This is a genomic window from Streptomyces sp. DS1-CR2 (assembly GCF_055760475.1).
Genome location: NZ_CM147085.1, coordinates 5030272 through 5937596 on the forward strand (window position 1 = coordinate 5030272; position 907325 = coordinate 5937596).

Below are 907325 nucleotides of genomic sequence, written 5' to 3' on the forward strand. Positions count from 1 at the left end.
GTGCGCCGCGACAAGGAGTCGGCCATCGACTCCCAGGACTTCGAGAAGGCAGCTTCGCTCCGCGACAAGGAGAAGCAGCTGCTCGCCGGGAAGGCCAAGCGCGAGAAGGAGTGGAAGGCCGGCGACATGGACGTCGTCGCCGAGGTCGACGGCGATCTGATCGCCGAGGTCCTCGCGACCGCGACCGGCATTCCCGTCTTCAAGCTGACCGAGGAGGAGTCCTCGCGTCTGCTGCGCATGGAGGACGAGCTCCACAAGCGCGTCATCGGCCAGAAGGACGCCGTCAAGGCGCTCTCGAAGGCGATCCGCCGTACGCGTGCCGGTCTGAAGGACCCGAAGCGCCCCGGTGGCTCGTTCATCTTCGCGGGCCCGTCCGGTGTCGGTAAGACCGAGCTGTCGAAGGCGCTCGCCGAGTTCCTCTTCGGTGACGAGGACGCGCTGATCTCCCTCGACATGTCGGAGTTCAGCGAGAAGCACACGGTCTCGCGTCTCTTCGGTTCGCCCCCCGGTTACGTGGGCTACGAAGAGGGCGGCCAGCTGACGGAGAAGGTGCGGCGCAAGCCGTTCTCGGTGGTCCTCTTCGACGAGGTCGAGAAGGCCCACCCGGACATCTTCAACTCGCTCCTTCAGATCCTGGAGGACGGTCGCCTGACCGACTCCCAGGGCCGGGTCGTGGACTTCAAGAACACGGTCATCATCATGACGACCAACCTCGGCACGCGGGACATCTCGAAGGGCTTCAACCTCGGCTTCGCGGCCCAGGGCGACACGAAGTCCAACTACGAGCGCATGAAGAACAAGGTCTCGGACGAGCTCAAGCAGCACTTCCGCCCCGAGTTCCTCAACCGTGTGGACGACGTCGTCGTCTTCCCGCAGCTGACCCAGGACGACATCCTCCAGATCGTCGACCTGATGATCGGCAAGGTCGACGAGCGCCTCAAGGACCGGGACATGGGCATCGAGCTCAGCCAGTCCGCGAAGGAGCTCCTGGCCAAGAAGGGTTACGACCCCGTGCTCGGCGCGCGTCCGCTGCGTCGCACGATCCAGCGTGAGGTCGAGGACTCGCTCTCCGAGAAGATCCTCTTCGGCGAGCTGCGTCCGGGCCACATCGTGGTCGTCGACACGGAGGGCGAGGGTGACGCCAAGACGTTCACCTTCCGCGGCGAGGAGAAGTCCACGCTGCCGGACGTCCCGCCGATCGAGCAGGCGGCCGGCGGAGCCGGGCCGAATCTGAGCAAGGAGGCGTAACCCTTCGGGGACGCGCTGAGACGAAGGGGCTGCCCCGGGACTTCGGTCCTGGGGCAGCCCCTTCGTCGCGCTCCCGGTCAGCGGCCCCACCGGTGGAGGTGACGTCGGCCTGCGGGAAGAGGCCGGCGTACACGTCGTCCGGTGCCGGTGCCGCGTCCTCGGCGAAGTAGAGGCGCACCTCGTGCGCGCACGGGACGTGGTGACGCGGTTGTGGCGCTGCGCGAGGTGGGGTGCGCGTGATCAGCGCGTCCACCTGGGCGGTCAGCTCGGACTGGGCGCGGCTCTGCTCGACCGGCGTGCGGGCCACGAACGTGGAGCGCTGGGTGAAGAAATGCAGGATGTGCAGGCAGGCCCACTCCGTGACCGAGTCGAGGAAGTAGACGGTGCCGGCGGTGAGGCCAGGCGCGGGGGCCGAGTCGCGCAGGCTGCGGGCCGGCTGCCGGCTGCCGGTGGCCGATGCGCCGCCTGGAGGCCGTCCATGTCCAGGTCGCCGAGGGCGAGGAGCCTGCGGGGCGAGGGCGGCCGTGAGCGCCTCCTGCTCGTCCGCGGAGAACGGGAGCTCGCCCGGAGGATTGCACGGCCTCCCGCACCAGACGGGCGGCCAGGTGCCCGACCTCCTTCTCCCCGAGGGTCCGCTTCTCGCCGCGGAAGGTGACGAGGTCCGAGAGGCGTACGGGCTTGTCCACCACGCCCGCGCCGGGGCCGTCGCGGGTGAGGAGCTGCTTCACCAGAGAGGCGAGAGCACGCTCGACGCCAGGCGCGTGCCGAGGACTGCGGGAGCCATCTGTGTTCCCCCCCCCGAAGGCCGTGAAACCAGGCGTTTCAGCGTAGCCCGCGTCACATTCGCGGGGCTTTGGATCTTGCCTCCCGGTGACATGGCGCACAGGCGTTTTGTCCGGTACTAGCCGCAATAGTGGGTGCGTTGTGTGGGTGGGGGGTTGTCACGGCATCGATGGGTTATGCCGAAATGTCCGTTTCTTGGATCTGTGGGGTGCGCGTCCGGTGGGCCTTGGGACGCAAGGGCGTGAAGTGGCCCTAAACCCGGAATCGGGGCATAAAACCGACAGATCGCAGGGAGTCTTCGGGGGCTGTCAAGAGGTTGAAGTCCTGACCTTTTGGTACGGCTTTGGGTAGTAGATGGGCCCTTTGAGTCGAGATGGGGTCCCGGGTTACCAATGAACAGCCAGCCCGGCACGTCACCAACGAGTGCCGGTCTGTCCCTGTCATCAACGCGGAGGTAATCCCCGAATGTCGAAGCGCACCATGACTCTTTCTTCTGGCTCGTCCCTGCTCCGTACTCGGGCGGCCGTCGTGACCGTCGCCCTGGGAGCCACGGCGCTGCTGGGGGCCGGGGCCGCGGTCGCCGCCGAAAGCACTCAGGGAAGCGTCGCGCTGCCCGGCGTCACCGCGGCTTCCGTCGAGGCGCAGGCCAAGGCGCAGGCCAAGGCCGCCGACCAGGCGAAGCAGCACGCCGCGACGGTCAAGAAGACCGCCGCGAAGAAGGCCACCAGCTGGATGGACCCGGTCAAGAACTACAAGCTGTCCGCGGGCTTCGGCCTCGGCGGCAACATGTGGTCGCACAAGCACTCCGGCCAGGACTTCGCCGTGCCGGTCGGCACGAACGTCATGGCCGCCCACGGCGGCACCGTCGTCAAGGCCGGCCCCAACGGCGGCGGCGACGGCCCGGCGTACGGCAACGCCATCGTGATCAAGCACGGCAACGGCACGTACTCGCAGTACGCGCACCTGTCCCGCATAGACGTGCGCATAGGCCAGACGGTCTCCACCGGACAGCACATCGCGCTCTCCGGCAACACCGGTAACTCCAGCGGCCCGCACCTGCACTTCGAGATCCGCACGACCCCGAACTACGGTTCCGCGGTCAACCCGGTCAACTTCCTGCGCTCGGTCGGCGTCACCGTCTGACCTGCACAAGCGAGCTCATCTGCGTAAGCGAGCTCACCCGCGCGAAGAGCACAACTGCATGACAGAACTCAGGCGCCCCGCTGCGCCTGGGTGATGAGATCGGTGGCGACCTCGAGGATGGCCTTGCGCTTTTCCTCGGGGTCGCCTTCGACGTCCTTGAGGACGAACAGGCCCGCGTGCATCGAGAAGATCGCGCTGAAGCAGCGGACCCGCTCCGTCAGGGTGGCGTCCTGGGGCAGGAGCTGGTCGAGGAGCGCCTTCATGCGGTCCTTGAAGAGCTCGCCGATGCTCAGCTCGCGCATGGTCGCCTGGTTCTCCTGCATGAAGCGGAACAGCGGCCCCGCCCCGTGCAGCGCCAGACTGTAGCGCTCCATGAGCTCCTGCTTGGTCTCCAGGGTCCTGGGCTGCTCCCGGCCCCACTCGATCAGCTCGTCGATGGGCCGCGTCAGATCCTCGAAGAGGCTGACGACGATGTCTTCCTTGGTCTTGAAGTGGTAGTAGAGCGCTGCCTTGGTGACGTCGAGGTGCTCGGCGATCTCGCGCAGCGAGGTCTTCTCGTAGCCCTGCTCGGCGAACAGTTCCAGCGCCACGTCCTGGATGCGCTGCCGCGTGTTCCCGCGGCGCTGCTTGCTGCTGCCCATCTGTGGCTGCTCCTTCGTGCTGGTGGCGGGCCTTGGGAGAAAACTTACTTGACGCCCGGCTAGTTAGCGCTCTATCTTCCCTCAGTGTAGTCAGCTTGCCGGGCGGCAAGTAAGTATCGGCAGGTAAGTAACCGGGGAGTGGGGATCATGGCGGAGACCGGAACAGTGGCGGCGGTGGACACCGGCGGGGGCGGCGAGGCGGCCACCAAGGAGCGGCAGCCGCGCAGCGTGCGTGTCGTCCTGATGGCATTGATGATCGCGATGCTGCTCGCGATGCTGGACAACATGATCGTCGGCACCGCGATGCCCACGATCGTCGCCGACCTGGGCGGCCTCGAACACCTCTCGTGGGTCGTGACCGCGTACACGCTCGCGACCGCCGCCTCGACCCCCATCTGGGGCAAGGTCGGCGACATGTACGGCAGGAAGGGCGCCTTCCTGACCTCGATCGTGATCTTCCTGATCGGCTCCGGGCTCAGCGGCATGGCCCAAGACATGAACCAGCTCATCGCGTTCCGCGCGATCCAGGGTCTCGGCGCCGGTGGCCTGATGGTCGGCGTCATGGCCATCATCGGTGACCTGATTCCGCCGCGGGAACGCGGCAAGTACCAGGGCATGATGGCCGGCGTCATGGCGCTCGCCATGATCGGCGGACCGCTCGTCGGCGGCGCAATCACCGACAACTGGGGCTGGCGCTGGTCCTTCTACATCAACCTGCCGCTCGGCCTTGTCGCCCTCGCCATGGTCACCGCGGTCCTGCACCTGCCGAAGAAGCGGTCGAAGGGGAAGATCGACTACCTCGGCGCCGCGCTGCTCACCGTCGGCATCACCTCGATCGTGCTCGTGACGACCTGGGGCGGCTCGCAGTACGCCTGGGGCTCCGCCGTGATCATGGAGCTCGCCGCGATCGGTGTCGCCGCGCTCGTCGGCTTCCTCTTCGTCCAGACGAAGGCAGCCGAGCCGATCATGCCGCTGCACATCTTCCGCAGCCGCAACTTCACGGTCATGTCCCTCATCGGCTTCGTCACCGGCTTCGTGATGTTCGGCGCCGTGCTCTTCCTGCCGCTGTACCAGCAGACGGTGCAGGGTGCGAACGCGACCAACTCCGGCCTGCTGCTCCTGCCGATGCTGCTCTCGATGATGGTCGTCTCGCTGGTCGCGGGCCGGGTCACCACCAACACCGGCAAGTACAAGGTCTTCCCGCTGGTCGGCAGCGTCCTGATGGTGGGCGGACTCTTCCTGCTCGCACAGATGGACACGGACACCACGCGGTTCACGTCCGGCCTCTACATGGCCGTGCTCGGCGCGGGCATGGGCTGCCTGATGCAGATCACGATGCTGGTCGCGCAGAACAGCGTCGAGATGAAGGACATGGGCGTCGCCTCGTCCTCCACCACCCTGTTCCGTACGCTCGGCTCCTCCTTCGGCGTCGCGATCATGGGCGCGCTCTTCAACAACCGCGTCCAGGACGTGATGGCCGAGCGGGCCGGGGCGCTGGGCGGCAAGGTCACGCAGGAGTCCACGCAGCTGACCGCCGAGGGCCTGGCCAAGCTGCCGGCCGTGGCGCGTGACGCCTACCAGCACGCGGTGTCGGCCGGTACGCACTCGGCGTTCCTGCTCGGCTCGATCATCGCGGTGGCGGCGCTGATCGCGGCGGTCTTCGTGAAGGAGGTGCCGCTGCGGGGCGCGGGCCCCGCCAAGGCGGCGCCGGGCTCTGCCGAGGCCGCGGGTCCCGCGGACGCGGAGCCGGTCGACATGGCCAAGGCCGCTGCGGCTGCGGACGGTACAGCTGAGACCGGTACCGCCACGGCCGACGCGAAGCCGGTCGAGGGGGTCGCGGCTGGGGACGCCGCGGCGGACGGCAGGACGGTCTCCGAGACCGTCTGAGCGGGTCGTCCCGATCCTCCTCGGCTTGATGAAGGCCTCCGGTGCGCTGATGTACACCGGGGGCCTTCGCCGTGCCGGGGCTGTTGCCGACTCGGAGCGGGGCCGTTGTCGGTGGGGCGTGCCAGCATCGACGGCGTGGAGAAATTGCGGCAGCTGCGGCTCGCCAAGGACGCGATGGACCGCGACTGGGCCGAGGCGGACCTCGACCTGGACGCGGTGGCGGCGCATGCCGGCTATTCGCGCTACCACTTCGTGCGGTGCTTCAAGGAGGCGTACGGGGAGACGCCCGGGCAGTATCTGACGCGCCGCCGGATCGAGCGGGCGGAGGAGATGCTGAGAACGGCGGACCTGTCGGTCACGGAGATCTGCGGCCTGGTGGGGTTCAGCAGCCTCGGCACGTTCTCGTCCCGGTTCAAGAGACAGACGGGCCTGACGCCGAGCGAGTACCGGGCGAAGCATGTGGGGCGCGGGGCGGCGCTCATCCCGGGGTGTTACGCGATGTTGTGGGCCGGCGGCTTCCCCGGCAGGGGGCCTTCCGGCGGTACGGGTCCGGCGGCCGGCGAGGAGCGCAATTCTGGAGAAGCGGGGGCGGTGGGTGACTGCCTACGGTGACAGGGCACGGCCGGACTCCCCGGCGCGTGGCCCGAACTACGCGGAGCGCATCATGATCAAGGGACTCGCCATTTCCACCGTCTGGGTTCTCGACCAGGACCGGGCCAAGGAGTTCTACACCGAGAAGCTGGGGCTCGAGGTGCGCACGGACATGACCATGGGCGAGGGCGGTATGCGCTGGCTGACCGTGGGCGCCAAGGACCAGCCGGACGTCGAGCTGACGCTGATGGTGCCCGGGGTGCCCGCTATGGACCCCGAGTCGGCCGAGGCCGTGAAGAAGCTGGTCTCCAAGGGCATCCTCGGGGCCGGCGTCCTGGTCACGGACGACATCCACGGGGACTACGCGAAGCTCAAGGAGCGCGGGGTCCAGTTCCTCCAGGAGCCGAAGGAGCGCCCGTACGGGACCGAGGCGATCTTCCGCGACGACTCCGGCAACTGGTTCTCGTTCACGCAGCGGAACGAAGGGCTCGACCTCGAGAAGGAGTGGGCCACCAGCTAGGGGCATCCGGCGGATCATGGCCGGGACCTCCCGTTCGGAGCCGCCCTCAGTCCGGCAGCCGCAGCATCGGGAAGCTTCCCGTGTCTGTCGGCGCGTGTTCCGGCAGCCACAGCACGGCGACCGCGCCCTCGGCCGGAGTCTTTGACGGAGCGCCCGGCGGGCGCACGTTGCGGAACGTGAGGCGGGCGCCGAGTACGCGCGCCTGGCCCGCCGCGATCGTCAGGCCGAGGCCGTGCCCGTGGCCCGCGCGGTCCGCCGCGCCCGTACGGAAGCGGCTCGGCCCCTCGTCGAGCAGCTCCTCCGGGAACCCGGGTCCGTGATCGCGCACGCGCACCACCCGGCCCTCGACGCTGACCTCGACCGGCGGCCTGCCGTGCTTCGCGGCGTTGTCAAGGAGGTTGAAGAGGATGCGTTCGAGGCGGCGCGGGTCGGTGGTGACCTCCGACTCGTGCACCACGCTCACCCGTACGTCCGCGTGGCGCGCGCCGATCCGCCGCGTCACGAACTCGCCCAGCAGCAGGTCCTGGAGTTCGGCCCGCTCGGCCGCGCTGTCCAGACGCGCCACTTCGAGCACGTCCTCGACGAGCGTGCGCATCGCCTGGGCCCGGTCCTTGACCAGCTCGCTCGGGCGTCCGGGCGGCAGCAGCTCGGCCGCGGTGAGCAGCCCGGTCACCGGCGTACGCAGCTCGTGCGCGATGTCCGCGGTGACCCGGCGCTCGGCCTCAAGACGCTGCTTCAGGGCGTCGGCCATCGCGTCGACGGCCTGTGCGAGATCGTCGGTCTCGTCGCGTACGACGCCGCCGATGGCGTCCCCGACCCGTACGTCGGTCCGCCCCTGCGCGACCTCCCGGGCCGCGAGCGCCGCCTTGCGCAGGCGCCGTGACACCTGTCCGCCGATCAGTACTCCGAGGGCGCAGCCCCCGAAGACCACCGAGATCGAGCCGATGATCAGGGCCTGGTCGAGGTCCTTCATGACGGTGGCGCTGCGGTCGGTGAAGCGGGTGTGCACGGACAGCAGGCGCCCGTCGCCCAGCGGGACCGCGGCCCAGATGTCGGGTACGCCGCCGCCCTGTTCGGAGACGAAGGTGGCGCGCCGGCCGGCCATCGCCCTCTTCCGCAGGTCAGGGGGTATGCCCGGGTCGTCGACCTTGAAGCCGACGGGGAGGCCGCGCCCGGTGGCCTCGTACTGGCGCGCCACGAACTGGATGCGTTCGTCCTGCACGTCGCGCGCGTTGTCCAGCATCGAGACCCGCGCCGCGTTGTGCACGACCAGGCTCAGGGCGAGAGCGACGAGCGCTCCCACCAAGGCGATGGCGACGCTGATCTTCCAGCGCACCCCGGTGTGCAGTGCCGGGCGCAGCCGTCTCAGCGGCAGCCGCATCGGCTGCCCGAGCCGGGCGCGCACGGTCGCGGCGGCCCCCCTCATATCCCGATCCCGTTCCTCGTCGGACAGTGAACGACCCGGCCGGCCCATGGACCGGCCGAGTCAACGGTTCTCCCGACACCCCGCCCCGGCACGGCCCGTCAGGCCTTGAGCTTGTAGCCGAAGCCGCGGACCGTCTCGATCCGGTCCTGGCCGATCTTCGTGCGCAGCCGCTGCACATGGACGTCGACGACGCGGGTGTCCCCGCCCCAGCCGTAGTCCCACACGCGCTCCAGGAGCTTGTCGCGGGAGAGGACGGTGCCGGGCGCGGACGAGAACTCCAGGAGCAGCCGCATCTCCGTCGGCGTCAGCGCGACCGTGGCCCCGTCCTTGCGGACCTCCATGCCCTCGGTGTCGATCTCCAGATCGCCGAACTGCAGGACACCGCCGTTCCCGGCGGAGGCGTCGGGGACGGCCGGCGCCGCACCGGACGCCGACCCGCTCGCATGCCCGAAGCGCCGCAGGACGGCCCGGATCCGCGCCACGAGGACAGCCCCGTCGAACGGCTTGGTCACGTAGTCGTCCGCGCCCGCCTCCAGGCCGAGCACCACGTCGATCGAGTCGGCCCGCGCCGACAGCATGATCACGGGGACGGTGGACTCGTCCCGGATGCGGCGGCACAGGCTCACGCCGTCCAGGCCCGGCACCATCACGTCGAGCAGCGCGATGTCGGGCCGGTCGGCGCGGAACGCATCGAGGCCCGCGAGGCCGTCGGGCATGGCTGTGACCACGAAGCCGTCCCGCTCCAGGGCGAGCTGGGTGGCCTCGCGGATGACGTCGTCGTCCTCGACGAAGAGGACGTGGGTGTGCTCTGCCATCCGAATCCGCTGCTCCTGTCACGTCGTCCGCGTGGTGAAAGTGTCCGTCATCCGCATGGCCGGGGCTGCCCGGCCCGGCCGCTCAGTTGTCGGACGGCTCGGGCGTGTCCCCGTTCACCGCGTTGCTGTAGTCGTTGTGCGTCCTGGCCTGCTCGACGAACCGGCCGGTGGTCCAGCGGTACGTCAGGACGTCCTCACCCGAGGGATACGCCACCGAGTCGCCCTTCTCGTACACCTGCTTGGTGACGACGAGGTCGCCCCGGTCTATCTCCGCGTACACCGGAGGCTCCTCGGCCTTGAAGACGTTCTCGTACTTCCCACCGGTGTCGCGGTACACGTAGCTGCCGATGCTGACGGCGTCTCCGCAGGTCATGACGTTGACCACGACGTCGCTCGACGTGTTCCCCGTCAGGTTCCCGTAGGACACGTCGACCGGGTACTCCTTCCCCACGCACGGCTTGAGGTCGCGCTTGACCTCCGGGCTCACCGCCGGGTCGTCCTTGACGAGCCGGACGGCGTTCACCTGCTTGGGCGCGGGCGACGAGGCCGGGGAGGACGGCAGGGCCTTCGGGGCGGCCGAGCCCACCGCGTCGGAGCGGGCGGGCCCCTCGTCGCGGGCGCCGGTGCCGCCGGCCGAGCAGGCGGTGAGTGCGCCGAGGGAAAGGCCGACGGCGGCGAGCGCGGCCACCGCCGTACTCCCCGCCTTCAGGACCCGAGCGGCACGTATGCCTAGGCCGCGCAACGCTCCGTCTCCTCCCGTTCGAGCGCGCGGTGGCCGGACTCGTGGCGGTTCCGGCTCTCCAGCTCCTCGCGGAGCCGGGCCAGCGCCCGGTGCAGCGTGCTCTTCACAGTTCCGGCCGACATGCCGAGTGCGGCGGCCGTCTCCTCTGTGGACATCTGCTCCCAGTGTCGCAGCACCACGACACTGCGCTGCTTGGGAGCCAGCACCTTCATGATGTCCATGAGGAGCGCGCGGTCGGCGTGCTGCTCGGTCGAGTCGTCGATGCTCGCGTCGGGCAGCTGCTCGGTGGGCACCTCTTCGAGCTTGCGGGCGCGCCACCACTCCGTACGCGTATTGATCATGACGCGGCGCAGATAGGCGTCGGCGAGACGCTTGTCGGCTATGCCGTCCCAGCGGCCGTACGTGCGCACCAGCGCGGTCTGGAGCAGGTCCTGGGCGTCGACGGGGTCCGGCACGAGACGCCGGGCGCTGCGCAGCAGGGCGTCCTGCCGAGTGCGGACGTACTCCTCGAACTCGAGCACCTCGCCGTGCGCCATGCCAACCGCCTCCCGTTCGCGAACCGTTCGCGCTTTCCCTGTCCGTCACCTGTAGGTGATCGGTACACGGGAGAAGCTACGGAGGCGTTGTCACGGGGTTGTCCGCTTCAGCCTGCGGCGGGCGCACGGCTGTCCGTCGGTTGTGTAACAGACGTAAGACGTGGGTAAACCCGTACGCCCGTCAGTTCAGCGGCAGCCGGTAGAAGCCGTCCGGCATCGGCTCCACGAGCCCGTCCGCCACGAGCCCGTCGAGGGCGCGCGCCCGCTGCACCGGCTCGTCCCACACGCGGTCCAACGCCGCCTGGGGAACGGGCGAGACGGCCTCCCGCAGCACGGCGAGCAGCTTCCCGCGCACCTGCCGGTCCGTGCCCGCGTACGTCTGCCCGCGCCGGGGCGGACCGACGTGGTCGGGCTTGCCGGCGAGCCGCCAGGCGCACTGGGCGGCGATGGGACAGCGGTGGCAACTCTCGTTCTTCGCCGTGCAGATGAGGGCGCCGAGCTCCATGGAGGCCGCGGCCCAGCGCGAGGCCGTCGACTCCTGCTCGGGCAACAGGGCGCGGGCGAGTTTGCGTTCGGCCGCGGTCGTGGCGTTCGGGGGGTACTGCACACCGCTCACGGCGCGCGCGAACACACGCCGCACGTTCGTGTCGAGGACGGCGTGCCGCTGCCCGTACGCGAAGGAGGCCACGGCGGCGGCCGTGTACTCACCGATGCCGGGCAGCGCGAGGAGCTGGGCGTGAGCCCTGGGTACGTCGCCGTTGTGCCGCTCCGTTATGGCGACGGCCGCGCCGTGCAGCCGCAGGGCGCGGCGCGGATAGCCGAGCCTGCCCCAGGCGCGCACGGCCTCGCCGGGCGCCTCCTTGGCCAGATCGGCGGGGCGCGGCCACCGCGCGAGCCACTGCTCGTACACGGGAAGGACGCGGCTCACCGGCGTCTGCTGGAGCATGAACTCGCTGACCATCACACCCCAGGGACCCGCGTCGGGGCGGCGCCACGGCAGGTCGCGGGCATTCTCCGCGAACCAGTCGATGACGGGGGCGTGCAGGGACTCGGTGCTGGTGTTCGTGGGCGCAGTCATGGCAGGACGATCCTGCCACGGGGAGCGGGGACGGCGCGGACACCCTGCGAGGCAAACGGGTTGGCTCGGCCTCGCGCGCTTGACGCCCGCCCCTGACGATCGGCAGGGGCGGCGCGACGACCGCGCTGCACCGCACCTGGTCGAGGGCACGGTGAAGGCCTACGTCAGCGCGGTCCTGGAGCGCTTGGAGGTCGAGAACAGAGTGCGGGCGGCCGTCGTGGCGTACGAGACGGGCCTGGTCTGGTCACGCCGATGACCGCCAACGGTGCTGGAACCACGACGGAGTGCCGTGGGCGAAGCCGGTGATGTCGCCATAGAGGCCGGAGTCGAAGATTTCCATGTCACGGACGGTACGTAAGGCCCGTACACGGTCACATCCGGCGTTGTCCTCGTCCCGTACCTGACGAAAGACAGGGGTTGTCCCCGCGCGGGAACGGCCGCCCGGGACTATGATCCGCAAAACTCGCGGGCCGTGGCGGCGGGTGGGGGCGGGAGAACGGACGGATCTCTCGTACAGTTTGCGCCGTGGGATCTCTGCGCAATCCGATCGGGCCGCTTCCCTCCACCATTTACTGGCGACGGAGGGCCGTTCTGCTGTCCATGGTGGCGCTGCTCGCGCTGCTGATCGTATGGGCCGTCAACTCCGGTGGCGGAGGCGGCAGGAGCAGCGCCGGTGGCTCGAACGGCAAGGACACCGCGCCCTCTTCCATCACGCCCGGCCCCTCCGGGTCGGGACCCGCGATCAGCGAACACCCGGGCGGCCGCGACGAGTCGGGCGGCGGTGGTGGTGACGGCGGTTCCTCGGACGGCGACAACGGTGACGGCTCAGGCGCGGACACTGCCGGCTCAGGGGCGGGATCCGATGACGACGCGAAGGGCGGCACAGGCGCGGGCGACCGACTCCCCGCGGGCTCGAGCCTCCCCGACTGCACGACAGGCGGCGTGACCCTGACACTGCGCAGCGTCCACAACTCGTACGCGCCCGGAGATAAACCGAAGTTCGAGCTGACGGCCAAGAACACGACGGCGAAGGACTGCAAGGTCGATCTCGGCCCGAAGAACGCGGTCCTGACGATCACTCAGGCATCCAGCGACGACGAGATCTGGTCCTCCGGCGACTGCCCCAAGGGCTCCGGCAGCCTCCTGCTCCGTGTGCCGGCAGGTGCCCACATCACGCACACGACCGAATGGGACCGCAAGGCAAGCGCCCCCCAGTGCGCAACCCCGACGGCAGGCCCGGCAACGCCGGGAACCTACCTGGTAGAGGCAAAGGCAGCCCAACTCCCGAAGGCCCAGGCATCTTTCGTACTGGCCAAGGACTAATAGGCACAGCCGCCTGACGGGCCCCACCGGCGATCAGTCGCGCACGAAACGGGAGGGGCCGTGGCGGGATGTGCGCGCGGAGCCACCAGCGCCACGCGCAGGTAATCAGCTGGGTGACGAGGCCCCGTAGAACAGCGAGCACGTACAACCCGGCGCGGCCCCGCACCTGAAGACGGCGATGCGCCTCCACACGCGAAGACGGCGATGCGGCCCCGCACCTGAAGACGGCGATGCGCCCCCGCATCTGAAAATGGCGATGCGCCCGCCCCCGAAGACGGCGATGCGCCCGCCCCCGAAGGAAGCGGCGAAGACCCCCACACCCCAGCCGGCGGCAGCCTAGACGTACCGCTCCAGGATCGAAGACTCGGCCAACCGCGAGAGCCCTTCCCGTACGCTCCGGGCGCGAGCCTCCCCGACGCCGTCCACAGTCTGCAGATCATCGACGCTGGCGGCGAGCAGCTTCTGCAACCCGCCGAAGTGCTCGACAAGCCGGTCAATGATCGCCCCAGGCAGCCGGGGCACCTTCGCCAGCAGCCGGAACCCACGAGGCGAAATGGCCGAGTCGAGGGTCTCCGGAGACCCGGTGTACCCCAACGCGCGTGCCACGGTGGACAGTTCAAGAAGCTCGGCATGCGTCAGCGCATCGAGCTCGAACAGCGCCTCATCAACGGTCCGGGACCGCTTGGCAGTGGGCTCCGGCACATAGTCCCGAACGACGAGTTCCCGCTCGGGTTCGACGCCGGCGATCAACTCGTCGAGCTGAAGGGCGAGCAGTCGCCCGTCCGTCCCGAGCTCCACCACGTACTCGGCGATCTCGGTGGCGATGCGCCGCACCATCTCCAGCCGCTGCGCGACCGCGGTCACATCGCGCACGGTGACGAGATCCTCGATCTCGAGCGCGGAGAGCGTCCCGGCCACCTCGTCCAAGCGGAGCTTGTACCGCTCCAGAGTCGCCAGCGCCTGATTCGCCCGGGAGAGAATCGCGGCCGAGTCCTCGAGAACGCGCCGCTGCCCGTCCACGTAAAGGGCGATCAGCCGCATCGACTGCGACACGGAGACCACAGGGAAGCTGACCTGCTTGCTCACGCGGTCCGCCGTGCGGTGCCGCGTGCCCGTCTCCTCCGTGGGGATCGTGGGGTCGGGCACCAGCTGGACGCCCGCCCGCAGGATCTTGGTGATGTCCTTGTCGATGACGATGCCGCCGTCGAGCTTGCACAGCTCGCGCAGGCGCGTCGCGGTGAACTCGACGTCCAGGATGAAACCGCCGGTACACATCGACTCGACGGTCTTGTCCCAGCCGAGAACGATGAGTCCGCCGGTATTGCCGCGGAGGATTCGCTCGAGGCCGTCACGCAGCGCCGTACCGGGCGCGACGGCGCTCAGTGAGGCGCGCATCAGCCCATCGGCACCGGAGCTCCCGCCGGACTTGCCGGAAGCTGCTGCCCGGTCGTTGGCTCCCACTGCACTCCTCCGGTCGCAGATGTCACAGATATTGCAGACATCTATTGCAGACATCGCAGATGTCACAGATGTCGCAGATCCTGCGGAACTTGCAGATCTTGAATGCCCAGGGTTCGTACGCACGGGCGAGACCAGGGCAAAGTCTACCGGCGCTCCTCCATCTCCTGTGGGGCCTCTCGGCGACGACTCCTGGGCAGCACGCGCAGAGCGTCCCCTATGTCAGCGACTTCGGTGACCTTCATACCGGCAGGCACCTTGCCGGGATCGCTCGGCACGAGGGCGTGGGTGAAGCCGAGCCGGTGCGCCTCGGCGAGCCGGCGCTGCACGCCGGTCACCCGTCTGACCTCGCCCGCGAGGCCCACTTCACCGATCGCGACGAGGTTCTTGGGGAGCGGGGTGTCGCTGGCGGCGCTGGCGAGGGCGAGCGCGATGGCGAGGTCCGCGGCGGGCTCGGAGAGCTTCACGCCGCCGACGGTCGCGGAGTAGATGTCCCGCTTTCCCAGGGCGCTGATCCGCCCGCGCTGCTCGAGCACGGCGAGCATCATCGAGACGCGAGAGGTCTCCAGACCGGACGTCGTACGCCGGGGGGACGGGATCTGGGAGTCGACGGTGAGGGCCTGGACCTCGGCGACAAGGGGCCGCCGCCCCTCCAGGGTGACCGTGAGACACGTCCCGGGAACGGGCTCGTCGCGGCGGGTGAGGAACAGCCCGCTGGGGTCGGCGAGTCCCGTGATGCCCTCGTCGTGGAGCTCGAAGCAGCCGACCTCGTCGGTCGTCCCGTACCGGTTCTTCACACCGCGGACGAGGCGCAGGCGCGCGTGCCGGTCGCCTTCGAAGGAGAGGACGACGTCCACGAGGTGTTCGAGGAGGCGGGGTCCGGCGATGGCGCCGTCCTTGGTGACGTGGCCCACGAGGAGGGTGGCCATGCCGCGGTCCTTGGAGGCCCGGATCAGCGCGCCGGCGACCTCGCGGACCTGGGCCATTCCGCCGGGGGCGCCGTCGATCTCGGGGGAGGCGACGGTCTGCACGGAGTCCATGATCAGGAGGCTGGGCTTGACGGCGTCCAAGTGGCCGAGGACCGCGGACAGATCGGTCTCGGCGGCGAGGTACAGATGGTCGTCGATCGCCTTGATGCGGTCGGCGCGCATCCGGACCTGGCTGGCCGACTCCTCGCCGGTGACGTACAGCGTGCGGTGCTCGTCGCTGGCGGCCTTGGCGGCGACGTCGAGCAGGAGGGTGGACTTGCCGACGCCGGGCTCGCCGGCGAGCAGTACGACGGCGCCGGGGACGAGGCCTCCGCCGAGAACCCGGTCGAGCTCGGGCACGCCGGTGGAGCGGGCGGTGGCCTGCCGCCCGTCGACCTGGCCGATCGGGACGGCGGACGTCGTGACCCGGCCGGGCGCGGTCGTCCGCACGGCGGGCGCGCCGTACTCCTCTACCGTCCCCCACGCCTGGCACTCGCCGCAGCGACCCAGCCATTTCGCCGTCTGCCAGCCGCACTCGGTGCAGCGGTAGGACGGCCGTTCCTTGCCGGATTTCGTACGGACAGCCATGCACCGAACCGTAACCGAGACCACTGACAACCCGGCGCCGACCACCATCCGCCCCCTCGGGGGAGACCTGTGCGCCGGGTGTGCGCCCATGCGCCCCGGCGCACAGAAATGCGCCGAGCACATGTTCCGCGTACGGAATTTGGTATTCCCGTCCCCCTTTGAGGGATCGTTTCACCCGTACGGATTAAATGTCCCCAAGGGGGAGGAAGGGTGCGGCGCCATCCGCCTACGGTCGCACGGGTGATGACCAGCAGGCCGGAAACACCCACGCAGACCACCGGCGCACACCGGGCGCACCGCGACGGGCGCGGTCGACCTGCGCCGCGGACCGTACCCCAGCGCCCGACATCGCGCTACGAGCCTTATCTGGACGGCCTGTTCACGTACTGCCTGTCCGTCCTGTGCGATCACGACGACGCCCTCGCGGCACTGGGCGACGCCCTCGCGCTCGCCGAACGCCGCGGCTCCCGCGGCCCCGAATCCGAGAGCGACCGCAAGGCGTGGCTGTACGCGCTCGCGCGCTGGTCGTGCCTGCGGGCGCTCGCGGAGGCGAAGCGCCGCAGACAGGGGACGCACGCATCGGGCAGGCCCCACCCCGAAACCCCGCCCGCCAAAGAGGCTCCCTCCGAAGAGATCCAGGCGCAGCGCCGCCGAGAGCTGGCGCTCCTGGCCTGGCCGGAGGCGGCCGGTACGACGCCCGAGCAGCGCGAGGCGCTGGAGCTGGCCGTACGGCACCAGCTGTCGCCCCGAGAGGTCGCCGCCGCGCTGGGCACGGACCCGGCGCTCACCCGCGAGCTGCTCGCCTCCGCCGCCTGCGAGGTGGAACGCACCCGCGCCGCGCTGGCCGTAGTGGAGACCGGCACCTGCCCGAGCGTCGCCCGCCTCACCGGGGACAACCAGCTGCTGCTGAGCTCTGCCCTGCGCCGCGAGCTGGTCCGGCATGTCGACGACTGTCCCCGCTGCCGCCGCACCGCCGAGCGCGCCACCCCCGGCGCCTGGCCGGGCACCACGGTCACCCCGGCCGCCCTGCCCCTCGCGACGGCCCCGCGCGCGGCCCTGCACCGGGCGATGGCCCATGGTGACCGCCCCCAGCGCGGCGCGGCCCCCCGCTTCGACCGGCGCGGCTTCCCGATGGACCCCAAGGACCGCGCCGCCCGCCGCGACCAGCTACGCGCGCGTGCCGTCACGACGACGGTCGTCGCCACCGTCGTGGCCGCTCCGGTGCTGGCGCTGTGGGCGGCGTACCGGGGAGCGCCGCAGACGGGCGAGGGCCAGGACGGGCGCTCGATCAGCGCGAGCGAGGCCGGCGACCCGGGCGGGCTCGACGGCAACCGCGTGGACGGCGCCTACGAGAACGCGGGCAACGCGCGCACGACCCCCGACCCCCGTTTCACCGCAGGCAGCCGCTCCCCGGACGTCTCCGTGGAGGTCGTCAGCCCCGGCGGACCCTCGCACTCGGGCCCGGGCCGGCTCACCGTGGAGGCGCAGCCGAGCGGCTCCGCGACCCTCATCACGCTGACGGCGTCCGGGAGTTCACCGGTCCACTGGTCCGCGCGCACCGGAGCGAGCTGGCTCTATCTGACGAGCACGTCGGGAACGCTGCGGCCCGGCGAGTCGTTCACGATCCGGGTGTACGTCGATCACGACCGGGAGCCCGCCGGTCACTGGTCGGCGCGCATCGGCATCGGCCCCTCCGGGGCCGTCATCTCAATAGAGGGACACGGGAGTTCGGGCCCCTCGGACCCGGGCCCCAACCCGTCGAACACGGGCAACCCGGGCCCCGGCCCGTCGGACCCCACGCCGTCCGACCCCACGCCGTCGGACCCCGGCCCGTCCGACCCGGACCCCACTCCGTCCGACCAGAGCCCCACGCCGTCCGAGCCGTCACCGAGCCCGTCGGCGCCCACGGACTCGGCACCGCCGCCGAGCGACGGCGGCGGCGCGAGCCCGAGCGGCAGCTAGGCGGGGCGCCGGCCGGCGCGGACAGGCCCTAGCTAGGAAGCGGTGGCGGGATCCGCCGGATGCGGCGCGAGCAGCGGCAGCTGGGAGGCCAGGCGTTCCTCGCACAGCTCGGCGAGGCGGTCGTAGCCCTCCTTGCCCATGAGCTCGGTCAGCTCGGGCCGGTAGGAGACGTACACCGGGTCGCCCGCGCCGTGGGCCGACGTCGCCGAGGTGCACCACCAGTGCAGGTCGTGGCCGCCCGGACCCCAGCCGCGGCGGTCGTACTCACCGATGGACACCTGGAGCACGCGGGTGTCGTCGGGCCGGTCGATCCACTCGTAGGTCCGGCGGACCGGGAGCTGCCAGCACACGTCCGGCTTGGTCTCCAGGGGCTCGCGGCCCTCCTTGATCGCCAGGATGTGCAGCGAGCAGCCCGCGCCGCCCTTGAAGCCTGGGCGGTTCTGGAAGATGCACGAGCCGTTGTACGGGCGGGTCTGGCGCTCGCCGTCCTCGTCCTTGGAGACCCAGCCCGTCTCCGTACCGACCTCGTGGTTCTGCCAGACGTCGGGCGTGAGCCGCGCCACGAAGCCGGCCACGCGCTTCTCGTCGTCCTCGTCGGAGAAGTGGGCGCCGAGCGTGCAGCAGCCGTCGTCCGCGCGGCCCGCCTGGATGCCCTGGCAGCCGCTCCCGAAGATGCAGCTCCAGCGCGAGGTCAGCCACGTCAGATCGCAGCGGAAGATCTGCTCGTCGTCCGCGGGGTCGGGGAACTCGACCCAGGCGCGGGCGAAGTCCAGACCCTTCTCGTCCGGGACGGAACCTTTCGCCGAGCCCTTGGAAGACGAGTCCTTGGAAGACGAGCCCTTTGAAGCCGAGCCCTTCGCGGACGACCCCTTTGAGCCCTTCGAAGATGCCGTCTTCGCCGATGACTCGTTCAGTGGTGACCCCTTAGTTCCTGATTCCTTCGACTTCGGCGCCTTCGACGGCTTGGTGGCCGACTTGGCTTCCTTGTCGCTCTTACCGCGCTTGTCGCTCTTGTCGGCGTTGACCTTTTTCGTCTTTGGCACGGTTCCAGGGTAAGCGCGCTGTGGTGCCCTCGGGGACTGACGCCCGCCGCAGGCGCAGTAGCGTTCCGTATATGAGACTCGGTGTCCTCGACGTGGGTTCGAACACGGTGCACTTGCTTGTGGTGGACGCACACCCGGGCGCGCGACCGCTGCCCGCGCACTCGCACAAAGCGGAGCTGCGGCTCGCGCAGCTCCTCGACGACCGCGGCGCCATCAGCCCCGACGGCGTGGCCCGGCTGACCGCCACCGTGCTCGACGCCCTGGAGGCGGCCGAGGACAAGGGCGTCGAGGACCTCGTCCCCTTCGCCACCTCCGCCGTACGCGAGGCGAGCAACGCCGACGAGGTCCTCGCCCGGGTCAAGGAGGACACCGGCGTCGAGCTGCGCGTCCTCACCGGCGAGGAGGAGGCCCGGCTCACCTTCCTCGCGGCCCGCCGCTGGTTCGGCTGGTCGGCCGGGAAGCTGCTCGTCCTGGACATCGGCGGCGGCTCCCTCGAGATCGCGTACGGCATCGACGAGGAGCCCGACGCCGCGGTGTCGCTGCCGCTCGGGGCGGGGCGCCTGACGGCGAGCTGGCTGCCGGGCGACCCGCCGGACGCCGCGGACATCAAGGCGCTGCGCCGGCACGTGCGGGCGCAGATCGCGCGCTCGGTCGGGGTGTTCACGCGCTTCGGCAAACCCGATCACGTTGTCGCCACGTCCAAGACGTTCAAGCAGCTCGCGCGCCTGGCCGGAGCGGCCCGCTCCACCGAGGGGCTGTACGTCCAGCGGGACCTGAAGCGCAAGTCCCTGGAGGACTGGGTGCCGCGCCTCGCCGCGATGACGGAGGCGGAGCGCGCCGAGCTCCCCGGGGTCTCGGAGGGCCGAGCGGGCCAGCTGCTCGCGGGCGCGCTGGTGGCCGAGGGGGCCATGGACCTGTTCGCGGTGGAAACCCTGGAGGTCTGCCCCTGGGCGCTCCGGGAGGGCGTGATCCTCAGGCGGCTCGACCACATGCCGGGGGTCTGACGGGACGCTCCGCCGGCCGCGGCCGGGCCGCGGTCACGGGCACCCGGGCCGCGGCGGCTCCCGCCACTGCCCGGGGCCGCCAGCCGGGGCCGCCGAATTGAGGCGCACCCCACAGCGCCCGCCCGCCGACCACCACCCCGGGGCTGAGCCGGGGCCCGTACTCTGTCTCCGTGGCAGAACCAGTGGTGCGCATCCCGGATGCGAAGGTCGCCCTGTCGACGGCCTCGGTCTATCCGGAGTCGACGGCGACGGCCTTCGAGATCGCGGCACGCCTAGGCTACGACGGCGTCGAGGTCATGGTCTGGACCGACCCCGTCAGCCAGGACATCGAGGCCCTGCGCCGGCTCTCCGACTACCACCAGGTCCCGATCCTCGCCGTGCACGCGCCCTGCCTGCTGATCACGCAGCGCGTCTGGTCCACCGACCCGTGGACAAAGCTCCAGCGCGCGAAGTCGGCGGCCGAGAAGCTCGGCGCGTCCACGGTCGTCGTCCATCCGCCCTTCCGCTGGCAGCGCCAGTACGCACGTGACTTCGTCGACGGCATCTGGCGCATGGCCGACGAGACGGATGTCCGCTTCGCTGTCGAGAACATGTACCCCTGGCGCTACCGCGACCGCGAGATGCTCGCGTACGCCCCCGACTGGGACGTCACCAAGGACGACTACCGGCACTTCACGATCGACCTCAGCCACACCGCGACGGCCCGCACCGACGCGATGTCGATGATCGACCGCATGGGCGACCGCCTCGGCCATGTCCACCTCGCCGACGGCGGCGGCTCCAGCAAGGACGAGCACCTGGTCCCCGGCCGCGGCACGCAGCCCTGCGCCGAACTCCTGGAGCGCCTCGCCCTGACCGGCTTCGACGGGCACGTCGTCATCGAGGTCAACACCCGCCGCGCCATGTCCAGCGCCGAACGTGAGGCCGACCTCGCCGAGGCACTCGCCTTCACCCGCCTGCATCTCGCGTCGTCGGTCCGGGTCCCCCGCTCATGACCGACCCGGACGCCCCGGACGTCCCTCCCGTACGCCGCAGGGGACGGCCCTCCCGTACGCAGACGCAGGCGGCCGGCCCCGCGACCCGCGACCGCATCCTGGAGGCGGCCCGCGCGGAGTTCTCCGAGCGTGGCTACGAGAAGACGTCGGTACGCGGCATCGCCAAGGCGGCGGGCGTGGACGCGGCGCTGGTGCACCACTACTTCGGTACGAAGGAGCAGGTCTTCGAGGCATCCATCGAGGTCGCCTTCGCCCCCGCCCTGAACGCGCCGGCCGCCATCGAGGACGGCCCGACGGACGGCGTCGGCGAGCGCCTCACCCGCTTCATCTTCTCCGTGTGGGAGAACCCGGCGACCCGCGCCCCGCTCCTCGCGATCGTCCGCTCGGCCGTGAACAACGAGACCGCGGCGGCCGTCTTCCGGCGCCTGATCGCCGGACAGCTGCTGCGGAGGATCGCCGCGCAGCTCGACCTGCCGTCCGAGGAGGCCGAGCTCAGGGCGGAGCTGGCGGCGGCGCAGCTCGTGGGGGTCGCGATGCTGCGGTACGTGATCAGGATGGAACCGCTGGCGTCGGCCGACATGGAGCGGATCGTCGAGCGGGTGGCGCCGGTGGTGCAAGGGCATCTGACGGGGGAGTGACGAGGCCTCCGGCGGGCTGAACGGGACATACAGCGAGACGCCCGTCCCGCATTCCGGACGCCCTGTCCGGATCCTGGATCGGCGGCGTAGGCTCGATAGCAGCCATATCTGCCGCACGGGCCCGTATGCGGGCCCTCGAAGGAGCGAGCGACGATGCCCGAGCTGAGGTCCCGCACAGTCACCCATGGACGCAACATGGCGGGCGCGCGCGCCCTTATGCGCGCCTCCGGGGTACCCGGTGCGGACATCGGCCGGAAGCCGATCATCGCCGTGGCCAACTCGTTCACCGAGTTCGTGCCCGGCCACACCCATCTGCAGCCGGTCGGCCGCATCGTCTCCGACGCGATCACGGCGGCGGGCGGCATCGCACGCGAGTTCAACACGATCGCCGTCGACGACGGCATCGCGATGGGCCACGGCGGCATGCTCTACTCGCTCCCCTCCCGCGACCTGATCGCGGACAGCGTCGAGTACATGGTCGAGGCGCACTGCGCCGACGCCCTGATCTGCATCTCGAACTGCGACAAGATCACGCCCGGCATGCTGATGGCGGCCCTGCGCCTGAACATCCCGACGGTCTTCGTCTCCGGCGGCCCGATGGAGTCCGGCCGCGCCACCCTGGTCGACGGCACCGTCCGCACGCTCGACCTGGTCGACGCGATCTCCGACGCCGTGAACGACAAGATCTCGGACGAGGACATCCTCCGTATCGAGGAGAACGCCTGTCCGACCTGCGGTTCCTGTTCCGGCATGTTCACGGCCAACTCCATGAACTGCCTGACGGAGGTCATCGGCCTCTCCCTCCCCGGCAACGGCTCGGTCCTCGCGACGCACACGGCCCGCAAGGCGCTGTACGAGAACGCGGCCCGCACCGTCATGGACATCACGCGCCGCTACTACGAGGAGGACGACGAGTCGGTCCTGCCGCGTAACGTCGCCTCCTTCGCGGCCTTCCAGAACGCCATGGCCCTGGACATCGCCATGGGCGGCTCCACCAACACGATCCTGCACCTGCTGGCCGCCGCGCAGGAGGCGGGCGTCGCCTTCGGCCTGGACGAGATCAACGAGGTCTCGCGCCGCGTGCCGTGCCTCGCCAAGGTCGCGCCGAACGTGGCGAAGGACCGCACGTACTACATGGAGGACGTGCACCGCGCCGGCGGCATCCCCGCCCTCCTCGGCGAGCTGTACCGGGCCGGCCTCCTGAACGAGGACGTCCACTCCGTCCACAGTCCGTCGCTGTCCGACTGGCTGAAGACGTGGGACGTGCGCGGGGGGTCCCCGTCCGCGGAGGCCGTCGAGATGTGGCACGCGGCGCCCGGCTGCGTCCGCTCGGCGGAGGCGTTCTCCCAGTCGGAGCGCTGGGAGGCGCTCGACGTGGACGCCGAGAACGGCTGCATCCGGTCCGCCGAACACGCGTACTCGAAGGACGGCGGCCTGGCGGTCCTCAAGGGCAACCTGGCGGTCGACGGCTGCGTCGTGAAGACGGCGGGCGTCGACGAGTCGATCTGGACCTTCGAGGGTCCGGCGGTCGTCTGCGAATCGCAGGAGGACGCCGTCGACAAGATCCTCAAGAAGGAGATCACGCACGGCGACGTCGTGGTCATCCGCTACGAGGGCCCCAAGGGCGGCCCCGGCATGCAGGAGATGCTCTACCCGACGTCGTTCCTCAAGGGACGCGGCCTCGGCAAGACCTGCGCCCTGATCACGGACGGCCGCTTCTCCGGCGGCACGTCGGGCCTGTCCATCGGCCACGCCTCGCCCGAGGCGGCGTCCGGCGGCACGATCGCCCTCGTCCAGGACGGCGACCGCATCCGCATCGACATCCCGAACCGCTCGATCGAACTCCTCGTCCCCGACGCGGAGCTGGCCACCCGCCGCGAGGCCCTGAACGGCGTCTACGCCCCGGTCGCCCGGGAACGCAAGGTCTCGGCGGCGCTGCGCGCATACGCCGCGATGGCCACGAGCGCGGACAAGGGCGCGGTGCGGGACGTCTCGAAGCTGGGCTGAGGACCGGCTGCCGCCGGATGAGGCGGTGGCGTGACTCTGTCTGAGCCCGCCAGGCGGCGATTTCGCTGCCGGGCGGGCTCATGTCTGTACGGCGACTGTCCTCATATCTGTATGGCGACCGTCCTTATGCCTGTACGGCGACCGTGCCTGACCTGAGTGGTGCCCCGGCCCATGTCACCAGCGCCCGGGCTCCCGCCCGTCCACCCCGAACACACTCCCGTCCGGCGCACTCCCGTAGACGCGCCCTCCTTCACCCGCGACGGGCGCGGGCAACTCCCCGACCACCCGCCCGGGTTCACTCCCGAGCCGGGGGCGCGTCTGGCCCAGGGGCTTGCCGGTACGGGCGTCGGTGGCGAGGAGGCGGCCGTCGGGGGCGGTGAGGTAGAGCGACCGGTCCGACACGACGGGCCGCGAGGGGCGGCTGACCGAGGTCTCCAGGCGCCAACGGACCGCGTCCTGCGGCCTCGTCGCCGTGGTGTCGACGGCGACGAGTGAGCCACCGGCTCCGTATACGTAGGCGATGCCGCCGCTCTCCGTGGCCTCGGCCTGGTCCGCGGGCGTTGTCAGGGGGAAGCGGTGTGCGGTCCGGTCGCCGGTGCCGAGCTGTACGACGGCGTCCACCAGGAGGTCCGTGTCGGTGGACAGCAGGTACACGGCTCCGTCCGATGCGCCGAAGGGGCTGAGGCTGCCCGCTGCCCGGACGGTCCACCGCACGGCGCCCCCGTGGGCGTCGACCGCACTGACCGACGTGGTGCCTCCGTCGGCGGACGCCGTTACGGCGAAGAAGTCGCCGCCGCCCGGTCCGGCGATCCACTGGGTGCCGAGGCCTCCGACGCGCTTCGTCCACCGCGGCTCGCCGGTCGCGCTGTTCAGGGCGCGCACGGTACCGCCCGATCCGATCAGCAGCGTCGTGTCCCCGCCGTGCTCCACGGCCTCGTACGCGGACGCGTCGACGTCCCAGCGCTCCTCGCCCGTACGGGGATCCAGTGCCCTGATCCGGCCGTCGTCGACCAGATGCAGCAGCCCTCCGGACAGCGTGGGCGCAGCCGGAGTGGACCGCTGCGCGGTCGTGCCGGAGGGGTGCCGCTCGCGGGGCGCGGCCGAGGCCCACACGACGTGGCCGTTCAGCGGGTCGAGCCGCGTTGTTCTGCCGCCGCCGCTGACGCAGTAGAGGGCGCCCGGCCCGGAGGCGCACGCCGGGGCGGTGTCGCTCGCTCCACCGAGGTTCTTGTGCCAGGGCTTGAAGGATCCGGCTTGCCGCACGGCCGTTCCGCCGGAGTCGGTCCCGTCACCGCCTTGCGCCGTGTGCAGCGCGATGCCTGCGCCGACCGCTGCCAGCGCGAGTACGGCTCCTGCCGTCAGTGCCCGGCGGCGGCGGTGCCGCGATGACTTCGGCGTGGCTCTCTCGCTCGGCCGCGGGTGGGTGGGCTGGTCGGCCCGGGACGCGGGGGAGTCCTGGCCGGCGGGTGTGGAGGTGGGCGAGGGCCGGTCCTGGCGGCGGATCCGCCGGGTCCACTGGGCGCTCTGTTCACGTGCGCCGTCCGCGTTCGGCTGCCTGTCCGCGTCCCGCTGCCCGCTCGGGCGCCGCTGGGCGGGTATGAACGCACCGGCCTCAGAACCCGCTGCCCCAGCACCGGTCCCGGTTCCCGTCCCGGCCGGGGAAGGCTGCCGCAGCGCCTCCATGATCTCGGCGGGCAGAGGCCGCTGACCGGGTTCCTTCGCGAGGCAACGCCTGATCAACGGCGCGAGGTCCTCGGGCACCCCCGCCAAGTCCGGCTCGTTGTGGACGACTTGGTAGGCGACGATGTACGGGCTGTTCGAGTCGAAGGGCCCACGCCCCGTCGCCGCGTGGGCCAGCACGGCGCCCATGGCGAACACATCCGCGGCGGGCCCCACTTCACGCGGCCGCTGGAACTGCTCGGGCGCCATGAACGGCGGCGAGCCGATCAACTTGCCCGTCTCGGTCCGCAGATCACTGTCCGTCGGGCGGGAGATGCCGAAGTCGATGACTTTCGGGCCGTCGGCGGCGAGGAGTACGTTGCTCGGCTTGAGGTCGCGGTGCACGACGCCGACACGATGGATGTCGCGCAGCGCCTCGGCGAGGCCCGCCCCCAGCCTGCGTATGTCGTCGGACGCCAGCGCGCCGTTCCGCTTCACCCGCTCGGCGAGTGTGTCGCCGGGGATGAACAGCGTGGCCATCCACGGCAGTTCGGCATTCGGATCGGCGTCGACCACCGGCGCGGTGAAGGCGCCGCTGACCCTTCGCGCGGCGTTCACCTCCTGCCGGAAACGGGCCCTGAACTCGGGATCCGCCGCGTACTCGGCATGTACGACCTTGATGGCGAGACGCAGTCCCGAAGCGGACGTCGCCAGGTGCACCACACCCATGCCGCCCGCGCCGAGGCATGACTCAAGACGGTACTGCCCGGCGTACTCCGGATGTTCCGCTTCCCGGCCCGGCCCGGTGCTGCGCAGCGGCGGCATCGCCCACCCCCGTGTCTGTGTCCGCAAGCGCGACGCACGGAGCCTAGTCGATGGTGCGTGCGATGTCGGAGGGGCTTGCTAGCCTGCGCGGGTCGCGCGACACGTACGCGTGTTCAGAGATGTCAGAGAACGTCAGAGTGATCAACGGGGGAGACCGGCATGGCTGTTGAGGACGGGGCGGGAACGGTTGAGGGCATCGCGGCGGATGAGGCCGGGGGCACGGCACAGGAGCTGAGCGCCGACGCGCTCGCCATCCGCTACCCGGTCGCCCCCGGAGTCCGCCTGAAGGTACGCAGCGGACCCGGCACCCACTACCAGCTGGTCAAGGTCCTGCCGCTCGGCGCCCGCGTGCCGATCAACTGCCAGAAGCCGGGCGAGAGCATCAGCGGCACCTACGGCACGACGAACCTGTGGGACAACATCGCCAATGGTCAGTACGTGTCGGACGCGTATGTAAAGACAGGCAACGACGGTTACGTGGCCCCGCGCTGCGCGTAGCGGACGGCGGGCGGGGGCCTCCGGCTCCCGCCCCTCAACCGGCCTGCCTACCGCTGCTCACCGCCCGCCTCCTCAAGAAGAATCCGCGCCAGCTCCCGCGGCCGGGAGAACATCGGCCAGTGCCCCGTGTCCATCTCCCGCAGCCGCCAGCCCTCGCCGCGCAGAAGCTCGGCCACGTCATCGCTCGGCTCGGGCCCGTCGAGCAGGCACTTGATGTACGTCGCCGACAGCTCACCCAATGGGCGGGACAGCACGGCCGGCTCCGACAGGGACGCCCCCGGGTGCGGCGTGGCCCCGCTCACGAACCGCGCGATCTGAGCGTCGTCGAGCTCCTGCCCCTCGCACTCGGGCGCAGTCAGCGGCGGCCAGTGACCATCGTTCGCGGCGAGTACGGCCTCCAGCGCCGCCGGCCCCTGCCACCACGCGGACACGAAGGACTCCCCGTCCGCCGGAACATTCGAGTCGACGAACACCACGCGCCTCAGCCGGTCACCGATCCGCTCGGCGGCCTGACCGACCGGGATGCCCGCGTAGCTGTGCCCGACCAGCACGACATCACGCAGTCCGAGGCGCTCCACCTCGTCGACGATGTCCTGGACATGGGTCTTCTGCCCCGCCGGAACGCCCTGCTTGTCGGCGACCCCGGTGAGCGTCACGGCGTGCGCGCCATGCCCCGCCGCGCGCAGGTCAGGCACCACGTCGTCCCACGCCCACGCTCCGAGCCACGCCCCTGCGACCAGTACGTAATCCGTCATACGGGCAATGTAGGGGAGGGGTCTGACAATCCGCGGGACCCGTCTGGCGCCACCCAAGCGCCACCCAAGCCCCACTCAGGCCTGCGGCCCTGGCCCCACCCAAGCCGACCACCGCACCCGAAGCCGCCGCCGGAGCCCGCCATAATCGACTTGTGAGCGACGAATCCGGCACCCCCGCCCCCGACACCCCGGAAGCAGCCGACGGCAACCCCGCAGGCCCCCAGCCCGAGGAGATCCGTTTCTTCGGCAGGACCTGGGTCGAGCACGACGGCGGCTACACCTGGCGCCGCGCCGCGGTCGCCGCGGGCGCGCTGGTCGGCGCGGCGGCCGGCTGTTTCGTGCTGCGCTTCGCGTACGAGGGCCTGGCCATCGCCGACGTCGGCTCCTTCGTGAACGTACTCGTCGTCCTGATGTTCGCGATCTGCAGCGCCCTCGCCTTCCGCCGCACGTGGGACGGCTTCTCCAAGCGCCCGGACCCCGAGGCGCAGGCGTCCCTGCGCGGCTTCATGTCGATCGGCTTCGTCGGCGTACTGCTCGCGTACTGCCTGCGCTGCTTCTTTGAGGCCCCGGGCGAGAAACTCCGCAGGCAGGAGTACGCGACCGCCCGCGAACAGTACGAACGCCGCAGCACCCGCCGCACCGGCAACCCGTCGAAGAAGAAGCGCAAGGGCTGACACCCCCTAGGCGTAAACACAGCCCCCCACGCACGGACGGGCGATGAGGCACCGCCCGAGCCGCACACCACGTACTGACGAGAGTCCCCGGCGCAGGACAGGATGGCGGCATGGCCACCGTCTCGCGCGCCCACTCGTTCAACATCGCCGCCGCCCAGTACGCCGCGAACCGCCCGTCCTACCCGCCCGCCCTCCTCGACGCCGTCGAGGAAGCCGCCGGACGGCCCCTCGCCGGCGCCCGCGTGGCCGACGTAGGCGCGGGCACCGGCATCTCGACCGCGCTCCTGCACGCGCGCGGTGCACGCGTGGTCGCCGTCGAACCGGGCGAGGGCATGGCGGTCGAGTTCCGCCAGGCGCTGCCCGGCGTGCCGATCGTGCGGGGCGACGGCAATGCCCTCCCGCTCGCCGACGCCTGCCTCGACCTCCTCACCTACGCCCAGTCGTGGCACTGGACCGAGCCGGCCGGCTCGGCCCCCGAGGCGATGCGGGTCCTGCGCCCGGGCGGCGCGCTCGCGCTGTGGTGGAACACCGTTGCCCTCGACGTCCCGTGGATCGCCGCGCAGCACGAGCGCATCGCGCGCCACGTGGGTGTGGAGACGGGCGCCAGGCAGCGCCCCGACGAGGCCCGCGCCCTTGAACTGGCGGGCCTTGCGGGCCTGCCGGGCCGGGGCGAGGTCACGCTGCGCCATGTGCGGTGGAGCCGGCACGTCCCGCTGGACACGCACCTCGCGAACATCGGCAGCCACTCGGCGTTCCTCGTCCTCGAAGAGGGCGACGCGCAGGCCTTCCTCACCGAGGAGCGCACCCGCCTGCGCGAGCTCTTCCCGGACGGCACGGTGGAGGAGACCTACGTGGTCGAACTCCTGGTGGCCATCCGCACCTGATCCACCCCTCACGACTCCGGAAGAGCCGGCGCACCTACGGCCCTCACGACATCGTCGTCCACACCCGCCCCGCCACCCACCCCTCCAACGCCGTGGCGCACGCGTGATCGAGATGCCTCAGCCCGTCCAGCTCCAGCCGCACGTCCCGGTCGGCAGGCAACGCCTCCAGCGCGTCGAGCAGCTTCGGCAGCCGCAGAAACGTGGCGTTGCCGGCCACCCGTACGACCAGCCCGGCCGCCGCCCCCGGTCCTCGGTCCGGCAGGGGGCAGACCCCGGCACTGAAATCCCTTGTCCAGTAAGGGAGTCGAGGACGGGCCGATGCCGAACTGCCGTGACGCCCTGATGTCCCCTGAAGCGCGGAGTCACCCGCCCGCGGACGTCCCGCTTCCGGTCGACCCCACGAGCGCCGGCGGCGCCCATGCGCCCCAAGACGCTTGACGGCCCGGTCCCATCGGAGCAATATTCATCGCATGATGAATATTGCCGAGGGGTCATCCTCCCCGGAACCCTCCCCCTCTCCCGCCGCTTCGCCGGAACCCCCGGCGGCCGCCGTACACGCCGCCGGCCTCACCGTCGTCCGAGGCCCACGCCCCGTCCTGCGCGCCCTGGACTTCGCTGTGCCCCGAGGTCAGATCACCGGCCTCCTCGGCCCCTCGGGCTGCGGCAAGTCCACGCTCATGCGGGCGATCGTGGGAACCCAGGCCAAGGTCACCGGCACACTCACTGTCCTCGGCCACCCTGCGGGCTCCGCGGAACTCCGCTCCCGCATCGGATACGTCACCCAAGCCCCCTCCGTATACGCCGACCTGACGGTCCGCCAGAACCTGGACTACTTCTCGGCAGTACTCCAGCCCGGCCGCGCCGCCGCCTCCCACCGCCGCGACGACGTCGCCCGCGTCATCGCCGAAGTGGACCTGACCTCCCACGCCGACGCCCTGGCAGGCAACCTCTCGGGCGGCCAGCTCAGCCGCGTCTCCCTCGCCGTCGCCCTCCTCGGCACCCCCGAACTCCTCGTGCTCGACGAACCGACCGTCGGCCTCGACCCCGTCCTGCGCCGCGACCTGTGGAACCTCTTCCACTCCATCGCCGCCGAGCGCGGCGCCACGCTCCTCGTCTCCTCCCACGTGATGGACGAGGCCGAACGCTGCCACCGCCTCCTCCTCATGCGCGAAGGCGAGATCCTCGCCGACGACAGCCCCGACGCTCTGCGGGCTGCCACCGGCGCCGACACAGTCGAAGACGCCTTCCTCCACCTCGTCGACCAGGCCGACACCCTCCAGCGGAGCCCCCGATGAACGCAGCCCGCACCCTCGCCACCGCAGCCCGAGTTCTGCGCCAGCTCCGCCACGACCCGCGCTCCATCGCCCTGATGCTGCTCGTCCCGTGCGTGATGCTCTTCCTGCTCCGCTACGTCTTCGACGGCAGCCCGGGCACCTTCGACTCCATCGGCGCCTCACTCCTCGGTATCTTCCCGCTCATCACGATGTTCCTGGTCACGTCCATCGCCACCCTGCGCGAACGCACCTCGGGCACCCTCGAACGCCTCCTCGCGATGCCCCTCGGCAAGGGCGACCTCATCGCCGGCTACGCCCTCGCCTTCGGCGCCCTCGCGGTCGTCCAGTCCGTCCTGGCGACGGCCCTCGCCCTGTGGGGCCTCGGTCTCGACGTCACCGGCTCCGCCTGGCTCCTGCTCCTGGTCGCTCTCCTCGACGCCCTGCTCGGCACCGCCCTCGGCCTCTTCGTCTCCGCCTTCGCGGCCTCCGAGTTCCAGGCCGTCCAGTTCATGCCGGCGGTGATCTTCCCCCAGCTGCTCCTGTGCGGCCTGTTCATCGCGCGCGACAAGATGCAGCCCGTCCTCGAAGCGATCTCCAACGTCCTGCCCATGTCGTACGCCGTCGACGGCATGAACGAAGTCCTCCGCCACACCGACCTCACGGCCGACTTCATCCGCGACGCGGCCGTCGTCGCAGGCTGCGCCGTCCTCGTCCTGGCCCTCGGCGCCGCGACGCTCCGCCGCCGTACGGCCTGACCGCCGCCGATGCGAGGATGACCCCGACGGACGCAACCGCACCGACCCCGCGCCCCGAAGGGTGGCCTCCATGCCCCAGCAGCACGTCGCAGTCCTCGGCACCGGAAAGATCGGCGAGGCCCTGCTCAGCGGAATGATCCGAGCGGGCTGGGCCCCGGCCAACCTCCTGGTCACGGCCCGCCGCCCGGAACGCGCCGAAGAGCTCCGCACCCGCTACGGCGTCACCCCCGTCACCAACGCGGAAGCCGCCAAGCAGGCCGACACCCTGATCCTCACGGTCAAGCCCCAGGACATGGGCACGCTCCTCACGGAACTCGCCCCGCACCTCCCCGCCGACCGCCTGATCATCAGCGGCGCGGCGGGCATCCCCACCACCTTCTTCGAGGAGCGCCTGCCCGAAGGCACCCCCGTCGTGCGCGTCATGACGAACACGCCCGCCCTCGTCGACGAGGCCATGTCCGTCATCTCCGCCGGCTCCCACGCCACGGCCGCCCACCTCGCCCACGCCGAGGAGATCTTCGGCGCCGTGGGCAAGACGCTCCGCGTCCCCGAGTCCCAGCAGGACGCCTGCACCGCCCTGTCCGGCTCGGGCCCGGCGTACTTCTTCTACCTGGTCGAGGCCATGACCGACGCGGGAATCCTGCTCGGCCTGCCCCGCGACAAGGCCCACGACCTGATCGTCCAGTCCGCGATCGGCGCCGCGACGATGCTCCGCGACAGCGGCGAGCACCCTGTCAAGCTCCGCGAAAACGTCACCTCCCCCGCCGGCACCACGATCAACGCCATCCGCGAACTCGAGAACCACGGAGTCCGCGCGGCCATGATCGCCGCCCTGGAAGCCGCCCGGGACCGCAGCCGAGAACTGGCCTCCGGCAACAGCTGACCCACCGGCGTACGCCCTCCACCGCCGCCCGCGCCCGAGTGCTTGCGCGGGCGGCGTCGTGAGAAAGACGGGCGATGCGACAGCAGCCCTCACACGGCGCTGCGGACCATCAGTGAGAAGAACGCGTCACCGCGGACGACCTCGAAGGAGTCCTCCAGCAGTGCGGCGAGGTCCGCGATATCGCTCGGGGTCCAGTCCCAGGCGTTGATCGTGGCGGCGATGAACATCGGCTGCGACGGGTCCCGCCCCTCGATGTGCCGGAGCAGCGCGTCGCGGAACTCCTTGCCCTTCCCTTGCGGGTAGAAGTTGCCGATCACGGGGATCCCGGCCGGCCGCACCTGCAGGTCGCCGGTCTCCCGAGGAGCGCCGGTCCGACGACCTCGCGCCACTTCACCCCGTCCCCCTCGCCCACCTCGAACTCCGGCCCCCCGGCATGGATCTCACCGAATCCGGAGAAGCGGGCAGGCGCAGCACGCGGGCAGGCGCAGAAGGCAGGCAAGCGGGCAGGCAGGCTGCCCATTGACGGGCGGGTCGATGCAGAGCGGTGTGCACAGGGTCCGTACTCCGGTCCCGGCAACGAGGACTCCGGTGCCGACGGGACGCCCCCGCGTGCGGACACCGCTCCCTGTACGCGTCCGTGGGCGCTGCGCAGCGACAGTGCGGGCGTCGCGTGGAGCGCGCGGACACCGGGTGAGCCGGTCGCCTCCGGAGGGTGGTGCGGGCCGGGCGGGATCGTGGCCGATGCCGGACGACGTGTGGAGCGCGCGTGCGGGCAGAATCCGCCGGCTGGGCTCGAGGCCGGGGATCTGGTTCCGGCTGAACCACTCTTGACTGCTGATCGGGCTTCGTTGGGGCGCCGTCTGGCGAAGGGCGCAGCGGTGCAACCCCAGTGGAGAGACTCGCAGTACCAGCCCCGCGCCCCTCGCTCCCGCGAACCACTGGCTCCGCGAATCACACGGGCACCGCGATGGGCCACACCGTCACGGCAACGACCCGCACCGGTGCGACGGCGCCCCCCGGCCGGCACCACGCCACCCGGCACCGATCCTCACCGGCACGGATCCCTCACCCGCCCCTGACCTGTCGCGGCCGAGGCGCCGGCCCCTGATTCGTCACCGCCGAGGCACCGGCCCCTGACCCGTCACGCCTGAGGCACCGGCGCCCGACCCTCACACGCGAAGCACCCCCGCCCAAGCCACGACCTCCGTCGTCGTGACCACCCGGGCGAAGCCGCCCCCGTGGAGTGTGACCGCCGAGGCCTGAGCCAGCTCCTCCGCTGTGCGGCGCCAGCCGAACGGGCCCTCCAAGTCGAAGGTGTACGTCGCGTCCAGCGCGAACAGCACCTCGTAACCCAGATTCCCGCCCATCCGCGCCGTTGTCTCCGCGCACATGTTGGTCTGGATCCCGGCCACCACGAACTGCCTGATGCCGGCCGCCCTGAGCCACGCGTCCAGGTCCGGCGTCCCGTAGAACGCCGAGTTCACGGACTTCGTCACCAGGAGCTCCGCCCCGTCCCCCTTCCCACGCCGCTCCTCCACGTACTCCTTGAAGCCGTTCCCGGCATACCCCGGCCGCAACGGTGACTCCGGCTTCGACGAGTCATGCCGCACGAAGACGACCGGCCGCCCTGTCGACTGCCACGCGTCGATCAGCGACGCGATGTTCTCGTCAGCCCCACGGTTGTTCCGCGGCCCCCAGAACCCCTCCTCCTCGAACCCCTTCTGCACGTCCACCACGATCAGCGCTGCGTTCTCTGCGATCTCCATGCCCACGATGTTCCCGCCCGGAGCGCGCCCGCCCCAGAGGTACAGAAGACAGCGATCGATGGTTTACTGCCACCGTGCCGCACGCAGACCCGCACTCACCCCCGCACCCCACCCAGCGCATCGCCCTCCTCGCCTTTCCCGGCATCCGGGCCTTCGACGTCTCCGTCATCACCGAGGTCTGGGGCACCGACCGCACCGACCGCGGCGTCCCTGCCTTCGACCTGCGCCGCATCGCCGAAGACCGCACGCCCGTCCCCATGCGAGGCGGACTCACCCTCACCCCCGATCGCACCCTCACCTGGCTGACACGCCTCGCGCCCGCCACCGATCTGCTCGTCGTCCCCGGCCTCGATGACCACCTCACCCCCGCGCCCGAACCGGTCCTCGAGTCCCTGCGCCGCGCCCACGCCCGCGGCGTCACCATCGCCGCCCTCTGCGGCGGCGCCTTCACACTCGCCCAAGCCGGCCTACTGGACGGCCGCCGTGCGATCACCCACTGGAACCTCGTCGACCTGCTCCGCGCCCATCACCCCCTAGTCACCGTCGAACCCGACGCCCTCTTCATCGAGGACGACAACATCTGGACCGCCGCAGGCACAGCAGCCGGCATCGATCTCTGCCTGCACCTCGTCCGCAGGACCCACGGCGCGGAGACCGCCGCCACCATCGCCCGATCGATGGTCACGGCCCCCTTCCGCACCGGAACGCAGGCCCAGTTCATCGAGCACCCCACGCCACGAGCCGACCGCGACGCCGATGCGCTCACCTCCGTACGCGCATACGCACTCCAGCACCTCCAGGAACCGCTCACCGTCGCCGGCCTCGCCGCCCGCGCCGGCATGTCCCCGCGCTCCTTCGCCCGTCACTTCACCGCAGCGACCGGCACCACCCCGCTGCGGTGGCTCCTGGATCAGCGCATGGCGGCAGCGCAGAAACTGCTCGAACGCACCGACCTCCCTATGCCCGAAGTCGCACGCCGCGCGGGCTTTGGCAGCGAGGTCACGATGCGTCAGCACTTCGCATCGCGCCTCGCCACCAGCCCACGTTCCTACCGGGCCTCATTCGCCCAGCGGCCCGTCACCCACTCCTAAGAACATCCCTCCGAAGAACCGCCTCCTAAGAACGGCCCTCCTCAGGACGTCCCTATATCCCCTATATAGGGATGCTTAGGCAGAGGGAAGCAGTCCGATCGCCCGATAGGCGGCGTCCACGGTCGGCTTAGCCATCGCCCTCGCCCGCTCAGCACCCCGCCGCAACACCTCCTCTACATACGCGGTATCCGCAACCAGTTCCTTGTGCCTCTTCTGCAGGGGCGCCAGAAGCTCCACCACGGCCTCCGCGGTCGCCTTCTTCAGCGCGCCATACGACTCATATACACCGCTCAGGCCCTCCGGGTTCCCACCCTCACAAGCGGCCAGAATCTCCAGTAGATTCGACACCCCGGGCTTGGCCTGGCGGTCGTACTCGACCTCCGCGCCGCTGTCTGTCACCGCCCGCAGGATCTTCTTCCGCACGACGTCCGGCTCGTCGAGGAGATAGACGATCCCGGCGACGTTGTCGTGCGACTTCCCCATCTTGGAAGTCGGGTCCTGCAGATCCATGACCCGCGCCGCGACAGAGGGCGGCGTCGCCCGCGGCACCACGAAGGTGTGCCCGTACCGGTGGTTGAACCGCACCGCGAGATCCCGGGAGAGCTCGACGTGCTGCGTCTGGTCATCACCCACAGGAACCTCGTCCGCCCCATAGGCGAGGATGTCCGCCGCCATCAGCACGGGGTACGTGAGCAGCGACAGCCGAACACTCCCGCCCCGCTCCCGCTCGCGCACGGACTTCTCCTTGTACTGGATCATCCGCCGCATCTCGCCATCCGTGGCGACGCACTCAAGGAGATACGACAGCCGAGCGTGCTCGTCCACATGACTCTGTACGAACACGGTGCACACCTCGGGATCGAGCCCCGAGGCAAGAAGCAGCGTCGCCGCCTGCTTACTGAGCCGGTGCACTCGCCCGGGATCGTGGTCCACGGTCAGCGCGTGCAGATCGACGACGCTGAACAGCGCGTCAGCTCTGTGCTGATCGACTTCTGCCCACTGCCGTACGGCGCCCAGATAGTTCCCCAGCGTCAGATGCCCGGTCGGCTTGACCCCGCTGAAGATTCGCGTCATCACTCCACCTCCTGGTGAGGACCGCCGCTACCCGGCTGCCGGGCTCCGTGGTCTCCAGGAGGGAGATACAAGAACGGCCGCCGAAGCGGCGGCCGTTGGGTGCATGCTTGTGCCGGCCGCCGTCAGGCGGCCCACCACTGCTGGGTGTGCGCATGCGTAGTCACGAGCCCAAGAGTAGCCGTCACAGGCGTGAAGTTGACACACCTGGGCCCGGTACGTAGTGTTCTCCGAGTTGCCCGACGTGAGCTCCGGTCCCTGACCGGTCCCCGGGTGGCCATTCCGCAAGAACCATTCAACGATCGATGTCGTGTCTCTCTGAGATGCGCCACGGCTTGTTTTCATGCGTCTTTGCGAAATGAGGAATCCGCGTTCGAAGGAACGCCCCCGATTAGCTCGGGAGGCAGGACTCCGCTAAAGTCTCACTCGTCGGAACGGCCCAACAGCCGGGAAGACAAGCCCTTCTGACTGGGAATCAGGCCCGAAAGGATCTGATAGAGTCGGAACCGCCGGAAAGGGAAACGCGGAAGCCGAAAGGCCGGAGCGGAAACCTGAAAGGCACCGAGGAAATCGGACACGAAAGAGTCTGATAGAGTCGGAAACGCAAGACCGAAGGGAAACTGCCCGGAGGAAAGCCTGAGAGAGTCTCTCGGGTGAGTACAAAGGAAGCGTCCGTTCCTTGAGAACTCAACAGCGTGCCAAAAGTCAACGCCAGATTGACAACCCCGGCCCATCTTTGGTGGGTTGGAGGTTCCTTTGAAAAAGTCCTCACTCCGACACCGGGGTGGGGCAACACTAGCGAGGACGCAGTGAATCGTGGGGATTATTCCTCCCGGCGGTTCCGCTCTCGTGGTGTGGTCCCGATTACGGGAAAACATTCACGGAGAGTTTGATCCTGGCTCAGGACGAACGCTGGCGGCGTGCTTAACACATGCAAGTCGAACGATGAAGCCCTTCGGGGTGGATTAGTGGCGAACGGGTGAGTAACACGTGGGCAATCTGCCCTGCACTCTGGGACAAGCCCTGGAAACGGGGTCTAATACCGGATGACACCCCCTCTCGCATGGGAGGGGGTTGAAAGCTCCGGCGGTGCAGGATGAGCCCGCGGCCTATCAGCTTGTTGGTGAGGTAGAAGCTCACCAAGGCGACGACGGGTAGCCGGCCTGAGAGGGCGACCGGCCACACTGGGACTGAGACACGGCCCAGACTCCTACGGGAGGCAGCAGTGGGGAATATTGCACAATGGGCGAAAGCCTGATGCAGCGACGCCGCGTGAGGGATGACGGCCTTCGGGTTGTAAACCTCTTTCAGCAGGGAAGAAGCGAAAGTGACGGTACCTGCAGAAGAAGCGCCGGCTAACTACGTGCCAGCAGCCGCGGTAATACGTAGGGCGCAAGCGTTGTCCGGAATTATTGGGCGTAAAGAGCTCGTAGGCGGCTTGTCACGTCGGTTGTGAAAGCCCGGGGCTTAACCCCGGGTCTGCAGTCGATACGGGCAGGCTAGAGTGTGGTAGGGGAGATCGGAATTCCTGGTGTAGCGGTGAAATGCGCAGATATCAGGAGGAACACCGGTGGCGAAGGCGGATCTCTGGGCCATTACTGACGCTGAGGAGCGAAAGCGTGGGGAGCGAACAGGATTAGATACCCTGGTAGTCCACGCCGTAAACGGTGGGAACTAGGTGTTGGCGACATTCCACGTCGTCGGTGCCGCAGCTAACGCATTAAGTTCCCCGCCTGGGGAGTACGGCCGCAAGGCTAAAACTCAAAGGAATTGACGGGGGCCCGCACAAGCAGCGGAGCATGTGGCTTAATTCGACGCAACGCGAAGAACCTTACCAAGGCTTGACATATACCGGAAAGCATCAGAGATGGTGCCCCCCTTGTGGTCGGTATACAGGTGGTGCATGGCTGTCGTCAGCTCGTGTCGTGAGATGTTGGGTTAAGTCCCGCAACGAGCGCAACCCTTGTTCTGTGTTGCCAGCATGCCCTTCGGGGTGATGGGGACTCACAGGAGACTGCCGGGGTCAACTCGGAGGAAGGTGGGGACGACGTCAAGTCATCATGCCCCTTATGTCTTGGGCTGCACACGTGCTACAATGGCAGGTACAATGAGCTGCGATGCCGCGAGGCGGAGCGAATCTCAAAAAGCCTGTCTCAGTTCGGATTGGGGTCTGCAACTCGACCCCATGAAGTCGGAGTTGCTAGTAATCGCAGATCAGCATTGCTGCGGTGAATACGTTCCCGGGCCTTGTACACACCGCCCGTCACGTCACGAAAGTCGGTAACACCCGAAGCCGGTGGCCCAACCCCCTTGTGGGGAGGGAGCTGTCGAAGGTGGGACTGGCGATTGGGACGAAGTCGTAACAAGGTAGCCGTACCGGAAGGTGCGGCTGGATCACCTCCTTTCTAAGGAGCACTTTGGCTGCCGGGTTTCACCTGGTGGTCCAAGAGCCATTTCGTCGGCAAACGTCCGGCGGTGGTTGCTCAAGGGTGGAACGTTGACTATTCGGCACACTTGATCGTCTTCTCCTGCAAGTACTGCCCCTTCGGGGCGTGGAACGTTGAGGGGAGCGGGAAGGGTGTCGGGCACGCTGTTGGGTGTCTGAAGGTACGGCCGAGACGGTCGCCTTCAGTGCCGGCCCCGGTAAAGATCTGCTTCGGTGGGTTGTGACGGGTGGTTGGTCGTTGTTTGAGAACTGCACAGTGGACGCGAGCATCTGTGGCCAAGTTTTTAAGGGCGCACGGTGGATGCCTTGGCACCAGGAACCGATGAAGGACGTGGGAGGCCACGATAGTCCCCGGGGAGTCGTCAACCAGGCTTTGATCCGGGGGTTTCCGAATGGGGAAACCCGGCAGTCGTCATGGGCTGTCACCCGCTGCTGAACACATAGGCAGTGTGGAGGGAACGCGGGGAAGTGAAACATCTCAGTACCCGCAGGAAGAGAAAACAACCGTGATTCCGGGAGTAGTGGCGAGCGAAACTGGATGAGGCCAAACCATATGCGTGTGATACCCGGCAGGGGTTGCGCATGTGGGGTTGTGGGATCTCTCTTTCATAGTCTGCCGGCTGTGAGACGAGTCAGAAACCGTTGATGTAGGCGAAGGACATGCGAAAGGTCCGGCGTAGAGGGTAAGACCCCCGTAGTCGAAACATCAGCGGCTCGTTTGAGAGACACCCAAGTAGCACGGGGCCCGAGAAATCCCGTGTGAATCTGGCGGGACCACCCGCTAAGCCTAAATATTCCCTGGTGACCGATAGCGGATAGTACCGTGAGGGAATGGTGAAAAGTACCGCGGGAGCGGAGTGAAATAGTACCTGAAACCGTGTGCCTACAAGCCGTGGGAGCGTCGCTGTATGTGCTTGCACATGCAGTCGTGACTGCGTGCCTTTTGAAGAATGAGCCTGCGAGTTTGCGGTGCGTTGCGAGGTTAACCCGTGTGGGGAAGCCGTAGCGAAAGCGAGTCCGAATAGGGCGGTTTAGTAGCGCGCTCAAGACCCGAAGCGGAGTGATCTAGCCATGGGCAGGTTGAAGCGGAGGTAAGACTTCGTGGAGGACCGAACCCACCAGGGTTGAAAACCTGGGGGATGACCTGTGGTTAGGGGTGAAAGGCCAATCAAACTCCGTGATAGCTGGTTCTCCCCGAAATGCATTTAGGTGCAGCGTCGTGTGTTTCTTGCCGGAGGTAGAGCACTGGATAGGCGATGGGCCCTACCGGGTTACTGACCTTAGCCAAACTCCGAATGCCGGTAAGTGAGAGCGCGGCAGTGAGACTGTGGGGGATAAGCTCCATGGTCGAGAGGGAAACAGCCCAGAGCATCGACTAAGGCCCCTAAGCGTACGCTAAGTGGGAAAGGATGTGGAGTCGCACAGACAACCAGGAGGTTGGCTTAGAAGCAGCCACCCTTGAAAGAGTGCGTAATAGCTCACTGGTCTAGTGATTCCGCGCCGACAATGTAGCGGGGCTCAAGCGTACCGCCGAAGTCGTGTCATTCCAGCTATAGGGCCAACGCCTGCTGGGATGGGTAGGGGAGCGTCGTGTGCCGGGTGAAGCAGCCGCGGAAGCGAGTTGTGGACGGTTCACGAGTGAGAATGCAGGCATGAGTAGCGATACACACGTGAGAAACGTGTGCGCCGATTGACTAAGGGTTCCTGGGTCAAGCTGATCTGCCCAGGGTAAGTCGGGACCTAAGGCGAGGCCGACAGGCGTAGTCGATGGATAACCGGTTGATATTCCGGTACCCGCTGTGAAGCGTCAAACATTGAATCAGGCGATGCTAAGTCCGTGAAGCCGTTCCGGACCCTTCGGGGAAAGGAAAGTGGTGGAGCCGACGGACCAGACTTGTAGTAGGTGAGTGATGGGGTGACGCAGGAAGGTAGTCCAGCCCGGGCGGTGGTTGTCCCGGGGTAAGGGTGTAGGCCGTGTGGCAGGTAAATCCGTCACACATTAAGGCTGAGACCTGATGCCGAGCCGATTGTGGTGAAGTGGATGATCCTATGCTGTCGAGAAAAGCCTCTAGCGAGTTTCATGGCGGCCCGTACCCTAAACCGACTCAGGTGGTCAGGTAGAGAATACCGAGGCGTTCGGGTGAACTATGGTTAAGGAACTCGGCAAAATGCCCCCGTAACTTCGGGAGAAGGGGGGCCATCACCGGTGATTGGATTTACTTCATGAGCTGGGGGTGGCCGCAGAGACCAGCGAGAAGCGACTGTTTACTAAAAACACAGGTCCGTGCGAAGCCGTAAGGCGATGTATACGGACTGACGCCTGCCCGGTGCTGGAACGTTAAGGGGACCGGTTAGTGCACTTTCGGGTGTGCGAAGCTGAGAACTTAAGCGCCAGTAAACGGCGGTGGTAACTATAACCATCCTAAGGTAGCGAAATTCCTTGTCGGGTAAGTTCCGACCTGCACGAATGGCGTAACGACTTCTCGACTGTCTCAACCATAGGCCCGGTGAAATTGCACTACGAGTAAAGATGCTCGTTTCGCGCAGCAGGACGGAAAGACCCCGGGACCTTTACTACAGTTTGATATTGGTGTTCGGTTCGGCTTGTGTAGGATAGGTGGGAGACTGTGAACTCTGGACGCCAGTTCAGGGGGAGTCGTCGTTGAAATACCACTCTGGTCGTGCTGGATGTCTAACCTGGGTCCGTGATCCGGATCAGGGACAGTGTCTGATGGGTAGTTTAACTGGGGCGGTTGCCTCCTAAAGAGTAACGGAGGCGCCCAAAGGTTCCCTCAGCCTGGTTGGTAATCAGGTGTTGAGTGTAAGTGCACAAGGGAGCTTGACTGTGAGACCGACGGGTCGAGCAGGGACGAAAGTCGGGACTAGTGATCCGGCGGTGGCTTGTGGAAGCGCCGTCGCTCAACGGATAAAAGGTACCCCGGGGATAACAGGCTGATCTTCCCCAAGAGTCCATATCGACGGGATGGTTTGGCACCTCGATGTCGGCTCGTCGCATCCTGGGGCTGGAGTCGGTCCCAAGGGTTGGGCTGTTCGCCCATTAAAGCGGTACGCGAGCTGGGTTTAGAACGTCGTGAGACAGTTCGGTCCCTATCCGCTGTGCGCGTAGGAGTCTTGAGAAGGGCTGTCCCTAGTACGAGAGGACCGGGACGGACGAACCTCTGGTGTGCCAGTTGTCCTGCCAAGGGCATGGCTGGTTGGCTACGTTCGGAAAGGATAACCGCTGAAAGCATCTAAGCGGGAAGCCTGCTTCGAGATGAGGACTCCCACCCCCTTTGAGGGGTTAAGGCTCCCAGTAGACGACTGGGTTGATAGGCCAGATCTGGAAGCCCGGTAACGGGTGGAGGTGACTGGTACTAATAGGCCGAGGGCTTGTCCTCAGTTGCTCGCGTCCACTGTGTTGGTTCTGAAACCACGAACAACCCCGTACATGGTCACGTACGGTGCGGTTGACAGTTTCATAGTGTTTCGGTGGTCATAGCGTGAGGGAAACGCCCGGTTACATTCCGAACCCGGAAGCTAAGCCTCACAGCGCCGATGGTACTGCAGGGGGGACCCTGTGGGAGAGTAGGACGCCGCCGAACTATTTTTGAAGAAAACCCCCGTAACGGATGAGAATCCTGTTACGGGGGTTTTCTGCGTTTAGGGTCGAGCTATGCGATACGACCTGGTCATCTTTGACAATGACGGAGTTCTCGTCGACAGCGAGCCGATCTCCAACAAGCTTCTCGCCGGCTATCTCACTGAACTCGGGCACCCCACCTCGTACGAGGAGTCCCTCAGGGACTACATGGGCGCTGCCATGCACCGCGTACATGATCTTGTGGAAGAGCGGACCGGTCAGCGGCTGCCCGAGGACTTCGACGATGTATTTCACGGGCGAGTCTTTGCCGCTTTTGAGCGGGAGCTGGAGCCGGTGCCCGGAGCCATCGAGGTTCTGGAGAAGCTGGCCGCCGACGGAGTGCCGTACTGCGTGGGCTCCTCCGGGAGTCACGAGCGGATTCGCGTCGGGCATCGTAAGACCGGGCTCGACAAGTGGTTCGATGACGGGCGGATCTTCAGTTCGCAGGACGTAGGGCGCGGCAAGCCGGCGCCGGATCTTTTCCTGCACGCGGCCCAGTGCATGGGTGTGGCGCCGGAGAGGTGCGTGGTCGTGGAGGACAGTCCGCTCGGCGTTCAGGCCGCGGTGGCTGCCGGGATGGATGTGTACGGGTTCACGGCCATGACGCCCGCGAGCCGCCTGAACGCGGTCACCGAACTGTTCGGTGACATGCGGGAGTTGCCTGACCTGCTGATGTGACATCTCCGTACGGTCCGCCCTGACATTTGTCACCGCGAGCTCCGGACGATCGTTTCTGTTGGGCGGTGGAGGTCCTCCACGAAGCTGAGTACATCGAGAACGGGACGTACGCAGTGACGACGGAGGGAACCCGATCATGAGCCAGCTCGTTGCACAGACACCGGTCAAGTCCGCTGAGGCGGCTGCCGCCTCGCAGAGCGACCGTGCGGCCCTCCTGGGAAGCCTCAGGCCGCTCGTCGTGGACGTGGTCGTGCCGATGGCCTCGTACTACGTGCTGAGCAAGGGGTTCGGCATGAGCACGCTGGCCGCTCTGGGGTGGAGCAGTGTGCTGCCGGCGCTGCGGACCGTGTGGGGGGTGCTGCGGGAGCGGCGGCTCAATGTGCTGGCCGGGGTCATCCTCGTCGTGAACATGGTGGGGCTGCTGCTGAGCACGGTGACGGGTGACCCTCGGCTGATGCTGGCCAAGGACAGCGGGATCAGCAGTGTCGTGGGCATTTCGATGCTGGTGTCGGTCGTGGCCGGCAAGCCGCTCCTCACGTCCGCGCTCAAGCCCTTCGTGACGAAGGGGGATGCCGAGCGGACTGCGGCCTGGGAGCGGCTGTCAGCGGGGCCGGGTCGCTTCGTGCGGGCCGAGCGGATGTTCACGGCGGTGTGGGGTCTGGCGCTGGTCACCGAGTGCGTGGTGCGGATCGTGGGGGCGTACACGTTGCCGGTCGACACGATGGTCTGGCTCGGAAATGTGATCATGGCGGGCGCCCTGGTCCTTGCCTTCCGGGTCGGTGGGCGTCTGGCTGTGGTGCCGATGGAGCGCATGGTCGAGGAGGAGCTGGTGAGGCACCGGGGTCAGGTGGAGCGCGTCGCCTGACGCCCCTCCGTAGCTCACGCCCTCTTCCCGGTCGCCCGATGACGGCGGCCGGGAACTTTCGTTCGAGATGCATCGAGATCCATCTACCCACCGGTAGATCCGGGGCATACGCTGTGCGGCCATGACAGAAGTGCTGCGGCGTGGCAGAGGTTCGCTGGCGTTCAGTTTCTTTGTGCAGGGTGCCGCCTTCGCGCTCCTGGTGACTCGAATACCGGCGATTCAGGATCAGTACGGCATATCAGATGGGCTGTTGCCCGTCTTTCTCGCGGCGGTGCCGATCCTGGCCGGGGTCGGGAGCGTGTGTACCGAGAAGCTGGTCAAGCGGGTGCGGCCCAGCCGGGTTCTGCGGTGGTCGCAGCCGGTCGTGCTGCTGGCGCTGCTCGGGGTCGGGGCGGGGGACTCGCTGTGGCAAGCGGCCCTGGCGCTGGGGGCGTTCGGGCTCGCGGTGGGTGCGCTTGACGCGTCCATGAACATGCTCGGGGTGAGCCTGCAGAGGGCGTACGGGCGCAGCATCATGCTCGGGTTTCACGCGGCGTACAGCCTGGGCGGGATCGTGGGGGCGTCGCTCGCGTGGGTGGGGGCGCACGGGGACCTGTCGCTGTTCGTGTCGTATCTGCCGGTGGTGGTGCTGCTGTTGCCGGCGGCGTTCGTGGGGAGTCACTGGTACGTCGACGGGGACAGCGGCGCCGGTGCGGGCGCGCAGGGAGCCGCGAGTGGCCCGGTGGTGTTCAAGCTGCTGTTGCCGCTGTGCCTGGTGATGACGTTCGCGTACATCGGGGACTCGACGGTCTCCAACTGGAGCGCGAAGTACCTCCAGGACGTGCTGGGGAGTTCGGAGCAGCTGTCGACGGTTCCGTACAACGTCTACATGGTGATGACGCTGGTGGGGCGGGCGCTCGGGGATCTTGGGGTGCGGCGGTTCGGAGCGGTCGTGGTGGTGCGGTTCGGGGCCGTGGTGGCGGCGCTCGGGTTCGCGGTCGTGGCGGTGGCGCCGGGGCCCTGGGTGGGGATGCTCGGGTTCACGCTGCTGGGGCTCGGGTTGTGTGTGATCGTGCCGCAGACGTTCGCCGCTGCGGGCAGGCACGCTTTTGAGAACTACGGTCCGAACGCTTCGGATTCGGCGATCGCGCGGCTGAATGTCTTCAACTATGTGGGATTTCTGATCGGTTCGCCCCTTGTGGGCGCTCTGGGCGATGCGTGGAACTACCGGGGGGCGATGCTCGTTCCCATGGTGTTGGTGCTCGTGACACTCGTGTACGCCCGTTCTTTCGCCCCTGCAGCGGACCGATACGGTGACGGGCATGAGCGGCCGCGCACAGCTGATGTGGGACGAGGCAGTAACGGGCTATGACTTCGGCCCGGATCACCCGATGGATCCGGTCCGGCTGGCCCTGACGAGAAGTCTCGTCGGGGCTCTTGGGCTCGACCGTGAGGTGGACGTCGTCGCCGCCAAGCGGGCGGGTGAGTCGACGCTGCGGCTCGTGCACCGCGAGGACTATGTGGAGGCGGTCAAGGCCGCGTCCGCCGATCCGGCTTCGGCGGACGGTACCTATGGGCTGGGGACGGTCGACGATCCGGCCTTCGCCGGTATGCACGATGTGTCGGCGCTGATCGCAGGGCAGTCCGTGGGCGCGGCGGAGGCCGTCTGGCGGGGTGAGGCGCTGCATGCGGTGAACTTCGCGGGCGGGCTGCACCATGCGATGCCCGGGGGTGCTGCCGGGTTCTGCATCTACAACGACGCGGCACTGGCCGTCGCTCGTCTCCTTGAGCTGGGCGCCGAGCGGGTCGCGTACGTGGATGTGGACGTGCATCACGGGGACGGTGTGCAGGCGGCGTTCTGGGAGGACCCGCGGGTGCTCACCATTTCGCTGCACGAGCATCCGCGGACTCTGTTTCCGCAGACCGGGTGGCCGGAGGAGACGGGGGCCGACGGCCCGGCGGAGGGGTCGGCGGTCAATGTGGCGCTGCCGGCGGGGACCGGGGACGCGGGGTGGCTGCGGGCTTTTCATGCCGTCGTGCCTGAGCTGCTGGCGGAGTTCAGGCCGCAGGTGCTGGTGACACAGCACGGGGCCGATACGCATTTCGAGGACCCGCTGGCGCATCTGGCGGTGTCGCTCGACGCGCAGCGGGCCGTTCAGGTCGCCTGCCATGAGTGGGCGCACGAGCATGCGGATGGGCGTTGGGTCGCGCTGGGCGGTGGCGGGTACGCGGTGGTGGATGTGGTGCCGCGGTCCTGGTCGCACCTGGTGGGGATCGCCGCGGGGCACGAGGTGGCGCCCGAGACGGTGATTCCGGAGAGCTGGCGGCAGGAAGCGTTCGCCAGGACACGGCAGTTGGCTCCGACGCGGATGACGGACGGGCGGTGGCCGGTCTCGTACAAGGAGTGGGAGTTGGGGTACGACCCGGCGGACCGGCTCGACCAGGCGGTTCTGGCGACGCGGCGTTCGGTGTTCCCGCTGCGGGGGCTGTTGCCGTAGCAGCGTGGTGGCGGGCGGCCGGTGAGAGTACGGGGCGTTACGCCAAGTGTGGGGTGTTTTCGGCGTTTTAGGGGTGGCAGGGACCTCAATGCGCCAGCATCACATGGGTGTTGAGCACCGGAGCGCTGCGTGCGCATCTGCTGGCCGCCCATCTGGCCGGGCCCGTGGCGACCTCCCGTGAGGTGAGTCTGCGCAGCTATCGGCTCTTCGCGGCGAGGGATCCCCGGATACTTCTGGGCCTGGACCCCGAGTGGAGCTGGGGTCAGCGGGATCTGCTCGCCCTGATGGCCGACAAGTGCGGGGTGTCGAGCGATCCGGGGGAGACCTCGGGGTGCGACGTGATCGACCCGGAGCGGACGCTGGCGGCGCTCGACGCGTTCGCGAAGCGGCTCGGTGAGGCTGCGTGGGGTCGCGTCCCGGTGCTTTTCGGGACGGGTCACCCGCATCGACTCCTCGGTTTCTACGCCGCGTTGGCGGACGCCCTGTCGGCGGCGGGATGTCCCGTCCTCACCCCCGCGCAGGGTGAGAGTGTCGACATAACGACCCGGTTCGGTCTACGTACGTACGACCTCGACTACGTCCGTGGGGTCGCGCTGGTGCGGGAACCCGGCGCGCGTGAGCCGGGGAGTGAGACCGGCGCACATACCCACTCACCCCTCCCGGTTCGCACGGCGCTCGAGGCCGCGGCGCAGGCCGGCGGGCTGCTGCCGGAACTGGTCGTGGGTGACCATGGATGGGTCTGCGGTGCAGGTCAGTTGGGGTTCGATGCGATCGGACTCGCGGATACGGATGATCCCGCGTTGTTCGTGGGGGAGGCTGAGGGGCAGGTGTCCGTAGTCGTTCCGCTTGATGACGCTGTGCGGTCTGATTACTACCGACCGCTTACTCGCTATGTACTCAATCGAGCGTGTCTGTCACAGTAGGCGGCCATCCGCTGCTCCTCTTCCCCACTCGCACCACACGCCCCTACTCTGGGGAGTGAGCACGCAACGACGTTGAGTCACCGGAAGGGGAAGCCGGTGGCCGTCGAGTGCGGAAGGTTCAGGTGTGTCATGGCTGCTGGTGAGAGTAGGCCTCTGAACGAGGTGCAGTTCCTGACCGTGGCGGAAGTCGCCTCGGTGATGCGAGTCTCGAAGATGACCGTGTACCGGCTGGTGCACAGTGGTCATCTGCCCGCGATCCGGGTCGGACGGTCTTTCCGAGTCCCGGAACAAGCGGTTCACGAGTACCTCCGCGAGTCCTACGTGGGGGTGGAGACAGCCTGACGGCATCCTCCGGGATCCCTCGATTACAGGCTCAGCGCTGGGCCGGGTAGGCTAGGCCGACGTAGGTCGTGTGGGCCCAGACGCCCCGCACCGAGTGAAGAGAAGTGAGCGAGGGTAGTCGTGGGCTCTGTTATCAAGAAGCGGCGTAAGCGGATGGCCAAGAAGAAGCACCGCAAGCTGCTGAAGCGCACCCGCGTGCAGCGTCGCAACAAGAAGTAAGCGACCGCTGCATCAAGCGCGCTCTGTGGCCCCTCCACCGTCCGGTGGAGGGGCCACAGTCGTTCCACGGCCCTTATGGCGCCGCTTTCGTGGGCTCGTGTGGGAACGTAGGGCCACGTCCCGGCGACCTCGGTCTGTACGTACGTCTGTGGCTGTCGTCACTTCCTGCATCGCGCGGTCATCACAGCGCAACATCGAACCGCTAACGTGGCGGCGAGAGCCGGGCGGTGCGGAACTGGGGCGCGGCAGGGCTGCGACGGAAGGTAGGCGCTGATCTTGGGCAAGGTCGTGCTCGTGACCGGGGTGGCCCGGCAGCTCGGGGGCCGTTTCGTACGACGCATACAGCGTGATCCCGAGGTGGACCGGGTGATCGGCGTGGACGCGGTGGCGCCCGCGCATCATCTGGGGGGTGCCGAGTTCCTCCAGGCGGACATAAGGCAGCCCGCGATCGCCCGGCTGCTCGCGGAGCACTCGGTCGACACGGTCGTCCACCTGGATGTCACGGGTACCCCGCTGGCCAGCGGCGGCCGGGGCTCCGTCAAGGAGACCAACGTCATCGGCACGATGCAGCTGCTCGGCGCCTGCCAGAAGGCGCCGGCGGTCAAGCGGCTCGTGGTGAAGTCCAGTACGAACGTGTACGGGTCCGCGCCGCGCGACCCGGCCGTGTTCACCGAGACGACGCCGCCCAAGTCGCTGCCCAGCGGCGGCTTCGCCAAGGACACCGTGGAGGTCGAGGGGTATGTGCGCGGGTTCGCCCGGCGCCGGCCCGATGTCGCGGTGTGCGTGCTGCGGTTCGCGAACATCCTCGGTCCCGCCGCCGATTCGCCGCTCGCCGAGTACTTTTCGCTGCCGGTCCTGCCGACCGTCCTCGGCTATGACCCGCGGCTGCAGTTCGTGCACGAGGACGATGTCATCGAGGTGCTGCGGATCGCGTCGCACGAGCCGGCGCGGGGGACGCTCAACAGCGGCACGTTCAATGTCGCGGGTGACGGCGTGCTGCTCCTGTCGCAGTGCTCGCGCCGGCTCGGGCGGCCGACGGTGCCGGTGTTCCTGCCGGCCGTGACCTGGGTGGGATCGGCCCTGCGTACGCTGGGCGCGACGGACTTCTCGCCCGAGCAGATCAGGCTGCTCACGCACGGGCGGGTCGTGTCGACGGCCCAGATGCGCGAGACACTGGGCTATCGGCCCGAGTACACGACGGCGGAGACCTTCGCGGAGTTCGTCCGTGGCCGCGGGCCCGGACTCCTGCCGCCGGAGGCCCTCGCGGGGGCCGTCGACCGGCTCGCCTCGCTGCCCTTCCTGGGCGGCGGTCACCCCCCGACGCAGAGCGCCAGCTGAGGAGCGCATCAACGATGGCGGATGCCAAGGTCATTCCGTTCGACGACGACCGCTCGCGCACCGGCGCCGGCAAGGTGGTTCCGCGCCGCCGTGGCGCGAGCGGCCGGCGCAAGGGCGAGCCCGCGGCCGTACGCGGGGTCGCGCCGCTGCCCGAGCAGCAGGACCACGAGCCGACACCGCGCGCCGCCGCGCGGGAGCCGGAGCCGCGGGAGCGGCCGCAGGCCGGCGGTGGCCTGGACCGGCGCATCGCGGGCGGCCTCGCGTTCCTGCGGCGGCGCCTGACGGGCGATTACGACGTCGACGAGTTCGGCTACGACAAGGAACTCACCGACCAGGTCCTGATGTCCCTGGTGCGGCCCCTGTACGAGAAGTACTTCCGGGTCGAGGTCAAGGGCATCGAGAACATCCCGGCGGACGGCGGTGCGCTGATCGTCGCCAATCACTCGGGGACGCTGCCGCTGGACGGCGTGATGATGCAGGTCGCCGTGCACGACAACCATCCGCAGAACCGGCATCTGCGGCTCCTGGCCGCGGACCTGGTGTTCATGCTGCCGGTGGTCAACGAGCTGGCGCGCAAGGCCGGCCACACGCTGGCCTGTGCGGAGGACGCGCAGCGGCTCCTGGAGCAGGGCGAGCTGGTCGGGGTGATGCCGGAGGGGTTCAAGGGCATCGGCAAGCCGTTCAGCGAGCGGTACAAGCTCCAGCGGTTCGGGCGTGGCGGGTTCGTCTCGACGGCGTTGCGCGCCGGGACGCCGATCGTGCCGTGCTCGATCGTCGGGGCGGAGGAGATCTATCCGATGATCGGCAACGCGAAAACGCTGGCGCGGCTCCTTGGCTTCCCGTACTTCCCGATCACGCCGACGTTTCCGTGGCTCGGGCCGTTGGGTGCGGTGCCGCTGCCGACGAAGTGGACGATCCAGTTCGGCGAGCCGATCCCGACGGACGGCTTCCCGCCGGAGGCGGCCGAGGACCCGATGCTGATGTTCAACCTGACGGACCAGGTGCGAGAGCAGATCCAGCACACGCTGTACAAGCTGCTGGTGCAGCGGAGGTCGGTGTTCTTCTGACGTCGGCTGGTGTCCGGGCCGACGGGCGGAGTGCGGCGCAGACCTCCGAAGCCCGCGGAGCGGTGCGAGGGCGGCAGTCGGGAGGGGCCAAGCTGCTGGTGCAGCGGAGGTCGGTGTTCTTCTGACGCCGGCTGATGTCCAGTGAGCGTTCCGCCAAGGACATACGTGAAGGGGGCGGCCACCAGATCCGGTGGCCGCCCCCTTCACGTAACACGTGACGAAGTGGCTAGTTCGCGTCCTCGCTGTCGATTCCCAGGCCGGGCAGCAGGCCTGGGAGGAGGGGCGGGAGCGTGACGTCGGGCTTCGGGGTGGTGTGTTTGCCTTCGGACGGGGTGGGGCTGGTGTCGTCCTCGGGCGGGCCGAGGAGACCGCCGGCGGTGTCGCCGAGGAGGCCGTCGTCGTGGGTGCCGGAGGAGGACGGCCGGGGTTTGCCCGAGCTGTCCTGGTGGGCGCCCGGCGCTCCGCCGGCCGTTGGGGTGGAGCGGTCCTCGCCGGAGGAGCCGGGCGTCCGGTCGTGCACGCCGGGCTGTCCGCCGCTGCGGCCGTCCTGCTCGGGGGCCTGCGGGAGCAGGGACCGCAGCGGGTCGACCTCTTGGTCTATGGCGTCGAAGACCGAGCTGACCTGCGCGCCCACGTCGCCGAGCTGCACAGGCAGGCGGTCGCGCAGCGCGTCCCAGTTCTCACGGTGGGACCGGCTGAACGACGACAGGGCCTGGATGGGGCCGAGCGAGCCGTCCCTGCGGTAGGCCTCGAAGAGCAGGCGGTGGCCCTCGGAGGCGTCGTACTGGACGCCGGAGAGCGTGCGCCTGACTTCGCCGAGGGATTCGTGGTCGAGCTGTCCGCTGCGGCCGCGCTCCATGAGCCGGCGCGCTTCGCTGAGGCGGGTGGAGGCCTGGTCGAGATAGATCCGGCCGCGGTCGGAGTCGCCGTCGGCCATGCCGAGTTTCAGGTCCTCCATCCCGCGTTTCAGTCCGTAGAGATGGTCACCGGGGAGGGCGTCGGAGCTGGCAGCGGCGACACCGCCGAAGGCTCCCGCGGCGACACCGACGGTGAGGCCGCCGGCCGCGATGCCTTTGGACAGGCGTGAGCGGGGTCGCAACTTCCGCAGTGGGCTCGCCCGGTGAGCGCCCTTGCGCGCGCGCTGCTCGGGCACGGAAGGGCCTGGCCCCGCACCCCCCGCAGCCGTGCCCTCGAGCAACATGGCCTCCATGGCGGCCACGAGCTGGGCTCGTTGAACCACCTTGACCTCGGGGTCAAGCTCAGGCTTGGGAAGTTCGTCCAGTCCGGTCACCAGCGCCAACAGCTTGCCCTGCTCGCCTTGTTCGGCGGGGGGCTCTTCCTGCTGTACGGCCGCCGCTTCCCGGTCGGACTGCTCCTCCAGGGCCTGGGCGAAGGCGTTCGCCCGCCGGTGTGCCGATACGTTCGCGATCACTGGCGGCACCTCCTCTCGTCATGACGGTCGACTCCCCAGGGGGTCCTGAGGGTTGCACACCCTGAGTACTTCCACACGATCGAGTGAGTGGAAGTAGTCGGGGAGTGACCACAGGGAGCCTGCATCCCGCATAACGAGCGACGCGGCACTTGGGTTACGGACGGCGGATGATCGGACCGCGATCCCATCTGCCCCTCACAGAAGGTGAGTTGACGGCTACGGAACGACGCGGCGGGTGGGGTGGGCCCCACCGGTCGCTAACGGGCGTCGTCCGGGAGCAGGCGCGCCAGCGTACGTACGGCGCGGTACTGGAGGGTCTTGATCGCGCCCTCGTTCTTGCCCATGACCTTGGCGGTCTCGGCGACCGAGAGGCCCTGCAGGAAGCGCAGGGTCACGCACTCCTGCTGCTGGGGGTTGAGCCGGTGCACCGCGTCGAGCAGGGCCGCGTTCGACAGGGATTCGAGGACGGAGTCCTCTGGGCTGCGCTCGACCTCGTTCGCGTCGAGCATTTCGCCGGTGGTCACTTCGAGGCGGAAACGGCTCGACTTGAAGTGGTCGGCGACCAGGTTCCGCGCGATCGTGACCAGCCAGGCGCCGAAGTCGCGCCCCTGCCAGGTGAAGGTGCCGATGCGGCGCAGGGCCCGCAGGAAGGTCTCGCTGGTGAGATCCTCGGCCGTCGCCTTCCCGCCGACGCGGTAGTAGATGTAGCGGTAGACGGTGTCGCTGTACTGGTCGTAGAGACGGCCGAACGCGTCTGCCTCGCCCGCCTGGGCGCGCTCGACGAGTTCCATCATGCGGGCGCTGTCGCTGTCCGCGGCGGGGCGGCGTGCGGTGGACGTACCGGCGGAACCGGATCGGGCTCGTCTTCCGACCGTGGTGCTCCCGTCAGCCAGGGCATAGCAAGGACCGGTAGGGCCGTTCGCGGCGGGTGCCGCGACGGCGAGGGCGGGGACGGCGTACGCGGTGGGGACGAAGCCGCGCAAGCGGTCGGAGACCGTTGCGCGCAGCGTAGCCAGGCCCGAGGCGTCAACCCCGACGTGTGGGTACACGGGACTCCCAGAGGCAGAGCTTCCATCACGTGCAGTGCGGGACCGTTCACTCGTCGTGTTGACGTGTGGGTACCGGTTTGCGTCTGAGGAGAATAACGCTTCGTGCAGGGAGCGCTACACCCAGTTGCTCAAATCACCGATTACGTCGCTTCCGTAACTGAACGGAGTCGGTTCGAGTGCCGAAGAGTGACCGCTTGTTGATCGGATTAGGTCATGTTCCGTCTGAGCGCGGGGCGTGTTGTGGCCGAGTTGAACCAACGGGACTGGCGGGAGCCGTGCGGGGGTAAGGGGATGCGATTGGCGCTCGCGCCCGGGAGTGCCGCGGGTCAGCGGCGACGGCGGTGCAGGGCCACCGCGGCGGCCGTGCCGCCGGCCAGTGCGCCGACTCCCGCCGCGGCCGGGATGCCGACCTTCGCGGCCTTGCGGCCCGTGCGGTAGTCGCGCAGCCGCCAGTCACGTTCGCGTGCGTGCTTGCGCAGTTTGGTGTCCGGATTGATCGCGTACGGATGTCCTACGAGCGACAGCATCGGGATGTCGTTGTGCGAGTCGCTGTACGCGGCGCAGCGGCCCAGGTCGAGGCCCTCGGCGGCGGCGAGGGCGCGGACGGCCTCGGCCTTCGCGGGGCCGTGCAGGGGTTCGCCGACGAGCTTGCCCGTGTAGACGCCGCCGACGGACTCGGCGACCGTGCCGAGGGCGCCGGTCAGGCCGAGCCGGCGGGCGATGATCGTCGCGGTCTCCACGGGGGCGGCGGTGACGAGCCACACCTTCTGGCCCGCGTCCAGGTGGGCCTGGGCGAGGGCGCGGGTGCCGGGCCAGATGCGCTCGGCCATGTACTCGTCGTAGATCTCCTCGCCGATGGACATCAGCTCGGCGACGCGGTGGCCCTTGACGATGGACAGCGCGCTGTCGCGTGCGTCCTGCATGTGCTCGGGGTCCTCGACCCCGGCGATCCTGAACCAGGCCTGCTGCCAGCCGAACTTGACCAGCTCGCGGCGCTGGAAGAACTTCCGTTTGTAGAGGCCGCGGCCGAAGTGGAAGATCGCGGCGCCCTGCATGACGGTGTTGTCGAGGTCGAAGAAGGCGGCGGCCTTGTCGTCGCCGACGACAGGGAACTCCGTTTCCGGGGTGCCTTCATCGGGCTGTGTCGCCTCGCTGAGCTGTTCCAGCTCCTGCGACGACTTGCGGGCGGCCTCGGCCGAGGCCTCGCCAGCCAATACGCTCCGCGCGGTGGCGGAGCGCCTACGGGGTGTGAGCCATCCGAGAGCGGCCATGTCGTGAGCATAGCCAGTCTGTTCGGTGGTTCCGGAGTCGTGAGGATTCGGCGCTGTGAACTCTCCGCGACCGAGTCGTTAAACAACTGGCGGGAGAGGTGCGCCAGGAGGCGCCGGCGGAGCGAGAATGGCCGGTATGAGCCCCATTTTTCGCCGGAGCGAGAAGAAGATCCCCGAGGAGCGTCTGGTCACCCTGATCGGGAAGCCCGGCTGCCATCTGTGTGACGACGCGCAGGAGGTGATCGAGAAGGTGTGCGGCGAGCTCGGTGCGTCCTGGGAGAAGAAGGACATCAACCAGGACGAGGAGCTGTACCGCTTGTACTGGGAGCAGATCCCCGTGGTGCTCGTGGACGGAGCACAGCATGACTTCTGGAAGGTGAACGAAGATCGACTTCGGCGTGCCCTGACGGGCTGATGTGCCGGTGGCCCGCGCGCGAGTAGCGACCGTCACTGACTGAGCAGTCCAAGTGGTCCGGAAAGTCGCCTAGGATCGGGGGCGGTTTTGGTCTCGGGGGCGCGGATCGTAGAGGAGAGTGTACGGTTTTGCCCCCTTCCTACAGGCAACGAAGCGGCTTGCGCGCCGGTTCCATATGCGCGCGCCAGGGGCGCGTGACCCCGGTCACGTTGCCCGGGCAAATCGGACACTATCTTTGTGCACGCGTTCACAAAGACATAGCCTGCATTCGACGGGGCGGTCCTGGGACGTACGACCGCCCGCAGCCCCGCTCTACCCGCAGGAGCACCGTGGCAACTGGCCGAACTCACCGACCGGCGACCCGCAGCCGAGGAATTCCCGAGGCCACCGTCGCCCGCCTTCCGCTGTACCTCCGGGCCCTCACCGGCCTGTCGGAGCGCTCGGTTCCCACGGTCTCCTCCGAGGAGCTCGCGGCCGCCGCGGGGGTCAATTCCGCGAAGCTGCGCAAGGACTTCTCGTACCTCGGCTCCTACGGCACCCGCGGTGTGGGTTACGACGTCGAGTACCTCGTCTACCAGATCTCCCGCGAGCTCGGCCTCACCCAGGACTGGCCGATCGTGATGGTCGGTATCGGTAACCTCGGCGCCGCTCTGGCCAATTACGGCGGCTTCGCCTCGCGTGGCTTCCGTGTCGCCGCCCTGATCGACGCCGACCCGGCGATGACCGGCAAGTCCGTCGCGGGCATGGCCGTGCAGCACGCCGACGACCTCGAGAAGATCATCGACGACAACGGCGTCTCCATCGGCGTCATCGCGACGCCCGCGGGCGCGGCCCAGCAGGTCTGCGACCGGCTCGTCGCCGCCGGTGTCACCTCGATCCTCAACTTCGCGCCGACCGTCCTGTCCGTGCCGGACGGCGTCGACGTGCGCAAGGTCGACCTCTCCATCGAGCTCCAGATCCTCGCCTTCCACGAGCAGCGCAAGGCCGGCGAGGGCCAGGACGACACGGTGGACGAGGCCGGCACCGAGCCCCCGGCCGCCGCTGCGGCGAAGCCGGCCCGCAAGGGACCCGACGGGGATGTCCCCGCCGTGATGCCGGCATGAGTCTCCTCGTCGTAGGCCTGAGCCACCGCAGTGCTCCCGTGAGCGTCCTCGAGCGCGCCGCGCTCTCCGCGGACGCCCAGGCGAAGCTGCTCCAGGACACGCTCGCCGCGGAGCCCGCCGCCGAGGCCTCGGTGCTCTCGACGTGCAACCGCATCGAGCTGTACGCCGACGTGGACAAGTTCCACGCGGGCGTCGCCGAGCTCTCGACGCTGCTCGCCCGGCACAGCGGCGTCGGTCTCGAGGAGCTCACTCCTTATCTTTATGTGCACTACGAGGACCGGGCCGTTCACCACCTGTTCTCGGTGGCGTGCGGGCTGGACTCGATGGTCGTGGGCGAGGGCCAGATCATCGGCCAGATCAAGGACGGCCTCGCGCGCTCCCAGGAGCTGCACACCGCGGGCCGCCTCCTCAACGACCTGTTCCAGCAGGCCCTGCGGGTCGGCAAGCGGGCCCACTCAGAGACCGGGATCGACCGTGCCGGGCAGTCCCTGGTCACGTTCGGCCTGGAGCAGCTGGCCGCAGGGCGCCCTGTAGATGTATGGGCCAAGGACAAGTGTGCGCTGGTGATCGGCGCGGGCTCGATGTCCTCGCTGGCCGCGGCGACGCTCGCGCGCGCCGGTGTCACCGAGATCGTCGTCGCCAACCGCACGCTGGAGCGCGCCGAGCGGCTCGCACAGATCCTGAGCGAGCCCGGCGGCACCTCAGTGGCCGCGCGCGCGGTTCCCATGGACGCCGTCGGCGACGAACTGACACGTGCCGATGTCGTCGTCTCCTGCACCGGAGCGACCGGACTCGTGCTGAGCGAGGCCGAGATCCTGCGCGCCACCGAGCGACGTACGGGCGGCCTCGCGCTGCTCGATCTCGCGATGCCCCGTGACATCGACGGCGCCGCGCACCGCATCGGCGGCGTGCGCTTCGTCGACATCGAGTCCCTCGCCGAGGCCTCGGCCGACGCGCCCATGGCCGCCGACGTGGACCAGGTGCGGGGCATCGTCTCCGACGAGGTCGCCGCGTTCGGCGCCGCTCAGCGCGCCGCGACCATCACGCCGACCGTCGTCGCCCTGCGCACGATGGCCGCCGACGTGGTCACCGGCGAGATCGCGCGGCTCGACGGGCGCCTGCCGGAGCTCGACGAGAAGCAGCGCGCGGAGATCACCCAGACCGTTCGGCGCGTGGTGGACAAGCTCCTGCACGCGCCGACCGTACGGGTCAAGCAGCTGGCCGCCGAGCCCGGCGGTGCCGGGTACGCGGACGCGCTGCGGACCCTTTTCGACCTCGACCCGGAGGCGGTGGCCGCCGTCTCGCGGGCCGATCTGAACGAGCTGAACGAGCCGGTAGCCAAGAATCGAGGCCGGGCATCATGACGGACAGGGCACTCAGGCTCGGGACCAGGCGCAGCAAGCTCGCCATGGCCCAGTCGGGGCGCGTGGCTGAGGTCGTACGGCAGGTGACGGGACGGCCCGTCGAGCTGGTCGAGATCACCACGTACGGGGACACGTCCCGCGAGCAGCTGGCGCAGATCGGCGGTACCGGCGTGTTCGTCGTGGCGCTGCGCGAGGCGCTGCTGCGCGGCGACGTCGACTTCGCCGTGCACTCCCTCAAGGACCTGCCGACCACGCCTCACCCGGACCTCACGCTGGCGGCCGTGCCGCTGCGCGAGGATCCGCGCGACGTACTCGTCGCCCGCGACGGACTGACCTTCGCGCAGCTACCCGAGGGAGCGCGCATCGGTACCGGTGCGCCGCGCCGCATGTCGCAGCTGAACGCGTACGCGCGCAGCCATGGCATGCACATAGAGACCGTGCCGATCCGCGGGAACATCGACACCCGCGTCGGTTACGTGCACAACGGGGAGCTCGACGCCGTCGTGCTCGCCGCCGCCGGACTGAACCGGATCGGCCGCATCGGGGAAGTCACGGACTTCCTCGCGGTCGACACTGTTCTTCCCGCCCCCGGCCAGGGGGCACTGGCGGTCGAGTGCTCCGCGTCCGACGCGGACCTCGCCGCCATGCTCGGAGAGCTCGACGACTCGTTCACGCGAGTCGCCGTGACCGCCGAGCGATCCCTGCTCGCCGCCCTGGAGGCCGGCTGCAGTGCACCTGTGGGTGCCCTGGCCGACCTGCTGGCCGACGGGCAGATTGCCAACGAAATGCGCCTGCGGGGTGTCGTCGGTACGACCGACGGCTCCGCGCTGGTGCAGCTGTCCACCACCGGTCCCGTGCCCGAGACAGAAGACCAGGCGCTGGCGCTCGGTCGAGAACTCGCTGCCGAGATGCTTGCCAAGGGCGCGGCCGGTCTGATGGGGGAGCGAGCACTTTGAGCCCCACCACCTCTGACCCTTCGGCCACCTGGGCAACCGGGCACGTCACCTTCCTCGGTGCCGGTCCCGGAGATCCAGGACTACTGACGCTGCGCGCCGTGGAGGCGCTCGCCCGAGCGGATGTGCTGATCGCCGAGCCCGAAGTGCTCGATGTCGTCCGCACACACGCGAAGGCGGGCGTGACCGTCCTCGGCGCGGAGATCCCGGGCGCACCGGGGCAGGCGGCTGCTGACGATGCGTCAACTGCCGCCGTGGTCCCCGCGTTGAGGGACTGCGCCAATCTTGTCATGGAGGCCGCGCGGGGCGGCAAGCGGGTCGTACGTGCCGTCAGCGGCGACCCCGGACTCGACACCTACGCGGCCGGGGAGATGCTGGCCTGCGCGGCCGACGGGGTCTCCTTCGAGGTCGTGCCCGGCATCGCGGCGGCTGTCGGTGTGCCCGCGTACGCCGGTGTTCCGCTGCGGGACGCGCAGGGCGCGGACGTGCGGTTCGTCGACGCCCGCACCGCCTCCGAGCGCTGCTGGACCGAGGTCGGCGCGTCCGACGGCACGGTCGTCGTCTCGACGACGCTCGACGCGGTGGCCGCGGCCGCCGGCGAGCTGGTCGCGGCGGGCCGCAAGCCGGACACCCCGCTGACCGTCACGGTCGCCGGTACGACGACGCGCCAGCGGACCTGGTCCGCGACGCTCGGCACGATCGCCCAGACCTTCAAGCAGGCGAAGGTGCTGCCCTCCCCGGAGGGCGGTCGCCCCGTCATAGCCGTGGTCGGGGAGCGCTCCGCGGCCGCACAGCGCGACCAGCTCTCGTGGTTCGAGTCCAAGCCGCTGTTCGGCTGGAAGGTGCTCGTACCGCGGACCAAGGAGCAGGCGGCGTCGCTCTCCGACCAGCTCAGCTCGTACGGCGCCGTGCCGCACGAGGTGCCGACGATCGCGGTCGAACCGCCGCGCACGCCCCAGCAGATGGAGCGCGCGGTCAAGGGCCTCGTCACCGGACGCTACGAGTGGATCGCCTTCACCTCGGTGAACGCGGTCAAGGCCGTGCGCGAGAAGTTCGAGGAGTACGGGCTCGACGCCCGTGCCTTCGCCGGGATCAAGGTCGCCGCGGTGGGCGAGCAGACCGCCGCCGCGCTCGTCGCGTTCGGTGTGAAGCCCGACCTCGTGCCGAGCGGTGAGCAGTCCGCCGCCGGTCTCCTCGAGGACTGGCCGCCGTACGACCCGGTCTTCGACCCGATCGACCGTGTCTTCCTGCCGCGCGCCGACATCGCCACCGAGACGCTCGTCGCCGGGCTCATCGAACTCGGGTGGGAGGTCGACGACGTGACCGCCTACCGGACGGTACGGGCGTCGCCGCCGCCGGCGGAGACGCGCGAGGCGATCAAGGGCGGCGGGTTCGACGCCGTGCTGTTCACGTCGTCGTCGACTGTGCGGAACCTGGTGGGTATCGCCGGGAAGCCGCACAACGTGACCGTGATCGCGTGCATCGGCCCCGCGACGGCCAAGACCGCGGAGGAGCACGGGCTGCGAGTGGACGTCATGTCCCCGGAGCCGTCGGTGCACCGGCTGGCGCAGGCGCTGGCCGACTTCGGTGCGCGGCGGCGTGCCGCCGCGCTCGAGGCGGGCGATCCTGTGTCCCGGCCGAGCGAGCGGCGGCCCGGGGCCCGGAGGCGTCGGGCGGCGCCGTAAGGTCGAGCGGTCGTGGGCACAGCCCGGCGTACAGATCGACGTGGAGTGTTGGTGTGACTGAGTACGGATCCTTCCCGGGTGCGCGGCCGCGGCGGCTGCGCACCACCCCCGCCATGCGGCGCATGGTCGCGGAGACGCGGCTGCACCCGGCCGACCTGATCCTTCCCGCGTTCGTGCGGGAGGGCATCAGTGAGCCGGTCGCGATCGGGTCCATGCCCGGTGTCGTGCAGCACAGCAGGGACACCTTGAAGAAGGCGGCGGTCGAGGCGCTGGAGGCCGGGGTCTCCGGGATCATGCTCTTCGGTGTGCCGGACGACGCGAAGAAGGACGCCCTCGGGACGGCCGGTACGGACCCCGACGGCATCCTCCAGGTGGCGCTGCGCGACGTGCGCGCCGAGGTCGGCGACGACCTCATCGTCATGTCCGACCTGTGCCTCGACGAGTTCACGGACCACGGGCACTGCGGTGTCCTGGACGCCGAGGGGCGCGTCGACAACGACGCGACGCTGGAGCGTTACGCGGAGATGGCGCAGGTCCAGGCCGACGCGGGCGCCCATGTCGTGGGCCCCAGCGGCATGATGGACGGGCAGGTCGGGGTCGTCCGCGAGGCGCTCGACACCATCGGCAAGGAGGACGTCTCGATCCTCGCCTACACCGCGAAGTATTCGTCGGCGTTCTACGGGCCGTTCCGCGAGGCCGTCGGTTCGTCGCTGAGCGGCGACCGCAAGACGTACCAGCAGGACCCGGCCAACGTGCGGGAGTCCCTGCGGGAGCTGGCGCTCGACCTCGAGGAGGGCGCCGACATGGTGATGGTCAAGCCGGCCGGACCCTACCTCGACATCCTCGCCAAGGTCGCGGAGTCGGTGGACGTGCCGGTGGCCGCGTACCAGATCAGCGGCGAGTACGCGATGATCGAGGCCGCCGCTCAGCGCGGCTGGATCGAGCGTGACCGGGCCATCCTGGAGACGCTCCTGGGCATCAAGCGGGCCGGCGCGAACATGATCCTCACGTACTGGGCGACGGAGGTCGCGCGCGGCCTGTGACCGCCCCCGACCCTCGAACTTCCGCTGCCCCGCCGGTATGTGACCGGCGGGGCAGCTTTTTGCGTTCACCGTTTGCCAGGTCAGGGCGTCTTACCAGGTCAGGGCGTCGCTCATCGACTGCTGCCAGTAGGTGACCTTGAGCGAGTCGTCGATGTAGACGCCCTTCGCGGGCAGCGCGGCCTCGGCGCCGGGGCCGCCGTCGTTCGTGTCGCGGCCCTGGAAGAACACCTCAAGTGTGTTCTCCGTGCGCCCGTTGGAACCGCCGCCGTCGTCGCCGCCGGAGAGTGCGACGCCCGCGTAGGCGGACTGGCCCGGCGACAGGGACACCACCGCCTGCGGCTGCGAGTCGTCGATCACCGGCGGGACCGACTGGGCCTCGCCGAAGCGGACGGCCGGGTAGCCGTACAGATCGCAGCGCTTCGAGCCCGTGTTGGTCACCGTCAGGAGCATGTGGTTGACGGGGCGCGTGACGGACTGGGCGGCGACCTTGACCGTGGAGCCGTTGCACGTGACGCGGGCGGTGGAGGCGGTGGGGTTGTTCTTGCCGGTGGAGGCGGGCCGGGGCTTCGGCTTGGCGGTGGCGGCGCTGCCGGTGCCGGAGCTCGTGCCGGTGCCTGTGCTGGAGCCTGTCGTCGATCCGGCGTTCGCGTTCTTGCCGTTGTCGCCGTCGGCCGGCGCCGAGTTCGAGGGGTGCTGCGACGCGCCCTCGTCGCGGACCCCGTCCCCGTTGTCGCAGGCGGTCAGGGAGAGTGCGGCCAGGGCGACCGTGGCGGCGGCCGTGAGGAGGCGGACACGGGAGCGGGTGGGTGCGGCGATGGACACGGATGATCCCCTTCGGAAGCGGCGTGCTTGGATGACCAGAGCTTGTGCGGTGATCCGTCCCCATCGCCAGCACCGCAGGACCACTTGGGACGCTGGAACGTTCGTACCGGCTCTGACCTGGGGAAACGACCGTGCCCTGGAACGCCGGACTGGGATGAGGGGGGTGGGGAACGGTGGCTGAAGCTGACGGGGCGGCCGAGTTCGCGGCGTGCTTGCGAGGGCTGAAGGAGCGCTCGGGGCTGAGTTACGGCGTACTCGCGAAGCGGCTGCACATGAGTACGTCGACGCTGCACCGGTACTGCAACGGGGACGCGGTGCCGGTCGACTACGCGCCGGTCGAGCGGCTGGCCCGGCTGTGCATGGCCGGTCCCGAGGAGCTCGTCGAGCTGCACCGGCTGTGGGTCCTCGCGGACGCGGCGCGCAGGACGAAGCCGGCGGCGGCATCGGAGGAGCCGGCAGCCCTAGCGGTGGAACCAGCAGCCGTAGCGGTGGAACCAGTGGCCGTAGCGGTGGAACCAGTGGCGCCTGTGCCCGATGCGGAGCCCGTACCCGCTCCCGGGAAGCGCCGCTCGCGGCGCGCGGTCGTGCTCGCCGCTGCCCTCGCCGTCGTCGTGGCCGGGGGAGCCGGCGCGTTCGCCGTGCACCTCGCCGGAGACGATGGTGACGGCGGCGGCGACCGGAAGGACCACGCCGGGGTCACGTCGTCCGTCACGCCGGGAGCGCGCTCCGCGGACCCGTCGGGCAAGGCGTCCCCGTCAGCGGGCCACCAGCGCAAGCCTTCCGCGAGCCCGTCCCGCAGTGACAACCCGGCCGGTGACGCGCCGGGCAGCCCGTCCGCCCCGGCGGCAGGTGCTGCCACCGGCACCCCGCTGACCGTCGCCACCACCCCGTACGTCTACGAGAGCCCCTGCAGCCAGCACTTCCTGATCGACCGGCCGCCGGCCCGTGTGCCCCCGCCGCCCCTCGAACAGGACGCCCCGAACTGGGTCGGCGCGATCGGCGCAGTCGCGTCGGGGGAGCAGCTGATCAAGCTCACCGTTCAGGGGACGGGCAGCGACACCGTGGTCCTGGAGGACATGGACGTCCGTGTCATGAAGTCCGGTGCGCCGCTCGCGTGGAACGACTACTCGATGGGCGTGGGCTGCGGGGGCAACGTGGAAACGAAGTCGTTCGGCGTGGATCTCGACGCGCCCCGCCCGGTCTCCGCGCCGAAGAACGGGCAGCGCGACTTCCCGTACAAGGTCAGCGAGAGCGACCCCGAGGTCTTCTACATCAAGGCGAACACCAAGGCCCACGACGTCAGTTGGGTCCTGGAGCTGAAGTGGTCGAGCGGCAGTCGCCACGGTGTCCTGAAGGTCGACGACCAGGGGCGGGCGTTTCGCACCAGCGCGGATGTCGGCCGTCCGGGCTACGACTACCCGATCGGGTCGGGCAGCTGGGGCGAGCGCGGCGGCGCCTAGCGGCCGGCCCGAACGGCCGTGCCTGAACGACTGTGCCCCGCCGGGGACTTCCGGCGGGGCACAGTCGGCGTATCGGGCTACCGAGTGTCGGAAGGCCGAGGCCGGGTCAGAGGCGCTCGGGCGTCCTGATGCCCAGGAGCGCCATGCCCTGGTGCAGCGTGCGGGCCGTCAGGTCGCACAGGAACAGCCGGTTCTCGGCGACCTCCGGCGCGGGCGCGGGCTTCACGACCGGGCACTGGTCGTAGAACGTCGTGTACAGGGACGCCAGCTGGTACAGGTACGCGGCCAGCTTGTGCGGCTCGTACGACGACGCGACCTCGGCCAGCGTCTCGCCGAACTGGTCCAGGTGCAGACCGAGCGCCCGCTCCGCCGGGGCCAGCTCGAGCTCCGGGTGCGCGAGAGGCCTGCGGTCGCCCGCCTTGCCGAAGATCGAGCGGATCCGGGCGTACGCGTACTGGAGGTACACGCTCGTGTCGCCGTTCAGCGACACCATCTGGTCCAGGTCGAACTTGTAGTCGCGCACGGCGGAGGTCGACAGGTCGGCGTACTTCACCGCGCCGATGCCGACGTACATGCCGTTCTCGACGATCTCCTCCTCGGTCAGGCCCACCTTCTCGGCCTTCTCGCGCACGACGGACGTGGCGCGGTCGATCGCCTCGTCGAGGAGGTCCACCAGGCGTACCGTCTCGCCCTCACGGGTCTTGAACGGCTTGCCGTCCTTGCCGAGGACCGTGCCGAAGGCCAGCTGGTGCGCCTTCACGTCCTCGTTCAGCCAGCCGGCGCGGCGGGCCGTCTCGAAGACCATCTTGAAGTGCAGCGACTGCCGGGCGTCCACGACGTACAGGAGCGTCGACGCCTTGAGGTTCTGGACGCGGTCCCGGATCGCGGAGAGGTCGGTGGCGGCGTAGCCGTAGCCGCCGTTCGACTTCTTGACGATCAGGGGGACCTTATTGCCGTCGGGGCCCAGGACGTCGTCGAAGAAGACGCACAGCGCACCCTCGGAGCGGACCGCGACGCCCGACTCCTCCAGGATCCGGCAGGTCTCCTCGAGCATGGCGTTGTAGCCGGACTCGCCGACCACGTCCGGGTCGTCGATCTGCATGTCGAGCTTGTTGAAGACCGAGTAGAAGTAGATCTTCGACTCGTCGACGAACCGCTGCCACAGGGCGAGGGTCTGAGCGTCCCCGGCCTGGAGGGCCACGACGCGGTCCCGCGAGCGGGCCTTGAACTCCTCGTCGGAGTCGAAGAGCGCGCGCGAGGCCTTGTAGAGCCGGTTCAGCGACGACATGGCCGCCTCGCCGTCCTCCTTGCCGCCCTCGTGGTCCAGCTCGTGCGGGTGCTCCAGGAGGTACTGGATGAGCATGCCGAACTGGGTGCCCCAGTCGCCGATGTGGTGGCGCCGGACGACCTTCTCGCCGGTGAACTCCAGGATCTCGACCATCGCGGCGCCGATCACGGCGGAGCGCAGGTGGCCGACGTGCATCTCCTTCGCCACGTTCGGCTGGGCGTAGTCGATGACCGTCGTGCCCGCGTCCTGCCGAAACGGCACGCCGAGGCGGTCGTCGGCGGCGCGGGCGGCGAGGGTCTCGATGATGGCCCTGTCGGCGATCGTGATGTTCAGGAAGCCGGGGCCCGAGACCTCGATGTCCTTGATCACGTCGCCTGCCGGGAGCGCGTCCAGGACGGTCGCGGCGAGCTCGCGCGGGTTCGCCTTCGCCTTCTTCGCGAGGGCCAGGATCCCGTTGGCCTGGAAGTCGGCCCGGTCACTTCGTCGCAGCAGCGGGTCGGCGGCGCCGGCCTCCGGCAGGGCGGCCGAGAGGGCGTTCGCGAGACGCTGGTGGACGGAAGCGGTGAGGGACGTGACCGAGGCCATGGGTGAGGTGCCGTTCTGCTCGGGTGCCTGGGTTTCTCCATATACAGAGAAGCTCAGTATCCCACGCGGTGAAAAGCGGTTTTCGCGGATGGGGGCGCAGCTGGGAGAATGGAACGGTCAGGCGTCCCTGACGCACACCACGTATGAGGAAGAAGGACGTGCCGATCGTGGCTCAGAGCACAGAGACCACCGACTGGGTCTCCCGTTACGCGGACGAGGTCATTGCCGAGTCGGAGCGTCGTGCCCCGGGCAAACCGGTCGTCGTCGCGTCCGGACTCTCCCCGTCCGGCCCCATCCACCTGGGGAACCTGCGCGAGGTCATGACCCCGCACCTGGTCGCCGACGAGGTCCGCCGCCGCGGGTACGAGGTCCGGCACCTGATCTCCTGGGACGACTTCGACCGGTACCGCAAGGTCCCGGCCGGTGTCCCCGGCGTCGACGAGTCCTGGGCCGATCACATCGGCAAGCCGCTCACGTCGGTCCCGGCGCCCGCCGGGTCGGCGTTCCCGAACTGGGCGGAGCACTTCAAGGCCGCGATGACCGGGGCGCTCGGCGACCTGGGCGTCGAGTTCGACGGCATCAGCCAGACCGAGCAGTACACGTCGGGTGTCTACCGCGAGCAGATCCTGCACGCGATGAAGCACCGCGGCGACATCGACGCGATCCTCGACCAGTACCGGACCAAGAAGGCCCCGCCGAAGCAGCAGCAGAAGCAGCAGAAGCCGGTCGACGAGGCCGAGCTGGAGGCCGCCGAGGGCTCCGGCGCGGCGAACGAGGACGACGGCAGCGGCGGCGCGGGCGGCTACTACCCGTACAAGCCGTTCTGCGGCGAGTGCGGCAAGGACCTCACCACCGTCACGTCGTACGACGACGAGACGACGGAGCTGTCCTACACCTGCACGCTCGACGGCCACAGCGAGACGGTCCGGCTGAGCGAGTTCAACCGCGGCAAGCTGGTCTGGAAGGTCGACTGGCCGATGCGCTGGGCGTTCGAGGGCGTGATCTTCGAGCCGTCCGGTGTCGACCACTCGTCCCCGGGCTCGTCGTTCCAGGTCGGCGGGCAGATCGTCGGGATCTTCGGCGGCAAGCAGCCGATCGGCCCGATGTACGCGTTCGTCGGCATCAGCGGCATGGCGAAGATGTCGTCCAGCAAGGGCGGGGTCCCGACCCCGGCCGACGCGCTCCAGATCATGGAGCCGCAGCTCCTGCGCTGGCTGTATGCGCGCCGCCGGCCCAACCAGTCCTTCAAGATCGCCTTCGACCAGGAGATCCAGCGGCTCTACGACGAGTGGGACAAGCTCGCCTCCAAGGTCGCCGACGGCTCCGTCCTGCCGGCGGACGCCGCCGCGTACACGCGCGCCGTGGGCACCGCGGCCGGTGAACTGCCGTGCACCCCGCGGCCGTTGCCGTACCGCACCCTGGCCTCCGTCGCCGACATCACCGCCGGCCACGAGGACCAGGCCCTGCGCATCCTCAGCGAGCTCGACCCTCAGAACCCGGTCACCACGCTCGACGAGGTACGGCCGAGGCTGGACCGGGCCGAGGCATGGATCAGCAAGTACGTGCCCGCCGAGTCGCGCACCGTGGTGCGCGAAGAGCCGGACACACAGGCGCTGGCCGCGCTCGACGACGAGGCCCGCGAGTCGCTGCGGCTCCTCCTCGACGGCCTGGACTCGCACTGGTCCCTCGACGGCCTGACGCACCTCGTCTACGGCGTGCCGAAGGTCCGGGCGGGCTTCTCGCCGGACGCGACGCCGAAGGAGCTGCCGCCGGAGATCAAGTCGGCCCAGCGCTCGTTCTTCGCGCTCCTGTACGACCTGCTCGTCGGCCGTGACACCGGGCCGCGGCTGCCCACGCTGCTGCTCGCCGTGGGCGCGGACCGGGTGCGCAAGCTGCTCGGCGCGTAAGCGGGGAAAGGGCCGCACCGGATGCTCCGGTGCGGCCCTTTCACGTATACGGCGGGTCAGGTTCACGTATACGGCGGGTCAGGCGATGTGGTCCTCGATGAACTCGCTGTTCAGGCGCTGCATGAACGCCTCCATGCAGCGCTGCAGTTCACGCGGCTCCAGATTCAGCCCGTACGTCGCCTCGACGTTCGCGTGGAACGTGCCGGGCGTGGGGCCGCCTTCGCCGTCTATCGACTTCCGGAACACCTGGTAGAGGTCCTCGTCGCTCGGCGCCGCGTCGCCGGTCTCCGTGATCCCCTCACCGAGCTGGCGCGTGCGGCCCGGCCCGGACGGAACGGGAAACTCCGGCTCCTGGACCGACTGCGCAGGGATGAAGGCCTCGGCCGGAGGCTGCTCCTCGTACCACTGCTCGTACTGCTGCTCGGGGTCGTATGTCGGGTCGTAGCCACCGTCGTACGACATCGCCTGCGGCGGGGGCGCGAACCACGGGCTCGACTCCTCACCGGCGGCAGCGGCAGCGGCGGCCGCCGCCTCGGCCGGAGTCCCGGGCTCCACGGGAGCCGGCTGCGGACCGGTGGCCGCCGCAGCGGGACGCTCCAGCTCGGGAACGGGTGCGGGAGCGGGGGCGGCCGGTGCCGGGGCCGGGGGCAGCAGCGCCGGCTCGATGCCGGCGGCGGCCAGGCCCGAGGGGGCGGTCTGTGCGAGCGGGACGCCGTAGCGCGCCAGGCGCAGCGGCATCAGGGACTCGACGGGAGCCTTGCGGCGCCAGGCCCGGCCGAAGCGGGACCGCAGCCGCGCCTGGTAGACGAGCCGCTCCTGCTCCAGCTTGATGACGGCCTCGTAACTGCGCAGCTCCCACAGCTTCATGCGGCGCCACAGCAGAAACGTGGGCAGCGGAGAGAGCAGCCAGCGCGTGAGGCGCACGCCCTCCATGTGCTTGTCGGCCGTGATGTCCGCGATCCGGCCCACCGCGTGCCGCGCCGCCTCGACCGAGACGACGAACAGGATCGGGATGACGGCGTGCATGCCGACGCCGAGCGGGTCCGGCCACGCGGCCGCGCCGTTGAACGCGATCGTCGCGGCGGTCAGCAGCCACGCCGTCTGGCGCAGCAGCGGGAACGGGATCCGGATCCAGGTCAGCAGCAGGTCCAGGGCGAGCAGTACGCAGATACCCGCGTCGATGCCGATCGGGAACACATAGCTGAAGTTCCCGAACCCCTTCTGGAGCGCGAGTGAGCGAACGGCCGCGTACGAACCCGCGAAACCGATGCCGGCGATGACCACCGCACCGGCGACGACCACGCCGATGAGTATGCGGTGCGTCCGTGTCAGCTGTGGCGCGGCCACACGTGCTCCCCTCCCTGTACGCCTTGTTGCGCGCAACAGCCTCGCACATCGGCGTGGCGGCGCGTGGCCGGGTACGGCGGGAGCCCGGCCCCATAAGGGACCGGGCTCCGCAAAAGGCGTGACCGGCACGTGAGTTGAGGCCTGCCGGATGCCGACCGGTGGCCACGGAGGGCCACTTGGCGGCCGGATGCCTACTCGGTCACGACTTCGAGGACGCCTTGTCCGAGGGCTCGTCCGAAGACGTGGCCGACGGCTTCGAGGAAGTCTTCGCGGAGGACTTCTCGGACGGCTTGGCCGAAGGCTTCGAGGAGGTCTTGTCCGACGGCTTCGCCGAGGCGGAACCGGCGGTGTCCGAGCCACCCGCCCCGTTCGCCGCGACGACCGCCGCGACGGCGTCCTTCGCGGCCTTCTCGGCGTCCTTCACCAGCTCGTCGGCGCCCGGCGTCTTCTCGCCCGCGAGACCCGCACCGTTGTAGTCGATCGTCACGACGACGTTCTCGACCCGCGCGACGACCGTCTGCTGCTTGAAGGTGCCTTCCTTCTTCTTCAGCTCGTACGTCACCGCCGTCGCCTCGTCGCCCGTGCCGCTGACCGGCTCCGACTTCGGGGACTTCGCGCCGTCCACGGACTGCGCGTCGGTCACCTGCTTGGTGAAGTACGCGTGGGCCAGCTTGTTGCCGCTGCCGCGCGCCGCGTCCGAGTCGAAGCGCGTCAGCGACGCGTTCAGCCAGCGGAACTGCGAACCCTTCACGCCCTTGTTGTCGAGGCTCGACCAGGAGCAGGTGCCCCGCACCGACTCGTCGTCGGAGGAGCCCGCCTTGCCCGACTTCGCCTCCGGCACGAGGGAGTCGAGCGTCTTCTTCGAGATCGCGGCACACGGCTGCGGCAGCGAGTCGTACGCCGCCGCCTTCACCTTGGCCGCCGCGTCACTCGCGGACGCCGACGCCTTCGAAGCGCCCTTGTCGGCCCCGTCGCCGGAGTCCGAGCCGGAGGAGCAGCCGGATGCCACGAGGATCACCGGCACGGCGGCTGCGCAGACAAATATGCGGGTGAGTCGCTTGGTCGGTCGGTGCATGGTTCCTTATTCTCCGGTTTGCCTGGTACGTACCCGAGAGGTGCGGCCCGGGTCCGATGGGCCACCGTACGCCCAAGCCGGGCCGCGCGGCTCCGCTTCCGCGGACCCGCGCGCCCGCCGTACCACCGGTTACTCGCTCAGCGTCCCGGCCAGCTTGCGGGCCAGTTCCCGCGTCCTGTCCTGCATTTCCTTGCTGTCCGGCACCTGTGCGGAGGTGCCAGGCTGCTGCTCGTACTCGACGGTCACGATGACGTTGGACGTGCGGAACACCACAGTCACCGTGCGGTGGCCGCCCGCGGACGCGGACGCCGTCAGCTGGTCGTTGAGGAACGCCTCGTCGGCCAGTCCCTCGAGAGCGCGGGGCTGCAGGTCCGCGCCGGGCACGGAGTCGTCCTCCGGGCTCGACGAGGCGTCGGCCGATGCCTCTTCAGAGCCCCCTTCGTCCGGCTTGTCCGAGTTCTTCTCCTCGTTCGCCGTGCCCTTCCCGGTGCCGTTCTCGGCGTCCGCGGTGTCCTTGTCGGTGCCGGCGGAGGAGGAGTGGGACGTGGTCGGCGACGTCGGGTCCGTGGGGACGGGGTCCGGCAGATGCGCCTCGGTCTGCTTCGAGGCGAAGACCTGGCCGGCTTCCGTGTCGTCGCTCACCGCGTCGTCGTAGGACACGACCCGCTCGAAGTCGATCAGCAGGAGATGCGTCGCGTCCGCCCCGTCGTCCTTCCAGCGGCAGCCCACGCGCCGGTCCGTGTCGTACGTGACCGTGGCCGCGCCCTCGTACGCCTTGTCGCGCTGGTCGCCCTCGGGGAGCTCCTTGATGCCGGGCAGCATCTTGTCGAGGGTGCCCTTGTCGGGCTGTCGGCACGGCTCGGGCAGGGTGCGGTACTTGCCGGGCCGGGCGGCCGCGGCGGTGGTGCCGACGTCGCCGGGCTTGGAGTCGGTCGCCTCACCGGTGGCACCCGAACCTCCGGTGCAGCCGGTGAGCAGCGCTGCGAGGAGCGCGGCGACGCCGGGTACGTACGCCTTCCGCTGCACGGTGATGGCCCCTCTCGACAAGGTGACACGTCGTCGGACGCGCATATTCGGTTGCCGCCACAGGGCGGCCGATGGACACAATGTGTATCGCACGCACTGCTGTGAACGCCGGTCCGGTATCCCATTCGTCGACCTTGGCGCCGGTATTTGCGATTACTGACTTTTAATCAAGTACGCAAACGTACGGGCGCGTACGGGGGAAACGAGGACACTGTGTCGTATGTAGAGGTTCCGGGGGCGAAGGTCCCGATCCGGATGTGGACGGATCCGGCGTCGGTCGAGGACGTGGCGATGCAGCAGCTGCGCAATGTCTCGACGCTGCCGTGGATCAAGGGTCTGGCAGTGATGCCCGATGTGCACTTCGGCAAGGGTGCGACGGTCGGTTCGGTCATCGCGATGCACGGCGCGGTCTGCCCGGCGGCGGTGGGCGTGGACATCGGCTGCGGCATGTCGGCGGTGAAGACGTCCCTGAAGGCGAACGACCTGCCTGGCGACCTGTCCCGGCTCCGCTCGAAGATCGAACAGGCGATCCCGGTGGGCCGCGGCATGCACGACGACCCGGTGGATCCGGGGCGGCTGCACGGCTTCGGCATCGGGGCCTGGGACGACTTCTGGGGCCGGTTCGAGGGCATCGCGGACGCGGTGAAGTTCCGCGAGGAGCGCGCCGCGAAGCAGATGGGGACGCTCGGCGGGGGCAATCATTTCTGGGAGTTCTGCCTCGATACGGACAACTCTGTCTGGGTCATGCTCCATTCGGGTTCGCGGAACATCGGCAAAGAGCTGGCCGACCACCACATCGGCGTTGCGCAGAAGCTCGCGCACAACCAGGGTCTGGTCGACCGCGATCTCGCGGTGTTCATCGCGCAGACCCCGCAGATGGCGGCGTACCGGAACGACCTGTTCTGGGCGCAGGAGTACGCGAAGTACAACCGCGCGATCATGATGGCGCTCTCCCTGGACGTGATCCGCCGCGAGTTCAAGAAGGCGAAGCCGACGTTCGAGCCGGTCATCTCCTGCCACCACAACTACGTGTCGGAGGAGCGCTACGACGGCATGGACCTGCTCGTCACCCGGAAGGGCGCGATCCGTGCGGGCTGCGGTGAGTACGGGATCATCCCGGGCTCGATGGGCACGGGCTCGTACATCGTGAAGGGCCTCGGCAACGTGGCGTCCTTCAACTCGGCGTCGCACGGCGCCGGCCGCAGGATGAGCCGGAACGCCGCGAGGAAGCAGTTCTCGACGAAGGACCTGGAGGAGCAGACGCGGGGCGTGGAGTGCCGTAAGGACTCCGGCGTCGTGGACGAGATCCCGGGCGCCTACAAGCCGATCGAGAAGGTCATCGACCAGCAGCGCGATCTGGTCGAGGTCGTCGCGAAGCTGAAGCAGGTCATCTGCGTCAAGGGCTGAACCGCCCTCGGCCCGCGCGCCTACTTCGCGTGCGTGACCGCGTAGATCATGACCAGGGCGACCAGGTGGATGCCGAAGAGGAAGTAGGCCAGGTACCACCACATGTGGCGTTCGCCGCGCTTTTCCTCCGCGCGGCGGCGCTCGTCCGCCTCGCGCTCCAGGATCTCCAGCGGGTCCGGGGGTTCCGTGGGCATCACAGCTCCCTGTGGACCTTGGTGTTGGAGGCCTGGGCGCGGGGGCGGACGACGAGCAGGTCGACGTTCACGTGGCTGGGGCGGGTGACCGCCCAGGTGATGGTGTCGGCGACGTCGTCCGCCGAGAGCGGTTCGGCGACGCCCGCGTAGACCTTCGCGGCCTTCTCGGTGTCGCCGCCGAAGCGGGTGAGGGCGAACTCCTCGGTCTTGACCATGCCGGGCGCGACCTCGATGACGCGGACCGGGGTGCCGACGATCTCCAGGCGCAGGGTCTCGGCGAGGACGTGCTCGGCGTGCTTGGCGGCCACATAGCCGGCGCCGCCTTCGTACGTGCTGAGGCCGGCGGTGGAGGAGAGGACGACGACGGTGCCGTCGCCGCTCGCGGTGAGCGCGGGGAGCAGGGCCTGCGTGACGTTCAGCGTGCCGATGACGTTCGTCTCGTACATCTGGCGCCACTCGGCGGGGTCACCCGTCGCCACGGGGTCCGCGCCGAGCGCGCCGCCCGCGTTGTTCACGAGGACGCCGATGGTCTTGAAGGCCGTGGCGAACTCGTCGACCGCGGCGCGGTCCGTGATGTCGAGCGCGTAGGCCGCGGCCTGGTGGCCCGCGTCGTTGATCTCCGCGGCCAGCGCCTCGATACGGTCCTTGCGGCGCGCGGTGAGCACGACCCGGTATCCGGCCGCCGCCAGCTGACGTGCGGTGGCTGCGCCGATTCCGCTGCTCGCGCCGGTGATGACGGCGATGCGGGAGGCGGCTGCGGGCGCGGCGGCGGTCATGGCTTGTCTCCTCGGACGGGCGGTCGACTCCCGCCAGGATAGGCAGGCGGCGCGCGGTGGTGTTACCGGCCGCCGCGGGGCGCGTACATGATCACGGCCATGCCGGCCAGGCAGATGAGGGCTCCGGTGACGTCCCAGCGGTCCGGCCGGTAGCCGTCCGCGACCATGCCCCAGGCGATCGAGCCCGCGACGAAGACGCCTCCGTACGCGGCGAGGATGCGGCCGAACTCGCCGTCGGGCTGGAGCGTGGCCACGCATCCGTAGACGCCGAGGGCGATGACGCCCGCGCCGATCCACGCCCATCCCCTGTGTTCGCGTACGCCTTGCCAGACGAGCCAGGCGCCGCCGATCTCGAAGAGGGCGGCGACGGCGAAGAGGAGCGCGGAGCGGGCGACGAGCATGCGGGACAGGCTGCCATGGCGCTCGTGCGCGGCCGGCACACCGTCACCTGTTGGACGGCGCCTGCGGGGCGGGATGCGTGGGATACATCAGGAGACCCGCCTGACCGTGACCGGTGATGCGTGACCGGTGACTCGTGGTCGGTGACTCCTGGTCGGTGATCTGCGGCGGTGGACGAGAGGGCGGAGAGAACATGCTGGTGAGGCGTGGAATTGGGCGTGGAATTTGGCGTGGAATCGGGCTTGGATTTGGGCGTGGTGCAGGCCGTGGAGCCGGGCGTGGGCTCGGGGTTGTGGGGCTGAGCGCTGTCGCGGTGCTGGGGGCTGGTCCCGCCGTTGCCGACGGGCGTGTGCCGCGGTCCGTTCCAGAGGTCGATCTGGCGTATCACGGGCAGGTCACCATGTCCCGGGGCCGGGTGGAGACCCGGCTGATCCCGCAGAACCACGGTCCGTCGGCGGTGACCGACGCCACGGTGCGGCTGCGCTGGTCGGCGCCGGTCGCGGACGCGCGGTGGCTGCCGCCGATGTGTGTGCGGGCGGGCGCGCAGACGGTGCTGTGCCGTACGGGCGCGCTGCCGGCGGACAGCAGGGGCGGGCGGATCAGGGTGCCGGTGCGGCTGGTGGGGGCGCCTTCGGAGGTGACGGTGCGGATCGACACGGTGTGGAGCGGCGGGTCGGCGGACCACAATCCGCAGAACAGCACCCATAAGGTCCTGGCCCTGGACACAGGGGACGTCTACTACTTCTGACACTCCTGATACTCCTGACACATCTGACACACATGGAACTTGTGAGCTGGTGTCGCTTCTGAGACAGGGGTGTGGGGTCCGGGACGGGGCTCCTATCGTTCGGGTATGAAGATCACTGACATGGGGCCCGGCGATCCGCGCCTCGGCGCCGAGGTCCTGCCCGTGCTCCAGGAGCTGCGCCCGCACCTGACCCGCGAGCTGTTCTCCGAGGTGTACGCAGAGGGGTATCCGCAGGGGCTGCGGTTCACGGCCGCGTACACCGACGACGGGTCGTGCGCGGGCGTCGCGGGGTGGCGCGTGGCCGCCAACACGAGCGCGCTGCGCAAGCTGTACGTCGACGATCTGGTGACCGCCGAGCGGGCCAGGTCGGGCGGCGTGGGCCGGGCGCTGCTCGCGCATCTGGAGGATCGGGCGCGCGAACTGGGCTGCCGCACGCTCCAGTTGGACTCGGGGACGCGCCGGACGGACGCGCACCGCTTCTATCTGCGGGAGCGTATGGACATCACGGCGTTCCACTTCACGAAGAAGCTCGGCTGAGGGACCGCAGGTCGAGGTGCCAGTCGTGGCAGCGGATCGCGCGGCCCTTCGGGTACTCGAGGTCGCAGGGGCCGCGCAGGGTGAAGCCCGCGCTGCGGCAGACGCCGTTCGACGCGGGGTGGTCGACGGGCGGGAACGCGTGCAGATGGCGCAGGCGCGCCCGGTCGGCGGCCGCGTGGGCGGCGACGAGGCGGGCGGCCGCGGCGGCGATGCCGCGGCCCTGGTAGCAGGGCAGGACGCCCCAGCCGGTCTCCCAGACCCGTTCGCCCTGCCACGGTGTCGCCCAGTAGCCGATGGAGCCGGCCGCGGGAGCGTCGGGTCCCGCGGTGATGCGGAACATCCGGCCGTGCCCGTCGAGCGTGGACAGGGCGAGGTAGCGGCGGTGGCGGTCCATGAGCTGGTCGAGGGTTTCGGGGCCGCCGAGGTGGGCCGTCATCTCGGGCGCGTTGTTCTTGAGCAGGAGATCGAAGTCGTCGTCCGTCCAGGGCACGAGGCCTATGTCCGTCATCTTTTCCGCGGCCGTCCTGTGTTCGGTGCTGTGCGTCATCGGCTCATCGGTGACGAGCCGGATCGTATGTCGCCGTTCTTCAGGACGGGCCGGGTTCCGGCTCGTAGCTTGGCGGCATGAATGACATCCGCGAGAACAACGAGAGTCACGACAACAACGGGAGTCACGACAAAAACGGGAGTCACGAGAACAACGACAGTCAGGAGAACCCGCGCGGCATCGGTGATCTTCTGGCTGTGGCCGCGGAGCGGGCCGTCCCGGTCGTCCGCGCCCTGCCCGACGACCGTCTCGAAGCGGCGACGCCGTGCGCGGAGTACGACGTGAAGGACCTGGTCAACCACGTCTTCCAGGTGATGGAGCAGTTCCAGCGGCTGGCCGCGAAGCAGGACTCCGACTTCACGCATTCCGCCGCGGACCGGGTGGCCGAGAGGCCCGACTGGCGTGAGCGGTTCGGTGAGGAGGCCCGGAAGCTGGTGGCGGCCTGGGCGGCGCCGGGTGCCGAGGAGGGGAAGACCGGGGCGATGAACATGCCGGCGGCCACGGTCGGGTCCATGGTGCTGCTCGATCTGACCGTGCACATCTGGGACCTGGCGCGGGCGACGGGGCAGGAGTACGTGCCCGAGGGGGAGGCGCTCGCCGTCGTGGAGCGGCTGGCCGGGACCGTCGCGGAGCTGGCGCCGACGGCGCGGTCGATGGGGGTGTTCGGGGAGGCGGTGCCGGAGCCCGCGGACGCGTCGGCGTTCGAGCGGCTGCTCGCGGCGACGGGCCGGGATCCGCGGTGGCCCCGCCCGCGCCCTGAGGGCCTGGGGAAGGCCCATGCGCCGAGGTCGGGGAAGCCCGTGCGCCGAGGTCGGGGAAGCCCATGCGCCGAGGCCCGGGAATAGGGGCGGCACCATCACCGTTCGGAGGTATAGTTGAATCATCAACAACCTCGAAGGGTGAGCGCCATGCAGTTCGGGATCTTCAGCGTCGGTGATGTCACAGCCGATCCGACGACGGGCCGTACGCCGAGTGAGCACGAGCGCATCAAGGCGATGCTCGCCATCGCGCTGAAGGCGGAGGAGGTCGGGCTCGACGTCTTCGCGACCGGCGAGCACCACAACCCGCCGTTCGTGCCGTCGTCGCCGACCACGATGCTCGGCTATATCGCGGCGCGCACCGAGAAGCTGATCCTGTCCACGTCGACGACGCTGATCACGACGAACGACCCGGTGAAGATCGCCGAGGACTTCGCGATGCTCCAGCACGTCGCGGAGGGCCGCGTCGACGTGATGATGGGCCGCGGCAACACCGGCCCGGTCTACCCCTGGTTCGGCAAGGACATCCGCGAGGGCATCAACCTCGCCTTCGAGAACTACGCCCTGCTGCGCCGCCTGTGGGACGAGGACGTCGTGACGTGGGACGGCAAGTTCCGTACGCCGCTGCAGTCCTTCACCTCGACGCCGCGCCCGCTGGACGGGGTCGCGCCCTTCGTGTGGCACGGCTCGATCCGCTCGCCCGAGATCGCCGAGCAGGCCGCGTTCTACGGCGACGGGTTCTTCCACAACAACATCTTCTGGCCGATGGAGCACACCAAGCAGATGGTGAACCTCTACCGCCGGCGCTTCGCCCACCACGGGCACGGTGCCCCCGAGCAGGCGATCGTCGGGCTCGGCGGCCAGGTGTTCATGCGCAAGAACTCGCAGGACGCGGTGCGGGAGTTCCGCCCGTACTTCGACAACGCGCCCGTCTACGGACACGGCCCCTCCCTTGAGGACTTCACCTCGCAGACCCCGCTGACCGTGGGATCCCCGCAGCAGGTGATCGAGCGGACGCTCGGCTTCCGGGAGCACGTCGGTGACTACCAGCGCCAGCTGTTCCTGATGGACCACGCCGGTCTGCCTCTCAAGACCGTCCTGGAGCAGCTCGACATCCTCGGCGAGGAGGTCGTCCCGGTGCTGCGCAAGGAGTTCGCGAACAGCCGCCCGGCGAACGTGCCGGACGCGCCGACGCACGCGTCGCGCGTCGCGGAGGCGGAGCTGAAGGCTCAGCAGGAGAACGAGAAGGAGGTGCCGTCCGTATGAAGCTCGTCGTCGTGTCGGCGGGGCTGAGCTCCCCGTCGTCGAGCAGGATCCTCGCGGACCGGCTCACGCAGGCGGTGACCTCGCAGGTCGCGGGCACCGATGTCGATGTGACCGTCGTCGAACTGCGTGACCTGGCCGTCGAGATCGCGCACAACCTGGTCACCGGGTTCCCCGGGCCCGCCCTCAAGGAGGCGCTCGACGCGGTGGCCGGGGCGGACGGCCTGATCGCCGTGTCGCCGGTGTTCTCGGCCTCGTACAGCGGTCTGTTCAAGTCGTTCTTCGACGTGCTCGACAAGGACGCGCTCACCGGGAAGCCGGTGCTCGCCGGGGCGACCGGCGGGACGCCACGGCACTCGCTCGTCCTGGAGCACGCGATGCGCCCGCTGTTCGCGCATCTGAGGGCCGTGGTCATGCCGACCGCCGTGTACGCGGCGTCGCAGGACTGGGGAGCGGAGGGGCTTGAGCAGCGCGTCGAACGGGCGGGCGGTGAGCTCGCGCGGCTCATGACCGGCCTCGCGGCGGCCCGCCCGGCGCCGGCGGAGTGGGGCGACGACGTCATCCCCTTCGAGCAGCAGCTTGCCGCGCTGCGGACGTAGCAAGAAGTAGTTACGGGCCCTGCGGGACGGCCGGCGCGAGCCAGGCCGTCCAGCCGCGGGTGTGGTGCAGGGGGTACGGCGTCCAGTCGCGCGCATAGTGCGGTGGGCGCTGTCCCTTTTTGGTGAGGACGGCGGTCGGCACCTCCGCGGCGCGGCCGAGGATGCCCGCGACGGTCGTCGAGACGTTGTTGCCGTCGATCTGGGCGGAGGCGCAGCCCGCGTCGTAGGCGATGGGGAGGGCGCGCGGGCCCGAGACCAGGCAGGGCGGGCGCAGGCCGAGGGTGCGCAGGCTGTCGGCGGCGGCGCGGTAGCGCTGGTTCGTGGCGGCGGTCGCTGCGGTGACCTCGGTCAGGACTGTGGCCTGCGAGACGAACTGCGCCGCGACGATCACCCCTACGAGGATGAGGGCGCGTCGCGAGGTCAGACACGTGACCAGGCTCGCGACCGGCAGGGCGAGGAGCGCGTAGGCCGGGAGCAGGAAGCGCGGGGCCGAGTAGTCGATCATGAGCAGATACGGCACGGCGAGCGCGGCGGCGACGGCCACAGGGAGCGCGGTCGCCAGGAGCCGGCGCTCGCGCACCGCGTAGGCGAGTGCGGCGGCGGCGAGGACGGGCAGGGCCAGCCACCACAGGGTGAGGCCGGGGGAGTCCAGGGTCGCCGCCGTGCACGGGCGGCACAGCAGGGGGCCGTTGAGGCTGGACCAGGCGTTGTCGAAGTTGAGGTGCAGGCCCATGTCGCCCTCGGTGGCGCTCGACACGTGCAGCCGTTCCCGTACGGAGCCGAAGCGGATGTACGCCTCCGCGACCCACTGGGCGAGGCCGATCGCGAGTCCGCCGACCAGGTAGGGCAGGGTGCGGCGGCCGCGGAACAGGGCCGTGGCGATCAGGGGCAGGGCGAGCCAGACGGCGTCCGGAGCGCGGAACAGGGCGGTCACGGCGACGCAGCCCGCGAGCCACCGGTTCGCGCGGGGTTCGCGCCGGATCACCGCGCGCAGGAACCAGCCCGTGGCGGCGACCGAGCCGAACGCGACCCAGAGGTTGGGCATGGCCTGCGGCCCGGAGATCTGGGTGATCCACAGCCCCGCGAACAGCAGTGCGGCGAGGGCGGTGGTACGGGCCCCGACGACGGGACGCCATACGCGGAACGCGCCGTACAGGGCGGCCGAGGAGAGCAGCGTGAGCGCGATGCGCAGGACGGGCACGGACGGGGTGACCGCGATGAACGGCGCGGTCAGGAAGCTGATGCCACGGGAGCGCGGCGCGCTGAAGAAGGCGGCGGGGACGCGCGGGTCGTACTGCGACACATACACGGCCTCGTCCCACCCGAGCGCGTGCGCGAACGCCGGCACGACGAGCAGGAACTGAACGAGGGCGTAGACGAGAGCGACGAGCGCTAGCCAGGGAGTGGTGCGGGGGCGCCGCTCGCCGGCGTCAGATGTGGTGGCGGAGGAGGACGGGGGGTGGGAGATGGCGGTGGCGCCGGTGGGGGCGGCGGCGCCGGGTGCCGCTGTGGTGGCTCGGGGGCTGGGGCTGGGGCTGGGCTCGGTGTGGCGGCTGTGGGCGGTAGCCGGCGTGTCGGTCGCGGGCTGGACAGTGGTGGCTGCCGTGTTGTCGGTCTCGGGCTGGCCGGTGGTGGCTGCCGGATCCGTGTTCGGGTGCGGGTCGGGGTGTGGTCGGGGTGTGGTGGGGCTTGGTGTGGAGGGGTGCTTGGCCCAGGTCAGGGCCGCGGCTTCGGGCTCGGGCCGATCTGTCCCAGGCTGGGCGGTGGTGGCTGCCGGGTCCGTGTTCGGGTGCGGGTCGGGGGGTGGGGCCGGATGTGGTCGGGGTGTGGTGGGGCTTGGTGTGGAGGGGTGTTCGGCCCGCCTCCGCGCGGTGGTTCCGGGCTCCGGTCGACTCGCCTCCGGTCGGGCAGTCGTGGCTGCCGTACCCGGCTGGGGGTCGGGCCGGGGGGCGGGCCGCCGCCGGTTTTGGTCGGCCCGCCTGCCCCGGCCCTCGGTGGCCCGGTCCCGTTTGGCTCCGGGGGCCTTGGGGCCTTGCGGGCGGGCCGGTTCTGGGGTGTCGAGTTGGGTGTCGTTGGTCGTCATGTGCCTTCCCGCTCGTGCGTCACGTGGGGCGTGGGTCCGGGCGGGCGCCGCGCGCGGACGCGGCCGGCGCCGGGCCGTGGGTCGAACGGGCCGTGCGGCGGGCCCAGTTCGCCGCGCGTGAGCGCAGCCGCTGCCACGACCGCAGGCGCCGCGTCTCACGGAGTTCGGCGAACAGGAGCTCGTACCGGGCGATGATCGGATCGGGGTCGTAGCGGCGGGCGGACGCGAACGCGGCGCGGGCCATGGCGTGCCGGCGCGGCGCGTCGTGGATGAGGCCGACGAGCGCCTCGGCGAGGGCCCGCGCGTCCCCGACCGGCACGAGCCGGCCGTCGACGCCGTCGGTGATGATCTCGGCGGGGCCGAGCGGCGCGTCGGTGCTGACCACCGGAACCCCGCACCGCATCGCCTCGACGAGCGTCATCCCGAAGGACTCCGCGTCTGACGCGGACACCACGATCGAGGCCTTCGCGAACTCCGGCTCGATGGGCGAGCGCGCCCCCATCAGGTGGGCGCGCCCGGTCAGTCCGAGCCCGGCGATGAGATCGCGCAGCTTCGCTTCCTCGGGCCCGCCGCCGTAGATCCGCAGCTGCCACTCGGGTTCCTGCGCGGCGACGGCCGCGAACGCCTCCAGGAGCAGGTCGAAGCGCTTGCCCGGCGCGAGACGCCCGGCGCTCGCGATGACCTTGGCGCCGCCGTCGGACGGCGGGCAGGGCGCCTCGGGCACGATGTTGGGGACCGACAGGACCCGTACGCCCGGCAGGGCCATGCGCGCCCGGTACACCTCGGCGTCCGCCTCGGTCATGGTGACGACGGCGTCGAGGGAGCGGTAGTGGCGGGCGAGCACCGCCCGGAGCTGCTTGCTGTGCGCGTCGTGGCGCAGGTGCTCCTGCCCGATCCGCAGCGCGGTGCGCGGGCCGTACATCGCCAGATAGACGTTGATGCCGGGGCGCGTACCGATCACGACGTCAGCGTCGCAGCGCTCCAGATACCCGCGCACGCGCAGATCGTGCAGACGGGTGTACTGCTTGTGCCGCTTCTCGGCGGCGGGAAAGTCCCGCGCGGGCTCCTCGTACGCCGCGTACCGCGTGTCGACGCCGCCGATACGCGTGTCGACGAGTGGGACCAGTGAGACGGCGGGATCGACCGTGAAGCGCGGCACCTCGCGATGCCGGGACATCGACACGATCTCCACCTCGTGGCCGCCGCGCCCGGCGAGCGCCGCGGCGAGGTTGAGCGTGGTGCGCACGGTTCCGCCGATCGCGTACGCGTTGTGCAGCAGGAACACGATCTTCATGGACAACCCTCCCGGCGGGCGCTGTGCCCGCAACATACGGCGGCAGCCTGGTCCAGCCGGGTAAGCCACCGTTAGCGCCCGGGTGAGAGGCGGGTAAGAAGGCGTGGGGCGGGCCCCTGGGCAGGGGGTATGCCGCCGGGCGCGGGGGGCACACTGGACCGCGTGTCCCCTACCGCTGCGTCCGCCACGCCCCGCGCCGCGTCCCCGACCGTGCTGCTCGCCGAGGACGACCGTGCCATCCGCCATGCCCTGGAGCGGGCCCTGACTCTGGAGGGTTACGAGGTCACGGCCGTCGCCGACGGGGTGGAGGCGATCGCGCAGGCGCACCGCAGCGCGCCCGACATCCTCGTCCTGGACGTGATGATGCCGGGCATCGACGGTCTTCAGGTGTGCCGGGTGCTGCGCGCCGAGGGGGACCGCACGCCGATCCTGATGCTGACGGCGCTCGTCGAGACGCCGGACCGGATCGCCGGCCTGGACGCGGGCGCCGACGACTATGTCGTGAAGCCGTTCGACGTGGACGAGGTCTTCGCCCGGCTCCGTGCCCTGCTGCGCCGCAGCAACGGCGCCTCCTCCGACGACGGGAGCGGCGGGCGCGATGCGTCGCCCGAGCCCGACGGCCAGGTCGCGGCGGCCGACCTCAGAATGGACCCGCAGGCGCGGCGGGCCTGGCGCGGGGAGCGCGAACTGGAGCTCACCCGTACCGAGTTCGACCTCCTGGAGCTGCTCGTGCGCAACGCGGGCATCGTCCTCGACCACGCCACGATCTACGACCGCATCTGGGGCTACGACTTCGGTCCGGGGTCGAAGAACCTCGCCGTCTACGTCGGCTATCTGCGCCGCAAGGTCGACGAACCCGGTGCCACCTCCCTCATCCACACCGTGCGCGGCGTCGGCTACGTGCTGCGGGAGGACTGAGGATGCCGCGCCGCCGCCTGCGCGCGTTCCTGCACGGGCGACCGCGCGCCCGGTCCCTGCGGACGACGTTCGCCGTGTCGTTCGCGGCCGTCGCGGCGGCCGTCACCGTCCTGGTCGGCTTCCTCTCCTACGACGCCGCGGCGCGGCTCGTCCGCGTGGACCAGCAGGCAGTGTTCGACGAGGTCGTCACCGATCTGCGGCAGCAGGTGAAGGCGGCCGAGCTCACCCCGTACGACTTCGCGTCGGGGGACCCCGACCACGACGGGCCGCGTGACGACCTGATCCGGCCGGCCCGTACGGACGTCCAGGTGCTCGGGCCCGGCGGCCGGGTCGTCGACCGCGGCAGCCCGCGGCTGCCGGTCAACGCGGCGGACCGGCGCACCGCCGACGAGACGCACGCCGGTGTGACGGAGGAGGCCGACGGGGCGGAGAAGGGCGGCTCGCGGCGCGATGTGGAGATCGGTGGGGACGAGTACCGGATGACGGCCGTGTCGCTGGGCGGCGGGCGCGGCGCCGTGCAGGTCGCGCAGGAGTTCAGCGACACGGAGGACCTGCTGCGTGAACTCCAGCAGCGCACGGGCCTGTTGGCGGGTTCCGTGATCGTGGCGGCGGGACTTGTCGGCTGGTGGCTGGCGCGCCGGATCACGGGGCGTCTGGTCAGGCTCGCGGAGGCGGCGGAGGACGTGGCGGGGACGGGGCGCCTCGATGTGCGGGTGCCGGTCACCGGGGGTGACGAGGTGGGTAGCCTGGGGCGCTCCTTCGACCGGATGCTGGGGCGGCTCGCGCGGTCGATGGAGGACCAGCGCCGCCTGGTGCAGGACGCCGGTCACGAACTGCGCACGCCGCTCACCTCACTGCGTACGAACATCTCGCTGCTGCGCCGTATCGAGGACCTGCCGCCCGCCGCCCGCGAGGAGCTGATCGCCGACCTGGCGCAGGAGTCGCGTGAACTGACCGATCTGGTCAACGAGTTGGTGGAGCTGGCCGCGGGCAAGGAGGACGACGAGCCGGTCGTCGAGGTGGCGCTCGCCGAGACCGCGCAGGACACGGCGGTCCTCGCGCGCCGCCGTACGGGCCGCACGGTCACGGTGCGTTCGCGGGGCGACACCGTGGTCCGGGGCCGGCCGGCCTCGCTCCAGCGCGCGGTGTCGAACCTGGTGGAGAACGCCGCCAAGTTCGACCGCGACGGCACGGAGCCGATCGAGATCGTGGTCACGGGAGGCCTCCCGGACGGCGTGCGCGTCGAGGTGCTCGACCGGGGTCCCGGCATCGCGGACTCGGATCTGGACCGGGTCTTCGACCGCTTCTACCGCGCGCCGGCTGCCCGCAGCCTGCCGGGCTCCGGCCTCGGCCTGTCCATCGTCCAGGAGGTGGCCGCGGCCCACGGGGGCGCAGCGTTCGCGAAGGCGCGTACGGGCGGGGGAGCGGCGATCGGGTTCACGGTGCGGGGTGTGCTGCCCGACGAGGAGTGAGGGTCAGGGCCAGACGAGGCAGTAGGCCTGGTGTCCCGCGTCGTGCAGCCGGTGGCTGAAGTCCTGCCATTCGTGCAGGAGTTGGTACACGTAGAACGCGTCGCGCGGGCCGCCGCGGTCCGGGACCGTCGACCAGATGAACGCCGCGGCGCCCACGGCCTCCTCGCCGACGCCGCGCAGCGGGTCGACGACCGTCATGGGCAGCTTCACGACCGCGTAGTCGGGATGCAGGACGACCAGTTCCAGCGGGGGGACCTTGTGCAGCGGTATGCCCTCGATGCCGGTGAGGACCATCGCGGCCATCGTCTCCGGCTTGATCTTGGTGAACATGCCGCCCATGCCGAGCTCGTCACCGCCGAGTTCCTCGGGGCGCATCGAGATGGGGACACGGGCCGCCGTGGCGCCGTCGGGCGCGCCGAAGTATTTGTACGTCACCCCCACCCGGCCACCATTCCTGCTCCCGGTCCCGCTCAGTGCCTGCCCGGCATCCGTGTCTCCCGGGTCCCCCGCTGCTGCCGCTGCCGCCTCCGCGTCGCGCCGGTGCTTTCCCCGCCGGGCACGCCGGGGGCCCAGGTCGTCGGTCCCCTCGCCCAGTCCGCCACCGCGATGCATATCTCCACCCGACTGCTTTTCCAGGGCGCCTGGCCCCTTTTCTAGGCCGCGCGGCCACCACCGCGCAACCCGATCATCGTGTCAGTGACCTCCCCCACGGTCACTCGCCGAAACGTGCGGTGAACCACCCGCGCGGGCCGGGGAGCGCACCCCGTGCCGGCGTGCAGCGTGAACTGTCCGCGAGCGGCCCGTCCCCCTGGGAGTTTAGGTAGTCGGTTCCCGCCGTGGCCAGAGAAGCAGGGGATGAGCCGGGGTCCGGAGAGCCTGCCCGTACGCTGAGAGGCATGGCAGAGGCGAACAACATCCCCGGGTCCGCGGCGCCGCCGTCGGGCGCGACCGCACCGTACCCCTATGAAGCACCGGTCTCGCAGGGTCTCTTCGACCGCGCGGCTCTCGTGACGCCGGGCGGCGTGAACTCGCCCGTACGCGCGTTCCGTGCCGTGGGCGGTACGCCCCGGTTCATGGTGTCCGGTACCGGTCCGTACCTCACGGATGCCGACGGTCGCGAGTACGTCGACCTCGTCTGCTCCTGGGGGCCGATGATCCTCGGCCATTCCCGTCCCGAGGTCATCGCGGCCGTCCAGGAAGCCGTCGCGCGCGGTACGTCCTTCGGTACGCCGGGTGAGGGCGAGGTGGCCCTGGCCGAGGAGATCGTCGCGCGGATCGCGCCGGTCGAGCAGGTGCGACTGGTGTCCAGTGGCACCGAGGCGACGATGTCCGCGATCAGGCTCGCCCGTGGGTTCACCGGGCGCGCCAAGGTGATCAAGTTCGCCGGCTGTTACCACGGGCACGTGGACGCGCTGCTCGCCGCGGCGGGATCGGGCGTGGCGACCTTCGGGCTGCCGGACACCCCGGGTGTGACCGGTGCCCAGGCGGGCGACACCATCGTCGTCCCGTACAACGACCTCGACGCCGTGCGGGCCGCGTTCGCCGCGAACGAGGGCCAGGTCGCCTGTGTCATCACCGAGGCGTCGCCGGGCAACATGGGCGTCGTCCCGCCGCTCGAAGGCTTCAACCAGGGACTCGCGGACCTGTGCCGGGAGAACGGCGCGCTGTACCTCTCCGACGAGGTCATGACCGGCTTCCGCACGTCGAAGGCGGGCTGGTTCGGCGTCGACGGCGTGGTGCCCGACCTGATGACGTTCGGCAAGGTCATGGGCGGTGGCTTCCCGGCCGCCGCGTTCGGTGGCCGCGCGGACGTCATGGAGTACCTCGCCCCGGCCGGACCCGTCTACCAGGCGGGCACGCTGTCCGGGAACCCGGTCGCGACGGCGGCCGGCGTCGCGCAGCTGCGGCTGCTCGACGACGCCGCGTACGCGAAGATCGACGCGGTCTCCGAGCAGCTGCGCACCCTGGTGAGCGCCGCGCTCACGAAGGAGGGCGTCGCGCACCGCGTGCAGAGCGCCTCCAACATGTTCTCGGTGTTCTTCACGGAGAACGAGGTGCGCAACTACGAGGACGCGAAGGCGCAGGAGTCCTTCCGCTTCACCGCGTTCTTCCACTCGATGCTGGAGCAGGGCGTCTATCTGCCGCCGTCGGCCTTCGAGTCCTGGTTCGTCTCCACTGCCCATGACGAGCGGGCGGTCGAGCGCATCGCCGCCGCGCTCCCCGGTGCCGCGCGCGCGGCTGCGGAGGCCACGCAAGCATGACCACTGCCGGCAAGTCCGACCAGGACATCACCGTCGTCCACGTGATGCGGCACGGAGAGGTGCGCAACCCGGAGGGGATCCTGTACGGGCGCCTGCCCGACTACCACCTCTCCGAGCTCGGCCGGCAGATGGCCGACCGGGTCGCCGAGCACCTGTCCTCGCGTGATGTGACCCATGTCGTGGCCTCCCCGCTGGACCGGGCGCAGGAGACGGCGACGCCGATCGCGAAGGCGCACGGGCTCGACCTGGCGACCGACGACCGGCTCATCGAGGCGGGCAACGTCTTCCAGGGCAAGACGTTCGGCGTCGGCGACGGCGCGCTGCGCAAGCCGGAGAACTGGAAGCACCTCGTCAACCCGTTCAAGCCGTCGTGGGGCGAGCCGTACGTCGAGCAGGTCGTGCGGATGATGGGCGCCCTCGACGCGGCGAAGGACGCGGCGCGCGGTCACGAGGCGGTGTGCGTCAGCCATCAGCTGCCGATCTGGATCGTGCGCAGCTTCGTGGAGAAGCGGCGGCTGTGGCACGACCCGCGCAAGCGGCAGTGCACGCTCGCCTCGCTCACGACGTTCACCTATCGCGGGGACAAGATCGTGTCCGTCGGCTACACGGAGCCTGCGCGCGATCTCGTGCCCGCCCATCTCCTCGCGGGTGCCAAGCCCGTGAAGGGGAAGGACAAGGCGTTCGGCGCGTAGCGCCTTCGGTCCCGAGCGCCTTCGGTCCTGAGCGCCTGCGGTCCTGAGCGCATTCGACGCTCGGAACATTCGGCGCAAAGCAGTCGGCATTGCCCAACTTTGTTCTCCGTGCCGGAACCGCGGTGTTCGTCGCGCCCTCTAAGGGGGTGCCCGTCTCGTACGGGAACGGGGCGCGACGAATGGGGACCAGGAAATGCCGGACATCACGCGAAGGGGCCTGATCGGGCTCGGAGCGGGGGCGGCGGCGGCCGCCGCGCTCGCCGGGTGCGGTACCAGTAACGGGCAGGGTGGCGGGGCGTACGTGCCGCCGGGCGGCAAGGGCGAGGGCGGCGCCGGTAAGCCCGACAAGCCCGCGGCCCGGCCGATCGGCGACGGCTCGACGTCGTACACCGGCAAGCAGCCGAACCAGCCGGGCAAGCCCGTCCCCCTCGAACCCGGCGAGACGCCGCCGCAGTTCGTGATCTTCTCCTGGGACGGCGCGGGCGAGGTCGGCAACGGCCTCTTCCCGCGCTTCCTCGAACTGGCCGAGAACCACGGCGCGCACATGACGTTCTTCCTCTCCGGCCTCTATCTGCTGCCGGAGTCGAAGAAGCGGCTCTACCGCCCGCCGAACAACGGGGTCGGCGCCTCCGACATCGGCTATCTCACCGATGCCCACATCAAGGAGACGCTGAAGTACGTCCGCCAGGCCTGGCTGGAAGGCCATGAGATCGGCACGCACTTCAACGGCCACTTCTGCGCGGGCACCGGCACCGTCGCCAACTGGACCCCGGCGCAGTGGCGCAGCGAGATCGACCAGGCCAAGTCGTTCGTCAAGGAGTGGCGCACGAACACGGGCTGGCACGACCTGCCCTCGCTGCCCTTCGACTACGAGAAGGAACTGGTCGGCGGCCGTACGCCCTGTCTGCTCGGCCAGGACCATCTGCTGCCCACGGCCCGCGAGCTCGGCTGGCGCTACGACGCGTCGTCGCCGGGCGGCCGGCAGCGCTGGCCCTCCAAGCGCGGCGGGGTGTGGGATCTGCCGCTGCAGGCCGTGCCGTTCCCCGGGCACAGCTTCGAGGTCCTCTCGATGGACTACAACATGCTGGCCAACCAGTCGGTGAACACGACCAGGGCGCCTGCCTACAACTACCCACGCTGGCGCAAGCAGTCGGCCGAGGCCTACATAGCCGGCTTCGACCGGGCATACGAGACGAACCGGGCGCCGTTCTTCATAGGCAACCACTTCGAGGAGTGGAACGGCGGGATCTATATGGACTCCGTCGAAGAGGCGCTCAAGCACATAGCCGGCCAGAAGGATGTACGCCTGGTCTCCTTCCGGCAGTTCGTCGACTGGCTGGACGTCCAGGACCCGCAGGTCCTCGACAAGCTGCGCTCGCTCGACGTCGGAGTGCGCCCCGACGGCGGCTGGAAGAGCTATCTGAAAGCCGCGGCGTGAGCCTCGCGCCGCACCCTGAATGACCCCTCCTGAAATGGGGTTTTCCGTACGCAAGGGGGGTGCGGAAGATCCCCTAAACAGACATGCGAAACTTTTCACATGAGTGCCGACTGCCGCGTTTCCCCCCTCGCTGCATCCAAGCGCCGTACCGCCCTCCTCGCCGCGGGAGCCGCGGTCGCTGCGCTGACGCTCTCCGCATGCAGCTCCGGCGGAACGTCGGGCGGCGGCAACAACACCAACTTCGTGACGAACTCCGGCGGCATCTCCACCGTCGACAAGGGCGACCGGCACGACGCCCCGAAGCTGGACGGCAAGGATCTGGAGGGCAAGCCCCTCGACCTCGCCGACTACAAGGGCAAGGTCATCGTGCTGAACGTGTGGGGCTCCTGGTGCCCGCCGTGCCGCGCCGAGGCCAACTACTTCGCCAAGGTCGCGAACGAGACCAAGGGCAAGGACGTCCAGTTCATCGGGATCAACACCCGTGATCCGCAGACCGAACCGGCCCTCCAGTTCGAGAAGGACCACAACATCCCGTACCCGAGCTTCTACGACCCCTCGGGCAAGCTGATGCTGCGGTTCGACAAGGGCACCCTCAATCCGCAGTCCATCCCGTCCACGCTCGTCATCGACCGCGACGGCAAGATCGCCGCCCGCTCGCTGCGCGCACTTAGCGAGGACAAGCTGCGCAAGATGGTCGACCCCGTGATCGCGGAGAAGTGAGCGACGGTGCACGCCACGCTCACCGCTCTCGCCGCTGAAGGCGGAGTGAGCAACACCGTCGAGAGCGGTGCGCTCCTGCTCGCTCTGCCGATCGCCGTGCTCGGCGGCCTCCTCTCGTTCTTCTCGCCCTGCGTCCTGCCTCTCGTGCCCGGCTACCTGTCCTACGTGACAGGGGTGAGCGGCACCGACCTGGCCGACGCGCGACGCGGCCGGATGGCGCTCGGCGCCGGACTCTTCGTCCTCGGCTTCACCGCCGTCTTCGTCTCCGGCGGGGCCCTCTTCGGCTACTTCGGCCAGACGCTCCAGGAGTACCAGGACACCCTCACCAAGATCCTCGGTGTCCTGATGGTCCTCATGGGGATCTTTTTCATGGGCATGATGCCCTGGCTCACGCAGCGCGAATTCCGCTTCCACAAGCGGCCGGTGACCGGGCTGATCGGCGCTCCGGTGCTCGGTGCTCTGTTCGGTATCGGCTGGACCCCCTGCATCGGTCCGACGCTCGCCTCCGTGACCGCCCTGTCGTTCAACGAGGCGAGCGCGGGGCGCGGGGCCATACTGACCGTTGCGTACTGCGTCGGGCTGGGTGTCCCCTTCGTGCTCGCCGCGGTCGCCTTCCGCAAGGCGCTCGGCGCCTTCGGCTGGGTCAAGAAGCACTACGCCTGGGTGATGCGCATCGGCGGCATCATGATGATCTTGACCGGAGTGCTGCTGCTCACAGGAGCCTGGGACACCCTCGTCCAGCAGATGCAGTCCTGGTCCAACGGCTTCACGGTGGGAATCTGATTCATGAGCACGACTGAATCCGGCAAGACCGGCGAGGTGAGCGGCGACGAGCTCGGCGCGGCCGGCTCGCATCTGTCCACCGCACCGCAGGAGGACCGCGGCCCGAACCTGCCCCGCCTGGGGGTCATCGGCTGGGTCCGCTGGTTCTGGCGGCAGCTCACCTCGATGCGCGTCGCGCTGATCCTGCTCTTCATGCTCTCGCTCGGGGCGATCCCCGGCTCGCTGATCCCGCAGTCCGGGGTCGACGAGATGAAGGTGCAGACGTTCAAGGACGCGCACACCACGGTCTCGCCGGTCTACGACAAGCTGGGCCTGTTCCACGTCTACAGCTCGGTGTGGTTCTCCGCGATCTACATCCTGCTGTTCATCTCCCTCATCGGCTGCATCGTCCCGCGCACCTGGCAGTTCGTCGGGCAACTGCGCGGCCGCGCCCCGGCCGCCCCCAAGCGCTTCACGCACCTGCCCGCGTCCGCGACCTGGCGCACCGACGCCGAGCCCGAGCAGGTCCGCGCGGCGGCCCTCGAAATCCTCCGCAAGCGCCGCTTCCGCGCCCACTCCCCCGAGCTCTCGGCTTCGCTCGAGCAGGGAGGGGCCCCCATCGGCGCCACCGTCGCCTCCGAGAAGGGCTATCTGCGCGAGGCCGGCAACCTGATCTTCCACATCGCGCTGATCGTGATGCTGATCGCCTTCGCCTGGGGCCAGCTCTTCAAGTCCGAGGGCGGCAAGCTGATGGTCGAGGGCGACGGAGGCTTCTCCAACGCCCTGCCGATGTACGACGACTTCAAGTCGGGCAACCTCTTCAACTCCGACACCGACCTGACGCCGTTCAGCTTTCAGCTCGACAAGTTCGACGGGACGTACGAGCGCAACGGGCCGAACAAGGGGAGCCCGCGCGTCTACCGCGCGAACGTCACCTACAGCGTCGGCGCGACCGGCAAGGACCAGAAGAGCGCGATCGAGGTCAACACGCCCCTCGACATAGACGGCACCAAGGTCTATCTCAACGGCCACGGCTACGCGCCGACCGTCACCGTCCGGGACGGCCGCGGCAAGATCGTCTCCCGGCAGGCCGTGCCGCTGCTGCCCATCGACTCGAACGTCACCTCCACCGGTGCCGTCAAGGTCATGGACGGCTACCGCGACAAGAACGGCAAGCGGGAACAGCTCGGCTTCAACGCCTTCTTCGTGCCGACCTTCGCGGGGTCCGGGAAGGGCAACATGTTCTCCCAGTTCCCCGCGCTCGACTACCCCGTCCTCGCGCTGTCCGCGTACCACGGAAGCCTGGGTGTCGACTCCGGTATCCCGCAGAACGTGTACCAACTGGACACCTCCAAGATGAAGAAGTTCACGGACTCGAAGGGGGAGCTGCTCAAGACGCGGCTGCGGCCCGGCGAGACCATGAAGCTTCCGAACGGTGCCGGGTCGATCACGTTCGACAAGGACATCAAGCAGTGGGCGAGCTTCCAGATCACCCACCAGCCCGGCGACGGCTGGGCCCTCGCCGGAGCGCTCGCCGCCATCGCGGGCCTCGCCGGCTCCCTGTTCATCCAGCGCCGCCGCGTCTGGGTCCGGGCGACCCCCGGAGCCGACGGAGTCACCGTCGTCGAGATGGGCGGTCTCGGCCGCAGCGAGTCCTCGAAGGTGGCCGAAGAACTCGGCGACCTGGCCGCACACCTCCACGAACAGGCGCCCAGCGCCGCCGATCCCCGACCTGCTGTTCCTGCCGAAGGGGCTGAGAAGTGAATCTCGCCGCCGCAACCAACGAGAATCTCGCGCACATCAGCAATGTGCTGATCTACTCGTCGATGGCCGTGTACCTCCTGGCCTTCTTCGCGCACATGGCCGAGTGGCTTTTCGGCAGCCGCAGCAAGGTCGGCCGCACCGCTGCCGCGCTCACGCAGAAGGCCACCGCGCCGGCCGCGGCCGGCTCCGTGAAGGTGCAGGTCAAGGAGAAGAACGGCGGCACCGCCGTCCTGGAGCGGCCCAGCGTCGTGACGCGCGCCGTCTCCGGCACGCGTGACGTGCCGGACGGCCCCGGCGCCTCCGGCGGCGACGAGCAGGGCGACCTCTACGGCCGTATCGCGGTGTCCCTCACCGTGCTCGCGTTCCTCGTCGAGGCGAGCGGTGTGCTCACCCGCGCGCTCTCCGTGCAGCGCGCGCCGTGGGGCAACATGTACGAGTTCAACATCACCTTCTCCACCGTCGCCGTCGCTGTGTACCTCGGCCTGCTCGTGGCGAAGAAGAACATCGGCTGGCTCGGCCTCCCGCTGGTCACCACGGTCCTCCTCGATCTCGGCCTCGCTGTCACTGTCTTGTACACCGCCAGCGACCAGTTGGTTCCCGCCCTTCACTCGTACTGGCTGTACATCCACGTCTCCACGGCGATCTTCTGCGGCGCGGTGTTCTACGTCGGCGCGGTCAGCACGCTGCTCTACCTGTTCCGCGACTCGTACGAGAACAAGCTGGCGAACGGCGGCAAGCCCGGGAAGTTCGCGACCTCCGTCATGGAGCGCCTGCCCGCCGCGGCCTCGCTCGACAAGTTCTCCTACCGGGTGAACGCGGCCGTCTTCCCGCTGTGGACGTTCACGATCATCGCGGGCGCGATCTGGGCCGGCGACGCGTGGGGCCGCTACTGGGGCTGGGACCCCAAGGAGACCTGGTCGTTCATCACCTGGGTCGCGTACGCCTGCTACCTGCACGCCCGCGCGACCGCCGGATGGAAGGGCCGCAAGGCCGCCTACCTGGCCCTCATCGCCTTCGCCTGCTGGCTGTTCAACTACTACGGCGTGAACATCTTCGTCACCGGCAAGCACTCCTACGCCGGCGTCTGAGACCGCGACAGTCACCGACGGCCGACCCTTTGTGACGCGAGTCACAAGAGGTCGGCCGTCGGCGTACGGACGGACGGGGAGCCTGGGCGGGCCCGGCGGAGCACAGATCCCGGCGCCCAAGGGTGCGCGAAGCGCGCGGGCGCGCCAGCCTGGAGGTATGACCGAATCCAGCCAGCCCACCGAGTCCGCGGCACCTGCCACACCCGTCGCGCCCGGCACGAGCCGGACCGAGGGTCACACCCACACTCTGCACTTCACGATCCCTCTCCCGCATCCCGTGGAGGAGGTCTGGGCGGCGGTGGCCACCCCGGAGGGTCTGCCGGGGTGGCTGGCCGCCGCCGATGTGCTCGAACCACGGCTCGGCGGCGCGGTCACGCTGCGGTGGCTCAACAACGGGCGCGCCCACCAGGGCCGGGTCACCGCGTGGGACGGGGAGCGCGTCGCCGAGTACACGCTCGACGGCCCGCACGGCCGCATGCGCTTCCACCTGGAGCCGACGGCTCCCGACGCGACGACCCTGCGGTTCACCAGTGAGATCGACGGCGACGACGCGGCGCGCCTGGACTACCTGGCCGCCTGGCACGACCACTTCGAGCACCTGGCCGCCGCGCTCGACGGGCGCCCGACGGACGAGCGGGCCTGGGCGGCCTGGACCCCCTCCCGATGGCAGGCGCTCCGGGACGGCTATCTCGAGGCTCCACAGTGATCGGGTATGCAGTGATCAGACGCCGCAGTGATCAAGGCCCACAGTGATCAAAGCCCACAGTGATCAAGGCTCCACGGTGATCATGTCCAGCTTCGCCCGCAGATACGTGTGCGAGTCGACCGGCTCGTGCGCGACCCGGCCCTTCGGCGCGGGCAGGGACTCGACGGTCGTGCGCGGGTCGCACTCGTAGAAGTAGACGAGCGACATCAGCTCCTCGGCGGGCAGGTCGGCCGGGGGCGGCAGGACGCGGTGGCGGCCGGAGCGCCAGCGGTCGCCGGTCCAACGCGCCATCAGGTCACCGATGTTGATGGTGAACGCGTCCGGGTCGAACGGCGCGTCCTGCCAGCCGCCCTCGTCGGTGTAGACCTGGAGCCCGCCCTTGCCGGCCTGCCGGTCGAGGACCGTGACGGTCCCGAAGTCGGTGTGCGGGCCGATGCGGAACTGGCCCTCCTCGGGCCCGCCCACGACGTCCGTTCCCGGGTACCAGTTGATGTTGAAGCCCCAAGTGGGGTGCGTGGTGTGCCGGGTGAAGAAGTCCTCCTCCTCGCCGAGCGCGACCGCGAGGAGTTCGAGTAGCAGGTCGGACAGCTCCCGCATCCGCCCGAGATACGTCTCGACGAGCGCGCGCAGCTCGGGCGTCTCGGCGGGCCAGGTGTTGGGCAGGAACCACTCCGCGTCGATCTCCGCGTCCCCGGTGGGCAGTTCGCAGGCGTACGACAGGGACTCCTTGAGGTCGGGCGGGGTCTCGGTGCCCTCCGCGTAGCCGTTCGCCTCGGCGCCGGGGCCCAGCCAGCCGCGCCCGCCCACCTTCACGGCGTACGGCTCCTTCACCGCGGGCGGCAGCCGGAAGAAGCCGCGCGCCGCCTCCCGGATCCGGGAGCGCAGGCCCGGGTCCACGCCGTGCCCGGTGACCAGCAGGAATCCGGCGGTCCGCAGCGCCTCGTCGACGGTACGGGCGATCCCGGCGCGCGCGTCCGGACCGCCGGAGAGCCAGGGCCGCAGATCGATCGTGGGGATACGGGGCTGTGGCGCACGGGGTTCCGTCATGACCCCACTGTGGACGCGGCGCGGCACGCGGGCAACGACGCCCGGCCGGTCGGACACCCCCTACTCGCCGATGTCCTCGTTCCACAGCTCGGGGCGGGCCGCGATGAACTCCTCCATCATGGCGACACACTCGGGGTCGTCGAGGACCACGATCTCCACGCCGTGCTCGGCCAGCCAGTCGTGGCTTCCGTGGAACGTCCGGGCCTCACCGACGACGACCCGCGAGATGCCGAACTGCCGCACCAGGCCGGAGCAGTACCAGCACGGCGAGAGCGTCGTCACCATCGTGGTGCCCTTGTACGAGCGCTGCCGGCCCGCGTTGCGGAAGGCGTCGGTCTCGCCGTGCACGGACGGATCCGCGTCCTGCACACGGCGGTTGTGCCCGCGCCCGAGGACCTTCCCGTCCGCCGAGTAGAGGGCCGCGCCGATCGGGATGCCGCCCTCGGCGAGCCCCGCCCGCGCCTCCTCGACGGCGGTGGCCAGCCAGGTCCGCGCCAGTTCGGGGTCGAAGGCACTCATGCCTGCTCCCCGCCCTGCTCGCCCTCGCGCTTCTTGAGCTCCTCCTCGCGGCGGCGCAGATCGGCCTCCCAGTCCTTGAGGAGCGACTCGTCCTTTACTTCTTTAGAAGACGCAGCCTCCTCGCGCAGGGAGTGCAGGAACTCGGGGTTGTCGTCGGGTGCGACGAACGTGGTGCGGTGGTTGCGGTGCCACTCGGACGGCGTCGACCCGCCCGCGGGCGCATGGCGCACCCTGCCCGCGACGAGCCAGGCGATCGGGCCGACGAGCACCTCGCCGAAGAGCAGGATGATGATGACCCACACGACCTTCGGCAGGCCCCTGACCTCCTCCTCCGGAGTGTTCAGGCAGTCGATGAAGGCGTAGATCCACAACGCCAGGACCAGCAGGAACGGCAAGTAGCGGAGCATGGTGTCGCGATCCCCCAAGGAGCGGCGTGGGGGCGACGCAGGCCCCCCGGTGACCGGGTCAGGGTAGCCGGTGCTCGATACTGGGACGCATGGCTTACGACGATCTTCGCTCCCTCCTGCGGGCGCTGGAGCGCGAGGGTGACCTCAAGCGCATCAAGGCCGAGGTCGACCCCTATCTGGAGGTCGGTGAGATCGTCGACCGGGTGCAGAAGTCCGGCGGCCCCGCTCTCCTCTTCGAGAACGTGCGCGGCTCCTCGATGCCCCTCGCGATGAATGTGTACGGGACCGACCGGCGCCTGCTCAAGGCGCTCGGCCTGAAGTCCTACGAGGAGATCAGCGACAAGATCGGCGGCCTGCTGCGCCCCGAGCTGCCGCACGGCTTCGTGGGCGTGCGCGAGGCGTTCGGCAAGCTCGGCTCGATGGTGCACGTGCCGCCGAAGAAGGTGAAGGACGCGCCGGTGCAGGAGGTCGTCCTGCGCGGCGACGACGTGGACCTGGACCAGCTCCCGGCCCTGTTCACCTGGCCCGAGGACGGCGGCTCCTTCTTCAACCTCGGCCTCACGCACACCAAGGACCCCGAGAGCGGCATCCGCAACCTCGGGCTCTACCGGCTCCAGCGCCACGACCGGCGCACCATCGGCATGCACTGGCAGATCCACAAGGACAGCCGCAACCACTACCAGGTGGCCGCCAGGAAGGGCGAGAAGCTGCCGGTCGCGATCGCCTTCGGCTGCCCGCCCGCCGTGACGTACGCGTCGACGGCGCCGCTGCCCGGGGACATCGACGAGTACCTCTTCGCCGGGTTCATCCAGGGCAAGCGGATCGAGATGGTCGACTGCAAGACGGTGCCGCTCCAGGTGCCGGCGAACGCCGAGGTCGTCCTCGAGGGCTGGCTGGAGCCCGGGGAGATGCTCCCCGAGGGCCCGTTCGGCGACCACACCGGTTTCTACACGCCGCAGGAACCCTTCCCCGCGCTGACGATCGACTGCGTGACGATGCGCAAGCGTCCGCTGCTGCAGTCCATCGTGGTGGGGCGCCCGCCGACGGAGGACGGTCCGCTCGGCCGGGCCACGGAACGCTTCTTCCTGCCGCTCCTCAAGATCATCGTGCCGGACATCGTGGACTACCACCTGCCCGAGTCGGGCGGCTTCCACAACTGCGCGATCGTCTCGATCGACAAGAAGTACCCGAAACACGCGCAGAAGGTGATGCACGCCGTGTGGGGCGCCCACATGATGTCGCTGACCAAGTTGATCGTGGTCGTCGACTCGGACTGCGACGTGCACGATCTGCACGAGGTCGCGTGGCGGGCGCTCGGGAACACGGACTACGCCCGTGACCTGACGGTCGCCGAGGGTCCCGTCGACCACCTCGACCACGCGTCGTACCAGCAGTTCTGGGGCGGCAAGGCGGGCATCGACGCGACGAAGAAGTGGCCCGAGGAGGGCTACACGCGGGACGGCGGCTGGCCCGAGATGGTGCTGTCCGACCCGCAGACGGCGGCGACGGTCGACCGCCGCTGGAAGGAGTACGGCCTGTGACCAGCGCTTCCGCCGCGATCCCGCAGCCGGGCCGCACCAAGGCGTTCCTGCGGCTCGTCATGATCGAGCACTCGGTGTTCGCGCTGCCCTTCGCGTACATCGCGGCGCTCACCGCGATGTTCCGGATGGACGGGAACATCCACTGGTGGCGGCTGCTGCTCGTGACGATCGCGATGATCGGCCTGCGCACGTTCGCGATGGCCGTGAACCGGATCATCGACCGCGAGATCGACGCCCGTAACCCGAGGACCGCGCACCGCGAACTCGTCACGGGCGCGATGTCCGTGAAGTCCGCCTGGACCGGCGCGCTCATCGCGCTCGTCGTCTTCCTCGGCGCGGCCGCCCTGCTCAACCCGCTGTGCCTGGCGCTCGCGCCCATCGCGGTGATCCCGATGGTCGTCTATCCGTACGGCAAGCGGTTCACGAACTTCCCGCAGGCCATCCTGGGTCTCGCCCAGGCGATGGGGCCGGTCGGCGCCTGGCTGGCGATCACCGGCGAGTGGTCGTGGGACGCGGTGATCCTCGGGCTCGCGGTCGGCATCTGGATCGGCGGCTTCGACCTCATCTATGCCTGCCAGGACGTGGAGACGGACCGCGAGGTCGGCGTGATGTCGGTGCCGGCCCGCTTCGGAATCCCGGCGGCGATCTGGGGAGCGCGCGGCTGCCACACGCTCACCACGGCGCTGTTCGTCTGGTACGCCCTCGCCACGGACGCGGGTGCGTTCTTCTGGTTCGGCCTCGTCATCGTCGCGGGCGCCTTCCTCTACGAGCACACGATCGTGCGGCCGCGCGACCTGTCCCGGCTCAACCGGGCCTTCTTCCAGGTCAACGGCTTTATCGGGATCGCCCTGTTCGTGTGCGCGCTGCTCGACCTCCTCGTGCGCGGGCTGACTGTCTGACCGCGGCCGGGTGCCGGATAGGCTCGACGGCATGACCGCAGGAGAAATTGGGCGCCGGCCTTGGATCGTGGGGGTGTCCGGCGCGTCGGGGACCCCGTATGCCGCCGCGGTTCTGCGCGCGCTGCTCGACGCGGGGGAGAGCGTCGACCTCGTCGTCTCGCGGGCCTCGCGGCTGACGCTGCTCGATGAGACGGGCATCGCGTTCCGGGACGCGCACTGGCACGAGGACCTGGGTGAGTGGCTGGCGCGCGGGGCGGACGGGAAGCCGGACACGTTCGCGGCGGGCGACCGGCTCGACCAGGTCAGGTACTGGTCCGCCGGGGATCTGGCGGCGGGACCGTCGTCCGGGTCGTATCCGGCGAAGGGCATGATCATCGTGCCCGCGTCCACGGCGTGCGTGGCGGGCGTGGCGCTCGGCCTGTCGAAGGATCTGCTCCAGCGCGCGGCGAGCGTGACGCTCAAGGAAGGGCGCAGGCTGGTCGTCGCGGTGCGCGAGACACCGCTGAACGGACAGACGCTGAAGCATCTGGTGGCGCTGGACGAGGCGGGCGCCGTGGTGCTGCCCGCCTCTCCGGCGTTCTACGCGGGGGCGACGCACATCCAGGATCTGGTGGACTTCGTCGCCGGGCGGGCGCTCGACGCGGCGGGGGTGCCGCATCGGCTCTACCGCCGGTGGCAGGGAGAGCTCGGGGGCGGCTCTGTGGACCGTTAGCGCTTCTTGGTGCGCGCGGCCCGCTTCTCAGCGGCACGCGCCTCGACGGCGGACTGGTGGGCACGCGAGCGGTTGGCCTGGTCCTGCAGCTCGCGCATACGGGCGTAGGCCATCTCGATCGTGTACACGGTGGCAACACTCCTGAATGATCGTCTTTGATCGGTAGTCGAAGATCGCTTGGAAGGTCAGCCGAAGGTGAAACCGGGTTTCGGCTGAAAGATTCACAGGGTCAATGCCCTGCACGCCTTGGATTCTACACGTAAACTCGCTTCAACGCGGAATAATGAAAGGCATGGACCTATGGACGCCGTGGACAGGCAGCTCATTCAGGCTCTGCGCGAGAACGGCCGCGCCTCGTATGCCGAGCTGGGACGCCTCGTAGGCCTGTCCGGGCCCAGCGTCACCGACCGCATCAACCGTCTCGAAGCGGCCGGCGTCATCACCGGCTACCGCGCGACCGTCGACTCGCCCTCGCTAGGCCTCGGCGTCACCGCCCTGATCGGCATCTCGCTCTCCGACGCCGCCGACCACGAGGACGTGGCGCGCCGGCTCAAGGACCTGCACGAGATCGAGGACTGCTGGTTCATCGCGGGCGACGACTCGTACATGCTCAAGGTGCGGGTCGGTGACGTGGACGGCCTGGAGCGCACCATCCGCCGGCTCAGCGGTACGAAGGGCGTCTCGCGCACGCGCACCACGATCGTGCTGTCCACCAAGTGGGAGAACCGGGTGGGGGAGCTGCCCGAGGAGGAGTAGAGGCGGGCACGACGTGCCTGATAGGGGCCCCTCCCGCCCGAAGGGCGGGGGAGTACGGTTGGCCGCAGTCTTTGGTGAGGAGCAATGGCAATGGACGTAGGGCTCAAGCGCGAGCTGGAGCAGAAGGTGCGGGACGGCGAGCGGCTGTCCCGTGAGGACGGCATCGCGCTGTACGAGTCGGACGACCTGGCCTGGCTGGGCGGGCTCGCCCACGAGGTGCGCACGCGCAAGAACGGCGACGTCGTCCACTTCAACGTCAACCGCCACCTCAACATGACGAACGTGTGCACCGCGTCGTGCGCGTACTGCTCGTTCCAGCGCAAGCCGGGCGAGAAGGACGCGTACACGATGCGCATCGAGGAGGCCGTCCGCCTCGCCAAGGCGATGGAGAACGAGAACCTCACCGAGCTGCACATCGTCAACGGGCTGCACCCGACGCTGCCCTGGCGTTACTACCCGCGCTCCCTGAAGGCCCTCAAGGAGGCGCTGCCGAACGTCGCGCTGAAGGCGTTCACGGCGACGGAGATCCACCACTTCGAGACGATCTCCGGGCTCTCCGCCTCCGAGATCCTCGACGAGCTGATCGACGCCGGTCTTGAGTCGCTCACCGGCGGCGGCGCGGAGATCTTCGACTGGGAGATCCGTCAGCACATCGTCGACCACGCCACCCACTGGGAGGACTGGTCGAGGATTCACCGCCTCGCGCACGAGAAGGGTCTCAAGACCCCGTCCACGATGCTGTACGGGCACATCGAGGAGCCCCGTCACCGCGTCGACCACGTGCTGCGCCTGCGCGAACTCCAGGACGAGACCGGCGGTTTCCAGGTCTTCATCCCGCTGCGCTACCAGCACGACTTCGTCGACATGAAGGACGGCAAGGTCCGCAACCGCCTCCAGGCGCGTACGACCATGGCGACCGGCGCCGAGGCGCTCAAGACCTTCGCGGTCTCCCGGCTCCTGTTCGACAACGTGCCGCACGTGAAGTGCTTCTGGGTCATGCACGGCGTGCAGACCACCCAGCTCGCGCTCCAGCACGGCGCCGACGACATGGACGGCTCGGTCGTCGAGTACAAGATCACGCACGACGCGGACAACTACGGGACGCCGAACAAGCTGACCCGCGAGGACCTGCTCGACCTGATCCGCGACGCCGGCTTCCGGCCCGTCGAGCGGAACACCCGGTACGAGATCATCCGCGAGTACGACGGCCCGGACCCGGCGCGCCGCGAGACGCCGCAGGCGATGCGCGTCTGAGGCACCTGTGAGATGAGCGAAGCCCCGGCCGCCGGCCGGGGCTTCGCTCATCTCACAGGTCAGGCCACCGGCAGCAGCATCGTGATGTCGTCACGGTCGTCGCCCGGGGCCACCCGGATCGCACCGGGGACGCGGCCGACCTCCTTGTAGCCGCACGCCGCGTAGAAGCGGTCGGCGCCGGTGCCGCCGCGGCAGGTGAGACGGATCGCCTCGATGCCGTCGAAGGCACGGGCGGCGTCGGCCGCGGCGGCCATCAGCTCCCGCCCGTACCCCTTGCCCTGGTACCGCGGGTGGACCATCACCGTGTACAGCCAGATGTAGTGCTTCTGCAGGCGGTGCTGGTTGTACGTGAAGAAGGCCGTCGCCGCGACAGCGCCCTCTTCGTCGCGTCCGACCAGGAGCCGGGTGCGGCCCTCGGTCATCGCGGCGAGGTGCCTGACCAGCTCGGGGCGGATGTCCTCGGTGGTGACGGGCGGGACGAAGCCGACCGCTCCGCCCGCGTTGGACACGTCGGCCCAGAGCGCGAGGACGTCGTCCCGCAGCGCCGGATCTATCGGCGGGTCCAGCTGAAACGTAAGGGCCATTGGGTCACTCTAGCCATTACTTGCGGTACCGCTCAATGCCCTTCCGGGGCCGCATGCTTCACTGGGTGGTGCGTAGGACCGATTCGGAACGGAAGAGTGGATTGACATGCTCCGCTACACGCTGATGCGCTTCGGGATCTTCGCGGGCTGTTTCCTTGTCGTCTGGGGCCTCGCCTCGACAGGCATCGTGCCCCGCGGCGCCGGCGGCTCGTACTTCCTGTGGATCGCCCTGCTCGGTCTCGTCATCTCCGCGCCGATCAGCTACGTCGTGCTGCGCAAGGAGCGCGACCGGGCCTCGGTCAAGATCGTCGAGCGCGTCGACCGCACGAAGGCCAACTACGAGCGCAACCGCACGCAGGAAGACGTCGCGGACGACACGGCCCGCGCGCAGAGCGCCTCGTAACGCGACGCGTCCCCGAAGTCCCGTGTAAGGGACTCGTAAGCTTCGTCACACCGCAGGTGGCTCCGGCATCGCTCGATGCCGGAGCCACCTGCGTTTTCCAGGCCCAAGGTTCATGGAGCGGGTCATTTCTTTCTCAAAGAACCCCTTTGATGTTCTCAAAGCATGAGTGTTAACGTGATTGCCATGAAGACATTCGCAGCCCGCATGCCCCTGAGCGTTCCGCTCGTGGCGCGCCTGCATGTCGACCTCTGCCGTTGCATGTCCGCGGCCTGTCGCCTCTGAAGCGACTCCCCCCGATGCAGCGGCGCCCCTGGTTCTTCCTCCCGCGGTGGCCGCTTCCTTACGTCCGACCCCACCCGCGCGTCATCACTGGAGTGTGTCCGTGTCCGCGAACACCGCGTCCGCGTCCGAGAAGCAGAAGCCCCGCTTCCGGATACCCATCCCCTTCTGGGCCCAGGTCCTGCTCGGCCTCGTCGTCGGCCTCGTGCTCGGCTACGTCGCCCGCACCTACGACGTGTCCTGGCTCGGCACGACCCTCGACAAGGTCGGCGGCATCTTCATCCAGCTCCTGAAGCTGGCCGTGGCCCCGCTGGTCTTCTTCGCGATCCTGGTGTCCATCACCAATCTGCGGAAGGTCAACAACGCCGCGCGGCTCGCCAGCCGCACCCTCCTGTGGTTCATGATCACCTCGCTGATCGCGGTCGTCATCGGCCTCGCGATCGGCCTGATCACCAACCCGGGCAACGGCTCGAACCTCACCCCGGCCGACGGCTCCAAGCCCGACCACGCCGGCTCCTGGCTGGACTTCCTGACCGGCATCGTCCCGACCGATGTCGTCACGCCGTTCACCCAGCTCAACGTCCTGCAGATCGTCTTCATGGCGGTCGTCGCCGGTGTCGCCATCCTGAAGATCGGCCCGAAGGCCCAGCCGATCCTCTCCCTGTCCGAGTCGGTGCTCGAGCTGCTGCAGAAGGCCCTGTGGTGGGTCATCCTGCTCGCCCCGATCGGCTCCGCCGGCCTCATCGGCCGCGCCATCGTCCAGTACGGCTGGGACCTCCTCGGCAACTACGCGACGTTCACGATCGACATCTACGTCGGCTGCGCCCTGGTCCTCTTCGGCGTCTACCCGCTGCTCCTCGCAGTGGTCGCCAAGCTGAACCCGCTCCAGTTCTTCAAGGGCGCCTGGCCCGCCATCCAGCTGGCCTTCGTGTCCCGCTCCTCCGTCGGCACGATGCCCGTCACCCAGCAGTCCGCCGAGCGCCTCGGCGTCCCGCGCAACTACGCCTCCTTCGCCGTGCCGTTCGGCGCGACGACCAAGATGGACGGCTGCGCCGCGATCTACCCGGCGATCTCCGCGATCTTCGTCGCGCAGATCTTCGACGTACAGCTCGGCATCAAGGAGTACCTGCTCATCGCGTTCGTCTCGGTGATCGGCTCCGCCGCGACCGCCGGACTGACCGGCGCCACGGTCATGCTGACGCTGACCCTGTCGACGCTCGGCCTCCCGATGGAGGGCGTGGGCCTGCTCCTCGCCATCGACCCGATCCTGGACATGATGCGCACCGCCACGAACGTGGCCGGACAGGCGCTCGTGCCGGTCATCGTGGCCGCCCGCGAGAACATCCTGGACCGCGTGAAGTACGACAACGCCACCGCGTCTCCCGTCGAGGAGTCCGTGGTCGAGAGCCGGCACGAGGACGAGCCTCAGGCGGTGGGTGCCGCCGCCTGAGTCCCCAGGCTCGTACCCGTCCGCACCCCGCACCCGCCGGTTCCCTCCGGTCGTGGTGCGGGGTGTGTGCGTTGTGGTGGCTACGCTTGCGGGCGGACGCGGTGTGGAGAGAGGCGGGCGGCCGGGGTGGGCGAAGTGAGGGTCAAGCGGATGCCGCGGGCCGTGCGGGAGCGTCAGATGCTCGACGCGGCGGTGCGGGTGTTCGGGGAGCGTGGCTACGGCGCCGCGTCGATGGATGACATCGCGGAGCTCGCCGGAGTGTCGAAACCGCTGGTGTACCTCTATCTGAACTCCAAGGAGGAGCTCTTCTCGGCGTGCATCCAGCGCGAGTCGGCGGCCCTGATCGCGGCGGTGCGCGCGGGTGTGTCCGGCGGCGGGGGAGCCGACCGGCAGCTGTGGGACGGGCTGCGGGCCTTCTTCGCGCACACGGCGCAGAACCCCGACGGCTGGGCCGTCCTGCACAGTCACGCACCGGCGGGCGGTGAGCCGTTCGTCGTCGAGGTCACGGCCATGCGGGAGGAGGTCGTCGCGTTCGTGACCGGGCTGATCGCCGAGGCGGCCAGGGAGGCGCACGATGATCCCGCGCTGCCCGACCGCGAGGTCGCCGGGCTCGCGCAGGCGCTGGTCGGGGCCGCGGAGTCGCTGGCCGGCTGGGCCAGCACGGACCCGTCGGTCACGGCCAAGGAGGCCGCGGCCACGCTGATGAACTTCGCCTGGTCGGGCCTCGGGAACCTGATGGAGGGCCGGCGCTGGTCACCCGCCCCCGGCGCGTAGCACCTCGCCCGTGACATGGGTGCGCGTCGCCGAGCAGAGCTCGAAGGCGGGCCCCCGGGACGCGTACGTCACGCTCGCCGGCAGGGATACGGGTGCCTCGAACGCGGCGCGCACCTGCAGGAACGGGCCGAGATGGAACACCCTGCGCGCCCTGCGCGCCCTGCGCGCCCGGCGCGCCCGGTGCGCGGGGATGCTCGAACGGGGCTGAGGCGTAAGGGAGTTCAGGACTCCCGGCGGTCCGGGCGGGCCGCCGGGTCCAGGCGCAGCATCGCCGCCTCGTCCGGGCTGCCGGGCTCGGCCTGATAGGTGACGAGGCGCTGCCCGCCCGTGCGTGCCAGCTGCATGACCTCGAACGTGAGGGTCATCGCGCCGACCTTGGGGTGCGCGAACGTCTTGGTGCCGCCGCCGCGCTCCAGAACCTCGTAACGGTCCCAGAGCCTCGCGAACTCCGGTGACTTCAGGACGAGTTCACCGACGAGGGCGGCCAGCTCCGGCGAGTTCGGGTCCTTGCCGCCCACCGCGCGCAGGTGCGCCACCGACTGCGCGACCGTCTCCTCCCAGGGGACGTAGAGCCGGCGGCCCACGGGGTGCAGGAACAGATACCGCGTGATGTTGCGCTCGTCGTCCGGCCAGTCCCACAGGCCGGGCAGGAGGCGGCGGCCGGCCGGGTTCGCCGCCAGCACGTAGTTGTGCGGGCTCACCACGTAGGCGGGCAGCGGACTGAGCGACTCCAGGACCCGCAGGACCGAGTCGCGCACCGTGCGGTCGGTCGTGGGGTGGGGCTCGGTGAGACGGCCCGAAGCCAGCTCGGCCAGGTCGTGGAGGCGCTCGTGCGCGTCGCCGCACAGCCGCAGGGCCCGGCTGATGGCGTCGATCACGGCCGTGGAGGGGTTCGTCTCGCGGCCGCGCTCCAGCCGCGTGTAGTAGTCGACGCTGACGCCGGAGAGCGTCGCCAGCTCCTCGCGGCGGAGGCCGGGCGTCCGCCGGATCCCCGCGCCCGCGGGCAGCCCCGCGTCCGCCGGGCTCACGAGCGCGCGCCGCGCCTTGAGGTACCTGCCCAGTTCCGTGCCGTCCTGCGTCGCTCCACCAGCCATACCCCCATTCTCCCTGCTCGGCGACGTCTGTGGGGGGCCGTGTCAGGACCAGGAACAGCGCGCCCCGGTGAACGGCGCCCTGCCACCTCGCGCCAACTGAGCGCAGAGTGGATCCCGGTGCGGGCGGCCCGGCCACCGCGGACCCAGGGGGTGCACGGCACCGGGCCGCGGACGCGGTCGCCGGAGCCGCCCGCACGAAGCCCTGCCGGGGAGGAACGACGGACCACGTCGCCCACCCGTTTCTCCACCCGAGGAGCCCCGAACATGCCGTCCGCCGCCACCCGCCCCGACCAGCGGAACCCGACCCGTGCCCCCAGCCCGGCGGCCGGTGCGCCGGCTCCCGTACGGGTGTCCGGTTACGCCCTCGTCGCCGCGCTCCTCGGCTTCACCGTCATCTCCATCGATGTGTCCGCCGTGAACATCGCCCTGCCCGCCATCCGTACGTCGCTGCACGGCGGCATCACCGGGCTTCAGTGGATCGTCGACGCGTACACCCTGATGTTCGCCGCGCTCATGCTCTCCGCCGGTGCGCTCGCCGACCGGGCCGGTGCGCGGCGGGCCTACGCCTGGGGTGTCGGACTGTTCACCCTGGCCTCGCTCGCCTGCGCCCTCGCACCAGGCATCGGCACGCTCGTCGCCGCCCGTGTCGTCCAGGGCGGCGCCGCTGCCATCGTGATGCCGGCCTCGCTCGCGCTGATCCGCCAGGCCTACGACGACGCGCGGCACCGCGCTCGTGCCATCGCGCTGTGGACGGTGGGCGGTTCGGTCGCCATGGCCGTAGGCCCTGTCCTCGGCGGCCTGCTCACCGAGGCCGCCGGCTGGCGCGCCGTCTTCTTCCTGAACCTGCCCGTGGGCGCCCTGATCCTGGCCCTCCTCGTCCGCGTCCCGCGCTCCCCGCGCCGTCCCGCCCCGCTCGACCTGGCCGGTCAGGTCACCGCGGTCCTCGCGCTCGCCGGGCTCGCCTTCGCGGTCATCGAGGGCGGCCACACCGGCTGGACCGCCCCGTCGGTCCTCGCGGCACTCGCCGTGGCCGTCGCCGGGGCGCTCGCCTTCCTCGCCGCCGAGAAGCGCCACCGCGCGCCCATGGTCCCGCTGCCCCTGCTGCGGCGGCGCGACGTGAGCGTGTCCCTCGCCATCGGCTTCGCGGTCAACGTGGCCTTCTACGGCGCGATCTTCCTGCTCGGCCTCTACTACCAGCAGCTGCGCGGCATGTCCGGCACCGAGGCCGGCCTCATGTTCGTACCGCTGGCGGCGATCATCACGTCGACCAACCTGATCTCCCCGCCGATGGCCGAACGCTTCGGCCGCCGTCCCGTCATCGTGACCGGACAGGCCGTCCTCGCCCTCGGCATGTTCTGCCTCCTGCCGCTGGCCGCGCACACCCCGGTCTGGCTGATCCTTCTCCTGCTCGTCCCGACGGGCATGGGCGGCGCGTTCGCGGTCCCCGCGCTCACCGCCCTGCTCATGGACAGCGTCCCGGCAGCCCGCGCGGGCACGGCCTCCGGCCTCCTGAACGCGTTCCGCCAGACCGGCGGCGCCCTCGCCGTCGCACTCTTCGGCTCCCTCATCGCGGGCGGCGCGAGCGACGGCTTCTCCCTCGGAGGCATGCGTACGAGCCTGATCGTCGCGGGCGGGCTCCTGTGCGTGACGGCGGCGCTGGCGGCCTGGGCCCTGCCCAGGAAGCAGGGCTAGGAGGGCTAGGACGGGGAGGCCGCGTTCCGCAGGCAGTGCGCCAGGCAGCGACGCCGGAACTCGGCGTCCTCGCCGAGCCGTTCCAGCAGATGCTTGCCGTACGCGCGCGTGGCGGCCGTCATGCGGAAGGCCCCGGGTCCCGACGGCTCGGGTGTGATCAGGCGGTGGGCCGCGAGCCCCTCGAAGGCGCGGGCGAGTTCGTCGGGCGGCAGCCGGTCGTCCGCGCACACCGTCACCGTGTCGGCCACGGTGAAGGGCCCGGTGAAGACGGAGGCCCGCGCCCACAGCAGCCGTTCACCGGGCGGACACAGCCGCTGGCTCCAGCGCAGCGAGGCGCGCAGCGTGCGCAGCCGGTGCGGCAGTCCGGGCATCGGGGCGGGCAGGTCGAGCAGGCGCTCGGGGCGGCCGATGAGCGACAGCAGGTCGTCGGCGTCGTGGCGCTTCAGCTGGCCCGCAGCGATGCGCAGGGCCAGCGGCAGACCGCCGAGCGCCGCGCAGATACGCCGGGCCGGTTCGGGGTCCGGGTCCCGCGGTGCGCCGAGCGCCCGCGCGGCCGTCGTGAGCAGACGGGCGGCGCCGCCGGGGGTGAGCGGGGGCAGCGGGAACGTGACCGGGGTGTCCAGCGGGACCCTGCTGGTGGCGAGGACGCGCAGCTCCGGGCACGCCTGTACGAGGTGTAGCAGCGTGGCGGCGCACTCCGAGGCCTGCCGCTCGCAGGTGTCGACGACGAGAAGCACGGGGCGCCGCCCGATCGCGGCGGCCAGCGCCGGGAGCGGAAGCACCGCGGGATCGCCGTCGAGGCGCAGGGCGCCGGCGAGCGCGTGCGGCACGAGCCCGGGGATGTCGAGCGTGGCCAGGTCGGCGGTGCCCTTCGCGGACCAGGGTTCGCGGCGCATGCGCCGTACGACTTCGGCGGCGAGCGCGCTCTTGCCGACGCCGCCCGGCCCGGCGATCGTCACCAGGCGCTCCGCGCGCAGCAGCCCTTCGAGCGCGGCCGCGGCGCCACCCCTGCCGACGAGTCCCGCGGCCCGGGTGTGCAGGAGCTCCGGCATGTTCTGGTGCCTCCGTCGTGCTGCGTCGGCTTGCGTTCCGGTCGGATGCGGCCGGCATGTGCCGGGCGGGCGGTCCCCGGCATCGGCGCGGGCGCGGAAATCGGTACACCTGTCCTCTGCGCCGGGTCCGGTCGGTGACGCGGGCCGATCAGAGTAGCGGCGGTTCCCGCGAGGCCGGTCCGTGCGACCGGACGGGTCCGCTATCCGTCCGTACGTTGCCGAATCGGCCCGTCCGGGAGCGGTCGGAGGCGTTACTCGCCCGATCGGGAGCGGTTTCCCGTACACGCAGGGGCCGTTACGACACGCCCGCGAGCCGCAGGAGGCCCGTCGTCGCGGCGGCCACCACGACGACGACGGCGAAGGGCGCCTTCCGCCACGCGAGCAGCCCGCCGGCCAGCACCCCGGCGGGCCGGGCCCACCCGGCGAACCCGCGTCCCTCGGTCAGCGCCCCCGCCGCGAGCAGCGCCACCAGCAGCACGGTCGCCCCGACGGCCGGCAACTCCTCGTCATGCAGTACGCGTGAGCAAAAAGGCAGGAGCCCCGTCTCCGCCTCGTGCCGGGGCACTTGGCGGAGCGGGGCTCCTTGGGTACTGCATCCGTTCCGGAGTCACGACGTCCCAAGGGCAAACCTGGGGACGCCCCACTTACATGGGGGTGACGTTCTCCGCCTGCGGGCCCTTCGGACCCTGCGTGACGTCGAAGCTCACGGCCTGGTTCTCCTCGAGGGAGCGGAAGCCGTTTGCGTTGATCGCGGAGTAGTGGACGAAGACGTCCGGGCCGCCGCCTTCCTGGGCGATGAAGCCAAAGCCCTTTTCAGCGTTGAACCACTTCACGGTTCCGGTAGCCATAAGCCCTCCTTGGGCCAAAGGGTCGCCCTGCTCCAGAACCTGCAAATGCACTTGCGAACAACTGCAAAAGTCTGAATACGACGAGAGCCCGCGGTCACATGCTCCGCAGGCTCTGTACTGCAAGGGAAACCAAACTGCAACTTGCGGGCGAGCCTAGCACGCAGGCACCGGAATGCAATAGAGGGAAAGATCACGTCACCCGGAGGTTTGACACGGGGCGTCAAAGGGTTGACAGGGCCGACTCGGGGACCCTGAAGCCTGCACCGTACCGCATGGGGTCTAGCCTCGCGATGTGGACAATTCTCCCGAGACCCCGCAGCGCAACCGGCCACGAGTCGGCCACATCCAGTTCCTCAACTGCATGCCCCTGTACTGGGGACTTGCCAGGACGGGAACGCTCCTCGACCTCGAGCTCACGAAGGACACCCCGGAGAAGCTCAGCGAGAGCCTCGTCCAGGGCGACCTCGACATCGCGCCCATCACCCTCGTCGAGTTCCTGAAGGCCGCCGACCAGCTCGTCGCCTTCCCCGACCTCGCGGTCGGCTGCGACGGCCCGGTGATGTCGTGCGTGATCGTCTCGCAGGTACCTCTCGACCAGCTCGACGGCCGGCGGGTCGCGCTCGGCTCCACCTCGCGCACGTCCGTGCGCCTCGCGCAGCTGCTGCTCGCCGACCGTTTCGGCGTACAGCCCGACTACTACACGTGCCCGCCCGACCTGGGCCTGATGATGCAGGACGCGGACGCGGCCGTGCTCATCGGGGACGCGGCCCTGCGCGCCAACCTCCACGACGCGCCGCGACTCGGGCTCCAGGTCCACGACCTGGGCGCCCTGTGGAAGGAGTGGACGGGACTGCCGTTCGTCTTCGCCGTGTGGGCCGCCCGCAAGGACTACGCGGAGCGCGAGCCCCTCATCACCCGCAAGGTGCACGAGGCGTTCCTCGCCTCGCGGGACGTGTCCCTGGAAGAGGTCACCAAGGTCGCCGAGCAGGCCTCCCGCTGGGAGGTCTTCGACGAGCAGGTCCTCGAGCGCTATTTCACGACGCTCGACTTCCGCTTCGGCGCACGGCAGCTGGAGGGCGTCACGGAGTTCGCCCGCCGGGTGGGCCCGACAACCGGCTTCGCGGCCGATGTCCGGGTCGATCTGCTGCAGCCGTGACGCGGTAGCTCCGCCGCCCCCGGAAGGCGTACGGGAATTCCCCAGCGGGAATTCGCGTACGCCTTCTGCGTGCCGTCTCTCTCGCGCACGGGGCAATTCCGGCTATCCGGAAACAACGGGCTGTTCGGTGACGATCGAGTGTGAACGTATGGAATTTCACCGGTGAACGTTTTGAATACACGGGGCGCGCGGATATCGGAGGGATGCGTTCCGCGAGGCGGCGACTACGGGAAGGCGTGACAGGGGAGGTCTACCCTGGCCCGACTGGAGCGTGGGCACAGGGGGAGGCCAGGCCATGCAGTCGCTGGAAGCCGGCGAACCGACCACGATCGGGCCCTACCGGCTGCTCGGAAGGCTCGGTTCCGGCGGAATGGGCCGCGTCTATCTGGGGCGCAGCGCCGGAGGCCGCACCGTCGCGGTGAAGGTCGTCCATCCGCACTTCGCGCTCGACGAGGAGTTCCGGGCGCGCTTCCGGCGCGAGGTGGACGCCGCGCGGCGGGTCGGAGGCGCCTGGACCGCGCCGGTCCTCGACGCCGACCCGGAGGCGTCCGTGCCGTGGGTGGCGACCGGTTACGTGGCCGGCCCCTCCCTCGCGCAGGCCGTGAAGGAGCGCGCCCTGCCCGACCACTCCGTACGGGTCCTGGGTGCGGGCCTCGCCGAGGCGCTGGCGGCGGTGCACGGCCTCGGGCTCGTCCACCGCGACGTGAAGCCGTCGAACGTGCTGCTCACCGTGGACGGCCCGCGCCTGATCGACTTCGGTATCGCCCGCGCCACCGACGGCACCGCCTCCCTCACCTCCACCGGGGTCTCGATCGGGTCGCCCGGATACATGGCGCCCGAGCAGATCCTCGGCAAGGGCGTCACGGGCGCCGCCGATGTCTTCTCCCTCGGCGCGGTCCTCGTCTACGCGGTGACCGGCACGTCCCCGTTCCCCGGCGACTCGTCGGCCGCGCTCCTCTACAAGGTGGTGCACGAGGAGCCCGAACTCGGCCTGGCGCGCGGGGAACTGCGCGACGTCGCCGCCGCGTGCCTGGCGAAGGACCCGGCCGCGCGGCCCACACCCGAAGAACTGGCGAGCGCTCTCGCCCCGCAGGGCGCGGCCCGGCTCGTGGCGGCGGGGTGGCTGCCGGGCGCGCTGGTGGAGCAGGTGGGGCGCAGCGCGGTGGCGCTTTTGGACCTGGAGGGCGCGGCGCCGGCGGGTGCCGCGGAGCGTTCGGGGCCGGTCGGATTCAGCGAGCCGTCGGTCGACTGGCCGTCGGACGCGGCGGGGGCGCCCGCCGGGGTGTTCGGGCCTCCCGATCCCGCGTACGGACCGGTCGTCCCGCCCGTGCACACGCCCGCCGACTCTGCCCCCGCCCCCGCCCCCGCCCCCGGCGACGCCGCCGTCCCCGCGCCGCGCACCGAGGTGCCGGGCGCCGGGAAGCTCTCCGTCAGTGTGGCCGCGACATCCGCGCCGGGCGCGGGCGGTCGCGGACGCAGGATCAGCTGCACGGTCGCGGTCGGTGTCGCGGGCGCGCTCGCCGCCGTCACCCTCGGCTCGGTGTTCCTCTTCGACCTGCTGCCCGGCTCCTCGAAGGGCGGGAGCGACACCGCGGGCGGCCGTCCACCCGCGGCGACAGCCTCCGCCTCCGCGCCGAAGGGCACCGTCCCCGCCTCCTTCGTGGGCACGTGGGAAGGTCCCGGCACCGGCCTCGGCGGCACGCTGCCGATGGGCACGTTCCGCGTCACCGTCGAACAGGGCCGGATCGGCGAGGAGTTCGGCACGTTCCACCAGACCGACCCGATCGGCGCGGTCTGCGAGGACGTCCTCGTCCTCAAGCGGGTCGAGAAGGACCGGATCGTCGCCACGGGCATCGCCAAGAAGTCGAACGGCGGGCAGTGCACCACCGGCCGCCACGAAGTCCGCCTGATCAAGTCGAAGTCGGGCGACCGTCTCACCTACGAGACGGACAACCCGCGCGCGGGCGACCCCGTCGCTACGATGCGGCGCGCCGGCTGACGCGGCCGAGACGCAGGGGTACGTCGACGGCGTCAAGTCGTATGTGCCACAAGCCGGTTGGCTCGACCGGCGGCTCGCGTTCGCGCTGGCGGTGCTCGGCCGGTAGGCGACGCCGGTAGGTGCGGGGGAAGGGGCGAGGATGGTGGATCTGTTGCTGGTCGTGGCCGGGGCGGTCTGGGGTGCCGTGGCCGGGCTGTTCGTGCCGCGGGCCGCGTACCGGTTGTCCGTGGAGCCGGACGACACCTGGCGGGCGAGTTGCCCGGACGGGCATCCGCTGCCGGGCGGTGTGCGCGGATGGCTGGGGCGCGGGCGGTGCGGGGAGTGCGGCAGGGCGCTCGGCCCGGGCGCCCTGATGCCCGTACTGCTCACCGCCGCCGTCTGCGCCGCCCTCGCCGCCGCCACCGGCATCCGCCCCGAACTGGGCGCCTGGCTCCTCCTCGTCCCGCCCTCGGTGCTCCTCGCGGTGGTCGACGCCCGTGTGAAGCGCCTGCCCGACGTCCTCACCCTGCCCCTCGCCGCGGCCGCCCCCGTCCTGCTCGGCCTGGCGGCGCTGCTGCCCGAGCCGGGCGGCGACTGGCCGACGGCGCTGCTCGGCGCGGTCGCGCTCGGCGGCGGCTACCTCGTGCTCTTCCTCATCCACCCCCAGGGGATGGGGTTCGGAGACGTGAAACTGGCGGTCGGCCTGGGGGCGGTGCTCGGCTGGTACGGGTGGGGGTTCCTCTTCATCGGCACGTTCGCCGGGTTCCTGTTCGCCGCGCTGTACGGCGCGGGTCTCGTGACCGCCCGGCGGGCCGGCCGCAGGACGGCGATCCCGTTCGGGCCGTTCCTTCTCGCGGGCGCGCTGGCGGGCGTGCTGATGGGCGCGTACGCCGCCTGACGTCGGGCGGCAGGATGTGCTGGCGTACGCTGAGACGGTCTGTCCACAACCCCTTACGAACGAAACGAAAGGGACGCCCGGTGACCGAGAAGGCCGACCTTCAGACCGTCCTCGACCGTGCCGCCGCGGGTGGACGCATCACCCCCGAAGAGGCGCTCGACCTCTACCGCGACGCTCCCCTGCACGCGCTCGGCGCGGCCGCCGACGCCATCAGGCGCCGCCGCTACGCCGGCACCGAGCACATCGCGACGTACATCATCGAGCGGAACATCAACTACACGAACGTCTGCGTGACGGCGTGCAAGTTCTGCGCCTTCTACGCCGCGCCCAAGGACACCGCCAAGGGCTGGACGCGCGACCTCGAAGACATCCTGCGCCGCTGCGCCGAGACCGTCGAACTCGGCGGCACCCAGATCATGTTCCAGGGCGGCCACCACCCGGACTACGGCGTCGAGTACTACGAGAAGCACTTCTCCGCCATCAAGCAGGCGTACCCGCAGCTGGTCATCCACTCCCTCGGCGCGTCCGAGGTCGAGCACATGGCCCGCATCTCCGAGGTCTCCGTCGAGGAGGCCATCGAGCGGATCCACGCGGCCGGCCTCGACTCCTTCGCCGGCGCCGGCGCCGAGCTCCTCCCGGCCCGCCCCCGCAAGGCGATCGCCCCGCTGAAGGAGTCCGGCGAGCGCTGGCTGGAGATCATGGAGGCGGCCCACCGCCTCGGCGTCGAGTCGACGTCCACGATGCTGATGGGCACCGGCGAGACCAACGCCGAGCGCATCGAGCACCTGAGCATGATCCGCGACGTACAGGACCGCACGGGCGGCTTCCGCGCGTTCATCCCGTACACGTACCAGCCGGAGAACAACCACCTGAAGGGCCGTACGCAGGCCACGCTCTTCGAGTATCTGCGCATGATCGCCATCGCGCGGATCTTCCTCGACAACGTGGCCCACATCCAGGGCTCCTGGCTGACCACCGGCAAGGAGGTCGGCCAGCTGTCGCTGCACTACGGCGCCGACGACCTCGGTTCGATCATGCTGGAGGAGAACGTCGTCTCCTCGGCCGGTGCCAGGCACCGCTCGAACCGCCTGGAGATCATCGACCTCATCCGCAAGGCGGGCCGCGTCCCCGCGCAGCGCGCCACGACGTACGAGCACCTCGTCGTGCACGACGACCCGGCGAACGACCCGGTCGACGACCGCGTCCAGTCGCACATCTCGTCCACCGCGATCGAGGGCGGCACGGCGCACCCCGAGCTGAAGCTCGTCTCCACCAACTGAGGCTCTTTTGCTGACGATTCACGTGGCCGAGGCCTCGCCCGAGGCCGCGGTCCTGGTCGACGGCGCGTCCGTCGCCGCCCTCGGCCCGTACGAGGACCTCGCCGCCGTCCGCCCGCAGGCGAGGGTGCGGCGGTGGCCCGGCATCCTCACGCCCGGCCTGCTCAACCCGTACGGGCCCGAGATCCTCGAAGGCACGTACCACCCGGACCCGCGCGAGGCCGACGAGTTCGGCACGCGGCCGGTCGTCGGGGAGCGCGCGCGGGAGATCTTCCGCGCCGATCCGTCCCGGGTCGGGGCCAGCGCGCGGCGCGGCATCCAGCAGCTGTTCGCGCACGGCACGGTCGCCGTGGCCGGGGAGCTGCGCTCGCGCGCGGTGGTGGACGCGGTGCGCAGGGCCGGGCTCGCGCTCGGGCAGCGCCCGCCGAACCAGCCGGGGCCGGTGTCCTTCTCGCCGGCGCCGCTCGTCCTGCTGCCGCCGCTGACCGTGGGCGGACCGGCCAGGTTCGCCGTGTTCGACGTGCCGGACCGCGCCTCGCTCGCCCGGCTCGGCCCGGCCACCTGTGTGGCCACGGTCGTCGAAGGGCGCCTGGTGTACAGGCGCCGCTGACGTCTGCCCGGGGGCGTACTGCCACAATGGACGCGTGACCCGCGCATCCCTGGACAAGCAGCCGCACGAAGTCGCTTCGATGTTCGACGACGTGGCGGACCGGTACGACCTCACCAACGACGTGCTCTCGCTCGGCCAGGCCCGGCTGTGGCGCAAGGAGGTCGCGAAGGCAGTCGACGCGCGGCCCGCGCAGAAGGTCCTCGACCTCGCGGCCGGTACGGCGACGTCGTCGCAGCCGTTCGCGCAGGCCGGCGCGTACGTCGTGCCCTGCGACTTCTCGATCGGGATGCTCCAGGTCGGCAAGAAGCGGCATCCGTGGATGCCGTTCACCGCGGGCGACGCGACGAAGCTGCCGTTCAAGGACGACACGTTCGACGCCGTGACCATCTCCTTCGGCCTCAGGAATGTGCAGGACACGGACACGGCGCTGCGCGAGCTGTACCGGGTGACGAAGCCCGGCGGGCGCGTCGTGATCTGCGAGTTCTCGCAGCCGACGTGGGCGCCGTTCCGCACCGTGTACACCGAGTACCTGATGCGCGCCCTGCCTCCGGTGGCCCGCGCCGTGTCCTCGAACCCGGACGCCTACGTCTACCTCGCCGAGTCGATCCGCAGCTGGCCCGACCAGCCGGCGCTCGCGGCCCGCCTCCAGAAGGCCGGCTGGTCGGACGTGGCGTGGCGCAACCTGACCGGTGGCGTCGTGGCGCTGCACCGGGGCGTCAAGTAGCCCGAGGCTTGGATGATGGGCATCGAGTAGCCCTCCACGCCTGTCCGTTGTGACGGTTCCCCGCCACGGGAAATCGGCCACGGCAAATTCGCCTAACCGCCCAAGAGCCCTCGATCCCCTCACTTATCGGGGCCCGGCACCCGGTCCTCACCAGGTTCATTCAGGGAAGTGGGCTACCCCTTCTCTCGTATATACGACAACATCCTCAACGTGACTCCTCCACCCCGCGGAAGGGACGGCTTCTCGCTAGGCCGGTTGGGCTTCGCGACGGACCAGCCCGGCCCGTAGGACATTGATTGCTCCGACCGTGTCTGCGTGCGCGGTGTGGCCGCACGAGACGCAGCGGAACTTCTCTTGCGTGGGCCGGTTCTCCTTGGCGGTGTGCCCGCATTCCGGACACTCACGGGAGGTGTTGCGGGGGTCCACGGCCATCACTTCCCGTCCGGCGCTTTCAGCCTTGGCGGTAAGGATCGCGAGGAACACCCCCCAACCGGCATCAGTGATCGACCGGTTCAATCCGGCCTTCGCGCTTGCCCCGTTGGGCAAGAAAGTGCCCGGCTTGTCAGGGGCTGGCTTGGGTGCGGGCGTCCGGCTCATATCGCGGATCTTGAGATCTTCGTGCGCGATGAAATCATGCGCGCGCACGAGGTCGACGGCCGTCTTATGAGCGTGGTCGAGCCGCTGGCGACGGACCTTGCGGTGCAGGGCTGCGACGCTATCCACGGTTTTGCGGCGACGCTTGGAGCCGCGCTTGCAGCGGGACAGCGCCTGCTGAGCTTCTTCAACCTTCGTGGCGGCGGTACGCCCGTGGCGCGGGTTGGCTACGAATCCGCCGCTGGAGTCGGCGAGGAAGTGAACGATCCCCAGGTCGATACCAGCAACGCTGCCGGTCGCGGGCAGCGGCTCGGGGGCGGTCTGCTCGGCGGTAAGGATCACGTACCAGCGCGCGCCCTCGCGCTTTACCGAGACCGTCTTGACCTTGCCGAGAACGGGTCGGTGCTGGTGCACCCTGACATGCCCGACGCCCTGAAACCTGACACGGGTGACGGGGGTGTGCGGAGTCGCATCCCAGCGGCAACCGTCGCCGTCCTTAGGGAAGTCCACCGTGTCGAACCGCCCTAGCCCACGAAAGCGCGGATAGCCGGGCTTCTCGCCATCCTTGAGCCTTCGGAAAAACGCGGCGAACGCCTTGTCCAACCGGCGCAGGGTGGCCTGCTGCGAGGAAAACGACCAACGCCCCTGACATTCCGGGTCGAATGCCCGGATCGCCTTCAACTGCGCGGACTGCTGCCCGTACCGCACGGCGGTCTTGGAGGTGTGCCACCAGGCGTCCCGGCGTTCCTGCAACGCCCCGTTGTAGAGCGAGCAGTGATCACGCAACATCTCACCGAGCGCCTGGCGCTGCCGGACGGTGGGCCGGAGGAGGAACTTGTATGTACGGATCATCCCGCCCACCCCCTCAACATTCATCCCGCAGGATCTATATGACCATCACAACGAATGTGAGGCGGGTTGGTCACTCATCCGTCAGGCGAACTCTTGTTCGTCACTTTCAGCGCCCGCAAGTCCTTGTGATCCCCACGGCCGAGGGGCGGCGCCGCGCGCCCAGGGCATACGCCGTGCACGAGAGGCAGCAGGACGTCTGGACGGACCTGAAGAAGACGTACCGGACCGGCCTGGAGTCCTGGCGCCTGACGAACTGACCCCGGCCGGGCACTGAGTGCCGAGCGCTACATGCCGACTACCGAGTACGTCTCGCCCGGTTCGTCCAGTTCGCGCTGCAGCCCGCCGCCGCGCGGTCCCGGCATACGGGGCTCGTTCACCCCGGAGCCGCCGTGGCCCTCGCCCTCCGCCAGGTCGAACCAGACGGTGACGACGGAGCCGCGGGGCACCTCGGTGTCGGGCGGTGGGTACTGGCGTACGACGTAGTCGACCACGGTGAGATGGAAGTCGGGGCGGTCGGGTGCGGCCAGCTGCACGCCGCGCGCCGTCGCGGCCTCGCGCGCGTCGACGGCCATGAGGCCGACGAACTTCGGTACGCGCACTTCGGGCGTCTTGGGTGTAATACGCACAGACTTCACCCCCAGGTACCCGAAGGGTAGCTCCGCCGGACCCCCGACCGGAAGCGGCAGGGCTTACAAGGCGAGCCTGAAGCAGAGGCCCCTGCGCGTGTCACCCGGGACGGTGAACGTTTCGGCGGGTTCCATGCCGAGGCGCCGCGCCACCGCCACCGAGCGCTCGTTGCGCGAGTCGACCATCGCCACCACGCTCCGTACACCCGCGGCCCGTACGCGTTCCAGCGTCGCCTGCGCGGCGGCCGTCGCGTAGCCGCGGCCCCAGTGCGCGCGTCCGAGCCGCCAGCCGATCTCGATCTCGCCCGCCGGACCCCAGGCGTGCGGCCAGGGCTGCGCGCCCGTGAAGCCGATGACGTCGCCGTCCGGGCCGGTCATCGTCCACAGGCAGAAGCCGCGCTCCGCGTCGTGCCGGCGCTGCCGGGCGGTCAGCTCCTCGTACACGGACAGCTCGGCAGCGACCCCGCCGTGGAACTCCATGACCTCCGGGTCGTCGAAGGCGCGGTGCCAGGCGAAGGCGTCCTCGTCGGTGGGGACACGCAGCTGTACATCAGGCAGAGCTCGGTTCACAGGGCGGCCCTTCGGCTGGGTGATCAGTACCGCTGCATAGACTGCCCATATCCGGTGCCGCGCGGCACGCAGATTTCGAGTCTTCGGGAGAACCCGCCGTGACCGAGCCCCTCTCCGAGCACAGCGCAGATGTGATCGTCGTCGGGGCCGGGCCAGCCGGTTCGACGACCGCGTACTACCTGGCCAAGGCCGGACTCAACGTCCTCCTTCTGGAGAAGACCGCGTTCCCCCGGGAAAAGGTGTGCGGCGACGGCCTCACCCCGCGCGCCACCAAGCAGCTCGTGTCGATGGGCATCGACATCTCCGAAGAGGCGGGCTGGCTGCGCAACAAGGGCCTGCGGATCATCGGCGGCGGCGTCCGGCTCCAGCTGGACTGGCCGGATCTCGCCTCCTACCCGGACTACGGACTCGTCCGCAAGCGTGACGACTTCGACGAGCAGCTGGCCCGGCAGGCGCAGAAGGCGGGCGCGCGCCTGTACGAGCGCTGCAACGTCGGCGCCCCGATCATCGACGACCGCACGGGCCGCATCACCGGCGTCAACGCCAAGCTCGGCGAGGAGAAGCGCGAAGTCACCTTCCACGCGCCCCTCGTCGTCGCCGCGGACGGCAACTCGACCCGGCTGTCCCTCGCGATGGGCCTGCACCGGCGCGACGACCGCCCGATGGGCGTCGCCGTCCGCACGTACTTCACCTCGCCCCGCCACGACGACGACTACCTGGAGTCCTGGCTGGAGCTGTGGGACCGCCGCGGCGCCCAGGACCGGCTGCTGCCCGGCTACGGCTGGATCTTCGGCATGGGCGACGGCACGTCGAACGTCGGCCTCGGCATCCTCGACTCCTCCGCCGCTTTCAAGGAGCTCGACTGGCGCGAGGTCCTGAAGGCCTGGTGCGCCTCGATGCCGCAGGACTGGGGCTACACCCCGGACAACATGACGATGCCGATCCGCGGCGCCGCCCTGCCCATGGCCTTCAACCGCCAGCCGCACTACACCAAGGGTCTGCTCCTGGTCGGCGACGCGGGCGGCATGGTGAACCCGTTCAACGGCGAGGGCATCGCGTACGCCATGGAGTCCGGCCAGATCGCGGCCGACGTCATCGTGCAGGCGCACGCCCGCGCGACCGACGCCCAGCGCGAACTCGCCCTCCACCGCTACCCGAAGGTCCTCAAGGACACCTACGGCGGCTACTACACGCTCGGCCGCGCCTTCGTGAAGCTCATCGGCAACCCGAAGGTCATGAAGATCGCGACGCAGCGCGGCCTGTCGCACCCGGTGCTCATGAAGTTCACGCTGAAGATGCTCGCCAACCTGACCGACCCGACGGGCGGCGACGCGATGGACCGCATCATCAACGGCCTGAGCAAGGTGGCGCCGAAGGCGTGAGCGGCCCGGACGCGCGCGGCCGGTGGTCTCGCCGGCCGCTGTCGCGTTCCGTGGCGGGCTGCGGGCTGCGGGCTGCGGGCGTTCACGGCGCTCCTGAGCCGCCCGGCGCGCGCTGCCGCGTGGACCCGGTTTTTTCCGGCGCTCCCGCAATCGCGCGCGCCGAACTGGCCGTGCGGGGCGGCACGGAGCACCCTGGCTGCATGATTTTCGTCGCCGTGAAGTTCACCGCCCGGCCCGAGTACGCCGACTCCTGGCTGGAGCACACCGCCGATTTCACCCGCGCCACGCGCGCCGAGGAGGGCAACCTCTTCTTCGACTGGTCCCGCAGCGTCGAGGACCCGAACCAGTACGTCCTCCTGGAGGGCTTCCGGGACGGGGACGCGGGGGCCGCGCACGTGGGCTCCGACCACTTCAAGGCCGGCCTGGAGACGATGTCCGGTCTGATCGCCTCCGTACCGGAGATCATCAATACGGAGATCCCGGGGGGCAGTTGGGGCCCTATGGGTGAATTGTCGCCGAAGGGCTGATAGGCAAGTTGCGCGGGATTTGCTGGTTATACGGCAAAGGGCCATCACCCCCGAGCGGGGAGTGATGGCCCTTTGCCATGAATTCTCAGAGAACGCGGACCGCACCGGTCGCCGGGTAGCCGGACAGGTCCTGGATGACGACGCCCTTGGAGGGGTTCGCGGCGTCCAGGTACTGGCCGTTACCGATGTAGACACCCACGTGGTACGCCGAGCCCGCGGAGCCCCAGTAGAGGAGGTCGCCGACCTGCAGGCTGTCGAGGGAGACCGGGGTGCCGGCCGTCGACTGGTCCTGCGAGACGCGCGGCAGGCTGATGCCGGCCTGCGCGAACGCGGCCTGGGTCAGGCCGGAGCAGTCCCAGGAGTTGGGGCCGGTGCCGCCCATGACGTACGCGTCGCCGAGCTGCGCCTTCAGGAAGGCGATGACGGACGCGACGCTGCCGCTGGCGGGGGCCACGGCGTCGGACTTCGCGGAGGAGGCGGAGAGGGTCGTGCGCTCGGCGGAGCGCGACGCACGCGCTTCCTCGGCCTTGCGCTTCGCCTCGGCCTCGGCCTTCTTCTTGGCCTCCGCCTTCTTCTCGGCGAGGGCCTGGTCCGACTTGGCCTGCTTCGCGGCCTTTGCGACGGCCTGGTCCTGCTCGGCCTGCAGCGCATAGGAGTTCGCGGCCTGCTGGGTGGCGTCCGCGGACTGGGCGACCTGAGCGGAGAGGTCCGCCGTGATGGTCGGCATCTCGATGGTCTCGGTCACCGGCTCGGCGGCAAACGCCGGGCCGGACGCACCGGCCACTGCCAGGGTGCTGAGTACGCCACCGGCAACTCCGGCGCGCAGGGCGATTTTCGACGCGCTGCGACGGGGCTTCCGGTGGCTGGGTATGTGAGCGGTGTGGGACATGAGTACAACCGCTATCAGGGCCTCCATGGTTCCTTCAAGAAACGTGTGGTGCGCCACAGTTGTCGTGAGAACGTTTGAATCCCGGGCGCGGCGGCCTTTATTGACGCCGTAACGGGCAATACGGACAGGGCCGATCAAGCCTGTGATCATGGGCTTTCTGTAATACGCCCGAATTGCCCTCGACTTACCACTCGTTGATACCGATGGCCAAGCCCGGTTTCCAACCGATAACGGGCGGCGTGACGCAGGTCACAAAGGGGCCGCCTTCGCGGTCGGTCGCTCCTCGTGAGCGCGTGCCCGCGTCCACTTACGTCCACACCTCTCCCTCTGATGTGTGAACGGCGCTCACTATCAGCCAGTTCTGTCCAGCGCCAATTTGCCTGGATGTGCCGCCTCTTGATACTGGGCCAGCGCTGCCACCTGGGGTAACGCGCCAAGATGTCACGTCTGGTGATCACTCAGGCGCTTCGCGTGTGAAGATCACCGCTCATCCGACTTCATGATCCTTCGTCAGGTGGTGGAGATCACAAAGCTGTTGGCGCACCCCGTGTCGCAGATCACAGACCGGCAGGCATAGGATGCGGGGCAGTTGGGCTTGTGACCTGCTTCACATGTGAGCGATCTTCGTGCAACCGGGGGTGGCTTCGCGGGGAGCGGGAGGCGGGCCCACGTATCCGCCAGCAGTCAGCGCCGACTGAGAGGAGCGAGGAGCGGTGAACGCGTATGCGCCCATCCTCGTACTGGGAGCCCTCGGGGCAGGCTTTGCGATCTTCTCCGTGGTCATGGCCACGCTTATCGGTCCAAAGCGGTACAACCGGGCCAAGCTCGAGGCCTACGAGTGCGGTATCGAGCCGACCCCCACGCCGGCCGGCGGCGGGCGCTTCCCCATCAAGTACTACCTGACGGCGATGCTCTTCATCGTCTTCGACATCGAGATCGTCTTCCTCTACCCCTGGGCCGTCACCTTCGACGCCCTGGGTGTTTTCGGGCTCGTGGAGATGCTGCTCTTCGTGCTCACCGTCTTCGTCGCGTACGCGTACGTATGGCGGCGCGGCGGCCTGGAATGGGACTGAGGGGCCTTAAGCCATGGGACTCGAAGAAAAGCTGCCGAGCGGCTTTCTGCTGACCACCGTCGAGCAGGCCGCGGGCTGGGTGCGCAAGTCATCCGTCTTCCCGGCCACGTTCGGCCTGGCGTGCTGCGCCATCGAGATGATGACGACGGGCGCCGGCCGCTATGACCTGGCGCGCTTCGGCATGGAGGTCTTCCGCGGCTCGCCGCGGCAGGCGGACCTGATGATCGTGGCCGGGCGCGTGAGCCAGAAGATGGCGCCCGTCCTGCGGCAGGTCTACGACCAGATGCCGAACCCCAAGTGGGTCATCTCCATGGGCGTGTGCGCCTCGTCGGGCGGGATGTTCAACAACTACGCGATCGTGCAGGGCGTCGACCACGTAGTCCCTGTGGACATCTACCTGCCCGGCTGTCCGCCGCGGCCGGAGATGCTGATGGACGCGATTCTCAAGCTCCATCAGAAGATCCAGTCCTCCAAGCTCGGCGTGAACGCCGAGGAGGCGGCCCGCGAGGCGGAGGAAGCGGCGCTCAAGGCGCTCCCGACGATCGAGATGAAGGGGCTGCTGCGGTGAGCGACGCGGACAGCAACGGGGTCAACCCCGAGAAGGACCTCAGCGCGGCCAACCTCCCGGGGCAGCGCGGCGACCAGGGCGAGGAGATCCGCGTCCAGCGCGGCATGTTCGGCGCCAACAACGGCGGCGACACCTCCGGTTACGGCGGCCTCGTGCGCTCCGTACGGCTGCCGGGCGCCGCCACGCGGCCGTACGGCGGCTGGTTCGACGAGGTGGCCGACGAGCTGGAGGGGGCCCTGGAGGAACAGGGCCTCGTCCCCGAGAACGCCATCGACAAGACCGTCGTCGACCGCGACGAGCTCACGTTCCACATCGAACGCGAGTACCTGGTGCGCGTCGCCCAGACGCTGCGCGACGACCCGGCCCTGCGCTTCGAGCTCTGCACGGGCGTGAGCGGGGTGCACTACCCGGACGACAAGGGCCGCGAGCTGCACGCCGTCTACCACCTGCGCTCGATCACCCACAACCGGCTGATCCGTCTCGAAGTCAGCGCCCCCGACGCGGATCCGCACGTCCCCTCGCTGGTCGCCGTCTATCCGACGAACGACTGGCACGAGCGCGAGACGTACGACTTCTTCGGTCTGGTCTTCGACGGCCACCCGGCGCTGACGCGGATCATGATGCCGGACGACTGGCAGGGCTTCCCGCAGCGCAAGGACTACCCCCTCGGCGGCATCCCCGTCGAGTACAAGGGCGCCCAGATCCCGGCTCCGGACCAGCGGAGGTCGTACTCCTGATGTCTACTTCTTCTGCCTCTGCCTCCTCCGCGTCTCCCCGCGAGACGACCGAGGGGACTGTATACACGGTCACCGGCGGCGACTGGGACGAGGTCGTCCAGTCCGCGGCCAAGGCCGACGACGAGCGCATCATCGTCAACATGGGCCCGCAGCACCCGTCCACGCACGGCGTGCTCCGGCTGATCCTGGAGATCGACGGCGAGACGGTCACCGAGGCCCGCTGCGGCATCGGCTATCTGCACACGGGCATCGAGAAGAACCTCGAGTACCGCACGTGGACGCAGGGCACCACGTTCGTGACGCGCATGGACTATCTGACGCCGTTCTTCAACGAGGCGGCGTACTGCCTGGCCGTCGAGAAGCTCCTCGGCATCGAGGACGAGATCCCCGACCGCGCGACCGTCATCCGGGTCCTCCTCATGGAGCTGAACCGGATCTCCTCGCACCTGGTCGCCATCGCCACCGGCGGCATGGAGCTCGGCGCCACGACGATCATGATCTACGGCTTCCGTGATCGTGAACTCATTCTCGATATCTACGAGCTCATCACCGGCCTGCGCATGAACCACGCGTACATCCGGCCGGGCGGACTCGCCCAGGACCTGCCGCCCGGCGCGGTGGACCAGATCCGCGAGTTCGTGAAGAAGATGTCGAAGAACCTTCCCGAGTACGACAAGCTGGCCACCGGGAACCCCATCTTCAAGGCCCGTATGCAGGACGTCGGCTATCTCGACCTCACCGGCTGCATGGCCCTCGGCGCGACCGGGCCGATCCTGCGCGCGGCGGGCCTCCCGCACGACCTGCGCAAGGCGCAGCCGTACTGTGGATACGAGAACTACGACTTCGAGGTCCCGACCGCCGACAGCTGCGACGCCTACGGACGCTTCCTGATCCGCCTGGAGGAGATGCGGCAGTCGCTGCGCATCGTCGACCAGTGCCTGGACCGGCTCGCCCCGGGCCCGGTCATGGTCGCCGACAAGAAGATCGCCTGGCCGGCGCAGCTCGCGCTCGGCCCGGACGGTCTCGGCAACTCGCTCGACCACATCAAGCAGATCATGGGCACCTCCATGGAGTCCCTTATCCACCACTTCAAGCTGGTGACCGAGGGCTTCCGGGTCCCCGCCGGGCAGGCGTACTCCGCCGTCGAATCCCCCAAGGGGGAGCTCGGGGTGCACGTCGTGTCCGACGGCGGCACCCGCCCCTACCGGGTCCACTACCGAGACCCCTCCTTCACCAACCTTCAGGCCATGGCGGCGATGTGCGAGGGCGGCCAGGTCGCCGACGTCATCGTCGCCGTCGCGTCCATCGACCCCGTGATGGGAGGCGTCGACCGGTGACCACCACTCCTTCCGAGCAGGGCCAGGGCGTCAGCCTGGGCATGCCCCAACTGCCCGCGCCCGACTACCCGGACGACGTCCGAGCCCGGCTCGAGACGGACGCGCGCGAGATCATCGCCCGCTACCCGGGATCGCGCTCCGCGCTCCTCCCTCTGCTGCACCTCGTGCAGTCGCAGGAGGGCCATGTCACGCGTACGGGCATGAAGTTCTGCGCCGACATGCTGGGCCTGACCACCGCCGAGGTCACCGCCGTCGCGACGTTCTACACGATGTACCGGCGCAAGCCGAGCGGTGACTACCAGGTCGGGGTCTGCACGAACACGCTGTGCGCCGTGATGGGCGGCGACGCCATCTTCGAGGCCCTCCAGGAGCACCTGGGCGTCGGCAACGGCGGGACGACCGAGGACGGCAAGGTCACCCTCGAGCACATCGAGTGCAACGCGGCCTGCGACTTCGCGCCCGTCGTGATGGTCAACTGGGAGTTCTTCGACAACCAGACGGTGGGCAGCGCGAAGCGGCTGGTCGACGACCTGCGCGCGGGCGCGGAGGTCGAACCCACCCGCGGCGCCCCCCTGTGCACGTACAAGGAGACCGCGCGGATCCTCGCCGGCTTCCCTGACGAGCGGCCCGGCGCCGTCGAGGCGAGCGGCAGCGCGGGACCTGCCTCGCTGATCGGCCTGCGCCTCGCCAGGGGCGAGGCCGCTCCCGCGCGCGTGGTCCATCCGCGCGACGGAGGTCCCCAGCGGGACGCCGGCGACGCACCACCCCAGGACGCGTCGTCCGCCGAGCACCTGAGTTCGCACGACGCCCCGCAGGACACGTCGTCCTCCGATCCGGCCCACCCGGCGGGCCCTGTCGCCGAGGAGGGGGAGTGATGACCTTGGCAGCCGAGATCAACAACGACACCAGCCCCGAGAAGCTGCTCGCGCCGGTCCTTTCGGCGTTCTGGGACGAGGACAAGTCCTGGTCCCTCGACGTCTACCGGAGGCACGACGGCTACGAGGGTCTGCGCAAGGCGCTCGCCATGTCGCCGGACGACCTGATCGCCTATGTGAAGGACTCGGGCCTGCGGGGCCGCGGCGGCGCGGGCTTCCCCACCGGAATGAAGTGGCAGTTCATTCCGCAGGGCGACGGCAAACCGCACTATCTAGTTGTCAACGCCGACGAGTCGGAGCCCGGGACCTGCAAGGACATCCCGCTCCTCTTCGCGAACCCGCATTCCCTCATCGAGGGGATCGTGATCGCGTGCTACGCGATCCGCTCTTCGCATGCCTTCATCTATCTGCGGGGCGAGGTCGTCCCCGTACTGCGACGGCTCCACGAGGCCGTACGGGAGGCCTACGCGGCGGGCTACCTCGGCGAGAACGTCCTGGGCAGCGGGCTGAACCTCGAACTCACGGTGCACGCGGGCGCGGGCGCGTACATCTGTGGCGAGGAGACCGCACTGCTCGACTCGCTGGAAGGCCGCCGTGGCCAGCCGCGGCTCCGTCCCCCCTTCCCCGCGGTCGCGGGGCTCTACGCGTGCCCCACTGTTGTCAACAACGTCGAGTCCATCGCGTCGGTTCCCGCGATCCTGAATCGCGGCAAGGACTGGTTCAAGTCGATGGGCAGCGAGAAGTCCCCGGGCTTCACGCTGTACTCGCTCAGCGGGCATGTCACCAACCCCGGCCAGTACGAGGCGCCGCTCGGCATCACGCTGCGTCAGCTCCTCGACATGAGCGGCGGCATGCGTCCGGGTCACCGCCTCAAGTTCTGGACGCCCGGCGGCAGTTCTACCCCGATGTTCACCGACGAGCACCTCGACGTGCCCCTCGACTACGAGGGCGTCGGCGCCGCGGGATCGATGCTCGGCACGAAGGCGCTCCAGTGCTTCGACGAGACGACCTGCGTCGTGCGGGCGGTCACCCGCTGGACCGAGTTCTACGCCCATGAGTCCTGCGGCAAGTGCACACCGTGCCGTGAAGGGACGTACTGGCTGGTGCAGTTGCTGCGCGACATCGAGGCAGGCAAGGGCTCCATGAGCGACCTCGACAAGCTGAACGACATCGCCGACAACATCAACGGCAAGTCGTTCTGCGCGCTCGGCGACGGCGCCGCGTCCCCGATCTTCTCCTCGCTCAAGTACTTCCGCGAGGAGTACGAGCAGCACATCACGGGCAAGGGCTGCCCCTTCGACCCCGCCAAGTCGACGGCTTGGGCGGACCAGCGCACGGAGGTGAACGCATGACGGTAACCACAGGCGCTCCCTCCGGGGGCGGTGAGGCGGCGGTGCCGCCGGAAGATCTCGTCTCGCTGACGATCGACGGCATCGGGATCAGCGTGCCCAAGGGCACGCTGGTGATCCGCGCCGCCGAACAGCTCGGCATCGAGATCCCCCGCTTCTGCGATCACCCCCTGCTCGACCCGGTCGGCGCCTGCCGCCAGTGCATCGTCGAGGTCGAGGGCCAGCGCAAGCCGATGGCGTCCTGCACCATCACCTGCACCGACGGCATGGTGGTCAAGAGCCAGCTCAGCTCGCCCGTCGCCGAGAAGGCGCAGCGGGGCGTGATGGAGCTGCTCCTCATCAACCACCCGCTGGACTGCCCGGTCTGTGACAAGGGCGGCGAGTGCCCGCTGCAGAACCAGGCCGTGTCGCACGGCCAGTCCGACTCCCGTTTCGACGGGAAGAAGCGGACGTTCGAGAAGCCGGTCCCGATCTCGACCCAGATCCTGCTCGACCGTGAGCGCTGTGTGCTCTGCGCCCGCTGCACGCGGTTCAGCAACCAGATCGCCGGTGACCCGATGATCGAGCTGCTCGAGCGCGGCGCGCTCCAGCAGGTCGGCACCGGCGAGGGCGACCCCTTCGAGTCGTACTTCTCCGGGAACACGATCCAGATCTGTCCGGTCGGGGCGCTGACCTCGGCGGCGTACCGATTCCGCTCCCGTCCCTTCGACCTCGTGTCCTCGCCCTCCGTGTGCGAGCACTGCGCGGGCGGCTGCGCGACCCGCACCGACCACCGGCGCGGCAAGGTCATGCGGCGCCTCGCCTCGAACGACCCCGAGGTCAACGAGGAGTGGGTCTGCGACAAGGGCCGGTTCGGGTTCCGCTATGCGCAGAAGCCCGACCGGCTGACCACGCCGCTCGTCCGTAACGCGGACGGTGTCCTCGAGCCCGCTTCCTGGCCCGAAGCCCTGGACGTCGCGGCTCGGGGCCTGCTGTCGGCCCGCGGCCGCGCCGGGGTCCTGACCGGTGGCCGGCTCACCGTCGAGGACGCGTACGCGTACAGCAAGTTCGCGCGCGTGGCGCTCGACACGAACGACATCGACTTCCGCGCGCGCGTGCACAGCAGCGAGGAGGCCGAATTCCTGGCGGCGCGGGTCGCCGGACGCGGGCGTGACCTCGACGGTGTCGGGGTCACGTACACGTCTCTGGAGAAGGCGCCCGCCGTCCTCCTCGTCGGGATCGAGGCCGAGGAGGAGGCGCCCGGCGTCTTCCTGAAGCTGCGCAAGGCGTGGCGCGGGCACGGCCAGCGGACGTTCGGGCTCGCCCCGTTCGCGACCAGGGGCCTGGAGAAGGCGGGGGGCACGCTGCTGCCGGCCGCTCCGGGCACCGAGACGGAGTGGCTGGACGCGCTTGCCTCCGGCTTCGGCCTGGAGGACGGTGGCGCCGAGGCGTCCGAGGCGCTGCGCGCCGAGGGTTCGGTCATCGTGGTCGGTGAGCGGCTGGCCGCCGTGCCGGGCGCGCTGACCGCGGTCGTACGGGCCGCCACGGCGACCCGCGCCCAGCTGGTGTGGATTCCGCGCCGGGCCGGGGAGCGCGGCGCGATCGAGGCGGGCGCCCTGCCGTCGCTGCTTCCCGGCGGACGTCCGGCCACCGACCCGCGCGCGCGGGAAGAGGTGGCCGCCGCCTGGGGAGTGTCCGAACTCCCGCACCGCTACGGGCGCGACACGGGCCAGATCGTCGAGGCCGCCGCCGGCGGCGAGCTGCGGGCCCTGGTCGTCGCCGGGGTCGAGGTCGCGGACCTGCCGGACCCGCCGCGCGCGCGTGAGGCGCTGCACGAGGTGGCGTTCGTCGTCTCCCTGGAGCAGCGTCCCAGCGAGGTCACCGACCACGCGGACGTCGTGCTTCCGGTCGCCGCGGTCGCCGAGAAGGCGGGCACGTTCCTCAACTGGGAAGGCCGGGCACGCCTCTTCGAGGCCGCGCTCAAGCCCGACCAGATGACGCGCTCCGTGGCGACCGCCGACGCGCGCGTCCTCCAGATGCTCGCGGACGCCATGGACGTACATCTGGGACTGCCGGACCTGCGGGCCGCGCGGGGGGAGCTCGACCGCCTCGGCGGGTGGAGCGGGCCCCGCGCGACGGACTCGCTGGAGACGGCCTCGCAGCTGCCGCGGCCCGCGTCCGGTGAGGCCGTCCTCGCGGGGCACCGGCTGCTGCTCGACCAGGGCCGCCTCCAGGAGGGGGACGACGCGCTCGCCGGCACGCGGCACGCGGCACACGCGCGTGTGTCGGCCGCCACGGCTGCCGAGGCGGGCGTCAAGGACGGCGACGAGCTCGCCGTCACCGGACCGGTGGGGACGACCCGACTCCCGCTCCAGGTCACGGAGATGCCGGACCGTGTCGTGTGGCTTCCGCTGAACTCCACCGGCGGGGGCGTGGCCTCCGACACGGGGGCCGTGCCCGGCGCACTCGTCCGGATCGGTCCCGCGGGCATCGACGAGGCCAAGGAGGTGCAGTCATGATCCCGCTCGCTCTCGAAGACCTCTCGCTGTTCGGCCGCGATCCCTGGTGGCTGGTCGTGGTCAAGGCGGTCTTCTGCTTCGCCTTCCTGATGGTGACCGTGCTCTTCTCCATCGTGTGGGAGCGCAAGGTCGTCGCCTGGATGCAGCTGCGCATCGGCCCCAACCGGCACGGCCCCTGGGGCATGCTCCAGTCGCTCGCCGACGGCATCAAGCTGATGCTGAAGGAAGACGTCGTCGTCAAGCGCGCCGACAAGGTGGTCTACATCCTGGCCCCGGTCGTCGCCGCCATCCCGGCGTTCATGGCGATCGCCGTGATCCCCTTCGGACCCTCCGGCAACGAGGTCTCGATCTTCGGCCACCGCACCACGATGCAGCTCACCGACCTGCCGATCGCGTTGCTCTACATCCTCGCGGTCGCCTCGGTCGGCATCTACGGGATCGTGCTCGCGGGTTGGAGTTCCGGATCGACCTACCCCCTGCTGGGTGGTCTGCGGTCCTGCGCCCAGATGATCTCGTACGAGATCGCGATGGGCGCGGCCTTTGCGTCGGTGTTCCTCTACTCCGGGTCGATGTCCACCTCGGAGATCGTCGCCCAGCAGCACGACCGCTGGTACATCGTGCTCCTGCCGGTCTCGTTCCTGATCTACATCGTGACGATGGTCGGCGAGACGAACCGCGCGCCGTTCGACATGCCGGAGTCCGAGGGCGACCTCGTCGGCGGCTTCAACACCGAGTACTCGTCGATCAAGTTCGCGCTGTTCATGCTCGCCGAGTACGTGAACATGGTGACGGTCTCGGCCGTGTCGGTGACGCTCTTCCTGGGCGGCTGGCGGGCCCCGTGGCCCGTGTCCACCTTCTGGGAGGGCGCGAACCACGGCTGGTGGCCGATGCTCTGGTTCGTCATCAAGGTCCAGCTGCTGCTGTTCTTCTTCATCTGGCTGCGCGGCACGCTCCCGCGCGTGCGTTACGACCAGCTGATGAAGCTCGGCTGGAAGGTCCTGATCCCGGTCTCCGTGGTCTGGCTGATGCTCGTCGCCACCGTGCGGACCCTGCGGAACGAGAACTACGACTTCGCCTCCATCGCCCTGTACGTGGGCGGCGGAGTCCTCGCCCTGCTGCTGCTCTCGTTCCTCGTCGACATCTTCAGGGACCGCGGCGGCAGGGAACGCGAGGCGCAGGAGGCGGCCGAACAGGCCGCGGCCTTCGACCCGATGGCAGGCGGCTTCCCGGTCCCGCCGCTGCCCGGCCAGACCCCGCCGGCCGTGCCGCGCCGGCGCCCGCGGGGGGAGCGGGAGTTGATTGTCAGTGGCGGACCGGATACTGACAGTGACGGAACCGGTGAGGGTCCCAGTGACGGAAAGGAGGCGTCCCATGGCTGAGGAGTCGACGGAGGGCGGGCAGACCAAGCCCGGCTTCCAGAATCCCGTGGCCGGCTTCGGCGTGACCTTCAAGGCCATGTTCAAGAAGCGGCTGACGGAGCAGTACCCGGAGCAGCCCAAGACCACGGCCCCGCGCTTCCACGGCCGGCACCAGCTCAACCGTCATCCGGACGGCCTGGAGAAGTGCATCGGCTGCGAGTTGTGCGCGTGGGCCTGTCCCGCGGACGCCATCTATGTGGAGGGCGCGGACAACACCGACGAGGAGCGCTACTCGCCGGGCGAGCGGTACGGCCGCGTCTACCAGATCAACTACGCCCGCTGCATCCTGTGCGGCCTGTGCATCGAGGCGTGCCCCACGCGCGCGCTGACGATGACGAACGACTTCGAACTCGCCGACAGCAGCCGCGAGAACCTGATCTACACCAAGGAGCAGCTGCTCGCCGGGCTCGAGGAGGGCATGGTCGAATCGCCCCACTCGATCTTCCCCGGCACGGACGAGCAGGACTACTACCGGGGTCTGGTGACGGAGGCCGCGCCCGGCACGGTGCGTCAGGTCGCCGTCTCCAAGGGCGAGAAGCCGCAATCTGAGGGGGCGGAGGCATGAGTCAGCTCGCCGCCGCAGTCACTCTTTCTGCGGGCACGTCCACCGGTGAGGCCTTCCAGTTCTGGGTCCTCGGTACGGTCGCCGTCATCGGCGCCCTGGGCACGGTCCTGATGAAGAAGGCCGTGCACAGCGCGCTGTGCCTCGCCGGGACCATGATCATCCTGGCGGTCTTCTATCTGGCCAACGGCGCGTACTTCCTGGGCGTCGTCCAGATCATCGTCTACACCGGCGCGATCATGATGCTGTTCCTCTTCGTGGTCATGCTCGTCGGTGTCACCGCGGCGGACTCCTTGAAGGAGACCATCAAGGGGCAGCGCTGGCTGGCCCTGCTGTGCGGACTCGGCTTCGGGATACTGCTCCTCGCGGGCATCGGGAACGCCTCGCTCCACCAGTTCAACGGACTGGGCAAGGCGAACGCCGGGGGGAACGTGGAAGGGCTCGCCGCCCTCATCTTCACGAAGTACGTCTTCGCCTTCGAGATCACCGGCGCCCTGCTGATCACGGCCACCCTCGGAGCCATGGTGCTCACGCACCGGGAGCGCATCGAGCGGGCCAGGACGCAGCGGGAGATGTCCGAGCAGCGCGTGCGCGAGGGCAAGCACCTCCCGCCGCTGCCGGCCCCGGGTGTCTACGCCCGGCACAACGCGGTCGACATCGCGGGCCTGCTCCCCGACGGCACCCCGTCGGAGCTCACGGTCATGCAGACGCTGCGCGAGCGCGGCCAGATCCGCGACGTGTCGGACGAGGCGCTCGGTGACCTGAAGGCCCTGGAGCAGCGCTCGGCCGAGCGCCTTGAGCGGACCGAGGAGGCGTCGAAGTGAATCCGGTCAACTACCTGTATCTCGCCGCCCTGTTGTTCACGATCGGCGCCACCGGCGTGCTCATCAGGCGGAACGCGATCGTCGTGTTCATGTGCGTCGAGCTGATGCTCAACGCGTGCAACCTCGCGTTCGTCGCGTTCTCCCGGATGCACGGCAATCTCGACGGCCAGATCATCGCCTTCTTCACGATGGTCGTCGCCGCCGCGGAGGTCGTGGTCGGGCTCGCGATCATCGTGTCGCTGTTCCGTTCCCGCCACTCGGCTTCGGTCGACGACGCCAGCCTGATGAAGCTGTAAGGGGTCGCTGCACAGTGGAAAACCTGATTGCGCTGCTGGTAGCGGCGCCACTGCTCGGAGCGGCCGTACTGCTGTGCGGCGGACGGCGGCTGGACCGTGCGGGCCATCTGCTCGGCACGCTGTTCGCGGCCGCCTCCTTCGTCATCGGTGTCCTCCTCTTCGCCGACATGCTCGGCAAGGGTGTCGACGACCGCTCTTTCAGCCAGCACCTGTTCAGCTGGATCCCGGTCGAGGGCTTCCAGGCGGACGTCTCGTTCCAGCTGGACCAGCTGTCGATGACGTTCGTCCTCCTGATCACCGGTGTGGGCACGCTGATCCACATCTACTCGATCGGGTACATGGAGCACGACGAGCGGCGCCGCCGCTTCTTCGGCTACCTGAACCTGTTCCTCGCGGCGATGCTGCTCCTGGTCCTCGCCGACAACTACCTGCTCCTGTACGTCGGCTGGGAGGGCGTGGGCCTCGCCTCGTACCTCCTGATCGGCTTCTGGCAGCACAAGCCCAGCGCGGCGACCGCGGCGAAGAAGGCCTTCCTGGTCAACCGCGTCGGCGACATGGGCCTTTCGATCGCCGTCATGCTGATGTTCACGACGTTCGGGACATTCGCCTTCGGGCCGGTCCTGAAGGCGGCGGAGGACCACCAGGGCGGCGGCGCGACACTGACGGGCATCGCCCTGATGCTGCTGCTCGCCGCGTGCGGCAAGTCCGCCCAGGTGCCGCTGCAGTCCTGGCTCGGTGACGCGATGGAGGGCCCGACCCCGGTCTCGGCCCTCATCCACGCCGCGACCATGGTGACCGCCGGTGTCTATCTGATCGTCCGTTCCGGCGCGGTGTTCAACGCGTCGCCGGACGCACAGCTCGTCGTCGTCATCGTGGGTGCGGTCACGCTCCTGTTCGGTGCGATCGTCGGTTGCGCGAAGGACGACATCAAGAAGGCGCTGGCCGGCTCGACGATGTCGCAGATCGGGTACATGGTGCTGGCCGCGGGCCTCGGCCCCATCGGCTACGTCTTCGCGATCATGCACCTGGTGACGCACGGCTTCTTCAAGGCGGGCCTCTTCCTCGGCGCCGGTTCGGTCATGCACGGCATGAACGACGAGGTGGACATGAGGAAGTACGGCGCCCTCAGGAAGTACATGCCGGTCACGTTCGTCACGTTCGGGCTCGGCTACCTCGCGATCATCGGCTTCCCCGGTCTGTCCGGCTTCTTCTCCAAGGACAAGATCATCGAGGCGGCGTTCGCGAAGGGCGGCACGGAGGGCTGGATCCTCGGCTCGGTGGCCCTGCTCGGCGCGGCCATCACCGCGTACTACATGACGCGCGTGATGATCATGACCTTCTTCGGTGAGAAGCGCTGGCAGCCCACAGGGTCTGACAGCGGCTCCGCCGCGGGCTCGGGCCACGAGCCGCACCCGCACGAGTCGCCCAGATCCATGACGATCCCGATGATCGTGCTGGCCGTCGGATCGGTCTTCGCGGGTGGCTTCTTCAGCATCGGCGACCGCTTCCTGCACTGGCTGGAGCCGGTCACCGAGCACAGCCACGGGGACTCCCCGATCAGTGCCACGACCGTCACCACAGCCACGATGGTGGTCCTGGCGATCGGCGTGGGCCTGGCCTACCTCCAGTACGGCCGCCGCCCCGTCCCGGTCACCGCCCCGCGCGGCTCGCTGCTCACCCGGGCCGCCCGCCGTGACCTCCTCCAGGACGACTTCAACCACGTGGTCCTGGTCCGCGGCGGCGAGCACCTCACCCGCTCCCTGGTCTACGTCGACCACACCCTGGTCGACGGCGTGGTCAACGGGACGGCGGCCTCGGTCGGCGGGCTCTCCGGCCGGCTGCGCAAGCTCCAGAACGGCTACGCCCGCTCGTACGCCGTCTCGATGTTCGGCGGTGCGGCACTCATCGTCGCCGCGACCCTGCTGATGAGGGCGGTCTGATAGCAATGTCCTTTCCTCTGCTGACAGCGACGGCGGTGCTCCCCGCCGTGGGAGCCATCGCCACGGCTGCCGTACCGGCCGCGCGGCGCACGGCGGCGAAGTGGCTGGCGCTGCTCGTCTCGCTCGCCACGCTGGTGCTGGCCGCGGTCGTGCTCGTGCGCTTCGAGCCCGGCGGTGCCCGCTACCAGCTCACCGAATCCCACTCCTGGATCAAGGACTTCGGGGTGCGGTACGAGCTGGGCGTGGACGGCATCGCGGTGGCGCTCATCGCGCTCACCGCCCTCCTGATCCCGTTCGTGATCCTCGCGGGCTGGCACGACGCCGACCCGCAGGAGACGGGAAGTTCGAGGTGGCGCCCGACGCAGGGCTTCTTCGCCCTGATCCTCGGCGTCGAGGCGATGGTGATCATCTCCTTCGAGGCCACCGACGTCTTCCTCTTCTACATCTTCTTCGAAGCCATGCTCATCCCGATGTACTTCCTCATCGGCGGCTTCGGGGACCGCGCCCACGCGGGCAGCGACGAGAACGCGGCGGCCCAACGCTCGTACGCCGCCGTGAAGTTCCTGCTCTACAACCTCGTCGGCGGCCTCATCATGCTGGCGGCCGTGATCGGTCTCTACGTGGTGGCGGGGAACTTCTCGCTCCAGGAGATCGCCGCCGCGCGGGCCGACGGCTCGCTGCACATGGCGACCAGCACCGAGCGCTGGCTCTTCCTCGGCTTCTTCTTCGCCTTCGCGGTGAAGGCGCCGCTGTGGCCGCTGCACACCTGGCTGCCGAACGCGATGGGGGAGGCCGCCGCCCCGGTCGCCGTCCTCATCACGGCGGTGGTCGACAAGGTCGGCACGTTCGCGATGCTCCGCTTCTGCCTCCAGCTCTTCCCGGAGGCCTCGAAGTGGGCGACGCCGGTCATCCTCGTACTGGCCCTCATCAGCATCGTCTACGGGGCGCTGCTCGCGGTCGGCCAGCGGGACATCAAGCGCCTGGTGGCGTACGCGTCGATCTCGCACTTCGGGTTCATCGTCCTCGGCATCTTCGCGATGACGAGCCAGGGCCAGTCGGGCGCGACGCTCTACATGGTCAACCACGGGATCTCGACGGCCGCCCTGATGCTGGTGGCGGGCTTCCTGATCTCGCGCCGCGGCTCGCGCCTGATCGCGGACTACGGAGGCGTGCAGAAGGTCGCCCCGGTGCTCGCCGGCACGTTCCTGATCGGCGGCCTCGCGACCCTCTCGCTGCCGGGCCTCGCGCCCTTCGTGAGTGAGTTCCTGGTCCTGGTCGGCACGTTCTCGCGCTACCCGGTGATCGGGATCATCGCGACCTTCGGCATCGTGCTCGCCGCGCTCTACACGCTCGTCCTCTACCAGCGGACGATGACGGGCCCGGTGAAGCCGGAGATCTCGGCCCTGCCGGACCTGCGCGTGCGGGAACTCGCGGTGGTCGTCCCGCTGATCGCCGCGCTGATCTTCCTGGGCGTCTACCCGAAGCCGGTCACCGACCTGGTGAACCCGGCGGTCAAGCACACCCTGTCCGACGTACACAAGAAGGACCCGAAGCCAGCGGTGGAGGCGGCCAAGTGAGCGCAGCAGCCGTCCACAGCCTGTGGACAACGGCGGCCACAGCGCCGTTTAAAGATCAAATTACCAAGATCGACGCGCCGAAGATCGAATACGGCCAATTGTCGCCCACCCTGATCGTCATCGGTGTGGCGGTCCTCGGGGTCCTTGTCGAGGCGTTCGTGCCGCGCAAGTCCCGCTACTACGTCCAGGTGTTCCTCGCCGTCGTCGCCCTGGCCGCCGCGTTCGCCGCGGTGGTCGGGCTCGCGGCCGGCGGGTACGGCACCACGAAGGCGCACATCGCGGCCATGGGCGCCATCGCCGTCGACGGCCCGGCCCTGTTCCTCCAGGGCGTGATCCTGCTGACCGGCCTCGTCGCGATCTTCACCTTCGCCGAGCGCCGCCTGGACCCGGAGGCGCATGGCAATCGCGTCGACTCGTTCGCCGCGCAGGCCGCGTCCGTGCCCGGCAGCGACAGCGAGAAGGCCGCCGTGAAGGCCGGGTTCACCACCACCGAGGTGTTCCCGCTCGCGCTCTTCGCGATCGGCGGCATGCTGGTCTTCCCCGCGGCGAACGACCTGCTGACGCTGTTCATCGCCCTGGAAGTCTTCTCTCTCCCGCTCTACCTCCTGTGCGCCCTGGCCCGCCGCAAGCGGCTCATGTCGCAGGAGGCCGCGGTCAAGTACTTCCTCCTCGGCGCCTTCGCCTCGGCGTTCACCCTGTTCGGCATCGCCCTCCTGTACGGGTACGCGGGCTCGGTGACGTACGCGACGATCGCCGATGTTGTCGACGGATCGATCCAGAACATCGACCCGGCGCTCGCCGACACCATGGGGAACGACGCGCTGCTGCTCATCGGCGTCGCCATGGTCGTCATGGGCCTGCTGTTCAAGGTCGGCGCCGTGCCGTTCCACATGTGGACCCCGGACGTCTACCAGGGCGCGCCGACACCGGTCACCGGCTTCATGGCGGCCGCCACGAAGGTCGCCGCCTTCGGCGCCCTCCTGCGGCTCCTGTACGTCGTCCTGCCCGGCCTGCGCTGGGACTGGCGGCCGGTCATGTGGGCCATCGCGATCATCACGATGCTGGGCGGCGCGATCGTCGCGATCACCCAGACCGACATCAAGCGGCTCCTCGCGTACTCGTCGATCGCGCACGCCGGATTCATCCTCGCCGGTGTCATCGCCACCACGCCCGACGGCATCTCGTCCGTGCTCTTCTACCTGGGCGCGTACTCCTTCGTGACTGTCGGCGCGTTCGCCGTGGTGACGCTGGTCAGGGACGCCGGCGGCGAGGCCACGCACCTGTCGAAGTGGGCGGGGCTCGGACGCCGCTCGCCACTGGTCGCGGCCGTCTTCGCGGTGTTCCTGCTCGCCTTCGCCGGCATCCCGCTGACCTCGGGCTTCGCCGGAAAGTTCGCCGTGTTCAAGGCGGCGGCGGAGGGCGGGGCCGGTGCGCTCGTCGTGGTCGGTGTGATCTCGTCGGCCATCGCGGCGTTCTTCTACATCCGGGTGATCGTGCTCATGTTCTTCAGCGAGCCGAAGGCGGACGGCCCGACGGTCGCAGTGCCCTCGCCGCTGACCATGACCACGATCGCGGTGGGTGTGGCGGTCACGGTGGTGCTGGGCCTCGCGCCGCAGTACTTCCTGGACCTGGCGAACCAGGCGAGCGTGTTCGTGCGGTAACCACGTCACGCACGGTCGTCACCGCCCGGTGTCCCCGCGAGGGGGTGCCGGGCGGAGGCGTTCCGGGACCCCCGGCCGGGAGGTGACCTCGCCCCCAGCCTGTGGGCTGTGACTTCCCGGGGGACGACCCCCGGACCCCCAGCCGGGAGGTGACGTTGCCCCAGCCTGTGGATAACTTTTCGGGCTGTCGGTGCGGAGCCCTATCGTGGCAGCAGTGGTCGAACCACAAAGTATGGACGTACGGGGGACAGGGCGATGAATGGGATCGGTGGCATGAGCGAGGTGACGGAGCCCGGCGTGGCGACGGCGATGCGCGGCGGCGCGCTGGAGACGCTGCACCGCGTCTTCGGATATGACGCGTTCCGCGGCGAGCAGGAAGCGATCATCGACCATGTCGTGGACGGCGGGGACGCCGTCGTCCTGATGCCGACCGGCGGCGGCAAATCCCTGTGCTACCAGATCCCGGCCCTGGTCAGGCCCGGCACGGGCGTCGTGATCTCGCCGCTCATCGCCCTCATGCAGGACCAGGTGGACGCGCTGCGCGCGCTGGGCGTGCGCGCCGGGTTCATGAACTCGACGCAGGACTTCGACGAGCGCCGCACCGTCGAGGCCGAGTTTCTCGCGGGCGAGCTGGACGTCATCTATCTGGCGCCGGAGCGGCTGCGCCTCGACTCCACGCTCGACCTGCTCTCCCGCGGCAGGATCTCCGTCTTCGCGATCGACGAGGCGCACTGTGTGGCGCAGTGGGGGCACGACTTCCGCCCCGACTACCTGGCGCTCTCCGTCCTCGGCCGGCGCTGGCCGGACGTGCCGCGCATCGCGCTCACGGCGACGGCGACGCACGCCACGCACCAGGAGATCACCCAGCGCCTGGGCATGCCGGACGCGAAGCACTTCGTGGCGAGCTTCGACCGGCCCAACATCCAGTACCGGATCGTGCCGAAGGCGGACCCGAAGAAGCAGCTCCTCAGCTTCCTCAAGCAGGAGCACGAGGGCGACGCGGGCATCGTGTACTGCCTGTCGCGCAAGTCGGTGGAGGCGACGGCCGAGTTCCTCAGCCGCAACGGCATCGAGGCGGTCCCGTACCACGCGGGCCTGGACGCGGGCACCCGCGCGACGCACCAGTCCCGGTTTCTGCGCGAGGAGGGCCTGGTCGTCTGCGCGACCATCGCGTTCGGCATGGGCATCGACAAGCCCGATGTCCGGTTCGTCGCGCATCTCGACCTGCCGAAGTCCGTCGAGGGGTACTACCAGGAGACGGGCCGCGCCGGCCGTGACGGGCTCGCGTCCACGGCCTGGATGGCGTACGGGCTGCAGGACGTCGTCCAGCAGCGGAAGCTGATCAACATGGGAGAGGGGGACGAGGCGTTCCGGCGCCGGGCGGGGTCCCACCTCGACGCGATGCTGGCGCTGTGCGAGACGGCGCAGTGCCGCAGGTCCCAGCTCCTCATGTACTTCGGCCAGGAGCCGCAGGCGGCAAGCTGCGGCAACTGCGACACGTGCCTCTCGCCGCCGGAGACCTGGGACGGCACCGTCGCCGCTCAGAAGATCCTCTCCACGGTGGTGCGTCTCGACCGGGAGCGCAGGCAGAAGTTCGGCGCGGGTCAGGTCATCGACATCCTGATGGGCAGGCGCACGGCCAAGGTCATCCAGTTCGACCACGACCAGCTCTCCGTCTTCGGCATCGGCGAGGACCTGAGCGAGGCCGAATGGCGGGGCGTGGCACGGCAGTTGCTCGCGCAGGGGCTCATCGCGGTCGAGGGCGAGTACGGGACACTGGTGCTCACCGAGGAGAGCGGGAGCGTCCTCGGGCGCCGGCGGGAGGTGCGGCTGCGCAAGGAGGCGCCGCGCCCCGCCACGTCCCGGTCGGCCTCGCGGGACCGCAAGGCGAAGTCGCCCGCGGCGGACCTGCCGGAGCAGCTGCTGCCCGTGTTCGAGGCGCTGCGCGCGTGGCGCGGCGCGCAGGCGAAGGAGAACGGGGTCCCGGCGTACGTCATCTTCCACGACGCGACGCTCAAGGAGATCGCCCTCCAACACCCGACGTCCGTCGGCCAGTTGGGCGCGATCGGCGGCGTCGGCGAGAAGAAGCTGGCGACGTGGGGCGAGGGGGTGCTCGCCGTCCTGGCGGGCCTGGACGGCGCCGGTTCCAGCGCCCCGGCAGCCCCGGCAGCCCCGGCCGGCTCCGCCGCCGGGGAGGCGCCGGAGCCGGATCCCGGCTGGCCCGAGGACGAGCAGGAGCCCGAGGACATCGACTGGTGACGGTGGTGGCGCCGCCCTCAGGCCACTGACGGCGCCGCACCCAGGTCTCTTACACTGCGGCGCCCGCCACGATCCGCCCCGTCACTTCGCCGAGGCCCACGCGGGTGTTGTCCGGGCCCTGGGCCCACGCCGTCATCGTGACCACGTCACCGTTCTCGAGGAACGTTCGCTTGCCGTCGGGGAGTTCGATGGGGTCGCGGCCATTCCAGGTGATTTCGATGAGGGAGCCGCGTGCGTTCTCCGAGGCGCCGCTGATGGTGCCGGAGCCGTACAGGTCGCCCGTGCGCAGGGAGGCGCCGGCCACCGTCATGTGCGCCAGCATCTGCGCCGCCGTCCAGTAAAGGGAGGCGGAGGAGGTCTCGGAGATGACATGGCCGTTGAGGGTGACCGTGATGTGCAGGTCGTAGCCGCCGGGCTCGTCCGCGATGCCGTCGGCGGAGGGCGCCGAGTCGTCCAGGTACGGCAGCAGCGGGTATGTGCGCTCCGGGGGCGCCACGCGCGCCTCGTCCAGCGCGTCCAGCGGGGTGATCCAGGCCGAGACCGAGGTGGCGAACGACTTGCCGAGGTGCGGGCCGAGCGGCACGGTCTCCCAGGACTGGATGTCGCGCGCCGACCAGTCGTTGAGGAGGCAGAGCCCGAACACGTGGTCGCGGTACGCGGACAGCGGCACCGGCGTGCCCTGCGCGGACGGCGTCCCGACGACGAAGCCGAGCTCCGTCTCGATGTCGAGCCGCACCGACGGGCCGAAGACCGGGGCCGGGTCGGCCGGGGGCTTGCGCTGGCCCGAGGGGCGGACCACGTCCGTGCCCGAGACCACTACCGTGCCGGCGCGGCCGTGGTAACCCACCGGCAGATGCTTCCAGTTGGGCTTCAGGGGCTCCTCGTCCGGGCGGAACATCCGGCCCAGGTTCCGGGCATGGTTCTCCGAGGCGTAGAAGTCGACGTAGTCCGCGACCTCGAAGGGGATGTGCAAGGTGACATCGGCGAGCGGGTGCAGCAGGGGGCGCACGGTCTCGCGGTGGGCCGGGACCGTGACCCAGGCCGTGAGCGCGCGGCGCACGTCCGACCAGGCGGTGCGGCCCGCCGCCATGAGCGGGTTCAGGGTGGGACGGGCGAGCAGGGAGACGTAGGGCGAGCCGAGCGCGGCCGCCGCGGCGCCCGCGTCCAGCACGTACGAGCCGAGGCGCACGCCGACCCGGCGCGCTTCCACGGCCTCCCCCGGCAGGGAGAACACCCCGTACGGGAGGTTGTGCGGTCCGAAGGGGTCACCTTCGGGGAGGTCGAGGGGGGTGAGCGGGGTCTGCTCGGACATGCGTACCTGCCTCGCTTTCCATGTGGGTGGGCCACACGTTACGTGGGAGCGGCGCGTTGGGGCAGTGCCTAAAGAGTTCGCAATGTCCGGATAAGCCTTGCTGGAGTGGTCAATTCCGGCTTAGCGTCCTATCGGGGGACGCGGACGGGGTGGGTCCGGGTCCGAAGGGGGACAGGACACGTGGGGGGACCCGTGGCCAGGAGCGCCAGCAGCGTGCCGTTCGCATGCGATCGGGACGTGCCGGGCCTGATCGTCAAGTTCGGTCACTATCCACTGCATCACGGAGGAGTGGGAGCAATCCGCAGCCTGGGCCGCCTCGGCGTGCCCATGTACGCGATCACGGAGGACCGTTACACGCCCGCGGCGTCCTCGCGCTATCTGCGCCGGGCCTTTCCCTGGCGGACCACCGGGGCCGAGGAACCGGAGCGGCTCGTCGAGGGCATGCTGCGCGTCGCGCGCCGGATCGGCAGGCCCGCAGTCCTGATCCCGACCGACGAAGAGGCGGCTGTCCTCATCGCCGAGCACCAGGAAGAGCTGGCGGACGGGGGGAAATTCCTGTTCCCCCGCGTCGAGCAGGACCTGCCGCGCCGCCTCGCCAGCAAGCAGGGGCTGCACGAACTGTGCGTGGAGCACGGCGTCGCGTCGCCGGCGGCCTCGTTCCCCGAGTCGTACGCCGACATCGAGGAGTTCGCCGAGTCGGCCCGCTTCCCGGTGGTCGCCAAGAACCGGGAGGCGTTCACCCGCCGCAAACAGCCCGCGGTGAACGGCACGACGAAGATCGCCACCCCCGAGGGCCTGCTCGAACTCGCCCGCGACTGGGGCGGGCGGCCCGGCGTGATCCTCCAGGAGTATCTGCCGAGGGAGCAGGCCGAGGACTGGATCGTGCACGCGTACTTCGACGCGGACTCGACACCGCTGGCCCTGTTCACCGGCGTCAAGGTGCGCTCCTGGCCGCCGCACGCGGGCATGACGGCGAACGCATACGTCGTCGACAATCCGGAACTCGCGGACCTCGCCGCGCGTTTCATCAAACAGATCGGCTTCACCGGCGTCATCGACCTCGACCTGCGCTTCGACCGGCGCGACGGCCAGTACAAGCTCCTCGACTTCAATCCGCGCATGGGCGCCCAGTTCCGGCTCTTCGAGAGCGAGTCCGGGGTCGACGTCGTCCGTGCCATGCATCTCGACCTGACCGGCCGCGCCGTCCCGGAGGGGGAACAGCGCGCGGGCCACCGGTACGTGGTGGAGAACATCGACCTGCCCGCTCTCATCGCCTACCGCCGCAGCGGCTACACGACCCCGCACGCCCCCGCCCGCGCCACGGGCACGGAGCTCGCCTGGCTCGCCACCGACGATCTGCGGCCCCTGTTCACGATGCTTGCCCGCTTCGCGGGCCCAGGAGCCCGCCACCTCCACCAGCTGTGGCGGACCAACCGCCGAGGCAGCGGCACGACCGGGACCAGGACCAAATAGCGCACGACCACCACTGAGTACCAAGTACCCAGCACCAAGTACCAAGTGTCAACGCGAAGTAGGAAGCAATTGTTCTTCCCTGGGGAGGGGACTTCGTGATTCATCCGGTAGCTGTCATCGGAGCGGGCCCGTACGGCCTGTCGACCGCCGCCCATCTGCGGGCACGCGGCATTCCGGTACGCGTCTTCGGCGACCCCATGGTGAGCTGGCGCTCGCACATGCCCGCGGGAATGCTCCTGAAGTCCGTGCCGTCCGCCTCGAACATCGACGCCCCGCAGCGCGGCCACGACCTCGTCGACTACTGCGACGCCGCAGGGATCCCGCGCCTCGTGACGGACGAGGACATCGTCCCGGTCGAGACGTTCGTTGCCTACGGGGACTGGTTCCAGCAGAAGCTCGTGCCCGACCTGGAGCGGGTCAGGGTCGTGTCGGTGGACCGGCGCGGACACGAGAACTTCGAGGTCAAGCTGGACTCCGGCGAGCAGTTCACGGCCCGCGCGGTCGTCGTCGCCACCGGCCTCTCGGGCCTCGACCACCTGCCGCACGAGCTCGCCGCGGCGGCGCCCGACGGCCCCGCCCCCACAGGACCTGTCTCCCACAGCTCGCAGCACCACGACCTGTCCCGTTTCTCCGGCAGGGAACTCATCGTCGTCGGCGCCGGGCAGTCCGCCCTGGAGACCGCCGCGCTCGCCGCAGAGGCCGGGGCGAGCGTGCGGATCGTGGCGCGCGGCCAGGGCTCCGTACGATTCGGCGCGCCGCCGTGGGAGCAGCCGAAGCTGCGCCCCGAGACGCCGTTCGGCCGGGCCTGGTCGCTGTACGCGCTGACGTACTACCCGCACCCGTACCGCCGTCTCCCGCCGCAGGCACGGCACTTCCTCGTCCGGCGGGTGCTCGGGCCGCTCGGGGCGTGGTGGCTGCGCGAGCGGTTCGAGGACAAGGTGCGGGTGCGCGAGGTGGAAGGAATCGTGGGGTCCGCCGCGGCGGACGGAGGCGCGGCCCTCACGGTGCGGGCCCCCGGCGGGCGCCGCGAGGAGCTGACCGCGGACCACGTCATCGCCGCGACCGGCTACCGCGTGGACCTCGCCGCGATGGACTTCCTCGGCGACGGTCTGCGGACCCGCATCGCCGCCAGCCGGGGCACCCCCAAGCTGGGGGCGGGCTATGTGTCCTCGGTGCCGGGGCTCTACTTCACGGGCATGCTGGGCGGGTCGTCGTTCGGGCCGGTGATGAGGTTCGTGTGCGGCACCGAGTTCGCGTCGCCGCGGCTGGTGAAGCATCTCGCGGCGGCACACGCGTGAGGCGCCCCGCGCTGGGATGAACGGGAGGGGCGCCGGAGGGAGCGACCGGGCGGAGTGACCCGGCGGAGCGGTCCGTATTCTCTCGATCATGCCCGCTCCGTTGCGCTCCGCTCCGTTCGAACTCATCGCCACAGACCTGGACGGGACGCTGCTGCGCGGCGACGACACGGTCTCCGAACGGACGCGCGACGCCCTCGCGGCCGCGGCAGCCGTGGGGGCCCGGCACCTCGTGGTGACGGGACGGCCCGCGCCGCGCGTGCGGCCGCTGCTCGGTGAGCTCGGCGGCACCGGCCTCGCGGTCTGCGCCCAGGGCGCCCAGTTGTACGACGCGGCGACGGACCGCATCGTGTGGTCCCTGACCCTCGACCGCGACCTCGCCGAGCAGGCCCTCGGCAAGATCGAGGCCGAGGTCGGCCAGGTCGACGCGGCGGTCGATCAGGACGGTAGGGACGGTCTGACGCTCATCGAGCCGGGCTATGTGATGCCGCACCCCACGCTCCCCGCCGTGCGGATCGAGCGCCGCGAGGAGCTGTGGGCCGAGCCCATCAGCAAGGTGCTGCTCCGTCATCCCCGGCTGAGCGACGACGAGTTGGCGACGGCGGCCCGGGCGGCCGTCGGCGATCTGGCGACGGTCACCATGTCGGGCCCCGGCACCGTGGAGCTCCAGCCGTGCGGCGTCACCAAGGCGACGGGGCTCGCGCTGGCCGCCGAACGGCTCGGTGCGACGCCGGAGCGCACGATCGCCTTCGGTGACATGCCGAACGACCTGCCGATGTTCGCGTGGGCCGGCCACGGCGTCGCCATGGCCAACGCCCACGCCGAACTCAGGGCGGCGGCCGACGAGGTGACCCTGTCCCATGAGGAGGACGGGGTCGCCGTGATCCTCGAACGCCACTTCGTACGACGCTAGCCACGCGCCCCGTCGGCCCGGCGCCGCACGCTCACCCCGCCGTACGCGGAATCCGCTGCTCCCATGTCCGGTGGAAGACCACCTCGCCGCCGTCCCGGCACACCACCTCGTTGCTGGTGATGAAGTCCGTCGCGTCGCAGGCGATTTCGGAGCGGGTCTTGACCGTCACGTCCCATGCCAGCTCGGGCCGGTGCAGGCGGATCGACCAGTCGGAGCGGGTGCGCGCGCTGAGTGGGTCCGCCTCCTGGATGACGTACGTCTCCACGGCGTCCTCGGTGAATTCGAGGCCGTCGGGGTAGACCCGGGTGCCGCCGTAGCGCGGGTCGACCTCGAGGCGCCATTCGCCCTTGGCGACGTCGCGGACGCACAGGCGCTCGGGGCGCTGTTCGTCCAGGGTGGCCGGGTAGACGACGCCCATCGGCTCGGACTGTTCGGGCCGCTCGAAGCCGATGTCGGCGCCGTTCTCTGCGTCGACCATCCTGACCGGCAGTTCGAGGGTGCTGCCCGCCGGGTCGAGGGTGAAGCCGGCCTCGGATCCGGGCTGCGGCCAGATCCACGGCCAGTACGCGGACGACACCGCGAGCCGGATGCGGTGCCCGGCCGGGAAGGTGTGGCCGATGCCGTTCAGCTCGAAGTCGACCTCGTCCGTGGTGCCGGGGGGCCAGTCGACGGCCTTGTCGCGGCCCTCGCGCGAGGACAGGTTCAGGACGCCGCGTGTGACCAGCGTGGACGAGCCGTCGGGCGCCACGTCGCACACCCGGACGGCGACCTGCCCGCGCGGTACCTCGCTGGTGATCCGCAGCGACACCCGCGGCCGGCCGAGGACCTGCAGCTCCGCGGGCACCTCGAACTCGAAGCACGCCGACTTCGCGTCCTCGTCCCGCTGGTCCGGCGGCAGGTCCGCGTCGTTGCCGAAGGGGAAGAAGCGGCCCGCGTCCAGGCCCGTCTGCTGGGGCGACTTCACGATCACGGGCGGGCCCTGAAGGGCGTACGCGAGGGGCGCGACGTTCGGGGACGGCCAGGACGGGTCGCCGACCCAGTGGCCGGGCAGCGTCGGGTGGACGGTGGCGGGCGGGTGCGAGTCGCTGATCCAGGAGCGGAGTTTGGGCTCCGCCATGACGCCGTTGTCGGCGCCCTTGAGGTGGTGGTCCCACCAGCGGAGGGTCTCCTGGAGGAAGCCGATCGCGGGGCCCGGCGGCAGGCCGCGGTCCGGGTACTGGTGCGACCAGGGGCCGATGATGCCGCGTACCTGCTGGTCGGGCAGGTTCTCGACCAGGCGCAGGACGGTGTCGCGGTACGGGTCGTGCCAGCCGCCCACGGCGAGGACGGCCGCGCGTACGGCGGTGTAGTCCTCGCAGATGCTGCCGTGCTGCCAGTAGGCGTCGCGCGTCTGGTGGCCGAGCCAGGTGTGGATGAAGGGGTCGACCGCTTCGAGGCGCTTCAGCCACATGTCGCGCCAGCCCTCGCCGACGAACTGGGGGTCGGGCGGCCGCGACACGAAGGCGAGCATGGTCGCCGCCCACGCGTGCATGTCCACCGCGAGGACGGAACCTCCCATGTAGTGCACGTCGTTGTCATAGCGGTCGTCTGTCGAGCAGACCGTGACGACCGCCTTGAGCGGCTCGGGTGCGAGGGCCGCGATCTGGAGGGAGTTGAAGCCGCCCCAGGAGATGCCGAACATGCCGACCTTGCCGCTGCACCAGGGCTGTGCGGCCAGCCAGTTGACGACGGCGACCCCGTCCGCGAGCTCCGTCGAGTCGTACTCGTCGCCGGGCAGGCCCTCCGAGTTGCCGTGCCCGCGTACGTCGACACGTACGGAGGCGTAGCCGTGGCCCGCGTACCAGGGGTGGCGCTGCCAGTCGCGCGGCGCCGTCCAGTCGCTGAGGCGGTACGGGAGGTACTCGAGGATGGCGGGCACCGGCTCGTCGGTCACCGGACGCCAGATGCGGGCGAACAGTGTGGTGCCGTCCGGCAGGGGTACGCGAACGTCCTCGCGGGTCGTCTCGTAGGGGAAGGAGGTGCGGATGGTGATGGCCGGGGTTTCTGACATGGGAGTTACCTCAGTGAACGGGGTGCATGGTCCTGCGCAGCCACGGCGCGAGCGCGATCACGGCCAGGCCGAAGACGACGGCGATGGCGCCGTTTACGCCGAAGTACGCGGGATTGGAGACCTCGCCGTAGAGCTTCACTGTCTGTGCCTGGATGCCGTTGGCGAGGGCGAGCGACAGGAACCAGAGGGACATGGTCTGGCTGGAGAATGCCTTCGGGGCGAGCTTCGTCGTCGCCGACATGCCGGAGGTCTCCAGAAGGATGTCGCCGAGGCCGAGCAGCAGATACGAGCCGACGATCCACCAGGCGGCCATCTTGTAGGTGTCCCCGCTGTGGCCCGAGGTGGGGATGACCATGAGGAGGAACGACAGACCGCCCAGGATCACACCGAACGCGATCTTGTTGGAGGCATGCGGCTGGCGCGGCCCCATCCGGGCCCACAGACCGGCCACCACGGGGGCGAGCGCGACCTCGAAGGCGCCGAGCGCGGACGCGTACCAGCCGGCGGGGAAGTGGAAGCCGAGGATCTCGGTCCTGGCGTTCGTCGAGGCCAGCAGGATCATCGTCGAGTACGCCTGGAACAGGATGAAGTTGAAGACCACGGAGGCCAGGAAGAGCACGACGTACGGCTTGAGCCTGCCGCGCTCCTCGGCGCTCACGCGAGGGCTGCGGAACATGACCGCGAAGTACACGACCGGCGCGATGACCGAGATGACCGTGAGGACGTCCACGAAGCGGCCCATCGTCAGCCAGCCGGCCCGGACGAGGATCACGGCGAGTACGGCGACGACAGCCGCGCCCGCGATCATCATCCGGACGGCGCGTCGCATCCCTTCGGGCGGCAGCGCGTACTCGGCGGCGTGTTTGCGCCCGGCCAGGTGACGTCGCCCGGCGACGTACTGGACGAGTCCGAACGTCATGCCGATCGCGGCGGCCGAGAAGCCCCAGTGCCAGCCCTTGTGGTCGCCGAGCCAGCCGGTGACCAACGGGCCCGCGAAGGCGCCGATGTTGATGCCCATGTAGTACAGCGCGAAGCCGGCGTCGCGGCGCTCGTCGGCGGTGCGGTAGAGCTTGCCGACCATGGTGGCGACATTGGGTTTGACCAGGCCGGTTCCCGCGCTGATCAGGCCGAGGCCGACCCAGGTCATGGCCGCCGTCGGCACCGCCATCGCGTAGTGGCCGCAGGCGATCAGAATGCCGCCGTACAGGACCGCGCGGTACGAGCCGAGGATCCGGTCGGCGAGCCAGCCGCCCCCCACCGAGACGAGATAGACGAGAGTTCCGTAGGCTGCCGATACGGACGCCGCCGTTCCCGCGGACATGCCCAAGCCGCCGTGTGCCACCGTGTCCGCGAAGTAGAGGACGAGGATGGCCTGCATGCCGAGGAACGAGAAACGCTCCCAGACCTCGAGGCCCGACAGCGTGAGCAGGCCGCGCGGCTGGCCGAAGAACGCGTGGTCGTCGCCCGGCGGCGGCTGGTCGGTCAGCGGTTCGTTCGGATCGGCCTCGGCCGTGGTGCGGGACAAAAGCGGGACTCCCGGTCTGCTCGGTCGTATGAGCTGATCAAGAACATACCGGGGGTGTTCGTGGGTCGCTCGGCCCGGTCTGTGCGGGCAGGCCCCCACTGTGATCGAAACGCGACCGGATACGCTGACTTGAGTGATGGCAGCGACACATCGACAAACCGTGTCATCGACCAAATGATCGACCGAGTTCGCCATGTGATCGTCAGCAGACAGGAGAACCTCTCGTGACCGTCGTCGGGACTTTCGGTCTTAGCGTGCGGGACCAGGCTCTCGAAGCCGATGTCCAGGCCGGGTTGGCGGCTGTCGAGGAGGGTCTGCTCGAGGCAACGAAGAGCGGGGTCCCCTTCATCACGGAGGCCGCGCAGCATCTCGTCCGTGCGGGCGGCAAGCGCTTCAGGCCCCTCCTCGCGATGCTCGCCGCGCAGTTCGGCGATCCGTACGCGCCGGGTGTCGTGCCCGCCGCCGTCGTCGTCGAGCTCACGCATCTCGCGACGCTCTACCACGACGACGTGATGGACGAGGCCGACGTGCGCCGCGGCGTCGACAGCGCCAACACCCGCTGGGGCAACTCCGTCGCGGTCCTGACCGGCGACTTCCTGTTCTCGCGCGCCTCGCACATGCTGGCCGACCTCGGGCCCGAGGCCGTCCGCATCCAGGCGGAGGCCTTCGAACGCCTCGTCACCGGGCAGATCCTGGAGACGGCCGGACCGCGCGACGGCCGCGACCCGGTCGACCACTACCTCGACGTCCTGGGCGGCAAGACCGGCTCGCTGATCGCCGTGGCCGTGCGGTTCGGCGCGATGATGTCGGGCGCCGACGAGCGCATCGTGGACGTCCTCGCCCAGTACGGCGAGCGGCTCGGCGTCGCCTTTCAGCTCGCCGACGACGTCCTGGACATCGCCTCCGACTCGCACGAGTCCGGCAAGACCCCCGGCACCGACCTGCGCGAGGGCATCCCCACGCTGCCGGTCCTTCGGCTGCGCGAGCGCGCCGAGCAGCTCGGCCTGCCCGAGGACCGCGCCCTGTGCGAGCTCCTCGACTCCGACCTGACGGACGACGCGCGCCACGCCGAGGCGCTCGCACGACTGCGCGTCCACCCCGCCCTGGAGCAGGCCCGCAAGGACACGGTGCGGTACGCGGAGGAGGCGCGGGCGACCCTCGCGCCGCTGCCCGAGTGCGACGCGAAGGCGGCTCTCCTGGAGCTGTGTGACGCGGTGGTGCACCGGGCGGGCTGACGCCCTCCCGCCTCACCGGGCCGCCGCGCGCGGGCCGGTGAGGTCAGTGGCCGTTGCTGCTCGACCCCGGGACCGTGGTCCCTTGCGGGGTTCTCGCAAGACCCTGCTCATCAGCAGGACCCCGAACGGCGACGGGAACATCCCTGAGCTGGACCTCAGGGCCACGCAGACCGGCAAGCGGCACGGGCTGCTCTCCGGCACCGCCGAGATACCGCGCCTGAACACGGTCGGCTCAGTCGCCCCGGCGGGCAGCTGCGACCCCGGCACGGTCGTCGGCGTGCCGTACCGGGCCGACCACGTGTTCGTACAGCGCTGACCGACCCGCGGAACCTGCGGCATCTCCCCTACGGGATGGGGGAGGCGCCGCCCTCTCGTGTCATACCGCGGGAGTACGCGGAGTTGATCCTGGGGTCTGACGCTTCCGCCCGGACGATTTGGTCAGATTGATAGCACCACTCCCGACCAGTTCGGGTGAGAATGGCGGCTTGGGGTGGACAGACGAGCAAGGACGGTAGGCCGCCGCCCAACACGGAGGTAGGGCAACAACATGGCACCGTACGAATCCGAAAGCGCCGGTCGTCGCAAGGCGACCCGCTATGTGGTCCCGGTCGCGGTGGTGGGGGTGGCCGCGGCGACGATCGGGCTTGTCCCCGCGCTGGCCGACTCCGGCAACCCCGATCTGCCGAAGCTCAGCGCGCAGCAGCTCATCGAGAAGATCGCCAAGTCGGACGTGCAGCAGATGTCCGGCACGGTGAAGATCTCCACGGATCTCGGACTCCCGTCCCTGGGCGGTATGGCGGGCGGCTTCGCCCCGGGCGCCGGCGGCTCCTCGGACGGCGGGGACGGCAAGGCGGGCTCGTCCGCCGACCCGCAGTCCAAGCTGATGGAGCTCGCCTCCGGCACGCACACGCTGCGCGTCGCGGCGGACGGCCCCGACCGCCACAAGCTGTCGGTCCTGGACAACGCGGCCGAGTACAGCGTGATCCACAACGGCGACGAGGTCTGGGCCTACGACAGCGCGTCGAACGAGGCCTACCACGCCAAGGACGCCGCTGCCGGCGGTGACCGGGCCGAGAAGCACCGCAAGGGCGAGGCGCCGAAGGGCGTCCCGGCCACGCCCAAGGAGCTCGCGGACGAGGTCCTGAAGGCGTCCGGCAAGACGACGTCGATCTCGGTGGAGGGCACCTCGCAGGTCGCGGGGCGTGACGCGTACAAGCTGCTCGTCAAGCCGAAGCAGGCCGGTTCGACGGTCGGTGGGATCACCGTCTCGGTGGACGCGAAGACCGGTGTGCCGCTGAAGTTCACGCTGACGCCCGCGGGCGGCGGCAAGGCGGTCGTGGACGCGGGCTTCACCAAGGTGGACTTCGCCAAGCCGGCCGCTTCGACGTTCGACTTCACCCCGCCGAAGGGCACCAAGGTCACCGAGGGCGACGACCTCAAGGCGCAGGACAAGTCCCACGCGCCGAAGGACCTGCCGAAGGACCTGCCCAAGGACCTGCCCAAGGGAATGCCGAAGGACCTGCCCAAGGGAATGCCCAAGGAGCTGAGGGACGCTCAGGGCGGTGGCATGGACGACATGAAGGTCATCGGTGAGGGCTGGACGTCCATCGCCGAGCTGAAGCTGCCCGGCGGGCAGGGCCTGCCGACGGGCGGCTCGGGCTCGGGCGACGTCCCGCCGGAGGCGCAGAAGTTCATGGACGCGCTCGGCGACCATGTGACGGGCAAGTTCGGCTCGGGCACGGTCTTCTCGACCCGCCTGGTCAATGCGCTGATCACGGACGACGGCAAGGTCTACGCGGGCGCGGTCACCAAGGACGCGCTCGTGAAGGCGGCGAACGCGGCGCAGTAGCCGTACGCGGCACGAGAGTTGGCAGGCAGGAGTGGAGGCGCCGGTCCCGGTGCCTCCACTCCCGCACTCCACCAGAACCGACGGGCACGATGGGCACGAGGGGAGTGAGATGGCGGCGAGCACTGCCGAGGAGTCCGTGATCGAGACGCGGGCCCTCACCAAGCGCTACGGCGGCGACCAGCCGGCGGTCGACGGCCTCGACCTCACCGTCCCCGCCGGCAGCGTCTTCGGCTTCCTCGGGCCGAACGGCTCGGGCAAGACCACCACCATCCGCATGCTGATGGGCCTGATCGAGCCGACGTCCGGCGCGGCCGTCGTCCTCGGCCGCCCCATGCCCCGAGCGGCCCGCACGGTCCTCCCGCACGTCGGCGCGCTCATCGAGGGCCCTGCCCTGTACGGGTTCCTGTCCGGCCGGGACAACCTGATCCGGTACGACTCCGCCGACCCGGCCGCCGACCCCCGCACCCGGCGCGCCCGCGTCGCCACCGCCCTCGACCGGGTGGGCCTGACGGCCGCCGCGGGCAAGAAGGCGAAGGCGTACTCGCTCGGCATGAAGCAGCGCCTCGGGCTCGCGGCCGCGCTGCTCCAGCCCCGCAAGCTCCTCGTGCTCGACGAGCCGACGAACGGCCTCGACCCGCAGGGCATGCGCGAAATTCGTTCCCTGGTACGGGAGTTGGCGTCGGACGGCACGACCGTCTTCCTCTCCTCACACCTCCTCGACGAGATCGAGCAGGTCTGCACGCACGCGGCTGTGATGACGCGCGGCCGGCTCATCACGCAGGGCCCGGTCGCCGAGCTCGCGGCGGGCACCCGCGGCCGGCTCGTGGTCACGACCCCGGACCCCGGCGACGCGGCGCGCGTCCTGAAGGAGCGGGGCATCGCGGACCTGACCGTGACGGACGATCAGGTGACGGGCGAGCCGCCCGGTCCCGGCATCGACCTCGCCGAGCTGAACGCCGCACTGGTCACCGCGGGCGTCCGCGTCCGCGGCTTCGGACTCGAACGGGCGTCGCTGGAGGACGCGTTCGTGGCCCTGACGGGAGAGGGATTCGATGTCGCGGGCTGAGACCACGACCACGACCACGGCCGCCACCGTCACCGCCGCCGAGGACGCGGCGCCCGTGCGGAAGAGGATCTGGACGCTCGGCCTGTTCCGCAGCGAGCTGGTCACCACGTTCCGCCGCTGGCGCACGATCGCCCTGCTCGGGGTCCTGGCCGGGGTGCCGATCCTCGTCGGGATCGCCGTCAAGATCGAGACGAGCGGCGGTTCACAGGCCGCGGGCGGCGGCGGGGGAGGGCCCGCGTTCATCGCGCAGATCACCAACAACGGCCTGTTCCTGGTCTTCACCTCGCTCGCCGCGACGCTCCCGTTCTTCCTGCCGATGGCGGTCGGGGTGATCGCGGGCGACGCGATCGCCGGCGAGGCGAACGCGGGAACGCTGCGCTATCTGCTCGTCGCCCCGGCGGGCCGCACCCGCCTGCTGCTCACCAAGTACGCGACCACGATGACGTTCTGCCTGGTCGCGACGTTGGTCGTGGCGGCGACGGCGCTCGCCACGGGCGCCCTGCTCTTCCCGCTCGGCGACCTCGTCACGATCTCCGGCACGCGGATCGGCTTCGGCGAGGGTCTCGTACGGGCCCTGCTGATCGCCCTCGTCGTGGCCGCGTCACTCGTGGGGATCGCCGCGCTCGGACTGTTCGTCTCGACGCTCACGAACAGCGGGATCGCGGCGATGGCGACGACGGTGGGCCTGCTCATCACCGTCCAGATCCTCGACCAGATCCCCCAGCTGCACGCGATCCAGCCGTATCTGTTCTCGCACCACTGGCTGTCCTTCGCCGACCTGATGCGCGAGCCGGTCTACTGGGACGACCTGCTCAAGAACCTGGGCCTCCAGGGCCTGTACGCCGCCGTGTTCGGCTCGGCGGCGTGGGCGCGCTTCACGGCGAAGGACATCACGGCGTAGGGCCGGCCCGGCCCCAGCTGACCAGCGTCTGGCAAGAAATTTCCTGGAGGCGCCATCCCGTGCGCGCTCTCGGACGTATCCCTCATGGGGGATGCATCCAGGAGGGAACTTATGGCGATCTTCAGTCACCTCATTCCCGCAAAGCGCCGTGACCACAAGAAGGACAGGACCTCAAGGCACGACGACACCAGCGGCAAGCGCCGTCACCGTCGTCACCACCGCCATACCCGTGACGATCGTCACTGGTAACGCACACGGCTGAGTGGGCCGGAGCCGGCAACTCCGGTCCGCTGAGCCCGCGATCTTCTAGGAACCCATGCCATGGCGCGTGTCCCCCGGCATGTCCTGCGGCGTCTGCTGTCGGTGGGTGAGGATTCCGATGCCGTCGTCGCGGCCGCACCACCGGTGCCCCTGAGCGGGGTCTTCCGGCGTTTCTGGCCGTATACGCGCGGGGGCAGGCGCTGGCTGGTCGTCCTTCTGTGCTTCAGCCTGATCGGGCCGGTGCTCGACGGGGCCGAGGTCTGGATTTTCAAGATCGCGGTGGACGACGTGCTCGTCCCGCGCGACCTGAGCCCGTTCCTCTGGATCGCGCTCGCCTACCTGGGGCTCATTATCGGTTCCGGCGTGCTGGGCTTCGCCGACGACGTGACGTCCACCTGGGTCAGTGAGCGATTCCTGCTGGCTCTGCGGGCGGATGTGTTCCGGCATGTCCAGAGCCTCTCGCTGGGGTTCTTCGAACGCCGGCGGCTGGGCGACGTGCTGTCGCGTGTCACGGGCGATGTCGACGCGGTCGAGACGTTCCTCCTGTCGGGCGTGGCGAACGCCCTCTATTACGTGGTCGAGGTGGGCGTCTTCCTCGGTCTGCTCTTCTACCTGCAGTGGGATCTGACCCTCCTCGCGCTCGTCATCGTGCCGCTGTTCTGGAGTGCGGCCCGCCACTTCTCCCGACTGATCAAGGACGCGTCACGGGAGCGTAGACGCCGGAGCGGTTCGCTCAGCGCGATCGCCGAGGAGTCGCTCGGCAACGTCGCACTGGTACAGGCGTACAACCGGCAGGGCTGGGAGGAGCGCCGGTTCGAGCGCGAGAGCGTGGGCAAGTTCCGGGCGGCGATGACGTCGGCACGGATCCGCGCCGTCTACGGGCCGATCGTCGAGATCATCGAGGTGAGCGGCGCGCTGGCCGTCATGGCGCTGGGTACGTGGAAGCTGGCGCAGGGGCAGCTCACACTGGGCGGCTTGCTGGTCTTCCTCGCGCTGATCAGCAAGCTCTACGGTCCGCTCCGCGACCTGTCCCAGCTCAGCAACACGTTCTACGCGGCGTCCGCCTCCGCCGAGCGGATCATCGAGTTGCTCGACCAGCGCCCCCAGGTCGTCGAGGCCGCCGGAGCCCGGCGGCTCGGGGGTGCCCGCGGAGATGTGGAGTTCGAGGGCGTCTCCTTCCGCTATCCGGGCACGTCCCGGTGGGCACTCGCAGGCGTGTCGTTCCGAGCGGCGCCCGGCGAGACGCTGGCGCTGGTCGGGCCGAGCGGTGCCGGCAAGTCCACCGTCGCGAAGCTGCAGCTGCGCTTCTACGACCCGGATCAGGGCACGGTCCGCATCGACGGAACCGACCTCAGAGACCTGCGGCTGTCCGAGGTGCGGGAAAGCGTCGCGGTGGTCCTGCAGGAGACGCTGGTCTTTCACGGCACCGTGCGGGAGAACATCGCCTACGGCCGCCCGGAGGCGACGGAGGCGGACATCGTCGCCGCGGCCCGCGCCGCCGACGCCCACGAGTTCATCCGGCTGCTTCCGGAGGGCTACGACACCGTGGTGGGCCAGCACGGCCGAACGCTGTCCGGTGGGCAGCGCCAGCGCCTCGCGATCGCCCGCGCGATGATCAGGGACGCTCCCGTGCTCCTGCTCGACGAACCGACCACCGGCCTTGACGCCCGGTCGGGTCGGCGGATCATGGAACCGCTGCGCCGGCTCATGGCCGGGCGGACCACCATCGTCATCTCGCACAATCTGCTCACCGTGCGCGACGCCACCCGCATCGTCGTGCTCGACCACGGCCGGGTGGTCGAGCGCGGAACACACGAAGACCTGCTGGCGCACGGCGGGACCTACGCCCAGCTGCACCGCCTGAACGCGGGGACCGACCACAGCACCTTCGCCGCCTCCCCGCCCGCCGAGAAGGTGCGGTCATGAGCCGGGCCACCGCGCCACCGCCTCCGCCCCTGATTCCCGGAACGAAACCCGCGCCGGGCTTCGAGATCCTGGCGCACCTGGCGCGGACCGGCTGGCTCGACCTGTACGACGCCTGGAGCGAGGAACGGGACTGCCGGTGCGTCGTCAAGGTCCTCCGCCCCGACCGCCGCCACGAGGAACGACTGCGTGAGCGGCTGCTGCGTGAGGGCCGCTGGCTCCATGCCTTCACCCATCCGCACCTGGTCCGCGCGTACGACACCTTCGAGTTCCCCGAGCCGCTCGTCGTACTGGAAACCCTGACCGGTGAGACGCTGTCCCACCTCATCCACCGGTTGCGGCGCCGGCCGGCCTCCGAGGACGTGGCCCTCCTCGGCGTGCACCTGTGTTCCGCGATGCACTACCTCCATGGTCAGGGCCTGCTGCACCTCGACCTCAAGCCGTCCAACGTCGTGGTCGACTGCGGGCACGCCAAGGTCCTCGACCTGAGCGTCGCACGGCCGCCCGGCATCGCTCCCGCGGGCGTCGGCACGTTCTGCTATCTCGCACCCGAGCAGGCGCACGGCGGGCCGCTGACGGCCGCCGCCGACGCATGGGGCATCGGTGTCACGTTGTACGAGGTCGCCACCGGCGGCCTGCCGTACGACTGCGGTGAGACCGGGGACGGGGACGGGGAGGGGGCGGAGACGGGGGCAGAGGCTGGAAGCGGGACCGTAGACGACACGACCGGCCGGGACGACTGGTATCCGCAGCTCGAGGAACCTGCCTCGCCGATCCGGTCCCGCCGACGCCTGCCGCGGGACCTCGCCACGGCCATCGACGGCTGCCTGCGGCCCGATCCGGCAGCCCGGCCCACCATCGGGGAACTCGCCGCCGCTTTCGACGCGGCGCTGCCGTGGCATCGACGCCAGGTGCCATAGGCATGACGGATCTGCGGGGGCGCGCCAGTGCCGTCACGTCACCGGTCCGACGGGGCGCAGCCAGGACTATGTCGCCTCTTCGAAGTGCGCGGTGGCCAGGACGGCGCCGTCGGCGGTGGTCAGGCGAGCGCCGGACAGAGTGGACGGATCCACCGGTACCGGGACTTCCCAGGAGCCGTAGCCTTCGTACGGGGCGAAAGTGCCCACGCGCACGGTTGTGCCGTCCGTCCGCTCCAGCAGACAGGTGACCTTCCCGCCGTACGTGATCCTGGCGTCGCCGAGATCGATGGCCATGTACACCCAGCCCGGCGATCCGGGACGGGCGAAGACCTTACCGACCGAGTGGCCGTGAGCGCCGGGTGTCATCAGATCCGCGGCCATCAGTTCCGTCCCGGCCTCGACGAGCCGCGAAGGGGCGGCCGCGTTCTCGACGACCGTGCCGACGGCCCAGCCGCCGAACCCGGCGGCGAGCGCCAGGGCGGCGACGGCGGACGCGACCCGCAGCCGCACCCGCCCACGGAACCCCTTGCGCACGCGACCTTGCCCGCGCGTGTGCTGGCGACCGTCGTGTGCCGAAGCGGACTGGGCCAGCGACCGCGCCACCCGGGTCTCGAACCCGACCGGCGGTTCGCTGCCCGGCAGCAGGCCGACCAGCCCGTCGCCGACGAGAGTCAGCTGCCCGACGTACTCCCGGCAGTCCGCGCACCGGTCCAGATGCGCGACAGCCTCGGCCCGCTCCCGGCCCGGGAGAACGCCCAGAGCCAGCTCGGCACCGATCTCCTGCAGCTTTTCGCAGGTCACGTCCTTAGACATCGTCGCCTCGTTTCGGAGACGTGAGGGTGGTCCGTAGTCTCCTCATCGCTGTTCTGATCCGCGTCTTGGCCGTGCCCAGAGGGATCTTCTCCCGGTCGGCGATCTGCTGAGCCGTCATTCCGTAGATGCCCGCCATCACCAGGGCCCGGCCCTGTTCGCGCGGCAGTCGTGCCACGGCGGCCCGCAGCCCGGACGACGCCTCGTCCGCGAGCGCGAACCGCTCGGGAGTCTCGGTCACGACACCGAGGAGCGCGTCGAGATCTTCGGGTGCGAGCGGCTCCGGCCGACGCGAGCGGACGGCGTCGATGGCGAGATTGTGGGCAATGGTCCTCAGCCAGGTCCTCATCGAACCGCGGCGGGAGTCATAGATCTGCGCGTGCCGCCACGCGCGCTCGAACGTCTGCTGGGCGATGTCCTCGGCGAGCTGCGGATCACCGACGACAGCTACGGCAACGCCGAAAACCGTGTGCTGGAACCGCCGTACGAAAGCAACCGCGAGTTCTGGGTCGCCAGTGGCCAGTCCGGACAGCAGAGCCTCGTCCGGAAGGCGGCCTACTGGGAGCCGAGAACCCTTCATATCCGTATATACGGATCATTCCGGTCAGGGGATTGCCTGGCGGCGACGGAAGATCGCCTTCCCATTGTCCTCCATGACTACCGCCCAATCCATTGGACCCGGCGGCCCGTACCCCCTATGAGCCCTACGAGCCCCTTGCGAGACGCAACGCTTTGGGCAGCGGCGGCAGTTACTGAGCCTGGAGGCCCCGACCGCCGGTACCGCAGCCGAAAACCTGGAGTCACCATGAACCCGACCGAGACCACCCTGACAGGATTGGCGGTGTGCTGTGCCGTCGGCAACGCGGTGCTGCACACTCTCCTGATCCCTGATCACCTTGAGGAGAAGTTCTACATCGGCCTCGCCTTCGCCGTGGGCAGTGCCGTCATGCTGGCCGTGGCAGTGGCACTCGTCGTCCTCACGCGGCCCCTGGTCGCGTGGCTCACCGGGGCGCTCGTCAGCTTCGGCATGATCATCGGTTTTCTGCTGTCGCGCACCGCGGGCCTGCCGGACGGCTACTACGAACCCGGCTGGGAGCCCCCGTACGGCCCCCTCTCCCTTCTCGTCGAAGGGCTCTTCATCCTCTCCTTCCTCACCTGGCTCGGAGTAAGGGCCGCTCCTCCCGGACCGCCGGACACGGCGGATCACGCGGAGATCGCGGCGGAGCGAGGCGTCCCCTCCAGCCGAAGCGGTCCGTCCCGGCCACCGGCCGGCGGATGACGGACTGCTTCGCGAGGTGCGCGCGGAATGCGTAACAGCCCGTGATGGCCCGTAGGCGGCCGTGTTCGGCCGGTCGGGGCCGCGCCGGTCAGGCCTCGTACGGGAAGCGCGCGAGCTCCGGCTGCCGCTCGGGCGCGAAGAATGTCTTGGCGCGCAGCAGCGCCTCCTCGTCCTTGAGCACGTCGCCGGGCTTGCTGCCGTTGCCGAGCAGGACGCCGCCGAAGCGCATGCCCATGTACGCGGCCGAGTTGCGCAGCGTGCCGACCAGCGGGTCCGCGACGACCTGCTCCTCGTGGGCGAGCGCCGTCACGCCCCACAGGGTGCGCCCTTCGAGTGTCGCCTTGAAGTCGACGCCGGGGGTGCGCAGCCAGCCCGACCAGTAGTCGAGGTAGCGCTTGGTGGAGGCCGAGACGGAGTACCAGTAAAGCGGCGACGCGATGACGATGTCGGTGGCTTCGAGCGTGGCGTCCAGGAGCAGCGCCGTGTTGTCGCCGGCGGGCCGGGTGTGGTCGCTGTCGTGACGCAGGTCCTCGAAGTCGGGGAGGGGGTGCGCGGCGAGGTCGATCCAGCGCTGCCCGACCTCGGGGGAGAGCTGCTCGGCGGCCTTGCGGGCCAGGGTCTCGGTGTTGCCTTCGCCGCGGCTGCTGCCGAGGAGGAAGAGGAACGAGCGGGACATGGGGGCACTCCGGGGTCGGTTGGTCGCGCCGAATGAAGAGTTGGCGCCGATTACCTGCACGTGCAGTTTATGCACGCGCAAGCAATCGGGTCCAGGCCCCGCGTCCGGCAGCCCCTACTGCACCTCGAACTCGTTTCCCTCCGGGTCCGCCATCGCCACCCACTCGCCCGAAGCCTCCTTCACGCGGTGGATCACGCTCGCGCCGGGGCCGAGCAGGTGGGTGATCAGGGTGCTGTTTGTTGCGTGGCGTCAGCGCGCCGCGGCCGTCGCCTCGTCGGCCGACCGCGCGTCGTAGTCGGCGCGGGCCGCCGCGATCTCGGTCTGGTGCCGCTCGGTCCAGGTCACCAGGGTCTGGATCGTCTGGTGCAGGGTGCCGCCGAGCGGCGTCAGCTCGTACTCGACCCGGGGCGGCACCACCGGGTGCACCGTCCGCTTCACCAGGCCGTCCCGCTCCAGCTGCCGCAGCGTGACCGTCAGCATCCGCTGGCTGATCCCGTCGATCTCGCGGCGCAGCTGCGTGAAGCGCAGGCGGCGGTGTTCGAGGAGGGCGATGACGAGCAGGGACCACTTGTCGGCGACCCGGTCGAGTATCTGGCGCACCTCGCAGTCCTCGCGCGTGTCCCACTGGAAGGGGTCCGCGTCACCGTAGTCCACGGCGCCGGAGGCGGTACTCGCGCAGTTACTCGGTGACTTCGAAGTGCCTACTTCCATGCCTGCCGATGCTGCCGCAGGATCGAGGTGGTTACAAGAGGGAACCGACCCTCATTCGCGTAACCACCCATCCCTTCATGTGACTTGAGGAGCCGACCCGTCATGGGCACTCGCGCCTGGGCACTGCTGTTCGTCCTCTGCGGAACGATCTTTCTGGAGGGGATCGACGTCGCCATGCTCGCCGTCGCGATCCCCTCCATCCGGTCCGATCTGGAACTCGGCACCGGCACGGCCGCGTGGGTCATGAGCGCGTACGTCCTCGGCTACGCCGGATTCACGCTGCTCGGCGGCCGGGCGGCCGATCTGCTCGGCCGACGCCGGATGTTCCTGTTCTGGCTGGCCGTCTTTCTGGCCTTCTCCGGGCTCGGCGGCTTCGCGACCGAGGGCTGGATGCTCATCGTCGCGCGCTTCATCACCGGCGTCTCCGCCGCGTTCATGACGCCGGCCGCGCTGTCACTCATCACCACCTCGTACGCGGAGGGGCCGCAGCGCAACAAGGCGCTCCTCGTCTTCGCGGGCACGGCCGCGGGCGGCTTCTCGCTCGGGCTCGTCATCGGCGGGCTGCTCACGGAACTCGGCTGGCGGTGGGTGTTCTTCGCGCCCGTGCTGCTCGCCGGGGCGATCCTGGCCGCCGCGGTGCGGCTGATTCCGGCGCAGGCCGCGCCCGGGCGGCGGCGCGGCGGCTTCGACGTGGCGGGAGCGGCCGCGGCGGCGGGCGCCATGCTGCTGGTCGCCTACGGCGTCGTGCGGCTCGAACACGGGCTCGCGGAGTGGCCGCTGACGGCCGCCGCCGTCGCCCTGGGGCTCGCGCTCGTCGGCGTCTTCGTCGCCGTGGAGCGGCGCAGCGCGGCGCCCCTCGTGCGGCTCGGTATCTTCCGTACGGGGACGGTGGTCCGTGCCGACCTGGGGGCACTGCTGTTCGTCGGCGCGTTCTTCGGGTTCCAGTTCGTGCTGACCCTTTATCTCCAGGAGCTGCGCGGCTGGTCGTCCCTGCAGACGGCGGTCGCGCTCGTCGTGATGGGCTGCGACGCGGTCCTCGCGCCGACGCTCACCCCGCGCCTGGTCGAGCGCTTCGGCAACGCGCGCGTCGTCCTCGGCGGCTTCCTGCTGGCGATCCTCGCGTACGGGCTCTTCCTGCCGGTCGGCATGGACTGGACGTACGCCGCCATGTTCCCGACCCTGGTCCTCGCCGGGACCGCGTTCGCGCTCGCCTACGGTCCGCTGACCATCGCGGCGACGGACGGGGTCGCGGAGGAGGAGCAGGGGCTCGCTGGCGGGCTGCTCCACACGTCGACGCAGTTCGGTTCGGCGCTCGGCATCTCGGCGGTGACCGCGGTGTACGGGCTCGCCTCGAACGGGGCCGGCGCGGACACGCTCTCCGCCTTCCGCGCGGCCCTCGTGGTGCCGGTGGTGATGGTGACGCTGGGCGCGCTCGTGTCGGCGCGCGGGATCAGGCGGCCGGCTCGCGCCGCGGATCCGTCTGCGGCTGCGGCTGGGTCTGTGCCTGAAGATTCGTCGTCGACTCCGGCACCGTCTCCGCAGCCGTCGCTCGCGTCTCCTGCTCGGCAAGCGCGATCCGCCCCCGCCGGGCCGTCCGCAGCGCGTCCCACGTCAGGAGCGTGAGCGCCACCCATACGAGAGCGAAGCCCGCCCAGCGTTCGGCGGGCATCGCCTCGTGGAAGTACAGGATGCCGAGCAGGAACTGGAAGACAGGCGCCAGGTACTGGAGCAGCCCCAGCGTCGACAGCGGTACGCGGATGGCGGCGGCGCCGAAGCAGACCAGGGGGATCGCGGTGACCAGGCCCGTCGCCGCGAGCAGCGTGGCGTGGCCCGCGCCGTTGGCGAACGTGGACTCGCCCTGTGAGCCGATCCACAGCAGATAGGCGAGCGCGGGCACGAACTGGATCGCGGTCTCGGCGGCGAGCGACTCCAGGCCGCCGAGGTTCACCTTCTTCTTCACCAGACCGTACGTGGCGAAGGAGAAGGCGAGGCAGAGGGAGATCCAGGGCGGCTGCCCGTATCCGAAGGCGAGGACGAGGACCGCGGCGAGGCCGACGCCGACCGCCGCCCACTGCGCGGGCCGCAGCCGCTCGCCCAGGAGCAGGACGCCCATGGCGATGGTGACCAGCGGATTGATGAAGTAGCCGAGTGACGCCTCGACGACATGGCCCGCGTTCACGGCCCATATGTAGACGCCCCAGTTGACCGTGATGACGGCCGCGGCGACGGTGACGAGCGCCAGCCTGCGCGGGTTGCGCAGCAGCTCACCGGCCCAGGCCCAGCGGCGTACGAGGAGCAGGGCGATGCCGACGACGGCCAGCGACCACACCATGCGGTGGGCGAGGATCTCACCGGCGCCGGCGGGCTTGAGCAGGGGCCAGAACAGGGGCACCAGGCCCCACATGCCGTAGGCCGCGATGCCGTTCAACAGTCCTGTGCGCTGTTCGCTCCTCGACTGCCCAGCCTCCACGGCCCCTCCTTCACACACGCGGACGCCCCGTGGCGGCCACTGAAGAAGGTAGCGCCGCGGGGCACCTGCTGTCATGTCCGTATCTCTATACGGTCATGACAGGCCGTCCGTGCGGGTGGGAGGCCGCCCGTTCCTAGGCGAGTGCGGCCTTGATCGCGTCCGCGAGCGGGGTCGTGGGGCGGCCGGTCAGCCGGGACAGGTCGCCGTTGGTGGAGGCGAGCAGGCCCTGCCCGATGGCGGTGTCGACGCCGACGAAGATTTCGGCGACGGGCGCGGGCAGTCCGGCGCCGAGCAGGATCTCCCGGTTCTGCTCGGGCGTGACGGAGTTGTAGGCGATCGTGCGGCCGGTCTGCCTCGACAGCTCGGCGGCGTACTCGGCGAAGGACCAGGCGACATCGCCGCTCAGCTCGTACACCTGGTTCTCGTGGCCCTCGCCGGTGAGGACGGCGACCGCGGCGGCGGCGTAGTCGGCGCGGGAGGCTGAGGCGACGCGGCCCTCGCCCGCGGAGGCGGTGACGGCGCCGTGTTCCAGGACCGGGGCGAGGTTCTCGGTGTAGTTCTCGTGGTACCAGCCGTTGCGCAGGAACGTGTACGTCAGGCCGGAGTCGAGGATCGCCTGCTCGGTCACCTTGTGCTCGGCCGCCAGGTCGAAGTCGGCGGCGGGCCCGCCGAGGACGCCGGTGTACGCGAGCAGCGCGACGCCCGCGCCCTTCGCGGCGTCGATCACGGCCTGGTGCTGCGCCACGCGCTGCCCGACCTCGCTGCCGGAGATCAGCAGGACCCTGTCCCCGGCGGCGAAGGCTCCGGTCAGCGTCTCGGGCGCGCTGTAGTCGGCGATCCGCAGCTCGACGCCGCGGGCGGCGAGGCCTGCGGCCTTCTCCTTGTCGCGGACGACGGCGGCGATGCTCTCCGCCGGGACGCCGGCGGCAAGGAGGCCGTCGATGACGAGACGGCCGAGGTGTCCGGTGGCTCCGGTGACGACGATGCTCATGTCTGAAATCTCCCTCAGTGACTGGTTATGGCACTGAGCCTACGCCGGGCGCTAACTATTGGAAAGTACCCACTTTGAAGTAAGGTACTGGCATGGCAGTACGTAAGGGGAGTTCCGGCGGCGAGGACATGTGCCCGTACCGGCTCGTGCTCGAACACGTCACCAGCCGCTGGGGCGTCCTCGTCCTGATCGCCCTTGAGGAGCGCTCGTACCGGTTCAGCGAGCTGCGAAGAGAGATCGGCCGTGTCAGCGAGAAGATGCTCACGCAGACGCTCCAGACCCTGGAGCGCGACGGCATGGTGCACCGCGACGCGAAGCCGGTCATCCCGCCACGCGTGGACTACTCGCTCACCCCCCTCGGCCGCGAGGCGGCGGAACAGGTCAGAACGCTCGCGACGTGGACGGAGCGCCGCATGGAAGCGGTGACGGAAGCCAGAGCGGCATACGACGAAACCCGCGCCCCCTAAGGGGCGCGGGCTGTGTCATCGGGCGATCCGCCTAACCGACCACGGTCCAGGTGTCGCCCCCGGCGAGCAGCGCGCCGAGGTCGCCCTTGCCGTTCTGCTCGATCGCCTCGTCGAGCTGTTCGGACATCTGCACGTCGTAGACGGGCCGCTCGGCGGAGCGGAAGACGCCGATGGGCGTGTGGTGCAGGGTGTGCGGGTCGGCCAGGCGGGACAGGGCGAACGCCGTCGTGGGCGAGGCCGCGTGTGCGTCGTGGACGAGAATCTGCGACTGGTTGTCCTCGGTCACGTCGACAACCTCCAGGTCACCGGTCTGCGGGTCTCGCACGACGCCCCTGGCGAGGTCGGTGCCGAAGCGGATCGGCTGCCCGTGCTCCAGGCGGATCACCGCCTCCTCGGCCTGCTGCTTGTCCTTGAGGACTTCGAAGGCGCCGTCGTTGAAGATGTTGCAGTTCTGGTAGATCTCCACCAGGGCGGTGCCCGGGTGGGCGGCCGCCTGGCGCAGCACGTCGGTGAGGTGCTTGCGGTCGGAGTCGACGGTACGGGCCACGAACGACGCCTCCGCGCCGAGCGCGAGGGACACCGGGTTGAAGGGCGCGTCGAGAGAGCCCATCGGTGTCGACTTGGTGATCTTGCCGACCTCGGAGGTGGGCGAGTACTGGCCCTTGGTGAGGCCGTAGATCCGGTTGTTGAAGAGGAGGATCTTCAGGTTCACGTTGCGGCGCAGGGCGTGGATGAGGTGGTTGCCGCCGATGGACAGGGCGTCGCCGTCACCGGTGACCACCCACACGGACAGGTCGCGGCGGGAGGAGGCCAGGCCGGTCGCGATGGCCGGGGCGCGGCCGTGGATGGAGTGCATCCCGTAGGTGTTCATGTAGTACGGGAAGCGGGACGAGCAGCCGATGCCCGAGACGAAGACGATGTTCTCCTTCGCCAGGCCGAGCTCGGGCATGAAGCCCTGGACGGCCGCCAGGACCGCGTAGTCGCCGCAGCCGGGGCACCAGCGCACTTCCTGGTCGGACTTGAAGTCCTTCATGGACTGCTTGGCCTCGGCCTTGGGTACCAGCGAGAGCGCCTCGACCGTGCCCGTGCCTTTCGTGCCGCTGTCAGCCATGGATGGCCTCCTTGAGAGCCGTGGCGAGCTGCTCCGCCTTGAACGGCATGCCGTTGACCTGGTTGTACGAGTGGGCGTCCACCAGGTACTTCGCCCGGACGAGGGTGGCGAGCTGGCCGAGGTTCATCTCGGGGATCACGACCTTGTCGTAACGCTTCAGGACCTCGCCCAGATTCCGCGGGAACGGGTTCAGATGGCGCAGATGGGCCTGCGCGATGTGCTCGCCCGCGGTGCGCAGCCGGCGTACGGCGGCGGTGATGGGTCCGTAGGTCGAACCCCAGCCGAGGACAAGGGTGTCGGCCTCGCCCGAGGCGTCGTCGACCTCCAGGTCCGGGACCTCGATGCCGTCGATCTTGGCCTGGCGGGTGCGGACCATGTGCTCGTGGTTGGCCGGGTCGTAGGAGATGTTGCCCGTGCCGTCCTGCTTCTCGATCCCGCCGATACGGTGCTCAAGACCCGGCGTGCCCGGGATCGCCCACGGGCGGGCCAGCGTCTGCGGATCGCGCTTGTAGGGCCAGAACACCTCGGTGCCGTCGGCCTCGGTGTGATTCGGGCCGGAGGCGAACTGGGTGCGCAGGTCGGGGAGTTGGTCGATCTCGGGGATGCGCCACGGCTCCGAGCCGTTGGCCAGGTAGCCGTCGGAGAGGAGGAAGACCGGGGTGCGGTACGTGATCGCGATCCGCGCCGCCTCGATCGCCGCGTCGAAACAGTCGGCGGGCGTGCGTGGCGCGACCACCGGAACCGGCGCCTCACCGTTGCGCCCGTACATCGCCTGGAGCAGGTCCGCCTGCTCCGTCTTGGTGGGCAGCCCGGTGGAGGGGCCGCCGCGCTGGATGTCCACCACCAGCAGCGGCAGTTCGAGGGAGACGGCCAGTCCGATCGTCTCCGACTTCAGGGCCACGCCGGGGCCGGAGGTGGTCGTGACGGCGAGGCTGCCGCCGAACGACGCGCCGAGCGCCGCGCCGATCCCGGCGATCTCGTCCTCCGCCTGGAACGTGCGCACGCCGAAGTTCTTGTGCTTCGACAGCTCGTGCAGGATGTCCGAGGCCGGCGTGATCGGGTACGAGCCCAGATACAGCGGCAGGTCCGCCTGCCGGGACGCGGCGATCAGCCCGTAGGACAGGGCCAGGTTCCCGGAGATGTTGCGGTAGGTGCCGGTCGGGAACGCGGAGGACGCGGGCGCGACCTCGTAGGAGACCGCGAAGTCCTCCGTCGTCTCACCGAAGTTCCAGCCCGCGTGGAAAGCGGTGATGTTCGCCGCGGCGATCTGCGGCTTCTTCGCGAACTTCGACCTGAGGAACCGCTCCGTGCCCTCGGTGGGCCGGTGGTACATCCACGACAGCAGACCCAGCGCGAACATGTTCTTCGAGCGGCCCGCGTCCTTGCGGGACAGCTCGAACTCCTTGAGCGCCTCGATCGTGAGCGTCGTCAGCGGCACCGGATGGACGTGATACCCGTCCAGCGAACCGTCCTCCAGCGGGGAGGTCTCGTAACCGACCTTCTGCATCGCCCGTTTGGTGAACTCGTCCGTGTTGACGATGATTTCCGCGCCGCGCGGCACATCCGCGATGTTCGCCTTCAGTGCGGCCGGGTTCATCGCCACCAACACGTTCGGCGCGTCGCCCGGCGTGAGGATGTCGTGGTCCGCGAAATGCAGCTGGAACGAAGAAACGCCCGGCAGTGTCCCTGCGGGCGCTCGGATCTCGGCGGGGAAGTTCGGCAGCGTGGACAGGTCGTTCCCGAACGACGCAGTCTCCGAGGTGAACCGGTCACCCGTCAGCTGCATCCCGTCGCCCGAGTCACCCGCAAAGCGGATGATCACCCGGTCCAGACGCCGTACGTCCTTGTCGTTCGCGTGTTTGCGCTGCTCTCCGACCACTGCCCCATCGGCCTGCTCGGCCGGGCTACTGACCTGGCTGGTCACTGAACTGGACCTCCCTCGAGGCGGCTCTGCGGGAGCGGCCGGCCGACCGGCCTCTCCATGGCCCACCCTACGTCGGTAAGGGTCGCCTTCCCTGGATGGTTCGCATGGTGGACGCGACAATGAGACACCCTGATGACCTTGTTTGTCATGATTCACCCACCCCCATGGTCCCCTGTTCGAAGACGCGCCCACTCATCCTTTGGTTCTAGGACCGGATCCGGACCGGATCCGGGCCGAATCCGGTCCGAATCCGGTCCGAATCCGGGTCGACTCCAGGTCGACTTCGAGTCGACCCGGAAGCCGGTCCCGGAGCGCCCCGGAGTCCGCCGACGGATTCCCGCCATATCTGACAGGGTGTCAGGTCGTCACGAGTTCAGGTAGGTGAGCACCGCCAGAACACGCCGGTGATCCCCGTCACTCGGGGACAGGCCCAGCTTCAGGAAGATATTGCTGACGTGCTTCTCCACCGCGCCGTCGCTCACGACCAGTTGACGCGCGATCGCCGAGTTCGTCCGGCCCTCGGCCATCAGGCCAAGGACCTCGCGCTCACGCGGAGTCAGCCCCGCCAGTACGTCCTGCTTACGGCTGCGCCCCAGGAGCTGGGCCACCACCTCGGGGTCGAGCGCCGTACCGCCCTGGGCCACCCGCACCACCGCGTCCACGAACTCGCGCACCTCGGCCACCCGGTCCTTGAGCAGGTAGCCCACGCCGTGGCTGGAACCGGCGAGCAGCTCGGTCGCGTACCGCTCCTCCACGTACTGCGAAAGGACCAGCACCCCGAGCCCCGGGTGCTGCTTGCGCAGCAGGACCGCGGCGCGCACGCCCTCGTCCGTGTGCGTCGGCGGCATCCGCACGTCGGCGACCACCACGTCCGGCAGCGCGTCCTGCACGGCCAGGTCGGTGATGGTCTTGACCAGCGCGTCCCCGTCGCCCACGCCCGCCACCACGTCGTGCCCGCGGTCGGTCAGCAACCGGGTCAGGCCCTCCCTGAGCAGCACTGAATCCTCGGCGATGACCACTCGCACTCTGTCCTCCATGTTTCTCGGCCCCCCACAGCCCGTCCCACCCGTTCAACGGTCACCAGCATCCCAGCATCCGGACGGTCCTGGGCAGTGGTGCCGGGATTGGCCGGGAAGAGGGAGGACACGCGTGTGCGGTGCGCCCCGGGAAGGGTGCACCGCACACGCGGGAGCTGGTCGTCAGGCACGCCGCCAGGGCAGTTCGGCCGTGATCCGCGTCGGGCCCGCCGTCGGCGAGTCCACCAGGAGGATCCCGTCGACGGCGTCGAGCCGCTCGGCGAGCCCCGCGAGGCCGGAACCGGCCAAGGCGTCGGCGCCGCCCACGCCGTTGTCCGTCACCTGGAGCATCAGCCGGTCCTCGACCCGCCACACGTCGACCGTGGCGCGGGTCGCCCGGCTGTGCTTGCTGACGTTCTGCAGGAGCTCGCTGACCGTGAAGTAGGCGATGCCCTCGATGGCCGGCGCGGGCCGCGCGGGCAGGTCGACCTCGACCTGTACCGGGACCGTGCAGCGCGAGGCCACGGAGGACAGGGCCGCGTCCAGGCCGCGGTCGGTCAGGATGGCCGGGTGGATGCCGCGGGCCAGGTCTCGCAGCTCCTGGAGTGCCGTCTTCACCTCGCCGTGCGCCTCGTCCACCATGCGCGCCGCCGCCCGCGGATCCTCCGTCAGCTTCTCCTTGGCGAGACCCAGGTCCATCGCGAGGTTGACCAGGCGGGCCTGTGCGCCGTCGTGCAGGTCGCGCTCGATGCGGCGCAGGTCGGCGGCGGCCGTGTCGACGACGACGCCGCGGTCCGACTCCAGCTCCACGACCCGCGCGCTGAGCCGCGAAGGGCCGAGCAGCCCGCTCACCAGCGCCCGGTCCACGGAGGCCAGCGCCCTGATGATCCACGGCGTCGCGAGCGTGACCAGCAGGCCGACCGCCGCGGTGACGGTGATCTCGAAGGGGTTGTCCAGGTACACGTTGTGCGCGCCGTCGCCGTAGAGCTGGATCCCGCCCTGGCCGGTGTACATGGGGAAGACCCACTGCCACAGCGGATACGTGAGCAGGGACCAGCCGACCGTCCAGAAGACCAGCGCGACGTTGAACGCGAAGACCGCCCACGGGAAGTGCACGACCGTGTACAGCAGGTTGCGCCAGGACTCGCCGCTCTTGAGGAGGGCGCCCGTCCACGCCATCGGGCCGTGGGCGCGGGGCCGCAGCGGAGCCGGGGTGCCGACGTCGATGCCGAGCAGCGCGCGGGCCCTGGCCCGCTCCATCGCGGCGAACCCGCGCGCCCCGGCGAGAGCGCCGGCCAGCACGGGGATGCCGAGGAACGTGATCAGCAGGCCGGCGCCGAGCGACACCATCGTCACCGCGTACACGAACGTGATGATGCTGATCGGGAGGCTCAGGAGCAGATAGCCGAACTCGCGGAACGTACGGCCCTCGAACGGCGCGCGCAGCCCGGCCGGGAGACGGTGACGCCGTTCCCCGGCCACCGCGTCGTCGCGGTAGCCGTGTCCCTGTCCGTACTGCGTGGGCGTGATCATCGGTGGGGTCCGTCCGTTCTGCTCGTCCGCCTGGTACGTCCAGACTCCTCGCGGCGGCGCCTCGCGGCCATGGAGCCGGTCGGCGTCTTGGACCGGGGGTTTTCCCTACCCCCGCGGTGCCTCTTGGGCAGGTGTGCGGTCGCGCCAGGGCAGCTCGGCGGTCACTGTCGTCGGGCCGCCCTCCGGCGAGTCCACGACGAACAGGCCGTCCACCGCGCCGAGCCGGTCCGCGAGGCCCGACATGCCCGTGCCCTTGTCGAGGCTCGCGCCGCCGTGCCCGTCGTCCCCCACCTGGATCAGCAGCCGGTCCCCGGAGCGCCACACGTCGACCGACGCCGACCGCGCCCCGCTGTGCTTGCTGACGTTCTGGAGCAGCTCGGACACCGTGAAGTACGCGATGCCCTCGATCGCCGCCGCGGGCCGCTGAGGCAGGTCAGCCGTGACCTTCACCGGGACCGTGCAGCGCGAGGCCACGGAGGACAGGGCCGCGTCCAGGCCGCGGTCGGTCAGGACCGCCGGGTGGATGCCGCGGGCCAGATCGCGCAGCTCCTGAAGGGCCAGCTTCACCTCGCCGTGCGCCTCGTCCACCATGGCGGCAGCGGCGTCCGGGTCCTCGAGCAGCTTCTCCTTCGCGAGGCCGAGGCCCATCGCGAGGTTGACCAGGCGGGCCTGTGCGCCGTCGTGCAGGTCGCGCTCGATGCGGCGCAGGTCGGCGGCGGCCGTGTCGACGACGACGCCGCGGTCCGACTCCAGCTCGGCGATCCGCCGCTCCAGCTCGTCCGAGGGCGACAGGAGCGCCCGCGCCATCGCCCGGTCCGCGTTGGTCAGCCCCCGCACGATGAACGGAAGCACCGGCCACAGCACGAAGAGCCCGGTCAGCGTGATCGCGAACGTGAGCACGCCCCACGGCAGCCGTATGAACTCGTACAGCATCGCCCGCCAGCCCACCGGGTCCTTCAGGCCGGACCACAGCCGGCCGAAGAAGCCCTCGTCGCGCCTGCGCGGCAGCGGGCTCGGCTCCTCGATGCGCAGCCCGAGCAGCGCGCGGGCCCGTCCGCGCTCCGCCTTCCCGAGCTGACGCGCGCCGAGCAGACCGGCCGCGAGCACGGGCAGGCCGATCACCGTCACGGCCAGGCCGACGCCGGTGGCCAGCATCGTCACGACATACGTGAAGCCGAGCACGGCGACCGGCAGATTGCTGAGGAGATACGCGATCTCCTTCCAGGTGTGCCGGCCGAAGGCGAAGCGCGGGGCCGGCGGGCGGTCCGCGTCCGGCTCTGTGGTGACGATGCGAGCGGTCATATGCGACAGCGTGCCCGGCGCGGCGACGGGGCGCCATGAGGAGGGCTGCCGGACCCGACGGGGGATAACCCCACCTCAACCCTGGACTCAACCCTGGACGCCTGCTTACCGTCTCTTTAACAGGCCCTAGACTCCCGTGCGTACAGATCGTCGAACACCACGGAGCGAGGGGCGGACGTGCCGGAACCGACCATGATCGCTGCGGACTACTTCCAGACGTACTCCGTCGTCGGCGTGCTCGCCGTCGTGGGCGTCCTGTTCGTGGCCGTCGCCTTCGGTGCGGGACGGCTGCTGAGGCCGGTGGTCCCGACCCCCGAGAAGCTCCTGACGTACGAGTGCGGTGTCGATCCCGTCGGCGAGGGCTGGGCCCACACCCAGGTCCGCTACTACGTCTACGCCTTCCTCTACGTGATCTTCGCCATCGACTCGATCTTCCTCTTCCCGTGGGCGACCGTCTTCGCCGATCCGCAGTTCGGCGGGGCGACGCTCGTGGAGATGTTCATCTTCCTCGGCTTCCTCGCCGTGGGCCTGCTGTACGCATACAAGAAGGGCGTCCTCACATGGACGTGACCCCCTCGGAGCCCGTGCTCCTGCCGGATCCCGTCAGCCCGAAGAAGCTGGGCGTGCTGTCCCGCCTGGCCCCCGAGCCGATGAAGGTGGTCCTCAACTGGGGCCGCCGCTACTCGCTCTGGGTCTTCAACTTCGGCCTGGCCTGCTGTGCCATCGAGTTCATCGCGGCGTCCATGGCGCGGCACGACTTCATCCGCCTCGGCGTCATCCCCTTCGCACCGGGCCCGCGCCAGGCCGACCTGATGGTCGTCTCCGGCACGGTCACGGACAAGATGGCCCCGGCCGTGAAGCGCCTGTACGAGCAGATGCCCGAGCCCAAGTACGTCATCTCGTTCGGCGCCTGCTCCAACTGCGGCGGCCCGTACTGGGACTCGTACTCGGTCACCAAGGGCGTCGACCAGATCATTCCGGTCGACGTGTACGTGCCCGGGTGCCCGCCCCGGCCAGAGGCGCTGCTCCAGGGGATTCTGAAGCTTCAGGAGAAGATCGCGCGTGAGTCGCTGGGCGAGCGGTACGCGTCGGCTGACGCCGCGGCCGGGCGGCCTTCGGCGGCCGCGCTCAGCAGCGCTCTCGTGAAGCCGCCGGTCCCCACGCGCGACGACTCCGGGGAGGGGGAGCGGTGACCGGCTGGCTGCCCCGACCCGTCGAGGAGCTCTTCGGCCCGGACGCCACGGCCGAGGAGTCGTACGAGGTCCTCACCGTCGACGTTCCCGCGGACACGTGGATCGCCGCCCTCGAGACGGCCCGCACCACACTGGGCTGCACCTACTTCGACTGGCTGAGCGCGGTCGACGAGCCCGGCACGGGCTTCCGCGTCTGCGCGCACGTCGTCGCCCTGTCTCCGGTACGCCGCCTGCTCCTGCGCACCACCGTGCCGCACGACGCCCCTGTCCTGGCCACCGCGGTCGACGTGTACGCGGGCGCGGGCTGGCACGAGCGCGAGACGCACGAAATGTTCGGCGTCCGCTTCGAGGGCCACCCGCACCTGGTGCCGCTCCTCCTTCCCGACGGCTTCGAGGGCCACCCGCTGCGCAAGGACTTCGTGCTTGCGGCGCGTGTCGTGAAGGCGTGGCCGGGAGCCAAGGAGCCGGGGGAGCCTGCGGCGGGTGCGGGGCACGGTGGGCCGAAGCGGCGGCAGATGCTGCCGCCGGGTGTTCCGGATCCGAACGAGTGGGGTCCGCTGAAGGGTCAGCTTCCGCCCGCCCCGGCCCGCCCGGCCCGTGGCGCGGGCCGCGCGGCGGGCGACCGTCCGGTGCGGCGGACGCGCACGGCGGGGGAGGGGTCGGCAAGTCAGGCCGCCGCGCCGGGCACGGATGCGGCGGCTGCCGCGCCGCCGAGACGTTCGCGGAGTGCGTCGCAAGGGTCGGCCTCGCAGACGCCAGCGACTCCTGAGACATCTGCGACTCCTGAGGCACCTGCAAGTCCTGAGGCGCCTGCGGCGCCCAAGCCGGACGCCACGGGCAAGCCCGGCGCCACCGGCGACGCGCCCTGGCACCACGCCCGCCCGGCCTTCGACGAGCCGAAACCGGCCGCGCCGGAGGAGCCGAAACCGGCCGTGCCGCAGGAGCCCACGCCTGAGGCACCGAACGCCCCGGAGGCACCGGCCACCCCCGAGACGGCACCGAAGGCACCGGCCACCCCCGAAACTCCGGATGCCGAAGAAACCCCCGACACCCCCGACACCCCCGAAACCCCCTCAGGAGGAACGGAGTGAACGACGTGCTCGACGTCGCTCAGCGGCTCATCGTCGTCTTCGTCGCCTTCCTCGTCCTGCCCCTAGTCGTCGGCCAGACCGAGCACAAGGTGATGGCGCACATGCAGGGCCGCCTCGGCCCCATGTACGCGGGCGGCTTCCACGGGTGGGCCCAGCTCGTCGCCGACGGCGTGAAGTTCGCGCAGAAGGAAGACGTCGTTCCCGCCGACGCGGACCGCCGCATCTTCCAGCTCGCGCCCGCCGTCGCCCTCCTGCCGTACCTCCTCGTCCTGCTGGCCATCCCCGTGGGCCCGAGCGAGGGCGCGGTCGGCCAGGTCGTCGACGCCGGCATCTTCTTCGTGCTCGCCGTCATGGGCGTCGGAGTGCTCGGCTCGCTCATGGCGGGCTGGGCGTCGGCCAACAAGTTCTCCCTCCTGGGCGGCCTGCGCACCGCCGCTCAGCTCCTCGCCTACGAACTGCCGATGCTGCTCGCCGCCGCCTCGGTCGCGATGGCCGCGGGCACCGTCTCCCTGCCCGGCATCGTCGACGCGTTCGAGTGGTGGTGGGTGCCGTGGCAGATCGTCGGCGCCCTCGTCTTCTTCGTGGCGGGCCTCGCCGAACTCCAGCGCCCGCCCTTCGACATGCCGGTCGCCGACTCCGAGATCATCTTCGGCGCGTACACCGAGTACACGGGCCTGCGCTTCGCCCTGTTCCTGCTCGCCGAGTACGCCGGGATCGTCGTCCTGTGCGGCCTCACCACCGTCCTGTTCCTGGGCGGCTGGCACGGGCCGTGGGGTGCCGACGGCCTCGGCTGGGTCTGGACGCTGCTGAAGGCGGCCGTCCTCGCGTTCGTCGTGATCTGGCTGCGCGTCACCTACCCCCGTCTCCGCGAGGACCAGCTCCAGAAGCTCTCCTGGACCCTCCTCGTCCCCCTCGCACTCGCGCAGATCGCGCTCACCGGAATCGTGAAGGTGGCGATCAACTAGTGGCTCCGATCCCAGGCGCAGGTCTCGCCAAGGGCCTCGCCGTCACCCTCCGCACGATGACGCGTAAGACCGTCACCAAGCAGTACCCGGACGTCCAGCCCGAACTGCCGCCCCGCACCCGTGGCGTCATCGGCCTGTTCGAGGAGAACTGCACGGTCTGCATGCTGTGCGCCCGCGAATGCCCCGACTGGTGCATCTACATCGACTCCCACAAGGAGACGGTGCCGGCCGCCGTCGAGGGCGGCCGCGAGCGCAGCCGCAACGTCCTCGACCGCTTCGCCATCGACTTCGCCCTGTGCATGTACTGCGGTATCTGCATCGAGGTGTGTCCTTTCGACGCGCTGTTCTGGTCTCCGGAGTTCGAGTACGCGGAGACGGACATCCACGAACTCACCCACGAGCGCGACCGGCTGCGCGAGTGGATGTGGACGGTCCCGGCCCCGCCCGCGCTCGACCCGGCGGCCGAGGAACCCAAGGAACTCGCCGCCGCCCGCAAGGCCGCCGAGAAGCTGGCCGCCGCCGAGGCCGCAGCCGCCCAGGCGCCGGCCTCGGAAGCACCCGCCTCCGCCTCCGAAGAACCCGCCCCCGACGAACCCGCCCCCGGAGAGGAGGGACCCGCGTGACCCCCGTCGCAGCGGCCGCCACCGCGGCCACGCAGACCCACGGCTTCCTCTCGCCGACCGGCGTCGAGATCGCGTTCCTCCTCGTCGGCCTGGTCACCTTCGGCGCCGCGATCGTCTCCGTCACCACCAAGCAGCTCGTGCACGCGGCCCTGTGGCTGGTCGTCGCCCTCGGCGGCCTCGCCGTCGAATACCTGCTGCTCACCGCCGAGTTCATCGCCTGGATGCAGGTCCTCATCTACGTCGGCTCCGTCGTGGTCCTCCTCCTGTTCGGGTTGATGCTCACGCGGGCGCCCATCGGCCGCTCCCCGGACGCCGACTCGGGCAACCGGTGGGCCGCGCTGACGGTCGCCGTCGCCGCGGCCGCCGCCCTCGTCTGGGTCGTCGCGGACGCCTTCCGCACCACCTGGGTCGACCTCGACGGCGCTCCCCAGGGCACCACCGCGGTGACCGGATCGATCCTCTTCCAGCACTGGGTGCTCCCCTTCGAGGCCCTCTCGGTCCTGCTCCTCGCGGCCCTGGTCGGCGCGATCGTCCTCTCCCGCAGGACCGCCAAGGCACAGGACATGAACTCCAAGGCCCGGGAGGGGAACCGCTGATGCACCTCGCCTATCCCGCCGTCCTTTCCTCCCTGCTCTTCTGCACGGGCCTGTACGGAGTGCTGGCCCGCCGCAACGCGATCCTGGTCCTGATGTCCGTCGAGCTGATGCTCAACGCCGTCAATCTCAACCTCGTCGCCTTCGACGTCTGGCTCAGCAGGGCGGCCCGCGACACCCTCCACTCCGGCCAGGCGCTGACCCTCTTCACCATCGCCATCGCCGCGGCCGAGATCGGCATCGGCCTGGCGATCGTGCTCGCCGTGTACCGCGGCCGCGGCACCTCCGACATCGACAAGCTCCGCGACACCGCCGAATCCCCGGACGACGGCGGACCCGACGGCTCTGCACCGGACGGATCCGCAGCGGACGCCGGAGCCGGGGCCGCGACGGACGAGAAGGCCGAGGCCACCGCGTGACCACCACGACCCTCGCCGTACTCGTCCCCCTCCTCCCGTTCCTCGCCGCCGCGGCGGGACTGCTCCTGGGCCGCACCGCCCCCGGCTTCGTACGGCCCCTCGCCGTACTGCCGACCCTCGCGGCGCTCGCCCTCACCGTCCTCGTCGCCGTGCGCCAGGGCGGCGGCCGGAGCATCGACGCGGCCACCGAACTCACCCCGACGGGCTCGGTTCCCATCGAGCTCGCCCTGCACATCGACGGCTTCGCCGCGCTCGTCGCCGTACTGGTCTGCGTCGTCGCGTCGTGCGTGCAGATCTACTCGACGGCCTACCTGCGCGACGACCCGCGCTACCCCTCGTACGCCGCGCTCGTCTCGCTCTTCACCTCCGCGATGCTCCTCGTCGTCTACTCGGGCGACCTGATGGTGCTGCTCGTCGGCTGGGAAATCATGGGCATCTGCTCGTACTTCCTCGTCGGTCACTACTGGGAGACCCCTCAGGCGCGCGCCGCCTCCCTCAAGGCGTTCCTGGTCACCAAGCTCGGCGACGTCCCCTTCCTGATCGGCCTGTTCGCGCTCGCCGTGGACGCCGGGTCCTTCCGCATCACGACGGTGCTCGGTGCCGTCGCGAGCGGCAGCCTCGACCACCCCACGCTGATCGCCCTGCTGCTCCTCGCGGGCGTGGCGGGCAAGTCCGCGCAGTTCCCGCTGCACACCTGGCTGCCCGACGCGATGGCCGGCCCCACGCCGGTCTCCGCGCTGATCCACGCCGCGACGATGGTCGCCGCCGGTGTCTACTTCGTCGCCAGGCTCCTCCCCGTCTTCGCCGCCTCCGGCGCTGCTCTGGTCGTCCTCGCCGTCATGGCCGCCGTCACGATGACCGGCTCGGCGCTCGCCGCCCTCGCGCAGGACGACATCAAGCGCGTCCTCGCGTACTCGACGATCGGTCAGCTCGGCTACATGACCGGCGCCCTCGCCGTCGGCGACCGCGGCGCCGCCGTCTTCCACCTCCTGTCGCACGGCGCCTTCAAGGCGCTGCTGTTCCTCGGGGCGGGCGTGGTCATCCACGCCGCCGGCACGAACTCGCTCGCCGCCATGTCCCGCATGAAGGACCTGCGCGACCGCGTCCCCGACGCCTACTGGACGATGACCGTGGCGCTCCTCGCGCTCGCCGCGATCCCGCCGTTCAGCGGCTTCTTCTCCAAGGAGGCCGTCCTCGGCTCCGCCGAGCACGCGGCCACCGGCCACGCCGCGGCGATCCCGTCCTCCGCGGGCTGGATCGTCCTCGTGTCCGGCCTCCTCACGGCCCTGCTCACCGCCGCGTACGCCACACGCCTGTGGCTCCTGGCCTTCCGGGGCCACGGAGCCGAGGCCCCGGACCACGGCAGGCAGCCCGTCGCGATGAACGCCGTCCTGTGGGTCCTCGCGATCCCCTCGCTCGCCTTCGCCCTCACCGTGGGCGTCCTGCCCGACTGGTTCGACGGCCGCCCGCTGACCCCGACCCTCACCACCTCCGTCCTCGGCACGGGCGTCGCCCTCGTCGGCGGGATCGTCACCTACGCGGCCTGGCGCCACACCACGGCCCTCGCCGCGCGCGTCCCGCTCGGCGCCGTCGCCGCCCACCCCGAAGCGGACGGCGGCCTCGTCGAGGCCGAGGCCATCGCCACCCACACGGCCGCGTACGGGGACATCGCCTACGCCCCCGACCCGGCGGACCCGGGCCGTCTCCTGCTCGGCCCGCTGCACCGGCACGCGGCCGCCGGCTTCCACCTGGACGCCGTCTACGCGGCCCTGTTCGTCCGGCCCGTCCTGGCCGCGGCCTCATTGGTCCGCTTCCTCGACCGCGAGGTCGTCGAGACCTATGTGCGCGGCGCCGCCGCCGTACCCAACTGGCTGGGCCGGGCCGTCCGCCGCGCCCAGACCGGCAACGTGCAGACCTATCTCAGCGCCCTGCTCGCAGGGACCGTCGTCCTGGCGATCGCCGTCGTCCTCGTCGCCACCGCCGGAGCGTGAGCAGCCGTGATCGATATCAGCGAATCCGTGATGCAGTTCCTTCTCGCACTGATCGTCGTCGGCCCGCTCATCGGCGCCGCCGCCGCTCTTCTCCCGGCCCCGCCCGGGCTGAAGGGGAAGTCCCCGGACCAGGCCGTGCTCCGCCACGGCGTGACCGTGACCGGCGTGATCCTCATCGCCGCGATCGTCCTCGCGCTCGGCTTCGACCATGACCACCCGTCAAAGATGCAGGCCACGACCGACATCAGCTGGATCCCCGCACTCGACGTGCGCATCCACCTCGGCATCGACGGCATCTCGCTCCCCCTCCTGGTCCTGACCGCGCTGCTGACCTTCCTCTGCGCGCTGTACAGCCTTTTCAAAATGCCAACGGGCCCGTCCCCCAAGGCATTTGTCGCGCTGATCCTCGTCCTCGAGTCCGGCACCCTCGCGACCTTCGCCGTGCTCGATCTGCTGCTGTTCTTCCTCGCCTTCGAGATGGTCCTCATCCCGATGTACTTCCTCATCGCCCGCTGGGGCGGTGAGCAACGGGCCAAGGCGGCCTGGAAGTTCATCCTCTTCACGCTCCTCGGCTCCGTCGTGATGCTGCTCGGCCTCCTCCTCATCGGACTCAAGTCCGGCACATTCGACATGGTGGCACTCGCCTCTGACAATGGCCGGGGCCTGAGCACGTCCGTGCAGGTCACCGCCGTTCTGGCGATCGGGATCGGGCTCGCCGTCAAGACGCCGATGTGGCCGCTGCACAGCTGGCTGCCCGACGCCCACACCGCCGCGCCCACCGTCGGCTCGGTCCTCCTCGCCGGCGTGCTGCTGAAGATGGGCACGTACGGGTTCGTGCGGATCCTGCTGCCGGTCACGCCCGACGGCATGCACACCTTCGCGCCGTACCTCGCCGCGTTCGCCGTCGTGGGGATCATCTACGGATCCCTGGCCTGCCTGGCTCTCGCACGGCCCGGCGCCAAGGGCGACCTCAAGCGCCTCATCGCGTACTCGTCCGTCGGGCACATGGGCTTCGTCCTGCTCGGCATCTCGACGATGTCCCCGACCGGCGTCAACGGCGCGCTCTTCGCGAACATCGCCCACGGCCTCATCACCGGCCTGCTGTTCTTCCTCGTCGGCGCCCTCAAGGACCGCACGGGCAGCACGGACCTGGACACACTTGCCCAGCAGGGCGGCATGGCGCTCTACGGCAAGGCGCCCCGCCTCGGCGGCCTCCTCGCCTTCGCCGCCGTGGCGTCCCTCGGGCTGCCGGGCCTCGCCGGGTTCTGGGGCGAGATGCTCGCCCTGTTCGGGGCGTTCAAGCCGGCCGCCGACCTGAGCCGCCCCGCGTTCCTCACGTTCATGGCGATCGCCGCGTTCGGCACCCTGCTCACCGCCGCGTACATGCTCGCCGTCGTCCGCCGGGTCTGCATGGGCCCGCACGAGGCCGAGACGCCGAAGCTCGCCGACGTCCAGGGCTACGAGTTCGCCGCCTGGACCCCGCTCGTCGCCCTCACCGTCGTCGGCGGGCTCTGGCCCGCGGCCCTGATCGGCCTCACCGACCCGGCCGTGCAGAAGCTCCTCGCAGGAGGCATCCAGTGACCGCCGTCGCCGCGCCGTCCGTGGCGTCCCTCGTCCAGTCCGTCGACTGGCTCGCGATCGCGCCGCCCACCATCGCGGCGGTCGTCGCCCTCGTGGTGCTCATCGCGGACCTGTTCCTCGGCGAGCGCAGGAAGGCGCTGCTCGGCTGGGTCTCCGTCGCGGGCCTCGCCGCCGCCGCGCTCGCGCTGCTGCCGCTCCTGGACGGCGACCGCTCGACCTTCTGCCTCAAGACGCTCAAGGGCGAGCAGGCCGCGTGCAGCTACACAGCCGACCACTTCACGCTCGTCATCCAGTTTCTCGTCCTGGCCGGCGCCCTGCTGACCGCGCTGCTGTCCGTCACCGGCATCAAGGACGCGAAGAACACGCCCAGGGCGCTCCCCGAGGGGGAGTTCTGGTTCCTGCTCCTGTCCTCCGCCGCGGGCGCCGCCCTGCTGCCCGCCTCGCGCGACCTGGCCACCCTCGTCGTCGCCCTGGAAGTGGCGTCCCTGCCGGCGTTCGCCCTCGTCGGCATCAAGCGTGACGACCGGCGCTCCTCCGAAGCGGCCCTGAAGTTCTTCCTGTCCTCGGTCACGGCGACCGCGGTCACCCTCCTGGGCGTGAGCTTCGTCTACGCGACGACGGGCACCCTGCACCTCACGAGGATCGCCACCGCCCTCACGCACGTCGACGGGCAGTTCCACACCTTGGCCCAGGCGGGCGTCGCCCTCACTCTCGTCGGCTTCGCCTTCAAGACCGCCGCCGCCCCCTTCCACTTCTGGGTGCCCGACACCTACGTAGGAGCCCCCCTCCCGATCGCCGCCTACTTGTCGGTGATCGGGAAGGCGGTCGGCTTCTCCGGGATCATCCTCGTCACCGTCGTCGCCTTCCCGTCCTACGCCGACGTGTGGGGTCCGGCGCTGGCCGCGCTGGCCGCGCTCACCATGACCGTGGGCAACGTGGCGGCCCTGCGCCAGCAGGCCACGCGCGCGTACAGCGCGGTACGCCTGCTCGCCTGGTCCTCGGTGGGCCAGGCCGGCTACCTCCTCGTCCCGATCGCGGCGGCCGCCTACTCCAAGGACGCCGACAAGGCCATCGGCTCCACCGTCGCGTACGCCCTCATGTACGCCGCCGTGAACCTCGGCGCCTTCGCCGTGGCCGCACTCGTCGCCCGCACGAAGCCCCTGAACCGCATCAGCGACTACCGCGGGCTGTACCGGTCACGGCCGCTGGCCGCCCTGGTCCTCGGCTTCTTCCTGCTCTGCCTCGCGGGCCTGCCGCCCGGCATCATCGGCCTCTTCGCGAAGGTCACCGTCTTCTCTGCGGCCGTCGACGCGGGCCTCGGCTGGCTCGCCGTCGTCATGGCCGTCAACGTCGTGATCGCCCTCTACTACTACCTTCAGTGGACGGCGACCTTGTTCCGCTCCACCGAGGGCGAGCAGGCGGTACAGCGGATTCCGGCCCCGCTCACCGCCGCGATCGGGCTCACCGCCGTCATCGGGGTCGTCCTGTCGGGCGCACCTCAGATGGTGCTCCGTTTTGCCTCGACGGGCCTCTTCTAGGCACCCTCATAGCGACCCCCCAAACGTCGTACACCAGGGAGACACTGCCGTGCTGAGCGGGTTCAAGGACTTCATCCTTCGCGGGAACATCGTGACCATGGCGATCGGCCTCGCCGTCGGTTCCGCCTTCACCGCCGTCGTCACGGGCTTCAGCACGGCGTTCATCGCCCCGCTCATCGGCCTCGCGACGAGCTCGACCGGCGACTTCAGCAAGGCGCACTTCCAGGTCGAGGGCACGGACTTCCCGTACGGCAAGTTCGTCTCCGCGGCGATCGCCTTCGTGATCACTGCCGCGGTGCTCTACTTCCTCGTCGTCGTCCCGATGATGAAGCTCCAGACCCGCCTCGACCGCGGCAAGCCGGTCGACATCAAGGCCGCCCTGCGCGACTGCCCGCGCTGTTTCAGCCAGATTCCCGCGGTCGCCACCCGCTGCTCCCACTGCACCAGCGAGCTCAAGGCCGACCCCGAGGCCCTCGCGCTCGCCGGGCTCCCCGAACAGCGCTGACCCCCGCCGGCGGGGCACCGTCCCACCCGTACGGCCCACGCACCCTCCGCGCGCACAAGGGAACTCGTCCTCCTCGTCTGGCGTTGACCAGTACGGGAGGGTCCACTGGACCGTGGAAGCACCCAGCACCAGCAAGCAGAGGGTTCCCCTGCCGCACCACATGGAGGGCGTACCGTGCACCGCCGGCACAACGGGCTGAAGACCGCCGTACTCCTCGGGGGACTGTCCGCCCTCATCATCGTCATCGGCAGCTTCTTCGGTCGTACGGGGCTGATCGTGGGCCTCGGCATCGCCCTCGCGACGAACGCGTACGCGTACTGGAACAGCGACAAGCTGGCCCTGCGCGCGATGCGCGCGCGCCCCGTGAGCGAGTTCGAGGCCCCTGCGCTCTACCGCATGGTGCGCGAGCTGTCGACGCAGGCCCGCCAGCCGATGCCCCGTCTGTACATTTCGCCGACGGAAGCCCCCAACGCCTTCGCGACGGGACGCAATCCGCGTAACGCCGCGGTGTGCTGCACCGAAGGCATCCTGCGGATCCTCGACGAGCGCGAGCTGCGCGGTGTCATCGGGCACGAGCTGAGCCATGTCTACAACCGCGACATCCTGATCTCGTCGGTCGCCGGCGCCCTCGCCTCGGTGATCATGTTCCTGGTCAACTTCGCCTGGCTGATCCCCATCGGCCGGTCGAGCGACGACGACGGCCCGGGCCTGCTCGGCATGTTGATGATCATGATCCTGGGCCCGCTCGCGGCCACGGTCATCCAGCTCGCCATCAGCCGGTCCAGGGAGTACGAGGCGGACGCGTCGGGCGCCCAGCTCACCGGCGACCCGCTGGCCCTGGCGAGCGCCCTGCGCAAACTCGACGCGGGCACGAAGCAGTTGCCCCTGCCCCCGGAGCCGCGGATCGAGACCGCAAGCCACATGATGATTGCGAACCCTTTCCGTCCCGGGCAGGGCATGTCCAAGATGTTCTCCACGCATCCGCCCATGGCGGAGCGCATCGCCCGGCTCGAGCAGATGGCAGGTCGTCACTCGTGAAGACAATCCTCAACATCATTTGGCTAGTGCTGAGCGGCTTCTGGCTGTTCCTCGGCTACATGGTCGCGGGCCTGATCCTCTGCATCACGATCATTGGAATCCCGTTCGGCATCGCGGCGTTCAGGATCGGCGTGTACGCGCTGTGGCCGTTCGGCTATACGACGGTCGAGCGCCAGGACGCGGGCGCCCCGTCCTGTATCGGGAACGTGCTGTGGCTGGTCCTGGCCGGCTGGTGGCTCACCCTCGCCCACATCGTGACGGGCATCGCGCAGTGCATCACGATCATCGGCATCCCCCTGGGCATCGCCAACTTCAAGCTGATCCCGGTCTCCCTGATGCCGCTCGGCCGCGAAATCGTCCGCACGGACCAGCCGTTCGCATCGCGGTAGCCGGGGGCGTATGCCGGACGTCCGCCCCCGGACGTCGAGGGTGGAACCTGCGCTGACCGTGTGGGTTCTGCCGCAGCAACAACCTCCAGTGCCTTGTGGCCGGTGGGACTCCAGTCCCACCGGCCTCGCACCGGGAGCGGCGGCAGACCATCACGTCAGGGCAATTCCCCCTGCTTCAGTGACAGTTGCGGTAACCCGCTGTCCTGACCTGCTGTTCTTACCGGTAGTTCACGAACTGCAGCGCGAAGTCGAAGTCGTGGCCCTTGACCAGCGCCTGCACGGCCTGGAGGTCGTCGCGGCTCTTCGAGCTGACTCGCAGCTCCTCGCCCTGGACCTGTGCCTTGACCCCCTTGGGGCCCTCGTCACGGATGAGCTTCGCGACCTTCTTGGCGTTGTCCTGCGAGATGCCCTCCTCGATGGAGGCGAAGATCTTGTACTCCTTGCCGGAGAGCTGCGGCTCTCCCGCGTCCAGCGCCTTCAGCGAGATCCCGCGCTTGACCAGCTTGGTCTGGAAGACGTCGAGGATCGCGTTGACGCGGTCCTCGGAGTTCGCCTCCATCAGGATCTTCTCGCCGGACCACGAGATCGAGGCGCCGACGTTCTTGAAGTCGTAGCGCTGCGAGATCTCCTTGGCGGCCTGGTTGAGGGCGTTGTCGACCTCCTGCCGCTCGACCTTCGAGACGATGTCGAAACTGGAGTCGGCCATGTCCTGTGGCTCCTTGTATCGGGTGGTGAAACGGCTTGCGTCTGGATGCGTCATCCACGGCCCTGGCTCCCTGGGCCGCATCCGCAAAGCCTAGCCACCACCCCGCCCCCGGGTGCCGATCAATCGGGTGGCGAAGCACCCCCGTCCATCAGGTATCGTTTACGTCGTTGCCACGGAGCACCGCCCCACAGCGGAGATCCAAAGCAGCAAACCCATGGCGGTGTGCCCGAGCGGCCAAAGGGAGCAGACTGTAAATCTGCCGGCTCAGCCTTCCCAGGTTCGAATCCTGGCGCCGCCACATGGTGGAGAACCCCCTCCGAACTGCGGAAACGCAGTTCGGAGGGGGTTCTTTGTATTCCGGGCCCCGTGCGCGAGGGGTACGAGACCGCGTTGAACAGGCGGGCTCAGGCCGTCTCAAGCGATCTCAGACGGTCTCGTACCTACACGGCCCCCACACAGAGCCCTCTAGGGCGCGATGGGGAGTTGGCGCTTGTGGTCGGTGAGGCGGTAGCGGTGGACGATCGTCTCGAAGGCCCGCCCGTCGACCGGCTTGCCCTCCAGGAAGTCGTCGATGTCGTCGTAGGTGACCCCGAGCGCGTCTTCGTCGGCCTTGCCCGGGTCGAGGGTCTCCAGGTCGGCCGTGGGGACCTTCCATACCAGCTCGACGGGCGCCCCCAGCGATTCCGCGACGGCGCGCACCCGGCGCTTGGTCAGGCCGGTCAGCGGGACCAGGTCGGCGGCGCCGTCGCCGAACTTCGTGAAGAAGCCGGAGACGGCCTCGGCGGCGTGGTCGGTGCCGACAACCAGGCCGTTGTGCGCGCCGGCCACCGCGTACTGTGCGACCATGCGCTGCCGGGCCTTGATGTTGCCGTGCACGAAGTCCTGGTGGCCCTCGTCGCGGAAGCTCACGGCGGCGGCCAGTGCGGCCTCGAGCGCGGCGTCGCTGGCGGGCTTGATGTCCACGGTCAGTACGTGGTCGGCCCGGATGAAGGAGAGCGCGAGCTGGGCGTCGTGCTCGTCGGCCTGAATCCCGTAGGGCAGCCGCATCGCGTAGAACCGCGCCTCGTGTCCGGCGGCCCGGGCCCGCTCCACGGCGAGCTGGCACAGCCGCCCGGCGGTGGTGGAGTCGACACCGCCGCTGATGCCGAGCACGAGGGAGCGCAGGCCGGCAGAGGTCAGCCGCTCGGTGAGGAAGGCCACCCGCCGCTCGATCTCACGCTCGGGCTCGAAGGTCTCGGCGACCTGGAGCTCCCGGGCGATCTCCTGCTGCAGGTCGTTAGACGCCGACTCGCTCACGTCTGCTCCTTGCTCCGGTTCATGAGGTGTTGTCGCGCCCACCCTACTGGGGGTGCCCGGGGGACCAGGGGGCGCGGGATGCGCCGGGACGAGGCGTGGACGAGGCGTGGACGAGGCAGGCTGTGCCCGGCGCCGCCGCATGGCGGGAACCCCCCGGGGAAGCTCCAGGGAAGCCCCCGGGGAAGCCCCGACCGTGACATCGCCGTCCGGAGGGGGCTTCTTCGGATCCTCGGACACCCCGTGGCGCAGACTGATCCCCATGTCCGTACCGTCGGCGTCTCGCCGCAGAAACTGCCCCGAGTGCCGCCGCGACATCGCCGTCGTGGCCGGCCGCTTCGCCCGCCACGACCCGCCCGGGGCCCGCAGCGCGGGCGAACTCGTGTCCTGCCCCGGCTCCCGCAGGCTCGCGCAGCTCGGCGCCGCGCAGCCGTTCCTCGACGGCTACGTGGTCCCGACAGCGCCCGGCCAGCTCCCGCTCTTCTGAACCGCGCTCAGTTCCCGGCGACCGACTTGACTGCCACCATCACCGGCGTCGACCCGGAGATCAGCTCCAGCGTCAGCCCCGCGGTGGCGGGCGTGTCCACCAGCTCCGCGAGCACCGCCGCCACATCGTCCCGCGGCACCGGCCCCCGCCCGGTGGACGCCTCCAGGCGAACGAGTCCGGTGCCCGCGTCGTCCGTGAGCATCCCGGGACGCAGGATCGTCCAGTCCAGGCCGGACCGGGCCCGCACTGACACGTCCGCCTCGCCCTTGGCCCGCAGATACGCGTCGAAGACGTCGTCACCCTGATGGGCCGGGTCCGCGCCCATCGACGACACCACGACGTACCGCCGGACCCTGGCCCGCTCCGCCGCGTCCGCGAACAGCACGGCCGCCCCGCGGTCCACCGTGTCTTTGCGTCCGGCCGTGCTGCCCGGCCCCGCGCCGGCCGCGAACACCGCCGCGTCCGCGCCCTCCAGAAGCCCGGCGACCTCCTCCACGGACGCCGATTCCAGGTCGCACACCAGGGGCTCGGCCCCGGCCTCCCGCAGGTCGTCCGCCTGCTCGGCGCGGCGGATGATGCCCGCGACCTCGTCTCCGCGTGCGGCGAGCAGACGCTCGAGCCGCAGCGCGATCTGACCATGACCACCAGCGATGACAATGCGCATGTTTCCGACCGTACGCCGGGCCGCCCCCGTTCGCCGCGCAACCTTGCGGGTGCCTCGTGGGTCTCATCAGCGACCCGTGCCGCCGACGGCCGCCGGGCCTCTCATCGGACCTCTGCGGGAGACAGACATCAGCGCCATACGTACCACCACCCTCACCGCGGCCGGCTGCGCCGCCCTGCTGCTCGCGACCACCTCCGCCTGCGGCACCGTCGAGAACTTGACGGCCGGTCAGAAGATCGACAAGGCCGCCGACAAGCTCGGCGAACAGAAGTCGCTGTCCTTCGAGTTGGGCCTCGACGCGAAGCCGGACGCGCTCATGGAGCTGGCCGGCGGACAGGGCGACGAGGCCGTGCCGCCGACGGTCGCCAAGGCGTTCGCCGGTGCCCACGTCACCTTCTCCGTACGGTCGAAGAAGCCGCTGTCCGAATCGGGCGAGAAGGACTTTGTCGGGATGGGCGCGAAGGTGTCGGTCCAGGGCGGCACCCTGGCCGAGTACCGGCTCGCCGGAGACTTCGTCTACTTCCGCCTCGACATGCAGAAGACGTCGCAGCTCATGGGCTTCCCTCTCCCCTCGCCGAGGGACCTCCCGAAGGGCGAGGAGGGGCTCGCGAAGGCCCTCGAAGGCGAGTGGGTCAAGGTGGATGTCTCGGACGCCAGGAAGAACGCTTCAGGCGAGGGTCCCAAGGGTTCCGGCGGCGTGGACGAGCGCACCCAGCGGAAGGTCCTCAAGGCCCTGCGCGGCGTCATCGCCGACGACGTCACGCTCCGCAGCGCCGGCACCAAGGACGGCACGGAGCGGATCGTCGCCAAGGCGTCCTTCCGCGAGCTCCTGACGGACCTCTTCGACAAGCTCGGCCCCCTGAAGGACGAACTGCCGCCCGGCGCCGGATTTCCCACCGCCAAGGACCTCAAGGGCGCCCCTGCCAAGAAGGTGGCCGTCGACTTCTCCCTCACCAACGGCACGCTGTCGAAGATCTCCTTCGACCTTGCGACCCTCGCCGACGGCAAGAAGGGCGCCAAGGTCCCGCTGGTGCTCAAGTTCGGCAAGGCGGGCGACATCAGCGCCCCGTCCAGCGCGACCGAGGTCCCGCTCGGCGAGCTCGCGGGCGGCAACCCGTTCATGATGGGTACCTCGATGGGCGGCTACTGACAGTTGGTCAATGCCCCGGGTGAGGGCGGCAGATGGGCTGAACAGGAGTCAAGGGGTCCCGTGTGCGGGCGGGCCCTTTCACTCCTGCCCGCAGCCGCCCCCCTCCATCGGCATCCCCGCTCGCCCCTGCCGCGGCAGATCGAGCGCCGACGAGTCGCAGTACTCCCGCACCGCACTGACGCGCGCCACCACCCGCCCCTGGTGCACCACGATCCGGCTGTACGCGAGTGAGAGCGCACCCGCGAGCCGGTCGCCGCGCACGGCGATGAGCTCCGCGGGGAAGCCCGCCTCCACCCGCACCTCGGGCAGCCCGAGCGCTGCCCGCGCAGCCCCGCTGACGCAGTCGTACGCCTCCTCGGGGCGCAGCCCGTAGCGCGAGACCAGCAGGTGCGCGGCCTCCAGCGGATCGCCGCGCCCCACCGGGTTCGCCATGTCGCGCAGCGCCCCGCTGCCCGCCGCGACCCGCACGCCGGCCGCACGCAGGAGCCGTACGGGAGCCGTGCCGCGACGGTCGACGCCCGCGCAGCCGCCCTGCGGCAGGCAGACCACCGTGACGCCCGCGGCGGCGAGTCGGTCTGCGGTGCGTGCGGCGACCTCGCGCGGCAGCCGTCCGAGCCCGCCGCACGGCCCGATCGTGACGCCGGGCCGCAGCCCTCCGGCCATCGTCGCGATCCGCCCGAGCCGTGCCGGATCACCGCCGTCCGTATGCAGATCCACCGCGCAGCCGTGCTCCGCCGCGACCTCGAGGACCGCCTCCACGTAGCCGGCCGGGTCGGGGTCGAGATCCGGGCACCCGCCCACCGCGGACGCGCCCATCTTCACCGCGTCCCGCAGCATCGACAGGCCGTCGGCCCCCGCGAGGCCCGTCAGGAGCCGGGGCATCGCCACGGTCCGCAGATCGGCCAGGCCGCGCAGCGACCGCCACGCCTGGAGCACCGCCTCCATCGGGCCGAGGCCCTGCAAATCCCCGATCCGCACATGCGCGCGCTGCGCGGTGGCCCCGTGCCCGAGCTGGAGCAGCGCCGCCTCGGTGGCCCGCCGCTGCACGTCGGGCCCGTCGTACGACACCGGCCCCTCCGTCTCCTCGGACAGCGCCGTGTCGCCATGGGCGTGGGGTTCGGCGGGGGCAGGGAGCAGGAGGTAGCCGCCGAGGTCCACGCGCGCGGAGGGGGCGGTGAGGCTGCCGGCCGTGCCGACGGCCTCGATGCGCTCGTCGTCGAGCCGCACGTCCACGGTCCGGCCGTCGGTGAGCCGGCCGCCGCACAGGAGGAGGGCGGTGCTCTCGGCGGCGGAGTCGTTGCCGGGGGAGCGGGGGTGCTGCGGCTGGCTGTCGGGCATCGCGCTCCTGGAGTTCGGGGGCGGCGGCCGCGTGGGCGGGGGCCGCCCCGGACCGGAGGCGGGCCGGAAGGGGCGTACAAGATCACGCAGCGCGGGTCGAGCCTAGAGCTGTGGCAGGCCCGCTTCGCGGAGGAGCGCAATAGTCGTACTGGTGTGGTGCGTGGTGCCGATGAGGCGGTCGTGGGCGGTTGTTGCGGCTCCGGAACGGCCGTGGTCCTGCCCCTGGGGGCGCCCGCGAAACGGATTTGGGCGATCGGCGGGCGAGCGTGTAATGTCTTCATCGCTCGCCCCAATAGCTCAGTCGGTAGAGCGTCTCCATGGTAAGGAGAAGGTCTACGGTTCGATTCCGTATTGGGGCTCTGGTGTGAAGTTCCCTCACCTTCGGGTGAGGGGCATCGCATCAAAGCGGTGTAGCTCAGTCGGTAGAGCAAGCGGCTCATAATCGCTGTGTCACCGGTTCAAGTCCGGTCACCGCTACACACAGTAGCCGATTGTGGGGTCGGTCCTCCGGTCGGCTACTATTCATGCGTTCATCCGTCAACCGTCCGTCCAAGGAGCACTCACGTGGCTGCCACCGACGTCCGCCCGAAGATCACGCTGGCCTGCGTGGAGTGCAAGGAGCGGAACTACATCACCAAGAAGAACCGGCGTAACGACCCGGACCGTCTTGAGATGAAGAAGCACTGCCCGCGCTGCAACCAGCACACGGCGCACCGCGAAACGCGCTGACTCAGGCTCGTACATGAGGCCGTCCCCTTCCGAGGGGGCGGCCTCATGTCGTTATCGCGTGCGGGCGGCCGGCCGTAAGATCCGGCAACATCCGGCAACAGTGCAAATCCAGGAGGTGCCGAGTCCATGGCGCTCGACCAGTCCTTCGTGGGACGGTCCTACCCGCCCACCGACCCCTATGAGGTCGGCCGGGAGAAGATCCGTGAATTCGCGGAGGCGGTGCGGGACACCAATCCCGCCTACGTCGATCCGGAGGCGGCCAAGGCGCTCGGCCACCCCGATGTGATCGCTCCGCCGACCTTTGTGTTCGCCATCACGTTCAAGGCCGCGGGCCAGGTGATCGAGGACCCGCAGTTGGGTCTCGACTACAGCCGCGTCGTGCACGGCGACCAGAAGTTCGCGTACACGCGCCCGGTGCGCGCCGGTGACCGGCTCACCGTGACCTCGACGATCGAGGCGATCAAGTCCCTGGCGGGCAACGACATCCTGGATATCCGCGGCGAGGTCCACGACGAGGCCGGCGAGCACATCGTGACCGCCTACACCAAGCTCGTGTCGCGCGCGGCCGAGGAGGCGTGACCATGACGACGACGATTCAGTACGCGGATGTGGAGATCGGCACGGAGCTGCCGGCCCAGACGTTCCCCGTGACCCGCGCCACGCTCGTGCAGTACGCGGGCGCCTCCGGTGACTTCAACCCGATCCACTGGAACGAGAAGTTCGCGGTCGAGGTCGGGCTCCCGGACGTCATCGCCCACGGCATGTTCACCATGGCCGAGGCGATCCGCGTCGTGACCGACTGGGTCGGCGATCCGGCCGCCGTCGTGGAGTACGGCGTGCGCTTCACCAGGCCCGTCATCGTCCCGAACGACGACAAGGGCGCGACGATCGAGGTCAGCGGCAAGGTCGCCGCCAAGCTCGACGACGGCCGCGTCCGCGTCGACCTCGTCGCGACGAGCGCGGGCCAGAAAGTGCTCGGCATGTCGCGGGCGGTTGTGCAGCTGGCGTAACGGCTGCTCCGTAGGAACCTGAGTAAGGGGCACCATTGCGGGGTGCCCCTTACTCGTAGGTATCAGGACACGCATTAGTCGTAGGCATCAGGACCCGCATTACTCGTAGGCATCAAGGCGCGTACGCCTTCGCGGCAGCCGAGATGTGGCGGTTGACATAGGTAGTGATTGACCACTAACTTAATCCCATGGTCAGGATGAGCGCAGACGAGCGACGTGAGAGCGTCATTCGCGCGGCGATGAGCGAGTTCGCCAGGGGGGGTTACTACGGCACCTCTACTGAGGCGATCGCCAAGCGGGTGGGTGTCTCGCAGCCGTATCTGTTCCGGCTCTTCCCGGGAAAGAAGGCCATCTTCCTTGCGGCGGCGACCCGTTGCGTGCAGGACGCGACGCGGCTCTTCGCCGAGGCCGCCGAAGGGCTGGAGGGCGAGGAAGCCCTGGACGCCATGGCGAACGCGTACACCGACGTCATCGCCAAGGATCCCGAGCGGCTCATGATGCAGATGCAGGTGTACGTCGCGGTCGCCGCCGCCGAGGCGGCCGGTGACCACGAGTTCGGCGAGGCGGTCCGCGCCGAGTGGATGAAGCTCTGGGACGCGGCGCATCTGCCCCTGGGGGCGGACGTGAACGAGACGACGACCTTCATGGCCTACGGGATGCTGATCAATGTCCTGGTCTCCATGGGGTTCCCCCCGGAGCACCGGATCTGGGAAGGGCTGTATCCATCGGCTCGCACCGAGGGGCGCCTGGAGCACTAGCGGTAGTCAGCAACTGAGCACGGGGAATCAGGGGTGGGTGTCCGTGGAGGTTCCTGGCCTCTTCCCGCCCATGAAAGTTAGTGATCAATAACTAGCCACCGTTCTGGGGGAACGATGTCACAGCAGACAGCACGCCGCGGGGGAGCCGTCTGGGCCCTCGTCATCACCAGCGTCGCCGGATTCATGGCGGCCCTCGACAACCTCGTCGTCACCACCGCGCTGCCCTCCATCCGCAAGGACCTCGGCGGCGCGCTCGACGACCTGGAGTGGACGGTCAGCGCCTACACGCTCACCTTCGCCGTGCTGCTGATGTTCGGCGCGGCCCTGGGTGACCGGTTCGGCCGCCGCCGGCTCTTCCTCGTCGGCCTCACCGTCTTCACCGGCGCGTCCGCCGCCGCGGCCATGGCACCCGGCATCGACTCGCTGATCGCCGCCCGCGCGGTCCAGGGCGTCGGCGCCGCGATCACGATGCCGCTGACCCTCACCCTGCTCACCGCGGCCGTCCCGGCGGCGAAGCGCGGGATGGCGTACGGGATCTGGGGCGCCGTCAACGGGCTCGCCGTCGCGAGCGGGCCGTTGATCGGCGGCAGCCTCACCGAGCACGTCTCCTGGCACTGGATCTTCTGGCTGAACGTCCCGCTCGGCCTCGCTCTTCTACCGCTCGCCCGGCTGCGCCTCAGCGAGTCGTACGGCACCGGCGCCCGGCTCGACCTGGTCGGCACGGTGCTCGCCAGCAGCGGCCTCTTCGGCATCGTGTACGCCCTGGTCCGCGCGCCCCGCGACGGCTGGACCAGCGGACTCGTCCTGCTGGGCCTGTTCGCCGGCGGCGCCCTGCTCGTCGCCTTCGCGCTGCACGGCACCCGCGCCAGGAACGCGATGCTGCCGATGCGCCTCTTCCGCTCCCGCGCCTTCGCCGGGATCAACGCGGCCAGCCTGCTGATGTTCCTCGGGATGTTCGGCTCGATCTTCCTGCTCAGCCAGTACATGCAGGGCGTCCTCGGCTACTCGCCCACCGAGGCGGGCCTGCGGATGCTGCCCTGGACCGGCATGCCGATGCTCGTCTCGCCGATCGCGGGGTACCTGTCCGACCGGATCGGCGGCCGCCTGGTCGTCGCCACCGGCCTCTTCCTCCAGGCCGCGGGGCTCGCCTACTACGCCTCCGTGGTCGCCGCCGACGCCTCGTACACCGCGCAGCTGCCCGCCCTGATCATCAACGGCATCGGGATGTCCCTCTACTTCGCCCCCGCGTCCAACCTGGTCATGTCCAGCGTCCGCCCGCAGGAGCAGGGCATCGCGTCCGGCGCGAACAACGCGCTGCGCGAGGTGGGCGGAGCACTCGGTATCGCCGTGATGTCGTCGATCTTCGCGGCGCAGGGCGGCTACGACTCCGCGCAGACCTTCGTGGACGGCATCCGGCCCGCGCTGTGGGTGGGCGCGGCCACGGTGGCCGTCGCCGGAGCCGCGGCCCTGTTCATCCCCTCCCGCCGGCGCGCGGCCGAGAGCCCCAGGAGCGAGCCCGAGCCCCGATCCGCCCCTGTCCTGGAGACCGCCTCGAACTGAGATCGCCCCGCATCGAACCGGCACTCTTCGAAGGAGCCCATCATGCCCACACTGCCCTGGACCGTCCCGAACACCCCGCCCGCCGGCGCCGAGGCCCACGTCATGGCCTCCCGCTTCGAGACCCGCACCCTGTGGGGAGCCCTCCGCTTCTTCGCGAAGACCCCCTCTGTCTGGCGCCAGGTGAGCATGGCGCCCGGCGCGTACGGAGCCTCCGTGAAGGCGGCGCCCCTGCGGCGGACCTTCTGGACCCTGTCCGCCTGGGAGTCGCCCGACGCGCTGAAGCGCTTCGCGGGCTCGGCGCCCCACGGCCCGACGGCTGGTGGTCTGCGCTCACAGATGAAGGACGCGAAGTTCGTGCGCTGGCAGACCACCACGGACGAGCTGCCGCTCGACTGGGCGGAGGCGCTGCGGCGCCTGACGTGAGCCGTGAGGTGAGCTCGCCAGGTGTCGAAGGAGAAGACTCGCCAGCTATGGAACGTGCCAGGTATTGAAGGAGACGAACGGCCCCGCCACGACCGGCGGGGCCGTTCTCGTACTCTTGAGCGCGTGCAGGAACTCCACGACGCCCCCCTCGCCCCCCTGACCACCTTCCGTCTCGGTGGCCCCGCGGCCCGGCTGCTGACGGCGACGACCGACGACGAGGTGATCGCCGCCGTCCGTGAGGCCGACGCGGCGGGCGTCCCGCTGCTGATCGTCGGCGGTGGCAGCAACCTGGTCATCGGCGACAAGGGCTTCGCGGGCACCGCCCTGCGGATCGCCACGAAGGGCTTCTCGCTCGACGGTACGAACCTTGAGCTCGCGGCCGGCGAGGTGTGGACCGACGCGGTCGCCCGCACCGTCGAGGCCGGTCTCGCGGGTATCGAGTGCCTCGCCGGAATCCCGGGCTCCGCCGGCGCCACGCCGATCCAGAACGTGGGCGCGTACGGCCAGGAGGTCTCGTCGACGATCACCGAAGTGATCGCGTACGACCGGAGGGCCGACGAGACGGTCACCATTTCGAACGAGGAGTGCGCGTTCTCGTACCGGCACAGCCGTTTCAAGGCGGATCCCGACCGCTTCGTGGTGCTGCGGGTGCGGTTCGGGCTCGAGGACGCGGGCGGCATGAGCGCGCCCATCAAGTACCCCGAGACCGCCCGCACCCTCGGTGTCGAGGCGGGCGACCGGGTCCCCGCGGCCCTCGCCCGCGAGACCGTCCTGAAGCTGCGCGCGGGCAAGGGCATGGTGCTCGACCCCGAGGACCACGACACCTGGTCGGCCGGGTCGTTCTTCACCAACCCGATCCTGACCGAGGAGGAGTTCGCCGCCTTCCACGCGCGCGTGGCGGATCGTCTCGGCCCCGGCACCGCCCCGCCCGCCTTCCCGGCCGGCGAGGCCCGCGTGAAGACCTCGGCGGCCTGGCTCATCGACAAGGCGGGCTTCAGCAAGGGCTACGGCAGCGGGCCCGCGCGTATCTCCACCAAGCACACGCTCGCCCTCACCAACCGCGGCGAGGCGACCACCGACGACCTCCTCGCGCTCGCCCGCGAGGTCGTGGCCGGCGTCCACGACGCCTTCGGCGTGACCCTGGTCAACGAGCCGGTCACGGTGGGCGTGACTCTCTGACCCCCTGACCCCCTGGGTCTCTGACCCGGCGACCCGCTAATAGGCGACCCCCACGCCCTGCTTCACCGTCGCCGGGTCGTCGATCATCGCCAGCATCGCGTGGGCCACGTCGGCCCGCGAGATGCTCCGTCCGCTGCGCGGATTCCCGCCGACCACGGTCCGGTACGTGCCCGTGAGCGGCTTGTCCGTGAGCTTCGGCGGGCGCACGGAGGTCCAGTCCGTGGCGCTGGCCGCGAGCTCGCCCTCCATGGCCCGCAGATCGTCGTAGACGGGCTTGAGCAGCGAGCTGATGACGCCGGTCATGGCGCGGTCGAGGAGCGGTGAGCGCTCCGGCTCGGGGCCGACCGGCGCCGCGCTGACGACGAGCAGACGCCGTACGCCCTCGGCCTCCACCGCGCCCAGCACCGACCGGGTCAGCTCGGCCGTGATGCCCGCGTCCGCGCGCTTGCGGGCGCCGAGCCCGGACAGGACCGCGTCCCGCCCGGCGACCGCGGGGCGCAGCGTCTCGAGGTCCCGCACATCCGCCCGGAACACCTCCAGGTCCGCGCCCGTCACGGTGAACCGCGCGGGGTCACGGACCACCGCGGTGACCTGATGACCCGATGCCAGTGCCTGCCGGACGATTTCCTGGCCGATACCGCCGGTCGCTCCGAAGGCAGTGATCCTCATGGCAGACCTCCTAGGGTGGGTAAGTGTTCACTCACCTACTAGAGTGAGTGGATACTCACCTGCTCGTCAAACTCGGTTGGAGTCCGCATGCATCAGAAGCCGGCCCGCGTCCGCATCGTCGACGCCGCCCATGAACTCATGCTGAGCATCGGCCTCGCCCGCGCCACCACCAAGGAGATCGCCAAAGCGGCGGACTGTTCGGAAGCGGCGCTCTACAAGTACTTCGCGAACAAGGAAGAGCTGTTCGTGACCGTTCTCAGCGAGCGGCTGCCCAAGCTCGGACCACTCCTGACCGAGCTCACCAGGGAACCGGGCGCGAAGAGCGTCGAGGAGAACCTCACGGAGATCGCCCGCGAGGCCGCCCTCTTCTACGAGCAGACCTTCCCGATAGCCGCCTCCCTGTACGCGGAACCCCAGCTCAAGCGCCGTCATGAGGAGGCGCTGCGCGAGATGGGCACGGGCCCCCACCGCCCGATCCAGGGTCTGGACGCCTACCTCAGATCCGAGCAGGACGCGGGCCGCGTCAGCCGCGACGCCGACACCTACGCCGCCGCGTCACTCCTCCTCGGAGCCTGCGCCCAGCGCGCGTTCGCGTACGACATGGCCCCCGACCGCAAGCCCCCGCAGCCGTTGGACGAGTTCGCCGCGGGCCTCGCCCGCACCCTGCTCACCGGGATCGCATAGAGTCCCCCTTCTTTCAGGGGAGGGGCAAGATCATGCTGCGTGGAAGAGGGCGCCGGGGCGCCATATCGGTGCTGGTGGCGGTGCTGACGGGAGTACTCGCTGCGGGGTGCGGCCGGGGAGCGTCCGGCGGGGACGCGAGCGACGCCAGGAAGCCCGAGCGGTTCGCGAGCTCCGGGCAGCTGCCCGAACACCTCGCGGCCGACGGCACGACGGTCGTCGTCGGGTCATCGAAGACGGACACCGTCGTACGGCTCTACGAGGACCTGCGCTGCCCCGTCTGCCGTGACTTCGAGGAGGACGGCGGCGCCGGCGCGCTGCGGAAGATGACCCTCCACGGCGAGGTCAGGTCCGAGTACACCCTGGCGTCGTTCCTCGACGACCGGCTGGGCGGCAAGGGCTCGAAGAAGGCGGCCAACGCGCTGCGGGCCGCGCTGGAACAGGGGAAGTTCGTCGAGTACCACGACCTCCTCTTCCAGGAGCAGCCCGAGGAGACCGCCGACGGCTACACCGACGCGTTCCTCCTCCGCATGGCCTCGCGGGTGAAGGGCCTGCGCGGCGCCGAGTTCGACGCGGCGGTGAAGGGCATGAAGTACCGCTCCTTCGTCACCGCCTCAGAGAGGGCCTACGAGGCCGACAAGGCGCCCGGCACCCCGGCCTTCGCGGTGAACGGCACCCTCATCAGCGAGGACCGGTGGAACCTGATGTTCGACCCCGAGTACGTTCCGCTGGCGATCAGGACGTCGACCCTGCCGGAGTGACACACGCACCGGCACTGCTCAGGGGGCGGCGGTCAGCCAGTCGTCGACCCCCGACAGCAGCTTCGCCTTGATGTCCTGCGGCGCCGCCGAACCGCGCACCGACTGCCGTGCCAGCTCGGCCAGTTCGGCATCGTCGAAGTCGTGGTGACGGCGCGCGATCTCGTACTGGGCGGCCAGACGCGAGCCGAACAGGAGCGGGTCGTCGGCGCCGAGCGCCATCGGCACCCCTGCCTCGAACAAAGTGCGCAGGGGTACATCCTCCGGCTTCTCGTAGACGCCGAGCGCGACATTGGACGCCGGGCAGACCTCGCAGGTCACCTGCCGGTCCGCGAGACGCTTCAGGAGCCGGGGGTCCTCGGCGGCCCGCACCCCGTGCCCGATCCGCGTCGCCTCCAGGTCGTCCAGACAGTCACGTACGGAGGCGGGCCCGGTCAGCTCGCCGCCGTGCGGCGCGGCCAGGAGCCCGCCCTCCCTGGCGATGGCGAACGCGCGGTCGAAGTCCCGCGCCATGCCCCGCCGTTCGTCGTTGGAGAGCCCGAAGCCGACGATGCCGCGGTCCGCGTACCGCACGGCGAGGCGGGCCAGAGTGCGCGCGTCCAGCGGATGCTTCATACGGTTCGCGGCCACCAGGACCCGCATGCCGAGACCCGTGTCGCGCGAGGCGGTCTCGACGGCGTCCAGGATGACCTCCAGGGCCGGGATGAGCCCCCCGAGCCGCGGCGCGTACGACGTCGGGTCGACCTGGATCTCCAGCCACCCCGACCCGTCCGCGAGATCCTCGAGCGCGGCCTCGCGCACCAGCCGCCGAATGTCCTCGGGCTCGCGCAGACAGGACCGCGCGGCGTCGTACAGCCGCTGGAAGCGGAACCAGCCGCGCTCGTCGGTGGCCCGCAGCTTCGGCGGCTCGGCCCCGGTCAGGGCGTCGGGCAGCCTGACCCCGTACTTGTCGGCCAGTTCGAGCAGGGTCGAGGGCCTCATCGACCCGGTGAAGTGCAGATGAAGATGGGCCTTGGGCAGCTGCCTTACATCACGTGGTACGCGCTCCATTCGAGGATCTTGCCGCACACACCCGCCGCGCGGGAAGCGGCTTTCCCCCTTCGTGGCCTTGCCCGAACGAAGATCCGACCGAAGAACTGACCGAAGAACTGACCCAAGGTCCGGACGAAGGTCCGGACGAAAAGCGGGCCGCCCCCGGGAATCCCGGAAGCGGCCCGCACCACGCGGAAGACGCGTCAGTCGCGCGCCTCGGCGAGCAGCTTCTGGATCCGCGAGACACCCTCGACCAGGTCCTCGTCGCCCAGGGCGTACGACAGACGCAGGTAGCCCGGCGTGCCGAAGGCCTCACCCGGGACGACCGCGACCTCGGCCTCCTCCAGGATCAGCGCGGCCAGCTCGACGGAGTCCTGCGGACGCTTGCCGCGGATCTCCTTGCCGAGCAGCTCCTTCACCGACGGGTACGCGTAGAAGGCGCCCTCGGGCTCGGGGCAGAGCACACCGTCGATCTCGTTCAGCATCCGCACGATGGTCTTGCGGCGACGGTCGAAGGCCTCGCGCATCTTCGCGACGGCCGTCAGGTCACCGGACACGGCGGCGAGCGCGGCGATCTGCGCGACGTTCGACACGTTCGACGTGGCGTGCGACTGCAGGTTGGTCGCGGCCTTCACGACGTCCTTCGGGCCGACGATCCACCCGACGCGCCAGCCGGTCATCGCGTACGTCTTGGCGACGCCGTTCACGACGATGCACTTGTCGCGCAGCTCGGGCAGGAGCGCCGGCAGGGACGTGAACTTGGCGTCCCCGTAGACCAGGTGCTCGTAGATCTCGTCGGTGAGGACCCACAGGCCGTGCTCGACGGCCCAGCGGCCGATCGCCTCGGCGTCGGCCTGGCTGTAGACCGCGCCCGTCGGGTTCGACGGCGACACGAACAGGACGACCTTGGTGCGCTCGGTGCGCGCCGCCTCCAGCTGTTCCACCGAGACGCGGTACCCGGTCGTCTCGTCGGCGACGACCTCGACGGGGACACCACCGGCGAGACGGATCGACTCGGGGTACGTCGTCCAGTACGGCGCCGGGACGATGACCTCGTCGCCCGGGTCGAGGATCGCGGCGAAGGCCTCGTAGATGGCCTGCTTGCCGCCGTTGGTGACCAGGATCTGCGAGGGGTCGACCTCGTAGCCGGAGTCGCGCAGCGTCTTCGCGGCGATCGCGGCCTTCAGCTCGGGCAGACCGCCGGCGGGTGTGTACCGGTGGTACTTCGGGTTCTTGCAGGCCTCGATGGCCGCTTCGACGATGTAGTCCGGGGTCGGGAAGTCGGGCTCGCCCGCGCCGAAACCGATGACCGGACGCCCGGCGGCCTTGAGGGCCTTGGCCTTGGCGTCGACGGCAAGGGTCGCGGACTCGGAGATCGCGCCGACACGGGCGGAGACCCGGCGCTCGGTGGGCGAGGGGGAAGGAGTAGCAGCAGCGCTCATAACCCCATCGTTCCAGACCGGAAACCCGCCCGGCACACGGGTTTCGCGGACGATCAACGACCGGCCCGCTTCTTTCTGTTCGACGGAGGGCCGTGGAGCACGTACACTCACTGCTCGTTGGCCTTCACCGGCCGCTCTCTCCCGGCAGATAACGTGCAGTCGGAAGGATGCGGTACGTTGGGGCAGACAAAGGGTCGTAGCTCAATTGGTAGAGCACTGGTCTCCAAAACCAGCGGTTGGGGGTTCAAGTCCCTCCGGCCCTGCTACACACTCCTTCGCCAGGACGTGTGCGCATGTACGTACTGCAAATGCACCGCCGTGCGGCTCAACCGGGCGCGGCACGGCCACGACCCGGAATTCAGGTGAGGACGCGTGACGGACGCCGTGGGCTCCATCGACATGCCTGATGCCCAGGATGAGGCGCCGGAGTCCCAGAAGAAGCCCCGTAAAGGTGGCAAGCGCGGAAAGAAGGGCCCGTTCGGCCGTCTCGCGCTCTTCTACCGCCAGATCGTCGCGGAGCTCCGCAAGGTTGTCTGGCCGACTCGGAACCAGCTCACCACCTACACCAGCGTGGTGATTGTGTTCGTCGTCATCATGATCGGTCTGGTGACCGTGATTGACTATGGCTTCAACCACGCCGTCAAGTACATCTTCGGCTGAGCCGAGAGCGAAGGGCGCCGTACCCGGCGCCCCTATTCGCGTGTTCCACCCCTATGTATCCAGGAAGAAGCAGCCACAGTGTCTGACCCGAACCTGAACGAGGCGATCGAGCCCGTCGAGTCCGCTGAGGACGAGCTCGACATTGTCGAGGCGGCGGACGCCGAGCACGCCGAGGACACGGTCCAGGCCGAGGCTGACGACGAGGCAGCCACTGAGGCTGACGGGCACGCCGAGGACGAGGTCGAAGCCGCCGAGGAGTCCCTCGAGGACGACGCCGACGAGCCGTCCGACGAGGACGCCCCCGAGGCCGAGTCCGACGAGGAAGCCGCCGAGGAGTCCGAGCCGGTCGACCCGATCGTCGCCCTGCGCGAGGAACTGCGCACGCTGCCCGGCGAGTGGTACGTCATCCACACGTACGCCGGTTACGAGAACCGCGTGAAGACCAACCTCGAGCAGCGCGCCGTCTCGCTGAACGTCGAGGACTTCATCTTCCAGGCCGAGGTGCCGCAGGAAGAGGTCGCGCAGATCAAGAACGGCGAGCGCAAGACCATCCGTCAGAACAAGCTCCCCGGCTACGTGCTGGTGCGCATGGACCTGACGAACGAGTCGTGGGGCGTCGTCCGCAACACCCCCGGTGTCACCGGCTTCGTGGGCAACGCCTACGACCCGTACCCGCTGACCCTGGACGAGATCGTCAAGATGCTCGCCCCGGAGGCCGAGGAGAAGGCCGCCCGCGAGGCCGCCGAGGCCGAGGGCAAGCCGGCTCCGTCCCGCAAGCTCGAGGTCCAGGTCCTGGACTTCGAGGTGGGCGACTCGGTCACCGTCACCGACGGCCCGTTCGCGACGCTGCAGGCGACGATCAACGAGATCAACGCCGACTCGAAGAAGGTCAAGGGCCTCGTCGAGATCTTCGGTCGCGAGACCCCGGTCGAGCTCAGCTTCGACCAGATCCAGAAGAACTAGCCCCTTCCGGCACTTTCTGGAACAAGCACTTCCGAACAGGTCAGACGGGCTCTCGCAGCCTGTCTGACCTGCTCGGTTTTTAGCCGCACACGGATACCCGTTATCGTTGTGCGGTATGCCTCCATCCGGACGACCGGGTGGTTGGCTGAAAACTCTCACTAGGACCCGGAGAGAGCAATGCCTCCCAAGAAGAAGAAGGTCACGGGGCTTATCAAGCTCCAGATCCAGGCCGGTGCCGCCAACCCGGCCCCGCCGGTTGGTCCCGCGCTGGGCCAGCACGGCGTCAACATCATGGAGTTCTGCAAGGCCTACAACGCCGCGACCGAGTCGCAGCGTGGCTGGGTCATCCCGGTGGAGATCACGGTCTACGAAGACCGCTCCTTCACCTTCATCACCAAGACGCCCCCGGCCGCCAAGATGATCCTCAAGGCCGCGGGCATCGAGAAGGGCTCCGGCGAGCCTCACAAGACCAAGGTCGCGAAGATCACCGACGCGCAGGTCCGCGAGATCGCCACCACCAAGATGGCCGACCTCAACGCCAACGACCTGGACGCCGCGGCGAAGATCATCGCCGGTACCGCGCGCTCCATGGGCGTCACGGTCGAGGGCTGATCCTCACCCCGTTTGACCTTTCTGTGGTAGGGCCAGCGCTGGTCCGCACCACGAACTCCATACCTGAACTCCAGGAGTAGAAGTGAAGCGCAGCAAGACTCTCCGCGCTGCGGACGCGAAGATCGACCGGGACAAGCTCTACGCCCCGCTCGAGGCCGTCCGTATCGCCAAGGAGACCTCCGCGACGAAGTTCGACGGCACCGTCGAGGTCGCCATGCGTCTGGGTGTCGACCCGCGCAAGGCCGACCAGATGGTCCGTGGCACCGTGAACCTCCCGCACGGCACCGGCAAGACCGCCCGGGTCCTGGTCTTCGCGACCGGTGACCGTGCTGCGGCCGCGGAAGCCGCTGGCGCCGACATCGTCGGCTCCGACGAACTCATCGACGAGATCTCCAAGGGCAACCGCCTGAACGAGTTCGACGCCGTTGTCGCCACCCCGGACCTCATGGGCAAGGTCGGCCGCCTCGGCCGCGTGCTCGGCCCCCGTGGCCTCATGCCGAACCCGAAGACGGGCACGGTGACCCCGGACGTGGTCAAGGCCGTGAACGAGATCAAGGGCGGCAAGATCGAGTTCCGCGTCGACAAGCACTCGAACCTCCACTTCATCATCGGCAAGGTGTCCTTCGACGACACCAAGCTGGTGGAGAACTACGGCGCGGCCCTGGACGAGATCCTTCGTCTGAAGCCGTCCGCCGCCAAGGGTCGCTACATCAAGAAGGCCGCCATCGCCACCACGATGGGCCCCGGCGTTCCGCTCGACCCGAACCGCACCCGCAACCTCCTCGTCGAGGAGGACCCGGCTGCGGTCTGAGCCTGACAGCTCAGCCAAGTCGGCTCGGGCCCCGCACCTTTCGAGGTGCGGGGCCCGTTCCCGTTTTCCCGCTAACCCCTCCGGGCCCCGGTGGGCTCCGCTAGCGTGCGGGGTCGACCTGGGGCTCGGCGGGGGAGCGTATGAACGGCAGGACATGGGTGCGGCACGCGACGGTCTGCCTGGCGGTGGCCGGCCTGGTGTCCTGCGCCGGCCACGAGGCGCCCCAGGGCGACACGAGCGTCACCGGGGCGCTGCGGGCCGCCCGCTCGGAGGTCGCCGCCGCCGGGTCCGCGAGGATCGAGGCGACCAGCAGTACGGGCACCAGCCTGTCGTCGCGGAGCGTGGGCGTCCTGCGCTGGACGGGCGGGCTGCGCGGCACCCTGAGGGTGACAGCGACCGGCGGCTCGATGGCCTCGACGACCCGGCTCATGGGCGGCTCCCCGTCCCAGTCCCGCTTCCTGCCGGACGCGTACTACACGCACATGACCGACAAGTTCGCCGCGCTGTCGGACGGCAAGCACTGGATCCGATACCCGTACGCCCCCGGGGCCGACCTCTCACCGGCGGCCTCCCTGAAGCTGCTGCTGTCCTCGGGGAACGCGCGCGAGGTGGGCCGGGAGACCGTGCGCGGCGTCCGCGCCACGCACTACACGGGCACGGCCGACGGGCAGCGCGTCGACGTCTGGATCGACCGCGGGCACCTCCTGGTCAAGCGCGTCCAGCGGGCCCGTACGGACTCCGGAGCCTTCTGTGGGACCGTGCACTACGCCGACTACGGCGCCCGCGCCTCGGCCGAGCGCCCGCCGGCGCGGGACACGGTCGACTTCAAGGACGTCGTCAGTCGAAAGCCCACTGCATGACCGTGAAGAGGGCAGACGGCCAAGGCGAGCGGACCGCGCGCGACCAGCGGTCGAGTGCCCCGGCGGGGGGCCGACAAGGGCGGATTTGCCTGAGGCGGACCCCGTCACGTAATCTCCTCAGGAAGCCAAAGACCGCTGGTCGTTGCCGTGGCCTCGCAAGAGGAACCGGCGACCGAAGGATCTGCTGAAAGCGGACGACCTGCGCAGGTGACTGTGGAAAGTTCCCGGACGCTGTTCTTCAATGAGCACAGCCGGTCGAGCTACGCCCCGTGCGCCTGCGCCGGGGCGTTTTGTTTTGTACAGCCCCTTCTGAGCGGTCCTCATCACCCGGAAGGAGGCCGACGCTCTATGCCGACGCCCGACAAGGCTGCCGCGGTAGCCGAGCTCACGGACAAGTTCCGCAGCTCGAACGCCGCCGTGCTGACCGAGTACCGGGGTCTCACCGTGGCCCAGCTCAAGCAGCTGCGCCGTTCTCTCGGTGAGAACTCCGAGTACGCCGTGGTGAAGAACACGCTGACCAAGATCGCGGCCAACGAGGCCGGGATCAACACGCTGGACGACCTGTTCACGGGTCCGACAGCGGTTGCCTTCGTCACCGGTGACCCGGTGGAGTCGGCGAAGGGTCTTCGTGACTTCGCCAAGGACAACCCCAACCTCATCATCAAGGGCGGTGTCCTTGACGGTAAGGCGCTGTCCGCCGATGAGTTCAAGAAGCTCGCGGACCTCGAGTCCCGCGAGGTTCTGCTCGCCAAGCTGGCGGGCGCCATGAAGGGCAAGCAGACTCAGGCTGCTCAGGTCTTCCAGGCGCTCCCGTCGAAGTTCGTCCGCACTGCGGAGGCGCTTCGCGTCAAGCGCGACGAGCAGGGCGGTGCCGAGTAACTCGGCTCGCGCAATGATCGCTGCCCGCCAGGGCGACGGTCGCAGCGGGCCGAACGTACGCCCGCCTACATGTAACTCCGGCACCTGCCGAATTAGTGGAAGGACGCCATCATGGCGAAGCTGTCCCAGGACGACCTGCTCGCGCAGTTCGAAGAGATGACCCTCATCGAGCTCTCCGAGTTCGTGAAGGCCTTCGAGGAGAAGTTCGACGTCACCGCCGCCGCGGCCGTCGCCGTTGCCGGCCCCGCCGCCGGTGGCCCGGCCGCCGAGGCTGCCGAGGAGCAGGACGAGTTCGACGTCATCCTCACCGGCGCCGGCGAGAAGAAGATCCAGGTCATCAAGGTCGTGCGCGAGCTCACCTCCCTGGGCCTCAAGGAGGCCAAGGACCTCGTCGACGGCGCTCCGAAGCCCGTCCTCGAGAAGGTCGCGAAGGACGCCGCGGAGAAGGCTGCCGAGTCCCTCAAGGGCGCCGGCGCCTCCGTCGAGGTCAAGTGACCTCGGGAGTCTGCTGACTCCTTGCTGAGCGGCTCTCGCGTAGGGCTGTAACGCGAACGTACTGAAGGGCGATCACCCAACTGGGTGGTCGCCCTTCAGGCTTTTCGGATGGCCGCTCGGCGTTCCAGTTCGGCTGCCTTGCACTGACGGTCCCGACGAGTATGGTGATCTTCGTTGTGCCTGGAACCGGTGCCTGGAGCCGGTGCCTGCGGGTGCCTGCTGGTGAGTGCGGGGGTCGGGGCAGCCCCGTTCGCACAGGAGGGGGCCTTGACGAACCGCACGCAGCGCGCAATTCTCAGGACGCGTCGTCACAACGATCCGGATCCGAGGCATGGATCGACGACGAAGAGGGCAGTAAGGATGTGCGCGCCACGAGTGACGTGGTGACGTGTTGCAGCTGTTGAGAACAACGAGGGTCTGACGAGGGTCGTTGAGGACAACGAGGGTCTCAAAAAACCCGCACTGGACATCAGTGAGCCAAGTGGCTACACTGACCCTTTGCGCTGCCTGTTAGCTGCTCCCTGCCCGTCACCAGGGGCATGCCCTCGCTCCAGCACCGTGGACTGAAGCCCACCTGACCTGGCCCTCACCGGCCGATTCGGGAAGCTTCTGCCTCCGTGCCAGCTTGGGACCGGTACGCGCGTAGTGAGTCCGAGCCCTCGGAAGGACCCCCTCTTGGCCGCCTCGCGCACTGCCTCGACCGCGAATACGAACAACGGCGCCAGCACCGCCCCGCTGCGCATTTCCTTTGCAAAGATCAAGGAGCCCCTCGAGGTTCCGAACCTTCTTGCGCTGCAGACCGAAAGCTTCGACTGGCTGCTCGGCAACGACGCGTGGAAGGCTCGTGTCGAGGCGGCTCTGGACAGCGGACAGGACGTCCCCAGGAAGTCCGGTCTGGAGGAGATCTTCGAGGAGATCTCCCCGATCGAGGACTTCTCAGGGTCGATGTCCCTGACGTTCCGCGATCACCGTTTCGAGCCGCCGAAGAACTCTATCGACGAGTGCAAGGAGCGCGACTTCACGTTCGGCGCCCCGCTCTTCGTCACCGCCGAGTTCACCAACAACGAGACCGGCGAGATCAAGTCCCAGACGGTCTTCATGGGCGACTTCCCGCTCATGACCAACAAGGGCACCTTCGTCATCAACGGCACCGAGCGTGTCGTTGTGTCGCAGCTCGTCCGCTCGCCGGGCGTCTACTTCGATTCCTCGATCGACAAGACGTCCGACAAGGACATCTTCTCGGCCAAGGTCATCCCGTCCCGGGGTGCCTGGCTCGAGATGGAGATCGACAAGCGCGACATGGTCGGTGTCCGCATCGACCGCAAGCGCAAGCAGTCCGTCACCGTTCTCCTGAAGGCTCTCGGTTGGACCACCGAGCAGATCCTCGAGGAGTTCGGCGAGTACGAGTCCATGCGCGCCACCCTGGAGAAGGACCACACCCAGGGCCAGGACGACGCGCTCCTCGACATCTACCGCAAGCTGCGTCCGGGCGAGCCGCCGACCCGTGAGGCCGCGCAGACGCTGCTCGAGAACCTCTATTTCAACCCGAAGCGCTACGACCTCGCGAAGGTCGGCCGCTACAAGGTCAACAAGAAGCTGGGCGGCGAAGCCCCGCTGGACGCCGGCGTCCTGACCGTCGAGGACATCATCTCGTCGATCAAGTACCTGGTGAAGCTGCACGCCGGTGAGACCGAGACCGTTGGCAACAGCGGTGCGTCGATCGTCGTCGAGACCGACGACATCGACCACTTCGGCAACCGTCGTCTGCGTAACGTCGGCGAGCTCATCCAGAACCAGGTCCGCACGGGTCTGGCTCGTATGGAGCGCGTCGTCCGCGAGCGCATGACGACTCAGGACGTCGAGGCGATCACGCCGCAGACCCTGATCAACATCCGGCCGGTCGTCGCCTCCATCAAGGAGTTCTTCGGCACCAGCCAGCTGTCGCAGTTCATGGACCAGAACAACCCGCTGTCGGGTCTCACCCACAAGCGCCGTCTGTCGGCGCTTGGCCCGGGTGGTCTCTCCCGTGAGCGGGCCGGCTTCGAGGTCCGTGACGTGCACCCGTCCCACTACGGCCGTATGTGCCCGATTGAGACGCCTGAAGGCCCGAACATCGGTCTGATCGGTTCGCTGGCTTCCTACGGTCGCGTCAACGCGTTCGGCTTCGTCGAGACGCCGTACCGCAAGGTCGTCGAGGGTGTCGTCACCGACGACGTCGACTACCTGACCGCGGACGAGGAAGACCGCTTCGTGATCGCCCAGGCCAACGCCGGCCTCGGCGAGGACATGCGGTTCACCGAGAACCGCGTCCTGGTCCGCCGTCGTGGCGGCGAGATCGACTACATCCCGGGCGACGACGTCGACTACATGGACGTCTCGCCGCGCCAGATGGTGTCGGTCGCGACCGCGATGATCCCGTTCCTCGAGCACGACGACGCCAACCGTGCCCTCATGGGCGCGAACATGATGCGTCAGGCCGTGCCGCTGATTAAGTCCGAGGCGCCGCTCGTCGGCACGGGCATGGAGTACCGCTGCGCCACTGACGCGGGCGACGTGCTCAAGGCGGAGAAGGACGGTGTGGTCCAGGAGGTTTCCGCGGACTACATCACCACCGCCAACGACGACGGCACGTACACCACGTACCGCCTCGCGAAGTTCTCGCGCTCCAACCAGGGCACCTCCGTCAACCAGAAGGTTGTCGTGGACGAGGGCGCCCGCGTGATCGAGGGCCAGGTTCTGGCCGACGGTCCCGCGACCGAGAACGGCGAGATGGCGCTCGGCAAGAACCTGCTCGTGGCGTTCATGCCGTGGGAGGGTCACAACTACGAGGACGCGATCATCCTGTCGCAGCGCCTCGTGCAGGACGACGTCCTCTCCTCGATCCACATCGAGGAGCACGAGGTCGACGCCCGTGACACCAAGCTCGGCCCGGAGGAGATCACCCGGGACATCCCGAACGTCTCCGAAGAGGTCCTCGCCGACCTCGACGAGCGCGGCATCATCCGTATCGGTGCCGAGGTCGTCGCCGGCGACATCCTCGTCGGCAAGGTCACGCCCAAGGGTGAGACCGAGCTGACGCCGGAGGAGCGCCTGCTCCGCGCGATCTTCGGTGAGAAGGCGCGCGAAGTGCGCGACACCTCGCTGAAGGTGCCGCACGGTGAGATCGGCAAGGTCATCGGCGTCCGCGTCTTCGACCGTGAAGAGGGCGACGAGCTGCCGCCGGGCGTGAACCAGCTGGTTCGTGTCTACGTGGCGCAGAAGCGCAAGATCACGGACGGTGACAAGCTCGCCGGCCGCCACGGCAACAAGGGTGTTATCTCGAAGATCCTCCCGATCGAGGACATGCCGTTCCTCGAGGACGGAACTCCGGTCGACATCATCCTCAACCCGCTGGGTGTGCCGTCCCGAATGAACCCGGGACAGGTCCTGGAGATCCACCTCGGCTGGCTCGCCAGCCGCGGCTGGGACGTCTCCGGCCTCGGTGACGAGTGGGCCCAGCGCCTGCAGGCCATCGGCGCCGACCAGGTCGCCCCCGGCACCAACGTCGCGACTCCGGTCTTCGACGGTGCCCGTGAGGACGAGATCTCCGGTCTCTTCGAGGCCACGATCCCGAACCGCGACGGTGACCGTCTGGTCCAGCCGTCCGGCAAGGCCAACCTGTTCGACGGCCGCTCCGGCGAGCCGTTCCCGGACCCGATCTCGATCGGGTACATGTACATCCTCAAGCTGCACCACCTGGTCGACGACAAGCTCCACGCCCGTTCGACCGGTCCGTACTCCATGATCACCCAGCAGCCGCTGGGTGGTAAGGCTCAGTTCGGTGGCCAGCGATTCGGTGAGATGGAGGTGTGGGCGCTTGAGGCTTACGGTGCCGCTTACGCCCTCCAGGAGCTCCTGACGATCAAGTCCGACGACGTGACCGGCCGCGTGAAGGTCTACGAGGCCATCGTCAAGGGCGAGAACATTCCCGAGCCGGGCATTCCCGAGTCCTTCAAGGTGCTCATCAAGGAAATGCAGTCGCTCTGCCTCAACGTGGAGGTGCTGTCCTCGGACGGCATGTCCATCGAGATGCGCGACACCGACGAGGACGTCTTCCGCGCGGCGGAGGAGCTCGGTATCGACCTGTCCCGGCGCGAGCCGAGCAGCGTCGAAGAGGTCTGACGGGCCTGGCCGGGGGCTCCCACAAGGAGCCCCCGGCCATCCCCGGGACCGTTCAGACCATGATGAAGCGCCTTACTTCGCTAACGCGAGGGGCACAACCCCGAAAGAGGGATTGACGCACAGTGCTCGACGTCAACTTCTTCGACGAGCTGCGGATCGGCCTTGCCACCGCGGACGACATCCGGACCTGGTCTCACGGCGAGGTCAAGAAGCCCGAGACCATCAACTACCGCACCCTCAAGCCCGAAAAGGACGGACTCTTCTGCGAGAAGATCTTCGGTCCGACCCGGGACTGGGAGTGCTACTGCGGTAAGTACAAGCGTGTCCGCTTCAAGGGCATCATCTGCGAGCGCTGCGGCGTCGAGGTCACTCGCGCCAAGGTGCGTCGTGAGCGGATGGGTCACATTGAGCTGGCCGCCCCTGTCACGCACATCTGGTACTTCAAGGGCGTTCCGTCGCGCCTCGGCTACCTGCTTGATCTCGCCCCGAAGGACCTCGAGAAGGTCATCTACTTCGCGGCGTACATGATCACGTTCGTGGACGAGGAGCGCCGCACCCGCGACCTGCCCTCCCTCGAGGCGCACGTCCAGGTGGAGCGTCAGCAGATCGAGAACCGTCGCGACTCCGACCTGGAGGCCCGCGCCAAGAAGCTCGAGACCGACCTGGCCGAGCTCGAGGCCGAGGGTGCCAAGGCCGACGTGCGCCGCAAGGTGCGCGAAGGTGCTGAGCGCGAGATGAAGCAGCTGCGCGACCGTGCGCAGCGCGAGATCGACCGCCTCGACGAGGTGTGGACCCGCTTCAAGAACCTCAAGGTCCAGGACCTCGAAGGTGACGAGCTGCTCTACCGCGAGCTGCGTGACCGCTTCGGCACGTACTTCGACGGCTCCATGGGTGCCGCTGCCCTGCAGAAGCGCCTGGAGTCCTTCGACCTCGAGGAGGAGGCCGAGCGCCTCCGCGAGATCATCCGTACCGGCAAGGGCCAGAAGAAGACCCGTGCGCTCAAGCGCCTCAAGGTCGTCTCCGCGTTCCTGCAGACCAGCAACAGCCCCAAGGGCATGGTGCTCGACTGCGTGCCGGTCATCCCGCCGGACCTGCGTCCGATGGTGCAGCTGGACGGTGGCCGCTTCGCGACCTCCGACCTGAACGACCTGTACCGCCGCGTGATCAACCGCAACAACCGCCTGAAGCGACTCCTTGACCTCGGTGCCCCCGAGATCATCGTGAACAACGAGAAGCGCATGCTTCAGGAGGCCGTCGACGCGCTCTTCGACAACGGCCGTCGTGGTCGCCCGGTCACGGGCCCCGGCAACCGTCCGCTGAAGTCGCTGTCCGACATGCTCAAGGGCAAGCAGGGTCGTTTCCGTCAGAACCTGCTCGGTAAGCGAGTCGACTACTCGGCGCGTTCCGTCATCGTCGTCGGCCCGCAGCTGAAGCTGCACCAGTGTGGTCTCCCGAAGGCCATGGCGCTGGAGCTCTTCAAGCCGTTCGTGATGAAGCGCCTGGTGGACCTGAACCACGCGCAGAACATCAAGAGCGCCAAGCGCATGGTCGAGCGCGGCCGCACGGTTGTGTACGACGTCCTGGAAGAGGTCATCGCCGAGCACCCGGTTCTGCTGAACCGTGCGCCGACGCTGCACCGCCTCGGCATCCAGGCCTTCGAGCCGCAGCTGGTCGAGGGCAAGGCCATCCAGATCCACCCGCTCGTCTGCACCGCGTTCAACGCGGACTTCGACGGTGACCAGATGGCCGTGCACCTGCCGCTCTCCGCGGAGGCGCAGGCCGAGGCCCGCATCCTGATGCTGTCCTCGAACAACATCCTCAAGCCCGCCGACGGCCGTCCGGTGACGATGCCGACCCAGGACATGGTCCTCGGTCTGTTCTTCCTCACCACCGACGGTGAGCTCCGTGACACCAAGGGCGAGGGCCGTGCGTTCGGCTCCGTCGCCGAGGCGATCATGGCGTTCGACGCCGGCGAGCTCGCGCTGCAGTCGCGCGTGGACATCCGCTTCCCGGTGGGCACCATCCCGCCGCGCGGCTGGACCCCGCCGGTTGCCGAGGAGGGTGAGCCGGAGTACCAGACGGGTGACAGCTTCCGTCTGCGTACGACGCTGGGCCGCGCGCTCTTCAACGAGCTGCTGCCCGAGGACTACCCGTTCGTCGACTACTCGGTCGGCAAGAAGCAGCTCTCCGAGATCGTCAACGACCTCGCCGAGCGCTACCCCAAGGTCATCGTGGCGGCGACGCTCGACAACCTGAAGGCGGCCGGCTTCTACTGGGCGACCCGTTCCGGTGTCACCGTGGCCATCTCCGACGTCGTCGTGCCCGAGGCCAAGAAGGCCATCGTCAAGGGCTACGAGGAGCAGGACGAGAAGGTCCAGAAGCAGTACGAGCGCGGTCTCATCACGAAGGAAGAGCGCACTCAGGAACTCATCGCGATCTGGACCAAGGCGACCAACGAGGTTGCCGAGGCGATGAACGCGAACTTCCCGAAGACGAACCCCATCTTCATGATGGTTGACTCGGGTGCCCGAGGAAACATGATGCAGATGCGTCAGATCGCGGGTATGCGTGGTCTGGTGTCGAACGCCAAGAACGAGACGATCCCGCGTCCGATCAAGGCCTCCTTCCGTGAGGGCCTGTCGGTCCTTGAGTACTTCATCTCGACCCACGGTGCTCGTAAGGGTCTCGCTGACACCGCTCTGCGTACCGCCGACTCCGGTTACCTCACCCGTCGTCTGGTCGACGTCTCCCAGGACGTCATCATTCGCGAGGAGGACTGCGGCACCGAGCGCGGTCTCAAGCTCGACATCGCCACGCGCGGCGCCGACGGCGTCCTGCGCAAGGCGGACGACGTCGAGACCAGCGTGTACGCGCGCTGCCTGGCCGAGGACATCGTCGTCGACGGGAAGGTGCTCGCCCCGGCGGGCGTCGACCTCGGTGACGTGCTCATCGACCAGCTGGTCACCGCGGGCGTCGAGCAGGTCAAGACCCGTTCGGTCCTGACCTGTGAGTCGGCCGTCGGCACCTGCGCCATGTGCTACGGCCGCTCGCTGGCCACCGGCAAGCTGGTCGACATCGGTGAGGCGGTCGGCATCATCGCCGCCCAGTCCATCGGTGAGCCCGGTACCCAGCTGACGATGCGTACCTTCCACACCGGTGGTGTGGCCGGTGACGACATCACCCAGGGTCTGCCCCGTGTCGTCGAGCTCTTCGAGGCTCGTACGCCGAAGGGTGTCGCCCCGATCTCGGAGGCCAAGGGCCGCGTCCGTATCGAGGAGACCGAGAAGACCAAGAAGCTCGTCGTCACCCCGGACGACGGCAGCGACGAGACGCCGTTCCCGATCTCGAAGCGTGCCCGTCTCCTGGTCGGCGAGGGCGACGCGGTCGAGGTGGGCCAGAAGCTCACCGTCGGTGCCACCAACCCGCACGACGTGCTGCGGATCCTCGGTCAGCGCGCGGTCCAGGTCCACCTGGTCGGCGAAGTCCAGAAGGTCTACAACTCGCAGGGTGTGTCGATCCACGACAAGCACATCGAGATCATCATCCGGCAGATGCTGCGCCGCGTGACGATCATCGAGTCCGGCGACGCGGAGCTGCTGCCGGGCGAGCTCGTCGAGCGCTCGAAGTTCGAGACCGAGAACCGTCGTGTGGTCACCGAGGGCGGTCACCCCGCCTCCGGCCGTCCGCAGCTGATGGGTATCACCAAGGCCTCGCTGGCGACGGAATCCTGGCTGTCGGCCGCCTCCTTCCAGGAGACGACCCGAGTTCTGACGGATGCGGCGATCAACGCCAAGTCCGACAGCCTCATCGGCCTCAAGGAGAACGTCATCATCGGTAAGCTCATCCCGGCCGGTACGGGTCTGTCCCGCTACCGCAACATCCGGGTCGAGCCGACCGAAGAGGCCAAGGCCGCGATGTACTCGGCCGTCGGCTACGACGACATCGACTACTCGCCGTTCGGCACGGGCTCCGGCCAGGCCGTTCCGCTGGAGGACTACGACTACGGTCCGTACAACCAGTAAGGCGTACGTCTGACGAAGGGCGCCCACTCCGCTTTGGCGGGGTGGGCGCCCTTCGGCGTTTCCAGGAGCGCTCGGCCGTGCTCGGCGGACCGGCTGTTATGGCTTGTTGGATGTCACCGAAGCAGCGCAGCGGCCGGCCCGGGGAGGGTGGCGGCGGGGCCGGGCAGGGCGTCGGGGGTGCTCATGCGTTGCCCGCTTCAGGGTCGGACCCGCCCGAGCCGGGTGCCGGGGGCACTGCGGGGGAGGGCCCGGTGGCTGCCTGGGGCCGCCCGTAAGGGGCCTCGGGCGCCTGCTGGGGGACGTACGGGCTGCCGGGCGTGGGCGGCACGTACGGGTTCCCCGCGCCGCTCCCTCGAGTACAGGCGGCTTCTGCTGCTCGATCAGGCTGCTGACAACCGGCAGCAGCGAGCGGGCGGACTCCGTCTTCTGGAAGTCCTCCGGCGAGTCCCCGGCGATCAGCAAGCCGGTCGCCGACGATGAACAGGACGTGCGACGACGGCTCGTGCTGGTGCAGGGCTCGATGCTGGGCGTGAAGCTCAGTTCGTGGCCGAGCGCGAGAGCCGCTCGAAGCGAGTGGTGCATGAACGTAGATGGGCCAGGATCGGGCCACGAATGGACGGTTCGGGGGTGCGAGAAGTCCGGCGTGTCGCGGTGGACTGCATTTGTTTTGACCGAACCCGATGAGGTAGGTACGCTCAGACCTTGTGCCTGGGGTGTGCCTGGGCTCCTGTGCGTGTCGTCAGCCGCTGCGGGAGTCCGTGACGGGCCGCCGTAATCTGCGCCCTTCCCGCTTGGCGGCGGGAGTTCACAGTATTCGACACACCCGACCGCGTGGGTCGGGAAATGTTCCAGGTTAGCTTTACTACTCGGCACACAGAAACCGGAGAAGTAGTGCCTACGATCCAGCAGCTGGTCCGGAAGGGCCGGCAGGACAAGGTCGAGAAGAACAAGACGCCCGCACTCGAGGGTTCGCCCCAGCGTCGCGGCGTCTGCACGCGTGTGTTCACGACCACCCCGAAGAAGCCGAACTCGGCCCTCCGTAAGGTCGCGCGTGTGCGTCTGACCAGCGGCATCGAGGTCACGGCCTACATCCCGGGTGAGGGACACAACCTGCAGGAGCACTCCATCGTGCTCGTGCGTGGCGGCCGTGTGAAGGACCTGCCTGGTGTTCGTTACAAGATCATCCGCGGTTCGCTCGACACCCAGGGTGTCAAGAACCGCAAGCAGGCCCGCAGCCGCTACGGCGCCAAGAAGGAGAAGTAAGAATGCCTCGTAAGGGCCCCGCCCCGAAGCGCCCGGTCATCATCGACCCGGTCTACGGTTCTCCTCTGGTGACCTCCCTCATCAACAAGGTGCTGCTGAACGGCAAGCGCTCCACCGCCGAGCGCATCGTGTACGGCGCCATGGAGGGTCTGCGTGAGAAGTCGGGCAACGACCCGGTCATCACGCTGAAGCGCGCGCTGGAGAACATCAAGCCGACCCTCGAGGTCAAGTCCCGCCGTGTCGGTGGCGCCACCTACCAGGTGCCGATCGAGGTCAAGCCCGGTCGCGCCAACACGCTCGCGCTGCGCTGGCTCGTGGGTTACTCCCGCGCCCGCCGCGAGAAGACCATGACCGAGCGCCTCATGAACGAGCTGCTCGACGCCTCGAACGGTCTTGGCGCTGCCGTCAAGAAGCGTGAGGACACCCACAAGATGGCCGAGTCCAACAAGGCCTTCGCGCACTACCGCTGGTAGTCGCTACCCACATCGAGACCGAGAGAAGACTGAGCCGATATGGCTACCACTTCACTTGACCTGGCCAAGGTGCGCAACATCGGCATCATGGCTCACATCGACGCGGGCAAGACGACGACCACCGAGCGGATCCTGTTCTACACGGGCGTGTCGTACAAGATCGGTGAGGTCCACGACGGCGCCGCCACCATGGACTGGATGGAGCAGGAGCAGGAGCGTGGCATCACGATCACCTCTGCTGCCACCACCTGTCACTGGCCGCTGAACGATGTCGACCACACCATCAACATCATCGACACCCCGGGCCACGTGGACTTCACCGTCGAGGTGGAGCGTTCGCTCCGCGTCCTCGACGGTGCCGTGACGGTGTTCGACGGCGTTGCCGGTGTTGAGCCCCAGTCCGAGACTGTCTGGCGTCAGGCGGACCGCTACGGCGTGCCGCGCATCTGCTTCGTCAACAAGCTCGACCGTACGGGTGCAGAGTTCCACCGCTGCGTTGACATGATCGTCAACCGCCTCGGTGCGACTCCGCTCGTCATGCAGCTGCCCATCGGCGCCGAGATGGACTTCCAGGGTGTCGTCGACCTCGTCACGATGAAGGCGTTCGTCTGGTCCGCCGAGGCGGCCAAGGGCGAGGCGTACGACATCGTCGACATCCCGGCCACGCACACCGAGGCTGCCGAGGAATGGCGCGGCAAGCTGCTCGAGGCCGTCGCGGAGAACGACGAAGAGATGATGGAGCTGTACCTCGAGGGCACTGAGCCCTCGGTGGACCAGCTGTACGCGGCGATCCGTCGCATCACCATCGCCTCCGGCAAGGGCGGCGACACCACTGTCACCCCCGTGTTCTGCGGCACCGCGTTCAAGAACAAGGGCGTTCAGCCCCTGCTCGACGCCGTCGTGCGCTACCTGCCTTCTCCCCTGGACGTCGAGGCCATCGAGGGCCACGACGTCAAGGACCCGGAGACGGTCGTCAAGCGCAGGCCGTCCGACGAGGAGCCCCTCTCGGCGCTGGCGTTCAAGATCATGAGCGACCCGCACCTCGGCAAGCTCACCTTCGTCCGGGTTTACTCGGGCCGCCTGGAGTCCGGCACCGCCGTGCTGAACTCCGTCAAGGGCAAGAAGGAGCGCATCGGCAAGATCTACCGTATGCACGCGAACAAGCGTGAGGAGATCGAGTCGGTGGGCGCCGGTGACATCGTCGCCGTCATGGGTCTGAAGCAGACCACCACGGGTGAGACGCTCTGTGACGACAAGCAGCCGGTGATCCTGGAGTCCATGGACTTCCCGGCGCCGGTCATCCAGGTCGCCATCGAGCCGAAGTCCAAGGGCGACCAGGAGAAGCTGGGTGTCGCCATCCAGCGCCTCTCGGAGGAGGACCCCTCCTTCCAGGTCCACTCGGACGAGGAGACCGGCCAGACCATCATCGGTGGTATGGGCGAGCTTCACCTCGAGGTGCTCGTCGACCGCATGAAGCGCGAGTTCCGCGTCGAGGCGAACGTCGGCAAGCCGCAGGTCGCTTACCGCGAGACGATCCGTCAGGCCGTCGAGCGTCACGACTACACCCACAAGAAGCAGACCGGTGGTACCGGTCAGTTCGCCAAGGTGCAGATCGCGATCGAGCCGATCGACAGCGGCGACGCCACGTACGAGTTCGTGAACAAGGTCACCGGTGGCCGCATCCCCCGGGAGTACATCCCGTCGGTGGACGCGGGTGCGCAGGAGGCCATGCAGTTCGGCATCCTGGCCGGCTACGAGATGACTGGCGTCCGCGTCATCCTTCTCGACGGTGGCTACCACGAGGTCGACTCCTCCGAACTCGCGTTCAAGATTGCCGGTTCGCAGGCCTTCAAGGAGGCCGCGCGCAAGGCCAAGCCCGTGCTGCTCGAGCCGATGATGGCCGTTGAGGTCACCACGCCCGAGGACTACATGGGTGACGTCATCGGCGACATCAACTCCCGCCGTGGCCAGATCCAGGCCATGGAGGAGCGCAGCGGCGCCCGTGTCGTGAAGGGCCTCGTGCCCCTCTCGGAGATGTTCGGCTACGTCGGCGACCTCCGCAGCAAGACGTCGGGTCGCGCAAGCTACTCGATGCAGTTCGACTCCTACGCCGAGGTTCCGCGGAACGTCGCCGAGGAGATCATCGCGAAGGCCAAGGGCGAGTAACTCACCCGAGTTCACGCTTTAGGCTTGACACCGACCGCTGGGGTTCGTAACCCCGGACCCCGGCGGCGGGTTTCCCAGCAAAGATCACCTGGCGCCGATGAAGCAAGGCGTACAGAACCACTCCACAGGAGGACCCAGTGGCGAAGGCGAAGTTCGAGCGGACTAAGCCGCACGTCAACATCGGCACCATCGGTCACATTGACCACGGTAAGACGACCCTCACGGCCGCCATTACCAAGGTGCTGCACGACGCGTACCCGGACCTGAACGAGGCCTCGGCCTTCGACCAGATCGACAAGGCTCCTGAGGAGCGCCAGCGCGGTATCACGATCTCGATCGCGCACGTCGAGTACCAGACGGAGACGCGTCACTACGCGCACGTCGACTGCCCCGGTCACGCGGACTACATCAAGAACATGATCACGGGTGCCGCGCAGATGGACGGCGCCATCCTCGTGGTCGCCGCCACCGACGGCCCGATGCCGCAGACCAAGGAGCACGTGCTCCTGGCCCGCCAGGTCGGCGTTCCGTACATCGTCGTCGCCCTGAACAAGGCCGACATGGTGGACGACGAGGAGATCCTGGAGCTCGTCGAGCTCGAGGTCCGTGAGCTCCTCTCCGAGTACGAGTTCCCGGGCGACGACCTGCCGGTCGTCAAGGTCTCGGCGCTCAAGGCGCTCGAGGGCGACAAGGAGTGGGGTCAGTCGATCCTGAACCTCATGGCCGCCGTCGACGAGTCGATCCCGCAGCCCGAGCGTGACGTCGACAAGCCGTTCCTCATGCCGATCGAGGACGTCTTCACGATCACCGGTCGCGGTACGGTCGTCACCGGCCGTATCGAGCGTGGTGTCCTCAAGGTCAACGAGACCGTTGACATCGTGGGCATCAAGCAGGAGAAGACCACCACCACGGTCACCGGCATCGAGATGTTCCGCAAGCTGCTCGACGAGGGCCAGGCCGGTGAGAACGTCGGTCTGCTCCTCCGTGGCATCAAGCGCGAGGACGTCGAGCGCGGCCAGGTCATCATCAAGCCCGGTTCGGTCACGCCGCACACCGAGTTCGAGGCCCAGGCCTACATCCTGTCGAAGGACGAGGGTGGCCGTCACACCCCCTTCTTCAACAACTACCGCCCGCAGTTCTACTTCCGCACCACGGACGTGACCGGCGTCGTGACCCTCCCCGAGGGCACCGAGATGGTCATGCCGGGCGACAACACTGAGATGAAGGTCGAACTCATCCAGCCCGTCGCCATGGAAGAGGGCCTGAAGTTCGCCATCCGTGAGGGTGGCCGGACCGTGGGCGCCGGCCAGGTCACCAAGATCGTCAAGTAATTTCCCTGACGGTTTGACCTGGTAGCTCCAGCGAGCACCAGAAGGGGCCCGTACGACTTCGGTCGTACGGGCCCTTTCGCATGCGCGCTTCTTCTCTTTCGGGTTCCTTTTTCGGGTTCCGTTTTTTGGGGGCTCAGATTTTGCGGGCGGTGCCGGTTCCCGTACCGGTGGCGCTGTCCGGGCGCCACAGCCATGGCCGGGCGGTGGGGGAGAGGCCCGCGGCCACGGGGCCGCTCGGGGTGGCGCGCAGGGCGGGGCCGTCGAGGGTGACCAGGTCACGCGTGGCCCGCTGGATCCGGCCGCGGTGCAGGAGCTGGAGCGTGCCGGCGGTGTCCCGGCCCAGGAGGTACGGCCCGTCGGCGGTCACCGGGCCATAGCCCGGGAAGTCGACCGGCGGACCGGCCGTCGCCGTCAGCGCGGACGAGGCGGGCGCCCGGTAGTAGAGCCGGCCGCCCGTGGCGGCGACCGCGTCGGCGGGGACCGGCAGCCCGGCGAGCGGCGCGGGCCCCTCCGGCGTCCAGTGGTGCACCGTGTCGCGGCCCGGCGCGTACACATGGACGCCGCCGTCCTCGCCGACGACCGCGGTCAGGCCGTCCTGCACGGGCCCGCCGCCGAGGGAGAGCCACGGCGACCAGCGCCCGTCGAGCCCACGCACCCGCGTACTGATCCCCTGCTCAGCGTCCCTGACGAAGAGATGGACCTGGCCGTCGCGGGCGGTGACGGCGACGGGGACGCCGATGCGGCGGCCGCGCACGGGGTCGGTCTCCGGGTTGCCGAGACCGGTCCAGGCGCCGAACTCCCCGCCGGGGGCACGCTGTTCGAGAACCACGATCTCACGCAGGTCGGAGCCGCCGCGCCCTTCCAGAGCCGCGAGCCGGAGGCCGAGGAGCAGCTGCCGGCCGTCGCGGAGCGTGGCGGAACCCAGGGCCGGTGCGAGCGGGCCGCCGCCGAGGTCCGTCGGCCGGCCGAAGACTCCTTGTGTGGTCTCGCGCCACCGGACGGCACGCATGCCGAGCACGCCGTAGCCGGACAGCCTGCCGTCCGGTTCCTGGGCCAGGGCGATCCGTGGGCCCGGGTAGCGGTAGTGCGTCGAGCGGACCCAGCCCTTGCGGTTGGTGAGGGGGCGGTCCCCGCCGACGTTGTAGTCGCCGCAGCCGGAGGGGTTGCCGCACTGCCAGTCGGGGGCCGCGCCGTACGGCATCAGGTGCGCGGCCTTGGCGTGCAGCACGGCCTCGGGGAGGTTCGCGGGCCAGTGGTGGTTGTAGTAGCCGCGGAACGCGGTGGCCGCGAACGGGGGCGGCCCGCCCGCCGCGGTCTGCGACCAGCGGATCAGCGCGGCCCAGGTGAAGGCGGCCACGGCCGTGTGGTCGGCGTGGTCGGAGAAACCGGGCTGTTCGCTGTCACGTATCCGCGTACGCAGATCGCTGTCCTGGATGTCGGGGTCCGGGTCGAGCGTGTGCACGAGGGTGGGCCGGTAGCGCTCGAGGAGGGCCACGAGTACGTCGACCAGGCCGTCGTAGTCGTACATCTGTGCCCGGCGCAGCGGCGACCCGGCGACGACGACCGTACGCAGCGGCAGGCCGCGCTCCCGCCACAGCGCCGGGGCTCCCATGTGGCCCGCCGGAGTGTGCATCGCGAGGTCGAGGAAGACCAGTTCGACGCGGCGGCCCCGGTGCTCCAGGGTGTTCACCTCGGCCTGGTGCCCGCCCGGGAGCGTGGTGACCTCGGTGCGCCAGCCGCTGAAGACGGGCAGGCCGAGCTGGGTCGCGTAGGACTGGCGGAGCCCTTGGTGACGGGCGGAGGCGTACGCGGACCTGTCGGCCGGGAGATGCGGGCGGCCGGGGATCTTGTTGACGCCGTCGGCCTCGCCCGCGGTGACGTACACGCAGACCAGGGGGACGCCGGCGGCGACGGCCTGGCTGGTGTCCGGGTTCATGAAGTACAGGTCGTCGTCGGGGTGCGCGAGGACCTGGAGCAGCAGGGCGTGATCGCCCTCGGCGGCGGGGCGGCCGGAGGCGGGGGAGGGGGCGGTGGCGCGGGCCGGGGGCGCGGTTGCGGCCGTGTGGCCCACGACGGCGGCCGCGGTGGCGGCGGCGACGGCGGCGCCCCCGATGAGCACGGCCCGGCGCCCGTGCACACTGGGCGCCGCCGGGAGGCCCTCGCCGGCTATTCGCCCGCTGCGGCCGTCCTCTGCGGTCCGATCACGCTGGTCCTGCCCACGTCCGCGTCGCACGCGTCGCCCTCCGTCCGCCGTACGCAGCGGTCGGAATGTGCGCTGCTTCTCGGTGCTTCAGCCGAGAAGAGGCTTGTCAGTGGGGTCAGGTTCCATGCACGGACATGTTCTGTTCACACGTTTTGGGACTCTTGGGAAGCTCTTGGTTTGCCGCCGCCGCCACGCCGCCGCCACCGGCACGCCACCGGCACGCGCCTTCAGCCGCCGACGGCCCACCGCACGGCGGCGGTGACGCCGAACGCCATGGCGGGCACGATCCACCCCCACCCCACGACCCGCCGCACCGACGGAAGCACCCACAACGCGGCAGCCGACCCGGCGGCCGCGAGGGTGACGACGCACGACAGGACGATCCCCCCGTACGCGTCGTCGTCCCAACTCCCCGACGGCCGGATGGTCAGAGCCGTCCAGCAGAAGTAGGCGGCGATGAGAGTGAGCACGGTCAGGGGCACGGCGAGGACGAGGCGGAGGCAGCCGCGGTCGTCGCGGTCGTCATGGCGCGCGGGACCGGCGGGGCGGGCGGGATCTGTCATCAGCGCAGCGCGTTCCTTGCGTCGTCCAGGTTGTTGTTGAACCCGCGGCCGTAGGCCTGGGCGTCGTCACTCTGCCAGTACGGACCGCCGTTGTAGCGGGCGGCGAGCTCCTGGTACTGGGCCGGGGTCATCTCCTCCGCCGGTACGTCTGCGAACTCGCTCTCCGCCTTCAGCTGGGCCAGGTACTCGGAGGCGATGTCACCGTCCTGCCACGAACGGGGGTGCCTGGCCGGGTTGTTGGCGGAGGCTGACGGCCTGAGCTCAACTCCGCACTGCCTTCATTGCCTCGTTCAAGACCACGCTCAGCTCGCGAAGGGCTTCATGGGCGACGGCCGCGTCTTCGTGTTCCAGATCCCGCGTGGCGCGGGTGTGCCGGGCGGCCAGGTCGGCGCGGCGCGAGATCTCGATGTCCCTGGCCCAGATGAGAACCCAGCTCTGCACCGGGCTGAGGGACTGCCATTCGAAGGCCTTGGCGAAGGCCTCGTCCTTGGTCCGCTGCATCTCCGGCAGGCGGGCGGGGGAGACGACGGCGAGGGCTGCGCGAAGGGCGTCCGGTGTCTGCTCCGGGCGGGGAACCACCTGGTCGGTCAACATGCCGATGGTTCTACTGCCGCATCGCTTCCGGTGCCGTCGGCTGCCATGCGGCAGTCGCGGCAGGGGCCTGGTTCCGGGGCGCGGAAAGCGCGGTCGCAGGTGTCGCAGTTGCGGAGAGGGTGCCGGACGGTGGGTGGTGCGGAGGCCGCCGGGGTGCGGAACGGGGGTGGCGGCGGCAACAGGGCTGACAGGCGGTGGGCGAGGAGAGCGGCGGGTCGTCGTACGCCCTCTGGCGGCAGGTCGTGGGTGAGGGCGTGGCGTACGGCGGCGGGGGCGGCGTCGCGTTCGAGCCAGGCGGCGACCCCGGGGGCCAGATGGGCGGTGTCGTGAGCGGAGAACAGGAGGCGGGGGTCGTGGCGACGGAGGGTGGTGAGCAGTTCGGCGGCCTGCTCCAAGAGCGCGGGGCCTGAGCAGGAGGGGTGCGGGACGGCTGGGAGGGGGCGGTCTTGTTTGCCGGGCGGAGAAGGCGTGACCGCTTCGCGGGGCGGGGACGGCGGGGCCGACGGTTCCGGCTGCTTGCTTGTTTCGACGGGTGATGTGGGAACTGGCTGCCGCCGGGGGCCGGGCGCCGCGTGCGGCTGGTTGCAGGAGACCGTGTGCGTGACGATGCGGCCGTCGGCGGCACGGCGGCGTTCGCGGCGGAGGTAGCCGTGGGCCTCCAGCTCGCGCAGGGCGGCGGCGATACGAGTCGCCCCTTCGGGGAACCGGGCGGTGAGGGTCTTGATGTCCACGCGGGAGCCGGTCGGCAGGGACTGGATGTGGACGGCCAGTGCGATGGCGACGAGCGAGAGCTCGCGGTGCTGGGCGAGATGGTTGCCGATCACCGTGAAGCGGGTGGTGTGGCGGGTGTTGACGTGGGTGATGCCGACGGGGCGGGGCGGTGGAGTCCGGCGCGGGCCTCGGTTCGGGTGGGCTTTACCGGCAACGCGGGACTGGGCGCGCGGGGGCGCGCTAGGGTTCTGGGTACCCATCGGGAAGCTCCTACTTCCTCGGTGGTCAGGCCCTCGATCGGGATTGCGAGTCCCGGCCGGGGGCCGTCGCATGTCTGCGGTTGTTTGCGTGTTTGGGTCTCGCGCTGAGAGTAGGGCAGTCAACGGGCTCTTTGGCCAGTGGAGTTGGCGATGTTCACCGATGTGAGTGAGTGGCCTCGCCGGCGGCCGGGAGCGGGGCGGGTGGGGCTTGGCCCGGTTCCTTTTGCCCGTCCGTTCCTTTGAGGTAGTCGCGTGGGCCACCGGAGCGCGCGTTCACGTGCTCCGGTCGTACGAGATCCTTCGACGTACGAGGCATCACGACCGGGCGGTCCGAGCGGATCCGACGGAAGAATGCGGACACGTGGGCGGCGATGGGCCGCCTCGACGGGTCTCCGACCGTCTTCGGGGCCCGGGGCCACCTGCGATTCCTGGGCGCGCTCATGGCAGTCGCCGGGCTGGTGATGCTGCTCGTGACGTGCGCCCTGTGGCACCTCAACTGATCACCCGAGGCGCTATGACCTGCACGACATGCCCCTCACAGGCCCCCGCGCACGCGCGCTCGTCGCCGCGCGGGCCTGCCGGTTTGACCTTCGTCACTCCGGGGGTACTCTCTACGGCTCGATTGGCCAGGCATGGCCGCACTGTGGCAGACTGTCGGGGTTGCTCGGTTGAGTGCCGATGCTGCACGCCTCCCGCCGGGAGGACCGGAAGCGAGTCCCACAGTACTCGTCGCCCCATCTGCCAGAAGATCGAAAGATCTGCAGGCAGCGCTAGGGCGGACGTACGGGAATCTTCCGGGAAGTGCAGCGAGGTGGCTCAGCCAGGCACCCGGTGGGTTTCTTCCCCCGGCTTCGCGGTTCTTGGGCCGCAGTCCCTCGCAGGGAAATCCGTATGGATATTTCCGTCAGTGAGACTGCGACACGCCCGACCGCGTGGGTCGGAGGAGGGCGGAATAGGACCCCCCAGGTTCCAGAGCGTTACGAGAGACAGGACTACTGAGTAGCCATGGCGGGACAGAAGATCCGCATCCGGCTCAAGGCCTACGACCACGAGGTCATCGACTCCTCGGCGAAGAAGATCGTCGAGACGGTGACCCGCACTGGTGCGTCGGTCGCAGGCCCGGTGCCGCTGCCCACTGAGAAGAACGTGTACTGCGTCATCAAGTCGCCGCACAAGTACAAGGACTCGCGCGAGCACTTCGAGATGCGCACGCACAAGCGCCTGATCGACATCCTCGACCCGACGCCCAAGACCGTTGACTCGCTGATGCGCCTGGACCTTCCGGCCGGCGTTGACATCGAGATCAAGCTCTGAGAGGCGCGGAAGAGATGGCTAAGCAGATCAAGGGCATCCTGGGCGAGAAGCTCGGCATGACCCAGGTCTGGGACGACAGCAACCGTGTCGTCCCGGTCACCGTGGTCAAGGCCGGTCCGAACGTCGTGACCCAGGTCCGTACGAATGACACCGACGGCTACGAGTCGGTCCAGATCGCCTTCGGCGAGATCGACCCGCGCAAGGTGAACAAGCCCCTCAAGGGCCACTTCGCCAAGGCCGACGTAACCCCGCGCCGCCACCTGGTGGAGCTCCGTACCTCCGGCGCCAGCGAGTACACGCTGGGCCAGGAGATCACTGCCGAGGTCTTCGAGGCCGGCGTCAAGGTTGACGTCACCGCGAAGAGCAAGGGCAAGGGCTTCGCCGGTGTCATGAAGCGCCACAACTTCAAGGGTGGCAAGGCGTCCCACGGTGCCCACCGTGTGCACCGCATGCCCGGTTCCATCGGTGGCTGTGCCACCCCCGGCCGTGTCTTCAAGGGCATGCGCATGGCGGGTCGCATGGGCAACGAGCGGGTCACCACCCAGAACCTGACCGTTCACGCCGTTGACGCGGAGAAGGGTCTGCTCCTCATCAAGGGCGCAGTCCCGGGTCCGAACGGTGGCCTCGTCCTGGTCCGTACCGCGGCCAAGGGGGTTTGAGGAACCGATGAGCACCATTGACATCCTTTCGCCGGCAGGCGACAAGGCCGGGACGGTCGAGCTCCCCGCGGAGATCTTCGACGTAGAGAAGATCAGCATCCCGCTTCTCCACCAGGTCGTCGTCGCCCAGCTGGCCGCTGCCCGTCAGGGCACGCACAAGACCAAGCGCCGTGGCGAAGTCCGCGGTGGTGGCAGGAAGCCGTACCGCCAGAAGGGCACCGGCCGCGCGCGCCAGGGTTCGACCCGTGCGCCGCAGTTCGCCGGCGGTGGCGTCGTCCACGGCCCGCAGCCGCGTGACTACTCGCAGCGGACCCCGAAGAAGATGAAGGCCGCGGCCCTGCGCCACGCCCTCACCGACCGGGCCCGCAACGCTCGCATCCACGTCGTCACCGGCGTGGTCGAGGGCGGAGTCTCCACGAAGGCCGCGAAGTCGCTGCTCGGCAAGATCAGTGAGCGCAAGAACCTGCTCCTGGTCATCGACCGTGCCGACGAGGCCGCGCTGCTCTCGGCGCGCAACCTGCCCCAGGTCCACATCCTGGAGCCGGGCCAGCTGAACACGTACGACGTTCTCGTCTCGGACGACGTGGTCTTCACTCAGGCCGCCTTCGAGTCCTTCGTGTCCGGCCCGAAGGCCACTGACACCGAAGGGAGCGAAGCCTGATGGCTACGCGTCACCCGAGCATTGCCCCCAAGGCGGCCAAGGCCGCCAAGGCCGCGCGCGTCGCCAAGGCGAAGCGCCACGAGGCCGAGGGCAAGAACACCGTTGAGACGCCGCTGAGCAAGAGCTTCACGGACCCCCGTGACGTCCTCCTCAAGCCGGTCGTCTCCGAGAAGAGCTACGCGCTCCTCGATGAGGGCAAGTACACCTTCATCGTTGACCCGCGTGCCAACAAGACCCAGATCAAGCAGGCCGTCCAGGCGGTCTTCTCGGTCAAGGTCACCGGAGTCAACACGATCAACCGCCAGGGCAAGCGCAAGCGGACCCGCACGGGCTTCGGCAAGCGTGCCGACAGCAAGCGCGCGATCGTGACCCTCGCTGAGGGCGACCGTATCGACATCTTCGGCCAGGCCTCCTAACGGAGCGCCCTGGTCCGAATATCGGACGAGGACTGAGAAATGGGTATCCGCAAGTACAAGCCGACGACGCCGGGCCGCCGTGGCTCCTCCGTCGCCGACTTCGTCGAGGTCACGCGGTCCACGCCGGAGAAGTCGCTGGTCCGCCCGCTGCACAGCAAGGGCGGCCGTAACAACGCCGGTCGTGTGACCGTTCGCCACCAGGGTGGCGGACACAAGCGCGCCTACCGAGTGATCGACTTCCGTCGTCACGACAAGGACGGCGTGCCGGCGAAGGTCGCGCACATCGAGTACGACCCCAACCGCACCGCGCGCATCGCGCTGCTGCACTACGCCGACGGCGAGAAGCGTTACATCGTCGCTCCGCGTGGCCTGTCGCAGGGTGACCGCGTCGAGAACGGTCCCGGGGCCGACATCAAGCCGGGCAACAACCTGGCGCTCCGCAACATCCCGGTCGGTACCACGATCCACGCGATCGAGCTCCGTCCCGGTGGCGGTGCCAAGTTCGCCCGCTCCGCAGGTGCCTCCGTGCAGCTGCTGGCGAAGGAGGGCCAGATGGCCCACCTGCGCATGCCGTCCGGCGAGATCCGCCTGGTCGACGTCCGCTGCCGCGCCACCATCGGCGAGGTCGGCAACGCCGAGCAGTCGAACATCAACTGGGGCAAGGCCGGCCGCAAGCGCTGGCTCGGCGTTCGTCCGACCGTCCGCGGTGTGGCGATGAACCCGGTTGACCACCCGCACGGTGGTGGTGAGGGCAAGACCTCCGGTGGTCGCCACCCGGTCTCCCCGTGGGGTCAGAAGGAGGGTCGTACTCGTTCGCCGAAGAAGGCTTCGAACAAGTACATCGTCCGCCGCCGCAAGACGAACAAGAAGCGCTAGGAGCGGGTTTAGATGCCGCGCAGTCTCAAGAAGGGACCCTTCGTTGACGGCCACCTCGTAAAGAAGGTGGACGCTCAGAACGAAGCCGGTACCAAGAACGTCATCAAGACCTGGTCCCGTCGCTCGATGATCATCCCGGCCATGCTGGGTCACACGATCGCGGTGCACAACGGCAAGACCCACATCCCGGTGTTCGTCACCGAGTCGATGGTCGGCCACAAGCTCGGCGAGTTCTCGCCGACGCGCACCTTCCGGGGTCACGTCAAGGACGACCGGAAGTCGAAGCGCCGCTAAGGCGGGGTGGAATCGACTATGACGAACACTGAAGGGACAACCATGGAAGCCAGGGCCCAGGCGCGGTACATCCGCGTCACGCCCATGAAGGCCCGCCGAGTGGTGGACCTCATCCGTGGCATGGATGCCACGGAGGCTCAGGCGGTCCTGCGTTTCGCCCCGCAGGCCGCGAGCGTGCCGGTTGGCAAGGTGCTGGACAGCGCCATCGCCAACGCTGCACACAACTACGACCACACCGACGCCAATTCGCTGGTCATCAGCGAGGCGTACGTGGATGAGGGCCCGACCCTGAAGCGGTTCCGTCCGCGTGCTCAGGGCCGTGCCTACCGGATCCGTAAGCGGACCAGCCACATCACCGTGGTCGTCAGCAGCAAGGAAGGAACCCGGTAATGGGCCAGAAGGTAAACCCGCACGGGTTCCGGCTCGGTATCACCACGGACTTCAAGTCCCGTTGGTACGCCGACAAGCTGTACAAGGACTACGTCAAGGAAGACGTAGCCATCCGTCGCATGATGACCTCCGGCATGGAGCGCGCCGGTATCTCGAAGGTTGAGATCGAGCGCACCCGTGACCGCGTGCGTGTGGACATCCACACCGCTCGTCCGGGCATCGTCATCGGCCGCCGTGGCGCCGAGGCCGACCGCATCCGCGGTGACCTCGAGAAGCTCACGGGCAAGCAGGTCCAGCTGAACATCCTCGAGGTCAAGAACCCCGAGACCGACGCTCAGCTGGTTGCCCAGGCCGTTGCCGAGCAGCTGTCCTCCCGCGTCTCCTTCCGTCGCGCCATGCGTAAGAGCATGCAGACGGCGATGAAGGCCGGCGCCAAGGGCATCAAGATCCAGTGTGGTGGCCGTCTCGGCGGCGCCGAGATGTCCCGCTCGGAGTTCTACCGCGAGGGCCGTGTGCCCCTGCACACGCTCCGTGCGAACGTCGACTACGGCTTCTTCGAGGCCAAGACGACCTTCGGCCGTATCGGTGTGAAGGTCTGGATCTACAAGGGCGACGTCAAGAACATCGCTGAGGTCCGCGCCGAGAACGCTGCGGCCCGTGCGGGTAACCGCCCGGCCCGTGGTGGCGGCCAGGACCGCCCGGCCCGCGGCGGTGGCCGTGGTGGCGAGCGTGGCGGCCGCGGCCGCAAGCCGCAGCAGCAGACGGCTCCGGCCGCCGAGGCCCCCAAGGCTGACGCGCCCGCCGCTGCCGCTCCGGCTGAGAGCACCGGAACGGAGGCCTGACCGAAATGCTGATCCCCCGTAGGGTCAAGCACCGCAAGCAGCACCACCCCAAGCGCCGCGGTCAGGCCAAGGGTGGTACGACGGTTGCGTTCGGCGAGTACGGCATTCAGGCCCTCACGCCGGCGTACGTGACCAACCGCCAGATCGAGGCGGCTCGTATTGCGATGACCCGCCACATCAAGCGTGGCGGCAAGGTCTGGATCAACATCTACCCGGACCGTCCGCTGACGAAGAAGCCCGCCGAGACCCGCATGGGTTCCGGTAAGGGTTCCCCCGAGTGGTGGGTCGCGAACGTTCACCCGGGTCGGGTGATGTTCGAGCTGTCCTACCCGAACGAGAAGATTGCGCGTGAGGCGCTTACCCGCGCTGCTCACAAGCTTCCGATGAAGTGCCGGATTGTTCGGCGCGAGGCAGGTGAGTCGTGATGTCGGCCGGTACCAAGGCGTCCGAGCTGCGCGAACTGGGCAACGAGGAGCTCCTCAACAAGCTCCGCGAGGCCAAGGAAGAGCTGTTCAACCTCCGTTTCCAGGCGGCGACCGGTCAGCTCGAGAACCACGGTCGGCTCAAGGCCGTCCGCAAGGACATCGCGCGGATCTACACCCTCATGCGTGAGCGCGAGCTGGGCATCGAGACGGTGGAGAGCGCCTGATGAGCGAGAGCAATGTGACTGAAGAGACTGCCGCCCGCGGCTTCCGCAAGACCCGTGAGGGTCTGGTCGTCAGCGACAAGATGGACAAGACCGTCGTCGTCGCTGTCGAGGACCGCGTCAAGCACGCGCTGTACGGCAAGGTCATCCGCCGTACGAACAAGCTCAAGGCGCACGACGAGCAGAACGCTGCCGGCGTCGGCGACCGCGTCCTCATCATGGAGACGCGTCCGCTGTCGGCGACCAAGCGCTGGCGCATCGTCGAGATCCTCGAGAAGGCCAAGTAGGTAATTCCCGTAAGGGAATTCCCATAGATACAGTCCGAGGGGGTTTCCCCTCGGATCAGTTCCGCCAGGCTCGACAGGGGCCAACTCCCGTAAGGGACAAGGCCCCTGTCGGGAACCGGCAGACAATCAGGAGATAGACGTGATCCAGCAGGAGTCGCGACTGCGCGTCGCCGACAACACGGGTGCGAAGGAAATTCTCACCATCCGTGTTCTCGGTGGCTCGGGTCGCCGCTACGCGGGCATCGGTGACGTCATCGTCGCCACCGTCAAGGACGCGATCCCCGGCGGCAACGTGAAGAAGGGTGACGTCGTCAAGGCGGTCATCGTTCGCACCGTCAAGGAGCGCCGCCGTCCGGACGGCTCGTACATCCGCTTCGACGAGAACGCCGCCGTCATTCTGAAGAACGACGGCGACCCTCGCGGCACCCGTATCTTCGGCCCGGTGGGCCGTGAGCTGCGCGAGAAGAAGTTCATGAAGATCATCTCGCTCGCGCCGGAGGTGCTGTAAGCATGAAGATCAAGAAGGGCGACCTGGTACAGGTCATCACCGGTAAGGACAAGGGCAAGCAGGGCAAGGTCATCGCGGCCTTCCCCCGCGAGGACCGCGTCCTGGTCGAGGGTGTCAACCGGGTCAAGAAGCACACCAAGGCCGGCCCCACCGCCAGTGGTTCGCAGGCCGGTGGCATCGTCACGACCGAGGCCCCTGTCCACGTGAGCAATGTTCAGCTCGTCGTGGAGAAGGACGGCAACAAGGTCGTCACGCGTGTCGGTTACCGCTTCGACGACGAGGGCAACAAGGTTCGCGTTGCCAAGCGGACGGGTGAGGACATCTGATGGCTACCACCACGACTCCGCGTCTCAAGACGAAGTACCGCGAGGAGATCGCGGGCAAGCTGCAGGAAGAGTTCTCGTACGAGAACGTCATGCAGACCCCGGGCCTCGTCAAGATTGTGGTCAACATGGGTGTCGGCGACGCCGCCCGTGACTCCAAGCTCATGGACGGTGCCGTCCGTGACCTGACCACGATCACCGGTCAGAAGCCGGCCATCACCAAGGCCCGCAAGTCCATCGCGCAGTTCAAGCTGCGCGAGGGTCAGCCGATCGGTGCCCACGTCACGCTCCGTGGCGACCGCATGTGGGAGTTCCTGGACCGCACCCTGTCGCTCGCGCTTCCGCGCATCCGCGACTTCCGCGGTCTGTCTCCCAAGCAGTTCGACGGCCGTGGCAACTACACCTTCGGTCTCACGGAGCAGGTCATGTTCCACGAGATCGACCAGGACAAGATCGACCGCGTCCGGGGTATGGACATCACCGTGGTCACCACGGCGACCAACGACGCTGAGGGCCGCGCGCTCCTTCGTCACCTCGGCTTCCCGTTCAAGGAGGCGTAAGCGAGATGGCGAAGAAGGCTCTTATTGCCAAGGCTGCTCGTAAGCCGAAGTTCGGTGTGCGTGGCTACACCCGCTGCCAGCGCTGCGGCCGCCCGCACTCCGTGTACCGCAAGTTCGGCCTGTGCCGCGTGTGCCTTCGTGAGATGGCTCACCGTGGCGAGCTGCCGGGCGTGACCAAGAGCTCCTGGTAATCCCCTTCTGTCCTTAGGGACTTGGGAATTACCGGACGCTCTCGGTAAGTACTTGGACGGCGGGAGCCCCCCTTCACATGCCGTAGGCTTGTGGGGTTGGGCGCCCGCCGCCCATACCGACTTACTACGCCGTAGGTCCCCGCACCGCACCCGTCCCACCTCTGTGTGGGGAGAGGGATGGCGCATACAGGAAACCCCGGCGAGAGAGGCCGAAGGCCAATTCATGACCATGACTGATCCGATCGCGGACATGCTGACTCGTCTGCGTAACGCGAACTCGGCGTACCACGACACCGTGGCGATGCCGCACAGCAAGATCAAGTCTCACATCGCGGAGATCCTCCAGCAGGAGGGCTTCATCACGGGCTGGAAGACCGAGGACGCCGAGGTTGGCAAGAACCTCGTCCTCGAGCTCAAGTTCGGCCCGAACCGTGAGCGCTCCATTGCGGGCATCAAGCGGATCTCCAAGCCCGGTCTCCGGGTTTACGCGAAGTCCACCAACCTGCCCAAGGTCCTCGGTGGCCTCGGCGTGGCGATCATCTCCACGTCGCACGGTCTTCTGACCGGCCAGCAGGCAGGCAAGAAGGGCGTAGGTGGGGAAGTCCTCGCCTACGTCTGGTAGTCGGGAACGGAGGAATAGCTAATGTCGCGTATTGGCAAGCTCCCCATCACGGTTCCCGCCGGCGTGGACGTCACCATCGACGGTCGTACGGTCTCGGTTAAGGGCCCCAAGGGTTCCCTCAGCCACACGATCGTCGCTCCGATCGTCATCACGAAGGACGAGGACGGCGTGCTGAACGTCGCCCGTCCCAATGATGAGCGTCAGAACAAGGCTCTGCACGGCCTGTCCCGCACGCTGGTGGCCAACATGATCACCGGCGTGACCGAGGGTTACGTGAAGAAGCTCGAGATCAGCGGTGTCGGTTACCGCGTCCTGGCGAAGGGCTCCAACTTGGAGTTCTCGCTCGGCTACAGCCACTCGATCGTGATCGAGGCGCCCGAGGGCATCTCCTTCAAGGTCGAGTCGCCGACCAAGTTCTCGGTCGAGGGCATCGACAAGCAGAAGGTCGGCGAGGTTGCGGCCAACATCCGCAAGCTGCGCAAGCCCGACCCGTACAAGGCCAAGGGCGTCAAGTACGAAGGCGAAGTCATCCGCCGCAAGGTCGGAAAGGCGGGTAAGTAAGCCATGGCATACGGTGTCAAGATTGCTAAGGGCGACGCTTACAAGCGTGCTGCCATCAAGCGCCGTCACATTCGTATCCGTAAGCATGTTTCGGGTACGGCCGAGCGTCCGCGCCTGGTCGTGACGCGTTCGAACCGCCACATCGTGGCCCAGGTCATCGACGACGTTAAGGGTCACACCCTCGCGTCGGCGTCGACCCTGGACACCTCGATCCGTGGTGTCGAGGCCGACAAGTCCGCGCAGGCCGGCAAGGTCGGCGCCCTGGTCGCCGAGCGTGCCAAGGCCGCGGGCGTCGAGGCTGTCGTGTTCGACCGTGGTGGTAACCAGTACGCCGGGCGCATCGCCGCTCTGGCGGACGCCGCCCGCGAAGCCGGTCTGAAGTTCTGATCCGGTTCCGTAGCTAGCGGAAAACGAAGAGAGGTAATTCCAATGGCTGGACCCCAGCGCCGCGGAAGCGGTGCCGGTGGCGGCGAGCGGCGGGACCGGAAGGGTCGCGACGGTGGCGCTGCTGCCGCCGAGAAGACCGCATACGTTGAGCGCGTTGTCGCGATCAACCGTGTCGCCAAGGTTGTCAAGGGTGGCCGTCGCTTCAGCTTCACTGCGCTCGTCGTAGTGGGCGATGGCGATGGCACGGTAGGCGTCGGTTACGGCAAGGCCAAGGAGGTGCCGGCCGCCATCGCCAAGGGTGTTGAGGAGGCCAAGAAGCACTTCTTCAAGGTCCCCCGTATCCAGGGCACCATCCCTCACCCGATCACGGGCGAGAAGGCTGCGGGCGTCGTCCTGCTCAAGCCGGCTGCTCCCGGTACCGGCGTTATCGCCGGTGGCCCGGTGCGCGCCGTGCTCGAGTGCGCCGGCGTTCACGACATCCTGTCGAAGTCTCTCGGCTCGTCGAACGCGATCAACATCGTGCACGCGACCGTGGCGGCCCTCAAGGGCCTGCAGCGTCCCGAGGAGATCGCGGCTCGCCGTGGTCTGCCCCTCGAGGACGTCGCCCCCGCGGCTCTGCTTCGTGCACGTGCGGGAGCGGGTGCGTAATGGCTCGCCTCAAGATCACGCAGACGAAGTCGTACATCGGCAGCAAGCAGAACCACCGCGACACCCTGCGTTCGCTCGGGCTCAAGCGCCTGAACGACGTGGTCGTCAAGGAGGATCGTCCCGAGTTCCGCGGCATGGCTAACACCGTGCGGCACCTCGTGACGGTCGAGGAGGTCGACTGATCATGGCGGAGAACAACCCGCTCAAGATCCACAACCTCCGTCCCGCCCCGGGCGCCAAGACCGCGAAGACCCGTGTGGGTCGCGGTGAGGCGTCGAAGGGTAAGACGGCCGGTCGTGGTACCAAGGGCACGAAGGCCCGTTACCAGGTTCCGGAGCGCTTCGAGGGTGGCCAGATGCCCCTCCACATGCGTCTCCCGAAGCTCAAGGGCTTCAAGAACCCGTTCAAGACCGAGTTCCAGGTCGTGAACCTCGACAAGCTGAGCGCGCTGTACCCGGAAGGTGGCGAGGTCACCGTTGAGGGTCTCGTCGCCAAGGGTGCCGTTCGCAAGAACAGCCTCGTCAAGGTGCTCGGCCAGGGTGAGCTCACCGTGGCGCTGCAGGTGACGGTTGACGCCGTCTCCAACTCCGCCAAGGAGAAGATCACCGCCGCCGGCGGTACCGTCACCGAGCTCGTCTGACCTTTTCAGACGTCTCGATGACATGAGCGATTCCCAGCCGGGGATGCCCCAGATTTGGGGCATCCCCGGTTGGTCGTTCCAAGGGGGGCATGGTCGCCGGTATGGTGGCCTGCACTGTGCTGTATCCGTCTGGGGCTGACGCCCCGGGCCGGGCGGTGTGTCCTGAAGACGACATGTCTGAGGGATCTTCACCCGGTGCTTGACTGTTACGCATTCCTTCACTCATCGAACCTCAAGACCGTCACCTCTGACGCACGTGCGCGGGGGTCGCAGGAGGCACCGTGCTCACCGCGTTCGCCCGGGCGTTCAAGACGCCCGACCTGCGCAAGAAGCTGCTCTTCACGCTCGGCATCATCGTGGTCTACCGCATCGGTACGCATGTGCCGATCCCGGGAGTCAGCTACTCGAACGTCCAGACATGCGTGGACGCGAACAAAGGCACGCAGGGGCTGTTCGGTCTCGTCAACATGTTCAGTGGTGGCGCGCTCCTGCAGATCACGATCTTCGCGCTCGGCATCATGCCGTACATCACCGCGAGCATCATCCTGCAGCTGCTCACTGTCGTGATCCCGCGGCTCGAGGCCCTGAAGAAGGAGGGTCAGGCGGGTACGGCGAAGATCACGCAGTACACCCGTTACCTGACCGTGGCGCTCGCCATCCTCCAGGGCACCGGCCTCGTCGCGACCGCTCGCAGCGGCGCCCTCTTCCAGGGCTGCCCCGTCGCGAACCAGATCGTCCCGGACCAGTCGATCTTCGTGACGATCACGATGGTCATCACGATGACCGCCGGTACCGCCATCGTCATGTGGCTCGGTGAGCTCATCACCGACCGCGGCATCGGCAACGGCATGTCGATCCTGATGTTCATCTCGATCGCCGCCACCTTCCCGAGCGCCCTGTGGACCATCAAGACGACCGGTGACCTCGCCGGCGGCTGGATCGAGTTCGGCGCCGTGATCCTGGTGGGCCTCGTGATGGTCGGCCTGGTGGTGTTCGTCGAGCAGGCGCAGCGCCGCATTCCTGTCCAATATGCGAAGCGCATGATCGGTCGCCGGTCTTACGGCGGTACGTCCACCTACATCCCGCTGAAGGTCAATCAGGCGGGTGTGATCCCTGTCATCTTCGCCTCGTCGCTGCTCTACATCCCGGCTCTCGTCGCGCAGTTCGCGGGAGGCAATTCCGGGTGGAAGACCTGGATCAACGACCATCTGACCAAGGGAAATCACCCCTATTACATCGTTTCGTACTTCCTTCTGATCGTGTTCTTCGCGTTCTTCTACGTGGCGATCTCGTTCAACCCCGAGGAAGTCGCGGACAACATGAAGAAGTATGGTGGCTTCATCCCGGGCATCCGGGCCGGCCGGCCGACCGCTGAGTACCTGAGCTACGTACTCAACCGGATCACGTGGCCGGGTTCGCTGTATCTGGGTCTGATCGCTCTCGTACCGACGATGGCGTTGGTTGGCTTCGGGGCAAGCCAGAACTTCCCGTTCGGCGGGACCAGCATCCTCATCATCGTGGGTGTCGGTCTGGAAACGGTGAAGCAGATCGAGAGCCAGCTTCAGCAGCGCAATTACGAAGGGTTCCTCCGCTGATGCGTATCGTCCTCGTCGGGCCGCCCGGTGCGGGCAAGGGAACGCAGGCCGCGTTCCTTGCCAAGAACCTGTCGATTCCGCACATCTCCACGGGCGACCTCTTCCGTGCCAACATCAGCCAGGGCACGGAGCTGGGCAAGCAGGCAAAGGCGTACATGGACGCCGGCAACCTGGTTCCTGACGAGGTCACCATCGGGATGGCCAAGGACCGCATGGAGCAGCCGGACGCCGTGAACGGCTTCCTGCTCGACGGCTTCCCTCGCAACGTCTCGCAGGCCGAGGCGCTCGACGTCGCCCTCAAGGCGGACGAAGTGAAGCTCGACGCGGTCCTGGACCTCGAGGTCCCCGAGGACGAGGTGGTCAAGCGCATCGCTGGCCGCCGCATCTGCCGCAAGGACTCCGCGCACGTCTTCCACGTGTCGTACAAGCAGCCGAAGCAGGAAGGCGTCTGTGACGTCTGCGGCGGCGAGCTGTACCAGCGCGAGGACGACAGCGAGGACACCGTTCGCAAGCGGCTCGAGGTCTACCACACGCAGACCGAGCCGATCATCGACTACTACCGGGCCCAGGGCCTGGTGCGGACGATCTCGGCGCTCGGCAAGGTCGACGAGGTGACCGCGCGGGCCATGGAGGCCCTCAAGAGCGACAAGTAAACCGTTACGCTGCTCCGGCCGCGGTGCCCGTACAGGGCGCCGCGGCCGTAGTGTTGTCCAGGTAAACCCGTAGTACGGAAGACGGAGAGCGCAGGCCCCCATGGTGCAGATCAAGACCCCCGAGCAGATCGCCAAGATGCGTGAGGCGGGGCTGGTCGTCGCCGCGATCCACGCGGCGACGCGTGAGGCCGCGGTGCCCGGTGCCACCACCCGGGATCTGGACGAGGTGGCGCGCAAGGTGCTCGACGAACACGGGGCCAAGTCGAACTTCCTCGGTTACGGGGGTTTCCCCGCGACCATCTGCACCTCGGTCAACGAGGTCGTTGTCCACGGCATCCCGGACGACAAGACCGTCCTCAAGGACGGCGACATCATCTCCATCGACTGCGGCGCGATCATCGACGGCTGGCACGGCGACGCCGCGTACACCGCGTTCGTCGGGACCGGCCACGCTCCGGAGCTGATCGAGCTCTCGCGGGTGACCGAGGAGTCGATGTGGGCCGGCATCGCCGCGATGAAGAACGGCAACCGGCTCGTCGACATCTCCCGCGCCATCGAGTCCTACATCCGCCGCCAGCCGAAGCCGGGCGGCGGCAAGTACGGCATCGTCGAGGACTACGGCGGCCACGGCATCGGCACCGAGATGCACATGGACCCGCACCTCCTGAACTACGTCGAGCGCCGCCGCGGCAAGGGCCCCAAGCTCGTCCCCGGTTTCTGCCTCGCGATCGAGCCGATGGTCTCCCTCGGTACCCCGCGCACCGAGGTTCTCGAGGACGACTGGACGGTCATCACCACGGATGGCACCTGGTCCTCGCACTGGGAGCACTCCATCGCGCTGACCGAACAGGGCCCGCTGGTCCTGACGGCGCCCGATGGCGGCAAGGCGAAGCTGGCCGAGCTGGGTGTTATCGCTGCTCCGGACCCTCTTGCATAATGATCTTGAGCGTGGGGCAGACTTCCCCGATTCGTCTTTCCATGGGCCCTGACGTAGACTGACTCGTCGGCTCTCGTGCACACGCATGCCTGCATGTATGTGTTGAGTCGATCAAGGTAGTCGATTCGAAGGGCAAAGCGTGGCCAAGAAGCAAGGTGCCATCGAGATCGAAGGCACTGTCGTCGAGTCTCTCCCGAACGCCATGTTCAAGGTGGAGCTCCAGAACGGCCACCAGGTCCTGGCTCACATCAGCGGCAAGATGCGTATGCACTACATCCGCATCCTCCCTGACGACCGGGTCGTGGTGGAGCTGTCTCCGTACGACCTGACGCGTGGCCGGATCGTCTACCGGTACAAGTAGATCTTGCCCGCACCCCGCCTCGCGCGGGGTGGTGGCACTGACCCGGAGAACCTCACCCAATGAAGGTCAAGCCGAGCGTCAAGAAGATCTGCGACAAGTGCAGGGTGATCCGCCGTCACGGCCGGGTCATGGTTATCTGCGACAACCCGCGCCACAAGCAGCGCCAGGGCTGACGCACTACTGCAGTTCGCAGAGTTTCGCGCGACGCAAGTAAGCACACATGCAGGACCCGTCCCTCTTCAGATCCATCGGTAATGGAGGGCGACACCCCCGGTCGGAGGCCGGGGACCCAGGATGTACCTCGTACGGCACCTGGGAACGGTTCTGCTGAAGACCTCCGAGAATCAACAGGAGCCTTGAATGGCACGCCTTGAAGGCGTTGACCTCCCGCGCGACAAGCGCGTAGAGGTTGCCCTCACCTACGTGTTCGGCATTGGCCGCACGCTGTCCCAGCAGACGCTGGACGCCACCGGTGTGGACCGCAACATCCGCGTTCGTGATCTGTCCGAAGAGGACCTGATCAAGATCCGCGAGTACGTGGACGCGAACATCCAGACCGAGGGTGACCTCCGTCGCGAGATTCAGGCCGACATCCGCCGCAAGGTCGAGATCGGCTGCTACCAGGGTCTTCGCCACCGTCGTGGCCTGCCCGTCCGTGGTCAGCGCACCAGCACGAACGCTCGTACCCGCAAGGGCCCGCGTCGCGCCATCGCCGGTAAGAAGAAGCCGGGCAAGAAGTAGTCCTCGCTCAGCGGTCTATCGACAGCTGTCGCTGCAGGACCGACCACCTCCCGTAGGAGTAATAGATGCCCCCCAAGGGTCGTCAGGGCGCTGCCAAGAAGGTGCGCCGCAAGGAAAAGAAGAACGTCGCTCACGGGCACGCTCACATCAAGAGCACGTTCAACAACACGATCGTGTCCATCACGGACCCGACCGGCAACGTGATCTCCTGGGCCTCCGCCGGCCACGTCGGCTTCAAGGGCTCGCGCAAGTCCACTCCGTTCGCCGCGCAGATGGCCGCCGAGTCGGCCGCGCGTCGCGCCCAGGAGCACGGCATGCGCAAGGTTGACGTCTTCGTCAAGGGCCCGGGCTCCGGCCGCGAGACCGCGATCCGCTCCCTCCAGGCCACGGGCCTCGAGGTCGGTTCGATCCAGGACGTCACGCCGACCCCGCACAACGGCTGCCGTCCGCCCAAGCGTCGCCGCGTCTGACCTGACGTACGACTGCTTGGTCTGAGGTTTTCGGGCGGTACGGCTCTTAGGGGCCGTATCGCCCGTACCCTTGTTACTGCATCGACACCGGGCGACCACCCGGTGGCATCAGGGCATCAAATAGTGGGTGCCCCTGACTGAAGGATTCCTTCATGCTTATTGCTCAGCGCCCGTCGCTGACCGAAGAGGTCGTCGACGAGTTCCGCTCCCGGTTCGTCATCGAGCCGCTGGAGCCGGGCTTCGGTTACACCCTCGGCAACTCGCTTCGCCGCACCCTCCTGTCGTCGATCCCCGGCGCTGCTGTCACCAGCATCCGTATCGACGGTGTCCTGCACGAGTTCACCACCGTGCCGGGCGTCAAGGAAGACGTCACCGACCTCATCCTGAACATCAAGCAGCTGGTCGTCTCCTCGGAGCACGACGAGCCGGTCGTGATGTACCTGCGCAAGCAGGGCCCGGGTCTGGTCACCGCTGCCGACATCGCGCCCCCGGCCGGTGTCGAGGTGCACAACCCCGACCTCGTCCTCGCCACGCTCAACGGCAAGGGCAAGCTGGAGATGGAGCTGACCGTCGAGCGCGGTCGCGGTTACGTCTCCGCCGTTCAGAACAAGCAGGTCGGTCAGGAGATCGGGCGCATCCCGGTCGACTCGATCTACTCGCCGGTCCTGAAGGTCACGTACAAGGTCGAGGCGACCCGTGTCGAGCAGCGCACCGACTTCGACAAGCTGATCGTCGACGTCGAGACGAAGCAGGCCATGCGTCCGCGTGACGCCATGGCGTCGGCCGGTAAGACCCTGGTGGAGCTGTTCGGTCTCGCCCGCGAGCTGAACATCGACGCCGAGGGCATCGACATGGGCCCGTCCCCCACGGACGCCGCCCTGGCCGCCGATCTGGCGTTGCCGATCGAGGAGCTCGAGCTCACCGTCCGTTCGTACAACTGCCTCAAGCGCGAGGGCATCCACTCCGTGGGTGAGCTCGTCGCCCGCTCCGAGGCGGACCTGCTCGACATCCGCAACTTCGGTGCGAAGTCGATCGACGAGGTCAAGGCGAAGCTGGCCGGCATGGGTCTTGCGCTCAAGGACTCGCCTCCCGGGTTCGACCCGACCGCTGCCGCCGACGCCTTCGGCGCCGACGACGACGCGGACGCCGGCTTCGTGGAGACCGAGCAGTACTAGGCGCTCCGCGAGGACGCCGGATTTTCGGCTGCGGGTCCGCTTCGGCTGGTCGCGCAGTTCCCCGCGCCCCTTACGGGGCGCGGGTCTCCGACGGGCATCCGCCCGCTCGGATACTGACCCTGGTACCTGATACGGCCGGGGCAGACACCTAGGAGAAACACCATGCCGAAGCCCGCCAAGGGTGCCCGTCTGGGCGGCAGTGCTGCGCACGAGAAGCAGCTTCTCGCGAACCTCGCGAAGGCGCTCTTCGAGCACGGCAAGATCACGACGACCGAGGCCAAGGCCCGTCGTCTGCGTCCGTACGCGGAGCGCCTGGTCACCAAGGCGAAGAAGGGCGACCTTCACAACCGCCGTCAGGTGCTCACGGTCATCACGGACAAGAGCGTCGTCCACACGCTCTTCACCGAGATCGCCCCGCGCTACGAGAACCGTCCGGGTGGTTACACCCGTATCACCAAGATCGGTAACCGCCGTGGCGACAACGCGCCCATGGCTGTCATCGAGCTGGTCGAGGCGCTGACGGTTGCGCAGCAGGCCACTGGTGAGGCCGAGGCCGCCACCAAGCGTGCCGCCAAGGACGCCGAGGCTGCCGCTCCGGCCGCCGAGGTCGTCGAGGACGCCGCAGCGGTCGAGGCCGCTGAGGAGTCGAAGGACGCCTGAGGCTCTGCCTTGATGTGAGCGGGTCCGCCCTTCGGGGCGGGCCCGCTTTCGTATTGCCTTCGCCTGAGAGGATCTGTGTGTGAGTGACGAGGTAGAGCCCGGGTTCGTGCGGGTGCGGCTTGATGTGTCGTACGACGGCAAGGACTTCTCCGGGTGGGCGAAGCAGGCCAGCGGCCGGCGGACCGTACAGGGTGAGATCGAGGACGCGCTGAGGACCGTGACCCGGTCCGCGCAGACGTACGAGCTGACCGTGGCCGGGCGGACCGACGCGGGGGTGCACGCGCGCGGGCAGGTCGCGCATGTCGATCTGCCGGAGGACGTCTGGGCCGAGCACCAGGACAAGCTGCTGCGCCGGCTCGCGGGGAGGCTGCCGCACGATGTGCGGGTGTGGAAGGTGGCCGAGGCGCCGAGCGGGTTCAACGCGCGGTTCGCCGCCGTGTGGCGGCGGTATGTGTACCGGGTGACCGACAACCCCGGTGGCGTCGATCCGCTGTTGCGCAGTCATGTCCTGTGGCACGACTGGGCGTTGGACATGGACGCCATGAACGCGGCTGCGGAGAAGCTGCTCGGGGAGCACGACTTCGCCGCGTACTGCAAGCGGCGGGAGGGCGCCACGACGATCCGTACGCTCCAGGAGCTGCGCTGGGAGCGGTCACCCGACGGGATCCTCGAAGCGACCGTCCGGGCGGACGCGTTCTGCCACAACATGGTGCGCTCGCTGGTCGGCGCGATGCTGTTCGTCGGTGACGGGCACCGGCCGCCGGACTGGCCCGCGAAGGTGCTTGCCGCCGGTGTGCGGGACTCGGCGGTGCACGTGGTGCGGCCGCACGGCCTGACGCTGGAGGAAGTCGGCTACCCCGCCGACGAGTTGCTCGCGGCGCGCAGCCTGGAGGCGAGGAACAGGCGGACGTTGCCGGGGGCGCCCTTCTCGGAACCGGGGTGCTGCTGAGCCCCTACTGGGGTGCCTCGGCCGCCGCCGAGGCCTGCGCCTCGCCGCGCCGGGTGATCTGGCGGAACGTGAACTCGGCGAGGTCGTCACCGGTGGTGAAGACCGCGCGGTCCTTGGTGGTGACGTCCCGGCCGCCGCTGGTGAACCCGGCGGTCGTGAAGTACGCGTAGCGGCCGTACGAGTTGGTGGTCGAGCGGCAGACCGTCGTACGGCAGAACGCGGGGACACCCGAGCCGGACAGGGAGGTCACGGTGCCCTTGGTGTACTGGTTCTTGGCCTTCGTGGCCTGGGCCTCCGTGTCGAAGACGGCGACGCCGACGGTGACCGCCACGCCGTCCTTCGCGTAGGTGGCGCGGATCAGGCGCGTGCAGTCGTTGCCCGTCAGGACGCCGCCGAGCGCGCCCTGGGTGGCCGAGGCGCAGCTCTTCGTGCCGGCGGTCGCGCCCTTCTTGTAGACGCGGTCGCTCACCGTCAGCTTGGTGCCGGGGAAGAGGGTGTCCGCGCTGAGCGGGGCCTTGTCCTTCTTGGCGCTGGAGATGAAGTCCTTGGGGTCGAGCGGGGGCGGCGGCGTGGTCTCGGCGAACGTCGGGTCCGCCGGCGTCGTGTCGCTCGGGATGTCCGCGGTCGTGGGCAGCTGGTCGGCGGGCTTGTTCGAGGCCGAGCTGTTGCCGTTGGCGGAGACGATCGCGAACGCGACGGCCGAGCCGACGGCGACCGTGGCGAGCGCGCCACCGCCGATCATCAGCCAGCGGCGGCGCCGCTGGCGTGCCTCGGACGCTTCGGCGAGTGCCGCCCAGTCCGGTCCCTGTGAACCACCACTGCCCCCGGGACCCCACTGAGGTCCCCCCTGCCCAAAGCTCATGGGGCGCATCTTAGACCGACGCGCAGGGGGTGCTGCGGCGCGGTGGGGAAGGGTGTGCGCAGGGTCTGGCCGGTCTTGTGTGTGCCTTGTGTGCGCCTGCCGTGTGCCGGGGGTCACGCTCGTACGGCGCTGCCTGCGGCGACGTGCGGTTACCCTGGTAGACGGCAGGGCCGCCCAGTGCGGCGGATCCGGCGGTGCCGGTGTCCAGGGCCGTGTTTTGACCCGTACGGGGAAGCGCGGGTATCCTGCGGTTCGTTATGTGTATTGGCTTTCTCATTCTCACGTGAGGGGCTATGCACAGGTTCCCTGGAGCAGTTACCAGTGGGCGGCATACGGGCGCTGAACCCGGCACTGTCGTCCCCAGCTGCACGATCGCTTCAGTGATGCCATTTTCAGCACCCATCCACTGAAGAAGAAGGCTGCTAAGTGCGTACGTACAGCCCCAAGCCCGGCGACATCACTCGCCAGTGGTACGTCATTGACGCCCAGGATGTCGTCCTGGGTCGTCTGGCGACCACTGCCGCGAACATCCTGCGGGGCAAGCACAAGCCGATCTACGCCCCCCACGTCGACGCTGGTGACTTCGTCATCATCATCAACGCGGACAAGGTGCACCTCTCCGGCAACAAGAAGACCCAGAAGATGGCGTACCGCCACTCCGGTTACCCGGGCGGTCTGCGTTCGGTTCGTTACGACGAGCTGCTGGACAAGAACCCCGAGAAGGCCGTCGAGAAGGCCATCAAGGGCATGATCCCCAAGAACACCCTGGGCCGTCAGGTGCTCTCGAAGCTGAAGGTCTACTCGGGCGACCAGCACCCCCACGCTGCCCAGCAGCCGGTGCCGTTCGAGATCACCCAGGTCGCGCAGTAGTTCCGGCCACCCCCAAAGACGAAAAAGAATCTGAGGAGAATCGTGGCCGAGACCACCGTTGAGCAGCCGGTCGAAGAGACCGAGATTGTCGACGTCGAGCAGTACACCACCGAGTCCGAGGTCCCCGTCGAGGGCGAGTACACCTCGGAGTCGAACGCCGCGCGCTTCGGCGAGCCGCAGCCGGCCGCCGGCCTGGGCCGTCGCAAGAACGCCATCGCGCGCGTCCGCATCGTGCCCGGCACCGGCAAGTGGAAGGTCAACGGGCGCACGCTCGAGGACTACTTCCCGAACAAGGTCCACCAGCAGGAAGTCAACGAGCCCTTCAAGGTGCTCGAGCTCGACAACCGCTACGACGTCATCGCCCGCATCTCGGGTGGCGGCGTCTCCGGTCAGGCCGGTGCGCTCCGTCTCGGTGTCGCCCGTGCGCTGAACGAGGCCGACGTCGACAACAACCGCGGCGCCCTCAAGAAGGCCGGTTACCTCAAGCGTGACGACCGTGCGGTCGAGCGCAAGAAGGCCGGTCTCAAGAAGGCCCGTAAGGCCCCGCAGTACAGCAAGCGCTAAATCGCTGCTGCTCGTTCGTTTCGTTCGCCCCGGCGGCACGCTGTGTGCCGCCGGGGCGTTCGTCTATAGCGGCGCTGGGCGTATAACGGCACAAGGTGCTCACAAGTTTGCATGCTCGGATGATTTCCGACGCTTCTTCGAGAATTGCGAAAGTTCGGAGGACACCAGTGGGACGACTGTTCGGCACGGACGGCGTACGAGGTGTCGCCAACGCGGATCTGACGGCCGAGCTCGCGCTCGGACTCTCCGTGGCGGCGGCTCATGTACTCGGCGAGGCGGGGACGTTCGAGGGGCACCGTCCGGTGGCCGTGGTCGGTCGTGACCCGCGGGCCTCGGGCGAGTTCCTCGAGGCCGCGGTCGTCGCGGGTCTGGCGAGCGCGGGCGTCGACGTCCTGCGGGTCGGCGTGCTGCCCACCCCCGCGGTGGCGCATCTCACCGGCGCGCTGGGCGCCGACCTCGGCGTGATGCTGTCCGCCAGTCACAACGCGATGCCGGACAACGGCATCAAGTTCTTCGAGCGCGGCGGCCACAAGCTCGCCGACGAGCTGGAGGACCGGATCGAGCAGGTCTACGAGCAGCACCGCACCGGTGCGCCGTGGGACCGCCCGACCGGTGCCGGCGTCGGCCGTGTGAACTCGTACGACGCGGGTTTCGACCAGTACGTCGCGCACCTCATCGGTGTGCTGCCCAACCGCCTCGACGGCCTGCGGATCGTCCTGGACGAGGCGCACGGCGCGGCGGCCAAGGTCTCTCCCGAGGCGTTCACGCAGGCCGGTGCCGAGATCGTCACGATCGGCGCCGACCCGGACGGCCTGAACATCAATGACGGCTGTGGCTCCACCCACCTCGACCTGCTCAAGGCCGCCGTCGTCGAGCACGGCGCCGACCTCGGCATCGCGCACGACGGTGACGCCGACCGCTGCCTGGCCGTCGACCACACGGGCGCCGAGATCGACGGGGACCAGATCCTCGCCGTGCTCGCCCTGTCGATGCGGGAGCACGGCGGCCTGCGCCAGGACACCGTTGTCGCGACCGTCATGTCGAACCTCGGCTTCAAGCTGGCCATGGAGCGCGAGGGCATCCAGTTCGTGGCGACCGCCGTCGGCGACCGGTATGTCCTGGAGTCGATGAAGGAGCACGGCTACGCGCTCGGTGGCGAGCAGTCCGGGCACGTGATCATCCTCGACCACGCGACGACCGGCGACGGCACGCTCACGGGTCTGCTGCTCGCGGCCCGCGTCGCCCAGACCGGCCGCACCCTGAAGGACCTCGCCTCCGTCATGGAGCGCCTCCCGCAGGTCCTGGTCAATGTGCGCGACGTCGACAAGTCCCGTGTCACGACGTCCGCCGAGCTGGCCGCCGCCGTCACCGACGCCGAGCGCGAGCTGGGCGCGACGGGCCGGGTGCTGCTGCGTTCGTCCGGCACGGAGCCGCTGGTCCGCGTCATGGTCGAGGCCGCCGACATCGAGCAGGCCCGCTCGGTCGCCGGGCGCCTCGCCGATGTCGTCAAGTCCACGCTGGGCTAAGGCAGTTCGTTCGTCGGCTGCGCCGGTCCGGCGGCAGGAGTGGCACGCTTGCGCTGCTTCGCCCAGAACCATTTCTGGGCGAGCAGGGTGAGCGTGCCGGCCAGGACGATGCCGCCGAGGTTCGCGAGGAGCTGGCCGGCCGAGCCCCACGTCTGGCCGTAGTCGCTGTACGCGAACGCCACCGCCGCGTTCGCCGCGGCCGGGACCGTCGTCACCGAGATGGCGACGCCGATCAGGGCGCCCGACTTCGCCGACGTGAGGGACAGCGTCCCGGCGATGCCCGCGAGGAACGCCACGACGAACGACATCCAGTCCGGCTTCCAGATGAACGACGTGTTCGGCCGGTCCGCCTCGACCATCGAGCGCGTGAACAGGCCGAACAGGTCGAGCAGCCAGCTGAATCCGGCCGTGAGCACCATCGCGGCGGCGAATCCCGCCAGCAGCGCCCACAGCGATCGCCACACCAGGCGCGGAGCGCGCTGCACCAGCGCCGTGGAGATCCCGGCGAGCGGCCCGAACTCGGGGCCGACGGCCATCGCGCCGACGATCAGGATCGCGTTGTCCAACATCACACCGCACGCCGCGAGCATCGTCGCGACGGCCAGGAACGCCACGTAGGTGACGTTGAGCGTCGACTCCTCGTGCGTCGCGTCCGTCAACTGCTCCCACAGGACCGCGTCCGCGCCCTCGCCCGGCGCCTCGTCCTCCGCCCTGTCGGCCAGCCTCGACAGCGACAGGTCGATGTTCTCGACGGCGATCGAGCCCGTCGTGTCGATATGGAGGCCGCGCAGCCCGCTGATCAGCTCGTCGCCGGCCTCCCGGGCGACGTCGCACATCACGACGTCACCCTTGGGGTCGCGGGCCGCGCCCGGCACCACCACGAGATGCGTGGTGCCGACGGTCCTCTCGATCAGGCGGGCCACCGCGTCGGTCTTGTCGGCCGGGGTGATCAGTCGCAGGTGCAGCATGCGCGAAGCGTAGCTTTCCGGCTTTCTACAGCTTCCGCAGGCTCAGCCGCTGCACCTTGTGGTCGGGGCCCTTGCGCACGACGAGCGTCGCGCGCCCGCGCGTGGGCGCCACATTCTCCAGCAGGTTCGGCTTGTTGATGGTCCGCCAGGTCGTGCGCGCGTAGTCGAGCGCCTCCTCCTCGGAGACCTGCGTGTACTTGCGGAAGTACGAGGACGGGTTCTGGAAGGCCGTCTGGCGGAGCTTCTTGAACCGGTTGAGGTACCAGCTCTCGATGTCCTCGGCGCGCGCGTCCACGTACACGCTGAAGTCGAAGTAGTCGGCGAGGCCGACGCGGGTGCGGCCGTCCTTGCCGGGCATGGCCGGCTGGAGGACGTTGAGGCCCTCGACGATGAGGATGTCGGGGCGGCGGACCGTGAGCTTCTGGCCGGGCACGATGTCGTAGATCAGGTGGGAGTAGACGGGCGCCGAGACCTCGTCCTTGCCCGCCTTGATGTCGGCGACGAAGCGGGTCAGGGCGCGTCGGTCGTACGACTCGGGGAAGCCCTTGCGCGACATCAGGCCGCGCCGCTCCAAGTCCTTCGTCGGCAGCAGGAAGCCGTCCGTGGTGACCAGCTCCACGCGCGGGTGCTCCGGCCAGCGGGACAGCAGCGCCTGGAGGAGGCGGGCGACGGTCGACTTGCCCACCGCCACCGAACCGGCGACCCCTATGACGAAGGGTGTGCCCGACTGGGACGCCTTCTCGACGGTCTCGCCGAGGAAGGTGTTGAGGGTGCCGCGCAGGGTGTCGGTGGCGCCGACGTAGAGGTTGAGGAGGCGCGAGAGCGGGAGGTAGATGTCCCGGACCTCGTCGAGGTCGATGACATCGCCGAGGCCGCGCAGTTTCTCCAGCTCATCGGCGGTGAGAGGGAGCGGCGTCTTGTTGCGCAGCGCGCTCCACTCGGTGCGGGTGAGGTCGACGTAGGGAGTCGCCTCCGGCTTGTGCCGGTGGGCGCTCCGGGGTGCCGTCGGGGGCACGGAGACCGAAGAGATCACAGTCCATTGTTACGGCTGTGTGGACGGGGTGGGGGGTGGGCTGCGTCACCTTGGGGGCGGTGAGGTGCGGCGGGTGGGGGTGCGGTGGGCTTTGTGTGCGTGGTTCGTGCCGGAATTCGCGGGTTTCCGTGGTCACAGGTCTGGACCGGGCGGGGGAACGGAGATACGTTCCCGGCACCCGGCGCCGAGCCGCGCCGTCCGGGTGGGAGGGAACCGTTATGGCCGTGCCCCGATTGCGTGACCTCGTCCGGCGCAGACCCGGGCTCGTTGAGAACGACTTCGCCGGTCAGGTGCGCAGCGAGCTCGCCCTCGACCTGCCCGACGAGGACCTGCGCGAGGATCTCGAAGACTGTCTCGACCTCTACGAGATGGGCAGCAAGCCGCGCTGCGAGGAAGTGGAGTACCTGCGTCTGCTCGAAGACGCGCGGGACCGGATCGTCGGGGGCTGCTGACCGTGCGGCCTTAGGCTGCCGCCATGTGCGGAATCGTGGGATACGTCGGATCTCAGTCGGCGCTCGACGTCGTGCTCGCCGGGCTGAAGCGGCTCGAATACCGGGGTTACGACTCGGCGGGGGTCGCGGTGCTCGCCGACGGCGGCCTCGCCTCGGCCAGGAAGGCGGGCAAGCTCGCCAACCTGGAGAAGGAGCTCGTGGAGCGGCCGCTGCCGGCCGGGGCCACGGGCATCGGCCACACCCGCTGGGCCACCCACGGCGGCCCCACCGACGCGAACGCGCATCCGCACCTGGACAACGCCGGCCGCGTCGCCGTCGTCCACAACGGCATCATCGAGAACTTCGCCGAACTGCGCGCCGAGCTCGCCGAGCGCGGGCACGTCCTGGAGTCCGAGACCGACACCGAGGTCGTCGCGCATCTGCTCGCCGAGGAGTTCTCCGTTTGCGCGGACCTCGCAGAGGCCATGCGGCTCGTCTGCCGGCGCCTCGAAGGGGCGTTCACGCTGGTCGCCGTGCATGCCGACGAGCCCGACGTCGTCGTGGGCGCCCGGCGCAACTCGCCGCTCGTCGTGGGCGTGGGGGAGGGCGAGGCGTTCCTCGCCTCCGACGTCGCCGCCTTCATCGCCCATACGCGCTCCGCGATCGAACTGGGCCAGGACCAGGTCGTCGAGCTGCGCCGGGACGGCGGACAGGACGGGGTGACCGTCACCGACTTCGACGGGCGGCCCGCCGAGGTGCGGTCGTACCACGTCGACTGGGACGCCTCCGCCGCCGAGAAGGGCGGCTACGACTACTTCATGCTCAAGGAGATCGCCGAGCAGCCGAAGGCGGTCGCCGACACGCTGCTCGGGCGCATCGGCGTCGACGGGGCGCTGACGCTTGATGAACTCCGTATCCCCGCAGCCGTGTTGAAGGGAGTCAACAAGGTCGTGATCGTGGCGTGTGGGACGGCGTTCCACGCCGGTCTCATCGCCAAGTACGCCATCGAGCACTGGACCCGGATCCCCTGCGAGGTGGAGCTAGCGAGTGAGTTCCGGTACCGGGATCCCATTCTGGGCGGGCGCTCGCTGGTCATCGCCATCTCTCAGTCCGGCGAGACCATGGACACGCTGATGGCGCTGCGGCACGCTCGTGCGCAGGGCGCGACCGTCCTCGCCATCTGCAACACGAACGGTTCGACCATTCCCCGCGAGTCCGACGCCGTGCTCTACACGCACGCCGGGCCCGAGGTCGCCGTCGCCTCCACCAAGGCGTTCCTCACGCAGCTCGTCGCCTGCTACCTCGTGGCCCTGTACCTCGGGCAGGTGCGCGGCACGAAGTGGGGGGACGAGATCCGTGCGGTGATCCGGGACCTGGCCGACATCTCCGGTGAGGTCGAGCGCGTTCTGGAGACCATGGAGCCCGTGCGGGCGCTGGCCCGGTCGCTGTCCGACAAGCGGACCGTGCTCTTCCTGGGGCGGCACGTGGGCTATCCCGTCGCCCTTGAAGGCGCCCTGAAGCTCAAGGAACTCGCCTATATGCACGCCGAGGGCTTCGCCGCCGGTGAACTCAAGCACGGGCCCATCGCGTTGATCGAGGAGGACTTGCCCGTGGTGGTCGTCGTGCCGTCGCCCAAGGGGCGGTCCGTCCTCCACGACAAGATCGTGTCCAACATCCAGGAGATCCGGGCCCGCGGGGCGCGCACCATCGTGATCGCCGAGGAGGGCGACGAGGCGGTCGTCCCCTACGCCGACCATCTCGTACGGATCCCTGCCACCCCTACGCTCCTTCAGCCGCTGGTTGCGACGGTGCCGTTGCAGGTGTTTGCTTGCGAGCTGGCCACTGCGCGGGGGAACGAGGTCGATCAGCCTCGGAACCTTGCCAAGTCCGTGACGGTGGAGTGACGGGCTGGATCTGATGACTAGGGGCTGGCTTTGATTATTGGGGTCGGGATCGACGTTGCCGAGATCGAACGGTTCGAGGAGTCGCTCGCGCGTACGCCCGGAATGGCCGAACGGCTCTTTGTCGAACGGGAGTTGCTGCTGCCCAGCGGGGAGCGGCGGGGGGTTGCCTCTCTTGCTGCGCGGTTCGCCGCCAAGGAGGCGCTGGCCAAGGCGCTGGGGGGGCCGGCCGGGTTGCGGTGGACCGATGCGGAGGTCTGTGTCGAGGACAGTGGGCAGCCGCGGTTGCGGGTCATCGGGACCGTTGCCGCCGCTGCCGAGGAGCTTGGGGTGCGGTCCTGGCATGTGTCTCTCAGTCATGATGCCGGGATTGCGTCTGCTGTTGTGATCGCTGAGGGGTAGGGGCCCGGGGGGTCGGGGCCGGGGGGGGTTGTCTCGGCTTCGGGGTCGGCCTCGGTTCTGGGGCCGGATCCGGTTTGGGTGTGCGCTTCGCGCGCTGGGTTCTTCTTTGCGGGAGACTCGGTTTTATGCGTACTGCCTACAGCGTGGACACCGTACGGACCGCCGAGCGCGCCCTCATGGCGCGGCTCCCCGAGGGCGCCCTGATGCAGCGTGCCGCCGTCGGGCTCGCCGTCGTCTGCGCCGAGCTCCTCGGCAAGGTGTACGGGGCCCGGGTCGTGCTCCTCGTCGGGTCCGGGGACAACGGGGGGGACGCCCTCTACGCCGGTGCCCGGCTTGCCCGGCGTGGCGCCGGGGTTGCCGCGGTACTTCTGGACTCCGAGCGGGTGCACCGTGCCGGGCTTGCCGCCTTCCTTTCCGCCGGGGGGCGCGTCGTCGACAGCGGTGAGCGGGTTCTTGCCGGGGCCGATCTCGTTGTCGACGGGATCGTGGGCATCGGGGGGCGGGGCGGGCTTCGAGCGGGTGCTCTGCCTGTTGTCCGTGCCGCCCTGGATTCTCGTGCCGTTGTCGTTTCTGTGGATCTGCCCAGCGGCGTCGACGCCGATACGGGGCAGGTCGACGGGGAGGCCGTCCGCGCCGATGTGACCGTCACCTTCGGTGCGTACAAGCCCGGGCTTCTTGTTGATCCCGGGCGGGAGTACGCCGGCGCCGTCCGGCTTGTTGACATCGGGCTTGAACCGGTGTCCGGCGAGGGGGATTTGGAGGCCCTTCAGCACGATGACGTGGCCCGGCTGCTGCCTGAGCCCACCGGTGAGAGCGACAAGTACCGGCGCGGTGTCGTGGGCATCGTCGCCGGGTCCGCCCGGTATCCCGGCGCCGCCGTGCTTGCCGTGGCCGGGGCCTTGCGGGGTGGGGCCGGGGCCGTTCGCTACGTCGGGCCTGCGGCCGGCGCCGTCGTCTCCCGGTTCCCGGAGACTCTGGTGTCCGAGGGCGCGCCCGGGAAGGCGGGGCGGGTGCAGGCGTGGGTGGCCGGGCCCGGTCTTGGTGATGACGCGTCCGGGCTCGCGGATGTCGTGGGGGCCGACGTGCCCGTTCTGATCGACGCCGACGGGTTGCGGCTCGCTGATCCTCAGGCCGTTCGGGGGCGGGGCGCGCCTACTTTGCTTACGCCTCATGCGGGGGAGGCCGCCGCGTTGTTGGGGGTTTCCCGGGAGGAGGTGGAGGCGGAACGGCTCGCCGCTGTACGGGAGTTGGCCGGCCGGTTCTCCGCGACCGTTCTTCTGAAGGGATCCACGACCCTGGTTGCCGGGGGTGGGGGTTCCGCCGGGGGCGGGGGGCAGTTGGTGCGGGTCAATTCCACCGGTACCGCGTGGCTGGCCACCGCCGGTAGTGGTGATGTTCTGTCCGGGCTTGCCGGGTCGTTGCTCGCTGCGGGGCTCGGGGCTCTCGATGCCGGGTCTGTGGGGGCCTATCTGCATGGGCTTGCTGCTCGGCGGGTGTCCGGTGGGGCGCCTGTTGTCGCTCAGGATGTGGCGGGGGGGATTGCCGGGGCCTGGGCCGATGTTCGGCGCGGGTTCTAGGCGGGGGCTCAGGGTTCGGCTCGGTGGGGGCGTCCTCCCGTCCGGGCGTCGGGCGGGTGGCGGGCGGTTGTGGTTCTTCGTTGCGGGGTGGCTGTTGGCCTGGCGATTTGGATGGGTGTGGGGGGTTTGGGGGGTGGTGGTCACGTGGGGGTGTCGGGGGGCTCTGAGACACTGGGCGCACGATGACTGAGAGAGCACCTGCCGTGGGCCGTGCCCGGGCCGAGATCGATCTGGCCGCTCTGCGGGCCAATGTGCGGTCCCTGCGCGCTCGTGCGCCCGGGGCCGAGTTCATGGCTGTGGTCAAGGCTGACGCCTACGGCCACGGCATGATCCCCTGCGCGCGCGCCGCGCGGGAGGCCGGTGCCACCTGGATCGGTACGGCCACGCCCGAGGAGGCTCTCGCGGTGCGTACCGCGGGGATCGAGGGGCGCGTCATGTGCTGGCTGTGGACGCCGGGCGGACCCTGGCGCGAGGGCATCGAGGCCGATCTCGATATGTCCGTGAGCGGCATGTGGGCTCTGGACGAGGTGGTTGCCGCGGCTCGGGTGGTGGGGCGTCCCGCTCGTATTCAGTTGAAGGCCGATACCGGGCTCGGACGTAATGGGTGTCTGCCTGGTGACTGGCCCGAGCTGGTGCGTTCTGCCGTTGCTGCGGAGCGCGAGGGGCTTGTCGTTGTTTCTGGGCTCTGGTCCCATTTCGCGTGTGCCGATGAGCCGGGGCATCCGTCGATTGCCGCTCAGCTGGATCGCTTTCGCGAGATGGTCTCCTTTGCGGAGAGGGCTGGGGTTCGGCCCGAGGTACGGCATATTGCGAATTCGCCGGGGACTCTGACTCTGCCCGAGACCCATTTCGATCTGGTGCGGCCCGGCATCGCGATGTACGGGATCTCGCCCAGCCCCGAGATCGGCACCCCCGAGGACTTCGGGCTGCGGCCCGTCATGACCCTGTCGGCCTCGCTCGCCCTGGTGAAGCACGCCCCGGGCGGGCTCGGCGTCAGTTACGGGCATCACTACGTCACCCCGGGCGAGACCACCCTGGGGCTTGTCCCCCTCGGGTACGGGGACGGGATTCCCCGGCATGCCTCGGGGACCGGGCCCGTACTCATCGGGGGCAAGCTGCGGACCGTCGCCGGACGCGTCGCCATGGACCAGTTCGTCGTCGATCTCGGCGGCGACGAGCTGAGGGCCGGGGACGAGGCCGTGCTGTTCGGTCCCGGCGACCGGGGCGAGCCGACCGCAGAGGACTGGGCGCAGGCCGCCGGCACCATCGCGTACGAGATCGTCACCCGGATCGGGGCGCGTGTTCCGCGCGTCTATGTGGACTCAGGAGCGGCACGTGAGTGAGAGCAGCGCCGAGGCCACGGCGGCCGTCGCGAGCTGGCGGGTGGCCGGGCTCGCCGGCGCCGCGATAGGCGTCGTCGCGGCCGGTGCCGCTGCCGGTGTCGCCGTCGAGCGGCTCACCGTCGGCCGCGGCATGCGCAGGAAGGCGCGGCTCGCGCTGGATGCCTCCGGGCCGTTCGGCTCCCTGCGCGGCACCCCCGGCAAGGCCTGCGCCGAGGACGGCACCGAGCTCTACTACGAGGTCGAGGAAGTGGAGTCCGAGGGCGGTGCCGCGCCTCGCAGGCGCCGGCTCTTCGGTCGTAAGGCGCCCGCGCCGGTCACCGTCGTCTTCAGTCACGGGTACTGCCTCAACCAGGACTCCTGGCATTTCCAGCGTGCCGCGCTGCGCGGGGTGGTGCGCTCCGTCTACTGGGACCAGCGCAGCCACGGGCGGTCCGGGCGCGGGGTCGGGCAGGCCGACGGCGGGCCCGACGTCACCATCGACCAGCTCGGGCACGACCTGAAGGCCGTCATCGACGCCGCCGCCCCCGAAGGGCCGCTCGTCCTCGTCGGGCACTCCATGGGCGGCATGACCGTGATGGCGTTCGCCGACCAGTTTCCCGAGGTCGTGGCCGAGCGCGTCGTCGGCGTCGCTCTCGTCGGGACCTCCTCCGGCAGGCTCGGCGAGGTCAGCTACGGGCTGCCCGTGGTCGGCGTCAACGCCGTGCGGCGCGTGCTCCCCGGCGTCCTGAAGATTCTGGGCCAGCGCGCCGACCTGGTGGAGAAGGGGCGCCGCGCCACCGCCGACCTGTTCGCCGGCATCATCAAGCGCTACTCGTTCGCCTCGCGTGACGTCGATCCCGCCGTCGCCCGCTTCGCCGAGCGCATGATCGAGAGCACGCCGATCGACGTCGTCGCCGAGTTCTACCCCGCCTTTCAGGAGCACGAGAAGACCGAGGCCATCGAGCGGTTCGCGCAGCTCCCCGTCCTCGTACTGGCCGGCGACCAGGATCTCGTCACCCCCAGTGAGCACAGCGAGGCCATAGCCGGGCTGCTGCCCGACGCCGAGCTGGTGCTCGTGCCCGACGGCGGGCACCTGGTGATGCTGGAGCACCCCGAGGCCGTCACCGACCGGCTGGCCGACCTCCTCGCGCGCACGGGAGTGGTTCCCGCAGGGGCTACCGTGGGAAGTTATGGAGACACCGCACAGCCCGGCAGCTGACGCCGCCACCGCCTCGATCACCGTCAACTCGCCCGCCCATATGGGGGATTTGGGCCGTCGCCTGGCCAAGCTGCTGCGCCCCGGCGACCTCGTGATGCTCACCGGCGAGCTGGGCGCGGGCAAGACCACGCTGACCCGCGGGCTCGGCGAGGGCCTCGGTGTGCGGGGCGCCGTGACGTCTCCGACCTTCGTCATCGCCCGCGTCCACCCGCCGCTCGGCGACGGGCCCGCCCTGGTGCACGTGGACGCGTACCGGCTGGGGGGCGGGCTCGACGAGATGGAGGACCTCGACCTCGACGTCTCGCTGACCGACTCCGTGATCGTCGTCGAGTGGGGCGACGGCAAGGTGGAGGACCTCGCCGACGACCGGCTCCATGTCGTCATCCACCGCGCCACGGGGGACACCGACGACGAGGTGCGCTCGGTGACGTTGCGTGGCCTCGGGGCGCGCTGGGCCGGTGCGGGCCTGGAGGCTCTGGCCGCCTGACTCTCGTACCTTCACCCGAACGTTCCGACATGGCGTCGGCAAAATGTTGCGCGGCGCGCGCTCCGCGTGGTCACATGGATACCAGTCCTGGTTAGGTCTACCTAACTTTGCTGCCCCCGGAGCCCAGGAGGCATCCATGTCGGCTTCAGAACGTGACGTGCCGCAGCAGCCCCGCGTGGCGCCGGGGCGCGGGGACATCTCCGGGATCTCCGCCTCGGGGCTGTCCATGAGTGATCTGCTCGCGTCCTGCGCCGCCGCGTCCGCCGTCTCCACTCCGCCCGTTGAGCAGGGGGAGGGCAGGGGGGAGGAGGCCGGTGAGGAGCGGCGTGATGCCGCGTGAGCGTTTCTGTGGCGTGGGTCAGGTGACGGAGGGTCCTACGGGACCACGACGATCTTCTTGCCGATCGTCGCGAACTCCCACATCGCGTCGCCGTCCGCCCGCCTCTCGCGGATGCCGCCCGTCTTCTTGGCCGGGTCCGGTGCCGGCATCGAGCCGTCGACCGCCGCGCTGAAGCCGATCGTGACGCCGTCGACATTCGCGAACCGCACCACGTGCTCGATCGGCACGCCGTCGCTGCCGGTGATCGCCGCCGAGCGCGACGTCACCAGGTACTTCCCGGCCGGCGGGTTCACGGTGCTCGGCGTCACCTTGAAGGTGCGCTGCGCCTTGCCGCCCTCCGCGACCAGCCACACCCGGTCGTCGCTCACGGAGTAGACGACCCGCTCACCGGCGCCGGACTGCTCGGGTACCTCTGTCCGGTCCTTCTTCTCCTCGGGGGAGTGGGACGCGGCCGTGGAAGGGGATTTCCCGGTCTTCGGCGGGGCCAGGCTGTCCGGCGCGCTGGCCGACGCCTGGTAGGTGAGGAAGCCGACCACGGCGAGCGCCGCCGCGGTGAGCCCGGCCACGAATCCCGAGCTGCTCCGTGCCACCTGTGTGCCCACCTCTCCTGCCCGTACGTCTTTGTGGTGACGGTAGCAGCAGGCGTGCGGCTCACCGGGGCGGCAGTGGGCGGGGCGCCGGAGCCGTAGGCTGTTTGTGTGCTGCTGCTCGCGCTGGATACCGCCACCCCCGCCGTCACCGTCGCCCTGCACGACGGCTCCTCCGTCGTCGCCGCATCGAGCCAGGTGGACGCCCGTCGGCACGGGGAGCTGCTGCTGCCCGCCGTCGACCGAGTACTCGCCGAGGCCGGCGTCAGACTCGACGCCGTCACCGGCATCGTCGTCGGCGTGGGCCCCGGCCCCTACACCGGCCTCCGCGTCGGCCTGATGACCGCCGACACCTTCGGCCTCGCGCTCGGTGTGCCCGTCCACGGTCTGTGCACGCTGGACGGGCTCGCGTACGGCGCCGAGGCCGCCTCTTTGGACGGTCCCTTCGTCGTCGCCACGGACGCGCGGCGCAAGGAGGTCTACTGGGCGCGCTACGAGGATCCGCGCACCCGGGTCACCGAGCCCGCCGTCGACCGCCCCGCCGACATCGCCGAGCAGGTCGCGGGCCTTCCCGCGGTCGGCGCCGGTGCCGTGCTGTACCCGGACACGTTCCCGGACGCGCGCGCCCCCGAGAACGTGTCGGCGGCCGCCCTCGCCTCGCTCGCCGCCGAGAAGCTCGCCGCCGGCGAGGAGCTCGACGCGCCGCGCCCCCTGTATCTGCGCCGGCCCGACGCGCAGGTGCCCAAGAACTACAAGGTGGTCACCCCGAAGTGAGCGCGGCTCTGCGCGAGATGCGCTGGTGGGACATCGAATCCGTGCACGCGCTCGAGAAGGATCTCTTCCCGGACGACGCGTGGTCCCGCGGCATGTTCTGGTCCGAGCTCGCGCACGCGCGCGGCGCCGGGTCGACCCGCCGTTATGTCGTCGCCCACGACGGCGACCGTCTCGTCGGGTACGCGGGCCTCGCCGCGTCCGGCACGGACTACGAGGGCGGCTCCGGCGTGGGGGCCGACGTGCAGACCATCGCCGTCGCCCGTGACCAGTGGGGCACCGGGCTCGGTGCCCGGCTCCTCACCGTCCTGCTGCGCCACGCGACCGACCTGGAGTGCTCCGAGGTGACGCTCGAGGTGCGGGTCGACAACACCCGGGCGCAGAAGCTCTACCAGCGCTTCGGCTTCGAGCCCATCGGCTTCCGCCGCGGCTACTACCAGCCGGGCAACGTGGACGCGCTCGTGATGCGTCTGACCGACCCCTCGACCTCCGTGACACCCGTACAAGGAACCGAAAATGGCTGACGAACCGCTCGTCCTCGGCATCGAGACCTCCTGCGACGAGACCGGCGTGGGCATCGTCCGCGGCCACACGCTGCTCGCCGACGCGGTCGCCTCCAGCGTCGACGAGCACGCCCGCTTCGGCGGCGTCGTCCCCGAGGTCGCCTCGCGCGCGCACCTGGAAGCCATGGTGCCGACCATCGAGCGCGCCCTGAAGGACGCCGGGGTCGCGGCCTCCGACCTGGACGGGATCTCCGTCACCGCGGGCCCGGGGCTCGCGGGCGCTCTCCTCGTGGGCGTCTCGGCGGCCAAGGCGTTCGCGTACGCGCTCGGCAAGCCGCTCTACGGCGTGAACCACCTCGCCTCGCACATCTGCGTGGACCAGCTGGAGCACGGGCCGCTGCCCGAGCCCACGATGGCGCTGCTCGTCTCCGGCGGCCACTCGTCCCTGCTGCTCTCCGCCGACATCACGTCCGATGTGCGGCCCCTGGGCTCGACCATCGACGACGCGGCGGGCGAGGCCTTCGACAAGATCGCCCGGGTGCTGAACCTCGGATTCCCCGGCGGTCCCGTCATCGACCGGTACGCGAAGGAGGGCGACCCGAACGCGATCACCTTCCCGCGCGGGCTCACCGGGCCCCGTGACCCTGCGTACGACTTCTCCTTCTCCGGCCTGAAGACGTCCGTCGCGCGCTGGATCGAGGCGAAGCGCGCCGGCGGTGAGGACGTTCCGGTCCGGGATGTGTCGGCGTCCTTCCAGGAGGCCGTCGTCGACGTGCTGACCCGCAAGGCCGTGCGCGCCTGCAAGGACGAGGGCGTCGACCACCTCATGATCGGCGGCGGTGTGGCCGCCAACTCGCGGCTGCGGGCCCTGGCCCAGGAGCGGTGCGAGGCCGCCGGGATCCGGCTGCGCGTGCCCCGGCCCAAGCTGTGCACGGACAACGGAGCGATGGTCGCGGCCCTCGGCGCCGAGATGGTTGCGCGGGGCCGGTCCGCGTCCGCCTGGGACCTGTCGGCCGACTCGTCGCTGCCGGTGACGGAGACGCACGTGCCGGGGCCCGCGCACGACCACGACCATGTGCACGAGGTCGCGAAGGACAACCTGTACTCATGACTGTCGCGTTGATGTGGGAGGCCCGGGCCGCCGACGGGCGGGGCGAGGAGCTGCTCGCCTGGGCGCGGGGGCAGGTCCTCGCGGCCGAGCCGCTGCGGCGCGAGTTCTTCCGCGCCCCGCAGGACCGGGTCCTCGTCATCACCTGGTGGAACGCGGCGTACGACGCCGAGCTGCCCGAACTGCCCGAACCCGAGGGCGAGTTGGTGACCCGGGCGGTGCATCGGTGGCGGTTCGAGGCGGTCGCTCCCGCCTGAGGCGGTCTCGCTCCGGGACGTGAGAACCGTCTGAGATTCCCGGATAACGGCGTCTTACTGGTTTACCGTTGTAATAATTACGACTTATGTTCGCCCCGTGAAGCGAATACAGCGCCGTCGTGGGCGTTTGGTGAAGACCGCAGGTGCCGTGGCCGGTTGCGTGCTCGTCCTCACCGGGGGCGGGGCCGCGTGGGCGTACTGGCATCTGGACCACAACATCCAGGGCGTCGACATCGACAACGCGCTCGGCGACGACCGGCCCCCGAAGCCGGCCCCGGTCACTGTGGCGCCCTCGGCGACCGCGCCGCCCGCCGGGGCGCTGAACATCCTTGTCCTCGGCTCGGATTCGCGCAGCGGCAGCGAGAACTCCGCGCTCGGCGGCGGCCACAGCGAGGGCGCCCGCTCGGACACCGCGATGGTCGTCCATCTCGCCGCCGGCCGCTCGTCGGCGACCGTCGTCAGCATCCCCCGCGACACTCTCGTCGAGCGGCCCGCGTGCCCGGCCTCGTCCGGCGGCACCACTCAGGCCGCTTACGGCGCCATGTTCAACAGCGCTTACTCCGTGGGCGGTCCCGTCTGTGCCGTGAAGACGGTGGAGAAGCTCACCGGCGTCCGCATGGACCACTATCTGGAGATCGACTTCTCCGGCTTCGCCTCGGTCGTGGACGCGCTCGGCGGTGTGAACGTCACGACCACCGAGGACATCGATGACGACCTGAGCCACCTCCAGCTCGACGCGGGCTACCGCCACCTCGACGGCAAGCAGGCCCTCGCCTTCGCCCGCACCCGGCACGGCATCGGCGACGGCAGCGACCTCGGCCGCATCAGACTCCAGCAGCAACTGGTCAAGGCGCTGGTGGAGAAGGTCTCTCAGAGCGATCTCCTGACGAACCCGGCCCGCCTCTACAAGGTCGCCGACGCCCTCACCGGAAGCCTCACCACAGACACCGGCCTGGACTCCCTCGGCGAACTCCAGGGCCTGGCGGGCAGCTTGAAGGGGCTGTCGGCCGATGAGGTGAAGACAGTGATGATGCCGGTGCTCCCGGCGCCGTCCGACCCCAACCGTGTCGTCGCCGACGAGCCGGAGGCCGGAAAGCTGTGGGCCTCGCTCCGGTGACGCGTCAGGCGTTGTACGTCAACAGGTAGCGCCAGAGCAGGAGTTGACGTACCTGGCTGCCGGGGAGGAGGCGGGTGGCCTCGGTGCGGATGTCGGTGAGGGACATGTCGGGCCGGCGCACGGGGGCCTGGAGAGGAGGCGGTGCGGCGCCGCGTAGCCGTTCGCTCACGTGGACCGTGGCGCGGGCCACCGCGTTCGCGGGGACGGCCGCCAGGTCCCACCAGGTGATGCCCGCGTAGCAGCCGAGGACGAGCAGGACGCCGCCCGGAGCGAGGCCCTCGCGCAGCCGCGTCACCGTCGCGAACGGCATGTGGTGCAGGCTCGCCAGGCAGGTGATGACGTCGTAGTGGCCGCGCGGCAGGTCCGTCGTCGTCACGTCGGCGCGGCGGTAGCGGGGACCCCCGCCGATCGACTCCGCCGCGGCCACGACCTGCGGCGACGGGTCGAGCGCGTCGACCTCGTAACCGCGGCCGGCCAGGCGCCGTGCGAAGCGGCCGGTGCCGCAGCCGACGTCGAGGGCGGTACGGCCGCCGCTGGGCAGGTGGCGCAGCAGGAGGCGGTGGTAGTGATCGTTGTGGTCGAACGGCATGGGGCGCGATCCTGGCACGGGGCGTGTAGGTGGCATGTGAAGGAAAGTCATTCCCTTCCGGTCACCTGCGCCGCTACAGTGACGCAGCTGTCGTACAGGAACGTGAGGTTTCCGTTCCGCGTCGGGGAGACGAACGACGGTCCTTCGGACACTCTTGTGGGGGCACATGAAGATTCGCAGATGCCGCGTGCTCGCGGCATTGGGCACCACCGTCGCTCTGGCGGCGGGCATGGCGGCGCCGGGGGCGGCCGCCGCCGAGCCGGTCACGTGGCAGGCCACGGACGGCACGCTGATGTTCCTCAACGGCGCGCTGAACGTGCTGCAGACGCACGAGCTCGGCACCAGCACGTACACCGACTTCCTCGCCGGCGCGGCGGAGCCCGCGTGGTCGCCGGACGGCAGCCGGGTCGCGTACGTGAAGGACGGCAGGGTCGAGACGCGCCGCTACACGGGCTCCACCTTGGTGAAGATTCCTGAGCGCGACAGCTCGGTGCGCGGCGTGGCCCACCCGACGTTCCTGTACGGCGGCGGCACCGTTGTCTACTCGGGCGACGGCCGGCTGCGGTACGCGCCGTCCGACGGCTCCGGCTACGGGCAGCCGCTGTTCTCCACGACGGAGGACGGCTGCGACCGCGCGCCGAGCGCCTCGGTGAACGGCCTGATCGCCTTCGTCCGTACGGGCGACACCTGCGGTACGACGACCGGTTCCGCGATCTGGCTGTACGACGCGAACACCGGCGGCTTCACCAAGCTCACCGACGTCGGCCAGGACCCCGCGATCTCGCCCGACGGCACGCAGGTCGCCTTCGTGCGGGAAGCGGGCGGGCTGACCAGGCTCTTCGTCATCGGCGTCGACGGTACGGGCGAGCGCCAGCTCACCTTCAGCGACGCCGCCTACACCCCGTCCTGGTCGCCGAGCGGCACGCGCATCGCGTTCAACAACGGCTACGACGAAGACGCGTCGGCGACCCGCATCGTCGATGTGAAGAGCGGCGACGTCACGACGATGCCGAACCCCTCCAGCACCTCGTCCACCACGGACATCGCCTGGCAGCCGCTGCGCCACAACGACACCGCGCGGGTGTGGGGCGCCGACTCGCCGGGCACCAACGCCGCCGTGTCCCGCTGGAGCTGGAACAGCGTCGGACAGAGCGAGCCCGGCCTCGTCGACGCCAGGACGGCCGTGCTGGTCAGCCAGGACAGCCCGTCCTACGCGCTCACGGCCCAGTCGCTCGGCGGCCAGAAGCAGGGCCCGGTCCTGATGACGCCGAAGTCGTCGCTGTCGACCGCGGTCCAGAGCGAGCTGAAGCGCACGCTCAAGCCCGGCTCGACCGTCTATCTCGTCGGCGGCACGGACATCCTCTCCAGCGCGGTGGCCACCAAGGTCACCTCGCTCGGCTTCACCCCGAAGCGGCTGGCGGGCACCTCGCGCTACTCGACGTCGGTGGCCGTGGCGAAGGCGGTCACCGGCGCGCCCAAGTACGTGTTCCTCGCCACCGGCACGGACTACCACTCGGCGATCGCGGCCTCGGTGGCGGCGGGCGCGCTCGGCTACGGCGGCAAGGGCACCGTCGTCCTCAACGACGGCAACTCGCTGACATCCTCGGTGAAGTCGTACCTCAACTCGCTCGACCCGGACACGACCATGGTCATCCCGGTCGGCGCGTCGGCGAAGTACGCGCTCACGCACACCGCGTTCTCCCACTGGCCCGACCGCTGGTCGTACTACCCGGTCTCGGGCAGCGGCCACGACGGGACCTCGGTGGCGCTGGCCAGGTTTTGGTGGTCCTCGCCGCACCAGGTGGGTCTCGCCTCGACGAGCAGCTGGCGCGGCGGGGTCTCCTCGGCCACCGGGCAGCTCTGGTACGGGCCCGTGCTGTGGACCGACGAGACGACCCTGACGGACGCGGACGCGACCTATCTGCGTTCGCAGGCCGCCGGTCTCCAGCACGTCATCGCGTACGGCGGCACCGGTTCGGTGTCGGCGTCCGAACTCGCGGCCGCCGGTTCCGCGGTCAGCGCGAGAAGCTCGCTCGTGGACTACTTCCCGTACTACAAGGGCGTGGCTCCGGCGGGAACGGCGACGACGCGGCAGTCCGAGCGGCCGGCAGCCTCCGTGGCGCCGCAGCCGCAGCCGCAGGCCCGCTCGCTGAAGACCACCGTCGAATAGGCATCACAGCAGGTCGCAGCCCCGGGCGGACACATCCGCTCGGGGCCTGCGACCTGCCGGAGAAAATTCCCGAAGTGAATGCGGCGCGCGTGTCGATTCGCCGGTCTCCCGTTCGACGCGTAAGTGAGAGCGGGGAGAAGCCCCGACCGCACCGAACGAGGAGTCCACCATGCCGCGCTACATGACCTTGGTCCGTATCGACGAGAGCAAGGCCCCCGCCGAGGGCCCCAGCGAGGCTCTGATGCAGCGCATGGGCGAGCTGATCGAGGAGATGACCAAGGCCGGCGTGCTGCTCGACACCGGGGGCCTCCACCCGTCGTCCGAGGGCACCCGCATGCACTACGAGAACGGCGAGATCACCGTCACCGACGGGCCCTTCACCGAGTCCAAGGAGGTCATCGGCGGCTACGCGATCATCCAGGCCAAGGACCGGGCCGAGATCCTGGAGTGGACCAAGCGCTTCCTGAAGGTGCACGAGGAGCACTGGACGGTCACCTCCGAGATCCGGGAGATCGCTGAGGGCTGAGCCACGCCGGACAGGCCCTTGGCCGCCGTACGGCCGGGGGTGTCTGATGGTGGGCCGTGACAGCAGAACGTACTGCCGAAGCGGCCCACGCCATCGAGACCGTCTTCCGTCTGGAGGCGCCCCGCATCATCGCCGGCGTCACGCGCATCGTCCGGGACGTGGGGCTCGCGGAGGAACTCGCGCAGGACGCGCTGGTCGCCGCCCTGGAGCAGTGGCCGGACGAGGGGGTTCCCGACAACCCGGGCGCGTGGCTCATGGCCACCGCCAAGCACCGGGCGATCGACCTCGTGCGCCGCAAGGAGCGGTACGCGCGCAAGCTCGCGGAGGTCGGCCGCGGCCTGGAGGCCGCGCCGACCCGTCCGGACGAGCCCGCGGACCCGGACGACATCGACGACGACCTGCTCCGCCTCGTTTTCACGGCCTGCCACCCGGTCCTGTCCGCCGAGGCCCGGGTCGCGCTCACGCTGCGGCTGCTCGGCGGCCTGACCACCGCCGAGATCGCCCGCGCGGTCCTGGCCCCCGAGGCGACGGTCGCCCAGCGCATCGTGCGCGCGAAACGCACCCTCGCCACGAAGAACGTCGCCTTCGAAGTGCCCTACGGGCCCGAGCGGGCGGCCCGCCTCGGCTCGGTCCTCGAGGTCATCTACCTGATCTTCAACGAGGGGTACGCGGCCACGGCCGGCGACGACTATCTGCGCCCCGGCCTGTGCGAGGACGCGCTGCGGCTCGCCCGGCTCCTGGCCGGCCTGATGCCGAAGGAGCCCGAAGTGCACGGCCTGGCCGCCCTGTTGGAGCTCCAGGCCTCGCGCTCGGCCGCCCGTACGGGGCCTTCGGGCGAGCCCGTCCTGCTCAGGGACCAGGACCGTACGCGCTGGAACCAGCTCCTGATCCGGCGCGGGTTCGCCGCGCTCGGCCGCGCGGACGCCGTGTCCACGGGGGGCGGGCCCGGGCCGTACGCCCTCCAGGCCGCGATCGCCGCCAGCCACGCGCACGCCCACACGTACGCGGAGACGAACTGGGAGGGGATCGCGACTCTGTACGGGCTGCTCGCCGCCAGGGCGCCGTCCCCCGTCGTCGAGTTGAACCGGGCGGTGGCGGTGTCCATGGCCGAGGGGCCCGCGGCCGGTCTCGCCCTGGTCGACGCCCTGGCCGGCGAACCGGCGCTGCGCGACTACCACTTGCTGCCGAGCGTGCGCGGAGACCTGCTTGAACGGCTCGGGCGGTACGAGGAGGCGCGGGCCGAGTTCGAGCGGGCCGCTTCGCTGACCCGGAATGAGCGGGAGCGGGAGCTGCTGCTGGCTCGGGCGGAGGGGTGCCGTTAGGGCGTCGCTCCGCGCCGGGCGGCGGTGGGTTCACCCGTGGCCGGCTGCGCGGGCGCGCCCAGCAGCATCGTCGGGGCGCCCGCGACGCGGGTCAGGAAGACCGTCAGCGCGTTCGGGCCGTGCCGCTTCGGCAGGGCCTTGCGGCGCAGCTCCTCCGGCTCCACCGCCGACCCCCGCTTCTTCACCGTCAGGATCCCGACCTCGCGCTCCCGCAGCAGCGCCTTCAACTTCTTTACGTTGAAGGGGAGTTGGTCCGTGATCTCGTAGGCCGTGGCGTACGGCGTCGCGCGCAGCGTGTCGGACGTGACGTAGGCGATCGTCTCGTCGATCAGCCCGCCCCCGACCTCCTGGGCCACGTCGGCGACCAGGTGGGCGCGGATGACGGCGCCGTCGGGCTCGTACAAGTACCGCCCCACGGGCCGTACTCCGGGGTCGGGGAGGCCGTGGCCGGTGAGTGCGCGCGGCCCGGGGAGCAGCGTCGCCCGCATGCGGCCCGGCTCGGTGCCGAACCAGAGCACGGCCTCCTTCACGTCCCCGCCGTCCGAGATCCACTCGGCGTCGGCCGCGCCGGGGATCGCTTCGTGGGGGATGCCGGGCGCGATCTTCAGGGCCGCGTGCCGGGCCCCGAGCGCCGCGCCGACCGCCCAGGACAGGGGTGGGGAGTACGCCTCCGGGTCGAAGATCCGGCCGCCTCCCTTGCCGCCGGCCCGGCGCGCGGGGTCGACGAACACGGCGTCGTACGGCTGCGTGTCGACCTCGGTGACATCGGCCTCGCGGACCTCGATCAGCCCGTCGAGGCCCAGGGCCTGAGCGTTCGCCCGGGCGACTTCGCAGGTCAGGGGGTCGCGGTCGACGGCGAGTACGGAGATCCCGGCGCGGGCCAGCGCGATCGCGTCGCCGCCGATGCCGCAGCACAGATCGGCGACGGAGCGCACCCCGAGCGCCGTGAACTCCTGCGCGCGGTGGGTGGCGACGCTCGTGCGGGTCGCCTGTTCGACGCCGTTCGCCGTGAAGTACATGCGGGGGGCGTCCGCCTCGCCGAACTTGGCCGCGGCGCGCTGGCGCAGCCGGGCCTGCGCGATGGCCGCCGAGACGAGCTCCGCCGGGTGGTCGCGGCGCAGCCGGGTGGCGACGGCGAGCTCCTGGCCGGGGGTGACGTCCCGTACGTCGTCGAGGAGCGCCTGGCCCTCCGCGGAGAGCAGCGAACTGAAGGAGGCGAGGTCGTTCACCAGGCCCATTGTGGGCCAGTCGGTGGACGGTGCGCGCCCGGCCGCGGTGTCGGGCTCTGATCGGCGCCGTGAGCTGCGAGGATCCGGCGCCATGCGACTTGTACGACAAAACGACGAAAGGGCCATGAAGGGGACGTCGGGCCGAGGGGTCCGGCACGGCCGTACGCGGGCCGGCCTCGCCGTGCTCGCCGCCTGCGCGGTCGCCTCCGGGTGCGCCGGGTCCGTCGGCACGGAGGCCGTCCGGCCGACGCCCGGCCGGCAGCCCCTCCACGGGCCGCCTGCCCGCGCCCTCGACTCCTACGGGGGCAAGCCGGGCGCCGCCCAGGCCGCCCGGGTCGCGATGGCCAAGAAGTGGCGCCTCGCCGAACCGCCGCTCCTCGCGCCGCCCCCGCCTGCCCGCAAGCCGGTGATCAGGGCCCGCAAGGGCTTCGAGGTCCCCGGTCAGGAGGATCTGCCGCCCGTCTTCACGACCGTGCCCACCAAGGACAAGGTCGTGTTCCTCACCATCGACGACGGCTCCGAGAAGGACCCGGCGTTCCTGAAGATGATGAGCGACCTGAAGATCCCGTACACCGCCTTCCTCAGCAACTACCTGGTGGAGGACAACTACGGCTACTTCAGGAAGATGCAGTCCCGCGGCGTCACCCTGAACAACCACACGCTGACGCACCCGTACCTGCCCGGCCTGTCCTACGCGGGGCAGAAGCGCGAGATCTGCGGCATGCAGGACATCATGGAGGAGGAGTACGGCAAGCGGCCCGTCCTCTTCCGCCCGCCCTACGGCAACTACAACCGGGACACGCTGCGCGCCGCCAGGTCCTGCGGCATCAAGTACGCGCCGATCTGGAACGAAGAGGTGTTCGTCGACCACGTCGAGTGGCGCGAGGTGGACCAGGACCTGCACCCCGGCGACATCATCCTGACCCACTTCCGGGGCCGCGAGGAGTGGGAGGGCACCATGCCCGACATGGTCCGCCGGCTCATGAAGTACGTCACCGACAAGGGGTACGCGGTGGCCCGGCTGGAGGACTACCTGTGAAGTCCGTGCGGGCGCGACGGGCCCCCGCGCGCACCTGGCCCCGGCGGCTGCTCGCCGCCGCCCTGGCCGCCGGTGTCCTCGCACCCGCGCTGCTCACCGGGTGCGCCCCGTCCGTGGACCCGATCGAGCGGCTCAGCAGGAAGGCGGCCGAGAAGGTCCAACACTCGCGCCACCCGGCACCGACGGCCACACCGGCCATCGGTGTGGGGCCCGGGTCGTCCTGGGGTGCGCTCGGCGCCGGGGAGGCGGCAGCTGGAGGGCCTGCTCACGCCGCGCCTCTCAACTCCCCTCAGGGCGGCGCCACTGCGGACGCCTATCGCCGCTGGGGGCTCTCCGCGCCGCTCGCCCCGGCGCCCGGACCTCCGGCACGCCACGCGGCCGGGACCGGCCCGGGCTCGTACACACTCCCGCCCGTCGTGGACCACGTCCGGACCAAGGACCGCGTCGTCTTCCTGACCTTCGACGACGGCGTGGACCGCGACCCGCACTTCGCCGACATGGTCCGGGACCTGAGGCTGCCCGTCAGCGTCTTCCTCACGGACGGCGTGGCGGGCCCCGGCCACGACCACTTCGGCACGCTGCGGGCCCTCGGCGCGGGCGTGCAGAACCAGACCCTGAACCACCACTTCCTGCCCCCGCTCCCGTACGCCGAGCAGCACGCCGAGATCTGCGGCCAGCAGGACCGGCTGAAGAACCGCTTCGGCACCCGCCCCCGCCTCTTCCGCCCGCCCTTCGGCGCGTACGACCAGGACACCTTGCGCGCGGCCGTCACGTGCGGGATCGACGCGGTCGTCCTGTGGCGCGCCTCGACGCGGGGCGAGGACCTGAGTTACGTGGGCGGGCACCGGCTGCGTCCCGGCGACATCGTCCGGGCCGGGTTCAGTGACCGTGCCGGGCCGCGCGGGGCGACGCTCACCGGGGTGACGGCGCGGCTGCTGCGCCGTATCCAGGCCCAGGGGTTCACGGTGGGGAGGCTCGAGAACTACCTGTGAGGGAGGGGCCGGAGGGGCTTTGGCGGACGGGCCGCGGGGGCCGTGCGGAGGACTCGCCCTCAGTGAATTGGCACTCCGCTTGACCGAGTGCTAATCGCAGTCATAGTCTCAGGCCTGGCACTCCCCACTGGAGAGTGCCAATAGCGACGGGCAGGTCCGGCACCCGCGACGACGGATCCACCTGGTCGCCACCTCAGACAGTTAACCCCGTGATCTCCGAAGGGGGAGGTCGGATCGTGACGACCACCAGCTCCAAGGTTGCCATCAAGCCGCTCGAGGACCGCATTGTGGTCCAGCCGCTCGACGCCGAGCAGACCACCGCCTCAGGCCTGGTCATCCCGGACACCGCGAAGGAGAAGCCCCAGGAGGGCGTCGTCCTCGCCGTGGGCCCGGGTCGCTTCGAGAACGGTGAGCGCCTGCCGCTCGACGTGCAGACCGGCGACATCGTGCTGTACAGCAAGTACGGCGGCACCGAGGTGAAGTACAACGGCGAGGAGTACCTCGTCCTCTCGGCTCGCGACGTGCTCGCGATCGTCGAGAAGTAATTCACCCACTGTTTTAGTTCTGCGCCCCTGGCACCCCGCTACTCAGCTGCGACTTTTCTCAGCATGCCGGGCGTCGGGGGCGCAGTTCGTTCGAGAGGACTAACAGCTCCATGGCGAAGATCCTGAAGTTCGACGAGGACGCCCGTCGCGCCCTCGAGCGCGGCGTCAACAAGCTTGCCGACACGGTCAAGGTGACGATCGGCCCCAAGGGCCGCAACGTCGTCATCGACAAGAAGTTCGGCGCTCCCACCATCACCAACGACGGTGTCACGATCGCCCGTGAGGTCGAGATCGACGACCCGTACGAGAACCTCGGCGCCCAGCTGGTGAAGGAGGTGGCGACCAAGACCAACGACATCGCGGGTGACGGCACCACCACCGCCACCGTGCTCGCCCAGGCCCTGGTCAAGGAAGGCCTGCGCAACGTCGCCGCCGGCGCCTCCCCGGCCGCTCTGAAGAAGGGCATCGACGCCGCGGTCAAGGCCGTGTCCGAGGAGCTCCTCGCGACCGCCCGCCCGATCGAGGACAAGGCCGACATCGCCGCCGTCGCCGGTCTGTCCGCCCAGGACTCGCAGGTCGGCGAGCTCATCGCCGAGGCGATGGACAAGGTCGGCAAGGACGGTGTCATCACCGTCGAGGAGTCCAACACCTTCGGGCTCGAGCTGGACTTCACCGAGGGCATGGCCTTCGACAAGGGCTACCTGTCTCCGTACTTCGTGACGGACCAGGAGCGCATGGAGGCCGTGCTCGAGGACCCGTACATCCTGATCAACCAGGGCAAGATCTCCTCCATCCAGGACATGCTGCCGCTGCTGGAGAAGGTCATCCAGGCCGGTGGCTCCAAGCCGCTCCTGATCATCGCCGAGGACGTCGAGGGCGAGGCCCTGTCGACCCTGGTCGTGAACAAGATCCGCGGCACGTTCAACGCCGTCGCCGTCAAGGCGCCCGGCTTCGGTGACCGCCGCAAGGCGATGCTCGGCGACATGGCCACCCTCACCGGTGCCACCGTCATCGCCGAGGAGGTCGGCCTCAAGCTCGACCAGGCCGGTCTGGACGTGCTCGGCACCGCCCGCCGCGTGACCATCACCAAGGACGACACCACGATCGTCGACGGTGGCGGCAACAAGGCCGACGTCGAGGGCCGCGTCAACCAGATCAAGGCCGAGATCGAGAACACGGACTCCGACTGGGACCGCGAGAAGCTCCAGGAGCGCCTTGCGAAGCTCGCCGGCGGCGTCTGCGTCATCAAGGTCGGTGCCGCGACCGAGGTCGAGCTCAAGGAGAAGAAGCACCGTCTGGAGGACGCCATCTCCGCGACCCGCGCCGCGGTCGAGGAGGGCATCGTCTCCGGTGGTGGCTCCGCTCTGGTGCACGCCGTCAAGGTCCTCGAGGGCAACCTCGACAAGACCGGCGACGAGGCCACCGGTGTCGCGGTCGTGCGCCGCGCCGCCGTCGAGCCGCTGCGCTGGATCGCCGAGAACGCGGGCCTCGAGGGCTACGTCATCACCTCGAAGGTCGCCGAGCTCGACAAGGGCCAGGGCTTCAACGCCGCGACCGGCGAGTACGGCGACCTGGTCAAGGCCGGCGTCATCGACCCGGTCAAGGTCACCCGCTCCGCCCTGGAGAACGCCGCGTCCATCGCTTCGCTGCTGCTCACGACCGAGACCCTGGTCGTCGAGAAGCCGGCGGAGGAGGAGTCCGAGGCCGCCGGCCACGGGCACGGCCACTCCCACTAGTGCACTGAGCACTTAGGGGCGCCGGTCGCACTGGCGTCTGTTCGTACGAGGCCCGGTTCCGCGCTTGTCGCGGGGCCGGGCCTCGGCGTTGCGTCCCGCGACACGGCCGCCGGTCAGCTCTCGAGTTCGTCGAGCGCGCCGAGCTGGGCCATCAGCCCCAGCCGGTCGTTGTGCCACCAGCCCTCGGCGATCTTCCCGTCCTCCTGGAACCGGAAGATGGTCGCGCCGGTCATCGTGACCTGCTTGCCCGTCGCCGGGATCCCCATGAAGTCGCCGTTGTGCTCGGCGCTGAAGGTCCACCGTGTGCACACCCGGTCGCCTTCGGTGATCTGGTCGTCGACGGTGAACTCGAAGTCGAACCCGCCGCGGTACATCTCGATCTCGCGCCGCATCGCGTCGAGACCGATGGTGTCCGTCACGTTGCCGGGATCGTGGTCGTGGTAGTCCTGCGCGAGCAGGCCGTCGAGCGGCGGCAGTTCACCCTCGGTGGCGACCGTCTCGAAGAACCGGCGAGCGTTGCCCGCGTACAACTGCTCGTCCCGCACCACGTCCAGATCGGTGAACGTGGGCATCTCGTCGCAGAGGGCGACCATTTCCCGGAAGATCGTGTCGGTCTCGGGAAGGTTCGAGTTCCGCATGGCCTCCTCGTACGACGGGAACTCGACGATCTCGATGAAGTGGGTGTCGTCGGACCGGTCCTTGCCGATGACGCTGTGCGTCGCGGTCCGCTTCCCGTGGGTCTTCTCCGCCCATGTGTCCATGAGCTGGTTCATCTCGTCGAATCGGCTGGTCTTGCAGTCGATGACCTGTACAAACGTCATGACGCCGCCTCCGGCCCCCCTGCGCCCCCCTGCGTAAGGTCCGGACAGCTCCATCTTCCCACCGCCGTGTAACGAGCCGGCGGGAACGGGCGAGGAGCCGAGGCAGCCCTGCCCCGGCCCCGAACTCGCCGCGCGCTACTGAGGCCCGTACTTGCGACCCGTCTTCGCCGTGACCCCGCCGAGCAGCCCGCGCGGCGCCAGCTTCACGACGCCCATCAGCGTCTTGTACCGCGGATCCGGGATCGACAGCGACTTGCCGCGCGCCAGGTCGGCGAGCGCCGCCGCCACCAGCTTGTCGGCGTCGAGCCACATCCACTTGGGGATGTTGTCGGTACCCATCGCGGCCCGCTCGTGGAACTCCGTACGGACGAAGCCCGGGCAGAGCGCCATCAGCCGCACACCACTGCCGGCCAGGTCCCGCGCCGCGCCCTGCGTGAACTGCACGACCCACGCCTTCGACGCGCCGTACGTCCCGCGCGGCACGAACGCCGCCACCGACGCCACGTTCACCACGCCGCCCCGGCCCCGCTCACGCATCGGCGCCACCGCGGCGGACGTGAGCCGCAGGACCGCCTCGCAGTGCACCTTCAGCATCGTCAACTCGTCGGCGAGCGGGACCTCCAGGTACTGGCCCTTGTTCCCGAAGCCCGCGTTGTTGACCAGCAGGTCCACCGGACGCTTACGGTCGCTCAGCCGTGCCTCGACCGCGCCGATGCCCTCGTCGGTGGCGAGGTCGGCCGTGAGCACCTCGGCCTCGATGCCGTGCCGGTCGTGGAGCTCGGTGGCCTGCTCCCGCAGCCGCTTGGTGTCACGCGCCACCAGGACGAGGTCGTGGCCGTCCGCGGCGAGCCGGCGCGCGAACGCGGCACCGATCCCCGAGGTGGATCCCGTAATCAGAGCGGTAGTCATGGGGCCAGGTTAGGGGTGTCCGGCCATGATCCGCCGGACGCCCCCCAGCGATCGCCGTGGACATGACCACGCTCGAGAGCCCCCCGCGTTGTCCCTACGAGTGTCGCAACCGCCGTGCGGCGAGGACCACAACCGCCGTGCGGCCCACGCCCGTTACCGCCACGCGGCCCACGCCCGCTCTACCCCTGCGTCGCGTCGCCGGCCGCACCCCCGTCTCCGTACTTGGCCACGTACAGACGAGCCGTCTCGACGGCCTCGGGGTCGAGCGCGTCCGCTGCGACGAGCAGCCGCGGCAGCAGCTCCCGCTCGGTCGTGACGGCGCGGAACTGGAAGGCGACGGTCACCCCGTGGTCGGGCCGGTGCACGATCTCGATCGTGTCGCCCGCCCGGATCGCGCCCGGCTCGATCACCCGCAGATACGCGCCCGGTGCGGCCCGTGCGGTGAAACGCTTGACCCACCCCTTCTCGCCGAGGTGGCCCTGGAACGTGCGGCAGGGGATCCGGCCGGAGGCGACCTCGAGGATCAGGTCGGAGCCGATGCGCCAGCGCTCGCCGATCTTCGCGCCCGTCACGTCGACACCCTCGGTCGTGAGGTTCTCGCCGAACGAGCCGTTGCGCAGATCGTGTCCGAGCGCGCCCTGCCACTCGTCGAGGTCCTCGCGGGCGAAGGCGTAGACCGCCTGGTCGTCGCCGCCGTGATGGCGCATGTCGCACACGGCGTCCCCTTCGAGTCCGCTGGCGCCGACCCCCTTGGGCCCGGGCGCCGCCACCCGGACGGGGCCCGGCACCGGCTGCTTGTCGATTCCGGTCACGCCCTCGGCCTGGTCGGTGTGCTCGCTGGCCTCGGGGCGACCCACATTCAGAGACAGAAGCTTCATGACGGCACGCTAAGCGACGCGGCGCCAAAGCAGCGACGCAATATTTCCCGTTGCATCCAAGGCTCCCTTATGCTTGAGGAATGATCGAGGCCCGTCACCTCCGTGTCCTGCGCGCCGTGGCCGCCACCGGCTCCTTCTCGGCGGCCGCCCGCGAGCTCGGCTGCACCCAGCCCGCGGTCAGCCAGCAGATGAAGGCCCTCGAATCCTCGGCGGGCACCCCGCTCCTCATCCGCACCGGCCGCGAAATGCGCCTCACTCAGGCGGGTGAAGCCCTGGTGCGGCACGCGGCGGGAATCCTGGCCGGGCTGACCGCGGCGGAGGAAGAAGTCGCCGCCATCGCGGGCCTGCGCGCCGGCCGCGTCCGCCTCGTCTCCTTCCCGAGCGGCAGCTCCACGCTCGTCCCCACCGCGCTGGCCGCCCTGCGCGCCGCGCACCCCGGCACCCGCGTCTCCCTCGTGGAGGCGGAGCCGCCGCGCTCGGTCGAGATGCTGCGCGAGGGCGACTGCGACGTGGCCCTGGCCTTCCGGTACGAGGGGCGGCGCGAAGCGCCTCCGCAGAGGGGTGGTGGCGGGAGACGGGAGGGCGAGGGGCGGCGCGAAGCGCCTCCGCAGAGGGGCGGTGGCGGGAGACGGGAGGGCGAGGGGGCGCAGGCCGCGGAGGACTGGGATGACCTCGTCGTACGTCCACTGCTCGCCGACCGTCTGGTCGGTCTCGTCCCGGAGGGGCACCGTCTCGCCACGTCGGACGCGGTCTCCATCGGCGAGCTGGCCGATGAGCCCTGGATCGCGGGCTGCCCGCGCTGTCGCCGGCAGCTGGTGGAGGTCTGTGAGGGTGCGGGATTCACTCCGCGCATCGACTTCGCGACCGACGACTATCCGGCGGTGATCGGTCTGGTCGGCGCGGGCCTCGGTGTGGCGGTCCTGCCGGAGCTCGCCATCGAATCCGTACGCCCCAAGGGTGCACGCACAGTGACGGTGGAGCCGCCTGTGCAGCGCGAGATCGTCGCCCTCACACTGCCCGACCTGGCCCAGGTGCCGGCCGTGGCAGCCACGCTCGACCACCTGGTGCGGGCCGCGGCCGCTGATCGGGCCCTGACGAACCCGTGATCGGGCCCTGACAAGCCCGCGGGCACGCCACTGCGTGCCCACCGTGAAGAAACGTTTCCGTCAATTGTTCGCCACGGGCGGGGCGCCGCCCGCCGACGCCGGCGCGGCGGCGACGAGCCGGTTGCGGGCGCGGCCCATGAGCTCCTCGCGCTCGTCCTCGGTCAGCCCGCCCCACACGCCGTACGGCTCGCGCACCTGGAGTGCATGAGCAGCGCACTCCGCGCGCACCGGACACCTCATGCAGACCTCTTTGGCCGAGTTCTCGCGGGCACTGCGCGCCGCTCCCCGCTCCCCCTCCGGATGGAAGAAGAGCGAGCTGTCCACCCCGCGGCAGGCCGCGAGGAGCTGCCAGTCCCATAGATCTGCGTTCGGTCCGGGAAGGCGGGAGAAATCTGCCATTGCTGTGTCCCCTTGTAGCCGTTCTGACGCGGATACGGTGCCCAAGAACCGTACATCTACTGTCTAAGGAGATGAAAATATGACTCATTGCGAATCTAGCCGCAGACACCACTGAAAGTGAAGAAAAACGGCTAAATGGGGCATGCCTTGTGGCGAAACCTTGTGGGTCGCTTGCGCCGACTGCTCTGTATCCGGTCCCTCACGTAGAGTGCCGAAGCAGACCGCCGAACCCGTAACTCTTTCGGGTGACCGTCGTTGAGAGTGCGGAGGCGGTTGAAAGAACAAGCGCTCGGGCATGTGTCCGAGAGCGTCGACCGCACAGGTGACGATTCGTACCAGCCTGGAGGCCCAAGGTGACGCGCATCAGCTGCGGAGGACGGTCATGACATCCGTCCTCGTCTGCGACGACTCCCCGCTTGCCCGAGAAGCGCTCCGCCGCGCGGTCGCGACCGTCCCCGGCGTGGAGCGCGTGACGACCGCGGCCAACGGCGAGGAAGTCCTCCGCCGCTGGGGCGCCGACCGCTCGGACCTGATTCTGATGGACGTACGCATGCCCGGTCTGGGCGGCGTCGAGACGGTCCGGCGGCTGCTGTCCGCCGATCCCGGTGCGCGCATCATCATGCTCACCGTGGCCGAGGACCTGGACGGTGTCGCGCTCGCCGTCGCGGCCGGTGCCCGCGGCTATCTGCACAAGGACGCATCGCGCGCCGAACTGCGTGCCACGGTCACGCAGGCGCTCGCCGACCCGACCTGGCGGCTCGCGCCGCGCAGACTGCGGTCGGCCGAGATGGGTGCGGCGCCGACGCTCACGGCGCGTGAGATCCAGGTGCTCGAGGGCATGAGCCACGGCCGGTCCAACGCGGAGATCGGGCGCGAGCTCTTCCTCTCCGAGGACACGGTCAAGACGCACGCACGCCGCCTCTTCAAGAAGCTCGGCGCCTCGGACCGCGCGCACGCCGTGGCGCTCGGATTCCGCTGGGGCCTTGTCCGCTAAGGCCCACGATGCGCCGTCGCGGGGGCACAGCGATCCCCGTCCGCCCCAGGGCGGACGGGGCTGCGGACGGCCGCCGGTCCTCGTTTCACCGGACATGCCGCATCCTTGAGTTGTGGAGTTCCTCAGGGGCGAGTCGGTCGAGCGGAAGGGGAGGGCGCACGAGATGAGTTCCGGCGCACCTGCTCATAACGCTTCAGTGCACAACTACGGACGCGGTGCCACGGACCGGACGCCGCCAAGGCACCATGGACCGATGCGCGACGACGAGGCAGCCGGCCGAGGAGCCATCGGTGCACTGGTCCACAGCGCCGTCGAGGGCGACGAGCAGGCCACGCACGACCTTCTCGCGCACGTCCACCCCCTCGCGATCCGCTACTGCCGCAGCCGTCTGACTCGACTGCCGGGTGACGCACGGCACTTCGTGGAGGATCTCGCGCAGGAAGTCTGTGTCGCGGTGCTCCTCGCGCTGCCGCGCTACAAGGACACCGGGCGCCCCTTCGAGGCGTTCGTCTTCGCCATCGCCGCGCACAAGGTCGCCGATCTGCAGCGCGCCGCCATGCGGCATCCCGGTTCCACCGCCGTGCCCTCCGACGAGATGCCGGAGCGGCCCGACGACTCGCTCGGACCGGAGGAGCGGGCCCTGCTCAGCAGCGATGCGGAGTGGGCGAAGAAGCTCCTCGCCAACCTTCCGGAGAACCAGCGCGAGCTGCTGCTGCTCCGGATCGCCGTCGGCCTCACCGCCGAGGAGACGGGGCAGATGCTCGGCATGTCGCCGGGCGCCGTCCGCGTCGCCCAGCACCGCGCACTCAGCCGGCTGCGGGCGCTCGCCGAGCAGTGAGCCGAAACGGCGAGCCGATTCAGCGAGCCGATTCAGCGAGCCGAATCAGCGAGCAGAGCAGTGCTTTAAGCAGCGCCGTGAGGTGACCCGATGAGTGAGACGCGCCACGCGCGCGTGGGACTCCCCCTGTGCAGGGCGCAGGGCCGCGGACGTGTGAACGTACAAATCCGCTTGGTGATCTTGATCGTGGAATGAGACACCTCCGGATCCCGTTAGCATGGACATCCGCACCGATCAAGGCCATTTGGGGAAGGTGTCATGACTGCAAACGTCGACGGAGTGCCCGAGAAATTCGCGACACTCGGGCTGACCTACGACGACGTGCTGCTGCTGCCGGGCGCGTCCGAGGTCCTCCCGAACGCGGTCGACACCTCGTCCCGCATCTCCCGCAACGTGCGCGTGAACATTCCGCTGCTGTCGGCGGCGATGGACAAGGTCACCGAGTCCCGCATGGCCATCGCCATGGCGCGGCAGGGTGGCGTCGGCGTGCTGCACCGCAACCTGTCGATCGAGGACCAGGTCAACCAGGTCGACCTCGTGAAGCGTTCCGAGTCCGGCATGGTGACCGACCCGATCACCGTGCACCCGGACGCGACGCTGGCCGAGGCCGACGCGCTCTGTGCGAAGTTCCGCATCAGCGGCGTCCCGGTGACCGACCCGGCGGGCAAGCTGCTCGGCATCGTCACCAACCGCGACATGGCGTTCGAGTCCGACCGCAGCCAGCAGGTGCGCGAGGTCATGACGCCGATGCCGCTCGTGACCGGCAAGGTCGGCATCTCCGGCGTCGACGCCATGGAGCTGCTGCGCCGCCACAAGATCGAGAAGCTTCCGCTGGTCGACGACGCGGGCGTCCTCAAGGGCCTCATCACGGTCAAGGACTTCGTGAAGGCCGAGCAGTACCCGAACGCCGCGAAGGACGCCGAGGGCCGCCTCCTCGTCGGCGCCGCGGTGGGTGCGAGCCCCGAGGCCCTGGAGCGCGCGCAGGCGCTGGCCGAGGCGGGTGTGGACTTCCTCATCGTCGACACGTCGCACGGACACAACAGCAACGCGCTGAACTGGATGGCGAAGATCAAGTCCAGCGTCGGCGTCGACGTCATCGGCGGCAACGTCGCGACGCGTGACGGCGCGCAGGCCCTGATCGACGCCGGTGTCGACGGCGTGAAGGTGGGTGTGGGCCCCGGCTCCATCTGCACCACACGCGTGGTCGCCGGTATCGGCGTCCCGCAGGTCACCGCGATCTACGAGGCGGCTCTCGCCGCCCGTGCCGCCGGTGTCCCGGTCATCGGTGACGGCGGCCTGCAGTACTCCGGTGACATCGGCAAGGCGCTCGCCGCCGGTGCCGACACGGTGATGCTGGGCAGCCTTCTCGCGGGCTGTGAGGAGTCCCCGGGTGAGCTGATGTTCATCAACGGCAAGCAGTTCAAGTCGTACCGCGGCATGGGTTCCCTCGGGGCGATGCAGTCCCGCGGGCAGGGCCGGTCGTACTCCAAGGACCGCTACTTCCAGGCCGAGGTCGCCTCCGACGACAAGCTCGTGCCCGAGGGCATCGAGGGTCAGGTGCCTTACCGCGGCCCGCTGGCCAACGTGCTGCATCAGCTCGTCGGCGGCCTGCGCCAGACGATGGGCTATGTGGGCGCCGCCTCCATCGACGAGATGGAGACCAAGGGCCGGTTCGTCCGGATCACGTCCGCGGGCCTCAAGGAGAGCCACCCGCACGACATTCAGATGACGGTCGAAGCGCCGAACTACAGCCGCAGCAAGTAGTCGCCGACAGTCGAAGACAGGGCCAGGGGCGGCCCCGGGGTTCCCGGGGCCGCCCCTGGCGCGTACGTCGGGGATACTGGAAGGCGCTGAAACGCAGAGGGAAAGGCCACACACGTGACTGAGATCGAGATCGGGCGCGGCAAGCGCGGCCGCCGGGCGTACGCCTTCGACGACATCGCCGTCGTACCGAGCCGCCGTACGCGCGACCCGAAGGAGGTCTCGATCGCCTGGCAGATCGACGCCTACCGCTTTGAGCTGCCGTTCCTGGCCGCTCCCATGGACTCGGTCGTGTCGCCGGCCACCGCCATCCGGATCGGGGAGCTCGGTGGCCTCGGCGTGCTGAACCTCGAGGGCCTGTGGACCCGCTACGAGGACCCGCAGCCGCTCCTCGACGAGATCGGCGAGCTGGACACGGAGAGCGCCACACGCCGCCTTCAGGAGATCTACGAGGCTCCCATCAAGGAGGAGCTGATCGGGCAGCGCATCAAGGAGGTGCGCGACTCCGGTGTCGTCACCGCCGCCGCGCTGTCGCCGCAGCGCACCGCCCAGTTCTCCAAGGCGGTCGTGGACGCGGGCGTCGACATCTTCGTGATCCGGGGGACCACCGTGTCCGCCGAGCACGTCTCCGGTGCCGCCGAGCCGCTGAACCTGAAGCAGTTCATCTACGAGCTCGACGTGCCGGTCATCGTGGGCGGCTGCGCCACGTACACGGCCGCGCTGCACCTGATGCGCACCGGCGCGGCCGGTGTGCTCGTCGGCTTCGGCGGCGGCGCCGCGCACACCACGCGCAACGTGCTGGGCATCCAGGTGCCGATGGCGACCGCGGTGGCCGATGTGGCCGCCGCCCGCCGCGACTACATGGACGAGTCCGGCGGCCGGTACGTGCACGTGATCGCCGACGGTGGCGTGGGCTGGTCCGGCGACCTGCCGAAGGCCATCGCCTGCGGCGCCGACGCCGTGATGATGGGCTCCCCGCTGGCGCGCGCCACGGACGCGCCCGGCAAGGGCCACCACTGGGGCATGGAGGCCGTCCACGAGGACGTGCCGCGCGGCAAGAAGGTCGACCTCGGGACCGTCGGTACGACGGAGGAGGTCCTCACCGGGCCTTCGCACACCCCGGACGGATCGATGAACTTCTTCGGCGCCCTCAAGCGCGCCATGGCGACGACCGGCTACAGCGAGCTCAAGGAGTTCCAGCGGGTCGAGGTCACGGTGGCGGACTCGCAGCACCGCCGCTGACGCAGTTCTACGGAGATGGGGCCCGCACCGGTTCGGTGCGGGCCCCATCTCCGTAGAGGGCCACTACAGGTCTCCGTAGAGGGCCGTTGCAGCTCTTCGTAGAGGGCCTCTACAGGCGGTGGGCCGCGCCTGTCGGGGTGGCACCCCTGGTGTCCAGGAGGAGCTGGGCCTTCACGGACAGGCCCTGGAGGTCGTACGTGCGGTGCGGCTGAAGCAGGATCGTCAGGTCGGCGTCGGCGGCCGCCTCGTAGAGGGAGTCCGCGCGGGGGACGGGGTGGCCGAGGACGTTCCACGACGGGATGTGCGGGTCGTGGTAGCTGACCGCCGCGCCCAGCTGCATCAGCCGGGTGGCGATTTCGTGGGCGGGGGTGCCCTCCAGGTCGGCGACGTCGGGCTTGTACGTGACGCCGAGGAGCAGGACGCGGGCGCCGCGGGCCGACTTGCCGTGTTCGTTGAGGAGGGTGGCGGCGCGCTGGATCACGTACTGCGGCATGTGGTGGTTGACCTGCTGGGCCAGTTCCACCATGCGCAGGGGGCGGACCGGGAGGGGCGGGCGTGAGAGGTCCTGGGGGACTCCGTGGCCGCCGACGCCGGGGCCGGGGCGGAATGCCTGGAAGCCGAAGGGCTTGGTCTCGGCGCAGCGGATGACGTCCCACAGGTCGACGCCCAGGTCGTGGCAGAGAACGGCCATCTCGTTGACCAGGGCGATGTTGACGTGGCGGTAGTTGGTCTCCAGGAGCTGGACGGTCTCGGCCTCGCGTGGGCCACGCGCGCGGACGACCTTGTCGGACAGGCGGCCGTAGAAGGCGGCGGCGGACTCGGTGCAGGCGGAGGTGAGGCCGCCGATGACCTTGGGGGTCGTGGCGTACGCGTGCGTGCGGCTGCCGGGGTCGAGGCGGCCGGGGGAGTAGGCGAGGTGGAAGTCGCGGCCGGCGCGCAGCCCCGAGCCCTCCTCCAGGAGGGGGCGCAGGACGCCTTCCGTGGTGCCTGGGGCGACCGGGGTCTCGATGATCACCGTGGTGTGGGGGCGCAGGCGGGCGGCGAGGGCGCGCGTGGCGTCGGTGAGCTGCGCGAGGTCGAGGGAGCGGTCCGCGCCGAGTGGCGCGGGGGCGCAGATGACGGCGGTGCGGACGCGGCCGAGTTCGACGGGGTTGCCGGTCGGCCGGAAGCCCCCCGAGAGCATCCGGCGGATGTCGGCGGCGGTCAGGGTTCCCTCGGCGCCGTCGCCGGGGAGGCGGCCGGCCGCGAGGTCGGTGGCGCGTGCGGGGTCGTAGCCGATGGTCGCGATGCCGGTGGCGACGGCGGCCTGGGCGAGGGGCAGGCCGAGGTGACCGAGTCCGATGACGGCGAGATCTGCGGGCATGGAAGTGGGCCGTCCTTCCCAATAGCCGGAGCGGGAGGGGAGCGCAAGTCCTGTGGACAAGATGGACGAGCGCAATGTCAGACTAGGAGTAAATATGACCGTTATGCGGTATTGCGGGGCCGGGAATCCGGGAGTGTTGTCCACAGGCTGCGGGTGAGTGGTGGCTGAAGTCGGGCACGGCGGTCAGAATCGGTGAATGGGGGATGAGAGCCGGGGCGCACCGGACAGGTGACGCCGGTGGGACCGACTGGACCGACGCCGACTGACCGACAGCGGGAGGTAGCAGTGAGGACAGCGACACTGGGACCGGCGGAGCGTGCCGAGGCGCTCGCGGGAATGGCCGAGCGGGAGCTGGACATCCTGGTCGTGGGCGCGGGGGTGGTCGGCGCGGGAACCGCGCTCGATGCCGCGACCCGCGGTCTGTCCACCGGCCTGGTCGAGGCGCGGGACTGGGCCTCCGGCACATCGAGCCGGTCGAGCAAGCTGATCCACGGCGGGCTCCGGTATCTCGAGATGCTCGACTTCGCGCTCGTGCGCGAGGCGTTGAAGGAGCGCGGGCTGCTCCTTGAGCGGCTCGCCCCGCACCTCGTGAAGCCGGTCCCGTTCCTGTATCCCCTCCAGCACAAGGGCTGGGAGCGGCTGTACGCGGGCTCGGGCGTCGCCATGTACGACGCGATGTCGATGGCGCGCGGGCACGGGCGCGGCCTGCCCATGCACCGCCATCTGAGCCGGCGTCACGCACTGCGGGTCGCGCCCGCGCTCAAGAAGGACGCGCTCGTGGGCGCGCTGCAGTACTACGACGCGCAGATGGACGACGCGCGGTACGTGGCGACGCTGGTGCGGACAGCCGCGATGTACGGGGCGAAGGTCGCCAACAGGGCGCGTGTGACGGGGTTTCTGCGCGAGGGCGAGCGGGTCGTCGGCGCCCGCGTCGAGGACGTGGAGGGCGGCGGGGAGTACGAGATCCGCGCCCGCCAGATCGTGAACGCGACGGGCGTGTGGACGGACGACACACAGGCGATGGTGGGCGAGCGGGGCCAGTTCCACGTCCGCGCGTCCAAGGGCATCCACCTCGTCGTGCCCAAGGACCGGATCAACTCGACGACCGGGCTCATCCTGCGCACCGAGAAGAGCGTCCTGTTCGTGATCCCGTGGGGGCGCCACTGGATCGTGGGCACCACGGACACGGAATGGGACCTCGACAAGGCGCACCCCGCGGCCTCCAGCGCCGACATCGACTATCTGCTCGAGCATGTGAACTCGGTGCTCGCGGTGCCCCTCACGCGCGACGACGTCCAGGGGGTCTACGCGGGCCTGCGGCCCCTGCTCGCCGGTGAGTCCGACGCCACGAGCAAGCTCTCGCGCGAGCACACGGTGGCGCACCCCGTGCCGGGGCTCGTCGTCGTGGCGGGCGGTAAGTACACGACGTACCGGGTCATGGCCAAGGACGCCGTCGACGAGGCGGTGCACGGGCTCGACCAGCGCGTTGCCGACTGCGTCACCGAGGACATTCCGCTGGTCGGCGCCGAGGGCTACCACGCGCTGTGGAACGCGCGGGCGAGGATCGCCGCGCGGACCGGGCTCCATGTGGTGCGGGTGGAGCATCTGCTCAACCGGTACGGGTCGTTGGCGGAGGAGTTGCTCGACCTGGTGGCCGCCGACCCCGGGCTCGGCGCGCCCCTCACCGGCGCCGACGACTATCTGCGGGCCGAGGTCGTGTACGCCGCCTCGCACGAGGGGGCGCGGCATCTCGACGATGTGCTGACGCGGCGCACGCGGATCTCGATCGAGACGTTCGACCGGGGGACGCGGTGTGCGCGTGAAGTGGCGGAGCTGATGGCTCGGGTGCTCGGCTGGGACACGGACCAGATCGAGCGGGAGGTTCAGCATTACGAGAAGCGGGTGCAGGCTGAGCGGGAGTCTCAGCGTCAACCTGATGACCTCTCGGCCGATGCGGCGCGATTGGGGGCGCCGGATATTGTGCCGCTCTGATGTGTGCCGCTCTGTTTTGTGCCGGGAGGATGGGTGGGCCGGGGTTGCGCTGGGGGCTGTGCCCCCAGGCCCCCCTTCGCCTTGACGGCTCGTCCTCAAACGCCGGACGGGCTGGTGGGGTGGCGGGTGGGTCGGCAGAACTCTGATGTCAGGATGCGGCGTTCCAGTTGGGCGGCGTGGGACAAGGTGTCCGTGTTGGTGCGGAGCGTTATGACCTTGGAGCCCGATCTCGTCGCCGCCGTGCGGACGTAGCTGCCCGCGATGCGGCCGTTGTGGCCCCATATCGTCGTCCCGCAGGGGAGCTTCGTGGGGTAGAGGCCCATGCCGTAGCGGCCTTGTGCGGTACGGGTGTTGAGCATCGTGCTGAGTTCACGTGGCGGGAGGATGCGGCCCTTCAGGAGGGCCGCGTAGAAGCGGTTCAGGTCCGTGAGGGTGGAGATCAGTTCGCCTGCGGCGCCGGCCACGCGTGGGTTCAGGGTGGTTATGTCGCGGCCCGCAGCGTCGTACGCGCGGCCGTGCGGGGTGGGCAGGTCGGTGTGGGTGCCGGGGAACGACGTGCCGGTGAGGTGGAGCGGTTCGATGATGCGGCGGCGGGCCTCGGTCGCGTACGAGTGGCCCGTGACCTGGCCGATGACCATGCCGAGCAGGACGTAGTTCGTGTTCGAGTACGACCAGTGGCCGCGGGGCGTCGGCGGGTCGGCCTCGGCCAGGCGTACGGCGGTTCTGGGGGACACCGGGATCCTGCCGTGCGTGTGCGCCGTGAAGTCGGGCAGGCCACTGGTGTGGGTGAGGAGCGAGTGGAGCGAGACGGCGTGGTCACGTAGGAGACCCGGGAGGTGATCGTCAACCGTGTCCGACAGGCGCAGGCGGTGTTCGGCGGCGAGTTGCAGCACGACCGTCGCGATGAACGACTTCGTGATGCTCCCGGCCCGGAAGTGGTCGGTGCGGCGGATCGTGGGGCCGGTGCGTACGAAGCGCGTCGTCCTGCCCTCGCGGGCGAGCAGCGCCGCGGCGGGGGCCTTGCCCTCCGTGACCAGCAGCGGAAGAGTGGCGTCCGTGGCCGGGGCCGCGAGTTTCGTGGAACTGCCCGGAAACATACAGAACAGGGCTGCTGCCAGGGGTATCGCCAGCAGTGTCCGAAGTACGGGCATGACGGTCCCTCCCTGTGTGCGGTCCATCATGCGGGACGGCCGACCCTGGGCGTGGAGTGGTCCCCGGGTAAGGGACAATGAAGGCTCTGTCAGGGCGGGTTGCAGAGGGGACGCATGTCGGAGGCGGAGCAGGCGGGCACAGCTCGTCAGGACAAGAGTGCACGTCTCCTCGCCGGGCGCTACCGGCTGGGAGAAGTCCTCGGCCGCGGCGGCATGGGCACCGTGTGGCGGGCGAAGGACGAGACGCTCGGCCGGACGGTCGCCGTCAAGGAGCTGCGGTTCCCGTCGAGCATCGACGACGAGGAGAAGCGGCGCCTGATCACGCGTACGTTGCGTGAGGCGAAGGCGATCGCGAGGATCCGGAACAACAGCGCGGTGACGGTCTACGACGTGGTCGACGAGGACGACCGGCCGTGGATCGTGATGGAACTCGTCGAGGGCAAGTCCCTCGCGGAGCAGATCCGCGAGGACGGTCTGCTGGAGCCGCGGCGCGCCGCCGAGGTCGGGCTCGCAATCCTCGACGTGCTGCGCGCCGCGCACCGCGAGGGCATCCTGCACCGCGACGTGAAGCCGTCGAACGTGCTGATCGCCGAGGACGGGCGCGTCGTCCTCACGGACTTCGGCATCGCCCAGGTCGAGGGCGACCCCTCGATCACGTCCACCGGCATGCTCGTCGGCGCGCCCTCGTACATCTCGCCGGAGCGGGCACGCGGGCACAAGCCCGGCCCCGCAGCCGACCTCTGGTCGCTCGGCGGACTCCTGTACGCGTCGGTGGAGGGCGTTCCTCCGTACGACAAGGGGTCCGCCATCGCGACCCTGACTGCCGTCATGACCGAGCCGGTCGACCCGCCCAAGAACGCCGGGCCGTTGGAGACGGTCATCTACGGGCTGCTCGCCAAGGACCCGGAGCAGCGGCTCGACGACGCCGGGGCGCGGGCGCTCCTCAACGACGTCCTGCACGCTCCCGAGCCCAAGGACGAGGAGCCCGAGCCGGTCGACGCGACCAAGGTCGTGCCGCTGCCGCCCATTCCCGAGCAGACGCCCAAGGCGCCGAAGGCGTCGAAGACGCCCAAGGTGCGCTTCGGTAAGGGGAGTTCGGGAGCGGGGGCTGCTGCGGGCGCCGGGTCTTCGGCTGCTTTCGTGAGCCCCGCGGACGCCGGTGACGGCGCCGGCGCGGGCAAGAGGGGCGAAGAGGCCGCCGAGAAGCTGCGCGGTGCGCTGCGGTCGGTGCGGAAGGCCGCTGCTGCGGCCACCGCCGCGACGGCGGCCGGCGCGGCAGGCAAGGGGGGCGCAGAAGCGGCCGCCACTACGGTGGAAGCCTCCGCGCATCCCGAGGTCGGGCAGGGCGGTTCGGGTGTTCCGGCGCAGCCCGCCGGGCCGCCGCGTACGCCGGCGACCAGGGCCTCGCTCACGGACGTGGTCCCGCGGCGCACCCTCGTGATCGTGGCGGTGCTCGTCGCGCTCGCCGTGATCGGCACCGTCATCGGCATCGCGTTCAGCGGTGGCGACGGCGGCAGTGCCGCCAAGGGCGGCGACAAGGCCGCCTCCGCGGGAGCGACCGGAGGCAGCGGCAGCGGCGGTGGCGGTAGCAAGGACAAGGGCAGTGGCTCCGGCGGCGGCAACGACGCGGCGCAGGACGGCGGCAAGGGCTCCGACAAGGGTGGCGACAAGGACGGCGGCGCCGGCCAGGGGGCATCGCCCGACAGCACCAGCGGCGGCAGCGGGATCCCCGGCGGCAGCGGCGCCGCCTCGACGTACAAGCACGACCAGGGCTTCTCCATCGGGCTCCCGAAGGGCTGGAAGTACAGCTCGACGAGCGCGGCGGGGGCCCGCTTCACGGGTCCCGACGGGCAGAAGCTGCTCGTCGGCTGGACGACGACGCCCAAGTCGAACCCGGTCCAGGACTGGCGCAACCAGGAGCAGTACATGCGCCGCGCCCAGTACGACCGGATACGCATAGCGGCCGTCGACTTCCGCGGCTGGAACACGGCGGACTGGGAGTTCACGTACGTCGACGGGGGCACCAAGTACCGCTCGGTGGACCGCGGTTTCGTGGTCAACAGCCACCTCGGCTACGGCCTGATGTACACGGCCAAGGCCGCCGACTGGGACGGTGCGCAGCGCAAGGCCGCCTGGCAGACGTTCACCAAGACGTTCAAGCCGAAGTCCTGAGCCTGACCGCGGTCCGGCACGTATCGTGAGTGCTTGCGGACCGTGCGCAGCCGCATCGGCACGTATCGCTGCGCACAACAGGGCGCAAAACGAACGGAATTGACCACCGGGCGGACAGGGGGACGCGTCGTGGAGGACTACGCGGGGCGCGTGCTCGCCGACCGCTACCGCCTGCCGCTGTCGCCCGCCGACGCGTACGAGTTCGCATCGACACGGGCGTTCGACACCTACAGCGGCCAGGAGGTCCTGGTCAGACAGGTGCCGTTACCCGAGGTCGTCGAGGCCGAGGTGCTCGACGCCGAGGGGCTCCCGGACGGGTTCGTGCCGCGCGAGTCGCGTGACCGGCGCGAGCGGGGGGACGCGGCGCGGACCACGCGCAGGCCGACGGATCCCGCGGTGCGCCGCGCCATCGAGGCCGCGCAGGCCGCCGCCCAGATACCCGACCATCCACGGCTCGACCAGGTCTTCGACGTGTTCGCCGAGGGCGGCTCGCTGTGGATCGTCAGTGAGGTCGTCTCCGCGCGGCCGCTCGCCGCGCTGCTCGCCGAGGAGCCGCTGTCCCCGTACCGGGCGGCGGAGGTCGCGTCCGACGTCCTCACCGCCCTGCGCGCGCTGCACGCCCACGGCTGGGTCCACCGGAACATCACCGCCCGCACGGTTCTCGTGTGCGACGACGGCCGGATCGTGCTGACGGGACTCGCGGCCGGTGCGGCGGAGGAGGCGTTGTGCGGCTATGACCCGACGCCGACGCCGACGCCGACGCCGCCCGCGGCCGTGGGACCCTCGGAGCCGCAGGACCCGCAGTCTTCGGCTCCCGCGTCCCCCCGCACCCCTCCCGCTCCCTTCGCCCCCGCGCCGTCCCGGCCCGCCGCCCTGGAGGCCGGGAGTGACCCGCGGGCCGCGCGCGCGGGGGCGATAGCCGCGTACCGGGCCGGTGCGCGGGCCGCCGCGCGCGGGGGCGTGGACACGGACGGGACGCCGGGGCCGCCGCAGCGCGGGCCGGGCGGGGAGTCCGGGGGCGAGTCCGGTGCCGGGGCGCAGAGTGGCGACGCGCAGTCCGGCCGGATCGACGACCCCTACGGCGTACGCGGTTCCGCCGGACGCCCCTGGCACGGGGCTGTCCCGCGGCCCGGCACGGAACAGGCCGGGCCCGCCGCTCTTGAGGCGCCCGACTCCGCCCCAAAGACCACGCGTTGGGACCAGCTCATTCCCGCGCAGCAGACGGCGCCGACGGCCGGTCGAGGGCCGGCCACCGCCCTCGCGGCCGACCGTGCGCGGCAGGCGCGGATGACCGTCGTCGGGCCCGTCACCGAGCGCTGGGCGCCCGAGCAGGCGGGGCCCGTCCACGAGAACTGGCAACTGGCCGCCCCGATCGGCCCGGCCACCGACCTGTGGGCGCTCGGCGCCCTCCTCTTCCGGGCGGTCCAGGGTCATGCCCCGTACCCGGAGGAGAACACCGGCGAGCTGGTGCAGATGGTGTGCGCCGAGCCGCCCGCGTTCGCCGAGGAGTGCGGGCCGCTCCGGCCCGTCGTCGAGTCGCTGCTGCGTCAGGACCCCACGGAGCGGCTCGACTTCGAGGAGCTGCGGGGGTGGCTCAGGTCGCTGGTGCGGTCCGCGCCGGAGCCTGACGCGGGCGCGAACGTCGTGGCCGCACCCCCGTTCGACGCCACGCGGCTGCCGGTCGTACGGCGTCGGGGCGAGCTCGTGCGCAGGCGCCGCCGGCGCTTCTCCGCCCAGGCCGGAGCCGGGCCCGGGCATGCGCGGCACAAGCGGGCCAAGGCGCAGCCGCAGCAGGCGGAGCGGCGCACGAGGCCGGAGCGTGACCTCCAGCCGGAGCGTCGCCTCCAGTCGGAGCGCGGCCCCGGGAAGCCCCGTTCGCTCGGCCGCACCCTGCTCGTTCTCGTACTGCTCGGCCTGGCCGCCGCGGTCGCGTATGCCGTGGTCTTCATGCCGAAGGCCGAGCCGAGCGGCGGCACGCCGGGTGACGGCGCCAAGGATCACGCGGGCGCCACCGGCGGAGGCCGACCCGCGCCCGAGGGCGGCAGGTCCACGCCGGCGCCGGGCGAATCCGCCGAGGGCCAGGGCAAGAACGGCGGTAAGAACTCGTCCGCCCCGTCCGCCACCGAGCCTCAGAACGACTCGTCCGAGCCCGAGGTCGCCCAGGGTTTCACGCTGCGCAAGGACCCCGAAGGGTTCCGGGTGGCCGTCGCCAAGGGCTGGAACCGGCAGGGCAGGAACGGACAGGGCCAGGTCCTCTACACGCACGGCGACTTCGAACTCGTCGTCGTGCCGGGGCGCGACAGCACGTCCGCGTACGGCAGCGACCCGATGACGTACCAGCGGGAGAAGGAACGCGAGTTGCAGCCCTTCCGCGACTCGACGTGGGCGACGTCCTCCGGGATGCGCCGGATCGACGTGGGCGGTCGGGCCATGGCCGAGGGCCAGTTCACGTGGCAGAACCCGGCGGGACGCGAGACGTACGTGCGCAACCTCGCGATGATCGTGGGCGGCCGCTACCACGTGGTGCAACTGCGGGGCCCCGAAGCCGAACGCGACGAGGTGACGCGCCTTTACGAGCAGGCGTCGGCGACGTATCAGAGCACGGGCTGACGTATCGGAGCACAGGCTGATACAACGCCAGACGTCGTACTGGCGTACTGAATGCACCCAGTTGATGACCTGTCGGCTCCCGTCCCGGCAGGGGACAAGCGTCACAGTGCGGTCTCCGTGCCACCCCGCCGGTTCCCTGCGCCTCGGCCGCTCCCTAATGTGGCTCTGTCAAGGCCATGAGAGGCCCTGGCACGACCAATGCGCCTGCGGGGGAACGTGAATCAGATACAGGGCCTGCTCCTCGCGGGCCGCTATCGACTCGGTGATTCGATCGGGCGCGGCGGCATGGGCCGGGTGTGGCGCGCGCACGACGAAGTACTGCACCGGGCCGTGGCCGTCAAGGAACTGACGGCGGCCCAGTACGTGCAGGAGGCCGACCGCGCCGTACTGCTCGCGCGGACGCAGACGGAGGCGCGGGCCGCCGCGCGGATCAACCACCCGGCGGTCGTCACCGTCCACGACGTGCTGGAGCACGACGACCGGCCGTGGATCGTGATGGAACTCGTCGACGGCCCCTCGCTCGCGGACGCCGTGAAGGAGGCGGGCCGCATCCAGCCGCGCGAGGCCGCCCGCATCGGCCTGTGGACCCTGCGGGCGCTGCGCGCCGCGCACGCGGCCGGGGTGCTGCACCGCGACGTCAAGCCGGGCAACGTCCTGCTCGCCCGCGACGGACGGGTGCTGCTCACGGACTTCGGGATCGCGCAGGTCGAGGGCGATTCGACGATCACGCGGACCGGCGAGATCGTCGGCTCGGTCGACTATCTGGCGCCCGAGCGGGTCAGGGGCTCGGCGCCCGGGCCCGCGTCCGACCTGTGGGCGCTCGGCGCCACGCTGTTCACGGCCGTCGAGGGGAAGTCCCCGTTCCGGCGTACGTCGCCGATCAGCACGATGCAGGCCGTCGTCGAGGAGGAGCCGGGCGGACTCATGCACGCGGACGCCCTCGCGCCCGTCATCCAGGCGCTGCTGCGCAAGGACCCGGCCGCGCGTCCGTCCGCCGACGAGGCCGAGTCGATGCTCGCCGAGGCCGCCGAGGGGCGGCGGTCCAGCGCGGCGCAGGCCTACGTACCCACGCAGGTGCATGCTGCGGCGCCGCCGACGCCCACGGAGCAGTCGACTGCGATAGGCGTGCGACAGCCGGTGACGCCCGCGGCCCGCGCCTCCGGTAGCCGCAAGTGGCCGCGTGTCGTCGCCGTGGCCCTGGCGGCGGCTCTCGTCGGCGGCGGTGGCGTGTTCGCCGCGAACCACTATCTGAACGACCGGACCGCGTCGAACGCGAACTCCGGCAAGGGCGGGACGCCGAGCGCATCGGCGGGTTCGGGCAACGGCAAGCACAGGTCCGGGAGCATTCCCGACGACTGGATCCGCCAGCGCGACGTCGAGGGGTTCAGCCTCATGCTGCCCAAAGACTGGAAGCGGCAGGCCGACGGCAACCAGGTCGACTACACGCCGGACCGCGGCGCGCACTTCGTACGGATAGCGGTCGACAAGTCCCCCGACTGGCCCGACTCGTACCACCACCAGCTGGACCTGGAGCGGCAGGTCACGAAGCCGCCCGGGCTGCCCGACTACCAGCAGGTCAATCTGCAGCCCAACACCTACCGCGACCGGTCGGGATCCCTGTGGGAGTTCACCTGGACCGCGGGCAACAAGGACACGACGTCGGGCCCGCGGCACGCGATCGAGCAGACGTACGTGGAGAACGACGGCACCGAGTACGCCATCTATCTGTCCGTGCCGGAGGCCGACTGGGACGAGGGGCGGCAGCAGTTCGACGCGATCCTGCGGGGCTGGGAGCCCTAGGGCCTGTCTTCACATTCCCGCCTGCCCAGCGGCGTCTGGCACGCACATCTGCGGCGTTGTCGTCGGTTGCCGACTCCCCCAAGCTCTCGGCTGCGCTCGAGCAGGGGGGACCCCCATCGCGTCGACGCCCTCCTCCGCCTTGCAGCTGCACGCACCAGACGCCGCTGGGCCCGCCCTCCGGGCGGACGACGGGAATGTGAAGACAGGCCCTAGGCGCCCGTGGCCGGCGGGCGCCGGCCCTGCGGTTTCGTTGATCCCTTGACGGCCCGGAGCACGCCCCTCCGGCGCCCGTTCCGTGCGGCATGATGGAACGCATGGGGACCGAGGGGGAGGACAACGTCCGTGTGATCGCCGGGCGTTACCGGCTGGAGGCGCGCATCGGCCGTGGCGGAATGGGCGTCGTGTGGCGCGCCTGCGACCAGCTGCTCGGGCGGCGCGTCGCAGTCAAGGAACTCGTACTCGACGAGACGCTCTCCGCCGACGAGGCCCGCCGCCAGAAGGACCGCACCCTGCGCGAGGCCCGCGCGGTCGCCCAGCTCAGCCACCCGAACGTCATCGTCGTCCACGACGTCGTGGAGCACGGCGAACGCCCGTACATCGTCATGGAGTTGATCGAGGGCGGCTCGCTCGCCGACCGGCTCTCGCGGACCGGGCCCGTCGACGCGCGGGAGGCGGCCCGGATCGGGATCGCGCTCCTCGGCGCGCTGCGGGTCGCGCACGCGGCGGGGGTGCTGCACCGCGATCTGAAGCCGGCGAACGTGCTCGTCGAGGCGGGCAGTGAGCGCGTCGTGCTCACGGACTTCGGGATCGCGCAGGTCAGCGGCGCGACGACGCTCACCGAGACGGGTTCCTTCGTCGGCTCGCCCGAGTACACGGCGCCCGAGCGCATGTCGGGGGAGCGGACCGGTCCCGAGTCGGACCTGTGGTCGCTGGGCGCGATGCTGTGCGCGGCCGTGACGGGCGAGTCGCCGTTCCGGCGCGACTCGCTGGGCGGGATCATGCACGCCGTGGTCGTCGGCGAGATCCACCCACCCGCCGAGGCCGAGCCGCTGCTGCCCGTCGTACGGGGGCTCCTTGAGCGCGATCCGGAGCGCAGGCTCGGCCTGGACGAGGCCGACCGGCTCCTTCGCGCGTACGTCGCCACGGGTACGACGCCGCGGTCCATCGGCGGCTACACGCCCACTGCCAGGAACAGCCTCACGGCGCCCGCTGCCGCGCCCCCGCAGAAGCGTTCCGCTCGCGTAGTCCTCGCGGCCGCCGCGCTCGTCGCCGCGATGGCCGGGGCCGGCGTCTCCGCGGCCGCGCTGCTCGTGAACGGGGGCGACGGCGGGGGCACCCACCGCCCCACGGCGTCCGCGCCGGGCCCCACGGGCGACACGGCCTCGCCCTCGGATTCGGCGCCGGAGCCCCGACCGACGGTCACGGTCACGGAACAGCAGACAGGGACACGGCCCGCGTCCCCCGCCGGTTACCGCACGGCCGTCGACCCGGAGGGCTTCTCCCTGGCCGTGCCGGACGACTTCAGCAGGAAGCCCGACGGACCCCGGATCTTCTACATGTCGCCGGGCGACACGTTCAGGATCGGCATCAAGGAGGCGGCCCCCGACCCGGGCGGGCCCGGCGCCGTGCAGCGCCGCTCCGACGCGAAGGGGCCCGCCAACAACCCGGGCTACCGCGACGGTTCGGTCACCGACACCACTCACGGCGGCCGGCCCGCCGCGCTCTGGCGGTTCACGTGGAACGGCTTCAGCACGGCGGAGGGCGCGAGGCACACGTACGACCTGTGCTGGGAGCAGGGCGGCCGGATGTACGACGTGTGGGTGTCGGCGCCGGTCGGCCGGATCGCGGAGGCCAAGCGGTACTTCGACACGGCGGTCGCCACCTTCGTGCCCTCCGGGGGCCGCTGAGGCATCGGGGCGGTCACAAGTGAGTGACCCGAGTGGATCCGGAGGCGTCCCGCACGGTAGGCATGGAGGCATGAGTAACAACGGGGGACCCGCCTACGGTCCGAACGATCCGACGAGCTTCGGACTCCAGCCGCCGCAGCAGCCGCACACGCCCCAGCAGGGGAACCCGTACGCCCAGCCCCCCACCGCGTATCCGCAGCCGCACCCGCAGCCCCCGCACCAGCCGCCGCCCACCCAGGTCGTGCCGCCGCAGCAGCGTGCGGAGCCCGAGCCGGGTGCCGGGCGCCTCATCGGGGGGCGCTACCGGCTCCTGAGCAAGCTCGGGCACGGCGGCATGGGCACCGTGTGGCGGGCCAAGGACGAGACGGTGGACCGCGAGGTGGCGGTCAAGGAGCCGCGCGTCCCCGACCATCTGCCGGAGCGCGAGCGGACCACCGTCTTCGAGCGGATGCGGCGTGAGGCGCGCGCGGCGGCCCGGCTCGACCACCCGGCCGTGGTCAACGTCCACGATGTCGCCGTCGAGGACGGACAGCCGTGGATCGTCATGGAGTTCGTGCAGGGGCGCACGCTCGGTGACGCGCTCCAGGAGGGCACGCTCAGCGCCCGCGAGGCGGCGCGGATCGGCCTCGAAGTGCTCGGCGCCCTTGAGGCCGCGCACGCCGGGGGCGTCCTGCACCGCGACGTGAAGCCCGACAACGTGATGCTCGGCCGCCACGACCGCGTGGTCCTCACCGACTTCGGCATCGCCCAGATCGAGGGCGAGACCAATCTGACGGACACCGGCGGCTTCGTCGGTTCGCCCGAGTTCATCGCCCCGGAGCGAGTCCTCGGTCAGCGCCCGGGCCCCGCGTCCGACCTGTGGTCCCTCGGCGTCGTCCTGTACGCGGCGACGGAGGGCGTCTCGCCGTTCCGCCGCAACAACACGCCGGCGACGCTCCAGTCCGTGATCAACGCGACCCCGGCGGCGCCCGCCGCGGCCCAGGGCCCGCTCGCCGAGGCCATCAACGGCCTGCTCGCCAAGGACCCGGCCCGGCGCCCGAACGCGGCGCGCGTGCGCGACCTCCTGGAGCGCGCGGCCCACCCGCCGCAGCAGCCGCCCACCCAGGTCGTCCAGCTCGCGGGCCCCGGCGGCAAGGGCGTCAGCCTCAGCCGCAAGACGCTGCTCGGCGTCGGCGCCGCGGTCCTCGCGGCGGCGGTGGTGGCGTACCTGGTGGTCGCGAACCCGTTCGCGGGGCCGCTGCCGGACGGGTGGCAGGACCATCAGGAGAAGACGCTCGCGGCGACGTTCGCGGCGCCGCCGCAGTACGTGCGGTCCCAGGTGGACAACAGCACCCTGAAGACCGAACACTGGGTCTCCTACCGGGATCCGAGCTACGCGGTCTCGATCACCCTCTATCTCAAGAAGAAGTCCGAGGACAGCCTGAACGGGATCGCGAGCTCCGCGTCCGCGCAGGCGTACAAGGACTCCGACGAGATCAACAAGGGCGACAACACGGATATGGCGGAGAAGCCCCTTCCGCACAGCCGGACCGTCAAGACCACGTACAACGACCGTGAGTCCGCCGAGAACACGGTCACCTACACGGATGACAGCGATTCCGACGAGCTCAAGCCGCGCGAGGCGAAGGTTTTCTACTACAAGGCCAAGTCGGGCGACATGTACCAGCTCTGGATCGACTACCCGGGCAAGGGCGACTTCACCGAGCGCGGCCGTGAGGTGGCGAAGCAGGCGATCGCCAACCTCCACATCGACAAACTCTGACCGAAGGCCTGACAACGCCCTGATCAGGAGCTTTGTTGCCAGCGATCGCTGGCGGCGTGTGAGTGCTTGGTGAAACCTCGTTACCCGTGGGTACCCAAAACGTTGACGGGAGCCTACGCTCGCGCCATGACGGACTCGCAGGCCATCGCCAAGGACCGTACGGACAAGACCGGCACGAACCCGGTCGCCCCCGCCCCGCAAGGCGCGCGCACCGCGGCCGACGTGGTGACGCCCGAGCTGGTCGCCCAGCTCACCAAGGGTGTGGCCGGCTCGGGCCGGACCGCCAACCACACGCCGTTCACCGGCGAGAAGCTGGCGGACCTGCCCGAGTCCACGCCCGAGGACGTCACGGAAGCCTTCGAGCGGGCCCGCGCCGCGCAGGCCGTCTGGGCGAAGGTGCCCGCGCGGCAGCGCGCCGCCGTGCTGCTGCGCTTCCACGACCTGGTGCTCGCCCGCCAGGCCGAGGTCCTCGACCTGATCCAGCTGGAGACCGGCAAGGCGCGCCTGCACGCGCACGAAGAGGTCCAGGCCGTGGCCGTCGCGGCCCGCCACTACGGCCGCAAGGCCCCCGCCTACCTGAAGCCGAAGCGGCACACGGGCGCCGTACCGACCCTCACCAAGGTCACCGAGTTGCGCCAGCCGCGCGGCGTCGTGGGCCAGATCGCCCCCTGGAACTACCCGTTCGAGCTGTCCGTCGGTGACGCGCTCCCGGCGTTCGTGTCCGGCAACGCGGTCGTCATGAAGCCCGACACGGAGACCTGCCTGACGGCGCTGTGGGCGCGCGACCTGCTCATCGAGGCAGGGCTGCCCGCCGAGGTCTTCCAGGTCGTCATCGGCGAAGGCCCGGTCGTGGGGCCCGAGTTGGTCAAGCACGCCGACTACGTCTCGTTCACCGGCTCCACCCGCACGGGCCGCGAGGTCGCGCAGGGCGCCGCCGCGCGCCTCGTCGGCGTCTCGCTCGAACTCGGCGGCAAGAACGCGATGCTGGTCCTGGCGGACGCCGACATCGACAAGGCGGCGGCCGGCGCGGTCCGCGCCTGCTTCTCCTCCGCGGGCCAGCTCTGCATCTCCATCGAGCGGCTCTACGTCCACGAGTCGGTCGCCGACGCGTTCGTCGAGCGGTTCGGCGCGCGGACCAAGGCGATGCGCCTGGGCACGTCCCTCGCGTACGGCGCGGACATGGGATCCCTCGTCGGCGAGCGGCAGTTGGAGACGGTGACGCGGCACGTCGACGAGGCCGTGGCCAAGGGCGCGAAGCTCGTGGCCGGTGGCGTCGCGCGCCCCGACATCGGCCCCTACTTCTTCGAGCCGACCATCCTCGACGGCGTCGAGGCGCCGATGGCCGTGTGCAACGAGGAGACCTTCGGCCCGGTCGTCTCCATCTACCGCTTCACGGACGAGGACGAGGCCATCGCGCTGGCCAACGGGACGCCGTACGGCCTGAATTCCTCGGTCTGGACGAAGGACGCCAGGCGCGGTCACGACGTCGCCTCCCGGCTGCGCACCGGCACGGTGAACATCAATGAGGGCTACGCGCCCGCGTACGGCAGTGTCCAGTCGCCGATGGGCGGCATGAAGGACTCGGGCCTCGGCCGCCGCCACGGCTCCGAGGGCATCCTCAAGTACACCGAGGCGCAGACCGTCGCGCACCAGCGGATCATGCCGATGGCGCCGTCGTTCGGGATGACCGACGAGAAGTACGCGGCGTTCATGAGCCGCAGCCTGAAGGCGATGAAGACCTTCCGTCTTCGTTAGCGCACCACCCGTTCTCAACGAGGAGAGCCAGTGTCACAGGAGAACTCTGTCCGGAGTGAAGCCGGGAGCGCCGACGACGCCGCGTACGACTACGACGTCCTCGTCGTGGGCTCCGGCTTCGGCGGCTCCGTGTCCGCCCTGCGCCTGACCGAGAAGGGCTATCGCGTCGGCGTGCTCGAAGCGGGCCGCCGCTTCGAGCCCGGCACGCTGCCCAAGAACTCCTGGGACCTCAAGAACTACCTGTGGGCGCCCAAGTTCGGCATGTACGGCATCCAGCGCATCCACCTCCTCGGCAATGTGATGGTCCTCGCCGGGGCGGGCGTCGGCGGCGGCTCGCTGAACTACGCCAACACGCTCTACGTGCCGCCGAAGCCGTTCTTCGAGGACCCGCAGTGGAAGGACATCACCGACTGGCAGGCGGAGCTGAAGCCGTACTACGACCAGGCGCAGCGCATGCTGGGCGTGCGGCTCAACCCGACCATGACGCCGGCCGACGTCCACCTCAAGGCGGCGGCCCAGGACATGGGCATCGGCGACACGTTCCACATGGCGCCGGTGGGTGTCTTCTTCGGTGACGGCAAGGACGCCTGCGGCGAGGACGGGGCCGGTTCGGTGAAGGCCGCGCCCGGCACGCAGGTCGACGACCCGTACTTCGGGGGTGCGGGCCCGGCCCGCACGGCGTGCACCGAGTGCGGCGAGTGCATGACGGGCTGCCGCCACGGCGCGAAGAACACCCTCAACGAGAACTACCTGTACCTCGCCGAGAAGGCGGGCGCGGTCGTGCACCCGATGACGACGGCCGTCTCCGTCACCGACGACTCGCAGGGCGGCTACGCGGTCCAGACGCTCCCGACGGACAACAAGAAGAAGGGCGCGGGCCGTACGTTCAAGGCTCGGCGCGTCATCGTCGCGGCCGGCACGTACGGCACGCAGACCCTGCTGCACCGCATGAAGGCGGGCGGCCAACTCCCGTACCTCTCCGCCAGGCTGGGCGAGCTGACGCGGACGAACTCCGAGGCGCTCGTCGGCGCCCAGACCAACAACCGCCGCTACAAGAAGCGTCACGGCAAGCCCAAGGTCGACTTCACGCAGGGCGTCGCGATCACGTCCTCGGTCCACCCGGACGAGAACACGCACATCGAGCCGGTCCGCTACGGCAAGGGCTCGAACGCGATGGGCGGCATGACGATCCTCCAGGTCCCGTACGCGCAGGGCTCGTCCCGCGTGGCCGGGTGGCTCGCCAACGTGGCCAAGCACCCGACCCTGCTGGCGCGTTCGCTCTCCAACCACCGCTGGTCCGAGCGGACCATCATCGGCCTGGTCATGCAGTCACTCGACAACTCGCTGACGACCTATCTGAAGCCGGACGGCGTCGGCAAGGGCCTGCTCACGGCAGAGCAGGGCCATGGCGCGCCCAACCCCAAGCAGATCAAGGCCGCCGTGGACGCCGCGTCGACGATCGCCGCCGAGATCAACGGCTTCGCCGGGTCGAACATCGGCGAGTTGATGGGCACCCCGCTGACCGCGCACTTCCTGGGCGGCTGCCCGATCGGCGACTCCCCGCAGACGGGCGTCATCGACCCGTACCACCGCCTCTACGGACACCCGGGCATCTCGGTCGTCGACGGCGCCGCGGTCACGGCGAACCTGGGCGTGAACCCGTCACTGACCATCACGGCCCAGGCCGAGCGCGCGATGTCGTACTGGCCCAACAAGGGCGAGGAGGACCCGCGTCCGGCGCAGGGCGTGGCGTACGCGCGGCTGTCGGCCGTGGCGCCGAAGAACCCGGCGGTCCCACAGGACGCGTTCGGCGCGCTGAAGCTGCCGTTCCTGGGAATGCCGGCGGTTCCGCCGAAGCCGACCGGGAAGTAGTCCCGGACACACGTAAGGACCTGCGCCCCCCTCCGAGCGCAGGTCCTTTCGTGTGTCCCTACGGGGTGTTACGCGGTGGCGCCGGCCTTGCGGCGACGCACGGCGAACACGGCACCGGCACCGGCGACGACGGCGACGCCGCCGATCAGGCCGATGGTCGGGACCATGGAGGACGAACCGGTCTCAGCGAGGCTGCCGGTCACCTCCTGGGTGTTGTTGTCGTTCGGCTTCTCGGCCGGCATCGGGACCTTGCCGCCTTCCTGCGGCTTGGTCCCGTCGGTGGGCGTGCCCGGCTTCACGATCTCGATGACGTAGGCGGCGGAGCTGTCGCTGATGCAGTCCAGCTCGTCGTCGTTGTAGAAGCCGCCGCCGATGGTCAGGCCGGAGCCGATCGGGGCGCTGGCCTTGACGTTCAGGCGCAGCTGGTAGTTGGTGGACTTGCCGGCCTTGATGCCCGACAGGTCGAGGAAGCCGAACGAGTGGCCCTCGCCGTCGTCGATGTCGACCCAGGTGCCGTCGACCTTCGCCTGGAGGTGGACCTGGCTCGTCTTGAACGCGTTCTCGGCGTTCTCGTCGTTCGGGCCGACACCCGCGTAGAAGATGGCCTCGTCGAGGTCGGACTTCGTGGGGTTCTTCACGTTCAGCGTGAAGTTGTGCCAGCCGCTGCCCGCCGCGATCTTGCCCGGCAGGCCGTTGAGCGAGACGGCCAGCTTGGACTGGTAGTCCTTGTTGTCCTCCTCGCAGATGCCGGTCGGCTCGGACGGCTCGTCGCTCGGCGTGGGTGACGCGGACGGCGAGGCCGAGTCGGTCGCCGTGGCCGACGCGGAGGCGGCGGGGGTGGTGCTGTCCGCAGCGGGGGTGGTGCTGTCCGCGGCGGGGGTGGTGCTCGCGGCCTCCGAGGGGGTCGTGGTCGCGGGGGCCGGCGTGGTGGTCTCGGAGGCCGGGGTGGTCGTCTCGTCGGAAACCGCGGTGGGCGGCGCGGGCGGCTCGCCGTCGGCGAACGCGGCCGGCGCCGACAGCAGCGCGATCGGGGCTATGGCAGCCGTCGCGGCCGCGGCGGCCAGGGCACGGCGAAGCTTCATGAAGACCTCGGAAAGTCCGGCGTACTGCGGCGCAGTACGAGCTGGGAGGCCTCCGCGTCGTGGGGTCGCGGGTGTGGCCGTTGGTTCCGCACAAGTGACCAGCAACCCCGGGAAATGGTTGCCCTCGACTTCACACGATTCTTATGTGAGCTGGGTCACCCAGTGCCCCGTACAACCTTTGCGGCGATCTCCGATCGTTACGCAAAGCGCTGGCAAAGGAGGCTGGTGGCGGGCTTGGATGGCGCCTCGGTACGGGCCGCGTGGCGCCGTGCCGCAGAGGACGAAGGTGGGAATGTGAACTCAGGTGTGAGGCGTGCCGTGGCGGCCGCAGCCGTGGTCGCGGCGCTGGGTGTGACGACGGCGTGCGGGGGGTCCTCCGAGACCACCGACGACGCCAAGAAGCAGGCGAAGCCGGCCGCTTCGGAGAAGACCACGGCGCCCGCGAAGCCCGCCGAGGAGGGCGCGAAGGCGCTCACGGCGGCCGAGCTGGAGAAGGCCGTCGTCGCCACGGGCGACGTCAAGGGCTACAAGGTCGAGAAGGTGGGCAAGGACGACCTGCCGCCGACCGAGAGCGTCGCCGCGAAGCCGGCCTCGTGCCAGCCGCTCGCCGACATGTTCATGTTCTCGACGCGGCCGACGGCGAAGGACCGGGTCGTGCGCACGCTCATGGCGACGGACGAGCTCGACCCCAAGGTGACCTCGCTGGCGCTGCTCGCGCACGACGGTGCCGACGCCGCCAAGGTCATGAAGGACGTGCGCACGGCCTCGAAGAGCTGCACCGCGTACGAGCACGTCGACTACAAGTACAGCGGGGTCAAGGAGCGGCCCGCGCCCGACGCGGGTGACGAGGCGGTCTCGTACGACGTGAAGGGTGTCATCGACGGCGACAAGGTCCCGATGACCTTCACCGTGGTGCGCAGCGGCTCGACGGTCGTGGCCTTCTACACCATGAACATGCTGGACTCGAGCAAGACCGACGTGCCGCAGGTGATCGTCGACGCGCAGCTCGCGAAGCTGGAGAAGACCGCCTGACCTCGGCTGTCCGTACCGGGGCAGGTTCGGTTTGGTCCGGTGAGCACAGCGAAGGGCCCCGCGGACGCATCCGCGGGGCCCTTGGCCTTCAGCACCGACGTCAGGGCGGCGTCGGTGCCGGGGGAGCGGCGCCGGGGGGTTGCGCCGCTGGTACGGGTCTGCCAGGGGCCGCCACCCCGGCGCGCGGTGGCGTGCGGATGGGGCGGGCCTGCGGCAATTCACTTGTGAAGCCCGGGGCCGGGGCTCTGTGGGGGTTTCTCCGCATCGTGCTCGCGGGTCTGCCGTGCGCGCAACCGTTTCGACCGACCGTTTCGACCACAGGGGCGAAGGGGTTCTGCTGGGAGGCCGACCGGCCCCGGGCGTCCCCGGGACCGGTCGTTCTCTTGGGTGACCGGGCTGCTGTCCCCTGCCGTCCGGTCACAAACGCTGGAGCGAGGTCCCACGACGTACGGCATGGATCCCTACGTCTCATCGCTCCAGCGAAGCCACGCGTGGATTGAGCGGCCCGCCCCTGGCTGGCACGGACATCGGGACCAACGAAGGGTGCCGCGCACCGGTCACGCGCCGTACGGGTGAGAGCGGATCCGAACGTGGGTACGTCGAGTAGGCATCAGGCCCGGCCCCGGCACAGCTCCAGGAGCGTCATCGCGAGGCCGGTGCCGGGCTTGCCGAGGGCGTCCCTGTAGTGGCCGAGGACCTCCAGCTCGCGCGCCAGGTTCACGCGGCGCCCGCCCGAGGTGATGCGCGCCTCCTGGATGACGGCCGAGACGGCCATCCGTTCCTGGATCAGGCCGATGATCCGGTCGTCGAGCGAGTCGATGCGCTCGCGGGCGCCGGTGATCACGTCGGCGGCCTCGGAGGTGTGGGCGCCGGTCTTTTCGCTGGGGGTCGCGGTGGTGGTCATCTTGGGGCTCCTCGTCGTAGGGGGACGGGTGTCCCGGAGTGGCAAGGACCGGAGATGACAGGACGCCCCGGGCCTTGTCGGCCCGGGGCGCCCGGTAAGTCGCTTGTCAGGTGATCAAGCAGCTCGACCATGGCAGCCGGCGGGCCGGTTGCCATAGGTAAAGAGGAAGTCGATGCGGTGCTTGGTCACAGGGCCAGTATGCCCCGGCCCGGTGGCCCCGGCCACCGCGTCCGTGGGATGAGACGAAGAGCGTCCGTCCGGGCCCGTTAGAATCGACAAAACAGACCCCTGCTCGTGTTCCACCGCCGGAAGGCCGCCGCCGTGCCATCAGCGTCCCCCGCTGCCGCCCCTGACACCGTTCTGGTTGTCGACTTTGGTGCGCAGTACGCCCAGCTCATCGCCCGCCGCGTCCGCGAGGCCCGCGTCTACAGCGAGATCGTGCCGAGCACCATGCCGGTCGAGGAGATGCTCGCCAAGAACCCGAAGGGGATCATCCTCTCCGGCGGCCCCTCGTCCGTGTACGCGGAGGGCGCCCCGCGCCTGGACCGCGCCATCTTCGAGGCCGGCGTCCCCGTCTTCGGCATGTGCTACGGCTTCCAGCTGATGGCCACGACCCTTGGCGGCACCGTCGACGACAACGGCGCCCGTGAGTACGGCCGCACGCCGCTGACCGTCTCCCGCCCCGGCTCCACCCTCTTCGAGGGCACCCCGACCGAGCAGCCCGTGTGGATGTCGCACGGCGACGCCTGCTCGGCCGCGCCCGAGGGCTTCACCGTCACCGCGTCCACGGACGTCGTGCCGGTCGCGGCCTTCGAGAACGACGCCAAGAAGCTGTACGGCGTGCAGTACCACCCCGAGGTCATGCACTCCACGTACGGCCAGCAGGTCCTCGAGCACTTCCTCTACCGGGGCGCCGGCATCGAGCCGACCTGGACCACGGGCAACGTGATCGACGAGCAGGTCGCCGCGATCCGCGAGCAGGTCGGCACCAAGCGCGCGATCTGCGGTCTGTCCGGCGGCGTGGACTCCGCGGTGGCCGCGGCCCTCGTCCAGAAGGCCATCGGCTCCCAGCTGACCTGCGTGTACGTCGACCACGGCCTGATGCGCAAGGGCGAGACCGAGCAGGTCGAGAAGGAGTTCGTCGCCTCGACGGGCGCGAACCTCAAGGTCGTCGACGCGAGCCAGCGCTTCCTGGACGCGCTGGCCGGGGTCTCCGACCCCGAGGCCAAGCGGAAGATCATCGGCCGTGAGTTCATCCGCGTCTTCGAGCAGGCGCAGGCGGAGATCGTCGCCGAGGGTGCGGCGGACGGCGAGGACGTCGCGTTCCTGGTCCAGGGCACGCTCTACCCGGACGTCGTCGAGTCCGGCGGCGGCACCGGCACGGCGAACATCAAGTCCCACCACAACGTGGGCGGCCTCCCCGAAGACCTGGAGTTCGCGCTCGTCGAGCCGCTGCGCCAGCTCTTCAAGGACGAGGTGCGCATGGTCGGCGCCGAGCTCGGCCTGCCGGACGACATCGTCCAGCGCCAGCCGTTCCCGGGCCCCGGCCTCGGTATCCGCATCGTCGGCGAGGTCACCAAGGACCGGCTCGACCTGCTGCGCGAGGCCGACGCCATCGCCCGCGAGGAGCTGACGGCGGCCGGTCTCGACCGTGACATCTGGCAGTGCCCGGTCGTCCTGCTCGCGGACGTCCGCAGCGTCGGCGTCCAGGGCGACGGCCGCACCTACGGCCACCCGATCGTCCTGCGCCCCGTCTCCTCCGAGGACGCCATGACGGCGGACTGGACGCGCATGCCGTACGACGTCCTGGCGAAGATCTCGACCCGCATCACGAACGAGGTCGCGGACGTCAACCGCGTCGTGCTCGACGTGACGAGCAAGCCGCCGGGCACCATCGAGTGGGAGTAGTCGCTCCCCGACACCGTGTGTGAAGGCGCCGCCCACTGCCGCATGGAGTGGGCGGCGCCTTCATGTCCGTGGGGCGGCGCTCAGGTGCGCTTCAGGGTGCGTACTGGCTCGCCGTCCGGCTTCCACACCTGTACGACCAGGTACTTCTCGTCCTCGATGAAGGTGCGGGTGACCTCGGTCAGCTCGGTGCGGAAGAGGTGGAAGTCGTCCGGGTCGGGGACCTGGACCGAGTCCGTGTACGAGGCGATGACCTCGGGGTCCTCGACCAGCAGCGCCCGTCCCGAGATCCGTACGTCCCCGCCGCCCATGCCGGTGCCGTCGCCCGGGTTGGCCTGGACGGCGAAGCGCGGATCCCGGAGCAGATCGCGCGCCTTGAGCGAGCCCGGCATCATGCCGAGCCAGAACTCCCCGTGCAGGAACCGCACCTCCAGTCCGCTCGTGCGCGGCGAACCGTCGTTGCGGAGGGTCGCCAGGACGTGGTGCTGGAACCGACCGAAGCGCTCCTCGACCGTCTTGGCGAGGTCCGGTTCGGCCGTGGTGAAAGTGGCCCAGTTCGATGTCATACGCCGAGTCTGGCGCGGATACCCGACACCTGCTGTCCGGTATGCGCGGCGTCGCCCCCGACGAGTTCGGCGCACTCTCTTCACCGCCCGCCTCTGTCCTCCTGCGCTCCTCGGAGGTAACTTCCGCTCCATGTCCACGCAGACGCCGCCGCCGGTGCCCACCGAACACCTCCAGTTCGCGATGCCCCCCATCCATGACTCCCCGGCCGACGAGCGTCGGCACCGCATGGAGCGGCTCGCGGGCGCGCTGCGCATCTTCGGGCGTCTCGGCTACGAGGACGGGGTGTCGGGGCACATCACGGCGCGGGACCCGGAGTACGACGACTGCTACTGGGTGAATCCCTTCGGGATGCCGTTCAAGCACGTCACCGTGTCCGACCTGGTCCTCGCCAACGGGGACGGGCAGGTCGTCGAGGGACGCCGCCATGTGAACCAGGCCGCGTTCACCGTCCATGCCCAGGTCCACCGGGCGCGGCCCGACGTGGTCGCCGTCGCGCACTGCCACTCGCTGTACGGGCGGGCGCTGTCCACGCTCGGCGACTTGCTCGACCCGATCACCCAGGAGGCATGCGCCTTCTACGAGGACCACGCGCTGCTCGACGAGTACACCGGCGTGGCCGTCGACCCGGACGAGGGGCGGCGGATCGCGGCCGCGCTCGGCTCGTACAAGGCGCTCATCCTGCGCAACCACGGGCTGCTCACCGTGGGCGACTCCGTCGACTCGGCCGCGTGGTGGTTCCTGTCGATGGAGCGCTCCTGCCAGGTGCAGCTCGCGGCGCGGGCCGCCGGCCGCCCGATTCTGATCGACCACCGCCAGGCCGTGGCGTCACGGGACCAGCTGGGCGGCGACCTGGTGGCGTGGATCAACCTTCAGCCCCTGTGGCAGGAGATCAGCAGCGCGGAGCCGGATCTGCTGTCCTGAGCGGAGGGCCGGTGTCGTCTTGAGCCGGGGCGGTGCCGTCTCGCGCCGGGGCAGCGGTGCCTTGAGCGGGGGCAGCGGTGCCTTGAGCCGGGGCCGTCGCGCTTGAGCCGGGGCTGTGGCCTCGGGGGTCAACGCCGGCGTTCACTGTTCACCCTCTCTGACCGGACCTGGCGGCCCTGGACGGCGTGGCGTACGGCACAATTCCCATTCATTACACGGAAGTTGACGCGAGGCCGTTCGGGTCGGGCGGGCTCCGGATGGGAAGGCGGGCGTACCGGGTGGCGGTCCAGGAAGCGCGAGAGGGAACGCACAGCGGGGGCTGCACCTGCGGCGACTGCCCGCACGGAGCGCGCGAAGGGCACCGCAGGGCCGTGGCCGCGTTCCTCGCGAAACGGGACGAACTGGCGGCCGGGCAGGGGCTGCCCGCTGCCGTCGCGCACTCGGCGGGCGCATCCCGCCAGTGGGTCTCGGACGAGCTGACCCAGTCCGCGCGGGGCATGGCCGATCGCGGGCGCGCCGAGGGCGACGCGTGGCTCGCCGGGCTGTGGCCGCGCACGGTCGCCGTGGTGTGGGGCGGGTGCGCGCTGCTCCTGATCGTGCAGGCGCTCACGGCGATCGGCGCGGGCTGGACACCGGCGCGCACGGCGGGACTGCTCGCGGCGGTCGTCGTGGGCGGCCTCCTGACCGGCGCGGCCTACGTCCACCGGGCGGCCGGCGGGGTGCTCGCTCCGGTCGTCGGCGAGGACAACCGCCTGTCCACCTCCCGGGCCGTCGCCGCCTGCTGGGTCCTCGTCATGGTCTACGTGGTGCTCGTCCTGGCGGGCGAGCTGGCCGGCGCCTCCGGCCACCGCGAACGGGACGCGCTGATCTCCGGCCTTGAACTCGCCCGGGGCGCCGGGGTCGTGACCGTCCTGGCTGTCGTCTGCGGGGTCGCCGTTCTGGTGCGGCGGGTCGTGGGGGTGCGCGTGCTGGGCCAGCGCCTGCAGAAGGTGCGCGCGGACCGGCCGCGCGCCGCCGACCTCCTCACGGACGACTCCGGACGTGGCACCTTCGCCGACATCCAGTACGTGCTGATCTCGGCCGTCGCGCTCGTCTTCGTAGCGGTGCGCCTCGCCCGCCGCCCCGGACAGCTGCCCGATCTGCCGTGGGGCCTCGCCCTGCTGGTCCTGGTCTCGGCGGCCACCTACCTCGCGGCCAAGTACGCGGAGGGCGGCCGGCCCGTGATCCTTTCGGTCGTGCGGTCCCGTGAGGCCGGGGACCTGGATGCGCCGATCCGCACCGGCGACGACATCGAGATCCGCGGGGCCGGCTTCGTTCCGCCGGGCGCGGCCACCGCGGACCGGCTCTCCCGGATGATCGTCCGCATCGGTCCCGTGCACGTTCATGTGCCTCTCGTCCCGGTTCAGGGCGGTTTCATCAACCCCACCGACTCGACCCTGACGGTCCCGGTTCCCGTGGACGTCGAGCCGGGGCGGGTCGACGTCCAGGTCGTCACCGCGGCGGGCGTGGAGACGAACCGGTGCGCGATCGACGTTTCGGACTGAGCGCCCGCGTCCGGCCTGCGGCAATAGCTGAACGTTACTGAGCAGTCGCGCCCGCTCGTACGTATCGTCTAGTGACGGGCAATTCTGCGGGCACCGATGCGGGTGCGAGAGGCGGCGGACAGGCGATGACTCATGGCATGCGGACGGACATCCATACCGGTTATGTCAACGGCAGGGGCAGCTGGCGGGACAGCGCCCAACGGTTTGCACTCCTTCCCTTGCGGATCTTCCTCGGCGTCACCTTCATCTACGCAGGGCTCGACAAGCTGACCGACAGCGCCTTCTTCCACGCCACCGGATCGGGGTCGATCGGTGAGCAGATGCGCGGAGTGCGGGACATCTCCGCAATCCCCGCCTTGGTCGACCTGGCACTCAAGAGCCCGACCGGCTTCGGTTACGCGATCGCCTTCGGTGAACTGGCCGTCGGCATCGGCACGTTGATCGGTCTGCTCGCCCGGCTCGCCGCCGTGGGCGGCATGCTGATCTCGCTCAGCCTGTGGCTGACGGTGAGCTGGGCCACCGAGCCGTATTACCTCGGCAACGATCTTGCCTATCTGATGGCGTGGCTGCCGTTGGTGCTTGCGGGGGCTTCGGTGTTTTCGGTGGATGCGATGCTTGCGGCTCGGCGCCGGGCCCGGCGTGGGCTTGGCTGACGGGTTTCTCTGCGCGGCGGTGGCTTTGGGGCCCGTGTCGCGGTTTTGGCTGCTGGGCGTGCAGTTCCCCGCGCCCCCTGGCAGGCGCCCGTGCGCCGTTTCCGGACTTACGGGGAGCCGGAGTCCGTCGGGTGGGGTCTTTGGCGGCGGCGGATTGCGTAGGTTGCTGTGCCCGCTACTCCGGCCAGGACCAGGCCGGCCGTGACCAGGGGGATCACGGCGAACCACTCCACCTCCCAGCCGCCCAGCGCGGCGCCCAGGTAGAGGACTCCGGCCGTGGTCAGGAACAGGCCCGCGATCAGCTTTCCCGGCTGGAAGTCATGGCGTGGCACGGGCCACCTCCGCCTGTCCGACACCGACTTCGAGCCGCAGCTCGACCGTGCCGCCGGCCTTGCTGCCCACCGGTGGTGTGAGGGTCACCCTTTGCTCCTGTCTCGGACGGATGTCCACGTCCTGTGTCTTTTCGTCCGGCAGCCGGACGTCACCGACGCCCACCTCGGCCCGCAGCACGACCGTTGAGTCCTTCGGCACGATGACCTTGAGCTGCCCCGCCCCGACCTCCGCTCTCGTCGTCAGTGTCTTGCCCTTGCCGAGATCGATCCCGCTCAGATCGAGCGTGCCGACGCCCGTTCCCAGCTCGTATGTCGGCTCCACCTGGGCGACCGAGGCCGGGGACCAGTTGGTGCGCATCCAGTGGGTGGTGATGTTGGAGGGGAGCGCGGCCGACGCGGCGAGGAGGCCCGCCGTGATGACCGCGAGGATGATCGAGCCGGCGCCGGTCCGTCCGACGACTGCGCTGAGCGCGATGCCCAGACCGAAGACGACGAGCGCGCTCGCGAGACCGGCCTGGAGGGCCGTGCCGAGCGGGTGGCCGTCCCAGGTCGCCGCCGTGCCCGCGCAGCCCGCGGCCAGCGCGAGCAGGAACGTCCAGCCGCCGATCCAGCGCGGCCCGCGCTGCTTGGGTGCCCCGCCTTCCGGGCCGCGGACGTCAGGGCCCCAGGCCGTCCGGTGCCCGTGCGCCGTGGGCTCGTACCGGATGTCGACGCCGCTGTCGGGCCCCCAGAAGTACCCGGTCCCTCCGACGTGCGTGCCGTCCTTGACTATCGGGTCCCGCCACCAGGACGGCGCCCCGGCGACGGGCGGAGCCTGCGCCTCGGGCGGCGCGTCGGCCACGGTCTGCGCGGCCAGAGGGTCGGGGTCGGCCGCTCGTCGCTGCTGGGACCAGTACCCCGCGCCCGCGAGGAGCAGGGCGAGGACGGCGGCGAATGTGAGCACTCCGCCGTTGTTCAGCATGGAGAGGAAGAGCCCGCAGCCGACGAGCGCGAAGAGCACGGCCGTCAGCGCCGGGCCGTCCACGCGGCCGGAGAGGAGCTTGCGCGCCTCGTTCTCGTCCTCGTCGTCGTACGGGACGAAGAGCCAGGCGAAACCGTAGAAGATCAGGCCGAGCCCGCCCGTCGCGGCGAGCACGGCGAGGCCGATCCGGAAGATCACCGGATCCATGTCGCAGTGCCGGCCGAGTCCCGCGCACACTCCGCCCAGCGTCCCGTGCCGCCGGTCGCGCCGGAACTTGCTCGGCGGCGCGGGGACGCCGGGCTCCAGTCCCGGTGCGGGCGGCGCGGACGCACCGCCGGAGCCGCGCCCGGGCACCGCGTCCTGCGGCTGCCCGGCCTGCGCTCCCGTCGAGGCGTGCTGGTGATCTGTCATGCGTCCATCGTGACGGGCCGAGGTCCGCCGCGGCAGTCGGGACGACCCTGGACCAACCCTGATATTGCCCCTGACGGCGCTCGGGGCCGGGCCGGAGATCAGGGGAGTATCCGGGCTGAACCCTGATGCCCGGGGTCCGCCCCACGTGTGACCATCAATGGCATGCCGGAAGCCGCAGCACCACCCATTGACGTCCCGCGGCCGCCGCGCAAGCTCTACCGCTCCAGCGACGGGCGCTGGCTCGGCGGAGTGGCGCGGGGGCTCGCCGGGCATCTCGGCCTGCCCGTGATCTGGGTGCGGCTCGTCTTCGTGGGCCTGTTCATGGCGGACGGCCTCGGCGCTCTCCTGTACGCGGCGTTCTGGTTCTTCGTCCCGCTCGGCGTCGGAGGCGTGGGCAGCGAGCGGACCCCCGCCTTCACCACGGAGACGGCTACGGACGGGCGGCGCAGACTCGTCGCCCGCAAGCCGGACAAGGGGCAGATCGTCGCCCTGCTCCTCATGGTCGTCGTGTCGATGGTGTTCGTCGGCAATGTGAATCTGGCGGGGAACGCGAAGGCGTATCTGTGGCCGACGCTCCTCGTCGGTGCGGGCGTGGCCCTCGTCTGGCGACAGGCGGACAATGCGCGCCGGGCCCGCTGGATGGAGGCCGGCCGCCGCAAGCGGACGCTGAATCTGGCGCGGGCCGCGGCGGGTGTCGTACTCGTCGGGGCCGGTGTCACCGGGATCTTCGTGCTCCAGGGGTCGGCCGAACACCTCGGCTCCATCCTTCAGGCCGCCCTCGCCGTCCTCGTCGGCATCGCTCTCCTCGCCGGCCCCTATCTCGTGCGCATGACGCAGGATCTCTCCGAGGAGCGCCTCATGCGGATCCGCGCGCAGGAGCGTGCGGAGGTCGCGGCCCATGTCCACGACTCGGTCCTGCACACCCTCACGCTGATCCAGCGGAACGCGGAGAGCGCGAGCGAGGTGCGGCGCCTGGCCCGCGCACAGGAGCGAGACCTGCGGGCCTGGCTCTACAGACCGCAGGGGAACGGGAAGGACGAGGCACAGGAGCCCGGCACGGTCGCGGAGGCGGTCAAGCGCAGCGCGGCCGAGGTCGAGGACAAGCACGGGGTGCCCCTCGAGGTGGTGGTGGTCGGCGACTGCCCGCTCGACGACGGTCTCGCGGCACAGATGCAGGCTGCGCGGGAAGCGATGGTGAATGCCGCCAAGTACGGTGGCGAGGGCGGTGCGGTCCAGGTCTACGCCGAGGTCGAGGAGGAGACGGTGTTCGTGTCCGTACGCGACCGGGGCCCTGGTTTCGACCTCGACTCGATTCCCGCGGACCGGATGGGCGTACGAGAATCGATCATCGGCCGGATGGAGCGCAACGGCGGCACGGCGCGGCTGCGCGCGGTGCCGGACGGCGGCACGGAGGTCGAACTGACCATGAAGAGGGCGGAGAAGACCCCATGAGTGACGAGCAGGTCAAGCCGGACGCGACCGCGGCGGGCGAGCCGGAGACGGAGCCGGTCGGCCGTCACGCACGCGTGGTCCTTGTCGACGACCACCGGATGTTCCGCACCGGCGTCCAGGCGGAGATCGGCCGCACGGAGACGACGGGCGTCGAGGTGGTCGGCGAGGCCGCGGACGTGGACCAGGCGGTCACGGTCATCACGGCCACGCGCCCCGAGGTCGTCCTCCTCGACGTGCACCTTCCCGGTGGCGGCGGCGTCGAAGTCCTGCGCCGCTGCGCCCCGTTGATGGCGGCGGCCGACAACCCGGTCCGCTTCCTGGCCCTTTCCGTGTCGGACGCCGCGGAGGACGTCATCGGCGTCATCCGCGGTGGCGCCCGCGGGTACGTCACCAAGACGATCACCGGCACGGACCTGGTCGACTCGATCTTCCGCGTCCAGGACGGCGACGCGGTCTTCTCGCCGCGTCTGGCGGGCTTCGTCCTCGACGCGTTCGCGTCCACGGACGCCCCGCCGGTCGACGAGGACCTCGACCGCCTCACGCAGCGCGAGCGCGAGGTCCTGCGCCTCATCGCCCGCGGCTACGCGTACAAGGAGATCGCCAAGCAGCTGTTCATCTCCGTCAAGACGGTCGAGTCCCATGTGTCGGCGGTCCTCAGAAAGCTCCAGCTGTCGAACCGCCACGAGCTGACGCGGTGGGCTACGGCGCGGCGCTTGGTGTGACGGGCGGTGACGACGCGTCTTCCGCAGTCCGCGCTGAGCAGCGGCACCATATTCCACCTCGTCGTTCTCGCGGCCGACGCGGCCGAATGGGGTGATCCGCTGGAGTGGCAGGTGCTGCGCTACCAGCGCATTCAGGGCCGCGGCCGGCTGCGGCGGTGCCACTCTTCTTGCCGACGAGGTGGCGAGTACTACCGCGACCGCGGTCGCGGTGAGGGCCACAGCACGCGCCCCGCCCGGGACAGTCCACAGCGCCGCGCGAGCTCGCTGTCAGAGGTGCGCGCCGCCCCGCGCCGGCGCCGGACTCAGCCTCCGCACCACCCAGCGGTAGTGGCCCAGCGCCTTCTTCGCGCCGATGAGACCCGTGAGCCAGAGAATCACGCCCGCGCCCATGCCGAAGGCGACATCCACGTAGGTGTCCCGCCCCGGCTCGGCGTACGCGGCAGCGCTGAGGGATGCCCATAGGCCGAGCGCGCACACCACGAGGGACGACAGGCACCAGGTGAGGCTGGTGCCTGGGGAGCGCAGCCGGGCGTCGGTCGCCGGATGGGTGTCCAACGCGAGCCAGGCGTCTGTGAGTTCGCGTATCTTCCGGTCGCGGCGCAGGCCGAGGACGACGCCGATGACCGCGGGGACGAGGGCCGCCAGGCCGAGGATCGCGAAGACGGGGCCCATGACGAAGACCAGGGGATCCTTGTCCTCGAACAGCTGGTTCACCAGGGACAGCAGGGCCCAGCCGAGCAGCGCGCCCGCCCCGCACAGCCACAGCAGCAGGAGCCGGTGCACCCCGAGGTGCGACCTGCGCAGCTCGTCGAGGGCCATGCCGCGGTCGGTGAGCAGCGTCTGGTGGTCCGGCCACGTACGGAGATGGGCAGGGGGCGCAGGCGGCGGCAGCGCACGGCTAGGCATGAGCCTGACATTACCGGCAGCATCGCACCGGCTCACGCCACCCGCGTAGCCCCCGCGAACGGTATCTCGTCGATCGGGGCGATGCGGACCGGGGCGCTCGGGTTCGGGGCGTGGATCATCTTGCCGTCGCCGATGTAGAGACCGACGTGGCTGATGCCCGAGTAGAAGAACACCAGGTCGCCCGGCTGCAGTTGGGAGCGTGGGATGCGAGGGCCCGCGTTGATCTGGGAGTACGTGGTGCGCGGCAGGGAGATGCCCGCCGAGCGGTACGCGGCCTGGGTGAGGCCGGAGCAGTCGAAGGCGTTCGGGCCCGTGGCGCCCCACACATAGGGGCTGCCGAGGGCGCTGTAGGCGTAGGCGATGGCCGCCGCCGTGCGGGAGTCCGGGGCCTTGGGCAGGGCGCCGGACGGCACCTCGCGGGAGGAGTCCGAGCGGGAGGCGCGGCCGGCCGCGCCGCTGTCGCCGGCGCCTGCCCCGACGCCGGTGCGCTCGGCCGCAGGCAACTGGCCGAGCAGACGCTTCGCCTCGGCCAGCTTCCCGGTGACCGTCTTCTTCTGCTTCTTCAGCTCGCCCTGCCGCTTGCGCAGCTCGGCGAGCCGGCCGTCGGCCTCGGAGCGCAGCTGGTCGATCTGCCGGAGTTCGCGCTGCACGCGCCCGACCGCGGAGGCCTGCCGGGTGCCGAGCCGGTCGGCGAGCGCCGCGTTGTCGAGGTACCGGGCGGGGTCGGAGGACAGGACGAGCTGGACCGCCGGGTCGAGGGCGCCGGTGCGGTACTGCGCGGCGGCGGCCGAACCGAGCGCCTCGCGCTGGGTGTTGAGCCGGTCCGTCCTGCGGGCCGCCTCGTCCCGCAGGGAGCCGAGCTTCTTCTCGGCCTTGTCCGCCTTCTCCTTGGCGCCGTTGTACTTCTCGGTGGCCTTCTCGGCCTGCTGGTAGAGCTGGTCGACCTTCGCCTTCACCTGGCTCGGGGTGAGCCGGGGATCCGCGTGCGCCGCGCCGTCCAGGGCGGTGGCGGTCGCCGCGGAGGCGAGAGCGAGGGTCGCCGCGGTGCGGGCCGTGGGGCCGGTGAGCGAGCGCTGTCGGGGCTTGCGGTGCGCTGCCGACACGAGGGGCACGTCCTTCCGGTACGTACTGCTTACGCGTCCGGCGGCGGCCCGCACAGGGGAAGCGGGCCGCCGCCGGACCTTTCTCGGCGGTAGGTGCCCGACTGCGCCCGTGAGCGGGGCGGGGGTGGGAAGCCGGTCACCTGAGGAAGGACGCTAAACCTGGCCGTCACGGGTTGGTGATGGATTGTCCGCAACTGGTCCTTGTGTTCTGGGTGTGACCGTATGTGACCGGCGCGGGACCGGTGCGGGCCGGTTCAAGGAGGCAGTGAGGCCCCGGCTAGGCTCGCCGGTCATGGACGTACTCATCCACCTCTTCGTCGGCCTGCACATCATCGGCATCGCCTCGCTCCTCGGTGGGTTCCTCACCCAGATGAAGGCGATGGGCAAGGGAACGGCCCGGTTCGTCCCGGCGATGCTGCACGGCGCGCTGACCATGCTGGTCACGGGTGTCGTCCTGGTGGGCCTGAACCAGGCGGACGACAACACCGTCAACAACATCAAGATCGGCGTGAAGCTCGCGCTGCTGATCGTGATCCTCGGCCTCGTGTACGTGAAGCGGGACGACGAGAAGGTGGACAAGGGGCTGTTCGGCCTCGTCGGCCTCCTGACCACCGCGAACATCTTCATCGCGGTCCTCTGGACCTGAGCCGTCACGGTCGTCCAGATCTGAGTCAGGCGGGTGTTCGGGACCTGAACGTCCCGAACAGGGTGGCGAGCCACGCGGCCACCGCGATCCACACCAGTACTTGCCCCGGCCCCTTGAGCCAGGGCACATCGGCGGCGGCGCTCACGGACAGTGCCGCCGCCGCCGTCATTCCCATCGGGAAGACCGTCGACCAGCGCCGCACGTCGTAACGTGGCCTGGACCACCGCACCTCCGCCAGCGCCAGCACGATGTACCAGGTCACATCGAGCGCGAGCAGCAGGAAGCTCATGGTGCGCAGGACGTCTGTGTCGTCCCTGTTCCACAGACCCGTCGCGACGAGCTTCGACGCGGCGAGTGCGGAGATGGCGAGCGCGCCGCCCGCGACCCAGTGGTCCCCGGCGCCGGAGGCCACCTCGCGCAGGTCGAAGTGGAGCAGCGCGAAGCAGTACAGGATGATCCCGCCCCAGAAGAGCACCATCCCGGTGAACGCGAGCCAGTGCGCGCCGACCGCGGGCGCGAGCGTCGCCGCCAGGACGACGAGGCCCTGCGTCGCGACACAGCCGAGGAACACGGCCCCCGGCATCCGCGGCTTCCAGTGCCGTGCGACGTTGATCAGGAGCACCGGCCAGACGAGCGCGGACAAGGCGAGGAGCGCCTCGGCCAGGGTCTGCCAGCCGAACATGGAGATCCGGGTGCCGAGGACGGCCGTCGCCGCGACCGCGGTGAGCGCGGCCGGGGTGTCCGCTTCGGATTCCCAGCGGTCGCGCTCCCGCACCAGTCGTTTCGCGAAGTCCGCCGCGAGGACGAGCCAGAGGGCGGCGGCGAGCACCAGCATGATGCCGCTCAGCACCGAGTAACCGGTCAGTCGCAGGCCGACCGAGATGATGCCGGTGGCCATGACGGCGGCGCCGGCGGCCGGCGGGAGCTGGGACCACGTGGGTCCGGGACGTGGGGTTGCGTTCGGGCCGCGCACCGCCCGAACGTAACCCCACGAAGGCGGTCAGGCCGGGCGCACCACGCTGTGGATCGGCATGTAGTAGATCGACTCGACGCGGACGTTCGCGCCCGGCTTCGGCGCGTGGATCATCTTGCCGTCGCCTATGTAGATGCCGACGTGGCTGATGTCGTCGTAGAAGAAAACCAGGTCACCGGGCTGGGCGTTGGCCGTGGTGACGGTCGTGCCGACCTTGACCTGGTCCCAGGTCGTGCGCGGCAGCGTGATGCCGGCCGCCTTCCACGCGGCCTGCGTGAGGCCCGAGCAGTCGTACGAGTCCGGGCCCGTGGCGCCCCACACGTACGGCTTGCCCATCTGTGACTCGGCGAAGTCGATGACCTTCGCGGCCTTGGTGGCGTAACCGCCGCTGGTGCCCCCGGAGCCCGTACCCGTACCCGAACCGGTGCCGGTGCCCGGGTTCTCCTGCTGGCGCGCCTCCTCGGCCGCCTTGCGCTTGGCCTCCGCCTCGGCCTGCTGACGAGCCAGCTCCTCCGCCTTCTTCCTGGCGGCCTCCTGCTTCTTCTTCTCGATCGCCGCGAGCCGCGCCTTCTCCTCGGCGGTCAGCTTCGACAGGAGTTCGCGGGCGTCACCGAGCTTCTGCTGGACGTCCCTCTTCGTGCTCTTGAGCGTGGCCTGCGAAGTGGTCAGCGTCTCCAGGCTCTTGGCCGCCTCCGTGCGCTTCTTCGTGGTGGCGGCCTGCTCGGTCTGGTAGTCGTCGACGGCCTTCTTCTGGCGGCTCGTGAGCCGGCTCATCAGCTGGTCCTGGTCGAAGTAGTCCTGCGCGTCGTCGGCGAGGAGCAGCGTCGCGGTGTCGGAGACGGCGCCCGTGCGGTACTGGGCCGCGGCGAAGGTGCCGAGCTCCTGGCGGGCCTTGTTGAGCTTCTCGGTGCGCTGCGCGACGTCGTCGAGCAGGTCGCCGACGCGCTTCTGCTGCTTGGTGGTGCGCTCCTTGGCCGCGTTGTACTTCTCCGTGGCCACGCCCGCCTGGTGGTAGAGGGTGTCGACCTTCTTCTGGACCTCTTCCAGGCTCGGCTTCGGCGGCGCGGAGGGGGCGGCGTTCGCGGTCTGCGAGAGCAGGGCGATGGAGGTGAGGGCCGCCGTGGTGATGCCGACGACGGGGGCCGTGCGGGGGCCGGCTGTTCTGGTGCGCGGCTTGCGGTGCGACGCCAAGGGTCGCGTCTCCTTCCCATGACCGCCTACCGGGTTAGCTGTCGGGTTCGGGCGGAGATTCGGAAGGCTGCCCTACGGCCGTGCCCTGACGGGTCGTCGGCCGATTCACCCCAAAGGTCGTGGGTCCCCGGTTCCATGCCTCTCGGCGTACTGAACTCAGCGGGGGCGACCCGCTCGCGGCGCGGTTGCCGGCGGGGGGACGGGCGGCCCGCGGAGCACGGTAGCCAACTCGTGTGGCTGCTGTGAAGGTTGATGTTCGATATGCCCGATACATTTTCGTGACCTTCGGCAATCTTGTTCGCGACCTCCGGTAATCCTCACTGGGGGTAATTACTGCGCTACAAGAGGTGGCTGGGGCCGCGAAGTCGGGGGAAGTTTCCGGGACGGCCGTGGGTGTCAGTGGGGCGGCCTAGACTCGTAGAGCGATGAGCAGCCTCTTTGACGACAGCTTCCTGGCGGACCTCACGGCTTCGAAGGCCAGTGAGGAGCATGCCCCGCCGCCGCCCGAGGACGACACGGCTCCGGAGCACGTTCCGGACGACCTGTTCGACGGGAAGTTCGACGTGCCCCCGGCCAGGGACGAGTACTACCGGGACGGCGCCCCACGCCCGGCGCTCGACCCGGCGGCGCTCCTCGACGGGCTGAACGAGAACCAGAAGGCGGCCGTCGTCCACGGCGGCTCCCCGCTGCTCATCGTGGCGGGCGCGGGGTCCGGCAAGACCCGTGTGCTCACGCACCGCATCGCGTACCTCCTCGGCGAGCGCGGTGTGCACCCCGGCCAGATCCTCGCGATCACGTTCACGAACAAGGCCGCGGGCGAGATGAAGGAGCGCGTCGAGTCCCTCGTCGGCCCGCGGGCGAACGCGATGTGGGTGTCGACGTTCCACAGCGCCTGCGTCCGCATCCTGCGCCGCGAGTCGAAGAAGCTCGGCTTCACGTCGTCGTTCTCGATCTACGACGCCGCCGACTCCAAGCGACTCATGGCCCTGGTCTGCCGTGACCTCGACCTGGACCCGAAGAAGTTCCCGCCGAAGTCCTTCAGCGCCAAGATCTCGAACCTGAAGAACGAGCTGATCGACGAGGAGGACTTCGCAGCTCAGGCCGCCGACGGCTTCGAGAAGACCCTCGCCCAGGCCTACGCGATGTACCAGTCCCGCCTCCGCGAGGCGAACGCTCTGGACTTCGACGACCTGATCATGACGACGGTGCATCTCCTGCGCGCCTTCCCGGACGTCGCCGAGCACTACCGCCGCCGCTTCCGCCACGTCCTGGTCGACGAGTACCAGGACACGAACCACGCGCAGTACGCGCTGGTCAGGGAGCTGGTGGGGTCGGCCGACAGCGGCCGCGGGGAGGACGAGCCGCCTCGCGCGGACGACCTCCCGCCGGCCGAGCTGTGCGTCGTGGGTGACGCCGATCAGTCGATCTACGCGTTCCGCGGAGCCACCATCCGGAACATCCTCCAGTTCGAGGAGGACTACCCCGACGCGACAACGATCCTGCTGGAGCAGAACTACCGCTCGACGCAGACCATCCTCTCCGCGGCCAACGCGGTCATCGAGCGCAACGAATCCCGCCGCCCCAAGAACCTGTGGACGAATGCGGGCGCGGGCGCGCAGATCACCGGCTACGTCGCGGACACCGAGCACGACGAGGCGCAGTTCGTCGCCGACGAGATCGACCGGCTCACGGACGCGCGCGACGCGAAGGCCGGCGACGTCGCCATCTTCTACCGGACGAACGCGCAGTCCCGTGTCTTCGAAGAGATCTTCATCCGCGTCGGCCTGCCCTACAAGGTCGTCGGCGGAGTCCGCTTCTACGAGCGCAAGGAGGTCAGGGACGTCCTGGCCTATCTGCGGGTGCTCGCCAACCCCGAGGACTCCGTCCCCCTGCGCCGCATTCTCAATGTGCCCAAGCGCGGCATCGGCGACCGTGCCGAAGCGATGATCGACGCGCTTTCCCAGCGCGAGAAGATCTCCTTCCCACAGGCGCTGCGCCGCGTCGACGAGGCGTACGGCATGGCGGCCCGCTCGACGAACGCGGTGAAGCGGTTCAACACGCTGATGGAGGACCTCCGCACGATCGTCGAGTCGGGCGCGGGCCCGGCCACGGTCCTGGAGGCCGTGCTCGAACGGACCGGCTACCTGGCCGAGTTGCAGTCGTCGACGGACCCGCAGGACGAGACGCGCATCGAGAACCTTCAGGAACTCGCGGCCGTGGCCCTGGAGTTCGAGCAGGAGAGCGCGACGGCGGAAGGCGCGGCCGAGGGTGCGGGCGAGGCGAGCGTCGGTACGCTCTCCGAGTTCCTGGAGCGGGTCGCGCTCGTCGCCGACTCCGACCAGATCCCGGACGAGGAGGACGACGGCTCCGGCGTCATCACGCTGATGACCCTGCACACGGCCAAGGGCCTCGAGTTCCCGGTCGTCTTCCTGACCGGCATGGAGGACGGCGTCTTCCCGCACATGCGCTCCCTCGGCCAGGTCAAGGAGCTGGAGGAGGAGCGCCGCCTCGCCTACGTCGGCATCACGCGCGCGCGTGAGCGCCTGTATCTGACGCGCTCCACCCTGCGCAGCGCCTGGGGCCAGCCCTCGTACAACCCGCCGTCGCGCTTCCTGGAGGAGATCCCGGACACGCATCTGGAGTGGAAGCGGACCGGCGCCATGGCGCCCGCCAAGTCGGCGGGTCCGACGAGCGGGATCGCCGCGTCCCTCTCGTCGTCGCGCTCACGCTCGACACCGGCGTTCGCCACGCGCCGGGCGACGGAGAAGCCGGTCGTCGCGCTCTCCGTGGGAGACCGGGTCACGCACGACCAGTTCGGCCTCGGCACGGTCGTCGGAGTCAAGGGCACAGGGGCGAACGCGGAGGCGACCGTCGACTTCGGAGAGCCCAAGCCGAAGCGCCTGCTGCTGCGGTACGCGCCGGTGGAGAAGCTGTAGCTCTGTAGGCCGGTGGAAAAGCTGTAGCTCTGTAGGCCTGTGGGGAAACTGCAGGAGGCTGCCGCCGGGAGGCTCGGCCCTGCTACGTCGGGTCGAGCCCGTGGCTGCGGAGCCACGGGAGCGGGTCGACGGCCGAGCCGCCGCCGGGACGCACCTCGAAGTGCAGGTGCGGACCGGTGGAGTTGCCGGAGTTCCCGGAGTGCGCGATGAGGTCGCCGGCCTTGACCGGTCCGCTCATGACGGCGTGGCTGGAGAGGTGGCAGTACCAGGTCTCCGTGCCGTCCTTCGCCGTCAGGATCGCCATGTTCCCGTACGCGCTGTTCCACTGTGTGCGGATGGTGCCGTCGGTCGCGGCCATCACCGGGGTCCCGTACGAGACGGGGAAGTCGATGCCGGTGTGTACGGACATCCAGTTGATACCGGCCTGCCCGTAATACGCGCTCAGCCCGCGCTGCTTGACCGGGAGGACGAACTTGGGCCGCAGCCGCTCCTTGCGCGCCGCTTCCTCCGCCGCCTGCTTCCGCTCGGCCTGCTGCTTGGCCCTGAGGTCGATACGTTCCTGGGTGCGGCTCGCCCGGTCGGCGAAGTCGCCGGCGTCCGCGGAGAGGTCCGCGAGCTGGGTGTCGAGCTTGTTGTTGGCGACGGAGGGCTTCACGGCGGTCGCGTCCGGTGCCGAGGCCGCCGTCGTGTCCTTGCCGGCGTCGCCGCCGAGCCCGCCGACGGAGGCCGCGGCTACTCCCGCGACACCCATCACGCACACCGAGGGCACCGCGACGGTGAGCAGCGCGGAGCGCTTGGCGGGGGAGCGGCGGCGGGAGCGGGCGCGCTGGGCCGGGGTGACCGGGGCGGGCCGCTCGTCGCGGGCGACGGTTTCCTCGACGTCGTCGAGGCCTTCGCTGTAGCTGTCGTGGTGATCGTCGTTGTGGCTCAACTCCGGCTCGGGGGCGTCGGGTTGGCCGTGGCCGTGCCGTGCGTCGAGGTCGTTGTCGTCGCCTTCGGCGCCCGCGGAGTTCCACGCGGTGGCGTCGTACGCGCCGGTGTCGAAGGTGTGCGCTTCGAAGGTCTGTGTTGCGAAGGGCTGGGCCTCGAACGCCTGCGTCTCATAGGCCTGAGCATCGAACGCCTGGGTCTCGAAGCCCTGCGCGTCGAAGGTTCCGGTCTCGTAAGTCCCGGTCTCGAAGGCCGCCGGCGCCTGGAAGGTCTGCGTGGCGAACGCGTCCTGCGTGGTGAATCCCTGCGCCTGCGCCCCGAAGGCGTTCGCGTCCCACTGCCCGGTCTGGCCGGCCCACGCGCTGTTGTCCCACTGGCCGGAATGGTCCGGTCCGGACTGGGCCGGAATACCGCCGAGTTGATCGTGAGCGGCGGCCCCCCAGACAGCGGTGGTGTCGTAGCTGCCGGTGCCGTACGCGGTGGCGTGGTGCTGCGCCGCGTACGGGTCGTGGTGCTGGGGGTCCTGCGTCGTCAGTGTCTGGTGCGCGCCGGTCGCCCACTGGCCGCTGTCGTACGAGCCGGTGCTCTGCGCGCCGGGAAGGTCCCCGAAGAGGGGGTCGGCCGCGAAACCGCCGGTGGCGTGGCCGTCGTAACCGGTGTAGTCGCCGTACTGCGCGCTCTGCTGGTCATACGGAGCGTAGGGCGCATAGTCGGCGTCCTGAGCCGGGGCCGGGGAGGTCTGAGTCCCCGACGGGTGACGGTCGTTCACCAACTTCTCTTTCGCCTCGACAACAGGGGCTGCCAGAGCAGTGCGGTGACTGTACCCGGCGGTACGCGGGCTCGACAATCTTCGGCAGGTTTCCCGTTCGCAGGAAACGGGCATTCGGCTGTCTTTCGGCGGACTGTGGGCAGAGCTTTGGCCCTGCGTTCGAGAATCGTTCGACGTTTGGCCAGTTCGGAGACCGTTCCGGGGGCACGGTCAGGCCGCGGTCACGCCACCGTCAGGCCGCCCACCGCGTCGGCGGCGCGCGCTCCTTCCGTCTCCTCGGCGTCGAGTGCCTGCCGAATGCCGGCGGCGACAGCCGGGTGGACGGGGAGCGCGAGGTGTCCGACGCCGGTGACGCGGACGTTCTGCGCGATGAGGTCGGGGTGGTCGACGCAGGCCGTCTCCAGCGGAACCATGATCTGGTCGAGGTCGCTCCAGAAACTCACGAAGTGGGTGCGGCAGCCGGGGGCGGGCCGGGACAGCTCCTCGATGACGGTCGAGCCGGGGCGCATCTGCCGGACGATCGGGTGCGCGTCCATCAGCGGCGCGACCGTGGTCCCGCTGTGCGGGGTGCCGAGCGACACTAGGGTGCGTACGCGCAGATCGCCTCCCAGGCACTGCACGTAGTAACGGGCGATGAGTCCGCCGAGGCTGTGCCCCACGACGTCCACGCGGTCGTGGCCCGTGCGCTCGCAGATCTCCTCGACGTGGCGGGCGAGCAGCGCGGCGGCGGTGCGGATGTCGTAGGTCAGCGGCGAGTAGTTCAGCGACTCCACGTGGTGCCGGCCGTGCTGGGCGAGGGAGCGGCGCAGCAGGAAGAAGACGGAGCGGTTGTCGATGAAGCCGTGCAGCAGGAGAACCGGCGGCTTGTTCTCGGCGACCGGCAGGCGGGCGCTGAGGCTGTCGGGGGTGCCGTGGGCGTTCTGGTCCTCAGACTCCGGCAGCGTGGTGCTCTCCGTCAGGTACGAGGTGTCGTCGGCGCCCTCGTCCAGGCCCTCCGGGGCGGGGGCGTAGCCGAGCGCAGGGAGCTCCGGGGCGGCCCTGCGCTCCTGGATGATGCCGGATGGGTAGAGCAGGAGGTGCCCGGCGAGGATCGCGACCTCGAGAGCGGTCGCCTTCAGCAACGAGACGGAGACCCCGACCAGCCTGGGGGGGAACACCAGTCTGGCGGGGAACAGCTGACAGAGCGGGCGAAAGGGCAGGATGCTCGTGACCTTCATGGCCGACCTCCCGTCGGCACCCGGGAAAACGGCTCTGTCTCCCGTGTGCCCTCATGGGAAGCATGCGCCGAGGTGGCCGACGATGCGCGTCGTACGCGGGCTGTGATGAGTCGATGCCCGTGTGTAACCGTCGCGGTGCGTTACGAAAACTCCGTACGTACCGCGGCGCCGATACGCCCTGTCGCCCCGCCGCGCGGCGGCGGCGGTGTGGTGGTGCGGCTTCTCTCTTTGCGGCTCCCCTTGCGCCAGAGGCCCCCGTATGCGGCTTCTGAACCGCCTGCGGCGGCCGTGGCGCGCAGTGAACGTGTCCCAACGTGTGATTTCCCCCTCGCTCCGCACCGCGAAACGGCCGGTTGCGGGATGCTGTCGATAACGTTCGTTCACTTCCCGGGTACGCATCAGGTCAGGTATCGGGTAGAAGTCGCTTCATGGAGGCAGTGATGGGTGTGGCAGCCGGTCCGATCCGCGTGGTGGTCGCCAAGCCGGGGCTCGACGGTCACGATCGCGGGGCCAAGGTGATCGCGCGGGCTCTGCGCGATGCCGGTATGGAGGTCATCTACACCGGCCTGCACCAGACGCCGGAGCAGATCGTCGACACGGCGATCCAGGAGGATGCCGACGCGATCGGTCTCTCGATTCTTTCCGGGGCGCACAACACGCTCTTCGCCCGCGTCATCGAGCTCCTCGTGGAGCGCGACGCCGCGGACATCAAGGTGTTCGGCGGCGGGATCATCCCCGAGGCGGACATCGCTCCGCTCAAGGAGAAGGGCGTCGCGGAGATCTTCACCCCGGGCGCGACGACGGCGTCGATCGTGGACTGGGTCAACGCGAACGTCCGTCAGCCTGCCGGGGCTTGATCCCTCCAGTCCCTCCCAGGTGATGACGCACGGGTGCCGGTTCGGTGCGCGGTCTTTTCTTCGCCCGAACCGGCCATTCCCCTTTGCCCTGCCTCACCCCGTACTTATTGCGCTTGCACCCCTCTCAACTCGTCCCGCATCGCCTGCCGCAGGCGCAACGTGCTGACCAGGCGCTGGAACGCTTCCGACCAGTAGCCGCCGGCGCCGGGGGCCGCGTCTTCCGGTTCGTCCGGGATGGCGGTGAGGCCTTCGAGCCGGGACGCTTCCGCGGGGTCCAGGCACCGTTCGGCCAGGCCCATGACGCCGCTGAAGCTCCACGGGTAACTGCCCGCGTCCCGCGCGATGTTCAGCGCGTCGACCACGGCCCGACCGAGCGCCTCGGCCCAGGGCTGGGCGCAGACCCCGAGCAGCTGGAACGCCTCGGACAGGCCGTGCGTCGCGATGAACCCCGCCACCCACTCGGCGCGTTCACCGTCGGGGAGGGCGCCGAGGAGTCTCGCCCGTTCGGACAGCGATACGGCGCCCGGGCCTGCGGCGTCCGGTGACGCGGGTGCGCCCAGGAGCGCGCGCGACCATGCGACGTCCCGCTGGCGCACAGCGGCCCGGCACCAGGCGGCGTGCAGTTCGCCCTGCCAGTCGTCGGCCACCGGCAGCGCGACGATCTCTTCCGGCGTGCGACCGCCGAACCGCGCGGTCCAGCAGCCGAGCGGCGTCGCCTCGACCAACTGGCCCAGCCACCACGACCGTTCACCCCGGCCCGTCGGCGGTACGGCGACGACGCCGTCCCGCTCCATGCCCGCGTCGCACTCGTGCGGTGCCTCGACGGTGAGCGTCGTCGCGCCCTGAGTGCGGTCGACGGCGACGCAGGAGGCGGCGCGCGACGCCATCCGGGCTGCCAGCTCCGAGCCGGGGAGTGCGGAGAGCAGCTCGGCGGCCGTGGCTCTGACGTTGCGGCTGCGGTCGGACAGTGCCTGTTCCAGGAACGGCTCGTCCGCGTCGCCGAGCCCCGACCGCAGTGAGTCGAGGAACATCAGCCGGTCCTCGGCCCGCTCGGCGGGCCAGGTGGTTGCGAGCAGTTCCCGCGCCGCGTCCGGGTTGTGTGCGCGCACCCGGGCCAGGAGCGCGACCCGCTCGGCGAACAGGCCCTCCTCCCACAGGCATTGCACGTCTGCCCCGTCCTCGGGCGCCGGGAGTGCCGTGCCGCCGCCGGGTGCGGCACGGAGCGCGAACTTCCAGTCCGGGTTCAGCCGGGCCAGCCACAGTGCGCGCGGGCCGGCGAACGTGAGGGCCTGCGGCCGCAGATCCGTGCGCCCGCGCGCCGCGTCAAGGAGTGCGGGGAGGAGATCCGGAGGGGCCGCGTACCCCTTTGCGTTGGCCCCGGCCAGCCACTGGGGCAGCAGCTCCATCAGGTCGGGGGCCGTGCCGCGGCGGCCGCCTCCGGTGCCGGGGCGGTCGGTGAGCAGCATCGCCAGTCTGCGTCGCGCGGGGGCGGGGAGCGGGGGCCGCGGGTCGTCCGCCGCCCGTGCCGGAAGCGCGGCAGCGGGTGCGGGCCGCAGTCCGGCCCGCCGTCGTACGGTCTGTACGGCGGCGGCGTCGAGCAGCGCGGTGGGTGCGTCGGCGCCGGCCGAGTGGCCTGGCGGCGTCCGCCGGTCCGTTCCGAGCAGGGCGACGGTGACGAGCTCTTCCCATGGGTCACCCGTGGCTGCGCTGGTGGGCGTGGCGCCGGCGGTCGAAGGTCCGTTCATGTCACTCCTCCCCAGGGGACGGGTCCGCGTAGTCGTTTCCGTCGTCTCTTTCGTCTCGCTCGTCAGCACAGCTCCACCGCTTCTCCCGGGCCTTCGGGCCAGGCCGTGAGAGGGGTGAAGCCCCGGTGGCCGCATTCGCCGAAGACGGTGACCGGGGCACCGCCGGACAGCGCCGCCAGCCGCCACAGCCCGGGGCCCGAAGCGGCCTGCGGCGTGATCGGGAGCGCCAGCCGCTCCGAGGCCGGTCGCTCCGGATGCGGTCGTGCCAAGTCATCGTCAGCATCCGCCAGTTGCCAGCCGCTGCCGCTGTCGCTCGCCTCATCCGGCGTGGGTATGACCCGACGCAGCGTCACCGGCCACGACTCCAGCCATGGGTCGCGGCCCAGCGCGTCCCCGTACCGGGCCGCCGCCTCCGCCACACCTGCCCCCTTGGGCCGTACGGGACTTGGGGCGGGCGCCGTGAACTGTTCGCCCAGGTCGACGCGGAGCTGCCCGTCGCCCGGGTACGCGCAGAGCTCGGCGTCCAGCGCCAGTCCGACCGGCAGTGAGAGTGCCGGGGTGCGGCCCCCCGCCCCGTAGGAGAGGAGGAGCGCCGTGTGGCCGGACTCCGTCCCGTACAGCCATATCCGGCGTGTGGTGAGCCGGCTGTCGGCCGCGTCGTACTGCGCCAGGACCAGCCATCGGTCCCGGGCCGGCCGCCCTTCCGCCGACAACGGCAGCCCGATGCGGGAGCTCACCGTCGAGGCGAGTGCGGCGGGGAGCAGGTCGCGGCGCAGCCAGCCGCTGTCGAGGAGGTGCAACAGCGCGCATTCCTCCAGGAGCCGTACGGGCCAGCCGGGGCCGGAAGCGGGTATCGACCCCAACTCCCTTACTCGCGCGGCCAGTCCGGGCGCCTGTGCGTCCACCATGCGGGCCGCGGTCTCCTCCCACATCCCGTAACCGGCCTGCTCGGCCGAGGCGAGGCCGCCGCGCAGCAGGTCCGCGAGCCGCTGCTCCAGCTCGCTCGCGCCCCCCGTGACCCGCTCGGCGCGCCGCTCGGCCCTGCGGCGCGCGGCCTCGGGATCAGCGGCGGCGCCCCCGGCCGCATCCGTCTCCCGCTTGGTCTGTGCCCGCTTCCTGCGCCCTTCGGCCCACTGCTGCCCCCAGTCCGGAAGTGTTTGCGTGTCCGGCACCGAGCCGTCCGCCCCCGCCCACAGGAGGAGGAGCCCGAGGGCGTGCTTGCACGGGAACTTACGGCTCGGACAACTGCACTTGCAGGCCGGGCCCGCCGCGTCCGCGACATCCACGACCGTCTGATACGGCTTGCTGCCACTGCCCTTGCAGAGCCCCCACACCATCCCCTCGCCCGAACTTCCCGCCTCCGACCAAGGTCCGGCGACGCCGAGTTTGCTTCCCGCCTTGCGTGACGGGGCGTCAGGCGCCAGTGCCAGCACCTGGTCCGCCGTCCAGCGCACCCCCTGCTGAGTCATGTTCTCGAAGGTAGGTCCCGCCACTGACAATCGGCCGTGGCGCGGGTGTTCGCGCAGGTCAGCGGCGTACGGCCGGTGATTGTCAGTGGCGTGGTGCACGGTGGAGTCACATCCCGGCCGAGTGCTCGGGATGTGCCGGACGTGCCGGCCGAGCCCGGCCGAAATCGAGGGGGATCGCCATGACCGTGTCCGTCGAACCGACCGAGAAGAGCGCCGCGTCCGCGGGGGACCAGGGCGCCGCGCAGGCGCTGCGGCCGCATGCCGAAGACGCCTTCGCCGCCGAACTCGCCGCGCTGGCGGCGCAGGACGGCCGGCCGCGCCCGGAGCGCTGGCGCCTCTCGCCGTGGGCCGTCGCCACGTATCTGCTCGGCGGGACGCTGCCCGACGGGACCGTCATCACGCCGAAGTACGTGGGGCCGCGCCGCATCGTCGAGGTCGCCGTCACCACGCTCGCCACCGACCGCGCCCTGCTGCTGCTCGGTGTGCCGGGCACCGCGAAGACCTGGGTCTCCGAGCATCTCGCGGCCGCCGTCAGCGGCGACTCGACGCTGCTCGTGCAGGGCACGGCGGGCACCCCCGAGGAGGCGATCCGCTACGGGTGGAACTATGCGCGACTTCTCGCGCACGGCCCGAGCCGGGACGCCCTCGTGCCCAGCCCCGTCATGCGCGCCATGTCCGAGGGTATGACGGCCCGGGTCGAGGAGCTGACCCGTATCCCGGCCGATGTGCAGGACACGCTGATCACGATCCTGTCGGAAAAGACGCTGCCGATACCGGAGTTGGGCCAGGAGGTGCAGGCCGTCAGGGGTTTCAATCTGATCGCCACGGCGAACGACCGGGACCGGGGGGTCAACGACCTGTCGAGCGCGCTGCGCCGCCGCTTCAACACCGTCGTGCTTCCGCTGCCTCAGAGCGCTGAGGCGGAGGTCGACATCGTCTCGCGCCGCGTCGACCAGATCGGCCGTTCCCTCGACCTGCCTGCCGCTCCGGACGGCACCGATGAGATCCGCCGCATCGTCACGGTCTTCCGGGAGCTGCGGAGCGGCGTCACCGAGGACGGGCGTACGAAGCTGAAGTCGCCGAGCGGCACGCTGTCCACGGCCGAGGCGATCTCGGTCGTGACGAGCGGGCTCGCGCTGGCCGCCCACTTCGGGGACGGGGTGCTGCGGCCGTCCGACGTCGCGGCGGGCATCCTCGGGGCCGTCGTCCGTGACCCGGCCGCGGACCGGGTGATCTGGCAGGAGTACCTGGAGGCCGTGGTCCGCGAGCGGGACGGCTGGAAGGACTTCTACCGCGCGTGCCGTGAGGTGAGCGTATGAGCGAGCGGGTGAGGGGGCAGGGGCCGCTGATGCTCGGGGTGCGTCACCACGGCCCTGGTTCGGCCAGGGCCGTCCGGGCCGCGCTCGACGCGGCGGGTCCGAGTGCGGTCCTGGTCGAGGGGCCGCCCGAGGCGGACGCCCTGGTGGCGCTCGCCGCCGACGAGGGCATGGTGCCGCCGGTCGCGCTGCTGGCGCATGTCGTGGACGAGCCGGGGCGCTCCGCGTTCTGGCCGCTGGCCGAGTTCTCCCCGGAGTGGGTCGCGATCCGGTGGGCCCTGGAGCGGGACATTCCGGTCCGCTTCATCGACCTGCCGGCGGCGCACAGCCTGGCCCTGCGCGACCAGGGCCAGGCGCCGGACGACTCCGAGGGGGACGGGGAGCAGGGCGAGGAGGATTCCAGGGAGGCGATGCGCGTCGATCCGCTCGCCGTACTCGCCGAGACCGCGGGGCACGACGACCCGGAGCGCTGGTGGGAGGACGTCATCGAGCACCGGGGCGCGTCGGGGGACGCGTTCGCGCCGTTCGAGGCGCTCGCTGAGGCGATGGGGGCGCTGCGGGAGGAGTACGGCGACGGCGGGCATGAGCGAGACCTCGTACGGGAGGCCTATATGCGCCTTCAACTGCGCACCGCACAGAAGGAGTTCGGGGAAGGTGTCGCGGTGGTGTGCGGAGCCTGGCACGTTCCCGCGCTGCGTGTGAAGACCACGGTCGCCGCCGACCGGGCCGTCCTCAAGGGGCTGCCCAAGGCCAAGGTCGACATGACCTGGGTGCCCTGGACGCACCGCCGGCTCGCCCGGGCCGGGGGATACGGAGCGGGTATCGACTCGCCCGGCTGGTACGGGCATCTGTTCAGCGCCCCGGACCGGCCCGTCGAACGCTGGATGACCAAGGTCGCCGGGCTGTTCAGGGACGAGGACAGGATCGTGTCGTCGGCGCACGTCATCGAGGCGGTGCGGCTGGCCGGGACGCTCGCCGCGATGCGGGGCCGCCCACTGGCCGGGCTGACCGAGACGACGGACGCGATCCGCGCCGTGATGTGCGAGGGGTCGGACGTACCCCTGTCGCTCGTCCACGACAAGCTCGTCGTGGGGGACGTGCTCGGCGAGGTCCCGGACGCGGCGCCCGCCGTGCCGCTGCAACGCGACCTCACACGGCTCCAGCGCTCCCTGAGGCTCAAACCGGAGGCACTGGACCGGGAGTTGGAGCTCGACCTGCGCAAGGAGACCGACGCGGCGCGCAGCCGGCTCCTGCACCGGCTCCGGCTCCTCGACGTCGGCTGGGGCGAACCGGCACGGTCCACGCGTGCCTCCACGGGCACGTTCCGGGAGACCTGGCGGCTGCGCTGGGAGCCCGAGCTGTCCGTGCGCGTCGCCGAGGCGGGAGTCTGGGGGACGACCGTGCTCTCGGCGGCCACCGCCAGAGCCGAGGCGGACGCGATCGGCGCGCCGGCCCTCGCCGACGTCACCGCCCTCGCGGAGCGCTGCCTCCTCGCCGGACTCCCGGATGCGCTCCCGGTGGTGATGCGTGTGCTGGCCGACCGCGCCGCGATGGACGCGGACGTCGGCCATCTCGCCCAGGCCCTGCCCGCCCTCGTCCGCTCCGTGCGCTACGGCGATGTGCGAGGGACGGACACCCAGGCGCTGAGCGAGGTGGCGGCCGGTCTCGCCGAGCGCGTCTTCGTGGGCCTGCCGCCCGCGTGCGCGGGGCTCGACGGGGACGCCGCGGCCGAGATGCGCGGCCATGTGGACGCGGTGCACGCGGCGGTGGGGCTCCTGGAGGACGACGGGACGGCCGGACACAGAGGCCGCTGGCACTCCGTGCTGCGGGTACTCGCCGCACGCGACAGTGTGGCCGGCGTGATCCGGGGGCGGTGCGCGCGGCTGCTCCTCGACGACGGACAGCTGGCCGAGGGCGAGGCCGCGCGGCTGATGGGGCTCGCCCTCTCGCCCGGCACCGGGCCCGCCGAGGCCGCCGCGTGGATCGAGGGGTTCGTGGGCGGCGGATCCGGCGGCGGGCTGCTCCTCGTACACGACGAGCGGCTGCTCGCACTCGTCGACGACTGGCTGACGGGAGTGTCCGCTGACGCGTTCACGGACGTACTGCCGCTGCTGCGCCGCACGTTCTCCGCCTACGAATCCGGTGTGCGCCGCACGCTGGGGGAGCTGGTGCGGCGCGGGCCCGCGGGGGTGGGACCCACGGCGGCCGTGGGGACGGCGCCGCCGGGGTTCGCGCCCGGTCTCGACCAGGTGCGCGCGGACGCGGTGCTGCCGGTGCTGCGGCTGCTGCTCGGGACGGTCGACGCCGTCGCCGGATCTGACGCGGGAACCGGCTCCGGCCGGGGTGACAACGACCTTGTGGGGGTGGCCTGATGACGGCCGACCAGGTGGACGAGCTCAGCGGGGGAGCCCGGGACGAGCGGATGCGGCGCTGGCGGCTCGTGCTCGGCGGGGACGAGGCGGACGGCACCGGATGCGCGCTCGGCGGCCAGGACGCGGCGATGGACGGCGCCCTGACCGCGCTCTACGGGGGAGGTGACAAGGCCGAGCGGGGGCGTCGCCGCTCGGCCGGCCTCGGGGCGTCCGCGCCGTCCGTGGCGCGCTGGCTCGGCGACATCCGGACGTACTTCCCGTCCTCCGTCGTCCAGGTCATGCAGCGAGACGCCATCGACCGCCTCGGCCTGTCCGCGCTCCTGCTCGAACCGGAGATGCTGGAAGCGGTCGACGCCGACGTGCACCTCGTCGGCACGCTGCTCTCCCTCAACAAGGCGATGCCGGAGACGACGAAGGAGACGGCACGCGCCGTCGTGCGGAAGGTCGTCGAGGACCTGGAGAAGCGCCTCGCCACGCGGACCCGCGCGACGCTCACCGGCGCGCTCGACCGCAGCGCCCGTATCAACAGGCCCCGCCACCACGACATCGACTGGAACCGCACGATCGCGGCCAACCTCAAGAACTACCTGCCGGAGTACCGCACCGTCGTCCCCGAGCGGCTCATCGGATACGGCCGCGCGTCCCAGTCGGTGAAGAAGGAGGTCATCCTCTGCATCGACCAGTCGGGTTCGATGGCTGCCTCCATTGTCTACGCCTCCGTGTTCGGCGCTGTGCTGGCCTCGATGCGGTCCATCAACACCAGGCTCGTCGTGTTCGACACGGCCGTCGTCGACCTCACCGACCAGCTCGACGACCCGGTCGACGTCCTGTTCGGCACGCAGCTCGGCGGCGGCACCGACATCAACAGAGCGCTCGCGTACTGCCAGTCGCAGATCACGCGCCCCGCGGAGAGCGTCGTCGTCCTCATCAGCGACCTCTACGAAGGGGGAATCCGGAACGAGATGCTGAAGCGGGTCGCCGCGATGAAGTCGTCAGGAGTGCAGTTCGTCACGTTGCTCGCGCTGTCCGACGAAGGGGCACCCGCGTTCGACAGGGAGCACGCGGCGGCGCTCGCGGCCTTGGGAGCACCGGCGTTCGCCTGCACGCCGGATCTTTTCCCGGAGGTGATGGCGGCGGCGATCGAGAAGCGGCCGCTGCCGATACCGGACTCGGGGAACCCGGCGAACGGGGCGTCGTAGGTGCGGGACGTCGTAAATCCGGACATGACTACCCATCGGTAACAGGGGGCTTGCGCAACCTCGGGCGTCCCGTGCAAGGATCGGCGCGGCTCTTCTCATCCCCGCGCTCACGCGTCCCGCGTCCCCGCGCCCCTCGTACGGGAGGGTTCCCCACCTTGACTTCCCCGGTCGCTCTGCCTGTTGCCGCTCTGCGCGTCGTGCGCGCAGCGGCCGGGCGGCGTGCGCTGAACGTGGCGCTCCGGGTGATGTTCCTTGCGGGGGGCCTGATCGTGTTCGGCCTGCTGTGCGGGGGAAGGGCGCATGCGGCGGAGGGAGTTCTGCCGCCGACGGAGGCCGCGGGCGAGCAGGCGGTTCACACAACGGCTCAGACGCCGGTTCACGCACCCGTCCCCGCGCAGGCGGCGCACGGCACGTCTCCCGCCGGCGGTTCCCGAGCCGTCGGGGCCGTGCGGGAACAGGCCGTGGAGCCCGCCCGGAATCGCGTGGTCGAGCCCGTCCGGACCCACGTGACCGAGCCGGTCCGCACTCAGGTCGCCGCACCCGTCGTACGAGGAGTACGCGACGTGCGGGGAACGGCCCAGGGAGCGGTGCGGGAAGAGGTCCGGGAAGTGGGGGAGTTCGTCGGCGGGCTCGCCGCCGAGGCTCCGCCGCGGTTCCTGCCGGGTCCGCCGTCGACGCCAGGGCTGCCCGGCATCCCGGGGCAGATCGGCGCCCCCGGTCAGCCCGGGAACGGCGCGCACACGGCACCGGCTCCGAGCGCCGGGGTCCATGCGGCCGCCGGGCACAGTGACGGCGCGAGGCCCGGCAAGCGAGAAGCAGCCGTGCCCGTGGGCGACGTGTTCGCCTCGGCCGGCGACAACGCCGTACCCGCGCCAACCCCGGCCACAAAGACGGCCGGCAGTCCGACTCCCGCCCCCGCACCCGCGTTCCCGAGTGGCAGCGCGGTCGGTCAGTCGGCGGGGGACGGCAGCACGACGCGGCACTCCGATCTCGCCGCGGCAGCGTTCGGCAGCGGCGCGACGGCCCGGCTGCTGCCCGGAGCGACGGCGTCCTCCCACGCCGCCCCCACCCGCGACAGACACCGAGACATCCCCGAATTCCCCGGCTAGGGCAGCCCGTTTCCCCGCACGTGACCTGCCGCGCGGGGGCGGCACAGGTCTGCCCGCCGGCCGGACCACTCCGGCCGGACGCCGCCGGCCCATCGCTGGACCTCCAGCGCGGGACCGGACATGAGAATTTGAAGGATCTGACGCAAGCATGAACAAGAACATCCGCCGTTCCATCGTGATAGCCGCCGGCGTCTCCGGTGCGTGGGCGCTCGGCTCCGCCGTCGCCAGCGCCGACGAAATGCCCGCCCACTCCGTGGCGGTACCGGACCTGGCCGGTGACGTGGTCGCCGACGTCGAGGGCACGGTCTCCCACGTCCAGGGCACCGTCGACGACGTCACGCAGGGCACCGTCGGCTCGGTCACCGACAAGGCCCAGGACACCGTGGCGGGCGTGACCGGCCAGACCCGGACGACCGCGTCCGGCGCGGTCTCCAACGTCTCCGGAACCGTCTCCGGCACCGCCGCCGAGGCCGCGCCCCAGGCCGGTCCCGCCGTCGCCGGGGCCCACGGCGCGGTCCGCCACACCGACGCCCGGGTCGAGGCCGCCGCCGCACACGCCAAGCAGCAGGCCCGGACCTACGTCGAGGGCGTCACCGGCGTCGCCGACACCGCCCGCACCGCCGCCGCCCGCGCCGCACACGCCCGCACCGCCGGGGTCCCGAACGTGTCGGCCGACGCCGTCGCGCAGAACGCCGGCGCCCGGGCCGGAGCCGTACAGGACGGCGCCACGCAGGAGATCGACTACCTGTTCGGCCCCCTGGCCGCGTTCGCCCCCGACGTCGACCGCACGGTGACCGGCGCGCAGGGCCACGTCCAGGGCGCCACCACCCAGGCCGAGGGCATCGCCGCCCAGGCGTACGGCACCGCGGCGCAGGTCCCGGGCTACGCCCAGAACGTCCCGGCCACCGCCTCCGGCACCGTCGGCGCAGTGACCACGGCCGCCGGTCCCGTCGTCGACGAGACCTCCGCCGCGGTGCTGCCCCCCATCGCCGCGACCGCCGTCCACGGCGTGGTCCCGGTCGCGGGCCAGGCGGTCGGTGACGTCGGCACGCTCGCGGGCGGTGCGGTCGGCGGCGTGACGCCGTTCGCCGGTGGCACCGTCAGCCACGTCACGCCGTTCGCGGACGGGGTCGCGGGCCAGGTCCAGCCCTTCGCGCAGTCGGTCGTCGCTCACGACGTGCAGCCGTTCGCGGGCGGGGTCGTCGGCGCGGTCCAGCCCTTCGTGCAGGCCGTGTACGACCAGGTGCAGCCGGTCGTGCAGGGCGTCGGCGGCAGCGCGGAGTACCTGGCGCAGGGCGTCGTGGGCGACGTGACGCCGTTCGCTGGTGGTGTGGTCGGCGACGTGACGCCGTTCGCGGGCGGGGTCGTCGGTGAGGTCTCGCCGTTCGCGCAGAACCTGACCGGTACGGTCGGCGCCGACGCGCAGCCGCTCGCCGGGAACGCGGTCCAGGGCGTCCAGGGCGTGGCCGCCTCGGTCGCCCCGAGCTACCTGACGAACGCCACGGACGCCGCCGCCAACAGCATCGGTATCTGAGGCGCCGCGGACGCTCTCCGTCCGAAGTCCGTATCTGCAGTCCGTATCTGCAGTCCGTATCTGCAGTCCGTACCTGTAGTCCGTACCTGTAGTCCGTGTCTGCAGTCCGTCCGGCGCAGCCGCGGCACGCGTCGGCGGACTGAAGCGGACTGAATACGTCGTCTGCGGGCAGCCGGGGACCGGAGTGACAAGCCGGGCCCGGCCCGGCAGATGGCGGCGGGTGGTCCCCATTGGGGTGAGGATCACCCGCCCGGGCCCTTCCCAGCCCGGCGGCAGGGCCCTCCAGGTTCTCCCACCGGGTCTTTCAGGGGCTCTCAGGGGCCCCACCGGGCGCACCCCAGGCCGGTGGGGCCCCGATCTGTGACTGTTATCACCGCCCAGGTGTGATCTGCGATTTAGGGACCCCGGGCGAGCGGCGATAACCTGCGAGACGGACATGCCGCGTACCGGACTCCGTCCTACGCCTCCCCTGTGACAGCGCAGTCACGTTGCCCTTCGCGGCACGCCCACGCAGACAGCTGACCACAAAGCAGCGAGATCGCAGCGAGATCACGGAAAAGGGACGGACGCGCGTGGACCTGTTCGAGTACCAGGCGAGGGACCTCTTCGCCAAGCACGGTGTACCGGTGCTGGCCGGTGAAGTCATCGACACGCCTGAGGCGGCGCGCCAGGCCACCGAGAAGCTGGGCGGCAAGTCGGTCGTCAAGGCGCAGGTGAAGGTCGGCGGCCGTGGCAAGGCAGGCGGCGTCAAGCTCGCCGCCACCCCGGACGAGGCCGTCGCCCGCGCGACGGACATCCTCGGGATGGACATCAAGGGCCACACGGTCCACAAGGTGATGATCGCCGAGACCGCTCCGGAGATCCTCGAGGAGTACTACGTCTCGTACCTCCTCGACCGCACCAACCGCACCTTCCTCGCCATGGCGTCCGTCCAGGGCGGCGTGGAGATCGAGGTCGTCGCGGAGGAGAACCCCGACGCCCTCGCGAAGGTGCCGGTGGACGCCAACGAGGGTGTCTCCAAGGAGAAGGCCCAGGAGATCGTCGCCCAGGCGAAGTTCCCGGCCGAGGTCGCCGACCAGGTCGCCGACATCCTCGTCACCCTGTGGGACACCTTCATCAAGGAGGACGCCCTCCTCGTCGAGGTGAACCCGCTCGCCAAGGTCGCCTCCGGCAAGGTCATCGCCCTTGACGGCAAGGTCTCCCTCGACGAGAACGCCGACTTCCGCCAGCCCGAGCACGAGGCGCTCGAGGACAAGGACGCAGCCAACCCGCTCGAGGCTGCTGCCAAGGCCAAGAACCTCAACTACGTCAAGCTCGACGGCGAGGTCGGCATCATCGGTAACGGTGCCGGTCTGGTCATGTCGACCCTGGACGTCGTCGCGTACGCCGGTGAGAACCACGGCAACGTGAAGCCGGCCAACTTCCTCGACATCGGTGGCGGCGCGTCCGCCCAGGTGATGGCGAACGGCCTGGAGATCATCCTCGGCGACCCGGACGTCAAGTCCGTGTTCGTCAACGTCTTCGGCGGCATCACCGCCTGCGACGAGGTCGCCAACGGCATCGTGCAGGCCCTGGCGCTCCTCGCCGACAAGGGCGAAGAGGTCACCAAGCCGCTGGTCGTGCGACTCGACGGCAACAACGCGGAGCTGGGTCGCCAGATCCTCAGCGACGCCAACCACCCGCTCGTCCAGCGTGTGGACACCATGGACGGCGCGGCCGACAAGGCCGCCGAGCTCGCCGCGGCTGCGAAGTAAGGAAGAGGGACTCAGACCACCATGGCTATCTTCCTCACCAAGGACAGCAAGGTCATCGTCCAGGGCATGACCGGTGCCACGGGCATGAAGCACACCAAGCTCATGCTCGGTGACGGCACGAACATCGTCGGCGGCGTGAACCCGCGCAAGGCCGGCACCTCCGTCGACTTCGACGGCACCGAGGTCCCGGTCTTCGGCACGGTCAAGGAGGCCATGGAGAAGACGGGCGCCAACGTCTCCGTCCTCTTCGTGCCCCCGGCCTTCTCCAAGGCCGCCGTCGTCGAGGCGATCGACGCCGAGATCCCCCTCGCGGTCGTCATCACCGAGGGCATCGCCGTCCACGACTCCGCCGCCTTCTGGGCGTACGCGAAGTCGAAGGGCAACAAGACCCGCATCATCGGCCCGAACTGCCCCGGTCTCATCACCCCGGGCCAGTCGAACGCCGGCATCATCCCGGGCGACATCACGAAGCCGGGCCGCATCGGCCTGGTCTCGAAGTCCGGCACGCTGACGTACCAGATGATGTACGAGCTCCGTGACCTCGGCTTCTCGTCCGCCGTCGGCATCGGTGGCGACCCGGTCATCGGTACGACGCACATCGACGCCCTCGAGGCGTTCGAGGCCGACCCCGACACCGACCTGATCGTCATGATCGGCGAGATCGGCGGCGACGCCGAGGAGCGTGCGGCGGACTACATCGCCAAGCACGTCACCAAGCCGGTCGTCGGCTACGTCGCGGGCTTCACCGCCCCCGAGGGCAAGACGATGGGTCACGCGGGCGCGATCGTGTCCGGCTCTTCTGGCACCGCACAGGCCAAGAAGGAGGCCCTCGAGGCCGCCGGCGTGAAGGTCGGCAAGACGCCGACCGAGACGGCCAAGCTGGCGCGTGAGCTGCTCTCGTAGTTCCGCCACCTGCCTGACATCAGTGGGCCCGCACCCTTTCGGGGGTGCGGGCCCACTGTCGTTGCGTCTGTAGAGGAAGAACCCTGTACGGGAACCCTGTACGGAACCCTGTGAGAGAACCACGTGCGGGGAGTGCGTCCCGGAGCCTGTCCGGGAAGCCCGTCGGGGCTCAGTCGGCCGCGGGGGCGAGGCGGTGGGGGCCGTTTCGTGTCGACTTGTGCAGCTTGTCGCGCAGCTTCTTGTCCGCCTGTGTGAGCGGTCCCGACCCTGTCCGCGGCGGTACTCCGGTGATCATGGAGCCGGGGGCGGGGACCGGTTCGTAACGGGTCGGCGCGGTGCGCAGCGTGAGGGTCGTCGCGCCGATGATCAGGACGGTGAAGGCGATGGCCGAGCGGGTCCAGAAGCGGGTCCGGCGCTCGCCCTCCGTGCGGACCAGGGTCGACTTGGGGGCCTGGAGCTTCTCGGCGCCCGCGAGTTCGGTCAGGCGCCGGTGGAGCTGGTCGGGTACGGCGAGGGCGGGCAGCCGCTCGGCTACGGCCTCCCGCGCGTGGAGCAGCCGCTTCGCCGCAGCGGGCGTGGTGGCCTCCGTCTCGGCGGCGGTCTCGGGCAGATCGAGCCCGACCCCGTCGTAGAGCAGGAGGGTGCGACGGTACGTGGACGGCAGGCTCAGGAGTACGTCGAGCAGCGCGCGGTGGTCGGCGTCGGCGGGCGGCGCCTCGGGGTGCCGGTGGCTCGGGCGGAGCCGGTGCCAGGGCGACATGGCGTACTCGTACGCGGCGGACCTGACCCAGCCGACGGGATCGCGGTCCACGGCGACCTCGGGCCAGCGCTGCCAGGCGAACTGGAAGGCGCGCTCCACGGACTCCCTGGCGAGGGTGCGGCGGCCGGTGAGGAGGTAGGCCTGGCGGACCAGGCCGGGGGCCGCGTGGGTGTAGAGCCGGTCGAAGGCCTCGGTGGCGTCCTCAGGGGACTGCGCCGGGCTCGGGCTCCCGCCCGCTTCGGCTGTGGCCGCGGGCCGCCCCCACTGTCCGCCGCGCTCCTGGCCCCGGTCGAGCGGGGCGGAGTCCCAGCGTCCGACGGAGCGTCTGGTCCGGGCGGGGGATGTCGTGGAGGTGGCTGCCGCCTTGGCGGTGACCGTTGTCCTGGCGGCCGGCGCTTGTCTCTCCGCCTCGATGTCCGCCAGGAACGTCGCGTACGCCTCCCCCTTGCGGCCCCTAGGGGTGGTCCGGCCGGATTCCCAGGAGCGGACCGTTTCGCGGGTGACGCCCAATTGCGCGGCGACCTGAGCCTGAGTCAGGGACTTCGACTCGCGGAGTTTGCGGCGCTCGTCGGGGGCCGGCAGCGGGGAGGCGGGGCTCTGCGTCATAGGGGACTCCACACACCCTTTCGCATGAATAAGTACATAAACGTATCTTGAGCGACACTTCCGGTCTTCGCCTGTTACGCGAATAAAACGAGCATCGTTGGGAGCATGGCCGCGTGACCCAAATGACCGACCGTGGCCTGTCGTTGCCGCTCCTGCTCTCCCGCGTGCGTGACCGCTCCCCGGGGCCCGCCGCCTGCCTGCTCGGCGGGGTCGTCGCGGCCGGCCTCGGACTCGGTTCGTCCGCCGTGCTCGTCATGGTGCTGTGGATCAGCTCGCCCTACCCGGACAGCGGTCCCGGCGGGGCCCTGCACGCCGCCGCAGCCCTGTGGCTGCTCGCGCACGGGGCCGAGGTCGTCAGGACGGACACGCTCTCGGGGACCCCGGCGCCGATCGGCGTCGCGCCACTGCTCCTTCTGGTGATTCCGGTGTGGCTGCTGCACCGCGCGGGGCGTGACGCGGTGGAGGGCGCCGACGACGGGGACGCGCCGCAGACGGCCTGGCGGACCGCGTGGTGCGGGGTCGTGATCGGGTATCTGCTGGTGGGGGGCGGAGCCGCGTTCTACGCGTCGGGTGGTGAGCTGCGGCCGTCCTGGCCGAGCGTCACCGCGCATTTGACGGTCGTCGCCGTGGCCGCCGCGGGCGCCGGTATCTGGACGGCCCACGGCCGCCCGGACATCCCGCTGCCCGCGCTCCTGCGCCATCGTCTCGACGCCGTCCAGGACGGCGAGCGCGAGGTGTTCGTACGACGTCTGCTGCCGGTCGCCGCGCGGGCCGCGGCCGCCGGGGCGCTCGTGCTCGTGGCGGGCGGCGCGCTGGTCGTGGCGGCGTCGACGGTGTGGCACGCCGAGGCGGTGCGGCATTCGTTCGAGCAGCTCACGGACGTGTGGTCGGGTCGGGCCGCGGTGCTCCTGCTGGCCGCCGCGCTGGTGCCGAACGCGGCGGTGTGGGGCGCCGCGTACGCGCTCGGTCCCGGCTTCGCGCTCGGCGGGGGGAGCGTGGCCGGGCCGCTCGGGGTGTCGTCGGGGCCGCTGCTGCCCGCCTTTCCGCTGCTCGCGGCGGTGCCGGAGCCGGGCCCCGGGTCGACGCTCAACTGGTCGGCGGGAGCGGTGCCGGTCGTGGCCGGGCTGACGCTGGCGTGGTTCGTGGCGGGGGCGGCGGCGCCCCGGCACGGGGAGCGGGACGAGGCGTGGTCGCGGGGGCGTACGGCGATGGCGGCGGGCGTCGCGGCGTTGCTGTGCGGGCTGGCCTTCGCGGGGCTCGCAGGGGCGGCCGGCGGTCCGATGGGCGTCGCGGGGCTCGCGGAGTTCGGGCCCGTCGGGTGGCTGACGGGGCTCGCGGCGGCGGGGTGGACGGCGCTGGTGGGGGTGCCGGTGACGGTGGGGCTGCGGGCGTGGCGGGTCAGGGTGCCGCGCGATGAGCGGGTCGGCGAAACGGGCGGGGAACGGGCCGGGGAATCGGCTGAGGAGCGGGCCGAGGAATCCCTCGAGGAGCGGGCGCCGTCGTGGTGGCGGCGCCCCCGGATCCCGTCGCCGAGGAACTGGCTGCCGCGACGGCGCCGGGAGGGGGCGGCGCAGGCCGGTCAGGCCCCGTCGGGCGACGCCGCGTTCGAGCTGTACGACTTCTTTCCCGCGGACCCGTTCTCCGCCGACCCCTTCTCCGTAGACCCCTTCCCGGGCGGGCCCGTCCGGGTGGGCGACGCCTGGCCGGGCGAGGCCACCAGGGAAGCGCGCTGGGCAGCGCTCAAGGAGGCGTCCGACACGAGCAGGGATACGGAATCCGACACGAGCAGGGACACGGACCCGGAGGCGGGCGCGAGCAGCACCCTGGGCGCGGACAGCAACCCGGGCGCGGCCCCCGAAGAGCCCCGCCCGCCGGACACTCCCTAGGGGGTCCCTAGGGGGCGTCCCTAGTCGCGCGTGCCGAGCAGTGTGCGCAGTTCCTTCGGGAGCTTGTCGTCGCACGCCTTCTGGGACGTGCTGGTCAGAGCGTCGTTCACGCACGTGTAGTAGTCGCTGTAGACCAGCTGGGCCGTGAACGTGGCGGCGACCAGGGCCAGGGCGAGGGAGCCGGTGACCAGGCCGCTGACGGCCGCCGTGGTCTGCGGTCTCGAACCGGCGGCGGGACCGGTGGGCGCCGGGGCGTCCGGGTTCGGCGTGCGGGGCTTGGCGCGCAGAGCGGTGATGCCCCAGTACAGGGCGAGCGCGCCGAGCAGCAAAGCCACGTAAGGCCAGCTGAACAGGGCGAAGAAGAAGCCCCACATGCCGGAGAGCAGTGCGAAGCGAGCGCGGCGCTGGGCCGGGTCCGTCGGATCCCAGCGCATGCCGGAGCCGGGCCCCTGGGGGCCGTCGGGTCCGCCCTGACCGCCCGGACCGCCGCCCTGGCCGGGACGGTCGCCGAAGCGGCCGCCCTGGGCGCGGCCAGGCTGCCGGTCGCTCCACTGGCCGCCCCACGAGTTCCGGTCCCCGCCAGACCCCTCGCCCTGGCCGTCCTGACCACCCTCGGGGCGGCGCGGCTGCCATGGGCGGTCGGGCGAGCCCTCCGGCGGCGGCGCGAACGGGTTGTCGTCCTTGGAAGGCTTGGAGGGCTGGGACGGCTTGGAGGAATCGGAGGGCTGGGGCGGTGTGTCCTGGGGCGGAGGAGGCGTGGGACGGCCTTCGCGCAACAGGGTCGAGCCGGCGGGCAGCAGCGGCAGGCGGAGGCTTCGGTCCGGCATCAGGTGTGCGTCTTCCCCTAGATCGATCGTGGCGCGGCTGCGGGCGAGCCCGTCCTGAAGTGAACGTCCCGCAAGCGGGCGGCGTTCCTTCGGTGGCGAATCCGCCACAGACGCTACCTTCCGGCCGCGCCCCCGTCCCGTGGGGGCCGCTCCATGTGCCGGTATCGTTGCTGACGGTCGACCGCTTCGTAGAGTTCCCCGTATCGGGAACCATGAAGCCTTTGTGCGACCCTACAAACGCACTCCCGAGAAAGGCCCTCGCTGTGGCCAAGCGGCTCGTCGTGCTGGTCTCCGGATCAGGCACGAATCTGCAGGCTCTGCTCGACGCCCTCGCGGCCGAGGGCGCGGAGGGTTACGGCGCCGAGATCGTGGCCGTCGGCGCCGACCGTGACTCCATCGCCGGGCTCGAGCGCGCCGAGCGCGCCGGGCTGCCCACCTTCGTCTGCCGGGTGAAGGACTTCGCCACCCGCGAGGAGTGGGACCGGGCGCTCGCCGAGGCCACGGCGGCGTACGAGCCGGACCTCGTGGTCTCGGCCGGTTTCATGAAGATCGTGGGCAAGGAGTTCCTCGCCCGGTTCGGCGGGCGGTTCGTGAACACGCATCCCGCCCTGCTCCCCAGTTTTCCCGGAGCCCATGGTGTGCGCGACGCGCTCGCGTACGGCGCCAAGGTCACCGGATGCACCGTCCACTTCGTCGACGACGGGGTCGACACCGGCCCGATCATCGCCCAGGGCGTGGTCGAGGTCCGGGACGAGGACGACGCGAGCGCTCTGCACGAGCGCATCAAGGAAGTCGAGCGCAGGCTGCTCGTCGATGTCGTGGGGCGTCTGGCCCGCAACGGCTATCGCATTGAGGGACGAAAGGTAGTTATCCAGTGACCGCCGAGAGCAACAAGCGGCCCATTCGCCGGGCGCTCGTCAGCGTCTACGACAAGACCGGTCTGGAAGACCTCGCGCGTGGGCTGCACGAGGCGGGCGTGGAGCTGGTGTCGACCGGCTCGACCGCTGCGAAGATCGCCGCCGCCGGGGTGCCCGTCACCAAGGTCGAGGAGCTCACGGGCTTCCCCGAGTGCCTCGACGGGCGTGTCAAGACGCTGCACCCGAAGATCCACGCGGGCATCCTCGCCGACCTGCGCCTGGAGGACCACCGGCGCCAGCTCGACGAGCTCGGCGTGGAGCCCTTCCAGCTCGTCGTCGTGAACCTGTACCCCTTCAAGGAGACCGTCGCCTCGGGCGCCACTCCCGACGAGTGCGTCGAGCAGATCGACATCGGCGGCCCCTCGATGGTGCGCGCCGCCGCCAAGAACCACCCGTCGGTGGCCGTCGTCACCAGCCCCGCCCGGTACGCCGACGTCCTCTCGGCCGTTCGCGACGGCGGCTTTGACCTGACCGCCCGCAAGCGCCTCGCCGGCGAGGCCTTCCAGCACACGGCGGCGTACGACGTCGCGGTCGCGTCCTGGTTCGCCGACGGTTACGCGGCCGCCGACGAGAGCGGCCTCCCCGAGTTCCTCGGCGCGACGTACGGGCGCAAGAACGTCCTGCGCTACGGCGAGAACCCGCACCAGGCCGCCGCCCTCTACGTCGACGGCACCGGCGGTCTCGCGGAGGCCGAGCAGCTGCACGGCAAGGAGATGTCGTACAACAACTACACGGACACGGACGCCGCGCGCCGTGCCGCGTACGACCACGACGACCCGTGCGTCGCGATCATCAAGCACGCCAACCCGTGCGGCATCGCGGTCGCGTCGAGCGTCGCCGAGGCGCACCGCAAGGCGCACGCCTGCGACCCGATGTCCGCGTTCGGCGGCGTCATCGCCGTCAACCGGCCGGTGACGAAGGAGATGGCAGAGCAGGTCGCGGACATCTTCACCGAGGTCATCGTCGCGCCCGAGTACGAGGACGGCGCGCTCGAGGCCCTCACCAAGAAGAAGAACATCCGCGTGCTGCGCGCCCACCAGGGCCCGTCGGCGACCGTCGAGACGAAGCAGATCGACGGTGGCGCGCTCCTCCAGGTCACCGACCGTGTCCAGGCCGACGGTGACAACCCGGCGAGCTGGACCCTCGCGACGGGCGACGCGCTGTCCCCGGGCGAGCTCGACGAGCTGGCGTTCGCCTGGAAGGCGTGCCGCGCGGTGAAGAGCAACGCGATTCTGCTGGCCAAGGACGGCGCCTCGGTCGGCGTCGGCATGGGCCAGGTCAACCGCGTCGACTCCTGCAAGCTGGCCGTGGAGCGCGCGGGCGCGGAGCGGGCGCGTGGCTCCTTCGCCGCGTCGGACGCGTTCTTCCCGTTCCCGGACGGGCCGCAGATCCTGATCGACGCCGGTGTGAAGGCGATCGTCCAGCCCGGCGGCTCCATCCGTGACGAGCAGGTCATCGAGGCCGCGAAGAAGGCGGGCGTGACGATGTACTTCACCGGCACGCGCCACTTCTTCCACTGAGCCCCGTTCAGCGGCACACCACCGCGGGCCGTGCCTTCCCCCGTGAAGGCACGGCCCGCGGTCGTTCCCCGTGGCGCTGCGGCTGTCAGGCTCCGCAGGGCTGGAGGGACCAGATCGGGCCCCACGTCGCCCGGCCGGACTGGTAGGCCGCGGACGTCCAGCGGACGCTGCCGTCCTTGTTGCAGAACTTCGCGACGGTGCGGGGCGTGTGGTTTTTGATGAACGGGCAGTCACCGGTCCGTTCGTGGGACGTGGACGTTTCCCCCGTTCCCAGTGCGAGGGGACGGCGAAGGGCCGCGCTCCCCTTGTGACGGGAGAGAGCGGCCCTTACGGGTGAAGGGAGCGAAACGCCTGGTTCGCCGCGAACGCGATGGTGACGCGATCAGTTACGTGATCAGTAACGCGATCAGTAACGCGGGCGGTTGAACCAGGTGGAGGCGGCGCTGTTCACCATGGAGCCGAGGATGATGCCGGCGATGGCGAGCGAGATGAGTCCACCGAAGGTGCCCGAACCGCCGGCGCCGTTGATGGTGTTCACGAGACCACCGATGATCATCAGCGACGCGTAGACGATCGTCGTGATGCGGATGCCGGAGCCGCCGTTCTTGAACTTGACGCCCAGGAAGATCGACAGGGCGCCGAGGGCCACCAGGAGCCCGGCGACGAGGAAGCCGAGCCCGGCGAGGGTGTCCGTGCTGTCACCCGAGCCGACGCCGTTGGACACGTCCTGGACCGCGCCGATGGTGACGCCCGCGATGATGCCGAACAGGAGCTGGAAGCCGGCGAGGATGAAGAGGAGCACGCGCGCGGTCTTCATCAGGCCGGGCATCTCGATCGGCATCTGGTTGCCGCCGGGGAAGCCGGGGTACGCGGGCTGGCCCTGCGGGTAGCCGTAACCGGGCTGCTGCGGGGGCTGCTGGGGCTGCTGGGGCTGTCCCTGCGGGTACCCGTAGCCGGGCTGCTGCGGGGGCTGGCCCTGCGGGGCCTGGGGCGGGTAGCCGGGCTGCTGGCCCTGCGGCGGACCGTAGGGGTTGTTCGGGTCGCCGAAGCTCATGGATTTTCCTCCGTTGCCTTAGTGCGGGGACAACGCGCAACACCAAGCGGAGGAAAGTTCTACAGAGCGGTCGTCCCCCCGGTACTGCCCGCGGCACTGTTGCCGCTCATCGTTCTTTAGGTGCGGCTTATTTGTCCAGCCGCATTCCGTATGCGTTGTGGAAGTGCAACAACGGTGATCAAGCTGGGACGCCCGGATTGGAACCAGGACGGTGCCATCCGCGAAGATGGGGGCATGACCGCCCAGATTCTCGATGGCAAGGCCACCGCAGCCACGATCAAGTCCGATCTGTCCGCCCGCGTGGCGGCCCTGAGGGAGAAGGGCGTCACGCCCGGCCTCGGCACCGTCCTGGTCGGTGAGGACCCGGGCAGCCAGAAGTACGTCGCGGGCAAGCACCGCGACTGCGCCCAGGTCGGCATCGCCTCCATCCAGCGCCACCTGCCGGCCACCGCCACGCAGGAGGAGATCGAGGCGGTCGTCCGCGAGCTCAACGAGGACCCCGCCTGCACCGGCTACATCGTCCAGCTCCCGCTGCCCAAGGGCATCGACGAGAACCGCATCCTGGAGCTGATGGACCCGGCCAAGGACGCGGACGGCCTGCACCCGATGAACCTCGGCCGCCTCGTCCTGAACGAGCCGGCGCCGTTGCCCTGCACCCCCTTCGGCATCATCACGCTGCTGCGCGAGCACGGCGTGGAGATCAACGGCGCGGAGGTCGTGGTCGTCGGCCGCGGCGTCACCATCGGCCGCCCGATGCCGCTGCTGCTCACCCGCAAGTCCGAGAACGCGACGGTCACCCAGTGCCACACCGGCACCCGTGACCTGGCCGCCCACCTCAAGCGCGCCGACATCGTCGTGGCCGCCGCGGGCGTCCCGCACCTGATCAAGCCCGAGGACATCAAGCCGGGCGCCGCCGTGCTCGACGTCGGCGTCTCGCGCGACGAGAACGGCAAGATCGTCGGCGATGTGCACCCGGGCGTCACCGAGGTCGCCGGGTGGATCTCTCCGAACCCGGGCGGCGTCGGCCCCATGACCCGTGCCCAGCTCCTCGTGAACGTCGTCGAGGCCGCCGAACGGAACGCGAACGGTGTCGGCTGACGCCGGCACCGGCACCCCGGAAGGCGCCGAGGGTGCGGTGACGGCTCCGGGCGCCGAAGGGGAGCCGCGGCGTGCCTCGCGCCGGTTCCCGCGCTTCACCAGGGACACCGCGCGCCCCGAGGGCGGCGGCCGCGCGGCGCCGGGTGACGCCCCGGCCCCGGCGCGCCAGTGGCCGGTCCTCGCGGTGATCTCGCTGGTGGGCGTCGGACTGCTGCTCACCGCGTTCGACCTGTTCCGCGTCGGGACGCTGCTGATCGGCGTCGCCCTCATCGGCGGTGCGGTGCTGCGCTGGACGCTCCCGTCCGTGGGCATGCTCGCGGTGCGCTCCCGTTTCACCGACATGGTGACGTACGGGTTCCTGGGTGTCGTCATCGTGCTGCTCGCGCTGATGGTGGAGCCGAATCCCTTGCTGGTCATCCCGTTCCTGGACGACACGCTGCACTTCACGATCAGCTGACGCCCGCAGCGCGCACAAAGGCGGCGCCCGTCCTCTCCCCCGAGGGAGGACGGGCGCCGCCGTTCTTTGGGGCCGGAGACTTTCCGAGGAGAGCTCCCTGCCGTGGTCATCAGAGTCATGGACGCGTCAGGTGGGCTTCAAGGTCGAGCGGGCCGCTGTGGCACGGAAGTGACCATTCCGCCACGGTGTGCGAGGACGGCAACGAACGGTCTGCCGGGGGCTTCCCGTAATGCGCTATTCCTCCTGTGCCGAAGTGTGTTGATGTAACGACAAGTTCATGGATTTACCGTCAGCTGCCTCAACGGCGGGGCTAACGTGGGCAATCGGGACGGTCCGGGGCGACCCAGGCGCTGAGCCGGGGCGTTCGGGGTTCCGCGAGGGGGGTGGGGGACCCCGGTGGGACACTGGACCGTGGGCCTCCGGTCGTGCAACGGTGCACGCCGGTGGGCCGAACGCCGTCGAATGCCCCCGTGCGCCCCCGCCTCCGGAACTGACATCCTGACTTCGCGCATCCCACTGGGTAGCCAGAGTGGGCCGGTGAAGCCAACGCCGGCCGAGGGCAGCGCGAGGGGTGCGGTGCGGCGCGGGGGATCAGGGCACGTACGGGGGGAATAGGGGGAAGCAATGCCTCGTTGGAGGGCGCTACCGGATGAACTCGACCCGCAGGTCAGGGAGTTCGCAAGCCAGCTCCGCAGGCTCGTCGACCGCAGCGGTCTGAGCATCGCAGCGGTCGCGGACCGCACCGGGTACAGCAAGACGTCCTGGGAGCGGTATCTGAACGGCCGGCTGCTCGCGCCCAAGCGCGCGATCGTGACCCTGGCCGAGGTGACGGGCACCAATCCGGTCCATCTGACCACCATGTGGGAGCTCGCGGAGCGCGCCTGGAGCCGCTCCGAGATGCGTCACGACATGACGATGGAGGCGATACGGATCTCCCAGGCGCGCGCGGCGCTCGGGGAGTTCGGACCGACGGCCACGAAGAACGGCAAGAACGGCAGCGGGGGCGCGGGCGGCGGCAGCAGGACGGCGGCCAGGCCGTCCGGCGGCGGCGCGACCGGCGTCGCGGGGCCCGCGGGCGTCGCGCCGACCGTGCCGCCACAGGGGCAGGCTCCCCTGGCGGACTCGGTGCCGTACGGGAGCGAGAGGGAGCAGGGGTTCCGTCCGGGGGAGCGCGCCGGGGAAGGCGTTCCGTACACGAACGGGGCGGGGGCCTACGCGCCCGCGGGGGCCCCCGCGGGCGGCGGTGGCGGACGGGCCGGGCAGCCGGGGGCGGGCGGCGGTTCGCCGGACCGGCAGCGGCGCAAGCGCCGGCTGACGATGTTCCTCGCGGGCGTCGTGGGCGCGCTCGTCGTCATCGCCGCGGCCGTGTACCTCACGGACGCGGGCAAGGACGGCAAGGACGACGACGCGAAGCCGGAGGCGACGCCGACCAGCAGGGCCCCCGAACTGCCCGCGGGAGTTCAGTGCAGCGGCAAGGACTGCACCGGCAAGGACCCCGAGGCGATGGGCTGCGGCGGTGAGTTCGCGCGGACCACGGACTCCGTGCTCGTCGGCCAGGCCAAGATCGAGGTCCGCTACAGCAAGACGTGCGGGGCCGCGTGGGCGCGCATCACGCAGGCGGCGCCGGGCGACGAGGTCCGTATCCAGCGGGCCGGAACGACCGGAACGACCGGGGCGCAGAAGGGCACGGTCAACGCGGACCTCGACGCGTACACCCCGATGGTGGCCGTCACGAAGGCGAGCGAGGCGAAGGCCTGCGCGACGCTGAAGGCGGGCCGGCAGGGCTGCACGCAGTAGGGACAGGCGCGGCGCAGGACCGTGGCGGAGGTGCCGCGGAATTCTTTGCGAGATGGGGGCATGCCTGCCCCGGACCGGGGCAGGCGGAGGAGTACCCCCACGGGAGCAGTCACCAAGTGGCGCCCCCCACAGGCGGCCGTCTGCCCACCTCTCCCGAGCAGGCGGCCGCCTGCCGTTGCGTCACCTCTCGCTCCGCGTCACCTGTTTGGTCGACGGGAGCGGGTGTTCTGTGGGGCGGGCCACATGTACCCGGAGGTGCGGGGGGTCCGGGGCGCGATAGCCTGACGGGCGGATCTCTTGATGCCGAGAGATCGATCAAAAAAGCCCTGCTGTCATACGGAGAACGCCATGACCCGCACTCCCGTGAACGTCACCGTCACCGGCGCAGCCGGCCAGATCGGCTACGCACTGCTCTTCCGCATCGCCTCCGGCCAGCTGCTCGGCGCGGACGTGCCGGTCAACCTGCGCCTCCTGGAGATCACCCCGGCGCTCAAGGCCGCCGAGGGCACCGCCATGGAGCTCGACGACTGCGCCTTCCCGCTGCTGCAGAACATCGAGATCTCGGACGACCCGAACGTCGCGTTCGACGGCGCCAACGTCGCCCTCCTCGTCGGCGCCCGCCCTCGCACCAAGGGCATGGAGCGCGGCGACCTGCTCTCCGCCAACGGCGGCATCTTCAAGCCGCAGGGCAAGGCGATCAACGACAACGCCGCGGACGACATCAAGGTCCTCGTCGTCGGCAACCCGGCCAACACGAACGCGCTCATCGCGCAGGCCGCCGCCCCGGACGTACCGGCCGAGCGCTTCACGGCCATGACGCGCCTTGACCACAACCGCGCGCTCACGCAGCTCGCGAAGAAGACCGGCACGACGGTCGCGGACATCAAGCGCCTCACCATCTGGGGCAACCACTCCGCCACCCAGTACCCGGACATCTTCCAGGCGTCCGTCGCCGGCAAGCCGGCCATCGAGGCCATCGGCGGCGACGAGCAGTGGCTGGCCGACGCCTTCATCCCGACCGTCGCCAAGCGCGGCGCCGCGATCATCGAGGCCCGTGGCGCGTCCTCGGCCGCCTCGGCCGCGAACGCCGCGATCGACCACGTCCACACGTGGGTGAACGGCACCGCCGAGGGCGACTGGACCTCCATGGGTATCCCGTCGGACGGCTCCTACGGCGTCCCGGAGGGTCTGATCTCCTCCTTCCCCGTCACCACCAAGGACGGCAAGTACGAGATCGTCCAGGGCCTGGACATCAACGAGTTCTCCCGCGCCCGCATCGACGCGTCGGTGAAGGAGCTCGAGGAGGAGCGCGCCGCGGTCCGCGAGCTCGGCCTCATCTGATCCACGCGTCCCGCAGGTACCCCCTGGTCACCTGCACGCGGCTTCACCCGCGCCCCCGTCCGTCCGGTCGATCCGGACAGGCGGGGGCGCGGTGTTGGTGCGCGGCTTGTCTGTACAGGGCATGTTTGCATGGGCCATGTACCCCGAGTAGCGACGCCAATGGTGACATTTCGGACTTACTCACCATGTATGCCGTGACACGGACCACTTTCGGCCACGGGTTGTGCATGCTTTCCGATCCCAGGGGCAGGGGCTTCCGACGTCGCAGGCTCTCCGTGAAAAGGGAGTTCCGCGATGTTCAGGGGGACTGTTCGGGAACGGAAGGCAAAACGGGACGTGTCTGAAAACCAGAGCATTTTTGTGGATGGAGAGTGGCGCAGCGCCGCCTCCGGTTCCACGCGCGAGATTCTCGACCCGGCGGATGCCCAGCCGTTCGCACTGATCGCCGAGGGCGGCACGCAGGACGCGGACGCCGCGGTGGCCGCCGCGCGTCGCGCCTTCGACGAGGGAACCTGGCCGGCGACGCCCGTCGCCGAGCGCGCCGCGCTGCTGCGCCGCGTCGCCGATCTCCTCGTACGCGACCGGGAGAAGATCGGTCTGCTCGAGAGCCGCGACGCGGGCAAGACCGTCGAGGAGGGGCGCGTCGACGTCGACTGTGTCGCCGACGCCTTCCGGTACTTCGCCGACCTGGTCGTCTCAGAGGGCGGCGGGCGCGTCGTCGACGCCGGATCCGACGAGATCCACAGCGTCGTCGTGCACGAGCCCGTCGGCGTCTGCTCCCTGATCACCCCGTGGAACTACCCGCTTCTCCAGGCCAGTTGGAAGGTCGCCCCGGCCCTCGCCGCCGGAAACACCTTCGTCATCAAGCCGAGTGAGATCACGCCGCTGACGACGGTGGTCCTCATCGAGCTCCTGGCGGAGGCCGGCCTTCCCGCGGGCGTCGCGAACATCGTGACCGGGCCGGGCCACACCGTGGGCGCCCGGCTCGCCGAGCACCCGGACGTCGACCTCGTCTCCTTCACCGGCGGCCTGATCAGCGGTACGAAGGTCGCGCAGGCCGCGGCCGCCGACGTGAAGAAGATCGCCCTCGAACTGGGCGGCAAGAACCCGAACGTCGTCTTCGCCGACGCCTGCGAGACCGAGGAAGGCTTCGACACCGCCGTCGACCAGGCGCTGAACGCCGCCTTCATCCACAGCGGCCAGGTCTGCTCCGCCGGCGGGCGGCTCATCGTCGAGGAGTCCGTGCGCGAGCGCTTCGTCGCCGAACTCGCCCGCCGCGCCGAGAAGATCAGGCTCGGCCGCGGCACCGAGGACGGCGTCGAGTGCGGCCCCCTCGTCTCGGCCCAGCAGCGCGACAAGACCGAGTCGTACGTGGCGTCGGCCCTCGCCGAGGGTGCCGTCCTGCGCAGCGGCGGCAAGCGGCCCGAGCCCAGTGAAGTACGGCCCGCCGACGGGTACTTCTACGAGCCCACCGTCCTCGACCAGTGCCACCGCGAGATGCGCGTCGTCCGCGAGGAGGTCTTCGGACCCGTTCTGACGGTCGAGACGTTCCGCACCGAGGACGAGGCCGTCGCGCTCGCCAACGACACCGAGTACGGGCTCGCGGGCGCCGTCTGGACCGCCGACGCGGGGCGCGCGCGGCGCGTCGCCGGACGCCTTCGCCACGGCACGATCTGGATCAACGACTTCCACCCCTACCTCCCGCAGGCGGAGTGGGGCGGCTTCGGCAAGAGCGGGATCGGCCGCGAGCTGGGCCCCGCCGGGCTCGCCGAGTACCGCGAGACCAAGCACGTCTACCAGAACCTGGCGCCGAAGCCCGTGCGCTGGTTCGCGGGCTGACCACCCACCGCTCGCACCGGGCTGACCACCCGTTTCTTCCGCGCTGGGCCGGCCAACCGCACTTCGCACCGCCCATTACGCGCAGAACCTTGGAGTTGACGTATGCCTGAGAAGTCCGTGAACACGTACGACTACGTCGTCGTCGGCGGCGGCACCGCCGGGTCCGTCATAGCGTCCCGGCTGACCCAGAACCCCGACGTCACCGTCGCCGTCATCGAGGGCGGCCCGAGCGACATCGACCGCGACGACGTCCTGACCCTGCGCCGCTGGCTCGGCCTCCTCGGCGGCGACCTCGACTACGGCTACACCACCACCGAGCAGCCGCGCGGCAACTCGCACATCCTGCACAGCCGCGCCAAGGTGCTCGGCGGCTGCTCGTCGCACAACACGCTCATCTCGTTCAAGCCGCTGCCCGGCGACTGGGACGAGTGGGCGGCGGCGGGCGCCGAGGGCTGGGACCACAAGGCGATGGACCCGTACTTCGGCAAGCTGCGCAACAACATCGTGGCGGTCGACGAGAAGGACCGGAACGCGATCGCCCGCGACTTCGTCGACGCCGCGCAGACCGCCACGGGTGTGCCGCGCGTGGACGGCTTCAACAAGGCGCCGTTCAAGGACGGCGTCGGCTTCTTCGATCTCGCGTACCACCCGGAGAACAACAAGCGCTCCAGCGCCTCCGTCGCCTATCTGCACCCGCACATGGAGGCCGGTGACCGGCCCAACCTGACGCTCCTCCTTGAGACGTGGGCGTACCGGCTCGAGATGGACGGCACGCGGGCGCGCGGTGTCCACGTACGGACGAAGGACGGCGAGGAGCTGCTCGTCGAGGCGCGGCACGAGGTCGTCGTGTGCGCCGGCGCGGTCGACACGCCCCGGCTGCTCATGCACTCCGGCATCGGGCCGAAGGCCGACCTGGAGAAGCTCGGGATTCCGGTCCTGCACGACCTGCCGGGCGTCGGCGAGAACCTGCTCGACCACCCCGAGTCCGTGATCGTGTGGGAGACGGACGGACCGATCCCCGACAACTCCGCCATGGACAGCGACGCGGGCCTCTTCGTGCAGCGCGATCCGGAGGCGAGCGGGCCGGACCTGATGTTCCACTTCTACCAAATCCCGTTCACCGACAACCCGGAGCGCCTCGGCTACGTCAGGCCGGAGCACGGGGTCTCGATGACGCCGAACATCCCCAAGCCGCGCAGCCGCGGCCGCCTCTACCTGACCAGCGCGGACCCGGCTGAGAAGCCCGCCCTCGACTTCCGCTACTTCACGGACGAGGACGACTACGACGGCCGGACGCTGGTCGACGGAATCAGGATCGCTCGGGAGATCGCGAAGACCGAGCCGCTCGCCGGCTGGCTCAAGCGCGAGGTGTGCCCCGGCCCCGACGTCGTGGGCGACGAGGAGCTCGGCGAGTACGCGCGTAAGGTCGCGCACACCGTCTACCACCCCGCCGGGACCTGTCGCATGGGCGCCAGGAATGATGAACTCGCCGTGGTGGACCCGGAGTTGAGGATCCGGGGCCTGGAAGCGATCCGCATTGCCGACGCGTCCGTCTTCCCGACGATGCCGGCGGTGAACCCGATGATCGGGGTGCTCATGGTCGGGGAGAAGTGTGCCGAGCTGTTGGGTGGTGATGCGTGATGAGTACGAACACGATGTCGAACGCTGAGGTGGCGGACGCGCAGGCGGGTTCGCCGGTGTTCTCCGTGAACAGCCTGTGGAAGGTCTTCGGGCCGAAGGCCGACCGGGTGCCGGGCGACGCGGAGCTGGCCGGCCTGAGCGCCGCCGAGCTGCGCGCCCGCACCGGGTGCACCGCCGCCGTGCGCGACGTCAGCTTCGATGTGCGCAAGGGCGAGGTCTTCGTCGTCATGGGCCTCTCCGGCTCCGGCAAGTCCACCCTCGTACGCTGCCTGACCCGGCTCATCGAGCCGACCGCCGGACGGCTTTCCATCGACGGCGAGGACGTCCTCGGCATGGACAAGGGGCGCCTGCGCGAACTGCGTCGGCACCGCGCCGCCATGGTCTTCCAGCACTTCGGGCTCCTTCCGCACCGCACCGTGCTCGACAACGTCGCGTACGGCCTGGAGATCCAGGGCGTGGGCCGCGCCGAGCGGCGCGCCAGGGCGGCGGAGGTCGTCGCGAAGGTCGGCCTCGACGGCCTTGAGCAGCGGCGGCCCGGGCAGCTGTCCGGCGGTCAGCAGCAGCGTGTCGGGCTCGCGCGCGCCCTCGCGGTCGATCCCGAAGTGCTGCTGTTCGACGAGCCGTTCAGCGCCCTCGACCCGCTGATCCGCCGCGACATGCAGGAGGAGGTCATCCGGCTCCACCGCGAGGAGGGCCGGACCATGGTCTTCATCACGCACGACCTCAACGAGGCGCTGCGGCTCGGCGACCGGATCGCGCTGATGCGCGACGGCCGGATCGTGCAGCTGGGCACGCCCGAGGAGATCGTGGGCTCGCCCGCCGACGACTACGTACGCGAGTTCGTGCGGGACGTGCCGCGCGAGCAGGTCATGACCGTGCGCCGCGCGATGCGGCCCGCCGACGCCGACGAGCAGGATCGTGGCCCCGCCATCGCGCCCGGCGCGACCGTGTCGGAGGCGATCGAGGCGGTCGCCAGGACCGGGTTCGCGGTGCGGGTCATGGACGAGGGGCGGTGCCTGGGGGTCGTGGACCATGCGCGGCTGCTGGGTGTGGTGGCGGGGACGGAGACGGGGGCCTCCGTAGACGGGGGTGTGGCCGGATCCGACTCGGGCGGCACCTCCGGTTCCGGTCCCGATGCGGCCGTGGCCGACGCGCCCGCGCCCGTCACGCCGCCGGGCGAGGAGGTCGCCTGATGGCTGCAGCCAGTACCGCCACCGCCCCCGCGGCGGACACCCCGCGCTTCGGCGCCCTTGTGCGCAACCGCGCCCTCGGCAAGCTTCTGCTGCTCGCCGTCGTCGCGGCCGTCCTCGTACCGATCGTGAACGCCAAGTGGGCGAGCGGCAGTTGGCCGCACGCGCTCACCGTCGACCTGACCGAACCACTGGGCAAGACCAGTGACTGGATCATCGACAACCGGGACAGCCACCCGCTGTTCCTCTACTTCTTCGGCCACATCAGCAACGCCGTCGTCCTGAGCGTGCGCGGCGCGTACCTGGTGCTCCTCGCGGCCGGCTGGGCCGGCGTCACCGCCGCGGCCGGGCTCATCGCCTGGCGCGTCGCGGGCCTGAAGCTCGCGGCGGCCGCCGTCGCCGCGTTCCTCGTGTGCGGCTCGTTCGGCATGTGGGTGCCGACCATGCAGACCCTCGCACTGATGATCGTCGCGGTTCTCGCCTCGGTCGTGCTCGGCATGGTCCTCGGACTCGCGGCCGGACTCTCCGACCGCACGTACCGTGCGCTGCGGCCCGTCCTCGACACGATGCAGGTCTTTCCCGCGTACGCGTATCTGCTGCCGGTCGTTCTCGTGTTCGGCATCGGCGTGCCCGCGGCCGTCCTCGCGACCGTCGTCTACGCCGCCCCGCCGATGGCCCGTCTGACGGCGCTCGGACTGCGCGGCGCGGACGGCGGCGTGATGGAGGCCGTCGCCTCGCTCGGCGCGACCGCGCGGCAGCGGCTCCTGACGGCCCGGATCCCGCTCGCCCGCAAGCAACTCCTCCTCGGGCTCAACCAGACGATCATGATGGCGCTCTCGATGGCCGTCATCGCGTCGGTGATCGGCGCGGGCGGCCTCGGCGACCGCGTGTACCAGGCACTGGCCTCCGTGGACGTCGGCGCGGCCCTCGCGGCCGGCATCCCGATCGTGCTGCTCGCCGTGATCCTGGACCGTACGACGGCCGCGGCGGGAGCGCGCCTCGGCGCCGCCGAACCCGACGGCCGCCGCCTGCACGGCCCCTACGGCTGGGTCGTCGCCGCCGTTCTCACGGTGGCCGTCGCCCTCGTGGCCCGCCTCGCGGACCGCATCGACTGGCCTGACACCTGGACCGTGAACATCGCGGACCCGGTCAACAACGCCGTCGACTGGATGACCGACCACCTCTACTCCGGTGTCCCCTACATCGGCGGAACCGCCGACTGGGCCGGGCACTTCACCACCTGGGTTCTCGACCCGATCCGCGACGGGCTGCAGTGGCTGCCCTGGTGGTCCGTCCTCCTCATCGTCGCCGCGCTGGCCTGGCTGATCGGCACCTGGCGCACCGCCGTGACGGCCGTGCTCGCCATGGCCGCCATCGGCGTCCTCGGTGTGTGGAAGCCGTCCCTCGACACGCTGTCGCAGGTGCTCGCGGCCGTCGCCGTGACCCTCGTCGTCGGCTTCGCCGTCGGGATCGCGGCCGCGCGCAGCGAGCGACTCGAACGCGTGCTCAGGCCCGTGCTCGACGTCTTCCAGACGATGCCGCAGTTCGTGTATCTGATCCCGGTGGTCGCGCTGTTCGGCGTCGGCCGTGCCCCCGCGGTCGCCGCCGCCGTCGTCTACGCGCTGCCGGCCGTCGTCCGCATCACGACGCAGGGGCTGCGCCACGTCGACGCGGCCGCCATGGAGTCGGCCCGGTCGATGGGCGCGACGAGCGGGCAGCAACTGCGCCAGGTCCAGCTGCCGCTGGCCCGGCCCGCGCTGCTCCTGGCCGTGAACCAGGGTGTCGTCCTCGTCCTCGCCGTCGTGATCATCGGCGGTCTGGTGGGCGGTGGCGCGCTCGGTTACGACGTCGTGTTCGGCCTCGCCCAGGGCGACCTGGCGACCGGGCTCGTCGCCGGCGCGGCGATCGTGTGTCTCGGCCTCATGCTCGACCGGGTCACCCAGCCGACCGAACGCCGCGCGAAGAAGGGAGCGTGATCGCGATGCGAGCACTTCGATCTTTCCGCCCGGTGCGGGCACGCAGGATGACCATGGGGCTCGCGGCCGCGGGCACCCTCCTGGTGGCGACCGGTTGCGGCGCCGCCGACATGACCAAGCAGTCCTCCCCGTACGCCAACGCCCAGGGCGCGAAGACGGTGACCCTGTCGGTCCAGTCCTGGGTCGGCGCGCAGTCCAACATCGCGGTGGCCCAGTACCTGCTCAAGCACGAGCTCGGTTACCGCGTCGACACCGTCCAGGTCGACGAGGTCCCCGCGTGGGACGCGCTCAGCCAGGGCCGCGTCGACGCGATCATGGAGGACTGGGGCCACCCCGACCAGGAGCAGCGGTACGTCAAGGACAAGAAGACGATCGTGAACGGCGGCGACCTCGGCGTCACCGGGCACATCGGCTGGTTCGTCCCCACGTACTTCGCCAAGCAGCACCCGGACGTCACGAACTGGAAGAACCTCAACAAGTACGCGTCCCAGCTGCGCACCGCCGAGAGCGGCGGCAAGGGCCAGCTCCTCGACGGCTCTCCGTCGTACGTCACCAACGACAAGGCGCTGGTCAACAACCTGAAGCTGAAGTACCAGGTCGTGTTCTCCGGTTCCGAGGCGGCTCAGATCACCCAGATCAAGCAGTTCGCCAAGGCCAAGAAGCCGTTCCTGACGTACTGGTACCAGCCGCAGTGGCTGTTCAAGAAGGTGCCGATGACGGAGGTGAAGCTGCCCGCGTACAAGGAGGGCTGCGACGCCGACCCGAAGAAGGTGGCCTGCGCCTATCCGAAGACGCCGCTGCAGAAGTACCTCAACGCGGACTTCTCGAAGAGCGGCGGCAAGGCGGCCGCCTTCCTGAAGAACTTCAAGTGGACGACCGAGGACCAGAACGAGGTCTCTCTGCTCATCGCCGATCAGAAGCTGTCGCCGGACGAGGCGGCGAAGAAGTGGATCGACGAGCACGAGTCGACTTGGCGGTCCTGGCTGCCGAAGTAGCCGTAGGGCTCCTCCCCGCGCGCGTGCCGGGTGCCTTTCCTGACGGGGGCACCCGGCACGCCTGTGCGCGGGCTTCTACGGGTGGGGGCATGGGCGGCACGTCACCACTGCGGTCCGCCGGGCACGATCCGGCGGCTCACCATGAGCCGGTTCCAGCTGTTGATGACGGTGATCACGCCGAGGAGATGGGCGAGCTCGGCCTCGCCGAAGTGCTTGGCCGCCGCCTCGTACGTCTCGTCCGGTACGAAGCCGTCGGTGAGGACGGTGACGGCTTCGGTCAGCGCGAGCGCCGCCTGCTCGCGCTCGGTGAAGTGCTCGGGGGCCTCCGCCCAGGCATTGAGCAGCGCGATCCTTCCCCAAGCTCTCGACCTCGCTCGAGCAGGGGATACCCCAACTGCACTCTCGCCGTTCTTCTCGACGGCGAGGTCCACGTGCATGTCCAGGCAGAACGCGCACTCGTTGATCTGCGAGGCCCGAATCATCACCAGCTCGGCGAGAACGGGGTCGCCGAGCCCCTTCTTCGCGGCGGCGCCGAGCGCGATCATCGCGTCGCGCACACCCATGTCCAAGTGCGTCGTACGGGCTGTCACTTGAAGTCGCCCGCGGTGTAGTGCCCGGGCGCCATCCGCGTCGACACACCGAACCGGTTCCACGCGTTGATCACCGTGATCGCGGCGATCAGCTGCGTCAGCTCCTTCTCGTCGTACAGCTTCGCCGCCTTCTCGTACGTCTCGTCCGGCACGAACCCGTCGGTGAGCACGGTGATCGCCTCGGTCAGCTCGATCGCCGCGATCTCCCTCGGCGTGTAGAAGTGCTGCGACTCCTCCCAAGCGGCCAGCTGGATGATCCGCTCGACGCTCTCGCCCGCGGCGAGCGCGTCCTTGGAGTGCATGTCGAGGCAGAACGCGCAGTGGTTGAGCTGCGAAGCACGGATCTTGACCAGCTCCAGCGTCACCGGGTCGACGCCCTTACGGGCCTCCGCGTCGAGCCGGATCAGGGCCTTGTAGACCTCCGGAGCGTGCTTGGCCCAGGTCAGCCGGGGCGCGTGCTCGTGGACGTACTCCTTGGTGGTCCGGCCGGCGTCGGTGGCCGGGCCGGTGCTGTCGGTGGTGTTCTCATTCGTCGTCATGACATTGACCCTACGAACGGAGTAGCCCACGGGTATGGTCCATTTCCATGGTGAAATCCTGGGCCACTTCGCCCTCCGGCCAGGCGCTCGGTATCGATCTGCACGTCGAGCCGACCGGCTCCGGCCTGCGCAAAGGCCTGACCGACGCGCTCCGTGACGCCGTACGCGGCGGACGCCTCGCCCCAGGCGTCCGCCTCCCTTCGTCCCGCACACTCGCCGCCGATCTGGGCATCGCCCGCAACACGGTCGCCGACGCCTACGCCGACCTCGTCGCCGAGGGCTGGCTCACCGCGCGCCAGGGCTCGGGGACGTGCGTCGCACAGCGGCCGGTCGAGGCGCCCCGGCCGGCCTCGACCCGGCGCCGACGCGCTCCTGCCGGACTCCACCACGACCTGCAACCCGGCACCCCCGACCTCTCCTCGTTCCCGCGCGCCGAATGGCTCAAGGCCTCGCGCCGCGCCCTCAACGCCGCCCCGAACGACGCCCTCGGCTACGGCGATGCCCGCGGCCGCATCGAACTGCGCACCGCTCTCGCCGGCTACCTCGCCCGCGCCCGCGGCGTCCACGCCGACCCGGACCGCATCGTGATCTGCTCCGGCTTCGTCCACGGCCTGATGCTGCTCGGCGAGGTGCTGCGCAACAGGGGTGTGCGCGACGTGGCCGTGGAGACATACGGGCTCGACGTCCACTGGGGCATCCTGACGCGGTCAGGCCTGCGCACCCATCCCCTTCCCCTCGATCAACTCGGCACCTGCACAGATGAGTTGGCGACCGGCGAACCGGATGTGGGCGCCGTCCTCCTGACCCCCGCCCATCAGTTCCCGGTGGGCGGGGCCCTGCACCCCGACCGCCGGACCGCTGTTGTCGACTGGGCTCGCCGCACCGGCGGACTGATCCTGGAGGACGACTACGACGGCGAGTTCCGCTATGACCGTCAGCCCGTCGGCGCCCTCCAGGGCCTCGACCCCGACCGCGTCGTCTACTTCGGCACGGCCAGCAAATCCCTCGCACCCGGTCTGCGCCTCGGCTGGCTGGTGCTGCCGCCCTCCGTCACTGGGGAGGTGATCGAGGCGAAGGGCGTCGTCGACTGGTCATGCGGCGTCCTCGACCAGCTGACCCTCGCGGAGTTCATCGACTCGGGCGCCTACGACCGCCATGTCCGCGGCGCCCGCCTGCGCTACCGCCGCCGCCGCGATCAGCTCGTCGCCGCCCTCGCCGAACGCGCCCCCGACGTCCGCGTCACCGGAATCGCCGCCGGACTGCACGCCGTCCTCCAACTCCCGCCCGGCACCGAACAGTCCGTGGTCCGCGCCGCCGCCTGGCAGCGCCTCGGAGTTGCCGGCCTCTCCAGGTTCCGTCACGAAGCGGCCCCCGCCGCACCACGCCTGGACGCCCTGGTGGTCGGCTACGGAACCCCACCGGACCACGCCTGGACCAGCGCGCTCGAGGCGTTGTGCCGGGTGCTGCCTTAGGGGCGGGCATCAGGCAGTGGACGGCCCGGGTTGCGCGTCTCGGGTTGCGCGTCTCGGGTTGCGCGGCCCGGGTTCGGGTCGGGCGGCCAAGGGGGGCGGGTCGGGGCGGGGGCAGCTCAGGATCCGGTCGGGTCGGGTCAGAACAGGTTCGGGTCGGGTGGGATTCGGGTCAGACCCGGGCCGGCGCGGGCGCGTCCCCCACCGGCGCCTCCCCGAAGCGCGCCAGCGCCAGCGCCCCCGCCACGGCCACCACGAACCCGAGAGCCGCCAGCCAGGCCAGCCCCTCGCGCGTGCGATCCCCGAGCCAGATCACCCCGACGAGCGCCGGCCCCACCGTCTCGCCCACGACCATCCCCGCAGTGGCCGTGGTCACCGACCCCCTCTGCAACGCCGAGGTCAGCAACAGAAACGCCGCACCCCCACCGAGCAGCAGCGCATACGTCGCCGGATTGCTCAGCAACGCGCCGGGCGACACATCGTCGATGAGCCGCACCGACACCTCCACCACCCCGAACCCGAACCCCGAACCGAGCCCCAGCGCGAGCGCCCGCCCCTTCCCAGGAAGCTGCCCGGCCACCGCCCCGATCAACAACACGCCCAGCGCTGTCCCCAACATCGCGTACCGCAACGCGTCCGAACCGGCCTTGTCTCCCTCCGTCCCCGACGCCAGCCCCAACATCGCAAGCCCCGCCACCACTACTCCGACGGCGCCCCACTCAACACCGCTCAACCGCACATCCAGCAGCCGCGAGGCAACTACCGCCGTCACCGCCAGACTCGCGGCGAGCGCCGCGCCGACGGCATAGATCGGAATGGACCGCAGCGCCGCGACCTGCAACACGAACCCGAGGAGGTCGAGTCCCAGCCCGGCGACATAACGCCACTGCCGCAGCGCCCGCAGCAACAATGCGGCGTCGACGCCGGACCCCGACCCCGGCTCCGCGGCCCGCGCGGCCATCGCCTGCAACACGGAAGCCGTACCGAAACAGACCGCAGCCCCGAGCGCGCAAACCATTCCAAGAAGCACAAAGCGACTGTAGAGGGTGCCCCGCACCAGCCGGTCCGCGGGCGGCCCACCCTCCGGGGGCGCTCCCGTGAACGGCCGGACCACGAGCCGGCGGCCCCTGCCAGAGGCGCACCACCGTCAGACCGTCAGGACCGCCCGAAGCTGGTCGAGCCCCCAGTCCAGGTCCTCCTTGCTGATGACCAGAGGGGGAGCGAGCCGGATCGTGCTCCCATGGGTGTCCTTGACCAGGACGCCCTTGTCCATCAACTTCTCCGAGATCTCCCTCCCCGTTCCGTACGACGGATCGATGTCGACCCCCGCCCACAGCCCGCGTCCCCGCACCTGCGTCACCTTGCCCGTGCCCACCAGTAGCCTGAGCTCCGCGTGCAGGTGCTCGCCCAGCTCCGCCGCCCGCTGCTGGAACTCCCCGGTGCGCAGCATCGCGATGACCTCGAGCGCCACCGCACAGGCCAGCGGGTTCCCGCCGAACGTCGACCCGTGCTCACCCGGCTTGAACACCCCCAGCACCTCGCTGCTGGACACCACCGCCGACACCGGCACGACCCCACCGCCGAGCGCCTTGCCCAGTACGTACATGTCGGGCACCACGCCCTCGTGCTCACAGGCGAATGTCCGCCCGGTCCGCCCGAGCCCCGACTGGATCTCGTCGGCGATGAACAGCACGTTCCGCTCGCGGGTCAACTCCCTTACCGCCGACAGGTATCCGGCCGGTGGTACGAGGACACCGGCCTCGCCCTGGATCGGTTCGAGCAGCACCGCGACGGTGTTCTCGGTGACAGCGCCGCGCAGTGCCGTCAGATCGCCGTACGGCACGATCTCGAAGCCCGGCGTATAGGGACCGAAGTCCGCGCGCGCCTCCAGGTCCGTGGAGAAGCTGACGATGGTCGTGGTGCGCCCGTGGAAGTTGTTGCCCGCCACGATGATCTTCGCCCTGCCGTCGAGCACCCCCTTGACCTGGTACCCCCACTTTCTCGCCGTCTTCACGGCGGTCTCCACTGCCTCCGCCCCTGTGTTCATCGGCAGCACCATGTCCATGCCGCACAGCTCCGCGAGCTGGGTGCAGAACTCGGCGAACCGGTCGTGGTAGAAGGCGCGGGACGTCAGCGTCACCCGCTCCATCTGCGCCTTGGCGGCCTCGATGAGCCGCCGGTTCCCATGGCCGAAGTTGAGAGCCGAGTAGCCCGCGAGCATGTCGAGGTACCGGCGCCCCTCGACATCCGTCATCCACGCCCCCTCCGCCGTGGCGACCACAACGGGCAGCGGATGGTAGTTGTGCGCACTGTGCGCTTCGGACGCGGTGATGAAGGTTTCCGTTACGGCATTCGGAGGAGTCACAGCAGTCACGGGATCTCCGTTCTTACGGCTCTTATGACGCGAAGACGTGGGCCTGTGGCCCCTTCCTATCGTCGCTCGCATCGTGGACCGGGACACCTCGCCTCCCGGCGCGCCCGGTAGGGTGGCCCGCAGGGCCGTGACTGGCGCGCTGGGATGGGACCGACCATCGGGGAGCGGCCTGTGAACTGTGTGCCGTGCGCCTGGGCCGACCCGTGAACCTCCCGCTCTCGACTTCGCTCGGGCAGTGGAGGTCCCATCCGTCCGGAGGTCCGTCATGTCAGAGCCCACCCTCTCCACCGAATCCGTAGCGTTCCGCAGCGCCCTCGACGTGATCCGCGCGGTCGAGCCCCGCGTGGCAGACGCCATCGGCCAGGAAATCGCCGACCAGCGCGAGATGCTCAAGCTGATCGCCAGCGAGAACTACGCCTCCCCGGCAACCCTCCTCGCGATGGGCAACTGGTTCAGCGACAAGTACGCCGAGGGCACCGTCGGCCGCCGTTTCTACGCCGGCTGCCGCAACGTCGACACCGTCGAGGCCCTCGCCGCCGAACACGCCCGCGAGCTCTTCGGCGCCCGCCATGCCTATGTCCAGCCGCACTCCGGTATCGACGCCAACCTCGTCGCCTTCTGGGCCGTCCTCGCCCAGCGCGTCGAGGCCCCCGCCCTGGAACTGGCCGGCGTCCGCAACGTGAACGACCTCTCCGACGCCGACTGGGCCGAGCTCCGTCAGGCCTTCGGCAACCAGCGCATGCTCGGCATGTCCCTCGACGCCGGTGGCCACCTCACCCACGGCTTCCGCCCCAACATCTCCGGCAAGATGTTCGACCAGCGCAGCTATGGCACCGACCCGCAGACCGGCCTCGTCGACTACGAAGCCCTGCGCGCCACCGCCCGCGACTTCAAGCCGCTGATCATCATCGCCGGCTACTCCGCGTACCCCCGCCTCGTGAACTTCCGCATCATGCGCGAGATCGCCGACGAGGTCGGGGCGACCCTCATGGTCGACATGGCGCACTTCGCGGGCCTCGTCGCCGGCAAGGTCCTCACCGGCGACTTCGACCCGGTGCCGCACGCCCAGATCGTCACCACCACGACGCACAAGTCGCTGCGCGGCCCGCGCGGCGGCATGGTGCTCTGTGACGACTCGCTCGCCGACCAGGTCGACCGCGGCTGCCCGATGGTCCTCGGAGGTCCGCTGCCCCACGTCATGGCCGCCAAGGCCGTGGCCCTGGCCGAGGCCCGCCGCCCCGAGTTCCGCGACTACGCCCAGTCCGTCGTCGACAACGCCCGCGCCCTCGCAGAGGGCCTGACCCGCCGCGGCGCCACCCTCGTCACGGGCGGCACGGACAACCACCTCAACCTCATCGATGTCGCCACCTCCTACGGGGTCACCGGCCGCCAGGCCGAGAACGCGCTCCTCGACTCCGGCATCGTCACCAACCGCAACTCCATCCCCTCCGACCCCAACGGGGCCTGGTACACGTCCGGCATCCGCATCGGCACCCCCGCTCTGACCACCCGCGGCCTGGGCATCGCAGAGATGGACGAGGTCGCCGGCCTCATCGACCGCGTGCTCACCGCCGCCGAACCGGGCACCACCAGCAAGGGTGCGCCTTCCAAGGCCCAGCACATCCTGGACGAGAAGGTCTCCGACGAGGTCTCCACGCGAGCGTCCGACCTGCTGAGCGGCTTCCCGCTCTACCCGGAAGTCGACCTCACCTGATCGCTTGACCTCCTAACCCTGCTAACCCTGTGATCTCCTGACCGGCCCGTCACCAGCCGCACCCACGGGCCGGTCAGTGCGTACTCGCAGCCGTGAGAGCTGAAGGGCGACTCTCAGGAGTCGACCAGCTGCTGCCGTGGTCCGGTGTCCGGCGGGGTCTCGCCCGTCCCGCGACGACGCGGCAGCCTGCCGGCCTGCGGCCGCAGTACCAGAGCCAGCGCGGCACCCGCCGCCAGCCCCGGTATCGCCCACCACCAGTCCGTCCCCTCGCCCGCCCGGGCTGCTGAGGCCCGCGCGCCTGTGGACTGCCCAGCATCGCGACTGTCGGCTGCCGGAGCCGGAGCTTTACCGAGCGCTTCCTTCGACCGGTCGGGCGACTGCCACGGTGCCGGGAAAATCGGGCTCCCGCCCTTTTGGGACCGCTTGCCCATGACTCCGAGGTCCTTCAGCAGCGCGCGCAGCTCCGCCGGCTTCTGCGCCTTGTGCCAGTACCCGTTGTAGGAGTCCGGCACGTGCGTCGCTGTGTGTATCCAGACGTCCTTCGTGCCCGGCGAGTCCGGATAGACCCGGTCGACCCGCCACGGCAGCACGTCGTGCACCAGCCAGGTGACATTGAGCTGACGTCCCGCGCCTATACCCAAGCCGGGAGGCTCCTCCCGTCGGCCCAGGTCCGGCTCGCCCAGGAGGCTTTCCAGCGGCCCGTACTTCTGGTCACTGAAGTAGAGCGACGCGCTCTGGCCGCTCTCGGGCGACACCACCAGAACGCTCGTCGGTCCGCCGGCCGACGCCCCTGACGCGCTCAGCAGCATCGCGGCGAGTGCCGCCGTCAGTGCCACCGTCAGCGCGGCCAGCCTTCGTAGTGTTCGCATGCGTTCCCCGTTCCCCCAGCTGGTCCCGGCGCGGCCCGCCCGTGCCGATTCACTTCTGGTACACCGCTCGACCTGACCGGGTTCCCAACTTTGGCGCGTGAGTTCTCTGGTGTGCGGGAGCCCGCCGGCTCAGCCCGCGGACATCAGCGGACGGCGTCCGGCTTCCGTGTCGACCGTGCGATCTCCATCGCCCGCTGCTGGGAGTCGATTCCCTCCAGGCGGAGGGTCACCTGCTGCCGACGGGTCCACAGGAGCGTCGGGCCCGCGGTGCGTTCCGAGCGGGTCCACCGGTCGCCATTGCCGTCGAGCATCCAGAAACTGAGCAGATGGGGCTGGGCAAACCACAGCCCCGTATCCGGGCCGAGGTCGACCCAGCGCGGCTGCATACGCACCGATTTCGTGTACCCGATGTCGAGCTGGGCCGGGTACTCGTCGAGTCGGATCGTGTGCCCGTCCTCGCGCCAGCACAGCGTGATCAAGAATCGCGATTTCGGTTCCCGCGTCACCGTGACGGCGTCCGGCATCCCCAGCTCGTCCGGCACCAGGGGTTCGAATCCGGCTTCTCGTCGGGCCTCACCCAGCGAGAGCGACGTACCGCACCCGGGGACATGAGCACCGGACGACGGCAGGGCCGAGGGGTCGTACCGGACCTCCACCCCGCCGAAGCCGAACCAGTCGGCGACCGCGGCCCGCACCGGAGGCGTGAGCACGAGCACGGTCAGCACTCCGCACATCCCCGCAGTGAGCATCCGCCACCGCTTCCGTATCCAGCGGCGCGCCAGTCGCACCCGGGCAGGGGCCGCCCCCGGCTCGGCCACCGGCGCCGGAACCGACTCGGCGAGTATCTGCGCCAGTACCCGCTCGGCCATCGACTCGCCGCCTGGGCCCAGACCGTCCAGGGACCTGCCCAGCGCCCGCAGCTCATCCGGCAGCCCACGACCCGCGCGGGGCCCGGGCTCCTTGCCGGGGCCGTGGCTCCCGTCGTCCTCGTGGCGCGGCTCACTCATGCTCATCACCTCCCTCCCGCGGGTCCAGCTCGGCCGGAAGAATCCGCTTCAGCTTCCGCAGCGCGCGGCTGAGCCTCGACTTCACTGTGCCGCGCGGCCAGCCGAGCGCCTCGGCCGTCTCCGCTTCGTCCATCTCCAGCAGATACCGGTACGTGACGACCAGCCGATGCTCCTCGCTCAGCTCCTCGAGCGCGGCGAGCAATGCCGTCCGTCGCTCGTCGTGGACGGCCGCGACCGCCGGATCCGTGGTCTCCGGTATCAGCGGCTCGGCCTCTATCAACGTCGCTTCCCGCCCCACGACCGAACGCTGTCGCACCGCCGAGCGCACTGTGTTCCTCGTCTCATTGGCGACGATCGCGAGCAGCCACGGCTTGAACGACGAGTCGTCCCGAAACTGTCCCAGGGCGCAGTAGGCCTTGAAAAAGGCCTGCTGCACCACGTCCTCCGCGTCCGCGCCCGCCCCGAGGGCCCGGGCCGCCCGGAGCGCCAGCCCGGTGAAGGCGCGCACCAACGCCGCGTACGCCTCCACATCTCCGGCGCGCACGCGAGCGACCACCGCACGCTCGTCGTCGACGACGCGGCCCCCCTCCAGGACCTCCCCCTGTGTCCTCACATCGTTGATACACCGCACCCCGCGCATCGGTTCCCACCCGTCGCACAGGTTTTTCCGAACTCGCTCCGCAGGCAGGTCCGAAGGGAGATCTCGGAGCCAGATCCCGGCGACACGCCGGGCAGGGTGGGCGACGGCTCTCCGTACAGGCTTTCGGCACTTGTCGTGGACCCGTCGCCCACCTGTTTCCAACCAATGAGAGACACCTGAGACAATGAGGAGCATGGCCTCTGATCGTCCACGCGTGCTCTCCGGAATCCAGCCCACCGCAGGCTCGTTCCACCTCGGCAACTACCTCGGCGCGGTCCGCCAGTGGGTGGCGCTGCAGGAGTCTCACGACGCGTTCTACATGGTTGTGGACCTGCACGCGATCACCGTGCCGCAGGACCCGAAGGAACTCCGGGCCAACACCCGGCTCGCCGCGGCGCAGCTCCTCGCCGCCGGCCTGGACCCGGACCGCTGCACGCTGTTCGTGCAGAGCCACGTCCCCGAGCACGCGCAGCTCAGCTGGGTCATGAACTGTCTGACGGGCTTCGGCGAGGCCTCCCGCATGACGCAGTTCAAGGACAAGTCCGCCAGGCAGGGCGCCGACCGCGCGACCGTCGGCCTCTTCACGTACCCGATCCTCCAGGTCGCGGACATCCTGCTCTACCAGGCCGACCAGGTGCCTGTAGGAGAGGACCAGCGTCAGCACATCGAGCTGACGCGCGACCTCGCCGAGCGCTTCAACGGCCGCTTCGGTGAGACCTTCACGGTCCCGGCGCCGTACATCCTCAAGGAGACGGCGAAGATCTACGACCTCCAGGACCCGTCGATCAAGATGAGCAAGTCGGCGTCGACGCCGAAGGGGCTCGTCAACCTTCTCGACGAGCCGAAGATCACCGCCAAGAAGGTCAAGAGCGCGGTCACCGACACCGACACCGTGATCCGGTTCGACCCGGAGAACAAGCCGGGCGTCAGCAACCTCCTCGCCATCTACTCCACCCTCACCGGCACAGGTATCCCGGAACTGGAGCAGAACTACGAGGGCAAGATGTACGGTGCGCTCAAGACGGACCTGGCAGAGGTCATGGTGGACTTCGTGACACCGTTCCGGACCCGTACCCAGGAGTACCTGGACGACCCGGAGACGCTCGACTCGATCCTGGCCAAGGGCGCGGAGAAGGCGCGTGCTGTCGCCGCCGAAACCCTCGCCCAGGCATACGACAAGGTCGGGCTGCTGCCCGCGAAGCACTGAGCCCCAGCCCGGCCTGAACGGCCTTACCGCCACCCGCCCACCGCACGACGACAGGAGTACGACGTGGGGACCGTAACGATCGGCGTTTCGATCGCGGTCCCGGAGCCACACGGCAGCCAGCTCCAGGAGCGGCGCACGGGCTTCGGTGACCCCGCGGCGCACGGCATCCCCACGCACGTCACTCTGCTCCCGCCGACCCAGGTTGAGGACGGGTCGCTGCCTTCGATCGAGGCCCATCTCGAGGAGGTCGCCGCCGCGGGGCGGAACTTCGCGATGCGGCTCGCGGGGACGGGAACCTTCCGTCCGCTGTCTCCTGTTGTGTTCGTACAGGTCGCGGAGGGCGCCGAGGCCTGCACATGGCTGCAGAAGCAGGTACGTGACGCGTCGGGTCCGGTCGCGCGCGAGCTGCAGTTTCCCTATCACCCGCACGTCACGGTGGCGCACGGCATCGCGGAGGAAGCGATGGACCGGGCATACGAGGACCTCGCCGGATATGAGGCGGCCTGGCAGTGCACCGGATTCGCGCTGTACGAGCAGGGCGCCGACGGTATCTGGCGCAAGCTGCGCGAGTTCCCCTTCGGCGGCCCGGCCGTGCCCGCGCAGGGTCCCGACCGTTCGAAGCGGGGCCGACAGCCGGCTCGCTGAGGCGAAGCGAGTCGTCCGTCCGCTGTCCGACGCGGCTTACATCGGCAGGCGCCGGAACACCGGACGCGGAACATGCCTCAGCGCCGACATCACCATGCGCAGCGCCCCCGGCACCCACACGGTCTCCGACCGGCGCCTGAGCCCCGTCTCGATCGCCTGCGCGACCGCTTCCGGCGTGGTGGCCATCGGCGCTTCCGTCATGCCCGCCGTCATCTTTGACCGTACGAAGCCGGGGCGCACGACCATCACATGCACGCCGGTGCCGTGGAGCGCGTCGCCGAGGCCCTGCGCGAAGGCGTCCAGACCGGCCTTGCTCGACCCGTAGATGAAGTTGGACCGGCGCGGCCGCTCACCCGCGACCGACGAGAGCACCACCAGCGAGCCGTGGCCCTGGGACTGCAGAGCGCGGGCGCAGATGAGGCCCGCCGATACCGCGCCGGTGTAGTTGGTCTGCGCGACGCGCACCGCGGACAGTGGCTCGTCCTCGTCGCGGGCCTGGTCGCCGAGGATCCCGAACGCCAGCAGCACCATGTCGATGTCGCCCTCGGCGAACACCTTGCCCAGCGTCACCTCGTGGGCTTCGGAGTCGAGCGCGTCGAAGGCGACGGTACGGGCGTCGGCGCCCATGTCGCGGAGTTCGGCCGCCGCACGGTCGAGGGCGGGGGACGGGCGGCCGGCCAGCCACACCGTTCGGGTCCGCCGCGCCACGAGGCGTCGGGCGGTGGCGAGGGCGATCTCGGAGGTGCCGCCGAGGACGAGCAGGGACTGGGGGGTGCCGAAGGCGTCCTTCATGAGAACCGAACTCCAAATAGGCGGGACTGAAATCGGTGGGGGCGGGATGGGAACCCGGACGGCCCGAGCGGTGTACCAAAGGTGAATCGGTGCGGAGGGGCCGTGCCGGGCGAGGGGAGTACGACGTGCGCGCGATGTGGGGGAGCGATTGCCGGGATGTGCGAGGGCCCTGGTCGTGGCACTCGTTCCCGATCCATTCAGAGTCCGAGGCGCCGGGACAGATCCGAGCGAAACACGCCTCGCGGGTCCAACTGGGCTCGCAGGGCGCGGAATTCGTCGAGTCGGGGATACATCGTCGAGAGCAGTTCGGGCCTTAGCCGCGCGTCCTTGGCGAGGTAGACGCGTCCGTCCGCCGCGGCCACCTCCTCATCTAGTTCGTCGAGGAACGTGCCGAGTCCCGGCAGGTTCGCGGGAATGTCGAGGGCCAGCGTCCAGCCGGGCATGGGAAAGGAAAGCCAGCCGGGATCCCCGTCGCCGAAGCGCTTGAGGACTGCCAGGAAGGAGGGGCACCGCCGCTCGGAGATGCGCTGCACGATGCGGCGAAGCGCTTCCTCCTGGCCGTATCCGACGACGAATTGGTACTGGACGAATCCACTGCGCCCATAGATGCGATTCCAGTGCGGTACGCCGTCGAGAGGGTGGAAGAACGAGGAGAGCTTCTGGATCTCGCCGACGCGTGACGTAGGGGCCTTGCGGTACCAGAGCTCGTTGAAGAGGCCGACGGTCCTCCGGCCCAGGAGCCCCTCGGGCACGAATCCGGGCGGTGCTGGGAGCTGCCCGGGGTGAAATGCCAGTGGCGCCTTGCGGGCCCGTGCGGGAACGGCGTCCAGCGGGGCGTGATCACCGCGTGTGAGTACCGAGCGGCCCATCGAGGCGCCGCGGGCCAGGAGGTCGATCCAGGCGACTGAGTAGCGGTAGAGGTGATCGGTCTCGGTGAGGCGGGCCATCAAGTCGTCGAGGTCAACGACACGTTCGGTGTCGACCGACATGAACGAGGTTTCGACAGAGAGGAGTTGGAGGGTGACGGTGAGGATGATCCCGGTGAGCCCCATGCCGCCGGTCGTGGCGTCGAAGAGCTCGCTGCCGCGCTCGACGATCCGCACCTCACCGTCGGCCGTGAGCAGTTCCAGGGCGAGGACGTGGCGAGAGAACGAGCCCGAGACGTGGTGGTTCTTGCCGTGGATATCGGCGCCGATCGCGCCGCCGACCGTGACGTAGCGGGTTCCGGGGGTCACGGGGACGAACCAGCCCAGAGGGAGGAGGACTTCCATCAGGCGGTGCAGCGAGACGCCCGCGTCGCACAGGACGGTCCCGCCGGACGCGTCGATCGCATGAATGCGGTCCAGGCCGGTCATGTCCAGGACGCTGCCGCCGGCGTTCTGTGCCGCGTCTCCGTAGGCCCGGCCCAGGCCACGGGCGATGTTGCCCCGGTGGCCCGGCGTCCCGCACGCACGGACCATGGCTGCCGCTTCAGCGTAGGAGCGGGGGCGCACGATGCGGGCGGCGGTGGGGGCGGTGCGGCCCCAGCCGGTCACGGGGACGGTGTCGAAGATACCGCCGGAGGGACCGTCGTGGGCGGCGTCGGGGGGAGGCGAAGCGGTGGGGGGAGCGCTGTGTGCTGGGACGGCCGGGGAGACGGGCGCAGGCGTGGGTGCAGGGGTGAGAGGCACGGCTGGGGCGGCTGGGCCGGGGGGTGTGGCGCCGGGGGCGGCGGTGGGTGTGCGGGCAGCGGGGGGAGTGGGATCGGCAGCCATGAATGCGACCGTATCGCCCATAGATAGGGCTTTCGCCCCAAACGAACCAAGCTCTCACCGAAATGGGTGATTGAGTGGATGTCACACCAAATTGTCTGAGTTATGGGGGCTCTGGCCCGCAGAGTGAGCCTCGTGGACGACATGGACCGCCGATTGCTGTCGGCATTGCGCGACTGCGGTACGGACCGGCGCGTGGCAGTGGCCGCGCGCGCACTGTCCTGGAGCGGGGAGCACGGGGCGCTCTGGCTGGGCGCGGGGCTGCTGGGTGCAGCGGTCGACCGGGAGCGGCGAGAGGCGTGGCTGCGCGGTACGGCGCTGACCGCCGCGGCGCACCTGGCCAGCATGGGGGTCAAGCGGGTCGTCCGGAGGCCGCGGCCGGGCGCGGAGATCGGTGTGGAACCACTTGTGCGGACGGCGGGGCGGCATTCCTTCCCCAGCTCGCACGCGGCTTCGGCCGCCGCTGCGGCGGTGGCGTACGGGGCGTTGAGGCCGGTGGGGGCGCGGCTCGTCCCGCCTTTGGCGGCGGCGATGTGCGTCTCGCGCATGGTCGTCGGGGTGCACTACCCGTCGGACGTGGCCGCGGGGGCTGCACTCGGGGCGGTCGCCGCGCGGCTCGGCGCTCATTGGGTGGCCGGGGGTATTCGGCGATGACGGAACGGACTGAGCGAAGAGAAGGGGTGGGGAACGCGATGGACGCGGGGGCGGGGAGAGCGGAAGACGGGACGTCGTTGGCGCATGCCTCCGAACAGGCGCGGCACGGGGCGCCCACGACGTTGTTGGACCGGCCGCGGGGGCAGTCGGTGCCGGGGCCGCGCGCGGCGACGAAGCTCGGCCTGCCGGCCGGCTTGTTGAAGACGGCGAGGCCGCGGCAATGGGTGAAGAACGTGCTCGTTGTGGCCGCGCCCGCGTCGGCCGGTGAGCTGTTTTCGTGGCATGCGGCGGCACAACTGGTCATGGTCTTCCTGCTGTTCACGGCCGCTGCCTCCGCCGTGTATTTGATCAATGATGCGCGGGACGCCGAGGCGGACCGGGCGCACCCGGTCAAGCGGAACAGGCCCGTGGCCGCAGGGCACGTTCCGGTGGCGATGGCCTATGCGGTCGGGGGCGGGCTCGCGGTTCTCGCGCCGCTGGTGGCCGCGGCCCTGTGCACCCCGATGACGGCGGTGCTGCTGACCGCCTACGTCGGGATGCAACTGGCGTACTGCATCAGTCTCAAGCACGTTCTCGTCGTCGATCTTGTCGTGGTGACCACCGGGTTCCTGATGCGGGCCATGATCGGCGGGCTCGCGCTGGGGATTCCCCTGTCGCGGTGGTTTCTGATCACGACGGGGTTCGGGGCGCTGTTCATGGTGTCGGCCAAGCGGTACTCCGAGGCCGTGCAGATGGCCGGGAAGGCCGGGATGACGCGGGCGTTGCTGTCGGAGTACACGACCGGCTATCTGCGGTTCGTCTGGCAGCTTGCCGCAGGGGTGGCCGTTCTCGCCTACTGCCTCTGGGCCATGGAGGAAGGCGGGGCGGCGAGAACAAGTCTGCTGCCGTGGAGACAGCTGTCGATGGTGGCTTTCATTCTCGCCGTCCTGCGCTACGCGGTCTTCGCCGACCGTGGCACGGCGGGTGAGCCGGAGGACGTCGTTCTGCGGGACAGAGCACTGGTCGTGATCGGCCTGGTGTGGGTGGCGATGTACGGGCTCGAGGTCGCCAACTGGTGAGTGTCGAGCGAAAGCGTGTCGAGTGAGGGCGTGTCGAGCGAGAGCGTGCTGAGGGAAGGCCTGTCCCGGGAGGGCGGGGCACGTGGGGGCGTGGGGGAGGAGCGGTCATGGTGGGTTCGGGGACGGTGGTGGATGAAGAGCCTTGGGCGCGAGCTGGTGGGGTTCGCGGTTGTGGGGGGCTGCGCGTACGTCGCCGACCTGGGGATCTTCGTGTGGCTGAGAGGGCCGGTGGGGTGGGATCCGATCGCCGCCAAGTCGCTTTCGTTCCTTGCCGGTTGCACGGTCGCGTACGTGGGGAACGCGCTCGGTACCTATCGCCGGGCGGTGGCCGAGGTGTCACGGGTGCGGCAGTACGGGGTGTTCTTCGCGGTCAATGTTGCGGGGGCTCTGGTGCAGCTGTTGTGTATCGCCGTGTCGCACTACGGGCTGGGGCTCACGTCGCAGCGCGCGGACACGGTGTCCGGGGCGGGGGTGGGCATGATGCTGGCCACGGCTCTGCGGTTCTGGGGTACTCGGACCCTGGTCTTCAGGGCGGCGATTCCGGCGAGACGTGCGAGAACGGTCAGGGAGGGCAGGCTCGGATCATGGACTGGCTGAAGAGACTCCCCGGCGTCGGGCCGATCGTCGTACGGCTCATGCGTACGCACGCGTGGTGCGCCTACGAGCGGCTCGACCAGGTGCACTGGACGCGGCTCGCGGCGGCGATGACGTTCATCAGCTTCCTGGCGCTGTTCCCGCTGCTGACCGTGGCCGCGGCGATTGCGGCCGGCACACTCAGCGCGGAGCGGCAGAAGACGCTCCAGGACAAGATCGCGGAGCAGGTGCCCGGCATCTCCGACCAGTTGGACCTCGGGTCGCTCGTCGCGAACGCGGGCACGGTGGGTCTGGTGGCGGGGGCGTTGCTGCTCTTCACCGGCATCGGGTGGGTCGGCTCGATAAGAGAGTGCCTGCGCGCCGTCTGGGAGCTGGAGGCCCCGGACGAGAACCCGGTCATGCGCAAGGTCACGGACGCCGGGGTTCTGGTGGGGCTGGGTGGGGCCGGGCTCGCCTCGCTGGCGGCGTCGATGCTCGCCTCGACCGCAGTGGGGTGGACGGCGGGCCAGCTCGGCATCGTCCATGACGGATGGGGCGGGGCGCTGCTCAGGGCGGTGGCGTTCGCGATCGCTGTGCTCGCGGACTTCCTGCTGCTGCTCTATGTCCTGACGTTGCTGCCGGGTGTTCACCCGCATCGGCGGGAGCTGTTGACGGCGGCGCTGATCGGGGCGGCGGGGTTCGAGCTGCTGAAGCTGTTGCTCGGCAGCTATATGAAGGAGGTGGCTTCGAAGAGCATGTACGGGGCGTTCGGTACGCCGGTGGCCCTGATGCTGTGGATCAACTTCACGGCGAAGCTGCTGTTGTTCTGCGCGGCCTGGACGGCCACGCGGGGGAGGCCCGATTCGGAGGTACTGGACGAGGCCGAGCCGGGGGCGCAACCGCCGGGGGTGGCGCGGGCCGGCGCCGCCTGAGACAGACGGCGCCGGTGCACTTGAGCGGGACAGAGGGGGCGCACCGGGCGGGCCCGTCAGCGTCGGGGGAGGCGGCGTACCAGTTCGGGCAGGGGCCAGCGGCGGTTGACGAGGAAGGCGGCCGCGGCCAGGAGGAGGAGGGCGCCGCCTGCGATGGCCAGGGCGGTACCCACGCCGCTGGAGCCGTTCTGGACGGAGGCGTGGGCGGTCGACGCCTTGCCGGGTGCCGCAGCTCCCTTGTCGCCCTTCGGGCTGGCGGAGGAGCCGTCGGAGCCGCCGGTGTCGGCGCTCTGGGGCGCGACGAGCTGTCCCACCGGGGTGACCTTGCCGTCGGCCTTGAAACCCCAGTCGAGGAGACGGGCCGTCTCCTGGTAGACGGCCTGGTTCTCGCCGGAGTCGGGGTTCATGACGGTGACGAGGAGGACCTTGCCGTTGCGTTCGGCGACTCCGGTGAAGGTGGCACCGGCGTTGGTGGTGTTGCCGTTCTTGACCCCGGCGATGCCCTTGTAGGGATCGAGGCCCATGTCGCCGGTGATGAGCCGGTTGGTGTTCTGGATCTGGAAGGAGCTGGTGGTCTTGCCCTTCTTCTGTGACTCGGGGAACTTCGCGGTCGCCGTCGCGCAGTACTCGCGGAAGTCCTTCTTCTGCAGGCCCGAGCGGGCGAAGAGAGTGAGGTCGTAGGCGGAGGAGACCTGGCCGGGGGCGTCGTAGCCGTCGGGGCTGACCACGTGGGTGTCGAGGGCCTGGAGCTCGTCGGCGTGGGACTGCATGTCCTTGACGGTCTGCGGGACACCACCGTTGAGGGCGGACAGGACGTGGACCGCGTCGTTGCCGGAGCGGAGGAACACGCCGAGCCACAGGTCGTGGACGGTGTAGGTGTAGTCCTCCTTGACGCCGACCATGCTGGAGCCATCGCCGATGCCGGCCAGGTCGGAAGGGACGACCTTGTGCGTCTGCGTCTTGGGGAACTTGGGGAGGACCGTGTCGGCGAAGAGCATCTTGAGGGTGCTGGCGGGGGGCAGGCGCCAGTGCGCGTTGTGCGAGGCGAGTACCTGGCCCGACTCGGCGTCCGTGACGATCCAGGAGCGCGCGCTCAGATCCTTGGGCAGGACGGGGGCGCCGTTCGCCAGATTCACCTGTGTGCCCGGCTTGCCCAGCTGGGCGCCGCCCACCGTCGACATCGAGGCCGGCGGCTTCGCCTTGCCCTTGGAAGACCCCGGCTTGTCGTCTGCCAGTGCGGGCGATCCGCAGCAGAACGAGACGAGAGTGGCGGAGGCGGCGACCGTGGCGGCTGCGGCGGACCAGCGCCGGGCACGCCGAGGGCCGGAACGCTTCAGACCGGAACGCTCGAAACGAGACTCGGTCTTGGCAGAGGCGGTCGTGAAATACGACTCATTCGAGGCAGGCACGGTCGTGAACGTACATGGCTGGGGCCCGTAGGTCTGCGCCGAGGTGTCCTGTGTCTCCTGCTCCCCACCCCGGCGGCGGTGCGGACGGAGGACTGGCGATACTGAGGGTATGAAGCTCAGCCGCCCCGTCTCCTGGTTCCTGCTCGCCTTCGGTGTCTGGAGCTGGGTCATCTGGGTCACTTTCGTCAAGAACCTGTGGAAGGACGGGAGCGGGCTTGCCTTCGACGACGCCGGCGACCCGACCGCCTACTTCTGGGTGCATCTGACGCTCGCCGTTGTCTCCTTTGTCTTGGGGACGGTGGTTGGGGTCATCGGGTTCCGCGGACTGCGCGCCCTGCGTCGGGCGTGACGTGAAGAACACCGCAACGGACACCGCGATGAACGCAACGGGGGGAGCGGCGTCGTGATCGCCGTATTAGTGATCGCAGGGCTTGCGTCGCTCGCGGCGTTCGCCGGTCTGCACTGGTACGCGTGGCGCCGCCTGGTGCGCGACACCACGGCTCGGGCTGGTCTCGCGCGGCGAGTGGGCACGGTCGTGTTCGTGTTGGGGCCGTTGCTCATGTTCGCGGCGGTGGCGAGCGAGCGGGCCGGTGCGCCGTTCTGGCTGCAGCAGGTCCTGTCCTGGCCCGGGTTCCTGTGGATGGCCTTCTCCATCTATCTGGTGCTCGCGGTCCTGGTGGGTGACGTGGTGCGCCCCCTGCTGCGGCGTTTCCTCGACCGCAGGTCCGCGCCGGGCGGCGCGGAGGCGGGGCCCTTGCCGGAGCCCGTACTGGTTCCGACGCGCGAGCCAGACGAGCCAGCCGCCGCGTCGTCGCCCCCCACCAACGCCAACGCCAACACCAGTGCCAACGCCAACACCAGTGCCAACACGCCCAAGCCCGATGCGTCCCCGGGCGCGCCCGAGCCCTCGCGTCGGCTCTTCGTCTCTCGCGTCGTCGGTGGTGCCGCGGTCGTCGCGGCCACCGGGATCGTCGGGAACGGTGCGTACGGCGTGCTGCGCGGGCCCAAGGTGAAGCGGGTCACGGTTCCGCTGGCCCGGCTGCCGCGTTCGGCGCACGGGTTCAGGATCGCGGTCGTCAGCGACATCCATCTGGGACCGGTTCTGGGGCGGGGGTTCGCCCAGAAGGTGGTCGACAGGATCAACTCCACGCAGCCCGACCTCATCGCGGTCGTCGGAGACCTGGTCGACGGCAGTGTCGAGGACCTGGCGCCGGCCGTCGCGCCGCTCGCGGGACTGCGGGCCCGCCACGGCACGTACTTCGTGACGGGCAACCACGAGTACTTCTCGGGTGCCGAGCCGTGGGTCGAGCACGTCCGTGAGCTCGGTCTGCGGCCTCTGGAGAATGCGCGTGCAGAGATGGGCGCGTTCGACCTGGCCGGTGTGAACGACGTGACGGGCGAGAACTACGGCGACGGGCCTGACTACGACAAGGCGCTCGGCGACCGCGACCCCGGCCGCGCCGTCGTTCTCCTCGCCCACCAGCCCGTGATGATCCACGAGGCGGTGAAGCACGGCGTCGACCTCCAGCTGTCGGGTCACACCCACGGCGGCCAGCTCTGGCCGGGCAACTTCATCGCCGACGCAGCGAATCCGACGCTCGCGGGCCTGGAGCGGTACGGCGACACGCAGTTGTACGTGAGCCGGGGCGCCGGCGCGTGGGGCCCGCCCGTCCGGGTGGGCGCGCCCTCGGACATCACGGTCGTCGAGCTGGCGTCGAAGCAGGCGTGAAGTGGGGGGCCGGGGAGAGCTCTCCCCGGCCCCCCAAAAAAGCCACAGCCCCGAAAGCCCGCCGCCCCCCCAAAGACGCCTGCCAGCCTCCCCCCCCCCGTCCCCCCAGAAGACCCCGCCCCGAAACAGGCTCGAAACCCCCTTGCCCACAAGTTGCTCACAGGTGGCCTCAAGGTCTTCAAAACCTCATCACCTCCTCTTCCCACAGCTCAAACTCCTGTGATTCAGTGATCCACGTCACTGGGGAGGGGCGCGATGCGGTCGATTCGCATGCGGGTATGTGCCACGTTCATAGTGCTTGCCGCCGCCGGAGCCGGCGCCTGGCAGCTGCTTCCGGAACGGGACGAGCAGGGGAAGACGATCAGCGTCGGGACGACCGACGCCGTGACGTCGCTCGATCCGGCCGGTGCGTACGACGCCGGGTCATGGGCGCTGTACAGCAACGTGTTCCAGTCACTCCTCACGTTCGACGCGGGTGGCGCCACGCCCGTGCCGGATGCTGCGAAGCACTGCGGTTTCGTCGGCCAGGGGCTGCTCACCTACCGTTGTGAGCTGCGTGACGGGCTGAAGTTCCCGAGTGGTCGCGCGGTCACGGCCAAGGACGTGAAGTTCTCCTTCGACCGGGTCAAGGCCATCAACTCGCCGGTGGGCCCCGCCACCCTGCTCGACACGCTCGGCAAGGTCGAGACGAGCGGGGCGCGGACGGTGACCTTCCAGCTGTCCTCGCCCGACGCGACGTTCCCGTTCAAGGTCGCCACGGGCGCCGGTTCCATCGTCGACAGCACCCAGTACCCGGCGCGCAGCCTGCGCACCCGTACCCGCGTCGACGGCACCGGCCCCTACAGCCTCAGCTCGTACACGCCGGGCAAGCAGGCGAAGCTCGTCCCCAACTCCCACTACCTGGGTGCGGTCCAGAGCGTCGGCAAGCCCACCACCCTGCGCTACTTCAAGGACTCGGCCGCCCTCGAATCCGCCTGGAAGGCGCGTTCGGTCGACGTCGCCGCTCGGCAGCTGCCGCCCGCGCTGCTCGCCTCGTACACGCCGGGTAACAAGGGGGAGCGGCTCACCGAGGTCGACAGCGCGGAGACCCGGAATCTCGTCCTCAATGTGCGGACGGGCCGCCCGTTGCACGACCGCCGGGTGCGACAGGCCCTCGCCACGCTCCTCGACCGGGACCGTCTGGTCGCCTCGACGTACCAAGGCACCGTCGACTCCCTCTACTCCCTGATCCCGCGCGGCATCACCGGGCACACGACCGCGTTCTTCGACGCGTATCCGAAGCCGGACGCCGCCCGTGCGCGCACGCTGCTCCAGGAGGCCGGGGTGAGCGCGCCGGTCCGCTTCGCGTTCGCGTACTCGCGCGGCGCCGCGTCCGCGTCCGAGGCGAAGGAGATCAAGCGGCAGCTGGAGGCGAGCGGGCTGTTCAAGGTGAGCCTGCGCTACTACGAGTGGACCGACTTCCAGACGCGGTACGCGAGCGGGAAGCTCGACGCGTACGCGGTGGGCTGGCTGCCGGACTTCCCCGATCCGGACACGTTCACCGCGCAGCTCGTGCGCACCGGGTCCGGCATGCACAACGGATACAGCAGTAAAGAGGTCGACGGCCTGATCCAGGCCAGTCAGCAGTACGAGGACCGCAGCCGCACCATGGGCGACTTCCGCAAGCTCCAGGAAGCGGTCGCACGCGACGTCCCGATCATTCCCCTGTGGCAGCGCAAGGAGTACGTGCTCAGTACGGAGGACGTCACCGGCGGGCAGTATCTGTCGGACGGGACCGGGGTGTTCCGGTTGTGGCAGCTCGGCTGGATCTGACCGGCTCCGACGAGACACCACCCACAGGAACCCCCTCAGCCACAGCCTCACCCACGGCCTCACCCACCGCCTCATCGACAGCTTCACCCACCGGCCCCCCGCCCCCCGGCAGCACCACAGTCACCCGCACCCCCGCCCCCGGAGCCGTCCGCACCGACACCTCGCCGCCGTGCGCCGACACCACCCCCTGCACGATCGCCAGGCCCAGACCGCTGCCGGCACCCCCGCCCGCACGGAAGAAGCGGTCGAAGATCCGTGCCGCGTCCTCCTCGGCGAGCCCGGGCCCCTCGTCGGCCACGCTCAGCCGCACCGTCCCGTCCGCGCGTTCGAGGCAGACGCTGACGGGGGCGTCCTCCGGCGTATGGGTACGTACGTTGGCGAGGAGGTTCCCGAGGATCTGGCGCAGGCCCGACTCGTCGGCGCGCACGAGCAGCGCGCCGTCCGCGGCGACGTGGACCGGGCGGTCCGGCTGCTGTACGCGCAGGTCGTCGGCCGCCTCGCGGACCAGCCGGCTCAGGTCGACGTTCCGCAGACGCAGTTCGGGTCCCTGGTCGAGGCGGGCCAGGGTGAGGAGTTCGTCGACGAGTCGGCCCATGCGGTCGGCCTCGGCGTGGACGCGGCCCAGGGCGCGGGCGCGTTCGGCCGGGTCACGGAGCATCCCCTTGTCGTAGAGCTGGAGGTAGCCGCGGATCGCCGCAAGTGGGGTGCGCAGTTCGTGGGAGGCGTCGGCGACGAACCGCCGGAGCTGGGCGGAGCTGCGCTCGCGGGTCTCGAAGGCCGTTTCGACCTGGTGGAGCATGGAGTTGAGGGCGAGCCGCAGCTGTTCGACCTCCAGGGCGGTGTCGTGGTGCGGCGGCACGCGCCGTGCGAGGTCGCCGTCGGCGATGGCCGACGCGGTCTCGACCATGTCTTCGAGGGGCCGCATCCGGTGGCTGACACCGATCATCGTGAGGACGGCGAGCAGCGCGAGCAGGCCCGTGCCGAGGGCGATGTCGAGCCTGAGGGCCTTGTGGATGCCGGTCTGGACGCTGGCCGTCGAGGTGGCGAGCAGCACGGTCGTGCCGTCGGCGAGTCGGGCGCCCACCGCGCGGTACGGGTCGCCGTGCACGGTGACGTCGCGCGGCTCGTCGGCGGTGGCGAGCGCCTTCGGATCGTCGACCGCGGAGGCGAGATCGCGCTGGCGGGCGGTGGGGCGCAGGGTGCCTACGGTGATGGGCTCGCCGGCCCGGTCGACGGCCACGAACACGGTTTCGTTGCGCGGCAGTGAACTCGCCCCGGAATCGGTGGAGTGGGGGCCCGGGGAGAGTTTGTCGAGGGCGATGCCCAGTTCGCTGAGCGACTCGATCTGCTTGAGGGTGAGACCGGTGCGCTGGAGCGAGGTGCGGGACGACGTCAGCTCGGCGTCGACGTTCGCGAGGAGGTAGTGGCGCATGCCCATGAGGCTGACGGCGGTCGCGGCGACGATGCCGAGGGCGAGCAGCGCCACGTTGACGAGGGTGAGTTTGGCGCGCAGGGAGTGGAACCGCCGACTCCGACCAGGCACGTGCCCCCGCCCCCGCCTCACGCCCCACCCGCAAGCCCGTACCCGACCCCCCGCCGCGTCGTGATCAACGGCGGCCCCAGCGCTTCGAGTTTGCGCCGCAGGTAGCTGATGTACGTCTCGACGACGGTCGACTCCGCGGTGTGCTCGTACTGCCATACGTGACGCAGGAGTTGTTCCTTGGGTACGACGCGGCCGCCGTTGCGCACGAGGAAGCGCAGGAGCGCGTACTCGGTGGGCGTGAGCTGGACCGTGCGGCCCGAGCGGTGCACGGTGTAGGCCGTCTCGTCGAGTTCGAGGTCGCCGTAGCGCAGCGGGGGGCGTTCGGGCAGGACGTCGGCGGGCCGGGTGCGGCGCAGGACGGCGCCCAGCCTGGCCACGACCTCGTCGATGTTGAACGGCTTGGTGATGTAGTCGTCGCCGAAGCCGAGCGCGCCCACGATCTCGGCGGGTGCGTCGCGCGCGGTCAGGAAGACGAGGGCCAGATCGGGCCTGCGGGCGCGCAGTTCGCGCCCGAGGGCCCGGCCGTCGCCGTCGGGGAGCATCACGTCGAGGAGCGCGGCGTCGGGCCGGGTGCGTGTGGCGAGGGCGAGGCCCTCGCGGACGGTGCCCGCGGTCATGACCTGGAAGCGGTGGTAGCGCAGGGCTATCGCGAGGACGTCGGCGATGCTCGGCTCGTCCTCGACGATGAGCACGGTGGCTCCCACGGGGTCTTCCGCGTTGTTCACGGGCCCAGTGCTCGCGGGCCCAGTGCTCGCGGGCCCAGCACTCACGGAACCGGCGTCCGCGTGCCCCGAGTTCACGGGCCCCGAGTTCACATGCCCAGCACTCATACCCCCAGCGTTCATACGTCCAGTATCGGCGGGCCCGCCCCCGCTCGGACCTGTTCGCCCCCTTGGAGTTCCTTGAGAGTCATGGCCACGCCGTCCCGCCGCGCGCCCGCGTCCCCGGATGCTGAGGCCGAGGAAGGCCCGGGGGAAGACCGAAGGAGTGGCAATCGTGACGGCATTGGCACGGTGGTGCTACCGGCACCGCCTGGTGGTCCTGGTGCTGTGGGTGGGGGCACTGTTCGGCCTGGGGGCCGCGGGCACCTCGGCGGGCACCGACTACTCGAATGTGTTCTCCCTCCCCGACACGGACTCCAAGCAGGCGTACGACCTGATGACGAAGGCGTTCCCGCAGAGCTCGGGCGACACGGACACCGTGGTGTGGCGGGCGTCGTCCGGCGACGCGGGGCCGGTGACGGACGCGGCCGTGCGGTCCCGGATCGAGCCCGCGCTGAAGGAGATCGCCGGAATGCGGGGCGTCGGCGAGGTCGCCGGCCCCTACGAGAAGACCGGCGCCGCGCAGATCAGCCGCGACGGCCGCACCGCCTACGCGCAGATCACCTTCACCGACCAGGCGAACGAGGTGCCCAAGGACCTCGTTCAGAAGGTCGTCGACACGGCTCAGGGCGCAGAACGCGACGGACTCCAGGTCGAGTTGGGCGGCCAGGCCATCACCCGTATCCAGGAGCCGCCCACCGGCGTCTCCGAGGTGGTCGGCATCGCGGCGGCGGCCGTCGTGCTCTTCCTGGCCTTCGGCTCGCTCTTCGCGATGCTGCTTCCGATCGTCGTGGCGATCGTGGGCGTAGGCAGCGCAATGATGGCAACGATGCTGCTCAGTCACGTGACGAACGTGCCCGAAGTGGCCCCGCTGCTCGGCTCGTTGATCGGTCTCGGGGTCGGCATCGACTACGCGCTCTTCATCGTCACCCGGCACCGGCGCGGCATCCAGCGAGGGCTCGAACCGGAGGAGTCGGCGGTGCGCGCCCTCAACACGTCGGGGCGCGCGGTCCTGTTCGCGGGCGCCACTGTGTGCATCGCGCTCGCCGGAATGCTGGTGATGAACCTGCGCTTCCTGGACGGTGTCGTCATCGCCACGTCCCTCACTGTCGTGCTCAGCGTCCTGGCGGCGGTCACCCTCCTGCCCGCGCTCCTCGGCCTGCTCGGGCCGCGCGTCCTCAGCCGCAAGCAGCGGCGCAAGCTCGCGGCGGCGGGGCCCGATCCCGCCGAGGCGAGCGGTCCCGCGGCGCGCTGGTCGGCGTATGTGCAAAAGCGCCCGCGCTCGATCGCGGCGATGGCGCTGGTGGTCATGGCGGTCCTCGCGCTGCCCGTACTGTCGCTGCGGCTCGGCGCCACCGACCAGGGCAACAACCAGGAGTCGACGACGACCCGGCAGGCGTACGACCTGCTCGCGGAGGGCTTCGGGCCCGGCTTCAACGGACCGCTTCAGGTCGTCGTGCCGGGCGGCGCCGACACGACGGAGCTGGTCAGGACGATCCGTGCGACGGACGACGTCGCGCAGGCCGCCGCGGCCCCGCCCGCCGGGGGCATCACGGTCATCCAGGTCGTGCCGAAGACGTCACCGCAGTCCGTCGGGACGGACCGGCTCATCGACCGGCTGCGGGACGATGTGATCCCGGAAGCCGGTGTCGAGGCGCATGTCGGCGGGGTGACGGCCGTCTTCAAGGACTTCGCGTCGGTGACCGGCGACCGGCTGCCCTACTTCGTGGGCGCCATCATCGGGCTCGGCTTCCTGCTGCTCCTGATCGCGTTCCGCTCGTTCGTCGTGCCGCTCACGGCCGCGCTGATGAACCTGATCGCGGCGGCCGCGTCGTTCGGCGTCCTGGTGGCGGTCTTCCAGTGGGGCTGGGGGACGGAGTTCCTCGGCATCGGGAAGGAGGGGCCGATCACCGCGTTCCTGCCGGTGATCATGCTGTCGCTGCTGTTCGGCCTCTCGATGGACTACCAGGTGTTCCTGGTGAGCCGGATGCACGAGGAGTGGGTGCACACCGGGGACAACGCGCGGGCCGTGCGCGTCGGCCTCGCCGAGACGAGCCGGGTCATCAACTGCGCGGCCCTCATCATGATCTGCGTGTTCTCCGCGTTCGTCCTGAGCGGCGACATGGAGGGCGCGATGGCGGGCATCGGGCTGGCCGCCGCGGTCGCGCTCGACGCGTTCATCCTGCGTACGGCGCTGGTCCCGGCGGCGATGCATCTCCTCGGCCGCTCCAACTGGTGGCTGCCGGACTGGCTGGACCGCCGGCTCCCGCACCTGGCCGTGGAGGCGGCCGAACCGCCCGCCGCACCGCCGACCGAGCCCGTCAAGAGCGCCGGCCTCATCAAGACCGCGGAGCCCATGGAGAGCAGCGGCACCGGCGGAGCCACGGTGGTCCACGGATTCCTGCGCACGCCCGACGGCGCCCCCTTGGCCGGCGCCTCCCTGACCCTCGTCTCCAGGGGCGGCCGCCAGATCGACCGCGTCACGTCCCTCGCCGACGGCTCGTACATCGTGTCGGTGCCCGCGCCGGGGGCGTACGTCCTGGCGGTGACGGCGCACGGAGTGGCGCCGCGCGCCCGCCACATCACCGTCGGGGACGGTCCGCTGGTGTACGACGTGGAGCTGACGGACGACGGTGCGGATCTGGTGAACTGACGTCTGCGGCAGGGGCGTTGGCAGGGGTGTTCAGCGTGAACTGCCGCACGCCGGGCACCCCCGCCGTGGCCACGCAGGCCAGGCCCACGGCCGCCGCCGCGATCCACAGCGGGGTCGCCTCGCCCCAGGCGTCGGCGGCGAGCGGGGCGAGGACGTAGCCGAGGGGCATCGCGGCCAGCGAGAGCAGCCAGTCGTACGAGGTGACGCGGGCGAGGACCGCCTCGGGAACGGCCGTCTGGACCACGGTCTCCCAGAGGGGGTTGAAGAAGCCGAGGGCGACGAGGGCGACGCCGAAAGCGGCGGCGACCGCCGGTGCCGGGGCGTGCAGGGCGAGCAGCGCCAGCGGCAGGACGTACGTGGTCAGGGCCAGGTTGCCCGTGAGGACCGGGCGGCGGGGGCGGGCCCGACCGGACAGGAGCGATCCGAGGAGGAGGCCGACGGCGCCGGCCTGGGCGATCATGATCCAGGCGCCGTCGCCGCCGAGTTCCTTGACGGCGATGACAGGCCCGAGGGTGGCGAACACGGCTGCCCCGCCGTTCCAGGTGGCGTGGGCGACGAGGCTCGTCCAGTACCAGCCGCGCGAGCGCACCTCGTGCCAGCCTTCGACGAGGTCGGACCGAAGGGAGCGGCGTTCTTCGGCGGGTGCCGTGGTGCGGCTGAGCCGCAGCGTGGCGAGCAGGGCGGCGCTGACGGCGAACGAGGCGGCGTCGAGGATGAACGCCCACCCGGGGCCGGCGGTCAGGACGAGCAGCCCGGCGAGCGCCGGACCGCCCGCAAGTGTGCCGCTGCGCACCACGCCGAGCGCGGAGTTGGCGGCCTGCCGGTCCTTCTCGCCGACGATGCCGACGATCAGTGAGGCGAGCGTCGGCATGGCGAAGGCGGAGGCGGCCCCGCCGATCGCCTCGGCGACCGCGATCTGCCACAACTCCGGCGTACCGGAGAGGAGCTGGACGCCGACGAAGAGCTGTCCGGCGCAGCGTATGAGGTCGGTGGCCAGGGCGACGGTGCGCGGGTTGAAGCGGTCCGCGATCACGCCGCCCAGGGGGAGGAGCAGGAGTCGCGGGACCATCGCGCAGCCCAGGACCAGCGCGAGCGCCGAGCCGGAGTCGCCGGTGGCGTCCAGCACGGCGAGGGCGAGGGCGGAGGGGATGACGGCGTCGCCGACCAGGGAGAGGAGGCGGCCGAGGAAGAAGCGGCGGAAGCGGGCGTTGCGTAACAGCGGGTGGCGGAGGCTGGGGCGCGGCATGCAGGCGAATCTATTTCGTCATCGAACTATTCGTCAACGAACTATCGGGTATCAAAATATCTGGTGACGAAATATCTGACGCCGAAGGAGTTGGCCGTAAACTGCCCCCATGGAACGCGACTCGACCGATGGGCATCTGGCCCGCTGGCTGCCGCTCATGCCGGACCTCGACCCGGACATCGAGGGCGCGGTCACGCGCGCGGGCGCGCTCACCCGGCATCTGCGCAAGGTCCGTGAACAGGCCCTGGTGGACGTGGAGCTGGAGCGGTTCGAGTACGACACGCTGCACAAGCTCGCGGGGCGCGGCGGACGCGCGGCGCCCTCGGAACTCGCCTCGGACCTGGGCCTCGCCCCGGCCTCCGTCACGGGCCGCCTCGACGGCCTCGAACGCCGCGGCCTTGTTGTCCGTACGCCGTCCAGGACCGACCGGCGCCGGGTCGACGTGGAGCTGACCGATGCGGGTCACGCGATCTGGCGCAAGGCTATGGACCGGCTCGGGGGCGAGGAGCACCGGGTGCTCGGCGCGCTCGACGCGAAGGAGCGCCGGCTGCTCTCGGACTTGCTGCGGCGGGTGATGGTGGCCGCCGAATCGGACCCGGGCGGCCGCCGGTCCTGACAGGACCCACCCATCGGCGTCAGCCCCGACGCCGCCTGCGCCCGCCCGGCCGCTCCCGCTCCCTCCGCCGCAGCGCCAGCAGCCCGCCACCCGCGAGCATGGCGACCGCCGCCGAGCCGCCGAACGCCCAGTCGTCCGTGTGGGACGTGGCCGACGCGGCGACGGGAGCGCCCGCCGCGCCCGCGCCCGCGGCACCCGGCTCAGCCGCCGCCGCACCCTTGGGCTGCTCACTCAGCGGCGTGACCAGCGTGCCGACCGGATCCGCCGTGCCCACCGCCGCGAACCCCCAGTCGAGCAGCGCCGCCGTCTCCTCGTACACCGCCTCGTACCCCGACCTGGGATGCATCACGGTGACGAGCAGGGTGCGCCCGCCGCGGGTCGCCGCGCCGGTGAACGTGTTGCCGGCGTGCGAGGTGTAGCCGTTCTTGACGCCGATGAGCCCCTGGTACGCGGCCACGCCCTGCCCGGTGAGGAGGCGGTCCGTGTTCTGGATCTGGAACGTCTTCTTGCCCCCGGCCGGGAAGTCGGCCGTCTTCGTGGCGCAGTAGCCGCGGAAGTCCTCGTTCTTGAGCCCGGCGCGCGCGAACAGCGTCAGGTCGTACGCCGACGACACCTGCCCCTTGTGGTCGAAGCCGTCGGGGCTGACCACATGCGTGTCGTTCGCCTGGAGGTCCTTCGCACGGGCCTGCATCTGGCGGACGGTCTCGCTCACCCCGCCGTTCATGCTGGCGAGCACGTGCACCGCGTCGTTCCCGGAGCGCAGGAAGACGCCCTGCCACAGCTGCTCGACGGTGTACGAGGTCCCGGCCTGGACGCCGACGAGACTGCTGCCGTACGGGATCCCGGCGAGATCGGCGGCGGTCACCTTGTGGACCGAGGCCCGCCCGAACTTCGGCAGGACCGTGTCCGCGAACAGCATCTTGAGCGTCGACGCCGGAGGCAGCGCGCGGTGCGCACCGTACGAGGCGAGGACGTCGCCGCTGTCGTGGTCGGCGACGAGCCACGCCTGCGCGGCGAGCTTCGGCAGCCGGGGCGTGCCGGACGCCACCTGGACACCGGACCTGCCGAGCCGCTCCCCGCCGACGGCGGAGACCGCGGCCGCGGCGCGCGGCCCCGGCAGGGTGACGGAGGCCGCGGCGCCGAGACCGAGGGCGAGCGCGGCGCGACGGCTGACGTGGTGCGATGAAGAGGAGCCGGGCATCGGACGACCGTACAAGCCGCGCATGAACCAAAGGTAAGAGGCCCCCGGCCCACCCCTGTGCACCAGCCGGTCGGCGCCCCTCACCCTTAGGTCACCCCTTCTCCCGCGCCGCCGTGGACGCCTGCGTCATCCCCGGCAGGAAGTCCGTGAACAGCTCGTGCACCTCGAGGACGAGCGGCCGCAGCACCCGGAACCGGGCGAGGGCGACCCCGCGCGTGGTCAGGCGTGCCCCCCGTTCGGCGAGGCGCCGGCTGCGCTCCCGGTCCTCGGAGCTGTCGAAGACCCAGTACAGGACGAGCCCCATCTGGGAGAGCCACATCAACTCCGGCAGGATCGCGGCGAGTTCGGCCGGAACCTTCGTCTTCGAACCGGCCAGCACCTCGCGGTGCACGTCGATCGCCGTCTCGCGGGCGTGCTCCGACTCGGGCGAGAAGGGGCTGAGCGGGCTGGTCGGGTCCGCCGCGGTCTTGAAGAACTGGGCCGCGAACTCGTGGTACGGCTCCGCGATCTCCAGCCAGGCGCGCAGCACCCCGGCGAGACGCTTCTCCAGGTCGGTCTCCCGGTCGAGCACGGGCCGTACGGCCGCCCGGTGTTCCGCGGAGATCTGGTCGTAGAACCCCTGGATGAGGTGTTCCTTGCCCCCGAAGTAGTAGTACGCGTTGCCGACGGAGACCCCCGCCTCCTTGGCGATGGCCCGCATCGTCGTCTTGTCGTAGCCCCGCTCCCGGAACATCCGCATCGCGGTCTCCAGGATCAGCGCCCGCGTCTGCTCACTTTTGGCGGGACTCTTGGCGGCGCTCTTCGCGGGGCTCTCGGGGGTCTCTTTCTCTGCTGGCACGCTCAGAGCCTAATCGGGCACGTGGCAGCCGCTGTCGCAGGCCGCGGAGCCGTAGTACGTCCAGCCGTCGACACGGTCGTACACCCAGCCGTCCGCCCTGCGGTAGGAGCCGCCCCCGGCCTTCCTGACCTGCTGGTCCCGGTGCGCCTGGCGGTACTTGGCGGCGCCGAGGACCGCGGCGCGCGCGAGGCGGGCGCCCGCCGGGGTGCTGAATCTGTGGGACAGGGGCCGGTACTCGGACAGTGCCCACAGGGTGACGACCCAGGCGGCGGGCCCGCGGTAGATCTGGCCGCTGTCGCCGACGAGCGTGATCTCCGAGAGCGTGGAGATGTGGTCGATCCCGGGGCAGCGGCGCCGGGCTTCTTCGGAGCCGGCCGGCACCAGGTCGAGCGGGACGAGCTGCCGCTGCCGGGCGAGCCAGTTCCGCAGGAATGTGCAGAGCGGGCACTGGGCGTCGTAGAGGAGGACGAGCCGGCGGACCGGGGCCCCCGTGGTGCCCCGGTCCGCGACCCCGCTCATCGCCGTCACGCCCCGGCCACCGGCGGCGCGGCCCAGCCCTGCGGGGGGACGGGCGGCTGCTGCTCCCGCTCCATGACCCCCCGCCGCCGGATCTTGTTGAGCACCCACACGTTCCCCAGGTGCATGACCCCCAGCACGAGGAGCACCACGCCGAGCTTCGTCGACAGGGCCTCGAAGATGCCGCGGGTGTCGGCGATGGCGTCGTCCCCGCTCAGGTAGAGCGCCACGAAGCCGAGGTTGACGAGGTAGAAGCCGACCACCAGCAGGTGGTTGACGGCCTCCGCGAGCTTCTCGTTCCCGTGCAGCACGTCGGCGAGGAAGATCCTCCCGTTACGGCTCAGGGTGCGCGCCACCCAGACGGTCAGGCTGATGCTGACGACGAGGTAGACGACGTATGCGACGACTGTGAGATCCATTCCCCACCCCTCCTTGAACGCGTTCAAAAACGCTGTCGAGAAGGACTGTAGACCTGTTTTTGAACATGTTCAAGCGAGGGCCTGCCGACAGGAACCGGCGAAGCTGGATATCAACTCCGCGCCAGTCCGGGCCGCTTGAGATAGTCCGTGAGGCCGATGACGTTGCCCCACGGGTCCGCGATCTCCACGACGTGACCGGTGGAGGTGGAGAACGGCTGATCGATGGGTGGGATCCCGGCCTCCGTCAGCGCGCGGGCCGCCGCCTTCGCGTCGCGCACCTCCAGCCATACGCGCGGCCCCGGCCGCGGAGGAGGCTGGTGGCCGAAGTCCTCCTCCGCGCGCAGCAGTACGCCGGGTGTCTCCTTGCCGGCTTCGAGGAGCGCGATCCCCGCCTCGTCGAGGCGGAACTTCACGCGGAAGCCGGCCCTCTCGTAGAAGGAGACCGCCTCGCCGAGATCGCCGACGGGGAACAGCACGTTGTCGAAGCCGAGCAGCTCAAGCTCAAGTGACATACCGTCAGATTAGCCATGCTGAGGGCGAACCGGACAGCACATCGTCGGCGGCGGATACGTGGCGCGCCGGTCACGGAGGTCATCAGGCAGTGCAGGGACGTCGTCGCGGTGATGAAGAGGATGTTGTTCTTGCGGCCGCCGAAGGCGACGTTCGAGACCGGCTCCGGGACGTTGATGCGGCCGATCCGCGTGCCGTCCGGGTCGTAGCAGTGCACGCCGCCGTGCAGGGCGGCGGCCCACAGCCGCCCGCCGTCGGTCCGCGTCACGCGTCGGCTCTCGCGGTCCAGGGTGTTGCAGTTGGCGTTCCCGGCCTACTGGTCGGCTTCGGCCCGCTGGGTGGCGTCCTTGAGGACCGCGGACACATCGAGGGCGACCTCGGCTCCGACGGACTTGGGAAGGGTGACAGTCTCGCCGGGGGCGTGCACTTGATGGTTGTCGTAGTCCCCGCCCTCGGGCTCGGTCAGCACGTGCAGACGCTGGTGCCTACGGTCCACGATGACGTAGACCGGTACTTTGGCGTCGGCATACGCGGCGACCTTGGTGCGCAGGTCGGTGCGGTAATTGCTGGAGGTGACCTCTAGGACCAGGCGGAAGGCGATCGGGTCGTAGCAGTTGTTCTCGATGAGGTGGCTCTCGAAGTCCGCCTCGACGATCGCCAGGTCGGGGATGGCGAAATCCTCCGTGCCGGTGGGGAGCCAGAGGCCGATGGCCTGGACGACTGAGGTCTCCGCGTCGTCAAGACCGGCTGCGATGAACGGGCGCATGAGCTTGGTCAGGGCGCGGGCATGCGCGCCATCAGCAGGCGGGGTCACGAGGAGCTGGCCTCCGATGATCTCGACGCGATAGCCCGGAAGGCGGTCCATGAGCCGGTTGGCCTCCGCGGTCAGCGGACGGTCGCCGGCGGGCCGCTCGACGGATGCTGCGGACATCACGTGCCTCCCAGTTGGCTGGTGTCGAGGCCATCATCGTAGCCAGGTCAGGACCCGAACGCCCCTGTCCGAGCCGTTCACCGATACGGCTGAGGGCCCCGCCCCCCACCGGAGAATTCCAGGGGGAACGGGGCCCTCAAAGCCCTACGGGCGAGGAAGGTCAGTAGCGTCGCGTGATCAGCGCGCGCTTGACTTCCTGGATCGCCTTGGTGACCTCGATACCGCGCGGGCAGGCGTCCGTGCAGTTGAACGTCGTGCGGCAACGCCACACGCCGTCCTTGTCGTTGAGGATCTCCAGGCGCTGCTCGCCCGCCTCGTCACGCGAGTCGAAGATGAAGCGGTGCGCGTTGACGATCGCGGCCGGGCCGAAGTACTGGCCGTCGTTCCAGAACACCGGGCACGAGGACGTGCACGCGGCGCACAGGATGCACTTGGTCGTGTCGTCGAAGCGCTCGCGGTCCTCGGCGGACTGCAGACGCTCGCGCGTCGGCTCGTTGCCCGTCGTGACCAGGAACGGCATGACGTCCCGGTAGGCCTGGAAGAACGGGTCCATGTCGACCACGAGGTCCTTGAGGACCGTGAGGCCCTTGATGGCCTCGACCGTGATCGGCTTCTCCGGACTGATGTCCTTGATCAGCGTCTTGCAGGCCAGGCGGTTGCGGCCGTTGATGCGCATGGCATCCGAGCCGCAGATGCCGTGCGCGCAGGAGCGCCGGAAGGTCAGCGAGCCGTCGAGCTCCCACTTGATCTTGTGGAGGGCGTCGAGGACACGCTCCTTCGGATCGATGTCGAGCTGGAAGTCCTCCCAGACCGCGTCCGCGGAGACCTCCGGGTTGAACCGGCGGATGCGGAAGGTGACCGTGATGAGGTGCGAGCCGTTGTCCGCCTCGAGAGCCTCGAGCTTGTCCATGGTCGGGGTAGCCATCAGTACTTACGCTCCATCGGCTGGTAGCGGGTCTGGACGACCGGCTTGTAGTCCAGACGGATGGACTCGGAGCCGTCGTCGCCGACCTCGCGGTACGCCATGGTGTGGCGCATGAAGTTGACGTCGTCGCGGTTCGGGAAGTCCTCGCGGTAGTGGCCGCCGCGGGACTCCTTGCGCGCCAGGGCGGAGGTTGCCATGACCTCGGCCAGGTCGAGCAGGTTGCCCAGCTCGACGGCCTCCAGGAGGTCGGTGTTGAACCGCTTGCCCTTGTCCTGGATCGAGACGTTCAGGTACCGCTCGCGCAGCTCGGCGATCTTCGCGACCGCCGTCTTGATCGTCTGCTCGGTGCGGAACACCATCACGTTGGCGTCCATGCACTCCTGGAGCTCGTTGCGGATGACCGAGACCCGCTCGGTGCCCGTCGAGTTGCGCAGGCGCTCGACCTGGGCGACGACGAGGGAATCCGGGTTCTCCGGGAGCTCCACGTAGTCGTTCTTGGCCGAGTACTCGGCGGCCGCGATGCCGGCGCGCTTGCCGAAGACGTTGATGTCGAGCAGCGAGTTGGTGCCGAGGCGGTTGGCGCCGTGCACGGAGACGCAGGCGACCTCGCCGGCGGCGTACAGACCGGGGACGACGGTGGTGTTGTCCGACAGGACCTCACCCTCGACGTTCGTCGGGATGCCGCCCATGGCGTAGTGCGCGGTCGGCTGGATCGGGATCGGGTCCGTGTAGGGCTCGATGCCGAGGTACGTGCGCGCGAACTCCGTGATGTCCGGGAGCTTGGCGTCGAGCTGCTCCGGCGGGAGGTGCGTGAGGTCGAGGTAGACGTGGTCGCCCTCGGGACCGCAGCCGCGGCCCTCACGGATCTCCGTGTAGATGGAGCGGGACACGACGTCACGGGACGCGAGGTCCTTCATGACGGGCGCGTACTTCTCCATGAAGCGCTCGCCGTCCTTGTTACGGAGGATGCCGCCCTCACCGCGGGCGCCCTCCGTGAGAAGGATGCCCATGCGCCAGATGCCGGTCGGGTGGAACTGGAAGAACTCCATGTCCTCCAGCGGCAGACCGCGCCGGTAGCAGGCCGCCTGGCCGTCACCGGTCAGGGTGTGCGCGTTCGACGTCACCTTGAAGAACTTGCCGGTGCCGCCCGAGGCGTAGATGACCGCCTTGGCCTGGAAGATGTGGATCTCGCCGGTCGCCAGCTCGTAGGCGACGACACCGGCGGAGTGCTTGACGCCGTCGATCTCGGTGATGAGCTGGTCCAGGACGTAGAACTCGTTGAAGAACTCCACGCCCTCCTTCACGCAGTTCTGATACAGCGTCTGAAGGATCATGTGGCCGGTGCGGTCCGCGGCGTAGCAGGACCGGCGGACCGGGGCCTCGCCGTGGTTGCGCGAGTGGCCGCCGAAGCGGCGCTGGTCGATGGTGCCGTCCGGGGTGCGGTTGAACGGCAGGCCCATCTTCTCCAGGTCGAGGACGGAGTCGATGGCCTCCTTCGCGAGGATCTCGGCGGCGTCCTGGTCGACCAGGTAGTCACCGCCCTTGATCGTGTCGAAGGTGTGCCACTCCCAGTTGTCCTCCTCCACGTTGGCGAGCGCGGCGGCCATGCCGCCCTGCGCCGCGCCCGTGTGGGAGCGGGTGGGGTAGAGCTTCGTCAGGACCGCGGTGCGGCTGCGCTTCGTCGACTCGATGGCCGCGCGCATGCCCGCGCCGCCGGCGCCGACGATGACGGTGTCGTACTTGTGGATCTTCATGAGTGGTTGCCTCAGCCCCGTGCCTATCGGATGTTCGGGTCGAAGGTGAAGATCACCAGCGTGCCCAGCAGGATCGTGAACACCGTGGCGGTGTACAGGAGGCCCTTCAGCCACAGGCGCGTGTTCGGGCGCTCGGCGTAGTCGTTGATGACCGTGCGCAGGCCGTTCGCGCCGTGCAGCATCGCGAGCCACAGCATCAGGAGGTCCCAGCCCTGCCAGAACGGCGAGGCCCAGCGGCCGGCGACGAACGCGAAGCCGATCTTGCTCACGCCGCCGTCGAGGACGAGCTGGATGAGCAGGTGGCCGAGGACCAGGACGACGAGGACGACGCCGGACAGGCGCATGAAGAGCCATGCGGCCATCTCGAAGTTGCCGCGCGTCGAGCGCGGGGTCTTCGAAGTGCGCTTGCGGGGGGCCTCGATGAGGGGCGCCGGGTTGTCTACGTCGTAGACGGCGACGCCCTCGACGGGTCCGACGCCGGGCGTCTTCGCAGGGGTGGTGTCAGCAGACATGTCTGGCGTCAGCTCCCGAAGAGTTCACGGACGGCGTGGCCGAGGACCGGGTACAGCGCGCCCACCATCAGCACGACCCAGATGCCGACGACGGTCCAGAGCATCTGCTTCTGGTAGCGCGGGCCCTTCGACCAGAAGTCGACGGCGATGACACGCAGGCCGTTGAGCGCGTGGAAGAGGATGGCGGCGACGAGGCCGTACTCGAGGAGAGCGACGATCGGCGTCTTGTAGGTGGAAACGACGTCGTCGTACGACTCGGGGGAGACGCGGACGAGAGCGGTGTCCAGGACGTGTACGAACAGGAAGAAGAAAATGAGGACACCGGTGACTCGATGAGCCACCCACGACCACATGCCTTCCCGGCCGCGGTACAGCGTTCCAGCCGGCACGGAAGAACCCTCCGGGAGCGGGGATTGGGGCCGCGCCGCCAGTCTTCTCGCTAAAAAAGAAACTGCTCTGTCGGTCGGGCCCGGCCGGGTACGGTCCACCGGCCGCTCGTCATCGTATCGACGAGTTGTCGGCTCGCTCGCCCGGGGGGCGCCGGTGTGATCAAACAGGCAATCAAACAGCCACGTACGGGCTATCGGACGCGCTGTCGGGGCGCCCGGAATCCGCTGATTCCTGCGGGTCTATCGCCTCCTGGGGCTCTGTCCGGGCATCGAGCGACCGTACGAGCCGGGCGAGTCGTCCCCGGGCGAGTCGTCGCAGCTCGTCCCAGGACAGGACGCGCTCCTCCTCGGGATCGTTGCCAAGGCGTGACCGGATTCCGGCCAGGAGCTGGTCCAGGGCCTCGTCGGGCCCGTAGCCGTCGAGGCAGATCACGAACGCGTGACCGAAGCGGCTCTCGTACGCGCTGTGCGCGGCGCCGAGCGCGGTGTGCGCGACGGAGTACGAGCCGTGCGGGGCCAGGGGGAGCGACTCGCGGGACAGGGCCTCGTCGAGGTCGGCGGGCGCGAAGTCGTAGACCGCCTCGTCGGCGGCGGCGAGCAGGGCGTCCAGGTCCGGGTAGGGCCGGTGCGCGACGAGGCGGCGGGCCCAGTGGAGTGAACCGCAGCAGGCCAGGAGGGCGCGCTCGGCCTCGGCCGAGGGCAGCGCGTTGAACCGCGTGAGGCCGTGCGGGGACGACTGCACGGGCGACGAAGGCCCGGGTGAGGACTGCACCGGTATGGCGGCATGCCCGGGGAGGCGGGAGAAACGATGCGAAGGCAGCGTGTGCTCCTCGGCGAGACGTGGGACGTGACTGGCCTGACACTGGGACGAGACGTGAGTCAGGAGTGCCACGGGACATGTGGTGAGGGTGTGACGGTTATGCGTACACGCTAGCGATCCGTGTCAGGAGCTGTCTGGCGGATGCACTGATTTCACCCGGACGGGAGAGTTTGGGGCGTGTGGTGGACGGGAGGCCGGGGGAACGGGACCGTACGGTCGCCTCCTAGGACGCGGAATCCGATGTCGAGGTTGCTGTCGAAACCGGAAGGCGGGCACTGATGGGTACGCGGAGTCGATCGAGGGCCGGCGCGGGAGTCGTCACGGCGGGGACACTCGCGCTGACCATGGTCCTCGGCGGCTGCGCCGGTGACGGGGGCGGAGCCGGCGCCACCCGTGCCGAGCGCCCCTCGGCGGAGCCCTCGCCCTCGAAGTCGTACGCACTGTCGAAAACCCCGCAGACCATCCCCTCCGTGCGCGAGCACACGGCGGCGCGCGGGCCCGGGTGGCGCCCCGCCGGCGGCCGTGTCGTCATCGGGGACGCGAAGCTCTCCGACGAGGGCAAGCTCATCGCCGGCGAGCTGAAGCTGAAGTACGCGGGCAGGGTCGAGGCCGGCGCCGGTGATGTGGAGCTGGCGCTCGGCGGGAGCGGGAACCCGGAGTCGTACACGATGACCGTGAAGGACGGCCGGGTGCGGATCGTGGGGCCGGGTGACGCGGGCGTCTTCTACGGCACGCGCACGCTCAAGCAGGAAGTGCACGGCGGGGGGACCGCGCCGGAGGGCGTGGTGAGGGACGCGCCGGCGAAGCCGCAGCGCGGATTCATGCTGGACATCGCGCGCAAGCCCTTCACGGCCGGGTGGATCAAGGACCGGATCCGGGAGATCGGCGACCTGAAGTACAACCAGTTCGGTCTGCACTTCTCCGACGACCAGGCCTTCCGCATCCAGTCGGACTCGCACCCCGAGATCGTCTCGCCCGACCACCTCACCAAGGCGCAGGTCCGCGAGATCGTCTCGCTCGCCGCCGAGCGGCACGTCACCGTGGTCCCCGAGATCGACTCGCCGGGACACCTCGGCGCGGTGATCAACGCGCACCCCCGGCTCCAGCTGCGGAACACGGCAGGTGTCGCGACGCGCGGCGCCGTCGACATCTCGAACCCCGAGTCGGCGAAGATCGTCGACGATCTGCTGCGTGAGTACGCTCCCCTCTTCCCCGGCGCGTTCTGGCACCTCGGCGGCGACGAGTACCAGGCCCTGACGGTGAAGAACCCCGAGGCGTCCTTCCCGCAGCTCGCGGCCGCCGCCCAGAAGAAGTACGGGGCGAACGCGACGGTCGAGGACCTCACGACGGGCTGGCTGAACGACCGGGTCGCCACGATGAAGCCGTTCGACCGCTCCCTCAAGGCGTGGAACGACGGGTTCTTCCGGGGCGGGGTCGTCCAGGCCGACAAGAGCCTCGAGGTCGCCTACTGGACCGGCAAGGAGATCGGGGCGCGCCCGCCGGAGGAGTATCTGAGCGCCGGCCGCAAGATGACCAACTACAACGACGAGTTCCTCTACTACGTCCTCGGCCAGCCCAACGACTTCGTGTACCCGACCGGGCAGCGGATCTACGAGAGCTGGACCCCGCTCGTCGTGCGCGGCACGACGCCGGTGCCCGAGAAGTACGACAGCCAGATCCTGGGCGGCACGTTCGCCGTGTGGTGCGACCTCCCGAACTCGCAGACGCAGGCGCAGGTCGCGCAGGGTATCCGCATGCCGCTGCGGGCGACGATCCAGAAGCTCTGGTACCCGGGCAAGCCTCCGCTGACGTGGCCGCAGTTCGTCGCGCTCGCGAACCGGTTGGGGTCCTGAGCGGCTGAGCAGTCGGTCTTCGAGCGGCTGAGCAGTGGACAGCGCGGTGGCCTGATCCGGGTTTTCGGTGGCGCGTTCACGGATGGCTGTGGTGTATTCGGCCCGAGCCGAGATCAGCCGTTTTCGAAGGCACCGGGGGGACACCGGCATGGGTTACTGGGGCTATTACGTCGTGGCCAGGAGCGAGCGGCCACTCGTCGAGCTCGCCGCGCTGGACGGGGCGCGTGACGCGCTCACCCTCCTGGAGCGGCGGGCCGACGGCTGGCAGGTCTGGGAGTGCCCGGACGGCGGGGACCGGCGGCACGACGTCGGCAGCATGAACGCGCTGGCCGCCGAGACAGGCGCGCCCGCCCTGTTCGGCTACGTCATGGACAGCGACTGCGTCGTCATCGAGGCGGCCGCGCCTCAGAGCGGCGCGTGGACGACGTGTCTGGCGCGCGACGCCATGGCCGGATACCTCTCCACGGACGAACTGACCCTGGAGGACTACTTCCTGGAGCCCGCGGACGCCGCGCGGCGCGCGGTCGCGTGGGCGCAGGAGTGCGGACGCACCGTCGAGCAGGGTCCGCTCGCCGACGTCCTGGGCCAGGACCCCGACCCGTTCGCCGAGCCCCTCTTCTTCCGCTTCCTCGACCGGCTGGGCGTCGCGCCGCTGTGACGTTCCTGCGCCCCGGCACGCAGAGATCCCCGTAGGGACGAAGTGCCGGGTGGGCTGGGAAAGGGCGTACTTCATGAGCCTGGTGGAGCTGATCGCGCAGGCCGACGAGCGGGGTCTCGCGGCCAGCGGTCTCGCCTGCCTCGACCGCTGCGTGCCGCTGCTGGGCGCCGAGGACGACGAGGCGCTGCGCCCGCTGTGGGGAAGCCTCGCCGAGGGCGGCCCGGAGTGGGGCGAGTGCCTGGCGCAGGCGCGGGCCGCGTTCCCGGCCGGGCCGGACGACGACGCGGACGAGGCGTCCGGGCTCGCCCGGCGCATGCTGGCCGCCGTGCCGGACACCCCGTCGGCGCCCGCGCTGCGCGAGTGGGCAGACGCCTGCTCGGTCGGCGCGCTCCAGATCCACCGCATGCTGGACACGATGGAGGACGGCGCGGGCTCGGTACGGTCCCGGCGCGAGGGCAGCACGGACGGCATGTCCCCGCTGGTCGCGGCCGAACTGCGGCGCCAGATCAGGATCCTTGAGCTGCTCGCGGGCCGGGGCGCGGGCGGCCTGCGCCAGGCGCTCGACGTGTCGACGGAAGGCCGGCGCATCCTGCGGGCCGTCGTGTCGCGGCGGGCGCGGGGCCGCGTCTGATGCACGGAATCTCCGGGCCCTCCCCGCGGGCCTGGGCGGCGCTCGCGCTGCCGGTCGCGGCGGCACTCGTCGCGCTGGCCGCACACCGGGGCACGCCGGACGATCCGACGGGCCAACTCCACGTGTTGCCAGGAGTGTTGAAGGATGTCGCGCTGCCCGACGGCAGCACGGCGGCGCTGGCCGGGTGCGGTGCGCCGGGTCCTGTGAGGCCCGTGCCGCGCGGCGAGGGCGAGCAGGCCCCCGCGCCCGCGCTCGTCCTCGCCTCTTACGGGTACTCGCGTTCGGGGCCGGACTTCGAAGGGCCGTATGCCTTCACGGTCAGCGCGGTCATCGACCCTGGACCGCGGCCGCTGAGGCTGACCGCGCCGGTGGGCGGGCGGCGCATCACGGTCGACGTGTACGGGCCGCACGGTGAGGGCCGTATCGCGTCGGCTCGCGGGCTCACGGCGAAGGTGACGAAGGGGGCGAAGCGCCGGTCCGTGCCGCCGACTTCGGGCGCCTACCGCTTCACCGACATCGGGAACCTGGATCTGGAGATCGAGCTGCCCGAACGGGCGGTCTGTCCGGGACATACGCGGGCGGACATCGGCAGCTGCGCGCCCTCGCACACGAACCGGATCGAGGACTGCCCCGTCGTCGCGGTCACGCTCGCCGACGAGGCGGTCCGTGCGCAGCGCGCGCTGGTCGAGGGGGCCAAGAGCCTCAAGCGGTACAGCGACCGGCTCGTGGCGGTGTCGTTCGAGGAGAACGCCGCCGGGGTCTGAGCACACGGATCCGACGACACAGACCCGAACGGACCTGAACGGACCCGAACGGAACCGGGCCCGGCCGCCCCCTCCTGCGGTCGGGTCCGCTTCCGTGGAAGGTAGTGAGTAACCCATCCGGGCGCGGCGGCGCAAGTACGGGCGCAAAGCGGGCATGGCCGTCGGGGGCCGAAACGGCTCTCGCCGCGCGGTTGCCCGAGAGTGTCGGGAGCCGCGCGGCGAGAGGTTCTGGCGCCTGCAGAGGTGCCATGGGGTCGTACAGGTGGTACGGGTGGTGCCTACGGGGCCAGCGTGGTGCCCAGGCGGGCGCCGGTCGGGGTACCGAGCTGCGTCAGTCCGTAGTACGTGGACGTCGACAGGCCGAGGCCCGTGCTGTTGCTGGGGACGTACAGGAGCGTGCCGTTGCCGGCGTCCTCGCCCGCGGCGCCGATCACCAGGTCCGCGCGGCCGTAGCCGGACAGGTCGGTGAGGGAGACGGCGGAGCCCAGGGTGTCGTCGGTCTCCGTGGAGCCGGGGACGCCGGGCTCGTCCTGCGAGATCGCGAGGGCGCCGGTGCCGGTGAGACCGGTCGACGAGCCCTTGAACAGCAGTGACGTACCCGCGTTGGAACGGTTGCTGGTGCGGGTGATGTCCTCGTTCGGGGCGCCGGCCAGGACGTCCGCGTAGCCGTCGGCGTTGTAGTCGCCGACCGCTACGGAGCTGCCGAGGGCGTCGCCGGACTCGGCCGCGCCCGGGACGCCGGAGGTGGCCTGGTGGATGACCTTGGCGCCGGTGGCGGTGAGGCCGCCGGGCGTCGTGGACGTGATCTTCGAGCCGTAGACCGCGGTGACCTGGCCGCCCGCGTAGGCGCCGGACTCGGCGGTGTAGGGCTGGCCGACGACGATGTCGTCGACGCCGTCGCCGTTGAGGTCGCCGGAGGCGATGGAGCGCCCGCCCTTGACCGTGAGCGTGCCGGCCTTGGTCAGACCGTTCCTGCCGCCCTTGAACCAGACGACCCGGCCGATCGAGGTCGAGTCGCGGTAGTTGAGCGCGACGTCCGCGTAGCCGTCCTGGTTGAAGTCGCCGGAGGTGGCGGCCTCGTAGGCGAGGGCCTTGTCGCCGCTGGTGATGTTGGAGCTGGACTCCTGGCCCTCGGCGTAGCGCGCGGTCCAGGTGCCGCCGGTGCCGGTGGAGGAGGCGAAGACGTCCGCCTTCCCGTCGGCGTTGAAGTCGCCGACCGTCACGGCGGAGCCGTACTTGGCGCCGTTGGCGTAGAAGCCCTCGTCGAGGTTCATCTGCGCGCCGGTGTTCAGGGCCGGTCCGTACAGGATGGTGACCGCGCCGCGGTCGGCGTGCCCGGAGGTGTCGTCCTCGCCGGGCTGGCCGATCGCGAGGTCGGCGTAGCCGTCGCCGTTGACGTCACCTTCGGCGACGGAAGCGCCCCACTGGTCGCCGGGCTCGTTCGAGCCGGGGACACCGGTGCTTGACTGGGTGAGGGTCTTCTTCGCCGTGTACACCGGCCCGTTCGTGCCGCCCGGCACGACGGTGATGGAGCCGCCGGAGGACGCCTTGGGGGTGCCGGCGACGAGGTCGGGCAGGCCGTCGCGGGTCGTGGCCGTCGGCGCGGCGGACGAGTAGATGTCCGACGTGGCGAGGGCGTGCGAGACGCCCGGGGCCGAGGCCAGGGTCCGGATCGTGGAGAGCTGCTTGTACAGGTTGTCACCGGGGCAGAGCGTGGTGCCGGTGTCGCGGTGGCCGAAGACGCGGTCGAGGGTGATCGACTGGCCGAGCGGGATCTTGTTGTCGGACACGCCCTGGTCACCGTTGGACGTCAGCGTGACCTTGCTGTTCGCGGTGATGCCGTACTGGCCGAACTTCCAGGCGACGACGCGGGCGATCGAGTTGAGCGCCGCCTTCGTGGGCTTCGCCGACATGAAGTTGCCGATGTACGAGATGCCGACCGTGTCGGTGTTGAAGCCGTAGTCGTGGGCTCCGTGCACCGGCAGGTCCATGCCGCCGCTGCGGCCCTCGAATATCTGGCCGCACCGGTCGACGAGGAAGTTGTAGCCGATGTCGTACCAGCCCTTGGCCATGTGCTCCTGCTGGATGGTGTGCACCCGCTGGCGCGACTGCGAGCAGGGCACCGTGTTGTCGGGGTCGACACCGGTGTGGTGGATCACGGCGGCCTTGATCGAGTCGTCGTACTCGGGGGTGCCGTTGTACTCCGTGTCCGCGCCCCACTCAGCCTGCGTGATGATCGGCGGCTTGACGACCGTCGACGGGCGGGCGGCCGGGACCGTCTCGGACGGCTCGGGCGACGCGGACGTGCTCGACGACGGGTCGGCGGAGGCCGAGGAGGACGCGGGCGCCGAAGGCGTCGCGGAGTCCGACGCGTCAGCGGCCGGAGCGCTGCTCGCGGGGTCCGCGGACGGGGAGTCGGTGGCGGCGGGAGGTGTCGTGTCCTCGGAGAACGCGGCGGGCTGGGCGGCGCCCGCACCCTTCGCGGGGGCGAGCGTGCCCGGGTCGAGCAACTTGACGTCCATGCCGGACGGCAGGTCGGATGCCGTGCCGTCCTTGGCCACGACCTTCACCTCTACGGCGTCGGAGTCACCGGTCCACACGGACTCGGTGCCGCCGCGGACGCCGCCGTCGGCCTTGGTCTCCTTGCCGTCGGTGCCCAGCTGCTCGACCGGCATGGTCAGCCAGTCCGTCCAGTCGCCGGTCGCGACGTTGCGTCCCCGGACCTGGGCGGTCCCGTCGAGTGTGGTGTGCGGGTTCTTCCACGTGATGACGACGGCGCTGAAGCGGTCCGTCGACTTCTGCGGGACGACCTTGCGGTCGGCGCCCTTGGCGGTGAGCCCGAGTGTGTGGATCGCCGACGCCCGGCGCGGCTCGCCCTGGGGAGACGCTCCGTCGCCCGGGTCGGCCATGGCGTAGGTCATGACTCCCGCCCCGCCCAGGACGACGGCCCCCACCGTCACCCAGGCCCTGCGCTTGAGACTCAGCGGTTTGTACGCATGTGATCTGCGCGCACGCGAATTACGCGGGCTCAAATGCCCCACCCCTCGAAGAAGTTCACAAATGCCACACCCGTCACGCGGGTAGGTGCTCTATTCAGCGATCGACCATCGGGAAACGTCACTGGTTGTGCTGGTGTGCTGTAACTCACCTGGAAGTCGCCTGGAAGTTGCCTGGCGGTCACCTGGTCAGTTCCCTGCCGATACCGGCACCGGCTGTCGTTCCGAGAGCGGTCGGCCCGTACGAGGCTCCCGTTCTGCCGCTCACGGTCATCACGGTCCCGTCGCCCGCGTTCTCGCCCTCGGCGCCGATCGCGAGGCCGGCGACGCCGTCCCCGGTGAGATCGGAGACAGTGACGGCGGAACCGAACCGGTCACCGGCCTCGGCCGCGCCCGGCACCGGGCCCGAACCTTGGACGTACGCGACCGCACCCGCCACGCCCAGCCCGTCCGCGCCACCGCGCAGCAGGAACGCGCGGCCCGCACCGGAGTCGTCACCGGGCGCACCGGCGAGCACGTCGGCGTACCCGTCGCCGTCCGTGTCGCTCACGGCCACGGAGGCACCCAACTCGCCCCCGCCGTACGCCCCTTCGAGCTCGCCGCGGGCGACGACGCCCGCACCGGTCGTCGTGAGGCCGTCCGCCGAGCCGTGGTACGTGGCGATCTCTCCACCGTCCGCCACGTCGGGCCGACCCACGACCAGGTCGGCGAAGCCGTCGCCATTCAGGTCGCCGGACGAGAGGGAGCGTCCGCCCGCGCCCGCGAGGACGGAGGGCTCGGACGTCCGCAGGCCGCTCGACGACCCGCGCAGCACGACGAGCGGCCTCTCGCCGGCCGCCGAACGGAACGTGATCGCCGCGTCCTCGAACCCGTCGTGATCGAAGTCCCCAGTGGCGACGGCCGGTTCCTGCACGGGCCCGTCCGAGAGCGCGACGGGAGAGGAGAAGGTGCGGTCGGAGCCGTCGACGGTCCAGGCGCGCCCGGCGCCGGGCGAGACCGCGAGGATGTCGTCGCCGCCACCCCCGTCGAAGTCGCCGGTGGCGAGCGCGGCCCCGAACCGCGCGCCGCTCGTGCGCACCGCGGCCGGCTCGTTGATCATTCCGGCCTGTCCGGTGAGCCCGTTCGCGGTGCCGCGCAGCACGCTCACGCCGCCCTCGTCGCTCGCGCCCGCGGTGACCTCCTCGCCGGGCGACGCGACCACGAGGTCGGTGTACCCGTCGTGGTCCAGGTCGCCGTACGCGGTCGCGGAGCCGAAGCCGTCGCCGGCCTCGGAGCCGCCGGGCACGCCCTCGGACTCCTGCGTGACGACGGCCTTGTTCGCCGCGTAGGGGGAGGTCCGGGCGCCGGGTACGACGGTGACCTGGCCGGCGCCGGCCAGGTTGTTCGCGGTCGCTTTCGGGATGCCGGCGGCCAGGTCGGCATGGCCGTCCCCGTTCACATCGGCACCCTTGGCGGGCGAGTTCTTCGACGCCGCGAGCGTGCGGATGGCGGGCAGGTCGCCGTAGAGGTTGTTGCCGGGGCACTCCGTCGGGTAGCCGTCGCGATGCCCGGAGATCCGGTTCATCGTCACCAGCTGCCCTTGCGTGAACTTCCCGTTGTCCGCACCGGCGGCCATCACGACGCTGCCCGCCGGATTGATCCCGTACAACCCGAGCTTCCAGGCCGCGAGTTGGGCGATCGCGTCGCGCACCCCGGGGGTGGAGGTCGCGGTGTTGAAGTCGCCGAGGACGGCGACACCGCTCGTGTCCGTGTTGAAGCCGTAGGTGTGGGCGCCGTAGACGGGCTTGTCGACGCCGCCCGCACGCCCCTCGAACACGTTCCCGCACTTGTCGACGAGGAAGTCGTAGCCGATGTCGTTCCAGCCGTTGCTCTTCACGTGGTACGTGAGAATGCCGCGGATGATCGACGCGGACTCGGCGCACGTGTAGTCGTTCGTCCCGGCCGTGTGGTGCACGAACACGGCCTTCGTGTCGGTCGTGTACGTCGGCGGGTCGGCGACGATCGACTCGTCGGCGCCCCAGCCGGCGCGCGAGGTGATGTCCGGCTGCCCGGCCGCCGAGGCGGTCTTCTCCGTCGATTCCGCGGAGACCCGTGCTCCGGCGTCGGGGTCGACGAGGTCCACGCGCAGCCCGGCGGGCAGCTTCGCGCCGGTGACGCGCGCCTCCACGCCGTCGGACGTGCCGACCCACAGGGGCTGGGTCCCACCGCGCACGCCGGCCTTCGTACGGTCGGGGCCCGACTCCGGTGCGTGGACATCGAGTTCGAGCGTGCGCCAGGCCGACCAGCGCCCGGTCTCCGCGCTGCGGGTACGGATCTCGGCGCTGCCGTCACCGAGCGTGGCGTCGGGGTCGGACCAGGTGACGCCGAGCATGCTGAACGGCTCGGTCGAACGGGCGGTGAGGACGCCCCTGCCGGGGTCGGTCCCGTCCGGTACGGCGACGGTGTGGACGGCTCCCTTGTGCACGGTGGCATGCGCGGCGGCGGGCTGCGACCGCCCCGACAGGGAGACGACGCTGAGCACGACGGCGGCGGCGAGCGCGGTACGGGCGGCCTGGTGGCCGAGACTCGGGTACATCATTGCTCTCCCTGCGCGCTCGCCGGGGATTCGGAGACCTCGGGCGCTGGCAGCTCGCCCTGGCACGTGGCGCGGCCGAACTTGCCGTAGGCGGTGGCTGTTTGGACGTGCTTGCCGCGGACAGCGAGCTGGCAGCTGGCCCGCCCGCCCTTCTCGCCGAGTGTGATGGTCACGATGGGCGGCTTGCCGAGCGGCACGCGCACCGTCTTCTTCCACGGCAACGTGACGCCGCGCGCGGCGACTGCCTTCCCCGACTCGCTGCGGGCCTGCCAGGTGAGATCGGCGGTGCCTTCGCCACTGACCTCGTACGTCACAGAGGCGGTGGGGACGTGACGCTCGGGCTTCTCGTCCGTGTCGAGCACTCCGTAGAGCACGAGTCCGGCACAGGCGGCGACGAGAACACCGCAGACGGCAATGCCGCGCCGGTCAACTCCCTTGTCACTCTTGGCTTCGTCCGCGTCCTCATACTCGTCCGAGGGTTTCGCCTCCTTCGCTCCCGCAGTGTCCTCAGTGTCCTTGGTGCCCGCGGCTTCGTCGTGCGCCTCGGATTCTTCGGTGGACGCTTCGGCCGTGTCGGTGGATTCGGTCGGCTCTGGCTGTTCGGACGACGATGGCATGGGCCTGGCTTTCGTGAGGCGAGCATTCCTCGCGCGAATGCGTCGCGCTCGGCGGAGAACCGGGCGGTTATACCGCATGCGGGAGCGGCCGTTCCAGTGTCCGGAACAAGCGGGCGAATGGGACGGAGCCCAAACGTACTCACAACGCCCCTCGCAACGCCTCGCGGAACGACCCGAATTGTGCCCGCAGTTGACCCGCCCCCGTTTAGGTGAATAGAAACCCCGCCATCGTTTATCCCCTTCGGAATGGTGAACATGACCAGTCGTCATCAGGCTCTCCGGGTGGCCGTCGTCACGGCCGCTGCCGCGGGCGCGCTCGTCCTCTCGGTGCCGCAGTCCTTCGCCGCCGCGGCGGCCCCCACGGCCGACTTCAACAAGGACGGCAAGGCCGACCTGGCCGTCGGCATCCCCGCGTACACGGACGGCGCCGCGACCGGGGCGGGCGCCGTATCCGTCGTGCCCGGAGCCGCTTCCGGCCCGAACGGTGCCTCGAAGATCTTCCTCACCCAGAACAGCACGATGGGCGGCACGGCGATCCCCGGCACGTCGGAGACCGGCGACAACTTCGGCTCGGCGACCGCGTACGGCGACATCAACGGCGACGGGTACGCCGACCTGGCCGTCGCGGCCTCCGGCGAGGACGACACGACGGGCCACAACGACATCGGCGGCATCACGCTGCTGTACGGCTCCGCGTCCGGCTTCACCGCAGACCCGACGATGTACCACCTGCCGACCGCACTGCGATACAACGGCCAGTCCTGCGGCACGAAGATGTCGATCGGCGACTTCAATGCCGACGGCAAGGCGGACGTGCTCGCCTTCTGTGCGGGCAGCAACAGCGTCATGACGATCGACGGCGCCACCAAGGCCGTCCGCACCAACGCCGTTCAGCCGTCCCAGTTCGGCAACCCCCTCGAAGGGTCCGACGTCGCGGCGGGCGACGTGAACGGCGACGGGTACGTGGACGCAGTAGTCACGTACATGATCAACGACGGCGGGCAGTACCTGAAGGTCATCCCCGGTACGGCGACCGGTCTCAACTTCGCCGGGATCACCACGGTTCCGAACGCGTTCGGCGCCAACTCGCTCGCAACGGGTGACGTCAACGGCGACGGCGTGGACGACGTGGTCGCGGGCATGGTCGGCGGCAACTTCGGTGGCCAGGTCGTCGCGTACTACGGCGCCGCGACCGGCCTGGACGCGTCCCGCTCGACCGGGCTCAGCCAGGACAGCGACTACGTGCCCGGCTCGGCGGAGTCCTCCGACAACCTCGGCGCGTCGGTCGCCGTGGCGGACACCGACGGCGACGGCATCGACGACGTCCTGGCCGGCGTCCCCGGCGAGGACCTCAACGAGGCCGACCCGTATGACGCCGACCAGGGCGACGTCCTGCTCCTCAAGGGCTCGTCCAACGGCCTGACCGGGGATGGCTCGGCCCTGTACAGCACGGACACCGCCGGTGTTCCCGGTGCCGCCGAGGCGGGCGACGAACTCGGTGCCGCCGTGGGCCTCGCGGACTTCACGGGCGACGGCCGCGTGGACCTCGCCATCGGCTCCCCGGGCGAGAACACCGGCGACGGCACGGTGCTCACCCTCAACAACAGCGCCACCGGACCGGTCACGACCTCTGGCCTCTACTTCGGCCCCGTGACCCTGGGCATGACGACCGGCAGTGGATTCGGCATCGGCCGGGTCCTGGCCCCCTGACCGGCTGAATTCTCCGGCTGTATACCGGCCCGGCACGCGCGTGGAGCGGGTGCCGGGGCTAGATCATCTCCGGATGATCCGACCCGTGACGGGCCAACTGCCCGATTGATTCCCTCTGTTGACATGACCATGTGCGCCTGATTAGAAATCGTCCGCCCACGAAGGAGAAAACCAGAAACCGACCGACGCATGCCCGGAAGGCCTCTTCGGCCATGGGCCTTCCGGACCTACGTCGGTCAATCCGCGCTGCCCAGATGCCGACCCTCCCGAGTGGCACACACACCAGACGTCCGGACGCAATCGCCGTTCGGAGATCAGGCGTGCCCGCATTACGTGCGCAGGGAATACCGCACGGAAGGCGGGCGTGCCGCAAAGGAAAGGGCACAGGACGTGAAAGTCCGCTATGGGAGATTGATCTCCTGCCTTGTGGTGTCGGCGGTGGCGAGTACCGCACTGCCGCAGATCGCCTACGCCTCCGCGCCGGGTTCCGGCAAGCACGGAGACGACAAGGGCGTCTTCGACACGGTCAAGGGCTGGTTCTCGGACGACGACGGCGAGGATCAGGCCAAACCGCCGACGGGCGGGAAGCTGGAGATAGCCAGTCGCGAGAAGCTCCCGAAGGGCAAGAAGGCCGCTAAGCCCAAGCGGGTCAAGGAGCTGACGTCCCGCCGCACGGAGCACGCGCGCTTCTGGCAGCTGTCCAACGGGCAGATCCAGGCCGAACTCTCCCAGGTGCCGACGGCGTACCCCACGGGTTCGGGCAAGAAGAAGTCGTGGAAGTCGATCGACACGGGTGTCGGCTCGACGAAGGCCAAGGGCTTCGACTTCGCCAACACGTCCAACTCTGGGCGCAGTTGGTTCGGTTCGGACCCGGACAAGCTGCTGAAGTTCCAGGCGGGCGCGGACGGTCCGGCGGTGACGCTGGGTCTCAAGGGTGCCGCGAAGTCCGTCGATCCGGCGGCCAAGGGTTCGACCGTGGTCTACAAGGACGCGGCGACCGGCGGTGCGGACCTGGAGTACCGGGTCGGTCCTGGCCGGGTGAAGGAGAACATCGTCCTGGCGAAGGCGCCGGACGGACCCGTCTCCTACACCTTCACCCTCGACACGGACGGTCTGACGCCGAAGGCCCGCAAGAACGGCTCGATCGAGCTGTACGGCGAACTGCCGAACACGCCGGTCATGACGATCCCGGCCGCGTACATGTCGGATACCCGCAAGGACGCGGACTCCCCGTACGGGGTGGCGTACAGCCCCAAGGTCAAGCAGAAGCTGAAGCGGGACGGCAAGAACTGGACCATCGAGGTCACGCCGGATGCCAAGTGGCTGGCGTCGCCGAAGCGGCAGTACCCGGTGTCGATCGACCCGACGATCACGATCACGCCGACTCCGTCGCAGTCGCAGGACACGATGGTCCTCTCGGACCAGCCGACGGCGAACTTCAACAACACCTGGAAGATGTCCGTCGGCAAGACCGACACGGGTATCGCGCGGTCGCTGATCCAGTTCCCGCTGGACGAGATCCCGGCGGGGACGAAGATCGACTCGGCGCGTCTGGGCATGTACTTCGACCAGGCGCACACCACTAATGCCAATGACGTCACGATGGAGGTCCACCGGGCCACCGGGCCGTGGACCGAGTCGGACGCCACCTGGTCCAAAACCAGCACGCTGTCGGGTGAGCTCTCCGGCACCACCGTCCAGATCGATGACGGCGACACCGGTACGGCCGCCGTCGGCGAGTGGCCCCGGGCGACGACGACCGGCGGCGCGGCGACCAACGACGACTTCGCCTACAACAAGAACAGCCTGACCGGCGAGACGTACACCTGGCAGCCGCAGATCGCGGAGACGGCGTCCTACCGGGTCGAGGCGCACTTCCCGCCGGCCTCGGACGGGGCGACAGCGGCGCCGTACACGATCACTCATCGGGACGGCACCGGGACCGGGACCGTCAACCAGTCGGGCACGGCGGCCGCGTGGAAGACGGTGAACAGCACCCAGTTCTACTTCTCCAAGGGCAACGCGGGGAAGATCGTTCTGGGGGACACCGGCAGTTCCACGACCCGCAACATCGCCGACTCGATCCGCCTGGTGAACCCGGCCCAGATCGTGAAGGACACGGGCGAGTACAACCAGTGGCACGACTTCGCGGTGACGGACACCGTGCAGAAGTGGGTCTCGGGCACGGCCACGAACAACGGCTTCGTGATCCAGGCGAAGGACGACACGCTGGCCGCGACGCCCACCGGTGGTCCGCGGTACGAGTCCGGTGACGGCGACTACGGCGGCGAGACGTCCTCGTACCCGCGCCTGACCGTCACGTACGGCAAGGTCGGCTCGGCACTCAACTCGCCGACGATCGTGCACGACACGGGCCCGGAGCTGTCCTGGTCGAAGTACACCAACTCGACCGGCGACACCGGCCAGGACATCGTCGAGTACCAGCTGCACCGCTCCACGCAGCAGGTCTTCACGCCGAGCGCGGCCACGCTGGTGGCCCCGGTCGACAAGGCGACCACGGCCTACACCGACACCACCGCGACACCGACACCCGACTCGTCCACGGACGAGATCGGCCGCTTGTACTACTACCAGATCGCGGTGAAGACAAAGGACGGCTCCCTCATCGGGTCGCCCACACGCATCGTCGGCGTGCCGAAGGCCGGCCGGACGATGAAGCTGATCCAGGGCACGGCGGGCGGCGTCACCGACACCACCCTCTCGTCCCAGCAGCCGACCACCAACGAGGACACGATCCTCTCGTACACGCCACAGAAGTGGCTGAGCGTCGGCAACAACTCGGGCACGTACGGCAAGACGCGTTCGGCGCTGAAGTTCCCGACGAGTTCGATCCCGGCAACGGCGACGGTCCTCGACTCCAAGCTCTACATGTGGGGCGCCGAGACGACGACCGACACCGACGGCGCGATCTATGAACTCCACGGCCTGAACAAGGACTTCGACGAGACGGCGGCGACCTGGAACAACGCCACGTCGACCACTCCGTGGACGGCGCCGGGCGGCGACTTCTCCGCCACGGTGTCCGACACGGTCGCGCAGGTCTCCGAGGTCGGCCGGCATTGGTGGGACGCCACGTCGCTCACGCAGGGCTGGGTGAAGACCCCGTCCAGCAACAAGGGCGCGATGGTCAAGCTGGCCAACGAGGCCACCGGGCCCCAGGAGCGCACCCTGTTCCTGTCATCGGAGACCGCCGACCAGCAGCTCGGCCCGCTGCTTCGCGTGATCTACGTGGACGCCACGTCGGAGAACACGTACTACGCGCCGCAGACGCCGGCCCGGATGACGCCGAACTCCACGTACACGGTGGACGTGACGGTCACGAACACGACCGGTACCGAATGGCTCGCGGGTGAGCGGCAGCTGTCGTACACCTGGAAGCTGCCCGACGGCACGGATGTCACCAACGGCGGCAACCAGCTGTCCACGGCGATCCCGAACCTGAAGCCGGCCCAGTCGGCGACGGTGCACGCGCAGGTCAAGACGCCGATCAACTCGGACGAGGGCAACAAGCGCACGGACTACGTCCTCGGCTGGGACGTCAAGAAGGTGTCGGACGGCAGCTGGCTGTCCGCGGGCACCGGTGGCATCCCGTCCCTGAAGCAGAACGTGGCGGTCGAGGACCCGACGTCGAACTCGCTGGGCCTGGAGAAGTTCTACTCCTACACAGGCAAGAACACCGGCGCCGGGTCCACGGTCATGAACAACCTGTCCTCCGGCAACGCGGTCTGGTCGTACAACGCGTTCACGAACCCGGGCCGCGGCTTCAGCACCTTTGCCCGGTTCTCGTACAACTCGCTCGACACGTCGGACACGGTGCTCGGCGCGGGCTGGTCGGGGCAGGCGGCGGGGCCCATTCGCCTCGGCGCGCCGCTGGACTTCCACCCGAACCCGAACCCGACGGAGATCCGTCTCCCGGACGGTGACGGCACCACGCACGTCTTCGCCAAGCAGGGCGACGGCACGTGGAAGGCCCCTGCGGGTGTCCACTACAAGGTCACGATGAAGTCGGGCCTGGACTGCACGCCGAACAAGGACCCGATCCCCGACGCCTGGACGCTCACGCGCCCCGACGGGACCCGGTTCCTCTTCGGTTGCGACGGCTACATGACGTCCGCGATCGACAAGAACGGCAACACGCAGACGTACACGTACGAGACGCACAAGGCGGGTGGCAAGCCGACCAAGTACCTCGCGTACATCACCGACCCCGCGGGCCGGCAGACGCTGACTGTCACGTACTTCGACAAGTCGACGGCGCCGTTCCCGAAGGTCGCCGACCACGTCCAGTCGATGACCGACATCTCGGGCCGCAAGGTCACCTTCGAGTACTCGGACAAGGCGCTGCTGACGAAGATCACTGACGGCGCGGGTTCGTCCCAGTCGAAGGTGTTCGGCTTCACCTACGACGCCACGCAGGGCAACAAGAACGTCAAGCTGGTCCAGGTCGACGACCCGCGCGGCAAGGCCACGAAGCTCGACTACTTCGCGCCGAAGACCGGCGATGACCCGAAGTACCACTGGTGGACGAAGACGATCACGGACCGTCTCAACGGGACGACCGGCTTTGCGTATGCGGTGAACGCCACGAACGCGAAGTTCGTCGACACCACGGTCACGGATGCCGAGTCCCGCGCGATGAAGTACACGACGGATGATTTCGGGCGTCCGGTGCAGACGACTAACGCCAAGTCGCAGGTCACCAAGATGAGTTGGGACGCGGACAACAACGTCACGTATCTGGAGGAGGACAACGGGGCGAAGACCGCTTACTGCTACGACCAGAAGACGGGCTACCCGCTGTGGTCGCGGGACGCGGAGAACAACAAGGGTGGCGTGCCGCCGTCGTCGGACTGCGCGCCCGGTACGTATCCGGCGAACTCGGCGCAGTACACGTACCAGACGCGCCTCGACGGATTCTCCGCCGACCTGTTCACCAAGACCTCCCCGGAGGGGCGTAAGTGGCAGTTTGGGTATGACTCGTTCGGGAACCTGAAGACGGTCACGGACCCGAAGGGTGTCGCCACGACTGGTACGTCGGGCGACTACACCACGTCGTACGAGTACGACGCCTACGGTCAAATGAGCAAGGCGACCGACGCCAACGGCAAGGCGACCGTGAACAGCGGCTTCGGGCCGACCGGATATCCGGCGACCATCACGGACGCGCTGAGTAAGTCGACGGCGTACGTGTACGACGAACGCGGTCAGGTCTCCGAGGTGACGGACGCGCTGGGCAAGAAGACCACCCAGACCTACGACGTCTTCGGTCGACCACTGGTCAACACCGTGCCGAAGGACCAGAACGCGGGGGTGCTCATCACCACCCCGGCACCGGTCTACGACGAGAACGACAACATCACCAAGACGACGGCACCCAATGGTGCGGTCTCCACAGCGGTGTACGACGAGGCTGACCAGCTCACCTCGGCGACGGCACCGGCGAACAACCAGACCGACCCGCGCAAGACGGTCTACGGGTACGACAAGGTCGGCAACCTGAAGACGACGACGGAGCCCAAGGGCTCGCTGACGTCGTCCGACGCCACCGACTACGTGACCACCAATAACTACAACGAGATCTACCAGCTCACCTCGGTGGTGAACTCGGCGACCGACAAGATTTCCTACGCGTACGACAACGTCGGCAACGCCATCAAGGTCGTCGACCCGAAGAAGAACGCCACCAGCGACCCGGACGACTACACGACCAAGACCGACTTCGATCTGAACCACCGGGTCACCACGGTCACGGACGCGGCGGGCAAGTCGTCCTCGCGGACGTACGACAAGGATTCCCTGGTCATCCAGGCCAAGGACACCGAGAACAACGTCTCGTACACGGACTACGACGAGCGGGGTATGAAGAAGGAGGTCCGGGTCCCGTACTCGGGAACCACCTCGATCACATACCGCAAGACGCAGTTCGAGTACGACCAGGTCGGCAACACCACCAAGGTGATCACGCCGCGGGGTACCGCGACGTCCGCCGCGGACGACTTCACGCAGCGCACCGAGTACGACGCCCTGAACCGTCCGGTCAAGCAGTTCCAGCCCTATGACCCGGCGGACGGGCGCTACAACGACCCGAACGTGTACACGCGCACCGACTTCGACGCCGTGGGCCGGGTGTCGAAGACGTCGCTGCCGCCGTCGGAGGGTGAGACGGTCCGCAACGACACGTCGTTCGAGTACTTCGACAACGGCTGGACGAGGAAGTCCACCGACCCGTGGGACATCTCGACGACGTACGAGTACGACAACCTCGGCAAGCAGACGAGCCGGACGCTGTCCTCTGCGGGCGGGTCCTCGGATCGGACCATGTCCTGGTCGTACTACGCGGACGGTTCGCTGAAGTCGAAGTCCGACGACGGTGTGCCGGTGGGCAAGTCTGTGGTCCTGGTCGACAACTCGGACACCCAGAACACGTCATCGACGGGTACGTGGGCGAAGGGTGACATCACTGGTCAGCAGGGTTACGACCACCGCACACACGCGGCGGGCGTGGGCACGGATGCCTTCACGTGGACGCTGAACATTCCGAAGGACGGCACGTACGCCGCGTACGTGAAGTTTCCGACGGTGACCGGCGCCGCGACGACGGCGAAGTACACGCTGACGCACGGTGCGACGACTGAGCCTTCGGTGACCAAGGACCAGAACGCCAACACCGGTACATGGGTGTCGCTGGGCTCGTACAGCCTCAAGCAGGGCGAGGACGCCAAGCTGAAGCTGGACCAGAACAGCGGCGGCATCGCGGTCGCCGACGGTGTGAAGCTGGTGCGCGACACCGCAGGTGATCCTGCCGACACGGAGAAGAAGAACTTCGTGTACGCCTACGACGTCAACGGCAACACGACGTCGATCGACGACACCTCGTCCACCGCGAAGATCGACGCCTATACGGTCGCATACACGGGCCTCAACCAGGTTCAGAAGGTGACCGAGACATCGGCCGGTCAGGAGAAGAAGGCGACCTCCTTCACCTACGACGCCAACGGCCAGCAGGACACGGTCACGCACCCCGACCAGTTCTCCAAGTACACCTACGACCTGCGAGAGTTGGTCAAGACGGTGTCGGTCGGCAAGTCCGCCACGGACGCCTCGCCGAAGGTGACGTCCTACACGTACACAGACCGCGGCCAGGTGCTGAACGAGACCAAGGCCAACACCAACACCGTGGACTACGGCTACTACCTGGACGGCTCGCTGAAGACGACCACGGAGAAGAAGCCGAACGGCACGCTCGTCGCCTCGCACACGTACGACTACGACCCGAATGGCAACAAGGCGCAGGACGTCGCGAAGAAGATGAACGCCGATGATCACGCGGCGTATCTGTCCTCGACGACGGACTACACCTACGACCCGGTTGACCGGCTCGCCAAGTCGGTCAAGACCGGAACCGGCGCGGGCACCGAGTCGTATGTCCACGACTCCAACGCCAACGTAATCAGCCAGAGCGTTCAGGGAACCACCAGTAACTACAACTACGACCGCAACCGGCTCCTGTCAGCGACCACCGGGAGTTCGACGGCGAAGTACACCTACGACCCGTACGGCCGCCAGGAGTCGGTCATGGCCGGCGGAAAGGTGGTCGAGCGGAACGTCTACGACGGGTTCGACCACGTCGTCGACGCGCAGAAGATGGACGGCTCGGGTGCGCTGAAGTCGACGAAGTACACCTTCGACCCGCTGGACCGCACGGCCTCCAAGACGGCGGACGGCAAGACCACCGACTTCGAGTACCTGGGCCTGTCCGACGAGGTCCTGGACGAGAAGGTCGACGGCACGCTGTCCAAGTCGTACCAGTACAGCGCGTGGGGCGAGCGTCTGTCGCAGGTCAAGCACAACGCCGACGGCACCACAGAAGACGGCTACTACGGCTACAACGGCCACACCGACGTCGAGACTGTCACCGACAAGGACGGCGACACCAAGGCGACGTACGGCTACACGGCCTATGGCTCGGACGACAAGTCCGAGTTCACCGGCATTGACAAGCCCGACGCCATCGACCCCACCAAGGAGGCGTACAACCCGTACCGCTACAACGCAAAGCGCTGGGACGCCCAGTCCGGCACGTACGACATGGGTTTCCGCGACTACAACCCGGGCCTCAACCGATTCACCACCCGGGACATGTACAACGGCGCCCTCGCCGACATGAACCTCGGCAGCGACCCGTACACCGGAAACCGTTACGCGTTCGCGGGCGGCAACCCGACCTCCTCGGTGGAGATCGACGGACACTTTGCCGTCGGCGGTGTCATCGACACCATCGAGTCCGTCGCGAAGAGCACCTTCCAGGAAGCCACGAGCGGTGGAGTCAAGGGATTCTTCAAGTTCGGGTTCAAGACCGTCGGGAAGCGCAACCTCGCCAGTGCGGCCATCAGCGTGGTGGCTGATATCGCCGGGTTCGAGAGCCCGTCGGACATGGCAGTCGACTGGATCGCCGACCAGGTCTTCGGGGACGACGACAAGGTCGAGAAGCACTGGGTGGATATCGACCGCGGTGCGAACCGGCCACCGCTGCTGCCCGATACCTCGGGAGGCGCGTGCAACCAGCCGCGCAGTGAGCGGTACAACTATCAGCCGCTTGTGGACGGTGCCCCCACGGGCGCCACGGCAGTCATCTGCCCGCAGGACCTGAAGCCGCCGAACTCACGAGGGAAGCGTCAGGGCTCCTGGAACCCGCCCGGCTATGTGGGCAAGCGTGACAAGGACAACAACTGGATCTTCAACCGGTCTCACATCATCGGTGACCGGTTCAACGGAGCCTGGGTGCGCGAGAACATCTTCACCGGCTTCCGGGAGATGAACGACCCCGGCATGAAGCGGTGCGAGAACAAGATGGCCACTGCCCTGGAGTCGGGACAACCAGTGCTGTACTCGGGGCAGCTGCAATATGGTAATGGCAGGGAGAACATCCCGACCGGCATCACGATGACAGCCACGACCCCGAACGGTGTGCTATTCGCCGGTGTGACGGTGCAGAACGTACCAGGAAGCCAGGTGACCTGTTGAGCCTCCAGCAACTAGAGGAAGCGCTGCCGGAGCTTCTGGACATCCGGGCGGACGAGCCGAGGGGGGTCGACTGGAACTTCCTCGCGGAGGAGACAGGGGTCGTCTTCCCTGCGGACTTCGTCGAACTCGCCGAGGCGTATCCACGCTTCACCGTCGACGAGTTCCTGGGGCTTCACATCCCGACCCCCGGCGAGGAGGAAAATTTCGTCCGGGGAATGAAGGGACTGCTCCGTAACTTGGAAGAGCTACGGGACTCCGGAATGTCGCACGGAAACGTGCCATATCCGGAACCAGGTGGTCTCGTCCCCTGGGGCGACTCCTGTGACGGAGACGTCTTCTTCTGGCGCGCAAATGGCGCGGACCCGCAGTCCTGGACGATTCTCGTCAGCGGTCACAACGACGACTGGTGTGAATTCAAGGGAACCTTGACGGAGTATCTGGCCGGCCTGGTCACGGGGGCAGTGGCGCCTGACGGCCTGCCGCCGGACTTTCCGAGTGCGACACCGGACATCGAAGCCGACTGATCGAGTCGGCAGCGCGTAGACGGGACCGGCCCGCGGGAACATTTCCGCGGGCCGGTTCTCGGTCTGCCCGTGCGGCTGCTGGTGCGCGTGCGTGATGAAGATCGACCAGAGGGTGGGGGCGGAGATGAAGGTGGGGGCGTTCCAGTGTTCTTGGAGTCGCGTACGTGGATTGTGGTCGCGGCGGGCGCCGTTGCTATTTCTACGCAGGCCTCGCCCTCTCCGTCGCTGTACGTCGACTTCCGCCACTCCAGAGCGACTTCGAGGCACTCCTCAAGCACGAACGTCAGTCGGCACGCGGGTGCCCTGGTCAGCAAGGTCTGCGTGGCCAGGCGCGCCTGGACCGAGCGCTCGATCGCCTCGTCCACCATGCTCGGCCTCACTGAACGGAACACCACCCGCGCATACGCCTCTGTCTGCAGCAGCCCATGCAGGACGACATGCTGAGAGTCGAAGAGCTGGAGGCCGCGCTTCCGTCGATGACGCAGTGGCGTGTGCCGGCGGGGCGCAGCATGGACTGGACTGCCCTCGAAGCGGACCTGGGTACGGCGCTGCCGTCCGACTACCGGTCCTTGGCGGAGGCGTATCCGGCGCTGGTCGTCGACGACTTCCTCTTCGTGTCCGTTCCGCGGCCCGGGGTCGAGACGGCATGGGCGTCCGGGGCCAGGGAGTCGGCCGAGATCCTCCAGGATCTGTACGAGATGGGCGACACCGAGGACTACGTCCCCTACCCGCAGCCCGGTGGTCTGTTGCGCTGGGCGGAGTCCAATGAGGGGGACTACCTCTACTGGAGGATGAGCTCACCCGACCCGGACTCCTGGCCCGTGGTGGTGCGTGGAGCCAACGGCGACTGGTCGGAGTTCCCGGTTGGTGCCGTGGAGTTCCTGGCCGGCGTGTACCGGCGGACCATCGACGTGCCGGGCCTGCCCGAGGGCTTCCCGAGTGACGACCCGAAGGTAGTGGCCTGAGCGGTCGCATCGACTGATCGGCGGCTGATCCACAGGCGCATGTGAACAGCGATCGCCCCCAGGGTTCCTGAGGACGATCGTCACTCAGCAGGGATGGGGCCCAAGTTGAACATCAAGCTGTCCTACGAATTGCAACCGAACGAGCTCAGACGTGCCCTCTTGAGGATGGCCCGGCGAAGGCGCATCATCCTGTGGGCCGTCACCATTGTGCTTCTAGTCCTCGGCCTCACTGCCCTGACGCTGGGGGACGGTGACCACGGCCTGGATTCCCCCGGCTCCCTTTGCATAGGCGTCGGGGTGGCGCACGTCCTGCTGCTGACGCTCGTCACAAGAATGCGCGTCAAGAAGCAAGCCTCTCGCCTGTGCAAGCCCACGCAACTTCTTCTCACCGCACATCAGTTCACGATCGAAACGGACCTTGAGCGTGGTGAATTCAAGTGGGCCGCCATCATCAAGATCCGCGAGACGAGGGAAGCTTTCTTGCTTCACTGGTCAGCGCGAATGGCCATCGTGATACCCAAGCGCGCGTTCGCCCCCGGGCAGTTGACTGAGTTCTCGGCATTCGTCGCTGGGTCGGGTGCGGTGCCCTTCAACGGCGCTCCAGTTGCCGGGACCGTGTCTCAGTAGCCGTCGGTCCGCTTGCGTAACCCCAGCCATTGGGTATCTCTGGCCGCAGCGGAGCAGTGCTGAGACTGTTCTTCCGGCTGGCCTCTGAGGTGGCCTCTGAGAGAAGGGAAGCGTGAGCTCGGTGAAGGAGCGCTTTGCACCTCGGCTGGTGGCGACCGCGTGCGTCGCCGCCTTCGCTCTCCTGGGCGCTTCGTGCTCACCCATGTGGGACCACCGCTATGAGCCGAAGCCGGCGCCGGTGGTGGTGAGCGCGGGGGCGGTGACCGGGGACTGGGAGGGCTGGCAGGGCAGCCGGATTACTCTGAAGCGCGGGGGTCGGGCCGAAGTGAAGCTTCTGGACGGCCAGGAGTGGGGCTTCGACGACGGGTGGCGCATGACGGGGAGCGGGCGCTGGAAGCTCGAGAAGGCGAAGGGGGACGATGTGGACGGCCGCAGGCGCGACCAGATCCGGATGTCGATCACGGCGGAGGAGATCGTGATGCGTCGCGAAACCCCTCAGGCGTCCGCCCCGTCCACTGGCGAGGAGCCCTTTACGAAGCCGCCCAGGACGTACGAGTGGGTGATCGACGTGGCGAAGAGGGAAGACGAACTCAACCTGTATTTTCTGACGGGGGATCCGGATGTCCGTGATTACTACCTGCTCAAGCCTTGGGTGGGCGGGGGCAGTTGAGGCTGAGGAGGCTGGGTGTGCTGGCTGACTTCCTCAAGGACTACGCGACGCCCGAATTGAAGCCGCTCGGCATCAAGAAGGGGAGGGGGTTGGAGTATCGGCTTGAGGCAGACTCTGGGGACGTCGCATTTCTGGCCTTCTCGCCCATGCACATCGACCCCTGCGCCGTGGTGTTCTACGCCGAGTGCTCGCTGGTTCCGCAGCCGTACTGGCAGTGGCTGAACAGGAGGCACGCCGAGGCGGGACTGCCTGCGCCTCATCCCTCCGGAGCCCTCGCTTCGTTCCCCGTGGTCCCGCCGGAAGCGGCGGCGCATGCCGCCGATGCGACGGGACTCGCGCGTACCCGATGGGCCTTCAGCGAATGCACGCGTCCGAGCGTCGGCCGTGTTCTTGGTGACGCGCTGGTGTCCGAAGTCGTGCCGAGGCTCCGACAGTTGCTGGTGCGGGAGAACCTTCTGGCGGCCATCCAGTCACCGGCCAGGCCTTCGCTTCGCCGCTGGGGGGTCGTCCAGTCGGAGTTGGTGCTCATGGTTGATGAATATCCGCGTGAGCGGGTGGATGCGCTTCTCGACCAGATCGATGGGTCCTGTCCCATCGTGGACGAATTGATTAAGTGGGTCGCCACGAGACGCGGACGCGTATACACGGACGAGCATCTGTAACGGCCAGAACTGGCGTGAGGTGCGAGACGTGGCCATGGTGCTCAAGCTGCCTCTCTCCGCCCTGGTGACTCGCAGGCCGCCAGCGGATTGGGCGATATGGGATGGGCGGGGGCGAGGACTGTTCCCGGGGGATCCCCGGGTTCCGGTTGTCGGTCACTCACCGGTGCGGGCCCCCCGACGCCTCCACCAGCACCTCCCCGGCCGCCGTCCGCATGTACAGCACCGACCGCCCGGCACGCCATCGCTCCACAAGACCCGCGTCCAGCAGTACCCGCAGGTGTCTGCCCACCGACCCCAGCCCCTGCCCGGTCACGGCGACCAACTGGGTCGTGCTCATCGGAGTCTCAAGGAGGACCAGCAATCCGGCCCGCGTGGTCCCGATGAGCGCGCCGAGCCCGGCCGGGACGGGTCGTCGGTCGTGGTCCTCGGCGAGCACCCCGAGGCACGGGTAGACGACGGCGTACCGTTCCCGTCCCTCCCATGACACCCAACTCGTCCTCGGCGTCACCGGCATGAACAGCAGGTCGGCCCCGGCGGCGATCTCCCGCGGCGGATTCATGTTCAGGTTGACCTGGAACCGGCTCTCCCCGAGCCACCGTGTCCCCGGCTTCAGCGAGTCAAGGACGGCCGCCCAGCCGCCCTGGCTCACGCGCGTGGTCCGCGCGACCATGTCGGCCTCGAGAACGCGCCGCCGCCGCTTCCAGTACGGGCGTACGGTCTCCTGCCAGACGTACGTCAACAGCGCGGTCGCCCGCTCGGGCAGGTCGTCCCGCTCCAGGGTGGCGGGGAGGGGGCCGTCGAGGCACACCCGGAGGTTGGCGCGCGCTTCCCCGGCCCCGGCCGCCCGCACCCGGGCCACGGTCTCCTCGAAACGCTCGCCCTCGCACGAGGTGGGGCAGAAGAAGTCGGCGATCCAGGACGTGCCGATGGCCACCTGTACGAGGAGTGCGGCCACCGGGTCGGCCGTCAGGCGCGCACGGTAGCCGGGCAGGTGCGTGCGCAGCCAGGCATCCTCGCCCGGATGGGAACCTGTCCCCGCGTGCAGCAGCCTCAGGCTCGCGAAGGTCTCGGCGAACGGCGAGAGCACGAACCGGCTGCGGGCGAGGCTGTCCGCGTCGATCTGCCACAAGCCCATGCGTACGTACGACCTTTCGCGTGTCGGCGAAACATTAAACACGACCCCCAGTCCGCTCCCAGACTTCGATGCATGCGCAGCTACCGCACCCTGTTCCGCACGCCGGAGTTCGCCCCGTTCCTGCTCTCCTTCGCCGCTTTCGCCGCCGCCCAGACGATCGGCGGCCTGGCCCTGGCCACGCTGGTCTTCCGGGCCACCGGCTCCCCGTTCCTGTCGGCGGTGAGCATGTTCGGCCCGCAGCTGGCCCAGTTGCTCGGGGGCGCGTTCCTGCTCTCGGGCTCCGACCGCCTGCCCCCGCGCGCGGTCCTGTCCGGCCTCGCCCTCGCCTTCGCGGCCGGCACGGCGGTCCTTGCACTGCCCGGCCTGCCGGTCTGGGCGGTGTTCGTCGTCGTACTCGGGCAGGGCTTGGTCGCGTCGCTGGGCGGGGGTGTGCGCGGGGGGCTGCTCAACGAGATCCTGCCGAAGGACGGCTATGTGCTCGGCCGTTCGATCTACAACATGCTCTGGGGCCTGACGCAGATGGCCGGTTTCGCGACGGGCGGCGTCCTGCTTGCGCTCCTGTCCCCACGGACCTGCCTGCTCCTCGCGGCAGCGCTGTACGTGATGTCGGCCCTCGTCACCCGCTTGGGCCTCACGGCGCGGGCACCGCGCTCCTCCGGCCGCCCGTCCGTCGCGGCGACCTGGCGCACCAACGCCCTCCTGTGGTCCTCGCGCCCCCGCCGCCTGGCGTACCTGGGCCTGTGGGTCCCCAACGGCCTGGTGGTAGGCAGCGATTCGCTCTATGTCTCCTACGCTCCCGGAGTCGCTGGCACGCTGTACGCGGTCGGGGCGCTGGGCATGTTCGTGGGTGACATGGCGGTGGGCCGCCTGGTGCCGCCCGGGGTGCGCCCCCGTCTCGCGACCCCGCTGCGACTGCTCCTCGCGGCTCCCTACCTGTTCTTCGTCCTGCGGCCGGGAGCGGCGCTGTCGGCGGTGGCCGTCACCGTCGCGTCCGTCGGTTTCGCCGCGAGCCTGGTCCTGCAGGAACGTCTGTTGTCCCTCACCCCGGACGACCTCGCGGGCCAGGCCCTCGGCCTGCACGCCACCGGCATGGCCGCCCTCCAAGGCGTCGGCGCCCTCCTCGCGGGCACGCTGGCCCAACTCACCTCCCCTGCCGCGGCGATGACGCTGATGGCGGCCGGTTCGGTCACCGTGACGCTGGCTCTCGCGACGCTGGGCAGGCGCGAGGAGCGACGGCCGGCCGTCCCCGGTACGCGCCCGGACGTCCTGCCGGAACCCGCCGTCACGGACTAGGTCGTTGCTCCCAGACGCCCTGATGCGAGGAGCGCGCCGCACGCGTAGCGATGTCCGAAAGCTCCGGTCGCTCGCGCGCTGAGGGTGGCGTGCTGTAGAACCGGCCCGGTTTCCCCGAGGAGAACCGGAGGAGTCGCTCGTGAATCGACTGCTCGGCTACGCCATGTGCTGGGTGGCACTCATGGGGGCGATCACTTTCGGGGCCGGTGAGGACCTGAGCGACCGGCTGGCGGCCCTCGTCGCGACGCTCCCCGCGTGGGGCTACATCGGATTCCGCATCCGGCGGGAGGTCCGGGCGATCAAGGAAGACAGCAGACTCGCACGAGGCGAGCGCAGGAGGCGGGAGGCGGTCATGGAACCGGATGAACTCGTTGATGCTGTAACGCGGTTGGTCGGCAAAGGCGCTCGGCGCTTCGAGTGCTGCGAGGAGGGGCACGGCTCGGGACACGTATGCCTCGCCCTCTCCGAAGAGCTCGACCTCCTCGATCTGATCGAGGGGATCAGTAACCGCTACGGGGCCTCCCGCAACCTCGCCATGCGCGGCTATACCGATCCCACTGTCGACGCGACGACCGGACGGCCCGTGCTCACGCCCTTCGGTGCTGACGTGATCAACATGCGGGCCTGGGCCCATGCCGACCAGTGGATCGGTGCCGGGACGGTCCGGGTGGGGGGCGACATACGGCACGTCGTTCTCGTCGCCGAGCGGGACGTGCCCGTTGTGGAGGAGCTGTCCGACGACGCCACGTGGGTCGAGCGGGTCGTGGCCGTGACCGGGTGGGCCGGTGAGGCCCGTACGGTCGACTGGGATGCGGTGGAGGAACGGCTCGGCACCCGGCTGCCCGCGGACTTCAAGCAGCTTGCCGAGATCTTCGGATGTGGCGCCTTCGACGGCTTCCTCACCCTCTACGTGCCCGAGTCCGACGTCCCCGGCATGGACTTCGTGGAGAACGCGGAGCATCTGGCCGGGTTCGCGGCCCGCTCGGGCACGAGCCTGTGGAGGCCGTACGGCATCCATCCGGCGCCCGGCGGACTCCTGGAGTGGGGGTCGTCCGAGCAGGCGGACCAGTACTACTGGCTGACCGAAGGCGACGACCCCGACCGCTGGCCCGTCCTCGCGTCGCAGGACATCGCCGACACCTGGACACGCTTCGACGGCACCGCCGCCGAGTTCGTCTTCCGCATGCTCACCGAGCGTTCGCACCCCCACTCGATCGCCCGGTACTACGACACCCACTGGTTCCAGAGTTACGAGGACGAGGAGTAGGCCGGAAAGTGAAGAGATTTCGTCTGGGATATCTGACGGCTATAGCGCCCCTGTGCGTCGTGTTGGCCGGTTGCGGCGTGGGGGTGGGTGGCCCGGACGCGGCCAGGCCCACCGCAACGAAGCAGGCCGACGCGAAGGTGCAGGAGAAGGTGAAGGGAGAGGGGAAGACCTCCGCGCCCACCACCCCCGCCGACTTCCTCGACCTCGCCGACAAAGCCATGGCCGCCGAACCCGGCTGGACCTTCGCCGTGGAGGGCGAAGAGGCCCTCACGCTCCAGGAGCAGGAGAGCGGCGCGTCCTACGAGGCCACCGTGTCGCGCACCGGGAAGCCGGAGGCCCTCCGTTCGCAGGGTGTCATCACCAGCAGCAAGGGTGTGCAGAAGGCGGAGAAGGTGTTTGTCGTCGGCGGTACGACCTACGTCAAGGAGGGGGCCGCCGCCTGGAAGAAGGGCGCCTCCACCGACCCCGCGATGGAGAACAAGGTCGAGGACTCGGTGGCCGCCATCGACGCGTACCGGGGTTATCTCAAGGCGGGCAACAAGGACGTCACCGCAGTGAAGAAGGGCGACACGGCCGAGCTTCAAGTCAGGCTTCAGCCATCGAGGTTGAAGGATGTACAGGACCGCGCCTACGTGAAGACCGCCGTCCGCGAGCTCGACCCCGTCCTCACCCAGCTCCAGGGCGCCGGCATCACCATCAGCAAGTCCCAGATCACGCTCGCCCGGCTCAACGAGACGCTGACCCTGGACGCCAGGACCGGGCGGATCAAAGCCCATCGGCTCGGGTTCACCTTCCTCATTCCGCACGACGGCGGGTACATCAACTACCGGCAGGACGTGGGCGAGGTGAATGGCGGGGTGTTCAAAGAGAGCATCAGCCTGCCCGCGGGCGTGAACTGACGGCAATTCAGTCCGAGCTGAGGGGTTCCGTCCTCCTCGGCGTGTCACCGGAGCCCGGTCGTGGCAGGGCTCCGGTGACACCAGAGGGAACTGTGGTGCCGGGGGTAGGTGAAGGCCGGGGCTACGGGCAGCTCACGCGTCCGTCGCCGGGGTCGGTCGTGCAGGTGTCGGTGCCGAGGCCGCCGTTGGCGGTGTCGTTGCCGGAGACGTTGTCGACCGTGTTGAGCCGGTCGTTGCCGAAGTAGCCGGTCAGGGTGTCGTTTCCGGGGCCACCGATCAGGGTGTCGTTGTCGAATCCACCGTCGATGTTGTCGTTTCCGGGGCCGCCGTAGACGGTTTCGCTGCCGTAGCTCGCCCGGACGGTGTCGTTGCCGCTCAGGGCGCAGATCACGTCGTTCCCCCAGCCGCCCGTGAGGGTGTCGGCGCCGCTGGTGCCGGTGATCGTGCAGCCGTGCGCGTTGTTCACCGTGCTGGTCGCCGTCGCCGAGTTGTTGGCGGGTACCGGGTCGGTCTGCGTGGCGGTGACCGTGGCCTTGTCGGACAGGGTGCCGGTGGCGGTCCTGGGTTCGGCGACCACCTTCACCGTGGTCGAGGCACCCGCGGCGAGGGAGCCGAGCGCGCAGTTGGCGCTGGTGGACGTGATGGTGCAGGTGCCCTGGGCGGGCGTGGCCGACAGTACGGTGCCGGGTCCGGAGAGGACGTCCGTCAGCGTGACGCCGGTGGCCGCCGTCGTGGTGCTCTTGTTGGTCACCGTCACGGTGTAGGTGGCCTGGTCACCAGGCTGACGGTGGCCGGTCCGGTCTTGGTCACGGACAGGTCCACCCCGGTCGGGGGCGGCGTGCCGGTGACCTGGTAGCGGACCAGACCGCGGTCGTCGCCGGTGTTGCCGGAGGCGACGATCTTGCCGTCGGCCTGCACCGCCACCGCGCTGGCCGTGTCGAAGTAGCCGAAGGTGGACACGTCGGTGGTCACCTTGCCGCCGGTCCCGAATCCGCCGTCGAGGCTTCCGTCGGCGTTGTAACGGGCCACCGCGAAGTCGGCCTGGCTGATGCCGGCGGCGACGATCTTGCCGTCGGACTGCAACGCCAGGTCGGAGCTCCCGTCCAGGGTGCCGGCCCCGAAACTGGTGGCGACCTTTCCGTCGCCGGAGAATCCGGGGTCCAGGCTGCCGTCGGGGTTGTAGCGGGCCAGCGCGAAGTCGAAGTCACTGGTTCCGGCGACGACGATCTTCCCGTCCGTCTGCACCTTCACCCCGGCGGCGATGTCGGCGTCGGCGAAGGGGGTGGTGACCTTGCCGTCGCCGTCGAAGCCGGTGTCCAGGCTGCCGTCGGAGTTGTAGCGGGCGAGCGCGAAATCGGAGGCGTTCGCCGGGAAGTTGTACCCGGCGCGGCCGGTGACGACGATCCTGCCGTCGGACTGCATCGCCACGTCGTAGGCGGACGCGCTGCCGCCCGCGAAGCCGGTGGTGACCTTGCCGTCGCCGTCGAAGCCCGTGTCGAGGCTGCCGTCGGGGTTGTAGCGGGCGAGCGCGACATTGGCGCCGCTCTCGCCGACGGCGACGATCGCGCCGTTGGCCTGCATCGTCACCGCGAAGGCCTCCTGCGCGCCCGTTCCGAAATCGGTGCGCGCGATGCCGTCGCCGTCGAAGCCGGTGTCGAGGCTGCCGTTGCTGTTGTAGCGGACGACCGTGAACCGATTGCCTCCGCTCACGGGGTCCACACTGCGGCCGACCACGACGATCTTGCCGTCCGGCTGCACCGCCACACCGTTGGCGATGTCCTCGTCGCCCCCGCTCACGTCGGTCAGGACCAGGCCGTCGCCGTCGAAGCTGGTGTCGAGGCTGCCGTTGGTGTTGTAGCGGGCCAGGGTGAAGTCGGCCGCGTCGCCTTGCGGAGAGTTGTTGAGGCCGACGGTGACGATCTTGCCGTCCGCCTGCAATGCCATGTCGCGGCTCTCGTCGTAGCCGCCGAAGTCGGTGACGACTCTGCCGTCGCCGTCGAAGCCGGGATCGAGGTCGCCCGGCGCGGCAAGCGCGGCTCCGGGCGCGGTCAGGACGAGCGCGAGGCCGGTGGCCGCGGCAGCCCCGGTTCGTCCCAGCGTTCTTCGCAGACCAGTAATGAGTGTGGGCATGGAGACCCTTCCGCCTCTCATCGCCGAGCAGCGGGCCGCTGCTTCCCTGTGGCAGGCCACAGCCTGTTGATACCGCCGGGGCCAGACCCCAACGGCTGGCCGCGCTGGGCCCACCGGATACCTCGGGGTTCACTTCAACGGGTGCGCCGCGGCATGCCTCAGCCGCGCAAATCAGTGGCGGGGGCGGGCCGCCACCGACGACCATGCGACGTATGACTGACCAACCCGCACGATGGAGCCAGGCGTCTGTCTACCCCGACATGTGGGCGGACCCGGACGACGACCCCCGCAGCAGCGAGGGAGTCAGCGCGGACGGCGAACTGGCGACGCTCCAGACTTTCCTGACGGACTACCGCCTGACCCTGCGCATGAAGTGCGAGGGCCTGGACCCGGAGCAGCTCGCCCGGCGGTCGGTGCCGCCGTCGACGATGTCGCTGCTCGGCCTCCTCCGGCACCTCGCCGAGGCGGAGCGGGACTCAGGGGCGCGAGCGGTCGGCCGCCTTCACCGCACCGAGGAACGCCGTCCACGCGCCGCTGGTGAACACGACGGCCGGACCGTGAGGGTTCTTGCTGTCACGTACGGGGACGTGGGCGGCGCAGGCGTGGTCGTTGACTTCGAGGCAGTCGCCGCTGGTGCCGCCGCTGTACGTGGACTTGCGCCAGGCGTCGCTGACTTCGAGGCACTCGCCGCTGCTGCCTCCGCTGTAGCTGGACTTGCGCCACATGGTCAGGGTCGATGCGTCGGTGACGCGGATGTGATGCCGCTGCTGCTCACTGCTGCTGTGCGTCATGTGCGTAATCCTCCGCGACGGACCTGATCAGGGCCAGCGACTTACCGTGCGACAGCGCGTCGCCCATGGCGTGATCGTAGACGGCCTGGCATTCACGTACCACGGACGGGAGTTCAAGGACCCGGCCCGTCTTTAGGCCCTCGACGTACGCGACCGGAGGCAGGTCCTCGAACCACATCAAGGAGACGAACCCCTCCAGGAGGGCATGCAGGCCTACCGAGAGCGGCAGCACGTGCACGCGAATGCGGCGACGTTCGCCCAACTCGGCGATGTGACAGAGCTGCTCGCACATCACGGCCGGGCCGCCCACCGGGCGTCGTAGCACCGCCTCGTCGAGGAGATACCAGGCAACAGGCGAAGCGAAGTTGTCCAGGATGCGCGCCCGGTCCAGTCGTGTGACAACGAGCCTGTCACGTTCCTCATCCGTCTTCGGCGGGAAGCCGGACTGGAGGACTTCGCGGGCGTACGCCTCCGTCTGAAGGACGCCCGGGACAAGCTTCGGCGCATACTCCCTGATCACTGTCGCCTGTCGCTCCAACTCCAGTGCTTCCGCGAAGTGTTCGGCGACGCTTCCCTCTCCCTGCGTGGGCAGGAAGTTCTCGAAGACCCCGCCCGTCTTGAATACTTGATCGAGACGGCGGGCGTCCTCAAGTGACGGCCGGCGGCGCCCCGCCTCGATGTGCGCGATGTGCGTGCGGGACATGATCGCCCGCACGCTCAGCTCTTCCTGTGTGAATCCGGCAGCCTCCCGGCGCCGCCGCAGCTCATCCCCGTAACTCGTCCGGGAACCGGGATTGTCCTCGATCGCCATCCGCAACTCCCGTATGTGCGACTTGCGTTGTCACGCTCGGACCACTGGCGAGCCTAACCGTGGCGACCTCACTCTGTGACCGAATTCCTACGCAGAGCGAGATCGAGAGGCAGTGTCGATGCAGCACGGGGAAGGCGCGTTCGTCGCCCACACCGGTACGGACGTCTACGGGCCCGGCAAGGTGCTCGGCGTCGACGGGGAATCGCGGCGCGTGCGGTTCGTGTACTTCGTGGCGACGATCGCGGCGCGAGACCTGCGGCCGGCCTCGGAGAGCGAAGAGGTCTGGGTGCGGGCGTGGCTGCGGGAGCGTGCGCAGAGATACGGCGGGCAGTGGTGATTACGTCAAGTGACCGTTCGCATATGCAAGTTGCGATACGGTGGGCGCGACAGCACGCCTCACATGAGGCGGCCCTCAACGCTGGTTCGCACCCAGCGAAGAGGGCCTTCATCACCAGTGGAAAGCGCCACCGGAAAATGCTCCGTCATGCTATCGCGCCTGCCCGTTTCTTCAGCCAGGTGCCGAACGAAATCCTCCGCCATCCGCGCCTCTCGTCGGACGCCGTACGGCTGTTGACCTGGCAGTTGTCGCTCCCCGACGACGCCAGGGACCCGTTGTCGAAAACCGCCCGTCAGGCCGGGATCGGCAAGTGCGCGTTCAACCGCGCTAAGAGCGAACTGAAGCGCGAGGGCTATCTGCACGAGTGGCGCCAGCAGGGTGGCCGTGGACTGTGGTCGACCGTGCAGCTCGTCTCCAATGTGCCGCTGAAGCCGGAGCAGGCGCTCGCCTTACGGGTCGGGGCTCCGACGGGCGGAAACCCGGCCGCCGGTGAGCCGACCGGCCGGACCGTCGGCCGTCATCCAGAAAAACCCGTTTTTGAGAACACCCCCCACCATCCCGAGACGCCTCCCGAGACAGAGGCGCCCGAGACTCCGGTGGCCACGGATGCCGGACGCCAACTCATCGCCACCGTCCTGGACTTGGAGCCAAGGCTCCGCGTGCCGCGCGGCATGCTGCCGGAGCTGGCGGCACTGGCCAGCGCCTGGCTGGAGGCGGGGCACGCACCCGGTGGCGTACGGGCGCATGTGCAGCGCAGCTTGCCGGGGCCTAAGCAGCCGATCCTCAAGCCGGGCGGCCTGCTCCGGTACATCCTGAGCGACGTACCACCGGCCCCTGTCGAGGAAGAGTCCCGCCGTCCCGAACCCGTACAGCCACGCGTCGCGCAGCTGCGGGAATGCGAGGGCGTGCATACGCAGGAGCGGTTGTTCCGGCCGGAGGGTGACGAGGAGTTCTGCGACGAGTGCCTGCGGGGGCGGGTGGCTGACGGCGCGGCCCGGCTGTAGAGCGGCTCCGGGTGGCCGGTTTGCCGGAATGCGGAAACCGGTACCTCCCGCGGACTGCCGTCCGACCTCGTTGTGTGCCCGTTTCCGGCTCACGGAGGATGGGGGCGGAGGGGGTGGGTCATGACGGTACGGGCGAGGGCTACGGCTCAGGGCATGGGCGGGCGGCTGGACAAGGGCGGTGCCCGTCGGCGGTCGCCGGGCTGGACCCGGTTCGTTGGCGTGCTGCTGATCCTGCTGGCTCTGGTATCGGCGGTGCTCTGCTACATCGCGTTCGCTTGGTGGTTGCCCTCCGACCGGGACCGCTACCGGGACTACGTGGCAGCCGAGCCGTGCCCCGCCCGGGCGACGGCCCAGGCGCAGAAGGACTGCCTGAGCACCTGGCATTTCACCGTCGTGAAGACGGTGATCAAGAACGGCGGGAAGAGTTCCACCTATACGGCGACGCTGAAGGACGGGCACTCCTGGCAGGGAGTCGTGGACTTTGGTGACCCGGGGCCGCTCCTGGAGCGGCTGGAGACCGGCGACCGGGTCACGGCCACCGTCTGGCGCCGCGACATCGTCGTACTCAGCAAGGGCGGCGTCCGGCAGAACAGCTCCGAGGCACCCCGCGACGAGCTCCAGATGAACGCGGCCATGGGCATGCTCGCCGCGTTCTTCGCGGCTCAGACGTTCGCGTTCGGCGCGGTGCGCCTTGTCATGCCTCGCGCCCACGCACCCTTCACCTGGGACCCGTACGGCAGGCGGCTGCTCTTCACCGGCATCGCTGTCTGCCTCGGGGTGGGGCTCCCGGCGGTGTGGACCGGCATCCCGTGGTGGACCGTGCCCGCCGTCGGACTCCCGGCCCTGGCGTGCGCGGCGGCGCTGATGTACCCGCGCCCGGGGCGCACGACCGCGGGCGGGGGCAGGTGACCGGATTGTTCCGTCGCTCGCCCATGACGGGTGCCATGTTGTAGAACCGGGCTTCACGGCGCCGTGCACGTGTGCCTTGCCGTCTCCGAAGAACTGCTTTGAGGGGAACGGGTGAGGCGAGAAGTGAGTTCGACAGGGGTGCAGGAAGCGGCGGACGGCTCCGGGCGCGAGCAGGCCGGCCCCACGGCTTCCGCGCTCCTGCGGGACCTCCTCTGGGAGTGCTATCCGGAGCAGCGGGAGGCGATCCTCGCGCTGGAGGAGGACGAACGCGAGTATGCCGATCCGGTGAACCGGCCTGCTGCCGAAGTGGGGGCTTACACCCTGGTCAGCGATGTTTTCGTTGATGAGGTGTTGAGGCCGCTCCTTGAGACCGTTCCCTTGGACGAGAAACGGGCGAATCGGTGTGCGTCCTTCCTGGAGCGCCTGCTGGCGCTCGGAGAGCGCAGCCCTTTCATCAAGGAGATGACCAGCATCCGGGTGACGGATCAGCTGCTGGGCTATCCGGAGAACTGGAAGAAGCTCCACCCGCACGCCGGGGAGCTGTTGCGGCGTGAAGTGCGGGAGCGCCAGATCTACTACACGGGTCCGTTCCCTGAGTGACGGCCCAGGGCCCGCCGCGCGACCGCCGCGCGGCGGGCCCTTTCGTGATCCGCGAACGAAGAGAGGTGCGGTGTGCCCGACATCGGCAGACACCAGATCCCCGGTCTCCTCCTGATCATGGTTCCGGAGTCCCGGGCCGGTATCGAGGCCGCGGCGGGGATGTCCGCGGAGCAGGCCGTCTCCGGGGATCTCGACTGGTTCGATCTCTACGACTTCCTGCGTGAGGTCGTCTTCCGCGACATGGTGCGGCCGGAGCTGCTCATGCCCGAGGCGGAGCGTGACAAGGAACTGCTCGGCCGATGCGCGGAGTTCACCGAGAACCTGCTCATGAACTCGACCCAGTCCGTGGCGTCCGCCGCGTTCTATCAGTTGGTGGAGCCGCTGTACGAGAGTGAGGAACTCCTTGTCGCCGCGATTCCCCTGATGCAGCCGGAAACGCTGCGCGTCACGCTCGAGGACATGGCAGTGGACCGGCTCTCGGCGCCGGCGCGCGCCGCGCTGGCGGATTACCTCCACTGATCGCCGGGTGGAGGATCTGGGCGGATTCTGAAAGGTGCGCCCGGAATGTCTTCCGGGTCGCGGGCGGGTGCGGGGCTCCTATATAAACGGGCCGCCTCCCCACACCAGCCCATTCGAAGGGTCTCTTCGTGCTGCCCGTTTCCCGTTTTCGTACCGGACTTACCGCCGCAGGGGCCGTGATTCTGCTGGCCGCCACCGCCGCGTGCGGGCACCAGGACAAGCCGGCGTCGTCCGGCGCCGACCAGGTGCGGGCCGAGGACGCCGGTGCCGCGTCCGCCCCGGCATCCACGTCCGCCTCGCCTTCCGCATCGAAGAAGTCGAAGAAGTCGAAGAAGTCGAAGAAGTCGAAGAAGTCGGAGAAGGCGAGCCCGAGCGGCTCCCCCTCCGCGTCCGCCTCGAAGTCCGCCTCGGCTTCGGCGGGCGCCCCGGCCAAGTCCGCCGGCGTCCCGTCCAAGGCCCCCGCACCCGGCTCCGCGCCCGACTTCCCCGTGCCCGTCGAGGTGGGCAACGCCACCCAGGTCATCACCGTGAAGTCCAGCGGTTCGTACGCGACCGTCACCGCCTGGGCCAAGGGGTCCGCCGGGTGGAAGTCGGTCGTCTCCACCAGCGCGGGACGCGTCGGATCCAACGGTGTCGTCCCTGGTTCCACGCGGCGCCAGAGCACCTACACGACGCCCTCGGGCACGTACACCCTCACCGAGGGGTTCGGCGTCGAGGCGGGCGGTACGAACATGCCTTACACGCGCGTCGACTCCGCGCAGTGGTGGGTCGAGGACCCGGAGTCGAAGTTCTACAACTCGATGCACACCGCGGCCGGCGCGGACTTCCCGCTCACCGAGAGCGGTGACCGCGGCAGCGAGCACCTGATCAACTACCCGACGCAGTACGCCAAGGCGCTCGTCATCAACTTCAACCGCTGGCCCGCCGTGCCGGGGCGCGGCGCGGGCATCTTCCTCCACGTCAACGGCTCGGGCGCGACCGCGGGCTGCGTCTCCGTGCCGCGCGCCACCATGGACCGCATCATGAGCTGGGTCCAGCCGGGCGCGCATCCGCGCATCGCGATCGGCTGACGGCCAGGGCCCCGAGCCCCGGTCCATGGCCCAGACCTCGTGGCCGCCCCTCGGCATTCCGGTCACGCACGACGCACAACCGCCTCAAAGGTTGTACGGCCTTTGCGAATTGGTCATGTGAGAAGCGACATGCGTGTGACGTGTGATGTTTGTGTGGCGTCAACCGCTGGGCCGGGCGGGGGAGTTGCGCAGGCCGCTCCTCGTACCGGATGAGGGGCGGACGTCATGGGAGTGGGCCACAAGCCTGAGCCGAACGCGGCGGAGATGCGGCGGCACGCCGCCGGATTTGTCGCGCACGCCACCGCGCGCAACCGGCTCCCGCTCGACTACACCGTCGCCAGCCTCCGCGTCGCGGACTTCCTCATCGACGGCCTGCGTAAAGGCACTTCGGACCGGGCGTCCGTCACGGGCGCCCTGTTCGGCATCGGCGCGTACGTGGGGGAGGTGCTCGTGCGGCGGGCCGGGGCCGTCTGGGTCGGCTTCGACGCCGCCCAGCGCGCCTACTTCGGCCAGCCCGCCGGCGTCCGCATGCCCGACGGGCGCGTGTGGAACCCCCTGGGCAAAGTCGTCAACCGCTTCGAACTCGGCCGCGAGGAATCCCTCCTGACCTTCTATCTGACGCTCCACGGGCGCGGCGGCGACCGCGGCAAGGGAAAGACCTGCGCCGCCCTGTGACATTTCTGTGGGCCGGGACGCTGATGACCGTGGGGGCATGGACACGATGACCTGTGTCGCGTCGGGCGGGTACGCGGACGTACGAAGAGGACAACGGTTGGGCCAGGTGGGGGAGCCCCGTCGCGCGCACGCGCGTGACGAGGAGCTGGGCACGGCCGTGGCGCGGGCGCAGGACGGGGACGAGGCCGCGTTCGCGGTCGCGTACCGGCTCGTGCAGCCGGGGCTGGTCGGCTATCTGCGCGGCCTCGTCGGCGACGAGGCCGAGGACGTGGCCGGTGACGCCTGGCTGGAGATCGCCCGCGATCTCGGCCGCTTTCGCGGCGACGGCGCAGGGTTTCGCGGCTGGACCGCGACGATCGCCCGGCACCGCGCCCTCGACCTGCTGCGCCGCCAGAAGGTGCGCCCGCGCACCTCGGGCCTCGAACAGGACATGCTCGAACTCCCCGGCACCCACAGCACGTCCGACCAAGCCCTGGAGACGATCTCCACCGAAGCGGCGCTGAGGCTGATCAGCGGCCTCCCGCGCGACCAGGCCGAGGCGGTGCTGCTGCGCGTCGTCGTCGGGCTCGACGGGCCGTCCGCCGCGCGCGTCCTCGACAAGCGTCCGGGCGCCGTGCGGACCGCCGCGTACCGGGGCCTCAAGAAGCTTGCCGCACAGATGGGCGCACGAGGTGTGACGGATGACGGCCCCACAACGCTGGGTGAGTCGAGATGACTGAAAACCCACTTGTGTCCGAGGGCGAGCCGGCCGGCCCGGCGGCTGCCGGAGGCTTCGAGGCCCTGCTCGCGGCCGCGGTGCGTTCCGCGAGGCCGCGGGATGACGCCGAGGAGCAGGCCGTCGCCGCGTTCCGCGAGGCCCGCGACCAGGGAGCGCACTCGGCCAGGACGCGGCGCCGCGACGACTGGCGTCCGCGCCGGCGCGGTCTCGCTCGCTGGTCACTGCGCACCACCGTGGGCACGCTCGTCGCGGGTGTCACGCTGGGCGGCGTCGCGATGGCCGGGATGGGCGCGGCCGGAGACGCCTCGGGTGATGACGCCGAACAGCGGCCGACGTCCCGGCGGAGCGCCTCCAGCACCCCCGGGCGGTCCACGCCCGACCAGGTCCGGCCGTCCGCCACGATGCCCGCCGGATCAGGGCCCCACGCGGGTCGGTCAGGCGGTCACCCGGACCAGGCCGGGGACACCCTCGCCAAGTGCCACGCGTACGCATCCGTACGGGACCGGGGCAGGGCGCTCGACTCGCCCGCCTGGCAGCGTTTGCTCGCGGAGGCGGGCGGAGAGGCCTCCGTGGACGCGTACTGCGCGGCGGAGCGGGCCCGTCAGGAGACCGGCAGCGGCATCAAGGGCAGCGACAAGGCGGCCGACGGGAAAGCCGACGGTCAGCAAAACGGGCACCCGAGCCCGAAGCCGAGCCGGTCGAAGCATTCCGGGAAGTAGCCGAATCCCGGCAAGCAAGGCTGCGCGGGCGGCACCGGCACGCCTCGGCGCGCTCGCCCCGAAGAGCACCGCCGGGACGGCCGAGGCCGCCACCCCCCACAGGAGAGGCCCCGGCCGTCGCGCGGTACGGGCCGCGCGGCGGCCCGTACTACCTTCAGCGCCGCGCGTGCGCTTTGTGTCACACCGCGCTGTGTCACGTGCTAGTTGCGGGTTGTACCAAACATGGACGGGAGCCGTATCAGCCCGTAGCGTGCTGATTCGCGTCGGTGAGCGGCGCAGGGTTTAAGCGCAAGGGTGGCGCAGTGCTGGGGGACGACGCGGAGCTGACGGCCGCGGTGCATGCAGCGCAGGACGGGGACGAGACCGCGTTCCGGACTGTGTACCGCGCGGTGCATCCACGCCTGCTCGGGTACGTACGGACACTGGTCGGTGAACCGGACGCGGAGGACGTCGCGTCCGAGGCCTGGCTGCAGATCGCCCGGGACCTCGACCGGTTCAGCGGGGACGCCGACCGCTTCCGCGGCTGGGCCGCACGCATAGCCCGTAACCGCGCCCTCGACCACATACGCATGCGGGGACGCCGGCCCGCCATCGGCGGGGACGAGACCGAGCTCACCGGCCGGCCCGCGATATCCGACACCGCCGACGAGGCGATGGAACTCCTCGCCACCGGCGACACGCTGGCGCTCATCGCCCAGCTTCCGCAGGACCAGGCCGAGGCCGTCGTCCTGCGCGTCGTCGTCGGGCTCGACGCGAAGAGCGCCGCCCAGACGCTCGGCAAGCGTCCGGGCGCCGTCAGGACGGCCGCGCACCGCGGGCTCAAGCGCCTCGCCGAGCTGCTCGGCGCGGAGGGTTCGCATGCGCAGACGGCGCACGCGGGTCTCGACGCCGTACCGCCCCCGAGAGAACCGCGCGGGCACGCGGAGACGTCCGCCGGTGTGACGCATTCGCGGACGCGGACGCAGAAGGACATGTGATGGCCGACGAGCACAACAAGTGGCTGGACCGGGACGCGGTCGAGCGTCTGCTGCGCGGTGAGCCCCTGGAAGCCGTCGACGCAGTCACCCGCGCCCGGGCCGCCCGTCTGGCCGAGACACTCGACGCACTTGCAGTGACACGCGTAGACGGAGGCGAACTGCCGGGCGAGGCAGCCGCGTTGGCCGCGTTCCGCAAGGCGCGCGAATCCGGCGCGCAGGAGCCCGGCGCCGTGCCCCTGAAGGCACGCCATGCCCGGTCCCGGGGGGCGCTCGCCCCGGTCTCCTCGCTCCACGTTCCCGTGGGCCGGGAGAACGACGCGAACGCGAACACGAACGCCGGGACCGGCGGGCACGCCGGTTCCGACGTCGGCAGTGTCCGCCTCGCGAGACCCGACGCGCGGCCCGTCCGCTGGGGCCGCCCGGTGCGGTTCGGGATGGCCGCCGCGCTCGCCGGATGCATGATCGGCGGCGTCGCCGTCGCGGCCGGAACCGGAGTGCTCCCGTCGCCGTTCGGCGGCCGCGGCGAACCGGGCCCCGCCGCCAGCGTCTCCGCCGCCGCTTCTCCCGAACAGCCCCTCGCCTCCCCGTCGCCCGACATCTCGGGGGCCGACGGCGGACGCTCGGGCAGCGCCGTGCCCGACGGCGACTCGTCCGGGCCCGGCTCGGACGCCCCGTCCCAGGACGGCACGGCGGACCGGCCCGGCCCGGCGGCGACGCGGCCCGGCACCGGCCTGCGCGAATCGGACGCCGCGGACCAGGAGGCCTCTCGGCAGCGCATGGCCGACACCTGCCGCAAGTACCGCGACGGCGGCCTGAACGACTCCCAGACGGAGCGCCTCAAGGACGCCGCGAAGCGCATCGCCACGAACAAGCGGGACCGTGACCCCGACCGGTTCTGCGCCCGCGTCCTCGGCGAGTCCGACGACACCCTCAGCGGCGACGACGGCAACGGCGACAACGGCGACGACAAGAACGGCGGCAAGGACGGCGACGAGGACAGCCAGAACGGCGAGGACTCGGGCGTCAAGGGCGCCGTGCCGACCGCCTCGTGGGTCCCGTCCGAGCCCGGCGGCGACGCCTCGGACACCGCGCCGACGACGCCGTCCACGACGGCCTCGGCCTCGGCCTCGTACAGCGCCGCGCCCGCACAGTCCTGAGCCTGTTCTCAGCCATTCCTGAGCTCGCCCAGACTTGCTCAGACCTGCTCCGAACCGCCCTGACCTGCGGAGACAAAGAATTTCCGAGGCGGGTGTGACGTTTTTGGACGGCGGGGCGCAGTAACAAGTGAGCCGACTGGTCATCGGCCGTGCACGAGCCGCGGGTTCCCCCCGTACCTTCGGCTCTGTGCCACTGGCACGGGCGGGACACGTTCCCCCGGTCCCGCCCGCGCCCCACTCCACTTCTCAGCAGGTCACCAGTAGACGACGACCTTGTCGCCGTTGCGGACCTGCGCGAACAGCGACGCGATCTCCCCCTCGTCCCGTACGTTCACGCACCCGTGCGACGCCCCGCTGTAGCCGCGGGCCGCGAAGTCCGCGGAGTAGTGCACCGCTTGGCCGCCGCTGAAGAACATCGCGTACGGCATGGCCGTGTGGTAGATCGTCGAGACGTGGTGGCGGGACTTCCAGTACACGCTGAAGACGCCCTCGCGGGTGGGCGTGAACTGCGAGCCGAACCGCACGTCCGTCGTCATCAGGGCCTTGCCGTCGATCATCCACGTCAGCGTGCGGCTGGTCTTGCTGATGCAGACGACGCGGCCCGTCATGCAGCGCCGGTCCGGCTTCGCCGCGGGCTGCCCGCCGGACGCGTACAGCTCGTCGCGCGTCGGGGTGTGCGTCATCTTCACCAGCCGCGCCCAGGTCACCGTGTCCGTGTTCCCCGTGCGCGGCAGGCCGCGTTTGCCCTGGAATCCCTCGACCGCCTTGGCCGTCGCCGGGCCGTACTTTCCGGTCGGCCCTTCGAAGAGCCACGCGATCTGCCGCAGCCTGGCCTGCAGTTCGCGCACCTTGCCGCCGCCGGCGCCACGCGCCATGAGGATCTTCGGCGGCGGCGTCGGTCTCACCGACGGGGTGCGGGAGGCGCTTGGCTTCTTCGCGCCCGGCTCCTTCGGGTCGTCGGAGGGGGCCGGTGACGCCAGGCCGTCCGCCCTCGGCGGCGGCTGCTTGCCCCCCGTATCGACGGCTTGTGTCCTGCAGCCGCCGGCCAGGGCGATGACCCCGGCGACGGCGAGTGATCCACGCATGACGGTCGCACGCATCCGGGCCCCCGCAGTCTCGTCACTCGTCCGATGTGCCAACAGAGATGGTTCCCGCGCGCGTCCGGTTGCGAACTCGGCGTAAGTGCCGCGCATTGTGGGATGGACTAAAGGTGAAGGACGGGCTGTGAGCAAGGTCCCAGCCTGCGGCTCTCCATCGCGAGCAGGCGCGCCGCTACAGTCCGTCGCGAGGGTCGACCCAACTGGCAAGTAACACCCGAGCTGGAGGCACAACCATGGCGCGCGAGTCTGAGTCAGGACTGCCCATCGAGCCGGTCTACGGCCCTGATTCGCTGGCCGACTGGAACGCGGCCGACAAGCTCGGCGAGCCCGGCAAGTACCCCTTCACGCGCGGCGTCTACCCGTCGATGTACACCGGCCGCCCCTGGACGATGCGCCAGTACGCCGGCTTCGGCACCGCCGTCGAGTCCAACGCCCGCTACAAGCAGCTCATCGCCAACGGCACGATGGGCCTGTCCGTCGCCTTCGACCTGCCCACCCAGATGGGCCACGACTCGGACGCCCCGATCGCGTCCGGCGAGGTCGGCAAGGTCGGCGTGGCCATCGACTCGATCGACGACATGCGGATCCTGTTCGGCGGCATCCCGCTCGACAAGGTGTCCACGTCGATGACGATCAACGCCCCGGCGGCGCTGCTCCTGCTCATGTACCAGCTCGTCGGCGAGGAGCAGGGCGTCCCCGCGGACCAGCTGACCGGCACGATCCAGAACGACGTACTGAAGGAGTACATCGCGCGGGGCACGTACATCTTCCCGCCGAAGCCCTCCCTGCGGCTGATCGCCGACATCTTCAAGTACTGCCGGACCGAGATCCCGAAGTGGAACACCATCTCGATCTCCGGCTACCACATGGCCGAGGCCGGTGCCTCGCCCGCGCAGGAGATCGCGTTCACGCTCGCGGACGGCATCGAGTACGTGCGCACGGCCGTCGCGGCCGGCATGGACGTCGACGACTTCGCGCCGCGCCTGTCCTTCTTCTTCGTGGCCCGCACGACGATCCTCGAGGAGGTCGCCAAGTTCCGCGCGGCCCGCCGGATCTGGGCCAAGGTCATGAAGGAGGAGTTCGGCGCGAAGAACCCCAAGTCGCTGATGCTCCGCTTCCACACGCAGACCGCGGGCGTGCAGCTCACCGCCCAGCAGCCCGAGGTCAACCTCGTCCGCGTCGCCGTGCAGGGCCTGGGCGCCGTGCTGGGCGGCACGCAGTCGCTGCACACGAACTCCTTCGACGAGGCCATCGCGCTGCCGACCGACAAATCCGCGCGCCTCGCCCTGCGCACCCAGCAGGTCCTCGCCTACGAGACCGACGTGACCGCCACCGTCGACCCGTTCGCCGGCAGTTACGTCGTCGAGAAGATGACGGACGACGTGGAGGCCGCAGCCCTCGAACTCATGACGAAGGTCGAGGACCTCGGCGGCGCGGTCAACGCCATCGAGCACGGCTTCCAGAAGAACGAGATCGAGCGCTCCGCCTACCGCATCGCGCAGGAGACCGACTCCGGCGAGCGCGTCGTGGTCGGCGTCAACCGCTACCAGCTCGACGCCGAGGAGCCCTACGAGCCGCTGCGCGTCGATCCGGCGATCGAGGCCCAGCAGGCCGAGCGCCTCACGAGGCTGCGCGCCGAGCGCGACCAGGCGGCCGTGGACGCGGCGCTCGCGGCGCTCAAGAAGGCGGCCGAGGGCGAGGACAACGTCCTGTATCCGATGAAGGACGCCCTGCGCGCCCGCGCCACCGTCGGCGAGGTCAGCAACGCGCTGCGCGACGTGTGGGGCACGTACATCCCGACCGACGCCTTCTGAGGCCGCGTATCACCGTCTGACCAGGGAGTGTCGTATGGCCATATAGGCGTGCGACACTCCCTTTCATGCTCGGTGTCATCAATCTCCCGACCTATCTGGCCGGTCTCGTCCTCATCGTCCTGCTGCCAGGACCGAACTCCCTCTACGTGCTCTCCGTGGCCGCCCGCAAGGGCATACGCACCGGATACGCGGCCGCGGCCGGTGTCTTCACCGGGGACACGGTCCTGATGACACTGGCCGCGCTCGGAGCGGCCTCCGTGCTGCAGACGACGCCCCTGCTCTTCCTCGTCGTGAAGTACGCGGGAGCGGGCTATCTGACGTGGATGGCGATCGGCATGATCCGGTCGGCGCGGGCGCTGTGGAAGCAGCGCGGTGAGTCGGCGGTGGAGAGCGAAACCGAGCCGGTGACCGGGAGCGGTGACGAGCACCCGTACCGCCGCGCCCTGATCGTGAGCCTCTTCAACCCGAAGGCGATCCTGTTCCTGATCTCCTTCTTCGTTCAGTTCGTGGATCCCGACTACGCCTACCCGGCGCTGTCGTTCGTGGTCCTCGGCGGGCTGCTCCAGGTCCTGAGCTTCCTCTACCTCTCCACCCTGATCTTCAGCGGTACCCGCCTGGCCGGCGCCTTCCGGCGCCGCAAGCGGCTCTCGGCGGGCGCGACCACGGCGGCGGGCGTGCTGTTCCTGGGCTTCGCGGTCAAGCTGTCCCTCGCGGGAGTCTGAGGCCCCGGCCCGCCCCGGACGACAGTCGTCAGCCCCTGCGGGCGCGGCGCACGGCCCGGGTGATGACCGGCGGCGTCAGGTCCACGGCGATCCGGCGGGCGCGGCTGCGTCCCCGTACGGGAGCTTGAACCGGGGCGGAGGGCGCCTTCGGTTCCTCCAGGTGCTCCACATGGTGGCGGGAGCGCGGGAACGCGGGCGCCTTGACCGCCTTCGACTTCGTGCGGACCAGGCGGTGACCGGCCGCCTGCTGCACGCTGAGGGCGATGTCGTCGCGCTCCCTGAGCATGCCGAGGAGCTCGTCCTGGAGGGGCTCGGGGTCCTCCCATGTGGCGTACAGCTTCTGGGTGCTCAGGCAGAGCGGGCGCAGGCCGCGGTTGAGTACGGCCTCCCACGCGGCGACGGAGACGCCCGGCGTGTGCTCGGAACGGAAGTCGTCCAGGACGACGATGCCGTCGGCGCCGAGCAGTTCGCGGGCGGCGCCGATGTCGCCGTACACATGCTCGTAGAGGTGCGAGGCGTCGATGTGGACAAAGCGGCAGGTGCCCGGGGCGACCTCGCCGGAGATCACGGAGCTGGGCGCCTGGACGACCTTCGGCAGTTCGTCGTGGAACGAGAGGTAGTTCTCCTCGAAGGCCTGCCGGGTCAGTGAGGCGTACGACTTGGTGGATTCGGCCTGGTTCGCCTCGTCCGGGGCGTCGCCCTCGAACAGGTCGCACACGGTGAACTTCTCGGTGTCGTGCAGATGCTGCCCGAGGAGGACCGCGCTCTTGCCCATGTAGACGCCGAGTTCCAGCAGATCCCCGCGGACCTCCCGCCGCGCCTGCCGTTCGAGGAGCCAGGTGAACAGGAGTTGGTCGAGCGGGGGGAACCAGCCGGGGACGTCGTCGAGGTCGATCGGGCGCCGGGCGGTGGTGTGCACAGCAGTCATGGGACGCGAACCTATGAGCTTCTGATCGACAGGGTCAAGGCGCTCAGAGATCGCATCCGCCAATCGGGCAGCAAACTCCGCCGGGCATGAATCCTCAGTGAATCCTGGCGGGCGTGGGGTTCAGCCGTTTGCGCAGGAAAGGTGCAAGCGGCTTCTCCACGAAGCGGTTCAGGAGCCATGCGAGGGTGAGCATCGCGGCGAGGGTGAGGGTGAACGTCACGGCGGACGGCAGTCCGAGACGCCGGTGCAGCACCTCGATCACCACCCAGCCCAGATGCTCGTGGACCAGGTAGAACGGGTACGTCAGCGCACCGGCGACCGTCAGCCATCCCCAGTTGATCCGGTTCAGCAGCCCGAGCGCGATCGCGCCCACCGCCACGAAGCCGAGGGTCACTGTCAAGATGATCGAGCCCGACCCCCGGTACGAGAAGAAGTGAGGGTTCGGTGCATGCCACAGAGCGGCCACCGCGTAGTGCTGACCGATCAGCCAGCTCACGAGGACTATGCCCCACGCGGTCATGTCGCGGCGGTTGAGGTGGAGCAGATACAGGCCGACGCCGCCGATGAAGTACGGCGCGTACTCCGGCATCAGGATGACCTTGAGGGCCGGCTCGCCGGACGCCTGGGTGATCGCGGCGGCGAGTGTCCACACGGCGCAGAACAGCACGACGCGGCGCCGGTTCGCGCCCGGCAGGACGATGCACAGGGCGAACAGCGCGTAGAAGCGGACCTCGGCCCACAGGGTCCAGCAGACGCCGAGGACCCGGTCCACGCCGAGCGGCTGCTGAAGCATCGTCAGATTGAGGAGCGCGTCACTGGGCGAGACGGCCTTGTACGCGACCACGGGCAGCGCGAAGACTGCCGTCACCAGGATCACGGCCGCCCAGTAGGACGGCAGCAGCCGGGACGCGCGGGAGGCGAAGAAGGAGCGCAGGGGCTTGCCCCAGCCGCTCATGCAGATCACGAAGCCGCTGATGACGAAGAAGATCTGCACCCCGAGGCAGCCGTAGGCGAACCACTGGTGCAGTGACGGGAACTGGACCTTCGGTGAGGTGCCCCAGGCCCGGGACACCTCACCGTCACGGCCGCCGTAGTGGTACGCGGCGACCATCAGGGCGGCTATGAGGCGCAGGCCGTCCAGGGCTCTCAGCCGCGGTGCGTGCGCGCGGGGGCGCGCGCTTAGCACCGTGGGGTCCGCTCCCGGGGAAAGCTTGGGGAGCGTCGTCTCCGAAGTACTCATCCGAGGGCAGCCCGCTTGAACGAGCGCGCGCGGCGGGCGACCCGGCGCACCGTCGCGTTGCGCGGGATGAACGCGAGCTGGGCCGGGACGGCGCCAGGCAGCGCGAGGGACGTGAGCCTGCGGCGCTTGAAGTAACGCCACGTGTGGTCGTTCAAGTGCGTCGAGAGATAGCGCTCGGCCGCCGCCCGCAGGTCCGGATAGATCTTCGGCTGCATCGCGAAGCCGACCGCGCGCACCAGCTGGTTCAGTTCGGCGTTCGCCGCGCCGGACTCCTGCGCGGTCACGGCCGCCTGCTCCGACAGCTCCGGCAGCAGCGCGTCCACGATCGTGACCGGGACGCGGTTGCTGTTCTGGTACGGCGCGAGCCGGTCGAGGAGGGTGCCGGTGCCGATGCGGGCGACCGGGATGCCGTAGAGCGCGGACGCGGTGAGGAGTGCCGTCGAGAAGCAGCCGACCACGAGAGCCGGGCGCATCCGCTGGTACAGGACCTCGGCGAGTACGGGAGTGTCGAGGACGGTGAGCTCGGCGCCGAGCTTCTCCGCCTCCGCCTCCAGTGTGCGCGACCAGGTGGCCGGCGCCGTCGGGTGGGGCTTGAAGACGATCCGCGTGTGGCCGAGGGCGACCGCGCCGCGCATCATCCGCACATGCAGGTCCTCCTCCTCCTGTGCGGTGAGGATGTCGAGCGCGGACAGGTACTGCCCGAGCAGCACGGCAGGTTCGGGCCCGACGGGCGGCAACTCGCCGCTCACATCGCCCAGTTCGGCAAGCACCTTCACGAAGACGTCCGTCGGCACGACCTCGGGCTCCACGCCGAACTCCGTGAGGAGCAGCGGCTTCAGGCCCGGTACGAGGTCCAGGTGCAGCAGCCGCCGCACGCGGGTGCCGACCAGCGGGTCGATCTTGTTGCGGGTCGGGCCGTAGCTCATCAGGCCGTCCGCGTACACGTCGACGGGGACGCCGGTGAAGATCTGCGCCACGGCCATCGCCGGGTTGACCTGGATCGACTCCACGGCCAGCTCGACGTCGTCGTCGCCCAGGTCCCAGGCGAGACGCAGATGGCGCTCCCACAGCGGTACGTCGTCGGGGCGCGGGGACCAGCCACCGGGGTGGAACGGCGCGATGGTCTCGTTCCACGACACGACGTCGTCGAAGCGGCCGCGCAGCCGCTCGAAGCCCGGCATCTCGTCGACGGCGGGTGTCGTCTCCGGGGTCGCCGCGTTGTTGGCGACGAGCAGGATGCGCCGGTCCGCGGGCGCGTAGCAGTCCGCGTCGAGGGCGGCGGCGAGCGTCGCGGTCCCGTACAGCGTGGAGGCGAGGAAGATCTGCGTGGTCACGCGGCAGCCACCCCCGCCGCGGCGGGGCGGCGCCGCAGCCGGCGCAGGCGCGTCGCCCGCTGCGCGTCCATCGAGTCGAGCGCGTCGTCGAGTACGTCCTGCGGCATGCGCTTCAGCGCCGCGGAACTCAGTGTCTTCAATTTGCGCGCCACTGCCGGTTCGAACCTTTCGATGGATCCCAAGTGGTGGGAAATAATCGCGCAGTACGTACGGACGGCCTTCGGCAGAAGTTTTTCCGCGTCCTGGTCCTGCGCCGTTTCGGCCACCACCTGGTCGAACGCCTTGATGAAATCGAGCTGCCGCACATCGCCGATCTGCGTCAGCGACGAGGCGACACCGCGCCGGTAGAACACGCCGAGAAGTCCCACCGCGGCAAAGGATTTCGCCTCGCGGTGCAGCCGCCAGATCCACGGCCTGTCCTCGGCCGTGCGCAGGCCGTCGGTGAAGTGGAGGAGGCCGGCGTCGGCGAGCCGCCGGTGGTACATGCCGGCCCACGCGTACGCGTAGTCGACGGACGTCGAGCGGTCGGCGGGCAGGATCGCCTCGCGCGGATCCATCACGACACCGCGCCTGCCGGTCGGCACGCGGTGGACGGTGCGGGCCCGCGCGGTGCACTGGACATGGTCCGTACGGACGAAATCGCAGCCCAGGCCTTCGATGGAGGCGAGCAGTCGCTCGTAGTATCCAGGGGCGAGCCAGTCGTCCCCGTCCAGGAATGTCAGGTACTCACCGCGCGACGCGTCGAGTCCGGTGTTGCGCGCGGTGGCCAGGCCTCCGTTCTTTTCGTGTCGGACGTATCTGACACTGCCGGCGCCGGGCAGCTCGCGCTCGGCGCGCGCGAGAATGTCCGGGGTCTCGTCCTTCGAACAGTCGTCGACGAGAATGAATTCGAAGTCGTCGCGCGCGTTGGCACGAAGACTTCTGAGGGTGTCGGGCGCGTATTGCTGCACGTTGTAGAACGGCACGATGACGGAGAGCTTGACCACGTGAAGGACGCTAGGCGGCGGCCCGGCATTCGTCTTGACCGATGGTGAGATGTCAGGTGAACGACGCGTGGCGGAATAGTGAACCCGCATGCTTCCCGGGCACTTCCCGGCCGGATTCCCCATTCGTCGGTGCGCTGTTAACCGTTTGTTGCACTCCGGTTGGGCCGTCGATCGGAATGGCTTCCTAGCTTCTTCGGTGTGCCAGCAAGTACCTCTGAGACCCCACGGGTCGCCGTGCTCGCGGACTCCGACACCCGGTGGAAGTGGGGCGCGCTCACCGCGCGCCGCCTTAACCCCGACGAGAGTCTGCTCAACGGATTCCTCCTGCGCGGCCGGGCCACCCCGACACCCCGCCAGCTCGACGAAGTCGGCGTCCGCGCCGACAGCCTCGACGAAGTCACCGCCGTCGAATTCCTGCGCCGCATGGAGCAGGACGCCGACCGCTACGACGTCGTCGTCCTCGCCCTCGTCGGCGGCGCCGTCCAGGCCATGCTCCACGGCCTCGCGCGGGCCTGGCAGGGCAGGGCCAAGCGGCCCGTCGTCGTCACCGGCTACGTGGGAGTCGTCTACGAGAAGCTCGCCGACGGGCTGCTCCTGCGGCACGGCGCCGACCTCGTCCTCGCCAACTCCCGCCACGACGCGGACCGTTTCCGCGCCGTGTACGAGGGTGTGGACGCCGACGCCTCCTCGGTGACCGAGTGCGCGCTGCCGTTCCTCGGCGGCACGCCCTACGAGGAGGAGCACGCCCCGTACACGGTCGTCTTCGCCGCGCAGCCCTCCGTACCGGACACCCCCGCCGACCGCGCCTACCTGCTCAAGCGGCTCGTCGGACACGCCCGGCTGCACCCCGAGCGCGAGGTACTGCTCAAGCTGCGCAGCAAGCCGGGCGAGCACACCACGCACATCGAAGAGGCGCCCTACCAGAGGCTCGCCCAGCGGATCGACGGCGGACTCCCCGCCAACTGCCGCCTCGTCTACGGGCACATGGGCGAGGTGCTCGACCGCACCGACCTCCTGGTCACCGTCAGCTCGACGGCTGCGCTCGAAGCCCTGCACCGGCGCATCCCCACCGCGCTGCTCACGGACCTCGGGGTGCGCGAGGCGCTCGGCAACCACCACTTCACCGGCTCCGGGTGCCTCGCCTCCTGGGACCAGCTCGACGCGGGCCACCTGCCGAAGGCCGACGAGGAGTGGGTGGCACGCCAGGGCGTCGCGGCCGACGGCACGTACGACACCGCCTTCGACACGGCCCGCGCCCGGGTCACCGGCCTGACCGGAGCCGACCGGCTCCCGCCCCTGGCCCCCTACTACAGCCTCACCACCGCCCCCGGCTACCTGCCGCGCATCCTCGCCCGTCACCACCTCGCCCCCGACGGGACGCCGCTGCCCGGCGCACCCGCCGCCGGCAAGGAGCCCGGCCCCGTCCGGCAGATCGTGCGCCGCGCCGCCCGTGGCGCCTACCGGCACGGAGTGCAGCGCGTGGCGCCCGTCATCCGGCGGATGGGCGAGCTGTGAACGCCCGTACCCCTCAAGGAGACCTGATGACCAACCCGGAAGCGGGCACAGCGGCACCGGTCCGCCGCGTCCTCGCCGTGATCCCCGCCCGTGGCGGCTCCAAGGGAGTGCCCGCCAAGAACCTCGCCCCGGTCGGCGGCGTGCCCCTCGTGGCCCGCACCGTCCGCGAGTGCCGCGCCACCCGGCTCGTCACGGACGTCGTGGTCTCCACCGACGACGCCGCGATCGCCGCCGCGGCCCGTGAGGCGGGAGCCGAGGTCGTCCTGCGGCCCGCCGCGATCGCCGGCGACAAGTCGAGCTCCGAGGCGGCCGTGCTGCACGCCCTCGACGCCCACGAGGCCCTCCAGGGCGCAGCGGTCGACGTCGTGCTCCTCGTCCAGTGCACCAGCCCCTTCATCGTCCGCGAGGACATCGACGGCGTGGTCAACGCGATCGTCGAGAAGGGCGCCGACACGGCCCTGACCGTCGCCCCCTTCCACGGTTTCGTGTGGCGCGACGCCGATGACGAGCCGGTCGCGCCCGCGGTCGAGCGCGCCGCCGTCGAGGGCGGCACCGACACGCTGGTCGCCCCCGCCGCCACCAGCGGCGGCTACGGCGTCAACCACGACAAGTCCTTCCGCCAGATGCGCCAGGACCGCCCCCAGGACCTCCTGGAGACCGGCGCGGTCTACGCCATGGACGCGAGCGGCTTCCGCCAGGCCAAGCACCGCTTCTTCGGCCGCACGGAACTCGTCCGCACCGACCCCGCGCGGGTCCTGGAGATCGACGACCCGCACGACCTCTCCCGCGCCCGGGCCCTCGCGCCGCTCTTCGACGCGAACAGGCCCGGCGCCCTCCCGACCGCAGATGACATCGACGCGGTCGTCCTCGACTTCGACGGCACCCAGACCGATGACACGGTGCTGATCGACTCCGACGGACGGGAGTTCGTCACCGTGCACCGCGGTGACGGCCTCGGCATAGCGGCCCTGCGCAAGTCAGGCCTGCCGCTGCTGATCCTGTCCACGGAACAGAACCCGGTCGTCGCCGCCCGGGCCAGGAAGCTCCAGATCCCGGTCCTGCACGGCATCGACCGCAAGGACCTCGCACTGAAGCAGTGGTGCGAGGAACAGGGCATCGCGCCCGAGCGCGTGCTCTACGTCGGCAACGACGTCAACGACCTCCCGTGCTTCGGCCTTGTCGGCTGGCCCGTGGCGGTCGCGAGCGCCCACGACGTCGTACGAGGCGCCGCGCGCGCGGTCACCACTCTCCCCGGTGGTGACGGTGCGATCCGAGAGATCGCCACCTGGATCCTCGGCCCTTCTCTCGACTCCCTCAACAAGTAAGGAAACCCCTCAGTCATGAGCTCTGTGATCTCCAACTCCCGCCTGCGCACGTTCGGTTCGAAGACCGCCGGCCCCGGTAACCCCGTCTACATCACGGGTGAGATCGGCATCAACCACAACGGCGACCTCGACAACGCCTTCAAGCTGATCGACGTGGCCGCCGAGGCGGGCTGCGACGCCGTCAAGTTCCAGAAGCGCACGCCCGAGATCTGCACCCCGCGTGACCAGTGGGACATCGAGCGCGACACCCCCTGGGGTCGCATGACGTACATCGACTACCGCCACCGCGTCGAGTTCGGCGAGGACGAGTACCGCCAGATCGACGAGCACTGCAAGAAGCGCGGCATCGACTGGTTCGCCTCCCCGTGGGACACCGAGGCCGTCGCCTTCCTGGAGAAGTTCGACGTCCCGGCCCATAAGGTCGCCTCCGCGTCGCTCACCGACGACGAGCTGCTGCGCGCCCTGCGCGCCACCGGCCGCACGGTCATCCTCTCCACGGGCATGTCGACGCCGAAGCAGATCCGTCACGCGGTCGAGGTCCTCGGCTCGGACAACATCCTCATGTGCCACGCCACGTCGACCTACCCGGCGCAGGCGGAGGAGCTGAACCTCCGGGTCATCAACACGCTCCAGGCTGAGTACCCGAACGTCCCGATCGGCTACTCCGGCCACGAGACCGGCCTGCAGACCACGCTCGCCGCCGTCGCCCTCGGCGCCACCTTCGTCGAGCGTCACATCACCCTCGACCGCGCCATGTGGGGCTCCGACCAGGCCGCCTCCGTCGAGCCGCAGGGCCTCACCCGCCTCGTGCGCGACATCCGCACCATCGAGGCGTCCCTCGGTGACGGCGTCAAGAAGGTCTACGAGTCGGAGCTCGGCCCGATGAAGAAGCTCCGCCGCGTCGCGGGCGTCGTCGCCGAGTCGGAGATCGCCGTCGCCGCGGGCGAGCCGGTCGGCGTCTGACCGTCCGACGTCCGCCCGTGTGGGCCGGCGCCGACCCGGCGCCGGCCCACGGGCCCCAACCCCCCCACTGGTCCCTCGGAGGGCCCATGCCGTCCCAGTCGTCTCTGTCGCCCATGTCAGCAGCACGTTCCGGACGCTCCGGACGTTCCGGAACCATGTGTTTCGTGGAGAGCCCCGTCCAGCTCCTCAACGTCCTGGAATGGGCGCACCTCGCCGAGAGCACGGACGCGACGGACCGGATCACCCTGGTCGTCCTGTCGCCCACGGACCCCATGACCCGTGGCCAGCTGCGCCGCATGGCCGAACTCGCCCGCGACGAGGGCCACACCGTGCGCTGGGAAGAGGCACGTGGCGGCCCCATGGCGCCCTTCCACACCATCGGCGGACTCGCGGGCGCGCTGCGCAAGGCCGCCCGGATCGTCATAGGCGACCCGTTCTCCCGCTACGTCCAGCTCCTCCTGACGATCACGCGGGCCGCCGAACTCGTCGTCGTCGACGACGGCACCGCGACCATGGAGTTCGTCTCCCAGCTCGCCCGCGGAGAACGCCTCCAGCGCTGGCACCGCCGCGGCGGCCGCCCCGGACCGCGCGACATCGTCTTCGCCCCTGTCTCCGCCGCCGCCCGCCGCCGCCTCACCCCCGACGGCGACCGCCGCACCGTCGAGGTCTTCTCGGCCATGCCGATCGACTCGGTCCCCGACGGCGTCCGCGTCACCCGCAACGACTTCACCTGGACCCGCGACCGATTCGGCCCGCCCCGCATGACGAAGGGCGCCGACCTCGTCGGCACGTCCCTCGTCGAGACCGGCGTCGTCGACCCGGACCGCTACCTGGAGGCCGTCCAGGCCCTCGCGCACACCCACGGCGCGACCCGCTACTTCGCGCACCGCCGCGAGAGCTCCGACAAACTGCACCGCCTGGCGGTCGAGACCGGCCTGGAGATCGTCCGCCCGGACCTCCCTCTCGAACTGATCGCCCGCCGCGGCCCCATCGGCCGTACGATCCTCAGTTTCCCCTCCACCGTGGTCCACACCCTGCCCCTGGCCCTCGCCGGCACCGAGGTCCGCGTCGCCGTCTGCGACATCGACCCGGCCTGGCTGACGGAGAACGCCTCACCGCGCGCGCAGGGCTTCCTCTCGGGCGTCACCGGCACGGCACGCGACGTACATCGCCTGGCCTCGGTGGCCCCGGCGATGTGAGCCCCGGCCTCCGGGATCTTGACGAGACCTTGGTGATCGCACAGGCAACTCGGCGGGGTGCGGGCCGGTCAAACCCACCGCACCCCCCACTCCGTATCGGTACAGAGCGCCAGAGGAACCCGTGACGCACCCACGACACCGTCTGTCCAAGAGACGCCGCTACCTCGCCATGTCCGCCGCGGGCGTGGCACTGGCCGCCACCGGAGCGATCGTGGCCCAGTCCGCGACAGCCACCACGCTCCCCACGGCCAGGACGTACACAGGCCGCGCCTTCGACACCTGCACGGCCCCCTCCCTCTCCGCCATGAAGGCCTGGAAGACCGGCTTCTACGGCGCCGCGGCCGTCTACGTGGGCGGCAAGAACCGCGGCTGCTCCCAGCCCAACCTCACCGCGTCCTGGGTGAAATCGGTCAACGCCTCGGGCTGGAAGCTGATCCCGCTGTACGTGGGCGCCCAGCCGCCGTGCCAGTCCGGCTCGAACCCCGAGAAGATGACCGCGAGCACGGCCGCGACGCTCGGCGCGACCGACGGCGCCGACGCCGTGGCCAAGGCCGCCGCCCTCGGCATGAAGGCCGGCTCCCCGCTCTACCTGGACATGGAGTCGTACGACACCACGAACACGTCCTGCAACAACGCGGTCCTCGCCTACGTCCGCGCCTGGGACAAGGCCGTGCACGCCAAGAGCTACCGGACCGGCTTCTACGGCTTCCGCAGCTCCAGCGCGAAGGCGGTAGCCACGGCCACGGACCGCACGAACATGCCGGACATCCTCTGGTACGCCCTGTGGGACAAGGTCAACACCACGACCTCCGACTGGCCTTTCGCCTCCACCCTGTGGACGGGCCACCGTCGCGCCCACCAGTACATGGTGAACAGCAAGGAGTCGCGCGGCGGTTACACGATCACGGTGGACCGGGATGCGTGGGACGCGCCGGTGGCGATCGTGGGCTGATCACCGAGATCGTGGAGGCGGGGGGCGTACCCGGGACGTGGTGGCGGGAAACAGTCCGTCCGCGCGCTGGGGCTGTCGCGTTGAGTTACTTCGTCCGGGTGGGTGCGGATACGGGCCGGGCCGGGATCGCTACCCGGCGCTACGGTGGACGTAGCGATACGCCCTGTAAGCAGCGGAGGACCGCGGTGACCAGCATGATCGAGCGGCCGATGGACATAGAGGCGACCGCGACGACCGGAGCGTTCAAGGATCTGCTCCGCATCGTCGAGGGGCTGGACACGCCTGACGGCTACAAGGCTGAGCTCATCCGGGGGAAGATCGTCGTGTCACCGTGGTCGAAGCTGCGCTACCTGCGCCCCATGCGCAGCCTGCGAAAGCAAGTGGAGTCCCACGCCCCGGAGGGGACGGTCGCGGAGACCTCTCCGTTCCTTTTCACGTTTCCGTCCGTCGAGCGTGGCTTCGGGCCGGATCTCTTCGTCGCCGACGAGGCCGCCTTCGAAGCGGAAGGCCGTCACGCCGACGGCGCCGCCCTCTCCCTCGTCGCCGAGCTGACCTCCGCGTCCACCAAGGACGTCGACTGGCTCGACAAGCTCGATACGTACGGCCGCATCGTCCCCGTATACCTCGTCCTCGACATGCAGGCCGAGGAGATCACCGCGTTCTGGGACCCGTCCCCGAAGGGTTACCGCTCCCGTACCACCGTCCCCTTCGGTCGCCCCCTGCGCGTGCCTGCTCCGTTCGGCTTCGAGTTGGATACCTCAGGATTCGCCACACCGGAGTAAAAGAACCGTCATACCCACCCAGAGCGGCGCGCATGCGCTCCGCGGCCACATTTCTTACCCCAATCCGGTTGAACTTTTGTTGATCGTAGGGCGGCTGCCCCCTGCTCCGGCCTACCCTTCAAAGGGTGAACCAATTGATGTCCCGAGAGTCCGAGGCCGGTCAGCCCGGGGAAGTGGTCCCCTCCGGAGCGCTGCCCGGCACGCTGTCCGAAGAGCTCCGTGCCGAACTGGTTGCCTTCCGGCGTGACTTGCACATGTACCCCGAGCTCGGCAACCAGGAGTTCCGCACGACGGCGGCGATCAGGGCCCGCCTGGAGAAGGCCGGGCTTACGCCACGCATTCTGGACATCGGCACCGGACTCGTCTGCGACATCGGCACGGCGGAGGGGGAGTGGCGGGGCGGGCCCCCCATGCTCGCCCTGCGCGCCGACATCGACGCGCTCCCCATCCCGGACACCAAGGCGAGCTGCACCTACCGCTCCACCGTGCCCGGCCGCGCCCACGCCTGCGGTCACGACGTGCACACGACGGTCGTGCTCGGCGCGGGCCTGGTCCTCGCCGAGCTGCACCGGCAGGGCCGGCTCCCGCACCCCGTGCGCCTGATCTTCCAGCCCGCCGAGGAGGTGCTGCCCGGCGGCGCCCCCGACGCCATCGAGTCGGGCGTGCTCGAAGGCGTCGGGAAGATCATCGGCGTGCACTGCGACCCGAAGGTCGACGCGGGCCGGATCGGGCTGCGGCACGGCGCGATCACCTCGGCCTGCGACCGGCTCGAGGTCGCGCTCGACGGGCCCGGCGGGCACTCCGCGCGCCCCCACCTCACCACCGACCTCGTGACCGCCGCCGCGAAGGTGGCCACCGAGGTCCCCGCGCTCGTCGCCCGCCGCATCGACGCCCGTTCGGGCCTCGCCGTGACCTGGGGACGTATCGAATCCGGCCACGCGTGCAACGTCATCCCGCAGCACGCCGAGCTGTCCGGCACCGTCCGCTGCCTCGACCTCGAAGCGTGGCGGCAGGCCCCCGATCTGGTGCACGGCGCGATCCAGGAGATCGCCGACCTCTACCGCGCCAAGTCGGAGATCAACTACATCCGCGGGGTGCCGCCCGTGGTCAACGACCCGGAGGTCACCGACCTCCTGACCGCGGCGATGACCCTGCGCCGGGGCGCCCACTCCGTCGAGGACACCCAGCAGAGCCTGGGCGGCGAGGACTTCTCCTGGTATCTGGAGCACGTCCCCGGCGCGATGGCCCGCCTCGGGGTGCGCACCCCCGGCGAGCGTGGCGGACGCGACCTGCACCAGGGCGACTTCGACGCCGACGAGTCGGCGATCACCGTGGGAGTGGAACTGTTCACGGCGGCGGCGCTCATGGAGGGGGCCGCACGGGGGCAGGGGGCGTAAACCGGTGCGGGGAAAGGGTCGGTGTGGGCGGCACGTAACCCACCCGACCCACCCTCGTAACGCCCCGTAGACCGGACGGCCGGGCGGCGTTCGCGTCAATCCGATAACGGCTGCGGAACGGCCCTTTATCTGACATCTACGCGCGTTACGATCCGTCCGAAAACCAGCGCCGGGAGCCCGGCGCTCAGGTCAGGTCGAAGGAGCCTCCCTTGCGCCGGGTAGCCAAAATCTCTGCTGCGTGCATAGCCACCGCGGCACTCGCTCTCACCGCCACCGCATGTGGCGGCACTTCCTCGGACAACGAGTCCTCGGGCTCGTCGGACTCCGGCAAGAAGGGCGGAGTCAAGATCGGCCTCGCCTTCGACGTCGGCGGCCGTGGTGACCACTCCTTCAACGACTCCGCCGCGCGCGGTGCCGACAAGGCCAAGAAGGAGTTCGGCGGTGACCTCAAGGAGCTGACCGCCAAGACCTCCGACACCGAGGCCGACCGCGAGCAGCGCCTGTCCGACCTGGCCGACGCCGGCTACAACCCCATCATCGGGGTCGGCTACGCGTACGCCACCTCGATGACCAAGGTCTCCGCGAAGTACCCGAAGACCACCTTCGGCATCGTCGACTCCGTGGTGAACGCCAAGAACACCGACTCCATCGTCTTCACCGAGGAGCAGGGCTCCTACCTGGCCGGCGTCGCCGCCGCGCTGAAGACGAAGAAGGACCACGTCGGCTTCATCGGCGGCGTCGACGTCCCGCTGATCAAGAAGTTCGAGGCGGGTTATGTCCAGGGCGTCAAGGCCACCAACCCGAAGATCAAGGTCGACGTCCAGTACCTGAGCCACGGTTCGGACACCTCCGGCTTCGCCTCCCCGGACAAGGGCAAGGAAGCCGCCCAGGGCATGCTCGACAAGGGCGCCGACGTCGTCTACTCGGCGGCCGGCTCCTCCGGCAACGGCGCCATCGAGGCCGTCTCCGGCACGAAGGGCGCCTGGGCGATCGGCGTCGACTCGGACCAGTACAACATCCCGGGTCTGGCCAAGTACAAGTCCTCGATCCTGACTTCGGTCGTCAAGAACGTCGACATCGGCGTCTACGACCTGATCCAGTCGGTCAAGAACGGTTCGCCGAAGACCGGCACCAACACCTACGCCTTGAAGGACGGCGGCGTCTCGCTCGCCACCTCCGGCGGCTACATCGACGACATCCAGGCCAAGCTGGACGCCGCCAAGGCGAAGATCGCGAGCGGCGAGGTCAAGGTCAAGACCACCCCGTGATCTGAGGGCCGCGAGGCCCGGGCTCGGCGCAGGGGGAGTGGCGAAAGCTTCCCCTCGCCGAGCCATAACAATGTGTCAACTCTACGCGTGTAGCTATGGGTTGGCGTATTACCGTCGCCGACGCGCCCCCGCGCGGCTCCGCGCGACCGTTCACCCCTTCCGTACGTACGTCCTGTCCCCCGAGGAGAGTGCGCCATCAACGCGTCCAGCCCTCCCGCCGTCGAACTGCGCGGCATCACCAAGCGCTTTCCCGGCGTCGTCGCCAACCGCGACATCGACATCACCGTACGGCGGGGCACCGTCCACGCCCTGTGCGGTGAGAACGGCGCCGGCAAGTCGACCCTGATGAAGATCCTCTACGGCATGCAGAAGCCGGACGAGGGCACCATCGCGGTCGACGGCACCCAGGTCACCTTCGCCACGCCCGCCGACGCCATCGCGCGCGGCATCGGCATGGTCCACCAGCACTTCATGCTGGCCGACAACCTCACCGTCCTGGAGAACGTCGTCCTGGGCGCCGAGAAGCTGCACGGCATCGGCGGCAAGGCACGTACGAAGATCCGCGAGATATCGGAGGCGTACGGCCTCGGCGTGCGCCCCGACGTCCTCGTCGAGGAGCTCGGGGTCGCCGACCGGCAGCGCGTCGAGATCCTCAAGGTCCTCTACCGGGGCGCCCGGACGCTGATCCTCGACGAGCCCACCGCGGTCCTCGTGCCACAGGAGGTCGACGCGCTCTTCGACAACCTGCGCGAGCTCAAGTCCGAGGGCCTCACGGTCATCTTCATCTCCCACAAGCTGGGCGAAGTGCTCTCCGTCGCGGACGAGATCACGGTCATCCGGCGCGGGACCACGGTCGGCACGGCCGACCCGAAGAACACGAGCACCAAGCAGCTCGCCGAGCTCATGGTCGGCAGTGAGCTGCCGTCGCCGGAGACCGAGGAGTCGACGGTCACCGACACCCCGATGCTCCACCTGGCCGGGGTGCGCCTCACGCAGACCGACCTGGACGGCGTCGAGCGCGTCATCCTCGACGACGTCACCTTCACCATCCGCCGTGGCGAAGTCCTCGGCATCGCGGGCGTGGAGGGCAACGGCCAGTCCGAACTCGTCGAGGCCATCATGGGCATGCGTACCGCGGACCGCGGCACCGTCGCCCTGAACGGCGCCGACGTCACCCGGACCCCCACCCGCAAGCGCCGCGAAGCCGGTGTCGGTTACATCCCCGAGGACCGGCACCGTCACGGGCTGCTCCTCGAAGCGCCGCTGTGGGAGAACCGGGTCCTCGGTCACGTCACCGAGCGACCCAACTCCAAGGGCGGGCTGCTCGACCTCAAGGCCGCCCGCGCCGACACCGAGCGCATCGTGCGCGACTACGACGTGCGCACCCCCGGCATCGAGGTCACCGCGGCCTCCCTGTCCGGCGGCAACCAGCAGAAGCTGATCGTCGGCCGCGAGATGAGCCACGCGCCCAAGCTGCTGATCGCCGCCCACCCCACCCGCGGTGTGGACGTCGGCGCACAGGCCCAGATCTGGGACCAGATCCGCCGCGCCCGCCGCGAGGGTCTCGCCGTGCTGCTCATCTCGGCCGACCTGGACGAGCTGATCGGCCTGTCCGACACCCTGCGGGTGATGTACCGCGGCCGCCTGGTCGCCGACGCCGACCCCGCCACCATCACCCCGGAGGAGCTGGGCTCCGCCATGACAGGTGCGGCCTCTGGCCACCTCGAGCACACGGAAGACGCCGAAGGCGGGGACGCCCGATGAAGACACTGATATCCCGGGGCAGGTCCCGGATCGACAAGGAGCGGCTGATCCTCGCGGTCGCCGCTCCGCTCCTGGCGATCATCGCCGCACTCGTCGTCACCGCCGTGATCATCGCGGTGACCGGCAAGGACCCCTTCGCCGCGTTCAGCGACATGGTGACCTACGGCTCCGCGAGCGACAGCCAGGTCTACATCCTCAACAAGGCGACGACGTACTACCTCGCGGGTGTCGCGGTGGCCATCGGCTTCCGCATGAACCTGTTCAACATCGGTGTCGACGGCCAGTACCGGCTCGCCGCGTTCGTCGCGGCCGTGCTCGGCGGGGCGCTCACGCTGCCCGGCTGGCTCGCGATTCCGCTGATGCTGCTGGCCGCCATGGGAACCGGCGCCCTGTGGGCCGGTATCGCGGGCATCCTCAAGGTGACGCGGGGCGTCAGCGAGGTCATCGCGACGATCATGCTGAACGCGATCGCCACCGCGGTCATCGCCTACTTCCTCCAGCCCGGGAAGCTCGGCCAGCTCGACGAGGCGGGCACCCTGGTCTCCACCAAGCCGCTGCCCGCGTCCTCGTACCTCTTCAACTTCGACACCGGCGCCTCGGGCCAGCTGAACGGCTTCATCGTGATCGCCGTGCTCGTCGGCGTCGCGTACTGGTTCGTCCTCGGGCGCACCCGCTTCGGCTTCGACCTCCGTACGGTCGGTCAGTCCGAGTCCGCGGCCGCCGCGAGTGGTGTCAGCGTCAAGAAGATGGTCGCCACCAGCATGATCATCTCGGGTGTGGTGGCCGGTCTCGTCGGCATGCCGACCCTGCTCAACGAGAGCCACCAGTTCGACAACAGCTTCCCGGCGGGCCTCGGCTTCACGGGCATCGCGATCGCGCTGCTCGGCCGCAACCACCCGGTCGGCATCGCGCTCGGCGCCCTGCTGTGGGGCTTCCTGGAGCGCACCACCAACCACCTGGAGTTCCAGGGCTACGACAAGGAGATCCTCGGCGTGATCCAGGGCGTCATCGTCCTGTGCGTCGTCATCGCCTACGAGGTCGTACGCCGCTACGGGCTCAAGCGCCAGCAGCAGCGGGTCGGCGCCGAGCTCGCCGCGCAGGCCGCCGCCGTCCGCACCGACAAGCAGGAGGTGGCCGGATGACCGCCACGACGACCGACACCCCGCCGCCGGCGGCCCCCGCGGTGAGCGGCGCCAAGAAGGCGCGCGGCCGGCTCTCCACGGGCCAGACCCTGATGATCGTCGTCGGCGCGCTGTTCCTGGTCTCCGCCGTCCGCGTCATCACGGGCGCCGACCAGCTCACCTCCGGCGGCCAGATCAGCGCCGCGCTCGGACTCGCCGTGCCCATCGGCCTCGCGGCCCTCGCCGGCCTGTGGTCGGAGCGGGCCGGCGTGGTCAATATCGGCCTCGAAGGCATGATGATCCTCGGCACGTTCGGCGCCGGCTGGCTCGGCTGGCAGACCAGCCCCTGGCTCGGCCTCGTCTGCGGCATCGGCTTCGGTGTGCTGGGCGGTCTGATCCACGCCGTCGCCACCATCACGTTCGGCGTCGACCACATCGTCTCCGGTGTCGCCGTCAACCTCCTCGCCCTGGGCGCCACCCAGTACCTCGCCAAGCTGTTCTTCGCCGAGGGCGAGCCCGCGACCAAGGGCGGCAACCCCAAGCAGTCGCCGCCCGCCGAGTCGCTCGGCGACGTCACGATCCCGGGCCTGTCCAGCGGTCTGCACTCCATCGAGCAGCACCACTGGTTCCTGGTCTCCGACCTCGCCGGCATCCTCGGCGGCCTGGTCACCAACGTCTCCGTGATCACGATCCTCGCCGTGCTGCTCTTCGTGGGCAGCTGGTGGGTGCTGTGGCGCACCTCGTTCGGCCTGCGCCTGCGCTCCTGCGGCGAGAACCCGGTCGCGGCCGAGTCCCTCGGCGTCAACGTGTACGCGCACAAGTACGCGGCCGTCGCCATCTCCGGCGGACTCGCGGGTCTCGGCGGCGCGTTCCTCGCGCTGGTCACCTCGCACAGCTACCTGGAGGGCCAGACCGGCGGGCGCGGCTACATCGGCCTCGCCGCCATGATCTTCGGTAACTGGCGGCCGGGCGGACTCGCCATGGGCGCGGGCCTGTTCGGCTTCTCCGACGCGCTCCAGCTGCGCAACGGCGGCGAGACCGTCCACGCGCTGCTGCTCCTGCTGGTCGTGCTGCTTGCTCTGCTTGCGGGCTGGAAGGCGTACCGCAAGGCCATGATCCAGGCCACGATCAGCGCGGTGATTGCCGCGGTTGTCCTGGTCTGGTACCTCCTGACGGATGAGGTGCCCGGCGACTTCGTCGGCGCCACCCCGTATGTCGTTACCCTCCTGGTGCTCTCGCTGTCCGCGCAGCGGCTGCGGATGCCCAAGGCCGACGGCATGCGCTACCGGAAGGGCCAGGGCAAGTGACAGAAGCCGACTGGGAAGCACTCAGGGAGGCGGCCCGCGAGGCCATGTCCCGCGCGTACGTGCCGTACTCGGCCTTCCCGGTCGGCGCCGCGGCCCGCGTGGACGACGGCCGCACCGTGTCGGGCTGCAACGTCGAGAACGCGTCGTACGGGCTCGGCCTGTGCGCCGAGTGCGGGCTCGTCTCGCAGCTCCAGCTCACCGGCGGCGGCCGCCTGACGCACTTCACGTGCGTGGACGGCAAGGGCGAGATCCTGATGCCGTGCGGCCGCTGCCGCCAGCTCCTCTACGAGTTCGGGGGCACCGAGCTGCTCCTGGAGACGACGTCGGGGATCCGCCCGCTCGGCGAGATGCTCCCCGACGCCTTCGGACCCCAGCACCTCAACTGACCTACGGCCCCGCCCGGTTGGGCGGGGCCGCTTTCAACGGGTCGCTCTATGCGCGTAGAGTCGGCCTGCTGCCACCTGTGGAAGGACAACGCCATGGACGTCATCTCCGTCATCCGGACCAAGCGGGACCGAGGCGAACTCAGTGACGAGCAGATCGACTGGGTCATCGACGCGTACACGCGCGGCGTCGTCGCGGACGAGCAGATGTCGGCGCTCGCCATGGCGATCCTCCTCAACGGCATGAACCGTACGGAGATCGCCCGCTGGACCGCCGCGATGATCGCCTCCGGCGAGCGCATGGACTTCTCGTCCCTGTCCCGCCCGACCGCCGACAAGCACTCCACCGGCGGCGTCGGCGACAAGATCACGCTGCCGCTCGCCCCGCTGGTCGCCGCGTGCGGCGCCGCCGTCCCGCAGCTCTCCGGCCGCGGCCTCGGCCACACCGGCGGCACCCTCGACAAGCTGGAGTCCATCCCCGGCTGGCGCGCCCTGCTCTCCAACGACGAGATGCTGAACGTCCTCGACACCGTCGGCTCCGTGATCTGCGCGGCCGGCGACGGGCTCGCCCCCGCGGACAAGAAGCTCTACGCGCTGCGCGACGTCACCGGCACCGTCGAGGCGATCCCGCTCATCGCCTCCTCGATCATGTCGAAGAAGATCGCCGAGGGCACGGGCTCGCTCGTCCTCGACGTCAAGGTCGGCACCGGCGCGTTCATGAAGACGATCGAGGACGCCCGCGAACTCGCCTCCACCATGGTCGAGTTGGGTACCGACAGCGGCGTGCGCACGGTCGCCCTGCTCACCGACATGTCGACGCCGCTGGGCCTCACCGCCGGCAACGCGCTCGAAGTCCGGGAGTCCGTAGAGGTGCTGGCGGGCGGCGGCCCCTCCGATGTCGTCGAGCTCACCCTCGCCCTGGCCCGCGAGATGCTCGACGCGGCGGGCATCAAGGATGCCGACCCGGCGAAGGCCCTCGCCGACGGCTCCGCGATGGACGTCTGGCGCCGCATGATCGCCGCGCAGGGCGGCGACCCGGACGCCACGCTCCCCGCCTCCCGCGAACAGCACGTCGTCACGGCGCCCGCCTCCGGCGTCCTGACCCGCCTCGACGCGTACGGCATCGGCGTCGCCGCCTGGCGCCTCGGCGCGGGCCGCGCCCGCAAGGAGGACCCGGTCCAGGCCGCCGCCGGCATCGAACTCCACGCCAAGCCGGGCGACCCCGTCACCGCGGGCCAGCCCCTCCTGACCCTGCACACGGACACCCCGGAGCGCTTCGAGTACGCCCTTGAGTCCGTCGAGGGTTCCTACGACATCTCGGCCCCGGGCACGGCGTTCGAGCCCACGCCGGTCGTGCGGGAACGCATCGGCTGACCTGGGGTTTCCCCGTACGGGTGAACGGGATCGGCAGACCTGTGCCGGTCCCGTTCGACTCACCCCAGCAACGCCGCGACCATCACCAGCGCCGGCACCGACGCCAGCGTCGACAGCAGGATCGACTCTCTCGCCAGTTTCTCCGCGACGTTGTAGCGCGAGGCGTACGCGAAGAGGTTCTGCGCGGCCGGGAGCGTCGACGTCACCACCACGTCCAGGAGTGACGCGCCCCGCAGGCCGAAGACGCCCGCCGCGAGCACCCACGCCACCGCGGGCTGGCCCACCGACTTCAGGGCCACCGACAGCAGCACCGGCACCCGGTCGGAACCTCGCCGGGCCGGCAGCGAGCTCCCGCACAGCGAGATCCCGTACGCGAGCAGCACCACCGGCACGGACATCTTGCCGATCAGTTCGACGGGGTTGAAGACAGGACCCGGCACCGTCCACCCCGTCGCCGCCACGATCACGCCCGCGAGCGCGCCGACCGCGATCGGGTTGCGCAGCGGCGTGACGATCCGCTGCCACAGGGGCCGCGTCTGACCGGCCTCCGAGAGATCGAGGACCGTCATCGCTATCGGCGTCACCACGATCTGCTGGAAAAGCAGCACGGGCGCGACCAGCGAGGCGTCGCCGAGGACGTATACGGCGATGGGGATGCCGAGGTTGCCCGAATTGACGTAGCTGGAGCACAGGGCGCCGATCGTCGTCCGCCCCACGCCCCACCGGCGCGCGACGCCCACCGCGATGAACACCCCGGCGGCGGCCGCCGTGCTCAGCGCCGTCACCAGCAGCCGCGGCGACAGGATCACCGAGAGGTCGGCCTTCGCGAGCGTGGTGAACAGCAGCGCGGGCGTGGCGACATGGAAGGCGAGCTTGGTGAGGACCTCGCGGCCGTTGTCCCCGAGATAGCCGCGCTTGCCGATCAGGAAGCCGACGGCGATGACCACCGCGATGACGGCGAACCCGTTCAGCACCCCTGCCACGATGCCCCCTGCCGGCGTCGTGCGGACGGCTGAGCAGGTACGCGATCAAGGGGCATCCCCACAGCCTCGGAGGCCACCCGGCACAGGGTCAACGTGATGCGCGCGACACCAGGGCACCGTGATGCACGGCACTGGGCGCGCGGCCGGACCGCCGATGAGTTCGCGCCGCCGCGCCGGTCTCCCTAGCGTGGCAGCTTTCCGACTTCCCGACCTGGCTCCCGCCGGCCCCCTGCGCCGCTGCGACGTGCCGCACCTGTGCGACCAGGTGCGCACGGCGTGCGCCCGCGCCCCCGCTCGCGACATCGTCTGCGACCTCGCGGCCGTCACCACGGCCGATCTCGCCACCGTCGACGCGCTCGCCCGGATGCAGCTCGCCGCCCGCAGAGCCGGGTCAGGACTGCGGCTGCGCGATCCGTCCCCGGCTCTGTGGGCCCTGCTTCAGCTGGTCGGCCTGCCCGGCCTAGGCGGGCTGGTCGTCGAGGTGGAGCGGCAAGCCGAACAGCGGGAAATAGCGGGCTGTGTCCAGGAAGCAGTGGAGTCCGGTGATCCGGCCCTCTGAGACCTCAAGGACCTGGACGGCCCACGGCGAGAACCCGCCCTTGTCCGGGTCGGGCTTGTAGTGGGCGAACGCGGGCGAGCCGTTGGCCTCGACCGGCACCAGCCGGCTGTCGGCACACGAGGCGCCGATCGTCGTCATGAAGCCCGTGATGTCCGGCGTGCCGCGCAGCCACAGGTCGAACGGCGGCATCGTCATGACGGCGTCCTCGGCGAGCAGCGCCGTGAGCGCCTTCATGTCGTATCCCTCGAACGCGGCGACATAGCGCTCGAGGAGCGCCTGGTGCTCCTCGTCCAGCTCGTCGTCCGCGCTCTTCTTCTCGGCCGGGACCTCGGCGAGCGTGGCGCGGGCCCGCTGGAGCGCGCTGTTCACCGACGCCACCGAGGTGTCGAGGAGCTCGGCGACTTCCTGCGCCTTCCAGGCCAGGACCTCGCGCAGGATGAGCACGGCCCGCTGCTTGGCCGGGAGCTGCTGGAGCGCCGCCACGAACGCGAGCCGCACCGACTCCCGCGCCACCGCCGCCTCCGCCGGGTCGTGCACGGACGGCAGCACGCGCGCGTCCGGCACCGGCTCCAGCCACACATTGTCCGGCCGGGGTGTGAGGGCCGCCTGCGCGAGCGGCGCCGCCGCCGTCAGGTCCATCGGCCGGGCCCGCTTGTTGCCCGCGTTCAGCATGTCCAGGCAGACGTTCGTCGCGATGCGGTACAGCCAGGACCGCAGGCTGGAACGGCCCTCGAATTTGTCGAAGCTGCGCCAGGCGCGGACCATCGTGTCCTGCACCGCGTCCTCGGCCTCGAAGGCCGAGCCCAGCATCCGGTAGCAGTACCCGGTCAGCTCGACCCGGTACTTCTCGAGACGGACGTCCAGCTCGGTGGTCGTCCCTGCGATGTCGCTCATGTCCACACCCCGCCCTGCGGCTTCTGGCAAGTCCCGAAAGTCCATGCAAGTCCCAGCACTTCGGAAGCTACAGCAGCGCACTGACAGCGGCCCCCGGACCGGCGAATTTCGCTGGTCCGGGGGCCGCTGTCAGTGCGACCGGAACGGGGTCAGTGCGCCGCCACGAGCGTCTGCCGCTGCTGCACCCGCGCCGCGTGCGAGCCCCACAGGGTCACCGACACGACGCCGAGCACCGCCACCAGGCCGAGGAGCACGGTCCCGGCCCAGCCACCCGCGTGGAAGGCCACCGCGCCGAGCGTGCCGCCCACGCTGGAGCCGATGTAGTACACGGACTGGTACAGCGCGGACGCCTGCGCCCGCCCGTGCGTCGCCGTGTGGCTGACCGAGGACGAGGCCACCGCGTGCCCCGCGAAGAAACCGGCCGTGATCAGGACGAGGCCGAGCAGCACCATGACGATCGCGTCGCCGAGCGAGAGCAGCAGCCCGGACGCCGTCGTGCCCACCGCCAGATACAGCGCCCCGCGCCGCCCGAGCCGCGCGACGAGCTTGCCGGCCGCGGCCGAGGAGACCGTACCCACCAGGTACACCAGGAAGATCGAGCCGATGATGCCCTGCGGGAGCGAGAACGGGGCGGCCGTGAGCCGGTAGCCGATCACCGTGTAGACGGCGCCGAAGACCGTCATGAACAGGGCGCCGATCACGTACAGACGGCACAGGAGCGGGTTCGCGAGGTGGCCGCGCACCGTGCGGGCCAGGACCCGCGGCCGCAGCGAGCCCGGGGTGAAGTGCCGGGGCTGCGGCAGCAGCAGCCGGAACGCGACCGCGCACGCCACGGCGATCACGCCGATCGTGGCGACCGCCGCGCGCCAGCCCCACTCCTGCGCGACCCACCCGGTGATGACCCGGCCGCTCATCCCGCCGATGGAGTTGCCCGCCACGAACAGGCCGATCGCGGCGACCAGTGCCTTGGGCCGCACCTCCTCCGCGAGATACGCCATCGCGGAGGCCGGCAGACCGGCGAGCGCGGCGCCCTGGAGGGCCCGCAGCGCGATCAGCGCGCCGAGCGAGGGAGCGAAGGGCACGAGCAGGCCGACCGCGACCGCCACCGACAGGGACGCCGTCATCACGGTGCGCCGTCCGAACCGCTCCGACAGGGCGCTCAGCGGCAGTACACACAGGGCGAGCGTGCCCGTCGCGCCGGAGACCGTCCAGCTCGCGGCGCTCGCGCTGACGCCGAAGTCGGCGGAGACGAGGGGGAGCAGGGCCTGCGTGGAGTAGAGGAGGGCGAAGGTCGCGACCCCGGCCAGGAAGAGGGCGAAGCTCATCCGGCGGTAACCGGGTCCGCCCGGGTTCAGACGGGTGTCGGGGGCTTCGGGGGACGACGGCTTACGGGCGGCGACCGCGTGGGTGGCGGCCGCCCCGCTACTGGCAGGAGGCATATGTCGAAGGTAGGCTTCCGTGTTTCATGCGTCCAATGCATGGAAACGCCATAATCGATCCCATGGCGCATAAGCAGAGTTCAGAGACGCGACTGTCACCGTCCAGTGACACAGAAGACATCGTGACGACGCTCGCGCCCAGACTGTCGTACTTCGCCGCGGCCGCCCGCAGCGAGCACGTCACGCGGGCCGCGCACGAGCTGGAGATCCCCCAGTCGACGCTGTCGCGCGCCCTGGTCCGCCTCGAACAGGACCTCGGCGTGGAGCTGTTCGCGCGCCACGGCCGCACCGTCTCGCTCACCCCGGCGGGCCGTACGTTCCTCACGTCCGTCGACAGGGCGCTCGCAGAGATCGGCCGCGCCGCCGAGTCCGTACGGGCCGACGCCGACCCCGCGTCGGGCAAGGTCGCCTTCGGCTTCCTGCACACCATGGGCTCCGAGACCGTCCCCGGCCTGATCCGCGCCTTCCGCGCCGACCACCCCCGTATCCGCTTCAGTCTCGTCCAGAACTACGGCGAAGCGATGCTGGAGCGCCTGCGCGCCGGCGAGCTCGACCTCTGCCTCACCTCGCCCGTCCCCGACGCGCCCGGCCTCGTCGCGCGCCGCCTCGACGAGCAGCGTCTGCGCCTGGTCGTCCCCGACGACCACCGCCTCGCGGGCCGCAAGCGCGTCCGCCTCGCGGAGGCGGCCGACGAGACGTTCGTGACCCTCGAACCCGGCTATGGGCTGCGCCGCATCACCGACGGCCTGTGCACGGAGGCGGGGTTCAAGCCGCGCATCGCCTTCGAGGGCGAGGAGACGGAGACCCTGCGCGGCCTGGTCGCGGCGGGCCTCGGCGTGGCGCTCCTGCCGCCACCCGCCGTACCGCGCCCGGGAGTTGTGGAGCTGACCGTGACCGGGCAGCGGGCGGTGCGCGAGATCGGTGTGGCCTGGCTCGACGGCCATCCGGACACCCCGCCCGTCGCGGCGTTCAAGAAGTTCCTGCTCTCCCGGCGCGGCAAGCTGCTCTCCGAGTGGACGCGCGCGCAGGAGTAGTCACCGCGCGAGCGACCTGCCGAAGCCCGAGGCCAGCGGCATCCGCAGCCCCAGCGGCGGCGGCGCGGCCAGCGCGTCCTGCAGCGGCCGCGAGAACGCCCGGCCGAAGAGCGAACCGAGCACGAAGTCGCGGGCCAGGGCGTGGACTTCGGTGCGGTGCTGGTGGAGCGCGTGGCCGTCGGAATGCACCTCGAAGCGGCAGATGTCGCGGTTGGACTTCTTCGCGCGGGCGGCCAGGCGGAACGACAGCTCGGGATCCGTGCGCTCGTCGTTCGTGCCGTGCACGATCAGAACGCGGCGGCCCGTGAGCTGTTTCACCGGTTCGGGGGGCGCGGCGACGTCCTCCTCGGGCAGCCAAGGGGCAAGCGCGAGCACTGAGTTGACCGCGCTGTGCCCGCCCGCGTGCAGCGCCGCGCGGGCACCCATGTCGACCCCGACGAGGCAGACGGGGATGTCGCCGTAGCGCCGTACGGCTTCGTCCGCGGCCCAGTCGGCGTCGCGCGCGAGCTGTGCCTGCGCGCCGTTCCAGCCGCGGCCGCGGTAGTGCACGACATGCGCCGCAAGGCCGTCCCGCCGTCCCTCGCGCACGAGGGCGCGCCCCAGGGTCCGTACGGCCGCCGAGGCCAGCGGTGACGGCCTGCGCGCGGAGGTCTCCTCACCCGCGGGAAGCAGCAGGACCACACCGCTCACCGTCGCGGGGACGGGCCCCATCGCCTTCCCGAGCCGGACCTCACGGACCGTCGTCGCTTGCTGTCCCATGACAGAACAGTGTCAGAAGGCCCGGTGTACGCCACCCGTCCGCAGGGTCACCGTTACGTATCGACAGGCGGACGTCACCGAGTATCTACGCGCGTAGGCGTTAGAGTGCGGAAATGACGAGCCAGACCAGCGGAAACTCACAGATTCCGACCCCCGAGCAGATCGTTCGCGCCCCCAAGGTGCTGCTGCACGACCACCTCGACGGCGGCCTTCGCCCCGGCACCATCGTCGGACTCGCCCTGGAACAGGGCTACGAGAACCTCCCGGAGACCGATCCCGACAAGCTCGGCATCTGGTTCCGCGAGGCCGCCGACTCCGGCTCCCTCGAGCGCTACCTGGAGACTTTCGCCCACACCTGCGCCGTCATGCAGACCCGCGAGGCGTTGTTCCGGGTCGCCGCCGAGTGCGCCGAGGACCTCGCCGAGGACGGCGTCGTCTACGCCGAGATCCGCTACGCCCCCGAGCAGCACCTCGAACACGGCCTCACCCTCGAAGAGGTCGTCGAGGCGGTCAACGAAGGCTTCCGGGAAGGCGAGCGCCGCGCCAGGGCCAACGGCCACCGCATCCGCGTGGGCGCCCTGCTCACCGCCATGCGGCACGCGGCCCGAGCCCTGGAGATCGCCGAACTCGCCAACCGCTACCGCGACACGGGCGTTGTCGGCTTCGACATCGCGGGCGCGGAGGCCGGCTTCCCTCCCACCCGTCACCTCGACGCCTTCGAGTACCTCAAGCGCGAGAACAACCACTTCACGATCCACGCGGGCGAGGCCTTCGGCCTGCCCTCCATCTGGCAGGCCCTCCAGTGGTGCGGCGCCGACCGCCTCGGCCACGGCGTGCGGATCATCGACGACATCAAGGTCGAGGACGACGGCACGGTCACGCTCGGCCGTCTCGCCTCCTATGTACGCGACAAGCGCATCCCCCTGGAGATGTGCCCCAGCTCCAACCTCCAGACGGGCGCCGCCGACTCCTACGAGGCCCACCCCATCGGCCTGCTCCGCAAGCTGCACTTCCGCACCACGGTGAACACGGACAACCGCCTCATGTCCGGCACCAGCATGAGCCGCGAATTCGAGCACCTGGTCGACGCATTCGGCTACACGCTCGACGACATGCAGTGGTTCACTGTCAATGCGATGAAATCAGCATTCATTCCTTTCGATGAACGACTGGCCATGATCAATGACGTCATCAAGCCGGGATATGCCGAGTTGAAATCCGAATGGCTGTTCCGTCAGACTGCCTCGACCAGGGGTTCTGTCGCGCGGTAGCGCCTCTTTGTGCGCATCCGAAGCGGCCGGGAGCATGAACTCCCGGCCGCTTCTGCGTGTATTTCGCTGGTTGCGACGCGCCCTGACACATGTTTACGGTCGTGAACCGCTCTAGCCCCCGTTCACGAGGACTCATTTCACAATGAAGCAGTCTGCTGTCAAGACCCTCGGTGTCGCCGCCCTCGGTGCCGCCTTCGCCGCCGCGGGCGCCGGTGCCGCGTCCGCCGCCCCCGCCCTCCCGGACGCGGGCTCCGCCCTGGACACCGTGACCAGCACGCTCCCCGCCGAGCAGGTCGCGCAGGTACTGCCCGCCGGTGGCACCGAGTCCCTGGCCGCCGGCAAGAACGCCGTCGCCGGTGGCCTGAACGCCGCCGCGCCCGCCGTCCAGAAGGTCCTCCCCACCGACGGCAGCGACCCGGTCTCCGGGCTCCTCGGCGGCCTTCCCATCAAGTCGCTGCCCGCCGGCGGCGCGCTGCCCGTCGGCTGACCCGCCCGACACGGCACGGACAGGGACACGGACACACAGGAGGGGTGCACCCGCTCGCGCGTGTGCACCCCTCCCTTGCCGTACGTCACTGTCTTGTCGCACATCAGCCTGCGGACCCCGTCGTCACCACGCCTGGCGGACCTTGCCCTCGCTCGGCAGCAGGATCCACAGCGCGATGTACAGCAGGAACTGGGGACCGGGAAGCAGACACGAGAGCACGAAGATCACGCGCATCGTGGTCGCGGAGGTGCCGAAGCGCCTTGCCAGCGCTGCGCACACTCCGCCGATCATCCGTCCGTTCGTGGGGCGGGCAAGGGCGGTCATGGTGGGCTCCTTCGCGAACCGTAGCGGTGAGGCGCCCCCTTGGCCGCGGCGGCCAGGACGTCTCCGATGGCTCCAAAGCTACGGTGACGAACCGGGCGAAGCGTCAGCTCACGGGGCGATGCCGACCCTGGAAATCGTCGGGGTCCGCCCCTGAGAGGGCTCCTCCCGGGGGAGGGCGGTGACCTCGGTCCTGCGGCGGAGCCTGCCCCTGAGAGTCGGCACCACGGCCGCGTGCGCGAGGGCCACGCCCAGCGTGTTCAGGAACAGCGAGTCGATGTCCACGACCTGCCCCGGCACCCCGGTCTGCAGCAGCTCGATGCCGAGCGAGAGCAGCGCTCCGGCAGCGACCGTACGCACCAGCGAACCCAGCGGCGAGACGACGAGCCGCCCTCCGGCGATCGGCAGCAGCACGCCCAGAGGCGCGAGCAGCACCAACCCCTTGCCGATGCGCCGCACCGCCTGAGCCGGACCGAGCGCGAGATCCGCTCTGATCCCGGCGAACGGATGCAGGTTCGCGGCGCTGACCCACGGCACGTCCAGTGGTCGCAGCGTGATCCAGCAGACGAGAAGCAGATGCGCGGCAAGGAGGACTACCCCTGCCGTACGGAAGCGGATGGCGGCCTTGGAGCCGCCCGGGCGATGGCGCTGCACGCCCCCCTAGACGCGGACGGCGGGACGATCGGTTCCGCGCCGCCGGCGCCCGCCCGCGACAACCGCGCCCGCCCCGTCAGCCGACCGTCTCGGCGGGCGCCGGTACGAGCCCCGGCCGCGTCCGCATCTCCGGGGAGCATTCGTACGCGCGCAGAGCGTCGTCATCCGGCCCGCCGAGCACGACCTTGTCGTCCTTTGCCGCGGCCCCGCCGTTCGCATACGTACACACGATCTGGGCCAGCGCGTACGGCGAGAGGTCGTCCGGCGGGACGCTCAGCCGCAGCGCATTGTCCGGGTCACCCTTGCCCGGCCCCGAGACGGTCATCCCGGGCCTGACGTCCGTCGTGTACCCTGCCTGCCGCTCGGCGCCGCCCGGAGACTGCTCCAGCTCGTCGAGCAGCGCCTGCGCGAGCCGCACCCGGTCCGAGGCGCCCCGCCCCTTCGGCAGGGTCACCGTCCGGTCGACACTCACCAGCTGCGAGGTACAGACCAGATACACCTGCACGGCGAACTCGCCGCCCGCGCGCGACTCCAGATCCGGGTCCGACAGCGTGCACGGCACCCGCGACGGCGCGGCCCCGAAGTCCGTCGGCACCTCCGTCGGCCTGATCCCGCACCCGGCGAGCAGCGCGGCGAGCACCGCCGCGCCCAGCAGCGCGTAACCCCGTCCTGTCCTGCGTGCGGTCATCGCGCGCCGCCCTCCTCACCGGAACCGCCACCGTCGGCGCCCTCGGCCCCTTCTTCATCGGGTGGCAGCGTCAGCGGTGACGCGTCGAGCGGCAGCCGGAACGTGAACACGGCGCCGCCCTCAGGGGAGTTGGCGGCCGTGATCTCGCCGCCGTGGATGTGCGCGTTCTCCAGGGCGATCGAGAGCCCGAGCCCGCTGCCCTCCGAACGCGGCCGCGACGCGCTCGCCTTGTAGAACCGGTCGAAGACGTGCGGGAGCACGTCCTGCGGGATACCCGGCCCGTGGTCACGGACCTCGATCACCAGCTCCGAGTCCGCAAGCCGCACGGACACCCGCACCGGCGAGCCGCCGTGCTTGAGCGCGTTCCCGATCAGGTTCGCCATGATGACGTCGAGGCGGCGCGGGTCGATGCGGGCCATGATGCCGCGCTCCGCGTCCAGGTCCACCGCGTCGAGCCAGGCACGGGCGTCGATGCAGGCCGTGATCTGGTCGGCGATGTCGACCTGGTCGAGGACGAGCCGTGCGGTGCCCGCGTCGAAGCGGGTCACCTCCATGAGGTTCTCCACCAGGTCGTTCAGCCGGCGCGTCTCGCTCACCACGAGGCGTACGGCGGGCTCGATCATCGGGTCGACCGAACCGGTCTCCGCGTCGAGCTCCTCCTCAAGTACCTCCGTCACGGCGGTGATCGCCGTCAGTGGCGTACGCAGCTCGTGCGACATGTCGGCGACGAAGCGCCGCGAGGCCTCCTCGCGCGCACTCATGTCGGCGACCTTCTTCTCCAGATTCTCCGCGGTCCTGTTGAACGTCCTGGAAAGATCGGCCAGTTCATCCGTACCGGACACGCGCAGACGCGTGTCCAGCTTTCCTTCGCCGAGCCGCCGCGCCGCCCTCCCGAGCCGGTGTACGGGCTTGAGCACCGTCGTCGCCGCGGCCTGCGCGAGCAGCGCCGAACCGATCAGCGCGAGCGCCGTCGCGATCCCGAGCGACCAGGCAAGGGAGTTGAGATCCTTCGCCTCCGGCTCCAGGGACTTGAGCATGTAGCCCGTCGGCCCCCCGTCGATCACCCGCGCCCCACCGACCAGATACGGCGTGTCATTGCTGATGATCCGCTGCCAGTACAGGTGGTACGGGTGCTTGTTGCCGTCCGTGAGGGGCTGCTTCCTGTTCACCGCGTCCCGCAGCGAACGCGGCACCTCGGCCAGCGTGATCGCGTCCAGATCGGAGTTCCCGGCGATCCGCCGGCCGACGCTGTTCTCGGGGTTCTCGGGGTTTTCGGAGTCCTCGCTGATCAGCAGCACGCTGAAGTGCTGGCTGCTGCTCGCCATCAGGTTCGCCGCGTGCTGCAACTCGCCCTGCGTCGGATGCTCGGGCAGCGCCGCGGCCCGATTCTGCATCTCCTGCTGGAAGTCGCTGAGCGCCGCGTCCTGCGCCCGGGTCAGCACCGCCTCGCGGTTGAGCCAGTACGCGATCCCGGACGCCGACACCGCCGCGGTCAGCGCCACCAGGGCGAAGACGACGACGAGCCGCAGCCGCAGGCTCGTGAAGCGCAGGCCGGCGAGTATCGCCTTCTTCGCCGCGGCCCACCCCCGCAGCCGGTCGTGCGCATCGCTCACTGAGGCGTGTCCAGCCGGTAGCCGACCCCGCGCACCGTCCGGATCAGCGTCGGCGACGACGGCACGTCCTCGACCTTCGCGCGCAGCCGCTGCACACACGCGTCGACGAGCCGCGAGTCACCGAGGTAGTCGTGCTCCCACACCAGACGCAGCAACTGCTGCCGCGACAGCGCCTGTCCCGGCCTGCGGCTCAGCTCGAGGAGCAACCGCAGCTCCGTGGGCGTCAGTTGGAGGTCCTCGCCGTTCTTCGTGACCGTCATCGCGGCCCGGTCGATGACGAGACTGCCGAACGACGCGGCGTCGTTGGCCTCCCGCTCGCCCCGCCGGAGCACCGCCCGGATCCGGGCGTCGAGTACTCGCCCCTGCACCGGTTTCACGACATAGTCGTCGGCGCCGGACTCCAGCCCGACGACCACGTCGATGTCGTCACTGCGCGCCGTGAGCAGGATGATCGGCAGCTGGTCCGTGCGCCGGATGCGCCGGCACACCTCGAACCCGTCGATGCCGGGCAGCATCACATCCAGCACGATCAGGTCCGGCCGCTGCTCGCGCAACAGCTTCAGACCGTCCTCGCCGGTGGCAGCGGTGGCAACCCGATGACCCTGGCGCGTAAGGGACAGCTCCAGGGCCGTTCGGATGGCGTCGTCGTCCTCGATCAGCAACAGGGAAGGCACAGACGTCATTCTGTCCCATGGCACGGCTCAAGTTCGACCGTTGGAGCGCTCCCAAGCTCGTAATCAGGGGGCTTCGGGCCCCATCCACACACGACTCGCACACGCCCGGGCCCTGTGACAGGTCTGTGACAGTCGGCGGACACCGTCATGAAGTGGCCCGGGCAAGCTTTTGGACATCGCAAGGACGCAAGTCCTTGACGACCACGGGAAACCGAGACTCCACGACGGGGGGCGCGAGATGAACACGCTGCACAGCACCACCACTGGCGCAGTTGTCACACGTCTTCATGACGCTCTCGTGCGGAGTCCCGGTTCCGGGAAGCACGAGCTGTCCGGTGCCGTGAGCGGGCGGGGGTGCGCTCGCGGCACCGGGCGTCAGCACACCACGTACATGACGGTGGTTGACGCGAACCAGGCGGTATCCGACGGGGGAGCCGCGTACGGGGAGGAATCGGGGGAGCGGAAGAAGTCCCTGTCGGAAACCGCAGATGCCGAAGCGGCGTTTACGGCCTACGTCAAGGAACGCCGCGCCTCCCTGTACGCAACCGCCTACCACCTCACCGGTGACCGGTTCGAGGCCGAGGACCTGCTCCAGAGCGCCCTCTTCTCGACGTACCGCGCCTGGGACAGGATCAGCGACAAGGCGGCGGTCGGGGGCTACCTCCGCCGCACCATGACCAATCTGCACATCAGCGCGTGGCGCCGCCGCAAGCTGAACGAGTACCCGACCGAGGAACTGCCGGAGACGGCGGGCGACACGGACGCGATGCGCGGCACGGAGCTGCGCGCGGTTCTCTGGCAGGCCCTGGCCCGCCTCCCCGAACTGCAGCGCACGATGCTCGTCCTGCGCTACTACGAGGGTCGTACGGACCCCGAGATCGCGGACATCCTCGACATCAGTGTCGGCACGGTGAAGTCGAGCATCTGGCGCTCCCTGCGCCGGCTGCGCGAGGACGAGGTCCTCAGCTTCGGCCGTGACCTGGAGGAGTCCTTCGGCGAGCTGGTGGCCTGAAGGCTGGGGGCGGGCCGTCGCTCCGGGGGGACGCGACGGTGGTACGGGGGAGCGGTACCGAGGGGGATCACGGGGGATCTTGACGGGGGAATGAAGCGGGACCGGAGGGCCGGGGGGTCTCTCCGGTCCCGCTTTCATGTGTACGGGGTGTACGGGGTGGGCGGGGCGTGCGGGGCGCTCACGCCTGGGCGCGGGCCTTCACGCACCGGCCCGCGGCGGCCGCGGCCAGGCGGCCGAGGGCTTCTTCCTTGCCGCACGGGTGCGCGCCGAGCGCCGTCTGGCGGGCCACGATGCCGCGCTCCGCGCGCATCAGGCGCCAGCCGCGGCGCAGTAGGAACGGCACGGACTTGCGGCCCTCCCTGAGGTCCCGCAGCAGCCGGCGGCGGAACGTCGTGGACGGGCGGCCGCGCAGGCACAGCGCGTCGGCCAGCAGCCCGAGGTCCCGGCAGCGCTCCACGATGTCCGCGGCGAAAATGCCCTCCGCGATGAACAGGGGCGTGCGCTCGATGTCGAGCGTCTCCTCGCCCACGCGCGCGCTGATCGCGATGTCGTAGACGGGAACACGGGTGCGGCCCGTGCGGCACAGCTCCGCGATCGCGGCAACGGCCGTCTCCGTGTCCCAGGAGCGGGGCGAGTCCCAGTCGATGTCCGAGCTGCCCGGCACCTGCGGCAGCGTCGGGTCGTCGGCCTCCTTGTAGAAGTCGTCCAGGCACAGCACGGGAAGCCCGGAGCGGGACGCGAACGACGACTTGCCGGAGCCGGAAGGACCTGCCAGCAGGACGACCCGGGTCGGTATCGGGGGATGGGAACTCACGAGACACCAGTGTGCGGCATCCCCGCCCCCGGTGGACCCCGCGGGTCGGCCTTTGTGGCACGGCCGCGCCTCAACTACTCTGTGTACGCGTACGATTACTCGATCTGCGGCGGCGGGCCAACCGGCCGTCGGTAACGGAAACGGGCGGCACTTCATGGCACGACACACAGCGAAGAAGTCCTCGGCGGCCCAGCGTGCGCTGCTGCGCGCGGGGCTCACCCTCACCGCCGCGGGGGCGGCGGTCGGCGGGGGTGCGGTGAGCGCCGGTGCGGCGGAGCCCGCCGCCGCGCCTCTCGCCTCGCCGGTCGGCGACCTCGACGCCGCGGCGGCCGGGGGAGCGGTGACGGGGGCGCTCGGGACCGCTTCGGCCGAGGGTCTCGCCCCGGTCAAGCATCTGAGGCTCAATCCGCTCTCCGGCACCGGGGTCGATCCGCTCGACAACGCGATCGGTACGCAGATCGCCGACTTCAAGCCCGTGACCACGGCCGTCGCCACCGGCCCCCTGGCCAAGGGCGGCGCCCTCGCCGACCTCCCGCTGGTGGGACCGGCCGCCTCTCTGCTGCCGGGCTAGGACGCCTGCGTCCGCAGGGGGACCTCGCGGATCAGCCAGGCCGCGGCGAACGCGACCACGCACAGGGCGGCCGTGTCCAGGGTCACGGGCTCGGCGCCGCCCACAACGACGATCCCACCTGGGAGTTCGACTTCGGCCTCAACTGCATCCTCGACGGGATCGCTGCGCGGCTCGGGGGCTGATCCGTGTGCGGATCCGTGCGCTGAGGGGCAGCGGGGCATGACGAAGCCCCGCCCCTCCTGGACGGAGGAGGGGCGGGGCTTCGGGTTCGGGTTGGGCTTTGGGTCTGGGTTCTGGCTCGGGCTAGTACGAAGAGCCCGATGCGCCGAGCGAACCCGTCGGGTGCCACACCGTCTTCGTTTCCAGGAACGACGTGAGCCGGTCCGTGCCCGGGTCCGTCGTCCAGTCCGTGTCCACAGCCTGGGGACGGCGCACGCGCTTCAGGTTGTCCGCCGCCGCGATCTCCAGGTCACGGGCCAGGTCGGCGTCCGCGCCCGTCAGGTCGATCGCGTTCACGTCCTGGTGCGCGGCCAGCGGCGCGGCGATCTCCGCCGTCCTGCCGGACAGCACGTTCACCACACCGCCCGGCACGTCGGACGTGGCGAGCACCTCGCCGAGCGACAGCGCCGGCAGCGGGGACGTCTCGCTCGCGATCACCACGGCCGTATTGCCCGTCGCGATCACCGGGGCGATCACCGAGACCAGACCCAGGAACGACGACTTCTGCGGGGCCAGCACGGCCACCACTCCGGTCGGCTCGGGCGTGGACAGGTTGAAGAACGGGCCCGCGACCGGGTTCGCCCCGCCCACGACCTGGCCGATCTTGTCCGTCCAGCCCGCGTACCAGACCCACCTGTCGATCGCCGCGTCCACGACCGCCGCCGCCTTGGACTTCGACAGGCCCTCGGCGTCCGCCACCTCTTGCACGAACTGGTCGCGGCGGCCCTCCAGCATCTCCGCCACGCGGTAGAGCACCTGCCCGCGGTTGTATGCCGTCGCGCCCGCCCAGCCGCCGAACGCCTTGCGCGCCGCGACTACCGCGTCACGCGCGTCCTTGCGGGACGACAGCGGGGCGTTCGCCAGCCACTTGCCCTTCGAGTCCGACACCTCGTACACCCGGCCGCTCTCGGAACGCGGGAACTTCCCGCCCACGTACAGCTTGTAGGTCTTCAGGACTGTGAGTCGCTCAACCGTGCTCATTTATCGCGTGCCCTCCGGGCTCGACGGGGCGAGGTATGCCTCCAGGCCGTGGCGGCCGCCCTCGCGGCCGTGCCCCGACTCCTTGTAGCCGCCGAACGGCGAGGTCGGGTCGAACTTGTTGAACGTGTTGGCCCAGACGACGCCCGCCCGGAGCTTGTTCGCGACCGCGAGGATGCGCGAGCCCTTCTCCGTCCAGATGCCGGCCGAGAGCCCGTACTGTGTGTTGTTCGCCTTCGCCACCGCCTCCTCCGGAGTGCGGAACGTGAGGACGGACAGCACCGGGCCGAAGATTTCGTCCCGCGCGATCGTGTGCGCCTGCGTGACGTTCGTGAAGAGCGTCGGCGCGAACCAGTAGCCGTTGTCCGGGAGTTCGCACGGCGCCGACCAGCGCTCCGCACCCTCGGCCTCGCCCGTCTGCGCCAGCGCCTTGATCCTCGCGAGCTGCTCCGCGGAGTTGATCGCGCCGATGTCGGTGTTCTTGTCCAGGGGGTCGCCCAGGCGCAGCGTGGTGAGGCGGCGCTTCAGCGCGTCCAGTACCTCGTCCGCCACCGACTCCTGGACCAGGAGGCGCGAGCCCGCGCAGCAGACCTGGCCCTGGTTGAAGAAGATGCCCGTGACGATGCCCTCGACCGCCTGGTCGACGGGCGCGTCGTCGAAGACGATGTTCGCGCCCTTGCCGCCCAGTTCGAGCGTGACCTTCTTGTCCGTGCCGGCCACCTGGCGGGCGATCGCCTTGCCGACTGCCGTCGAGCCGGTGAAGGCGACCTTGTTCACGTCGGGGTGTGCCGTGAGGGCCGCGCCCGCGTCTCCGTAGCCCGGGAGGATGTTCACCACGCCCTTGGGCAGACCCGCCTGGCGGCAGATGTCCGCGAAGAACAGGGCGGACAGGGGGGTCGTCTCGGCCGGCTTCAGGACGACCGTGTTGCCCGTCGCCAGTGCCGGGGCGATCTTCCACGCCAGCATCAGCAGCGGGAAGTTCCACGGGATGACCTGGCCCGCGACGCCCAGCGGCGCCGGGTTCGGGCCGAAGCCCGCGTGGCCGAGCTTGTCCGCCCAGCCCGCGTAGTAGAAGAAGTGCGCCGCCACCAGGGGGAGGTCCGCGTCGCGCGTCTCCTTGATCGGCTTGCCGTTGTCCAGCGTCTCCAGGACCGCGAGCTCGCGGCTGCGCTCCTGGATGATCCGCGCGATCCGGAACAGGTACTTCGCGCGCTCCGCGCCCGGCAGCGCCGACCACTTCTCGAACGCCTTGCGGGCGGCCTTCACTGCGCGGTCCACGTCCGCCTCGCCCGCCTGGGCGATCTCGGAGAGGACCTCCTCCGTCGACGGGCTCACCGTCTTGAAGACCTTGCCGTCGGCCGCCTCGGCGAACTCTCCGTCGATGAACAGGCCGTAGCTGGGGGCGATGTCGACGACGGAGCGGGACTCCGGTGCGGGTGCGTACTCGAACGTCATGGGTCAGTCCACCGTCACGTAGTCGGGGCCGGAGTAGCGGCCGGTGCTCAGCTTCTGACGCTGCATCAACAGGTCGTTGAGCAGGCTCGAAGCGCCGAAGCGGAACCAGTGGTTGTCCAGCCAGTCGCCTCCGGCGGTCTCGTTGACCAGCACGAGGAACTTGAGCGCGTCCTTGGTCGTCCGGATGCCTCCGGCGGGCTTCACGCCTACCTGTACGCCCGTCTGCTCGCGGAAGTCACGTACCGCTTGCAGCATGAGCAGGGTGTTGGCCGGGGTGGCGTTCACCCCGACCTTGCCGGTCGACGTCTTGATGAAGTCCGCCCCGGCCATCATGCCCAGCCAGCTCGCCCGCCGGATGTTGTCGTATGTCGACAGCTCGCCCGTCTCGAAGATGACCTTCAGGCGTGCGGCGCCCGAGGCCCCCTTCACGGCGACGATCTCCTCGTACACCTTCAGGTAGTGGCCCGCGAGGAACGCTCCGCGGTCGATGACCATGTCGATCTCGTCCGCGCCGGCGGCGACCGCCTCGCGGACGTCCCCGAGCTTCACCTCCAGGGCGGCGCGGCCCGCCGGGAACGCGGTGGCCACGGAGGCGACCTTCACGTCACTCCCGGCCACGGCCTCCTTGGCCGTCGCCACCATGTCCGGATAGACGCAGACGGCGGCTGTGCGGGGAGTCGTACGGTCGGTGGGGTCCGGGTGCACGGCCTTCGCGCCGAGCGCGCGGACCTTGCCGGCCGTGTCGGCGCCTTCGAGGGTCGTCAGGTCGATCATCGAGATCGCCAGGTCGATGGCGTACGCCTTGGCCGTGGTCTTGATCGACCGCGTGCCTAGGGACGCGGCGCGAGCCTCCAGGCCGACCGTGTCGACCCCGGGCAGCCCGTGAAGGAAGCGACGCAGCGAACGGTCCGAAGCGACCGCGTCGGCGAATGCGGGTGCGGGTGCAGTGGGCATGGTCACGAGGGGAGCATATCTACGCGCGTAGCTGCTGTACAGGGGGAGGGTGGTTAGCGGTCGGTTCGTGGTGGGGGCGTGTGGTCGGGTGCGGGTCTCGGGGTTGCCGCTGGGGTTCGTTTTGGGTGCGGGTCTCGGGGGCTTGCCGCTGGGGTGCGTTTTTGGGTGCGGCTCTCGGGGGGCTTGCCGCTGAGGTGCGTTTTTGGGTGCGGCTCTCGGGGGGCTTGCCGCTGAGGTGCGTTTTTGGGTACGGGGCCGCGGGGGCATGTACGTGCTCGCTGTTCTACGGGTCTTCGTTGCCGGTCCCATGCCACGGAGTGTGGTGCTGGTGGCTCCGCGCGCACATGCCCCCACGTCCCCTCCCGTCTCGTGCGCGGCTGACCGCCGGTGGGGCTTCTCGCTCCGGTTCCCGTCTCGTGCGCGGCTGACCGCCGGTGGAGCTTCTCGCTCCGGTTCTCGTCTCGTGCGCGGCTGACCGCCGGTGGAGCTTCTCGCTCCGGTTCCCGTCTCGTACGCGGCTCAGTGCCGGTTCGTTCCGTCGCCCGTACTGACTGTTCTTCTCGGCGTCAGGCAGAATCGGTGTATGAAGACCCCGGAATCCCAGCCCTCCGTCACGGAACCCGTGGCCGCCGAGCGGGCCTACCGTTCTCCCGCCGGCATCGCCGGCGGCGTTCTGTTGCTCGTGATGGGGGCCTGGCTCGGTTTCGACGCCGTGGTCAACGGTGACGCACGTACCGCCTGGCTGGCCGTCGCGGGGCTGCTTTTCGTCGTGCCGCTCGTCGTCGCGTTCACGGTCCGGCCCGCGGTGTACGCGAATGAGGACCGGCTGCGTATTCGTAATCCTTTCCGCGTGATCACCCTGCCCTGGGCCTCGGTTGCGGACCTGCGGGCCAGTTACTCCAGCGAGGTCTTCACCGAGGGTGGGGACAAATACCAGCTCTGGGCCATTCCGGTCTCCATGCGCGCTCGTAAGAAGGCCAATCGGCGCACGGGTGGGCGTAAGGACAAGGGGCTGGTCGGGGCCGCCGATTCCGTGCCCCGCAAGGCCGCCGGCGACCAATCGTTGGACGAGCTTCGGGAGCTGGCCCGGGAGTGTGCCGGCAAGCCGTCCGCGCAGGGCGAGCCTTCGATCCGCTGGGCCTACGAGATTGTTGCGCCTGTCGTTGTGGGGGCGGTCCTGATGGCCGTTCTGCTGGTGATTGGCTGAGCTTGAGCTCAGGTACCGGACAGGTACGGGAAAGGCCGGGGTCGGTTTTCGACCCCGGCCTTTCGCTTGCCCTTTTTCAGATTCCCGCCGCTGTCGACAGGTCTTGCTTGATTGCGTTCAGTACCCGCGTGCCCTCTGCCCGGGCGGAGGGGAGGTCTGAGCGGTTCGCCACGGGGATTACCGCTTCCAAGTAGCACTTCAGCTTGGGCTCTGTGCCGCTCGGGCGGACGATGACCCGGGCTCGGTACTCGCCGTCCAGCGTGTAGCGCAGGCCGTCCGTGGGCGGGAGGGTGCTTGTGCCGTGGGTCAGGTCCTCCGCCCGTACGACGGAGAGCCCTGCCAGTTCGGCCGGCGGGGTCTCGCGGAGTGTGCGCATGGCCTTCGCGATGATCGCGAGGTCGTCGACCCTCACGGACAGCTGGTCCGTGGCGTGCAGGCCGTGAGCCATCGCCAGGTCGTCCAGCGCGTCCAGCAGGGTGCGGCCCTGCTCCTTGAGCGTCGACGCCAGTTCCGTGACGAGCAGCGCCGCCGTGATGCCGTCCTTGTCGCGTACGCCCTCGGGGTCGACGCAGTAGCCGAGCGCCTCCTCGTAGCCGTAGCGCAGGCCGTCCACCCGGGCGATCCACTTGAAGCCGGTCAGGGTTTCCTCGTAGGGGAGGCCGGCTGCTTCGGCGATGCGGCCGAGCAGGGAGGACGAGACGATCGACTCCGCGAACACGCCCCTTGCTCCTCGTGCCACCAGGTGGGCCGCCAGCAGCGCCCCCACCTCGTCGCCTCGCAGCATGCGCCAGTCTTCGTCGTCTTTCACGGCTACCGCGCAGCGGTCCGCGTCCGGGTCGTTCGCGATGATCAGGTCGGGGGCGGCTTCGCCGGCTGTCGCGAAAGCCAGGTCCATCGCGCCCGGTTCTTCCGGGTTCGGGAACGCCACCGTCGGGAAGTCCGGGTCCGGGTCCGCCTGCTCGGCCACGAGAGTCGGCTCGGGGAAGCCCGCTCGTGCGAACGCGGCGAGCAGGGTGTCCTTGCCGACGCCGTGCATCGCCGTGTAGACCGTGCGCGCCGTGCGCGGGGAGTCCGGGGACAGGACCGCGTCCGTGCGGGCCAGGTAGGCCTCCAGGACGTCCTCGCCGAGCGTTTCCCAGCCGGAGTCCGGGCGGGGTACGTCGTGGAGGGTGCGGATCGCCGCGATCTCGGCCGCGATCCCGGCGTCCGCGGGCGGCACGATCTGGGAGCCGTCGCCCAGGTAGACCTTGTAGCCGTTGTCGCGGGGCGGGTTGTGGCTGGCCGTGACCTCCACGCCCGCGACCGCGCCCAGGTGCCGTATGGCGAAGGCCAGGACCGGGGTGGGCAGCGGGCGCGGCAGCACCGCGGCGCGCAGGCCGGCGCCCGTCATGACGGCCGCCGTGTCCCGAGCGAAGTCCGCCGACTTGTGGCGCGCGTCGTACCCGACGACGACCAGGCCGCCCGCCTCGCCCTTGCTCCTGAGGTACGCCGCGAGGCCCGCCGCCGCGCGGATGACCACGGAGCGGTTCATCCGCATGGGGCCCGCGCCGAGCTCGCCGCGCAGACCCGCGGTGCCGAACTGGAGCGTGCCGGCGAAGCGCTCGGCGAGCGCAGCGGTGTCGGCGCTCCCGATGAGCTTCGCCAGCTCCTCGCGGGTCTCCGGGTCGGGGTCCTCGGCCAGCCAGGCCTCGGCCCTGGCGAGCAGTTCGGTGTCCTGCAAGGTCACGGTTCGTCCAGCCTCTCGCGTGTCTCTACGGGATCAGATGCGGTCCAGGACCTTGCCCAGGAGCTCGCCCATGCGGGTGGCGGAGTCGCGGCCGGCCTGGAGCACCTCTTCGTGGTTGAGGGGCTCGCCCGTCATGCCTGCCGCCAGGTTCGTGACGAGGGAGATGCCGAGCACCTCGGCGCCCGCCTCGCGGGCCGCGATGGCCTCGAGAACCGTCGACATGCCGACGAGGTCCGCGCCGATCGTGCGGGCCATGCGGATCTCGGCGGGCGTCTCGTAGTGCGGGCCGGGGAACTGCGCGTAGACGCCCTCTTCGAGGGAGGGGTCGATCTCCTTGCACAGGGTGCGCAGGCGCGGGGAGTACAGGTCCGTGAGGTCGACGAAGTTCGCGCCGACGATGGGCGACGTCGCCGTGAGGTTCAGGTGGTCGCTGATCAGGACCGGCTGACCGGGGCGCATGCCCTCCCGCAGACCGCCACAGCCGTTGGTCAGCACGATGGTCTTGCAGCCCGCGGCGACGGCGGTACGGACGCCGTGCGCGACGGACGCGACACCGCGGCCCTCGTAGTAGTGCGTGCGGCCGAGGAAGACGAGGGCGCGCTTGTCACCGATCTTGTACGAGCGGATCTTTCCGCCGTGGCCCTCGACGGCCGGCGGCGGGAAGCCGGGCAGCTCGGTGACGGGGAACTCGGCCTCGGGGGTGCCGAGGGCGTCCACGGCCGGTGCCCAGCCGGAACCCATCACGAGGGCGACGTCGTGGGTGTCGGCGCCCGTGAGCTCGCGCAGGCGCGAGGCGGCGGCGTCGGCGGCGACCCGGGGATCGAATCGGGTGGCGCCCTGGATGTTGTCCGGAGTAACAGATGCGTTCACGCGATCGAGGGTAGCCGGTTCGGTCCTACGCGCGTAGATGACAGACCTCACGGGAACGCGATCGTTGTCTTGTCGTTTCCGACGAAGCCCGCTCAGCAGGGGTGCTTGCGCAGTTCCATCACGTAGTCGTGCGGGGCTCCGGCCGACTCCGCCGCGTCCGCCAGCTCGCCGAGATAGCGGGCCGAGGGGAAGCCGCCCTCGTACCCGTTGAGCACGTACACCCAGGCGGGTTCCTCACCCTCCAGAGTGTCCACGCGTACGCGCATGCGCCGGTAGATGTCGAGCCCCACGCCCTCCCAGCGGTCCATGGAGTCCTCGTCCATCGGCGCGATGTCGTACAGCGCGACGAAGACCTGCGAGCGGGGCGCCTCGACGAGGGTCGCGAGCGCGCCCTCCCAGCCCATGTGCTCGCCCCCGAACGTCAGCCGCCAGCCGCTGAGCCAGCCCGTCGCGCGCATCGGCGAGTGCGGTGCGCGGCGCGTCATCAGCCGCGCGTCGAGATTGCTTGCGTATGCGGCGTAGAGCGACATGTGGTCGAGGGTACGGCAGGTGCGGCCGGGGTCTCTCCTGTAACACAAGACCCCTCCGACGTGGGACGCGCACGGACGGAGGCCCCGGGGGCGAAAGCACTTGAAGCGTGCGGGACAATGGAGTACGTGACTCGGATCGTGATCATCGGTGGCGGACCTGGCGGATATGAGGCGGCCCTCGTGGCTGCCCAGCTCGGCGCGGAGGTGACCGTCGTCGACTGCGACGGCCTGGGCGGGGCGTCGGTGCTCACCGACTGCGTCCCGTCCAAGACCCTGATCGCGACGGCCGAGGTGATGACCACCTTCGACTCGTCGTACGAGGAGCTGGGGATCATCGTCGCCGACGACACCCCGCACATCGACAGCCCCGCGCGGGTCGTCGGTGTGGACCTCGGCAAGGTCAACCGGCGTGTGAAGCGTCTCGCGCTCGCCCAGTCCCACGACATCACCGCGTCCGTCACCCGGGCCGGCGCCCGCGTGATGCGCGGCCGCGGCCGCCTGGAGGGCCAGCAGGCCGCCGACGGCTCCCGCAAGGTCGTCGTGCGCACCGCCGACGGCACCGAGGAGACCCTCACCGCCGACGCCGTCCTGATCGCCACCGGCGGCCACCCGCGCGAGGTGCCCGACGCCCAGCCCGACGGCGAGCGCATCCTCAACTGGACCCAGGTCTACGACCTCGACGAGCTCCCCGAGGAGCTCATCGTGGTCGGTTCCGGTGTCACAGGCGCCGAGTTCGCCGGCGCCTACCAGGCCCTCGGCTCGCGCGTCACCCTCGTGTCCAGCCGCGACCGCGTCCTGCCCGGCGAGGACCCGGACGCCGCCGCCGTCCTCGAGGACGTCTTCCGCCGCCGCGGCATGAACGTCATGGCCCGCTCGCGCGCCCAGTCCGCCAAGCGCGTCGGCGACCGCGTCGAGGTCACCCTCTCCGACGGCCGCGTCATCTCCGGCACCCACTGCCTGATGGCTGTCGGCGCCATCCCGAACAGCAGCGGGATGGGCCTGGAGGAGGCCGGGGTCAGGCTCAAGGACTCCGGGCACATCTGGACCGACAAGGTCTCCAGGACCACCGCGCCCGGCGTGTACGCCGCCGGTGACGTGACCGGCGTCTTCGCGCTCGCCTCCGTGGCCGCCATGCAGGGCCGCATCGCCGTCTACCACTTCCTCGGCGACGCGGTGGCCCCGCTGAACCTCAAGACGGTCTCCTCGAACGTCTTCACCGACCCCGAGATCGCCACGGTCGGCTACACGCAGGCCGACGTCGACGCCGGCAAGATCGACGCCCGCGGGGTGAAGCTGCCGCTGCTGCGCAACCCGCGCGCCAAGATGCAGGGCATCCGCGACGGCTTCGTCAAGATCTTCTGCCGGCCCGGCACGGGCATCGTGGTGGGCGGTGTGGTCGTCGCTCCGCGCGCGAGCGAACTGATCCATCCCATCTCGATCGCGGTCGACAACAACCTGACGGTCGAGCAGATCGCGAAGGCGTTCACCGTGTACCCGTCACTTTCGGGCTCGATCGCCGAGGTGGCGCGTCAACTGCATACGCGGAAGACGGCCGACGAAGCCTGACGGCCGCGCTTTCACCGGACACGATCAACTTCCCGCAGGTCACAGCCTGTTGCCGCCCATGCGGCGGGCATAGGCGCGGGAGATAGGCGTCTATACCACTTCCTGTCATGCCGTGCGAACAACTTCTGTAATTCGGCGCAAACTGCTGAAAGCAGACGGTCGTTGGGGTTACTGTCAGTTTCGTGTTCGCTGCAGAACGTCGTCAATTGATCCTCGAAATGGTGCGGGCCAATGGAGCGGTATCGCTCCGGGAGCTCGCCCGCGTCGTCCAGACCTCCGAAGTGACCGTACGGCGGGACGTGCGCGCACTGGAGGCAGAAGGACTCCTCGACCGCCGGCATGGCGGTGCGGTATTGCCGGGCGGATTCACGCGGGAGTCCGGCTTTCCGCAGAAGTCACATCTCGCGACCGCAGAGAAGACGGCCATCGCCGACCTCGCCGCGGGCCTCGTCGAAGAAGGCGAAGCCATTGTGGTGGGAGCGGGTACGACCACGCAGGAGCTGGCCCGTCGGCTCGCGCGCGTCCCCGGGCTGACCGTCGTCACCAACTCCCTTCTGGTGGCACAGGCGTTGGCCCATGCCAACAGGGTCGAGGTCGTCATGACGGGCGGCACTCTGCGCGGTTCCAACTACGCACTCGTGGGCAGCGGGGCCGAGCAGTCCCTCCAGGGACTCAGAGTCACCCGCGCCTTCCTCTCCGGCAGTGGTCTGACCGCCGAACGCGGCCTCTCCACGTCCAACATGCTGTCGGCCTCGGTCGACCGCGCGCTGGTGCAGGCCGCGGCCGAGGTCGTCGTCCTCGCCGACCACTCCAAGCTCGGCACCGACACGATGTTCCAGACGGTGCCGACCGATGTGATCACGCGTCTCGTGACGGACGAACCGCCCGGCCACGACGACCGCGCCGTCACCGAACTCCAGGCACTCGCCGACCAGGGGGTGCAGATCGCGATCGCCGGAGCCTCGGCGACCGGAACCGGGCCGGCGGGGGGAGATCCCGTCCCGGCGCGGCAGGCGCGCCGGGACGTACCTCTGCCGGGCCAGCGCCGCACCCAGCTCCCGGGCGGTCCCCAGCTGCGCAGCGCTTCCGCCCTCGACCAGGCACCTGAGCGCGCGGCAAGGGTGGCCGACCTCCGGCGGCGCTGAGCAGCACTCCGTGCGGGGCTGAGCCCTTCTGGGTATGGCTGCGTGTTGTCGGGGCCGGTCGACGGCCGCGGGGCGCAGTCCTAGCCCGCTGTGATGCCTCGCAGCGTCAGCCGTAGCAGCCGGTCTGCCAGCTCCGGGTCGTCCGGGGTCTCCTCCGCCGCCAGCGCGATCGCGTTGGTCAGCTGAAGCAGATCGCCGATCGACACGTCCGCGCGTACGGCACCTGCCCGCTGCGCCCTGGACAGCAGGGCCTGGCCCGCCTCGCGCATCGGCGTACTGCACCGCGACAGGGCCGAACCGGCGTCGTGCGACGCCGACATGAGGGCGCGTGAGAGCCCGCGGTACTCACCCGCATGAGTGATGATGTCGCGCAGCCATGCCACGAGCGCCGAGCATGGCTGCGGGTCCGCGAGCAGCGCCCGCGAGCGTGCAAGGAGATCATTCACCGCGTCCTCGAAGACCGCGCTCATCAGCGCGTGCCGGTTCGGGAAGTGCCGGTAGAGCGTCCCGATGCCGACGCCCGCGCGCCGCGCCACGTCCTCCAGGGACGCGCCCGTGCCGTGCTCCGCGAACGCCGTACGCGCCTGTGCGAGCAGTCGCTCGTAGTTCCGGCGTGCGTCCGCCCGCATAGGGCGTACGGAAGGGGCCGGGCGTGGCCGGTCCGTCTGGTCCGTGCCGGTCGTCATCGGTCCTCCCTGGTCGTGCGCGCGCTCTCCAGGATGCCTGATCGCGCGACGGCCGGACCACGGACCGGAATAACGCGAACGCCCGGTGGACCGTCTTCCGGTCCGCCGGGCGTTCGCGTCAGGTGCTCTGACAGCAGATCAGGGTCAGTCCTTGATCTCGCAGATGGTGGCGCCGGAGGTGATGGAGGCGCCGATCTCGGCGCTGAGGCCCTTGATGGTGCCGGTGCGGTGGGCGTTGAGGGGCTGTTCCATTTTCATGGCTTCGAGGACGACGACGAGGTTGCCTTCCTTGACTTCCTGGCCTTCTTCGACGGCGATCTTGACGATGGTGCCCTGCATGGGGGAGGCGAGGGTGTCGCCGGAGGCGGCGGGGCCGGACTTCTTGGCGGCGCGCCGTTTGGGTTTGGCGCCGGCGGCGAGGCCGGTGCGGGCCAGGGACATGCCGAGCGAGGAGGGCAGGGAGACCTCGAGGCGTTTGCCGCCGACCTCGACGACGACGGTCTCGCGGCCGGTTTCCTCGTCGTGGTCGGTGTCGGGGGTGGCGGCGAAGGGCTTGATCTCGTTGACGAACTCGGTCTCGATCCAGCGGGTGTGGATGGTGAAGGGGTCGCTGGTGAAGGCCGGGTCGGTGACGACGGCGCGGTGGAAGGGGATGGCGGTGGCCATGCCCTCGACCTCGAACTCGGCCAGGGCGCGGGCGGCGCGTTGCAGGGCTTGTTCGCGGGTGGCGCCGGTGACGATCAGTTTGGCGAGGAGGGAGTCCCAGGCGGGGCCGATCACGCTGCCGGTCTCGACGCCCGCGTCGAGGCGGATGCCGGGGCCGGTGGGGGGTGCGAAGCGGGTGACGGTGCCGGGGGCGGGCAGGAAGCCGCGGCCGGGGTCTTCGCCGTTGATGCGGAACTCGAAGGAGTGGCCGCGCAGGGCGGGGTCGTCGTAGCCGAGTGCTTCGCCGTCGGCGATGCGGAACATCTCGCGTACGAGGTCGATGCCGGCGACTTCTTCGGTGACGGGGTGTTCGACCTGGAGGCGGGTGTTGACCTCGAGGAAGGAGATGGTGCCGTCCATGCCGACGAGGAATTCGACGGTGCCGGCGCCGACGTAGCCGGCTTCCTTGAGGATGGCTTTGGAGGCGGTGTAGAGCTGCTCGTTCTGGGCCTGGGTGAGGAAGGGGGCGGGGGCTTCCTCGACGAGTTTTTGGTGGCGGCGCTGCAGTGAGCAGTCGCGGGTGGAGACGACGACCACGTTGCCGTGGGTGTCGGCCAGGCACTGGGTCTCGACGTGGCGGGGTTTGTCGAGGTAGCGCTCGACGAAGCATTCGCCGCGGCCGAAGGCTGCGACGGCTTCGCGTACGGCGGAGTCGTAGAGCTCGGGGACCTCTTCGAGGGTGCGGGCGACCTTGAGGCCGCGGCCGCCGCCGCCGAAGGCGGCCTTGATGGCGATGGGCAGGCCGTGTTCGCGGGCGAACGCGACGACTTCGTCGGAGCCGGATACGGGTCCGGGGTGCCGGCGACCAGGGGGGCGCCGGCGCGCTGGGCGATGTGCCGGGCGGCGACCTTGTCGCCGAGGTCGCGGATGGCCTGCGGGGCGGGCCGATCCAGATCAGGCCGGCGTCCAGGACGGCCTGGGCGAACTCCGCGTTCTCCGACAGGAATCCGTAGCCGGGGTGGATGGCGTCCGCGCCGGAGTCCTTGGCGGCCTGCAGCACCTTCGCCATGTCGAGATAGCTGGTGGCCGGGGTGTCACCGCCCAACGCGAACGCCTCGTCCGCCGCCCGGACATGCGAAGCGTCCCGGTCCGGTTCCGCGTAAACGGCAACGCTCGCGATACCGGCATCCCGGCACGCCCGGGCCACGCGGACAGCGATTTCGCCACGGTTGGCGATGAGCACCTTGCGCACGATGGCTCCCTCCTTGAAACAAGCCGAGTTTAGGGACTGCCGACACGGGCTTTCGACCCGTCCCCATGAGTGAGCTTGCCCACACGGAGTGCTATTCGAGGCGCGCTCAAGTGGTGAAACCCCTTGTTGCGCCCGGGTACGCAGCCTTCCCTCTTCGAACCCTAGCCCGCCAGAGTGGGCTAGGTCTCTGTGCGACGGCGCTGCGGCACTCCAGGATTCTTTGTGGAGTCCCTACGAATGGCCCAATGATTCTTTGCCTTGGGCAGACCCCTTGTCCCGCGGTTTACCCGTTAGTAGCGTTCGCGTTGTCCCGGACGTACTAGGGGTAACGGCAGTCGAAAGTGGGTGGGGTTCCGGTGGCACGCAGACCGGTGGCATGGGTGGCCGCGATCGTGCTCTTCGCGGAGGCGATCGGCATCGCCCTGCTCAACTGGTTCCTGGGGCTGGTCGTCGACCGCCAGGACATGTCCCTGGCCGGGCTCGACCCCCGCGCCATGTCCGTCTCCGCCTGGATAGCCGGCGCGCTCTTCGGCCTCTATCTCGCGCTGTGCGCGGTCGTCCTCGTACGCATCGCCGTGCGTGACCGCGGGCCGGCCGGCTTCGGCCGCATCCTGCTGATCAGCGCGGCTGTCGTGCACGGGCTGCTCGGGGCGTTCAGCGTCGGCCTGGTCGGCTGGCTCGCGTTCGTCTTCATGATGGTCGTGCTCGGCCTCATCGTGCTCACCCTGGTCGCTTATGACCGCAAGGAGCAGGGGGAGGGCGCGGGAGCGGGTGCGGGTGACGCCCCTGCGGGTCCGGCCGAGGGGGGCGGGGCGCCTCAGCCCGTCTGAGCCGGGTGGGTGTGGGCGGTCAGTCCGCCCACAAGTCCGTGATGTTCACGCCCAGTTGGGCCAGCAGGCGGCGCAGCAGCGGCATCGACAGGCCGATCACGTTCCCGTGGTCGCCGTCGATGCCGTCGATGAACGGGGCCGAGCGGCCGTCCAGCGTGAACGCGCCCGCCACGTGGAGCGGCTCGCCCGAGGCCACGTACGCGGCGATCTCCGCGTCGCTCGGCTCACCGAACCGGACCACTGTCGAGGCCGTCGCCGACGCGTAGCGGTTCACCGCCGTGTCGTACACGCAGTGGCCCGTCTGCAGGGTGCCCGCGCGGCCCCGCATCGACTTCCAGCGCGCCGTGGCCTCCTCGGCGTCCGCGGGCTTGCCGAGTGCCTGGCCGTCGATGTCGAGGACCGAGTCGCAGCCGATCACCAGCGCGCCGTGCACCTCCGGCTTCGCCGCGACCACGGACGCCTTCGCCTCCGCGAGCGCCAGGGCCAGTTCGGCCGGGGTGGGGGCGGACACGGCATCCTCGTCGACCCCGCTGACCAGCACCTCGGGGGCCAGGCCCGCCTGGCGCAACAGGGCCAGTCTGGCCGGGGACCGGGAGGCGAGGACGAGACGGCGGCGGGTGCTCACGGGGGTGCTCACGTGGGGATCACTCATGCGGTCAGGGTTCCACATATGGGCAGGCGGGCGCGCTCGGTCCGGGGCAACTACACGATTCCCAGGACCAGCATCGCAATCACCATCGCCACCGCGAGCACGAAGCCCGCTCGGCGGAGCATCGCCTCGGTTTCGCGCAGCTCCTCGGGGGGCTCGTTCTCGGGGTCTGACCACAGCATGGATTCGATACTGCTGCCCCGCCGCGCGGTGCGCCTGAGTACGCGTACTCAGGCGCACCCCCACCTGCGGACTACGCAGGCCAGTACGTGCGCGCCCAGCTCGTGGGGCCCGGGGACGGGCGGCGCGCCTGCGCCAGCCTTGCCGGGTCCGCCCATGCGTCGCGGGTGGCTGTCGCGCCGGGCGGGGTGGTGGTCGCCGCCGCGGCGCGGGCCTGGACCACCGCCAGTGCGGCGGCCAGCTCCTCGGGGGTGGGGTTGCCCCTGACGACCTTGATCATCATTGGTGGGGTCCTTTCGGGCGGCTCTTTCGGCGGCTCTTTTTGGCGGCTGGGTCCTGGGGCTAGAGCGGGATGTTGCCGTGCTTCTTGGGCGGGAGGGTTTCGCGTTTGGTGCGGAGCTGGCGCAGGCCGCGGACGATGTGGGCGCGGGTGTCGGCGGGCATGATGACGGCGTCGATGTAGCCGCGTTCGGCCGCGGTGTAGGGGTTGAGGAGGGTGTCCTCGTATTCCTGGATGAGGCGGTGGCGGGTTGCTTCCTGCTCGGTCTCGGGGGCGGCGGCGATGGTGCGGCGGTGCAGGATGTTGACCGCTCCCTGGGCGCCCATGACCGCGATCTGGGAGGTGGGCCAGGCCAGGTTGAGGTCGGCGCCCAGGTGTTTGGAGCCCATGACGTCGTAGGCGCCGCCGAACGCCTTGCGGGTGATCACGGTGATGAGGGGGACGGTGGCTTCGGCGTAGGCGTAGATGAGTTTGGCGCCGCGGCGGATGATGCCGGTGTGTTCCTGGTCGACGCCGGGCAGGAAGCCGGGGACGTCGACGAAGGTGATCACGGGGACGTTGAACGCGTCGCAGGTGCGTACGAAGCGTGCTGCTTTTTCGGAGGCGTCGATGTCCAGGCAGCCGGCGAACTGCAGGGGCTGGTTGGCGACGATGCCGACGGGGCGGCCCTCGACGCGGCCGTATCCGGTGAGGATGTTCGGGGCGAACAGCGGCTGTGTCTCGAAGAACTCGGCGTCGTCCAGGACGTGCTCGATGACGGTGTGCATGTCGTAGGGCTGGTTGGCGCTGTCGGGGACGAGGGTGTCGAGTTCGTCGTCCTCGGGGGTGCGGGCCAGGTCGGCTTCCTCGGGGAAGGCCGGTGGCTCGGACAGGTTGTTGGAGGGGAGGTAGGACAGGAGGGTTTTGACGTATTCGATGGCGTCTTTTCGTCGCCTGCCATGTGGTGCGCGACGCCGGAGGTGGTGTTGTGGGTGCGGGCTCCGCCGAGTTCCTCGAAGCCGACGTCCTCGCCGGTGACGGTTTTGATGACGTCGGGGCCGGTGATGAACATGTGGCTGGTCTGGTCGACCATGACGGTGAAGTCGGTGATGGCGGGGGAGTAGACGGCGCCGCCGGCGCAGGGGCCGACGACGAGGCTGATCTGGGGGATGACGCCGGAGGCGTGGGTGTTGCGGCGGAAGATCTCGCCGTACATGCCCAGTGCCATGACGCCTTCCTGGATGCGGGCGCCGCCGGAGTCGTTGATGCCGATGACGGGGCAGCCGGTTTTGAGGGCGAAGTCCATCACCTTGATGATTTTCTGGCCGTAGACCTCGCCGAGGGCTCCGCCGAAGACGGTGAAGTCCTGGGAGAAGACGGCTACCGGGCGGTTTTCGACGGTGCCGTAGCCGGTGACGACGCCGTCGCCGTAGGGCTTGTTGTCGTCCAGGCCGAAGGCGGTGGAGCGGTGGCGGGCGAATTCGTCGAGTTCTACGAACGAGCCTTCGTCCAGGAGCAGTTCGATGCGTTCACGGGCCGTCAGTTTGCCCTTCGCGTGCTGCTTCTCCACCGCGCGCGCGGAGCCGGCGTGTGTGGCCTCTTCGATCCGGCGCTGCAGGTCCGCGAGCTTTCCCGCGGTCGTGTGGATGTCGATGGCGCTGGACACGTTGGGCTCTTCCGGAACGGACATCGGGATGCGGCTCCCTGGCTGCTCAATGGGGACGTGAGGACGGTGCGGGGCGATGTGGCGCGGCGGTGCGGTGGGGCGGCGAGGCGGGGGTTGAGGCCTGACCCTGTGGCTACTGGCTCGTAGCGTAGTGGCGTGGATACCGTTCGGCAGTGCGGCGTTTACCACACCTAGGGTGGGTTGCATGACGCCCCGAAATGCTTCAGACGATCCCTCCGACGCGAACGACGGTCAGCAGTGGTCGGACCTGGACCGGCCGCCGTTGAACGCCGCCGCCCTGCGGCGCGCCCTTGTGCGTGGCGGGCTCTGGTCCTCCGTCGATGTTGTGCCCGCCACCGGGTCCACCAACTCCGATCTCGTTGCCCTCGCCCTGGCCGGCAAGGCCGAGGAAGGGGCCGTCCTCGTCGCCGAGTCGCAGAGCGCCGGGCGCGGGCGGCTCGACCGGCAGTGGACCGCTCCTGCGCGGTCCGGGCTCTTCTTCTCCGTCTTCCTGAAGCCCGGCGCCGATGTGCCCGTGCATCGGTGGGGGTGGCTGCCGCTGCTCACCGGGGTGGCCGTCGCGACGGGGCTCGCGCGGGCCGCCGGGGTCGACACCGCCCTCAAGTGGCCCAACGACCTGCTGGTGAATGTCGGCGACGAGGAACGCAAGGCCGGGGGCATCCTCGCCGAGCGGGCCGGGGACGGTGTGGTCGTCGGGATCGGGCTCAACGTTTCGCTGCGCGCCGACGAGCTGCCTGTGCCGGGGGCCGGGTCGCTTGCCCTGGCCGGGGCCGTTTCCACCGACCGGGACCCGTTGCTGCGGGCCGTTCTCCGGTCGCTGGAGGAGCGGTTCGTGGACTGGCGCGCCGCGGGTGGGGATCCTGCCGTGTCGCGGCTTCAGGAGACCTATGCGGCGGGGTGCGCGACGCTCGGGCGGAAGGTGCGGGCCGAGCTTCCTGGGGGGCAGGAGCTGGTGGGGGAGGCGGTTGCCGTTGACGGGGACGGGCGGCTGGTCATCGCCTCTGAGGGCGGGGTGCAGCAGCCTGTGGGGGCGGGGGACATCGTTCATCTGCGGGCGGGGGGCTGACGGGGCTCTTCCGGTGCGGGCCGGGGGCAGCGCTGGGGTTCGTTTCGGGTGCCGACTCGGTGGGGGGCTGGTCGGCTTCGTTGCCGGGTGCGGGCTCGGTGCGTGCTCGCCAGGTGCGTTTTTGGGTGCGGGGTCGCGGGGCATGTACGTGCTCGCTGTTCTACGGGTGCACGTTGGCGAGCTGATTGCCTGTACGTGGTGCTGGTGGCTCCGCGCGCACATGCCCCCACGTCCCCTCCTGTCTCGTCGGCGCCTGGCCGTCCGGTGGGGCTTCGCTGTCTTGGGCCCTGTCACGTACGCGACTGATCGCCGGTGGGGGCTCCAGGCCTCCGGTGCGGTGGGGCGTGTCCTTTCGGTTTGTACTTGGGTGGGGGGCGGGACTCGTGTGTGCTGGGGGGAGTGAGCTGCGGCACACCTGCCGTAAAGTTGAGGCCGGTCGATACATGACCGTGGCAGATCGGAAGGGCAGCAGGCGTGACCGTCGACGACTCGGGCTCCGGCGCGGGCACCCCATCCGACATCGAGTCTGTCGAGGACGGTGCCGGCGGTGAGGATCCGCTTGCCCTCCGGCTCGAGGGGCTCATTCTTGGGGCGGAGCGGCGGTATACGCCGTTTCAGGCCGCCCGCAGCGCCGGTGTGTCCATGGAGCTCGCCTCCCGGTTCTGGCGGGCCATGGGTTTTGCCGATATCGGGCAGGCCAAGGCGCTGACCGAGGCCGATGTGCTCGCCCTGCGGCGGCTTGCCGGTCTTGTCGAGGCCGGGCTGCTCAGCGAGGCCATGGCCGTGCAGGTCGCCCGCTCCACCGGACAGACCACCGCCCGGCTCGCCGAGTGGCAGATCGATTCCTTTTTGGAGGGGCTTACCGAGCCTCCCGAGCCCGGGATGACTCGTACCGAGGTCACGTATCCCCTGATGGAACTGCTCCTGCCCGAGCTGGAGGAGTTTCTCGTTTATGTGTGGCGGCGGCAGTTGGCCGCGGCCACGGGGCGTGTGGTGCAGGCCGCCGATGACGAGGAGATGGTGGATCGGCGGCTTGCCGTCGGGTTTGCCGACCTTGTGGGCTTCACGCGGCTCACCCGGCGTATGGAGGAAGAGGAGCTCGGGGAGCTCGTCGAGGCCTTCGAGACCACTGCCGCCGATCTTGTTGCCGCCAATGGCGGGCGGTTGATCAAGACCCTGGGCGACGAGGTGCTGTACGCCGCCGATGACGCGGGGATCGCGGCCGAGATCGCTCTCCGGCTCATCGAGACCATGGCCAATGACGAGACCATGCCCGAGGTGCGGGTGGGGATGGCCTTCGGGACCGTGACGACCCGGATGGGCGATGTCTTCGGGACGACCGTGAATCTGGCGAGCCGGCTCACCTCGATAGCTCCTCGGGATGCCGTGCTGGTCGACGGTGCGTTTGCCGAGGAGCTTCAGCGGGCCGGTGTGGCGCCCGTTTCCGAGGCCGAGGCCGCCGCTCTTGCCGAGAAGGAGGGCGAGAGCGCGCCCTCGTACCGCTTTGCTCTGCAGCCCATGTGGCAGCGGCCCGTGCGTGGGCTCGGCGTCGTCGAGCCCTGGCTTCTGACGCGGCGGCCCCTCTAGGATTCTGCCGTTGTTAACTGTCGTTAACCGGGAGGGTCTGTGAGCGAGCGGTTCGGAGAGTTCGTCGAGGTGCGGCGGCACGGCTTTGTCGCCGAGCTTGTCCTCGACCGGCCCCAGGCCATGAACGCCGTGTCCAGCGCCATGGCGGTGAGCGTGGGGGAGGCCTGTGCCTCTCTGGCGGGTGATGGCGGCGCTCGGGTTGTCGTTCTTTCTTCGTCTGCCGCGCGCGCCTTTTGCGTGGGGGCCGATCTGAAGGAGCGGAACTCCTTTTCCGATGCCGAGCTTCTTCGGCAGCGGCCTGTGACCCGGGGGGCCTACGGGGGTGTTCTCGAGCTTCCGATGCCTGTCATCGCCGCCGTGCACGGGTTCGCCCTCGGCGGCGGGTTCGAGCTCGCTCTCGCCTGCGATCTCATCGTGGCCGACGAGACCGCCGTCGTGGGGCTGCCCGAGGTGTCTGTGGGGGTGATTCCCGGTGGGGGCGGTACGCAGTTGTTGCCCCGGCGGGTGGGGGCTGCGCGAGCTGCTGAGCTGATCTTTTCCGCGCGGCGTGTCGAGGCCGCGGAGGCCCTGGAAATCGGGCTTGTCGATCAGGTCGTGGGGGTGGGTGACGATCGTGAGGCCGCCCTTGAGCTGGCGGGGCGCATCGCCGCCCATTCGCCTGTCGGGCTTCGCGCCGCCAAGCGCGCTCTGAGGGTGGGGTACGGGCTCGACCTGCGGGCCGGCCTCGAGGTCGAGGATGCCGCCTGGCGGTCCGTAGCCTTCTCCGGCGATCGGGCTGAAGGTGTTGCCGCCTTCAATGAGAAGCGGGCGCCCCAGTGGCCCGGTGAATGACTATTCCTCGCCTCGTATGGGTCCTGAATGTATCGACTTGGGCTTTTCTTTCCTAACCTTGGCCTATGGGAGAGGAAGTCCGGTTGCGGGCCGTAGTCGCGATGGCGCAGGGGATGGCCGCGGCGCAGTCTCCGCGTGAGTCCTGGCGGGCCGCCGCCCTCGGGGCCTGCCGCGCTCTGTCCGGCACCTTCGCGGCTCTGTCCGTGTGGGAGCGGGAGCGCGGGCGGCTGCGCGTGCTCGTGAACGTGGGGGAGCGCGCCGAGGGCGAGGCCGAGTTTCCCGAGGACGAGGCCTATCCCGTGCACCAGTTCCCCGAGATCGCCGAGTTCCTGCACGAGCAGTGGGTGGGAGGGGGTGCTCCGCGCGCCTGGGTCGAGACCGCCGCCGGGACCGTGGAGGGCGGCGGCTACTGCCATCAGCGCGTCGCCGCCCTGCGCCGGCGCGGGCGCGGTTGCTGTGTCGTCGCGCCGATCGTGCTCCACGGGCGCGCCTGGGGCGAGTTGTACGTCGCCCGGCCCGTGGGCGCCGAGGTCTTCGGCGCCCACGATGCCGCCTTCGCCACCGTGCTCGCCGCTGTTGCCGCTGCGGGCATTTCCCAGACCGAGCGGCTCGAGGAGGCGCGGCGGCTTGCCTTCACGGATGCCCTGACCGGTCTCGCGAATCGGCGTGCCGTTGATATGCGGCTCGATGAGGCCATTGAGCGGCACCGGGTCGGGGGCGATGTCGTTTCTCTTGTCGTGTGTGACGTGAACGGGCTCAAGCGCGTCAATGACTCATTGGGGCATGCGGTCGGGGATCGGTTGCTGGAGCGGTTCGGGTCCGTTCTCTCGTTGTGCGGCGCGATGTTGCCGGGTGCCCTGGCCGCGCGGCTCGGGGGTGACGAGTTCTGTCTGGTGGCCGTGGGTCCCGACGCCGATGACGTGGTGCGGACGGGGGAGGAACTGTGCTTGCGCGCCTCCGAGTTGGAGCTGGGCGAAGGGGTTGCCTGTGGGATTGCTTCTACCGGCGATCCGATCGGGGAGGTGCTCAGTGCGCGGCGGCTCTTCCGGCTTGCCGATGCCGCCCAGTACCGGGCCAAGGCGCTGCGGGCCGTGAAGCCTGTGGTGGCCGGGCGGGACGGTCCCGACGATCCCGTTGTGCGCCTCGCCGACTCTCCTCCGGCCCCCGTCGGCGACGGTGAGCGGCGCCGGCTCCGGGGGCGGGGCGCGGGGGCGTAAGGGGTCCATCCCGAACTCGGTCGTGACATTGAGCTCTTCACCTCGTACGCTCCTGAATATGGATATGCACACTGTGGTGGTGGGGACGTCCGGCGTCAGCGCGGCCGATGTCGTCGCCGTGGCGCGGGCGGATGCCCGGATCGAGCTCTCCGAAGAGGCGGTGGCCGCCCTCGCCTCGGCCCGCGCGATCGTGGACGCGCTGGCCGCGAAGCCCGAACCCGTGTACGGGGTATCCACCGGGTTCGGCGCGCTCGCCACCCGGCACATCAGCCAGGACCTGCGGGCTCAGTTGCAGCGGAACATCGTCCGCTCGCACGCCGCGGGAATGGGCCCGCGCGTCGAGCGGGAGGTCGTACGGGCGCTGATGTTCCTGCGCCTGAAGACCGTCTGCTCCGGACATACCGGTGTGCGGCCCGAGGTCGCGCAGACCATGGCCGACGTGCTCAACGCCGGGATCACGCCCGTCGTGCACGAGTACGGGTCCCTCGGGTGCTCCGGCGACCTCGCACCGCTCAGCCACTGCGCTCTCACGTTGATGGGGGAGGGCGACGCCGAAGGGCCCGACGGTGTTCTCGCCCCTGCCGGCGAGCTGCTCGCCGCCCACGGCATCGCGCCCGTCGAGCTGCGCGAGAAGGAGGGCCTCGCCCTGCTGAACGGCACCGACGGCATGCTCGGCATGCTCGTCATGGCGCTCGCCGATCTCGAGAACCTGTACAAGTCCGCTGACATCACTGCCGCCTTGTCGCTCGAAGCGCTCCTCGGCACCGAGAAGGTCCTCGCCCCCGAGCTGCACGCCATCCGGCCGCACCCTGGGCAGGGCGCCAGCGCCGCCAACATGCTGGCCGTGCTGAAGGGTTCGGAGCTCACCGGGCACCACCAGGACGACGCGCCGCGCGTGCAGGACGCGTACTCCGTGCGCTGCGCCCCGCAGGTCGCCGGCGCCGGGCGGGACACCATGGCCCACGCGCGGACCGTCGCCGAGCGCGAGCTGGCGTCCGCCGTGGACAACCCTGTCGTGCTGCCTGGGGGTACCTCCCAGGCTTTCGGCTCTGGGGGAGGGCGTGTGGAGTCCAACGGCAACTTCCATGGCGCGCCCGTGGCTTACGTGCTCGACTTCCTCGCCATCGCAGCCGCCGACCTCGGGTCCATCGCCGAGCGGCGCACCGACCGCCTGCTCGACAAGAACCGGTCCCACGGCCTGCCGCCGTTCCTCGCCGACGACGCGGGCGTCGACTCCGGCCTGATGATCGCCCAGTACACGCAGGCCGCCCTGGTCAGCGAGATGAAGCGGCTCGCCGTGCCCGCCTCCGCGGACTCCATCCCGTCCTCCGCCATGCAGGAGGACCACGTGTCCATGGGCTGGTCCGCAGCCCGCAAGCTGCGTACCGCGATCGACAACCTGACGCGGATCGTCGCCGTCGAGCTGTACGCGGCCACGCGCGGCATCGAGCTGCGGGAGGGCCTCACCTCCGCTCCCGCCTCGCGTGCCGTGATCGATGCCCTACGGGCCGCGGGAGTTCAGGGTCCCGGCCCCGACCGGTTCCTCGCGCCCGACCTCGCGGCCGCCGACGCCTTCGTGCGCGGCGGGCACCTCGTTGCCGCCGTGGAGCCCGTCACGGGGCCGCTGGCTTAGGGGGTGTCCGGCTAGGAGTTACAGAATCACGAGCCGGGCCGCACCCCCGGGGCGCGGCCCGGCTCTTGTGTCCTCAGAAGGCCGCGGCGCGGCTCTTCCTGGCCGAGTACGTCAGGAAGCCGGCGCCGATCCCGAGGAACGTCGAGCCGCCGATCACGTACGGCGTCGTATCGACCGTTCCCGTGTCGGCCAGGCGGAGTTGGCCCTCGGCCTGTGTGTGTACCGCTGTCGCGGTCTGCTGCTGATCTGCCTCCGCTGTCTTCTCGGGCGTCGCGGTGGCGGACGGAACGAACCACAGAGCAGCCAGGAGTGTCCCGGCGGCAGTGGCGGTGAGCAGCGATCGTCGTGCGACGGACACGGAAGCGATCCCCCTTGTGGAGCTGGCGAATTGGCCGTGTGAGGCGATGTTAGTGAAAGGTGCGGGTCACAGGAAAGTCACGGGTGGGGTGAGGCATACGCTCCGTCGTATGAGCACCCCTGAGACATCACGATTTGTTCGGCTCCGCGTGGAATTGGTCCTGGAGATCGAGGACACCGCCGCCCTCACCGGGGCCGCGTTGCAGCGCATCGCCGAGGACGATGACATGCCGGCCGACGAGCGCTCCCATGCCGAGGCAGCCGTCAACGACGACGAGGCGGAGGCACTCGCCTATCTCGTCGACCCGTTCGACCTGGTCAGCGAGGTGCCTGGGACGGACCTCGTACAGGCCTCCTGGTCCAGCGAGCAGGTCGACTACGATCCCGATTCGCCCGACTGGGACCTCGACGTGGATGATGACGAATCCGGCGACGCTCTCGACGCGGACGACTAGTGCCGGACGCCGCGGGGCAGGCGGGAAGGTGGAGACGGGCCCCTGGGGTGCGATGCGGGGCCAGCTCGGACCGCGCGGACTCGGGGCTCCGGGTGGCAACCGCCGGCCGGGGTTTTCCCGTCCCACAGGGGGTATCGGGAGGGTTCTGTTACCACGGGTGCATGCCTGGTCACGGCAGTTCGGGCGTGGCATCCCCCACATCGGGGACGGAATTGGAACGGGACGAACCGGTCATGGCGTTACATGGGCTGTGGGGATTCCTGCATGGCGGGATCGTGGCCCACAGGGCCTTCGGGGTTGTTGGGAAATCGGCGACGATGGAGATGCGTGTGATGACGGACAGTAAGCGGCGCAAGGGTCTGATGGCCGCGTCCGCTCTGGTCGGAGGAGTGCTGGTGCTCTCCGCGTGCAGCGGAAGTGGCAGCGAGGCCCGCGGTGCCGATGGCGGCGGCACGAAGTCGCAGGCCGCCGTCGACGAGGCCGCTGCTCAGAAGACGTCGGAGGCGCTGATCAAGATCGCGCCGAAGGACGGCTCCGACAACGCCAGCATCAACAACGCCGCTGCCGTCACCGTGAGCAAGGGTTCGCTCACGAACGTGAAGATGACGACCGCCGAGGGCGCGGCGGTCCAGGGGCAGATATCCGCTGACAAGAAGAGCTGGAAGCCCGCGGGCCAGCTCCAGCGCGCCACCGTCTACAAGATCGCCGCCGAGGCCAAGGACTCCAGCGGCCGCGCGGCCCACGAGAACGCCTCGTTCACGACGGTCTCGCAGGCCAACAGCTTCATCGGCAACTTCACGCCCGAGGACGGCTCCACCGTCGGCGTCGGCATGCCGGTCTCGATCAACTTCGACAAGGCGATCACGAACAAGGCCGATGTCCAGAAGGGCATCACCGTCTCCTCCAGCAGCGGCCAGGAGGTCGTCGGCCACTGGTTCGGCAACCAGCGCCTCGACCTGCGCCCCCAGGACTACTGGACCGGCGGCTCCACGGTGACGCTGAAGCTGAACCTCGACGGCGTCCAGGGTGCGGACGGCGTCTACGGCGTGCAGCAGAAGACGGTCACCTTCAAGATCGGCCGCAACCAGGTCTCGACCGTCGACGCGGCGACCAAGACCATGACGGTCACGCGGGACGGCAAGGTCGTCAAGACCATCCCGATCTCGGCCGGTTCGCCGGAGAACAAGACGTACCAGGGCCAGATGGTGATCTCCGAGAAGTTCAAGGAGACCCGCATGGACGGCTCGACGGTCGGCTTCAAGGACGACGACGGCAAGGGCGAGTACGACATCAAGGACGTGCCGCACGCGATGCGTCTGTCGAACTCCGGCACCTTCATCCACGGCAACTACTGGGGCGCCAAGTCGATCTTCGGCGGCGCCAACACGAGCCACGGCTGCGTCGGCCTGTCCGACGCCAAGGGTGCCGATGACCCGAACACACCGGGTGCCTGGTTCTACGACAACTCCATGGTCGGTGACGTCGTCGTCGTGAAGAACACGGGCGACAAGACCATCCAGCCCGACAACGGCCTCAACGGCTGGAACCTGGACTGGGCGCAGTGGACGGCCGGTTCGGCCGCCTGACGGCCCTGAGTCCGACAGTCCTCGCAGAAGGCCCGCACCCCGGCGACGGGGTGCGGGCCTTCGGGGTTTCCGCGAGTTCTCATCGGTCTCTTGTCCCGGGCTTATCCGAACATGGACGTGCTCGAGGCCATGTGGAAGGAGCACGGGCTGACCTTCATCATGGTCACCCACGATTCGTCGATCGCCCGCAAGGCGCCCCGGCTCGCCACCATCCGCAACGGCCGGATCACCATCACCGGAAACTCAAAAGCTGTCTGATTTCGATCGCTTCGGTGCACAACCGATGACCCCCCTGCATCATCTCTCTGCAGGGGGGTCCGCTCGGGTCTCCCACCGGTGAACTACCGTCATCAGGGGGAAAGTTGCACAGACAGGCACGAATAACCTCGAAGAGACTGAGCGCCACGACCGTGGCCGCCGCAGCGGCCGTCGTCCTCACCGCGGGTCTGACCACCCCGGCCGTGGCCGCCGCCCCAGCGGCGCAGTCCGGCGAGACGGCGAAGGCCTCGCCCGGCCAGCACATCACGCTCATCACCGGCGACCGCGTCACCCTCGACGCGAAGGGGAAGCCGGTCGGCTATCAGCATGCCAAGGGCCGCGAGCACATCCCCGCGCAGACGCGCACCGTCGCCGGCCACACCCTCGTAGTGCCGGCCGACGCACAGCGGCTGGTCGCGAGCGGCAAACTCGACCAGCGGCTCTTCGACGTCACCGAGCTCTCCAAGTCGGCCAACCGCAAGGCGCAGAAGCACGGCCTCAAGGTGATCGTCGGCTACAAGGGCACCGCGACCGCCGCACGGGCCGACGTGCGCGACGCCGGTGACACCACGGTCCGCAGGACCCTCAAGTCGCTGAACGCGGACGCCGTCACCACGCCCAAGCAGGACGCCACCCGCCTCTGGGACGCCGTCACGACCTCCCGGGGCTCCGCGGCCTCCGGCATCAGCCGCATCTGGCTCGACGGCGTGCGCAAGGCCAGCCTCGACAAGTCGGTCCCGCAGATCGGCGCCCCCAAGGCGTGGGCGGCCGGCTACGACGGCAAGGGCGTCAAGATCGCCGTCCTGGACACGGGCGTCGACGCGACCCACCCCGACCTCAAGGGCCAGGTCGTCGCCGAGAAGAACTTCTCCACCTCCGCCGACGCGGTGGACCGTTTCGGCCACGGCACGCACGTCGCGTCCATCGCCGCCGGTACGGGAGTCAAGTCCGGCGGCAAGTTCAAGGGCGTAGCCCCCGGAGCCAAGCTCCTCAACGGCAAGGTCCTCAGCGACGACGGCTACGGCGACGACTCCGGCATCCTCGCCGGCATGGAGTGGGCGGCCGACCAGGGCGCCGACGTCGTCAACCTCAGCCTCGGCGGCGGCGACACCCCCGAGATCGACCCGCTCGAGGCCGAGGTCAATAAGCTGTCCGCCGAGAAGGGCATCCTCTTCGCGATCGCCGCGGGCAACGAGGGCGAGTTCGGCGACTCGACCGTCGGCTCCCCGGGCAGCGCGGACGCGGCCCTGACCGTCGGCGCGGTCGACGGCAACGACAAGCTGGCCGAGTTCTCCAGCCGTGGCCCGCGCATCGGCGACGGCGCCGTCAAGCCGGACGTCACCGCCCCCGGCGTCGACATCACGGCCGCCGCCGCCCCGGGCAGCGTCATCGACAAGGAGGTCGGCGAGAACCCGCCGGGCTACCTCACGATCTCCGGTACGTCGATGGCGACCCCGCACGTCGCGGGCGCCGCCGCGATCCTCAAGCAGGAGCACCCGGACTGGAAGTCCGCCCAGCTCAAGGGCGTCCTGACGGGCTCCGCCAAGGGTGGCAAGTACACGCCTTTCCAGCAGGGTTCGGGTCGCATCCAGGTCGACAAGGCCATCCAGCAGACCGTGTTCGCCGAGCCCGTCTCGGTGAGTCTCGGTGTCGCTCAGTGGCCGCACACCGACGACACCGCGATCACCAAGAAGGTGACGTACAGGAACACCGGTGACAAGGACGTCACCCTCGACCTGACGGCCACCGGCACCAACCCCAAGGGCCAGGCCGCCCCGGCCGGCTTCTTCAAGCTCGGTGCCGCCAAGGTGACCGTCCCCGCGGGCGGCACCGCCTCCGTGGACCTGACCGCGAACACGAAGCTCGGCGGCACGGTCGACGGCGCGTACTCCGCGTACGTCGTGGCGACGGGCGGCGGCCAGTCCGTGCGCACCGCGGCCGCCGTGCAGCGCGAGGTCGAGTCGTACGACGTGACGCTCAAGCACATCGGGCGCGACGGCAAGGACGCCCAGGGCTACGAGACGTCCCTGGCCGGCATCGGCACAGACGCGTACTTCGACGCCTACGATCCGAACTCGGGGACCGTCAAGGTCCGTGTTCCCAAGGGCAGTTACATCCTGAACGAGTACCTGGCGGCCGACCCCGAGGACTTCTCCAAGGGCGCCGACTGGCTGGTGCAGCCGAAGCTGGACGTCACCAAGAACACGACGGTCACGCTCGACGCCCGCACCACCAGGCCCGTGTCCGTGACCGTCCCCGACGCCGCCGCCAAGGGTGTCCTGGCCGCGCCGGAGTTCACGGTCGACACCGCTGACTCCTCGTCCAGCTACGGCTGGCTCCTGGACTCGTACACCGACTTCCGCACCGCCGGCATCGGCCCGGAGCCGACCGGCATCAAGCTCCAGCAGCAGTGGACCGGCGTGTGGACGAAGGGCGCCGACACCGAGTACGACACCGTCTCCGGCGGCACCGTCAAGAAGCTCGCCACCGGCTACACCAAGCACTACACGGCGAGCGACCTGGCCACGGTGAAGGTCGGCCTCGGCGGAGCAGCCAAGGACAAGACCGGCTCCATCGGCGCGACCGGCATACTGCCCGCCAGCTCCGGTGGCTGGTCCGCCGCCGTCGACCAGAAGCTCCCCGGCACCCGCACCCTGCACCTGTCCACCGGCGACAAGGTGAAGTGGGGCCTGGAGTTCTCGCAGAACGGCCCCGAGGACAGCGACGGCTTCCCGACCGAGGAGGCCTCCTACACGCTCGGCACACCCCAGTTGTTCCAGGGCGGCAAGGCGTACGAGAAGACGTTCAACACCGGCGTCTTCGGCCCCCGCATCGGCGGTGGCTACGGCGTCTTCCGCGACGGCAACGAGATCTACGGCAACCTGCCGATGTACGCCGACGGCAAGACCCACGCCGGCTACTCGCAGTACCTCTCCGTGAAGACCACGCTCTACAAGGGCAGCACCAAGGTCGGCGAGAACGACGACCCGCTGGTCGGCGAGAAGCCCTTCAAGGTCACCTCCGGCGACGCCGAGTACAAGCTGTCGACGTCCATCAAGCGCAGCGTCAAGATCGCCGCGGCCTCCACCCGCGTCGACGCCAGCTGGACGTTCCACTCGAAGAAGCCGGCCTCGTCGGCCGAGTCGACCAGGCTGCCGCTGTCCACGGCCCGCTTCAACGCGGCCGTCGGCCTCGACAGCACCGCCCCCGCCGACAGGACCCAGTCGGTCCCCGTCACCGTCCAGGGCGCGGCCGCGGGCAGCAACCTCAAGTCGCTGGCCGTGTACGTCTCCTACGACTACGGCCAGACGTGGAAGAAGCTGGACGTCAAGAACGGCAAGGTCACCGTGAAGAACCCGGCCAAGGGCAAGGCCGTCTCCTTCCACGCCAAGATCGCCGACAAGAAGGGCAACAAGTCGACGATCTCGATCTACAACGCGTACTACGGCAAGTAGCCGCGACGCGTGGCGTGGCGTAGGCGCGCTACGCCCGCGGGCGTAGCGACGGGCATGGCCCGTTACGCCCAGCGCTGACAGCCCAGGTGGCCCGTCCCGACCTCATGGCCGGGGCGGGCCACCCGTGTTGTGATGACTGCCATGACGACGCAGACAGTCGAGTACATCCGCTACCGGATCCCCGAGGCTCAGTCCGCCGAGTTCCTCGCGGCCTACACGCGCGCCGCCGACCGGCTCGCCGCGGCGCCCCAGTGCGTCGACTACGAACTGGCGCGCTGCGAGGAGGACTTCGAGCACTTCATCCTGCGCATCACCTGGACCTCGACCGAGGACCACATCGAGGGCTTCCGCAAGTCCGACCTCTTCCAGGACTTCCTCGCCGAGATCAGGCCGTACGTCGGGAACATCGACGAGATGCGCCACTACAAGCCCACATCGGTGCGCGGCACCGGCGCGTCCGTCCCGAGCCTGTACGACTGGGCCGGCGGCGCCGACGCCTTCGCGCGGCTCACCGACGTCTTCTACGCCAAGGTCCTCAAGGACGACCTCCTCGGCCCCCTCTTCGCGGACCTCCCGCCCGAGCACGCCGGGCACGTGGCCCTGTGGATCGGCGAGGTCTTCGGCGGGCCCGCCACCTACTCCGAACAGCAGGGCGGCCACAGCCACATGGTCGCCAAGCACGTCGGCAAGCACATCACGGAGCCGCAGCGCCGCCGCTGGGTCAACCTGATGCAGGACGCGGCGGACGAGGCGGACCTGCCGGCCGACGCCGAGTTCCGCTCCGCGTTCAGCGCCTACATCGAGTGGGGCACCCGGCTCGCCGTCCACTTCTCCGGCCCCGACGCGGCCCGGCCCGCCGAGCAGCCCGTACCGCTGTGGAACTGGGGGGCGGCGCGGCCCTGTCAGCAGTAGGACCTTGCGATACGGGTGCGGGTGGGCCTTTCGTCAGCGGTCGGGGTGGATACCGAGATTCTCGCCCAGGCCCGCCCGGACCGCGTCCGTGCCCCAGCTCGCGAGGAGGCGCAGCGCCTCGGCCGACGGGGAGCCCGGCTCCGCGTGGTAGACCACGAGATACTGCTCGTCGTCGTCGGGCAGGTTCATGGTCTCGTAACTCAGGCTCAGCTCACCCACCAGCGGATGCCGCAGCCGCTTCACGCCGTGGCTCTTCTCCTTGACGTCGTGCGTCGCCCACAGCCGCCTGAACTCCTCGCTCTTGACGGAGAGTTCACCCACCAGCGCCGACAGCTCCGGGTCGTCCGGGTGGCAGCCCGCGTACAGCCGCAGATAGCTGACCATGTCGGACGCCTTCGCATCCCACTCCACGAACAGGTCGCGGTAGGCCGGGGCGAGGAACACCATCCGCGCCCAGTTCCGCTCCCGCGGCGGCAGCTCGCTCCAGTCGCCGAAGACGGCCGCGGCCATCCGGTTCCAGGCGAGCACCTCGGAGCGGCGGCCGGACACGTACGCGGGCACGCCCTCCAGGCTGTCGAGCAGATGCCGCAGCGCCCCGCGCACCTGCTGCTGCTCCCGCGAGGCCCGCTTCTTCTTGTGCTGTTTCGGCTTCGCGAGATGCGTCAGATGCGCGTGCTCCGCGTCCGTGAGGCGCAGGGCGCGCGCGATCGCGTCGAGCACCTCCGCCGACACGTTCCGCCCGTTCCCCTGCTCCAGACGCGTGTAGTACGCCACCGACACACCGGCCAGCTGCGCCAGCTCCTCGCGGCGCAGGCCCGGCACGCGGCGGTGCCGCCCGAAGTCCGGCAGCCCCACGTCCTGCGGCTTCAGCCGGGCCCGCCGGGTGCGCAGGAACTCGCTCAGCTCGGCACGCCGGTCCAGCGGCTCGCCGGCGGCCGGGGTGGCGCGAATCCCGTCATCGTCCATGCCTCAAGTATCGCCGGGCCGCCACAGTCGTACGAAGGTGATCCTGACCCCGCCAGTAGTAGGACCAGTGGGCGTACGCAAAGCGGGGCAAGGCCCTGAGCTCGGAGGATGCCTCCGGCTGGGGCAGGCTTGACGCATGACCTCAGAGATCACCACCGTCAGCGCCTACGCCGCACTCTCCGCAAAGGCCCCGCTGGAGCGCACCACCATTCCGCGCCGCCCGGTGGGCGAGTCCGACGTCCTGATCGACATCAAGTTCGCCGGCATCTGCCACTCCGACATCCACCAGGCCCGCGACGGCTGGGGTGAGGGCATCTTCCCGATGGTCCCCGGCCACGAGATCGCCGGCATCGTCACCGAGGTGGGACCCGGCGTCACCAAGTTCGCCGTCGGTGACCGCGTCGGCGTCGGCTGCATGGTCGACTCCTGCCGCGAGTGCGACAACTGCAAGGCGGGCCTCGAGCAGTACTGCGCGAAGGGCAACGTCGGCACGTACAACGCCCTCGACAAGAACGGCGAGCCCACCTACGGCGGCTACTCCACCCACATCGTCGTCGACGAGAACTACACCGTCGGCATCCCCGAGGGCCTCGCCCTCGACGAGGCCGCGCCGCTGCTGTGCGCGGGCATCACCACGTACTCCCCGCTCAAGCACTGGAACGCGGGCCCCGGCAAGAAGGTCGCTGTCCTCGGCATGGGCGGCCTCGGCCACATGGGCGTCAAGATCGCGCACGCGCTCGGCGCCGAGGTGACCGTCCTGTCGCAGTCCCTGCGCAAGCGGGAGGACGGCCTCAAGCTGGGCGCCGACCACTACTACGCGACCAGCGACCCGAAGACCTTCGAGGAGCTGGCCGGCACCTTCGACATCATCCTTTCGACGGTCTCGGCCCCGCTCGACTTCGGCGCGTTCCTCTCGCTCCTGAAGACGGACGGCGCCCTGGTGAACGTGGGCGCCCCCGAGGAGCCCATCTCCCTCAACCTGTTCTCCGTGATCGCGGGCCGCAAGTCCCTCTCCGGCTCCGGCATCGGCGGCATCCAGGAGACCCAGGAGATGCTCGACTTCTGCGCCGAGCACGGCCTGGGCGCCGAGATCGAGCTGATCGAGGCGAGCCAGATCAACGAGGCGTACGAGCGCGTGCTCGCGAGCGACGTGCGGTACCGGTTCGTGATCGACACGGCGACGATCTGATCCTGCGGGCCCTGTCCGAGGCTTTGTCCGGGGCACTGCCCAGGGCATTACCTGAGGCGTAATCGACGGTCCGTCCGTCCCCCGGCAGGATCGAGTCATCGAACCGATCCTGCTGGGGAGGACCCCATGACCGCCTACGCCATCGCCGCCCTGCGCAACACCACCGTGCCGAACGAAGAGGTCTTCGACTACATGGAGCGCATCCAGTCGACCCTCGACCCGTTCGGCGGCCGCTTCCTCGTGCACGGCGCGCAGCTGGAGGAGGTCGAGGGCTCGTGGCCGGGGGGCGTCGTCGTCATCTCGTTCCCTGACAAGGCCGCGGCCCACGGCTGGTACGACTCCGACGCCTACCAGGAGCTCATCCCGCTGCGGACGCGGAACCTGGACGGCGAGGTGATCTTCGTGGAGGGGGTTCCGGAGGGCTACGACCCGTCGAGTACGGCCGCGCGGATGCGGGCGGAGGCGGGACGGGGCGTATGAGGCGGGGCGTATGACGTGGGGGCATCGTTTTCTGCCGCGGGCAGAACGATGTGCCGCACGGCGTGCGCCGCTCCTACGCTGAACCCGTGAGCAGCCACGCGTCGAACCAGGCCCGCGTCATCCCTCTGCGCCCGGACCTGCGCCCGGACCTTCGCCCCGCCCCGGCGGAGCCCGCCGGGGCGCCGCCCAAGGAGCCACTCTGGCGCGACATCGTGGGTGATGTCCTGCGCCGCGAGCGTCTCGCCCAGGAACGCACGCTGAAGGACGTCGCCGACGCGGCCCGGATCTCCCTCCCGTACCTCTCCGAGATCGAGCGCGGCCTCAAGGAGGCGTCGTCCGAGGTCCTGGCGGCCGCGGCCCACGCCCTGGGCCTCGGCCTCGCCGACGTCCTGGCCCTCGGCCGGTCCGAACTGCTCCGCCTCGCGACTGCGCCCGCCGGCCACACCGTCCGCCGGGCCGCCCCGCGCCAGGGCGAGGTACGCCTCGCGGCCTGAGGACGCCCCCTCGGACACTCGCGTACGAGGATCCCGTTGTCAGTGGTTGCTCTTACGCTGCGAGAGCGGCTGTGACGGCCGCCGGGCGTACGGGCATCCGACGTGCGGGGACGGGTAGTTGGGGAGTGGGGGCGGGGAGCGCGATGTGGGTTGCGGTCATCGGGGTCGTCGGGGCAGTCGTGGCGGCGGCCGTCGGCGGGGTCATCGCGGCGTGGGCGACGCTGCGGGCCCTCAGCCCTCGTCCTTCGCCACGCCGATCGGGCGCGGAATCGCTGGGAACCCTCACACGTTGAGGACAGTGGCCGTGGGATGGGTGTGCGAGCCGAGTAACCGAGCTGACAGATGTTGGAGGGACCACGATGGCTGGGCAGACGCAGAGGGCCGTGCTGGCGGGTGGATGCTTCTGGGGGATGCAGGACCTGATCCGCCGGCTCCCGGGCGTGACGGCGACCCGGGTCGGATACACCGGGGGTGACGTGCCGAACGCGACGTACCGTAACCACGGAACGCACGCGGAGGGCATTGAGATCCTTTTCGACCCTGCGAAGACCGATTTCCGCGCGATCCTGGAGTTCTTCTTCCAGATCCACGACCCGAGCACGGAGAACCGTCAGGGCAACGACATCGGCGTCAGCTACCGCTCGGCGATCTACTACGTGGACGACGAGCAGAAGCGGATCGCCGAGGACACGATCGCGGACGTGGACGCCTCCGGACTGTGGCCCGGCAAGGTCGTCACCGAGGTAGAGCCGGTGGGCCCCTTCTGGGAGGCCGAACCCGAGCACCAGGACTACCTGGAGCGTTACCCGGACGGCTACACCTGCCACTTCCCGCGCCCGGGATGGCGGCTGCCGGCCCGCGCGGAGGGGTGACCGCCGACGTCGTTGCCCTGACGGAAGCCCTGCGTCGGGCGAGCGGCCCGGAATTCCGGGCCGCTCGGGGTGGTCAGTGGCGCAGCGTCGCCGGGCTCCCGCCGTTCGCCTCGTAGCCCGCGACCGCGAGCGCCCGGTACACCGCGTACTCCGCCGCCGGGTCCGAGCCCGTCGTCCACGGGAGCGCGCCGACGTGGCCGTCGACGTGGAGCAGCTGCTCCATCGCCTCGGCCCAGCGCTCGCAGCGGACCAGGAAGAACACCAGGAGGTGGCGGACGTGGGCGAGCATCGGGTCGTCCGGGCGGGCGGCCTGGACGGCGAAGAGCGCGCCGTGGATCGACTTGGTGACGACCTCGCTCTGGTAGAAGCTGCGCACCAGATTGACGTCGGGCAGGTGCTCGTAGAGTGCGAAGAGGGGGAGCGCGGCGAGGAGTGAGCCGCGCGGGGCGCGCGCGGCGGCGGCCTCGGCGAAGGAGAAGGCGAGCTCGCGCGAGCCGTGCCACTTCTCGCACCAGTACCGCAGGCCCGCCAGGTGGGCGCCCATGTGGCCCGGCGCCGTGTCGAGGATCTTGAGCCAGAGCTGCTCGAAGTCGTGCTGGGAGTACCCGAGGCCGCGGGCCACGGCGAGATGTGTGATGTGGGGGACCGGGTCGCCGGGGGCCAGGAGCGCCGCGTCCTCGCAGGCCGACCTGGCCTCCTCCAGGATGATCCGCCGCTCGTCGGCCTGCGCTTCACCGCCCGCGTTCCGCCAGGCCTGCTGGACGAGGAACTCCGCGAAAACCTGCGCCCCGCCCGCGTCCTTGGGGTCCTGGGCACGCCACGCGTGGAGCCACCCGGCACCGAGCCGCGGCGTCTGCGCGAGCTCCAGGGCGGCGGCGCCGGCGATCGCCTGCACCCGCTCCCAGCGCTGCTCGCTCTCCTTGCCCGTGCCGGCGAGGAGCTGCTTGGCGGCGGTGAAGTCCTGGTTGCGCTGGACCACCGACATCACGTTCAGCAGGTCCTGGTCGGGGCCCGGGAGCCGCACGTCCAGGTCCTCCTGGCGCATGAAGCCGTACTCCGCGGGGTCCGCCGCGTCCGGTGAACCGGGCGCGACCTGGCGTATCCCGCCGCGCCTGCGCAGCACGTACGGGCCCAGCACCGCCCCCAACATGACCACTGCCATCAGGACCCAGAGAATTCCCATGCGTACAAGCGAACCAGAAGGGTCGGACAATTGGCGAATGAGGCCCGGTAGGGCAGCCGCGCGGCCCGTGCGCGCACTACGCTCTGGCCGCATGAGCGACACGCACAACAGCCAGAACGCCCACGGCGGTCACGGGTTCGAGACCGTGGCCATTCACGCGGGCAACACGGCCGACCCCCTGACGGGCGCCGTTGTCCCCCCGATCTACCAGGTCTCCACGTACAAGCAGGACGGCGTGGGCGGGCTGCGCGGTGGCTACGAGTACAGCCGCAGCGCCAACCCGACCAGGACCGCCCTGGAGGAGAACCTCGCCGCCCTCGAAGGCGGCCGCCGCGGCCTCGCGTTCGCCTCCGGGCTCGCCGCCGAGGACTGCCTTCTCCGTACGCTGCTCAGCCCCGGCGACCACGTGGTCATCCCGAACGACGCGTACGGCGGCACGTTCCGTCTGTTCGCGAAGGTCGTCACGCGGTGGGGCGTGGAGTGGTCGGTCGCCGACACCAGCGACCCGGCCTCCGTGCGCGCGGCGCTCACGCCGAAGACCAAGGTCATCTGGGTCGAGACGCCGTCCAACCCGCTGCTCGGGATCACGGACATCGCCGCCGTCGCGCAGGTCGCGCGGGAGGCGGGGGCGCGGCTCGTCGTCGACAACACCTTCGCGAGCCCGTACCTCCAGCAGCCGCTGGCGCTCGGCGCCGACGTCGTCGTGCACTCCCTGACGAAGTACATGGGCGGTCACTCGGACGTCGTCGGCGGTGCGCTGGTCGTCGCCGACCCGGCGCTCGGCGAGGAGCTGGCGTACCACCAGAACGCGATGGGCGCCGTCGCAGGGCCGATGGACGCGTGGCTGGTGCTGCGCGGCATCAAGACGCTGCCCGTGCGCATGGACCGGCACAGTGAGAACGCGACGAAGGTCGCCGACATGCTGTCCCGGCACGCGCGCGTGACGCGTGTTCTGTACCCGGGCCTTCCGGAGCACCCTGGTCACGAGGTCGCCGCCAAGCAGATGAAGGCGTTCGGCGGCATGGTGTCGTTCCAGGTCGAGGGCGGCGAGGAGGCCGCGGTCGCGGTCTGCGACCGGGCGAAGCTGTTCACCCTGGGCGAGTCCCTGGGCGGTGTGGAGTCCCTGATCGAGCACCCGGGACGCATGACGCACGCCTCGGTCGCGGGCTCGGCGCTCGAGGTGCCCAGCGATCTCGTACGTCTCTCCGTGGGCATCGAGTCGGCCGACGACCTGCTTGCCGACCTCCAGCAGGCGCTCGGCTGACACCGAGGGCGGCCGTCGCGATGAGGTGCGCGGTCACCAGCGCGTGAGGTCACCAGCCCGTGAGGGGTGGAGTCGTCCCGGACGGCGGCTCCACCCAGGGCCTGGCCAGCAGGGCCCATACGAAGAACGCGGTCATCGCCAGGCACAGCGCGTGCCACATCAGGCGGCGCAGCACTCTCCTGCGGCGCAGGATCCGCCCGCCCCGGCGCACCGCCTCGGTGTGGATCCCGGGCGGCAGCGCTCCCTGAGCGGCCTCCAGGACCGCGCGGACCTCGCGTTCCCTGTGAGCCTGTGCGTTCATGACGGCACCTCCTCCAGGGACGGCGCGTCCTCGAGGGCCGGGGCGGGCCCGCGCGGCGGGTGCAGGACGAGCGCCATGGCGCGCGCGTGGATCACGTGTACGCGCTCCATGGGGAGCCCGAGCAGCGCGGCCACCTGCTCCTCGCCGACCCCCTCGTAGACGCGCAGCACCAGGATCAGCCGAGCCTGCGGTCCGAGGTGGCGCAGTACGCCGCCGTACCCGCGGTGCTGGTGCCAGGCCGCGCGGGCGAAGCGCAGGGCGAGTTCCTTGCGGGCGCGGTCGTAGGGGTCCTCGCCGCGCAGCCGGTCCCAGGAGGCGTACGTCTGCGCGAGCGCCGCGACGAGCAGCTTCCGCGCGCGCGGGTTGCCGTCGGCCGGCTCCGTGGTGAGCAGGGTCGCGGCATGGAGCAGCCGCCCTGCCGCGCCCGCGACGAACGACTCGAACTCCCGGGCCCGGCGGGCGTCCTGGAACGCGCGCCGTTCTCGCACCGCACCTCCAGCCGGGCCGCTCGGCGGCCGGTCGCTGGGACGGGACGGGCCCCGGCCGCGTGCGACAGGGGCCCGGTCTCATATGAGGGCAGGTGCGGGCCCGGGGTCAAGAGCCGGGAGCGGCTTCCCCCGAGGGGGCGGGCTGGCCCGCCTGCCGCGCGGACAGCGCGGTGTTGAAGCGCGTGAGGAGCGTGCAGAACTGTTCGCGCTCCTGCGGGGTCCACTCCTGCGTCAGCTCGGCCATCAGGGACTGCCTGGACGTGCGGACCTCGTCGAGCCGGGCGAGGCCGCGCGGCGACAGCTGGAGGACGACCGCGCGTCCGTCCTCCGGGTGGGACGTCCGCTTGACGAGGCCCGTGTCGACGAGCGGCGCGACCTGACGCGTCACCGTCGACGAGTCGATGCCCATGCTCGCGGCGAGCGCCTTGACGCCCATCGGGCCTTCCTTGTCCAGGCGGTTGAGCAGCAGATACGCGGCTCGGTCCATCGAGTTGCGCACCTGCCCGACCCCGCCGAGCCGGGTCTGTTCGGCACGGCGGGCGAAGACCGCCACCTCGTGCTGGAGCGTTTCGAGGAGGCCGGTGTCGCCGGCGGTCGTCATGTCCATCGTTTCCGGTGGTGTGGGCATGGCCGGGGGCTCACTTCATGCGGGGGTGGTGGGTTGGGGGACAGGGTACGCGGCCGGAAGGCGGGTCGTACCGACGCTGCGCAAACCAGTCTCGGAGCGTGGTCATACCAGGAGCCGTACGGCGTGAGCTGCGAGACTTGCCGTCATGAGCTACAGCACGGCTGACTCCTTGCCGACGGTGACCCTGGACGATGTGCGCGGCGCGCAGAAGATGCTCTCGGGGGTCGCGCGGATGACGGCGATGGAGGGCAGCCGGTATCTCTCGGGGCTGGTCGGGGCGCCGGTGCACCTCAAGTGCGAGAACCTCCAGCGGACCGGCTCCTTCAAACTGCGCGGCGCTTACGTCAGGATCGCGGGCCTGCTTCCCGAGGAGCGCGCCGCGGGCGTGGTCGCCGCGAGTGCCGGAAACCATGCGCAGGGTGTAGCGCACGCGTCTTCTCTCCTCGGCGTACGCTCCACGGTCTTCATGCCGGTCGGCGCGCCCCTGCCGAAGGTCGCGGCGACCCGTGACTACGGCGCGGAGGTGCGGCTGCACGGGCAGGTCGTCGACGAGACGCTGGCGGCGGCGCAGGAGTACGCGCGCGAGACGGGCGCCGTGTTCATCCACCCCTTCGACCACCCGGACATCATCGCCGGACAGGGCACGGTCGGCCTCGAAATCCTGGAGCAGTGCCCCGAGGTGCGCACGATCGTCGTGGGCATCGGGGGCGGCGGGCTCGCCGCGGGCGTCGCGGTGGCGGTCAAGGCGGTGCGCCCCGATGTGAAGGTGATCGGCGTGCAGGCGGCGGGCGCGGCGGCGTACCCGCCCTCACTGGAGGCCGGGCGGCCGGTGTCGATCCCGTATCCGGCGACGATGGCCGACGGCATCAAGGTGGGGCGACCCGGTGACGTGCCGTTCCAGCTGGTCCAGGAGCTGGTCGACGAGGTCCGTACGGTCTCCGAGGACGAGCTGTCGAGCGCGCTGCTGCTCTGCCTGGAGCGGGCCAAGCTGGTCGTCGAACCGGCCGGGGCGAGCCCGGTCGCGGCGCTCCTGAGCGACCCGCACTCCTTCGAGGGCCCGGTCGTGGCGCTGTTGTCGGGCGGCAACGTCGACCCGCTCCTGATGCAGCGGATCCTGCGCCACGGCATGGCCGCCGCCGGCCGTTATCTGTCGTTCCGGCTGCGTCTGACGGACCGGCCGGGCGCCCTGGCCACGCTGCTCGGGGTGCTGTCGGGCGTCGACGCCAACGTCCTCGACGTGGGCCATGTGCGGACGGATCCGCGGCTGGGCCTTACGGAGGCGGAGGTCGAGCTGCACCTGGAGACGAAGGGGCCGGTGCACTGCGCCGAGGTGGGCGCGGCGCTGCGGGACGCGGGTTACCTCGTCATCGACTGACCGGCGGAGCCGGGAGATTACGGAAAACCAGTTGATGAGACGCGATGTATCGCGATACCTTGTGGTGCATGTCACCAATCCGTCGGGCGTGCCCAGACGGACCTACCTAAGCTTTCCTGAGCAAGGCAACCGAACAGGTCACCCACAACCCATGGGGGGAAGCCACATGCCAGGCGCCATCTACGCCGAAGGTCTGGTGAAGACCTTCGGCGACGTCAGGGCTCTGGACGGCGTCGATCTCGATGTCCCGGAGGGCACGGTCCTCGGCCTGCTCGGTCCGAACGGGGCGGGGAAGACCACTGCCGTGCGCTGTCTGACGACGCTGCTCACACCGGACAGCGGCAAGGCCGTCGTCGCGGGCATCGACGTTCTCAAGCATCCGAACGAGGTGCGGCGCTCGATCGGACTCTCCGGCCAGTTCGCCGCGGTCGACGAGTATCTGACGGGTCGTGAAAACCTGCAAATGGTCGGCCAGTTGTACCAGATGAAGGCCAAGGAGGCGAAGGCGCGCGCGTCCGAGCTGCTCGAGCGGTTCAACCTCGCCGACGCCGCCGACCGGACCTCGAAGACGTACTCCGGAGGCATGCGCCGCCGACTCGACCTGGCCGCCGCACTCGTCGTCTCACCGCCCGTGATGTTCATGGACGAGCCGACGACGGGACTCGACCCGCGCAACAGGCTGCAGCTGTGGGAGGTCATCCAGGAGCTGGTCGCCGGCGGCACGACACTGCTGCTCACCACCCAGTACCTCGAAGAGGCCGACCACCTGGCGCACGACATCTGCGTGATCGACCACGGCCGCGTCATCGCGCGCGGCACGTCCGACCAGCTCAAGGCCCAGACCGGCGGCGAGCGGGTCGAGCTCGTGGTCCACGAGCGGGAGCACATGACACCCGCCGCCGAGGTCCTCGCCGGGTTCGGCAAGGGCGAGACCACCGTCGAGCAGCACACCCGCAAGCTCACCGTCCCCGTCTCCGGCGGCGCCAAGCTCCTCGCCGAGGTCATCAGGGAGCTGGACACCCGCGGCATCGAGATCGACGACATCGGTCTGCGCCGGCCCACGCTCGACGACGTCTTCATCTCCCTGACCGGCCACGTGGCCGAGGAGAAGGAGGACGAGAACGGCTCGGGGGCAGGCGCCGCCAGGCAGTCCCAGCGGAAGCAGGAGGCCGTCAAGTGAGTGCCGTCACCCAGACCCTCGCCCCCCGCCCCGCGGGCGGCCCCGTGCAGTCCGCCAGGGACTCCCTCGTCGTCGCCAAGCGCAAGCTGATCCGGATGACGCGGATCCCGGATCGTGTTCGCCCGTCTCGGCTAGATTCCACCTCGGGCATCCGGCGGTCCAACGCCGGGAAGGAGCAGGCGAAGTGAGCGCTGTATCTGACACTCGACCGCTCCTGGCGCCTCGCCCTAACGGCGGCATCGGCCAGTCGGTCAGGGATTCGCTGGTCGTGGCACGCAGGAACCTGATCCGCATGACCAGGATTCCCGAGGTCGTCATCTTCGGGCTGATCCAGCCGATCATGTTCGTGGTGCTGTTCAGCTACGTGTTCGGCGGCTCGATGAACATCGGGGGTACCACCGACCCCGCGGTCTACCGCGAGTTCCTGATGGCCGGCATCTTCGCCCAGACCGTCACGTTCGCCACGGCGGGCGCCGGCGCGGGCATCGCCGACGACATGCACAAGGGCCTCATCGACCGCTTCAGGTCGCTGCCGATGTCCCGTGGCGCCGTCCTCACCGGACGCACCCTCGCGGACCTCGTGCAGACGGCCCTGACCCTGCTCGTCCTCGCGACCGTCGCGCTCCTGGTGGGCTGGCGCATCCACGAGGGCGTCCCGAAGGCCCTCGGCGCCTTCGGCCTGCTGCTCCTCCTCGGATACGCGTTCACGTGGATCGGCGCCCTCATCGGCCTGTCCGTACGCACCCCCGAGGCGGCCACGTCGGGCGGGCTGGTCTGGCTCTTCCCGGTGACGTTCATCTCGAACGCGTTCGTGGACTCCAGCCAGATGACGCCCTGGCTGCGCCACATCGCCGACTGGAACCCGTTCAGCGCCACGGTGCAGGCCTGCCGCGAACTGTTCGGCAACCCGGGCGTCGCCGACTCCCCCGCCTGGCCCATGCAGCACCCCGTGTGGGCCTCGCTGCTCTGGTCCGTCGTGATCATCGTCGTCTTCCGGACGCTCTCGGTCCGCAAGTACCGCAACGCGACGGCCTGACGGCCACGACTGACGGCTACGGCCCCGAGCGCGACCACGCGAAGGCCCCCGGCGCACGCGCCGGGGGCCTTCGCCATACGGTCGGTTAGCCGTTGTACGGCTTCTCAGCCGTTGTAGGGCTTCGCCGCGAGGATCTTCACCGAGGCGAGCTTGCCGTTCGGCAGCTCGTACTGGGCGTCCTCGCCGATCTTCTTGCCGTTCACACCGGAGCCCAGCGGGGACTGCGGCGAGTACGTCTCGATGTCGGCGCTCGCGTACTCACGCGAGGCGAGCAGGAACGTCATGGTGTCGTCCTCGTCGCCGTCGAAGGCGATCGTGACGACCATGCCGGGGGCGGCGACGCCGTCCGCGGCAGGCGCCTCGCCGACCTTGGCCTTCTCCAGGAGCTGGGTCAGCTGGCGGATGCGGAGCTCTTGCTTGCCCTGCTCCTCCTTGGCCGCGTGGTACCCGCCGTTCTCGCGCAGGTCGCCCTCCTCGCGTGCTGCCGCGATCTTCACGGTGATCTCGGCGCGCGCGGGACCAGACAGGTACTCCAGCTCGTCCTTGAGCTTGGTGTACGCCTCCTGCGTGAGCCAGGTGACGTCTTCGCTGGTCTGGGTCACAGGTGCTCCTCGTAGGTACCGGGAATACAAAGCATCGCCCTACCCAGAAGCATGTGCCTTCACGGGTGGGCGAAACCACAAGCCTAACAATTCAGGTGCCGAAGGGGGAGGACATATGCCATCAAGAATTCGTCACCGCAGGTCAGGCGCCGAAAACCGTACGGCCGCAGTACGGCCGAACGTACGGCCGCCGTGCGGTCACCCCGCGTGGCAGCCGTGCGGTCACCCCGCGTGGCAGCCGAGCAGCTCCGCGCTGGTGCCGCGGGCCGTGGTGCGCAGCGTCACGACCTTGTCGATCCGGCTCTCGCGCTGGTCGAAGCGGAAGTCCGCGCGGCCCACCTCGGCGCCGTCGGCGGACTGCGACCGGAGGGTGCAGTAACCCTTGGCGTCGCTGTCCTTACGGACCTCGAGGTGCACCTTGACCGCCGCGTCGGACGCCTTGAAGGTGATGACCTCGGCGCTGATCTTCGTACCGAAGACGTAGTGGTAGCCGAACCAGCCGATCAGGACGACGAGCAGGGCGCCGAGCGCGGCGCCGACGATCTTCAGGGTGCGGTCCGCTCGTTCGTCGGCGGAGCGGGAGCGGCCGTAGCGGCCGTCCGGGAGCTGCTCACTCACCGCACTCATGATCGTTCCTCTCGCGCGGGGCGGGTCGAGGACCGGCCCCGGACAGACTGCCGGAATTTTCCGCCCCCCGGTTCCGTCACTATAGAAGCCGCCCAATGCGCTGTATGACCGAGGGCGCCTTATTCACCGAGTCATTCACTGAGGATCTTGTCTTGACTGAGCAGCTGCGACTGATGGCCGTTCACGCCCACCCCGACGACGAGTCGTCGAAGGGCGCGGCCACCATGGCCAAGTACGTGTCCGAGGGGGTGGCCGTCCTTGTCGTGACCTGCACGGGCGGGGAACGCGGCTCCATCCTCAACCCGAAGCTTCAGGGGGACGCGTACATCGAGGAGCACATCCACGAGGTACGCAAGAAGGAGATGGACGAGGCGCGCGAGATCCTGGGCGTCGACCAGGAGTGGCTGGGCTTCGTCGACTCGGGCCTGCCCGAGGGCGACCCGCTGCCGCCGCTGCCCGAGGGATGCTTCGCGCTCGAGGACGTCGACAAGGCGGCGGGGGAGCTGGTCAGGCAGATCCGCTCGTTCCGTCCGCAGGTCGTCACGACGTACGACGAGAACGGGGGCTACCCGCACCCCGACCACATCATGACCCACAAGATCTCGATGGTGGCTTTCGAGGGCGCTGCGGACACCGAGAAGTACCCGGAGTCCGAGTACGGCGCGGCCTACCAGCCGCAGAAGCTCTACTACAACCAGGGCTTCAACCGGCCGCGCACCGAGGCGCTGCACCAGGCGATGCTCGACCGCGGCCTGGAGTCGCCCTACGCGGAGTGGCTCAAGCGGTGGGACGAGTTCGAGCGGGTCGAGCGGACGCTGACGACGCACATTCCGTGCGCCGACTTCTATGAGATCCGCGACAAGGCGCTGATCGCGCACGCCACGCAGATCGACCCCGACGGCGGCTGGTTCCGCGTCCCGATGGAGCTCCAGCGGGCGGTGTGGCCGACCGAGGAGTACGAGCTCGCGAAGTCTCTCGTCGATACCTCCCTCCCCGAGGACGACCTCTTTGCGGGCATCCGCGACAATGCCTGACATGAGCGCAAGCGCAAGCCTGGCAATGACGCATCTCGTCCCCCTCGCCAAGGAGGTCGACGAGAACAAGGTGACCCCGGGCGTCCTCGGTTTCATCGTCTTCGCGGTGATGGCCGTCGCCGTCTGGGGCCTGATGAAGTCGATGAACCGCCACATGGGCAAGGTCGACTTCAAGGAGAAGACGGACGCCGCCGCGGACCCCGCGACTGGCTCCGCCGGCTCCCCGGCCTCGCCCGCCAAGGGCTGACGGCCTACTGAACGGAACGCGCTCGGCACGGCAGTGAGCCGCGCCGAGCGGTTTCGCGCTGCGCCGGTACGCTGACGCGCCCGCAGCACCCTCGCGTCACGCGGCGCTCCACGCCGAGCAGGCTCGCGTCACGCACCGCCCCGCAGTGCCGTGCCCCTCAGCGCCCCGCTCCCACCTCCACGCCCATCACGTCGCGGGTGTGGCGCTTGGGGACCATGCCGAGGCGCCAGGCCTGCCAGCCTGCCTCCAGGTCCGCGCCGCGTTCCAGGAGGAGCTGGTAGGCCTCCACGTAGTCGTCGAGCTTGGCGTCCCGGCCGGCGTGGGTGGCGCGGGCGAGCTGGGACAGCTCTTCCTGCGCCACGGCCGTGCCGATCTCCGAGCCGCCCGGGGACGCGTACGGCAGCAGCGTGCACCGCAGGAAGATCGCCCAGTCCTCGCCGCGGCGGTCGCCGTACGACGCGAACAGCGCCGCCGCCTCCTCGCACAGGGCCAGGGCCTGGGCCGCGCGCCCGTTGCCCGCGTCCACCACCGCCAGTTCCAGGCACGTCCACCCCTCGCCGTGCGCGACGCCGATGCGCTGGAAGTCGGCGCGGGCGTCGACCAGGAGCTGGCGCGCGAACCCGGAGTTGCGCAGCGAGCCCGTCTGCGCGGCGCGCTGGTCACGCGTGACCCGGGCCGAGTGGTGGCGGGCGCAGGCGAGCCCGTACACGTCGCGCATCCGCGAGAACATCGTGCGGGAGCGCTCCAGCTCGCGTACCGCCTGGTCGAGGTTGCCGCTCTCCTCCAGGGCCTGGCCCAGGTAGTAGAGCGTCCAGGCCTCGCCGCGCGCGTCCTCGTTGTCGCGGTGGCGCGAGGCGGCCTGGCGCAGTCCGTCGACGGCCGCCGACGCATCGCCGTCCACCAGGCGCACCCGTGCCAGCTGCGTGAGCGCCCACGCCTCGCCGCGGCTGTCGCGCGTACGGCTGTACAGGTCGAGGGCGGCGCGCAGTTCACCCTCCGCGCCCGGCATGTCGCCCATCCGCAGGCACAGCTGCCCCAGCTGGAAGTGCGCCCACGCCTCGCCGTGCACGGACTCGTTCTCGCGGTGCAGGGCCAGCGCCGAGGTCAGCAGATCGAGCGCCTCTTGTACGTGGGCCCGGTCGCGCTGCACCGCGGCGAGCGCATGCAGCGTCCAGCCCCGGTCGCCCGCCGTCTCCTCCGTGATCTGGAGGTCGAGGGCCTCGCGGAGCTTCGCCGCCGCCTCCTTGAGCTGGCCCTGGTGGTGCAGCGTGATGCCCAGCGAACACAGGGCGCGGGCCGCGCCCGCGTTGTGGTGCGCCTCGAAGTAGAGGTCCACCACGGACGCCAGCGTCGTACGCGCCTTGTCGAGCTCGCCGAGCTGGCGCGCCGCGATACCCGTGCGCCACTGGACCGAGCGCATGAGAAGCCCCTGGTCGACGGCCTGGGTGAGCTCGCTGATCTCGCCGAGTCGGTAGAGGTCGCCGCGCAGCAGGCAGTAGTCGCACAGGGCGCCGAGCAGATTGAGTACGGCCGCCTGGTCGACGCCCTCCGCGCCACGCAGCGTCGCCGTGATGAAGCTGGACTCGTCGTCGAGCCAGCGCAGCGCGGCGTCCAGCGAGGTGAAGCCGTGCGGGCCGACCTGGCCGGCGCGCGTCGACATCTTGCCGTCGACGAGCCGGATCACCGAGTCCGCGAGCTCCGCGTAGCTCTGGATGAGGCGTTCCTGAGCGGCCGTCCGCTCGGCCGGTTCCTCCTCGTCGAGGAGGCGGGCCTGCGCGAAGGAGCGGACGAGGTCGTGCAGCCGGTACCGGCTTCCCCGCACGTGGTCGATCAGCCCGGCGCGTGACAGCGCCGTCAGATGGCGGGAGGCCTCCGACTCGTCCGTCGCGAGGAGTGCGGCCGCCGCGGCCGCACCGAGCGAGGCCCGCCCGGCCAGCGCGAGCCGCCGCAGCAGCCGTCGGGACGCCTCCGGCTGGTCGGTGTAGCGCAGCCACAGCACCCGCTCGACCGGCTCCACGGGCCCGTACGCGCCCAGGTCGGACGCCAGTGCGCGCGTCGTACGCGGCCCGATCGCGGAGCCCGCGATGCGCAGCGCCAGCGGCAGGCCACCGCACAGCTCCCTTACTGTGTCCGATGATTCGGAGTCATAGGGCCCCGAGTCGTCCTCCGCGGACTCGCGCAGCAGCTCCTCCGAGCCCGCCGCGTCCAGCGCGTCCACCGGCACCTGGTGCACCCACGCCGGGACGTCCGCCGGCAGGTCGAGCGGCTTGCGCGCCGTCACCAGGACGAGGCTGTCGGACCGCTCGGGGATCAGCGTGCGCACCTGCTCCGCGTCGTTCGCGTCGTCCAGGACGATCGTGACCGCAAGCCCCGTCAGATGCTGGTGGTACAGCTCGCTCAGGCGCCGCTCCTGCTGGTCCTGCGAGGAACGCTCCCGGAAGAGCAGCTGCTCGCGCGGCGCGCCGAGCCGGTTCAGCAGATGGAGCAGCGCGTCCCGGGTCGACAGCGGGGCCTCGGGCGCGTCACCCCGCAGGTCCACGACGCACGCGCCGCGGAACTGGTCGCGCAGCTCGTGCGCCGCCCGCACCGCGAGCGTCGTGCGGCCGGAGCCGGGCGCGCCGTGCAGCACGACGACGGTGGGCCGGGTCTCGGTGCTCGCGCGCGCCGCGTGTACCCACTGGGCGATGCGCTGCATCTGCGCCCTGCGGCCCGCGAACGGGCCGTCCGGCTCCGGGAGTTGGCCGAACGACTGCTCCAGTACGTTGCGCCGCCTGGCCGCCGCGCTTTTGTCGGTACGGCGCAACTGCGGCGTCGGCTTCTTCGCGCCGGTCCCCGCGGTCGCGGCGAGGACGCGCTGCTGATCGAGGAACGGCCGGATCCCCCGCACGTCGAGCGCCGTCAGCCACTGCAGTCTCAGCTGTTCGGGTCCGCCCGGCTGGCTCCTCGCCCCGGCGCGGCGGCTCGCGGCGGGCACATGAGAGGCCGTCACCTTCGCGACGGTCGTGGCGGCGCCCAGTACGGCGACGGCCGCGCCCGCGCCGACCGCGGTCCCCGCGCCCGTACCGAGCAGCAGGTCGGCCAGGCAGGCCCCGACCGCGGCAACGGCCGTGACCAGCAGGGGAGTAGATCCCCGCTCCTGGGTGAAGCGCTGCCCGAACGACATCTGCCCGGCCTCGGCCTCGTCCAGGGCGTGTGTGAACTGCGTGTACTCCTCGGCCGCGGTCTCCGCCATGGCGTCGAGCGCACCGCGCGCACGGGACAGCAGTACCCCGCCGTCCGTACGCCCGCCCGAACGCCGTACTTCCTCCTCCACGGCCCGGGCCAACAGCCCCTCGGCTTCCGCCCGATGGCTGTCTCGCATCTCAGGTCCCCCTCCGGCGGCAACGGTTCCGCGTCAAGTGTGCTGCGTATGGGGTCGCGGCGCGAGAGGCCGGGGATCAAAGGGCCGATCGGCGACCGGCGTGCGCGAGGATGGGGCGCATGCCGAACCGACTGGCCCATGAGACGTCCCCCTACCTTCTCCAGCATGCCGACAACCCCGTCGACTGGTGGCCCTGGTCGGCCGACGCCTTCGAGGAGGCGCGGCGGCGCGGGGTCCCGGTGCTGCTCAGCGTCGGATACTCCAGCTGCCACTGGTGCCACGTCATGGCGCACGAGTCCTTCGAGGACGAGGCGACCGCCGCCCTCATGAACGACCGCTTCGTCAGCATCAAGGTCGACCGCGAGGAGCGCCCCGACGTCGACGCCGTCTACATGGAGGCCGTGCAGGCCGCCACCGGCCAGGGCGGCTGGCCCATGACCGTGTTCCTCACGCCCGAAGCCGAGCCGTTCTACTTCGGCACCTACTTCCCGCCCGAGCCGCGGCACGGAATGGCGTCCTTCCCGCAGATCCTGGAGGGCGTGGCGCAGGCGTGGGCCGAGCGCAAGGACGAGGTCGCCGAGGTCGCCGCGAAGATCGTGGGCGATCTGGCCGGGCGCGAGCTGCCGTACGGGGACACGCAGATCCCCGGCGAGGGCGAGCTCGCGCAGGCGCTGCTCGGCCTGACCCGCGAGTACGACGCGGCGAACGGCGGATTCGGCGGCGCCCCCAAGTTCCCGCCGTCGATGGTGATCGAGTTCCTGCTGCGCCACTACGCCCGCACCGGCGCCGAGGGCGCGCTCCAGATGGCCGACGACACCTGCGAGCGGATGGCGCGCGGCGGGATCTACGACCAGCTGGGCGGCGGCTTCGCGCGCTACGCCGTCGACCGCGAGTGGGTCGTGCCGCACTTCGAGAAGATGCTCTTTGATAACGCCCTGTTGTGCCGCGCGTACGCGCATCTGTGGCGGGCCACTGGGTCCGAGCAGGCCCGGCGCGTAGCTCTGGAGACCGCGGACTTCATGGTGCGGGAGCTGCGGACGAACGAGGGCGGGTTCGCGTCCGCGCTGGACGCGGACAGCGAGGACGCCGAGGGCCGCCACGTCGAGGGCGCGTTCTATGTGTGGACGCCCGGGCAGCTGCGCGAGGTGCTCGGCGACGCGGACGCCGAGCTGGCCGCCCAGTACTTCGGCGTGACGCAGCAGGGCACCTTCGAGGAGGGCTCCTCCGTCCTCCAACTCCCGCAACAAGAAGCAGAGTTCGATGCCGCGCGGGTCGAGGACATCCGGCGCAGGCTGTTCGCCGCGCGCGCCGAGCGGCCGGCCCCCGGGCGGGACGACAAGGTCGTCGCCGCATGGAACGGCCTGGCGATCGCCGCGCTCGCGGAGACCGGCGCGTACTTCGACCGGCCGGACCTGGTGCAGGCCGCGCTCGCCGCCGCCGACCTGCTCGTACGGCTCCACATGGACGCGCGGGCGCGCATCGCCCGTACCAGCAAGGACGGCCGGGCCGGCGCGAACGCCGGCGTCCTCGAGGACTACGCGGATGTCGCCGAGGGCTTCCTCACGCTGGCGTCCGTGACGGGCGAGGGGGTCTGGCTGGAGTTCGCCGGGTTCCTCCTCGACCACGTCCTCGACCAGTTCACCGACGCGGAGTCCGGCGCGCTGTACGACACGGCGGCGGACGCGGAGCAGCTGATCCGCAGGCCGCAGGACCCGACCGACAACGCCACGCCCTCGGGCTGGAGCGCGGCGGCGGGCGCGCTGCTCTCGTACGCGGCTCAGACCGGTTCGGAGCCCCATCGCACCGCCGCCGAGCGTGCGTTGGGTGTGGTGCGGGCGCTCGGGCCGCGTGCCCCGCGTTTCATCGGGCACGGGCTCGCCGTCGCGGAGGCGCTGCTCGACGGGCCGAAGGAGGTCGCCGTCGTAGGCGAGACCGGCGGCGAACTTCACCGCGCGGCGCTGCTCGGCACGGCGCCGGGCGCGGTTGTCGCGGTGGGCGAAGCGGGCTCCGGCGAACTGCCGTTGCTGGCGGACCGTCCGCTCGTCGACGGCCGCCCGGCCGCGTACGTGTGCCGCAACTTCACCTGCGACGCCCCCGTCACCGACGCCCAGGAGCTCGCGGCGAAGCTGCAGGACTGAAACGCGCCGGACGCCGTCGGGCCCTGCCGGGTGCCAGGGGTCCGGCCCCTACAGACCGTTCCTGAACGTCTCCAGCGTCCGGTCCAGCAGGTCGCGCAGCTCTTCCCGGTGGCCGTGCTCGGCCCAGTACAGCGTGGTCTCCATCAGCGCGCCGACCAGCGCCATCGCGTAGACGCGGACCTCCAGACCGTCCGCGTCGCGGCCGGTGCGCTCGCCGATCACCCGGCACAGCAGCTGCCCGGTGACGGACATGGACTCCATCATCCGGGAGCGCACCGCGGGCACCTCGACCTGGAGCCTGGTCCGCAGCCGTGACACCTCGGGATCGTCGTCGAACCCGAGGTGCACGGCTTGCGCGATCACATGCTTCAGGGAGTCGACGATCGACTCGTCCACGGGCCGAGCACGCAGCTCGGCCTCCAGCATCGCGTCGTACTCGTCCGTGAGGACGATGTCTTCCTTGGTGGGGAAGTACCGGAACACCGTGGACGGTGACACCTCGGCGGCCTCTGCGATCTGCTCGACCGTCGTCGCGTCGTACCCCTGCTCGGTGATCAGGCGGTACGTCGCGTCCCGGATCGCCACGCGGGTCTTGAGCTTCTTGCGTTCGCGTAGGCCCATCCCGGGGTGGTCGGCGGCGGGGGTGGAGCGTGCGGAGGCGGCCATGGGGCTCATTCTCGGGCATCACCGGGGGCCGGGGCCACGTCGGCGGACGGCGCGGTACGGGGGAGCAGGGCGGCCGCCAGCAGGGCGGTGACCAGCGACGCGACGCCCACGACGAGCAGCACCACGCCCATCCCGTGGACGTACGCGGCGTTCGCCGACGTGGCGCTGCCGACGAATGTCCTGCGCCGATTCCCGCTTGGTGGCAGTCAAAAAAATGGCCGCGGCTCGGAAGCCGCGGCCAGAAGGATGAAAGGCGAGATCAGGCGTGCTGGTACGCCACCAGCGAGATGCCGACGTAGTGCACGACGAACGCCGCGAGCGTGAGCGAGTGGAAGACCTCGTGGAAGCCGAACCAGCGCGGTGACGGGTTCGGGCGCTTGATCCCGTAGATCACGCCGCCCGCGCTGTAGAGAAGCCCGCCGACGATCACGCAGACGAGCACGGCCGTGCCGCCCGCGTGCAGGAAGTCGGGCAGGAAGAAGACGGCCGCCCAGCCCATCGCGATGTAGCAGGGGGTGTAGAGCCAGCGGGGGGCGCCGACCCAGAAGACGCGGAAGACGATGCCGGCCGCGGCGGCGGCCCAGATGCCCCACAGCAGCCACTGGCCCTTGGCCTCGGGGAGCAGCAGCATCGTGAGCGGCGTGTAGGTGCCCGCGATGATCAGGAAGATGTTCGCGTGGTCGAGGCGGCGCAGCACGCCGTCCGCGCGCGGGCCCCAGTTGCCCCGGTGATAGAGCGCGCTCACGCCGAAGAGCAGGCAGGCTGTAAGGACATAGATCCCGCAGGCGATCCGGCCGCGGGTGGAGTCCGCGAGCGCGGTCAGCACCAGGCCGGAGACGACGACTGCGGGGAACATCCCCGCGTGCAGCCAGCCGCGCAGCCGGGGTTTCACCGGAACGGGCTCTGTCGCGGTCACTTCGGATGGCGTGGCGGCAGTCATGTGCCGCATCGTACCTACGGGGCCGTAAGTAACGAATACGAGTGACGATCAGTGACGCATACGAGTGGCGATCCTCACTTCGCTCAGCTGTGAGGCCCTCTGGACATATGGGCGCCCGCGTCGGATGATCATATGAGTGCGGTCGGCACCGGATGAGCGCCAGAGGGATCAACACGTGAAGCATCCGGGTCGCAGCCCCCAAGGGGCAACAACACCAAAACCCCTCATTTAGGAGCAATCGTGGCGCGCGACATCGCGGCTCCCGTTTCTTTGGGCAATGTCCCCACCAAGCACCAGGAACTGATCTCGTGGGTCAACGAGATCGCTGAACTGACGCAGCCGGACCGTGTGGTCTGGTGCGACGGGTCAGAGGCCGAGTACGAGCGCCTCGCCGAGGAACTGGTCGACAAGGGAACGTTCAAGAAGCTCGACCCGATCAAGCGCCCGAACTCGTACTACGCCGCCTCCGACCCGACCGACGTCGCGCGCGTCGAGGACCGGACGTTCATCTGCTCCGAGAAGGAGCAGGACGCGGGCCCCACCAACCATTGGAAAGCCCCCGCGGAGATGCGCGAGATCTTCCAGGGCGACAAGGGCAACGGCGGCATCTTCCGCGGCTCGATGAAGGGCCGGACGATGTACGTCGTCCCGTTCTGCATGGGCCCGCTCGGCTCGGAGCTCTCCGCGATCGGCGTCGAGATCACCGACTCCGCGTACGTCGCCGTTTCGATGCGCACCATGACGCGCATGGGCCGGCCCGTCCTCGAGGAGCTCGGCACCGACGGCTTCTTCGTGAAGGCCGTCCACACGCTGGGCGCGCCGCTGGAGGAGGGCCAGCAGGACGTGCCGTGGCCCTGCAACTCCACCAAGTACATCTCGCACTTCCCGGAGAGCCGCGAAATCTGGTCGTACGGCTCCGGCTACGGCGGCAACGCTCTGCTCGGCAAGAAGTGCTACGCCCTGCGCATCGCGTCCGTGATGGCGCGCGACGAGGGCTGGCTCGCCGAGCACATGCTCATCCTCAAGCTGACCCCGCCGCACGGTGAGTCGAAGTACGTCGCCGCCGCCTTCCCGAGCGCGTGCGGCAAGACCAACCTCGCCATGCTGGAGCCCACGATCTCCGGCTGGACCGTCGAGACCATCGGCGACGACATCGCCTGGATGCGGTTCGGCGAGGACGGCCGCCTCTACGCGATCAACCCCGAGGCCGGCTTCTTCGGCGTTGCGCCCGGCACCGGCGAGCACACCAACGCCAACGCCATGAAGACGCTGTGGGGCAACTCCGTCTTCACGAACGTCGCGCTCACCGACGACAACGACGTCTGGTGGGAGGGCATGACGGAGGAGACTCCCGCCCACCTCATCGACTGGAAGGGCAACGACTGGACTCCCGAGTCCGCCCAGACAGAAGATGGATACCGTCCCGCCGCGCACCCGAACGCGCGCTTCACCACCCCCGCCTCGCAGTGCCCGATCATCGCGCCCGAGTGGGAGGACCCGAAGGGCGTGCCGATCTCGGCGATCCTCTTCGGCGGCCGCCGGGCCTCCGCCGTGCCGCTGGTGACCGAGTCCTTCGACTGGAACCACGGCGTGTTCCTCGGAGCGAACGTCGCCTCCGAGAAGACCGCGGCCGCCGAGGGCAAGGTCGGCGAGCTGCGCCGCGACCCGTTCGCGATGCTCCCGTTCTGCGGCTACAACATGGGCGACTACATGGCCCACTGGGTCGATGTGGCCAAGGGCAAGGACCAGGCGAAGCTGCCGAAGATCTACTACGTGAACTGGTTCCGCAAGAACGACGCGGGCAAGTTCGTGTGGCCCGGTTTCGGTGAGAACAGCCGCGTCCTGAAGTGGATCGTCGAGCGGCTGGAGGGCAAGGCCGAGGGCGTCGAGTCGCCGATCGGCATCCTGCCGGCGCGTGACTCCCTCGACACGGACGGCCTCGAACTGGCCGACTCCGACCTCGACTTCCTGCTGACGGTCGACAAGGAGGTGTGGCGCGACGAGGCCTCTCTGATCCCCGAGCACCTCAACACCTTCGGTGACCACACGCCGAAGGAGCTGTGGGACGAGTACCGGGCGCTGGTGAAGCGCCTGGGCTGACGCCCCTCGGAGCACGACAGGTGACAGGGCCCGCACAACGGCGTGCGGGGCCCTGTCACTGTGTGTGCCGTTGGTGGGCGGTTGACGCGCGGCCTCGAGGGTGGCGCGTCAACCGCCGTCAGGAGGCGACCGGCTGACCGGCCGCGGCGTGCGCCTCCATGCGGCGCGCGGCGAGGATCGCTGCGGCCGTGTCGGCGCGGGACGCCGCTACGACCAGGGCGCGGCCCGCGAGGGCGTGCGCGCGCTGGTGCAGGGCGGCGATGTGGGGCTCCTGGCCGGCGTCGGCCACGGACGCGCGGGCCGGCGGCAGGCCTCCGCGCAGCCGGGCGACCTGGTGCGCGAGGTCGTCGGCCGCGGCGTCGAGATCCGGGTCGGGGGCGAGGGCGCGCAGCTCGTCCGTGAGGGCGAGCAGGGCGGCCAGGTGCCCCGCGAGCTGGATGTCGAGCTCCTCCTCGCGGGAGCGGTGCGGAAAGTCGCCGGGGTCGGCCATGGCACAGACGGACCTGCGGGAAGGCCCCGTGCGGATCGGCTCGTACATGGGATGGCCTCCAGGCGGGTAGCTTGAAGGCCATCCTAGCTTAGATTCAGTCTAAAGTTGAGTCTTGTACCCGAAAGAGGGACAGGCGGCCGTCAGGGCTGGCTGTAGCCGTCCAGGAAGCGGCTGATGCGGGTCACGGCCTCCGTGAGCTGGCCGACCGTCGGCAGCGTGACCACCCGGAAGTGATCCGGCTCCGGCCAGTTGAACCCCGTACCGTGCACGACCATGATCTTCTCGGCGCGCAGCAGGTCGAGGACCATCTGCCGGTCGTCCTTGACCTTGAACACCTTCGGGTCGAGCCGCGGGAAGAGGTACAGCGCGCCCTTCGGCTTCACGCACGTCACGCCCGGGATCTGCGTCAGCAGCTCGTACGCGGTGTCCCGCTGCTCCATCAGGCGGCCGCCGGGGAGCACCAGGTCGTTGATCGTCTGGCGTCCGGTGAGCGCCGCGACGACGCCGTGCTGGCCGGGCATGTTCGCGCACAGGCGCATGTTCGCCAGGATCGTGAGGCCCTCGATGTACGAGTCGGCGTGCGCGCGCGGTCCGGAGATCGCCATCCAGCCCACGCGGTAGCCGGCCACCCGGTACGCCTTCGACATGCCGTTGAAGGTGAGGGTCAGCAGGTCCGGGGCGATGGCGGCGGTCGGCGTGTGCGTCGCCCCGTCGTAGAGGATCTTGTCGTAGATCTCGTCCGAGCAGACCAGGAGGTTGTGGCGGCGGGCGATGTCGGTGAGGCCGCGCAGCATGTCGTCGCTGTAGACGGCGCCCGTCGGGTTGTTCGGGTTGATGATCACGATCGCCTTGGTGCGGTCGGTGATCTTCCGCTCCACGTCGGCGAGATCGGGCATCCAGTCGGACTGCTCGTCGCAGCGGTAGTGCACGGCGGTGCCGCCGGAGAGGGAGACCGCGGCCGTCCACAGGGGGTAGTCCGGCGCCGGGACGAGGACCTCGTCCCCGTCGTCGAGCAGGCCCTGCATCGCCATCACGATCAGCTCGGAGACGCCGTTGCCGATGAAGACGTTCTCGACGTCCGTCTCCACGCCCAGGGTCTGGTAGTGCATCATCACCGCGCGGCGGGCCGCGAGCAGGCCCTTCGCGTCCCCGTAGCCGTGCGCGTCACCGAGGTTGCGGAGCATGTCCTCGAGGATCTCGGGCGGGCACTCGAAGCCGAAGGCGGCCGGGTTGCCGGTGTTGAGCTTGAGGATGCGGTGGCCCGCTCTCTCCAGACGCATCGCCTCCTCGAGCACCGGGCCCCGGATCTCGTAACAGACATTGGAGAGCTTCGTCGACTGGATCACCTGCATGTCCGTGAGCTTACGGGCGGCTGTCGCGGGGCGCTCCGTGTTTTCGGACACGTGGGGCGGCGCGGGCGGGCGTCGTAGCGGGTGGGCGCGGGGGTCCGCGCCCGGCCAGGACGTCCGGGGCGGTTACGCCGTCCTGCGGACCGACCGCCCCGCGATGACATCCGTGCGGTGCCCGTCCTCGATCACGAACTTCCCGTCGATCAGGACGTGCGGGATGCCCAGGGGAAGGGTGCGCGGGGCCTCGAAGGTGGAGCCCGCAGCGACCGTCTCCGGGTCGAAGAGGACCAGGTCGGCACGGTAGCCCTCGCGGACCAGGCCGCGGTCGGCCAGGCGCAGGCGCGCCGCGGGGCGGGACGTGAGGTGGGCGACCGTCTCCTCCAGCGACATGATGCCGAGCTCGCGCGCGTACCGGCCGAGGTAGTGCGGGAATGTGCCGTACGCGCGCGGGTGCGGCTTGAAGCCCTGGAGGATGCCGTCGCTGCCGCCCGTGTGCACGGGGTGCTGCATGATCGCCCGGACGTTGTCCTCGTGGCCGACGTGCTGGAGGATCGTCGAGCCCAGCTTGTCGTTGATGAGCAGACGGCGCGCGGTCACCCACGGCGCCTCGCCGCGCAGGTCGGCCGACTCCTGGACCGTCCTGCCGACGCAGGACGCGAGCCCCGGGTCGGACACACCGGAGATCTCGATCGCGTCCCACTCGATGGGCACACCGTGGCAGCCGTCCGCCCCGATGACCTCCATGTGGTGCCGGATCTTCTCCGCGGTCGCGTCGTCCTGCAGCCGCTTCATGATCTCGTCGGGGCCGCCCTCACTGGCCCAGCTCGGCAGCATCGCGACGAGCGTCGTGCTGCCGGGCGTGTACGGGTACGTGTCGAGCGAGATGTCGGCGCCGTCCGCGAGCGCCGTGTCGAGCAGGGAGATCAGGTCGGGTGCCTTGCCCTTGTTCACGCCGAAGTTCATGGTGGCGTGCGCGAGATGGAGGGGGCAGCCCGCCTCCCGGGTGAGCTCCACCATCTCCCGGTACGCGTCGAGCGCCCCGGCGCCGTACGAGCGGTGGTGCGGGCAGTAGTAACCGTCGTACGAGGCCACGACCCGGCACAGCTCGGTGAGTTCGGCGTCCTTCGCGTACATGCCGGGCGTGTAGGTGAGGCCGGACGACATGCCGACGGCGCCCTGTTCCATGCCCTCGGCGACGAGCTGCCGCATGCGGTCGAGCTCCTCGGGCGTCGCGTCCCGGTCGTCCCAGCCGACCGCGTACATCCGTACGGTGCCCTGGGGGATCAGGTACGCGGCGTTGACCGCGATGCCGCGGTCGAGGCGGTCCAGGTACTCGCCGACCGTGCGCCAGTCGAAGTCGATGGACGTGTCCCCGGGCGCACCACCGTTCCAGCCGGTGATCGCGCGGCGGACCTCCGCGAGCGTGCGGTCGTCCACAGGCGCGTACGAGAGGCCGTCCTGGCCGAGGACTTCGAGCGTGACGCCCTGCGCGGCCTTCGCGCTGTGGTCCGGGTCGCGCAGCAGTGCCAGGTCGCTGTGGGCGTGCATGTCGATGAAGCCGGGGGACAGGGCGAGGCCGTGCGCTTCCAGCGTTCTCCGGGCGGAAGGGCGGGGGCCCGCGTCTCCTTCCCGGTGGATCGTGGTGACGCGGCCGTCCTGGACGCCGACGTCGGCGCGATAGGAGGCACCTCCGGTGCCGTCGATGACGCGTGCGTCGCGGATGACCAGGTCCATGGGGGTGCCTCTCTTGGTGCGGGTGTTCGGGTGCGGGTGCGTTGTGGCTGGTCGCGCAGTTCCCCGCGCCCCTGAAGGCTTGCGGCTTCGCCCGCTCAGCCTTCATCGGGGAAATGCCGCCCGCAGGGCGTGCATTTCAGGGGCGCGGGGCTGTGACATCAGCGGCTCCGCCGCGGGGCGCGAACAACCCCCACCGGAGCCGCAGAAGACCACGACCCGATGGCCTACGGCGCTTAGAAGAACGTCCGGACGAAGTCCCGCACCGTGCCGTCCGCCTCGACGAGAGGAATCAGCTGCCACTTGTCGAACGACGTGCACGGGTGCGACAGGCCCATGCCGAGCCAGTCGCCCACCGCCAGGTCCTCGCCCCCCTCCGTACGCACCCAGCCGTGCTGGTCGGAAAGCCCCGTCACCGTCACACCGGTGGCCTCGCGCACCTCGCCCGTACGGGCGTCCCGCACGACCTGCGCCTCGGGCAGGTCAAGGTCGTACGCCGCGTCGCGCTTGCCCGCGTTCGTGAACGCCTGCTCCGCCGTCGGGCGCGAGACGACCTGCGCCCACAGCCGGAACGCCGGGTGCAGAGCGCCCTCCTCGGGGACCCGGTTGAACGGCGTGAGGTGCTTGTAGTGGCCGTCGTCGTGCGACACGTACGCGCCCGAGCGCAGCAACTTCAGTACAGGAGCGGAGAGTTCGGGCAGTTCGGCGAAGACCTCGGCCACCGCGTCGAACCAGGCGCTGCCGCCCGCGCTGACCACGATCTGGTCCAGGTCCGCGAAGCGGTTCGCCTTGTCGAAATCGACGAGCAGCGCGGTCAGGCGGCGCAGCCAGGCGCCCACGGTCTCGGGCGACGCGTCCGGCACCTCGCCCTCGTAACCGGCGATCCCGACCAGGCGCAGCGTGTCCGCCGCGGCGACGGCGTTCGCGATGTCGAAGCACTCGGCCTCGGTCCGCACGCCCGTGCGCGCGCCGTCGCCCGCGCCCAGCTCCACGACCAGGTCGACCGGCCGCGTGGCCCCGGCCTCGGCGAGGGCGGCGTCCATCAGCTCGACGGCGCGCACCGAGTCGACGTAACAGATGAAGCGGAAGCCGGGGTCCCGGTCGAGTTCGCCCGCGAGCCAGCGCAGGGCCGCCGCGTCGACGAGCTCGTTCGCGAGGAAGATCCGCTGGATGCCGAAGGCGCGCGCGATCCGCACCTGGTGCGGGACGGCGAGGGTGATGCCCCACGCGCCGTGCTCGATCTGGCGGTGGAAGAGCTGCGGCGCCATCGACGTCTTGCCGTGCGGCGCGAAGGCCAGGCCGTGGCGCGTGGCGTATGTCTCCATGAGCGCGAGGTTGTGCTCCAGGCGCTCGGCGGAGAGGGCGAGGACCGGGGTCGTGAAGCCACCGGTGAAGAGGTTGCGGCGCTCGGCCGCGAGCTCGCCGACGGTCATGCCGTCCGCGTCCGGGGGCAGCCCCTTGAAGCGGTGGTCGACCCGCTCGAGATCCAGATCCCTGAGCCGGGCTACGGCGTTGACGGCGCTGTCGGCGGCCATGGAGCCTCCTCGTAAGAAGGCCGTTGCAAATGATGCAACGGTCATTGCGTATGTCGCTTACTGCTGTCTAACATCCGAGCCAACGCCGGGTCAACGGAGCCGTTGACCTTCCCGGCATGAGCCCAGAGATCCCACGAGGAGCCCGAACCACCGTGACCGCCACCGGACCCGCCGCCCCCGCGCACCACGCACCCGTGGATGTCGTCACGCTCGGCGAGTCCATGGTCACCTTCGTGCCGTCCGTACCCGGGCGCCTCGCCGACGTACCGTCCTTCGACCGCGGTATCGGCGGAGCCGAGTCCAACGTGGCGTGCGTGCTCGCCGCCGCCGGACACACCGTCCGCTGGGTCAGCCGCGTCGGCGCCGACGGCTTCGGCGACCACCTGGTCGACACGATCGGCGCGTACGGCGTCGACACCTCCGCCGTACGCCGCGACCCCGCCCGCCCCACCGGCATCTACTTCCGCACCGCGGGCGACCGCGCCACCGACGCCCACGAGGTCGCCTACTACCGCGCCGGATCCGCCGCCTCCGCGATGACCAGCCAGAACATGGACCTGGCCGCGATCCGCTCCGGCCGCGTCCTGCACCTGTCCGGGATCACGCCCGCGCTCTCGCCCGGCTGCCTCGACCTCACCGCCGACCTCACCGTCCGCACCCCCGCCGGCCGGCCCCTCGTCTCCTTCGACGTCAACCACCGCCCCGGCCTGTGGCCCCGCCCCGACGACGCCCGCGTCCTGCTCGACCTGGCCCGCGGCGCCGACCTCGTCTTCGTCGGCGAGGACGAGGCCGAGGACGCCTGGGGCATCACCGGCGGCCCCGACGCCATCCGCGCCGCCCTCCCCGAACCCGCCACGCTCGTCGTCAAGCGCGGCGCCGACGGCGCGGTCGCCTACGACGAACACGGCGTACGCCACACCGAGCCCGCCCCCCGCGTGGACGTCGTCGCCGCGGTCGGCGCCGGCGACGCCTTCGCCGCCGGCTACCTCTCCGGCGCCCTGCGCGGCCTGCCCGTACCCGCCCGCCTGCGCCACGGCCACCTCATGGCCGCCGCCGCCCTCACCACGCCCGGCGACCTCGCCGCACCCCCGAGTCGCGCCCACGCCGACCGCCTCGCCGACCTCGACGACGCCTCCTGGGGCACACTGCACCTCGGCCCCGGCTGGACCGCCGACGGGGCCGTGGAGGAGGTACGTAGGCCATGAGCCAGACAGTCGACCGAGCGCTGAGCATCCTGCCGCTGCTCGCCGAGGGCCCCGCCGACCTGGGCCAGGTCGCCGACCGCCTCGGCGTCCACAAGTCCACCGCCCTGCGCCTGCTGCGCACCCTCCACGAACACGGCCTGGTCTACCGCCAGTCCGACCAGCGCTACCGCCTCGGCGCGCGCCTGTTCGCCCTCGCCCAGGAAGCCGTCGAGAACCTCGACGTCCGCGAGATCGCCCACCCTCACCTGACCGCGCTCAACGAGAAGTGCGGCCACACGGTCCACCTCGCCGTGTACGAGGAGAACGAGGTCCTCTACATCGACAAGGTGGAGAGCCGCTACCCCGTCCGCATGTATTCCCGCATCGGGAAGCCGGTGGCCATCACGGTCGCCGCCGTCGCCAAACTCCTCCTCGCCGACCTCCCCGAAGCCGAGCGCCGCGCCATCGCCGAGAAGCTCGACTACCCCACGTACACGGCCCGTTCGACCCCGAACGCCGGCGCCTTCCTCAAGGAACTCGCCGTCGTCCGCGAACAGGGCTGGGCCACCGACCTCGGCGGCCACGAGGAGTCGATCAACTGCATCGGAGCACCCATCCGGGGTGCGGACGGCCGAGTCGTCGCCGCCATGTCGGTCTCCGCACCGAACGTGGTCGTCACGGCCGAGGAACTCCTCACCCTGCTCCCGCTGGTCCGCCGCACGGCCGACGCGATCAGCCGGGAGTACTCCGGAGCCGTACCCGGCTCCAAAGAGGCCACCACCAAGGCCAGCACCAAGGCCACCAGCAAAGAAGCCCCCACCAAGGAAGCCACGTCACGATGACCGAGAAGACCGCGCTCACCCCCGCCACCCACACGACCCCGCCCGCGAAGTTCTCGCACGGCGTCAAGAAGGGCAACATCCTTCAGGTCGCGGGCCAGGTCGGCTTCCTGCCGGCCGTTGAGGGCCAGGCCCCCACCCCCGCGGGCCCGACCCTGCGCGAGCAGACCCTCCAGACCTTCGCCAACGTCAAGGCGATCCTCGAAGAGGGCGGCGCCACCTGGGACGACGTCATGATGATGCGCGTCTACCTCACCGACGTCGACCACTTCGCCGAGATGAACGCGATCTACAACGCGTACTTCGAGGAGCAGGGCCTCAAGGCCCCCGCCTCCGCCCGCACCACCGTCTACGTCGGTCTCCCCAAGGGTCTCCTCATCGAGATCGACGCGCTCGCCGTCCTGAGCTGACGCCTTCGCAACACCCGTAACCCCGTACGTCATCACGGTGCGGCGCCGATCCCCGAGGCGCCGCACCGCGATTCCCCCTGCCCCGAAAGCCGCATGGAATTACGAGGTCCCCCCTCATGTCCCTCCTGCCACTCGCCGCGACCGCCCCCGCCCCGGTGCCACCACCCCACACCGGCGGCCTCCTGACGATCATCGGCGGCACCGCGGGCCTGCTCACCTGCGCAGCGCTCGGCATCGTCCTTCTGCTCTTCCTGATCATCAAGGTCAGACTCCAGCCCTTCCTTGCCCTCCTGACGGTCTCCATAGCCGTCGGCCTCGCGGCCGGCCTCTCCGTCACCGAACTGTTCGGCACCGTCCAGAAGTCCGACGCCGTCTCCCTCATCGAGTCCGGCATGGGCGGCACCCTCGGCCATGTGGCGATCATCATCGGACTCGGCACCATGCTCGGCGCGGTGCTCGAAGTCTCCGGCGGCGCCGAGGTGTTGGCGTCCCGCCTCCTCAACCTCTTCGGCGAGAAGCGCGCCCCCCTCGCCATGGGCCTGACCGGCCTCATCTTCGGTATCCCGGTCTTCTTCGACGTCGGCATCTTCGTCCTCGCGCCGATCGTCTACGCGGCCGCCAAGCGCGGCGGCAAGTCGATCGTCCTCTACGCCATGCCGCTACTCGCCGGCCTGTCGATGACCCACGCGTTCCTGCCCCCGCACCCCGGCCCCGTCGCCGCCGCCGGACTGCTCCACGTGCAGCTCGGCTGGGTCATCCTCATGGGCCTCATCTGCGGCATCCCCGCCGTGCTCGCCGCCTGGGTCTGGTCCGCGTGGATCGGCAAGCGCATCTTCGTGCCCGTCCCGCAGGACATGGTCGAGGCCGCCGACGAGGCGAAGGCCGCGCTCGCCGAGGAGCAGCGCAAGGCCGGGGTGAAGCCGACCGAGAAGCCGGTCCCCCTCGGCACCGTCTTCACGATCATCGGCACCCCGCTCGTCCTGATCCTCCTGGCCACGTTCTCCTCGATCGCCTTCGACCCCTCCACGGTCCGCTCGGTCATCGAGTTCTTCGGCCACCCCTTCGTCGCCCTGACGATCGCCCTGCTCCTGGCCTACTACCTGCTCGGCATCCGCCGCGGCTGGTCCCGCAAGTCCCTGGAGACGGTGTCCACGGCGTCCCTGAAGCCGGTCGGCAACATTCTCCTGGTGGTCGGTGCCGGCGGCATCTTCGGCGCGGTCCTCAAGGGCAGCGGCGTCGCACAGGCCCTCTCCGACACGTTCAACGACGTGGGTCTGCCCGTCATCGTCCTCGCCTACCTGATCTCCCTGGTCCTGCGCGTCGCCCAGGGCTCGGCCACGGTCGCGATCGTCACGACGGCCGGCATCGTCTGGCCCCTGATCGAGGCGGGCGACTACTCCCAGCCCTTCACGGCCCTCGTCATCATGGCCATCTCGGCGGGCTCCATCTTCGCCTCGCACGTCAACGACGGCGGCTTCTGGATGGTCGCGAAGTACTTCGGCATCTCGGAACGCGACACGCTCAAGACCTGGACGGTCCTGGAGTCGGTCCTGTCGGTGGCCGGCTTCGCGGTGGCGGCGGTGATCAGCCTGTTCGTCTAGAACACGGGCTGTGCACTGACGGCTGAGGCGTCGGACCGACGGAGCAACGCTCCGCGGGCCCGACGCCTCACCGCGTGAGGCCCGCGATCCCGGAACAGTCGTAACCCCCGAACTCACCGGCACACAGGAGACGGCGCGCGGTGACGACGACGTTCCGCAGGGCTGAGGCTCCCGCCCCACAGGCTCGTCCGCCATACTTCGCTCCGTGGAGCAGCGCATAGACACTCAGAAGGTCACGCCCGTAGACGCCGCCGGCGCCGACCCGGCCTCCGTCCCCGGCCTCATGCCCCCGCGCCAGGCCGCGGAGGAGAACGGTCTCTCGCTGGACAAGGCGGAGCCGACGGAGCCGACGGAACCGGCGGATGAGCCGGACACGGAGCCGGAGCCGGAGTCGGTCTCCGAGACCGAGGCTGAGCCCCAGCCCGAGGCCGAGACCGAGGACGAGCCCGCCGCGGACCCGGCCGACGCCCCGACCGACCCCACCTCCGCTGACCCGGCTGACCCGTCCGACCCGGACTTCACCGCCTCCGACCGCCGAGGCTCGATCACGGCGGACGCGACCGGCGTACGCCTCCGACTCGACGACCAAGAGGCCGAGTTCCGCTGGGACGAGATCGGCGCGGTCGAGGTGGGAACGTCCCGGCGCCGCCTCACCGTCACGGTCCACACCCCGGACAGCCGCTGGTACCCGAACGACGTGGAGGCCCCGGACAAGGCGCGCGCCCAGGAGTGGGCGGACGAGCTCGACAAGGTCCTGGACGCGTACTTCGAGGACTGACCGGCACAAGTTCCCGCAGGCCCCCTTGCCCCCTGCCGCGCTTTACGCTTCCTTGACGGTATGGCGGACACCTCGGGCACCACAGGAACGGGCACCGGCACCACAGGCCTCAACACGCAACCCCGCAAGTCGAGTTGGAAGTACATCGGCCCCGGCATCGTCGTCGCCGCGACGGGCGTCGGCGCCGGCGACCTGGTCGCCACGCTGATCGCAGGCAGCAACTTCGGCTACACGCTGCTGTGGGCAGCAGTGATCGGCTGTCTGGTCAAGATCAGCCTGGCGGAGGCGGCGGGCCGCTGGCACCTGTCGACGGGCCGCACCCTGTTCGACGGCTGGGCGAGCCTCGGCCGCTGGACGACGTACTTCTTCGTGGTCTACGTCGTCGTCTGGGGCTTCGTGTACGGCGCGGCGGCGATGTCGTCGAGCGCGCTCCCGCTCCAGGCGCTGTTCCCCGACGTCTTCCCGGCCGACTGGTCGATCAAGCCGTGGGCGATCCTGTGCGGCCTGATCGGCCTGGCCTTCGTCTGGTTCAACAAGTACGCCGTCTTCGAGAAGGTCATGACCGTCCTGGTGGGCGTCATGTTCGTCGTGACGGTCTACCTGGCGATCCGGGTGACACCACACCTCGGCGACGCGTTCGCGGGCCTGCTCCCGGTCCTGCCCGACGAGAAGGACTCGGTGCTCAACACGCTCGGCCTGATCGGCGGCGTCGGCGGCACCATCACGCTTGCGGCGTACGGCTATTGGGTCAACGCGAAGGGCTGGACGAACGCGGGCTGGATGAAGGTCATGCGCCTGGACAACCGGGTCGCGTACATCACGACGGGCATCTTCGTAGTGGCGATGCTGTTCGTCGGGGCGGAACTCCTCCACGCCTCACACACGTCCATCGCGTCGGGCGACAAGGGCCTGATCGACCTGACAGCCACCCTGCAAACCCAATACGGCACAGCCACAGCGAAGCTCTTCCTGGTCGGTTTCTTCGCCACGTCGTTCACGTCCCTGATCGGCGTGTGGCACGGGGTGAGCCTGATGTTCGCGGACTTCGTGGAGCGCTACCGCCGCACCCGCGTCCGCGCGGACCGGGTATCAGTGACGGGGGAGGACGTGGCGACGGGCCAACGCGAGAAGGGCTGGCCGTTCCGCGCCTACCTGCTCTGGCTCACCTTCCCCCCGATCGTCCTCCTCTTCCAGGGCCAGCCATTCCGCCTGATCATCCTCTACGGAGTACTGGGCGCGGCCTTCATGCCCTTCCTGGCCCTGACCCTGATCTGGCTCCTCAACTCCTCCCGCACGCCCCGAGAGTGGCGCAACAGCTGGCTCAGCAACGGAATGCTGACGGTGGCGGGCCTGCTCTTCGTAGTCCTGTGCGCCCAACAAATCTGGGACCAGCCCTGGTCGGAGTTCTTCTGAGGTCTCTCCGGGCACGGGCTAGGCTCCCGCGTCATGCCGAACAAACGTGCATCGCCGCGTGACGCCGACCGGTTGTGGGGGGCCTTCGGGATTGCCCTCGTGGCCACGTTCGTCGTGTGGCTGGTGTCCTGGCTCGTCACCGGGATCTCCGAGCAGGAGGAGCGGTGCGCCCAGGGGATGATCGGCCCGGGTGGCAACTTCCGCCTGGAGGAGAGCAGCTTCCCGCCGGACGTGAGCTGCGTGTACGAGGATGGCACGACCCTCTCCAGCGCCGGCGCCGTCGTCTGGATCTTCTGGGCGGCGGTCGTGGTCCTGATGGTGTCCGGCCTGGGCGCACTCGCCCTGGAACTCACCGGCATCCGCGGCGCGAAGGCGGCGTCCCGCCTGAGCAAGCTGGCGATCACCGGCGCAGCCGCACTCGCCGCCGTCTACGCCCTCGCGTTCTTCACCACCGGCTCCCCGAAGAGCGACCCGCTCCAGACCTGCTCGGCGTTCACCACGGGCATCTACGAACGGGCGGAGTCGGTCCACCGCACGCCCTTCCCCGCGCAGACGACATGCGTCTACGCGGACGGCAAGACGCACGACTTGGTCCCGGGTTGGATGGCGACCCTGGAATGGACGCTGCTGGCGGCGACGTTCGTGTGCGCGGTGGGGGCGGTACGGGCGGGCCGCTACGCCGCGCCACGAGTGGCGGAGCCGGATCAGAGCAGGTGATCGGCCTTGCCCGCCTTGATCCCGAGGATGAGCGCGCGGAGCGCTTCGCGGGTGTCGGTGAGGCGGGTTTCTTCGTCACCGGCGAGAGAGATGTAGGCGTTGCCGTCGGCGTCGGTACCGAGGCGGAAGCAGGAGTTTCCCTCGCCGCAGAAGGGGTCTTCCCAGGTGATGGTCGTCGGCACGGTGACGTCTCCTAGGGGGATTGGAAGATTTGGGCCAGCGGACGGCCTCGGTGGCGGGGGAGGGGTGGCCCAAATCCTCCGATCATCACCGGTGGCGTCAGAGGAGGTGGTCCGCCTTGCCGGACTTGATGTCCAGGATCATCGTGCGGAGCGCCTCGCGGGAGTCGGTGAGATACGTTTCTTCGGCTCCGGCGACGGTGATGTAGGCGTTGCCGTCGGGGTCGGTGCCTAGGCGGAAGCAGTTGGCGCCCTCGCCGCAGAAGGGGTCTTCCCAGGTGATCGTCGGCACGGTGACTTCTCCTAGACGAGGTCGTCGGCGAGCGTTCGGATGAGATCACGGGACGCCTCGGGCGGCAAGGCCACCGCCTCCAGCGCACGGAACTGAGCACGGTACTTGTGCAACTGCATCGCGGAGTCGATGAATTCCGGCCCGTGGGTGGCATCGAGTTCCACGGTGTCGAGATCGGCCACTGGCCCCTCGGCGTATACGACCGACTGCCCCGCTCCGGGGAAGCCGCCGGCCTTGAACGGCACTACCCGTACGGAAACTTCAGGGCGTTCGCCCACGCTCAGGATGTGCTCCAGCTGAAGCCTGGCGACGCCGGGGCCTCCGAACTGCATACGGAGCGCTGCCTCGTGCATGGTGAGCTCGAGCCGGGGTGGATCGGCTCTGTCCAGGACTTGCTGGCGCTCCATTCGGTGAGCGACCCGTACGGCGATGTCGTGCTCGGGCAGGCGTGGAATGACGTGCTCGAAGACGGCGCGCGCGTGCTGCGCTCGCAGAAGGAACTGAAGGCGGAGGTCAGTTCGGCATGCCCGAGTTTGATACCGGAAAGGGCCATGCCGTCGAAGCCGCGCCCGGCGCCGGCCATGCCCACCATCCCGATCTCCTCCAGCTCGGCGAGCGCCTGCGTGATCCCTTTGGAGATCTGGACAAGGCCTCTGACCTGGAGGTCTTTTCCGCTGTCAGTCACGGCTCGCGTCCTCTCCGTACGCCCCCATGTCGACGGCAGTCCGATCCGGTACGACCCCTGCCACGGGCGGGAACAAGACCTCGTCACCCGGGCTTGCCACATCGAGGGCCACGCCGCACGGCACGCCCAGCGCGGGTATCACGGCGTCGAGGAGCCGGGCTCCCAGAACCCGGTCGAAAGACCACTCGCGGGCGCCCTCGCCCCTCGCGATTGCGAACCGCGCGAGTGCTGCCTCGTGGGAGAAGGCGTAGAGCCAACGGACTCCGCCGATCTCCGCGGTGAGCGGGAGACCGTCGCTGTTGCCGTCGCTGTCGCCGTCGTCGCTCAGTGGCAGGAGCAGCGCGGTGCGTCTGAACTCACCGACCAGAGCCCGGAATTCGTGACGTGCAGGCGCGGAAGATTCGTGACGTGCAGGCACGGAGGAATCGTGCGCTTCGTGTGCTTCGCGCGGGTGGGGCGCAGCGAGTGAGGCCGACGAACTCGCTTCCGTGTAATCCCGAAGTCGCGATCTCGGTATGCCCCCGGCCGCTGCGCCGCCCCCGTTGTCAGCCATGCCGGGCATCATCACATCCGAATATTGCCGAATGCAACGCGGATGTATGGCTGCGGTACTGGGATGGCTTGATTGCTCCGGTGCCGGTCGGCCAGGCCTTGGTCCTTGGCCTTTGGGCCTTGGGCAGCGCCGGGTTCGGGGTTCAACGCGCCCGCCCACACCGCAGCGCCGCCGGGGGAGCGGCGGCGCTGCGGTGTGGACGGGCGCGTGATTGTTCAGGCCGGGCCGGGGGCTGTGGTCAGAGGCCGTGTACGTGCGGGCCCACCGTCGAGGACCAGCCGTTGCCCGTCGACGCGTCCCAGTTCGTGGACCAGGTCATCGCGCCGCGCAGGCCGGGGTAGGTCTTCGACGGCTTGAAGGAGCCGCAGTTCGTGCCCTTGGTCAGGCAGTCCAGGGCCGCGTTGACCACGGACGGGGACACGTAGCCGCTGCCCGCCGCGCTGGTGGAGGCCGGTACGCCGAGGCCGACCTGGGACGGGGCCAGGCCGCCCTCCAGCTGGATGCAGGCGAGCGCGGTCAGGAAGTCGACCGAGCCCTGGCTGTAGACCTTGCCGTCGCAGCCCAGCATCGAACCGCTGTTGTAGTACTGCATGTTGACGACCGTCAGGATGTCCTTCACGGCCAGTGCGGTCTTGAAGTACTCGGCCGACGTCGACTGCATGTCTATCGTCTGCGGGGCCATCGTCAGGACGAAGCCCGAACCCGCCTTTGCGGCAATGGACTTCAGCGCCTGCGACATGTACGTCGAATTCAGGCCGTTCTCGAGGTCGATGTCGACGCCGTTGAAGCCGTATTCCTGCATCAGTGAGTAGACCGAGTTCGCGAAGTTCGTCGCGGAATTCGCGTCATTGATGGAGACCGTGCCGTTCTGGCCGCCGATCGAGATGACGACCGCCTTGCCGGCGGCCTGCTTCGCCCTGATGTCGGCCTTGAACGCGTCTTCCGTGTAGCCGCCGAGGCCCGCCGAGTCGAGCGTGAAGTCGACCGCGCCCGGCGTCGTCGTCGCGTCCGCGAACGCCACCGCGATGATGTCGTAGTCGCCCGGTACGTCGCTGAGCTTCTGGACCGTCGCGCCGTTGTTGAAGTTCTGCCAGTAGCCGGTGACGGCGTGGGCCGGGGGTGCCGCGACCGCTCCTGCGGGGTCCGCGGTGGCCGTCGCCGTGCCGGTCAGGGCCAGGGCCAGAGTGGTCAGCGCCGCCGCTAGGAATGAACGCTTCCGCGCGGGTTTTTCCGTCGCACGTGCCATTGCTGCCTCCGGTTCAGATGTGGGGGGAGGGGCAGTTGCTGGATGTACAAACTGGTCCAGACCATTTGGGTTGTCAAGACCTCTGGAATTACTGGTTCCTGGCCAGGCCGCGACGGCCGCCCGGGCAACCACCCGGTGAACACCGGGAAGTTGGGTGTTGAGCGGGCAATGCGCGGATATGGTGCTGAGACAGGAGTGCACAGAGACCGGGGGGTGTACGAGCGTGCCGACCGCGATAGCCGTGACCAGCCCTGACCTGGTCCTCGCCGCGTCCGACCGGCATACGCCATCCGCCGCCGTGCTGCATTCGGCCGAGGACAAGGGCGGCAGGGCGGAGCCGTACGACCTCGATCGCGCGATCGTAGAGATGCACACCCTGATCGAGCACCACGGCTATGTGATCGCCCTGTGTCCGGCCTCCGTGCCGGACCTGGTCGTCCACCGGCTGCACGCGGTGCGTTCCGTGCTGGAAAGTGACCGGATCGCCATCCTCCGGCCGGACCTGCCGCCGCTCGGCCTCGCCGTACTCGTGCTCCAGCTGCGGCAGTTGACCATGTGCGACTTCAGTCCGGGGGTGCTCGCCTCCGCCGCGCGGCTCCTCGCCCACTACATCTACGCCGGTGCCGTGCTGGGCTCCGTCGCCCGCCTCGACCGCGTCCCCGTCAGCCTCACGGCGCACGCCAAGTCGTGGGTGCCGGGTGCCCAGTTCGCCGTACTCGCCACCCCGCAGCCCGAACTCGTACGGCTCACCGGACCCGAGCCGCCCCGGCTGAGCGGGCCCGCCTTCGGCACCCGTATGTATTACGCCGCCGGGCAGCAGCCCACCGACTGGATCACCGGCACCCTCGCGCCCGCCTGGCAGGTGCAGGGCGCCGTCGAGACCCGGCTGCCCGCCGAGTCGAGGCGCTGGTGGGCCACCGGGAAGCCGGGAAACCCCGGAAAGCTCGCCGAGTTCGCGGCCGCCATCCCTGACATCTCCGTGCTCTACCAGCTCGTCTCGTCCGTCCGGCGCGAGGCGTGCCACTGGTGCGGCCTCGAACTCATCGGTGACCGCTGCGGCTTCTGCGCCGCGCCGCTCGCCGATCCGCCCGCCCTGGCCGCAAAGCCCCCCGGCGGCCGCGGCCGCGGCAGTGGTCTCGCGCCCGCCGCCGGCCTCACCCCCGCCACCGCCCTGGCCCCCGTCACCGGACCGGCCCGCGCCGCCCTGCCACCCGCCGCCCGATCCTGACCCCCAGAGCGACCCCCAACGAGATCCCCGAAGCGATCCCCAACGAGATCCCCACGAGGTAGTCCGGTCCATGAACTCACGTCAGCGTCGCGGCGTCATCCTGATGGTCATCTCGGCCCTGTGCGCCGTCGGCGCCTTCGCCGGGGTCCTCTCGGTGATCCGCGACATGAACTCGAAGGTGGGCCCGGAAGTGGCGGCGTACCGGCTGAAGGACGATGTCGCGCCCTACAAGGAGCTGACCGCCGACCGGTTCGAGAAGGTCGAGATGCCCGAGCGGTGGCTCTCGAAGACCGCCGTCACCAGCCTCAGCCAGATCCGCGGCAAGATCGCCGTCACGACGCTGAAGAAGGGGTCCCTGCTCCAGACCGACATGATCGTCGCCCGGCCCCGACTCAGGGACGGGCAGCAGGAGATCGCCATCATGATCGACGCGGAGACCGGGGTCGCCGGGAAGATCACGCCGGGGTCGAAGGTCAACATCTACGCCACCTTCAAGGCCGCCAACGAGAAGGCCAAGGACCAGTCCAAGGTCATCGTCGAGAATGCGGAGGTCATGGACGTCGGCAAGCTCACGCCCATCGACGAACAGGGCGGCGACAACGGCCGGCGCCGGCAGGGCGAGGCCGTGCCGATCACGTTCGCCCTCAACCCCGCCGACGCGCAGCGCGTCGCGTACGCGGAGTCGTTCGCGACCCACGTCCGGCTCGCCCTCGTCGCCGCGGGCAGCGACGCGGCCGTCCCGCCGGGCGACCGCTCGTACACCCTCGACGAGGACAAGTAGTCCAGCGACAAGTAGCCCAGCGACAAGTAGCAGAGCGACAAGTAGTCCAGCGAAAAGCAGACCAGCGACAAGTAGTCCACCGACAAGTAGTCCAGCGAAAAGCAGACCAGCGAAAAGCAGACCAGCGACAAGTAGTCCACCGACAAGCAGTCGAGCGAGAAGTAGTCCAGCGACAAGCAGACCAGCGACAAGCAGACCGGCAAAGCCGACAAATAGACTCAGAGAGGAGGCGAGCCGCCTGTGAGCATCCGTATTCTTCCCGCGGTGGGAGAGCTGGACGCCGCCCGGTCCCTGGTCACGCTGCTCGGGCAGCTGCCCGACGCCGAGCCCGCGCCGCCCGTCGCCGACTCCACCGCCCTCCTCGACACCCTCGCCCGGCTCGCCGCCGAGTCGCTCGACGAACTGCCCGAGGTCGTCCTCGTCCACGAGCGCATCGGGCCCGTGCCCGCCCTCGAACTGATCCGGGACCTCGTCCTGCGCTTCCCGGCCGTCGGCGTCGTCCTCGCCACCGCCGACACCAGCCCCGCCCTGCTCACCGCCGCGATGGACTCGGGCGCGCGCGGCATCGTCGGGTTTCCGCTCGGATACGACGCGCTCGCCGAGCGCGTGCAGGCCGCAGCGTCCTGGTCCAGCGGCATGCGCAGGCACCTCGGCAGCGGCGCCGAGCTGGCGATCACGGCCGGTACGTCCGGCGGCCGCGTCATCACCCTCACCGGCGCGAAGGGCGGCGTCGGCACCACCGTCACCGCCGTCCAACTCGCCCTCGCCGCCCAGGCGTCGGGCCGTTCGGTCGCGCTCCTCGACCTCGACCTCCAGTCCGGTGACGTCGCCTCGTACCTCGACGTCCAGTTCCGCCGCTCCGTCGCCGACCTCGCCGCCATCCGCGACATCACCCCGCGCGTCCTCCAGGACGCCGTCTTCACGCACGAGACCGGCCTCGGCCTTCTGCTCGCGCCGTCCGACGGCGAGCGCGGCGAAGAGGTCACCGACCGCGTCGCCCGCCAGGTCGTCCAGGCGCTGCGCAGCCGCTACGACCTCGTGGTCGTCGACTGCGGTACGCAGATGGCGTCAGCGAACGCGGCGGCTGTCGAACTCGCCGACCAGGCCGTCCTGTTGGTCACCCCCGACGTCGTCGCCGTACGCGCGGCGAAGCGCATGATCCGTATGTGGGACCGCCTCCAGATCCGTAAGGCCGAGGAGACCGTCACCGTCATCAACCGTCACGCGCGCGGCTCCGAGATCACCGCGTCCCTGGTGGAGCGCGTGACGGGCACCCGGGTCGCGCGTGCCAGCGTGCCCGCCGGGTTCAAGGAGCTCCAGGGCGCGGTCGACGCGGGCCGTATGCAGGACCTCGACAGCCGGTCGACGGTGAAGCAGGCGCTGTGGGGGCTCGCGGGCGAGCTCGGCCTGGTCGACGCCGCCGCGCCGGAGTCCGGCCGCCGCGCCCGGCGCCGCGGCGGCGACAAGGGCGCCGTCACCCTGGAGTTCGCGGGCATGTTCCCGCTGCTGCTTGTGGTGATGGGCCTGCTGTGGCAGTGCGTCCTGTACGGGTACACGTACTCGCTCGCCGGGAACGCGGCGGACGAGGCGGCCAGGGCTGCGACCTCCGCCGAGGCCGGGACGGGCGACACGGCGGGAGCGTGCCAGACCGCCGGCGAGAAGAATCTGCCCGGCGCGTGGCAGGGCGCCGCCATCACCTGCGTACCCGACGGGTCGGTGATGAAGGCGACCGTGCGCGTCGAGGTCCCGGTGTTCTTCCCCGGGATCGACGCCGGGTGGACCGTCCAGGGCGAGGCGGGCGCCGCGAGGGAGGACGACCAGGGGGGCACGCCGTGAGGCGCCGGCGCTCGGGCGGCGCATGGGGCCGTCTCCGGCTGCCCACTCGGACGGGAATCGACGGCACCCGGCGCCCGCGCACGGAAAACGCGCCCCGCCGCAGCCTGCGCACCGACGACCGAGGCGTCTCCATCCTGGAGTTCGCCGGCTTTCTGCCGTTCCTCCTGCTCATCGGCATGGCCGCCATCCAGCTCGGCCTCGTCGGATACAGCGCGAACCAGGCCGGTTCCGGCGCCCGGGCCGCCGCCCGCGTGCAGTCCCAGGGTGGCGACGGCACCGGCGCCGGGCGGGCCGCGATGAGCGGCTGGCTCGACGCGGACATCGACGCCGGGGGCGGTGGCGGCGACACGACCACCGCCACCGTCACCGTGCACGTCCCGGTCCTCGTCCCGTTCCTGGACGACCGGTGGGACATACAGCGCACCGCCACGATGCCGAACGACCGCGACCCGGAAGGGGGTTGAGCCGGAACATGAGCCTGCGATCACGGGTGACGGTCCGCGAGGAGCCCGGCCCTGCCCGCGACGACGGCCTCGTCGCCGTCTACCGCGCGAAGCTCCTGGAGGAGATCGACCTCGCCGAGATGTCGTCGCTCGCGGCGGCCGACCGGCGGGTCCGTCTCGAACGCGTCCTCGGCCACATCATCAGCCGCGAGGGCCCCGTCCTCTCCTCGTCCGAGCGCAGCCAGCTGGTCCGCCGCGTCGTCGACGAGGCGCTCGGACTCGGCGTACTGGAACCTCTCCTCGCCGACGCGTCCATCACCGAGATCATGGTCAACGGCCCGGACGCGATCTTCGTGGAGCGCGCCGGGCGCGTGGAGCAGCTTCCCCTGCGCTTCGCCTCGCAGGAACAGCTCATGCAGACCATCGAGCGCATCGTCTCCACGGTGAACCGGCGCGTCGACGAGTCGAACCCCATGGTCGACGCCCGCCTGCCCACGGGCGAGCGCGTCAACGTGATCATCCCGCCGCTGTCCCTCACCGGCGCCACCCTCACGATCCGCCGCTTCCCGCGCGCCTACACGCTGCCCGAGCTGATCGGCCTCGGTTCGCTCGACGAGCAGATGCTGATGCTGCTGTCCGCGTTCGTCCGCGCCCGCTTCAACGTCATCGTGAGCGGCGGTACGGGCTCCGGGAAGACCACGCTCCTCAACGCGCTCTCCGGCCTCGTCCCACCCCACGAACGCATTATCACCATCGAGGACTCGGCCGAACTCCAGCTCCAGCAGGACCATGTGATCCGCCTCGAATCGCGGCCCCCGAACGTCGAGGGCAAGGGCCAGATCACCATCCGCGACCTCGTCCGCAACTCCCTGCGCATGCGACCCGACCGCATCATCGTCGGCGAGGTCCGCGGCGGCGAGACCCTCGACATGCTCCAGGCCATGTCGACCGGCCACGACGGCTCGCTCGCCACCGTCCACGCGAACGCCGCCGAGGACGCGCTCATGCGCCTGCAGACCCTCGGGTCCATGTCCGAGGTGCAGATCCCGTTCGAGGCGCTCAAGGACCAGATCAACTCGGCCGTCGACGTCCTCGTCCAGCTCACCCGGCACGCCGACGGCTCGCGCAAGGTCACCGAGATCGCCCTGCTCGTCTCGCACGGCCGCGAACAGTTCAGGATCTCGACGGTCTCCCGCTTCGTGCCGCACCCCCTCGGTCACGACCACCGCGTGCGCGGCACCTTCGAACATCTGCCGCTGCCGCGCCGCGTGGCCGAGCGCCTGTACGCCGCGAACGAGCCGGTCCCGCCGGCGTTCGGCGTGCTGGACGGCATCGACGGACGCAACACGAGGGAGGCCATCGGATGAGGACCGAGCGACCCGTCGGCGAGGGGGGCGGATCATGAGCGACCGCGCCCTCATCGCCCTCGGCGCCACCATCCTGACCTGCGCACTCGCCGTCGCCGGCCTCCATGCGTACGCGTCAGGGCGCGCCCAGCGCCAGGCCCTCGTCGACCGCCTCGACGGCCTGTCGGGCGCGGGGCCGCACGGCGCCTCCGGCCGCGTACGGCGCTTCGCCACCGTCGACCGCAGGCTGCGCCGCACCCGGCTCGGCCGCGCCATCCATCTCCGCCTGTCCGCGACGGGGCTGGACCTGACGGCGGGGGAGTTCTTCACGTACGTACTCGCCGTGGTCGTCGCCCTCTGGCTGATCGCGTCCGCCGCCCTCGCGCCCTTCTTCGGGCCGATCGCCGGGCTCGTCGGCGTGTGGAGCGCGGTGATCTTCCTCAACTGGCAGCGGCAGAAGCGCATCGAGGCGTTCATCAACCAACTCCCGGACGTGGCACGCCTCCTGGCCAACGCCACCGCCGCCGGGCTCGCCCTGCGCACGTCCCTCGCGATGGCCGCGGAGGAACTGGAGGCGCCCGCGGGCGAGGAGCTGTCCCTGGTCGCCGACCAGCTCGCGCTCGGCCGCACCATCGACGACACCCTCGGCGAGCTCGCCGAACGCCTGCCGTCGCGCGAACTCGTCGTTCTGGTCACGACCCTCGTCCTGGCCAACAAGGCGGGCGGCTCGGTCGTGTCGTCCCTGAGGAACCTCACCCAGACCCTGGAGGACCGCAAGGAGACCCGGCGCGAGATCCGCACGATGCTCTCCGAGGTCAACGCGACCGCGTTCACCGTGCCGCTCCTCGGCCTCGGCTCGCTGCTCCTGATCAACTCGTCGAACGAGGGCGCGCTGGCCAGAGTGACGGGATCGCCGGTCGGCCAGGCACTGATCCTCGTCTCGCTCGGCCTGTACGGGATCGGGTTCTTCGTGATCCGCCGGCTCGGGAAAATCGAGGTCTGACATGGGCGTCCGGCATCCGGCCTACGGCAAGCGAGGCAGGTAGGTCATGAGTACGGGTCTGATCGGGCTGCTGCTCGCCCTCGCGATGGGCCTCGCGGTCCTCGGGATCTTCCTGGGTATCCGCATGTACCGCGCGGAGGCCAAGCTCCCCGGCGATCTGGCCATCGCCCTGGAGGTCGGTGCGACGCGTGTGTCCCCCGCCGGATCGGCGGTCGACCGCCTCGGCATGCGATTCGCACCCCTCGTCCTTCGGGCCATGGGGCCCCGCCGCGTCACCTCGAAACGCCGCAAGATCGACATGGCGGGGAACCCGGGCGGCCTCACCATCGACCGCTACGCCGCCCGCCGCGCCGTCTACGGGATCTTCGGCGTCGTCCTCGGCCTGGTCTTCCTCACCAACGGCCAGACCCTGTTCGCCGCCCTCACGCTCGCCTTCGGCCTCCTCGCCGCGGACGGTCTGATCTGGCAGGCCACACGCGAGCGCAAAGAGGTGATCGACCGCACGCTCCCCGACTTCCTCGACGTCCTCGCCGTCGTCGTCAGCGCGGGCCTCGGCTTCCGGCAGGCGCTCGACCGGGTCGCCGAGAAGTACGAGGGGCCGTGGGCCGACGAGTTGCGCATTACGCTCCGGCAAATGGACATGGGCGTCAGCCGGCGCCAGGCGTTCGACGAACTGCGCCGCCGCAACGCGTCCGAACAGGTCGCCCAGTTCGTCTCCGCGCTTCAACAGGGCGAGGAACTCGGCTCACCCATCGCCGAGACCCTCATCCAGATCGCCACGGACATGCGACGCACCGACGCCCAGAACTCCCGCCGCCGGGCCGCGAAGACGATCCCGAAGGCCACGATGGTCACCCTTGTCTTCATGCTCCCGGCCACGATGATCCTCATCGCGACTGGCATGTTCCTCGGATCCGGGTCCAACTTCGGCTCGATTCTGGGACGTTGAAGGACTGCGGTGTAAGGCATCGACTGGTTACAGTGGTCTGAGCGATTAGTTGGCAGTTGCGAATTTGGCAACTGCGGACGACTCGCTGACGGGGGATCACATGTCATTCGAAGGAGACGGTCAAGTATCGGGGCGTCCCCGCCGAGCTGGTCACCACGGGCAACTGGACCGTCAACCTCCGCGACACCACCCTCGGCGCGCAGGCCGCCCGCGACCTGCGTGGAGTCGTAGTGGCGTACGACGGGCGGTGAGGGGCATGACAGGAAGCGACCAACTTCCGGTCAAGCGCGCACCGTTAATGTGCGAAACACGGCACAGAGGGTTGCAGTTCCCGTACGTTGCGTATGGTGCCCGGGTGGTTCGGGGCGGCGAAGTCGTGCGGGAACGAAGGGGAAACCGTGCTGAAGGAACGCGTACTCGGGGTGTGGGTGAAGTGGACCGTGACGGTGGGGGACCGCGTCCGCGGGCGGGAACGGGATTCCGGGGCGGGGTTTGTGGAGTATGCGGGGTTGATGATTCTGATTGCCGGGATCTTTACGTTGATCGATCAGTTGGGGTTGGACGGGTTGATCTCCGGGGCGATCGGCGACGCGGTCGACCGGGTCATCGGCGGCTGATCATCGCGCGGCTCTCCGGAGATCGCGGTCAGACCCTGCCCATCTACATCTGGCTTACGGCGATCCTGCTCTTCGCCGCCTTCGCGTTCTTCGCATTCGCTCAGGCAGCCTCCGCGCGCAACGGTGCCCAATCTGCCGCGGATGCGGCCGCTTTGGCAGCTGCCCAGGACTCGAGGGACGAATTGATGACCGGACTGGGGAAGGCCATCGGCACGGGCGACGGCTGGCTGGACTGGCTCGCGGGCGACAAGTTCACTGGCGACGGGGCCCGGGGCGCGGCGGACGACCTGGCTGCGGGCAACGATGCGCGCGTCGTCGGGTTCGGGCCGTCTGAGGTGAACGGTTATCCGGGCTACTGGGCGAAGGTGGAGGCCAGCGGCACGGTCGGCGATTCCGTCATTCCCGGTACGGAGTCGAAGCACGCAACGGCCGAGGCCACTGCTGTCATCGAACCGCGCTGCGAGATAGCTCCGTCCGCCGATCCGGAAAAGGTCGTGGAATTCGACTGCGACGGTGGCGATTCCTTCGATTTCGACCCGGATGACTTCGAGGTGGGCGATCTGCCCGATCCCTCCGTCCTCTTCTCCGTACACCTGGCCGACTGACACATCACGAGAGGGAAGCCGCAGCAATGAATCTTCGGCGCACCATGACGACCCGCCGGGCACTGGCTGCGGTGGCGATCACTTCAGGGCTGGTCCTTACGGTGGCCGGCTGTGGCGGCAGTGATGACAACGGTGGTCCCAAGGCCGAATCCTCGTCGTCGGCCCCCGTGGGAAAGGGGAGCGACGACAAGCAGGACGCGTCGCAGGCCCCGTCCACTGACAAAGTCCTGGCGGAGAGCAAGGGCGGCGACGTCTCTGTCGCGATCAATTCCGCGACACGGGACCAAGGCGGGTTCGTGACTGTCTCGGGAACCGTGCGCAACGACGGATCCGGCTCATGGCTAGGAGCCGATTGGCAGAGCGACGAACGAGAACTCGCCGCCAACGGAGGGTCATTGTCCGGCGCGAGTCTCGTGGACGAGCAGGGCAAGAAGAAGTACCTCGTCCTGCGGGACACCAACGGCCGATGCCTCTGCACGAAATTCAGCCGACTCAGGTCCGGGGAGAGCGCCACCTGGTTCGCCCAGTTCCCGGCGCCCCCGGAAGGCACCACAAAGGTCAGCTTCCAAGTAGGTGCCATGCCCCCCGCCGCCGTAGAAATCTCCGAGGGCGAGTAACCCCATGCCCCTCACCCACCGCCTCGTCACCCTCACCACCGTCGCCCTGATCACTCTCAGCGGCAGCGTCGCGTACGCCGATGACACGGATCCCTCCGGTGCTCCGCCCGGGAGTACCACCACCTCCCCGCCCCCGGAGGTCGACGCCAACAGTCCGGGGCTGAAGCTCGCCGACGGCGCCACGCTCGCGCCGGCCAAAGTGCTCGACATCAAGTCCGTCGTCGAAGACCTGTCCGGTGACGAGTGGCGCGAGGACACCAACCAGGACGTGAAGTTCGCGCTCCAGGCCGAGGTGCTGTTCCCGAAGGACAGTGCAAAGCTCAATCCGAACGCCAAGTCCCGGATCCAGGCCATCGCCGACGAGATCAAGGCGCAGAACGCCACGAACGTCCGCGTCTTCGGCTTCACGGACGACCTCGGCTCGTACGCGCACGGGCTGACGCTCTCGAAGAAGCGCGCGGAGGCCGTGCACGACGAGCTGGCGGCAGCCCTCGGTTCACAGGACCAGGACGTCACGTTCGCGGTGCGCGGCTACAGCGAGGACTACCCGATCGCCGACAACAACAGCGAAGAGGGCCGCAAGAAGAACCGCCGCGTGGAGGTGTCGTTCCCGAAGGGGTCGGCCGCGGACTCGGCCGGCTCAACCGGCTCGGGCCAGTAATCCGTTAGCCGAGCCGGACCGGCAGTGAGTCCACCCCGTACACGATCGACAGTTTGCGGAATTCCAGGTCGCGGGGCTCGACGGCGAGCTTCAACTCCGGGAAGCGGCGGACCAGTTGAGGGAAGGCCGCGCGGAGTTCCATCTTGCCGAGTTCGGCGCCGATGCAGCGGTGGATGCCGTAGCCGAACGCGAGGTGGGAGCCGGTGACCTGGCGGGACGGGTCGAAGCGGTCCATGTCCTCGCCGAGGCGCGCGTCGCGGTCGGCCGCGCTGAGGGAGACGAGGACTATGTCCCCGCCGGATATCTGGACCCCGCCTATCTCGACGTCCTCGCGCGCGAAGCGCGGGAACGCGGTCTGGACGACGGTCAGATGGCGCAGCAGCTCGTCGACGAAGGGCGCGGCGACGGCCTCCGGGTCCTCCGCGTCGCGCAGCGCCGCGAAGTGCTCGGGGTTCTGGAGCAGGATGAGCGTGCCGAGCGCCAGCATGCTCGCGGTGGTCTCCAGGCCGCCGGTGAGGACGCCGTCGGCGAGGCCCGTGAGCTCCTCGTCCGTGATGGAGTCGCCGTATTCGCGTACGAGCATGCCCAACAGGCCGTCGCCGGGGTTGCGGCGCTGCTCGGCGACGATCCCGCGCAGGTAGTCGAGGGACTGCGACACGGCGCTGAACGACGCGCCCGCGCCGCCGAACACGTCGAAGCGGGCCACGGAGAACTGCTGGAAGTCGTCCCGGTCCTCATAGGGGACGCCGAGCAGTTCGCAGATCACCAGCGCGGGCACCGGCATCGCGAAGTGCTCGACGAGATCCACGGCGCCGTCGCCGTCCGCCGCCTTCGCGAGGTCGGCGAGGCGCTCCTCGACGATGGCGTGGATACGGGGCGTGAGCCGGGAGAGCCGGCGCATCGTGAACTCCGGCGTCAGCATCTTCCGCAGCCGGGTGTGGTCCGGCGGGTCGGTGAAGCCGAGCCCGCCCGGGTTCTGGTCGTCGGTGACGCCGGTGTTGCCGACCAGGTTCCGGAAGTCGTTGCTGAAGGCGGACCCGTGGCCGAGTACGGCCTTCGCCTCGTCGTAGCCGGTGACCAGCCAGACGGTCATGCCGGGGATGGGCAGCCTGCTGACCGGCTCCCGGTCACGCAGCTCGCCGATCTCGGCCACCGGGTCGAGGCCCTCGCGGCGCAGCGGAAGGAGCGCGGCGTCGGGCAGCTTCGAGAGGACGGAGAGGTCGAGCCCGCCCTTCTTCCGGAGCCGGGCGAAGTAGAGGCGGGTGAGCCAGGCCGCTATCGCTGAACGGGCAGAACGAACGGAGCGGAGGGAACGATCGGACATGTGCTCGCATTTCGGCGCGGGACGGACGGTGCCGTTACCTGTGTCGGGCAGCGGTGCCCGGAGCGGATCCGCCCAGGGTACGTGCAGAAGCCCCGTGGGCCGAGGCCGGGCGGACGGTGGCCTCCCCCGCCCACGTCAGAGGGCCGACCGTGAAGCGGGCGGGAGTTCGTGCAGAGCCGGGCGACGGCACGCGGCAGCCGCCCGACAACCCAGCGCCCGGTCTCGGTCGGAGCCCGGCGACGATCGCGCCGCCGCCACCCACAAATGCCGCCGCCACCCGCAAATCCAGCCCCCGACACCCCCCGATCACGCCGCCGCCACACGCAAACCAGCCCCCGACACCCCCCGATCACGCGGCCGCCACCCACAAATGCCGCCGCCGCCCGCGAATCCAGGCCCCGACACCCCCCGATCACGCAGCTGCCGCCCCGCAAATCCAGCCCCCGACACCCCCGATCACGCAGCTGCCGCCCCGCAAATCCAGCCCCCGACACCCCCGATCGCCCAGCTGCCGCCCCGCAAATCCAGCCCCCGGCGACCCCGATCGCCCAGCCGCCGCCCCGCAATCCATCGCCCGGCACCCGACGATCACGCCCGGGACGTCCCCTGGTGATCGCCCGCCGCCCCGTCGATCAGTTCCCGCAGGATGTCGATGTGGCCAGCGTGCCGGGCCGTCTCCTCCAGCATGTGGATGAGCACCCACCGCATCGACACCTTCTTGCCGTCCCACGACGTGCCGGTCTCCTCGAGCCCGACCTCGTCGATCACGGCGTCGGCCGCGGCCCGCGCCCGGCCGTAGAACGCGGTGATGCTCTCCGTGGACTCCTCGGGGCCGACCCGCAAGTCGTCGTCCGTCTCCGGGTCGAACCACAGAGGCTCCACCGGCCGCCCGAACGTCTCGCAGAACCAGCCGTACTCGACCGACGCCAGATGCTTGACCAGGCCGAGGAGGCTGTTCCCCGACGGCGCCATCGGCCGCCGCACCTGCTCCTCGTCGAGGCCCTCCAGCTTCCAGAGCACGACATCGCGGTGCCGGTCGAGCGCCGCCAGCAGACTTTCCTTCTCGCCCCCGGTGTAGGGCACGTGGATTCCCATGCCGGGGAACGTAGCAGCGCCCGCCGACAACACACCCTCCCGAGGAGCGCCGAAGCAACGGGCGGCGCGGCCAGTACAAAAAGCACGTGCCGTCGCGGGAACGGCGCTGCAAACATGGCCCCATGAGCGCACCCCCCACCCACGCCGGCCGCCCCTTCGACGAGCTCGTCACGGAGGCGGCCGCCGCGCCCGTGGAGGGCTGGGACTTCTCCTGGTTCCAGGGCCGGGCCACCGAGGAGCGGCCCTCCTGGGGTTACGCGCGTGCCATGGGCGAGCGCATGGTCCGCGCCTCGGCGGGGCTCGACCTCCAGACCGGCGGCGGCGAGGTCCTGGCCTCCGCCCCGAAGCTGCCGCCGCTGATCGCCGCCACCGAGGGCTGGCCGCCCAACGTCGCCAAGGCCTCCGCGCTGCTCGCCCCGCGCGGCGTCGTGGTCGTCGCCTCGCCGGAGGGGGCGCCGCTGCCGTTCGCCGACGGCACGTTCGACCTGGTGACCAGCCGCCACCCCGTGAAGGCCCCGTTCGCCGAGATCGCCCGGGTGCTGACGCCCGGCGGTACGTACTTCGCGCAGCACGTCGGCCCGAGCAGCGTCTTCGAGGTCGTCGAGTTCTTCCTCGGCCCGCAGCCGGAGGAGGTCAGGAACGGCCGTGACCCGGAGGGCGAGCGCGCCGAGGCCGAGGCGGCCGGCCTCGAAGTCGTCGACCTGCGCGCCGAGCGTCTGCGCGTCGAGTTCTACGACGTCGGGGCCGTCGTGCACTTCCTGCGCAAGGTGATCTGGATGGTCCCGGGCTTCACTGTCGAGGCGTACCGGCCGCAGCTCCTGGAACTGCATGAACGAATCGCGGAGGAAGGGCCGTTCGTCGCCCACAGCACCCGCCACCTCATCGAGGCCCGCAAGCCGATCGCAGGGTGATTCATGGCAATTGGTGTGCAAGCGGGCGGAGTTCGGGGCACCTTTGCCAGGCCCTCCGTCCAACCGATCCCGCATCGTTATCGACAAGGGCTCGCTACACGTGTCACCGTCACATAGGTTCAGACCAAGGTAATTCGCGTAAGCAAAGCTGCGCGGCGGCACCGTGCAGCGGAGGGGGCTGCGCGGTGCCGCATGCCTCCCCCTCATCTACGGTCACTGGACCTCCCGCGATCACCGGACCATCCCGCGAGACGCGAGACGCGAGACGCGAGACGCGAGACGCGAGACGCGAGACGCGAGACGCGAGACGCGAGACGCGAGACGCGAGACGCGAGACGCGAGACGCCGTCACCGCCCCAGCACCGTCACCCGCGCCCCCGGCCGCACTCCCCACCGGGCCATCGTCCCCGCCTCCGACTCCAGGACACGCCGGGCGCGCAACCGGGGGAGGCCGATCCGGCCCGGCCGCATCGTCCGCACGGCGAGCACCGTGCCACGCCGGTCCAAATACGCCACATCTATGACGAAGCGCATCCCCAGGGTGTGTACGCTTGACGACGACGTCAGCAGGAGCGCGCCGTTCACCCCGTCCCGGCCGAGCAGCCCGCGTCGCCGCGCCCGCCCCGACTCCGCGATTTCCAGCGGCAGTTCGGCCTCGAGTCCCGGCACGGTGAAGGTCGCCATGGGTGCGCAGCCAACCTCCGGGCCGCTCCGGCGTCAAGCCCGCGTTCATCGCGCGACTCACCCATGAGGGGGACGCCCCGCGCGGGCCGCAAGCCAGGAAAAACCGTTGCGAAACCCTGCGCGAAGCGGCCGGAAACATACCTCCAGCCGTTGCCGGGCGACTTCGGAGAGTAGTTGTGGCACGCCGATGCGCCCACCATCACTTACGAAGGGTTATGGTGGAAACCCCCCCTCGGGCCGGTCCGTCTCCCCCCCACGGACCGGCCCGTTTTTTGTCTCCGGCCGGGCCGCGCGCGTGCGCCCCCCGGGTCGTGGCGCCGGGATCAGAGTCCGCGGCACGCCGAACGACCATCCGCACCAGGCGCCGCCCACCGCTCCCGGCCCGTACGGCGGCAGGGGCCAGGGGAGCGAGCCAGGCGGGCGCCGGCGAGTGGTTCCGCAGGCCGCGTACCCCCGACGCCCAGAGGGTGTCCTGGCGCGAGGGCCGCGGCCCGCGGGACGGAACGGGAGGAGTCAGCTCCGCCCGGCCCAGATGTTCGTGCCCGGGGTCGACACCGCGAACGAGTCGATTTCGGACAGCTCTTCTTCGGTGAGCTTCGGGCCCGACAGAGCCGCCACGTTCTCCTCCAGCTGCCGCACGCTGGAGGCGCCGATCAGGGCCGACGTCATCCGCTCGTCCCGCAGCACCCAGTTGAGCGCGAGCTGCGCGAGGGACTGGCCGCGGCGCTGGGCGATGTCGTTCAGCCCGTTCAGCCGGCGGATCACCTCGGAGTCACCCGCGAGGCCCGGGTCGAGGGACTTGCCCTGCGTGGCGCGCGACCCCTCCGGGATGCCCTTCAGGTACTTGTCCGTGAGCAGGCCCTGCGCGAGCGGCACGAAGGAGATGCAGCCCATGCCGGCCGTCTCCAGCGTGTCCAGCAGGCCGTCGTCCTCGGTCCAGCGGTTGATCATCGAGTACGAGGGCTGGTGGATGAGCGCCGGGACGCCCATCTCCTTCAGCAGGCGCGCCGCCTCGGCGGTCTGCTCGCTGTTGTACGAGGACACACCCACGTACAGCGCCTTGCCCTGCTGCACGGCGGACGCGAGCGCGCCCATCGTCTCCTCGAGCGGGGTGTCCGGGTCGAAGCGGTGCGAGTAGAAGATGTCGACGTAGTCGAGGCCCATCCGGGACAGGGACGCGTCGAGGGACGACAGCAGGTACTTGCGGCTGCCCCACTCCCCGTACGGGCCCGGGTGCATGAGATAGCCCGCCTTGGTCGAAATGATGAGCTCGTCCCGGTACGGGGCGAAGTCCTGGGCGAACATCTTGCCGAAGTTCAGCTCGGCGGAGCCGGGGGGCGGCCCGTAGTTGTTCGCCAGGTCGAAGTGAGTGACACCGATGTCAAAAGCGCGGCGGAGGATCTCCCGCTGTGAGTCCAGGGTGCGGTCGTCACCGAAGTTGTGCCACAGGCCGAGCGAGATCGCGGGCAGCTTGAGACCGCTGTGGCCGGTGCGCCGGTACTCCATCGAGTCGTAGCGGTCCGCGGCGGCGCGGTACGAAGACATGTCGTTCATGGGTACGAAGCTACGTCAGAGCACCGGCGGTCCACAGCGCCGGAGCGCAGACACCCCACAATGAGGGCGACGCCCAGCAGCGGTAGGCTTCGCCCTCGGGGACTGCCGTCTGCACGGAGGGGCTGAAAGACAGTGAACCTGCGCGACCTGGTGTACGGACTTTACGCACGCCGGGTGGAAGGCCGCCTCGACCACGATCAGGTGCCCAAACACATCGGGGTCATCCTCGACGGGAACAGGCGCTGGGCGAAGGCCTCCGGTGGCACTGCGGCGCAGGGCCACCAGGCCGGTGCGTACAAGATCGAGGAGTTCCTCGGCTGGTGTGCCGAGACGGACGTCGAGGTCGTCACCCTCTGGATGCTGTCGACGGACAACTTCGACCGTCCCGAGGAGGAGCTGAGGCCGCTCCTCGGCATCATCGAGGAGACCGTCCGCAGCCTCGCCGTCGACGGCCGCTGGCGCGTCCACCACGTCGGCACCCTCGACCTTCTCCCGGCCCGCACCCAGACCGTCCTCAAGGAGGCCGAGCAGGCCACCGCCGACAACGCGGGGATACTCGTGAACGTCGCGGTCGGCTACGGCGGCCGCCAGGAGATCGCCGACGCGGTGCGCTCCCTGCTGCTCGACCACGCGGACAAGGGCACCAGCCTCGAGGAGATCGCCGAGAGCGTCGACATCGACCAGATCTCGAAGCACCTCTACACCAGCGGGCAGCCCGACCCGGACCTCGTCATCCGCACGAGCGGCGAACAGCGCCTGTCCGGATTCATGCTCTGGCAGTCGGCCCACTCCGAGTACTACTTCTGCGAAGTTTTCTGGCCCGCCTTCCGCAAGGTGGACTTCCTGCGCGCCCTGCGCGACTACGCCGCCCGCCATCGGCGTTACGGCGGCTGACCCCGGGGACGTACGTCACCAGGAGTTAACGCGCGCGCCGTCATATGCCGTGGCATGGCCGCGCGTGTTCGAGGGAATAAGCCTTCCAGGTCGATGTCCGATTCACGGACGTCGAGTCTCAGCGGACGGCACGGGGCTGTCCGCCCGGGAGGCCCTTTGCGCCACGACGACCACGCGGGGAGCACGTGCTCCGCTGGAGAGGCTGGGGGCCGGTCCACGGCCCACGCATGGCGGCCGTCGACCGGCGGGTACCCCCCGCCCCGCCCGGCCCTGGATCCCTCTGTCGCTCCCCGACCTCATCCGAGGGGGTACGTCCTTCCGTGGTGACCAGCAACAAGCGCCAGCCCGACCGGCGCACTTATGTTCTCGACACCAGCGTCCTGCTGGCCGACCCGAACGCCCTGACCAGGTTCGACGAGCACGAAGTGGTGCTCCCGATCGTCGTGGTCACGGAACTGGAGGCCAAGCGGCACCATCCGGAGCTCGGATACTTCGCCCGGCAGGCCCTGCGCCTGCTCGACGACTTCCGTATCCGGCACGGACGCCTGGACGCCCCGATCCCCATCGGCGATCTGGGCGGGACCCTGCGCGTCGAGCTCAACCACTCGGATCCGGGCGTTCTCCCGGCGGGTTACCGCCTGGGGGACAACGACTCCCGCATCCTCGCCGTCGCCCGCAACCTCCAGGCCGAGGGGTACGACGTCACCGTCGTCTCCAAGGACCTGCCGCTGCGCATCAAGGCGTCGTCGGTGGGCCTGCTCGCCGAGGAGTACCGCGCCGAGCTCGCCATCACGGACTCCGGCTGGACCGGAATGTCCGAACTGCGGCTCTCCGGTGAACAGGTGGACCTCCTCTTCGACGAGGAGAGCCTGTACGTACCGGAGGCGGCGGAGCTGCCCGTCCACACCGGCCTCACCATCCACTCCGAGCGCGGCAAGGCGCTCGGCAGGGTCACGGCCGAGGGCAACGTCCGTCTGGTGCGCGGCGACCGCGAGGCGTTCGGCATCAAGGGACGCAGCGCCGAGCAGCGCATCGCGCTCGATCTGCTCCTCGACCCGGACATCGGGATCCTGTCGATGGGAGGCCGGGCCGGCACCGGCAAGTCGGCGCTCGCGCTGTGCGCGGGCCTCGAAGCGGTGCTCGAACGGCGTCAGCACCAGAAGGTGATGGTCTTCCGCCCGCTGTACGCGGTGGGCGGCCAGGAGCTCGGCTATCTGCCCGGCACCGAGGCCGAGAAGATGGGGCCGTGGGCGCAGGCGGTCTTCGACACGCTCGGGTCGGTCGCCGGCAAGGCCGTCATCGAGGAGGTCACCGCGCGCGGCATGCTGGAGGTCCTGCCGCTCACCCACATCCGCGGGCGCTCCCTGCACGACGCGTTCGTGATCGTGGACGAGGCCCAATCCCTCGAACGGAACGTCCTTTTGACCGTTCTGTCGAGGATCGGGGCGAATTCACGGGTTGTGCTCACGCACGACGTGGCACAGCGCGACAACCTCCGGGTCGGCCGGTACGACGGAGTGGTCGCCGTCGTCGAAAAGCTGAAGGGGCACCCGCTGTTCGCGCACGTCACGCTCACGCGGTCGGAGCGTTCGCAGATCGCGGCCCTGGTCACCGAGATGCTGGAGGACGGCCCCCATTGAGGAGAGAGCGAGCGAAGCGCCCCATCTTGTAGGGGTTACGCGGTAGTTGGCGCCGCCCGGCGAAGCGCAGGAGCTTAGCCGGGCGGCGTTGTGCCGTGCGCTTGTTTCCGTGAAACCGCCGGGGCAAACGAGGTGTGAGCTTTCCCACTTGGATGAGAATTGCCTTGAGGCGACCGCGTCCGGCAGAGTCTCAGTCCTGTCAGGCCCCGCATACGACACTTGTGCATCCTCAGCATGACGAGCACCACGGACACCAGAACTTCACAGAGGCCGTCGTATGCCGCCCGTGCACCACGTGGCTCTCCCTTAGCGGGAGTTGCCCATCGGGCCCGTGTCTCCCGTGACCCCGCAGTTGGGAGGCCAGCGCCAGGGGCACGATTGCGTCCGCGAGGGTCACCTACAGCGGGCGATGCTGGAAGGAAACCGTGTGAGCCGGATTTCGGTCCGGGGATTCGCAGTGGCTTCGGCCACCGCGGTCACCACAGTCGGCGCAGTCGTGGGTGTTGCCTCGGGCAGCACCGCTCAGCCCTCCAACAACGAGGCTGAAGCCACGGCGAGCGACGCGACCCTCCTCGCCGACATACCCGCGGGCCAGCAGGCCCAGGTGCAGACCGCCACGCTGACGCAGCAGGCGGAGACGCAGGCCATCGCCGCGGACAACGCCGCTCAGAAGTCGGCGGAGGAAGCAGCCCGTAAGAAGGCCGCCGAGGACGCCGTCGCCAAGCAGCAGGCGGCCGCCGATGCCAAGGAGAAGGCGGAGAAGGAAGCCAAGGAGCGTGAGGAGGCCAAGAAGGCCGCCAGCCGCTCGGCCACCCGCGACGCCTCCAGCTTCGCCACGCAGGCCTCTTACTCGACGTCGCAGATACAGGCGATGGCGCGTCAGATGGTCCCCGCCGGGCAGTTCCAGTGCTTCAGCAACATCGTGGACCACGAGTCCAGCTGGAACTACCGGGCGACCAACGCCTCCTCCGGCGCCTACGGTCTCTTCCAGGCGCTGCCCGCGTCCAAGTACTCCACCGCGGGCGCCGACTGGCAGACCAACCCGGCCACCCAGATCAAGTGGGGCCTCAACTACATGGACAGCCGCTACGGCAGCCCGTGTGAGGCCTGGAGCTTCTGGCAGGCCAACCACTGGTACTAGAAGCCGGTACAGCTTCCTGACGGGCCCTTGGCCCGTCAACCTTCCTGAGCCCCTTGCCGTCCTACGGTGAGGGGCTCAGGCATGTACGGTCGGAGCCGACGACTCCGGGGGGAGTGGTGAGAGAGCACGGGGGAAGAGGACGGATCATGTCGCGAGTTCCAGGATGGCTCGGCCGGCTCGGCAATGAGCTCAGCCGGATGGGGGAGCGGTTGGACGAGCGCCGCGCCGAGGCCGAGCGCGACGACCGCGGGGACGACTCCGCTCCGGATGCCGCCACCGGGTCCGCCCCTCAACCCGCCCTTCAACCCGCCCGTGATGCGGCTCAGGCACCCGCGCATGCGGCCGCCGAAGTGCCCCAAGTGCCCGTCACCCGGCCGGAGAACGGCGGCGGCGACCACGTACCCCCGCCGCCCGCGTACGCGCCCGCGATAGCGGCCAGGCCCGACCCCGTCGCGGCCGTGCCGTGGGGGATGCGCGTCGCGGCCGAGGCCGGCTGGCGGCTGCTCGTCCTGGCGGGCACCCTCTGGGTTCTGATGAGGGTCATCAGCGAGGTGCAGCTGGTGGTGTACGCGTTCGTCGCCGCGATGCTCATCACCGCGCTCCTCCAGCCGACCGTGGCCCGACTGAGGAGGCACGGCGTGCCGCGCGGCCTGGCCACCGCACTCACCGCGATCCTCGGCTTCGTCATCATGGGACTTGTCGGCTGGTTCGTCGTCTGGCAGGTCCAGGAGAACATCGACAACCTCTCGGACCAGATCCAGGACGGCATCGACGAGCTGCGCAACTGGCTCCTCAACAGCCCGTTCCATGTGACCGAGAGCCAGATCAACGACATCGCCAAGTCCCTGCGCGACGCGGTCGGCGCCAACACCGACCAGATCACGTCCGCGGGCCTCGAAGGCGTCACCGTCATCGTCGAGGCGCTCACCGGCATCCTGCTCACGATGTTCTCGACGCTGTTCCTGCTCTACGACGGCCGGCGCATCTGGGAGTGGACCACCAGGCTCGTCCCGGCGCAGGCCCGTCCCGGTATCGCCGGTGCGGGGCCACGGGCCTGGCGCACGCTCACCGCGTATGTGCGCGGCACGGTGATAGTGGCGCTCATCGACGCGATCTTCATCGGGCTCGGGATCTTCTTCCTCGGGGTCCCGATGGCGGTGCCGCTCGCCGTCTTCATCTTCCTGTTCGCGTTCATCCCGCTGGTGGGCGCGGTGATTTCAGGAGCGCTCGCGGTGGTGGTGGCCCTGGTGACCCAGGGCGTCTTCACGGCCGTCATGACGCTCGCAGTGGTACTGGCCGTGCAGCAGATCGAGGGCCACATCCTCCAGCCGTTCATCCTGGGCCGGGCCGTGCGGGTGCATCCGCTCGCGGTGGTGCTCTCCGTCGCGGCCGGGGGCCTGGTGAACGGGATCGGCGGGGCCGTGGTGGCGGTGCCGCTCGTGGCCGTGACGAACACGGTCGTCGGCTATCTGCGCTCGTACTCGCGTGAGGCGGCGCTGCGGCAGTCGCCTCCGCCGCACGGGGCGACCGCCGTCGACGTGGCACCGGTCGATCCGACGGGCGGGAAGACCTAGAAGCCGGGTTAGGCGAGAGCGCCGGGCACACGAGAACGTCGGATACGCGAGAACGCCGGGCGGGCTGAATTTCCTTCAGCCCGCCCGGCGTTCGCGTATGCGCTTACCGGGGTGATCCGTCCGTCAGGACAGGACGTCCTCGGAGTCCAGCGTGACGCCCACGGCCTGGATGACCGCGGCGATCTTGAACGCTTCCTGGATCGTCTCGCGGTCGACGCCCGCCTTGCGGAGCACCTGCTCGTGCGAGTCGAGGCACTGGCCGCAGCCGTTGATCGCGGAGACCGCGAGGGACCACAGCTCGAAGTCGACCTTCTCGACGCCCGGGTTGCCGATGACGTTCATCCGCAGGCCGGCGCGCAGCGTCCCGTACTCCGGGTCGGAGAGCAGGTGGCGCGTGCGGTAGAAGACGTTGTTCATCGCCATGACGGCGGCGGCCGACTTGGCGGCGGTGTACGCCTCCGGCGACAGGTTCGCCTTCGCCTCGGGCTCCAGCTCGCGCAGGACGCGCGGGGAACGGGACGCGATCGCGCAGGCGAGCACGGTGCCCCACAGCTGCTGCTGCGGCAGGTCCGAGTTGCCGATGACCGAGCCGAGGTTCAGGCGCAGGTCCTTGGCGTAGTCCGGGACGGCGGACTTCAGTTCGTCGAGAGCCATGTCAGATCACTCGCCCGACAGGAGCGCGACCGGGTCGAGGGTGTTCTCGCCCTTGGTCCAGTTGCACGGGCACAGCTCGTCGGTCTGCAGGGCGTCGAGGACCCGCAGGACCTCCTTGGGGTTACGGCCCACGGAACCGGCGGTCACCATCGTGAACTGGATCTCGTTGTTCTGGTCGACGATGAAGACGGCGCGCTGCGCGAAGCCGTCCTCGCCCTCGATGCCGAGGTCGCGCATGAGCTCGTGCTTCGAGTCGGCGAGCATCGGGAAGGGAAGGTCGGTCAGGTCCGGGTGGTCCTTGCGCCAGGCGTGGTGCACGAACTCGGAGTCGCCGGAGAAGCCGAGGATCTGGGCGTCACGGTCGGCGAACTCGTCGTTCAGCTTGCCGAACGCGGCGATCTCGGTCGGGCACACGAAGGTGAAGTCCTTGGGCCACGCGAAGACGATCTTCCACTTGCCCTCGTAGGTCTTGTGGTCGATCTGCTCGAACTCCTTGCCCTTCTCCAGGGAGACACAGGCAGTCAGGTCGAACTGGGGGAACTTGTCACCGACAGTGAGCACGCACTACTCCTTGCAGCATGGAGGGGCCCTTTTTGGGGGCTTTCCAAGGGGGTTGGACTGGGCCCGATCGTGGCACAGGGTGCATTGATTATGGAAATAGCTAGACTCGGTTGTGTTGATCGGACCCAGCTATCAGTAGCCCTAGGTAAGGGGAGTGACCGTGGCCAGCACCAAGCGGCGACAGCCGAGCCTCGCGCAGCTGCGAGCCTTCGCCGCCGTCGCCGAGCATCTGCACTTCCGGGACGCCGCCGCCGCGATCGGCATGAGCCAGCCCGCGCTCTCCGGCGCCGTGTCCGCCCTGGAGGAGTGCCTCGGCGTGACCCTGCTCGAACGCACGACCCGCAAGGTGCTGCTCTCGCCCGAGGGCGAGCGGCTCGCGGTGCGCGCGAAGGCCGTGCTCGACGAGGTGGGCGCCCTGATGGAGGAGGCCGAGGCGGTACGAGCGCCGTTCACGGGAGCGCTCCGCCTCGGCGTCATCCCCACCGTCGCGCCCTACCTCCTGCCGGCCGTCCTGCGCCTCGTCCACGAGAGGTACCCGGACCTGGACCTCCAGGTCCACGAGGAGCAGACGTCGTCCCTGCTCGAAGGGCTCGCGGCGGGGCGGCTCGATCTGCTGCTTCTCGCCGTGCCGCTCGGGATGCCCGGCGTCACCGAACTGCCCCTGTTCGACGAGGACTTCGTGCTCGTCACGCCGCTCGACCACTGGCTCGGGGGCCGCGAGGGCATCCCGCGCGAGGCGCTGCGCGAGCTGCGGCTGCTGCTGCTCGACGAGGGGCACTGCCTGCGTGACCAGGCGCTCGACATCTGCCGCGAGGCCGGCCGCGCGGACGCCCCGGTGACCACGACGGCGGCCGGCCTGTCCACGCTGGTCCAGCTGGTCGCGGGCGGGCTCGGCGTGACGCTGCTGCCGCGCACCGCGCTCGCCGTGGAGGCCAGTCGCAGCAGCCAGCTGCTCACCGGGTTCTTCGAGGACCCGGCGCCGACCCGCCGCATCGCCCTCGCCATGCGGACGGGCGCCGCGCGCGGTGCGGAGTACGAGGAGCTGGCCGCGGCCCTGCGCGAGGCGGTGCGGCCGCTGCCGGTACGGGTGCTGTGACCCCAGCTCTTGGGGGCAAGTCCCCTACCGGCAGGGAGTGTTACTCGGTGCGCAGGCCGTCCGGCCGCATCATGGTGACCTGCTCGCGAGCAGATTGCTGACCATGGCCGCCTTGCGCTCCTCGTCGAGCGCCACGAAGTGTTGCTCCGTGAACCGGGCGCTGGAGCATGGCGAGGCGATCTGGGGGGGGGCTCAGTGCTGTGGTGTGACGGCGGTGGCTGCCGAGAGGACCTCGGTCACGTCGAGCGTGACCTCGGCGCCGAGGGATTCCGGGAGCGTGACCTGCTGGCCGGGAGCGTGGAGGCGGTGGCTGCCGTATCCGTTCTCGATGGGCTCGGTCAGGACGTGCAGGCGGTTGTGCTTGCGGTCGACGATCACGTAGACCGGGACCTTCGCGTTGCCGTAGGCGACGACCTTGGTCTGGAGGTCGTTGCGGTAGTTGCCGGAGGTCACCTCGAGAACGAGGCGGAAGGACACCGGGTCGTAGCAATTGTGTTCGACCAGGTGATCCTCTGCGTCCGCGTCGATCACGCAGAGGTCCGGTACGGCGAAGTCCTCGGGGCCGTCCGGGAGCCACAGGCCGACGCCCTCAAGGAGCTCGGTCTCGCCGCCGTCCAGGCCGGCCGCGACGAACGGGCGCCTGAGGCGGGACAGAGCCCTCGCGTGGGCGAGGTCAGGGGGTGGGGTGACAGTGAGCACGCCTCCGAGGATCTCGACCCGATAGCCAGGGAGCTGATCCGTGAGCTTGTCGGCCTGCTCGAGCAGCGTCAGCGGACGAGGGGTCGACTGGGGCTCGGGGCAGGTGTACTCGACAGGTGCTGCGGACATCTCGCGCCTCCCATGGACTGGTGCTGCGGACATCTCGCGCCTCCCATGGACTGGTGCCGAGGCCATCATCGTAGGACGCGCGAACCCGTACTGTCTGGTGCGATCCGGTTCACACGATCGAGAATCACGCAACCATCCGAGCCCCTCGCTCGTCGGTTCCCATGGGGTAGGTGCTGATTGTCACGTCCGGAAATGCCCGGATCGACATCCTTTTGCCCTTAGGTGCGGTGTTAGCTTCATGAGCTGATTCAGCACCGATGAGTGTGAAGTGCGCCGTGGGCGCGCGGACGTGTCAGCGACTAGAAGCGGAGTACCGGGAGCCATGGGTCGAGCGGACGAGAGACGAGCACGGCAGCGCGGCGGCGCGCGCCGGGCGGCGCGCGGGGGCTCGTCCACCCGGCGGACAGGCATACGCCGCTTCTTCACCTGGAAGAAGATCCTGGGGGCGTTCTTCGGGTTTGTGCTGCTGTGCATGGGCGCGTTCATCGTGCTCTACCTGGTGATCGACGTCCCCGAGGGCAACCCGGACGCGATGCGGCAGAGCAACGTCTACAAGTACAGCGACGGCACGACCATGGCCCGTGTCGGCCAGGTCAACCGCGAGATAGTGGACCTCTCCGAGGTGCCCACGGGCGTGCAGCACACCTTCGTCGCCGCTGAGAACAAGACGTTCTACAAGGACAAGGGCATCGACCTGAAGGGCACCGCCCGCGGTGTGATCAACACGGTCACCGGCAAGGGCAAGCAGGGTGGTTCGACGATCACCCAGCAGTACGTGAAGAACTACTACCTCACGCAGGACCAAACCGTCACGCGCAAGCTGAAGGAACTGGTCATCTCGCTGAAGGTGGACCGCAAGAAGTCCAAGGAGGACATCCTCGCGGGCTACATCAACACCAGCTTCTACGGCCGCAGTTCGTGGGGCATCCAGGCCGCCGCCCAGGCCTACTACCACGTCGACGCCAAGAAACTCACCGTGGAGCAGGGTGCGTATCTCGCGGCGCTGCTCCAGGCCCCGAACCAGTACGACTGGGGCGTCGCCTCGGACACCGGCAAGAAGCTCGCCAAGGCCCGCTGGAACTACGTCCTGGACAACATGGTCGACATGCACTGGCTCAGCGCGAGCGAGCGCAAGGGCATGACGTTCCCCAAGCCGAAGGCGCCGAAGGCCGCCGCAGGGCTCGAGGGCCAGGAGGGCTACCTCTACACCGCCGCCAAGGCCGAGGTGATGAAGGACCTGAACCTCACCGAGGCGCAGTTCGACGCGGGCGGCTACGCGGTCACCCTCAACGTCGACCGCAAGAAGCAGAAGCAGCTGGAGAAGTCGGTCAGGCAGCAGTTGACCGACAACCTGAACCCGAAGAGCAAGAAGGCCGACTCCCGGGTACAGGCCGGTGCCGCCTCGGTCGACCCGAAGACTGGCAAGGTCCTCGCGCTGTACGGAGGTGAAGGGCTCAGCAAGCACTACGTCAACAACGCGACCCGCACCGACTACCAGCCGGCGTCCACCTTCAAGCCGCTGATCCTCGCGGCCGCCCTGGAGAACAACGCCACGACGCAGAACGGGCAGTCGATCAAGGCGAGCACGATCTACGACGGCACCAACAAGCGGCCGGTCGTCAGCGACGGACAGAAGGTCGGCTTCGCCCCGCCGAACGAGGACGACCACAGCTACGGCCCGGTCACCGTGCAGACCGCAATGAACAAGTCCATCAACTCCGTCTTCGCGCAGATGGGCGTCGATGTCGGCATGGACCAGGTCATGGCGACGGCCAAGAAGCTCGGCATGGACGACGCCGACCTCAAGCCGTACCCGGCGCAGACCCTGGGCACCATGGGCGCGAGCCCGATGGAGATGGCCGGTGTCTACGCGACGCTCGACAACCACGGCAAGCAGGTCACTCCGCAGATCGTGAAGTCCGTGTCCAAGCAGGGCCAGGACGTCCCGCTGCCGGACGCGATCGGCAACCAGGTGATCAGCCGCGGTGCCGCGGACTCCGTCACCTCGGTCCTGACCGGCGTGGTCGACGACGGTACGGCGAAGACCTCGGTGCGTGACAATCCGGCCCGCGACGGCCAGAAGGTGGCGGGCAAGACCGGTACCTCCGACGACAACAAGTCGGCCTGGTTCACCGGCTACACACCGGATCTGGTCACCTCGGTGGGCCTGTTCGGCGAGGGCGCGCTGAAGACCTCGGAGGCGGGCGCGCACGTCTCGATGAAGGGCGCCGGCGGTCTGCCCCGCGTCGACGGCGGCAGCTTCCCGGCCCGCATCTGGGCCCAGTACACCTTCAACTCGACCAGCCCCACGGCCGAGTTCGACCTCGACACGGACATGGGCGCGGCCGTCGAGGTGCCGTCCACCCCGCAGGACACGCCGAGCACCGAGCAGTCCACCCCGTCGTCGGACACCCCGAGCACCCCGGAGTCCACTCCGCCGACGACGCCGAGCGCCCCGGAGTCGACCCCGCAGACCACCCCGCCGACCGACGAGCCGTCAGGCGGCGTCACGCCCCCGACGGATCCCTCGTCGCCGACCTTCGGAGTCCCGGAGAACCCGGACGACTCGGGCAGTCACAAGCCACGCGGCCTGACCGGCTGACAGTGACGCACGCGAGTGGGCCCGGAGCCGTACGGTTCCGGGCCCACTCGCATATCCAGGTTCAGGCGGTGCCGTTCCCGTGCGGCAGCTCGAACCACACGACCTTCCCGGTGCTCAGCCGCGTCGCGCCCCAGCGCCGCGCCAGCCTGTTGACCAGATACAGGCCGCGCCCGCCCTCGTCGGTGGCGCGGGCCTGCCGCAGCCGCGGCAGCTGCGGCACGTCGTCGCCGACCTCGCAGCGCAGCACATCGGTCCGCAGCAGGCGCAGCGTGACGGGCCGGGACGCGTACCGCACGGCGTTCGTCACGACTTCGCTGACGAGGAGCTCCACCGAGTCGGTCAGCTCTTCCAGGCCCCACCGGGCGAGCGCGCTGCGCGCCAGGCGGCGGGCCCGGCCCGGCGCCGCGTCCTCGGGCTCGAGCAGCCAGTACGCGACGTCGCTCGGCGCGATCCCGTCGAACCGCGCCGCGAGCAGCGCGATGTCGTCGTCCCGGTCGCCCGGGCCGAGCATGTCGAGGACCTCGTCGCACAGCGCCTCAAGGGGCGGAGGATGGTCGGGGCCGGTCAGCTGGGCCGTCGCGGCGAGCCGCTCGCGCAGCTGCTCTATCCCGGTCCACACGTCCCGCAGCCGCGACTCGACCAGACCGTCCGTGTAGAGGAGGAGCGTCGCGCCCGCCGGGGCGTCCAGCTCGACCGCCTCGAAGTCGACCCCGCCGACACCGATCGGCGCGCCCGGCGGGACGCGCAGTACCTCGGCGCGGCCGCCCAGATGCAGCAGGACCGGCGGCGGGTGGCCCGCGTTGGCGATGGTGATGCGGTGCGAGACCGGGTCGTAGACGGCGTACAGGCAGGTCGCCATGCGGTCGCTGCCGAGGCGCTGGGCCTGCTCGTCCAGGTGGTGCAGGACCTCCTGCGGCGGCAGGTCGAGGCCGGCGAGGGTCTGCGCGGTCGTACGCAGCTGGCCCATGATCGCGGCGGACGTCATGGAGTGGCCCATGACGTCGCCCACGACGAGGGCGACTCGGCTGCCCGGCAGCGGGATCGCGTCGTACCAGTCGCCGCCCACGCGCGCGGTCTCCGCGGCCGGCAGATACCGGGACGCGAGGCGCACGCCCGTGGGCCGCGGCAGCGTCTCGGGCAGCATCGTGCGCTGGAGTTCGTCGGCGATGTACGCCTCGCGGCCGTACAGGACGGCCTTGTCGATGCCGAGCGCGCTGTGCGTGGCGAGCTGCCCCGCGACCAGCAGGTCGTCGTTCTCGAACGCGTGGCGCTCGGGGCGGCGCAGGAAGACGGCCGCGCCGATGACCCGGCGGCGCCCGCGCAGCGGCGCGAGGATCGCCCGCTGCCCGGTGGGCAGGGCGAGGTCCGGGTCCTCGCCGAGCAGCTCCGGCAGCGCGGCCAGGGCGGCGGGCGAGTCCGCGAACACGGGCCGTACGCCCCGCAGTACCTCGGCGAGCGCGCCGCCGGTCCGCACTTCGCACAGCTCGGCGGTGACGGGGTCGCCCTGGGCGGTGCCGGCCGCCATCGTCAGGAGTCCGCCGCCGTCGGTGTCCGGATCCTCGGCGCCCTCCTCGATGAGGCGCAGCCGGTCCGTCCTGCGCAGCCGCAGCACGACGGGCCCGCTGGGCCGCTCGTCGCCGACCGGCAGCGGGTCCCGCAGATAGACCAGGATCACGTCCGAGAACGTGGGCACGGACGCGCGGCACAGGCCCATGACGATCTCGTCGAGGTCTATCCCGCGGGCGATCCGCCGGGTCGCGGCGCCCACGAAGCGCAGCCGGTCCCCGTCCCGCCGCATCGGGACGGGTGTCCCCGGCGGGCGCGGCTGTCCGCTCCGGCGGTCGGGCACGGGCCTCGGCCGGTGGGGATCGTCCGGTCCGGCGTCCGACAGGGCGTGTTCGGGCACGCTGCCGGCGTCCCCGGAAGCGGAACCGGGCTTGCGCCGCCCGGGCACGCCACCGCCACTGCTCTCACGACGTGGTGGCTCGGGTGCGGGCGCTGCTCCGGAGTGCTCGGGCGCGGCGCCGCGCGGTGCGGAGGCGCCCGGCGCGGGCGCCCGGCGCGCGGGATCGGCGTCGTCGGCGGACGCGGTCGCTCCGGGGCGCCCCTGTTGTGCGGGGAGCGCGTCGGAGGCGCGCCTCAGGGCCCCGCGGGGGTCCGCGGGGGCGGCGGGGCGGGCGGCCGGCCGGCGGCCCTCGTGGGAGGTGGGGTGCTCCGTCACGCGTTTCGAATCCGTCCGTCCTGGGCTGCGCGCCTAACGACGTGCCGCTTCACTTCCCGGCACGCCGGCAGTTGAAGAACAGCTGGTGTTCGGGTGGTACTTCGGTGCTCGCCGGAGCGTACGCGTACGTGTGCTCGCCGGTGATCTCCAGTCCCGCGTCGCGTACGGCCTGGCGCAGCTCGTCCCGCAGGAGTCCCGATACCCGGATTGTGTGCCCCAGGAACGGAATTTCGGCGTCGTCCAGATCGGCCTCGACCATCGACAGGGCGAGCAGCCCGCCCGGCCGGAGCATCGAGCGCAGCAGCCGCAGCGCTGCGGGGATCTCGGTGCGCGGCAGCATCAGCAGCGTGAAGAAGCAGGTGACGGCGTCGAACTCGCCCAACTCGCCCTGCTTCTGGCCCCGTTCGGGTCTCAAAGAGGCGAGGTCCAGCTGATGGAACTCGGCCTCAGGGACATTCTTGCGGGCGAGTTCCAGCATGCCGGCCGACAGGTCCACGCCGACCACAAAGTGCCCCGCGTCGGCCAGTTGACGGCTCGTCGGAACTCCGGTGCCGCAGCCGACCTCGAGCACGCGCGAGCCGGGTGCCAGGCCTGCGAGCAGCGCGTCCACCGCGGCCAACTGGCCCTCCTTGTGCGGGAAGGCGTCGTCGTAGCGGGCGCCGATGGCGTCGAAGGCCTCGGCCTGGCCCGTACGGTCCGGCGCCGGGGTCCGGCGGCCGCTCCCGTACGTCTCGTACCCCTCGCTGCCGTGACTCACGGTCCCGCCGCCCCTCGATGACCTCGTTGACATCGTGTCAGACCTGCTGCAAGCACGAAGAGTTGTACCTGTGTGCACTTGCGGAGGACGATCCTACGTTTGAACCACGGGGGCGCATCAAGGGTCTCATGAGGACACATGCGCGGGCGTACGGTTCCAGTCACCCGGAAGCGCGGGAACCGGCCACGCAGGATCGGGCCGCCAGTGCTGCCAGCCATCGGGGAACGGGTGCCCCCAGTCCTCGATCACCTCGACCGCGGCGCGCCCCGCTCTGCGTACGGATGCGGCCTGCGCCGCGCTCATCAGGCCCGCGATCTGCGCCTGCGCGAACTCGTCCTCGTCGTGCCAGCGCCAGGTGCGGTCCGCGTAGACCGACAGGTCAAGGAAGTGATCTTCGGAGTCCACGCCGCCGGCCCACCGCACCCGCGGCTGCTCCAGGTTCACGTACCAGTTCCTGAACCGCCAGCCCGGCTCCCAGAACAGCCACACCGACCAGGGCTCGCCGGGCCGCGCCAGCTTCAGGACGCCGGTGCCGAACCACCGGTCGCGCAGGACGGTGCGCGGCTTCGTGTACCGGGTGGCCAGGGGCTCCTCGTGCACCGGTGTGCCGTCGGCCAGGACCGGTCTCACGCACTCGGTGCCGGGTGCCAGCCACACGGCGAGCAGCTCGGCGCTGTCCTCGACGACCGTGACGGGGCGGCAGATGTGGAAGCCCTCCCCGCCGTTCGTCCGGTACCGCCACAGAATCCGGCTGCCGGGCGCCCAGCGCCCAACGCTGCCGTCGGTCTCACCTGCCAGAATGCTCGTCCGGTCCGTCATGGACAGATATTAGGTGCCCCCGACACGTGACGCCGCGGTGCGCGTCACGAATTCGGTCAGTCGCCGAACCCTGTTACGGGCGCGTCATCCGCAGGACATCCAGCGCCTCGTCGAGCTGCTCGACCGTGAGGTCGCCGCGCTCCACGTAGCCGCCCTCCAGGACGACCTCGCGGATCGTCCTGCGCTCGGCCAGCGACTTCTTGGCCACCTTCGCGGCCTCCTCGTAGCCGATGTACTTGTTCAGCGGGGTCACCACGGACGGCGACGACTCGGCGTACTCGCGGGCGCGCTCGCGGTGCGCGGTGACGCCGTCCACGGTCCGGTCGGCGAGCAGGCGCGCGACGTTGGCGAGCAGCCTGATCGACTCCAGGACGTTCTTGGCGATGACCGGCAGCATGACGTTCAGCTCGAAGTTCCCCGCGGCGCCCGCGGCGGCGACCGTCGCGTCGTTCCCCGTGACCTGGGCGGCGACCATGAGCACCGCCTCGGGAATGACCGGATTCACCTTGCCCGGCATGATCGACGAGCCCGGCTGGAGGTCCGGCAGGCTGATCTCGGCCAGTCCGGTGCGGGGTCCCGACGCCATCCAGCGCAGATCGTTGGCGATCTTCGTCAGGCCGACGGCGATGGTCCGCAGCTGCCCGCTCGTCTCCACGACGCCGTCGCGCGCGCCCTGCGCCTCGAAGTGGTTGCGCGCCTCGGTCAGCGGCAGGCCCGTGGTCCGCGCCACCTCCGCGATGACGGCGGCCGAGAACCCGGGCGGCGTGTTGATCCCCGTGCCCACCGCCGTTCCCCCGAGCGGCAGTTCGGCCAGGCGCGGCAGCGAGGCCTGCAGGCGCTCGACGCCGTACGCGACCTGCGCCGCGTACCCGCCGAACTCCTGCCCGAGGGTCACCGGTGTCGCGTCCATGAGGTGCGTGCGCCCCGACTTCACGACGTCGGCGAACTCCTCCGACTTGCGCTCCAGGGCCCCCCGCAGATGGCTGAGCGCCGGGATCAGGTCATGGGTGACGGCGGCGGTGGCCGCGATGTGGATCGACGACGGGAAGACGTCGTTCGAGGACTGGGACGCGTTCACATGGTCGTTCGGGTGGACGTCGCGGCCGAGGCGCTCCGTCGCGAGAGTCGCGAGGACCTCGTTGGTGTTCATGTTGGACGACGTGCCGGAGCCGGTCTGGAAGACGTCCACGGGGAACTGGTCGTCCCAGCGCCCGTCGGCGACCTCGCCGGCCGACTCCGCGATCGCCTGCGCGATGTCCTTGTCCACGACCCCGAGCTCGGCGTTCACATGGGCCGCGGCCGCCTTGATGCGGGCGAGCGCCTCGATGTGGGCGCGCTCGAGGCGCTGGCCCGAGATGGGGAAGTTCTCCACGGCCCGCTGCGTCTGGGCCCGCCATTTGGCGTTCGCGGGGACCCGTACCTCGCCCATGGAGTCGTGCTCGATCCGGTACCGGCCGCTGTCGCCGCCGTCGTCATCCATCGCCGTCGTCATCGTCATCCCTCCGTATCCCTCGTGAAACGTGAGCACTTGTCTTGTTCTCGCTATTCCCAAGTCTCTTACTCGCCAGTAAATACCTCGGGTAACACCCAAACCGGGGAGGCGTCATGAACGTCCTGCACCGCACCAGACCCAGCATCAGATGCGCCGTCGCCGTTGTCGCGGCGACGGCCGCCGCACTCGTCGGCCTGACCGTGCCGACCGCGTCCGCGGCACCCGTCGCCGCGGCCGCCGGCCCGCTCCCGCCGGACCTGGAGAAGATCCGCGCGGCCGAGGCCACCAAGCTCTACGGGGACCCGGCCGAACGGCCCCTCGCCGACCGCAGGACCGCCCTCATCTCGCTCGGGGACAGCGAGATCTCGGGGGAGGGCGTCGGCACGTACGAGGCCGGCACGAACGGCCCGGACAACTGGTGCCACCGCTCGCCCGACTCCGCCATCCACCGCACCGGGATCCCGGCCGACGTGACGTACAACGTCTCCTGCTCGGGCGCGTACACCGGCAACATCCGCATCGGCGGCAGCAAGCAGTACGCCGACGAGCTGGTGCAGAGCGACAACCTGGCCATCAAGGCGCGCAACACGAAGATCAAGATGATCGTGCTCGTCGCGGGAGCCAACGACGACCTGCAGTTCGGGCCCGTCATGACCGACTGCGTGACCCGCTACCTCACCCTCCAGGGCCCGTGCGAGCCCAAGTACGCGCCGGGCTGGCAGGCCAGGGTCGACGGGCTCGTGCCCAAGGTCGAGGCGACCGTCGCCGACCTGAAGACCGTGATGCGCGGCGCGGGCTACGCCGACAGCGACTACAAGCTCGTCGTCATGGGCTACCCCAGCCCCATCGGCCCCGACATCCACGACAACCCCGGCTTCCCCGGCAAGCTCCCCGGCGGCTGCCTCGGCTACGACTCCGACGCCGCCTGGGGCCGCAACGCCGCCGTGCCCGCCTTCGAACGCGGCATGCGCAAGGCCGCCCAGGAGTCCGGCGCCGTCTACCTCGACAACTCCCGACTCTTCCACGGCCACGAAGTCTGCATGGAGGACACCTGGGCCCGCGGCCTCTACGTGGACATCTCCAACCCGTTCCCGCCCGACTCCAACTCCGTGCGCCAGTCCTTCCACCCGAACGTGCGCGGCCACGGCGCCTTCGCCTCCTGCCTCACCCAGCTCTACAACTCCGGCTACCAGGAGGCAGGTTGCGCCGATCCGGCCGGCACCGGCACCCCCAAGCTCTACAAGGGCGGCTGGGACGACGCGTACCGGCCACTCAAGAACGCGGGCACCGGCACGTGCGCCGACGCCAAGGGCGCGAGCAGCGCGAACAACACGGCCGTCATCGGCTGGGACTGCTCGGGAACCCGTAACCAGGGCTGGTGGTACGACACGGCCGGCCGGTCCCTGCACTCCGAACTCACCCAGGACCGCTGCGTGGACGTCCCCGGCAGCGCCTACCAGGCGGGCACGGCCCTCGTCCTGTGGAACTGCCACGGCGGCACCAACCAGCAGTTCGTCCGCCAGGGCGACACCCTGCGCCCGGCCGCCTCGACGGGCCTGTGCCTGACCCTCGCCTCGGCGAAGGACAACGTACGGCTCCAGAACTGCGACGGCTCGGCGGGCCAGCGGTTCGCCTGACCTTCCGGCAGACAGCACAAGGGCCGCCCCGCCGTGAAGTCGGCGGGGCGGCCCTTGCGCCGTGCGTCAGGTGTTACGCGAGGCCGGGGCCGCGCACCGGGATGCTGGTGAACGTCGGGGCCGGGGCCGGGTCCTTGAAGAAGTCGTTGCCCTTGTCGTCCACGACGACGAACGCCGGGAAGTCCTCGACCTCGATCTTCCAGACGGCCTCCATGCCGTCCTCCTCGTTGTCCAGGACCTCGATCTTCTTGATGCAGTCCTGCGCGAGGCGGGCGGCCGGGCCGCCGATGGAGCCGAGGTAGAAGCCGCCGTGTGCGTCACAGGCGTCGGTGACCTGCTGGGAGCGGTTGCCCTTGGCGAGCATCACCATGGAGCCGCCTGCCGCCTGGAACTGCTCGACGTAGGAGTCCATGCGGCCGGCCGTCGTCGGGCCGAAGGAGCCGGAGGCATAACCCTCGGGGGTCTTCGCCGGGCCGGCGTAGTAGACCGGGTGGTCCTTCAGGTACTGGGGCATGTCCTCGCCGGCGTCGAGCCGCGCCTTGATCTTGGCGTGGGCGATGTCGCGGGCCACGACCAGGGGGCCGGTCAGGGAGAGGCGGGTCTTGACCGGGTACTTCGTCAGCTCGGCGAGGACGGCGTCCATCGGCTGGTTCAGGTCGATCTTGACGACGTCCTCTTCGGAGGACAGGTGCTCGTCCGTGGTCTCCGGCAGGAAGCGCGCCGGGTCCGTCTCCAGCTGCTCCAGGAAGACGCCCTCGGCGGTGATCTTCGCGACGGCCTGGCGGTCGGCCGAGCAGGACACGGCGATCGCGACCGGGCAGGACGCGCCGTGCCGCGGCAGGCGCACCACGCGCACGTCGTGGCAGAAGTACTTGCCGCCGAACTGCGCGCCGATGCCGATCTTCTGCGTCAGCTCGAAGACCTTCTCCTCCAGCTCCTTGTCACGGAAGCCGTGGCCGAGCTCGGAGCCCTCGGCGGGGATCTCGTCCAGGTAGTGCGCGGAGGCGTACTTCGCGGTCTTCAGCGCGTACTCGGCGGACGTGCCGCCGACGACGATCGCCAGGTGGTACGGCGGGCAGGCCGCCGTACCGAGCGAACGGATCTTCTCCTCCAGGAACTTCATCATCGAGCCCTCGTTGAGGACCGCCTTCGTCTCCTGGTAGAGGAAGGACTTGTTGGCCGAGCCGCCGCCCTTGGCCATGATCAGGAACTTGTAGGCGCCGCCGTCGGCCGCGTACAGCTCGATCTGCGCCGGCAGGTTCGAGCCGGTGTTCTTCTCGTCCCACATGTTCAGCGGGGCCATCTGCGAGTAGCGCAGGTTGAGGTTCTTGTACGCGTCGTAGATGCCGCGGGAGAGGGCCGCCTCGTCGCCGCCCTCCGTGAGGACGTTCTGGCCGCGCTTGCCCATGACGATCGCGGTGCCGGTGTCCTGGCACATCGGGAGCACGCCGGCCGCCGCGATGTTCGCGTTCTTCAGCAGGTCGAGCGCGACGAACTTGTCGTTGCCCGACGCCTCCGGGTCGTCGACGATGCGGCGCAGCTGCGCGAGGTGGGCCGGGCGCAGGTAGTGCTGGATGTCGTGGATCGCCTCTTCGGCGAGCTTGCGCAGCGCCTCCGGCTCGACCTTCAGGAACGTACGGCCGTCCGGCCCCTCGGCGGTGGAGACGCCCTCCGTGGTCACCAGTCGGTACGGGGTGGTGTCCTCGCCCTGGGGGAGCAGATCGGTGTACGCGAACTCAGGCATCTCGCCCATTCCTCTTTCGGCCGGTGGCAGCTGGCATCCGTTGGCAGCGCCAACCAGCGTAGAACCTGACGGCACGGCCGAGCCTGTGAGGTAAGGCTCAGTTCGCGCTGCCGCCCTCTAGTCGCGATCTATCGCGTTTGGGTACGCTGGCCCGGTGGACCTTGAGAAGCGCTCCGAGCAGCCCGCGCCGCAGACCGATCTGCGTGCCTCCGATGCCGACCGCGACCGCACCGCGGAGATCCTGCGCGAGGCCCTGGCGGAGGGCCGGCTCACCGCTGAGGAGCACTCCGAGCGGATCGACGGGGTGTACCGCGCCAAGACCCACGCCGAGCTGGAGCCGCTCGTCAGAGACCTGCCCGGCGCCCACACGCAGCACCGGCCCGCGATCTCGTCGCCGGCCCCGAACCGCCCCGCCACGGGCGCGGTCCCCGCGGTCGCCGACGAGAACCTGGTCGCCGTCTTCAGCACCTCGGCCCGCAAGGGCCGCTGGCGCGTGGGCCGCAGGACGCACGCGTACGCCGTCTTCGGGAACATCGAGATCGACCTCAGCGAGGCGATCTTCGAGTACCAGCAGGTCGTGATCAAGGCCATCTCCGTCTTCGGGAACGTGGAGGTCCGTGTTCCGGAGAACATCTCGCTGCGCGGCAGCGGCGGCGGTGTCCTCGGCAACTTCGAGGTGCACACGCTCGACTCGGCCGACCCGGACGCGCCCGTCGTGTACGTCGACGGCCTCGCGGTCCTCGGCAACATCGAGGCCAAGCCCAAGCGCGGCAAGCGCCTGCGCGATCTGCACGACCGCATGCGCAAACACCTCGACGGCTGACCCGCCTCCGGGACGGCGGACGCGCGAGGGGCGCGCGGCACAAGCACGGCGGCCGGTGGCCGGGGAACTCCCGTCCTTCGGAACTCAGTGCATAGGCGCGCACACAGCGGGTAGAGGTTGCTGCATCGTCGCTCGCTCGCGAAGCCGTCGTCAGGAGTAGGCCGTGCTGCATCCGCCGCATCAGTCCCTGCAGGTCGCCGCCGTCCCCCCGCAGCGGGGGCCAGTGCGAGATCGGGACCAGGACGCCCCGTGGCATACGGAGGCCGTGTGCAGGCGCGACGAAGCCGGCCTTTTCTTCGCCCCGTCCAAGGAGCCGACCGCGGCCCGCCTGTCCCGCGAGGAGGCGGCCAAGCGCGTCTGCGCCCGCTGCCCCGTGATGGTCGAGTGCCGCGAGCACGCACTCCTTCAGCCCGAGCCCTACGGGGTGTGGGGCGGCCTCACCGCCGCCGAGCGCCGCGTGGTGCTCGCCCGCAGGCGCCGGCGCGAGGTCGAGCTCCAGAAGGCGACGAGCGCGGTCGACCAGATCCGCGCGGCCGGCTGACCACCCTCCCGATACGCGAATGGGGCGCCCCTCCGCACAAAGGGCGCCCCGAACGCATAGCGGAAACAACCTGCCGCGCGTGACCTACTTGGCGCGGTCGAAGTCGATCGCACTGTACGCGCGCAGCTTCGACAGCCGGTGCTGCGAGTCGATCTGACGGATCGTGCCCGACTTGGAGCGCATCACCAGCGAGGACGTCGTGGCGCTCTCGGCGCGGTAGCGCACACCGCGCAGCAGCTCGCCGTCCGTGATGCCGGTGGCGACGAAGAACACGTTCTCGCCGGATACCAGGTCGTTCGTCGACAGGACCCGGTCCAGGTCGTGGCCCGCGTCGATCGCCCGCTGGCGCTCCGCGTCGTCCTTGGGCCACAGCTTGCCCTGGATGACACCGCCGAGGCACTTGATGGCGCACGCCGAGATGATGCCCTCGGGGGTGCCGCCGATGCCCAGGAGCAGGTCGACGCCGCTGTCCTCGCGCACCGCGAGCACGGAGCCCGCGACATCGCCGTCGGAGATCAGCTTGATCCGGGCGCCGGCCTCGCGGACCTCCTTGATGATGCCCTCGTGGCGCGGCCGGTCCAGGATGACGACCGTGACGTCCTCGGGGGAGGCGCCCTTGGCCTTGGCGATGCGGCGGATGTTGACCGCCACCGGGGCGTTGATGTCCACGTAGTCGGCGGCCTCGGGGCCCGCGACCAGCTTGTCCATGTAGAAGACGGCGGACGGGTCGAACATGGTGCCGCGGTCGGCGGCGGCCAGGACCGCGACGGCGTTCGGCATGCCCTTGGCGCAGAGCGTGGTGCCGTCGATCGGGTCAACGGCGATGTCGACCTCGGCGCTCGTCCCGTCCCCGACGCGCTCCCCGTTGTAGAGCATCGGGGCTTCGTCCTTCTCACCCTCACCGATGACGACGACGCCGTTCATCGAGACGGTGGAGACGAGGGTCCGCATGGCGCGCACGGCGGCGCCGTCCGCCCCGTTCTTGTCGCCGCGGCCGACCCAGCGGCCGGCGGCCATGGCCGCGGCCTCGGTGACCCGGACGAGTTCCAGGGCGAGGTTCCGGTCGGGAGCCTCCGCGGGGACTTCGAGTTCGGACGGCAGCTGGTGATGCTCGGTCATCGAGACGCACCTTTCTGATACGACGACGGCCGGATGAGGGTGATGCCCAGACTCTATCGTCAGGCTGACAAAATGAGCAGAGGGCCCCACGTTTGAGCAGACCGGGCCCACGTGCGGTGATCGCTCACGTACCTGCGACGATGGGGGCGTGGCAGGTACCAAAGGCAAGAAGACCGTGGGAAGTCTGGTCCTCTCGATGGGCGCGACCGTGCTCGCGGCGGCAGGCATCTACATGTTCGTCCCGCACGACGACTCCGGCACTCCGCCGGTGAAGCGCGTGGACTACCGCGTGGAGCTGCTGACGGCGCGGCGCGCCGCGCCGTACCCGGTGGCGGCGCCCGAGGGGCTGGCGAAGTCCTGGAAGGCGACGTCGGTGCGGTTCCAGGGCTCGGACTTCGACGCCTGGCACCTCGGCTTCCACGACGCCGACGGCCAGTACGTGGGCGTCGAGCAGTCCACGGAGAAGGCGTCGGCCTTCATCGACCGGGCCAGCCAGGGCGCCACCGAGACCAGCGAGACGCAGCGCATCGGCGGCGAGACCTGGCGGCGCTACAAGGGCGGCCAGTACGACGCCCTGGTGCTCAAGGGCGACAAGTCGACGACCGTCGTGACCGGTACGGCGTCGTTCGCGCAGCTGACGAAGATGGCCGGGGCGCTGCGGACGAAGTAGGTATTCCAGGGATCCCGGCGCACGGGATTTCGGGGTTTTCAGGGCTTTCAGGCACTCCGGCGCATGGGAAAGGCCCCTCGGCTGTGGCCGGGGGGCCTTTCTCGTCACGCGTGCGGGAGCACTCGGAGGGAGTGCTCGGCGGGAGCACTCAGACCGTGGTGATGACCTGGTCGTGCTCCAGGCGCGGGGAGCGCGGGAACCAGGCGTCGTCGCCCGGCTTGCCGATGTTGATGACCATCAGCGGGGTGTGGTCGTCGTCCAGGAACTCCTTCTGGACACCGGCGAAGTCGAGGCCGGTCATCGGGCCCGCGGCCAGGCCGGCGGCGCGGACGCCGATGATGAAGTACGCGGCCTGCAGGGTGGCGTTCAGGGCGGCGGCACCCTCACGGACGGGGCGCTCCGCGAAGAAGACGTCCTTGGCCTGCGGGAAGTGCGGGAAGAGCGCCGGGAGCTCCTCGTGGAACTCGTTGTCCGCGGAGAGGATCGCGACCAGCGGGGCGGAGGCCGTCTTCGGCTGGTTGCCCTCGGCCATGTGCCGCACGAGGCGCTCGCGGGCCTCGGGGGAGCGGACCAGGGTGATGCGCAGCGGCGACTGGTTGAACGCCGTCGGACCGAACTTGACCAGGTCGTAGATCGCCTGGACCTGCTCGTCGGTCACCGGCTCGTCGGTGAAGGTGTTCGCGGTGCGGGCCTCGCGGAACAGCAGGTCCTGGGCGGCGGGGTCAAGAACGAGAGACATGGATCAACCTTCTCGATACGTATGTGCTGGGGGTGCGGGCGGTCCGTCGCGACGCTGCGAACGGATCGGCCGATGCACACGACAGTACGTCGGCACCGTTTAACTTTCAACCAAAACCGGAACCCCGTGACCCGCTTCACAAACCCGTGACGCCGCGTCTCGGCCCGCTCACCGTCCGCAGGTCCCCGCCGCTCACTCCTGCCCGCCGCTCACTCCTGCCCGCCGCTCACTCCTCCCCGTCGCTCACTTCTCGTCGTCCGCGCCCCCGTCCGGCCCGGTCTCCGCCAGCGCCGCGTCCAGGCGCGCCCGCGCGCCGTCCAGCCAGCGCCGGCACACCTTCGCCAGCTCCTCGCCCCGCTCCCACAGCGCGAGCGACTCCTCCAGTGACGTGCCGCCCGCCTCCAGCCGCCGGACGACCTCGATCAGCTCGTCCCGCGCCTGCTCGTAGCCGAGCCCGGCCTCGTCGGTCTTCGTGGTCATGCGCTCTCCTGGTTCCCGGTCTCGACCCGTACGGTGAATTCGCCCTCGGCGACCCGCGCCCGCAGCACCTCGTCCGCCGCCACGTCGTCCGCGGCGCGCACGACGTCCCCGTCCGCCTTCTGCAGCACCGCGTAACCCCGCTTGAGGGTCGCGGCGGGTGACAGGGCCACCACGCGCGCGTGCGTGTGCGACAGCTCCGACTCGGCGCGGTCGAGGAGGTGCCCGAGGGTGCGCCGGCCGCGCTCGGCCAGCGCCGTCACCTGCTCCTCGCGCACCTCGATCATGCGGTGCGGGTCCTCCATGACCGGCCGGGCGAGGGCCTGCCTGAGCCCGCGCTCCTCCCGGTCCACGAACGACTCGACGCTGCGCCGCGCCCGGTCCCGCAGCCACTGCACCCGCTCGTACTCCTCGCCGACGTCCGGCACGACCTTCTTCGCCGCGTCGGTCGGTGTGGAGGCGCGCAGGTCCGCGACGTGGTCGAGGAGCGGGTTGTCCGGCTCGTGGCCGATCGCCGAGACGACCGGCGTACGGCAGGCGGCGACCGCCCGGACCAGCTGCTCGTCCGAGAACGGCAGGAGGTCCTCCACGCTGCCGCCGCCGCGCGCCACGATGATCACGTCGACGTCGTCGAGCGAGTCCAGCTCCTTGACCGCCTGCACCACCTGCGGCACGGCATGCACGCCCTGGACCGGCACATTGCGCACCTCGAAGCGGACGGCGGGCCAGCGGTGCCGCGCGTTCTCCAGGACGTCGCGCTCGGCGGCCGACGCGCGACCGCACACGAGCCCGATGAGCTGCGGCAGGAACGGCAGCGGCTTCTTGCGCTCCGGGGCGAAGAGCCCCTCGCCGGCCAGGGACTTCTTCAACCGCTCCAGCCTGGCGAGCAGTTCACCGACCCCCACCGGTCTGATCTCGGAGGCCCGCAGCGACAGCTGGCCGCGCGGCGCGTACCACTCCGGCTTCGCCTGGACGACGACGCGCGCGCCCTCCGTCACGACGTCAGCGACCGCGTCGAACACCTGCCGGTAGCAGGTGACGCCGACCGAGATGTCGTGCGACGGATCGCGCAGCGTCAGGAACACGACGCCGGCGCCGGGGCGCCGGGACAGCTGGGTGATCTGTCCCTCGACCCACACGGCACCGAGCCGGTCGATCCACCGCCCGATGAGCCGCGACACCTCCCCGACGGGCAGCGGGGCGTCCGCGGACGTATTCACAGCCATGCCGGTGAGCGTAGCCGCACCCACCGACAACGCTCCGTGACGCGAAGGACGTACGGAGGGCGTACGAGGGCGTACGGGGATGGGGCGGAGCCCGGGGGTACGGGGAGGGGGCCGGCGCCCGTACGCGCACCGCAGCCGGACGTCCCGTCAGACCGCCCGCGTGCCCCGTCAGACCACCCGTGCGCCCCGCCGCCCCCTCTGCGCCACCAGCACCACGAGCCCCACCGCCAGCCAGATCGCGCCCACCACCTGAGCCGTGCCCGACGCCTCCACGATCACGGCGACCGTGATGGCCGCGCCGAGCACCGGCACGATCAGATGCCGCCACCAGCTGAATGTCCCCGCGCCGCACACCACGAACCAGCCCACCACGCTCGCGTGCAGCAGCACGAACGCCGTGAGAGCGCCGATGTCGACCACCGAGACCAGATGGTCGAGGCCGTCGTCCCTGCGGGCCGCCCAGACCGCCGCCACCAGCGTCACCACCGCCGCGCACAGCAGCGCGACCCGCGGCACCCCGGAGTCCGTCCGCGACAGGGCCTTCGGCAGCCGCCGGTCGCGGGCCATCGCAAAGAGCAGCCGCCCGGCCGCCGCCTGCCCGGCCAGTGCCGCGAACGCCGCGCCGATCGCCTTGCTGAGCGCCACCAGGTCGTGCAGCCACCTGCCGACCGACACGTCGATCGCGTCGTAGAACGCGGACCCCTGCTTGGCCGGGGCAGCGGCGAGCTCCGCCGACGACACCGGTTCGAGCAGCGCCACGAGATACGTCTGCGCGATGAACAGGACACCCGCGAGCGCCAGACAGAACAGCACCGCCCGCGCCACCTTCGCCGAGCCGCCCGTGACCTCCTCCGCGAACGACACGATCGCGTCGAAGCCCAGATACGACAGCACGGCGACGGACACCGCGCCGACGACCGCCGACAGCGCGAACGCGCCCCGCGAGCCGTCCCCTGTCAGCGGCGACAGCCAGCCGCGCTCCGCCCCGTCGCGTACGAGTACGACGATCGCCGACGCGAGGAACACGAGCAGCACGACGATCTCCATCGCCAGGACCGCGAAGCCGACCCGGGCCGCCGCCCGCACGCCCCACAGGTTCAGGAGCGTCGTGATGATCACGGCAAGCGCCGTCCACACCCAGCGCGACACCGACGGCACCAGCGCGTTCATCGCGATCCCGGAGAAGAGATAGGCGACCGCCGGGATGAGCAGGTAGTCGAGCATCGCCATCCACCCGGCGATGAACCCCGGCGCCTCACCGAGCCCCACGCGCGCGTAGGTGAAGACCGAGCCGGCCTGCGGGGCGACCCGAACCATCTGCGCGTAGCTGAACGCGGTGAACGCCATCGCGACGGTCGCGACGACGTACACGAGTGCGACAGCGCCGTGCGACTTGGCGTCGAGGGTGCCGAAGACGCCTACGGGGGCCATCGGGGCGATGAACAGGAGCCCGTAGACGACGAGGTCCCGGAAGCCGAGGCTGCGCCGCAGCGTGTCCTCTTCTGCGGGAGGCTGTCCTTCTTCCCCGGCTGGTGGAGCGGTGTGGGCGGACATCGGGCCTCCGTTTGTCGCGCACGTCGTCGCGCACGGGCCTCCAGTCTCGCCAAACGGTGGATCTCTGACCTGTTGGACGCGGCCTTACGATGGTGGGCATGACTGCTACGACTGGCCCCCGCCGCGTCCTGCTCGCCGCCCCCCGGGGCTACTGCGCCGGTGTGGACCGTGCCGTGATCGCCGTCGAGAAGGCCCTTGAGCAGTACGGGGCCCCGATCTATGTCCGCCACGAGATCGTCCACAACAAGTACGTCGTGCAGACCCTGGAGCGGAAGGGCGCCATCTTCGTCGAGCGGACCCAGGAGGTCCCCGAGGGCTCCATCGTGATGTTCTCGGCGCACGGCGTCGCGCCCGTCGTCCACGACGAGGCCGCGGCCGGCAAGCTCGCCACCATCGACGCGACCTGCCCGCTCGTCACCAAGGTCCACAAGGAAGCCGTCCGCTTCGCGAAGGAGGACTACGACATCCTCCTGATCGGCCACGAGGGACACGAAGAGGTCATCGGCACCTCGGGCGAGGCCCCCGACCACATCACGCTGGTCGACGGCCCGGAGGACGTGGCGAACGTGGAGGTGCGGGACGAGTCGAAGGTCGTCTGGCTCTCCCAGACCACGCTCTCCGTGGACGAGACCATGGAGACGGTCGACGCCCTCAAGACCAAGTTCCCGAACCTGCTCTCGCCGCCCAGCGACGACATCTGCTACGCCACGCAGAACCGCCAGATCGCGGTGAAGAAGCTGGCCGAGGACGCCGAGCTCGTCATCGTCGTCGGCTCCAAGAACTCCTCGAACTCGATCCGCATGGTCGAGGTCGCCCTGGAGGCCGGCGCGCCCGCCGCCCACCTGGTGGACTTCGCCGCCGAGATCGACGAGACCTGGCTCGAGGGCGTCACCACGGTCGGCCTCACCTCCGGCGCCTCGGTCCCCGACGTGCTGGTGGACGGCGTACTGGAGTGGCTGGCCGAGCGGGGTTACGCCGACGTGGAGACCGTGAAGACCGCCGAGGAGTCCATCACCTTCTCGCTGCCGAAGGAACTCCGCCGTGACCTGCGCGCGGAGGCCGCCGCCCTCACGGGAGACGGCTCTTCCGAGGAGTGACGTTCAGCCACTCGTCGTAACGTGGTGTCCATGCAGATCTTCGGCGTGGACATCGGCGGATCAGGGATCAAGGGCGCACCCGTAGACCTGGACCGCGGAGACCTGGCACAGGAGCGGTTCAAGGTCCTCACCCCGCACCCGGCCACCCCCGACGGCGTGGCCGACGGGGTGAAAGAGGTCGTGGAGCACTTCGGCACCCGGCCCGACCGGGTCGGCATCACCTTCCCCGGCGTCGTCACGGGCGGCGCCACGATCCGTACGGCAGCCAATGTCGACAAGTCGTGGATCGACGTCGACGCCCGCGCCCTCCTCGGCGAGCGGCTCGGCGGGCTCCCCGTGACGGTCCTGAACGACGCGGACGCGGCGGGCGTCGCCGAGATGCACTTCGGCGCGGGCCGCGGCCGCAAGGGCGTGGTCCTGCTCCTCACCTTCGGCACCGGCATCGGCAGCGCCCTGTTCTTCGAGGGACAGCTCGTCCCGAACACCGAGCTCGGCCATCTGGAGCTGCACGGCCACGACGCCGAGAAGCACGCCTCGACGAAGGCGAAGGAAGACCACGACCTGACCTGGGAACACTGGGCACACCGGGTCCAGAAGTACCTGGCGCACGTCGAGATGCTGTTCTCGCCCGAACTCTTCATCATCGGCGGCGGCGTCAGCCGCAAGGCCGACAGATTCCTGCCCCTGATCAAGGGCATCAAGGCGGAAATCGTCCCGGCGCAGCTGCAGAACAACGCGGGGATCGTGGGGGCGGCCATGGCGGCGGCGCAGCAGAAGTAGAGGTATCAGAGGCAGAGGTAGCAGAGGTAAGGGGCGCGGGACCCCTGGCCTTCAGGCCGTATGCCGCCGGGGGCGCGGGGCCGAGGTCACCCTTTGTGCCGGCGTGCCGGGGGAGCCGGCGCGGGCGTGGGCGAGGGCCCGGCGGCGGGCCGCGCGACGGGCCATGTGGCGGATGCCGCGCACGGTCACGACGAGTCCGGCGACGAGCGTGCCGCCGTAGAGCCAGCCGGCGTGCATCGCCAGGGCCGTCACCAGCCCCATCACCTGCCCGCCGAGCCCGCCCGAGCCGTCAGCCACCGGCAGGATCCCGACGGCGAAGCCGATCGGCACGGCGACGGGCGCGGCCACCAGGTCGGCGGGCCGCACCCACCTCGCGGTGAGCGTGCTCACCAGCAGGAACAGCACCCCGTACACGATGATCGAGCCGCCGAACAGCAGTGCGTCCAGGCAGGCGAGCGCGAACATCGAGGCCGTGCAGAACAGCCCGCTGCCCAGGCCGGTGAGGCGCGGATCGGGGAAGCGGCGCAGCGCGAGGACGACCGGGGGCGCGGGGCGCGGCGCCGTGCCGCCGCCCTTGCCCGACGCCCGGTACACCGTTCCGGAACGGGGCCCGGAGGGCCCGTCGCGTCCGTCGCTGCCGCCCTGCGCCTGCGGGGGGAGCGGGGGCGTGCGGCGGGTCCGGTTCTGCGGGACGCGCGGCGGAGTGCGACTGGGTTGTTCCACCGCACCAACTTAGGTCGGGTTATGTGTGGAATCCGCTCCGGGACACGCGGTTTCGCCGACCTTGGCCAAGCGTTCGATACGGCGCCGGGGGGTGGCGCGGCACGCCGTAGACTAGGGGTCCTCCATCCTCACGTACGGGAAGTCGCAACGTGTCGCTCACGATCGGAATCGTCGGCCTGCCGAATGTCGGCAAGTCGACCCTTTTTAACGCCCTGACCAAGAACGACGTGCTGGCGGCCAACTACCCGTTCGCCACGATCGAGCCGAACGTGGGCGTGGTCGGTGTCCCCGACCCCCGCCTCGCCAAGCTCGCCGAGGTCTTCGGCTCCCAGAAGATCCTCCCGGCGACGGTCGACTTCGTCGACATCGCGGGCATCGTGCGCGGCGCCTCCGAGGGTGAGGGCCTGGGCAACAAGTTCCTCGCGAACATCCGCGAGTCGGACGCGATCTGCCAGGTCATCCGCGCCTTCAAGGACGAGAACGTCGTGCACGTCGACGGCAAGGTCTCGCCCAAGGACGACATCGAGACGATCAACACCGAGCTGATCCTCGCGGACCTCCAGTCCGTCGAGAAGCAGGTCCCGCGCCTCCAGAAGGAGTCCCGCCTCCAGAAGGAGAAGGTCGCGGTGCTCGCCGCGGTCGAGGAGGCGCAGAAGATCCTCGAGTCCGGCACGACGCTCTTCGCCGCGGGCATCACCGCCGGCACGGAGAAGGGCCGCCTGCTCCACGAGCTGCACCTCCTCACCACCAAGCCCTTCCTCTACGTGTTCAACGTGGACGAGGACGAGCTGGTCGACGAGGACTTCAAGAACGAGCAGCGCGCCCTGGTCGCCCCCGCCGAGGCGATCTTCCTCAACGCCAAGATCGAGTCCGAGCTGATCGAGCTCGACGACGACGAGGCGCTCGAACTCCTCCAGTCGATGGGCCAGGAAGAGCCCGGCCTGGCCACGCTCGGCCGCGTCGGCTTCGACACTCTCGGCCTCCAGACGTACCTGACGGCAGGCCCGAAGGAAACGCGCGCCTGGACCATCAAGAAGGGCGCCACGGCCCCCGAGGCAGCCGGCGTGATCCACACCGACTTCCAGAAGGGCTTCATCAAGGCGGAGGTCATCTCCTTCGGCGACCTGATGGAAACGGGCTCGGTCGCGGAGTCCCGCGCCAAGGGCAAGGCGCGCATGGAGGGCAAGGATTATGTGATGCAGGACGGGGACGTGGTGGAGTTCCGCTTCAACGTGTAGCGGGTGACATCTCACCACGTCGCTGATCTGGCAAACATGCAGGTCAGAGAGGGTCCGACTCTTCGGGGTCGGGCCCTTAGTTTTTTCCCGTGCTGGGATGGTGCTGGGATAGCTGGCCCCTCGTCACCTGTCATGACCGCACGGCCCACCGCGTGCTCGTGCACCCGCTTGGGCTGGAGGTGATTCGAAGCCGTGGCCATGAGCGACAACCGGCGATGGTTAGATGCTAACCTAAATGTTAGTAACATCGTTGTTGGTGTCATGCGCGGAGGTCGGCGGACATGGTTGATTTCGTAGGCCGTCGCCAGGAGCTGGCGACGCTGGAGCGAGAGCTGCAGAAGGTGGCGGCAGGGGTTGGCGGGGAGCGGCCCGGTCGGTGCGTGATGTTGCGTGGGCGGCGCCGGGTGGGCAAATCGCGATTGGTCGAGCGGTTTGCGGAGCGCTCCGGAGCTCCGTTCTTGTTCTATGCGGCGACCGGTGCGTCCCCCAGGGATGATCTGGCACGGTTGGCCCGGGACGCCCAAGCATCGACGCTGCCGTTGGCGGGGCTGGTGGCCGCCGCACGGCCGGAGAGCTGGGACGCCGCGTTCGATGTGCTGGCTGCTGCGCTGCCCGCCGACCGGGCGAGCGTGCTGGTCATCGACGAGGTGCCGTACCTGATGGACGCCGATGGCGCCTTTGAGGGGATGCTGCAACGGGCCTGGGACCGGGTACTGGAGACCAAGCCGGTGCTGCTGGTCCTCATCGGCTCCGATCTGTCGATGATGGAGGCACTGAACAGCTATGGACGACCCTTCCATCAGCGCGGCCGGGAGATGGTGCTGGGACCGCTGAACCCCGCCGAAGTGGGGCAGATGCTCGGCCTTGATCCGGCGGAAGCCTTCGACGCCGCGCTGGTCACCGGCGGGCTGCCGCTGATCTGCGCGGAGTGGCCGCGAGGCGCAGGGCTGTGGGACTTCCTCGGTGAGGCGCTGAGCGACCCGGTCTCGGCCCTGCTGGTGTCGGCCGAGCGTTCGCTGGCTGCCGAATTTCGCCCGCAGGCTCAGGCGCGTACGGTGCTGGCGGCTATCGGCAGTGGTGAGCGGACCTTCACCAACATCGCTCGTGCAGCCGGCGGAATCGGGGCCACGCCGCTGCAGCGAGCGCTGGAACTGCTCACGGATAAGCGGATCGTCGCTGCGGAGCTGCCCGTATCGCTGCGTCCGTCGAAGGATCGCCGCTACCGGGTGACGGATCCCTACCTGCGGTTCTGGCTGCACCTGCTCGGCCCCTCCATGGAGGAGATCGAGCGCGGGCGGGGCGATCTGACCTTGGCGCGGATCCGGGAGAACTGGACCAGCTGGCGCGGCCGGGCCGTCGAGCCCCTTGTCCGCGAGGCCCTGGCGCGGATGCTGCCCGACGATCGGCTGCCCGCGGCCCCCGCAGTGGGCGGCTACTGGACCCGTACCAACGACGTCGAGATCGACATCGTCGGGGCGGATCGCGCCCCCATTGCCAAGGAGCTGCTCTTCCTCGGCTCCATCAAGTGGCTGGAGCAGTCGCCCTTCGACCGGCACGACCTGGCAGCTCTCCATCGACACCGGGCCGCCCTCACCGACGAACCTGTTCCAGTCGTGGCGGTTTCGCGCAGTGGGGTCGACTGTCCGGGACTTGACGCCACCTACGGTCCCGGCGATTTGCTGACCGCCTGGCCGCTGTGAGTGGCGGATGGCAGGCGCGGCACGGGAGTTGGGGAGTGTGATCAGGCTGAACAGACGTTGCGGAGAAGTCCTTCGGACCTCCGCCCCTTGCCGGCGCTGTTGCGTAGCGGCGTTGGCGATCCTGAGCCCTCTCGTACTTTGTCGCGGAACCCGTGCCGGGATGGTGCTGGGTTTTCTGAAAGACCGTCACTGTTTATCTGATGGTCCGTCACCCATTTGGCTTCGCTGGAGTCGCTGTGAGCGCAGCCGCAAGGCGCTCTTTCCGCTGAGCAAGAAGGCCGACGATGATCACGAGGCCATCGAGATCGTCTCCAGTCACGGCAACGCTGTGCTCGTCTCGGCCGAGGATTCGGAAGTGGCCGTCCTGCCCGGAGCGAGCTCGCGCAGGAGCATGAGCAGGACCTGTGGCCCGGGAGCTTCCGGTGCGGGAAGCTTCGTATTCCTTCCTCTGGTCGGGAACGGCATGGGGCAGGTGGCCGGGAACCGTCGGATGTGGGTGGGACGTGTTTCCTGGGAAGACTCGTTGTTGCCGATGCCGGGGGAGGCAATGAAGTGGGTGACGGGAATGCGCTCGCCGAGCAGATCGCCGAGCGGCGGGCGGGAGCGGGTGATCCACGGGCGCTCCTCGGGGAGCTGAGGCGGGCCAGGATGCTCGTGCCGCTGGACCGGGGCGGTCTGTGGACGGGGCATCTCGGCGGTGTGCGCTGGGTGTTCGCGTTCACCGGCGAGGAGGCCCTGGCCCGCTTCGCGCAAACGCGGGCGCGGGAGTCCGGGAGCGGCCAGGACAGCGCGAGACCCTGGGAGTTCGCCGAACTGCTCGGCGCCCGGCTGCTCGACGAGATCGTCCCGGCGATGGGCGAACCCGCGGGCGTCGCCGTCGATGTGGCGGACCCCGACGGGTCCATGCTCTTCCCGCCCGCCATGGGCATTGTTCCGGACGCAGCCGCCGTCGACACACCGGACAAGCTCGCCGGCGGGACCGCAGGGGGTGCCGTCTGATGGGCGACGGGGCGAAGGATCTCGGTGTCGACCACTTCACCGTCCAGCGGCTCACCCAGGGCATAGGCGACGCGATCGGTGAGCTGAAGGAGATCGGCACGAGCACCGGAGGGGTGCTCGGCAAGGGCTTCTCCGAAATGGCGATGACCGGCATGGAAGCCGGGCACCACGGCCTGTCCGTGGACTTCGAGGACTTCTGCGAGCGGTGGGAGTGGGGCGTGCGGGCGCTGGTTCAGGACGCCAGCGCCATCGCGGCGAAGCTCGGCCTGGCCGCGGGCGTGCTGTGGGAGGAGGACCGGTACGTCGAGAGCGCGCTGAAGTACGGCGTCAACTCGATCGCCGGCGGCAGCCCGTACGCCTCCGAGGAGGACATCGCCAAGCAGGGCTGGGGCGACGTGCTCACACCGGACGCGCTGAACCCGGACTGGAGCGCCCAGTCATGGGACCACGCCGGTGACGAGATGGGCCAGACCTGGAAGGACACCGGGCGCGCGCTGGTCACCGAGGGGCAGGGCGGCGAACAGTCGCGCAGGCTCAACGACCTCTTCGGCATCGACCAGGACGACTTCGACAAGGCCGTCGACGACACCTTCGGGCCGTCGCCCGAGGAGCGGGCCCAGCAGCAACAGCAGCAGAACGACACCGGGGGGAACTGACGTATGGGCATCGGGGACATCGTCAGTGATCTCACGCCGGACGTCGTCGAGGACGCGGTCGAGGACGGCGTCGAGTGGGCCGGCAACCGGGTGGAGGACGCCGGCAACTGGACGGCGGACCGGCTCGATGACGTCGGCTGGGAGTCCGGTGCGGACTGGGTGCGCGAGCAGTCGCGTTCCCTGGCGAACCGGATGGGTGCCGAGGTCGACGAGATGGACCTCGGGCAGACCGAGGACAAGACCAAGCTCATCTACGGCTCGCCGGGCAAGCTGCGCTCCACCGCGTCCCACCTGCGTGACTTCACGAATGCGTTCAACGACGTCGGGCTCGGTCTCGAAGGGCTCGAGTCGGACTCGCTGCAGGGTGAAGCCGCGGAAGCGTTCCGTAAGACGGTGAAACTGGAGCCGCGCAAGTGGTTCAAGGGCGCGGACGCGTTCGAGGACGCGACGAAGGCGCTGGAGTCGTTCGCGGACACGGTGACCTGGGCACAGGGCCAGGCGCAGCTCGCGATCGACAAGTGGAAGGAAGGCACGAAGTCCTCGGCGGACGCCCTGGACGCGCACAAGAAGAAGGTCGACGACTACAACAACGCCGTCGACAAGTACAACGCGACGCCCGACGACAAGCGTGATCCCGCCACCCTGCCGGCGAAGCCGGGCGAGTTCTCCGACCCCGGCAAGGGGTTGATGCAGGAGGCGCAGGACATCCTCACCGAGGCGCGCAAGCAGCGGAACTCCGCCGCCGAGACCGCCCGCAAAGCCGTGCAGAAGGCCCGGGACGCGGCCCCGCCCAAGCCCTCCTACAGCGAACAGCTCAAGGACGGGCTCGACGAGTACGAACTGATGAAGACCCACTTCACGATGGGTGTGGTCAAGGGCGCCACGGGCATCGTGAACTTCGTCCGGGGCCTCAACCCGCTGGACCCGTACAACATCACGCATCCCGCCGACTACGTCATGAACCTCAACAGCACCGTCGCCGGACTCGTCCAGGTCGCCAACGACCCCTGGGGCACCGGCAAGCAGATGCTGGACGATTTCATGAAGGACCCGGCGGAAGGGCTCGGCACGATGGTGCCGGACGCGATCCTCACCGCCGCGACGGGCGGCGCCGGAGCCGCCGCGAAGGGCGCGAGGCTCACGGACGAGCTCGCGGACGCCGCCAGGGCGCGCCGTGCCAAGAGGCTCAGGGAGACCGTCCGCAGGCCCGACGGCAAGCGGTGCGGCCGTGAGCCCGTCGACTTCGCGACCGGCCGCATGTTCCTGCCGCAGGAGGACGTACTGCTGCCGGGCAGCCTGCCGCTGGCGTTCCGCAGAGACTTCGAGTCCTCGTACCGGGCGGGCCGCTGGTTCGGCGAGAGCTGGTCGTCGACGATCGACCAGCGCCTGACCGTCGACCCGATCGGTGTCGTCTTCCACGGTGAGGACAACCTGCTCGTCCCGTATCCGCACCCCGCCCCCGGCACCCCGGTGCTCCCCGAGGCGGGGCCGCGCTGGCCGCTGGAACGGCACACCGACGGCAGTTACTCGCTCACCGACCCGGACACGGGCATCGTCCGGCACTTTCTCGCCCCGCCCGGCACGGAGCCGGGAGACAACGGCTGCGCGCCGCTCGCCGAGATCGCCGACCGCAACGGGCACACGATCATCGCCGAGTACGACGCGGAGGGAGCCCCGCTCGCCCTCACCCACTCGGGGGGCTACCGCCTCACGTTCACCACGGAGAACCGCCGGATCACGTCGCTGAGCCTCGGCGGCACCGAGATCGCCAGGTACGGATACAGCGAGGAAGGCCATCTCGCCGAGATCACCAAGTCCTCCGGCATCCCCACCCGGTTCGCCTACGACACCGAAGGCCGCATCGTCGCCTGGACCGACACGAACGACTCCAGCTACAGCTTCGTGTACGACGACCGGGACCGGTGCGTGTCCCAGACCGGCGCCGAGGGGCACCTGGCGTCGGAGTTCCACTACAGCGACCCGCACCCCGACACCGGCCTGACCACCACCACGGTCACCGACTCCCTCGGCCACACCTGGCGCTACTCGGTCAACAGCCACCTCCAGGTCGTCGCCGAGACCTGGCCCACGGGCGCGACGATCCGCTACGCCTACGACCGCGACGACCGGCTGCTGTCCCGTACCGACCCCCTCGGCGCGCGCACCGAGTTCCGCTGGGACGACGAGGGCCGTCTCGTCTCGACGACCTGTCCCGACGGCAGCGTGCAGACGGCGGCCTACAGCGGCGACGGCCGCCCGGTCGAGCTGGTCCAGCCGGGCGGGCTGCGCTGGAAGCAGGAGTTCGACGAACGCGGCAACCGGGTCGCGGTCACCAACCCCGCCGGGCGCACCACCCGTTACACCCACGACGCGCTCGGCCACATCACCTCGGTCACCGACCCCCTCGGCGCCACGACCCTGCTGCGCCACAATGCCGCGGGCCTGCTCATGGCCCAGACGGCCCCGGACGGCGGCACGACGGCGTACGTGCGGGACGCCTTCGGCCGGATCACCGAGCGCACCGGACCGAGCGGTGCCGCCGCACGCTTCGAGTGGACCACTGAGGGCCGGCTCGCGCGGTTCACGGGCCCGGACGGCGCCGTGGAGTCGTGGACGTACGACGGCGAGGGCAACTGCCTCCGCCACACCGACCCCGAGGGCTCCACCACGACCTTCGAGTACACCCACTTCGACCTGCTCACGGCCCGCGCCGACCCCGACGGCACCCGCCACGAGTTCACGCACGACACCGAGCTGCGCCTCACCGAGGTCCGCAACCCCCTGGGCCTGCGGTGGAGTTACACCTACGACCCGGTCGGCCACCTCGTCGCCGAGACCGACTTCGACGGCCGCACCCTCGCCTACGACGTCGATCCGCTCGGCCGGGTGCTGACCCGTACCACCCCGCTCGGCGCGGCCGTCCGCTACGAGCGGGACCTGCTCGGCCAGGTCGTCCGCAAGGACGCCGGCGGCGCCGTGACGACGTACGAGTACGACCCCGCGGGCAGGCTGCTGCGGGCCATCGGGCCCGACGCGGAGCTGACGTACGCGTACGACCGCCGGGGCCACGTCAAGACCGAGTTGACCGACGGGCGTGCGCTGTCGTTCTCGTACGACGCGGCCGGGCGTCGCACCCGGCGCGTCACCCCGGGCGGCCATGTCACCTCGTACACGCACGACAGCGCGGGCCGTGCCGCCGCGCTGACCGTCGCCGGCCACGACATCGTGTTCACGCGTGATGCCGCGGGGCGCGAGCTGACCCGCAGCGTCGGGGAGACGCTGACGCTGACGTCGGACTGGGACGACGCGGGCCGGCTCACCGCCCAGGAGATCGCGCGCGGCGGCCACCGGCTGAACCTGCGGACGTACGCCTACCGCGAGGACGGTCATCTCGTCGCGGTCGACGACACCCTGCGCGGCCCGCGCCGAATCGGCCTGGACGCGACGGGCCGCGTCACCGCCGTCACGGCCGACCGGTGGAGCGAGTCCTACGCGTACGACAGCGGCGGAAACAACATCTCCGCCGCCTGGCCGGACCGCCACGCCAGTGGCGACGCACGCGGTGAGCGCGCCTACACCGGCACCCGGATCACGGAGGCCGGGGCCAACCGCTACGTGCACGACGACGCCGGCCGGCTGATCCGCCGCTCGAAGACCCGGCTGTCGAAGAAGCGTGACGTGTGGACGTACGCGTACGACGCCGAGGACCGGCTCACCGAGGTCACGACCCCGGACGGCACCCTGTGGCGCTACCGGTACGACCCGCTCGGCCGGCGCATCGCCAAGGAGCGCATGGCGGCCGACGGCGAGGCGGTGGCCGAGCGCACGCGCTTCGTCTGGGACGGTCCCGTGCTCGCCGAGCAGACCACGGAGCTCCCCGGCGAGCTGTCGCACCACACCACGCTGAGCTGGGACCACGAGGGCCTGACCCCGGTCGCCCAGACCGAACGGCTCACCGACGCGGCCACCCTGGGGGAGATCGACGCGCGGTTCTTCGCGATCGCGACCGACCTCATCGGCACTCCGACCGAGCTCATCGACGAGGACGGGCGCATCGCCTGGCAGAGCCGCACCACGCTGTGGGGCATCACGACCTGGAACGCCGACGCGTCCGCGTACACGCCACTGCGGTTCCCCGGCCAGTACTTCGACCCGGAGACCGGCCTCCACTACAACCACCACCGCTACTACGACCCGCAGACTGCCCGGTACACCACGCCCGACCCGCTGGGCCTCGCGCCCGCGCCCAACCCGACGGCGTACGTGCACAACCCGCACCGGTTCAGCGATCCGCTGGGCCTCGCGCCGTACGAGGACAACGGGGGGCTCGGCGATCTCCACGAGGTCAACAAGCCCGACCCCGACGCGGACAAGCTCGCCGAGAAGCTCGGCGGAGAACCCCGCAGGAGGTTCGCGAACGACCCGGACGGACGCGAGTTCGACGCGATCAGCGACAAGTACGTGGCCCAGGCGAAGCCCGCGGACTTCACCCTGAACAAGAAGTTCCGCAAGCAGGCGCAAGCCACCTTCGAGGCGGCGATCCAAAGTGGCCGCACGCCGTACTTCCAGTTCGACGGACCGCCCGGACCAGGCGTGATCGATAAGCTCCAGGAATACGGGCGCCGGTACGGCGTCGAGCCGGTGATCGACACGACTCCGCTGGAGTGAGGGCATGTACGAGTTCCATGGCTGGTTCGGGATCTCCGAGGACCCGTACGAGGACGACGCGCAGTCTCTGAGGTCGGGCGTCGAGGAGCTGCGCGCACGGATCGACGCGGTCCAGTGGTCCTCCAGCTGCAAGGTCGTGCTCGACGTCTTCAACGGGCTGCCCGTCGTCACCGCCACCGGCCAGACCAACCACAAGGGCTACGAGGCCGAGCAGCTGGACGAACTGGTGGCCTACATCGCCCGGCGCTTCCCCGGCTCGTGGGGCCTGCTCCACGACCGCTCCGACGAAGCCGACATCCCGAACGCCGAGAACGCGTTCCGCGTCCGCGTCATACGCAGGGGCCTCGTCGAGGAACGCCTGGACCCGTTCCTCTCCCCGTGCAATCCGGTGATCGAGGACTGAGCCCTACGAGGCGCGCCGGGAGCCTCCCGGGAGAGGGGCCGGACCATCGGCCGCCGGGTACCGTCGCGCGGTGTGAGGCCGCGCACGGCGCCCGGCCGCCTGGGGCCCTGCCGGTCGGCGGCAGGGCCCTACCTCACCCTCAACTCCTTGACGGGTTCGGGCCTTTCGCCATCCTCGGTGACCCGTACGAACCGGGCCGTCCGCCCCGGCGTGAAGGCCCGCCACGTCGCCCCGTCGGCGGACGTCGTCACCGCGTACGCGCGCGTGCCCGTCACGTCGACGCCGGAGACCTTTCCCGTCCGGCCGAGGTCGACCGTGAGGGAGGCGTGCGCGGTCGCCGGCTGCCAGGCGGTGACCGGGTTGCCGTCCACCGCCGCCTCCGCGTACAGGCCCGGCTCCTCGGACGTCGCCGTCGCGGCGCGGCAGCGGGCCAGGTCGGAGGTGGGTTCGAGGTCGGGGCGCCGGGTGCGCAGGACGAGCCCGCCGCGGTCGACCGTGGCGCGTCCGGTGGGCGTGACGACGGGGAACGGCTCGCCCGCGGTCAGCCTGACCGTCGTACGCGCCGGCCCGATCGCGATGTCGTACGTGCGTCCACGCCAGGTCAGCCCGCGCAGCGTCACGCCCCTGCCGAGCTGCGGCGGCAGCGACGGGTCCAGGCGCAGGGCGTCCTCCTCGAGGCGCAGGCCGGTCAGGCCGTGCGTGAACACCTGGAGGAAGCCGCCCTTCCCGGTCAGGAAGTCCTGGGCGGGCGTGCCCGCGAGCGGGTCACTGGATCCCGCCTTCGTGCCGCGCGCCTCCGAGAACAGCCCGAACGGCTCACGGAAGAACGGCTTCGAGGCGCGCCGCAGGAACGTGTACGTGGCACAGCCCGGCTCCCCGATCGACGCGGAGGCCACGGCGTGCACGGAGTCCGTCATCGCGGGCCCGTCCGGGTCGGTGTGCGCGACGTAGTAGTCGAGGGTCGCCGCCGCCGCGCCCTTCGGCATCGGCTTCCAGTCCAGCGGGTACAGCAGCAGGACCGCGTCGGCCTGCTTGATCGTCGAGCCGTTGTAGCCCTCGTACTGGAGGAAGATCCTGCGCTTCGGGTCGTACGGGATGCGGAGCCCGTCGGCGATGGCCGTCCACGCGGCCGGGGGCGCGGCGCCCACGAGCCGGGCGGCGCGGGCGGCGGAGCGCAGGGCCGTGGCCGCGACGGCGTTCGTGTAGACCCCGTCGTCGACGCCGTTGCTGTACTCGTCGGGGCCCGCGACGTCCTTGATGGAGTACGAGCCGTCGGCGTTCTTCGTGACGCGTGAAGTCCAGTACTCCGCAAGGCCCTTGAGGAGTGGCCAGCCGCGCGAGCGCAGCCAGGCGCGGTCGCCCGTGGCCAGGTAGTACTGCCAGGCGGCGAGCGCGATGTCGCCCTGGAGGTGGTTCTGGGTGACGCAGTGCGGCGGCTGCCAGCTCTGGCACTCCGTCCACAGGGCGCCGCGGCTCGCGCTGGTCCACGGGTACATGAGGCCCTTGACCGACGTCTTGCGGGCGTTGTCGGCGGCCGCCTCGCGCGTGCGGTAGCGGTATTCGAGGACGGGGCGCGCCAGGTCGGGCCGGTCCGCGAGCAGCGCGGGGAACATCCACGTCTCGGCGTCCCAGAAGATCATGCCCGCGTAGGCGTCGCTGGTGAGCCCGGCGGGCGCGATGCTGTCGCGGCCACCGGCGCGCACCGCCGTGAGGAGCCCGTACCGCGCGGCCCGCACCTGCTGCTGGATCTCGGGCCGGTCCGGCACCTCGATGTCCGATGTCCACAACGTCCGCCAGGCCGCGGTGTGTTCGCCGAACAGCTGGTCCCATCCGGCTGCGGCCGCCTGCTGGGAGGCGCCGACGGCCGAGTCGTACGGGGTGCGAGAGGTGAGGGCCGTGTCCACGCCGACGTACTTGGTGACGGTGTACGCGCGGCCGGTGTCGACGGAGAACGTGGCGGACTGTTGGTTCGTCAACGTGCCGGTGTGGCCCGCCGGGTGGGTGCGGCCGGGTGCGCGCAGGGTGGAGGCGACGACGCCGTCCTGGCGGGTGCCGTCCGTGCGGAAGCCCACCGCCATCGTGCGCTTGCCCGCGGGGCCGCCGCCGGTGGGCGCGATCCGGCGCGCGCCCCGCCCGTCGATCCGGTCGGTGACGGTCGCCTCACCGCTCCAGTGCGGCGTGACGCGCAGCCGCACCGCTCCGGTGTGCGCGTGGGAGCGGTCGGCCAGCACGTCGTACGTCAGATCGGTACGCCGGCCGTCCTTGTGCGTCCAGGTCAGCGACGTACGCACGAATCCGCAGCGCAGGCTGAGGGTCTGCCGGTAGTGCGAGATCCGGCTCGTCGGGCCGTACGTCTCGTCGCCCACCGTCAGGTCGAGCGCGGTCCAGTTCGGCAGCGCGGCGATGGCCTCGCGGTGCGCCGTGTTCTCGGGCCCGCGCGCGTAGAGCCCGGTGGCGAACGCCCCGTCGTAGCGCGGCGTGTAGAGCGGCCAGCCGGTCCTGTCGCCGGGCTCGGCGTAGCCTGCGCCGGACGGGGGGACGCGCACGCCGAGATATCCGTTGCCGGTGTACGCGTGAGAGGTGTTCGCGGGGTCGATACGGGTGGCGGCCGGGGCCCAGGCGGGGTCGCCGGTGCAGGCTGCCTCGGAGGCCTCCGAGGGGGAGCCCGCGGGCACGGGGGCGGGTGCGGCGGGTGCCGGGCCGGGGCCGGGCGTCGCCAGGGCCGCGCCCGGTGAGGCGCCGAGCACCGCGAGCGCGAGGAGGACGGTGAGGCGGGCGGGGGATCGGCGGGGTCGGGTCACGCAACCGACGATGCGGGCGGCCCCGGCCGGGAGTCGGGCAACCCGCGATGGAGGTCCCACGGATGGCGGGGGTGTCGCATGCCGCGCCCTGCCTCGACGGAAGGTCGACGGAAGGTCGACGGAAGGTCGACGGCCGGTCGAGGATTGCTCGACGCCAGGGTGTAAGGATTCCCTTACCGGGAGAAACTCCCTGCGTAAAGGCCTGCGGCCGCGCATGTCATCACTTCGAGTGATTCTTTGGCCTTTGCTTGCGGCGTACAACCCAGGGTTGCGACGCTGTTGCTGTCTGTCAATCTGATGGGTCACCATGGGTCGTAGGGAGTACAGCCAGTGACATTCGGTGAGCAGCCGGCGTATCTGCGCGTCGCGGGTGATCTTCGCAAGAAGATCGTCAATGGATCGCTGCCACCGCACACCCGCCTCCCCTCACAGGCCAGGATCCGCGAGGAGTACGGCGTCTCGGACACCGTCGCCCTCGAAGCCCGCAAGGTGCTGATGGCCGAAGGACTCGTCGAGGGACGCTCGGGGTCGGGCACGTATGTGCGCGAGACGCCGGTCCCGCGCCGCGTCGCCCGCTCCGGATACCGGCCGGTCAGCGGCTCCACGCCCTTCAAGCAGGAGCAGGCCGACGAAACGGCGCGCGGCACCTGGGAGTCCCGCAGCGAGCAGGCCGAGGCGAGCAGCGCCATCGCCGAGCGCCTCGGCGTCCGCGCCGGAGACCGCGTGATGTGCACGAAGTACGTCTACCGGGACGCGGGAGAGGTCATGATGCTCTCCACCTCCTGGGAGCCCCTGGCGGTCACGGGGCGCACCCCCGTGATGCTCCCCGAGGAAGGCCCCCTCGGCGGCTGCGGCGTCGTCGAGCGCATGTCCGCCATCGACGTGATCGTGGACAACGTGACGGAGGAGGTCGGCGCCCGCCCCGGCCTCGCCGAGGAGCTCATGGCGCTCGGCGGAGTGCCCGGCCATGTCGTCCTCGTCATCCAGCGCACGTACTTCGCGTCGGGCAGACCGGTCGAGACGGCGGACGTCGTCGTCCCCGCCGACCGGTACCGGATCGCATACCACCTGCCCGTGAAGTGACCGATACGCGAACGCCCTGTCCGCGAGGCGTGACCACGACTTAACGTGCCGCCGCCTCCCGTAACGCCGGGGTAATCACCGGCTGACCCGCATTGTCATGCACGGCTCCTAACTTCCGTCCGTACCCGCAATCGGCCGGACGACAGGAACCCTCATGACGGACACGGTCACCCGTGACACCGAGGCAGCCGCGCCGCGGCGCAGCTACGCCAAGCTCGCCGCGGACGAGAGCCGCGAGGACTTCTCGCTGCGCTACGCGCCCCACTCCTACCGGCGCTGGTCACCGACCATGGTCGCGTCCACCGCGCTCGGCGGCATCGCCTATCTCGCCGACTTCGCGATCGGCGCCTCCATCGTCTTCACGTACGGCTTCACGAGCGGGCTCGCCTCGATCCTGTGCGCGGCGGCGATCATCTTCCTGACCGGCATCCCCATCGCCCGCGCCTGCGCCAAGTACGGCCTGGACATGGACCTCATCACCCGGGGCGCGGGCTTCGGCTACTTCGGCTCGACGCTCACGTCCCTCATCTACGCCTCGTTCACCTTCATCTTCTTCGCGCTCGAAGGCTCGATCATGGCGCAGGCCATGCACGAGGTCGTCGGACTGCCGCTGCCCGTCGGCTACTTGCTGACCACGCTCATCGTCATCCCGATCGTGTTCCGCGGCATGGGCGCGCTCGCCAAGGTGCAGGCGTGGACGCAGCCGGTCTGGCTCATCGGGCTCGTCCTGCCCTTCGTGATCCTGGCCTTCCACTCGCCGGGCTCCTTCGGCGACTTCACCCACTTCGGCGGCACGGAGGGCGCGGGCAGCGGGTTCTCCTGGCTCGGCTTCGGCCTCGGCACCGGCGTCGCGCTCTCCCTCATCGCGCAGATCGGCGAGCAGGCCGACTATCTGCGATTCATGCCGGCGAAGACCGAGCAGAACCGCAAGCGATGGAATCTGGCCGTTCTCGCGGCCGGACCCGGCTGGGTGATCATCGGCGCCGCGAAACAACTCGGCGGCGCGCTCCTCGCCTTCGTAGCCCTCGAAGCGGTCGGCAGGACCCACGCGCTGGAACCCATCGCGCCGCAGGTCGAGGCCCTCAAGCCGTGGCTCGGCTCGGTCGCCCTGCCCGCCGCCGCGCTCTTCGTGGTCGTCTCCCAGATCAAGATCAACGTGACCAACGCCTACAGCGGCTCGCTGTCCTGGTCGAACTTCTTCTCCCGCATCACCCACCGGCACCCGGGCCGCGTCTGGTACATCTTCCTCAACCTCGCCATCGCGCTGACGCTGATGGAGATGAACATGTTCGCGGCCCTGAACAAGCTGCTCGGCTTCTACTCGAACGTGGGCATCGCCTGGATCGCGGCCGTCGCCGCCGACCTCGTCATCAACAAGCGGGTCGGCTGGAGCCCCAAGTACATCGAGTTCAAGCGGGCCTATCTGTACGCCGTGAACCCGGCCGGCTTCGGCGCCATGGTGATCGCGTCGACCGTCTCGATCGTCGCGTTCTTCGGAGTGTTCGGTGAGTACGCGGAGGCCTTCTCGACGTTCATCGCGGCCGGACTCGCCCTGACGCTCTGCCCGTTGATCGCCTGGGCCACCAAGGGCAAGTACTACCTGGCCAGGCCCAACCCCGTGAACGGCCCCGACGTCGAGATCGCCGACATCACCGCGACCCACACGTGCAGCGTCTGCGAGACGGCGTACGAACTCCCCGACATCGCGGACTGCCCCGTCCAGTCGGGCCCGATCTGCTCGCTGTGCTGCTCGCTCGACGCGGAGTGCGGCGACGTCTGCCGCAAGGAGCCGCAAGAGGGACCGGTGCTCATGCCGATGCCGACGGTGCGTACGGGCTGACGCCCGGAGCGGGGAAGCCACGGAACGTCCAGGGGGCGCACTCTTCGGAGTGCGCCCCCTGCGGATTGGCTGGTTGCGTATCTCTTTGTGCCAATGCGTATCCGCTGCGTGAAGGTCAGGCGTACGCTCGGGCATATGCGGAGTGGGGTTTCCTCAGAAAGCGGGGCGCTGTGCGAGCCGGGGTCGGGGAGTGGAGGGGCGACATGAACGAGGGCACGACCACGCTTGTGTGGCTCGTCATACGCCAGGACGACAACGGCAACCGCTATCGCGTCGGCAGGTACGCGACCAGGGCGGAAGCCCAGCAGATCGCCGACAGTCTCGATGACCGCGGCCACAAGCAGCTCTACTGGGTCGAGCGTCTCGGCCAGGCGCAGAACGGCACCGCGCGCTGACGTTCCCGTCCGCGGCCGTAGGCTCCGGCACATGACTGAACCGACCGTCGTCGTCGCGGCGGCCCTCCACGACAGCGGCCGCCTGCTCGCCGCACGACGCAGTGCGCCCCCCGAACTGGCGGGCCGCTGGGAACTCCCCGGCGGCAAGGTCGAATCCGGCGAGGACCCGAAGCAGGCGCTCGTACGGGAACTGCGCGAGGAGCTCGGGATCGGCGCCGAGCTCGTGGCGCGCGTCCCGGGGGAGTGGCCCCTGAAGCCCGGATACGTGCTGCGGGTATGGACCGCGCGCCTGCTGTCCGGCCGGCCGCGCCCCCTGGAGGACCACGACGACCTGCGCTGGCTCGGGCCCGACGAGATCTGGTCCGTGGGCTGGCTCGACCAGGACGTGCCGGCGGTGAAGGCGGTGCTCGCGGCGCGGCAGCCGTGATCCGTACGCCGGGTGACCTCTCCGCAGAGCCCGCCGCGCCGCGGGTTGTGTCACCTGTCGTGCCGCCGGCCGGGCGCCCCGCGTGCTCCGTTCGCGGAGTGTTCGCGTGAGACGGTAGCCCCTACGCCCACCCGGGTATATCCCGATTAACCCTACGAAATCGGACGTGATCCGAAGGGGTGGACGGGGGGTTCTACTGCTGCCTGGGAAGTGATCGGCGTGATCGACACCGACGGGGAGTGCGCCGAGTGGGTCTTCCCCGAGGAGCCGGGCGCAGTCCGTTCCGCTCGTGCCGCGGTCCGCGGCCAGCTCGGCGTCTGGGGTCTCGATTCGCTCGGCGATGTCACCGAACTGCTCGTCAGTGAGCTGGTGACCAACGCCCTCCGGCACGCTTCCGGCCCCATCGGCGTACGTCTCCTGCGGTCGGCGGAGCCGGCGCACACCCTGCGGGTGGAGGTCTCCGATCCTCTTCCGGATCCGCCACTGGAGCGGGTCGCGGGACCGGACGAGGAGAGCGGACGGGGACTCCAGCTGGTCGCGGGGTCCGCGCGGCGGTGGGGCACGCGGCCCGGTGACGCGGGCAAGACGGTGTGGTTCGAACTGTCGCTGCCCGGTTGGCACTGAGGGCGGCCATAACAGCGGCTGGACCCGGCGGCCGGAAACAGCGGCCGGATCCGACGGCCGGAAACGGCGGCCGGAAACAGCGGCTGGACGCGGCGGCCGGAACCGGTGGCGTCGCGCCGGTTAAGAGGAACCCTCCCTGGTTAGGAGACAGGGAGCATGCCGACCGGCGACGAGGCCGGCCAGGAAAAGTCACGGAACAGTCGCGGATCTGGTTGTCGTCCTGTTACGCGCGGACGGGCCAAAAAGCGTCGGGACCGTGGTGTGATCGTGAACACCGTGTTGCGCGGCTCCGTAGTGCTGGATACTGCGGGCAGCTGCCCCGGTGACCGGTGCCGGACGCGGTGAGCTGGAGGGGACGGTTCGCGTGAGCGAGATACCAGCGAAGGCCACGTCGTCCGGGGACACCTCGGGCGGGACGGCCGCGCGCGATGCGGCAGCCCCGCCCCGGGCCGAGACATGGCAGACCAGTCCGCCCGGCTCCATGTACGACTACATCAAGGTGGCCTCCTTCTCCATCGGCCCCGACGGCCTGATCGACCAGTGGAGCCGGCGCGCGACGCAGCTCTTCGGCGTCCGTGCGCAGGAAGCCGTGGGCAAGGACCCCATCGAGGCCTTCGTCTCCACGGAACTGCGCGAGCGCGGCCACCGCAAGATGGCGGAGATCCTCGACGGCCGCGAGTGGACCGGCGTCGTCCCCTTCCGGATGCCGAGGGGCCGGGCGTCGGACTCGGGCGGTGCCGGGTCCGACGAGCGCGATCCGCGCGTCCCTGATCAGCACAGCCCCGGCCGGCACCTCCCCGAGCCCTATACGGAGGGGATCGCCGAGGTCTATGTGATGCCGACCGAGACGGAGTCCGGCGAGCGTGCCGCCGTCTGCATCGTCGTCGATGTCCGCGCCCTGCGCCGTATCGAGACGGACCTCGCCGCTTCGCAGGCCATTTTCGGCCAATCTCCCTTCGGCTTCCTGCTGTTCGGCACCGACCTGAAGGTGCAGCGGGCCAACCGGCCCTTCGCCGCTGTCTTCGGCGGCCGGGCCGACGACCACCGCGGCCGCACCGTCCACGACTATCTGCCCCGCGGCGAGGCCGACCGCGTGCAGGCCGCGCTGCGCCGCGTCCTGGAGACCGGCGATTCCGTCACCGACATGCAGCTCGTCGGGCCCGCGCCAGACTCCGCCGAGCGTCGCCACTGGTCGATCAACCTCTACCGTGTGCACAGCGGCAGCGGCCGGCCCATCGGCGTCGCCGGGCTCGCCACCGACGTCACCCGGCGGCACGCCGCCGCCCGCGAGGCGGCCCACGCCCGCCGCAACCTCGCCCTCCTCAACGAGGCGGGCGCCCGCATAGGCAACTCGCTCGACCTGGAGACCACCGCCCGCGAGCTCCTCGACGTCGTCGTCCCCGGCTTCTGCGACCTCGCGTCCGTCGACCTCTACCAGGGCCTCCTCGCGGGCGACGAGTCGGCGCTCAACAGCCGCAGCCTCGCCGACGGCAGCGCCGAGCTGCGCAGGGTCGCCGCCGCGAGCGCCGTCGCCGACGTGCCGTACCTCGAAGCAGCCGGCGGTGACGGGGTCGTCGAGGTCGGGGCCGTCCACCGCTACTCCTTCAACTCGCCCTGCGCGGACGCCCTGCGCACCGCCCGCCCCCAGTTCGTCCCCGCCGCGTCCGGCGGCCTCGTCCAGTCCACGCTGGCCGTGCCGATGGTCGCCCACGACACCGTCGTCGGCCTCGCGCGCTTCGCCCGTACGAAGGGCAGCGAGCCCTTCAACGACCGCGACCGCGCCCTCGCCGTCGAACTCGCCGCCCGCGCCGCCGTCTGCATCGACAACGCCCGCCTCTACCGGCGTGAGCACGAGCGCGCCCTGATACTCCAGCGGTCGCTGCTCCCGCCGGACGACCCCGAGGCGTCCGGCCTCGACATCGCCTGCCGCTACCTGCCGGGCAACGCGGCCACCGAGGTCGGCGGCGACTGGTTCGACGTCATCGAGCTGCCGGGGCACAGAACCGCGCTCGTCGTCGGCGACGTCATGGGCCGCGGCCTGCGCGCCGCCGTCGCCATGGGCGAACTGCGCACCGCCGTACGGACCCTGGCCCTCCTCGACCTCGAACCCGCCGAGGTGCTCTCCGCGCTCGACGAGATCGCCCGTGGCCTCGGCGCGCCCGGCGGCCCGTCGTCGCCGGCCCTCGGCCCCCGCGGCGGCGTCCAGCAGGCCACCCGCGCCGCCCGCAGAACCGGCGACGCCGACCTGTCCGAGGTCTACCTCGCCACCTGCGTGTACGCGGTCTACGACTCCGTGACCCGGCGCTGCACCTTCGCCAACGCGGGCCATCTGCCGCCCGTCCTGGTCGAGCCCGGCGAAGGCGCGCTCATGCTCGACGTACCCCCGGGGATGCCCCTCGGCGTCGGCGGGGAACCCTTCGAGGAGGTCGAGGTCGAGCTGCCCGAGGGCTCACTCCTCGCCCTCTACACCGACGGGCTCGTCGAGTCCCGCGACCATCCCCTCGACGAGGGCCTCTCCGCGTTCCGCAGCGCCCTGGACGATCCCTCGCCCGCGCTCGAAGACGTCTGCGACCACGTGCTGGCCACGCTCGACACGCACCACGGCGAGGACGACATCGCGCTGCTCATGGCCCGTGTGCAGGGCCTGCCGGCCGACGCCGTCGGCGACTGGACGCTGCCGCGCGAGCCGCGCTCGGTGGGCCGCGCCCGCGAGTTCACCCGCGCCAAGCTCACCGAATGGGACCTGGAGCCCCTCGTCGACACGACGGAACTCCTGGTCAGCGAGCTGGTCACCAACGCCCTGCGGTACGGCGAGGGCGACATCAGGCTGCGCCTCCTGCTCGACCGCACCCTCGTGTGCGAGGTGTGGGACGCGGGCCTCGTCCAGCCGCGCCGCCGCCGCGCCCGCGACACGGACGAGGGCGGCCGCGGGCTTCAGCTCGTCGGGCTGCTCAGCGCGTCCTGGGGCTCGCGCAGGACGCCGCGCGGCAAGACCGTCTGGTTCGAACTCCCGCTGCCGGACGGCGACTCGGCGGCCGTGGACCCGACGGAGGCGCTGCTCAGCCTGTACTGACCGGGCGCGCCGCCTTCCCGCCTTTACGCGGACGTCTTGAGCGCCGCCAGGCGCGCCTCGATCTCGGCCGTGTCGCCGAGGCCCTCCAGCTGCTCGAACTGCGCGTCGAGCGACGAGTCGGCGAGCTCCTGCTTGCCCAGCGCCCTGGCCTCCTCGCGGCGCACCTTCTCCTCGAAGCGGCTCAGCTCGCTCGTCGGGTCGAGGACGTTGATGTTCTTGGCGGCGTCCATCATCTGGTTCTGGGCCTGCGCCGTCTTCGAGCGCGCCACCAACTGATCGCGCTTCGACTGGAGTTCGATCAGTTTCGTCTTCATCTGGTCGAGGCCGGACTTCAGCTTTCCGACGACCTCGTTCTGTGCGGCGATCGTCGGCTCGGCGTCCTTCGCCCCCTTCTCGGAGCTCAGCTGCCGCCCGAGCGCCACCTTGGCGAGGTGGTCGAACTTGTCGGCCTCCGCCGCGCTGCCCGCCGTCCGCAGCTCGTCGGCCTTCTTGCTCGCGGCGAGCGCCTTGCCGCCCCACTCGTCGGCCGCCTCGACGTCCTCCTTGTGGTCCTGCTCCATCATCCGCAGATTGCCGATGGTCGCCGCCACGGCCCGCTCGGCCTCGGCGATGTTGTTCGAGAAGTCGCGGATCAGCTGGTCGAGCATCTTCTGCGGGTCCTCGGCACCGTCCAGAAGGGCGTTGACGTTCGCCTTCGCGAGCTGGGCGACGCGGCCGAGAACGGTCTGCTTGGTCATGAGAGTGCTCCTTGTGCAAGGGAGTTACGTGGGAACTGGGTGAATGCCGCCGGGTCAGAACCGTCCGCCACCGCCCCTGCGGCCACGGGTCCCGCCCCCGCCGAAACTCCCCGGACCGCCGCCGCCGAACCCGCCCCCGAAGCCCCGGCCCCCGAAGCCCCCGCCCCCGCGCCCGCCGCCCAGCAGTTCGCCGAGGATGATCCCGCCGAGCACCGCGCCTCCCATGCCCCCGCCGCCGCGCCCGCCGCCGTCGTACGGATTCCCGAAGGACCGCACATCCTGCTCGGCGAGCTGCTGCGCCTGCCGGGCCAGTGCGTCGGCCCGCTGGGCACCGGCCAGGGCGGCCGCGGGATCCGCCTGTGCCGTCGTCGTGACGTACTCCAGGTGCCGCTGCGCCTCCGCCAGGCGCGTACGGGCCTCGCTGCCGACCGCCCCGCGGTGCGTGGTGATGAAGTCCGACGCGGCGCCGGCGCTGCTGCGGGCCGTGAGTTCCGCCTGGTCGAGCAGGGAGCGCGCGCGGGCCGTGCCCGACTCGCGTTCGCGCGCCTCGTCGAGGGAAGCGTCGAGCGCCGAGTCGGCCTCCTCCACGCGGCGCAACGCGTCGATCGGGTCGTAGGGGCCGGCGGCCATCTCCCTGCGCACGCCAGCGGCGACGGTCTCCACGCGAGCGATGCGCCCGCGCAGACCGGCCGTGGACGCGCCTTCGGTCGTCCCTTCGAGCAGTCCGTGGGCGTCCGCGAGGTCGGAATCGGACTCGGTGAGCGCGGCCGGCAGCTTCTCGGCGGCCTCGGCCAGCTCACGGCCGCGCCGGTCGATCGCGTCCACGAAGGTGCCCGCCTGGTCGAGGGCCGACTCGGCGGCCCGCAGGAACACCGCGGCCCTGCCGTTGTCGCCCGCGTCGACGCCACTGCGCGCCTGTTCGAGGTTCGTCGTGGCGAACACCAGCCGGTCCTTGGCCTGCTCGATGTGGCCCGCCACGGGAAGCAGCGCGGACGGCGCGTAGCGGGCGCCGAGCGCCGTCAGCGTCTCCTCGGCCGTCGTGGTGCGGGCGGCCAGGTCGAGGGAGGCGAGCTCCGCGTGCGCGAGGGCCTCGGGAGCCGTGCGCTCCAGGGCCCGCAGCCGGTCGAAGTCCGCGGCCTCGGCGTCGAGCCTGCGCCCCGCCTCGGTGCAGCGGTTGATGATCTCGTCCAGCATCAGCCGCTTCGTCGCGTCGTCCTCGGGGTACACGTCGTCGAGCTGCTGGCGCAGTCGGAAGGCCGCCGTCAGCTCCGACTGCGCATACTCCACCGCCTCCGTGAACGGCTTGACGGCCTCCTCGCCGAACTGCGCGGTGGCGAAGCCGAGTTCCTCCGTACTGGTGCGGATCGAGTCGTCGCTCTCCACCAGCATCTGCCTGGCCTGCTTGTCCAGCTCGGGCAGCGGCGTGACCCGCGATCCTGTGCCCCCGCCGCCCCAGCCGCCGCCGGGGGTGGTGCGGGTACGCGTACGCCTCCTGCGCCGGGTGTACGCGAACGCCGCGACGGCGCCCGCGCCGCCGACCGCGATGAGGGGCAGGGCGAGGTCGGCGGCGCTGGGACCGGTGTCCGAGCCGCCGGGGTCGGCCGGGCCCGGGGTGATCGCCGGGGTGGGGACGGGGCTGCCCGCGAGGGTGGCGGAGATGCCGCCCGCCGCGCCGATCGCGGCGCCCGCCCAGTCGTTCCTGCGCAGCGCCGGTTCGATCGCGGTCTGCGCGACGTCCTTGAGCTGCGCGTCGGTGAGCTGGGAGTCCTGGTCGACGGAGTAGGCGTACTGCCGGTCGTGCGTGGCCACGGCAAGGAGTACGTCGTTGAGGCCGAGGCCGTTCCTGGAGGCCGTGTCGTCGGCCCAGTCCTGGGCGGAGCGGCCGGAGAAGTCGCGTACATAGACCACGAAGAGCTGGGTGTTGCGCTTGCGGTCGAGCGAGTCGAGGGCCGAGGCGACATCGGGCTCACGGTCTCGGAGGGCGTCCACCTTGTCGGTGATCTGGCCGGCTCTCGACAGGGTGACGGGGTCGTCGGCGCGGGAGGCCGTGGCGGGCAGCAGCGCCCAGCAGAGCGCGAGCACGGCGGCCACGGCCGACCGCGCGGCTATCCGTACCGGACGGGGGCGACTCGGAGGCGGCGTCACAGTTGGGAGCGTATGACCGGATCTGGGGTACCGCGACCGGGATCGGCACGGTCCGGTTGTGGCGAATCCGCATGGTTATCGCCGGCCCTTCCGGCAAAACCGCTGCTCAACGTAGGTTTCCGGCATGGAAGACGGACCCTGGCCCGCAGGCGGCGCGATCAGCGAGCCGGAGCGGCGTGGTGTCCGAACCCGCCGGCTCCACGGTCCGGCGTGAGCGCCGGACCGTCCGCAGGGCGCGTCACGCCGGAGCGGCTGCGGCCGCTCGTGGCGGGGGACGCCGCCGCGCTGATGCGCCGGGTCGGCTCGTCCTGGAGCAGCCTCAGGGGGACGACCTCCGTCGGATCTTGTTCCCCAGCCAGACCACCGGGTCGTATTTACGGTCGACCGCTCGCTCCTTCAAGGGGATCAGGGCGTTGTCCGTGATGTGGATGCCCTCCGGGCAGACCTCCGTGCAGCACTTCGTGATGTTGCAGTAGCCGAGGCCGTGGTCCTCCTGGGCCGTGCGCTTGCGGTCGAGGCCGGAGTCCGACGCCGCGTCGAGAGGGTGCATGTCCAGCTCCGCGACCCGCATCAGGAAGCGCGGGCCCGCGAACGCCGCCTTGTTCTCCTCGTGGTCGCGCACCACGTGGCACGTGTCCTGGCACAGGAAGCACTCGATGCACTTGCGGAACTCCTGTGAGCGGTCCACGTCCTCCTGCTGCATGCGGTACTCGCCCGGGCCGACCCCGGCCGGCGGGACGAAGGCCGGGATCTCACGGGCCTTCGCGTAGTTGAAGCCGACGTCCGTGACGAGGTCGCGGACCACGGGGAAGGCGCGCAGTGGCGTCACCGTGATGACGTCCTCGCGGTCGAAGACCGACATGCGGGTCATGCACATCAGGCGGGGCCGGCCGTTGATCTCCGCCGAGCACGAACCGCACTTGCCCGCCTTGCAGTTCCAGCGGACCGCGAGGTCGGACGCCTGGGTCGCCTGGATCCTGTGGATGATGTCGAGGACCACCTCGCCGTCGTTCACCTCGACGGAGAAGTCCGTCAGGCCACCGCCCTCGGCGTCCCCGCGCCAGACCCTGAAACGCGCATCGTACGAACTCACTCGTACAGCTCCTCTTCGGCGAGGTACTTGACCAGCTCTTCCTTCTCGAAGAGGGCGAGCAGGTCCGGGCGGATGGGCTCGGTGGTGTCGCGCACGAGGTCGATCTGGCCCCGGACCGGATCCGTGGCCGCGAGGCCGCCGGTCGGATCGACGAGCCGGCACAGCAGGTTGGTGCGCCGCCAGTCGCGGTCCATCGTCGGGTGGTCCTCACGGGTGTGGCCGCCGCGCGATTCCGTGCGCTCCAGGGCGGCGCGCGCGATGCACTCGCTGACGAGCAGCATGTTGCGCAGGTCGAGCGAGAGGTGCCAGCCGGGGTTGAACTGACGGTGCCCCTCCACCCCGGCCCGTCGCGCCCGCAGCCGCAGCCCGGCGAGCCGGTCGAGCGCCTCGGCCATCTCCTCCTCGCGGCGGATGATGCCGACCAGATCGTTCATCGCCTGCTGGAGCTCCTGGTGGAGCGTGTACGGGTTCTCGGCGACGCCCCCGTCCGCGGGACCCTCCGCGGAGAACGGGCGCAGCGCCTCCGCCGCCGCCGTGTCGACCTGGACCGCGTCGATGGCGGGCCGCTCGTCGAGCCCGGCCGCGTACTCGGCCGCGTGCAGCCCGGCGCGGCGGCCGAAGACGAGGAGGTCGGAGAGCGAGTTGCCGCCCAGGCGGTTCGAGCCGTGCATGCCGCCGGCCACCTCGCCGGCCGCGAACAGGCCGGGCACGCCCCGTGCCGCTGCCGTGTCCGAGTCGACGGCGATGCCGCCCATCACGTAGTGGCAGGTCGGGCCGACCTCCATCGGCTCGGCCGTGATGTCGACGTCCGCCAGCTCCTTGAACTGGTGGTACATCGACGGCAGCCGGCGCCGGATGCGCTCGGCCGGCATCCGCGTGGAGACGTCGAGGAAGACGCCGCCGTGCGGGGAGCCCCGGCCCGCCTTCACCTCGGAGTTGATGGCGCGCGCCACCTCGTCGCGGGGGAGCAGCTCGGGCGGGCGCCGGTTGTGGTCCGGGTCGTCGTACCAGCGGTCGCCCTCGTCCTCCGACTCGGCGTACTTCTCCTTGAAGACGTCGGGGACGTAGTCGAACATGAACCGCTTGCCCTCGGAGTTGCGCAGGACCCCGCCGTCGCCGCGCACCGACTCCGTGACGAGGATGCCCTTCACCGACGGCGGCCAGACCATGCCCGTCGGATGGAACTGCACGAACTCCATGTTCAGCAGCGGCGCCCCGGCGAGCAGCGCGAGTGCGTGGCCGTCGCCCGTGTACTCCCACGAGTTCGACGTCACCTTGAAGGATTTGCCGATGCCGCCCGTCGCCAGCACCACGCTCGGCGCCTCAAGGACGAAGAACCGGCCGCTCTCGCGCTCGTAGCAGAACGCGCCGGACACGCGGTCGCCCTCCTTGAGTACGCGCGTGACCGTGCACTCCTGGAAGACCTTGAGGCGCGCCTCGTAGTCACCGAACTCCTTGAAGTCCTCCTGCTGGAGCGCCACGATCTTCTGCTGGAGCGTGCGGATCAGCTCCAAGCCCGTGCGGTCACCGACGTGCGCGAGGCGCGGGTACTCGTGCCCGCCGAAGTTGCGCTGCGAGATCCGGCCGTCCGCCGTCCGGTCGAACAGGGCGCCCCAGGTCTCCAGCTCCCAGACCCGGTCCGGTGCTTCGCGCGCGTGCAGCTCGGCCATCCGCCACTGGTTGAGGAACTTGCCGCCGCGCAGCGTGTCCCGGAAGTGGACCTGCCAGCTGTCGCCGGAGTTCACATTTCCCATGGCCGCGGCGATGCCGCCCTCGGCCATCACGGTGTGCGCCTTGCCGAAGAGGGACTTGCAGATCACGGCCGTACGCGCGCCGCGCTCGCGCGCCTCGATCGCCGCGCGCAGGCCCGCACCGCCCGCCCCCACCACGACAACGTCCCACTGCTGCCGCTCCACTTGAGACATCAGAAGTGCCACCCCATCTAGAAGAAGCGCGGATCGTCGAAGGCGCCGGACGACAGCAGGAACACATAGAAGTCGGCGAGCGCGACGCTGATCAACGACGCCCAGGCGAGCAGCATGTGACGGTCATTCAGCTTGCTGACCCACTGCCACATCCGGTAGCGCACCGGGTGCTTGGAGAAGTGCTTGAGCTTGCCGCCGACGATGTGCCGGCACGAGTGGCAGGACAGGGTGTACGCCCAGATCAGCGTGATGTTCAGCAGGAAGACGAGCGTGCCGAGACCCATGTGGCCCCACTCGTACCTCTCGTTGCGGAACGAGAGCACGGTGTCGTACGTCAGGATTCCCGCCACGAGGATCGCCGCGTAGAAGAAGTAGCGGTGGATGTTCTGCAGGATCAGCGGGAAGCGGGTCTCGCCCGTGTACTTCTTGTGCGGCTCGGCGACCGCGCAGGCGGGCGGAGACGCCCAGAACCCGCGGTAGTAGGCCTTCCGGTAGTAGTAGCAGGTCAGCCGGAAGCCGAGCGGGAAGATCAGGATGAGCAGCGCGGGGGACAGGCCCCACCAGCCGCCGAATACCTCCCAGTTGGGGCCCGCGTGCATCGGCTTGCAGTTCTCCGCGATGCAGGGGGAGTAGAACGGCGAGACGTACGGCGCGTGGTAGTAGTCCGTGTTCGCGAAGGCCCGCCACGTCGAGTAGACGATGAAGGCGAGCAGCCCCGCGGCGGTACTGGCGGGCGCCAGCCACCAGCGGTCGGTGCGCAGGTGCCCGGACGCGATCGCGGCGCGCGTCCTGTCCCGGACGCCGTGCGCGTCCGATGGGGGATGGGGTTCCGTGCCGGTGGCCAACGAAGCCTCCGCTCAGAGGGTCAGGGGGTGTCCGGTGGATCAGGGTCGGATAGGTCGCGGCGTCTGGTGCGGTGCATCGCAAGGCGCCGGAGCGTCCTAATAGCGGAGCTATTCGGGCGTTTTGGCAACGCGGCGAGGTGCCGTGCCAGACGCCGTGGCCCCGGCCCTGATCCACCGGACACCCCCTAGGGGGCGTGCCGGTCCCGGGCGCCGAGTCCTTCGTCGTCCGAGTCGGTCCAGAGCGAGCTGTCGTACGGGGTGTCGGGGATGGGCACGAGCTCGGGCCGGCGCGCTGGCGGGGCGCCGGCCGCGGCTGCCCGCAGCAGGGCGACGCTCTCGCGCAGATGGTCGGCGTCGGTGCGTACGCGCCGTACGTCGAGGCCGCTGTCGAGCTGCCGCTCGAGGCGCCCCACGGTCCGGCACAGCTCGTCGAGGCAGCGCTCGGCTGCCGCCAAGTCGTCGTTCAGGGACATGACTTGCCCTCGATTCCGCTGGTGCGGCGGAGATGCTCATGCGCCTGCGAGTGTCGCGCGTCACATCACGCCTTGTGAAGGGATCTGCGCGGATTCCTGAAGCGCGCAGGGGCGTGCGCCCCTGTTTTGCGCTCTCTGGGGTGGCGGGGTCCTGGTATGTCGTCGGCTGCGCTCCCTAAGGGGCGCGGGGAACTGCGCGACCGGTCGACGACCACCTGCACCCGCCCACGAGACAGGCCCCAGGCGCCACAATGGGCCGCACGAGTGGGGTTCCGGGCACACATGGTCGTGTCGCCTCCTGCCTGCTGGACCCGTCCTCTTCAGTGGGGCCATAGATGTGATCAGCACCATATACGGCCAAACGTGATCAAACCCGGCCCTGTCCTGGTAGGCGGGCGGCCGGGCTAGCCCCGGAGGTTCCCGTGATGTCCCATGACGGCGCCACATCGCGCCTCGCCAGGCGTCCCGCGCGGCGTCCCGTCCTGCGCTCCGCCGCGTTCCTCGTGTCGGGGGCGCTCGCGGTGTCGGCCCTGGCCGGCTGCAGCCCGGGCGATGACGAAGAAGAGACCAGCCGTCCGGCCGCCGCCCAGGACATCGCGCCCGCGTCCCGCGGCGACGTCGCCGACGGCGGCACCCTGCGCTGGGCGGTCGACGCCCTGCCGGTGACCCTCAACTCCTTCCAGGCCGACGCCGACGCGGGTACGACCCGTGTCGCCGGCGCCGTGCTGCCCTCCATGTTCCGGCTCGACAACCAGGGCAGGGCGGTGCGCGACCCGGACTTCCTGGAGAAGGCCGAGGTCATCGAGCGCGAGCCCAAGCAGGTCGTCCTGTACAAGCTCAACCAGCAGGCGGTGTGGAGCGACGGCCGCGAGATCGGAGCCGCCGACTTCGCCGCCCAGTGGCGTGCCCTGTCCGGCAAGGACTCCGCGTACTGGACGGCCCACAACGCGGGCTACGACCGCATCGAGAAGATCGAGCGCGGCAAGAACAACCTGGAGGTGCGGGTCACCTTCGCGAAGCCGTACGCGGACTGGCGCTCACTGTTCTCGCCGCTGTACCCCAAGGACGTCATGGGGACCCCGGACGCCTTCAACGAGGGAGCCCGGCGCGAGCTCAAGGTCACCGCGGGCCCCTTCGCGCTCAAGGAGGTCGACCGCGACGCCAAGGACGTCACGCTGGTGCGCAGCCCGCACTGGTGGGGCCGCCAGGCCAAGCTCGACCGGATCGTCCTGCGGACCGTGCCCCGCGCGGAGCGCGCCGACGCACTTGTCGCGGGGAAGGTCGACCTCGCCGCCGTCGACCCGGAGGACGCGTCCCGCATCTCCACCGCCGGCCGTGACAAGGGCAGCTCCGGCCCGCTCGCCCACGGCCCCGGCGCCGCGCTCACGCCCGCCGAGTCGATGCGGTCCTGGGCCGTCGCGCACGGCGACGACGAGAAGGCGGCCGACAAGGAACTCGACGCCCGAGAGAAGACCCGTGCGGCCGTCACGAAGTACAAGAGGGAACAGTCGCGCCTGGACGGTTACGTCCTGCGCAAGTCCCTCGAACCCGCCTTCACGCAGCTCGCGCTGAACGGCGCCGAGGGTCCGCTGGCCGACGAGCGCGTGCGCCGCGCGGTGGCCCGCGCCATCGACCGCAAGAAGCTCGCCGAGGTCGTCCTCAAGCCGCTCGGCCTGCCCGCGCACACGGTCGGCAGCCATCTCGCCCTCGCCGGGCAGCAGGCGTACGCCGACAGCAGCGGCGCCCTCGGCAGCCAGGACACCAAAGAGGCCCGGGCGCTGCTCGCGGACGCGGGCTGGGTGCCGGGCGGTCCTGTGAAGGACGAGTCCGGGAAGACCAAGCCGAAGACGGCGGGAGGTGAGTCCGACAGAGACAAGGAGGGCGCCAAGGACAAGAAGCGCACGGAGGACAAGAAGGGGGCCGCCTCCGAGGGCTCCGACGACGGCACGGACATCGTCGGCGAGAGCGACCAGAAGCCGGGCGACCGGCAGAGCCCCTTCTTCGCCCCCGCGCGCACCGCCGCCTACCAGTACGGCGCGCTCCTGCACCAGGCCGACGCACAGCGGCTGCGCGAGGCCGACAAGGAGAAGAAGCACGCCGATCAGTACGCGAAGGAGGCCGCCCAGGGCGGCGCCCCGGGCGCGTACGCCCCGAAGGGGACGGCCGCACCCGCCGGCGCCCCCGCCGGACCGCTCGCCAAGGACGGCAAGCCGCTGAGCCTGCGCTTCGTGCTCCCGTCGGGCCCCGGCTCGGACTCGCTGCGCGCCGTCGCCGACCGGATCTCGCAGATGCTGCAGAAGATCGGCATCCGCACCGAGACGTCGAAGGTCGCCGACGCCAGCTACTTCAAGGATCACATCGCGTCCGGGCAGTACGACCTGGCGCTCTACTCGTGGCCCGTCTCGGCCTTCCCGGCCACCGACGCCCGCCCGATCTACGCCAAGCCGGTACCCGCCGCGGACGGCTCGCTGACCGTCGAACAGAACTACACCCGGGTCGGCACGGACCACATCGACCAGCTCTTCGACCAGGCGATCGGTGAGCTCGACGAGGGGGAGGAGCGCTCCCTGGTCAAGCAGGCCGACGCCCGTATCTGGGCCGCTGCAGGATCGATTCCTCTCTATCAGCGCCCGGAGCTGGTGGCCGCCCGTCGCACCGTCGTCAACGCGGGGGCCTTCGGCTTCCAGGAGCCGAATTACGAGGACATCGGCTTCCTGAAGCCGGGCGCGCGGCCGGGTGCCCGGCCGAACGTCTCCGGCTCGGCGAGCTCGTCCGCCAGCCCGGCAGCGAACCCGTCCGGGAAATCGTCCGAGAAGCCGTCCGCGAGTCCGTCGGAGAAGAAGTGACGCACATCGCACCCTGAGTGCGCCGAAGCGGCCCTGAGCGCCCTGGGGGAGAGTCCCGAAGATCGCCCAGCTCAGATCTCGCTCAAGTCCCTTGCCCGCCGGCCCCTCCGGCGGGCAAGGTTCGTACCACCGCTGACCTGCGATTTCTCCGGGGCGTCCCCCACGCCCTTCCACGACGTTCACTCACTGTGCATCCCTGACCCCAGAGCCCCAGAAGGCCTACCCGGCCGAAGCCCCGTACGATGGGGTGAGGCCGTGGCGTGTCCAGCCCGGCAGGGCGCGCGTACGAAGAGACGTACGCGCAGCCGTCCACTCACTCCGGGAGTACGCCGCAATATGGCCACGCGCCACGACATCCGTAACGTCGCCATCGTCGCCCACGTCGACCACGGCAAGACCACGCTGGTCGACGCCATGCTCAAGCAGGCCGGCGCCTTCGCGGCGCACGCCGCCGAGTCGCTCGACGACCGCATGATGGACTCGAACGACCTGGAGCGTGAGAAGGGCATCACGATCCTGGCCAAGAACACGGCGGTCAAGTACCACCCGAAGGATGGCGGCGACGCCATCACGATCAACATCATCGACACCCCCGGCCACGCCGACTTCGGTGGTGAGGTCGAGCGCGGCCTGTCGATGGTCGACGCGGTCGTGCTGCTCGTCGACGCCTCCGAGGGCCCGCTGCCGCAGACCCGCTTCGTGCTGCGCAAGGCGCTCTCGGCCAAGATGCCGGTCATCCTGTGCATCAACAAGACGGACCGCCCCGACTCCCGGATCGCCGAGGTCGTCGACGAGACGTACGACCTGTTCCTGGACCTGGACGCGGACGAGGACCAGATCGAGTTCCCGATCGTCTACGCCTGCGCCCGTGACGGCGTCGCCTCGCTGACCAAGCCCGAGGACGGCACCGTCCCGCAGGACAGCGAGAACCTCGAGCCGTTCTTCAACACGATCCTGTCGCACGTCCCGGCCCCCGAGTTCGACGAGGACGCCCCCCTCCAGGCGCACGTCACGAACCTCGACGCCGACAACTTCCTCGGCCGTATCGCGCTCTGCCGCGTCGAGCAGGGCGAGCTGCGCAAGGGCCAGACCGTCACGTGGATCAAGCGCGACGGCACGATGTCCAACGTGCGCGTCACCGAGCTCCTCATGACCGAGGCGCTCACCCGCAAGCCGGCCGAGAAGGCGGGCCCGGGCGACATCTGCGCCGTCGCCGGTTTCCCGGACATCATGATCGGCGAGACCCTGGCCGACCCCGAGAATCCGATCGCGCTGCCGCTCATCACGGTCGACGAGCCGGCCATCTCGATGACCATCGGCACCAACACCTCGCCGCTCGTCGGCAAGGGCGGCAAGGGCCACAAGGTCACCGCCCGCCAGGTGAAGGACCGCCTCGACCGCGAGCTGATCGGTAACGTCTCGCTCCGTGTCCTCGACACCGAGCGTCCCGACGCCTGGGAGGTCCAGGGCCGTGGTGAGCTCGCGCTCGCCATCCTGGTCGAGCAGATGCGCCGCGAGGGCTTCGAGCTGACCGTCGGCAAGCCCGAGGTCGTCACCAAGCAGGTCGACGGCAAGACGCACGAGCCGATCGAGCGCATGACGATCGACTCCCCCGAGGAGCACCTCGGCGCGATCACTCAGCTCATGGCGACCCGCAAGGGCCGTATGGAGACCATGACGAACCACGGTTCGGGCTGGATCCGCATGGAGTGGATCGTCCCGTCCCGCGGCCTCATCGGCTTCCGCACGGAGTTCCTCACGCAGACCCGCGGCACCGGCATCGCGCACTCGATCTTCGAGGGCCACGAGCCGTGGTTCGGCGAGCTGCGCACCCGTCACAACGGCTCGCTCGTCGCGGACCGTTCGGGTTCGGTGACCCCCTTCGCGATGGTCAACCTCCAGGAACGCGGTGTCATCTTCACCGAGGCCGGCACCGAGGTCTACGAGGGCATGATCATCGGCGAGAACTCGCGCGCCGACGACATGGACGTGAACATCACCAAGGAGAAGAAGCTCACCAACATGCGTGCGGCTTCCGCGGACACCACGGAGAACGTGGTGCCGGCCCGCAAGCTCTCGCTCGAGCAGTCCCTCGAGTTCTGCCGCGACGACGAGTGCATCGAGGTGACCCCGGAGACGGTCCGTATCCGTAAGGTCGTCCTGGACCAGAAGCAGCGCGGCCGCACGGCCTCGCGCGCCAAGAACGCCTGATCCCGGGACAGCTGGGCCCGGGTCCCCTTCGGGGGGCCCGGGCCTTTGTCGTATGTCCTGTGCCGCTGTCATATGTCCTGCGCCGCGAGGTCCGCGCAGGAGTTTTTACAGGATCGTCGCCCGCAGCAGGTGGTACTTCACTACCCTCGTGGCATCCTGGACGCCATCGCCCGCGATCCACGCGCGTTGATTCGTCCGCCGAGAGTCTTCCCACAGCCCTGCGCAACGGCTCGTGATGTGCAACTCGTTTTCCAGAGGCGACTGTCCGGAATCCGGACTCTATTGACCGATAGATGTGTAACGAGTCCGTTTCGCAGGGATCTATCTAGGATCAGTTTGTCCGGATTTTGGGCTAAGTACGCTTCAGGTGTGATCGAACCGAGACCAAAACACTGTGGTCGGTCCGATTCTGATGCCAGATAGTTGAGCGCGTAGAGCTCGGGTCAATGGGTCACGCGCTGTGGGGAGTGCGGACTCGCGAGCACACTGAGGCACGTTCAATCCTCGCCGTCAGGGGTGTCGGTCAGGTGGCATGTGCCTCCACTTGTAGTGAACAAAAGTGGACTCATGAGGAGGAACCCATGCGAGGTGCCACAAGCGCCATATGGGTCGCGTCGTCCCCGATGACAGGTACAGGACTCGCGGGCAGTAGTTCCGTGGTCGGCACGGCGCTCAAGCGCCGCGACAGTCTCTGACGGCACGGCCTGCCCGGTCAGGTCAGGTTCCCCCGGGGTGAGTTCACCCCAGTCGTAGCTCAACCGCGCGCATCCGGCCTCGGGTTGCCGTGTACCGCCCGTAGGTCGTCGTACTCCCTGGTGGGAATCCAGCTGGAGTGGCGTAGGCCGTGCGACGGCCGTCGGTCCGGTGCTCCGTCCCAAGGGAGGAGCCCGCCGTGTGCCGACGACCTCCAACACCTGTGAAATGGACGAATCATGACGAGTCCAATCGAGATTGAGGGCGCCGAGACCTCTTCCGCCTTGGACAAGGACAGCGCGGCGCAGGCTGACGCGAAGGAGCCCAAGAAGCTCGAGGGGCGCAGCCCCGGACAGCTGATGTGGCGTCGCTTCAAACGGGACAAGACGGGCGTCATCTCCGCCTTCATCGTCCTGTTCTTCTTCCTGATAGCCGCGCTCGCGCCGGTCATCTCGAAGCTGTACGGCAAGGACCCGTACACCTTCTACGGCCAGGACGACCCCACACTCCTCAACGAGTTCAACCTGCCGGCCGGTCCCAACGGCGGTATGTCGCCCGAGCACTGGTTCGGCATCGACCCGAACTACGGCCGCGACGTGTTCTCGTACCTGCTCTACGGCATGCGTACGTCGCTCTACACGGCGCTGCTCGCCACGATCGGCATCGTCATCGTGGGCGTGCTCATCGGTCTCGTCTCGGGGTACTTCGGCGGCAAGATCGACTACTGGCTCGGGCGTCTGACCGACTTCATGCTCGCTCTGCCCAACCAGCTGTTCATGGTCGCGGTGATGCCCGTCGTGGTCACGGTGTTCGTGGCCCCCGACGAGGAGACCCCGGTCTACATCCGCTTCCTCGCCATCCTCGGCGTGATGTGGCTCCTCACCTGGATGAGCCTGTCCCGCCTGGTCCGCGCCGTCACGCTCTCCCTGCGTGAGCGCGAGTTCGTGGAGGCGGCGAAGGTCGCGGGCGCCTCGCCCTGGCGGATCATCCGCAAGGAGCTGCTGCCCAACCTGATCACGCCGATCATCGTGCAGGGCACGTACCTGCTCCCCAGCACCATCCTCTCGGTCGCCTTCCTGTCCTTCGTCGGCGTCGGGTATCAGGACCCGACCCCCGACTGGGGACTGATGTTCGCCACCGGCGCGAACATCTACGAGCAGGACCCGACCTACATGTTCTTCCCGGGTGTCGCCATGGTCGTCTTCTTCGTGGCGTTCAACCTCCTCGGGGACTCCGTCCGGGATGCGTTCGATCCCAAGACGGGCCGCTGAACCCAACTCATCCGAGGGGGAGCTGCCACCCGGGCGCCGGCCCACACCGGATGCGCCAGGCAGCACCAAAGGATCACTACTCACAGGCAGGTGGATCTAACTCCATGAGCATCCTTCGTTCGCGCACGGCGCAGGCAACGGTCGTCGCGGTGACCGCCGGCGCGCTGGCACTCACCGGCTGCAGCAGTGGCAGCAAGAGCTCCGACAAGCCCGCGGGCAAGTCCCAGAAGGACGCCCTCGCGCAGGCCAAGCCGGTCATCGTCGGTACCGCCGCGCAGTCCGTCGGCCCTGCCAAGGAGGTGCCGGGATCCCGTAAGGGCGGCACCGTCCAGGTGTACCAGGAGACCGACTTCTCCCACCTCGACCCGGGCCAGATCTACGTCTCCGACGGCGGCCTGCTGTCCAAGCTCCTCTACCGTGGCCTGACCACGTACGTCGAGGACGACAAGGGCAACCAGACGGTCGTCGGCGACCTCGCCACCGACGCGGGCAAGTCCTCGGACGGCGGCAAGACCTGGACCTACACGCTGAAGGACGGCGTGAAGGACCAGAACGGCAACGTCATCACGTCGGCCGACATCCGCCACACGTTCGAGCGCCTGTACGCCTCGTTCGAGACGGACGGCCCGACCTACGTCCAGCAGTGGCTGTCCGGCGCGGGCACCAAGTACCGCAAGGCGTACGCCGGTCCGTACAAGGGCAAGCACCTGCCGGACTCGGTCCTCGCGACGCCGGACGACAAGTCGATCGTCTTCCACTTCCAGCAGGCGCACACCGACGTCCCGCAGGCGTTCGCGATGGCCGCCTACTCGGCCGTCCCGAAGAAGACGGACACCAAGGAGAAGTACGACCAGGCGCCCGTCGCCACCGGTCCGTACAAGATCGCCGACTACAAGTCCGGCAAGAGCATGAAGCTGGTCCGTAACACCAACTGGGACCCGAAGACGGACCCGATGCGTCACCAGTACGTCGATGGCTTCAACATCGACTACAACCAGGACAAGGCCACGCAGACCAAGACGATCCTGGCCGACCGCGCCGAGGCCAAGAACGCCATCATGTTCACCGGCCAGATCGACGCCACCCAGCTGCAGAAGATCACCACCGACAAGGCGGTCATGAAGCGCACGGTGCAGGGCTACGCCCCGTACGTGTGGCAGCTGAACTTCAACATGCAGCGCGTCACGGACAAGCGGATCCGTGACGCCATCGCCTACGCGATTCCCGGCACCTCGGCCGGCCGCGCCGACGGTGGCGCCTACGGTGCCGACGTCGCCACGTCCCTGATGTCGCCCACCACCCCGGGCTACGACAAGACGTACGACCCGTTCGACCGCACCAAGCACCCGAACGGCGACCTGGCCAAGGCCAAGAAGCTGATCGACGAGGCCGGCGCCAAGGGCAAGAAGCTCGTCTACGCGTACGCCAACACCCCGGTGCGCACCACCCAGGCGAACCTCATCATCAACAACCTGAAGAAGATCGGCCTCGACATCCAGAAGAAGGAGGTCGACGCCGCCACCTGGTACGAGCAGATGGGCAAGGTCAAGAACGGCTTCGACCTCTACATGACCGGTTGGGGCCAGGACTGGGCCGACGGCAACACCGTCTTCCCGCCGTCCTTCGACGGTGCGCAGATCCAGGACGGCGCGTCCAACTACTCGCACACCAACGACAAGCACGTGAACTCGGAGCTTGCCCGCATCCAGGCCATCCCGGACGCGGCTGAGCGCGCCAAGGAGTACGCGACGCTCTCGAAGTACATCACGGAGAAGATCAACCCGGCTGCTCCGATCTACTACACCAAGGTGTTCCAGATCGCCGGCTCCAACGTCGGTGGCCTGCGGTACTCGAACGTGTCGAGCTACACCGACCCGACGTCGGTCTACCTCAAGAAGTAGTCGGTAAAAGGCAGTTCCCGGGGATGAGGGCGCGGCGGTGCCCTCATCCCCGGGTCGCCGGACCTCCTCCTGGCCTCCACCGCCGCCGTCCTGAGAGCAGCTCATTGCCATGCTTCGATTTCTCATACGCCGGACGCTCGGCGCAGCACTCATCCTTCTGCTGATCAGCGCCTTCACGTACTTCATGTACTTCGCCATCCCACAGGACCCGGCGACGCTCGCATGTGGCAAGAACTGCACTCCGGATGCGCTGGCGCTCATTCACAAGAACCTCGGCCTCGACAAGCCGGTCCCCGTGCAGTACTGGGACTACCTCAGCGGCATCTTCGCCGGACGTGACTTCGCGGTGGGCCACTGCCCCGCACCGTGTTTCGGCGTCTCGTTCCGGAACAACCAGATGGTGTGGTCCACGATGATGGACCGTCTCCCGCTGACGCTTTCCCTCACCTTCGGCTCCCTCATCGTCTTCCTCATCGCCGGTCTCGGCGCCGGCCTCATGGCCGCCCGCTTCCGCGGCACCTGGCTCGACAAGACCTTCAGCGGCGCCTCGCTGGTCACCAGCTCGTTCCAGATCTACTTCATCGGCCCGGTCGTCATGGGCCTCCTGGTCTTCAGCACCGGCTGGCTCGACAAGCCCAACTACGTGCCGATCAGCGAGAACCCCTGGGGCTGGTTCATGGGCCTGCTGATCCCCTGGATCGTCATGGCCACCATCTTCACGGCCAACTACACACGTATGGCCCGCTCGTCGATGATCGAGCAGTTGCAGGAAGAGCACGTCCGCGCTGCCAAGGCCAAGGGCATGAGCAGCCGTTACGCGTTCTTCCGCTACGCCTGGCGCGGCTCGCTCATCCCGATCATCACCATCCTGGGCATGGACATCGGCGCTCTGCTCAGCGGTGGCATGGTCACCGAGCTGACCTTCGGCCTCGCCGGCTTCGGCCGTCTCGCCCGTGACTCGGTCATCGGCAAGGACCTCCCCGTCCTCATGGGCGTCATGATCCTCAGCGCCGCCTTCATCATCGTCTGCAACATCATCGTGGACGCTCTGTACGCCGTCATCGACCCGCGCGTGCGTCTGTCCTAGGAGAACGACCGTGACCACACTCACCAAGACCGAGGACGCCCCGGCCCCCACCGGCGGCGACGCGTTCCTCTCGGTACGCGACCTGAAGGTGCAGTTCTCCACCGAGGACGGCATCGTCAAGGCTGTGGACGGGCTCTCCTTCGACATCGAGCGCGGCAAGACGCTCGGCATCGTCGGCGAGTCGGGCTCCGGCAAGTCGGTGACGAACCTGACCGTGCTCGGCCTGCACAACCGCAAGAGCACCCACGTCGAGGGCGAGATCGTCCTCGACGGCAAGGAACTGATCACCGCCACCGAGCCCGAGCTCGAAAAGCTCCGCGGCAACAAGATGGCGATGATCTTCCAGGACTCGCTGACCGCCCTGTCCCCGTACTACACGGTGGGCCGGCAGATCTCCGAGCCGTTCCGCAAGCACACCGGGGCCAGCAAGAAGGAGGCCCGGGACCGGGCCATCCAGATGCTGGAGAAGGTGGGCATCCCCCACCCCAAGCAGCGGGTGGACGACTACCCGCACCAGTTCTCCGGCGGTATGCGCCAGCGCGCCATGATCGCCATGTCCCTGGTCTGCAACCCCGACCTGCTGATCGCCGACGAGCCGACCACCGCGCTCGACGTGACCGTCCAGGCGCAGATCCTCGACCTGCTCAAGGACCTCCAGCAGGAGTTCGGCTCCGCGATCATCATGATCACCCACGACCTCGGCGTCGTGGCGAACATGGCCGACGACCTGCTGGTGATGTATGCGGGCCGGGCCGTGGAGCGCGGCTCCGTGCGCGAGGTGCTCAAGTCGCCCGAACACCCCTACACCTGGGGGCTGCTCGGTTCCATGCCGCGCCTCAACTCGGACGTCGACGAGCCGCTGCTGCCGATCCCCGGCTCGCCGCCGTCGCTGCTGAACCCGCCGAGCGGCTGCCCCTTCCACCCCCGGTGTGCCTTCACCGACAAGGTGGAAGGCGGCAAGTGCAAGGGCGACAGGCCCTCGTTGCCGAGCGGCCGCGGCTCTGCCTGCCACCTGACGGCAGATCAGAAGCAGCAGGTGTTCATCGAGACGATTCAGCCCCGGCTGGGCTGAGCTGAAACCGGCGACTGGGGCATGACCATGAGCGAGAACAACCAGACCACCACGGCGGTCGCCGAAGCGATCCCGCAGCAGCGGGACGCGGACAGCGCACCCCTCCTCCAGGTCAAGGACCTGAAGAAGCACTTCCCGATCAAGGGCGGCTTCCCGATCCGGCGGACCATCGGCGCCGTCAAGGCCGTCGACGGCGTCTCCTTCGACGTCTTCCGGGGCGAGGCCCTGGGCCTCGTCGGCGAGTCCGGCTGCGGCAAGTCGACGACGGGCCGCATGCTGACCCGCCTGTACGAGCCGACGCACGGCACGATCACGTACAACGGCCAGGACATCAGCACGGCCAACCGCAAGCAGCTGGCGCCCATCAGGTCCGAGATCCAGATGATCTTCCAGGACCCGTACGCGTCGCTGAACCCGCGCCAGACCGTCGGCTCGATCATCTCCGGGCCGATGGAGATCAACGGCATCAACCCGCCCGGCGGCCGCGAGGCGCGCGTGCGGGAGCTCCTTGAGATCGTCGGCCTGAACCCGGAGCACTACAACCGCTTCCCGCACGAGTTCTCGGGCGGTCAGCGGCAGCGCATCGGCGTGGCCAGGGCCGTGGCCCTCGAGCCGAAGCTGATCGTCGCGGACGAGCCGGTCTCGGCGCTCGACGTGTCGATCCAGGCCCAGGTCGTCAACCTGCTGCAGAAGGTGCAGCGGGAGATGGGCATCGCGTTCGTCTTCATCGCCCACGACCTGGCCATCGTGCGGCACTTCTCGCAGCGCGTCGCCGTGATGTACCTGGGCAAGATCGTGGAGATCGCCGACCGTGACTCCCTCTACAACCGCCCGCGTCACCCGTACACGCACGCGCTGATGTCGGCCGTGCCGGACGCGGACATCGACGCGGTGAAGAAGGAGCGGATCCGCCTGGAGGGCGACGTCCCCTCGCCGATCTCGCCGCCGTCCGGCTGCCGCTTCCGCACCCGGTGCTGGAAGGCGCAGGACAAGTGCGCCACGGAGGAGCCGCCGCTCGTACAGATCTCCGGCAGCCGCGAGGGTCACCTCACGGCCTGTCACTTCCCGGAGGACCCGACGACCGAGGACCGCGGCGAGGACATCGTGCTCGACCCGGCCCTCGCGGCCCTCGAAGGGGAGTCCGGCCAGGACGCCTGACCGTCCGCGCTCCGGCCGACCACGGCCCGTCACCGGTGACACGCCGGTGCCGGGCCGTCGGCGTATCGCGGGCCGGCGGTCGTGGCGGCCACGGTGTGGGCGATGATCCAGGAACGAGCGGGCGAGGAGAGGGGCCGTCATGCTGGACGACCTGGAGGCGCGGTGCGCGCAGGCGATGACGGAGCACGGGTGCCCGTCCGTCTCGGTCGCGGTCGCGATGCACGGAGAGGTGATCCTCGCCCAGGCTCATGGGCTCGCCGACACCGGCGCGGGGACCCCCGCCGCCGTCGGCACCCCGTACGCCCTCGCCTCCGTCACCAAGCCGGTCACGGCCGCGGCGGTCTGCGTCGCGGCCGACGAGGGGCTGCTCGACCTGGACGCGCCGGGACCCCTCGGCGCGACCCCGCGTCAGCTCCTGCGGCACCGGGGCGGGCTCGGCGCGCACTACGACTTCCACTACGGCGAGGAGGGCGAGCCGGCCATCGACGCGGAGCCGTACACGCGGCTCCAGCGCGCGCCCGGCTCCGGCTTCGAGTACGCGAACCTCGGCTACCGGCTCCTCGGCCGGCTCCTGGAGGACGCCACCGGACAGGACCTCGCCACGTACGCCCGGGAGCGCGTCCTCGGGCCGCTCGGGCTCGACGGCTTTTGCATCGCCACCCGCCTCTCGGGCGCCGCGACCCGCTACACCCCCGACGGGCGTCCCTATCCCCAGGGCCTGCGCACCAGCCATCCCGGCGCCACGCTCGGCTGGGCGACGGCACCTCAGCTCGCCCTCTTCGCCCAGACCTGGCCGCGGCTCCTGAAGCCGCAGACGGCCGCCGCGGTCCTCGACGCCGTCCCGATCGGCGAGCACCTCGGGTACGGCCTCGGCTGGTGCGTCTCGCGCGGCGAGGGGCCGCTCCTGGTGAGCCACGGCGGAGGCATGGGCGGCGTGGCCGTGATGGCGGTGTCGGCGCCGGAACCGGGCCTGTCGGTGGCGGTACTGACGAACACGACGGCGAAGGCGGCCCGTGACGCGGTCGTCGCCTACGTCCTGGGCGAGCTGGTGCCCGAGTTCAGGCCCGAGCTGATCTCACCGGTGTTCTCCGTGCCCGCGCGCCCGCTGACCCTGGAGGAGGGGGAGTGGGCGGGCCACGCCTCGACGCCGGAGGGCGAGGTCCCGCTGCGGCTACGGATCCTGCCGGGCGCCCGGGCCGAACTTGCCACCGGCGACGAGAGCGCCACCGCCTCCGTCGAAGCCACGGCCACTCTCGCCCTGCGCGGCTCCTTCCCCGTACAACTGCCCACCGCCGACGCGAGGGTCAGCGGTCCGGTGCTCGGTCTGGAACTGCGTCTGGACGAGGGGCGGCTGACCGGGGTGGCCCGTGTTTACAAGGAGGGCGACCGGGAGGGGCTGATCGGCAACCTGCTGACCCACCCGTGCGAACTGGGGCTCGTACGGGCGGGCTGAAAGTGCGTTACGCGCCTTTAAGGATGATATTTGGGCCTAAGTGCCGTAAGGCATGGACCCAGAAGCACTCCGAGGAGGCAGTTCATGCGCGGAGCCACGCACGCCAAGTGGGCCGTATGCGCGGTGGCCGTCGCTCTCGCGGCGACGGCCTGTGGTGGTGGGAGCGACAGCGGCGGCAGTGGTGGCGATGGCTCAGGGATCGTCCGTTCGTCCTGGGGTGACCCGCAGAACCCGCTGGAACCAGCGAACACGAACGAGGTGCAGGGCGGCAAGGTCCTGGACATGGTCTTCCGCGGCCTGAAGAGGTACAACGCGAAGACCGGCGCCGCCGAGGACATGCTCGCGGACAAGATCGAGACGACGGACTCGGTCAACTTCAAGATCACGGTCAAGGACGGCTGGACGTTCTCCAACGGCGAGAAGGTCACCGCGAAGTCCTTCGTGGACGCCTGGAACTACGGCGCGGACCTGAAGAACAACCAGAAGAACGCCTATTTCTTCGGCCAGATCGACGGCTACGACAAGGTCCACCCCGACTCCGGCACCCCGAGCGCCACCAGTCTGTCCGGGCTCAAGGTCACCGGTCCCCTCACCTTCTCGGTCAAGCTCAACCAGAAGTTCTCGCTGTGGCCCGACACCCTCGGCTACGCGGCCTTCGCCCCGCTCCCCAAGGCCTTCTTCGACGACCACGCCGCGTGGGTGAGCAAGCCGGTCGGCAACGGCCCGTACACGATCGACAGCTACACCAAGGGCTCCCAGATGTCCCTGCGCAAGTGGGACGCCTACCCGGGGACCGACAAGGCGCAGAACGGCGGCGTGGACCTGAAGGTCTACACCGACAACAACACGGCGTACACCGACCTGACGGCCGGCAACCTCGACCTCGTCGACGACGTCCCGGCCTCGCAGCTCAAGAACGTCAAGGCCGACCTCAGCGGCCGGTACATCAACTCCCCCGCCGGCATCATCCAGACGCTCGCCTTCCCGTTCTACGACCCCGCGTGGAACAAGGCGGACAGCGACAAGGTCCGCAAGGGCCTGTCGATGGCGATCAACCGCAAGCAGATCACCGAGACGATCTTCCAGAAGACCCGGACCCCGGCCACGGACTGGACCTCGCCGGTCCTCGGCAAGGACGGCGGCTTCCAGGACGGGCTGTGCGGCGACGGGTGCGACTACAACCCCGCCGAGGCCAAGAAGCTGGTCCAGGAGGGCGGCGGCATCCCCGGCGGCCAGGTGAAGATCGGCTACAACGCCGACACCGGCAGCCACAAGGAGTGGGTCGACGCCGTCTGCAACAGCATCAACAACGCCCTGGGGAACGACAAGGCCTGCGTCGGCCTGCCCACCGGCACCTTCGCCGACTTCCGCAACAAGATCACGCAGAAGAAGATGACGGGCCCGTTCCGCGCGGGCTGGCAGATGGACTACCCGCTCATCCAGAACTTCCTGCAGCCGCTGTACTACACCAACGCCTCGTCCAACGACGGCAAATGGTCCAACAAGGAGTTCGACAAGCTCGTCGACCAGGCCAACGCCGAGTCCGACCGCGCCAAGGCCGTCAAGATCTTCCAGCAGGCCGAAGGCGTCGTCCGGGACAACATGGCGGCCATCCCGCTCTGGTACCAGAACGGCAGTGCCGGCTACTCCGACCAGGTCTCCCACGTCGCCCTCAACCCGTTCAGCGTTCCGGTCTACAACGAGATCAAGGTCAAATGACGCCCGGGGAGCGGCAGTCCGGGGACTGACGGGCGGCCGCTCCCCCCGATTCCGGAGCCCCGTATGGGACGTTATGTGATCAGGCGTCTGCTGCAGATGATCCCGGTCTTCTTCGGCGCGACGCTGCTCATCTTCCTGATGGTCAACGTGATGGGCGACCCCATCGCGGGACTGTGCGGCGACAAGCAGTGCGACCCCTCCACGGCCGCTCAGCTCGAGAAGGAGTTCGGTCTCGACAAGCCCGTCTGGCAGCAATACCTGATGTACATGGGGAACGTCTTCACCGGCGACTTCGGCACCGCGTTCAACGGCCAGAAGGTCACCGAACTGATGGCGGCGGCCTTCCCCGTGACGATCCGCCTGACCGTCGTGGCGATCCTCTTCGAGATCGTCATCGGCATCACGCTCGGCGTCGTCACGGGGCTGCGCCGCGGCCGTCCCATCGACACCACCGTGCTGCTGCTCACCCTGGTCGTCATCTCCGTCCCGACCTTCGTCACCGGCCTGCTCCTCCAGCTCCTGCTCGGCGTCGAGTGGGGGATCATCAAACCCGCGGTGTCCACCGAGGCGACGTTCTCCGAACTCATCGTCCCCGGCCTCGTGCTCGCCTCGGTCTCCCTCGCGTACGTCACCCGGCTCACCAGGACCTCGATCGCCGAGAACCGCCGCGCCGACTACGTCCGTACGGCCATCGCCAAGGGCCTCCCGCGCCGCCGCGTCATCGTCCGGCACCTGCTGCGCAACTCGCTGATCCCGGTCGTCACCTTCATCGGCACCGACATCGGCGCCCTGATGGGCGGCGCCATCGTCACGGAGCGGATCTTCAACATCCACGGCGTCGGCTACCAGCTCTACCAGGGCATCCTCCGGCAGAACACCCAGACCGTCGTCGGCTTCGTGACCGTACTCGTCCTCGTCTTCCTGGCGGCCAACCTGATCGTCGACCTCCTGTACGCCGTACTCGACCCGAGGATCCGCTATGCCTGAACCCGAGCCGCCGGAGCCCTACTCGTCGGGCGGTGGCAGAGCCCCGGAGAACGGAGGAGCCATCGCCGCGACGGGCGCGGGCGGGGCCATGGACCTCGCCACGAGCGAGGGGACGACCCTCCGGAAGGTGCCGGGCGGCCCCGAAGGCACGGGCCCCGCGGGCAAGCCGAGAAGCCTCTGGTCGGACGCCTGGCGCGATCTGCGCCGCAACCCGGTCTTCATCATCTCGGGTCTGATCATCGTCTTCCTCGTGATCATCTCGCTCTGGCCCTCCCTGATCGCCTCCGGCAACCCCCTCTCCTGCAACCTCGCCAAGGCCCAGGAGGGCTCCCAGCCAGGCCACCCCTTCGGCTTCAACGGCCAGGGCTGCGACGTCTACACGCGCACCGTGTACGGCGCCCGGGCCTCCGTCACCGTCGGCGTCTGCGCCACCGTCGGCGTCGCCCTCCTCGGCAGCGTCCTCGGCGGGCTCGCCGGGTTCTTCGGCGGGGCGTGGGACGCAATCCTGTCCCGTATCACCGACGTCTTCTTCGCCATCCCGGTCGTGCTCGGCGGCCTGGTGCTCCTGTCCGTGGTCACCAGCTCCACCGTCTGGCCGGTCATCGGGTTCATGGTGCTGCTCGGCTGGCCGCAGCTCTCCCGCATCGCCCGCGGCTCCGTCATCACGGCCAAGCAGAACGACTACGTGCAGGCGGCGCGGGCGCTCGGCGCCTCCAACTCCCGGATGATGCTGCGGCACATCCTGCCCAACGCGATCGCGCCGGTCATCGTCGTCGCCACCATCGCGCTCGGCACCTACATCTCCCTCGAGGCGACGCTCTCGTACCTCGGCGTCGGCCTGAAGCCGCCCACCGTGAGCTGGGGCATCGACATCTCCTCGGCGTCCCAGTACATCCGCAACGCCCCGCACATGCTGCTCTGGCCCGCCGGCGCCCTCGCGGTCACCGTGCTCGCGTTCATCATGCTCGGCGACGCGGTGCGCGACGCCCTCGACCCCAAGCTGAGGTAGGCGCCCATGCTGCTCGAAGTGCGCGATCTGCACGTGGAGTTCCGGATGCGCGACGGGATCGCCAAGGCCGTCAACGGCGTCAGCTACACCGTCGACGAGGGCGAGACCCTCGCCGTGCTCGGCGAGTCGGGATCCGGCAAGTCCGTGACCGCGCAGGCGGTCATGGGCATCCTCGACATGCCGCCCGGGAAGATCACCGGCGGTGAGATCCTCTTCCAGGGCACCGACCTCCTGGGGCTCAAGGAGGACGAGCGGCGCAAGATCCGCGGCGCCAAGATGGCGATGATCTTCCAGGACGCACTCAGCTCCCTCAACCCTGTGCTGTCCGTGGGTGATCAGCTCGGCGAGATGTTCACCGTCCACAAGGGGATGTCCCGCAAGGACGCCAGGGCCAAGGCCATCGAGCTGATGGACCACGTCAGGATCCCCGCCGCCAGGGAGCGGGTCGGCCAGTACCCGCACCAGTTCAGCGGCGGCATGCGCCAGCGCATCATGATCGCGATGGCGCTCGCCCTGGAACCGGACCTGATCATCGCCGACGAGCCCACCACCGCCCTCGACGTCACCGTCCAGGCCCAGGTCATGGAGCTGCTCGCCGACCTCCAGCGCGAACTCAGGATGGGCCTCATCCTCATCACCCACGACCTCGGAGTGGTCGCCGACGTCGCCGACAAGATCGCCGTCATGTACGCGGGCCGTATCGTCGAGACGGCTCCTGTGCACGAGATCTACAGGGCGCCCGCCCACCCGTACACCAAGGGCCTGCTCGAATCGATCCCGCGCCTGGACCAGAAGGGCCAGGAGCTGTACGCGATCAAGGGCCTGCCGCCCAACCTGATGCACATCCCGCCCGGCTGCGCCTTCAACCCGCGCTGCCCGCTGGCCAAGGACGTGTGCCGCGCGGACGTTCCCCCGCTCTTCGAGGTGAGCCCGACGCGCCGGAGCGCCTGCTACTTCTGGAAGGAGACGCTCGATGGCTGACCTGGCGAAGGAGGCGCAAGCCGGCGCCCCCGTGCCGGCCCGTGAGCCGATCCTCGAGGTCAGCGGCCTGGTCAAGCACTATCCGCTCACCCAGGGGATCCTGTTCAAGAAGCAGGTCGGCGCGGTCAGGGCCGTCGACGGCGTCGACTTCGTGCTCGGCCAGGGCGAGACCCTCGGCATCGTCGGCGAGTCCGGCTGCGGCAAGTCGACCGTCGCCAGGATGCTGGTCAACCTGGAGCGGCCGACCGCCGGGCAGATCAAGTACCGGGGCGAGGACATCACCAAGCTGTCCGGGCGCGCGCTGAAGGCCGTACGCCGCAATATCCAGATGGTGTTCCAGGACCCGTACACGTCCCTCAACCCGCGTATGACGGTCGGCGACATCATCGGAGAGCCGTACGAGATCCACCCCGAGGTCGCTCCCAAGGGCGACCGGCGCCGCAAGGTGCAGGACCTCCTGGACGTGGTCGGGCTCAACCCGGAGTACATCAACCGGTACCCGCACCAGTTCTCCGGCGGCCAGCGCCAGCGCATCGGCATCGCGCGCGGCCTCGCCCTGCGCCCCGAGATCATCGTCGCCGACGAGCCGGTCTCCGCACTCGATGTCTCCGTGCAGGCGCAGGTCATCAACCTGCTCGACAGCCTCCAGAACGAGTTCGACCTCTCCTACGTCTTCATCGCCCATGACCTGTCGATCGTCCGCCACATCTCCGACCGGGTCGGCGTCATGTACCTCGGGCGGATCGTCGAGACCGGCACCGACGAGCAGATCTACGAACACCCCACGCACCCCTACACCCAGGCGCTCCTGTCCGCCGTGCCCGTCCCCGACCCTCAGGCGCGCGAGCACCGCGAGCGGATCATCCTCACCGGCGACGTGCCGTCCCCGGCCAACATCCCCTCGGGCTGCCGCTTCCGCACCCGCTGCTGGAAGGCGCAGGAGCGGTGCGCACTGGAGGTGCCGGCGCTCGCGGTGCCCGCCGAGTTCCGCATCGGGGAGTCGCCGGCGAAGCACGACTCGGCCTGCCACTTCGCCGAGGAGAAGCACGTCATCCCCAGCGAGTAGGCGTACGTGTCGTGACAAATGCGCACCAACTGCGTTAACACGCAGGCAACTTGACCGTCGCGGCACCGATATACGAACGCGTCAGGCTGAACAGCGTACGGCCGTGCGGGTGCCGTAGACCGGCCGGGGCGCGCCATGTCACCCCGGCCGGTCGCATGTCCGGACCCGGCTAGACGAGGCCGAGCGAGCGCTTCAGGAAGTCCACCTGGAGCAGCAGCAGATTCTCCGCGACCTGCTCCTGCGGCGTCATGTGCGTCACGCCCGACAGCGGCAGCACCTCGTGCGGCCGGCCCGCGGCGAGGAGCGCCGACGAAAGGCGCAGACTGTGCGCCACCACGACGTTGTCGTCGGCCAGGCCGTGCACGATCATCAGCGGCCGGTGCTGCTCCGCCGCCTCGGCCAGACCGTCGTCGGTGACCAGCGAGTTCTTCGCGTACACCTGCGGCGCGGCGTTCGGGTCGCCCAGGTAGCGCTCCGTGTAGTGGGTGTCGTAGAGCCGCCAGTCCGTGACCGGGGCGCCCGCGATGCCCGCGTGGAAGACGTCCGGGCGGCGCAGGACCGCGAGCCCCGCCAGATAGCCGCCGTACGACCAGCCGCGGATCGCCACCCGGTTCAGGTCGAGCGGGAAGGCGTCCGCCAGCGCGTGCAGCGCCGTGATCTGGTCGTCGAGCGTGAGCGTGAGGTCGTCGCGGATCGCCTTCTCCCGGGCGGGGGAGTGGCCGGGGGTGCCGCGGCCGTCCGCAACGACCACCGCGAAGCCCTGGTCGGCGAACCACTGCGACGTCAGATGCGGATTGTGCGCGGCGAGCACCCGCTGCCCGTGCGGGCCGCCGTACGGGTCGAGCAGCACCGGCAGCGGCCCGTCGCCCTGCTCGTACGAGGACGGGAGCAGGACGGCGCACGGGATGCCGGCCGCCTCCGTGAGCGTCAGGCGGGGGCTCAGCGAGGGGCGCTCGGCGTGCGAGGCGACCGTCGCGATCTGCTTGCCGTCCCGCATCACCCGCACCCGCGTGCCCGGCTCGTCGGTGCACGCCGACGCCAGGACGGTCACGCCGCCCGCGCGCACCGCGGAGTGCACGCCCGGCTCGTCCGAGACGCGCTCCACGCCCAGCTCGTTCACCCGGTACACATGCACCTCGCCGGTCTCCCGGACCGCCGCGGTCGAGCCCGCGGACGCCGAGATCAGCACGTCGCTCTCGCCCACGTCCAAGACGGCCCGCACATGCAACTGCGGCCCGGTCAGCGGCCGTTCGCCGACCGCCAGGACCCGCGCCCCGCCCTCGTCCGCGATCCGCACGAGCTGTCCGCTCGGCGACCACGACGGCACACCGGGGAACAGCTCCAGCCACTGCCCGTCCTCGTCCGCGTGCACCATCCGCGTCGAACCGTCACCGACGTTCACCGCGAGATACAGCTCACTGAGCTGGTCACGGGCCTGTACGAGGATCAGCGGCGCTCCGTCGGCCGACCAGTGCACCCGCGCCAGATACGGGTACCTCGCCCGGTCCCACGACACCTCCGTGCGCGCCCCGTCCAGACCCATGACGAAGAGCCGCACTTCCGCGTTGGGCGTGCCCGCCGCCGGGTACGCGTTGCGGGCAGGCACCCGGTCCGGGTGCGCCGGATCCGCGATCCACCAGCGCCGCACCGCCGCGTCGTCCGCCCGGGCCACCAGCAGCCGGTCCGATTCGGGCGACCACCAAAAGCCCCGCGAGCGCCCCATCTCCTCGGCCGCGATGAACTCCGCGAGCCCGTACGTGACGGTCGACGCCTCGTCCTCACCCGGAGCGGCGAGGGCCCGGTCGCCCTCGCCGTCTGCGCCGACGACGCGCAGGGCACCCCCGGACACGTACGCGACATGGCGGCCGTCCGGAGACGGGCGGGGGTCGATCAGCGGGCCATGACGTGCGGGCTCGCGGAGTTCGCGGGTCGTGCCCGCGCGCAGCTCCGCCGTGAACAGCCGGCCGGACAGCGCGAACGCGGCCAGCTCCACGGCCACGTCCGTCGCATAGGCGACGATGCCCGTGGCGCCCTCGCGGCTGCGCTCGCGCCGCGCGCGCTCCTCGTCCGACAGATTCTCCTCGGCACCGCCCAGAAGGGCCCGGGGATCGGCGGCGATCCGCTCCTTGCCGGACGTGACATCCAGGACCCACAGGGCGTTCGCCCGATCGGTACCGGATCCGGACCGCAGGAAGGCGACGCGCTTGCCGTCGGGCGCCACCGTGAACGCCCGTGGTGCGCCGAGCGTGAAGCGCTGGGTGCGGGCGTGCTGGCGCGGAAAGGAGAGAGGCTCGGTGGTCATCCCCCGACCCTATGGGGCCGTGCCGCCGTGCGCCCCCCTTGCTGCCATGCACCGACTCATGCGGCGGGACGGATAGTTATGATCCATAGCGCTGTGTGGGCAAGAACCGGTCGGCTCCCGTGCGGCGTACGGCAGTTGGACTCGGATCACTCGGATCAAGGGAGGTGGACCGCTGTGGCACTCTCGATTTCGGCAGTGGTGCTGTTCGCGATCATCGTCTTCATTCTGATCAGGAAGTCGGGTCTGAAGGCCGGACACGCGATCGTCTGCGTCCTGCTCGGGTTCTACCTCGCCAGCTCCTCCATCGCCCCCACGATCAGCGAGCTCACGACGAACGTCGCGGGCATGATCGGCGAGATCAAGTTCTAGGCCGAGTCATGACGTCCTAGGCTGGGGCGCATGACGGAACTGCCCGACCGGCGTCTGCTCCTCGTGCACGCGCACCCCGACGACGAGTCGATCAACAATGGCGCCACCATGGCCAAGTACGCGGCCGACGGTGCCCACGTCACCCTGGTGACCTGCACCCTCGGCGAGGAGGGCGAGGTCATCCCGGACGTTCTCGCGTACCTCGCCCCGGACCGCGAGGACATCCTCGGCCCGCACCGCATCGGCGAGCTCACCGCCGCCATGAAGGAGCTCGGGGTCACCGACCACCGCTTCCTCGGCGGCCCCGGACGCTTCCGCGACTCCGGGATGATGGGCGCCGAGCAGAACGAGCGGCCCGGCGCCTTCTGGGCCGCCGACCTGGACGAGGCCGCAGCCCATCTCGTCGAGGTGATCCGCGAGGTCCGCCCCCAGGTCCTGGTCACCTACGACCCGGACGGCGGCTACGGCCACCCCGACCACATCAAGGCCCACCGCGTCGCCATGCGCGCCGCCGAGCTCGCGGCCGAGCCCGCGTTCCGCCGGGACCTCGGCGACACCCACACCGTCGCGAAGATCTACTGGAACCGCGTGCCCCGCTCCGTGGCCGAGGAGCGCTTCCGCTGGCTGGCCGGTGTCCTCGGCTCGACCCCGTACGGGACCGCGGCCGGGATCGGCGACGTACCGGGCGTCGTCGACGACGAGCGGGTCACCGCCGAGATCGACGGCAGGGCCTTCGCCGCGGCCAAGTCCGCCGCGATGCGCGCCCACGCCACCCAGGTCGAGATCGCACGCGGCGGCGAACCGGTCTTCGCCCTGTCGAACGGGCTCGCCCAGCCGGTCTTCGACGTGGAGTATTACGAGCTGGCGCGGGGCGAGGCGGGGGCGCCTTACGAGACGGACCTGTTCGCGGGAGTGGTGGCGTGATGAGTGGCGCGGGAAAGTCGGGCAACCCGGCCAAGTCCGGGCGGGCGGCGGCGTCGAGCGGCGCCGCGAAGCCTCCGGCCGGCCCGGCGGTCCAGCCGGTGGGGACCGGCCCCGACGCCGGGCGCATCGCCGTGCTGGTGGGGCTCCTCGTGCTCGGCGCGCTGGTCGGGGTGGCGGGTTCCCTGGTCCAAGGCGGCCTGTTTCCGGGCGGGTTGCTCCTCGCGCTGCTCGGCGCGGCCGGCGCGTTCCTCGGCGGGGCGCTGGCGACGGGCACCCGGGGCGGGGCCGTCGCGCCCGCCGTGGGCTGGGCCGTCACGGTCATCCTGCTCACGTCGACCAGGCCCGAGGGCGACTTCCTCTTCGGCGCGGGAACCGGCTCCTATCTGTTCCTTCTCGGCGGGATGGCCGTCGCTGTGATGTGCGCCACCCTTGGTCTTCCGCGGCAACCACCCCGACCCGCCGCCCGACTTGGGAAGTGACGTACCACTTCGGCCCGTGCCCCGTACGGGTTTCGTCGGCGGTCACCGGATGCGTTCCGGCCGCGGCCAGTATGGTGGTGCGCGCCGCCGGGCAGCCCGCGTGAGGTCGAGACGGGCGGCGGAGCCAACCGGGAGAACCTGCTTTGAGCCGTGAAACTGACAGTTCGTCCTCCGGGCCCCAGGGGCGCGGCGGTGCCGCGTACCCCTCAGGGACGCCTCCGTACGGCACCCCCGCCCAGGGCGCCGGGTCCGGCGACGGTGCGCCCGGCGATGCCGGGCGGCCCGCCGAGGGCCGGCCGGTCCCCGAGGAACGCAAGACGGAGACCACGCTGACGACGCGGATCCGGATCAACATCCCCGGATCGCGCCCCATCCCCCCCGTGGTGATGCGCACGCCCATGAGCGACGTGGACGCGGGACCCGCCGCCCCGGACCCGGCCGCCGCGCCGGCCCCGGCACCCGAGCCCCCCGCTCCCCCTGCTCCCCGGTCCGCTCCTTCGGGTGAGGGCCAGGGCGCACCGGCCGCGGAGGAGAAGACGAGCGACTGGTTCGCGCCGCGCAGGTCGGGCCCGCCCCAGCGGGGCGCCTCCGCCGACGCTCCCGCTCGGGGCAACTCCGGTGCGGTGCCCGGCCCGTCGGGCGGCGCCACCGCGCCGCACGGCCGCCCGCCGCAGTCCGGGAGCTCCGGCGACCCGCACCGCGGTGACCTGCCCTACTTCGCCGGGAACGCCGACGGCACCGGCCCCGGCGTCCCCCCGCGCGGCCCCGCGGGACCGACCACGGGACCCGTCGGCGGCAACAGCCCCATGGCGCGCCCCGGCGGCGACAACCCGATGGCACGCCCCGGCGGACCTGTCGGCGGCCCGCCCGGAGGTCCTGTGGGCGGCCCTATGGGCGGACCCGCAGGCGGCCCTCCCGGCGGTCAGCGGCCGCCGCAGATGAGCGACGACACCGCGATCCTGACGCCGCAGAAGCCCGCGCCCGAGCCGGGCCCGGGCGGCCATGTCTCCGGCGAGACGCTGACCAGCGGCATCCCGGTCGTCCCGGCGGGCCTCGGCGGACCGAACGCGCCGTTCGCGCCCGGCTCGCGCCCCGAAGGCCCGCTGCCGCACACCCCGCCGAAGCTCCCCGACCCGGTCGGCCAGAGCGCCCCGGCCGCGCCCCGCAAGAAGAAGGGCCGCAACAAGCTCGTCCTCGTGGGCGCTGGCGTCGTGGGCCTCGCCGGTGTCGCGTACGGCGCCGGTCTGCTGATGAACCACTCGGACGTGCCCAAGAACACGACCGTGCTCGGCGTCGACATCGGCGGCGGCACCCGTGACGAGGCCGCGGCCAAGCTCGACACCGCGTTCGGCAAGCGCACCACCGACCCGCTCCAGCTGTCGGTCGACGGCAAGTCCGTGCCGCTCAGGCCGGACCAGGCGGGTCTGAGCCTGGACAGCACGGCGACGGTGGCGGCGGCCGCGGGCAGCGACTACAACCCGGTCTCCGTGATCGGCTCGCTGTTCGGCAACGAACGCGTCGTCGAGCCGGTCATGCCCGTGGACGAGGAGAAGCTCCGGGCCGCCCTCGAACGGGCGGCAGGCGACGCCTCCACGGGCGACGGCACGATCAAGTTCGTCCCGGGCAAGGCCATCGCCGTGTACGGAAAGACGGGCAAGGGCATCGACGTCGCCCGTTCCTCCTCGTCCGTCGAGGAGGCGTACCGCGCGCACGTGGAGACGGGCGCCGCGCGGGCCGTGCCGATGGCGACGACGACCCGCAAGCCCACTGTCTCGAACGCCGAGGTCGACCGGATGATGAAGGAGTTCGCCGAGCCCGCCATGTCCGCGAACGTCGTCATCAAGGCGGGCAACGCGCAGATCCCGTTCGGCCCCGCCAAGTCGCTGCCGCAGATCCTCGGCGTCAAGGCGGTCAACGGCAAGCTCGTTGACGTCTACGACCTGCCGGCCCTGAAGAAGCTGTACGGCAACACGTTCGACGGCGTCCTCATCATGCGCGCCACCGGCAAGAAGACGCCGGTGACGCCCACCGATGTGGCCGGCGCGATGCGGCAGGCCCTCAAGGGCAAGACGCCCGCCGAGCGCATCGGGGTCATCGACACGAACCCCGGATAGCCGGTACGCACGCCGTACTCCGGGCGGGTCCCCTCGTGGGGGCCCGCCCGGAGTCGTATCCGCGGACATGACATCTGTCATCCCGGACACCGGCCTCCCGACACTGCCGGGCACCCGCCCCCGCCCGCCACCATGGGTTCCATGACAACGACAGCACAGGCCACCGAGGTGGTCAGCTTCGAGCGGGTGAGCAAGAGCTACGGGGACGTCAGGGCCGTGGACGGGCTCACACTCGAACTGCACCCGGGCGAGACCGTCGCCCTCCTCGGCCCGAACGGCGCCGGCAAGTCCACCACCCTCGACCTCCTCCTCGGCCTGCGCCCGGCGGACACCGGCTCCGTCCGCGTCTTCGGCACCAGCCCCCGGGACGCGATAGTCCAGGGCCGCGTCGGCGCCATGCTGCAGAGCGGCGGCCTGATGGACGAGGTCACCGTGGCCGAGCTCGTCAAGCTCGCCTGCGACCTCCACCCGAGGCCCTACAAGGCGAGCGACGTCCTCTCCCGGGCCGGCATCGCGCAGATCGCCGACCGCAAGGTCAACAAGCTCTCCGGCGGCCAGGAGCAGCGCGTGCGCTTCGCCCTCGCCACCGCCGGAGCCAACGACCTCATCGTGCTCGACGAGCCGACCACCGGCATGGACGTCTCGGCCCGCCAGGCGTTCTGGGCCACCATGCGCGAACAGGCCGACCAGGGCCGCACGGTCCTCTTCGCCACGCACTACCTGGAGGAGGCCGACGCGATCGCCGACCGCGTCCTCGTCCTGCACCGCGGCCGTCTCCTCGCCGACGGCACCGCCGCCGAGATCAAGGCCAAGGCCGGCGCCCGCAAGGTCGCCTTCGACCTGGAGGGCGACATCGACGAACCGGCCCTGCGCGCCCTGCCGTTCCTCACCACCCTCGACGTGTCGGGCCGCACCGTCCGCCTCCAGTCGAGCGACGCCGACGCCACCGTGCACGCCCTGTACGGACTCGGCGTCTACCCGCGCAACCTGGAGGTCGCGGGCCTCGGCCTGGAGCAGGCCTTCCTAGCCATCACCACGGCCGAGGAGGCCAGGACGTCATGAACAGCCTGATCAAGCTCGAGATCACCCGGGCACTGCGCAACAAGAAGTTCCTGTTCTTCTCCGTCGTCTACCCGTCGGTCCTGTTCCTGCTCATCGCGGGCAGCTCCGACAGCTCGACCATGGTCGACGGCACCGGCCTGAACCTCGCCGCGTTCATGATGGTGTCGATGGCGTCCTTCGGCGCCCTGACCGCCGTCCTCATGGGCAACAGCGAGCGCATCGCCAAGGAGCGCGAGAGCGGCTGGGTGCGCCAGCTGCGCCTGACGACGCTCCCTGGGCGCGGCTACGTCCTCGCCAAGACGGCCGGCGCCGCAGTGGTCAGCCTGCCGTCCATCGTCGTCGTCTTCGTCGTCGCCGCCGTCACCAAGGGCGTACGTCTCGACGCCTGGCAGTGGCTCGCGCTCGTCGTCGCGATCTGGGCCGGCAGCCTCTGCTTCGCCGCGCTCGGCGTCGCCATCGGCTACCTCGCGACCGGCGACGCCGTCCGCCCCATCACGATGATCGTCTACTTCGGCCTGTCGATCCTGGGCGGCCTCTGGTTCCCCTCCACAGGCTTCCCGCAGTGGCTCAGCGACATCGCGTCCTGGCTGCCCACACACGCGTACGCTGCCCTTGGCCAGGCCATCGAGCTGGGCAACGCCCCGCACGCCAAGGACGTCACGCTGATCGTCGCCTACTTCCTGGTCTTCGCCGGCGGCGCGGCCTGGCTGTACCGGAAGGACACCCTGAAGGCGTGAACGCCAAGACGCCGGACGAGATCAGGCTCACCGGCATGGGGCAGTCGCCCCGCAACCGCCGTGAGGCCCTGCGCAAGCTGCTGTGGATCGGCATCTGGCTGGTCTTCATGGCGGATCCGATCGACGACCTCGTCAACGGCGGCCACACGGCCTGGGCCACCGCGCTCGGCTGGTTCGGCCTGGTCGCCTTCGTCGGCGTCTACCTGGCCCTCGTCTTCCGCCACACCGCCCGCGCCATGGGCCTGGGGCGGCTGGCCGCGATCCTCGGGGCGCTCGCCGCGGTCGCCGTCGTCATGTCCCTCACGCTCGGCGCCCCCTGGCTCGTCCTGTTCGTGTACGTCTCCGTGTCGTGCGGGGCGGTGCTGCCCATGCGGTACGCCCGCTGGTCGATCGTCGCGGTCACGGCCGCGATGGTCCTCCTCGGGGTCCCGCTCGGCCGCGGCTGGGACCTCGGCCTCGTCGTGCCCGCCCTCCTCGGCGGCTTCGCGATGACGGGCGTACGGCAACTCGTGCGCACGACCGTCGAACTGCGCAGGGCGCGCGCCACCGTCGCCCAGCTCGCGGCCAACGAGGAGCGCCTGCGCCTCGCCCGCGACCTGCACGACCTCCTCGGCCACTCGCTCTCCCTGATCACGCTCAAGAGCGAGCTCGCCGGCCGCATGCTTCCCGACCAGCCCGAGAAGGCGGCCCAGCAGGTCGCCGACATCGAGCAGGTCAGCCGCCAGGCACTCGTCGACGTACGGGAGGCCGTCTCCGGCTACCGCCGCGCCCGCCTCGGCACCGAACTGGCCGGAGCGCGCGCCGCGCTGGCCGCCGCCGGCATCGAGGCCGACGTCCCCGCGGACTCGCCCGACGACCTGCCCGCCGAACAGGAGGCCGCCCTCGCCTGGACCCTGCGCGAGGCCGTCACCAACGCCGTACGGCACAGCGGCGCCCACCGCTGCACGGTCGGCATCGCCCTCCGCCAGACCCTCGGCGGCCCCGTCATGGAGCTGACGGTGGAGGACGACGGGGGCGGTGCCGCGGCGGGCGGCAGCGGCATACCCGGCAACGGCCTGACGGGCCTGCGCGAACGCGTCGAGGGCGTCGGCGGCACTCTGGACGCAGGGCCCGGGCGGGACCGCGGGTTCCTGCTGGTGGCCCGGGTGCCGGTGGGCTCCGTAGGATCCGGCGCATGAGCGCTCAGATCAAGGTCCTGCTCGCGGAGGACCAGTCGATGGTGCGGGAGGCCCTCGCGGCGCTCCTCGGCCTCGAACCCGACATCGAGGTCGTCGCCCAGGTGGCGCGCGGCGACGAGGTCCTCGATGCGGCCCGCGCCCACGGCCCCGACGTGGCGCTCCTGGACATCGAGATGCCCGGCATGACCGGCATCGAGGCCGCCGCCCAGCTCAGCGAGCATCTGCCCGCCCTCAAGGTCGTCGTCCTCACCACGTTCGGCCGCCCCGGCTATCTCCGTACGGCGATGGAGTCCGGCGCCCACGCGTTCCTCGTCAAGGACGCCCCCGCGGCCCAACTCGCGGACGCCGTACGCAAAGTGCTCGCCGGTGAGCGCGTCATCGACCCCACTCTCGCAGCCGCCGCGCTCGCCGAGGGCGCCAACCCACTGACCGACCGCGAACGCGAGATCCTGCGCGCGGCGGCCGACGGCTCGACCAACGCCGAGCTGGCGGCGGCCCTGCACCTGTCCCAGGGCACGGTCCGCAACTACCTCTCGACGGCCATCCAGAAGCTCGCCGTGCGCAACAGGGCGGAGGCGGTACGGATCGCCCGCGAGAAGGGGTGGCTGTAGCCGGTCAGTTCAGCATCGCCCGGGCCGCCCGCGCCTGCGCGCGTACGGTCTCGGCCGCCGGGGCGTCCACGGCGCCCACCACATCCGCGTACGCGTCCAGCTCCGCCGCCCCCGCGAGGAAGTCCCCGCTGCGGACGAGGAGTTGGGCCCGCTCGTAGCGCAGCCGGGCCGGGTGCGCGGGCAGCAGCAGCGACAGCTCGACCGCCCACATCGCCACGTCCGAACGCTCCGGCCGCGCCGCCGCCCACGCGCGGATGTTGTTCAGGATCCGCAGCACGACGTCCAGCGGATCGGCCGGCTGCAGCATCGACGTGTTCAGCGGCGCCCCCGTCGCACCGGCCACGAGCAGCTCCGCATCCGCCCCGGTCAGCACCTGGCCCCCGTCGAACGGATCGGCGAGCACCTGATCCTGCGCGGGTCCGAACCCGACCACGAAGTGCCCCGGCAGCGCCACCCCGTACACCGGCGCCCCGGCCCGCCGCGCGACCTCCATCCACACCACCGACAACAGGATCGGCAGCCCCCGCCTGCGCCGCACCACCTCATGCAGGAGCGAGGACTCCAGCCGCTCGTAGTCGCCCGGCGTGCCACGGAAACCACAGCGGGTGCCCAGCAGCTCGGCCAGCGCCGTCGCCCACGCCCGCGGTCCGCCGGGACGGAACGGCACCTGCCCGGCGAGCCGGTCGAGGTCCATCTGGACCGCGTCCATCCCGGCCTCGTCGAGCGAGCCGTCCGCCTCGGCGGCCACCAGCAGGCACAGCTGCGACAGATCGGGCCGCTCCGCCCGCGACTCCTCGGCGAACCGCCGGCGCAGCTCCTCGGAGCGGGGTGAGATGTGGGGGGACATACGTGCCTCGCTCAGTGTCCGGCCGAATCCGGGTCCCGGTCCGGTTCCGGGGCGCGATAGTGGTGGTACGCGTGGTGCGCGGCGAAGCCGAGCCGCTCGTACAGCGCCCGGGCCCCTTCATTGTCCGCCTCCACCTGGAGCCAGGCCGCCGAGGCGCCCTCCTCAAGGGCGCGGCGCGCGAGCGCCGTCATCACGGCCGACGCCAGGCCCTCGCGCCGCCGCGACGGAGCCACCTCGACCGCCGCGAAACCGGCCCACCGCCCGTCCACGACGCACCGCCCGATCGCGTCGGGCTCCCCGCCGTCTCCCGGCACGGTCGCGAACCACACCGAAGGCCCGGTGGTCAGCACTTTCAGGGCCACCTCGCTCGCGCCCTTGCGCTGATACCGGCCGAGCCATGCCTCGTCCGGCTCCCGCGTCAGCCCTACCCGGTCGCCGAGGTCCACGCCGTCCGCGACCGGCGCGAGAGCGCCGACCCAGATCTCCGCGGTCACCTCCCGCACCCACCCCCGCGCCTCCAGCTCCGCGCACAGCAGCTCCTGCGTGCCCTCGGCGCCGGTCGCGGTCTGGATGTACGCGGGCAGCCCGCGCCGCTCGTACCAGGCACGGACGCGCGTGAGCGCCTCGTCGAGGGGGAGCCCCGGATCGCCCAGCGGCAGCACCGAGTTGGCGCGCCGCGTGAAGCCCACCCGTCGCCCGACCGCCGCCCCCCTGGGACGCGCTTCGAGCGGCCCCATCTGCACCGCGGCCCGCAGCTCCCAGCTGCCGAGCCGCTCGCTCTCCACCGGTTGCCACGCGCGCGCGGCAACCCGCACCAGCTCCTCGTACGACGCGGCGGGCCCGTGGCGCCGGGCGGGCGCGGCCGGCACGACCTTGCCCGCGACCAGCGACGATTCCGGAATGCGGACCTGCTCTCCGTCCCGTTTTGTGATGAGCAGCACACCGGCGTTCCACGATGTGAGAACTCCGACCGTGTCGGTGAACTTCGCACCCGGCGAGCCGACCTCGGTCAGCTGCCGCACAGAGACGCGTTTTCCCACGTCAGAGGCTGTCAAGCGAAGCTCGAGCCGTCCGCCCGCAGTGAATTCCACAGCTCGGTCCACCCCTCCTGTTCGGATCATGCCCAGGAACGGAGATACTAGGTGCGGGCATCGACGACGCCGCGCTCCCGCGCGCCACGCGGACGAGCCGCAGATCGGCCCGCCGCGCCCTACCGAGGAGGAACGACAGCGTGACCTACGTCATCGCGCAGCCTTGTGTCGACGTGAAGGACAAGGCGTGCATCGAGGAGTGCCCGGTCGACTGCATCTACGAGGGCTCCCGGTCCTTGTACATCCACCCGGACGAATGCGTCGACTGTGGAGCCTGTGAGCCGGTCTGCCCGGTCGAGGCGATCTTCTACGAGGACGACACTCCCGAAGAGTGGAAGGACTACTACAAGGCGAACGTCGAGTTCTTCGACGAGCTCGGTTCGCCCGGCGGCGCCAGCAAGCTCGGCCTGATCGAGCGCGACCACGCCTTCATCGCCGCGCTTCCGCCGCAGAACCAGTAAGCGGCCGCATATCGCACCGCCCCGGTCCCGTACGGCACACCCGCCGTACGGGACCGAGGCGTGTACCAAGTACGCATGCACGTACGAGAGACACGTACGAAAGAAGTGAGTCAGGTGTCCGCAGTCTCCGACCGCCTTCCCACGTTCCCCTGGGACAAGCTCGAGCCGTACAAGAAGACGGCCGCCGCCCATGAGGGCGGGATCGTCGACCTCTCCGTCGGCACGCCGGTCGACCCGGTGCCCGAGCTGATCCAGGAAGCGCTGATCGCGGCCGCGGACTCGCCCGGCTATCCCACGGTGTGGGGCACTCCCGAGCTGCGGGACGCGCTCGTGGGCTGGAGCGAGCGGCGCCTCGGCGCGCGCGGGTTCACCCACCGCAACGTCCTGCCGGTCGTCGGCTCCAAGGAGCTCGTGGCCTGGCTCCCGACGCAGCTGGGCCTCGGCCCCGGAGACAAGGTCGCCTACCCGAGCCTGGCCTACCCGACGTACGAGGTCGGTGCCCGCCTGGCCCGCGCGGACCACGTCGCCTACGACGACCCGACCGAGCTCGACCCGACGGGGATCAAGCTCCTGTGGCTCAACTCGCCCTCGAACCCGACCGGCCGCGTCCTGTCCAAGGACGAGCTGACGCGGATCGTCGCCTGGGCGCGCGAGCACGGCATCCTCGTCTTCTCCGACGAGTGCTACATCGAGCTCGGCTGGGAGGCGGAGCCGGTCTCGGTCCTGCACCCGGACGTCTGCGGCGGCTCGTACGAGGGGATCGTGTCGGTCCACTCGCTCTCGAAGCGGTCGAACCTCGCGGGCTACCGGGCCGCCTTCCTGGCCGGTGACGCCGCCGTCCTCGGCGACCTGCTCGAGATCCGCAAGCACGGCGGCATGATGACGTCCGCCCCGACGCAGGCGGCCGTCGTCGCGGCCCTCGGCGACGACGAGCACGTGCGGGCCCAGCGCGGGCGCTACGCCGCCCGCCGCACGGCCCTGCGCCAGGCCCTGGTCGAGCACGGCTTCCGCATCGAGCACAGCGAGGCGAGCCTCTACCTGTGGGCGACGCGCGACGAGTCCTGCTGGGACACCGTGGCGCACCTGGCGGAGCTGGGGATCCTGGTCGCGCCCGGCGACTTCTACGGGCCCGCGGGCGACCGCTTCGTCCGCGTGGCGCTGACGGCGAGCGACGAGCGCGTGGCCGCGGCGGTTGAGCGCCTGAGCCGGGGCGCCTGAGCCGGGGCGCTTGAGCCGAGGCGGTTGAGTCAGGGTGCTTGAGCCGGGGCGGTTGAGGCAGGGCGCCTGAGCCAGAGCTCACGGCACAGCGAAGGGGGCGGGGAGCCTGTGACGACAGGCTCCCCGCCCCCTATCACTGTGTGCCGGATGCTCAGCCGAGCGGCAGGCCCTGCGTCGGCAGCTCGCCCGTGGCGGGGAGCGCGCCGGTGGGCAGGCCGCTGCCGAGCGCGTCGGTCGGGAGGCCGCCGTCGGTGGCCGTGCCCGCGGTCTGGCCGACCACGTCACCGGCGCTGCCCGCGACGTCACCGGCCGCCTTCTGGGCGGCGGGGGTGGCCGTCCTGGCGCTCCGGCCCACGGCCTTGCCGACGGTCGGCACGGCCTTCTTCACGGCCTTGCTGCCCGTGTCGCCTGCGAGGCCGCTGACGTTCTGGGCGGCGCCGTCGACGGTGTTGCCGACGTTCGCGCCGTCGAGTGCGGTGAGGCCGCCCACGTTCGGGGTGGCCGGGAGGTCTACGGCGCTCGCGGATCCGGCCGCTCCGACCACGGGAGCCGCTCCCGCTGCGATCAGCAGCGCGGCACGGGCGATCCGGCGGGTCAGGGGGAGGGACATTGATGCTCCTTAGACGGGAGAGAACGGTGGTGTCCGGCGTCGGTGCCCGGCGCTCGGACGCAGTGACTACCGCTCGAAGGTCGCGAAGGTTTCGCCCGCACAACGTAAAGAGTTGGCAATGTGTCGCATTATCATCTGCGGCGAAAAACGGGCAAACGCCACGCGCTCCGCGAGGTCGTAAAACGCGTACGCCCCTTTGCCCGCAAGGGATTTCCGCATATGCCCACGGGTCCTGCGAAGAACCGCGAGGGGCGTCGACCTCAGCTGACGTACATCGCCCGATCGAGCTATCAACCGCACTACTGCGCGGTGACGATCCGGACCTCTCCGAGGCCCTTCTCGGCCCCCGCCGCGGCCTGCGCCACCGCCCCGCTCCACTTGCCGCCGGCGTCGCCCGCGATCCAGTCGCGGCCCGCGTAGGACACCCGCTCGATGCGCAGCGCCGAAGAGTTGGCCACCGCCCAGTGCGCCAGCTCCCAGCCGCGCTGCCGCTCCCCGCCCTCGGCCGAGTCCACCGTGGCGGGCACCGGGACGGTCACGTCGTGTCCGCTCGCACCGGCCGCCGACGACACCCCGCGCCCGAAGTCACGCACGAGCGCCGCCCGCACCTTCGCCGGATCGCCCGGCTTCCTGACCTCCGTGCCGCTCGGCCGCCCCTCGCAGGTCAGCGAGGCGCCCGCCCGGCCCGTCAGCGCCGCGGCGAGCAGCGTGGCGTCCGGCTCGTGCTTCGCGTACGCCTGCGGATAGCCGCTGCGCTGCACCCGCTGCGCGGCAACCGTCAGGGGCAGCCGCGAATAGCCCGGGATCTTGCCCAGGTACTCGTAGAACCGCCCCGCCGCGTACACCGGGTCCATGATCTGCTCCTGCGTGCCCCAGCCCTCCGACGGGCGCTGCTGGAACAGGCCCAGCGAGTCGCGGTCGCCGTGGTGGATGTTCCGCAGGCCCGACTCCTGGAGCGCGGTCGCGAGCGCGATCGTGACGGCGCGCTCGGGCATGCCGTGCGAGGTGCCGACGGCCGAGATCGTCGCCGCGTTCACCGCCTGCTCGGAGGTGAACTCGTAGGACGCGCCGTCGCCGTTCCCCGAGACGACCGTGCAGCGCGGGGCCGGTCTGCCACCCGAGACGTACTGGACGATCAGATACGCGGCGACAGCGAGCAGCACCACGACGGCCGCCCCGATACGGAGGAGACGGCCGCGCCGGACGAGGGTGGGGGGCTCAGGCACGCGTCCAAGGTACTGGAGGCCACCGACAGGGCCTCGGGGTGTGTCCGCAAAGTCCCGCCTGCCGGGCGGCGTCTGGCACGCACGCTCGCCGCGTTGCCGAAAAGTCCTGGTAGCTCCGCTACGAGGACTCCCCGGCGCCTTGCGATCGCACGCACCAGACGCCGCCCGGCCCGCCCTCCGGGCGGACGACGGGACGTTGCGGACACGCCCCGGCCGCCGGGCATTAGGGTCGACGCCATGGACCTCACCGCCCTTGACCTCACGCGGGACGCCGCGCTGCTCACCGCCCAGCTGGTCGACTTCGCGTCGCCGAGCGGGCAGGAGAAGCCCCTCGCCGACGCCATCGAGACGGCCCTGCGCGCCCTGCCGCACCTCACGGTCGACCGGTACGGCAACAACATCGTCGCGCGGACGAACCTGGGGCGCGGCGAGCGGGTCATCCTCGCCGGGCACATCGACACGGTCCCGATCGCGGACAACGTCCCCTCGCGCCTCGACGAGAACGGCGTCCTGTGGGGCTGCGGCACCAGCGACATGAAGTCGGGCGTCGCGGTCCAGTTGCGCATCGCGCAGACCGTCACCGAGCCCAACCGCGACCTCACGTTCGTCTTCTACGACAACGAAGAGGTCGCCGCACACCTCAACGGTCTGGGACATGTGGCCGAGGCCCACCCCGACTGGCTGGAGGGCGACTTCGCGATCCTCCTGGAGGGCACCGACGGCGAGGTCGAGGGCGGCTGCCAGGGCACCCTGCGCGTCATCCTGACGACCAAGGGCGAGCGGGCGCACTCCGCGCGCGCGTGGATGGGCTCCAACGCCGTCCACAAGGCCGCCCCCATCCTCGAACGCCTCGCCGCGTACGAGCCCCGCAAGCCCGTCGTCGACGGACTCCGGTTCCACGAGGGCCTCAACGCCGTGCGCATCGAGGGCGGCGTCGCCACCAACGTCATCCCCGACGCCTGCTCCGTCACCGTCAACTTCCGCTACGCGCCCGACCGCAGCGCCGAGGAGGCCGAGGCCTTCGTCCGGGACTTCTTCGCCGGCTGCGACATCGACGACTACGTGGTCGACGACCACACCGGCGGCGCCCGTCCCGGCCTCGACCACCCGGCCGCCGCCGCGTTCATGGCGGCCGTCGGCGGCAAGGCCCGCCCCAAGTTCGGCTGGACGGACGTCTCCCGGTTCAGCGCGCTCGGCGTCCCCGCCGTGAACTACGGCCCCGGCGACCCGATCTTCGCCCACAAGAGGGACGAGCACGTGGACACCCGCAAGATCCTCGCCGCCGAGGAACGCCTGCGCTCCTGGCTCACGGGCTGACACTCCGAGGTCCCCCGCGCGTAACCCGCGTAGACCTACCCTTGCTGAACGTACGCAGTGGAGGGAGCAGCGAATGAGCAACCCCGAGGGCAGGAAGCGTCCCAAGGAGCAGCGGCTCGGCCCGGTGATCCGTCGCCACGACCAGGTCCAGTCGAGCACCACCGACCAGCGCCTCCTCGACTCCGAAGGTCCCTCCGAGTGGGTGCACACCGATCCCTGGCGGGTCCTGCGCATCCAGTCGGAGTTCATCGAAGGCTTCGGCACGCTCGCCGAACTCCCGCCCGCCATCAGCGTCTTCGGCTCGGCCCGCACGCTGCCGGACTCGCCGGAGTACGCGGCGGGAGTGGCCATCGGCAGGGCGCTCGTCGAGGCCGGGTTCGCGGTCATCACGGGCGGCGGGCCCGGCGCGATGCAGGCCGCGAACCAGGGCGCCGTCGAGGCCAAGGGCATCTCCGTGGGCCTCGGCATCGAGCTGCCCTTCGAGCAGGGCCTCAACCAGTACGTCGACCTCGGTCTGAACTTCCGCTACTTCTTCGTCAGAAAGACGATGTTCGTGAAGTACGCGCAGGGCTTCGTGGTCCTGCCGGGCGGCCTCGGCACCCTGGACGAGCTGTTCGAGGCGCTCACCCTCGTCCAGACCACGAAGGTCACGCGCTTCCCGATCGTCCTGTTCGGTACGCAGTACTGGAGCGGCCTGGTCGACTGGCTGAAGAACACCGTCATCGCCCAGGGCAAGGCCTCCGAGGCCGACCTGCTCCTCTTCCACGTCACGGACGACGTGGAGGAGGCGATCTCCCTCGTGACCAAGGAAGTTCGGTAAGTGAGGCCCTGAGAACAGGCGCCTACGCGAGCCCTCGGCGGGCGACCGCCGGGGGCCGGTGGCCGGCGATGGCGGCGACCATGTCGAGCACCTGCCTGGTCTCGGCCACCTCATGGACCCGGTACACCTGCGCGCCCAGCCACGCCGACACCGCCGTCGTCGCCAGCGTCCCGATCACCCGCTCCTTGACCGGCCTGTCGAGCGTCTCGCCGACGAAGTCCTTGTTCGACAGGGACACCAGGACCGGCCAGCCCGTCTCCACCATCTCGCCCAGCCTGCGCGTGGCCTCCAGGCTGTGCCGGGTGTTCTTGCCGAAGTCGTGCCCCGGGTCGATGAGCACGGACTCGCGCGGCACCCCCAGCGCGACGGCCCGCTCGGCGAGCCCCACGGTCACATCCAGGATGTCCGCCATCACGTCGTCGTACGTGACACGGTGCGGGCGCGTACGCGGCTCGGCGCCGCCCGCGTGCGTGCAGACCAGGCCCTTCCCGTAACGCGCCGCGACCTGAGCCAGCCTGGGGTCGACGCCGCCCCACGCGTCGTTCAGGACATCGGCGCCGGCCTCGCAGACCGCCTCGCCCACCTCGTGCCGCCAGGTGTCGACGCTGATGACGACGTCCGGGAAGCGGCGGCGCACCTCGGCCACGAAGCCGACCGTGCGGCGCGCCTCCTCCCGCGCGCTCACCTCGTCGCCGGGGCCCGCCTTGACCCCGCCGATGTCGATGATCGCGGCGCCCTCCGCCACGGCCTGTTCGACCCGGGTGAGAGCGGGCTCGTCGTGGAACGTCGAACCCTGGTCGTAGAACGAGTCAGGGGTCCGGTTCACGATCGCCATGATCACCGGCTCGTGTGCGCCGAACTCGCGCGGGCCAAGCCTGAGCATCCCCTGTGACTCTCCTTGCGGCTGCTGTGAAACCTGTCGACCGGTCGCCTGCGACCTTAACTGTCACACCCTCATGGCACGATCGGACCCTGACAGTTTCCGGACCGGGTATCGGGACCGGATCCGGGCTTCGAGCCAGGGGACAGCGAAGATGGTCATGTTCTTGTTTCTGGTCGTCGCGCTCGTCGTGGTCGTCGGCGCGGTGACGCTCGCCGTGCTCGGCGGCGGCGAGGGCGGGGCGCTCCCGGAGGCGCCGCCCGAGCAGTTCACCGACCCGCTGCCCCACGACCGGCCCGTCGGCCGCGCCGACGTGGAGGCCCTGCGCCTGCCCGTCGCGCTGCGCGGCTACCGCATGGCGGAGGTGGACGACGCCCTCGGGCGGCTCGGCGCCGAGCTCGCCGAGCGGGACCAGCGGATCTCCGACCTCGAGACCGCCCTGTCGGGCGCGCGGGCCCAGATGCGACCCCAGGGACCCGGTTTCGGCCGGCACCCCGGAGAGGGCCACCAGTGAGCGACGAGAGCGCCGGCGGCGCCGTACCGGGCCCGGACGGGGCGCTGCGCTGCCCGTGGGGCCTGTCCACCGAGGACTACGTGAAGTATCACGAGGAGGAGTGGGGCCGCCCCGTCCACGGCGACGACGCGCTGTTCGAGCGGGTCTCCCTGGAGGCGTTCCAGTCCGGCCTGTCCTGGATCACGATCCTGCGCCGCCGCGAGGGTTTCCGCGCCGCGTTCGCCGGGTTCAAGATCTCCGACGTGGCCGCGTTCACGGACACCGACCGCGAGCGGCTCCTCGCCGACGGCGGCATCATCCGCAACCGCGCCAAGATCGACGCGACGCTGGCCAACGCGCGCGTGCTCGCAGACTGGCCCGAGGGCGAGCTCGACACCCTCATCTGGTCGCACGCCCCGGACCCGGCCGCCCGCCCGGCGCCGCGTGTCATCGCAGACGTACCCGCGATCACGGACGAGTCGACGGCCCTGTCCAAGGCGCTCAAGAAGCGCGGCCTGCGCTTCGTCGGCCCGACGACGGCGTACGCGCTCATGCAGGCCTGCGGCCTGGTCAACGACCACCTGGTGGACTGCACGGCCCGCAAGCGCTGAGGACGGACCTCACACACGCCACGGGCCACGCACGCGCCCTACCGGCCCAGGTACTTGGGCTTCTCCTTGGCGATGAACGCCTGGACCGCGATGGTGTGGTCCTCCGACGCGCCCGCCCTCGACTGGAGTTCGTCCTCCTTGTCGAGGGACTCGTCCAGGGTGTGACCCGCCGCGAAGGCGAGGGACTCCTTCAGCGCCGCGTACGCCAGCGTCGGACCCTCGGCCAGCGAACGCGCCAGCTTCCGCGCCTCCTCGGCCAGTTCGGCCGCGGGCACGACCCGGTTCGCGATCCCGAGCTCGTACGCCTCCTGCGCCTTCACCGAGCGCGGGAACAGCAGCAGGTCGGCGGCGCGCCCGGGGCCCACGACGCGCGGCAGTGTCCAGGACACCCCCGAGTCCGCGGTCAGGGCGACGCCCGCGAAGGACGTGTTGAAGGCAGCCGTGTCCGAGACGATCCGGTAGTCGGCGGCGAGCGCGAAGCCGAAACCGGCCCCCGCGGCCACACCGTTGACCGCGGCCACGACGGGCTTCGGCATCTGCGTCAGGGCCCGCAGGATCGGGTTGTAGTGCTCGCGCACGGTGTTCATGGTGCGGCCCGTGCCCGCGTCGCGGTCGGCCATCAGGGAGCCCACGTGCTCCTTCAGGTCCTGGCCCACACAGAACGCCCGGTCGCCCGCGGCGGTGAGCAGTACGGCCCGTACCGCACCGTCCGCCTCGGCCGCCTGCGCCGCGTCCCGGAAGGCGACCTTGGACTCGGTGTTCATCGCGTTCATCGCCTCGGGGCGGTTGAGCGTGATGGTCGCGAGCCCGTCGTTCACCTCGTAGAGAACGCTGTCGGCCATGGAACCCTCCAACTGGTGCGGCTCGGTCGTCGTCAGTGCTCAGCATGACGGAGATCACGGTCTGCGGCAGAGCCCGCGCATGTGACCTGCGTCAAAGAAATATGTCTCCGCGGGGTCGTGAAGGAGGCGCAGTATCGCAGTCACATCTCCGAATTGAGTGGTTTTGCTCAAGCGCGTTGTGCAAGCGATGCAGACCGAAGTTGGTCATCGGGTCCTGCGATGCGGGATAATGGCCAGGAAGCAATGTGTTCGATGCCGGTGACACCTGGGTTGTCGGCTGCGATGAGCTGGTTTCAGGAAGGGGAACGAGCATGGCGGCCATGAAGCCGCGGACGGGCGACGGCCCGCTCGAGGTGACCAAGGAGGGGCGGGGCATCGTCATGCGCGTTCCGCTCGAAGGCGGCGGTCGGCTTGTCGTCGAGCTGACTCCGGACGAGGCCGATGCACTCGGCGATGCCCTCAAGAAGGTCGTCGGCTAACGCGGAAGCGACCATACCTGTCGACTGCCCCGGTACCGCAAGCGGTGCCGGGGCAGTCGTGTATCCACAGGTCAGGGCATGCATGGAAGATCATTTACGGGGCTGGGGGCGCGGTGTCAGCGCTTGACGGCGCAGAGCAGCCCGTCGCCGACCGGGAGCAGCGAAGGCACCAGATCCTGCGCCTCACGCACCGCCCGCAGCAGCTCCCGCATCCGCAGGACCTCCACCGGCTGGGGACCGGAATCGACCGTCCGCCCGTCGGCGAAGACGCCCTCGAAACAGACGAGCCCGCCGGGACGCAACAGGCGCAACGATTCAGCGAGGTAGTCGAGGCACTCGGTGCGGTCGCCGTCGCAGAAGACGAGGTCGTAGCCGCTGTCAGCGAGCCGCGGCAGCACGTCGAGGGCCCGTCCGGGGATGAAACGCGCCCGATTGCTCGCGAATCCGGCGGCGCGGAACGCCTCCCGGGCGAACTGCTGCCGCTCCGGCTCCGAATCCACCGTGGTCAGGACGCCGTCGGACCTCATGCCGTGCAGCAGATGGATTCCGGACACCCCGGTCCCCGTGCCGATCTCGGCCACCGCCTTGGCGCCCACGGTGGCAGCGAGCATCCGCAGCGCGGCGCCCGCGCCGGGGGACACCGGGCGGGTGCCGGCCTCACGGGCCCGGTCCCGGGCCCAGCGCAGCGCGTCGTCCTCGGCGACAAAGGCGTCGGCGAACGCCCAGCTCGTCTGCCGGTTGCCGGTAATGGCCCTCTCCTGTCCCCGTGGTTGCCTGCGCGTGACTGTATCCGTTGGTGGCGGGAACTCGCAGATGGGACCGGGCGTTTAAGAGGAGCAGGAGAGAACGGCACGGGAAGGGCGCGGGGGTGGCCGGTGGACCGACAGACCGAACAGCGCAGGCGAAGCGCCCGGCGCCCTCAGGCAAATCTCAGTAAAAACGCTTATCCGGAGCTAACGGGCGAGGTGGCTATGGTAGGGGCTCGACTGGACACCACCAGAGCCGATAGGGGAGGTGCGGCTGCGCCTGTGGATCGGAGAGGAGTGCTGCGGCGCTTCCTCAGGTCGGCGGGTGAGCCGAAATCCGTGACCAACACTGCTGACCATTCCAACGCCGCCCGTCCCGCGCAGACCGCGACCTTCGCCGCTGATGCGGAATCGCAGGCGTGGACTCCCCCGACCTGGGAGGAGATCGTCAGCACGCACAGCGGCCGGGTCTACCGCCTCGCCTACCGTCTGACGGGTAACCAGCACGACGCCGAGGACCTCACACAGGAAGTCTTCGTCCGCGTCTTCCGCTCGCTGTCGACATACACGCCCGGCACCTTCGAGGGCTGGCTGCACCGCATCACCACGAACCTCTTCCTCGACATGGTGCGCCGCAAGCAGCGCATCCGCTTCGACGCCCTCGGGGACGACGCGGCCGAGCGCCTGCCGAGCCGCGAGCCGTCGCCGCAGCAGGTCTTCCACGACACGCACTTCGACGCGGACGTCCAGCAGGCGCTGGACACCCTCGCGCCCGAATTCCGTGCGGCCGTCGTCCTGTGCGACATCGAGGGCCTCTCGTACGAGGAGATCGCCGCGACCCTGGGCGTCAAGCTCGGCACGGTCCGCAGCCGGATCCACCGCGGCCGCTCGCAGCTGCGCAAGGCCCTGCAGCACCGGTCGCCCGAGGCACGCGCCGAGCGTCGCTCGCTCGCGGCCACGGGCGTTCCCGCGCTTGGAGGAGGGGGCGCGACCGCGTGAGTGGATCACGTCCGGACCCCGCCGAGCGGCAGCTCTCCGAGCAGCATCTCGGAGACCGGCTCGCCGCCCTTGTCGACGGCGAGCTGGGCCATGACGCCCGCGAGCGGGGACTCGCCCATCTGGCCACCTGTCCGAAGTGCAAGGCCGAGGCCGACGCACAGCGGCGACTGAAGAGCGTCTTCGCCGAGGCGGCACCGCCGCCCCCCACCGAGAGTTTCCTGGCCCGCCTCCAGGGGCTCCCCGGGGGAGGTGACGACTCACAAGGCGGCGGCACCCCGTTCGGCGGGGGAGGGCTCGGCGGCAGAGGTTTCGGGAACGGAGTCTTCGGAGTAGACCCCGACCCCTTCGGCTACGCCCCGCCCGGCCGCCACAACGCACTGCTCGCCAGCGCCCCCGCCGCGGAGCGCGGCTTCCGCATCCATGAGGTCGGCCGCGGTGACATCGACCGCGCGGCCTCCCGCGGGCGCCGCTTCGCGTTCGCCGCCGCCGGTGCCGTGTCGCTCGCCGCGATCGCGCTCGGCGGCGTCTCCACCGGCGTTCCCGCCGACGCGGGCGGTGACGTCCGGGGCGGCGGTTCGGGCAGCAACGCGACGCCACTGCGCACCCAGAGCGCCGGCGTCGCCGCGGCGGCCGAATCACAGCGCCGCCGGAACATGTCGCCGATGCTCGGACAGCGGGCGGGCGGCGCGCTGAACGCGCCGGTCGCCGCCACGGAGTCGGGCGCACCCCTGCTGTCCGGCGTGGCCACGCAGCCGGGCGCGCAGAGCGCCGTCTACCCGCTCGCGGCCCCGCTCCTCAGCGGGACCCAGACGCTGTCTCCGCTGATACGTCCCGCCGCATCCGTCCCCGCAGTGCCCCTGTCCGGCGTCGGCACCGGTTTCGAAAGCCCCGGGCCGGGCCCGGAGTCCAGCTCCGGGTCAAGCCTCGCGGCTGCCCCCGCGGCGTCGCCCTCCGGCACGCCCACGGCCTCCGCCCGCTGACCCTGCCCTCTGCGCGCCGGTCCGCGAACCTGGTTGAATCCATGGTGAGCGGCCGCGCCCGCCGGGCGATCCCGGAGCGCGGCGCCGACAGGCGGTCCGACTGGGGCGATCGCTGTGTGGCTGCCCGCGGGTCGTTGCCGCGGGCCAGGTGTGGGGAGAGCGGCGGAAGATGGACGAGGGGAAGCCCACAAAGGCGAAGTGGTGGAGCCGCCCCCGGCCCGACGGGGGCGCTCCGCGCGATGACGGGGACTTCGAGCTGGCTCAGCCTGCGGCGATGCCTGCGGCGGGCTCGGGGAATGTGGGGGCCGAGGCCGGGGCCGAGTCCCGGTCGGGAGCCGGTACCGCAGATGTGCTCGTCGGGAGTGGTGAAGCTTCGGGTGACGGGCCGTCGATTGCGGGCGCTGGTGCTGGTACTGGTGAGGGTTCTGGTGACCGCGGTGCCGTTGCCGATGTCCCGGCTGCCGAAGATCCCAGTGATCCCATTCCGGTTGCTGATGCGGTTGTGGCCGAGGGATCTGCTGGGGTGCCCAGTGAACCCGTAAGGGTTGATCAGGGTGCCGTGCCGCAGGCGCGGCGGCGTCCTCTGCATGCGCCGGATCCCTACGGCACGCCGCCTTACGGTGAGCCCGGGCCCTGGGCGCCCGCGCCGCCGGTGCAGCACCCGGCCGCCGCCACGCCCGCTCAGGGCACGGCCGTGCCGTCCCCTGCCCACGGGACGCCCGTGCCGCCGGAGCACGGCACACCGCCGCCGTACGCCGGCGGACCGATACCCCACGCCGCCCCGTACGCCCCGCACCCTGCCGCAGCAGCCGCTCAGCCCGGCCCGCACCCGGCAGATCACGCACCGGTAACTGTGGAACAGCAGGCGCACCATGGGGCGCCGCCGCTCGCAGGTGGCCCGGAGGGGCCCGGGTTGGTACCCGGCGGACCCGGGACCAACCCGCCCCCGCCCGGAGGGCCCTGGCAGCGGTACGACCCCTGGAATGCGCCCGCGCCCGTGGACGGCCGGCGGCGGGGGACCAAGCGGGGGCGGCGGCTGCTGGTCGTCTGGACCGCCGTGGTCGCGCTCGTCGCGGGCGGGATCGGTGGCCTCGTCGGCACGTATCTGGAGCGCGACGGCTCGTCCGCCGACGTGGAACTGCCGCAGGCCGACGCCGAGTCCGCGAAGCGCGACCCCGGCAGCATCGCCGGAATCGCGGCCCGCGCCCTGCCGGGCGTCGTCACGATCCACGTCAGCGGTTCCGGCGCCCAGGGCACCGGCACCGGGTTCGTCCTCGACGCCCAGGGCCACATCCTCACCAACAACCACGTCGTCGAACCGGCCGGCAGCAGCGGTGACATATCGGTCACCTTCAGCGGAGGCGAGACCGCCAAGGCCGAGGTGATCGGCCACGACTCCGGCTACGACCTCGCCGTCGTCAAGGTCACCGGCGTGCGCGGGCTCAAGCCCCTCGCCCTCGGCAACTCGCAGAACGTCCAGGTCGGCGACCCCGTCGTGGCCATAGGCGCCCCCTTCGACCTGGCCAACACGGTGACCTCCGGGATCATCAGCGCCAAGGAACGGCCCATCACGGCCGGCGGCGAGAAGGGCGACGGCAGCGACATCAGCTACGTCGACGCGCTGCAGACCGACGCACCCATCAACCCGGGCAACTCGGGTGGCCCGCTGGTCGATTCGCAGGGCCGCGTCATCGGCATCAATAGCGCCATCCGCTCCGCGGACAGCGGCTCGGACCTGGAGGGCAGTCAGTCCGGCTCGATCGGCCTCGGCTTCGCCATCCCCATCAACCAGGGCAAGCGCGTCGCCGAGGAGCTGATCAACACGGGCCGCGCGACCCACCCTGTGATCGGCGTCACGCTCGACATGGACTACTCGGGTGACGGAGCCCGTGTCGCCGCGAAGGGCAACAACGGCGGCTCGCCGGTGAATCCGGGCGGCCCCGGTGCCAAGGCCGGGATCAAGGGCAGCGACGTCGTCACCGCGGTGGACGGGACGCCTGTCCACTCCGCCCAGGAACTCATCGTCAAGATCCGTTCCCACCGGCCCGGGGACCGCCTGGCCCTGACCGTGGAACGGGACGGCAAGGAGCGCGAGGTGACCCTCGTCCTCGGCTCCGCGGACGGCAGCTGACGGGCAACTGACGGCGCTCGGCAAGCGCTCCGCCACGGCCCCGACCCGACCTCCGGCGGGGCCGAGCCGGGGCCGAGCCGGGGTCAGGTCGAGGCCGGGCCCGGGCCTCGTCGGGGCCATGTCGCGTCCCTGCCGGAGCGCCGGCCGCAAGCGCTTGTGCGACGGCTGAGCCCAGACGTAGCCCAGTGGCTACCGGACGGACAGCAACGCCGGGTACCGTGGACCCGGTCCGGAACCCGGAAGACCTGCCACGGAGACCTGCTGCGGGCCTGAGGACACGCTAGGAGCGCAAGGTGTTCAACGACATAGGCCCACTCGAGCTGCTGACGCTCGTCGTTCTTGCCGTGCTCGTCTTCGGCCCGGACAAGCTGCCGAAGGTCATTCAGGACGTGACGCGCACGATCCGTAAGATCCGCGAGTTCTCGGACAGCGCCAAGCGGGACATCCGTGAGGAACTGGGCCCGGAGTTCAAGGACTTCGAGTTCGAGGACCTCAACCCGAAGACGTTCATCCGCAAGCAGCTGGACAACGACGAGCTCGGGCTGAAAGAGATCCGTAACGGCTTCGACCTGAAGAAGGAGATGGCCGAGGTCACGGAGGCCGTGCAGAGCGCGGACGAGTCCTCGTCCGGCTCCGGGTCCGCCGCCGCGTCGTCCGGTTCGGCTCCCGCCAAGATCGACATGCAGAAGAAGCCGGAGAAGCCGGCGGCGGACGACCACCCGCCGTACGACGCCGACGCGACCTGACGCCGACGCGACCTGACGCCTACGGAACCTGACGCCTACGGAACCTGACGGCGTCGCGACTCGCCGCCCGCCGCCCCGCCCAAACGCCCCGGCGACCCGCCCCGCGCACCTGCCGGAACCCGGGGCGCCCTGCCCGGGTGTGGCATCCTGCCTTGTTGTTGCGCGGATCGGTGGCGAGGACGCCCGAGGGGGGTGGGCCGCCGCGGTCCGACTGAGCGAGGAGGCGGCCGGGTACATGGAGACGACGAGTCGGGTAGGCGCGCAGGCGCCCGCGGCGGAAGGGGCCCCCGAGGTCCTGACGGCCCGGCGCACGGTCGACGGCTACCTGCTGGCGCCCTTCCCGTGGTACGGCCTCGACGAGGCGTTCACGGGACCGCGGTGGCTCATGCAGGTCGGCACCTCGGCGGAGGGCGCCGTTGAGCACGGTTCCATCGGGCACGGCGATGAGCCCACTGTGCGGAGCGAAGGCGCGGAGGACAAGGAGCGGTTCGCGGTCGTGGTGACCGTGGCGGCCAGCCCCGTGCGGCGCAGCGCCGACGGTACGGGTGTCCTTGAGGCGACCTCGGTCTCCTCGGCGGCCTGGCTCGCCGGAGTCGGCCTGCTCAACGTCACGTGGCCGGGGCAGATGGACCACACCCTGCGCGACGACTGGCTGGACCAGCAGACCGAGACGGCGTGGACCCTCGCGGACGACCTCGGGAGCGCGGACTGGACGTCGCTGTCCCTGCCGGTGGACGGCGTCCCGATGCCGTTCCACTACAGGGAGTCGGAGTTCGGCTGGGTCCTCGCCGGGTCGACGCAGGGGGGCGTGCACCTGGGGGCGTACGGGCGCGGCATGAGCGCGTACGGCCTCGGATTCTCGGTGATCAAGGACATCGGCGCCTACGAGGCGTAGGGGCTCCGAGTATGCCGATGGGGCACGGTCGCGATGACCGTGCCCCATCGGCTTAAGCCCAGCGGGTCAGAACTTGTTGCGCGGGGTGATTCCCAGCGACATGCCCGACAGGCCGCGCGCGCGGCCGCCCAGCTTGCCGGCGATGGCGCGCAGGGCCGAGCCCGCGGGGGAGTCGGGGTCGGTGAGGACCACCGGCTTGCCCTCGTCGCCGCCCTCGCGCAGCCGGACGTCGATCGGGATGGAGCCGAGCACCGGGACGTTCGCCCCGGTCGTCCGCGTGAGGCCCTCGGCGACGCGCTCGCCGCCGCCCGTGCCGAACACGTCGACCATCTCGCCGCAGTGCGGGCACGGCAGCCCCGCCATGTTCTCGACGACGCCGACGATCTTCTGGTGGGTCTGGACCGCGATGGAGCCGGCGCGCTCGGCGACCTCGGCCGCCGCCTGCTGGGGCGTCGTGACGACGAGGATCTCCGCGTTCGGCACGAGCTGCGCGACGGAGATCGCGATGTCGCCCGTGCCCGGCGGCAGGTCGAGGAGCAGGACGTCCAGGTCGCCCCAGAAGACGTCGGCGAGGAACTGCTGGAGCGCGCGGTGCAGCATCGGGCCGCGCCACACGACCGGCGCGTTGCCCGGCGTGAACATGCCGATCGAGATGACCTTCACGCCGTTCGCCGACGGCGGCATGATCATGTTCTCGACCTGGGTGGGACGGCCTTCGGCGCCCAGCATGCGCGGCACGCTGTGGCCGTAGATGTCGGCGTCCACGACGCCGACCTTCAGGCCGTCGGCGGCCATCGCGGCCGCGAGGTTCACCGTCACCGAGGACTTGCCGACGCCGCCCTTGCCGGACGCCACCGCGTACACACGGGTCAGCGAGCCGGGCTTGGCGAAGGGCACCTCGCGCTCGGCCGTGCCGCCGCGCAGCGCGGCGGCGAGCTCCTTGCGCTGCTCGTCGCCCATCACGTCCAGCGTGACGTCGACGCGCGTGACGCCCTCGACGGCCGCGACCGCGTCGGTCACGTTTTTCGTGATGGTCTCGCGCATGGGGCAGCCGGAGACGGTGAGGTACACGGTGACCGCGACCGCGCCATCCGCGCCGATCTCCACAGATTTGACCATCCCCAGCTCGGTGATGGGTCGCTGGATCTCGGGGTCGTTCACCGTCGCCAGTGCTTCGCGCACCGCGTCTTCCGTAGCCATACGCCGATAGTACGGCGCGGTAACCCCGGTCCGGAAAGCCCTGTCAGCGGTCGTCTACGTCACGTCGGTGAGCCGCGGCGGCAGAAGAGCCCGCCGGGAAGGTGACGCGCTGGTCCTCCAGCTCCTTGAGAAGGTCCTGGAGTTCGGAGCGGATCCAGTCGCGGGTGGCGACCTCGCCGAGGCCCATGCGCAGGGCGGCGACCTCGCGGCTGAGGTACTCGGTGTCGGCGATGGACCGCTCGTTCTGCTTGCGGTCCTGTTCGAGGTTGACCTTGTCGCGGTCGTCCTGCCGGTTCTGCGCGAGCAGGATGAGCGGAGCGGCGTACGAGGCCTGGAGCGAGAGCATCAGGGTCAGGAAGATGAACGGGTACTGGTCGAAGCGCAGACTGCCCGGCGCCGAGACGTTCCACACGACCCACGCGATGATGATCACCGTCATCCAGACGATGAACCGGCCCGTCCCCAGGAAGCGCGCGATCCGCTCCGAGAGGCGTCCGAAGGCCTCCGGGTCGTAGTCGGGCAGCAGCTTGCGGCGCGGGGGGCGCGGCAGGTCGAGCCGGAAGCGCGGCGCCCGCGCGGCCTCGGGACGGCCGTCCCGCTCAGCCGGCGCCATGGCTCACCTCCCCGTCGGCCAGGTGGAACTCCTGCTCGCGCCAGTCCTGCGGCAGCATGTGGTCGAGGACGTCGTCCACAGTGACCGCGCCGAGCAGCGAGCCGCTCTCGTCGACGACGGGCGCCGCCACCATGTCGTAGGTCGCGAAGAACCCGGCGACGACCGGGAGCGCGGCGGACGGCGCGAGGGCCTGGAGGTCCTCGTCGAGCATCGAGGAGACGAGCGTGTACGGGGGGTCGCGCAGCAGCCGCTGGAAGTGCACCGTGCCGAGGTACTTGCCGGTGGGCGTCTCGTCCGGCGGCCGGCACACGTACACCTGCGCGGCCAGCGCGGGGGAGAGGTCGGGGTTGCGGACCCGGGCCAGCGCGTCGGCGACGGTCGCGTCGGGCCGCAGCACGATCGGCTCGGTCGTCATCAGACCGCCCGCCGTGTTGTCCTCGTACGCCATCAGGCGCCGCACGTCGGCCGCGTCCGAGGGCTGCATCAGCGCGAGCAGCCGCTCCTTGTCGTCCTCCGGCAGCTCACCGAGCAGGTCGGCCGCGTCGTCCGGGTCCATCTCCTCCAGGACGTCGGCGGCGCGCTCCTCCTTGAGCTTGCCGAGGATCTCGATCTGGTCGTCCTCGGGCAGCTCCTCCAGGACGTCCGCGAGCCGCTCGTTCGAGAGGGCCGACGCGACCTCGGCGCGGCGCTTGGGGGAGAGGTGGTGCAGGACATTGGCCAGGTCGGCCGGGCGCAGCTGCTCGAACGTGGCGAGGAGGTTCTCGGCGCCCTGCCCGTGCTCCTCCAGTGAGAACCCGTCGACGGCCGACCACTCGACGGTGAGCGTCTCGCCCTTGGCACGGCGGAACGCGCCGCCGCCCTTGCCCTTCCGTACGAAGACCCGGTCGATCTCCCAGTCCCTGCGCGCCGGCAACTGCTGGACGGAGACGTCAAGGACCGTCACCTCCTCACCGGACTCGACGAGCCGCACCCGCCGGTCGAGCATCTCGCCGAGGACGAGCCGCTCGGTGGGCCGCTGCTCGAAGCGCCGCACGTTCAGTACGCCGGTGGTGATGACCTGGCCGGACTCGATGCCGGTGACGCGGGTCATCGGCAGGAAGATGTGGCGCCGCGTGGAGAGCTCCACGACGAGCCCGAGCAGCCGGGGCGGGCGGCGGCCGACGCGCAGCATGGCGACGAGATCGCGCACGCGCCCCACCATGTCGCCGTTGGGGTCGAAGACGGCGATGCCGGAGAGATGCGACACGAAGATCCTGGGGGCGCCTGCCGCCATGCGCCGCGCCTCCTTTACATCCGCATGTGTCCTGAAGGTGTGTTTCAGGCTAGCCCGTCCCGGTCAGGTGCGCCTTTGCGCTGCGTCCGGACGGACTGGCTCCGTTCACCGCAGGTGACACGGGTACGCTGCCGTTCTGCCGCCGAGCAAGACGTCGTACGAGAGGTAGCGCGAGCCGTGACCGTACTTCCCCTGGCCCGCCGTTCCCCTGGGATCTTTCTGGTGGGAGTGATGTGCCTCGGGCTCGCGGCGTGCAGCAGCGAGGATCCGGACGCGGGCACGAACGGCGTCGCCAAACTGACCGCCCCGAAGATCCAGAGCCGCACCGTCAAGGCCGCGCAGGGTGCCGGGGCCGTGCATCTGTCCGGCACGGTCGTCAGCAGCGGACACTCGTACAAGATCGACATGCGGCTCAAGGACGAGGGCGGCACGGGATCCGTCACGACGGGCGGCCGGACCTTCCAGCTGCTGCGGGTCAAGGAGCATCTGTTCCTCAAGGCCGACGCGGACTTCTGGACGCACCAGGACAGCAAGGGTTCAGGCAGCACGGCGCAGGGGGACTCGGCCGCCGCGGACAAGCTCGACGGCAAGTACGTCAAGGTCCCGCAGGGCGACCCGGCCTACAAACGCCTGAGCGGCTTCACCGTCAAGGGCGCGCTCCTGGACGGCCTGCTCACGCTCCACGGCAAGGTGGAGAAGGGCGACCGGGGCTCGTCGGACGGCGTACGCACGGTCGAACTCACCGGCGACAAGGGCGCAGGCGGCACGCTCGACGTCTCCCTTGAGGGCACCCCGTACCCGCTGCGTCTGGAGCGGGCGGGCGGCGCCGGCACGCTCCAACTCACCGACTGGGGCAAGGACTTCACGCTCCGCGAGCCGGGCAAGGGCGAGATGGTGGACTACGGGGCCCAGCTCCCGACGTCCTGAGGCCCTCTTGAAACGGCCCTTACTTCCCGCGCCGCTTGCGGCGGAGCAGGAGGTGGGGGAGTGCCGCGGGGGCCTCGCGGCGGGTGGTTGCCGTGGTGGCGAGCGGTGCGGCGGCCAGCGCGTCGGACGACGGCGGGACCGTGGACCCCGTCGGCTCCAGGCGGAGCACCCGGCACTCGCGTGCCCAGCGCTCCGGCATCGCCTCGCCGTCCGGCGCGTTCAGGCGCTTGCCCTTCAGCTCGGCGACAGCCGCCTCCCAGCCCTCGGAGTGCGGGGCAAGCTCGACGACGCCGGCCGTCCAGCCCACGAGGCGCCCGCCCTTGTCCTTGCTGCGCACGGTGACGGTCGCCACCCCGCCGTCGGTGAGGCCGGGCAGCGGCTGCTCGCCGGGCCCGTCGCCGACCAGGTTCGCCGCGCCCTCGTGCCACACGTGCCACAGGGCGCGCTCGGGGCCGGAGGCACCTCGTACCCAGATGAGGCCCGACTTCTTGGTGGCCTCCTCGACGAGGGCCCGGTCCATCAGCAGGGATGCCGCGGAGCGGCTCGTCGAGGGGTGGTGGTCGGGAGAGGGGCTGGCCTGATCCGTCATGGCGTCAGCCTATCCGTGCGGTTCAGAGCCACCCGTTCCGCTTCAGGATGCGGTGGATCGCGAAACAGGCGCCGACCGTGACACCGAGGACGAGCGGGTAGCCGAACCGCCAGTGGAGCTCCGGCATGTGCTCGAAGTTCATCCCGTAGACGCCACAGACCATCGTCGGTACGGCGATGATCGCCGCCCAGGAGGTGATCTTGCGCATGTCCTCGTTCTGCGCGACGGACGCCTGGGCGAGGTTGGCCTGGAGGATGGAGTTGAGCAGTTCGTCGAAGCCGACGACCTGCTCCTGCACGCGCGCGAGGTGGTCGGCGACGTCACGGAAGTACTTCTGGATGTCCGGGTCGACGAGCCGCATCGGCCGCTCGCTCAGCAGTTGCATGGGCCGCTGGAGCGGCGCCACCGCCCGCTTGAACTCCAGGACTTCGCGCTTGAGCTGGTAGATCCGCCCGGCGTCGGTGCCGCGCGGAGCGCCCTTGCCCGTCTGCGAGAAGACGTCCGTCTCGACCTCGTCGATGTCGTCCTGCATCGCGTCGGCGACGGCGAGATAGCCGTCGACGACGTGGTCCGCGATGGCGTGCAGGACGGCGGACGGGCCCTTGGCGAGCAGCTCGGGGTCGTCCTGGAGCCGGTGCCGCAGCGCCCGCAACGAGCCCTGGCCGCCGTGCCGGACGGTGATGAAGAAGTCCCGCCCGGTGAAGCACATCACCTCGCCGGTCTCCACGACCTCGCTGGTCGCGGTGAGTTCGGCGTGCTCGACGTAGTGGATGGTCTTGAAGACGGTGAACAGGGTGTCGTCGTAGCGCTCCAGCTTGGGGCGCTGGTGGGCGTGGACGGCGTCCTCGACGGCGAGCGGGTGGAGCCCGAACTCGGCCGCGATACCGGCGAATTCGGACTCGGTCGGCTCGTGCAGCCCGATCCAGGCGAAGCCGCCCTCGCGGCGCGCCTTGCTGATCGCGCCGCGGGGCGTCAGGCAGTCGTTGTCGCGGACGCGGGCGCCGTCGCGGTAGACGGCGCAGTCGACGACGGCCGTGGACGTCGACGGGTCGCGGGTGGTGTCGTACGGGGCTGACGTGCTGCCGGTCTCGCGCGGCGCGGGGCGGACAGCGGCACGCAGGTCACGGATCATCGACATGGGCAGGCTCCTTCGCGGGCGGGAGCCGCCGTGTGGCCATACGGGTCGGCGCTAACCGGAATGAGGACGTCCTGACTGCGGATCCTGTGTGCACGTCCACAAAGCGGGGAGCACCGCGACCGGCGCGGTGGCGGCTTCGCTACTGATTCAGATCAGGCGGAAACGAAGTGCTCTTCCGTGGTGCGCAGAAAGACTGGAGCGTGCGCGGAAAGCCGGGAAAATGCGGCTCAGTGGCCGGAAGAGCGGGTAGTACTGCACGGTCGACTTCGATCCATTGCAGCCCCACCTCCTCCAGCCGGTCCCCCGTGAGGGACGACGTCTCATCCCTCGCAGGGGACGCATATAGGTCAGGGGCTTGAAAGCAACGCTTGGCGTGCTGCCCCTGCCAGCGGCCAAGACTATCAGCCGACTGAAGAAGCGAGCCCACCCTCTACCCATGGGATGCGAGTTCTATGCTCGCGACATGGGAGATGTTCTTGCTCTGGTCGAGGCCCGACTCCGTACGGCCCTCGGTGAACCGGACGCGCGCGCCGCGGTCACGTTCCTCGGCACCGACCGCATCGAGGTGCTGCGCTTCACGGACGCGGCGGACACCGGCCTCGCGCGCTACGCCACGCTCGGTATGTCGGCCGCCCCCATGGCCGACCCGACGTCCGCGCTCGCCGACCCGCTCAAGGGCCCGCGCGCGGAACTCGTGCTGTCGGTGCGCACCGGCCGCGCCGACACCGACAAGGTGCTGCGCCCGCTTGCCGTACTCGCCGCGTCGCCGCAGGTCGAGGGCGTCATCGTGGCCGCGGGCGCCTCGCTCGACGTGGGTGAACCCCTGTGGCCCGGCGCCCCGTTCACGTCGGTGCTCGTCGCGGAGTCAGGGGGCATGGTGGAGGACCTGGAACTGGACGATCCGCTGGATCCCGTACGGTTTCTGCCGCTGCTGCCGATGACGCAGAACGAGGCGGCGTGGAAACGGGTGCACGGCGCTGCCGCCCTCGAGGAGAAGTGGCTGAACAGCGGAACGGACCTGCGCGATCCGCTGCGCAAGTCCGTTCCGCTCGACCAGTGACCAGCCCGCGTAGTTCGCACGGAGAGCGCTGACCTACACACGCAATCACCCACGCAATAAATTAGCCCAGCTAACTACTGCATACTGCATCTAATTTTTCCGAGAAGGTGCTGCGCGGTCCCGCCCCCGGAAGAGTGATCGTCCTTGACGGAGTGGGAGTCGGGGAGGACCGTTGGGGCTTATGAGGGGCGAACCCAGTTGCCCGAAGTGTGGTGGCCGGGTCAGGGCTCCCGGCCTCTTCTCCGACTCCTGGCAGTGCGACGTACACGGGGCGGTCCATCCGCTGCAGCCCGTGATCCCGCCCAGCGTCGAGGCACTCAGCGTCGTCGTGCACCGCACCCAGGTGCCGGTGTGGATGCCCTGGCCGCTGCCCGTCGGGTGGCTGTTCACCGGAGTGGTCAGCGCGGGCGACGACCGCACGGGCGGCAGGGCGACCGCGGTGGCGTGCTCGGGCCCCGGACCGCTCGGCGGCGTGGGGGAGATGCTGCTCGTCGCGGAGGAGCTCGGCGTCGGCCTCGGCGCCCGGTACGCGGGCATCGACGGCCCCGACCCCGGCCCGTACATGAACGTCGAGAAGCCGCCCCAGGTCAAGCTCCTGGCCGCCGGACGTCCGACCCCGATGTGGCACGTCGCCGGCACCCCCGACGACCGCGCGGTCTTCGCGGGCGAGGCGCGCGGCCTGTGGGTGTGGGCGATCGTGTGGCCCGAGCAGACCGGGCTCCTGATGTACGACGAGCTGGTTCTGACCGATCTGCGCGACGTGGGCGCCGAGGTCGACCTGGTGCCCTGCGGCGCGCTGTCGCCACGCATCCTCACGTAAGGGGTCATACCGGGGGACGACGGTGACAGGAGCGCTCCGGATCCCCGTTATCCTTGAGCGTCCCCTTCCGTCCGTTCAGAGCCTGGAGTACGCGCGTGCGCATCGATCTGCACACCCACTCCACCGCCTCCGACGGCACGGACACCCCGGCCGAACTGGTCCGGGGCGCGGCCGCCGCCGGTCTGGACGTCGTCGCGCTCACCGACCACGACACGAGCCGCGGGTACGCGGAGGCCGTCGCCGCGCTGCCGGCCGGACTCACGCTCGTCACCGGCGCCGAACTCTCGTGCCGTCTCAACGGCGTGGGCCTGCACATGCTGGCCTACCTTTTCGACCCCGACGAGCCCGAGCTGCTGCGCGAGCGCGAGCTCGTACGGGACGACCGGGTGCCGCGCGCGCAGGGCATGGTCACCAAGCTCCAGGACCTCGGCGTGCCCGTGACCTGGGAACAGGTCGCCCGCATCGCCGGCGAGGGGTCCGTCGGCCGCCCGCACGTCGCGCAGGCCCTCGTCGAACTCGGCGTCGTCGGATCCGTCTCCGACGCCTTCACGCCCGACTGGCTCGCCGACGGCGGCCGCGCGTACGTCGGCAAGCACGAGCTCGACCCCTTCGACGCGATCCGCCTGGTCAAGGCCGCGGGCGGGGTCACCGTCTTCGCGCACCCGGCGGCCGTCAAGCGCGGACAAGTGGTGCCCGAGTCGGTGATAGCGGACCTGGCCGCGGCCGGACTCGACGGCATCGAGACCGACCACATGGACCACGAACCGGCCACGCGGGCCCGCCTGCGCGGCCTCGCCGCCGACCTCGGCCTCCTGGCCACGGGCTCCTCCGACTACCACGGCAGCCGGAAGACGTGCGTACTCGGCGAGTTCACCACCGACCCCGAGGTGTACGGGGAGATCACGCGCCGGGCGACCGGGGCGTTTCCCGTGCCGGGGGCCGGCGGATACAGGGGCTGACCCCTGAGCCACCCGTACGGCACCCGGTACCGGGGCTGTGCCCACCCGTTCCGCCGTGGGGAACGCCTGCCCACAGCTGGGGAGATCCCCGCTGCATCCACCTCCCTCTCGCAAGGCCACCCGTGTTCGATGTCGCTGTTTTCGGATCCCTTTTTCTCACGCTGTTCGTGATCATGGACCCCCCTGGGATCACCCCGATCTTCCTCGCGCTCACCGCGGGCCGGCCCGCCAAGGTGCAGAAGCGGATGGCCTTCCAGGCCGTCTGTGTCGCCTTCGGCGTCATCGCGGTGTTCGGGCTCCTGGGCCACCAGATCCTCGACTACCTGCATGTCTCCGTCCCCGCGCTCATGATCGCGGGCGGGCTGCTGCTGCTTCTCATCGCGCTCGACCTGCTCACCGGCAAGACCGACGAACCGAAGCAGACCAAGGACGTGAACGTCGCGCTCGTGCCGCTCGGCATGCCGCTGCTCGCGGGCCCCGGCGCGATCGTGTCCGTCATCCTCGCCGTGCAGAAGGCGGACAGCGCCGCGACGCAGGTGTCGGTGTGGGCGGCGATCGTCGCCATCCACGTCGTCCTGTGGTTCGTGATGCGCTACTCGCTGCTGATCATCCGCGTCATCAAGGACGGCGGCGTGGTCCTGGTGACGCGCCTCGCGGGCATGATGCTCTCCGCGATCGCCGTGCAGCAGATCATCAACGGCGTGACGCAGGTGATCCAGGGCTCCTGACGCCGAGCCCCCGCCCCGCGCACGCAAAAGAGCCCCCGTACGGATCGATCTCGTACGGGGGCTCTGAAGCGTGTTATTCGATTACGTACGGTGCATCAGGAGTCGTCGTCGCGTTACGAGGCCGGCGACTCGGCCGGGCGGATGTAGAGGCGCTGCCCTATGGCAGCCGCCTGCTGAACGATCCGGTTGACGGAGGCGGCGTCCACGACGGTGCTGTCCACGGCGGTTCCGTCGACATCGTCGAGTCGCATGATTTCGAAGCGCATACCCGCTTCTCCCTTCGTCTGGTCATCCTCCTGGAGGAGAACTACTGGTACGGGGCAACAGTCTTGCCCCGACGAACGGCCAGGCGGTTGCCTGACCGTTAAGAGTGGATTGCGTGGCTTCAGCGCCCCGCGTTCTATAGGGATCAACGGGTTGCCTCCAGCAAACATTCCCTACGCTAAGGAAATTTTTCGCGAGGCTAATTACCCGCGGGTAGCGGGACCGGTTGTGTTCGCAGCGTGACGGCCGGGACAATGGGCCGCATATGAACGACGACCTGACGGCCATCCGCGCGGAGCTCGACCGTACGAACGAGCTGCTCACGCGCATGCTCGCCGAAGTGGCCAAGACCCCGTCCACCCACGCGATCTTCGTGGACGCCGGATACCTCTACGCCGCCGCCGGCCGCCTCGCCACCGGGACCGAGGACCGCAGAGCCTTCGACCTGGACGCCGAAGGGATCGTCGACGCCCTCATCGACAAGGCCCGCACGATCTTCGCGGACAGCCGGCTGCTGCGCGTCTACTGGTACGACGGCGCCCGGCGCCGCATCCACACGAACGAGCAGCAGTCGATCGCCGAGCTGCCCGACGTGAAGGTCAGGCTCGGCAACCTCAACGCCAACAACCAGCAGAAGGGCGTCGACTCCCTGATCCGCACGGACCTGGAGTCGCTCGCCCGGCACCGCGCCATCAGCGACGCCGCGCTCATCGGCGGGGACGAGGACCTCGTCTCCGCGGTCGAGGCCGCGCAGGGCTACGGCGCACGCGTCCACCTGTGGGGCATCGAGGCGCCCGAGGGCCCCAACCAGGCGGACCCGCTCCGGTGGGAGGTCGACAGCCAGCGCACGTTCGACCTGGCGTTCTTCAAGCCGTACGTGTCACGGCGCACCGCCACGGCGACGTACGAGAACGCGGGCACGCCCCGCCCCTCGCGGGAGGACGTGCGCTTCGTCGGCGCGCAGGTCGCCGCGAAGTGGCTCGCCGCGCGCGGCAGGGAGGCGCTGGTGGAGCTGCTGCCGGGGCACCCGTATCTGCCCGGGCCCGTCGATCAGGAGCTGCTCGTCGAGGCGGAGGCCCTGCTGCAGTACTCGCTGCGGGGGCAGTCCGATCTGCGGCGCGCCCTGCGGGACGGCTTCTGGAGCCATCTCCAGGCGCAGTACTAGTACGGCGGCGGCCGCCGGCTGGACCTCGGCTAGACCACGGGCGGGTGCAGGTCCCAGAACTCCGCCAGGGCCGCCGCGGTCGCCTGGGGGCGGTCCGTGTTCGGGGAGTGCTCCGCGTCCGCGATGACGGTCCTGCGGGCCGTCAGGCGTACGGCCATCGAGTCGAGGAGCTGCACCGGCCAGGTGTCGTCGCGCTCGCCCGACAGCACGTGCTTGGGCAGCCGGACGGCCGCCAGCTCGTCGACCAGGTCGGGCTCTGTGCACAACTGGCGGCCGGTCGCGATGAGCTGCGCCGGACTGTTGAGCAGCCAGCGGTGCCGCAGGGCGGCGTCGTCGTCCGCGCCCGCTCCCGGGGCGTCCGTATCCTCCGGGGCGTCGAGCGCCTGCATCGCGTCCCAAACCCGCGCCATGTCGAGCACGGCGAGCGCGTCCCGCAGCAGCTTGACGCGCTCCTGCTGCGACGGCGAGATCTGGGCCGGGCCCGAGGACATGAGGGTGAGCGAGGCGAACGGCGTCGCGTCGATCAGCACGGCGGCCCGGGCGATCTGCCCGCCGAGCGAGTGCCCCACCAGATGCAGCGGCGTCCCGTCGTCCACGGCGGCTGCCTGTGCGAGCACATCGCGGGCCAACTCCCGCTGTGCGTAAGGGGATTCGTCGTCGAGCGGTCCCGTCGACTCGTACTGCCCGCGCCCGTCCACGGCGACCGTGCGGTACCCGGCGGCGGCGAGCGGTATGTGCAGGGCGATGAAGTCCTCCTTGCTGCCGGTGAACCCGGGCAGCAGGAGGGCGGTGCCGGTGTGCCCGGCGTCCTGCGGACCGGCACTGATGGCGGCGAAGTCGCCGCGCTCGGTCCGAAGAACGTGGGCGACGGCGCCGGGCGGCGGGACGAAAACGGGAGGCCGACTCATGCGACGAGGCTAACCGCAGCGCCGCCGCGGGTCATTCGGGGCGGGGCGGGGCTCTTTGCGGCCTCCGTGACCGTGAACACCAATGGCCCGGCACCCGCTTTCGCGGGTGCCGGGCCATTGGCTTGCTACGTGGTCCTGCTCAGCTCTCCGTCGGCTCCGCGGCCTTGCGGGTGCGGCGGCGGGGCTTGGCGGGCGCCTCCTCGGCGGACGCGTCGGCGGTGGCCTTGGGGGCCGCGGCCTTGCGCGTGCGCTTCGGCTTCGTCTCCGTGACCTCGGCAGCCGCGTCGGCGGTCGCCTTGGGGGCGGCGGCCTTACGGGTGCGCTTCGGCTTGGTCTCCGCAGGAGCTTCGACCGCCTCGACCGTGTCGGCGACAGCCTCCGCGGTCTTGCGGGTGCGGCGGCGCGGCTTGGTCTCGGCCTCCTCGGCGACGACCGCGTCGGCGGTGGCCTTCGGGGCGGCGGCCTTGCGGGTGCGCTTCGGCTTGGCCTCGGCGACCTCCGTCGCCTCGACGGTGTCCGCCACGGCCTCGGCCTTGGGCGCTGCCTTGCGGGTGCGCTTCGGCTTGGTCTGGGCAGGAGCCTCGACCGACTCGACGGCCTCGACCGTGTCGACGACGGCCTCCGCGGCCTTGCGGGTGCGGCGGCGCGGCCTCGGGACCGTCGCCTCGACGGTCTCGGCGGCCTCCTCGGAGACGGCCGCCTTGGGGACGGCGGCCTTACGGGTGCGCTTCGGCTTGGTCTCCACGGCCTCGGGCGCCTCGACCGTGTCGACGACAGCCTCGGCCGTAACGACGGCGGCGGACTCGACGACGGCCTCCGGCGCGGCGCCCGAACGGGTGCGACGGCGGCGACGCGGCGTACGCGGCTCCACCACCGTGGCGTCCACGGCCTCGGAGGCCGCGACCGCCTCGGCCGGAGCCGTCTTCGGCTCGTTCGCCGTCGGGGCGGCCACCGGCTCGCCGTTACGGATACGGCGACGGCGGCGCGGCGTCGTACGCGCCGGACGCGGCTCGCGCTCGCGCTCCTCGACGGGAGCCGGAGCGGCCGTGCGGCCACCACGGCCGCCGCGCCCGCCACGGCCACCGGTCTCGCCGAGGTCCTCGACCTCTTCGGCGGCAAGGCCGGCCCGGGTGCGCTCGGCGCGCGGCAGTACGCCCTTCGTGCCGGCCGGGATGTTCAGCTCCTCGTACAGGTGCGGAGACGACGAGTACGTCTCGACCGGGTCGGGGAACTTCAGGTCCAGCGCCTTGTTGATCAGCTGCCAGCGCGGGATGTCGTCCCAGTCGACCAGCGTGATCGCGATGCCCTTGGCGCCGGCGCGGCCCGTACGGCCGATGCGGTGCAGGTACGTCTTCTCGTCCTCGGGGGACTGGTAGTTGATGACGTGCGTGACACCCTCGACGTCGATGCCGCGAGCGGCGACGTCGGTGCAGACGAGCACGTCCACCTTGCCGTTGCGGAACGCCCGCAGGGCCTGCTCACGCGCGCCCTGGCCGAGGTCACCGTGGACGGCGCCGGACGCGAAGCCGCGCTTCTGCAGCTGGTCGGCGATGTCCGCGGCGGTCCGCTTCGTACGGCAGAAGATCATCGCGAGCCCGCGGCCGTCGGCCTGCAGGATGCGCGCGACCATCTCCGGCTTGTCCATGTTGTGCGCGCGGTAGACGTGCTGCGAGGTGTTCGCGACCGTCGCGCCCTCGCCGTCGGGCGACGTGGCGCGGATGTGCGTCGGCTGCGACATGTAGCGACGGGCCAGGCCGATGACGGCGCCGGGCATCGTCGCGGAGAACAGCATGGTCTGGCGCTTCGCCGGAAGCATGTTGATGATCTTCTCGACGTCGGGCAGGAAGCCCAGGTCGAGCATCTCGTCGGCCTCGTCGAGGACCAGGGACTTGATGTGCTTCAGGTTGAGCTTCTTCTGGCCCGCGAGGTCGAGGAGACGGCCCGGGGTGCCGACGACGACGTCGATGCCCTTCTTGAGCGCCTCGACCTGCGGCTCGTAGGCACGGCCGCCGTATATGGCGAGGACGCGCACATTGCGCACCTTGCCGGCGGTCAGCAGGTCGTTCGTGACCTGCTGGCACAGCTCACGGGTGGGGACGACGACGAGCGCCTGCGGGGCGTCGGTCAGCTGCTCGGGCTGCGCCCGGCCCGCCTCGACGTCCGCGGGCACGGTGACGCGCTCGAGGAGCGGAAGCCCGAAGCCGAGCGTCTTGCCGGTGCCGGTCTTGGCCTGGCCGATGACGTCGGTGCCGGAGAGCGCTACGGGGAGCGTCATCTCCTGGATGGGGAAGGGATTGATGATGCCGACGGCCTCGAGGGCTTCGGCGGTCTCGGGAAGGATCCCAAGGTCTCGGAACGTAGAAATCTGCTGCGTAGTCAGGGTGTTGCCTCTTCTGTGAGACGCGGTGCGAGGCGAACGCGGGGGTCGTGACCGTGCCGATTGATCGCCGGTCGCCAGCGAGAGGCGGGCGGGCCGGGTGACGCGGGACCACTGCCGACGCTCGAGCGCTCGTACCGCTGAGGGATTCCCTCCTCTTGCCGTACGTCGTGTGACGTACCGCCCGGAGGGCTGTCGGGTCGGAGCCGATCGGGCCACCGACCGGGCATCCTCATTCATGAAGCCCGTCGAAACGCGTACAAACAGACGCGTAAAAGTGCTGCTCGTACCCGGCGGGCTCTTTACCACCATACCCCGGAATCGCGCATGTGCGATGGCCGAATTGGTCACGTAGTCGTCGTCACAGTCATTGACCAGGGACTTCCGAGCGGCGGTCGGCGGGCTATTGTGCCGTTCATGGAGACGCCTGACACCGCCGCCGCAGCCGACGAACCCACCGGAATCGCCGCCCAGGACTGGGCGAAGGCATCCGTCGACCCCCATTACCGCGCAGCGGTCGTGGATCTGCTCGGCGCACTCGCGTACGGAGAGCTGGCCGCCTTCGAGCGGCTCGCCGAGGACGCGAAGCTGGCGCCGACGCTCGGAGACAAGGCCGAGCTCGCGAAAATGGCGTCCGCAGAATTCCACCACTTCGAGCAGCTGCACGACCGGCTCTCGGCGATCGGCGTCGCGCCGACCGAGGCGATGGAGCCCTTCGTCGCCGCGCTCGACGGCTTCCACAAGCAGACCGCGCCGTCGGACTGGCTGGAAGGCCTGGTCAAGGCGTACGTCGGCGACTCGATCGCCAGTGACTTCTACCGCGAGGTCGCCGCGCGCCTCGACTCGGACACCCGCTCCCTCGTCCTCGCCGTCCTCGACGACACCGGGCACGCCAGCTTCGCCGTGGAGAAGGTGCGGGCCGCGATCGAGGCCGAGCCGCGCGTGGGCGGGCGGCTCGCGCTGTGGGCGCGACGCCTGATGGGTGAGGCGCTCTCGCAGTCGCAGCGGGTCGTCGCCGACCGGGACGCCCTGTCGACGATGCTCGTCGGCGGCGTGGCCGACGGTTTCGACCTCGCGGAGGTCGGCCGGATGTTCTCGCGGATCACCGAGGCGCACACCAAGCGGATGGCCGCGCTGGGGCTCGCGGCCTGAGGCCGCCTCACCGCCGGTCGGTCACGGCCTAGGCCGGCGCCGACCGGCGGACCGGGGCAGAGGGGCGGAGCAGCAGCGACAGGAGCGCCACGCCCACGACGACCGCTCCGACGAGGGTGGCAAGGGCGTGGCCGGAGCCGAGCGCGGTGTGGGTCAGAAACGCCCCGAAGAGCGCACCCGCGATTCCTGTCGGCAGCACGAGCGCCCGGGGCGGGAGCCGGCGGGGCAGGCGGACAGTCGCGGCCCAGGCGAGGCCGAAGCCGAGCAGGGCGGAGCCGAGCGCTTCGAGGAGCATTGTGTGGGGTCCCTCCCGCATTGGCCGTGGTGCAAATCGGTCGTGACCGGTGTACCCCCAGGCCGCGGAATGCAATCCTCCCCGTATGGCTTCGCTGTGCTCGCGCTGTGAAGGGCGGGGCGTCGCGGACAGGCACGGGAAAGGCCCGGTGGCTGTTGCCACCGGGCCTTTCCCGTATGTCTTCCGTGCCGCCGTACGTGTGGTTACACCGGGCCGAAGCCCACCTTGCGTACCGTCGGCTCACCGATCTCCACGTACGCCAGGCGCTCGGCCGGCACCAGGACCTTGCGGCCGTGCTCGTCCACCAGAGTCAGCAGCTGCACCTTGCCGGACAGTGCCTCGGACACCGCGCTCTCGACTTCCTCGGCGGTCTGGCCGCTCTCCAGAACGATCTCGCGGGGCGTGTGCTGCACGCCGATCTTGACCTCCACGGCCTTGTCCCTCCGACGATCCGTGATGTGCGCGGACGACCGCGCCGTACCCACCACACATTAGCCCGGTGAGGGGACGTACCCGGCGTCCAGGCTGCACGCCAGGAGCGAACAAGACCGTAAACGCCGCGCGCCGTGCGCCGCGCCTCGTCAGTGGTGGTCGGTGCCGTGCAGCGGGAAGCCGGCGATGCCCCGCCACGCCAGGGATGTCAGGAGCTGCACGGCCTTGTCGCGGGGCATCGTCGACTTACTGGAGAGCCAGTAGCGCGCCACGACCTGCGATACGCCGCCCAGGCCGACGGCGAGCAGCATCGACTCGTCCTTGGACAGGCCGGTGTCCTCGGCGATGACGTCGGAGATCGCCTCCGCGCACTGCAGGCTGACGCGGTCCACGCGCTCGCGCACCGCGGGCTCGTTCGTCAGGTCCGACTCGAAGACCAGGCGGAACGCGCCGCCCTCGTCCTCCACGTAGGCGAAGTACGCGTCCATCGTGGCCGCGACCCGCTGCTTGTTGTCGGACGTGGAGGCCAGTGCCGTGCGCACGGCCAGCAGGAGCGCCTCGCAGTGCTGGTCGAGCAGGGCAAGGTAGAGGTCGAGCTTGCCGGGGAAGTGCTGGTAGAGCACCGGCTTGCTGACGCCCGCGCGCTCCGCGATGTCGTCCATGGCCGCCGCGTGGTATCCCTGTGCGACGAATACCTCCTGGGCCGCGCCCAGGAGCTGGTTACGTCGGGCACGGCGCGGCAGGCGCGTGCCCCGAGGGCGCGCTGCCTCTGTCTGCTCGATGGCTGTCACGCCGCCTCCCAAGATTGTCCGTTGCGGTGTGCGCCGCTTCGCCATCGTACTTTTCGGTAACCGTGGTGTGCGCGGTGCGAACGCACAATTTCACGGACCGGACAGCTATGGAAACCGTCCGCATGCGGGCAAATACGGGCAGGTCACCGATAGTCGTCCTCGTCCAGCTCCACCACGCGGGCCTGTTCGGCACGGTCCGCCTCGTTCGCGGCGTCCGGGTCCGCGTCCGACGGAGGCTCGTCCCGGTGCGGAGCGAGCTCCGTGAGCTGCTCGGCCGCGTCCGCCTCGGGGGCCTCGACGCCGAACTCCGTGTCATCCTCCTGCGCCTCGAATGTCTCGGGGTCGGATGGGTCGACCGTCATGGCGGCTCCCTTCCCTCATGTGTCCTTGCCGTCCTCATGTGGGCGGGTGCCCAGATCCGAGCGTAGGAGACACCAGAACCGGGCGCGATGCGATCTGTGACGGCGAACACACGATCCAGTGCGTGATCGTCTCGTAACATATCCCGCATGTCTTCGACCGAGTCGCCGCGTGTGCCCGCCGCTGTCGCGGCCGTGGGGCCCAAGCCGGCCACCGTCAGGGTCGCGGAGGGCGAGCGGCTCGGCTCGGTCGGCCTTCCGGGGCTCACGCTCACCATCCGTTCCCGCCCCGGCACCCGCGCAGGGCTGCCGCCCGCGCTGTACGTGCACGGCCTCGGCGGCTCCTCCCAGAACTGGTCGGCCCTCATGCCGCTCCTGGAGGACGTCGTCGACGGCGAGGCGCTCGATCTGCCCGGCTTCGGCGACTCACCGCCGCCGGACGACGGCGACTACTCGGTGACCGGGCACGCCCGCGCCGTCATCCGCCACCTCGACGCGGCGGGCCGCGGACCCGTCCACCTCGTCGGCAACTCCCTCGGCGGGGCGATCACGACCCGGGTCGCGGCCGTACGGCCCGACCTCGTGCGCACCCTCACGCTCGTTTCGCCCGCGCTGCCCGAGATCCGCGTGCAGCGCACGGCGGTACCGACCGCACTGCTTGCCGTACCGGGCGTGGCCTCGCTCTTCACTCGCCTCACCAGGGACTGGACCGCCGAACAGCGGGTTCGCGGCGTCACGGCGCTCTGCTACGGGGATCCCGGCCGGGTCAGCCCCGACGGGTACCGGGCCGCCGTCGAGGAGATGGAGCGACGGCTTCAACTGCCTTATTTCTGGGACGCGATGGCCCGTTCGGCGCGTGGCGTCGTGAACGCGTACACCTTGGGCGGGCAGCATGGGCTCTGGCGTCAGGCCGAACGTGTCCTCGCGCCCACGCTCCTCGTCTACGGTGGACGCGATCAGCTCGTGTCCTACCGGATGGCGGGGCGGGCCGCGCGGACGTTCCGTTCCTCGCGGCTCCTGACCCTGCCGGACGCGGGGCACGTGGCGATGATGGAGTATCCGGAGACGGTCGCCACGGCGATGCGTGAACTCCTCGCGGATGCGGGGGAACTGACCGAAGGCGACAGGACGAGCGGGCGGGGAGCTGAGGCGGCGAGTGGGACGACATAGCCGCCGGGGGCCGGCACCGGCACCGACGCCCGCACCCCTGGACGACGCGGAGCCGGTCGCGGCAGGCCGCGGCCGTCGCCGACGCGGCGCCCCCGATGTCCCACGCCCCACCACGCCGGGACCCCAGGCGCAGCAGGGCGCCCCGCGCGGGCAGGCCCAGCCGGGGCCGGCCCCGTACCGCGGCGCACCGCCGAACGCCGGGCCGCCGCGCGGGTTCTCCGAGGCGACGCCCGCGCACGGATTTCCGCAGGCGACTCCGCCGCGTGGTTTCCCGCAGGCGACCCCGCCACGCGGCTTCCAGCAGGCGGCTCCGCCGCAGGGGCCCACGTCGCGTGGGTTCTCCGAGGCGACCCCCGCACATGGCTTTCCGCAGGCGACCCCGCCGCACGGTTTCCCGGCGCAGGGGACTCCGGCTCAAGGGTCGCCCCGTGTGACGCCGTCCCATGGATTTCCGCAGGGCACGCCCGCGCACGGCGTTCCGCATGTGCGGGGTGGGCATCCTGAGCAGTTCGAGGGGGGTGCCCGGGGCGAGACCCGGACGGGCGTCGGGTACGCGGCCGCGCCGGTCGTGCCGGCGCCGCGCAGCAGGCCGCGGCAGGAATACGTAGACGCGTTCGCCCAGCCGCCGCGGCCCCCGCAGCCCCGGCACCCCTCCGACCCGTACGGCGACGTCACCGACTGGGACGTGAAGGGCGGCGAACCCGACGAGGCCGCCGCCGGCTCTGCCGAGGACGAGGAGCCGGGTGACAAACGGCGCAAGGGCCGTACGTACACCGGCATCGCGGCCGCCGCTGTGACCACTGTGCTCGCGGTCGTCGTCGCCGGACATGTCGTCGAGGGGCGCGGCGACAAGGCCGACACCCAGGCGCAGCCCGCGGGAGGGCCCGACAAGCGGTTGACGAACGGGTCGGCGTCGCGTTCGGACGACCGGGCCACCCCCGGGGGCAAGGCGCGGCCCGTCACCCCGCTGACGTACGACCAGAAGATGGGCAAGACGTATCCCCTGTCCGCCAAGCTCAAGGGTTCCGGGAAGTTCACGGCGGTGCCCGGATTCGACAGGGCACCGGGCAAGGGGCAGAAGTTCCGGTACCGGATCGACGTCGAGAACGGGCTCGGGCTCGACGCCGGGCTTTTCGCGCAGGCCGTGCAGAAGACCCTGAACGACGACCGCAGTTGGGCCCATGACGGCGGCAGGACTTTCGAGCGGATTTCCTCCGGAAAGCCCGACTTCGTGATTACGCTCGCCAGTCCGGGGACCACCGGCGTCTGGTGCGAGAAATCCGGGCTCGACACGACCGAGGACAATGTGTCCTGCGATTCCGCCGCCACCGACCGCGTCATGATCAACGCCTATCGGTGGGCGCAGGGATCGACGACGTACGGGAACAAGATCCATCTGTACCGGCAGATGCTCATCAATCACGAGGTCGGGCACCGGCTCGGGTTCAACCACGTGACCTGCACGAAGAACGGCGCGCTCGCGCCCGTCATGCAGCAGCAGACCAAGTTTCTGACCTTCGACGGAATCACCTGCAAGCCCAACCCCTGGGCCTTTCCCGAGGGTTGATCCGCGGGGCGCGTGGCGCGGGGCGCGCGTGGCGCAAGGGGCGCGTCGTCGAGTGCGGCACCGTGTACGGGTTCTACGGCGCGCCGCAGGGCCGTACGCCCGGCAGCCGCTCGCCGCCGTGCCGGCGCGCGATCCGCCCGTCGCCGCGCGGCGACGCACCGCGCGCAGGGAGCTGGCCGCAGCATGACACTCCGTAACTGAATGGGCGTGTAGCGCGACAGAACGCCACCCGCACGGGAAAGTTACGGCCGTTCACCCCTTTTGGTGGCGTGATGGACAACCGTCCATCACGCCACCGGCATGTCCGCATACGTTCGTCCCGCTGAGCCACCGGACCAACGGCGGCTCCCCAGACGGGAGATCGGGGGTGTACTCGTGCGCATCGGACTGCTTACGGAGGGTGGCTATCCGTATGTGAGCGGTGAGGCCAGACTCTGGTGCGACCGGCTCGTGCGCGGGCTCGAGCAGCATGAGTTCGACCTCTACGCGCTCAGCCGCAGCCAGGACCAGGAGGACCGCGGCTGGATCGAACTGCCGCCGCAGGTCAGCCGGGTGCGCACCGCTCCGGTGTGGACCGCCGACGACGACGGCATCGGCTACGGGCGCCGCAGCAGGCGGCGCTTCGCCGACGCGTACGCGGAGCTGGCGGCGGCCGTCTGCACGGGCGCTTCCCCTGAGACCGCCGGCCTCGCGGGCGTGCCCGCCGACTCCTCGAGCGCCGAGGCGGACCGTTTCGGCAACGGGCTGTACAAGCTCGCCGAACTCGCCCGTGACGAAGGCGGACTCGTCGGCGCCCTGCGTTCCGAAACCGCCGTGCGCACGCTGGAGCGCGCCTGCCGCGCACCGGGCGCCCTGCGCGCGGCTCGCGCCGCCCGCGTCCCCGACCTCCTCGCCGTCGCCGGACACATCGAACGCGCCCTGCGCCCGCTCTCCCTCGACTGGTACGGCGACGACGGCCTCGGCTCGGTCGACCTGTGCCACGCCACCTCCGGCGGCCCCGCCGCCCTGCCCGGACTCGTCGCCCACCACTTCTCCGGCGTCCCCCTCCTCGTCACGGAGTACGGCGTACAGCTGCGGGCCCACTACATCGCGGCCGGCGACGCCGAACTGAGCGCCCCCGTACGGGCGATGCTCGCCGCCTTCCACGGCCGCCTCGCCGCCGAGACCTACCGGCAGGCCGCGATCATCACCCCGGGCAACACGCACGCCCGGCGCTGGCAGGAGCGGTGCGGCGCCGACCGCGCGAAACTGCGCACCGTCCACCCCGGCATGGAGTCCTCCCGCTTCGCCGAGATCGGCGAGCGCGAGGAGCCGGGGGAGCCCGGCACCCTGGTCTGGGTCGGCCGCATCGAACCCTCCAAGGACCTGATCTCTCTCCTCCACGCCTTCGCGGAGATCCGCAAGGACGAGCCCAAGGCCCGCCTGCGCCTCGTCGGAGCACCCGCCGACGGGCCCGAGGCGGCCGCCTACCTCGCCCACTGCAAGGCCCTCGCCGCCCAGCTCTTCCCCGACGAGGCGGAGGGCGCCCACGCGATGGGCGACAACCCCGTCTCCTTCGAGGAGATCGGCGGGCCCGAGACACCCGACCTCGCGGACGCGTACGCCGCCGGGAGCGTCGTCGTCCTGTCGAGCATCGTCGAGGGGTTCCCGATCAGCCTCGTCGAGGCGATGTTCTGCGGACGCGCCACGGTCTCGACCGACGCGGGCGCCGTCGTCGAGGTCATCGGCGGCACCGGCCTGGTGGTCCCGCCGCGCAACCCGCGGGCGCTCGCCGAGGCCTGTGTGTCGCTGCTGCGGGACCCGGGGCGCCGCGAGCGCCTCGGCGCGGCCGCGCGGGCACGGGCGCTCGAACTCTTCACCGTCGAGCAGAACATCACGGCATTTCACGGCATTTACCTGGAGATCGTTTCCCACTGCCCCGTGCGCCGTGAACCCGTGGACGACGCGGGCGAACCCCTGCCCTTCGCCAACCCTCCGGAGGCCCATGTACCGGGCCGCTGGACCGCACCGACGAGCGAGTCGGGCGGGGGTTTCGGGACGTGGCTGGCGGGGCGCTCCGCTTCTGGGGGCGCGCCTGGTTGGGCGGAGGGGGAGGGGGAGGCCGCCGGCTCGGGCAGGGCCGGCGGTTTGGGCGGGGGCGTTGGCTCGGGTGAGGGGACCGGCTCGGGCGGAGCCGTCGGTTCGGGCGGTGGCGGGGAGCGGCCGGCCGGTGAGCACGGGCAGTTGGCCGGGGCGTTTCCCGGTGGGGAGGCGGACGCGTGAGCGGGCGGGAGTTGGGCGAGACGGTCGTGGGCGCGGGCTTGGACGCGCCGCAGGTGCCGGGTGGCGCGGACGCGTGGGGGACGGGGTCGCAGGAGGCGTTGGGGGAGGCTGGGCCTGGGGCAGGCGCTGAGTCGGGGCTGGCTCGGGGGCCTGAGACGGGGTTGGGCGTTGGGCCGGGGCCGGGTGCTGAGCCGGTTGCGGGGCCGGACGGTGAGCCGGAATCGGGACGGCGGGCGGAGCCGGGGCCGGTGCCGGGGGCTGGACCGGGGTTTCCGGCCCGGGGACTCGACTCCGTGCCTGCCGACGAAGCCTTGCTGAACGAACCCGCGGCCTGGCGCGCCGACGCCGCATCCGCATCCGCGCCAACGGGCAGCCCGCTCCCCGATACGCCCCTGGCGCCGGCCTCCCCTCCCTCCGGCACCGCCCACCCCGGCAGCCTCCCCAAGGCAGACGAGGCCAGCGGCGGCAGTCGGCGCCGTACGGGCGTGGACCCTGTGAAAGCCCTGATGCACCGGCACCGCGAGCTCTGCGAGCGTGCCGTCGACCCCCTGGAGATCGCGGCCGGTCTGGAAGCCCACGGCCTCACCGACCGGACCGCTGCCCGCTTCCGGCACCGCGACGTCTTCTCGCTCGCCGAAGAGATGCACGCGCGCATGCCCCGCGGCAGCGACATCGAACCGGAAACCCGGCACGCCGCATCCGACACACCTCACGGCCGGCGCCCCGTCTGGGCCGTCCTCACGCTGCTGCCCGGCGCGCTGGGCGCCCTCACCCTCGTAGGACTCAACTTCACCGAGGGACGGATGCGACTCGCGGTCGGGGCCGGCGGCGTGCTCGCCGTCTCCGCCGCACTCCGCGCCGCCCTGCGCCGGGGCCCGCTGCGCGCCACCGCCCACACCGTGCCCGCCGCCCGCGCCTGGACCTGTTGGCTCCTCGCCTATGCCCTCCTCGGCGACGGACTCCTGACAGCTGCTGTCGCGGGCGGCCCCGACGAGGCCTGGGCCCCCGCCACCGCCCCCCTCCTCGCCCTGGCCTTCGCCGTCGCGCCCGGCGCCTGGTGCGCCCAGCTCTTCGGCACAGTCGCCCGGCGCAGGCTCGCCTCCAGCCGGGGCCTCGAAGAGTTCGCCGCCTCCGTGCGCCCCCTCCTCCTCGCCGTCTTCGCGCTCTTCCTGTGCGCGCTGTGCGCCCTCATCGGGGTGGCCGCCGCCGTACTAGGCCAGGACGCCGCATACGCCGGCGCCGGAACGCTCGGCGCGCTCCTGCTGCTCGCCCGCCTGCTCACGGCGCACGGCCGTACCCACGCGCCCGCCGTCGTCCTCGGCGCGGCCGCCGCGGCCGAGGCGCTCGCCGTCTCCACCGTGTTCGCAGGACGCCTTCCCGGCTGCGGCTTCCTCGCCGTCCCCGTAGAGACGGCCGTCGACGCCTGGGGGCCCGGCACCGTACCCGCCCTGGCCTGTGGCGCCGCCGTGCTCACCCTCCTCGTCCACGCGGCCCGCACCCTCACCCGGGCCTCCGCCCACGCGCCCACGGACGCCGCCCCGTGACCGCGCCCGACGCCGTACGACCACACGAAGCGGCCGGCCGGCCGCTCCCCTCCCGCGGGGCCGACACCGCGGGCCTTCCGAAGACCCACGGCAACACCCCTAAGGAGAACGCGAGATGACCATCCCTCCCCCTGGAGGCCCCGAACCATCCGGACACCCCGGGCGTCCAGGACTTCCCGGAGAACTCGGAGAGCTCACCCGGGGAGCCGCCCGATGAGGGTGCTGCTGATCGGAGCCAACGGATACCTCGGCCGCTTCGTCGCCGACCGCCTGCTCGCCGACCCCGCCGTGCAGCTCACCGCACTCGGCCGGGGAGACGACGCGGACGTACGGTTCGACCTCGCCACCGGAAGCCCGGGCGCACTGACCCGCTTCCTCGACGCGGTCCACCCGGGAGTCGTCATCAACTGCGCGGGAGCCACCCGCGGCGGCGCCCGCGACCTCACCCGCCACAACACCGTCGCCGTCGCCACCGTCTGCGAGGCCCTGCGGCGCAGCGGCTGCGGCGCCCGCCTCGTCCAGATCGGCTGCGGCGCCGAGTACGGGCCCTCGCAGCCCGGCTCCTCCACCGCTGAGGATGCCGTGCCGCGGCCCGGCGGACCGTACGGCGTGAGCAAGCTCGCCGCGACGGAACTCGTCCTCGGCTCCGGCCTCGACGCCGTCGTCCTGCGCGTGTTCTCCCCGGCCGGGCCCGGCACCCCCGCCGGCTCGCCCCTCGGCCGTCTCGCCGAGGCCATGCGCCGCGCCATGCAGTCCGGCGACGGCGAACTCAAGCTCGGCGGACTCGGCGCGCAGCGCGACTTCATCGACGTACGCGACGTGGCCCGCGCCGTCCACGCCGCCTCGCTCTCCGCCGCGCAGGGCGTCATCAACATCGGCTCGGGCCGCGCCGTCCGGCTGCGGGACGCGGCGTCCGTGCTCGCCCGCGTCGCCGGCTTCGGCGGCGCGCTCCACGAGCTCGACTCACCCGGCGGCCCCGTCCGCCCGACGCTCGGCCACCCCCGCTCCGACCCCGACCACATGGCACCCGCCGCGTACCCGTACCCGGACGGCTGCGGCAGCTGGCAGCAGGCCGACGTGCGCACCGCACGCGACCGGCTCGGCTGGCGCCCCCGCATCAACCTCGAGGAATCACTCGCCGACATCTGGATGGAAGCGGCATGCCGTATCTGACCCCCACCGCCCCCGGGACCGCGAGCACCGACATACGGCTCGGCTTCGGTATCCCCGGCTACGCACACCCCCTCATGGCGCCCGTCGAATGGGCCGAACTCACCCGTCCCGGCGCTCCCTTGCACTGGGTCGTCCTGAACGTCGCGGACGGCCCCGGGGCCCGCCCCGACCCGCACTGCCTCGAAGCCGCGGGCAGGCTGCGCAACCGCGACGTACGGGTCCTCGGGCACCTCGATCTCACCTACGGCGCCCGCTCGTTCGGCGAGGTCGTCTCCGACGCCCACCGCTATCTCGACTGGTACCGCGTCGACGGGTTCTCCCTCGACCGCTGCCCGACCGAGCGGGCCGCCCTCCCCGAGATCCGCCGTATCGTCACCACGCTGCGCGCCCTGTGTGAGGACGCCCACATCGTCCTCGGGCACGGCACGCACCCGTATCCCGGCTACGCCGAGACCGCTGATCAGTTGGTGACCTTCTCCGGGCCGTGGAGCGACTACCGCTGGTCCCAGGTCGCCGAGTGGACGGCCGACTACCCGCCCGAGCGCTTCTGTCACCTGGTGCACGGCGTGCCCCGCGGGCACCTCGACGAGGCGCTGCGCATCGCCCGCTGGCAGGGCGCCGGGACGATCTACTTCACCGACCGCACGGACCGCGGCGGCGCCGCCGACCCCTGGGAGGCCATGCCCGGGTACTGGGACGACATCGTCTCGCGGGTCGGAACGGGTGTCTCGGAATGAAGAGGGGCGTGGCAGTGTTGACGGAATCACCACTGTTCGGAAATGACGATCAACGGAGCCCCCGTGTCGCTGCCACCCCTGGTAGAGCCAGCTGCTGAGCTCACCGTAGACGAGGTCCGCAGGTACTCCCGCCACCTGATCATCCCCGATGTCGGGATGGACGGGCAGAAGCGGCTGAAGAACGCCAAGGTGCTCGCCGTGGGCGCCGGCGGCCTCGGTTCGCCGGCGCTCATGTACCTGGCCGCGGCCGGTGTGGGCACGCTCGGCATCGTCGAGTTCGACGAGGTCGACGAGTCGAACCTGCAGCGCCAGATCATCCACAGCCAGGCCGACATCGGCCGCTCCAAGGCCGAGTCCGCCAAGGACTCCGTCCTCGGCATCAACCCGTACGTGAACGTGATCCTCCACGAAGAGCGGCTCGAGGCCGAGAACGTGATGGACATCTTCAGCCAGTACGACCTGATCGTCGACGGCACGGACAACTTCGCGACCCGCTACCTGGTCAACGACGCGTGCGTGCTGCTCAACAAGCCGTACGTGTGGGGCTCGATCTACCGCTTCGACGGCCAGGCCTCGGTCTTCTGGTCCGAGCACGGCCCGTGCTACCGCTGCCTCTACCCGGAGCCCCCGCCCCCCGGCATGGTCCCCTCCTGCGCCGAGGGCGGCGTCCTGGGTGTGCTGTGCGCGTCCATCGGCTCCATCCAGGTCACCGAGGCGATCAAGGTCCTCGCGGGTGTCGGCGAGCCGCTCGTCGGCCGCCTGATGATCTACGACGCCCTGGAGATGCAGTACCGCCAGGTCAAGGTCCGCAAGGACCCCGACTGCGCGGTCTGCGGCCCGAACGCCACCGTCACCGAGCTCATCGACTACGAGGCCTTCTGCGGCGTCGTGTCCGAGGAGGCCCAGGAGGCGGCGGCCGGCGCGACGATCACTCCCAAGCAGCTCAAGGAGTGGATCGACGACGGCGAGAACATCGAGATCATCGACGTCCGCGAGCCGAACGAGTACGAGATCGTCTCGATCCCCGGCGCCCGGCTGATCCCGAAGAACGAGTTCCTCATGGGCACCGCCCTGGAGAGCCTCCCGCAGGACAAGAAGATCGTCTTGCATTGCAAGACGGGTGTCCGCAGTGCGGAAGTCCTCGCCGTTCTGAAGTCCGCGGGCTTTGCGGACGCCGTGCACGTCGGCGGCGGCGTGATCGGCTGGGTCAACCAGATCGAGCCCGAGAAGCCGGTCTACTAGACCGCCCGTCGGCCCGCGCGGTCGACGCCGGTCTGGGGGCAGCTTTTCCGAACGGGTCCCGCACCTCGCGTGCGGGTCCCGTTCGTCATAGAGCACCGCATAGGGCGCGTCGGCGTCCGTCTCAGGAGCAGACCTTCCCGTCGCGCGGTATTCGGCCCTCCAGGAGATAGCCGTTCACCGCCGAGTCGACGCAGCCCGACCCGCTGCCGTACGCGCCGTGCCCCTCGCCCTTCCAGGTGAGCTCGACGCCGACACCCTTGCCGAGCTCGTCCGCCATCCTGTGGGCGCCCTCGTACGGGGTCGCCGGGTCGCCCGTGTTCCCCACGACGAGGATCGGGGCGGCGCCCGGCGCGCTGACCTCGGGCGTCTCGTACTGGCCCGGCACCGGCCAGTCATGGCACCAGCCCGCCGTGTCCCAGGCCATGAACTCCCCGAAGACGGGCGAAATCCCGCGGAACGACGCGAGACGCTTGCGCGCCTCCTGCGGCGACGGCCGTTCCTTGTCGTCGAGGCAGGAGATCGCCCGCTGCGCATGGCTCTGCGAGCTGTAATGCCCGGAGGGACTCCGCTCGTTGTACGCGTCGGCCAGCGCGAGCAGCGCCGTTCCGTCCCCCTGCTCCGCCGCCTCCAGGCCACGCGTCAGCGCGGGCCAACTGTTCTTGCTGTACAGGGTGACGGTGATGCCGATCGTGGCGAGCGACTGGTTGAGCACGCGGCCACCCGAGGCCGGCAGCGGCTTCGCGTCGATCCGCTTCAGCAGCGCGGCGATCTTCCGGGAGCCCTGATCCGGGTCCTGGCCGATGGACTCGAGGTAGTTGTCGAGGGCCCGCTGGAAGCCCCTCGTCTGGTTCTCCGCGTGGCCCACGGTGTCCGCGGCCGGGTCGACCACGGCGTCCAGGACGAGCCGGCCCACCTTGCCGGGGAACAAGTGCGCGTACACGCCGCCCAGTTGGGTCCCGTACGAGACGCCCATGTAGTGCAGCTTGTCGTCGCCGAGCGCCTGGCGCGCCAGGTCCATGTCGCGGGCCGTCTCGTCCGTCGACACGTGCCCGAGCAGCTTGCCGGCCTGCCGCGCGCAGCCCGCGCCGAAGTCGGAGGCGTCCTTGAAGTACGCCCGCTCCTCGGCGGGGGTTTCCGGCGTGAGGTCGACGGACTCGGCGGCCTGGATCGCCTTGTCGTCGCGGCAGCGCACCCCCTCACTCGCGCCGACGCCGCGCGGGTCGAAGCTCACCAGGTCGTAGCGCTCGCGCAGCTTCGCGTAATCGGGTGCGAAGGCGGGCAGCATCGAGACCCCCGAGCCGCCCGGCCCGCCGAAGTTGAACAGGAGTGAGGCAGAACGTCCGCTCCCGCCCGTGGACCTGGCGCGGATGAGGGCGACGCCGATGGTCTCCCCGTCCGGCTTCGTGTAGTCGAGCGGCGCCTTCAGCGTCGCGCACTGCCAGTCGGAGCCGGGCGCGGGGCCTTCGTCGGTGGCCTTGCAGCGGCCCCAGTCGAGCCGCTGCGAGGTGAGCGCGGTGGGCAACCGGGGCAGCGCGCCGGGGACGGCCTTGTCCGAGCGGGGCGGTGACGACGGTGAGGGCGGCGACGAACGCGGTGGCTGTGGTTGCCCCTTTCCCTCGCCGTGCCCGGCCTTGTCTCCCGGCCCGCCGCAGCCCGCGGCGGCCCCCGCCACCAGCAGCCCCGCGGCCAGCAGCGCGAACGAACGAACATGACGCGACACAGGCACCTCCCCCTGGCGATCCCCCTCGCCTGCCCCCGGTCCCGAAGACAGTCAGACCATCCTAGGCAGCGCCACTGACAATCACCTGCGTCAGAGCGCGTCGGCGACCGGGCGTGCGAGCCGAACACCCGTACCCCGCGGCTACTTGCAGACCGTGCCCGCCTTCGGCACCGTCCCGTTCAGCAGATAGTTGTCCACGGCACCGCGCACACACTTGTTCCCGCTGTCGTACGCGCCGTGCCCCTGGCCTTCGTACGTGACCTGCACCCCGACACCATCGCCGAGCGCGCCGACCATCTTCTTCGCACCTTCGTACGGGGTGGCGGGGTCGCCCGTGTTGCCGACGACGACGATCGGCGCCGAGCCGGTCGCGCTCACGTCGGGGTGGTTCGCGGCGCCGGCGACCGCCCAGTCCGTGCAGCTGAGCATGCTCCACGCGAGAAAGTCGCCGAACAGGGGCGAGGCGGCCCGGAACTCGGGGAGCTTCGAGCGGACGTAAGCCGGCGTGTAACGGGGCTTGTCGTCGGCGCAGTTGATGGCGACGTTGGCGGCCTGGAGGTTGCTGTACGTGCCGTCCTCGTTACGGCCGTTCATGGAGTCCGAAAGCAGCATGAGGATCTTGCCGTCACCCTCGTAGGCCTGGGCGAGGCCCTCGGTGAGGTACTCCCAGAAGTCCTTGGAGTACAGCGACTGCGCGATGCCGTTCGTCGCGGCGGTCTGCGTCAGCTCGCGCGGGAAGACCCCCGGGATCGGCTTGGAGTCGAGGTCCTTGAGCAGCTTCGCGATCTTGGCCTTGACCTCCGCGGGGGTGTCGCCGACCGGGCAGTCCTCGACCTTGGAGGTGCAGTCCTTCGCGTAGTTGTCGAGGGCGAGCTGGAAGCCCTTGGCCTGGCCGAGCGAGCTCTCCTCGGCGTTCTGGGTGGGGTCGACGACACCGTCGAAGACGGCGCGGCCCACCTTCTTCGGGAACAAGTGGGCGTACACGCCGCCCAGTTCGGTGCCGTAGGAGATCCCGAAGTAGTGCATCTTGTCGTCGCCGAGCACCTGCCGCATCAGGTCCATGTCGCGGGCAGCGTCGGTCGTGGCGACGTGCGGGATGACCGTCCTGGAGTTCTTCTCGCAGGCGTTGTTGAACTGGGTGACGTTGCTGACGAGCTTCTTCGTCTGGGCGGTGTCGTCGGGGATGGCGTCCTGCTGGAAGTACTTGTCGAGCTGCGCGTCGTTCTCGCACTTCACACCGTCGCTGCGGCCGACGCCGCGCGGGTCGAAACTCACCAGGTCGTAGCGGGTGCGCAGCTTTGTGTACTCGCTGCCGAACGCGGGCAGCGTGGTGACCCCGGAGCCGCCGGGGCCGCCGAAGTTGAAGATGAGTGACCCGATGCGCTTGTTTTTGGCGCCGGAGGACTTGGCGCGGATGAGCGCGAGGCCGATCGTGTCGCCCTCGGGCTTGTCCCAGTCGAGGGGCGTCTGCATGGTGGCGCACTGCCAGGTGGCGCCGCCGGGCAGTGGGGAGGGCGCGGGGCCGCCGCCCTCCGACTCCGAGGGCGCGGGGCAGTCCTTCCAGCTGAGGGACTGGGACCTCACATCCACGTCATGCGTGTCGCTGCCGCACGCCGCGAGGGCGGAGGCCAAGAGGACGGCGGTGGCGGCCAGGGCAGCGGCACGCGGCCGGGTCGGATTGGGCATGAACCCATCCTGCGGCGACGGCCCACGGGGCGCTCGGGGCGTGGGCCGTGCGGGTGAGCGACGACGACGGCTACGGGGGCGGGCTCTACGGGGAGCCCGTTCGGGAAATGTGCCTCTACGGGGAGCCGCCCGTTCGGGAAATGTGCCTCTACGGGGAGCCGCCCGTTCGGGAAACGTGCCTCTACGGGGAGCCGCTCTGGGAACGTGCCTCTACGACGAGGACGCCTCCCCGCAAACGCGTCCCTACAGGGAGCCCTTCCGGGAGAGGTGGTTGAAGAAGAGCCAGCCCGGCAGGACCGGCAGCCACAGCGTCATGAGCCGGTAGAGCAGCACGGCCGGGGCCGCGACCTCCTTGGGCAGGCCGACCGCGATGAGTCCGACCGTCAGGGTCGCCTCGACGGCGCCCACACCGCCCGGTGTCGGCGCGGCCGAGCCGAGCGCGTTGCCGGCGAGGAACACGACCGCGACGCTGGCCAGGCTGAGCGTCGTCGTCTCGTCCCCGAAGGCGCGGATCGACGCGTCCAGGCACATCACGAAGCAGGCCGTCAGGAGGAGCATGCCGCCGATGCCGGTGAGCAGCTTCTGCGGCCGCTGGAGCACGTCCAGCATGCGCGGTACGACGCCGGCGAACAGGGACCGTACGCGCGTGACGACGAACTTCCGCAGGAAGGGGATCGACGTCACCACGAGCACGAGGACCGCCACGGTCAGCAGGCCCGCGATGACCGTCCGGGACGGCGACAGGGACGGGGTCTTCTCCGTGCCGGTCAGATAGCCGAAGGTCAGCAGCATCATGATGTGGGCGCCCAGACCGAAGAGCTGGGAGGCGCCGACGCTGGCCACCGCGAGCCCGGGGCGCACGCCCGAGCGTTGCAGGAAGCGGGTGTTGAGCGCGACACCGCCTACGGCGGCCGGTGCCACGATCTTCACGAACGAGCCGGCGACCTGCGCCGCGACGGTCCGCAGGAAGGGGACGCGCTCCGGGACGAACCCGAGCAGGCTCATCGCGGCGGCGAAGTAGCTCAGCGCCGAGAACAGGACGGCGGCGGCGACCCAGCCCCACTGGGCCTCTCGGAACAGCGTGCCGAACTCGATGTGCGTCAGCTGCGACAGGAGGAAGTACGCGCCGATGGCGCCCGCGATGAAGCTCACGAGGGTGCGCGGTTTGACGCGCTCCAGGCGGGCCGGTTCGACGGGTGCCTGCGGCCGGATGCGGAGCACCTGGTGGCGGATCTGGGTGAGCAGATCCTCCTCGCGCGCCTCGTCCAGGGCTTCGTCGATGGCCTTCTTCTCGGCCTGCCGCTCGGCTTTCTCCGTCTGCCGTTCTGCCTTCGCGGAGGTCTTGGCCGACGGGGGCGCCGCGTGCTCGGTGACCGTCTCGGTAGGCGTTGATCTCCCGGCCGGAGAGGCCTCGGCAAGGGAGGCCGCAGCCTGGGAGGCCTCGTCCAGGCGGGCCTGCTTCGCCCTGCGCGAAGCCTCGAGCACGGCCTCGCGCTCGCGTTCGGAACGCTCCCTGCCGAGCCTGCGCAGCGTCGAGCGCGTATTACGGCTCAGGGCGATGGGCTGGAGCAGCGGCAGACAGTCGGCGATCGCGTCGGGGCCGAGCACGCCCACGGCCGACGCCACGGCCCGCTCGGCGCCCACGCGCAGGCCCAGCGTGGCCAGGAGCTGGGCGATGTCCATGCGCAGGATCAGGTCGCCGGCCGCGATCTCGCCGCCGCGCAGATCCGTGAGGATCACCGTGCCGGAACGATCCACCAGAATCGCGTCGCCGGTGAGCCGCCGATGGGCGATACGCCGCGACTGGAGCGCCTGCACCTGGTGCCAGGTGTCGCGCAGCAGCTCGTCGGTGATCTCCTCGTCCGGCACCGAGTCCAGCGAACGGCCGCCCGCGTGCTCGTACACGAGCATCACCGCGTCGGGGCCGAGCTCGGACGTCGCGATCAGCTTCGGGGCGTTGGCCCCGGCCGCGATCGCCGCGTACGCGAGAAGTGCCTCCTGCTCCAGAGCCTGGCGCAGGGACTGGAGACTGCGTCCCGTGGTGATGCCCCGCAGCGTCAGCTGGCGCCACACGCGGTAGAAGAAGCCCTGGGCCTGCTGCTCACGGTCGACGATGGTGACGTCGAGCGGGGGGCCGTCCTCCAGGGTGACGAAGTAGCGCCTCCCTCTGTCGCCGTTCTCCGTGGTGCTCTCGTGGGCCTCTTCGCGGGCCGCGCTGACAGGGTGGAAGCCGACGTGCCGCAGGCCCGCGAGGAGCGTCTGACCAGTGGGACGCACGTTCGGCGAACCGACCGTGTAGAGCGTGCCGTAGGCGACCGTCCAGCCGATCAGGACCGTCAGGATGATCGAGAACGGTGTCGTGTAGCCGGTGACCAGCATCGCGAACGCGTCGAGCAGCAGCACCACCCACAGCACCACGCGCCAGCGTGGTCTGCGGGACATCCCCACAGCCGTCATATAGGCGATGACGGGCGCGAGATAGCCGTGCACCGGATCTGTCAGCGCGTGGATGTCGCCCGGCGACGGGCGGGTGAGTGCGTCCTGGATCGACGACGGGGCGCCCTGGGCGACCCACAGGTCCGTCGCCAGCGTCACCCCGTGCGCGAGGACGGCCGCGAGTACACCGTCGGCGATCCGCAGCCCGTCGCGTTTGATCAGCCGCTCGATCGCGAAGGCGACCGGTACCAGAAGGATTGCGATGCTCGACGCGAGCCCCGCGAACTTGATCATGAGGTCGGGAGCGGCGCCCGTGCCCTTGCTGATGTCCTGCTGAAGGCCCGACGTCGTGCCGTGGGCGAACGCGGCGATCGACAGCAGCACGGCGATCGCGAGCACGCCCACCAGGAGCCGCATCAGGTCGGAGGGGCGGTGCACGCGCGCGGGGAGGAGGGGTTCGTCGCCGTCGACCCGCTCGGCGTGCGCGTCGGCGTCGATGCACTCCGGGTCGACCAGAGGGACCTCGGTCCGCTCGGGCCCGGCCTCCACGGCCTTCGCGGGCACGTCCGCCTGTGGCGCCGCCGCCCGGTGGCCACGGCGCTCGGTCACGGGGGAGTGGTCGGCCTCTTCGCCGTCCGGGCGCGCCGAAGCCCCAGAGGTGCCTTCCGCCTTATCGGGATGCACGCCCTGCTGCTCCGTCGTTTCTTCTTGGTCTCGTATCACCGGTCACCGCCCGCACGATGGTGGCACGTCCCACTGACACAGGGGGGCATCAGGGTGCAATGCGGGGGAGCAAAGTATCCCGCAACCGCGGATTCGTGCTTCTTCATATGCCTCTCCACGCCCCGTGACCGGGCCGTCACAGTGTCGGTGGGGTGCGGCAGGATGGGTCGGATGAGCGAGGAGAGCGGTGCGGCGGGAGAGCTGCCGGAGTACGCGGAGCGGGTGCTCGAGGTCGCGGAGCTGATCCCGCCCGGGCGCGTCATGACCTACGGGGACGTCGCCGAATGGCTCGGTGAGGGCGGCCCGCGCCAGGTCGGCCGCGTGATGGCCCTCTACGGAGGAGGCGTTCCGTGGTGGCGCGTGGTGCGCTCCGACGGCGTGCTGCTGCCCGGCCACGAACTGGACGCCATGGCGCACTACCGCGCGGAGAGCACCCCCCTGCGCGAAGCCTCCCGTACGTCCGAGGGGCACGTCCCGCGCCTCGACATGAGGCGCGCGCGATGGGACGGCGAAGAACGCGCGGAATCTCACACCTGACAGCTTCCGCCATCGCGCCCCCGTTCGAACGGCCTGTGGCCCGTACGGGGGAAACGGGGCGAGAGGGGCACTTCGCCACCACCGCGTACGTTCGTGAATCGCGGCACACCCGTGCGGCACGGGACCCTGCGAAAGCCCGGCTTCCGCCACACTCGACGGCGTAGCGTCGACGGCGCACACCTCCCTCACCTCGCAGCCACCGCCACGCCCCGACGACGCGGACGGCCGACTGCCTCCCAGTTCCCCCAGCACACCCACCAGGACCAGCGATCCACGTGAGCTCCTCTTCCTCCACCCGGAACCTGTCGCACCGCCAGGTACGACAGGGGATCCCCGGCGCGTACCGACTGGTGCGTACCCCGCCGGCCCAGGTGGACCCCCCTCGTCTGGACGCACGCCAGCGCGCGGTGGTTGACCACCCGCACGGCCCGCTGCTCGTCCTCGCGGGACCGGGCACGGGCAAGACGACCACGCTCGTCGAGGCCGTCGCCGCACGCATCGCCAAAGGCACCGACCCCGAGCGCATCCTGGTCCTCACCTTCAGCCGCAAGGCAGCCGTCGAACTGCGCGACCGCATGGCCCTGCGCATAGGCGCCGCCCACGCACCACAGGCCACCACGTTCCACTCGTTCTGCTACGCCCTCGTCCGCGCCCACCAGGACGCCGGCCTGTTCGAGGAACCCCTGCGCCTGCTGTCGGGACCCGAACAGGACGTCGCCGTACGCGAACTGCTCGCCGGCCAGATCGACCTCGAGCGGGCCGGCCTCGCCCACGTCCGCTGGCCCGACGAACTGCGGGCCTGCCTGACCACCCGCGGCTTCGCCGACGAGGTCCGCGCCGTCCTCGCCCGCAGCCGCGAACTGGGCCTCGGACCGGCCGCACTCGACGCCTTCGCCCGCCGCATCGGCCGCCCCGACTGGAAAGCCGCCGCCACCTTCCTCGCCGAATACCTCGACGTCCTCGACCTGCACGGCGTCCTCGACTACGCCGAACTCGTCCACCGCGCGGTCCTCCTCGCCCACCGCACCCCCGTCGCCGACGAACTCGCCACCCGCTACGACGCCGTGTTCGTCGACGAGTACCAGGACACCGACCCGGCCCAGGTCCGGCTGCTGCACGCCCTCGCCGGCCACGGCCGCACCCTGCTCGCCTTCGGAGACCCCGACCAGTCGATCTACACGTTCCGCGGCGCCGACGTGAACGGCATCCTCGAATTCCCCGACCAGTTCCCCCGCGCCGACAAAAGCCCCGCCCCCGTAGAGGTCCTCACGGCGTCCCGCCGCTCCGGAGCACACCTCCTGGACGCCACCCGCCGCATCACCCGGCGCATGCCCCTGACCCGTCTGCCCGCCGACAAGGTCCGCGCCCACCGAGAGCTGACCCCCGCGCGGGACGGCGGCCGCGTCGAGGTCTACACGTACCCGACCTCCGGCACCGAACTCGACAACATCGCGGACATCCTGCGCCGCGGCCACCTCGAGGACGGCATCCCCTGGAGCGACATGGCCGTCCTCGTCCGCGCCGGCACCCGCTCCATCCCCGCGATGCGCCGCACCCTCACCGCAGCGGGCGTCCCCCTCGACATCGACGGCGACGACCTGCCGCTGCGCCACGAACCGGCCGTCACGCCCTTGCTGACCGCGCTCAGGGCCGTCGCCCTCAGCGTTGCGCAGGACATCCCCGAACCCGACGGCGACCAGGACCAGGAACCGCCCGTCTGGCTCGACACCGAGACCGCCCTCACCCTCCTCGCCTCACCCCTCGCCGGCATGGACGCCGCCGACCTGCGCCGCCTCGGCCGCGCCCTGCGCGAGGAGGAACGCGCCGCCGGCAACCACGTACCGCCGCCCTCCGACGAACTCCTCGCCCGCGCCCTCGCCCAGCCCGAACGCCTCGCCGCCCACGACCCCGCCCACGCCCGCGGAGCCCAGCGCCTCGGCGCCCTGCTGCGCGCGGCCCGCGACACCCTCACCTCCGGAGGCACCGCCGAAGAAGCCCTCTGGCAGCTGTGGAACGGCACCTCATGGCCCCAGCGCCTGGAACGCGCGGCCCGCCGCGGCGGCGCCGCAGGACGCAACGCGGACCGCGACCTCGACGCCGTATGCGCGCTCTTCGCGACCGCGTCCCGCGCAGAGGAACGCACCGGAGGCCGCGGCGCCCTCAACTTCCTCGAAGAGGTCGAGGCCCAGGACATCGCCTCCGACACCCTCGCCGGACGCGCCGTACGCCCCGACGCCGTACGCCTCATGACCGCCCACCGCTCCAAGGGCCTCGAATGGCGCCTCGTCGTCGTCGCGGGCGTACAGGAAGGCCTGTGGCCCGACCTGCGCCGCCGCGGCTCCCTCCTCGAAGCCGACCGCATCGGACGCGACGGCCTCGCCGAACCCCTCACCCCCGGAGCGCTCCTGTCCGAAGAACGCCGCCTGTTCTACGTAGCCACCACGCGCGCGCGTGAACGCCTCGTCGTCACTGCGGTCAAGGCACCCGCCGACGACGGCGACCAGCCGTCCCGCTTCCTCACCGAACTCGGCGTCGACCCCCAGGACGTCACCGGCCGCCCCCGCCGCCCCCTGTCCGTCGCCGCGCTCGTCGCCGAACTGCGCGCCACCACCGTCGACCCCCGTACCTCCGCCACGCTGCGCGACGCCGCCGCCCGCCGCCTAGCCCGCCTCGCCGCCCTCACCGACGACGACGGCCGCCCCCTCGTACCCTCCGCGCACCCCTACCGCTGGTGGGGCATGGACGACCCCACCGAGAGCAGGATCCCCCTGCGCGACCGCGACCAGCCCGTCGTGCTCTCCGGAAGCGCCCTCGACCAGCTCGCGAACACCTGCTCCCTGCAGTGGTTCCTCGGCCGCGAGGTCAAGGCCGACGCCCCCGCCACCGCCGCCCAGGGCTTCGGCAACGTCGTCCACGTCCTCGCCGACGAGGTCGCCTCCGGACGCACCCCCGCCGACCTCGCCGTCCTCATGGAACGCCTCGACTCCGTCTGGGACGCCCTCGCCTTCGACGCCCCCTGGAAGTCCGCCCAGGAGAAGGAGCACGCGCGCGTGGCGCTCGAACGCTTCCTCCGCTGGCACGTCGACTCCAGCACCGTGCGCACCCCCGTCGCCAGCGAACACGCCTTCGACGTCACCCTCGAAGCGGGCTCCTACGAAGTACGCATCCGCGGCTCCATGGACCGCGTCGAACGCGATACCGAAGGCCGCGCCTACGTAGTCGACTTCAAGACCGGCAAGCAGGCGCCCTCAGCCGCCGACGTCGCCCGCCACCCCCAGCTCGCCGTCTACCAGCTCGCTGTCCGCGAGGGCGCCGTCGACGAACACTTCGACGGCGAACGCCCCGGACCCGGCGGCGCCGAACTCGTCCAGCTGCGCCAGGGCGCCGCCAAGAAGGACGGCGGCGACGCCCTCCCCAAGGTGCAGTCACAGCAACCCTTGGGGGACGTCGCGGACGGCGGCGAGGGGGAGTGGGTCGGCGACCTCCTCGCGACCGCCGCCGGCAAGGTCCTCGACGAACGCTTCAGCCCCACCACCGGACAGCACTGCACCCACTGCGCGTTCCGCGCCTCGTGCAGCGCCCGCCCCGAGGGCAAGCACGTCGTCGAGTGACGTGCGCCTCCACTGCGCCAGATCCGTCCGGATCGGGCCGGCGCTGTCGGTGGGGCCGGTTAGCCTCGATGAGGTGACCACGCGCCTCACCGATCCCGAGCAGCTCAAGGAGCTCCTTGGGATCCCGTTCACCCCGGAGCAGACGGCCTGCATCACCGCGCCGCCCGCCCCGCAGGTGATCGTGGCCGGAGCCGGATCCGGCAAGACGACGGTCATGGCCGCCCGCGTCGTATGGCTCGTCGGCACCGGACAGGTCGCCCCGGAGCAGGTCCTCGGCCTCACCTTCACCAACAAGGCCGCCGGCGAACTCGCGGAGCGCGTCCGCAAGGCACTGATCAAGGCAGGCGTCACCGACCCCGACGCCATCGACCCGGACAACCCCCCGGGCGAGCCCGTGATCTCCACGTACCACGCCTTCGCCGGCCGCCTCCTCACCGACCACGGCCTGCGCATCGGCCTCGAACCCACCGCGCGACTCCTCGCCGACGCCACCCGCTTCCAGCTCGCCGCCCGCGTCCTGCGCGAGGCCCCCGGCCCCTACCCGGCCCTCACCCGCTCCTTCGCCGACCTCGTCAGCGACCTCCTCACCCTCGACGGCGAGCTCGCCGAACACCTCGTCCACCCCGACGAACTCCGCGCCTACGACACCCGCCTGCTGCACGCACTCGAAGGCCGCAAACTCACCAACGCCGACCTGCGCAAGGTCCCCGAGGCCGCCGCCGCCCGCCTCGACCTCACCGGCCTCGTCACCCGGTACCGCGAAGCCAAGCGCGCCCGCGACCTCCTCGACTTCGGCGACCAGATCGCCCTCTCCGCCACCCTCGCCCGCACCCGCCCCGAGGTCGGCGCCATCCTCCGCGACGAGTTCCGCGTCGTCCTCCTCGACGAGTACCAGGACACCTCCGTCGCCCAGCGGATCCTCCTGGCCGGCCTCTTCGGAGCGGGCACCGGCCACCCCGTGACCGCCGTCGGCGACCCCTGCCAGGCGATCTACGGCTGGCGCGGCGCCTCCGTCGCCAACCTCGACGACTTCCCCGAACACTTCGCCCACGCCGACGGCCGCCCCGCCACCCGCCTCTCCCTCAGCGAGAACCGCCGCAGCGGCGGCCGCCTCCTCGACCTCGCCAACGGCCTGGCCCAGCCCCTGCGCGCACTCCACGCGGGCGTGGAAGCCCTGCGCCCGGCCCCCGGCGCCGAACGCGACGGCATCGTCCGCTGCGCCCTCCTGCGCACCCACGCCGAGGAGATCGACTGGCTCGGCGACTCCCTCGCCCACCTCGTACGCACCGGCACCGCCCCCGGCGAGATCGCCGTCCTGTGCCGCACCGCGACCGACTTCGCCGCCATCCAAGGCGCCCTCGTCGCACGCGACATCCCCGTAGAGGTCGTCGGCCTCTCCGGCCTCCTCCACCTCCCCGAGGTCGCCGACCTCGTCGCCGTCTGCGAAGTCCTCCAGGACCCCGGCGCCAACGCCTCGCTGGTCCGCCTCCTGACCGGCCCCCGCTGGCGCATCGGCCCCCGAGACCTCGCCCTCCTCGGCCGCCGCGCCCGCCTCCTCGTCGCCCACGCGCGCGGGGGCCAGGGCGACGACCCCGACCGCCGTCTCGCCGAAGCCGTCGAGGGGGTCGACCCCTCCGAAGTGATATCGCTCGCCGACGCCCTCGACACATTCCTCGAGACCCCCCTCGACGAACCGGGCGACGACAAGCTGCCCTTCTCACCACAGGCCCGCGTACGCTTCGCGCGCCTCGCCACCGAGCTGCGCGACCTGCGCCGCTCACTTGCCGACCCGCTGATGGACGTACTCCACCGCGTCCTCGCCGTCACCGGCCTCGAAGTCGAACTCGCCGCCTCCCCGCACGCCCTGGCCGCCCGCCGCCGAGAGACCCTGTCCAACTTCCTCGACATCGCCGCCTCGTTCGCCGCGAACGACAGCTCCGCGACCCTCCTCGCCTTCCTCGGCTTCCTGCGCACCGCCGCCCAGTACGAAAAGGGCCTCGACAACGCGCTGCCCGGCGGCGAGAACACCGTGAAGGTGCTCACCGCCCACAAGTCCAAGGGCCTGGAATGGGACGTCGTCGCCGTCCCCGGCCTCGTCACCGGGACGTTCCCCAGCGCCCAGGGCCGCGAGAAATGGACCGCCCAGAGCAAGGTCCTTCCGCACGAACTGCGCGGCGACGCCGCCACACTGCCCGACATCGAAGCGTGGGACTCCAAGGGCATGAAGGCCTTCCACGAAGAGATGAAGGAACACCAGCGCACCGAGGAACTCCGCCTCGGCTACGTCACCTACACCCGCCCCCGCACCCTCCTCCTCGGCTCCGGCCACTGGTGGGGCCCCGCCCAGAAGCGCCCCCGCGGCCCCTCCGACTTCCTCCAGGCGCTGTACGACCACTGCGCCGCCGGACACGGGGAGATCGAGGCCTGGGCCGACGAACCGGCAGAGGACGAGGAGAACCCCGCGCTCCAGGAGGCATCTGCCGAACACGCGTGGCCGCTCCCGCTCGACGACGAGGCCATGGAGCGCCGCCGCGCGGCCGCGGCCACGGTCCTCGCCCACCTCGAATCCCCGGCCGACGACCACTCCCACGAGATGGCCCACCCGGCCACGTACACCGACCCGGACTGGCCGGCCCCGCCGGACGAAGAGGCGCTCTACGAAGATGAGCCCTTTTACGAAGATGAGCCTCTCAATGAAGAGGGCGATTTCTTCAGCCCGCCGGAGGACGGACCCGGACCGGCCTGGGACGAGTGGGACGACTGGGACGCGTTGCCGCACGAGCGCCCCACGCTTCCGCATCCGACCGGCACCCCCGCGCACGAGCAGCCCGCGGCCGACGCCCCGCACAACGACGCGCACCCTCACCCGGACGACGCCCGCCCCACGCCCGGCGCCCCGCCCGCGCCCGTGCACGACGCCCCGCACGCGCCCGCCGACGCGCACCCCCTGGGTGCCATCCCGCACCCCACCCCGCCCCAGGACGCCGACCCCCGCCCCCACCCGGCGCCCACAAAGACCGCGCCTCCGGAGCGGCACCTGCTCACTCCGGAGGAGACCCGCACCCTCGCCTCCTGGGATCGCGACCTCGACGCCCTCACCGGCGAACTCCTGCGCTCCCGCCAGGCCGTCCGCGACGTCCCCCTCCCCACCACCCTCACCGCCTCCCAGCTCCTGCGCCTGGCCGCCGACCCCGACGGCTTCGCCCAGGACCTGGCCCGCCCCATGCCCCGCCCGCCCCAGCCTGCCGCCCGCCGCGGCACCCGCTTCCACGCCTGGGTCGAATCCCGCTTCGAAGAGCTCCGCCTGCCCATGCTCGACCCCGAAGAGCTCCCCGGCAGCGAGGCCGACATCGCCGACGAACGCGACCTCGACACCCTCAAGGAAGCCTTCGACCGCACGCCCTACGCCCACCGCACCCCCCACCGTGTCGAAACGCCCTTCCAGCTCGCCATCGGCGGCCGCGTCATCCGCGGCCGGATCGACGCCGTCTACAAAGAAGGCGACGGCGACGACACCACGTACGAGATCGTCGACTGGAAGACCACCCGCGGCCGCACAGCCGACCCCCTCCAGCTAGCCGTCTACCGACTCGCCTGGGCCGAGCAGCACGGCCTCGCGCCCGAGGCAGTCAAGGCGACGTTCGTCTACGTACGCGACGGCGAGACAGTCACCCCCCGCGACCTCCCCGGACGCGCCGAACTGGAACGCCTCCTCCTCGAAGACCCCACCTCCGGCACCGGCGACCGGAGAGCACCGGAACCACCGCACGGGCACGCCCCGGCGGACGGATAGGCTCGGGACTATGAGCAAGCCCGTTGACAACGCCGTCAGCACCGTCCGTGCGTACATAGAGACCCACCACGACGCGTTCCTCCAGGACCTCGCCGAGTGGCTCCGAATCCCGTCCGTGTCGGCCCAGCCCGACCACGCACCCGACGTACGCCGCAGCGCCGACTGGCTTGCCGCGAAACTCCGCGAGACCGGCTTCCCGACCACCGAGGTCTGGGAGACACCCGGCGCCCCCGCCGTCTTCGCCGACTGGCCCTCCGACGACCCGAACGCCCCCACCGTCCTCGTCTACGGGCACCACGACGTCCAGCCCGCGGCCCGCGAGGACGGCTGGAACACAGACCCCTTCGAACCCGTCGTCATCGGAAACCGCCTCCACGCGCGCGGAGCAGCCGACGACAAGGGACAGGTGTTCTTCCACACACTCGGCGTCCGCGCCCACCTCGCCGCCACCGGCCGCACCACCCCCGCCGTCCACCTCAAGCTCCTCGTGGAGGGCGAAGAGGAATCCGGCTCCCCCCACTTCCGCGCCCTCGTCGAGCAGCACAGGGACCGCCTCACCGCGGACGCCGTGATCGTCTCCGACACCGGCATGTGGTCCGAGGACACCCCCACCGTCTGCACCGGAATGCGCGGCCTCGCCGACTGCGAGATCGAACTCCACGGCCCCGACCAGGACATCCACTCCGGATCCTTCGGCGGCGCCGTACCCAACCCCGCCACCGCCGCCGCCCGCCTCGTCGCGGCCCTCCACGACGACCACGCACGCGTGGCCGTCCCCGGCTTCTACGACGGCATCACCCCCCTCACCGACCGCGAACGGGAACTCTTCGCCGAGCTCCCCTTTGACGAAGCCCAATGGCTGCGCACCGCCAAGTCGCACGCCACCCACGGCGAAGCCGGTCACACCACCCTCGAACGGATCTGGGCCCGCCCCACCGCCGAGGTCAACGGCATCGGCGGCGGCTATCAGGGCCCCGGCGGCAAGACCATCGTCCCGTCCTCCGCGACGCTGAAGCTCTCCTTCCGGCTCGTCGCGGGACAGGACCCCGACCACGTCGAGAAGGCCGTCACCGACTGGGTCGCAGGGCAGCTCCCCGCCGGGATCCGCCACACCGTCACCTTCGGCGCCGCCACCCGCCCCTGCCTCACCCCCCTCGACCACCCCGCCCCCCAGTCCGTCGTCCGCGCCATGAACCTGGCCTTCGACCAGAAGATCCGCTTCACGCGCGAAGGAGGCTCCGGCCCCGCCGCCGACCTCCAGGACGTCCTCGACGCACCCGTCCTCTTCCTCGGCATCTCCGTCCCCTCCGACGGCTGGCACGCACCCAACGAGAAAGTCGAACTCGACCTCCTCAAGAAGGGCGTCGAAACCGCCGCCCACCTGTGGGGCGACCTCGCGGAGAACTGGCGCGATGCACACTGAGCCAACCCACCCGCCACACCCGCCCCAGCCGAACCGTCCCGCCGAAACGCCCGTTCCACCGGGGGAGTTGGAAGCACCTGTGACCACCTGGACCGACCGCACAGCCGACCGTCCGCTCTCGCTCTCCGCGCCCAGCGGCATCGACCGCGCCGCACACCACCGCCTCGACGAGGCCTGGCTCGCCGCAGCCTGGAGCCACCCCACCACCCGCGTCTTCGTGGTCTCCGGTGGACAGGTACTGATCGACGAGACGCCGGACGGCGCCACCGAACTGGTCATGACCCCGTCCTTCGAAGCGCCCCTCACTGAAGCCCACCGCTACTTCCTGGGCACCGACGACGACGGTGTCAGCTACTTCGCCCTCCAGAAGGACACCCTCCCCGGCCGCATCGACCAGTCCGCGCGCCCCGCCGGCCTGCGCGAAGCCGGACTCCTCCTGTCCTCCCGGGACGCCGGCCTCATGGTGCACGCCGTCGCCCTCGAGAACTGGCAGCGACTGCACCGCTTCTGCTCCCGCTGCGGCGAACGCACCGTCATCGCCGCCGCGGGCCACATCCGCCGCTGCCAGGCCTGCGGGGCCGAGCACTACCCCCGCACCGACCCCGCAGTGATCATGCTCGTCACGGACGACGAGGACCGCGCACTCCTCGGCCGCCAGGTCCACTGGCCCGAAGGCCGCTTCTCCACCCTCGCCGGCTTCGTCGAGCCCGGAGAGTCCATCGAGCAGTCCGTACGCCGCGAGGTCTTCGAAGAAGCCGGAGTCGTCGTCGGACCCGACGTCGAGTACGTCGCCAGCCAGCCCTGGCCGTTCCCCTCCAGCCTCATGCTCGGCTTCATGGCCCGCGCCACCTCGTCCGAGATCAACGTCGACGGCGAAGAGATCCACGAGGCCCGCTGGTTCTCCCGTGAAGACCTGCGCGCCGCGTTCGAGTCCGGAGAGGTCATGGCCCCCTACGGGATCTCGATCGCGGCCCGCCTCATCGAACTCTGGTACGGCAAGCCCCTCCCCAAGCCCGGCGAGGCCGTATAAGCCCAGCCTGGATCAGATAAGCCCAGCCTGGATCAGATCTGATCTGATCCGACCTGATCCGACCTGACCCGGGCCCAACCGGTCAGGCCGGATCGGGCCTGATCAGGCAGGGCATCCGCTTGGATAGGCCGTATGACCGTTCACGACGTAGCTCGCGGCCTTCCCGACATCCCAACCCTGCGGGACCTGTGCCGCTCGATGGCGATGCTGGAAGCGGTACTGAACCCGGACGGCGAGCGGTACTACTCGTACAGCCGCACCTGGTCGGACACGGACCAGATCGCTTCGATGAGAAGCGGCTCCGGGGACGAGCTCGACATCGTCTTCGCCCCCGCGGGCGCGTACATCCGGGCCTTCGACCACGAGTCGCCAATGAGCCCCTACGCCGACGATCTGCCCTGGCCAGGCGTGGTGGACTCGGTCCCCGCCCCGTTCCGCGCCTACGTCGACGAACCCGCCTTCACCGACGAAGACATGCCCATGGTGACGGCATGCCTATGGCGCGAGACGGAAGATGAACAGTGGCGCACGGGAGACATCGAATACCCCGACAACCACCCGGACCTCGACGGCTCCGGATGGATGTTCCGCCTGCTCACCGACGCGACCCCGGCCGCATTCCAGGCATTCGCCGAGGACTACTACGAGACCGCGGTCGACATCGACGTAGTACGCCACGTGTACGCCCACCGACCCTTGAACCGGGCCTTGACCGCTTGAACCCCGAGGCATCCATGACCACAGTCGCCCAAGAGGCGACCAAGATCGGCTACCCCCTGGAGGCGGACGCCGACCGGGACAGGCCAAAAGGAAAGTGACCACGAAATGCAGAAGACCCCCGCCGAAGCAGGGGCCAGTCTGTTCAGTCTGTACGGACGGAGCGATCAGGCGGCGCTGCCCAGCGCCTGCTTGACCTGAGCAAGGCTCGGGTTCGTCATGATGACCTCGGCCCCACCATCGGCGGGAACGACCTGAACGGTCGGAACCGTCTGGTTTCCGCCGTTCGCCTTCTCGACGAACGCCGCAGAATCCGGGTCCTGCTCGATGTTGACCTCGTTGTACTCGATGCCCTCGCGGTCCATCTGGCCCTTCAGCCGACGGCAGTAGCCGCACCACGTCGTGCTGTACATCGTCACAGTCCCCGGCATGTTCCTCATGCTCCTTCACGGCTCGGAATGCTTGTTCGCAATGAGTCGAACGTACGTGACCCGGCCACCATTCCCGCCCCCGCCCGAGCACCCGCCACCGCCCACGCATGACGCCCACCACACCCGCAGACGTGACACGCGCCGCATTAATACGACTGCACCCGCCCCCTGTGGACAACGCGACGCACCCGCCCCCACCGACCTGGCAGCATGGCGGGGTGACAGCAGCAACGCACTCCACCCTCTTCCCGCAGGTTCCGGACACGGCCGACGCGGTGCTCGACGGGCTCGACCCCGAACAGCGCGCCGTCGCCACCGCCCTGCACGGACCGGTGTGCGTCCTCGCCGGCGCGGGCACAGGCAAGACCCGCGCCATCACCCACCGCATCGCCTACGGCGTCCGCTCGGGCATCCTCCAGCCCAACAGCATCCTCGCCGTCACCTTCACCAACCGCGCAGCAGGCGAAATGCGCGGCCGACTCCGCCACCTCGGCGCCGGCGGAGTCCAGGCCCGCACCTTCCACGCCGCCGCCCTGCGCCAGCTCCAGTTCTTCTGGCCCAAAGCAGTCGGCGGCGAACTCCCCCGCATCGTCGACCGCAAGATCCAACTCGTCGCCGACGCGGCCGCCGCCTGCCGCATCCGCCTCGAACGCGGCGAACTCCGCGACGTCACGGCCGAAATTGAATGGTCCAAAGTCACCCAGACCGTCCCCGCCGACTACGCCGCAGCAGCCGCCAAAACCGGACGCCTCACCCCCCGCAACAACGCAGAGACCGCCCAGATCTACGCCACCTACGAAACGCTCAAGCGCGACCGCACCCTCATCGACTTCGAGGACGTCCTCCTGCTCACCGTCGGCATCCTCCAGGACCGCCACGACATCGCAGAACAGGTCCGCTCCCAGTACCAGCACTTCGTAGTCGACGAATACCAGGACGTCAGCCCCCTCCAGCAGCGGCTCCTCGACCTCTGGCTCGGCGACCGCGACAACCTCTGCGTCGTCGGCGACGCCAGCCAGACCATCTACTCCTTCACCGGCGCCACCCCCGACCACCTGCTCAACTTCCGCACCCGCCACCCCGGCGCCACCGTCGTCAAACTCGTGCGCGACTACCGCTCCACCCCCCAGGTCGTCCACCTCGCCAACACCCTCCTCTCCCACGCCAAAGGCCGTGCCGCCGAACACCGCCTCGAACTCATCTCCCAGCGGGACCGAGGACCAGAACCCGCCTACGCCGACTACGCCGACGAACCCACCGAAGCCGAAGGCACCGCCCGCCGCATCCGCACCCTCATCGACAACGGCGTCTCCGCCGGCGAAATCGCCATCCTGTTCCGCACCAACGGACAGTCCGAGATCTACGAGCAAGCCCTCGCCGACGCCGGTATCCCCTACCAGCTACGCGGCGCAGAACGCTTCTTCGAGCGCGCGGAAGTACGCAAAGCAGGCCACGCCCTCCGCAGCGCCGCCCGCTTCGGAAACAACGACTCCCTCCTCGACGACGCCGTCGACCTGCCCTCCCAGGTCCGAGCCGTCCTCTCCGGCGAAGGCTGGACCAGCCAACCCCCCGACGGCTCCGGAGCCGTCCGCGAACGATGGGAATCCCTCGCCGCCCTCGTACGCCTCGCCGAAGACTTCGCCCGCGCCAAACCCACCGCCACCCTCACTGACCTCGTCGCCGAACTCGACGAACGCGCCGCCGCCCAACACGCACCCACCGTCGAAGGCATCACCCTCGCCTCCCTGCACGCCGCCAAGGGCCTCGAATGGGACGCCGTCTTCCTCGTCGGCCTCGCCGAAGGCATGATGCCGATCACCTACGCCAAGACCGACGAACAAATCGAGGAAGAACGCCGCCTCCTCTACGTCGGCGTCACCCGGGCCCGCCACCACCTCAGCCTGTCCTGGGCCCTCTCCCGCTCACCCGGCGGCCGCCCCAACCGCCGCCCCAGCCGCTTCCTCGACGGCATCCGGCCAGGCACCTCAGGAGCCGCGGCCCGCAACACCAGCACCGGACAAGGCGGCATCGAACACGGCACACCCTCAACGCTCCGCACCACCACCGGACCCGTCCGACGCCGCACCGCCCGAACCGTCGCCCGCTGCCACGTCTGCGGACGCACCCTCACCGACGCCGGCGAGATGAAACTCATGCGCTGCGAGGACTGCCCCTCCGACATGGACGAGGGCCTCTACGAGCGACTCCGCGACTGGCGCGCCGACCAGGCGCAACAGCTCGGACAGCCCGCCTTCTGCGTCTTCACCGACAAGACCCTCATCGCCATCGCCGAAGCCATGCCCGAAGACGCGGCCCAACTCGCCCGCATCCCGGGCGTCGGCATGCGCAAGCTCAACCGGTTCGGCGCCGACGTGCTCACCATCTGCGCAGGTGGGGCCCCAGATGCGGGCGTTGGAGGAGTCGACGAGGACGACTGATGCAAACTCGTCGAAAAAATAGTTTGCGCATGCCCCAGCAATCCCCATAGGTTCTTAAGCACGGGAACAGCGCCTCTTCTCCGAGGCACTGGTTCCGTGCTGTACTAAACCCGTCGGACCGGTTCACCCCGGTCCCAGAGACGCCGAGAGGAGGCGAATTCCAGTGATCAGCATCAACGCCAGCTTCATCAGCACCGCCAAAATGACCGATCGCTCGGTCGTCGCTTCCTGCCTGCTCGGTTTCTCGAACCTGGGCACCGGTGCGTCCGGCATTTCCGCCGCCCGTCCGGAGTCCTTCCTGTCTCTCGCCGGCCTTCCCGTCCGCGAGGGCAATGAGCGACCGACCAAGGCACCGGAAGCAGTAGCAACGGCACAGGCCCAGGCCTATGCCTTTGCGGCGGCCGGTGCCGGATCCCGGAAGCAGACGACGCACCACCACACGATGTGGGCCTTCCGTGGGCTCGAACCCTGGAGTGATCCAGCCTGATCCTCGATCAGGCCGGCGCCTTCAGGGCCGCGGAACCCCACCCGGGATCCGCGGCCCTTCTGTTTTGCCCGCACGGGACAACAGAACGAAGGGGCCTCGGGAACAAGAAAAGACCCGGTACCACCGCCACCCGGCCCACAGGCCGGAACGACCAGACGAGGAAGACAACACCGTGCAACTCGAAGCGCACGCCCCGTCAGTACCGCCTTCAGACACTCTCCCCCCGCCCGGTCTCACGGAGGACCCCACCTTGAACCCCCTGACTGCGCTCACCGCGCTCGACGACGCCATCGAGAGCCTCGGCGTACCCGTCCCCTGCCGTGCCTACGACCCCGAGGTCTTCTTCGCGGAGTCGCCGGCGGACGTCGAGTACGCCAAGTCCCTCTGCCGCACCTGCCCGCTCGTCGAGGCCTGCCTCGCCGGTGCCAAGGAGCGGCGCGAGCCCTGGGGCGTCTGGGGCGGCGAACTGTTCGTCCAGGGCGTCGTCGTAGCCCGGAAGCGGCCGCGTGGCCGCCCCCGCAAGAACCCGGTCGCGGCATGAACGCACGAGGAACGATCGACCGCCCCCTGACGCACGACCCCCAGAAGCAGGCCCCGATGAAGCCGTCCACCAGCGAGCCCACCGGCTCTGCGACCCCAGACTTCACCACCACCGACGCGAACGACTCGCGCCAGAACAGGACCCGAGAGATGCAACTCATCCCAGAAGCGCTGGCTCGTGCGCATATGCACGAGCGGCTGCGCTCCGCCGAGGCCGAACGCCGCGCACTGCGCCTGGCAACGGCACGCCGGATGCAGCGCCGCGCCGAGCGCGCATCACTGCGCGCCCGCCGCGCGCTCGCCATGGCGGTCATGCAGTGACCCAACCCCGCGGGGGCCGATCCACAACGGACCGGCCCCCGCGGTGCGTTGCCCCCCAGCCTCGGAAGACAGAGCTATCGTCACCACGTGACGTCTCTTCCCGACGGCGACTCAGCGCAGCGACCCGAGCCCGAACCCGGCACCATCGTGTGCGCCCTCTGCAGCACCACCGCCCAGGGCGCCCCGCCGACGTGGACCTACTCAGTGGAGAACGGGACCGGCCGGCGTTACTGCGACCGCTGCGCCCGGGAGAACCTGAGGGCTATTGAGGGGCGGCTGGATTCGGAGTGGTGGTGAGCTTCGGTGAACGTTCCTTGGGGGCTTCCCTCCCCACCCCGCCCCCAGTTTTTGATCACGCCTCAGCAGCCGAGACGCCCTCGCTTGTCCCCGCGCTCGCCGCTGCTTCCGCAGCTATGTCTTCGACCGCGCCGACGGCCGAGCCCTCGACCGTGACGCCGGCCGATCCCACGACCGCTCCGCCTGCCGCGTCGTCAACCGGCTCCTCGTCCCCCGCCAGGAATCCCGGTAGCCACCTCTCAAGTTCGTCCCGTAGCCGTACCGTCGCGCCGAGTTGGCACAGGACTCCGATGGTGCTGAGGGTCACGCGATGTATCAGGAGGTAGGAGGGCGGCAGGTTCAGTTGCTTGCCGAGCTGGTGGGCGGGGGAGCGCAGATCGGCAATGCGTGCGGCCTGGCCGCGCATCCAGCCGCGCGTGAAGGTGAACTCGTCGACCAGGGCCGGCTCGATGATCGGCAACAGGTACTCGAGCACCGCGTCGGGTTCAAGGTCGATCGTCTCCTTGACGAAGCCCTCTGTGCACAGCAGTTCGTAGACTGCTTCCGCGTTGCCCGCCAGGGTCATGCGCAGTGACGTCCCGATGGTTTCGGGGAGGCCGCCGGGGAGCCGGTCCACGGTGCCGAAGTCGAGGACTCCGAGTCGCCAGCCGTTCTTCTCGTCGGGCAGCAGCCGGAAGTTTCCAGGGTGCGGATCGGCGTGGAGGAGGTTGGTGCGGGCCGGGCCCGAGAACAGGAAGCGGGCGAGAAGCTGTCCTGCCCGGTTCCGTTGCTCGTCGGTGCCGTCGATGATCACCTCGGAGAGAGGTGTTCCGTCTATCCATTCGGTGATGAGGACCTGGTCGCACTGGTGTACCACGTCGGGTACATGCACATCGGGATCGTCGGCGAACTCTTCGGCGCAAGCCCGCTGGGCCTGTGCCTCCAGCTCGTAGTCGAGTTCCTCGGACACCCGGTCGCGCAGTTCCGTGATGAGCGGCTTGATGTCCATGCCGGGGATCAGGGGGCCGAGGAGGCGGGCGAAGCGGCCGAGTTGGTTCAGGTCGGAAAGCAGGGCCTCGCCGGCTCCCGGGTACTGCACCTTGACGGCGACCTCGCGGCCGTCGTGCCAGATGGCGCGATGGACCTGCCCTATCGATGCGGCTGCCGCGGGCTTGTCCTCGAACTCCAGGAAGTTCTCCCGCCATTCGTCGCCGAGCCGTTCCGCGAGGACGGCGTAAACCGTCCTGGTGGGCATGGGGGGCGCCGCTTCCTGGAGTTTGGTCAGCGCGGCGCGGTACGGGCCTGCGACCTCCTCGGGGAGGGCGGATTCGAAGACGGACATGGCCTGCCCGAACTTCATGGCTCCGCCTTTGAGCTCACCGAGAACCTTGAAGAGCTGGTCCGCCGTGCGCTGTTGCAGTTCCCGCCCGACGATCTCGGCGGACTTCCCGCCGATGCGTTTGCCGAGGCCCCAGGTCGCGCGCCCGGCGAAGCCGAGTGGCAGCGCGGCCAGTTTGGCGGTACGGGTTACCGCCTTCCGGGGAAGATCAGACATGCGCCCCTCCAAGTCCCAGCCTGCCGTGCCGCCAGTGGCGGTTACCCGGCCATTGTGTCGTGCTGCTCTCCGCCCTCGGAGGTCCGCTCCCCCTTACGTCTCTCACCTGCTCCGCATGAGCAGTCCGGATGTGCCCATACCGGGCGGGCGTGCCAGTCGAGTCCCGGGGCCGATGCCTCCCAGCGGGCGCCGGTGCTGGACGGCAGTTCGCCGTCGAGGAAGGCCAGCGTGTGCGCCGCCGTGAGTCCGGCGACGGCCGTGGCGAGAGCCAGGTCGCATGCGGGTACCTGGAGTTGACGTCCGGAACGCCATTGGGCGAGCAGCCGGGGCCAGGTGGGGTCGCGGTCCGTGCGGTCCAGCGACAGGCAGCCGGCGCAGGCGGTGCCGCCGGGCAGTACCAGGGGGCCGACGACTCCGGTGGCCTCGACCACTCCGGCGTAGAGGTGGGGCGTGCCCGAGGCGATGAGTTCTTCGGCGGCCAGGGGGTCGGGAGTGTGGGCGGACAGGCCGTCGCGTGGGGCGATGATCACGAGGGAGAGGGCCGGTTCCTCGACTGAGGGCGGGGCTTGGATCTCTGACCGGGATGGGGGCTGGGCTTGGGATTGAGCTGGGCCGGAGCGGCGGTCGGGGCGGGGTGGGCGGTCCGGTGCCGCCTTGCGTACGGCTCGATACGCGGCCGTGTCTCGGCGTTCTCCGACGGATTCGACGGGGAGTCCGCCCGGGGCCACGTCCCACGGTTCGACACAGCCTCCGTCGCGCACATCGACGTGGCCGACGCCTGCGGCGGACAGGACGGACGCGATGACCGTGCCGACGCGGCCGGTTCCCCGGACCTGGACGCGCATGCTGCGGCGGGCCGCCAATTTCCGTGCCCCTGCGGCTGGTTCAGGGGAGAGGACCGTGAGGGCTGCCAGGTCGGGGCGGAGTCGGTCGAGGACTCCTTGGCGCCTGCGGAGCGCGTCGAAGGCCGGGCCTCCGCCGGTGGCGTCGTCGAGCAGTCCGGCCCTCGTCAGCCGGTGGAGCAGGGCGTCGACATGGCCGTCGGGCAGTCCCATCCGGCGGCCTTCGTCGCGGAGCAGGGCCACGCCGCGGGTTCCGTCGAGGAGGGTGAGGAAGGTGCCGGTCGCGGTGTCGACCGGACCGAGTACGACGGCGTGGGCGGCTGCCACGCCGAACTGGACGGTATTGAGGTCGCGCCAGCCGCGTCGCAGCGCCGGTTTCAGGATCGGATGCATGGCTGTCGGCGGTGAAGTGCCCATCTGTTCCCCCGTGATGTGCCTGTGTTCTCACTTGGTGATCAAGTTGGCGATCAAGTTGATGACGTTGACGAAGTTGGTGGCGTTGGTGACGTGACCGCGGTCCGGAATTCGGGTGGCTCGTCGGTCGATTGCCAGGATGCACGGCGGGGGGAATCCGTGTGAAAAGTTATCCACAGGGGGTGGGTGTTAGTCGTATAAATCGCGCGGGAGGGGTGCGGGGCCGCACCGAAGAGTCCCGGAGGCGGGACTTCCTCCATGTGCAGCGGGTAACGTCGGGGCGTGTCCGCCGACCCACTGCACCGTGCCACGAACACGCAGCGCAGCACGACCAGCCCGCCGCCGAGCGGCCCGAGGGCGAGCGCGGTAGAGGTCCGCAGAAGCGCCCGGCGCCGCCGAACGGTCTCCGCGTATCGCGAGGGTGACCGGACCGTCGTCCTCATTCCGGCCCGTATGTCGGAGGCCGAGGAGAAGCGCTGGGTCAACGTCATGCTCGACAAGCTGGCCGCGCAGGAGAGCAAACGGGTCCTGGGGGACGCGCAGCTCGCTGAGCGGGCGGAGCGGCTGTCCGAGCAGTGCTTCGATGGCCGTGCCCGCCCGACGTCCGTGCGCTGGGTGACGAATCAGAACACGCGCTGGGGGTCGTGCACGCCGTCCGAGGGCAGCATCCGGCTGTCGCACCGGCTGCAGGGGATGCCGGAGTACGTCGTCGACTACGTACTCGTCCACGAGTTGGCGCATCTGCTGGTGCCGGGGCACGGGCCGCGGTTCTGGCGTCTGCTTGAGGCGTATCCGCGCACGGAGCGGGCGCGGGGCTATCTCGAGGGTGTTGTCGCGGCCGACCGGTTGCCGCCGCACCTGCCGGCCGCTCGCGAGGAGTGAGCACCTGGGAGTGAGCGCCCACGAGTGGGCCTCCCATGAGCGACCGCCTTGGAGTGACTGACCGAGCAGTCACCCTCTTATGACCTTCCGGCGTCCAGGTGTGACTGACCGTCGCCCCTTCGCTGATTCCGCCCGCCGCGTGCCCGTTGTGTACCAGGGCTGTACCGGCTGCCGCCGCTGCCAGTGATTGCGGTTAGCCTGACGCGACGTATTCACCTTCGGGATGGGGGACGGTCGTTACGCATGGCCAGGGAATTCCAACGCGGCCACAAGGCCAAGATCAGTGACCTCACCGCGGGCACCGATCTGTACGTAGGCGTGCAGATCACGGGGCCCGGGCTGACCTTCGACATCAGCTGCTTCGGTCTTGACGCCGACGAACGGCTCTCGGACGACCGGTATTTCGTCTTCTTCAATCAGCCGAAATCGCCCGAGGAGTCGATTCAGCTCCTCGGTGCCCAGGCCGGCGACAGCGAGTCCTTCCGCGTCACCCTCGACCGGATCCCGGCGAACATCCAGAAGCTGTCGTTCACCGCGACGATCGACGGCGCCGGGCAGATGTCGCAGATCGCCCCCGGATACGTACGGATCGTCGCGGGCGGCGAGGAGGTCGCCCGCTATTCGTTCAACGGCACGGAGTTCTCGACCGAACGTGCCGTGATGCTGGGCGACTTCTACCTGAAGGACGTCTGGCGGTTCGCGGCCGTCGGGCAGGGGTTCGACGGCGGACTCGACGCGCTGCTGAAGAACTTCGGCGGTGAGGTCGCCGACGAGGAGCCCGCCGCCGCGCCGCCCCAGCAGCAGGCCGGTGCACCGTCGTTCGCGCCGCCCGGGCAGGCCACGGCGCCACCCGCGTTCGGCGCGCCCGCACCCGCAACGCCCGCGCCCGCCCCGGCCCCCCAGCCCGCCCAGCAGGGCTACGCGCCGCCGCCCGCGCCCGCCCCGGCCTCGCCGTCGGTGCACGCGGCGCCGACGATCGTCGCACCGCTGGCCACGCCGCCCGGCGCCATGCAGCCGCCTGCCGCGCCCACCCCGCACGCGCCGCCCATCGGACAGGTGCCGGGTCAGACCGCGCCCCCGCCTCCGGGCTACGGGCAGCCGACCGCGCCTCCCGGCTACGGACAGCAGCCCCAGGCGCCGACCCCGCCTCCGGGCTACGGTCAGCCGACTCCGCCTCCCGGTTACGGGCAGCAGCCGCCCGGTCAGTTCCCCGGTCAGCAGGGTGCCCCGTCGCCGTACGGGGCACCTCAGGGTGTGCCGCAGGGCGGAGGTGCTGCCGGTGTGGCCGCCGCGCTTTCGGCGTTCCGTGAGGCGCCCACCGGTCAGCGGTGGACCTTGCAGAACAAGAAGCTGATCCGCGTCGACCTCGGCGCCGGCGGCGACCAGCCGGTGCTCGCCCGTCAGGGCAGTATGGTGCTCTACCAGGGCAAGGTCGAGTTCAGCTACAAGGGCGCGGGCTTCGCCGGCCGGATCGTGGGCAACGCGACCGGCCAGGAGATGCAGCTGATGCGCTGCACCGGCCGCGGCCAGGTCTTCCTCGCGGAGGAGGCCACGCATCTGCACCCCATCGAGCTCCAGGGCGACGCGATCTGCGTATCCGCGGAGAACGTTCTGGCGTTCGACGAGAGCCTCCAGCACGAGGTGCGCAGGATCGAGGGGCACGGCATTCCCGGCGGCGCCCTGTTCGTCATGCAGTTCCAGGGCACGGGCACGGTCGTCGTCAAGACGCACGGCACACCCGTCGTGCTGCCCGTGACGCCGACGACGTTCGCCGACTGCAACGCGGTCGTCGCCTGGTCGGCCGCCGCGCAGGCGATCGTGTCCAGCCAGGTGCGCATGCGCTACAACGCCTACCCGGGACACAGCGGGGAGAGCGTGAACCTCCAGTTCCGGGGTGCGCCAGGGAACTTCATCGTCGTCCAGCCGTTCGAGGTCTGAGGGAGCCCGTCATGAATCAGCCGCTCGCGGGTTACGCCCCGACCCCGGTAGCCGCCCGCATGGAGAACCACGGCGCCAACATGCTCAAGGTCGCCATGCAGACCGGCAACGACCTCCTCGCGCGCGTGGGCTCGATGGTCGCCTACGAAGGGTTCGTCCAGTACGAGCCCAACCCGCCCGCCGTCCGCCAGATCGCCCGCGACTGGATGACCGGCGAGGGCGCGCCCCTGATGAAGGCCACCGGAGACGGCATCCTCTACCTCGCCGACTACGGCGCCGAGATTGTCGTCATCAACCTCGGCGGCGACTCGATCTCGGTGAACGGCACGAACCTGCTCGCCTTCGACGCGCACCTCCAGTGGGGCGTCGAGCGAGTCAAGGGCCTCGCCAAGTTCGCCGGGCAGGGCCTGTGGAACATCAAGATCTCCGGGCAGGGCTATGTCGCCCTCACGTCCCGGGGCACCCCCATCGTCGTCGACTGCGGCCGCGGCGAGGACGAGACGTACGTCGACCCGGACGCGTTGATCGCCTGGTCCCCGAACCTCAAGGTGAAGGGCAAGCGCAGCTTCAAGGCCGGCTCGCTCATCGGGCGCGGCAGCGGCGAGGCCTACCAGATGGGCTTCTCCGGGGAAGGCATTGTCGTCGTACAGCCCAGTGAGGACAGCACCGACCGCCTCCGAGTCCGGGGCTGAGGGGGAACGGAACACCATGCAGAGCCCGCTTTTCGCGCACTCCGAGCAGCAGACCCAGGAGCGCTACGCCGTCCAGAACCCGCAGCTGCTGCGGGTCACCCTGGAAGGCCACGACGACATCCTCGCCCGCAAGGGCGCCATGGTCGCCTACCAGGGCCTTGTCGAGTTCGACGGCGAGATCCAGACCTCCGGTCAGCGGCGCGCCCGCGCCAGCACCGGTGAGGGCCTCGACCTGATGCGCTGCCACGGGCAGGGCACCGTCTACCTCGCCAACCTCGCCCAGTACATCCACGTGGTGGAGGTCGAGCAGGACGGTCTGACCGTGGACAGCAGCTACGTCCTCGCGCTCGACTCCTCGCTCAGTTACCAGGTCGTCGCCGTCGACAGCCAGTACGGCATCTCCGGCTCCGGCAAGTACCAGCTCAACATCACCGGGCGCGGCAAGGTCGCCCTGATGACGTCGGGGCAGCCGCTGATGCTCCAGGTCACCCCGGACCGGTACGTCAACGCCGACGCGGACGCGATCGTCGCCTGGTCCAACGGCCTGCGCGTGCAGATGCAGGCCCAGACGCACTCCTCCGGAGTGTGGCGGCGCCGCGGCAACACGGGTGAGGGCTGGGAGCTCAGCTTCATGGGCCAGGGCTACGCCCTCGTGCAGCCCAGCGAGCTGCTGCCCCCGCAGAACGCGGTGATCGGCCAGGGCCTCGGCGCCCAGTACGGCATGGGCCAGCAGGGTGCCCGCGGCCAGAACCAGGGCAACGTCTGGAGCTGACCCAAAGGGCGACCATCTGTCCTGAGTGACCATGTGCCATGTGGCATGTGTAAGGGGCGGCCACCATGGTGGCCGCCCCTTACACATGCCCGCTCACAGTCGGGCGCGCGTCGCCTCCACCAGGCGCACGACGGAGTCGTCCGCCATGCCCGCGACCTCGTCGTACGGGAACCAGCGCAGGTCGAGCGACTCGTCGCTGATGGCGGCCACCGCGTCGGCGGGAGCGACAGCCGCGTACTGCGTGTCGAGATGCCGGGTGCACGGTCCCGGGATCGGATGCCGGTCGAGCCGCACGGGGCCGCCCGGCAGGAGCGTCAGGCCGGGGATGCCGGACTCCTCGGTCGCCTCCCGTAGCGCGGCGTCCGCGAGCGTCAGGTCACCCGGCTCGCAGTGGCCGCCCATCTGCAGCCACATCTGGAGCTTCTTGTGCAGCGTGAGCAGCACCCGCCCGCGGGACGGGTCGATGACCAGCGCGCTCGCCGTCAGATGACCGTCCGTGCAGGCCTTCCACATGCCGTCCTCGGGATGGGCGGACAGGTGGTCCAGGTACGCCTGGCGCAGCTCGGGCTGGCCCTCGTAGGCCTTCAGTACGAGGACCGCGTCGTCGTGCAGCGTCACTTGCCCTCGTCGTCCTTGGAGCCGTCGGAGCCGTCGGAGTCGTCCGTGGAGCTGTCCGCGGGACCGTCGCCCTTGGAGTCGCCCTCCTTGGAGAGGTTCGGCTTGTCCAGGCCGCCGCTCGCCGCCTCGCCGAGCATCTTGTCGATCTCGGAGAAGTCCAGCTGCTCGCGGTGCACGAAGCCGTCCGGGTCGTCCAGGTCCGAAGCCGTCGGCAGCATGTCCGGGTGCGCCCACAGGCCGTCGCGCCCGTCCACACCGCGCGCGTCCGTCAGCGAGGCCCACAGTCGCGAGGCGTCCCGCAGGCGGCGCGGGCGCAGCTCCAGACCGATCAGCGTGGCGAACGTCTGCTCGGCGGGGCCGCCGGTCGCCCGGCGGCGGCGCAGCGTCTCACGGAGCGCGTCGGCCGACGACAGGCGCGGCTTCGCGGCCGCGTGGACCACGGCGTCGACCCAGCCCTCGACGAGCGCGAGAGCGGTCTCCAGGCGGGCCAGGGCGGCCTTCTGCTCCGGAGTGTCCTCCGGCTGGAACATGCCCTGCTGAAGCGCCTCCTGCAGCTGCTCCGGGTTCTGCGGGTCGAGCTGGCCGACCGCGTCCTCCAGCTTCGCCGTGTCGACCTTGATGCCGCGCGCGTACCCCTCGACCGCGCCGAACAGGTGCGAGCGCAGCCACGGCACATGCGAGAAGAGCCGCTGGTGGGCGGCCTCGCGCAGTGCCAGGTAGAGCCGCACCTCCTCCTTGGGGATGCCGAGGTCCTTGCCGAACGCCTCGATGTTCACCGGCAGGAGCGCCGCCTTGCCGGCGGGGCCGAGCGGCAGACCGATGTCGGTCGAGCCGACGACCTCGCCCGCGAGGACGCCGACGGCCTGCCCGATCTGCGAGCCGAACATGGCGCCGCCCATGGAGCGCATCATCCCGATGAGCGGGCCCGCCATGGCCTGCATCTCCTCGGGAAGGACATCGCCCATGGCCAGGCCGACACGCTCGGCGACCGGGTCGACGAGTTCCTTCCACACCGGGAGGGTCGCCTCGACCCACTCGGCGCGGCTCCACGCCACCGCGGACCCGGCGCCCGACGGCAGCGACGTCGCGTCGTCGAGCCACAGGTCGGCCAGGCGCACGGCCTCCTCGACCTGCGAGCGCTCGGCGGGGCCGACACTCGCGTCCTTGGTGCCGTCGGCGGTGCCCTGGGAGACCGTCTGACGGGCGATGTCCTTGGCCATCTCCCAGTTCACCGGGCCGCCCTCGTACGAGAGCATCTGGCCGAGCTGCTGGAAGGCGGCCCCCAGGTCATTGGGGTTCAGGGAACCGAACATCGCGGCGAAGGGGTTGTCCCCGCCGCCCATGCCGGGCAGTCCTCCGAAACCGAAGGGGTTGGCAGGTCCCTGGCCGCCACCGCCCTGCTGATCCTTCTTCTTGCCCTCGTCGCCGTCGTCCGGCTCCTCCGGCGGAAGGCCGAATCCGAATGGGGTGTCACTCACGGGGTTCCTCGGCTGGTAAGGCCACCGGTTCTGTCCCGGCGGCGTTTGCCCGACTACACACCCAGCGTAGACACCGTGACGCGATCGGGCCTCGGTGCTCCGCTGACTCACGGCCTGCGGCAGGATGGATGCCTCCTGGTACGTACGCGTCGTACACGTACGTACTGAATACAACCGCTGGAGACGCCCGGTGAGTTCCCCAGATCCACAGGTTCGCGCAGCGCGAAACCCTTCGACCAGTTCCGGAGCGCGCGGCCCCGTCGTCGCGGTCACCGGTGCCGCCTCCGGCGTCGGCGCGCTCCTTACCGAGCGACTCGCCGCATCCGACGAGATCAAGCAGGTTCTGGCCATCGACGAGCGGCGCGGTGAGTGCGCGTCCGCGACCTGGCACATCCTGGACGTGCGCGACCCGGCGATCGCCGAGAAGCTGCGCGGCGCGGACGTCGTCGTGCACCTCGCGCTCGACCTCGACCTGGAGACCGACCCCGCCGCCCGTACGGCGTACAACGTGCGCGGCACCCAGACGGTGCTCACCGCCGCGGCCGCCGCCGGAGTCCATCGGGTCGTCCTGTGCACCTCGGCGATGGTCTACGGAGCGCTCGAGGACAACGAGCTGCCCCTCTCCGAGGACGCCGAACTGCGCGCGACCGCGGAGGCCACCGGCGTCGGCGACCTCCTGGAGGTCGAGCGGCTCGCCCGCCGCGCGCCGCGCGCCCACCCCGGACTCAACGTGACCGTGGTCCGCCCCGCCACCCTCGTCGGCGGCACCGACACCGCCCTGACCAGGTATTTCGAGTCGCCGCGGCTCCTCGTCGTGGCGGGATCCCGGCCCGCCTGGCAGTTCTGCCACGTCGAGGACCTGTGCAGCGCCCTCGAGTACGCCGTCCTGGAGAAGGTCGAAGGGGAACTCGCCGTCGGCTGCGACGGCTGGCTGGAGCAGGAGGAGGTCGAGGAGCTCAGCGGGATCCGGCGCATGGAGCTGCCCTCCGCGGTCGCCCTGGGCGCCGCGGCCCGGCTTCACCGGATCGGGCTCACGCCGTCCCCCGCCGGCGACCTCGCGTACACGATGTACCCCTGGGTGGTCAGCGTGAGCCGGCTGCACGACGCCGGATGGCGCCCGCAGTGGACCAACGAGGAGGTCCTCGCCGAACTCCTCGAGGAGGTCTCGGGACGGCACACCGTCGCGGGCCGCCGCCTCGGACGCAAGGACGCGACCGCGGCCGGAGCGGCCGGAGCCACCGTCGCCCTGCTCGGCGCTGCCGCCGTCGTGCGCCGGGCCCGCAAGGCCAGGCGCAGGATCTGACAGCCCGCCCCGGTCGGCACCCGGATCGGCCCGCCCTGTAGGAGGCTCCAACCCCCTACGCGCGCGTGCCGGTGGAAAGCGCTATTCCGTGCCGGTGGCCGCGTACGGCACGATGGCCTCATGGCACGCACCACGAACGACCACCCCGGAGAGCAGCCGGCACACGACCCCATCCGGCTCATCGCGATCCGAGACACGCCCTTGTCCGTGGACGAGGTGTTCCGGGCCGTCGGGGAGGACGCGGCGGGCGGCACGGCGCTGTTCGTGGGGACGGTGCGCAATCACGACGGTGGCGCCGACGTCGACGCACTCGGGTACTCGTGCCACCCCTCCGCCGAGATCGAGATGCGGACCGTCGCCGAGAAGGTCGTCGCCCAGTTCCCGGTGCGCGCCCTCGCGGCCGTCCACCGAGTGGGCGATCTGGCGGTCGGCGACATCGCGGTCGTCGTCGCCGTGTCCTGCCCGCACCGCGGAGAGGCCTTCGAGGCCTGCCGCAAACTGATCGACGACCTCAAGCACGAGGTGCCCATCTGGAAGCACCAGGAGTTCTCGGACGGCACCGAGGAGTGGGTCGGCGCCTGCTGACCCACCGGAGCCAGGCCACGACCATCGCCTTCGGCCACACGGGCGGTTCCGGTTGCGTAACCGCACCCCTGCGGCGAGCGTTGACACAGCAGATGGTTAATCTGCTGATCAGTCAGTTGTGGTGGCTCACGGGGTCGGAGGTTCGGCATGGCGGCGCTCTTGTGGCTGCTCATTCCGCTTGTCGCAGCGGTCGGCGCCGGTCTGTGGGGCAGCTGGGCCGCACGGAACCGCAGGACCGGTGACGTGTCGGAGCTCAACGGGTACGTCCGCTTCCGCGAGGCCATGGAACGGTCGCACACCAGCACGGAGACGGACCCCCTCGATCCCGAGGCGGACGCGCTGCCCCCCGTCGAGTCCCGGACGGACGCCCCAGCGGTGCACTGACAGACCGGTCCCGTACTGTCGTTCCATGCCACGCCGCACCGCGACGATGCTCGCCTCGACCCTGATGCTGATCGCGCTGCTCTGCGCGGGAGTGCTCATCAAAGTTCCGTACGCGGAGATGACCCCGGGACCGACGGTCAACACGCTCGGGGACCACGACGGCGAGCCGGTGCTCCAGGTCTCCGGCCGGAAGACGTATCCGACGACCGGTCACCTGAACATGACGACGGTCCGGGTCACGAGCGCCGACTACAACATGAACCTCGTCTCGGCGGTCTACGGCTGGCTCGCGCACGACAGCATCGTCGTGCCGCACGCCACGCTCTACCCCGACGGCAAGACCGAGCAGCAGTCCTCGCAGGAGAACGCCGAGGAATTCAGCCAGTCCCAGGAGAGCGCCAAGGTCGCCGCCCTGGACGAGCTGAAGATCCCCGTGAAGTCCTGGGTGATCGTCCAGTCGGTCATCAAGGGCAGCCCCTCCGAGGGACGGCTGCACGCCGGTGACGTGATCAAGGCCGTCGACGGCGCCGAGGTCGAGAAGCCGGCCGACGTCGCGAAGCTCGTCACCAAGCACAAGCCGGGCGAGGACGTCACCTTCACGATCGTGCCCGTCAAGGAGGCGGCCGCCGCCGAGAAGGAGGGCAAGCAGCCCACCCGCACGCAGAACGTCACGGTCACCACGGAGAAGGCCAAGGACGGCCGCGCGATCGTGGGCATCCAGGCCGGAACCGATCACACGTTCCCGTTCGCCATCGACATCAAGCTCGCCGACGTCGGCGGCCCCAGCGCCGGACTGATGTTCGCGCTCGGCATCGTCGACAAGCTGACGCCCGAGGACCTCACCGGCGGCAGGTTCGTGGCCGGCACGGGCACCATCGACGACGACGGCAAGGTCGGCCCGATCGGCGGCATCCAGATGAAGACCGTCGGCGCCCGCGGCAAGGGCGCGCGCTACTTCCTGACGCCCAAGGACAACTGCGCCGAGGCGGCCAGGGACGTTCCGGGCGGACTCACCCTCGTCAAGGTCAACACCATCGACGACGCGATGAACGCCCTCAAGGACATCCGCTCGGGCAACACCGCCGACCTGCCGAAGTGCACGGTCAAGGGCTGACACGAGGTTCATGAAGGGGGCGCCGCACACTGTGCGGCGCCCCCGTTTTCGTTGCGGCGCGGGTGCTATTCGGCGAACGTCGCCGCGAGGGCCTCGGCCAGGCCCGGGACCAGGTCCGACCCGGTGAGGACCTCGTTGGGGGAGTCCTTCTCGCGCAGGCGCAGCGCCGACTCGCGCGCACCGTCACGCAGTACTGCGACCGTCATCCGGACCTCCTGACGGCCCGGGTGCTTCGCCACCCAGTCGGCGAGCTGCGCCTCACCGAGCCCCTCCGGAACGGACGCCTCCGCGGACGGCGGCAGCATCAGCCGCTCCACCGTCAGGGCGCAGCCGACGACCGCGTCGGGCCAGGCGATGGTGCCGAGGAACTCGTCGAGCGGCTTGTCGGCGGGCACCTCGTCCTGCTCGATCGGGGTGAAGGCCGCGGCCTCCTGTTCGCCGTCCAGGCCGAGCTGGGCGGCGAGGCCGGGTTCCTGGGCCCGCAGACGGGCGGTGTCGACGAGGGCGAAGAGGCGGGCGGGCTGGTCCCAGCCGAGGCCGGAGGCGTACTCGTCGATCTCGAGTACGGCCCGGGTGAGCGGGCTGGCTGCCATGGGAGTGTTGGACATGGTCACAATCCTGCCTCGTTAGTACCCGGAACCGGGAACTGAGTAAAGCGTGAGTAAGTTGCATAGGTGATGGGTCCGCGATCACGGGGGCCTGACCGATCGATTTCGAACTTTTCGAGGTGCGCACCTTGGCTTTCCAGATGCCGGACCGCGGCGGAGGCCCGACGGGGCCACGGATGAGAGTGGGCCGGCCGTCCCGGCGCGTCCGTTCCCTGCTCATGACGCTCGGCGTCCTTGCCGCACTGGGCATGGCGTTCGTCATGTTCGCAGGGTTCTGGACCGACTGGCTCTGGTACCGATCGGTCAACTACTCGTCCGTTTTCACGACCACCCTGTGGACGAAGATCGGGCTGTTCTTCGTCTTCGGACTGCTGATGGCGATCGCCGTCGGACTGAACGTCTGGCTCGCGCACCGGCTGCGGCCCCCGCTGAGCGCCATGTCGATGGAGCAGCAGAGCCTCGACCGGTACCGCATGAGCATCGCGCCCTACAAGAAGTGGCTGTTGCTCGGCATCACGGCCCTGGTCGGCCTCATCGCGGGCGCCTCAGCCGCCACCCAGTGGCGCACGTGGCTGATGTGGGTGAACGGCGTGCCGTTCCACCAGAAGGACCCCCAGTTCCACCTCGACGTGGCCTTCTACGCGTTCGACCTGCCGTGGTACCGGTTCCTGCTCGGCTTCGGCTTCGCGGCGACGATCCTCTCCCTGATCGCGGCCGCGCTGACCCACTACCTGTACGGCGGGCTGCGGATCACCAGCCCGGGCGCGCGCGCCACCGCCGCGGCCACCGGTCATCTCTCCGTGCTGCTCGGCGTGTTCGTGACCCTCAAGGCGGTCGCGTACTGGCTCGACCGGTACGGGCTCGCGGTGAAGTCCAGCGACTTCAAGGCGACGGACAACTGGACGGGCCTGCGATACGTCGACGCGAACGCGTATCTGCCGGCCAAGACCATCCTGTTCTGCATCGCCGCGATCTGCGCCGTGCTGTTCTTCGCGACGCTGTGGCGGCGCACCTGGCAGCTGCCCGTCATCGGCTTCGGCCTGATGGTGCTCTCGGCGATCCTGATCGGCGGCCTGTACCCGGCCATCGTCCAGAAGTTCCAGGTCCAGCCGAACGAGCAGTCCAAGGAAGCCCCGTACATCGAGAAGAACATCGAGGCGACCCGCAAGGCGTACGGGATTGCCGGGGTGTCCCCGGTGGACTACACCGGCAAGGGCATGGTCAAGGACTCCAACAAGCAGCGCACGGATGCCGACTCGGCGGCCAGCTACCGGGTCAACGATCCGAACGTGGTCTCGCCGACGTTCCAGCAGCTGGAGCAGGAGCGGAAGTACTACCAGTTCCCGAAGACCCTTGACGTCGACCGCTACAAGGGCCAGGACACCGTCATCGGCCTGCGCGAGCTCAACCTCGCGGGCGTCGAGAAGCGGAACTGGATCAACGACCACTTCACCTACACGCACGGCTTCGGAGCGGTCGCGGCCAAGGGCACGCAGACCGACCCGGACTCCCCGGGCGCACCCCTGTTCACCGAGTCGGGGCTGCCCGCGGGCGGGACCCTGGGCTCGTACCAGCAGCGGATCTACTACGGCGAGAAGACCCGCCAGTACTCGATCGTCGGCGGGCCCCAGAAGGAGCTCGACTACGAGCAGGACGACGGCACCCAGAAGACCACGAGCTACAGCGGCAAGGGCGGCGTCAGCCTCTCCAACCCGATCAACCGCGCCGCGTACGCGGTCTCCTTCAGCGAGCCGCAGATCCTGTACTCGGGAGCCATCGGCGACGGCTCGAAGATCCTTTACAACCGCACGCCCAAGGAGCGCGTCGAGGCGGTCGCCCCCTGGCTGACCATCGACGGCGACGCGTACCCGGCGATCGTCAAGGGCAAGATCCAGTGGGTCGTCGACGCGTACACGACGTCGAACGGATACCCGTACGCGTCCCGTACGACGCTCGGTGACACGACGGCCGACTCCCTCAACGAGGGCGACAACCAGCGCGCGGTGGTGGCCCAGCAGAACCAGGTCAACTACATCCGCAACTCGGTGAAGGCCACCGTCGACGCCTATGACGGCACGGTGAAGCTGTACACGTGGGACGACAAGGACCCGGTCCTCAAGACCTGGAAGAAGGCGTTCCCCGGCACGGTCGAGCCCAGGAGCGCGATCCCGCAGGAGCTCAAGGACCATCTGCGGTATCCGCAGGACATGTTCAAGGTGCAGCGCGAGCTGCTGTCCCTGTACCACGTCACGGACTCCGACCAGTTCTACAACGCGTCCGACGCGTGGCAGGTCCCGAACGACCCGACGAAGAAGGACAACAGCGCGGTCCCGCCGTACTACCTGTCCATGAAGATGCCGGGCCAGAACGACCAGCAGTTCTCGCTGACGACGACGTTCACCCCGAGCGGGCGCCCCAACCTGCGCGCGTTCATGGCGGTCGACGCCGATGCCACCAGCAAGGACTACGGCACGATAAGACTGCTGCGGGTCACCGAGGACAAGGTGTACGGCCCGGAACAGGTGCAGAACAAGCTCAACTCCCTGTCGTCCGTGGCGAACTTCGTCCGCGACATGAAGGGCGCCGACTCGACGGTCCTGTACGGCAATCTGCTGACGGTGCCACTCGACAAGGGCTTCCTCTACGTCGAACCGATCTACGCACAGGGCCGCAACGCGGAGTACCCGCTGCTGCGCAAGGTCGCGGTCTCCTACGGCGACAGAACCGGATTCGCCGACAACCTCGGGGACGCGCTGAACCAGGCGTTCGGTGTGGACGGCGCGCAGCCGGCCGAGCCGGAGAAGCCCGGTGGCGACACGACGAAGCCACCGGAGAACTCCACGGTCAAGGAAGCCCTTGCGGACGCGGAGAAGGCCTTCGAGGAGGGCCAGGCCGCCATGAAGAAGGGCGACCTGCACGCCTACGCCGACGCGCAGGACAAGCTGGAGGATGCCCTCAAGCGCGCCGACAAGGCACAGTCCGCGGCCGACAAGGCGGCCGGCGACGGCAAGGGCGCCGACAAGTCCAGCGACAAGAGCGCTGATCAGAGCGCCGACAAGGACACCAGCAAGAACAGTGGGGGTTCGAGCAGCTGAGCGAAGACCCACCTCGCGCCGTGGTACGGTTTGAACACAACGGCGCGGGGTGGAGCAGCTCGGTAGCTCGCTGGGCTCATAACCCAGAGGTCGCAGGTTCAAATCCTGTCCCCGCTACTGAAGACGAAGGCCCGGATCCTGATCTTTCAGGATCCGGGCCTTCGTCGTGTGCGCGGGAAACGTCCGTCCGTGCGAAGCGTGCCTCTCCCGGGGGTAGTTGAGGTTTCTGTGTTTCACTTATCTCTCTGTGGGCATGTCGACAAAACGCTGAAGTGACCTCACTGGCTGCGGTATACCAGGTGTACCCAGGTTGCAGGTGGTGCGACGATGGACGTTATGGGGGACAAGGCAACTCTGTTGGAGACAGGGCGGTTTGTGCAGCCGGCCGACCGGGAGGAACCCGGGGCGGCCGCCGAGGAAGCACGTCATCGGCCGGCCGCCGAGTCCGGCGACGTCGAGGCGATGAGTGTCCTCGGAGCCATGCTGCTGCGCCGCGGTGACCTCGACGGAGCCGAGCCCCAGCTGCGCGCTGCCACCGCCGCGGGCGACCGCGCCGCCGCCAACAACCTCGGTGTCCTGCTGCACCAGCGTGGATACGCGGACGAGGCCGCCGGCTGGTGGCGCGTCGCCGCCGTCGCCGGATCCGCCCCCGCCGCGCACGCCCTCGGCCGCCACCACCGTGAACGCGGCGACGAGCCCGCCGCCGAGTACTGGCTGCGGCAGTCCGCCGAACAGGGCCACGCCCTCGGCGCGTACGCGCTCGCCGACCTCCTCGAACACCGCAGCGACGTCGGCGCCGAGCGCTGGATGCGCGCCGCCGCCGAGCACGGCCACCGCGAGGCCGCCTACCGGCTCGCCCGCACCCTCGACCGGCGCGCCGCGCACGAGCGCCCCGAGGGAGCGCTCCGTGGTGCGCCCGCGCCCGCCGACGACGAGAGCGGCGCCCCCGGCGACGCGAGCGCGACCGGCGCCCGCAGGAAGATGCCCGCGGCCGCGGAGGCCGAGCAGTGGTACCGGCAGGCCGCCGCGCGCGGACACCGCCGGGCCGCCCTGCACCTCGGCGCAATCCTGGAGAAGCGCGGCGAGCTCAAGGAGGCCGGCCGCTGGTACCTGAACTCCGCGAAGGACGGCGAGGCCCGGGCCGCCTGCGCGCTCGGTTTCCTGCTGCGCGACGCCGGTGACGAGGAGAGCGCGGGGGTCTGGTGGCTGCGCGCCGCCCAGGAGGGCGATGGCAACGCTGCCAACGCGCTCGGCGCCCTGCACGCCCAGCGGGGCGAGACCCAGACCGCCGAGCGCTGGTACCGCGCGGCCATGGACGCGGGCGACATCAACGGCGCGTACAACCTCGGCCTGCTCTGCGCTGAGCAGGGCCGCACCACGCAGGCCGACCAGTGGTACCGGCGTGCCGCGTACGCGGGCCACCGCGAGGCGGCGAACGCGCTGGCCGTGCTGCTCCTGCAGGGCGGCGACGCGGCGGGCGCCGAGCCGTGGTTCTCCAAGGCCGCCGAGGCGGGCAGCGTGGACGCCGCCTTCAACCTCGGCATCCTGTACGCCGGCCGGGACGACGAGGTCGCCGCCCTCCAGTGGTACGAGCGGGCCGCGGCGGGCGGGCACACCGAGGCCGCGCTCCAGGCCGGGATCGCCCGGCTGCGGGACGGCGACGAGCGGGCCGCCGAGCGGCATCTGCGGTGCGCCGCCGGCGGGGGCAGCGCCGAGGGCGCGTACCGCCTGGCCACGGTCCTCGACGCGCGGCAGCCCCCGGTCGGGCCGCCCGCGCTCGGCGAGTGCGTCAGTGAGCGCGCCGAGTGCGAGGAGTGGTACGAGCGGGCCGCCGAGCAGGGGCACAGGCGCGCACAGGTGCGGGTCGGCATGCTGGCCGCGGCGCGGGGCGACATCGTCCGCGCGGCGCGCTGGTACCGCGAGGCCGCGGAGGCGGGCTCGCGCAACGGCGCGTTCAACCTCGGGCTGCTGCTCGCCCGCGAGGGGAGCGAGCCGGAGGCCGCGCTGTGGTGGACGCGCGCCGCCGACGCCGGGCACGGGCGCGCGGCGCTGCGGCTCGCGCTGCTGTGCGCGCGCCGCGGCGACCTCGTCGAGGGGCAGCGGTGGGCGCACCGGGCCGTGGAGCTCGGTCCGGCCGAGGTGTCCGAGCGGGCCGGGCGGCTGCGGGACGCGCTGCGGTCGGAGCTGTCCGCGTAACGGAGGCGTATGGGGGGTGTGGCGGGGTGCCTGACCGGTCTCCGCCACACCCCCGTCAGACCCTCATTTCGCCCCCGCAGGCCAGGCGCCGGAAGGGATTTGCGCTGGTCGGGGGCGTTCACGTACAGTCGTGTTTACCGACGCGGGGTGGAGCAGCTCGGTAGCTCGCTGGGCTCATAACCCAGAGGTCGCAGGTTCAAATCCTGTCCCCGCTACTGAAGGCCTGAGGCCCGGAACCATTGGTTCCGGGCCTCAGCTCTGTGTCCCGGCCGGATCAGCCCGGCGTCACGGCTTGTGGCCCACCGCCTCCCCGTACAGCGCCCGGTCCACGACCCTGTCCTCCGCAAGGGGGTCCCCCTTGGAGACGCCCGCCGCGCGGTACGCGGCCTGGAGCCGGTCCGTCGTGCCCGCCCTGATCTCCCAGTCCATCCGCAGCGACGGCGTCGACTCCAGTACGGCCTTGTCGGTCTTCAGGAGCCCGGCGAGGCCGTCGACGAACGCCGGGTCCTTCTTGTAGTCGCCCGCGAAGTACGTGTTCACCGTGCGGATGTACGCGCGCAGGAACGCGACCCCGGCGTCCGGGTCCTCCTTGAGGAGCTTCGGGCCGAACAGGAGACCGCCGAGGGGTTCGCCGAGCGGCTGGCCGCCCAGGAACGCGAACCGCTTGTCGCCGTCGACCTTGCGCCACACCGGGTCGAGCAGCCAGGCCGAGTCGACCCCGCCGTTCTGGAGCGCGGTCAGCACGTCGGCCGAGCCGAGCTGCTGGAACTGGATCTTGTCGAGCCCGCCGCCGTGCTTCTTCAGCGCCTTGTCCATGGGGTACGAGATGACCGAGCCCTTGCCGATCATCGTGCCGAGCCTGCGCCCCGCCATCGGGACGTGGTCCGGGCTCTGCCCCTTCTTCAGGCGCACCCACATACCGCTCTTGGACTTCGGGTCGGGGGAGAAGTTCCCGGCGACCCACTTGATGTCGAAGCCGCCGCTGATGCCGTTCATCACCGCGGCCTCGGGCGCCGCCCACTGCGCGTCGATGTCCCCCTTGGCCAGCAGCGGGAGCGCGTCCGGGGTCGGCAGGACCTTCAGGGTGACGTCGAGGCCCTCCTTCTTGAACTCGCCCTTCTGCACGGCCAGTTCGAGCGGGGCCACGTACTCGGCGCTCAGGGTGCCGGTCGCGATGGTGAGCTTGCGGGTCTTGGCGAGCTTCACCGGGGCCGGGGCGCCCTTGTCGCAGCGGGCGGGTGCGCGGTCGGCGGTCAGGTCCGACGGATCGGTCCAGGCGTTCTTCCCGCAGCCCGCCACCGCCTTGACCGTGCGGGGCTTCGCGGCCGTGTCCGACGCGGAGGTGCCGCCGCCGCAGCCGGCCGAGGTGAACAGGACGCCGGTCGCGAGGAGGGTCGTACAGACGAGTCTGGTGCGCATGGATTCTCCCTACGGGAAGGGACGGTGGAGGTCAGGACTGGCCGCGGCCGCGGTCGCGCGGCGCCCACGGAGTGAGCAGCCGGCCCGCGATGCGCACCAGTTCGGAGAAGACGACGCCGAGCACGGCGACACAGACGATGCCGACGAACATCACGTCGTTCTGGAAGAGGGCGCGGGCGTCGAAGATCAGGTGGCCGAGGCCGTTCGTGGCCGCGATCTGCTCGGAGGCGACGATCACGAGGACCGCGACGCCCGCGGCGATGCGGGCGCCGACCAGGACCGCGGGCAGCGACGCGGGAAGCAGGACGTGCCGGAACATCTGCCACGGCGAGGCGCCGAAGACCTGCCCGGCGTCCCGGTGGCCGGAGGGGACGGCGAGCACCGCCGCCATCGTGGAGATCCAGACGAAGAAGAAGACGGTCGTGGCGACCAGCGCGATCTGCGGGCCCTCGCCGAGGCCGAACATGTTCAGGAAGATCGGCAGCAGGGCCAGCTTCGGGACGACGTAGAGCGCGTCCAGCATCGGTTCGAGGGCGGCGCGCACCACGGAGAGCGAGCCCATCAGGAGGCCGAGGGCGTATCCGGTGACGGTGCCGATCGCGTATCCGGCGAGTACGCGCTTGAGGGTGGCCCACACGTCCGGCCACAGGTCGCCGTCCGCGGCGCGGTGCCAGCCGTCGACGAGGATCGTGGACGGCGCCGGGTAGACACGGTCGTCGATCCACGCCTGGGTGGCGGCGAGCTGCCACAGCAGGACCAGGACGAGGGGGACGGCGACGGCAGCTGACAGTTCGAGGGCGCGGCGCCTGCGGTGGGTGCGGGCGGGGTGCAGCTCCTGCGGGCCCGGCCGTCTGACCAGGAGCGTCGTGTCTTCCTTCGGGGCGGTCGTCGTCATGCCGGGACCACCTCGTCGCGGCGTACCTCGCCCCTCAGCAGATCCCACAACTCGCCCTTCAGCGCCGTGAATTCGGGCGTCGAGCGGATGTCGCCGGTGCGCGGCCGGGCGAACGGCGGACGGCGTTCGGCGATGATGCGGCCGGGCCGTGCCGACATCACGAGGACGCGGTCGCCGAGCACGATCGCCTCTTCCAGGCTGTGAGTGATGAAGAGGGTGGTGGTGCGGGTGGTCTGGGTGAGGTCGAGGAGCTCGTCCTGGAGGATCGTGCGCAGCTGGGCGTCGAGGGCCGCGAACGGCTCGTCCATGAGGAGGATCTCGGGCTCGACGGCGAGCGCGCGGGCGATCGCGACGCGCTGGCGCATGCCGCCGGACAGCGCGGCCGGATAGGCATCGGCGAAGTCGGCGAGGCCCATGCGGGTGAGCCAGTCGGTGGCGCGGGCGTCGGCCTCGCGGCGGGGGACCTTCTGGATGTCGAGGCCGAAGCGGACGTTGGCCAGGACCGTCTTCCAGTCGTAGATCCCGTAGTCCTGGAAGATCATCGCTGCCGGGCGGTCGCTGTCCGTGCGGATGGCCAGCTCGCCCGCGGTGGGCCGCAGCAGGCCGGCGGCGATGCGCAGGAGGGTGGACTTCCCGCAGCCGGAGGGACCGACTACGCAGGTGAACTCGCCGGGGGCGATGGTCAGGTCGAGGGGGCCGAGGGCTGCCACCGTGCGGTGGCCTCGGCCGAAGGACCGGGTGAGTGTGCGGGCCTGGAGTTTGGGGTGCGGCTCTCCCACGGTTTTCCTCCCGGGGTGCGGTGGAGGTGGGCGCCGCCGACGATATGACGGGTCGTCAGATTGGGGAAGGGGGCGGGTTGTTGAGATACGGACCAAAGGGGCGCGCTGGGGGGCCCGGTGAAGAGGGGTGCGCGAGGAGGGCCCGCACCGTCCGGTGCGGGCCCTCCTCGGAAAGGGCGGTGTGCGCTACGCCGACGCGCAGTTCGGGCAGACGCCCCGGTACGTCACCTCGACGTCCGAGACCGTGAAGCCGAAGCGCTCGGAGTCGGGAAGGTCGGTGAGGGGGTTGCCGCTCGGGTGGACGTCCCGGATCGCGCCGCACCGGGCGCAGACCAGGTGGTGGTGCGGGCGGTGCGCGTTCGGGTCGTAGCGCTTGGCGCGCTTGTCCGTGGCGACCTCGATGACCTCACCGAGGGAGACCATCTCGCCGAGCGTGTTGTAGACGGTCGCCCGGGAGATCTCGGGGAGTCTGGCGACGGCGAGCGAATGCACCTCGTCGGCCGTCAGGTGGACATGGTCGCCGTCGAGGACCTCGGCCACGACGCGCCGCTGCGCGGTCATACGCCAGCCGCGTCCGCGCAGCCGTTCCAACAGGTCACTCATGAGGGCCAGCCTAACAGGCGGAGGGACCAGGTCCCGAACGGGTGTGACTTTGGAAGCTCACTTGACTTAGACAATGTCCATTGTAGGATCGAAACTGGCTTTGGCCAAGGGACAGGACTTGCAGCAGATGAGGGCGCGGCAACAGCCGCTCCAGTGGAGCCGGTGCTCGCACCGGGGCAGGAGGCGCACGTGACGTCGCAGGGACCGCTCACCACGGAGGCCGGCGCGCCGGTCGCCGACAACCAGAACAGCGAAACCGCGGGCGTCGGTGGCCCGGTACTCGTCCAGGACCAGGCGCTGCTGGAAAAGCTCGCGCACTTCAACCGCGAGCGCATTCCGGAGCGCATCGTGCACGCCCGTGGCGCGGGTGCGTACGGCACCTTCACGCTCACCCGGGACGTCTCGCAGTGGACGCGGGCCAAGTTCCTCTCCGAGGTCGGCAAGCAGACCGAGACGTTCCTTCGGTTCTCCACCGTCGCGGGCAGCCTCGGCTCGGCGGACGCCGTGCGTGACCCCCGCGGCTTCGCGCTGAAGTTCTACACCGAGGAGGGGAACTACGACCTCGTCGGCAACAACACCCCGGTGTTCTTCATCAAGGACGCCATCAAGTTCCCCGACTTCATCCACACGCAGAAGCGCGACCCGTACACGGGCTCGCAGGAGGCCGACAATGTGTGGGACTTCTGGGGCCTGAGCCCCGAGTCGACGCACCAGGTCACCTGGCTCTTCGGCGACCGCGGCATCCCGGCGACGCTGCGCCACATGAACGGGTACGGCTCGCACACGTACCAGTGGAACAACGAGGCCGGCGAGGTCTTCTGGGTCAAGTACCACTTCAAGACCGACCAGGGGATCAAGAACCTCAACCCCGACGAGGCCGCGAAGCTCGCCGGTGAGGACCCGGACTCCCACCAGCGCGACCTGCGCGAGGCCATCGAACGCGGCGAGTTCCCGTCCTGGACCGTGCAGGTGCAGATCATGCCGGCGGCCGACGCGGCGACCTACCGCTTCAACCCGTTCGACCTCACCAAGGTGTGGCCGCACGAGGACTACCCGGCGATCGAGATCGGCAAGCTGGAGCTCAACCGCAACCCGGAGAACATCTTCGCCGAGGTCGAGCAGAGCATCTTCTCGCCGGCGCACTTCGTGCCGGGCATCGGCCCGTCGCCCGACAAGATGCTCCAGGGCCGCCTCTTCGCGTACGGGGACGCGCACCGCTACCGCGTCGGTATCAACGCCGACCACCTGCCGGTGAACCGCCCGCACGCCACTTGGGCGCGTACCAACTCCCGTGACGGCTACCTGTACGACGGCCGCCACAAGGGCGCGAAGAACTACGAGCCGAACTCCTTCGGCGGCCCGTTCCAGACGGACCGGCCGCTGTGGGTGTCGACACCGGTCACCGGCGGCACCGGCAACCACGAGGCCCCCTCGCACGCCGAGGACAACGACTTCGTGCAGGCGGGCAACCTCTACCGCCTGATGTCCGAGGACGAGAAGGCCCGTCTGATCGAGAACCTCGCGGGCAACATCGCGGGCGTCTCCCGCGACGACATCGCCGAGCGCGCGATCGGCAACTTCCGCCAGGCGGACGGTGACTTCGGCAAGCGCCTCGAGGCCGCGGTCCAGGCCCTTCGCGGCTGACCGGGACGCTTGACGCAGGCAGAGGGCCGGCTCCCATCGGGGGCCGGCCCTCTTGTTCGCGTTGTTCGCGCACAGCGGTGCCGTACGCGGATCAGCTCACCAGCGTCGTCGACGCGCGGCGGGCCGGGGCCCAGCAGCGGATGATGTCGCGGACCGACACGATGCCGACCGGCTCCTGGTCGTCGAGCACGATGAGATGCCGGAAGCCGCCGTGCGTCATGGCCTCGGCAGCCTCCTGGAGCGTCCACGCCGGGGCGGCGAAGACGACGTCGGTCGTGGTGTGGGTGCCGGCGATCTCGTGGTCCGGGTTCTGGCCGAGGCCGAGTGAGTTGAGGATGTCGCGCTCGGTCAGAATGCCGATCCCGCAGGTGTCGGGGTCGAGGACGACCGCCGCGCCGACGCGGCGCTCGGACATCAGCCGGGCCGACCTGCGCAGTGTGTGGGCGGGGCCGATGGTGAGGACCATCGTGCTCATGGCGTCGCGGACGAGCATGGGCGTGAGCCACCTCCTTGGTGAATCCGCGACCTCCGGGATGCCGAAGGATTGCCTCCGGTCCCGACTTGGAGAACGGATTCACAAGTTCACAAGTGGGGGAACTCTCAGAGTCGCAGCCGTTCGGTCCGTCAACAAGGGGGCGCGGAAGGTCCGTTGCGCCGCTACGGAGCTTCCGCGCGCCGTGGCGGCGCGACGCTCACGTCTGCAGGTAGCTCAGCAGCTCGCCGTGGAGCAGGCCGTTCGACGCCGCCGCGTTGCCGCTGTGCGGGCCGTGGCGCCCGTCGAGGCCGGTGAAGACGCCGCCCGCCTCCGTCACGATGATCGCGTTCGCCGCCATGTCCCACAGGGAGAGCTCGGGCTCCGCCGCCATGTCGACCGCGCCCTCGGCGACCATCATGTACGGCCAGAAGTCGCCGTATCCGCGCGTGCGCCACACCGCGCGCGTGAGGTCGAGGAAGCCGTCGAGCCGGCCCTGCTCCTCCCAGCCGCTCAGCGAGGAGTACGCGAAGGAGGCGTCCGCGAGGCGCCCGACCTTGGAGACGTGCAGGCGCGAGGCCGACGTCAGGCTGCGGCCCGTGTAGGCGCCCGCGCCCTTCGCCGCCCACCAGCGGCGGCCGAGAGCCGGCGCGGAGACGACGCCGACCACCGGCTGGTAGCCGCCCTCGCCCGCCTCCATCAGTGAGATGAGCGTCGCCCAGACCGGCACGCCTCGTACGTAGTTCTTGGTGCCGTCGATCGGGTCGATGACCCAGCGGCGCGGGCCCGTCCCCTCGATCCCGTACTCCTCGCCGAGGATCGCGTCCCGCGGCCGTGCCCGCTTCAGCTGACCGCGGATGAGCTCCTCCGCGGCCTTGTCGGCCTCGCTCACCGGCGTCATGTCCGGCTTGGTCTCGACCTTCAGGTCGAGGGCCTTGAACCGGTCCATGGTCGCGGCGTCGGCGGCGTCCGCGAGGACGTGGGCAAGACGCAGATCATCGTGATAGTCGGGCATGGATGAACAGTATCGATCGAGGTCGGTCCGGGGCCACAGGGCGCCGGGCCCGGCGGTCCACGCGGGCTATTGACAGGGCACGCGGGCGCGTCAACCCTGGCGGTTGAGCCGCTACGGCGTGGGGAGGCGACGATGCCCACAGCGCGGGAGTCCTTGCTGGACGCGGCCGGTACGGCGCTGGCCGGGCGACCCTGGCCCCTGGTGCGGATGATCGACGTGGCGGCCGTCGCCGGGGTGTCCCGGCAGACCCTCTACAACGAGTTCGGCAGCAAGGACGGGCTCGCGCGGGCCCTGGTCCGGCGCGAGGCCGACGCCTATCTGGCGGGCGTCGACCGGGCCCTGAGGGAGGCCGGGATCGAGGCCGTCGCCGAGTGGACCGTCACCGCGGCCGGCTCCAGCGCGCTCGTACGGGCCGTGCTCACCGGCTGCTGGGGCGAGCGGCTGCCGGCCCCGGCGCTCACGGGGGTGCCCTCGTCGTCCACCGTGCCCGCGCAGCGCCGGGCCGATGGGCCGCTCCCCGGGCCCGGCGACCTGGTGAAGCTGGTCCGCGAGCGGGCCGCGGCCGCGTTCCGTTCGGCGGGGCGGCCGCGGGCGGAGGCGGACCATCTGGCCCGCGACTGCGACCTGGCCGTCCGGCTCGCCCTGTCCTGTCTGCTCGCCCCCGAGGCCGACGGCGGCGTCGCGCGCCTCGTACGGGACGCGCTGACGCACCGCAGGACGGGCGCCGCCGTCATCTGACGTGAACGGCCCATCGGAGAAGCCGAGTTGACGGTACGAGGCAGCTGCTGACGGCTCAGTGCGCCGAGCCCGACAGCTGAAGCCCGATCACACCGACGATCACGAACGAGATCGAGACGAGCTTGAGGGTGGAGACCAGGTCGTCGAGGAAGACCATGCCGTAGATCGCGGTGCCCGCCGCGCCGATGCCCGTCCACACCGCGTACGCGGGGCCCACGTCGAGCTTGCGCAGCGCGAGCGTGAGGAGGCCGAAGCTGCCGAGGGCGAAGCACGCGAACGCGATCGTCGGCCAGAGCCGGGTGAAGCCGTGCGAGAGCTTCAGGCAGACCGCGAAGCCGGTCTCGAGAATCCCCGCCACGATGACCAGCAGCCACGCCATGTGCTTGCCTCCATCATCTTCGACTTCCGTGACCGCTTCGTACGGTTTCGATCTTGCGTCCGGCTTGGTGCGAGTATGCACTTACCGTCGAGGCGCGGTCGCAAACAACGCTGAGGTCAGTCGCCCTCGCGTCGCTCCCTCGTGGCGAGCAGCCTCCGCAGGGAGTACAGACGCGCGGGATCGGCATGTCCCTGAGTGACCCACTCGTCGAGCGCGCAGTCCGGCTCGTCGTGGCTGCACGCGCGCGGACAGTTCTCCGTGCCCGGCTCCAGGTCGGGGAAGGCGTGGATGACGCGCGACGGGTCGACGTAGTGCAGACCGAAGGAGCGCACGCCCGGGGTGTCGATCACCCAGCCGCTGTCGTCGGGCAGCGGCAGCGCGAGCGCGGACGTCGTGGTGTGCCGGCCGCGGCCCGTGACCGCGTTGACATGGCCCGTCGTACGCCGGCTGCCCTTCGGCACCAGCGCGTTCACCAGCGTCGTCTTGCCGACGCCGGAGTGACCGACGAACACCGTGATCTTGCCGTCGAGCTGCTCGCGCACCCGCGCGACCGCGGCCCCGCTCTCCAGCTCGTCCCGGCTGGTGACGACGTAGGGGACGCCCAACGCCCCGTACATCTCCAGGAGTTTGTCCGGCGGGTCGAGGTCCGACTTGGTCAGGACGAGGAGCGGGTCGAGGCCGCTGTCGTACGCGGCGACGAGGCAGCGGTCGATCATGCGGGGGCGCGGCTCGGGGTCCGCGAGGGCGGTGACTATGGCGAGCTGGTCCGCGTTGGCGACGACCACACGCTCGTACGGGTCGTCGTCGTCGGCCGTGCGGCGCAGGACGGAGGTGCGCTCCCCGATGCGGACGATTCGGGCGAGGGTGTCCTTCTTGCCGGACAGATCCCCGACGACGGAGACCTGGTCGCCGACGACGGCCGCCTTGCGGCCCAGCTCGCGGGCCTTCATCGCGGTGACCGGGATGTCGTCGATGAGGACGGTGAGGCGGCCCCGGTCCACGGTCAGGACCATGCCGTCGGCGGCGTCCTCGTGCTTGGGGCGGATGTTCGTGCGCGGGCGGTTGCCCTTGCGGTTGGGGCGGACGCGGATGTCGTCCTCGTCGGGGTTCTTGCCGTAACGGCGCATGATCTCGATCCGCCCGTCAGTTCCCCAGCATCCCGGCCCAGAGGTCGGGGAAGTCGGGCAGAGTCTTGGCGGTCGTCCCCACGTTCTCGATCTCCACGCCCGGCACGGCGAGGCCGATGATCGCGCCCGCGGTGGCCATGCGGTGGTCGTCGTACGTGTGGAAGATCCCGCCGTGCAGAGGGCGCGGCCGGATGTGCAGGCCGTCGGCGGTCTCGGTGACGTCGCCGCCGAGTTCGTTGATCTCCTTGGTGAGCGCGGCCAGGCGGTCCGTCTCGTGCAGGCGCAGGTGCGCCACGCCCCGGAGCGTGGAGGGGGAGTCGGCGAGGGCCGCGACGGCCGCGATGCCGGGCGTCAGCTCGCCGACCTCGCTCAGGTCCACGTCGATGCCGTGGATCGCGCCGGATCCGGTGAACTCAAGGCCCTGCCCGGTCAGTTCGCAGGAGCCGCCCATCAGCGTGAAGATCTCGCGCAGCCGGTCGCCGGGCTGCGTCGTGCGCTCCGGCCAGTCGGGGACGGTGACCTTGCCGCCGGTGACGAGGGCCGCGGCCAGGAACGGCTGGGCGTTCGACAGATCGGGCTCCACCGTCAGGTCGCGGCCGAGCAGGGCGCCCGAGGTGACGCGCCAGACGTTCGGCTCGCCGCCGGACTCCGGGGTGTCGACCTGGGCGCCGACTGTGCGCAGCATGTCGACGGTCATCCGGATGTGCGGCATCGAGGGCAGCGGGCCGCCGATGTGACGCACCTCGACCCCCTGGTTGAAGCGCGGCGCGGACAGCAGGAGGGCGCTGACGAACTGCGACGAGGAGGACGCGTCGATCTCGACCAGGCCGCCGTCGAGGGCGCCGGTGCCGTGCACGGTCATCGGCAGCGAGCCGCGGCTGTCGTCGTCGATCCGGGCGCCGAGCACGCGCAGCGCGTCGATCACGCCGTTCAGCGGCCGCTCGTACGAACGGGGGTCGCCGTCGAAGCGCACCGGTCCGTCGGCGAGCGCCGCGACCGGGGGCAGGAAGCGCATCACCGTACCGGCGTTGCCCACGTCGACCGTGGCCGGGCCGCGCAGCCCCGAAGGGATGACGCGCCAGGCCTCGCCGGAACCGTCCGGACCCACGCCCTCCTCGATGCCGACGCCCATGGCGCGCAGGGCGGCCGCCATCAGGAGCGTGTCGCGCGAGCGCAGCGGGCGGCGCAGCCAGCCGGGCTCGGCGGCGAGCGCGGCCAGGACGAGCGCGCGGTTGGTGACCGACTTCGACCCCGGCACATGGACCGTCGCGAAGACGGGGCCGCTCGCGTGGGGGGCGGGCCAGAGAGTGGTGTGCGCGGGGATTTCGGTCATGCCTTTACTTTAGTGGGCTCAGGCGATCGGGCCGGATCACGAGCCCCCGCCCCGCCGAGCAAGGGGTCACAGTCCGAGCAGCCAGCGGCCCCCGCCGAGCAGCGAGCACAGTGAGACGGCGTGGAAGAAGAACAGCCACATTCCCGCCGGCACGTGCGTGAGCCGCGACAGCTGGTCCGCGTCGGAGTCCCCGGCCCCGCCCCGCCTGCGCTTGCTCTGCAGCTCGAACGCGGGCCGCACGCCGCCCAGCAGCAGGAACCACACGACGACGTAGGCGAACGCGGCCTGCACCTGCGGTCCCGCCAGCCAGGACACGAGCACGAAGAGGCCGCCGGTCAGGATCACGGACAGCGCGCCGTACGCGTTCCTGATCATCACGAGCAGCGCCAGGAGCAGGGCCGTGGCCAGCCACAGGAGGGCCGTGATGTGGCCGGCGGCTAGCAGCGCCGCGCCGCCGAGGCCGAGGAGCGGGGGAGCGGTGTAGCCGGCGGCCGCGGTCAGGATCATGCCCAGGCCCGACGGCCTGCCACGGCTGACCGTGAGGCCGCTGGTGTCCGAGTGCAGCCTGATGCCGTCGAGACGGCGCCCGCTGAGCAGGGCCACGATGCCGTGCCCGCCCTCGTGGGCGATGGTGATCGCGTTGCGGGAGAGCCGCCATATGTTGTGCGGGACGATCACGGCGAGCGCGGCCGCCGCTGTGGCGAACACCACCCACTGATCGGGGTCGGACTGGCTGCCGAAGACCCGGTCCCACAGGTCGGCGGCGCCGCTACTCGCGGTGACGTACATGGCTGGAGCGGCTCCCTCTGGCGGGCCAGTATCTGGCACTGTGGCACGTATGTGCGGACGGTATGCATCGAGTCGTAGGCCCGAGGATCTCGCAGTCATCTTTGGCATCGAGATGGGGGTCCCCCCTGCTCGAGCGGAGTCGAGAGCTTGGGGGAGGGAGCCCGAGGAGACCCTCGCGCCCGACTTCAACGTGGCCCCGACCAAGGAGGTCTACGCGGTCCTCGACCGCCCTGTGAAGGACGCCGCCGACCGGAATCCGGTTCGCCAGCTGCGCACGCTCAAGTGGGGCCTCGTGCCGTCGTGGTCGAAGACCCCCGAGGGCGGCGCCCGGATGATCAACGCCCGCGCCGAGACGGTGTCCGAGAAGCCCTCGTACCGCCGCGCCTTCACGAGCCGCCGCTGCATCCTGCCCGCCGACGGCTACTACGAGTGGGTCACCGGCGTCGGCGAGCGCGACCTGGAGGTCGAGGGCAAGAAGAAGCGGCCGCGCAAGCAGCCCTACTTCGTCACGCCCGCCGACGGCTCCGTCTTCGCGATGGCGGGCCTGTACGAGTTCTGGCGCGACCGCACCCTGCCCGACGAGCACCCGCTCGCCTGGTGGGTGACCTGCACGGTCATCACCACCGAGGCGGAGACCGCGCCGCTCGCCGTCGCCCCCGAAGAGGGGCCCCACTCGCTCTGCGACATCCACCCCCGCATGCCGCTCATGCTCACGCCGGACCGCTGGGACGCCTGGCTCGACCCGGGGCGCACCGACGTCGACGATCTGAAGTCGCTGCTCGCGCCGCCGCCGGAGGGCCTGATGCGGGCCTACCCCGTCTCGACCTCGGTCAGCAACGTGCGCAACAACGGGCCGGAGCTGCTCAAGGAGCTGGAAGGGCCCGAGGAGGGCACACTCTTCTGACGTGACCAAGAACGTGACCAAGAACACGACCAAGAACACGACCACGAGCGCCGACGGGCGCGCCGCGAAGACCGAGACCGTCGAGACCGGGGCAGGTGAGGCCCGCATCACCTGGCACCCGGCCCCCGCGAAGAAGGCCCGCCTCGTCCTGGCCCTCAGCCATGGCGCCGGCGGCGGCATCGAGGCGCGTGACCTGAAGGCCGTCGCCGCCGAGCTGCCCGCACACGGAGTGACCGTCGCCCTCGTCGAGCAGCCGTGGCGGGTGGCCGGCAAGAAGGTGGCGCCCGCGCCGAAGACCCTGGACGTCGGCTGGCGCGGGGTGTGGCCCGCCCTGGAGAAGCCGGGGCTCCCGGTCGTCTCGGGCGGGCGCAGCGCGGGCGCGCGCGTGGCGTGCCGCACGGCGCGGGAACTCGGCGCGGCCGCCGTCCTCGCCCTGAGCTTCCCGCTCCACCCGCCGGGCCGCCCCGAGAAGTCCCGCGCCGACGAACTCCTCGGCGCCGGGGTCCCCGCCCTCGTCGTCCAGGGCGGCAACGACCCCTTCGGCAAGCCCGCCGAATTCCCCGGATCCACCGCGTACGAGCTCGTCGAAATCCCTTACGGGGATCACGGGTTCGCGGTGCCGAAGCGGGCGGACATCGGCCAGGACGAGGCCGTGGCACTCATCGTGGACGCCGTCGTGAAGTGGGCCGGATCACTCGCGTAACGCCCGGGAATGTTGCGGCCCGGGCGTCTGTTGTTGGGAACAGACAGTACGAGAGTGCTGTCGAAGACGTGCGAGAAGTCACGCGTTGTCACGAGTGCTTACGAGAGGAAGTCCGCCGCATGGGTTCGACCATCTGCCCGAGCCGCAGCAGCGCCGCTGACCTGGAGTGGAGCGTGCTGCACGCGGCGAAGACCGCCCCCATTCGGACGGCGGGCGGACCCGATCGCCAGGCCGCTGAGGCCGAGGGTCGTCTATTCTCCGATTCGAGTGGGGTCCCCTTCGGCCCCGCCACGTCGTTGGAGGAGGTGGGTCCGGTCACTGGCACCGACGCAGGGACCGAACACGGCCAGGCGGAAGAGCCCGAGGAGACCGCCGCGGAGCGCAGCCTGCGCTTCGAGCGCGACGCGCTCACGTTCCTCGACCAGATGTACTCGGCCGCGCTGCGCATGACGCGCAACCCGGCGGATGCCGAGGACCTGGTGCAGGAGACCTACGCGAAGGCGTACGCGTCGTTCCACCAGTTCCGCGAGGGCACGAACCTCAAGGCGTGGCTGTACCGCATCCTCACGAACACCTTCATCAACTCGTACCGCAAGAAGCAGCGCGAGCCCCAGCGCAGTGCCGCCGAGGAGATCGAGGACTGGCAGCTGGCGCGCGCCGAGTCGCACATGTCGACCGGCCTGCGTTCCGCCGAGTCGCAGGCGCTCGACCACCTGCCCGACTCGGACGTGAAGTCGGCGCTCCAGGCGATCCCCGAGGAGTTCCGCATCGCGGTCTATCTCGCCGACGTAGAGGGCTTTGCGTACAAGGAGATCGCGGACATCATGGGGACACCCATCGGGACGGTGATGTCCCGGCTCCACCGAGGCCGTCGCCAGCTGCGCGGAATGCTCGAGGACTACGCCCGCGACCGCGGACTGGTCCCGGCCGGCGCCGGGGAGTCGAACGAAGCGAAAGGCTCGGGCTCATGAGCTGCGGCGAGCACCACGAGACAGACTGCAGTGAAGTCCTCGACCATCTCTACGAGTTCCTCGATCACGAGATGCCGGACAGTGACTGCACGAAGTTCGAGACGCACTTCGAGGAGTGCTCTCCGTGCCTCGAGAAGTACGGCCTCGAGCAGGCCGTGAAGAAACTGGTCAAGCGGTGCTGCGGCCAGGACGACGTACCGAGCGACCTGCGGTCGAAGGTCATGGGCCGCATCGACCTCATCCGGTCGGGGCAGGCCGTGCCCGACCAGGACGTGACGGCGTCGGCCCCCAAGCTGCGGGAAGCCTGATCCGAACGAAAGACCCTGGGGCCGAGCGGTGATGAGCGGGGCGTGACGGCGATACGTCACGTCCCGCCGCCGTTTCCCGCCGTTCCCGGCCGGCTTCCCCGCTCCGCGTTCTCCGCCCCCGTCACCCGAATGTGCTAATCCGCCGTCGGGTGGCCCGGGGAATCCTCGCGATGCCGCCCGCGCGCCCTCCCCACCGCTCTATTCTCCGGAACCTGAAGCGGGATCACGGGGAGGGGGGTCGGTATGCGAGTCGGTATGCGCACGGTTCCGCCGGTGGCCCTCGGCTATGTCCTGTGCGCGGTCGGCGGCGCCCTCGCGTGCCTGGCCCCCGCCGCGGGCCCGGCCACGCCCTGGCCCGCCGTCGGACTCCTCGCCGTCCTCTACACAGGATGCGAACACGCGGGCCAGTGCCGCGTGATCGGGCGGCGCGTACCCAAGGGCATGGGCACCTTCTTCCCCGTCCTGCTCGCCGGAGCGTTCCTCCTGCCGCCGGCGGCGGCCGCCCTCGTCGCCGTGCCCGGCGCGCTCGTCGCGAGGACGGACCGGCGCCCGGCCGGCCTGCGCCGCGTCTGGCGCGCCGCCCAGCTCGCCCTCGCCACCTGGGCCGCCGCCCGCGTCCACGGAGCGCTCGGCGGCACCGCTGCGGTGTCCGCGCCCCACTTCCCGTACGCGCTCGTGCCCGCCGGAGCGGCGGTCCTCGTCTTCTGCGCCGTCCTCGCCCTGCTCGACGGCGGCATCCTCGCCACCGCCGAACGCGTCCCGCTGCGCGCCGCCTGGCGCGGCCTCTTCCCGAGCGCCCTCGGACCCGTCGCCGTGCACGGCCTCGCGGGCCTCATGATGGCCGTCCTGTGGCGCAGCCCGTTCGGCCCGTTCGCAGCGCTGCTCGTGCTGCTGCCGATGTACATCTCCTGCTGGGTGTTCGCCCAGTACCACCGCGAGCGCGCCGCCCACCAGGAGACGATCCGGGCCCTCGTGCAGGCCGTCGACATCAAGGACGGATACACGCGCGGCCACAGCGAGCGGGTCGGCCAGGCGTCCATGATGATCGCCCGCGAACTCGGCATGGCGGACGAGCGCGCCGAGGTCCTGCGGTTCGCCGGGATCCTGCACGACGTCGGCAAACTCGGCGTCCCCACCCGCCTGTTGCGCAAGGACGGCCCGCTGACCCCCGAGGAGCGGCGCATCATCGAGCTGCACCCCGAGTACGGGCACGAGATGGTGCGCGGCATCGGGTTCCTGGGGGAGGCGCGGGCGGCGATCCTGCATCACCACGAGCGGATGGACGGCAGCGGGTACCCCTACGGGCTCACGGGGGCGCAGATCCCGGAGTTCGCGCGGGTGGTGGCGGTGGCGGACGCGTTCGACGCGATGACGTCCACCCGGTCCTACTCGCGGGCGCGGCCCGTCGACGTCGCCCTCGCCGAGCTGTCCCGGTGCGCGGGCGCGCAGTTCGACCCACAGATGGTCGGGGCGCTGGTGCGGGCGCTCGGGCGGCACGGATGGAACCCCGCCGTGACCGCGGACGAGGCCGCCGGGCAGGTGCCAGGGCCCCGCGTCGCGCGGCGGGCGGCCTCGCGGTGACGTGGACGCGGTCCCCGGGTCCGGGGAGCGGCCGGGCGCGCACCACGATCGCGGCCGTCCAGGGCCTCGCCGTCGTGCTCACCGCCGTCTGTCTGGGCGCCACCCTCTGGAACGGGCTGAAGGAACCCGGGACGGCGCTCGCCTTCGGCGTGCTCATCGCCGTCGGCGAACTCGCGCGCTGGGGGGCACCCGGAAGGGACCGGGAGCCCGCACCACTAGGGGTCGCCGGCGCGCTCGCGTACGCACTCCTCGGCGAGACGGCGGGGCAGGCGACGCATCACGGAGCGCTCCAGGTCGTCGCCGTCTGCGTCGCGGCCGCGCTCGTCGGCTCCGTGCCGCATCTCGCGGCAGGGCGCGGGCCGTCCACCGACCACATGGCGCGGCGCGTCCTCACCGTCGCCTTCGCCGCCGTCTGCTTCCAACCCCTGTACAACGAGGGCAGGTTCGGCGCCTGGCTCGGCGACGGCGCGGCCTACGCGCTGCTGCTCGTCGGGCTGCTCGTCCTGACCGCGCTGTGCGACGCCGTCCTCGCCGCGGCCATGGCGCACGCCCGTACCGGCTGGCCGTTCGGCCCGCTGCTCAGGGACGAGCTGCGGGCCATGAGCGGCATCGGCTCCGCGGTGTGCGCCACCGGCGCCGTCATCGCCCTCGCCGTGGCCGTCGCCGGACTGTGGGCGCTGCCCGTCTTCTGCCTGCCCCTCCTCCTGACCCAGCTCGCCTTCCGCCGGTACGCCGCCGTGCGGACCACGTACCGGCAGACGATCGCCTCGCTGGCCCGCGCCACCGAGATCGCCGGCTACACGCCCCAGGGCCACGCCCTGCGCGTCGCGGCGCTCAGCCGCGCCGTGGGCCGTGAGCTGGGTCTCTCCGAGCCCGACCTCACCGTCCTGGAGTACGCGGCCCTCATGCACGACATCGGGCAGCTGTCCCTCGTCGACCCCGTGGCCGACGGCGCCACCGCCGCCCTGCCCGCCCAGGAGCAGCGCCGGATCGCGCTGCTCGGCGGGGCCGTCGTGCGCCAGACGGGCGTGGACGCCGAGGTCGCCGTCGTCGTCGAGCGCCAGGCCGACCCCTACCGCGAGCAGCCCCTCACCGCGCGCATCGTCCGCACCGCCAACGCATACGACGAGATGACCCGGGGAGAAGGCCCCCAGGGCCCCCTCACCGCCCTGGAGCGACTGCGTCTGGCCACGGGGCGCGACTACCAGCCCGATGTGGTGGAATCCCTGGCCAGGGTCGTGTCGAGGGGCGGGGTGACCCTGCCCCCGGCTGGGTAACCCATGGGTAATGAGCGGCTCTGCGGCCGTACGTGGTTGGATGCGAAGAAGAGGATGTCCGGGGGCTCAGGCCCCGGCCGTGCTCCTTGGGGGAAGGCCTCCCGAGGGCACCGTCCCCCGGACCGACAGGCGGGAATGCAGGCGGGAATCGTGAGGATCTTCGGCAAGGGACGGCACCGGCCCTCCGCCTCATGGCGGCAGGCCACCGATCGGGCGTTCACGCTCATCGGCGACGGCCGGTACGAGGACGCCGGGGCCCTGCTGACCCGGGCCGCCGACCTCGAGCCGTGGCTGTCCGAGTCCTGGTTCAACCTCGCGCTGCTGCACAAGTTCCGGCACGACTGGGAGCAGGCGCGGGCCGCGGGCCTGCGCGCGGTCGCCCTCCTGGACCGCGAGAGCGGCGCTCCCGACTGGTGGAACGTGGGCATCGCGGCCACCGCCCTGCAGGACTGGCCGCTCGCACGGCGGGCCTGGCAGGCGTACGGACTGAAGGTGCCGGGCGGCGCGACCGCCGCCGGTGAGCCGACCGGCATGGACCTGGGCAGCGCCGCCGTGCGGCTGTCGCCGGAGGGCGAGGCCGAGGTGGTCTGGGGGCGCAGGCTCGACCCCGCCCGCATGGAGGTCCTGTCCATCCCGCTGCCGTCCTCCGGGCGGCGCTGGGGCGAGGTCGTGCTGCACGACGGCGTGCCCCACGGGGAGCGGACGACGGCCGCCGGGCACTCGTACCCCGTCTTCGACGAGATCGAGCTGTGGGCTCCCTCGCCCGTCCCCACCTGGGTCGTTCTCCTGGAGGCGGCGACCGAGGCCGACCGGGACGCCCTGGAGCAGCTCGCCTCCGACGCCGGTTTCGCCGCCGAGGACTGGTCGTCCTCCGTGCGGCTGCTGTGCCGGATGTGCTCCGAGTCGCGGATGCCGTCCGACGAGGGCGACGGCGAGCACCTGGACCCGCACGACCACAGCGAGCCCGGACATCCGGGGCCGCTCGGCCACCGCACGGACGGCCAGCTGTGGGTGCCCGAGCGCGAGTGCGGTGTCGCGGCGCCCGCGGCGCTGGTGCGGGGGCTGCTCGACGGCTGGGTCGCGGACAGCCCGGACTCCAGGGACTGGCGGGACCTTGAAGAGGTCTGCTGAACGGTCCCCGTAGGCTGTACCCCGGAAAATTTGTCGTAGCAGGTACCGGAAGGCGTACGTCGGACATGGCGCAGCAGGACACCGAGCACGAGCACGCCGGAGTGCTCCCCGTGGACGACGAGGGCTTCGTCCTCGACACCGAGGACAACGCCGCCCGCGAGGAGGCCGCCGTCGCGCGCGGCACGTCGCGGCCGATCACCGTCGTCGGGAACCCCGTCCTGCACAGGGAGTGCAAGGACGTCACCGAGTTCGGCGACGAGCTCGCGCAGCTGGTCGACGACATGTTCGCCAGCCAGCGCACCGCGGAGGGCGTGGGCCTCGCCGCCAACCAGATCGGCGTCGACCTGAAGGTCTTCGTCTACGACTGCCCGGACGACGACGGGGCGCGCCACACCGGCGTGGTCTGCAACCCGGTGCTCCAGGAGCTGCCCGCGGACCAGCGACGCCTCGACGACTCGAACGAGGGCTGCCTGTCCGTGCCGACGGCGTACGCGCCGCTCGCGCGTCCCGACTACGCGGTGGTGACCGGGCAGGACGAGAAGGGCAACCCGATCAAGGTCCGCGGCACGGGCTACTTCGCGCGCTGCCTCCAGCACGAGACGGACCACCTGTACGGGTACCTGTACATCGACCGCCTCTCCAAGCGCGAGCGCAAGGACGCCATGAAGCAGATGGCCGAGGGCACCCCGCGCTACGAGGTCGTCTCCAACGACTGAGCGGGAAGGGCCTGTTGGGGCCTGAGCGCACCCGAGTGACACCCGAGCGGCGTCCGGCCAGGTTCTCAACTGGCCGGACGCCGCTCGCGTGTTCGGGGCCCGGACCACCCCTCCGGTCAGGTGTGCGAGCCGGACCGGCCGCAGATGATCCAGAATCAGTCACCTAAGGGGACTTTTCCGGCGCGTGGGGGTGGTGAGGGGAGCAAATCCGTTCCCAGAACGGTCAGTTGTAGTGCTGAATAGAAAGTGCGGGGATACGCAACGGCGCGCGCCCGGCACAGCACAGGGGCGCACACGCCATCAGGCGGCTGAGAGGGGTTTGTTCGTGCCTGCTTTCTCACACAGGACTTCACGGACTCGGGTGCAGACGCAGACAGCGGTCCCACCGGCGCTGGCGCTACCGGTGATCGAGGAGGCGTTTCCTCGTAACCTGCATCCGTATTGGCCGAAGCTTCAGGAGAAGACGCGGTCCTGGCTGCTCCAAAAGCGGCTCATGTCGCCCGACAAGGTGGAGAAATATGCCGATGGCCTTTGCTACACCGACCTCATGGCGGGCTACTACATAGGATCCCCCGACGACCTCCTCTCCGCGATTTGCGACTACAGCGCGTGGTTCTTCGTCTGGGACGACCGCCACGACCGCGACGTGATCCACGGCCGGGCCGGTGCCTGGCGACGCCTCGCCGTCCAGCTCCACGCGGCACTTGAGGCACCTCAGCTCCATCTGCACCACAAGGACCCTCTGGTTGCGGCGTTCGCCGACAGTGTGCTCCGGCTGAACGGCTCCCTCACCCGTTCATGGAACGCCCGGTTCGCCCGCCACTTCCACGTGGTGATCGACGCCTACGACCAGGAATTCCGGAACCGGACCTCGGGAACAGTGCCTTCGGTCGAGGAGTACATCGAACTCCGAAGGAATACCTTCGCGCACTGGATATGGCTCGATCTCCTCGAGCCGACCGCGCAGTACGAGCTCCCGCAATGGGTGCTCGAAAGCCCCGCATACCGGCGTGCCGCGATCGCGTGCCAGGATTTCGCCGCCTGGTACAACGACCTGTGCTCACTGCCCAAGGAACTCGCGGGCGATGAACTCCACAACCTCGGGATAAGCCTCATCCAGCACGAGGGGCTTTCCATCGAAGAGGCCGTGGAAGAAGTGCGCCGAAGGGTTCTCGGATGCATTTCCGAATTCTTGGTCGCGGAGCCCGAAGTTCTGCGGATGGCGAACGAAGCGGCCGACGGGACTTTAGCGGGCGAGAGCCTCGCCCGGGCACTCAGGTCGTGCGTCTCCAATATGCGGAACTGGTTCAGTTCCGTGTACTGGTTCCACCACGAGTCGGGCCGCTATCAGGTGGACAGCTGGGACGACCGCGCCACTCCTCCGTACATCAGCGACCAGGCAGGTGACGAATGACCGTCGAATCGGCAGAATCCTCCGTTCCGGCCGTGACGCAGCCCGGTGAGCAGACCGGTGAGCGGCGCACACCGCCGTACGCCGGCGGCGGCGCGCCCCTCCTCGGGCACGCCTGGAACCTCGTGCGCGACCCCCTCGCCTTCGTCGCCTCACTGCGCGGCCACGGCGACCTGGTCCGCCTCAGGCTCGGCCCGAAGACGGCGTACGCGGTCTGCGATCCCGACCTCGTGGCCGAGCTCCTCAAGAGCCCCGACTACGTGGTCGGCGGGCCCCTCTGGGACACGCTCGGAGTGCTCCTCGGCAAGGGCGTGGCGACCAGCAACGGTCCCATGCACCGGCGCCAGCGGCGCACCATCCAGCCCGCGTTCCGCACCGACCGGATCGCCGACTACGCGAGGGTGATGGAGGAGGAGGCGCGCGCCATGGCGGCGCGCTGGAACCCCGGCGACACGGTCGACATCGGCGCCGAGGTGTTCCGCACCGCGGTGCGGATCGTCGCCCGCTCCGTCCTGCACGTCGACTCGGTCGACGAGCGCGCCGACCGGCTCAGCTCCTCGCTGCACACGGTCTTCAGCGGCCTGTACCGGCGCATGGTCCTGTCCGTCGGACCCTTCTACCGGCTGCCACTTCCGGCCAATCGCCGATTCGAGCGGGCGTTGGCCGATTTGCATCGGCTGGTGGACGAGATCATTGCCGAGCGGCGCGCGTCCGGCGTCAATCCGGGTGACCTGCTCGCGGCATTGCTCGGGGCCGAGGACGAGAATGGAGAAACGGTCGGCGAGCAGGAGGTGCACGACCAAGTCGTCTCCCTCGTCGTGGCCGGCGCGGAGAATGTGGCGTCGACCCTCACGTGGACGTTCCAGCTCCTAGCGGAACACCCCGGGCAGGAAAGCCGGTTGCACGACGAGGTTGAATCCGTGACGGGTGGCCGTCCCGTTGCATTTGCCGACCTCAAAGGCCTAGTGCATACCCGCAATGTCATCACGGAGGCTATGCGCATACGGCCCGCCGTATGGATATTGACGCGGCAGGCCGCCGTCGATACCGAGCTCGGCGGCTATCACATTCCGGCCGGTGCGGACATCGTCTACAGCCCGTATGCGATGCAGCGCGATCCGCGGTCCTTCCCGGACCATCTGGAGTTCGACCCCGACCGCTGGCTCCCGGAACGTGCCGCGGAAAGCCGGCAGAGCGCGATGATGCCGTTCAGTGTCGGCAACCGGAAGTGCCCCGGCGATCACTTCAGCATGGCCGAACTGGCCATCATCCTGGCCACGGTGACGCCCCGCTGGCGGCTGGTTCCGGTCGCGGAGACGGACAGCACGGCCCGCATCGGGATCACGCTCCAGCCCAAGCGGGCGCTGCTGCGGGTCGAGCCGCGCTGACCCGGGAAACCCGGCTTTCCAGGGGCTGCTACCGGCCCCCGGAAAGCCGGGAGCGGTACGTCAACGGGCCGCTGATACCGGCGCGATGAGCAGATTCGTAGGAGTCGTCGTCATCGCCAGAGACGCCGGTGACGTGATGGCCGCGACGGCCCCGACTTCACCGGCCGGCTCACGCGGACCGACGGCTCGCCTGCGAAGCACCGACGGCGCGCACCCGGAACGTCCGCCGGAAGGCGTTGGGTGTCGTGCCCAGCGTCTTCATGAACTGATGCCGCATCGCCGCCGCGTTGCCGAAGCCCGTGCGACCGGCGATCGCCTCCACCGTCTCGTCCGTTGCCTCCAGCAACTCCTGTGCCATCAGCACGCGTTGGCGAAGGAGCCAGCGGTAGGGGGTCGTCCCGGTCTCCTGCTGGAAGCGGCGCGCGAAGGTGCGCGGCGACATATGGGCGCGCGCCGCGAGCTCCTCGACCGTGAGCGCCTCGTCCAGATGGGCCTCCATCCAGGCCAGTACGCCCCCCACGGTGTCGCAGGGAGTGACGGGGAGCGGCCGCTCCACGTACTGCGCCTGGCCGCCGTCGCGGTGCGGCGGGACCACCATGCGGCGGGCGACGGCGTTGGCGACCTCGGCGCCGTGCTCCGTGCGGACGATGTGCAGACAGGCGTCGATGCCGGCGGCGGTGCCCGCCGAGGTGATGACCGGCCCCTCGTCCACGTACAGGACGTCGGGGTCGACGCGGGTGCGCGGGTGGCGCACCGCCAGCTCGGCCGCGTACCGCCAGTGCACCGCGCAGCGCCGTCCGTCGAGCAGCCCGGCCGCGCCGAGGACGAAGACGCCCGAGCAGACGCTGAGGACGCGGGCGCCCCGGTCGACCGCCCGGCGCAGTGCGTCGAGCAGCTCGGGCGGATACGAGTCGGGCATGCTCGCGGCCGGCACGGCGATGAGATCGGCCTCTTCGAGCCGGTCGAGACCGTACGGGGTCGAGACGGTGAACCCGGCGTGCGTGGAGAGCGTCGGACCGGCGGCGGAGGCGACCGCGAAGTCGTAGACCGGCAGCCCCTCGTCACTCCTGTCGAGCCCGAACACCTCGCACACCACGCCGAGTTCGAACGGATGCACTCCGTCGAGCAGTACTGCGGCGACGTTTTTCAGCATGCCGCCAGTGTGCCGCACGGCTGGCAGTAATTCGAGGGTCTATGACAGTACTGCCACTGCCGGATGCGTCCGCCGAGGACGAGAGTGGAGGACATGAACACAGCAGCGAACTACCTCACCGTCCTGGCCGTCTTCGTCCTCATCGCCGCCCCGTCCCTCTACGGGTACCTGCACGACCGCCGCATCGACCGCGAACTACGTGCCGCCGCACGGCGGTTGGAGCAGGTTCCCGCGCCGCGCCGCGTCGAACTGACGCGGGCGGCGTGAGGGGCCGCGCGGGGATCAGAACTCGTCGTCGAACGACACCGAGCCCTCCACCGCGACCTGGTAGGCCGACGGCCTGCGCTCGAAGAAGTTCGTCAGTTCCTGGACGCCCTGGAGCTCCATGAAGGAGAAGGGGTTCTCCGAGCCGTAGACCGGCGCGAAGCCGAGGCGCTGGAGGCGCTGGTCGGCGACGCACTCCAGGTACTGGCGCATCGAGTCGGTGTTCATCCCGGGCAGGCCCTCACCGCACAGGTCGCGGGCGAACTGGAGCTCTGCCTCGACAGCCTCGCGCAGCATCGCGGTGACCTGCTCCTGCAGCCGGTCGTCGAACAGGTCCGGCTCCTCCTTGCGGACGGTGTCGACGACCTCGAACGCGAACGACATGTGCATCGTCTCGTCGCGGAACACCCAGTTCGTGCCGGTCGCGAGGCCGTGCAGCAGGCCGCGGCTGCGGAACCAGTACACGTAGGCGAACGCCCCGTAGAAGAACAGGCCCTCGATGCACGCCGCGAAGCAGATCAGGTTGAGGAGGAAGCGGCGGCGGTCCGCCTTCGTCTCCAGGCGGTCCATTTTTTCGACCGAGTCCATCCACTTGAAGCAGAACTCCGCCTTCTCACGGATGGACGGGATCTCCTCGACCGCGTCGAACGCGGCCGCGCGGTCCTCCGGGTCGGGCAGGTAGGTGTCCAGGAGGGTCAGGTAGAACTGGACGTGCACCGCTTCCTCGAAGAGCTGGCGCGACAGATACAGGCGCGCCTCGGGGGAGTTGATGTGCTTGTACAGCGTCAGGACCAGGTTGTTCGAGACGATCGAGTCACCCGTCGCGAAGAACGCGACCAGGCGGCCGATCATGTGCTGCTCGCCCGGCGACAGCTTCGCGAGGTCGGCGACATCGGAGTGGAGGTCGACCTCCTCCACGGTCCAGGTGTTCTTGATCGCGTCCCGGTAGCGCTCGTAGAAGTCCGGGTAGCGCATGGGTCGCAGGGTCAGCTCGAAGCCCGGGTCGAGGAGGTTCTTCCCGCTGTTGGTGGTGGAGCTCATTACTGGCACGCCTCGCAGGACTCGGGGTTTTCCAGGGAGCAGGCGACGGCCTCAGGGTCGGCGGCCTGCTGGACGGGGATGGGGGCGGCGGACGCCGCGCGGGCGATCCGCGTCGCCGGGCGCGAGCGCAGGTAGTACGTCGTCTTCAGACCCGACTTCCAGGCGTACGCGTACATCGACGAGAGCTTGCCGATGGTGGGCGTCTCCAGGAACAGGTTCAGGGACTGCGCCTGGTCGAGGAACGGCGTACGGGCCGCCGCCATGTCGATCAGACCGCGCTGCGGGATCTCCCATGCCGTGCGGTACAGCTCGCGCACCTCGGCCGGGATCCAGCCGAAGCCCTGCACGGAGCCGCTGGACTCGCGCAGCGCCTCGCGGGTCTGCGCGTCCCACACGCCGAGCCGCTTGAGCTCCTGGACCAGGTAGGAGTTGACCTGGAGGAACTCGCCGGAGAGCGTCTCGCGCTTGAACAGGTTGGAGACCTGCGGCTCGATGCACTCGTAGACACCCGCGATGGACGCGATCGTGGCGGTGGGCGCGATGGCGAGGAGCAGGGAGTTGCGCATCCCGGTGGCGGCGATGCGCTCGCGCAGCGCGGCCCAGCGCTCCGGCCAGGTCGGCTCGACGCCGTAGTGGTCCGGGTGCAGCACGCCGCGCGCAGTGCGGGTCTTCTCCCACGCGGGGAGCGGACCGCTCCGCTCGGCGAGGTCGGCGGACGCCTCGTACGCGGCGAGCATGATGCGCTCGGCGATCCGCGTGGACAGGGCCTTCGCCCCGGGGGAGTCGAAGGGCAGCTTCAGCTGGAAGAAGACGTCCTGGAGGCCCATCGCGCCGAGGCCCACCGGGCGCCACTTGGCGTTGGAGCGGCCGGCCTGCTCGCTCGGGTAGAAGTTGATGTCGACGACGCGGTCGAGGAACGTGACGGCGGTGCGGACGGTCGCGTCGAGGCGCTCCCAGTCGATGCCGCCGTCGCGCACGAAGGCGCCGAGGTTGACCGATCCCAGGTTGCAGACCGCGGTCTCGCCGTCGTCCGTGACCTCGAGGATCTCGGTGCACAGGTTCGAGGAGTGGACGACGTTGCCGCGCTCGGCCGTCTGGTTGGCGGTGCGGTTGGCGGCGTCCTTGAAGGTCAGCCAGCCGTTTCCGGTCTGCGCCAGGGTGCGCATCATGCGGCCGTACAGCTCGCGGGCCGGCATCGTCTTCTGCGCGAGCCCGGCGGCCTCCGCCGCGCGGTACGCGGTGTCGAACTCCTCGCCCCACAGGTCGACGAGGTCGGGTACGTCGGACGGCGAGAAGAGGGACCACGTGCCGTCGTCGGCGACGCGGCGCATGAACTCGTCCGGGATCCAGTGCGCGAGGTTGAGGTTGTGGGTGCGCCGGGCGTCCTCGCCCGTGTTGTCCCGCAGCTCCAGGAACTCCTCGATGTCGGAGTGCCACGTCTCCAGGTAGACGGCCGCGGCGCCCTTGCGCCGGCCGCCCTGGTTCACGGCCGCGACGGACGCGTCGAGGGTCTTCAGGAACGGCACGATGCCGTTGGAGTGCCCGTTCGTGCCGCGGATCAGCGAACCGCGCGAGCGGATGCGCGAGTACGAGAGGCCGATGCCGCCCGCGTGCTTCGACAGGCGCGCCACCTGGTGGTAGCGGTCGTAGATGGAGTCCAGCTCGTCGAGGGGCGAGTCGAGGAGGTAGCAGGACGACATCTGCGGGTGGCGGGTGCCGGAGTTGAAGAGCGTCGGTGACGACGGCAGGTAGTCGAGGCGGCTCATCAGGCGGTACAGGGAGGCGACTTCGTCGAGGGCGCGGACCGAGTCGTCCTCGGTGAGGCCGCACGCGACGCGCAGCATGAAGTGCTGCGGGGTCTCGACGACCTGCCGGGTGATCGGGTGGCGCAGCAGGTAACGGCTGTGCAGGGTGCGCAGTCCGAAGTAGCCGAAGCGGTCGTCGGCGCCCTCGGCGACGGAGGCGGTGACGAGCGCGTCGAGGCGTTCGGCGTGCAGCTGCACGAAGTCGGCCGTGCGGTCGGCGATCAGGCCCTCGCGGTGGCCCACCGCGACGGATTCGGAGAACGAGGTGACGCCCTGCGACGCGGCCTCCTCGGCGATGCTGATCGTCAGGAGCCTGGCGGCGAGCCGCGAGTACGCCGGGTCCTCGGAGATGAGGCCCGCGGCGGCCTCGGTGGCGAGGGAGCGCAGCTCGGCGGTGATGCCGGAGTCCGCCACGGCGGACCTGCCGCGCAGCGCGGCGGCGGCGACCTTGCCCGGCTCGGTGTCCGTCAGGTCGGCGGTCAGTTCGGTCAGGGTGCGCAGCAGCGCGGTTCCCGGGGCGTCGTGCTGTTCGGGGTTCCCTGCCAGCTCTGAGGCCGGTTCGGCGGGCGCGATGGTCACGTGGAGCTCTCCCTCGCTCGGCTCTGGGCCTGACGGGGAGGAGGGCACGGGGGCATGGCGGAGCCCGCGTCACCGGCCCACTCCACGAGACCCGGACGTTGTCATCCCGGGCCGGACGGCTCGGGCAGGCTGTCGACAGGTCCTCGGACTTCACGTATGCGTGCATACGTACACCGTTGCGGGACAGTTCCGGACTTGCACCGGATTCCCCTGCGGCGACAGCGAGCATGAGCATACATCTTGTGCCGGCCTCGGATGACAACCCCACATCTTGTGTCGGCTGGCGTTGCGGCCGAACTGGTGGCCTAGCACGGGGAGTCGCGGTGCGAGGGCGGGGAACGGCCTGTGCCGCCGTACTGCTGGTGGCACGGACAGGCCCCTGACGCCGTCCTCGGCCGCCGAGGCGGCGCGGCGGGTGGGGAAGGACCTCTACGAGGCTTCATGAACCCGCGGTACGGCAACGGGCCGCCGGAGGAATCCGGCGGCCCGTGCTGCGTCGGGGAATTCGGGTCAGTGCCCGCCGGCTCCCGCCGTCGCCTCCGGCAGCTTCTTCAGGACGCCCGGGTCGCCGGCGTCCGCCGTGTAGTCCGCCGCGGACGTCTCGTCGACGCCCTCAGGGGCCTTCAGTGCCTTCAGGACGAAGGTGAGGACCACCGTGACCACCACGTTCATGACGAACGCCGTGAGGCCGATGTAGCCGATCTCGCCGATGCCCGGGATCTCCTTGGCGCTGCCGCCGAAGTGCTTCTGCGTCGGCGACGCGACCCCGTACGCGGCGAGCGTGCCGTAGACCATGCCGACCGCCCAGCCGGCGAGCAGCGCCCAGCGGTGGAACCAGCGGGTGAACAGGCCGCCGACGAGGGCCGGCATGGTCTGGAGGATCCAGATGCCGCCCAGGAGCTGGAAGTTGATCGCGACGGTCTTGTCCATGGTGAGGACGAAGGCGAGGGCGCCCACCTTCACCAGGAGCGAGACCAGCTTGGAGACCTTGGTCTCCTGCTCGGGCGTCGCGTCCGGCTTGATGAAGTCCTTGTAGATGTTGCGGGTGAACAGGTTCGCCGCGGCGATGGACATGATCGCCGCGGGCACCAGCGCGCCGATGCCGATGGCCGCGAACGCGACGCCCGTGAACCAGTCGGGGAACATGTCCTCGAAGAGCTGCGGGATCGCCAGCTGCCCGTTCTGCACCTTGATCCCTGCCGCGATCGCCATGAAGCCGAGCAGCGCGAGCAGGCCCAGCATCAGGGAGTACAGCGGCAGGATGGTGGTGTTGCGGCGGATCACGTTGCGGCTGCGCGAGGACAGCGTCGCCGTGATCGAGTGCGGGTACATGAAGAGCGCCAGCGCCGAGCCGAGGGCCAGCGTCGCGTACGTCCACTGCCCGGCCGGTGCCGGGGCGAGCGATCCGACCGGTTTGCCCGTCGCCGGGTTGGGCGTCGCGAACTTCTCGTTCGCCGCGTGGAAGATGGCGTCGAAGCCGCCCAGCTTGATCGGGATGTAGATGATCGCGACGGCGATGACGAGGTAGATCAGGCCGTCCTTGACGAACGCGATCAGCGCGGGCGCCCGCAGACCCGACGAGTACGTGTACGCGGCGAGCACCGCGAACGCGATGAGCAGCGGCAGGTCCTTGATGAACCAGTTGGTCGACTCGTCGCCGCCGACGCCCATCACGTCCAGGACGGCCTGGATACCGACCAGTTGGAGCGCGATGTACGGCATCGTGGCGAGGATGCCCGTGATGGCGACGGCCAGGGACAGGCCCTTGGAGCCGAAGCGGCCGCGCACGAAGTCGGAGGTCGTCACATAGCCGTGCTTGTGCGACACCGACCACAGGCGCGGCAGGAAGGTGAAGATCAGCGGGTAGACGAGGATCGTGTAGGGCACGGCGAAGAAGCCGGAGGCGCCGGCCGCGTAGATCGCCGCCGGGACGGCCACGAAGGTGTACGCCGTGTAGAGGTCGCCGCCGAGCAGGAACCAGGTGACCCAGGTACCGAACGACCGTCCGCCCAGGCCCCATTCGTCGAGGCTCTGCGCGCTGTCGGCTCTGCGCCAGCGCGCGGCCAGGAAGCCCATGACCGTGACGGCGATGAAGAAGAAGATGAAGACGCCGAGCGCGACGCCGTTGACTCCGCCGTTCATGCCTGCCCACCCGTCTTCCGGGCGCGCTGGTCACGCTGCCACAGCTTGTACGCGATCATCGTCAGCGCCGTGGAGATGAGGACCCACAGCATCTGGTACCAGTAGAAGAACGGAATACCGATGAAGGCCGGGTCGACCTTCGCGTAGGAGCTGACCCAGAGCATCGCCACGAACGGGGCGACGAGGCACAGGGCAATGACCACTCGCACCGGCGTGACCACCGGCCGTTTCACTTCAGGCACATCCGACATACGGCGGTCCGTCCCCTCGCTGATCCCGCTTATCTCATGCTTAACGTGGCGGAAATCTAGGCGACGATCTCGTCGTATGGAAGCCCTGTCCGGATAACGGACAAAGGGTGGCCGACATGCCGTTCATGTGCCGACTTCTCGGTCGGCACCAGCGGCTTCGCGTGCGACGCCCGTCAGTCCGTCGGGCGCTTGAGGCGGGCCACGAACTTGTAGCGGTCGCCCCGGTACACCGAGCGCACCCACTCGACGGGCTGCCCCGTGCCGTCCACGGAGTGCCGCGACAGCATCAGCATGGGCAGGCCCACGTCCGTGCCGAGCAGGCCCGCCTCGCGCGGGGTCGCCAGGGACGTCTCGATGGTCTCCTCGGCCTCGGCCAGGCGTACGCCGTAGACCTCGGCGAGCGCCGTGTACAGGGACGTGTACTTGACCAGGGAGCGGCGCAGCGCGGGGAAGCGCTTGGCCGACAGATGCGTCGTCTCGATGGCCATCGGCTCGCCGCTCGCGAGGCGGAGCCGCTCGATGCGCAGGACGCGCCCGCCCGCCGTGATGTCGAGAAGTCCGGCGAGGGTGTCGTCGGCGGTCACATAGCCGATGTCCAGGAGCTGCGAGGTGGGTTCCAGGCCCTGGGCGCGCATGTCCTCGGTGTACGAGGTCAGTTGCAGAGCCTGCGAGACCTTGGGCTTGGCGACGAACGTGCCCTTGCCCTGAATGCGCTCGAGCCGGCCCTCGACGACCAGTTCCTGAAGGGCCTGGCGCACGGTCGTGCGGGAGGTGTCGAACTCGGCGGCGAGGGTGCGCTCGGGCGGGACCGGCGTGCCCGGGGGCAGCGTCTCGGTCATGTCCAGCAAGTGCCGCTTCAGGCGGTAGTACTTGGGCACACGCGCGGTGCGGCCCGCTGCGGGTGCCTCCGCCGTCGTGGCGCCGCCCGCATCGGTTCCGCTGCTGCCCGCATGGGTGCCCATGGTCCGCCTTCCCGGCTCCTGTGGTGCTGCCGTCACCGGCTCCTCCGTCTGTCGCGGCTCACATCGTGGCACGGCCCTGTCTGAGGGAGTCGTGCTCCCTCAGGTGTCGGTCCGATAACGGACGTGACAGCCCTTCTTATACACCCTTGACACCCCTAAAGGTCTAGGCCAAGCTCCGGGTACTGGTCTACACCATTAAAGACCAGGTCCCAGTCCCACGTGCAGTACCACGTCGAGTTTGTTGTGTTCGTCGTATCCGTCGTTGTGGGCGGGGGGTTGCTGGCATCCCTGAGGAGGGTGACGTGAAGCGCAGGCTCATTGCGGCTATCGGTGTCGCGGGCATGTTGGTTTCGATCGCGGCTTGTGGCAGTGGTGATGACGGCAGCACGGACAAGAAGGCCGGCGCCGACGGCTACAAGGGCCAGACGCTGACCGTGTGGGCCATGGACGGCTCCACGCCGGACACCTGGCAGAAGGACGTCACGGCGGCCTTCGAGAAGAAGACCGGCGCGAAGCTGAAGATCGAGATCCAGCAGTGGAACGGCATCCAGCAGAAGCTGACCACCGCCCTGTCCGAGGAGAACCCGCCGGACGTCTTCGAGGTCGGCAACACGCAGACCCCCGCCTACGCCAAGACCGGCGGCCTCGCCGACCTCTCCGACCTCAAGTCGTCCCTCGGCGCCGACTGGGCCGAGTCGATGAACAAGTCCGCGGTCTCGGACGGCAAGCAGTACGCCGCCCCGTGGTTCGTCGTGAACCGCGTCGTCATCTACAACAAGAAGATCTGGGCCGACGCCGGCATCAAGGACCTCCCCAAGACGCGCGACGAGTTCTACAAGGACCTCGAGACCATCGGCAAGAAGACGGACGCCGAGCCGATCTACCTGCCCGGGCAGAACTGGTACCACTTCGTCGGCCTGACCATCGGTGAGGGCGCCGAGCTCGTCAAGAAGGACGGCGACAAGTATGTCTCCAACCTGGCCGACCCCAAGGTGGGCGCCGCCATGGAGACGTACAAGAAGTTCCAGGCGCTGTCCAAGGCCCCCAAGGACAAGGACGAGGCCACCCCGCAGCAGGCCGAGGTCTTCGCCAAGGGCAAGACCGGCTCCTTCATCGGCATGGGCTGGGAGTCCGGCCTCGCCATCAAGGCCAACCCGAAGATCGAGAAAGAGATCGGCTACTTCACCGTTCCGGGCGCCACGGCGGACAAGCCCGAGGGCGTCTTCCTCGGCGGCTCCAACCTCGCCGTTGCCGCGGGCAGCAAGAAGCAGGACCTCGCCAAGGAGTTCCTGAAGATCGCGCTCTCCGACCGGTTCGAGGGCCAGCTCGCCAAGGAAGGCGGCGTGATCCCCAACAAGGAGGCGCTGCAGTCCAACCTCAAGGGCAACGCGGCCGCCGAGGCCGCCGCTCCCGCCGCCGCCGGCGGTGGCACCACCCCGCTGATCCCGGAGTGGGCCCCGGTCGAGAACGCTCCCAACCCGGTCAAGACCTACATGACCGCGGTGCTGAAGGGTAAGTCCCCGGCCGCCGCCGCCAAGCAGGTCGAGGCCGAGTTCAACAAGCGCCTCTCGCAGAAGAGTTAAGGCAGCAACAGGCCCCGCGGGGACGGAGAGCGTCCATACGCCCTCCGCCCCGCGGGGTTCACGGCGTCCCGGCAGGCCCAGAAAAGAGATGGCGAGCATGACCGTGCAGACCGAACGGCCGCCCTCCGGTCCGGCGGAGGTCCGACAAGCGGACGGCGGGGGAACCGGCGGACCGAGAAAGCAGGCCCGCGCACGGGCCGGGGCGCTCGCGCCCTATCTGCTGCTGCTTCCCGCGGTCGCGGCCACCGTGCTGCTCCTCGGCTGGCCGCTGCTCAAGGACGGGCTCCTGTCGTTCCAGAACCTCAACATGGGGCAGCTGATCCAGCATGTCACCGAGTGGAACGGCTTCGACAACTACCAAGAGGTACTGACCAGTTCGGACTTCTGGCGGGTGACCGGACGCTCCATCGTCTTCACCCTCGTCAACGCCGTCCTGATCATGGTGATCGGCACCCTCGTCGGCCTGCTCCTCGCCCGGCTCGGCAGGCGCATGCGCGTCCTGCTCCTGGTCGGGCTCGTGCTCGCCTGGGCGATGCCCGTCGTCGCCGCGACCACCGTCTACCAGTGGCTGTTCGCGGAGCGCTTCGGTGTCGTCAACTGGGTCCTCGACAAGCTCGGCTGGCACTCCATGGCCGACTACAGCTGGACCGGCAGCCAGATGTCGACGTTCTTCGTCGTCACCGTGCTGATCGTCTGGATGTCGATCCCGTTCGTCGCGATCAACCTCTACGCCGCGACGACCACCATCCCCAAGGAGCTCTACGAAGCCGCGTCCCTCGACGGCGCCGGCCCCTGGAAGAGCTTCCTCTCGGTCACGCTGCCGTATCTGCGGCCCTTCCTCTACGCGACGACGTTCCTCGAGATCATCTGGGTCTTCAAGGCGTTCGTCCAGGTCTTCACGATCAACGGCGGCGGCCCCGACCGGCTCACCGAGATCCTGCCCGTGTACGCGTACATCGAGGGCGTCGGCAACCAGCACTTCGGCATGGGCGCGGCGATCGCCGTCCTGACGATCCTGATCCTGCTCGTGCTGACCGCCTACTACCTCCGGATCGTGCTCAAGCAAGAGGAGGACGAGCAGTGAAGCGCTCTGCGTCGTCGACGTTCCGCCGCGCCTGGCCCAATGCGGTGGCCGTGATCCTGTTCATCGGCTTCGTCTTCCCGGTCTACTGGATGTTCGCCACGTCGCTCAAGCCGACCGGCGACATCATCAGCGAGAACCCCGTCTGGTTCCCGACCGACATCACGTTCGAGCACTTCAGGACGGCGTTCGGCGCCGACAACTTCTGGACGCTGGTACGCAACTCGGTCACCGTGACCGTGCTCGCGGTCGTCTTCTCGCTGGTCATCGGCCTGGCCGCGTCGTTCGCCCTCGCGCGGATGCGGTTCAAGGGCCGCCGCGGCTTCATCATCGGGTTCATGCTGGCCCAGATGGCGCCCTGGGAAGTCATGGTCATCGCGATCTACATGATCGTGCGCGACGCGTCGATGCTCAACAGCCTCGTCCCGCTGACCCTCTTCTACATGGTGATGATCCTGCCCTTCACACTCCTCACGCTGCGCGGCTTCGTCGCCGCCGTGCCCAGGGAGCTGGAGGAGTCCGCGATGGTCGACGGCTGCACCCGCATGCAGGCCTTCCGCAGGGTGATCCTGCCGCTGCTCGCGCCCGGCCTGATGTCGACGTCGATGTTCGGCTTCATCACCGCCTGGAACGAGTTCCCGATGGTCCTCGTCCTCAACAAGTCGCCCGAAGCGCAGACGCTGCCGCTGTGGCTCTCCAGTTTCCAGACCGCGTTCGGCGACGACTGGGGTGCGACCATGGCCGCGTCCTCGCTCTTCGCGATCCCGATCCTGATCCTCTTCGTCTTCCTGCAGCGCAGGGCTGTCAGCGGCCTCACCGACGGCGCCGTGAAGGGATAACACCGCCAGATGACGACACTCACCGCACGCGGCACCGACACCCTCACCCGTGACGCGCTCACCGTCCTCCAGCCCGGCTTCACCGGCACCAGCGCCCCCGACTGGCTGCTGCGCCGGCTCGCCGAAGGCCTGGCCTCCGTCGGCCTGTTCGGCCGCAACATCGCCTCGCCCGAGCAACTGACCGCCCTGACGGCCCAGTTGCGCGCCGAGCGCGACGACGTCCTGGTCGCCATCGACGAGGAGGGCGGGGACGTGACCCGCCTGGAGGTGCGCTCCGGCTCCTCGTTCCCCGGAAACCACGCCCTCGGCGCCGTCGACGACGTGGAGCTCACCCGGTCCGTCGCCGCCGAACTCGGCCGCCGCCTCGCCGCCTGCGGCGTCAACCTCAACTGGGCCCCGTCCGCGGACGTCAACTCCAACCCGGCCAACCCGGTCATCGGCGTACGGTCCTTCGGCGCCGACACCGGCCTCGTCTCGCGCCACACCGCCGCCTACGTCACCGGGCTCCAGTCCGTGGGCGTCGCCGCCTGCACCAAGCACTTCCCGGGCCACGGCGACACCGCCGTCGACTCGCACCACGACATGCCCCGCATCGACGTGGGGCTCGAGGTGCTGCACGAGCGTGAACTCGCGCCGTTCCGCGCGGCGATCGCGGCCGGCACGCGCGCGGTGATGAGCGCCCACATCCTGGTCCCCGCCCTGGACCCGGACCGCCCCGCGACCCTCTCGCGCCGCATCCTCACCGGTCTGCTCCGCGAGGAGCTGGGTTACGAGGGGCTGATCGTCACCGACGGCATGGAGATGCAGGCCATCTCCGCCACGTACGGCATCGAGCGCGGCAGCGTCCTCGCCATCGCGGCCGGCGCCGACGCCATCTGCGTCGGCGGCGGGCTCGCCGACGACGACACGGTGCTGCGGCTGCGGGACGCGCTGGTCGCCGCGGTGCACGCGGGCGATCTGCCCGAGGAACGGCTCGCCGACGCCGCGGCGCGGGTGCGCTCGCTCGCCCGGTGGGCCACGGCGGCGGGCGCGGCCGAGCGCTCGGGGGGCGCGCCCGACACCGGCACCGGACTGGTCGCGGCGCGGCGGGCGGTGACCGTCACGCGCGGTGAGCACGCGGCCCCGGTCACCGAGGCGCCGTACGTCGCCGCCTTCACGCCCGTCGCCAATATCGCCGTGGGCGACGAGACGCCGTGGGGCGTCGCCGCCGAACTGGAGCGGCTGCTGCCCGGCACGGAGACCGGCAGCTTCTCCGGCGCCGACGCGGGCGCCGCCGCCCTGGCCGCGGCGGGGGAGAGGCGCATCGTCGCCGTGGTCCGCGACGCCCATCGGCACGCGTGGATGGCTCAGTCGCTGGACACGCTCCTCGCGGCCCGCCCCGACACGGTCGTGGTCGAGATGGGCGTACCGCAGGCGCCACCCCGGGGAGCCCTCCACGTGGCGACACACGGCGCGGCCCGGGTGTGCGGCTTGGCCGCCGCCGAGGTGATCGTCGCCGGGTGAGCCGAGCGACCCGCCTCCCGCGGACGACGAACGCGAAGGTGCCGGTCACCCCTCACCAGGGGTGACCGGCACCGACATGTCGTCCCGAACTCGCTTACAGCCCCTGCCAGTCGGGCTTGTTCACGTACGTGTGCCGGAAGTAGTCGGCAAGCTTCAACTTCGACGCCGCCCCCTCGTCGACGACAACCGTCGCGTGCGGGTGCAGCTGAAGCGCCGACGCGGGCACCACAGAGGCCACCGGCCCCTCGACGGTCGCCGCCACGGCATCCGCCTTGCCCTCACCCGTGGCGAGCAGCACCAGATGCCGCGCCTCCAGGATCGTGCCGATGCCCTGCGTGATGACATGGCGCGGCACCTGGCCGAGGTCGCCGTCGAAGAAGCGCGCGTTGTCCGCGATGGTCTGCTGTGTCAGCGTCTTGATCCGCGTGCGGGAGGCGATCGACGAGCACGGCTCGTTGAAGCCGATGTGTCCGTCGGTGCCGATGCCGAGCAGCTGGAGATCCACACCGCCGGCCGCCGCGAGCGCCTTGTCGTACGCCTCGCAGGCCGCCTGCACGTCATCGGCGCTGCCGTCCGGGCCCATGAAGGAGCCCTCGCTCAGACCGAGCGGCTCGACGACCTCGCGCAGCACGGTCGCCCGGTAGGACTCGGGGTGTCCGGTCGGCAGACCCACGTACTCGTCGAGCTGGGCGATACGGGCCTTCGAGGCGTCGACCTCGCCGCCGCGGACCTTGGCCGCCAGCGCCTCGTAGATGGGCAGCGGGGTCGAGCCGGTGGCCACGCCGAGCAGGGCGTCGGGCTTGCGCCGCAGCAGCTGGGCCATCGCCTCGGCGATGAGCTCGCCGCCTGCCTTGGCGTCCGGGACGATCACAACTTCCACGCTGGGCCTGCCGATCTGGTCGAGGGTGCGATGTTGCGCATGTGGTATAGACCAATCTAGCAGAGGCGGCCCGGCCGGTCACGGGGCGTACGACGCCGTCCGACCATGCTCGGCGCTCCCCGCTCCGACGGCACCTCGAAGCCGCCGCTTCGGCCGGGCGCGCGCCCGCCTCAGCCGCCAGAGTGGAAAGAGGCGCGCAAGGAGGAGCCCGGCCGCCGGCCGTGCCCAGCCCGCCGCCCTCGCGACCGCCCCTCCGGAGGAGTCCGCATGACCGCCACCCCGTCGGCCCCGAAGAGCGAGCAGCCGGGCCGGATCATGGCCCGCGAGATGGCCGAGCAGCCCGAGGTGCTGCGCCGCCTCCTGGACACCGGCGGTCCCCGCATCCACGAGGTCGCCCGGCGCGTCGCGGCACAGTCGCCCCGCTTCGTCCTGCTCACCGCCCGCGGCACCTCCGACAACGCCGCCCTGTACGCGAAGTACCTCCTGGAGATCCGGCTCGGGATGCCCTGCGGCCTGGCCTCCATGTCCACCACGACGGCGTACGGCGCCCGGCCCGACCTGCGCGACGTCCTTGCCGTCACCGTCAGTCAGTCGGGCGGTTCGCCCGACCTGGTGGCCTCCACGAAGGCGGCCCGCGCGGCCGGCGCGATCACCCTCGCGGTGACGAACAACCCGGACTCGCCGCTCGCCGCCGTCTCCGAGCATCACATCGACATCATGGCGGGACCCGAGAAGGCGCTCCCGGCCACGAAGACGTACACCGCGTCCCTGCTCGCGCTCTACCTCTTCGTCGAGGGCCTGCGCGGCGGCGACGGCTCGCCCGCCGGCGTGCTGCCCGGCCTCGCCCAGCAGCTCCTGGCCCGCCAGGACGAGGTACGCACCCTCGCCTCCCGCTACCGCTTCGCGAACCGCATGGTGATCACCTCGCGCGGCTACGGCTACCCGACGGCCAAGGAGGCCGCCCTGAAACTCATGGAGACCAGCTACATCCCGGCCCTGTCCTACTCGGGCGCCGACCTGCTGCACGGCCCGCTCGCCATGGTCGACAACATCTCGCCGGTCATCGCCGTCGTCACGGACGGCAAGGGCGGCCGCATGCTCCAGCCCGTCCTCGACCGGCTGCGGGGCCGAGGCGCCGACCTTGTCGTCATCGGCCCCCAGGCCCAGGTGGACCAGGCGTCGGCCGGCTTCGTCCTGCCGACCGAGGGCGTCGCGGAGGAGGTCCAGCCGGTACTGGAGATCATCCCGCTCCAGTTCCTCGCGTACGAGGTCACCATCGCCCGCGGCCAGGACCCGGACGCGCCACGCGCCCTGGCGAAGGTGACGGAGACGCACTGACCCCCACCGCCTTCTCCGGCGCTGCCATAGAATTCGGCGAGCCTCACCGCTTTCGAGGCCCGAATCCGGCCTTGTAACGCGGAACGGGAGCCTCCACCCGACACCGACGCGGCGGCTCTGGCACGCTGGGTGGGGGCGACAACAACAAACATTGTCCAACGCATAGACATGACAGAATGGTCTAGTCCACAATGCGATGGTAAAAGCCTCCGCCCTCCCCGCACAGGAGGACGGACCGAGGAGCCGGCGCTCTCTGCCCTGACTGCGGCGGGTCCTCACATGGCCGGACGGGACCGCACACCCGACGGCTGTTGCAACTCCGGGCTGCGGTGCCGGGAGGGCTGAGGGTCCCTCCCAGGCGCCGCGGCCCGCGGGTGCCGGGCGACGCCTGGCCCGCACGCTCGCGGCGTTGCCGAAACGCCCGAGTAGCTCCGCTACTAGGACGCTCCGGCGCCTTGCGATCGCACGCACCAGGCGCCGCCCGGCCCGGCCCTCGGGCGGACGACGGGAATGTGACGGCAGGCTCTGGCGCCCGGACCCGCCAGGTACCCTCGGCTCCGTGCCCTCCATGAACGACCTCGTACGCCAGCACACGGCCCTCGGCGACACCGACCTCGAGTGGCTGCACCTGCTGGTCTCGGAGTGGCAGCTGCTCTCCGACCTCTCCTTCGCCGACCTCGTGCTGTGGGTCCCCACGCTCGACGGCACCCGCTACGTCTCCGTGGCGCAGATGCGGCCCAACACCGGCCCCACCTCGTACCAGGACGACATGGTCGGCCATCTCGTCCCGCGCGGCCGCCGCCCGCTCCTGGACGCCGCCCTCGACGAGGGCCGCATCGTCCGCGAGGGCGACCCCGAGTGGCGCGAGGAGGTCCCGGTACGGGTCGAGTCCATCCCCGTACGCAGGGAAGGCCGCGTCCTGGGCGTGATCGCCCGCAACACGAACCTGCTCACGGTCCGCACCCCGTCGCGCCTCGAACTGACCTACCTCCAGTCCGCCTCCGACCTCGCCCAGATGATCGCGGCCGGGTCCTTCCCGTTCCCGGGCCAGCAGGTCGACATGGACGCATCCCCCCGCGTCGGCGACGGCCTCATCCGCCTCGACGCGGACGGCGTCGTCCAGTACGCGTCGCCGAACGCGCTCTCCGCGTACCACCGGCTCGGATTCTCCGCCGACCTGGTCGGGCACCACCTCGGCCGCACGACGGCCGAGCTCGCCCCGTCGCGCGGCCCCGTGGACGAGGCGCTCGCCAAGGTGGCCAGCGGCTGGGCCCCGCGCGAGTTCGAGATCGAGGGGGAGGAGGGGTCGATCCAGCTCCGTGCGATCCCCCTCAAGCCCAAGGGCACCCGCATCGGTTCGCTCGTCCTGCTGCGCGACGTCACCGAACTGCGCCGTCGCGAACGGGAGTTGATCACCAAGGATGCGACCATCCGGGAGATCCACCACCGGGTGAAGAACAACCTCCAGACCGTCGCGGCCCTGCTCCGCCTCCAGGCCCGCCGCATCGACTCCGACAGCGGCCGCGAGGCCCTGGAGGAGGCGGTGCGCCGCGTCGGCTCCATCGCCATCGTCCACGAGACGCTCTCCCAGAACCTGGACGAGCGCGTGGAGTTCGACGAGATCGCCGACCGGGTGCTCGCCATGGTCGCGGAGATCTCGCCGGGCGTGGTCACGGGCCGGCGCACCGGCCGCTTCGGCATCCTGGACGCCGAGGTCGCCACCCCGCTGTCGATGGTCCTCACCGAAGTCCTGCAGAACGCCCTGGAACACGGCTTCCGGCAGGGCGACACCGGCACCGTCGAGGTCTCCGCGGTGCGCGGCGGCACCACCAAGGACGCCCGCCTGCTGATCACCGTCACCGACGACGGCGTCGGCCTGCCCGAGGGCTTCGACCCGAAGCGCGCCGGCAACCTGGGCCTGCAGATCGTACGCACCCTGGTCGAGGGCGAGTTGAGCGGATCGTTCGACATGGTCCCGGCGCCCGGCCGCGGCACCCAGGTCGTCCTCGACATCCCGGTGGCCGCCGACAAGTAGCCGGCCCGGCGCCGACGGGCGCCGCGCCGACACGTCGACAAAGCCGCAAACGCCGGATCGACACGACCGCAAACGCCAGTGAGCCCCGGACCGTTGGGTCCGGGGCTCACTGTTCGCGTTGCCCGGGTCTACATCCCGGGCTGAGCCTGGGTGGAGCATCGGGGGTACTGCGCGCTGCGGCTCGGGGGCGGGAGTTGCGTACTCGCTGTACGCGCCGCCGGGCTCAGGCTCGTGGGGGCGTGGGCGTCAGGCGCTGGCCTGGCGAGCACGGTTGCGGGCGGCGCGACGCTTCATTGCGCGGCGCTCGTCCTCGCTGAGGCCACCCCAGACGCCGGAGTCCTGGCCGGACTCGAGCGCCCACTGCAGGCACTGCTCCATGACGGGGCAACGACGGCAGACGGCCTTGGCTTCCTCGATCTGCAGCAGCGCAGGACCGGTGTTGCCGATAGGGAAGAAGAGCTCGGGGTCTTCCTCGCGGCAAACGGCGTTGTGACGCCAGTCCATGGCTGCTACCTCTCCTTGGTATTACGTGTGGATTGCTTGTGAATGTGAACGCTTTCACGAATCCCCCGACAACGGAAGGGACTTTCGTCACATCTGCGACGATGTCCTGTGTGTTGAGGAGGGGGTTCGGGCTCTCTGTGGGGCCGATGTTGCGGGCCGTCCCGAGCGCCATGTAGAGATTCGCAAACCTCGGCGGCGGATACAACCCCTTCAGGAAAGTTTTTTTTGATTCCTCGGTGTCGGCTAGGTCACAGCCGTACTTCTATGGGGTGGATCCTGGCCCAAACGTTCGAGATAAAGGACTTTAGGCTCTTCCGCTCACACAATCACACGCAGTGCACGGCGTACGCCTGTGAACGTCACGCTCGTTCGCAGCCCCAGATGGTCACCGTCCATCTGGAGGGGCAGGGGGACCTTCGATTGCAAGGTGAAGTCGGTCAGGTCGTGCAGGGTGACGGCGTTCTTCCCGTGGGGTCCCCTGTCGGGCGTCGAGGTGAGCAGCTGGGTGCCGTAACGGGCCACCGAAGGGGCGGACAATTTCTTGAGTCCGAGCACGTCAAGGCCGGTGTCGAAGGACGCCTGAGGGGACGCGTAGAGCGGCCTGTTCCCCAGATATGACCATGGGGAGGTATTGCAGACTATGGACAGGACCAGATCGGTGACGGGGTCCTCACCCGGCCGGTCCAGTGTGATGGCGCCGTGCCGGCGGTCGTGTTCCCCGAGGAACTGGCGTACGACCTGACGCAAATAGAGCGCGTGTGTCGATCGCTTGCCGCGCTCGCGCTGCTGTTCGACCCGGCCGATGACGCCTCCGTCGAACCCGAGACCGGCACAGAACGTGAACCACCGGGACGGGGCGGCCTCGTCCTCCGTGCCCGGCGTGCCGCCCGCGAGACCCAGGCCCACCGTTCGCTCCCGGCCTTCGCGCAACGCGTCGAGCAGGGCGCCCGTCGCCTCCACCGCGTCGTTCGGCAGACCGAGAGCGCGGGCGAAGACATTGGTGGAGCCGCCGGGGACGACGGCGAGGCGGGGAAGACGGTCCGGATTCGGGCCGTGGTGCAGCAGGCCGTTCACGACCTCGTTGACCGTGCCGTCGCCGCCGAGGGCCACGACCAGCTCGATGTCCTTGCTCTCCGCGGCCTGCCGGCCGAGGTCCCTGGCGTGCCCGCGGTACTCCGTGGTGATCGCCTCGAGCTTCATCTCGCTCGCGAGTGCGTGGATCAGTACGTCACGCGTGCGCGCACTGGTGGTGGTTGCCGCCGGATTGACCACAAGAAGTGCACGCATGCGATGCAGGGTACCTACCGAGCGGTACTCGGCCCAGACCGAGGTAGGAGTCGGGTAAGAGACCGGGGCCGCCGCGGGCTCCACCCAGGGCGGCCGCGAGGTATCGGCCGAGGGCTACCCTGCTTGGGTGACCTCAGAGCAGAACCCCAGCCCCGACGACGCCGCGACCACCGAGGACGGCCCGCGCCCCGGGCGGCTGACCGCGGCCGCCGCGCTGGCCGGGCTCGAGGGTGCCGCCCTGCTCGTCGGTGGCGTCTGCCTGCTCGTCATGGGCCTCGCGGGTCACCCCGACGACCCCGAGCAGGCCGTGACCGGCGGTGTCACGCTCGCCGTCCTCGCGCTGCTGCCGCTGATCGCGGCGCGCGGCCTCCTGAAGCGGCGCAGCTGGAGCCGGGGGCCCGCGATCATCACGCAGATCATGGCGCTGCCGGTCGCCTACACGCTGCTCCAGGCCGACAGCGTGATGATCCCCGGCGGGATCGCGCTCGCCGTCGTCGCGGTGACGGCCCTGGTGCTCCTGGTGAACCCGGCCACCACCCGGGCGCTCGGCATCACGACGCCGGCCCCGGGCGCCGTACAGAAGCAGAACCAGAAGTAGCCGGCCCGCACGCCCTGGGTCTCACTCCTCGACGAGGAGCTTCTCCCGAAGCTGGGCCAGGGTGCGGGCCAGCAGGCGCGAGACGTGCATCTGGGAGATGCCGACCTCCTGCGCGATCTGCGACTGGGTCATGTTCCCGAAGAAGCGAAGGAGCAGGATCCGCTTCTCGCGCGGCGGCAGGTCCTCCAGAAGCGGCTTGAGGGACTCGCGGTACTCGACGCCCTCAAGCGCCTCGTCCTCGGATCCCAGCGTGTCCGCCACGGCGGGCGACTCGTCGTCCGTGTCGGGGACGTCCAGGGACAGCGTGGAGTACGCGTTGGCCGACTCCAGGCCCTCCAGGACCTCCTCCTCCGAGATCGCCAGCTTCTCGGCGAGCTCGTGGACCGTGGGAGAGCGGCCGTGCAGCTGGGACAGCTCGGCCGTCGCCGTCGTCAGCGCGAGACGCAGCTCCTGAAGACGCCGCGGGACGCGCACCGCCCAGCCCTTGTCGCGGAAGTGCCGCTTGATCTCCCCGACGACCGTCGGCGTCGCGTACGTGGAGAATTCCACGCCGCGCTCCGGGTCGAAGCGGTCCACCGACTTGATCAGGCCGATCGTGGCGACCTGGGTCAGGTCGTCGAGCGGCTCGCCGCGGTTGCGGAAGCGGCGGGCCAAGTGCTCGACGAGCGGCAGATGCATGCGGACCAGCTGATTGCGCAGGTCCGCGTATTCCGGGCTGCCGTCCTTCAGAGTGCGCAGCTCGATGAACATCAGCCGTGCGCCGCTGCGGTCCCGCGGATCGTGCGTGCGCTGCTGCTCACCGTGTCGCTCGTGCTCGCTCATCCATCCCGCCCGTCGCGCGTCCGGTCCTGCGGAGATCTTCTCTCCGCCGGCCGGCTCTGCCTGCTCCGACGCATCGGCCACCGCCGGCGGACCCGGCCGTTCGAGGTCCGCGGAGTCTTCTGGGTGTGGCCGGGCCTGCTGTTCGGGAATGCCGTCGGCAAGCCGCCGCATCCCCTCCCCGCCGTCGGCCGGGAGGTCCTGTGTGCCGTGCTTCTCGTCCCGCACCGGCCCGTCCCCGTTCGTCACGCCGGCCCGGGACCCGCGCCGCGCTGTTTGTAGAGGCTGATCGAGACGGTGTTGTCGTCGGCGACCGTGGAGTCCACCTTGCCCGCGAGGGCCGACAGCACAGTCCAGGCGAAGGTGTCGCGCTCCGGGGCTCGGCCGTCGGTGGTGGGCGCCGAGACCGTCACCTCCAGCGAGTCGTCGACGAGGCGGAAGACGCAGCTGAGCACCGAGCCGGGCACGGCCTGCTGGAGCAGGATCGCGCACGCCTCGTCGACCGCGATGCGGAGGTCCTCGATCTCGTCGAGGGTGAAGTCCAAACGCGCCGCGAGGCCGGCCGTGGCCGTCCGCAGCACCGACAGGTAGGCACCCGCAGCCGGCAGCCGGACTTCTACGAAGTCCTGATTCCCGGGCTCGCCTGCGATCTGGGACACCCTCACCTCCATGGTGGTACAAGCACTTTCGGCTCCGGAGGGTACGTCCCCCGGGTGACGCGCTATGTGTTCAGCGGTGACGCTACCGCGCGCCCAAGTCTCCTGTCCCGGGGACCCCCGGCCCGTTGGTGTCACTCATAGTAAGCCTATGAGTACGGACAGTGGCTAGAGGGTGTGCGGGCTCAATTGGAAAGAGCGGGCGCCGGGTTGACGTACCCAGGCCTCGCACGGTCGAACCGCAAACCGGTGCGGTCCTCAGACGAGCAGGCTCTCCACGAAGCACCAGCGCCAGCTCTCGCCGGGCTCGAACGTCCGGATCACCGCGTGGCCCGACTCCTTGAAGTGCTGCGTCGCGTGCTTCAAGGGAGAGGAGTCGCAGCAGCCCACATGCCCGCACTCCAGGCAGAGCCGCAGCTGTACCGGGTGGCTGCCGGCCGCGAGGCACTCCAGGCAGGTCTCGCTCAGTGGCGCGGGTTCGGGGTGAGGCAGCGCGTCGACGTGCGGACACTCGTTCATGATGGCCAGGTTACGACGGGCGGCGGCATGGCGGACGGCGGAGGGACGGGCTGATGGACGTATTGCCCCTGGTGGGACTGATCGCGGCGAGTGCGGCGGTCGCGGGGGCCGCGCGCCGGACCCCGGTCCCCGCGCCGCTGCTGCTCGTCGCGGTCGGACTCATCGCGTCGTACTTGCCCGGAGTGCCGCAGTACACGCTCGACCCGCACATCGTGCTGCCCCTCATCCTGCCGCCACTGCTGCACACCGCGGCCCTGGAGAGCTCGTACCTCGACCTGCGGGCCAACGTCAGGCCGGTCGCGCTGCTCTCCGTCGGGTACGTGCTGTTCGCGACCGTCGCCGTCGGCTGGCTCGCGTACGAGCTGATCCCCGATCTGCCGCTGACGGCCGCGCTCGTGCTCGGCGCGGTGATCGCCCCGCCGGACGCGGTCGCCGCGACGGCCATCGCGCGCAAGGTGGGGCTGCCCGCGCGGATCACGACGATCCTCCAGGGCGAGTCCCTGGTGAACGACGCGACCGCGATCACCGCCTACAAGGTCGCGCTGGCCGCCGCGGTCGGGGAGGGCGCGAGCTGGGCGGGCGGGATCACGGAGTTCCTGGTGGCATCGGTCGGCGGCGTCGGCGTCGGGCTCGTCCTGATGGTGCCGCTGCACTGGCTGCGGACGCACCTGAAGGAGGCGATCCTCCAGAACACGCTCTCCCTCCTCATCCCGTTCGTCGCCTACGCGGCCGCCGAGCAGGTCGGCGCCTCCGGAGTGCTCGCCGTGGTCACGGTCGCCCTCTACCTGGGGCACCACGCCTGGCAGGTCGACTTCGAGACGCGCCTCCAGGAGGCCGCCGTGTGGAAGGTGGTCGCCTTCATCCTGGAGTCGGCGGTCTTCGCGCTCATCGGCCTCCAGCTACCCGTCGTCCTGAAGGACCTCGGCGAGTACAGCGTCGGGCAGGCCTTCGGGTACGCCGTCGCGGTCTTCGTACTCGTCGTGGTGATGCGGTTCGTGTGGTCGTATCCGGCGACCTATCTGCCCTGGTGCCTGTCGAAGCGGATCAGGGAGCGGGAGCGGGACAGCGACTGGCGCCGGCCGCTCGTGGTGAGCTGGGCCGGGATGCGCGGCGTCGTGTCGCTCGCGATCGCCTTCTCCATCCCGCTCGTCGTCGACGACGGGAGCCCCTTTCCCGCTCGCAACCTGGTCCTCTTCCTGACCTTCACGACCGTGATCGGCACCCTCGTCGTGCAGGGGCTCTCGCTGCCCTGGCTGATCAAGATCCTCAAGCTGCCGGGGCGCGATACGCAGGCCGAGACGCTCGCCGAGGCGCAGGCGCAGAACGCCGCCTCACAGGCCGCCGACGAGCGCGTGAACGAGCTGATGGAGGATGAGCGCAACTGTCTGCCCGAGCCGCTCGTGGACCGGCTGCGGACCGTCCTGGAGCGCCGCCGCAACTCCGTGTGGGAGCGCCTCGGCCACGCCAACCCGGTGACGGGGGAGTCCGCCGACGACACCTATCGCCGACTCACGCGGGAGGCCATCGCGGCCGAGCGCGAGGTCTTCGTGCGGATGCGGGACGAGCGGCGGATCGACGACGAGATGATGCGCACGCTGCTGCGCAAGCTCGACCTGGAGGAGGCGGCTGCCTACCGCGAGGTCGACGACTGACCGGCCGCTACGGGGAGGGCGTTCCCGTCACGACGGCCATGAGCCGCGTGCCCGGCGCGAACGCGCCCTCCTCGGTGAGGGCGAGCAGCCCGTACAGGACCTTGGCCACATAGAGACGCTCTACGGGCACGCCGTGGCGCTGCTCGAAGTCCTCGGCGAAGGCGAGGAGGGCGGGGGTGGTGCGGCCGTAGCCGCCGCAGTGGAAGCGCTCGTCCAGGGACCAGTCGCCCCGCGGGCCGCCGAACGCCGCCTCCTGGAGGGTGCGTATCTCGTCGCCGAGGAAGCCGCCCTTCAGAACGGGTATGCCGAGTGCGCGCTGCCCCTCGCCGAGCCCGGCGGCCAGTCCGGCGAGCGTGCCGCCGGTGCCGCAGGCGACGCCGACCGCGTCGGCGGCCCCGCGCAACTCCTGCCCGAGCTCCGCGCAGCCGCGCACGGCCTCGGCGTTGCTGCCGCCCTCGGGGACGACGTAGGGCGTCTTCCCGGCATCGGGCGGAGCCACCTCGCGCAGGATGCGCGCGAGCGTGGCCGGATCCCGCTTCTCCCGGTACGTCCTCCGGTCGACGAAGTGCAGACGCATGCCGTCGTCCGCGCAGCGCGCCAGAGAGGCGTTCAGGGGCCGTCCGGCGAGCTCCTGGCCCCGGACGACGCCGATGGTCCGCAGGCCGAGGAGACGGCCCGCGGCGGCCGTGGCGCGCAGATGGTTGGAGTACGCGCCGCCGAACGTGAGCAGCGTGCCGTGGCCCGCGGCGGTCGCCGCTTCGAGGTTCGGGGCCAGCTTGCGCCACTTGTTGCCGGGCAGGTCGGTGTGGATGAGGTCGTCGCGCTTGAGCAGGAGCCGCACCCCGTGACGGTGGAACCGGTCGTCGGCGACCGGCTCCACCGGCGAGGGCAGCCGGGGGTGCAGAGGCGGGCGCGGGCGGGCGTGCGGGGTCACCTGCTCATTGTGCAAGCGGGTCGCCGCGGGCCGCGTGCCGGAGGGCGGCTACGTGAGCCGGTCGCGGATGCGCCCCCGCATCGAGGCCATCGTGAAGCCGCGTGGGTCGACCTTGCCCGGCTGCCACTCCAGGTGGCCGATCACCGACCTCTCCGTCCAGCCGTGATGGCGGCACACCGCGGCCGCCGCCCTCTCGATGGCCTCCAGCTGCGCGGCGGGCCACGGGTCCTCGCCGTCGCCGAGGTTCTCGCACTCGAAGCCGTAGAAGTGGCGGTTGCCGTCCGTGTTCGCCTCGTTGTCATGGGGCAGCGCCTTCTCCGCGATGACCGCCCGCAGCACGTCGTCGTCGCCGAGACCTGCGTGGTTGGCCCGCCCGTAGCCGACGAGGTGGACGCGGCCGTCCTTCGTGATGACGCCGTGGCACAGCGGCCCCGGCAGGTCCGCGTGCCCCTTCCGGCAGAGGTCGACGGTCTGCTTGCTGCCCTTCGTCACGGTGTGGTGGATCATCACGCCGTTCACCGGGCCCCAGGGTCCCTTGTGGTTGCGGTTGTGGTGTCTCCAGTCGCCGACCTCGACGACCGTCAGGCCTTCGCGCGTGAGGGCGTCCAGGAAACTGCTCGCGGACATGGGTGGGGCCACGGCCGCCTCCTTCGCGGGGTGCGACGGAAGCGGGGCGCGTCCGTCTCGTACGCCGCTTGTACCCGAACAGGCCCACCCGAACTACTCGTTCGCATCGCGTGCGAGCCGTTCCGGACATCGTGAGCCGTTCCGGTCAGCCAGGCCTACGGGCCGACCGGGAGGGAGGCGGAGCGGACTCAGGCCCGCAGGCAGCCGTCCCCGTGCTCCGCGATGTGGTTCTCCAGGGCTCCGAGCGCGGACTGGGTCGCCTCGGTGGTGCCCGTGCCCTTCCGCTCCGCGTAGTACGCGGCGCCCAGCTTCTTCAGGAGGTCGCCGCCCGCCCGCTGCGCCTGCACCTCGTCCAGCTTCTGCTTGCCCTGTGTGAGCCCGCGCTGCGCCTGCTCCTTGGCGCGGTCCAGGAAGCCTGTCATTGCTGTCTCCCGTCATCGGTCCTCGGTGTACCGGTTGAACGCCCGCCGGGATCTTGAAGTTCCTCCGTCGGGAAGTTCCCTACCCGGAAAAACGGGCATCGTGCCCTGTCCACTCTCGCCCAATCCCGCTCGTTTGTGTAATGGCCTGGCCACAGTGCGTGCTGGAAGTCTTGTCGCCGCAGGTCAGTTCTTGATCGGGAGGCAAAGCCCATGTCGGTAGGCGAAGAAGTCCGCACGGAGCAGGCCGGGCCCCAGCAGAGTCTCGGCACATCCGCCGCGCGGAATCTGGCCACCACCACCAAGTCCGCGCCACAGATGCAGGAGATCAGCTCCCGGTGGCTGCTGCGCATGCTGCCCTGGGTGAATGTGCAGGGCGGCACGTACCGGGTGAACCGGCGGCTCAGCTACTCGGTCGGTGACGGACGCCTGACGTTCGTGAAGGCCGGAGACCAGGTGCGGGTCATCCCCGCGGAGCTCGGCGAACTGCCGGTGCTGAGGGACTACGGCGACCAGGAAGTACTCGAGGAGCTCGCGGTGCGGTGCCGCCAGCGGGAGTACGCGCCGGGCGAGCTGCTCGCCGCGTTCGGCAGCTCCGCCGACGAGGTGTTCCTGCTCGCGCACGGCAAGGTCGAGAAGGTCGGCACGGGTCCCTACGGGGACGACGCGGTCCTGGGGGTCCTGGCCGACGGCGCGTACTTCGGCGAGCAGGCGCTGCTCGACCCGGACGCCATCTGGGAGTACACGGCGCGCGCGGTGACCGCGTGCACCGTGCTCACGCTGCCGCGCCAGGACCTGGAGCAGGTCGCGGAGCGCTCCGAGAGCCTCGCCGGCCACCTGGGAGCGCTGCGGGCCATCCCGGCGCAGCGAGCGAACAAGTTCGGCGAGAAGCAGATCGACCTCTCCGCCGGCCACGTCGGCGAGGCGGTGCTCCCGGGCACGTACGTCGACTACGACGCGGCGCCGCGCGAGTACGAGCTGAGCGTCGCCCAGACCGTCCTGCGCATCCACTCGCGCGTGGCGGACCTCTACAACCAGCCGATGAACCAGACGGAGCATCAGCTCCGGCTCACTGTCGAGGCGTTGAAGGAGCGCCAGGAGCACGAACTCATCAACAACCGGGAGTTCGGCCTGCTCAACAACTGCGAATACGAGCAGCGGCTCCAGCCGCACGACGGCGTGCCCAGCCCGGACGACATGGACGAGCTGCTCAGCCGCCGCCGGGGCTCGAAGCTGTTCCTCGCCCACCCGCGCGCCATCGCCGCGTTCGGGCGCGAGTGCAACAGGCGGGGGCTCGTCCCGGAGTCCATCGACGTGGGCGGCAACCGCATCCCGACCTGGCGCGGGGTGCCGATCTTCCCGAGCAACAAGATCCCCGTGTCCGACGCGCGCACGACGTCGATCATCTGCATGCGTACCGGCGAGGAGGAGCAGGGCGTCATCGGCCTCCAGCAGGCGGGCATCCCGGACGAGATCGAGCCGAGCCTGTCGGTGCGGTTCATGGGCATCAGCGAGCAGGCGATCATCTCGTACCTGGTGACGACGTACTACTCGGCGGCGGTACTTGTGCCGGACGCGCTCGGCGTCCTGGAGAACGTCGAGATCGGCAGGTGGCGTTGAAGCTCATGGCGCAGACGAAGCAGTCCATGGTGCGGCAGCAGCAAGGGGAACCGGGCGAAGAGGTGGCTGCTGACGGCCAGGAGGCGGCGGTGATCCTGGCGCAGGCCAGGGCGCAGGTCGACCCGGAGCTGCGCGGGGCCGTGGAGACCCTGCCCACGTCGCTGCGCCGCATCGCCCGCTACCACTTCGGGTGGGAGCACGCGGACGGCACCGCGGCCACCGAGCACGCGGGCAAGGCCATCAGGCCGGCGCTCGTCCTCGCCGCGGTACGGGCGCTCGGGGGCGCCCCGGAGCTCGCCGTGCGGGCGGCCGCGGCCGTGGAACTCGTCCACAACTTCACGCTCCTGCACGACGACGTCATGGACCGGGACACCACACGCAGGCACCGGCCGACGGCGTGGACCGTCTTCGGGGACGCCGACGCGATCCTGGCGGGCGACGCGCTCCAGGCGCTCGCGCAGCGGCTGCTCGCCGAGGACCCGCACCCGGCGGCCCGGCCGGCGGCGGCCCGGATCGCGGCCTGTGTCATGGAGCTGTGCGAGGGCCAGGTCGCCGATGTCGCCCTGGAGAGGCGCGAACCGGACGAGGTCACGCTGGACGAGTGCCTCGTCATGGCGGAGGCGAAGACGGGCGCGCTGCTCGGCTGTGCCTGCGCGGTCGGGGGGCTGTACGCGGGGGCCGGAGAGGAGGAGGTCGCGGCCCTCGACGGGTTCGGCAGACAGGCCGGGCTCGCGTTCCAGCTGATCGACGACGTCATAGGGATCTGGGGGGATCCGGCCCGTACGGGCAAGGCGGCGGGCGCCGATCTCGCGGTGCGCAAGAAGTCGCTGCCGGTGGTGGCGGCGCTGGCCTCGGGAACGCCGGAGGCCGGTGAACTGGCCGCGCTCTACGGGGTGGTGGGACCGGACGACGGTCCGCCGAAGGAGGGGGAGCTGGAGGCCATGGCGCTGGTCGTCGAGCGCGCCGGGGGGCGCGACTGGGCGCAGCTGCACGCGGCGGACCGGATGTCCCGGGCGGTGCACCAGCTGTCCCGGGCGGTCCCGGCGCCGGAGGCCGCGGACGGACTGCTGTCGCTGGCCGAGTTCGTGACGCGGCGCAGCCACTAGGGGAAACCGGCAACAGGGGAGAGGAGTTGACATGCGTTGCGGGTCCCGCGCTCCGGCAGGAGCGCAGGGCCCGCAACGCGCGTACGGAACCGATCGCCTAGGCTGCAGCGGGCCGGCGCGTGGCGGCCGACCGGCGCAGGGACACGGCCCGTTGAGGCGGGCCGCGACGTGAGGGGGCGGGGTCATGGGCGTGGCGATCCGGAGGGCCACGGAGGACGATCGGGCGGACCTTGTGCGGCTGCTCGACGAGGCGTTCATGGACGACCCGGTGAGCGGCTGGGTCTTCCCCGGCCTGGCGCACCGGCGCCGCAGGCACGCCGGACTCATGGCGGCCTTCATCGACATCTCCCTGAGCGAGGGATATGTCGACATGACCGAGGACGGTGCCGCGGCCGCGCTCTGGCTCTCGGTGCCGGCCCGGCCGGACGGCCCGGCTGAGGACGAGGACGACGACGGCCCCGCGCAACTGCGCGCCGCCGTGGACCCGGACAACGAACGGGTCGAGGAGATCGGTCGGTTGACCGCAGGAGCCCACCCGAGCGACCGCGCGCACGAGTACCTGTGGATGATCGCCGTCGACCCGGCGCGGCAGGGCCAGGGCCTCGGCACCGCGCTGACGCAGCCCGTCCTCGACCGCTGCGACCGCGAGGGCAGGGCGGCGTATCTGGAGGCGAGCAGCGACCGCAGCCGTGGGCTGTACGAGCGGCTCGGCTTCACGTGCACCGGCACCGGGATCGCGTTGCCGGGCGGGCCGACGATGTGGCCCATGTGGCGTGATCCGCAAGGGATGTGAGCGCCTCGCTCAGGGTCCGGCCATGAAGGGTGCGGGCGGCTACTCCTGCGGCACGACCGTGCGGACGATCCGGTCCATGAGGCCCTCGGGGACGCTCACGCCGGGCACGGCGCCGTCCAGCATCCCCGGCATCGTCAGGTGTTCCAGGATGAGCCCCAGCGCGGCGAGATAGAGCACGGTCACCGTCTCCGCGCCGCCGGGGAGCCCGGACTCGGTGTGGAACGAGATCCCGAAGTCGAGGTCGCCGCGGAGCGATTTCATGAGGGACGCGCGCAGTTCGGGCCGGCGCCCCGCCTCCAGGCGCATCTCCATCATGGCCAGATAGCCGGTGCGGTCACGCTGGGCGCGGCCGAGCAGATCGTGCATGAACGCCGCGACCAGCTCGCGGTCCCGCGGCCGATCGAGGAGTTCCGCGACCACCGCCGGATCCGGGGCCAGCCGCTCGTGCAGCCATGCGTCGATCTGGTGCAGCAGGTCGTCCCGACTGGTGAAGTAGTTCGACGAGGTGCCCGTGGGGACGCCCGCCGCCGCGTCCACCGCGCGGAAGGTCAGGCCGCGCGCGCCTTCGGCCGCGAGTACCTCCACCGCGGCGTTCACCAGGGCCACCCTGCGCTCCGCGTTCCGTGCCATCTGCGCGCTCCTCTTGACCGTAGATCCGGAAACCTCAGATCCGGAAACCTCTTGCAACCACTACAGATGGAGCACTATAACTGCAGTGGTTCGAGCGGGCCAGGAAGCCGAAACGGCGCAGGGCCGACCCGGACACCCCTGTCATCTGCGGAAAGAGACCCACTTGCGAAAGCTCACTTACTTCGTCGCCGTGTCGATCGACGGTTTCATCGGCGATCCCGACGGAGACGCGAACGCCTTCATGCCCTTCGTGGACGAGGAGTTCCTGGAGTTCCTCACGAGCGAGTACCCCGAGACCATCTCGGCGGAGGGCCGGCGGGTCCTCGGTCTGGAGCACCTGGCGAACAAGCGGTTCGACACCGTCATCCAGGGCCGGGCCAGCTATCAGATCGGCCTCGACGCCGGCCTGACCAGCCCCTACGGGCACCTGCGCGAGTACGTCGCGGCGCGCTCGATCGAGAAGTCCCCCGATCCGAACGTGGAGATCGTCGCCGATGACGTCGTCGGGAAGATCCGCGAACTGAAGGCGGAAGACAGCGAGTTCGGCATCTGGCTGTGCGGCGGCGCGACGCTCGCCGGCGTCCTCGCCGACGAGGTGGACGAGCTGGTGATCAAGACGTACCCGCTGGTGTTCGGCTCGGGCATGCCGATGTTCGGCTGCGGCTTCGCGAACGGCGAGTTCGCGCTGGAGGAGAACCGGACGTTCGGCAACGGCGTGATCGTGCGGACGTACAGCAGGAAGAGGCCGGGGATCCCCGGCTAGAATTTTTTTCCGGGCGGTGTCGAGAACGCTGCTGCCGCTCCGACGTCTCCAGTGAAGCCGCCCGCGCCCGGCGGACGGCGGGCCGAAGGAGTGCAGCAATGAAGTACCTGATGATGGTGACAGGCACGCAGCTCGACTACGAGGCCATGGCGGGCAAGGCGTCCGAGGGCAATCCGGCCTGGGGCGAGAAGGACATCCAGACGATGTTCGCCCACATGCAGAAGATCAACGATGACCTCGCCGAGACCGGCGAGATGCTCGCCGGCGAAGGTCTGGCGGAGCCCGCGAAGACCCGGTTCGTCACCCCGGACGCCCAGGGGCGGCCCGTCATCAGTGATGGCCCCTACGGGGAGACGAAGGAGTTGCTCGCCGGTTTCTGGATCCTCGAGTGCGAGAACCTCGACCGGGTCACCGAGATCGCCAAGCGCGTGGCCGAGTGCCCCGCCCCCGCGGGCGCACCCGCCCGCCCCGTCGTGATCCGCCCGATCCTGGACAGCGGTGGCGACCTTTGCTGACCGCGTCGACCGAGGATCTGCTCCGCCGCCAAGCGCCGCAGGTCCTCGGCGCGCTGGTCCGCCGCTACGGACACTTCGACGCAGCCGAGGACGCCGTGCAGGAGGCGCTGCTCGCCGCCGCACGCCAGTGGCCCGACGCCGGGGTGCCCGACAATCCGCGCGGCTGGCTCATCAAGGTCGCCTCGCGCCGTCTCGTCGACACGCTGCGCAGTGACGACGCGCGGCGCAGACGCGAGGAGGCGGACGCCGCGCTCACCCCGCGTGACGCGTTCACGGCCCCGCCGCCCGGCGAGAGCCGCGCCCCCTGTGAGGACGACACCCTCACCCTGCTCTACCTGTGCTGCCACCCGGAGCTGACCTCCGCCGCCCAGGTCGCCCTCACCCTGCGCGCCGTGGGCGGCCTGACGACGGCCGAGATCGCCCGCGCGCACCTCGTCCCCGAGCCGATGATGGCCCAGCGCATCAGCCGCGCCAAGCAGCGCGTACGGGGCGTGCGGTTCCGCCTGCCCGAGGACTGGCGCGAGCGGCTGCCCGCCGTGCTCCAGGTCCTCTACCTGATCTTCAACGAGGGGTATACGGCCACGTCGGGGCCCCAGTTGCAGCGCGCCGACCTGGCCCGCGAGGCGATCCGGCTGACCCGGGCCGTGCGGGCGCTGCTGCCCGACGACAGCGAGGTCACCGGCTTGCTCGCTCTCATGCTGCTCACCGACGCGCGCCGCGCGGCACGTACCGACGCGGCGGGCGAACTGGTCCGCCTCGACGAACAGGACCGCACCCTGTGGGACCGCGCGGAGATCGACGAAGGCGTCGCCCTGGTCTCCCTCGCCCTCCCGCACGGACCGGTGGGCCCCTATCAACTCCAGGCGGCCATCGCCGCGTTGCACGATGAGGCGGCGCGCGCCGAGGACACCGACTGGCCGCAGATCCTCGCCCTGTACGACCTGCTCGTGCGGATCGTGCCTGAGGGGGAGGCGATGGCGGCGCTCGGCCGGGCGGTCGCCGTCGCCATGGTGCACGGCCCCGAGGCGGGCCTGAGGGAGGCGGACAAGCTGGCGGACGCCCTCGGCGGGCACCACCGGCTCGCCGCCGTGCGGGGTCACCTCCTGGAGCTGGCCGGGGACCGCGACGCGGCGCGGGCGGCCTACCAGGAGGCGGCGAGCGGCACGCTCAGCCGCCCGGAGCAGCGCTATCTCCAGCTGCGGGCGGCCCGGCTCGGGTGAGGCCCCCGGCCGAAATGCGATACCCCGCCGCAGCCGTCAGCTCGTAGGTTGGTGCGCATGACCGAACTCCTGCACATCACCGAGCGCTCGCTGTGGGACACGGCCCGCGCGTCCGGCGCTTACGAGATGTCCACGCGCGGCAAGACCCTCGCCGAAGAGGGCTTCATCCACTGCTCGCTGGCGCACCAGCTCCAGAGGGTCGCCGACTTCCTGTACGGCGCGTACGACGGGCCCGACGAGCTGGTGGTGCTGGTCATCGACAGCGAGCGGGTGCCCGCGCCCGTCAGGTTCGAGGCGCCGGAGCCCGGCGCGGATGAATTCCCGCACATCTACGGGCCGTTGCCGGTCGACGCCGTCACCGAGGTGCGCAACTGGGACGGCGGGCGGGTCCGCTGAAGTCCCCTCGGTCCGCCCGTCAGTCGGAGAGGGCTGCCTCGGCCGCGCGGACAAGCGCCTCTACCGCGGTGTGCGGGACCTGCGCCGCGCGTGGGGGTACGTCCCGCAGCGGGAGATCGTCCTGGAGAAGGCGGCGGTGAAGGATCGGCGGATGCGGCGCGTGCTCAAGGCGTGGTCGCAGTGCGTCGTGGACAAGGGGTTCAAGCGGTACGGCACCCCCGATGGCGCCTTCCGCGACAAGGCGTGGAAACGCGACAGCGGCGGCAACACGGCGCGTACGCGGCGCGAGCGGGGCACGGCCGTCGCCGACGTCGAGTGCAAGCGCGAGCACAACACCGCCGGGGTGTGGTGGTCCGTGCTGTCCGAGCGGCAGCGGGCGGACCTTGGGCGTCACCGGTCCGCGTACGAGGCGGCGCGCCGGGACCAGGAGACAGTGCGGGACAACGTACGCGAGGTACTTGCCGAGACGTAACGGAACTATAGTTCCCTTAAGGCTCTCTGCTCTGCTACGTTTGACGTGCCTTAACGGGAACGCAGAGCCATTTAAGGAGCCCCATGTCGGCGCCCACGCAGACCGTCCCCACGCCTGCCGTCGCACCAGCCCCACGCATGACGGCCCGCCAGAAGCTCGTCCTCACCCTTCTCCTCGGCGCCCAGTTCATGATCGCCGTGGACTTCTCGATCCTGAACGTCGCGCTGCCCGTCGTCGGCGAGGGGCTCGGCTTCTCGCTCTCCCATCTCCAGTGGATCGCCACGGCGTTCGCGCTCGCCGCCGCCGGGTTCACGCTCCTCTTCGGCCGCGTCGCCGACCTGGTGGGCCGCAAGCGGCTGTTCCTCGCCGGCATGGCGGTCCTCGGCGCCTCCTCCCTCCTGGGCGGCCTCGCCACCTCACCCGAAGTCCTGCTCGTGGCCAGGGTGTTGCAGGGACTCGCGACCGCGGCCGTCACTCCGGCCGGACTCGCCCTCCTGACCACCGCATTCAAGGAGGGGCCGCTGCGCGAACGCGCCCTCGGCCTCAACGGCGCCCTGATGTCCGCCGGTTTCACCGCGGGCGCCATCCTCGGCGGCCTGCTCACCGACCTGCTCTCCTGGCGCTGGGCGTTCTTCGTCAACGTCCCCGTCGCAGCCCTCGTCCTCGTCCTCGCCCCGTCCGTCATCACCGACTCGCGCCCGGACCGGCGCCCGCGCCTCGACGTACCCGGCGCCGCGGCCGTCACCGGCGGACTCCTGCTCCTCGTCTACGGGCTCACGCAGGCCGGCGAGACCGGCTGGGGCGCCCCCGCGACCCTGGCCGCGCTGCTCGCGGGCGCCGCGCTCCTCGTCGCCTTCCTGTTCGTCGAGAAGCGGGCCGCCGCGCCCCTCGTCCCGCTCCACATCCTCAGGCGGCGCACCGTGATCTGGGGCAACGCGGCCGGGCTCATCGCCTTCGTCACCGAGACGTCCCTCGTCTTCCTGCTCACCCTCTACCTCCAGGAAGTCCTCGGCTACTCACCGCTCGCGACCGGGCTCGCCTTCGGCGTCCTCGGGCTCGGCACCGTGATCGGCGGCACGCTCGGCGGCCGTGCCGTCGGACGCCTCGGCAACCGGACCACGATCGTCGTCGGCGGCGCCGTCCAGGCCGCCGCCACGCTCGCCCTGGTGGCGCTCGGCACGTCGGGGGCCTGGATCTGGCTGCTCCTCGCGGCCACGTTCGTCGGGGGCGTCGGCAACATGCTGGTGATCGTCGGCTTCATGGTGACGGCCACGTCCGGACTGCCCGACGAGGAGCAGGGCCTCGCCACCGGCCTCGCGACCATGACCCAGCAGGTCGGCATCACCCTGGGCATCCCGGTGATGAGCGCGATCGCCACGGCCCGCATGGGCGGGGCGACCGGTCCGGACGCGGTCCTGTCCGGAGTCTCGACGGCCGTGCTGGTCAACTCCCTTCTGGTGGCGGTGGGTTCGGCACTGGCCGCGCTGTTCCTCTCGCCCCGGCGAGCGCGTGACAGGGCGGACGCCTGATCCCTCGGCCCTGCATGAGGGGGGCCATGTCCGATCGCACCGCGAACACAGCCGCAGCACCGGCCCTCCCGGTGGCTGTCGACCAGGGCGCGCTCCTCGCCCTCGCCGACGGTCACCATGCGCGTGCCGTACGCCCGTTGGGCAGCGGCGAGCACGGGGGTCACCTCGTCAAGACGTACGCGATCGAGGCGCCGGGGCGCGCCCCGAGATCCGGTGGCAGACACCCGTCTGGAACGACGGCGCGATCCGTTTCTACCGGCGCCTGGGCGCCCGCGAGGAGGACAAGCTCCGCTTCAGCCGGCCGTCCTCGTCAGACCTCGTCGGCCAGTAGCCCCCGCAGTGAGTCCGCCATCGCCGCCACGAACGCGTCGCGCGTGCCCGCGTCGACGAGGTCCAGGGACAGATACGGATTGAGGTCCTCCAGCTCGACCAGGAGCAGCTCGCCCTCCGGCGTGCGGCACGCGTCCACACGCTGGATGCCGTGGCGGACGGTGTTCCAGTCGACGAACTTCTGCGCGAACTCCCGGTCCGCGTCAGTGGGTTCGTACGGTTCGAGGACCCACCGCTCGTCCGGCCGGGGCGCGTACAGGGCGTACTGGAGAGCGCGGTCGACGAAGTAGAACGACACCTCGTACCGGAAGCGGATCCGCGGCTGGACGAGGATGCCGTCGAACTCCAGGCCGGGCAGCGCCTCGTGGCCGACGAACTCGAGGCCGATGGAGTCGGCGCCGAGCAGCGGCTTGACCACGTACTCGTCCGCCTCGGGCAAGAGATGCATATCGGCCGCGCGGGCGACGGTCGGGATGACGGGATACCCGGCGGCGGTCAGGTCGAGCAGGTACCCCTTGCCCGCCATGTCGGCCTTCCCGGACAGCGCGTTGTAGACCCGCACCCCGCCCGCGAGGGCCCGCTCGCGGAACGCGTCGTACGCGGCCTGGTAGTGCAGCACGGGCCCGCTGTTGCGCACGACGACCGCGTCGAAGCCGTCCATCAGTGCGGCGGCGTCCAGCGGATGGCACAGTGCCACGTCGAACTCCTCGCGCAGCCGCGCCGAGAGGGCGATGTCCTCGTCGCAGTAGCGGCGGCCACGGGCCGGGTAGGCGAGATCGGTGACGTAGAGGATGCGGGGGCGACGCGAGCGGTCCATCCGGGCGACGCTACCCGAGCGCCCTGAAAACGCCGGCAGCACCCGGCTCCGCGCGGACGCCGGGTGCTGCCGGACAGGTGACGGGAAGGCGTCAGGCCTTCGTCGTCGACGCTGCACACTTAGTTGTGAGCGATACCATATCGAATGAGCGGATGGGTGGTATTTTGTGTGCATGGCCGCTGACGTTCCTCACCAAGACGCCGCCTCGCGTGCGACCGATCGTCCTGGGGACACGTCCCCTTTCGCTCTCGGACTGCTGCTGCGCCGGGCGCACTGGCGCGCGGCCACGGTGATGGCCGAGGCGCTCAGACCGCTCGGCATCGAGCTGAGGCATTTCGCCGTGCTGATCGAGCTGGTCAACCACGGGCCCACGGTGCAGCGGGACCTGGCGGCTGCGACGGGATCGGACAAGGCCGGAATCATGCGGGTCGTGGACGACCTGGAGCGCAAGGGGCTGGCTGTACGCAAGGCCGTTCCGGGGGACCGGCGGGCGCGAGCGGTGGAGATCACGCCTCAGGGACTCGAACTTTTCGACGCGGCCCATGCGGCGGCGGAACCGCTGGCTGAGCGCCTGGTCATCGAACTGGGGCCCGGCGAGCCCGCGCAGCTGGCAGATCTGCTGACGCGGATCACCTATCCCGAAGGCGGGGGCGCGTAAGCGCTGTCGCGGTCGGCCCGGCGCCAAGACGCCGCCCTCACGGTCGGAGAGAGTGCAGGCACCGAGGGCGCCGTGTGACGTTCTGGGGTGAGCCGTCACACGGCGTCTACGGGCCCGGAGGTTACGCGGCGAGGCGCTCCGCGAGTTCGTTGGCCTTGATGGTGGCGTCCTCGAACGCACGCCGGCGGGAAGCCTCGTAGAGGGGGACCAGTTCGGACATGGCCGGGTTGCTGGGTGCCATGGTGAGTTCCGGGACGATGAAGTCGAGGTCCAGACCGAGGGTGCCCGTGAATACGGCCTCCAGGTAGTTCTGTACGAACTCGTAGCCCTCGCGCGGGGTGCCCGGCGCGTAGGAGCCGCCGCGGCTGGCGACGACGATGACGGGCGTGCCCTGGGCGGAGGGGGTCTCGCCCGCCGTGCGGCCGAGCAGGAGCACGTTGTCCAGCCACGCCTTGAGGGTCGACGGGATCGAGTAGTTGTACATGGGGGCGCCGATCAGCACGGCGTCCGCCTGCTCCAGCTCCTCCATGAGCTTCACGCGCGCGGCGAACGCGGCGGACTGCTCCGGGGTGCGCTCGGACGGGGCGGCGTAACCGGCGGACCAGGCGTCGGCGGTGATGTGCGGGACGGGGTTCGCGGCGAGGTCGCGGTAGATCACCGTGCCCTGCGGGTGCTGCTCTTCCCAGGTCTTGCGGAAGGCGGCCGTGACCGAACGGGACGAGGACGCCTCGCCGGGAATTACGGACGAGTCGATGTGCAGCAGCGTGGCCATGGACTTTCTCCAAAGAAGACGGGTGCCCGAGGCGGGAGACCAAGGGCCGGGGATTCATGCCCGATGATAGTCGCATGCGAGATAGTAGCAACTGATACCATTGCGAGTGTAACTAGATGATCCCGTATGGAGGAGAGTGATCATGGACGTCTATGAGGCGGTCGCCAGTCGACGAGCGGTGCGCGGATTCACCGACCAGCCGGTCACGAGGCAAGTGCTGGAGCGCGTGCTGTCCGCCGCGGCGTGGGCGCCGTCCGGTTCGAACCTCCAGCCCTGGCACGCCTTTGTGGTGACCGGCGAGCCGTTGGCCGAGGTGAAGAAGCGCGTCGACGAGCGCCTGGCCGCAGGTGACCCCTGGGACGAGCCGGAGTACGAGATGTACCCGCCCGCACTGACGTCCCCCTACCGCGAGCGCCGGTTCGCGTTCGGCGAGCAGCGTTACGGGGCGCTCGGCATTCCGCGCGAGGACATAGAGGCGCGCCAGCGGGCCGCTGCCGCGAACTGGGACTGTTTCGGTGCGCCCGCCGCCTTGTTCTGCTACATCGACCGCGACCTGGGGCGGCCTCAATGGTCCGACGTCGGGATGTATCTGCAGACCGTCATGCTGTTGCTTCGCGCCGAAGGGCTGCACAGTTGCCCGCAGATGGCATGGGCGAAGTTTCACAGGACCGTCGCGGAGGTCCTGTCACCCCCGGACGAGCTCATGCTCTTCTGTGGCATGTCGATCGGATATGAGGACGTCACGGTGAGTGACGCCCGTACAGGCCGGGCGCCGCTCGACGAGACGGTCACGTTCGTCGGCAGTCCGTGACGCCGCCCACCTGCTCAACCGGGCAAGGCGCCGTTTCCTGCTGGACGGCCCGTCGCGGGAGGCGATGCGCGCGGACGCGCAGGCGCACCTGTCCCTGACCGAGGACGCAGGCGAGCACCTTGCCCGGCTCACCCGCGACCCGCCTCATGTCGCGGATATACGCCCATCTGTGGCCGGGCAAAAAAGGACCGCACCCGGACCGTCATGGACGCCGTGCTCGGCGGCCTGCGGACCGGGTGCGGACAGGTAGACCAGACGATCGAAGAAATCGCAGGTCAAGCGGCATGATCGAAGATCAGGCCTTCTTCGTCTCCCAGAAGATCTTGTCGATCTGGGCGATGTAGTCCAGAGCCTTCTGGCCCGTCGCCGGGTCGCTCGACGCCTTGGCGGCCGAGAGGGCCTTCAGGGTGTCGTTGACCAGCTGGCTGAGCTCCGGGTACTTCTCGAAGTGCGGCGGCTTGAAGTAGTCGCTCCACAGCACCGACACGTGGTGCTTGGCGAGCTCGGCGCGCTGCTCCTTGATGAGGATGGCGCGCGTCTGGAACTGAGGGTCGTCGTTGGCGGCCATCTTGTCCTGGACGGCCTTGACCGACTCCGCCTCGATGCGGGCCTGGGCCGGGTCGTACACGCCGCAGGGCAGGTCGCAGTGCGCGCTGGCCTTCACCTTGGGGGCAAACAGGCGGGAAAGCATGTAGCTGTCCTTCCTCGTGATCGTCTTCTCAGGTGGGACATTACTCCGTGACCGAGGCGATTTCTCGGGTGCCCCCAGGGGCTTAGGACAAAAGTCCAGGGCCAGACTGGGACTGGTGGAGGATGGGACCGGACGACCGGCGGGCAGAACCGGGGAGGATGTCTGATGCCTGAGACGGCGGAGGAGACGCGGGAGGCCAGGGTGCCGTTCCAGATCATCGAGGTGGACGGGCCGTCGATGGTGCCCACGCTGTATCCCGGCGACTGGATGCTCGTGCAGCACGGCGCGCGGGTACGGCCGGGGGACGTGGTCATCCTGCGGCACCCCTTCCAGCAGGATCTGCTCGTGGTGAAGCGGATCTCCGAGCGGAGGGAAGGGGGTTGGTGGGTGCTCGGCGACAACCCCGACGCCGGCGGCGACAGCGAGGTGTACGGGACGGTGCCCCACGACCTCGTGCTCGCCAAGGTGCGCGGGCGCCTGCGCCGCCGCAAGCCGTGGGTGGAGGGCGAGCGTCAGCTGTCCGTCGCGGCCGTGGCCACTTGGGCGTTCTCGGCGCTGCGGCCCGTGCTGTCCGACCGGTCCGCCTCGGCGCGCTTGCGGGCGCGGTAGGCCGCCACGTTCGCGCGGGTCGCACATCGGTCCGAGCAGTAGCGCCGGGAGCGGTTCGTCGACGTGTCCAGGTAGGCGTTGCGGCACGGCGACGCCTCGCACAGGCCGAGGCGGTCCACGCCGTACTCCGTGAGGTGGAAGGCGAGGCCCATCGCGGCGATCGCCGCGTATCCCGCTGTCGCGTTCGACGGGTGGTCCGCGAGGTGCATGTGCCACAACGGGCGGTCGTCGTCGTCCCGGTGGTCGTGTCCGGAGATCTGCGGGCTCACCGGGAACTCCAGGAGGAGCGAGTTCAGCAGGTCGACCGCGAGTGTCTCGTCGCCGTCGTGCGCCGCCTCGAAGACCGAGCGCAGGCGCGCCCGTACGCCGCGGAAGCGGGTCAGGTCGGCGTCCGTGGCGCGCCGGGCCGCCGACTGGTTGGCGCCGAACAGGTCGCGCACCGCCTCGACCGTGGTCAGGGAGTCCTTGCCACGACCCGGCTCCTCGCTGTTGACCAGACGTACGGCGTAGTCCGAGTAATAGGCCAGTTCCACTTGTAGTCCTTACCGGGGCGGTCTATCTTCGTCGATGACGGGAGTAATGGCTGCTCTTACTTCGAGGGTATTACGTACGGGAGGGTTCTCGATGACGGGATCTACGGAAACCGCCGGATTCACCGCCGACTGGCGCGCCTGGCAGGACAGCTGGGACCGGCAGCAGGAGTGGTACATGCCCGACCGCGAGGAGCGGCTGCGGGTCATGCTCGACATGGTGGAGGCCTTCACCGGGCCCACGCCGCGCGTGCTCGACCTCGCGTGCGGTACGGGAAGTATTACGGACCGGCTCCTGAAGAGGTTCCCCGGAGCCACCAGTGTCGGCGTCGACCTCGACCCCGCGCTGCTCGCCATCGCCGAGGGCACCTTCGCCGACGACGACCGCGTCACCTTCGTGACCGCCGACCTCAAGGACCCGCACTGGGCCGCGCGGCTGCCGCACACCTCGTACGACGCCGTCCTGACCGCCACCGCCCTGCACTGGCTGCACAACGAACCGCTCGCCACCCTCTACGGACAGATCGCCGCCCTCGTCCGCGACGGCGGCGTCTTCATGAACGCCGACCACATGATCGACGACACCACGCCCCGGATCAACGCCGCCGAACGCGCCCACCGCCACGCGCAGATGGACCGCGCCAAGGCCTCCGGCGCCCTCGGCTGGGCCGAGTGGTGGGCCCTCGCCGCCAAGGACCCGGTACTCGCGGGACCCACCGCCGAGCGCTTCGAGATCTACGGGGAGCACGCCGACGGCGAGACCCCGTCGGCCGACTGGCACGCCCGCACCCTGCGCGCCGCCGGGTTCGGCGAGGCCCGCCCCGTCTGGCGCTCGCCCTCGGACGCGCTGGTGCTCGCGGTCAAGTAGCGCTGCGCATGGGCGCATACAGGAGGGGGCGGTGCGGACGCCATGTCCGTACCGCCCCCTCCCGCTGCGTGCGCGGAGTTACAGCACCTTCGACAGGAAGGCCTGCGTGCGCTCGTGCTGCGGGTTCGTCAGGACGTCGCGCGGGTGGCCCGACTCGACGACCACGCCGCCGTCCATGAAGACGAGGCTGTCGCCGACCTCGCGCGCGAAGCCCATCTCGTGCGTCACGACGATCATCGTCATGCCGGACTCGGCGAGGTCACGCATGACGTCGAGGACGTCGCCGACGAGCTCGGGGTCGAGCGCCGAGGTCGGCTCGTCGAAGAGCATCAGCTTCGGGTCCATCGCGAGGGCCCGGGCGATGGCGACGCGCTGCTGCTGGCCGCCGGAGAGCTGCGAGGGGTAGTTCTTGGCCTTGTCGGCCAGGCCCACGCGCTCCAGGAGCTGTCCGGCCCGCTCCCGCGCGGCCGACCGGGACTGGCCCTTGACCTGGACCGGCGCCTCCATGACGTTCTCGAGAGCCGTCAGGTGCGGGAAGAGGTTGAAGCGCTGGAACACCATGCCGATGTCCCGGCGCTTGAGCGCGACCTCGCTGTCCTTCAGCTCGTAGAGCTTGTCGCCCTTCTGCCGGTAGCCGACCAGTTCGCCGTCGACGTAGAGCCGGCCGGCGTTGATCTTCTCCAGGTGGTTGATGCACCGCAGGAAGGTCGACTTGCCGGAGCCGGAGGGGCCGATGAGGCAGAAGACCTCGCCCTCCTTGACCTCCAGGTCGATGCCCTTGAGGACCTCGACGTTGCCGAAGGACTTGTGGACGCCTTCGGACTTCACCATGGCGGTCATGCCGTGACCCCCTTACGGCTCGAGAGCGACAGCAGGTTCGCCTTGATCTTCTGGAACGGCGTCGGAGGAAGCGTGCGGCTGGAACCGCGGGCGTAGTAACGCTCCAGGTAGTACTGGCCGACGCTGAGGATCGACGTCATGATCAGGTACCAGGCGGCGGCGAGGAAGAGCATTTCCACCGGGGAGCCGGAGGTCTGGCCGATGTCCTGGGCGTACTTCAGCAGTTCGTAGTACTGCACAGCAGAGACCAGCGAGGTCGTCTTCAGCATGTTGATGACCTCGTTGCCCGTGGGCGGCACGATCACGCGCATCGCCTGCGGGATCACGATCCGGCGCAGGGTCTTGGCGTGGCTCATGCCGAGGGCGTGCGAGGCCTCTGTCTGGCCCTCGTCGACCGAGAGCAGGCCGGCGCGGCAGATCTCGGCCATGTACGCGGCCTCGTTCAGGCCGAGTCCGAGCAGCGCCGTCAGGAACGGCGTCATGAACGAGGACCAGTAGTCCTTGTAGATCGGACCGAGGTTGATGTACTCGAAGACCAGGCCCAGGTTGAACCAGACGAACAGCTGGACCAGGACCGGGGTGCCGCGGAAGAACCAGATGTAGAACCAGGCGATCGATGAGGTCACGGGGTTCTTCGACAGGCGCATCACGGCGAGCATGATGCCCCCGACTACGCCGATCGCCATGGACAGGGCTGTCAGCAGCAGGGTCTGGCCGACGCCCTTCATGATGCGCTGATCAAAGAAGTAGTCCGGGATCGCACCCCAGTTGATCTTGCCCTGGGCGAACGCGTAGATGATCGCGGCGAGCGCGGCGATCGCGACGACGGCGGCCACATAGCGGCCGTAGTGACGGACCGGGATGGCCTTGATGGCCTCGGGTCCCGCCTTGGGGGGCGGCGGGACGTCCTCGGGCCCGTCCGTCTTGTCGATGTCAACAGACACGGGTGTTGCCTTTCAAACGGCTGGGTGACGAGAGGGGCGCGGTCACTTGCCGCCGTTGACGGCGGCTTCCTTGACGGCGCCGGCCTCGACGCCCCACTTCGCGATGATCTTCTCGTACTCGCCGTTCTTGATGAGGGCGTCGAGCGCGGCCTTCAGGGCGTCCCGCAGCTGGGTGTTGCCCTTGGCGACCGCGATGCCGTACGGGGCGGCCTCGACCTGGTCGCCGACGATCTCGAAGTCCTTGCCGCCGCCCGAGGTCTTCACCGCGTACGCGGCGACCGGGAAGTCGGACGAACCGGCGTCGGCGCCGCCGGAGCGCAGCCGGGTCTGGGCCTGCTGGTCGTTGTCGAAGGCCTCGATGGAGAGCTTCTTGCCGCCCTTGCACTTCTTCGCCTCGGCCTTGGCCAGGTCGTGGGAGACCGTGCCGCGCTGGACGACGACCTTCTTGCCGCACAGGTCGGACCAGGTCTTGATGCCCTGGGTCTTGCCCTTCGGCGTGTAGATCGAGACGCCCGCGTTGAAGTAGTCCACGAAGTCGACGCCCTCGCCGACCTTCTTGCCGGTGTCGGAGTCGACACCGTTCTGCCGGTCCGCGGTGTCCGTCATCGCCGACATCGCGATGTCGTAGCGCTTGGAGCGCAGACCGGTGATGAGGGTATCGAACGTGCCGTTCTGGAACTCGAACTTCACGCCGAGCTGCTTGCCCATGGCGGCCGCGAGGTCGGGGTCGATGCCGGCGGTGTTGCCGGACTTGTCCTTGAACTCGACCGGCGCGTACGCGATGTCCGAACCGACCGTGATGACGCCCTTGTCGCGGAGCTCCTTGGGGAGCTTGCTCGCGAGCGGAGCGCCCTTGGTGGAGTCGGCGGGCGCGCTCTTGTCCTTGGTCTGGTCACCGCAGCCGGACAGCAGCAGAGTGCCTGCGACCGCGATCGCGCCGACCACGGCAATCCGGGACTTCGCGGACTTCGCTGCGGTCGAACGACGGGTGGTGCTTGCGGTCATTTCTGGTTCCTCCGGCAGGGTGAGGGAGTAGCCGATGCAGAGATCCGGCACACATCTTCGAGTGTCGCGACCTCGTGTGATTACGGCATCTTGCCATTCGGACCGGGCCATTCAGGGCCCCTGCTATGTCAAAATCGGATAACGGGTTACCCCCCTACCGCTCCCAGACCCCGACAGGCCGGTACATCGCGCCAACGGGTGAGCGAACATCTGCGGTGATACCGCTGTCCGGCCGGAAGATCTGCGGCCACGCGGGCGGTGTCTCACCATGTGAGCGACGCACCGTCGGCTTTGAGGTCGGCTTGAGGTCCGGCCCCCATGCTCGGATCCTCGGCTATGAGTCATGTCACCGCGCTGTGATCGATCACAAATGGACTCGTCCGGGGCGGCGTCCGTCAGGTAAGAAGGTTCTTTACACCCCTCATCCGGGGCTCAGGGCGCGCGTGCGGCGCGCCCATCGCGTACTGACCCGTACGAGTGCAAGACACCCGACATGTGGGTCATACGCGGTGCCCGCCCGTTCCTCAACCAGGAGCGGACCCACCCTCAACTGATGATTAAGACTTAAGGGGTCATACAAGTGGCAGCGGAGATCGTCAATCCTCGCAGCGACGCCGGTTCCGGCCAGGCCAGTGCGGGCCCGGCGCATACCGGCAATGAAAGCACCGAAGAGCCCTTCGATCCGGCCTTCGCGCTGCACCGCGGCGGCAAAATGGCCGTGCAGGCCACCGTGCCGGTGCGCAACAAGGACGACCTGTCCCTGGCGTACACGCCGGGTGTCGCGAAGGTGTGCTCCGCGATCGCGGAGAATCCCGAGCTCGTCCACGACTACACGTGGAAGTCGTCCGTCGTGGCCGTCGTCACCGACGGCACCGCTGTGCTCGGCCTCGGGGACATCGGTCCCGAGGCGTCCCTCCCGGTGATGGAGGGCAAAGCGATCCTGTTCAAGCAGTTCGGCGGCGTCGACGCGGTGCCGATCGCGCTCGGCACGACCGACACGGACGAGATCATCGAGACCGTCGTCCGGCTCGCTCCCTCGTTCGGCGGTGTGAACCTCGAGGACATCTCGGCGCCGCGCTGCTTCGAGATCGAGCGCAGGCTGCAGGAGCGGCTCGACATCCCGGTCTTCCACGACGACCAGCACGGCACCGCCGTGGTCACGCTGGCTGCGCTGAAGAACGCGGCCAAGCTCAGCGGGCGCGCGCTCGGCGAGCTGCGCGCCGTGATCTCGGGCGCCGGCGCGGCCGGTGTCGCCATCGCCAAGTTCCTCCTCGAGGCGGGGCTCGGCGACGTGGCGGTCGCGGACCGCAAGGGCATCGTCAGCCGCGACCGCGAGGACCTCACGGACGTCAAGCGCGAGCTGGCCGAGCTCACCAACAAGGCCAACATCACGGGTTCGCTCGAGACGGCGCTCGCCGGCGCGGACGTGTTCATCGGCGTCTCCGGCGGTACGGTCCCGGAGCCCGCGGTCGCCTCGATGGCGCCCGGCGCCTTCGTCTTCGCGATGGCCAACCCGAACCCCGAGGTTCACCCGGACGTGGCGCACAAGTACGCGGCGGTCGTCGCGACGGGGCGCTCCGACTACCCGAACCAGATCAACAACGTCCTCGCCTTCCCCGGCATCTTCGCCGGTGCCCTTCAGGTGCGGGCGTCGCGGATCACCGAGGGCATGAAGATCGCGGCGGCCGACGCGCTCGCCGACGTGGTCGGTGACGACCTGGACGCCGGGTACGTCATCCCCTCGCCGTTCGACGAGCGGGTCGCTCCCGCGGTGACCGCGGCCGTCGCCGCCGCCGCGCGCGCCGAGGGCGTCGCCCGACGCTGATCACGCCGCAGGCCCCGACCGCGCCCCGTGCGCCACGGATCGACTCCGTGGGACACGGGGCGCGGCGCGTGTCACAGCCCTACGGTGTTCCGCGCGGCACCCCGCGGACCTATGGTCAAGGTCATGTTCGCTGCCTACGCCGCCCGAATCGACCGTGACCAGCCGCTGAACGGCCTTGAGTTGGGGGATCGCCCGGCCCCCGAGGCCCGCCCCGGCTGGACGACCGTGAATGTCAAGGCCGCCTCCCTCAACCACCACGACCTGTGGTCCCTGCGCGGGGTCGGACTCGGTGAGGACAAGCTCCCGATGATCCTCGGCTGCGACGCCGCCGGGATCGACCAGGACGGCAACGAGGTCGTCCTGCACTCCGTCATCGGCCAGGCCGGTTACGGGGTCGGGGCCCGGGAGGGCCGGTCCATCCTCACCGAGAAGTACCAGGGCACCTTCGCCGAGCAGGTGACCGTGCCCGAGTGGAACGTACTGCCCAAGCCGAAGGAGCTCAGCTTCGAGGAGGCGGCCTGCCTGCCGACCGCGTGGCTGACGGCGTACCGGATGCTGTTCACCAACGCCGGTGTGCGGCCCGGTGACTCCGTGCTGGTGCAGGGCGCCGGCGGCGGGGTCGCCACGGCCGCGATCGTCCTCGGCAAGGCGGCCGGTCTCAAGGTCTTCGCGACCAGCCGCGACGAGGCCAAGCGCAAGCGCGCCCTGGAGCTCGGCGCCGTCGAGGCCGTGGAGTCGGGTGCGCGGCTGCCGCAGCGCGTGGACGCCGTCATCGAGACGGTCGGCGCGGCCACCTGGTCGCACTCGATCAAGTCGCTCAAGCCCGGTGGCACGGTCGTCATCTCCGGCGCCACGAGCGGGGACCGCCCCTCGCACGCCGAGCTGACCCGCGTCTTCTTCCTGGAGCTGAAGATCGTCGGCTCCACGATGGGCTCGAAGGACGAGCTGGAGGACCTGCTGTCGTTCTGCGCGGCCACCGGTGTGCGTCCCGTGATCGACGAGACCCTCCCGCTGGACCGCGCCCGCGAGGGCTTCGAGCGGATGGAGGCCGGCGGCCAGTTCGGCAAGATCGTGCTGACGGTCTGACCTCGACTGGCCTCGACTGACCTCGGCGGGCCTGTGAGGGTCGAGGGGCGGCGCCCCTCGACCGTCCTCGCCGTGGGCCTCACCGCGGGTCAGCCCTTGGGTGCCTGCAGGGAAGCCCCGATGTGCGCCGCCGCCTCCGACAACCGGCTCCTGGCCTCGCGGAGTTGATCCTCTGTCACCCCGTGGTCCCTGGCCGCGTCGCGGATGTCGTCGCGGAAGCGGTCGAGGAGACGGTCCAGATCGCGGGCCGGGTCACCGGTCGAGTCCTCGTGGGTCCATGACGGCAGATACTCCGCGGGGATGTCCCCATGAGTGACCCGCACCTCGGGCCCGGCGCTGTCCGAACGGGCCGCGCCACCCGTCTCCTTGCCGAAGTACTTGCCGAAGTCGCCGAACTCCCTGGCCAGTTCGCTCAGGCCCTCCCGGACCCCCGTGGGCCAGTCGCCCTGCGCGAAGTGGTCCTGGACCTGGTCCTGCACCCGCTGCGCCAGACGCTGGACCTGCTCCTGCGCCTGCTCGCGCGCCTGCTCCTGGGCCTCCTTGGCCTGCCGGCGCGCCCGCTGGGCCTCCTCGCGGGCCCGGCGGCTCTCGTCCTTCGCGCGCCTTGCCTGCTCCTTCCACTCCTGCCGGGCGCGGCGCAGCTCCTCCTTGGCCGCGCGCCACGCCTCCTTGTCCCCGAAGTCCTGGAAGTCGCCGAACGGGCTCTGCCGCTCACTCTTGCGCGTGGTCGTACCCGACCCGTTCCTCGCCTCCGAGGCGGCCGCCCGCATCTCGCGGCGCAGATCGCCCGCCGCGCCCCGCACGTCGTCCCGGATCTCGGCGGCGAGCTCCGCCACGGACTCGCGGATCTCCAGCTCCAGGTCGGCCAGCTCACCGCTGCGGTCGGCCAGCTCGGCGCGGCCCGCGTCGGTGATCGAGTAGACCTTTCTGCCGCCCTCCGTGGTGTGCGTGACCAGGCCTTCGGCCTCCAGCTTCGCCAGGCGCGGGTACACCGTGCCGGCTGAGGGGGCGTACAGGCCCTGGAAGCGTTCCTCCAGGAGCCTGATCACCTCGTACCCGTGGCGCGGGGCCCCGTCGAGCAGCTTCAGGAGGTACAGGCGCAAGCGGCCGTGGGCGAAGACGGGGGGCATGTCAGAGCACCTTCTTGTCGGCCGGGACGCCGGCGGCGGCGTCAGTGGCGGGGGAGTCCTCGGCGGGGGGCTGTGTGCAGTCCTCCGCCGGAGGCCGCCGTAGGAGCGCGATCGATCCGGAGACCGTGGTCGCCTTGAGCTTTCCGCGGCCTGTGCCGAGCCTGCCCGTGATGCTCTTGGCGCCCCAGTGGCCGCCGACCCGCAGATCCTCGAAGGCGTTCGACACGGCTCCGCTCGCCGTGTTCGCCTCGACCTCCGCGTCCGCTGGGTGCGGGAGGCGGATCGCGATCTCGCCCGAGACGCTCGTCAGGTTCACATCCGTCGCCCGGTCGGCCGGGTCGAGGTCCACGATCATCGAGCCGCTCACCGATTCGGCCCGCACGGAGGGGCCCGCGCCCTCGACGACGGTCAGGTCACCGGACACGGAGTTGAAGCGCAGGTCGCCCGTGACCGCCTGGGCCTCGAGATTCCCGGAGACGGTGTCCGTGCGCACGTCGCCCGCGACGCCGACCAGTGTCGTGTCACCGGTGACGCCCTTGACCTCCGTACGTCCCTGTATCCCGGAGACGACCGCGCCGGCGCCGACGACGCCGACCTCGACTCCGGTGCCCGCCGGGACCGCCAGGGACACGACGGCGCTGCGGCGCCAGCCCTTGCGGTCGAGCCACTTGAGGAAGCCCTTCCAGGGCAGGTCGTCGTACGCGACGGTCAGCACGCCGTCCGCCAGGGTCACCTGGAGCGGCGGGCCCTCGATCCCGGACACCTCGAGGCGGGCGGAACCTTCGTCTGTGCCCACGACGTTCACCGTTCCGTTGACGATGCGTACGTGGAGCGTCGTCACGGGCTCGTCGAAGGCGAGTTTGTGGGGCTCTGCCACGGACCACTCGGGCATGGTGCGACCTCCTCGGCGGGACGGCTCGGGAGCGAACGCGCTGTATCGCACCCTCGTGAGACACGATATATCGCGGATACGGAAAGTCAAGACAGTCGCGACTGGATTCCGTCGTACTGGCCATCCCGCACAGGGGCATTCAGGGGCCAAACCTCACAAACTGACCTAGCGTTGAGTCCATGCCGTCCGACGCCACCGCCGACTCCGCCGGCACCCCCGCCCCGCAGGCCAGGGCCGCGGGAGCGCTGCTGCTGTGCCGCGCCGACCCCGCCACCGTCGGCCCCGCCGCCCAGCTCCTGCGCGAACGCATGCTCCTCGCCCAGGCAGGACCCGAGTGGAGCGTCCTGATCCCCGAGGGCAAGCCCGGGCTGCACGGCGGTGAACCGGTCGACAGCGTCCTCGCGGGCTGGGCCGCGGCCCTCGCCGTCAGCGCCCCCTGGCCGGTGCTCGCCTTGTGGTGGGACGCCGAACGCAGCGGCTACACCCTCGCCTCCGGGTTCCGCCGCCCCGTCGGCTACGTATGGCTGGCGAACGGCACGCCCGTCGGCGAGGACGAGGCCATGCGCACGTTCGCCGCGCGCCTCGGCCTCGACCCCGTCCTGGACATGCTGTCGCTGGAGGCCCTCACCCGGCCCGACAGCGCGGCGGACGCCCGCGCCCGCCTGCTCGGCCTGCTGGCGGTCCTCACGCGCGCGGGGCTGACGCTCCCGCCGGGCATGAGCCCCGGTGAACCCGCCGACCGGCTGCGCGCGGTCGCGCGCGTGCAGCCCGGCGCCGAGTACGTCGTGTGGTCGGGCTGGCGGGACGCCGTACGCGCGGAACTCGACGTCGTCGAGCGCGGTGCCATGGGGCCCTGGCTGCGCGGCCCCAAGGCGCGCACAGCGGCGGCGGGCCAGCTCGCCGTGGGCATCCCGCTCACGGTCTGGGGCCTGCGCCGACGCGGCATCGGCCGGGCGGTCGCGGGCACGCTCCTCGTCGTGCACGGCGCGCTCGGCCTCGCCTACGACCGGCTGCGCGCCTGGGACTGAGACCTGCCCGGGACCGGCTACTCCTCGTCGTCGTCCTCGTCGAGACGCGCCAGCCACGTGGCCAGCCGCTCGACCGGCACCTCGAAGTCCGGGTTCAGATCGACGAACGTGCGCAGCTGCTCGGCAAGCCACTCGAAGGTGACCTCCTCCTCGCCGCGCCGCTTCTCCAGTTCCTCGATGCCGCGGTCGGTGAAGTACATGGGCCAGTCGCTCCTGGGGTGATACGGACGTGGGGCCCGGGACGATGTCCCGGGCCCCACAATCGTACGTACGAGGTCAGGCTGCTCAGGCCTCGAAGACCTCGCGCACCAGCTGCTCCTGCTCCGCCTGGTGGCGCTTCGCCGAGCCGACCGCCGGGGACGAGCCGTGCGGCCGCGAGATGCGGCGCAGGCGCTCACCGTGCGGGACGTCGGCGCCGACCGCCAGATCCAGGTGGTCGATCAGGTTGAGGGCGATGAAGGGCCACGCGCCCTGGTTCGCCGGCTCCTCCTGCGCCCACAGGTACTTCTCCGCGTTCGGGTACTTGGAGATCTCCGCCTGGAGCTCGGCACCCGGAAGCGGGTACAGGCGCTCGATGCGGATGATCGCCGTGTCCGTCACGCCGCGCTTCTGACGCTCGGCATCGAGGTCGTAGTAGACCTTGCCCGCGCAGAAGACGACCTTGCGGACCGCGGCCGGGTCCACCGAGCCGTCGCCGATGACGGGACGGAAACCGCCCTCCGTGAACTCCTCCGCCTTCGACGCGGCGGCCTTGAGGCGCAGCATCGACTTCGGGGTGAAGACCACCAGCGGCTTGTGGTGCGGGTTGTGCACCTGCCACCGCAGGAGGTGGAAGTAGTTCGACGGGAGCGTCGGCATGGCGACCGTCATGTTGTTCTGCGCGCACAGCTGGAGGAAGCGCTCCGGGCGGGCGGACGAGTGGTCCGGGCCCTGGCCCTCGTAGCCGTGCGGCAGGAGCAGCGTGACGCCGGAGGTCTGGCCCCACTTCTGCTCGGCGGCCGAGATGTACTCGTCCACCACCGTCTGCGCGCCGTTGACGAAGTCGCCGAACTGCGCCTCCCACATCACGAGCGACTCGGGACGGGCCAGCGAGTAGCCGTACTCGAAGCCCATGACCGCGTACTCGGAGAGCAGGGAGTCGTAGACGTTGTAACGCGCCTGGTCGTCCGAGAGGTACAGGAGCGGGGTGAAGTCCTCGCCCGTCTCTCGGTCGATCAGGACCGCGTGCCGCTGGCCGAACGTGCCGCGGCGCGAGTCCTGGCCCGAGAGGCGCACCGGGGTGCCCTCGAGGAGCAGGGACCCGATGGCGAGCGTCTCGCCCATGCCCCAGTCGATCGTGCCGTCCTCGATCATCGCCGCGCGGCGCTGCAGCTGCGGCAGCAGACGCGGGTGGACGGTGACGCGGTCGGGGATGTTGACCTGCGACTCGGCGATCCGCTTCACGGTCTCCTGGGAGATCGCGGTGGTCACGGCGACCGGGAACTCGGCCTGCGGGTCGATCGCCGGAGCCGGGGCCGGGAGCGCCGTGGCCTCGCGGACCTCGGCGAACACCTTCTCCAGCTGGCCCTGGAAGTCCTGCAGCGCCTGCTCGGCCTCTTCGAGCGTGATGTCGCCGCGGCCGATGAGGGACTCGGTGTAGAGCTTGCGCACCGAGCGCTTCTTGTCGATCAGGTCGTACATCAGCGGCTGCGTGAACGCCGGGTTGTCCGACTCGTTGTGACCGCGGCGGCGGTAGCAGATCAGGTCGATGACGACGTCCTTGTTGAACGCCTGGCGGAACTCGAAGGCCAGTCGGGCAACGCGGACGACGGCCTCGGGGTCGTCGCCGTTCACGTGGAAGATCGGCGCCTCGATCATGCGGGCCACGTCCGTGGCGTACATGGAGGAGCGCGACGACTCCGGGGCGGCGGTGAAGCCGACCTGGTTGTTGATGACGATGTGGACCGTGCCGCCCGTGCGGTAGCCGCGCAGCTGCGACATGTTGAGCGTCTCGGCGACCACACCCTGGCCCGCGAAGGCCGCGTCACCGTGCAGGGCGACCGGCAGGACAGTGAAGTCCGTGCCGCCCTTGTTGATGATGTCCTGCTTGGCGCGGACGATGCCCTCGATGACCGGGTCGACCGTCTCCAGGTGGGACGGGTTCGCGGCCAGCGAGACCTTGATCTGCTCGCCGTCCAGGCCGGTGAAGGTGCCCTGGGCGCCCAGGTGGTACTTCACGTCGCCGGAGCCGTGCATCGACTTCGGGTCGAGGTTGCCCTCGAACTCGCGGAAGATCTGCGCGTACGACTTGCCGACGATGTTCGCCAGGACGTTCAGGCGGCCGCGGTGGGCCATGCCGATGACGACCTCGTCCAGGCGCGACTCGGCGGCGGAGTCGATGACCGCGTCGAGCAGCGGGATGACGGACTCGCCGCCCTCCAGGGAGAAGCGCTTCTGGCCGACGTACTTCGTCTGCAGGAACGTCTCGAACGCCTCTGCCGCGTTCAGCCGGCGCAGGATGCGCAGCTGCTCCTCGCGCTCCGGCTTGGAGTGCGGGCGCTCGACGCGGTCCTGGAGCCACTTGCGCTGCTTCGGGTCCTGGATGTGCATGTACTCGATGCCGGTGGTGCGGCAGTACGAGTCGCGCAGGACGCCGAGGATGTCGCGCAGCTTCATCATCGACTTGCCGGCGAAGCCGCCGACCGCGAACTCGCGCTCCAGGTCCCACAGGGTGAGGCCGTGCTCGGCGATGTCCAGGTCGGGGTGCTTGCGCTGGCGGTACTCCAGCGGGTCGGTGTCGGCCATGACGTGGCCGCGGACCCGGAAGGAGTGGATCAGCTCGAAGACGCGGGCGGCCTTCGTGACGTCGTCGTCGTGCGAGGCGTCGATGTCCTTGAACCAGCGGACCGGCTCGTAGGGGATGCGCAGCGCCTTGAAGATCTCGTCGTAGAACTCGCCCTCACCGAGGAGGAAGTTCGCCACGACGCGCAGGAACTCGCCGGAGGCGGCGCCCTGGATGACCCGGTGGTCGTAGGTCGACGTGAGCGTCATGACCTTCGAGATGCCGAGCTTGTTCAGGGTGTCCTGGGACGTTCCCTGGAACTCCGCCGGGTAGTCCATCGAGCCGACGCCCATGATGACCGACTGTCCGGGCATCAGGCGCGGCACGGAGTGGACGGTGCCGAGGCCGCCGGGGTTGGTCAGCGAGACCGTGACACCGGTGAAGTCGTCCATGCCGAGCTTGCCGTCGCGGGCGCGGCGGACGATGTCCTCGTAGGCCTGCCAGAACTCGAAGAAGTTCAGCGTCTCGGCCTTCTTGATGCCCGCGACGACCAGCTGGCGGTCGCCGTTGGGCTTCACCAGGTCGATGGCGAGGCCGAAGTTGATGTGCTCCGGCTTGACCAGCGTCGGCTTGCCGTCCTTCTCCGCGAAGGAGTAGTTCATCGACGGCATGGCCTTGATGGCCTGCACCATCGCGTAGCCGATGAGGTGGGTGAAGGAGATCTTCCCGCCCCGGGCGCGCTTCAGGTGGTTGTTGATGACGATGCGGTTGTCGAACAGCAGCTTCACCGGGACCGCGCGCACGGACGTCGCCGTGGGGACCTCGATGGAGGCGTTCATGTTCTTCGCGACCGCGGCGCTCGGGCCGCGCAGCGTCACGAACTCGGGGCCGGTGGGGGCCTCGGTCGCGAGCTGCGCCTTGGCGGGCGCCGGAGCCTTGACGGCGGCCGGCTTGGCGGGGGCAGCGGTGGCGGGCTTGGTGGCCGGAGCCACCGGAGCGGCCGGGGCTGCCTGAACCGGGGCCGGGGCCGGCGCCGGAGCCGGGGCTGCCGGTGCGGCGGGCGCCGGGGCAGTGCCCGCAGCCCCCGCGGCTGCGGCACCGGCGGGACCGGAACCCTGTGCGGGGGCTCCGGTCGTCGGCTGGGCCGGGGCACCCGGCTTGTAGTCGGCGAAGAAGTCCCACCAGGCTCGGTCAACCGAATTCGGGTCCTGGAGGTACTGCTGATAGATCTCGTCGACGAGCCACTCATTGGGACCGAAAGCGGCGGCAGGGCTCTTGCCCTGCGCCTCTTGGTCGGTCGAGGTGCTCGAGTTACTGGGGGACTGTGGCGACACGGCGGTAACCGCCCTCTTCCGCTTCTCACAAGGTGATGGACAGCGGGAATAAAGGCTACGCCTCCAACACCGGGACTTGCAGACCGGGCCGGTCATCCGTCGCGTAAGTCACACCGGAAGCCGTGTTTCGGCGCTGGAAATGGCGGGAAACAAGCGGGGTTCCGGTTCACCTTGGGTACGTCGTTGTACGAGTGCGGCCCGTCGGCCCGCACCCCGTGACGAATGGCACGGCGATCTTGTGCTTCCGGTTCGAACCCTACGTCAACTTTGAGCGCGGGGCAGGCCCGGAAGAGTGACCTGGATCCGGCAGCCGCGAGCCGATTCGGCCACGCCGATCCGGCCGCCGTGCAGATCCACGGCCCACCGGGCGATGGCGAGGCCGAGACCGGTGCCGCCGTCGCTGCCGGGGCCGTGCGCGGCGCCCTTCACGTGGCCGCCCCGGTTGAAGCGCTCGAAGACGCGGTGCCACTCGGAGCGGGGGATGCCGGGGCCCTCGTCGAGGACCTCCAGATCGAGCGACTCCGGGTAGAGACCGCGCCGCGCGAGCACGGTCACGCGGCCGTGCGGAGGGCTGTGTTTCACGGCGTTGTCGATGAGGTTGGCCACGACCTGGTGGATCCGCTCGGGGTCCGCGTGCGCGGTCAGCTCGGGCGGGGACACGTCCAGGTGCAGATGCACGTCGTTACGCGTGTGGGTGCCGGAGCCCGAGGCGATGCCGGCGCGCTGAGAGGCGACCATGTTGGCCTCCTTCAGGACACCCGACAGATACGGCCACACCTCGAAGCGGCGGGCCTTGAGCGGGACCACGCCGTTGTCGAGCCGGGAGAGGTCGAGCAGCGTCTCGACCAGCCGGCCCAGACGCTCCGTCTGCTTCAGCGCCGTGCGCATGGTCTCGGGGTCGGCCGCCGAGACCCCGTCCACGACGTTCTCCAGGACGGCGCGCAGGCCCGCGATCGGGGTGCGCAGCTCGTGCGAGACGTTCGCCACGAGCTCCTTGCGCTGCTGGTCCTGGGCCTCCAGGTCGTCCGCCATGCGGTTGATCGTCGCGGCCAGATCGCCGAGCTCGTCGCGCCGGTCCGCGCCACGGACCCGGCGCGTGTAGTCGCCGTGCGAGATGGAGCGGGCGACCGTGTTCATCTCGTCGAGCGGCGCGGTCAGCGAGTGCGCCACGAACTGGGTGATGAGGAGCGTCGCGATGACCGAGAAGACCGTGATGAAACGGAGCTCGGTCTGGGTGCGGACGGCGACCATCAGCAGTCCGGTCGTGATGAACACCGAGACGACGACCAGCGTGCCGAGCTTGGTCTTGATGGAGAACGGCCGCAGGCCGCCCTGCACCCAGTGGCCCGCCAGCGGCCGGGCGGCCGGGGGAGCGCCGGGCACAAGGCCCGGCGGCCCCGGCTCGTACCCGTCCGCGCCCCGTACGTCGGATGCGTCGCCGCTGCCGGTCATGGCGTCGGCGTCTCCAGCGCGTAGCCCACACCGTGCACGGTGCGGATCCGCTCGGCGCCGATCTTCCGGCGCAGCGCCTTGATGTGGCTGTCGACGGTCCGGGTGCCCGACGCGTCCGCCCAGTCCCACACCTCGGCGAGCAGCTGCTCGCGCGAGAGCACGGCGCGGGGCGTGTTGGCCAGGCAGACCAGGAGGTCGAACTCCGTGGGCGTCAGGTGGACGTCCTCGGAGCGCACCCGCACACGGCGCTGTGCGTGGTCGATCTCCAGCTCGCCGAGCCGCAGGATGCCGCTCCTGGGTGTGGCCGCCGCGAGCGCCGCGCGCTCGACCCTCCGCAGCAGGACGTGCACGCGCGCCGCGAGCTCCCGCATCGAGAAGGGCTTCGTCATGTAGTCGTCGGCACCCACGCCGAGCCCGACGAGCATGTCCGTCTCGTCGTCGCGCGCCGTGAGCATCATCACCGGCACCGGCCGCTGCGCCTGCACACGGCGGCAGACCTCGAGCCCGTCGAAGCCGGGCAGCATGATGTCGAGGATCAGCAGGTCCGGCTGCCATGCCTCGGCTGTGTCGACCGCCGCCGGACCGTCCTGTGCTGTTTGCACGAGGAATCCCTCGGCGCGCAGCCGAGCGGCGATGGCGTCGACGATCGTGGGGTCGTCCTCGACGACCAGGACCCGTCGCTGGGCACCCGGCGTAGCCGTGCTGCCGTTGTGGGAGGTGTGTGTCTGCTCCATCGCCCCGCCCCTGAATGCGCACATCCGTGTGCGCTTGACGCTTGAATGATCTGGGTTTCGGCAGTCAGCGTACGGGGAGTTACCGCGAGTCGGCTACGCAGGCCTGACCCCGAGATGTACGACGTCGGGAACGCCACGGACAACCGGGATCTCTTCGGTGCGGACCGACCGGAATCCGGCATTCCGCAAGGTTCCTTCAAAATTTGCGGAGGGCTGTGCGGACCACACGGCAAGCACGCCACCAGGGGCGAGCCGCTCCCGGCAGGCCGCGAGGCCTACCGGTGAGTAGAGGTTGTCATTACCCTCCGTCACCGTCCAGTCGGGTCCGTTGTCGATATCGAGGCACAGTGCGTCGTACGTCTCGGTCGATTTCTGGACGTACGAGACAAGGTCCGCCTCCACAATCTCCGTGCGCGGATCGGCGAGCGCGGACCGTGACTGCTCGGACAGCGGGCCCTCGCGATGCCAGTCGACGATCGCGGGCTCGCGTTCCACGACGGCGATGCGGCCCCAGCGAGAATTCGCAGCCGCGTGCGTGAGGGAGAATCCGACACCGAGTCCGCCGATGAGAATGTCCGGCGCCGGGCGGTCGTCGAGAGCGTCGAGCGCCGCGTCGACCAGGATGCGCTCGGAGCGCCCGTCGGACGTGTCCATCAGGAAACATCCGTTGGCGATGATCTGGAGCAGCGCGCCGTGGCGCCGCAGAACGACCTCTCCGAAGGGCCCTTCGCGCCGGTCGAGGACGACGGGGGCGGTGTGGTCGGTGTCGTACGGGGTGGGGTACGAGGTGGACATGGCGTCCATCCTGCCGTAACCGGCGCGACGTCTGGCAGCCCCTGGAAAGGGAGTTGGCGGCTCTCCCGCGCAGGTCCTGTAGGTCCTGTAGGTCCTGTGGATCGTGCCGCACGTGGCGCCGGTCATAGACAGTGCGGGTGCGAGGGGCGAAGGGTTGGGGCGGGCCGGAGGGGAAAGGGTGCCGCAGGTGGAGCGTGGCGTGAGGGTCGAGGCCGACGGGGCGGACGTTTCTTCCCAGGCGCTGCCTGAGGCTTCGCGTCCCTTATCGCGGCACCTGCTCGATGCCATCCCGGCTCAGGCGCCGTCCAGTGGCACGGCGCTTGATGTGACCGGCGGGCGCACGGCGCCAGAGGCCGCCGCACCCTGGCGCCGACTGCGCCCCTGGCGGCTGTTGCCCACGCCCACGGGGACGCCGTTCACGTTCGTCTACGCCGCCGTGCTCATCGGCACGTCCCTCTTCGCGCTGTTCGCCGACCCCGGCGTCGTCGCGTCCGCGCTGCGGGGTTCCAGCACCGACGTGGCGCACCTCGCGCACACGCCCGTATTCGTGCTGGTCGCGAGCGCGCTGTGGATCGCCGGTGGGATCACGTCCCCGTTCGCGGTCTGCTTCCTGGTCGTCCTCACGGCGCTGGAGCGCAGGATCGGCGGCCGGTGCACCGCCGGTGTCTTCGTCCTCGGCCACACCGTGGCGACGCTCGCCACCGAGGTGCCGGTCGGGCTCTGGGTGATGGCCGGGCATCTGCCCGAGAGCTCGCTGCACCGCCTCGACTACGGCATCAGCTTCGGCGTGGCCGCGAGCATCGGCGCCCTCGCCGGTCTCCTCACGCCCTGGCTGCGCTGGACCGTGCTCGCCGTCTTCGGCGGAATGCTGGTCGAGGACCTCATCGCGTTCACGGACCCGATGGCGAACTGGGGCCACCTCATGGCCCTGGCCATTGGCGTCGGGACCTGGCCGCTGGTGCGCCGGTGGCGGCGCGCGCCGGAATCCTCCGCGAGCTGACGCGGTCCCCCGTCCGGCCCATGGCCGTCCATGTCACAGACCCCCTCTGAACTGCGGATTTCCCTTGTCCATCCGCTGATCGCCGAGAGCGAACAGCGCCGGGGGAACATTCACGGGCTCAGCTGCATTGAGTCTGCATACCTCAACTTGACTGCTTAAGGGGAGATCATGGCTTCGACGTCCACACCGCTCACCCTGCCCGTGCTGCCGCTCGACGACGAGGTCGTGCTGCCCGGAATGGTGGTGCCCCTGGACCTCAACGACAACGACGTACGCGCCGCGGTGGAGGCCGCCCAGGCAGCGGCCCGTTCCAGCGGATCTGTGGGCGGCAGCAAGCCGAAGGTGCTTCTTGTTCCCCGGATCGACAGCACATACGCGAACATCGGCGTGCTCGGGACCGTCGAGCAAGTGGGCCGGCTCGCCGACGGCGACCCCGGCGCCCTGATCCGCGGCCGCAGCCGTGTGCGGATCGGCGCGGGCACGACCGGCCCCGGCGCCGCCCTGTGGGTGGAGGGCGTCGCGGTCGAGGAGACCGTGCCGGAGCCGCTGCCCGGCTCCGTGACCGAGCTGGTCACCGAATACAAGGCACTCGCCACGAACTGGCTGAAGAAGCGCGGCGCCTGGCAGGTCGTGGACCGCGTCCAGCAGATCGACGACGTCTCCGCGCTCGCCGACAACTCCGGCTACTCGCCCTTCCTGAGCACCCCGCAGAAGGTGGAGCTCCTGGAGACGGCCGACCCGGTCGCCCGGCTCAAGCTGGCCACCGAGCAGCTGCGCGAGCACCTCGCCGAGCAGGACGTGGCCGAGTCCATCGCCAAGGATGTCCAGGAAGGCGTCGACAAGCAGCAGCGAGAGTTCCTGCTGCGGCGCCAGCTGGACGCCGTACGCAAGGAGCTGCGCGAGCTGAACGGTGAGTCGGAGGGCGAGGAGTCCGACGACTACCGCACGCGGGTCGAGGCCGCCGACCTTCCGGAGAAGGTCCGCGAGGCCGCGCTCAAGGAGGTCGAGAAGCTGGAGCGGTCCAGCGATCAGTCCCCTGAGGGCTCGTGGATCCGCACCTGGCTCGACACGGTCCTCGAACTGCCGTGGAGCGAGCGCACCGAGGACGAGTACGACATCCAGGGCGCCCAGAGCGTCCTCGACGCCGAGCACTCGGGCCTGGAGGACGTGAAGGAGCGCATCACCGAGTACCTGGCCGTGCGCAAGCGGCGTTCCGAGCGCGGGCTCGGCGTCGTCGGCGGGCGCAGGGGCGGCGCGGTGCTCGCGCTCGTCGGCCCGCCCGGCGTCGGCAAGACCTCGCTCGGCGAGTCCGTGGCGCACGCCATGGGCCGCAAGTTCGTCCGCGTCGCCCTCGGTGGCGTACGGGACGAGGCGGAGATCCGCGGACACCGGCGTACGTACGTGGGCGCCCTGCCGGGCCGTATCGTGCGGGCGATCAAGGAGGCCGGGTCGATGAACCCGGTCGTGCTGCTCGACGAGATCGACAAGGTGGGGTCCGACTTCCGGGGCGACCCGGCGGCCGCCCTGCTCGAAGTCCTCGACCCGGCGCAGAACCACACGTTCCGCGACCACTACCTGGAGGTTGAACTCGACCTCAGCGACGTCGTGTTCCTCGCGACGGCGAACGTCCTGGAGGCCATTCCGGAGGCCCTGCTCGACCGTATGGAGCTGGTCAGGCTCGACGGGTACACCGAGGACGAGAAGGTCGTCATCGCCCGCGATCACCTGCTCCCGCGCCAGCTGGAGCGGGCCGGTCTGGACAAGGACGAGGTCACCCTCGACGAGGGCGCGCTGCGCAAGCTCGCAGGGGAGTACACGCGGGAAGCCGGCGTACGCAACCTGGAGCGGTCCGTCGCACGCCTGCTGCGCAAGGTCGCGGCCCAGCACGAGCTGGGCGAGCGCGAGCTGCCGTTCACCGTCAAGGACACCGACCTGCGGAGCCTCATCGGGCGTCCGCACCACGTGCCCGAGGCGGCGCAGGACCCGGCCGAGCGCCGTACGGCGGTGCCGGGCGTGGCCACCGGACTCGCGGTCACCGGAGCGGGCGGCGACGTCCTTTACGTGGAGGCGTCCCTCGCCGACCCGGAGACGGGCGCGGCCGGTCTGACCCTGACCGGTCAGCTCGGTGACGTGATGAAGGAGTCCGCGCAGATCGCGCTCTCCTTCCTGCGCTCGCACGGCGCCGAACTGGAGCTGCCCGTCGCCGACCTGAAGGACCGGGGCGTGCACATCCACTTCCCGGCGGGCGCGGTGCCGAAGGACGGCCCGAGCGCGGGTGTCACCATGACGACCGCTCTCGCGTCGCTGCTCAGCGGGCGCCAGGTCCGTACGGATGTGGCGATGACCGGTGAGGTGTCGCTGACCGGCCGTGTGCTGCCGATCGGTGGCGTCAAGCAGAAGCTGCTCGCCGCGCACCGGGCCGGGATCACGACGGTCGTCATCCCGAAGCGGAACGAGGCGGACCTGGACGGCGTCCCCGCCGAGGTCCTGGAGAAGCTGGACGTGCACCCGGTGACGGACGTGCGCCAGGTGCTCGAACTGGCCCTGGCCCCGGCCGCCGTGGAGGTTGCGGTCGCGGCGTGACGACTGTGTCCTCCAGCGGGCTCCGCCCGCGGACCGCATGACGAAGGCCCGGGCCCCATAAGGGGACCGGGCCTTCCGCATGCGCACGCACCCCTGGCTGGACGGCACGACCGCTGCACGAACCTCATGAAGCGGGACCGCCCGGCGGGCAGCTGCTGACCCGCCCCGTACGAGCGGCCGGACCCCTGGGGGAGTCCGGCCGCTCTTCGCTCGCTCGCGGGCTCAGCCGTTGGCCAGCGCCTGCAGTCGGTCGTAGGCGCCGTTGAACTTGCTGTGGTCGCCGACCGTCGGGCCGGACGACGTGTACTGCCACATCGTGTAGAAGCCCCAGCCGGCCGGGAGCGCGCCCGGGTCGGTGTTGTAGCGGGCGATCCAGAGCGGGTTGGTCGCCCCGAAGGCGCTGGAGTTGCCGGTGCACTGGGTCCACCAGCTCGTCGCCGTGTAGATCACGGCGTCGCGGCCGGTGCGGGCCTTGTACTGGTTCACGAAGTCACGGATCCAGCTGACCATCCCGGCCGCGGTCTTGCCGTAACAGGCCGCGCCGTACGGGTTCCACTCGATGTCGAGCGCGCCCGGCAGGGTCCTGCCGTCCCGGGACCAGCCGCCGCCGTGGTCCACGAAATAGTTGGCCTGGGCGGCGCCGGTCGTCGTGTCCGGGGTCGCGAAGTGGTACGCGCCGCGGATCATGCCTACGTTGTAGGAGCCGTTGTACTGCTGGGCGAAGTAGGGGTTCGTGTAGTACGTGCCCTCCGTGGCCTTGACGTAGGCCCACTTCACGCCGCTGTTCCAGAGGGTCGCCCAGGCCACGTTGCCGTTGTGGCTGCTGGTGTCCACGCCCTCGGTCTGGACCGCCTTGTTGTCGGTGGGCAGACCGCCTTGGCCGTCGTGCTCGGCGACGCCCATGCCCATCGTGGCGGAGCCGCGGGCGGGGACGTCGGCGGCCTGGGCCGCGGTGGGCAGGGTGAACAGCAGCGAGAGCGCTGCGAGGATGACTCCGGCCGCCGGGATGCGCCTCAGGCGCGGGCGGCGGACGGTTCCGGATCTGTGCACGGGCATTGCGTGCCTCCGAAGGGCCTCGTTGAGCTTCTGTGAGCTCGGTGGGGGGACCTGTCGACATGTCGCTGGTGTGGACATGTCACCAATGAAGCTACGCACGTAGACCGCCGGGAGGGAAGGGGGCCCGGATGCTGCCGTTGGTCTACTCCTGCGAAATACTGGCGGAGCTGCGGCAATGGCCGCGCATGCCGAAAACTTTCAGGAACGGGAAACCCTGGCATGGGTGCTGACGTGCACGAGGACGGGAACGGCGCGCGGCCGGGCGCCGAATTCGACGCGACGGAGAGTGGTGTGGACCACGAATTCCTGTCCCTGGAGAGGGAGTTGACGGTCTTCCTCCGGCGGGCCCGCGCCTCCTCCGGCGAGATGGCACGCGCCGTCCACCCGGACCTCGAACCCGCCGCCTACGGACTTCTCGCGCGCCTCGAGGAGAGCGGCCGGCAGCGGGCCACCGAACTCGCCGCGTACATCGGCGTCGGCAAGGCCACCATGAGCCGGCAGCTGCGCGCCCTGGAGGACCTCGGACTCGTCGCGCGCGAGCCCGACCCCGTCGACGGCCGCGCCTGGCTCGTCCACCTCACCGACGAGGGCCGCGCCAACTTCCGCCAGGTGCGCGACGCCCGCCGGGCCACGTACGTACGCCAGCTCGCGGGATGGGACCGCGCCGAGGTGGCGGAACTGGCCCGGCTTCTCCACCAGTTGAACGCCGGCGCCGAGAGCTAGGGGGTGTCCGGCCATGATCCGCCGGACACCCCCTAGGGCCCTACAGCTCCACGTACACCGCCGTCGCGTCGTCATGCGTCTTGCTGCGCCGCAGGAAGACCCGGTCCTGCTCGTCCGCGTCCTCCAGGGCCCGTACGCGCGCGAGCGCCGCGTGAGCGCCCTCCTTGCGTACGAGCGCGAACAGGTCCGCCCAGTCGCCCTCGTGGAACTTCTCCACCCAGCGCGTGACTCCGTCGGTCAGCGCCACGAGCGTGCGCGCCCGCGCGCGGGGGAGTTCGCCGGTGACCGCGCGGGCGGCGGCCGAGGGATCGGCGGCGGCCGTGAAGAAGCCGCCCTCCTTGTTGCGCACGGTCGCGTCGGCCACCTCGTCCGAGACGAGGGAGGAGTGCGGCACGCGGTCGAGCCGGTCGTCCACCAGCGCCGTGACCGAGCCGCACAGGTCCTCGACCAGCAACACCGAGTCGGACAGCACCAGATACTCGACCCGCTCCGCGTCCCACCGTGCCAGGACCACGGTTGCCTGAGGTGTACGCGGGTGAGAAAGGTCACAGGTGCGCCGATGAGTGTCGGCGGTGCGCCGGATTGCCTCGGCGAGGACGGCGGTCAACGTCATATCCCGCCGTGAAACGGACAGTTCACCCAATGTGCCGCCGAGCCGGGACGTGAACCAGGGGACGGAATGCAGACAGCCGGTCTCGCCCACGGGTGGTGTGACCCCGTCCAGGACCACCAGCGTTCCCCCCTGTCCGGAGGCGGGAACGGCCGCCGAGGCGAAGTCCTCGTTGGGCCGGTCGGGGTTTCCGGGCTCAGTCGCGAGTTCGATGCGCATCCGGCCAGTCTGCACGAGCCCTTCACAAGAGGCCCGTTGAGCCGCGAGTTGAGCCGCATCGGCAGGTCAGACGCCTGTTTTCGACCGGAATGATCAGCTCCGCCGGGGAGTGGCGGGGCATCTTGCCAAAGCCTGTGAGAGACGTCCAACCGGCGCCCCGTTCGGGCTCCGTGCCCATGCCACCAGGACTTGCCCGCCAACTCCCGCTCGATGTTCACTCCTTCGGGTGGCTGGCTAGGTGATGCGCGACCACTGCTCACCGGCACTGGAAAGGTCAGGAGCCATTCCAGAGGGCGCGCGCGTTGACAGATCGTCACCCGGGCCCATGGGTAGACGAGTCAGGAATGCGAGCACCGGTGCGGAAGATGCGGCCTCGACGCAAGGGCAAGCAAGCGGCCTCCGAAGCGGACGAGGGGCGCACGACGGCTCCCGCAGGACCCGCCGCGCAGGCCCCGGCGGGCACCCCCGCCGACCCCGGAGGACGACGTACCGCGCGGGTGCGCAACCGGCTCATCATCGCCGTGGCGGTGGTCGCCGCGGCGACCACCGGTGCCGCCGCACCCGCCCTCATGACCGCGTCCGGGCAGGTCGGCGACTCCCAGGAGCTCGTCGACCTCGCGGCGCGGACCCAGCAGACCGTCACGCTCTCCCACTCCCTGGCCGACGAGCGCGACGAGGTCACCGCCTTCATCGCCGCCGGGCGGCCCAAGGGGCACGGGCTCTCCGAGAGCCGCAGCGCCCGCGTCGACCGGCAGCTCGAAGAGCTCCGCACCGACGCACCGGCCCCCCTGCAACGCGACCTCGCCGGCATCGCGGCCGTCCGCCGGGCCGCGCTCACCGGCAAGGGCAGCGCCCTCGAGGCGCACAAGGCGTACTCCGACGCGATCAACGAGCTGCACAGCACCGCCGAGCAGCTCGCCGAGAGCACCCCGCCCCGCGCGGGTTCCGGAGCACACGCCTTCGCCGACCTCGACCGGGCAGTCGAACAGGCCTCCGCCGCCCGCGGACTCCTGCTCGCCGCGCTCGCCGTGCCGCGCTCCAGCCAGACGTCCACGGTCATCGACCCGGTCACCGGACTGCCGAAGACCGTCGTCTCCCAGGACTCGGCCGACGGCAAGCAGCGCGACGCCCTGAGCGCCGCAGCCCAGCAGGCCCAGGTACGCGAACAGGCCGCGCTCGCCGACTTCGAGGACGCTGCCCCGGCCGCGTCCGTCGCCTCCTACGGCGCGACGGTCACCGGGCCCGACGTCACCAAGGCCGACAAGTACCTGGCCGCCCTCACGGACGAGCCCACGCTGTCCGCCGACGACCTTGCCGGCAACCCCAAGAACATCGACGCCGCGCTGTCCGCCCGTATCGACCTGATGCGCGGCGCCGAGTCGTCCCTCTACGACCGGCGCACCAAGGACCTCGCCCTGCTGCGCGACGACGACGTCAACGCGCTCGAGGTCCGCATCGCGCTGGCCGGTCTGTGCCTGCTCGTCGCCGTCGGCGTCTCGATGGCCATGGCCCGCACACTGACCAGGCCGCTCGCGGTGCTCCGCCTCGGCTCGGCCCGCCTCGCGGGGGACCCGGCGAGCGAGGAGCCGGTCAAGTTCACCGGCCGCAACGACGAGTTCGCCCAGGTCGTACGGTCCGTCAACGTCCTGCACGCGCACACACTCGGCCTCCACGAGCGCCTCACCACGCTGGAGGCCGACCGCAAGCACCTGATCGGCCAGCGCGCGACCATGGCCGACGAGCGCGAGAAGCTGCGCGCCGAACTCGCCGCGGCCGCGGCCCACCTGGACCGGGTCCGGCACAGCATCCACGGCACGTTCGTGAACCTCGCCCTGCGCACCCTCGGCCTCGTGGAGCGCCAGCTCGGCGTCATCGAGAACCTGGAGGAGCGCGAACAGGACCCCGAGCGCCTCGCGACCCTCTTCAAGCTCGACCACTTCGCCACGGTCATGCGGCGGCACAGCGAGAACCTCCTCGTACTCGCCGGCGCCGAGCACGGCCACGGAAACCCGGGCGCCGTCCCGCTGGTCGACGTCGTGCGCGCCGCGGTCAGCGAGATCGAGCGCTACGAGCGGGTCCAGATCTCCGCGCTCCCGCCGCACGCGCACCTCGCCGGCTTCGCCGCCGACGACCTCAGCCACCTCGTCGCCGAAGTCCTGGAGAACGCCACGTCGTTCTCGCCGCCCGACGCCTCCGTCGAGGTGTCCGGCTGGCTCCTGGAGAGCGGCGAGGTCATGCTCTCCGTCCAGGACGAGGGCATCGGCATGACCGACGAGCGGATGAAGGAGCTCAACGGCCGTCTCGCCGCCTTCGCGGACGACGAGATGTTCGACCCCGAGGACGGCGACGGACTCGGCCTCGGCCTGTACGTCGTGGCCCGGCTCGCCGCGCGCCACGGCGTGCGGGTGCAGCTGCGCGAGCAGAAGCAGGGCGGGATCGCCGTCGTCGTCGTGCTGCCCAGGGCGCTTCTCGCGGCGGCCCCCGCGGCAGCCGTGCCGCCGCGGGTCCCGGTGGCGGGCGCCGCGCCCGCCGTGCACCTGCCCGGATCCGAGGCCGAGGCCAACTCCAATGTCCTGAGCGGCCGTTCCAAGGACAGCCACGACCCGCTGATCGCCGCGGCGGAGCACGCCGTACGGGAAGCGGGGACAGACGCCGAGGCGCCTGCACCGGTGGCGGAACCCGAACCGGAGCTCACGAAGCCCGCGGTCCCGGCCGAGTCGCCCGCCGAGACGACCATGACGCTGACGGCGCCGATCCCGGCCGTCGACCCGGAACCCGTACCCGCCGTCGCCCCGGAACCCGTACCGGCACCAGCCCCCGAGCCCGCGCCGCAGACCCTGCACCTCGACGACGAGCCCGCGCACGAGCGGGTCGCCGACGAGACGGGCACCGGTCGGACCAGCGGCACCCCGGGCCTGCCCACCCGGCCCAAGGCCGGCACGCCTCCCGCCCCCGAGGCGGCGGGCGAGCCCGTGATCCCCGCGGCCCGCACCCCCCAGGGGGAGCGCGTCACGGACAAGGGCCTGCCCAAGAGGACCCCCAAGATCTCGGCCCCCGCGCCCGCCGCTGCGCCGCGCACCGGATCCGTCGACGCGGACGCCCTGCGCCGCAGGCTCGGCGGGTTCCACCAGGGGGCCAACAAGGGCCGGCGGGACGTCGAGGCCGAGATCGGCGGGACGGACCAGACCGCAGAACCCAAGGGGGACACAGTCGAGGAGGCAAGCAGTTGACTGCGCCCAGTCGCACGCCGAGTGCGTCCACCCCTGGATTCGGACTCAGCACCGAAGCCCGCAACCTGCACTGGCTGCTGACCAATCTGGTGGAGGAGGTGCCAGGGCTCCTCTCGGTCGCGGTCGTCTCCTCCGACGGGCTGCTCCTGCTCTCCTCCGACCCCGGCAGGAACAATGAGCGCCCTGCCGACCACAGCGGCGGACCCAAGGGGTCCAGCGCCGACCTGGCCACGATCGTGTCCGGCGTCGGCAGCCTCACCATCGGCGCCGCCAAGCTGATGGACGGCGGCAGCGTCAAGCAGACCATGGTCGCGATGGAGGAAGGCAGCCTCTTCGTCATGTCCATCAGCGACGGCTCACTGCTCGGCGTGCACGCCACCCCGGACTGCGACATGAGCGTCGTCGCCTACCACATGGCGCTCTTCGTCGGCCGTGCCGGGCACGTCCTCACGCCCGAACTCCGCAGTGAACTGCGCCAGTCGATGGAGAACGCCAAGTGAGCAGCAGCATCACGAATCTCAGTACCGGCGGCCCGAAACTTCCCACCCGGGGCGGCGACCGCAAGCCGGCCCGGGTGCGCCCCTATTCGCTCACCGGCGGCCGCACCCGCTTCGGCCATGTGCTGCTCGTCGAGACGTTCGTCGCCGCGCTCGAAGCGCCCGGGGAACGCCTCGAGATAGGCCAGGGCACGCTCTCGACGCGGATCATGCCGGAGATGCGGGCGATCGTGGAGCTGTGCCGCCGCATGCGCACGGTCGCCGAGATCGCCGCGCTCCTGAAGATGCCCCTCGGCGTGGTCCGCGTACTGCTCAGCGACCTCGCCGACCAGGGAAAGATCCGCGTTTACGGAACCGGCCACGGCCCGGGCCAGCCGGACCGCGCACTGCTGGAAAGGGTGCTGAGTGGACTCCGTCGTCTCTGAAGGCGTCACCGAGGGCGTCACGCCCGCCTTCGTACCTGCCCAGCCGTCGTCCGGCCGTGAAGCCATCGCCTTCGAGCCCCAGGAAGAGCTCCAGGCCTGGCAGACGGACCGCACCCGCGCCCCGATCGCCACGAAGATAGTGGTGGCCGGCGGCTTCGGCGTCGGCAAGACCACCCTCGTCACCGCCGTCTCGGAGATCCAGCCCCTCCAGACCGAGGCGCTGATGACCCAGGCGAGCGAGGAGACCGACGACCTCACCGCCACCCCGGACAAGACCACGACCACGGTCGCCATGGACTTCGGGCGGATCACGCTCGACGACGACCTGGTGCTCTACCTCTTCGGCACGCCGGGGCAGCAGCGCTTCTGGTTCATGTGGGACGACCTGGTGCGCGGCGCGATCGGCGCGGTCGTGCTCGCCGACACCCGGCGGCTGTCCGACTGCTTCCCGGCCCTCGACTACTTCGAGAGCTGCGGGCTCCCGTACGTCGTCGCCGTCAACCACTTCGACGGCTCCGACGAGTTCGCCGCCGCCGACGTGCGCGAGGCCCTGACGGTGCCGCCGCACATCCCTGTCCTCATCATGGACGCGCGGCAGCGCATCTCGGTCGTCGAGACCCTCCTGGCCCTCGTCGGCCACGCGCTCGACGCCACCCCCGAATAGCCACCACCCCTCAGCAGTAGAAGAGGCACCCGCATGCGGAAGATACTCGTCGTCGGAGCCGGACAGTCCGGTCTCCAGCTCGCCCTCGGCCTCCAGTCGAACGGGTACGAGGTCACCCTGATGTCCAACCGCACCGCGGACGAGATCCGGTCCGGCCGGGTCATGTCCACGCAGTGCATGTTCGACACGGCGCTCCAGCACGAGCGCGACCTCCAGGTGAACTTCTGGGAGTCCCAGGCCCCGAAGATCGAGGGCCTCGGCGTCTCCGTCGCCGCCCCCGGCTCCTTCGACCCGGGCCCCTCGCAGCGCGCCATCGACTGGGTGGGCAAGCTCGACGGCTACGCGCAGTCCGTCGACCAGCGCGTGAAGATGGCCGGCTGGATGGAGACGTTCGCGCAGCGCGGCGGCCAGCTCGTCATCCACGGCGCCGCGGTCTCCGACCTCGACTACTTCGCCCGCACCTACGACCTGGTGCTCGTCTCCGCCGGCAAGGGCGAGCTGGTCTCGATGTTCGGCCGCGACGCCTCGCGCTCCCCGTACACCGAGCCGCAGCGCGCGCTCGCCGTCGCGTACGTGCACGGCATGGGCCCCCGCCCCGAGCACCCGGACTTCGACGCGGTGCGCTGCAACCTGGTGCCCGGCGTCGGCGAGCTGTTCGTCATGCCGACCCTCACCACCTCGGGCCGCGCGGACATCCTGTTCTGGGAGGGCATCCCCGGCGGTCCGCTGGACGCCTTCAAGGGCGTCAAGGACCCCTCGGAGCACCTGGCCCTCACCCTGGAGCTGATGGAGAAGTTCACGCCCTGGGAGTACGCCCGCGCCACGAAGGTCGAGCTGACCGACGCCAACGCGACCCTCGCCGGCCGTTACGCGCCGACCGTCCGCAACCCGATCGGGCGGCTGCCCGGCGGCGGCGCGGTCCTCGGTGTCGCCGATGTCGTCGTCGCCAACGACCCGATCACGGGCCAGGGTTCGAACTCGGCGTCCAAGTGCGCCGCCTCGTATCTCGACTCGATCACCGAGCACGGCGACAAGCCGTTCGACGAAGAGTGGATGCAGTCCACCTTCGACCGCTACTGGGACACCGCGCAGCACGTCGTGAAGTGGACCAACGCGATGCTGGGCGTCCCGCCGGAGCACGTCCTCAATCTGATCGGCGCCGCAGGCCAGCTCCAGCCGGTCGCCGGCCGCTTCGCGAACGGCTTCAACAACCCGGCCGACTTCGAGAACTTCTTTTACGAGCCCGAGAAGACGAACGCCTACCTGGCCTCCGTCTCCGGCTGAGAGCCTGTGACACATTCCCGGCCGGATCAGCTCACGTCGTCTGGTGCGTGCGATCGCAAGGCGCCGGAGCGGCCTCGTAGCGGAGCTACTAGGGCGATTCGGCAACGCGGCATGGGGGTCCCCCCGGCTCGAGCGGAGCCGAGAGCTGGGGGAGTGCGTGCCAGGCGGCGTGCGCCCGACCGGGGATGTGACACAGGCTCTGGCCCGCGGCGGGGCGCGCACCGGTCAGCCGGTGGGCGCCCCCGCGGCGCCGTACCCGGTGTCGGCGCCGCCCGTCGCACCCTCCGGCAGCTTCGGCGGGGTGTAGCCCTTCATCGACGCGTCTCCCTGATCGGGACGGACGGCGCCGAGCAGCGGGTTGGCCGCGATCGGCGACACCTTGACCTTCGCGCCCGGCCGCGGCGCCTGCACCACCATCCCGTCGCCCAGGTACATCGCCACGTGTGTGGCCTCGCGGAAGTACACGACGAGGTCCCCGGGCCGCAGCTCGCTGAGCGGGACGCGCGGCAGTTTCGCCCACTGCTCCTGCGACGTGCGGGGAATGTCCTCGCCCGCGTGCTCCCACGCCTGCGACGTGAGCCCCGAGCAGTCGAACGCCGCGGGCCCTTCCGCGCCCCACACGTACGGCTTCCCGATCTGCCTCACCGCGTACGCGAGTGCCGCGTCCCCGGCCCGTGACGGCGCCTGCCGTGAACTGAGCGCGCCCGACGCCATGAACGTCTTCTGGGCCTTCGCCATCCCCGCGTCCTCCAGGCGGGTCAGCTCGGTGAGCTGGTCCGGGCTGAGTGAGGCGAGCACCCTCTCGACGTCCTTGAGGCGGGCCTGGACGGCGTCCCGGTTCTTCTTCTGCCGCTCCGACAGCCGGGTCTGCTCGGCGAGCGCCCTGCGTGCCCGCGCCGCCAGGCGGTCGGCGCGCTTCTCGCCGCCGACGAGCCGGTCCACGGTCGCCATGCGCTCCTGGGCCACGCGCCGGATCACATGGCCCTGGTCGAGGGCGTGCTGCGGGTCGCGGGCGAGGAGCAGGCGCAGGTAGGGGGAGATGTTGCTGCTGCCCTGGTACTGCTCGCGGGCGAGGCGTCCTGCCGCGCCGCGGCTGTCGTGGAGCAAGGTGCGGGCCGTGGCCAGCTTGCGGGCCAGGTCGCCGGCCGTCTTGCGGCGCTTCTTGAGCTTCTCGGCGGTCGCGTTGTACTTCTCGGTGGCCTTCTCGGCCTCCCGGTACAGGCGCTGAAGATCCGTCAGAAGCGCGGCGGCGGAGGTGCGGTTGGCCGCGGGGAGGGGCTGGGGGTCCGGTGTGGGTGCGGCGGACGCGGGCCCCGGCGCCGCGAGCGTTGAGGCCACCGCCGCGGCACAGACCCACCGCAGAAGGCTTCCTGACACGTCATCACCTCCGGTGCGGGGCGGCCGGTCCGTCCCGCACCGTGAGCATCAACACGTCCGCCCGCCCGCGCGCCTCCTGCTGGGCGGTTCGGCCCAAGGACCTCACCCGGCCGGGGGACTCCACGAAGGTGATCCGTCAAAGAGAGTGCTATGAGCGCGGCTTGGACCAGGGCCACCGGAGCCCGCTGTCGTCGCGCCCCGAAGGGTCGTACTCGTACTTCCAGCGGTGGGTGAACCGGATCTTGCCGGGGGTCATCGGCACCCGGCGGTAGATGAGCACCGTGCCCGGGGAGCCGCCGGGGCCCGGCACCGGGATGCGGTACACCTTCGGCGGATGCCCCGTCGGTCCCAGCAGCACGGGCAGCACCCGCCCGTCCATCGGCCCGCCGACGAACGGCGTCTCTTCGCTCTTCACGGCACCAGTGTCACCACAGATGGGCCGCGTCGCTCACCACGGGCAGCACCAGGCGGGCCAGCCGGCCCACGGGCCCGTCCGCCGTCTCCAGGGCCAGCGCGTGCCGCACCGCCCCGGCGGTCTGCGGGTCGCGGCCCGCCGTCGCCGTGAGGACGGCCATGAACTGGTCGACGAGCCCGTCGCGCAGCTCGTCCAGCGGCGGCTTCTTGTCCTCGTCGAGCCAGATCAGCGAGGCCGCCTCCACGGCGGTGATCCACATGCGTACGGTCATCCGCAACCGGGGACCCGGGTCCGCCACGGCGAGATGGCTCAGGATGTGCTCGGCCGCCGCCCTGCGCACGCCGTCCACGATCGACGTCGTCCGCGACGTCTCCACCACGCTGCCGCCCTGGAGCAGCGCGGCGAACCCCATGTCGTGCTGGTCCACGAACCCGAGGTAGCGGTCGAGGGCCCGCGTGAGCCGGCCGCTCAGCGGTCCTTCCTGCGGCTCCGCGAAGCACTTCTCCAGCTCGTCGGCCGCGGAGCGCAGCGCGGCCTCGTACAACTGCTGCTTGCCGCCGGGGAAGTACCGGTAGACGAGCGGCCGCGAGACACCGGCCGCCTCCGCCACGTCGTCGAGGGACACCTCCTCGGGAGCCCGGTGCGCGAAGAGGGACAGCGCGGCGACGAGGAGCTGGCTGCGACGCTCCTCGACGCTGAGCCGTCGGTACGCGCGAGTGCCGGGTGCCGAGGTCATGTCCCGCAGCGTAACCGGCTTTTCGTGCGGGGGTCCTGTACGGAGGCGCTCCGCCGGGTCCCGGGCGCAGCCCTGGGCGGGCGGCCCGGGCCGTGTGGCGGTCCAGGCGAGGAGCCCGGGTCGCGTGGCCGTCAGGCGAGGAGTCCGGACGACTTCCACAGCCTGCGTCCGACGCCCCGCATGACCCCGATGTCGTCCAGGCTGTGTCGATGTGCGGCTCCGCCGCGTGGCCGTCAGGCGAGGAGTCCGGACGACTTCCACAGCCTGCGTCCGACGCCCCGCATGACCCCGATGTCGTCCAGGAAGTCCGTCAGGCGCTTGGCGCCGGTCTGCATGATCTCGCGCCGGTGGCCGCTGGCCTTGACCTGCGCCAGCGCCTCCTTCGGGTCGAGCCCCGCCCGCTCGTAGGCGGCCGGGTTGTGGAACGCCGTGTAGATCACGCGGGCGGACTCGCCGCACACGATCCGGGTGTACGCCGCCTCCGTCGGGCCGCACGTCACCATCTGGCGGCGCAGCTCCTCACGGGCGTAGCGCACGTGCCGCGCCTCCTCGATGACGTGGATGCGGGTGATGCCGCGCACCAGCGGCTGGACGCGCTCGTCCGGGAACGTCATGCGCTGCATCCAGTCGATGATCTCCTCGCCGAGCAGCGTCGCCGCGAAGGATCCCGGCGTCGTGGAGATCGTCTTGAGCACGCGCCCCAGGTTGTGGTGGATACGCGGCATGGGGAAGCCCTCGCCGACGCTCCGCTTGATCATGCGGGCGAACATCATGGAGTGCCGGCACTCGTCGGCGATCTCCGTGAGGGCGTAGCGCACATGGCTGCTGGTCAGCGACTTGTCGTAGATGTGCCGTACGAGGAGCTGCATCAGGATGATCTCGAACCAGACGCCCATGGACGCCATGGAGGCGGCCTCGTACTTGGAGAGCTCGATGCGCTGCTCCTGCGGCATCCGCTTCCACATGGGGGTGTCGTAGAGAGAGCAGAGCTCCGGGGGCCAGTACCACATGCCCTCGACGTCGGGGGCGTCCCAGTCCAGTTCCTTGTCCGGGTCGAAGGAGTGCTTGGCGGAGGAGTCGAGCAGGCGCTCGGCCACCTGCTCGCGGTCCTTGAGCAGCCCGAGCGCGTCGCGCAGACCCTCGAACGCGTCGGCTTCCGTCACGGTCGTCATGGCTGTCCCACCTCGTCGTACGGGAAACGTGCGCCGCGGCACAGGAGTTACCGGCGGTCACCTCTTATGAGACTGCCTGTCAGCAAGGCCGTCAATCCCTTGCGCGCGACTTGTTGACCCGGTGTCCACGAGCGTGTGAGCCTGCCTGTATGTCGACGCATGAGCTGTACACCAGGGCGCCCGAGGAGCTCAACTGGCACGTACCTGCGGCCGGTGCGGCGCGATTCAGCTGGGAGTACGACGAGGGCAGGGACCGCCTCCTCGCGCTCTACCAGAAGGGCAAGGACAAGCAGTGGGACGGTGCCAAGCGCATCGACTGGGGCATCGAGGTCGATCCCCACAACCCGCTCGGCACCCCCGACGAGGCGCTGACCCTCTACGGCACCCGGCACTGGGCGAAGATGACGGACCGGGACAAGGGCGAGCTGCGCAAGCACTACGCGTCCTGGCAGTTCAGCCAGTTCCTGCACGGTGAGCAGGGCGCGATGGTGTGCGCCGCCCGCATCGTCGAGTCCGTCCCCGACATGGACGCCAAGTTCTACTCGGCGACCCAGACCATGGACGAGGCCCGGCACGCGGAGATCTTCGGCCGCTTCCTGCACGAGAAGGTCGGGATGCTCTACCCGATCAACGACAACCTCCAGTCGCTCCTCGGGGACACCCTGCGCGACTCCCGCTGGGACATGCCCTACCTCGGCATGCAGGTTCTCATCGAGGGCCTGGCGCTCGCCGCGTTCGGCATGATCCGCGACACCACGGACAAGCCGCTGCCCCAGCAGATCCTCGCGTACGTCATGCAGGACGAGGCCCGCCATGTGGCCTTCGGGCGGATGGCCCTGCGCGACTACTACAAGCAGCTCACCGATGCCGAACTGCGCGAGCGCGAGGAGTTCGTCATCGAGGGCTGCTATCTGATGCGCGACCGGCTGCGCGGCGTCGAGGTCCTGGAGAACTTCGGCATCTCCAAGGCGGAGGCCGACGAGTACAGCGAGCAGTCCGAGTTCCTGGCCCTCTTCCGCCAGCTGCTCTTCTCCCGGATCGTGCCCTGCGTCAAGGACATCGGCCTGTGGGGCAAGCGCCTCCAGCAGGCGTACGTCGACATGGGCGTCTTCGAGATGGGCAACTCGAACCTCGACCAGCTGATGGCCCAGGACGAGGAGTTCGCCGAGAAGCTCGACGCGGAACGCTTCGCGGCGGAGGAACTCGAGCGCGTCGCGGAGGTCGAGTCGACGATCGGGGAGGGCGCGCAGCAGTCCTAGGGCTCGCCCGAGCGGGACCCGGCGCGTCCGGGCCCGGCCGTGGCGTCCGGGGTGTGTCACCCGCATGGAGTATTTTGCTGACGTGTCCACGCCTCAGCCACCCCAGCCCGGCCCGTACGGCCAGCAGCCCCCGGTCGCGCCCTACGGCCGGCCCGGCCCCTACGGTCCGCCGCAGCAGCCCGGCCCGTACGGCCGGCCGGGCCAGCCCGGTCCGTACGCCCAGCAGCCCTACCCGGGCGGTGCCCCTTACCCCGGATGGGGCGGAGCCCCCATGGGCCCGCCGCCCAAGAAGCGGCGGGTCGGGATGATTCTCGGCATCGTCGGCGGCGCGCTCGGCGTCGTCGTCATCGGCATCGTCGCGGTCGCCATGCTCGGCTCGGAGGTCGACAAGAGCTTCCCGGAGGCCGAGTACAAGCTGACCGTCCCGCAGACCGTTCTCGACGGGAGGTACACCCTCACCGAGGACCTGTCCGGCACCCAGGGCAAGGAGATCGAGGACGAGGCGGACGGCGCCTGGGACGCACGCGACACCAAGGCGGCGGTCGGCCAGTACGCCGCGACCGACCTCGCCAAGAAGAACGCGGGTGTGGTGATCTCCGGCATGTACGGCCGGTTCAAGAACACCGACCTGGCCCGCAAGAACATGATGCAGGGCGCCGCCAAGAGCGACGGCGCCGAAGTCGCCGTGCCCGCCAAGGACTTCAAGCCGGCCGGCTCCGACGTCACCATCACCTGCCAGGTGCTCACCAAGCAGCAGGCGACCATCCCGATGTGCGCCTGGGCCGACGCGAACACCGGCGCCACCGTCGCCGAGATCACCCCCGAGATCGCCCTTCAGGCCCCCTCCGAGGTGGACCTCGACGCGGCGGCCGCGACCGCGGCGAAGATCCGTTCGGAGATCAGGAAGCCGATCGGCTGACGGACTCCGGCTCCGGCTCCGGGTCCGACGCCGGCTCCGGGTCCGACGCCGGCTCCGGCTCGGGGCCGGCGTCGGCCGCCGGGAACGACGTACGCAGATTGAACGCGTACGGCGTCGGGCCGTGCGTCCGCAGATGGACCAGGCGATCCTCCGCCTCCTCGACGGTGGGCCGGTGCCCGGCAGGCACCCACCACAGAGCGGTCACCGCCTCGTCGAGACGCTCGAAGAACTCCCGGCGCCGCGCGAGGAGTTCACGGTGCCGGCCCTGGTACATGAACGCGGTCAGCGCGTTCGTGTCCCGCCACACCGGCATGTTCACCAGCAGCCACGCGTCGCCGAAGATCCGGATGTCCGTCGCGTCACCGCTGTCCCCCTCGAGACGCCACACGAACCCGTCCGACGCGTCGGCGACGGCGTTCACCGGATCGAGTCCCTCCGCGAAGTCCCTCAGCTGCTCCGAGTCGAGCGGCGCGGTGAGGCGGCCGATGTTCACCTGGGCGAGTTCGTGGCGAGTCCCGTTTTCCGTCGTATGCGCAGTCCCGTAGTCAGTCATGGACTGCACGATAGGCAGCGGACGCGTCGCCGTGGCGGGCCATTTCACCCGTCGGTATCGGGGGCCAATCGCCCAATTACTCTTATCGGTCGGACGAGTTGAGTACGGCCTCCATCACGTTCCGTGCGATCGGCGCCGCGCTGCCGCCGCCGCTGATGTCCGTACGGTTCGCCGACGCGTCCTCGACGACCACCGCGACGGCGACCTCCGGGCTGCCCGGCTCCGGGGACCGCGCCCAGGAGATGAACCACGCGTACGGGGTGCCCTTGTTGCCCACGCCGTGCTGCGCCGTGCCGGTCTTGCCGCCCACCATCACACCGGGGATCTGCGCGTTCGAGCCCGTGCCGTCCTCCACGGCGTCCAGCATCATGTCCTGGAGCTGCGTCGCCGTGGCCGGGTTCATCGCCTGCCGGTACGTCTTCGCACCGGCCTGTGCGAGGGTGTTCCCGTCGTCGTCCGTCGTCCTGTCCACCAGATGCGGCGCCATCAGGACGCCGCCGTTGACGACGGCGGCCGACACCATCGCCATCTGCAGCGGTGTCGCCGTCGTGTTGAACTGGCCGATGGACGACAGCGCCAGCTGCGAACGGTCCATGTCCGTGTCGAAGTTGCTCCGCGAGACGCTCGACGGGATCCCCACCCCCGCGTCGTCGAAACCGAACCGCCGTGCCGCCGACACCATCCCCTTCAGCCCGACCTGGACACCGAGCTTCGCCATCACCGTGTTGCAGGAGACCCGGATCGCGTCCGCGAGCGACGCGTCCTCGCAGCCGCGCGCCTCGTTGCGCAGCAAGGTCGACGTGTCCGGCAGGACCCAGGGGCTGGGCGTCTGTGTCGGCTCGTCCACATCCGTCACGATGCCCGCGTCGAGGGCCGCCGCCGCGGTGACGATCTTGAAGGTCGAGCCCGGCGGATACGTCTGCCGGATCGCCCGGTTGAGCAACGGCTGACTCGGTGCGCGGTTCAGGCGCGTCCACGCCGACACCGTCGCCGAATCCGTCCCGGCGATCTTTCCCGGATCGTACGAGGGGCTGCTCACCAGGGCGAGGATCGCCCCGGTCGCCGGATCGAGCGCCGCGACCGCGCCCCGGCGCCCGGCCAGACCGGAGTACGCCGCCTTCTGCGCCGCCCCGTTGATCGTGGTCGCCACCTTGCCGCCCGGCTGCTGCGAGCGCGTCAGGTCGTTGAACAGGGGGAGCGGGGCGAGCAGCGGGTCCGTGCCGGAGAGGATGTCGTCCTCGGCGTTCTCCAGCAGCGAGGTGCCGTACATCTGGGACGCGTACCCGGTCACCGGCGCGTACAACGGGCCGTACTTGTACGTCCGTTCGTAGCGGAGCTGCTGGCCGGAATCCTTGGACCCGGTGACCGCCTTGCCGTCGACGAGGATGTTGCCGCGCGCCTGGTGGTAACGCGCGATCGTGTTGCGGCGGTTGGCCGGGTTGTCGTCGAGGGAGTCCGCCTCGAGGATCTGCACGCGGGCCGCGTTGACCAGCAGCGCGACGAGCAGCACCAGACAGAGGACCGCGGCCCGGCGGATGTAACGGGTCACCGATGCGCCTCCAGCGCCTTGTCGGACAGGAGCTGGCCCCGCGCGGAGTCGCTGATCCGTACGAGCAGCGCCACGATGATCCAGTTGGTGACGACGGACGAGCCGCCCTGCGCGAGGAACGGCATCGCCATGCCGGTCAGCGGGATCAGGCCCATCACCCCGCCCGCGATCACGAACACCTGGAGCGCGACGATCGACGCGATACCGATCGCGAGGAGCCGGCCGAACGGGTCGCGCAGCGCGAGCCCCGCCCGGTAGCCACGCTCCACGAGCAGCCCGTACAGCAGGAAGATCGCCGTCAGACCGACAAGCCCCAGCTCCTCGCCCGCGGTCGCCAGGATGAAGTCCGACTTCGCGGCGAACCCGATGAGGATCGAGTGCCCCGCCCCGAGCCCCTCGCCGAGCATGCCGCCCGCCGCGAACGCGAACAGGGACTGCGCGAGCTGGCCGGGCCCCTGACCCGCGTCGATCGAGGCGAACGGGTGCAGCCAGTCGTGGACGCGGCTGTTCACATGCGGTTCGAGCGCGCCGACGAAGACCGCGCCGCCCGCCGCGAGGAGCAGCCCGATCGCGATCCAGCTGCCGCGGCCCGTCGCCACGTACAGCATCACGATGAAGAGGCCGAAGAACAGCAGTGAGGTCCCGAGGTCACGCTCCAGGACCAGGACGCCCACGCTGATCAGCCAGAAGACCAGGATCGGCGCGAAGACCCGCATCGTGGGGAACTGGAAGCGCCAGATCTTCTTGCCCGTGTACGAGAGCGCGTTGCGGTTCGCCGCGAGATAGCTGGCGAAGAAGATCGCGAGCAGCACCTTGGCGAACTCGCCCGGCTGGATGGAGAATCCGCTGATCCTGAGCCAGATACGGGCGCCGTTCACCGCCGGGAAGAGGATCGGCAGGACCATCAGGAACAGCGCGACGACGGCCGACAGATACGCGTACCGCTGGAGAACCCGGTGGTCGCGCACGAGGACCACGACCGCGATGAACAGGGCCACGCCCAGTGTGGACCAGATGAGCTGGATCGGCGCCGCCTGGTCGTCGGGCGTCTCCAGGTCGAGCCGGTAGATCAGGACCAGGCCGAGGCCGTTGAGCAGCACGCCGATGGGCAGCAGGAGCGGGTCCGCGCACGGGGCGCGCAGGCGGATCGCGCCGTGCGCCACGAGCGCGAGCACGCCGAGCCCGGCGCCGTAACCCGCGGCGCCGGGCGGTACGGAGCCGTTCTTGGCGAGTCCTACGTCGCAGTAGCCGTAGACGCTGAGCAGGACCGCCAGGACGATCAGGACGAGTTCGGTGCCACGGCGCCGCGGGAGGCGGACAGCGGGGACCGCGGGAGGGCTGACGGCGGCTTTCGTGCCTGCCGGGCCCATGGGTCCCGTTGATCCCGTCGGTCCGGTCATGGCGGGAACGTAACAAGCTACAGCCGGGAAATCCCGCTATGTCTCTTTAATCTGACTGGGTGTGTGTCCGGCGGCCTGGCCGGATTCCTCGTCCTCGGATCACCCACCCGCGCGTTCAGGTCCCCGCCGCTGATCCGTCGGTCTTGCCCGAGCCGTAGTCGTCGGCCGCGGCGGACGCCGGCGGCAGTGTGGGCCAGAGCCGGGCGGGTCCCATCGCCGTGGACGTCGGACCCGCGCTGCGCAGCTCGCCCGCGTCGCCGCACCCCGCGAGCAGCAGTACCGACGCCGTCACGGCGGTCGCCGCGGTACAGGTGCGCCTTGAATTCACTGCACTCCTGTCTGTCCGCGTGCCGGTCGGTCACTCCACTGACACCTTATGGGTGAGGAAGTCCTTTTTGTTGACCCGCGGGACCATGCGCACCTCGAACCGTCAGCCGTCCGTGCGCCCGCGCCGGTAGATCGAGAAGGCGAGTCCCCCCGCGCCCGCCGCAGCCATGCCGCCGCCCGCCGCCAGGAACAGCGGGTTCGAGTCGGGTGTGCCGTGCTCCGGTGAGCTCGCCGCGGCGGGAGTCGCCGCGTTGTCGGGCTCGGCGTGCGCGAACGCGGCCGTCGGGACCAGGATCGCGCCGCCGAGAACGGCGGCGACGAAGGTGCCGCGGGCCAGCAGGCACGCTCGACGGGTGGTGCTCACGGAACGTCTCCTCATGCTCTACTCCCGGTGCGGTGTGCTCCACCAGGTGGCGTAAACGCTGACCTCATCACCGTAAAGACCCCTCATCACGGCAATTCGGCAGCTGTGTAACAGGGGGCCGAAACTCTGCGGGCGGTGGTGTCGCCGAGGGGCGGGACGGCATATTGCCCTGCGGCTCCGGGGCTGTTCCCATGGTCGTGGGGTGATGGTGCATGAGCGGTCTGCGCGTCATACCGACCTGGCGTCACGGTCGGGAGCGGCTCTATGTCTGTGGCGACGACGGCAGGAACGTCGCCTGGTACGACCGTGAGGCCGGCCGCGTCAATCTGATCAGCGAGGCCCGCCGGGACGCCGTGCTCGACGTCCTCGGGCCCTTCCTGACCGGCCAGGTCACCGTGGGTCCGCCCCCCGTGCCCACCCCCGTCGAACTGGCCAGGCTCGCCCTCCACCCGGACGACGACCTCGCGCCGAACCGGCCCGGCGAGGCCCTCCAGATCGCCGTCGACCGGGATCCGGGGCCGCCACGGCGGCTGCGCGGCGACCCGCGGCGCCGGGCCCTGGAGGCCGAGCAGTGCGTCGGCGGAGCACTCGACGCGTTCGAGCGGACGGGCTGGCGCGCGCTGCACTCCGTGCCGCTGCCCGGCGGCGCCCGCATCCACCACCTCCTGATCGGGCCCGGCGGCCTCTACGCGCTGCACACGCTTCCGGCCCGCAAACAGCGCGTCCGCGTCGCCGACCCGATGGTCATGACCGGCCGCTCGGAGCCGCACCCGCTGCTGCGCCGCGTCCGCGCGGACGCCTCCCGTGCGTCCTTCGCCCTGACCGCCGAGGTCCGCCCGGTCCTGGCCGTCGCGGGCGCCACGACGGTGGAGGTAGCGGCACCCCCACGGGACGTACGCATCGTCCTTGACACCGAACTCCAGTCACTGGCGCGCACGGGCGGCGTCCTGAAACCGGCCGACGTCGAGGCCCTGCACGCCATGGCCCGCGACCGCCATACGTGGCTGCGGGTCTGAGGCCGGCGCAGGGCTGGGAGGGCTGAGGTCAGGGCCGCCTGAGCGCAGGTCTCTCTACTGGCTACCGGGCTTGCCGGCGGCGCACTATCTCGGTGATCCAGACCGGGGCGAACGGGGACGTGCAGCCCGGGGACGTCGGGTAGTCCTTGAGTACCTGCAGGCGCTCGCCGATGTCGATGGCCCGGGTGCGGAGGTCGGCGTGGTCGATCCCGATCTGGGCCAGGCAGTGGTTCATCGCCCACTGCAGGCGGTCCGGGGCGTCCTTCATCTCCGCCTCGATGACGTCGAGGAGTCCTGAGAGGTCGAGCCCCTCCGGCCTTTTCGCCACGCGTTCCGTGGTCAGCGCCCAGCCGGCGCTCGCGACCACCGGATCCGGGTCGGCCGACCAGGCCAGACGCAGCTCTTCGGCGTGCGGGTTCTTCTTCACCACGTAGTTCACGAGCCAGTCGTGCACCTTGGGCGTGCGCGCCCCTCGCACCATGGCGTCCAGCTCGTCCCGCCGGAACGCCTTCGGGCGGCAGATGAGGAGGGCGAGGAGCCTTGCCGCGGTGTCGCCGGTTTCCCAGAGCCCGCTCGCGAGTTCCTGCTGCGTTTTCAGCCGCTTCGCGAGCGCGCGCAGCTTGCCGAGGTTCACGCCGTGATCGTCGCCGTGCTTCTCGTTCACGGCGCGTGCCTTCGGGTCCTCGAGTTCGGCCAGCTCGGCCATCACCTCGGCGACCGTCGTCCCGGTCAGCGTCTTCTCGGCCACCTCGGCCCTCCCGTCCGTGCGTGAGATTTCACCGTACGACGAAGGACTGACATCTCATCCGTCGGACCGCACGCGCACGAAGCGGACGGTCTCGTGGCGTCCGGCCGCTTGGCGCAGCTCGATGAGGAGGGGGGTTGTGAGCATCCGCACCGGACCGTGTTCCGGGTGGTCCGTCAGGTGCTCCAGGCGGCCATGCAGCAAGGTGCCGATCTGCCGTGACTGCGTCGGGGTCAAGCGGGGCGACGTCTTCACCGTTCGATCATCGGGGAGTTGTACGAGAAGTGCCTGTGGTCTGTCCAACGGGCCGAAGACTCCGAGGAGTTCCCCGTCCGTCGTATCCGCATGCCTGATCTTTCTCCATGCCTGGGTTCCTCCTGCCCGATAGGTCGAGCGCAGTCCTTTCACCACGATTCCTTCGACGCCGGCAGCCCTTATGTCGCGAAACCAGATGCGCGCGGTTTCCTCGTCGAGCGTTGCCAGTACTCGTTGCAGGGGTGGGTCGACGTCTTGCAGCGCCGCGCCGAGCAGTTCCCAGCGCTCCCTCAGGGGCAGGGCCCTGACATCGCGGCCCGGGACGGCGAGGATGTCGAACGCCACGTAGGACACCGGGATGCCCGATCGCGCGCGGTCGGCGTGGGACCGGAGGAGATCGGTGAAGCTCAGGCGCCCGTCGCGATAGGCGCACAATTCGCCGTCCAGTACGGTTCCGACGGGCAGATGCTCTCCGAGATATGCGGCAATTTCGGGAAACTCCGGGGCCAGGTCCCTTTGAGAGCGTGACTGCAGGAAGACCCGGCCGCCCTCGAGGATGAAGGCCAGGGCGCGGAATCCGTCGAGTTTGAGCGAGTACTGGAGGCTCTCCGGCGTGCCTGTCTGTTCCGGGATTTCGTCCACAGCCTGGGGACGCATGACGTCGACCGGCGGGCGTAGGGCCACGGTCGGCTCGTTTTCATCCATTCCGACAGGGTCTGCCCGGCCGGTCTCGCGGGTGAGGAGAGGCTCGCGCCTCGCGTCGGACTGTCACCGGGACAGCCCCGGCGCGCCGCTCACGGCACACGCCCCGCGCGGTTCAGGTTGATCAGGGGGCCGAGCAGGTCCCCGTACGTCTCGAGGCGCGGCGCGATGTCGTCGGCCAGGAACGTCAGATCCCGCGCGTCCGTGCAGGCCTCGACCTCCTCCCACGTCACCGGCGCCGACACGGTCGGCTCCGGGCGGGCGCGCAGTGTGTACGGGGTCGCTGTCGTCTTCGCGGCTGCGTTCTGGCTGAAGTCGACGAAGACCTTGCCGGGGCGCAGGCTGCGGGTCATGCGGTGGACGACCAGCTCCGGATGCTCGGCCTCCGCCTCCACCGCGAGGGTTTTCGCGTAGGCGCTCACCCGATCGGACGGCGTCGGTTCCAGCGGCACGAGCATGTGCAGCCCCTTGGAACCGGAGGTCTTCACGTACGAGTGAAGCCCGTCCGCGCGCAGCCGCTCCTGAAGCCAGAGCGCGACCGCGCAGCACTCCACCACGTCCGCCGGTTCCCCGGGATCCAGGTCCAGGATCAGCCGGTCGGCCTGTCCGGGCGCGTCCGCCTGCCACTGCGGCGTATGGAACTCCGTCACCAGATTGGCCGCCCACATGAGTGACGCCAGATCCTGTACGAGGACCTGGCGGGACGGGGCGCTCCTCGAATGCGGCACGTCCGCCGTCCGCACCCACTCCGGCGTGCCCGGCGGCACGTTCTTGGTGAAGAACCGCTGGCCCTCCGGCCCGTCCGGGTAGCGCAGAAAGGACACGGGCCGGTCGTGCAGGTGCGCGAGCAGGGACCCGGCGACCGTCGCGTAGTAGTGCAGCAGCTCGCCCTTGGTGAACCCGGTCGCCGGGTACAGCACCTTGTCGAGGTTGCTGAGCGCGAGCCGCCGCCCCTCCACCTCTGTGATGGGCGTCATACGATGAGAATCCCACGGAAATCGTGACGAGCTATTCCAAAGGGCTGCGGTGCCGGCTTCGGCTTCGGCCGCGGTGACGGCGGGGTGGCCGACGGGCTCGGCTACGGCAGCGCGCCTCGGCTACGGCAGCGCGCAGAGCAGGGCCACGCGGCAGGGCATTACGCGGGGCACACGGCAGAGCACCACGCAGAGGCAGAGCACTACGCAGAGAGGGACACCGTGCGATCCATATGGAACGGCGCCATCTCCTTCGGCCTGGTCAGCATCCCGATCAAGCTGGTCAACGCCACCGAGAGCCACTCGATCTCCTTCCGGCAGATCCATCTGGAGGACGGCGGCCGCATCCGCTACCGCAAGTTCTGCGAGCTGGAGGAGAAGGAAGTCACGTCGGCGGAGATCGGCAAGGGGTACGAGGCCGCGGACGGCGCGATCATCCCCATCACGGAGGAGGACCTGGCCTCCCTGCCGATCCCGACCGCGCGGACCATCGAGATCGTGGCGTTCGTCCCCGGCGACCGGATCGACCCCCTCCAGATGGACGCCGCTTACTACCTCTCCGCGAACGGCGTCCCCGCGGCGAAGCCCTACACCCTGCTGCGCGAGGCGCTCAAGCGGAACAAGAAGGTCGCCATCGCCAAGTTCGCCCTGCGCGGGCGGGAGCGGCTCGGCATGCTGCGCGTTGTCGACGACGTGATCGCGATGCACGGTCTGCTGTGGCCCGACGAGGTGCGCGCCCCCCAGGAGGCGGCGCCCGAGACCGAGGTGACCGTGCGCGAGGCCGAACTCGATCTGGCGGACGCGTTGATGGACACCCTCGGCGGCGTCGACATGGAGTCGCTGCACGACGACTACCGATCCGCGGTCGAGGAGATGATCGAGGCGAAGGCGTCCGGCGAGGGCGTGGTGCAGGCACCCGCGGCCCCCGAGGGCGGCGGCAAGGTCATCGACCTGATGGCGGCCCTGAAGAGCAGCGTCAAGGCGGCCAAGGAAGCCCGCGGCGACGCGGCGGCACCGGAGCGGGAGGCGAAGGTGAGCCCGGTGACCCCGCTGAAGTCCCGTACGGCACCGAAATCCCGTACGGCACCGAAGGAGGTCGGCGGGAAGAAGTCGACTTCGACCAAGGCGAAGCCTGCGGCGTCCGGGAGCGGTACGGCGAGGAAGACCACGGCCAAGAAGTCGGCCGCCTCGTCGAGGACGACGGCCGCGGACAAGGCGAGTACTTCGAGGGCGAGCACGTCCAAGGCGAGTACGGCCAAGGCCGGCACGTCCAAGGCGAGTGGCTCGAAGGCGAGCGCCTCGAAGGCCACGGCCAAGAAGACGACCGCAAAGAAGGCACCCGCGAAGAAGACGGCGTCACGCAGGCGGGCGTCATAGGGGGTGTCCGGAGGGTGGGGTGGGCGGGTTTGCGTGGTGGCGGCCCGGCGGCGGCCGTACGTTCGAGGACGCCGGCGCCGGGCCACCGCCGCGCGTCTTGCTTACCGGGCCACGAACTGCGTCAGGATCGCCTGCACCTCGTAGATGTCGACGCCCTTGCTGAACGTCTTCTGGACGGGTGCCGCGGTGCCGGAGATCCAGATCTTGAGCTCGCCGTCGAGGTCGAAGTGACCGGCGGTCTCGACGGCGAAGTGCGTGATGCTCCGGTAGGGGATGGAGTGGTACTCCACCTTCTTGCCGGTGATCCCCTGCTTGTCGACGAAGATCAGACGCCGGTCGGTGAAGAGGATGGTGTCGCGGATGAGCAGGTACGCGGCCTGCACCTGCTCGCCCTGGCCGAACAGCTTGGCGTACTCCTGCTGCGCGCCGACGGGGTCGACGGTGTGAGCGTTTCCGAACAGTGCCATGAGGCCCCCCAGATGATGAACTCCTGCGTAGACACAGGATCTTCACACTGTAGGTGAGGGCTTGGCCAGGGGGTGGGCGACCTCTTCAGGGTTGTGTGCGGTGACGAGGAATCCGACGCTCTTCATTCGTACCTCACTGCCCCTGCCCGCGACCCCGTCGCTGACGTGCTCGTACGCGTTCAGGGTGTTCGTGAGGGTGCGGTGCGCCAACTCCCGTATGCCGCTGTCGACTTGTTCGGTCAGATGACGCCCGGGGCCGGAGCCGAGCAGGAACGCGGCGGCGTCACCGGCGTCCCGTCCCCACAGCCCGTACGCCTCCACGGGCCTCACCTCGATGTCCGCGAACCCGGCGCCCGACAGCACGCCGCGCGTGGCGTCGGGGTCGGCCAGGGAGAACATCCCTGGGCTGCGCGAAACCTCCTGCCCGCCCGGCGCCCCGAAGTCGTCGACGGGCAGGATGCCGCGCAGCTCGGAGACGGCCCGGAGCCAGTCGTTGCGCTCGGGCTCGGCGGCGCAGATGAACGCCAGCCTCCCGCCCGGCCGGAGGGCGCGCCGGATGTTGGCGAACGCGGCGACGGGGTCGGCGAAGAACATGACCCCGAAACGGCTGATGGCGACGTCGAAGGCCCCGGCGGGGAAGGGATGGATCTGGGCGTCGCCCCGCTCGAACCCGGCCCCGGCCGCCCCTTCTTGCCGAGCGGTCTCCTCGGCCCGCGCGAGCATGGGCCCGGACAGATCGACCCCCAGCGCCCGCCCGTCCGGGCCCGCGTGCCGGGCGGCGAGGCGGGTGGTGGCCCCGGCGCCGCAGCCGATGTCGAGGACCCGCTCGCCGGGCCGGACTGCGGCGGCGTCGAGGAGAGGCTGGTTGAACCCTTCGTTCACGGCGTCCCAGCGGTCCTGGTTACGGGCCCAGTGCTCACCCTCGTACCCGTTCCAGGCCTGGGACTGATCGACGTTCGCGATGTGCGGCATGACGGAATCCCCTCGTGGCGGCGCGCCGGCCGATGGGCGGCGTAGAATGGGCGTCCGCCCAAACCAAGTATGGGCACACGCCCATACTGATGGCAAGGGCATTGAGCGGGCATGGCCCTGGCAGTCGACCCCGATGGCCGGACGCGACGACCGGACCCGATGGCGCACCCGACGAGAAGAGGCAGGCAGCATGTCCCCGCGCGGAGTGGCGATCCCCGACGTAAGAGAGCGGCTTTTCGACGCGGCGGAGCGGATCCTGGCGCGGGAGGGCCCGTCGGGCCTGACGAGCAGGGCGATCACGACCGAGGCCGGCTGCGCGAAGGGCCTGCTGCACAAGCACTTCGCGGGCCTGGACGAACTCGTCGCGGAACTGGTCCTGGCCCGCTTCGCCCACACAGCGCGCCTGGCGGAGGACCTTCCGGCCCGCGCGGGCGAGTCCACGGTCGCGGCCAACCTGAAGACGATCGGATACGCGCTCCTGACGTCCCTGAACCCCACGACGGCGGGCCTGGCGGTCTCGAACCCGGCGGCGTCGCTCCGTATCCGCGAGGCCCTGGAGGCGGGCGCCCCGGGCTTCGACGCGATCCAGCAGTCGATCGCTGAGTACTTGGACGCGGAAGTGGACCGTGGCCGTCTCTCCCCGGCCACGGACACGACGGCGACGGCGCTGGCGCTGGTCGGGACGGTCCACCACCTGTTGATGACGACATGGGGAGACGCGGCACGGGACCCGGGGGAGCAGACGGAGAGACTGGTGACGATGCTGCTCGGCCCGACGACCGGAGGATCAATCAGCCATGGAGAACGTTGACGACGTCATCCGGAGCAACGCCCCCGGATCATTTCCGTACAGCGTGCTGCGCGAACGGCACCCGGCGCTCATCCAGCGGGTGCGGGACGCGTTCCCGTACGACCCGGAGCGGCAGCGTGCGCTGGACGCGCTCCTGAGCGAGAGCACGGATCCGGCCGGCGTGATGGAACCGCTGCCGGCCGACGCCCGGGACCGCGACCAGTGGGAGGAGTGGGGGAGCGGCGAGCACGCGGGCGGGTCGTGGTTCGACGCGCCGTTCCTGTGGGCGGAGAGCTACTTCTACCGCAGGCTCCTGGACGCGGTCGGCTACTTCGATTCCGCCGGAGCATGGCAGGGCATCGACCCCTTCCGCCCCTTCAAACAGGCGGAGCTACGGAGCCCGGAGGCGCAGGCGGAACTGACGGCTCTGGACCGCCTGGCGCAGGAACCGCCGGAAACCCAGGGCCGGGCGCTGCTCCACGGGTCCCTGTGGGGCAACAGAGCAGACCTCGGCTTCCAACTGACAGCGACCGCTCCCGACGCACCCACCCCCACCACTCCCCTCTTGGTGGACGACTCGCAGCGCCTCTGGTCGCTCCTGCCGCCCGGGGCCGGGAACACGGTCCACGTGGTGGCGGACAACGCGGGCCGCGAACTGGTCCCGGACCTCCTCCTCATCGACCACTTCCTCCGTCACGCACACGCGGAACAAGTGGTCCTCCACGTAAAGCCACACCCGTACTACGTCTCCGACGCGACCCCCACGGACGTGATCGACGCCCTACGCCACCTGAAACAAGCCCCGGGCGAGGCAGGTGGCGCGGGCGAACGCCTATGGCAAGCGACATCAACGGGCCAACTGCGGCTCCTCGCCCACCCGTTCTCCTGCGCCCCACTGCCGTACGCCGCAATGCCGGGCGACCTGAGGAAGCACTTCGAGAAAGCCACACTGACGATCCTGAAGGGCGACCTGAACTACCGCCGCCTGGTAGGCGACCAACTCCGGCCCTCCACAACCCCATTCCCCGCGTGCACCTCCTACTTCCCCACCCCCGTAGCAGCCCTACGCACCCTCAAATCAGACGTGATCGTGGGCCTGGACAAACAAACGGAGGACACCCTGAACGATTCGGAACACGAATCCTGGCGAACAAAGGGAACGCATGCGGTGATCCAAGTACGGGCTGGTGACGACGGCAGGCGTGCGAACGGAGCGAGCCTCGATGAAGTGATGAAGTAGGGAATCCCTTTCCGCGCATGCTCGGGTGGGCTGTTGCCGGGTGTCGGCGCGGCTGTTCACCGGCTCTGTGGCCTCTGGTGTTCGGCTGATCTCAGGGCGTGCGGCACGTACTCGGGGCCTACCGAGACGGGGTCCTGGGCCTCGCCGTAGACGAAGTACTCCCCGTCAGCGACCCATGCGTCGGCAGTCCTGTATGCGTCGATCCAAACCGTCACGCTGTGCGACTCCGCTGTCGTTGATGTCGGGCGTAGATGTCAGCACGTCACAACTGTCAACCTCCGCCGAACGGGGTTCGGCGAAGCGACCTCTTAGACGGGCGCCGCAACGGGTGCGATCTCCCTCTTTGGATACCGAGGGCTCGCGGCGTACGCGTGTGAAGCGCTGCTGGAGAGGATGAATGAGTGATCGGGAGGCACCACACGGGCGCCTGGCGGAAGGTCCATCCCGTGCGCATGTACGTTAAGTAGTCATTGCATTGCAATAGGTAATGCAGCTCTGCGCTGCAGACGCACGGAGGGCAAGATTTCATGCGCACGCTCCAGAAGGTCATGATCGCCGCTGCAGCGGTCGGTGGTCTGGTCGCTCTCTGCTCGGGAAGCGCCTATGCCGCCAACTACAGCGACTCCGGCTACGGAGGAACTCAGCCATTCGTCGCCGGTTTGTTGGGCGACGTCACCCCGCAAGCGCAGCAATCGGCGGAAAAGAAGAGAGATGCGCGGGAGAAGAAGGCGTCGAAGGGTGTAAGCCGGACGACCGCGTGGCAGGAGAACGCGCAGACGGGGCACATCCTCCGCACCGTCAGCCTGCTGGACGGGCACTTGGAAGTGCCGCGCCAGCTGGTCGGGACCACCGGCGGTGTCAACCAGACAATCGACGCCTCTGGCGGTGTCTATCAGAACAACCAGGCAATCGACGCGTCTGGTGGTGTCAATCTGAACAACCAGGCGAACGGCGCCCCTGGCGGCATCAATCAGAACAACCAGGCGAACGGGCCCACGATCTAGTGTCTCGTGATCCTGTTCATGTCAGTTCGAGTTGTTATTGACGAGTTTCTTCACGTTGGTCGCGACGAGTCTGACCTTCGCGAGGACCTCGCCGGAGGTCGCGGTCCATGTGAACGGTTTCGCCGTCGTGTTCCAGGAGTTGATGTAGTCGCGGATCTGCTTGATCAGGACGTTGACGCTGGAGAACGTGCCCCGGCGGATGGACTGCCGGGTCAGGATTCCGAACCAGATCTCGATCTGATTCAGCCACGAGGAGCCGACGGGAGTGAAGTGGAAGTGGACGTGAGGGTTCTTGGCCAGCCACTCCTTGACCTCCGGAGTGGTGTGCGTCGAGAGGTTGTCCAGGACGACATGGATGTCCTTCCCGGCGTGCGGTTTCACCGCCTTCTTCAAGAAGGCCAGGAAATCCTTGCCGTTCCGGGTCGGCCTGCACTCGCCGAGCACTTCGCCGGTGGTCACGGCGGGGCCGACAGCCATAGGAGTCCGGGTGGAACACAGGCTCCACCAGTGGCTCCAGCACCATGGCCACCACCGTTTGCGCGATTCTGTCCGCAACCGTGGGCACGCCGAGGACCCTGATTCCGCGTCCTCCCGGCTTGTCGATCTCCACCATCTTGACCGGCGGCGGAAAATAGCAGCCCGACGACATGCGATTCCACAGTTTGTAGAGGTTGCCCTTCAGGTCTACATCGAACTGCTCGATCGACTCGCCATCGACGCCCGCCGCACCCTTGTTGGCCTTGACCCTCAAATACGCCTCGAACACCAGGTGTTTCGAGATCTCGAACGACTTCGATCCGCTCGTCTGGTTCATCCCGGGCACTCCGGTTGGCCACCAAGCAGACCCGGACGATCCGTCCCCTTCGCTCCATCCGCATTACCGGACTTCGCCGCTACTACGGGACGGTCCGCCCCCAGGGGCATTGCGTGATGAGGGTTGGTCCGGGTTCGCCGGTCTCGCGGGGTGACGTGCCGTCATGTCCGCTGTGTGGCAAGGAACCCCGCAGAGTAGAGCAGGCACGGTGCTGGTGATCATGTGGGTGTCGAGACCCATGAGAACCGAGCGAGACCGTGCCTGCCCGAACATCATCGCCCATCCCTTCCGCACTGGAGCAACTGGGCTCCCTGACCGATCCGCTCACCCCAAGCGATGTCGTTGACCTGCGATGTTTCCTGATCCTGGTCACCGATCCCCGCGATGCGCGAGGACTGCGCTATCCGGCCCTCGCGTTGCTGTGCGCAGCCGTCTCGGCGGTGCTGACCGGGGCGCGGTCGCTCATCGCGATCGGTGAGTGGATCACGGATGCCCCACAGCATGTGCTGGGTGTCCTCGGCTTCGCCATCGACCCGCTTACCGGTCTGCGGCCGGTGCCGCACGCCGCAACCGTGCGCCGCCTGCTGCAGCGCGTGGACGGTGACGCGCTGGACGCGGCGATCAGCGCATATCTGCAGGCCAGAACGCTGCCCCCGCTACCCCGGTCGAGTCTGAGACGCAGAAGGCGCCGGTGCGACGGGTGATCGCGGTCGACGGCAAGGTGGTCCGCGGATCGCGAACCGCAACGGCCGCGGCGATCCAGCTGCTGGCGGCGATGGACCACCACGGCGTGGTCCTGGCCCAGCGGCAGGTCGCCTCCAAGAGCGACGAGATCCCCTCCTTCGCACCGTTGCTGGACGGTCTCGGGCTGGAGAACACGGTGGTGACCGCCGACGCCCTGCACACCCAGCACGGCCACGGGGCCTATCTGACCAGTCGCGGCGCGCACTACGTGGCCGTCGTGAAGAAGAACCATCCGGGCCTGTACGCCCAGGTCGGGAAGCTGCCCTGGCGGGACATCCCGCTCGGGCACCGCACTCGCGACCACGCCCACCACCGCGACGAGATCCGCCGGCTCAAGGTCGCCGCGTTCAGCCACCTCGACTACCCCGGCGCCCGCCAGGCGATCCAAGTCGTACGGTGGCGACGCGACTTGAGCACCGGGAAGCTGACCATCGAGCGTGTCTACCTGATCACCAGCCTGAGCGTCTTGATCGGCAGGCCCCTGGGTCCGCCCCCGTGCCCCGCATCGGTACTCGGCCCCTCGCGGTTTTGTCCGCTTGGGGTTCTCCCTCCTCCGCGAACACGGGATCTTTGGAGATTTTGAAGGTGCCCAACCGGTGCGGTTTCAGATGTTCTTCCCGCCAGACACGTGCGATGTAGTGCCAGGACACGGTGATGCCCTCGGCCCGCTTCAGATATTTCGCCAACTCCCGTGTGGACCAGTGCGAAAGCCCCGTGCCGTCCGGCGGCGTCATACGCGTCAGCGCGATCACTCGGGACCGCACCCGGGCCGGCACCTGCTCTCGTGCACCGCCGGGACGCTCCCCTTCCAGCCCGGCCAGGCCGCGTTCGGCATAGCGGGTCTTCCAGCGGTCCACCGTCGGCAGCGACACCCCGAGCAGCTCGGCAATGTCCTTCCGCCGACGCCCCTCGCCCGACCACAGCACGATCCGACCCCGCATGGCTATGTCCGCAGGCACATCCCTGCTGTTCACCAACTCCCGTAACTCGGCGGCCTGTTCCACGGAGAACTCCATACCAGGAGACCCTGCCACACAAGATCAAGTAACGCTGACGGAATCACGAGACACTAGTTCGCGGCGGCCATCCAGCAGTCGAATCTGCAGCAGAAGCAGACTGTGCCGGGCAGCTGAATACGCCGACAACCCTGCCGATCGGCTTCGTCAACCCGAACCCGTCACGGTCTCGTGGCGGGTTCCGTCGGTTTCGGGGTGGGATCTGACGAATGGGCCTCGGCCCTGCCTCCCGGGGGGCACGTGGCATCGAGCGCAAGTATGGCGCTGATGTGAGGCGACGCGGTGGGGCTAAACCATGAGAGCCGGTTGCAGCAGATGCTCGTCGGCGCAGGCCACCAGCGATGTCACGCCGGCGTCACGCGACGGTGATGCCCGGCGCCCCACGATGTCTGGGACAGGTAAGCGCAAACCCGCTTTCACATGTAAGGAAGCCATCATGGTGACAAGCATCCGACGTCGCATGCCTCGCCTGATAGCCGCGTCCGGTGTGGCCGCGACGCTTGCCCTCGGGGCGGGCGCGGCGACCGCCACAGCAGTACCTCAGGAGGTACCAAAGGCAAAGGCCTCGACTGCCGCACCGAATATCTGCGTCTGCCCCTCGGGCGTGAACCAGGGTAACCAGGCGGTCGGGGGCACCGGCGCGGTGAACCAGGGTAACCAGGCGGTCGGGGGCACCGGCGCGGTGAACCAGGGTAACCAGGCGGTCGGGGGCACCGGCGCGGTGAACCAGGGTAACCAGGCGGTCGGGGGCACCGGCGCGGTGAACCAGGGTAACCAGGCGGTCGGGGGCACCGGCGCGGTGAACCAGGGTAACCAGGCGGTCGGGGGCACCGGCGCGGTGAACCAGGGTAACCAGGCGGTCGGGGGCACCGGCGCGGTGAACCAGGGTAACCAGGCGGTCGGGGGCACCGGCGCGGTGAACCAGGGTAACCAGGCGGTCGGGGGCACCGGCGCGGTGAACCAGGGTAACCAGGCGATCGGGGCACTGGCTGCACCAACCAGGGTAACCAGGCCGTCGGCACCGGCCCGGTGAACCAGGGTAACCAGGCGATCGGGGGCACTGGCTGCACCAACCAGGGTAACCAGGCGGTCGGCCGCACCGGCAGGGTGAACCAGGGTAACCAGGCGGTCGGCCGCACCGGCAGGGTGAACCAGGGTAACCAGGCGGTCGGCGGCACCGGCGCGGTGAATCAGGGCAACCAGGCCATCGGCGGCACCGGCGCGGTGAACCAGGGTAACCAGGCCATCGGCGGCACCGGCGCGGTGAACCAGGGTAACCAGGCCATCGGCGGCACCGGCGCGGTGAACCAGGGTAACCAGGCCATCGGCGGCACCGGCGCGGTGAACCAGGGTAACCAGGCCATCGGCGGCACCGGCGCGGTGAACCAGGGTAACCAGGCCATCGGCGGCACCGGCGCGGTGAACCAGGGTAACCAGGCCATCGGAGGCACCGGCGCGGTGAACCAGGGTAACCAGGCCATCGGCGGCACCGGCGCGGTGAACCAGGGTAACCAGGCCATCGGCGGCACCGGCGCGGTGAACCAGGGTAACCAGGCGGTCGGCGGCACCGGCGCGGTGAACCAGGGCAACCAGGCCATCGGAGGCACCGGCGCGGTGAACCAGGGTAACCAGGCCATCGGCGGCACCGGCGCGGTGAACCAGGGTAACCAGGCCATCGGCGGCACCGGCGCGGTGAACCAGGGTAACCAGGCGGTCGGCGGCACCGGCGCGGTGAACCAGGGCAACCAGGCCATCGGAGGCACTGGCGGCACGAACCAGGGTAACCAGGCTGTCGGAGGCACCGGCGCGGTGAACCAGGGTAACCAGGCGGTCGGAGGCACCGGCGACACGAACCAGGGCAACCAGGCGATCGGGTAGTAGTGACCCCGGCTGCGGGCTGAACACACCACACATGTGCCGGCCCCCTTCGACAACGCGAACCCGCCACGGGCAACAGTGGCGGGTTCGCAGACGTTCACCACCGAGCACGTCGCGGACATCATGGGTTCGCGACCCGGAGATCGTCGAGGTCGCCCGGCACGAGGGATCCACGGACGAGCATCACCCGCCGCAGGAGACCAAGACATGTGATCCGGCCGTACCCCTCGAGGTCACTACTGCAAGTATCCGCCACCGGGGTGTGACTGCTGTAGTTCGGCCACGAGCTGGCGCAGCTGCCGTGTGGGGCGGAGTCCCAACTCGTTGCGCAGACGCTGCGAGTAGCGTTCGAAGTGGTCCAGCGCCTCGACCAGGTTGCCTTCTGCCAGGTAGGCGCGGATCAGCGAGACCTGGCTGCTCTCCCGCAGTGGATCTGCCTGGGCGGCTGTATGAGCGGCTGTCACCGCCCCGGCGAACTGCTCAGCGTCGATGAGTTCTCCCGCCAGTTTCTCGAGGGCATGGAGCCGAAGCTGGCGCCAATGCTCCGCCTCGAGCAAGGCCCACTCGTCGTACCAGCCGGGCAGCAGATCGGCGGAGAGCTGGTCGACGGTCGCCGCGTTGAGGCCGAGGTCCTCGGCCGGGACGCGGGGGTCGAGTATGCGTTCGGCCAACGACCGGGCGTGGTACAGGTCGACGGTGACCTCCCGCGCGAGACGCACCTCGCTGGGAGAGACGTCCAGTGCTTGCCGGCCGAGGTCGTGCAGGCGTGACAACGCGGCCCGAAGGTTCGTGTTCGCCCTCTGCTCGGATGCTTCGGGCCAAAGACTTCCGGCGATCAAGGTCCGAGGGACAGAGGCGCGGTAGTTGAGCGCGATTGACGCCAGAAGTCGCTTCGAGCCGAGCGGGACTGTCACCGGGACGTCGCCGACCACGAGGTCGAAACCACCGAGAAGGGCTATGTGTACGGACGGTCGGCTCTTCACGATCAGATAAGAGAAAGCGAGATCATCTGAGCTCATGGCCGTGTGATCGCTTAGGGATCGGCCCACCCGGTCGCCTGCCGACCAGTGGCACCACCATTGCTGCCCAAGGATTCGCGATCTTCACCTCCCGACAGATCCATGGTGCTCTGCCCGCTGAGGGTTGTCTAATCGTCCAAATTGTGCTATTGAGCGCCTCTGGTTGTGGGTAGCTCACTCCGGGCGGGCGCCGCGCGCATGCCGGGACGGCGTCTGACGAGGTGGAACCGGTGAAGGCTGCGCGACACGACCGGGCCGTCACTGAATGGCATCCCCTGCCGCGAGCCGGTGATCCTCAGAGCGAGGCGGCCCTTGTCGAGAAGTACGGGGTATCGCGTGGCACGGTTCGTCGCGCCGTGTGTGAGCTGGAGGCCGCCGGCCACGTCGAGGCGCGACACGGGGTTGGCCGGTTCGTCAGCTCTCCTTCCTGAACTCCCCATCGCCTCGGAGGAATTGGTCAATACGGCTGGGGCATCGACGCGGAGCGTCGCCAACCGATCGAGTACGACTGACCCGACCGCGCATCGCTACCCCAGGCCCCTGGACCTGTCCGGGAGCCTTCGCCATTCCTCGACACACACGTCCGTAGATACACGAAGACCCCGTCTTCAGCGAATGCGCTGATGGCGGGGTCTTTGGGCACCTCATACAAGGTGCCCCCGGCAGGATTCGAACCTGCGCACACGGCTCCGGAGGGCACGACTAAGCGGGCGGGAAGTTCCCCCTTGACCTGCACTGATCGCGCTGCGTGATCCACAACGAGGGGAACTCACTCGCCACTCACTCGGAGGGTGACGAGAGCACGACGACGCACTCAGGTCTTGACGGGCGCTACGGCTCCCGCATCGGTTCCTCGCTCGATGTGGTGCGGTCGTGCGCCAGCCCCGGGGCGTTGGCGTCTCGGGCTGGCGCACGACCGCCATAGGGCTGATGGCACGAGTCATGCGGTGCCCGCCTCTGACGGTTTGGCAGTTCTGACTTCGCCAAGGATGTAGCGCACAGCAACGTCGAGTTATACATTCAGTTAGGGGTTGTTTCCTTGAGGGTGAGCACTGGGGGAGAAGTGGCAAGCACCAATGCAAAGTGCGCCAACGAAGTTTCTCAACTTCGCGTCTCGAAAGTGACAGCGGAAAGCTTTAGAGGGGTACCGGGGCGAATCGAGGTCTCCTTTCTGCACGCCAATGGAAGGTCGAGTTCTGCGCTTATTTTTGGCGATAACGGATCGGGTAAATCTTCCATAGTCGATGCTGTTGAGTGGGCGTGCCAGAACGCGGTAGGTCGGAACAAGTCGGTAAAGGGTAATGCTGCCCCTTCTCTTGCCAATCTGGCGGCAGGTGGAGCTAAATGCGCAGTTGAGGTTGAGCTGTCTAATGGAAGTTCCGTTCGACGTTGGGCCACGTTCAACCAGGACGGTACGCAGGTATTCGGAGGTAAGATCCTAAGGGATTTCGCTCGAATTCCGATGAGCCTGAAGCGGGCTGACATTCTGCGCTTTCTCGATACGCCCGCCATTAAACGCGGCTCCATTTTCATCGATCACGCTCTAGGGGAAGATATTTCGACAGTTCCGTCGCTGACAACGGATCAGCAGGCGGTAATCGATGAGCGGCATGAAGCTAAGCGTTTGATGAGAGAAGCCGCTACCGATCTGGCCAAGCTGATTGGAGTTGAGCCGCCGCCACGAGATGCGAATGACATCGCGGAGATGATCGCTGTAGACGTCTACAAAGGGATCCCTGTGGTAGACAGAATTAAGGTCTCTCTGCCTCGGGCTGTCCAAGAGAAAGTCCAAGAAGTTGATAGGCGTAAGCGGCAGGTCTATGAGTTGAATCAACGGGCCAAACGACTCCGGCTGCCGAGTAGTGCCACTACGGAACGATTGCTGGCTATGCAATCTCTGCTGAGTGGGGTTGGTGACTGGTTGACCTCTGCCTTTCTGGCAGTGACGGGAGCCCCTCACGTTCGGCGGGTAGAGCCAGTTTTTGGCGAACTTAGCGATGTTTCGCTAGAAATCGGCGTGACGCTAGAAGGGCGAGTTGCTACGACGCCACAGAAGGTATTCAGTGAGGGGTATCAAGACCTGATAGCCCTTCTGTACTTTCTTGCTGTAGCGCGGGCCGCTGGCCAGCAGGGCCAGGCAAGGGTGCTAATTCTCGACGATGTGCTACAGAGCGTTGATGCGAATATCAGGGTCGCCTTGATGGAATTGGTGGTGCGAGAGTTTAAGGAGTGGCAGTTGCTCGTAACTGTCCACGATCGACTATGGCGAACTCAACTTCGAGATATCTTCCAGCGCACCGGTCATCCTCTTGTTGAGATCGAAATCAAGAATTGGAACTTCGGCGATGGCCCCAATCTATCGTCGGCTGGTGGTTTAGACCCTGCGGACTCGTTGTGGTCAGCATTAGAGTCGTCGGACCCATTTGTGGTTTGTGGTATTGCGGGGCGACTTCTTGAGCAGATCTGTGATCGCCTCAGCTGGACAATCCCCATCAGCGTCAAACGTAAACGTGGGGACGCCTATACGTTGGCCGACATGTGGCCTGGAATTATGAAGGAGCTCAAACGCACTTCAAGCGCCGAACTTTTGGTGAAAGTGGATACCTGGGCTCATCTTCGGAATGCTGCCGGAGCGCACTATAATGAGTGGGCCGAAGGGATCACATGGGCTGAGGCTGAGGCTTTCGGATACGCGGTCCTAGAACTGTACGAAGCGGTTCACTGCGAGTCTTGCAAACAGTGGGTTGCCCGGGCAGGAAGCAAGCGGTTCGCATGTCGCTGCTCAGCTGTGAGCATCGAGTCTGTGTCGTAGCCTTAGTTATCCTTTCTCTAACGTGAGACAGCTGATTTCTGCTGTGCGTGGTACGAGCGCCGGCACGTGCCGAGGCAGGCAGACGCAGCGGCGCAGGCCGCAGAAGCGCGGTGGGGAGCGGCAGTTCTACAGGAAGCTCACGGGCGGCATCATTCTCGGAGTCGCCTTGCCGCTCTCTGGAAATTCGGCAAAATCGACTGAACGATGGGCTGATACCTGACGGGCAGTGCCGGGTCGTCTGTGCCTCAGCCGACGACAGTCAGCCACGGCGGAGGGTCAGTCGACGAATCACGCACGCATGTGCCTCGCTGCACCCCACCGGCCTCAGCCACGCTTTCCGGCTACTGCTTCGCGCAACACGCGACGGCTGGCGGATGGCGACGGCGGGGAACCCTCAGCTTTGGTGCTCTAGCGCAGACCGTGCTGAACGATGGCGCTTGGCGGATTCCTGGTGTGCCGACCGCCATTCCCCCGTGATTCGCCGTAGGTTCTGGCACGCACCCGGCACGTCTGCACGGATGCGTGCGACGGCCCAGCCTGCGTCAGGCGATGTGGGGCAGTCTTAGGATGATGGTTAAGTGGATATACCGATGAGCCCGACAGCTTGGGCGCAGACTATCAATACCGGGCATAGCTGCTCCGCTATGCAAGCCTTTCCGCATGGATCTGACTACTGAGCAGCAGACAGTTGTGGTTGAGGAAACGAAGCAAGTGGCTGCGATGATTCAAGCAAAGTACACGAGCCTTGGCCAAATTGGAGCTCTCGCACTCGTGGTCGTAACTGCGGTCGCGGGCATTGCCAAAACCGGTGGCGTAGGTCCAATTTTCCTCGCGGCCCCACCAATGCTGTGTATTGCTTTGGCGACTATGACGCACTTCTACGCGGACGCATTGGCCCTAGGAGTGTACCTAGAAAAGCTACAGTCTGGGCTCAATGAGAAGCTGCCGGACGAAGTCAAGCTCGAGTACAACAAGCTCCTGCATCGTCGTAGATATCTAGGGCTTATTCCAATTCAAGGGACGTTCTTGCTCCTCATTTGTGCCACCTATATTGCGGCCGGCGAGATCGCGTATAATTTGACGCGCCATGGGGTAGCGGCTCAAGTGTTTTACTGGGCAAGTGTCGTGCTGGGTTCTGCGTGTCTGATCCTGGCTGCAGTCGATGCACTGCGTTCCGAAAGGGTAGCAGCGAAACTAATTGGGATTCCCAATGAGCAAGTAGCAGGATCAGGTGGGCCGCTGGGCTTGCGCTAGGGGAGGCCACGCACATCAGGTGTCGAGAAAATCCCATTCTTCGCCAAGTGCCCAGCGCAGAGCCGAAAGCTTCCCGTGCATGAAACCCCATTCCCAATCACTTACAGGGCGGAGCTCATCTTCTCCGTATTTAGCCTCGATGCGCTCTCTCGCTGAGGCAATTGTCTGCCTCAGTGATTCTGATAGTTCTGGATCTATCTGCCCATCTTCGGTATCCCTCATTAGGCTTCGCCCATACCAAATCTTGTCGAAGTACTCCTGTTCGGCGGCAAGGATGTCAGACAGGGATCTAGTCGCAGACGCATTTTGAATGAAATCAACTTCCTCTGCCTCATCGAGGTAGTCACTCCCTAGCTTTTCACCCAGGATTGCGATGAGCCCGTTGACGTCGTACACGTAGTGAGAGTTCTCGCCGTTGAAGATTTCTGCAATGTCTGGATGTGGCTGTCGGCGGTCGCCTTTGGGGGCGGAGAAGTCGGTGTAGTTTGAGGTTGCGAAAACGTAATTATCCTGCGAGCTGCCGCCCCTAACGGCAGACGCGTATTGTTCAATAATCAACGCGTCTGCGATGCTATTCTTGCTCTCTAGGTGTAGTGGCGCCTCCCTTCCCAGGCCCCGCTTTACGGTTGCCGCGTATTCGGAATCACCCGGCAGCAATACTGTTCCGGATTGCAGCAAATCGGAGATCTCTGAAAAGTTTTGGAGAGAACGCGTGCTGACGTGCGGTATCTGATGAGCCATCTCCGCGATCCACTGCTGAGCTGCATCATCCCCGTAATCCTGTAGATCCTGACGCAGAAGCCTGAAACGCTCGCGCACACTGCTCGACGCAGCCGCCTCTGCGCGAGGTCGATTTCGTTCAAATTCTTCCGAAATTACGGAAGGAATCAGGATGTCCAGCTTCTTTTGGAAGAATAGAACCCTCAGGGGGACGATGATCTGTTGGCCGTCCCGGCGTTTCGCGATGTTCAGCCAAACCGACGTGTCAATGAGCAGACGCAGCATAGGGGGATGGTACGGAGACCCTGGAGCTTCGGTGGTGGATTTTGGTAAGATCGCAACGGATCTTGTGTCCTTGGCGCGTGGTAGCTGGTAGCAGTTGGACACGTAAACTGAGATCGGCGAAACGGCTTTGGGGTGGCGCTGCTTTGGCGCGAGGGATCTGGCCCCCCGTAAGCTTGCAGCGCGTCGGCCAGTCTGTGGACCTGCCCGGTAAGGCACGACGTTGGGGCCATGATCTGCGAGGCTCGCGCCAAAGTGGCTCCGTAAAGCCCCGGAGCCGACTGCCCCACCACGACGTGCCCCTTCTCTGTCATCAGGCCGCTGATTGCTGTGCGCGCGGTGGGCGCCGGCCGGGGGCGAGACGCCTTGATGAAGTAGAGAAAGTTCTATCGCGTTGGTGTCAGATGCTTGCTGTCGTGGCTCCGGCACGTGGGGCCAGTGCCATCGAGGGCGTTCAGGAGACTCCCCAAGCGGGACCCGGAGCAGCAGCCAGGCAGATAGACACGCACGCGGTAACCAGTGAGGCGTCTACCGAATCGGGTAAGCCCCCACCTCGCCTGGTGTTTCAGCTGCCAGGGTGGCGGGATTTGAACTCACGACCTCTTCGTCCCGAATAACGTGCGGAGAGATGGCTGACCGGGGGCGTTACATATACATGCAGGTCAGAGCCTTGGTGTGACTTGGTGCGCGTAGGCGTCGTGCGGCATGGCTTTCTTGATCCACTCCCCGCTCACTCCCCGGGGTGTGAGCCTTGAGCACAGTTCGACACCTGCTGGATGCGCTGTCGCTGGTGGTCCCTGTGGAGACCGGGCGCATCACGAGTTGTCCGATCTTGGTCCACCGGCTTCCACAGGCATCCACCACGAGAACGAAACACCTGGTCAGTGTTGATGTCGGACGACCATGGACGAAGGTGAACCACCCCAGATTCCCCGTCAACTGAGACCACAACTGAGACTGAGGAATCTTGAGACCGCTGGCTCCTCCAGGGAGCGTGCCCGGCCTCATCATCGGCGATCGTGTCAGCGACGAAGTCCCCGACTCCAGGCAACTCTCGCCGCCGCTCAGCCGATACTGACCCGACATGGGGAACGCGTACGCTCCGTGCTGGAGAGCGAGACGTCCAGCCGGCCTGCAGAGGGGACTGAGATGGGGGCACGCAGTAGGCCGTCGGGCAGAGGAAAGTCGACGGTCACCGTTGGCCACGAGAGTCGGCGGGTCCTGCGGTGACGGACTTCACTTTCGAGGCGATAGGGACCGGATCCGTCGCCGCCCACCACATCGGGACAGCGATCACCGGCCCGGTCACCGTTCTGACGGCCGAGTTGCTGAACTCAGCGCGCGATGTCCAGGCACCTGCCGGACTCACCAACCTGCCGCCGCTCCCTTTGTGTCGCGGCCGCACAAGCGAGCTGGGCTGGCTGCGCAGCACGCTTGAGCAGCGGGCCGCCGGGACTGCCGTCGTCCAAGGCCTCGGCGGCGTCGGCAAGAGCACCCTCGCGCTTGCGTATGCCCACAGACACCGACGCGACTACACCGTGATGTGGTGGATTGCCGCCGCATCACCCGACCACATCGAGCAATCGCTCGCCGACCTCGCTCGGCGGCTGATCCCCGTGTGGGCCGGCAGCGCTTCTACCGAAGAGCGCGCCGCCTGGGCGATGTTGTGGCTGCAGTGGCATCCGGGATGGCTGCTGATCTTCGACAACGTTGAGGTTCCGGCCGATCTGCAGCCCTACGTCAGCACGTCTAACGGCCACGTCATCGCCACGAGCCGACGGTCAGCTAGCTGGCCGACCTCCGTCGCAACGCTGGCCCTCGACGTACTCGACCTGGCTGCAGCGAGTGAACTCCTCTGTAGCCAGGTGCTCGGCGCGACTTCGCCGACCCACCGTCAGATGCAGGAGACCCGGGCCCTCTCAGCCGACCTGGGGCAGCTTCCCATCGCCCTGATGCAGGCTGGCGCCTACCTCGCGCAGAACCCGACGATCAGCATCGAACGTTACCGCCGAAGGCTGATAGGCGCGTTGGACAAGGCTCCCGAAGGTGTAGACCCAGAGCGCACCGTCGCCCGGATCTGGCGCCAGACGATTAGCACTCTCACGGAGCGCAACCCCCTGGCAGTCCGCGTCCTGTCCACACTGGCGTGGCTGGCCCCCGACGACATCCCAGTTGGACTGCTGACCCCTATCACCGACGATAGCGACGACCTTCACGAAGCCCTTGGGGTGCTTGCTGTCTACTGCATGGTCTCCCTCACTCAGGACTCGGTGAGCATCCACCGCCTCGTCCAGACCACGCTCCGGAACCAGCCGCCCATCGGTGACAGCGCGCCAACCGGCAGGCTAGAGGCCGAACGGCTGCTGAGCGCTGCGGTCGGCCCCCTGGGAGAACCGCCCGACTCTGGCCGGTCCCCCGCCTGGGATCGGCTGCTCCCGCACCTCGTCGCGCTCGCTGCCACCACTCCTGACGGGCACGCTGACACCTTTCCCGCCGGACGGTACGCGAGCGCTGCACTCTATCTCCAGGGCCTCGGTGATGACGCCCGCGCCGTTCCGCTGCTCACGGCGGCCCTCGCCCGCTGCGAAGCGCTCGCTGGCGCCGAGCACGAACTCACCATGAAGGTCCGTTCGAACCTGGGCCACGCCTACCACGGAGCTAGGGACTTCGAACGGTCCATCGCCATCCTCGAACCGTTGGTCGCCCAGTGCGCGCAGGTACTCGGCGACTCGCACCCGGGGACGCTGACTGTCGCCTTCAACCTTGCCAACTCGTACTGTGACTACGGCGATCCGGCCCGTGCCATCACACTTCACGAGGAGACGTTGTCCCGGCGTAGGCACACACTCGGCAACGATCACCCCGACACTCTCGTCAGCTGCGAGGAACTGGCCCGCGCCTACCATGCATCCGGCGACTTGGATCGTGCTGTCTCTCTGCATGAGGCCACACTGACGCAGTACCAGCGACTCCTAGGACCAACCCACCCTGCCACGCTGTCCAGCCAGCAAGGTCTAGCGGCGGTCTACCTCGCTTCAGGCGACCTGTCCCGCGCCATTCCGATGTACACCGCCGTCTTCGCACAACGGCAGCAGGCGCTCGGCGACAGCGATCCCGAAACCATCACCAGCCGGAACAACCTTGCCTCTGCCTATCTGACCGCCGGACGCCCTGACCTGGCAGCACAACACCTCGAGACGGCCCTGGCCCGATGCGAGGAGGTGTACGGCGAGGCGCACCCAGAGACCATGGTCGTCCGTGCGAACCTCGGCTGCGCCTACCGAGACGCTGGAGACTCCACCCGTTCGCTTCCATTGCTGGAGACCGCGGCCGCGCAGAGCGCCCACCTCCTCGGCGACGCTCATCCCCAGACCTTGACCACCAGGAACGGGCTGGCGCGGGCATACCAGGCCGCTGGCCACGATGGACGGGCGATCGCCCAGTACGACACCATCCTCAAGCACCGTGCCGCGCTGCTCGGCGAGACCCACCCCCATACCATCGCCACCCGAAGCGGCCTCGCGAATGCGCACCTCGCGACGGGCGACCCTGATCGCGCCGTTCCGCTGTTCGAAACCGTCGTCGCCCAGTGCGAGCAGGTCTTCGGCGAGTCCCACCCGGACACCCTGTCCAACTACATCGGCCTGGCCGACGCACTACGCCAGACGGACAATCCGGCACGGGCCGTGCCTCTCTCTGAGTCAACGCTGGAGCGGTGCGTCCGTTCGCTCGGCGAGGACCACCCGCACACCATGGTGTGTCGGAGCAACCTGGCCCTCGCACACCTCACAGTTGGCGACGCTCCGCGCGCCGTCCAGCTCCTCGAAGCCGCTGTGTGCAACGCCAGCCTCATCTTCGGCGACACACACCCGCACACGGTCACCAGCCGGATAAACCTGGCCGTCGCTCACATGGAGTCCGACAATGCGGCAGAGGCAGTCGCCGTCCTGGAAGACGTCCGCGCCCAGCTGGAGGCCGAACTCGGCCGCGTCCACCCGCAAACACTTCACTGCACCGCCATGCTGGCCCGCGCCCTCGGCGGGTCCGGCGGCCTCACCCGGGCGACCGAACTGCTGGAACACAGCGTTGCGCTCGCCGAGAAGGAACTCGGCGTCACCCACCCGGACACAGTCAAGCAACGGCAGTACCTGGCTGAGATCTACCGGGCCAACGACCGACCCGACTTGGCTGTGCCGCTGTACGAAGCCAACCTCACTCACTGGCAGCAGACCCTCGGCGACCACCCGAATGTCCTGAGCGCCCAACTCACCCTGGCGGACACCCACCAGGAAGCCGGCGCACACCAAAAAGCGATCGCCGTCTATCGCGTAGCCCTTGGCCGGATCGAGCCCACCCTGGGCCCGGAGAACCCGCTCGTCGCACAGATCCGCGCAAGGATCGACGCAGCCGAGAACGCCACTTCGAGGTCTGACCGTTAGCACTCCATTGAAGCTCCCCGTTTCCCTGGTCAGCGATCTGCCAGTCGGGAGCGTAGCCAGGCGGCGCCAGGGCGGGAAGGTGTTCGCTTGGCTCGCGTGGAGTGAAGCCGGTCGACGGTCCGCGAATGCATAGTTGCCGCGTGCGCGCTGGCTGAGCGGCTTAGTCTGATGCCCTGCGTCAGTCAACAACGGGATTTCAGGGGTGGGTTGTGGGAGCGGAGATCGTGCAGTTTCTGGAGCAGGCAGGGCCGTATCTAAGTGCGGCCCTGGGTGCCTATGGCGCGGGGGTGCTGGCCCGAGCTGAGGACGCTGCGGTGGGAGCCACGGCGAACGCAGGGCGCAGCATCTTGCACGCGGTCTGGCGACGCCGGAGCCCGGCCGAACGTCCCGAGCTGGAGGCGGCGGTGCGCGAGGCTGCCGAGGAGCCGGAGGACACCGATGCTGCAGCCGCGCTGCGTCAGCAGATCAAGCGGACGCTAAGGGAGAATCCGCAGCTGCTTGCCGAACTGGCCGCCCAACTTCCCCCGGCCGGTGCGGTGACGATCACCGCGTCCGGTGAACGGTCTATCGCCGCACAGACAATCGGCACGGCCGTCACCGGAGACAACACAACGATCCGTCCGTGACCCCACCCCCATCCCGAACTCGGCGCCGGTCCCACCGCCTCGGGTCACCAGCCCGTGGCAGCGAACCGAATCGAAGCTGCCACCTGCTACTGAACTGTCGCGGTGTCGACGTTGGACATCATTGAGCGCCCTTCCACGGCCCGGGAGGGCGCTCGTGCGTGAACACCGCACTAGGAGTTGTCGGACCTTGGTCCGGGGGCGTCCGCGGTGGTCCGCTTTATGGCTTCCACTGCAGCTCAGAGGTGCCATCGCACCAGAGCGGACGCCTGCAGACGGCCCTGGATTGAGGCGCGGATGAGACCGCAATTTGACGCCTACGCTGGCGCTCCGCATGCCCCCTTGGCTCGGAAGGAACTTGAGTAGGCCCTCGACCTTGCGCTGGTGGTCAGGCGCGGCGCCACGCTTCGAAGAATCGCTCGCGGTCCTGTGGCGTTTCGAACTGCCGACGGCCGGCCAGTCTGACGCGCCAAGCGCTCATTTCTGCGTCCCTTAGCCACAGCTCGCCCCCGTATCGGCCGCTGACGCCGATAGTGCCGTTGTCGAGTGCCGAGCCGATGACCTCTGCCACGGCTGTGCGCTGCGATGGCGTCAGCTCCTCCAAGAAGTCCAAGACGTGGCCAGCGATGCCCCCCTCGTTGCCGTCATGGATGCGATCGAAGAAAGGGCCGCCCATGTTCGCAGGGTCGATGGTCCAGGCTGCATTGCCTCCGGCGTCGCGGATGCGCTCCCAGAACCTTTTCCCTTCTGTGGCTCCCGGCAACGGGAGCGCCGCGAACAGGTCGATCAGGTGACCGTTGGCGGCCTGGTTGTACGCGGTGTCGCAGGTTGTAGCAGCGGCGATCCTGGCGACGTGGCTGACAGTGAGGCCGTCCTCCGGCCAGTCGAGCGGGGTATTGAGATTGTGGGTGAGGTGGTGTTCCAACTCGTCGTACTCGTCAGGCTGTTCGCTGCTGCTGACACGCCGGTTCACGATCACGTTGCCCCCGGGGCTGCGGTCCGACACTCGGACCTGCCAGCATGCCAGCGCCGCAGGTCCTCGGGGTGGGTGGTTTCGGTCGACCTGGTACCCCACCGTCAGAGCGTGCCTCGGCCGAGCGACTGCTTCGTCCCCAAGAAGCTTGGGATGCTCGCCACCTCGGGCCGATGCGCTCATCACCCGCGCTGATGGTCTGCTGACGTCCACAGTTGATCGCAACTGTGCGTCGCCGTTGTCCCGCAGTTGGACACTCACCCCACAGCTCCGATCGCGCGCCACGCGTACGGCCACGATGGCGTGGAATCGACCTCAGCCCGACAGCGGTATTTTTCCAGCGAGCAGCACATGAAGAGCCTTGCCCGTGATTTGAGTAACTCGGTCACCACTTCTGACCGGTATCGAAAAAACATTACCCTTTCCCAGTTCAGAGAGTCCCGACCCTTCAACGATGAAAGGCTTTGCTGAGTCACTCTGGGGTGGAACGTAGACACATACGACATGACCAGAATCAATAGGAGTAGCGCAGATAAGTAGACCCGCAATGGGAGGGTGGGTGTGACTTTGGAGAATTGCTTGCATCGCTTCCTCTGTTCGGCGAGAAAACGAGATTGGTGACACTTTGCGAATCGTGTCACCCTGCCCAGAGTTCTTGGTGTAGAACCCGTAAATCAGCACTCCGCCGACTCGCGAGTTAGCGAATTGAGTAATATCCTTCGCGAGCGTGAACTTTCCGGACGCCTTGCTGATGTCTGGCAGTTGGGACTTGACTTCTAGCCATTCATTCTCTTTGAGGCCAATGAACTTCCACACGTCTCCTTCCTGCAGGGTAGCTAGCGCAGACGCAGCTGAGGCCGGTTGCAATTCAGGGACTCTCAACGTGCTTCGATGTATATATGTTGCGATATCAAGCAGCTCGGACATTTGAGCCGTTGCTCCCTCAATTGGCCTGCACGTGAGCTCACATGTCCCAGTTCCATCAATATTCGTATCCGCCTTAACCATGATTAGGCCGTTTCGGCGAAGATGCTCGGCAGCGTGGGCTAGCGCATCTTTCTCTGCGGCTTGATGAAAGGCGACCATCATGTATACGTCCGTATTTGACCCCTTAGAGTAGACGGCAACTTCGGGCGGCGTTTCGCTGTCTTCCCAGTTACTTAGGATCGTCTTTTTCTCGAGTAAAACGGAAGCTTCCTGGGTTAGTTGGTATGCGGGGACGTCGGGACTCTCCCCGCGGTTCCATGAAATCTCGACATCCCCGAAGGAGAACCTGCACTTTAGTACGCCGCCGGAACTCAGGGTCAGTTCCCACTCTTCGTGGTGCTTTCGATTTTCGCAGTCGACACTCCCGATAAGAGGCATAGCGGGCATGGTTGCACAGCGGAGCGATAGCTGTTGCTCATTTACGATGCCCGGGGCATGTAAGTTCCTGGCCCGACACTCAGCTCGAGCCATCACGCACCTCACAGCTCCCATCCCGCACCCCTGTGAACCCGCGGTCGGGGACGGCGCCCCGTCCATCTCGGTGCTGGCCGATCCCCCGCCGGAGGCGTTGGGTCTTGCCCCTTGCCGACTGACGCGGGTTCCTCTTCTTCGCCCCAGCACGTAGCGCGTCGCCGGGCGCGGCCAGCCGGGGCGCCGTGCGCGGGCCTTGCCAGACGCTTGCTGCCGTGGCTCCGCACGTGGGGCTGGCGCCATCGAGGGCGTTCACGAGCCCGATCTAGGTGAGGAGGTCCTGAGCTTGACCTACGGTGCGGCATTCCAAAGGCATCGTGGGACCCTGGTAGTCAGCTATGGCGACGCGAAAGGAGATGAAGTGTCGGAGGCCAGTCCGCGCGGAACTTACCTGGTCATCTCCGAGGCGCTGCGGAAGGGCATCGCGGAGGGCGAGACCGTTGACGCTCTGCCGTCGGAGGCCGACCTCATGCGCTCACACGGCGTCTCGCGGAACACGATCCGTCGAGCCCTCAAGGTTCTCGAAGCGGAGGGCGTACTGGAATCGGCGCCCGGGATCGGCTGGCGTGTTGCCCGCGGCGACCGGCGGACCCTGGTCGAGCGAATGACGGACGTCATTACGGAGGACGCTTTGGCTCTGGGCGACACGTACCCGTCAGAGGCGAAGCTCTGCGAGCGCTTCGGGGTCTCCCGGACAGCTGTACGTCGTGCTCTTGCCCAAATGGAGGGAAGCGGCTTGCTCGACACCGTCCACGGCAAAGGGCGCACGGTTCGCACCCTCCCGTCCACCAGTGTCCGGCCGTAGCCTTGGTCACCATGGGACTGACCGAGTGGGCGTACTCGCTCTCCGAATCGCTGCTGTCCGAATCGCTGCCGCGCCGATGGGCGCACTCGCTCGGTGTCGCCAAGCGCGCTCGCTCCTTGAGCCCGATCCTTGGTGGCGATGCAGAGCTGTTGGAAGCGGCTGCGGTGCTGCATGACATCGGGTACTCGCCGGCCATTGCTGCGACTGGCTTTCATCCGCTGGACGGAGCACGCTTCCTCCGGGAACAGGAGAGTGCGGACGATCGGGTCGTTTGCCTGGTAGCTCACCACTCATGCGCGTTGCTGGAAGCAGAGGAGCGCGGACTGAGGAGGGACCTGGAGACCGAGTTCGAGCTGGAGCGCTCCGAGCTGGTTGATGCCCTGCTCTACTGCGACATGACGACGACACCGGACGGGACGCCGACCACGCCGACCGATCGGCTGGACGAGATCGTGCAGCGGTACGGACCGGACACGATCGTGGGCCGGTTCATCCAACGCGCGGCGCCTGAGATCCAGGCGGCGTCGACTCGCGTCGAGGATCGGCTGGCGAAGGTCGAGGCCGGCGGCTAGCCGAGGTAGGGCTCACGCCGCGAGGCGTCCAGACCGTGCCGAATGCGCAGCATCATCGAGGGATGAATGTCCAGCGCGTCAAGGTCCGTTGGGGCGACCCAGCGGACCTCTTTCGACTCGCTGCTCGTGCGTAGGGAGCCCCCGACCGGGTGGGCCCGGAAGCAGATGGAGAACTGTTGCCGGACCTCTCCGTCGTCGTACGCCAGCACGTGCTCAGGGTCGGTGTAGAGGCCGACGATGTCGTCCACCTCTACGTCCATACCTGTCTCTTCCCGGACTTCCCGGACGGCGGTCTCCGCGATTCGCTCGCCAATGTCGTGGCCCCCGCCTGGCAAAGCCCACAGATCGTTGTCCGTCTTGTGGATGAGCAGCAACCGCCCCGCGTCGTCTCGGACGACGACGGTCACGGAGGGGACGACGGAGTTGGCCTTAGGGGCCTTCGGGTCGCGAAAGTAGTCGATCCGGCTCATCAGCGCGTGCCTTCCCAATCGGCGGGCGAAGAGATCGGGCGGGCAGATTCCCAGACCTTCTCAACGCTCTCAGCGTAGGCGTCGAAGAGTTCGCCCCCAGGCACCCGGCGTAGATGTAGGACGGGCGCCATGTAGGCGCCGACGCCGTAGAGATGTCCGTTCGCCAGCATCTCGTCATCGGCTTGGTAGATGGAGTTGTAGAGGGTCGTGCCGTGCAGTCGGAACTCCACCCCAGGGAGGCCGAAGAGGGGGCCGTAGTTGACCAGGGCGTTCCGGATCTTGCCCGCCATCGTGGCACCGATGCCTTCATCTTCGCCACGTACGGCGACGGCGTGGGACGTCGGCTCTCCCAGCATGAAGCGGATGGGCACGCCGTCGGCTGACTTCTCCTTCACGATGCGGTGGAACGTCGCGTCCTCCGTGAGCCAGAACCCTGAGTACACCAAGAGGTCAAACTGACGGGCCGCTTTGGAGTAGAGGCTCGTCCAGAGGGTTTGCATCACGACGGACCGATGCGGATAGAGCCGGACCAACTCCGCGTTGCCGGCAGCTGTGACCTCGGCTGATGTGCGTTCGTCGGGCCAGAGGTAGGAGACCTCGCACCTCAACAGCGATGCAGCTGCGTGCTGGAAGCGGCGGTATGGCTTGCGCTCGGGCTCGTTGATCCACCGTTCGACGGTCTTGGGTGCGACCCCGAGGCGTTCCCCGACCTCATCGAGCGTGAGGCCCAAGTCCACTATCGCGCCGCGCAGTCGCTCGTTGGCCACGTCCAACCTCCGCCTAGCTGGGACGACTTGGTACGACTTCACGCTAGCCAAGAACGACCCGAGTCGTACAGCTGCGAAGTCGAGCGTCGGCGTCACTGGCGCCAATCTTTAGGTACATCGAGCACGAGGGGCTCGCGGGGCCAAAGAGCCGAAGGGCTTGACGGGGCGAACTCCTCTCTGCAAGATGAGGAACACGTAATACATGTACCGCATGAGGCGCCCGGAGAGATCCCGCGTGAGTGGGCTCCCTCGAAGGAAGCGTTCGTTGCTTGAGAACTGAACAGGGTTACGAGGTTGCCGCCTCCTACGTAAAGGCGGCCAGCGCGGCTCAGGTCCGCGCGTTTCTCAACGTCGCCGCCGCATGTCAGCGGCGGCCGGTTGCCTCCGCCGCTCGTGTCATTCGAGCGGCGCTGAGGGGAGCCGGATTCACCGACTTCAACGGCGTGCGGCCCCGGTGTTCGAGCACCGGGGCCGCTGTTCGGGCCGTTGCCTACTGCTAGGGAGACACGACCCATGAAGTTCATCGTTGCTGTTCAGGAGCTCGTTACCGATGGCCTGCCCGACGCGGAACCGTCCTGGCGGGACCTTCACGCCATTGAGCTGGAAAGTCCGCTGATCAATGCGGAGATGGACTTGCTGGACGTCCAGATCAGCCTGTTGGACCGGTCGGCGTCGGAGCTGGGCCGGCGTCGTCTGCGTCGGGCCGCGAACAAGGTGTTGGCCGCACGCCGCACGGTCGCCAACCGTCTCGGGGCGGGGGAAGCCGCATGACCGGCACTCCCGTGGCGATGTCGCCGCGCAAGCTGACCCGTGGCCAGGCGTTTGTGCTGACCGCGGCGTTCGCACCGATGCTGGCCACCGGAGGGTTCGGTGCGATCGGCACGTTCTCCAACATCAGCCACATGTACGGCAAGGGCACCGCGGCCGGTGCGGTAGCGGCCGGTGAGGGCGCCACCGCGGTCCTCGCGCTGGTTCTGCTCGGTCTGACGATGCTGGGCCAGGCGTCCCCGTGGCCGGTGCGCGCCGGACTGTGGGCGCTGCCGGCGGCCGCATCGGCGATGTCCGCGATGGCCGCCCCGGATGCGGGCCGCATGGTTATCTACGCGCTGACCCCGATGGGCATGTCCGTGTCCGCCGAGGGCGCCGCGTTCCTGGCCCGCCGCATCGTCGTCCACCGCGATGGCCGCGACCCTGAAGCCGAACGCAAGACGGCTCAGCTTGTTCAGGCCCTCGCCTATCACCGGGCCCGTGCCGCCAACCACCCGGACGCCAAGGTCCAGGCGGAGTCGGAGCGCGAGTCGTGGAAGCTCGCGGAGAAGGTCGGCGTCGGTGACGTCACGCTCGGGGCCCGGCTGGTGGACGTGCAGCGCGAGCGCGTGACCGAGGGCGCGGATGCCGCGCTGGCCGCCATGTTCGGCACACCCGTCACGCCGACCGTCACACCCCTCGAATCCGCCCCCGCGACTGCACCTGCCCTGCCCCCCTCGAACACCGCCCGGGACGGGGAAGACACGCAGGTCAATGCCCTGTCTGTCGACGTGCCGAGTGGGTGTGACGACGGGCGTGACGCTGCCGTGACGCCGGACGCCGAACCGTCCGCCGAGGACGGGGAGCGGGCGCGGGATGAGGAGGTCCGTCTCCCGGCCGTGACGCTCGCGGACGTGGCATTGGTCGCGGGTGTGACGGTCCCCGAGCCGGGGGCCACGCTCTCGCCTGGTCAGCTTGTCGTGGTGCTGCGGTTCCTGCGGCACGCGCAGAACCCGCCGCTGTCGTATCGGCAGGCCGCGACGGAGTTCCGCGGGCAGGGCTTCAAGGGCGCTGAGGACCGGGTGCGTGAAGCGTGGACCACGCTCATGGCCGCCGAAAGCACGTCGTGACCCTGCCAATTGGAGTTCACGCGGGTTCCTTCGTGCTGTGCCTACCGAGAAGAGTGCAAGTGGGGAGGTGGGAGCCCCTTTGCTGAGCTTCATCCGTACGTGCGAGTTGTCCGCAGTAACTGGCAGATTCTGCGAGTACGGCCAGTAACTTGCGATGCCATGCAGGATTCAGGAAGTCGCCGCCGTCTGACGCTGCTGACCGGGCAGCAAGAAGACGGAGACACACACGGCTCGGTCGAGGCGGAGGGCCGGGGCCTGGCCGACGTCCAGATGCTCCAACGGCGGGCTGCCGCACAGAGCGATGCCGTCGAGCACGAGCTCAATCGGAGGACGTGACCGGGGCCCGCAGGCCGAGCCACTGCTCGGCGTCCCAGGCCTCGAACCGCTCGACCTCGGTGAACCCCAGCTTCGCCGCGAGGCGCATCGAGCCGACGTTGGCGCTCTGAGTGTGGAGCACCACCGGCTCGCCGGGAAGGACACCGTCGAACCAGCCGAGTGCCGCCGCGCACGCCTCGGCGGCATACCCGAATCCCCACGCCCGCGGCAGAAACAGATAGCCGAGATCGACCTTCCCCGCGGCAGCCGGGCGACCATGCTCCGGCGCTCTCCTGAGCAGGATCTGGCCGATCATCGACCCGTCGAGATCAACGACGAAACTCCCAGGCCACCGCTCGGGCACCTCGGGTATCTCACGCTCAAGCTCGTCACGAGGGCGGGGGCCGCCGAGGTAGGTGTGCACCTCTGGCGACGCCAGCAGCTCGATGAACGCCGGACGGTCACGGGCCTCGGGCTCACGGAGCACGAGCCTCTCGGTCTTGATCGGGGCAGGGGGCCAGACGACGGATCCAAGATCAATCATGCCAGCCACCCAATCAGCAGGCTCGGCAGCGATCAAGAGCGTCACCAACTCGCTGGCCCCACCCGCCCAAACACGCCAACCAACAGCGGGTTCAGCCTCAGGCAGCTTTCAGATTCTGCGAACCCGCTGGTTTCCGTCTACCGCTGGCGCCTAGCCCCGGACGGCTGCGCCACGTACCGGCAACTGCGCGCCATGGGGCTGCGGCCCGGTGGTCAGGACGTCGCGGTGCAGATTGAGCGGCCCCGACGTAAGCGGGGCCCGTTGGTCGCCTACCTCTACAGCATCGACCGCGCCAAGTCGGTCCGCCCGATGACGCCGGCGAAGTGGGCGGCCCTGGCCAAGGCCAACGCCGCCCGCCGTATCTGCCCCGAATGCCGGCGCGACGCCGGATACGTCATCCCTACCTTGCTCGGCATGTGCGGCCTGTGTGCCGCTCCCGAGGAACAGCGCGTCGCCTGAAATCCCCTTCTCACCTGGGAGTTTCCGTCATGACCAAGCAACAGCGCCGCCGGATCATCTCGCTGCTCGAAATCGGCGTATCGCTCGCCGTCGGCGCGGCCATCAGCATCCGACTCGCCTCCTACGGCGTGCCGTTCTTCCTGCTCACCGCGTGCGCGCTGGGCACGGCCGGGTCTGTGCTGTCCGCGCTGCTGAACATCGAGCAGGCATGGACGGCCACCACGCACCGCTGCACGGTCCCGGGCTGCGACTTCCGGGTGCGGATCCAGCACTCGGACGCAGGCGAGAACCGGCGCTGGCAGGAGGTCGCCGCAGCTCACCCGACCCACACCACCGTCTGAGGAGGACTCGTGTCCGCATCCCAGCCGCAGGGCACGCACTTCTTCGTCCTGACCCTGAACAAGCCGGGTGACCTCATGGTCACGCAGGAAGGAACCTGCACCCCGCCGCCCGGAGCCACCCGCCAGGACATGTACCGGCTGCTCTACGACGCCGTGACGTCCCAGGACCCGGACCTGCCCGGCGCCGCAGTGAGCTTCTTCTCCCTGGAGCCGAACCGGCTCTGACCTGCTCTCACATCCGAGTCGGGCCCGGCCGCCCACCTTCCACAGTCTGCGGCCGGGCCCTTCTACTCCCGTAAGGAGTGGCACTCAGCATGACTGAACTCAGCACGGAACCGGTAGTCCACGAAGCTGCCCCGACGCCGCCTGTCCCGCCGCCCGACACGGCGTCCAACGAGCCTGCACCGGCCGAGGTCGACCACGCCGAGGGCGGTTGGCCGGTCGTTCCGCTCGCGCTGTCCGGGGCGAACTCGACCGTGAGCATGGTCGCTGCCGCAGGCCTGGCCGGTGGCCCGGTCGCGGCGATAGTCGCGGCGACGGGCGCCGCGGTGCTGGGCACCGTGGCGACCTACCGAAGCCGCAACCCCCGCCCCAACCAGGCCGCACGCAGGGCTGCGGCACGCAACGCCAGCCGCGCCGCCTCCCGTACGGGATCGGGGCGCAGTGCCGCTGGCGGCAGCTCCCGCGGATCCGGCCGGGCCGGTGGCGCGGGCCGACTGCCGAGCCAAAAGCGCGGCGCCTCGGGCGGGTCGAAGGGGCGTCACGGCGCGGGCAAGGGGCAGGGTCCGGCGTCGCTGAACAAGGCGGCCGGCCTGAAGAACGGCCGGGGCGCGGGCGGACTACTGAGCAAGACATCGCAGGTCAAGGCCCTACGCAAAGCCCAGAAGGAGGCTGGCGGTTCGCGCGGTGACAAGCGGGCGCAGTCCACGGCGGTCCGCCGCGCGGTCGCCGACGCCCGCCGCAACGCAAAGCACTCGCCCAAGAGCCCCGGCAAGGGGGCCGGTAGCGGCTCGCGCGCCGGTCTCGGCAAGGGCAAGGGGCGCGGGCCTGGTGGTCTGGCGGGTCGGATTCTGGGCGGTGCGGGCCGCAAGGCGCGTGCGGTGCGGGACGCGGCGATCGCCAAGAACCGGGCCCGGCGCGATGCCAAGGCTGGGAAGACGGTGGCGGGTCAGCGCGGCAACGTGCGTAAGGCTCCCGCCCGTCGGGCCGCCTGGCGGGCCCTGTGGCGCTCCTTGGCCCGCTTCCAGGGGCGGCGCGTGCTCGCCGCTCTGGCCGCCCTCCCCCTTGGCCTGCTGGGCCTGATCACGAGCCCGATCGGCCGGAAGCTCAACATTCCGTGGCTGATCCACCCCGGCCGGCGCCTGTACCGGCGCCTCGTCGGCGTCGCCCGTGAGCAGCGAGCGGAGCGGGACGAAGCCATCCGCGACGAGCTCGCGGAGCAGGAGGCCGCCGCGGACGCCGAAGCGGCACAGGACGGCAGCGAGGGCATCGCCGACAACGTCCAGCGGCCCACGACTCCGGTTCCCACCAGCACGAACACGACGGTCAGCGAAGGAGAGAGCGTGTCCGGTTTCCGGTTCGAAGAGGCCGCCTCCGAGATGGAGCAGGCCGCCAACGCCTACGACCCCGAGAACGCCATGGAGATCCTCGCCATGGTCGAGGGCCTCCCCGCCGCGCTCACGTCGGTGGCGAACGTGATGAAGATCCTTGCCGAGCGTTCCGACTCGGAGTTCCCGCTGGAGAAGGAGATCGCGGACGGCTTCAACGACATCTTCGGCGCCCTAATGAGCGCGGTCGCGGTCGCGGAGGACATGGGGCCGCTGTTCCGCAACGTCCACGCGCAAGACATTGCCCGTCACGAGGACCCCCGTAACGGCCCGCAGGCTGAGAAGGGTTGGAACGTCTGAGATGAGCAGCACCGCCACCGCTAAGAAGAAGCAGGAGAGCAGTGGTCCGGTGCTGGACTGGACTGCCGGTCACGGACCCGTGACCGGCGCTCTGTCCGCAACCACCGGAGCCCTTGCCATCGCCACGACCGGCGCCGCCACCGGCATGCCGCCCGCCTGGGCCCTCGCGGTCGGCGCCGCCGGCGCGGCCGGTCACACCGTCGCCGGGATGCGCGTCCGCAACGCCGGCCGCACCCTCGCCACGCGGGCCGCGTCCTGGATCGTCGGGGCAGGCTGGACCACCTGGGCCATGACCCACGGCCCCCTGACCTGGGCCGCCCTCGGATCCCTGGCCACCATCGGCGTCGGCATTGGCGCCGCCGCCCGCTCCACCGCCCTGTTCGAGGAGGCCCGCGAGGACGAGGCTCTCGCGGCGGCCGAGCGGCAGATCGCCCGTGAACTGTCCGCGGAGCGCCGGGCGATCGCCGCGGAATGGGTCGACCGCATCCAGCGCGTGTGCGGCATCACCGTCCGCATCCTGGGGGTCGAAATGTGGGAGACCCGTACTGGGTTCTCTCTGGATGCCGAACTCCCGCCCGGCGGCGCCACCTACAGCAAAATCGCTGCTGAGGCGGCCCGCCTGTCCGCCGATGCCCGGCTGCCGCACGGCTGCACCGCCGCCGCGTCCCCGGGCATCGACCAAGGCCGCGTCATCATCGACGTGACCACCGTCAACGTCCTCATGGAGGAGCGCACCTACCCCACCGACTACGGGCTGCTGTCCGTGCTGACCGGCATCCCGTGGGGCTACCGCACGAACGCGGAGCAGATCCTGGCGTTCCTGCGCGAGCAGTGCGCGCTCGTGGTCGGCCCGACCGGCTCGGGCAAGACGAACATGGTCCACGCGATCCTGGCCGGGTTCGCCCGCGCCGTCGACGTGCTCACCTTCGTCATTGACCTGAACGCGGGATCGGCAGGCCTGCCGTGGGTCCTGCCCGCACTCAACGGCAGCCTGAAGAGCGAGGACGGCAAGCCGGCGAGGCCCGGTATCGACTGGCTCGCCGGGACCTACGACGAAGCCATGCTCATGCTGGACGTGGCGGCGCGGATTGCCAAGGGGCGCAAGCGCGGCTACCAGGACCTGCTGTCGCAGGCCAACACCGATCTCCTGCCGATCAGTTCGAAGATCCCGCAGATCATGATCGTGATCGACGAGGGCGCGGAGATCCTCGCCAGCCCCGACCGGGCCATGCGCAAGCTCGCGGAGAAGATCCTGGAAGTCATCCGCATCGCCCGCGCCATGGGCGTGCGCACGGTCCTGACCGCCCTCGGAGCGACCGGCAGCGTGCTGGGCAACCTGATGATCCGCCGGGAAGCCAAGGTCCGCGTCGCGCTGACCGGCGGCGAGACGGAGGGCATGGACCTGTCCAAGATGTTCCCCGGCTCCCGCGGCCTGCGCGTGGACCAGGCCCCCCACAAGGGCGCCGGGTTCATGGGCACCCCCGAATCCCCAGCCGCGCTGTTCAAGGCGTGGCGGATCCTGCCCAACCAGATCCGCGACATCATCGCCGCCACCAGCGACCGACACCCGACCCTCGACCTCGTGTCCGCGAAGGCGGCCGGGCCCGAATACGCGCGCCGCTGGGACAGCTCCCGCACCGCATGGATGCAGGACCACCAGCCCGAACCCACCAGCACCGAGCAGGCACCGCCTGCGGCCGGGGCGGGACTGACGTTGTCGGCGCTGCGCGAGGAACCGCCTGCCGGGGAGTCGGAGGACGAGCTGATGCGCGCGTTCCGAGAGGAGATCGACGCTCAGTTCGGCACGGCACGCGAACCCGGAACCGACACGCAGGCCCCAGAGCCCGGTGGGCTGAACCTGTCCGCGCTGCGCGGCGAGTCGGAGCAGGACAGTCCCGCACAGCGGGCCGCGCTCGCCCTCCTCCTGGCCGCCGGCCACGAGGGGACCGGTGCATCCGCGATCGCCCGTGCGCTCGCTGGCGAGCACGGCACGACCCGGCAGACGGTCGTCGGCTGGCTCAAGGCATGGGCCGATGACGGCACCGCGGTGCGGATCGGAGAGGGCACCAAGGTCCGCTACGTCCACCGCCAGCACGCCCCCGAGCAGCCGCCCGAGGGCTAGTGCCGCATCAGGCAACGTTCGCCCTGGTGAGGAACCAAGCCAACACAGCCACGCCGATGGGCAACGCAACAAGGTAGCCGATGAGGATACCGACGCCCGGATCAGCCAGCGCAGGAAAGGCCCAGTTCACTGCTGCAGCCACGAGCAGTCTCACCGTTGCCAGCGCAAGGAGAGCGGCGACAACAGCAAGCCGACGCGGCGGGCCCGCCCCGCGGTACAACTCAGCCGCAGGCCCGATCGCGATCAGGCCCGTCACGAGGCCGACGAGACTGGTGTCGGGCAGCCACCCGAACGGCCACCCCACCAGAGCGACCAACCCGGAGACAGCAAGGCCGCCCAGTTCCAGCGCGACGGTGGCCACTACCGGGTGGTCCCACGAGGGGCGTCGGATCGAGCCGCTCCCACTGTCCTTTTCATCGGCCACGTCGTCAGATTAGCCATCGGCAGGGCGAACGTTGCCTGATGCGGCACTAGTTGTCGCTTGTCACCCCACCCATAGACAGGCCGCCCTACGGGCTCCCAGGGGGCCCTGAAACGGCCTTTGGCCTGGGAGGCGACAAGCGACAAGACAAGCGACAAGACAAGACAAGCGACAAGCCGCACGACAAGCCAGACGACAAGCAACACGACAAGCCAACGGCGGGCAGCACCCCACTCCGGGTGCTGCCCGCCAGCCGTTCTCCGGAGGCCCTTCGTGCTCGTGACCCTGTCCGCCGTCGCCCTCTTCGGCATCCTCACCTTCGCTCTGCTGCGCGGCCGGATCGTCGGCCCGCTCGCCGCGACCGCGGTGTTCCTCTTCGGGTTCTTCACCGCCGACACCGGAGCCGCCGACGCCATACACGCCGTCCTGCGCGCCCTCATCGGCGCCGCACAGAACATCTCCTGACCGCAACCGCCCGGAGGTCTCACCCATGACCGAGCACGAGCAGCCGACAGCCGCGTGGTCGCCGCGGATGAGCGACGCCGCCGCCAACGCCGAAGCCCGCCGGATCATCGACGACGTCTACCGCCCCGCAGCGCCGGTGCGGCAGATACCGACCTACTTCAAGGACGACACCCCAGCCCCGCCCTTCGGCGACGCCGAACCCGTCCACCAGGACGACCGCCGCATCGTGCCCGCATGGGCCGCCGGGGTCGCGGTCGCCTCCCTCGGCATCGGCGCCGGCACCACCGGCATCGGCTGCGGCGCCTGGCTCGTGCTGAAGGGATTCGCCTCCATGAGCGTCACCGGAGTCATCGCCATGGGCGCCATGTTCACCGGCCTCGCATTCGCCGCGCTCTCCATCGGCGTCGCCTTCTCCCGCGCCAAGCGCTCCGTCTCCCGCGCCGTCTACACCGGGCCGGTCACCAAGAACACCCACGTCACCACCCACACGCGGGGCGCGTTCGCCCGCTCCCACGCCCACCTGCACAACTGACCAAGGAGGCCGCATGACGACCACTACCGCCGACCCTGCGACGCTCGCCCGCCAGGCAGCCGAGGCCGTCCGCGAGTTCAACCACCGCACCTTCCCCAACTCCCCGACCAAGCCCGGCCTGACATATCCGGGCGAGGCCTACGACGCGATCGGCGCACTGAAGACGCTGGCTCAGCGGCTGCCGCAGGCCATGGAGCAGATCGGCACCGCGCTCGATGTCCTGGGCACCAACGACCACCTGGGCTCCGCCATCGGCGAGGACCCGGCCCGGCACGTCGCCCTCGTTCAGGAGTTTTTGAGCACGGCGATGGACTGCGCCGGCGGGCTCGCCCAGTGTCTGGAACTCGCACACGGCGAGGCCGGCCCGCTGCTCTACACCGGCCCCGAAGACGGGCCCGAGGAAGAGCCGTGCGGGGAGGGCATGTGCCAGTGCTCCTGCATCGGCACGCTGCACCCCTACGGCTGCGACTGCCCGCACCCCGACGACTGCGACTGCGACTTCTGCGACGCCCGCGACCAGTTCTAGCTACGCCAAGGGCGGCCCCCTACGTCTCGCCAAAGTCGCGGGGCCGCCCTTGCCAGCCAGCACCCACGAAGGAACTGGAGACCCCCAGCATGACCCAACCGACCGACATTCGGGGAGTGCACTCCGCCCCCCGGCCTTTACGGATCCTGGACGGCTGCTGCTGCATCGGCGGCGGCACCGAGGGATACCGGCGCGCGTTCGGCCCCGACTGCCACATCACCGGCGTCGACATCGAGCCCCAACCCGACTACCGGGGCGACGCCTTCCACCAGGGTGACGTGGTCGAGTTCATCCACGCCCACGGCGCGGAATTCGACTTCATCCACGTCTCCCCGCCCTGCCAGGGCGAGGGCGCCCCGACCAAGGGCACCAACGCCGCCCGCAACGCCGCCATCGGCCGCACCTACCCCCGGCTCATCGACCCCGTCCGGGCCGCCCTGGAGACGACCGGGCGGCCGTACGTGATGGAGAACGTGGCCGGCTCCGATGTCCGCAAAGACATCCGCCTGTGCGGAGAACAGTTCGGGCTCGCAGTGCTCATGCACCGCTACTTCGAACTCGGGGGCTGGACGGCCACACAGCCTGCCCATCCGCGTCACCGCGGGCGGGTGCGCGGGTGGCGACACGGCAAGTTCTTCGACGGCCCCTATGTGGCCGCCTACGGCAAGGGCGGCGGCAAGGCCAGCGTCGAGGAGATCCGACAGGCCAAGGGCATTGACTGGTCCACCGATCACCTGCGCCTGCGGGAGGCTCTACCGCCCGCCTACACCGAGTTCATCGGCCGCGCCTTCCTCACCTCCCGCACGGCATTGGGGGTGGCTGCATGAGCGAGCATCTGCGCACCGCGCTCGACCTCGTCGCCTCACAGATTCCGGTCCTGCCCCTGCGGGCGGGCAAGGTCCCGTTCGGTAACTGCCGCCGCTGCGCGGACAACGCGTGCGGCGGCCGGCCGAATATAAAGACCCCCGGGCCGTGCGTCTGCCCCGGACCCTGCCACGCGTGGGCTGCGGCGACCATCGACCCGGACGTCATCAGTTCCGACCCGTGGCGCAGGGCCTGGCTGTGCGCGAGTGCGGTCGCCTATCACCCTGGCGGCGCCGGGCTGACGGTCGTGGATCTCGACAACGTCGACGCCATCGCGTGGGCCCGCGAGCACCTGCCGGCCACGCAGACCGTGCCCACCACGCGCGGTGAGCACTGGCTCTACCTCGGGACCATGCCGTCCGTGAACGGCGTGCGGCCCGGCGTAGACATCAAGTCCGCCATGTCCTATGCCCGCTGGCTCGGGCCCGGCAACGGCAGCAGGGCCGCCCTCCCGGACGTCGTGCGCGCGCTCACCGCGGCCAAGCCCGCGGCCCCCGCGCTCACGGCCGTCGCGGTTCCCGCGCCGGCCGGAGGCGGGCAGTGCCGCCATCGGACGCCCGCCTTCCTCGAACGTGGCATCGCCATGGCGGAGCAGCGCATCACCGACGCGACGAGTGGCGTGCACAACGCCGTGTACCGCACGTTCCTGGCCGTGCTGTCCACGCACGGCCGGTGCGGCTGCCTCACCGAGGACCACATCACGCGCCTGTTCACCGCCGCGCAGACCAAGGGCGAGAGCGCCCGGCACTGCACCGACGCCTGGGACAACGCCCGTACTCGGTTGGGACTTTGAGCATGGAAGACGACGAGAAGAACCCGGCCCGGCAGGTCATCGCCGACTACGCGCAAGAGCGCTTCCGCTACTTCCGCACCGCAGAAGGAACCGTCTACGCCCAGCGCAAGGGCCACCCCGTGGCCCGCCCGATCCGCTCCCAGGGCACCACCGGAAGCCACCGCCAGGAACTCATGGTCGGCCTGTTCAAGGACGGCATCGGCATGTTCAACGGCACCGCGATGAAGGAGGCACTCGACTTGATCGAAGCGCTCGCCCTCACCGAGCAGGTCCAACCCATCCACATCCGCGTCGCCCCCGGATTCGACGGGGCAACGTGGCTCGACCTGGGCCGCACCGACGGACAGTCCGTCCGCATCCACCCCACCGGATGGGACATCGCCATCCCCGACCCGCAAGAAGTGTGCTGGCGGCGCACACAGCTCACCGGAGAACTCCCCCTGCCCTCCAAGGACACCAACGGCAAGGGAATCGACCTGCTCTTTAGGCTCTGCAACTTCGCCAACGCGGAGACCGAATGCCTGGTCATGGCCTGGCTGATCGGCTGCCTGGAACCCTCCGTGCCCGTCCCCGCCCCCTTCCTCACCGGCCCCCAAGGGGCAGGGAAGTCCACCGGCGGACGCATGCTCATCCGGATCATCGAAGGCATGAGCAGCGACCTGCGCCGCGCCCCGAAGGACGAGGACAACCTGATCGCCGCGGTCGCGGCGGGATGGGTCACCGCGCTCGACAACCTCTCCCACATGACCCCGGACCTGTCCGACGCCATGTGCTGCATCGTCACCGGAGCCGAGAGCGTCAAGCGCGCCCTGTTCACCGACGGAGACGTCTTCCGCGCCCGCTACCGCCGCCCCCTGCTCCTGACCGGCATCGATGTCGGCGTCATCCGGCCCGACCTCGCCGAACGGCTCCTGCCGCTCCGCCTGGAACGGCCCAAGGTGCGGCGCACCGAGGCGGAGTTGTGGGCGGAGTACGCGGAAGTCCTGCCCGTCGTGCTCGGCTCCCTGCTGGACCTGACCGTCAAGGTCCGTGCGGTCACCGCCGAGACGCCCACCGATCTGCGCATGGCGGACTTCGCCCACCTGTGCGCCCAGCTCGACGCGGCGACCGGGCTCGGCGCGCTGCCGGCCTACCGGGCCGGGCTGGACGACCTCAACGATGACGTGATCGAGGGGGATCTGCTTGCGCAGACCGTGCTGCAGTACGCGGCCGGCATGCCGACCGGGGCGCAGGAGCGGATGACGTCCGCGGAATGGCTGCACCGTCTCACCGGTCTCTACAGCGGTGAGGACTGCAGGCCCCTGCCCAAGGGGTGGCCGACCACCGGCAAGGTGCTCTCCGACCGGCTCAAGCGCCTTCAGCCCACCCTCGCCGCCCGCGGCCTGAACGTCGACTGGGGGCGCACACGCGAGGCCCGCTACATCGAGCTCTCCGATCCCGTAGGAGAGCACGAGCCTCAGCAGGAAGCCGCGTTCTGACCCAAGGTCACCGCACAACAGCAAGAAGAGCACCCGGGGCGACGCGCGAGGCGTGCTCCTCTTGCTGTTCGGTGCGCAGCACCGCCCCAAGGACGTGCCGCGCAGCGGCTCCTTCTTCACGTCCTGAGCCGCGCACAACAACAGACACCACCCCCTCTTTTTCCTAAGTAGGGGAACGCTGCGTCACCTGCGTCACACGCGACGGAAAACGGCCACTGACCTGCCGGAACAGACGTGACGCAGAACCGGATCCTCTGCGTCATCCTGCGTCACCTGCGTCACGCCGCAGTGACACAGGTGACGCGGCGGTGACGCACCCCCATCCGCCCTGTGTCACCAATATCTGCAGGTCAGACGCTCGAATGACGCACGTGACGTGGTGACGCAGAAATCCGCACCTCGGACACACATGGGCCCCGGCCGGAGGCCACCCCGAACAACAGGCCGCCGCCCCCGCGCGTGGCGGATTCCTCCGAGGTGATCGGCGTCTCTCAAAGCTTCGCTCCACGAACGGAGAAGCAGTTCATGGCCAAGCTCCGCGACGAAATGTTGACCATCCCCGAGGTCATTGAAGAGATCGGTGTTCCGCGAGCGACGTTCTACCGCTGGCGGCAGCTCAGGAAAGGACCTAAGTCAATCAAGCTCCCCAACGGGGCAGTCCGTATTCGGCGATCGGAACTGGAGCGTTGGATCGGGACCTTGGAGGAGGCCGCATGACTTACAGCAAGATCCCGAAGCATCAGGGCGCCCGCGAGAGCGGGTGCCCGCCCGTTCCAGAGGAGCCGACATTCTCCACAGACGTGCGGGTGTGGAAGATTAACCAAGTGCGGAGCAAAAGGGCCCCATACCAGCTTCGTTGGGTGGTGGCGGGCAAGGTCAATACGGCCAGCTTCGCCACTGTCACCCTCGCTGATCACCGTCGCTCCGAAATCGTGAAGGCGATGCGCAAGGGCGAGGCTTTCGACGTGGTGTCTGGGCTGCCCGAGTCTGAACTCAGAGCGGCTGTCGCCAAGGCGAACGCAAGGCCCGATCTTTCCTGGTGGGACTTCAGCCGCGAGTACATGGCGAGCCGATGGCGTACTTCTGCGGCCAAGACCCGAGAGGGATTGGCGGACAGTCTCGCGACGGTAGCGCTTGCAATGATGGAGGACGGGAAGAAAGCGCCTTCGCTCGAAGAAGCGCGATTGGCGGTCCGATGGGCTGTTGTACCCGCACACGAGGATGAAGAGCCTCCCGAGGACCTAGCGGCAGCCTGTAGGTGGCTTCAGTACAGATCGTTTCCCCTGTCGGCTCTTTCGGACCCGCGAGTGATTCGGGACATTCAATACCGGCTGTCGTTCAAGCTGGATGACAGCCCGGCGGCGGGGGAGACCTACAAGCGCCGTCGCCGCGGGTTCAACACCGCCATGGAGTACGCGATTGAGTGCGGCTATCTCGACGCTAACCCGCTCGCCGGAGTGAAGCGCGCAGGCGCCACCCATGGAGACGTCGTGGACCCCCGGGTTTTGGTGAACGCGGCGCAGGGCGGTCAGCTCCTCACGGCGGTCTCGTACGTCGGCTCCGTCCACCGCAACCGCGGCCGCCGTCTGGTTGCGTTCTTCGCCTGCCAGCTCTACGCCGCCATGCGGCCAGCCGAGGCGGTTGGCCTCCGCGAAAGGGACTGCTACCTGCCCGAGAAGGGATGGGGAACCCTCACTCTCCAGGAGACCCGTCCGGTCTCGGGCAAGAAGTGGACCGACTCGGGCAAACGGCATGACAAGCGCGGACTCAAGTCGAGGGAGGTCAAGGCGGACCGGCCGGTCCCCATCCCGCCCCTGCTGGTCGCGATGCTGCGCGAGCACATCAGGGATTTCGGGGTGGCGGCGGACGGCCGGGTCTTCGCCAATGAGCGTGGCGACGTGCTGGGGACATCGAGCTATTGGCGGGTGTGGCAGGACGCGCGCCCCATCGCGCTCCCGCCGGACAAGGTGGACTCGCCGCTCGCGCACCGGCCCTACGACCTGCGGCATACCTGCATCACGAACTGGCTGAACGCGGGGGTCCCGGTTGCGGAGGTCGCCCGCCGCGCCGGCAACTCACCCGAGGTCATCCACCGTCGGTACGAGGGCTGCATCGACGGCCACGAGGAGGTGAACAACAGGAAGATCGAGAAGGCGATGGGGTGGGGCGACGAAGCGACCTGAATTCTCACTCGCCACTCACTCGCGATCAGCGATTGAGAACAACAAAGAGCCGGACCCAGTGGGACTGGGTCCGGCTCTTCATACTTGGCACTTGCGCAGGTCAGAGACTTGATCACCCTGGATGGTGCGAAGTGCCCCCGGCAGGATTCGAACCTGCGCACACGGCTCCGGAGGCCGTTGCTCTATCCCCTGAGCTACGGGGGCGTGTTCGCCGCGGCTGGCGTGGCGACGGGTAGAACCCTACCAGCTCCGTCGGGGTCCCCATGAACAGTTGTTTCGCTGTTGAGATGGCATCCCGGGAGGGCCGTGTGTGGGGCCACGGGAGGGTGGTAGTCCCCTGTACGGGGCGGAAGTGGGGAAAACCCGGACGCGGTGGCGCTTGCGGACCTACTCTCGAGTTGTGCCAGGCGCGTCCGGCCGAGTGCTTGTTGTGGACGACAACAAGGTGATTCGGCAGCTGATCAGGGTCAATCTCGAGCTGGAGGGCTTCGAGGTCGTGACCGCAGCCGATGGTGCCGAATGTCTGGATGTGGTGCATCAGGTTCGGCCTGATGTGATCACTCTGGATGTCGTGATGCCCCGACTCGACGGGTTGCGGACCGCCGCGCGGCTTCGCTCGGACGCCCATGCGCGCGGCGTCCCCATCGTGATCGTCAGCGCCTGCACCCACCACGAGGTCGAGACCGGACTCGATGTCGGGGTCGACGCCTTCCTTACCAAGCCCTTCGAGCCCAGTGAACTCGTCCGGGTCGTACGGCAGTTGAGCGAACGCAGGCGCGAGGGCGGTCGTGGCGTCGAAGAGACCGAGCGCGCCGGCCGTACCGGAGGGTGAGCGGCATGGGGGAGTGGGCGGGGGAGCCTGGCGCGTCCGCATGTCGGACCATCCCGTAAACCGGGTCGCTTATCCACCCCCCTCCTCCCATACGCTTGTCCCGTGACCCCCGTCGAGCTCTCCCGTACCGTCCAGCGCGCTGTGCGCCGCGCGGTCGACGACGGTGAGCTGAGCGTGGCCGTGCCGGCACGCGTCGTGGTCGAGCGGCCGCGGCCCGGTGGGTGCGGGGACTACTCCACGAACGTCGCGCTGCGGCTCGCCGGGCCCGCCGGGCGCCCGCCCCGGCACGTCGCCGAGCTCCTTTCGCGGCGCCTCGCCGACAGCCCCGGCATCGCGGGCGTCGAGGTCACCGGCCCCGGATTCCTCAATCTCACCCTCGCCGACGACGACCCCGGCGCCCTCGCCCACGAGATTCTCGCCCGGGGTGGCGGATATGGGTGCGGTGATGTTCTCGCAGGCCAGCGGTTTGAGGTTCGTGTTCCTTACGAAGTCAGGGCCGAGGTCGTCGCCGATTCGCTTCGGCGGATTCTCGCCACGCAGGGTGCCGAGGCTCAGGTCGTCCATGGTGAGACGCCCGGGTCCGAGGAGGGGGAGACGCGCGTCGTGAAGGTGCGGCCCGTGCCCGCTCCCTCCGACCCCGCCGTCCTCGGCCGTGACGCGTCCCGCTGGGCCCTGCTCCTGCCCGCCGCGCACGACCGGCCCCGTATCGGCGACGAGCATCTCGCCCAGCGCGAGAGCAACCCCCTCTTCCGCGTCCGGTACGCCTACGCCCGCACCCACGCCCTCACCCGCAACGCCGCGGCCCTCGGCTTCACCGCCGAACCCGGCGACGTACGCGACAGGGCGTCCGCCTCCGCTGCTCCGGGCGCCCCCGGCGAAGCCGTCGCCCTCCACACCGCCCTGTCCGCCCACCCCCGAACCCTCACCCTCGCCGCCACCCACCACGCCCCCGACCGGCTTGCCCGGCACCTCGTCGTGGTGGCCGACGCGTTTCTCGGGTTTCAGCACACCGTGCTTCCGCAGGGGGAGGAGAAACCCTCGGCCGCCCACCGTGCCCGGCTCGCGCTTGCCGAAGCCGCCGGGGCGGTGCTCGCCGGCGGCCTGTCCCTGCTCGGTATCGACGCACCCGAACATCTCTGAGAGAGCGCAGAAGACAGTCATGAGCCGTTCCGCACACCCCGCCGGGCCCCGCCACGCAGATGTCCTGACCGAGGGGCACTACGCCGCTCCGCCCGCCGATCTCAACGTCCTCGACCCAAAGGTGTGGTCGCGGACCGTCACCCGTGAGGGCGACGGCGCGGTCCGCGTCGGCGGTATCGAAGTGGCCCGGCTCGCCGAGGAGTTCGGCACCCCCGCCTACTTCCTCGACGAGGACGACTTCCGGGCCCGCTGCCGCGCCTGGCGCGACGCGTTCGGCCCCGACGCCGACGTCTTCTACGCCGGCAAGGCATTCCTCTCCCGCGCCGTGGTGCGCTGGCTGGACGAGGAAGGGCTCAATCTGGACGTCTGTTCCGGTGGCGAGCTCGCCACCGCTCTGTCCGCCGGGATGCCCCCGGCCCGTATCGCCTTCCACGGCAACAACAAGTCCGAGGAAGAGATCGAGCGGGCCGTCGAGGTCGGGGTCGGGCGGATCGTGCTCGACTCGTTCCAGGAGATCGTGCGGGTGTCGCACATCGCCGAGCGGCTCGGCAAGCGCCAGCCCGTGCAGATCCGCGTGACGGTCGGTGTCGAGGCCCACACGCACGAGTTCATCGCCACCGCGCACGAGGACCAGAAGTTCGGGATCGCGCTCGCCGGTGGGCAGGCCGCCGAGGCCGTACGGCGTGCGCTCAAGCTCGACGGTCTCGAGCTCATCGGCATCCACAGCCACATCGGCTCGCAGATCTTCGACATGGCGGGCTTCGAGGTCGCCGCGCGGCGCGTCGTGTCGCTGCTGGCCGAGGTGCGCGACGAGCACGGTGTCGAGCTGCCCGAGATCGACCTCGGCGGCGGTCTCGGCATCGCGTACACCTCCGATGACGACCCGAGCGAGCCGCACGAGATCGCCAAGGCGCTCGGCGAGATCGTGACGCGCGAGTGCGAGGCGGCCGGTCTGCGCACGCCGCGCATCTCCGTCGAGCCGGGCCGCGCCATCGTCGGCCCGACCGCCTTCACGCTCTACACGGTCGGCACCATCAAGCCGCTCGAAACCCTCCGTACGTACGTGTCCGTGGACGGCGGCATGTCGGACAACATCCGCACCGCCCTCTACGACGCCGAGTACACGGTCGCCCTCGTCTCGCGGACCTCCGACGCCGAGCCGATGCTCGTCCGCGTGGTGGGCAAGCACTGTGAGAGTGGCGACATCGTGGTCAAGGACGCCTTCCTGCCCGCCGACCTCGCGCCCGGTGACCTGCTCGCGGTGCCGGCGACCGGTGCGTACTGCCGGTCCATGGCCAGTAACTACAACCACGCACTTCGCCCGCCCGTCGTCGCCGTGCGCGACGGTGAGGCGCGGGCGATCGTCCGGCGTGAGACGGAGGAAGATCTCCTGCGTCTCGACGTCGGATAAATGAAATACACGTCTCAGGATTCGGACCGGGGGCAGAAACCCCGGTCCGGTGGGTGAGACTGGTCCACTGAAGCAGTATCAAGCAGGCTGAGCTCTCTGAGCTGGGTTCAATGAAAGGCGTAGGTCGATGATGCGTACGCGTCCGCTGAAGGTGGCGCTCCTTGGCTGTGGGGTAGTCGGCTCAGAGGTGGCGCGCATCATGACGACGCACGCCGAGGACCTCGCGGCCCGGATCGGCGCCCCCGTGGAACTGGCCGGGGTCGCCGTGCGGCGCCCGTCGAAGGTGCGCGAGGGCATCGACCCCTCGCTCGTGACGACGGACGCGACCGCGCTGGTCAAACGGGGCGACATCGACGTCGTCGTCGAGGTCATCGGCGGTATCGAGCCCGCGCGCGGCCTCATCACCACGGCCTTCGAGCACGGCGCCTCCGTCGTCTCCGCCAACAAGGCGCTCATCGCCCAGGACGGCGCCGCGCTGCACGCCGCCGCCGAGGAGCACGGCAGGGACCTCTACTACGAGGCCGCCGTCGCCGGTGCGATTCCGCTGATCAGGCCGCTGCGCGAGTCCCTCGCCGGCGACAAGATCAACCGCGTGATGGGCATCGTCAACGGCACCACGAACTTCATCCTCGACAAGATGGACTCGACGGGCGCCGGCTACCAGGAGGCCCTCGACGAGGCCACCGCGCTCGGCTACGCCGAGGCCGACCCCACCGCCGACGTCGAGGGCTTCGACGCCGCCGCCAAGGCCGCCATCCTCGCCGGGATCTCCTTCCACACCCGCGTACGTCTCGACGACGTGTACCGCGAGGGCATGACCGAGGTGACCGCCGCCGACTTCGCTTCCGCGAAGGAGATGGGCTGCACGATCAAGCTGCTCGCGATCTGTGAGCGGGCGGCGCACGGCGGGTCCGTCACCGCGCGCGTGCACCCCGCGATGATCCCGCTCGACCACCCCCTCGCCTCCGTGCGCGGCGCGTACAACGCCGTGTTCGTCGAGGCAGAGGCCGCCGGCCAGCTCATGTTCTACGGGCCCGGAGCCGGCGGCGCGCCCACCGCGTCGGCCGTGCTCGGCGACCTCGTGGCCGTGTGCCGCAACAAGCTCGGCGAGGCCACCGGACCCGGTGACTCCGCCTACACCCAGCTGCCCGTCTCGCCCATGGGCGAGGTCGTGACGCGCTACCACATCAGCCTCGACGTGGCCGACAAGCCGGGCGTTCTCGCCCAGGTCGCGACGGTCTTCGCCGAGCACGGCGTATCCATTGACACGGTGCGCCAATCGGGCAAGGACGGCGAGGCATCCCTCGTCGTGGTCACCCACCGTGCGGCGGACGCGGCCCTCACCGGGACCGTCGACGCGCTGCGCAAGCTCGACACCGTGCGTGGTGTCGCCAGCATCATGCGTGTTGAAGGGGAGTAACGAGCAATGACCCACCAGTGGCGCGGAATCATCGAGGAGTACCGCGACCGGCTTCCGGTGTCCGACACCACGCCGGTCGTCACGCTGCGCGAGGGCGGCACGCCGCTCGTGCCCGCCCAGGTGCTCTCCGAGCGCACGGGCTGCGAGGTCCACCTCAAGGTCGAGGGCGCGAACCCGACCGGGTCCTTCAAGGACCGCGGCATGACGATGGCGATCACGAAGGCCAAGGAGGAGGGCGCCCAGGCCGTCATCTGCGCCTCCACCGGTAACACGTCCGCCTCGGCCGCGGCCTACGCCGTGCGCGCCGGCATGGTCTGCGCCGTGCTCGTCCCGCAGGGCAAGATCGCGCTCGGCAAGATGGGCCAGGCGCTGGTCTACGGCTCGAAGATCCTCCAGGTCGACGGCAACTTCGACGACTGCCTGAACCTGGCCCGCGCCCTCTCCGACAACTACCCGGTGGCGCTGGTCAATTCGGTCAACCCGTTCCGTATCGAGGGCCAGAAGACCGCCTCGTTCGAGATCGTCGACGCGCTCGGCGACGCGCCCGACATCCACGTCCTTCCCGTCGGCAACGCCGGCAACATCACGGCCTACTGGAAGGGCTACAAGGAGTACGCGGCGGACGGCATCGCCACGCACACCCCGCGCATGTGGGGCTTCCAGGCGTCCGGTTCCGCGCCCATCGTGCGCGGCGAGATCGTCAAGGACCCTTCGACGATCGCCACCGCGATTCGCATCGGCAACCCCGCGTCATGGGACTTCGCGCTGGCCGCCCGTGACGAGTCCGGCGGCTTCATCGACGAAGTGACGGACCGTGAAATCCTGCGCGCCTACAAGCTGTTGGCGTCCCAGGAAGGTGTCTTCGTGGAGCCCGCGTCGGCCGCCTCCGTCGCCGGTCTGCTCAAGGCCGCCGAGCAGGGCAAGGTCGACAAGGGGCAGAAGATCGTCTGCACCGTCACGGGCAACGGCCTCAAGGACCCCGACTGGGCCGTCGCGGGCGCCCCGCAGCCCGTCACCGTCCCGGTCGACGCGGCCACCGCGGCCGAGCGCCTCGGCCTGGCGTAACCGGACAGGGCCGGTCAACTCCGCACAGGGGGTGCACAGGGGGCTTGCGACACGCATCGTGCGCCTCCTGTGCGCCCTATGTCGCCACAGAACCTTCCTTCGATAGGCTGTACCGAACCCACTCCGCCGCACATGCATATGCCGCGGTGCCGCAGGCGTTGTCGCAGCCCTCGCGGCCTTCGGGTTCTCACACGGGCAGCAATCATCGGATCTCTACCGCAGTCACCTCGTTCATCACGCAAGAACCGCAGCTCAAGGAGTGTCATCGAGCGATGGCCGGTCCCGCCTTCCGCGCCGCCGCCGTCAGGGTGCGCGTCCCCGCCTCCAGCGCCAACCTCGGCCCGGGCTTCGATGCCTTCGGCCTGTCGCTGGGTCTCTACGACGACGTGGTCGTCCGGGTCGCCGACTCCGGCCTGAACATCGACATCGCAGGTGAGGGCTCCGACACCCTCCCGCGCGACGAGTCCCATCTGCTCGTACGCTCGCTGCGCACCGCTTTCGACCTGCTCGGCGGACAGCCGCGCGGCCTCGAGGTCGTCTGCGCCAACCGGATCCCGCACGGCCGCGGCCTCGGCTCCTCGTCGGCCGCCATCTGCGCCGGCATCGTCGCCGCGCGCGCCGTGACGATAGGCGGCGACGCCCGGCTCGACGACGCGGCCCTTCTTGAGCTCGCGACCGAGATCGAGGGGCATCCGGACAACGTCGCGGCTTGCCTGCTCGGCGGCTTCACGCTTTCCTGGATGGACGGCGGTGCGGCCCGGGCGATCAGGATGGACCCTGCTGGTTCCATCGTTCCGGTGGTTTTCGTACCGGGAAAGCCGGTACTCACCGAGACCGCACGCGGTCTCCTGCCGCGCAGCGTCCCCCATGTGGACGCCGCGGTGAACGCGGGCCGAGCGGCCCTGCTCGTAGAGGCCCTCACGAGGCGCCCCGAGCTGCTGCTGCCCGCCACCGAGGACCGGCTCCACCAGGAGTACCGGGCTCCCGCGATGCCGGAGAGCCTCGCACTTGTGGAGCGGCTGCGGGCCGACGGCGTACCCGCGGTGATCTCAGGGGCGGGACCCACGGTCCTCGCCCTTGTGGAGAAGGAAGCGGCCGACAAGGTCGCCCGGCTGGCCGGTGAGGGATGGGCGGCGAACCGCCTCGACCTCGATGTCGACGGAGCGAGCGTGCTGCCGCTTGCTCACTGACACACGGTTGCCGGAATTCGAGAGGGGGAATATTTGTTGGATCCGGTAGTGTTAACCTCAAGTCTGCACCCGACCCCACCATGGCGAGGTGCTGTGTGTCCCCCTCCGGGACAACCATTCTTCCAGGAGCCCCGCAAATTGCTCGGTGCCGTGCGCTGAGCCGTTTCGAGCATGCTCCGGAACCGGTGTGATCGAGCCGGGTGACACAGACATTCCAGTGGAACCCGCGGCTTCGGGACTCGCCGTCACCAATGAATTCTTCCGCCGCGTTGGCGGACCACCGCCCCGGCACGGTCCATACCGACAGGACCACCGCCGGACAGCACAACCGGTCGCCGAGCCAGACAGGCCGACGTCCGCTCCAGGGAAGGACCCTTCGTGAGCGACACCACCGATCTGATGGGCGTGAGCGCCGACAGCTCCGCTGCCGCGCCCTCCGCCGATGCGGATGCGCCTGCTGCCGGCGCTGCGGGCTCCCGGCGGCGCCGCGGTACCGGCCTCGAGGGCATGGTGCTGGCCGAGCTCCAGCAGGTCGCATCGGGCCTCGGTATCAGGGGCACCGCGCGTATGCGCAAGAGCCAGCTGATCGAGGTCATCAAGGAGGCGCAGGCCGGGGGAGGCGCTCCCGCGAAGAGCGCCGACACCACCGAGGCCAAGCCGAAGCGCCGCGCCACCTCCAAGGCGCGCACCGGCGACGAGGCCACGGCGAACGGCACCGAGGCCCCCGCCAAGGCGACCCAGGCCGAAGGCGCCAAGGCCGCGAAGGCCACCGCTCAGCAGCAGATCGACATCCCCGGTCAGCCGGCGAGCGACGAAAAGGGCGGCGAGCGCCGCCGCCGCCGTGCCACCTCCGAGGCCGGCAGCCCCGAGACCGTCACGGCCGAGGCGAAGACCGAGACCAAGACGGACGCTCAGGGCGAGGCCAAGGGCGACGCCGGTGACAACGGCGCCGAGGGCCGTCGCGAGCGCCGTGACCGTCGTGACCGCGGTGACCGTGGTGACCGTGGCGGCGACCGCGGTGAGCGCGGTGGCCGTGACCGCGGCGACCGCCGTGGCAAGGGCGACGAGCAGGGCAAGGAGCAGGGCGGGGGCAACCGTCAGCCGCAGGGCGGCGGGCGCCAGGACCGTCAGCGTGACAACGGCCCGCAGGACGACTTCGACGACGAGGGCGGCCGCCGCGGACGCCGTGGCCGCTACCGCGACCGCCGTGGCCGTCGTGGCCGCGACGAGGCCGGCTTCGGCAACGAGGTGCAGGTCTCCGAGGACGACGTCCTGATCCCCGTCGCGGGCATCCTGGACATCCTCGACAACTACGCGTTCATCCGGACCTCGGGCTACCTGCCCGGTCCGAACGACGTGTACGTGTCCCTCGCCCAGGTCCGCAAGAACGGCCTGCGCAAGGGTGACCACGTCACCGGCGCGGTCCGCCAGCCCAAGGACGGCGAGCGCCGCGAGAAGTTCAACGCGCTCGTCCGCCTCGACTCGGCCAACGGCATGGCGGCCGAATCCGGGCGCGGGCGGCCGGAGTTCAACAAGCTGACGCCGCTCTACCCGCAGGACCGGCTCCGTCTGGAGACCGACCCGGGCATCCTGACCACCCGCATCATCGACCTCGTGTCGCCGATCGGTAAGGGCCAGCGAGGCCTGATCGTGGCCCCGCCGAAGACCGGCAAGACCATGATCCTGCAGGCGGTCGCCAACGCGATCACCGTCAACAGCCCCGAGTGCCACCTGATGGTCGTCCTGGTCGACGAGCGTCCGGAAGAGGTCACCGACATGCAGCGGTCGGTGAAGGGCGAGGTCATCTCCTCGACCTTCGACCGCCCGGCCGAGGACCACACCACGGTCGCCGAGCTCGCCATCGAGCGCGCCAAGCGTCTCGTGGAGCTCGGTCACGACGTGGTCGTCCTGCTCGACTCGATCACGCGTCTGGGCCGTGCCTACAACCTGGCGGCGCCGGCCTCCGGCCGCATCCTGTCCGGTGGTGTCGACTCGACCGCGCTCTACCCGCCGAAGCGCTTCTTCGGTGCGGCGCGCAACATCGAGGACGGCGGCTCGCTGACCATTCTCGCCACCGCGCTGGTCGACACCGGCTCGCGCATGGACGAGGTGATCTTCGAGGAGTTCAAGGGCACCGGCAACATGGAGCTCAAGCTCGACCGCAAGCTCTCCGACAAGCGCATCTTCCCCGCGGTGGACGTCGACGCGTCCTCCACCCGTAAGGAAGAGATCCTGCTCAACGCGGAAGAGCTGGCGATCGTCTGGAAGCTGCGCCGGGTGCTGCACGCGCTCGACTCGCAGCAGGCCATCGAGCTGCTTCTCGACAAGATGAAGCAGACGAAGTCGAACGCCGAGTTCCTGATGCAGATCGCGAAGACGACGCCGACGCCGGGCAACGGCAACGACTAAGAGCTTTGCTCTGCGGTAGCACCGCTCAAGGGCCGCCCCCGTCACATCCGTGACGGGGGCGGCCCTTTGTGCTGTTCGGGGAGGGTTGTACGATCACGCTCTTCATCCAACGTTCAACTCATCGCTCCCTGGGGGGACTTGCGTGGACATATCTGTATCCGGCTCCGGCCGGCACCGTCGAAGACTCGGCACGTTGCTGCCGGCCGCCGCGGCCGGGCTCGCGCTGATCGGCGGAGGCGCGTTCGCCGTCACCTCTTATGCGGGGGAGTCCGACACCGGCCGGGTCGTGCAGCCGCCGCCCGGCACGAAGACCGCGGAGCCCGCGGCGTCCTCCCCGTCGCCGAGCGGCGACAAGTCGCTCACGCCCCGCATCATCGGCGGCACCGCAAGCGCCGCCTCCTGGATGGTGCAGCTCGTCTACAACGACCCCGCCGGCGGCTCGTACTTCGTCTGCGGCGGCACCCTGGTCGCGCCCAACAAGGTGCTCACCGCCGCGCACTGCCTGCACGACGAGAACGGCAACCGGCAGGACTGGGGCAAGTACGGCGAAGTCGCCGTGGGCACCAGCAAGAGCGTCACCGTCGCCGGCAACGGCGCCACGTACATCGACGTCACCCGCAGCTGGGTCCGCGACGGCTACGACCCCGACGCCATCACGAACGACGTCGCCCTGCTCACCCTCGCCAAGCCGGTCGCCCAGACCACGCTGGAGCTGGCCGGAGCCGGGGACAGCGCGCTGTACGCCGCCGGCACGAACGCCACCGTGTACGGCTGGGGCCTCACCAGCTCGAACGAGGACACCGCCGACATCGCGTCCCAGCTGCAGAAGGTCACCCTGCCGCTGAACTCCGACGACGCCTGCACCCAGAACCTCGACCCGTACTTCCAGGCCGGGAAGATGATCTGCGCCGGACAGCTCGGCACCGGCGACGACAGCACGGGGAAGACCACGTGCCCGGGCGACTCGGGCGGCCCGCTCGTCGTGGGCGGCAAGGTCGTCGGCATCGTGTCCTGGGGCATCAGCCAGGGCCGGCAGGTCTGCAACGTCTCCGGCACGTACGAGGCGTTCACCAAGGTCTCCACGTACCAGCCCAAGGTCCGTCCGCGCATCGACGACACCGACATCAGCCGCGACGGCAAGGCCGACCTCTTCGTCCGCGCCTCGTCCGGCGGCCAGGGGTACGTCAAGGAGTCCACGGGCAGCGGGTTCGCCACGCGCAAGACGCTGACCGGGTCCTGGAGCGCGTACAACCTGGTCCTCCAGGCCGATATGAACCGCGACGGGTACCAGGACTTCATCATCCGCCGCCGGTCCGACGGGGCCGTCTACTGGCGGCACCGGTCCGCGTCCAGCTCGACGTACACGGACACGAAGATCGCGAGCGACTGGTCGACGCGGAAGTTCATCGTGGCGCCCGGTGACGTGACCGGCGACCGGTACCCCGACCTGCTTTCGGCGACCTCCGGCGGCACGCTCTACCTGTACCCCGGCAAGGGCGACGGGACGTACGGCACCCGCGCCACCGTCGGCAGCGGCTACCAGGTCTTCAACTCCCTGCGCGGCAAGGGCGACTTCACCGGCGACGGCAGGAGCGACCTGATCGCCCGCGGCAGCGGCGGCAAGCTGTACCTGCTGAAGGGCACCGGCGAGGCGTCCGCGCCCTTCGAGACCGGCGTGCAGGTGCGCACCTGGGACGGGTACGACGCGTTCGCGGCGCCCGGTGACGTGACCGGCGACGGCAAGGCCGACTACGTGGCCCGCACGCCCGGCGGCACGCTTTATCTGTACCCGGGCACGGGGACCGCCTCCTCGGAGATCTTTGCCACACGCATCAAGATCGGGACCGGCTACACGCAGTACAACGTCTTCGGATAAACCCGCAGGTGAGAGCCGGACGATCGGCTTTCGTCAGCACGCGCTGTGCCCGTCGCGACCGTCGCGGCGGGCACAGCGCGTTGTGCAACCCTTCTTCCCGGCTTCCCGGCTTCCCGGCTTCCCGGCTTCCCGGCTTCCCGGGTTCCACGTCCGGCGAGGGCACGGACGAAGAGAAGTCCGATCGAGCCTGACCCTGCAAACAGGGGGTAACCGAACAAACGAGCAGTTGAGGACTGAGGAGCACATGCCCGACGAGAGCAGCCCCGCGACCACCGATCCGAGCCGCCCCACCCGCGGCGGCGGAGGCGGCGGCCGACGGCGCAAGCCGCGCGCCAGGCGCAGCAAGGCCCTCGTCATCACGGCCTGCACCGCGGCGGGACTCGTCGTCGTGGCGGGCGCGGGCGCCGGCTTCCTGTACTTCAAGCTCAACGGGAACATCAAGGGCGTCGACATCAACGCCGCGCTCGGCCCCGACCGCCCCACGAACGTCGACAACGGCTCGATGGACATCCTCGTCCTCGGCTCGGACTCGCGCTCCGGCGCGAACGCCAAGTACGGCAAGGACGGCGGCGGCGCCCGCTCCGACACCGCGATGGTCGTCCACGTGTACAAGGGCCACAAGAAGGCCAGTGTGGTCTCCATACCGCGCGACACCCTCGTCACACGGCCGGCCTGCACCGACAGCGCCGGGAACACGGTCGCGGGCGGCAGCCAGCAGATGTTCAACACGGCGTACGAGGTCGGCGGCCCGGCCTGCGCCGTCAAGACGGTCGAGAAGATGTCCGGGATCCGCATGGACCACTACGTCGAGGTCGACTTCTCGGGCTTCAAGAAGCTCATCAACACCCTCGGCGGTGTCGACATCACCACCCAGCAGGCCATCAACGACGACAAGAGCCATCTGCACCTGGCGGCCGGCACGCACACCCTCACCGGCGAGCAGGCGCTCGGCCTCGTCCGCACCCGGCACGCCGTCGGCGACGGCAGCGACCTGGGCCGAATACAGCTCCAGCAGGCCTTCATGAAGGCGCTGATCAACCAGATCAAGGACGTCGGCGTCTTCACCAGCCCCAAGAAGCTCTACGACCTCGCGGACACCGCCACCAGCGCCGTCACCACCGACTCCGAGCTCAACTCGGTCAAGGAACTGGCGGGCTTCGCGGGCGGCCTCAAGGGCATCGGCGCCGGCGACATGAAGATGGTGACGCTCCCCGTCCAGTACGACCCCGCCGACCCGAACCGCGTACTCCCGCTGGAGAAGGCGGGCGCGAAGGTATGGGCGGCGCTCGAGGCGGACCAGCCCGTTCCGGCCTCCGCGCTCAAGGGATCCGCCGGTGACAAGGGCGCCGCGGGCTCCGTCGTCAGCAGTCACTAGCCGGTCACCGGCCGCCACCGGCCCCGGTCACCACGTGCTGGTGAGCCTTCGGGAATAGTTCCGCCCCGACCCCGGTTTTGGGGGATACGGCCAGTCCTGGCAGACTGGTACGTCGGCCCCGGTTCACGCCCCCGCAATCCGCGGAAGCGACCCGGAGCCCTCCGAGATCATAGGAGACACCTTGAAGCGCGACATCCACCCCGAGTACGTCGAGACGCAGGTCAGCTGCACCTGTGGCGCGTCGTTCACCACCCGTAGCACCATCTCGTCCGGCACCGTTCGTGCCGAGGTCTGCTCCGAGTGCCACCCGTTCTACACGGGCAAGCAGAAGATCCTCGACACCGGTGGCCGCGTGGCCCGCTTCGAGGCCCGCTTCGGCAAGGCTGCTGCCGCCAACAAGTAGCGAGCCACTTGCGCCGGTCCACGGCCGCCCTTCGGGGCGGGCCGGGACCGGCGTGCTTGTTTTTGGTTGGCCGGGGACCCGGGGGTCTTCGCCGGCCGGCCGGTGGCCGTTCCCTTTCGCTGTACCTCACTTCAGGAGCCGGAGATGTTCGAGGCCGTCGAGGACCTCATCGGTGAGCACGCCGATCTCGAGACGAAGCTCGCGGACCCCTCGGTCCACGCCGACCAGGCGAACGCGCGCAAGCTCAACAAGCGCTACGCCGAGCTGACCCCGATCGTCGCCACCTACCGCTCCTGGAAGCAGACCGGTGACGACATCGAGACCGCGCGCGAATTCGCCGCGGACGACCCGGACTTCGCCGCCGAGGTCAAGGACCTCGAGAAGCAGCGCGAGGAGATCACCGAGAAGCTGCGGCTCCTGCTGGTCCCCCGGGACCCCAACGATGACAAGGACGTCATCCTCGAGGTCAAGGCGGGCGCGGGCGGCGACGAGTCGGCCCTCTTCGCCGGCGACCTGCTGCGCATGTATCTGCGGTACGCGGAGCGCGTCGGCTGGAAGACCGAGATCATCGACGCCACCGAGTCCGAGCTGGGCGGCTACAAGGACGTTCAGGTCGCCGTGAAGACCAAGGGCGGCAACGGTGCGACCGAGCCCGGCCAGGGCGTCTGGGCCCGCCTGAAGTACGAGGGCGGCGTGCACCGCGTGCAGCGTGTGCCGTCGACCGAGTCGCAGGGCCGTATCCACACCTCCGCGGCCGGCGTCCTCGTGACGCCCGAGGCCGAGGACGTCGACGTGGAGATCCACGCGAACGACCTCCGCATCGACGTCTACCGCTCCTCGGGCCCCGGCGGCCAGTCCGTCAACACGACGGACTCCGCAGTGCGCATCACGCACCTGCCCACCGGAGTGGTCGCTTCCTGCCAGAACGAGAAGAGCCAGCTCCAGAACAAGGAGCAGGCGATGCGTATCCTGCGCTCCAGGCTTCTCGCGGCAGCAGTGGAGAAGGCCGAGGCCGAGGCCGCGGACGCGCGCCGCAGCCAGGTCCGCACCGTCGACCGCTCCGAGAAGATCCGTACATATAACTTCCCGGAGAACCGCATCTCGGACCACCGCGTCGGTTTCAAGGCGTACAACTTGGACCAGGTGCTCGACGGTGAGCTCGACCCGGTGATCCAGGCCTGCGTCGACGCCGACTCGGCCGCCAAGCTCGCCGCCGCCTAAGCCACGCCCAAAAGACCAGCTCAGCCCCGGAGGACCAGCGTGCAGCAACATCTTGGGGGGCGACCCCCAAACCCCCGCAGCGTGCTGCTCGCGGAAGTCGCCCAGGCCACCCAGCGCCTCGCCGACGCGGGCGTGCCCTCGCCGCGCAACGACGCGGAGGAGCTCGCCGCCTTCGTGCACGGCGTGAAGCGGGGCGAGCTGCATCTCGTCAAGGACACGGACTTCGACGCCCGTTACTGGGAGGTCACCGCGCGCCGCGAGGCCCGCGAGCCGCTCCAGCACATCACCGGGCGCGCCTACTTCCGCTACCTCGAACTCCAGGTGGGGCCGGGCGTGTTCGTGCCGCGGCCCGAGACGGAGTCCGTGGTCGGCTGGGCCATAGACGCCGTACGGGCCATGGATGTCGTCGAGCCGCTCATCGTCGACCTGTGCACGGGCTCGGGCGCCATCGCGCTCGCCCTCGCGCAGGAGGTCCCGCGCTCCCGTGTGCACGCTGTGGAGCTGTCCGAGGACGCCCTGCGCTGGACGCGCAAGAACGTCGAGGGGTCCAGGGTCGACCTGCGCCAGGGAGACGCCCTGGAGGCCTTCCCGGAGCTCGACGGCCAGGTCGACCTGGTGGTCTCCAACCCGCCGTACATCCCGCTCACCGAGTGGGAGTACGTCGCCCCCGAGGCCCGCGACCACGACCCCGAACTCGCTCTGTTCTCAGGCGAGGACGGGCTCCACCTGATCCGCGGCATCGAGCGCACCGCGCACCGCCTGCTGCGGCCCGGAGGCGTCGTCGTCGTCGAGCACGCCGACACCCAGGGCGGCCAGGTCCCGTGGATCTTCACCGAGGAACGGGGCTGGGCCGACGCCGCCGACCACCCCGACCTGAACAACCGCCCGCGCTTCGCGACCGCCCGCAAGGCGATGCCGTGACGCGACAGAATCAGCGCAGCACCAGCAGTCTCGGCAGCATCAGCAGTACCGGCAGCACCAGCACTTCCCGCATCTCCCGCACTTCCCGCATCTCTCGCATGGACTACGTGTACTTCGTGTACGAGGAGGCCCGCTAAATGGCTCGGCGATACGACACCAACGACGCGTCGGACCGTACGACCGGTCTGCGTGAAGCCGCGTCCGCCGTCCGCCGCGGTGAGCTGGTCGTGCTGCCCACCGACACCGTGTACGGCATCGGCGCCGACGCCTTCACCTCCGAGGCGGTCGCCGACCTCCTGGACGCCAAGGGGCGCGGCCGCAACATGCCGACCCCGGTCCTCATCGGCTCCCCGAACACGCTGCACGGCCTCGTCACGGACTTCTCCGAGATGGCCTGGGAACTCGTCGACGCGTTCTGGCCGGGCGCCCTCACGCTCGTCGCCAAGCACCAGCCGTCCCTGGCGTGGGACCTCGGCGACACCCGTGGCACCGTCGCCGTCCGCATGCCCCTGCACCCGGTCGCGATCGAGCTGCTCACCGAGGTCGGCCCCATGGCCGTGTCCTCCGCGAACCTCACCGGGCACCCCGCCCCCGAGGACTGCGACGCCGCGCAGGACATGCTCGGCGACTCCGTCTCCGTCTACCTCGACGGCGGCCCCACGCCCGGCATCGTCCCGTCCTCGATCGTCGACGTGACCGGGAAGGTTCCGGTGCTCCTGCGCGCGGGTGCCCTGACCGCGGACGAGCTGCGCAAGGTCGTACCCGACCTCGAGGTGGCGAATTGACAGCCCCTGAGACGGGGCGTGGCATAGGCAACGGGGACTCCTTCCGCATCCTCCATGTCAGCACCGGCAACGTGTGCCGCTCGCCGATCACCGAGCGGCTGACCCGGCATGCCCTGGTGGACCGGCTCGGCGACCCCCTCGTACGCGGTCTGATCGTCGAGAGCGCGGGCACCTGGGGCCACGAGGGCGCGCCCATGGAGGCCAACGCCGAGACGGTCCTCGCGGACTTCGGGGCGGACGCCTCCGGCTTCGTGGGCCGCGAGCTCCTCGACGACCACGTGATCCGCGCGGACCTGGTCCTCACGGCCACCCGCGACCACCGCGCCCAGGTCATCTCCATGGGCCACAGCGCGGGCCTGCGCACCTTCACGCTGAAGGAGTTCACCCGCCTCGTCCAGGCGATCGATCCGGCCACGCTGCCCGATCCGCTGGACGGCGGCGTGGTGGAGCGCGCACGCGCCCTGGTGCGCGCCGCGGCGGCTCTACGCGGGTGGCTTCTCGCCCCGAACGCCGAGGCCGACGAGGTCTACGACCCGTACGGCGCACCTCTGCCCTTCTTCCGCTCGGTCGGCGAGGAGATCAGCGAAGCGCTGGAGCCCGTGGTGACGGCGCTGACGGGTGTTCCGGCGTGCAGGTGAACCCAGTGACAGCGACGGCCGGAGTACCCGCTCGTACCTGAGTTCCGGGCGGCGCGGGCGTTGCGGGCCTACATTGGATTCGAGGTCACCCCCGCGAGGCCCGGAGCCCAAGATGCCGGTCACCACTGAAAAAGCCCCCGCCGGTGCGACGTACGCGCACGCCGGCTTCGACGTGCTGCGTCTGCAGGACCCGGAGATCGCCGAGATCATGCTCGGCGAGGCGGCCCGGCAGGCCACGTCGCTCCAGCTGATCGCCGCCGAGAACTTCACGTCGCCCGCCGTACTCGCGGCCCTCGGCTCCCCGCTCGCCAACAAGTACGCCGAGGGCTACCCCGGCGCCCGCCACCACGGCGGCTGCGAGCTCGTCGACATGGCGGAGCGCATCGCCGTCGACCGGGCCAGAGCGCTCTTCGGCGCCGAGCACGCCAATGTGCAGCCCCACTCCGGCTCCTCCGCGGTCCTCGCCGCGTACGCCGCCCTGCTGCGCCCCGGCGACACCGTCCTCGCGATGGGGCTCTCGTACGGCGGCCATCTCACCCATGGGTCGCCCGCGAACTTCTCGGGCCGCTGGTTCGACTTCGTGCCCTACGGCGTCGACCCCGAGTCCGGCCTCATCGACCACGACCAGGTCCTCGCGCTGGCCCGCGCTCACCGTCCCAAGGCGATCGTCTGCGGCTCCATCGCCTATCCGCGGCACATCGACTACGCGGCCTTCCGCGCCATCGCCGACGACGTGGGCGCCTACCTCATCGCCGACGCCGCGCACCCCATCGGCCTGGTCGCCGGTGGAGCGGCGCCGAACCCGGTGCCGTACGCCGATGTCGTCTGCGCCACCACGCACAAGGTCCTGCGCGGCCCCCGCGGCGGCATGGTCCTGTGCGGGGCCGAGCTCGCCGCGCGGATCGACCGGGCCGTCTTCCCCTTCACGCAGGGCGGCGCCCAGATGCACACCATCGCCGCCAAGGCCGTCGCGTTCGGCGAGGCGGAGACCCCGGCCTTCGCCGCGTACACCCGTCAGGTGGTCGCCAACGCGAGGGTTCTAGCGGCCGCGCTCGACGCCGAGGGACTCGCGATCACCACCGGCGGCACGGACACCCATCTGCTGACCGCCGACCCCACCTCGCTGGGCGTCGACGGCCCGACGGCCCGGGGCCGGCTCGCCTCGGCCGGCATGGTCCTCGACACCTGCGCCCTGCCCTTCGGGGACGGGCGCGGCCTGCGCCTCGGCACCGCCGCCGTCACCACCCAGGGCATGGGCGAACCGGAGATGGCGCGCATCGCGGTGCTCTTCTCGGGGGTGCTGCGAGATGAGGTCGATCCGCGTACAGCACGCGCGGAAGTGCGCGATCTCACCGGAAGATTTCCGCCGTATCCGGCCTAGACAGGGGTAGGCGGGCCGACGTGGTCCGTCACCCGTGCAACCATCGTCGCTACCCGGCAGTCCTTCACCACATGCGCGCGGAGCTAGGGTGTGGGGCTGAGATGGCCAGCGATATCTGTGGGGAAGCCCGTGCGTGAATACCTGCTGACGCTCTGCATCACGGCCGCGGTGACATACCTGCTGACCGGCCCGGTGCGGAAGTTCGCGATCGTGGCCGGCGCCATGCCGGAGATCCGCGCCCGCGACGTACACCGGGAGCCCACGCCCCGGCTCGGCGGGATCGCCATGTTCTTCGGTCTGTGCGCGGGTCTCCTCGTCGCGGACCACCTGACGAACCTCAGTCCCGTCTTCGAGATGTCGAACGAGCCGCGGGCGTTGCTCTCCGGAGCCGCACTGATCTGGCTGATCGGCGTCCTGGACGACAAGTTCGAGATCGACGCACTGATCAAGCTCGGCGGACAGATGATCGCCGCCGGCGTCATGGTCATGCAGGGTCTGACGATCCTGTGGCTGCCGATCCCGGGTGTGGGCACGGTCTCGCTGACGCAGTGGCAGGGCACGCTCCTCACGGTCGCCCTGGTCGTGATCAGCATCAACGCGGTCAACTTCGTGGACGGCCTCGACGGCCTCGCGTCCGGCATGGTGTGCATCGCCGCGTCGGCGTTCTTCCTGTACTCGTACCGCCTCTGGTACGGCTACGGCATCGAGGCGGCGGCCCCCGCGACGCTGTTCGCGGCGATCCTGATCGGCATGTGCCTGGGCTTCCTGCCGCACAACATGCACCCCGCCAGGATCTTCATGGGCGACTCCGGATCGATGCTGATCGGCCTTGTCCTGTCCGCCGGCGCCATCTCCATCACCGGCCAGGTCGACCCGAGCCTGATGAAGCTGAACTTCGGCGGCACCCGTGACGCCACCCACGCGATGATCCCGGTCTTCATCCCGCTGCTGATGCCGCTGACGATCATCGCGATCCCGTTCGCGGACCTCGTCCTCGCGATCGTGCGCCGGACCTGGAAGGGCCAGTCGCCGTTCGCCGCCGACCGCGGTCACCTGCACCACCGGCTCCTGGAGATCGGCCACTCCCACAGCCGCGCGGTCCTGATCATGTACTTCTGGTCGGCGCTGTTCGCCTTCGGAGCGGTCGCCTACTCCGTCCACTCGACGTCCATGTGGATCGTCCTGGCGATCGTCGCGCTCAGCTTCGTCGGTCTCGTACTGCTTCTGCTGCCGCGCTTCACGCCGCGCGCCCCGCGCTGGGCGGAGGCCTTCGTGCCGCCGCGCTACCGGCGCAGGCGGGCCGCGCGGGCGGCGGCCGAGGTGCCTGAGACGTCGCCGTCGTACGCGGTTCAGGAAGCGGCCGGGGCGGCCGAGGAGGCGCCCGAGGGCGAGGGCGCGCGCCCGCCGATGCCCGCAGGAGTCAACGGGGCAACGGCCATTGGCCCCCGTTCGCGCTTCCTGGATGGGCGCAAGGCGCACTCATCGCGCTGACGCGAGACACGAAAACGCCTCATTACCAGACAAGTTGGCCGCGTTTTTGCACAGACGCGCTGACTACCTCTCACGTGTGACAGTGAGCACACTGTAGAGGTAAAGACCTCATCAAATAGTTTGTGATACCGTTCACGAGACCCGGGGATAGAGCCGAAGGACCGTAGTGCGACGGCCCATTGGCCCGAAGTTCCCTCTCGGCCCCGGTTTACGCTCGTCCATGACGACACCCTGCCCCCGTCCAGTTAGCGGAGCTGCCGCCATGCCCTCGAATGACGCACGGATCCTCCTCCAGGCCGTTGTGCCCACAGCCATTGCCGGCGCGATTGCCGCCGTGATCAGTGGTGTGCTGGCCGGCGGCAAGGGGGCGCTCGGCGCTGTCATCGGCACGGTGGTCGTCATCGTCTTCATGGGCCTCGGGCAGGTCGTCCTCCAGCGGACGGCAAAATCGCTTCCGCAGCTCTTCCAGGCGATGGGGCTGATGCTCTATGTCGCCCAGTTGCTGCTGCTTCTGATCTTCGTCGCCGTCTTCAAGGACACGACACTGTTCAACCCCAAGGCCTTCGCCGCTTCACTCGTCGCCGCCACCGTCGTATGGATGGCCGCGCAGGCGCGTGCGCACATGAAGGCCAAGATTTTCTATATCGATCCCGACTCGGGCAAAGACTCCGAGAAGAGTGACAAGCCCGAGAATTCAGGGTCGTCCTCATGAGGGGTAGGGGCGGGATAAGTGCGGGTTCGCGTTACTGCTATCGTCCGGTGCCAACTGCGGCACTGCGGGCGCGGGCATCTGAGCTGACGCCTGCTCGACTGCGAGGCTCACTGCCTTCCTGCCGCCCTCACATCCGAAACACCAGACCAGTGCCGATCCGCGGCTGCGCGCCGCAACGACACAACGAGGTTGCCGTACCTATGCGTCACGCCGAAGGAGCCCGTGGTGAGTGCTGACCAGACTGAGCTCGCCTTTGACTGGAGCTGTCGGATTCTGTCCGACAACGGCTGCGGCTTTCCGGCTCCCGGTCTGCACTCGTTCCTGTTCCAGCCGATCTTCACCGTCGGCGGGTTCGAGTTCAACAAGGTGATGCTGCTGGCCCTGTTGACGACGCTGGTCATCATGAGCCTCTTCTACGCCGCCTTCGGCCGAGCCAAGGTGGTCCCGGGGAAGCTCCAGATGATCGGTGAGGCGGGGTACGACTTCGTACGCCGCAACATCGTCTACGAGACCCTCGGCAAGAAGGAGGGCGAGAAGTACGTCCCCGTCATGGTCTCGATGTTCTTCTTCATCTGGATCATGAACGTGTGGTCCGTGATCCCGCTGGCCCAGTTCCCGGTGTCGTCGGTCATCGCGTACCCGATCGTGCTCGCCGTCATCGTCTACCTGATCTGGGTCCCGCTGACCTTCAAGCGCCACGGCTTCGTGGGCGGCTGGAAGAACATCACGGGCTACGACAACTCGCTCGGCCCGATCAAGTGGCTCGTCTCGTTCATCGAGTTCTTCTCGAACCTGCTCGTCCGGCCGTTCACGCACGCGGTGCGACTGTTCGCGAACATGTTCGCCGGTCACCTGATGCTGGTCATGTTCACCGTTGCCTCCTGGTACCTGCTGAACAGCTACATGATCCCGGCCGCGGGCGTCTCGTTCGTCATGACCGTCGTCATGATCCTCTTCGAGCTTTTCGTGCAGGCCGTCCAGGCGTACGTCTTCGTGCTCCTCGCCTGCTCGTACATCCAGGGCGCGCTCGCCGAGCACCACTGAGCCAGTCCCGTCCCGTCATATTTCAGTCGTCCGGTGGCCAACCCCCACCGGTTCGTTAAAGAGAAGGAAGTAACGGCATGTCCGCGACCATCGAACTCGCCGCTGGCGTCACCGGCTCCCTCGGTTCCATCGGCTACGGTCTCGCTGCCATCGGCCCCGGCATCGGCGTCGGCATCGTCTTCGGTAACGGCACCCAGGCCCTGGCCCGTCAGCCCGAGGCCGCCGGTCTGATCCGCGCCAACCAGATCCTCGGCTTCGCCTTCTGTGAGGCGCTCGCGCTCATCGGCATCGTCATGCCGTTCGTGTTCGGTCGCTAAACCCAGCTACCTGACACTTTTCGACGAAAGGCACTGATGTGATCGCCAACCTGGTTGCACTCGCGGCCGAGGAGGAGCAGAGCCCGCTCATCCCGCCGGGTCCCGAGCTGCTCATTGGCACGCTTGCCTTCGCCATCGTTTTCTTCTTCTTCGCCAAGAAGCTCCTCCCGCGTATCAACAAGACGCTGGAAGAGCGACGCGAGCTGATCGAAGGCGGTATCGAGAAGGCCGAAGCCGCACAGACCGAGGCCCAGAGCGTTCTTGAGCAGTACAAGGCTCAGCTCGCCGAGGCTCGTCACGAGGCCGCGCGGCTGCGCCAGGAGGCGCAGGAGCAGGGCGCCACGCTCATCGCCGAGATGCGCGCGGAAGGCCAGCGGCAGCGTGAGGAAATCATCGCCGCCGGCCACTCGCAGATCGAGGCCGACCGCAAGGCCGCCGCTCAGGCGCTGCGCCAGGACGTGGGCCAGCTGGCCACCACGCTGGCCGGCAAGCTGGTCGGCGAGTCGCTTGAGGACCACGCCCGGCAGTCGCGCACGATCGACCGCTTCCTCGATGACCTCGAGGAGAAGGCCGAGGCTGTTCGATGACTGCCCACGGAGCGAGCCGCGAGGCACTCGCCTCCGCACGTGAGCGTCTCGACGCGCTGACCGACAGCACCTCGGTCGACGCCCGACAGCTTGCCGGAGAGCTGGCCGCGGTCACCGCGCTGCTCCACCGCGAGGTGTCGCTGCGTCGGGTCCTGACCGACCCGGCGCAGTCCGGCGAGGCCAAGGCCGAGCTCGCGGGACGCCTGCTGAGCGGCCAGGTCAGCGGTTCGACCGCCGACCTGGTGGCCGGCCTGGTCCGCTCCCGCTGGTCCGCCCCGCGCGACCTGGTCGACTCCGTCGAGGAGCTGGCGAGCATCGCCGAGCTGACCGCGGCGCAGCAGGCGGGCGAGCTGGACGACGTCGAGGACGAGCTGTTCCGGTTCGGCCGGATCGTCTCCTCGAGCACCGAGCTGCGCGCAGCGCTCACGGACCGTATCGCCACGGGCACGGCCAAGAGCGAGCTGCTGCGCAGCCTGCTCGGCGGTCGCGCCACGGCCACCACCGAGCGTCTCGTCGAGCGCCTTGTGACCCAGCCGCGTGGACGTAGCCTGGAGGGGGGACTCGAGTCCCTGTCCAAGCTCGCCGCGGAGCGCCGGGACCGCACGGTGGCTGTCGTCACCACGGCGGTTCCGCTGAGCGATGCGCAGAAGCAGCGCCTGGGCGCCGCCCTGGCAAAGCTCTACGGGCGTCAGATGCACCTGAACCTCGACGTGGACCCCGAGGTCCTCGGCGGGATCAACGTGCAGGTGGGCGAAGAGCTCATCAACGGAAGCATTGCGGACCGCATTGAGGACGCCAGCCGCCGTATGGCCGGCTAGCGGACTCGCACAACGTAGTAGTACCTACGGCCCTAGTTGGGCCGTGCAGAGGATTCCTGGGGGCTGACCCCAGACCCCCCAAGAAAACTTCGGGCCCAACAAGGAGAGCAGGGAACCCAGATGGCGGAGCTCACGATCCGGCCGGAGGAGATCCGGGACGCGCTGGAGAACTTTGTCCAGGCGTACAAGCCGGACGCGGCCTCGCGCGAGGAGGTCGGTACGGTCACCCTTGCCGGCGACGGCATCGCGAAGGTCGAGGGCCTGCCCTCGGCCATGGCCAACGAACTGCTGAAGTTCGAGGACGGCACCCTCGGCCTCGCCCTCAACCTCGAGGAGCGCGAGATCGGTGCCATCGTGCTCGGTGAGTTCACCGGTATCGAGGAGGGCCAGCCGGTGCAGCGCACCGGTGAGGTGCTCTCCGTCGCCGTCGGCGAGGGCTACCTGGGTCGCGTCGTCGACCCGCTCGGCAACCCGATCGACGGCCTCGGCGAGATCGAGACCAGCGCGCGTCGCGCCCTTGAGCTGCAGGCCCCCACGGTCATGCAGCGCAAGTCGGTGCACGAGCCGATGGAGACCGGCTACAAGGCCGTCGACGCGATGACCCCGATCGGCCGCGGTCAGCGTCAGCTGATCATCGGCGACCGCCAGACGGGCAAGACCGCCCTGGCTGTCGACACGATCATCAACCAGCGTGACAACTGGCGCACCGGCGACCCGAAGAAGCAGGTCCGCTGCATCTACGTCGCCATCGGCCAGAAGGGCTCGACCATCGCCTCCGTGCGTGGCGCCCTGGAAGAGGCCGGCGCGCTGGAGTACACGACCATCGTCGCCGCCCCGGCGTCCGACCCGGCCGGCTTCAAGTACCTTGCGCCGTACACCGGTTCGGCCATCGGCCAGCAGTGGATGTACGAGGGCAAGCACGTCCTCATCATCTTCGACGACCTCTCGAAGCAGGCCGACGCCTACCGCGCCGTGTCCCTGCTGCTCCGCCGCCCGCCGGGGCGCGAGGCCTACCCGGGTGACGTCTTCTACCTGCACTCCCGTCTCCTCGAGCGCTGCGCGAAGCTCTCGGACGAGATGGGTTCCGGCTCGATGACCGGTCTGCCGATCGTCGAGACCAAGGCGAACGACGTGTCGGCGTTCATCCCGACCAACGTCATCTCCATCACCGACGGCCAGTGCTTCCTGGAGTCGGACCTGTTCAACGCCGGTCAGCGCCCCGCGCTGAACGTCGGTATCTCCGTCTCCCGAGTCGGTGGTTCCGCGCAGCACAAGGCGATGAAGCAGGTCTCCGGCCGCCTCCGCGTGGACCTCGCCCAGTTCCGTGAGCTCGAGGCGTTCGCCGCCTTCGGTTCCGACCTGGACGCCGCGTCGAAGGCCCAGCTGGAGCGCGGTCAGCGCATGGTCGAGCTGCTCAAGCAGCCCCAGTACCAGCCGATGGCGACCGAGGACCAGGTTGTCTCCGTCTGGGCCGGCACCACCGGCAAGATGGACGACGTCCCGGTCGTGGACATCCGGCGCTTCGAGCGCGAGCTGCTCGACTACCTGCACCGCAAGGAGCAGGGCCTGATGACCTCCATCAAGGAGGGCGGCAAGATGTCGGACGACACCCTGACCGCCGCCGCCGACGCCATCGCGGACTTCAAGAAGCAGTTCGAGACCTCGGACGGGAAGCTTCTCGGCGAGGACGCTCCGGCCGCCGCCGGTAAGTGACGACGGAAGGGACCTGACTCATGGGAGCCCAGCTCCGGGTCTACAAGCGTCGCATCAAATCCGTCACCGCGACCAAGAAGATCACCAAGGCGATGGAGATGATCGCTGCCTCGCGCGTCGTCAAGGCGCAGCGCAAGGTGACGGCCTCCACGCCGTACGCGACCGAGCTCACCCGCGCGGTCACGGCTGTCGGCACCGGTTCGAACACGAACCACCCGCTGACGACGGAGCCGGAGACGGCGACGCGCTCCGCGGTGCTGCTCCTCACGAGCGACCGCGGACTGGCCGGCGCCTTCAACTCGAACGCCATCAAGGCCGCGGAGAAGCTGACCGCGCGTCTCGAGGCCGAGGGCAGGGAGGTCGAGATCTACATCGTCGGCCGCCGTGGTGTCGCCCACTACAACTTCCGTGAGCGCAAGATCGCGGAGCAGTGGACGGGCTTCACCGACGAGCCCACGTACGCGGACGCCAAGAAGGTCGCGGGCCCGCTGATCGAGGCGATCGAGAAGGACTCGGCGGAGGGCGGCGTGGATGAACTCCACATCGTCTACACGGAGTTCATCTCGATGATGACGCAGTCGGCCATTGACGGCCGTCTGCTTCCGCTCAGCCTCGAAGAGGTGGCGGAGGAGTCGAAGTCCAAGGGCGAGATCCTTCCGCTGTACGACTTCGAACCGTCGGCGGAGGACGTCCTCGACGCCCTGCTGCCGCGCTACGTCGAGAGCCGTATCTACAACGCGCTGCTCCAGTCGGCTGCTTCCAAGCACGCCGCCACGCGCCGCGCGATGAAGTCGGCGACCGACAACGCGGGAGACTTGATCAACTCGCTCTCCCGACTTGCCAACGCGGCCCGCCAGGCCGAAATCACCCAGGAAATCAGCGAGATCGTCGGCGGCACTGCAGCCCTGGCCGACGCGACCGCGGGGAGTGACAAGTAATGACGACCACTGTTGAGACGGCCGTTGCCACGGGCCGCGTCGCCCGGGTCATCGGCCCGGTCGTCGACGTGGAGTTCCCCGTCGACGCGATGCCGGAGATCTACAACGCCCTCCACGTCCAGGTCGACGACCCGGCCAAGGAGGGCGCGAAGAAGACGCTGACCCTCGAGGTCGCCCAGCACCTGGGTGACGGCGTGGTCCGTACGGTCTCGATGCAGCCCACCGACGGTCTGGTCCGCCAGGCCGCCGTGACGGACACCGGCGCCGGTATCTCGGTGCCCGTCGGTGACCTGACCAAGGGCCGGGTGTTCAACACCCTCGGTGACGTGCTGAACGACGACGCGTCCAGCGTCGCGGACGCCCCGCGCTGGACGATCCACCGCAAGGCCCCGGCCTTCGACCAGCTCGAGTCCAAGACCGAGATGTTCGAGACCGGCCTGAAGGTCGTCGACCTTCTCACCCCGTACGTCAAGGGTGGAAAGATCGGTCTGTTCGGTGGTGCCGGTGTCGGCAAGACCGTTCTGATCCAGGAAATGATCGTCCGTGTGGCCAAGCTGCACGACGGTGTCTCCGTCTTCGCCGGTGTCGGCGAGCGCACCCGTGAGGGCAACGACCTCATGGTCGAGATGGAGGAAGCCGGCGTTCTGGACAAGACCGCGCTGGTGTTCGGCCAGATGGACGAGCCGCCGGGCACGCGTCTTCGCGTCGCCCTGGCCGGTCTGACCATGGCGGAGTACTTCCGCGATGTGCAGAAGCAGGACGTGCTGTTCTTCATCGACAACATCTTCCGCTTCACGCAGGCCGGTTCCGAGGTCTCGACCCTGCTCGGCCGCATGCCCTCCGCGGTGGGTTACCAGCCGACCCTCGCCGACGAGATGGGTCTCCTCCAGGAGCGCATCACGTCGACCCGTGGTCACTCGATCACCTCGATGCAGGCGATCTACGTCCCCGCGGACGACCTGACCGACCCGGCCCCGGCCACCACGTTCGCCCACCTCGACGCGACGACGGTTCTCTCCCGTCCGATCTCCGAGAAGGGCATCTACCCGGCCGTGGACCCGCTGGACTCCACGTCCCGCATCCTGGACCCGCGCTACATCGCGCAGGACCACTACGACGCCGCGATGCGCGTCAAGACGATCCTGCAGAAGTACAAGGATCTCCAGGACATCATCGCGATCCTCGGTATCGACGAGCTGGGCGAGGAGGACAAGCTCGTTGTCCACCGTGCCCGTCGCGTCGAGCGCTTCCTGTCGCAGAACACCCACGCCGCCAAGCAGTTCACCGGCGTGGACGGTTCGGACGTGTCGCTCGAGGAGTCGATCACCGCGTTCAACGCGATCTGCGACGGCGAGTACGACCACTTCCCCGAGCAGGCGTTCTTCATGTGCGGTGGCATCGAGGACCTGAAGGCCAACGCCAAGGAGCTCGGCGTCTCCTGATTCTGGCTTCTTCGGAAGCACAGACTCGTGGGAGAGGGGCGGGGGATACCCGCAGGGTGTGTCCCGCCCCTCTCCGTACGCCGACTAGACTTTGACCCAACACCCGGCAGCAACCGCCGGGTGGTGACCCGAGGAGCCCACCTTGGCTGCTGAGCTGCATGTTGAGCTCGTCGCCGCGGACCGCAGTGTCTGGTCCGGCGAGGCCACCCTGGTCGTCGCGCGCACCACGTCCGGCGACATCGGCGTCATGCCCGGTCACCAGCCGCTTCTCGGTGTGCTGGAGTCGGGCCCGGTGATGATCCGCACGAGCGACGGCGGGACGGTTGTCGCCGCTGTGCACGGCGGTTTCGTCTCGTTCGCCGACAACAAGCTTTCCCTGCTTGCCGAGATCGCCGAGCTTTCGGACGAGATCGATGTCAAGCGTGCGGAGCGGGCGCTCGAGCGCGCGAAGTCGGATGCGGACGCATCCGCCGAGCGTCGCGCGGACGTCCGACTGCGTGCGGTGGCGACGCGCTGAGCCCAGCGCGGGGAGTGACATGACTCAGCCGCGGCCAGGGCCGGAGAACCTCTCCGGACCGGGTCGCGGCTGAGGCGATCCTTGGTCAATTTTGCAGTTCCGTTATCGGATCCGCTGTCGGGCCCGTTATCAGATGAGGCGAGGAGGTCGGTACGAATGGTCCTCGTTCTCGTGCTGTGCGTGGTCGCGGTCGTCGTACTCGTATTGCTGGGGTTGTTCGTCTTCGGCCTGAGGCGCCGGCTGATCCAGCGCTCCGGGGGCACCTTCGACTGCTCCCTGCGATGGGACGTGCCCGAGGGAGGCGACGCCTCCGGCAAGGGCTGGGGCTACGGCGTGGCCCGCTACAACGGCGACCGGATCGAGTGGTTCCGGGTCTTCTCCTACGCGGTCAGGCCGCGCCGCACCCTGGAGCGCTCGGCGATCGAGGTGACGGGGCGGCGCGCGCCGGAGGGCGAGGAGGAGCTGGCCCTGCTCTCGGACGCGATCGTCCTCGCGTGCTCGCACCGCGGCTCGCGTCTCGAGCTGGCGATGAGCGAGGACGCGCTGACCGGCTTCCTGGCATGGCTGGAGGCGGCGCCCCCCGGGCAGCGGGTGAACGTCGCGTAGCGGCGTTCAGGGCCCCGCTGGATGGGGGTCCCCCCTGGCGCGGAGCGTAGCGGAGCTCCTTGGGGGAGGGTGAACGTCGCGTAGCGGCGTTCAGGGCCCCGCTGGATGGGGGTCCCCCCTGGCGCGGAGCGTAGCGGAGCTCCTTGGGGGAGGGTGAACGTCGCGTAGCGGCGTTCATATGGCCTGAGCTTTCGCTTTGCATGGAGAAGCCGGGTGAACAGGGGGCGGCCCCGTTCACCCGGCTTCCGTCATGTGCGGCCCGGTGCTGCTACTTCAGGCCGCCGTCGATGGCGGTCACCAGCTCGCCGCCCGCGGTGTCACCGCTGAACTCCCAGAAGAAGGCGCCGCCCAGGTTCTGGCTCTTGGCCCAGGCCATCTTGGAGTTGATGGTGGCGGGGGTGTCGTAGGACCACCAGTCGGAGCCGCAGTACGCGTACGCCGTACCGGCCACCGTTCCGTTCGCGGGGCACTTCGTCTTGAGGACCTTGTAGTCCTCGATGCCCTGTTCGTACGTGCCGGCGGCGGGGCCTGTCGCGGTGCCGCCCGGCTCCTTCTGTGTGACGCCGGTCCAGCCGCGGCCGTAGAAGCCGATGCCGAGCAGGAGCTTGCTCGACGGGACTCCCTGGGCCTTCAACTTGGCGATGGCGTCAGCGGAGTTGAAGCCCTGCTGCGGGATGCCGGGGTACGAGGTGAGCGGGGAGTGCGGGGCCGTCGGGCCCTGGGCGTTGAACGCGCCGAAGAAGTCGTAGGTCATGACGTTGTACCAGTCGAAGGACTGGGACGCGCCCGCGTAGTCGTTCTTCTCGATCTTGCCGCCGGTGGAGGCGTCGGCCGTGATGGCGGCGGTGACCAGGTTGCCGGTGCCGAACTTGGTGCGCAGCGCGGACGCCAGCTTCTTCAGGGCGTCCTGGCCCGAGGTGTCGCAGGACAGGCCGCAGGCGTTGGGGTACTCCCAGTCGATGTCGATGCCGTCGAAGACATCGGCCCAGCGCGGGTCCTCGACCAGCTTGTAACAGGAGTCGGCGAACGCTGCCGGGTTCTGCGCGGCCTGGCCGAAGCCGCCGGACCAGGTCCAGCCGCCGAACGACCAGAGGATCTTCAGGTTCGGGTGCTTGGCCTTGAGCTGGCGCAGCTGGTTGAACGCGCCGCGCAGCGGCTGGTCCCAGGTGTCGGCGACGCCCGAGACGGAGTTGGCGGCCGTGTACGCCATGTCCGTGTCGGCGTACGAGTCGCCCATCGTGCACTGGCCGTTCTGCACGTTGCCGAAGGCGTAGTTGATGTGGGTGACCTTCGCGGCGGAGCCGGAGGTCTCCAGGTTCTTCGGGAAGTACTGGCGCCCGTAGACGCCCCAGTCGGTGAAGTACCCCAGCTTGACCTTGCCGCCGGGGCCGGGGTCGGTGCCGCCGCCGGTCGTGTGCACCCTGACCGAGCCGGAGGCGGGTCCGCTCTGGTCGGCGGTGTCGCGGGCCTGGACGGTGTACGAGTAGTCGGTGCCCGCGGTGAGTCCGGTGTCGGAGTACGAAGTCCCGGTCACCGTCGCGACCTTGGCGCCGTCGCGCAGGACGTCGTAGTTCTTGATGCCCTTGTCGTCGGTGGCCGCGGTCCAGTCGAGCTTGACCGAGGTGTTCGTGACGGAGGAGGCGGTGGGGGTGCCGGGGGCGGAGGGGGCCGCGTCGCCGGGGACGTCACCGCCGTCGCAGGAGGCGCCGTTGAGCTTGCAGCCGGAGGGGGCGCCGGGGCCCGAGCCGTTGAACCCGAAGGAGACCGAGGCGCCGGGGGCGAGCGACCCGTTCCAGGAGAGGTTCTTGGCGGTCCAGTGGTCGGCGGAGTTGGTGACGGTGGCGTCCCAGGCGGAGGTCACCTTGGTGCCGGCGGGGAAGTCCCACTCGACGGTCCATGAACTGAGGGCCGTGGTGCCGGTGTTCTTGACGGTCCACTTGCCTTCGAAGCCGGTGCCCCAGTCCTGGGTCTTGGCGTAGGTCGCGGTGGCGGTGCTCGCGGCGGCGGCCGCGTGGGAGGGGGTGGCGAGGCCGACGAGGGCGGCGGCCGGGAGCAGCAGGGTGGTGAGGCCTGCCACGGCTCTCTGTCTGAGTCTCAAGCGCAAGGGGTGCTCCTCGGGTGGTATCCGGGGGACATGACGGGGGTGGAACCCTGCGCCGCCCGTGAGCATCGCCGTGCCGGCCATGTGCACGGCTGCGCTCACCGCAGTGCCGTGAGAATAGAAAGGTCTGGACCAACGGTCAAGGTCTAAACCAATTACAGGAATCCGCTCCTCACAGCCCCAACTCCTGCGCAAGGACGGCAGCTTGCACCCTGCTGCGCAGCTCCAGCTTCCCGAGCAGCCTGCTGACGTGCGTCTTCACCGTCGCTTCCGCCATCTCCAGACGTACCGCGACCTCCGCGTTCGACAGCCCGTCACCGAGGCAGGAAAGCACCTCCCGCTCCCGGCGCGTGAGGGTGCCCAGCCCCGCCGGCGCGGGCCCCGGCTCCGGCCGTACGGGCTTCGCCGCGAACTCCGCGATGAGCTTGCGGGTCACCGCCGGAGCGATCAGACCCTCACCGCGCGCGACCGTACGGACACCCTCGATCAGATCCTTCGCCTCGGTGTTCTTCAGCAGAAACCCGCCGGCGCCCGCGCGCAGCGCCCCGAAGACGTACTCGTCGAGGTCGAACGTCGTCAGGACGAGCACGTCCGCGAGTCCCTCGGAGACCACCTGACGAGTCGCCGAGACGCCGTCGAGGCGCGGCATCTGGATGTCCATGAGGATGAGATCCGGCCTAAGTGCGCGCGCGAGCGCACTTGGACACTCCTTCGTCAGCCGGTGCGACGGGCAGCTCGGCCCTGGCCTGCCAGATCTTGCCGGCGGGCCCGCTCCCGGGACCGGCCTCGAACGGAGGGCCCTTCTGTTGGTCTAGACGTCGCAATCCACACCGAACCGGAAGGCCCTCACCTGTTCAAGGTCCCTCAGCCGAGACCTGCCTCACCCGTCCACAGCCTCCCGGGACAGAACAGCTAGCGCTCGCCGCCCGGGACCCACAGCACGTCCCCGACCTCCTTGTTCGCCGTGCGCGCCAGGATGAACAGGAGGTCGGAGAGGCGGTTCAGATACGTCGCCGTCAGCGGGTTCATCGACTCGCCGTGCACTTCGAGCGCCGCCCACGTGGAGCGCTCGGCCCTGCGGACCACGGTGCACGCCTGGTGCAGTAGCGCCGCACCCGGCGTGCCCCCGGGCAGGATGAAGGACCGGAGCTTCTCCAGCTGCTCGTTGAAGCGGTCGCAGTCCGCCTCCAGCTTGTCGACGTAGAACTGCTCGACGCGGAGTGGCGGGCCCATCTTTTTTAGAAGCGCCGGGTCCTCGACCACCGGCGTCGACAGGTCGGCTCCCACGTCGAACAGGTCGTTCTGGACCCGTACGAGGACCTGCACGACCTCCTCGTCGAGCCCGCCGAGCGCGACCGCCGTGCCGATGACGGCATTGGCCTCGTTGGCGTCGGCGTAGGCGGAGATCCGCAGATCGGTCTTGGCGGTCCGGCTCATGTCGCCGAGGGCGGTCGTGCCCTGGTCGCCGGTCCTGGTGTAGATACGCGTCAGATTGACCATGGGGCCAGCGTAGTTACGCGGCAGCTCTGCGGAAGCCGCGTGTGCCGACCGTCACGGCGAGCGCCGCCAGGGCGAGGGCGACCAGGACCCTGTACAGCATGTGCGCCGTCGCGTAGTGGCCGACGTACGGGTCGCGCATCGCGTCGAACCGCATGGCGGATCGGCATGAAGTGCGACAGGGCGTCGAGCCGGCCGGGCGAGGTGTCCCGCGAAGTGCTCGGCCTGCTCGACGAGATGGAGGGCCTTCTGGGCGAGCCGGTGCTCAACTACGCCGCACGCGACGCCTGATGGCCCGTCCTGTGTGATGTCCGTCATTCGAGACGTGACGCGCATTACTTCGCCGCCCCACGGCCCCTCACTGGCGCTAATGTCCGCCGGAGAGATACGTGAACAGCGGTTAGCGGCCAGTTGCAAGTGGTACGCGGTCAAGCGGGTAAGGGGAGTCGCACAGTGGCAGGGAAGCTCGCCGTCATCGGAGCCGGACTCATGGGGTCCGGAATCGCCCAGGTCTCGGCGCAGGCGGGCTGGGACGTCGTCCTGCGCGACGTCACCGACGCCGCCCTGGCCCGTGGCACCGACGGCATCAAGGCCTCGTACGACAAGTTCGTGAGCAAGGGGAAGCTGTCCGCGCAGGACGCCGAGGCCGCGCTCGCCCGCATCACCACGACCACCGATCTGGACGCGGTCGCCGACGCCGACATCGTCGTCGAGGCCGTCTTCGAGAAGCTCGAGGTCAAGCACGAGATCTTCCGGGCGCTCGACAAGATCGTCCGCGAGGACGCCGTGCTCGCCTCGAACACCTCCGCCATCCCGATCACCAAGATCGCGGCGGTCACGGAGCACCCGGAGCGCGTCGTCGGCGCCCACTTCTTCTCGCCGGTCCCGATGATGCAGCTGTGCGAGCTGGTCCGCGGCTACAAGACGAGCGACGAAACGCTCGCCACCACGCGGGAGTTCGCCGAGTCGGTCGGCAAGACGTGCATCGTCGTCAACCGCGACGTCGCCGGCTTCGTGACCACGCGGCTCATCTCGGCCCTCGTCGTCGAGGCCGCCAAGCTGTACGAGTCGGGCGTCGCCACCGCCGAGGACATCGACATCGCCTGCAAGCTCGGCTTCGGCCACGCGATGGGTCCGCTCGCCACCGCCGACCTCACGGGCGTCGACATCCTTTTGCACGCCACCAGCAACATCTACACCGAGTCCCAGGACGAGAAGTTCGCCCCGCCCGAGCTGATGCGCCGGATGGTTGACGCCGGTGACATCGGGCGCAAGAGCGGGCAGGGGTTCTATAAGCACTGATCTCTCGTCACCCCGCGGGTAACCCCACGGGGTGAATTCGGTATCGGTTCGCTTACAGACGGCAACTTCTGCGCCCCCGCGCCAGTCAGTTGCAGTGACATACCCAGATCGCCGTACGACACAGAGACCACTGGAATCACGGCACACAAGCACTCTCGGGGAGCGCATATGTACATCAGGGGCGACCACGCCGGGCTGGTCGTCGGGGGCCGCCTCGACGTCCGCAGCGCGGCGGACGCCCGTACGGTCCTGCACACGGCCCTCGACGACGGCGTCGGCGACCTGGTGCTCGATCTGTCAGAGCTGGACTCGTGGGACGCGACCGGTCTCGGTGTCATCATGGGCGCCCACCGCCGGGCCGGACGCTGCGGCCGCAGGCTCGTGCTGCGGGGTGTGCCGCCCCAGATGCAGCGCCTCCTGGTGGCGACGCGGCTGCACCGGATCCTCGCGATCGAGGGCGGCATCGGGGTCGAATCACTGCCCAGGGTGTGAATCGGGCGTTCCGGTATGCAGTACCCACAATCCTCACGAGACTGTGACGTCTCGGACGGCGCGGCACCCCGGCTGTTCGGAGATACTGAGCCAGGTCTAGGGTTCGGTCGCCCGCGGATTGACGGACCCTCTCGCGGGCACCGGACCAGAAGCGACAGCGCAGTGTGCACAGGCCGGGAGGGGCACCGGCACACCACGCTTTTGGGGGGCTTTGACCATGGACCCGATGAACCGGGGACCGGAAGACTTCGGGCACGATCCGTACGGCGGGGATCCCTACGACCGCGCGGACCGTGGCCACCACGACGACGAGAGCGACACCCAGGCGAGCCGTCCGCGCCCGCCCAGGGATCCCCTCACTCCTGACTTCGGCCAGCCCGCACAAGGGCTCGCCCGCACCGTCCAGCTCGTGTCCGGCGACTTCCTGCTCACCGTCAATCCCGTCGACGGCAGCGAGATCGAGCCCTGCCCGCCGGGGGAGCGGCCGGGACGGCCCGTCAAGTACGCACCGGCGGAACGCGCCGACATGGCCCGCGCCGCACGTCCGCCGCTGCCGGCCGGACCCCCGCTGCCCCGACTGCCGCTCCTCGAGCGTCAGGAGGAGCGCGAGCGGCTCGTACGGCTCCTCGCGCGCGGGCGCTCCGTGCGGCTCACCGGACCCTCGGGCTCCGGGCGCACCGCGCTGCTCGACACCGTCGCCGAGGACTGCGCGGACGTCGCGCCCGACGGCGTCGTCCGGCTCTGCGGACACCGCCGCTCGTCGAACGACCTGCTGTACGACCTCTTCGCGGCCGTGTACAACGCGCCGCTGCACCGGCCCGACCGGGCCCTGCTGCTCGAGCTCGTCCACGACATCGGCGCCGTCGTCGTCCTCGACGACCTCGAGTTCGGCGGCGCCGCGCTCGACGAGCTCCTCGAAGCGACGCCCGAGTGCGCCTTCCTGGTCGCGGCCACACCCGACGTCGCGGCGCCGTCCGCCGACTCGCACCTCGAAGAGATCTTCCTCGGCGGCCTGGGCCGCGGCGGCGGGCTCGAACTCCTGGAGCGGTCCGTCGGCCGCGTCCTTGACGACGAGGAGGCGAACTGGGCGGGCGACCTCTGGTTCGAGTCGGAGGGGCTCCCGCTGCGCTTCGTGCAGGCCGGCGCGCTCCTGCGCCAGCGCGACCAGGTGCGCGCCGACCCGAACGCCTTCGACGAGTCCGGTTACTTCGGAGGCCCCGGCGCCCCGCCCGTAGACGCGCCCTTCGACGCCGAGGACGGCCATGACGTGCCGCTGCCCTCGCTCGCCGACGGCGCCGCGCCCGCGGCCCTGCTCGCGTCCCGGCTCAGCGAATCGGCCCGCGCCACCCTGCGGTTCGCGGTCGCGCTCGGCGGCGAGATACCGCATCAGGCCCACCTGCCCGCCCTCGTGGGCGACACCCACGCCGACGCGGCCCTCGCCGAACTCGTCGGCTGCGCCCTCGTCACACCGGTCGGCGGCCGCTACCGCCTGGCCTCCGGCGTGCACGACCAGCTGGCGACCGCGGGTTACGCCGACGACGCGGGCGGCCACGCGCGCACCGCCGCGCAGCACTACGCGTGGTGGGCCGGGCATCCCTCGGTCGGGCCCGAGCGGGTCGCGGCCGAGGCCGACGCCCTGTTCGCCGCACTGACCGTACTCGTTCCCGGCACGACGCCGGCCGGGCCGGACGAGGAGGGCAGCGTCGCGGTGCTGCTCGCCCGTACCGCCGCGCCCGCGTTCGCCGCCGGGCTCAGCTGGACCGTGTGGGAGCGGTGCCTGCGGTCCGGCCAGGAGGCCGCGCGGCTCTCCGGCGACGTGGCGGAAGAGGCCTATTTCCACCACGAGCTGGGCATCCTCGCGCTGCTCGGCGGGCAGCTCGACCGGGCCCGCGCCGAGCTGGAGGCCTCCATCGCCCTGCGCGGCGCGCTGGCCGACAAGCGGGGCACCATCGCGGGCCGCCGCGCCCTCGCCCTGGTCGCGGACCGCTCCGGTGGCGCGCTCCCCGGCGGACGCACGGCGGCGGGCGAAGAGGTCCCCGCCGCACGCTACGAGGAGTCGGCGTCGCCCCCCGGTGGGGTGCCGGCCGCGTTCGCGCTGCCCGCGCCGCCCCCGGAACCGGACACGCTGGTCTCCCGGCGGGCCGGGCACGGCCCCGGCGGCAAGCCCGTCGGGGCCCGTCGGGCCGTCATCACCGGCACGCGGCGCAACCTCGTGGCCGCGGGCGCCGGAGCGCTCCTCGCGGCTGTCCTCGGCACCGTCGTGACGCTCGGCGCCACGTCGAACAACGAGGCCCCGTCCGACAGCGTCAATGTGAACCCGTCGGCCTCGCAGGGCGAGGACGGCGGCGACATCGGCGCCGACCAGGCGGATCCCGGCGGCGCGGACCCGACGAAGAGCCCCGGCAAGGACGGCATCCCGAACACGTCGGACGACCCGACGCCCAGCACCGGGCCGTCGACCGGCGAGAGCGGCACGCCGTCGGACAAGCCGAGCACGTCTCCGTCGAAGTCCCCGTCCAAGTCGCCGTCCAAGTCACCCAGCAAGACGCCGAAGCCAGACCCAACCCCGACGACGCCGAAGCCGACCACGTCGAAGCCGACGACACCAACGCCGACGCCGACCAGCTCAGATCCCACGAGCCCGCCCTCGACCCCGGACACGTCGGACTCGGCAAGCGGCCCGGCGCCGAGCGGCAGCTCCGCGATGAGCAGCCCGGCGGACAGCGCGTCGGACTCGCCCACCGGGCCGGAAGCCTCGTCGACGATCTGACGGCCGCATGTACGCAGCACATGACTGAGGGCCGGGTTCCTGTGAACCCGGCCCTCAGTCATGCCGGACGGATCAGAACAGGCGGAGTTTGTCGTCCTCGATGCCGCGCAGCGCGTCGTAGTCCAGAACCGTGCAGCCGATGCCGCGGTCCGTGGCCAGGACGCGGGCCTGCGGCTTGATCTCCTGGGCGGCGAAGACGCCGCGCACCGGGGCGAGGTGCGGGTCGCGGTTCAACAGCTCGAGATAGCGCGTCAGTTGCTCCACGCCGTCGATCTCGCCGCGCCGCTTGATCTCGATGGCCACGGTCGCGCCGTCACCGTCCCGGCACAGGATGTCGACGGGCCCGATCGCCGTCGGGTACTCGCGGCGGATGAGCGTGTAGCCCTCGCCGAGCGTGTCGATCCTGTCGGCGAGGAGCTCCTGGAGGTGCGCTTCCACGCCGTCCTTGATGAGGCCCGGGTCCACGCCCAGTTCGTGCGAGGAGTCGTGGAGGACTTCCTCCATCGTGATGATGAGTTTCTCGCCCGCCTTGTTGATGACGGTCCAGATGCCGCCGTCGTCGCCCGTGCCCTCCTTCAGGGTGCAGGGCGGGGACATCCAGTTGAGAGGTTTGTAGGCCCTGTCGTCCGCGTGGATCGAGACGCTGCCGTCCGCCTTCACGAGGATCAGGCGGGGAGCCGACGGGAGATGGGCTGTGAGCCTGCCCGCGTAGTCCACGGAGCAACGGGCGATGACGAGACGCATGGTCGGCAACGCTACTCGACACACAGTGGTCCACGCGATTCGCCCTACATGAACCCCTTCGTTAATGGCCGGTTGTGTACGGACTGTGCCTGCGATCCCCTGTTGCGGGCCCCGGACGTTGCTTACCGTATAAGCGGGAGGTCGCGACGCCTGTACGCAGCGTGTTCGTGGTCGTACGTCGTCGCGCGCTCCTTACCTGCCCGTCAGCCCCCGCTCCCCGCGGGGGTGCGAGAGGAGAACCCATGTCGCTCGACGTCTCACCGGCACTGTTGGAACAGGCCGAGCGAGGCGAGGTCGACGAAGCTGACTTCGTCGACTGCGTCCGGACCTCCCTGCCTTACGCATGGGAGATGATCAGCTCCCTGGTGGCCCAGCTGAAGGTCGACGGCGGAGATTTCGCCGACAACCAGACGCCTCCGCCGGACGAGCAGGCACGTGGGCAGCTGCTGCGTGCGCTCGCGAGTGACGCGATTCGTGGCGCGCTGCAGCGGCACTTCGGTGTACGGCTGGCCTTCCAGAACTGTCACCGTGTGGCGGTGTTCCCACAGGACCCGTCGGTGGACGGCACGCTGGCCCGCTTCACCTCGGCCCGCAACCAGCTGTTGAACCAGTCCCCGGAACTCAGGGACTGCTGACAGCCCGTTGACGGCGGAATCGGATGGTCCGCCGCTCCGTACGCGGGAGGTGCACAAGTACGGGGCGGTGGACTACGGGCCGCACGGCCGTTACGCGACTCAGCGGAGCCGGGGGAGTACCTCGGCGCCCAGCCTGCGCACATTCTCCTCGGTGGCCGCGAGATCTCCGGAGCCCTCGACGAGCAGCGCGAAGCGCGTGATGCCCGTGCGCTCCGATGTCGCCGCGAGCCGGTCGGCGCACTGCCCGGGAGTCCCCACCGGGTGCAGCCCGCACAGCAGTTCCGTGTACGCGACCGGGTCCCGCATGGACCGGGTGCGGCCGTCCACCGTCACATGGGCGTCGAGCCCCTGTTTCAGCCAGCCGGGCATCGCCTTGAGGAGCGTCTCCCGAGCCTGCGCCGTTCGGTCGCTGATCTGGGCCACCCCGGCCGAGACGTGCGCCGCGGCGCGGATCTCCTCCGGGCTGCGGCCGGCGGCCCGCGCGTGCGTGCGCCACAGGGAGACCATCTCGGCCTTCTCCTCGTCCCCGGCGTGCATACCGAGCAGCATCGGAAGGCCGCGCTCGGCCGCGAGGCGCACGCTGTTCGGCGAGGTGCAGGCGACCACCACCTCGGGCCCGTCGGGGGAGTCGAGCGCCTCGTCGGGGCGCGGGACCACGGCGACCTCGCGGAAGGCGAACCGTTCCCCCTCGGCCTTGACGCGGGGCTCGCGCAGCCAGCGCAGCAGCAGGTCCAGGGACTCCGGGAACCCTTCCTCGTACGCCTCGATGCCCGAGCCGAAGACCTCCAGGTCCACCCAGGGGCCGCCGCGGCCGACGCCGAGCGAGAAGCGGCCGCCGGACGTCACGTGCAGCAGGGCCGCCTGCTCGCCGAGGGCGACCGGGTGGGCGGTCGGCAGCACACTGACCGCCGTGCCGACGCGGATGCGCCGGGTGCGGCCGAGCAGTAACGCCGCGAGCGTCACCGCGGACGGGCAGGTGCCGTACGGTACGAAGTGGTGCTCCGCCAGCCAGACCGAGTCGAGGCCGGCCTCCTCGGCCGCCTCGGCGGACCGCACCGCCCGGTGCAGCGCCTCCCCCTGTCCCTGGCCGGGGAACTGGGCCGCCAGTACAAAAGTTCCTACGCGCATCGCACTCCTGCCTTTCTTGGCGCCGACGCGGCACTCCCCCCACGGGCATTAACGGCTGACAAGTGCCAAGGGCACGGCTTGCCATGGAGATTGGCAGATTGTCCGGAGAGCTCATGAGGGTGACGGTGTGCGGGTACCCGAGAGGCGTCCGCGTACGCTGGACGGAGCCCCAGTCCCTGTGCAGGCACCTGTACAAGTCCTAGAGGAGAGCCGGTGTCCCCGCGCCGAAACCAGTCGTCGCCCCGTCGCGGCGGCCGACCGTCCAGCCAGGCACCGGACGAGGAGCAGGGCAGCCGCTACGGCGGTTTCGAGCGTACGGCGAGCTGGCAGGGCGAGGAGTGGAGCGTGCGCCAGGTCGCGGGCGCGAGCGCCGCCGGCAAGACGTACCGGTGCCCCGGCTGCGACCAGGAGATCCCCTCCGGGGTCGCGCACGTGGTGGCCTGGCCAGCGCACTCGGGCGTGGACGAGCGCCGACACTGGCACAAGGCCTGCTGGAACGCGAAGGACCGCCGCACCACACGGGTGCAGCGGTCCAGGAACGCGCCTCGTTACTGAGGTCTGACAGCTCTACACGTCGCGCCGCTCAAGCAGTACGAACGCGCCGACCACGGCCGCGGCCGTGACGCCGACGAGCAGCCACACCTGGGAGCCGCCCGTGCTCCCGCCGTCCGCGCCGAAAATCTTGGCGAGGGCGTTGATGGCGTTGTACTCCTGCATCTTCTCGCCGAGCGTCCGCGTGCTGCGCGAGATCATCAGGAAGACCGGGAGGATCGACGGCAGCAGCACGATGCCGAGCATCGCGGTGATCGCGCCCGCCGAGTGCCGCAGCATGGAGCCCACGGCAAGGCCGAGGACGCCGAGCAGGGACACGTAGAGCCCGCCCTTGAGGACCGTGCCGCCCCAGCTCAGGTCGCCCGCCTCGGCGCCGCTGTGCATCGACGACGTGAGCAGGCCCACCAGGAGGATGGAGCCCGCGGAGACGACGAACGAGACCGCGAAGAACACCAGGATCTTGGCGGCGAAGACGCGGTAGCGCTGCGGCGACGCGGTGAACGTCGTGCGGATCATGCCGGTGCCGTACTCCGACGACGTCACGAGGACGCCCAGCGTGATCAGGCAGATCTGGCCGAGCAGCAGCCCGATGAAGGCCGGGAACGTGAACGGCAGGTCCTGGTAGTTGAGGTCCTCGGTCTGCGCGGAGACGAACAGGCCGCCGCCGAGAACCAGGAACAGGAAGATGCCGAGCGTCCAGATCGTGGAGCGCACGGACTTGATCTTCGTCCACTCCGAGGCGAGCGCGTGCCCCAGGTGCGTGCGGGTGACCGGGATGGGCGAGGTGTACGAAGTGCCGGGCGCGCCCTGCCAGTTGGGCGCGCTCTGCTGGGCGTAGGCCTGCGGAGCCGGCTGCGGGGGCGGCGTCGTCATCGGGGGTCCTC

The 907325-nt window shown here is 70.0% G+C and carries 840 protein-coding genes, 7 tRNA genes, 3 rRNA genes, 13 pseudogenes and 3 riboswitches (2 of these 866 only partly in view); of the genes and pseudogenes, 550 read left to right on the forward strand and 313 right to left on the reverse strand.

Going from position 1 to position 907325, the window contains the following annotated elements; all coding sequences use genetic code 11:
• Positions 1-1248: the 3' end of an ATP-dependent Clp protease ATP-binding subunit gene (locus ACY0PA_RS24160; protein WP_473079781.1), read on the forward strand. It extends 1281 nt beyond the left edge of the window; 1248 of the gene's 2529 nt are visible here — the last part of the coding sequence; its start codon lies beyond the left edge, outside the window; it ends in the stop codon at positions 1246-1248.
• Here ACY0PA_RS24160 and ACY0PA_RS24165 read toward each other — a convergent pair.
• Together ACY0PA_RS24165 and ACY0PA_RS24170 are read right to left on the reverse strand one after the other, a co-directional pair.
• Positions 1151-1672: an NACHT N-terminal Helical domain 1-containing protein gene (locus ACY0PA_RS24165; RefSeq protein ID WP_473086405.1), complete on the reverse strand. Its 522-nt coding sequence runs from the start codon at positions 1670-1672 to the stop codon at positions 1151-1153. The genes ACY0PA_RS24160 and ACY0PA_RS24165 overlap by 98 nt on opposite strands.
• 196 nt (positions 1673-1868) lie before the next feature.
• Positions 1869-2132, reverse strand: a pseudogene (locus ACY0PA_RS24170) (hypothetical protein); the annotation flags it as partial.
• 364 nt (positions 2133-2496) lie between these two features.
• Here ACY0PA_RS24170 and ACY0PA_RS24175 point away from each other — a divergent pair.
• Positions 2497-3174 carry a M23 family metallopeptidase gene (locus tag ACY0PA_RS24175; protein WP_473079782.1) on the forward strand — a complete coding sequence of 226 codons (678 nt, stop codon included), beginning with the start codon at positions 2497-2499 and terminating at the stop codon, positions 3172-3174.
• A gap of 68 nt (positions 3175-3242) precedes the next feature.
• Here the strand turns inward: ACY0PA_RS24175 and ACY0PA_RS24180 are convergent, their stop codons facing one another.
• Complete coding sequence (locus ACY0PA_RS24180) at positions 3243-3815, reverse strand: TetR/AcrR family transcriptional regulator (RefSeq protein WP_473079783.1); 573 nt, start codon at positions 3813-3815, stop codon at positions 3243-3245.
• 147 nt (positions 3816-3962) lie between these two features.
• Between ACY0PA_RS24180 and ACY0PA_RS24185 the strand changes: the two genes are divergently transcribed.
• From ACY0PA_RS24185 to ACY0PA_RS24195, 3 genes are all read left to right on the forward strand, one after another.
• Positions 3963-5702: an MDR family MFS transporter gene (locus ACY0PA_RS24185; protein WP_473079784.1), complete on the forward strand. Its 1740-nt coding sequence runs from the start codon at positions 3963-3965 to the stop codon at positions 5700-5702.
• 144 nt (positions 5703-5846) lie between these two features.
• Complete coding sequence (locus tag ACY0PA_RS24190) at positions 5847-6314, forward strand: helix-turn-helix transcriptional regulator (protein ID WP_473086406.1); 468 nt, start codon at positions 5847-5849, stop codon at positions 6312-6314.
• A 52-nt stretch (positions 6315-6366) separates the two neighbouring features.
• The gene (locus ACY0PA_RS24195) at positions 6367-6813 is read left to right on the forward strand and encodes a VOC family protein (protein ID WP_473079785.1); all 447 of its coding nucleotides are present in this window, start codon (positions 6367-6369) and stop codon (positions 6811-6813) included.
• Positions 6814-6859: 46 nt separating this feature from the next.
• Here ACY0PA_RS24195 and cseC read toward each other — a convergent pair whose 3' ends face one another.
• From cseC to ACY0PA_RS24220, 5 genes are all read right to left on the reverse strand, one after another.
• The gene (gene cseC / locus ACY0PA_RS24200) at positions 6860-8194 is read right to left on the reverse strand and encodes a two-component system sensor histidine kinase CseC (protein ID WP_473086407.1); all 1335 of its coding nucleotides are present in this window, start codon (positions 8192-8194) and stop codon (positions 6860-6862) included.
• A 143-nt stretch (positions 8195-8337) separates the two neighbouring features.
• Positions 8338-9054, reverse strand: coding sequence for a two-component system response regulator CseB (gene cseB / locus ACY0PA_RS24205; RefSeq protein WP_473079786.1), 717 nt, complete (start codon positions 9052-9054; stop codon positions 8338-8340).
• An 82-nt stretch (positions 9055-9136) separates the two neighbouring features.
• A complete protein-coding gene (locus ACY0PA_RS24210; RefSeq protein ID WP_473079787.1) occupies positions 9137-9796 on the reverse strand; it encodes a hypothetical protein in 660 nt (219 codons plus the stop codon).
• The gene (locus ACY0PA_RS24215) at positions 9784-10332 is read right to left on the reverse strand and encodes a SigE family RNA polymerase sigma factor (protein ID WP_473079788.1); all 549 of its coding nucleotides are present in this window, start codon (positions 10330-10332) and stop codon (positions 9784-9786) included. Before ACY0PA_RS24215 ends, ACY0PA_RS24210 begins: the two co-directional genes overlap by 13 nt.
• 181 nt (positions 10333-10513) lie before the next feature.
• Positions 10514-11410 carry an HhH-GPD family protein gene (locus ACY0PA_RS24220; protein ID WP_473079789.1) on the reverse strand — a complete coding sequence of 299 codons (897 nt, stop codon included), beginning with the start codon at positions 11408-11410 and terminating at the stop codon, positions 10514-10516.
• Positions 11411-11543: 133 nt separating this feature from the next.
• Here ACY0PA_RS24220 and ACY0PA_RS24225 point away from each other — a divergent pair.
• A pseudogene (locus tag ACY0PA_RS24225) lies at positions 11544-11666 on the forward strand (LuxR C-terminal-related transcriptional regulator); the annotation flags it as partial.
• A 269-nt stretch (positions 11667-11935) separates the two neighbouring features.
• Complete coding sequence (locus tag ACY0PA_RS24230) at positions 11936-12733, forward strand: hypothetical protein (RefSeq protein ID WP_473079790.1); 798 nt, start codon at positions 11936-11938, stop codon at positions 12731-12733.
• Between the two features lie 336 nt (positions 12734-13069).
• Here the strand turns inward: ACY0PA_RS24230 and disA are convergent, their stop codons facing one another.
• Both disA and radA read right to left on the reverse strand, forming a co-directional pair.
• Complete coding sequence (disA, locus tag ACY0PA_RS24235) at positions 13070-14194, reverse strand: DNA integrity scanning diadenylate cyclase DisA (RefSeq protein WP_473079791.1); 1125 nt, start codon at positions 14192-14194, stop codon at positions 13070-13072.
• Positions 14195-14337: 143 nt separating this feature from the next.
• Positions 14338-15747 carry a DNA repair protein RadA gene (gene radA, locus ACY0PA_RS24240; RefSeq protein ID WP_473079792.1) on the reverse strand — a complete coding sequence of 470 codons (1410 nt, stop codon included), beginning with the start codon at positions 15745-15747 and terminating at the stop codon, positions 14338-14340.
• 243 nt (positions 15748-15990) lie between these two features.
• On the opposite strand from radA, the gene ACY0PA_RS24245 reads away from it, so the two are divergent.
• Positions 15991-17709 carry a BACON domain-containing protein gene (locus ACY0PA_RS24245; protein WP_473079793.1) on the forward strand — a complete coding sequence of 573 codons (1719 nt, stop codon included), beginning with the start codon at positions 15991-15993 and terminating at the stop codon, positions 17707-17709.
• A gap of 32 nt (positions 17710-17741) precedes the next feature.
• Here the strand turns inward: ACY0PA_RS24245 and ACY0PA_RS24250 are convergent, their stop codons facing one another.
• A complete protein-coding gene (locus ACY0PA_RS24250) occupies positions 17742-18623 on the reverse strand; it encodes a DUF3109 family protein (protein WP_473086408.1) in 882 nt (293 codons plus the stop codon).
• Positions 18624-18823: 200 nt separating this feature from the next.
• Between ACY0PA_RS24250 and ACY0PA_RS24255 the strand changes: the two genes are divergently transcribed.
• The 4 genes from ACY0PA_RS24255 to ilvD all read left to right on the forward strand — a co-directional run bounded on the left by ACY0PA_RS24255 (position 18824) and on the right by ilvD (position 23396).
• Positions 18824-19756, forward strand: coding sequence for a Ppx/GppA family phosphatase (locus tag ACY0PA_RS24255; protein ID WP_473079794.1), 933 nt, complete (start codon positions 18824-18826; stop codon positions 19754-19756).
• A gap of 170 nt (positions 19757-19926) precedes the next feature.
• Positions 19927-20751, forward strand: coding sequence for a sugar phosphate isomerase/epimerase family protein (locus ACY0PA_RS24260; protein WP_454398708.1), 825 nt, complete (start codon positions 19927-19929; stop codon positions 20749-20751).
• Positions 20748-21389, forward strand: a complete 642-nt coding sequence (locus ACY0PA_RS24265) for a TetR/AcrR family transcriptional regulator (RefSeq protein WP_473079795.1) — start codon at positions 20748-20750, stop codon at positions 21387-21389. Before ACY0PA_RS24260 ends, ACY0PA_RS24265 begins: the two co-directional genes overlap by 4 nt.
• Positions 21390-21542: 153 nt before the next feature.
• The gene (ilvD, locus tag ACY0PA_RS24270; RefSeq protein ID WP_473079796.1) at positions 21543-23396 is read left to right on the forward strand and encodes a dihydroxy-acid dehydratase; all 1854 of its coding nucleotides are present in this window, start codon (positions 21543-21545) and stop codon (positions 23394-23396) included.
• 174 nt (positions 23397-23570) lie between these two features.
• On the opposite strand, the gene ACY0PA_RS24275 is transcribed toward ilvD, so the two are convergent.
• Positions 23571-25880, reverse strand: coding sequence for a protein kinase domain-containing protein (locus ACY0PA_RS24275; protein ID WP_473079797.1), 2310 nt, complete (start codon positions 25878-25880; stop codon positions 23571-23573).
• A gap of 159 nt (positions 25881-26039) precedes the next feature.
• On the opposite strand from ACY0PA_RS24275, the gene ACY0PA_RS24280 reads away from it, so the two are divergent.
• Positions 26040-26378, forward strand: a complete 339-nt coding sequence (locus tag ACY0PA_RS24280) for a peptidase (RefSeq protein WP_473079798.1) — start codon at positions 26040-26042, stop codon at positions 26376-26378.
• Positions 26379-26425: 47 nt separating this feature from the next.
• Here ACY0PA_RS24280 and ACY0PA_RS24285 read toward each other — a convergent pair whose 3' ends face one another.
• Positions 26426-27133 carry an alpha/beta fold hydrolase gene (locus ACY0PA_RS24285; RefSeq protein WP_473079799.1) on the reverse strand — a complete coding sequence of 236 codons (708 nt, stop codon included), beginning with the start codon at positions 27131-27133 and terminating at the stop codon, positions 26426-26428.
• Positions 27134-27285: 152 nt separating this feature from the next.
• On the opposite strand from ACY0PA_RS24285, the gene ACY0PA_RS24290 reads away from it, so the two are divergent.
• Both ACY0PA_RS24290 and ACY0PA_RS24295 read left to right on the forward strand, forming a co-directional pair.
• Positions 27286-27807 (forward strand): EamA/RhaT family transporter, encoded by a 522-nt coding sequence (locus ACY0PA_RS24290; protein WP_473079800.1) that lies wholly within the window; start codon positions 27286-27288, stop codon positions 27805-27807.
• Positions 27808-27917: 110 nt separating this feature from the next.
• Complete coding sequence (locus tag ACY0PA_RS24295) at positions 27918-28691, forward strand: class I SAM-dependent methyltransferase (RefSeq protein ID WP_473079801.1); 774 nt, start codon at positions 27918-27920, stop codon at positions 28689-28691.
• A gap of 43 nt (positions 28692-28734) precedes the next feature.
• On the opposite strand, the pseudogene ACY0PA_RS24300 reads toward ACY0PA_RS24295, so the two are convergent.
• Positions 28735-28926, reverse strand: a pseudogene (locus ACY0PA_RS24300) (SulP family inorganic anion transporter); the annotation flags it as partial.
• A gap of 235 nt (positions 28927-29161) precedes the next feature.
• Between ACY0PA_RS24300 and ACY0PA_RS24305 the strand changes: the two are divergent.
• From ACY0PA_RS24305 to proC, 3 genes are all read left to right on the forward strand, one after another.
• On the forward strand, positions 29162-29986 hold the full coding sequence (locus ACY0PA_RS24305) for an ABC transporter ATP-binding protein (protein ID WP_473079802.1): 825 nt from the start codon (positions 29162-29164) through the stop codon (positions 29984-29986).
• Complete coding sequence (locus tag ACY0PA_RS24310; protein WP_326774655.1) at positions 29983-30720, forward strand: ABC transporter permease; 738 nt, start codon at positions 29983-29985, stop codon at positions 30718-30720. Before ACY0PA_RS24305 ends, ACY0PA_RS24310 begins: the two co-directional genes overlap by 4 nt.
• A 70-nt stretch (positions 30721-30790) precedes the next feature.
• On the forward strand, positions 30791-31603 hold the full coding sequence (proC, locus tag ACY0PA_RS24315; RefSeq protein ID WP_473079803.1) for a pyrroline-5-carboxylate reductase: 813 nt from the start codon (positions 30791-30793) through the stop codon (positions 31601-31603).
• A gap of 89 nt (positions 31604-31692) precedes the next feature.
• On the opposite strand, the gene ACY0PA_RS24320 is transcribed toward proC, so the two are convergent.
• Positions 31693-31992 (reverse strand): hypothetical protein, encoded by a 300-nt coding sequence (locus tag ACY0PA_RS24320; protein WP_473079804.1) that lies wholly within the window; start codon positions 31990-31992, stop codon positions 31693-31695.
• A gap of 780 nt (positions 31993-32772) precedes the next feature.
• Entirely contained in the window at positions 32773-33369 is a 597-nt protein-coding gene (locus ACY0PA_RS24325) for a cysteine hydrolase family protein (protein WP_473079805.1), read from the reverse strand.
• Positions 33370-33443: 74 nt separating this feature from the next.
• On the opposite strand from ACY0PA_RS24325, the gene ACY0PA_RS24330 reads away from it, so the two are divergent.
• Positions 33444-34460, forward strand: coding sequence for a GlxA family transcriptional regulator (locus ACY0PA_RS24330; protein WP_473079806.1), 1017 nt, complete (start codon positions 33444-33446; stop codon positions 34458-34460).
• A 75-nt stretch (positions 34461-34535) separates the two neighbouring features.
• Here the strand turns inward: ACY0PA_RS24330 and trpS (ACY0PA_RS24335) are convergent, their stop codons facing one another.
• The gene (gene trpS / locus ACY0PA_RS24335; protein ID WP_473079807.1) at positions 34536-35534 is read right to left on the reverse strand and encodes a tryptophan--tRNA ligase; all 999 of its coding nucleotides are present in this window, start codon (positions 35532-35534) and stop codon (positions 34536-34538) included.
• A gap of 874 nt (positions 35535-36408) precedes the next feature.
• On the opposite strand from trpS (ACY0PA_RS24335), the gene ACY0PA_RS24340 reads away from it, so the two are divergent.
• The 12 genes from ACY0PA_RS24340 to ACY0PA_RS24395 all read left to right on the forward strand — a co-directional run bounded on the left by ACY0PA_RS24340 (position 36409) and on the right by ACY0PA_RS24395 (position 49526).
• A 16S ribosomal RNA gene (locus ACY0PA_RS24340) occupies positions 36409-37936 on the forward strand.
• A 315-nt stretch (positions 37937-38251) separates the two neighbouring features.
• A 23S ribosomal RNA gene (locus ACY0PA_RS24345) occupies positions 38252-41375 on the forward strand.
• An 87-nt stretch (positions 41376-41462) separates the two neighbouring features.
• Positions 41463-41579, forward strand: a 5S ribosomal RNA gene (gene rrf, locus ACY0PA_RS24350).
• Together the 16S, 23S and 5S rRNA genes form the textbook arrangement of a ribosomal RNA operon.
• A gap of 71 nt (positions 41580-41650) precedes the next feature.
• Positions 41651-42295 (forward strand): HAD family hydrolase, encoded by a 645-nt coding sequence (locus tag ACY0PA_RS24355; RefSeq protein ID WP_473079808.1) that lies wholly within the window; start codon positions 41651-41653, stop codon positions 42293-42295.
• Between the two features lie 136 nt (positions 42296-42431).
• Entirely contained in the window at positions 42432-43160 is a 729-nt protein-coding gene (locus tag ACY0PA_RS24360) for a VC0807 family protein (RefSeq protein WP_473079809.1), read from the forward strand.
• Positions 43161-43281: 121 nt separating this feature from the next.
• The gene (locus tag ACY0PA_RS24365; RefSeq protein ID WP_473079810.1) at positions 43282-44511 is read left to right on the forward strand and encodes an MFS transporter; all 1230 of its coding nucleotides are present in this window, start codon (positions 43282-43284) and stop codon (positions 44509-44511) included.
• Positions 44462-45637 (forward strand): acetoin utilization protein AcuC, encoded by a 1176-nt coding sequence (locus tag ACY0PA_RS24370; RefSeq protein ID WP_473079811.1) that lies wholly within the window; start codon positions 44462-44464, stop codon positions 45635-45637. Before ACY0PA_RS24365 ends, ACY0PA_RS24370 begins: the two co-directional genes overlap by 50 nt.
• A gap of 107 nt (positions 45638-45744) precedes the next feature.
• Entirely contained in the window at positions 45745-46560 is an 816-nt protein-coding gene (locus tag ACY0PA_RS24375; protein WP_473079812.1) for a phosphatase, read from the forward strand.
• Positions 46561-46689: 129 nt separating this feature from the next.
• Positions 46690-46902 (forward strand): helix-turn-helix domain-containing protein, encoded by a 213-nt coding sequence (locus tag ACY0PA_RS24380; protein ID WP_159032723.1) that lies wholly within the window; start codon positions 46690-46692, stop codon positions 46900-46902.
• Between the two features lie 120 nt (positions 46903-47022).
• Positions 47023-47121: a 30S ribosomal protein bS22 gene (locus ACY0PA_RS24385; protein WP_003948845.1), complete on the forward strand. Its 99-nt coding sequence runs from the start codon at positions 47023-47025 to the stop codon at positions 47119-47121.
• Between the two features lie 276 nt (positions 47122-47397).
• Positions 47398-48459: an NAD-dependent epimerase/dehydratase family protein gene (locus ACY0PA_RS24390; protein ID WP_329571480.1), complete on the forward strand. Its 1062-nt coding sequence runs from the start codon at positions 47398-47400 to the stop codon at positions 48457-48459.
• Between the two features lie 14 nt (positions 48460-48473).
• Positions 48474-49526 carry a lysophospholipid acyltransferase family protein gene (locus ACY0PA_RS24395; protein WP_473079813.1) on the forward strand — a complete coding sequence of 351 codons (1053 nt, stop codon included), beginning with the start codon at positions 48474-48476 and terminating at the stop codon, positions 49524-49526.
• 226 nt (positions 49527-49752) lie between these two features.
• Here ACY0PA_RS24395 and ACY0PA_RS24400 read toward each other — a convergent pair whose 3' ends face one another.
• The 3 genes from ACY0PA_RS24400 to ACY0PA_RS24410 all read right to left on the reverse strand — a co-directional run bounded on the left by ACY0PA_RS24400 (position 49753) and on the right by ACY0PA_RS24410 (position 53278).
• Positions 49753-50958: a DUF5667 domain-containing protein gene (locus tag ACY0PA_RS24400; protein WP_473079814.1), complete on the reverse strand. Its 1206-nt coding sequence runs from the start codon at positions 50956-50958 to the stop codon at positions 49753-49755.
• A 257-nt stretch (positions 50959-51215) separates the two neighbouring features.
• Entirely contained in the window at positions 51216-52007 is a 792-nt protein-coding gene (locus ACY0PA_RS24405; RefSeq protein WP_473079815.1) for an ECF subfamily RNA polymerase sigma factor, BldN family, read from the reverse strand.
• Between the two features lie 326 nt (positions 52008-52333).
• The gene (locus ACY0PA_RS24410) at positions 52334-53278 is read right to left on the reverse strand and encodes an HAD family hydrolase (protein WP_473079816.1); all 945 of its coding nucleotides are present in this window, start codon (positions 53276-53278) and stop codon (positions 52334-52336) included.
• 127 nt (positions 53279-53405) lie between these two features.
• On the opposite strand from ACY0PA_RS24410, the gene ACY0PA_RS24415 reads away from it, so the two are divergent.
• The 6 genes from ACY0PA_RS24415 to hemB all read left to right on the forward strand — a co-directional run bounded on the left by ACY0PA_RS24415 (position 53406) and on the right by hemB (position 59841).
• Complete coding sequence (locus ACY0PA_RS24415) at positions 53406-53693, forward strand: glutaredoxin family protein (protein WP_329571475.1); 288 nt, start codon at positions 53406-53408, stop codon at positions 53691-53693.
• A gap of 329 nt (positions 53694-54022) precedes the next feature.
• Complete coding sequence (locus ACY0PA_RS24420) at positions 54023-54796, forward strand: redox-sensing transcriptional repressor Rex (protein ID WP_473079817.1); 774 nt, start codon at positions 54023-54025, stop codon at positions 54794-54796.
• Entirely contained in the window at positions 54793-56160 is a 1368-nt protein-coding gene (locus tag ACY0PA_RS24425) for a glutamyl-tRNA reductase (RefSeq protein ID WP_473079818.1), read from the forward strand. Before ACY0PA_RS24420 ends, ACY0PA_RS24425 begins: the two co-directional genes overlap by 4 nt.
• Positions 56157-57116, forward strand: a complete 960-nt coding sequence (hemC, locus tag ACY0PA_RS24430) for a hydroxymethylbilane synthase (protein ID WP_473079819.1) — start codon at positions 56157-56159, stop codon at positions 57114-57116. The genes ACY0PA_RS24425 and hemC overlap by 4 nt, the downstream gene beginning before the upstream one ends.
• The gene (locus tag ACY0PA_RS24435) at positions 57113-58798 is read left to right on the forward strand and encodes a bifunctional uroporphyrinogen-III C-methyltransferase/uroporphyrinogen-III synthase (protein ID WP_326774642.1); all 1686 of its coding nucleotides are present in this window, start codon (positions 57113-57115) and stop codon (positions 58796-58798) included. Before hemC ends, ACY0PA_RS24435 begins: the two co-directional genes overlap by 4 nt.
• Positions 58799-58851: 53 nt before the next feature.
• The gene (hemB, locus tag ACY0PA_RS24440) at positions 58852-59841 is read left to right on the forward strand and encodes a porphobilinogen synthase (RefSeq protein WP_473079820.1); all 990 of its coding nucleotides are present in this window, start codon (positions 58852-58854) and stop codon (positions 59839-59841) included.
• Positions 59842-59931: 90 nt separating this feature from the next.
• Here hemB and ACY0PA_RS24445 read toward each other — a convergent pair whose 3' ends face one another.
• Positions 59932-60663, reverse strand: a complete 732-nt coding sequence (locus ACY0PA_RS24445) for a DUF4232 domain-containing protein (RefSeq protein ID WP_473079821.1) — start codon at positions 60661-60663, stop codon at positions 59932-59934.
• 173 nt (positions 60664-60836) lie between these two features.
• Here ACY0PA_RS24445 and ACY0PA_RS24450 point away from each other — a divergent pair, with 173 nt between their 5' ends.
• The gene (locus tag ACY0PA_RS24450; RefSeq protein ID WP_473079822.1) at positions 60837-62123 is read left to right on the forward strand and encodes a helix-turn-helix domain-containing protein; all 1287 of its coding nucleotides are present in this window, start codon (positions 60837-60839) and stop codon (positions 62121-62123) included.
• Positions 62124-62229: 106 nt separating this feature from the next.
• On the opposite strand, the gene argS is transcribed toward ACY0PA_RS24450, so the two are convergent.
• Entirely contained in the window at positions 62230-63996 is a 1767-nt protein-coding gene (argS, locus tag ACY0PA_RS24455; protein ID WP_473079823.1) for an arginine--tRNA ligase, read from the reverse strand.
• A gap of 158 nt (positions 63997-64154) precedes the next feature.
• On the opposite strand from argS, the gene lysS reads away from it, so the two are divergent.
• A complete protein-coding gene (lysS, locus tag ACY0PA_RS24460) occupies positions 64155-65903 on the forward strand; it encodes a lysine--tRNA ligase (RefSeq protein WP_473079824.1) in 1749 nt (582 codons plus the stop codon).
• A gap of 78 nt (positions 65904-65981) precedes the next feature.
• On the opposite strand, the gene ACY0PA_RS24465 is transcribed toward lysS, so the two are convergent.
• The 3 genes from ACY0PA_RS24465 to ACY0PA_RS24475 form a co-directional block, all read right to left on the reverse strand.
• A complete protein-coding gene (locus ACY0PA_RS24465) occupies positions 65982-67250 on the reverse strand; it encodes a DUF2637 domain-containing protein (protein ID WP_473079825.1) in 1269 nt (422 codons plus the stop codon).
• A gap of 199 nt (positions 67251-67449) precedes the next feature.
• Complete coding sequence (locus tag ACY0PA_RS24470) at positions 67450-68325, reverse strand: DUF3558 domain-containing protein (protein WP_473079826.1); 876 nt, start codon at positions 68323-68325, stop codon at positions 67450-67452.
• 129 nt (positions 68326-68454) lie between these two features.
• Positions 68455-69351 carry a DUF3558 domain-containing protein gene (locus tag ACY0PA_RS24475; protein ID WP_473079827.1) on the reverse strand — a complete coding sequence of 299 codons (897 nt, stop codon included), beginning with the start codon at positions 69349-69351 and terminating at the stop codon, positions 68455-68457.
• A gap of 213 nt (positions 69352-69564) precedes the next feature.
• Between ACY0PA_RS24475 and ACY0PA_RS24480 the strand changes: the two genes are divergently transcribed.
• A complete protein-coding gene (locus tag ACY0PA_RS24480) occupies positions 69565-70758 on the forward strand; it encodes an RtcB family protein (RefSeq protein ID WP_473079828.1) in 1194 nt (397 codons plus the stop codon).
• A 20-nt stretch (positions 70759-70778) separates the two neighbouring features.
• Here the strand turns inward: ACY0PA_RS24480 and ACY0PA_RS24485 are convergent, their stop codons facing one another.
• From ACY0PA_RS24485 to ACY0PA_RS24495, 3 genes are all read right to left on the reverse strand, one after another.
• On the reverse strand, positions 70779-70952 hold the full coding sequence (locus ACY0PA_RS24485) for a hypothetical protein (protein ID WP_473079829.1): 174 nt from the start codon (positions 70950-70952) through the stop codon (positions 70779-70781).
• On the reverse strand, positions 70952-71728 hold the full coding sequence (locus ACY0PA_RS24490) for an SDR family NAD(P)-dependent oxidoreductase (protein WP_473079830.1): 777 nt from the start codon (positions 71726-71728) through the stop codon (positions 70952-70954). The genes ACY0PA_RS24485 and ACY0PA_RS24490 overlap by 1 nt, the downstream gene beginning before the upstream one ends.
• Before the next feature lie 62 nt (positions 71729-71790).
• Positions 71791-72129, reverse strand: coding sequence for a YnfA family protein (locus ACY0PA_RS24495; protein WP_473086409.1), 339 nt, complete (start codon positions 72127-72129; stop codon positions 71791-71793).
• A gap of 398 nt (positions 72130-72527) precedes the next feature.
• Between ACY0PA_RS24495 and ACY0PA_RS24500 the strand changes: the two genes are divergently transcribed.
• Both ACY0PA_RS24500 and ACY0PA_RS24505 read left to right on the forward strand, forming a co-directional pair.
• Complete coding sequence (locus tag ACY0PA_RS24500) at positions 72528-72875, forward strand: hypothetical protein (RefSeq protein ID WP_473079831.1); 348 nt, start codon at positions 72528-72530, stop codon at positions 72873-72875.
• A gap of 105 nt (positions 72876-72980) precedes the next feature.
• Entirely contained in the window at positions 72981-73412 is a 432-nt protein-coding gene (locus ACY0PA_RS24505; protein WP_473079832.1) for a GNAT family N-acetyltransferase, read from the forward strand.
• On the opposite strand, the gene ACY0PA_RS24510 is transcribed toward ACY0PA_RS24505, so the two are convergent.
• Positions 73393-73959, reverse strand: a complete 567-nt coding sequence (locus ACY0PA_RS24510) for a GNAT family N-acetyltransferase (protein WP_473079833.1) — start codon at positions 73957-73959, stop codon at positions 73393-73395. The genes ACY0PA_RS24505 and ACY0PA_RS24510 overlap by 20 nt on opposite strands.
• A 77-nt stretch (positions 73960-74036) precedes the next feature.
• On the opposite strand from ACY0PA_RS24510, the gene ACY0PA_RS24515 reads away from it, so the two are divergent.
• The 3 genes from ACY0PA_RS24515 to ACY0PA_RS24525 all read left to right on the forward strand — a co-directional run bounded on the left by ACY0PA_RS24515 (position 74037) and on the right by ACY0PA_RS24525 (position 76579).
• Positions 74037-74804, forward strand: coding sequence for a TIGR03086 family metal-binding protein (locus ACY0PA_RS24515; protein ID WP_473079834.1), 768 nt, complete (start codon positions 74037-74039; stop codon positions 74802-74804).
• 63 nt (positions 74805-74867) lie between these two features.
• The gene (locus ACY0PA_RS24520) at positions 74868-75983 is read left to right on the forward strand and encodes an LLM class flavin-dependent oxidoreductase (RefSeq protein WP_473086410.1); all 1116 of its coding nucleotides are present in this window, start codon (positions 74868-74870) and stop codon (positions 75981-75983) included.
• Positions 75980-76579, forward strand: a complete 600-nt coding sequence (locus ACY0PA_RS24525) for an FMN reductase (protein ID WP_473079835.1) — start codon at positions 75980-75982, stop codon at positions 76577-76579. The genes ACY0PA_RS24520 and ACY0PA_RS24525 overlap by 4 nt, the downstream gene beginning before the upstream one ends.
• 10 nt (positions 76580-76589) lie before the next feature.
• On the opposite strand, the gene ACY0PA_RS24530 is transcribed toward ACY0PA_RS24525, so the two are convergent.
• On the reverse strand, positions 76590-78662 hold the full coding sequence (locus ACY0PA_RS24530; protein ID WP_473079836.1) for a hypothetical protein: 2073 nt from the start codon (positions 78660-78662) through the stop codon (positions 76590-76592).
• 19 nt (positions 78663-78681) lie between these two features.
• The gene (locus ACY0PA_RS24535) at positions 78682-79956 is read right to left on the reverse strand and encodes a glycosyltransferase family 4 protein (RefSeq protein ID WP_473079837.1); all 1275 of its coding nucleotides are present in this window, start codon (positions 79954-79956) and stop codon (positions 78682-78684) included.
• Between the two features lie 210 nt (positions 79957-80166).
• Between ACY0PA_RS24535 and ACY0PA_RS24540 the strand changes: the two genes are divergently transcribed.
• Both ACY0PA_RS24540 and ACY0PA_RS24545 read left to right on the forward strand, forming a co-directional pair.
• Positions 80167-80874, forward strand: a complete 708-nt coding sequence (locus ACY0PA_RS24540) for a response regulator transcription factor (RefSeq protein ID WP_473086411.1) — start codon at positions 80167-80169, stop codon at positions 80872-80874.
• Between the two features lie 2 nt (positions 80875-80876).
• On the forward strand, positions 80877-82346 hold the full coding sequence (locus ACY0PA_RS24545; protein WP_473079838.1) for a sensor histidine kinase: 1470 nt from the start codon (positions 80877-80879) through the stop codon (positions 82344-82346).
• Between the two features lie 3 nt (positions 82347-82349).
• On the opposite strand, the gene ACY0PA_RS24550 is transcribed toward ACY0PA_RS24545, so the two are convergent.
• A complete protein-coding gene (locus ACY0PA_RS24550) occupies positions 82350-82958 on the reverse strand; it encodes a hypothetical protein (protein ID WP_473079839.1) in 609 nt (202 codons plus the stop codon).
• A gap of 284 nt (positions 82959-83242) precedes the next feature.
• Between ACY0PA_RS24550 and hemL the strand changes: the two genes are divergently transcribed.
• From hemL to ACY0PA_RS24590, 8 genes are all read left to right on the forward strand, one after another.
• Positions 83243-84607 (forward strand): glutamate-1-semialdehyde 2,1-aminomutase, encoded by a 1365-nt coding sequence (hemL, locus tag ACY0PA_RS24555; protein WP_473079840.1) that lies wholly within the window; start codon positions 83243-83245, stop codon positions 84605-84607.
• Positions 84604-85299, forward strand: coding sequence for a histidine phosphatase family protein (locus ACY0PA_RS24560; RefSeq protein ID WP_473079841.1), 696 nt, complete (start codon positions 84604-84606; stop codon positions 85297-85299). The genes hemL and ACY0PA_RS24560 overlap by 4 nt, the downstream gene beginning before the upstream one ends.
• Positions 85300-85492: 193 nt before the next feature.
• Positions 85493-86737 (forward strand): polysaccharide deacetylase family protein, encoded by a 1245-nt coding sequence (locus tag ACY0PA_RS24565; RefSeq protein ID WP_473079842.1) that lies wholly within the window; start codon positions 85493-85495, stop codon positions 86735-86737.
• A 99-nt stretch (positions 86738-86836) separates the two neighbouring features.
• Positions 86837-87457, forward strand: a complete 621-nt coding sequence (locus ACY0PA_RS24570) for a TlpA family protein disulfide reductase (protein WP_473079843.1) — start codon at positions 86837-86839, stop codon at positions 87455-87457.
• 6 nt (positions 87458-87463) lie between these two features.
• Positions 87464-88240 (forward strand): cytochrome c biogenesis CcdA family protein, encoded by a 777-nt coding sequence (locus ACY0PA_RS24575; protein ID WP_473079844.1) that lies wholly within the window; start codon positions 87464-87466, stop codon positions 88238-88240.
• A gap of 3 nt (positions 88241-88243) precedes the next feature.
• Positions 88244-89983, forward strand: coding sequence for a cytochrome c biogenesis protein ResB (resB, locus tag ACY0PA_RS24580; protein WP_473079845.1), 1740 nt, complete (start codon positions 88244-88246; stop codon positions 89981-89983).
• Positions 89980-91071: a c-type cytochrome biogenesis protein CcsB gene (gene ccsB, locus ACY0PA_RS24585; protein WP_473079846.1), complete on the forward strand. Its 1092-nt coding sequence runs from the start codon at positions 89980-89982 to the stop codon at positions 91069-91071. The genes resB and ccsB overlap by 4 nt, the downstream gene beginning before the upstream one ends.
• 157 nt (positions 91072-91228) lie before the next feature.
• A complete protein-coding gene (locus ACY0PA_RS24590) occupies positions 91229-91777 on the forward strand; it encodes an SRPBCC domain-containing protein (RefSeq protein WP_473079847.1) in 549 nt (182 codons plus the stop codon).
• A 63-nt stretch (positions 91778-91840) separates the two neighbouring features.
• Here ACY0PA_RS24590 and ACY0PA_RS24595 read toward each other — a convergent pair whose 3' ends face one another.
• The 3 genes from ACY0PA_RS24595 to ACY0PA_RS24605 are packed head-to-tail and all read right to left on the reverse strand — an operon-like array spanning position 91841 to position 93750.
• Entirely contained in the window at positions 91841-92824 is a 984-nt protein-coding gene (locus tag ACY0PA_RS24595) for an isopenicillin N synthase family dioxygenase (protein ID WP_473079848.1), read from the reverse strand.
• 60 nt (positions 92825-92884) lie between these two features.
• On the reverse strand, positions 92885-93343 hold the full coding sequence (locus ACY0PA_RS24600; protein WP_473079849.1) for a nucleoside deaminase: 459 nt from the start codon (positions 93341-93343) through the stop codon (positions 92885-92887).
• Positions 93340-93750, reverse strand: coding sequence for a PLD nuclease N-terminal domain-containing protein (locus ACY0PA_RS24605; RefSeq protein ID WP_473079850.1), 411 nt, complete (start codon positions 93748-93750; stop codon positions 93340-93342). The genes ACY0PA_RS24600 and ACY0PA_RS24605 overlap by 4 nt, the downstream gene beginning before the upstream one ends.
• Before the next feature lie 89 nt (positions 93751-93839).
• On the opposite strand from ACY0PA_RS24605, the gene ACY0PA_RS24610 reads away from it, so the two are divergent.
• From ACY0PA_RS24610 to ACY0PA_RS24620, 3 genes are read left to right on the forward strand one after another with little or no spacing between them, the layout of a single operon-like run.
• The gene (locus ACY0PA_RS24610; protein WP_100597997.1) at positions 93840-95291 is read left to right on the forward strand and encodes a menaquinone biosynthesis decarboxylase; all 1452 of its coding nucleotides are present in this window, start codon (positions 93840-93842) and stop codon (positions 95289-95291) included.
• Positions 95288-96190: a menaquinone biosynthesis prenyltransferase MqnP gene (gene mqnP / locus ACY0PA_RS24615; RefSeq protein WP_473079851.1), complete on the forward strand. Its 903-nt coding sequence runs from the start codon at positions 95288-95290 to the stop codon at positions 96188-96190. The genes ACY0PA_RS24610 and mqnP overlap by 4 nt, the downstream gene beginning before the upstream one ends.
• Positions 96191-96221: 31 nt before the next feature.
• Positions 96222-96902 (forward strand): UbiX family flavin prenyltransferase, encoded by a 681-nt coding sequence (locus ACY0PA_RS24620; protein WP_473079852.1) that lies wholly within the window; start codon positions 96222-96224, stop codon positions 96900-96902.
• Here ACY0PA_RS24620 and ACY0PA_RS24625 read toward each other — a convergent pair.
• Positions 96899-97030 carry a hypothetical protein gene (locus tag ACY0PA_RS24625; protein ID WP_473086618.1) on the reverse strand — a complete coding sequence of 44 codons (132 nt, stop codon included), beginning with the start codon at positions 97028-97030 and terminating at the stop codon, positions 96899-96901. The two genes, ACY0PA_RS24620 and ACY0PA_RS24625, sit on opposite strands and share 4 nt — an antisense overlap.
• 172 nt (positions 97031-97202) lie before the next feature.
• Here ACY0PA_RS24625 and ACY0PA_RS24630 point away from each other — a divergent pair, with 172 nt between their 5' ends.
• On the forward strand, positions 97203-97658 hold the full coding sequence (locus ACY0PA_RS24630) for an Lrp/AsnC family transcriptional regulator (RefSeq protein ID WP_329571395.1): 456 nt from the start codon (positions 97203-97205) through the stop codon (positions 97656-97658).
• Positions 97659-97748: 90 nt separating this feature from the next.
• Entirely contained in the window at positions 97749-98912 is a 1164-nt protein-coding gene (gene mqnE, locus ACY0PA_RS24635) for an aminofutalosine synthase MqnE (RefSeq protein ID WP_326778576.1), read from the forward strand.
• Positions 98913-98971: 59 nt separating this feature from the next.
• Here mqnE and ACY0PA_RS24640 read toward each other — a convergent pair whose 3' ends face one another.
• Positions 98972-99496, reverse strand: a complete 525-nt coding sequence (locus ACY0PA_RS24640) for a GNAT family N-acetyltransferase (RefSeq protein WP_473079853.1) — start codon at positions 99494-99496, stop codon at positions 98972-98974.
• A gap of 106 nt (positions 99497-99602) precedes the next feature.
• Here ACY0PA_RS24640 and ACY0PA_RS24645 point away from each other — a divergent pair, with 106 nt between their 5' ends.
• The 4 genes from ACY0PA_RS24645 (at position 99603) to ACY0PA_RS24660 (ending at position 102610) form a co-directional block, all read left to right on the forward strand.
• Positions 99603-99899 carry a DUF4229 domain-containing protein gene (locus ACY0PA_RS24645; protein WP_329571391.1) on the forward strand — a complete coding sequence of 99 codons (297 nt, stop codon included), beginning with the start codon at positions 99603-99605 and terminating at the stop codon, positions 99897-99899.
• Between the two features lie 382 nt (positions 99900-100281).
• Positions 100282-101628, forward strand: coding sequence for a dicarboxylate/amino acid:cation symporter (locus ACY0PA_RS24650; protein ID WP_473079854.1), 1347 nt, complete (start codon positions 100282-100284; stop codon positions 101626-101628).
• Between the two features lie 126 nt (positions 101629-101754).
• Positions 101755-102402, forward strand: a complete 648-nt coding sequence (locus ACY0PA_RS24655) for a TetR/AcrR family transcriptional regulator (RefSeq protein WP_473079855.1) — start codon at positions 101755-101757, stop codon at positions 102400-102402.
• A 10-nt stretch (positions 102403-102412) separates the two neighbouring features.
• A complete protein-coding gene (locus ACY0PA_RS24660) occupies positions 102413-102610 on the forward strand; it encodes a hypothetical protein (RefSeq protein ID WP_473079856.1) in 198 nt (65 codons plus the stop codon).
• Between the two features lie 13 nt (positions 102611-102623).
• On the opposite strand, the gene ACY0PA_RS24665 is transcribed toward ACY0PA_RS24660, so the two are convergent.
• Positions 102624-103496: a helix-turn-helix domain-containing protein gene (locus ACY0PA_RS24665; RefSeq protein WP_473079857.1), complete on the reverse strand. Its 873-nt coding sequence runs from the start codon at positions 103494-103496 to the stop codon at positions 102624-102626.
• A 264-nt stretch (positions 103497-103760) separates the two neighbouring features.
• Here ACY0PA_RS24665 and ACY0PA_RS24670 point away from each other — a divergent pair, with 264 nt between their 5' ends.
• Entirely contained in the window at positions 103761-105188 is a 1428-nt protein-coding gene (locus ACY0PA_RS24670) for an MFS transporter (protein ID WP_473079858.1), read from the forward strand.
• 5 nt (positions 105189-105193) lie between these two features.
• Here ACY0PA_RS24670 and ACY0PA_RS24675 read toward each other — a convergent pair whose 3' ends face one another.
• The 3 genes from ACY0PA_RS24675 to ACY0PA_RS24685 all read right to left on the reverse strand — a co-directional run bounded on the left by ACY0PA_RS24675 (position 105194) and on the right by ACY0PA_RS24685 (position 107088).
• The gene (locus tag ACY0PA_RS24675; protein WP_473079859.1) at positions 105194-106240 is read right to left on the reverse strand and encodes an ATP-binding protein; all 1047 of its coding nucleotides are present in this window, start codon (positions 106238-106240) and stop codon (positions 105194-105196) included.
• A 295-nt stretch (positions 106241-106535) separates the two neighbouring features.
• Positions 106536-106805, reverse strand: a complete 270-nt coding sequence (locus ACY0PA_RS24680) for an AzlD domain-containing protein (RefSeq protein WP_473079860.1) — start codon at positions 106803-106805, stop codon at positions 106536-106538.
• 79 nt (positions 106806-106884) lie between these two features.
• A complete protein-coding gene (locus ACY0PA_RS24685; RefSeq protein ID WP_006138897.1) occupies positions 106885-107088 on the reverse strand; it encodes a cold-shock protein in 204 nt (67 codons plus the stop codon).
• A gap of 292 nt (positions 107089-107380) precedes the next feature.
• Between ACY0PA_RS24685 and ACY0PA_RS24690 the strand changes: the two genes are divergently transcribed.
• The 6 genes from ACY0PA_RS24690 (at position 107381) to ACY0PA_RS24715 (ending at position 113731) form a co-directional block, all read left to right on the forward strand.
• Positions 107381-108244, forward strand: coding sequence for a menaquinone biosynthetic enzyme MqnA/MqnD family protein (locus tag ACY0PA_RS24690; RefSeq protein WP_100598013.1), 864 nt, complete (start codon positions 107381-107383; stop codon positions 108242-108244).
• Between the two features lie 295 nt (positions 108245-108539).
• Entirely contained in the window at positions 108540-110243 is a 1704-nt protein-coding gene (locus ACY0PA_RS24695) for a serine/threonine-protein kinase (protein ID WP_473079861.1), read from the forward strand.
• A gap of 139 nt (positions 110244-110382) precedes the next feature.
• Positions 110383-111120, forward strand: coding sequence for a prepilin peptidase (locus ACY0PA_RS24700; RefSeq protein WP_473079862.1), 738 nt, complete (start codon positions 110383-110385; stop codon positions 111118-111120).
• An 80-nt stretch (positions 111121-111200) separates the two neighbouring features.
• Positions 111201-112400 (forward strand): cyclic dehypoxanthinyl futalosine synthase, encoded by a 1200-nt coding sequence (mqnC, locus tag ACY0PA_RS24705; RefSeq protein ID WP_473079863.1) that lies wholly within the window; start codon positions 111201-111203, stop codon positions 112398-112400.
• 7 nt (positions 112401-112407) lie between these two features.
• The gene (locus ACY0PA_RS24710) at positions 112408-113007 is read left to right on the forward strand and encodes a hypothetical protein (RefSeq protein ID WP_473079864.1); all 600 of its coding nucleotides are present in this window, start codon (positions 112408-112410) and stop codon (positions 113005-113007) included.
• 34 nt (positions 113008-113041) lie between these two features.
• Positions 113042-113731: a demethylmenaquinone methyltransferase gene (locus ACY0PA_RS24715; protein ID WP_266673174.1), complete on the forward strand. Its 690-nt coding sequence runs from the start codon at positions 113042-113044 to the stop codon at positions 113729-113731.
• A 246-nt stretch (positions 113732-113977) separates the two neighbouring features.
• On the opposite strand, the gene ACY0PA_RS24720 is transcribed toward ACY0PA_RS24715, so the two are convergent.
• Positions 113978-115177 carry an RNA-guided endonuclease InsQ/TnpB family protein gene (locus tag ACY0PA_RS24720; protein ID WP_473079865.1) on the reverse strand — a complete coding sequence of 400 codons (1200 nt, stop codon included), beginning with the start codon at positions 115175-115177 and terminating at the stop codon, positions 113978-113980.
• A gap of 125 nt (positions 115178-115302) precedes the next feature.
• Here ACY0PA_RS24720 and ACY0PA_RS24725 point away from each other — a divergent pair, with 125 nt between their 5' ends.
• Positions 115303-115434 carry a hypothetical protein gene (locus ACY0PA_RS24725; RefSeq protein ID WP_473079866.1) on the forward strand — a complete coding sequence of 44 codons (132 nt, stop codon included), beginning with the start codon at positions 115303-115305 and terminating at the stop codon, positions 115432-115434.
• A gap of 27 nt (positions 115435-115461) precedes the next feature.
• Here ACY0PA_RS24725 and ACY0PA_RS24730 read toward each other — a convergent pair whose 3' ends face one another.
• Both ACY0PA_RS24730 and ACY0PA_RS24735 read right to left on the reverse strand, forming a co-directional pair.
• Positions 115462-115803: a PASTA domain-containing protein gene (locus ACY0PA_RS24730; RefSeq protein WP_473079867.1), complete on the reverse strand. Its 342-nt coding sequence runs from the start codon at positions 115801-115803 to the stop codon at positions 115462-115464.
• A gap of 63 nt (positions 115804-115866) precedes the next feature.
• A complete protein-coding gene (locus ACY0PA_RS24735; RefSeq protein ID WP_473079868.1) occupies positions 115867-116373 on the reverse strand; it encodes a GNAT family N-acetyltransferase in 507 nt (168 codons plus the stop codon).
• A 98-nt stretch (positions 116374-116471) separates the two neighbouring features.
• Between ACY0PA_RS24735 and ACY0PA_RS24740 the strand changes: the two genes are divergently transcribed.
• Both ACY0PA_RS24740 and ACY0PA_RS24745 read left to right on the forward strand, forming a co-directional pair.
• Positions 116472-117755, forward strand: coding sequence for a geranylgeranyl reductase family protein (locus ACY0PA_RS24740; RefSeq protein WP_473079869.1), 1284 nt, complete (start codon positions 116472-116474; stop codon positions 117753-117755).
• A 200-nt stretch (positions 117756-117955) separates the two neighbouring features.
• Positions 117956-118282 carry a putative quinol monooxygenase gene (locus ACY0PA_RS24745; protein ID WP_473079870.1) on the forward strand — a complete coding sequence of 109 codons (327 nt, stop codon included), beginning with the start codon at positions 117956-117958 and terminating at the stop codon, positions 118280-118282.
• Between the two features lie 85 nt (positions 118283-118367).
• On the opposite strand, the gene ACY0PA_RS24750 is transcribed toward ACY0PA_RS24745, so the two are convergent.
• Positions 118368-119171, reverse strand: coding sequence for a C40 family peptidase (locus ACY0PA_RS24750; RefSeq protein WP_473079871.1), 804 nt, complete (start codon positions 119169-119171; stop codon positions 118368-118370).
• A 713-nt stretch (positions 119172-119884) separates the two neighbouring features.
• Here ACY0PA_RS24750 and ACY0PA_RS24755 point away from each other — a divergent pair.
• The 15 genes from ACY0PA_RS24755 (at position 119885) to recQ (ending at position 138145) form a co-directional block, all read left to right on the forward strand.
• Complete coding sequence (locus ACY0PA_RS24755; protein WP_007383963.1) at positions 119885-120244, forward strand: NADH-quinone oxidoreductase subunit A; 360 nt, start codon at positions 119885-119887, stop codon at positions 120242-120244.
• Between the two features lie 13 nt (positions 120245-120257).
• The gene (locus ACY0PA_RS24760) at positions 120258-120812 is read left to right on the forward strand and encodes a NuoB/complex I 20 kDa subunit family protein (RefSeq protein ID WP_006133126.1); all 555 of its coding nucleotides are present in this window, start codon (positions 120258-120260) and stop codon (positions 120810-120812) included.
• The gene (locus tag ACY0PA_RS24765) at positions 120809-121549 is read left to right on the forward strand and encodes an NADH-quinone oxidoreductase subunit C (RefSeq protein ID WP_100598024.1); all 741 of its coding nucleotides are present in this window, start codon (positions 120809-120811) and stop codon (positions 121547-121549) included. The genes ACY0PA_RS24760 and ACY0PA_RS24765 overlap by 4 nt, the downstream gene beginning before the upstream one ends.
• The gene (locus tag ACY0PA_RS24770; protein WP_473079872.1) at positions 121549-122886 is read left to right on the forward strand and encodes an NADH-quinone oxidoreductase subunit D; all 1338 of its coding nucleotides are present in this window, start codon (positions 121549-121551) and stop codon (positions 122884-122886) included. Before ACY0PA_RS24765 ends, ACY0PA_RS24770 begins: the two co-directional genes overlap by 1 nt.
• The gene (nuoE, locus tag ACY0PA_RS24775; RefSeq protein WP_473079873.1) at positions 122883-123761 is read left to right on the forward strand and encodes an NADH-quinone oxidoreductase subunit NuoE; all 879 of its coding nucleotides are present in this window, start codon (positions 122883-122885) and stop codon (positions 123759-123761) included. The genes ACY0PA_RS24770 and nuoE overlap by 4 nt, the downstream gene beginning before the upstream one ends.
• Entirely contained in the window at positions 123758-125113 is a 1356-nt protein-coding gene (nuoF, locus tag ACY0PA_RS24780; protein ID WP_473079874.1) for an NADH-quinone oxidoreductase subunit NuoF, read from the forward strand. Before nuoE ends, nuoF begins: the two co-directional genes overlap by 4 nt.
• Positions 125110-127608: an NADH-quinone oxidoreductase subunit G gene (locus ACY0PA_RS24785; RefSeq protein WP_473079875.1), complete on the forward strand. Its 2499-nt coding sequence runs from the start codon at positions 125110-125112 to the stop codon at positions 127606-127608. The genes nuoF and ACY0PA_RS24785 overlap by 4 nt, the downstream gene beginning before the upstream one ends.
• Positions 127605-128987: an NADH-quinone oxidoreductase subunit NuoH gene (gene nuoH / locus ACY0PA_RS24790; protein ID WP_473079876.1), complete on the forward strand. Its 1383-nt coding sequence runs from the start codon at positions 127605-127607 to the stop codon at positions 128985-128987. Before ACY0PA_RS24785 ends, nuoH begins: the two co-directional genes overlap by 4 nt.
• Positions 128980-129591, forward strand: coding sequence for an NADH-quinone oxidoreductase subunit NuoI (gene nuoI / locus ACY0PA_RS24795; protein WP_473079877.1), 612 nt, complete (start codon positions 128980-128982; stop codon positions 129589-129591). Before nuoH ends, nuoI begins: the two co-directional genes overlap by 8 nt.
• Positions 129588-130412: an NADH-quinone oxidoreductase subunit J gene (locus ACY0PA_RS24800; protein ID WP_473079878.1), complete on the forward strand. Its 825-nt coding sequence runs from the start codon at positions 129588-129590 to the stop codon at positions 130410-130412. The genes nuoI and ACY0PA_RS24800 overlap by 4 nt, the downstream gene beginning before the upstream one ends.
• A complete protein-coding gene (nuoK, locus tag ACY0PA_RS24805) occupies positions 130409-130708 on the forward strand; it encodes an NADH-quinone oxidoreductase subunit NuoK (RefSeq protein WP_004927567.1) in 300 nt (99 codons plus the stop codon). Before ACY0PA_RS24800 ends, nuoK (ACY0PA_RS24805) begins: the two co-directional genes overlap by 4 nt.
• A gap of 14 nt (positions 130709-130722) precedes the next feature.
• The gene (gene nuoL, locus ACY0PA_RS24810; RefSeq protein ID WP_473079879.1) at positions 130723-132648 is read left to right on the forward strand and encodes an NADH-quinone oxidoreductase subunit L; all 1926 of its coding nucleotides are present in this window, start codon (positions 130723-130725) and stop codon (positions 132646-132648) included.
• Positions 132649-132653: 5 nt separating this feature from the next.
• Positions 132654-134225, forward strand: a complete 1572-nt coding sequence (locus ACY0PA_RS24815) for an NADH-quinone oxidoreductase subunit M (RefSeq protein ID WP_473079880.1) — start codon at positions 132654-132656, stop codon at positions 134223-134225.
• On the forward strand, positions 134222-135886 hold the full coding sequence (gene nuoN / locus ACY0PA_RS24820; RefSeq protein WP_473079881.1) for an NADH-quinone oxidoreductase subunit NuoN: 1665 nt from the start codon (positions 134222-134224) through the stop codon (positions 135884-135886). The genes ACY0PA_RS24815 and nuoN overlap by 4 nt, the downstream gene beginning before the upstream one ends.
• Before the next feature lie 273 nt (positions 135887-136159).
• Positions 136160-138145, forward strand: a complete 1986-nt coding sequence (gene recQ / locus ACY0PA_RS24825; RefSeq protein WP_473079882.1) for a DNA helicase RecQ — start codon at positions 136160-136162, stop codon at positions 138143-138145.
• 49 nt (positions 138146-138194) lie between these two features.
• Here recQ and fahA read toward each other — a convergent pair whose 3' ends face one another.
• A complete protein-coding gene (gene fahA / locus ACY0PA_RS24830; RefSeq protein WP_473079883.1) occupies positions 138195-139457 on the reverse strand; it encodes a fumarylacetoacetase in 1263 nt (420 codons plus the stop codon).
• Positions 139458-139670: 213 nt separating this feature from the next.
• Here fahA and ACY0PA_RS24835 point away from each other — a divergent pair, with 213 nt between their 5' ends.
• From ACY0PA_RS24835 to ACY0PA_RS24845, 3 genes are all read left to right on the forward strand, one after another.
• Positions 139671-140930 (forward strand): carboxylate--amine ligase, encoded by a 1260-nt coding sequence (locus ACY0PA_RS24835; RefSeq protein ID WP_473079884.1) that lies wholly within the window; start codon positions 139671-139673, stop codon positions 140928-140930.
• 95 nt (positions 140931-141025) lie between these two features.
• Positions 141026-142228: an FAD-dependent oxidoreductase gene (locus tag ACY0PA_RS24840; protein WP_473079885.1), complete on the forward strand. Its 1203-nt coding sequence runs from the start codon at positions 141026-141028 to the stop codon at positions 142226-142228.
• 88 nt (positions 142229-142316) lie between these two features.
• Positions 142317-143138, forward strand: coding sequence for an HAD family hydrolase (locus ACY0PA_RS24845; RefSeq protein WP_473079886.1), 822 nt, complete (start codon positions 142317-142319; stop codon positions 143136-143138).
• Positions 143139-143169: 31 nt separating this feature from the next.
• On the opposite strand, the gene ACY0PA_RS24850 is transcribed toward ACY0PA_RS24845, so the two are convergent.
• Together ACY0PA_RS24850 and ACY0PA_RS24855 are read right to left on the reverse strand one after the other, a co-directional pair.
• A complete protein-coding gene (locus tag ACY0PA_RS24850) occupies positions 143170-145170 on the reverse strand; it encodes a CocE/NonD family hydrolase (protein WP_473086412.1) in 2001 nt (666 codons plus the stop codon).
• 28 nt (positions 145171-145198) lie between these two features.
• Positions 145199-146713, reverse strand: a complete 1515-nt coding sequence (locus ACY0PA_RS24855; RefSeq protein WP_473079887.1) for a peptide MFS transporter — start codon at positions 146711-146713, stop codon at positions 145199-145201.
• 224 nt (positions 146714-146937) lie between these two features.
• On the opposite strand from ACY0PA_RS24855, the gene ACY0PA_RS24860 reads away from it, so the two are divergent.
• The 7 genes from ACY0PA_RS24860 (at position 146938) to ACY0PA_RS24890 (ending at position 154868) form a co-directional block, all read left to right on the forward strand.
• Entirely contained in the window at positions 146938-147948 is a 1011-nt protein-coding gene (locus ACY0PA_RS24860) for a polyprenyl synthetase family protein (protein WP_473079888.1), read from the forward strand.
• An 82-nt stretch (positions 147949-148030) separates the two neighbouring features.
• A complete protein-coding gene (locus ACY0PA_RS24865) occupies positions 148031-148264 on the forward strand; it encodes a DUF3455 domain-containing protein (protein ID WP_473079889.1) in 234 nt (77 codons plus the stop codon).
• A 231-nt stretch (positions 148265-148495) separates the two neighbouring features.
• Positions 148496-149797, forward strand: coding sequence for a LolA family protein (locus tag ACY0PA_RS24870; protein WP_473079890.1), 1302 nt, complete (start codon positions 148496-148498; stop codon positions 149795-149797).
• A gap of 109 nt (positions 149798-149906) precedes the next feature.
• Entirely contained in the window at positions 149907-150863 is a 957-nt protein-coding gene (locus ACY0PA_RS24875) for an ABC transporter ATP-binding protein (protein WP_473079891.1), read from the forward strand.
• The gene (locus ACY0PA_RS24880) at positions 150850-151764 is read left to right on the forward strand and encodes an ABC transporter permease (protein ID WP_473079892.1); all 915 of its coding nucleotides are present in this window, start codon (positions 150850-150852) and stop codon (positions 151762-151764) included. The genes ACY0PA_RS24875 and ACY0PA_RS24880 overlap by 14 nt, the downstream gene beginning before the upstream one ends.
• 321 nt (positions 151765-152085) lie before the next feature.
• A complete protein-coding gene (locus tag ACY0PA_RS24885) occupies positions 152086-153951 on the forward strand; it encodes an ABC transporter ATP-binding protein (RefSeq protein ID WP_473079893.1) in 1866 nt (621 codons plus the stop codon).
• Positions 153948-154868 (forward strand): serine/threonine-protein kinase, encoded by a 921-nt coding sequence (locus tag ACY0PA_RS24890; protein WP_473079894.1) that lies wholly within the window; start codon positions 153948-153950, stop codon positions 154866-154868. Before ACY0PA_RS24885 ends, ACY0PA_RS24890 begins: the two co-directional genes overlap by 4 nt.
• 66 nt (positions 154869-154934) lie before the next feature.
• Here ACY0PA_RS24890 and ACY0PA_RS24895 read toward each other — a convergent pair whose 3' ends face one another.
• Together ACY0PA_RS24895 and ACY0PA_RS24900 are read right to left on the reverse strand one after the other, a co-directional pair.
• Positions 154935-155681 carry a hypothetical protein gene (locus ACY0PA_RS24895; protein ID WP_473079895.1) on the reverse strand — a complete coding sequence of 249 codons (747 nt, stop codon included), beginning with the start codon at positions 155679-155681 and terminating at the stop codon, positions 154935-154937.
• On the reverse strand, positions 155674-156258 hold the full coding sequence (locus ACY0PA_RS24900) for an RNA polymerase sigma factor (RefSeq protein ID WP_473079896.1): 585 nt from the start codon (positions 156256-156258) through the stop codon (positions 155674-155676). Before ACY0PA_RS24900 ends, ACY0PA_RS24895 begins: the two co-directional genes overlap by 8 nt.
• Before the next feature lie 225 nt (positions 156259-156483).
• Between ACY0PA_RS24900 and ACY0PA_RS24905 the strand changes: the two genes are divergently transcribed.
• Positions 156484-156957 carry a hypothetical protein gene (locus ACY0PA_RS24905; RefSeq protein WP_473079897.1) on the forward strand — a complete coding sequence of 158 codons (474 nt, stop codon included), beginning with the start codon at positions 156484-156486 and terminating at the stop codon, positions 156955-156957.
• A gap of 88 nt (positions 156958-157045) precedes the next feature.
• Here the strand turns inward: ACY0PA_RS24905 and ACY0PA_RS24910 are convergent, their stop codons facing one another.
• The 3 genes from ACY0PA_RS24910 to ACY0PA_RS24920 form a co-directional block, all read right to left on the reverse strand.
• Complete coding sequence (locus ACY0PA_RS24910) at positions 157046-157633, reverse strand: flavodoxin family protein (RefSeq protein ID WP_473079898.1); 588 nt, start codon at positions 157631-157633, stop codon at positions 157046-157048.
• A 114-nt stretch (positions 157634-157747) separates the two neighbouring features.
• Positions 157748-157861 (reverse strand): VOC family protein, encoded by a 114-nt coding sequence (locus ACY0PA_RS24915; protein WP_473086413.1) that lies wholly within the window; start codon positions 157859-157861, stop codon positions 157748-157750.
• A 21-nt stretch (positions 157862-157882) separates the two neighbouring features.
• Complete coding sequence (locus ACY0PA_RS24920; protein ID WP_473079899.1) at positions 157883-158344, reverse strand: winged helix-turn-helix transcriptional regulator; 462 nt, start codon at positions 158342-158344, stop codon at positions 157883-157885.
• Positions 158345-158446: 102 nt separating this feature from the next.
• On the opposite strand from ACY0PA_RS24920, the pseudogene ACY0PA_RS24925 reads away from it, so the two are divergent.
• Positions 158447-159808 (forward strand): annotated as a pseudogene (locus tag ACY0PA_RS24925) (MFS transporter); the annotation flags it as partial.
• On the opposite strand, the gene rarD reads toward ACY0PA_RS24925, so the two are convergent.
• The gene (rarD, locus tag ACY0PA_RS24930; protein ID WP_473086414.1) at positions 159795-160748 is read right to left on the reverse strand and encodes an EamA family transporter RarD; all 954 of its coding nucleotides are present in this window, start codon (positions 160746-160748) and stop codon (positions 159795-159797) included. The pseudogene ACY0PA_RS24925 and the gene rarD overlap by 14 nt on opposite strands.
• A gap of 199 nt (positions 160749-160947) precedes the next feature.
• Positions 160948-161805 carry an SDR family oxidoreductase gene (locus ACY0PA_RS24935; RefSeq protein WP_473079900.1) on the reverse strand — a complete coding sequence of 286 codons (858 nt, stop codon included), beginning with the start codon at positions 161803-161805 and terminating at the stop codon, positions 160948-160950.
• 92 nt (positions 161806-161897) lie between these two features.
• Here ACY0PA_RS24935 and ACY0PA_RS24940 point away from each other — a divergent pair, with 92 nt between their 5' ends.
• On the forward strand, positions 161898-162272 hold the full coding sequence (locus ACY0PA_RS24940; RefSeq protein ID WP_473079901.1) for a winged helix-turn-helix transcriptional regulator: 375 nt from the start codon (positions 161898-161900) through the stop codon (positions 162270-162272).
• A gap of 31 nt (positions 162273-162303) precedes the next feature.
• Here ACY0PA_RS24940 and ACY0PA_RS24945 read toward each other — a convergent pair whose 3' ends face one another.
• The 5 genes from ACY0PA_RS24945 to ACY0PA_RS24965 all read right to left on the reverse strand — a co-directional run bounded on the left by ACY0PA_RS24945 (position 162304) and on the right by ACY0PA_RS24965 (position 169158).
• Complete coding sequence (locus tag ACY0PA_RS24945; RefSeq protein WP_473079902.1) at positions 162304-163383, reverse strand: 2-oxoacid:ferredoxin oxidoreductase subunit beta; 1080 nt, start codon at positions 163381-163383, stop codon at positions 162304-162306.
• A complete protein-coding gene (locus ACY0PA_RS24950) occupies positions 163376-165307 on the reverse strand; it encodes a 2-oxoacid:acceptor oxidoreductase subunit alpha (protein ID WP_473079903.1) in 1932 nt (643 codons plus the stop codon). The genes ACY0PA_RS24945 and ACY0PA_RS24950 overlap by 8 nt, the downstream gene beginning before the upstream one ends.
• Before the next feature lie 365 nt (positions 165308-165672).
• Positions 165673-166344 carry a LuxR C-terminal-related transcriptional regulator gene (locus tag ACY0PA_RS24955; protein ID WP_473079904.1) on the reverse strand — a complete coding sequence of 224 codons (672 nt, stop codon included), beginning with the start codon at positions 166342-166344 and terminating at the stop codon, positions 165673-165675.
• A gap of 162 nt (positions 166345-166506) precedes the next feature.
• Positions 166507-167856: a sensor histidine kinase gene (locus ACY0PA_RS24960; protein ID WP_473079905.1), complete on the reverse strand. Its 1350-nt coding sequence runs from the start codon at positions 167854-167856 to the stop codon at positions 166507-166509.
• A 105-nt stretch (positions 167857-167961) separates the two neighbouring features.
• On the reverse strand, positions 167962-169158 hold the full coding sequence (locus ACY0PA_RS24965; RefSeq protein ID WP_473079906.1) for a sensor histidine kinase: 1197 nt from the start codon (positions 169156-169158) through the stop codon (positions 167962-167964).
• A gap of 192 nt (positions 169159-169350) precedes the next feature.
• Here ACY0PA_RS24965 and ACY0PA_RS24970 point away from each other — a divergent pair, with 192 nt between their 5' ends.
• From ACY0PA_RS24970 to ACY0PA_RS25030, 13 genes are all read left to right on the forward strand, one after another.
• Positions 169351-169728, forward strand: coding sequence for an NADH-quinone oxidoreductase subunit A (locus ACY0PA_RS24970; protein ID WP_473086415.1), 378 nt, complete (start codon positions 169351-169353; stop codon positions 169726-169728).
• Positions 169719-170351, forward strand: coding sequence for an NADH-quinone oxidoreductase subunit B (locus tag ACY0PA_RS24975; RefSeq protein ID WP_473079907.1), 633 nt, complete (start codon positions 169719-169721; stop codon positions 170349-170351). Before ACY0PA_RS24970 ends, ACY0PA_RS24975 begins: the two co-directional genes overlap by 10 nt.
• Complete coding sequence (locus ACY0PA_RS24980) at positions 170348-171442, forward strand: NADH-quinone oxidoreductase subunit C (RefSeq protein WP_473079908.1); 1095 nt, start codon at positions 170348-170350, stop codon at positions 171440-171442. Before ACY0PA_RS24975 ends, ACY0PA_RS24980 begins: the two co-directional genes overlap by 4 nt.
• On the forward strand, positions 171439-172407 hold the full coding sequence (locus ACY0PA_RS24985; protein WP_473079909.1) for a complex I subunit 1/NuoH family protein: 969 nt from the start codon (positions 171439-171441) through the stop codon (positions 172405-172407). Before ACY0PA_RS24980 ends, ACY0PA_RS24985 begins: the two co-directional genes overlap by 4 nt.
• Positions 172407-173030: a NuoI/complex I 23 kDa subunit family protein gene (locus tag ACY0PA_RS24990; RefSeq protein WP_473079910.1), complete on the forward strand. Its 624-nt coding sequence runs from the start codon at positions 172407-172409 to the stop codon at positions 173028-173030. Before ACY0PA_RS24985 ends, ACY0PA_RS24990 begins: the two co-directional genes overlap by 1 nt.
• Entirely contained in the window at positions 173027-173626 is a 600-nt protein-coding gene (locus ACY0PA_RS24995) for an NADH-quinone oxidoreductase subunit J family protein (protein WP_473079911.1), read from the forward strand. Before ACY0PA_RS24990 ends, ACY0PA_RS24995 begins: the two co-directional genes overlap by 4 nt.
• Entirely contained in the window at positions 173626-174042 is a 417-nt protein-coding gene (gene nuoK, locus ACY0PA_RS25000; protein ID WP_473079912.1) for an NADH-quinone oxidoreductase subunit NuoK, read from the forward strand. Before ACY0PA_RS24995 ends, nuoK (ACY0PA_RS25000) begins: the two co-directional genes overlap by 1 nt.
• Positions 174039-176033, forward strand: coding sequence for an NADH-quinone oxidoreductase subunit 5 family protein (locus ACY0PA_RS25005; RefSeq protein ID WP_473079913.1), 1995 nt, complete (start codon positions 174039-174041; stop codon positions 176031-176033). Before nuoK (ACY0PA_RS25000) ends, ACY0PA_RS25005 begins: the two co-directional genes overlap by 4 nt.
• Before the next feature lie 6 nt (positions 176034-176039).
• Complete coding sequence (locus tag ACY0PA_RS25010) at positions 176040-177614, forward strand: complex I subunit 4 family protein (protein ID WP_473079914.1); 1575 nt, start codon at positions 176040-176042, stop codon at positions 177612-177614.
• On the forward strand, positions 177611-179152 hold the full coding sequence (locus tag ACY0PA_RS25015; RefSeq protein ID WP_473079915.1) for an NADH-quinone oxidoreductase subunit N: 1542 nt from the start codon (positions 177611-177613) through the stop codon (positions 179150-179152). The genes ACY0PA_RS25010 and ACY0PA_RS25015 overlap by 4 nt, the downstream gene beginning before the upstream one ends.
• A 49-nt stretch (positions 179153-179201) precedes the next feature.
• Positions 179202-179657: an MscL family protein gene (locus ACY0PA_RS25020; protein WP_473079916.1), complete on the forward strand. Its 456-nt coding sequence runs from the start codon at positions 179202-179204 to the stop codon at positions 179655-179657.
• Between the two features lie 174 nt (positions 179658-179831).
• Entirely contained in the window at positions 179832-180695 is an 864-nt protein-coding gene (gene htpX, locus ACY0PA_RS25025) for a zinc metalloprotease HtpX (protein ID WP_100598066.1), read from the forward strand.
• Positions 180692-181084: a YccF domain-containing protein gene (locus tag ACY0PA_RS25030; protein ID WP_473079917.1), complete on the forward strand. Its 393-nt coding sequence runs from the start codon at positions 180692-180694 to the stop codon at positions 181082-181084. The genes htpX and ACY0PA_RS25030 overlap by 4 nt, the downstream gene beginning before the upstream one ends.
• A gap of 217 nt (positions 181085-181301) precedes the next feature.
• Here ACY0PA_RS25030 and ACY0PA_RS25035 read toward each other — a convergent pair whose 3' ends face one another.
• Positions 181302-181790 (reverse strand): YajQ family cyclic di-GMP-binding protein, encoded by a 489-nt coding sequence (locus ACY0PA_RS25035; RefSeq protein WP_100598068.1) that lies wholly within the window; start codon positions 181788-181790, stop codon positions 181302-181304.
• A gap of 216 nt (positions 181791-182006) precedes the next feature.
• Here ACY0PA_RS25035 and ACY0PA_RS25040 point away from each other — a divergent pair.
• A tRNA-Tyr gene (locus ACY0PA_RS25040) sits at positions 182007-182088 on the forward strand.
• Positions 182089-182255: 167 nt separating this feature from the next.
• Here the strand turns inward: ACY0PA_RS25040 and nadE are convergent.
• Positions 182256-183086 carry an ammonia-dependent NAD(+) synthetase gene (gene nadE / locus ACY0PA_RS25045; protein ID WP_473079918.1) on the reverse strand — a complete coding sequence of 277 codons (831 nt, stop codon included), beginning with the start codon at positions 183084-183086 and terminating at the stop codon, positions 182256-182258.
• A gap of 259 nt (positions 183087-183345) precedes the next feature.
• Here nadE and ACY0PA_RS25050 point away from each other — a divergent pair, with 259 nt between their 5' ends.
• A complete protein-coding gene (locus tag ACY0PA_RS25050) occupies positions 183346-183570 on the forward strand; it encodes a hypothetical protein (protein WP_473079919.1) in 225 nt (74 codons plus the stop codon).
• A 7-nt stretch (positions 183571-183577) separates the two neighbouring features.
• On the opposite strand, the gene ACY0PA_RS25055 is transcribed toward ACY0PA_RS25050, so the two are convergent.
• A complete protein-coding gene (locus ACY0PA_RS25055; protein WP_473079920.1) occupies positions 183578-184234 on the reverse strand; it encodes an NAD(P)H-binding protein in 657 nt (218 codons plus the stop codon).
• A gap of 76 nt (positions 184235-184310) precedes the next feature.
• Here ACY0PA_RS25055 and ACY0PA_RS25060 point away from each other — a divergent pair, with 76 nt between their 5' ends.
• Positions 184311-185384, forward strand: coding sequence for a hypothetical protein (locus ACY0PA_RS25060; RefSeq protein ID WP_473079921.1), 1074 nt, complete (start codon positions 184311-184313; stop codon positions 185382-185384).
• 78 nt (positions 185385-185462) lie between these two features.
• Here ACY0PA_RS25060 and ACY0PA_RS25065 read toward each other — a convergent pair whose 3' ends face one another.
• Positions 185463-186722: an amidohydrolase family protein gene (locus ACY0PA_RS25065; RefSeq protein WP_473079922.1), complete on the reverse strand. Its 1260-nt coding sequence runs from the start codon at positions 186720-186722 to the stop codon at positions 185463-185465.
• A 286-nt stretch (positions 186723-187008) separates the two neighbouring features.
• Here ACY0PA_RS25065 and ACY0PA_RS25070 point away from each other — a divergent pair.
• From ACY0PA_RS25070 to ACY0PA_RS25110, 9 genes are all read left to right on the forward strand, one after another.
• A tRNA-Thr gene (locus tag ACY0PA_RS25070) sits at positions 187009-187081 on the forward strand.
• A 45-nt stretch (positions 187082-187126) separates the two neighbouring features.
• Positions 187127-187199 (forward strand) — tRNA-Met (locus tag ACY0PA_RS25075).
• An 87-nt stretch (positions 187200-187286) separates the two neighbouring features.
• The gene (rpmG, locus tag ACY0PA_RS25080; RefSeq protein ID WP_100594914.1) at positions 187287-187451 is read left to right on the forward strand and encodes a 50S ribosomal protein L33; all 165 of its coding nucleotides are present in this window, start codon (positions 187287-187289) and stop codon (positions 187449-187451) included.
• Positions 187452-187577: 126 nt separating this feature from the next.
• Complete coding sequence (locus tag ACY0PA_RS25085; protein WP_473079923.1) at positions 187578-188030, forward strand: FAS1-like dehydratase domain-containing protein; 453 nt, start codon at positions 187578-187580, stop codon at positions 188028-188030.
• Between the two features lie 2 nt (positions 188031-188032).
• Complete coding sequence (locus ACY0PA_RS25090) at positions 188033-188461, forward strand: MaoC family dehydratase (RefSeq protein ID WP_100594912.1); 429 nt, start codon at positions 188033-188035, stop codon at positions 188459-188461.
• A 188-nt stretch (positions 188462-188649) separates the two neighbouring features.
• Positions 188650-189219, forward strand: a complete 570-nt coding sequence (locus ACY0PA_RS25095; protein WP_473079924.1) for a TetR/AcrR family transcriptional regulator — start codon at positions 188650-188652, stop codon at positions 189217-189219.
• 114 nt (positions 189220-189333) lie between these two features.
• Entirely contained in the window at positions 189334-190779 is a 1446-nt protein-coding gene (locus ACY0PA_RS25100) for a DHA2 family efflux MFS transporter permease subunit (protein ID WP_473079925.1), read from the forward strand.
• 42 nt (positions 190780-190821) lie between these two features.
• Positions 190822-191202, forward strand: a complete 381-nt coding sequence (locus ACY0PA_RS25105; RefSeq protein ID WP_473079926.1) for a DUF3291 domain-containing protein — start codon at positions 190822-190824, stop codon at positions 191200-191202.
• Positions 191203-191325: 123 nt separating this feature from the next.
• Entirely contained in the window at positions 191326-192381 is a 1056-nt protein-coding gene (locus ACY0PA_RS25110; protein ID WP_473079927.1) for a UDP-N-acetylmuramate dehydrogenase, read from the forward strand.
• 36 nt (positions 192382-192417) lie between these two features.
• Here ACY0PA_RS25110 and ACY0PA_RS25115 read toward each other — a convergent pair whose 3' ends face one another.
• Positions 192418-193050: an NAD(P)-dependent oxidoreductase gene (locus ACY0PA_RS25115; RefSeq protein WP_473079928.1), complete on the reverse strand. Its 633-nt coding sequence runs from the start codon at positions 193048-193050 to the stop codon at positions 192418-192420.
• Positions 193051-193137: 87 nt separating this feature from the next.
• Between ACY0PA_RS25115 and ACY0PA_RS25120 the strand changes: the two genes are divergently transcribed.
• Complete coding sequence (locus tag ACY0PA_RS25120) at positions 193138-193734, forward strand: TetR/AcrR family transcriptional regulator (protein WP_473079929.1); 597 nt, start codon at positions 193138-193140, stop codon at positions 193732-193734.
• A 32-nt stretch (positions 193735-193766) separates the two neighbouring features.
• Positions 193767-194492, forward strand: a complete 726-nt coding sequence (locus ACY0PA_RS25125) for a DsbA family protein (RefSeq protein ID WP_473079930.1) — start codon at positions 193767-193769, stop codon at positions 194490-194492.
• 18 nt (positions 194493-194510) lie between these two features.
• Here the strand turns inward: ACY0PA_RS25125 and ACY0PA_RS25130 are convergent, their stop codons facing one another.
• Positions 194511-195539, reverse strand: coding sequence for an adenosine deaminase (locus ACY0PA_RS25130; RefSeq protein WP_473079931.1), 1029 nt, complete (start codon positions 195537-195539; stop codon positions 194511-194513).
• A 185-nt stretch (positions 195540-195724) separates the two neighbouring features.
• Positions 195725-196963: a pyridoxal phosphate-dependent aminotransferase gene (locus ACY0PA_RS25135; protein WP_473079932.1), complete on the reverse strand. Its 1239-nt coding sequence runs from the start codon at positions 196961-196963 to the stop codon at positions 195725-195727.
• Between the two features lie 190 nt (positions 196964-197153).
• On the opposite strand from ACY0PA_RS25135, the gene ACY0PA_RS25140 reads away from it, so the two are divergent.
• The 14 genes from ACY0PA_RS25140 (at position 197154) to tuf (ending at position 215659) form a co-directional block, all read left to right on the forward strand.
• Positions 197154-197226: transfer RNA gene (locus ACY0PA_RS25140), tRNA-Trp, on the forward strand.
• Between the two features lie 109 nt (positions 197227-197335).
• The gene (gene secE / locus ACY0PA_RS25145) at positions 197336-197623 is read left to right on the forward strand and encodes a preprotein translocase subunit SecE (protein ID WP_100594904.1); all 288 of its coding nucleotides are present in this window, start codon (positions 197336-197338) and stop codon (positions 197621-197623) included.
• Positions 197624-197701: 78 nt separating this feature from the next.
• On the forward strand, positions 197702-198586 hold the full coding sequence (nusG, locus tag ACY0PA_RS25150; protein ID WP_473079933.1) for a transcription termination/antitermination protein NusG: 885 nt from the start codon (positions 197702-197704) through the stop codon (positions 198584-198586).
• A gap of 177 nt (positions 198587-198763) precedes the next feature.
• Complete coding sequence (rplK, locus tag ACY0PA_RS25155) at positions 198764-199198, forward strand: 50S ribosomal protein L11 (protein ID WP_100594902.1); 435 nt, start codon at positions 198764-198766, stop codon at positions 199196-199198.
• A gap of 82 nt (positions 199199-199280) precedes the next feature.
• A complete protein-coding gene (gene rplA, locus ACY0PA_RS25160; RefSeq protein ID WP_375985818.1) occupies positions 199281-200009 on the forward strand; it encodes a 50S ribosomal protein L1 in 729 nt (242 codons plus the stop codon).
• Between the two features lie 140 nt (positions 200010-200149).
• Positions 200150-200869, forward strand: coding sequence for an SCO4651 family lipoprotein (locus ACY0PA_RS25165; protein WP_473079934.1), 720 nt, complete (start codon positions 200150-200152; stop codon positions 200867-200869).
• A 348-nt stretch (positions 200870-201217) separates the two neighbouring features.
• Complete coding sequence (gene rplJ / locus ACY0PA_RS25170) at positions 201218-201748, forward strand: 50S ribosomal protein L10 (RefSeq protein ID WP_473079935.1); 531 nt, start codon at positions 201218-201220, stop codon at positions 201746-201748.
• A 111-nt stretch (positions 201749-201859) separates the two neighbouring features.
• Positions 201860-202243, forward strand: coding sequence for a 50S ribosomal protein L7/L12 (gene rplL, locus ACY0PA_RS25175; protein WP_100594898.1), 384 nt, complete (start codon positions 201860-201862; stop codon positions 202241-202243).
• Positions 202244-202918: 675 nt separating this feature from the next.
• Positions 202919-206404 (forward strand): DNA-directed RNA polymerase subunit beta, encoded by a 3486-nt coding sequence (gene rpoB, locus ACY0PA_RS25180; RefSeq protein WP_473079936.1) that lies wholly within the window; start codon positions 202919-202921, stop codon positions 206402-206404.
• A gap of 122 nt (positions 206405-206526) precedes the next feature.
• Positions 206527-210426, forward strand: a complete 3900-nt coding sequence (locus ACY0PA_RS25185; RefSeq protein WP_473079937.1) for a DNA-directed RNA polymerase subunit beta' — start codon at positions 206527-206529, stop codon at positions 210424-210426.
• Positions 210427-211317: 891 nt separating this feature from the next.
• A complete protein-coding gene (rpsL, locus tag ACY0PA_RS25190) occupies positions 211318-211689 on the forward strand; it encodes a 30S ribosomal protein S12 (protein ID WP_003948652.1) in 372 nt (123 codons plus the stop codon).
• Positions 211690-211691: 2 nt separating this feature from the next.
• Positions 211692-212162: a 30S ribosomal protein S7 gene (gene rpsG / locus ACY0PA_RS25195; RefSeq protein ID WP_116511074.1), complete on the forward strand. Its 471-nt coding sequence runs from the start codon at positions 211692-211694 to the stop codon at positions 212160-212162.
• 39 nt (positions 212163-212201) lie between these two features.
• A complete protein-coding gene (gene fusA, locus ACY0PA_RS25200; protein ID WP_473079938.1) occupies positions 212202-214328 on the forward strand; it encodes an elongation factor G in 2127 nt (708 codons plus the stop codon).
• A 137-nt stretch (positions 214329-214465) separates the two neighbouring features.
• Positions 214466-215659 (forward strand): elongation factor Tu, encoded by a 1194-nt coding sequence (gene tuf / locus ACY0PA_RS25205; RefSeq protein WP_116511070.1) that lies wholly within the window; start codon positions 214466-214468, stop codon positions 215657-215659.
• A gap of 133 nt (positions 215660-215792) precedes the next feature.
• Here tuf and ACY0PA_RS25210 read toward each other — a convergent pair whose 3' ends face one another.
• The 5 genes from ACY0PA_RS25210 to ACY0PA_RS25230 all read right to left on the reverse strand — a co-directional run bounded on the left by ACY0PA_RS25210 (position 215793) and on the right by ACY0PA_RS25230 (position 219990).
• A complete protein-coding gene (locus ACY0PA_RS25210) occupies positions 215793-217796 on the reverse strand; it encodes a PIG-L family deacetylase (protein WP_473086416.1) in 2004 nt (667 codons plus the stop codon).
• A gap of 293 nt (positions 217797-218089) precedes the next feature.
• Positions 218090-218425, reverse strand: coding sequence for a hypothetical protein (locus tag ACY0PA_RS25215; RefSeq protein WP_473079939.1), 336 nt, complete (start codon positions 218423-218425; stop codon positions 218090-218092).
• On the reverse strand, positions 218425-218556 hold the full coding sequence (locus ACY0PA_RS25220; protein ID WP_473079940.1) for a hypothetical protein: 132 nt from the start codon (positions 218554-218556) through the stop codon (positions 218425-218427). Before ACY0PA_RS25220 ends, ACY0PA_RS25215 begins: the two co-directional genes overlap by 1 nt.
• A 130-nt stretch (positions 218557-218686) precedes the next feature.
• The gene (locus ACY0PA_RS25225) at positions 218687-219019 is read right to left on the reverse strand and encodes a hypothetical protein (RefSeq protein WP_473079941.1); all 333 of its coding nucleotides are present in this window, start codon (positions 219017-219019) and stop codon (positions 218687-218689) included.
• Complete coding sequence (locus ACY0PA_RS25230) at positions 219013-219990, reverse strand: helix-turn-helix domain-containing protein (protein ID WP_473079942.1); 978 nt, start codon at positions 219988-219990, stop codon at positions 219013-219015. Before ACY0PA_RS25230 ends, ACY0PA_RS25225 begins: the two co-directional genes overlap by 7 nt.
• 371 nt (positions 219991-220361) lie before the next feature.
• Here ACY0PA_RS25230 and ACY0PA_RS25235 point away from each other — a divergent pair, with 371 nt between their 5' ends.
• The 32 genes from ACY0PA_RS25235 (at position 220362) to truA (ending at position 238356) form a co-directional block, all read left to right on the forward strand.
• On the forward strand, positions 220362-220490 hold the full coding sequence (locus ACY0PA_RS25235) for a hypothetical protein (protein ID WP_473079943.1): 129 nt from the start codon (positions 220362-220364) through the stop codon (positions 220488-220490).
• A gap of 505 nt (positions 220491-220995) precedes the next feature.
• The gene (gene rpsJ, locus ACY0PA_RS25240) at positions 220996-221304 is read left to right on the forward strand and encodes a 30S ribosomal protein S10 (RefSeq protein ID WP_003948644.1); all 309 of its coding nucleotides are present in this window, start codon (positions 220996-220998) and stop codon (positions 221302-221304) included.
• 14 nt (positions 221305-221318) lie between these two features.
• The gene (rplC, locus tag ACY0PA_RS25245) at positions 221319-221963 is read left to right on the forward strand and encodes a 50S ribosomal protein L3 (RefSeq protein WP_454403429.1); all 645 of its coding nucleotides are present in this window, start codon (positions 221319-221321) and stop codon (positions 221961-221963) included.
• Positions 221964-221970: 7 nt separating this feature from the next.
• Positions 221971-222624, forward strand: coding sequence for a 50S ribosomal protein L4 (rplD, locus tag ACY0PA_RS25250; RefSeq protein WP_116511064.1), 654 nt, complete (start codon positions 221971-221973; stop codon positions 222622-222624).
• The gene (rplW, locus tag ACY0PA_RS25255) at positions 222624-223040 is read left to right on the forward strand and encodes a 50S ribosomal protein L23 (protein ID WP_116511062.1); all 417 of its coding nucleotides are present in this window, start codon (positions 222624-222626) and stop codon (positions 223038-223040) included. The genes rplD and rplW overlap by 1 nt, the downstream gene beginning before the upstream one ends.
• Before the next feature lie 39 nt (positions 223041-223079).
• Positions 223080-223916 carry a 50S ribosomal protein L2 gene (gene rplB, locus ACY0PA_RS25260; protein WP_116511060.1) on the forward strand — a complete coding sequence of 279 codons (837 nt, stop codon included), beginning with the start codon at positions 223080-223082 and terminating at the stop codon, positions 223914-223916.
• Positions 223917-223928: 12 nt separating this feature from the next.
• On the forward strand, positions 223929-224210 hold the full coding sequence (gene rpsS / locus ACY0PA_RS25265) for a 30S ribosomal protein S19 (RefSeq protein WP_015035577.1): 282 nt from the start codon (positions 223929-223931) through the stop codon (positions 224208-224210).
• A 42-nt stretch (positions 224211-224252) separates the two neighbouring features.
• Positions 224253-224600, forward strand: coding sequence for a 50S ribosomal protein L22 (rplV, locus tag ACY0PA_RS25270; RefSeq protein WP_026249422.1), 348 nt, complete (start codon positions 224253-224255; stop codon positions 224598-224600).
• Positions 224600-225442, forward strand: a complete 843-nt coding sequence (gene rpsC, locus ACY0PA_RS25275) for a 30S ribosomal protein S3 (RefSeq protein ID WP_473079944.1) — start codon at positions 224600-224602, stop codon at positions 225440-225442. Before rplV ends, rpsC begins: the two co-directional genes overlap by 1 nt.
• A 5-nt stretch (positions 225443-225447) precedes the next feature.
• Positions 225448-225867: a 50S ribosomal protein L16 gene (gene rplP / locus ACY0PA_RS25280; protein ID WP_030782563.1), complete on the forward strand. Its 420-nt coding sequence runs from the start codon at positions 225448-225450 to the stop codon at positions 225865-225867.
• A complete protein-coding gene (gene rpmC / locus ACY0PA_RS25285) occupies positions 225867-226091 on the forward strand; it encodes a 50S ribosomal protein L29 (protein WP_010036720.1) in 225 nt (74 codons plus the stop codon). The genes rplP and rpmC overlap by 1 nt, the downstream gene beginning before the upstream one ends.
• Entirely contained in the window at positions 226091-226375 is a 285-nt protein-coding gene (gene rpsQ, locus ACY0PA_RS25290; RefSeq protein WP_100594880.1) for a 30S ribosomal protein S17, read from the forward strand. The genes rpmC and rpsQ overlap by 1 nt, the downstream gene beginning before the upstream one ends.
• A gap of 139 nt (positions 226376-226514) precedes the next feature.
• The gene (gene rplN, locus ACY0PA_RS25295) at positions 226515-226883 is read left to right on the forward strand and encodes a 50S ribosomal protein L14 (protein ID WP_003974257.1); all 369 of its coding nucleotides are present in this window, start codon (positions 226515-226517) and stop codon (positions 226881-226883) included.
• Positions 226884-226885: 2 nt separating this feature from the next.
• Positions 226886-227209: a 50S ribosomal protein L24 gene (gene rplX, locus ACY0PA_RS25300; protein ID WP_100594879.1), complete on the forward strand. Its 324-nt coding sequence runs from the start codon at positions 226886-226888 to the stop codon at positions 227207-227209.
• Complete coding sequence (gene rplE, locus ACY0PA_RS25305; protein WP_100594878.1) at positions 227209-227766, forward strand: 50S ribosomal protein L5; 558 nt, start codon at positions 227209-227211, stop codon at positions 227764-227766. The genes rplX and rplE overlap by 1 nt, the downstream gene beginning before the upstream one ends.
• Positions 227767-227771: 5 nt before the next feature.
• Positions 227772-227957 carry a type Z 30S ribosomal protein S14 gene (locus tag ACY0PA_RS25310; protein ID WP_003948630.1) on the forward strand — a complete coding sequence of 62 codons (186 nt, stop codon included), beginning with the start codon at positions 227772-227774 and terminating at the stop codon, positions 227955-227957.
• 223 nt (positions 227958-228180) lie between these two features.
• Entirely contained in the window at positions 228181-228579 is a 399-nt protein-coding gene (rpsH, locus tag ACY0PA_RS25315; RefSeq protein ID WP_030221010.1) for a 30S ribosomal protein S8, read from the forward strand.
• Between the two features lie 21 nt (positions 228580-228600).
• Positions 228601-229140 carry a 50S ribosomal protein L6 gene (gene rplF, locus ACY0PA_RS25320; RefSeq protein ID WP_266673350.1) on the forward strand — a complete coding sequence of 180 codons (540 nt, stop codon included), beginning with the start codon at positions 228601-228603 and terminating at the stop codon, positions 229138-229140.
• A 3-nt stretch (positions 229141-229143) separates the two neighbouring features.
• A complete protein-coding gene (gene rplR / locus ACY0PA_RS25325; protein WP_100594876.1) occupies positions 229144-229527 on the forward strand; it encodes a 50S ribosomal protein L18 in 384 nt (127 codons plus the stop codon).
• A gap of 42 nt (positions 229528-229569) precedes the next feature.
• Complete coding sequence (gene rpsE, locus ACY0PA_RS25330) at positions 229570-230175, forward strand: 30S ribosomal protein S5 (RefSeq protein WP_326774519.1); 606 nt, start codon at positions 229570-229572, stop codon at positions 230173-230175.
• A complete protein-coding gene (rpmD, locus tag ACY0PA_RS25335) occupies positions 230175-230357 on the forward strand; it encodes a 50S ribosomal protein L30 (RefSeq protein ID WP_041985698.1) in 183 nt (60 codons plus the stop codon). The genes rpsE and rpmD overlap by 1 nt, the downstream gene beginning before the upstream one ends.
• 2 nt (positions 230358-230359) lie before the next feature.
• Positions 230360-230815, forward strand: coding sequence for a 50S ribosomal protein L15 (gene rplO / locus ACY0PA_RS25340; protein ID WP_100594874.1), 456 nt, complete (start codon positions 230360-230362; stop codon positions 230813-230815).
• 281 nt (positions 230816-231096) lie between these two features.
• Entirely contained in the window at positions 231097-232410 is a 1314-nt protein-coding gene (gene secY / locus ACY0PA_RS25345) for a preprotein translocase subunit SecY (protein WP_454403423.1), read from the forward strand.
• Positions 232410-233063: an adenylate kinase gene (locus ACY0PA_RS25350; RefSeq protein ID WP_473079945.1), complete on the forward strand. Its 654-nt coding sequence runs from the start codon at positions 232410-232412 to the stop codon at positions 233061-233063. Before secY ends, ACY0PA_RS25350 begins: the two co-directional genes overlap by 1 nt.
• 100 nt (positions 233064-233163) lie before the next feature.
• Positions 233164-234000: a type I methionyl aminopeptidase gene (gene map, locus ACY0PA_RS25355; protein WP_473079946.1), complete on the forward strand. Its 837-nt coding sequence runs from the start codon at positions 233164-233166 to the stop codon at positions 233998-234000.
• A gap of 139 nt (positions 234001-234139) precedes the next feature.
• Positions 234140-234361, forward strand: coding sequence for a translation initiation factor IF-1 (gene infA / locus ACY0PA_RS25360; RefSeq protein WP_003948620.1), 222 nt, complete (start codon positions 234140-234142; stop codon positions 234359-234361).
• A 59-nt stretch (positions 234362-234420) separates the two neighbouring features.
• Complete coding sequence (rpmJ, locus tag ACY0PA_RS25365) at positions 234421-234534, forward strand: 50S ribosomal protein L36 (protein WP_003974245.1); 114 nt, start codon at positions 234421-234423, stop codon at positions 234532-234534.
• Positions 234535-234721: 187 nt separating this feature from the next.
• Complete coding sequence (rpsM, locus tag ACY0PA_RS25370; RefSeq protein ID WP_100594870.1) at positions 234722-235102, forward strand: 30S ribosomal protein S13; 381 nt, start codon at positions 234722-234724, stop codon at positions 235100-235102.
• Positions 235103-235167: 65 nt separating this feature from the next.
• Positions 235168-235572: a 30S ribosomal protein S11 gene (rpsK, locus tag ACY0PA_RS25375; protein WP_003948617.1), complete on the forward strand. Its 405-nt coding sequence runs from the start codon at positions 235168-235170 to the stop codon at positions 235570-235572.
• A gap of 152 nt (positions 235573-235724) precedes the next feature.
• A complete protein-coding gene (locus ACY0PA_RS25380) occupies positions 235725-236747 on the forward strand; it encodes a DNA-directed RNA polymerase subunit alpha (protein WP_003966937.1) in 1023 nt (340 codons plus the stop codon).
• Between the two features lie 162 nt (positions 236748-236909).
• Positions 236910-237407: a 50S ribosomal protein L17 gene (rplQ, locus tag ACY0PA_RS25385; RefSeq protein ID WP_356291513.1), complete on the forward strand. Its 498-nt coding sequence runs from the start codon at positions 236910-236912 to the stop codon at positions 237405-237407.
• Between the two features lie 79 nt (positions 237408-237486).
• The gene (gene truA, locus ACY0PA_RS25390; RefSeq protein WP_473079947.1) at positions 237487-238356 is read left to right on the forward strand and encodes a tRNA pseudouridine(38-40) synthase TruA; all 870 of its coding nucleotides are present in this window, start codon (positions 237487-237489) and stop codon (positions 238354-238356) included.
• Between the two features lie 4 nt (positions 238357-238360).
• Here the strand turns inward: truA and ACY0PA_RS25395 are convergent, their stop codons facing one another.
• Positions 238361-239218 carry a hypothetical protein gene (locus ACY0PA_RS25395; protein ID WP_473079948.1) on the reverse strand — a complete coding sequence of 286 codons (858 nt, stop codon included), beginning with the start codon at positions 239216-239218 and terminating at the stop codon, positions 238361-238363.
• A gap of 426 nt (positions 239219-239644) precedes the next feature.
• Here ACY0PA_RS25395 and rplM point away from each other — a divergent pair, with 426 nt between their 5' ends.
• The 3 genes from rplM to glmM all read left to right on the forward strand — a co-directional run bounded on the left by rplM (position 239645) and on the right by glmM (position 242178).
• Positions 239645-240088 (forward strand): 50S ribosomal protein L13, encoded by a 444-nt coding sequence (gene rplM, locus ACY0PA_RS25400; protein ID WP_100594865.1) that lies wholly within the window; start codon positions 239645-239647, stop codon positions 240086-240088.
• A 42-nt stretch (positions 240089-240130) separates the two neighbouring features.
• Positions 240131-240652, forward strand: coding sequence for a 30S ribosomal protein S9 (rpsI, locus tag ACY0PA_RS25405; protein WP_473079949.1), 522 nt, complete (start codon positions 240131-240133; stop codon positions 240650-240652).
• A gap of 167 nt (positions 240653-240819) precedes the next feature.
• Positions 240820-242178, forward strand: a complete 1359-nt coding sequence (gene glmM / locus ACY0PA_RS25410; RefSeq protein ID WP_473079950.1) for a phosphoglucosamine mutase — start codon at positions 240820-240822, stop codon at positions 242176-242178.
• Here the strand turns inward: glmM and ACY0PA_RS25415 are convergent.
• Positions 242175-243146: a DUF389 domain-containing protein gene (locus ACY0PA_RS25415; protein WP_473079951.1), complete on the reverse strand. Its 972-nt coding sequence runs from the start codon at positions 243144-243146 to the stop codon at positions 242175-242177. The two genes, glmM and ACY0PA_RS25415, sit on opposite strands and share 4 nt — an antisense overlap.
• Before the next feature lie 25 nt (positions 243147-243171).
• A complete protein-coding gene (coaA, locus tag ACY0PA_RS25420) occupies positions 243172-244161 on the reverse strand; it encodes a type I pantothenate kinase (protein WP_473086417.1) in 990 nt (329 codons plus the stop codon).
• Positions 244162-244403: 242 nt separating this feature from the next.
• Between coaA and ACY0PA_RS25425 the strand changes: the two genes are divergently transcribed.
• From ACY0PA_RS25425 to ACY0PA_RS25460, 8 genes are all read left to right on the forward strand, one after another.
• Positions 244404-244631, forward strand: coding sequence for a hypothetical protein (locus tag ACY0PA_RS25425; RefSeq protein ID WP_473079952.1), 228 nt, complete (start codon positions 244404-244406; stop codon positions 244629-244631).
• A gap of 23 nt (positions 244632-244654) precedes the next feature.
• Complete coding sequence (gene glmS, locus ACY0PA_RS25430) at positions 244655-246514, forward strand: glutamine--fructose-6-phosphate transaminase (isomerizing) (protein WP_473079953.1); 1860 nt, start codon at positions 244655-244657, stop codon at positions 246512-246514.
• A 30-nt stretch (positions 246515-246544) separates the two neighbouring features.
• Positions 246545-246913, forward strand: a complete 369-nt coding sequence (locus tag ACY0PA_RS25435) for a holo-ACP synthase (protein ID WP_473079954.1) — start codon at positions 246545-246547, stop codon at positions 246911-246913.
• A gap of 125 nt (positions 246914-247038) precedes the next feature.
• Complete coding sequence (locus ACY0PA_RS25440) at positions 247039-248490, forward strand: NAD(P)H-hydrate dehydratase (protein ID WP_473086418.1); 1452 nt, start codon at positions 247039-247041, stop codon at positions 248488-248490.
• A gap of 182 nt (positions 248491-248672) precedes the next feature.
• Complete coding sequence (gene alr, locus ACY0PA_RS25445; RefSeq protein ID WP_473079955.1) at positions 248673-249833, forward strand: alanine racemase; 1161 nt, start codon at positions 248673-248675, stop codon at positions 249831-249833.
• A complete protein-coding gene (locus tag ACY0PA_RS25450) occupies positions 249826-251031 on the forward strand; it encodes an alpha/beta fold hydrolase (protein ID WP_473079956.1) in 1206 nt (401 codons plus the stop codon). The genes alr and ACY0PA_RS25450 overlap by 8 nt, the downstream gene beginning before the upstream one ends.
• A complete protein-coding gene (gene tsaE / locus ACY0PA_RS25455; RefSeq protein WP_100594855.1) occupies positions 251003-251518 on the forward strand; it encodes a tRNA (adenosine(37)-N6)-threonylcarbamoyltransferase complex ATPase subunit type 1 TsaE in 516 nt (171 codons plus the stop codon). The genes ACY0PA_RS25450 and tsaE overlap by 29 nt, the downstream gene beginning before the upstream one ends.
• Before the next feature lie 136 nt (positions 251519-251654).
• Positions 251655-251858 (forward strand): hypothetical protein, encoded by a 204-nt coding sequence (locus ACY0PA_RS25460; protein ID WP_473079957.1) that lies wholly within the window; start codon positions 251655-251657, stop codon positions 251856-251858.
• 35 nt (positions 251859-251893) lie between these two features.
• Here the strand turns inward: ACY0PA_RS25460 and ACY0PA_RS25465 are convergent, their stop codons facing one another.
• Positions 251894-252448 carry a hypothetical protein gene (locus tag ACY0PA_RS25465; protein ID WP_473079958.1) on the reverse strand — a complete coding sequence of 185 codons (555 nt, stop codon included), beginning with the start codon at positions 252446-252448 and terminating at the stop codon, positions 251894-251896.
• 108 nt (positions 252449-252556) lie between these two features.
• Between ACY0PA_RS25465 and tsaB the strand changes: the two genes are divergently transcribed.
• The 5 genes from tsaB to ACY0PA_RS25490 all read left to right on the forward strand — a co-directional run bounded on the left by tsaB (position 252557) and on the right by ACY0PA_RS25490 (position 256201).
• Entirely contained in the window at positions 252557-253219 is a 663-nt protein-coding gene (gene tsaB, locus ACY0PA_RS25470; RefSeq protein ID WP_473079959.1) for a tRNA (adenosine(37)-N6)-threonylcarbamoyltransferase complex dimerization subunit type 1 TsaB, read from the forward strand.
• Between the two features lie 17 nt (positions 253220-253236).
• Positions 253237-253740, forward strand: coding sequence for a ribosomal protein S18-alanine N-acetyltransferase (rimI, locus tag ACY0PA_RS25475; protein ID WP_473086419.1), 504 nt, complete (start codon positions 253237-253239; stop codon positions 253738-253740).
• Positions 253733-254830, forward strand: coding sequence for a tRNA (adenosine(37)-N6)-threonylcarbamoyltransferase complex transferase subunit TsaD (tsaD, locus tag ACY0PA_RS25480; protein ID WP_473079960.1), 1098 nt, complete (start codon positions 253733-253735; stop codon positions 254828-254830). Before rimI ends, tsaD begins: the two co-directional genes overlap by 8 nt.
• On the forward strand, positions 254827-255084 hold the full coding sequence (locus ACY0PA_RS25485; protein ID WP_473079961.1) for a hypothetical protein: 258 nt from the start codon (positions 254827-254829) through the stop codon (positions 255082-255084). Before tsaD ends, ACY0PA_RS25485 begins: the two co-directional genes overlap by 4 nt.
• A gap of 130 nt (positions 255085-255214) precedes the next feature.
• On the forward strand, positions 255215-256201 hold the full coding sequence (locus tag ACY0PA_RS25490) for an LCP family protein (RefSeq protein ID WP_473086420.1): 987 nt from the start codon (positions 255215-255217) through the stop codon (positions 256199-256201).
• Between the two features lie 4 nt (positions 256202-256205).
• Here ACY0PA_RS25490 and ACY0PA_RS25495 read toward each other — a convergent pair whose 3' ends face one another.
• Positions 256206-256790: a class I SAM-dependent methyltransferase gene (locus ACY0PA_RS25495; RefSeq protein ID WP_473079962.1), complete on the reverse strand. Its 585-nt coding sequence runs from the start codon at positions 256788-256790 to the stop codon at positions 256206-256208.
• Between the two features lie 166 nt (positions 256791-256956).
• Between ACY0PA_RS25495 and ACY0PA_RS25500 the strand changes: the two genes are divergently transcribed.
• The 3 genes from ACY0PA_RS25500 to ACY0PA_RS25510 all read left to right on the forward strand — a co-directional run bounded on the left by ACY0PA_RS25500 (position 256957) and on the right by ACY0PA_RS25510 (position 260808).
• Positions 256957-258960 carry a cell wall-binding repeat-containing protein gene (locus ACY0PA_RS25500; RefSeq protein WP_473079963.1) on the forward strand — a complete coding sequence of 668 codons (2004 nt, stop codon included), beginning with the start codon at positions 256957-256959 and terminating at the stop codon, positions 258958-258960.
• A 169-nt stretch (positions 258961-259129) separates the two neighbouring features.
• Positions 259130-259486 (forward strand): YciI family protein, encoded by a 357-nt coding sequence (locus ACY0PA_RS25505; protein ID WP_383087352.1) that lies wholly within the window; start codon positions 259130-259132, stop codon positions 259484-259486.
• A gap of 56 nt (positions 259487-259542) precedes the next feature.
• Positions 259543-260808, forward strand: coding sequence for an RNA polymerase sigma factor (locus ACY0PA_RS25510; protein ID WP_473079964.1), 1266 nt, complete (start codon positions 259543-259545; stop codon positions 260806-260808).
• Here the strand turns inward: ACY0PA_RS25510 and ACY0PA_RS25515 are convergent.
• Complete coding sequence (locus ACY0PA_RS25515; protein ID WP_473079965.1) at positions 260805-262037, reverse strand: class I SAM-dependent methyltransferase; 1233 nt, start codon at positions 262035-262037, stop codon at positions 260805-260807. The genes ACY0PA_RS25510 and ACY0PA_RS25515 overlap by 4 nt on opposite strands.
• Before the next feature lie 91 nt (positions 262038-262128).
• On the opposite strand from ACY0PA_RS25515, the gene ACY0PA_RS25520 reads away from it, so the two are divergent.
• From ACY0PA_RS25520 to groL, 4 genes are all read left to right on the forward strand, one after another.
• On the forward strand, positions 262129-263076 hold the full coding sequence (locus ACY0PA_RS25520; protein ID WP_473079966.1) for a polysaccharide deacetylase family protein: 948 nt from the start codon (positions 262129-262131) through the stop codon (positions 263074-263076).
• Between the two features lie 5 nt (positions 263077-263081).
• Entirely contained in the window at positions 263082-264068 is a 987-nt protein-coding gene (locus ACY0PA_RS25525) for a polysaccharide deacetylase family protein (protein ID WP_473086421.1), read from the forward strand.
• A gap of 236 nt (positions 264069-264304) precedes the next feature.
• On the forward strand, positions 264305-264613 hold the full coding sequence (gene groES / locus ACY0PA_RS25530) for a co-chaperone GroES (RefSeq protein WP_073810087.1): 309 nt from the start codon (positions 264305-264307) through the stop codon (positions 264611-264613).
• 110 nt (positions 264614-264723) lie between these two features.
• Complete coding sequence (gene groL / locus ACY0PA_RS25535; RefSeq protein WP_473079967.1) at positions 264724-266349, forward strand: chaperonin GroEL; 1626 nt, start codon at positions 264724-264726, stop codon at positions 266347-266349.
• A gap of 113 nt (positions 266350-266462) precedes the next feature.
• On the opposite strand, the gene ACY0PA_RS25540 is transcribed toward groL, so the two are convergent.
• The 3 genes from ACY0PA_RS25540 to ACY0PA_RS25550 form a co-directional block, all read right to left on the reverse strand.
• Positions 266463-267170, reverse strand: coding sequence for an ester cyclase (locus ACY0PA_RS25540; protein WP_473079968.1), 708 nt, complete (start codon positions 267168-267170; stop codon positions 266463-266465).
• Between the two features lie 135 nt (positions 267171-267305).
• Positions 267306-268079: an SDR family NAD(P)-dependent oxidoreductase gene (locus tag ACY0PA_RS25545; protein ID WP_473079969.1), complete on the reverse strand. Its 774-nt coding sequence runs from the start codon at positions 268077-268079 to the stop codon at positions 267306-267308.
• A 179-nt stretch (positions 268080-268258) separates the two neighbouring features.
• Positions 268259-268957 (reverse strand): MOSC domain-containing protein, encoded by a 699-nt coding sequence (locus ACY0PA_RS25550; RefSeq protein ID WP_473079970.1) that lies wholly within the window; start codon positions 268955-268957, stop codon positions 268259-268261.
• 80 nt (positions 268958-269037) lie between these two features.
• On the opposite strand from ACY0PA_RS25550, the gene ACY0PA_RS25555 reads away from it, so the two are divergent.
• Positions 269038-270063: a LysR family transcriptional regulator gene (locus tag ACY0PA_RS25555; protein ID WP_473079971.1), complete on the forward strand. Its 1026-nt coding sequence runs from the start codon at positions 269038-269040 to the stop codon at positions 270061-270063.
• A 60-nt stretch (positions 270064-270123) separates the two neighbouring features.
• On the opposite strand, the gene ACY0PA_RS25560 is transcribed toward ACY0PA_RS25555, so the two are convergent.
• Entirely contained in the window at positions 270124-270462 is a 339-nt protein-coding gene (locus ACY0PA_RS25560) for a WhiB family transcriptional regulator (RefSeq protein WP_356283751.1), read from the reverse strand.
• Between the two features lie 382 nt (positions 270463-270844).
• Between ACY0PA_RS25560 and ACY0PA_RS25565 the strand changes: the two genes are divergently transcribed.
• The 4 genes from ACY0PA_RS25565 (at position 270845) to ACY0PA_RS25580 (ending at position 275297) form a co-directional block, all read left to right on the forward strand.
• Entirely contained in the window at positions 270845-271456 is a 612-nt protein-coding gene (locus ACY0PA_RS25565) for a response regulator transcription factor (protein ID WP_003948568.1), read from the forward strand.
• Between the two features lie 253 nt (positions 271457-271709).
• The gene (locus ACY0PA_RS25570; protein WP_116510977.1) at positions 271710-272294 is read left to right on the forward strand and encodes a sigma-70 family RNA polymerase sigma factor; all 585 of its coding nucleotides are present in this window, start codon (positions 271710-271712) and stop codon (positions 272292-272294) included.
• A gap of 258 nt (positions 272295-272552) precedes the next feature.
• Complete coding sequence (guaB, locus tag ACY0PA_RS25575; RefSeq protein WP_473079972.1) at positions 272553-274058, forward strand: IMP dehydrogenase; 1506 nt, start codon at positions 272553-272555, stop codon at positions 274056-274058.
• 114 nt (positions 274059-274172) lie between these two features.
• Positions 274173-275297, forward strand: a complete 1125-nt coding sequence (locus ACY0PA_RS25580; RefSeq protein WP_100594838.1) for a GuaB3 family IMP dehydrogenase-related protein — start codon at positions 274173-274175, stop codon at positions 275295-275297.
• A gap of 109 nt (positions 275298-275406) precedes the next feature.
• Here ACY0PA_RS25580 and ACY0PA_RS25585 read toward each other — a convergent pair whose 3' ends face one another.
• Positions 275407-276660 carry a nucleotide sugar dehydrogenase gene (locus tag ACY0PA_RS25585; protein WP_473079973.1) on the reverse strand — a complete coding sequence of 418 codons (1254 nt, stop codon included), beginning with the start codon at positions 276658-276660 and terminating at the stop codon, positions 275407-275409.
• Positions 276661-276945: 285 nt separating this feature from the next.
• Between ACY0PA_RS25585 and ACY0PA_RS25590 the strand changes: the two genes are divergently transcribed.
• Complete coding sequence (locus ACY0PA_RS25590; protein ID WP_473079974.1) at positions 276946-278652, forward strand: glycerol-3-phosphate dehydrogenase/oxidase; 1707 nt, start codon at positions 276946-276948, stop codon at positions 278650-278652.
• 95 nt (positions 278653-278747) lie between these two features.
• On the opposite strand, the gene ACY0PA_RS25595 is transcribed toward ACY0PA_RS25590, so the two are convergent.
• Positions 278748-279803 (reverse strand): serine hydrolase domain-containing protein, encoded by a 1056-nt coding sequence (locus ACY0PA_RS25595; RefSeq protein ID WP_473079975.1) that lies wholly within the window; start codon positions 279801-279803, stop codon positions 278748-278750.
• A 114-nt stretch (positions 279804-279917) separates the two neighbouring features.
• On the opposite strand from ACY0PA_RS25595, the gene ACY0PA_RS25600 reads away from it, so the two are divergent.
• The 7 genes from ACY0PA_RS25600 (at position 279918) to ACY0PA_RS25630 (ending at position 293681) form a co-directional block, all read left to right on the forward strand.
• Positions 279918-281975 (forward strand): serine/threonine-protein kinase, encoded by a 2058-nt coding sequence (locus ACY0PA_RS25600; protein WP_473079976.1) that lies wholly within the window; start codon positions 279918-279920, stop codon positions 281973-281975.
• A 129-nt stretch (positions 281976-282104) separates the two neighbouring features.
• Positions 282105-284585 carry a protein kinase gene (locus ACY0PA_RS25605; RefSeq protein ID WP_473079977.1) on the forward strand — a complete coding sequence of 827 codons (2481 nt, stop codon included), beginning with the start codon at positions 282105-282107 and terminating at the stop codon, positions 284583-284585.
• Between the two features lie 225 nt (positions 284586-284810).
• Complete coding sequence (locus ACY0PA_RS25610; RefSeq protein WP_473086422.1) at positions 284811-286385, forward strand: serine/threonine-protein kinase; 1575 nt, start codon at positions 284811-284813, stop codon at positions 286383-286385.
• A 314-nt stretch (positions 286386-286699) separates the two neighbouring features.
• Complete coding sequence (locus ACY0PA_RS25615; protein ID WP_473079978.1) at positions 286700-288292, forward strand: serine/threonine-protein kinase; 1593 nt, start codon at positions 286700-286702, stop codon at positions 288290-288292.
• A 70-nt stretch (positions 288293-288362) separates the two neighbouring features.
• Positions 288363-290054 carry a serine/threonine-protein kinase gene (locus tag ACY0PA_RS25620; protein WP_473079979.1) on the forward strand — a complete coding sequence of 564 codons (1692 nt, stop codon included), beginning with the start codon at positions 288363-288365 and terminating at the stop codon, positions 290052-290054.
• A 126-nt stretch (positions 290055-290180) separates the two neighbouring features.
• Entirely contained in the window at positions 290181-291809 is a 1629-nt protein-coding gene (locus tag ACY0PA_RS25625; protein ID WP_473079980.1) for a succinic semialdehyde dehydrogenase, read from the forward strand.
• A 30-nt stretch (positions 291810-291839) separates the two neighbouring features.
• Complete coding sequence (locus tag ACY0PA_RS25630; RefSeq protein ID WP_473079981.1) at positions 291840-293681, forward strand: GMC oxidoreductase; 1842 nt, start codon at positions 291840-291842, stop codon at positions 293679-293681.
• Between the two features lie 68 nt (positions 293682-293749).
• Here the strand turns inward: ACY0PA_RS25630 and ACY0PA_RS25635 are convergent, their stop codons facing one another.
• Complete coding sequence (locus ACY0PA_RS25635) at positions 293750-294763, reverse strand: LAETG motif-containing sortase-dependent surface protein (protein WP_473079982.1); 1014 nt, start codon at positions 294761-294763, stop codon at positions 293750-293752.
• 318 nt (positions 294764-295081) lie between these two features.
• Between ACY0PA_RS25635 and ACY0PA_RS25640 the strand changes: the two genes are divergently transcribed.
• A complete protein-coding gene (locus ACY0PA_RS25640) occupies positions 295082-295795 on the forward strand; it encodes a hypothetical protein (protein WP_473079983.1) in 714 nt (237 codons plus the stop codon).
• 610 nt (positions 295796-296405) lie between these two features.
• Here ACY0PA_RS25640 and ACY0PA_RS25645 read toward each other — a convergent pair.
• Positions 296406-296699 (reverse strand): chorismate mutase, encoded by a 294-nt coding sequence (locus ACY0PA_RS25645; RefSeq protein WP_383087403.1) that lies wholly within the window; start codon positions 296697-296699, stop codon positions 296406-296408.
• Between the two features lie 321 nt (positions 296700-297020).
• Between ACY0PA_RS25645 and guaA the strand changes: the two genes are divergently transcribed.
• Complete coding sequence (guaA, locus tag ACY0PA_RS25650; protein WP_473079984.1) at positions 297021-298607, forward strand: glutamine-hydrolyzing GMP synthase; 1587 nt, start codon at positions 297021-297023, stop codon at positions 298605-298607.
• 80 nt (positions 298608-298687) lie between these two features.
• Here the strand turns inward: guaA and ACY0PA_RS25655 are convergent, their stop codons facing one another.
• Positions 298688-299170, reverse strand: coding sequence for a pyridoxamine 5'-phosphate oxidase family protein (locus tag ACY0PA_RS25655; protein ID WP_473079985.1), 483 nt, complete (start codon positions 299168-299170; stop codon positions 298688-298690).
• A gap of 130 nt (positions 299171-299300) precedes the next feature.
• Between ACY0PA_RS25655 and ACY0PA_RS25660 the strand changes: the two genes are divergently transcribed.
• The 3 genes from ACY0PA_RS25660 to ACY0PA_RS25670 all read left to right on the forward strand — a co-directional run bounded on the left by ACY0PA_RS25660 (position 299301) and on the right by ACY0PA_RS25670 (position 302289).
• Positions 299301-300092, forward strand: coding sequence for a class II aldolase/adducin family protein (locus ACY0PA_RS25660; protein ID WP_473079986.1), 792 nt, complete (start codon positions 299301-299303; stop codon positions 300090-300092).
• A gap of 278 nt (positions 300093-300370) precedes the next feature.
• Complete coding sequence (locus ACY0PA_RS25665; RefSeq protein WP_473079987.1) at positions 300371-301636, forward strand: hypothetical protein; 1266 nt, start codon at positions 300371-300373, stop codon at positions 301634-301636.
• A 125-nt stretch (positions 301637-301761) separates the two neighbouring features.
• A complete protein-coding gene (locus tag ACY0PA_RS25670) occupies positions 301762-302289 on the forward strand; it encodes a DoxX family protein (protein WP_473079988.1) in 528 nt (175 codons plus the stop codon).
• A gap of 107 nt (positions 302290-302396) precedes the next feature.
• Here the strand turns inward: ACY0PA_RS25670 and ACY0PA_RS25675 are convergent, their stop codons facing one another.
• Positions 302397-302621 (reverse strand): hypothetical protein, encoded by a 225-nt coding sequence (locus ACY0PA_RS25675; protein ID WP_473079989.1) that lies wholly within the window; start codon positions 302619-302621, stop codon positions 302397-302399.
• Entirely contained in the window at positions 302608-303993 is a 1386-nt protein-coding gene (locus ACY0PA_RS25680) for a PspC domain-containing protein (RefSeq protein ID WP_473079990.1), read from the reverse strand. The genes ACY0PA_RS25675 and ACY0PA_RS25680 overlap by 14 nt, the downstream gene beginning before the upstream one ends.
• A gap of 162 nt (positions 303994-304155) precedes the next feature.
• On the opposite strand from ACY0PA_RS25680, the gene ACY0PA_RS25685 reads away from it, so the two are divergent.
• Together ACY0PA_RS25685 and ACY0PA_RS25690 are read left to right on the forward strand one after the other, a co-directional pair.
• Positions 304156-305445 carry an ATP-binding protein gene (locus ACY0PA_RS25685; protein WP_473079991.1) on the forward strand — a complete coding sequence of 430 codons (1290 nt, stop codon included), beginning with the start codon at positions 304156-304158 and terminating at the stop codon, positions 305443-305445.
• Complete coding sequence (locus tag ACY0PA_RS25690; RefSeq protein ID WP_473079992.1) at positions 305442-306167, forward strand: LuxR C-terminal-related transcriptional regulator; 726 nt, start codon at positions 305442-305444, stop codon at positions 306165-306167. Before ACY0PA_RS25685 ends, ACY0PA_RS25690 begins: the two co-directional genes overlap by 4 nt.
• 267 nt (positions 306168-306434) lie before the next feature.
• Here the strand turns inward: ACY0PA_RS25690 and ACY0PA_RS25695 are convergent, their stop codons facing one another.
• Together ACY0PA_RS25695 and ACY0PA_RS25700 are read right to left on the reverse strand one after the other, a co-directional pair.
• Positions 306435-307073 carry a hypothetical protein gene (locus ACY0PA_RS25695; RefSeq protein WP_473079993.1) on the reverse strand — a complete coding sequence of 213 codons (639 nt, stop codon included), beginning with the start codon at positions 307071-307073 and terminating at the stop codon, positions 306435-306437.
• Positions 307074-307105: 32 nt separating this feature from the next.
• On the reverse strand, positions 307106-308176 hold the full coding sequence (locus ACY0PA_RS25700) for a C40 family peptidase (protein ID WP_473079994.1): 1071 nt from the start codon (positions 308174-308176) through the stop codon (positions 307106-307108).
• Positions 308177-308468: 292 nt separating this feature from the next.
• Here ACY0PA_RS25700 and ACY0PA_RS25705 point away from each other — a divergent pair, with 292 nt between their 5' ends.
• On the forward strand, positions 308469-308822 hold the full coding sequence (locus ACY0PA_RS25705; protein WP_116510905.1) for a hypothetical protein: 354 nt from the start codon (positions 308469-308471) through the stop codon (positions 308820-308822).
• Between the two features lie 25 nt (positions 308823-308847).
• On the opposite strand, the gene ACY0PA_RS25710 is transcribed toward ACY0PA_RS25705, so the two are convergent.
• Together ACY0PA_RS25710 and ACY0PA_RS25715 are read right to left on the reverse strand one after the other, a co-directional pair.
• Complete coding sequence (locus ACY0PA_RS25710) at positions 308848-309795, reverse strand: tellurite resistance/C4-dicarboxylate transporter family protein (protein WP_473079995.1); 948 nt, start codon at positions 309793-309795, stop codon at positions 308848-308850.
• Positions 309796-309822: 27 nt separating this feature from the next.
• Positions 309823-310986 carry a C40 family peptidase gene (locus tag ACY0PA_RS25715; protein ID WP_473079996.1) on the reverse strand — a complete coding sequence of 388 codons (1164 nt, stop codon included), beginning with the start codon at positions 310984-310986 and terminating at the stop codon, positions 309823-309825.
• 8 nt (positions 310987-310994) lie between these two features.
• Positions 310995-311144: riboswitch (cyclic di-AMP (ydaO/yuaA leader) on the reverse strand.
• Positions 311145-311411: 267 nt separating this feature from the next.
• On the opposite strand from ACY0PA_RS25715, the gene pcrA reads away from it, so the two are divergent.
• Positions 311412-313922, forward strand: a complete 2511-nt coding sequence (gene pcrA, locus ACY0PA_RS25720) for a DNA helicase PcrA (RefSeq protein WP_473079997.1) — start codon at positions 311412-311414, stop codon at positions 313920-313922.
• 82 nt (positions 313923-314004) lie between these two features.
• Here pcrA and ACY0PA_RS25725 read toward each other — a convergent pair whose 3' ends face one another.
• Both ACY0PA_RS25725 and ACY0PA_RS25730 read right to left on the reverse strand, forming a co-directional pair.
• Positions 314005-315621 carry a M23 family metallopeptidase gene (locus ACY0PA_RS25725; RefSeq protein WP_473079998.1) on the reverse strand — a complete coding sequence of 539 codons (1617 nt, stop codon included), beginning with the start codon at positions 315619-315621 and terminating at the stop codon, positions 314005-314007.
• 221 nt (positions 315622-315842) lie between these two features.
• Positions 315843-316838, reverse strand: coding sequence for a lipase family alpha/beta hydrolase (locus ACY0PA_RS25730; RefSeq protein ID WP_473079999.1), 996 nt, complete (start codon positions 316836-316838; stop codon positions 315843-315845).
• 440 nt (positions 316839-317278) lie between these two features.
• Between ACY0PA_RS25730 and ACY0PA_RS25735 the strand changes: the two genes are divergently transcribed.
• A complete protein-coding gene (locus ACY0PA_RS25735) occupies positions 317279-317695 on the forward strand; it encodes a cobalamin B12-binding domain-containing protein (protein WP_100594811.1) in 417 nt (138 codons plus the stop codon).
• Positions 317696-317799: 104 nt separating this feature from the next.
• On the opposite strand, the gene ACY0PA_RS25740 is transcribed toward ACY0PA_RS25735, so the two are convergent.
• Both ACY0PA_RS25740 and ACY0PA_RS25745 read right to left on the reverse strand, forming a co-directional pair.
• A complete protein-coding gene (locus ACY0PA_RS25740) occupies positions 317800-319440 on the reverse strand; it encodes a DUF5691 domain-containing protein (RefSeq protein WP_473080000.1) in 1641 nt (546 codons plus the stop codon).
• Between the two features lie 62 nt (positions 319441-319502).
• On the reverse strand, positions 319503-320909 hold the full coding sequence (locus tag ACY0PA_RS25745) for an SWIM zinc finger family protein (RefSeq protein ID WP_473080001.1): 1407 nt from the start codon (positions 320907-320909) through the stop codon (positions 319503-319505).
• Between the two features lie 179 nt (positions 320910-321088).
• Here ACY0PA_RS25745 and ACY0PA_RS25750 point away from each other — a divergent pair, with 179 nt between their 5' ends.
• From ACY0PA_RS25750 to sucD, 7 genes are all read left to right on the forward strand, one after another.
• Positions 321089-322228, forward strand: coding sequence for an ATP-binding protein (locus ACY0PA_RS25750; protein WP_473080002.1), 1140 nt, complete (start codon positions 321089-321091; stop codon positions 322226-322228).
• Entirely contained in the window at positions 322225-324597 is a 2373-nt protein-coding gene (locus tag ACY0PA_RS25755) for a DUF5682 family protein (protein ID WP_473080003.1), read from the forward strand. The genes ACY0PA_RS25750 and ACY0PA_RS25755 overlap by 4 nt, the downstream gene beginning before the upstream one ends.
• On the forward strand, positions 324597-325796 hold the full coding sequence (locus tag ACY0PA_RS25760) for a VWA domain-containing protein (protein WP_473080004.1): 1200 nt from the start codon (positions 324597-324599) through the stop codon (positions 325794-325796). Before ACY0PA_RS25755 ends, ACY0PA_RS25760 begins: the two co-directional genes overlap by 1 nt.
• A gap of 155 nt (positions 325797-325951) precedes the next feature.
• Positions 325952-326905 carry a hypothetical protein gene (locus ACY0PA_RS25765; RefSeq protein ID WP_473080005.1) on the forward strand — a complete coding sequence of 318 codons (954 nt, stop codon included), beginning with the start codon at positions 325952-325954 and terminating at the stop codon, positions 326903-326905.
• Between the two features lie 148 nt (positions 326906-327053).
• Complete coding sequence (locus ACY0PA_RS25770) at positions 327054-328439, forward strand: hypothetical protein (protein WP_473080006.1); 1386 nt, start codon at positions 327054-327056, stop codon at positions 328437-328439.
• Positions 328440-329011: 572 nt separating this feature from the next.
• The gene (gene sucC / locus ACY0PA_RS25775; RefSeq protein WP_473080007.1) at positions 329012-330193 is read left to right on the forward strand and encodes an ADP-forming succinate--CoA ligase subunit beta; all 1182 of its coding nucleotides are present in this window, start codon (positions 329012-329014) and stop codon (positions 330191-330193) included.
• 21 nt (positions 330194-330214) lie between these two features.
• On the forward strand, positions 330215-331096 hold the full coding sequence (gene sucD / locus ACY0PA_RS25780) for a succinate--CoA ligase subunit alpha (protein WP_100594802.1): 882 nt from the start codon (positions 330215-330217) through the stop codon (positions 331094-331096).
• Positions 331097-331265: 169 nt separating this feature from the next.
• Here the strand turns inward: sucD and ACY0PA_RS25785 are convergent, their stop codons facing one another.
• The gene (locus ACY0PA_RS25785; protein WP_473080008.1) at positions 331266-332462 is read right to left on the reverse strand and encodes a helix-turn-helix domain-containing protein; all 1197 of its coding nucleotides are present in this window, start codon (positions 332460-332462) and stop codon (positions 331266-331268) included.
• Positions 332463-332584: 122 nt separating this feature from the next.
• Here ACY0PA_RS25785 and ACY0PA_RS25790 point away from each other — a divergent pair, with 122 nt between their 5' ends.
• Positions 332585-334348, forward strand: a complete 1764-nt coding sequence (locus ACY0PA_RS25790) for a cell division protein PerM (protein ID WP_473086423.1) — start codon at positions 332585-332587, stop codon at positions 334346-334348.
• 20 nt (positions 334349-334368) lie between these two features.
• On the opposite strand, the gene ACY0PA_RS25795 is transcribed toward ACY0PA_RS25790, so the two are convergent.
• Positions 334369-335175: a hypothetical protein gene (locus ACY0PA_RS25795; protein WP_473080009.1), complete on the reverse strand. Its 807-nt coding sequence runs from the start codon at positions 335173-335175 to the stop codon at positions 334369-334371.
• Positions 335176-335387: 212 nt separating this feature from the next.
• Here ACY0PA_RS25795 and purN point away from each other — a divergent pair, with 212 nt between their 5' ends.
• Both purN and purH read left to right on the forward strand, forming a co-directional pair.
• The gene (purN, locus tag ACY0PA_RS25800) at positions 335388-336053 is read left to right on the forward strand and encodes a phosphoribosylglycinamide formyltransferase (protein WP_100594959.1); all 666 of its coding nucleotides are present in this window, start codon (positions 335388-335390) and stop codon (positions 336051-336053) included.
• Positions 336050-337612 (forward strand): bifunctional phosphoribosylaminoimidazolecarboxamide formyltransferase/IMP cyclohydrolase, encoded by a 1563-nt coding sequence (gene purH / locus ACY0PA_RS25805; RefSeq protein WP_473080010.1) that lies wholly within the window; start codon positions 336050-336052, stop codon positions 337610-337612. The genes purN and purH overlap by 4 nt, the downstream gene beginning before the upstream one ends.
• A 406-nt stretch (positions 337613-338018) precedes the next feature.
• On the opposite strand, the gene ACY0PA_RS25810 is transcribed toward purH, so the two are convergent.
• Positions 338019-338666 (reverse strand): hypothetical protein, encoded by a 648-nt coding sequence (locus tag ACY0PA_RS25810; RefSeq protein WP_473080011.1) that lies wholly within the window; start codon positions 338664-338666, stop codon positions 338019-338021.
• 234 nt (positions 338667-338900) lie between these two features.
• Here ACY0PA_RS25810 and ACY0PA_RS25815 point away from each other — a divergent pair, with 234 nt between their 5' ends.
• From ACY0PA_RS25815 to ACY0PA_RS25855, 9 genes are all read left to right on the forward strand, one after another.
• Positions 338901-339764, forward strand: coding sequence for a bifunctional methylenetetrahydrofolate dehydrogenase/methenyltetrahydrofolate cyclohydrolase (locus tag ACY0PA_RS25815; RefSeq protein WP_100594794.1), 864 nt, complete (start codon positions 338901-338903; stop codon positions 339762-339764).
• A gap of 37 nt (positions 339765-339801) precedes the next feature.
• Complete coding sequence (locus tag ACY0PA_RS25820; protein ID WP_473086424.1) at positions 339802-340221, forward strand: DUF3017 domain-containing protein; 420 nt, start codon at positions 339802-339804, stop codon at positions 340219-340221.
• Between the two features lie 624 nt (positions 340222-340845).
• Complete coding sequence (locus tag ACY0PA_RS25825) at positions 340846-342018, forward strand: XRE family transcriptional regulator (protein ID WP_473080012.1); 1173 nt, start codon at positions 340846-340848, stop codon at positions 342016-342018.
• Between the two features lie 348 nt (positions 342019-342366).
• Positions 342367-343359 (forward strand): malate dehydrogenase, encoded by a 993-nt coding sequence (locus tag ACY0PA_RS25830; protein ID WP_326774451.1) that lies wholly within the window; start codon positions 342367-342369, stop codon positions 343357-343359.
• Positions 343360-343653: 294 nt separating this feature from the next.
• A complete protein-coding gene (locus ACY0PA_RS25835) occupies positions 343654-345198 on the forward strand; it encodes an aldehyde dehydrogenase family protein (RefSeq protein WP_473080013.1) in 1545 nt (514 codons plus the stop codon).
• A 102-nt stretch (positions 345199-345300) separates the two neighbouring features.
• The gene (locus tag ACY0PA_RS25840; protein WP_326774449.1) at positions 345301-346839 is read left to right on the forward strand and encodes a GMC family oxidoreductase; all 1539 of its coding nucleotides are present in this window, start codon (positions 345301-345303) and stop codon (positions 346837-346839) included.
• Entirely contained in the window at positions 346839-348032 is a 1194-nt protein-coding gene (locus ACY0PA_RS25845) for a quaternary amine ABC transporter ATP-binding protein (RefSeq protein WP_473080014.1), read from the forward strand. Before ACY0PA_RS25840 ends, ACY0PA_RS25845 begins: the two co-directional genes overlap by 1 nt.
• On the forward strand, positions 348032-350005 hold the full coding sequence (locus ACY0PA_RS25850; protein WP_473080015.1) for an ABC transporter permease: 1974 nt from the start codon (positions 348032-348034) through the stop codon (positions 350003-350005). The genes ACY0PA_RS25845 and ACY0PA_RS25850 overlap by 1 nt, the downstream gene beginning before the upstream one ends.
• A 53-nt stretch (positions 350006-350058) precedes the next feature.
• Entirely contained in the window at positions 350059-351000 is a 942-nt protein-coding gene (locus ACY0PA_RS25855) for an ABC transporter substrate-binding protein (RefSeq protein ID WP_473086425.1), read from the forward strand.
• 101 nt (positions 351001-351101) lie between these two features.
• Here the strand turns inward: ACY0PA_RS25855 and ACY0PA_RS25860 are convergent, their stop codons facing one another.
• Positions 351102-351590 (reverse strand): carboxymuconolactone decarboxylase family protein, encoded by a 489-nt coding sequence (locus tag ACY0PA_RS25860; protein WP_473080016.1) that lies wholly within the window; start codon positions 351588-351590, stop codon positions 351102-351104.
• Positions 351587-352129 carry a carboxymuconolactone decarboxylase family protein gene (locus ACY0PA_RS25865; protein ID WP_473080017.1) on the reverse strand — a complete coding sequence of 181 codons (543 nt, stop codon included), beginning with the start codon at positions 352127-352129 and terminating at the stop codon, positions 351587-351589. The genes ACY0PA_RS25860 and ACY0PA_RS25865 overlap by 4 nt, the downstream gene beginning before the upstream one ends.
• Positions 352130-352176: 47 nt before the next feature.
• Between ACY0PA_RS25865 and pdxR the strand changes: the two genes are divergently transcribed.
• A complete protein-coding gene (pdxR, locus tag ACY0PA_RS25870; RefSeq protein WP_473080018.1) occupies positions 352177-353601 on the forward strand; it encodes a MocR-like pyridoxine biosynthesis transcription factor PdxR in 1425 nt (474 codons plus the stop codon).
• Between the two features lie 169 nt (positions 353602-353770).
• Here pdxR and ACY0PA_RS25875 read toward each other — a convergent pair whose 3' ends face one another.
• Together ACY0PA_RS25875 and rocD are read right to left on the reverse strand one after the other, a co-directional pair.
• Positions 353771-354616 carry a DMT family protein gene (locus tag ACY0PA_RS25875; RefSeq protein ID WP_473086426.1) on the reverse strand — a complete coding sequence of 282 codons (846 nt, stop codon included), beginning with the start codon at positions 354614-354616 and terminating at the stop codon, positions 353771-353773.
• A 129-nt stretch (positions 354617-354745) separates the two neighbouring features.
• Complete coding sequence (gene rocD, locus ACY0PA_RS25880) at positions 354746-356044, reverse strand: ornithine--oxo-acid transaminase (protein WP_473080019.1); 1299 nt, start codon at positions 356042-356044, stop codon at positions 354746-354748.
• Positions 356045-356089: 45 nt separating this feature from the next.
• Positions 356090-356176, forward strand: a riboswitch (ZMP/ZTP riboswitch).
• Between the two features lie 61 nt (positions 356177-356237).
• Here rocD and ACY0PA_RS25885 point away from each other — a divergent pair.
• On the forward strand, positions 356238-357686 hold the full coding sequence (locus tag ACY0PA_RS25885) for a glycine hydroxymethyltransferase (protein WP_473080020.1): 1449 nt from the start codon (positions 356238-356240) through the stop codon (positions 357684-357686).
• 113 nt (positions 357687-357799) lie between these two features.
• On the opposite strand, the gene ACY0PA_RS25890 is transcribed toward ACY0PA_RS25885, so the two are convergent.
• From ACY0PA_RS25890 to ACY0PA_RS25900, 3 genes are all read right to left on the reverse strand, one after another.
• Positions 357800-358555, reverse strand: a complete 756-nt coding sequence (locus ACY0PA_RS25890) for a hypothetical protein (protein ID WP_473080021.1) — start codon at positions 358553-358555, stop codon at positions 357800-357802.
• Positions 358556-358698: 143 nt separating this feature from the next.
• On the reverse strand, positions 358699-359562 hold the full coding sequence (locus ACY0PA_RS25895) for a hypothetical protein (protein WP_473080022.1): 864 nt from the start codon (positions 359560-359562) through the stop codon (positions 358699-358701).
• On the reverse strand, positions 359555-360202 hold the full coding sequence (locus ACY0PA_RS25900) for an RNA polymerase sigma factor (protein ID WP_473080023.1): 648 nt from the start codon (positions 360200-360202) through the stop codon (positions 359555-359557). The genes ACY0PA_RS25895 and ACY0PA_RS25900 overlap by 8 nt, the downstream gene beginning before the upstream one ends.
• Before the next feature lie 193 nt (positions 360203-360395).
• Between ACY0PA_RS25900 and trpS (ACY0PA_RS25905) the strand changes: the two genes are divergently transcribed.
• Together trpS (ACY0PA_RS25905) and ACY0PA_RS25910 are read left to right on the forward strand one after the other, a co-directional pair.
• A complete protein-coding gene (trpS, locus tag ACY0PA_RS25905) occupies positions 360396-361409 on the forward strand; it encodes a tryptophan--tRNA ligase (RefSeq protein ID WP_473080024.1) in 1014 nt (337 codons plus the stop codon).
• A 63-nt stretch (positions 361410-361472) separates the two neighbouring features.
• Entirely contained in the window at positions 361473-362054 is a 582-nt protein-coding gene (locus tag ACY0PA_RS25910) for a 2'-5' RNA ligase family protein (protein WP_473080025.1), read from the forward strand.
• Positions 362055-362090: 36 nt separating this feature from the next.
• Here ACY0PA_RS25910 and ACY0PA_RS25915 read toward each other — a convergent pair whose 3' ends face one another.
• Positions 362091-362846, reverse strand: coding sequence for a decaprenylphospho-beta-D-erythro-pentofuranosid-2-ulose 2-reductase (locus ACY0PA_RS25915; protein WP_473080026.1), 756 nt, complete (start codon positions 362844-362846; stop codon positions 362091-362093).
• Between the two features lie 197 nt (positions 362847-363043).
• Positions 363044-364600: an FAD-binding protein gene (locus tag ACY0PA_RS25920; RefSeq protein WP_473080027.1), complete on the reverse strand. Its 1557-nt coding sequence runs from the start codon at positions 364598-364600 to the stop codon at positions 363044-363046.
• Positions 364601-364702: 102 nt separating this feature from the next.
• Between ACY0PA_RS25920 and ACY0PA_RS25925 the strand changes: the two genes are divergently transcribed.
• From ACY0PA_RS25925 to ACY0PA_RS25940, 4 genes are all read left to right on the forward strand, one after another.
• Positions 364703-365251: a phosphatase PAP2 family protein gene (locus tag ACY0PA_RS25925; protein ID WP_473080028.1), complete on the forward strand. Its 549-nt coding sequence runs from the start codon at positions 364703-364705 to the stop codon at positions 365249-365251.
• A gap of 38 nt (positions 365252-365289) precedes the next feature.
• The gene (locus tag ACY0PA_RS25930) at positions 365290-366309 is read left to right on the forward strand and encodes a decaprenyl-phosphate phosphoribosyltransferase (protein ID WP_473086427.1); all 1020 of its coding nucleotides are present in this window, start codon (positions 365290-365292) and stop codon (positions 366307-366309) included.
• Positions 366310-366441: 132 nt separating this feature from the next.
• Positions 366442-366906: a GtrA family protein gene (locus ACY0PA_RS25935; protein ID WP_473080029.1), complete on the forward strand. Its 465-nt coding sequence runs from the start codon at positions 366442-366444 to the stop codon at positions 366904-366906.
• A complete protein-coding gene (locus ACY0PA_RS25940) occupies positions 366894-367814 on the forward strand; it encodes a YihY/virulence factor BrkB family protein (protein ID WP_473080030.1) in 921 nt (306 codons plus the stop codon). Before ACY0PA_RS25935 ends, ACY0PA_RS25940 begins: the two co-directional genes overlap by 13 nt.
• A gap of 56 nt (positions 367815-367870) precedes the next feature.
• Here the strand turns inward: ACY0PA_RS25940 and ACY0PA_RS25945 are convergent, their stop codons facing one another.
• Entirely contained in the window at positions 367871-369223 is a 1353-nt protein-coding gene (locus tag ACY0PA_RS25945; protein WP_473080031.1) for a D-alanyl-D-alanine carboxypeptidase family protein, read from the reverse strand.
• Between the two features lie 109 nt (positions 369224-369332).
• Between ACY0PA_RS25945 and ACY0PA_RS25950 the strand changes: the two genes are divergently transcribed.
• The 3 genes from ACY0PA_RS25950 (at position 369333) to ACY0PA_RS25960 (ending at position 372764) form a co-directional block, all read left to right on the forward strand.
• Positions 369333-369572 carry an SCO4848 family membrane protein gene (locus ACY0PA_RS25950; RefSeq protein WP_234374403.1) on the forward strand — a complete coding sequence of 80 codons (240 nt, stop codon included), beginning with the start codon at positions 369333-369335 and terminating at the stop codon, positions 369570-369572.
• Between the two features lie 54 nt (positions 369573-369626).
• Positions 369627-370952: a metallophosphoesterase gene (locus tag ACY0PA_RS25955; RefSeq protein ID WP_473080032.1), complete on the forward strand. Its 1326-nt coding sequence runs from the start codon at positions 369627-369629 to the stop codon at positions 370950-370952.
• A gap of 255 nt (positions 370953-371207) precedes the next feature.
• On the forward strand, positions 371208-372764 hold the full coding sequence (locus ACY0PA_RS25960; RefSeq protein ID WP_473080033.1) for an ABC transporter substrate-binding protein: 1557 nt from the start codon (positions 371208-371210) through the stop codon (positions 372762-372764).
• Here the strand turns inward: ACY0PA_RS25960 and ACY0PA_RS25965 are convergent.
• Both ACY0PA_RS25965 and ACY0PA_RS25970 read right to left on the reverse strand, forming a co-directional pair.
• Positions 372697-374307 (reverse strand): sensor histidine kinase, encoded by a 1611-nt coding sequence (locus ACY0PA_RS25965; protein ID WP_473080034.1) that lies wholly within the window; start codon positions 374305-374307, stop codon positions 372697-372699. The two genes, ACY0PA_RS25960 and ACY0PA_RS25965, sit on opposite strands and share 68 nt — an antisense overlap.
• A 17-nt stretch (positions 374308-374324) precedes the next feature.
• Complete coding sequence (locus ACY0PA_RS25970; protein ID WP_473086428.1) at positions 374325-374999, reverse strand: response regulator transcription factor; 675 nt, start codon at positions 374997-374999, stop codon at positions 374325-374327.
• 313 nt (positions 375000-375312) lie between these two features.
• On the opposite strand from ACY0PA_RS25970, the gene ACY0PA_RS25975 reads away from it, so the two are divergent.
• Entirely contained in the window at positions 375313-377781 is a 2469-nt protein-coding gene (locus ACY0PA_RS25975) for an MMPL family transporter (protein WP_473086429.1), read from the forward strand.
• On the opposite strand, the gene ACY0PA_RS25980 is transcribed toward ACY0PA_RS25975, so the two are convergent.
• Positions 377711-379027: an MFS transporter gene (locus tag ACY0PA_RS25980; RefSeq protein WP_473080035.1), complete on the reverse strand. Its 1317-nt coding sequence runs from the start codon at positions 379025-379027 to the stop codon at positions 377711-377713. The two genes, ACY0PA_RS25975 and ACY0PA_RS25980, sit on opposite strands and share 71 nt — an antisense overlap.
• A gap of 109 nt (positions 379028-379136) precedes the next feature.
• Here ACY0PA_RS25980 and ACY0PA_RS25985 point away from each other — a divergent pair, with 109 nt between their 5' ends.
• Entirely contained in the window at positions 379137-379643 is a 507-nt protein-coding gene (locus ACY0PA_RS25985; protein WP_473080036.1) for a MarR family winged helix-turn-helix transcriptional regulator, read from the forward strand.
• Positions 379644-379662: 19 nt separating this feature from the next.
• On the opposite strand, the gene ACY0PA_RS25990 is transcribed toward ACY0PA_RS25985, so the two are convergent.
• The 12 genes and pseudogenes from ACY0PA_RS25990 to ACY0PA_RS26045 form a co-directional block, all read right to left on the reverse strand.
• Complete coding sequence (locus tag ACY0PA_RS25990) at positions 379663-380844, reverse strand: D-alanyl-D-alanine carboxypeptidase family protein (protein WP_473080037.1); 1182 nt, start codon at positions 380842-380844, stop codon at positions 379663-379665.
• A 91-nt stretch (positions 380845-380935) separates the two neighbouring features.
• Positions 380936-381682 (reverse strand): TetR/AcrR family transcriptional regulator, encoded by a 747-nt coding sequence (locus ACY0PA_RS25995; RefSeq protein WP_473080038.1) that lies wholly within the window; start codon positions 381680-381682, stop codon positions 380936-380938.
• 9 nt (positions 381683-381691) lie between these two features.
• The gene (locus ACY0PA_RS26000; RefSeq protein WP_473080039.1) at positions 381692-382201 is read right to left on the reverse strand and encodes a thiol-disulfide oxidoreductase DCC family protein; all 510 of its coding nucleotides are present in this window, start codon (positions 382199-382201) and stop codon (positions 381692-381694) included.
• Between the two features lie 5 nt (positions 382202-382206).
• Positions 382207-382617: a hypothetical protein gene (locus tag ACY0PA_RS26005; RefSeq protein ID WP_473080040.1), complete on the reverse strand. Its 411-nt coding sequence runs from the start codon at positions 382615-382617 to the stop codon at positions 382207-382209.
• Between the two features lie 110 nt (positions 382618-382727).
• A complete protein-coding gene (locus tag ACY0PA_RS26010) occupies positions 382728-383129 on the reverse strand; it encodes a VOC family protein (RefSeq protein ID WP_473080041.1) in 402 nt (133 codons plus the stop codon).
• A 53-nt stretch (positions 383130-383182) separates the two neighbouring features.
• Positions 383183-383383 (reverse strand): annotated as a pseudogene (locus tag ACY0PA_RS26015) (SMP-30/gluconolactonase/LRE family protein); the annotation flags it as partial.
• A 57-nt stretch (positions 383384-383440) separates the two neighbouring features.
• Positions 383441-384058, reverse strand: coding sequence for a Uma2 family endonuclease (locus ACY0PA_RS26020; RefSeq protein ID WP_473080042.1), 618 nt, complete (start codon positions 384056-384058; stop codon positions 383441-383443).
• A gap of 160 nt (positions 384059-384218) precedes the next feature.
• A complete protein-coding gene (locus tag ACY0PA_RS26025) occupies positions 384219-384983 on the reverse strand; it encodes a succinate dehydrogenase iron-sulfur subunit (protein WP_116510811.1) in 765 nt (254 codons plus the stop codon).
• On the reverse strand, positions 384983-386737 hold the full coding sequence (sdhA, locus tag ACY0PA_RS26030) for a succinate dehydrogenase flavoprotein subunit (protein WP_473080043.1): 1755 nt from the start codon (positions 386735-386737) through the stop codon (positions 384983-384985). The genes ACY0PA_RS26025 and sdhA overlap by 1 nt, the downstream gene beginning before the upstream one ends.
• 23 nt (positions 386738-386760) lie before the next feature.
• Complete coding sequence (locus ACY0PA_RS26035; RefSeq protein ID WP_473080044.1) at positions 386761-387249, reverse strand: succinate dehydrogenase hydrophobic membrane anchor subunit; 489 nt, start codon at positions 387247-387249, stop codon at positions 386761-386763.
• A gap of 8 nt (positions 387250-387257) precedes the next feature.
• Entirely contained in the window at positions 387258-387638 is a 381-nt protein-coding gene (sdhC, locus tag ACY0PA_RS26040; RefSeq protein WP_100594758.1) for a succinate dehydrogenase, cytochrome b556 subunit, read from the reverse strand.
• A gap of 172 nt (positions 387639-387810) precedes the next feature.
• Positions 387811-388380 carry a 2-oxo-4-hydroxy-4-carboxy-5-ureidoimidazoline decarboxylase gene (locus tag ACY0PA_RS26045; protein ID WP_473080045.1) on the reverse strand — a complete coding sequence of 190 codons (570 nt, stop codon included), beginning with the start codon at positions 388378-388380 and terminating at the stop codon, positions 387811-387813.
• 356 nt (positions 388381-388736) lie between these two features.
• Between ACY0PA_RS26045 and ACY0PA_RS26050 the strand changes: the two genes are divergently transcribed.
• The 4 genes from ACY0PA_RS26050 to ACY0PA_RS26065 all read left to right on the forward strand — a co-directional run bounded on the left by ACY0PA_RS26050 (position 388737) and on the right by ACY0PA_RS26065 (position 392364).
• Positions 388737-390311: a beta-N-acetylhexosaminidase gene (locus tag ACY0PA_RS26050; protein WP_473080046.1), complete on the forward strand. Its 1575-nt coding sequence runs from the start codon at positions 388737-388739 to the stop codon at positions 390309-390311.
• Between the two features lie 148 nt (positions 390312-390459).
• Positions 390460-390969, forward strand: coding sequence for a hypothetical protein (locus ACY0PA_RS26055; protein WP_473080047.1), 510 nt, complete (start codon positions 390460-390462; stop codon positions 390967-390969).
• 73 nt (positions 390970-391042) lie between these two features.
• Entirely contained in the window at positions 391043-391600 is a 558-nt protein-coding gene (locus ACY0PA_RS26060) for a hypothetical protein (RefSeq protein WP_473080048.1), read from the forward strand.
• Positions 391600-392364 (forward strand): hypothetical protein, encoded by a 765-nt coding sequence (locus ACY0PA_RS26065; RefSeq protein ID WP_473080049.1) that lies wholly within the window; start codon positions 391600-391602, stop codon positions 392362-392364. Before ACY0PA_RS26060 ends, ACY0PA_RS26065 begins: the two co-directional genes overlap by 1 nt.
• Positions 392365-392642: 278 nt before the next feature.
• Here ACY0PA_RS26065 and ACY0PA_RS26070 read toward each other — a convergent pair whose 3' ends face one another.
• From ACY0PA_RS26070 to ACY0PA_RS26080, 3 genes are all read right to left on the reverse strand, one after another.
• Positions 392643-395285: an FG-GAP-like repeat-containing protein gene (locus ACY0PA_RS26070; RefSeq protein ID WP_473080050.1), complete on the reverse strand. Its 2643-nt coding sequence runs from the start codon at positions 395283-395285 to the stop codon at positions 392643-392645.
• 256 nt (positions 395286-395541) lie between these two features.
• On the reverse strand, positions 395542-397938 hold the full coding sequence (locus ACY0PA_RS26075; protein WP_473080051.1) for an N-acetylmuramoyl-L-alanine amidase: 2397 nt from the start codon (positions 397936-397938) through the stop codon (positions 395542-395544).
• Positions 397935-398552, reverse strand: coding sequence for a hypothetical protein (locus ACY0PA_RS26080; RefSeq protein WP_473080052.1), 618 nt, complete (start codon positions 398550-398552; stop codon positions 397935-397937). Before ACY0PA_RS26080 ends, ACY0PA_RS26075 begins: the two co-directional genes overlap by 4 nt.
• Before the next feature lie 255 nt (positions 398553-398807).
• Here ACY0PA_RS26080 and ACY0PA_RS26085 point away from each other — a divergent pair, with 255 nt between their 5' ends.
• The 3 genes from ACY0PA_RS26085 to ACY0PA_RS26095 all read left to right on the forward strand — a co-directional run bounded on the left by ACY0PA_RS26085 (position 398808) and on the right by ACY0PA_RS26095 (position 409831).
• On the forward strand, positions 398808-400262 hold the full coding sequence (locus ACY0PA_RS26085; RefSeq protein ID WP_473080053.1) for an FG-GAP-like repeat-containing protein: 1455 nt from the start codon (positions 398808-398810) through the stop codon (positions 400260-400262).
• A gap of 1407 nt (positions 400263-401669) precedes the next feature.
• The gene (locus ACY0PA_RS26090; RefSeq protein WP_473086430.1) at positions 401670-409307 is read left to right on the forward strand and encodes a DNRLRE domain-containing protein; all 7638 of its coding nucleotides are present in this window, start codon (positions 401670-401672) and stop codon (positions 409305-409307) included.
• Complete coding sequence (locus ACY0PA_RS26095) at positions 409304-409831, forward strand: hypothetical protein (RefSeq protein WP_473086619.1); 528 nt, start codon at positions 409304-409306, stop codon at positions 409829-409831. The genes ACY0PA_RS26090 and ACY0PA_RS26095 overlap by 4 nt, the downstream gene beginning before the upstream one ends.
• Before the next feature lie 188 nt (positions 409832-410019).
• Here the strand turns inward: ACY0PA_RS26095 and ACY0PA_RS26100 are convergent.
• Positions 410020-410226: pseudogene (locus ACY0PA_RS26100) on the reverse strand (DUF397 domain-containing protein); the annotation flags it as partial.
• Positions 410227-410268: 42 nt separating this feature from the next.
• Between ACY0PA_RS26100 and ACY0PA_RS26105 the strand changes: the two are divergent.
• The 4 genes from ACY0PA_RS26105 to ACY0PA_RS26120 all read left to right on the forward strand — a co-directional run bounded on the left by ACY0PA_RS26105 (position 410269) and on the right by ACY0PA_RS26120 (position 412755).
• On the forward strand, positions 410269-410796 hold the full coding sequence (locus tag ACY0PA_RS26105) for an SMI1/KNR4 family protein (RefSeq protein WP_473080054.1): 528 nt from the start codon (positions 410269-410271) through the stop codon (positions 410794-410796).
• Positions 410797-410901: 105 nt separating this feature from the next.
• Positions 410902-411423 carry a YcxB family protein gene (locus tag ACY0PA_RS26110; protein ID WP_473080055.1) on the forward strand — a complete coding sequence of 174 codons (522 nt, stop codon included), beginning with the start codon at positions 410902-410904 and terminating at the stop codon, positions 411421-411423.
• 112 nt (positions 411424-411535) lie between these two features.
• Complete coding sequence (locus ACY0PA_RS26115; protein WP_473080056.1) at positions 411536-412093, forward strand: hypothetical protein; 558 nt, start codon at positions 411536-411538, stop codon at positions 412091-412093.
• Between the two features lie 17 nt (positions 412094-412110).
• A complete protein-coding gene (locus ACY0PA_RS26120; protein WP_473080057.1) occupies positions 412111-412755 on the forward strand; it encodes a hypothetical protein in 645 nt (214 codons plus the stop codon).
• A gap of 157 nt (positions 412756-412912) precedes the next feature.
• Here ACY0PA_RS26120 and ACY0PA_RS26125 read toward each other — a convergent pair whose 3' ends face one another.
• Complete coding sequence (locus ACY0PA_RS26125; RefSeq protein ID WP_473080058.1) at positions 412913-413890, reverse strand: ArsR/SmtB family transcription factor; 978 nt, start codon at positions 413888-413890, stop codon at positions 412913-412915.
• Between the two features lie 72 nt (positions 413891-413962).
• Here ACY0PA_RS26125 and ACY0PA_RS26130 point away from each other — a divergent pair, with 72 nt between their 5' ends.
• The 3 genes from ACY0PA_RS26130 to ACY0PA_RS26140 all read left to right on the forward strand — a co-directional run bounded on the left by ACY0PA_RS26130 (position 413963) and on the right by ACY0PA_RS26140 (position 417349).
• Positions 413963-415183: an MFS transporter gene (locus ACY0PA_RS26130; RefSeq protein WP_473080059.1), complete on the forward strand. Its 1221-nt coding sequence runs from the start codon at positions 413963-413965 to the stop codon at positions 415181-415183.
• 139 nt (positions 415184-415322) lie between these two features.
• Entirely contained in the window at positions 415323-416450 is a 1128-nt protein-coding gene (locus ACY0PA_RS26135) for an SMI1/KNR4 family protein (RefSeq protein WP_473080060.1), read from the forward strand.
• An 8-nt stretch (positions 416451-416458) separates the two neighbouring features.
• Complete coding sequence (locus ACY0PA_RS26140) at positions 416459-417349, forward strand: hypothetical protein (protein WP_473080061.1); 891 nt, start codon at positions 416459-416461, stop codon at positions 417347-417349.
• A gap of 121 nt (positions 417350-417470) precedes the next feature.
• Here the strand turns inward: ACY0PA_RS26140 and ACY0PA_RS26145 are convergent, their stop codons facing one another.
• Both ACY0PA_RS26145 and ACY0PA_RS26150 read right to left on the reverse strand, forming a co-directional pair.
• Positions 417471-418100: a hypothetical protein gene (locus ACY0PA_RS26145; RefSeq protein ID WP_473080062.1), complete on the reverse strand. Its 630-nt coding sequence runs from the start codon at positions 418098-418100 to the stop codon at positions 417471-417473.
• 2 nt (positions 418101-418102) lie between these two features.
• Positions 418103-419479, reverse strand: coding sequence for a delta-60 repeat domain-containing protein (locus tag ACY0PA_RS26150; protein WP_473080063.1), 1377 nt, complete (start codon positions 419477-419479; stop codon positions 418103-418105).
• A 203-nt stretch (positions 419480-419682) separates the two neighbouring features.
• Here ACY0PA_RS26150 and ACY0PA_RS26155 point away from each other — a divergent pair.
• Positions 419683-419955 (forward strand): annotated as a pseudogene (locus ACY0PA_RS26155) (mycothiol transferase); the annotation flags it as partial.
• Here the strand turns inward: ACY0PA_RS26155 and ACY0PA_RS26160 are convergent.
• Positions 419956-420270, reverse strand: coding sequence for a DUF397 domain-containing protein (locus ACY0PA_RS26160; RefSeq protein ID WP_473080064.1), 315 nt, complete (start codon positions 420268-420270; stop codon positions 419956-419958).
• Positions 420251-421081, reverse strand: coding sequence for a helix-turn-helix domain-containing protein (locus tag ACY0PA_RS26165; protein WP_473080065.1), 831 nt, complete (start codon positions 421079-421081; stop codon positions 420251-420253). Before ACY0PA_RS26165 ends, ACY0PA_RS26160 begins: the two co-directional genes overlap by 20 nt.
• A 118-nt stretch (positions 421082-421199) precedes the next feature.
• On the opposite strand from ACY0PA_RS26165, the gene ACY0PA_RS26170 reads away from it, so the two are divergent.
• The 11 genes from ACY0PA_RS26170 (at position 421200) to ACY0PA_RS26220 (ending at position 429766) form a co-directional block, all read left to right on the forward strand.
• Positions 421200-421418, forward strand: a complete 219-nt coding sequence (locus tag ACY0PA_RS26170) for a hypothetical protein (RefSeq protein WP_100594949.1) — start codon at positions 421200-421202, stop codon at positions 421416-421418.
• A 179-nt stretch (positions 421419-421597) separates the two neighbouring features.
• Entirely contained in the window at positions 421598-422422 is an 825-nt protein-coding gene (locus ACY0PA_RS26175; protein ID WP_473080066.1) for a hypothetical protein, read from the forward strand.
• Between the two features lie 120 nt (positions 422423-422542).
• Positions 422543-423331, forward strand: coding sequence for a hypothetical protein (locus ACY0PA_RS26180; RefSeq protein ID WP_473080067.1), 789 nt, complete (start codon positions 422543-422545; stop codon positions 423329-423331).
• Positions 423332-423469: 138 nt separating this feature from the next.
• Positions 423470-423931 carry a hypothetical protein gene (locus ACY0PA_RS26185; protein ID WP_473080068.1) on the forward strand — a complete coding sequence of 154 codons (462 nt, stop codon included), beginning with the start codon at positions 423470-423472 and terminating at the stop codon, positions 423929-423931.
• Positions 423932-424003: 72 nt separating this feature from the next.
• A complete protein-coding gene (locus ACY0PA_RS26190; RefSeq protein ID WP_473080069.1) occupies positions 424004-424450 on the forward strand; it encodes a hypothetical protein in 447 nt (148 codons plus the stop codon).
• 176 nt (positions 424451-424626) lie between these two features.
• On the forward strand, positions 424627-425520 hold the full coding sequence (locus ACY0PA_RS26195) for a L,D-transpeptidase family protein (protein ID WP_473080070.1): 894 nt from the start codon (positions 424627-424629) through the stop codon (positions 425518-425520).
• Between the two features lie 225 nt (positions 425521-425745).
• Entirely contained in the window at positions 425746-426195 is a 450-nt protein-coding gene (locus tag ACY0PA_RS26200) for a hypothetical protein (RefSeq protein WP_473080071.1), read from the forward strand.
• Positions 426196-426292: 97 nt separating this feature from the next.
• The gene (locus ACY0PA_RS26205) at positions 426293-426910 is read left to right on the forward strand and encodes an RNA polymerase sigma factor (RefSeq protein ID WP_473086431.1); all 618 of its coding nucleotides are present in this window, start codon (positions 426293-426295) and stop codon (positions 426908-426910) included.
• Positions 426907-427632: a hypothetical protein gene (locus ACY0PA_RS26210; RefSeq protein WP_473080072.1), complete on the forward strand. Its 726-nt coding sequence runs from the start codon at positions 426907-426909 to the stop codon at positions 427630-427632. Before ACY0PA_RS26205 ends, ACY0PA_RS26210 begins: the two co-directional genes overlap by 4 nt.
• 302 nt (positions 427633-427934) lie before the next feature.
• Positions 427935-428609 (forward strand): RNA polymerase sigma factor, encoded by a 675-nt coding sequence (locus ACY0PA_RS26215; RefSeq protein ID WP_473080073.1) that lies wholly within the window; start codon positions 427935-427937, stop codon positions 428607-428609.
• Positions 428609-429766 carry a hypothetical protein gene (locus ACY0PA_RS26220; protein WP_473080074.1) on the forward strand — a complete coding sequence of 386 codons (1158 nt, stop codon included), beginning with the start codon at positions 428609-428611 and terminating at the stop codon, positions 429764-429766. Before ACY0PA_RS26215 ends, ACY0PA_RS26220 begins: the two co-directional genes overlap by 1 nt.
• Positions 429767-430020: 254 nt before the next feature.
• Here the strand turns inward: ACY0PA_RS26220 and ACY0PA_RS26225 are convergent, their stop codons facing one another.
• Positions 430021-430866, reverse strand: a complete 846-nt coding sequence (locus ACY0PA_RS26225; protein WP_473080075.1) for a L,D-transpeptidase family protein — start codon at positions 430864-430866, stop codon at positions 430021-430023.
• 233 nt (positions 430867-431099) lie between these two features.
• Between ACY0PA_RS26225 and ACY0PA_RS26230 the strand changes: the two genes are divergently transcribed.
• Together ACY0PA_RS26230 and leuE are read left to right on the forward strand one after the other, a co-directional pair.
• Entirely contained in the window at positions 431100-432680 is a 1581-nt protein-coding gene (locus ACY0PA_RS26230; RefSeq protein WP_473080076.1) for an acyl-CoA mutase large subunit family protein, read from the forward strand.
• Positions 432681-432745: 65 nt separating this feature from the next.
• Positions 432746-433402, forward strand: coding sequence for a leucine efflux protein LeuE (gene leuE, locus ACY0PA_RS26235; protein ID WP_473080077.1), 657 nt, complete (start codon positions 432746-432748; stop codon positions 433400-433402).
• A 28-nt stretch (positions 433403-433430) separates the two neighbouring features.
• On the opposite strand, the gene ACY0PA_RS26240 is transcribed toward leuE, so the two are convergent.
• The 4 genes from ACY0PA_RS26240 to ACY0PA_RS26255 form a co-directional block, all read right to left on the reverse strand.
• Positions 433431-434330: a class I SAM-dependent methyltransferase gene (locus ACY0PA_RS26240; RefSeq protein WP_473080078.1), complete on the reverse strand. Its 900-nt coding sequence runs from the start codon at positions 434328-434330 to the stop codon at positions 433431-433433.
• A 94-nt stretch (positions 434331-434424) separates the two neighbouring features.
• Complete coding sequence (locus ACY0PA_RS26245) at positions 434425-435570, reverse strand: acyltransferase family protein (protein ID WP_473080079.1); 1146 nt, start codon at positions 435568-435570, stop codon at positions 434425-434427.
• A complete protein-coding gene (locus ACY0PA_RS26250; protein ID WP_473080080.1) occupies positions 435567-436904 on the reverse strand; it encodes a polysialyltransferase family glycosyltransferase in 1338 nt (445 codons plus the stop codon). Before ACY0PA_RS26250 ends, ACY0PA_RS26245 begins: the two co-directional genes overlap by 4 nt.
• Entirely contained in the window at positions 436901-437890 is a 990-nt protein-coding gene (locus tag ACY0PA_RS26255; RefSeq protein WP_473080081.1) for a glycosyltransferase family 2 protein, read from the reverse strand. The genes ACY0PA_RS26250 and ACY0PA_RS26255 overlap by 4 nt, the downstream gene beginning before the upstream one ends.
• 198 nt (positions 437891-438088) lie before the next feature.
• Between ACY0PA_RS26255 and ACY0PA_RS26260 the strand changes: the two genes are divergently transcribed.
• The 13 genes from ACY0PA_RS26260 (at position 438089) to ACY0PA_RS26320 (ending at position 453240) form a co-directional block, all read left to right on the forward strand.
• Entirely contained in the window at positions 438089-439405 is a 1317-nt protein-coding gene (locus tag ACY0PA_RS26260; protein WP_473080082.1) for a DUF6716 putative glycosyltransferase, read from the forward strand.
• Between the two features lie 26 nt (positions 439406-439431).
• On the forward strand, positions 439432-440730 hold the full coding sequence (locus ACY0PA_RS26265) for a cytidylyltransferase domain-containing protein (protein ID WP_473080083.1): 1299 nt from the start codon (positions 439432-439434) through the stop codon (positions 440728-440730).
• A gap of 24 nt (positions 440731-440754) precedes the next feature.
• Positions 440755-441693, forward strand: a complete 939-nt coding sequence (locus ACY0PA_RS26270; protein WP_473086432.1) for an N-acetylneuraminate synthase family protein — start codon at positions 440755-440757, stop codon at positions 441691-441693.
• Between the two features lie 113 nt (positions 441694-441806).
• Positions 441807-442892: a hypothetical protein gene (locus tag ACY0PA_RS26275; RefSeq protein ID WP_473080084.1), complete on the forward strand. Its 1086-nt coding sequence runs from the start codon at positions 441807-441809 to the stop codon at positions 442890-442892.
• A gap of 169 nt (positions 442893-443061) precedes the next feature.
• The gene (locus ACY0PA_RS26280) at positions 443062-443844 is read left to right on the forward strand and encodes a glycoside hydrolase domain-containing protein (protein ID WP_473086433.1); all 783 of its coding nucleotides are present in this window, start codon (positions 443062-443064) and stop codon (positions 443842-443844) included.
• Positions 443845-444038: 194 nt separating this feature from the next.
• Positions 444039-444626, forward strand: a complete 588-nt coding sequence (locus tag ACY0PA_RS26285) for a Uma2 family endonuclease (protein ID WP_473086434.1) — start codon at positions 444039-444041, stop codon at positions 444624-444626.
• A gap of 137 nt (positions 444627-444763) precedes the next feature.
• Positions 444764-446023 carry an amidohydrolase gene (locus ACY0PA_RS26290; RefSeq protein WP_473080085.1) on the forward strand — a complete coding sequence of 420 codons (1260 nt, stop codon included), beginning with the start codon at positions 444764-444766 and terminating at the stop codon, positions 446021-446023.
• Between the two features lie 209 nt (positions 446024-446232).
• Entirely contained in the window at positions 446233-447291 is a 1059-nt protein-coding gene (locus ACY0PA_RS26295) for a BMP family lipoprotein (protein WP_473080086.1), read from the forward strand.
• Between the two features lie 195 nt (positions 447292-447486).
• Positions 447487-449055, forward strand: a complete 1569-nt coding sequence (locus tag ACY0PA_RS26300; RefSeq protein ID WP_453780609.1) for an ABC transporter ATP-binding protein — start codon at positions 447487-447489, stop codon at positions 449053-449055.
• Positions 449052-450197 carry an ABC transporter permease gene (locus ACY0PA_RS26305; RefSeq protein WP_473080087.1) on the forward strand — a complete coding sequence of 382 codons (1146 nt, stop codon included), beginning with the start codon at positions 449052-449054 and terminating at the stop codon, positions 450195-450197. The genes ACY0PA_RS26300 and ACY0PA_RS26305 overlap by 4 nt, the downstream gene beginning before the upstream one ends.
• Entirely contained in the window at positions 450194-451483 is a 1290-nt protein-coding gene (locus ACY0PA_RS26310; protein ID WP_473080088.1) for an ABC transporter permease, read from the forward strand. Before ACY0PA_RS26305 ends, ACY0PA_RS26310 begins: the two co-directional genes overlap by 4 nt.
• Positions 451480-451869 carry a cytidine deaminase gene (locus ACY0PA_RS26315; protein ID WP_100594725.1) on the forward strand — a complete coding sequence of 130 codons (390 nt, stop codon included), beginning with the start codon at positions 451480-451482 and terminating at the stop codon, positions 451867-451869. The genes ACY0PA_RS26310 and ACY0PA_RS26315 overlap by 4 nt, the downstream gene beginning before the upstream one ends.
• A 93-nt stretch (positions 451870-451962) precedes the next feature.
• Positions 451963-453240 carry a thymidine phosphorylase gene (locus ACY0PA_RS26320; RefSeq protein WP_473080089.1) on the forward strand — a complete coding sequence of 426 codons (1278 nt, stop codon included), beginning with the start codon at positions 451963-451965 and terminating at the stop codon, positions 453238-453240.
• Positions 453241-453299: 59 nt separating this feature from the next.
• Here the strand turns inward: ACY0PA_RS26320 and ACY0PA_RS26325 are convergent, their stop codons facing one another.
• Positions 453300-454223: an AEC family transporter gene (locus ACY0PA_RS26325; RefSeq protein WP_473080090.1), complete on the reverse strand. Its 924-nt coding sequence runs from the start codon at positions 454221-454223 to the stop codon at positions 453300-453302.
• 187 nt (positions 454224-454410) lie between these two features.
• Here ACY0PA_RS26325 and ACY0PA_RS26330 point away from each other — a divergent pair, with 187 nt between their 5' ends.
• Positions 454411-454782: an STAS domain-containing protein gene (locus ACY0PA_RS26330; protein ID WP_473080091.1), complete on the forward strand. Its 372-nt coding sequence runs from the start codon at positions 454411-454413 to the stop codon at positions 454780-454782.
• Here the strand turns inward: ACY0PA_RS26330 and ACY0PA_RS26335 are convergent.
• Together ACY0PA_RS26335 and ACY0PA_RS26340 are read right to left on the reverse strand one after the other, a co-directional pair.
• On the reverse strand, positions 454684-455676 hold the full coding sequence (locus ACY0PA_RS26335; protein ID WP_473080092.1) for a sigma-70 family RNA polymerase sigma factor: 993 nt from the start codon (positions 455674-455676) through the stop codon (positions 454684-454686). The genes ACY0PA_RS26330 and ACY0PA_RS26335 overlap by 99 nt on opposite strands.
• A 149-nt stretch (positions 455677-455825) precedes the next feature.
• Positions 455826-457115, reverse strand: coding sequence for an MFS transporter (locus ACY0PA_RS26340; RefSeq protein WP_473080093.1), 1290 nt, complete (start codon positions 457113-457115; stop codon positions 455826-455828).
• 62 nt (positions 457116-457177) lie between these two features.
• Here ACY0PA_RS26340 and ACY0PA_RS26345 point away from each other — a divergent pair, with 62 nt between their 5' ends.
• Complete coding sequence (locus tag ACY0PA_RS26345) at positions 457178-458149, forward strand: LysR family transcriptional regulator (protein WP_473080094.1); 972 nt, start codon at positions 457178-457180, stop codon at positions 458147-458149.
• On the opposite strand, the gene ACY0PA_RS26350 is transcribed toward ACY0PA_RS26345, so the two are convergent.
• Positions 458150-458908, reverse strand: a complete 759-nt coding sequence (locus tag ACY0PA_RS26350) for a prolyl oligopeptidase family serine peptidase (RefSeq protein WP_473080095.1) — start codon at positions 458906-458908, stop codon at positions 458150-458152.
• A 113-nt stretch (positions 458909-459021) separates the two neighbouring features.
• On the opposite strand from ACY0PA_RS26350, the gene ACY0PA_RS26355 reads away from it, so the two are divergent.
• Positions 459022-460179 carry an adenosine deaminase gene (locus ACY0PA_RS26355; protein ID WP_473080096.1) on the forward strand — a complete coding sequence of 386 codons (1158 nt, stop codon included), beginning with the start codon at positions 459022-459024 and terminating at the stop codon, positions 460177-460179.
• A 142-nt stretch (positions 460180-460321) separates the two neighbouring features.
• The gene (locus ACY0PA_RS26360) at positions 460322-460666 is read left to right on the forward strand and encodes an ATP-binding protein (protein ID WP_473080097.1); all 345 of its coding nucleotides are present in this window, start codon (positions 460322-460324) and stop codon (positions 460664-460666) included.
• A 123-nt stretch (positions 460667-460789) separates the two neighbouring features.
• Here the strand turns inward: ACY0PA_RS26360 and ACY0PA_RS26365 are convergent, their stop codons facing one another.
• The 5 genes from ACY0PA_RS26365 to afsQ1 all read right to left on the reverse strand — a co-directional run bounded on the left by ACY0PA_RS26365 (position 460790) and on the right by afsQ1 (position 464616).
• Positions 460790-460990, reverse strand: a complete 201-nt coding sequence (locus tag ACY0PA_RS26365) for a PspC domain-containing protein (protein WP_100594716.1) — start codon at positions 460988-460990, stop codon at positions 460790-460792.
• Between the two features lie 108 nt (positions 460991-461098).
• Positions 461099-461641 carry a VanZ family protein gene (locus ACY0PA_RS26370; RefSeq protein WP_473080098.1) on the reverse strand — a complete coding sequence of 181 codons (543 nt, stop codon included), beginning with the start codon at positions 461639-461641 and terminating at the stop codon, positions 461099-461101.
• A gap of 76 nt (positions 461642-461717) precedes the next feature.
• Positions 461718-462329, reverse strand: coding sequence for a hypothetical protein (locus ACY0PA_RS26375; protein ID WP_473080099.1), 612 nt, complete (start codon positions 462327-462329; stop codon positions 461718-461720).
• Positions 462326-463942, reverse strand: coding sequence for an ATP-binding protein (locus tag ACY0PA_RS26380; protein ID WP_473080100.1), 1617 nt, complete (start codon positions 463940-463942; stop codon positions 462326-462328). Before ACY0PA_RS26380 ends, ACY0PA_RS26375 begins: the two co-directional genes overlap by 4 nt.
• Complete coding sequence (gene afsQ1 / locus ACY0PA_RS26385; protein WP_030682803.1) at positions 463939-464616, reverse strand: two-component system response regulator AfsQ1; 678 nt, start codon at positions 464614-464616, stop codon at positions 463939-463941. The genes ACY0PA_RS26380 and afsQ1 overlap by 4 nt, the downstream gene beginning before the upstream one ends.
• A 238-nt stretch (positions 464617-464854) precedes the next feature.
• On the opposite strand from afsQ1, the gene ACY0PA_RS26390 reads away from it, so the two are divergent.
• Positions 464855-465628, forward strand: coding sequence for a SigE family RNA polymerase sigma factor (locus ACY0PA_RS26390; protein ID WP_473080101.1), 774 nt, complete (start codon positions 464855-464857; stop codon positions 465626-465628).
• A gap of 178 nt (positions 465629-465806) precedes the next feature.
• Here ACY0PA_RS26390 and ACY0PA_RS26395 read toward each other — a convergent pair whose 3' ends face one another.
• Complete coding sequence (locus ACY0PA_RS26395) at positions 465807-466442, reverse strand: uridine kinase family protein (protein WP_473080102.1); 636 nt, start codon at positions 466440-466442, stop codon at positions 465807-465809.
• A gap of 154 nt (positions 466443-466596) precedes the next feature.
• Between ACY0PA_RS26395 and ACY0PA_RS26400 the strand changes: the two genes are divergently transcribed.
• A complete protein-coding gene (locus ACY0PA_RS26400; protein WP_473080103.1) occupies positions 466597-467013 on the forward strand; it encodes a hypothetical protein in 417 nt (138 codons plus the stop codon).
• Here the strand turns inward: ACY0PA_RS26400 and ACY0PA_RS26405 are convergent.
• The 4 genes from ACY0PA_RS26405 to deoC form a co-directional block, all read right to left on the reverse strand.
• Positions 467010-467234: a hypothetical protein gene (locus tag ACY0PA_RS26405; RefSeq protein ID WP_473080104.1), complete on the reverse strand. Its 225-nt coding sequence runs from the start codon at positions 467232-467234 to the stop codon at positions 467010-467012. The two genes, ACY0PA_RS26400 and ACY0PA_RS26405, sit on opposite strands and share 4 nt — an antisense overlap.
• A gap of 82 nt (positions 467235-467316) precedes the next feature.
• Positions 467317-468213 carry an aldehyde dehydrogenase family protein gene (locus tag ACY0PA_RS26410; protein WP_473080105.1) on the reverse strand — a complete coding sequence of 299 codons (897 nt, stop codon included), beginning with the start codon at positions 468211-468213 and terminating at the stop codon, positions 467317-467319.
• Entirely contained in the window at positions 468214-469665 is a 1452-nt protein-coding gene (locus tag ACY0PA_RS26415; RefSeq protein WP_473080106.1) for an aldehyde dehydrogenase family protein, read from the reverse strand. It lies immediately after the preceding gene.
• 3 nt (positions 469666-469668) lie between these two features.
• Positions 469669-470619 (reverse strand): deoxyribose-phosphate aldolase, encoded by a 951-nt coding sequence (gene deoC, locus ACY0PA_RS26420; protein WP_473086435.1) that lies wholly within the window; start codon positions 470617-470619, stop codon positions 469669-469671.
• 583 nt (positions 470620-471202) lie between these two features.
• Between deoC and ACY0PA_RS26425 the strand changes: the two genes are divergently transcribed.
• Positions 471203-471826 (forward strand): PH domain-containing protein, encoded by a 624-nt coding sequence (locus tag ACY0PA_RS26425; RefSeq protein WP_473080107.1) that lies wholly within the window; start codon positions 471203-471205, stop codon positions 471824-471826.
• Positions 471827-471902: 76 nt separating this feature from the next.
• Here the strand turns inward: ACY0PA_RS26425 and ACY0PA_RS26430 are convergent, their stop codons facing one another.
• From ACY0PA_RS26430 to ACY0PA_RS26440, 3 genes are all read right to left on the reverse strand, one after another.
• Entirely contained in the window at positions 471903-473546 is a 1644-nt protein-coding gene (locus ACY0PA_RS26430) for a phospho-sugar mutase (RefSeq protein ID WP_473086436.1), read from the reverse strand.
• Between the two features lie 39 nt (positions 473547-473585).
• Positions 473586-474422 (reverse strand): purine-nucleoside phosphorylase, encoded by an 837-nt coding sequence (locus ACY0PA_RS26435; RefSeq protein ID WP_100594703.1) that lies wholly within the window; start codon positions 474420-474422, stop codon positions 473586-473588.
• 92 nt (positions 474423-474514) lie between these two features.
• Positions 474515-474952, reverse strand: a complete 438-nt coding sequence (locus ACY0PA_RS26440; protein ID WP_100594702.1) for a gamma-glutamylcyclotransferase family protein — start codon at positions 474950-474952, stop codon at positions 474515-474517.
• Between the two features lie 117 nt (positions 474953-475069).
• Between ACY0PA_RS26440 and ACY0PA_RS26445 the strand changes: the two genes are divergently transcribed.
• Both ACY0PA_RS26445 and ACY0PA_RS26450 read left to right on the forward strand, forming a co-directional pair.
• Positions 475070-476518, forward strand: coding sequence for an NAD(P)H-quinone dehydrogenase (locus ACY0PA_RS26445; protein ID WP_266560809.1), 1449 nt, complete (start codon positions 475070-475072; stop codon positions 476516-476518).
• A gap of 182 nt (positions 476519-476700) precedes the next feature.
• Entirely contained in the window at positions 476701-477663 is a 963-nt protein-coding gene (locus tag ACY0PA_RS26450) for a DeoR/GlpR family DNA-binding transcription regulator (protein ID WP_473080108.1), read from the forward strand.
• Positions 477664-477743: 80 nt separating this feature from the next.
• On the opposite strand, the gene ACY0PA_RS26455 is transcribed toward ACY0PA_RS26450, so the two are convergent.
• On the reverse strand, positions 477744-478292 hold the full coding sequence (locus tag ACY0PA_RS26455) for a TetR/AcrR family transcriptional regulator (RefSeq protein ID WP_454403645.1): 549 nt from the start codon (positions 478290-478292) through the stop codon (positions 477744-477746).
• 201 nt (positions 478293-478493) lie between these two features.
• Positions 478494-480246: pseudogene (locus ACY0PA_RS26460) on the reverse strand (acetyl/propionyl/methylcrotonyl-CoA carboxylase subunit alpha).
• Between the two features lie 356 nt (positions 480247-480602).
• On the opposite strand from ACY0PA_RS26460, the gene ACY0PA_RS26465 reads away from it, so the two are divergent.
• Positions 480603-481076 carry a hypothetical protein gene (locus ACY0PA_RS26465; protein WP_473080109.1) on the forward strand — a complete coding sequence of 158 codons (474 nt, stop codon included), beginning with the start codon at positions 480603-480605 and terminating at the stop codon, positions 481074-481076.
• A gap of 19 nt (positions 481077-481095) precedes the next feature.
• Here ACY0PA_RS26465 and ACY0PA_RS26470 read toward each other — a convergent pair whose 3' ends face one another.
• The 5 genes and pseudogenes from ACY0PA_RS26470 to ACY0PA_RS26490 form a co-directional block, all read right to left on the reverse strand.
• Positions 481096-481728 (reverse strand): Maf family protein, encoded by a 633-nt coding sequence (locus ACY0PA_RS26470; protein WP_473080110.1) that lies wholly within the window; start codon positions 481726-481728, stop codon positions 481096-481098.
• 50 nt (positions 481729-481778) lie between these two features.
• Entirely contained in the window at positions 481779-481907 is a 129-nt protein-coding gene (gene mmpB, locus ACY0PA_RS26475) for a morphogenic membrane protein MmpB (protein WP_473080111.1), read from the reverse strand.
• 71 nt (positions 481908-481978) lie between these two features.
• Positions 481979-482188, reverse strand: coding sequence for an acyl-CoA carboxylase epsilon subunit (locus ACY0PA_RS26480; protein WP_473080112.1), 210 nt, complete (start codon positions 482186-482188; stop codon positions 481979-481981).
• A gap of 59 nt (positions 482189-482247) precedes the next feature.
• Positions 482248-482952 carry an acyl-CoA carboxylase subunit beta gene (locus ACY0PA_RS26485; protein ID WP_473080113.1) on the reverse strand — a complete coding sequence of 235 codons (705 nt, stop codon included), beginning with the start codon at positions 482950-482952 and terminating at the stop codon, positions 482248-482250.
• A gap of 74 nt (positions 482953-483026) precedes the next feature.
• A pseudogene (locus tag ACY0PA_RS26490) lies at positions 483027-484037 on the reverse strand (acyl-CoA carboxylase subunit beta); the annotation flags it as partial.
• Here ACY0PA_RS26490 and ACY0PA_RS26495 point away from each other — a divergent pair.
• The 5 genes from ACY0PA_RS26495 (at position 484036) to hutH (ending at position 490185) form a co-directional block, all read left to right on the forward strand.
• The gene (locus ACY0PA_RS26495) at positions 484036-484917 is read left to right on the forward strand and encodes a biotin--[acetyl-CoA-carboxylase] ligase (protein WP_473080114.1); all 882 of its coding nucleotides are present in this window, start codon (positions 484036-484038) and stop codon (positions 484915-484917) included. The pseudogene ACY0PA_RS26490 and the gene ACY0PA_RS26495 sit on opposite strands and share 2 nt — an antisense overlap.
• 474 nt (positions 484918-485391) lie before the next feature.
• Entirely contained in the window at positions 485392-486504 is a 1113-nt protein-coding gene (locus ACY0PA_RS26500; protein ID WP_473080115.1) for an adenylate/guanylate cyclase domain-containing protein, read from the forward strand.
• 39 nt (positions 486505-486543) lie between these two features.
• Complete coding sequence (locus ACY0PA_RS26505; RefSeq protein ID WP_473080116.1) at positions 486544-487335, forward strand: enoyl-CoA hydratase/isomerase family protein; 792 nt, start codon at positions 486544-486546, stop codon at positions 487333-487335.
• Positions 487336-487400: 65 nt separating this feature from the next.
• A complete protein-coding gene (locus ACY0PA_RS26510) occupies positions 487401-488552 on the forward strand; it encodes a GGDEF domain-containing protein (RefSeq protein WP_473080117.1) in 1152 nt (383 codons plus the stop codon).
• Between the two features lie 64 nt (positions 488553-488616).
• Complete coding sequence (gene hutH / locus ACY0PA_RS26515) at positions 488617-490185, forward strand: histidine ammonia-lyase (protein WP_473086437.1); 1569 nt, start codon at positions 488617-488619, stop codon at positions 490183-490185.
• Positions 490186-490258: 73 nt separating this feature from the next.
• Here the strand turns inward: hutH and ACY0PA_RS26520 are convergent, their stop codons facing one another.
• Positions 490259-490543, reverse strand: coding sequence for a hypothetical protein (locus ACY0PA_RS26520; protein ID WP_100598261.1), 285 nt, complete (start codon positions 490541-490543; stop codon positions 490259-490261).
• Between the two features lie 109 nt (positions 490544-490652).
• Between ACY0PA_RS26520 and ACY0PA_RS26525 the strand changes: the two genes are divergently transcribed.
• The 5 genes and pseudogenes from ACY0PA_RS26525 to ACY0PA_RS26545 all read left to right on the forward strand — a co-directional run bounded on the left by ACY0PA_RS26525 (position 490653) and on the right by ACY0PA_RS26545 (position 497208).
• Positions 490653-490997: a hypothetical protein gene (locus tag ACY0PA_RS26525; protein WP_473080118.1), complete on the forward strand. Its 345-nt coding sequence runs from the start codon at positions 490653-490655 to the stop codon at positions 490995-490997.
• Positions 490998-491314: 317 nt separating this feature from the next.
• Entirely contained in the window at positions 491315-492583 is a 1269-nt protein-coding gene (locus tag ACY0PA_RS26530; protein WP_473080119.1) for a L,D-transpeptidase, read from the forward strand.
• A 111-nt stretch (positions 492584-492694) separates the two neighbouring features.
• Positions 492695-492841, forward strand: a pseudogene (locus tag ACY0PA_RS26535) (ABC transporter ATP-binding protein); the annotation flags it as partial.
• A 152-nt stretch (positions 492842-492993) separates the two neighbouring features.
• Positions 492994-496296 (forward strand): S8 family peptidase, encoded by a 3303-nt coding sequence (locus tag ACY0PA_RS26540; protein WP_473080120.1) that lies wholly within the window; start codon positions 492994-492996, stop codon positions 496294-496296.
• Between the two features lie 141 nt (positions 496297-496437).
• The gene (locus ACY0PA_RS26545) at positions 496438-497208 is read left to right on the forward strand and encodes a globin domain-containing protein (RefSeq protein WP_473080121.1); all 771 of its coding nucleotides are present in this window, start codon (positions 496438-496440) and stop codon (positions 497206-497208) included.
• Positions 497209-497241: 33 nt separating this feature from the next.
• Here the strand turns inward: ACY0PA_RS26545 and ACY0PA_RS26550 are convergent, their stop codons facing one another.
• Complete coding sequence (locus ACY0PA_RS26550) at positions 497242-498174, reverse strand: helix-turn-helix domain-containing protein (RefSeq protein WP_473080122.1); 933 nt, start codon at positions 498172-498174, stop codon at positions 497242-497244.
• A 148-nt stretch (positions 498175-498322) separates the two neighbouring features.
• On the opposite strand from ACY0PA_RS26550, the gene ACY0PA_RS26555 reads away from it, so the two are divergent.
• The 4 genes from ACY0PA_RS26555 (at position 498323) to msrA (ending at position 501209) form a co-directional block, all read left to right on the forward strand.
• A complete protein-coding gene (locus ACY0PA_RS26555) occupies positions 498323-499363 on the forward strand; it encodes an NAD(P)-dependent alcohol dehydrogenase (protein ID WP_473086438.1) in 1041 nt (346 codons plus the stop codon).
• Positions 499364-499489: 126 nt separating this feature from the next.
• Positions 499490-499843 (forward strand): DUF1330 domain-containing protein, encoded by a 354-nt coding sequence (locus ACY0PA_RS26560; protein WP_473080123.1) that lies wholly within the window; start codon positions 499490-499492, stop codon positions 499841-499843.
• A gap of 86 nt (positions 499844-499929) precedes the next feature.
• Positions 499930-500337 (forward strand): helix-turn-helix domain-containing protein, encoded by a 408-nt coding sequence (locus ACY0PA_RS26565; RefSeq protein WP_473080124.1) that lies wholly within the window; start codon positions 499930-499932, stop codon positions 500335-500337.
• A 359-nt stretch (positions 500338-500696) separates the two neighbouring features.
• Positions 500697-501209 (forward strand): peptide-methionine (S)-S-oxide reductase MsrA, encoded by a 513-nt coding sequence (gene msrA, locus ACY0PA_RS26570; RefSeq protein WP_356289563.1) that lies wholly within the window; start codon positions 500697-500699, stop codon positions 501207-501209.
• 73 nt (positions 501210-501282) lie between these two features.
• On the opposite strand, the gene ACY0PA_RS26575 is transcribed toward msrA, so the two are convergent.
• Positions 501283-502392, reverse strand: coding sequence for a hypothetical protein (locus ACY0PA_RS26575; protein WP_473080125.1), 1110 nt, complete (start codon positions 502390-502392; stop codon positions 501283-501285).
• A 91-nt stretch (positions 502393-502483) separates the two neighbouring features.
• On the opposite strand from ACY0PA_RS26575, the gene ACY0PA_RS26580 reads away from it, so the two are divergent.
• The gene (locus ACY0PA_RS26580; protein WP_473080126.1) at positions 502484-503656 is read left to right on the forward strand and encodes a cystathionine gamma-synthase; all 1173 of its coding nucleotides are present in this window, start codon (positions 502484-502486) and stop codon (positions 503654-503656) included.
• Positions 503657-503705: 49 nt separating this feature from the next.
• Here the strand turns inward: ACY0PA_RS26580 and ACY0PA_RS26585 are convergent, their stop codons facing one another.
• The 3 genes from ACY0PA_RS26585 to ACY0PA_RS26595 form a co-directional block, all read right to left on the reverse strand.
• Positions 503706-503957 (reverse strand): hypothetical protein, encoded by a 252-nt coding sequence (locus ACY0PA_RS26585; RefSeq protein ID WP_473080127.1) that lies wholly within the window; start codon positions 503955-503957, stop codon positions 503706-503708.
• Positions 503954-504445, reverse strand: coding sequence for a sigma factor-like helix-turn-helix DNA-binding protein (locus ACY0PA_RS26590; protein WP_473080128.1), 492 nt, complete (start codon positions 504443-504445; stop codon positions 503954-503956). Before ACY0PA_RS26590 ends, ACY0PA_RS26585 begins: the two co-directional genes overlap by 4 nt.
• Before the next feature lie 106 nt (positions 504446-504551).
• Entirely contained in the window at positions 504552-505052 is a 501-nt protein-coding gene (locus ACY0PA_RS26595) for a MarR family winged helix-turn-helix transcriptional regulator (protein ID WP_473086439.1), read from the reverse strand.
• A 166-nt stretch (positions 505053-505218) separates the two neighbouring features.
• Between ACY0PA_RS26595 and ilvA the strand changes: the two genes are divergently transcribed.
• The 4 genes from ilvA to ACY0PA_RS26615 all read left to right on the forward strand — a co-directional run bounded on the left by ilvA (position 505219) and on the right by ACY0PA_RS26615 (position 508664).
• Positions 505219-506448: a threonine ammonia-lyase gene (gene ilvA / locus ACY0PA_RS26600; protein ID WP_473080129.1), complete on the forward strand. Its 1230-nt coding sequence runs from the start codon at positions 505219-505221 to the stop codon at positions 506446-506448.
• Between the two features lie 166 nt (positions 506449-506614).
• A complete protein-coding gene (locus ACY0PA_RS26605) occupies positions 506615-507628 on the forward strand; it encodes an ATP-binding cassette domain-containing protein (protein WP_473080130.1) in 1014 nt (337 codons plus the stop codon).
• Positions 507625-507816 (forward strand): hypothetical protein, encoded by a 192-nt coding sequence (locus ACY0PA_RS26610; RefSeq protein ID WP_473080131.1) that lies wholly within the window; start codon positions 507625-507627, stop codon positions 507814-507816. Before ACY0PA_RS26605 ends, ACY0PA_RS26610 begins: the two co-directional genes overlap by 4 nt.
• A complete protein-coding gene (locus ACY0PA_RS26615) occupies positions 507813-508664 on the forward strand; it encodes an ABC transporter permease (protein ID WP_473080132.1) in 852 nt (283 codons plus the stop codon). The genes ACY0PA_RS26610 and ACY0PA_RS26615 overlap by 4 nt, the downstream gene beginning before the upstream one ends.
• Before the next feature lie 104 nt (positions 508665-508768).
• Here the strand turns inward: ACY0PA_RS26615 and greA are convergent, their stop codons facing one another.
• Positions 508769-509266 (reverse strand): transcription elongation factor GreA, encoded by a 498-nt coding sequence (greA, locus tag ACY0PA_RS26620; RefSeq protein ID WP_473080133.1) that lies wholly within the window; start codon positions 509264-509266, stop codon positions 508769-508771.
• Between the two features lie 222 nt (positions 509267-509488).
• Positions 509489-509893, reverse strand: coding sequence for a DUF4307 domain-containing protein (locus ACY0PA_RS26625; protein WP_473080134.1), 405 nt, complete (start codon positions 509891-509893; stop codon positions 509489-509491).
• Between the two features lie 173 nt (positions 509894-510066).
• On the opposite strand from ACY0PA_RS26625, the gene mca reads away from it, so the two are divergent.
• Positions 510067-510927 (forward strand): mycothiol conjugate amidase Mca, encoded by an 861-nt coding sequence (gene mca / locus ACY0PA_RS26630; protein ID WP_473086440.1) that lies wholly within the window; start codon positions 510067-510069, stop codon positions 510925-510927.
• A complete protein-coding gene (locus tag ACY0PA_RS26635; protein ID WP_473080135.1) occupies positions 510920-511174 on the forward strand; it encodes a hypothetical protein in 255 nt (84 codons plus the stop codon). The genes mca and ACY0PA_RS26635 overlap by 8 nt, the downstream gene beginning before the upstream one ends.
• Before the next feature lie 157 nt (positions 511175-511331).
• Here ACY0PA_RS26635 and ACY0PA_RS26640 read toward each other — a convergent pair whose 3' ends face one another.
• The gene (locus ACY0PA_RS26640) at positions 511332-514535 is read right to left on the reverse strand and encodes an AAA family ATPase (RefSeq protein ID WP_473080136.1); all 3204 of its coding nucleotides are present in this window, start codon (positions 514533-514535) and stop codon (positions 511332-511334) included.
• A 119-nt stretch (positions 514536-514654) separates the two neighbouring features.
• On the opposite strand from ACY0PA_RS26640, the gene ACY0PA_RS26645 reads away from it, so the two are divergent.
• On the forward strand, positions 514655-516673 hold the full coding sequence (locus ACY0PA_RS26645; RefSeq protein ID WP_473080137.1) for a thioredoxin domain-containing protein: 2019 nt from the start codon (positions 514655-514657) through the stop codon (positions 516671-516673).
• Between the two features lie 48 nt (positions 516674-516721).
• On the opposite strand, the gene ACY0PA_RS26650 is transcribed toward ACY0PA_RS26645, so the two are convergent.
• The 3 genes from ACY0PA_RS26650 to trhA all read right to left on the reverse strand — a co-directional run bounded on the left by ACY0PA_RS26650 (position 516722) and on the right by trhA (position 518288).
• The gene (locus ACY0PA_RS26650) at positions 516722-517339 is read right to left on the reverse strand and encodes a TetR/AcrR family transcriptional regulator (protein ID WP_473080138.1); all 618 of its coding nucleotides are present in this window, start codon (positions 517337-517339) and stop codon (positions 516722-516724) included.
• A 5-nt stretch (positions 517340-517344) separates the two neighbouring features.
• Positions 517345-517470 carry a hypothetical protein gene (locus ACY0PA_RS26655; protein ID WP_473080139.1) on the reverse strand — a complete coding sequence of 42 codons (126 nt, stop codon included), beginning with the start codon at positions 517468-517470 and terminating at the stop codon, positions 517345-517347.
• A 128-nt stretch (positions 517471-517598) separates the two neighbouring features.
• Positions 517599-518288, reverse strand: coding sequence for a PAQR family membrane homeostasis protein TrhA (trhA, locus tag ACY0PA_RS26660; RefSeq protein WP_384265736.1), 690 nt, complete (start codon positions 518286-518288; stop codon positions 517599-517601).
• A gap of 231 nt (positions 518289-518519) precedes the next feature.
• Here trhA and ACY0PA_RS26665 point away from each other — a divergent pair, with 231 nt between their 5' ends.
• Positions 518520-520379 (forward strand): phosphoenolpyruvate carboxykinase (GTP), encoded by a 1860-nt coding sequence (locus ACY0PA_RS26665; RefSeq protein ID WP_473080140.1) that lies wholly within the window; start codon positions 518520-518522, stop codon positions 520377-520379.
• Positions 520380-520497: 118 nt separating this feature from the next.
• Here ACY0PA_RS26665 and ACY0PA_RS26670 read toward each other — a convergent pair whose 3' ends face one another.
• From ACY0PA_RS26670 to ACY0PA_RS26685, 4 genes are all read right to left on the reverse strand, one after another.
• Positions 520498-520917 (reverse strand): SCO4983 family protein, encoded by a 420-nt coding sequence (locus ACY0PA_RS26670; protein WP_473080141.1) that lies wholly within the window; start codon positions 520915-520917, stop codon positions 520498-520500.
• A 92-nt stretch (positions 520918-521009) separates the two neighbouring features.
• Positions 521010-522221, reverse strand: a complete 1212-nt coding sequence (locus tag ACY0PA_RS26675; protein WP_473080142.1) for a pyridoxal phosphate-dependent aminotransferase — start codon at positions 522219-522221, stop codon at positions 521010-521012.
• 123 nt (positions 522222-522344) lie between these two features.
• Positions 522345-523952: an N-acyl-D-amino-acid deacylase family protein gene (locus ACY0PA_RS26680; RefSeq protein WP_473080143.1), complete on the reverse strand. Its 1608-nt coding sequence runs from the start codon at positions 523950-523952 to the stop codon at positions 522345-522347.
• A 233-nt stretch (positions 523953-524185) separates the two neighbouring features.
• The gene (locus tag ACY0PA_RS26685) at positions 524186-525484 is read right to left on the reverse strand and encodes an amino acid deaminase (protein ID WP_473080144.1); all 1299 of its coding nucleotides are present in this window, start codon (positions 525482-525484) and stop codon (positions 524186-524188) included.
• Between the two features lie 152 nt (positions 525485-525636).
• On the opposite strand from ACY0PA_RS26685, the gene ACY0PA_RS26690 reads away from it, so the two are divergent.
• From ACY0PA_RS26690 to ACY0PA_RS26720, 7 genes are all read left to right on the forward strand, one after another.
• Positions 525637-526689 (forward strand): sugar kinase, encoded by a 1053-nt coding sequence (locus tag ACY0PA_RS26690; protein ID WP_473080145.1) that lies wholly within the window; start codon positions 525637-525639, stop codon positions 526687-526689.
• Positions 526686-527510, forward strand: coding sequence for an IclR family transcriptional regulator (locus tag ACY0PA_RS26695; protein WP_473080146.1), 825 nt, complete (start codon positions 526686-526688; stop codon positions 527508-527510). Before ACY0PA_RS26690 ends, ACY0PA_RS26695 begins: the two co-directional genes overlap by 4 nt.
• Positions 527507-527917, forward strand: a complete 411-nt coding sequence (locus tag ACY0PA_RS26700) for a RidA family protein (protein WP_100598214.1) — start codon at positions 527507-527509, stop codon at positions 527915-527917. Before ACY0PA_RS26695 ends, ACY0PA_RS26700 begins: the two co-directional genes overlap by 4 nt.
• 116 nt (positions 527918-528033) lie before the next feature.
• A complete protein-coding gene (locus ACY0PA_RS26705; RefSeq protein ID WP_473080147.1) occupies positions 528034-529518 on the forward strand; it encodes a GntP family permease in 1485 nt (494 codons plus the stop codon).
• Positions 529519-529723: 205 nt separating this feature from the next.
• Entirely contained in the window at positions 529724-530296 is a 573-nt protein-coding gene (locus tag ACY0PA_RS26710) for a hypothetical protein (RefSeq protein WP_473080148.1), read from the forward strand.
• 60 nt (positions 530297-530356) lie between these two features.
• Positions 530357-531709, forward strand: coding sequence for an Nramp family divalent metal transporter (locus ACY0PA_RS26715; protein ID WP_473080149.1), 1353 nt, complete (start codon positions 530357-530359; stop codon positions 531707-531709).
• A gap of 33 nt (positions 531710-531742) precedes the next feature.
• A complete protein-coding gene (locus ACY0PA_RS26720; RefSeq protein ID WP_473080150.1) occupies positions 531743-532426 on the forward strand; it encodes a hypothetical protein in 684 nt (227 codons plus the stop codon).
• On the opposite strand, the gene ACY0PA_RS26725 is transcribed toward ACY0PA_RS26720, so the two are convergent.
• The 5 genes from ACY0PA_RS26725 to ACY0PA_RS26745 form a co-directional block, all read right to left on the reverse strand.
• A complete protein-coding gene (locus tag ACY0PA_RS26725) occupies positions 532414-532608 on the reverse strand; it encodes a hypothetical protein (RefSeq protein WP_473080151.1) in 195 nt (64 codons plus the stop codon). The genes ACY0PA_RS26720 and ACY0PA_RS26725 overlap by 13 nt on opposite strands.
• 97 nt (positions 532609-532705) lie before the next feature.
• The gene (locus ACY0PA_RS26730; RefSeq protein WP_473080152.1) at positions 532706-532897 is read right to left on the reverse strand and encodes a hypothetical protein; all 192 of its coding nucleotides are present in this window, start codon (positions 532895-532897) and stop codon (positions 532706-532708) included.
• 11 nt (positions 532898-532908) lie between these two features.
• A complete protein-coding gene (locus tag ACY0PA_RS26735; RefSeq protein WP_473086441.1) occupies positions 532909-533391 on the reverse strand; it encodes a DUF5753 domain-containing protein in 483 nt (160 codons plus the stop codon).
• 183 nt (positions 533392-533574) lie between these two features.
• The gene (locus ACY0PA_RS26740) at positions 533575-534000 is read right to left on the reverse strand and encodes a hypothetical protein (protein ID WP_473080153.1); all 426 of its coding nucleotides are present in this window, start codon (positions 533998-534000) and stop codon (positions 533575-533577) included.
• Between the two features lie 373 nt (positions 534001-534373).
• Positions 534374-535381: a chitinase gene (locus ACY0PA_RS26745; RefSeq protein ID WP_473080154.1), complete on the reverse strand. Its 1008-nt coding sequence runs from the start codon at positions 535379-535381 to the stop codon at positions 534374-534376.
• Positions 535382-535559: 178 nt separating this feature from the next.
• On the opposite strand from ACY0PA_RS26745, the gene ACY0PA_RS26750 reads away from it, so the two are divergent.
• The 11 genes from ACY0PA_RS26750 (at position 535560) to ACY0PA_RS26800 (ending at position 545467) form a co-directional block, all read left to right on the forward strand.
• Positions 535560-536609, forward strand: a complete 1050-nt coding sequence (locus tag ACY0PA_RS26750) for a hypothetical protein (protein ID WP_473080155.1) — start codon at positions 535560-535562, stop codon at positions 536607-536609.
• A gap of 70 nt (positions 536610-536679) precedes the next feature.
• Positions 536680-537390, forward strand: coding sequence for a Flp pilus assembly protein CpaB (gene cpaB, locus ACY0PA_RS26755; protein WP_473080156.1), 711 nt, complete (start codon positions 536680-536682; stop codon positions 537388-537390).
• 240 nt (positions 537391-537630) lie between these two features.
• Positions 537631-539226, forward strand: coding sequence for a CpaE/TadZ family protein (locus tag ACY0PA_RS26760; RefSeq protein ID WP_473080157.1), 1596 nt, complete (start codon positions 537631-537633; stop codon positions 539224-539226).
• Between the two features lie 56 nt (positions 539227-539282).
• Entirely contained in the window at positions 539283-539690 is a 408-nt protein-coding gene (locus ACY0PA_RS26765; RefSeq protein WP_473086442.1) for a TadE/TadG family type IV pilus assembly protein, read from the forward strand.
• A gap of 8 nt (positions 539691-539698) precedes the next feature.
• On the forward strand, positions 539699-541036 hold the full coding sequence (locus ACY0PA_RS26770) for a CpaF family protein (protein ID WP_473080158.1): 1338 nt from the start codon (positions 539699-539701) through the stop codon (positions 541034-541036).
• A gap of 34 nt (positions 541037-541070) precedes the next feature.
• Positions 541071-542018 (forward strand): type II secretion system F family protein, encoded by a 948-nt coding sequence (locus ACY0PA_RS26775; RefSeq protein WP_473080159.1) that lies wholly within the window; start codon positions 541071-541073, stop codon positions 542016-542018.
• Positions 542019-542064: 46 nt separating this feature from the next.
• Positions 542065-542967, forward strand: coding sequence for a DUF5936 domain-containing protein (locus tag ACY0PA_RS26780; protein WP_473080160.1), 903 nt, complete (start codon positions 542065-542067; stop codon positions 542965-542967).
• Between the two features lie 398 nt (positions 542968-543365).
• Entirely contained in the window at positions 543366-543584 is a 219-nt protein-coding gene (locus tag ACY0PA_RS26785) for a hypothetical protein (protein ID WP_473080161.1), read from the forward strand.
• A 41-nt stretch (positions 543585-543625) separates the two neighbouring features.
• Positions 543626-544189, forward strand: a complete 564-nt coding sequence (locus ACY0PA_RS26790) for a pilus assembly protein TadG-related protein (protein WP_473086443.1) — start codon at positions 543626-543628, stop codon at positions 544187-544189.
• A 26-nt stretch (positions 544190-544215) separates the two neighbouring features.
• The gene (locus ACY0PA_RS26795; protein ID WP_473080162.1) at positions 544216-544806 is read left to right on the forward strand and encodes a hypothetical protein; all 591 of its coding nucleotides are present in this window, start codon (positions 544216-544218) and stop codon (positions 544804-544806) included.
• 4 nt (positions 544807-544810) lie between these two features.
• Positions 544811-545467 (forward strand): OmpA family protein, encoded by a 657-nt coding sequence (locus ACY0PA_RS26800; RefSeq protein WP_473080163.1) that lies wholly within the window; start codon positions 544811-544813, stop codon positions 545465-545467.
• A gap of 4 nt (positions 545468-545471) precedes the next feature.
• Here ACY0PA_RS26800 and ACY0PA_RS26805 read toward each other — a convergent pair whose 3' ends face one another.
• Together ACY0PA_RS26805 and ACY0PA_RS26810 are read right to left on the reverse strand one after the other, a co-directional pair.
• On the reverse strand, positions 545472-546791 hold the full coding sequence (locus ACY0PA_RS26805) for a cytochrome P450 (protein WP_454405151.1): 1320 nt from the start codon (positions 546789-546791) through the stop codon (positions 545472-545474).
• Between the two features lie 588 nt (positions 546792-547379).
• Complete coding sequence (locus ACY0PA_RS26810; protein WP_473080164.1) at positions 547380-547886, reverse strand: DinB family protein; 507 nt, start codon at positions 547884-547886, stop codon at positions 547380-547382.
• A gap of 122 nt (positions 547887-548008) precedes the next feature.
• Here ACY0PA_RS26810 and ACY0PA_RS26815 point away from each other — a divergent pair, with 122 nt between their 5' ends.
• Positions 548009-548797, forward strand: a complete 789-nt coding sequence (locus ACY0PA_RS26815) for a class I SAM-dependent methyltransferase (protein WP_473080165.1) — start codon at positions 548009-548011, stop codon at positions 548795-548797.
• Between the two features lie 348 nt (positions 548798-549145).
• Here ACY0PA_RS26815 and ACY0PA_RS26820 read toward each other — a convergent pair whose 3' ends face one another.
• A complete protein-coding gene (locus ACY0PA_RS26820) occupies positions 549146-549481 on the reverse strand; it encodes a DUF192 domain-containing protein (RefSeq protein WP_473080166.1) in 336 nt (111 codons plus the stop codon).
• Positions 549482-549994: 513 nt separating this feature from the next.
• Positions 549995-551035: an L-glyceraldehyde 3-phosphate reductase gene (mgrA, locus tag ACY0PA_RS26825; RefSeq protein WP_473080167.1), complete on the reverse strand. Its 1041-nt coding sequence runs from the start codon at positions 551033-551035 to the stop codon at positions 549995-549997.
• Positions 551036-551167: 132 nt separating this feature from the next.
• On the opposite strand from mgrA, the gene ACY0PA_RS26830 reads away from it, so the two are divergent.
• The 4 genes from ACY0PA_RS26830 to ACY0PA_RS26845 all read left to right on the forward strand — a co-directional run bounded on the left by ACY0PA_RS26830 (position 551168) and on the right by ACY0PA_RS26845 (position 556284).
• Positions 551168-551929, forward strand: a complete 762-nt coding sequence (locus ACY0PA_RS26830; protein ID WP_100598187.1) for an isoprenyl transferase — start codon at positions 551168-551170, stop codon at positions 551927-551929.
• A gap of 320 nt (positions 551930-552249) precedes the next feature.
• Entirely contained in the window at positions 552250-553569 is a 1320-nt protein-coding gene (locus tag ACY0PA_RS26835; protein ID WP_473080168.1) for a PhoH family protein, read from the forward strand.
• Between the two features lie 409 nt (positions 553570-553978).
• Entirely contained in the window at positions 553979-554710 is a 732-nt protein-coding gene (locus ACY0PA_RS26840; protein WP_473080169.1) for an aggregation-promoting factor C-terminal-like domain-containing protein, read from the forward strand.
• A 146-nt stretch (positions 554711-554856) separates the two neighbouring features.
• Positions 554857-556284: an AI-2E family transporter gene (locus tag ACY0PA_RS26845; RefSeq protein ID WP_473080170.1), complete on the forward strand. Its 1428-nt coding sequence runs from the start codon at positions 554857-554859 to the stop codon at positions 556282-556284.
• Positions 556285-556407: 123 nt separating this feature from the next.
• On the opposite strand, the gene ACY0PA_RS26850 is transcribed toward ACY0PA_RS26845, so the two are convergent.
• Together ACY0PA_RS26850 and ACY0PA_RS26855 are read right to left on the reverse strand one after the other, a co-directional pair.
• Positions 556408-556938 (reverse strand): alkyl hydroperoxide reductase, encoded by a 531-nt coding sequence (locus ACY0PA_RS26850; RefSeq protein WP_100598183.1) that lies wholly within the window; start codon positions 556936-556938, stop codon positions 556408-556410.
• Positions 556939-556944: 6 nt separating this feature from the next.
• A complete protein-coding gene (locus tag ACY0PA_RS26855) occupies positions 556945-557499 on the reverse strand; it encodes a peroxiredoxin (RefSeq protein ID WP_100598182.1) in 555 nt (184 codons plus the stop codon).
• 160 nt (positions 557500-557659) lie between these two features.
• On the opposite strand from ACY0PA_RS26855, the gene ACY0PA_RS26860 reads away from it, so the two are divergent.
• The gene (locus ACY0PA_RS26860; protein WP_473080171.1) at positions 557660-558595 is read left to right on the forward strand and encodes a LysR substrate-binding domain-containing protein; all 936 of its coding nucleotides are present in this window, start codon (positions 557660-557662) and stop codon (positions 558593-558595) included.
• Positions 558596-558787: 192 nt separating this feature from the next.
• Here ACY0PA_RS26860 and ACY0PA_RS26865 read toward each other — a convergent pair whose 3' ends face one another.
• The gene (locus ACY0PA_RS26865; protein WP_473080172.1) at positions 558788-559423 is read right to left on the reverse strand and encodes a Uma2 family endonuclease; all 636 of its coding nucleotides are present in this window, start codon (positions 559421-559423) and stop codon (positions 558788-558790) included.
• 322 nt (positions 559424-559745) lie between these two features.
• Between ACY0PA_RS26865 and ACY0PA_RS26870 the strand changes: the two genes are divergently transcribed.
• Positions 559746-562025 (forward strand): transglycosylase domain-containing protein, encoded by a 2280-nt coding sequence (locus ACY0PA_RS26870; protein ID WP_473080173.1) that lies wholly within the window; start codon positions 559746-559748, stop codon positions 562023-562025.
• 61 nt (positions 562026-562086) lie between these two features.
• Here ACY0PA_RS26870 and ACY0PA_RS26875 read toward each other — a convergent pair whose 3' ends face one another.
• From ACY0PA_RS26875 to ACY0PA_RS26890, 4 genes are all read right to left on the reverse strand, one after another.
• Positions 562087-564246 carry an ATP-binding SpoIIE family protein phosphatase gene (locus tag ACY0PA_RS26875; protein ID WP_473080174.1) on the reverse strand — a complete coding sequence of 720 codons (2160 nt, stop codon included), beginning with the start codon at positions 564244-564246 and terminating at the stop codon, positions 562087-562089.
• 49 nt (positions 564247-564295) lie between these two features.
• Positions 564296-565036, reverse strand: a complete 741-nt coding sequence (locus ACY0PA_RS26880; RefSeq protein ID WP_473080175.1) for a class I SAM-dependent DNA methyltransferase — start codon at positions 565034-565036, stop codon at positions 564296-564298.
• A 93-nt stretch (positions 565037-565129) separates the two neighbouring features.
• A complete protein-coding gene (fomD, locus tag ACY0PA_RS26885) occupies positions 565130-565822 on the reverse strand; it encodes a cytidylyl-2-hydroxypropylphosphonate hydrolase (RefSeq protein ID WP_473080176.1) in 693 nt (230 codons plus the stop codon).
• A 73-nt stretch (positions 565823-565895) separates the two neighbouring features.
• Positions 565896-567302, reverse strand: a complete 1407-nt coding sequence (locus tag ACY0PA_RS26890) for a class II fumarate hydratase (protein WP_473086444.1) — start codon at positions 567300-567302, stop codon at positions 565896-565898.
• Positions 567303-567427: 125 nt separating this feature from the next.
• On the opposite strand from ACY0PA_RS26890, the gene ACY0PA_RS26895 reads away from it, so the two are divergent.
• Complete coding sequence (locus tag ACY0PA_RS26895; RefSeq protein WP_473080177.1) at positions 567428-568951, forward strand: ricin-type beta-trefoil lectin domain protein; 1524 nt, start codon at positions 567428-567430, stop codon at positions 568949-568951.
• Positions 568952-569024: 73 nt separating this feature from the next.
• Here the strand turns inward: ACY0PA_RS26895 and ACY0PA_RS26900 are convergent, their stop codons facing one another.
• Positions 569025-570695: a fumarate hydratase gene (locus ACY0PA_RS26900; protein ID WP_473080178.1), complete on the reverse strand. Its 1671-nt coding sequence runs from the start codon at positions 570693-570695 to the stop codon at positions 569025-569027.
• A 154-nt stretch (positions 570696-570849) separates the two neighbouring features.
• Between ACY0PA_RS26900 and ACY0PA_RS26905 the strand changes: the two genes are divergently transcribed.
• Together ACY0PA_RS26905 and ACY0PA_RS26910 are read left to right on the forward strand one after the other, a co-directional pair.
• Positions 570850-571518: a DUF1707 SHOCT-like domain-containing protein gene (locus ACY0PA_RS26905; protein WP_473080179.1), complete on the forward strand. Its 669-nt coding sequence runs from the start codon at positions 570850-570852 to the stop codon at positions 571516-571518.
• A gap of 163 nt (positions 571519-571681) precedes the next feature.
• Positions 571682-572059, forward strand: a complete 378-nt coding sequence (locus ACY0PA_RS26910; protein ID WP_266673737.1) for a WhiB family transcriptional regulator — start codon at positions 571682-571684, stop codon at positions 572057-572059.
• A gap of 84 nt (positions 572060-572143) precedes the next feature.
• On the opposite strand, the gene glpX is transcribed toward ACY0PA_RS26910, so the two are convergent.
• Entirely contained in the window at positions 572144-573178 is a 1035-nt protein-coding gene (gene glpX / locus ACY0PA_RS26915; protein WP_473080180.1) for a class II fructose-bisphosphatase, read from the reverse strand.
• Between the two features lie 148 nt (positions 573179-573326).
• On the opposite strand from glpX, the gene ACY0PA_RS26920 reads away from it, so the two are divergent.
• Positions 573327-573848, forward strand: a complete 522-nt coding sequence (locus ACY0PA_RS26920; protein WP_473080181.1) for a DUF4245 domain-containing protein — start codon at positions 573327-573329, stop codon at positions 573846-573848.
• 148 nt (positions 573849-573996) lie between these two features.
• Here the strand turns inward: ACY0PA_RS26920 and ACY0PA_RS26925 are convergent, their stop codons facing one another.
• The 4 genes from ACY0PA_RS26925 to ACY0PA_RS26940 form a co-directional block, all read right to left on the reverse strand.
• A complete protein-coding gene (locus ACY0PA_RS26925; RefSeq protein WP_473080182.1) occupies positions 573997-574587 on the reverse strand; it encodes a malonic semialdehyde reductase in 591 nt (196 codons plus the stop codon).
• 243 nt (positions 574588-574830) lie between these two features.
• Positions 574831-575067, reverse strand: a complete 237-nt coding sequence (locus ACY0PA_RS26930; protein ID WP_356277110.1) for an exodeoxyribonuclease VII small subunit — start codon at positions 575065-575067, stop codon at positions 574831-574833.
• The gene (gene xseA / locus ACY0PA_RS26935; RefSeq protein ID WP_473080183.1) at positions 575064-576290 is read right to left on the reverse strand and encodes an exodeoxyribonuclease VII large subunit; all 1227 of its coding nucleotides are present in this window, start codon (positions 576288-576290) and stop codon (positions 575064-575066) included. Before xseA ends, ACY0PA_RS26930 begins: the two co-directional genes overlap by 4 nt.
• 168 nt (positions 576291-576458) lie before the next feature.
• Positions 576459-577844, reverse strand: a complete 1386-nt coding sequence (locus ACY0PA_RS26940; RefSeq protein WP_473080184.1) for an APC family permease — start codon at positions 577842-577844, stop codon at positions 576459-576461.
• A 98-nt stretch (positions 577845-577942) separates the two neighbouring features.
• Here ACY0PA_RS26940 and ACY0PA_RS26945 point away from each other — a divergent pair, with 98 nt between their 5' ends.
• Both ACY0PA_RS26945 and ppgK read left to right on the forward strand, forming a co-directional pair.
• Entirely contained in the window at positions 577943-578941 is a 999-nt protein-coding gene (locus ACY0PA_RS26945) for a 4-hydroxy-3-methylbut-2-enyl diphosphate reductase (RefSeq protein WP_473080185.1), read from the forward strand.
• A gap of 30 nt (positions 578942-578971) precedes the next feature.
• The gene (gene ppgK / locus ACY0PA_RS26950) at positions 578972-579721 is read left to right on the forward strand and encodes a polyphosphate--glucose phosphotransferase (protein WP_473080186.1); all 750 of its coding nucleotides are present in this window, start codon (positions 578972-578974) and stop codon (positions 579719-579721) included.
• A gap of 51 nt (positions 579722-579772) precedes the next feature.
• On the opposite strand, the gene ACY0PA_RS26955 is transcribed toward ppgK, so the two are convergent.
• Positions 579773-580444 (reverse strand): DUF6542 domain-containing protein, encoded by a 672-nt coding sequence (locus ACY0PA_RS26955; RefSeq protein ID WP_473080187.1) that lies wholly within the window; start codon positions 580442-580444, stop codon positions 579773-579775.
• Positions 580445-580593: 149 nt separating this feature from the next.
• Here ACY0PA_RS26955 and ychF point away from each other — a divergent pair, with 149 nt between their 5' ends.
• From ychF to ACY0PA_RS26985, 6 genes are all read left to right on the forward strand, one after another.
• Entirely contained in the window at positions 580594-581682 is a 1089-nt protein-coding gene (gene ychF, locus ACY0PA_RS26960; protein ID WP_473080188.1) for a redox-regulated ATPase YchF, read from the forward strand.
• 281 nt (positions 581683-581963) lie between these two features.
• The gene (locus tag ACY0PA_RS26965) at positions 581964-583382 is read left to right on the forward strand and encodes an ATP-binding protein (RefSeq protein WP_473080189.1); all 1419 of its coding nucleotides are present in this window, start codon (positions 581964-581966) and stop codon (positions 583380-583382) included.
• A 552-nt stretch (positions 583383-583934) separates the two neighbouring features.
• On the forward strand, positions 583935-584381 hold the full coding sequence (locus ACY0PA_RS26970) for a hypothetical protein (RefSeq protein WP_473080190.1): 447 nt from the start codon (positions 583935-583937) through the stop codon (positions 584379-584381).
• Positions 584378-585037 (forward strand): hypothetical protein, encoded by a 660-nt coding sequence (locus ACY0PA_RS26975; RefSeq protein WP_473086445.1) that lies wholly within the window; start codon positions 584378-584380, stop codon positions 585035-585037. Before ACY0PA_RS26970 ends, ACY0PA_RS26975 begins: the two co-directional genes overlap by 4 nt.
• 3 nt (positions 585038-585040) lie before the next feature.
• Positions 585041-589705, forward strand: coding sequence for a putative T7SS-secreted protein (locus tag ACY0PA_RS26980; RefSeq protein WP_473080191.1), 4665 nt, complete (start codon positions 585041-585043; stop codon positions 589703-589705).
• A 4-nt stretch (positions 589706-589709) separates the two neighbouring features.
• Positions 589710-590108, forward strand: coding sequence for an Imm7 family immunity protein (locus ACY0PA_RS26985; RefSeq protein ID WP_473080192.1), 399 nt, complete (start codon positions 589710-589712; stop codon positions 590106-590108).
• Positions 590109-590236: 128 nt separating this feature from the next.
• Here the strand turns inward: ACY0PA_RS26985 and ACY0PA_RS26990 are convergent, their stop codons facing one another.
• Positions 590237-592909: a discoidin domain-containing protein gene (locus tag ACY0PA_RS26990; RefSeq protein WP_473080193.1), complete on the reverse strand. Its 2673-nt coding sequence runs from the start codon at positions 592907-592909 to the stop codon at positions 590237-590239.
• Between the two features lie 330 nt (positions 592910-593239).
• Between ACY0PA_RS26990 and ACY0PA_RS26995 the strand changes: the two genes are divergently transcribed.
• The 6 genes from ACY0PA_RS26995 to ACY0PA_RS27020 all read left to right on the forward strand — a co-directional run bounded on the left by ACY0PA_RS26995 (position 593240) and on the right by ACY0PA_RS27020 (position 600351).
• Positions 593240-593992, forward strand: coding sequence for a GntR family transcriptional regulator (locus ACY0PA_RS26995; RefSeq protein ID WP_356277055.1), 753 nt, complete (start codon positions 593240-593242; stop codon positions 593990-593992).
• Between the two features lie 154 nt (positions 593993-594146).
• Positions 594147-595832: a purine-cytosine permease family protein gene (locus tag ACY0PA_RS27000; protein ID WP_473080194.1), complete on the forward strand. Its 1686-nt coding sequence runs from the start codon at positions 594147-594149 to the stop codon at positions 595830-595832.
• Between the two features lie 203 nt (positions 595833-596035).
• The gene (locus tag ACY0PA_RS27005; protein WP_100596587.1) at positions 596036-596227 is read left to right on the forward strand and encodes an SPOR domain-containing protein; all 192 of its coding nucleotides are present in this window, start codon (positions 596036-596038) and stop codon (positions 596225-596227) included.
• Between the two features lie 31 nt (positions 596228-596258).
• Positions 596259-596654, forward strand: a complete 396-nt coding sequence (locus tag ACY0PA_RS27010; protein ID WP_473080195.1) for a (deoxy)nucleoside triphosphate pyrophosphohydrolase — start codon at positions 596259-596261, stop codon at positions 596652-596654.
• A gap of 210 nt (positions 596655-596864) precedes the next feature.
• Positions 596865-597278 carry an ATP-binding protein gene (locus tag ACY0PA_RS27015; protein WP_473080196.1) on the forward strand — a complete coding sequence of 138 codons (414 nt, stop codon included), beginning with the start codon at positions 596865-596867 and terminating at the stop codon, positions 597276-597278.
• 364 nt (positions 597279-597642) lie between these two features.
• Positions 597643-600351 carry a SpoIIE family protein phosphatase gene (locus tag ACY0PA_RS27020; RefSeq protein WP_473080197.1) on the forward strand — a complete coding sequence of 903 codons (2709 nt, stop codon included), beginning with the start codon at positions 597643-597645 and terminating at the stop codon, positions 600349-600351.
• Between the two features lie 23 nt (positions 600352-600374).
• Here ACY0PA_RS27020 and ACY0PA_RS27025 read toward each other — a convergent pair whose 3' ends face one another.
• The 6 genes from ACY0PA_RS27025 to ACY0PA_RS27050 all read right to left on the reverse strand — a co-directional run bounded on the left by ACY0PA_RS27025 (position 600375) and on the right by ACY0PA_RS27050 (position 607569).
• A complete protein-coding gene (locus ACY0PA_RS27025) occupies positions 600375-601088 on the reverse strand; it encodes a PspA/IM30 family protein (protein WP_473080198.1) in 714 nt (237 codons plus the stop codon).
• Between the two features lie 54 nt (positions 601089-601142).
• The gene (locus ACY0PA_RS27030) at positions 601143-603233 is read right to left on the reverse strand and encodes a TPM domain-containing protein (protein ID WP_473080199.1); all 2091 of its coding nucleotides are present in this window, start codon (positions 603231-603233) and stop codon (positions 601143-601145) included.
• A 319-nt stretch (positions 603234-603552) separates the two neighbouring features.
• Positions 603553-604326: a succinate dehydrogenase/fumarate reductase iron-sulfur subunit gene (locus tag ACY0PA_RS27035; protein WP_473080200.1), complete on the reverse strand. Its 774-nt coding sequence runs from the start codon at positions 604324-604326 to the stop codon at positions 603553-603555.
• Positions 604323-606251, reverse strand: coding sequence for a fumarate reductase/succinate dehydrogenase flavoprotein subunit (locus tag ACY0PA_RS27040; protein WP_473080201.1), 1929 nt, complete (start codon positions 606249-606251; stop codon positions 604323-604325). Before ACY0PA_RS27040 ends, ACY0PA_RS27035 begins: the two co-directional genes overlap by 4 nt.
• 17 nt (positions 606252-606268) lie before the next feature.
• Positions 606269-607096 (reverse strand): hypothetical protein, encoded by an 828-nt coding sequence (locus ACY0PA_RS27045; RefSeq protein WP_473080202.1) that lies wholly within the window; start codon positions 607094-607096, stop codon positions 606269-606271.
• Positions 607097-607281: 185 nt separating this feature from the next.
• Positions 607282-607569 carry a hypothetical protein gene (locus ACY0PA_RS27050; RefSeq protein WP_473080203.1) on the reverse strand — a complete coding sequence of 96 codons (288 nt, stop codon included), beginning with the start codon at positions 607567-607569 and terminating at the stop codon, positions 607282-607284.
• A gap of 425 nt (positions 607570-607994) precedes the next feature.
• On the opposite strand from ACY0PA_RS27050, the gene ACY0PA_RS27055 reads away from it, so the two are divergent.
• The 13 genes from ACY0PA_RS27055 (at position 607995) to ACY0PA_RS27115 (ending at position 627023) form a co-directional block, all read left to right on the forward strand.
• The gene (locus ACY0PA_RS27055; RefSeq protein WP_473080204.1) at positions 607995-610415 is read left to right on the forward strand and encodes an ABC transporter family substrate-binding protein; all 2421 of its coding nucleotides are present in this window, start codon (positions 607995-607997) and stop codon (positions 610413-610415) included.
• Between the two features lie 336 nt (positions 610416-610751).
• Entirely contained in the window at positions 610752-612626 is a 1875-nt protein-coding gene (gene typA, locus ACY0PA_RS27060; protein WP_473080205.1) for a translational GTPase TypA, read from the forward strand.
• Positions 612627-613558: 932 nt separating this feature from the next.
• Positions 613559-614590, forward strand: coding sequence for an ABC transporter permease (locus ACY0PA_RS27065; RefSeq protein WP_473080206.1), 1032 nt, complete (start codon positions 613559-613561; stop codon positions 614588-614590).
• Positions 614591-614694: 104 nt separating this feature from the next.
• Positions 614695-616491 carry an ABC transporter substrate-binding protein gene (locus ACY0PA_RS27070; protein ID WP_473080207.1) on the forward strand — a complete coding sequence of 599 codons (1797 nt, stop codon included), beginning with the start codon at positions 614695-614697 and terminating at the stop codon, positions 616489-616491.
• A 109-nt stretch (positions 616492-616600) separates the two neighbouring features.
• A complete protein-coding gene (locus tag ACY0PA_RS27075; RefSeq protein ID WP_473080208.1) occupies positions 616601-617578 on the forward strand; it encodes an ABC transporter permease in 978 nt (325 codons plus the stop codon).
• Positions 617579-617588: 10 nt separating this feature from the next.
• Complete coding sequence (locus ACY0PA_RS27080) at positions 617589-618650, forward strand: ABC transporter ATP-binding protein (protein ID WP_473080209.1); 1062 nt, start codon at positions 617589-617591, stop codon at positions 618648-618650.
• Positions 618651-618677: 27 nt separating this feature from the next.
• The gene (locus tag ACY0PA_RS27085) at positions 618678-619808 is read left to right on the forward strand and encodes an ABC transporter ATP-binding protein (RefSeq protein WP_473080210.1); all 1131 of its coding nucleotides are present in this window, start codon (positions 618678-618680) and stop codon (positions 619806-619808) included.
• A 139-nt stretch (positions 619809-619947) separates the two neighbouring features.
• Entirely contained in the window at positions 619948-621261 is a 1314-nt protein-coding gene (locus ACY0PA_RS27090) for a serine hydrolase domain-containing protein (RefSeq protein ID WP_473080211.1), read from the forward strand.
• Between the two features lie 84 nt (positions 621262-621345).
• Positions 621346-622980 carry a peptide ABC transporter substrate-binding protein gene (locus tag ACY0PA_RS27095; RefSeq protein ID WP_473080212.1) on the forward strand — a complete coding sequence of 545 codons (1635 nt, stop codon included), beginning with the start codon at positions 621346-621348 and terminating at the stop codon, positions 622978-622980.
• 63 nt (positions 622981-623043) lie between these two features.
• Positions 623044-623967, forward strand: a complete 924-nt coding sequence (locus ACY0PA_RS27100; protein WP_473080213.1) for an ABC transporter permease — start codon at positions 623044-623046, stop codon at positions 623965-623967.
• On the forward strand, positions 623960-624976 hold the full coding sequence (locus ACY0PA_RS27105; RefSeq protein ID WP_473080214.1) for an ABC transporter permease: 1017 nt from the start codon (positions 623960-623962) through the stop codon (positions 624974-624976). Before ACY0PA_RS27100 ends, ACY0PA_RS27105 begins: the two co-directional genes overlap by 8 nt.
• 6 nt (positions 624977-624982) lie before the next feature.
• Positions 624983-625957: an ABC transporter ATP-binding protein gene (locus ACY0PA_RS27110; RefSeq protein WP_473080215.1), complete on the forward strand. Its 975-nt coding sequence runs from the start codon at positions 624983-624985 to the stop codon at positions 625955-625957.
• Positions 625950-627023 carry an ABC transporter ATP-binding protein gene (locus ACY0PA_RS27115; RefSeq protein WP_473080216.1) on the forward strand — a complete coding sequence of 358 codons (1074 nt, stop codon included), beginning with the start codon at positions 625950-625952 and terminating at the stop codon, positions 627021-627023. Before ACY0PA_RS27110 ends, ACY0PA_RS27115 begins: the two co-directional genes overlap by 8 nt.
• Positions 627024-627192: 169 nt before the next feature.
• Here ACY0PA_RS27115 and ACY0PA_RS27120 read toward each other — a convergent pair whose 3' ends face one another.
• Positions 627193-629325, reverse strand: a complete 2133-nt coding sequence (locus ACY0PA_RS27120) for a S9 family peptidase (protein WP_473080217.1) — start codon at positions 629323-629325, stop codon at positions 627193-627195.
• Positions 629326-629499: 174 nt separating this feature from the next.
• Here ACY0PA_RS27120 and ACY0PA_RS27125 point away from each other — a divergent pair, with 174 nt between their 5' ends.
• From ACY0PA_RS27125 to ACY0PA_RS27160, 8 genes are all read left to right on the forward strand, one after another.
• Positions 629500-629694, forward strand: coding sequence for a hypothetical protein (locus ACY0PA_RS27125; protein WP_473080218.1), 195 nt, complete (start codon positions 629500-629502; stop codon positions 629692-629694).
• A 30-nt stretch (positions 629695-629724) separates the two neighbouring features.
• Positions 629725-630618, forward strand: a complete 894-nt coding sequence (gene mshB, locus ACY0PA_RS27130) for an N-acetyl-1-D-myo-inositol-2-amino-2-deoxy-alpha-D-glucopyranoside deacetylase (protein WP_473080219.1) — start codon at positions 629725-629727, stop codon at positions 630616-630618.
• Positions 630618-631097, forward strand: a complete 480-nt coding sequence (locus ACY0PA_RS27135) for a DUF6113 family protein (RefSeq protein ID WP_473080220.1) — start codon at positions 630618-630620, stop codon at positions 631095-631097. Before mshB ends, ACY0PA_RS27135 begins: the two co-directional genes overlap by 1 nt.
• Positions 631098-631240: 143 nt before the next feature.
• A complete protein-coding gene (locus ACY0PA_RS27140; RefSeq protein WP_473080221.1) occupies positions 631241-633211 on the forward strand; it encodes a hypothetical protein in 1971 nt (656 codons plus the stop codon).
• 141 nt (positions 633212-633352) lie between these two features.
• On the forward strand, positions 633353-634273 hold the full coding sequence (locus ACY0PA_RS27145; RefSeq protein ID WP_473080222.1) for an ABC transporter ATP-binding protein: 921 nt from the start codon (positions 633353-633355) through the stop codon (positions 634271-634273).
• On the forward strand, positions 634270-635010 hold the full coding sequence (locus ACY0PA_RS27150; RefSeq protein WP_469987493.1) for an ABC transporter permease: 741 nt from the start codon (positions 634270-634272) through the stop codon (positions 635008-635010). Before ACY0PA_RS27145 ends, ACY0PA_RS27150 begins: the two co-directional genes overlap by 4 nt.
• A 35-nt stretch (positions 635011-635045) precedes the next feature.
• Positions 635046-636188, forward strand: a complete 1143-nt coding sequence (locus ACY0PA_RS27155; RefSeq protein WP_473086446.1) for a sensor histidine kinase — start codon at positions 635046-635048, stop codon at positions 636186-636188.
• A complete protein-coding gene (locus ACY0PA_RS27160; protein ID WP_473080223.1) occupies positions 636185-636799 on the forward strand; it encodes a response regulator in 615 nt (204 codons plus the stop codon). The genes ACY0PA_RS27155 and ACY0PA_RS27160 overlap by 4 nt, the downstream gene beginning before the upstream one ends.
• A 4-nt stretch (positions 636800-636803) precedes the next feature.
• Here ACY0PA_RS27160 and ACY0PA_RS27165 read toward each other — a convergent pair whose 3' ends face one another.
• Together ACY0PA_RS27165 and ACY0PA_RS27170 are read right to left on the reverse strand one after the other, a co-directional pair.
• On the reverse strand, positions 636804-637646 hold the full coding sequence (locus ACY0PA_RS27165) for a transglutaminase family protein (protein WP_473080224.1): 843 nt from the start codon (positions 637644-637646) through the stop codon (positions 636804-636806).
• A gap of 11 nt (positions 637647-637657) precedes the next feature.
• On the reverse strand, positions 637658-638737 hold the full coding sequence (locus ACY0PA_RS27170) for a GNAT family N-acetyltransferase (protein ID WP_473080225.1): 1080 nt from the start codon (positions 638735-638737) through the stop codon (positions 637658-637660).
• A 140-nt stretch (positions 638738-638877) separates the two neighbouring features.
• Here ACY0PA_RS27170 and fdxA point away from each other — a divergent pair, with 140 nt between their 5' ends.
• Together fdxA and ACY0PA_RS27180 are read left to right on the forward strand one after the other, a co-directional pair.
• Positions 638878-639198 (forward strand): ferredoxin, encoded by a 321-nt coding sequence (fdxA, locus tag ACY0PA_RS27175; RefSeq protein ID WP_030573070.1) that lies wholly within the window; start codon positions 638878-638880, stop codon positions 639196-639198.
• A 114-nt stretch (positions 639199-639312) separates the two neighbouring features.
• Complete coding sequence (locus ACY0PA_RS27180; RefSeq protein ID WP_473080226.1) at positions 639313-640416, forward strand: bifunctional succinyldiaminopimelate transaminase/glutamate-prephenate aminotransferase; 1104 nt, start codon at positions 639313-639315, stop codon at positions 640414-640416.
• A 151-nt stretch (positions 640417-640567) separates the two neighbouring features.
• On the opposite strand, the gene ACY0PA_RS27185 is transcribed toward ACY0PA_RS27180, so the two are convergent.
• Both ACY0PA_RS27185 and ACY0PA_RS27190 read right to left on the reverse strand, forming a co-directional pair.
• Positions 640568-641026, reverse strand: coding sequence for an ATP-binding protein (locus ACY0PA_RS27185; RefSeq protein WP_473080227.1), 459 nt, complete (start codon positions 641024-641026; stop codon positions 640568-640570).
• Positions 641027-641325: 299 nt separating this feature from the next.
• Positions 641326-642252 carry a heavy metal transporter gene (locus tag ACY0PA_RS27190; RefSeq protein WP_473080228.1) on the reverse strand — a complete coding sequence of 309 codons (927 nt, stop codon included), beginning with the start codon at positions 642250-642252 and terminating at the stop codon, positions 641326-641328.
• 237 nt (positions 642253-642489) lie between these two features.
• Here ACY0PA_RS27190 and dapE point away from each other — a divergent pair, with 237 nt between their 5' ends.
• Both dapE and ACY0PA_RS27200 read left to right on the forward strand, forming a co-directional pair.
• Positions 642490-643569: a succinyl-diaminopimelate desuccinylase gene (dapE, locus tag ACY0PA_RS27195; protein WP_473080229.1), complete on the forward strand. Its 1080-nt coding sequence runs from the start codon at positions 642490-642492 to the stop codon at positions 643567-643569.
• A 73-nt stretch (positions 643570-643642) separates the two neighbouring features.
• On the forward strand, positions 643643-644389 hold the full coding sequence (locus ACY0PA_RS27200) for an LOG family protein (protein WP_473080230.1): 747 nt from the start codon (positions 643643-643645) through the stop codon (positions 644387-644389).
• Between the two features lie 22 nt (positions 644390-644411).
• Here ACY0PA_RS27200 and folP read toward each other — a convergent pair whose 3' ends face one another.
• Positions 644412-645272 carry a dihydropteroate synthase gene (folP, locus tag ACY0PA_RS27205; protein WP_473080231.1) on the reverse strand — a complete coding sequence of 287 codons (861 nt, stop codon included), beginning with the start codon at positions 645270-645272 and terminating at the stop codon, positions 644412-644414.
• A 151-nt stretch (positions 645273-645423) separates the two neighbouring features.
• On the opposite strand from folP, the gene ACY0PA_RS27210 reads away from it, so the two are divergent.
• Positions 645424-645783, forward strand: coding sequence for a DivIVA domain-containing protein (locus ACY0PA_RS27210; RefSeq protein WP_453777275.1), 360 nt, complete (start codon positions 645424-645426; stop codon positions 645781-645783).
• The gene (locus tag ACY0PA_RS27215; protein ID WP_473080232.1) at positions 645780-646373 is read left to right on the forward strand and encodes a DNA-3-methyladenine glycosylase I; all 594 of its coding nucleotides are present in this window, start codon (positions 645780-645782) and stop codon (positions 646371-646373) included. The genes ACY0PA_RS27210 and ACY0PA_RS27215 overlap by 4 nt, the downstream gene beginning before the upstream one ends.
• 38 nt (positions 646374-646411) lie before the next feature.
• On the opposite strand, the gene chcB is transcribed toward ACY0PA_RS27215, so the two are convergent.
• Positions 646412-647215 carry a 2-cyclohexenylcarbonyl CoA isomerase gene (chcB, locus tag ACY0PA_RS27220; RefSeq protein WP_473080233.1) on the reverse strand — a complete coding sequence of 268 codons (804 nt, stop codon included), beginning with the start codon at positions 647213-647215 and terminating at the stop codon, positions 646412-646414.
• Between the two features lie 311 nt (positions 647216-647526).
• On the opposite strand from chcB, the gene ACY0PA_RS27225 reads away from it, so the two are divergent.
• Positions 647527-647694, forward strand: coding sequence for a DUF3117 domain-containing protein (locus ACY0PA_RS27225; protein WP_003966491.1), 168 nt, complete (start codon positions 647527-647529; stop codon positions 647692-647694).
• A gap of 116 nt (positions 647695-647810) precedes the next feature.
• Here ACY0PA_RS27225 and ACY0PA_RS27230 read toward each other — a convergent pair whose 3' ends face one another.
• Complete coding sequence (locus ACY0PA_RS27230) at positions 647811-648509, reverse strand: O-methyltransferase (RefSeq protein ID WP_473086447.1); 699 nt, start codon at positions 648507-648509, stop codon at positions 647811-647813.
• Between the two features lie 228 nt (positions 648510-648737).
• On the opposite strand from ACY0PA_RS27230, the gene sigE reads away from it, so the two are divergent.
• The 5 genes from sigE to ACY0PA_RS27255 all read left to right on the forward strand — a co-directional run bounded on the left by sigE (position 648738) and on the right by ACY0PA_RS27255 (position 654191).
• On the forward strand, positions 648738-649439 hold the full coding sequence (sigE, locus tag ACY0PA_RS27235) for an RNA polymerase sigma factor SigE (RefSeq protein ID WP_473086448.1): 702 nt from the start codon (positions 648738-648740) through the stop codon (positions 649437-649439).
• The gene (locus ACY0PA_RS27240) at positions 649436-650419 is read left to right on the forward strand and encodes a zf-HC2 domain-containing protein (RefSeq protein ID WP_473080234.1); all 984 of its coding nucleotides are present in this window, start codon (positions 649436-649438) and stop codon (positions 650417-650419) included. Before sigE ends, ACY0PA_RS27240 begins: the two co-directional genes overlap by 4 nt.
• Before the next feature lie 169 nt (positions 650420-650588).
• A complete protein-coding gene (locus tag ACY0PA_RS27245) occupies positions 650589-652550 on the forward strand; it encodes a S1C family serine protease (protein ID WP_473080235.1) in 1962 nt (653 codons plus the stop codon).
• A gap of 293 nt (positions 652551-652843) precedes the next feature.
• Positions 652844-653296, forward strand: a complete 453-nt coding sequence (locus tag ACY0PA_RS27250) for a sec-independent translocase (RefSeq protein WP_329570592.1) — start codon at positions 652844-652846, stop codon at positions 653294-653296.
• Positions 653297-653531: 235 nt separating this feature from the next.
• Positions 653532-654191, forward strand: coding sequence for a hypothetical protein (locus tag ACY0PA_RS27255; RefSeq protein WP_473080236.1), 660 nt, complete (start codon positions 653532-653534; stop codon positions 654189-654191).
• Positions 654192-654257: 66 nt separating this feature from the next.
• On the opposite strand, the gene ACY0PA_RS27260 is transcribed toward ACY0PA_RS27255, so the two are convergent.
• From ACY0PA_RS27260 to ACY0PA_RS27270, 3 genes are read right to left on the reverse strand one after another with little or no spacing between them, the layout of a single operon-like run.
• Positions 654258-655391 (reverse strand): Mrp/NBP35 family ATP-binding protein, encoded by a 1134-nt coding sequence (locus ACY0PA_RS27260; protein ID WP_326774235.1) that lies wholly within the window; start codon positions 655389-655391, stop codon positions 654258-654260.
• 43 nt (positions 655392-655434) lie between these two features.
• Entirely contained in the window at positions 655435-656004 is a 570-nt protein-coding gene (locus ACY0PA_RS27265) for a DUF1003 domain-containing protein (RefSeq protein WP_473080237.1), read from the reverse strand.
• Positions 655991-657277 carry a magnesium transporter MgtE N-terminal domain-containing protein gene (locus ACY0PA_RS27270; RefSeq protein ID WP_473080238.1) on the reverse strand — a complete coding sequence of 429 codons (1287 nt, stop codon included), beginning with the start codon at positions 657275-657277 and terminating at the stop codon, positions 655991-655993. Before ACY0PA_RS27270 ends, ACY0PA_RS27265 begins: the two co-directional genes overlap by 14 nt.
• Before the next feature lie 177 nt (positions 657278-657454).
• Between ACY0PA_RS27270 and ACY0PA_RS27275 the strand changes: the two genes are divergently transcribed.
• Entirely contained in the window at positions 657455-658204 is a 750-nt protein-coding gene (locus tag ACY0PA_RS27275; RefSeq protein WP_473080239.1) for a hypothetical protein, read from the forward strand.
• Positions 658205-658223: 19 nt separating this feature from the next.
• Here ACY0PA_RS27275 and ACY0PA_RS27280 read toward each other — a convergent pair whose 3' ends face one another.
• Positions 658224-658793 (reverse strand): hypothetical protein, encoded by a 570-nt coding sequence (locus ACY0PA_RS27280; RefSeq protein ID WP_473080240.1) that lies wholly within the window; start codon positions 658791-658793, stop codon positions 658224-658226.
• Between the two features lie 22 nt (positions 658794-658815).
• Positions 658816-659931: a magnesium and cobalt transport protein CorA gene (locus ACY0PA_RS27285; RefSeq protein ID WP_473080241.1), complete on the reverse strand. Its 1116-nt coding sequence runs from the start codon at positions 659929-659931 to the stop codon at positions 658816-658818.
• Positions 659932-660394: 463 nt separating this feature from the next.
• Between ACY0PA_RS27285 and ACY0PA_RS27290 the strand changes: the two genes are divergently transcribed.
• The 4 genes from ACY0PA_RS27290 to ACY0PA_RS27305 all read left to right on the forward strand — a co-directional run bounded on the left by ACY0PA_RS27290 (position 660395) and on the right by ACY0PA_RS27305 (position 663498).
• Positions 660395-660991 (forward strand): suppressor of fused domain protein, encoded by a 597-nt coding sequence (locus tag ACY0PA_RS27290; protein WP_473080242.1) that lies wholly within the window; start codon positions 660395-660397, stop codon positions 660989-660991.
• Between the two features lie 181 nt (positions 660992-661172).
• Complete coding sequence (locus tag ACY0PA_RS27295) at positions 661173-661811, forward strand: DUF6758 family protein (RefSeq protein WP_473080243.1); 639 nt, start codon at positions 661173-661175, stop codon at positions 661809-661811.
• Positions 661812-661906: 95 nt separating this feature from the next.
• Complete coding sequence (locus ACY0PA_RS27300; protein ID WP_473080244.1) at positions 661907-662770, forward strand: PHP domain-containing protein; 864 nt, start codon at positions 661907-661909, stop codon at positions 662768-662770.
• A gap of 122 nt (positions 662771-662892) precedes the next feature.
• The gene (locus ACY0PA_RS27305) at positions 662893-663498 is read left to right on the forward strand and encodes a MarC family protein (protein WP_100596641.1); all 606 of its coding nucleotides are present in this window, start codon (positions 662893-662895) and stop codon (positions 663496-663498) included.
• A 113-nt stretch (positions 663499-663611) separates the two neighbouring features.
• On the opposite strand, the gene ACY0PA_RS27310 is transcribed toward ACY0PA_RS27305, so the two are convergent.
• Positions 663612-663764 (reverse strand): hypothetical protein, encoded by a 153-nt coding sequence (locus ACY0PA_RS27310; RefSeq protein WP_165914635.1) that lies wholly within the window; start codon positions 663762-663764, stop codon positions 663612-663614.
• Between the two features lie 263 nt (positions 663765-664027).
• Between ACY0PA_RS27310 and ACY0PA_RS27315 the strand changes: the two genes are divergently transcribed.
• Positions 664028-664927, forward strand: a complete 900-nt coding sequence (locus ACY0PA_RS27315) for an NYN domain-containing protein (RefSeq protein WP_473080245.1) — start codon at positions 664028-664030, stop codon at positions 664925-664927.
• 29 nt (positions 664928-664956) lie between these two features.
• Here ACY0PA_RS27315 and ACY0PA_RS27320 read toward each other — a convergent pair whose 3' ends face one another.
• Together ACY0PA_RS27320 and ACY0PA_RS27325 are read right to left on the reverse strand one after the other, a co-directional pair.
• On the reverse strand, positions 664957-665835 hold the full coding sequence (locus ACY0PA_RS27320; protein WP_473080246.1) for an alpha/beta fold hydrolase: 879 nt from the start codon (positions 665833-665835) through the stop codon (positions 664957-664959).
• A 139-nt stretch (positions 665836-665974) separates the two neighbouring features.
• Complete coding sequence (locus tag ACY0PA_RS27325) at positions 665975-668110, reverse strand: DEAD/DEAH box helicase (protein ID WP_473080247.1); 2136 nt, start codon at positions 668108-668110, stop codon at positions 665975-665977.
• Between the two features lie 519 nt (positions 668111-668629).
• Between ACY0PA_RS27325 and ACY0PA_RS27330 the strand changes: the two genes are divergently transcribed.
• The gene (locus ACY0PA_RS27330) at positions 668630-669364 is read left to right on the forward strand and encodes a ferritin-like fold-containing protein (protein ID WP_100596696.1); all 735 of its coding nucleotides are present in this window, start codon (positions 668630-668632) and stop codon (positions 669362-669364) included.
• A 28-nt stretch (positions 669365-669392) separates the two neighbouring features.
• On the opposite strand, the gene ACY0PA_RS27335 is transcribed toward ACY0PA_RS27330, so the two are convergent.
• The 4 genes from ACY0PA_RS27335 to ACY0PA_RS27350 all read right to left on the reverse strand — a co-directional run bounded on the left by ACY0PA_RS27335 (position 669393) and on the right by ACY0PA_RS27350 (position 671244).
• Positions 669393-669659 (reverse strand): hypothetical protein, encoded by a 267-nt coding sequence (locus ACY0PA_RS27335; protein WP_329570573.1) that lies wholly within the window; start codon positions 669657-669659, stop codon positions 669393-669395.
• Positions 669660-669862: 203 nt separating this feature from the next.
• Positions 669863-670090 (reverse strand): DUF3107 domain-containing protein, encoded by a 228-nt coding sequence (locus ACY0PA_RS27340; protein WP_206302077.1) that lies wholly within the window; start codon positions 670088-670090, stop codon positions 669863-669865.
• Between the two features lie 150 nt (positions 670091-670240).
• Positions 670241-670882 carry a TetR/AcrR family transcriptional regulator gene (locus ACY0PA_RS27345; protein WP_100596647.1) on the reverse strand — a complete coding sequence of 214 codons (642 nt, stop codon included), beginning with the start codon at positions 670880-670882 and terminating at the stop codon, positions 670241-670243.
• Positions 670883-671025: 143 nt separating this feature from the next.
• Positions 671026-671244 (reverse strand): hypothetical protein, encoded by a 219-nt coding sequence (locus ACY0PA_RS27350; protein WP_473080248.1) that lies wholly within the window; start codon positions 671242-671244, stop codon positions 671026-671028.
• Positions 671245-671391: 147 nt separating this feature from the next.
• Here ACY0PA_RS27350 and ACY0PA_RS27355 point away from each other — a divergent pair, with 147 nt between their 5' ends.
• From ACY0PA_RS27355 to moeZ, 7 genes are all read left to right on the forward strand, one after another.
• Entirely contained in the window at positions 671392-672411 is a 1020-nt protein-coding gene (locus ACY0PA_RS27355) for an alpha/beta fold hydrolase (protein WP_473080249.1), read from the forward strand.
• On the forward strand, positions 672398-673978 hold the full coding sequence (locus ACY0PA_RS27360; RefSeq protein ID WP_473080250.1) for a DUF3152 domain-containing protein: 1581 nt from the start codon (positions 672398-672400) through the stop codon (positions 673976-673978). The genes ACY0PA_RS27355 and ACY0PA_RS27360 overlap by 14 nt, the downstream gene beginning before the upstream one ends.
• Positions 673979-674353: 375 nt before the next feature.
• Positions 674354-676240 (forward strand): DUF3492 domain-containing protein, encoded by a 1887-nt coding sequence (locus ACY0PA_RS27365; RefSeq protein WP_473080251.1) that lies wholly within the window; start codon positions 674354-674356, stop codon positions 676238-676240.
• 293 nt (positions 676241-676533) lie between these two features.
• Positions 676534-677784, forward strand: a complete 1251-nt coding sequence (locus tag ACY0PA_RS27370; RefSeq protein ID WP_473080252.1) for a hypothetical protein — start codon at positions 676534-676536, stop codon at positions 677782-677784.
• Positions 677785-677997: 213 nt separating this feature from the next.
• Positions 677998-678957 carry an NAD-dependent epimerase/dehydratase family protein gene (locus tag ACY0PA_RS27375; RefSeq protein WP_473080253.1) on the forward strand — a complete coding sequence of 320 codons (960 nt, stop codon included), beginning with the start codon at positions 677998-678000 and terminating at the stop codon, positions 678955-678957.
• Positions 678945-679694, forward strand: a complete 750-nt coding sequence (locus tag ACY0PA_RS27380) for a spherulation-specific family 4 protein (RefSeq protein ID WP_473080254.1) — start codon at positions 678945-678947, stop codon at positions 679692-679694. The genes ACY0PA_RS27375 and ACY0PA_RS27380 overlap by 13 nt, the downstream gene beginning before the upstream one ends.
• 63 nt (positions 679695-679757) lie before the next feature.
• Positions 679758-680936, forward strand: a complete 1179-nt coding sequence (gene moeZ, locus ACY0PA_RS27385; RefSeq protein WP_473086449.1) for an adenylyltransferase/sulfurtransferase MoeZ — start codon at positions 679758-679760, stop codon at positions 680934-680936.
• Positions 680937-681057: 121 nt separating this feature from the next.
• Here moeZ and ACY0PA_RS27390 read toward each other — a convergent pair whose 3' ends face one another.
• From ACY0PA_RS27390 to ACY0PA_RS27400, 3 genes are all read right to left on the reverse strand, one after another.
• Positions 681058-682656: an alpha/beta hydrolase gene (locus ACY0PA_RS27390; protein ID WP_473080255.1), complete on the reverse strand. Its 1599-nt coding sequence runs from the start codon at positions 682654-682656 to the stop codon at positions 681058-681060.
• A gap of 141 nt (positions 682657-682797) precedes the next feature.
• Positions 682798-684342, reverse strand: coding sequence for an alpha/beta hydrolase (locus tag ACY0PA_RS27395; RefSeq protein ID WP_473080256.1), 1545 nt, complete (start codon positions 684340-684342; stop codon positions 682798-682800).
• A gap of 243 nt (positions 684343-684585) precedes the next feature.
• Positions 684586-687501 (reverse strand): lysylphosphatidylglycerol synthase domain-containing protein, encoded by a 2916-nt coding sequence (locus ACY0PA_RS27400; protein ID WP_473080257.1) that lies wholly within the window; start codon positions 687499-687501, stop codon positions 684586-684588.
• 162 nt (positions 687502-687663) lie between these two features.
• Here ACY0PA_RS27400 and ACY0PA_RS27405 point away from each other — a divergent pair, with 162 nt between their 5' ends.
• The 6 genes from ACY0PA_RS27405 to ACY0PA_RS27430 all read left to right on the forward strand — a co-directional run bounded on the left by ACY0PA_RS27405 (position 687664) and on the right by ACY0PA_RS27430 (position 698615).
• Positions 687664-688038: an MGMT family protein gene (locus ACY0PA_RS27405; RefSeq protein ID WP_473080258.1), complete on the forward strand. Its 375-nt coding sequence runs from the start codon at positions 687664-687666 to the stop codon at positions 688036-688038.
• Positions 688039-688313: 275 nt separating this feature from the next.
• Positions 688314-691649, forward strand: coding sequence for an ATP-dependent helicase (locus tag ACY0PA_RS27410; protein WP_473080259.1), 3336 nt, complete (start codon positions 688314-688316; stop codon positions 691647-691649).
• Positions 691650-691722: 73 nt separating this feature from the next.
• A complete protein-coding gene (locus ACY0PA_RS27415; RefSeq protein ID WP_473080260.1) occupies positions 691723-695442 on the forward strand; it encodes an ATP-dependent DNA helicase in 3720 nt (1239 codons plus the stop codon).
• Between the two features lie 10 nt (positions 695443-695452).
• Positions 695453-696865, forward strand: a complete 1413-nt coding sequence (locus ACY0PA_RS27420) for a dipeptidase (RefSeq protein WP_473080261.1) — start codon at positions 695453-695455, stop codon at positions 696863-696865.
• A 79-nt stretch (positions 696866-696944) separates the two neighbouring features.
• Complete coding sequence (nudC, locus tag ACY0PA_RS27425; protein ID WP_473080262.1) at positions 696945-697895, forward strand: NAD(+) diphosphatase; 951 nt, start codon at positions 696945-696947, stop codon at positions 697893-697895.
• Positions 697896-698027: 132 nt separating this feature from the next.
• Complete coding sequence (locus ACY0PA_RS27430; protein ID WP_473080263.1) at positions 698028-698615, forward strand: hypothetical protein; 588 nt, start codon at positions 698028-698030, stop codon at positions 698613-698615.
• Positions 698616-698779: 164 nt separating this feature from the next.
• Here ACY0PA_RS27430 and ACY0PA_RS27435 read toward each other — a convergent pair whose 3' ends face one another.
• Positions 698780-699043 carry a mycoredoxin gene (locus ACY0PA_RS27435; protein ID WP_473080264.1) on the reverse strand — a complete coding sequence of 88 codons (264 nt, stop codon included), beginning with the start codon at positions 699041-699043 and terminating at the stop codon, positions 698780-698782.
• Positions 699044-699261: 218 nt separating this feature from the next.
• Here ACY0PA_RS27435 and ACY0PA_RS27440 point away from each other — a divergent pair, with 218 nt between their 5' ends.
• The 4 genes from ACY0PA_RS27440 (at position 699262) to ACY0PA_RS27455 (ending at position 702829) form a co-directional block, all read left to right on the forward strand.
• Positions 699262-701481 (forward strand): ATP-dependent DNA helicase UvrD2, encoded by a 2220-nt coding sequence (locus ACY0PA_RS27440; RefSeq protein WP_473080265.1) that lies wholly within the window; start codon positions 699262-699264, stop codon positions 701479-701481.
• A gap of 163 nt (positions 701482-701644) precedes the next feature.
• A complete protein-coding gene (locus ACY0PA_RS27445; protein ID WP_473080266.1) occupies positions 701645-701968 on the forward strand; it encodes a hypothetical protein in 324 nt (107 codons plus the stop codon).
• Positions 701969-702140: 172 nt separating this feature from the next.
• A complete protein-coding gene (locus ACY0PA_RS27450) occupies positions 702141-702509 on the forward strand; it encodes a WhiB family transcriptional regulator (RefSeq protein WP_100596670.1) in 369 nt (122 codons plus the stop codon).
• Positions 702506-702829, forward strand: coding sequence for a hypothetical protein (locus tag ACY0PA_RS27455; protein ID WP_326774205.1), 324 nt, complete (start codon positions 702506-702508; stop codon positions 702827-702829). The genes ACY0PA_RS27450 and ACY0PA_RS27455 overlap by 4 nt, the downstream gene beginning before the upstream one ends.
• 352 nt (positions 702830-703181) lie before the next feature.
• Here ACY0PA_RS27455 and ACY0PA_RS27460 read toward each other — a convergent pair whose 3' ends face one another.
• The gene (locus tag ACY0PA_RS27460) at positions 703182-704660 is read right to left on the reverse strand and encodes an ABC1 kinase family protein (protein ID WP_473080267.1); all 1479 of its coding nucleotides are present in this window, start codon (positions 704658-704660) and stop codon (positions 703182-703184) included.
• 41 nt (positions 704661-704701) lie between these two features.
• Positions 704702-705895 carry a ThiF family adenylyltransferase gene (locus ACY0PA_RS27465; protein ID WP_473080268.1) on the reverse strand — a complete coding sequence of 398 codons (1194 nt, stop codon included), beginning with the start codon at positions 705893-705895 and terminating at the stop codon, positions 704702-704704.
• Positions 705896-706198: 303 nt separating this feature from the next.
• Between ACY0PA_RS27465 and ACY0PA_RS27470 the strand changes: the two genes are divergently transcribed.
• The 4 genes from ACY0PA_RS27470 to ACY0PA_RS27485 all read left to right on the forward strand — a co-directional run bounded on the left by ACY0PA_RS27470 (position 706199) and on the right by ACY0PA_RS27485 (position 710200).
• Entirely contained in the window at positions 706199-706798 is a 600-nt protein-coding gene (locus ACY0PA_RS27470; protein WP_473080269.1) for a M48 metallopeptidase family protein, read from the forward strand.
• A 243-nt stretch (positions 706799-707041) separates the two neighbouring features.
• Positions 707042-708736 carry a TerD family protein gene (locus ACY0PA_RS27475; RefSeq protein ID WP_473080270.1) on the forward strand — a complete coding sequence of 565 codons (1695 nt, stop codon included), beginning with the start codon at positions 707042-707044 and terminating at the stop codon, positions 708734-708736.
• A gap of 11 nt (positions 708737-708747) precedes the next feature.
• Positions 708748-709428, forward strand: a complete 681-nt coding sequence (locus tag ACY0PA_RS27480) for an AIM24 family protein (protein ID WP_100596677.1) — start codon at positions 708748-708750, stop codon at positions 709426-709428.
• 16 nt (positions 709429-709444) lie between these two features.
• Positions 709445-710200 (forward strand): AIM24 family protein, encoded by a 756-nt coding sequence (locus tag ACY0PA_RS27485; protein WP_473080271.1) that lies wholly within the window; start codon positions 709445-709447, stop codon positions 710198-710200.
• A gap of 93 nt (positions 710201-710293) precedes the next feature.
• Here the strand turns inward: ACY0PA_RS27485 and ACY0PA_RS27490 are convergent, their stop codons facing one another.
• On the reverse strand, positions 710294-710818 hold the full coding sequence (locus ACY0PA_RS27490) for an NUDIX hydrolase (protein WP_473080272.1): 525 nt from the start codon (positions 710816-710818) through the stop codon (positions 710294-710296).
• Positions 710815-712296, reverse strand: a complete 1482-nt coding sequence (locus ACY0PA_RS27495) for a zinc-dependent metalloprotease (RefSeq protein ID WP_473080273.1) — start codon at positions 712294-712296, stop codon at positions 710815-710817. The genes ACY0PA_RS27490 and ACY0PA_RS27495 overlap by 4 nt, the downstream gene beginning before the upstream one ends.
• Positions 712297-712486: 190 nt before the next feature.
• Here ACY0PA_RS27495 and ACY0PA_RS27500 point away from each other — a divergent pair, with 190 nt between their 5' ends.
• The 4 genes from ACY0PA_RS27500 to ACY0PA_RS27515 all read left to right on the forward strand — a co-directional run bounded on the left by ACY0PA_RS27500 (position 712487) and on the right by ACY0PA_RS27515 (position 715682).
• On the forward strand, positions 712487-713599 hold the full coding sequence (locus tag ACY0PA_RS27500; protein ID WP_100596681.1) for an SDR family oxidoreductase: 1113 nt from the start codon (positions 712487-712489) through the stop codon (positions 713597-713599).
• Between the two features lie 120 nt (positions 713600-713719).
• Complete coding sequence (locus tag ACY0PA_RS27505) at positions 713720-714184, forward strand: molybdenum cofactor biosynthesis protein MoaE (RefSeq protein ID WP_473080274.1); 465 nt, start codon at positions 713720-713722, stop codon at positions 714182-714184.
• Positions 714185-714331: 147 nt separating this feature from the next.
• Positions 714332-714568: a hypothetical protein gene (locus ACY0PA_RS27510; RefSeq protein ID WP_473080275.1), complete on the forward strand. Its 237-nt coding sequence runs from the start codon at positions 714332-714334 to the stop codon at positions 714566-714568.
• Between the two features lie 25 nt (positions 714569-714593).
• The gene (locus tag ACY0PA_RS27515) at positions 714594-715682 is read left to right on the forward strand and encodes a YlbL family protein (RefSeq protein WP_473080276.1); all 1089 of its coding nucleotides are present in this window, start codon (positions 714594-714596) and stop codon (positions 715680-715682) included.
• A gap of 65 nt (positions 715683-715747) precedes the next feature.
• Here the strand turns inward: ACY0PA_RS27515 and ACY0PA_RS27520 are convergent, their stop codons facing one another.
• Entirely contained in the window at positions 715748-716290 is a 543-nt protein-coding gene (locus ACY0PA_RS27520; RefSeq protein ID WP_473080277.1) for a PPA1309 family protein, read from the reverse strand.
• Between the two features lie 140 nt (positions 716291-716430).
• Between ACY0PA_RS27520 and ACY0PA_RS27525 the strand changes: the two genes are divergently transcribed.
• From ACY0PA_RS27525 to ACY0PA_RS27540, 4 genes are all read left to right on the forward strand, one after another.
• Positions 716431-719385 (forward strand): UPF0182 family membrane protein, encoded by a 2955-nt coding sequence (locus ACY0PA_RS27525; protein ID WP_473086450.1) that lies wholly within the window; start codon positions 716431-716433, stop codon positions 719383-719385.
• A gap of 43 nt (positions 719386-719428) precedes the next feature.
• Positions 719429-719502 (forward strand) — tRNA-Met (locus tag ACY0PA_RS27530).
• 210 nt (positions 719503-719712) lie between these two features.
• A complete protein-coding gene (locus ACY0PA_RS27535; protein WP_473080278.1) occupies positions 719713-721581 on the forward strand; it encodes a tetratricopeptide repeat protein in 1869 nt (622 codons plus the stop codon).
• A gap of 141 nt (positions 721582-721722) precedes the next feature.
• A tRNA-Met gene (locus ACY0PA_RS27540) sits at positions 721723-721796 on the forward strand.
• Between the two features lie 70 nt (positions 721797-721866).
• On the opposite strand, the gene ACY0PA_RS27545 is transcribed toward ACY0PA_RS27540, so the two are convergent.
• The 4 genes from ACY0PA_RS27545 to ACY0PA_RS27560 form a co-directional block, all read right to left on the reverse strand.
• Positions 721867-723000: an ABC transporter substrate-binding protein gene (locus ACY0PA_RS27545; RefSeq protein ID WP_473080279.1), complete on the reverse strand. Its 1134-nt coding sequence runs from the start codon at positions 722998-723000 to the stop codon at positions 721867-721869.
• Between the two features lie 31 nt (positions 723001-723031).
• Entirely contained in the window at positions 723032-723895 is an 864-nt protein-coding gene (locus tag ACY0PA_RS27550; protein WP_473080280.1) for an ABC transporter permease, read from the reverse strand.
• A complete protein-coding gene (locus tag ACY0PA_RS27555) occupies positions 723892-724674 on the reverse strand; it encodes an ABC transporter ATP-binding protein (protein ID WP_329570501.1) in 783 nt (260 codons plus the stop codon). The genes ACY0PA_RS27550 and ACY0PA_RS27555 overlap by 4 nt, the downstream gene beginning before the upstream one ends.
• A gap of 186 nt (positions 724675-724860) precedes the next feature.
• Positions 724861-725277, reverse strand: coding sequence for a Fur family transcriptional regulator (locus ACY0PA_RS27560; RefSeq protein ID WP_473080281.1), 417 nt, complete (start codon positions 725275-725277; stop codon positions 724861-724863).
• A gap of 162 nt (positions 725278-725439) precedes the next feature.
• On the opposite strand from ACY0PA_RS27560, the gene ACY0PA_RS27565 reads away from it, so the two are divergent.
• Entirely contained in the window at positions 725440-726921 is a 1482-nt protein-coding gene (locus tag ACY0PA_RS27565; RefSeq protein ID WP_473080282.1) for a catalase, read from the forward strand.
• 91 nt (positions 726922-727012) lie between these two features.
• Here the strand turns inward: ACY0PA_RS27565 and ACY0PA_RS27570 are convergent, their stop codons facing one another.
• Positions 727013-727414, reverse strand: coding sequence for a CBS domain-containing protein (locus ACY0PA_RS27570; protein ID WP_473080283.1), 402 nt, complete (start codon positions 727412-727414; stop codon positions 727013-727015).
• Positions 727415-727613: 199 nt separating this feature from the next.
• Positions 727614-728408 carry a histidinol-phosphatase gene (gene hisN, locus ACY0PA_RS27575; protein ID WP_100595971.1) on the reverse strand — a complete coding sequence of 265 codons (795 nt, stop codon included), beginning with the start codon at positions 728406-728408 and terminating at the stop codon, positions 727614-727616.
• Between the two features lie 132 nt (positions 728409-728540).
• On the opposite strand from hisN, the gene ACY0PA_RS27580 reads away from it, so the two are divergent.
• Entirely contained in the window at positions 728541-729146 is a 606-nt protein-coding gene (locus ACY0PA_RS27580) for a TetR/AcrR family transcriptional regulator (protein WP_473080284.1), read from the forward strand.
• 55 nt (positions 729147-729201) lie between these two features.
• Here the strand turns inward: ACY0PA_RS27580 and ACY0PA_RS27585 are convergent, their stop codons facing one another.
• The 4 genes from ACY0PA_RS27585 to ACY0PA_RS27600 form a co-directional block, all read right to left on the reverse strand.
• The gene (locus ACY0PA_RS27585) at positions 729202-729525 is read right to left on the reverse strand and encodes a DMT family transporter (protein WP_473080285.1); all 324 of its coding nucleotides are present in this window, start codon (positions 729523-729525) and stop codon (positions 729202-729204) included.
• 116 nt (positions 729526-729641) lie between these two features.
• Positions 729642-730652, reverse strand: coding sequence for a ribosome small subunit-dependent GTPase A (gene rsgA / locus ACY0PA_RS27590; RefSeq protein WP_473080286.1), 1011 nt, complete (start codon positions 730650-730652; stop codon positions 729642-729644).
• A gap of 16 nt (positions 730653-730668) precedes the next feature.
• Entirely contained in the window at positions 730669-731985 is a 1317-nt protein-coding gene (gene aroA, locus ACY0PA_RS27595) for a 3-phosphoshikimate 1-carboxyvinyltransferase (RefSeq protein ID WP_473080287.1), read from the reverse strand.
• A 66-nt stretch (positions 731986-732051) separates the two neighbouring features.
• The gene (locus tag ACY0PA_RS27600) at positions 732052-732774 is read right to left on the reverse strand and encodes a M50 family metallopeptidase (protein ID WP_473080288.1); all 723 of its coding nucleotides are present in this window, start codon (positions 732772-732774) and stop codon (positions 732052-732054) included.
• Between the two features lie 49 nt (positions 732775-732823).
• On the opposite strand from ACY0PA_RS27600, the gene ACY0PA_RS27605 reads away from it, so the two are divergent.
• The 10 genes from ACY0PA_RS27605 (at position 732824) to ACY0PA_RS27650 (ending at position 743164) form a co-directional block, all read left to right on the forward strand.
• The gene (locus ACY0PA_RS27605) at positions 732824-733678 is read left to right on the forward strand and encodes an SOS response-associated peptidase (protein WP_473080289.1); all 855 of its coding nucleotides are present in this window, start codon (positions 732824-732826) and stop codon (positions 733676-733678) included.
• Between the two features lie 106 nt (positions 733679-733784).
• Positions 733785-734381: an alpha/beta hydrolase family protein gene (locus ACY0PA_RS27610; protein ID WP_473086451.1), complete on the forward strand. Its 597-nt coding sequence runs from the start codon at positions 733785-733787 to the stop codon at positions 734379-734381.
• Between the two features lie 305 nt (positions 734382-734686).
• Positions 734687-735352, forward strand: a complete 666-nt coding sequence (gene sigR, locus ACY0PA_RS27615; RefSeq protein ID WP_199841903.1) for an RNA polymerase sigma factor SigR — start codon at positions 734687-734689, stop codon at positions 735350-735352.
• Entirely contained in the window at positions 735349-735660 is a 312-nt protein-coding gene (gene rsrA, locus ACY0PA_RS27620; protein WP_326774182.1) for a mycothiol system anti-sigma-R factor, read from the forward strand. Before sigR ends, rsrA begins: the two co-directional genes overlap by 4 nt.
• A 255-nt stretch (positions 735661-735915) precedes the next feature.
• The gene (locus ACY0PA_RS27625; protein ID WP_473080290.1) at positions 735916-737241 is read left to right on the forward strand and encodes an HD-GYP domain-containing protein; all 1326 of its coding nucleotides are present in this window, start codon (positions 735916-735918) and stop codon (positions 737239-737241) included.
• Positions 737160-738518 carry an HD-GYP domain-containing protein gene (locus tag ACY0PA_RS27630; RefSeq protein ID WP_473080291.1) on the forward strand — a complete coding sequence of 453 codons (1359 nt, stop codon included), beginning with the start codon at positions 737160-737162 and terminating at the stop codon, positions 738516-738518. Before ACY0PA_RS27625 ends, ACY0PA_RS27630 begins: the two co-directional genes overlap by 82 nt.
• A gap of 150 nt (positions 738519-738668) precedes the next feature.
• The gene (locus ACY0PA_RS27635) at positions 738669-739649 is read left to right on the forward strand and encodes a tetratricopeptide repeat protein (protein ID WP_100596001.1); all 981 of its coding nucleotides are present in this window, start codon (positions 738669-738671) and stop codon (positions 739647-739649) included.
• 65 nt (positions 739650-739714) lie between these two features.
• Positions 739715-740365: a peptide deformylase gene (gene def, locus ACY0PA_RS27640; protein WP_473080292.1), complete on the forward strand. Its 651-nt coding sequence runs from the start codon at positions 739715-739717 to the stop codon at positions 740363-740365.
• Positions 740366-740690: 325 nt separating this feature from the next.
• A complete protein-coding gene (gene cyc1 / locus ACY0PA_RS27645) occupies positions 740691-741779 on the forward strand; it encodes an epi-isozizaene synthase (protein ID WP_473080293.1) in 1089 nt (362 codons plus the stop codon).
• On the forward strand, positions 741776-743164 hold the full coding sequence (locus tag ACY0PA_RS27650; RefSeq protein ID WP_473080294.1) for a bifunctional albaflavenone monooxygenase/terpene synthase: 1389 nt from the start codon (positions 741776-741778) through the stop codon (positions 743162-743164). Before cyc1 ends, ACY0PA_RS27650 begins: the two co-directional genes overlap by 4 nt.
• A 169-nt stretch (positions 743165-743333) precedes the next feature.
• On the opposite strand, the gene ACY0PA_RS27655 is transcribed toward ACY0PA_RS27650, so the two are convergent.
• Positions 743334-744317 (reverse strand): helix-turn-helix domain-containing protein, encoded by a 984-nt coding sequence (locus tag ACY0PA_RS27655; protein ID WP_473080295.1) that lies wholly within the window; start codon positions 744315-744317, stop codon positions 743334-743336.
• A 93-nt stretch (positions 744318-744410) separates the two neighbouring features.
• Between ACY0PA_RS27655 and ACY0PA_RS27660 the strand changes: the two genes are divergently transcribed.
• A complete protein-coding gene (locus tag ACY0PA_RS27660; protein WP_473080296.1) occupies positions 744411-744584 on the forward strand; it encodes a hypothetical protein in 174 nt (57 codons plus the stop codon).
• Positions 744585-744599: 15 nt separating this feature from the next.
• Here the strand turns inward: ACY0PA_RS27660 and ACY0PA_RS27665 are convergent, their stop codons facing one another.
• The 5 genes from ACY0PA_RS27665 to ACY0PA_RS27685 all read right to left on the reverse strand — a co-directional run bounded on the left by ACY0PA_RS27665 (position 744600) and on the right by ACY0PA_RS27685 (position 751361).
• A complete protein-coding gene (locus ACY0PA_RS27665; protein ID WP_473080297.1) occupies positions 744600-745622 on the reverse strand; it encodes a ribonucleotide-diphosphate reductase subunit beta in 1023 nt (340 codons plus the stop codon).
• A complete protein-coding gene (locus tag ACY0PA_RS27670) occupies positions 745622-748006 on the reverse strand; it encodes a ribonucleoside-diphosphate reductase subunit alpha (RefSeq protein ID WP_473080298.1) in 2385 nt (794 codons plus the stop codon). The genes ACY0PA_RS27665 and ACY0PA_RS27670 overlap by 1 nt, the downstream gene beginning before the upstream one ends.
• 117 nt (positions 748007-748123) lie before the next feature.
• Positions 748124-748241: riboswitch (cobalamin riboswitch) on the reverse strand.
• A 275-nt stretch (positions 748242-748516) separates the two neighbouring features.
• Positions 748517-750148, reverse strand: a complete 1632-nt coding sequence (mctP, locus tag ACY0PA_RS27675) for a monocarboxylate uptake permease MctP (protein WP_473080299.1) — start codon at positions 750146-750148, stop codon at positions 748517-748519.
• A complete protein-coding gene (locus ACY0PA_RS27680; RefSeq protein ID WP_100595948.1) occupies positions 750145-750399 on the reverse strand; it encodes a DUF3311 domain-containing protein in 255 nt (84 codons plus the stop codon). Before ACY0PA_RS27680 ends, mctP begins: the two co-directional genes overlap by 4 nt.
• A 173-nt stretch (positions 750400-750572) precedes the next feature.
• Positions 750573-751361, reverse strand: coding sequence for a GntR family transcriptional regulator (locus ACY0PA_RS27685; protein ID WP_100595947.1), 789 nt, complete (start codon positions 751359-751361; stop codon positions 750573-750575).
• 302 nt (positions 751362-751663) lie between these two features.
• Between ACY0PA_RS27685 and ACY0PA_RS27690 the strand changes: the two genes are divergently transcribed.
• From ACY0PA_RS27690 to ACY0PA_RS27705, 4 genes are all read left to right on the forward strand, one after another.
• Positions 751664-752944 carry an extracellular solute-binding protein gene (locus tag ACY0PA_RS27690; protein ID WP_473080300.1) on the forward strand — a complete coding sequence of 427 codons (1281 nt, stop codon included), beginning with the start codon at positions 751664-751666 and terminating at the stop codon, positions 752942-752944.
• A 97-nt stretch (positions 752945-753041) separates the two neighbouring features.
• On the forward strand, positions 753042-754028 hold the full coding sequence (locus ACY0PA_RS27695; protein ID WP_473080301.1) for a carbohydrate ABC transporter permease: 987 nt from the start codon (positions 753042-753044) through the stop codon (positions 754026-754028).
• Positions 754025-754864, forward strand: coding sequence for a carbohydrate ABC transporter permease (locus ACY0PA_RS27700; protein WP_473080302.1), 840 nt, complete (start codon positions 754025-754027; stop codon positions 754862-754864). Before ACY0PA_RS27695 ends, ACY0PA_RS27700 begins: the two co-directional genes overlap by 4 nt.
• Before the next feature lie 9 nt (positions 754865-754873).
• Positions 754874-756367, forward strand: a complete 1494-nt coding sequence (locus ACY0PA_RS27705) for a glycoside hydrolase family 3 protein (protein WP_473080303.1) — start codon at positions 754874-754876, stop codon at positions 756365-756367.
• A gap of 94 nt (positions 756368-756461) precedes the next feature.
• Here ACY0PA_RS27705 and nagB read toward each other — a convergent pair whose 3' ends face one another.
• Entirely contained in the window at positions 756462-757247 is a 786-nt protein-coding gene (nagB, locus tag ACY0PA_RS27710; protein ID WP_473080304.1) for a glucosamine-6-phosphate deaminase, read from the reverse strand.
• Positions 757248-757514: 267 nt separating this feature from the next.
• Between nagB and ACY0PA_RS27715 the strand changes: the two genes are divergently transcribed.
• Together ACY0PA_RS27715 and ACY0PA_RS27720 are read left to right on the forward strand one after the other, a co-directional pair.
• A complete protein-coding gene (locus tag ACY0PA_RS27715; protein ID WP_473080305.1) occupies positions 757515-758585 on the forward strand; it encodes an SIS domain-containing protein in 1071 nt (356 codons plus the stop codon).
• 568 nt (positions 758586-759153) lie between these two features.
• Positions 759154-760620 (forward strand): sensor histidine kinase, encoded by a 1467-nt coding sequence (locus tag ACY0PA_RS27720; protein WP_399970359.1) that lies wholly within the window; start codon positions 759154-759156, stop codon positions 760618-760620.
• A gap of 246 nt (positions 760621-760866) precedes the next feature.
• On the opposite strand, the gene ACY0PA_RS27725 is transcribed toward ACY0PA_RS27720, so the two are convergent.
• Both ACY0PA_RS27725 and ACY0PA_RS27730 read right to left on the reverse strand, forming a co-directional pair.
• Positions 760867-761124 carry a WhiB family transcriptional regulator gene (locus ACY0PA_RS27725; protein ID WP_016639615.1) on the reverse strand — a complete coding sequence of 86 codons (258 nt, stop codon included), beginning with the start codon at positions 761122-761124 and terminating at the stop codon, positions 760867-760869.
• A gap of 318 nt (positions 761125-761442) precedes the next feature.
• Positions 761443-762411, reverse strand: a complete 969-nt coding sequence (locus ACY0PA_RS27730) for a diacylglycerol/lipid kinase family protein (protein WP_399969727.1) — start codon at positions 762409-762411, stop codon at positions 761443-761445.
• Between the two features lie 127 nt (positions 762412-762538).
• On the opposite strand from ACY0PA_RS27730, the gene ACY0PA_RS27735 reads away from it, so the two are divergent.
• A complete protein-coding gene (locus tag ACY0PA_RS27735; RefSeq protein WP_473080306.1) occupies positions 762539-763009 on the forward strand; it encodes a hypothetical protein in 471 nt (156 codons plus the stop codon).
• Between the two features lie 21 nt (positions 763010-763030).
• Here ACY0PA_RS27735 and ACY0PA_RS27740 read toward each other — a convergent pair whose 3' ends face one another.
• From ACY0PA_RS27740 to ACY0PA_RS27750, 3 genes are all read right to left on the reverse strand, one after another.
• Positions 763031-764077, reverse strand: a complete 1047-nt coding sequence (locus tag ACY0PA_RS27740) for an RNA polymerase sigma factor SigF (protein WP_473080307.1) — start codon at positions 764075-764077, stop codon at positions 763031-763033.
• A complete protein-coding gene (locus ACY0PA_RS27745) occupies positions 764074-764487 on the reverse strand; it encodes an ATP-binding protein (protein WP_100595936.1) in 414 nt (137 codons plus the stop codon). Before ACY0PA_RS27745 ends, ACY0PA_RS27740 begins: the two co-directional genes overlap by 4 nt.
• Before the next feature lie 255 nt (positions 764488-764742).
• Positions 764743-765003 carry a UBP-type zinc finger domain-containing protein gene (locus ACY0PA_RS27750; protein WP_473080308.1) on the reverse strand — a complete coding sequence of 87 codons (261 nt, stop codon included), beginning with the start codon at positions 765001-765003 and terminating at the stop codon, positions 764743-764745.
• A 53-nt stretch (positions 765004-765056) separates the two neighbouring features.
• Here ACY0PA_RS27750 and ACY0PA_RS27755 point away from each other — a divergent pair, with 53 nt between their 5' ends.
• Complete coding sequence (locus ACY0PA_RS27755) at positions 765057-766655, forward strand: Na+/H+ antiporter (protein WP_473080309.1); 1599 nt, start codon at positions 765057-765059, stop codon at positions 766653-766655.
• Positions 766656-766662: 7 nt separating this feature from the next.
• On the opposite strand, the gene ACY0PA_RS27760 is transcribed toward ACY0PA_RS27755, so the two are convergent.
• The 3 genes from ACY0PA_RS27760 to ACY0PA_RS27770 all read right to left on the reverse strand — a co-directional run bounded on the left by ACY0PA_RS27760 (position 766663) and on the right by ACY0PA_RS27770 (position 768638).
• The gene (locus ACY0PA_RS27760) at positions 766663-767589 is read right to left on the reverse strand and encodes a 1-aminocyclopropane-1-carboxylate deaminase/D-cysteine desulfhydrase (RefSeq protein WP_473080310.1); all 927 of its coding nucleotides are present in this window, start codon (positions 767587-767589) and stop codon (positions 766663-766665) included.
• 48 nt (positions 767590-767637) lie between these two features.
• The gene (locus ACY0PA_RS27765; protein ID WP_473080311.1) at positions 767638-768228 is read right to left on the reverse strand and encodes an N-acetylmuramoyl-L-alanine amidase; all 591 of its coding nucleotides are present in this window, start codon (positions 768226-768228) and stop codon (positions 767638-767640) included.
• A gap of 176 nt (positions 768229-768404) precedes the next feature.
• Entirely contained in the window at positions 768405-768638 is a 234-nt protein-coding gene (locus ACY0PA_RS27770; protein WP_473080312.1) for a hypothetical protein, read from the reverse strand.
• A 210-nt stretch (positions 768639-768848) separates the two neighbouring features.
• Between ACY0PA_RS27770 and ACY0PA_RS27775 the strand changes: the two genes are divergently transcribed.
• From ACY0PA_RS27775 to ACY0PA_RS27785, 3 genes are all read left to right on the forward strand, one after another.
• Positions 768849-770255, forward strand: coding sequence for a family 2B encapsulin nanocompartment shell protein (locus ACY0PA_RS27775; RefSeq protein ID WP_473080313.1), 1407 nt, complete (start codon positions 768849-768851; stop codon positions 770253-770255).
• 26 nt (positions 770256-770281) lie between these two features.
• A complete protein-coding gene (locus ACY0PA_RS27780) occupies positions 770282-771361 on the forward strand; it encodes a family 2 encapsulin nanocompartment cargo protein polyprenyl transferase (protein ID WP_473086452.1) in 1080 nt (359 codons plus the stop codon).
• 184 nt (positions 771362-771545) lie between these two features.
• Positions 771546-772154 (forward strand): GNAT family N-acetyltransferase, encoded by a 609-nt coding sequence (locus ACY0PA_RS27785; protein ID WP_473080314.1) that lies wholly within the window; start codon positions 771546-771548, stop codon positions 772152-772154.
• Between the two features lie 39 nt (positions 772155-772193).
• Here ACY0PA_RS27785 and ACY0PA_RS27790 read toward each other — a convergent pair whose 3' ends face one another.
• Positions 772194-772784 (reverse strand): TetR/AcrR family transcriptional regulator, encoded by a 591-nt coding sequence (locus ACY0PA_RS27790; protein ID WP_473080315.1) that lies wholly within the window; start codon positions 772782-772784, stop codon positions 772194-772196.
• Positions 772785-772947: 163 nt separating this feature from the next.
• Here ACY0PA_RS27790 and ACY0PA_RS27795 point away from each other — a divergent pair, with 163 nt between their 5' ends.
• The 6 genes from ACY0PA_RS27795 to ACY0PA_RS27820 all read left to right on the forward strand — a co-directional run bounded on the left by ACY0PA_RS27795 (position 772948) and on the right by ACY0PA_RS27820 (position 777679).
• Complete coding sequence (locus tag ACY0PA_RS27795) at positions 772948-773547, forward strand: dihydrofolate reductase family protein (RefSeq protein WP_473080316.1); 600 nt, start codon at positions 772948-772950, stop codon at positions 773545-773547.
• A 98-nt stretch (positions 773548-773645) separates the two neighbouring features.
• Positions 773646-774062: a YciI family protein gene (locus tag ACY0PA_RS27800; RefSeq protein WP_382476629.1), complete on the forward strand. Its 417-nt coding sequence runs from the start codon at positions 773646-773648 to the stop codon at positions 774060-774062.
• Positions 774056-775282 carry an RNA polymerase sigma factor gene (locus tag ACY0PA_RS27805; RefSeq protein WP_473080317.1) on the forward strand — a complete coding sequence of 409 codons (1227 nt, stop codon included), beginning with the start codon at positions 774056-774058 and terminating at the stop codon, positions 775280-775282. Before ACY0PA_RS27800 ends, ACY0PA_RS27805 begins: the two co-directional genes overlap by 7 nt.
• Before the next feature lie 57 nt (positions 775283-775339).
• A complete protein-coding gene (locus tag ACY0PA_RS27810) occupies positions 775340-775678 on the forward strand; it encodes a DUF952 domain-containing protein (RefSeq protein WP_473080318.1) in 339 nt (112 codons plus the stop codon).
• 70 nt (positions 775679-775748) lie between these two features.
• On the forward strand, positions 775749-776150 hold the full coding sequence (locus ACY0PA_RS27815; RefSeq protein WP_473080319.1) for a hypothetical protein: 402 nt from the start codon (positions 775749-775751) through the stop codon (positions 776148-776150).
• A gap of 83 nt (positions 776151-776233) precedes the next feature.
• Positions 776234-777679, forward strand: coding sequence for an MFS transporter (locus ACY0PA_RS27820; RefSeq protein WP_473080320.1), 1446 nt, complete (start codon positions 776234-776236; stop codon positions 777677-777679).
• A gap of 310 nt (positions 777680-777989) precedes the next feature.
• On the opposite strand, the gene ACY0PA_RS27825 is transcribed toward ACY0PA_RS27820, so the two are convergent.
• Entirely contained in the window at positions 777990-778826 is an 837-nt protein-coding gene (locus tag ACY0PA_RS27825; protein ID WP_473080321.1) for an ATP-grasp domain-containing protein, read from the reverse strand.
• Between the two features lie 172 nt (positions 778827-778998).
• Between ACY0PA_RS27825 and ACY0PA_RS27830 the strand changes: the two genes are divergently transcribed.
• Complete coding sequence (locus tag ACY0PA_RS27830) at positions 778999-779484, forward strand: MarR family winged helix-turn-helix transcriptional regulator (RefSeq protein ID WP_473080322.1); 486 nt, start codon at positions 778999-779001, stop codon at positions 779482-779484.
• A gap of 121 nt (positions 779485-779605) precedes the next feature.
• Here the strand turns inward: ACY0PA_RS27830 and ACY0PA_RS27835 are convergent, their stop codons facing one another.
• Positions 779606-780256, reverse strand: coding sequence for an FMN-dependent NADH-azoreductase (locus ACY0PA_RS27835; RefSeq protein WP_473080323.1), 651 nt, complete (start codon positions 780254-780256; stop codon positions 779606-779608).
• A gap of 142 nt (positions 780257-780398) precedes the next feature.
• Here ACY0PA_RS27835 and ACY0PA_RS27840 point away from each other — a divergent pair, with 142 nt between their 5' ends.
• Complete coding sequence (locus ACY0PA_RS27840) at positions 780399-781067, forward strand: nitroreductase (protein WP_473080324.1); 669 nt, start codon at positions 780399-780401, stop codon at positions 781065-781067.
• A gap of 295 nt (positions 781068-781362) precedes the next feature.
• Here the strand turns inward: ACY0PA_RS27840 and sodN are convergent, their stop codons facing one another.
• Complete coding sequence (sodN, locus tag ACY0PA_RS27845; RefSeq protein ID WP_356282509.1) at positions 781363-781758, reverse strand: superoxide dismutase, Ni; 396 nt, start codon at positions 781756-781758, stop codon at positions 781363-781365.
• A 165-nt stretch (positions 781759-781923) separates the two neighbouring features.
• Here sodN and sodX point away from each other — a divergent pair, with 165 nt between their 5' ends.
• Positions 781924-782367, forward strand: coding sequence for a nickel-type superoxide dismutase maturation protease (sodX, locus tag ACY0PA_RS27850; protein WP_473080325.1), 444 nt, complete (start codon positions 781924-781926; stop codon positions 782365-782367).
• Here the strand turns inward: sodX and ACY0PA_RS27855 are convergent.
• Positions 782271-782900 (reverse strand): CGNR zinc finger domain-containing protein, encoded by a 630-nt coding sequence (locus ACY0PA_RS27855; RefSeq protein ID WP_473080326.1) that lies wholly within the window; start codon positions 782898-782900, stop codon positions 782271-782273. The genes sodX and ACY0PA_RS27855 overlap by 97 nt on opposite strands.
• A gap of 91 nt (positions 782901-782991) precedes the next feature.
• Here ACY0PA_RS27855 and ACY0PA_RS27860 point away from each other — a divergent pair, with 91 nt between their 5' ends.
• Positions 782992-783765: a class I SAM-dependent methyltransferase gene (locus tag ACY0PA_RS27860; RefSeq protein ID WP_473080327.1), complete on the forward strand. Its 774-nt coding sequence runs from the start codon at positions 782992-782994 to the stop codon at positions 783763-783765.
• A 78-nt stretch (positions 783766-783843) separates the two neighbouring features.
• Here the strand turns inward: ACY0PA_RS27860 and ACY0PA_RS27865 are convergent, their stop codons facing one another.
• From ACY0PA_RS27865 to ACY0PA_RS27875, 3 genes are read right to left on the reverse strand one after another with little or no spacing between them, the layout of a single operon-like run.
• On the reverse strand, positions 783844-784605 hold the full coding sequence (locus ACY0PA_RS27865) for an amino acid ABC transporter ATP-binding protein (RefSeq protein ID WP_473080328.1): 762 nt from the start codon (positions 784603-784605) through the stop codon (positions 783844-783846).
• Positions 784602-785549 carry an amino acid ABC transporter permease gene (locus ACY0PA_RS27870; protein WP_473080329.1) on the reverse strand — a complete coding sequence of 316 codons (948 nt, stop codon included), beginning with the start codon at positions 785547-785549 and terminating at the stop codon, positions 784602-784604. Before ACY0PA_RS27870 ends, ACY0PA_RS27865 begins: the two co-directional genes overlap by 4 nt.
• A 42-nt stretch (positions 785550-785591) precedes the next feature.
• On the reverse strand, positions 785592-786554 hold the full coding sequence (locus tag ACY0PA_RS27875; RefSeq protein ID WP_473080330.1) for an ABC transporter substrate-binding protein: 963 nt from the start codon (positions 786552-786554) through the stop codon (positions 785592-785594).
• Positions 786555-787134: 580 nt separating this feature from the next.
• Between ACY0PA_RS27875 and ACY0PA_RS27880 the strand changes: the two genes are divergently transcribed.
• Positions 787135-788379, forward strand: a complete 1245-nt coding sequence (locus tag ACY0PA_RS27880; protein ID WP_399969681.1) for an NADP-dependent malic enzyme — start codon at positions 787135-787137, stop codon at positions 788377-788379.
• Between the two features lie 123 nt (positions 788380-788502).
• Positions 788503-789465: a zinc-binding dehydrogenase gene (locus tag ACY0PA_RS27885; RefSeq protein WP_473080331.1), complete on the forward strand. Its 963-nt coding sequence runs from the start codon at positions 788503-788505 to the stop codon at positions 789463-789465.
• A gap of 89 nt (positions 789466-789554) precedes the next feature.
• On the opposite strand, the gene ACY0PA_RS27890 is transcribed toward ACY0PA_RS27885, so the two are convergent.
• Positions 789555-790595 carry a PadR family transcriptional regulator gene (locus tag ACY0PA_RS27890; protein WP_473080332.1) on the reverse strand — a complete coding sequence of 347 codons (1041 nt, stop codon included), beginning with the start codon at positions 790593-790595 and terminating at the stop codon, positions 789555-789557.
• A gap of 1 nt (position 790596) precedes the next feature.
• Positions 790597-791487 (reverse strand): DUF4097 family beta strand repeat-containing protein, encoded by an 891-nt coding sequence (locus tag ACY0PA_RS27895; RefSeq protein ID WP_473080333.1) that lies wholly within the window; start codon positions 791485-791487, stop codon positions 790597-790599.
• Positions 791488-791666: 179 nt separating this feature from the next.
• Between ACY0PA_RS27895 and ACY0PA_RS27900 the strand changes: the two genes are divergently transcribed.
• The gene (locus tag ACY0PA_RS27900) at positions 791667-792515 is read left to right on the forward strand and encodes a hypothetical protein (RefSeq protein WP_473080334.1); all 849 of its coding nucleotides are present in this window, start codon (positions 791667-791669) and stop codon (positions 792513-792515) included.
• A gap of 17 nt (positions 792516-792532) precedes the next feature.
• Here ACY0PA_RS27900 and ACY0PA_RS27905 read toward each other — a convergent pair whose 3' ends face one another.
• The 5 genes from ACY0PA_RS27905 to ACY0PA_RS27925 all read right to left on the reverse strand — a co-directional run bounded on the left by ACY0PA_RS27905 (position 792533) and on the right by ACY0PA_RS27925 (position 799591).
• On the reverse strand, positions 792533-792715 hold the full coding sequence (locus ACY0PA_RS27905; protein ID WP_473080335.1) for a DUF6104 family protein: 183 nt from the start codon (positions 792713-792715) through the stop codon (positions 792533-792535).
• Positions 792716-792800: 85 nt separating this feature from the next.
• Entirely contained in the window at positions 792801-796610 is a 3810-nt protein-coding gene (locus tag ACY0PA_RS27910) for a multifunctional oxoglutarate decarboxylase/oxoglutarate dehydrogenase thiamine pyrophosphate-binding subunit/dihydrolipoyllysine-residue succinyltransferase subunit (protein ID WP_473080336.1), read from the reverse strand.
• A 261-nt stretch (positions 796611-796871) separates the two neighbouring features.
• Positions 796872-797993, reverse strand: a complete 1122-nt coding sequence (locus ACY0PA_RS27915) for a HAMP domain-containing sensor histidine kinase (protein WP_473086453.1) — start codon at positions 797991-797993, stop codon at positions 796872-796874.
• A 65-nt stretch (positions 797994-798058) separates the two neighbouring features.
• Positions 798059-798796 carry a response regulator transcription factor gene (locus tag ACY0PA_RS27920; RefSeq protein WP_116510033.1) on the reverse strand — a complete coding sequence of 246 codons (738 nt, stop codon included), beginning with the start codon at positions 798794-798796 and terminating at the stop codon, positions 798059-798061.
• Positions 798797-798889: 93 nt separating this feature from the next.
• Positions 798890-799591: a spermidine synthase family protein gene (locus ACY0PA_RS27925; RefSeq protein ID WP_473080337.1), complete on the reverse strand. Its 702-nt coding sequence runs from the start codon at positions 799589-799591 to the stop codon at positions 798890-798892.
• A gap of 325 nt (positions 799592-799916) precedes the next feature.
• Between ACY0PA_RS27925 and ACY0PA_RS27930 the strand changes: the two genes are divergently transcribed.
• Positions 799917-800591 carry a rhomboid-like protein gene (locus tag ACY0PA_RS27930; protein WP_473080338.1) on the forward strand — a complete coding sequence of 225 codons (675 nt, stop codon included), beginning with the start codon at positions 799917-799919 and terminating at the stop codon, positions 800589-800591.
• Positions 800592-800759: 168 nt separating this feature from the next.
• Positions 800760-803174: an endopeptidase La gene (gene lon, locus ACY0PA_RS27935; RefSeq protein ID WP_473080339.1), complete on the forward strand. Its 2415-nt coding sequence runs from the start codon at positions 800760-800762 to the stop codon at positions 803172-803174.
• A 222-nt stretch (positions 803175-803396) separates the two neighbouring features.
• On the opposite strand, the gene ACY0PA_RS27940 is transcribed toward lon, so the two are convergent.
• Positions 803397-804230: a lysozyme gene (locus ACY0PA_RS27940; RefSeq protein WP_473080340.1), complete on the reverse strand. Its 834-nt coding sequence runs from the start codon at positions 804228-804230 to the stop codon at positions 803397-803399.
• Positions 804231-804449: 219 nt separating this feature from the next.
• On the opposite strand from ACY0PA_RS27940, the gene ACY0PA_RS27945 reads away from it, so the two are divergent.
• Positions 804450-804953, forward strand: a complete 504-nt coding sequence (locus ACY0PA_RS27945; protein ID WP_473080341.1) for a MarR family winged helix-turn-helix transcriptional regulator — start codon at positions 804450-804452, stop codon at positions 804951-804953.
• A gap of 40 nt (positions 804954-804993) precedes the next feature.
• Here the strand turns inward: ACY0PA_RS27945 and ACY0PA_RS27950 are convergent, their stop codons facing one another.
• Entirely contained in the window at positions 804994-805782 is a 789-nt protein-coding gene (locus ACY0PA_RS27950) for a protein phosphatase 2C domain-containing protein (RefSeq protein WP_473080342.1), read from the reverse strand.
• Between the two features lie 356 nt (positions 805783-806138).
• Here ACY0PA_RS27950 and ACY0PA_RS27955 point away from each other — a divergent pair, with 356 nt between their 5' ends.
• From ACY0PA_RS27955 to ACY0PA_RS27975, 5 genes are all read left to right on the forward strand, one after another.
• The gene (locus ACY0PA_RS27955; protein ID WP_473086454.1) at positions 806139-809012 is read left to right on the forward strand and encodes a sensor histidine kinase; all 2874 of its coding nucleotides are present in this window, start codon (positions 806139-806141) and stop codon (positions 809010-809012) included.
• Positions 809009-809512 (forward strand): roadblock/LC7 domain-containing protein, encoded by a 504-nt coding sequence (locus tag ACY0PA_RS27960; protein ID WP_266674084.1) that lies wholly within the window; start codon positions 809009-809011, stop codon positions 809510-809512. Before ACY0PA_RS27955 ends, ACY0PA_RS27960 begins: the two co-directional genes overlap by 4 nt.
• Positions 809509-809934: a DUF742 domain-containing protein gene (locus ACY0PA_RS27965; protein WP_473080343.1), complete on the forward strand. Its 426-nt coding sequence runs from the start codon at positions 809509-809511 to the stop codon at positions 809932-809934. Before ACY0PA_RS27960 ends, ACY0PA_RS27965 begins: the two co-directional genes overlap by 4 nt.
• A gap of 64 nt (positions 809935-809998) precedes the next feature.
• Positions 809999-810598 (forward strand): GTP-binding protein, encoded by a 600-nt coding sequence (locus ACY0PA_RS27970; RefSeq protein WP_384258726.1) that lies wholly within the window; start codon positions 809999-810001, stop codon positions 810596-810598.
• Between the two features lie 33 nt (positions 810599-810631).
• Positions 810632-811882 (forward strand): styrene monooxygenase/indole monooxygenase family protein, encoded by a 1251-nt coding sequence (locus ACY0PA_RS27975; protein ID WP_473080344.1) that lies wholly within the window; start codon positions 810632-810634, stop codon positions 811880-811882.
• Between the two features lie 225 nt (positions 811883-812107).
• Here ACY0PA_RS27975 and ACY0PA_RS27980 read toward each other — a convergent pair whose 3' ends face one another.
• From ACY0PA_RS27980 to ACY0PA_RS27995, 4 genes are all read right to left on the reverse strand, one after another.
• Positions 812108-813259, reverse strand: a complete 1152-nt coding sequence (locus ACY0PA_RS27980; RefSeq protein WP_473080345.1) for a C40 family peptidase — start codon at positions 813257-813259, stop codon at positions 812108-812110.
• Positions 813260-813407: 148 nt separating this feature from the next.
• The gene (locus tag ACY0PA_RS27985) at positions 813408-813674 is read right to left on the reverse strand and encodes a hypothetical protein (protein WP_473080346.1); all 267 of its coding nucleotides are present in this window, start codon (positions 813672-813674) and stop codon (positions 813408-813410) included.
• 10 nt (positions 813675-813684) lie between these two features.
• Complete coding sequence (locus ACY0PA_RS27990) at positions 813685-814410, reverse strand: TetR/AcrR family transcriptional regulator (protein ID WP_473080347.1); 726 nt, start codon at positions 814408-814410, stop codon at positions 813685-813687.
• 233 nt (positions 814411-814643) lie between these two features.
• A complete protein-coding gene (locus tag ACY0PA_RS27995) occupies positions 814644-815582 on the reverse strand; it encodes an AurF N-oxygenase family protein (protein ID WP_473080348.1) in 939 nt (312 codons plus the stop codon).
• Positions 815583-815731: 149 nt separating this feature from the next.
• Here ACY0PA_RS27995 and ACY0PA_RS28000 point away from each other — a divergent pair, with 149 nt between their 5' ends.
• Positions 815732-816841, forward strand: a complete 1110-nt coding sequence (locus ACY0PA_RS28000; protein WP_473080349.1) for a ferritin-like domain-containing protein — start codon at positions 815732-815734, stop codon at positions 816839-816841.
• Positions 816842-816923: 82 nt separating this feature from the next.
• Positions 816924-817760 carry a hypothetical protein gene (locus ACY0PA_RS28005; protein WP_473080350.1) on the forward strand — a complete coding sequence of 279 codons (837 nt, stop codon included), beginning with the start codon at positions 816924-816926 and terminating at the stop codon, positions 817758-817760.
• Here ACY0PA_RS28005 and ACY0PA_RS28010 read toward each other — a convergent pair.
• From ACY0PA_RS28010 to ACY0PA_RS28030, 5 genes are all read right to left on the reverse strand, one after another.
• Positions 817741-818313, reverse strand: a complete 573-nt coding sequence (locus ACY0PA_RS28010) for a DUF3291 domain-containing protein (protein ID WP_473080351.1) — start codon at positions 818311-818313, stop codon at positions 817741-817743. The two genes, ACY0PA_RS28005 and ACY0PA_RS28010, sit on opposite strands and share 20 nt — an antisense overlap.
• 82 nt (positions 818314-818395) lie before the next feature.
• Positions 818396-819862, reverse strand: a complete 1467-nt coding sequence (locus ACY0PA_RS28015; protein ID WP_473080352.1) for a peptidoglycan D,D-transpeptidase FtsI family protein — start codon at positions 819860-819862, stop codon at positions 818396-818398.
• Positions 819859-821232: an FtsW/RodA/SpoVE family cell cycle protein gene (locus ACY0PA_RS28020; protein ID WP_473086455.1), complete on the reverse strand. Its 1374-nt coding sequence runs from the start codon at positions 821230-821232 to the stop codon at positions 819859-819861. The genes ACY0PA_RS28015 and ACY0PA_RS28020 overlap by 4 nt, the downstream gene beginning before the upstream one ends.
• 145 nt (positions 821233-821377) lie before the next feature.
• Complete coding sequence (locus ACY0PA_RS28025; RefSeq protein ID WP_473080353.1) at positions 821378-821590, reverse strand: hypothetical protein; 213 nt, start codon at positions 821588-821590, stop codon at positions 821378-821380.
• A 102-nt stretch (positions 821591-821692) separates the two neighbouring features.
• The gene (locus ACY0PA_RS28030) at positions 821693-821953 is read right to left on the reverse strand and encodes a hypothetical protein (protein WP_473080354.1); all 261 of its coding nucleotides are present in this window, start codon (positions 821951-821953) and stop codon (positions 821693-821695) included.
• 212 nt (positions 821954-822165) lie between these two features.
• Between ACY0PA_RS28030 and ACY0PA_RS28035 the strand changes: the two genes are divergently transcribed.
• Positions 822166-822969 carry an NERD domain-containing protein gene (locus tag ACY0PA_RS28035; protein ID WP_473080355.1) on the forward strand — a complete coding sequence of 268 codons (804 nt, stop codon included), beginning with the start codon at positions 822166-822168 and terminating at the stop codon, positions 822967-822969.
• A gap of 61 nt (positions 822970-823030) precedes the next feature.
• On the opposite strand, the gene ACY0PA_RS28040 is transcribed toward ACY0PA_RS28035, so the two are convergent.
• From ACY0PA_RS28040 to ligD, 3 genes are all read right to left on the reverse strand, one after another.
• Entirely contained in the window at positions 823031-823675 is a 645-nt protein-coding gene (locus tag ACY0PA_RS28040) for a DNA alkylation repair protein (protein ID WP_473086456.1), read from the reverse strand.
• A 96-nt stretch (positions 823676-823771) separates the two neighbouring features.
• Complete coding sequence (locus ACY0PA_RS28045) at positions 823772-824674, reverse strand: ATP-dependent DNA ligase (RefSeq protein WP_473080356.1); 903 nt, start codon at positions 824672-824674, stop codon at positions 823772-823774.
• Between the two features lie 89 nt (positions 824675-824763).
• Positions 824764-825648 carry a non-homologous end-joining DNA ligase gene (gene ligD, locus ACY0PA_RS28050; RefSeq protein ID WP_473080357.1) on the reverse strand — a complete coding sequence of 295 codons (885 nt, stop codon included), beginning with the start codon at positions 825646-825648 and terminating at the stop codon, positions 824764-824766.
• A 219-nt stretch (positions 825649-825867) separates the two neighbouring features.
• Here ligD and ku point away from each other — a divergent pair, with 219 nt between their 5' ends.
• Positions 825868-827022: a non-homologous end joining protein Ku gene (gene ku, locus ACY0PA_RS28055; RefSeq protein WP_473080358.1), complete on the forward strand. Its 1155-nt coding sequence runs from the start codon at positions 825868-825870 to the stop codon at positions 827020-827022.
• A 101-nt stretch (positions 827023-827123) separates the two neighbouring features.
• Here ku and ACY0PA_RS28060 read toward each other — a convergent pair whose 3' ends face one another.
• Both ACY0PA_RS28060 and ACY0PA_RS28065 read right to left on the reverse strand, forming a co-directional pair.
• Positions 827124-827489 carry a PH domain-containing protein gene (locus ACY0PA_RS28060; protein ID WP_326774098.1) on the reverse strand — a complete coding sequence of 122 codons (366 nt, stop codon included), beginning with the start codon at positions 827487-827489 and terminating at the stop codon, positions 827124-827126.
• A 42-nt stretch (positions 827490-827531) separates the two neighbouring features.
• On the reverse strand, positions 827532-828461 hold the full coding sequence (locus ACY0PA_RS28065; protein ID WP_473080359.1) for a class I SAM-dependent methyltransferase: 930 nt from the start codon (positions 828459-828461) through the stop codon (positions 827532-827534).
• 190 nt (positions 828462-828651) lie between these two features.
• Here ACY0PA_RS28065 and ACY0PA_RS28070 point away from each other — a divergent pair, with 190 nt between their 5' ends.
• From ACY0PA_RS28070 to ACY0PA_RS28080, 3 genes are all read left to right on the forward strand, one after another.
• A complete protein-coding gene (locus ACY0PA_RS28070; protein ID WP_473080360.1) occupies positions 828652-829272 on the forward strand; it encodes a TetR/AcrR family transcriptional regulator in 621 nt (206 codons plus the stop codon).
• Complete coding sequence (locus ACY0PA_RS28075) at positions 829259-830491, forward strand: damage-control phosphatase ARMT1 family protein (protein ID WP_473080361.1); 1233 nt, start codon at positions 829259-829261, stop codon at positions 830489-830491. The genes ACY0PA_RS28070 and ACY0PA_RS28075 overlap by 14 nt, the downstream gene beginning before the upstream one ends.
• A gap of 527 nt (positions 830492-831018) precedes the next feature.
• Positions 831019-831495, forward strand: coding sequence for a hypothetical protein (locus tag ACY0PA_RS28080; protein ID WP_473080362.1), 477 nt, complete (start codon positions 831019-831021; stop codon positions 831493-831495).
• Positions 831496-831516: 21 nt separating this feature from the next.
• Here the strand turns inward: ACY0PA_RS28080 and ACY0PA_RS28085 are convergent, their stop codons facing one another.
• Positions 831517-831972: an IS630 family transposase gene (locus ACY0PA_RS28085; RefSeq protein ID WP_473080363.1), complete on the reverse strand. Its 456-nt coding sequence runs from the start codon at positions 831970-831972 to the stop codon at positions 831517-831519.
• 594 nt (positions 831973-832566) lie between these two features.
• Here ACY0PA_RS28085 and ACY0PA_RS28090 point away from each other — a divergent pair.
• Positions 832567-833013 (forward strand): transposase family protein, encoded by a 447-nt coding sequence (locus tag ACY0PA_RS28090; protein ID WP_473080364.1) that lies wholly within the window; start codon positions 832567-832569, stop codon positions 833011-833013.
• Positions 833001-833636, forward strand: a complete 636-nt coding sequence (locus tag ACY0PA_RS28095) for an ISAs1 family transposase (RefSeq protein WP_473080365.1) — start codon at positions 833001-833003, stop codon at positions 833634-833636. The genes ACY0PA_RS28090 and ACY0PA_RS28095 overlap by 13 nt, the downstream gene beginning before the upstream one ends.
• 49 nt (positions 833637-833685) lie before the next feature.
• Here ACY0PA_RS28095 and ACY0PA_RS28100 read toward each other — a convergent pair.
• Positions 833686-834069, reverse strand: a pseudogene (locus ACY0PA_RS28100) (helix-turn-helix domain-containing protein); the annotation flags it as partial.
• Between the two features lie 436 nt (positions 834070-834505).
• On the opposite strand from ACY0PA_RS28100, the gene ACY0PA_RS28105 reads away from it, so the two are divergent.
• Positions 834506-835102: a hypothetical protein gene (locus ACY0PA_RS28105; RefSeq protein ID WP_473080366.1), complete on the forward strand. Its 597-nt coding sequence runs from the start codon at positions 834506-834508 to the stop codon at positions 835100-835102.
• Positions 835099-835947, forward strand: a complete 849-nt coding sequence (locus tag ACY0PA_RS28110) for a hypothetical protein (protein ID WP_473080367.1) — start codon at positions 835099-835101, stop codon at positions 835945-835947. Before ACY0PA_RS28105 ends, ACY0PA_RS28110 begins: the two co-directional genes overlap by 4 nt.
• A 236-nt stretch (positions 835948-836183) precedes the next feature.
• Here the strand turns inward: ACY0PA_RS28110 and ACY0PA_RS28115 are convergent, their stop codons facing one another.
• Positions 836184-836966: an AfsR/SARP family transcriptional regulator gene (locus tag ACY0PA_RS28115; RefSeq protein ID WP_473080368.1), complete on the reverse strand. Its 783-nt coding sequence runs from the start codon at positions 836964-836966 to the stop codon at positions 836184-836186.
• Positions 836967-837196: 230 nt separating this feature from the next.
• On the opposite strand from ACY0PA_RS28115, the gene ACY0PA_RS28120 reads away from it, so the two are divergent.
• From ACY0PA_RS28120 to ACY0PA_RS28130, 3 genes are all read left to right on the forward strand, one after another.
• On the forward strand, positions 837197-837397 hold the full coding sequence (locus tag ACY0PA_RS28120) for a GntR family transcriptional regulator (protein ID WP_473080369.1): 201 nt from the start codon (positions 837197-837199) through the stop codon (positions 837395-837397).
• A gap of 632 nt (positions 837398-838029) precedes the next feature.
• A complete protein-coding gene (locus ACY0PA_RS28125) occupies positions 838030-839778 on the forward strand; it encodes an AAA family ATPase (RefSeq protein WP_473080370.1) in 1749 nt (582 codons plus the stop codon).
• Positions 839779-840438: 660 nt separating this feature from the next.
• On the forward strand, positions 840439-841032 hold the full coding sequence (locus ACY0PA_RS28130) for a hypothetical protein (protein ID WP_473080371.1): 594 nt from the start codon (positions 840439-840441) through the stop codon (positions 841030-841032).
• A gap of 15 nt (positions 841033-841047) precedes the next feature.
• On the opposite strand, the gene ACY0PA_RS28135 is transcribed toward ACY0PA_RS28130, so the two are convergent.
• Complete coding sequence (locus ACY0PA_RS28135; RefSeq protein WP_473080372.1) at positions 841048-842037, reverse strand: PIN domain-containing protein; 990 nt, start codon at positions 842035-842037, stop codon at positions 841048-841050.
• 1223 nt (positions 842038-843260) lie between these two features.
• Between ACY0PA_RS28135 and ACY0PA_RS28140 the strand changes: the two genes are divergently transcribed.
• Together ACY0PA_RS28140 and ACY0PA_RS28145 are read left to right on the forward strand one after the other, a co-directional pair.
• Positions 843261-846473: a tetratricopeptide repeat protein gene (locus ACY0PA_RS28140; RefSeq protein WP_473080373.1), complete on the forward strand. Its 3213-nt coding sequence runs from the start codon at positions 843261-843263 to the stop codon at positions 846471-846473.
• A gap of 224 nt (positions 846474-846697) precedes the next feature.
• Complete coding sequence (locus ACY0PA_RS28145) at positions 846698-847099, forward strand: hypothetical protein (protein ID WP_473080374.1); 402 nt, start codon at positions 846698-846700, stop codon at positions 847097-847099.
• A 385-nt stretch (positions 847100-847484) separates the two neighbouring features.
• On the opposite strand, the gene ACY0PA_RS28150 is transcribed toward ACY0PA_RS28145, so the two are convergent.
• Both ACY0PA_RS28150 and ACY0PA_RS28155 read right to left on the reverse strand, forming a co-directional pair.
• The gene (locus ACY0PA_RS28150; RefSeq protein ID WP_473080375.1) at positions 847485-848075 is read right to left on the reverse strand and encodes a hypothetical protein; all 591 of its coding nucleotides are present in this window, start codon (positions 848073-848075) and stop codon (positions 847485-847487) included.
• A 309-nt stretch (positions 848076-848384) separates the two neighbouring features.
• The gene (locus tag ACY0PA_RS28155) at positions 848385-849434 is read right to left on the reverse strand and encodes an AlbA family DNA-binding domain-containing protein (RefSeq protein WP_473080376.1); all 1050 of its coding nucleotides are present in this window, start codon (positions 849432-849434) and stop codon (positions 848385-848387) included.
• A 454-nt stretch (positions 849435-849888) separates the two neighbouring features.
• Between ACY0PA_RS28155 and ACY0PA_RS28160 the strand changes: the two genes are divergently transcribed.
• Positions 849889-850332, forward strand: a complete 444-nt coding sequence (locus tag ACY0PA_RS28160) for a GntR family transcriptional regulator (protein ID WP_473086457.1) — start codon at positions 849889-849891, stop codon at positions 850330-850332.
• 11 nt (positions 850333-850343) lie between these two features.
• Complete coding sequence (locus ACY0PA_RS28165) at positions 850344-850904, forward strand: HD domain-containing protein (RefSeq protein ID WP_473080377.1); 561 nt, start codon at positions 850344-850346, stop codon at positions 850902-850904.
• On the opposite strand, the gene ACY0PA_RS28170 is transcribed toward ACY0PA_RS28165, so the two are convergent.
• Positions 850901-851374 (reverse strand): NUDIX hydrolase, encoded by a 474-nt coding sequence (locus ACY0PA_RS28170; RefSeq protein WP_473080378.1) that lies wholly within the window; start codon positions 851372-851374, stop codon positions 850901-850903. The two genes, ACY0PA_RS28165 and ACY0PA_RS28170, sit on opposite strands and share 4 nt — an antisense overlap.
• A complete protein-coding gene (locus tag ACY0PA_RS28175) occupies positions 851374-852141 on the reverse strand; it encodes a helix-turn-helix domain-containing protein (protein ID WP_473086458.1) in 768 nt (255 codons plus the stop codon). Before ACY0PA_RS28175 ends, ACY0PA_RS28170 begins: the two co-directional genes overlap by 1 nt.
• Positions 852142-852654: 513 nt before the next feature.
• Between ACY0PA_RS28175 and ACY0PA_RS28180 the strand changes: the two genes are divergently transcribed.
• The 3 genes from ACY0PA_RS28180 to ACY0PA_RS28190 all read left to right on the forward strand — a co-directional run bounded on the left by ACY0PA_RS28180 (position 852655) and on the right by ACY0PA_RS28190 (position 854354).
• The gene (locus ACY0PA_RS28180; RefSeq protein ID WP_473080379.1) at positions 852655-852912 is read left to right on the forward strand and encodes a DUF6284 family protein; all 258 of its coding nucleotides are present in this window, start codon (positions 852655-852657) and stop codon (positions 852910-852912) included.
• Complete coding sequence (locus ACY0PA_RS28185) at positions 852909-854018, forward strand: hypothetical protein (RefSeq protein ID WP_473080380.1); 1110 nt, start codon at positions 852909-852911, stop codon at positions 854016-854018. The genes ACY0PA_RS28180 and ACY0PA_RS28185 overlap by 4 nt, the downstream gene beginning before the upstream one ends.
• Positions 854019-854177: 159 nt before the next feature.
• The gene (locus tag ACY0PA_RS28190) at positions 854178-854354 is read left to right on the forward strand and encodes a hypothetical protein (RefSeq protein ID WP_473080381.1); all 177 of its coding nucleotides are present in this window, start codon (positions 854178-854180) and stop codon (positions 854352-854354) included.
• Here the strand turns inward: ACY0PA_RS28190 and ACY0PA_RS28195 are convergent.
• Positions 854338-854877, reverse strand: a complete 540-nt coding sequence (locus tag ACY0PA_RS28195; RefSeq protein WP_473080382.1) for a GNAT family N-acetyltransferase — start codon at positions 854875-854877, stop codon at positions 854338-854340. The genes ACY0PA_RS28190 and ACY0PA_RS28195 overlap by 17 nt on opposite strands.
• Before the next feature lie 126 nt (positions 854878-855003).
• Between ACY0PA_RS28195 and ACY0PA_RS28200 the strand changes: the two genes are divergently transcribed.
• From ACY0PA_RS28200 to ACY0PA_RS28220, 5 genes are all read left to right on the forward strand, one after another.
• Entirely contained in the window at positions 855004-855336 is a 333-nt protein-coding gene (locus ACY0PA_RS28200) for an RRQRL motif-containing zinc-binding protein (RefSeq protein ID WP_473086459.1), read from the forward strand.
• 29 nt (positions 855337-855365) lie between these two features.
• Positions 855366-855677, forward strand: a complete 312-nt coding sequence (locus ACY0PA_RS28205) for a hypothetical protein (protein ID WP_473080383.1) — start codon at positions 855366-855368, stop codon at positions 855675-855677.
• Positions 855678-855686: 9 nt separating this feature from the next.
• Positions 855687-855902, forward strand: a complete 216-nt coding sequence (locus ACY0PA_RS28210; protein ID WP_473080384.1) for a hypothetical protein — start codon at positions 855687-855689, stop codon at positions 855900-855902.
• Between the two features lie 89 nt (positions 855903-855991).
• Positions 855992-857584 carry a hypothetical protein gene (locus ACY0PA_RS28215; protein ID WP_473080385.1) on the forward strand — a complete coding sequence of 531 codons (1593 nt, stop codon included), beginning with the start codon at positions 855992-855994 and terminating at the stop codon, positions 857582-857584.
• Position 857585: 1 nt separating this feature from the next.
• A complete protein-coding gene (locus ACY0PA_RS28220; RefSeq protein ID WP_473080386.1) occupies positions 857586-859706 on the forward strand; it encodes a hypothetical protein in 2121 nt (706 codons plus the stop codon).
• A 7-nt stretch (positions 859707-859713) separates the two neighbouring features.
• On the opposite strand, the gene ACY0PA_RS28225 is transcribed toward ACY0PA_RS28220, so the two are convergent.
• Positions 859714-860130: a hypothetical protein gene (locus ACY0PA_RS28225; protein WP_473080387.1), complete on the reverse strand. Its 417-nt coding sequence runs from the start codon at positions 860128-860130 to the stop codon at positions 859714-859716.
• A 270-nt stretch (positions 860131-860400) separates the two neighbouring features.
• On the opposite strand from ACY0PA_RS28225, the gene ACY0PA_RS28230 reads away from it, so the two are divergent.
• From ACY0PA_RS28230 to ACY0PA_RS28265, 8 genes are all read left to right on the forward strand, one after another.
• Positions 860401-860592 (forward strand): hypothetical protein, encoded by a 192-nt coding sequence (locus ACY0PA_RS28230; protein WP_376569229.1) that lies wholly within the window; start codon positions 860401-860403, stop codon positions 860590-860592.
• A 25-nt stretch (positions 860593-860617) separates the two neighbouring features.
• On the forward strand, positions 860618-861124 hold the full coding sequence (locus tag ACY0PA_RS28235; RefSeq protein WP_473080388.1) for a hypothetical protein: 507 nt from the start codon (positions 860618-860620) through the stop codon (positions 861122-861124).
• Positions 861125-861137: 13 nt separating this feature from the next.
• Positions 861138-861650 (forward strand): hypothetical protein, encoded by a 513-nt coding sequence (locus ACY0PA_RS28240; protein ID WP_473080389.1) that lies wholly within the window; start codon positions 861138-861140, stop codon positions 861648-861650.
• Positions 861651-861739: 89 nt separating this feature from the next.
• Positions 861740-862477: a class I SAM-dependent methyltransferase gene (locus ACY0PA_RS28245; protein WP_473080390.1), complete on the forward strand. Its 738-nt coding sequence runs from the start codon at positions 861740-861742 to the stop codon at positions 862475-862477.
• Positions 862474-863307, forward strand: coding sequence for a bifunctional DNA primase/polymerase (locus ACY0PA_RS28250; protein ID WP_473080391.1), 834 nt, complete (start codon positions 862474-862476; stop codon positions 863305-863307). The genes ACY0PA_RS28245 and ACY0PA_RS28250 overlap by 4 nt, the downstream gene beginning before the upstream one ends.
• A 2-nt stretch (positions 863308-863309) precedes the next feature.
• A complete protein-coding gene (locus tag ACY0PA_RS28255) occupies positions 863310-864785 on the forward strand; it encodes an ATP-binding protein (protein ID WP_473080392.1) in 1476 nt (491 codons plus the stop codon).
• A gap of 525 nt (positions 864786-865310) precedes the next feature.
• Positions 865311-865502 (forward strand): helix-turn-helix transcriptional regulator, encoded by a 192-nt coding sequence (locus tag ACY0PA_RS28260; RefSeq protein ID WP_266560077.1) that lies wholly within the window; start codon positions 865311-865313, stop codon positions 865500-865502.
• Positions 865499-866968 carry a tyrosine-type recombinase/integrase gene (locus tag ACY0PA_RS28265; protein WP_473080393.1) on the forward strand — a complete coding sequence of 490 codons (1470 nt, stop codon included), beginning with the start codon at positions 865499-865501 and terminating at the stop codon, positions 866966-866968. The genes ACY0PA_RS28260 and ACY0PA_RS28265 overlap by 4 nt, the downstream gene beginning before the upstream one ends.
• 132 nt (positions 866969-867100) lie before the next feature.
• Here ACY0PA_RS28265 and ACY0PA_RS28270 read toward each other — a convergent pair.
• Positions 867101-867172, reverse strand: a tRNA-Arg gene (locus ACY0PA_RS28270).
• 106 nt (positions 867173-867278) lie between these two features.
• Here ACY0PA_RS28270 and ACY0PA_RS28275 point away from each other — a divergent pair.
• From ACY0PA_RS28275 to ACY0PA_RS28400, 26 genes are all read left to right on the forward strand, one after another.
• The gene (locus ACY0PA_RS28275) at positions 867279-867800 is read left to right on the forward strand and encodes a response regulator (protein WP_473080394.1); all 522 of its coding nucleotides are present in this window, start codon (positions 867279-867281) and stop codon (positions 867798-867800) included.
• A gap of 102 nt (positions 867801-867902) precedes the next feature.
• Positions 867903-868940 carry an ArgS-related anticodon-binding protein NrtL gene (gene nrtL, locus ACY0PA_RS28280; RefSeq protein ID WP_473080395.1) on the forward strand — a complete coding sequence of 346 codons (1038 nt, stop codon included), beginning with the start codon at positions 867903-867905 and terminating at the stop codon, positions 868938-868940.
• A 19-nt stretch (positions 868941-868959) separates the two neighbouring features.
• The gene (gene lysA, locus ACY0PA_RS28285; protein ID WP_473080396.1) at positions 868960-870351 is read left to right on the forward strand and encodes a diaminopimelate decarboxylase; all 1392 of its coding nucleotides are present in this window, start codon (positions 868960-868962) and stop codon (positions 870349-870351) included.
• A 130-nt stretch (positions 870352-870481) separates the two neighbouring features.
• A complete protein-coding gene (locus ACY0PA_RS28290; RefSeq protein ID WP_473086460.1) occupies positions 870482-871771 on the forward strand; it encodes a homoserine dehydrogenase in 1290 nt (429 codons plus the stop codon).
• A gap of 6 nt (positions 871772-871777) precedes the next feature.
• Positions 871778-872836, forward strand: coding sequence for a threonine synthase (thrC, locus tag ACY0PA_RS28295; RefSeq protein ID WP_473080397.1), 1059 nt, complete (start codon positions 871778-871780; stop codon positions 872834-872836).
• 272 nt (positions 872837-873108) lie between these two features.
• Positions 873109-874026, forward strand: a complete 918-nt coding sequence (thrB, locus tag ACY0PA_RS28300) for a homoserine kinase (RefSeq protein WP_100595868.1) — start codon at positions 873109-873111, stop codon at positions 874024-874026.
• Between the two features lie 378 nt (positions 874027-874404).
• Positions 874405-876435, forward strand: a complete 2031-nt coding sequence (gene rho, locus ACY0PA_RS28305) for a transcription termination factor Rho (RefSeq protein ID WP_473080398.1) — start codon at positions 874405-874407, stop codon at positions 876433-876435.
• A gap of 142 nt (positions 876436-876577) precedes the next feature.
• Positions 876578-878311, forward strand: coding sequence for a trypsin-like serine protease (locus ACY0PA_RS28310; RefSeq protein ID WP_473080399.1), 1734 nt, complete (start codon positions 876578-876580; stop codon positions 878309-878311).
• A gap of 244 nt (positions 878312-878555) precedes the next feature.
• Positions 878556-879686 carry an LCP family protein gene (locus ACY0PA_RS28315; RefSeq protein ID WP_473080400.1) on the forward strand — a complete coding sequence of 377 codons (1131 nt, stop codon included), beginning with the start codon at positions 878556-878558 and terminating at the stop codon, positions 879684-879686.
• 181 nt (positions 879687-879867) lie between these two features.
• On the forward strand, positions 879868-880089 hold the full coding sequence (gene rpmE, locus ACY0PA_RS28320) for a 50S ribosomal protein L31 (RefSeq protein WP_100595864.1): 222 nt from the start codon (positions 879868-879870) through the stop codon (positions 880087-880089).
• A 144-nt stretch (positions 880090-880233) separates the two neighbouring features.
• Positions 880234-881310 (forward strand): peptide chain release factor 1, encoded by a 1077-nt coding sequence (gene prfA / locus ACY0PA_RS28325; RefSeq protein WP_227297228.1) that lies wholly within the window; start codon positions 880234-880236, stop codon positions 881308-881310.
• An 81-nt stretch (positions 881311-881391) separates the two neighbouring features.
• Positions 881392-882231: a peptide chain release factor N(5)-glutamine methyltransferase gene (gene prmC, locus ACY0PA_RS28330; protein ID WP_473080401.1), complete on the forward strand. Its 840-nt coding sequence runs from the start codon at positions 881392-881394 to the stop codon at positions 882229-882231.
• A 137-nt stretch (positions 882232-882368) separates the two neighbouring features.
• The gene (locus tag ACY0PA_RS28335; protein ID WP_100595861.1) at positions 882369-883016 is read left to right on the forward strand and encodes an L-threonylcarbamoyladenylate synthase; all 648 of its coding nucleotides are present in this window, start codon (positions 882369-882371) and stop codon (positions 883014-883016) included.
• A complete protein-coding gene (locus tag ACY0PA_RS28340) occupies positions 883013-883654 on the forward strand; it encodes an arsenate reductase/protein-tyrosine-phosphatase family protein (RefSeq protein ID WP_356284671.1) in 642 nt (213 codons plus the stop codon). Before ACY0PA_RS28335 ends, ACY0PA_RS28340 begins: the two co-directional genes overlap by 4 nt.
• 112 nt (positions 883655-883766) lie before the next feature.
• Positions 883767-885035 carry a serine hydroxymethyltransferase gene (locus tag ACY0PA_RS28345; protein WP_473080402.1) on the forward strand — a complete coding sequence of 423 codons (1269 nt, stop codon included), beginning with the start codon at positions 883767-883769 and terminating at the stop codon, positions 885033-885035.
• A gap of 129 nt (positions 885036-885164) precedes the next feature.
• On the forward strand, positions 885165-886526 hold the full coding sequence (locus ACY0PA_RS28350; RefSeq protein ID WP_473080403.1) for an MraY family glycosyltransferase: 1362 nt from the start codon (positions 885165-885167) through the stop codon (positions 886524-886526).
• A 262-nt stretch (positions 886527-886788) separates the two neighbouring features.
• Positions 886789-887238: a hypothetical protein gene (locus ACY0PA_RS28355; RefSeq protein WP_356284680.1), complete on the forward strand. Its 450-nt coding sequence runs from the start codon at positions 886789-886791 to the stop codon at positions 887236-887238.
• Between the two features lie 273 nt (positions 887239-887511).
• On the forward strand, positions 887512-888282 hold the full coding sequence (gene atpB / locus ACY0PA_RS28360) for a F0F1 ATP synthase subunit A (protein ID WP_375989297.1): 771 nt from the start codon (positions 887512-887514) through the stop codon (positions 888280-888282).
• A gap of 77 nt (positions 888283-888359) precedes the next feature.
• Positions 888360-888599 carry an ATP synthase F0 subunit C gene (atpE, locus tag ACY0PA_RS28365; RefSeq protein ID WP_100595856.1) on the forward strand — a complete coding sequence of 80 codons (240 nt, stop codon included), beginning with the start codon at positions 888360-888362 and terminating at the stop codon, positions 888597-888599.
• A 38-nt stretch (positions 888600-888637) separates the two neighbouring features.
• Entirely contained in the window at positions 888638-889186 is a 549-nt protein-coding gene (locus ACY0PA_RS28370; protein ID WP_473080404.1) for a F0F1 ATP synthase subunit B, read from the forward strand.
• A complete protein-coding gene (locus ACY0PA_RS28375; protein ID WP_473080405.1) occupies positions 889183-890004 on the forward strand; it encodes a F0F1 ATP synthase subunit delta in 822 nt (273 codons plus the stop codon). The genes ACY0PA_RS28370 and ACY0PA_RS28375 overlap by 4 nt, the downstream gene beginning before the upstream one ends.
• A 120-nt stretch (positions 890005-890124) precedes the next feature.
• A complete protein-coding gene (atpA, locus tag ACY0PA_RS28380; RefSeq protein ID WP_326774077.1) occupies positions 890125-891717 on the forward strand; it encodes a F0F1 ATP synthase subunit alpha in 1593 nt (530 codons plus the stop codon).
• A 20-nt stretch (positions 891718-891737) separates the two neighbouring features.
• Positions 891738-892655 (forward strand): F0F1 ATP synthase subunit gamma, encoded by a 918-nt coding sequence (locus ACY0PA_RS28385; protein WP_473080406.1) that lies wholly within the window; start codon positions 891738-891740, stop codon positions 892653-892655.
• On the forward strand, positions 892655-894097 hold the full coding sequence (gene atpD / locus ACY0PA_RS28390) for a F0F1 ATP synthase subunit beta (protein ID WP_473080407.1): 1443 nt from the start codon (positions 892655-892657) through the stop codon (positions 894095-894097). The genes ACY0PA_RS28385 and atpD overlap by 1 nt, the downstream gene beginning before the upstream one ends.
• 142 nt (positions 894098-894239) lie before the next feature.
• Complete coding sequence (locus tag ACY0PA_RS28395; protein ID WP_127831003.1) at positions 894240-894614, forward strand: F0F1 ATP synthase subunit epsilon; 375 nt, start codon at positions 894240-894242, stop codon at positions 894612-894614.
• A 156-nt stretch (positions 894615-894770) separates the two neighbouring features.
• Positions 894771-895220, forward strand: coding sequence for a DUF2550 domain-containing protein (locus tag ACY0PA_RS28400; RefSeq protein ID WP_329434025.1), 450 nt, complete (start codon positions 894771-894773; stop codon positions 895218-895220).
• A gap of 268 nt (positions 895221-895488) precedes the next feature.
• On the opposite strand, the gene ACY0PA_RS28405 is transcribed toward ACY0PA_RS28400, so the two are convergent.
• The 4 genes and pseudogenes from ACY0PA_RS28405 to ACY0PA_RS28420 all read right to left on the reverse strand — a co-directional run.
• Complete coding sequence (locus ACY0PA_RS28405; protein WP_473086461.1) at positions 895489-897345, reverse strand: glycosyl hydrolase family 18 protein; 1857 nt, start codon at positions 897343-897345, stop codon at positions 895489-895491.
• A gap of 148 nt (positions 897346-897493) precedes the next feature.
• Positions 897494-898024 (reverse strand): annotated as a pseudogene (locus ACY0PA_RS28410) (LuxR C-terminal-related transcriptional regulator); the annotation flags it as partial.
• Between the two features lie 209 nt (positions 898025-898233).
• Positions 898234-898821: a cob(I)yrinic acid a,c-diamide adenosyltransferase gene (locus ACY0PA_RS28415; RefSeq protein WP_473080408.1), complete on the reverse strand. Its 588-nt coding sequence runs from the start codon at positions 898819-898821 to the stop codon at positions 898234-898236.
• Between the two features lie 13 nt (positions 898822-898834).
• Positions 898835-899018: pseudogene (locus ACY0PA_RS28420) on the reverse strand (ABC transporter permease); the annotation flags it as partial.
• Here ACY0PA_RS28420 and ACY0PA_RS28425 point away from each other — a divergent pair.
• From ACY0PA_RS28425 to ACY0PA_RS28440, 4 genes are all read left to right on the forward strand, one after another.
• Positions 898987-899109 (forward strand): hypothetical protein, encoded by a 123-nt coding sequence (locus tag ACY0PA_RS28425; RefSeq protein WP_473086620.1) that lies wholly within the window; start codon positions 898987-898989, stop codon positions 899107-899109. The pseudogene ACY0PA_RS28420 and the gene ACY0PA_RS28425 sit on opposite strands and share 32 nt — an antisense overlap.
• A gap of 162 nt (positions 899110-899271) precedes the next feature.
• Positions 899272-900120 carry a 3-hydroxyacyl-CoA dehydrogenase family protein gene (locus ACY0PA_RS28430; protein ID WP_100595843.1) on the forward strand — a complete coding sequence of 283 codons (849 nt, stop codon included), beginning with the start codon at positions 899272-899274 and terminating at the stop codon, positions 900118-900120.
• Positions 900121-900288: 168 nt separating this feature from the next.
• Positions 900289-900612 (forward strand): STAS domain-containing protein, encoded by a 324-nt coding sequence (locus tag ACY0PA_RS28435; protein ID WP_227297244.1) that lies wholly within the window; start codon positions 900289-900291, stop codon positions 900610-900612.
• Positions 900613-900829: 217 nt separating this feature from the next.
• Positions 900830-903382, forward strand: coding sequence for an ATP-binding protein (locus ACY0PA_RS28440; RefSeq protein ID WP_473080409.1), 2553 nt, complete (start codon positions 900830-900832; stop codon positions 903380-903382).
• 72 nt (positions 903383-903454) lie between these two features.
• Here the strand turns inward: ACY0PA_RS28440 and nucS are convergent, their stop codons facing one another.
• On the reverse strand, positions 903455-904126 hold the full coding sequence (gene nucS / locus ACY0PA_RS28445) for an endonuclease NucS (protein ID WP_473080410.1): 672 nt from the start codon (positions 904124-904126) through the stop codon (positions 903455-903457).
• Between the two features lie 242 nt (positions 904127-904368).
• On the opposite strand from nucS, the gene ACY0PA_RS28450 reads away from it, so the two are divergent.
• Complete coding sequence (locus ACY0PA_RS28450) at positions 904369-904761, forward strand: SCO5389 family protein (RefSeq protein ID WP_100595840.1); 393 nt, start codon at positions 904369-904371, stop codon at positions 904759-904761.
• Positions 904762-904860: 99 nt separating this feature from the next.
• Here ACY0PA_RS28450 and ACY0PA_RS28455 read toward each other — a convergent pair whose 3' ends face one another.
• Complete coding sequence (locus ACY0PA_RS28455; RefSeq protein WP_473080411.1) at positions 904861-905889, reverse strand: LLM class flavin-dependent oxidoreductase; 1029 nt, start codon at positions 905887-905889, stop codon at positions 904861-904863.
• A gap of 213 nt (positions 905890-906102) precedes the next feature.
• On the opposite strand from ACY0PA_RS28455, the gene ACY0PA_RS28460 reads away from it, so the two are divergent.
• Positions 906103-906444 carry an ATP/GTP-binding protein gene (locus ACY0PA_RS28460; protein ID WP_473080412.1) on the forward strand — a complete coding sequence of 114 codons (342 nt, stop codon included), beginning with the start codon at positions 906103-906105 and terminating at the stop codon, positions 906442-906444.
• Between the two features lie 12 nt (positions 906445-906456).
• On the opposite strand, the gene ACY0PA_RS28465 is transcribed toward ACY0PA_RS28460, so the two are convergent.
• On the reverse strand, positions 906457-907314 hold the full coding sequence (locus ACY0PA_RS28465) for an ABC transporter permease (protein WP_473080413.1): 858 nt from the start codon (positions 907312-907314) through the stop codon (positions 906457-906459).
• Positions 907311-907325, reverse strand: the final stretch of a protein-coding gene (locus tag ACY0PA_RS28470; protein WP_473080414.1) for an ABC transporter ATP-binding protein. 1161 nt of this gene lie beyond the right edge of the window; only the last 15 of its 1176 coding nucleotides appear in the window; its start codon lies beyond the right edge, outside the window — the gene reads right to left on this strand; the stop codon is at positions 907311-907313. The genes ACY0PA_RS28465 and ACY0PA_RS28470 overlap by 4 nt, the downstream gene beginning before the upstream one ends.

What these genes read in the sequence shown, in the direction of transcription:
- ACY0PA_RS27200 (WP_473080230.1), top strand. Translation starts at nt 643,643, where the DNA reads ATGAGCAACCCCGAGGGCAGGAAGCGTCCCAAGGAGCAGCGGCTCGGC.
- rpsC (WP_473079944.1), top strand. Translation starts at nt 224,600, where the DNA reads ATGGGCCAGAAGGTAAACCCGCACGGGTTCCGGCTCGGTATCACCACG.
- ACY0PA_RS25095 (WP_473079924.1), top strand. Translation starts at nt 188,650, where the DNA reads ATGGTCAGGATGAGCGCAGACGAGCGACGTGAGAGCGTCATTCGCGCG.
- ACY0PA_RS27075 (WP_473080208.1), top strand. Translation starts at nt 616,601, where the DNA reads ATGCTTCGATTTCTCATACGCCGGACGCTCGGCGCAGCACTCATCCTT.
- ACY0PA_RS24695 (WP_473079861.1), top strand. Translation starts at nt 108,540, where the DNA reads ATGCAGTCGCTGGAAGCCGGCGAACCGACCACGATCGGGCCCTACCGG.
- ACY0PA_RS24490 (WP_473079830.1), bottom strand. Translation starts at nt 71,728, where the DNA reads ATGACCGCCGCCGCGCCCGCAGCCGCCTCCCGCATCGCCGTCATCACC.
- ACY0PA_RS28020 (WP_473086455.1), bottom strand. Translation starts at nt 821,232, where the DNA reads ATGGGCCCGGCAGGCACGAAAGCCGCCGTCAGCCCTCCCGCGGTCCCC.
- ACY0PA_RS25055 (WP_473079920.1), bottom strand. Translation starts at nt 184,234, where the DNA reads ATGCGCATTGTCATCGCTGGTGGTCATGGTCAGATCGCGCTGCGGCTC.
- ACY0PA_RS28065 (WP_473080359.1), bottom strand. Translation starts at nt 828,461, where the DNA reads ATGCCGCACATCGCGAACGTCGATCAGTCCCAGGCCTGGAACGGGTAC.
- rplD (WP_116511064.1), top strand. Translation starts at nt 221,971, where the DNA reads ATGAGCACCATTGACATCCTTTCGCCGGCAGGCGACAAGGCCGGGACG.
- ACY0PA_RS27135 (WP_473080220.1), top strand. Translation starts at nt 630,618, where the DNA reads ATGAGTGGCGCGGGAAAGTCGGGCAACCCGGCCAAGTCCGGGCGGGCG.
- ACY0PA_RS25900 (WP_473080023.1), bottom strand. Translation starts at nt 360,202, where the DNA reads ATGCGCGGGGTGCGGTGTATCAACGATGTGAGGACACAGGGGGAGGTC.
- rplL (WP_100594898.1), top strand. Translation starts at nt 201,860, where the DNA reads ATGGCGAAGCTGTCCCAGGACGACCTGCTCGCGCAGTTCGAAGAGATG.
- ACY0PA_RS27725 (WP_016639615.1), bottom strand. Translation starts at nt 761,124, where the DNA reads ATGGACTGGCGTCACAACGCCGTTTGCCGCGAGGAAGACCCCGAGCTC.
- ACY0PA_RS26800 (WP_473080163.1), top strand. Translation starts at nt 544,811, where the DNA reads ATGCCCCTCACCCACCGCCTCGTCACCCTCACCACCGTCGCCCTGATC.
- ACY0PA_RS27560 (WP_473080281.1), bottom strand. Translation starts at nt 725,277, where the DNA reads ATGAGTGACCTGTTGGAACGGCTGCGCGGACGCGGCTGGCGTATGACC.
- ACY0PA_RS26530 (WP_473080119.1), top strand. Translation starts at nt 491,315, where the DNA reads ATGGAGATGCGTGTGATGACGGACAGTAAGCGGCGCAAGGGTCTGATG.
- radA (WP_473079792.1), bottom strand. Translation starts at nt 15,747, where the DNA reads ATGGCTGTCCGTACGAAATCCGGCAAGGAACGGCCGTCCTACCGCTGC.
- ACY0PA_RS26055 (WP_473080047.1), top strand. Translation starts at nt 390,460, where the DNA reads ATGGGTTACTGGGGCTATTACGTCGTGGCCAGGAGCGAGCGGCCACTC.
- ACY0PA_RS26865 (WP_473080172.1), bottom strand. Translation starts at nt 559,423, where the DNA reads ATGTCCGCAGCACCTGTCGAGTACACCTGCCCCGAGCCCCAGTCGACC.
- ACY0PA_RS27210 (WP_453777275.1), top strand. Translation starts at nt 645,424, where the DNA reads ATGGTCATGTTCTTGTTTCTGGTCGTCGCGCTCGTCGTGGTCGTCGGC.
- atpA (WP_326774077.1), top strand. Translation starts at nt 890,125, where the DNA reads ATGGCGGAGCTCACGATCCGGCCGGAGGAGATCCGGGACGCGCTGGAG.
- ligD (WP_473080357.1), bottom strand. Translation starts at nt 825,648, where the DNA reads ATGACGCCCATCACAGAGGTGGAGGGGCGGCGGCTCGCGCTCAGCAAC.
- ACY0PA_RS27150 (WP_469987493.1), top strand. Translation starts at nt 634,270, where the DNA reads ATGAACAGCCTGATCAAGCTCGAGATCACCCGGGCACTGCGCAACAAG.
- ACY0PA_RS25825 (WP_473080012.1), top strand. Translation starts at nt 340,846, where the DNA reads ATGCCTCGTTGGAGGGCGCTACCGGATGAACTCGACCCGCAGGTCAGG.
- ACY0PA_RS25695 (WP_473079993.1), bottom strand. Translation starts at nt 307,073, where the DNA reads ATGCCTAGCCGTGCGCTGCCGCCGCCTGCGCCCCCTGCCCATCTCCGT.
- rplK (WP_100594902.1), top strand. Translation starts at nt 198,764, where the DNA reads ATGCCTCCCAAGAAGAAGAAGGTCACGGGGCTTATCAAGCTCCAGATC.
- ACY0PA_RS26635 (WP_473080135.1), top strand. Translation starts at nt 510,920, where the DNA reads ATGCCTGACATGAGCGCAAGCGCAAGCCTGGCAATGACGCATCTCGTC.
- ACY0PA_RS24280 (WP_473079798.1), top strand. Translation starts at nt 26,040, where the DNA reads ATGGCTGTTGAGGACGGGGCGGGAACGGTTGAGGGCATCGCGGCGGAT.
- ACY0PA_RS27225 (WP_003966491.1), top strand. Translation starts at nt 647,527, where the DNA reads ATGGCGGCCATGAAGCCGCGGACGGGCGACGGCCCGCTCGAGGTGACC.
- mca (WP_473086440.1), top strand. Translation starts at nt 510,067, where the DNA reads ATGGCCGTTCACGCCCACCCCGACGACGAGTCGTCGAAGGGCGCGGCC.
- ACY0PA_RS25935 (WP_473080029.1), top strand. Translation starts at nt 366,442, where the DNA reads ATGAAGAGCCTTGGGCGCGAGCTGGTGGGGTTCGCGGTTGTGGGGGGC.
- ACY0PA_RS26510 (WP_473080117.1), top strand. Translation starts at nt 487,401, where the DNA reads ATGGGAGAGGAAGTCCGGTTGCGGGCCGTAGTCGCGATGGCGCAGGGG.
- ACY0PA_RS28250 (WP_473080391.1), top strand. Translation starts at nt 862,474, where the DNA reads ATGAGCGAGCATCTGCGCACCGCGCTCGACCTCGTCGCCTCACAGATT.
- pdxR (WP_473080018.1), top strand. Translation starts at nt 352,177, where the DNA reads ATGGTGAAATCCTGGGCCACTTCGCCCTCCGGCCAGGCGCTCGGTATC.
- ACY0PA_RS24605 (WP_473079850.1), bottom strand. Translation starts at nt 93,750, where the DNA reads ATGCTCCGCTACTTGCCGTTCCTGCTGGTCCTGGCGTTGTGGATCTAC.
- nuoI (WP_473079877.1), top strand. Translation starts at nt 128,980, where the DNA reads ATGGCTGAGGAGTCGACGGAGGGCGGGCAGACCAAGCCCGGCTTCCAG.
- ACY0PA_RS24285 (WP_473079799.1), bottom strand. Translation starts at nt 27,133, where the DNA reads ATGACGGATTACGTACTGGTCGCAGGGGCGTGGCTCGGAGCGTGGGCG.
- ACY0PA_RS27510 (WP_473080275.1), top strand. Translation starts at nt 714,332, where the DNA reads ATGGCGGCGCTCTTGTGGCTGCTCATTCCGCTTGTCGCAGCGGTCGGC.
- rplO (WP_100594874.1), top strand. Translation starts at nt 230,360, where the DNA reads ATGGCGGAGAACAACCCGCTCAAGATCCACAACCTCCGTCCCGCCCCG.
- rpsM (WP_100594870.1), top strand. Translation starts at nt 234,722, where the DNA reads ATGGCACGCCTTGAAGGCGTTGACCTCCCGCGCGACAAGCGCGTAGAG.
- ACY0PA_RS27090 (WP_473080211.1), top strand. Translation starts at nt 619,948, where the DNA reads ATGCTGGACGACCTGGAGGCGCGGTGCGCGCAGGCGATGACGGAGCAC.
- ACY0PA_RS28165 (WP_473080377.1), top strand. Translation starts at nt 850,344, where the DNA reads ATGGGACTGACCGAGTGGGCGTACTCGCTCTCCGAATCGCTGCTGTCC.
- ACY0PA_RS25745 (WP_473080001.1), bottom strand. Translation starts at nt 320,909, where the DNA reads ATGACTCAGCAGGGGGTGCGCTGGACGGCGGACCAGGTGCTGGCACTG.
- atpE (WP_100595856.1), top strand. Translation starts at nt 888,360, where the DNA reads ATGTCCGCGACCATCGAACTCGCCGCTGGCGTCACCGGCTCCCTCGGT.
- ACY0PA_RS27330 (WP_100596696.1), top strand. Translation starts at nt 668,630, where the DNA reads ATGGAGACGCCTGACACCGCCGCCGCAGCCGACGAACCCACCGGAATC.
- ACY0PA_RS26880 (WP_473080175.1), bottom strand. Translation starts at nt 565,036, where the DNA reads ATGTCAACGAGGTCATCGAGGGGCGGCGGGACCGTGAGTCACGGCAGC.
- ACY0PA_RS27900 (WP_473080334.1), top strand. Translation starts at nt 791,667, where the DNA reads ATGCCGTCCGACGCCACCGCCGACTCCGCCGGCACCCCCGCCCCGCAG.
- ACY0PA_RS28220 (WP_473080386.1), top strand. Translation starts at nt 857,586, where the DNA reads ATGAGCAGCACCGCCACCGCTAAGAAGAAGCAGGAGAGCAGTGGTCCG.
- ACY0PA_RS25950 (WP_234374403.1), top strand. Translation starts at nt 369,333, where the DNA reads ATGAAGCTCAGCCGCCCCGTCTCCTGGTTCCTGCTCGCCTTCGGTGTC.
- fusA (WP_473079938.1), top strand. Translation starts at nt 212,202, where the DNA reads ATGGCTACCACTTCACTTGACCTGGCCAAGGTGCGCAACATCGGCATC.
- ACY0PA_RS25920 (WP_473080027.1), bottom strand. Translation starts at nt 364,600, where the DNA reads ATGGCTGCCGATCCCACTCCCCCCGCTGCCCGCACACCCACCGCCGCC.
- xseA (WP_473080183.1), bottom strand. Translation starts at nt 576,290, where the DNA reads ATGGCTGTGAATACGTCCGCGGACGCCCCGCTGCCCGTCGGGGAGGTG.
- ACY0PA_RS26795 (WP_473080162.1), top strand. Translation starts at nt 544,216, where the DNA reads ATGAATCTTCGGCGCACCATGACGACCCGCCGGGCACTGGCTGCGGTG.
- ACY0PA_RS26720 (WP_473080150.1), top strand. Translation starts at nt 531,743, where the DNA reads ATGCCGAACAAACGTGCATCGCCGCGTGACGCCGACCGGTTGTGGGGG.
- hisN (WP_100595971.1), bottom strand. Translation starts at nt 728,408, where the DNA reads ATGCCCGACTATCACGATGATCTGCGTCTTGCCCACGTCCTCGCGGAC.
- ACY0PA_RS25235 (WP_473079943.1), top strand. Translation starts at nt 220,362, where the DNA reads ATGGGCCGCCTCGACGGGTCTCCGACCGTCTTCGGGGCCCGGGGCCAC.
- rplW (WP_116511062.1), top strand. Translation starts at nt 222,624, where the DNA reads ATGGCTACGCGTCACCCGAGCATTGCCCCCAAGGCGGCCAAGGCCGCC.
- ACY0PA_RS28235 (WP_473080388.1), top strand. Translation starts at nt 860,618, where the DNA reads ATGACCGAGCACGAGCAGCCGACAGCCGCGTGGTCGCCGCGGATGAGC.
- ACY0PA_RS26750 (WP_473080155.1), top strand. Translation starts at nt 535,560, where the DNA reads ATGGTGCTGAGACAGGAGTGCACAGAGACCGGGGGGTGTACGAGCGTG.
- ACY0PA_RS26090 (WP_473086430.1), top strand. Translation starts at nt 401,670, where the DNA reads ATGGTCCTCTCGGACCAGCCGACGGCGAACTTCAACAACACCTGGAAG.
- ACY0PA_RS24470 (WP_473079826.1), bottom strand. Translation starts at nt 68,325, where the DNA reads ATGCACCGACCGACCAAGCGACTCACCCGCATATTTGTCTGCGCAGCC.
- ACY0PA_RS24380 (WP_159032723.1), top strand. Translation starts at nt 46,690, where the DNA reads ATGGCTGCTGGTGAGAGTAGGCCTCTGAACGAGGTGCAGTTCCTGACC.
- ACY0PA_RS24415 (WP_329571475.1), top strand. Translation starts at nt 53,406, where the DNA reads ATGGCCGGTATGAGCCCCATTTTTCGCCGGAGCGAGAAGAAGATCCCC.
- ACY0PA_RS28080 (WP_473080362.1), top strand. Translation starts at nt 831,019, where the DNA reads ATGCGCACGCTCCAGAAGGTCATGATCGCCGCTGCAGCGGTCGGTGGT.
- ACY0PA_RS25680 (WP_473079990.1), bottom strand. Translation starts at nt 303,993, where the DNA reads ATGACAGATCACCAGCACGCCTCGACGGGAGCGCAGGCCGGGCAGCCG.
- ACY0PA_RS25105 (WP_473079926.1), top strand. Translation starts at nt 190,822, where the DNA reads ATGCCCACACTGCCCTGGACCGTCCCGAACACCCCGCCCGCCGGCGCC.
- ACY0PA_RS27820 (WP_473080320.1), top strand. Translation starts at nt 776,234, where the DNA reads ATGTCGGCGCCCACGCAGACCGTCCCCACGCCTGCCGTCGCACCAGCC.
- ACY0PA_RS25845 (WP_473080014.1), top strand. Translation starts at nt 346,839, where the DNA reads ATGAGTACGAACACGATGTCGAACGCTGAGGTGGCGGACGCGCAGGCG.
- ACY0PA_RS27775 (WP_473080313.1), top strand. Translation starts at nt 768,849, where the DNA reads ATGTCGGTAGGCGAAGAAGTCCGCACGGAGCAGGCCGGGCCCCAGCAG.
- ACY0PA_RS24610 (WP_100597997.1), top strand. Translation starts at nt 93,840, where the DNA reads ATGGCTTACGACGATCTTCGCTCCCTCCTGCGGGCGCTGGAGCGCGAG.
- ACY0PA_RS24800 (WP_473079878.1), top strand. Translation starts at nt 129,588, where the DNA reads ATGAGTCAGCTCGCCGCCGCAGTCACTCTTTCTGCGGGCACGTCCACC.
- hemC (WP_473079819.1), top strand. Translation starts at nt 56,157, where the DNA reads ATGACGGACAGGGCACTCAGGCTCGGGACCAGGCGCAGCAAGCTCGCC.
- ACY0PA_RS27755 (WP_473080309.1), top strand. Translation starts at nt 765,057, where the DNA reads ATGGACGTATTGCCCCTGGTGGGACTGATCGCGGCGAGTGCGGCGGTC.
- ACY0PA_RS24905 (WP_473079897.1), top strand. Translation starts at nt 156,484, where the DNA reads ATGAACCCGACCGAGACCACCCTGACAGGATTGGCGGTGTGCTGTGCC.
- ACY0PA_RS26275 (WP_473080084.1), top strand. Translation starts at nt 441,807, where the DNA reads ATGTCAGCAGCACGTTCCGGACGCTCCGGACGTTCCGGAACCATGTGT.
- ACY0PA_RS27680 (WP_100595948.1), bottom strand. Translation starts at nt 750,399, where the DNA reads ATGTCGGATGTGCCTGAAGTGAAACGGCCGGTGGTCACGCCGGTGCGA.
- ACY0PA_RS24870 (WP_473079890.1), top strand. Translation starts at nt 148,496, where the DNA reads ATGGCACCGTACGAATCCGAAAGCGCCGGTCGTCGCAAGGCGACCCGC.
- ACY0PA_RS24495 (WP_473086409.1), bottom strand. Translation starts at nt 72,129, where the DNA reads ATGCTCGTCGCCCGCTCCGCGCTCCTCTTCGCCGTCGCCGCCCTCTTC.
- sucD (WP_100594802.1), top strand. Translation starts at nt 330,215, where the DNA reads ATGGCTATCTTCCTCACCAAGGACAGCAAGGTCATCGTCCAGGGCATG.
- ACY0PA_RS25625 (WP_473079980.1), top strand. Translation starts at nt 290,181, where the DNA reads ATGACGGACTCGCAGGCCATCGCCAAGGACCGTACGGACAAGACCGGC.
- ACY0PA_RS24590 (WP_473079847.1), top strand. Translation starts at nt 91,229, where the DNA reads ATGACCGAATCCAGCCAGCCCACCGAGTCCGCGGCACCTGCCACACCC.
- ACY0PA_RS27890 (WP_473080332.1), bottom strand. Translation starts at nt 790,595, where the DNA reads ATGCCCCCCGTCTTCGCCCACGGCCGCTTGCGCCTGTACCTCCTGAAG.
- ACY0PA_RS25750 (WP_473080002.1), top strand. Translation starts at nt 321,089, where the DNA reads ATGACCGTGTCCGTCGAACCGACCGAGAAGAGCGCCGCGTCCGCGGGG.
- tsaD (WP_473079960.1), top strand. Translation starts at nt 253,733, where the DNA reads ATGGCTGACGAACCGCTCGTCCTCGGCATCGAGACCTCCTGCGACGAG.
- ACY0PA_RS26210 (WP_473080072.1), top strand. Translation starts at nt 426,907, where the DNA reads ATGACTGAAAACCCACTTGTGTCCGAGGGCGAGCCGGCCGGCCCGGCG.
- ACY0PA_RS25895 (WP_473080022.1), bottom strand. Translation starts at nt 359,562, where the DNA reads ATGAGTGAGCCGCGCCACGAGGACGACGGGAGCCACGGCCCCGGCAAG.
- ACY0PA_RS25230 (WP_473079942.1), bottom strand. Translation starts at nt 219,990, where the DNA reads ATGGGTACCCAGAACCCTAGCGCGCCCCCGCGCGCCCAGTCCCGCGTT.
- ACY0PA_RS27005 (WP_100596587.1), top strand. Translation starts at nt 596,036, where the DNA reads ATGAACGAGGGCACGACCACGCTTGTGTGGCTCGTCATACGCCAGGAC.
- ACY0PA_RS24305 (WP_473079802.1), top strand. Translation starts at nt 29,162, where the DNA reads ATGATGAATATTGCCGAGGGGTCATCCTCCCCGGAACCCTCCCCCTCT.
- ACY0PA_RS26495 (WP_473080114.1), top strand. Translation starts at nt 484,036, where the DNA reads ATGACGCCCCGAAATGCTTCAGACGATCCCTCCGACGCGAACGACGGT.
- ACY0PA_RS28190 (WP_473080381.1), top strand. Translation starts at nt 854,178, where the DNA reads ATGCAGGATTCAGGAAGTCGCCGCCGTCTGACGCTGCTGACCGGGCAG.
- ACY0PA_RS26340 (WP_473080093.1), bottom strand. Translation starts at nt 457,115, where the DNA reads ATGCCTCCTGCCAGTAGCGGGGCGGCCGCCACCCACGCGGTCGCCGCC.
- ACY0PA_RS27840 (WP_473080324.1), top strand. Translation starts at nt 780,399, where the DNA reads ATGGACGTCTATGAGGCGGTCGCCAGTCGACGAGCGGTGCGCGGATTC.
- ACY0PA_RS28435 (WP_227297244.1), top strand. Translation starts at nt 900,289, where the DNA reads ATGTACATCAGGGGCGACCACGCCGGGCTGGTCGTCGGGGGCCGCCTC.
- ACY0PA_RS24550 (WP_473079839.1), bottom strand. Translation starts at nt 82,958, where the DNA reads ATGCATCGCGGTGGCGGACTGGGCGAGGGGACCGACGACCTGGGCCCC.
- ACY0PA_RS27660 (WP_473080296.1), top strand. Translation starts at nt 744,411, where the DNA reads ATGAACACAGCAGCGAACTACCTCACCGTCCTGGCCGTCTTCGTCCTC.
- ACY0PA_RS26320 (WP_473080089.1), top strand. Translation starts at nt 451,963, where the DNA reads ATGGACGTCATCTCCGTCATCCGGACCAAGCGGGACCGAGGCGAACTC.
- glmS (WP_473079953.1), top strand. Translation starts at nt 244,655, where the DNA reads ATGTGCGGAATCGTGGGATACGTCGGATCTCAGTCGGCGCTCGACGTC.
- ACY0PA_RS26845 (WP_473080170.1), top strand. Translation starts at nt 554,857, where the DNA reads ATGTCGCGAGTTCCAGGATGGCTCGGCCGGCTCGGCAATGAGCTCAGC.
- ACY0PA_RS27625 (WP_473080290.1), top strand. Translation starts at nt 735,916, where the DNA reads ATGCGCACGGTTCCGCCGGTGGCCCTCGGCTATGTCCTGTGCGCGGTC.
- ACY0PA_RS26985 (WP_473080192.1), top strand. Translation starts at nt 589,710, where the DNA reads ATGTACGAGTTCCATGGCTGGTTCGGGATCTCCGAGGACCCGTACGAG.
- ACY0PA_RS24355 (WP_473079808.1), top strand. Translation starts at nt 41,651, where the DNA reads ATGCGATACGACCTGGTCATCTTTGACAATGACGGAGTTCTCGTCGAC.
- fomD (WP_473080176.1), bottom strand. Translation starts at nt 565,822, where the DNA reads ATGACGGACCGGACGAGCATTCTGGCAGGTGAGACCGACGGCAGCGTT.
- ACY0PA_RS27475 (WP_473080270.1), top strand. Translation starts at nt 707,042, where the DNA reads ATGGCCAGGGAATTCCAACGCGGCCACAAGGCCAAGATCAGTGACCTC.
- ACY0PA_RS24255 (WP_473079794.1), top strand. Translation starts at nt 18,824, where the DNA reads ATGAGACTCGGTGTCCTCGACGTGGGTTCGAACACGGTGCACTTGCTT.
- ACY0PA_RS24670 (WP_473079858.1), top strand. Translation starts at nt 103,761, where the DNA reads ATGCCGTCCGCCGCCACCCGCCCCGACCAGCGGAACCCGACCCGTGCC.
- ACY0PA_RS25310 (WP_003948630.1), top strand. Translation starts at nt 227,772, where the DNA reads ATGGCGAAGAAGGCTCTTATTGCCAAGGCTGCTCGTAAGCCGAAGTTC.
- ACY0PA_RS25350 (WP_473079945.1), top strand. Translation starts at nt 232,410, where the DNA reads ATGCGTATCGTCCTCGTCGGGCCGCCCGGTGCGGGCAAGGGAACGCAG.
- ACY0PA_RS27000 (WP_473080194.1), top strand. Translation starts at nt 594,147, where the DNA reads ATGACGGACACGGTCACCCGTGACACCGAGGCAGCCGCGCCGCGGCGC.
- ACY0PA_RS24880 (WP_473079892.1), top strand. Translation starts at nt 150,850, where the DNA reads ATGTCGCGGGCTGAGACCACGACCACGACCACGGCCGCCACCGTCACC.
- ACY0PA_RS26075 (WP_473080051.1), bottom strand. Translation starts at nt 397,938, where the DNA reads ATGATGTACCCGAGTCTCGGCCACCAGGCCGCCCGTACCGCGCTCGCC.
- ACY0PA_RS25690 (WP_473079992.1), top strand. Translation starts at nt 305,442, where the DNA reads ATGAGTGACGAGCAGGTCAAGCCGGACGCGACCGCGGCGGGCGAGCCG.
- ACY0PA_RS25050 (WP_473079919.1), top strand. Translation starts at nt 183,346, where the DNA reads ATGTCCGTACCGTCGGCGTCTCGCCGCAGAAACTGCCCCGAGTGCCGC.
- lon (WP_473080339.1), top strand. Translation starts at nt 800,760, where the DNA reads ATGGCTTCGACGTCCACACCGCTCACCCTGCCCGTGCTGCCGCTCGAC.
- ACY0PA_RS26455 (WP_454403645.1), bottom strand. Translation starts at nt 478,292, where the DNA reads ATGCGGGCGGACGCACGCCGGAACTACGAGCGACTGCTCGCACAGGCG.
- ACY0PA_RS27485 (WP_473080271.1), top strand. Translation starts at nt 709,445, where the DNA reads ATGCAGAGCCCGCTTTTCGCGCACTCCGAGCAGCAGACCCAGGAGCGC.
- ACY0PA_RS24895 (WP_473079895.1), bottom strand. Translation starts at nt 155,681, where the DNA reads ATGTCTAAGGACGTGACCTGCGAAAAGCTGCAGGAGATCGGTGCCGAG.
- ACY0PA_RS26305 (WP_473080087.1), top strand. Translation starts at nt 449,052, where the DNA reads ATGAAGACACTGATATCCCGGGGCAGGTCCCGGATCGACAAGGAGCGG.
- ACY0PA_RS26550 (WP_473080122.1), bottom strand. Translation starts at nt 498,174, where the DNA reads ATGGACGATGACGGGATTCGCGCCACCCCGGCCGCCGGCGAGCCGCTG.
- ACY0PA_RS27040 (WP_473080201.1), bottom strand. Translation starts at nt 606,251, where the DNA reads ATGTCTCAAGTGGAGCGGCAGCAGTGGGACGTTGTCGTGGTGGGGGCG.
- ACY0PA_RS25795 (WP_473080009.1), bottom strand. Translation starts at nt 335,175, where the DNA reads ATGCCGGACCGAAGCCTCCGCCTGCCGCTGCTGCCCGCCGGCTCGACC.
- ACY0PA_RS24515 (WP_473079834.1), top strand. Translation starts at nt 74,037, where the DNA reads ATGAATGACATCCGCGAGAACAACGAGAGTCACGACAACAACGGGAGT.
- ACY0PA_RS27585 (WP_473080285.1), bottom strand. Translation starts at nt 729,525, where the DNA reads ATGGCGTGGCTGCTGGTCATCGTGGCGGGGATTCTCGAGACCGGCTTC.
- ACY0PA_RS28315 (WP_473080400.1), top strand. Translation starts at nt 878,556, where the DNA reads ATGCCCGACGAGAGCAGCCCCGCGACCACCGATCCGAGCCGCCCCACC.
- ACY0PA_RS27315 (WP_473080245.1), top strand. Translation starts at nt 664,028, where the DNA reads ATGAACGACGACCTGACGGCCATCCGCGCGGAGCTCGACCGTACGAAC.
- ACY0PA_RS25415 (WP_473079951.1), bottom strand. Translation starts at nt 243,146, where the DNA reads ATGCTGCACCTGCGACTGATCACCCCGGCCGACAAGACCGACGCGGTG.
- ACY0PA_RS25520 (WP_473079966.1), top strand. Translation starts at nt 262,129, where the DNA reads ATGCGACTTGTACGACAAAACGACGAAAGGGCCATGAAGGGGACGTCG.
- ACY0PA_RS25840 (WP_326774449.1), top strand. Translation starts at nt 345,301, where the DNA reads ATGCCTGAGAAGTCCGTGAACACGTACGACTACGTCGTCGTCGGCGGC.
- glpX (WP_473080180.1), bottom strand. Translation starts at nt 573,178, where the DNA reads ATGACCGAGCATCACCAGCTGCCGTCCGAACTCGAAGTCCCCGCGGAG.
- ACY0PA_RS24675 (WP_473079859.1), bottom strand. Translation starts at nt 106,240, where the DNA reads ATGCCGGAGCTCCTGCACACCCGGGCCGCGGGACTCGTCGGCAGGGGT.
- ACY0PA_RS26165 (WP_473080065.1), bottom strand. Translation starts at nt 421,081, where the DNA reads ATGGCGATCGAGGACAATCCCGGTTCCCGGACGAGTTACGGGGATGAG.
- ACY0PA_RS26605 (WP_473080130.1), top strand. Translation starts at nt 506,615, where the DNA reads ATGCCAGGCGCCATCTACGCCGAAGGTCTGGTGAAGACCTTCGGCGAC.
- rpsS (WP_015035577.1), top strand. Translation starts at nt 223,929, where the DNA reads ATGCCGCGCAGTCTCAAGAAGGGACCCTTCGTTGACGGCCACCTCGTA.
- ACY0PA_RS27715 (WP_473080305.1), top strand. Translation starts at nt 757,515, where the DNA reads ATGACCGCCACCCCGTCGGCCCCGAAGAGCGAGCAGCCGGGCCGGATC.
- ACY0PA_RS26840 (WP_473080169.1), top strand. Translation starts at nt 553,979, where the DNA reads ATGCTGGAAGGAAACCGTGTGAGCCGGATTTCGGTCCGGGGATTCGCA.
- ACY0PA_RS24275 (WP_473079797.1), bottom strand. Translation starts at nt 25,880, where the DNA reads ATGCCGCCGCTGCGCAGCACCGGGCCGGGCCGGGAAGCGGAACATCCG.
- ACY0PA_RS25380 (WP_003966937.1), top strand. Translation starts at nt 235,725, where the DNA reads ATGCTTATTGCTCAGCGCCCGTCGCTGACCGAAGAGGTCGTCGACGAG.
- ACY0PA_RS26560 (WP_473080123.1), top strand. Translation starts at nt 499,490, where the DNA reads ATGACCGCCTACGCCATCGCCGCCCTGCGCAACACCACCGTGCCGAAC.
- ACY0PA_RS27940 (WP_473080340.1), bottom strand. Translation starts at nt 804,230, where the DNA reads ATGCCCGTGCACAGATCCGGAACCGTCCGCCGCCCGCGCCTGAGGCGC.
- fahA (WP_473079883.1), bottom strand. Translation starts at nt 139,457, where the DNA reads ATGTCCGAGCAGACCCCGCTCACCCCCCTCGACCTCCCCGAAGGTGAC.
- ACY0PA_RS25505 (WP_383087352.1), top strand. Translation starts at nt 259,130, where the DNA reads ATGCCGCGCTACATGACCTTGGTCCGTATCGACGAGAGCAAGGCCCCC.
- rsrA (WP_326774182.1), top strand. Translation starts at nt 735,349, where the DNA reads ATGAGCTGCGGCGAGCACCACGAGACAGACTGCAGTGAAGTCCTCGAC.
- ACY0PA_RS26900 (WP_473080178.1), bottom strand. Translation starts at nt 570,695, where the DNA reads ATGCCTGAGTTCGCGTACACCGATCTGCTCCCCCAGGGCGAGGACACC.
- ACY0PA_RS28010 (WP_473080351.1), bottom strand. Translation starts at nt 818,313, where the DNA reads ATGACTGACTACGGGACTGCGCATACGACGGAAAACGGGACTCGCCAC.
- ACY0PA_RS25215 (WP_473079939.1), bottom strand. Translation starts at nt 218,425, where the DNA reads ATGACAGATCCCGCCCGCCCCGCCGGTCCCGCGCGCCATGACGACCGC.
- ACY0PA_RS27570 (WP_473080283.1), bottom strand. Translation starts at nt 727,414, where the DNA reads ATGCTCGTCCGCGACGCCATGAGCACGATGGTCCTCACCATCGGCCCC.
- ACY0PA_RS28335 (WP_100595861.1), top strand. Translation starts at nt 882,369, where the DNA reads ATGGCTCGGCGATACGACACCAACGACGCGTCGGACCGTACGACCGGT.
- ACY0PA_RS25615 (WP_473079978.1), top strand. Translation starts at nt 286,700, where the DNA reads ATGGGGACCGAGGGGGAGGACAACGTCCGTGTGATCGCCGGGCGTTAC.
- ACY0PA_RS27520 (WP_473080277.1), bottom strand. Translation starts at nt 716,290, where the DNA reads ATGTCCAACACTCCCATGGCAGCCAGCCCGCTCACCCGGGCCGTACTC.
- ACY0PA_RS24295 (WP_473079801.1), top strand. Translation starts at nt 27,918, where the DNA reads ATGGCCACCGTCTCGCGCGCCCACTCGTTCAACATCGCCGCCGCCCAG.
- ACY0PA_RS24630 (WP_329571395.1), top strand. Translation starts at nt 97,203, where the DNA reads ATGGACGCCGTGGACAGGCAGCTCATTCAGGCTCTGCGCGAGAACGGC.
- ACY0PA_RS24185 (WP_473079784.1), top strand. Translation starts at nt 3,963, where the DNA reads ATGGCGGAGACCGGAACAGTGGCGGCGGTGGACACCGGCGGGGGCGGC.
- ACY0PA_RS26580 (WP_473080126.1), top strand. Translation starts at nt 502,484, where the DNA reads ATGAGCGACACGCACAACAGCCAGAACGCCCACGGCGGTCACGGGTTC.
- ACY0PA_RS27335 (WP_329570573.1), bottom strand. Translation starts at nt 669,659, where the DNA reads ATGCTCCTCGAAGCGCTCGGCTCCGCCCTGCTCGGCTTCGGCCTCGCC.
- ACY0PA_RS26895 (WP_473080177.1), top strand. Translation starts at nt 567,428, where the DNA reads ATGAACGTCCTGCACCGCACCAGACCCAGCATCAGATGCGCCGTCGCC.
- ACY0PA_RS27950 (WP_473080342.1), bottom strand. Translation starts at nt 805,782, where the DNA reads ATGCGCATCGAACTCGCGACTGAGCCCGGAAACCCCGACCGGCCCAAC.
- ACY0PA_RS26770 (WP_473080158.1), top strand. Translation starts at nt 539,699, where the DNA reads ATGAGCCTGCGATCACGGGTGACGGTCCGCGAGGAGCCCGGCCCTGCC.
- ACY0PA_RS25940 (WP_473080030.1), top strand. Translation starts at nt 366,894, where the DNA reads ATGGACTGGCTGAAGAGACTCCCCGGCGTCGGGCCGATCGTCGTACGG.
- ACY0PA_RS24520 (WP_473086410.1), top strand. Translation starts at nt 74,868, where the DNA reads ATGCAGTTCGGGATCTTCAGCGTCGGTGATGTCACAGCCGATCCGACG.
- ACY0PA_RS26545 (WP_473080121.1), top strand. Translation starts at nt 496,438, where the DNA reads ATGACGACGCAGACAGTCGAGTACATCCGCTACCGGATCCCCGAGGCT.
- ACY0PA_RS24955 (WP_473079904.1), bottom strand. Translation starts at nt 166,344, where the DNA reads ATGGAGGACAGAGTGCGAGTGGTCATCGCCGAGGATTCAGTGCTGCTC.
- ACY0PA_RS26230 (WP_473080076.1), top strand. Translation starts at nt 431,100, where the DNA reads ATGGCGCGCGAGTCTGAGTCAGGACTGCCCATCGAGCCGGTCTACGGC.
- ACY0PA_RS27405 (WP_473080258.1), top strand. Translation starts at nt 687,664, where the DNA reads ATGGGTCGGATGAGCGAGGAGAGCGGTGCGGCGGGAGAGCTGCCGGAG.
- ACY0PA_RS26400 (WP_473080103.1), top strand. Translation starts at nt 466,597, where the DNA reads ATGGCACGACACACAGCGAAGAAGTCCTCGGCGGCCCAGCGTGCGCTG.
- ACY0PA_RS25960 (WP_473080033.1), top strand. Translation starts at nt 371,208, where the DNA reads ATGCGGTCGATTCGCATGCGGGTATGTGCCACGTTCATAGTGCTTGCC.
- ACY0PA_RS28180 (WP_473080379.1), top strand. Translation starts at nt 852,655, where the DNA reads ATGAAGTTCATCGTTGCTGTTCAGGAGCTCGTTACCGATGGCCTGCCC.
- ACY0PA_RS27695 (WP_473080301.1), top strand. Translation starts at nt 753,042, where the DNA reads ATGACCGTGCAGACCGAACGGCCGCCCTCCGGTCCGGCGGAGGTCCGA.
- deoC (WP_473086435.1), bottom strand. Translation starts at nt 470,619, where the DNA reads ATGCCCACTGCACCCGCACCCGCATTCGCCGACGCGGTCGCTTCGGAC.
- ACY0PA_RS27630 (WP_473080291.1), top strand. Translation starts at nt 737,160, where the DNA reads ATGGAACCCCGCCGTGACCGCGGACGAGGCCGCCGGGCAGGTGCCAGG.
- ACY0PA_RS26775 (WP_473080159.1), top strand. Translation starts at nt 541,071, where the DNA reads ATGAGCGACCGCGCCCTCATCGCCCTCGGCGCCACCATCCTGACCTGC.
- ACY0PA_RS27720 (WP_399970359.1), top strand. Translation starts at nt 759,154, where the DNA reads ATGAACGACCTCGTACGCCAGCACACGGCCCTCGGCGACACCGACCTC.
- ACY0PA_RS28465 (WP_473080413.1), bottom strand. Translation starts at nt 907,314, where the DNA reads ATGACGACGCCGCCCCCGCAGCCGGCTCCGCAGGCCTACGCCCAGCAG.
- nucS (WP_473080410.1), bottom strand. Translation starts at nt 904,126, where the DNA reads ATGCGTCTCGTCATCGCCCGTTGCTCCGTGGACTACGCGGGCAGGCTC.
- guaB (WP_473079972.1), top strand. Translation starts at nt 272,553, where the DNA reads ATGACTGCAAACGTCGACGGAGTGCCCGAGAAATTCGCGACACTCGGG.
- ACY0PA_RS25755 (WP_473080003.1), top strand. Translation starts at nt 322,225, where the DNA reads ATGAGCGAGCGGGTGAGGGGGCAGGGGCCGCTGATGCTCGGGGTGCGT.
- ACY0PA_RS27295 (WP_473080243.1), top strand. Translation starts at nt 661,173, where the DNA reads ATGAGGGGCGAACCCAGTTGCCCGAAGTGTGGTGGCCGGGTCAGGGCT.
- ACY0PA_RS28155 (WP_473080376.1), bottom strand. Translation starts at nt 849,434, where the DNA reads ATGCCTCTTATCGGGAGTGTCGACTGCGAAAATCGAAAGCACCACGAA.
- ACY0PA_RS27705 (WP_473080303.1), top strand. Translation starts at nt 754,874, where the DNA reads ATGACGACACTCACCGCACGCGGCACCGACACCCTCACCCGTGACGCG.
- ACY0PA_RS28135 (WP_473080372.1), bottom strand. Translation starts at nt 842,037, where the DNA reads ATGCTGCGTCTGCTCATTGACACGTCGGTTTGGCTGAACATCGCGAAA.
- ACY0PA_RS25705 (WP_116510905.1), top strand. Translation starts at nt 308,469, where the DNA reads ATGGACGTACTCATCCACCTCTTCGTCGGCCTGCACATCATCGGCATC.
- ACY0PA_RS24620 (WP_473079852.1), top strand. Translation starts at nt 96,222, where the DNA reads ATGACCGCAGGAGAAATTGGGCGCCGGCCTTGGATCGTGGGGGTGTCC.
- rplQ (WP_356291513.1), top strand. Translation starts at nt 236,910, where the DNA reads ATGCCGAAGCCCGCCAAGGGTGCCCGTCTGGGCGGCAGTGCTGCGCAC.
- ACY0PA_RS28000 (WP_473080349.1), top strand. Translation starts at nt 815,732, where the DNA reads ATGTCGACGCATGAGCTGTACACCAGGGCGCCCGAGGAGCTCAACTGG.
- ACY0PA_RS25985 (WP_473080036.1), top strand. Translation starts at nt 379,137, where the DNA reads ATGGAACGCGACTCGACCGATGGGCATCTGGCCCGCTGGCTGCCGCTC.
- ACY0PA_RS24900 (WP_473079896.1), bottom strand. Translation starts at nt 156,258, where the DNA reads ATGAAGGGTTCTCGGCTCCCAGTAGGCCGCCTTCCGGACGAGGCTCTG.
- ACY0PA_RS26280 (WP_473086433.1), top strand. Translation starts at nt 443,062, where the DNA reads ATGTCCGCCGCGGGCGTGGCACTGGCCGCCACCGGAGCGATCGTGGCC.
- purN (WP_100594959.1), top strand. Translation starts at nt 335,388, where the DNA reads ATGAAGCCTTTGTGCGACCCTACAAACGCACTCCCGAGAAAGGCCCTC.
- ACY0PA_RS26695 (WP_473080146.1), top strand. Translation starts at nt 526,686, where the DNA reads ATGAGCCAGACAGTCGACCGAGCGCTGAGCATCCTGCCGCTGCTCGCC.
- ACY0PA_RS24595 (WP_473079848.1), bottom strand. Translation starts at nt 92,824, where the DNA reads ATGACGGAACCCCGTGCGCCACAGCCCCGTATCCCCACGATCGATCTG.
- ACY0PA_RS26070 (WP_473080050.1), bottom strand. Translation starts at nt 395,285, where the DNA reads ATGACCTACGCCATGGCCGACCCGGGCGACGGAGCGTCTCCCCAGGGC.
- ACY0PA_RS25620 (WP_473079979.1), top strand. Translation starts at nt 288,363, where the DNA reads ATGAGTAACAACGGGGGACCCGCCTACGGTCCGAACGATCCGACGAGC.
- ACY0PA_RS26940 (WP_473080184.1), bottom strand. Translation starts at nt 577,844, where the DNA reads ATGTCCGCCCACACCGCTCCACCAGCCGGGGAAGAAGGACAGCCTCCC.
- ACY0PA_RS24700 (WP_473079862.1), top strand. Translation starts at nt 110,383, where the DNA reads ATGGTGGATCTGTTGCTGGTCGTGGCCGGGGCGGTCTGGGGTGCCGTG.
- ACY0PA_RS27110 (WP_473080215.1), top strand. Translation starts at nt 624,983, where the DNA reads ATGCTGCTCGAAGTGCGCGATCTGCACGTGGAGTTCCGGATGCGCGAC.
- ACY0PA_RS26375 (WP_473080099.1), bottom strand. Translation starts at nt 462,329, where the DNA reads ATGACCGCACGCAGGACAGGACGGGGTTACGCGCTGCTGGGCGCGGCG.
- ACY0PA_RS25660 (WP_473079986.1), top strand. Translation starts at nt 299,301, where the DNA reads ATGTCCACGCAGACGCCGCCGCCGGTGCCCACCGAACACCTCCAGTTC.
- trpS (WP_473079807.1), bottom strand. Translation starts at nt 35,534, where the DNA reads ATGACGCGAATCTTCAGCGGGGTCAAGCCGACCGGGCATCTGACGCTG.
- ACY0PA_RS25220 (WP_473079940.1), bottom strand. Translation starts at nt 218,556, where the DNA reads ATGACCCCGGCCCAGTACCAGGAGCTCGCCGCCCGCTACAACGGCGGT.
- ACY0PA_RS27665 (WP_473080297.1), bottom strand. Translation starts at nt 745,622, where the DNA reads ATGAGCTCCACCACCAACAGCGGGAAGAACCTCCTCGACCCGGGCTTC.
- ACY0PA_RS25500 (WP_473079963.1), top strand. Translation starts at nt 256,957, where the DNA reads ATGAAGATTCGCAGATGCCGCGTGCTCGCGGCATTGGGCACCACCGTC.
- ACY0PA_RS27380 (WP_473080254.1), top strand. Translation starts at nt 678,945, where the DNA reads ATGCCGTATCTGACCCCCACCGCCCCCGGGACCGCGAGCACCGACATA.
- ACY0PA_RS26810 (WP_473080164.1), bottom strand. Translation starts at nt 547,886, where the DNA reads ATGGGAATCCACGTGCCCTACACCGGGGGCGAGAAGGAAAGTCTGCTG.
- ACY0PA_RS28170 (WP_473080378.1), bottom strand. Translation starts at nt 851,374, where the DNA reads ATGAGCCGGATCGACTACTTTCGCGACCCGAAGGCCCCTAAGGCCAAC.
- ACY0PA_RS27905 (WP_473080335.1), bottom strand. Translation starts at nt 792,715, where the DNA reads ATGTACTTCACCGACCGCGGCATCGAGGAACTGGAGAAGCGGCGCGGC.
- ACY0PA_RS26265 (WP_473080083.1), top strand. Translation starts at nt 439,432, where the DNA reads ATGACCAACCCGGAAGCGGGCACAGCGGCACCGGTCCGCCGCGTCCTC.
- ACY0PA_RS24920 (WP_473079899.1), bottom strand. Translation starts at nt 158,344, where the DNA reads ATGGAAGTAGGCACTTCGAAGTCACCGAGTAACTGCGCGAGTACCGCC.
- rpsQ (WP_100594880.1), top strand. Translation starts at nt 226,091, where the DNA reads ATGAGCGAGAGCAATGTGACTGAAGAGACTGCCGCCCGCGGCTTCCGC.
- ACY0PA_RS25925 (WP_473080028.1), top strand. Translation starts at nt 364,703, where the DNA reads ATGGGGGCTCTGGCCCGCAGAGTGAGCCTCGTGGACGACATGGACCGC.
- recQ (WP_473079882.1), top strand. Translation starts at nt 136,160, where the DNA reads ATGAGCGAGGTGACGGAGCCCGGCGTGGCGACGGCGATGCGCGGCGGC.
- ACY0PA_RS24565 (WP_473079842.1), top strand. Translation starts at nt 85,493, where the DNA reads ATGCCGGACATCACGCGAAGGGGCCTGATCGGGCTCGGAGCGGGGGCG.
- ACY0PA_RS25100 (WP_473079925.1), top strand. Translation starts at nt 189,334, where the DNA reads ATGTCACAGCAGACAGCACGCCGCGGGGGAGCCGTCTGGGCCCTCGTC.
- ppgK (WP_473080186.1), top strand. Translation starts at nt 578,972, where the DNA reads ATGCAGATCTTCGGCGTGGACATCGGCGGATCAGGGATCAAGGGCGCA.
- mqnE (WP_326778576.1), top strand. Translation starts at nt 97,749, where the DNA reads ATGGACGTAGGGCTCAAGCGCGAGCTGGAGCAGAAGGTGCGGGACGGC.
- ACY0PA_RS25090 (WP_100594912.1), top strand. Translation starts at nt 188,033, where the DNA reads ATGACGACGACGATTCAGTACGCGGATGTGGAGATCGGCACGGAGCTG.
- ACY0PA_RS28265 (WP_473080393.1), top strand. Translation starts at nt 865,499, where the DNA reads ATGACTTACAGCAAGATCCCGAAGCATCAGGGCGCCCGCGAGAGCGGG.
- ilvA (WP_473080129.1), top strand. Translation starts at nt 505,219, where the DNA reads ATGAGCTACAGCACGGCTGACTCCTTGCCGACGGTGACCCTGGACGAT.
- ACY0PA_RS27395 (WP_473080256.1), bottom strand. Translation starts at nt 684,342, where the DNA reads ATGCCCAATCCGACCCGGCCGCGTGCCGCTGCCCTGGCCGCCACCGCC.
- ACY0PA_RS24530 (WP_473079836.1), bottom strand. Translation starts at nt 78,662, where the DNA reads ATGACGACCAACGACACCCAACTCGACACCCCAGAACCGGCCCGCCCG.
- ACY0PA_RS28375 (WP_473080405.1), top strand. Translation starts at nt 889,183, where the DNA reads ATGACTGCCCACGGAGCGAGCCGCGAGGCACTCGCCTCCGCACGTGAG.
- ACY0PA_RS24760 (WP_006133126.1), top strand. Translation starts at nt 120,258, where the DNA reads ATGGGACTCGAAGAAAAGCTGCCGAGCGGCTTTCTGCTGACCACCGTC.
- ACY0PA_RS24960 (WP_473079905.1), bottom strand. Translation starts at nt 167,856, where the DNA reads ATGATCACGCCCACGCAGTACGGACAGGGACACGGCTACCGCGACGAC.
- ACY0PA_RS24945 (WP_473079902.1), bottom strand. Translation starts at nt 163,383, where the DNA reads ATGGCTGACAGCGGCACGAAAGGCACGGGCACGGTCGAGGCGCTCTCG.
- ACY0PA_RS27435 (WP_473080264.1), bottom strand. Translation starts at nt 699,043, where the DNA reads ATGCCGGGGACTGTGACGATGTACAGCACGACGTGGTGCGGCTACTGC.
- ACY0PA_RS25655 (WP_473079985.1), bottom strand. Translation starts at nt 299,170, where the DNA reads ATGACATCGAACTGGGCCACTTTCACCACGGCCGAACCGGACCTCGCC.
- ACY0PA_RS26780 (WP_473080160.1), top strand. Translation starts at nt 542,065, where the DNA reads ATGAGTACGGGTCTGATCGGGCTGCTGCTCGCCCTCGCGATGGGCCTC.
- ACY0PA_RS28400 (WP_329434025.1), top strand. Translation starts at nt 894,771, where the DNA reads ATGGTCCTCGTTCTCGTGCTGTGCGTGGTCGCGGTCGTCGTACTCGTA.
- rarD (WP_473086414.1), bottom strand. Translation starts at nt 160,748, where the DNA reads ATGTGGGGCCTGGTGCCCCTGTTCTGGCCCCTGCTCAAGCCCGCCGGC.
- ACY0PA_RS26345 (WP_473080094.1), top strand. Translation starts at nt 457,178, where the DNA reads ATGGCGCATAAGCAGAGTTCAGAGACGCGACTGTCACCGTCCAGTGAC.
- ACY0PA_RS25540 (WP_473079968.1), bottom strand. Translation starts at nt 267,170, where the DNA reads ATGACGTTTGTACAGGTCATCGACTGCAAGACCAGCCGATTCGACGAG.
- rplC (WP_454403429.1), top strand. Translation starts at nt 221,319, where the DNA reads ATGGCTAAGCAGATCAAGGGCATCCTGGGCGAGAAGCTCGGCATGACC.
- ACY0PA_RS24665 (WP_473079857.1), bottom strand. Translation starts at nt 103,496, where the DNA reads ATGGCTGGTGGAGCGACGCAGGACGGCACGGAACTGGGCAGGTACCTC.
- ACY0PA_RS25645 (WP_383087403.1), bottom strand. Translation starts at nt 296,699, where the DNA reads ATGACCACCACCGCGACCCCCAGCGAAAAGACCGGCGCCCACACCTCC.
- ACY0PA_RS27355 (WP_473080249.1), top strand. Translation starts at nt 671,392, where the DNA reads ATGTCTTCGACCGAGTCGCCGCGTGTGCCCGCCGCTGTCGCGGCCGTG.
- ACY0PA_RS25760 (WP_473080004.1), top strand. Translation starts at nt 324,597, where the DNA reads ATGACGGCCGACCAGGTGGACGAGCTCAGCGGGGGAGCCCGGGACGAG.
- ACY0PA_RS26485 (WP_473080113.1), bottom strand. Translation starts at nt 482,952, where the DNA reads ATGCACACCGTCATCGAGCACGTCCTGGACGACGCCGAGTTCTTCGAG.
- ACY0PA_RS26680 (WP_473080143.1), bottom strand. Translation starts at nt 523,952, where the DNA reads ATGGACCTGGTCATCCGCGACGCACGCGTCATCGACGGCACCGGAGGT.
- prfA (WP_227297228.1), top strand. Translation starts at nt 880,234, where the DNA reads ATGTTCGAGGCCGTCGAGGACCTCATCGGTGAGCACGCCGATCTCGAG.
- aroA (WP_473080287.1), bottom strand. Translation starts at nt 731,985, where the DNA reads ATGACCGAAATCCCCGCGCACACCACTCTCTGGCCCGCCCCCCACGCG.
- ACY0PA_RS28185 (WP_473080380.1), top strand. Translation starts at nt 852,909, where the DNA reads ATGACCGGCACTCCCGTGGCGATGTCGCCGCGCAAGCTGACCCGTGGC.
- ACY0PA_RS25125 (WP_473079930.1), top strand. Translation starts at nt 193,767, where the DNA reads ATGCTGCGTGGAAGAGGGCGCCGGGGCGCCATATCGGTGCTGGTGGCG.
- ACY0PA_RS27895 (WP_473080333.1), bottom strand. Translation starts at nt 791,487, where the DNA reads ATGCCCGAGTGGTCCGTGGCAGAGCCCCACAAACTCGCCTTCGACGAG.
- ACY0PA_RS26585 (WP_473080127.1), bottom strand. Translation starts at nt 503,957, where the DNA reads ATGAACGCACAGGCTCACAGGGAACGCGAGGTCCGCGCGGTCCTGGAG.
- ACY0PA_RS24365 (WP_473079810.1), top strand. Translation starts at nt 43,282, where the DNA reads ATGACAGAAGTGCTGCGGCGTGGCAGAGGTTCGCTGGCGTTCAGTTTC.
- ACY0PA_RS27865 (WP_473080328.1), bottom strand. Translation starts at nt 784,605, where the DNA reads ATGACCGCCATGGTGAAGTCCGAAGGCGTCCACAAGTCCTTCGGCAAC.
- ACY0PA_RS26350 (WP_473080095.1), bottom strand. Translation starts at nt 458,908, where the DNA reads ATGGGACAGCAAGCGACGACGGTCCGTGAGGTCCGGCTCGGGAAGGCG.
- alr (WP_473079955.1), top strand. Translation starts at nt 248,673, where the DNA reads ATGACTGAGAGAGCACCTGCCGTGGGCCGTGCCCGGGCCGAGATCGAT.
- ACY0PA_RS27995 (WP_473080348.1), bottom strand. Translation starts at nt 815,582, where the DNA reads ATGACGACCGTGACGGAAGCCGACGCGTTCGAGGGTCTGCGCGACGCG.
- ACY0PA_RS24875 (WP_473079891.1), top strand. Translation starts at nt 149,907, where the DNA reads ATGGCGGCGAGCACTGCCGAGGAGTCCGTGATCGAGACGCGGGCCCTC.
- ACY0PA_RS27875 (WP_473080330.1), bottom strand. Translation starts at nt 786,554, where the DNA reads ATGACCGCAAGCACCACCCGTCGTTCGACCGCAGCGAAGTCCGCGAAG.
- ACY0PA_RS27280 (WP_473080240.1), bottom strand. Translation starts at nt 658,793, where the DNA reads ATGACGGATCAGGCCAGCCCCTCTCCCGACCACCACCCCTCGACGAGC.
- ACY0PA_RS27600 (WP_473080288.1), bottom strand. Translation starts at nt 732,774, where the DNA reads ATGTACGTCACCGCGAGTAGCGGCGCCGCCGACCTGTGGGACCGGGTC.
- ACY0PA_RS27010 (WP_473080195.1), top strand. Translation starts at nt 596,259, where the DNA reads ATGACTGAACCGACCGTCGTCGTCGCGGCGGCCCTCCACGACAGCGGC.
- ACY0PA_RS25875 (WP_473086426.1), bottom strand. Translation starts at nt 354,616, where the DNA reads ATGGTTTGCGCGCTCGGGGCTGCGGTCTGTTTCGGTACGGCTTCCGTG.
- ACY0PA_RS27685 (WP_100595947.1), bottom strand. Translation starts at nt 751,361, where the DNA reads ATGGGCACCCATGCGGGCAGCAGCGGAACCGATGCGGGCGGCGCCACG.
- ACY0PA_RS27420 (WP_473080261.1), top strand. Translation starts at nt 695,453, where the DNA reads ATGAGCAAGCCCGTTGACAACGCCGTCAGCACCGTCCGTGCGTACATA.
- ACY0PA_RS25085 (WP_473079923.1), top strand. Translation starts at nt 187,578, where the DNA reads ATGGCGCTCGACCAGTCCTTCGTGGGACGGTCCTACCCGCCCACCGAC.
- ACY0PA_RS25835 (WP_473080013.1), top strand. Translation starts at nt 343,654, where the DNA reads ATGTTCAGGGGGACTGTTCGGGAACGGAAGGCAAAACGGGACGTGTCT.
- ACY0PA_RS24180 (WP_473079783.1), bottom strand. Translation starts at nt 3,815, where the DNA reads ATGGGCAGCAGCAAGCAGCGCCGCGGGAACACGCGGCAGCGCATCCAG.
- rplE (WP_100594878.1), top strand. Translation starts at nt 227,209, where the DNA reads ATGGCTACCACCACGACTCCGCGTCTCAAGACGAAGTACCGCGAGGAG.
- ACY0PA_RS26085 (WP_473080053.1), top strand. Translation starts at nt 398,808, where the DNA reads ATGACCAGTCGTCATCAGGCTCTCCGGGTGGCCGTCGTCACGGCCGCT.
- ACY0PA_RS27095 (WP_473080212.1), top strand. Translation starts at nt 621,346, where the DNA reads ATGCGCGGAGCCACGCACGCCAAGTGGGCCGTATGCGCGGTGGCCGTC.
- trpS (WP_473080024.1), top strand. Translation starts at nt 360,396, where the DNA reads ATGGCCTCTGATCGTCCACGCGTGCTCTCCGGAATCCAGCCCACCGCA.
- pcrA (WP_473079997.1), top strand. Translation starts at nt 311,412, where the DNA reads ATGAGCAGCCTCTTTGACGACAGCTTCCTGGCGGACCTCACGGCTTCG.
- ACY0PA_RS28260 (WP_266560077.1), top strand. Translation starts at nt 865,311, where the DNA reads ATGGCCAAGCTCCGCGACGAAATGTTGACCATCCCCGAGGTCATTGAA.
- ACY0PA_RS27310 (WP_165914635.1), bottom strand. Translation starts at nt 663,764, where the DNA reads ATGCGCTTCGAAATCATGCGACTCGACGATGTCGACGGAACCGCCGTG.
- ACY0PA_RS25585 (WP_473079973.1), bottom strand. Translation starts at nt 276,660, where the DNA reads ATGCCCGCAGATCTCGCCGTCATCGGACTCGGTCACCTCGGCCTGCCC.
- ACY0PA_RS27255 (WP_473080236.1), top strand. Translation starts at nt 653,532, where the DNA reads ATGGAGACGACGAGTCGGGTAGGCGCGCAGGCGCCCGCGGCGGAAGGG.
- rpsJ (WP_003948644.1), top strand. Translation starts at nt 220,996, where the DNA reads ATGGCGGGACAGAAGATCCGCATCCGGCTCAAGGCCTACGACCACGAG.
- ACY0PA_RS26890 (WP_473086444.1), bottom strand. Translation starts at nt 567,302, where the DNA reads ATGGATGACGACGGCGGCGACAGCGGCCGGTACCGGATCGAGCACGAC.
- ACY0PA_RS26805 (WP_454405151.1), bottom strand. Translation starts at nt 546,791, where the DNA reads ATGTCCGATCGTTCCCTCCGCTCCGTTCGTTCTGCCCGTTCAGCGATA.
- ACY0PA_RS27245 (WP_473080235.1), top strand. Translation starts at nt 650,589, where the DNA reads ATGGACGAGGGGAAGCCCACAAAGGCGAAGTGGTGGAGCCGCCCCCGG.
- ACY0PA_RS27375 (WP_473080253.1), top strand. Translation starts at nt 677,998, where the DNA reads ATGAGGGTGCTGCTGATCGGAGCCAACGGATACCTCGGCCGCTTCGTC.
- groL (WP_473079967.1), top strand. Translation starts at nt 264,724, where the DNA reads ATGGCGAAGATCCTGAAGTTCGACGAGGACGCCCGTCGCGCCCTCGAG.
- ACY0PA_RS26675 (WP_473080142.1), bottom strand. Translation starts at nt 522,221, where the DNA reads ATGCAGGTGATCCAGTCGACGAAGCTCTCCAATGTCTGTTACGAGATC.
- ACY0PA_RS27350 (WP_473080248.1), bottom strand. Translation starts at nt 671,244, where the DNA reads ATGACGGTCGACCCATCCGACCCCGAGACATTCGAGGCGCAGGAGGAT.
- ACY0PA_RS24560 (WP_473079841.1), top strand. Translation starts at nt 84,604, where the DNA reads ATGACCACTGCCGGCAAGTCCGACCAGGACATCACCGTCGTCCACGTG.
- ACY0PA_RS26020 (WP_473080042.1), bottom strand. Translation starts at nt 384,058, where the DNA reads ATGTCCGCAGCATCCGTCGAGCGGCCCGCCGGCGACCGTCCGCTGACC.
- ACY0PA_RS27460 (WP_473080267.1), bottom strand. Translation starts at nt 704,660, where the DNA reads ATGTCTGATCTTCCCCGGAAGGCGGTAACCCGTACCGCCAAACTGGCC.
- ACY0PA_RS24845 (WP_473079886.1), top strand. Translation starts at nt 142,317, where the DNA reads ATGCCCGCTCCGTTGCGCTCCGCTCCGTTCGAACTCATCGCCACAGAC.
- ACY0PA_RS24535 (WP_473079837.1), bottom strand. Translation starts at nt 79,956, where the DNA reads ATGAAGATCGTGTTCCTGCTGCACAACGCGTACGCGATCGGCGGAACC.
- ACY0PA_RS28215 (WP_473080385.1), top strand. Translation starts at nt 855,992, where the DNA reads ATGACTGAACTCAGCACGGAACCGGTAGTCCACGAAGCTGCCCCGACG.
- ACY0PA_RS27535 (WP_473080278.1), top strand. Translation starts at nt 719,713, where the DNA reads ATGGACGTTATGGGGGACAAGGCAACTCTGTTGGAGACAGGGCGGTTT.
- ACY0PA_RS25550 (WP_473079970.1), bottom strand. Translation starts at nt 268,957, where the DNA reads ATGAAGCTTCTGTCTCTGAATGTGGGTCGCCCCGAGGCCAGCGAGCAC.
- ACY0PA_RS27290 (WP_473080242.1), top strand. Translation starts at nt 660,395, where the DNA reads ATGGGAGATGTTCTTGCTCTGGTCGAGGCCCGACTCCGTACGGCCCTC.
- nuoH (WP_473079876.1), top strand. Translation starts at nt 127,605, where the DNA reads ATGATCCCGCTCGCTCTCGAAGACCTCTCGCTGTTCGGCCGCGATCCC.
- ACY0PA_RS25600 (WP_473079976.1), top strand. Translation starts at nt 279,918, where the DNA reads ATGTCGGAGGCGGAGCAGGCGGGCACAGCTCGTCAGGACAAGAGTGCA.
- ACY0PA_RS25685 (WP_473079991.1), top strand. Translation starts at nt 304,156, where the DNA reads ATGCCGGAAGCCGCAGCACCACCCATTGACGTCCCGCGGCCGCCGCGC.
- ACY0PA_RS27885 (WP_473080331.1), top strand. Translation starts at nt 788,503, where the DNA reads ATGTTCGCTGCCTACGCCGCCCGAATCGACCGTGACCAGCCGCTGAAC.
- ACY0PA_RS24770 (WP_473079872.1), top strand. Translation starts at nt 121,549, where the DNA reads ATGTCTACTTCTTCTGCCTCTGCCTCCTCCGCGTCTCCCCGCGAGACG.
- ACY0PA_RS27270 (WP_473080238.1), bottom strand. Translation starts at nt 657,277, where the DNA reads ATGGCGGCAGGCGCCCCCAGGATCTTCGTGTCGCATCTCTCCGGCATC.
- msrA (WP_356289563.1), top strand. Translation starts at nt 500,697, where the DNA reads ATGGCTGGGCAGACGCAGAGGGCCGTGCTGGCGGGTGGATGCTTCTGG.
- ACY0PA_RS27835 (WP_473080323.1), bottom strand. Translation starts at nt 780,256, where the DNA reads ATGGCCACGCTGCTGCACATCGACTCGTCCGTAATTCCCGGCGAGGCG.
- ACY0PA_RS24940 (WP_473079901.1), top strand. Translation starts at nt 161,898, where the DNA reads ATGGCAGTACGTAAGGGGAGTTCCGGCGGCGAGGACATGTGCCCGTAC.
- ACY0PA_RS24640 (WP_473079853.1), bottom strand. Translation starts at nt 99,496, where the DNA reads ATGGCCCTTACGTTTCAGCTGGACCCGCCGATAGATCCGGCGCTGCGG.
- ACY0PA_RS28115 (WP_473080368.1), bottom strand. Translation starts at nt 836,966, where the DNA reads ATGAGCTCAGATGATCTCGCTTTCTCTTATCTGATCGTGAAGAGCCGA.
- ACY0PA_RS27525 (WP_473086450.1), top strand. Translation starts at nt 716,431, where the DNA reads ATGCCGGACCGCGGCGGAGGCCCGACGGGGCCACGGATGAGAGTGGGC.
- nuoK (WP_473079912.1), top strand. Translation starts at nt 173,626, where the DNA reads ATGCACCTCGCCTATCCCGCCGTCCTTTCCTCCCTGCTCTTCTGCACG.
- ACY0PA_RS25865 (WP_473080017.1), bottom strand. Translation starts at nt 352,129, where the DNA reads ATGACGACGAATGAGAACACCACCGACAGCACCGGCCCGGCCACCGAC.
- ACY0PA_RS25035 (WP_100598068.1), bottom strand. Translation starts at nt 181,790, where the DNA reads ATGGCCGACTCCAGTTTCGACATCGTCTCGAAGGTCGAGCGGCAGGAG.
- ACY0PA_RS24525 (WP_473079835.1), top strand. Translation starts at nt 75,980, where the DNA reads ATGAAGCTCGTCGTCGTGTCGGCGGGGCTGAGCTCCCCGTCGTCGAGC.
- ACY0PA_RS24570 (WP_473079843.1), top strand. Translation starts at nt 86,837, where the DNA reads ATGAGTGCCGACTGCCGCGTTTCCCCCCTCGCTGCATCCAAGCGCCGT.
- ACY0PA_RS25815 (WP_100594794.1), top strand. Translation starts at nt 338,901, where the DNA reads ATGACCGCCCAGATTCTCGATGGCAAGGCCACCGCAGCCACGATCAAG.
- ACY0PA_RS25595 (WP_473079975.1), bottom strand. Translation starts at nt 279,803, where the DNA reads ATGCCCGTACTTCGGACACTGCTGGCGATACCCCTGGCAGCAGCCCTG.
- ACY0PA_RS26980 (WP_473080191.1), top strand. Translation starts at nt 585,041, where the DNA reads ATGGGCATCGGGGACATCGTCAGTGATCTCACGCCGGACGTCGTCGAG.
- ACY0PA_RS24965 (WP_473079906.1), bottom strand. Translation starts at nt 169,158, where the DNA reads ATGACCGCTCGCATCGTCACCACAGAGCCGGACGCGGACCGCCCGCCG.
- ACY0PA_RS26405 (WP_473080104.1), bottom strand. Translation starts at nt 467,234, where the DNA reads ATGCCCCGCTGCCCCTCAGCGCACGGATCCGCACACGGATCAGCCCCC.
- ACY0PA_RS27810 (WP_473080318.1), top strand. Translation starts at nt 775,340, where the DNA reads ATGACCGAACTCCTGCACATCACCGAGCGCTCGCTGTGGGACACGGCC.
- rplR (WP_100594876.1), top strand. Translation starts at nt 229,144, where the DNA reads ATGGCATACGGTGTCAAGATTGCTAAGGGCGACGCTTACAAGCGTGCT.
- ACY0PA_RS26625 (WP_473080134.1), bottom strand. Translation starts at nt 509,893, where the DNA reads ATGAGTGCGGTGAGTGAGCAGCTCCCGGACGGCCGCTACGGCCGCTCC.
- trhA (WP_384265736.1), bottom strand. Translation starts at nt 518,288, where the DNA reads ATGCGGCACATGACTGCCGCCACGCCATCCGAAGTGACCGCGACAGAG.
- ACY0PA_RS26360 (WP_473080097.1), top strand. Translation starts at nt 460,322, where the DNA reads ATGAAGCAGTCTGCTGTCAAGACCCTCGGTGTCGCCGCCCTCGGTGCC.
- lysA (WP_473080396.1), top strand. Translation starts at nt 868,960, where the DNA reads ATGAGCCGTTCCGCACACCCCGCCGGGCCCCGCCACGCAGATGTCCTG.
- ACY0PA_RS25915 (WP_473080026.1), bottom strand. Translation starts at nt 362,846, where the DNA reads ATGAAGGACGCCTTCGGCACCCCCCAGTCCCTGCTCGTCCTCGGCGGC.
- ACY0PA_RS26670 (WP_473080141.1), bottom strand. Translation starts at nt 520,917, where the DNA reads ATGTACGAGCCGATCCGCACGGGGCCTTCCCGCAGGTCCGTCTGTGCC.
- ACY0PA_RS26945 (WP_473080185.1), top strand. Translation starts at nt 577,943, where the DNA reads ATGACTGCTACGACTGGCCCCCGCCGCGTCCTGCTCGCCGCCCCCCGG.
- def (WP_473080292.1), top strand. Translation starts at nt 739,715, where the DNA reads ATGGCGCAGCAGGACACCGAGCACGAGCACGCCGGAGTGCTCCCCGTG.
- ACY0PA_RS25395 (WP_473079948.1), bottom strand. Translation starts at nt 239,218, where the DNA reads ATGAGCTTTGGGCAGGGGGGACCTCAGTGGGGTCCCGGGGGCAGTGGT.
- ACY0PA_RS25850 (WP_473080015.1), top strand. Translation starts at nt 348,032, where the DNA reads ATGGCTGCAGCCAGTACCGCCACCGCCCCCGCGGCGGACACCCCGCGC.
- hemL (WP_473079840.1), top strand. Translation starts at nt 83,243, where the DNA reads ATGGCAGAGGCGAACAACATCCCCGGGTCCGCGGCGCCGCCGTCGGGC.
- ACY0PA_RS28130 (WP_473080371.1), top strand. Translation starts at nt 840,439, where the DNA reads ATGGATCTGACTACTGAGCAGCAGACAGTTGTGGTTGAGGAAACGAAG.
- ACY0PA_RS27465 (WP_473080268.1), bottom strand. Translation starts at nt 705,895, where the DNA reads ATGCATCCGATCCTGAAACCGGCGCTGCGACGCGGCTGGCGCGACCTC.
- mgrA (WP_473080167.1), bottom strand. Translation starts at nt 551,035, where the DNA reads ATGAACGACATGTCTTCGTACCGCGCCGCCGCGGACCGCTACGACTCG.
- ACY0PA_RS26445 (WP_266560809.1), top strand. Translation starts at nt 475,070, where the DNA reads ATGGAGTACGTGACTCGGATCGTGATCATCGGTGGCGGACCTGGCGGA.
- ACY0PA_RS24600 (WP_473079849.1), bottom strand. Translation starts at nt 93,343, where the DNA reads ATGAGTGCCTTCGACCCCGAACTGGCGCGGACCTGGCTGGCCACCGCC.
- ACY0PA_RS25770 (WP_473080006.1), top strand. Translation starts at nt 327,054, where the DNA reads ATGAACAAGAACATCCGCCGTTCCATCGTGATAGCCGCCGGCGTCTCC.
- ACY0PA_RS28450 (WP_100595840.1), top strand. Translation starts at nt 904,369, where the DNA reads ATGTCGCTCGACGTCTCACCGGCACTGTTGGAACAGGCCGAGCGAGGC.
- ACY0PA_RS26705 (WP_473080147.1), top strand. Translation starts at nt 528,034, where the DNA reads ATGTCCCTCCTGCCACTCGCCGCGACCGCCCCCGCCCCGGTGCCACCA.
- ACY0PA_RS24785 (WP_473079875.1), top strand. Translation starts at nt 125,110, where the DNA reads ATGACGGTAACCACAGGCGCTCCCTCCGGGGGCGGTGAGGCGGCGGTG.
- ACY0PA_RS26080 (WP_473080052.1), bottom strand. Translation starts at nt 398,552, where the DNA reads ATGCCATCGTCGTCCGAACAGCCAGAGCCGACCGAATCCACCGACACG.
- ACY0PA_RS25790 (WP_473086423.1), top strand. Translation starts at nt 332,585, where the DNA reads ATGACCGACCGTGGCCTGTCGTTGCCGCTCCTGCTCTCCCGCGTGCGT.
- rpsK (WP_003948617.1), top strand. Translation starts at nt 235,168, where the DNA reads ATGCCCCCCAAGGGTCGTCAGGGCGCTGCCAAGAAGGTGCGCCGCAAG.
- ACY0PA_RS28035 (WP_473080355.1), top strand. Translation starts at nt 822,166, where the DNA reads ATGAGCGGTCTGCGCGTCATACCGACCTGGCGTCACGGTCGGGAGCGG.
- ACY0PA_RS26000 (WP_473080039.1), bottom strand. Translation starts at nt 382,201, where the DNA reads ATGAGCGGGGTCGCGGACCGGGGCACCACGGGGGCCCCGGTCCGCCGG.
- rocD (WP_473080019.1), bottom strand. Translation starts at nt 356,044, where the DNA reads ATGCGAGCGACGATAGGAAGGGGCCACAGGCCCACGTCTTCGCGTCAT.
- rpsG (WP_116511074.1), top strand. Translation starts at nt 211,692, where the DNA reads ATGCCTCGTAAGGGCCCCGCCCCGAAGCGCCCGGTCATCATCGACCCG.
- ACY0PA_RS26355 (WP_473080096.1), top strand. Translation starts at nt 459,022, where the DNA reads ATGACGAGCCAGACCAGCGGAAACTCACAGATTCCGACCCCCGAGCAG.
- ACY0PA_RS26060 (WP_473080048.1), top strand. Translation starts at nt 391,043, where the DNA reads ATGAGCCTGGTGGAGCTGATCGCGCAGGCCGACGAGCGGGGTCTCGCG.
- ACY0PA_RS28415 (WP_473080408.1), bottom strand. Translation starts at nt 898,821, where the DNA reads ATGGTCAATCTGACGCGTATCTACACCAGGACCGGCGACCAGGGCACG.
- ACY0PA_RS28385 (WP_473080406.1), top strand. Translation starts at nt 891,738, where the DNA reads ATGGGAGCCCAGCTCCGGGTCTACAAGCGTCGCATCAAATCCGTCACC.
- ACY0PA_RS26290 (WP_473080085.1), top strand. Translation starts at nt 444,764, where the DNA reads ATGTCCCGAGAGTCCGAGGCCGGTCAGCCCGGGGAAGTGGTCCCCTCC.
- ACY0PA_RS27185 (WP_473080227.1), bottom strand. Translation starts at nt 641,026, where the DNA reads ATGTCCCTCCCCCTGACCCGCCGGATCGCCCGTGCCGCGCTGCTGATC.
- map (WP_473079946.1), top strand. Translation starts at nt 233,164, where the DNA reads ATGGTGCAGATCAAGACCCCCGAGCAGATCGCCAAGATGCGTGAGGCG.
- ACY0PA_RS28245 (WP_473080390.1), top strand. Translation starts at nt 861,740, where the DNA reads ATGACCCAACCGACCGACATTCGGGGAGTGCACTCCGCCCCCCGGCCT.
- atpD (WP_473080407.1), top strand. Translation starts at nt 892,655, where the DNA reads ATGACGACCACTGTTGAGACGGCCGTTGCCACGGGCCGCGTCGCCCGG.
- ACY0PA_RS27780 (WP_473086452.1), top strand. Translation starts at nt 770,282, where the DNA reads ATGGTGCGGCAGCAGCAAGGGGAACCGGGCGAAGAGGTGGCTGCTGAC.
- ACY0PA_RS26365 (WP_100594716.1), bottom strand. Translation starts at nt 460,990, where the DNA reads ATGACCGCCCTTGCCCGCCCCACGAACGGACGGATGATCGGCGGAGTG.
- ACY0PA_RS27480 (WP_100596677.1), top strand. Translation starts at nt 708,748, where the DNA reads ATGAATCAGCCGCTCGCGGGTTACGCCCCGACCCCGGTAGCCGCCCGC.
- ACY0PA_RS27265 (WP_473080237.1), bottom strand. Translation starts at nt 656,004, where the DNA reads ATGGCGCCGGCTGAGCGGGACGGCCGTCCCGAGGCCGCGCGGGCGCCG.
- ACY0PA_RS27050 (WP_473080203.1), bottom strand. Translation starts at nt 607,569, where the DNA reads ATGTCCCTGAACGACGACTTGGCGGCAGCCGAGCGCTGCCTCGACGAG.
- ACY0PA_RS26925 (WP_473080182.1), bottom strand. Translation starts at nt 574,587, where the DNA reads ATGTCTCTCGTTCTTGACCCCGCCGCCCAGGACCTGCTGTTCCGCGAG.
- ACY0PA_RS25225 (WP_473079941.1), bottom strand. Translation starts at nt 219,019, where the DNA reads ATGTTGACCGACCAGGTGGTTCCCCGCCCGGAGCAGACACCGGACGCC.
- ACY0PA_RS25555 (WP_473079971.1), top strand. Translation starts at nt 269,038, where the DNA reads ATGATCGAGGCCCGTCACCTCCGTGTCCTGCGCGCCGTGGCCGCCACC.
- ACY0PA_RS27605 (WP_473080289.1), top strand. Translation starts at nt 732,824, where the DNA reads ATGTGCGGACGGTATGCATCGAGTCGTAGGCCCGAGGATCTCGCAGTC.
- ACY0PA_RS26820 (WP_473080166.1), bottom strand. Translation starts at nt 549,481, where the DNA reads ATGGCGACCTTCACCGTGCCGGGACTCGAGGCCGAACTGCCGCTGGAA.
- typA (WP_473080205.1), top strand. Translation starts at nt 610,752, where the DNA reads ATGGCCACGCGCCACGACATCCGTAACGTCGCCATCGTCGCCCACGTC.
- ACY0PA_RS27120 (WP_473080217.1), bottom strand. Translation starts at nt 629,325, where the DNA reads ATGACCACCGAGCCTCTCTCCTTTCCGCGCCAGCACGCCCGCACCCAG.
- ACY0PA_RS25635 (WP_473079982.1), bottom strand. Translation starts at nt 294,763, where the DNA reads ATGAAGCTTCGCCGTGCCCTGGCCGCCGCGGCCGCGACGGCTGCCATA.
- ACY0PA_RS27430 (WP_473080263.1), top strand. Translation starts at nt 698,028, where the DNA reads ATGACCGTTCACGACGTAGCTCGCGGCCTTCCCGACATCCCAACCCTG.
- ACY0PA_RS24815 (WP_473079880.1), top strand. Translation starts at nt 132,654, where the DNA reads ATGTCCTTTCCTCTGCTGACAGCGACGGCGGTGCTCCCCGCCGTGGGA.
- ACY0PA_RS24360 (WP_473079809.1), top strand. Translation starts at nt 42,432, where the DNA reads ATGAGCCAGCTCGTTGCACAGACACCGGTCAAGTCCGCTGAGGCGGCT.
- rplF (WP_266673350.1), top strand. Translation starts at nt 228,601, where the DNA reads ATGTCGCGTATTGGCAAGCTCCCCATCACGGTTCCCGCCGGCGTGGAC.
- rimI (WP_473086419.1), top strand. Translation starts at nt 253,237, where the DNA reads ATGCGCTGGTGGGACATCGAATCCGTGCACGCGCTCGAGAAGGATCTC.
- ACY0PA_RS28070 (WP_473080360.1), top strand. Translation starts at nt 828,652, where the DNA reads ATGTCCCCGCGCGGAGTGGCGATCCCCGACGTAAGAGAGCGGCTTTTC.
- ACY0PA_RS25810 (WP_473080011.1), bottom strand. Translation starts at nt 338,666, where the DNA reads ATGAGCTTCGGCGACCCGAACAACCCCTACGGTCCGCCGCAGGGCCAG.
- ilvD (WP_473079796.1), top strand. Translation starts at nt 21,543, where the DNA reads ATGCCCGAGCTGAGGTCCCGCACAGTCACCCATGGACGCAACATGGCG.
- ACY0PA_RS24505 (WP_473079832.1), top strand. Translation starts at nt 72,981, where the DNA reads ATGAAGATCACTGACATGGGGCCCGGCGATCCGCGCCTCGGCGCCGAG.
- ACY0PA_RS24410 (WP_473079816.1), bottom strand. Translation starts at nt 53,278, where the DNA reads ATGGCCGCTCTCGGATGGCTCACACCCCGTAGGCGCTCCGCCACCGCG.
- ACY0PA_RS24935 (WP_473079900.1), bottom strand. Translation starts at nt 161,805, where the DNA reads ATGAGCATCGTCGTCACCGGAGCCACCGGACACCTCGGCCGTCTCGTC.
- ACY0PA_RS25885 (WP_473080020.1), top strand. Translation starts at nt 356,238, where the DNA reads ATGTCAGAGCCCACCCTCTCCACCGAATCCGTAGCGTTCCGCAGCGCC.
- ACY0PA_RS24970 (WP_473086415.1), top strand. Translation starts at nt 169,351, where the DNA reads ATGATCGCTGCGGACTACTTCCAGACGTACTCCGTCGTCGGCGTGCTC.
- ACY0PA_RS27655 (WP_473080295.1), bottom strand. Translation starts at nt 744,317, where the DNA reads ATGCTGAAAAACGTCGCCGCAGTACTGCTCGACGGAGTGCATCCGTTC.
- ACY0PA_RS26700 (WP_100598214.1), top strand. Translation starts at nt 527,507, where the DNA reads ATGACCGAGAAGACCGCGCTCACCCCCGCCACCCACACGACCCCGCCC.
- ACY0PA_RS26655 (WP_473080139.1), bottom strand. Translation starts at nt 517,470, where the DNA reads ATGGGCGTGGTGCTGCTCGTCGTGGGCGTCGCGTCGCTGGTCACCGCC.
- ACY0PA_RS26850 (WP_100598183.1), bottom strand. Translation starts at nt 556,938, where the DNA reads ATGGCTCTCGACGAACTGAAGTCCGCCGTCCCGGACTACGCCAAGGAC.
- ACY0PA_RS26930 (WP_356277110.1), bottom strand. Translation starts at nt 575,067, where the DNA reads ATGACCACGAAGACCGACGAGGCCGGGCTCGGCTACGAGCAGGCGCGG.
- ACY0PA_RS24510 (WP_473079833.1), bottom strand. Translation starts at nt 73,959, where the DNA reads ATGACGCACAGCACCGAACACAGGACGGCCGCGGAAAAGATGACGGAC.
- ACY0PA_RS26425 (WP_473080107.1), top strand. Translation starts at nt 471,203, where the DNA reads ATGAAGACCCCGGAATCCCAGCCCTCCGTCACGGAACCCGTGGCCGCC.
- hutH (WP_473086437.1), top strand. Translation starts at nt 488,617, where the DNA reads ATGCACACTGTGGTGGTGGGGACGTCCGGCGTCAGCGCGGCCGATGTC.
- ACY0PA_RS26125 (WP_473080058.1), bottom strand. Translation starts at nt 413,890, where the DNA reads ATGGGCTTGTGGCAGATCGACGCGGACAGCCTCGCCCGCAGCCGGTTC.
- ACY0PA_RS26160 (WP_473080064.1), bottom strand. Translation starts at nt 420,270, where the DNA reads ATGACGCACAGCAGCAGTGAGCAGCAGCGGCATCACATCCGCGTCACC.
- ACY0PA_RS24645 (WP_329571391.1), top strand. Translation starts at nt 99,603, where the DNA reads ATGCTCCGCTACACGCTGATGCGCTTCGGGATCTTCGCGGGCTGTTTC.
- ACY0PA_RS27155 (WP_473086446.1), top strand. Translation starts at nt 635,046, where the DNA reads ATGGGGCAGTCGCCCCGCAACCGCCGTGAGGCCCTGCGCAAGCTGCTG.
- ACY0PA_RS28290 (WP_473086460.1), top strand. Translation starts at nt 870,482, where the DNA reads ATGCGTACGCGTCCGCTGAAGGTGGCGCTCCTTGGCTGTGGGGTAGTC.
- ACY0PA_RS27785 (WP_473080314.1), top strand. Translation starts at nt 771,546, where the DNA reads ATGGGCGTGGCGATCCGGAGGGCCACGGAGGACGATCGGGCGGACCTT.
- ACY0PA_RS26170 (WP_100594949.1), top strand. Translation starts at nt 421,200, where the DNA reads ATGCAGCACGGGGAAGGCGCGTTCGTCGCCCACACCGGTACGGACGTC.
- ACY0PA_RS24745 (WP_473079870.1), top strand. Translation starts at nt 117,956, where the DNA reads ATGATTTTCGTCGCCGTGAAGTTCACCGCCCGGCCCGAGTACGCCGAC.
- ACY0PA_RS26965 (WP_473080189.1), top strand. Translation starts at nt 581,964, where the DNA reads ATGGTTGATTTCGTAGGCCGTCGCCAGGAGCTGGCGACGCTGGAGCGA.
- ACY0PA_RS25730 (WP_473079999.1), bottom strand. Translation starts at nt 316,838, where the DNA reads ATGAAGGTCACGAGCATCCTGCCCTTTCGCCCGCTCTGTCAGCTGTTC.
- ACY0PA_RS27825 (WP_473080321.1), bottom strand. Translation starts at nt 778,826, where the DNA reads ATGGACCGCTCGCGTCGCCCCCGCATCCTCTACGTCACCGATCTCGCC.
- ACY0PA_RS26025 (WP_116510811.1), bottom strand. Translation starts at nt 384,983, where the DNA reads ATGGCTACCCCGACCATGGACAAGCTCGAGGCTCTCGAGGCGGACAAC.
- ACY0PA_RS24265 (WP_473079795.1), top strand. Translation starts at nt 20,748, where the DNA reads ATGACCGACCCGGACGCCCCGGACGTCCCTCCCGTACGCCGCAGGGGA.
- ACY0PA_RS27065 (WP_473080206.1), top strand. Translation starts at nt 613,559, where the DNA reads ATGACGAGTCCAATCGAGATTGAGGGCGCCGAGACCTCTTCCGCCTTG.
- rplJ (WP_473079935.1), top strand. Translation starts at nt 201,218, where the DNA reads ATGCCGACGCCCGACAAGGCTGCCGCGGTAGCCGAGCTCACGGACAAG.
- ACY0PA_RS24395 (WP_473079813.1), top strand. Translation starts at nt 48,474, where the DNA reads ATGGCGGATGCCAAGGTCATTCCGTTCGACGACGACCGCTCGCGCACC.
- ACY0PA_RS26815 (WP_473080165.1), top strand. Translation starts at nt 548,009, where the DNA reads ATGAGCGCACCCCCCACCCACGCCGGCCGCCCCTTCGACGAGCTCGTC.
- ACY0PA_RS28040 (WP_473086456.1), bottom strand. Translation starts at nt 823,675, where the DNA reads ATGGCCGAGCTGGCCGAACTCGAGGACCCGAAGGCACGCGCCGTGAAC.
- ACY0PA_RS28455 (WP_473080411.1), bottom strand. Translation starts at nt 905,889, where the DNA reads ATGCGCGTAGGAACTTTTGTACTGGCGGCCCAGTTCCCCGGCCAGGGA.
- ACY0PA_RS28105 (WP_473080366.1), top strand. Translation starts at nt 834,506, where the DNA reads ATGGTGACAAGCATCCGACGTCGCATGCCTCGCCTGATAGCCGCGTCC.
- ACY0PA_RS27650 (WP_473080294.1), top strand. Translation starts at nt 741,776, where the DNA reads ATGACCGTCGAATCGGCAGAATCCTCCGTTCCGGCCGTGACGCAGCCC.
- ACY0PA_RS25735 (WP_100594811.1), top strand. Translation starts at nt 317,279, where the DNA reads ATGGGTGTGGCAGCCGGTCCGATCCGCGTGGTGGTCGCCAAGCCGGGG.
- ACY0PA_RS26245 (WP_473080079.1), bottom strand. Translation starts at nt 435,570, where the DNA reads ATGAGTACTTCGGAGACGACGCTCCCCAAGCTTTCCCCGGGAGCGGAC.
- ACY0PA_RS25135 (WP_473079932.1), bottom strand. Translation starts at nt 196,963, where the DNA reads ATGAGCGCTGCTGCTACTCCTTCCCCCTCGCCCACCGAGCGCCGGGTC.
- ACY0PA_RS27515 (WP_473080276.1), top strand. Translation starts at nt 714,594, where the DNA reads ATGCCACGCCGCACCGCGACGATGCTCGCCTCGACCCTGATGCTGATC.
- ACY0PA_RS26010 (WP_473080041.1), bottom strand. Translation starts at nt 383,129, where the DNA reads ATGTCACTTGAGCTTGAGCTGCTCGGCTTCGACAACGTGCTGTTCCCC.
- thrB (WP_100595868.1), top strand. Translation starts at nt 873,109, where the DNA reads ATGGCCGGTCCCGCCTTCCGCGCCGCCGCCGTCAGGGTGCGCGTCCCC.
- ACY0PA_RS28355 (WP_356284680.1), top strand. Translation starts at nt 886,789, where the DNA reads ATGCCCTCGAATGACGCACGGATCCTCCTCCAGGCCGTTGTGCCCACA.
- ACY0PA_RS27990 (WP_473080347.1), bottom strand. Translation starts at nt 814,410, where the DNA reads ATGACCTCGGCACCCGGCACTCGCGCGTACCGACGGCTCAGCGTCGAG.
- rsgA (WP_473080286.1), bottom strand. Translation starts at nt 730,652, where the DNA reads ATGCGCCGTTACGGCAAGAACCCCGACGAGGACGACATCCGCGTCCGC.
- ACY0PA_RS24425 (WP_473079818.1), top strand. Translation starts at nt 54,793, where the DNA reads ATGAGTCTCCTCGTCGTAGGCCTGAGCCACCGCAGTGCTCCCGTGAGC.
- ACY0PA_RS26035 (WP_473080044.1), bottom strand. Translation starts at nt 387,249, where the DNA reads ATGTCTGCTGACACCACCCCTGCGAAGACGCCCGGCGTCGGACCCGTC.
- ACY0PA_RS26220 (WP_473080074.1), top strand. Translation starts at nt 428,609, where the DNA reads ATGGCCGACGAGCACAACAAGTGGCTGGACCGGGACGCGGTCGAGCGT.
- ACY0PA_RS27115 (WP_473080216.1), top strand. Translation starts at nt 625,950, where the DNA reads ATGGCTGACCTGGCGAAGGAGGCGCAAGCCGGCGCCCCCGTGCCGGCC.
- ACY0PA_RS26595 (WP_473086439.1), bottom strand. Translation starts at nt 505,052, where the DNA reads ATGGACATGACGACCGCCGGCGACACCGGCCTCCTCGAAACGCTCCAG.
- ACY0PA_RS28425 (WP_473086620.1), top strand. Translation starts at nt 898,987, where the DNA reads ATGAAGTGCGACAGGGCGTCGAGCCGGCCGGGCGAGGTGTCCCGCGAA.
- chcB (WP_473080233.1), bottom strand. Translation starts at nt 647,215, where the DNA reads ATGGCCGACAGCGTTCTCTACGAGGTGAACGACGGGCTCGCGACCATC.
- ACY0PA_RS24195 (WP_473079785.1), top strand. Translation starts at nt 6,367, where the DNA reads ATGATCAAGGGACTCGCCATTTCCACCGTCTGGGTTCTCGACCAGGAC.
- ACY0PA_RS27580 (WP_473080284.1), top strand. Translation starts at nt 728,541, where the DNA reads ATGCCCACAGCGCGGGAGTCCTTGCTGGACGCGGCCGGTACGGCGCTG.
- ACY0PA_RS26390 (WP_473080101.1), top strand. Translation starts at nt 464,855, where the DNA reads ATGAACACGCTGCACAGCACCACCACTGGCGCAGTTGTCACACGTCTT.
- cpaB (WP_473080156.1), top strand. Translation starts at nt 536,680, where the DNA reads ATGAACTCACGTCAGCGTCGCGGCGTCATCCTGATGGTCATCTCGGCC.
- ACY0PA_RS27455 (WP_326774205.1), top strand. Translation starts at nt 702,506, where the DNA reads ATGAACGCACGAGGAACGATCGACCGCCCCCTGACGCACGACCCCCAG.
- ACY0PA_RS27100 (WP_473080213.1), top strand. Translation starts at nt 623,044, where the DNA reads ATGGGACGTTATGTGATCAGGCGTCTGCTGCAGATGATCCCGGTCTTC.
- mshB (WP_473080219.1), top strand. Translation starts at nt 629,725, where the DNA reads ATGACGGAACTGCCCGACCGGCGTCTGCTCCTCGTGCACGCGCACCCC.
- ACY0PA_RS24485 (WP_473079829.1), bottom strand. Translation starts at nt 70,952, where the DNA reads ATGCCCACGGAACCCCCGGACCCGCTGGAGATCCTGGAGCGCGAGGCG.
- ACY0PA_RS26650 (WP_473080138.1), bottom strand. Translation starts at nt 517,339, where the DNA reads ATGGCCGCCTCCGCACGCTCCACCCCCGCCGCCGACCACCCCGGGATG.
- rpmC (WP_010036720.1), top strand. Translation starts at nt 225,867, where the DNA reads ATGTCGGCCGGTACCAAGGCGTCCGAGCTGCGCGAACTGGGCAACGAG.
- ACY0PA_RS27085 (WP_473080210.1), top strand. Translation starts at nt 618,678, where the DNA reads ATGAGCGAGAACAACCAGACCACCACGGCGGTCGCCGAAGCGATCCCG.
- cseB (WP_473079786.1), bottom strand. Translation starts at nt 9,054, where the DNA reads ATGGCAGAGCACACCCACGTCCTCTTCGTCGAGGACGACGACGTCATC.
- rpsE (WP_326774519.1), top strand. Translation starts at nt 229,570, where the DNA reads ATGGCTGGACCCCAGCGCCGCGGAAGCGGTGCCGGTGGCGGCGAGCGG.
- ACY0PA_RS27830 (WP_473080322.1), top strand. Translation starts at nt 778,999, where the DNA reads ATGGCCGCTGACGTTCCTCACCAAGACGCCGCCTCGCGTGCGACCGAT.
- ACY0PA_RS25980 (WP_473080035.1), bottom strand. Translation starts at nt 379,027, where the DNA reads ATGCCGCGCCCCAGCCTCCGCCACCCGCTGTTACGCAACGCCCGCTTC.
- dapE (WP_473080229.1), top strand. Translation starts at nt 642,490, where the DNA reads ATGGACCTCACCGCCCTTGACCTCACGCGGGACGCCGCGCTGCTCACC.
- mmpB (WP_473080111.1), bottom strand. Translation starts at nt 481,907, where the DNA reads ATGCTGTGGTCAGACCCCGAGAACGAGCCCCCCGAGGAGCTGCGCGAA.
- ACY0PA_RS28085 (WP_473080363.1), bottom strand. Translation starts at nt 831,972, where the DNA reads ATGGCTGTCGGCCCCGCCGTGACCACCGGCGAAGTGCTCGGCGAGTGC.
- leuE (WP_473080077.1), top strand. Translation starts at nt 432,746, where the DNA reads ATGCTCGGTGTCATCAATCTCCCGACCTATCTGGCCGGTCTCGTCCTC.
- ACY0PA_RS27320 (WP_473080246.1), bottom strand. Translation starts at nt 665,835, where the DNA reads ATGAGTCGGCCTCCCGTTTTCGTCCCGCCGCCCGGCGCCGTCGCCCAC.
- tsaE (WP_100594855.1), top strand. Translation starts at nt 251,003, where the DNA reads ATGGAGACACCGCACAGCCCGGCAGCTGACGCCGCCACCGCCTCGATC.
- ACY0PA_RS26310 (WP_473080088.1), top strand. Translation starts at nt 450,194, where the DNA reads ATGACCGCCACGACGACCGACACCCCGCCGCCGGCGGCCCCCGCGGTG.
- ACY0PA_RS26715 (WP_473080149.1), top strand. Translation starts at nt 530,357, where the DNA reads ATGGCGGACACCTCGGGCACCACAGGAACGGGCACCGGCACCACAGGC.
- ACY0PA_RS26410 (WP_473080105.1), bottom strand. Translation starts at nt 468,213, where the DNA reads ATGAGCACGGTTGAGCGACTCACAGTCCTGAAGACCTACAAGCTGTAC.
- rplX (WP_100594879.1), top strand. Translation starts at nt 226,886, where the DNA reads ATGAAGATCAAGAAGGGCGACCTGGTACAGGTCATCACCGGTAAGGAC.
- ACY0PA_RS26525 (WP_473080118.1), top strand. Translation starts at nt 490,653, where the DNA reads ATGAGCACCCCTGAGACATCACGATTTGTTCGGCTCCGCGTGGAATTG.
- sodX (WP_473080325.1), top strand. Translation starts at nt 781,924, where the DNA reads ATGCCTGAGACGGCGGAGGAGACGCGGGAGGCCAGGGTGCCGTTCCAG.
- ACY0PA_RS24215 (WP_473079788.1), bottom strand. Translation starts at nt 10,332, where the DNA reads ATGGCGCACGGCGAGGTGCTCGAGTTCGAGGAGTACGTCCGCACTCGG.
- ACY0PA_RS24370 (WP_473079811.1), top strand. Translation starts at nt 44,462, where the DNA reads ATGAGCGGCCGCGCACAGCTGATGTGGGACGAGGCAGTAACGGGCTAT.
- ACY0PA_RS28440 (WP_473080409.1), top strand. Translation starts at nt 900,830, where the DNA reads ATGGACCCGATGAACCGGGGACCGGAAGACTTCGGGCACGATCCGTAC.
- ACY0PA_RS28345 (WP_473080402.1), top strand. Translation starts at nt 883,767, where the DNA reads ATGCCGGTCACCACTGAAAAAGCCCCCGCCGGTGCGACGTACGCGCAC.
- ACY0PA_RS26150 (WP_473080063.1), bottom strand. Translation starts at nt 419,479, where the DNA reads ATGCCCACACTCATTACTGGTCTGCGAAGAACGCTGGGACGAACCGGG.
- ACY0PA_RS27925 (WP_473080337.1), bottom strand. Translation starts at nt 799,591, where the DNA reads ATGTCCACCTCGTACCCCACCCCGTACGACACCGACCACACCGCCCCC.
- ACY0PA_RS24310 (WP_326774655.1), top strand. Translation starts at nt 29,983, where the DNA reads ATGAACGCAGCCCGCACCCTCGCCACCGCAGCCCGAGTTCTGCGCCAG.
- ACY0PA_RS24910 (WP_473079898.1), bottom strand. Translation starts at nt 157,633, where the DNA reads ATGTCCCGCTCGTTCCTCTTCCTCCTCGGCAGCAGCCGCGGCGAAGGC.
- ACY0PA_RS24325 (WP_473079805.1), bottom strand. Translation starts at nt 33,369, where the DNA reads ATGGAGATCGCAGAGAACGCAGCGCTGATCGTGGTGGACGTGCAGAAG.
- ACY0PA_RS27945 (WP_473080341.1), top strand. Translation starts at nt 804,450, where the DNA reads ATGGGTGCTGACGTGCACGAGGACGGGAACGGCGCGCGGCCGGGCGCC.
- ACY0PA_RS25065 (WP_473079922.1), bottom strand. Translation starts at nt 186,722, where the DNA reads ATGCCCGACAGCCAGCCGCAGCACCCCCGCTCCCCCGGCAACGACTCC.
- ACY0PA_RS24220 (WP_473079789.1), bottom strand. Translation starts at nt 11,410, where the DNA reads ATGACTGCGCCCACGAACACCAGCACCGAGTCCCTGCACGCCCCCGTC.
- ACY0PA_RS27800 (WP_382476629.1), top strand. Translation starts at nt 773,646, where the DNA reads ATGAAGTACCTGATGATGGTGACAGGCACGCAGCTCGACTACGAGGCC.
- ACY0PA_RS24245 (WP_473079793.1), top strand. Translation starts at nt 15,991, where the DNA reads ATGACCAGCAGGCCGGAAACACCCACGCAGACCACCGGCGCACACCGG.
- ACY0PA_RS27070 (WP_473080207.1), top strand. Translation starts at nt 614,695, where the DNA reads ATGAGCATCCTTCGTTCGCGCACGGCGCAGGCAACGGTCGTCGCGGTG.
- ACY0PA_RS27730 (WP_399969727.1), bottom strand. Translation starts at nt 762,411, where the DNA reads ATGCGTGCACTTCTTGTGGTCAATCCGGCGGCAACCACCACCAGTGCG.
- ACY0PA_RS27165 (WP_473080224.1), bottom strand. Translation starts at nt 637,646, where the DNA reads ATGTCCCCCCACATCTCACCCCGCTCCGAGGAGCTGCGCCGGCGGTTC.
- ACY0PA_RS27545 (WP_473080279.1), bottom strand. Translation starts at nt 723,000, where the DNA reads ATGCGCACCAGACTCGTCTGTACGACCCTCCTCGCGACCGGCGTCCTG.
- ACY0PA_RS26200 (WP_473080071.1), top strand. Translation starts at nt 425,746, where the DNA reads ATGGGAGTGGGCCACAAGCCTGAGCCGAACGCGGCGGAGATGCGGCGG.
- ACY0PA_RS26225 (WP_473080075.1), bottom strand. Translation starts at nt 430,866, where the DNA reads ATGCGTGCGACCGTCATGCGTGGATCACTCGCCGTCGCCGGGGTCATC.
- resB (WP_473079845.1), top strand. Translation starts at nt 88,244, where the DNA reads ATGAGCACGACTGAATCCGGCAAGACCGGCGAGGTGAGCGGCGACGAG.
- proC (WP_473079803.1), top strand. Translation starts at nt 30,791, where the DNA reads ATGCCCCAGCAGCACGTCGCAGTCCTCGGCACCGGAAAGATCGGCGAG.
- ACY0PA_RS26065 (WP_473080049.1), top strand. Translation starts at nt 391,600, where the DNA reads ATGCACGGAATCTCCGGGCCCTCCCCGCGGGCCTGGGCGGCGCTCGCG.
- rpmJ (WP_003974245.1), top strand. Translation starts at nt 234,421, where the DNA reads ATGAAGGTCAAGCCGAGCGTCAAGAAGATCTGCGACAAGTGCAGGGTG.
- ACY0PA_RS26335 (WP_473080092.1), bottom strand. Translation starts at nt 455,676, where the DNA reads ATGAGCGACATCGCAGGGACGACCACCGAGCTGGACGTCCGTCTCGAG.
- ACY0PA_RS25990 (WP_473080037.1), bottom strand. Translation starts at nt 380,844, where the DNA reads ATGCCCGGCTCCTCTTCATCGCACCACGTCAGCCGTCGCGCCGCGCTC.
- ACY0PA_RS24685 (WP_006138897.1), bottom strand. Translation starts at nt 107,088, where the DNA reads ATGGCTACCGGAACCGTGAAGTGGTTCAACGCTGAAAAGGGCTTTGGC.
- ACY0PA_RS26575 (WP_473080125.1), bottom strand. Translation starts at nt 502,392, where the DNA reads ATGGGAATTCTCTGGGTCCTGATGGCAGTGGTCATGTTGGGGGCGGTG.
- ACY0PA_RS25890 (WP_473080021.1), bottom strand. Translation starts at nt 358,555, where the DNA reads ATGCGAACACTACGAAGGCTGGCCGCGCTGACGGTGGCACTGACGGCG.
- ACY0PA_RS26745 (WP_473080154.1), bottom strand. Translation starts at nt 535,381, where the DNA reads ATGGCACGTGCGACGGAAAAACCCGCGCGGAAGCGTTCATTCCTAGCG.
- ACY0PA_RS25785 (WP_473080008.1), bottom strand. Translation starts at nt 332,462, where the DNA reads ATGACGCAGAGCCCCGCCTCCCCGCTGCCGGCCCCCGACGAGCGCCGC.
- ACY0PA_RS27920 (WP_116510033.1), bottom strand. Translation starts at nt 798,796, where the DNA reads ATGGAGCAGACACACACCTCCCACAACGGCAGCACGGCTACGCCGGGT.
- ACY0PA_RS26685 (WP_473080144.1), bottom strand. Translation starts at nt 525,484, where the DNA reads ATGGCCGCCGACAGCGCCGTCAACGCCGTAGCCCGGCTCAGGGATCTG.
- ACY0PA_RS24885 (WP_473079893.1), top strand. Translation starts at nt 152,086, where the DNA reads ATGGCGCGTGTCCCCCGGCATGTCCTGCGGCGTCTGCTGTCGGTGGGT.
- ACY0PA_RS25855 (WP_473086425.1), top strand. Translation starts at nt 350,059, where the DNA reads ATGGGGCTCGCGGCCGCGGGCACCCTCCTGGTGGCGACCGGTTGCGGC.
- ACY0PA_RS28075 (WP_473080361.1), top strand. Translation starts at nt 829,259, where the DNA reads ATGGAGAACGTTGACGACGTCATCCGGAGCAACGCCCCCGGATCATTT.
- ACY0PA_RS24890 (WP_473079894.1), top strand. Translation starts at nt 153,948, where the DNA reads ATGAGCCGGGCCACCGCGCCACCGCCTCCGCCCCTGATTCCCGGAACG.
- ACY0PA_RS28240 (WP_473080389.1), top strand. Translation starts at nt 861,138, where the DNA reads ATGACGACCACTACCGCCGACCCTGCGACGCTCGCCCGCCAGGCAGCC.
- ACY0PA_RS27055 (WP_473080204.1), top strand. Translation starts at nt 607,995, where the DNA reads ATGTCCCATGACGGCGCCACATCGCGCCTCGCCAGGCGTCCCGCGCGG.
- ACY0PA_RS24720 (WP_473079865.1), bottom strand. Translation starts at nt 115,177, where the DNA reads ATGATCCGTACATACAAGTTCCTCCTCCGGCCCACCGTCCGGCAGCGC.
- ACY0PA_RS27145 (WP_473080222.1), top strand. Translation starts at nt 633,353, where the DNA reads ATGACAACGACAGCACAGGCCACCGAGGTGGTCAGCTTCGAGCGGGTG.
- ACY0PA_RS26130 (WP_473080059.1), top strand. Translation starts at nt 413,963, where the DNA reads ATGCGCAGCTACCGCACCCTGTTCCGCACGCCGGAGTTCGCCCCGTTC.
- ACY0PA_RS27160 (WP_473080223.1), top strand. Translation starts at nt 636,185, where the DNA reads ATGAGCGCTCAGATCAAGGTCCTGCTCGCGGAGGACCAGTCGATGGTG.
- ACY0PA_RS25460 (WP_473079957.1), top strand. Translation starts at nt 251,655, where the DNA reads ATGTCGGCTTCAGAACGTGACGTGCCGCAGCAGCCCCGCGTGGCGCCG.
- ACY0PA_RS26645 (WP_473080137.1), top strand. Translation starts at nt 514,655, where the DNA reads ATGCCGAACCGACTGGCCCATGAGACGTCCCCCTACCTTCTCCAGCAT.
- ACY0PA_RS25930 (WP_473086427.1), top strand. Translation starts at nt 365,290, where the DNA reads ATGGACGCGGGGGCGGGGAGAGCGGAAGACGGGACGTCGTTGGCGCAT.
- ACY0PA_RS25495 (WP_473079962.1), bottom strand. Translation starts at nt 256,790, where the DNA reads ATGCCGTTCGACCACAACGATCACTACCACCGCCTCCTGCTGCGCCAC.
- ACY0PA_RS27025 (WP_473080198.1), bottom strand. Translation starts at nt 601,088, where the DNA reads ATGACCAAGCAGACCGTTCTCGGCCGCGTCGCCCAGCTCGCGAAGGCG.
- ACY0PA_RS28195 (WP_473080382.1), bottom strand. Translation starts at nt 854,877, where the DNA reads ATGATTGATCTTGGATCCGTCGTCTGGCCCCCTGCCCCGATCAAGACC.
- ACY0PA_RS25830 (WP_326774451.1), top strand. Translation starts at nt 342,367, where the DNA reads ATGACCCGCACTCCCGTGAACGTCACCGTCACCGGCGCAGCCGGCCAG.
- ACY0PA_RS24500 (WP_473079831.1), top strand. Translation starts at nt 72,528, where the DNA reads ATGTCCCGGGGCCGGGTGGAGACCCGGCTGATCCCGCAGAACCACGGT.
- ACY0PA_RS26105 (WP_473080054.1), top strand. Translation starts at nt 410,269, where the DNA reads ATGCTGAGAGTCGAAGAGCTGGAGGCCGCGCTTCCGTCGATGACGCAG.
- ACY0PA_RS25120 (WP_473079929.1), top strand. Translation starts at nt 193,138, where the DNA reads ATGCATCAGAAGCCGGCCCGCGTCCGCATCGTCGACGCCGCCCATGAA.
- ACY0PA_RS27860 (WP_473080327.1), top strand. Translation starts at nt 782,992, where the DNA reads ATGACGGGATCTACGGAAACCGCCGGATTCACCGCCGACTGGCGCGCC.
- ACY0PA_RS24750 (WP_473079871.1), bottom strand. Translation starts at nt 119,171, where the DNA reads ATGTCCCACACCGCTCACATACCCAGCCACCGGAAGCCCCGTCGCAGC.
- ACY0PA_RS27285 (WP_473080241.1), bottom strand. Translation starts at nt 659,931, where the DNA reads ATGTCGATGATCCGTGACCTGCGTGCCGCTGTCCGCCCCGCGCCGCGC.
- ACY0PA_RS27260 (WP_326774235.1), bottom strand. Translation starts at nt 655,391, where the DNA reads ATGGCTACGGAAGACGCGGTGCGCGAAGCACTGGCGACGGTGAACGAC.
- ACY0PA_RS28205 (WP_473080383.1), top strand. Translation starts at nt 855,366, where the DNA reads ATGACCAAGCAACAGCGCCGCCGGATCATCTCGCTGCTCGAAATCGGC.
- rplV (WP_026249422.1), top strand. Translation starts at nt 224,253, where the DNA reads ATGGAAGCCAGGGCCCAGGCGCGGTACATCCGCGTCACGCCCATGAAG.
- ACY0PA_RS25130 (WP_473079931.1), bottom strand. Translation starts at nt 195,539, where the DNA reads ATGGAGCGCGTACCACGTGATGTAAGGCAGCTGCCCAAGGCCCATCTT.
- ACY0PA_RS25545 (WP_473079969.1), bottom strand. Translation starts at nt 268,079, where the DNA reads ATGACTACCGCTCTGATTACGGGATCCACCTCGGGGATCGGTGCCGCG.
- ACY0PA_RS26240 (WP_473080078.1), bottom strand. Translation starts at nt 434,330, where the DNA reads ATGACTGCTGTGCACACCACCGCCCGGCGCCCGATCGACCTCGACGAC.
- sdhA (WP_473080043.1), bottom strand. Translation starts at nt 386,737, where the DNA reads ATGAAGATCCACAAGTACGACACCGTCATCGTCGGCGCCGGCGGCGCG.
- ACY0PA_RS25560 (WP_356283751.1), bottom strand. Translation starts at nt 270,462, where the DNA reads ATGGCAGATTTCTCCCGCCTTCCCGGACCGAACGCAGATCTATGGGAC.
- ACY0PA_RS26285 (WP_473086434.1), top strand. Translation starts at nt 444,039, where the DNA reads ATGATCGAGCGGCCGATGGACATAGAGGCGACCGCGACGACCGGAGCG.
- ACY0PA_RS26050 (WP_473080046.1), top strand. Translation starts at nt 388,737, where the DNA reads ATGGGTACGCGGAGTCGATCGAGGGCCGGCGCGGGAGTCGTCACGGCG.
- ACY0PA_RS26440 (WP_100594702.1), bottom strand. Translation starts at nt 474,952, where the DNA reads ATGTCGCTCTACGCCGCATACGCAAGCAATCTCGACGCGCGGCTGATG.
- ACY0PA_RS25485 (WP_473079961.1), top strand. Translation starts at nt 254,827, where the DNA reads ATGACTGTCGCGTTGATGTGGGAGGCCCGGGCCGCCGACGGGCGGGGC.
- rplB (WP_116511060.1), top strand. Translation starts at nt 223,080, where the DNA reads ATGGGTATCCGCAAGTACAAGCCGACGACGCCGGGCCGCCGTGGCTCC.
- ACY0PA_RS25165 (WP_473079934.1), top strand. Translation starts at nt 200,150, where the DNA reads ATGAACGGCAGGACATGGGTGCGGCACGCGACGGTCTGCCTGGCGGTG.
- ACY0PA_RS25570 (WP_116510977.1), top strand. Translation starts at nt 271,710, where the DNA reads ATGCGCGACGACGAGGCAGCCGGCCGAGGAGCCATCGGTGCACTGGTC.
- ACY0PA_RS24975 (WP_473079907.1), top strand. Translation starts at nt 169,719, where the DNA reads ATGGACGTGACCCCCTCGGAGCCCGTGCTCCTGCCGGATCCCGTCAGC.
- ACY0PA_RS26870 (WP_473080173.1), top strand. Translation starts at nt 559,746, where the DNA reads ATGGGTCGAGCGGACGAGAGACGAGCACGGCAGCGCGGCGGCGCGCGC.
- ACY0PA_RS27105 (WP_473080214.1), top strand. Translation starts at nt 623,960, where the DNA reads ATGCCTGAACCCGAGCCGCCGGAGCCCTACTCGTCGGGCGGTGGCAGA.
- folP (WP_473080231.1), bottom strand. Translation starts at nt 645,272, where the DNA reads ATGCTCAGGCTTGGCCCGCGCGAGTTCGGCGCACACGAGCCGGTGATC.
- ACY0PA_RS27750 (WP_473080308.1), bottom strand. Translation starts at nt 765,003, where the DNA reads ATGAACGAGTGTCCGCACGTCGACGCGCTGCCTCACCCCGAACCCGCG.
- ACY0PA_RS25670 (WP_473079988.1), top strand. Translation starts at nt 301,762, where the DNA reads ATGACTCATGGCATGCGGACGGACATCCATACCGGTTATGTCAACGGC.
- mctP (WP_473080299.1), bottom strand. Translation starts at nt 750,148, where the DNA reads ATGAACGGCGGAGTCAACGGCGTCGCGCTCGGCGTCTTCATCTTCTTC.
- ACY0PA_RS25565 (WP_003948568.1), top strand. Translation starts at nt 270,845, where the DNA reads ATGACATCCGTCCTCGTCTGCGACGACTCCCCGCTTGCCCGAGAAGCG.
- thrC (WP_473080397.1), top strand. Translation starts at nt 871,778, where the DNA reads ATGACCCACCAGTGGCGCGGAATCATCGAGGAGTACCGCGACCGGCTT.
- ACY0PA_RS26480 (WP_473080112.1), bottom strand. Translation starts at nt 482,188, where the DNA reads ATGATGATCAAGGTCGTCAGGGGCAACCCCACCCCCGAGGAGCTGGCC.
- ACY0PA_RS27505 (WP_473080274.1), top strand. Translation starts at nt 713,720, where the DNA reads ATGGCACGCACCACGAACGACCACCCCGGAGAGCAGCCGGCACACGAC.
- rpsH (WP_030221010.1), top strand. Translation starts at nt 228,181, where the DNA reads ATGACCATGACTGATCCGATCGCGGACATGCTGACTCGTCTGCGTAAC.
- ACY0PA_RS27790 (WP_473080315.1), bottom strand. Translation starts at nt 772,784, where the DNA reads ATGGCACGGAACGCGGAGCGCAGGGTGGCCCTGGTGAACGCCGCGGTG.
- ACY0PA_RS25740 (WP_473080000.1), bottom strand. Translation starts at nt 319,440, where the DNA reads ATGAACGGACCTTCGACCGCCGGCGCCACGCCCACCAGCGCAGCCACG.
- argS (WP_473079823.1), bottom strand. Translation starts at nt 63,996, where the DNA reads ATGGCCTCGGTCACGTCCCTCACCGCTTCCGTCCACCAGCGTCTCGCG.
- ACY0PA_RS24175 (WP_473079782.1), top strand. Translation starts at nt 2,497, where the DNA reads ATGTCGAAGCGCACCATGACTCTTTCTTCTGGCTCGTCCCTGCTCCGT.
- ACY0PA_RS26640 (WP_473080136.1), bottom strand. Translation starts at nt 514,535, where the DNA reads ATGCGAGACAGCCATCGGGCGGAAGCCGAGGGGCTGTTGGCCCGGGCC.
- cseC (WP_473086407.1), bottom strand. Translation starts at nt 8,194, where the DNA reads ATGCGGCTGCCGCTGAGACGGCTGCGCCCGGCACTGCACACCGGGGTG.
- ACY0PA_RS28255 (WP_473080392.1), top strand. Translation starts at nt 863,310, where the DNA reads ATGGAAGACGACGAGAAGAACCCGGCCCGGCAGGTCATCGCCGACTAC.
- ACY0PA_RS26415 (WP_473080106.1), bottom strand. Translation starts at nt 469,665, where the DNA reads ATGACGTTCGAGTACGCACCCGCACCGGAGTCCCGCTCCGTCGTCGAC.
- ACY0PA_RS27550 (WP_473080280.1), bottom strand. Translation starts at nt 723,895, where the DNA reads ATGACGACGACCGCCCCGAAGGAAGACACGACGCTCCTGGTCAGACGG.
- ACY0PA_RS27770 (WP_473080312.1), bottom strand. Translation starts at nt 768,638, where the DNA reads ATGACAGGCTTCCTGGACCGCGCCAAGGAGCAGGCGCAGCGCGGGCTC.
- rplP (WP_030782563.1), top strand. Translation starts at nt 225,448, where the DNA reads ATGCTGATCCCCCGTAGGGTCAAGCACCGCAAGCAGCACCACCCCAAG.
- ACY0PA_RS27975 (WP_473080344.1), top strand. Translation starts at nt 810,632, where the DNA reads ATGCGGAAGATACTCGTCGTCGGAGCCGGACAGTCCGGTCTCCAGCTC.
- ACY0PA_RS24545 (WP_473079838.1), top strand. Translation starts at nt 80,877, where the DNA reads ATGCCGCGCCGCCGCCTGCGCGCGTTCCTGCACGGGCGACCGCGCGCC.
- sodN (WP_356282509.1), bottom strand. Translation starts at nt 781,758, where the DNA reads ATGCTTTCCCGCCTGTTTGCCCCCAAGGTGAAGGCCAGCGCGCACTGC.
- rpmD (WP_041985698.1), top strand. Translation starts at nt 230,175, where the DNA reads ATGGCTCGCCTCAAGATCACGCAGACGAAGTCGTACATCGGCAGCAAG.
- ACY0PA_RS25440 (WP_473086418.1), top strand. Translation starts at nt 247,039, where the DNA reads ATGCGTACTGCCTACAGCGTGGACACCGTACGGACCGCCGAGCGCGCC.
- ACY0PA_RS25115 (WP_473079928.1), bottom strand. Translation starts at nt 193,050, where the DNA reads ATGAGGATCACTGCCTTCGGAGCGACCGGCGGTATCGGCCAGGAAATC.
- ACY0PA_RS26470 (WP_473080110.1), bottom strand. Translation starts at nt 481,728, where the DNA reads ATGAGTGATCCCCACGTGAGCACCCCCGTGAGCACCCGCCGCCGTCTC.
- ACY0PA_RS27325 (WP_473080247.1), bottom strand. Translation starts at nt 668,110, where the DNA reads ATGACGCTCCCCGTAGCGCTCTCCGGCACCGACGTCATCGGCCAGGCC.
- ACY0PA_RS26180 (WP_473080067.1), top strand. Translation starts at nt 422,543, where the DNA reads ATGACGGTACGGGCGAGGGCTACGGCTCAGGGCATGGGCGGGCGGCTG.
- ACY0PA_RS28045 (WP_473080356.1), bottom strand. Translation starts at nt 824,674, where the DNA reads ATGGATGAAAACGAGCCGACCGTGGCCCTACGCCCGCCGGTCGACGTC.
- ACY0PA_RS26005 (WP_473080040.1), bottom strand. Translation starts at nt 382,617, where the DNA reads ATGGATCTCACAGTCGTCGCATACGTCGTCTACCTCGTCGTCAGCATC.
- ACY0PA_RS28060 (WP_326774098.1), bottom strand. Translation starts at nt 827,489, where the DNA reads ATGGCACTGTTCGGAAACGCTCACACCGTCGACCCCGTCGGCGCGCAG.